The sequence below is a fragment of the Leifsonia sp. EB41 genome (genome assembly GCF_041262565.1).
Classification (GTDB): domain Bacteria; phylum Actinomycetota; class Actinomycetes; order Actinomycetales; family Microbacteriaceae; genus Leifsonia.
Window position 1 is genome coordinate 1,183,168 of the sequence record NZ_JBGCCJ010000001.1, and the last position, 895,391, is coordinate 2,078,558.

Sequence of the window (895,391 nt, forward strand, 5' to 3'; positions counted from 1 at the left end):
CCACATCCCTCACCGGCATCGAGCGGTAGGCCGGGAACTGGGCGTCGACCAGCCGCCGGACCAGCACCGCGTCGACGGGCACGCGATCGGTCATGCGCGCTTCACGTAGCGCAGCAGCAGGGTGTCGCCGGACTGGAGCACATGGGCGAGACGCATCCCCAGCGGGAGGATGGGCGCGGCCCCGGCGGAGATGCGGGAGGCGACCCCGGCCTCCAGCGTCGCGGCGACCGTCAGGCACAGCTCGTCCACGACCCCGGCCGCGATGAGGTCGCCGAACAGGTGCGGTCCGCCCTCGCAGTGGATGCGGCTCAGCCCGCGCTCGACCAGCCCCTTCACCAGCAGGGCGGGCTCGACCCGCTCCTCGCCGCAGACCACGACGTCGGCCACCTCGGCGAGCGCGTCGCGGGTGTCGGGCCGGGAGAGCTCGGTCGTGACGACGATCGGCCGCTCCGGTGCATCCCGGAAGATCGGGCTCGCGGGGTCGAGGTCGAGGCTCGCGGAGACGATCGCGAAGACCGGGTGCGCGGTCATCCCGGCGTCGCGGCGCGCCCGCTGGGAGACCTCGTCCACGCGCATCGGACCGTAGCCCTCCGCGCGCACGGTGCCCGCGCCGACCAGCACCACGTCGCAGAGCCGGCGCAGGATGTCGAACACCCGGTGGTCGGCGTCGTCGGAGAGCCCTCCGGAGAGGCCCTGCCGGGTGGCGGCACCGTCGATGCTGGACACGAAGTTCACGCGCAGCCACGGGCTCCCCGCGCCCTCGGAGTACAGCTCGGCGATGCGCGCGTCCCCGATCCCCTCCTCCGCGGGGAGCGGGGAGATCCGGTCGATCGCGGCCTCACTCATTCACGTCCCCCATGTTGTGCTTGAGGTAGGCCGGCTCGCGCAGCCCGAGGATGGCCTCCGTCATCCGAGCTGCGGCCACCGACCCGACCACGTCGTGCATCCGGATGATCCGCGCGCCGTTGACGATCGCGACGACCGCGGCGGCGATCGAGCCGTCCCGGCGCTCCGAGCGCGGCGCGTCCAGGGTCTCGCCGATGAAGTCCTTGTTCGAGACCGCCGCGAGGGTGGGATAGCCGAGGTCGGCGATCTCGGAGAGCCGGCGGGTGAGCTCCAGCGATTGGAGGGTGTTCTTGTTGAGGTCGTGTCCCGGGTCGAGGATGATGCGCTCCTCCGGGACGCCGGCTGCGACCGCGCGGTCGACGCGTTCGAGGAGGAAGTCCGCGATGTCCCGCGCGATGTCGCCGTACGCCGGCCGCGCGTAGAAGGTGCGCGGCGCGGCGAGGCTGTGGGTGAGCACGAGGGTCGCGGCGCTGTCCGCGACGACGCGGGCGAGGTCGGGATCACTGAGCCCGGTGGTGTCGTTGACGACCGTCGCGCCGGCCGCGATGGCCCTGGCCGCCACCGCCGAGTGGAAGGTGTCGACCGAGATCACGACGTCCGACCCCGCACGCAGCTCCGCGACGACGGGCAGCACCCGGTCGGCCTCCTCGTCGGGCGGGATCGCCACGCCGGGCGCGAACGGGGCGCCGCCGATGTCCACCCAGTCCGCTCCGGCCGCGACGGCGTCGAACGAGGCGGCGACCGCGGCGTCGAGGGCGAACGTGCGGCCCTGGTCGAAGAAGGAGTCCGGCGTGCGGTTCACCACTGCCATCACGGCGACGCGGCGGGAGAAGTCGAAGGTGCGCGCGCCGATGGTGCGCACGGGGACGCGGAGCGGGGGCAGATACATCGCGAGGCCGGTCTCAGAGCTCTGCAAGGTCCACGCTCTCGTCGGTCAGCCGGTCGGGGTCGACGGCCTCCCGGCCGCGGATCAGGCGCTGGATGTGCTCCTGCACATCCCACACGTTCACGTTCATCCCGGCGACCACGCGGTCGTCGCGCAGCCAGAAGGCGATGAACTCGCGCGCCGCCACGTCGCCGCGGAAGACGACGCGCGCGCCGGAGGCCAGGGGGGCGTAGCCGGAGTACTCCATGCCCAGATCGTATTGGTCGGAGTAGAAGTACGGGATGTCGTCGTAGCTCGCTTCCTCTCCCACGATCGCGCGTGCGGCCACGGTGCCGCCTGCGATCGCGTTGGCCCAGTGCTCGTTGCGGAGCCGCTTGCCGATCGCCGGCAGCAGCGGGTTCGCCACGTCCCCGACGGCGTAGACGTCCTCCACTGCGGTGCGCATCGCCTCGTCGGTCGGGACGCCGTTGTCGAGCGCGAGGCCGGACTGCTCGGCGACCGACGTGTTCGGAGCGGCCCCGACGCCGGCGACCACCACGTCGGCCGGGATGCGCTCCCCCGTCGCCAGCACGACGACCTGCTCGTCGCCGCCCTCCACGGCCGACACCTGCGCGGCGTTTCGGAAGACCACGCCGTTGTCGCGGTGCAGCCTCTCGAACACCCCGCCGAGCTCCGGTCCGATCGCCGGAGCGAGCGGCACATGTGCGCGCCCGACCACCGTGACGTCGTTGCCGTAGCCGCGAGCCGCGGCGGCGACCTCCATGCCGATCCAGCCGGAGCCCACGACGACGACGCGCCGCGAGCCGACCTCCAGGGCGGCCCGGAGCCACTGCGAATCCTCGATGGTTCTCAGAGAGAAGACGGCGCCGTGGCCGCTGCCGGGGACGCCGAGCGGCCGGGCGTGCGAACCGGTCGCCAGCACCAGGCTGTCGTAGGTGATCCTGGCGCCGCCGGCGAGGAACAGCTCGTGCGCGGCCGGGTCGAACGAGCCGGCCTCCGACCCGGGGAGGAACTCAACGTCGTTCTCCGCGTACCAGTCCGCGGGCTGCACGTACGCGTCGTCCAGGGCGGATTCGCCCTTCAGGTACTCCTTGGAGAGCGGCGGGCGGATGTAGGGACGGTGCTCCTCCGCGCCGAGGAGCATGATGCGGCCCGCGAAGCCCCGGGAGCGCAGCTCGGCGGCGGTCGTCGCCCCGGCGAGACCCGCTCCGACGATGACCACAGTGGGATTGGACATAGTGCTCCGATCGCTGGTCTCCTCAGCATCCACTTTTCACACTGCCAGCGCCAGCCCCTTACACTGCGGGCGTGGGCCGGTCGCACTGCCCGCACCGGCTCCTTACACTCACCGCGCACCGTCTGCTCACAGGCAGAATTCAGCAGACGCGCAGATACTGTTTCGCATGAACGCAGGACCCCGCATTCTCATCGTCGACGACGAGCCGAACATCCGCGATCTCCTCACCACCAGCCTCCGTTTCGCCGGCTTCGCCGTGCGCGCGGTCGGCAACGGAGCCCAGGCGATCTCCGCGGTCCTCGAAGAGGAGCCAGACCTCATCATCCTCGACGTCATGCTCCCGGACATGAACGGGTTCGGCGTCACCAAGCGGCTCCGCGGCGCCGGCTACACCGCGCCCATCCTGTTCCTCACCGCAAAGGACGACACCGAGGACAAGATCACCGGCCTCACGGTCGGCGGCGACGACTATGTCACCAAGCCGTTCAGCCTCGACGAGATCGTCGCCCGCATCAAGGCCATCCTGCGCCGCACGATGCAGGCCGACGAGGACGCCGTCATCCGCGCAGGCGAGCTCACCATGGACCAGGACACCCACGAGGTCTACGTGGGAGACACCCCGATCGAGCTCAGCCCGACCGAGTTCAAGCTGCTGCGCTACCTGATGCTCAACCCCAACCGCGTGCTGTCGAAGGCGCAGATCCTCGACCACGTCTGGGAGTACGACTTCAACGGCGACGCGGGCATCGTGGAGTCGTACATCTCCTACCTGCGCCGCAAGGTGGACGCGCACTCCAGCGAGCCGCTCATCCAGACCAAGCGCGGCTTCGGTTACATGCTCAAGGCCGCGAAGGCGTGACCGGCGCTCACACCCTCGGCTCAGCACCGTCTGCTTAGACTGGCGGCCTGATGCACTCACGCCTGCTCGACCGCTGGAACGCGATCTCCCTCCGGACCAAGATCACCGGGGTGACCGTGCTCATGCTGACGCTCGGGCTGCTCGTGACCGGCATCGGGACGATGTCGATGCTGAAGCCGGTGCTGATCGACCAGCTCGACGCGCAGCTCTCGGCGGCGTCGGGGGCCACGTACGTCAACACGTACCTGTTCGGCTCGTCTTCGGACAAGGACAAGATCGCGACGGACTCCAGCCCGTCCGACTACTTCGCGGCGCTGTACGACGCCAGCGGCAACCTGGTGAAGACGAACTGGAGCAACATCCCGTTCGCGCACCGGCCGGCCATCCCCGAGAAGCTCAGCCTCACCGACGCCAAAGCCCTCGGCCCCGGCGGGGTCACCATCTACAGCAACGACGGCCACACCGCCTATCGGGCGCTGGTCACGACGCAGACGTTCGCGCAGACCGGTGAGCTCGCGACGGCGATCGTCGCCACCACGACGAGCCAGATCGACACCGTGATGGCGAGCTTCCTGGCGATCTTCCTGGGCTTCGGCGTCATCGTCATCATCGTCGGCGCCGGCCTCACCCGGATGCTGGTGACGACGACCTTCTCCCCGCTGCGGGAGGTCGAACAGACGGCCGCGGCCATCGCCGACGGCGACTTCAGCCAGCGCCTCGGCGGCGCGACCCCGAACACCGAGGTCGGCCGGCTCAACCGCTCGCTCAACACGATGCTGAACCGCATCGATCGGGCCTTCAACGACCGCGCGCGCACGATCGACCAGATGCGACGATTCGTCGGCGACGCCTCCCACGAGCTCCGCACGCCACTGGTGTCGGTGCGCGGCTATGCCGAGCTGTACCGGATGGGAGCGTTGCAGACGCCGGAGGACGTCGCCCAGGCGATGGACCGGATCGAGAAGGAGGCCATCCGCATGGGCCTCCTCGTCGAGGACCTCCTGGAGCTGGCGCGTCTCGACGAGACGAAGCCCCTCGACCTCCAGCCGGTGGACCTGGTGCGCATCGCGCAGGACGCCGCGATGGACGCGATGGCCGGAGCCCCCGGCCGCCGGGTGACCGTGCTGACGCCCGCGCCGGTGCCGGCCCCGCTGCACACCGACCCTACGGAGCCCGGGCTCGACACCGTGCCGATGAGCCTCCCTGAGGACCTGTCCCGGCCGCCGGGCGCCACCGGCCCGATCGCCTTCGCCGGCTCGGCGCTGGCCCGGCTGCGCCGCAGCAACCGCGGACGCCGGGGCACCACGGGCCCGATCGCGGTCACGACCGCCGAGAAGGTCGTCCTCGCGGCGCCGCCGGCCGAGCCCGCGATCGTGATGGCGGAGGAGAACAAGCTCCGCCAGGTCGTCACCAACCTGATGGGCAACGCCCTCCGCTACACCCCGGAGGACAGCCCGATCGAGATCGCGGTGCAGGTCGACCACCGCGCCGACCGCGCGGTGCTCGAGGTGCGCGACCACGGCGAGGGCGTCCCGCCGCAGATCCGCGAGAAGATCTTCCAGCGCTTCTGGCGCGCCGACTCCTCCCGCGCCCGCGAGACCGGCGGCAGCGGCCTGGGCCTGGCGATCGTCTCCTCGATCGTCGCGGCGCACCACGGCACCGTGGAGGTCGTGGAGACCGACGGCGGAGGCGCAACCTTCCGGGTGTCCCTGCCGCTGGTGGACCCGAGCCGCGTGACGCAGCCACCGCGCGCAAGCCTCTGACCCTTCGGCCGCGTCAGAGCCGGCCGGCCACCCACTGCACGACAGAGGCCGCCTGGTCGTCGGAGCCGGACACCGCGGCGAACTGGATCCAGGCGTCTCCGACCACAGCGTCGACCACCGTCTCGGCGGGCGTCGACCCCGACGCGTCGGTGTGGCGGACCAGCGTGGCGAGCTCGGTGCTGCCGAGCTGGATCGTGCCGCCGCTGGCGTCCGGGTCACGGCCCACGACGAGGCCGTGATAGGTCGCGTACGCGGCGGGCCCGCCGCGGAGGACGGAGACGGTGCCGAGGAGCGGGGAGTCCCCTGTGCCCGCGCGGTACGCACAGACCGTCACCCGTGGATCGGCGACGAGCGCGTTCTGCATTCCGAAGGTCGCGGCCGGGGCGAGCACGGCGACCGACGCCGGGCCGTAGACGCCGGCGACGGCCTTCAGCCAGGCGGCGTCGCCGCAGGACAGGGGCTTCACCGGGGCGGGCGTCGTGGCGTGAGCGTCGATCGCGGCGACAGTGGGGACGAACGACTGGACGAGCGCGTGGAACGCCTTCTCGTCGATGGACGAGGTGCTGCTCACGGCGTCGACTGCCAGCCACGAGCTGCCGACCAGCACGTTCGTGTGGCAGGTGGTGCCCGTCCCCGGCGTCGCCGGGCCGCAGTCGCCGCCTCGGGACTCGCCGCCGTCGTAGTGCGCGCCCGTCGCCGCGGTCAGGGGGTACTGCTGGGCCTGCGACTGCCAGTTCGCTGCCGCGTGCGGGAGGAGCTGGACGGAGAGCACGTGGACCGGCGCCGTGCTCGCGGCGGCGGACGCGTCCGGGTCGTCGCCCCAGCGGCACCAGCCGCCGCCCGCCGACTGGGCGCCGAACGGCCCGCGCCCGGCCGGTGTCGTGAGCGCGTCCGCCGGGGTCGTCGCCAGGGGCGCGGCGCCGCCGAGCAGGGCCTCCACCGCGGGCGTCGCGGTGAAAGCGGCGCAGTCGAGGGGCGGTGCGACATCCACGGCGGGCGCGGAGGTCGCTGTCGGGCTCGTCGGCCCGGCGCCCGGCAGCCCGAGCGCCTGGCAGCCCGTGAGGCAGAGCAGCGCGGCAGCCAGCCCGGCGACCGCCCTCGCCCGAGACCACCGTGTCGCCGCCATGCTCCGCCTCCGCCCCGGTCGTGACGACGATAACAGCGAAGAGGGCGCCTCCCGCGAACGGGAGACGCCCTCTACTGCGTGTCGGACGGACTCAGAAGTCCATGCCGGCGCCCGGGTCGCCGGCCGGGGCCGGGTTCCGCTCGGGCTTGTCGGCGACGACGGCCTCGGTGGTGAGGAACAGGCCCGCGATGGACGCGGCGTTCTGCAGCGCCGAGCGGGTGACCTTCACCGGGTCGTTGATGCCGGAGGCCAGCATGTCGACGTACTCGCCGGTCGCGGCGTTGAGGCCGTGACCCACGGGGAGCTCGCGCACCTTGGCGACCACGACGCCGGCCTCGAGGCCCGCGTTGATGGCGATCTGCTTCAGCGGCGCCTCGATGGCGACGCGGACGATGTTCGCGCCGGTCGCCTCGTCGCCCGTGAGCGACAGCTTCTCGAAGGCGGTCTTGCCGGCCTGGATGAGAGCGACGCCACCACCGGCGACGATGCCCTCCTCGACGGCGGCCTTCGCGTTGCGGACGGCGTCCTCGATGCGGTGCTTGCGCTCCTTGAGCTCGACCTCGGTGGCCGCGCCCGCCTTGATGACGGCGACGCCGCCGGCGAGCTTCGCGAGGCGCTCCTGGAGCTTCTCACGGTCGTAGTCCGAGTCGGTGTTCTCGATCTCGCCACGGATCTGGGCCACGCGGCCGGCGATGGCGTCGGGGTCGCCCGCGCCCTCGACGATGGTGGTCTCGTCCTTGGTGATGACGACCTTGCGGGCCTGGCCGAGCAGGTCGAGGGTGACGTTCTCGAGCTTGAGGCCGACCTCCTCGGAGATGACCTGGCCGCCGGTGAGGATCGCGATGTCCTGCAGCATGGCCTTGCGGCGGTCGCCGAAGCCCGGGGCCTTGACGGCGACGGACTTGAAGATGCCGCGGATCTTGTTGACGATCAGGGTGGCCAGGGCCTCCCCGTCGACGTCCTCGGCGATGATGAGGAGCTGCTTGTTGGCCTGGATGACCTTGTCGACGATCGGGAGCAGGTCCTTGATCGAGGAGATCTTCTGGTTGGCGATGAGGATGTAGGTGTCCTCGAACACCGCCTCCTGGCGGTCCTGGTCGGTGACGAAGTACTGCGACAGGAAGCCCTTGTCGAAGCGCATGCCCTCGGTCAGCTCGAGCTCGGTGCCGAAGGTGTTCGACTCCTCGACGGTGACGACGCCCTCCTTGCCGACCTTGTCGATGGCCTCGGCGATGATCTCGCCGATGGTGGTGTCGCCGGCGGAGATGGACGCGGTGGCGGCGATCTCGGCCTTGGTCTCGACCTCCTTGGCGCTGGCGATGAGTTCCTCGGTGACGGCCGCGACGGCCTTCTCGATGCCGCGCTTCAGCGTGATGGGGTCGGCGCCGGCGGCCACGTTGCGGAGGCCCTCCTTGACGAGCGCCTGAGCGAGCACGGTGGCGGTGGTGGTGCCGTCGCCCGCGACGTCGTCGGTCTTCTTGGCGACCTCCTTGACCAGCTCAGCGCCGATCTTCTCGTACGGGTCGTCGAGCTCGATCTCCTTCGCGATGGAGACGCCGTCGTTCGTGATGGTGGGAGCGCCCCACTTCTTCTCGAGGACGACGTTGCGACCGCGCGGGCCCAGCGTCACCTTGACGGTGTCGGCCAGGATGTTGAGGCCGCGCTCGAGGCCGCGACGCGCTTCCTCGTCGAAAGCAATGATCTTTGCCATGTGTTTCTCGTCCCTCCCGGACGTCTGCGAAAGATTCGGTGTGTTAGCACTCGATCAGGCGGAGTGCTAAAGCGATTCTGGCACTCGCGCCAGTGGAGTGCAAGCGCGGTGGAGCTAGGGGCAGCGCGGAGCGATGCGCGACCCCAGCGCCGAGGGAGCCTGCGACCGAGGTTGCGCCAGGACGGCGGACACAGAAAAAGGAGCGCCGCCCCGAAGGGCGACGCTCCTCTTATATGGTCTTGCCGATCGCTGCGTACTACAGCGGACGCACCGACTCGGCCTGCGGGCCCTTGTTGCCCGAGCCGACCTCGAACTGCACCTGCTGGCCCTCTTCGAGAACCTTGTAGCCGTTCATGTCGATTGCGGAGTAATGAACGAAAACGTCCTGTCCCCCACCCTCGACGGTGATGAATCCGTAGCCCTTTTCAGCGTTGAACCACTTCACGGTCCCGTTCGCCATGCATTACTCCCATTGCTGTGTCGCTCGCGTGGTCCAGCGCCGCGCGTTGACTCCCGATCCTAATGCTTGCAATAGCCGTTTCCGCCAGTCTTTTGGCCAATCCGTTACCAAATCGGCCCAAAGTTAAACACGCGTGAAACAAAGGGATGAGCGCGCGTACACGCGCGGAACGACGCGGTGTCAGCCCTTGTAGTCGCTGCCGACGACCACGGTCAGGTCGGCGCCGCTGGCCGCGAAGTCCTGCGTGAGCGCGATGGTCGCGCCGGGGAGCGACTGCGCCGCTCCGAGCGCCGCCGCCTGGTTCTTGGGGTCGGAGTAGTACACGATCGTCTGCGTGAGGTCCTGCTTGTCGGCGTTCGCGACGGCGCCGACCTTCCAGCCCGCCTTCGTCAGGGTGTCGCCGACCTTGCCGCCGAGGCCGGAGGTCGCGGTGCCGTTCAGAACGTTCACCGTCAGCGACGGGTCGACGGTCGGGACGATCGTCGGCGTCGGCGTCGCCGTGGGCGTCGGGGTGCCGCTCGCGGAGTTCGGCGAGCCGTGGAAGGAGATGGAGCCGCTCACCAGTGAGAGGCCGAAGATGCCCGCTGCCACGAGGACGACGACGGCGAGCGCTGCCCAGCCGACCGCGATCCAGCCGCGGCCCTTCGGCCGGGGAGCCCGGTGCGCACCGACGCGCTGCAGACCGTCTGGGATGTCGTCGAACCGGTCTCTCGGGTACTTCTCTGCCATCTACAGGTGATTCCTCGCGGTGTCAGTCGCCGGACGGGAGTGTCCGGGATCGCCGTGCTGCCAGCCGGGTCTCGCGCAGCCGGAGCAGGCGCTTGACGAGCATGGGGTCGTGCTTGAGCGCCTCCGGTCGGTCGATCAGCGCTCCGAGGAGTTGATAGTACCGGGCGGCGGAGAGACCGAACTCCTCGCGGATGGCCTGCTCCTTGGCGCCGGCATGCCGCCACCACTGACGCTCGAACGCGAGGATGGCCGCCTCACGGTCGGTCAGGCCGGTCGCGTCCGGCGCAGGGATCCGGTGGTCCGCAGCCTCCGCCACGTGCACCGCCTCCCCTCACCGTCTTCGAGTCAGCCCTTCCCCGCGCTCGCGCCTCATCCTAGGGGCGCTGTCCTGTGCGTTACCCGTTTGCGCCCGGCACGTCGCAGGCCGAACAGGGAACAGCCGCACAGGCGCCGCCGTTTAGGCTGGGGACGGACGACGAAAGGAACGCACGATGAGCGCATCGCACGACGAGGCCGCGCAGGGCGCCGCAGCGCCCAACGGGTACGGGCTCGAGAAGACCGACGAGGAGTGGCGCCGCGAGCTCAGCCCGGAGCAGTACGCGGTGCTGCGCGAGGCGGGCACGGAGCGGCCGTGGACCGGCGAGCTGCTCGACGAGGGCCGCGCGGGCCTCTACACCTGCGCCGCGTGCGGAGCGGAGCTGTTCAAGTCGGGCACCAAGTTCGACAGCGGCTGCGGCTGGCCGAGCTTCTACGAGTCGATCCGGCCGGAGGCCGTGCAGCTCCTGGAGGACGACAGCCTGGGCATGGTCCGCACCGAGGTGCGCTGCGCGAACTGCGGCTCCCACCTGGGCCACGTGTTCCCCGACGGCTTCGGCACCCCGACCGGCGACCGCTACTGCATGAACTCGCTCTCGCTGAACTTCGCCCCAGAGGCCTGATGTCCGAGCTCGTCGAGCGGGTCGCCGCGCGCCGGTCGTACTCGCGCGTGACCTCCGCGGCGCCGACGCACGAGGAGCTGCTGCCGCTCGTGGCCGCCGCCGGCCGCGTCGCCGACCACTCGGCGCTGCATCCATGGCGGGTCATCGAGCTGCGCGGCGACGCGCGCATCCGGCTGGGCCGAGCGTTCGTGAAGGACGCCAAGGCGACCGGCGAGGAGGCCGAGAAACTGGCGGCCAAGCCGCTGCGCTCGTCGCTGCTGCTCGCGATCGTCGCGGTGCGCACGAAGAACGAGAAGGTGCCGGGCTGGGAGCAGGACGCCGTCGCCGCGGGCGTCGCGCACCTCCTGAGCCTGCTGCTCCACGACGCCGGCTGGGGCGTCATGTGGCGCACCGGCCACCACACCAGGTCGAAGGCCGTGCACCGGATGCACGACCTCGCCAAGAACGAGCGCCTGCTCGGCTGGCTGTACGTCGGCGGCGTACCGGACGACGGCAAGGAGGCCCACCGGACCTCCATCGACCCCGAGCGCTTCCTGACGACGCTCGACTGACGAACTGTCTGACAGGACATGCCGCGTCGCGCGCCTGCCGCGCGGCGTGTCCTGTCAGTTCGTTCGTGCGGGGCGGCGCCAGCGGATGCTGGCGACGGCGACGGCGACGAGGGCGAGCAGCGTTCCGGCGACGGTGGAGAACGCGACCGGCGCGGGCGAGCTTGGCGCGAACACGTCGAGCAGGAGCGCGGTCACGAGCTGACCGGCGACGGTCGCGAGACCGAGCAGCAGCACGCCCGTGATCCGGACGAGCAGCGCGGCGGCCGCGATGAACACGCAGCCGATCGCGCCGCCGAGGTAGAGCCACGGCTCGGTCGGCAGCGGCTTCGGGAGGCCGCGCAGACTCCAGTCGACGGCCATGATGACCAGGAGCACGGTCGTCCCGACCACGAAGTTGATGAAGGTCGCGGTCAGGGCGCTCTCGGCGACCACCCGCACCTGGCCGTTGACGGCCTGCTGCCAGCCGAGGCCCAGGCCCGAGATCAGCGGCAGCAGCATCAGCCAGATCGGCACGGAGCCGCCGAGCTGCGCGGACACCGCCCAGGTCACGGCGCCGAGGGCGATCAGGGCCCCTGCGAGCCGCGCCGGCGTGATCGGGCGGCGGCCTCCCGGGCCGAGGCCGATCCGGTCGAGGACCAGGCCGCTGACGGTCTGGCCGGCCACGACCGCCACCGTGAACAGCGCGACGCCGAGCACCGCTGCGGCGACGCCCTGCGACAGCACCAGGAAAGCGCCCGCGGCCCCGCCGACGACGTACCACCAGGGCAGCTCGCGGGTGCGCAGTGCGGCGGCCACCCGGCCGAAGCCGCGCCGCCCGGCGGGAGCGACGGCCATCGCGACGATGAGGATGACGAGCCCGGAGCCGAAGGAGATGACGGCGGCGGTGACCCCGTCGTCCAGCCGCTGCCCCAGCTCGCCGTTGATGCGCGACTGCAGGGCGACGCCCGCCCCGCAGACGATCGCGCAGACGAGCGCGAGCCAGAGGGGGAAGGAGCGGGAGGTCACTCCCCCAAGCCTAGGGGCGTGTGCGGATGCTCAGGGAGCGGGCGCGTCGCCGTCGGTGGGCGTCGGGTGCGGAAGCCAGGGGATGTTCTCCTCCGGCGCGACGTCCTTCTCGAAGTCGAGGTCGTAGTCGTCGCCCTGCTCCACGGCATCCGGCTTGTCGGCGTCGTCGGGCTGATCTGCGTCGCGTGGCTTGTCGGTCATTCCCTCACCGTACCCGGCGCCTCGTCGGCGAGGAAGGCGATCGGCGACTCGATGGCGTCGGCGATCTCGCGCAGGAACCGGGCAGCCACTCCGCCGTCCGTGACGCGGTGGTCGAAGACCAGGCTGAGCTGCACGATCCGGCGCGGGACGACGGCGCCCTCGACCACCCACGGGCGCTCGATGACCCGGCCGATGCCGAGGATGGCGACCTCCGGGTGGTTGATGATCGCGGCGCTGCCGTCGACCCCGAGACTCCCGTAGTTGTTCACGGTGAAGGTGGAGCCGGTCAGATCCGCGGGCGGCAGCACGCCGTCGCGCGCGGCGGCGGACAGGCGGCCGAGCTCGGCGTCAAGCTCGCGGACGCTCGAGCGGTCGGCGCGGCGGATCACCGGGACCAGCAGGCCGCGCGGGGTGTCGGCCGCGAAGCCGAGGTTCACCCCCGCGAACACCTCGATCCCGTCGCCGCCTGCGGTGACCCGGCCGGCGAGCTCGGGATGCCGCGCCAGCGCGCTGAGCGTGAACCGCGAGATGAAGGCGAGCAGCGACGGCGGCTTGCCCGACTTCCCGAGGGTCTGCCTGGCCTCCCACAGCTCGGTGGCGTCGACGTCGACCCAGACGGTCGCCTCCGGGATCTCGGAGCGGCTGCGCGTCATGGTCTCGGCGACCGCGCGGCGGAGGCGGGAGAAGGGGGTGACGGAGGCGATGTCGAGGCCGGTGCGGGGGTCGGTCCCCGGCTCGGCGGCGGCGGGGGCCGGGCGGGATGCGGGCGCCGCCGGTGCTGCGGGCACGCTTGGCGCGGTGGCTTTCGCCGCGGCGAGCGCCGCCTCCACGTCGCGCCGCGTGACGACCCCGCCCACGCCGCTCGGAGTGAGCGAGGCGAGGTCGATGCTGTGCGTCCGCGCGAGCGCCCGGACGACAGGGGACACGACGGGAACGATGCGGCTGGGCGCTCCGGAGGTCACGGCGGTGCCGTGCTGGGAGGCGCGGCCGCGGCGGCGGGCGGTGGCGTGGTCGGTGGTGCCGTAGCCGACGAGCACGGCACCGGAGCCGGCCGCGACGGGCTCGGGTTTCCGCTCCGGCTCGGTGGCGTCCGCGGTGACGACGGTCTCAGCGGCGGACTCGACGTCCGCATCCTCGCGCACCTCCAGCAGCGGAGAGCCGACCAGGATGGTCTCGCCCTCCTCGCCGTGGCAGACGGCGACGACGCCGGCGTACGGCGAGGGCACCTCGACGACCGACTTGGCGGTCTCCACCTCGGCGATCGGCTGGTCGACGGTCACGGTGTCGCCGACCGCGACCAGCCAGTGGACCAGTTCGGCGTCGGCGAGTCCCTCGCCCAGGTCGGGCAGCGTGAAGACCTTCATGCGTCCTCCCACTGCAGGCTGTCGACGGCGTCGAGCACGCGGTCCACGCCCGGCAGGTAGTAGCGCTCCAGCTTCGGTGGCGCGAACGGGGTGTCGAAGCCGGTCACCCGGCGCACCGGCGCCTCCAGGTAGTGGAAGCAGCGCTCGGAGACGCGGGCGGCGATCTCGGAGGCGACGCTGGCGAAGCCCGGCGCCTCCGCCACGACCACGGCGCGGCCGGTCGCACGGACGGCGGCGCAGACGGTCTCGTCGTCGAACGGGGTCAGGGTCCGCACATCGATCACGGCCAGGCTGCGACCCTCCTCGGCTGCGGCCTCCGCGGCGGCGAGCGCCACCGGCACCGTCGGGCCGTAGGCGATCAGGGTCGCGTCGGTGCCCTCTCTGGCGACGCGTGCGCGGCCCAGCTCGGGCAGCGGTGCGGTCGTGTCGACCTCGCCGGTCGACCAGTACAGCTTCTTCGGCTCCATGAAGACCACCGGGTCCGGGGAGGCGATGGCGGCGCGGAGCAGGCCGTAGGCGTCCTGCGGCGTCGCCGGCGACACCACGGTCAGGCCGGGCGTGTGCACGTAGTAGGCCTCGGAGGAGTCGGAGTGGTGCTCGACGCCGCCGATGCCGCCCGCGAACGGGATGCGGATGACCATCGGCAGCCGGACCTTCCCGCGCGTGCGGTTGCCCATCTTGGCGACGTGGTCCACGATCTGCTCGAACGCCGGGTAGGCGAACGCGTCGAACTGCATCTCGACGACCGGGCGCATCCCGTTCATCGCCATGCCGACCGCGGTGCCGACGATGCCGGACTCGGCCAGCGGGGTGTCGAAGCAGCGCTGCTCGCCGAAGCGCTTGGTCAGGCCGTCCGTGATGCGGAAGACGCCGCCGAGCGTGCCGACGTCCTCGCCGAAGACGAGGACCGCCGGGTCCTCTGCGAGGGAGTCGGCGAGGGCGCGGTTGAGGGCCTGCGCCATCGTCATCGTGGCGACGGCGGGCGCGGACGGCTGCTCGGGCTCGGGCTGCCGGTCGGCGGGGGCGTCGTGCATGATCGTCATCGGGCGACCTCCTCGGTGCGGGACTGCGCTGCCCGGGTCTCCGCGGCGAGCTCGGCGGCGAGCAGCGCGGACTGCTCCCGGAGCTGCGGCGTCGGCTCGGCGTAGACGAACTCGAACAGGTCCATCGGCTGGGGCTCGACGTCCGCCATGATCCGGGTGCGGAGGTCGACGGCGACGCGATCGGCCTGGGCGCGGAACTCGGCGTCGTCGTCGTCGGTCAGCGCGCCCTCGGCCGTCAGCCAGGTGCGCAGCCGCAGCAGCGGGTCGCGGGCGATCCACGGCTCCACCTCCGCGGAGGTGCGGTAGCGGGTGGCGTCGTCGGCGTTGGTGTGCGACTTCATCCGGTAGGTGAGCGCCTCCACCAGCGTGGGGCCGCCGCCCTCACGGGCCTCGGTGACGGCCTCCCCTAGCACCGCGAGCAGCGCGGCGAGGTCGTTGCCGTCGACCAGACGGCCGCGCATCCCGTAGCCGACGCCCTTGTGCGCCAGGCTCGGCGCGGCGGTCTGCCGGCTGAGCGGCACGGAGATCGCGTAGCCATTGTTCTGGACGAGGAAGACGACGGGGAGGTGGAACACGGCCGCGAAGTTGAGCGCCTCGTGGAAGTCGCCCTCGCTGGTGGCGCCGTCGCCGCACAGCGCAACGACAACGGTGTCCTCGCCGCGCATCCTGGCCGCGTGGGCGAAACCGACCGCGTGCAGGAGCTGGGTGGCGAGCGGAGTCGCCTGCGGGGCGACGCGGTACTTGTTCGGGTCGTAGCCGGAGTGCCAGTCGCCGCGCAGCAGCAGGAACGCCTCGAACGGGTCCACGCCCCGGGAGACGACGGCGACCGAGTCGCGGTAGGTCGGGAAGAGCCAGTCCCGCTCGCCGAGCACCATCGCCGCGGCGACCTCGCAGGCCTCCTGGCCGTGCGAGGACGGGTACACGGCCAGCTTGCCCTGCCGCACCAGGGCGTCGGCCTGGTCGTTGAGCCGGCGGCCCAGCACGAGGCGGCCGTAGCCGTCGCGGAGCTGCTCGGTGGTCGGGAACGCGTAGTGCTCGTGCGGGTGGCCAGAGCCCTGCTCGTCGATGAGCCGCAGCGGGGTGTCGCCCGGCATCAGGTCGTCGGCGTGCATCGCTTCTCCTTCGAAAGACGTCACTGATCCTCAGGATGACTTCGCTGGACCCGCTTTGCCACATGTGTGAGACTTTCGAGACGAACGGGTGCACAACAGCAGTATCGATGCCAAACTGTCTCTCATCATGGACGACATCGACACCCGCATCGTGGACGCATTGCGCGCCGACGGCCGCGCCTCCATCACCGCCGTCGCGGAGGCGGCGCACGTCTCCCGGGCCAACGCCTACGCCCGCGTCTCCCGCCTGGTCGAGGAGGGCGTCATCACGGGCTTCACGGCGAAGGTCGACCCGCGCCGCTCCGGCCGCGCGTCATCGGCCTACGTGACGATGCGCGTGGAGCAGGCGGCCTGGCACGACCTCCGGGCGCGGCTGCGCGCCATCCCGGAGGTGGAGCACTTCGCGCTGGTCGGCGGCGACTTCGACGTCATCCTGCTGGTGCGGGCGCGCGACAACGAGGACCTGCGGCGCGTGGTGCTGGAGGAGCTGACCACCATGCCGTCGGTGCGGGACACCAAGACGTCGCTCGTCTTCGAGGACCACGACCTCCGCTGACGCCCGATCATTCGTGCCGAATGTCGCGAAAGCGACGACGAAACGCGACATTCGTGCCGAATGTCGGGGCTGGTGCGTGGTGGGGCGGGAGTCGATACGGTTGGGGCATGTCGGGGAATCCGGTGGCGGTCGCCGCGTGTAGCGCGGTCGCCGGCCGGCGCGGATGAGCGGCGGGAGGCTGCCCCGGCTCCCCGTCGCCGGCGACCGGGATCCGTCGCGGGCGCACTGGATGGAGCTGTTCTTCGACCTGGTCTTCGTCGCGCTGGTCGGGCAGCTCGCGCATGGGCTCCACACCGCGCCGTCGTTCGGGGCGCTCGCCGTGTTCGTGGCCCTGTTCGCGTCCGTGTGGTGGTCGTGGGTCAACCTGACCTTCGTCGTGGATGTGTCGCCGCAGCTCAGCGCACGGCGGCTGTCGATCGTCATGCTGATCGCGATGTTCGCTGTCGGGGCGCTCGCGGTCGCGGCGCCGGAGGCCGTCGGCGACCGGGCCTGGCTGTTCGCCACCGGCAACGCGCTGCTGCGGGTACTCCTTCTTGTGGTGTGGATCGGCTTCTCCTGGGCGAACGGGAGGGCCTCCCGGGTCCGCATCCTCGCCTACAACGGCCTGACCGCCGTTCTCTGGCTGGTGTCGATCGCGCTCCCCGCACCCGCGAACTACGTGCTGTGGGCGGTCGCGATCGTCCTGGAGGTCGTGCTGCTGACGGCGACCTCCGGCAGCTGGGCGCAGATCGCCCTCGACCGGCTGAACGTCGAGCACCTGTCCGAGCGGTTCGGGCTGCTCGTCATCATCGTGCTGGGCGAGTCGGTGCTGAGCATCGTGGACGCGGTGTCCGGCGCCTGGACGGTCGCCGCCGGGCTCGTCGGCGTGCTCGGGCTGCTGCTGACCGCGGGGCTCGCGTGGTCGTTCTTCCTGTACGGCGTCGACGTGATGGCGAGCGGGCTGGAGCGGCTGCTGGAGGCCGGCGATGCGCGCACGATCAGGGACACGGTCGCGTTCCTGCCGTTCCTGCTGCTGGCAGGGGTCACGGCGCTGTCCGGCGCGCTCGCCGAGGGGATCGCGCACCCGGGCGAGCCGCTGCCGCCGGCGCTGGCAGTGTCGCTCGGCGGCGGGATCGCGCTGTTCTACCTGACGAACGCGGTCATCGCACGCCGCTACGGCGACCCGTGGCGGGTGGTGCTGCGCTGGGCGACGCCGGCGGTCGGACTGTCCGCGGCGCTCGCGGTCGCGGCGCTGTGGCTGCCGGCCGCGGCCGCCATCGGCTGCGCCGTGGTGATTCTGGGGGTGGTCGTGACGTCGGCGGAGCTCGCTTCGCGCTCGCGGCGGTTGCTCGCGGGTCGGGGTTCTGCGACTATTTACTAGCTGAACGTTCGTTCGGTAATTCGCTTCGAAGGAGCTGCGATGGCGGAGGCCTACCTCGTCGGCGGTGTGCGCACGGCGGTCGGACGCTACGGCGGAGCATTGGCGGGCGTGCGGCCCGACGACCTCGCCGCACTGGTGGTCGCGGAGGCCGTGCGCCGCGCGGGAGTGGACGGCTCTGCGCTCGACGACGTCATGCTCGGCGCCGCGAACCAGGCGGGCGAGGACAACCGGAACGTGGCCCGGATGGCCGCGCTGCTGGCCGGCCTCCCGGACAGCGTTCCCGGCGTCACCGTCAACCGGCTGTGCGCGTCCGGCCTCAGCGCCGTGACCCTCGCCGGTCAGGCGATCCGCGCGGGCGACGCCGACCTGATCGTCGCAGGCGGCGTCGAGTCGATGACGCGGGCGCCCTGGGTGCAGGCCAAGCCGGCGCGGCCGTGGGCCAAGCCGGGCGAGCAGTTCGACACCTCCATCGGCTGGCGCTTCACCAACCCGCGGTTCCTGGAGCGCGACAAGGCCACCTACACGATGCCCGAGACGGCGGAGGAGGTCGCCCGGCTCGACGGGATCACCCGCGAGGACGCCGACGCGTTCGCCCTCCAGAGCCACCGGCGCGCTGCGGCGGCGACGGACGCCGGCTGCTTCTCCGACGAGATCATCCCGGTCGCGACCGCGTCCGGCGAGTTCTCGGCCGACGAGAGCATCCGCCGCGACACCGACGCGTCCGCTCTCGCGGCGTTGCGGCCGGTCGTCGCGGGAGGCAGCGTCGTCACCGCGGGCAACTCCTCTCCCCTCAACGACGGCGCGTCCGCCCTCGTGGTCGCGAGCGGCGACGCCGTCCAGCGCTACGGCCTCACGCCGCGCGCCCGGATCGTCGCCTCGGCGAGCGCCGGCGTCGCGCCCGAGGTGATGGGGCTCGGCCCCGTCCCCGCGACCAACCGCGCGCTGGAGCGCTCCGGGCTGGAGCTCGGCGACATCGGCAGCATCGAACTCAACGAGGCGTTCGCCGCGCAGGCGATCGCCTGCCTGCGCCGGCTCGGCCTGGACGACGAGGACGGCCGGGCGCGGGTCAACGCCGACGGCGGCGCGATCGCGCTCGGCCACGCGCTCGGATCGAGCGGAGCGCGCATTCTGGTGACCCTCCTCGGCCGGATGGAGCGCGAGCAGTCCCGCTACGGCCTGGCGACGATGTGCGTCGGCGTCGGCCAGGGCGCCGCCCTCATCCTGGAGGCGGTGTGATGGCGGAGCCGACGACCCTGCTGATCGCCGAGAGCGCCGACCGCGTGGTCGCGACGCTCAATCGTCCGGAGGTCCGCAACGCGATCGACCAGCGGATGGTGGACGAGTTGCACGCGCTGTGCGAGGACCTGGAGCGCGATCCGCGCATCCTCATCCTCACCGGTTCGGAGGGCGTGTTCGCCTCCGGCGCCGACATCGCCGAGCTGCGGGAGCGCACCGCGGCCGACGCCCGCCGCGCGATCAATGCGACGATCTTCGTCCGCATCGCCGAGCTGCCCATGCCGGTGATCGCCGCGCTCGACGGCTACGCGCTGGGCGGCGGCGCCGAGCTGGCCTACGCGGCGGACTTCCGGCTCGGCACCCCGCGACTGCGGATCGGCAACCCGGAGACCTCGCTCGGGATCATCGCCGCGGCCGGCGCCCTCTGGCGGCTGCCGCAGCTCGTCGGCGAGCCGCTCGCCGCCGAGATCACGATGGCCGGGCGCGTGCTGAACGGCGAGGAGGCGCTGGCCGCCGGGCTCGTGAGCGACCTGTTCGAGCCCGGCGAGCTGCTCGCCGGCGCGCACGCCCTCGCTGACCGGATCGCGAAGAACGACCCGCTGGCGACCCAGTGCACCAAGCGGGTGCTGCGCGCGCCGCTGGGCGACCATCCCCGGGCCGAGCGGGAGGCGCAGGCCGTGCTGTTCGAGTCCCCGGAGAAGCAGCGCCGGATGACGGAGTTCCTGGAGAAGAGGCGACGATGAGCGACCGGAAGAACGGCGTACCCGAGCACGTCGCCATCCCAGAGCAGGTCGCTGTAATCGGCGGCGGCCGGATGGGTGCGGGCATCGCGCACGCGTTCCTGATGGCGGGCGCACACGTGGCCGTCGTCGAGCGCGACGCCGAGTCGGCGTCCTCCGCCCGCGAGCGCGTGGAGGCCGCGATCGACGGCAGCGTGCGCCGCGGCGCGACGGCCCCTGCGCCAGAGCGACTGATCGCCACGACCTCGTGGGACGCGCTGCGCGGCGCCGCCCTCGTCGTGGAGGCCGTACCGGAGCTCCCCGAGCTCAAGCACGACGCGCTCCGCCGCGCCGAGGAGCTCCTGGAGCCCGACGCCGTGCTGGCGAGCAACACCTCCTCGCTGTCCATCGACGGCCTCGCCGGGGTGCTGCGGCGGCCGGGCGGTTTCCTCGGCATGCACTTCTTCAACCCTGTCCCGGCCTCGGCCCTGGTGGAGGTCGTTGCCGGGCAGGCGACCGCGCCGAGCGCCGTCGACCTCGCGACCGGCTGGGTGGAGGCCCTCGGCAAGACGCCGATCGTGGTGCGCGACTCCCCCGGCTTCGCTTCGTCGCGACTCGGCGTGCTGCTCGGGCTGGAGGCCGTGCGGATGGTCGAGGAGGGCGTCGCATCCCCCGAGGCCATCGACACCGCGATGACCCTCGGCTACAAGCATCCGGTCGGGCCGCTCCGGCTCACCGACATCGTCGGGCTGGACGTGCGGCTGGACATCGCGGAGTACCTCGCGAGCGAGCTGGGGCCGCGGTTCGAGCCTCCCGCGCTGCTGCGCCGCATGGTCGCGGACGGCCTGCTCGGCCGCAAGTCCGGCCGCGGGTTCTACGACTGGAGCGGGGACGAGGCGGCGGGCGGCGCACCGCTCACGCGCGCTCCGGGGCGTCCACGATGAGGTTCGTGATGCGCACGGTGCAGAGCCGGTTGCCCTCCTCGTCGGTCAGGACGACCTCGTGCGACGTGACCTTCCTGCCCAGCCGGATCGCCGTCGCGACGCCGGTCACCAAGCCGCTGCGGGCGGACCGGTGGTGCGTCGCGTTGATGTCGAGCCCGACCGCGCTGCGGCCGGGGCCGGCGTGGATCACGGCCGCCCACGAGCCGAGCGCCTCCGCGAACGCCACAGAGGCGCCGCCGTGCAGCAGCCCGAACGACTGGCGGTTGCCCGCCACCGGCATCGTCGCGACGACGCGCTCCGCGGATTGCTCCAGGATGCGCACGCCCATCTTCTCGTCGAGCTCGCCGAGCTCGATCGTCCAGTCTTCATCGGCCACGGCACCAGCCTATGTCCGAACCAGCGGAGCGCCGTCGCTCCAGACCCTCCCGGGAGGAACCGAATCATGAGTCTGCCCAGCTACCTGCGTGACCAGTGGTGGAGCCCCGAATCCGACGAGGGCGCCGCGGAGGTGCGCGACGCCTCCACCGGCGAGCTCGTCGCCCGCGTCAGCGCGGAGGGCGCCGACCTGGCCGGCGCGCTCGAGTACGCGCGCACGGTCGGTCAGGCCTCCCTCGGCCAGCTGACCTTCCACCAGCGCGCGGTCCTGCTCAAGCGGATGGCGCAGGTGCTGACCGAGCGCAAGCAGGAGCTCTACGACCTCTCCGCCCGCGCAGGCGCGACCCGGGCGGACTCCTGGATCGACGTGGACGGCGGCATCGGCACGCTGTTCACCTTCTCGTCGAAGGGCCGCCGCGAGCTCCCGAACGCGCAGGTCGTCGTGGACGGACCGGCGGAGTCGCTGTCGAAGGACGGCTCGTTCCTCGGCCAGCACATCTTCACCCGGCTGCCCGGCGTGGCCGTGCAGATCAACGCGTTCAACTTCCCGGTGTGGGGGCTGCTGGAGAAGTTCGCTCCCTCCTTCCTCGCCGGGATGCCGACCCTCGCGAAGCCCGCGACGCCGACGGCGTACGTCGCGGAGGCGATGGTGCGCATCCTGGTCGAGTCCGGACTGCTGCCCGCCGGCTCGCTCCAGCTCGTCAGCGGCGGCCTGCCCGGGCTGTTCGACCACCTGCGGCTGGGCGACCTGGTGGCCTTCACCGGGTCGGCCTCCACCGCCGAGCGGCTGCGCGCGCACGACTCGGTGCAGACCGGCGGTGTGCGGTTCACGAGCGAGACGGACTCCATCAACGCCTCGGTGCTCGGGCCGGACGCCGTTTCCGGCACGCCCGAGTTCGACGCGTACGTCAAGCAGCTCGTCGTCGAGCTGACCGCCAAGGCCGGTCAGAAGTGCACGGCGATCCGCCGCGCGATCGTCCCGGCCGCGGCCGTCGACGACCTGCTCGCCGCGGTGCGCTCGCGCATCGAGGAGCGGGTCGTGGTCGGCGACCCGCGCGCGGAGGGCGTCACGATGGGGCCGCTCGCCTCGCGCGAGCAGCGCACCGAAGTGCTGCGCCAGGTGGCGAAGCTGGTGGAGGCCGGCGGCGAGCTGGCCATCGGCGGGCTCGACCAGCCGAGCGTCGTGCGCGGCGACGGCAGCCTCGGCGTCGAGCTGGAGGGCGCGTTCGTCGCTCCGATCGTGCTGCGGTTCGCCGACGCGCGAACCCCGGCGGCGCACTCCGTGGAGGCCTTCGGACCGGTCGCGGCCGTGCTGCCCTACGGCTCATCTGCCGAGGCGGCGCAGCTCGTCGCGCTCGGCGGCGGCTCGCTCGTGACCAGCGCGGCCACGCACGACCCCGACTTCGCCCGCGAGCTGGTGATGGCGACCGCGGCGTACAACGGCCGCATCCTGCTGCTCGACCGCGACGACGCGCGCACGTCCACCGGGCACGGCTCGCCGATGCCGCACCTGGTGCACGGCGGCCCCGGCCGCGCGGGCGGCGGCGAGGAGCTGGGCGGCATCCGCGCGGTGCTGCACCACATGCAGCGCACGGCCATCCAGGGCTCGCCCGACCTCCTCACCGCGGTGACCGGCGTGTGGCACGAGGGCGCCGCGGCCGTGACCGACGGCCCGCACCCGTTCCGCAAGTCGCTCGCGACGCTGCGGATCGGCGACCAGGTGCAGTCGGAGTCGCGCCGGGTCACGCTGGACGACATCGAGACGTTCGCGACCTTCACCGGCGACACGTTCTACGCGCACATGGACGAGGAGGCCGCGGCCGCGAACCCGTTCTTCCCGGGCAGGGTCGCGCACGGGTACCTGCTGGTGTCGTGGGCGGCCGGGCTGTTCGTGGACCCGGCGCCGGGCCCCGTGCTGGCCAACTACGGGCTGGAGAACCTGCGGTTCCTGACGCCGGTCTCCCCCGGCGACAGCATCCGGGTGGCGCTGACGGCCAAGCAGATCACGCCGCGCGAGACGGACGAGTACGGCGAGGTGCGCTGGGACGCGCGCATCCTCAACCAGAAGGACGAGCTCGTCGCCTCCTACGACGTCCTCACCCTCGTCTCGAAGGAGTAGCGGCCGCCGAAGGGCACGTCGTTGTCACTTTCGAGCGCGAGAAGTGACAACTACGTGCCCCTCGCGGGTCAGGAACCGTGTCAGGAACGGAGGGCGAGCGCGAGGATGGTGTCGGCGAGCGCGTCCGGCGGGACCGGCCCTGCGGGGTCGTACCACTCGGTGAGCGAGTTGATCATGCCGAACAGCAGGCGGGCGACGACCGCCGGGTCGGCGTCCACGCGCAGCGAGCCCTCGTCGCGCGCCTCCGCCACCAGGTCCGCGACCGCGTGGTCGAAGGCGCGCCGGCGCTGCAGCGCGGCGCGCTCGACCTCGGTGTTGCCGCGCACGCGCAGCAGCAGGGTGACGTACGGGAGGCGGTCTGCCAGCACCAGCACGGCCTCGCGCAGTACCTGGGCCAGCCGGTCGGCGGCGCTCCCGGTGGTCTCCTCGGCCGAGCGCAGCGCGCCCTCCAGGCCGTCGAGCGCCTCATCGAGGGCGAGCGCCAGCAGCTCGTCCTTGGAGGCGACGTGGTGGTAGATCGCCGACTTGGACAGCCCGAGCCGCTCGGCCAGCATCCCGATGGAGGTCGCGTCGTAGCCGTGCTCGTTGAAGGCGGCGACGGCGACCTCGAGGATGCCGCGCTGGTCGTAGCCGGGCCGGCCGCGGCGCAGGGGCAGGGGCTCAGGCTCGGCCGTCCGGGTGTCGGTCACTCAGCAAGTGTGGCACGAACCCACCCGGCTCGCATATACTGAACGAACGATCAGTAAGTATTGATGGGAGAGCTTGGTTCAATGGCGAACACGACGGAAGCCACCACCCCCACGGACGACGACGCCGCCGGCGAGGCGCTGTTCGAGCAGCTCCTCGCCGCCGACTCCCGCATCGAGCCGCGCGACTGGATGCCCGACGCCTACCGGCGCACCCTCATCCGCCAGATGTCGCAACACGCGCACTCCGAGATCATCGGCATGCAGCCGGAGGCCAACTGGATCAGCCGCGCCCCGAGCCTGAAGCGCAAGGCCATCCTGATGGCCAAGGTGCAGGACGAGGCCGGCCACGGTCTCTACCTCTACTCCGCGACGCAGACGCTGGGCATCACGCGCGACGAGATGACCGAGCAGCTCATCAGCGGCGCCGCCAAATACTCCTCGATCTTCAACTACCCCACGCTGAGCTGGGCCGACATCGGCGCGATCGGCTGGCTGGTCGACGGCGCCGCGATCTGCAACCAGGTGCCGCTCTGCCGCTGCTCGTACGCCCCCTACGGCCGCGCGATGGTGCGGATCTGCAAGGAGGAGTCCTTCCACCAGCGCCAGGGCTTCGAGATACTGCTGACGCTCATGCGCGGCACCCCGGAGCAGCAGAAGATGGCGCAGGACGCCGTGAACCGCTGGTACTGGCCGTCGCTGATGATGTTCGGGCCGCCGGATGGTGACTCCCCGAACTCGGCGCGGTCGATGGCGTGGAAGATCAAGCGGTTCTCCAACGACGAGCTGCGCCAGCGCTTCGTCGGCATGCTTGTGCCGCAGGCCGAGGCGCTCGGCGTGACCGTTCCCGACCCCGACCTGCGCTGGAACGACGAGCGCCAGGCGTACGACCTCGGCCCGATCGACTGGAGCGAGCTGCAGCGCGTCATCGCCGGCGACGGCCCGTGCAACGCGCAGCGGCTGCAGCGCCGCCGCGACGCGCACGAGGACGGCGCCTGGGTGCGCGAGGCGGCGGCCGCATACGCAGAGAAGAAGGCTCAGCAGGCTCGGACGCAGGAGGTCGCGGCATGACCGGCGAGAAGACACCGGCCCACGAGGTCTGGCCGCTGTGGGAGGTGTTCGTCCGGGCCTCCCGCGGCCTCAGCCACGTCCACGTCGGCTCGCTGCACGCTCCCGACGAGGAGCTCGCGGTGCGCAACGCCCGCGACCTCTACACCCGGCGCGGCGAGGGCGTCTCGATCTGGGTGGTGCGCTCCGACGCGATCACCACGAGCGACCCGTCCGCCAAGGACGCGTTCTTCACTTCGCCGGAGGGCAAGAACTTCCGGCACGCCACGTACTACACGGAGAGCGAAGGGGTGAAGCACCTGTGACGGACGCGCACACCCACGACCACGACGAGCACGGCCATGTCGAGCTCAGCACCGTGACGCTGTCGGCCGAGTTCGTCGCCGACGAGGCCACGGCCTCCCCCGACGCCGCCGAGTACGCACTCTGGCTCGGCGACGACTCGCTCGTGCTCGCCCAGCGGCTCGGCTGGTGGATCTCCCGCGCACCCGAGCTGGAGGAGGACGTCGCACTCGGGAACATCGCCCTCGACCTGCTCGGTCACTCCCGCGCCCTGCTGCGCTACGCCGGCAGCGCCACCGAGCGGTCGGAGGACGACCTGGCCTACTGGCGCGACGAGCAGGACTTCCGCTCCGCGCACCTCTTCGAGCAGCCGAACGGCGACTTCGCGCACACGATCGTGCGGCAGTTCGCGGCCGCCCACTACCTCTTCGAGCTCTACGAGCGGCTGCGCGCCTCCGAGGACCCGGTGCTCGCGGCCATCGCTGGCAAGGCGGTCAAGGAGGTCGCCTACCACTGCGACCACGCCGACCAGTGGGTGCTGCGCCTGGCGCTCGGCACCGACGAGTCCCGGCGCCGCACGCTGACCGCGTTCGACGATCTGTGGCCGTACGTCGCGGAGCTGTTCCGCGACGAGCCGCTGATGGACCGGCTGGAGGGCATCGCCCCGCGGCCGTCGACGCTGCGCCCGGCGTTCGACGCCGCCGTCGCGCCGATCGTCGCGGAGGCCGAGCTGGAGCTCCCCAGCACCTTCACCGCCGCCGGCGGCGGACGCGAGGGCCGGCACTCCGAGCACCTCGCACCGCTGCTCGCCGAGATGCAGGTGCTCACGCGCTCGCACCCCGGAGCGACCTGGTGACCGGGCACGCGGCAGAAGCCGGCCGGGCCTGGGCGGCCGCCGCCGCCGTGCTCGACCCGGAGGTTCCTGTGCTGAACATCGATGACCTCGGTGTGCTGCGCGAGGTCACCGTGACCGACACCGGGGTGAACGTCGTGCTCACGCCGACCTACTCCGGCTGCCCCGCGATGGACACGATCCGGGAGGACGTCGTGCGCGCCCTCGCCGCCGAGGGCTTCGGCGAGGTGCGGGTGAGCCTCGCGCTCGCCCCGGCCTGGACGACCGACTGGATCAGCGAGCACGGCCGCGCCGCGCTCCGCGACTACGGCATCGCCCCGCCTCCCGGCACCGGCCCCGTCCGTCTCACCCTCGCGATCAAGTGCCCGCACTGCAGCTCGCTGAAGACCAGGGAGGTCTCCCACTTCGGCTCCACGGCGTGCAAGGCGCTCTACGTCTGCGACGAGTGCGGCGAACCGTTCGACCACTTCAAGGCTCTGTGAGGTTCCCCTGATGGCGCGTGCGCGATTCCACACGCTCGCGGTCGCAGAGGTGCGCCCGCTGACCGCCGCGAGCGTCGAGGTGACGTTCGCCGTCCCCGACGACCTGCACGGCGAGTACGACTACCTTCCAGGCCAGCACGTCGCCCTCCGCGCGACGGTCGGCGGCAAGGAGCTGCGGCGCAGCTACTCGATCTGCCGCCCGCCGTCGCCCGGCCGGATCAGCGTCGCGATCAAGCGCGACCTGGGCGGCGCGTTCTCCACCTGGGCGACCAGCGAGCTGCGCACGGGCGACCGGATCGACGTGATGAGCCCGCAGGGCACGTTCACGATCGACCTCGGCGCCCTCGACGGCGTGCACGTTGCCGGCATCGCGGCCGGGTCGGGCATCACGCCGCTGATGGCGCTGGCCTCCAGCGTGCTGGCGGCCTCCGACACCAGCTCGTTCACCCTCGTCTACACGAACCGCACGGCGATCGACGTGATGTTCCTGGAGGAGCTGGCCGACCTCAAGGACCGCTACCCGTCGCGCCTCGCCCTGCACCACGTGCTCTCCCGCGAGCAGCGCTCGGCGCCGCTGCTCTCCGGCCGGATCGACGAGGAGCGGCTGCGCACCATCCTCGACGCGCTGCTGCCGCCGGACACCGTCGACCAGTGGTTCCTGTGCGGCCCGTTCGAGCTGGTGCAGCTCTGCCGCGACGTGCTGGAGACGTACGACGTGCCGCGCTCCAGCGTCCACTTCGAGCTGTTCACGACGGGCGAGCCCGGCGAGGTGCGCGGCGACGTCGGGCACCCGGTGGTCGTGCACGAGGGCGAGAAGACCGCGGAGATCGAGTTCACGCTCGACGGCCAGACCTCCATCGTGACGACGCCGGTGGACGCGAACGAGTCGGTGCTCAACGCGGCGCTGCGGGTGCGGCCGGACGTGCCGTTCGCCTGCACCGGCGGCGTCTGCGGCACCTGCCGCGCGCGGCTGCTCTTCGGCGACGTGCGGATGACCGAGAACTACGCGCTCGAACCGGAGGAGCTGGAGAGGGGCTACGTTCTCACCTGTCAGTCGCATCCGCTGACCGAGAAGGTCGCAGTGGACTATGACGTCTGAGTCGATGAAATCCAAGGAGGCGCTGTGATCGAGCTCACCATCCAGGACGACGTCGCGCACGTCACGCTGAACGCGCCGGAGCGGCTCAACGCGCTCGGGCCCGACGACCTCCGTGCGCTCGACGCCGCCTACGCCGAGGCCGAGGCGGCCGGGGTGCGTGCGCTGGTGCTGCGCGGCGAGGGGCGCTCGTTCTGCGCCGGCCGCGACATCGCCGGCGTCGACCCGGCGACGGACGATGTGACCGGCTACCTCGACGGGCTGGTGACGCCGCTGCTGCGCCGGATGAGCGCCTTCCCGGCGCCGACCTTCGCGGCGGCGCGCGGCGCGGCCCTCGGCGTCGGCCTCGGCCTCCTGGTCGCCACGGACGTCGTGTACGTCGCCGAGGACGCCAAGATCGGCTCGCCGTTCGCCGCCCTGGGCGCCGCGCTCGACTCGGGAGGCCACTGGCTGCTGGTGTCGCGGCTCGGCCCGCACCGCGCGCTCGACCTCATCTACTCCGGGAAGCTGATCTCCGGGGCGGAGGCCGTGGCGGGCGGGCTGTTCAGCCGGGCGCTGCCCGGGGACGACCTCGACACCGCGGTCGAGGCCGCCGCTGCCGCCGCCGCGAACGGCGCGACCCAGGCGTACCTGGCGAGCAAGCGCATCGTCGCCGGCCTGCGCGACGGCGACCTCGACCTCTGGTCGTCTGTCGCGGCGGAGAACGCTGCGCAGGCGGAGCTGCGCAACACGCAGGACTACCACGAGGGCTTCGCCGCCTTCCAGCAGAAGCGCCGCCCGGTCTTCCGCGGCCACTGACTCCATCCGTTCCGGAGTTGTGTACGCAACACGCCGCGGCGAGGCGTACACAACTCCGGAAACGATGGCTGGGCGGGCGTTACGGAATGTGGCGGGGAGCGTGCGTCGGGAACCGAACGCATGCATTGTTGAGCGCATGACCCGGCAGATCCGATTCAACGCTTTCGATATGAACTGTGTGGCCCACCAGTCCTCCGGCATGTGGCGACACCCGGACGACCAGGCCTGGCGGTACAAGGACCTCACTTACTGGACCGAGCTCGCGAAGCTGCTCGAGCGCGGCACCTTCGACGGGATCTTCATCGCCGACGTGCTCGGCACCTACGACGTCTACGGCGGCAGCAACGAGGCCGCCATCCGCCACGGTGCCCAGGTGCCGGTCAACGACCCGCTGCTCCTGGTCTCCGCGATGGCGCTGGTCACCGAGAACCTCGGCTTCGGCGTCACCGCGGGCACCGCCTACGAGCACCCCTACCCGTTCGCGCGCCGGATGTCGACGCTCGACCACCTGACCAACGGACGGGTCGGCTGGAACGTCGTCACCGGCTACCTGCCGTCCGCCGCGCGCAACATGGGCCATGACGACCAGCTCCAGCACGACGACCGGTACGACCACGCCGACGAGTACCTGGAGGTGCTCTACAAGCTGTGGGAGGGCTCCTGGGAGGACGACGCCGTCATCCGCGACCGCGAGTCCGGCGTCTTCACCGACCCGGCGAAGGTGCACGAGATCGGCCACAAGGGCAAGCACTTCACGGTGCCGGGCATCCACCTCTCCGAGCCGAGCCCGCAGCGCACCCCGGTGATCTACCAGGCCGGCGCCTCCAAGCGCGGCATCTCGTTCGCGGCCGAGAACGCCGAGGCGATCTTCGTCGCGGCCTCCACCAAGGAGGGCCTGAAGGAGACGGTCACCAAGCTGCGCGACGCCCTGGAGGCCGCGGGCCGCGACCGCTACTCCGCCCGCATCTACACGCTGCTCACGATCGTGACCGACGAGACCGACGAGAAGGCGCAGGCGAAGTTCGAAGACTTCCTGCAGTACACCGACGACGAGGGCGCGCTGGTCTTCATGTCGGGCTGGATGGGCGTCGACCTCTCCCAGTACGACCTGGACGAGCCGATCGGCAACGTCAAGAGCAACGCCATCCAGTCGGCGGTCGCGAACTTCCAGCGGCCGAACGCCGAGGGCGGCGAGTGGACCGTCCGCGACATCGGCCGCAACGGCGTCATCGGCGGCCTCGGCCCGTTCATCGTGGGCGGCGCGGTCAGCATCGCCGACCAGCTCCAGGAGTGGGTCGAGGAGACCGACGTGGACGGGTTCAACTTGGCCTACGCGATCACGCCGGGCACGTTCGAGGACATCGTGGAGTTCGTCATCCCCGAGCTGCGCAAGCGCGGCGCGTACCCGGAGGCCTACGCCGAAGGCACGCTGCGCAACAAGCTGCACGGCGCGGGCGACCGGCTCCCGGAGGGCCACCGCGGGGCGAAGTACCGGATCGGCGCGAAGGCCGCCTCGGCCTGACGGCCGCCTCGGCAGCACGGGGTAGACGGCCTGGTCTGTCTCCCCGCGGTCTCACGCGCGCCGCACAATGCGCTCACGGCGGGCATGGGCTTCGAAGATGTCCGCCTACGCGGCGCCCGGGCGTGCGGGTAACACGCCCGGCGCCGCGGCCGTCCGGCTGGCGTGTCCTCAGTGCGCGACCCCCGCCGCGTCGCCCAGCAGCCGGTCGACCGCCGAGCGCGGGATAGGGATCCAGCTCGGCCGGTGGCGCGCCTCGTAGGTGATCTCGTAGACCGCCTTGTCAAGCTCGAACGCCGCCAGGAGTCCGGCGAACTCGTCCAGGACGTCCCCGGCCACGCTCGCGTAGCCCTCCAGGTACGCCTTCCTGGCGTCCGCCGCCCACCGGGAGGCGTCGATCGGGTCCTCGCGCCGGGCGAGCGAGCCGGCCACGTAGTCGAAGGAGCGCAGCATCCCGGCCACGTCGCGCATGGTCGCGTCGGGCAGGGCGCGCTCAGCGAGCGGACGCAGCGGCTCGCCCTCGAAGTCGATGAACTGCCAGCCGCGATCGGGCGAGAACAGCACCTGGCCCAGGTGCAGGTCGCCGTGGATGCGCTGCAACACCGGCAGCGGGCCCGTCGCGGCCCCCTCGTAGACCGACGCGATCGCTGCGCGCAGTGTCTCGACCTCCGGGACCTCCGTGGTCGTGATCGTGAGCCGCTGGAACATCCCGTCGAGCGCGATACGCACGTCGTCGGGCTCCGCACGTTTGGTCGGCAGCACGCCCGCGAGCTGGCGGTGCAGCTCGGCCGTGCCTGCACCGAGGGCGAAGGCGCGCTCGGTGAAGTCCTCGCCGGCCTCTGCCGCGCTGACGGCCAGCTCCCAGCCGTCCTCCGCGCCGGGGACGAAGTCCTGCATCAGCGCCAGCTCTCCGGCCGCCGAAGCGCCGTCGGGCGCGGGCCACGATCCGGTCAGCCAGCCGAGCAGCGCGGGCGTCCGCTCCGAGCCGCCCGCGGTCAGCGCGGCGAGCGTGGAGATGTCCGGGTTCTCGCCGTCCTGCACCACACGGAAGACCTTCACGAGCGCGAGCCGGTCGCTCAGCTCGGCGACGATGGAGGTGTTGGACTGCTCCGCCGAGAGCCGCCGCGACGACAGCACGGGGATGCGTTCGCCGAGCGTGTGGCCGCCCGCGCGGGCGTGCTCGCCGTCGGCCGCCCCCGCTCCGGTCATCAGGGACGCGAGCGCCGCGACGTACGCCTCCTCGACCGGCCCGTCGTAGAGGTACCGGCCGCCGGCCTCCCCCACGAACCCGGCGGGGTCACCGTCCCGGCGCACGCGCGCGACCAGCGGCACCTGGTACACGCGGGGCGTGCGGGGCGCGTCGTCGCAGAAGAAATGGGTCACGATCCGGGATCCGTCGTCCGCGCTCTCGGGCGCCCGCTCCAGCTCGAAGGAGCCCAGGAGCCGCAGCTTCGGTTCGAACGCCTTGGTCGAATACCAGCGCTGGCGGCGCATCCACGAGCCCACCAGCTCCGTCAGTTCCGTCATGCTCTGAACCGTACGCCTCTCAGCTTGTTCCGACGATGACCCCCCTGGCCGCGAGGAAGGGGTACGGATCTATTTGCACGCCGTTCACCCGGACTTCCAGATGCAGGTGGCAGCCGGTGGAGGCGCCGGTCGAGCCGACCTGCGCGATCGGCTGCCCGACCGCGACGTGCTCGCCGACCGTCACGCCGATCCCGCCGTCGCGGATGTGGCCGTAGGCGGTCTCGACGCCGCCGCCGTGGTCGATGAGGATGAAGTTCCCGTACGAGCCGTTGGGGCCCGCAGCGAGGATGGTGCCCGCAGCGGCGGCGACGATGGTCGTGCCGCAGGCCGCGCCGATGTCGTCGCCGGGGTGGAACGGCGCCGTCCCGGCCGGGCGCGACGGCCGCGGGCCGAACGGGTCGGTCATCGGGCCGTGGACGGGGAGCGTCCATCCGGTCGCGATGGCGGACGGGTCGACGGTGAGCGCCTGCCAGCCCGTCCCGGCGGTGAGCACGGTCGGGAGCTGGGCGAGGGCGGCGGAGTCCGAGTCGACCTGCGCCTGCGCGTCCGTGACCGCCTGCTGGCTGGCGTCGACGTCGATGCCGGCGAGCGCGTCGGCCGCCTGTTTCGCCTGGCCGCTCAGGCTGCTCGCGGCCTTCGCGTCGGCCGCGGCGTCGCGCAGCGCGGTCACCCGGTCGTCGGAGAGGGTGCGCAGCCGGTCGACGGCGCCGAGCTTCGTGAGGAGGTCGCCGTTCGTCCCGAGCACCGCCGCGAGCGGGTCGGAGCCCAGGCCCTTCCAGCCGGCGGCGCGGATCAGCGCCGTCGCGAATGCGGCGGAGGCCTCGGCCTTCTTCTTCGCGGCCTTCGCCTGCGCGGCGAGCGCGTCGGACGCCGCCTGCGCCTGGGCCTGCTCGCGCTGCGCGCCGAGGTTGGCAGTGGTGGCGTCGGCGAGCGTCTGCTGGGCGGTGGCCAGGTCGCTGGCGAGCTGGGCCGCCTGCTCGACCTGCGCTGTGTCGGACTGCACGGTGCCGCCGAGGTCGGGCGGGACGAGCAGCGGGATGTCGTCGGTCGGCGCGGGGGTGGGTCCGGGGGCCGGGGTGGGCGTCGGCGTGGGCGTCGGAGTGGGGGTCGGCTTCGGCGTCGGGGTGGGTGTCGGCGTGGGTGTGGGGGTCGGCGTCGGAGTGGGGGTCGGCGTCGGTTTCGGCGTCGGCTTCGGCGTCGGAGTGGGCGTCGGAGTCGGAGAGGGTGTCGGAGGGGGTGAATCGTCAGGATCGGGCGGCGGCGTCGGCGTCGAGGTGGTGCAGTCCTGGCCTTGGCACTCGTCGGCCGACGCAGGCAACGGCGCGAGCACGAGGCCGGTCGCCAGGAGCAGCGCCGCCGCGTGGGCCAGCACCCTCAGGACCGATCGGCTGTCCGGAGGCGGACCTCCCGGCACGACCCCGCGGAGCCCGGCCGGGCCTCCCGGAAGGGGCAGCGGGCCCCCGGCGAGAAGGGCCGGATCGCGGCGGGCGCGCCCTCGATCGCCGCGGCGCGGAGGTTCGCGTCGTGTCAGCAGTCTCAAGCGCGCCAACGCATCCCGCATGATCACGCGGGCCCCCGACGGGCGTCGGGTCGGCCCGTCCTCCGATCCTGTCACCGCGCCGGGCCGGAGGACAATCCCTCGTCAGGGGGTCGGATGCGTCTCACAGCCTCGGCACGCTAGCGTGAAGCCTTGTGACCGACAGCAGCACCGAGACCATGCGACCCCGTCGTGCCACCCGCAAGTCCGGCTGGAAAGTCCTCCTCCGCGACGTCGTGGTCATCTTCGTCATCGCGGTGCTCGTCTCGTTCCTGATCAAGACGTTCGTCGCCCGCTCGTTCTACATCCCCTCCGGGTCGATGGAGAACACGCTGCAGATCAACGACCGGATCATCGTCAACGAGCTGCAGCCGTCGGTCTTCCCGCTCTCCCGCGGCGATGTCGTCGTCTTCAAGGACCCGGGCGGCTGGCTGCCCGCGGCGGCCCCGCAGACCGGCAACCCCATCCAGCAGGGCGTCGGAGCCGTGCTCGACTTCGTCGGCCTCGGCGCCTCGGACAGCGACCAGCACCTCGTGAAGCGCCTGATCGGCCTCCCCGGCGACCACATCACCTGCTGCAACGCGCTCGGCCAGATGAGCGTGAACGGGGTGCCGCTCAAGGAGCCGTATGTGCTGCTGCCGGCCGGGCAGCAGGCCGTGTCGGCCAAGCCGTTCGACGTGACCGTGCCCGCGGGCAAGATCTGGGTCATGGGCGACAACCGCTACAACTCGGCGGACTCCCGCTACCACATGGACGACCCGACCAAGGGCTTCGTGCCGATGAACGACGTGGTCGGCCGCGCGTTCGTGGTGAGCTGGCCAGTGAGCCACTGGTCCTGGCTGAGCAACTACCCCGAGACGTTCTCGGGCACCGAGGTCAAGGGCAAGTAGCGCTACGCCTGCTCGGCCCGCCCCAGCCGCCAGTACCCCATGAACGCGACGCGCCCGCGGTCGATCCCGTGCCCGCGCACGAGGAGCCTGCGGAGCGTCTTGACGACGCCCGACTCCCCCGCGATCCAGGCGTAGAACCCACCGGCGGCCTCCTCGGGACTGTCCCACAGGATGTCCGCGTCCACGTCGACCTCCTCCAGCCGCTGCACGCGTCCCGCCGCAGCCGCCGCGACCACGTCCGGATGCCTGGCCAGCCAGCCGGTCACGGCCGGGAGGAGGGCGCAGCCGTGCTCGCCGCCATCCCGCGCCACCCAGGTGACCTCGACGTTCTGACCGGCCAGGAGCGGGAGGGCATCGGCCGCCGTCGGGACCTCGATGAACGCGTGCGCCGTGCGCGTCGGCGGCAGCGCCTCCAGGATCGAGGCGATCGCCGGCGCCGCGGTCTCGTCGCCCGCGAGGAGCAGCTCGGTGGCCTCCCCCGGCCGCCAGTCGATGCCGACGCCGGAGTGCGCGCTGAGTGCGTCGGGGCCGATCACCACGAGTTCGTCGCCCTGCGCTGCGGAGGCCAGCCAGCGGGCGGCCGGGCCGCCGTCGCCGTGCACCACGAAGTCGACGTCGACGCGGCGCTCGTGCGGGTCGACGTCGCGCACCGTGTAGGTGCGGAACGGGTTGCGGCGCTGCTCGGGCAGCGCGCGCCACTGGCCGTACCAGTCGTCCGCGTCGAGGGGACTGAAGCTGCCGTCCGGCAGCGGGAAGACCAGCTTGATCCGCTGGTCCAGCCGCTCGGTGCCGAAGGTCTCGAAGTCATCGCAGCCGAGGCTGACGCGCGCGAAGCCCGGGCTCAGCCTCCGGATCGCCAGCACCTGCGCGCGATACGCCCGGTACGCCGGACGGTCGGTCAGCGGCGGGGCGAGCACGGGCACAGCTGTTCCCTTCGGGGCCGGGAGCGGGGCGGGAGGATGAGTAAGGTAAGGCTACACTAACCAATTCGCCGGACGCTGGACGCCCCGGCGCCCGCACAGTATCGTCGGGCCGTGACGACCGCGCGCCTCCACCCGCTTCTCGGGAGGGACGCGCGCCTGGTCGTCCTGATCACCGGAGTGCTCGCGGGCGCGGCGGTCGGCTTCCTGCACATCATCGACTACGAGCTGGGCAGCGACACCAAGCGCGAGCTGCTCAGTCCCCAGCTCTTCCTCTACGGTCCCGCCGCCGCGGGCGTGGGTTTCCTCAGCGCGGCCGTGCACTACGCCTGGTTCGCCCGCGCCCGGCGCGGCAAGCCCGTGTGGTGGCGCCATGTGTTCGGGACCCTCAGCTCGTTCCTGCTGGCCTACGTCGGCTACATCCTGCTCTGGCTGACGACTCCGGCGACCTATCTCGGCTGGTTCAGCGAGCCGCTCGGGGCCGCCGTGGTGGCGGGGACCGTGGAGTACGTGGTGTACCGGCGCATCACGGCGAGCAGGAATGTCGAGCGGCGGCCGCTCCGTTCGACGTCCGAGTGAACCGACAACCGATTCCGAAAGGACCCACCGCGATGAAATACATGATGTTCGTGATCACCGACTCCCAGCCGGACACCGAGACCGACGAGTCCGACGTCGACCTCTGGGTGGACCCGCTCGACGCCAGCGGCAAGCGGGTCATCGGGGAGGTGCTCGCGCCGCAGTCCGAGTCGCGCGTCGTCCGCGTGCGCGACGGCAAGCGCTACGTGACCGACGGGCCCTTCACCGAGACCAAAGAGGTGATCTGCGGCTTCGACATCCTTGAGGTCGAAGACCTCGACGAGGCCGTCGAGATCGCGTCCCGGCACCCGATGGCGCGCAATGGCCAGCTCGAATTGCGGCCGTTCATGGTCTGGGAGTGAGCGAGGCTCCCCCTAGACTCGGCGAATGGCCGTCGTCCCTCTGCTGATCCTCGTCTTCTTCGTCGTCGCGCTGATCGACATCATCCTGCGCGACAGCAGTCAGGTGAAGCACCTGCCGAAGGTGGCCTGGATCTTCATCGTGATCCTGCTCCCGCTGATCGGCGGCGTCCTGTGGTTCGCGGTCGGGCGGGAGTACAGCGGCGCCGGGTACCGCGGCGCCGGGTACCGCCACCCGCGGGGGACGTACGACGTCCGCGAGCAGGCGACCCCGGCCGCGCGTCCGCTGTCGACGGAGGAGCAGCTCGCTGCTCTCGAGCGCGAGATCGAGAACGACCGCATCCGGCAGCTGGAGGCGGAGCTCCGCACCCGCCGCGACCTCGACCCCGACCCCTCCTGACCACCGTCGAGGGGCACGTAAGCGCCCCTAAAACGCGGTTTTAGGGGCGTTTACGTGCCCCTCGGCGTCAGAAGTCGGTGTGGCCGAGGCGCGGTTCGGAGACGAAGGCGGCCGTCGCGTCGGCGGCGGACTCGAGCTCCAGGATCACGAGCTCGTTGCGACCGGCGCGGGTGACAGGCGCGGGGACGTGCAGCGTCTCCTGGGGGCCGCGGGTCCAGTAGCGGCCGAGGTTGAAGCCGTTGATCCAGGCGACGCCCTTGCCCCATCCGGTGGTGTCGAGGAACAGCGTCCCCTGCTCCTCCAGGTCGAAGACCGCGCGCGCGAACACCGGCCCGGCGAGCCGCTCCGGTTCGCGCTCCACAGCGCCATCCGCCGCGCCCGCAGCGTCGAGCTCGGCGCGCACGGCGTCCAGCGACGGCAGGCGCAGCGGGAGGACGCTCCAGCGCCGTAGCCCCTCGCCGTTCAGCCGGACCGGGCCGATCAGACCCTTGGGTTCGCCGATCCGGGGGCCGTAGTCGACGCGGCCCTGGTCCTCCACGAGCACAGTGAGCGTGCCGCGGCTGGGGGAGAGTGTGATCGCGCTGTCGTGGTGGTCGCGGGCGAGCACGCCGACCCGGGTGGAGCCGACGAAGACGTAGGCGCGGTCGCGCACCTCGCCGAACTCCAGCACGGCGGGCTCCGTCGTGTCGATCTCGGTGCGGTAGAGCCCGAAGCCGGCGTAGTGGCCGAGCGCGTCGAAGGTCGGGAGGTCGTCCGTGTGCTGCCAGTCGCCCAGCTTCGCCGCGACCGCGAACAGCGGGACGGCGTCGAGGAACGGCACGCTGAACGCGGGCGCGGCGGCGGCCACGACGGGCTCCTCGGCGGGGACCGGCGCGTGCTTGGCGATCACGTCGCGGAACGCCCAGAACTTCTCGGTGGGCTCGCCCGCCTCGTCGAGCGGGGCGTCGTAGTCGTAGCTCGTGACGATCGGCTGGTAGACGCCCTTGTCGTTGGCGCCGTTGGTGAAGCCGAAGTTCGTGCCGCCGTGGAACATGTAGATGTTGACCGAGGCGCCGAGCGCGAGCAGCTCGTCCAGGTCGGCGGCGGACTGCTCGACGGAGGTCGTGTGGTGGTGGGCGCCCCAGTGGTCGAACCAGCCGTCCCAGAACTCGGAGCACATCAGCGGCCCGGTCGGCTGGTGCTCGCGCAGCGTGGCGAGCCGTTCGCGCGAGCGGGAGCCGAAGGAGGCCGTCTTGAGCAGGCCGGGCAGTGAGCCGTTCTCGAGCATCGCCGGCTCCGGCTGGTCGACGGTCGTCAGCGGGACGGTGATGCCCGCGCCCCGGGAGACCTCCACGAGGTGCCGGAGGTAGTCCTTGTCGTCGCCGTAGGCGCCGTACTCGTTCTCGACCTGGACGAGCAGCACCGGGCCGCCCTCCGTCACCTGCAGCGGGCGGACGATCGCGAGCACCCGCTCCAGGAACGCCGTGACGGCGGCCAGGAACACCGGCTCCGAGCGCCGGATGCCGACTGTCGGGTCCGTGAAGAGCCACGCGGGCAGTCCGCCGTTGTCCCACTCCGCACAGATGTACGGACCGGGCCGCACGATCGCGTGCATCCCCTCGTCCTGCACCGTGCGCAGGAAGCGCGCCAGGTCGAGGGCGCCCTCCGCGGCCCACTCGCCCGGCCGCGGCTCGTGGGCGTTCCACGGCACGTACGTCTCGACGGTGTTCAGGCCCATCAGCCGCGCCTTGCGGATGCGGTCGGCCCAGTCGTCGGGGTGGACGCGGAAGTAGTGGATCGCCCCCGACAGGATGCGGTGGGGACGGCCGTCGAGGAGGAAGTCGTCCCCGGCGATCTCGAACGTGCTCATGTGCTCTCTCCTCCCCCGGGCGCCCGCTGTACGACAGCGGACGCCCGAGGGCCGGTGGATGGGGTTACTTGCCGCTGACCGTGAAGCCCTGCTGGTTGCCGTAGCTCACCAGCGCCTTCTGCCAGGCCTGCAGGCCGGGGTTCAGGCTGGAGTTCGAGGTGTACGACTGGCCGACGGTGTCGCCGTAGATGCTGTTCGCGTAGACCTGGAAGGGCAGGTACTGCCAGCCGGTGGAGACGTTCTTCGCGCCGTCCACGAGAACCTCGTTGATCTTCTGGCCGCCGAAGTACTCCGGAGCCTGGGCGAGGAAGTCGGACGAGTTCAGGTCCTTGGTCGTGGACGGGAAGCCGCCGGACTGCAGGAAGACCTTGATCGACGCCGGGTCGTTGTTCAGCCACTTCAGGAAGCCCGCGGCGAGTGCCTGGTTCTTCGACTGCTTGAGCACGACCTGCGCGCCGCCGCCGTTCTCCGCGTTCGTCGGGGTGCCGTCGTACGTCGGGATGGGCGCGACGCGCCACTGGCCGGAGCCGTCCTTCACCGAGGACTCCAGCACGCCGGGCATCCAGGCGCCGGTGACGAGGGTCGCGATCGAGCCGTTGCCGAGCGCCTTGAACCAGTCGTCGCTCCACCCGGGGACGGTGGAGAGCAGCTTGTCCTGCACCAGCTTGTCCCAGGTGCCTGTCCACTTCGTGGTGCCCGCGTCCTGCAGGTTGATCGACACCTTGGTGCCGTTCACCTGGAACGGCCGGCCGCCGGCCTGCCAGATCATCGAGGTGGTGAAGCCGGAGTCGCCCGAGTCGCTGGTGATGTACTTGGTCGGGTCGGCCGCGTGCAGCTTCTGCGCGTCCGCGACGTACTCGTCCCACGTCTTCGGCACGGTCAGGCCGTACTTGTCGAAGACCGTCTTGTTGTAGAACATCGCCATCGGGCCGCTGTCCTGCGGGAGGCCGACGAGCTTGCCGCCGACGTTGACCGAGCCCCACGGGCCGGGCGTGTAGTCGCTCTTGAGCGAGTCGAAGCCGTACTGCTTCAGGTCGACGAGCGAGTCGGAGAGCGCGAACTGCGGGATGGCGTAGTACTCGACCTGCGCGACGTCGGGCGCGCCGGAGCCGGCCTTCACCGCGTTCTGCAGCTTGGTGTACTCGGTGGTGTTGGTGCCGGCGTTGACGAGCTTGACCTTCACCTTCGGGTAGGCCTTCTCGAACGCGGCGACCTGGGCCTCCGCGGACGGCGTCCACGACCAGTAGGTGATGGTGCCGCCCTGCTTGAGGGCCGCCTCGACGTCGGAGGCGCTGCCGCCGCCGGTGGAGCCGGAGCCGGACGAGCACGCGGCGAGCGAGGCGCCGATGACGGCACTCGCGACGACGGCGGTCGCGAGCCGACGGAGGTTCCGTGAACGCAGGATGCGCTTCATGGTGTGGTTCCTTTCACTTCCTTGTGGGTGGGAGGGCGGTGCTGTGTTCACTGCTTGACGCTTCCGGCGGCCAGACCCGACTGCCAGTAGCGCTGGAGCACCAGGAACGCGGCCACGATCGGGATGATCGTGACGAGCGAACCGGTGATCACGAGGTTGAAGATCGGCTGGGCGCCGACCCCGGTCGCCTGCGCGCTCCACTGGCTCAGGCCGACCGTCAGGGGGTACCAGGTCGGGTCGCTGAGCATGATGAGCGGCAGGAAGTAGTTGTTCCAGGTGGCGACGATCGCGAACAGCGCGACGGTCACGACGCCGGGGGCGAGGAGGCGGAGCGAGATGATGAAGAAGGTGCGGAACTCGCTCGCGCCGTCCATCCGGGCGGCCTCCAGCAGCTCGGTCGGGATCGCCTCGCTGGCGTACGTCCAGATCAGGTAGAAGCCGAACGGGCTGATCAGCGACGGCAGGATGACCGCCCATGGGGTGTTCGTGAGCCCCACCTGGCTGAACATCAGGAAGGTCGGGACGGCCAGCGCCGTGCCGGGCACCGCGATCGCGCCGAGCACGATCGCGAACACCGCGCGCTTGCCGGGGAAGTTGAACTTCGCCATCCCGTACCCGGCGACCGTGGCGAGCAGTGTCGCCCCGCCCGCGCCGAGAACGACGTAGAGGAGGGTGTTGCCGAGCCACTGCAGGAAGATCCCGTCGCGGTAGGTGAACAGCTGCGTGATGTTCTGGAAGAGGTTGAAGTCCTTGCCGAACCAGAGCCCGAACGACGAGTACAGGTCGGGCTGGCTCTTCGTCGCGTTGACGATCAGCCAGACCAGCGGCACGAACGAGTAGAGCGTGAACACGATCATCACGATGGTGAGCACGGTCGACTTGCGGGTGCGGCGGCCGGAGGTCGGCGCGGCAGCGCGTGCGGCGCGGTTGGAGCGGGCGGCGGCGCGCGACGGCGCTTTGCGGCGTTCGGTGAGCGCGGTCATCAGCGGACCTCCTTGCGCGAGCCCCGGAGCTGGACGACGTAGGCGATCACCGCGGTGATGACTCCCATCACGATCGCGACCGTGGCCGCGTAGTTGAACTGCTGACCGGCGAACGACAGGTTGTAGGCGTACATGTTGGGCGTGAAGTAGCTGCTGATCGCATTAGGCGCGAGCTGCTTGAGCAGGTTCGGCTCGTTGAAGAGCTGGAAGCTGCCGATGATCGAGAAGATCGTCGCGATGACGATCGCGCCGCGGACCGCCGGGAGCTTGATGCTGAACACCGTGCGGAACGCGCCTGCACCGTCGATCTCGGCCGCCTCGTACAGCTCGCCCGGGATGACGCGCAGCGCCGCGTAGAAGATGAGCATGTTGTAGCCCATGAACTCCCAGGTCACGATGTTGCCGATCGAGCCGAGGATCCACTGCCCGGCGAGCGGAGCCAGCTGCGTACCGAGCAGGTGGTTGACGCTCGCGGTGAGGCCGAACTGGTCGCCGTAGATGAATCCCCAGATCAGCGCGGCGACCACGCCGGGGACGGCGTACGGCAGGAACAGCGCGATGCGGAAGAAGCCGGCGCCGTACAGCCGCGCCGAGTCGAGCGCGAGGGCGGCCACGAGCGAGAGGACGAGCATGATCGGCACCTGCACGACCAGGAAGAGCGCGACCCGGCCGAAGGACTCCCAGAACTTCCCGTCCTGCAGCAGCCCGATGTAGTTGTCGAGCCCGACGAACGCGTTGCCGCCGATGAGCTGCTGGCGGAACAGGCTGAGGTAGAGCGCGTAGATCACCGGCGCGACGATCATGAGGGCGAACACGACCAGGAACGGGGCCACGAAGGCCCAGCCCCGCCAGTCGCGGCGCGGACGGCGGAGCCGCCGCTGCGGGGATGCCGGCGGGGCGGCCGGCGTGAGGGACGTCGTTGTCATGGCCTTCCTCGGTGATTCGGTGCTCGCCGCGGCGTGCAGTGGTGTCCTGCGGTGTCGCGGCGGATGTTTACGTCAACATCTGGTTGCATACCCTAGCATGTTGACGTCAACATGATGCAAGTCCCGTCACCGCCTCCGGGCTGTCGCGGCAGGAATCACCACAGCTTTCACCAGAATGGGGAACCATGACCGAGTCGATCGCCGACCCGGCGCCCGCACGCCGCGGCGGCCGCACCCGCGGCCCGTCGCTCGGCGACGTCGCCGCGCACGCCGGGGTCTCCACCCAGACCGTCTCGCGCGTCGCCAACGGCCTCACCAACGTGGAGGCCGCCACCCGCGACCGCGTACTGGCCTCCATGCAGGCGCTCGGCTACCGGCCCAACCGCGCTGCACGGGCGCTGCGCTCCGGGCTGTTCCGCAACATCGGCGTCGTGATGTTCACCCTGTCGTCGTACGGCAACATGCGGACGCTGGACGCCATCGCCGGCTCGGCCGCGACCGCCGGCTACTCCATCACCGTCGTGCCGGTGGAGCGTCCCACCCAGCAGGACGTCAGCGTCGCCTTCACGCGGCTGCTGGAGCAGGCGGTGGACGGCATCATCATCGTCATCGAGGCCCACATCGTCGACCGCGCCGACGTCGAGCTGCCGTCCGGCCTGTCCGTCGTGGTCATCGACTCCACCGAGCGGCCCGACTACCCGCAGGTGGACACCGACCAGGCCGAGGGCGCCCGCCAGGCCACCGAGCACCTGCTGTCGCTCGGCCACGAGACGGTGTGGCACATCTCCGGGCCGGCCGACTCGTACTCGGCCGCGCGCCGCGAGCAGGCCTGGCGGGACACGCTGGAGGCCGCGGGAGCCCCGGTGCCGGAGGTGTTCCGCGGCGACTGGTCGACGACGGCCGGGTACGGCTACGGGCGCGAGATCGCCGCGCGCCCGGAGATCACCGCGGTCTTCGCCGCGAACGACCAGATGGCGCTCGGCGTGCTCCGCGCGCTCCACGAGGCGGGCCGCCGGGTTCCCGCCGACGTGAGCGTGGTCGGCTTCGACGACATGGCGGAGGCCGACTCGTTCTGGCCGCCGCTGACCACCATCCACCAGGAGTTCGAGGCCACCGGCCGCCGCGCGGTGGAGCTGCTGATCGCCGAGATCGAGGGACGGCCGGAGCCGGTGCGCTCGTCCGTCATGCCGACCCACCTCGTCGTCCGCGCCAGCAGCGGCCCCGCGCCCCTCTCCCCGTCGCCGAAGGGCACGTAAGCGCCCCTAAGACCGCGTTTTCGGGGCGTTTATGTGCCCCTCGGCGGTCGGTTCGGGGGCGGTGCGGAGGAACTCCGCCCAGGTGATCCGGCCGCGCTGGGCGGCGGGGCCGGCGAGGTTGGCGTCGGCGCGGTACGCCGCGCCCATCTTGCCCGGCAGCCCGAAGTGCACGAACCGGCGCCGGAGGCCGCACGCATCGGCATACTGGCGCAGCAGCTCCTCCGCCTCCAGCACCTCCGGCCCTGCGATCTCGCCGGCGAGCCCGGCCGGCGACCCCGACGCCAGCTCGGCCAGCCGTTCGGCGACCTCCCCCGCGTCCACCGGCTCGAAGCGGATGCGCGGCGCAGGCGCCACCGGCAGCTTCGTCATCCCGGCCGCCATCCGCAGCACGAGCTGGTGGACCTGCGCCGCCCGTAGCACGGTCGACGGCACCGCCGACGCCGCGAAGATCGCCTCGACCTGCTCCTTCGCGCGGAAGTACCCGATCGGCATCCGTCCGGCGCCGACCACGGAGAGCGTCAGGAGGTGCCGCACGCCCGCGCGTTCGGCCGCCGCCGTGACGTTCGCCGCCGCGACGTCGTCGCCCTTCGCACCTCCGGCGAGGTGGACCACGACCTCCACTCCCGTCATCGCGGTGTCGAGCCCGGCGCTGGTCATCACGTCGCCGACGACGTGGTCCGCCGCGCCCTCCTGCGCGTGCCGGGTGAGCACCCGCACGGTCGCGCCGCGATCCTCCAGCAGCGGGACCAGCCGCCGCCCGATCGTGCCGGTCCCGCCGGTCACCAGGATCCGTCCGTCCATGTCGTCCTCCTGTCACATCGAGGCGCACTGCCTCGTCGATAGGGTGACGAGCAGGTGACGGAGGATGTGACATGACCGAGGACGACGAGCGGCTGACCGCCCGCTTCGAGGCGGCGCGGCCGCGACTGCGCGCGATCGCGACCCAGTTGCTGGGCTCCGCGGCCGACGCGGACGACGCCGTCCAGGAGGCCTGGCTGCGCCTCCAGCGCACCGACATCGCCGCGATCGAGAATCTCGACGCGTGGCTCACCACCGTGGTCTCCCGGGTCTGCCTCGACCAGCTCAAGAGTGCGCGCCGCACGAGGGAGCGGTCGTGGGAGGTCCTCCCCTGGCAGGACGAGCCCGTGTCCGACCTCGGCGACCCGGCCGAGCTGGCGGCGCTCGGCGACCGGGTGAGCGTCGCGCTGCTGGTCGTCCTGGAGACGCTCTCGCCCGCCGAGCGCCTCGCCTTCGTGCTGCACGACGTGTTCGGCCTCCCGTTCGAGGAGGTCGCCGGAGTGCTCGACCGCTCCCCCGACGCCGCGCGCCAGCTCGCGTCCCGCGCCCGCCGCAGACTCAGGGACGCGCCCCCGCCCGCGCGGCCGGCCCGGCGCGAGCAGCGCGGCGTGCTCGACGCGTGGCTGCGCGCTGTGCAGGAGGGCGACCTGTCGGCGCTGCTGGCGCTCCTGGACGACGGCGCCGTTCTGCACGCCGACTACGGGCGCGGGCGGCTGCAGACCCTCGTGGGCGCGACCGCGATCGCCGAGCAGGCGACCCTCGCGGCCCGCCTCGCGCAGACCTCGGTCCCCGTGCTCATCGACGGCCGGCCGGGCGTCGCCGCGGTGGTCGACGGACGCGTCGTCTCGGTGATGGCCTTCGACATCGCAGGCGGCCGCATCCGCGGCCTCGACGTGCTCTTCGACCCCGCCCGTCTCGCGCACACCCGCCTCTGACCGCGCTCCCGCACGCCTGAGGGGCACGTTGTTGTCACTTCCGCGGGCGAAAAGTGACAACAACGTGCCCTTCGGCGGTCAGCTTGCGCGCTCGACGACCTCGAAGCGGTTGCCGTCGGCGTCGCGGGCCTGGAACATCGCGGGGACGCCGGGCCAGCGCAGCAGCGCTCCCACATCCACCCCGCGCCTGGTCAGCTCCTCGTGGGTGGCCCCCGCGTCAGCGCTCTCGAACCGGATGCCCGTCTCGATGCCGGCCGGGACGTCCTCGCTCGCGACCACGAGCGACACCGACACCGCCGATCCGGGCGGCGCCAGCATGATCCAGCGCTCTCCCGTCGGCAGCGGCGCGTCCACGCGCACCTCGAACCCGAGCACGTCCCGGTAGAAGCCCAGCCCCCTGTCCTGGTCCGAAACCGGAATGCCGATGGTGTTGACCCCGATGATCCCTGTGTCCGTCATGACCGCATCCTCCTCTCGCCGTCCGACTCCTGACAACAGCCGTCAGCCGCGGCTCACCAGCGGCCGCACCTCGATGCCGCCGTGCCCCTGCCGCGCTTCGGCGAGCGAGGCCGCCAGCGCGACAGCCTCCTCCTGGCTCTCCGCTTCGATCAGGTAGAACCCGCCGACGACCTCCTTGGACTCCGAGAACGGCCCGTCGGTGGGCCGTGGCTCACCGTCCGGGCCGGTGCGGACCGTCATCGCCGTGGACGACGTCTGCAGTTCCCCCGCCGCGCGCACCCCCGTGCCCGCCTTCTCGTTGAACGCCCGGTGGGCCTCGTCGACCGCGGCGCGCCCCTCCTGGTCGAGCGCGTCCCAGCGGCTCTCGTCGCCGTAGATGAGGATCAGATAGCCGGTCATGTCTCTCCCTTTCGTGGATGCCGAACACCAGGACGTCGAACGGGCGGAGCCGTTTTCGACAGCGGATATACTGCTGACGTCCGGCCGTCCAACGGCCCGGTGCTCGAAAAATGGGCACGAAGCCGCGCTCGGCGAAACAGTAGCGCGCGAGACACATACGGATCATCACACCTCCGTGTCTCGAAAGGCACCGTCATGCCCTCCGTCTCCGCGCACGTCGCCACCACCCTCGCCCGCCATGTCGACCAGGTCTTCGGGGTGATGGGCAACGGCAACGCCCACTTCCTCGACGCCATCGAGCGGGAGGGGCGCGTCCCGTACACCGCGATGCGCCACGAGACGGGCGCGGTCGTCGCCGCCGACGCCTATCACCGCGCGTCCGGCAGGCTCGCCGCCGCTACGGCCACCTACGGCGCCGGGTTCACCAACACCCTGACCGCGCTGGCGGAGGCCCGCCAGGCGCACATCCCGCTCGTCCTCGTCGTCGGCGACGAGCCGACCTCCGGCCCGCGCCCGTGGGGCGTCGACCAGATCGCGCTGGCCAGTGCGGTCGGCGCGCGCACCTACACGGTCGGCCGCACCGACGCCGCCGCGACCACGGCCATCGCCGTCGAGCACGCGCTCACCTACCGCGTGCCCACTGTGCTCGCGATCCCCTACGACGTCGCCACCCGGGAGGCCGGCCCGGTTCCCGAGGCGCCGGCGCCCGCCCTCCCCGCACCTCTCGCCCCCACCGGCCCGTTCGCACGCGGCGCGATCGTGGACGCCGCCGCAGCGCTGGCCGGCGCGGAGCGGCCCTTCCTGCTCGCGGGCCACGGCGCCTGGATCGCCGGCGCCGGCGACGCGCTCGGCGCCCTCGCCGACGCGACCGGCGCCCTCACCGCGGGCACCGCACTCGGCCGCGGCGTGTTCCCCGACGCCCGCTTCGACCTCGGCGTGACCGGAGGCTTCGGCGCGGAGGGCGCGATGGAGGCTGTCCGCTCGGCCGACGTCGCGGTCGTGTTCGGCGCGTCCCTCAACCAGTTCACGATGCGCTTCGGCGACCTGTTCGCGCCGGGCACACGCGTCATCCAGGTGGATGTCGCCCCCGCCGCGACGCACCCGAACGTCGGCGCCTACCTGCGCGGCGACGCCCGCGTGGTCGCCGAGGCGCTGCTGGAGGAGCTGCGCACGCTCGGGGCCGCCCCCTCCGGCTGGCGCGAGTCGGCCGACCTCCCGGCACTCCGCGCGCGCCCGACCGGCGACGGCCTGGCTGCGGACGGCCGCCTCGACCCGCGCACCGCCGCGGCCCGCATCGGCGAGCTGCTGCCCGCCGACCGCGTCGTGGTCTCGGACGGCGGCCACTTCATCGGCTGGGCGAACATGTACTGGCCGGTCGCCTCCCCGGACCGGATGATCATGGTCGGCACCGCCTACCAGTCGATCGGCCTCGGCTTCCCGAGCGTGGCAGGCGCCGCACTCGCGCACCCGGAGTCGACGATCGTGCTCACGACCGGCGACGGCGGCGGCCTCATGGCGCTGGCCGACCTGGAGTCCGCGGTGCGGGTCGCGGGAGGCCGCGGCCTCTGCGTGGTCTGGAACGACGCCGCCTACGGCGCGGAGGTCAACCTGTACGGCCTGAAGGGCCTCGCCCAGGGCCCGATGCGCATCCCGGAGGTCGACTTCGCCGGGCTGGGCGCGGCGGTCGGCGCGGAGGGCGTCGTGGTGCGGACGCCGGAGGACCTGGAGGCGCTGGCCCGCTGGGCGGCACGTCCGGTGGCCGAGCGGCCGTTCCTGGTGCTGGACCTGCGGATCTCGGGGGATGTGGTGGCGCCGTACCAGGAGGAGATCATCCGCGTGAACTCGTGACGCACTGCTGACTGCGTGGCGCACTGACCGATCCGCCCCGATGGCCGATAGTGACTGACGTACCTCCCTTCGCCGTTCCGTCGTAAGTCGTCAGGAGTGCCATGCCCGAGTCAGCGTCCCGTCCCGCACGCCACCGGGCGACCGGTCACCGAGTCCAGGCGGCGGTCCGCCGGCTGCTCGGGCAGTTCCGCCCCGGCCGCCGCACGTCGCATCGGCGGCAGGCGTTCGTCGCCGCGCTGGCCGTGGCAGGCCTTTTCGGCGCCGGGGCCGTCGCGACCTCGGGCGCCCTGGCCGCAGCCACGCCGCAGGTGAATGTCACGTGGACGACAGCGAACTCCTGGACCACCGGCTTCCAGTCGGCGATCACCGTCGCCAACGGCACCAGCACGACGCTGAAGCCGTGGCAGGTGCGGTTCGACTTCCCGCACACCCTCGTCAGCATCTGGTCGGCGGTCTCCACGACCTCCCCGGCCGGGACGCTCACCGTCGGCGCGCCCTCCTGGGCCACGAGCCTGGCTCCGGGAGGCTCAGCCCAGTTCGGGCTGACCGCCACCCGCGCCGGGACGGCGGCGATCGTGCCGACGTCGTGCACGATCGTCGGACTGCCGGCCGGTGCGACCGTGCCGTGCTCCGTGAACGGCGGAGCGGCGGGCGGCGGGACGAGCACGCCGACGCCGACCCCCACACCGACACGGACCGCCACGCCCACGCCGACCGCCACCCCCACGCCGACCCCATCCCCCTCCCCCGGCGCCGGCCTCGCCGTCACCTGGACCGTCACCTCCGAGTGGACCTCCGGGTTCCAATCGTCCGTCGCGGTCGCCAACACCTCGACGACGACCCTGTCCCCGTGGCAGCTCGCCTTCACGACCGCCGACGGCGTGGTCACCCTCTGGGATGGCACGGCCGCGACCACGAGCGACGGCTTCAGCGTGACCGCGCCCTCGTACGTGACCACGCTCGCCCCGGGTGCGACCGCGACCTTCGGCCTCACCTCGGCGAAGGCGGCGGGCGCCCCGCTGGTCCCGACCTCCTGCCGCGTGGTCGGCGCGAACCTCCCGTGCTCGATCACCGGAGCCACCTCGACGCCGACGCCCACACCGACACCGACGCCCTCGCCGTCACCCACCCCCGGCCCCTCCTCCTCCCTCCTCATCGCCCCCTACGTCGACCTGGGCCTCTGGCCCACCGCCGACCTCACCTCGTTCGCCTCGTCGGCGGGCGTGCGCGCCGTCACCGCGGCGTTCATCGTCGCCGACCGCAGCAGCGCCTGCTCACCCACCTGGGCCGGTTACACCGCCTACACGATCGGCGGCAGCCAGGACTCCCTCGCCGATGTCACGGCGTTCCAGGCCCAGGGCGGCCGGGTCGTCGCGTCCTTCGGCGGCGCGGCCAACGACGAGCTCGCCCGGGTCTGCACCGACCCCGCCAAACTGCTTGCCGCCTACAGCACGGTCGTCTCGCGGTTCTCGCTCGACCGGGTGGACTTCGACATCGAGGGCGCCGACGTCTCCGACTCCGCGTCGAACGTCCGCCGCGCCACCGCGGTCGCGGCCCTCCAGCGCCAGCGTGCCGCGGCCGGCCACCCGCTGCAGGTCACGCTCACGCTGCCGGTGATGCCGTACGGTCTCCTGGCCAGCGGCCTCCGCACGATCTCCGAGTTCACCGCCGCCGGCGTCCAGCTCTCGGCCGTCAACCTGATGACGATGGACTACGGCACCGGAGTGACGGACATGGGAAAGGCCGCGATCGACGCCGCCACCGCGACCGCCGGCCAGCTCACGGGCGTGGCCGCGTACGCGTCGTGGACCGACGCCCAGCGCCTCGGCCTGGTCGCCGTGACCCCGATGTTCGGCCTGAACGACACCGGCGAGCAGTTCACGCTGACCGATGCGACGACCGTGGGACGCTACGCGAAGGCGAACGGGCTCGCCGGCCTGAGCTGGTGGGAGCTGACCCGCGACCAGCCGTGCACGTCGGGCGTCCCCGCCTACATGTGCTCCGGGACGAGCCAGCCGCGCTGGGCGTACTCCCGGGCGTTCGTCGCCGCAGCGGGGTGAGAGCGGCCGTCACCGCCGGGCCGCCCGCGATGCGAAAGAATGGGCGCATGGCGAGCACACCTGAGGACGCGGTCACACCGGAGGCGCACGACGCCGGTGCTCCCGCCCCGCACTCGCAGACGCTCTCCCGCGGCATCCGCGTGCTGGAGGCGCTGGCCGACGCCGATCGCCCGCTCACGATCGTCGAGCTGGCCGCCGCGCTCGGCGTGCACCGCTCGATCGTCTACCGCATCCTCCGCACACTGGAGGACCACGGCCTCGTCGTCCGCAACCCCGCCGGGGCCGCGCTGCTCGGGCCGCGCATGGCGACCCTCGCGCGCGCCGTGTCCCGCGACCTCCAGGCCGCGGCCGTCCCGGAGCTCGGCGCGGTCGCCAACGAGCTCGGGATGACCGCCTTCCTCGCCGTGCTCGACCGCGGCGAGGTCGTCACCCTGGTCAGCATCGAGCCCTCGCACGCGCACGCCGCCGTCGCGCAGCGGCCGGGCAGCCGGCATCCGATCACGACGGGCGCGCCGGGGATCGCCCTCCAGTCGGTGCTCACCGAGGCGCAATGGGGTGAGCTGCCCGACGGTCACCCGCGCGACGAGGCGCTGGAGGCCCGCGGACGCGGCTTCGCGACCAGCCACGACGAGGTCATCCCCGGCCTGGCCTCGGTGGCGGTGCCGCTCGTCGTCAACGGCCAGCCGCTCGCCGCGCTCGCGGTGGTGTACGTGGCGAACGGACGGGACGTGGCCGCGATCGGCGCGCGGCTCGGCCGGGCGGCGGGGACCGTCGCCGCCGAGCTGCGCTGAGCCGGCCGGCGACCGCCCGTCAGACGGCCGCGGCCTTCTCCGCCCCCTCCACCCGCAGGATCGGCGCGAAGAACTCCCCGAGCTCCGCGTACCCCGCCAGCGGCATCACATCCGCGACGTACTGGTCCGGCCGCACGACGACGATCACGCCGCCCCGGTCGATGCCGCGAGCGTCGAACACGTCGTCGCCCGCCGCCGTCGCGTACACCTTCTCGTAGTCGATCAGGTCGAACGGCCCGGTCCGCGGCAGGAACGCCTCCGGCACCCGGCCGAGGTCGACGCCGGTGTGATCCTGCTGGTAGACGACCTTCACGTCGAACCAGGCGTCGATGTCGCTGCCCTGCGGAGTCGCGGCGAGCGGAGACTCGGCGGAGGTCGTGAGCCAGTCCGCGAACTCCGGCACCAGCGTGCCCTCCCCCGCCGCCGCCGCGTCGGCGAACACGTAGATCCGCCAGCGCCCGTCCGCCGTCGCGTGGTGCCCGAGGTGCACCGGGTTCGCGTCGCAGACGCGCTCCACGATCGGCGATTTGAACCGCTTGCCGATCGGGAAGCCGGTCGCGAGCTCCTGGTGCTCCGGCTCCCCGACGATCAGCGACGGCGCGTACTCGGTCAGGAATCCCGCGGGGAACTCCGCCGTGCGGACGTAGAAGTCCTCCAGCTCGGACGGGTCCTTCAGGTCCTCCGGCTTCGTGGCCATCAGCGTCGACCACACCTTGTCGAAGTCGATCAGGTTCTGGGCGACCACGTGCCGCTCCGCCGAGTAGGTCGCCAGCAGCGACTCCGGGCTGCGGCCCTGCAGCACGTGGCCGAGCTTCCAGCCGAGGTTGAAGCCGTCCTGGATGGAGACGTTCATCCCCTGCCCCGCCTTCGCACTGTGCGTGTGGCAGGCGTCGCCCGCGATGAACACCCGCGGGGTGCGCGACCCGAGCACGTCGAGCGGGACGTCGTCGAACCGGTCGGTCAGCCGGTGCCCGACCTCGTAGACGCTGTGCCAGGCGACGTTGCGCACGTCGAGCGTGTACGGGTGCAGGATCTCGTTCGCCTTCGCGATGATCTGATCCATGCTCGTCGCGCGCACCGCGCCGTGGTCGTCGTCGGCCACCGAGCCGAGGTCCACGTACATCCGGAACAGGTGGCCGCCCTCGCGCGGGATGAGCAGGATGTTGCCGTACTCCGACTGGATCGAGCACTTCGTGCGGATGTCGGGGAAGTCGGTGACGGCGAGCACGTCCATCACGCCCCACGCGTGGTTGGCCTGGTCGCCCGCGAGCGTGCAGCCGATCGACTCGCGCACCTTGCTGCGCGCGCCGTCCGCGCCGACCACGTACTTGGCGCGGACCACCCGCTCCTCGCCCGCATTCTCACCCGCGCTGCGCGCGAGCGTGACGACCACCGGATACTCGCCCTCGTCCTCGACCCGGAGGCCGCGGAACTCCCAGCCGTAGTCCGGCCGCATCCGCGTCGGGCCGTTGGTCATGAACTCGGCGAAGTAGTCGAGCACGCGCGCCTGGTTGACGAGCAGATGCGGGAACTCGCTGATCCCGGTCGGGTCGTCGACCGCCCGCGCGGCCCGGACGATCCGGGTGGGGTCGGCCGGGTCCGGCTTCCAGAACGCCATCTCGGTGATCCGGTAGGCCTCGGCGGTGATCCGCTCTGCGAATCCGAACGCCTGGAACGTCTCCACGCTGCGCGCCTGGATGCCGTCCGCCTGCCCGATCTCCAACCGCCCGCCGCGGCGCTCCACGAGCCGGGTGCTGACGCCGGGGAACTGCGCGAGCTGCGCCGCGGTGACCATTCCGGCCGGTCCGGAGCCGACGACGAGCACGTCCATGACCTCCGGCAGCTCGGGCGACCAGGCCGGCCCGACCGCGGGCAGCACGTGCGGGTCGCCGGACACATAGCCGTGGTGGTGGAACTGCATGGGGAGGCTCCTCACATCGTCGTGATCATGTGTTCTATATCCGAACGAGTGGTTCGGATTCCGCACATCCAGGATAGAGCGCGCGACGACGACCGGCAAGCGCGGCGAACGGCGCGCACGGGCGAAGGATGAGGGAGGAGACGGAGCCGACTGCGAGGTTCGAACTCGCGACCGCTCGCTTACAAGGCGAGTGCTCTACCAGCTGAGCTAAGTCGGCGGAAAACGGACGGGACGCCCGTCGCGAACCATCCTAGAGGATGCGCGGCGGGCGCCCTGGTGCCGAACGGGAGGGCCGGACTCAGCTCCCCGCACTCGGCGACGGCGTCGGCGTGGAGGTCGACGAGTACTCGTCGCCCTGCGCCTGGAGGACGAACGCCTTGAAGTCGTCCGCGTTCGTCAGCGAGCCGGTGTACGGCTTGCCGTTGACGAGGACGAGCAGCGCGTTCGTCATCTTCTTCACGCTGGAGTTCGGGATCGGGCCGCTGAGCGCGCGGTCGCTGGCGGAGCCGACCCAGGTCTTGAAGCGGCCGTCGTCCACGCAGGAGTCGATGTCCGACGGGGAGGCGCCCGCCGCAGCCGCGAGCTTCTTGAGCTGGTCGTCGGTGAGGCCGGGACCGCCGTCGGCGGGCTGGTTCTGGAACAGCGACTGGTTGAACGCCCAGAACGACCGCGGCGAGTAGTTCGCGACGCAGGCCGCGGCGTTCGCGGCGCGCAGCGAGTACCGGGTGCCCGCGGAGTGGCTGGTGTAGATCGCCACCGGGTGCATCTCGACCGTGACCGCGCCGTCCTTCACCAGCGGCTGGAGCTGCTTCAGGTTCGTGCGCTGGAAGTCGCCGCAGAGCTTGCAGAGGTAGTCGGCGTAGATCCGGATGTCCACGGAGCTGCCGTTCGGGTCCGGCGCGCTGGCGATCGGCTTCGCGTCGGCCGCGAGCGCCGGGGTCGTCTTGACCTTGAGGCCGGAGCCGACGACCACGCCGTCGCTCGCCATGTTCTTCGGGCCGGGGACGGTCGGACGGATCGCGCCCATGATGACCACCGCGACGATGGCCAGGACCGCGATGACGCCGAGCACGATGCCGCCGGACAGCAGGGTCTTGTTCCTGCGGTCTCTGCGGTGCTGGCTCGTGCGGAGCTGTCGGGCTTTCTCCCGCGCGGCTGCGCGGACGTCGCCGCTGCGGCTCTCGTCGGGGTCTTTCATGGAACTCATATCTCGGGGGAATCGGCTCTCGGGGGTAGGCGATGCGGCGCGCGGGGGGACGTGCCGCCGGGTGTGGCGTGAGCAGACGCAACCAGACGACCATATTGCGGCAGTCTGGGAATAGACCAGACATACCCCGCTCACGCCCCGAGCGCCACCTGGGGGTTGGCCCCCGAGTGCGGCACACGGGCCCGCTGCGGCCTCCCGAATACTCGTGGTAAGAGCAGCGCTTCGGATGCCTTACTATGGGGGTCGTGGCATCGACGCCCTCGGACGTCGACGCCACGTCTATTCCTCACAACGGATCGTCCGGCACGTACCTGCCGGTGAAGGAGACAAAAGAAAATGGCTACTGTCACGTATGACAAGGCGACCCGGCTCTATCCGGGTTCCAACCGCCCCGCGGTCGACGCTCTCGACCTCGACATCGCAGACGGGGAGTTCCTCGTCCTGGTCGGCCCGTCCGGCTGCGGAAAGTCCACCTCGCTCCGCATGCTCGCGGGCCTCGAAGAGGTCAACGACGGCAACATCTTCATCGGCGAGCGCAACGTCACCGACGTCCCGCCGAAGGACCGCGACATCGCGATGGTGTTCCAGAACTACGCGCTGTACCCGCACATGACCGTCGCCGAGAACATGGGCTTCGCGCTCAAGATCGCCGGCGTCGGCAAGGACGAGCGCGCCTCCCGCGTCCTCGAGGCCGCCAAGCTGCTCGACCTGGAGCCCTACCTCGGCCGCAAGCCGAAGGCGCTCTCCGGTGGTCAGCGTCAGCGCGTCGCGATGGGCCGCGCGATCGTCCGCTCCCCCCAGGTGTTCCTCATGGACGAGCCGCTGTCGAACCTCGACGCCAAGCTCCGCGTGCAGACCCGCACCCAGATCGCGTCCCTCACCCGCCGCCTCGGCGTCACCACGGTCTACGTCACCCACGACCAGACCGAGGCGCTGACGATGGGCGACCGCATCGCGGTCCTCAAGGACGGCGTGCTCCAGCAGGTCGGCACCCCGCGCGACCTGTACGCGCAGCCGCGGAACGTCTTCGTCGCCGGCTTCATCGGCAGCCCGGCCATGAACCTGTTCACCGCCGACGTCACCGACGGCGGCGTGAAGTTCGGCACGACGGTCGTCCCGATCGAGCGCGAGATCCTCGCGAACGCCGGCAACTCCGTCACCATCGGTGTCCGCCCGGAGGACGTCGTCGTCTCGTCCGCCGAGAGCGGCGGCCTGAAGGTCGCGGTCGACCTCGTCGAGGAGCTCGGCGCCGACGGCTACCTCTACGGCCACTCGGAGCTCGAGGGCAAGCGCACCGACATCGTCGGCCGCGTCGACGGCCGCGTTCACCCGAACGCGGGCGACACCGTCTACATCACCCCGAAGCCGGGCCACGTCCACCTCTTCCACGCGGAGTCGGGCGAGCGTCTCGGCGGCGCCGTCGTCGACTGAGGTCGTCGCAGCTGATCCTCACTCTGCCGCAGTCCGGAGCCCGGGCTGCGGCAGAGTGCTTTCCGCCACAACCCGTTCTGGAAGGCGCCCTCATGGCCGGCTCTGTCAACATCACCGCGGCGACCGTCGATCCCGCCCTGCTCGATCTGCCCTGGAACCTGCCGCTGGACCAGTGGTCGAACGAGCACATCGCGTTGCTGCCGAAGGGCATCAGCCGGCACCTCGTCCGGTTCGCGAACCTGTCCGGCTACGTCATCGCCATCAAGGAGACGACCGCGGAGATGGCGCAGCGCGAGTACGAGATGCTGCGCACCCTCCAGCGCCTGGACGTGCCGTGCGTCGACCCGGTCGCCGTCATCAAGAACCGGACGGACGACGACGGCGACACCCTGAACGCCGCGCTCGTAACCCGGCACCTCAAGTTCTCGCTCCCCTACCGCGCGCTGTTCTCGCAGACCCTGCGCCCGGACACCGCGACCCGCCTGGTCGACGCCCTGGCCGTGCTGCTGGTGCGGCTGCACATCGTCGGCTTCTTCTGGGGCGATGTCTCGCTCTCCAACACGCTGTTCCGCCGTGACGCGGGAGCGTTCGCGGCCTACCTGGTGGACGCCGAGACCGGCCAGCTCTACGACGGCGGCCTGTCGAACGGGCAGCGCGAGAACGACCTGGAGATCGCCCGCGTGAACATCGCCGGCGAGCTGATGGACCTGGAGGCCGGCGGCCGCGTGGACGAGGAGCTCGACCCCATCAAGGTGTCGAACGGGATCGTCGCAGCCTACCGGTCGCTCTGGAAGGAGCTGACCGGCAGCGAGTCGTTCTCCTCGTCCGAGCGCTGGCGGATCAGCCAGCGGGTGGAGCGCCTCAACGAGCTCGGGTTCGACATCGAGGAGCTGGCGATCAAGACCTCCGACGAGGGCACGACGGTCCGTATCCAGCCGAAGGTCGTGGACGCGGGCCACCACTCCCGCCGTCTGCTGCGCCTGACCGGCCTGGACACCGGCGAGAACCAGGCCCGCCGCCTCCTCAACGACCTGGACTCGTACTCCGCGACCCTCGGCAAGCGCGGCCTGGACGAGGAGGCGATGGCCCACGAGTGGCTGCTGCGCGTCTTCGAGCCGGTCGTCCGCGCCATCCCCACCGATCTGAAGGGCAAGCTGGAGCCGGCGGAGGTCTTCCACCAGCTCCTGGAGCACCGCTGGTTCATGTCGCAGGCGGAGGGCCGGGATGTCCCCCTCGCGGAGGCGCTGACCTCCTACATCAACGACATCCTCCGGCACCGCCGCGACGAGGCCACGGTCGTCGCGCCCATCACCGAGACGCTCAGCATCCCGGTGATCGGCGGCCCCACCGCCTCGGACACGGACGACGACGAGGACGACTGGCGCTCCAAAGTCTGACCCCCAACGCCGAGGGGCACGTTGTTGTCACTTCCGAGCCCGGAAAGTGACAACAACGTGCCCCTCGATCGTTACTTCTTGCCCTCGGCGCGGAGCTTCGAGATCTCGTAGAGGGTCACGCTCGCAGCGATGCCGGCGTTGAGGGACTCCGTGGACGCCGAGATCGGGATGGACACGACCGCGTCGCACGTCTCGGTCACCAGGCGGGACAGTCCCTTGCCCTCGCTTCCGACGACGATCACGACCGGACGGTCGGCGAAGGACAGCCCCGGGAGGCTGGTGTCGCCGTCTCCATCGAGGCCGAGGACGAAGACGCCCGCCTTCTTGAACTCCTTCAGGGTCTGCGTCAGGTTCGGCGCCATCGCGACCGGCGTGCGCGCTGCGGCGCCCGCGGAGGTCTTCCAGGCGGCCGCGGTCATGCCGACCGAGCGACGCTGCGGGATGATGACGCCCTGACCGCCGAACGCCGCCGTCGAGCGGATGATCGCGCCCAGGTTGCGGGGATCGGTGATCCCGTCGCGAGCGCCACGAACAGCGGCGTCTGGCCCTTGCGGAGCGTGTAGTCGAGCAGCTCGCCCGGGTGGGCGTACTCGTACGGCGGCACCTTCAGCGCGACGCCCTGGTGCACGGCGTCGCGGCCGGCCAGACGGTCGAGCTCCGGGCGCATGACCTCCAGGATCGGGATGGCGCGGCCGGTGGCGATCGAGAGGATCTCCTTCATCCGGTCGTCCATCTCGATCCGCGACGCGATGTAGAGCGTGGAGGCCGGGATCGCCGCCCGCAGCGCCTCCAGCACGGAGTTGCGGCCGGTGACGACCTCGCTCTCGTCGCCGCTCTTCGCCCGGCGGGCCGCGCCGGACGCGCCGCGGGGTGCACCGTCACGGCCGCCGCGCACTTCGGCCTTGGCCGCCGCACGCTCGCGGAGCTGCTTGTTCTTGTAGGCGACGTGGTATTCACGCTCCTCGGCCTTCGGGGTCGGGCCGCGGCCCTCCAGGGCCTTGCGGCCGTGGCCGCCGGTGCCGACCTGGGCGCCCTTCTTGCTCTTCCTCACGGCCCCTGCGCGGGGCTTGCCACCTGAGTTCTTCATGCTTCGATACTCCAATGCGACCCCGACGGGGTGTCTTCGATACTGATTCCCGCGGCGGTCAATTCGTCGCGGATGCGGTCTGCTGCCGCGAAGTCACGTGCCTGACGCGCTTCCTGCCGATCGTCGAGCAGTCGGCCGATCAAGGTTCCGAGCGCGTGCTCGGCCGCGCTCGAACCCGAGGTGCGCCAGTGCGGCGAGAGCGGGTTGATGCCGAGCACCTCGGTCATCGCGAGAACATGGCCGCGCGCGGCCGCGGCCGCCTCCAAGTCTTCCGCATCCAGCGCCGCGTTTCCTGAACGTACGGTGTCGTGCAGCACGCCGAGCGCCTGCGGCACGGCGAGGTCGTCGTCCATCGCCTCGGCGAACGCGCCGGGAACGACCTCCACGCCGCTGCCGGCGAACCGCGTGCCCGCGAGCCGCCGGTCGACGCGCTCGAAGAATCCGGCGATGCGGTCGAGCGCCGCCTCCGCCTCGCTGAGCGAGCCGTCGTGGAAGTCGATGGTCGACCGGTAGTGCGCCGAGCCGAGGTAGTAGCGCACAACCAGCGGCCGGGCGGCGCCCAGCAGGTCGGCCGCGTAGACCGAGTTGCCGAGCGACTTGCTCATCTTCTGCCCGTTGACGTGGACGAGACCGTTGTGCACCCAGTAGGAGGCGAACGCGTCCCCCGTGGCCGTCGACTGGGCGAGCTCGTTCTCGTGGTGCGGGAAGCGCAGGTCGAGGCCGCCGCCGTGGATGTCGAACTGCGGCCCGAGGTAGCGGCGCGACATCGCGGAGCACTCGATGTGCCAGCCGGGACGCCCGTCTCCCCACGGCGACGGGAAGGCCGCCGACTCCGGCTCGTCGCTCTTGCGGCCCTTCCACAGGGCGAAATCGCGCGCGTCGCGCTTGGCCCGCGGGTCGGCGTCGGCCGCGGCTTCCATGTTGTCGATGCTCTGCCGGGTCAGCTCGCCGTAGGCCGGCCAGCTCTTCACGTCGAAGTAGACGTCGCCCGAGCCGTCCTCGGCGACGTAGGCGTGCCCGCGCTCGATCAGCCGGGCGATCAGCTCCTGCATCTGCGGGATGCTCGCGGTCGCGCGCGGCTCGTAGGTGGGCGGCTGGACGCCGAGCGCCGTGTAGCCGGCCGTGAACTCCAGCTCGAACCGGTAGGCGAGCGCCCACCACTCCTCCGAGCCGCCCTGCGACTGCGCCGTGAGCGCGTTGACCAGGATCTTGTCGTCGATGTCGGTGACGTTGCGCACGAGCGTCACGTCCAGCCCGCGATACGCGAGCCAGCGGCGCAACTGGTCATAGACCAGCGCCGACCGGAGGTGCCCGATGTGCGGCGACGACTGCACCGTCGGCCCGCACACGTACATGCCCACCGCGCCGGGGCGCAGGGGGACGAAGTCGCGCAGGGCGCCGGTCTTCGTGTCGAAGAGTCGCAGAGTCACGGCACAAGCCTACGGGTCGGGGCGAACGACCGCTTCGCGCGCGACGAAGATGTGGACGACCGTGTCCGGCGGCACACCTGTGGAGGAGTTCAGCGGGCCGCCCGCGCCGCCAGCGCCTCGTTGACCGGCGCGAACGCGACCCGGTCGAAGATCAGCTCGATGGCGGTGATCCGACTGTCGCGCACGGTGACCAGCTCGACGCACGGCACGGCGCCGGCGGGGGTGTCCGTCACGAAGTCGTAGACGACGCAGGCGCGGTCGCCGTCCGCGAAGACCTCGCGCACCTCGTTGCGCACCAGGGCGGGGAGCAGCCGCGCGAGCGCCGCGATCCACTCCTGCTTTCCGATCGTCCCGCCCGCGAAGACCGCCGCGAGGTCGTCGGAGAGGAGCCCGCCGACGGTCTCCAGGTCGTGCGCGCCGACCGCCTCGATGTACGTCCGCGCGATGGCCGCGCTCTCTGCCTGCGTCATATCGTCCCGTCCCCTCCGCCGATCCGGTCGCGCCCTCTGCCCGATGCCGTCACGGCACAGAGTAAGCGCCGCCGCCGACATGCGCACGGGCGCGGCGACGGGTCAGCGCGGGAACAGCAGAGCAGTCGCGAAGGCGGCGATCCCCTCGCCGCGGCCGGTGAAGCCGAGCCCGTCCGTGGTCGTCGCGCTGAGCGACACCGGGGCGCCGAGGATGCCGGACAGGAGCCGTTCGGCCTCCACCCGCCGCGGTGCGAACTTCGGCCGCTGCCCGATGAGCTGCACCGACACGTTCCCGATCCGGTAGCCGGCCTCCTCCACGAGGCGGCGCGTCTCCGTGAGGAACACCTCGCCGTGCGCCCCCGCGAACCGCGGGTCGCCCGTGCCGAACACCCCGCCGATGTCGCCGAGGCCGGCCGCGCCGAGCAGTGCGTCGACGATCGCATGGCTCGCGGCGTCCCCGTCGCTGTGGCCGGACAGCCCCGGCTCGTCGGGCCAGTGCAGCCCGGCGAGCCACAGCTCGGCCGCCGGATCGAACGCGTGCGTGTCGGTGCCGAGCCCGATGCGCGGCGTGCCGGAGGGCGAGAGGAGGTCGTGGGCACGCTGCAGGTCCCACGGCGTGGTGATCTTGAACGCCTCCGTCGCGCCGTCCACCACTGTCACACGGTGTCCGGCCGCGGCGACGAGACCCGCGTCGTCGGTCTCGTCGGTGGTCGCGGCGGCGTAGGCGGCGAGGAGCTGGTCCCGCGGGAAGCCCTGCGGGGTCTGCACGGCGGCGAGCGTGGAGCGATCCACCGTCTCGTGGACCGAGCCGTCGCCCGCGACGCGCTTGATGGTGTCGCTGACCGCGAGACCCGGGATCACGCCGTGGCCGGTCTCGACGACCGCGTCGACCACGGCGTCGAACAGAGCGGAGGGAGTGAGCGCACGGGCGGCGTCGTGGACGAGCACCACGTCCACGTCGTCGGCGATCACGGCCAGCCCGGCCGCGACCGACTGCTGGCGGGTCGCGCCCCCAGGCACGACAGCGACGGAATGCCCGAACACGCGAAGCGCGAGCGCGGCCGCCTCGTCCACGCGATCAGCCGGCACGACGAGCACAGGCTCCGCCGGCGCGCTCATGCCGCGCACGGCATGCAGCGACCGCTCCAGCAGGGTGCGGCCGTCGAGCTCCACGAACGCCTTCGGCACCTCGGCACCCAGACGTGTGCCCGAGCCTGCTGCGACGACGACGACCGCGACGCGCGGTCCAGGATTGCTGCTCACCCTCCCGAGACTACCCGCCTGCACCGAGCGTCCCACGGACGCCGAAAGGGCCCGCGACGTCACGTCGCGGGCCCTTTCGAAAACGGGTGAATCGCAGGTTAGGAGGCGAGGACCTCGTCGAGGAGGCTGGAGGCCTTCTCATCGTCCGTCTTCTCCGCCAGGGCGAGCTCCGAGATGAGAATCTGCCGGGCCTTGGCCAGCATGCGCTTCTCACCGGCGGACAGGCCGCGGTCCTGGTCGCGGCGCCACAGGTCGCGGACGACCTCGGAGACCTTGATGACGTCGCCCGACGCCAGCTTCTCCAGGTTGGCCTTGTACCGGCGGGACCAGTTGGTGGGCTCCTCGGTGAAGGGGGCGCGCAGCACCTCGAACACGCGGTCGAGGCCCTCCTTGCCGATGACATCGCGAACGCCCACGAGATCCACGTTCTCCGCGGGGACCTCGATGGTCAGGTCGCCCTGAGTCACATTGAGCTTGAGGTACAGCTTCTCTTCACCCTTGATTATTCTTTTCTTGACTTCGGTGATCGTTGCAGCACCGTGATGGGGGTAAACGACGGTTTCGCCAACCTCGAAAAGCATAGATATGTTGTCCCTTCAGCAACGAATAGGATACCACACGAGGCACATGCTAAGGTTCGCCCCCGCAGCTCGGGGGCGGCCGGGAAGCCCTGCCGGCATACGGTAAACTCGGCACAAAACCGCTTCGCAACAGGCATCAGCGCGCCGTCGAGCGGAACGATTGGGAGGGTCATCCAGTGAAAGCTCGCGTCGCGGCGTCCATCGTCCTCGCCCTGGCGGTCGCAGCCGGCACAGCCGGGTGCGGATTCATCGCACCGCAGGCCACCACGAAGCACTACGACGCCAGCGACGGTGTGAGCGGCAACGTCGGCCAGATCGACGTGCGCAACGCCTTCATCGTCACCGACGGGGTCGGCGGCAAGGTCGGCAACCTCGTGGTCAGCCTGGTGAACACCGACAGCAAGAGCCACCGCGTGGCCATCACGTCGGCCGACTCCGGCAGCGCGGCCTACGTCACGGTCCAGCCCGGTGAGGTCAAGAAGGTCGGCGCGACGCCCGGCAAGGCCTCCTCCAGCAACGTCTTCCTCACCCCGTTCGACGCGCTGCCCGGCAGCAACTACGACGTGTACTTCCAGTACGCCGACGAGACCGGCGTGAAGCTGCAGGTCCCGGTGCTCGACGGCGGCCTCCCGGACTACAAGAGCCTCGTGCCGCCGACCATCCTCCCGGCCGGCTGAGCGGCCGGCCCGGCAGACGAGAAGCCGCCCTCGCGATTCGCGAGGGCGGCTTCGTCGTTCGGAGGGACGGCCGTCAGGCGTTGAAGCGGTAGCCGAGCCCGCGCACCGTCACCAGCATCTGCGGGTCCGACGGGCTCTCCTCGATGCGCGAGCGGATGCGCTTGATGTGCACGTCCAGCGTCTTGGTGTCGCCGAAGTAGTCGCTCCCCCACACCCGGTCGATGAGCTGACCGCGGGTGAGCACACGTCCGGCGTTGCGGAGCAGCAGCTCCAGCAGCTCGAATTCCTTCAGCGGCATGGAGATCTCGTCGCCCGAGACCGCGACCGTGTGACGGTCGACGTCCATGCGGACGGTGCCGGCCTCGAGGATGCCGTCGTCCTCCAGCTCCGCCTCGTCCACGCGCCGGCGGAGCACCGCACGGATGCGGGCCAGCAGCTCGCGGGAGGAGTACGGCTTGGTGACGTAGTCGTCCGCGCCGAGCTCGAGGCCGACCACGATGTCCACCTCGGAGTCCTTGGCGGTCAGCATGATGATCGGCACGTTGGAGCGCGTGCGGATCTCGCGGCACACCTCGGTGCCGGGGATGCCGGGGAGCATGAGGTCGAGCAGCACCAGGTCGGCGCTGCCGCGGTCGAACTCCGCGAGGGCCGTCGGGCCGTCTTCGGCGACGGTCACCTCGTAGCCCTCACGCTTGAGCAGGTACGCGAGCGGCTCGCTGAGCGCGGCCTCATCCTCGACGAGCAGGATTGCTGTCACAGGTTCTCTCCAATCGGGGGACGGACGGTGGCGGCCTCAGGCAGCCGGATGGTGAAGGTGGAGCCGCGGCCGGGCTGCGACCAGACCCGGACCTCTCCGCCGTGGTTCTGGACGGCGTGCTTGACGATCGAGAGGCCGAGCCCGGTGCCCCCGGTGTTGCGGGAGCGAGCCTGGTCCACCCGGAAGAAGCGTTCGAACACCCGGTCGAGGTCCTCCTCCGGGATGCCCTCGCCCTGGTCGGTGACGGCGATCTCGACGACGCCGTCGACCGTGCGCACGCCGATCCCGATGCGGGAGTCCTCCGGCGAGTACTGGATGGCGTTCGAGATAAGGTTGTGGACCGCCGTGACGAGGAGGGCTTCGTTGCCGAGGACGGTCGCATCCTTCTCGCCGCGCATCGCGATCTCGATCTGACGCGACTCCGCCGCGACCTTGTTCTGGTCGATCGCGGCGCGGACGACCTTCTTGGCCGAGAGCTGCTCGGCGTCGCCGAGGGCGTCGGCGGCCTGGAGGCGACTCAGCTCGATGATGTCCTGGGTGATGCGGGCGAGGCGGGAGGCCTCCTCGCTCAGCCGCAGCGCGAACCGGCGCACCTGGTCCGGGTCGTCGGAGGCGTCGTCCAGCGCCTCTGCCAGGAGGCTGACGGCGCCGATCGGGGTCTTCAGCTCGTGGCTGATGTTCGCCACGAAGTCGCGGCGCACGGAGTCCAGGCGGAACGACTCGGTCCGGTCCTCCGCCAGCAGCAGGATGTACCGCGAGCCCAGCCGGGCGACCCGCACGCTCAGGTGGATGTTGGCGTCGCCGAACGGTCCGCGCGCGAGTTCGCACTCCTCGGTGACCGGCTCGCCGGTGCGGCGGACGCGGTCGACCAGCGCGACGAGGTGCGGGTGCACGAGGGCGCCGTTCCAGACCAGTCCGATCGCATGCGCGCCGGGGGATGCCTTGATGACGTTGTTCGACGGGTCGATGACGACCCCCGCGGACTCCATCGCGTCGAGCACCTGGTCGACGCCGTCCGGCACCGCCGGGTTGGACACCGCGGCCGCGTGGTCCCCTCGGCGTGCGGCGATGTGGAGGATCCACACGAACCCCGCGCCGACGACCAGCCCCAGCCCCAGCGAGAGCAGCACCAACCAGGCGGAGTCCATACTCGAATCGTAGGTGATACGCGAGGACGCGCCGCGACCGATGACGCTCTGCGCCGCGTCTTTTCGCGGGTACGTTAGACAGTGTTCAGCCCTACGGCACCGTCCGTTAACCTGTCGAAGAGACCATGCTGAACGGGGTCAGTCGACCCCTGTATCCCGCGTGCGCGCGCACGCCCAGGAAGGACCTCATCCCATGCGCGAAGTTTTCCAGCAGGAGCTGGCCGACGTACAAGACCGGTTGGTCGAGATCGCCGAGCTTGTCGTCCGCTCGATCCGCAGCGCCACGGAGGCGTTCAACGAGTCTGACGTGTCCCTCGCCGAAGAGGTGATCGCCAACGACCACCGCATCGACGAGCTGACGGTGCTGCTCGACGAGCTCTCGATCCAGATCCTCGCCCGCCAGCAGCCGGTCGCCCGCGACCTCCGCATCGTCGTGAGCGCGCTGCGCATCAGCGCCTCCCTGGAGCGGATGGGCGACATGGCCGAGCACATCGCCCAGCTCGCCCGCTACCGCTTCCCGGACAAGGTGGTGCCGAAGAGCCTCCGTGGGACGTTCTCCGAGATGGGCCGGCTCGACGTGCAGATCGCCGAGAAGCTCGCCGAGCTGCTCCGCAGCCAGGACATGCGCATCGCGGACGAGATCCGCAACGACGACGACGACATCGACGAGCTGCACGCCAGCGTGTTCGACAAGGTGCTCGGCGAGACCTGGAAGGGCCAGGCCGTGGACACCGTCGACGCCACGCTCGCGAGCCGCTACCACGAGCGCTTCGCCGACCACGCCGTCTCCATCGCCAAGAAGGTCCAGTACCTCGCCACCGGCGACTGGGCCCCCGAACTGGCCGGCTGACCCTCCCCCGCCAAGCGACTGACAGGCGCCGAGTGGGCGCATAGTCCGCCCACTCGGCGTTTTTCGTGCGATTTTGAGCCGTCTCGGCGGTGGGTCAGGCGAGGGGGATGCGGGCGGCGACCCGGCGCGAGCCGGGGGTGCGGGCGACGAGCGCGAGCTCGGCGAGGGAGGCGTGGTCGCCGGGGGCCAGCGCGGAGGAGCGCTGGTCGCTCGCGTGCGGGCGGTAGCCGCTGCGGACGTGGCGCTGGTCGGCGATGACCGCGCCGGCGGCCTCGAGCGCGTCGACGCAGGCGGTATGAAGCGCGAGCAGGGCGGGTGAGGGCCGGACCAGCGTGACTGGCACCGTGTGCCGGTGGCCGAACGACGCGCGCGCCCCGGCGACGACGGGGATGCGCGGCCCGTGCGGCAGCAGCGCGGCGACAGCGTCCGCCTCCAGTTCGGTCTGGAACGGCGGCACCACGGTGATGTGCAACGGCCAGTCCCCCGTCGGGAACTCCGCAGGAACGACGACGTCGCCGCCGCGTTCCGGCAGGAACGCGACGACGACGTACGACGGGCTGGCCGTGAGGCCTACTTCTTGCCCTGCGCGGCGACCGCGGCGGCCCCGGCGGCAGCGGCCTCCGGGTCGAGGTACACACCGGGCTCGATAGGCGAGAAGGTCTCGTCGAGCTTGTAGACCAGCGGGATGCCGGTCGGGATGTTCAGCTCGGCGATCTCCTCGTCGGAGATGCCGTCGAGGTGCTTGACGAGCGCGCGCAGCGAGTTGCCGTGCGCGGTCACCAGCACCGTCTTGCCCTCGGCGAGGCTGACGGTGATGTCGGACTCCCAGTACGGCAGCATCCGCGCGATGACGTCCTTCAGGCACTCCGTGCGCGGGAGGTCGTCGCCGAGGCCGGCGTAGCGCGGGTCGTTCGCCTGCGACCACTCGCTGTCGTCGGCGAGCGGCGGCGGCGGCACGTCGAAGGAGCGGCGCCAGAGCTGGAACTGCTCCGGACCGTACTTCTCCAGCGTCTCCGCCTTGTCGAGACCCTGCAGCGCGCCGTAGTGACGCTCGTTGAGACGCCAGGAGCGCTCGACCGGGATCCAGAGCCGGTCCGCGACGTCGAGCGCGATGTCCGCGGTCTGGATCGCGCGGGTCAGCACCGAGGTGTAGAGGATGTCGGGGTGGAGGCCGGACTCGGCCAGGAGCTCGCCGGCGCGGGTGGCCTCGGCGACGCCCTGCTCGCTGAGCCGGACGTCGACCCAGCCGGTGAACAGGTTCTGCTGGTTCCACACGCTGTTGCCGTGGCGGAGGAGGATCAAAGTGTAAGGAGCGGGCATGCGATTAATCTTGTCACATGCCCTCCACGTCCTCCCGCGCCGGCTCGGTGGTCGGCACGGTCACCCGGGGGACGACGAACACGAACCGGCTGAGGAGGGTGGACCGCTGGATCGCGGCCCTTCCCGAGCTGCGTCGAACGGGTGACCCGCTGGTCGTCGACCTCGGCTACGGCGCGAGCGGCGTGACGGCTTTCGAGCTCCAGCACCGGTTGGCCAAGGTGCGCCCTGACGTCGAGGTGCTGGGGCTGGAGATCGACCCGGGCCGGGTCCGCACGGCCCTCGCGCAACTGGAGGACGTGCGCGCCGGGAGCACCGGCTTCGACCCGCAGGCGCGAGTGGGCTTCGCGGTCGGCGGCTTCGAGGTGCCGCTGCCGGGGCGGCACGCGGCGGTGATCCGCGCGTTCAACGTGCTGCGCCAGTACGACGAGTCGGAGGTCGCCCCGGCGTGGGAGCGCATGCTCGGCCGCCTCCAGCTCGGCGGTGCGCTCGTGGAGGGCACCTGCGACGAGATCGGCCGGATCGCGAGCTGGGTCACCCTCGACAGGACAGGGCCGCAGACCTTCACCGTCTCGCTGCGGCTGCGCGAGCTGGACGCGCCGAGCATCGTGGCCGAGCGGCTGCCCAAGGCGCTCATCCACCGGAACGTCCCCGGCGAGGGTGTGCACGCCTACCTCGCGGACCTCGACCGGCTCTGGCGCGTCCACTCGCCGCTCGCCGCCTACGGACCGAAACAGCGCTGGATGGCGGCGGCGCAGGGGATGCGCGATGCGGGCTGGCCGGTGGTCGGCGGCCGCGCGCGCTGGCGGCTCGGGGAGCTCACGGTGCGCTGGGAGGCCGTCGCACCCGTGTAGGCAACGGAGGAGATCCGGGCCGTCGGACCGCCGAATGTAGGCTACCGGAGGAGATCTGCTCGGCCGGGCCGTGGATGTCCTCCGTCAGCCGCGGGGGGTGCGGGTGACGGCGCCGAGGCGTGGGAGATGCGGGACGTGGGCCTCGGCCCCGGCCTCGGGCGGGACCACGATCTCCTGGGCCGCCGCGACGGGCGTGCCGTCGGCGTCCACCGTCAGCGTCGCGGCGGGGTCGGTGCTGCGCTTCACGATGGCGAGCGCGATCGGGCCGAGCTCGTAGTGGAGGGCGGAGGAGGTGACGGTGCCGACTACGCGGCCGTCCAACGTGACCTCGGCGCCGCGGGCGGGGTGGACCCCCTCCGAGCCGTCGAGGTGCAGCATCACCAGGCGGCGCGGCGGGTGGCCGAGGTTGTGCACCTTGGCGACCGTCTCCTGGCCGCGGTAGCAGCCCTTGGTGAGGTGCACGGCCGTCCGCAGCCAGTCGAGCTCGTGCGGGATGGTGCGCTCGTCCACCTCGGTGGCGAAGCGCGGGCGCCAGGCCGCGATGCGCAGAGCGTCCGCCGCGAGCGTGCCGGCGACGGTCAGCTCCCCGGACTCCACACGGGCGACGATCGACGGGAGCGCCTCGCGCGGCACGACGCGTTCGCTCCAGCTCCAGCTCGCCCCGGGGTGCTCGCCGCGCGCGTACTGGTGGCCGCCGGGCGTCACCGCATGCCAGGGGTCGTGCCAGATGAGCGGGACGGCGTTCGGCGCGGCGATCGGCAGCGGAGGCTCGCCGAGCGTCCCGATCGTCGCGAGCGTCTCGGTGTGGTCGGCGAGTTCTACTCGGAGCATGAAGCGCATCGAGTCGAGCCACGCGAGCAGGCCGGTGGCCTCCGGCCGGTCGACCAGCAGCCACAGCGTCGAGCCGTCCTCGATCAGGCGCACCGCGTGCTCCACGCGGCCGGTGACGTCGAGCAGCAGGGTCTCGGAGGACTCCCCCGGCTGCAGGCCGAGCAGCGACTGGCTGGTCAGCGAGTTGAGCCAGCTCAGGCGGTCGGGCCCGGTGATCGACAGCACCGCGCGGTCGGACAGGTCGACGATCGCGCCGCCCTCGAGCAGGGCGCGCTGCTCCGCGAGCGGACTGCCGTAGTGCGCAGGGACCCCGGCCTCGGCGATATCGACCGCGCCGGGGAGAGAGAGGAAGGGGGAGGCGATCATGTCAGTCCACCTTGGCGAGTCGGGCGGAGGCGTGCGTGCGCAACTCCTGGCCGAGCGCAGCGATGTCCCAGGCCCACAGCAGGTGGCCCTCCACGAGCCCGTAGAGCCGGGTCGCCGCGCTGTACTCCTTGGCGCCGGCCGTGCGCACGACGGCGTCCGTCGCCAGGTCGATGCGCGGGCCGTTCACCTGGCCGATGTAGAGCTCGCTGACGCCGTCCGGGTGGATGATCGCCACGTCGATGTCGAAGCCGCCGCTGGAGGCGCGCAGAGTCTCGACGGCCTGCGCGGTGCCGAACGGCCGAGTGCCTTGACCAGGCAGCATCGCCGGACCCGGATCACCCTCGACCAACGTGCGGCTGAGCCGCCAGTAGCCGGTCTCCGCGGCGAGCGGGGTGCGATCCTCGTCGAGCACCCACGAGGTCGCGGAGTAGTTGAGGTAGGCCTCGCCGTCGTGGCTGAAGCTCACCCGCTGGCCGAACTCGAGCTGGGTGTGCTCCTCGCCGAGGGCGTAGTCGACCACGCCGCTCCCCTCCCAGACCCCGATCAGCCAGGAGAGCGGGACGAGTTCGGCCGGAAGGTCGGTGGGGAGCTCGATCATGCCTAGCGCTGGCCGCGGAAGAGGTTGTAGACCACCACGCCGGAGACACCGAGGATGGCGAGGGTGGCCAGTCCGAGCAGGCCGATGAAGAAGAGTTCGAGAGCGACGAGCATACGGCCAGTCTAATCAGTGTCCGAGCGTGGTCAGGCCGAGGATCGCGCCGATGACGGCGAGGATGACGAAGCTGCCGGTCAAGGTGGTGGCCAGCCGGTTGACGAAGCCGTCCTTGCGCTGCGTGGCGAGCTGGGCCCCGAATGCGGCGAGCACGCTCACGCCGAGCGCGAGCGACACCCAGGAGGCGTACTGCGCCGGGCGCGCAAGAAAGGCGATGAGCACGCCGAGCACGAGTGCGAGCGCCCACACCCCGCCGACGCTCAGCACGACCATCGAGCGCGGCATCGGCTCGGGAGGCGGCCCCGCCGCGGCGGCAGGACCGAGAAGGCCCGGATCGGACGGCGTCTCGCTCATCCCCCTATTGTGCCGTGCGCGGGCGGCGGCCGCCTCCCCTCGCCTCCGCGATCTGCCGCCGTAAGCGTTTCCGGTAGCATTGCCGCACGAAGACGGGCGAGGAGGATACTGGGTGGCGCAGCTGTTGATCCTCACGTCCGCCCCTGACGCTGACGTGCTTCCGGCTCTCGGCCTCCTCAGTCACCGCGTCCGGCAGATCCCCGCCGAGCCCGCCTCCCTGGTCAACGCGCCAGCTTGCGACCTCATCCTGGTCGACGCCCGGCGCGACCTGGCGAGCGCGAAGTCGCTGTGCAAGATCCTCACCACGACCGGCATCACCGTCCCGCTGCTGCTGGTGCTCACGGAGGGCGGCCTCACCGCGGTGAGCGCCGACTGGGGCGTCAACGACGTGCTGCTCGACACCGCCGGCCCGGCGGAAGTGGACGCGCGCATCCGGCTGGCGATCGGCCGGCAGACGCAGGAGCACTCGCAGACGAAGATCCAGGCGTCGGGCATCACCATCGACGAGGCGAGCTACTCGGCCAAGGCGCACGGCAAGGTGCTCGACCTCACCTTCAAGGAGTTCGAGCTGCTGCGGTTCTTCGCCACGCACCCTTCGCGGGTGTTCACACGCGAACAGCTGCTGAGCGAGGTGTGGGGCTACGACTACTTCGGCGGCACCCGCACGGTCGACGTCCATGTGCGGAGGCTCCGGGCCAAGCTCGGCGACCTGGAGTCGCTGATCGGGACGGTCCGCAATGTGGGCTACCGCTTCAACGTGTACGAGGACGAGAACGACCGGCTGCCGTCATCGGTGCGGCCCTGAGCGTCCCCCGCCGGACTTATTCCTCCACGAACCTCGTCGTCCCGTCGTTTCTCCACAGTTAACCGGGACCCATGCCGCTGCCCGGACGGGCGGTGCCATGATGGGTGCATGGACGGCGAGCGCACTGCACTGGAGAACGGGCTACTCGACAACGGGCTGAGCGGCAGCCTGGGCAGCGACTTCGACGATGACTTCGCCCCCTTCATCTACGAGCCGGACCCGACACTGCCCGACCACCGCTACCTCGACCGCGAGCTGAGCTGGCTCGCGTTCAACCAGCGGGTGCTCGAACTCGCGGAGGACCCGCTGCTGCCGGTGCTGGAGCGGGCCAACTTCCTCGCGATCTTCGCCAGCAACCTCGACGAGTTCTTCATGGTCCGGGTCGCCGGGCTCAAGCGCCGTATCGCCACCGGGCTGGCCGTTCCCACGAACATCGGCCGCGCGCCGCAGGAGGTCCTGGCCGACATCTCCCTGAAGGCCCACGAATTGCAGGTGCGGCACGCCAAGGCCTACCGGGAGCAGGTGCTGCCCGCCCTGGAGGAGGCCGGCATCACGGTCTCCTCGTGGGATGAGCTGGACGAGGCGGACAGGGTGCAGATGCGCGAGGTGTTCTCGCAGCAGATCTTCCCCGTGCTCATGCCGCTCGCGGTCGATCCCGCGCACCCGTTCCCCTATATCTCCGGCCTGTCGCTGAACCTCTCGATCCGCGTGCGCAACTCGCGCACGGGCAAGGAGCAGTTCGCCCGCCTCAAGGTGCCGCAGATGCTGCCGCGCTTCGTCCGCATCGACGCGCGCGAGGGTCTCGGTCAGGTGCGCTTCCTGCGCCTGGAGGACCTGATCGCCAACCACCTCGGCGACCTCTTCCCCGGCATGGAGATCCTCGACCACCACGTCTTCCGCGTGACGCGCAACGAGGACGTCGAGATCGACGAGGACGAGACCGAGAACCTCATCCAGGCCCTCGAGCGTGAGCTGCTGCGCCGCCGGTTCGGCCCGCCCATCCGGCTCGAGGTCACCGACGACATGGACGACGTGACCCTCGGGCTGCTGGTCCGCGAGCTCGACGTGACCGAGCAGGAGGTCTACCGCCTCCCAGCGCCGCTCGACCTCGGCGGCCTCTTCGACATCTCCCGGATCGACCGGCCCGACCTGCATTACCCCAACCACGTGCCGACCACGGCGCCGCAGCTGATGCCCAGCGAGCCGAACGCGAAGCCGGACGTGTTCGCGGCGGTCGCGCGCCAGGACATCCTGCTGCACCACCCGTACGAGTCGTTCGCGACGAGCGTGCAGGCGTTCCTGGAGCAGGCCGCCGCCGACCCGCACGTCCTCGCCATCAAGCAGACCCTCTACCGCACCTCGGGCGACAGCCCGATCGTGGAGGCCCTCATCGACGCGGCGGAGTCCGGCAAGCAGGTGCTGGCGCTGGTCGAGATCAAGGCGCGCTTCGACGAGCAGAACAACATCTCCTGGGCGCGCAAGCTCGAGAAGGCCGGCGTGCACGTCGTCTACGGCCTCGTCGGGCTCAAGACGCACTGCAAGCTCGCGCTCGTCATCCGCGAGGAGAAGGGCGTCCTCAAGCACTACAGCCACATCGGCACGGGCAACTACAACCCCAAGACCTCCCGGATCTACGAGGACCTCGGCCTGCTGACGGCCGACGACCAGGTGGGCAAGGACCTCACCCGCCTCTTCAACGAGCTGTCCGGCTACGCGATCGAGAAGAAGTTCAAGCGTCTCCTGGTCGCGCCGCTGCACCTCCGCAAGGGTCTGCTCAAGCGCATCGACACCGAGGCGGCCAACGCGGCGGCGGGCAAGCCGTCCGGTATCCGCATCAAGCTCAACTCGATCGTGGACGAGGCGATCATCGACGCGCTCTACCGCGCCAGCCAGGCCGGTGTGCCGGTCGAACTCTGGGTCCGCGGCATCTGCGGCCTCGTCCCGGGGCGCGAAGGGCTCTCCGAGAACATCCGGGTGCGCTCGGTGCTCGGCCGCTACCTGGAGCATTCGCGCGTCTTCTCGTTCGTGAACGACGGCGACCCGCACGTCTACATCGGCAGCGCCGACATGATGCACCGCAACCTCGACCGCCGCGTCGAGGCGCTGGTGCGCCTGGCCGATCCGGAGCACCTCGCCGAGCTCGGCCGCCTGTTCGATCTCGCGTTCGACGAGCGCACGGCGGCATGGACGCTCGCGGAGGACGGCGTCTGGACCCGGCACCACCTGGACGAGAACGGCGCGCCGCTCACCGACCTCCAGACCAAGCTGCAGCAGCAGGCCGCGCACCGTCCGCGTACGTCCCGCACGGGTTCGAGGCGGTGAGCCTCGCCGTCTACGCCGCGGGCGCCCTCTGCTGGCGCGTCGTGGACGAGAAGATCGTGGTGCTCGTCGTGCACCGCACCAAGTACGGCGACGTGACGATCCCGAAGGGCAAGGTCGACCCGGGCGAGACGCTTCCGCAGACGGCCGTGCGCGAGATCCTGGAGGAGACCGGGCTCGACGTGACGCTCGGCGTCCCGCTCGGCGTCTCGTCGTACCCGCTGACCTCAGGGCGGGAGAAGATCGTCCACTACTGGGCCGCGGAGGTCGTCGACCACGCGATCGAGCGCTCCACGTTCGTCCCGAACACCGAGATCGCGGCGATCGAGTGGGTCACGCTGAAGAAGGCCCGCAGCTACCTCACCTACGAGCGCGACGTGGAGATCATCGACGCGTTCGAGGCACTGGTGCGCCAGGGCGTCACCTCGACATTCGCGCTCATCGCGCTCCGTCACGGCAAGGCAGAGCCACGCGGCGCGTGGGCCGGCTCCGACGCCTCCCGGCCGCTCACCGAGCGCGGAGTCAAGCAGGCGGCCGGCGCTGTGCCGAGCCTGCTCGCGTGGCAGCCGCGGCGCATCGTCACCAGCGACGCCGTGCGCTGCGTCGCGACGGTCGCCCCGCTCGCCGCCGCGACCGGCGTCAAGCCGCGCCGTGAGCCCGGCATCAGCCAGGACGCCTACGAGGACGGCGACGGCGACGTCCGCACGATCATCGGCAAGCGGGTGCGCTCACGCAAGACCGCGGTGCTCTGCAGCCACGGACCGGTCCTGCCCGAGATCCTGCGCGAGATCGCGCTGGCCACCGGCACGATGCCGGGCGGTTACCTCACCGACGCAGCCGACCTCGAGACCGGCGGGTTCTCGGTCGTGCACCTCTCGGCGACCAACCCGGCGTCGGGCATCGTCTCCATCGAGACGTACGCACCGCCAGTGGACTAAGTGAAATACTGATGTTTATTTGAGATTCCTCAGGGTGTGACGCTAGATTGGCACGATCGTCCCAGTCGGGACGGCCGTACCAACCAAGGGGAAGCATGCTCTCTACCACTCGCACGCGCCTGACGCTCGGCGCCGCAGCAGCGGCCGCCGTCATCGGCGGGCTCTTCGTCGCCGTGCCGGCGAACGCCGCCACCGGCGACATCACGCTCGCGAACTCGACCTTCACGGCCGGCGACTGGGGCACCGGTCTCGACGTCTCGGGTTCCGGCTTCACGGCCGACACCACCGTCACCATCACCGTGAGCTACACCGACGGCGCGGCCGTCCTGGGCCAGCAGGACGTCACGGCGGACGCCACCGGCGCCTTCGCGAGCGAGGTCTTCACGCCGTCCGCCAGCCTCCCGCTGCCCGCGGCCGGCGAGGACGTCACCGTTCAGGCCACCTCGACCGACGGCGACACGTCCAACACGATCGTCCTCGACGTCCGCGCGCCGCAGGGCATCTCCGCGAGCACCACGACGATCTCGACCGACGACCTGGTCGACCCGAACGTCGGGATCAGGATCACCGCGGCGGGATACACCCCCGGTGAGACCGTCACGATGTCGACCGTCTACAACGGCGAGACCCTTCCCGCCATGACATTCGAGGCCGACCGCAGCGGGAGCGTCGATGCGGCGATCTTCCTCGAGCAGGGGACCGCCGAAGCCGGTCGGATCGAGTTCACCCTCACGGGCGAGACCTCGGGCGTGGCCAACTCGATCACGATCACCGTCACCGGTGACGACATCGTTGCCGGCCCCGGCCCGCTCTCCCCGGCGCCCGCCCCGGCACCGGCCCCCACCACCCCGGGCACGCTGCCCATCGTGAGCGGCTGAGAGCCGCAAGAACCTCACAGCGGGGTGGACGCGTTCAGCGTCCACCCCGCTTGTCGTCGGAGCCCACCCTCTCCTCGGAGCCCATCGTCTCGTCGGAGCACAGCATGAATCGCATCCTCACCGCGGCCGGGGCCGCACTCCTCACCGCCGTCGCCCTGTCCGCGTGCGCTCCCGGCACGCCCGCTGCGACCACCACCCCGACCGCCACCCGGACGCCCGAGGCCGCAGGGCCGGCCCTCCCGCCCGGGCTGACGCCGTCGGCGATCGCCGCCCTCCCGGCCGCGGTGTACGACGCGGTCATCCCCGGCCTCCTCGCCGCCCCGGCGGAGCCCCGGATCAGCCACGCGTCAACGGTCGCGTTCGACACCCCGGTCTACGCTGCGGACTTCACCACCGCCGTCGCGCGCATCCCCGCCACGGACTTCCTCGGCAAGCCGACTGTCGTCGTCCCCGTCGCCACGAAAGGCGCGTGGTCGATGGTGCTCACGGCCAGCCGCCAGACCCTCCCCTCGCAGGCCGGCGACGGCGCGACCGCGCCCGCCCAGACCGCCGCCTGGCTGCCCACGTCGGCGCTCGGAACCTCGGTCGCACTCCCCCACCGCGTCGTCGTCTCCGTGTCGGCGCAGACGCTCACCATCGCCGACGCGGACGGGAAGGCGGAGCAGACATTCCCCGTCGGAGTGGGGACCGCCGAGACCCCGACGCCGACCGGCACGACCGGCTATCTGCAGGCGCGCTACCTTGATCCCGCGCAGGGCCAGGCGATCCACCGCATCCAGCTCACCTCCCTGCACGCGACGGCCGCCGACGAGCCCTACGGCGGAGCGGACGGCGGCCTGATCGGCATCCACTACCAGGACGTGGCGTCCGGAGCCGTCTCCCACGGATGCGTCCGGCTGGGCGCCGACGCGATCGCCGCCGTCGACCGGCTGCCGCTCGGAACGCCGATCACGGTCCAGGACTGACAGGACGAACGCCCGCCGAACCCATGCATGCGCATCAAGAGGCCACCGGTCGTTAACCTTCCGTTTACCACTGCGGGGGACTCTGGTCAGACACCGGGAATAGCGTCACACGCGGGTCGCACCGACCCCGTCCTGTTGTTACTGATCCCCGGAAGGGACAACTGTGAAACTGAAGCGTCTTGGCGTTCCCGTGGCACTCCTCGCCGCCGCCGCCATCTCCCTCACCGCCTGTGCGTCGAACGAGGGCAGCACCCCGGCGACCACCACGGCCAAGCCGTCGAACCTCTCCGGCACGCTGAACGGCATCGGTTCGTCCGCTCAGGGCGCCGCGCAGACCGTCTGGGCCGCCGGCTTCCAGCAGGCCAACCCGAAGGTCACCGTCAACTACGACCCGCAGGGCTCCGGCGCCGGCCGCAAGAGCTTCATCTCGGGCGCCGCGGACTTCGCCGGCTCCGACGCCGCGCTCAACACCACCGAGCTCGCCGGCACGTTCGCCGGTTGCGCCGCGGGCGCCAAGGGCATCGACCTCCCGGTCTACATCTCCCCGATCGCAATCGCGTACAACGTGGACGGCGTGAAGGACCTCAAGCTCGACGCCGACACGATCGCCGGCATCTTCTCGGGCAAGATCACCACCTGGGACGACGCCAAGATCAAGTCGCAGAACTCGGGCGCCACGCTCCCGTCCGCGCCGATCACGGTCGTGCACCGCTCCGACGACTCGGGCACCACCCAGAACTTCACCGACTACCTGGCGCAGAACGCACCGACCGTCTGGACCGCTCCCGCGGCGCAGACCTTCCCGTTCCAGGTCGGCGACGCCGCCAAGGGCACCTCGGGTGTCGCGGACGCCACCAAGAACGCGAAGAACTCGATCACGTACATCGACGAGTCCGGCTCGGCCGGCCTCTCGATCGCGCAGCTCAAGGTCGGCGACAACTACGAGAAGATCAGCGCGGACGGTGCGGCCAAGGTCGTCGCCGCCTCCCCGATCGCCTCGGGTCGCGAGACCAACGACCTGGCCATCCAGATCAACCGCAAGGACACCAGCAAGGGTGCCTGGCCGCTGGTCCTGGTCTCCTACGTGGTCGCCTGCCAGCAGTACAAGGACGCCGCCAAGGCGGACCTGGTCAAGGGCTACGTCGACTACATCATCAGCACCGACGCCCAGAAGGCCGCTTCCGACCAGGCCGGCTCGGCCCCGCTCGCGAGCGACCTGACCTCCAAGGTCAGCAAGGCTGTCGCCAGCATCAAGTAACACCCCGGCCGCTCGGCCTGGACCGCACCCCGGTCCAGGCCGAGCGGCGCATCACACTCACCCCGCTGGGGACCCGATGAGAGAAAGCAACGAATGACCGCCGGAACCGCAGGAGCCATCAAGCCGAAAGCGAAAGTCCGCCTCGGCGACCGCGTCTTCTCCACCTCGACCGTCGTGGCCGGGTCGCTGATCCTCGCCACCCTCGCCGCCGTCGCGCTCTTCCTCATCATCCAGAGCATCCCTGCTCTGAGCGCCGGAGCCGGCGAGCTCCCCAACAACGCCACCAACTTCTGGGCGTGGGTCTGGCCGCTGGTCTTCGGCACCATCTGGGCCGCCCTCATCGCCCTGATCATCGCAACGCCGCTGTCGATCGGCATCGCCCTCTTCATCTCGCACTATGCGCCCCGCCGGGTCGCGCAGACCCTCGGCTACATCATCGACCTGCTCGCCGCCGTCCCGTCCGTCGTCTTCGGTCTCTGGGGCATCGCGACGCTCTCCTCGTTCGTCCAGCCCTTCTACGCCTGGCTCGGCCAGTACCTCGGCTGGTTCCCGCTCTTCGCGCCGCCGATCTCCGGCACCGGACGCACCATCCTCACCGCCGCGATCGTGCTCGCCGTGATGGTCATCCCGATCATGACGGCGATCTGCCGCGAGATCTTCCTGCAGACCCCGCGCTTGCACGAGGAGGCCGCGCTGGCGCTCGGCGCCACGAAGTGGGAGATGGTCCGCATGGCGGTCCTCCCCTTCGCCCGCAGCGGCATCATCTCCGCGATCATGCTCGGCCTCGGCCGCGCGCTCGGCGAGACGCTGGCGATCGCGATGGTGCTCTCGCCGGCCCTGATCGTCAAGTTCGCCGTGCTGCAGGCGCAGAGCCCCAACACGATCGCCGCGAACATCGCGCTGCAGTTCCCGGAGGCCACCGGCGTCGGCGTCAACGCGCTCATCGCATCCGGCCTCGTGCTGTTCGTCGTGACCCTGCTGATCAACATGCTCGCCCGTTACATCGTCAGCCGCCGTGCGGCCTTCTCTGGAGCGAACTGATGGCCGCCACCACCACCGCGACCGCGGCGCCCCGCCCGCTCGCCAACTCCTACACCGCGGGCAAGCTCCCGCGTTGGACGCCCTGGGTGATGCTCGTCGGCTCCTGGGCCGTGCTCATCGCCGTGTTCGCGATGCTCGCGGCCAGCGGCGCCACCAAGGGCTTCAACCCCGTCGGGGCGATCTTCTTCGGCACCGTGCTCTTCGACATCGCGATCTACACCACATCGCTGCTGGTCGAAGGCAACCGCAAGGCGAAGGACCGGCTGGTCACCTCGCTCGTCGCGACGGCGTTCATCATCGCGCTGCTGCCGCTGATCTCCCTCGGCTGGACGGTCGTCGCCCAGGGCCTCGCGCGGTTCGACCTCACCTTCTTCTCCGAGTCGATGCGCAACGTCATCGGCGAGGGCGGCGGCGCGCTCCACGCGATCGTCGGCACGCTGGAGATCACGCTCATGGCGGCGGTCATCTCGGTGCCGATCGGCCTCCTCACCTCGATCTACCTGGTGGAGTACGGGCGCGGGATCCTCGCCCGCGGCATCACCTTCTTCGTGGACGTCATGACCGGCATCCCCTCGATCGTCGCCGGTCTGTTCGCCTACGCGCTGTTCGCCCTCTTCTTCGGGCCGGCCATCCGCAACGGCTTCATGGGGTCCGTGGCTCTGTCCGTGCTGATGATCCCGGTCGTCGTTCGTTCGAGCGAGGAGATCCTGCGGATCGTCCCCAACGAGCTGCGGGAGGCCTCCCTCGCCCTGGGCGTGCCGAAGTGGCTGACCGTGCTCAAGGTCGTGCTGCCGACGTCGGTGGCGGGACTCGTCACCGGCGTGATGCTCGCCATCGCCCGCGTGATCGGCGAGACCGCGCCGCTGCTGATCGTGGCCGGCTTCACCACGAGCATGAACTACGACCTCTTCAACGACCGGATGATGGCCCTGCCGGTGTTCGTGTACACCCAGTACACCCAGGCGGCCGGCCTGCACGCGCAGGCCTCCATCGACCGTGCCTGGACCGGTGCGCTCACCCTGATCATCATCGTCATGCTCCTGAACCTCATCGGCCGGATCGTCGCGAAGGCCTTCGCCCCCAAGTACGGCCGCTGACCGCGGACTCCACAGCTTCAACCCGAAGAAACGCAGACAAGGAAAAACGTGTCCAAGCGCATCGAAGTCAACGACCTCAACGTGTACTACAGCAAGTTCCTCGCCGTGGAGGGCGTGTCGCTCACCATCGAGCCGCGCACGGTGACCGCTTTCATCGGCCCGTCCGGCTGCGGCAAGTCGACCTTCCTCCGCACGCTGAACCGCATGCACGAGGTCATCCCCGGCGCGTACGTCGACGGTGAGGTGCTGATCGACGGCAACAACCTGTACGGCACGGGCGTCGACCCGGTGCTCGTGCGCCGCCAGGTGGGCATGGTCTTCCAGCGCCCCAACCCGTTCCCGACGATGAGCATCCGCGACAACGTGCTCGCCGGCGTCAAGCTCAACAACCGCCGGATGTCGAGGAGCGAGTCGGACGACCTGGTGGAGAAGTCGCTGCAGGGCGCCAACCTCTGGAACGAGGTCAAGGACCGCCTCGCCCTCCCCGGCTCCGGACTCTCGGGCGGCCAGCAGCAGCGCCTGTGCATCGCGCGCGCCATCGCGGTCTCCCCCGACGTGCTCCTGATGGACGAGCCGTGCTCGGCTCTCGACCCGATCTCGACGCTCGCGATCGAGGACCTGATCGAGGAGCTCAAGAACGACTACACGATCGTGATCGTCACCCACAACATGCAGCAGGCCTCGCGCGTCTCCGACCGCACCGCGTTCTTCAACATCGCGGGCACCGGCAAGCCGGGCAAGCTCATCGAGTACAACGACACCAACATGATCTTCTCCAACCCGACCGTGCAGGCCACCGAGGACTACGTCTCCGGCCGCTTCGGTTGATCCTCCACCGCACAGCGTGAACGAGGCCCACGGGATGTCCCGTGGGCCTCGTTGCGTCTCATCCCCCGGCCGGCGGCCGGCTCAGGAGTTGATGGCGACGATCGGCTTCGTGGTCGGCTGCTTCGAGCCTCCGCTGGGCTCGACGGTCATGCCGATCGTGTCGCCTGGCGTCATCGTGCCCGTGAGGACGCGCCAGGTCGCGACGTGGCCGGCGGAGTCCATCGTGCCGGCCGGAGTCGCGGCGCCGCCGCGGATGTACCAGAGCTCGTAGGTCTTGCCGCCGGCGAGCTGCGGGAGGTCGGTGGCGACGATCGCGGACTGGCCGAGCTGGGCCGACCAGACGAGCGTCGCCGTGCCGCCGCCGGTGATGGGAGCGGTGCTGCGCTGCGTGTCGGGGGCGGCGTTCAGGGCGGCCAGCGCGGAGGACTGCTGCTGCTGGTAGGAGTCGGTTCCGGCGAGGCTGACGCCGACGAAGGCGCCGGCGATGAAGAGGACCACGGCGGCCGCTGCGGAGGCGAGGATCGCGCCGGGGCGCTGGAACCAGCGACGGGCCGCGCGGGCCTCGGCGGGAGTGGGGCTTGTCGCGGGGGCCAGGGCCGGCGTGCTCGGCGCTGCGTGCACCGGAGCCGGCGCTGCCGTGCTCTGCGCTGCCTGCTCCTCCTCCGGGGCGAGCTGCGGCGTCTCGGCGATCCGAGCGAACAGCGCGGCCTTCAGCGCTGCGGGCGGTTCGACGGGGTCGGACGCGAGCGCGAGCTGAGCGGCGACGTCCTCGAAGTCCTGCGCCTCCTGGGCGTCGTCCGCACCGAGGCGGGCGCCGAGGCGTGCGGGGTCCACAGCATCGCGGTTCTCGTCGGTCATGGTGTCACCCCCAGTTCGTCGCGCAGGCGTATCATCGCATCCCGCAATCGGGTTTTCGCTGTGCCGAGTGGGATGCCCAGCTCGGCCGCGAGCTCACTCTGGGTGAGCCCTCCGAAGTAGGCGAGTGTGACGGCTTGGCGCTGCACGTCGCTCAACTTCTTCATCGCCACCTCCACTCGCTCATGCTCGACCCGGACCTCCACTGTCTCCGCCACCACATCGAACGCTGTCGGCAGGTCTCGGATGCCGACCGCTGTATCACGGTCGTGCGACGCCTGGGACGCACGGATGCGGTCGATCGCCCTCCTGTGCGCCATCGTGAGGAGCCAGGTGAGCGCTCTGCCCTTATTCGGATCGAAGCGCCGAGCGGATTGCCACGCCTCCAGGAAGACCTCCTGGGCGACCTCCTCGGACTGCGCGGCGTCGATCAGGACCCGCCGGATGAGGCCGAGCACACGGGAGGCGGTGTGGTCGTAGAGGTCGGAGAACGCACGCTGATCGCCCTGCGCGACACGCAGGAGCAGGTCGTCGAGCTGCTCCACCACGGGGGCGTCGTCCACTCTTCGATCTCCACTCGTCTGGGCCGCTGACGCCTTCGACTGTATCCCTTCCGCCGCGATGAGCGAGCCCACGACGGGCATGAAAGAGCCGGACCGCAGAACGCCTCTCGGCGCGAGGCCGCTCGAAGCGGCAAGTATTGGAGCCCGGGGTTACTGCGGTCCGGCTTCGTCAAGCATACAGGAGGCCGCCCGGGGCTTCACGGCGTGGCGTTCGCAGGGAGAGAACGGCGGGCGGGAATACGGGTGGTCTCCGTGCGTCTCCGCTCAGTCGAGCGAGTCGGTGCGCCACAGCCGCGCACAGGTGGTCAGCTCCTCGGCCGTGCGGGTGAAACGCAGGGCGCGCGTGGTCAGCTCGCTCGCCCGCTCGGGGTCGAGCGCGTCCCGGTCGTCGGCCACGGAGAGGCATCCCGCCGCCGTCACCCGGCAGAACGCGGCCGCCCGGTCGAGCGCGACCGCGAAGTCGCCCTCGAACACCCCGCGCAGGATGCGATCGGCGAGCTCCGTCACCTCCCCGGGCCCGGCCGGCGTCGGCGCGCCCGCGACCACGGGGTCGATGGAGGCGATGACCTCCGTGCCGCGCTGGTACAGCAGCGCGGTCCCCTCGGCGTCCTGCCGGATCAGCAGCCGCAGCAGGTAGATCCGCCACAGCGCCCCCGGCAGGCTCTTGGGGTTGGATCGCGCCCACAACTCGGCGATCGCGTCGATGCCGTGCTCGTCGGTGTAGGCGACGAGCCGGTCCACGATCTCCGGATCGGGGTCCTCACGGACGCGCGCGAGCAGCGCCTGGGCGGTCTCGTGGGCGACTTTGCTTATCTGCGCGGGATCGTCCCCACCGAGAAAGGCCTCGAACATCCCCCCGGGAAACAGCGTTGGCTTGTGATAGCGGTCCGGCATCCCCCCATTCTGCCCCGGCACGGGGAGGTGCGGAATCCACGCTAGATTAGAGGGCGAGGGCCTCTAGCTCAGTCGGTAGAGCATCGGACTTTTAATCCGCGGGTCGTGGGTTCGAGCCCCACGGGGCCCACCCAGTGGATCACAGGGATTCAAGCCCATCGGCGGCAGTTTCGGAAGCCGCGATTTCGGGATTTGCCCACATTTTGCCCGCAACCTCTGGAGAGCCAAGACGGCTCAATGCGTCCCCAACGGCATCCAGGTCATCGTCGAAGAGGTCGGCGTAGACGTCGAGGGTCATCGCGGCGGAGGCGTGGCCGAGCTTCCGTTGGACTGCCTTTACGTTGGCTCCCGCCGAGCTGGCCAAGCTCGCGGCCGTATGGCGGAGGTCGTGGACGGTCGGGCGCAGCAGGTCGGGATGGTTGTCGGCGAGAGAGTCGGCCGCTTTGGTCGCTTCGCGATGCAGCGGAGCTGCACCCTTGACTCGGTCGCTCAGCGCGCGAGGATGCCTTGGGTGGGGCACCAACTGATGACGCACCCTTCCGCGCTCCCGTCGGTTCCAAGCCCAGTGGGCGCCGCGTTAAGACTGGCTCAAGGAGTCTTGGATCTCACCCTTGAGAAGTCGGCCTCCTCCTCGTCCTTGGAAAGGAGGCGCTGGCCGGCCATGCGCACGACCCGGCCACTCACTTCATCAACCTGCGGGATGTCACCGGCCAGCCAGCGCAGAGTCGTGTAGCCGCCTCGTGTTTCACGGTAGAAGGCGCTCACATACGCCCTTCGCGCCAGTAGGAGTATCAAGCCGAAAAGGAACACGTTGGAGTAAGACGCGGCGAAGCCTGTGACGAATGGCGAAAGATGGCGTGTTAGGAAGACGAGCGAGCTGTTGACCCACCCCGTTACGTAAATGCAGCCAAGGATTCCGATGAGGGCTTGATCGCGGTTGAAGTAGGTCCTCGCTCCGTACCCGACATTCGCAGCCACTACGGTGCCGAACGGAACCCGGTGCAGTGCCGGTCCTGCGAGGTCGTCTCTTGGCCCACGCCGTTTCGCAGCACGTATGTGTAGCTGAATGGCCAGGCAGAGATCAACCAAATCCTTCTCGGAGGCGATTGCCTTCCAACCTGACGAACCGACGGTGAAGAACAGTTCCGGCTCGTCACCGGGTGCGTTGAGTCGAATGCGCAGCACGGATGAACGCTTGAGTCCGTTGCGACGCACCCGTTCCGTGCTCACAGAATCGACCTGGCCCCACGGGATGTCTGCGACCACGCGCGGGTCTCTGACTCCTGCGTAGATTCGCATTCCTCGCTGCGAAAACGCCGCCGTCAACGCAGGGCGCATGCCGTGGAATTTCGCCACCGACAATGTGCTGTCGAGCGCGCCGAGCCTCCAGAGGCTCACAGACGTCGGCGCGTCCAAGACCATTGCGTGGAGGCGCGCTTGCGGCTCGATCTTAAGTACCGCCTCCCATCTACAGTCTGCCCTCCACCTGGAGGACAGGTAGCTCGCCGCGATGACCGACACGAAAACGACGTTTCCGATCGTCGCCCCGAGCACGAACAGCCAGGACCTAGCCTCGCTTTCGAAGCTGAGTCCGATGACTGCAGTCGCAGCGATCACGGCCACGATCAATAAAGGGACCAGGACGAGCAGACGCTGCCACCAGTGCAAGCGGGTTTGATACGTCGGCACTGTCGAGCCCCCTCGGTGTTTGTCGTCGTCGCCAAGACTTGCGTGACCATCTTTGCAAACCAACGGTTGATTCGCTCTGGGGTTGAGCGAGCAGTTCGCTGGTTCTTTTTCGCGTAGTCGACGATGAAGTACACCGCCACTCCTGCGAGATACAGGAGTGCGATCGACCAAGCTATCCAGTTGCTGTCGAGCAACCCGCCCAGGACCTGCGTAGCCAAGCAGCGCGGAGAGAATCATCGCGGGAAACAGAACTACTACGGCCCAGACCCTTCGACCCATCGGGACGCTACCACCCCTCCGGGCATCACCGCGGAGGTACTCCCGGGGTCTTCGACGTCCATGTGCTGAACCTAGCGGTTCCGAACAGTGTTCAACGGGAGCGAAGCACACGGCGCATTGGAGTAGATGGCATGCTCAACGGGCTAAAGCAACCCGAAAAGGAAAGCATGACCGACAGAGCTAGAACACCAAGAAGGAAGCAAGGACACAAACCAACGAGGGAAGGCCAAACCAAGAAGACGAAGTCCCGATACACAAAGACGGAAATGCAATAAATGCAATGCACCCAGGCACTTTAAGTGAGCCCCTTCGGCAGCCCAATGAATGACAGGGGTCGCGTGTAAACCAGGTTGCATGGCAAATCGGGGCAAGGCGAGCCGGCGCGAAGCGTCCTACGCGCGGCAGCGCCAAGCGCACGACGCCGCCACCACACGGCACGCTGAAGACCGCGAGCGGGAGGCCGCACAGCGGCACGCCGCCGACGCGATGTTGGAGTTCCAGGCCAAATGGGGCACGCGCGACGACGCCCTCCAACGACTTGGTGAGGTCTCGCGAACCATGGAGCGACTGCGCCGCGAACAGGACACCGCAATTCGCGAACGCGACGAGTTGATCGTTGCCGAAAGCTGGAGCTCGTTGTCGGCGCGAACGGGGCTGAGCCGGCAGGGGCTAAGCAAGCGGTCTCGGGACTACACCGCGAAGTCCTAGAGATGGAATTGCGGACGCTTCTCGGATGTCGCCATCGTTTTCGGCTAGCCGCCCCAGTGCCGGAGCTGTTCGCGGATCGTCGTTTCGTAGGCCCTCCGTGCAAACGTGAACGTGACGGGCTCGAACTCTTCGAAATCGGGTTTCTCACTCAGTCCTGTTTGATAGGCCACGCTTGACCACCGGACCTTCGTGTTCTCAAAATCGATACGCGCGCTGATGGTTGCACAGTTCAAATCTCCGCACTGAGAGCAGTAGAGGATCGCCGTACGACTGTCTGCAAAGCGCACCCAAGCCTCGTCGTTCGGCTGATACCCATCGAGCAAGGCGCGCAGGCTCTCCACTGGATACGGGTGCCCCTCCGTCCCACGAACCATCTGAGTTCGCTCGTCGGCAACGCTGCCGTCATGCAATCGGAGATGAGAGCGCAGGGCGACACCATTGATCGTCCAATCGAGGAAGTTCACCGGGGTTCGTCGCTTCCTATTGCGCCAACCTCTGATGTCGATGATCACGTCCTCAGTAGCCACCCACTCCGTTCCGAGCTCGTCGAGAATTCCCTCGGCGCTTTCTTCGGAGTTGTTGGACATGCCGCTAGATTAGTGGGCCATTCGTCGCACAGCGTGGAGGTCCAATGCGGCAAAATGCGGCGCCCAAGGGGAGCGGAATAGAGATGGCAGCATTGTGTACCCTCGGCCCGACCCCGGGATAGTGGTACGATATCTTGTACCATTTGGAGGAATCATGGCCATCACAGCAAGCGAGGCTCGCAGCGACCTGTTCGGCCTCATCGAACGCGTCAACCTCGACCAGACCGAAGTCGAGATCACGTCAAAGCGCGGTTCGGCCGTGCTGATGTCGAAGGACGAGTACGACTCGCTGCTGGAGACCACCTACCTCCTGCGCTCCCCCAAGAACGCACGACGCCTCATCGACGCGATCGAGAGCGCCCGCGCTGGAAACGTCACCGAGCACGACCTGACCAGTGAGTGATCGCAAGCTCGTCTGGACCGTCGGCGGCTGGGAGGACTACCTCTACTGGCAGGGTCAAGACCGGCGAACGCTCAAGCGGATCAACCTGCTGATCGAAGACATCCTGCGTGACGATCCGTTCGAGGGCGTCGGAAAGCCGGAGCCGCTCAAACATGCGCTGGCCGGAGCCTGGTCGCGACGAATCGATGAAGCGAATCGACTGGTGTATCTGGTCGACAACGCATACGTGATCGTTCTGCAGGCCCGCTACCACTATTGACGCGACTGCCGTCGCAATCCAGAGCCAGGGCTACCTGGCATGACAGCATGAGCGTGTGAAATCGCCCGCAGAGATTCGCTCGCAGCTGAGGACCCACATTGGTTCCGAACGGATCGTGAACATCGAACGTCGATCGCGACCTGGCTCTACGATCGACGGATTCGTCCTCGTTGTTGGACGAGATTGGGTGCTGCTTTCGAAGACGACCGAAGGCGGCTACTTCGACGGCCATGCGGCTATTAGGATCAGCGACATCAAAAGGGCGCGGCCTGATCGGTCCTTTCAGTCCGATTTCGCCAGAACACAGCCCGATTGGCCACCCTCGCTTCCTCTCCGCCGTGAGGATCTCGATCTGGATAGCACCAAAAGTATGCTGCGGTCGCTCCTTGTTGCCGGTCACATGATCGGCATCGAGCGAGACCTGCGAGTGGAAGCTATCTGGATTGGCGTGCCCGACGGCCTGACCAAGAAGTTCCTCTACCTCTGGGAAGTCACGCCCCAGGCGACATGGCATGAGGCGCCGCTAGGGTACAAACTCAAGACGATCAGAACCGTAATTTTCGACGATCGGTATCAGACTGCCTTGGCTGCAATGGCGGGGAACTCGCCCGCTGACGCAGCGAGCGACTGGGCGCATGATCTAGAAAAGATGCGCTGAAAAACTGGCACAAGCGACACCTGCCCTGCAACTGGCGTACCGCCTGAGTGCGCCCTTTAGGATGAGCGCGTGGTGCGAATCAGCAAAGGCCAGTTGCGACTTGCACTCGTTGTCTCGGGGATCGCAATGATTGCCTGCCTGGTCGCAGGAGACTACTTTGCAGCCATCACACTCGTCATCGTCGCCGCACTCGGTACTTGGTGGCAGGTTCGGCACGCGAAGCTCGCTGCCCGAGATAAACACGGGCACGACCGACACGAGCTGTGATGATCGTCGCGAACCTGCGGCCCGGTCTGACCGTCTTCTTAGAGGGGTCTGTCATGTCTCAGGACATCTCTGACGGTTGTGAACCAATAGATCTCTGACGCTTCGTCGTCGATTCGTCCTGACACTTCTCCTTGGTTGAAGAGATCGGTGCGACGCCAGTGGTCCCTTGGGCCCCTTTCGCCAGTTACTCGGTTCGGCCGAGCCATTGAACCTCGCTCGAATCGTCATAGTCTTCGCGTAGGAGGCGGAGAATGCCATGAGCGATAGACGAAACACCCCCTCGTTCGTCGGACTTGTTGTCTCCTGCTTCGCGTTCGCGGTGATCTTGGCGGTCGTCGCACTGCTGCATCCGCTTCCCTGGATCTGGGTCCCTGTTGGACTCGCCCTCATCGCAGGAGTCATAGGGCTCATTGCTGTCGCGACTAGAGCGAGGCGGTAGTCACCCCATAAGCGGCTCAACCTTGTCGGGACCGAACGTGCCGCTGGCTTGAAGCGGAAGGGCACTCGTCGCTGTCGGCCCCGGTGGTTCTCCCTCGATCTTTGAGGGATGAGCCGTGTTGACCCCGTTGATCCTCGTGTCCGTCTTGCGATTGTTCAGTGGCCGCCGGATGCTCCGCGTGGTGCTGTGACGACGTTCTGCATCGAGCACGGGATCTCGCGGGAGACGTTCTATGCGATCCGAAGACGGGTGGCGGAGGACGGTCCGGCTGCTGCGTTGGAGCCGCGGTCGAGACGGCCGCGCAGCAGTCCCTCACGGGTGATGGACGAGGTTGTCCAGCGGGCGGTCGCCGTGCGGGCCGCGTTAGAGGCCTCCGGGTTGGATCATGGGCCGATCAGTGTTCACGAGAAGATGCGGGCGTTGGGGATGGAGCCGGTGCCGGCGGTGTCGTCGTTGGCGCGGATTTTCCGTGATGCGGGTGTGGCCCGGTTGGAGCCGAGGAAGAAGCCGCGGGCGGCGTTCCGGCGGTTCGTCTATCCGGCGCCGAACGCGTGCTGGCAGTTGGACGCGACCGAGTATGTGCTCACCGGTGGTCGCAAGTGCGTGATCTTCCAGCTCATCGACGACCACTCCCGGCTGGCGGTCGCCTCCCATGTGTCCTGGGGGGAGACCTCCGAGGGCGCGATCGCGGTGGTCAGCAAAGGGATCGCGGCCCATGGTGTTCCGCAGCGGCTGCTGTCGGACAACGGGTTGGCGTTGAACCCGTCCCGTCGCGGGATCCTGGGTCAGCTGGTGGCTTATCTGCGTTCGCTCGGCGTCGAGCCGATCACCGGGAAGCCCTATAAGCCGACCACGCAGGGCAAGAACGAGCGTTTCCATCAGACGTTGTTCCGGTGGCTGGATAAGCAACCGTTGGCAGAAACGCTGGAGCAGCTCCAGGCCCAGGTCGACGCGTTCGATCTGATCTATAACACCGAACGCCCGCATCAAGGGTTGCCGGGTCGGGTCACTCCGGCGCTGGCGTGGGCGGCAACAGCCGTGGTCGAAGCGCCTCGTCCGCCCGCTCAGCCGACTGTCCCGGTCGGGGAGAACGAGGGCCCGTGGATGACCCGGATCCAGACCAACGGCACCGTCTATGCCCGCGGCACCAAGTTCCAAGTCAGCCGAACCCTCGCCGGCCAGATCGCCTATCGGGTCGAGGAGAAGGACCGACTCTTGATCTTCGACACCCACGGCACCCTTCTAGCCGAATACCCCTGGCCCGCACCGGGCACCAAATACGTCGGCAGCGGCAACCCCCGCGGGCCCCGTGGGCCACGCAAGAATCGCGGAGTGTCAGAGATGTCCTGAGACATGAACTGTCAGAGATGTCCTGAGACAGAAACGTCAGAGATGTCTTGAGACATCACACTTCTTAGAGGGGTCGACTCGCGATCCGTGCCCACACTTTGCCCACACTTTAATGAGATCTCCTGCGATCACAATGTTTCTCTGTGATTCAAAACCCGCGGAATTTCGGGGATTTTTACGAGCGATCGCCCCTGGTAGGCAAGCCGAGCGGACTCTTAATCCGCGGGTCATGGGTCCGAGCCCAAGCAGCCCACCCACGACGATGAACGTTCTCAACTCGGACCGCGCCGCAATCGTTCGAGGTCCTCCCGGAGCGTCTCCCTGGCTTCGGGTGGCATGCGATCGATCTCGGCCAGCGAGGAGAGCCAGGCCGCCGAAACTTGCAACGTAGCGCTCGGTTCGTCCTCTCGGAGCACGTGGTCGTGCAGTTCGTCCACGGCCAGCTCGAAGGCGTTCGCATCGATCGGGCGATCCGCTCCGAGCGAGAGTTCTATCGACCGGCCACCGAGTCCGAGGAGCGGATGCTCGGCCGGCGGGGACGGCACCGATTCTGCGCCTTCCTTTCGCGCCTCCAGGCGCCTTCTCCGGCGCTCCAGGGCTACCGCCCCGATCATCCACGACACGTCGACAGTATGCACCCTGTCAGTGTTCGCGCCCCTCCGACGGGGGACATCATTCCAATCCGTTCCGCCGATGCCTCCGGAACACTCCTGACGGCCGGAACCATTCCGGTCGCGCAACGCAAAGGGAGTTCGGAATGAACAACGTCACCAAGCGCGTCGGGATCCTGGGCGGAGCGGCTGTGGTCGCTTCCGGTCTGATCGTGGGAGGTCTCGCCCTTCCGGCGAACGCGGAGACGACCAACACCGACACCGCACCCACCACGACCACGGCCGTGGCGCCGCACACGCTCGACTACCTGAGCCTGTCGGACATCCTGCACAGCGTCTCCGCTCCGGTCACGGTCGGCCCCGTCGTTCAGGGTCCCGTCGCCAGCGGCAACGCGAGCGGCAACACTGTCGACCCGGTCGCGAGCGGCGACCCCGTCGCCAGCGGCAACCAGGCCAACGGCAACTCGGTGGGCAGCAATGACTCGACTCCGGTCGCCAGCGGCAACACCACGCCGGTCGGCTCGGGCAACAACACCTCCGCGGGCAACGGCACCGGCGTCTCGGCTCCGGTCGGCTCCGGCAACACGACCGGCACCTCGCTGAGCAACCTCGGCGCGTCCGTGACCGACTCGGTCAACAGCGCCGTGAGCGATGCCCTCAAGGGCCTCAACGGCACCAGTGGCATGCTGGGTCGCTGACCTGAGCTAGGCGCACATCGGCGCCCGGACCGAACGGGTCCGGGCGCCGATGCGTGTTCTCAGGCCTTCCTGGCTCGGGACACCGAGCCGGACCGGGACACGATGATCACGGCCAGTACGACGGCAGCGACCTCGGCCAGCAGGTCCAGGCCGCCCTTGACGTCCACCGGCTCGCCCCTCCCGATCGCCAGACCGACGGCGTCCTCCGCGTGGCCGGCCTCCAGCGGGAGACCCACCAGGACCGCATAGGCGTAGATGCCGATCAGGGCGACGTTCACGACGACGATCCCATACAGCACGAGCCACTGGGGCCGCTCGGGCAGGAACAGGATTCCGCCGGCCAGGGCGAGTTGTGCCACTCCGGCGAGGAGGAATCCCGTTCCGAGCAGCACCGAGGCGCCGAGGTGCTCCGGGGTGAGGAGCAGGTGGATGGTCCCCGCCACGATGAGCGAGACCGTCAGCACCAGGCGCAGCGCGGTGAGGGAGTCGATCCGTCCCGCGGCCGCGGGGGTGCTGATCGCGGCGGCCAGCAGCGCAGCGCCCGCGAGCGCGAACACGGCGGGCCCCACCCCGGGGACCGGCGCGGTGAGCGCGCCGGCCGGTCCCGGAGCAGCCGCATACGAGGCGATCCGCAGCGCACTGTAGAGGCTGTCCACGATGACCACGGCCGCGCCGAGGATCGCGAGCGGTCGGAGGACCGCCGCGCTCCCCTGCCTCGCCATGACGACGAGGACCGCGACCACGACCAGCGTGACGCCGCCCAGGAGTCCACCATCCAGCGCGAACCCGCGGACGACGGTGAGCCCGTGGAACAGCACCAGCCACGGAAGGGCGCCACCCGCGACCATGAGGGCGAGAGCCAGCCCGCCCGAGGCGAGAGCGACTGCCTCCCGCGGGACGGTGACATTCCAGGGACGCGACACAGCGACGTGTGCGGACATGATGCTTCCTACCGCTGTCCGATGACGTTGAAGAACAGATAGAGGTTGGTCGGGATCGGGCCGAGCACACCACTCGACGGATCGGCGATCAGGCTGTTCATCACCGCTTCGGACTTGCCGGCCGCGAGCTTCGCCCACGCGACCTGGTTGGTCACCGCGACGACCTTGACGTCCCACCAGCCGCCGGCCGGTCCGTCGAGGATGTGGCTGTGCGCGGGCAAGGCCACGTCGGCGACGGCGTTGGGCGATGCGCCGAGCGCGCCGGCGATCCGCGACAGGTCGATGTTCAGCGGGTGGTTCGGGCACGACGCGACGGCGCACATCGGAGCGGGAACCGGGTTGCTGAACAGCGGGACGAGCACATACAGGGTCGACCTGTCGGCGTTCGCGACCGGGCCGTGGTTCGCGGCGGTCCCGACCTCGCACGCACTCGACGCGCTGGATGCCACGCTCGTGTCGCAGAAGAAGTTCTGCGCGTACTGCACGGTCACCGTCTCGCCGTTCGTCCAGGCCGGCGTCCTCGCCGAGGACACCGGCTGCACGGCCGAGCCTCCTGCGGCGAAGGCGGCGGTGGCGATCGACAACGACGCCACGACAGCGCCGATCACCAGTGAGCCGATCAAACCGGCGCGTCTTCTGCCGCCGGTGTTCTTCAATACCATGATCACTCCATTCGGACCACGGCCTCCAATGGATGCACAACGGTCGTCGGGGCAGCGGCGGGCGACCGTGGACTCGACACTGAACTCGGCGCTGGCTATTCGGAGCCGGGGGTTGATCGGATGGGAATTCGGGCTCCAGCGTCAATCCCGCCGATCGCCCTCACCGTGCATTAGCGTCGTCCCCGAGACAGCGCCAGCACTGCGCGACGAGGAGCCGAATTGACCGACAAGCCGACGGCTGCCCGAAGCGGCCAGCCGAACTGGTTGCCGCTTGCCGGGTCGATCGCCTTCGTGACGTTGATGACTGTCTCGACAGCTCTGAAGCTCCAATCGCAGCACAGGGACACCTGGTTCGTCGTGTCCACACTCCTCTGGGCCGTCGGCATCATCGTCCTCTTCTTGTGTGCGGTTCTGACCAACTGGGAACTTCGCGTCACACGCCGAACCCGCTCGTTGCGACGGGACTATCCCACCGCGTACATCGTCGAGATCCTGAATGACCCGGGACTGTCGGTGCAACTCCAGGTGCTCGTTCGACGACTCCAGCGGAAGCGCGTGCGATTCCCCTCACGTGGCACGCAAACGCTCGTCGTCGATTCCACGGGGATCCAGCTGTTCGTCGGAAGCGCGAACTATCGAAGGAGAGCCGCAGTTCCCGTCGACGCGATCGAGCGCCTCGGGCTGTCCGCGACGCGCGTCGGGCAGTACCAGATCCGGAGTGTTCCGTCTGTGGACGTCGACTGCCGGATCTCCGGGATACCGCTGACCCTCTCGATGCATCTTTCCCGGTTCGTCGGTGTCTGGCCGCTCTTTCTGACGGAAACACGGAACGCTGAGGCGTGCCAGCGGATGCTGGTCGCGCTGGGGCGCGTCGGCACCCCGTCCGAGCCCTCCGGTCGGTGAGCAGCGATTGTCTCCGAAACACCTGCCTGACGGCTCGCGCCCTCCTCGACGGGACGATTCCGCCGACGATTCCCCGTCGCGGATCACCGTCGCCGGTCGGATCAGCGGCTCCGGATACCTCGCCGTGCGGCTGGTGCTACCCCTGTGGCTGACCGCACTCGCCCTCGTCGTGGCCGTGCCGCCCACATCGTTCACGCCGTTCGATTCTGTCGCCCGAGTCCTGTGGATCGTGGCGAGTGTGTGGTTCATCGTCCGCAGCCTGATCGTGGGCGTCTACGTCAGGAACGAGCGACTCGTGATCGTGGGCTGGTTCTGGATTCACCGGATTCCGCGGTCCGAGATCGACGACTTCGTCGCGAAGGCGTATGACGGGCTCATCACGCGGGGCGACGACCGAAACGTCTTTTCCTCTCGCGTCCGCAGCCTCGGAGTCGATGTCGCTTTCGACCGGGTCCGCTACTTCAACAGCATCGCGCTGCCGAATCGCGTGTCGAGACGCGTGGTCGCGGGTCTCCGGCGGACAGCGCTGGTGCCTTCGGAGGACCCCACGTCGACCGGGCGATGACATCCGGAGGCCCCCGTTGAGTCTCCCTCTCCCCCGACCGAGTTCGGCCCCGGGCACGAAGCCCGGGGCCTTCGTAGCCGCCGCTTACGCGACCGGTCCCTGCGCCAGAGTCACCTGCGCCGTGTGCGACGCGCCGGAGGCGTCGGTCCAGGCGATGGTCGCGCTGTCGCCCGGGTGGAGGGCGGCGAGCGCGGTGGTGAGGGCCTGCGCCGAGTCGATGGTCGTGCCGTTCACCGCGGTGATCGTGTCTCCCGCGGCCAGCCCGGCCGATTCGGCCGGGCCGCCGGAGACCACACCGGAGATGGTGGCGCCGGCGACAGAGCCGGTCGCGGTTCCGGACGACCCGAACGAGCCGTAGCCGCTGCCCGCTCGCCGCGCTGTCGGTCGACGCGACCTCCACCCCGAGGAAGGCCGGGTAGCCGAGCGTCACCGTGGACGACGCCTGGCCGGACGTGATCTCTCCCGCGATGGTGAGCGCGTTCTGGATCGGGATGGCGTAGCCCTCGGTCGCGCCGCCCTGCGCGGCGGCGGTGTCGATGCCGATCACCTGGTCCGAGGAGTTGAACAGCGGGCCGCCGGAGTCGCCGGCCTGGATGTCGGCGTCGGTCTGGATGAGGCCGTTCAGCGTCTCGGAGACGGCGGTCTGCTCGGCCTGCGTGGTGATGGTCTGGTCGAGGGCCGTCACGGTCCCCGGTGACGCGGACGGGGTGCCGCCCGTGCCGCCCGCGTTGCCGACGCCGGTGACCGTGTCGCCGACGGCTGCGTCGCCCGACGTGTCCAGGTTCGCGGTGCTGAGGCCCGAGGCGTTGCTGAGCTGGAGGACGGCGATGTCGTCGGTGGCGTCGGTGCCGACCACGGTCGCGGTGTACTGGGCGCCGGTGGCGACGACGGTGACGGTGATGCTGGTCGCGTCCTCGACCACGTGGTTGTTGGTGAGGATCTCGCCGTTGGAGGTGAGCACGAGGCCGGTGCCTGCGCTCTCGGCCTGCGCGTAGGTGAGCTGCGACGTGATGTCGACGACGCCGACCTCCTCGGCGGCGGTGGCGCTGGCGAGGGCGGAGGAGCCGGTGGAGGACGACGAGCCGGAGCCGCTCGAGCCGGAGCCCGAGCCCCCGTAGCCTCCGCTGCTCCCGGAACCGTAGCCGTAGCCGTACCCGCCCGAGCCGAACCCGTTGCGGCTCAGCGTGTTGTGGACGCTGCTGGACGCGGTGGAGGCGGTCGCGGAGGTGGACCCGGCGGTGTAGGCCAGCGCCCCCAGCCCGAACGCCGCGCCGACGGCGAGGGTCGCGGCGACCGCGGTCGATGCCACGATCAGCGGCCGGCGTCGGCCCCGCGGCGCGTGTGCCGGTGCGGCTGCGGCGGGCGCCGCATTGTTCTCTGCTGCTACGGGGGGAACTCCCTCGACCTCGTCCATGACTGTGGTCCTCTCGACTTCAGGCTTGATGTCGACAGCACACCGCATGCGAGTGGGAGGCCATGATGCGCAGCTTTTGACTTCGCCGGGAGAAAACTAGAGATTCCTATGAATCGGGTCACGGGAGGGTCACGCCGCCGGACCACGTGCCGGGCTCACGCCACCCCGGTGAACCGCCCGCGCTCCAGCACGTACCCCACGGCGACGGCCCCCGCGATGCACAGCATGATCGGCGCGAGCATGTCGGGGCCCTGGTTGGTGAACTCCATCACAAGGATCAGCGCGGTCAGCGGCGCGCGCATGGTCACCGCGAGGAAGGCCGCCGCACCGAGTAGTGCGAAGGCCGCGAGCGGCTCGCCGGGCCAGAGCAGCTCCCACACGCCGCCGAGCGTCAGTCCGAGGCCCGCGCCGATCGCGAACGACGGGGTCAGGGTGCCGCCGGCCGCGCCCGCTCCGATGGTGCCGACGGTCGCGGCGGTCTTGACCACGGTGGTCAGGAGGATCACCGCTACCGGCAGCGTCGCCTCCAGCGCGAGCTGGCCGAGCGAGCGGCCGTTGCCGAGGATCGCGGGCAGCCAGAGCGACACCACGCCGACCGCGGCGAAGACCAGCGGCATGACGATGAGGATGCCCCACGACGTCGGGCGGTGGTTCTGGGCGAGGCGGGTGAGCCGCACGAAGCCGACGGCCGCGAAACCGATGAGCGGGCCCGCGAGGATCGCCCACACCACGATCTGCGGGCGCAGCGGGATCTGGTGCACGAGGTACAGCGGGTTGGCCGGCACAACGAGCCGGGCGACGAGCGCCGCGATCGCCGAGGTGGCGAGGGCAGGCAGCACGGTCGCGAAGCTGATCTCGGCGAGGAGGATCTCGATGGCGAACACCGCACCGCCGAACGGGACGTTGTAGACGGCGGCGAGACCGGCGCCAGCGCCGCACGCGACCAGGATGCGGCGCTCGCGCGCACTCACGCCGGCGCGCTCGGACAGCCACGACGCCCACCAGGCCGCGATCTCGCGCGGGGCGACCTCCCGGCCGATGGAGGCGCCGAGGCCCACGATGATCACCTGGAGGGCGGCGTTGAGGAGCGTGACGACGCCGGGCATCCTGCGCCCGTTGACCGCGGCCTCCACCGAGACGATGGCGCGCGCGGGGCTCCGGCGTCCCCAGCGGCGCAGGAAGAACCAGCCGACCCCGCCGAGGACGCCGGCGAGGACCAGCGCGACGACGCGGTTCACCGGCGGGGCGTCCAGAAGCCCCTCGAGGAAGGTCCCCTCCGAGTAGCCGAACGCCAGGTGCTGGATGGTGTGCAGGCCGAGGTAGACCAGCCCGCCGCCCACGCCGGCTCCGACGCCGACGAGTGCCGTGACGACGACGAGCCTGGTCAGCCAGGCGGGCGTCGCGCGTGCGGGAACGCGTCCGGAGATGGGCACGCTCCCAGGCTACTGCCAGCCGGGTCGCGGCCCCGGCAACCGGCTCAGGAGGTCAGGCGGCTCACGGTGCCGCGAGCCCGCCGACCGTGAGAAGGTTCACCGTCGTCGTCGTGCACGCCGTGTAGTTGTCCGCCTTCACGAACAGCGACTCGGTCGACCCCGGCGGGTACACGCGGAACCCGTCGGCCGGCTTCGGCTTGCAGTCCGCGTCGGAGTAGTTGAGAGCCTGGGTGATCTTCAGCGGCGCCTGCGCGGTGCCGCCCGGCTGCAGGACCACCGTGTCGTGCGGGGTGGTGCGGTCGAACTGCGCCGCGCTTCCGAGCTGGGTGCCGTTGCCGTCCCCCACGAACGAGACGCCAGGCCAGCCCTGCAGCGAGCACTGCGTCGAGCCGGTGTTGGTGAGGACGATGGTGACCTCCACGCTGCCCGCGGCGCCGCCTCCGCCCTTGCCCATGCTTCCCGTGAGGCTCGACGTCGCGCACTGGCCCTGGATCGGCTCGGAGGTGCTGGTCGCGGTCGGGCGCGGAGATGCCGAGCCCGTGTCGGACCCGGAGCCCGACGCGGCGGGGGACGCCGCCGGGCTCGCGCCGGCGGAGCAGCCGGCGAGGCCGCAGGCGAACGCTGCGGCGAGCGCGAGGGCGAGAGCGGGCCTGGCGATGACGGAGCGGCGCGTCGAGTCGGACATGCCCTATTGTCAGCACGCCGAGGCGGTCCGCCCGGCGAGGACTCGCCGCCCCGGCAGGAGTTGCACTGGCAGTATGAAGGCATGAGAGCGCTCGGGACCTGGCTGGCACGCTACTGGACGGTCTTCGTCCCCGTCATCGGGGTGGGCGTCCTGATCGCGTTCTGGACGGTCGAACTGGAGCCGGTCGCCGTCGCGGTGATCGCGGTCGTGCTGGCCGGGACCGTGCTGGCCGCCGTGCAGCACGCGGAGGTCGTGGCCCACCGGGTCGGCGAGCCGTTCGGATCGCTCGTGCTCGCGGTGGCGGTCACGATCATCGAGGTGGCGCTGATCGTGACGCTGATGACCACGGGAAAGGACACCGCCACGCTCGCGCGCGACACCGTCTTCTCCGCCGTCATGATCACCATGAACGGCATCGTCGGCCTCAGCCTCCTGCTCAGCGCCACCCGGCGCGAGACCACCTCCTTCAACGCGCAGGGCAGCGGCGCGGCGCTCGGCACGGTGACGGCGATGGCGACGCTCACGCTGGTGCTGCCGACCTTCACGGAGGCGACACCTGGACCGGAGTTCTCGACCGGCCAGCTCGCCTTCGCCGCGATCGCGTCGGTCGCGCTCTACGGGATGTTCGTCTTCACGCAGACCTTCGCGCACCGCGACTTCTTCCTCCCCGTCTCCCCCAAGGGCAGACCGCTCACCGAGGACACCCACGCCGACGCGCCGTCGACCCGCACCGCGCTGATCAGCGTCGGCCTCCTGCTCGTCGCGCTCGTCGCCGTGGTCGGGCTGGCCAAGCTGGAGTCCACCCCGATCGAGCGCGCGGTGACCGGGATCGGCCTCCCGCAGTCCTTCGTCGGCGTGATCATCGCGCTGCTCGTGCTGCTCCCGGAGGGCATCGCCGCGTCGAAGGCCGCGCGCCGCAACCGGATGCAGACCAGCCTCAACCTGTCGCTCGGCTCGGCCATCGCGAGCATCGGGCTCACCATCCCGGCGATCGCGGTCGCGTCGATCTGGCTGCCGGGGCCGCTGCACCTCGGGCTCGGCGCGAGTCAGATCGTGCTGCTGATGCTGACCGTGGTGGTCAGCATCCTGACGATCATGCCGGGGCAGGCGGCGCGCATCAAGGGCGGCATCCACCTGATCATTTTCGCCGCGTTCATCTTCCTGTCGATCGCGCCCTGACGGTGGCGCGGCGTACGCTCCGACCATGAGCGGACGCGACCCGCGGGTGGACGCCTATCTGGCGCCGCTGCCCGCCTGGCAGCAGGAGGTCTTCGGCGAGCTGCGGGACATCCTGCACGAGGCGGACCCCGCCATCGAGGAGACGATCAAGCGCTCGGTCCAGCCGTACTTCGTGCTCGACGGCACCGTCGCGGCATTCCTCGCGGCGAAGGACCACGTCAACCTGTTCGTCTACGACGGCGGGATCGTGCCTGATCCGGCCGGGCTCATCACGGCGGGCCACGACAACGCGACCGCGCGCACCATCGGCTTCCGGGAGGGCGACCCGATCGACCGGGAGGCACTGCTGGCCTTCCTGCGCAGGCTCATCGCCGACAATCGCGCGGGCGGCTGGCGCAAGCTCACCGGCCGGCGCTGACTCGCCGGGAAGCGCTGACTCACCGGGACGGGCTGACCGCCGCGTCCCAGAGCGTCTCCGCCGCGAGCCGGGCGGCCAGAGGGGTCCCGCCGCACAGCGCGGCACTCGCGGACGCGCCGTCGAACAGGAGCGTGAGCTGCACGGCGAGGACGTGCGGCGACGCGGCGCCCGCGGCCTCGGCCTGGCGCTGGAAGTACGCGGTCAGCTCGCCCTTGAAGTGCTGCGCCACCTGCGCGGCAGGATGCTCCCGGTCGCGCAGCTCGGTTGCCACGTTGACGAACGGGCAGCCGAAGTAGTCGCCGGCCTCCGCCGCGCGGTGGAGGGCGTCGTAGACGTGCAGCGTCCGCTCGCGCGGGGTGCGTCCGTCGTCGCCCTGGCTGAAGTAGCCCGCGACCACGCGCGGGCCGTACTCCGTCAGCATCTCGGCGACGATGGCGTCCTTGCTCTCGAAGTGCTGGTAGATGGAGCGCTTGGAGACCTGGGCCTCCAGCGCCAGCCGGTCGACGCCGACCGCGTGCACGCCCTCGCGGATGAAGAGCCGCGCGGCGGCGTCCAGCACGCGTTCCCGGGGCTTGGGGCGCGGTGCGGTCGTCGTGGTCATGCGTCGATTCTAGAGGTCGGGTTGCGCAAAGTAAACCGATCTGTGTACATTGTCGGAAACAGATCAGTTTACTTTTGGAGGATCACCATGACCGATCTCACCGGACGCGTCGCCCTCGTCACCGGCGCCAACCGCGGCCTCGGGGCCGCCTTCGTCGCCGAACTCCTCGAGCGCGGTGCGTCGAAGGTCTACGCCGCCGCCCGCCGCCCCGAGTCGGTCGACGTCACCGACCCGCGCGTCGTCCCGCTGGAGCTGGACGTGACCGACGCGGAGAGCATCCGTCGCGCCGCCGAGACCGCCACCGACGTGACCGTGCTCGTCAACAACGCGGGGATCGGCGTGAACCAGTCGCTCGTGAGCGGCGACCTGGCCGACATCCACCGCGAGTTCGACACCAACTTCTGGGGCCCGGTGCTGGTGACCCGCGCCTTCGCGCCGATCCTCGCCGCGAACGGCGGCGGCGCGATCGTCAACATGCACTCCGCCCTGAGCTGGTACGCCATCGGCTCGTACAGCGCGGGCAAGGCGGCGCTCTGGTCGGCGAGCAACTCGGCGCGTGTCGAGCTGGCGCCGCAGGGCATCCAGGTGGTCGGCGTCCACGTCGGCTACGTCGACACCGACATGGCCGCGCACGCGGACGGCTATAAGGTGCCGCCGGCGCAGGTCGTCGCCGAGGCGCTCGACGCCGTCGCCGCGGGAGACGCGGAGGCGATCGTCGGGGAGACCGCGCAGCAGGTGAAGGCCGCCCTCCACCAGGACGTGCGCGTGCTCTACCCCCAGCTCGCCAGGTAGGAGTCCGACGCGAAGCCGCGCGGGCGGATGCCCCACTGCGCGGTCCAGGTCTCGCCGGGCTCCACCCAGCGCAGGCCCTGACCGGTGTTGAGGGCGTTCGCCGGCGCAGTCATCGGCTCCACGGCGAGCGCGACCTCCCCGGCCTCCTTCGTAGCGAAGGCCCGGTGGGTGAACACCTGGACGTAGGCGAAGGACGCGTCGCCCCACAGCGTGACGGTGCGGCCGTCCGACGCAGCGAGCACGTGCTCGGCGGGCGTGCGAAGGTCGCCGAAGCCGTCGTTGAGGTCGAGGTCGGCCACGACCCCGCCCTCCGAGAGGTCGTACCTCGTGCCGGCGACCGCGGTCTCGCCGGTGACGTTCAGCCGGTCGTCGGTCTCGAACCGGGTGCCGGCGTGGACGGTCAGCGTGAGCTGGGTGGCCGGGACGTCGCCGATGCGCAGGTACGGGTGCGCGCCGATGGCGACGGGCGCGCTCCGCTCGCCGCGGTTCGTCACGGTGTGGGTGACCGTCAGGCCCTCCGTGTCGAGCTCGTGCGTGACGGTGGTGTCGAGGATGAACGGGTAGCCGGGCTCCGGGTAGATCGTGGCCGCCTGCGTCACCGCCGAGTCGGAGCGCTCGACCAGCGTATACGGCCGGTAGCGCAGCAGGCCGTGCGAGGCGTTGCCGAGCGATGGCTCGGTGAGCGCGAGCCGCTGCGGGACGCCGTCCAGCTCCCAGACCCCGTCCTTCACCCGGTTCGGCCACGGCATCAGCACGATGCCGTCGGCGGAGGGTGCCGTGGAGTCCTCCGCGAACGGCTCCAGGATGTCCGCTCCCCCGTACCTGAGGGTGCGGAGGCCGGCCGCCACCTGCGTGACGGTGGCGGTCAGGTCGCCGAACTCGAGGTCGTACTGTTCTCCGGTCGGTGCGCGCATGAGGACAGCGTATTCCTCAGGAGATGGTCACCGGCAAGCCTGCGGCCCGCAGCGATCGCACAGTTGCCGGATCGGCCGACTCACCGGTGAGGAGTCCCGCGACATCCTCCAGCGCGGCGATGCGGCCGACGTGCGTGCGGCCGAGCTTGGAGCCGTCTGCGACGACCAGCGCGCGGCCGGAGGACGCCACCATGACGCGCTTGAGGTCGGCCTCCGGGAGGTTCACGTTGGTGATTCCGCCGACGGGGTCGACACCCGTGCAGCCGATGAAGGCCAGGTCGGCGTGCACGCGCTCGAGGAGGACCGAGGCCAGCGGCTCGACGAGCGAGTGCTGCAGCGGCCGCAGCGTGCCGCCGGTGACGACGACTTGGAAGCGCGGGATGGCTCGCTCCAGCTCCAGCGCGATGGTGAGGCCGTTGGTGATGACGGTGACGTCCTCCAGGTCGTCACGGTCGGCGAGCGCCCGCGCGATGGCGGCGGTGGTGGTGCCGACATCGAGGAGGACGCTGCTGCCGGACTCCACCAGCACCGCCGCGGCCGCGCCGATCCTCCGCTTCTCCTCGGCGGACGACTCCAGCGCCTCCTCGAAACTCGCCTCGCGCGTGCCCGCGCCGCGCAGCACCGCCCCGCCGTGGACGCGGCGGATGCTCTGCTGCGCGTCGAGGGCGTCGAGGTCGGAGCGCACGGTGACGTCGGAGACGTGGAACGCCTCGCTCAGCTCGGCGACACGCACGAACCCGGTGCTGCCGATGAGGTCGAGCATCCTCTCGCGGCGGAGGGCGGCTGGCAGCGGTTCGCTCATACCGGCAATGCTCCAGCGCTTGCGTTTACTTGTCAATCCGCAAGCCAGTCGGTACATTTACTTTCGGAAACGAAAGGTAAGCATGGCCGCCATCACGAAGCGCCCGCACCGCCTGTCCGACGGTCGCGACCTCATCTACTACGACGACCCGGACTCCGCGCTCGACCCCGAGCGCGCGCCCGACCTGCGCGAGCCCGCACCGCGGCCTCCTACCGCGACCATGCGCCAGGACCCGCTGACCGGCGACTGGGTCTCCATCGCCGCCGCCCGCCAGAACCGCGTCATGCTCCCCCCGGCCGAACTGGACCCGCTGGCGCCGGCCACCCCGGGCAACCCGTCCGAGATCCCGAGCCTCTACGACGTGGCGGTCTTCGAGAACAAGTCGCCGTCGTTCGGGCCGCTGCTGCAGGACGCGAACCAGCCGGTCGATCTCGACGACCTCGCCGCGGTCGGGCTGGAGCGCACCCGCACCTCGGTGGGCCGCTGCGAGGTCGTGTGCTTCAGCCCCGCCACGACCGGCTCGTTCGGCAGTCTCACGCCGACCCGCGCGCGCACCGTCATCGAGGCGTGGGCCGACCGCACGGCGGCGCTCTCCGCCCTCCCGAACGTTCGCCAGGTCTTCCCGTTCGAGAACCGCGGGGAGGCCATCGGCGTCACCCTGCACCACCCGCACGGGCAGATCTACGCCTACCCGTACATCACCCCGCGCACCAGCGCCCTCATCCGGTCGCTGGAGAGCTACGGGCCGACGCTGTTCGCGGACATCCTGGAGCGCGAGCGCGCATCGGAGCGGGTCATCCTCGCCGGCGAGCACTGGACGGCGTTCGTGCCATTCGCGGCGCGCTGGCCGATCGAGATCCACGTGCTGCCGCACCGCCACATCCCCGACCTCGCCGCCACCTCCGACGCCGAGCGCGACGAGCTCGCGACGCTCTACCTGCGCGTGCTGCGCGGCGTCGACGCGCTCTACGACTCCCCCACGCCGTACATCGCGGCCTGGCACCAGGCGCCCGTCCACGCGCACCGCGACGACATCCGGCTCATGCTGCAGCTGACTTCCCCCCGTCGCGGCGCGGATAAGCTGAAGTTCCTGGCTGGCTCCGAGTCCGCGATGGGCGCGTGGATCGGCGACATCCCGCCCGAGCAGGCCGCGGCCGCGCTCCGGGAGGCCGTCGCCCGCGCCGACCGCGACAACCCGGTGGGCGAGCTGCCCGATGGGATCGCCGGACTCGTGACCGTGCCGTCCACCGCCTCCACCCCCGCTTTCACCCCCGAAGGAAAGATCCCCGCATGACCGACCTGCGCACCGGCGTCCGCGACGACTTCGTCTCGATCTTCGGCCGGGAGCCCGACGGCGTCTGGTCGAGCCCGGGCCGGGTGAACCTCATCGGCGAGCACACCGACTACAACCTCGGCTTCGTGCTGCCGTTCGCGATCAACCGCCGCACCGTCGCCGCCCTCGGGCTGCGCGACGACCGCACTGTGCGGGTCGGGAGCACGTTCGCCGACGAGCTGGTGGAGATCGACCTCGACCGGCTCACCCCCGACGCCCTCGACGGCTGGTCGGCCTACCCGCTCGGCGTCGCCTGGGCGCTCGGCGAATTCGGCGCCGACCTCGCCGCGGTGCCGGGCTTCGACCTCCTGCTCGACTCGAACGTCCCGGTCGGCGCCGGCCTGTCGTCGTCCGCGGCGATCGAGGGCGCCACCGCCCTCGCGCTCAACGACGTGTGGCAGCTGGGGCTCGACCGCCAGACGCTGGCCCGCGTCGGCCAGCGCAGCGAGAACATCGTCGTCGGGGCCCCGACCGGCATCATGGACCAGTCCGCCTCCCTGCTCGGGAAGCAGGACTCGGCGGTATTCCTCGACTGCCGCTCGCTCGAGTCGCAGATCGTGCCGCTCGGGCTGGAGGAGGCGGGACTCGTCGTCCTCATCGTGGACACCGGCGTCACTCACGCGCACGCGACCGGCGGCTACGCCGAGCGGCGGGCGTCGTGCGAGGCCGGGGCCGCGGCCCTCGGCGTCGCGTCGCTGCGGGATGTCAGCGTGGACGACCTCCCGCGCGCCAGGGAGATCCTCGACGACGTGACCTTCCGCCGCGTGCGTCACGTGGTGACCGAGGACCAGCGCGTCCTCGACACCGTCCGCCTCCTCCGGGAGAGCGGCCCGACGGCGATCGGCGACCTGCTCGACACGTCCCACGTCTCCATGCGCGACGACTTCGAGATCTCGGTCCCGGAGCTCGACCTCGCGGTCGAGACGGCGCAGGCCAACGGCGCGATCGGCGCGCGGATGACCGGCGGCGGCTTCGGCGGCTCGGCCATCGCGCTCGTGCCGGTCGACGCGCTCAGCCGCGTGCAGGTCGCGCTCGACGGGGCCTTCGCCGAGCACGGTTTCGGCCAGCCGGAGCTGTTCACGGTGAACGCGTCGGAGGGCGCGCTGCGGGAGCGCTGAGGCGCGTTCATCCCCGCGTCACCGGCCTCCGCCAGAATGGGACGATGAGCGAACCGGAGATCACCTGGCTGAGCCCCGACACGGTCCAGCTCCGCCAGCCGAAGTCGTCGCACTGGGAGGCGCCGTTCCTCTTCCTGCTGTTCGGGCGGGAGCGCGCGCTGCTCATCGACACCGGGGCGACGAACGACGAGCAGGTGTTCCCGCTCCGGGCGGCGGTCGACGCAATCACCGAGGAGTGGCTGCGCCGCAACCGCGCGGTCTTCACCCGGCCGTATCCGCTCGTCGTGGCGCACAGCCACGCGCACCGCGACCACATCGCGGGCGACCCGCTCCTGGCCGGGCGCCCGGGGACGACGCTGGTCGGGACCACGCCTGCGCAGGTGATCTCGTTCTTCGGTTTCCGCTCGTGGCCGGACGAGACGGTGGAGTTCTCGCTCGGGCGCCGCACCATCGATGTCATCGGCGGCCCGGGCCACGAGCCCTCCGCTGTGGCCTTCTTCGACCGCGAGACCGGCATCCTGTTCACCGGCGACACCGTGCTGCCCGGGCATCTCTACGTGCGCGACCGCGCGCAGTACCGGGCGACGATCGAGCGGCTGATCCGCTTCAGGGATGCGCCGACCGCGCCGGTGCGCGAGCTGCGCGGCGCCCACGTCGAGATGTCGTCCACTCCCGGCGTGATCTACGAACCGGGGACGCTCGACCAGCCGGACGAGCTGCCGCTGCCGCTGCCGCCGCGCATCCTCGACCGGGTGCTCTCGGCGCTGGACGAGTTCCGCGCCGAGCCCGGCGAGCGCGTCGTGCGCCGACGGTTCGTGGTCGCCGCCGACTGAGTGGACGCCTGCCCTCGGCGGTGCGAACGGGCGCTCTAAGGTGGTGGGTATGACGATCATCACGCTTACGGACGGCTCCACCCCCCGCGTCGCGGACGACGCCTTCGTGGCGGCCGGCGCCGTGCTCGCGGGGCGCGTGCGACTGCTCGCCGGCTCCAGCGTCTGGTACAACGCGGTGCTGCGGGCGGAGGCGGAGGACATCGTCCTCGGCGAGCGCAGCAACCTCCAGGACAACGTGTCCTGCCACGTCGACCACGGCTACCCGCTGACGATCGGCGCGGACGTGTCGGTCGGCCACAACGCCGTGCTGCACGGCTGCACGATCGAGGACGGCGTGCTGGTCGGGATGCACGCGACGGTGCTCAACGGCGCGGTCGTCGGCGCGGGCTCGCTGCTCGCTGCCGGGACGGTCGTCCTCGAGGGCGCGGTCATCCCGCCCGGGTCGCTGGTCGCGGGCGTCCCCGGCAAGGTGCGCCGCGAGCTCACCGACGAGGAGCGCGCCGGCATCCTCCACAACGCCGAGGCCTACCTCACCCACGTCACCGAGCACCCGCGCCCCTGAATCACGCCGAGGGGCACGTTGTTGTCACTTTCAGGCTCGAAAAGTGACAACGACGTGCCCCTCGGCGGGTCAGGACTCGTGAGGGGTGGGCTCGACGGGACCGGGCTCGCCGCCCGTGATGCGGACGAGCTCGGCGAAGGTCGTCGCGAAGACCGTGTGCGCGTGGCCCGCAGCGGCCCAGACCTCGGGGTAGCCGGCGAGCGCGACGTCCACCACGGTGCGCAGGCGCTCGGGGTGCCCGAGCGGGGCGACACCGCCGATGGTCTGGCCGGTCGCGGCCTTCACCGTCTCGGCGTCCGCGCGGCGGATGCGGCCGCCCAGCCGCTCGCCGAGGAAGACGGTGTCGACGCGGTGCGCGCCCGACGTCATCACCAGCAGCGGCTCGCCGTCGATCGTGAAGACCAGGGAGTTGGCGATCGCCCCGACCTCCACGCCCAGCTCGGCCGCGGCGGACACCGCGGTCGGGGTCGCGGACTCGAACCAGCGCACGCGGGGCTCGATCCCGGCCTCCAGCAGCGCCGCTTCCACCCGCTCGACCGCGGGATGCGTGCGGTCCTCGGCGGTCATGCCAGCGCCCGCTCCGCGGACTCCACCACATTCTGCAGCAGCAGCGCGCGCGTCATCGGGCCGACGCCGCCCGGGTTCGGCGAGACCCACGCTGCCACCTCGGCCACATCGGCCGCCACGTCGCCGGCGACCTTGCTCTTGCCGGTGACCGGGTCCTCCACCCGGCTCACGCCCACGTCGAGGACGACGGCGCCCGGCTTGACGTTGTCGGCGGTCACGAGCCCGGCGACACCGGCGGCCGCGACGATCACGTCGGCGCTGCGCAGGATGCCGTCGAGGTCGACCGTGCCGGTGTGGGTGAGGGTCACTGTGGCGTTGTACTCCCGGCGGGTGAGCAGCGAGCCGATCGCCCGGCCCACGGTCACACCGCGGCCGACGACCACGACGTGCTTGCCGTTCAGCTCGATCCCGTGCCGCAGCATCAGCTCGATGACGCCGCGCGGCGTGCACGGCAGCGGGGTGGTGATCGGCCGGCTGACGTTGAGGACCAGGCGGCCCAGGTTCGTCGGGTGGAGGCCGTCGGCGTCCTTGGCGGGGTCGACCAGCTCCAGGATCGCGTCGGTGTCGATGTGCGACGGCAGCGGGAGCTGGACGATGAAGCCGGTGCAGTCCGGGTCGTCGTTCAGGTCCTCGATCACGGCCTCCAGCTCGGCCTGCGAGATGTCCGCGGGCAGGTCACGGCGGATGGAGGCGATGCCGACCTCCGCGCAGTCGCGGTGCTTGCCCGCGACGTACCACTGCGATCCCGGGTCGTCACCGACCAGGATCGTGCCGAGCCCCGGCACGACGCCCTGCTCGCGCAGCCGCGCCACGCGCTCCTTCAGCTCCGCCTTGATCTCGCCGGCCGTCGCCTTGCCATCCAGAATCTTCGCCGTCACGCCGGCCTCCACACTCGTTTCGCACCGTCGAGTGGGCGGATAATCCGCCCACTCGACGGTTTTTGCCTGATTTTGAGCCGTTTCGGCGGTTTTAGATCGAGGACGGGAGCTCGACGGGGAAACCCTCCTGGCCCGAGGGGGTGAGGCCGGGGTAGAGCGGGAACGCGGCGGTGAGCGTGTCGACGCGGGCGCGGAGCGCCTTGGTGTCGGCGCCGGGACGCAGCGCGAGCGCGATGATGTCGGCCACCTCGGTGAACTCGGTGTCGCCGAAGCCGCGGGTCGCGAGCGCCGGCGTCCCGATGCGGAGGCCGGAGGTCACCATCGGCGGGCGCGGGTCGAACGGCACCGCGTTGCGGTTGACGGTGATGCCGACCTCGTGGAGGACGTCCTCCGCCTGCTGGCCGTCGAGCTCCGAGTGGCGGAGGTCGGCGAGCACGAGGTGCACGTCGGTGCCGCCGGTGAGCACATCGACGCCCACGGCGCGCGAGTCGTCGGCGGTGAGGCGCTCGGCGAGCAGCTTCGCGCCGCGGATGGTGCGCTCCTGGCGGTCCTTGAACTCCTCGGTCGCGGCGAGCTTGAACGCGGTCGCCTTGGCGGCGATCACGTGCATGAGCGGGCCGCCCTGCTGGCCCGGGAACACGTTGGAGTTGAGCTTCTTGGCGAGCTCCATGTCGCGGCTGACGATGAAGCCGGAGCGCGGACCGCCGATGGTCTTGTGCACGGTCGAGCTGACGACGTCGGCGTACGGCACGGGCGACGGGTGCAGACCCGCGGCCACGAGGCCGGCGAAGTGCGCCATGTCCACCCAGAGCTTGGCGCCCACCTCGTCCGCGATCTCGCGGAACGCGGCGAAGTCGAGCTGGCGCGGGTACGCGGACCAGCCGGCGATGATGACCTGCGGCTTGTGCTCGATGGCCTTGTCGCGCACGACGTTCATGTCGACGGTGAAGGACTCCGGGTCGACGCCGTAGGCGACCGCGTTGTAGAGCTTGCCGGAGAAGTTGAGCTTCATCCCGTGGGTCAGGTGGCCGCCGTGGGCGAGCTCCAGGCCGAGGATGGTGTCGCCGGGGGTGGCGATGGCCGACAGGACGGCCGCGTTCGCAGACGCGCCGGAGTGCGGCTGGACGTTGGCGTACTCGGCGCCGAACAGGCTCTTGGCCCGGTCGATCGCGAGCTGCTCGGCGATGTCGACGTACTCGCAGCCGCCGTAGTAGCGGCGGCCCGGGTAGCCCTCGGCGTACTTGTTCGTCAGCACCGAGCCCACGGCTTCGAGAACGGCGCGCGGCACGAAGTTCTCCGAGGCGATCATCTCGAGGTAGTCGCGCTGGCGGCCGAGCTCGAGCTGCAGCACCTCCGCGATCTCGGGATCGACCTCCGCCAGGGGGGCGGTGAAGGTGGAGGGAAGGGTGTCGGTCACTATCGGCTCCTTGAAAAAAGGGATGGACAATCGTTGTGCATCGACCCAGGCGCGCGGCCGAATCCATCCGTTCGTTCGAGGTAACCGTTGTCGCTCCCCGATGGTGACCATCTGAGCGCCAGTCGCGACGTGAGCAAGCATAGCAAAGGGGCGCCGGACGGACCCGCGCTCATCCGCTGGAGGCCTTGCTGATTAGTAAGGAGGGCTGCGATACTCACACGTGGCCGTCCCGCGGGTGGGCAGCGTCGGCCGAACCCCGAGAATCCCCCTGACGTGGTTAGGAACATCCGTGGTCGTGCCTCGCCCCGCCCAGCTCGAGAACACGGGCGACGCGCCCTTCACCCTCCTCCCGGGCGCCAGGATCATCGTCGCGGGGCCCGGCGCCGACGCGGTCGGCCGGCTGCTGCACGTCGAACTCGCCACGGACTGCCGGCGCGAGCTGGCCGTCGTCCACGAGCCTCCGGCGTTCGGGGACATCGCCATCGTGATCGCGGATGACGAGGGGCCTGCTGGGTACCCGACCGAGGGCTACACGCTGGAGGTCGCGGCCGAGGGCGTGCGGATCGGGGCGGCCACGGCGGCCGGCGCGTTCTGGGGCGTTCAGACGCTGCGCCAGCTCGTCCCTGCCGAGTGCGAGGGCGACCCGCTGACGGTCGACGCGGTCCGGATCACCGACCACCCGCGCTTCGCCTACCGGGGCGCCATGCTGGACGTCGCGCGGCACTTCTTCCCGGTCGCGGACGTCAAGCGGTTCATCGACGCGATCGTCCTGCTGAAGATCAACCACCTCCACCTCCACCTGACCGACGACCAGGGCTGGCGCCTGGAAATCGCCGGGTGGCCGGAGCTGACCCGCATCGGCGGCTCCACGGGCAGCGACGGCAGCCGGGGCGGCTATTACACGGCCGACGACTTCCGCGAACTGGTCGCCTACGCTGCCGAGCGGCACGTCACGATCGTCCCCGAGCTCGACATGCCCGGGCACACGAACGCGGCGCTCGCCTCCTACCCCGAGCTCAACCCGGACGGCGTCGCACCCGCGCTCTACACCGGGTCGGAGGTCGGCTTCAGCACCCTGCGGACCGGCGACCCGGTCACGGACGGCTTCGTGCGCGACGTGGTCCGCGAGGTCGCGGCACTCACGCCCGGTCCGTACCTCCACATCGGCGGCGACGAGTGCCTCAGCACCCCGGAGGCGGACTTCCAGGCCTTCGTGCGGCGGGCGGCGCAGCTCGTCGCCGAGGCCGGCAAGATCCCGGTCGGCTGGCACGAGATGGGCCGCGCGGCAGGCCTCCCCGAGGGGACGGTCGGGCAGTACTGGTCGTTCCGCGTCCCGCGCGGCGACGCGGCCGAGGAGACGCTGGCGTTCGTCCGCGGCGGTGGCGCCGTGATCATGTCCCCCGCCGACGTCGCCTACCTCGACATCGTGTACGAGGAGGGCGACCCGATCGGTCAGGACTGGGCCGACGGCCCGACGGACCTTCGCAGCGCCTACGAGTGGGATCCCGCGCGGATCGTGCCGGGTCTGGGCGACGCGCACATCCTCGGCGTCGAGGCCCCGGTGTGGACCGAGACCATCGCGACGATCGAGGAGGTCGAGCGGATGGTGTTCCCCCGGCTCGCGGCCGTCGCCGAGATCGCGTGGTCGGAGGCTCCCCCGGACACGGCCGACGTCGCGTCGACGCGCGACTTCGACGAGTTCGCGGCACAGGTCGCCCGGCTGGCCGAGCACTGGGACGCGTTGGGAACGTCGTATCGCCGCGTCGCAGAGGTGCCGTGGCCGGAGGACGCGCCGCGCTGAGCCTCTGTGGCGAACGCGAAAGGAGCCGGTGACCCCCTGGGGCCACCGGCTCCTCTCATTCGGCGAGTGTCAGGCTCACCGGGTCGCGATCATCACGCGGCGGCGGTCTCCGCGCTGCGCCGGCGGCGACGGACGACCAGCAGGACGACGCCCGCGCCGACCAGGAGCACGGCCGCGCCGGCGATGCCCGTGATCGCGATGTCCGAACCGGTCATCGCGAGACCGCCGTTACCGCCGGAGCCACCGGTCGAGCCGTTGCCGCCACCTGTCGTGCCGTTGTCGGTGCCACCGCCGTTGCCGGTGTTCCCGTTGTCGGTGGGGTTCTCCCCATCGGGGATGACCGGGTTCGCGACCGAGATGTCGAACGTGTCCCAGACCGTGCCGTCGGCACGGAGGACCTGGTAGGTGTAGCTGGCGCCCGCCTGGGACGGGATGACGAACGCGAACGTGTGCGAGCCGTCATCCTCCGCCGTCGCGCTGAACTGCCCGACCGTCGGCGTGACCGGGGCGGTGCGCAGCGACGCGGTGGTCGCGGTGTCCCCGTTCACGCCGGTGAGGGTGTGCGTCAGGGCCTCGTTCGCCGTGTAGGTGCTGGTCGGGGCGGTGTACGTGACCGTCTCGCCCGGGTCGACGGTGTACTTGTCGATGCTGCCGTGCAGCTCGCCGCCCGGCGGGTAGTCCGCGTGGGCTGCCGCCGCCGGCGCGAGCGCCAGCGCCAGGGCGACGAGGCCTCCGAACAGTTTCTTCTTCATGGGTTCTCCTTCGTAGGGGATGGGTGTCACTGGCCGACCGGAGCGGTTCGGTCAGCCACAGGTCCCGGGCTCGGCGAAGTGCTCGAACTCGGTGGCGGTGGGGGTCGCGACGACGCGGTCGACTGTCGGCGACCGGGTGGGCAGGGCGGCGAACTCGGCGACGACGACCGAGACGGCCCCCGGGGCGAGGTCGACCTGGACGACCGACACGGGATGGCCGTCGATCATCCGGGAGACGGCGGCGACCTCTTCTCCGTCGACCGTCACCCGTTGCGGACGGAGGCTGTCGGTCGCGGCGAACTGCACCATCGTCCGGATGTGTCCGGTCGGGAGGTCGGGGACGCCGTACCCGGTCACGACCCAGGGGAACGAGGCGATGTCCGCCGGCGCCGTGGAGACGAGGGTCGCGGTGGCCGTAACGGTGCTGCCGACCTTCGCCGCGCCCTTCGCCGCGTCCTTCTCGGCGGAAGCCTTCTTCGCCGGGGCGTGACAGGTGGAGGTGACGGACCCTTCGAGGTAGCTGTCCATCTTGCCGGCGGTCCCGTCGGCCAAGAACACGCCGACGGGCGCACCGCGGTCGGTGAGCTGAGCGAGCGGTCCGGCGAGCGGGCCGCCCGCGATCTCGCGCTGAAGCGCGGGGTCGGCGAACCAGAGCGAGATGCGGCCTTCGTCCACGGCCGTGCCCAGCGCCTTCAGCACAGGGACGGTGCCGGTCCCCGAGCCGAAGAGCTTGTCGAACATGGCGCGCGTGAGCTCGCCGAAGAACACGTCCTGCTCGTCGCGGCTCTCGATCTCGACATAGACGTCCCGCAACAGGACTCGGGACGCGTTCTCGCTGTTCAGCTCGCGCCCGGCGACGGTGATCGGACCGGTCGCCGACAGCAGCAGCCCGATCGTCGCGGTGTCGATCGAGACCACCCCGTCGAGCTCCTGACCGAGCGCTGCGCGCCAGTGGGCGGCCGTGAGCTCGCCGCTCCGGACGAAGTCGGGCGTGAGGTTGACGTTCTGGATGTACTCGCCGAGCTGGGGCCCGAACAGCGCCCGCTCCTCCGGAGTCACCGCGAGCCCGGCCCCCGAGGCCGGGTTGAGCTGATCGGGGATGAGCTGCTGCCCCAGCTCGATGCGCCCACCCTGGGCGGTCAGCTCCGAGATGGCGCCCGCAATCCCTCCGGTCGTCCGGAGCTCCGCGTTGTTGTTGAACAGCAGCGCGTAGTTCTTCGCACCGTTCGCGCCGATCGCGGCAGGGAGCACGCGCGCGGCGACCGAGAGTGAGGAGACGGTCCGGTGGAGGCTGTCGACCAGGCCCTCGGCCTCCTTGACGCCGGCGGCGAGCGGCGGCACGAGCGGGCCGGCAGAGGCCTCGCGCAGCGTCGTGCGGCCGCGCTCGAGCGCGCGTTCCGCCGTGCGGAGATGGGTCGCCGTGCCCGCAACGGCCGCGGTGTCGACCGTCCGGTCGGCGAGCGACACGGCGGTCTCGAGTGTGGCGAGGTCGGCGACGACAGGCGCCAGTCCCCCGTCGACGGTCTCGTGGAGCGCTTCGATAGTGAGGCGGTAGGAGCGGAGGTTGGCCCCGGCGAACGGGATGTACTCGGCCGCGCGCCAGACGACATCGCCCGTCAAGCCCGTGGCGTCGTCCAGCCGGTCGCCCACCACACGGAGCCGGTCGGCGCGGGACGCGGCCGACACCGGGTCAGCCGCGACGGCGGCGACGGTCGCCCTGGCCTCGGCGCGGGCGGCCGACACCTGGCCGTAGGAGATGGCCGCTCTGACGCCCACCCAGACGGCGCACAGCACGACGACGAGCGCGACGGCGCCGAGCGAGATCAGCACGACACGCGTGACGCGTGCGCGCTCGGCCGCTCTCGCACGGCGGCGCGATCGACCGCTCATAGGCCCCGACTCCCTTTCGACATCGGGACCCATGTTGTCGTCGGTACCGGGGCGGCCCACTGTCGATCCTGGGATTTACGTGCGGATCGCTCGATGTTCCGTGCAGTTCATCGGACCTTACGTGGAGCGCCTTACATCTTGCGTATTACCGTTGGGCTGCAGCAGTTCACCCCCACGTCCCCTGGAGCCCGCCGATGATCGATCCCCGCGCCGCGGAGTCCGCTCCGCTCGCAGGCAGGGACCGTGTCCTGACGCTCGTGCGCGAACTCGTGTTCTCCCGCTACGCGGACGTCGACCTCGTCGGTCCGCGCCTGAGCGGGCGCTCGACCGTCGTCGACGCGGTGGCGTCCTCCGCGGCCGACGCACGCAGGGCGGTCGTGCGCGTGAACGGCGTCCGGTCGCTGCGCGAGAGCCCGCTCGCCGCCCTCCACGCGGCAGGGATCGGGGTGCTGGCGGCACCGGAGCGCCGAACGGCGTCCGCCCTGCAGCAGGCGATCGACGCCCTGACGGCCACCATCGGGTCCGGCGCGGCCGCGCTCCTGGTGGACGACGCCGACCTCCTCGACGACGCGTCCACCGGAGCGATCGACGCCGTGCGCCGCGCGACGCGCACGCCACTGCTGCGCACCACGGCACGGCTGGACGATGGGCCGTCCACGGCGTACGTGGTCGAGCTCGTGCCGCTCGACTACGAGGAACTCCGTTCGGTCGTGTCCGAGCGCCTCGGTGGTCCGGTCGACGCAGGCGCCATGAGCCGCGTGTACGCGCTCTGCGGCGGCAACGTCGGCCTCGCGCTCGCGCTCGCGGAGCTCGCTGTGCTGGAGGGCCGGCTGGTCCGGGCCTCCGGTGCGTGGTCCGCGACGGGAGAGCTGTGGAGCAGAGCGCTCCGCGGCGCCCTCGAAGCGCAGCTCGCCGGGCTCGGTCCGGCCGAGCGCGTCGCGCTGGAGAGGATCGCCGTGACCGGCGTCGGCGACGTGGCGTCGACGCGCGGGCTGGTCGACCCCGCCGCTCTGGAGGGGCTCGCCGCGGCCGGGGTCCTCCGGATCGTGCCGCACCGCGGGCGCAGGCTCATCGCCCTCGATCCCCCGGTCCTCGCCGATCACCTCCGCGACCGGGCCCAGGTGGACGCCCCGCCCACCAACGCCGCGTTCGTGCAGCTCATGCACGCGGCGGCCGACTCCCGCCGCGAGGAGGCGTCGCGGGCGTGGCACGCCGCGCCGTCGCCGGGATCGGCGCTCGTCCTCGCGCGCGCTTTGATGGCCGACACGGGGATGGTGCCGGGCTCGGCCGCCGAGCTCGACCGGGTGCTGGCCGGGTCGGCCGGCCTGCCGGGCGACCCGCTGGTCGCGGCCGAGCTCGCCGTGCTCCGCGCGCGCCGGTCACTTGCCGTCGGCGCCGGACTCTCGGCCGCCCTCGCGGCGCTGCGCACGGAGGTCGCCGGTCTCGGCCCGTTCGCACGGCTCGCGGACGCCGCGGCCGTGATGCTCGCCGTCGAGGTCGGGGCCGAACCTGCCGTTCCCGAGGAGCGTCTGCGCGACGACAGCGACCTCCCGCCGCCGGTGCGGTCACGGCTGCTGGAGGCCGCCCGGGCCGTCGCGCTCCGCTGCGGGCGATTCGAGGACGCCGTCCGTCTCCTCGACGAGCTCACCGCCCTGCCCGGCGCGTCGGCGCCCGAGACCGAGGGGGCTGCGCACGCCTTCGCGCTCCTCGGCGTCGGCCGGCACGCCGAGGCCGTCGCCTGGGCCGAACGCGGCGCCGCTTCGGCGCGCGACCGGCTCGACGCCGGAGCGGTGCGGGCGCACAGCGTCGCGCTCGGGCTGTGCCACCTGCTCGCCGACCGCCCGGCCGATGCCGCCGACGCGATCGCGACGGCGTCGGCGCTCGGCACACCCGCAGTGCCCGGCGCCGCCGTCCAGGTCGCGCTCCACGTCCTCGCCGCCGTCATCGCGGTGCGCAGGGGCGACACCGCCCTCGCCGAGCGCGTCCGCGACGAACTGGCCGCCGGGGTCCCGGCGTCCTCCGAGGGGGACGCCCTGTCCTCGGTCGATGCCGGCGTGCGCTGGATCGACGCCCAGCTCGCCGCGGGCAGGGGGCGCCCGGACGAGGCCGCCGGGCTGCTCCGCCGGCTCGCCTCGACCCTCACCGCGCACGGCGAGCTGCCCACGGCCGCGCTCGCGCTGCTGACGTCGCTCGAGCACGCGATCGACGACGCCGGGCTGGCGGAGGCACGCGCCCTCCTCCAGCGCCAGCAGTCCGAGCTCCACGACGCGCACCTCGCCTTCGTCGCGGCCCGCGCCGAGCCCGACGGCGCGGACCTGGGCGCCCTCGCGGAGCGTCTCGCCTCGACCGGCCGGGCAGGCTCGGCCGCCGCGCTTCAAGACCCCGCGGGAGACGGCTCCGACGGCGGCGGATTCTTCTCGACGCCGATCGCGCTGACGGAGCGCGAGCGCGAGATCACGCGGCTCGTGGCCGCAGGACTCAGCAACCCGGAGATCGCCTCCCGGCTCGTCCTCAGCGTCCGCACCGTCGAGAGCCACGTCAGCAGGGTGATGCGCAAGACCTCGGCGGCCAACCGCGGCGAGCTGGTCGCCCTCGCCCTCCGGCTCGCCCCGTGAGCGGGGTCAGGTCACGGGTAGCCGATGAACCACAACAGCACGAGCGCCACGGGCTGCAGCGCGATCCCCACCGCCAGGACGATCGTGCGCGCACGCCGGTTGTGGGTCAGTCCCGGCGCCCCCGCGAGCGGGGCCAGCGGCATGAGCAGCCGGAAGAGGCTCTGCTGCGGCAGGAAGACGGCGAACAGGTAGAGCGCGTAACTGGCCGCGTAGGCGACGACCTCGGTGCCGAGCGCGCGGATGCCCGGCCGTTTCAGCAGCCACGCGTAGCCGATGATCGCGCCGAGGACGAGGAGCGCGCCCGCGACGCTGGCATAGCGCCACGTGAACAGGAACCACGGCGTCAGCGGCACGAAGGCGACCCGTCCGATGAACCCCGTCCACCACGAGAGCTCCGTCTCCACGTACGCGCCAGGCGTCCCCGTCACCGTCGCCGCGATCAGCGGCCACGCGAGGCCCGCGACGGCGGTCACGGCGCCGGCGACGATCATCGCGACGCGCTCACGGACGGCGAAGGCCTCGCGTCCGCGCCGCGCTCGCAGCGCGCGGATCACGTAGACGATCCCGAGCGTGAGCGGGAGGGCGAGCTCCCCCGGACGGGTGAAAGCGGCCGCGACCCCGAACGGGATGACTGTCCAGTACCGCCGCGTCATGATCGCCAGCAGCGCCGCGAACAGCAGGAGGAAGAACAGGCTTTCGGCGTAGGCGATCTGCAGGACGAACGAGAGGGGTCCGAAACAGAAGAACACGGCCGCCCAGAGCCCGCTGACCGCGCCGACGCGCGACGCCACGAGCCGGTAGAGCACGAGGCTGGCCGCCGCCCCGCAGAGTACCGCGATCAGCACGCCCGCCGCCGGGAACCCGAGCCCGGTCGCCGACATGAGCGCGCGCACGATCAGCGGGTACAGGGGCAGGAACGCCCACTCGTTCTGCTGCACGTCGCCGTCGGCGTCGACGGGCAGGGTCGACGGGTAGCCGTGCTCGACGATCCGCCAGTAGTAGGAGGCGTCCCAGCTGCCCGCGAAGCCGAGGAACGTCGGGTGCGTCTGCGGGCTGCCGCCCTCCCAGTGCATCGCCCCCGCGACGAGGTAGAGCGCGAGCATGAGCAGCGTCGTCAGCACCCGGGAGGCGGCGTAGACGCCGAGCACTCCGGCCCACCAGGGCAGCTCCCAGCGGAACAGCCGCACCCGGGCGGCGTCGATCACGGGCCCAGCGGGATCCGCCGGGTGCAGCGAACTCGTGATACCGGCCGTCATCGTCTCGATGCTACCGCGCGCCGATGCAGTGGTGCATCGGGGCGCCCGCGTCGCGCCACACGCGCGGGCGCCCCAGCTCAGGACGGCGACTGCCGCCGCTACTTGACGCTGCCCGCCGTGAGGCCTCCGACCAGGCGCTTCTCGATCAGCGCGAACAGGATGACCACGGGGATGATCGCGACGACCGACACCGCGAACACGTACTGCCAGGCCGCGTCGTACTGGCCGACGAACTTGGTCAGCGCCACCGAGAGCGGCTGGTTGGCGTCCGTGGAGAGGATGACGAGGCTCGCCGCGAACTCGTTCCAGGAGGCGACGAACGTGTAGATGATCGCCGTGACGATGCCCGGCCAGACCAGCGGGAGCTGGACGCGCAGCAGCACTGTCCATTTCCCCGCACCGTCGAGCTGGGCCGCCTCGTCGACCTCCTTGGGCACGCCCGCGAAGAACGTGTGCATGATCCAGATCGCGAACGCCAGGTTGAACGCTGCGTTCACCAGGATCATCGCCAGCCAGGTGTCGTTGATCCCGAGCGCCACCATCTCCTTGAACAAACCAGTCGCCAGCACCGTCGGCTGCAGCATCTGGGTGACGATCACCAGGAAGAGGAACACCCCGCGGCCCGGGAACCGGAACCGCGCCGTGTAGTACGCCGCCGGGACGCAGACCAGGAGCACGAGCACCGTCGCGAACACCGAAATGACGATGGTCGAGATCAGGTTGAGCGGCAGCGGGGTCTCCGGGGTGGACCACATCGTGAGGTAGTTCTCCGGATGCCACTGCGTCGGCAGGTAGGTGGGCGGGACGGTGAGGATGTTGTCCCTGCTCTTGAACGAGCCGACCAGCATGATCAGGTAGGGCGCGATGAAGACCAGGGCGATGACGGCGCCGGCGATCACCTTGCCGGCGACGCGCCAGGAGAACCCGGAGCGCCGACGGCGGGCCGGACTGGAGACGGAGGGGCGCGCTCCGGCGAGCGCGACGGGGGCGGGCGCGGTCACGAGACCTCCTTCATCGGCTTCACGATCCACAGGTAGAGCGCCACGACCACCAGCACGATCAGGAAGTTGATCACGCTGAGCGCGCTCGACAGGTCGATGCGCTGCTCGTTCTGCAGCAGCTTGAACACGTAGGTGGTCGTCGTATCGGCCTTGTAGCCGGGGATCGTCCCGGTCATCAGCTTGAGGATCGGCAGCGAGTTGAAGACGTTGATGATGTTGATGAGACTCGCCAGCGCGATGGCGGGCCGCAGGTTGGGCAGCGTCACCCCGAAGTAGGAGCGCACCGCCCCGGCGCCGTCGACCTTCGCGGCCTCCAGCATGTCGCCGGGGATGCCGGCGAGCCCGGCCAGGATCGTGTAGGTCGTGAACGGCAGCGACACGAACACCGCGATTGCGATGGACGACAGGAACGCCGGCACCGGCTCCTTGGTGAAGCCGAACGGCTGCGCGAGCACGTGGATGTCGACCAGGAACTTGTTGATGATCCCGTAGAACGGGTCGAGCCCGTAGACGAAAACCGTCGTGGTCATCACCACGCTCGCCGCCCACGGGACGATGATCGCCATCCGCACCCAGCGACGGCCGGGGAAGTTCTTGTCGAGGAACTGCGCCAGCGCCAGCGAGATCACCACGGTGATGACCACCACCGAGACGACCCAGATGACCGTGTTGAGGAGGATGCCGGGGATCTCCGGGCGCGAGAGCACGGTGATGTAGTTCTGCAGGCCGACCGATCCGTGGTCGACGCCGGCGACCGAGATCTTCCTGGTCGAGTTGAAGATCATGTAGCCCGCAGGGAACAGCACGATGCCGAAAATGAGGATGAGCGCCGGAAGCGTCCACGGCACGGCGTTCCACAGCGTGGTGGTGTTGCCGTGCCCGGCGCGAGGCGCCCCGCGACGGGGACGGCCGGTGGCCGCCCCCGTCGTGGTCGTTTCGATCGTCGAGGTCATGCCGCTGCTACTGGCCCGTGGCCTTCGACTGGATGGACTTGAGCAGTGTCGCCGGATCGGAGCCCTGGCCGAGCTGACCGATCTGGCTCTGGATGGCGCCCTGCGCTGCCGACCAGTCCTTGTTGGTCGACGGGTAGAACTTCGCGTTCGGCAGCAGGTCGAGGAACGGCTTGATGTCCGCGTTCGAGCCCATCGTGTCCGCGCCGGTCTTCGTGGTGGGCAGGAAGCCCTCCTCGCCGACCCACTTGGTGTAGACCGCCGGCGAGTAGAAGTAGTCCAGGAACTTCGTGATCGCCGGCCGCCGGTCGGTCTTGCTCTTGAACGCCATCAGGTGGTCGGCGACGCCGAGCGTGAAAGCCGAGCCGTCCTTGGTGGGGATCGGCGCGATCCCGTACTTCAGCGACGGGTTGCTCTGCTTGATCTGGCCGACGGTCGGCGGGAGGCCGACCTGCATCCCGAGCTTGCCCTGGATGAAGACGTTCATCAGCGGGGTGCGGTTGGTCGAACCGGGGTTCGCCTGCGTGAATCCCTGGTTGATGATCTTCTGCATCTCGGTGGCGCCGGCGGTGTTCTCCGCACTGTCGAGGGTGAGCGTCTTGGCGTCGCCGTACCCTCCGCCCGCGCCGTAGAACCAGACGGCGGTCTCGGCCTGGGCCTCCTCGGCGCCGAGCGGCATTCCGTACGGGGTGATGCCGGCGGCCTTGAGCTTGGCGGCGTCGGCCTCGAAGTCGGCCCAGGTCTTGGGCGGGTCGGCGATCCCGGCCTTGGCGAAGTCGTCCTTGTTGTAGAACAGCGCCCGGGCGGAGGCGATGAAGGGAAGCCCCCACTGGGTGCCGTCGATGCTCGCGTTGTCCTTGAACGCCGGCTGGAAGTCGTCGAGCGTCGTGGACGACACGATGTCCTTCGCCGGGTAGAGCAGGTCGTCGGCGGCGAAGCCGGCGAACGCGTCGATGTTCAGGATGTCCGGCTGCTTGCCGGCCTGGATGCGCGTCTTGATGACGTTGTTGATGTCCGTCCAGGACTCGACGTCGAGGTTGACCGTGATGCCCTTGTTCTTGGCCTCGAAGTCCTTGATGATCTGCTGCCATTCGGCCTTGGTGTTGTCCGAGTAGCTGGCGACCATCAGGTTGAGGTCGTTGCTGCCGCTGGCCGAGCCGCCCGAACCCCCGCCGAAGCCGCAGGACGCGAGCGTCAGGGTGGCGACCGTCGCTGTGGCGACGGCGGCCCCCCACCGCACTGACTTCTTCATCGACTCTCCTCACTCTCGATACGGATCACGGACCGTCGACGGATGTGGTGCGGATGCGCGACGGTGCGTATCTGGATGATGCTTCATGATTTGTTTCACGCAGAAACGATCACGTGCACTCAATTGATGGTCGAATAATTGCGCATTCGGGGGTCGCGCGTCAAGGAACAGAATCCAGATCGTTACCGGGGCTTTATCGAAGAGCCTCGCATCCCGGCTTGGTCACGCTTAAACGATCGAAAATGATCAGTAGACAGACCTAACGCTCATAAGCAATCATTGTTATGACCGACCGAACGACAGGAGCACGCAGTGACGGACATCCCCCCGGGAGCGCACATGGAGGCCGAGCTGCGGTCGCAGCCGGAGACCTGGGCCCGCGCGGCCGCCCTCCGCGAGGAGCAGTCGCTGCTCCCCGCGTCCGGCGAGCGCATCGCGGTCGTCGGCTGCGGCACCTCGTGGTTCATGGCGCAGTCGTACGCCGTGCTGCGCGAATCCGCCGGCCACGGCCTCACCGACGCGTACGCGGCCTCGGAGGCGGTGATCGATCGCGACTACGACGCGATCGTCGCGATCAGCCGCTCCGGCACGACGACCGAGGTCATCGAGCTGGTCGACGGACTGCGGGGCCGATCGCGCCGGCCGCGGACGATCGCGGTCGTCGGCGCGGCGGGAACGCCGCTGCCCGACCTCGTGGACGACACCGTGCTGCTGCCCTTCGCCGACGAGACCTCCGTGGTGCAGACGCGTTTCGCGACGACGGCGCTGGCGCTGATGCGCGCCTCCCTCGGCCACGACCTGGGCTCCGCCATCGAGCAGGCCGCCGCCGCGATCGACGAAGACCTCGACGACGCGCTCGTCTCGGCCGACCAGTACAGCTTCCTTGGCTCCGGCTGGACCGTCGGCCTCGCGCACGAGGCCGCCCTCAAGATGCGCGAGGCGTCGCAGTCGTGGACGGAGTCCTACCCGGCGAAGGAGTACCGGCACGGCCCGATCGCGATCGCGGCTCCCGGCCGGGTCACCTGGATGCTGGGCGAGGCCCCTGCCGGCCTCGCGCACGACGTCGCCGCCACTGGCGCGCGGTACGAGGACGCGCCGATCGACGGCCTCGCCGACCTGGTCCGCGCGCAGCGAGTCGCCCTGGAGCGCGCCAGGCGCGCCGGACTCGAGCCCGACCGTCCCCGTAACCTGACCCGCTCTGTCATCCTGGCCTCGTGAACGCGCACGCTTCCACCGACGACCGGCTCGGCTCCGGGGTCGCGGTGCTCGCCTTCGACGTCGGCGGCACCGATCTGAAGGCCGCCCTGGTGGACTCCGCCGGCCGCATCGTCGAGCTGATCCGCCGCCCCACCCCGCTCGACGGCGAGCGCACAGGCGAGGCCGTCATCGCCGCGACCGCGGAGCTGGCCTCCGGCTTTCGGCGCGCACATCCCGAGGTGGTCCCCGTCGCGGCGGGACTCGTCGTTCCCGGGCACGTGGACGAGGAGACCGGGGTCGGCGTGTACTCGGAGAACCTCGGCTGGCACGACTTCCCGTTCAGGGACCGCGCCACGGAGGCGTATGGGATGCCGGTGTCGTTCAGTCACGACGTGCGCGCCGCGGGCGAGGCGGAGTACCGGCTGGGCGCCGCCGCGGGCTTCCGCGACGTCGTCGTGATGGCGATCGGCACCGGGATCGCCGGCGCCATCTTCATCGACGGCACGCTGTTCACCGGCGGCGGCATGGCCGGCGAGATGGGCCACTCCCGGGTCGCCGAAGGCCCCGACTGCGCCTGCGGCGGCCGCGGCTGCCTGGAGGCCGTGGCCTCCGCCGCGGCGATCGCGCGCCGCTACACGGCGATCAGCGGCGTCCCGGTGGCCGGGTCGCGGGAGGTGCTGGAGCGGGCGCGCGCCGGCGATCCCGCCGCGCAACGGATCTGGGACTCCGCCCTCGACGCCCTCGCGCTCGACCTGTCGCACACCGTCGCACTGCTCGCCCCGGAGGCCATCGTGATCGGCGGCGGCCTCGCGCAGGCCGGCGACGAGCTCTTCGTGCCGCTGGCCCGGCGCCTCGACGCCATCCTCACCATCCACCGGCGGCCGCTGCTGATCCCGGCGCACATCGGCGAGGACGCCGGCGTGATCGGCGCCGCCCTGCGGGCACGGGAGTTCCTGACACCGGCGGCCGATGCCCTGAAGGCCGTTCGATGATCCTCACCGTCACCCCGAATCCCGCGATCGACCTCACCTATCGCGTCGCGGCGCTGGAGCCGGGCGAGACGCACCGGGTCGCGCCTCCCGCGGCCCGCGCGGGCGGCAAGGGCCTGAACGTCGCTCGGGTGATCGCACAGACCGGCGGCGCGTCGTTCGTCCTGACCACGGCGGGCGGCGCGTCCGGGCTGCGGCTGGCCGACGACCTGGAGGCGAGCGGTCTGCCGTCCGAGCTGATCCCGGTGGCCGCGCCGACCCGCAGCAGCGTCGCGATCGTGGACGAGGGCTCCGGCGTCGCGACGATCTTCAACGAGACCGGCGCCGGTCTGACCCCGGCCGAGTGGATCGCACTGCGGGAGGCCGTCGAGCGCCTCGCCGTGCCGGCCACCGCGATCGTCGGGTCGGGCAGCCTGCCGCCAGGCGCCCCTGAGGGCTTCTATGCCGACCTCGTGGAGGCCGCCAGGCGGCGCGGCGTCCCGAGCGTGGTCGACGCGAGCGGGACGGCCCTCCTCGCCGCAGCGGAGGCGGGAGCCGACGTGCTCAAGCCCAACCGCCGCGAGCTGGCCGACACGGTCGGCTCGGACGACCCGGTCGCGGGCGCCCGCGTGCTGCTGTCGGCCGGCGCCGGGCTGGTGCTCGTGTCGCTGGGCGCAGACGGGATGCTCGCCGTCGGCGAGAGCCGGACCTGGTCCGCCCGGCTGCCCCGGCCCCTCGCCGGCAACGCGACAGGAGCGGGAGACGCGGCCGTCGCCGCCATCGCGACGGCGCTGGCCGCAGGCACGACCGATCCCGCCATCCTCGTCCGCCGTGCCACCGCCTGGTCGGCCGCCGCCGTCGTCGCCCCTCTCGCGGGCGAGCTCGACCCCGCCTACCCGGATTACGAGGCCCGCCTCGTGACCTCCTGAACCGACCCGACCGAACCCGACCAACACGCCCGGAGCCCCTCATGCCCCTCGTCCCCACGCTCGACCTCCTGCACGGAGCGGTCGCCGCGCACACTGGCGTCGCCGCCTTCAATGTCATCCACCTGGAGACCGCGGAAGCACTGGTGGCGGCCGCCGAGGAGACCCGCCGCCCCGTCATCCTGCAGATCTCGCAGAACTGCGCCGACTACCACGGCGGCCTCGACCCGATCGCGCGGGGCACGCTCGCCCTCGCCGCGGACTCGTCCGCCCATGTCGCCGTCCACCTCGACCACGCGGAGGACGCCGAACTGACGCGGCAGGCCGTCGACCTCGGTTTCGGCTCCGTCATGTTCGACGGGTCGAAGCTCCCGTACGACGACAACGTCGCCGCCACCGTGCGCGTCGTCGAGTACGCGCACGCCAACGAGGTCTCGGTGGAGGCCGAGCTCGGCGAGATCGGCGGCAAGGACGGTGCGCACGCCCCCGGCGTCCGCACCGACCCCGTGGAAGCCCGCCGGTTCGTGACCGAGACGGGCGTCGACGCGCTGGCCGTCGCGGTCGGCAGCTCGCACGCGATGACCGAACGGACCGCCCAGCTCGACCTCGACCTCATCGGCTCGCTCCGACACGCCGTGCACGTTCCGCTGGTCCTGCACGGCTCCAGCGGGGTCGCGGATGAGACGATCGAGGCGGCGATCCGCTCCGGCATCACCAAGGTCAACGTCTCCACCCACCTGAACCGCTTCTTCACCGACGCGATCCGCGCCTACCTGCGCGCGAATCCGGAGGTCGTGGACTCCCGGCGGTACGTGCGGGCGGGGCGTGCGGCCGTGGCGGCGGAGGCGGCGCGCCTGATGACCCTGTTCGACGTCGCCGCCGGCGCGGCGAGCGGAACGGAGACTGCACAGCGATGAACAGAGCGGAACGGCTCAACGCCGTCCTCGACCTCCTGGCCGAGTCGGGCCAGGTGGAGGTCGAGGACATCGTGGCGAAGCTCGACGTGTCGGCGGCGACCGCGCGGCGCGACCTGGACGCCCTGGCGTCGCAGCAGCTGCTGACGCGCACCCGGGGCGGCGCGGTCGGCCAGTCGGTCGCCTACGACCTCCCGATCCGCTACAAGCGCGAGCAGCACGCGCCCGAGAAGCTGCGGATCGCGCAGGCGGCGAGCGCGCTCGTGCCGCGCGGGGCGGTCGTGGGACTGTGCGGCGGAACGACGAGCACTGCGGTGGCGACGGTGCTCGGGTCGCGGCCCGACCTCATGGAGCCGTCGCCGCATCCCAACCTCACCGTGGTCACCAACGCCATCAACATCGCGGCCCAGCTCGTGATGCGCCCGCAGATCAAGACCGTCGTCACGGGCGGCGTCGTGCACGCGCGCTCGTACGAGCTGGTCGGCCCGTACAGCGACGTCGTGCTGGAGAAGATCACGATGGACATCGCTTTCATCGGCGTCAACGGGATCGACCCGCTGGTCGGCGCGACGGTGCACGACGAGGGCGAGGCCAGCGTCAACTCGCTGATGGCCCGCCGGGCGACCAGGGCCGTCGTCGTCGCGGACTCCAGCAAGATCGGCCGCAAGGCCTTCGCGACCCTCGGCGGCCCGAAGCTGCTCACCACGCTCATCACCGACGACGGCATCACGGCCGAGCAGCGGGCGGCGTTCGTGGAGGCCGGCTTCGAGGTCATCGTCGCGTGAGCCGGCACGCGGTCTCGTAGTGTGGTGAGGATGTCCGCGCACGTAATCCACTCCGCCCGCCTCGTCAGTGAGGGCCGCACGACCCGCGACGCCTGGGTGCTGTTCGACGGCGAGCGCGTCGCTGCGACCGGCGTCGGGGACGACTGGGTCGCCGCGGTCGCGGGCGATCCCTCCGCCGTCGTCACGGACGCCCACGGCGGCTGGCTGACCCCCGGCTTCATCGACCTGCACGGCCATGGCGGCGGCGGAGCGGCGTTCGACGACGGAGTGGACGCGATCCGCACGGCGATGGCCCTGCACCAGCGCCACGGCACGACGCGCTTCGTGGTCTCGCTGGTGACGGCGACGGTCCCCGAGCTGGCCGAGCGTGTGCGCGGCGTGGCCGCGCTGGCGGTGGACGACCCGCGCGTCCTCGGCTCGCACCTGGAGGGACCGTTTCTGGACGTCGCTCACAAGGGCGCGCACGACCCTGCGCTGCTGCGCTCGGCGACGCCCGCCGACATCGCGCTGCTGATCGAGGCCGCAGGCGGCACCCTGCGCCAGGTCACCCTCGCGCCCGAGCTGCCCGGCGGCATGGACGCGGTGCGCGCCTTCGCCGCGGCGGGCGTCGCGGTCGCGGTCGGCCACACCGGCGCGGACTACGACCAGACCCGCGCCGCCTTCGACGCCGGCGCCACGATCCTGACGCATGCCTTCAACGGCATGGACGGCATCCACCACCGCGCGCCCGGCCCCGTCGCCGCCGCGACGCGCACAGCGGGGGTGACCGTGGAGGTCATCAATGACGGCATCCACGTGCACCCCGAGGTGGTCCGGATGGCGTTCGCCTCCGCTCCGGGCCGCGTCGCCCTGATAACCGACGCGATGGCGGCGGCCGGCGAGGCCGACGGCGACTACCTGCTCGGCACCCTCCGCGTGGAGGTGCGCGACGGCGTCGCCCGCCTGACCGAGGGCGGCTCGATCGCCGGCTCCACGCTGACCCAGGACGACGCGCTGCGCCGCGCGGTGCGCGAGGTCGGCGTGCCCGTCGAGGAGGCCGTCCGCGCGCTCACGGAGACGCCCGCCGCCACCATCGGACGCGGCGCTGACCTGGGGCGCCTCGCGCCGGGGTACGCGGCGGACGCCGTGCTGCTGGACGACGGCTTCCGAGTGCTGCAGGTGTGGACAGCGGGGAGCGCCGGTTCCGCGTGAGGACGGGGAACGGCTCACCCGCGGGGCCGCTACCCTGGACGGATGGACTCCGCCCCCGCGACCGTCACCTCCAACCACTGGGTGCTGACCTTCAGCTGCGCCGACCGTCCCGGCATCGTCCACGCCGTCTCCGGCGCGATCGTGGCCGCCCGCGGCAACATCACCGAGAGCCAGCAGTTCGCGAGCACGGACACCGGGCGCTTCTTCATGCGCCTGCAGGTGGAGTCCGCGGCCGACCGCGCCGAGTTCGAGCGCGCCCTCGCGCCGGTGGTGGAGCGGTTCGGGATGACGCACCGCGTCGACAACGTCGGCCGCCCGCTGCGCACGCTCGTGCTGGTGTCCACCGCGGCGCACTGCCTCAACGACCTGCTGTTCCGCCAGCGCGCCGGCCAGCTCCCTGTCGAGATCCCGCTCGTGCTGTCCAACCACGCCGCGCTCGGCGACCTCGCCGGCTTCTACGGCGTCCCGTTCGAGTCGCAGCAGGTGAGCGACCCCGAGTCGAAGGCCGTGTTCGAGGCGCGCGTCCTGGAGGCCGTCGAGGAGCACGACATCGAGCTGGTCGTGCTCGCGCGCTACATGCAGATCCTCTCCCCCGCGCTGTGCGAGAAGCTGGCCGGCCGGGCGATCAACATCCACCACTCGTTCCTGCCCGGCTTCAAGGGCGCCAACCCCTACCGCCAGGCCCACGCCCGCGGCGTCAAGCTGATCGGCGCGACCGCGCACTTCGTCACCAGCGACCTGGACGAGGGCCCGATCATCGAGCAGAACGTCGTGCGCGTCGACCACACCCGCAGCGTCCAGGAGCTGGTCGCGATCGGCCAGGACGAGGAGTCGCGCACCCTCACGCAGGCGGTCAAGTGGTTCGCGGAGGACCGCGTGCTGCTCGACGGGGCGCGGACCATCATCTTCCGCTGAGCGGGATCGGCCGGCGCTCAGCCACGGTCGACCCGGATCGGTAGACTGAGCCGGTGACCTCCACGCACGACCAGCAGACCCCGATCAAGGTCGGGCCCAACGACATCCTCCGCTTCGTGCTGGAGCTGTTCGCCATCGTCTCGCTGGGCATCTGGGGCTTCGCCGCGTGGCCGCTGCCGTGGAACTTCGTCGTCGGCATCGGAGCTCCGGTGCTCGCGATCCTGCTGTGGGCGCTGTTCCGCTCCCCGAAGGCCGTGCTCCACGTCGACGCGTTCGTGAAGGCGCTCGTGGAGATCGTCGTGATGGGCTGCGCCGCCTTCGCCTGGTGGAGTCTGGGGCAGCCGATCGTCGCGCTGGTGTTCGCGGTCGTGGCGACCGTGAGCGGCGTGATCAACGGGCGGCGCGAGTTCGCATGACCGGCGTCGTCGTCCATGACGCCCGCAAAGTGGATGCGAGCGGACGGGTCGACGAGTTCTGGCTGGTCGCCGACGGCGACACGATCGTCGCGACCGGCTCCGGCACAGGCTGGCACGAGGCCGCCCGCGTCCCCGGCCGCGAAGTGATCGACGCCGGAGGTCACTGGCTGACCCCCGGATTCATCGACCTGCACTGCCACGGCGGTGGCGGGCACCCGTACGACGACGGCCCGGAGGAGATGCTCGCGGCCCTCGCGACGCACCGCGCCCACGGCACCACGCGCGCGCTCGTCTCCCACGTCGCCAATCCGCTGGCCTCCCTGCGCGAGAGCCTCGGCGTCGTGGCCGACCTGACCAGAGTCGATCCGATGGTGCTCGGCTCGCACCTGGAGGGGCCGTTCCTGGCCCGCGAGCGGCGCGGCGCGCACGACGACGCCTTCCTGCGCGATCCCGGCCCCGAGATGGTGGAGGAGCTGATCGGCGCCGCCCGTGGCACCCTCCGGACCGCGACCATCGCGCCGGAGCTGCCCAACGCCCTGGAGGCGATCGGCGTGCTCATCGAGGCCGGCGTCGTCGTCGGCATCGGCCACACCGCGGCCGACTACGAGCAGGCGCAGCGGGCGTTCGAGGTCGGCGCGCGGCTGCTGGTGCACGCGTTCAACGCCATGAACGGCATCCACCACCGCGCTCCCGGCCCGGTCATGGCGGCGATCGAGAACCCGGAGGTGACGCTCGAGCTCATCCTCGACGGCCTCCACGTCCACCCGTCGGTGGCGGGTCTGCTGTTCCGCGAGGCGCCGGGTCGCGTCGCGCTAGTCACCGACGCGATGGCCGCGGCCGGCGCCACGGACGGCGACTACCGCCTGGGCGGCCTGAACGTCAGCGTCCGCGACGGCCTGGCCGTGCTCTCCGGCACCACCACGATCGCGGGATCGACCCTCACCCAGGACGCCGCCCTCCGTAACGCGATCACCCGCGTCGGACTGGACCCGGTGACCGCGGTCGCCGCGCTGACGGCCACGCCGGCGAAAGCGCTCGGCGAATCCCGCCTCGGCCGCCTGCACGCCGGCTATGCCGCCGACGCGGTCCTCCTCGACCACGACTGGCACGTCCAGCGCGTCCTGGCCGCAGGCCGACTCCTCTAACCCACCCCCACACCCCGCCCACATTCGCGGGCAACGGAGGAGATACTGCCGGGTCGGACCGGGATCTCCTCCGTTAGCACCCCTCCCGGCACCCGCCGCCACCGATCTCCTCCGTTACCGACACCGTCGCGAACGGAGGAGATCAGGGCCGCGGTACGACCGAAAAGCAGCGAACGGAGGAGATCCGGGGCCGTGTGGGCGGGATGTCCTCCGTTCGCGACGAGGGGGCGCGGGGGGCGGGTTACAGCTTCTGCCAGGCGGGCTTGTGGTCGTAGGCGTAGCGGTAGTAGTCGATGTTGCGCAGCCGGGAGGCGGCGGCCTCGTCGACGAGCACGGTGACGTGCGGGTGGAGCTGGATGGCCGAGCCGGGGTTGGAGGCCGAAACCGGGCCCTCCACCGCACCGGCCAGCGCCTCCGCCTTGCCCTCGCCGAAGGCCAGCAGCAGCAGGTGCCGCGCCCGCAGGATGGTCGAGAGTCCCTGCGTGATGCAGTGCATGGGCACGTCGTCCTCGCTGGCGAAGAACCGGGCGTTGTCGCGCCGGGTCTGCTCGGTCAGCGTCTTCACGCGCGTGACCGACGCGAACGACGACCCCGGCTCGTTGAAGCCGATGTGACCGTCCGTGCCGATGCCGAGGAGCTGCACATCCACGCCGCCGGACTCCGCGATCGCCTTCTCGTAGTCGGCCCCTGCGTGCTCGATCGTCGCGAAGGCGCCGTTCGGGACGTGGATGAGTGCGGGGGTGAGGCCGAGCGGCTCCACGACCTCGCGGGTGATGACCGACCGGTACGACTCGGGGTGACCCGCGGGGAGGCCGACGTACTCGTCCAGCGCGTAGCCGCGCACGTGCGAGACGTCGGTTCCGGCCTCCGCGACCCGGCGGGCCAGCGCCCGGTACACCGGCAGCGGGGTGGACCCGGTCGCGAGCCCCAGCACCGCGTCCGGCTTGGCGGCGATCAGCGCCTGGATCGACTCTGCAGCGAGCTCGCCCGCCGCGTCCTTGTCCGCCACCACCACGACTTCAGCCATCTGCTCCTCCAACGAGCGCCGCACCCAGCGCGGCAACGGGTGTTCCTTCGGGAACGAGGCGCACCCGCCGGGACAGCGCGAGCGACGCGAGGAACGGGGACGTCTCCGCCCATCCGTCGAGCACCTCGTGGACGTCGCAGAGCAGCCGGTCCCCGAGATGGCTGAGGCCGCCACCGATCACCACGGTGTCGACGTCGACGGTCAGCACGAGGACCCGCACCGCTGCGGCGATGCCCTCAGCAAGCCTAGCGGCGATCGCCCTCGCCTCGCGGTCGCCGACCGCCGCCGCCGCGAACAGAGCGCGGGCAGGGAGTGGGTCGTCCGTGCGCCACTGCCGGGCGATGCCGGAACCGCTCGCGACGGTCTCCAGGCAGCCGCGCTGACCGCAGGCGCAGAGCGCGCCGGCCGGGTCGACAGGGAGGTGCCCGATCTCGCCCGCGACGCCGGACGCGCCGCGCCAGAGCCGGCCGTCCACGACGATGCCGGCGGCCATCCCGGTGCCGAGGTTGAGGTACGCCATCGTCCCGCCGAGACCGAGCACGTGGAAGGCCCCTAGCGCGGCCGCCTTCACGTCGTTCTCGACGCGCACGCCGACGCCCAGCCGTCCGGCCAGCTCGCCGCCGAGGGCGAGACGCTCGACACCCAGGTTGACCGCGTGCGCGACGTGCCCGGAGGCGCTGTCCACCATCCCAGGGATGCCGATGCCGATGGAGGTGAACCCGCCGGCCGACAGCCCGGTGAGCTCGCCGATCCGGGCGACCGCGGTGACGGCGGTCTCCACCACCGCCGCGTGACCGAACCCGGTCGCCAGGCGGACTCGCTGCGTGAGCCCGCCCAGCTCGTCGACGGCGACGGCGTCGGTCTTGGTGCCTCCGATGTCGATGCCGAGCCTCACGGGGTGAGCCCCTGTTCCCCGTCGAGCAGCTCGATCAGCGTGCGCCCGACGAGCCGGGAGGCGCCGAAGGTCGCGATGTCCGCATAGCGGCGGTCGTCGCTCGGCCAGCCCATGTCCACCACGAGCACATCCCGCTCGGCGCGCAGCCGGTCGATCGCCGCGCGGGCGAAGGCGTGCCGGTGGTTGTCCTTGCCGACCACGAGCACCGGGGACTGCGCCGCAAGCACGAGGTCGGGATGGTCGCCTTCGGTGAACACCACCAGCGGGTTGGCCGCGAAGGCCGACGTCTCGTCCGCCTCGGCCGCGACCTCCGCGAACGGACCCCACGGCGCCTCGCCGATCGCGATGTTCGCGACCGTGTCGACCCGGACGACCGAGTACCGGCCATGGTGCGCCCGCAGCCAGGAGGCCGCGCGCTCGGAGATGTCGAACGCCTCCACGGCGCGACGCACATCGGCGGGATCGATGAACCCGGCCCGGGCGCGCGAAGCGCTCTCGTGCGCGGCGCCGTCCGCCCGCACCGCCTCGGCGAGCGCGAGCACGCGCCCGGCGGCCTCCTCGATCCGGGTCGCGGCGACGCGTCCCTCCACAACCGCGGCGACAACTGCGTCCTCGATCTCCGCGAGCTGCGCGTCGGTGTTCTCAGTGCCGATGCAGAGCAGGTCGCAGCCCGCCGCGAGCGCCAGCACCGCGGCCTCCGGGATGCCGCGCTCCCCGCTCGCGCCGTGCATGTCGAGCGCGTCGGTGACGACGACGCCGCCGAAGCCCAGCTCGCCGCGGAGGAGGCCCTCCACGATGGTGCGGCTGAAGGTCGCCGGCAGGTCGGGGTCGATCCGCGGCAGCAGGATGTGGGAGGTCATCACCGTGCGCGCGCCCGCGTCGATGACGGCGCGGAACGGCTCCAGCTCGCGCTCGCGCAGCTCCTCCAGGGTCAGCTCGACGACCGGCAGCTCCAGGTGCGAGTCGGCAGCCGTATCTCCGTGGCCCGGGAAGTGCTTGGCGCACACCGCGACGCCGGCGGACTGGAGGCCGCGCGTCCAGGCGGCGCCCTGCTCGGCGACCACTGCGGGCAGCGAGCCGAAGCTGCGCACCCCGATCACCGGGTTGTCCGCGTTGGAGTTGATGTCGACGTCCGGCGCGAAGTCGAGGTTCACACCGGCGGCGTGGAGCTCCTCCCCCACCCGGCGCGCGATGCCTTCGGTGTACGCGTCGTCGCCGAGCCGGCCGAGGACGGCGTTGCCGGGGAACGGCGAGCCCGTCTCGTAGTACAGCCGGGTGACGTCGCCGCCCTCCTCGTCGATGGCGACGATGGCGTCCGGATTGGCCGCGTAGATCGCGTCCGTGAGCTCGCGCAGCTGCGCCACGGACTCCACGTTCTGGCCGAACACGCACACCCCGCCGAGGCCGTTCCGCAGGCGCTCCTCCAGCCACGCGGGCAGCGTGGTCCCCAGGAAACCGGGGAGGAGGGTCGCTGCGATGCTGCGGCGGAGGGCGGTGTCGGTCGGGGACGGCTGGGTGACCGACATCCCGCTCACCCCTTGACCGCCCCGCTGACCAGCCCGCTGGTCATGCGGCCCTGGACGATGAGGAAGAAGATGATGACCGGCACCGCCACGAGGGTGGAGGCCGCCATCACCTGACCCCAGTCGGTCGCCCGCGAGGCGGACTGCTGGATGAACCCCCGCAGCCACAGCGGCAGCGTCTGGCTGCTGTTGTCCTGCAGGATGACCAGCGCCACGGTGAACTCGTTCCAGGCCTGCAGGAAGGCGTAGACGCCCGAGGCCACGAGACCAGGAGCGAGCAGCGGGAACGTGATGCGCAGGAAGGCCTGTGTGCGGCTCAGCCCGTCCACCATCGCGGCTTCTTCGAGGTCGGCCGGGATGCCCGCGACGAAGCCGCGCAGCATCCAGATCGTGAACGGCACGACGGCCGCGATGTAGATGATGCTGACGCCGACCACGGTGTTCAGGAGGCCGAGCGAGCCCATCAGCTTGTACTGCGCGATGAACAGGCCCTCGGCCGGCAGCATCTGGATGAGCAGCACGGCCAGCACGAACGACGTGCGCCCGCGGAACTTGAACCGGCTGATGGCGAGTGCCGCGAGGAACGCGAAGGCCAGGCAGAACACGACGGTGACCAGCGCGATGACCACGCTCATCCCGAGCGCGGGGAAGAACGTCCCGCCGTTGACGACGGCCGTGAAGTTGTCGAACGAGCCGCCGAAGGGCAGCCAGGTCGGGGTGGAGCTCTGCAGCACGACGTTCGGCAGCAGGGACGAGTTGAGCATCCAGTAGACCGGGAAGACCCAGATCAGCCCGAGCACCACGGCGAGGACACCGAGGAGGATGCGGCCGGGGCGGACCTTCTGCTTCAGCTTGCGGTCGCCGGCGACGGTGGTCATGACTGGTCCTCCTTGAGCAGGTGGCGGACGTAGAACCAGCTCAGGGCGATGGTCAGGATGAGCACGAACACCGAGACGGCGCTGGCCATCGCGAAGTCGCTCGACCCGACGCCGAGCTGGTAGATGTAAGTGCCGAGCAGGTTGGTCTCGCTCGCGATGGAGCCCTTGTCCTGCAGCAGCTTGATCTGGGTGAACACCCGCAGGTCCCAGATGATCTGCAGCAGCAGCACGATGCCGAGCACCGGGCGGATCAGCGGCAGGATGATGTACCGCAGCCGCTGGGGGCCTTTGGCGCCGTCCATCTGGGCGGCCTCCAGCACCTCCGTGGAGACCTGGGTGAGCCCGGCGTAGACCGAGAACGCCACGAACGGGACGCTCATCCAGGTGACGATGATGCCGGCGACGAAGAAGAACGAGAGCGGGTTCTGCAGCCAGTTGTGGTTCTGGAAGTCCAGGCCCCACGAGGTCAGGACGTTGTTGATCACGCCGCGGCGCCAGTCGAACAGCCAGTTCCAGACTGTCATGGCGGCGACGACGGGCATTGCCCAGGCGAGTAGGAGCGTGATCTGGAGGAAGATCCGCGGGAAGCGCGAGATGCCCGACATCAGGAGGGCCAGGCCGACGCCGATCACGACGGTCACGGCAGCGGTGGTCAGGCAGAAGACGATGGAGCGGCCGACCACGGTCCACATGTACGGGTCGGAGAACAGCGTGACGTAGTTGTCGAACCAGACGAACGGCGCGGGCTGACCGAACTGCTGGGCGAGCCCGAAGTGCTGCATCGAGGTGATGAGCTGCCAGACGATCGGGTAACCGAGCGCGAGCAGCAGGATGAGGATGGCCGGCAGCAGCAGGGCGTAGGGCGTGAGCCGGCCTCGGCGCTTGCGCGGCGCGGACGGAGCGGGTGCGGTCGCGGTCGGCGCGGAGGTGACGGGTTCGCGGGTCGTTGTCACGGCGGTCCTCCTTCCGGGTGGTGGTGGGAAAAGCGTGTGTCTAGGAAAAGTCTGGGGGCAGGAGCAAGGGCGCGGAAGGGTGGTGCTTCTTCCGCGCCCTCGCCTGCGGGTGATGCTAGGTGGTGCCGATCAGCCGTTCTTCACGTTGAGGAGAGCGTTGATCTTGGTGTCGTACTGCTGGGCGAGGCCCTTCAGGTCGGACGAGTCGCGGATCTTGGAGAAGAACTCCTCCATCACGTTGGCCGCCTCGACCGAAGCCCAGCCCGGCGCGGCCGGGGTCAGCTTCGAGTTGGAGGCCGACTCGATGAGCGCCTTCGCGAACTGGTCGTTGCCGAGCGAGGACATGTAGTCCGAGTTCGCCGGGCCGAGGCCGTTCTTGCCGAGCATCTCCTGGTACTGCTTGCTGAAGATGATCTTCAGCAGCGTCTTGGACAGGCCCGGGTTCTTGGACTTGGCCGAGATGCCGATGTTGGAGCCGCCGGCGAAGACCGGAGCCGGCTTGCCGTCGTTGCCCGGCAGCACGTAGGTGCCGAAGGTGTTGTCGTTCCAGGTGCGGACGGCCTTGCCGTTCTGGGTGGACAGGTCGCCGATCGACCAGTGCGCCCAGCCCGGAGCCATGATGGTGGCGGCGGCCAGCGAGGTGTCACCGGTCTTGTTGCCGTTGGCGTCCACCGTCTGGTCGGTGTCGTTCAGGTAGATGTACTGGTTCGAGTCCTTGGCGTCGTTCGGCGCCTTGGACGCGTTCTTGTAGATGTCCTGCAGCTGCTGGAGGCCCTTCAGCGAGTTCGCCGAGTCGAGCGTGGCGACCCACTTGGAGCCTTCCTTCTTGGCGATGTCACCGCCGTTCGCGAAGATCCAGGAGATGCCGTCGCGCCAGTCCTGGCCGCCGAGGAAGAAGCCGGAGAAGTTGGAGATCCCCTTCGGGTTCTTCGCCGTGATGTCGGCGACCGTGCTGTTGAACTGGTCGAGCGTGGTCGGAACCGAGGCGCCGGCCGCGTTGTAGACGTCCTTGCGGTAGAACATGTAGCGCGAGCCGAAGTAGTACGGCAGCGTGTAGTTCTTGCCGTCCACCTTGCCGGCCTCGACGAAGGACGGGAGCAGCTTGCTCCCGCCGAGCTCCTGGTACATGTCGGAGATGTCGAGGAAGGCGCCGACGTTGGTGAAGGTCGGGGACTGGGTGTTGCCCATCTCCGTCACGTCCGGCGTGTTGTTCGCGTCCGGCAGCGAGGTGGTGAGCTTGGTGACGATGTCTCCCCAGTCCTGCTGCTCGATCTTGAGCGTCGCCCCGGTCTCCTTGTTGAACTCGGTCTTCAGGTAGTTGCGCAGCGCGTCCGGGGTGTCGGAGCCGACGAGCCACAGGGTGACCGTCTTGCCCTTCCCATCGGTGCTCGGAGCCTGGGCTCCGCCAGAGGCGCATCCGGCGAGCACGAGAGCGGAAGCCGTAGCCACAGCGGCGAGGCCGACGAGCTTTCTCTTCATTGCTGTTCCCTTCATTCGTTCGGGCTTTCTTGAGTGGGTCAGTGTGTGCGGTCGCATCACACCGTCGGTGCAGGGGTCGTGGAGTGCACGGTGCTGTGTTACGAGACCCCGAGTTGTCCGGAGAGGACGAGTACGGCCGCGCCGCGCAGGACGATGTCCTGCCCCTGCGTGGTCATCCGGACCGCGAGGTCGGCGTGGTTCTCCGCCATCGTCCGGTTCCGGAGCGTGTGGATGGTCGCCTCGGCGAGGGGGCCATCGAGCAGATCGGTCGGGCCGCTCAGCACGAGCTCCGACAGGTTGAGGGCGCCGACGACGGGCGCCAGGGAGATGCCGAGCCGCTGGCCGGCCTCCCGGAGGACCGGGGTGGCATCGCGGCCCGCGGCCTCGGCCTCCCGGATGCCGCGCCGGAGCTGCGGCACGCTGAGCCAGTGCTCGAGCACCTGCTCGCGGGTGTAGGTCGCGTCCAGCCCGAGGTCGGTGCCGACCATGACCTGGCCGATCTCGCCGGCGGCGAAGTGGCTGCCGTAGACGAGCGTCCCGGCGATGATGAGGCCGGCGCCGATGCCGTGGCCGACGCGGATGAGCATCATGTCGCCCGTCGCGCCCCCGTAGCTGTGCTCGGCGAGCACGGCCGCGTTGGCGTCGTTCGCGACGACGACGGGGAGGCCGGTCAGCGAGTGGAGGTCGTCCTGCAGCCGCACGTCGGTCCAGCCGAGGTTGGGTGCGGTAAGGATGGTGCCGGACAGGTCGACGACACCGGGTGAGCCGACGCCGATCCCCAGGATCGGAGCGGTGGCGGAGCCGACGAGCCGCAGCACGAGAGCGCGGACCTTGGCGACCGCGGCCTCGCCGGTGGCGGGTTCCCCGTCACCGTCTTCGAGCGGCACCTCCGCCGTGGCGAGCAGCTCGCCGTCGAGGTCCATGACCGCGCCGCGGAAGCGGTCGTGGTCGCTGAGGTCGACGCCGATGATCTGGTGAGCCGTGCGGTTGATGTCCAGGAGGACCGCGGGCTTGCCCGGGCGGGCGGACTCCCGCTGCCCGAGCTCCACCACGAGGCCTTCGGCCAGCAGCTCGGCGACGAGGTCGGAGACGGTGACGCGGGTCAGGCCGGTGTCCCTGGCGAGGTCCGCCCGGCTACGCTGCCCGGAGCGGTAGAGCGTCTGGAGCACGAGCGAGCGGTTGTGGCTGCGGGCGTGCTCCGGGAGGACCTTGGAGCGCGGACGGAGCGCCCTGCCGGGGCCGAGGCCTCCAGCGCTTCCGAGCACATCCGTCGTGGTCATGTTTGTTAGTAAAGCTTACGAACAAAAGAAATGCAAGCTCCGACTTCAACTCGTTACACTCCGAGCGTGAACACCCCTTCCCCCGCTCCCGCCCGCACTCCCTTCGCCCTGACCGGCTCCCGCGCCCTGGTGACCGCCGCCAGCCGCGGCCTCGGCCGGGAGATCGCCCTCGAGCTGGCCGGCCAGGGCGCCGACGTCATCCTCGGCGTGCGCGTCCCCGACGGCTCGGCGGAGCTGGTGTCGGAGCTCGCGGACTTCGGCGTGACGGCGCGGGCGATCTGGATGGACGTGCTCGACCTAGCGGGCTGTCGCGCTGCCATCGACGAGGTGACCGCCGAGCTCGGACCGATCGACATCCTCGTGAACAATGCGGGCGGCGGGATCAACGCGCCCGCTCTCGACGTGACGGAGGACGACTTCGCGCGGGTCTGGCAGCTCAACACCCGGTCCACGTTCTTCCTCGCGCAGCACGTCGCGAAAAGCATGCGGGCGAACGGCGGCGGCGCGATCGTGAACGTGGCGTCGCAGGCCGGGCTGGTAGCCCTCCCCCTGGAGTCGTCCTACTGCACGGCGAAGGCCGCGGTGGTCCACCTCACCCGCTGCCTCGCCGTCGAGTGGGGCGGGTACGGCATCCGGGTGAACGCTGTTGCCCCGACCTTCATCGAGACGGACGGAACGGCGGACGCGCTCTCCGACGACGGGTTCCGCGCCGACACGATCGAGCGCATCGCTGCGCTGCACCGGATCGGGGTGCCGCGGGAGGTGTCGGGCGCGGTGGCGTTCCTGGCGTCGCCCGCCGCCTCCCTCATCACCGGCCAGACCCTCGCCATCGACGGCGGCTGGACCGCCCGCTGAGCACCATCGCCGTTAAACATTCGTGCCGAATGTCGCCTCCGGCACCGCCAGAGTCGACATTCGGCACGAATGACGGGCGAAGGCTTACGCCATGCGCGTCTTCAGGTTCTCGCTGATCGCGTCGAGGAACTCCTCGGTGGTCAGGTACTTCTGCTCCGGGCCGACCAGGAGGGCGAGGTCCTTGGTCATCTTGCCCTGCTCGACCGTCTTCACCACGACGTCCTCGAGGGTGTGGGTGAAGTCGATCAGGTCCTGGTTGCCGTCGAGCTTGCCGCGGTGCGCGAGGCCGCGCGTCCAGGCGAAGATCGAGGCGATCGGGTTGGTGGAGGTCGGCTTGCCCTGCTGGTACTGGCGGTAGTGGCGGGTCACCGTGCCGTGCGCGGCCTCCGCCTCGACGACCGAGCCGTCCGGGGTGGTGAGCACGGAGGTCATCAGGCCGAGCGAGCCGAAGCCCTGCGCGACGGTGTCGGACTGCACGTCGCCGTCGTAGTTCTTGCACGCCCAGACGTAACCGCCCTCCCACTTGAGGCTGGAGGCGACCATGTCGTCGATCAGGCGGTGCTCGTAGGTGAGGCCGGCCGCGTCGAACTTCTCCTTGTACTCGGTGTCGAAGACTTCCTGGAAGAGGTCCTTGAACCGGCCGTCGTAGGCCTTGAGGATCGTGTTCTTGGTCGACAGGTAGACCGGGTACTGGCGGTCCAGGCCGTAGTTGAACGAGGCGCGGGCGAAGTCGCGGATGGACGCGTCCTGGTTGTACATGCCCATCGCGACGCCGGCTCCCGGAGCCTGGTAGATCTCGAACGACTTGGCCTCGCCGCCGTCGGCGGGCTGGAAGCTCATGGTCAGCGTGCCGGGACCGTCGAAGGTGAAGTCGGTGGCGCGGTACTGGTCGCCGAAGGCGTGACGGCCGATGACGATCGGCTTGTTCCAGCCCGGGACCAGCCGCGGGATGTTGGAGATGATGATCGGCTCGCGGAAGACCACGCCGCCGAGGATGTTGCGGATGGTGCCGTTCGGGCTCCGCCACATCTTCTTGAGGCCGAACTCCTCGACGCGGGCCTCGTCCGGGGTGATGGTGGCGCACTTGACGCCGACGCCGTGCTTCTGGATGGCGTGCGCCGCGTCGATCGTGATCTGGTCGTCGGTCTCGTCGCGCTTCTGGATGCCGAGGTCGTAGTACTCGAGGTTCACATCGAGGTACGGGTGGATGAGGGAGTCCTTGATCGCCTTCCAGATGATCCGCGTCATCTCGTCGCCGTCGAGTTCGACGACCGTTCCTTCAACCTTGATCTTGTCCACTGGTTCTCCTGAGGTCTGTGCCGTTTTTCAGCCGGAGACAGCTTACCCGAGTCAGGCAACTATCTTGACATCGAGACAGTTTTGTCAGCGTCCCGCCAGCCGCACCCCGCCGACTATGCGCGGGTCGCCTCGCACGTTACCCTTTCGTTATGGCTGAGTTGAGACTGGAAGAGTTGAGCGCGAGGACCGTCGTCGCGGCGAACGCGCTGTCGCTGAAGCCCGGCCAGGAGCAGTTCATCGCTCCCGTGTCGTACTCGGCCGCCGCCGCGGTCGCCGACCCCTCCACCTCGTGGCAGCGGGTCGTGCTCGACGGCGAGGACGTCGTGGGCTTCATCATGGGTGACTTCAACCCCTACGCCGAGCACGACGAGTTCAAGGCCATCCTCTGGCGCATCAATGTGGACGCCGACGACCAGGGCCGCGGCATCGGCACGTTCGCAGTCAAGGCCCTCGCGGCCGAGGCGCGCGACCGTGGCGTCACACGGCTCTACGTGATCTGGGAGTCCGGCGAGCTCGGCCCGGAGCAGTTCTTCCTGCGCACCGGCTTCGCGCCGGTCGGAGAGACGCAGTACGGCGAGACCATCGGTGCCCTCGACCTCTGAGCCGGCGTCCGGCGACCTCGCCGGCGACGATTTCGCCTCGCGCGTGCTCGCGGTCGTGGACAGCATCCCGCCCGGCCGGGTGATGACCTACGGGGACGTCGCCGCGGCGCTCGGATCGCGCGCCGCGCGGATGGTCGGGCAAGTCATGGCGTACTCCGGCGGCGACGTTCCGTGGTGGCGGGTCGTGCGGGCGAGCGGGCATCCCCCGGCGAACCACGAGCACATCGCGCTGGAGCACTACCGCGCAGAGGGGACGCCGCTGCTCGGCGGCGGCAGGTCGCCGTACCGGGTGGATCTGAGGGCCGCGCGGCACGACACACGCTGAGATCATCCTCCCGATCGATGCAAGCGCTCAGCTTCATGGTGTTGACTGGACGGGTCTGTCCATGTGAACTCGTCCAGGAGCGTCCGTGCCCCGTACCCGTCGACTCGGCCTCGCCGTCGCCGCCGTCCCCCTCGTCGCCGCCCTCTCCGGGTGCTCGGTCGTGGCGGCATTCACGCCGCACGTCGATCCCTCGATCTACGACACCGCCAAGGATTTCGACGCAGCGGACACGACGCGCATCGGTTCGCCCTCCTTCGTTCCGAGTGACGCGACCCTGATCCGGGTCGACTACGACACGCAGAGCGGCGAGTCGATCATGACCTTCACGTCCCCGACGCTGCTCAAGAAGGACGTCTGCAAGCTGACGACCGTCGCACCGCCCAAGCCGACCATCCAGGACAGCTGGTGGCCCATCTCCGGCATCCCCGCGAACGCGTCGTACTCCTGCCCGGGAGGCTGGAGCGCCTTCACCATCGCGGCGCAGGTGTACGCGGTCCGGCCCGCCTCCGCCAGCAAAGCCAAGTGACCGCCCGCTGACGGGTAACGGTCAGGGCCTGCTGCCCTCGGCCACCTGAGCAGGGAGCACGAGCTCCACGATCGTCCCGAGGCCGGCGACCGATCGCACCTCGACGTGCCCGCCGACGGTCTCCACCCGGTCGCGCAGCCCCTCCAGGCCGCCGCCCGGCTCGATGCGCGCTCCCCCGCGGCCGTCGTCCTTCACGGTCACGGTCACGGCGTCCCCGTCGTCGTCACGGGCGACGAGCACCGCGCAGCTGCGGGCGCCTGCGTGCTTGGCGGCGTTCGCCAGGCATTCGGAGACACAGTAGTAGATCGTCTCCTCGACCACCTCCGGCAGGCGTTCGGCCGGCTCGACGCGCACCTCGACCGGGATCATGCTGCGCTGGGCGAGCTCCTCCAGCGCCGAGCGCAGGTCGCCGTCGGTCAGCACGGTCGGGTGGATGCCCCGCGCGAGCTCGCGGAGCTCCCTGAGCGCGTCGGCGAGCTGCGCCGACGCCTTCTCCAGGTCGCCGACGAGCTCGGTCTCCCCGGCCGCGCCGGCTTTCGTCGCGGCGATGCGGAGGCCGATGGCCAGCGACACGAGCTGCTGCTGCGAGCCGTCGTGCAGGTCGCGCTCCAGCCGTCGCCTGGCGAGGTAGCCCTCCTCGACGATGCGCAGGCGCGACTCGCGCAGCTCCTGGATGGTCTGCTCGAGCCGGCCGCGCAGCCGGTCGTTGTCCACGGACAGCAGCAAGGCGGACGACACCGCGTCCAGCAGCCGGTCGTCCTGCCCGAGGGCGACGTCGTGCTCGATCAGGGCGATCGGGCCCTGATCGGAGTCGATCGCCATCGTCGACCGGCCGGGCCGCTCCGGCCTGTCGCCGTCCGGCATCGCGTCCCCGGCGCTCGTGCGGTACGAGCGACGGAGCTCGTCCCACCAGAACACCCGGAGCGAATGGTCGTGCAGGGTGCGCGCGAGGCTGGACTCCCAAAGCGCCCTGTCCACCTTGTCGCGCGCGACGATGACCAGGTCGGCCACGCGCGACCGCAGCCCGCGCGCGTAGAAGACGCCGCCGACGAAGGACGGCGGGATGAGCGCGATCGCGATCGGCGGGACGAACTGCAGCCAGCCGCTGTCCCAGCCGAGAGCGAAGCTCACCGAGTCCTGCACCGTGCCGTAGCACCACAGCAGCAGCGCGAGCGGCATCACGAACGACACCCGCCTGGCCGGGAGGGAGCTCGTGACCCAGCGCACCGCCAGCCTCCCCGCGACCGTCAGCAGCAGCACGACGCCGACGATGCGCCAGGCGACCCCGAGCCAGTAATCCGCGTCCGGGCTCGGCAGGATGGCGTACGGGTTCGCCACGCAGCCGCAGTCGGCCGGCGCCGGCGACGAGAACAGCAGGATGCCGAGGAACCGCACCAGGAACGCGCCACTCAGGGTGTACGCCACGACGCGGTCGAAGCGCGACACCAGGTGGCCGCCCGGATAGGTGAGCACCAGGATGCCGACCAGCACCGCCCACAGGTCGGTCACGCCCTCTACCAGCGGCCACAGCCAGCCGAGGTCGCGCGTGAGCGGGTACCAGGCGCCCGCCGCCCAGAAGAACGCGGCGCCCACCATCAGCCAGCCGGGCGCAGGGCTGCGGATCGCGCGCCAGGCGATGACGGCGCAGACGACGTAGTCCAGCGCGACTGCGACGAACACGATGGCCCAGCCGATGCCTTGCGGCCTCGGGCCGTAGTCGCCGGTCAGCGCGCTGATCACCTGCGCCAGCACGTTGACGGCGATCGTCACCGTGACGGCGGCGGCCCGCACCCAGAGGCGCCCGGCCCCCATGATCGCCTCAGACGTCCCGGCCGAGGAAGCGCAGCACTGCGAGCACGCGCCGGTGGCCTTCGGTGGTCTCCTCGATGTCGAGCTTGGCCATGATGTGGCCGATGTGCGACTCGACGGTGCGGAGGCTGAGGTGCAGCGCTGCGGCGATGCCCGCGTTGGAGAGGCCCTCCGCCATCAGCCGGAGCACGGCGACCTCCCGAGAGGACAGAGACTCGATCGCGGCCTCCGTCGAGCGCGCGGACACGAGCGCCTGCACGACCTCGGGGTCGACGACCGACCCTCCTGCCGCGACGGTGCGCACGGCGGTGACCAGCGCGTCGGCGTCCGCGACGCGGTCCTTCAGCAGGTAGCCGGTGCCGCTGCCCGCGCTCATGGCGCGGATCGCGTACCCGGCCGTCGTGTACATCGAGAGCAGGAGGACGCCGACCTGCGACCCGGACGCGCGCAGGGTCTCGAGCGCGCGCAGGCCCTCGTCGGTGTGCGTCGGCGGCATCTTGATGTCGAGCACCACGGCGTCGATGTCGTCGTCGTCCGCGAGCACGTCGAGCGCCTGCTCGGCGGTGTCCACCGACGCCACGACCTCCACGCCGCCCGCGCGCAGGATCTGCCCGATCCCCTCGCGGAGCAGCACAGCGTCATCGGCGACTGCCACCCGGAGCGGACGGGTACCCGAGTTGTCTCCCCCGACCACGCGCTTACCTTAGCAGGCTGCGAATCGCCTCACCGGTCAGTTCCGCCTTGGTGATGAAACCGTCCGCACCGCTGTCGGACACGCGCGTCCCGTAGTCGCGCAGCGACCGGCTCGAGGTGAGCACGACCACGGCCCCGGTCTCGTGCAGCGCGGTCACCAGGTCGAAGCCGTTGGCGTCGGGGAGGCCGACATCCATCAGCACAACGTCGGGGGCGAGGGTACGGCTGAGCGCGACCCCGCTGGCGCCGGTCTCGGCGTCTCCGACGACGGAGAAGCGCTCCAGCGTGAGGAGCTCGGCCGCCTGGGCCCGGAACCGTGGGTGGTCGTCGACGATCACAACACGGAGGCACATGCCTCGATTCTCTCCGGCGCCGCTGCGGGGTCGCATCCGTGCCAGCACGCATCGGCAAACGGGTGACCCCCCGGATGCGGGCCGTGGGCCGACAGCGGGAACATTTGAGTCAAGCTCAGCAAATCCGGGAGACCGCCGGCCGAGCAGAGAGACCCGAGGAGAAACGCGATGTCCGCCGCAACCCGAACCGCCTTCCCGAACGGCGCCGCCCGAACGGCAGCCGAGGCGATCGCGGCGGACCTCGACGACCTCCCGCTCGTCGTCCTCGACCTCGACCGCGCCCGCCGACAGTACGCCGCCCTCCGGGAGGCCTTCCCCTGGGTCGACGTGCTGTACGACGTCAGCGCGCTCGCACACCCACGACTGCTCGCGGCGCTCGCGGGCGCCGACGGGGGCTTCGCCGTGACCCACGACGAGGCGCTCCCCGCGCTGCTCGCCGCCGGCGTCGGCGGCCGGCGCATCCTGCACGCGACGCCCGTCGCCCACCCGCACGAGTCGCGCGCGGCGTACGATGCCGGCGTCCGGCACTTCGTGGTCGACGGATCGCGCGCCGTGGAGGGCTTCGCCGGGGCGCCTGACGACCTGCGCGTCCTCCTCCGGCTGCGGCCGGGACTCGCGCCGCGCCCCGCGCACCGTGCACTCGGCGGGATGACCCCGGAGGCGGCGGTGTCCGCAGCCTCGGCGGCACGCGGGCTCGGCGTCCGCATCGCCGGGCTCTCCCTCACCCTCCCGGAGGACGGCAGCCCGGCGGAGTACGTGGCCGAGATCGTCCGGTCGGTCGGCGTCGCGGCCGACATCGAGGCGGCCACCGGATTCCGGCTACGCATCCTCGACCTCGGCGACGGCTTCCCCGGCCGCGGCGGCGAGCGCCCCGCCGAGCGGGCGGAGCTCGCCCGCGCGATCCGCGGCATCGTCGCCCCTGCGACCTCCGGTGTGACGGTCACCGCCGCGGCCGGGCGCGCCGTCACGGCGGGGTGCGTAGCTGTGGTCACGGATGAGAGCCGCAGCGATGTCGACCTCGCGACCGCCGGCGAGCTGATCGACGCGGGAGCGGAGGTCGTGGTGCTCGACACCGACTCCTCCCCGCATCGCCTTCCGCTGCTCCGCCTCCCGCTCCTGCGCGGCGGCGGCTCCGAGCACCGGATCGTCCGACGAGCGCAACACGGCTGATCCGCACAGACCTGGCCGGCGACGGGCCGCCAACCCAACCCGTATCCAACCCCTTGGCCCGTCCCGACCACGGCGACAAGCCCCGGATCCCTCACCGAGGGGCCGGGGCTTGTCCGTTGTCGTTCACCGCACGGAACTCAGACCAGCGAATCCCGCCACGCCGCGTGCAGCTGGGCGAACCGGCCGGTGCCGGAGATGAGCTCGTCCGGCGAGCCGTCCTCGACCACACGGCCGTGCTCCATGACGAGCACCCGGTCCGCGATCGCCACCGTCGACAGGCGGTGGGCGATGATCACGGCGGTGCGGTCGGAGAGCAGCGTCTGCAGCGCCTCCTGCACCAGGCGCTCGCTCGGGATGTCGAGCGAGCTGGTCGCCTCGTCCAGGATGAGCACTGCCGGGTTCGCGAGGAACGCCCGGGCGAACGAGATCAGCTGCCGCTGACCCGCGGACACCCGGCCACCGCGCTTGTTCACGTCGGTGTCGTAGCCGTTCGGCAGGCCCGCGATGAACTCGTGGGCGCCAACCGCGATGGCCGCCTCCTCGATCTCCTCGCGCGTCGCGTCCGGCTTGCCGAGCGCGATGTTCTCGGCGACCGAGCCGCTGAACAGGTACGCCTCCTGGGTGACCATGACGATCGCGCGGCGCAGGTCCTTGGGGTGCATGTCCCGCAGGTCCACGCCGTCCAGGGTGACCTCGCCCTCGCTCGGGTCGTAGAACCGCGAGATCAGCTTGGCCAGCGTCGACTTCCCTGCTCCGGTGGAGCCGACGAGCGCGACGGTCTGCCCGGCCGGGATGTCCAGGCTGAACTCCGGCAGGATGACGCGGTCCCGCTTGTACGCGAAGGTCACGTCGTCGAAGCGCACGTGGCCCTCCGCCGTCCACAGGTCGGTCGGGCGCACCGGGTCGGGAACGCTCGGCGCCTCCTCCAGGACGCCCGAGATCTTCTCGAGCGCCGCGGCGGCCGACTGGTAGGAGTTGTAGAACATCGCCATCTCCTCCATCGGGTCGAAGAACCGGCGGGTGTAGAGCAGCGTCGCCAGCAGGACACCGATCGCGAGCTGACCGTCGGCGACCCGGAAGCCGCCGACGAGCAGCACGGCGCCGACCGTGACGTTGCCGATCATCACGAGCCCCGGATCGAAGATCCCGAACAGCTGGATGACGCGCGCGTTGACGTCGCGGTAGTCCTCGACCAGGCCGCCGAACTCCTTCTCGTTGCGCTTCTCCTTGCGGAACGCCTTGACCGCGCGGATGCCGGTCATGGTCTCCACGAAGTGCACGATCAGCTTCGCCGACGCCACCCGCGAGATGCGGAACAGCACCTGCGAACGCTTCTGGAACCAGCGGGTCAGCAGGTACAGCGGAAGCAGTGAGCAGATCAGCACGACCCCGCTCACCCAGTCGAGCCAGAACAGCGCGATGCCGATGAACAGCATGTAGAGGAAGCCCTGCACGAGCTGGTTGATGCCCGAGTCCAGCAGCTCGCGGATGGAGTCCAGGTCGCTGGTCTGCCGCGAGATGATGCGGCCGGACGTGTACGACTCGTGGAACTCCAGCGAGAGCCTCTGGGTGTGCAGGAACACCCGCTTGCGCAGGTCGATCAGGATCGCCTGGCTGATCCGCGCGCTCAGCACGGTGTACCACGCGATCAGCACGGCGCCGATGACGCCGGTGATCAGGTACGCGACTCCGGCGGCGGCCACCGGGAGCCAGTTCTGGCTCTTCAGCGCCGTGATGCCGTTGTCGATGCCGAACGCGATGATCGCAGGTCCGGCGACCTGGCCGGCCGTGCTGATCACGACGACGATCGCGGTCAGCACCAGCCGCGTGCGCATCGGGTGCAGCAGCGAGCCGAGCAGGCGGAGCGAGCGCCGGCGGATCTGCCGGCTCTCCTCCTTGTTGAGGTCGTTGCGCTCTTCGCCTTCGACGCCCAGTACGGTCGCGGTGCTCACAGGTTCACCTCCTGAAGGATCTCCTCGTCGCGCTCCTCTTCGAGGGAGGAGAGGACGAAACGGTAGTGCTCGTTGCTCACGAGCAGGTCGTGGTGGGTGCCGACGGCCGTGATCCGGCCGTCCTCCAGCAGCGCCACCCGGTCGGCGAGCATGACCGTCGACGGACGGTGCGCGACGACCAGCGCTGTCGTGGCGGCCAGCACCCGGCGGAGGGCGGCCTCCACCAGAGCCTCGGTGTCGACGTCGAGCGCGGACAGCGGGTCGTCCAGCACCAGGATGCTGGGCGCCGCGGCGACGGCCCGCGCGAGCGCCAGACGCTGACGCTGGCCGCCGGAGAGGCTGAGACCCTCCTCGCCGACCTTCGTCTCCACGCCCTCCGGGAGCTCGTAGACGAAGCCGGCCTGCGCGATCTCCAACGCTTCGGTCAGGATGCGCTCCGCGTCGGCCGAGGCCGGGTCGAGCCCGTCCCGGCCGAGCAGCACGTTGTCGCGCACCGAGGCCGAGAACAGTGTCGCGTCCTCGAACGCCATCGCGATCGCCTTGCGCAGGTCGTACCGGGTGAGGTCGCGCACGTCCACGCCATCCACCTTCACTGCTCCGCCCGTCACGTCGTACAGGCGGGTGGTGAGCGCGGTCAGCGTCGACTTGCCGCTGCCGGTCAGGCCGACCAGGGCCATCGTCTCCCCCGGACGGACCGTGAGGTCGATGCCGTTCAGGAGGTCCGGGTAGCGCTCCGGCGAGTCCTGGTAGCGGAAGTGCACGTCGTCGAAGACGAGCTCTCCGCGGGGCTCGGCGATGTGCTTCGGCTCGGCAGGGTCGGTGATCGTGTTGACCTCGTCCATGACCTCGAAGAAGCGGTCGGCCGCGGTGCGCGTGTCGAACGTCATCGAGAGCAGGAAGCCGATCGACTCGATCGGGAACCGCAGCACGGTCGCCGTCGCGAAGAACGCGACCAGCTCACCGACCGTGAGCTCGCCCTGCGCGGCCAGCCACACGCCGACCACCAGGCAGATGCCGAACGCGACGTCCGGGATCAGCAGCAGCCACAGCCAGATGCCCGCGATGGCCTTCGCCTTCTCGATCTCCGTGCCGCGCAGCGCCTCCGCCTGCGACTCGAACTTCTTCAGCGCGTGCTTGCCGCGGCCGAACGCCTTGAGGACGCGGATGCCGTGCACCGACTCCTCGACGGCGGTCGCCAGGTCGCCGGCCTGGTCCTGGCTGCGGCGCGCGACGACCGAGTACTTCTTCTCGAAGACGAAGCCGTAGATCCACAGCGGCACGGACAGCACCAGGAAGATCAGGCCGAGGATCCAGTTCCAGCCGATCAGGATGGCGAAGCCGACGATGATCGTGACGACGTTGACGACGAGCAGCACGATGCCGAACGACAGCCAGCGCCGGATGAGGCTGAGGTCGCTGACGGCACGCGACAGCAGCTGACCGCTCGGCCACTTGTCGTGGAACGAGACGGGCAGGTCCTGCAGCTTCTCGTAGAGGGCGTTGCGCATCCGCGCCTCGACGTGGGTGCCCGGGGTGAGCACGAACCAGCGTCGCAGCGAGATGAACACGGCCTCTGCCGCGCCCAGCCCCACGACGAGCAGGGCCGCAGGCCACACGGCCGACGGGTCGCCGGTCGAGAGCGGACCGTCGACCAGCCAGCGGAGCACCTGCGGGATGCTCAGCGCGACCAGGCTCGCCAGGAGCGCGGCGACCATGCCGAGCAGGATGCGGGGCGCCGCGGAGGTGGCGAACGGCAGGATGCGGAGCAGTGTGCGCACGGTCCCCGAGCGCTTCTTCTCTTCTCTTTGCGGAGGGTGCTGATGGGTTTCAGCGATAGACATGAGTTCCGTTTTCTCTTCGTGCGTTTCTTTTCTTCTTATTTGGGTGCGGGGTCGGCTCCGACCCGGTGAGGCGTGCTGAGAGGTCGCCAAAGGGATGCGTCCACGAGAGCGTGACGTGCCAGGGCTACGGATGCCCTGTGCGGGTGCCGGCGACAGTCAGCCGGAAGCGCGTACCTGCCTGGGACCTACCAGGCGGGGGCCGGCTCCGGGGACGCGTACGCGGCGGCGACGAGCCCGAACACGGTCACGGTTCGTGTGTTCTCAGTCGTTGTCATGGCGTCCTCCCAGTAGCCCGATGCGTCTTCCGAATGCTGCGACAAGGCAGCCCTACAGAATATTCCCAGGATCTCTCAGAGCGCAAGAGCGAGTTTCGGATCGGTGCCGCTAGGCTGCGGAGATGGCCTGGCGCTCGCCCCTGTTCCGGACCGTCCTCGCGGCGTTCGCCGTGTTCGTGGCGGTGGTCGGCGGGATGTTCGCGGCCGTCGGGGCGGCCTGGAACGTCGCCGTCCAGGCGCACTCGACCTCGATCGAGTTGCAGGTCACCGGGTCCTCCTCGCGCACGGTGACCCTCTATCACGCGACCTGCGTCCTGCGGGCGAACGGCCGCATCGTCGTGCGCAACGACCCGACCTTCCGCATCCCGGCCCAGATCGTGGGCGACCGTCAGAACGGTCAGTTCAGCACCAGCATCTCGACGGGTGACGGCGGGGTGTTCGTCTCCACCGCACCGTTCGTGCTCGACGGCGGGACGGTGCGCTTCGTCGCGACAGGCGGCAGCTTCACCGACCCGCGACTCTCCGGCGAACGGGTCGACGCGCAGGTGACCGGGTCCATCCCGTGCACCACGGACGCCTCCAGCGACTAGACGCGGCCCGCCTCAGCGGATGCGGATCGACAGGCAGGTGACGCAGCCCTCGAGCTTCTCGAACTCCGAGATGTCGACCTGGATCACCGTGTAGCCGAGGTCTTCGACCAGCGCGACCGATCCGGGCGCCGACGACGACATCAGCACGGTCTCGTCGTCCAGGACGACGACGGCGGTGCCGTGCGCCTCCGGGACCGGCAGGAAGCGCTCGAAGATCCGCGCGTCGTCCACGAGCGGCTCGTAGCCGATCACGGTGCCGTCCGGGAGGGCGGTGACGGCGGTCTTCAGGTGAAGCGCCTTGGTGACCGGCACCGCCACGACGGTGTAGCCGAGCGGGGCGACGAGCGCGCGGAGCTGGCGGATGCCCTCCGCGTTGGTCCGGCCGCCGCGGCCGACGTAGACGGTGTCGCCGACCTTGAGGACGTCGCCGCCGTCGAGGGTGCCCGGCTCCTCGATGCGCAGCAGGCGGAGGCCCTGTGCGCGCAGCGCGGCCTCGGTCCCGGCGATCTCGGGCTTGCGCGAGTCCGCGCCGGGGCGCGAGATGACGGCGGTGTCGCCGAAGACCACGGCCGTGTCCTCCACGAACACGGAGTCGGCGAGCTGGTCGGCGCTGGCGACCTCCACGGTCTGCCAGCCGGCGGCGGAGAGCGCGGCGACGTAGGCGTCCCACTGCGAGTCGGCGAGCTCGCTGTCGACGGCCTCACGGTCGATGTGGGTGATCAGGCCCTCGCTGAGGTTTCCGGCGGGGATGCGCACGAGCGCGATCTTGCGGGAGGCCGGGGCGGCCTGCGCCTCGATGGCGCCGAACACGGCGAAGCCGGCGGTCGGGAAGGCGATGGCGACCGCGAGCCAGAACGGGAGGTTGATCCCGATGAACGACGACGCGATCTGGCCCCAGGCCTGGCCGGTGAGCGTGACGTTCAGCGTCGAGAACAGCACGAGCGTGCCGATCGCCGCGCTGATGAGGCCGACCAGGATGCCCGCGACCACCGCGATCCAGCGACGGTCGTACGCGCCGAGCAGGGCCGCGATCGCGGCGAGGACGAACGCCGCGAGGGCGTTCCAGGCCACGTAGGGCGTGATGCTCCCGAGCACCGCCGAGTTGAGCTGGTTCGCCACCAGCAGCACGAGCGTGGCGGCCACCAGGCCGATGGCGGCCACGGCGACGGCGGACACGAGGGAGGCGACGAGCCGGCGGGCCCAGGAGGAAGTCATGGGACAAAAGCCTATCCGACGGGTCCCTATGGGAATGCTGGCATACGTCGCCGCACGCAGCGTCCCGCTACCGGCCGCAGCGGCCGATAGCGGGACGCGGTGACGGCTCAGGCGTGCGCGGGCTCGCGCAGGCGCGCCAGGGCGATCTCGTCGGCGGCCGCCAGCGTGGTGATGCCGCGTTCGGCCGCCACGTCGAAGACGCGCGCCACGATGTCGCCGATGGCCTCGACGCGCTCGCGCGTGGCCTCGGCCGACGGCTCCTCCTCGTTCATCATCGCGAGGAAGATGACGCCGCCGGCGTTGACGACGAAGTCGGGGGCCCACAGGATGCCGCGGGCGGCGAGGCGCTCGGCGCCTGCGCGCTCGGCGAGCTGGTTGTTCGCCGGTCCGACGACCGCCTTGACGCGCAGCTCGTCGATCACGGTGTCGGTCAGCACGCCGCCGACGCCGGCGGGGACGAAGAGGTCGCCCTCCACGCGGTGCGCCTCGTCCGGCTCCACCCAGGCCGCGCCCAGCGCCTCGGCGAGGGCACGCTTGGCCGGGTTGACGTCGGTGACGGTGAGCACCGCGCCCTCGCTCGCGAGGCGCATGGCGATGATCGAGCCGACGTGACCCAGCCCGAGCACGGTGACGCGGCGGCCGGAGACGTCGCGGCTGCCGGTGGCTCGCTCCAGGGTTGCGAGCAGGCCCGCGTACACACCGGCTGCGGTCGCGTCGCTCGGCTCGCCGACGCCGCCCTCCGCGGGCGGGAGGCCGCACACGTTGGCGGTGCGGGTCGCGACGACGGACATGTCCTCGGCACTCGTGCCGACGTCCTCCGCGGTCATGTAGCTGCCGCCCAGGCTCTCGACGGCGTCGCCGAGGTCGAGCATGACCTCGTAGCGCTCGGTCGGGCTGAGCTGCTTGCCGCGCGGCAGGTAGACGACGGCCTTGCCGCCGCCGCGGTTGAGGCCGGCGGCGGCGTTCTTGAACGTCATCCCCTCGGCCAGGCGCAGGGAGTCGGCGACGGCCTCCTGCCAGGAGTCGTAGTTCCACACGCGGCAGCCGCCGAGGGCGGGGCCGAGGACGGTGGAGTGCACCGCGATGCTGATGGTGAGGCCGCTCCGCCTCCCCTTCACCACATGCAGTGTTTCGTGCGGAAGGTCGGTGGGCAGGACGGACATCGGTGTCTCCTCGTGGGATCGCGGTGAATGCTGAGGGTCTTGTGGACCGTCGTCTATTCTCCGCGACCCCGCGAGGGGATGCAATCCGGCGAGCCGGTCAGTGGAAGAAGTGGCGCTCGCCCGTGAAGTACATCGTCACCCCGGCTGCCTTCGCAGCGGCGATGACGTCCTCGTCGCGGATCGATCCGCCGGGCTGCACGATCGCGGACACGCCCGCGGCGATCAGGATCTCGGGGCCGTCGGCGAACGGGAAGAACGCGTCGGACGCCGCCACGGAGCCCGCTGCACGGTCGCCCGCGCGGCTGACCGCGAGATTGCAGGAGTCCACCCGGTTGACCTGGCCCATGCCGACGCCGACGGAGGCGCCGTCCGTGGCGAGCAGGATGGCGTTCGATTTGACCGCGCGGCACGCCTTCCAGGCGAACTCGAGGTCGGCGCGCGTCGCGGCGTCGGCCTGCTCGCCGGAGACGAGCGTCCAGCCGCTGGAGTCGAACTCATCGAAGCGGTCGGCGTCCTGAACCAGCACGCCGCCGGAGAGCTGCCGGAACTCGGTCACCGACCGACCGTAGCCCTCGGGCAGCCGCAGGATGCGGAGGTTCTTCTTGGTCTGCAGCAGCTCCAGCGCCTCCGGCTCGAAGTCCGGGGCGATGAGCACCTCGGTGAAGATGCCCTTCACGGTCTCGGCCATCGCGAGCGTCACCGTGCGGTTCGCCGCGATGACGCCGCCGTACGCGGAGACCGGATCGCACTCGTGCGCCTTGCGGTGGGCGTCCGCGATGTCGTCGGAGACCGCGATGCCGCACGGGTTGGCGTGCTTGATGATCGCGACCGCCGGCTCGGCGAAGTCGTACGCGCTGCGCAGCGCCGCGTCGGCGTCCACGTAGTTGTTGTACGACATCTCCTTGCCGCCGAGCTGCGTCGCCTGGGCGATGCCGCGGCCGGCCGGGTCGGCGTAGAGCGCCGCGGCCTGATGCGAGTTCTCGCCGTAGCGGAGGGTCTGCTTGAGCTCGGCGCGGACCTCGAAGCGCTCCGCGAAGTCGGCGGTGGAGGGTGCCTCCCCCGCGAACCACGCCGCGACGGCGCCGTCGTACGAGGCGGTGTGGGCGAACGCCTTCGCGGCGAGCGCGCGGCGCTGGTCGAAGCTCGTACCGCCCGCGGCGACGGCGGCGCTTACCTCCGCGTAGTCGTCCGGCGAGACGACGATCGCGACGTTCGCGTGGTTCTTGGCCGACGCGCGCACCATCGCCGGGCCGCCGATGTCGATCTGCTCGACCACGTCGTTGCCGACCGCGCCCGAGGCGACGGTCTCCACGAACGGGTAGAGGTTGACGACGACGAGCTCGAACGGCTCGATGCCGAGGTCCTTGAGCTGCTCCTCGTGGGAGGCGAGCCGCAGGTCGGCGAGCAGGCCGGAGTGGATGGCGGGGTGCAGGGTCTTGACCCGGCCGTCCAGCGACTCCGGGAAGCCCGTGACGCTCGCGACGTCGGTCACGGCGTGGCCCGCGTCGCGGATGGTCTGCGCAGTGGAGCCGGTCGACACGATCTCGACCCCGGCCTCCGCCAGCGTCGTGGCGAGGTCGAGCAGGCCTGTCTTGTCGCTGACCGAGATCAGTGCGCGGCGGATCGGGACGACGTCCCGTTCGCGGTAGAGGCTGGCGTCGTGGCGGGGTCCGCTCATACTCGGGAGAGCTCCTTGAGGTCGATGTGTCCGTTGGCGATGTCGAGGACGGCGTCGATCAGCAGCCGTCGCTCCACGGGTTTGATGCGTTCGTGCAGGCTGGCCTCGGTGTCGCCCGGCACGATCGGGACGCGCTCCTGGCTGATCACCGGTCCGGCGTCGACGCCGTTGTCGACCACGATGAGGCTGGCGCCGGTCTGCGTGGCTCCGGCCGCGAGCGCGTCACGGACGCCGTGCGCGCCGGGGAACTCGGGCAGGAAGGCCGGGTGCGTGTTGATCAGGTGCGGCGAGAGCGCGCCGACCACGCGCGGCGGCAGCAGGCGCATGAAGCCGGACAGGATGACGAGGTCGGGCTCCCAGAGCCGGATCTGCTCCAGCACTGCATCGCCCCACTCCTCCCGGCTGTCGTAGGAGGTGAAGGGCACCGTGAACGACGGGATGCCGAACTCCTCGGCGTGGTCCAGGCCGTCGGCGTCGCGGTCGGCTCCCACCGCCACGACGCGGGCAGGGAACTCGGCGTCGGAGGCGGCCTCCAGCAGCGCACGCAGATTGGAGCCACCACCGGAGATCAGCACGACGATCGAGAGCACGCGACAAGCCTACCCACCCGCCGAGGCAGGCTCCGACCGGCGAGGGAGCGCTCTCCGGCTCAGCGCCGGGCGCGGCCTCCAGCCAGCAGCCCGATGACGGCGGCGACCGCCACCTCCCCCGCCGCGAGCGCGCCGACGAGCCACGGATTCGGACCGACGTCGTGCAGCCGGCCGGGCCCGAGCGCGCCGGAGGACCACCAGGCCAGGAGGCCGAGCTCGATGCCCGCGACGACGCCGATGCCGAGCGCGGTGAGGACGAGGGTCAGCGCCCCGTCCGTCTGCGCCCTCCTCGTGCCGCGCAGCAGGGCGGCGGCCAGGAAGCCCGCGAGCAGGGGCACGATCACACCGGCCAGCCCGAAGGTGTAGCCGTGCGCCGGGATGACACCGAAGAGCGGCACGCCGGGGAGCGGCCCGAGCGCGGTCCCGATCGGGCTGACCGTGGACCCCGTGCCGATGGCGAACCCCGGCCCGACCAGCCACGACATCAGCCAGATCACGAGGTTCGGCAGGAAGGCGAGCTGGGCGACGGTCAGCGCGATGCCGCCGGCGACCCCGGTCTGGAGCTGCTCGTAGAGGCCGATGATCGTGCCGTAGTTGCCGAAGATGAGCAGCGTCAGGAGCAGCGCGGACAGGCCGATGACGATGGCGGTCGCGGCGCTGCCGGCGCGCAGGGCACCGAGGAGGGCCGTGCGGACCGGGGCGGGGACGGCCGCGACCCGCGAGCGGACCGCGACGCCGACCGGCGCGGCCCCCCGGCCCGGCGCGGACGTCGCACGGTCGTCCCGCGCCCGGTCGCCTGTCTGTTCGGAGACCGGCTCACGCACCCCGCGGAGCGCCGCGAACACGAAGCCGATCCCGATACCGAGCGCGTAGACGAAGGTCGGGAGCACGAAGCCCCGCCAGAGCGACGGCTGCACGAGGTCGCTGCCCGCGGTCGCCGTGACCAGGACCGAGATCAGGAAGAACACCGCGAGCGCGGAGACGGCCCCGGTCGAGCGGTACCGCGTCTCGGCCGCGCGCAGCCCGGTGCGCACGCCGAGCCCGGCGGTGAGCGCGGCGAAGCCCAGGAGCGCGATCGTCACCTGGAACGGCACAGCGGCGGCCGGGAGGCCGAGGGATCCGACGAGCTGCGGGTCCAGCGTCACCGTGAGGTTCACGCCGTGCCCGAGCAGCCAGATGTCCGCCGTCGCACGCCAGACGATCGCGAAGTCCCCGGCGAGATGGTACTGGGCCGCCCACAGCACGGTGAGCGGGACGAGGCAGATCGCGAGCCCGATCGCCGCGACGATGACCGCCTCGAGCGCGGCGAGCAGGGCGACGGTTGTGCGATTCATGACCGGATGGAGCCTACCGGGCGCGGGGTCGCCCGCACCGCAGACACTTCGGGCCTCAGGAGACGGTCATCACCGGGGTGTCGTCGTCGGCGTCCTCCGGCACCGTGATGACCGGTCGCTGGACGAGCTCCAGGATGGCGATGACGACGGCCGCGATCACCAGCGTCCAGATGATGAGCGACGGGGTGAGCGGCCGTACGAACAGGACCACCGCTGCCGCGATGACCGCGACTGCGGCCCGGAGCAGCACCCGTTGGGCGTAGAGCCACTCCCCCACCCGGCCGGTGGTGATCCCGTGCCGCTCGGCGGACTCCCGCACCCAGGTCACCCCGGAGCCGAAGAACCCTCGCAGCTTGCGCGGCGCGGCGAACGGCCCCGAGTACCAGCCGACCAGCGCGACGACGATCGCGAGCACGAGCACTGCGACACCGGTGTCCTTCATCGCCGTCGAGACCGTCGTGTAGAGCGTCGTCGCGACACCCGCCGGCACCAGTCCAGGCGATGCCGAGGCGATGAACACGATCTGGCCGATCGCGATGCCGGACACGACGACGATCATCGCGATCGCCAGCGCCGACGCCGCCCCGATCAGGGCGAGGGCGCGGCGGCGCGCAACGATCACGCCGAGCGCGAGCAGGCCGATCGACACCCACGGAAGCCACGCGCCCGCCACGACGGCGAGGTTGTAGAAGACCTGGAGGGTCGGGATCGACGAGTTCTGCGCGACCGTGATCGTCTTGTCGATGGTCGGTATGCGCGACGCGAAGGTGATCCCCTGGTCCACGAGGACCTGCTTCACCCTGTCGATGATCGGCCCGAGCTGGACGCCCACCGATCCGTCCTTCCCGATCGCGACCGCCGCCTGCGGATTGCCCTGCATCGTCGCGACGAGCTGGTTGTGACTGACCCGCAAGGCGTCCTGCCACACCTGGGCGAACGCGTCGGAGGCCACGAACCGGCCGACGGCGGTCTGGATCAGGGACACGATGCCCTGCGAGAGCGGCGCCTTGAGGGCGTCGAGCGCTTTCGTCGCAACGGGTCCGGTGCCGAGGCCGGTGATGCCGTCGATGACCTGCGAGGTGAGCTGCGGGATGTCGACGTGCTGCTGGATGACCTTGACCGTCTCGTCCGTGACGTACGCCTGGACCCCCGGGTCGTTCGCGAGCGGTGCGTAGGTGGCCACGAACGCGTCGGTGTCGGTGAGCTGCACCTTCGCCCAGGAGGCCACCACCGCGACGGGCGCCAGGATCGCGCCGATCACGATGAGCACGACGGCGAGCAGGGTCCAGCCCCAGCCGCGCTTGTGCTTCAGTTCCGGTGCGGCCGCGAAGTCCGGCAGCGGCTCCGTCGCGTTCTCGTCGAGCTGGTTCCTGAGCGCCGCGTTCTCGGCTTCGAGCGCTGCGACGCGCCTCGCGAGGTCGGCGTTGGTCAGACGTGGCATCGGCAGCATCCCCCTCCCGGACGGTGGTGCGCTCACTGTAGCGCCGCCGAACGGGCCGCGGGCAGGCCCGGATCCAGGCTGTGGAGAGACGGATCGGGGCCGGACTCCGTGGAGGAGTCCGGCCCCGATCGGCGGTTTCGAGCGGTGCCGTTACAGCGCCGCGTAGACCTCGCGGAGCAGCGCGGCGGTCTCGGACGGGGTCTTGCCGACCTTCACGCCCGCGGCCTCCAACGCCTCCTTTTTCGCCTGCGCCGTGCCGGCCGAGCCCGAGACGATCGCGCCGGCGTGGCCCATCGTCTTGCCCTCGGGCGCGGTGAAGCCGGCCACGTAGCCCACGACCGGTTTGGTCACGTTCGCCTTGATGAAGTCGGCCGCGCGCTCCTCGGCGTCGCCGCCGATCTCGCCGATCATGACGATCGCCTTGGTCTCCGGGTCCGCCTCGAACGCGGCGAGCGCGTCGATGTGGGTGGTCCCGATGATCGGGTCGCCGCCGATGCCGATGGCGGTCGAGAAGCCCAGGTCGCGCAGCTCGTACATCATCTGGTAGGTCAGCGTGCCGGACTTGGAGACCAGGCCGATCGGGCCCTTGCCGGTGATAGTCGCCGGGGTGATGCCGACGAGCGCCTCACCCGGCGTGATGATGCCGGGGCAGTTCGGGCCGATGATGCGGGTCTTGTTGCCCTTCGCCTTGGCATAGGCCCAGGCCTCGGCGGAGTCCTGCACCGGGATGCCCTCGGTGATGACGACGAGCAGCGGGATCTCGGCGTCGATGGCCTCCACCATCGCGTCCTTGGCGAACGCCGGCGGCACGAAGATGATCGACACGTCGGCGCCGGTCTTCTCGATCGCCTCCACGACGGTGCCGAAGACGGGGAGCTCGACATCGCCGTGCGTCACGGTGGTGCCGGCCTTGCGGGCGTTGACGCCGCCGACGACCTGGGTGCCGGCCTTCAGCATCAGCGCGGTGTGCTTGGTGCCCTCGCCGCCGGTGATGCCCTGGACGATGACCTTGGAGTCCTTGTTGAGGAAGATAGACATTCTCTGATTCGTCCTTGCTTACTTCGCGGCCAACTCGGCAGCCTTGTCGGCGCCTTCGTCCATGGTGAGTGCGAGGGTGACCAGCGGGTGGTTCGCCTCGGTGAGGATGCGGCGACCCTCGTCGACCTTGTTCCCGTCGAGACGGACGACGAGCGGCTTGTTCGCCTCGTCGCCGAGGATCTCCAGCGCCTTGACGATGCCGTTCGCGACCGCGTCGCAGGCGGTGATGCCGCCGAAGACGTTGACGAAGACGCTCTCGACCTGCGGGTCGTTGAGGATGACGTCCAGCCCGGCCGCCATGACCTCGGCGGACGCGCCGCCGCCGATGTCGAGGAAGTTCGCCGGCTTGACGCCCTTGTGCTTCTCGCCCGCGTAGGAGACGACGTCGAGCGTGGACATGACCAGGCCTGCGCCGTTGCCGATGATGCCGACCTGACCGTCGAGCTTGACGTAGTTGAGGTCGGCCTTCTTGGCCTTGGCCTCGAGCGGGTCCGCGGCGTCCGCGTCCTCGAGCGCCTCGTGCTCGGGGTGACGGAACCCGGCGTTCTCGTCGAGGGTGACCTTGCCGTCGAGGGCGATGATGTCGCCCTCCTCGGTGAGGACGAGCGGGTTGACCTCGACGAGCGTCGCGTCCTCACCCGTGTAGACGGCGTACAGCTTCACGAAGACGTCGGCGACCTTCTCGATCAGCTCGTCCGGGAAGCCGGCCGCCTTGGCGATCTCGACGGCCTTGGCGGAGTCGAGGCCGCCGCGCGGGTCGACCTCGATGCGGGCGAGCGCCTCGGGCTTCTCGACCGCGAGCTGCTCGATCTCCATGCCGCCCTCGACGCTGGTCAGCGACAGGTAGGAGCGGTTGGCCCGGTCGAGGAGCACCGAGAAGTAGAACTCGCGGGCGATGCGAGCGCCGCCGGCGACCATCACCCGGCGGACCACGTGGCCCTTGATGTCCAGGCCCAGGATGGCCTTGGCGGCCTCTTCGGCCTCGTCCGGCGTCTTGGCGACCTTCACGCCGCCCGCCTTGCCACGGCCTCCGACCTTGACCTGCGCCTTGACGACGGTCACGCCGCCCAGCTTCTCCGCGGCCGCACGGACCTCCTCCGGAGTGTCTGCGACGATTCCCGGAAGGACCGGGACGCCGTACTTCTCAAACAGGTCTCTGGCCTGGTACTCGAATAGATCCACGGTTATCCAATCCGCTGATGTCCGGCGCGCTCGTGGCGCTCCGGCGGTTATCTCCTGGGCGGTCCGGCGGGAGAATAGCTCGACGCCGAGATAAATTCGCCAGTGAGAACTTTAGCGTGTCCGACTGAACAGCCCGAATCGGTTTCTCCTCCACAGGGCGATGCGCAGGACGATCTCTCCACGGATTCGCTCCGAGACGCCCGCCGGCGGTCCGTCGCCGGGACCGTTGAGGGCATGACACATCGCATATCGAACCTCGTGACCGTCTTCGTCCTCGCCGGCCTCGCCGTCTTCCTCGGCATGCTGCACGCGCTCGCCGCGTCCCCCGACGCCCGTGCGCTGACCGGAGCCGGCCACGGCCCCGGTTACCTCTCCCACGACGGCTGGTGGCTCGGAACCTACCGCCTCGACGACGGTGCCCAGGGCTTCTGCCTGAACGCCGGCAAGCCGAGCCCCACCGGCAACGGCTACGACTACGCGGACGCGGCGGCGCTCGGCTGGTACACGCCCGAGCAGTCGGCCTCCCTCGCATACATCTCCCGCACCTGGGCGGGCACTGACGACCGGCTGACTGCCGCCGCCGGGCAGATCGCGACCTGGCTGGTCGCTGGCCTCGGCGGTCACACACCCGAGGAGCTCGCCGCCCGCGCCGGGTCGGACGCCGGCCGCGTCCTCGCCCGGGCGAACGAGATGGTGGACGAGGCCGCGCGCCTCGGCTCGTCCTCCGTGCGGGCGGACACCGTGCTCGAGCTCGCGGAGACCGGGCCGGGCCGGGTCCGCGTCGAGCTCTCCGTCGTGCGGCCCTCCGGGGCGGAGCTCCTGGCTCCTGGCGCACACCGGGCACGGGTGTCGCTCGACGGCGCGGCCTTCGCGGACGGCGCCTCCGACGCCGACGTTCCGACCGGGACGGACCTGGCGATCATGCCGTCCGGCGACGGGGCGAGCGTGACCGTGAGCGCTGCGGCCTCCCTCGACCGGCTGCCGTACGGCGACCGGCTGCTGGTCGCCGCCCCGCACGGAGACGCGCAGGCCGTGCTCGTCGCGGTGCCCGCGACGGCGGAGGCGCGCGCTGCGGCATCCACGACGGGTCCGTCCCCGCTGCCGTTCCAGCCGATCGTCTCGACGGTGACGAGCGCTCCGGAGGCGCTGCCCGGCGCGTTCGTCCACGACCGGCTCACCGTGTCGGTCGACACCGCCGACGGGCTCCTGCCGTCCTGGGGCGTGCGCGCGGTGGACGACGGCTTCGAGCCGGTGGAGGCTGTCGTCGAGAGCACGCTGTACGGCCCGTTCCCGGCCCCGCTGACGGAATCGCCCGACGTTCCCGACGGCGCGCCCGTGGTCTGCACGGTGGAGACGAGGGTGGACGGCACGGGCGAGTACGACACCCCCGAGTGCGCCATTCCCGCCGCGGGGCACTATGTCTGGGTCGAGCGGATCGATCCAGCGCGGCTGTCCGCGGGAGACGGCGGGGAGCGGATGCGTCCCTGGCGGGCGGCGTTCGGCGTCGCCACGGAGATCACCGTGGCGTCGACTCCCGTGGTCCCGGCGCCCGACGAGCCCGCGCCTGCCCCGATGGCGCCGGCCACGCTGGCGGACACCGGCGGCTCCTGGGCGGCGGAGGGATGGCCGGCGGCGGTCGGCCTCGGGGTGGCCGGCGGCGCGGCGCTGACCGCCGCACTCGGCCGGCGGCTTCGTCGCAGGAGCACAGCCTCCCGTTGCAGGATGGACGCATGACCAGCACAGGCGCCGTCCGTGGCTCGTCGCGATCCGGGGCGACCGAGCAGCTCACGTACCTGCAGCTCACCGGCGAGGCGCTCTGCCTCGCCGGTGGCGGCAGGGCCCTGCTGCTGCAGATCGCGCACCCGGCTGTGGGGCGCGGTGTGGTGGAGCACAGCGACTTCGCCAACCGGATGCTGGATCGGTTCCACGCCACGATGACCTTCGTCTACGCCGCGACCTTCGCGACGCCGGCAGAGTTCGACGTGGTCCGCCGGCGGGTCAACCGGGCGCACGCGCCGGTGCGCGGCGCGGCGACCGGCGCGGAGCCGGCGTACAGCGCCTTCGACCCGGAGCTGCAGCTCTGGGTGGCGGCGACCCTCTACGCCACAATGGTCGACCTCGGCGAGCGTGTCTTCGGTCCGCTGAGCCCCGCCGCGCGGGAGAAGCTGTACCGCGAGGCGGTCGGCTCCGGAGCCGGTCTCCAGGTCCGCCCCGAGGACTGGCCCGCCACCGAGTCCGACTTCCAGGACTACTGGCACGACATGGTCGGCCGGCTCCGCGTGACGGAGGGCACCCGCGCGGTCGCCGGGCAGATCCTCCATCCGCGGCGGGTGCCCCTCTGGCTCCGCGCGACCCTGCCGGACGCCCGGATCGTCACCGCCGGGCTGCTGCCGCCGAGCGTGCGGGACCAGTTCAGGCTGCCGTGGACACCCGCGATCGAGCGCGGCTTCGAGCGCAGGATGCGGGTGGCGGAGGCGGTCTACCCGCGGCTCCCGCTGCGACTGCGGCAGCGGCCGCGCGACCTGTACCTGGCCCGGCTGCGGCGGTCGCTGAGGGAGGAGCGCGGCTAGCGGGCGAGCCCCCGGGACCGCTCGATCCAGCGGGCCAGCAGCACCAGGCCGATCCCGATCGACGCACCCAGGACGGTCTCGAGCACGCGGTCGAGGACCAGCATGCCGAGCGGCGCCGGAGAGGCGAGGTGCGACACCGCGAGCGCCATCGGGGTGATGAAGAGCAGGGCGTAGCCGTAGTGGCGGCCGACCAGCATCTCCGCGAAGAACTGGCAGACCACGATCACCGCGATCACCACGAGGGCCGGGGGCGACCACACCAGGACCAGCGCCGCCACGACGACGCCACCGATGGTGCCGAGGATCCGGTGAAGCGAACGGGAGATCGAGTGCGCGGCGCGCGCGGGAGGGATGACGGCGACCAGGCTCACCACCGCCCAATACGCGTGGCCCAGCCCGAAAGCGATGGCGAGGCCTCCCGCGATGAGGACGCCGACGCCGTTCTGCGCCGCAGTCAGCCAGACGCGGCGGTCACGCAGGACGCTCGTGTCGATGCCGGGGCGGCGGTGCAGCTTCTTCAAGAGCACGGCACCCGTCCGCGCCGCCCGGTCGCCGGCCGCCCGGCGCAGCAGCCAGCCCGACATCGTGAGCAGCCACGCAAACGCCGCGACGGCGGCTGCGAGGCCGATCCGTCCCCAGGCCTCTGCTGCTGGCGTCGGGATCGCCGCGCACACCAGCAGCGCGAACACGAAGAACAGCGGCTGCGCGGGCAGGAGCTGGAAGGCGGTCGCGAAGAACGTCCCGATCACCACCACGGCCACCAGCAGCACCGCCGCGAGCCACAGCGGTTCGCCCAGCACCGCGACCAGGACGCCGAGCGCGATGCTCGTCAGGAGCGCGACCGCCGCCACCGAGACGCTGCGGAGGCGGAGCCGGTAGGGCTCGTTGCGTCCGTACAGCGCGGTGAACGCTCCGAATGTGGCGTAGGCGGCGAGGTCGAGGCGTCCGACAGCGAGCAGGACCAGCAGCGGCACCGCGACCGCGGCGGCCGCGCGGAAGCCGACCTCGACGCTCAGGGAGGCGAGTTGCTGCCTCGGCCGCAGCCTCACAGCTTGTCGATCGGTGCGATCTTGATGAGGAGCTTCTTCGCGCCCACCTTCTCGAACTGGACGTGCGCGACGCGCTTGGCGCCCTCGCCGGTGACGTTGGTCACCCGGCCGTCGCCGAAGTCCGCGTGCCGGATGCGGTCGCCCGGCGCGAGCTCCAGGTCGCCGTTGTCGCGGACCTTGCCGGTCACCCGGTTCGGCCACTCCGCCTTCGGGCGCTCGGCCGGCGAGCTGCCGCCGACCGGGTAGCTCTCGTTCCAGCGTCCCGCCGTGCCGCCGATCCCGGGCCGGCGGGCGTTCAGCGCGCGCGACTGCGATCCGCCGCGGCCGTTGGCGGCGCCCGGCGACTGCCGCCAGTCGATCAGGTCCGCCGGGATCTCCTGCAGGTAGCGGCTCGGCATCGCGACGGCGGTCTCGCCGAACTGCGCACGGGTCATGGCGAGCGAGAGGAACAGCCGCTTCTTGGCGCGCGTGATCCCCACGTAGAACAGCCGCCGCTCCTCGGCAGGGCCGCCCGGCTCGTTGGCCGACATCCGGTGCGGGAGGAGGTCCTCCTCGATGCCCGTCAAGAACACCGCGTCGTACTCCAGCCCCTTGGCCGTGTGGAGCGTCATCAGCGACACGGAGCCGCTGGAGTCGTCGATCTCGTCCGCCGCCGCGACCAGCGACACCTCCGTGAGGAAGTCGACCAGCGTGCCGTCCGGGTTGTTGCGCGCGAACTCGCGGGTCACCGCGACGAGCTCGTCCACGTTCTCGGCGCGCGCCTCGTCCTGCGGGTCGCGGCTCTTGCGGAGCACCTCGAGGTAGCCGCTGCCGTCGAGCAGGAAAGTGAGCACGTCCGCGACCGACGCGGCGCCGGCCGGATTGGCCGGGTCGATCTTCGCCGCGGCCTCGTCCAGCAGCCCCGAGAGCTGCAGGATGGCGCCGGTCACCTTCGGCCCGAGGCCCAGCGACCCGGCGTCGCGCATGGCGTCGCGGAACGTGAAGCCGTTGTCCTCTGCATAGCTCGCGAGCTGCGTCTCGGTCGCGGGACCGATGCCGCGCTTGGGCGTGTTCAGGATGCGGCGGAGCGCCAGGGTGTCGTCCGGATTGGCGACCGTGATCAGGTACGCCATCGAGTCCTTGATCTCGGCGCGCTCGTAGAACTTGGTGCCGCCCATCACTTTGTAGGGCAGCGCCGACCGGATGAAGATCTCCTCCAGCGCACGCGTCTGGGCGTTCGTGCGGTAGAAGACCGCCATGTCCTTGTAGTCCATGCCCGCGGCGTGCAGCTTCTCGATCTCATCGGCGACGAACTGCGCCTCGTCGTGACCCGAGTAGCCGGTGTAGCCGACGATCTTGTCGCCGTCCCCGACCGCCGTCCACAGCTTCTTGTCCTTGCGGTCGAAGTTGTTGGCGATCACGGCATTGGCCGCGCTCAGGATGTTCTGCGTCGACCGGTAGTTCTGCTCCAGCAGCACCACCTTGGCGCCGGTGAAGTCGCGCTCGAACTCCACGATGTTGCGGATGTCCGCGCCGCGGAACGCGTAGATCGACTGGTCCGAGTCGCCGACCACGGTCAGCGAGGCCCCCGGGATGGCGCCGACCACGTCGCGCAGCTTGCTGACGTTACGGCCGTGCTGCTCCATCTCCTCCGCGATGTCGGGAGAGACCGGCATGGTCAGCTCGCGGATGAGCGAGTACTGCGCGTGGTTGGTGTCCTGGTACTCATCGACGAGGATGTGCCGGAACCGGGTCTGGTACAGCGCCGCAACCTTCGGGAAGGCGCGGAAGAGGAACACCGTCTCGGCGATGAGGTCGTCGAAGTCGAAAGCGTTGGCCCGGCGGAGCGCCCGGGTGTACTGCCGGAAGATCTCGAGGAACATCACCTCCTGCGGGTCGCTCAGGTTGGCTGAACGCGCGTAGGTCTCGATGTCGGTCAGCTCGTTCTTGAGCTTGGAGATGCGCCCGGAGGTCCCCGCCACGGTGAAGCCGAGCGTGTCGGCGTCCAGCTCCTTGATGATTCGCTTGAGCAGCGCGCGGGTGTCGCCCGAGTCGTAGATCGTGAAGCTCTGCGTCTTGCCGATGGTCTCGGCCTCGCGGCGCAGGATGCGGACGCACGCCGAGTGGAACGTCGAGATCCACATGCCTTGCGCCCGGCCGCCGAGGAGCTGCTCGACGCGCTCGCGCATCTCGTTCGCCGCCTTGTTGGTGAACGTGATGGCGAGGATCTCGCTGGGCCAGGCCTCGCGGCTCTCGATGAGTCCGGCGATGCGGCGGGTCAGCACGCTGGTCTTGCCCGAGCCGGCGCCCGCGACGATGAGCAGCGCGGGCCCGCGGTACTCGGCCGCCTCGCGCTGCTGCGGGTTGAGCCCCGCGAACAGGCGCTCGTTCGGCCCGCGACGACCGCCGCCGGCCCCGTCGCGCCCCTGACCCGCGCCGTCGCCGGGGCGCACGTCGCCCTCCCAGCCGTCGAGGATGATCGGCACGGAGGAGGGCACCGCGGAAGTGGAGGAGGGGGCGTCGGGAAGGCTCGTCATGTCTCCAGACATTTTAGCCGCCGCCACCGTCATCGCGGCCGGGCAGCGCAGTCGGGCGACAGGACGCGGTCAGCGCCCGTCGCGCACCGCCACGGCAAGATCGGGATGGTCGGCGAACACCCCGTCCACACCCGAGTGCAGCAGGATCGCGAAGAGCCGCCGCCAGTCCCCCCACTCGTCGTCGCGGCCGGACCTGCGGAAGTCCGCCGGCAGCATCCCGTTCTCCGGCCGGAGGGTCCAGCAGTAGACGAACAGCCCCGCCGAGTGCGCGAGGTCGACCAGGTCGGACGTGACTGCGCCGATGTCGACGCCGCCCTCGTCCTCGCCGAACAGGCCCACCGCCACCGAGCCCGAGTGCAGGATCTGCGAGACGTCCACGCTGATCCCGTCCACCCGCTCCGCAGGGGACGCCGCCGAGCCGAGGGCGTAGAGCCCACGCAGGGTGAGGTCGGAGGCGTAGCCGGGAGCTGCGGCCCCGAGCGACGCGACGCGGTCGGCCGGCGCGCCCTCCGCTTCGAGCAGATAGACGCGCTTCCCGCGGAAGCCGCCGTCGTGGAGGCGCCCCAGCACCGTCTTCTCGAAGCTCTCGGCGACGAGCCCGGGATGGTCGGACCAGCCCGCTGCGGCGAGCTCGGACAGGAACAACTCGTGCAGCGGCAGACCGGCCGCCTCGAAGTAGGTGGCGTGCTTCAGCTCCGCCACCAGTCCGAGCGCCCGACCCGCGGCGTCGGAGGCCGCGTCCACGACCTCCAGAACGTCCGCCAGCCGCAGGATCGGGTAACGGTCGTCGAAGGTCGAGCTCGCCTGGCGAAGCTGCGGGACGCGCTCCCGCGCGCGCAGGGTGGCGAGCTCGGCCCAGGTGAAGTCCTCGGTGAACCAGCCCGTCAACGGCATCCCGTCGACCTCCTTGGTCGTGCGGCGGGAGGCGAACTCGGGATGCTCGGCCACGTTCGTCGTGCCGGAGATCTCGTTCTCGTGCCGGACGACCAGCACGCCGTCCTTGGTGGCGACCAGGTCGGGCTCGACCGAGTCCGCCCCGAGCGCGAACGCCAGCTCGTACGACGCCCTCGTGTGCTCCGGCCGGTATCCGGGCGCGCCGCGGTGACCGATGACGGACGGTCTCGAGCGGGCGCGCATGTGGCGATACTAGCCGGGCGTCGAAGCCGTTCCGGTGCGCACCTGCGGGTGACACAATCGGAGTGTGCCCGACCCCGACGGCCTCCCCACCCCGACCCCGACCGCGCCGGCGCCCCTCCGCGAGACCTCGGGAGCGTCCGGCGCCTGGCGCGAGCCGACGCGCTCGCTCGATCTGCACTGGGGCGGCTACCGCGGCCGGTTGATCGCCGGGCTCGCGATGATCGTCGTCGGTACGGCCTGCGTCCTGGTGACGACCGCCTACAGCCTGCCGTTCCTGCTGGCCGGCTCGATCCTGCAGCCGGCGGGCTGGGCGGTGATGCCCTCGACGATCGGCCGGAGGGTGGCCGTGGTCGTCCCCGTGCTCGGCTTCAGCTGGCTCATGCTCGGCGGCTCCGGCTTCGCCTGGTGCTACGCCATCGTGCTGGCGGCGTGGCTGCTCGTGCGGCTGCGGCCGCTCCCGACCTTCGCCGTGCTGCTGCTGCCGATCGCCGCCAGCCTGGTGCTCCCGCTGTTCGTGACGACGTACGGCCAGGGCTGGATCACCATTCTGGTCATGAGCGTCATCGTCGTGGGCTCGGCGTGGCTGGCCCGCGCCGGAGCGGTCGCACTCGATTCATGGCAATCTGTCAGAACTCTCAGAAACCAACCAGGTAGGTTGGACGCACCGAGACCGTAAGCGGTCCCCGACAGTAGCGAGGAACCCATGGCAACCTCCAATCCGGCCTTCTCCCAGAGCCCGGCCTTCCAGAACGGCGCGACGGACGCGGCGAGCGCGCAGAAACTGGAAGAGCTTTTCAACGCTCCGTCCGCCGGGTCGGCCGAGACCGACCGCATGACGGTGGACGACACCATCCGCAAGACCGCGGTCGGCTTCGGCGTCCTCCTGGTGGGGGCAGTGGTCGGCTGGTGGGTCCCCGGACTGTGGGTCGTCGGCTTGATCGCCGGTCTGGTCCTCGGGTTCGTCAACGTCTTCCGAATCAGCAAGAACCGGCCGTCCGCCGGCCTCACGCTGGCCTATGCCGCGGCTGAAGGACTCTTCGTCGGCGGCCTCTCGAAGATGTACGAGGCGTTGGCCGGTGGGGTGGTCATCCAAGCCGTCCTCGCGACCATCGTCGTGGTCGGTGTGACTCTCGCGCTCTTCGCGACGGGCAAGATCCGGGCCTCACGTCGCGCGACCAAGGTCTTCTTCGCCGCGCTGATCGGCTACCTGGTCTTCTCTGCGGTGAACTTCGTCCTGATCCTGACCGGCGCGGTGAGCGATCCGTGGGGTCTTCGTGGCTCGGTCCACATCTTCGGCATCCCACTCGGACTCGTCATCGGCGTGCTCGTCGTCATCATGTGCGCGTACTCGCTCGTGCTCGACTTCGACATGATCCAGCAGGGCGTCAAGAACCGTGCGCCGCGCGCGTTCGGCTGGGTCGGAGCATTCGGCATCATGGTCACCGTCGTCTGGCTGTACCTGGAGCTTCTCCGCATCTTCGCGATCGCGCGCAACTAGCCACCGCACGCAGAAGGGCCGGGACGCTGTCGCAGCATCCCGGCCCTTCTCACGTCTACGGGAGCGTCACTCCCACTCGATGGTCCCCGGCGGCTTCGACGTGACGTCGAGCACGACCCGGTTGACACCGTCCACCTCGTTGGTGATGCGGTTGGAGATGGTGGCCAGCAGGTCGTACGGCAGGCGCGTCCAGTCGGCGGTCATCGCGTCCTCGCTGGAGACCGGGCGCAGCACGATCGGGTGACCGTAGGTGCGGCCGTCGCCCATCACGCCGACCGAGCGGACGTCTGCGAGCAGCACGACCGGGCACTGCCAGATCTCGGCGTCCAGGCCGGCGGCGGTCAGCTCCGCACGCACGATCGCGTCCGCGTCGCGGAGCAGGTCGAGACGCTCCTGCGTCACCTCGCCGACGATGCGGATGCCGAGGCCCGGGCCGGGGAACGGCTGGCGGCCGACGATGACCTCCGGCAGCCCCAGCTCGCGGCCGATCGCACGCACCTCGTCCTTGAACAGGGTGCGCAGCGGCTCGACGAGCTCGAACTGGAGGTCCTCCGGGAGGCCGCCGACGTTGTGGTGGCTCTTGATGTTGGCCGTGCCGGTGCCGCCGCCCGACTCCACCACGTCCGGGTAGAGCGTGCCCTGCACCAGGAAGCGGATCGGGTCGCCGTCGTTCGCGGCCTCCGCGATCAGGTCGGACTGGGCCTTCTCGAACACGCGGATGAACTCGCGGCCGATGATCTTGCGCTTGGTCTCGGGGTCGGAGACGCCGGCGAGCGCGGACAGGAACTGCTCCTGTGCGTTCACCGTGACCAGCCGCACGCCGGTGGCGGCGACGTAGTCCTCCTCGACCTGGCGCGCCTCGTCCTTGCGGAGCAGACCGTGGTCCACGAACACGCAGACGAGCTGGTCGCCGACGGCCTTGTGGACGAGCGCGGCCGCGACGGCCGAGTCGACGCCGCCGGACAGCGCGCACAGCACACGGCCGGTGCCCACCTGGGCGCGGATCGCGGCGACCTGGTCGGCGATGACGTTGCCGCTGTTCCAGTCGGCGGGGATGCCGGCGGCGCGGTGCAGGAAGTTCTCCAGCACGGCCTGGCCGTACTGCGAGTGCTTGACCTCCGGGTGCCACTGCACGCCGTACAGGCGGCGCTCCTCGTTCGCGAACGCGGCGACGGGGGTGTCGTCGGTGGAGGCCAGCACTTCGAAGCCCTCCGGCGCCCGGGAGACCGAGTCGCCGTGGCTCATCCACGCGGTCTGCTCGGCGGGCTGGCCGTCGAGGAGGCTGCCTGCGCCCTCCGTCGCGGCGCCCGAGACGCGCACGGCGGTCGAGCCGTACTCGCGGCGGCCGGTCTTGGCGACCTCGCCGCCGAGGGCGGTGGCCATCACCTGGAAGCCGTAGCAGATGCCGAGCACGGGCACGCCGAGCTCGAAGATCGCCTCGTCGAGGCGGGGCGCGCCCTCCTCGTAGACACTGGAGGGTCCGCCGGAGAGGACGATGCCGGCCGGGCGCTTGGCCGCGACCTCCGCCGCCGTCACGGTGTGCGGCACGATCTCGGAGTAGACGTTCGCCTCGCGCACCCGCCGGGCGATCAGCTGCGCGTACTGCGCGCCGAAGTCGACCACCAGGACCGGGCCGGCCGGCGCGGCCGAGTCGGCCCCGCCGAGGATGTCCGAGAACACTGCGTCGGTGCTAATTTGCGGCCTCCACGTACGTCGCTGCCTCGGCCTCGCGGCCGGCCAGATAGCTCTTGACCTGCTTGGTGATCCTGGCTTCCACGAAGAAGGACAGGAAGGGGATGACGCCGCCGAGGGCGATGGTGATGAACTTCGAGAACGGCCAGCGCATGAAGCTCCAGAGCCGGAAGTCGGAGAACAGGTACACGACGTACAGCCAGCCGTGGGCGATCAGGATGCCGGTGCTGAGGTCGACGCCGGTCGGGGCGACCGCGGTCTTGACGGGGACGAACGTGAGCGTGCCGTAGTTGCTGAACGCGAAGAGCTGGAAGCCGAAGCCGTACTTCACGAGCATCTCCACGCAGAGCAGCAGGAGCATGATGCCGGTGACGTAGGCGAACACCTGGTAGAACTTCAGCGCCCCGCGGATCTTCGGGAAGTCTTCGAGTTTGGGAGCGAGGGGCATGGGATTTATTCTACGTTCCCGGCGTGGGCCCTCGCGCCGTCGGCGGCTGCCGCCTCGGCCGCGAGTTCGCGCTCCTCGTCCTCCCGCTCCTTGGCGTCGCGGACGAGCCGGTACCAGAGGAAGATCGCGAACCCGGCGAAGATGATCCACTCGGCCGCGTAGAAGATGTTGAGCCAGTTCAGCTCGGTCTGCTGGATGGGCGGCGGCGAGTCGATCTTGTCCAGTCCGGCGGGCGGCGTGCGGTCCACCACGTAGGCGTTGTAGACGTCCATGCCGTCCACGCCGGTCCACAGGTTGTAGAGCTGGCCGACGCCGAGGGTCGTCATCGCGGTCGGGTTCTTCTTGTCGCCCGGTACCTGCGGCTGCTCGTCGGGGAGGATGCGGCCGACGATCTTCTGCGGCTCCTCCGGCTGCTCGGCAAGCCGTGCCATGACCGACTTCGCGGTCGCCTCGTCCGGCGCCCAGCCGCGGGCCACGGCGAGCGCGATCCGGTGGCCGTCGCCGGCGTCCACGTCCACATGGGAGACGACCCACCAGCCGGACCTGCCGAAGTTGATCCGGTCGTACAGGAGCTGGTCGTCGCCGGCCACGAACGTGCCGGTGAACTCCACGAGCTGCCCGACCGACTTGTCCGTCATCGGCCCGTTCGGCTTCGCGACCTGCGCGAGCGGGAGCACCGTCTCGGTCGGAGCCACGACCGCCTTGCCGGACTCGATGGCGCGTTCGAGCTGCCACTGGCCGAGCGCGGCGAACCCGGCGGCGAGCGCGAGCGCGAACAGCAGGGCGCCGATCCAGCGGGGACGCAGCATCATCTGCAGCATGGTGGTGCCGCCCTGCGGCGCCTGCGCGCCGGCGGGGCTGCCGGGGGTGGTGTCGATGGGTCAGTCCCGCTTTCGTTCGACGGTCGTGTCCTGCTGCTGCATGGCCTGCTCGACGATCCGGTCCACAGCCTGGCGCGTGTCGCCGCGCCCGTCGTCGCGGCGCGTGTCGGAGTCGAGGTCGGCGGTGGCCGCCTCGACGAGTGCGATCTCCTCGTCGAGCATGGGATCGCGCTTCTTCCGCCGGTCGCGCCGCTTGGACGATCCGGACCGGAGAATCATCCCACCGATCTTCTCGGAGTTCGCTGCGAGGATCGGCCCCAGGACGGCCATGATCAGCACGTAGAGGCCGGCGAACGGCACGATGCGCGCGTCCAGCCCCGCGCTGAGCGACAGCGTCGCCAGGATGAGCGCGAACTCCCCGCGGTTCTGCAGGATGACCGCGGTGTTGATGCCCGCCTGCGGTCCGAAGCCGTTCAGCCACGCGACGAACTGCCCCGCGAGGATGTTGAGCACGAGCGTCATGGCCACCGCGATGAGCACAGGGCCGAGCACGGCGGGGAACTTCGCCGGATCGAGCTCGAGCCCGAAGTTGAGGAAGAAGAACGCCGCGAACACGTCGCGCAGCGGTATCGCGATGTGCTCGATCTTGTTGCGGTACTTCGTCGCGCCGAGCACGAGCCCGATCAGGAACGCGCCGATCGCGTCGGTGACACCGAGGATCTCGCCGATCCCGGCGAACAGCACCGCGAGCCCGAAGAACAGGATGGTGAAGAGCTCGTCGTCCTTCGTGCGGAACAGCCGCGAGACGTACCTCCCGCCGAACCTGGCCAGCGTGAACATCACGACCAGGAACAGGAACGCGACGGTGAGCTTGCCGACCACCGGCCAGAGCTGGGTCTCCCCGCTCAGCACCACGGACACGATCGCGAGGTAGATCGCGATGAAGATGTCCTCCACCACCGTCACGCCGAGGATCATCGGCGTCTCGGTGTTGGGGAGGCGGCGCAGCTCGATGAGCAGCTTGGTCACGATCGCCGACGACGACGTGGCCGTCATCCCGGCGATGATGAGGGCCTCCCTGGTTCCCCAGCCGACCCAGAAGCCGAACGCCAGGCCGACGCCCATATTGATCAGGATGTAGGAGCCGCCGGAGACGACCAGCTTGCCGAAGTTGCCGAAGAACTCGTCCTGGTCGAACTCCAGCCCCAGGTTGAACAGCAGCAGGATGAGCCCGAAGACCGCGATGAGCTCGATGTAGTTGCTCTCGAAGTCGAGCGGGAACCAGCCGGTGTGCGGGCTCGCGAGCAGGCCGACGAGCATGTAGATGGGGATCGCGGGGAGCCCCACCAGTTTGCCGAGGCGGCCGAGCACGTACGCGACGAGCAGCAGGATGCCGAGGATGATGAGGTCTTCTCCGAGATGCATGGATCAGCCTCCCGGCGGAGCGTCGGACGTGGCCCGTGCGGTCTGACCGGTGCGGAAGAACGCGAACGCCTTGGCGACCTTCTCCGGGGTCCCGGCGACGACGAGCGTGTCGCCAGGGAAGACCTTGAAGTCGGGCGCCGGCGCCGGATTCGCGGAGTCCCCGCGCACGACGGCGACGACGGTGAGCCCGACGAAGCCGCGGTCGGCGGGCGCTCCGAGCTGCTGGCCGGCGATGTAGTCCTCGTAGTCGACGGAGAACCAGTCGATGCTGAGCCCGGGGATCTGGTCGAGCGCGGTCAGCGACTCGGTGATCTGCGTGCCGCCGAGGAGCTCGGCGAGCGTGTGCGCCTCGTCATCGTTGAGGCGCAGCGAGACCTTGGTCACGTCGGCGCCGTCCTCGTGATCGGAGAACGTGATCAGGTCGCTGTGCCCGGAGCGGTGGGCGATGACGCCGACCTTGCCCCCGTCGTCCGTGACGAAGGTGTGCAACACTCCCACGCCGGGCAGTTTGACCCGTCGAACGTCAACCATTTTCCGTCTCCATCCGTCGCGGGCACTGGGTTACAGCCTACCGGAGCGAGGTGGACAGTCGTACAAAATGCACGTATTGCACCAGAATGTACAAACTGAGTGATATCGTCAGCCTCATGAACCAGATCGCCATCTCCGAGGCCCGCGCCCGGCTGTCGTCGCTCATCGATGAATCGCACGCCGAACCGGTCTATCTCACGCGCCGTGAGCGCGCGGTGGCCGCGATCGTCGACGCCGACCAGCTCAAGCACCTCCTGGAGGACGCCGAGGAGCTCGCCGACATCCGGGCCGTCGACGCAGCCTGGGAGGAGACGGAACGGCTACGTGAGACGCCCGTCCCGTGGGAGGACGTCAAGCGCGAACTCGGACTCGCGTGACCTACGCAGTACAGCTCCTCCCCGCCGCGATCCGATCCATCAAGAAACTCCCGCCCGAAGGCAAACGCCGGGTTCAGGCGGTCATCGAGCTTCTGGGCGACGATCCCCGTCCACCCGCATCGAAGAAACTCGTCGGTCGCGTTGAGTGGCGCGTGCGTTCGGGCGATTATCGCGTGCTCTACCGCATCGAGGACGGCATCCTCACAGTCGTCGTGGTGGATGCCGGCCACCGGCGCGAGATCTACCGCTGACCCGAGTGACTCACTCCTCCTTCGGAGGTGCGTCGGCAGCCTCCCCCGCGGCCGCTCTCGCCGCGGCCTTCGCCGCCGGCGTCTTCCCCGACGCCGCCCTCGCCGTGCGCGTGACCGCGCCGGCCTTCGCCGCCGCGGCGTCCACGTCCACGATGTCCGGCGCCTCCAGACGCACCCGGTCGGCCGACTCGTCGTCCGGCTGCTGCTGGCTGGCGCGCTCGGCCGCGACCCGCTTCAGGTAGGTCTGCACCTCGCGCTCCTCGCGGCCGGAGTCCCAGCCGAGCACCCCGGCCATCAGCGACGCAGCGACGGGAGCCGCGGAGACGCCGCGGTCCCAGGCCTCGATCGAGATGCGGGTGCGGCGCGCGAGCACGTCCTCCAGGTGGAGGGCGCCCTCGTGGCTGGCCGCGTAGACGACCTCCGCGCCGATGTAGTCGTCGGCGCCGGGCAGCGGCTGGGCCAGCGACGGGTCGTCGCGGACGAGGGCCAGGATGTCCTCCGTCATCGTCCCGTAGCGGTTGAGCAGGTGCTCGACGCGCGCCGGGTGGAGGCCGGACTCGCTCGCGATGCGGCCGCGCCGGTTCCACGCGGCCTGGTAGCCCTCCGCGCCGACCAGCGGGATCTCCATCGTCGTGCTGGCCGGGATCTTGCCGTCGAGCGCCGACACCGCGGCGTCGATCGCATCCTTCGCCATCACCCGGTACGTCGTCCACTTGCCGCCGGCGATCACGACCAGACCGGGCACCGAGTGGGCGACGAGGTGCTCGCGGGACAGCTTGGAGGTCTCCTCCGACTCGCCCGCGAGCAGCGGACGCAGGCCGGCGTAGACGCCCTCCACGTCCTCCCGGGTCAGCGGGACGTTGAGCACCTGGTTGACGTGGGCGAGCAGATAGTCGATGTCGGCCGCCGTCGCCGCCGGGTGCGCCTTGTCGAGGTGCCAGTCGGTGTCGGTCGTGCCGATCAGCCAGTGCCGTCCCCACGGGATGACGAAGAGCACGCTCTTCTCGGTGCGCAGGATGAGGCCCATCTTCGACTGGAAGCGGTCGCGCGGCACCACGAGGTGGATGCCCTTCGACGCGCGCACCTTGAACTGGCCGCGCTCCCCCACCATCGACTGGGTGTCGTCCGTCCACACGCCGGTCGCGTTGACGACCTGCTTGGCGCGGATCTCGAACCGCTCACCGGTCTCCTGGTCGACCGCCTGCACGCCGACGACGCGCTCGCCGACCTTGAGGAAGCCCTCCACGCGGACGCGCGGGGCGACATGGGCGCCGTAGTGCGCGGCGGTCCGCGCGAGCGTCGCCGTATACCGGGCGTCGTCGACCTGCGCGTCGTAGTAGGTGATCCCGCCGACCAGCGCGTTCGGCGCCATGCTCGGGATGGCCTTGAGCACCTGCCGCTTGCTGAGGTGACGGTGGTGCGGCACCCCCGGCGGGCGCAGGCCGCTGTAGGAGAAGATGTCGTACAACATCATGCCGGCGCCGATGTAGAACCGCTCGTACACGCGCTTGTGCAGCGGGTAGAGGAAGCGTACGGGCTTGACCAGGTGCGGGGCGATGCGCTGCAGCAGGAGGCCGCGCTCGATGAGCGCCTCCCGCACGAGCCCGAAGTCGAGCTGCTCCAGGTAGCGGATGCCGCCGTGGACCAGCTTGGACGACCGGCTGGAGGTGCCGGACGCGAAGTCGCGGGCCTCCACCAGGCCGACGCTCAGCCCGCGGGTGACCGCGTCGACCGCGCTGCCCACGCCGACGATGCCGCCGCCGACCACGAGGATGTCGAGCTCGCTGTTCTTCAGCGCCTCGATCGCGGCGGCGCGCTCGGCGGGGCCGAGGCGTGAGGGGTAGCCCACCGCTGTCGACTGCGCGGTAGTGCCGGACGGGGATGACGTCGCCATCGTTTCCTCCTCCCCGGCCGCCTTCGGCCAGGACCTAGTGCGTCTGATACGGCGCGACGACCACCTCGACGCGCTGGAACTCCTTCAAGTCCGAGTATCCCGTCGTTGCCATGCTCCTGCGCAAGGCCCCCACGAGATTCGCAGTTCCCTCGGCGACCGGCGCCGGGCCGTACAGGATCTCCTCGAGCGGCGCGACCTGGCCGACTGCGACCCGGTTGCCGCGGGGAAGCTGCGGGTGGTGCGCCTCCGCACCCCAGTGCCAGCCGCCGCCGGGCGCATCCGTCGCGCGGGCGAGCGTGGTGCCGAGCATGACCGCGTCGGCGCCGCACGCGATGGCCTTCACGATGTCGCCGGAGCTGCCGAGGCCGCCGTCGGCGATGACGTGCACGTACCGGCCGCCCGACTCGTCCATGTAGTCGCGTCGCGCGCCGGCGACGTCCGCGACCGCCGTGGCCATCGGGGCGTGGATGCCGAGGGTGGAGCGGGTGGTGGAGGCCGCGCCCCCGCCGAAGCCGACGAGCACGCCGGCCGCACCCGTGCGCATCAGGTGCAGGGCCGCCGTGTAGGTCGCGGCGCCGCCGACGATGACCGGGACGTCCAGCTCGTAGATGAACTTCTTCAGGTTGAGGGGCTCGACGTTCTTCGAGACGTGCTCGGCCGAGACCGTGGTGCCGCGGATGACGAACAGGTCGACCCCGGCCTCCACGACGGTCTGGTAGAGCTCCTGGGTGCGCTGCGGCGAGAGCGCGCCGGCGACGGTGACGCCGCCCCTCCCGGATCTCGGCGAGCCGGCGGGTCACCAGCTCGGGCTTGATCGGCTCCGAGTAGATCTCCTGCATCCGGCGGGTCGCCTTGTCGGCGGGCAGCTCGCGGATCTCGGCGAGCAGCGGCTCCGGGTCCTCGTACCGGGTCCAGACGCCCTCCAGGTCGAGGACGCCGAGACCGCCGAGCTGGCCGATCATGATCGCAGTGGTCGGCGAGACCACCGAGTCCATCGGAGCGGCGATGAACGGAGTGGAGAACTGGTACGCGTCGATGGTCCAGGCGACCGAGACGTCCTCGGGGTCGCGCGTGCGCCGGCTGGGCACCACCGCGACGTCGTCGAAGGCGTACACGCGGCGGGCACGCTTGGCCCGCCCGATCTCAATCTCCATACTCACGGGTTCAGTCTATGGCGCGGCACTGGCAGAGTAGGCAGGGTGACCGTCGACGCCGAGCCCCTCGCCCGCCTCCGCCAGCGCACGAGCGAGAAGTGGAGTCTGTATCCGGACGACGTGCTCCCCCTGTTCGTGGCCGAGACGGACTACCCGCTGGCCCCGCCGATCGCCGCCGCCCTGCATGCCGCGATCGACCGCGGCGACACCGGCTACATCGGCGAGGACGACCACGCCAAGAGCGCCTTCGCCCGGTACGCGCGGGACACCTGGGGCTGGGAGGTAGACCCGGGCTCCGTGCTGACGACGACGGATGTCAGCGTGGTCATCGTGGAGGCGCTGCGCATGCTGATCGCACCGGGCGACCGGGTGGTCATCACCCCGCCGGTCTACCCGCCGTTCTACGAGTTCATCCCCGAGGCGGGCGGTGTCGTCGAGGAGGTGCCGCTCCTGGACGACGGCACGACCTGGTCCCTCGACCTGGACGGCCTGGAGCGCGCCTTCGCCGGCGGCGCCCGCGCGTTCCTGCTCTGCCACCCGCACAACCCGCTCGGCCTCGTCCACCCGCGGCCTGTCCTGGAGGCCGTGGCCGCGCTGGCGGCGCGGTACGACGTGGCCGTGGTGAGCGACGAGATCCACGCGCCGCTGACCCACTCCGACGAGAGCTTCACCCCGTTCCTGTCGGTGTCGGACGACGCCCGCCGCGTCGGTGTCGCAGCGCACTCGGCGAGCAAAGCCTGGAACCTCGCCGGGGTGAAGTGCGCGCTGATGGTCGCGGCGTCGCCGGCCCGAGCGTCGCAGCTCCACGCCCTCCCGGTGGAGGTGGAGGTCCGCACGAGCCTGCTCGGCCGGATCGCGACGGAGGCGGCGTTCGACGACAGCAGGGAGTGGCTCGCGGGCACGCTGGAGTCGATCGAGGCGAACCGCGCGCTTCTGGGGCGGCTGCTGGCTACGCACCTCCCGGAGGCTGTGTACCGTGAACCGCACGCGAGCTACCTCGCCTGGGTCGACTTCCGAGGGCTCGGCTGGGGCGACGAGCCCGCCGCGCGCATCCTGGAGGAGGCGCGGGTAGCCGTGGTGCGTGGGCTGGACTTCGGGCGCGAGGGGGCCGGGTTCGCGCGCGTGAACATCGCGTGCTCGCCGGAAGTGCTCACCGAGGCGGTGCACCGCATCGCCCGCCTCCGCTAGCCCCCGCCCCCCTCCACCTCCCGCCGAAGGGCACGTTGTTGTCACTTACGGACGCGAAAAGTGACAACAACGTGCCCCTCGCCGGAGGGAGTCCCCCTCACCGCACCCGTTCGACCCGCTTCTCGTCCCAGACCGGCTCATCCGCTTCGTACACGTTCCCGTCCGCCCCGAAGACGAGGTACCGGTCGAAGCCGCGCGCGAACCAGCGGTCGTGCGTGACCGCCACGACCGTTCCCTCGTAGTCGGCGAGGCCGTCCTCCAGGGCCTCGGCCGAGACCAGGTCCAGGTTGTCCGTCGGCTCGTCGAGCAGCAGGAGGGTATCGCCCGACAGCTCCAGCAGCAGGATCTGGAGGCGCGCCTGCTGGCCGCCGGACAGCGACTCGAAGGTCTGCTCGGCCGAGGCCGCCAGGCCGTACCGATCCAGGACGCGGCTGGCGGCCTCCCGGGGCATGCCCGTGCGGCGGTCGTCGCCGCGGTGCAGGATGTCGAGGAGGGTCCTCCCGACCAGTTCGGGGTGCTCGTGCGCCTGAGCGAACAGGCCGGGGGCGACGCGCGCGCCGAGTTTCGCGACGCCCGAATGCGGGACCGCGGCTCCCGCGACCTCAGCGGACGCGAGGTGCCCCGCCGACGGGTCCGGGTCGGTACCGCCTGCGGCGAGGAGGCGCAGGAAGTGCGACTTGCCCGACCCGTTCGAGCCGAGGACCGCGATGCGCTCACCGAACCAGACCTCCAGGTCGAACGGGCGCATCAGGCCGGTCAGCTCCAGCCCGTGGCACTCGATCACCCGGCGGCCGGTCCGCGCGCCCGTGAGACGCATTCGCACGTTCTGCTCGCGCGGACGCTCCTGCGGCGGCCCGGCCTGCTCGAATTTGGCCAGCCGGGTCTGCGCAGCCTGGTACGCGGAGGCGAGGTCGCTGTTGTACTTCGCCTTCTCCTTGAACCGCAGCACGAGGGCCTTCAGCTTGGCGTGCTCCTCGTCCCAGCGCCGGCGGAGCTCCTCCAGCCGTGCCATCCGCTCCTCGCGGGCGGCGTGGTAGCCGCCGAAGCCTCCGCCGTGCGTCCAGGTGGTGTTGCCGGCGCCGCCGAGCTCGAGGGTGACGATCCGGTCGGCGGCGCGGGCCAGCAGCTCGCGGTCGTGGGAGACCAGGAGCACGGTCTTCGGCGTCGAGCGGAGCTGCTCCTCCAGCCAGCGCTTGGCGGGGACGTCGAGGTAGTTGTCCGGCTCGTCCAGCAGCAGCACCTGCTCCGGGCCGCGCAGCAGCGCCTCCAGCACGAGCCGCTTCTGCTCGCCGCCGGAGAGGCTTCGCACGCTGCGGTTCTGGGCGCGCTCGAACGGGACGCCGAGGGCAGTGACCGTGCAGTGGTCCCAGACGACCTCCTGGTCGTAGCCGCCCGCATCGGCGTAGTCGGTCAATGCCGTCGCGTAGCGGAGCTGGGTGTCCGTCTCGTCGCGCTCGATGATCGCCTCCTCGGCCGCGGCGAGCGCCTCCGACGCCCGGCGGACGGCCCGGGGCGCGACGAGCACGAGGAGGTCGCGGACCGTCCGGTCGTCGCGGACGTGACCGACGAACTGGTCCATCACGCCGAGACCGCCGTCGATCACGACGCCGCCGCTGTCCGGCCGCAGCTCGCCGCGGATGATCCGCAGCAGCGTCGACTTGCCGGCGCCGTTCGCGCCGATCAGAGCCGAAACACTGCCGTCCCCGACCCGGAACGACACGTCGTCCAGGAGCGGCCTCCCGTCGGCGAGAGCGTACGAGACGCCCGAGACGTCGATGTGACCCATGACCGGAATCCTGTCTTCCCCGTGGACAAAGCCTTCCAGCCTAGACGATCCCATCGCCCAGGCCCAGCCCCGACCTGGCCCCAGGCCCCGACAACAACGGAGGACATCCCCATCCCCCACCCCCCGAAACGCAGCCAACGGAGGAGAACCAAGCCCACCACGGCCGGAGCTCCTCCGTTACCCGACATTCACGCCCTCCCACGACCGGATGTCCTCCGTTCGCGACCGGCGTCGGCAACGGAGGAGAGTTCGGTCCGGGCACCCCCGGAAAGCAGACAACGGAGGAGATCCGGGCCCGGGTGGGCAGGATCTCCTCCGTTGGCGGTAGCGGGCGGAGGGGGTCAGCGACGGTAGTTCGGCGCCTCCACGACCATCTGGATGTCGTGCGGGTGCGACTCCTTCAGGCCGGCGGCGGTGATCCGGACGAACCGGCCGCGCTCCTTGAGCTCGGGGATGGTGCGGGCACCGACGTAGAACATCGACTGGCGGAGGCCGCCGACGAGCTGGTACGCCACCGCGGACAGCGGTCCGCGGTACGGCACCTGGCCCTCGATGCCCTCGGCGATGAGCTGCTCGTCGCTCGGGACGTCGGCCTGGAAGTAGCGGTCGCGCGAGTACGAGGTCTTCTTGCCGCGGGTCTGGAGGGCGCCCAGCGACCCCATGCCGCGGTAGTTCTTGAACTGCTTGCCATTGACGAACACGAGGTCGCCGGGCGACTCGGCCGTGCCGGCCAGCAGCGAGCCGAGCATGACGCTCTCCGCGCCCGCGACCAGTGCCTTGGCGATGTCGCCCGAGTACTGGAGGCCACCGTCGGCGATGAGCGGGATGTCCGCCGCCCGCGCGGCCAGCGAGGCCTCGTAGACCGCGGTCACCTGCGGCACACCGACACCGGCGACGACGCGGGTGGTGCAGATGGAGCCCGGGCCGACGCCGACCTTGATGGCGTCCGCTCCCGCGTCGATGAGCGCCTGTGCGCCGGAGCGGGTCGCGACGTTGCCGCCGATGATGTCGACGTGCGAGGCGCGCGGCTCGTGCTTGAGACGGTGGATGATGTCGAGCACGCCGGCGGAGTCGCCGTTGGCGGTGTCCACGACGATGACGTCCACGCCCGCGTCGACCAGGGTCATCGCGCGGTCCCACGCGTCGCCGAAGAAGCCGATCGCGGCGCCCACGCGGAGGCGGCCTTCGTCGTCCTTGGTGGCGAACGGGTACTTCTCGCTCTTGTCGAAGTCCTTGACGGTGATGAGCCCGCGCAGCCGGCCGTCGGCGTCCACGAGGGGGAGCTTCTCGATCTTGTGCTCGGCGAAGATGGCGACCGCGGAGTCCGGGTCGATTCCGACCGGCGCGGTGATGAGCGGCATGCGGGTCATCACGTCGCGCACGAGGGTGGTGGACCGCTCGAACGGGGAGACGAAGCGCATGTCGCGGTTGGTGATGATGCCGACCAGCTTGCCGTCGCCCTCTACGACCGGGAGGCCGGAGACGCGGAACTGCCCGCAGAGCAGGTCGACCTCCTCGACGGTGGCGTCCGGGGTGGTGGTCACCGGGTTGGTGATCATGCCCGACTCGGACCGCTTCACCTTGTCGACGTTGGTGGCCTGATCCTCGATGGACAGGTTGCGGTGGATGATGCCGATGCCGCCGTGCCGGGCCATGGCGACGGCCATGCGCGACTCGGTCACGGTGTCCATGGCGCTGGAGAGGAGCGGGGTCGCCATGCTGATCCGCTTGGTCAGGCGAGTCGAGGTGTCCGCCTCGCTCGGGATGACGTCGGTGTGCCCGGGAAGGAGCATGACGTCGTCGTAGGTCAAACCGATGAATCCGAACGGATCCGCCTGGTCCATTTCACCCCTATCAAGGTCGCGCGAGTTGTGGATGATTCATCGTAACGGCACAAGCTGGGCGGTTATTCCGCAGCAGAGCGCCGAACTCACTCCACCGTCGCGAGATCCAGCTCGGCCTGCTTCTTCCCCTGGCGGGCCGCCACGATCATGTCCACGCTGAGGATCGCGAGGGCCAGCCAGACGATCGCGAAGCCGATCCAGCGCTCGGGCGGCATCGCCTCGTTCAGCACTGCGACGCCGACGATGAACTGGATGAACGGCGCGAAGTACTGGATGAATCCCATGTACACCAGCGGCAGGCGTCGGGAGGCCGCGGCGAAGAACAGCAGCGGCACGGCCGTGATCACGCCCGCGCCGACGAGCAGCACCGTGTGCCACGGACCGTCGCTCCCGATCGTCAGGCCGACCGTGAGGCTCACGACCACGAGCTGCACGATCGCGACGGGCGTCAGCCACATCGTCTCCAGTGTCAGCCCGGAGACCGCGTCGACCCGGCCGCCGACGCGCTTCTTGATGAGGCCGTAGAAGCCGAACGAGAACGCCAGGATGAGCGCGATCCACGGGACCTGCCCGTAGCCGATCGCGAGCACGACGACGGCGATCACGCTGACGCCGACCGCCACCCACTGGGCGACGCGGAGCCGCTCGCGCTGGACGATCACGCCGAGGAACACGGTCACGATCGGGTTGATGAAGTAGCCGAGCGCGGCCTCTACGACGTGACCGCTGACCGTGGCCAGCACGTACGTCTGCCAGTTGACGTAGATGAGTGCTCCGGCGAGGCCCATCGTGAACAGGACCCTGCGGTCCTTCAGGAGGGCGCCGAACGTGCGCCACGTCCGCGTGACGGTGAGCGCGATCGCGCAGAACACCAGCGAGAAGAGCACCCGCCAGGCGACGATCTCCCAGGCGCTGGCCGGCGCGAGAGCCAGGAAGTAGATGGGGAGGATGCCCCACAGGACGTAGGCGGAGATCGCGTAGGTCAGGCCGGACCTGCGGTGTTCGGAGAGGGGCTGCGGCACTCCCACGACACTACTCCGAACCGGGGACACGGATCAGCGCCGTAGCACCCGCGGAGGGACGACGAAGGCCCGGGCGCAGCAGCGCCCGGGCCTCGGCCGAAAGGAGGTGCGTCAGCGGACGACGACCGCGAGGACGTCGCGAGCCGAGAGGACCAGGTAGTCCTCGCCGCCGAACTTGACCTCGGTGCCCCCGTACTTGGAGTAGATCACCTTGTCGCCGACGGCGACGTCGAGCGGGACGCGGTTGCCGTTGTCGTCGATGCGGCCCGGTCCGACGGCCACGACCTCGCCCTCCTGGGGCTTCTCCTTGGCGGTGTCGGGGATGACCAGACCGGAGGCAGTGGTCTGCTCAGCCTCGACCTGCTTGATGACGATGCGATCTTCGAGCGGCTTGATGGAGACCGACACGGTTGACCTCTTTCTTTGGTGAACTCAGTCTTTGCGAACTCAATACGTTGCGCGGCTTGCGTTAGCAAACTCGCACGGAGAGTGCTAACACGAGTCTAGGGGGTGCGTTAGCAGTCCCGCAACGTGAGTGCCAGAAGGTACCGTGGTGCACATGGACCGGTCCGAACTCGTCGAGCTGCTGAGCCCCGAAGGCCTCCGACTGCTCGACTCGCTGCCCCCGTACCGGTCCGAGAAGGACGTTCTCGCGATGGTCACCGACCTGCGCAAGCAGGGCCACTCCCCCGGGCTCGTCGCGGCGGTGCTGACGCAGGCGAAGCTGCGCAAGAAGGCTGTGGGCAAGTTCGGCGAGTTCGCCTCCCGGATGCTGTTCACCGAGGCGGGGCTGGAGCAGGCGACGCGCCTGTCGGTCGCTGCGCGCCACGCCGGCCGGTTCCGGGCGGCCGGGCTGACCCGCGTCGCGGACCTCGGCTGCGGCATCGGAGGCGACGCGCTCGCCCTCGCGGCGCTGGAGCTGGAGGTCACGGCCGTGGAGGCCGACGAGGTGACCGCCGCGATCGCCGCCTTCAACCTCGCCCCCTTCCCCTCGGCGACGGTCGAGCACCGCCGGGCGGAGGACGTGAGCCTCCGCGCGATCGACGGCGTCTTCCTCGATCCTGCCCGCCGCACGCCCGGCCACACCGACACCGACCGGCTGACCGATCCCGACGACTACACGCCGTCGCTCGGCTTCGCCTACGAGCTCGCGACCGGCCGTTCGGTCGGGCTCAAGCTCGGCCCCGGCTTCGACCGCGACCTCATCCCGTCGACCGCGGAGGCCCAGTGGGTGTCCGCCGACGGGCAGGTCGTGGAGCTCGGGCTGTGGTTCGGCGCGCTCGCCCGCACGGGCATCCGCCGCGCCGCCCTGGTGCTGCGCGGCGACGAGGCGAACGAGCTGACGGCGGAGGCCGACAGCGAGGACGCCGAGACCGGCGAGCTGGGCGAGTACCTCTACGAGCCGGACGGCGCGGTCATCCGCGCACGCCTGATCGGGGACCTGGCCCGGCGGCTCGACGGCCGGATGCTCGGCGACGGCATCGCCTACATCACGGCCGACGAGCCCGTGCCGACGCCGTTCGCGGCGGGCTTCCGCATCCTGGAGACCCTGCCGTTCGCCGAGAAGGACCTCAAGAAGGCGCTGCGGGCGCGCGGGATCGGCACGCTGGAGATCAAGAAGCGCGGCGTGGACGTCGACCCGGCCGCGCTCCGGACGCGTCTCAAGCTGTCCGGCGACCGTCCCGCGACCCTGATCCTGACCAGGGTCGCGGGACGTCACACGGCGTTGCTCGCCGAGCGCCTCTGACCGCGCGACCGGTCAGTACCGGTACGTGTTCGACAGGTTCGCCACGAGGATCCCCCAGAAGATCCAGAAGATGATCGCGATGGCGACCGAGACGAATCCGAGGATGATCCCGGTGAGCCAGAAGCCCTTGGCCTGCGGCTCCTTGGTGCGGCCGATGAAACCGAGGACGATGGCAGCGACGCCGAAAAGGGCGCCGATCCCGAACGCGAGGTTCAGGACGATGCCCAGGATGCCGCCGACGAGCGACAGGATGCTGAGGATCGGCGACTTGGTCGCGGGCGCCGTCGCGTAGGGCTGCGTGTAGCCGGGCGCGGGCTGGCCGTAGGCAGGCTGACCGTAACCGGGCTGGCCGGGCTGGCCGGGCTGCTGGCCGTACGGCTGCTGTTGACCGTAGGGCTGCTGGCCGTACGGCTGCTGCGGCTGCTGCCCGTATGGCTGCTGGCCGTACGGCTGCTGCGGCTGCTGCCCGTACGGCTGCTGCGGCTGCTGCCCGTACGGCTGCTGCGGCGCGCCGTACCCGGGCGCGACCGGCGGAGCGGGCGGCGCAGGAGGCGCCACCGGGGGCGTCGGCGGGACGCCGTCGGGCGCCGCCGCAGGCGGGATGTCGGAGGACGGCGAAACCGGCTGGGCCGGCGTGCTGCCGTCCGTCCCTTCGGGCTCCGGGGCGCCGGACGGGGTGTTCGGATCGGACATGCTGCCCATCTCCTTCTCTGGTGAGTTCCTGAGAAATTTCTGTACTGAATCCATCGTCTCAGTGGGGGGCGCAGCGTGTCAACGCATGCAAATCTCCGGGCGGCTCAGACCTCCGCGACCTGAATCTCCGTGACCGGAAGGGTGGAGTCCGCGCCGAAGTCCAGCCGGCTCGGCGCGCGCCCGGCCATGATGAGCTGCGCGCCGAGCGCCGCGATCATCGCGCCGTTGTCGGTGCACAGCGAGAGGGCCGGGATCCGCAGGGCCACGCCCGCCTCGGCCGCCCGCTGCACCGCGAGCTGGCGCACGCGCGCGTTCGCGACGACGCCGCCGCCGAGCAGCAGGCGCGGCACGCCATGGTCGAGGCACGCGGCGATCGCCTTGGTGATCAGCACGTCCGCCACCGCCTCCCGGAACGACGCGGCCACATCGGCGACGGGCACCTCCTCGCCGGCGTCCTGGCGCTGCTCGACCCAGCGGGCGACCGCCGTCTTGAGGCCGGAGAAGGAGAAGTCGTAGCGGTGCCGCTCCAGGTCCTTCGGCTTGGTCAGCCCGCGCGGGAACCGGATCGCGCGCGGGTCGCCGTCGGCGGCGACGCGGTCGATCTGCGGTCCGCCCGGGTACGGGAGGCCGAGCACGCGGGCCACCTTGTCGAACGCCTCGCCCGCGGCGTCGTCGATCGTCTCGCCCAGCAACTCCACGTCGGAGACCAGGTCGCGCACGAGCAGCAGCGAGGTGTGGCCGCCGGAGACCAGCAGCGCGACGGTCGGCACCTCGACCGGGTGGCCGGGGCCTCCTGCCGCGTCGAGGACGTCCGCCCCGACGTGCCCGACCAGGTGGGTTGACGGCATACAGCGGCTTGCCGAGCGACAGCGCGAGCGCCTTCGCGGCGCCGACGCCGACCATGAGCGCGCCGGACAGTCCAGGGCCGCTCGTCACGGCGATGGCGTCGATGTCGGCGAGGTCGATCCCGGCGTCGGCCACCGCGGTGTGGAGCGTCGGGGTGAGCGCCTCCAGGTGGGCGCGGGCCGCGACCTCCGGGACGACGCCGCCGTACCTGGCGTGCTCCTCCATCGAGGAGGCGATCGTGTTGGAGAGCAGCGTCGTGCCGCGCACGATGCCCACGCCGGTCTCGTCGCAGGAGGTCTCGATGCCGAGCACGAGCGGCCCGTCGCCGTGCGATGCGTGCTGAGCGTCGTTCATGCGATCGTGGTCTCCGGGGTCGGGACGGTCAGGCGCATGACGATCGCGTCCACCCCGTCCGGCTGGTAGTAGCGCGGGCGCACGCCGATCTCCTCGAAGCCGAGCGTGCGGTAGAGGGTCTGCGCGCCGGGGTTGTCGGCGCGCACCTCCAGGAACACCTCGCGGGCTCCGCGGTTGCGCGCCTCCCCGATGAGCGCGTGCATGAGGGCGCGCCCGAGGCCGTGCCGCCGCGCGTGCGGCGCCACGGCGATGGTCTGGATGTCGCCCTCGCCCGCACCGCGCGGCGCGAGCAGGCCTGCGTAGCCGTCGATGCGGTCCGGGTCGTCCAGCCCGACGGCGACCAGATAGTACCCGTGGGCCCCGGTCACCTCGGAGCGCATCGACTGCTCCGACCAGGCGTCGGTGACGAAAGTCTCGCGCTCCAGCAGCATGATCGCGTCGACGTCGGCCTCGGTGGCGCGGCGGAGCTGCCACGACGGCGCGCTCGGCCTCGGCTCGCTCACGCGCTCACCCGCTTGGGCCCGGCGGAAAGCGTGACATCCGGCGAGCGCAGATACAGCGGCTCGTCGCGGTCGAACGGGAGGCCGGCGGCGAAGCGCAGTTCGGCGATCATCCCGAGCAGGCCGGCGGAGACGGTGGCGGCCTCCTCGCGCGGCAGGTCGGGATGCGGCAGCGCGTCCGGCTTGTCCAGGCCGGGGCCGTCGAGGCGGACAGGGAGGCCGTGCTCGTCCACACCCGCGTACGCCGTCCAGTAGCGCTCGCGGCGGCGCGCGTCGGTCACGACCAGCAGCGGGCCCGCGTGACCGGCCAGGTAGCGCTCGTACGCCACCGCGTCGTGGCTGACGACGGGGACGAGCGGGCGGGCGGCGCCGAACGCGAAGGCGGTCGCGGCCGCGATGCCGACCCGGAGGCCGGTGAAGGGACCCGGCCCCATCCCCGCCACGACGCCGGACAGTCCGTCCGCGCGCGTGCCGGAGGCGTCGAGTGCCGCGGCGATCAGGTCGCCGATGACCTCGGCGTGCCGCATGGTGTCCGGCTCCGTCACTTCGGCGAGGATGCCGCCGTCACGGTCGACCACGGCGACGCTCGTGCCCGCGGAGGTGTCGATGGCGAGGAGCATGCCTCCAGCCTAGGCGGGATGCGCGCCCCTGAGGACTCGTCCGCTCCCCTGTGTGCGAAGCTGTCGGCATGGCGTCCTCCCCGTCCGGCTCCCTCGTCTCGGCCGACGTGCGCCGCCACAACCTGGCGCTCGTGGCGCACCGGCTCGCGCAGCAGGGCCCACTGTCGCGCAGCCAGCTCGCGGACGTCACCGGGCTCGCCCGCGGCTCGGTGACCGCCCTCGTCGCCGCGCTGGTGGAGGCCGGGGTCGTGCGCGAGTCGGAGGAGCCGGAGGCCGCGCCGCGCGGGTCCGCCTCCCGTGGCCGCCCGCTCACGCTGCTGCGCCTGGCGGCCGACGACGTCGCCCTCCTCGTCCTCCAGCTCGACGCCGACCAGGCGACCGCCGTGCTGACGGCGGTGGACGGCCGCGCACTGTTCCGGGCCTCTGAGCACCACGGCCGGCCGATGGGCGACCCCGGGCGGGTGCTCGACGTGCTCGCCCGCGTGCTGGCCCGCACCCTCGACGCCGCCGCCGGGCTCGGCCGGCGCGTGGTGGATCTGACCGTGGTGGTGTTCGCCCCGATCGGCGGCACGCCTCCCGTGCTGGTGGCCGACACCGACTTCGAGTGGGGCGAGGTCGACGTGCTCGGCGGGCTCCGGCAGCGGGTGCCGGAGCTGCCGCCCGCCACCCTCGCGAGCGACGGCACGGTCGCCGCGCTGGCCGAGCTCGCAGAGCTGGAGGCCGCGGGTTCCGGAGTCCGCGACCTGGTCTACGCCAAGAGCAACTCGGGCATCGGCGGTGCGGTCGTCGCGGAGGGCGCGCTCGTCGCCGGCGCGCACGAGTTCGCGGGGGCGTTCGGCCACATCGCGGTCGACCCGCGTGGTCCTCGCTGCCTGTGCGGTCAGCGGGGCTGCCTGGTCACCGTCGCCGGGCCGGATGTGGTGCTGGCCGCGGCCGGGCTGACGGCCGAGGTCGCCGAGCGCGGACTGACGGAGGCGCTGCGGGAGCTGGTCGCCCGCATCAACGCCGGCGAGCCCGCGGCGAGCGCAGCGTGGGAGGCCGCTCTTCCGTGGATCGCGCACGCTCTGCGCATCGTCTCGATGACCGTCGACCCGGAGGTCGTCGTCCTCGGCGGATATTGGGCGGAGCTGGCCGGGTCCATCGCAGAGGCGTTCGCACAGAACGGCCCCGCGATCGCATCGACCGCCACGGCGATCGCGGTGGTCCCCGGCCGCCTGGGCGAGGACGCCGCCCTGATCGGCGCCGCGCGCGTCGCCCGGGGTGCGCTCCTCGATGATCCCCTGGCTCTGGCGACAGTCCACCCGACTTCCGTCACGATTTGATTCGACGCTTGAATTAATCACGGAAGTGCGTCATGCTTACGCGGGTAATCACACCCTCGAAAGGACCGACCGTGACGACGATGTCATCGAGCTCCCCCGAACCAGCGCCCCTCTCCGCAGCCACGGCCGCGGCGCCCGACCCCGACGCGGTCGACACGGCGGGCACCGTCAGCCCGCTCGCCCGCCGCGGCCTGCTCCCCTCGCTCGCGATCACCTCCCTGGTGCTCTTCGCGACCTACACCGGCCTGATCAGCGTGCTGCTGCCCAACCAGGTCACGAACATCGACCCGGCGCACAAGGTGGCCAACCTCGCGATCGTGACCACGACCTCCTTCGTGTTCACGCTGTTCGCGCAGCCGATCGTCGGCGCGTTCAGCGACCGCACGCGCTCCCGGATGGGCCGCCGGGCGCCGTGGATGGTGATCGGCACCGCCGTCGCCGCCGCGTTCCTGATCGGGCTCGGCTCGCTGCAGTCCATCCTCTGGATCACGGTGTTCTGGGTCGTCATCCAGGTGGCGCTCAACGCGATGCAGGGGCCGCTCAGCGCCATCACGCCCGACCGCTTCCCGCGCAGCCGCCGCGGCGTGGCCTCTGCGATGGTCGGGATCGGCACGATGGCCGGCAGCACCATCGGCGTCATCGTGGCGGGCATCCTCGCCGCGAACGTCGGCCTCGCCTACTCGGCGTTCGGGATCGTCGTGCTCCTGGTCACGCTCGGCTTCGTGCTGTTCAACCGCGACTACTCCAGCAAGGGCATCGAGCTGCCGCCCTTCCGCTGGAAGGCGTTCTTCGCCGGGTTCTGGATCAACCCGCGCAAGCACCCCGACTTCGCCTGGGCGTTCGCGGCACGCTTCCTTTTCATCCTCGGTTACTTCGTCGCCTTCAGCTACCAGCTCTTCATCCTGACCGACTACATCGGGATGTCGCTGAAGCAGGCGAACGCCCAGATCGGCGTGATCAGCCTCGCGTCGCTCGCCACCACCGTCGTCTCGGTCGCCCTCGCCGGCTGGCTGAGCGACAAGCTCGGACGCCGCAAGGTCTTCATCTACCTGGCCTCCGTGCTGATGATCGTCGGGCTGGCGATGCCGCTGCTGATGCCCACCATCACCGGGATGCTGCTGATGTCGGCGATCAACGGCTTCGGCTTCGGCCTCTACATGGCCTGCGACACCGCCCTCATGACCGAGGTGCTGCCCGGCGGCGGCGTCGCGGCCGCCAAGGACCTCGGCATCCTCAACGTCGCGACCAACATCCCGCAGGCGCTCAGCCCCGCGATCGCGGCCGTGCTGATCGGCGCGGTCGGCGGCTATCCGGCCCTGTTCGTCTTCGCGATGGTCTGCGTCGCGCTGGCCGCCCTCGTCCTCATCCCCATCAAGTCCGTCCGCTGAGAAGGAGAACCCCGTGACAGACAGCACCCTCGACCGACCCGAGGTCACCACGACGGGAGGCCGCGTGCGCGGCCGGTGGCGGGACGGCTCTGCCGCCTTCCTCGGCATCCCGTTCGCCGAGCCGCCGGTGGGCGACCTGCGCTTCGCCGCCCCGGTCCCGCACCGCCCGTGGGACAGCGTGCTCGACGCCGGCGAGCACGGCGCGACTCCGCAGCGCAAGGCGCTCGCGGAGATCACCCTCATCCCCGAGCCGTCCTACCCGGGAGAGTCGACGCTCAACGTGGACGTCTTCACGCCGCGCCCCGGTGACGCCGACGCGAAGCTGCCCGTGCTGGTCTACATCCACGGCGGAGGCTACGTCGCCGGGTCGCCGGCCAGCCCCTGGTACGACGGCGCCGCCTTCAACCGCGACGGGGTCGTGACGGTCAGCGTCTCGTACCGGCTCGGCTTCGACGGCTTCGGCTGGATCGAGGACGCACCGGCGAACCGCGGCGTGCTCGACTGGATCCTGGCGCTGGAGTGGGTGCGCGACAACATCGCGTCGTTCGGCGGCGACCCGGCGTCGGTCACCATCGCGGGCCAGTCGGCCGGCGGCGGCGCCGTGCTCACCCTCCTGACGGTGCCGCGCGCGGCGAGCCTGTTCCAGCGGGTCTATTCGATCTCCGGCACCACGGCGAGCGTGAACCTGGAGGACGCCGAGCGCTACGGTCGCGCCCTCGCCGCCGCCGCCGGGGTGGAACCCACCCGGGCCGGGCTGTCCGCACTGACCGAGGAGCGGATCCTGGCGCTGCAGGGCGAGGACGACGCGGTCACCTCGCCCGAGGCGCCAGCGGACCCGATGGCCCCGCTGCGGGCACTGGCCTCCGGGTCGGCGCTGCGCTGGGCCCCGGTCGTGGACGGCGACCTCGTGCCGGCGCCCATCGCTGCGGCGATCGCCGACGGGATCGGCGCGGACAAGGCGCTGGTGCTCGGCGCGACGGACAACGAGTTCAACATGGCCGTCGCCGACCTGCGCGACGCACTTGCCGGGACCGACCCGGCCGGCCTGCTGGCCTCCGTCGGCGTCCCGGAGGAGGCGGCGGCCGCCTACGTCGCCGCTCATCCAGGGCTCGACACCGCCGAGACCCTCGGGCAGTTCGTCACGGACGCGATGTTCCGGGCGCCCGCCCGCGAGATCGCGGAATCGCGTGCGGCAGCGGGCGCCCCCGCCTGGATCTACCGGTTCGCGTGGACGTCGCCGACCTTCGGCGCGGCCGTGCACTGCCTCGATGTGCCGTTCTTCTTCGACTGTCTCGACAGCGAACGGGTCGGCTACATTGCAGGCGAGCAGCCGCCGACCGCACTCGCCGACGACGTGCACGGGGCGGCGGTGCGGTTCATCGCCTCGGGCGACCCGGGATGGCCGGCCTACGTGTTGGCGGAGCGCGATGTGCAGGTGTTCGACGTCCCGACCACGGTCGTGGGGGACGGCCTGGCCGACGTCGGCGTGCTTCAGAGCGCGCGCTGACGTCACCGCCCGCGCCGACGGAGGCGACGCCGCCGGCGCGGGCACACTCCTCCGCCCCCTCGAGGGGCACGTAAACGCCCCTAAAACGCGGTTCTAGGGGCGTTTACGTGCCCCTCGGCGGATGGGTCAGGCGGCCCAGCGGGGGCCGAAGCCGGTGACCGTGACGGTGCGCGGCTCGTCCGCGTCGAGGTCGGCGGCCGCGTCGTCGGCGGCAGCCTCGGCCGCACCCGTCGGCCGCACGATGTCGACCTCCAGCCACGACTCGGCGACGCCGTCGAGCATCCCGCCACCCCACTCCACGACCACCACCGAGCCGGCGAAGTCGATGTCGAGGTCGTCCAGCTCCACCGCGCTGCCGAGACGGTACGCGTCGACATGGACCAGCGGCGCACCGTCGACCAGGTTCGGGTGCGTGCGGGCCAGCACGAAGGTCGGGCTCGTGACCGGGCCGCGGACGCCGAGGCCCTCGCCGATCCCGCGGGTCAGCGTCGTCTTGCCTGCACCGAGCGGGCCGGTCAGCACCACGAGGTCGCCGGCGGCCAGCATCCCGGCCAGCTCCAGCCCCAGCGCGTGCATGTCGTCGCCGGTGTCGACCGTGCGCTCGATCAGGACCCGACCGCTCACGCCGCTCCCCCGCGGTACGTGCGCCGCAGCCGGCCGCCCAGGCGCGTGACGATCTCGTAGTTGATCGTGTCCGCGGCCTCCGCCCAGTCGTCCGCGCCCGGCACGCCTGTCGCGGGATCGCCGAACAGCACGACCTCGTCGCCGACCGCGACCTCGGCGTCGCCGACGTCCACTACGAACTGGTCCATCGCGACCCGGCCCGAGACGCGATAGCGCTTGCCGGCGATGGACACCGGGCCTCTGCCCGACGCGTGGCGTGGGATGCCCTCGGCGTATCCGAGCGGGACGAGCGCGAGGGTGGTCTCGGCCTCCGTGCGGTAGGTGTAGTCGTAGGAGACGCCCGTGCCCGCAGCCACCCGGCGCACCGCCGCGACCCGGCCGCGCAGCGTCATCGCCGGGCGGAGTCCCAGCTCGACCGCCGACGCGGCGCCGAACGGGCTGAGCCCGTAGACCGCCAGCCCGAACCGCACCAGGTTGAACCGCGACTCCGGGAGGCTGAGTGCGGCGGCGCTGGCGGCGATGTGTCGGAGCTCGGGATGCAGCCCTGCCGCCTCCGCGCGCTCGATGCCCCAGGCGAACGCGGCGATCGCCGCCCGGTCGTCGTCGGGCGACGCGTTCGACAGGTGGCTGAAGAGGCCGCGCACCACGAGGGCGCCCGACTCTTCGAGCTCGTGGGCGCGTGCGACGACGGCCTCCCACTCGGACGCGGGGATGCCGTTGCGGCTGAGCCCTGTCTCCAGCTTGAGCTGCACGAATGCCGTGCGGTCGGCGCTGCCGGCGGCGGCCGCGGCCTCGAGCTGCGCGCGCGACGAGATGCCCACATCCAGGCCCGCGGCGACGGCGGCCGCGAAATCCTCGTCCGGGTCGTGCAGCCACGCGAGCACCGGAGCATCGACGCCCGCCTCGCGCAGCGCGAGCCCCTCGGAGATGTCGGCGACGCCCAGCCAGTCCGCCCCGCCGGCGAGCGCGGCGCGAGCGCACTCGACCGCGCCGTGCCCGTAGGCGTTCGCCTTCACCACGGCCATCACGTGTTCGGTTCCGGCGATCTCGCGCAGGCGTGCGACGTTCGCGCTCACCGCGTCCAGGTCGACGACGGCCTCCCGGAATGCGCCGCTCACGCGTCGCGCTCCAGCACGACGAACGCGGAGGCGATCCCGGCATCGTGCGACATCGACACGTGGATGTGCGCGATGCCGCGCTCGGCGACCTGGCGTCCGACGACGTTGTGCAGCACGAAACCCGGGTTCCTCTCTTCGTCGGGCACGATCTCCATGTCGTGCCAGCGCACGCCCTCCGAGCCGCCGAGCGCCTTGATCAACGCCTCCTTGGCGGCGAAGCGCGCGGCGAGGGAGTGCACAGGCAGGCCGCGCTCGGCCTCCGTGAAGAGGCGCTCGCGCAGCTTCGGGGTGCGCTCCAGCGATCGGGCGAAGCGCGCCAGATCGACGACGTCGATCCCGATGCCGGCGATCACGACGGCCTACTCCACAGTGACGGACTTGGCCAGGTTGCGCGGCTGGTCCACATCCAGGCCCTTGGCCGCCGACAGCTCCATGGCGAAGATCTGCAGCGGGACCACCGACAGCAGCGGCTCGAACAGCGGCGCCGCCAGCGGGATGCGGATGACCTCGTCGGCGAACGGCAGCACAGCGGCGTCCCCGGCCTCGGCGATCGCGATGACGCGGGCGCCGCGGGCGCGGATCTCCTGGATGTTGGAGACGACCTTCTTGTGCAGCTCGTCCGACCAGCGCGGGCTCGGCACCACGACGAAGACGGGCTGGCCCGGCTCGATCAGCGCGATCGGGCCGTGCTTGAGCTCACCGGCGGCGAAGCCCTCCGCGTGGATGTACGCCAGCTCCTTGAGCTTGAGCGCACCCTCCAGGGCGATCGGGTAGCCGACGTGACGGCCGAGGAAGAGCACGGAGCGGGTGTCCGACATCCAGTGCGCGAGCTGGGCGATCGTCCCGTGCGCCTCGAGCACGGTGGCGATCTTCTCCGGCACGGCCTGGAGCTCGGCGACCGCGTCGCGCTGCTGCGCGGCGGACAGCGTGCCGCGCACCCGCCCGAGGTGGAGGCCGAAGAGGTAGAGCGCGGTGATCTGCGCGACGAACGCCTTGGTCGAGGCGACCGCGACCTCCGGGCCGGCGTGCGTGTACAGCGCCGCGTCGGACTCGCGCGGGATGGTGGCGCCCTGCGTGTTGCAGACCGAGATCGCCTTGGCGCCGGCCTCGCGGGCGTACTTGACCGCCATCAGCGTGTCCATCGTCTCGCCGGACTGGCTGATCGAGATGACCAGCGTGCCCGCGGTGAGGACCGGCTCGCGGTAGCGGAACTCGTGGCTGAGCTCGACCGTGACGGGGACGCGCGCCCACTTCTCGATCGCGTAGCTGCCGACCAGGCCGGCGTAGGCGGCGGTGCCGCAGGCGACGATGGTGATGCGGTCGATGCCCTGAAGGAAGTCGTCGCCGATCGCGTCGAGCTCCGGGATGTGCACGGTCTCGTCCACGATGCGGCCGCGCAGCGTGTTCGCCACGGCGTCCGGCTCCTCGGCGATCTCCTTCGCCATGAACGACGACCAGCCGCCCTTCTCGGCGGCGGAGGCGTCCCAGGCGACCTCGAAGGGCTCCACCTCGACCGGTACGCCGGAGAAGTCGGTGACGGTGACGGAGTCGGGGGTGATCGTGACGATCTGGTCCTGGCCGATCGCGAGCGCGCGGCGGGTGTGCTCGACGAACGCCGCGACGTCGGAGCCGAGGAAGTTCTCGCCCTCGCCGAGGCCGATCACCAGCGGGGAGTTGCGGCGGGCGCCGACGACGACGTGCGGCTGGTCCTGGTGCAGGGCGAGCAGCGTGAAGGCGCCCTCCAGCCGCGACACGACGCGCTGGAACGCCTCGCTCAGGTCGCCGGTGGCGCGGTACTCGCGGCCCAGCAGCACGGCTGCGACCTCGGTGTCCGTCTCTGACTCGAACGAGAAGCCGTCGGCGAGCAGCTCGTCCTTCAGGCTCGCGAAGTTCTCGATGATGCCGTTGTGGATGACGGCGAGCCGGCCGTCGTCGCCCAGGTGCGGGTGCGCGTTGCGGTCGGTCGGGCCGCCGTGCGTCGCCCAGCGGGTGTGGCCGATGCCGGTGCCGCCGTTGGGGATCGGATTGACGGTGAGGTCGTCGGCGAGCACGGCCAGCTTGCCGGCCTTCTTCGCCGTCCCGAGGCGCCCGTCAGGGGCGATGACGGCGACGCCGGCCGAGTCGTAGCCGCGATACTCGAGGCGCTTCAGACCGCCGAGCAGCACCTCCAGGCTCTTGTCGGTACCGACATACCCCACGATTCCACACATGCACCCGAGTCTATCGCGGGCGCACCTTAGACTTTTCTCCTATGGCTGAGAACGGCGCCGCTCGCGGCGGATCCACGGCGAACGGCGAGTCCAGCACCCCCTTCGTGGAGCTGAGCCGGTCCGACTGGGCCGAGCTGGCGCAGAACACCCGGCTGCCGCTGAACGCGACCGAGATCGTGCAGCTCCGCGGTCTCGGCGATCCGCTGGACCTGCGGGAGGTCGAGGAGGTCTACCTGCCGCTCAGCCGGCTGCTCAACCTGTACGTCGGCGGCACCAAGCAGCTCCACCGCGTCACGAGCGACTTCCTCGGCGAGCGCGCCCAGCCGACGCCCTTCGTGATCGGCGTCGCGGGCTCCGTAGCGGTCGGCAAGTCGAGCATCGCCCGCCTGATGCGCGAGCTGCTCTCGCGCTGGGACGACACCCCGCGCGTCGAGCTGGTGACGACGGACGGCTTCCTCCTCCCGAACGCGGAGCTGGAGCGGCGCGGCCTGATGGAGCGCAAGGGCTTCCCCGAGTCGTACGACCGCCGCGCGCTGCTGCGGTTCGTCAGCGCGGTGAAGAGCGGGGCGCCGGAGGTGCGCGCGCCCTTCTACTCGCACCTCAGCTACGACATCGTGTCGGACGCGGAGATCGTCGTCCGCCGGCCGGACGTCCTGATCGTGGAAGGCCTCAACGTCCTCCAGCCCGCGGGAGGCGGCAACCGGCTCGCCGTGAGCGACCTCTTCGACTTCAGCGTGTACGTGGACGCCAGGACGCGCGACATCGCGCACTGGTACGAGGAGCGCTTCCTCAAGCTGCAGCGCGGCGCGTTCGCCAACCCCAAGTCGTACTTCCACCGGTACGCGCAGCTGACCGAGGAGCAGGCCAGGGCGCGGGCCGCGTCGATCTGGACGGCGATCAACGAGCCCAACCTCATCCAGAACATCCGGCCGACGCGGTCGCGCGCCAAGCTCGTGCTGCGCAAGGAAGCCGACCACACGGTCAGCTCGGTGCTGCTCCGCAAGCTCTGACAGGGGTCCGCACGCATCGCGCGCAAAGGGCGGGTGCTCGAAGACTCTGGCCCGGCGTTCGCGCATCCCGTAGTCATGGGGTATGGCAACACCTCGATCACACGCTGCTCAGCTCTTCGGCCGGCGGGTCCGCACAGCGCGAGTAGCGCTGGGCGTCAGCCAGGATGAGATCGCCCAGCTCGCGAACATGCACGTGACCAACTACGGCCGCGTGGAGCGTGGCGAGGCCAACTCCGAGCTCCACACCATCGTCCGCCTCGCGACGGCCCTCGGCGTGGACCCCGGAGAACTCCTGACCGGGTTGTTCGGCGACGGGATGCTCCCCGATCGCCAGCACGCGTACTCGGTCGCCGACTTCATCGCGGCCAAGCGCGCCCAGGAGTCACGGTAGCCAGGTATATATGCACTGTGGATAAGTGCGTATAGTTTCCATCCTCTGGGAAAAGACCACACAGGAAAACAGAGTAGACGCATGTCGTCCCCGCGCTTCGAAGCAGCCCGCATCCTGGGCGGCCGTCTCCGTACCCGTCGCGTCGAGCTGGGCCTCTCCCGTACGAGGTGGCCAACCTCAGCCAGGTCGACGTCGCCAACTACGGCAAAGTCGAGCGCGGCGCCGGCAACCCGACGCTGCTGACACTGTTGCAGCTCGCCGTCACGCTCGAGACCGAGCCTGGCGCACTGCTCGAGGGTCTGGCCGACGTCGCCCTCCTGCCGGAGCGCACGCGGCCGTTCTCGGTCTCCGACTTCGTGCGCGAGCAGAACGCCCGGATGGACCGGGAAGCCGCGGAGAAGTAGCTCCGCCGCCTGCCACGGCCGGGCTAGACGCCCAACCGCTCCCGCACGACGTCCGCCAGCTCGTTCGCGAGGCGCTCGGCCGTGTGCTGGTCGGCAGCCTCCACCATGACGCGCACCAGCGGCTCGGTGCCGGACGGGCGCAGCAGCACCCGGCCGGTGTCGCCCAGCGCCGCCTCGGCGGTCTGGACGGCGAGCTGCAGCGGCTCGTCCGTGTGGACGGCGTGGTGGTCCACACCTTTCACGTTGACCATCACCTGCGGGTACACGGTCATCACCTTGGCCAGCTCGGACAGCGGCTTGCGCTGACGCGCCATCTCGCTGAGGAGGTGGAGGCCGGTCAGGATGCCGTCGCCGGTGGTCGCGAACTCGCGCATGATGACGTGGCCCGACTGCTCGCCGCCGAGGGCGTAGTCGTTCTGGTTCATCTCCTCGAGCACGTAACGGTCGCCGACGGCGGTCTCGACGATCCGGATGCCGTGCTCGCGCATAGCGATCTTGAGGCCGAGGTTGCTCATCACGGTCGCGACGAGCGTGTCGTCGGTGAGCTTGCCGCGCTCCTTCATGCCGACCGCGAGGATCGCCATGATCTGGTCGCCGTCGACGACGTTGCCGTCGGCGTCGATCGCGAGGCAGCGGTCGGCGTCGCCGTCGTGGGCGATTCCGACGTCCGCGCCGGCCGCGAGGACGGCCCTCGCCAGGTTGTCGAGGTGGGTCGAGCCGACGCCGTCGTTGATGTTCATGCCGTCGGGCGAGTCGCCGATGACGGTCACGCGGGCGCCCGAGTCGGTGAACACCTCTGGCGAGATGCCGGCAGCCGCGCCGTGAGCGCAGTCGAGCACGACGTGGATGCCGTCGAGCCGGTGCGGGAGGCTCGCCAGCAAGTGCACGACGTAGCGGTCCTCCGCGTCGGCGAAGCGGCGGATGCGGCCCACATCGGCGCCGGTCGGAGTCAGTTTCTCCATCTCGAGGTGCTGCTCGATGCGGTCCTCGACGATGTCGGGGAGCTTGGTGCCGCCGCGCGCGAAGATCTTGATCCCGTTGTCGGGGGCGGGGTTGTGCGACGCCGACACCATGACACCGAAGTCGGCGTCGAAGTCGGCGATCAGGAACGCCGCGGCCGGCGTCGGGATGACACCGGCGTCGTAGACGTCGATGCCCGAGCTGGCCAGCCCGGCCGCGACAGCGGCCGAGAGGAACTCGCCGGAGACCCTGGGGTCCCTGGCGACGATGGCGCGCGGGCGTTTGCCCGCAGCGCGCCGCGCCTCGGCGCTGCGGCCTCGCGTCAGGACAGCAGCAGCTGCCTGAGCGAGGCCGAGCGCGAGGTCGGCGGTGAGAGGACCGTTCGCGAGTCCGCGGACTCCGTCGGTTCCGAAAAGGCGGGGCATGGACCGAAGCCTAAACGCTCGCGAGCGTCAACGCTTGGAGAACTGCGAAGCCTTGCGGGCCTTCTTGAGACCGGCCTTCTTGCGCTCGGTGACGCGCGCGTCACGGGTGAGGAAGCCGGCCTTCTTGAGGGTCGGACGGTTGTTCTCGCGGTCGATCTCGTTCAGCGCGCGGGCGATGGCGAGGCGCAGAGCGCCGGCCTGACCCGACGGGCCGCCGCCGGTGATGCGGGCGACGACGTCGTAGGAGCCGATGAGGTCGAGGACCTTGAACGGGTCCGTGATGAGCTGCTGGTGCAGCTTGTTCGGGAAGTAGTCCGCGAACTCACGGCCGTTGACCGTGATGGTGCCGGCACCGGGGACCAGGCGCGCACGCGCGATGGCCTCCTTGCGGCGGCCGACGGCTGCGCCGGGCACGGAGAGGACGGGACGCGGGGCCGCGGGGGCCGCGCTCTCGGGGGTCTCGGTCGAGTAGGACTCGACGTTCTCGGCAACCTGGGCCGAGTCGATGCTGTCTGCGATCTTCGCCACGATGGTGATAATCCTTTGTCTTTAAGTCAGTCGTGAAGGTCTGGATCGCTTACTGGGCGACCTGGCCGAGCGTGTACTGCTTCGGCTGCTGGGCGGCGTGCGGGTGCTCGCTTCCGGTGTAGACCTTCAGCTTGCGGAGCTGGGCGCGGCCGAGGGAGGTCTTCGGCAGCATGCCGCGGACAGCCTTCTCGACGGCGCGGACCGGGTTCTTCTCGAGGAGCTCCGAGTACGTGGTGGCCTTGAGGCCGCCCGGGTAGCCCGAGTGACGGTAGGCCTTCTTCTGAGCCGCCTTCTGGCCGGTGAGGGCCACCTTGTCGGCGTTCACGATGATGACGAAGTCGCCCATGTCCATGTGGGGGGCGAAGGTCGCCTTGTGCTTGCCGCGGAGGAGGGCGGCGGTGTGGCTGGCGAGACGGCCGAGCACGACGTCGGTCGCGTCGATGACGACCCAGTCGCGCTGGATCTCGTCTGCCTTCGGGGAATAAGTGCGCGTCACAGTAGTGGCTGCTTTCTGTATCGAACGGAGGAGTTCGTGAATCCCGCTCCGATGGGGGTTCTCGTCTCGATGAGGCGGGAACCGGGGCCGGTGGAGGGCTCACGTTCGTGGGTCGCGCCGCAGTGTGGCGCGGACACCAAGGGTCAATACTACGCGACACGCCCGGGGAGGGTCAAACCGGGGCGACGCCGGCCGCCGGCGCGGCGGTCAGAGCGACCGCAGCGCCCGCGTCTGCTCCGCCCGCAGCGCGAGCTCCGCGTCCTCCGGGTATCCGACCTCCATCAGCGTCAGCCCGCGCGCAGGCATCACCTTGAAGGCGTTGGTGCGGGCGCGTCCGTCGCGCAGCTCGATCAGGTCACCGGGAGTCAGATCCCCTTCGCCCACCGCGACGCACCCGCCGACCAGTGCGCGGACCATGCTGTGGCAGAACGCGTCGGCCACGACCTCCCCCACCAGCACGCCGTCGTCGTCGCGTGTCCAGGAGAAGTCGAGCAGGGTACGGATCGTGGTCGCGCCCACCCGCGCCTTGCAGTAACTGGCGAAGTCGTGGAGGCCGAGCAGGCCGTGCGCGGCCAGGTCCATCGCGTCGGCGTCGAGGTCCGCCGAGACCCAGGCCGTCCGGTGTCGCTGCAGCGGATCGCGGAGCGAGGCACGATCGGCGACCCGGTATTCGTAGCGTCGCCAGACCGCGGAGAAGCGCGCGTCGAACCCGGCAGGGGCCTCGCTCGCGCGCAGCACCACGGCGTCCGCCACCGGCCCGAGAACGCCGTTGAGCCGCCGGGCCAGCGCGTCGGGCGCGTCGAGCGGGGGCCGCTTGCCGTGCGGCTTGCTCAGGATCGCCACCTGCCCGGGGCCGAGGTCGACGTGCGCCACCTGCGCCCGCGCGTGGACCCCGGCGTCGGTGCGGCCCGCGACCGTCAGTGTGGGGGGCTCGCCCGCACGGCGGAAGATCGTCGCAAGCGCGTCCTCCAGGGCACCCTGCACGGTCCGCAGCCCCGGCTGTCGTCCCCAGCCGTTGAAGTCGGTGCCCTGGTAGGCGATGTCGAGCCGGAATCGGGTCGCCTCGTCGGTCATCCCTCGATTCTAGGGAAACCGCTCAGTACTCACGGACGAGGGCGGTCTCGCCGAACGTCGTGACGAACCCCATCCCCGTGTAGAGGCTGTCGGCGCCGGTCGGGCTGGCCGCGTCCACATCGAGCACGGCCTTCTGCCAGCCGCGGCGGCTGCTCTCAGTGAGCACGGCGCTCAGCAGCGCAGGCGCGATGCGCCGGCCGCGGTGCGCGCGGGTGACCGCGACGGTCGAGATGTACGGGCCGGAGAAGCCCTGCCCTGGCCAATCGTCCGGGTTCACGTCGCAGAGGACCACTCCGGCTACGTCCTCGCCGGCCAGCGCGACGAAGGACACCTCTGGAGCGAACGTCCCGCCGATCAGCGACTCCCACTGCTCGTCGCTGAGCGGCTGGCTCCCCCAGTGGTCGCGGAAGGCCTCGTCCCGCGCCGCGTGCACCGCGTCGGCGAGGTCGCTCGTGTACGGCACGATCCGCACGGCTTCCGTCGGGGTCACCTCGGGGATCGGGAGTGCCAGGTCGCGCTCCATCGTGTGGAACCAGCGGGCCGCCCTGAAACCGGCGGCCGTCAGCAGCCGCTCGCGATCCGGCGCCCGGCGGTCCGCATAGCCCACCAGCCAGCCCGGCAGCGCCGTCTCGATCGTCGCCAGCTTCTGCTCCCCGCGCGCCCGCTGCCAGGCGAGCAGCTCGCGGCCGATGCCCTTCCCGCGGTGATCCGGGTGCACGGCGCCGTTCATGAACTCGCGCACCAGGGAGACCTGCCGGGGCGGCTCCAGCACCGAGCCGACCGCCAGCACCGAGCCGTCGTGCCCCTGCGCGAGGAGGGTGTCCCGCTCCAGGTCGAGGAAGCTGAAGGCGAGCTCGTCCGCCAGCTCCTCCCGCGTCGTGAGGTAGTTGGGATGGTCGGCTGCGTCGCTCGCCCGCAGCACCGCGAGCACGGCGTCGGTGTCGGACTCCGCGATCGGGCGCCACTCGGCGACCAGCGGATGCCGCGGCCGGTACGTCGGCGGCGCCTCCACGCGCTCGCTCAGCGGTGGGAGGTGCGCTTCGACGATCTCAGGCCCCGGCATCCGGCCAGCCTAGCGGCGGCGGCCGAGGTCCGCCGTCGGCGTCCGCGCGGTCTCCCGCGCGGTCAGCGCCGCCAGCGTCACGACCACCGCGATCACCGCGGTGAAGACCGAGATCACGATCCAGCCGTCGGGCCCGGTTCCGCCCATCGCCGTGACGATGCTCGGCGCGAAGCCGGCCATCAGGAAGCCGAGCTGCGTCCCGATCGCGACGCCCGAGAAGCGCACCTCGCGCGGGAACATCTCGTTGTAGAACGACGGCCAGACGGCGTTCGCCGCCGCGTACCCGCAGGAGAACACCGCCACCGCCAGCAGGAAGGTGACCCAGACCTCCGAACCGGACATCGAGCGCAGGTAGAACGGCATCAGCACGGCGCTCGCCAGCGCGCCGTAGATGAACACGGGCTTCCGGCCGATCCGGTCGGCGAGCATCCCGAACAGCGGCTGCGTCACGAGCGCCACGATGTTCGCCACGACGACCAGCCAGAGCGTCACTGAGGCTGCAAGGCCCGCGTCCGTTCCGTACGCGATCGCCAGATTGCCGAACACCGTCGACACCGCCGCGATCATGGCGAGGAACACCACCCGCAGCACGTCCCGCCAGTGCGAGCGCAGCAGTCCGACCAGCGGCAGCTTCTCGATCTCGCCGCCCTCGGCCGCGCTGACGAACTCCGGCGACTCCGGCAGCGACCGGCGCACCACGAACGCGACGACGACCACGACGGCCGACAGCCAGAACGGGATGCGCCAGCCCACCGAGTACAGCACATCCTCCGGCAGCGCCATGATCGGGATGAACGCGATGGCCGCGAGCACCTGGCCGCCCTGGGTGCCGGTCAGCGTCCACGACGTGAAGAAGGCGCGCCGGCCGTCCGGTGCGTGCTCCAGCGTCATGGAGCTCGCCCCGGCCTGCTCCCCTGCGGCCGACAGCCCCTGGAGCAGCCGGCAGAGCACCAGCAGCACGGGGGCGAGCCAGCCGACGGTCTCGAAGGTCGGCAGGCAGCCGATCGCGAAGGTGGAGAACCCCATCAGCGCGAGCGTGAAGACCAGCACCTTCCTGCGGCCGATGCGGTCGCCGAAGTGGCCGAGGACCACCGCGCCCACCGGACGCGCCACGTAGGCGAATCCGAACGTCGCGAACGACATCACCCGCGCTGTCGTGTCAGCGTCGGGGAAGAAGATGTGCGGGAAGATCAGGGCGGCGGCCGACCCGAAGATGAAGAAGTCGTAGTACTCGACGGCCGAGCCGAGGAATCCGGCGACGGCCGCGCGCACCGGAGTCCGCGTACGCGTGGGGGATGGAGCGACGGTGGTCATCGTCGACACTCGTTTCTTTGGTAGCTGTTTCGATCCGCCGGGCGCGCCCGGTACGGATCAACGGTCCGCGGTGAGGAGCGCGACGATCATGTCGCCGAGCATCCGCCGGTAGTGGCCGGCGCGCGACTGGTTCAGCAGATCGCGGCCGAAGAGGTACCCGAACGTGTGGCGGTTGGCCACCGGGAACACGCAGAAGGAGCTGATCGCCATGTGCACGTCTGTGGCGTCGATGTCGTCGCGGAACACGCCAGCAGCCCGTCCGCGCCGCAGCACCTCGTCGATCAGCTCGAGAGCGGGGAGCGCCAGGCTCTCCGGCTCGCCCACCTCGCGCAGGAACGCGGCGCGGTGGATGTTCTCGATCGCCACGAGCCGCACGAAGTCCTGGCGGCTGGTGTGGTGGTCGAAGGTCCGTTCGGCGATGGCGCGGATGGCCTCCACCGGCGCGAGATCGGAGACGTCGAGCTGCTGCTCGTAGCCGCGCATCTCGGCGTAGGCGGCCTCCAGCACGCTCACGTAGAGCTGCTCCTTGCCGCCGAAGTAGTAGTAGATCATCCGCTTCGTCGTGGACATCCGCCGTGCGATCTCGTCCACGCGGGCTCCGGAGAAACCGCGGTCGGCGAACTCCTGGGACGCGACGGCGAGGATCTCGGCGCGCGTGCGCTCCGCGTCGCGGATCCGCTCGTGATCCAGCCGGGCCATCCCGCCTCCTCGCTAATGAACTATCTGGTACGTTAAGAAACCCCGTGGCGCTTTGTCAAGCGGCGCGGTTCCGCACGATGGTCGAGGAGGACGCATGAGCGTGGTCGGAGAGTCGTACCTGGTCGGTCTCCTGGGCGACGGCGTCCTGCCCTCGCTGACACCTCCGCTGCACGAGCGGGAGGCCGACGAGCACGGGCTGCGCTACCTCTACCGCCCCATCGACCTGCTGGCACTCGACACCGAGGGACAGGACCTGGATCCGATCCTCGAGTGGCTCCTCGACGCAGCGATGCAGCTCGGGTTCGACGCGGTCAACATCACCCACCCGTTCAAACAGCGCGTTCTGCGCTACCTCGATGCCACGTCGCCTTCTGCCGAATCCATCGGAGCGGTCAACACCGTCCTCCTCACCGGCGGTCGGCGTATCGGGCACAACACCGACGTGAGCGGTTTCGCGTCCGCGCTCCGGGATGGGCTTCCAGGCGCTCCCCTGGATCATGTGGTGGTGATCGGCGCCGGGGGCGCGGGCGCCGCCGTGACGAGTGCCCTCCTTCAAGCGGGCGCGCTCCGCGTCACCATCGCCGATCTCAGCGCCGCGCGCGCGGACGCACTGGCAGCGAGCCTCACTCCCCGATTCCCGGAGGCCGTCATCCGCGGCATCGACTCGATCGCGCTCCCTGAGGAGCTGAGCCATGGGACGGATGCCGTCACGGGACTGGTCAACGCCAGCTTCGTCGGCATGCACACCCATCCCGGCATCCCCCTCGACCCCGCGCTGCTGCGGCCGAGCCTCTGGGTGGCGGACGTCGTCTACCGGCCGGTCGACACCGAGCTCGTGCGCGCAGCACGGGAGGCCGGCTGCCGCACGCTCGACGGCGGCGGCATGGCCGTCGGCCAGGCGGCGGACGCGTTCCAGCTCATCACCGGCGTCGAGCCCGACCGGGAGCGGATGCGCGCCCACTTCGCCGAGATGATCCGGGAGGGCCGCTGATGCGCACCTCCATCGCGACGGTCTGCCTGTCCGGGACGCTCGTCGACAAGCTGCACGCCATCGCCGACGCCGGGTTCGACGCCGTGGAGGTCTTCGAGCCCGACCTGATCGCCGCACCGCAGTCGCCAGAGGAGGTGCGGGCGCTCTGCGACCGGCTCGGCCTGCGGATCGCGCTCTACCAGCCGTTCCGCGACGCCGAGGGAGTGACCGAGCCGGAGTTCGCGCAGATCCTGCGCCGGGCGGAGGCGAAGTTCGTGCTCATGGACCGGCTCGGTGTCGACACGGTGCTGGTGTGCAGCAACGTCGCCACCGCCTCGATCGACGACGACGCGGTCTCCGCGGCCCAGCTCGCCCGCCTCGCCGACCGCGCGGACGCGCACGGCAAGCGTCTCGCGTTCGAAGCGCTGGCCTGGGGACGGTACATCGACGACTACCGGCGCGCCTGGCGCATCGTGGAGCGGGCCGACCATCCCGCGCTGGGCTTGTGCCTGGACAGCTTCCACATCCTCTCCCGCGGCCACGACCCTGCGGACATCGAGCGGATCCCCGGCGAGAAGATCTTCTTCGTCCAGGTCGCCGACGCCCCGCTGCTGTCGATGGACGTGCTCTCCTGGAGCCGGCACCACCGCCTGTTCCCGGGCGAGGGCGGCTTCGACCTCCCCGCGTTCGTCGGCCACACCCTGCGAGCCGGTTACACCGGTCCGCTGTCGCTGGAGGTCTTCAACGACGTCTTCCGGCAGACCGATCCGGCCCGGACCGCCCGGCACGCCCGCCGATCGCTCACCGTCCTGGAAGACGCGCTCGAGAGCGGCGCTGCCCGCCCCGCTGCCGAGCCCCGCGAGCTCGACCAGGTGGAGGTCAAGGCGCACGACACCGACACCGTGGCCGTCGTGCTGGAGCGGATCGGTTTCGCGCCGCGCGGCCGCCACGTCACGAAGCCGGCCTGGCTCTACGCCGCCGGCGAGGCCCGGATCGTCCTCAACGAGCACAACGCCGCAGGCAGCAGCCCGCACGTCGCCGGTTTCGGTATCCGCACCGACCGGCCGGAGGAGGCCGCCGCCCGCGCGGAGCGCCTCGGCGCGAAACGCGCGTACCGCCGCGTGCTTGACGGGGAGGCCGACCTCCCGGCCGTGCTCGCGCCCGACGGCACCGAGATCCTGGTCAGCGGTCCGGAGAGCAGCCCGGCCTGGCCGGACGAGTTCGCCGGCGGACGCGGAACGCCGGACCCTGCGATCCGCGGCATCGACCACGTCAACCTCACCGAGCCCGCCGCCGACATCGAGGAGGCCGTGCTGTTCTACGGCACAGCGCTCGGCCTCGCCCGCGAGTCATCGGCGGAGCTGGCCGGCCCGGCCGGCCTGGTCCGCAGCCAGGTGCTCCGCTCGGGCGACGGAGCGGTGCGCCTCGCGCTGAACGTCGTCCCGCCGCTCGCGGAACGCGCGGCAACAGCGGCGCAGCGGCACGCGCAGCACGTCGCGATCGCGTGCGACGACCTCCACGGGCTGATCGGCCGCGCGCGAGCGCGGGGACTGCGCACTGTCCCGGTCTCGGCGAACTACTACGACGACCTCGCCGCCCGCTTCGAGCTGCCGCCGGGCGAACTGGAGCGGCTCCGGGAGGCCGGGCTGCTCTACGACCGAGACGCGGCGGGCGAGTACCTGCACTGCTACACCGAGACGGTCGGCTCCGTGTTCTTCGAGCTGGTCGAGCGGCGCGGTCGCTACGACGGCTTCGGCGCCGCCAACACGCCGGTGCGGCTCACCGCGCAGCACAGAACCGCCTGACCACGGCGCGACAACGCGAAACGCCCCGTATCCGTTCGGATGCGGGGCGTTTCGACAGAGTAGCGGAGGTCAGGCCTTCTCGGCCTCGGCCTCAGCGGTGGTCTCCTCGGCGGCCTCGGCGTCGCCGGTGGCCTCCTCGACGACCTCGGCCTCAGCGGCGGCGGTCTCCTCGGACGTGGTGTCCTCGTCGGCCTCTTCCTCGACGACGGGCTCCTCGACCGGGGCGGCCTTCGGCGCGGCGGCCTTCTTGGTCGACTTGGCCTTCGGGGCGACGGGCTCGAGCACGAGCTCGATCTGCGCCATCGGCGCGTTGTCGCCCTTGCGGTAGCCGAGCTTCGTGATGCGGGTGTAGCCGCCCTCACGCTCCGCGACCAGCGGCGCGATCTCGGTGAAGAGCTCGTGCACGACGGACTTGTCGCCGATGACCGCGAGAACGCGACGGCGGGCGTGCAGGTCGCCGCGCTTCGCGAACGTGATCAGACGCTCGGCGTAGGGACGCAGGCGCTTGGCCTTGGTCTCGGTCGTCTTGATGCTCTTGTGCGTGAACAGCGCAGCAGCCAGGTTGGCGAGCATGAGGCGCTCGTGCGCGGGGCCGCCTCCGAGGCGGGGGCCCTTGGTGGGCTTAGGCATGATCGGTTATCTCCAGTAGTGAAAAGTCGAAGGCTTCGCTGACGCGGCCTCAGATGGTGGTGGACTCGTCCTCGTCGTACCCGCTGTAGAAGTGGGCGCCGTCGAACCCGGGAACCGAGTCCTTCAGCGACAGGCCCATCTCGGTCAGCTTGTCCTTGACCTCATCCACCGACTTCTGACCGAAGTTGCGGATGTTCATGAGCTGCGTCTCCGACAGCGAGACGAGCTCGCTGACGGTGTTGATGCCCTCGCGCTTGAGGCAGTTGTACGACCGGACCGACAGGTCGAGGTCCTCGATCGGCATCGACAGCTCGGAGCTGAGCACCTGGTCGACCGGCGCGGGGCCGATCTCGATGCCCTCGGCCGCGCTGTTGAGCTCGCGGGCCAGACCGAACAGCTCGGTCAGCGTGCGGCCGGCGGACGCGATGGCGTCGCGCGGGCTGATCGCAGGCTTGGTCTCGACGTCGACCACGAGGCGGTCGAAGTCGGTGCGCTCGCCGGCACGGGTGGCCTCGACGCGGTAGGTGACCTTGAGGACCGGGGAGTAGATCGAGTCGATCGGGATCTGGCCCGCCTCGCTGTACTCGTTGCGGTTCTGCTGGGCCGAGACGTAGCCGCGGCCGCGCTCGATGGTGAGCTCGACCTCGAACTTCGCCTTGTCGTTCAGGGTGGCGATGACCAGCTCGGGGTTGTGGATCTCCACGCCCGCCGGAGCCGAGATGTCGGCCGCGGTGACCTGGCCGGAGCCGGTCTTGCGGAGGTAGGCGGTGATCGGCTCGTCGTGCTCGCTGGAGACGACCAGGCCCTTGATGTTCAGGATGATCTCGGTGACATCCTCCTTGACACCAGGGACGGTGCTGAACTCGTGCAGCACGCCGTCGATGCGGATGCTGGTGACGGCGGCGCCCGGGATGGAGGAGAGCAGGGTGCGGCGAAGCGAGTTGCCGAGCGTGTAGCCGAAGCCCGGCTCGAGCGGCTCGATGACGAACCGCGAGCGGAACTCGGAGATGTTCTCTTCGGTGAGCGTAGGACGCTGTGCAATGAGCACTATTGATTCCTTTCGGCTGAGTGTCCGCTATATGACACTCGCGTGAGTGAGGTGGGGTTCGTCACGCCGTCAGGCGGCGGTCCTGGAGGACCGCCGCCTGGGCGGACGTGGAAGAGAACTAGACGCGGCGACGCTTCGGCGGGCGGCAGCCGTTGTGCGCCTGGGGGGTGACGTCGTTGATCGAGCCCACCTCGAGGCCGGCGGCCTGGAGCGAACGGATCGCGGTCTCGCGGCCCGAGCCCGGGCCCTTGACGAAGACGTCGACCTTCTTCATCCCGTGCTCCTGCGCCTGGCGGGCGGCCGACTCGGCTGCCAACTGCGCGGCGAACGGGGTGGACTTGCGCGAGCCCTTGAAACCAACTCCACCGGAGGACGCCCACGAGATGACCGCACCGGTGGTGTCGGTGATCGAGACGATGGTGTTGTTGAAGGTGCTCTTGATGTGGGCCTGGCCCACAGCGATGTTCTTCTTTTCCTTCTTGCGCGGCTTGCGAGCGGCCGACTTGGGTGCTGCCATGATGTTTCTCCTTCAGTCCTGGTGTCGGCCTAGCGAGCCTTCTTCTTACCGGCGACGGTACGCTTCGGGCCCTTGCGGGTACGCGCGTTCGTCTTGGTTCGCTGGCCGCGGACCGGGAGGCCCTTGCGGTGGCGGATGCCCTCGTAGCTGCCGATCTCGACCTTGCGGCGGATGTCGGCGGCGACCTCGCGGCGGAGGTCACCCTCGACCTTGAAGTTGCCTTCGATGTAGTCGCGCAGTGCGACGAGCTGGTCGTCGGTCAGGTCCTTGACGCGAATGTCGCCCGAGATCTCGGTCTCGCGAAGGGTCTGCAGCGCACGAGTGCGCCCGACGCCGTAGATGTAGGTGAGTGCGACCTCCACGCGCTTCTCGCGCGGGATGTCGACGCCTGCTAGACGTGCCATGGTGTGGCTTCTCCTGTGATGAGTGGAGGTCTTCAGCGGTCCCGGTGCCCCGGCCTCCTCCGAGGGTGTCCCCCGCATTCGCGCTAGACGGATGCGGGTTCTGGGATCGCTTCGTATTCAGTTGGGTGGTGCTGGTACTGCTGCTGCGATCAGCCCTGGCGCTGCTTGTGGCGCGGGTTCTCGCAGATGACCATGACCCGGCCGTTGCGACGGATGACCTTGCACTTGTCGCAGATCTTCTTGACGGAGGGGTTGACCTTCATTGTGCTGTTACCTTTGTTCGCTGTCCTCGTACCTCGCCAGGGGCTACCCGGTGGCGTGGCCGTTACTTACAGCAGTCCGTTACTTGTAGCGGTAGACGATCCGGCCGCGGGTCAGATCGTAGGGGCTCAGCTCCACGATCACGCGGTCCTCGGGGAGGATACGGATGTAGTGCTGACGCATCTTGCCTGAGATGTGGGCAAGAACCTTGTGACCGTTGGTCAGCTCCACGCGGAACATCGCGTTGGGGAGCGCCTCGATCACAGATCCTTCGATCTCGATGACACCGTCTTTCTTGGCCATAGCCTCACTGTCGCTATTAGTAGTGGTTTGCTGGTCGTGCGTTGACTGGCGCCGGACATGCAGAAAGCACGCCTAAGACACCAAGGATCAATCTTATGGGATACCGGCGCATTTCGCCAATTCTGGTCTATCATCTGCGCCTGCTCTGAGCGAACAAGGCCCGGAACGGCGGCCTACGGGATCGGCGTCGGCGTGATCCCGAACGGCGCGAGCCCTTCGGCCCCGCCGTCGACCGCCGTCAGCACCCAGATGCCGTCGGCGTGCACCGCGACGCTGTGCTCCCAGTGCGCGGCGGCCGAGCCGTCCTCGGTGGCGACGGTCCAGCCGTCGTCCTTCACGTAGGTGTCCTGGTCCCCCAGCACCACCATCGGCTCGATCGCGACCACGAGACCAGGGCGGACCTCCGGGCCCTTGGAGCGCACCCGGTAGTTGAACACCGGAGGATCCTCGTGCATGCGACGGCCGATGCCGTGGCCGATGTAGTCGGTGAGGATGCCGTAGTCGCCCTGCGACATGATGTGGTCCTCGACCGCCTCGCCCACCTCGTTGAGGTGCCGGGCGCTCGCGAGCCGCGCGATGCCGTGCCAGAGCGACTGCTCGGTGACCTCCGACAGCTTCCGCCGCTCGGCGACACGCTCCGGGTGGGCCGGGTCGGGCAGCACGAACGTCCGCGCAGCGTCGCCGTTCCAGCCCTCCTGGATGGCGCCGCTGTCGACCGACAGGATGTCACCCGGCTGCAGCAGACGCGCCCCGGGGATGCCGTGCACGACCTCGTCGTTGACCGACGCGCAGATCGTGTGGTGGTAACCCGCCTCCAGCTTGAAGTTGGACTTCCCGCCGAGCGCTTCGATCGCGGCCTCGGCGATCCGGTCGAGCTCCAGAGTGGAGACGCCGGCGGCCACGGCTGCGGCAACGGCGTCGAGGGACGCCGCAGTCGCCCGCCCCGGCGCGACCATGAGTCGGAGCTGGGCGGGCGACTTGTAGATCGACCGACGCAGTGCCATCGACGCTAGGCGACCGGCTCGCCGGCGCCCTCCAGCGGGAGGATGCCGCGATCGGCCAGAGCCGAACGGATGCGGGCGGCGACATCGTCCATCGCACCGAGGCCATCGACCTCGACCAGGAGTCCGCGCCGGCTGTACACGTCGATCAGCGGGGACGTCTCGCGGAGGTAGACCTCCTGGCGGTGCCGGATGGCCTCCTCGGAGTCATCGGCGCGGCCCTGCTCCTGCGCACGCTTGCTGAGGCGCGCGACGATCTCGTCCTGGTCGGCGACGAGCTGGATCACCGCGGCGAGCTCCTGGCCCTTCGAGGCCAGCAGATCGTCGAGGTACTTCACCTGCTCGAGCGTGCGCGGATAGCCGTCGAGGAGGAAGCCGTCCTTCGCGTCGTCCTCGTTCAGCCGGTCGGTGACGAGCTGGTTGGTGAGGCTGTCCGGAACGTAGTCGCCCGCGTCGACGATCGCCTTGACCTGCTGGCCGAGCGGCGTCTCGTTCTTGATGTTGGCCCGGAAGATGTCGCCCGTGGAGATGTCGGGGATCCCGTACACGGAGGTGATGCGGGAGGCCTGAGTGCCCTTGCCCGCTCCGGGAGGTCCGACGATCAGCATACGGGTCAACGCAGAAGCCCTTCGTAGTGCCGCTGCTGGAGCTGCGAGTCGATCTGCTTGACCGTCTCGAGTCCGACACCGACGATGATCAGGATGGACGTGCCGCCGAACATGAAGTTCTGGCTGGCGCCGAGCAATGCGAACGCTATCAGCGGGATCAGCGCGATGATTCCGAGGTAGATCGAGCCCGGCAGCGTCACGCGGGTCAGCACGTAGTCCAGGTACTCGGCGGTGGGGCGGCCCGCGCGGATACCGGGGATGAAGCCGCCGTACTTCTTCATGTTGTCGGCGACCTCCTCCGGGTTGAACGTGATGGCCACGTAGAAGTACGTGAAGCCCACGATCAGGAGGAAGTAGAGCAGCATGTAGAGCGGGTGGTCGCCCTTGGTCAGGTAGTTCGTGATCCAGGTCACCCAGGGAGCCGGGGCCTTGCCGGCGCGCCGGCTGGTTGAACTGGGCGATCAGCGCGGGCAGGTACAGCAGCGACGACGCGAAGATGACAGGCACGACGCCGGCCATGTTCACCTTGATCGGGATGTACGTGTTATTGCCGCCGTACGTTCGGCGGCCCACCATGCGCTTGGCGTACTGCACAGGGATGCGGCGCTGCGACTGCTCGACGAAGACGACGGCGGCGACGATCAGGAGACCGATCGCAATCACCACCAACATCACCTCGATGCTCTGCGACTGGCCGATGGCCCAGAGGGAGCTCGGGAACTGCGCCGCGATCGAGGTGAAGATCAGGAGGGACATACCGTTGCCGATGCCGCGCTCGGTGACGAGCTCACCCATCCACATGATGAGGCCGGTGCCGGCGGTCATGGTGACGACCATGAGCATGATGGCGTACCAGGAGTCGTCCGTGATGAGCTGCGTGCACTGCGAGACGGCCGTGGTGCCGAAGAGGGCGCCGGAGCGGGCGACGGTGATGAGGGTCGTCGACTGGAGGACGCCCAGCGCGATCGTGAGATAGCGGGTGTACTGCGTGAGCTTCGCCTGGCCGGCCTGGCCCTCCTTGTAGAGGGTCTCGAAGCGTGGGATGACCACGCGCAACAGCTGCACGATGATCGACGCGGTGATGTACGGCATGATGCCGAGCGCGAAGATCGAGAGTTTGAGGAGAGCGCCACCCGAGAACAGATTGACCAGGGAGTAGAGCCCTGAGGTGTCCTGGTTGGCGTTCAGACAGGTCTGCACGTTGGCGAAGTCGACGAACGGCGCAGGGATGAAGGAGCCCAGCCGGAACAGGGCGATGATCCCCAGCGTGAAGAAGATCTTCCGGCGGAGGTCCGGGGTGCGGAAGATCCGCGCGACGGCGCTAAACAAAAGTGCGTCCTGCTTTCCTGTAAGAGTCAGTCGGGTGACCGGAGTTCCCGGCCACCCGACTGCGCTGCTTTACGGGCGGCTACTTGACGGAGCCACCAGCGGCGACGATCTTCTGCTCGGCAGAGCCGGAGACCTTGTCGACCGCAACGTTCAGCTTAACCGCAATGTCCCCGTTACCGAGAACCTTGACCTTCTCGTTCTTGCGAACGGCGCCCTTGGCGACGAGGTCGGAGATGGTGACATCGCCACCGGCCGGGTACAGCTCGGCCAGCTTCTCGAGGTTGACCACCTGGTACTCGACGCGGAACGGGTTCTTGAACCCGCGCAGCTTCGGCGAACGCATGTGGAACGGGAGCTGACCGCCCTGGAAGCCCGGGCGGACCTGGTAGCGGGCCTTGGTGCCCTTCGTACCACGGCCCGCGGTCTTGCCCTTGGAACCCTCACCGCGTCCGACGCGGGTCTTGTCCTTCTTGGCGCCCGCGGCGGGACGGAGGTGGTGCACCTTGAGGACCTGCTCGCGGGGGGCCGCGACGTCCTTCTTGGCCGGGGCCTTCTTCGCCGGAGCGGAGACGGTCTCGTCCTTGGTGGAGGCGGCGGTCTTGTCGGCAGCGGCCTTCGCCGGAGCCTTCTTGGCCGGAGCCTTCTTCTCGGTGCTTGTCTTCTCGGCGGCCGGCTTGGCGGCAGCCTTGGTGGTGGTGCTCTTCTTGGCGGCCGGCTTCTCGGCAGCGGCCTCAGTGGTCGGCTTGTCGTCAGCCATTAGTCGATCTCCTCAACCTTCACCAGGTGAGCGACGGTGTTGACGTACCCGCGGTTCTGCGGGGTGTCCTCGCGGACGGTGACGTCACCGATTCGCTTCAGTCCCAGACTGCGCAGCGTGTCGCGCTGGTACTGCTTCTCGCTCACTTTCGACTTGATCTGCGTGATCTTCAGGCGCGCGGCCATCAGGCACCTACCTTCTCTGCCTTCTTGGCGGCAGCAGCGGCCTCGGCCGCCTCGGCCTCGGCACGCAGCAGTCGCGCGGGCGCGACCTGGTCGTAGTCGAGACCACGGCGAGCTGCGACGGCACGGGGCTCCTCGAGCTGCTTGAGCGCCTCGACGGTCGCGTGCACGATGTTGATCGTGTTGGACGAGCCGAGCGACTTGCTCAGCACGTCGTGGATGCCGGCGCACTCCAGGACGGCGCGCACCGGGCCACCGGCGATGACACCGGTACCGGCGGCGGCCGGACGCAGGAGGACGACGCCGGCAGCGGCCTCACCCTGCACCGGGTGCGGGATGGTGACGCCGACGCGCGGGACGCGGAAGAAGTTCTTCTTCGCCTCCTCGACGCCCTTCGAGATCGCCAGCGGCACCTCGCGGGCCTTGCCGTAGCCGACGCCCACCAGGCCGTTGCCGTCTCCGACGACCACGAGAGCGGTGAAGCTGAAGCGACGACCACCCTTCACGACCTTGGAGACGCGGTTGATGGTGACGACGCGCTCCAGGAACTGGCTCTTGTCGGCGTCCCGGCTGCCGCGATCGCGGTTGGGGTTGCGCTCCCGGCCACCGCGGCGCGGCTCGCGCTCCCGGTTGTTGTCGGTCGACGCAGCGGTCTCGACCGGCTGCGCGGTCTCCGTTACCTCAGCGGCCACGGTCTGCTCCTTGTTGTTCTCGTCGCTCACAGGTTCAGCCCACCTTCACGAGCGCCTTCGGCGACGGCCGCAACGCGACCGGCGTACTTGCTGCCGCCACGGTCGAAGACCACGGCCTCGACACCGGCGCTCTTCGCGCGCTCGGCGACGAGCTCGCCCACCTTGCGGGCCTTGGCGGTCTTGTCACCGTCGAAGCCGCGCAGGTCGGTCTCCATGGTCGACGCGGAGGCCAGCGTGTGGCCCTTGGCGTCGTCGACGATCTGCACGAAGACGTGACGGGCCGAACGGGTCACGACCAGGCGAGGACGGACCTCGGTGCCCACGACCTTCTTGCGGAGGCGGGTGTGACGACGGCCGCGGGCGGCCGCCTTGCTCTTTCCTCTGGTACCCAGAGCCATGATTACTTACCAGCCTTTCCGGCCTTGCGACGAACGACCTCGCCGGCGTAACGCACACCCTTGCCCTTGTACGGCTCGGGCTTGCGGATCTTGCGGATGTTCGCGGCGACCTCGCCAACAGCCTGCTTGTCGATCCCGCTCACGGTCACCTTGTTGTTGCCCTCGACCGTGAAGGTGATGCCGGCCGGCGGCTCGACGTTGACCGGGTGCGAGAAGCCGAGCGCGAACTCGACGCCCGCGCCCTTCTGCGCGACGCGGTAACCGGTGCCGACGATCTCAAGGCCCTTGGAGTAGCCCTCGGTGACGCCGATGATGTTGTTGTTGATGAGCGTGCGGGTGAGGCCGTGGAGCGAGCGCGACGAGCGCTCGTCGTCCGGACGGGTGACCAGGACCTGGCCCTCCTCAAGCTTCGCCTCGATGGGGCTCGCGACGGTGAGCGTGAGCTCGCCCTTCGGGCCCTTGACGGTGACGGTCTGGCCGTCGATCTTCACATCGACCCCAGCGGGGATCTCGATGGGCAGTCTTCCAATACGCGACATGGCAGGGTCACCACACGTAGGCGAGGACTTCCCCACCCACGCCCTTCTTCTCAGCCTGGCGGTCCGTGAGGAGCCCCGAGGAGGTGGACAGGATCGCGACACCGAGGCCGCCGAGGACCTTGGGGAGCTCCGTCGACTTCGCGTAGACGCGGAGGCCGGGCTTGGAGACACGCTTGATGCCTGCGATGGAACGCTCACGGTTCGGACCGAACTTGAGGTTGAGCGTCAGGGTCTGGCCGACACGGGCGTCGGAGACCTCCCAGCCGGAGATGTAGCCCTCGGAGGTGAGGATCTCGGCGATGTGGGACTTGAGCTTGGAGTGCGGCATCGACACGGTGTCGTGGTGCGCCGAGTTCGCGTTGCGCAGTCTGGTCAGCATGTCTGCGACCGGATCTGTCATCGTCATTGCGATTTTCCTTTGTTCACCAGGTTTCGTGCAGCCGTTACACGACTGACGACCTGTGGTGGAAGTGGGCCGGCCGGGCGGCCGGCCCACAAAGAGACAAGACTACTAGGTCTAGTTGCCCGCCTCGTTCGAACGGAACGGGAAGCCGAGCTGCTTGAGCAGCGCGCGGCCCTCCGCGTCGTTCTTCGCGGTCGTGACGACCGTGATGTCCATACCCCGGACGCGGTCGATCCGGTCCTGGTTGATCTCGTGGAACATCGACTGCTCCGTGAGACCGAAGGTGTAGTTGCCATTGCCGTCGAACTGCTTGTCGCTCAGGCCGCGGAAGTCCCGGATACGGGGCAGCGCGAGCGAGAGCAGACGGTCGAGGAACTCCCACATGCGGTCGCCGCGCAGCGTGACGTGCGCGCCGATCGGCTGGCCCTCGCGCAGCTTGAACTGCGCGATGGACTTGCGGGCCTTGGTGACCTGCGGCTTCTGGCCGGTGATCAGGGTGAGGTCGTTGATCGCACCGTCGATCACCTTGCCGTCACGAGCAGCTTCGCCGACACCCATGTTGACGACGATCTTCACGAGGCCGGGCACCTGGTGCACGTTCGTGAAGCCGAAGTCGCCCTTGAGCTGAGCGGAGATCTCGGTCTTGTACTTCTGCTTCAGGCGAGGCTGGATTTTGCCAGCACTCGTTGCAGTGTCCGTCATTACAGGTCCTTACCAGACTTCTTGGCGTAACGAACGCGGACCGTCTTGGTGACGCCGTCCTTCGTAACGGTCTCGTTGCGGAAGCCGACGCGGGTCGGCTTCTTGGTCTCGGGGTCGACGAGCGCCACGTTGGAGACGTGGATGGAAGCCTCGTGCGTCTCGATGCCGCCGGTCTTCGTGCCACGCTGCGTCTGTCCGACGCGCACGTGCTTGGTCACGAAGTTGACGCCCTCGACGATCACGCGGTTCTTCTCCACGAGGACCTCGATGACACGACCCTGCTTGCCGCGGTCACCACCGCGGGCCTGCGAGCGGCCCGTGATGACCTGGACCAGGTCGCCCTTCTTGATGTTCGCCATGCTTACAGCACCTCCGGGGCCAGCGAGATGATCTTCATGAACTTCTTGTCGCGAAGCTCACGGCCGACCGGGCCGAAGATACGGGTGCCGCGGGGGTCACCGTCGTTCTTCAGGATCACGGCGGCGTTCTCGTCGAACTTGATGTAGGAGCCGTCCGGGCGGCGGGTGTTCTTCCGCACGCGCACGACGACCGCCTTGACGACATCGCCCTTCTTGACGTTGCCGCCGGGGATCGCGTCCTTGACCGTGGCGACGATGACGTCACCCAGGCCCGCGTAGCGACGGCTGGAGCCGCCGAGGACGCGGATGGTGAGAAGCTCCTTGGCGCCGGTGTTGTCGGCGACCTTGAGTCGGGATTCCTGCTGAATCACTTGGCCTTCTCCAGAATCTCAACCAGGCGCCACCGCTTGGAGGCGCTCAGCGGACGGGTCTCGTTGATGAGAACGAGGTCGCCGATGCCGGCGGTGTTGTTCTCGTCGTGCGCCTTCACCTTGGAGGTGCGGCGGAGGACCTTGCCGTACAGGGGGTGCTTCACGCGGTCTTCGACCTCGACGACGATGGTCTTGTCCATCTTGTCGCTGACGACGTACCCGCGACGGGCCTTGCGGTAACCACGGGCGAGGGCCTCGTCGGCCGCCGACTCCGCGGCCGCAGCCTTGGTGGTCTCAGCCATTACTTGGCCTCCTCAGTCTCGGTCTCGGCGACCTCGGGGGCCTCAGCGGCCTCCTTCTTCGCCTTGCTCTTCTTCTCTGCCTTGGCGGGCGTCACGTCGGCCGGGGCCGGGGTCGCCCGGATCCCGAGCTCGCGCTCACGGATCACGGTGTAGATACGAGCGATGTCGCGCTTGACCGCACGCAGGCGGCCGTGGCTCTCGAGCTGACCGGTGGCCGACTGGAAGCGCAGGTTGAACAGCTCTTCCTTGGCCTTCTTCAGCTCGTCGATCAGACGCTCGTCTTCAAAGGTGTCGAGCTCGCTGGGAGCGAGCTCCTTGGTGCCGATCGCCATTACGCGTCGCCCTCCTCGCGCTTGATGATGCGTGCCTTGAGGGGCAGCTTGTGGATTGCACGGGTCATTGCCTCACGAGCGAGTTCCTCGGAGACGCCGGAGACCTCGAAGAGGACTCGACCCGGCTTGACGTTCGCGACCCACCACTCGGGCGAACCCTTACCGGAACCCATTCGGGTCTCGGCAGGCTTCTTCGTGAGCGGACGGTCCGGGTAGATGTTGATCCACACCTTGCCGCCACGCTTGATGTGACGCGTCATGGCGATACGAGCGGACTCGATCTGACGGTTGGTCACATAAGCGGGGGTCAGGGCCTGGATGCCGTACTCGCCGAAGGAGACCTTCGTGCCACCGGTCGCCTGGCCGCTACGGCCGGGGTGGTGCTGCTTGCGGTGCTTGACTCTGCGTGGGATCAACATGGTTATGCCTCAACTCCTGCTGCGGCCGGCGCGGTCTCGGCGGCGGGGGCGTTGCCCCGGCCACCGCCGCGACGCGGACCACGGTCACGGTCGTTGCGCTCGCGCGACGGCTTCTGGTTGGCCTGCTCGCGGGCAAGCTCCTTGTTCGTGATGTCGCCCTTGTAGATCCACACCTTGACACCGATGCGACCGAAGGTGGTCTTGGCCTCGTAGAAGCCGTAGTCGATGTTGGCGCGGAGCGTGTGCAGCGGCACACGACCCTCGCGGTAGAACTCCGAGCGGCTCATCTCGGCGCCGCCGAGGCGGCCCGACACCTGGATGCGGACACCCTTGGCGCCGGCGCGCTGAGCGCCCTGCAGGCCCTTGCGCATCGCGCGGCGGAAGGCCACGCGGGCGGCGAGCTGCTCGGCGATGCCCTGGGCGACGAGCTGAGCGTCGGCCTCGGGGTTCTTGACCTCGAGGATGTTCAGCTGGATCTGCTTGCCCGAGAGCTTCTCGAGGTCGGCGCGGATGCGCTCGGCCTCGGCGCCACGACGACCGATCACGATGCCCGGACGGGCGGTGTGGATGTCGACGCGGACGCGGTCGCGGGTGCGCTCGATCTCGATGCGGGACACGCCCGCGCGGTCGAGCGAGGTCTTCAGCAGCGTGCGGATCTTGACGTCCTCAGCGAGGTAGTCGCTGTAACGCTGACCCTTCTTCGTGCTGTCGGAGAACCAGCGCGACACGTGGTCGGTCGTGATCCCCAGACGGAAGCCGTACGGGTTGACTTTCTGGCCCATTACTTGCTCGCCTTCTTCGTAGCGTTCGCAACCTCAGCCTCGTCCGGCGTCGCGAGGACGATCGTGATGTGGCTGGTGCGCTTGTTGATCCGGAAGGCCCGACCCTGTGCGCGCGGCTGGAACCGCTTGAGCGTGGTGCCCTCGTCCACGAAGGCCTTGCTCACGTACAGGTCCTGCTCGTCCAGGTAGGTGTTGCTCTGGTCGGCCTTGACGCGCGCGTTGGCGATCGCCGAGGCGACGAGCTTGTAGACCGGCTCGCTCGCGCTCTGCGGGGCGAACTTCAGGATGGCCAGGGCCTCCTGGGCCTGCTTGCCGCGGATCAGGTTGACGACGCGGCGGGCCTTCATGGGGGTGACGCGGATGTGACGCACGCGTGCGATCGACTCCACCATTTCTCTCCTCCTTACGCCACCGCGTTAGCGGCGGCGACCCTTCTTGTCGTCCTTCACGTGACCACGGAAGGTGCGGGTGGGCGCGAACTCGCCCAGCTTGTGACCGACCATGGTCTCGGTGACGAACACCGGGATGTGCTTGCGACCGTCGTGCACCGCGATGGTGTGACCCAGCATGGCCGGGACGATCATCGAGCGGCGCGACCAGGTCTTGATCACGTTCTTGCTGTTGGCCTCGTTAGCGGCGACCACCTTGCGAAACAGGTGCTCGTCGACGAAGGGGCCCTTCTTGAGACTGCGTGGCATCTTCTCGAACTCCTACTTACGCTTCTTGCCGGCGTTACGACGGCGGACGATGAGCTTGTCGCTTTCCTTGTTGGGGTGGCGCGTGCGGCCTTCCTTCTGACCCCACGGGCTGACCGGGTGGCGACCACCGGAGGTCTTGCCCTCACCACCACCGTGCGGGTGGTCGATCGGGTTCATGGCGACACCACGCACGGTCGGGCGGACGCCCTTCCAGCGCATACGGCCGGCCTTGCCCCAGTTGATGTTCGACTGCTCGGCGTTGCCGACCTCGCCGATCGTCGCGCGGCAGCGGACGTCGACGTTGCGGACCTCGCCCGAGGGCAGGCGCAGCTGGGCGTAGGGGCCGTCCTTCGCGACGAGACGAACCGAGGCGCCGGCGGAGCGGGCCATCTTGGCGCCACCGCCCGGCTTCAGCTCGATGGCGTGGATGACGGTACCGGTCGGGATGTTGCGCAGCGGCAGGTTGTTGCCCGGCTTGATGTCCGAGCCGGCGCCCGACTCGACCACGTCGCCCTGCTTCAGCCCGGCCGGAGCCAGGATGTAGCGCTTGGTGCCGTCCACGAAGTGGAGCAGCGCGATGCGCGCAGTGCGGTTGGGGTCGTACTCGATGTGCGCGACCTTGGCGTTGACGCCGTCCTTGTCGTTGCGACGGAAGTCGATCACGCGGTACTGGCGCTTGTGGCCACCACCGATGTGACGGGTCGTGATGCGGCCCTGGTTGTTGCGGCCACCGGTCTTCGACAGCGGACGGAGAAGGGACTTCTCCGGCGTCGAGCGGGTGATCTCGGCGAAGTCGGCGACCGAGGAGCCGCGACGACCGGGGGTCGTGGGCTTGTAGTTACGAATAGCCATGTCTGTCTTCCTCTAGTCCTTCGCTTAGCCGACGGCCGTGAAGATGTCGATGGAACCGGACTTCAGCGTGACGATCGCACGCTTGGTGTCCTTGCGCTTGCCGGTGCCGAACTTGGTGCGACGGGTCTTGCCCTGACGGTTCAGGGTGTTGATCGACGCGACCTCGACCTTGAAGATCGACTCGATGGCGAGCTTGATCTCGGTCTTGTTCGAACGCGGGTCGACGATGAAGGTGTACTTGCCTTCGTCGATCAGGCCGTAGCTCTTCTCGGAGACGACCGGGGCGATGATGACGTCGCGCGGGTCCTTGTTGACGGCGGCCATTACGCGTTCACCTCTTCCTTCTTGGTCTTGGACGAGATGAACGACTCGAGCGCGGCCTGCGAGAAGACGATGTCGTCGCTCACCAGGACGTCGTAGGCGTTCAGCTGGTCGTAGGTCAGCACGTGCACGGACGGGACGTTGCGCACGCTCTTGAAAGCGAGCTCGTCGTCGCGCTCCAGCACCACGAGGACGTGGCGCGAGGTCGCGACGCCGTCGAGCAGCTCCACGACGGCCTTGGTCGAGGGGACCTCGCCGGTCGTGAACGCCTGCACGGCGTGGATGCGGCTGCCGCGGGCGCGGTCCGAGAGGGCGCCGAGCAGAGCAGCGGCGATCATCTTCTTCGGGGTGCGCTGCGAGTAGTCGCGCGGGTTCGGTCCGTGGACGACGCCACCGCCGGTCATCTGAGGAGCGCGGATCGAGCCCTGACGAGCGCGACCGGTGCCCTTCTGCTTGAACGGCTTGCGGCCGGCGCCGGAGACCTCGCCACGACCCTTGGTCTTGTGGGTGCCCTGGCGCGCGGCGGCGAGCTGAGCGGTCACGACCTGGTGGATCAGCGGGATGTTGGTCTGAACGTCGAACAGGGAGTCCGGAAGCTCGATGGAGCCGGCCTTCTTGCCCTTGAGGTCGACGACGTCAATCGAGGTAGCCATCTACTTAGGCCCCCTTCACTGCGTTGCGGACGAAAACGATGCGGCCACGAGCGCCGGGGACGGCGCCCTTGACGAGCAGCAGGCCCTTCTCGGCGTCGACGGCCTGGACCTTGAGGTTCAGGACGGTCACGCGCTCGCCACCCATGCGACCGGCCATGCGCATGCCCTTGAAGACACGGCTCGGGGTCGAGGAGGCGCCGATGGAGCCCGGCTTGCGGTGGTTGCGGTGCGCACCGTGCGAGGCGGAGACGCCCTTGAAGTTGTGGCGCTTCATGACACCGGCGAAGCCCTTGCCCTTGGAGGTGCCCACGACGTCGACCAGCTGGCCGGCCTCGAAGGTGGCATCCACGGTGAGCTCCTGGCCGGCCGAGTACTCGGCGGCGTCAGCAGTGCGGACCTCGGTGAGGTGACGGCGCGGCGTGACGCCCGCCTTGTCGAAGTGGCCGGCGGCCGGCTTGTTGACCTTGCGCGGGTCGATCTGGCCGTAGGCGATCTGGACGGCGTTGTAGCCGTCGACCTCGGGGGTGCGGACCTGGGTCACGACGTTCGGCGTGATCTCGATGACGGTCACCGGGATGAGCTTGTTGTTCTCGTCCCAGACCTGGGTCATGCCGAGCTTCTTGCCGAGGAGTCCCTTGGAGGTCTTGGTGTCGATGTTGGACATAGCGGCACTCCCCCTTAGAGCTTGATCTCGATGTTGACGTCGGCGGGCAGGTCGAGACGCATGAGCGAGTCGACGGCCTTCGGCGTCGGGTCGATGATGTCGATCAGCCGCTTGTGCGTGCGCATCTCGAAGTGCTCGCGGCTGTCCTTGTACTTGTGGGGCGAACGGATGACGCACACCACGTTCTTCTCGGTGGGAAGCGGCACCGGGCCGACGACGGTCGCGCCTGCACGGGTCACCGTGTCGACGATCTTGCGCGCCGAGGTGTCGATGACCTCGTGGTCATACGACTTAAGCCGAATGCGGATCTTCTGTCCCGCCATGTCTGACTCTCTCTCTTGTTATGGCGTCGTACGAGACGGCTCTTACGAACCGCGCTCGCATTGGACGCAGTGCGACGTACGCGTGGGAAACGCCACTATTCTTCTGTCAACTCACCGCACGCCTCGAGGCACAGAGAAATCCCTGCTTTTCGAAGATGTCGATTGTGAGCATGTCCTGCTACCTGCGGCCTAACCCCTCGACCGCCGGTCCGAAGACTCTCGCGGTGGGCTATGCACTGCCTGGCAGTGATCCGTTCGGAGCGCACATGAGCGCGCTCGTTCCGAAATGTTGAACCAGACAAGTTTGCCAGATCTGGAGCCAAGCTGCAACCCGGGCGTGTCGCGCGTGGCCGGCGGCGGTCAGAACTTGCTCCACAGCCGCGTCCGAACGCCGCGTTCTCCACAGATTTCCGTCGTCCCGTCCGCCGCCGCATGGCCATCGCCAGGCTGGATTCATGACAGCACTCCACGACACCTTCAGGTCCGCCCGGCTCCACCGACTGCACCTGCGCGCGGTCGAACCCGGGCGACATGCGACCCTCCAGCAGATCGGTCGGAAACGGTCGCGGAGGGATCAGCTCGAGCGGCTGCACCTGTTCGCGGCGATGCGGCAGAGGCCTCCCGTATTCGCGTACTGGTCGGCGGCGATCGTTCACGGACTCCCCTTGCTCAACGCTCCGCCGGCGACCATCCATGTCGTCGCCGCGGGTCCTGCTGAGAGCGCCGCTCGCGGGATCGTGACGCATCGGAGGACGGTCGGGGTGGCGCCCGTGCGCACCCGCGGGCTCACCGCGACGCCGGTCGCCGAGACGGTGGCAGCCCTGGCGGGACGGACGTCGTTCGTGGAGGGCGTGGTGCTCGCCGACTACTCCCTGCACGCCGGCGCTTTCGGGGATCGGGTCCCGCTCGCGACCTCCGCCGAGCTCGCCGACGCCGCCGGAGCGCTGACCGATCCGGAGGAACGGCGGCGCGCACTCGCGGTCTCACGGTTCGCGGACGGGCGCGCCGAGTCGCCGCTCGAGTCGGTCAGCCGGGCGACGATCGCGTTGGCAGGGGCTCCCCCGCCCGAGTTGCAACTCCGCGTGCACGACCAGTTCGGAGTGATCGCTCGGCCCGGCTTCTGCTGGCCCGAGCTCGGGATCGCCGGCGAGGCGGACGGCGCGGAGAAACTGCAGCATCCGGCTTTCCGGCGATTCCCGGATGTGAGGCAGGCCTTAGCGGCGCGTGCGGAGCGCGACAGGCGGATCGAGGCGGCGGGGCTGCGCGTCATCCGCTGGCGCTGGGCCATCGGGCGGCGCGTCGATCTGATGCGAGAGTTCCTGACCCGCGAAGGCGTGCCGTTGGACCCAGGCAGGCGGCTCGGGGAGCTGGGCCTGGGACCGGAGCGGGGCCTCTGACGCAGAAGAGCGGGACCGGTGTTCGCCGATCCCGCTCCCGAACGGCGCCTCGCGCCGCCGCTCTCGTGGTTCCAAGACCGCCTAGGCGGTTTCCGAACTCTTCGTCCGTACTCCGGTCAGCGGCTTGGTCTGGTTTGCGAGGTCCATGCTCACCATAGGCACTCTCCCTTCGTCGACGGACCCGTTCGGTTGAAACGGTGCCCTCATTCTGCGCCCGACCTGGCGAGAGGTAAACCCCTCCGACCTCACGCTCAGGAACGGGTACGTCGCGATCGCAGGAGGAGGCCGACACAGAGGACCGCCGCACCGGCCGTGCCGGCGCCGATCGCCAGCGACGCGAGCGGGATGATCTCGACGGTGGCGCCGGTGCCGGCGAGGGAGCGCGAACGCTCCACCACGGACACCGGCCCGGGCGGGAAGACCGGAACAGTACGGCCGGTGATGGCCGGCACCGGACGGGTGACGACATCCAGCGTCACGGTCGCGGACGCGCTCGTCCGGCCCGCGACGGTGGCGGTGTAGACGAATGCGTCGGCTCCGACATGTGCCGGGTCGCTCCGGTAGCTGCGGTGCACACCCTCGCCGCTGAGGACGCCGTGGGACGGCTCGGCCACGACATCGATCTGCACAGACCCCTCCTCCGGAGCAGAACCGTCGGCAGCGGAGGCGACCAGGCTGATCGGCGTGTCCTCCCCCGCGAACGCGGTGTAATGCAGGTCGCGCACGGACGGAGTGAGCGCGGCGTCCTCGACCACCTCGATGTCCACGCGGTACGGGCCGGCGGTGGAGTGGCCGTCGCTGACCGTGTACTCGAACGCATCCGCCCCGGCGAAACCCGCTTCGGGGGTGTAGACGCCGCCGGAGCCGGTCGACCGGAACGTGCCGTGGGCCGGCTCGGAGACGATCGCGTACGTCAGCTCGTCGCCGTCCGGGTCCGTGCCGGGGAACTCCACCGAGGCCGACGACCCGGCCGACAGAGTGAACGCGAAATCGGCCGCCGCCGGCGGAGCGTTCGACACGACGCCGCCCGCGGCCAGGAGCACCACCGAGTCGAGGATCGCGTCCGAGACATCCGCGATGACGAGCTTGACGTGATTCTGCTCGTGCGCGGACACCGGGGCGACGCAGCGAAGAGGGACGGTGAAGCCGTTGAGCGCCGTATCGACCGAACCGGCCGTGTTGTCCACGAAGAGTTCCGCGTTGCTGCCCGCGTTCACCGAGTCGACGCTGACGGGCTCCTCACCGATAACCGCGCAGTTCGCGCCATTGACGAAGAAGCCGAACACGTCGTTGAAGCCCTTGCCGACCCAGTCGTTGTACTCGGCCGACCCGAACACGTAGTCGATCGAGAGGGAGGTCGAAGTCGGCACGACATCGAACTCCAAGACGGCCGCGTCCCGGGTCCGCGCGCCTGCCAGAGCGGTGGCGTCCTCGTCCCCCGGAGTGCCCAGTCGCGTCGACAGGCTGTGCCCGTGAGGGCCAGGGGTCTCCGCGACCAGACCGGTGCTGAGCGCGACACCCGACGCGAGACCGAGCGCGTCCATCCCGGCGAAGGCGCCGATCGCGCGCGGGTCGCCGGTGAAGCGGATGCCCGAGGTGGTGACGCCCTCGCCCACGAGCTGCGCGACGAAGGACTCGACGGAGGACGTCGTCCCGTCCGTCACCGACTGAGCGGGGTCGCCCACCGCGGCCGGCCCGGCGAGCGTGAGCGGCGTCGCTACGAGGACGAGGCCTCCGACCGCGGCGACGAGACGGGTCGGGAAGGAGCGGGTACGAGCACGGGAGTGGCGCGAGGGCACGTCTGATTACCTTAGGTGTTAGATGCGGCCACCAATATTTATCACACGTCTCCCGCTCCGCAAAACGACGAAGGGCCGGACCCTTGCGGGTCCGGCCCTCAGCCGAAATGCCTGCCCGGTGGACCGGGCGGGTACTTACTTGTTGATCTTGGTCACCGTACCGGCGCCCACGGTGCGGCCACCCTCACGGATGGCGAAGCCGAGGCCCTCCTCCATGGCGATCGGCTGGATCAGCTCGACCGACATGTCGGTGGTGTCGCCGGGCATGACCATCTCGGTGCCCTCGGGCAGCGAGATGACGCCGGTGACGTCGGTGGTACGGAAGTAGAACTGCGGACGGTAGTTCGTGTAGAAGGGGTTGTGACGGCCACCCTCCTCCTTCGAGAGGATGTAGGCAGTGCCCTCGAAGTTGGTGTGCGGCGTGACCGAACCCGGCTTCACGACGACCTGGCCGCGCTCCACGTCCTCGCGCTTGGTGCCGCGGAGGAGCAGACCACAGTTCTCGCCGGCCCAGGCCTCGTCGAGCTGCTTGTGGAACATCTCGATACCCGTGACCGTGGTCTTCTGCGTCGGGCGGATGCCGACGATCTCGACCTCGGAGTTGATGGCGAGGGTGCCACGCTCGGCGCGACCGGTGACGACGGTGCCACGACCGGTGATCGTGAAGACGTCCTCGATCGGCATCAGGAACGGCTTGTCCTTGTCGCGCACCGGGTCCGGGATGGACTCGTCGACGGCGTCCATGAGGTCGAGGACCGACTGGACCCACTTCTCGTCGCCCTCGAGAGCCTTGAGGCCCGAGACGCGCACGACCGGGGCGTTGTCGCCGTCGAAGTCCTGGCTGGAGAGCAGCTCGCGGACCTCGAGCTCGACGAGCTCCAGGATCTCCTCGTCGTCGACCATGTCGGACTTGTTCAGCGCGACGAGCAGGTACGGAACGCCGACCTGCTTGGCCAGCAGCACGTGCTCGCGGGTCTGAGCCATCGGGCCGTCGGTGGCGGCGACCACGAGGATCGCGCCGTCCATCTGGGCCGCACCGGTGATCATGTTCTTGATGTAGTCGGCGTGACCCGGGGCGTCGACGTGCGCGTAGTGACGCTTCGGGGTCTCGTACTCGACGTGCGAGATGTTGATCGTGATACCACGCTGACGCTCTTCCGGAGCCGAGTCGATCGACGCGAAGTCGCGCTGCACGTTGGTCGCCGACGGGTACTTGTCAGCAAGCACCTTGGAGATCGCCGCGGTGAGCGTCGTCTTGCCGTGGTCGACGTGACCGATGGTTCCGATGTTCACGTGCGGCTTAGTCCGCTCGAACTTGGCCTTAGCCACTGTGGTCCTCCTCAGGACTCTCGTGCAGACACCCCGGTCGACGGATTTCGACCGGAGGGCCTACGGGATTGGTTTCTTATGTTACGGGATGTTGCCTGAGAGCAGTGACCGAGGTCACTCGCCCTTGCTCTTCTGGACGATCTCGTCGGCCACAGCCTTCGGGACCTCCGCGTAGCTGTCGAACTGCATCGAGTACACCGCGCGGCCCGAGGTCTTGGACCTCAGGTCGCCGATGTAGCCGAACATCTCGGACAGCGGGACGTTGGCGCGGACGACCTTGACGCCGCTCGCGTCCTCCATGGACTGGATCTGTCCACGGCGGGAGTTGAGGTCGCCGATGACGTCGCCCATGTACTCCTCCGGCGTACGCACCTCGACCGCCATGAGCGGCTCGAGGAGCACCGGGTTCGCCTTGCGCGCAGCCTCCTTGTAGGCCATCGAGCCGGCGATCTTGAACGCCATCTCCGAGGAGTCGACGTCGTGCGAGGCACCGTCGACGAGGATCGCCTTGACACCCACCGTCGGGAAGCCGGCGAGCACGCCGACCTGCATCGCGTCCTGGATGCCCGCGTCGACCGAGGGGATGTACTCGCGCGGGACGCGACCGCCGGTGACGGCGTTCACGAACTCGTACGAGGTCTCCGGGGTCACCTCGAGCGGCTCCAGGGTGATCTGCACCTTAGCGAACTGACCGGAACCACCGGTCTGCTTCTTGTGGGTGTAGTCGTACTTCTCCACCGTGCGGCGGAGGGTCTCGCGGTAGGCCACCTGCGGCTTGCCGACGTTGGCCTCGACGTTGAACTCGCGCTTCATGCGGTCGACGAGGATGTCGAGGTGCAGCTCGCCCATGCCCTTGATGACCGTCTGACCGGTCTCCTGGTTCTGCTCGGTGCGGAACGTCGGGTCCTCTTCGGCGAGCTTCTGGATGGCCGTGCCGAGCTTCTCCTGGTCGGCCTTGGTCTTCGGCTCGATGGCGACCTCGATGACGGGCTCCGGGAAGGTCATCGACTCGAGGACGACCTGGTGGTCCGGGTCGCTCAGGGTGTCACCGGTGGTGGTGTCCTTGAGGCCGATCACCGCGTAGATGTTGCCGGCGGTGACGAAGTCGACCGGGTTCTCCTTGTTGGCGTGCATCTGGAAGATCTTGCCGATGCGCTCCTTCTTGCCCTTGGTCGAGTTCACGACACCGGCTCCGGAGTCGACGCGGCCCGAGTACACGCGGACGTAGGTCAGGCGACCGAAGAACGGGTGCACGGCGACCTTGAACGCGAGCGCCGAGAACGGCTCGGTGGCGTCGGCGTGGCGCAGGATGACCTGCTCCTCGTCGCGCGGGTTGTGCGCCTCGATGGCGGGCACGTCGAGCGGCGACGGAAGGTAGTCGATCACGGCGTCGAGCATCGGCTGCACACCGCGGTTCTTGAACGCGGAGCCGCAGAGGACCGGGTAGATCTCGTTGTTGACCGTGAGCTTGCGGATGGCGGCCTTGATCTCCGGGATGGTGATCTCTTCGCCGCCGAAGAACTTCTCGAGCAGCGCGTCGTCGGTCTCGGCGACGGTCTCGAGGAGACGGTTGCGGTACTCCTCGGCCTTCTCCTGAAGGTCGGCGGGGATCTCCTGGACCTCGTACTTGGCGCCCATGGTCACGTCACCCTTGGCGTCGCCGGGCCAGACCAGCGCGCGCATCTCGACCAGGTCGACGACGCCGACGAAGTCGGACTCGGAGCCGATCGGGAGCTGCATCACCAGCGGCTTGGCGCCGAGGCGGGAGACGATGGTGTCGACGGTGAAGTAGAAGTCGGCGCCCAGCTTGTCCATCTTGTTGACGAAGCAGATGCGCGGGACGACGTACTTGTCGGCCTGACGCCACACGGTCTCCGACTGGGGCTCGACGCCCTCCTTCGCGTCGAAGACGGCGACGGCACCGTCGAGGACGCGGAGCGAGCGCTCCACCTCGACCGTGAAGTCGACGTGACCCGGGGTGTCGATGATGTTGATCTGGTTCTTGTTCCAGAAACAGGTGACCGCGGCGGACGTGATGGTGATGCCGCGCTCCTTCTCCTGCTCCATCCAGTCGGTGGTCGAGGCGCCGTCGTGCGTCTCACCGATCTTGTGGTTGACGCCCGTGTAGAACAGGATGCGCTCGGTCGTGGTGGTCTTGCCGGCATCGATGTGGGCCATGATGCCGATGTTGCGGACCTTGTTGAGGTCGGTGAGCACGTCCTGTGCCACAGGGATTCCTCCGAAAAGTAGAAAGTGGAAGGGGTGCCGCCCGGGCGCGGCGCTCCTACGAGTGCAACGCCCGGACGACGAAAATGTTTACCAGCGGTAGTGCGCGAAGGCCTTGTTCGACTCGGCCATCTTGTGCGTGTCCTCGCGGCGCTTGACAGCGGCGCCCAGGCCGTTCGAGGCGTCGAGGATCTCGTTGGTGAGACGCTCGGTCATCGTCTTCTCGCGACGGCCCTTGGCGTAGCTGGTGAGCCAGCGCAGCGCGAGGGTGTTGGCGCGGTGCGGCTTGACCTCGACCGGCACCTGGTAGGTCGAGCCACCGACGCGGCGGCTGCGGACCTCGAGGGTCGGGCGGATGTTGTCGAGCGCCTTCTTGAGGGTGACGACCGCGTCCTGGCCGGACTTGGTCGAGACGCCCTCGAGCGCGTCGTAGACGATGCGCTCGGCAAGGCCCTTCTTGCCGTCGAGGAGGATCTTGTTGACGAGCTGGCTGACGACCGGCGCGCCGTACACCGGGTCGGCGACGACGGGGCGCTTCGGAGCGGGACCCTTGCGAGGCATTACTTCTTCTCCATCTTCGCGCCGTAGCGGCTGCGAGCCTGCTTGCGGTTCTTGACGGCCTGGGTGTCGAGCGCGCCACGGACGATCTTGTAGCGGACGCCGGGCAGGTCCTTCACACGGCCGCCGCGGACGAGCACCATCGAGTGCTCCTGCAGGTTGTGGCCCTCACCGGGGATGTACGCGGTGACCTCGGTCCCGTTCGAGAGCTTGACACGCGCGACCTTGCGGAGCGCGGAGTTCGGCTTCTTGGGGGTGGTGGTGTAGACACGGGTGCACACGCCGCGCTGCTGGGGGTTGGACTTCAGGGCGGGAGCCTTGGTCTTGGTGACCTTCGGCGTCCGGCCCTTCCGAACCAACTGCTGAATGGTTGGCACTGAACTTCTCCTTATATGGACTGCACGGTGACAGTTGTCGCTTTTTTCCCCGCACCCCGAGCGACCCGCTTCGCAGGCGATCGAGGAGTTGGGGAGTATCGGACCGATGGCCGATATGCCGTGGGGGCGGTGATTCCGTGCGGTCTCTCCGCCCATCGGATGAGTACGTGCCGGCCCGCTCGGTGTCGGCTCTCGCGAGCACACAACAAGCGCGCGTCAGAGCGCACACCCGATAAATACTATCGTCCGCGCGGTGGGCGGTCAAATGAGCGAGGGCGTGCTAGCGGGCTGTCCGCGCACAGCGGAATGGGAGCGCGTCGTCGGGTGCGCGACAGCAACACCCGGTGAAGTCCGGGGTGATCGCCGGCGCCGCGATGCGCTGCAGCGCCTGCCGCGCGCGCCGTCCGGAGGGTGGCATCCACTATATATATGTCACTCTTTCCCGATGCAGACCTTCGAACGCGCCGTCCTGGGCGGCATCCAGCTCGACAGGGCCGACCTCGACGAGTCCAGCCGCCACGTCATCGACCTCGCCCGCGCCGACGGCGGGATCGTCGTCACCTCGAACGTCTCGATCTCGCGCCACCTGCGCACCGTCGGCCTCCCCGAGCTCGAGGAGCAGACCTCCTTCTGGACCGTCGACGGCGTCCCGCTCACCTGGCTGCTGCGGATCGCGGGCAAGGGCCGGTTCCCCCGCGTCACCGGGACGGACCTGATGAACGCCGTCATCGAGCACCCGGGGGCGACCGACCTGCGCGTCGGCATCGTCGGCGCGCACGCGGCCGAGGCGGAGACGTTCTACCGTGCGCGCGGCCACGCGCACGTCCACGGCGCCGCCCTCCCGTTCGCCGAGCCGGGAAGCCCGGCGCTGATCGACGCCGCGAGCGCGTTCATCGAGCGCGTGCGGCCGGACGTGCTGTTCGTCTGCCTCGGCTTCCCGAAGCAGGAGCGCCTGATCCTGGAGCTGCGCACGAGGCATCCCGAGAGCATCGTTTTCATCGGGGCCGGGGCCGCTGCGCAGATGAACACCGGGCACTTCCCGCGCGCACCGCACCTGATGCGCCGGCTCGGGCTGGAGTGGGTGTGGCGGATGGGTCAGGACCCGTCGCGCCTGGTGAGGCGCTATCTGCTCCAGGACCTGCCCTGGCTGGTCGGGATGATCCCGGTGGCCGTGATCGAGCGGGTGCGCGGCCTCACGCGCCTGCCTGCGCGGCAGGCCCGTCGTTCGCGATCAGCGGGGTGAAGAGCGCGCCGCCGCCGTCGAAGGTCAGGATGCCGCGGAAGTCGAAGCTCCACGGGTCGGTGTAGCCCTGGCCGGACGCGCCGTCGGACTTGCGGGTCAGTGTCGCCTCCGCCGAGATGCTGCCCGACGTGCTGTCGACCGTCCAGCCGCCTGTCGTCCACACCGGGTCGATCGTGACGTCGGGGCGGGTGTGGAGCTGCCAGCTCACGTTGCTGATGTCGTCGGCGGCGCTGTCCGCGTAGGTGCCGAACGGGCAGTGGGCCGGCAGCGCGTCGTGCGAGGCGACGCACCCGTCCAGCCAGGTGTTGATCGCGGTGCGCGCCGCCGCCTGGCCGCTGTCGGACAGCCGGGCGGTGAACACCGTGGGTGAGGCGGCGCCGCCGGCGGGAATGGAAGTGATCGCGCTCATGGGGACGTCGAAGTTCGCGCTCTTCGAGACGAGCTCCACCGGGTAGGTGCCGGGCAGCGCGCGGAGGGTGACGTCGGTGGCGAGCGGCATGTTCTGCGGCTTCACTCCGGCGACCGCGTACTGGATGCCTGCGGGGCCCTCGACCATGAGGTCGACGGTGTCGGGCTGGATCCGGCCGAGGCGCCAGAACGGGAGCCAGGGGAGGCCTCCCTCCTGCTCCACGACGAACGAGCGGTTGTACGTGTGATCGCCCTGCGTGATCTGCGCCTGCACGGTCGTGGTGGCGCCGTGGGTGACCGGCGACTGCACGGTGAAGGAGCTGACGCGGTCGGTGATCCGGGAGTACGCGGCGTCGGTGAGCAGCACGTCCCCGCTGTTCGCGCGGATCCCTGCCAGCTTCATCGCGGCCTCCGCCCGGCCGTGCTCGAGCTCGCCCAGGTACTGCGCGACCAGCGTGCGGGGGAGGTTCTGGATCGCGACGACCGCCGACAGCGACACGGTGACGCCCGCGGCGGTGACCAGGAGGGTGACCGCGGCGATGAGGGCGAGGATCCAGCGGCCCGCGTGCGAGCGCCGGGGTCCGGCGGGAACCGGGGTGGGTGTGGAGAGGGTGTCGTCGTCCGGGAGGGCAGGGACTGGAGCGTCGGACATCGAAACCTCTCTGTCGGGTTCCCGCAGTGTATCGACCGGGGGTGGACCGTCGCGTCCACCCGTTCGGGTCACCCGGCGCGCTCCTCGTCGCGCTCCTCGCAGCGCTATTCGTCGTCGGGCCGCTCCCACGGCCAGCGCGGCCTCCCGCGCTGCCGGAAGCGGCCGACGAGGACGAGCTGGTACAGCAGCATGATCAGGACCGCCGCGGCGCCGGTGGCGATGGCGTAGAGGCTGCCGAGCTGCCCGGCGGCGAACAGCACGAAGTGTAGGACGTCGCCGGTCGCGAGCGCGCCGGCCACTCCCCCGGTCAGGCAGTAGGCGAGATAGCACGCGACACCGGCGCCGAGCGCGTTGAGCGGCGCGATGCGCTGCTGATCGCCCGGCACGCGGATCCCGGTCAGGATCAGCAGGACGAGGAGCACGGCCACGGCGACGCCCGTCATGATCGGCCCGACCAGCGGCCCGGCGGAAGGGTCGGGGATCACCTCGGTGTCCGTCCCGAGCGAGATCAGGCCGAACGCCGCGACGAGGACGGCCAGATAGAGGCCCGCCGCGAAGCAGGCGACGACGATGGCGTAGGAACGCTCCTCACGCATGGGAGCCCCCTCGAAAACGATTCGGGCGGAAACGGTTCGGGACCGTCGGTCAGTACCCCTGAGCGTACGCGTTGGCTGCCTGGTTCTGGGCGTCGGCGAGCTGCTGCTCGTAGTCGGCCTGCGCCTCCGCGTTGCGCGCCTTCAGCTTGCGTCCGCGCGCGGCGAGCCAGGCTCCCGTCCACACCGACATCTCCCGGGCGATGACGCCGGCGAGGACCGCGAACGGGTTCACCCAGACGCGACTGAGGATGAGCGCCTGCTCCTCGGCGTTGCGCGACAGGTAGTGCGCGTCCGAGAGCTCGGCGCCGATGTAGACGAGGTAGACGAAGACCGCGACGACCAGGCCGCCGAGGATGTACGCCCACCAGCGGGCCCGGTTGATGATCTGGATGAGCACGACCATCCCGACGAAGAACGCCACGATCGGGGCCCAGCCGGCGATCTGCGACGTGAAGTACTGGGTGAGCACCGGCAGGAACTCGCTGCTCGGCGTCAGCATCGCGCCGACGACGACCACGGCGACGGCCCAGAGCACGGCGAACGCGACGGTGCCGACCAGGGCGATGAGGATGCCGACGCCGCGGTTGCTCTTGCGCTTGGGCGGCTCCGGACGCTGCAGGAAGATCGGCGCGACCGGCTGGGGGATGAACGGCGGCGGGGTCTGCGCGGCCGGGACTGCCGCGGCGGTGGCCTCGCCCTGCGCTGCTGCGGCCGGCTGCTGCGCCTGCTGGGTGGTCGCCTGCTGGGCGGCCTCGCCCGCGATGATGACCGGCGCGGCGGACTGTGCAGGAGATGCGCTGTCCACGGTCGCGTCGCCCGCTGCGGTGGCGCCGGGCTCGGTGGAGGAGCGTGCGACGGCCGCAGCGACATCGTCGGGCGAGGAGGTCACGGGCTCCGGCTCGATCGCCGCGGTCGGCGGCGTGGAGACGGGGGCGGCGGGGACCTCCGCCGCTGCGTCGTCAGCGGGACGGTTGAGGTGGCCTCGGGCGGACACCGGCGCCGACGGCGGCACACTCATCTCCGGGTCCGTGTCATGCGGCTCGCCCGCGGACGCCGGGGCCGGCTCGGCCGCGACGGGCTCTTCGTGCAGAGCGGGCTCAGCGGCGGCGGACTCGGCCGGCGCGGTCGCAGGCGAGGTGGCAGGTTCGACCGACCCCGCTTCATCCCGCTTGCCGGCGGGTTCCGGTGTCGTGTCGCTCATGCTGGCACTCCTCGCTGCGCCCCCAGTGGGCACCCTGTGATCTGGTGCCCACTGTAGCAACGGGGGACGGCGGGGCGAGGGAGGTGCGGCGGGCGGGCGGCTACTTGGAGGGGGCCGTGGTGGAGGCCAGGACGTACACGAAGCCGGAGATCACGTAGGTGTCCCCCTGCACAGCGGCTCCCTTCGCAGAGCTGTCGCCTGCACTCGCTCCGCCCGAGATGCCGTTCACGACGAACAGGCGCGGCCCGTGCTGCAAGGCGTGGACGAACGCGATGGTCGACGGGAGCGGCCCGGCGACACCGATCTTCACGGAGATGGCGAGGAAGTTGGCCGCGGTGATCGCGGGGTCGCTATGCGGGACGGGAGCCTGCGCGCCCGGCGCGGGCGCGGGGGCAGCCGTCGCCGTGGGCGACGGAGTCGGCGTTGGAGTCGGCGTGGCGGTCGATGACGGCGTCGAGCTGCTCGCGGCGGGAGCCGACGCGCCCTGGGGCGCGTAGGCGACTTCGTCTCCCGGCGTCACGTTCTGGACGGTGAGCCCCTGGGCCGCCGCCGCCTCGCGGACGGTGTCGATGAACTGGCTGAGGTTCTCCTGAGCCGGGATGGACTGACGCAGCACGCCGACCTGATCCGTCAGCTCGCCGATCTTCTTGTTCTGCTGCGCCAGGCTGTTCAGGAGGGCCTGGTTCGCCTGGTTGGCGGCCGCCGCCTGCTCGCGCGCCTGTTCGGACGCCGCTGCGGAGTCCAGAGACGGGCGGACGCCGAGCAGGAAGCCTCCCGCCAGCACGGCCGCCATCGCGACGCCGAGGAGGATCATGAAAAGCCGGTTCTTGTCCATCATTTGCCTCCCGTCGTCGGCAGATATCTGCCGTCCCAGGCCGTGACTCCGTAGTGCAGCGTCGCGATCGCCTTATATCCCGTCGACTCGGCGGTGATCGCACCCGCAGATGCGTCGACGACGTTGGGCAGGCCGCCGATCGTCGAGAGCCACTGCGTCACGGTGGTGAGATCGGGCGCCGAGATCGTCACCGTCGCCGTCGCGACGCGGGTGGGTGTCCCCGGCACGAGCGACTGCTGGTAGGGGGTGAGCGGCGAGGCCGCGTCGATGGAGACGTCGGTGATCGTCGTTCCGGCCGGCAGCGACTTCAGGAGCGAGTCGCCGACTGCAGACCAATCGATGTCGGTGGCGCCGCCGACCGACTGGCCGGCCTTGAGGAGCGCCGCCTCGGATTGAGCCGCGCGCAGCGGCGCGTACTGCGCCTGCTGCTTGAGCAGCGCGCTGCTGCGCCCCTGCTCCGCTGTCGCGGCGACCTGTGCGGTGAAAGCGAATGCTGCGGCGCCGAGCACCGCGGCGATCACGACCGCGACTGTGACCACGAGCCCCATGCCCATCCTGCGCACGAGCTTCTCGTGCTTGCGCGCGGTCCTGATCTCGGTCGGGAGGAGGTCGACCCGGGGCTCTGCACCCACCCGGATGTCGACCGCCGGCAGGCTCTGCCGCGGCATCTTCGCGGGCTTGGCCGGCTTGTTCGCGACCTCGGTGCCGCGTTTCGTACCCGTACGGGTCGCCGCGATCGCGTCCGATGCTGCGCTCATGCTGCAACACTCCCCATCGCCAGTCCGAGCGCGACGGTGATCTCGCGCTGATCGATTCGAAGGTCCTCTGCCCGCAATCCGCGGGAGATCGCGATCGTGCTGAACGGATCCCCGTCCTCGACGGGGAGGCGGGTGAACTCGGCGAGCGCCGACGCGAAGCCGGGGAGCTGCGCGGCGCCTCCCGCGAGGACGATGCGCTGCACCGGCGTCGTCTCGCGCGTGTTCGAGAAGTACGCAATGGTGTTGCGGAGGCTGCCGAGCAGCTCGTTGACGACTTCGTAGATCACGGTCGCTTGGGAGTGCTCTTCGGCGGTGGACACGTTCGGGGCGAGCCCCAGCGTGCGCTTGGCGGACTCGGCCTGGGGCGGAGTGAGGGAGAGGCGCGTCGACAGCGCCGTGGTCAGGTCCTGTCCGCCCGTCGGGATGATCCGGACGAACTCGGGCACCCCGTTGGTCGCCACGATCACGGTCGTGGTGCTCGCGCCGACATCGATCAGAGCCACGGTTCCGGCGACGCGGGGCCGGGTGACCAGGGCCCGCTGCAGTGCGAACGGGACGAGGTCCACCTCCACCGGCGTGAGGCCGGCCGCTTGCACGGCCTTCACGTTCGCCAGGATCGCGTCCTTGACGGCGGCGATGAGCAGTCCGTTCACGGTCGGGCCGTGCTCGCCCGTCCCCTCGCTCGTCGGGTAGAAATCCAGGATGGTCTCGGAGACCGGGAGCGGCAGCATCTCCTGGACGAGGAACGGCAGGGATTCGCGAATACGTGGCAGCGGCGCCCGCGGCACTGTCAGATCCCGCGCGAACACCCGCTGGTTCCCCATCCCGAGCACCACGCGCTTGGTCTTGAAGCCGCTGTTCGACCAGAGCCGCTTCAGCAGTGCGCTCACGGTGTCGGACTCGATCACCTCGCCGCGATTGACCGCGCCGGGAGGCACGTCGATCCGTCCATAGCGGACCAGTGTCGGCTTCGGCTTCTCGGCGTCGGCCAGCTCGACGGCGCGGATGCTCGCGCTGCCGATGTCGATGCCTACCACGGTGTTCGCCATGTCATTCCTTCTCTCACGGCCGATCAGGCCAGGCCGACCAATCGGAGGTACGCGGTCCAGATAGCGGGGCCGGCGACGAGGCCGAGCCACGCTCCGGCGAGCATCGAGGGCCCGAACGGGATGCCACCGTCCCGCTTCACACGCCGGGCGACGAGCAGTGCCACCGAGACGAGCCCGCCGATCACGAACCCGCCGAAGACGCCGATCGCGAGCGAACTCCAGCCGGCCCAGCCGAGGTAGAGCCCGAGCAGTCCTGCCAGCTTGATGTCGCCGAAACCCATCGCGCCCTGCTTGGTCAGGCCGAGCAGCAGGTACAGCAGGAAGGCGGCGGCCCCGCCGATCAGCGCCCGCAGCACCGACCAGCCGTCGCCCTCCAGGATCCCGACGAGGATCAGGAGGCCGCCGCCGACCGCGTAGGCCGGGAGCACGATCTTGTCCGGGAGCCGGTGGGTGTCCAGGTCGATGAGCGCGAGGGCGACGGAGACCGCCATGAGGTACAGGTAGGCGACGAGCTCGAGCATCGCCGCGGCGATCCTCGTCCCCGACCCGCTCGCGACGGCGTCGACGAGCGCGGGCAGCCGCCACAGCGCGACCGCCGCGAACCCGAGGGCTGTGCCCAGTTCGACGGCCGGGTAGCGGATCGAGATCGCCGCCCCGCAGTCGCGGCAGCGCCCGCGGAGCACGAGCCAGGAGAGGACGGGGATGTTGTCGACCGCCCGGATCCGCGACCCGCACGACGGGCACGCGCTCGGCGGGGCGACGATCGACCGGCCGGCCGGGACCCGGAAGACCACCACGTTGAGGAACGAGCCGATCAGCGACCCGAACACCCCTGCGAGCACGGCGAACACGATCACGACCCCGTGTAGTTCCGGTTGGAGACGACGGTGCGCGTCGTGGTCGTCCCGCTGCCGCCGGTGCTCGACCCGGTGGACAGGTCGACGCCGGGGAGGCCGATGGCGACGTAGCCGATCGAGGCGCCGCCGCTGATCGTGGCGGAGCCCGCGAACACCTGGCCCTGGAAGTTCACGCCGGTGCCGATGTTGAGGTCGCACGGGGAGTACATCATCACCGCGTCCTGGATCGTGCCGGAGGCGTTCTTGAACACCGGATTCCCCGAGATCGTGAAGCTCTCGCCGGAGGCGCAGGTGGGGGTCCCGTTCGCCGTGGCGTCCGGGTTGATCAGCCAGACCCGGGCGGGCGCCGACGGCACGATCCCGCCACTGTTGCCGATGGTGATGGTGTTGGCGAAGATCGCGATGTCGTTCGAGATGGCGAGCTGGTCGCTTCCCGTGAGGGTCAGTCCGTTCGTGCACTTGCGCGCGTCGATCAGGCCCTTGCCGCCGGCGATGGTCGTCACGGCGGCCCGCAGCGTGGTGATCGAGCACGTCCCGGCGGGGAGCACCACGGGGGTGAACCCGGTCCAGGCGGTGGGGTCGTAGTTGTAGTCCACCCAGTTCGGCACGCCCGGGGTCGTGGGCTGCGCATACGGCGACGGCCCAGGCCCGGCCGGGATCTGGGTGTATGAGCCCAGCGTGCTCGGCCGGTTCGTGTTGAGGACCGACTTGCCTGTCGCGTTACCGATCACCTTCGAACCCCAGTCCAAGGTGATGGTGCCGTAGTTCCAGATGTTGCCGCCGATCGCGCCTCCGGAGTTGAAGGTCGTCGTCGTGGACGTGAGGTTGCCGTTGATGTTGCTCGAACCGCCGGAGAGGCTGGTCGTGGAGGCCGACCACGCACTTCCCTTGATCGTGCCGCTCGGGATCGAGATCGAGTTGGCGACCGCGTTCCCGCCGACCGAGACGCCGCCGTTCACGGTCAGCGCGCCGCTGGTCCAGACGTTGCCCGTCACGCTGCACGACCCGGACATGGTCAGGTTGCCGTTCTTCACGACGAGGTCGGAGGCGCCGCTGGAGGCGCCGTTGCAGTTGACGTCGCCGGTGCTGATCATCACCTTGGGGCTCGACCCGTCGACGGAGACGAGCGTTCCGGAGCCGCCGAAGTTGCTCGACGAGTAGGCATAGACGGCCGGCCCGGTGGCGCTGATCTGGGTCGGCTGGGTCGAGGGGCCGAGGACGCTCTCGAGCGTCTTCGAGTCGTTGGCCCGTTGCCCTCCGTCGCCTCCGTTGGCCGCGGTGCCGTTGGACAGGATGCGCACGTTGGTGTTGCCCGCGGCCGGACAGCCCTGCACCCATCCCGAGCCGCCGGGGACGTAGACGACCGCGCGATAGACGGGGGTCTGGCCCGCCGCGCTCTGATACACGCCGCCGACCGCCGAGCACGTGCCGTTCTCCAGCCCCACGGTGGCGACGGCGATTCCCGCCTCCGCAGCACCCTGCGCTTGGACGCCCGCGCGCGTGGCGGTGCTGAAGCTCACGGCGTAGATCACCGAGCTGCTCATCAGCGCGATCAGCAGGATCGAGACGGCCATGAGCGCGACGACCGCGCCCATCGCGAAGCCCTCGTCGCCGCCGGACATGGTGGCGCGCACCCTGGCGCGCAGTCTGATCAATAGCATGTGCCGCTCGCCGCCACTCCGGTCTGCTGAAGGATCGTCGTCTGCATGGTCACCGATTGGCCCGCGGCGACCGACGCGACGAAGCCGACCTGCAGGTTGTACCCGACCCCTTGGAAGATCGGGGTGGTGCCGACCGGTGAGACTCCGCCGGCCAGGTAGGTCCACGTGGCGAGTTGCGCCGCCGTGGGGAGGAGGATCTTGGTGCCGTCCGCCGTCGTGGTCGTCCGGAAGGTGTTCGTCGACGCCTGGTAGTACCAGGCACGGCAATTCCACACGAGGGTGGAGCCCGATCCGGCCGTGCGCGCCACGAGCATGAGATCGGAACCGCTCGTCTGGACGGTGAACTCGGACGCGTTCTCGATGCCCTGGGTCAGGCTCCGCATCGTCAGCTGAGCGCTCGTGGAGGCCGCAGTCCGGTTGGAGATGGTGTTCTGGGATTTCGCCGCAGAGGCGAAGAGACCGAACGCGATCCCGATGATGAGGATGGACAGCGCCGCGGCGATGCTGAGCTCGATGAGCGTCATCCCGGAGTCGCCGCGAGTGCCGCGCAGCAGCCGGTTCACGACGCGCTCCGGACGATCACGAGGGTGGAGCCGGTGGCGACGGCCTGCAGGCTGTTGCTGCTCATGACGGTGACGCTCACCGAGACGGTGCCGGGATAGGTCGCCGGGCACGCGCCGACGGTGCGGGTCGTCGAGAAGGTGACGCCGCGGGTGTCGGTCAGCGGGCCGATGACGGCGGAGCCGAAGGCCTGGATGCCCGCACAGGTGGTGCCGGCCGTCCGCGCTTGGACGAGGTTGTTGTTCACGAACTGCGTGGCCGTCGCGACGCTGACGTTGCGGACGGAAGTCTTGAGGATGCCGATCAAAGACGGCAGGAGGGCGAGCGAGAGGATCGCGAGCAGGAGCATGGCGATGAGGACCTCGATGAGGGTGAAGCCCTCGTCCTTCGGTCGCTCTTGCGTGCGGATCATGTCTCACTCCCAGGTGCTAGGTCGGGTGGGGAGTCTAGGGCCGGCGTTCGGGCGCCGGTGGTGCGTGCCGGGAAACGGCAGTGGCGGGAGGACCGGGCGAGTTCCGGTCCTCCCGCCGTGCGGGGCTTAGCAGACGCCGCTGGCGACGCCTGTCGAATCGCTGATGTGGAAGGTCTTGCCGGTGTCGGGGCTTGTCGCCGCGATGCAGAAGGACGTCCAGGTGGAGCCGGCCTTGAGGGTCGGGCCGGCGCCGGCGGCGTAGTTCGGGACGCTGGCGGTCGCGCCGAGAGCACCGAAGGTGGTGGTGCCCACGGTGGTCGTCGGGGTGATGGAGCCGCTCGGCACCGTGACGGTGGCGTCGCTGCCGAACTGCGTGTACGCAGCCACGTAAGCGGTCTTGGCGTTCGTCAGGTCGGACTTGACGGCGCTCTCCTTGGCGCCGTTCTGGACCCCGATGAAGATCGGGATCGCGATCGCGGCGAGGATGCCGATGATGATCACGACGACGAGGAGCTCGATGAGGGTGAAGCCCTTCTCGGACTGCTCGGTGAGGGAGTTGCGGCGAGCATTCAGCTTGCCCATGAGGCGGAAGTACATTGCAGTGTCCATTCGGTCGGGCGGTCGGGTGTCGATCTGAATGGAACCGTTCGGTCCATCCGATGGCTGATGCTATTTGCCAAGGAATTCTCAGGAGAATCCCGCGATCGGGGGGTTTTCCGCGGAATCCCGGCCCCAATGCGGGGGCCGCTGAGTGTCAATGAATCAAGGATGTGATCTGGAAGATGGGCAGGTAGAGGCACACGATCATGCCACCGACCACGACGCCGAGGAACCCGATCAGCAGGGGCTCGATGAGCGAGGTCAGCGCCTCTGTCGTCGCCTCGACGTCGTCGTCGTAGAAGCTCGCGACCTTCTCGAGCATGATCTCCATCGAGCCGGCGTCCTCGCCGACGGCGATCATCTGCGTGACCATCTGCGGGAAGAACGGCTCGGCGAGCAACGGCTTGGCGATCGACTCGCCTCGCCGGACTGACTCCGCAACCCGGGCGAGGGCGTCCTCCAGCACCCAGTTGCCGGAGGTCTCCCCGACGATGCGGAGGGCCTGGAGGATCGGGACGCCTGCGCCGATCATGCTCGAGAAGTTGCGGGCGAACCGGGCGATGGCGATCTTCTTGAACAGCGGTCCGAACACGGGCAGCCGGAGCTTCAGCCGGTCGACCTGCTTCCTGACCTTCTCGGTGTTCTTGTTGTTGCGCCACCAGAGCCAGAACAGGATGCCGACCACGAGCAGGAGCGGCCCGAGCCAGACCATGGACTGCGAAATGACGACGAGGATCTGCGTCGGCAGCGGGAGCTGCCCGCCGAAGCCCTCGAACATCTTCTTGAAGATGGGCACGATGAACACGAGCATGACGACGACGGCGACGAGCGACATGACCAGGACCACCACGGGGTAGGTCATCGCCGACTTGATGGTCGAGCGGAGTTTCACCTCCTTCTCGAAGTTCGTCGCGACCGACTCCAGCGCGTGGTCGAGGAAGCCGCCGGCCTCGCCCGCCCGGATCATGTTGATCATGAGCGGGGGGAAGTCCTCGGAGTGGGCCGCCATCGCCGTCGACAGCGCAGTGCCCTCCTCGACGTCCTCGCGGACCTTGTTCATGATCTCCGGGAGCCGCTTGCCCTCGGCCTGGTCGGCGAGGATCGTGAGGGTCCGCAGGATGGAGATGCCGGACCCGATCATCGTCGCCATCTGCCGGCTGAGGATCGCGAGCTCCTTGAGCTTCACACGGTGCTGGAAGCCGGGGATGGAGATCTCCCGTTGGAGACCCGTCCCGGTGCCCGCCGCGCTGATCGCGACGGGTGAGAGCCCCATCGACTGCAGACGGGACACCACGGCGCCTTCGCTGGGCGCGTCCAGCCGGCCCTTGACGAGCTTCCCGGCCATGTTGCGGCCGGTGTACGCGTACCCGGTCACCCCGGCCATCAGCGCACCGTCCCGGAGTACGAGTCGCCGAAGTCGATGTCGGAGGCGGCGATCGCGCGAGCGGAGGCCTCGGTGGGCGACTCGACGCGTTGCACGAGCCTCCCGAAGCCGGACGGGTCGTGCGCCTTGTCCATGCCGGTGCGGTGCGTGATGACGCCGCGGTTGACCAGGTCGGCGAGTTGCTGGTCCATCGTGTGCATGCCGAGGTCACGGCCGGCCTGCATCATCGACGCGATCTGGTAGGTCTTGCCCTCGCGGATGAGGTTCGCGATGGCCGGCGTCATCTTCAGCACCTCCGTGGCGACGGCGCGGCCTTTGCCGTTGGAGCGTTTGACGAGGGTCTGGCAGACGACGCCCTGGAGCGTCGCGGCGAGCTGGGCTCGCACCTGATCCTGCTGGTGCGGCGGGAAGACGTCGATGACGCGGTCGATGGTCTGGGGCGCGTCCTGCGTGTGCAGCGTGGCGAAGACGAGGTGACCCGTCTCTGCCGCCGTCAGCGCCACCGAGATGGTCTCCAAGTCACGGAGCTCGCCGATCAGGATCACGTCGGGGTCCTGACGCAGCACGTGCTTCAGGGCGTTGCCGAAGCTGTGGGTGTCGTGGCCGACCTCCCGCTGGTTCACGATCGAGCTCTTGTGGGAATGCAGGAACTCGATCGGGTCTTCGACCGTGACGATGTGGTCGCTCCGCGTGGCGTTCACGATGTCGATCAGCGCCGCGAGCGTGGTCGACTTGCCGGAGCCGGTCGGGCCGGTGACGAGCACAAGACCACGCGGCAGCCCGGCGAAGTCGCCGACTTGCGCCGGGATCCCGAGCTCGGCGAGCTGCTTGATCTCCGTCGGGATCAGGCGGAAAGCCGCGCCGTACGCGCCGCGCTGCTGGTACAGGTTCACGCGGAAGCGGGCGTTCGCGGAGATCGTGAACGCGAAGTCGAGCTCGAGCTCGCGCTGGAAGACCTCGGCCTGACGCTCGGTCAGCAGGCTGAACAGTGCGCGCTCGACCCGAGGCCGGTCCCACGATGCGCCCGCCCCGACGGGCCGGAGACCGCCGTCGACGCGGATCATCGGCGCGGCGCCGACCGTGACGTGCAGGTCCGAACCGCGCTGCTCGATGATCTGGCGCAGCGCTGCGATCAGCTCGGGGTCGGCCTTCGCGAGCGCCTCGCGCTCCACGTCGGTCAGCGTCTCCACGTAATCCGACGGGGCTTCCTCCTGCCACGGGACGGTCGCGGCGACCGGTGGAGCGACCGGTGGGGCGCTCGGTGGTGCGCTCGGCGGCGCCATCGCCGGGATCGGGATAGTCGGGATCGTCGCCCCGTAGCCCGGCGCGGGCGGCGGATAGCCGCCGAGCGGCTGGGCCGCCGGCGGCGGGAACACCGGGACGGCCGGACGCAGTACGTCGGCCTCCGGCAGGCCCACTGGCGCCGGCGCGGGCGGAGGCGGCGTGGGGAACCACTCGCGCGGCGCCCCGTGATCCGGCACCACCGGGATCTCGTAGATCGGCTTGTCCACTCCCTGCTCCCATTCGTTCATGCGACCACCCGCAGAATCTCCTCGATCGATGTGACGCCGAGCTTGACCTTCTCCCAGCCGTCCTCGCGCAGCGTCAGCATCCCCTGCGCCCGGGCCACGCGCTCGATCTCCGCGCTGGACGCCCGGCTGACGGCGAGGCGCTCGATGTCCTCCGTGACCGTCATCACCTCGTGCAGGGCCAGCCGTCCGCGGAAGCCCGTGTTCGAGCAGAAGGTGCAGCCGACCGGCTGGAAGACGGTCGGGAGCTCGTCGACGCCGTCCGGCTGCACGTTGAGGCGTCGGAGGTCCTCCTCCGAGAGCTCCTTGCGGGCCTTGCAGCGCTCGCACAGGCGGCGCGCCAGGCGCTGGGCGACGACGCAGTCGAGCGCGGAGCCGACCAGGAACGGCTCGATGTCCATCTCCACGAGCCGGGTGACCGCGCTCGGCGCGTCGTTCGTGTGCAGGGTCGAGAGCACGAGGTGGCCCGTCAGCGCCGCCTCGATGGCGATCTGCGCGGTCTCGTGGTCGCGGATCTCGCCCAGCAGCACCACGTCGGGGTCGCTGCGGAGGATGCTGCGCAACGCGCTCGCGAAGGTCAGACCCGCCTTCGGGTTGACCTGCACCTGGTTGATCCCCGCCATCCGGTATTCGACCGGGTCCTCGACGGTGATCACGTTGATCTCCGGCCGGGAGACGGCGTTGAGGGTCGTGTAGAGCGTGGTCGACTTGCCCGAACCGGTCGGGCCGGTGACCAGGATCATGCCGTACGGCTTCGAGTACGCGGTCTCGAACGCCTTGGCGTTCCGTTCCAGGAGGTTGAGGTCGCGGAGCGTCATGCTGGTGTTGCTGTTGTCCAGGATCCGCATGACGACCTTCTCGCCCCACACGGTCGGGAGGGTCGCGACGCGCAGGTCGATCTGCCGTCCGCCGTGGACGACCGACATGCGGCCGTCCTGAGGCTTTCGCCGTTCGGCGATGTCGATATCGCTCATGATCTTGAGCCGACTCGTGACACCGTTCTGAACGCTCTTCGGCGCGCTCTGCATCTCGTGCAGCACACCGTCGATGCGATAGCGGACGCGGAGCTCGTTCTCCCCCGGTTCGATGTGGATGTCGGAGGCGTGGTCCTGGATCGCCTGGCTCACCAGCAGGTTGACGAAGCGCACGATCGGCGCGTCGTCGTCGCTTGGGTCCGAGAGCGCGAGGGTGGCCTGTTGTGCGGCCGCGTTCTCCTCCTCCAGCGTGTTGGAGAGGTCGCTGAGCTCGTCGTCGGCGCGCAGATAGCGGTCGATCGCGCCGGCGAGGTCCGTTCCCTCCGCCACGAACAGGCGGACGGGCGCGTGCGCCGCCGCGCGGACATCGTCGAGCGCGATCACGTCGCCAGGGTCGGCGGTGGCGACCACGAGGGTGTCGCCGTCCCAGCCGATCGGGAGCACCATGTGCCGACGGCAGATCGCCGCGGCGACGTGGGCGACGGCAGAACGGTCGACCGGGTAGTCGACCAGCTCGACGAAGGGGACGCCCGCCATCGCCGCACGGGCCTGGGCGAGCTGCACGGAATTGATGGAGCCGCGCGCGAGCAGCTCGCGCGCGATCGCCTCATCGGCGGCAGGGTCGGTGGAGACACGGTCCAGGTACTCGATGGGCAACAGGCCGTGCAGGATCAGGATCTCTGTTATGGACGCCACGGGGACCTCCTCGGATAGCAGGCCTGCCGGCGTCGGGTCACCGGCAGAGCATCGCCGTCCCCCGGGCGAGTCTCCGGGCGGGGCGAAGCCCTGTCACCCTAACTTCCGCTGAGGCTCGCTCAACAGTCCCGCTTGCGGGTGCCCCATTAAAGGGGGACAGCGCTCTCAGCGGCGCCGGAGGTCGCCGCGACGGCTCGCGAGGTAGACAAGGACACCGGCCAGCACGGCGCAGCCCATCGTCGTCATCCAGAACGGGAGGGTGCCCGCGGCGTGACCGGAGACGGCCTGCACGATGCCGACCACGAAGCTCACCAGCGCGACGACGAGCGCCACGGCCGCGAAACCGACCATCGAACGGCCGACCGTGTCGGTGTATTGCAGCAGCTGTCTCCACACCCTTCCATTGTCCCGTACCGGGGAGGCCGGGAACGACGAAGGCCCCCGGCAAACGCCGGGGGCCTTCGTGGTACGGACTGCCTACACGCTTAGTTGTAGGTGCCCGGGGTGTAGTCGTCCGAGCTGAAGCTGTCGAAGTCGACGAAGCTCAGGTCGTTCTCGCTGAACGCGGAGTCGTCGGCGAAGATGCGGTTGGGGTACCGCTCCGCCTTGGCCTCCTCCGTCGCCTCCACCGAGACGTTCCGGTAGCGGGACAGGCCCGTGCCGGCCGGGATGAGCTTACCGATGATGACGTTCTCCTTGAGACCGATCAGCGGGTCGGACTTGCCCTCCATGGCCGCCTGCGTCAGGACGCGGGTGGTCTCCTGGAAGGACGCGGCCGAGAGCCACGACTCGGTCGCCAGCGAGGCCTTGGTGATACCCATGACCTCCTGACGGGCGGACGCCGTCTTCTTGCCCTCGGTCAGCGCAGCACGGTTGATCTCGTTGTACTTCGACCGGTCGACGAGCTCACCAGGGAGCAGGTCGGTGTCGCCGTGGTCGACGACCGTGACCTTGCGGAGCATCTGACGGACGATGACCTCGATGTGCTTGTCGTGGATCGGCACGCCCTGCGAGCGGTAGACGCCCTGGACGCCGCCCACCAGGTGCTTCTGCACCTCGCGGACGCCCTTGACCCGGAGGACTTCCTTCGGGTCGACGGTGCCGACGATCAGCTGCTGGCCGAGCTCGACGCGCTGGCCGTCCTCCACCAGGAGGGTCGAGCGCTTCAGCACCGGGTAGACGTGCGGCTCGTCGCCGTTGTCCGGGGTCAGGATGACCTTGCGGGACTTGTCCGTCTCCTCGATGACGATGCGGCCGGCGGCCTCGGCGATCGGGGACGCACCCTTGGGGGTACGCGCCTCGAACAGCTCCTGCACGCGCGGCAGACCCTGGGTGATGTCGTCCGCGGAGGCCGAACCACCGGTGTGGAAGGTACGCATCGTGAGCTGCGTTCCGGGCTCACCGATCGACTGGGCGGCGATGATGCCGACCGCCTCGCCGATGTCCACCAGCTTGCCGGTCGCGAGCGAACGGCCGTAGCAGGCGGCGCAGACGCCGACCGCGGACTCGCAGGTGAGCACCGAGCGGACCTTGATGTCGGTCACGCCGGCGGCCACCAGGCGGTCGATGAGCACGTCGCCCACGTCCTCGCCGGCCTTCGCCACGACGTCGCCGTTCGAGCCCACGGCTTCGGACGCGAGGGTCCGCGCGAACACGGAGTTCTCGACGTTCGGGTCGCGGGTGAGGGTACCGTCGGCGCCCACGGTCGCGATCGGAAGCTCGAGGCCCTTGGTCGTGCCGCAGTCGTCCTCGCGGATGATGACATCCTGCGAGACGTCCACCAGACGACGGGTCAGGTAGCCCGAGTCCGCCGTACGGAGGGCCGTGTCGGCCAGACCCTTACGGGCACCGTGCGTCGCGATGAAGTACTCCGCCACCGACAGACCCTCGCGGTACGAGGAGATGATCGGGCGCGGGATGATCTCACCCTTCGGGTTGTTCACCAGACCACGCATACCGGCGATGTTGCGCACCTGCAGCCAGTTACCACGGGCGCCGGAGGTCACCATGCGGTTGATGGTGTTGTCGACCGGGAAGTTGGCGCGCATGGCCTCGGCCACCTCGTTGGTCGCCTCGGTCCAGATCTTCACCAGCTCCTGGCGACGCTCGAGGTCGGTCGTGAGACCCTTCTCGAACTCCGCCGTGATCTTCGCGGCCTTCTTCTCGTAGCCGGCCACGATCTGCGCCTTGTTCGGCGGGGTCAGGATGTCGCTCAGCGACACCGTGACGCCCGAGCGGGTGCCCCAGTAGAAGCCGGCGTCCTTGATCCGGTCGAGCGCCGCGGCGACCTCCACCTTGGGGTAGCGCTCCGCCAGGGCGTTGACGATCGACGAGATCTGGCCCTTGTCGGCGACCTCCTCAACGTACGGGTAGTCCGCCGGCAGCGCCTCGTTGAAGAGGGCGCGGCCGAGGGTGGTCTCCACGATCGCGGTGACCGGCGTGGCGCCGGTGTCGGCGGCGTCGGACGGAACGTAGTCGTTCAGGCGGATCTTCACCTTGGCGTTGAGGTGCAGCGAGCCCTGGTCCTTCGCGAGGATCGCCTCGGAGACCGAGGAGAACGCGCGACCCTCGCCCACAGCGCCCTCGCGGACGGTGGTGAGGTGGTGCAGACCGATGATCATGTCCTGCGAGGGCAGGGTGACCGGGCGGCCGTCGGACGGCTTCAGGATGTTGTTCGAGGCGAGCATCAGGATGCGGGCCTCGGCCTGGGCCTCCACCGACAGGGGCAGGTGCACAGCCATCTGGTCGCCGTCGAAGTCCGCGTTGAACGCGGCGCAGACGAGCGGGTGCAGCTGGATGGCCTTGCCCTCGACGAGCTGAGGCTCGAACGCCTGGATGCCGAGACGGTGCAGGGTGGGAGCGCGGTTCAGGAGGACCGGGCGCTCGCGGATGATCTCCTCGAGGACGTCCCAGACCTGCGGGCGCGAACGCTCCACCATGCGCTTGGCGGCCTTGATGTTCTGAGCGTGGCTCAGGTCGATCAGGCGCTTGATCACGAACGGCTTGAACAGCTCCAGCGCCATCTGCTTGGGCAGACCGCACTGGTGCAGCTTGAGCTGCGGACCCACGATGATGACCGAACGGCCCGAGTAGTCCACGCGCTTGCCGAGCAGGTTCTGGCGGAACCGCCCCTGCTTGCCCTTCAGCATGTCGCTGAGGGACTTGAGCGCGCGGTTGCCGGTGCCCGTGACCGGGCGGCCGCGGCGGCCGTTGTCGAACAGCGCGTCGACGGCCTCCTGGAGCATGCGCTTCTCGTTGTTCACGATGATCTCGGGGGCACCGAGGTCGAGCAGGCGGCGGAGACGGTTGTTGCGGTTGATCACGCGGCGGTACAGGTCGTTCAGGTCGGAGGTCGCGAAGCGGCCACCGTCGAGCTGGACCATCGGGCGCAGCTCCGGCGGGATGACCGGGACGACGTCGAGGACCATCGCGGCCGGCGAGTTGCCGGTCGCCAGGAACGACGACACCACGCGCAGGCGCTTGATCGCGCGGATCTTCTTCTGGCCCTTGCCGTTGGCGATCTGCTCGCGGAGCAGCTCGGCCTCGGCGGCCAGGTCGAAGGCCAGCAGGCGGCGCTTGATCGCCTCGGCGCCCATGAACGCCTCGAAGTAGAGGCCGTACCGGTCGACGAGCTCGTTGAAGTCCGCGTCCTCCGGCTTGAGGTCGCCGACCTTGAGGGTGCGGAACGACTCCCACACGCGCTCGAGGCGGGCGATGTCCTCGTCGTAGGACTTGCGGATCTGGCCCATCTCCTTCTCGGAGGTGTCCTTGACGCGACGCTTCTGGTCGGCCTTGGCACCTTCCTCCTCGAGGGCGGCGAGGTCGGTCTCCAGGCGCTGCAGACGCTCGGCGACGCGGGCGTCGCGCTGGTCGGCCAGCGTCTTGATCTCCAGGCGCAGCTCGTTCTCCAGGCCGGGGAGGTCGGCGTGACGGCCGTCCTCGTCCACCTGGATCACCATGTAGGCGGCGAAGTAGATGACCTTCTCGAGGTCCTTCGGCGCCATGTCGAGCAGGTAGCCGAGACGGCTGGGCACACCCTTGAAGTACCAGATGTGCGTGACCGGCGCGGCCAGCTCGATGTGGCCCATGCGCTCGCGGCGGACGGAGGACTTGGTGACCTCCACGCCGCAGCGCTCGCACACGATGCCCTTGAACCGGACGCGCTTGTACTTGCCGCACGAGCACTCCCAGTCGCGGGACGGTCCGAAGATCTGCTCTCCGAACAGGCCGTCCTTCTCGGGCTTCAGGGTGCGGTAGTTGATCGTCTCGGGCTTCTTGACCTCGCCGTAGCTCCAGCGACGGATGTCGTCGGCGGTGGCCAGGCCGATACGCAGCTCATCGAAAGTTGTCGATTCGAGCAATGTTTCACTCTCTCCTATAGAAGATTCGTCAGTTGGGTCTGGCTACCGGGTCAGATCTCGTCGATGGACGACGACTCGAACCGGGAGGAGATGTTGATGCCGAGCTCTTCCGCAGCGCGGAAGGCCTCGTCGTCGGCGTCGCGCAGACTGACCGTCTGGCCGTCGGCCGAGAGGACCTCCACGTTCAGGCAGAGGGACTGCATCTCCTTGATGAGGACCTTGAAGGACTCAGGGATGCCCGGCTCCTGGATGTTCTCACCCTTGACGATGGCCTCGTACACCTTGACGCGACCGAGGATGTCATCCGACTTGATGGTCAGGAGCTCCTGGAGCGCGTACGCGGCTCCATAGGCCTCGAGGGCCCACACCTCCATCTCACCGAAGCGCTGGCCACCGAACTGCGCCTTACCACCGAGCGGCTGCTGGGTGATCATCGAGTACGGGCCGGTCGAACGCGCGTGGATCTTGTCGTCGACCAGGTGGTGCAGCTTCAGGATGTACATGTAGCCGACCGACACCGGGTCCGGGTAGGGCTCGCCGGAGCGGCCGTCGAAGAGCTGCGTCTTGCCGGACGATCCGATCAGGCGGTCGCCGTCGCGGGTCGGGAGGGTGGCGTCGAGCAGGCCGGCGATCTCCTCCTCCTTCGCACCGTCGAACACCGGGGTCGCGACCTTGGTGTTGGGGGCGGCGCTGAACGCGGCCTCCGGGAGCTCGGCAGCCCACTTGGGCTTGCCCTTGATCTCCCAGCCGTTCTTGGCGATCCAGCCGAGGTGGATCTCCAGGACCTGACCGAAGTTCATTCGACCAGGGACGCCCAACGGGTTCAGGATGACATCGACCGGCGTGCCGTCCGCGAGGAACGGCATGTCCTCGACGGGCAGGATCTTGGAGATGACGCCCTTGTTGCCGTGACGGCCGGCGAGCTTGTCGCCCGCGGTGATCTTGCGCTTCTGGGCGATGTAGACCACCACGCGCTGGTTCACGCCGGAGCCGAGCTCGTCGTCGCCGTCCTGCGAGTCGAAGACCTTGACACCGATGATCGTGCCCTCTTCACCGTGGGGAACCTTGAGCGAGGTGTCGCGCACCTCGCGGCTCTTCTCGTTGAAGATCGCGCGGAGCAGGCGCTCCTCGGCCGACAGCTCGGTCTCGCCCTTCGGCGTGACCTTGCCGACCAGGATGTCGCCGGGTCGCACCTCGGCGCCGATGCGGATGATGCCGCGCTCGTCGAGGTCGGCCAGGAGGTCCGGGCTGACGTTCGGGAGGTCGCGGGTGATCTCCTCCTTGCCGAGCTTGGTGTCGCGGGCGTCGACCTCGTACTCCTCGATGTGGATCGAGGAGAGGGTGTCGTCCTTCACCAGGTTCTGGCTGAGGATGATCGCGTCCTCGAAGTTGTGGCCCTCCCACGGCATGAACGCCACGAGCAGGTTCTTGCCGAGCGCGAGCTCGCCGTTCTCGGTCGCGGGGCCGTCTGCGACGACCTCCCCGGCCTCGATGCGGTCGCCCTCGTCCACGACCACGCGGTGGTTGTACGACGTGCCCTGGTTGGAGCGGTCGAACTTGCGCAGGTAGTAGGACTTGATCGTGCCGTCGTCGGCCTGGACGGTCACGGCGTCTGCCGAGACCTCGGTGACCACACCGGACTTGTCGGCGGTGACCACGTCACCGGCGTCGATGGCCGCGTAGCCCTCCATACCGGTTCCGACGACCGGGCTCTCCGAGCGGAGCAGCGGCACCGCCTGGCGCTGCATGTTCGCACCCATGAGGGCTCGGTTGGCGTCGTCGTGCTCGAGGAACGGGATCAGCGACGTACCGACCGACACCATCTGGCGCGGGGAGACGTCCATGTAGCCGATCTCCTCGGCGGGGATCAGGTCGACCTCGCCGCCCTTCTGCCGGGCGAGCACGCGCTCCTCGGTGAAGTGGCCGCTCGGGTCGAGCGGGGCGTTGGCCTGCGCGACGACGAAGTCGTCCTCCTCGGAAGCGGTGAGGTAGTCGATCTGGTCGGTGACCCGGCCCTCGACGACCTTGCGGTACGGCGTCTCGATGAAGCCGAAGGAGTTGATCCGCGCGAACGACGCGAGCGAGCCGATCAGACCGATGTTCGGGCCTTCCGGCGTCTCGATCGGGCACATGCGGCCGTAGTGCGACGGGTGGACGTCGCGGACCTCGACGCCTGCGCGCTCACGGCTCAGACCACCCGGGCCCAGCGCCGACAGGCGGCGCTTGTGGGTCAGGCCCGCGAGCGGGTTGTTCTGGTCCATGAACTGCGAGAGCTGCGAGGTGCCGAAGAACTCCTTGATCGCGGCGACGACGGGTCGCACGTTGATCAGGGTCTGCGGGGTGATCGCCTCGATGTCCTGCGTGGTCATGCGCTCGCGGACGACGCGCTCCATGCGCGAGAGGCCGGTGCGGACCTGGTTCTGGATGAGCTCGCCGACGGCGCGGATACGACGGTTGCCGAAGTGGTCGATGTCGTCGGTGTCGAGACGGATGTTGGTCTCGACGCCGCCGCGCAGGCCCTTGAACGTGGTCTGGCCGTCGTGCAGGGAGACCAGGTACTTGATCGTCGCGATGATGTCCTGGACGGTCAGCACCGAGTCCGACAGCGGGGCCTCGAGGCCGAGCTTGCGGTTGATCTTGTAACGGCCGACCTTGGCGAGGTCGTAGCGCTTCGGGTTGAAGTAGAAGTTGTCCAGCAGCGCACGCGCAGCCTCGGCGGCGACCTGCTCGCCCGGACGCAGCTTGCGGTAGATGTCCTTCAGCGCCTCCTCCTTGGTGAGGATGGCGTCCTTCTCGAGGGTCAGCTCGATCGACTGGAAGCCGGCGAACTCGGCGAGGATCTCCTCGCTGGTGAGCCCGAGGGCCTTCAGGAACACGGTGACCGACTGCTTGCGCTTGCGGTCGATGCGGACACCGACCTGGTCGCGCTTGTCGATCTCGAACTCGAGCCACGCACCGCGGCTCGGGATGATGCGCGCCGAGTAGATGTCCTTGTCGGAGGTCTTGTCGGCGGCGGCCTCGAAGTAGACGCCCGGCGAGCGGACGAGCTGGGAGACGACGACACGCTCGGTGCCGTTGATGATGAAGGTGCCCTTCTCGGTCATGAGCGGGAAGTCGCCCATGAAGACCGTCTGGGTCTTGATCTCACCGGTGAGGTGGTTCATGAACTCGGCCTCGACGTAGAGCGGGGCCGAATAGGTCTTGCCCTTCTCCTTGCACTCGTCGATCGAGTACTTCTTCTCCTCGAGGAACGGGTTGGTGAAGGAGAGCTGCATGGTCTCGCCGAGGTCCTCGATGGGAGAGATCTCTTCGAAGATCTCCTCGAGGCCCGTGTTGGCGGGCAGATCCTGACGACCCTGGGCCTCGGCCTCCACGACGCGTTCCTTCCACGCGTCGTTTCCGACCAGCCAGTCGAAGCTCTCCGTCTGCAATGCGAGCAGATCGGGAACAGTGAGGGTGTCCGTGATCTTGGCGAACGAAAGACGAGATGCGGCTCGTCCGTTCTTGGGTGTCTTGTCAGTGTTGGTTGCGTTGCGCGCAGCAGCCAAGGAAATAACCTCCGTGGGCCCCGTCGGGCCAGTTACTGTCGGTCGAGATGTGGTTTTGTGAGGGACGAGGACTCCCAGACACGTCTCGTGCCGCCGTATCTGACCCGGTGAACCGGGCCCAGACGCGCGCGAGGAAAAGTCAGAGCCGACCGCAATATGAAGGCAAGGGTGTGCGTGGGAGCGCAAAGAACCACTATATGTCAAACTGACGCGCCGTGTCCAGTCTTTTCTTGACCGGAGGCGCAGTCACGGTGTATAACCGCGTGCAGCCCCCGGTATTCCCGCTGGTCGGCCGCGATTCTCGCGGGAGATTGTCAGCTAGTGGAGACGCGGCGGCAGCGTGTCGACCGTCGCGATGACGGCCTCCTCGCGGGACCGCGGACGCCAGCCGAGCACGGTGCGCGCCTTGGCGGACGAGGCGTTCCGGTAGACGCCGATGTCGGGCAGCGAGCCGCGCACGCTGCGGCTGAACGGGGCGGCGGCCTTCAGCATCCACGTCGGCATCAGCCCGGTGCGGACCCTGTCGCCCGCCGGCGAGCCGAGGTGGCCGCGGATGATGAGGGCGAGCTCGGGCGCGCTCAGTGCGTCGCCCGCCGTGGCGAGGAAGCGCTCGCCCGCGGCCTCCGGCTTCGTCATGGCGAGGAGGTGCAGGCCGGCGACGTCGCGCACGTCCACGACGCCGAAGTACACGTCGGGCAGGCGCGGGAGGCGGCCTTCCCGCACGGCCTTCACGAGCGCGACCGAGCTCGAGTAGTCCGGGCCGAGCACCGGGCCGAGGATGCCGACCGGGTTGACGGTGGCGAGCCGCATGTCGCCGCCCTCCTTGGCCATGAAGTCCCAGGCCGCGTGCTCGGCGAGCGTCTTGGAGCGGACGTAGGCGCTGATCGGGCGGCCGCTGTCGAGCTCGGTCCAGTCCACCTCGGTGAACGGCTGCCTGGTCGGGGCGTGGCCGTAGCCGATGGCGGCATAGGAAGAGGTGAGCACGACGCGCTCCACCCCGGCGTCGCGGGCGGCGCGCAGCACGCGCAGGGCGCCCTCCCGCGCCGGCCGCACCAGCTCGTCCGGGTCCTTCGGCTCGGTCATCGGGAACGGGGACGCCACGTGCAGCACGAAGCGGCAGCCCTCGACGGCGTCCGCCCACCCGGCGTCGTCGAGGAGGTCGGCGACCGCGAACTCCAGCCTGTCCCCCGCATCCTCGATGCCGCCCGCCGCCAGCTGCGACCGCACATCGGCGGCGCGCTGCGGGGAGCGGATGGTCGTCCGCACCGAGTATCCGGCCTCCAGCAGCGCGAGCACGCAGTGCGCTCCCACGAAACCCGAGCCGCCCGTCACCAGTACCCGATCAGTCATGGGCCCATCCTCCCCCTCCGGGACCGAACACGCGACCGCGTGCGGCGGGTGTCCGTCAGCTGCGGACGAGCGCGATGGCCTGGGCGCGCGAGGAGACGCCGAGCTTGGCGAAGATCGCGTTGATGTGGGTCTTCACCGTGGAGCCGCCGACGAAGAGCGCGGAGGCGATCTCACCGTTGCTGAGGCCGTCGGCGACCAGGCCGAGCACCTCGGCCTCCCGGCGGGTGAGCGCGGGGAACCGCTCGACGAGGGCGCCGGCGGGGTCGGCAGGCTTGGCGGGCGGCGCCGAGGTGAGCGAGCCGATGATGCGCGCGCCGACCTCCGGGGCGAAGGTGGCCTGGCCGCGGGCAACAGCCCGGACGGCGGAGGCCAGCTCGGCGCGGCCGGCGTCCTTGGTGAGGTAGCCGCGGGCGCCGGCGCGCAGGGCGGCCAGGATCGAGTCGTCGTCGGCGAAGGTCGTGAGCACGAGCACCGCGGAGCCGGGCGCCTCGCGCACGATCCGCTCGGTCGCGCCGACGCCGTCGAGCACCGGCATCCGGAGGTCCATCAGCACCACGTCGGGACGCTCGGCCACGGCGAGCGCCACCGCTTCGGCGCCATCGGACGCGGAGCCGACGACCTCCACGTCGGGCAGCAGGCCGAGGACGGTGACCAGGCCGTCGCGGATGATCGCCTGGTCGTCGGCGACGACGACGCGGATGCGGGCGGGTGCCGTCTCGCCGCTCATGCCGGCCGCGCCGCTCATGCCAGCCTGGCCTCGGCCGTGACGGTGAACCGGCCGCCGTCCGCGGTCGCGGCCACGGAGCCGCCGAGCGGGAGGGCGGAGAAGCGTTCGCGCATCCCCTCCAGGCCGTGGCCGCCTCCCGAGGTCGCGAGCGCGGCGCCGTGCGACGCGGCTGCCGGCGACGCGGCTACCGGCGACGAAGCGGCCGGCGACGGGATCAGCGGCGAGGAGACGGTGAGCAGCACGCGTTCATCCTGCCAGTCGAGCGCGGCCTCTACGGGCGCGCCCGGCGCGTGCTTGCGCGCATTGCTCAGCGACTCCTGGAGGGCGCGCTGCAACGCGGTCGCCTGGGCGGATTCGAGCGGCCGCGGCGAACCCGACTCGTGCAGCGCGGCGGTGCCGCCGAGCGTGCGGTGTGCGGCCACCAGGTCGTCGAGCGTCGCGCGGAAGTCGGCGGCGGTCACGGTCGTCTTCGCCGCCCCGTCCGGGTCGCGCAGCGCGGCGACCGCGCGCCGCGCCTCGGCGAGGCCGTCCGCCGCGAGTCCGCGCGCTGCCACGACGCGCTGCCTGGCCGACGCGGCGTCGCCGGCCTCCAGCAGCGCGTCCACCGCGTCGAGCTGGATGACCAGGCCGCCGAGGCTGTGCGCGAGGACGTCGTGCAGGTCGCGGGCGATCGCCACCCTGGCGGCCTCCTCGCGCATGGCGAGGTCGCGCTCCCGCAGCAGCGCGCCCTGCTGCTCGGTGAGACGGAACTGCCGACGGCTGAGTCCCGCGAAGCCGGCCAGCACGATCCCCGCCATCTCGCCGAGCACCGCCGCCACAGGCGAGCCGAACGGGAGGGCGCCCACCGCGACCAGAGCCGCCGAGACCGCGGCGACCGCGCCGCCGAGCGGCAGCGGCCAGGTCGGGTCGCCGACCAGGTAGAGCACCGCCACGGCCGCGGGAACGATCGCGATCCCGTCGGTGGCCGGCGCGACGAACGCTCCGGTCACCGCCGAGAGCAGGCACAGCACGAGCGCTGCGCGCCGCAATCCGAGGAAAGTGAGGGCCGACCGGGCGAGCCACGTCGCCACCGCGAACAGGGCGAGCGCGAGCACCCACGCCGGTCGGTCCGCGGCGTGGGTGCGTATCAACGACCAGCCGACGGCGCCCGCACCGAGGATGTTCAGTACGAGCGCCAGCAGGCCCGGTCTGCTCCAGAAGTCCACGAGACCATCATGCGGCGAGCGCGGCGTGCCTATCGAGACGCGCCGAGAAGACGGCGGTCCGGGCGGCGCGGTTGGCGGCGAAGACCAGGAAGATGACGCCGGTCGCGGTCGCCAGGTGCGAGCCGGCCATCGAGGCCAGCACGTCCACGCCGACGCGGACGGCGATGATCAGCACCCAGAGCACGATCCCGAGCACGCCGGTGCGCGACTCGTACGTCGCGAGGTAGCGGGCGTCGTTGCCGAGCCGGATCGGCGACTCCAGCGGGCGGAAGTGTGCGATCGCGCCCATCCACGCGCCGACGGCCAGCGACAGCACGAGCTCGCCGGCCACCACGGCCAGATCGAGCGGGGTGAGCGAGGTCGGCTTCACCTGCTGCACGATGAGCACGACGCCGACGACCGACATGATCGCCGGGAAGCGCCACATCTTCGCGATGGACACCGGACGCCAGGTCAGCTGCCGGAATCCCACCCAGCCGATCAGCAGCACGATGAGGATCGCGTTGGTCAGCGTCTGCACATTCATGAGTCGAAGTCCTTCCGGCCGGGATGTCCGGCACCCCTCAAGAGTCGCGTCAGCGCGGCGAGACCGGGACCGCCCGGCGGCGGAGACCGGGTGGAGAGGAGGGTGGAGATCGGGTGGAGGCCGCGGACTACGCTGGACGCCGTGCCACAGAACCCGCCGCTCCCCTCGGTCGTCCTCGCCGAGAGCGGCTACCTCGCCACGATCGAGCCGGACCGCTTCGTGCCGGGCGCATACCAGCTCGTGGTCGACGGGACGCCGCAGTCGCACGTCGACCTGGACGACCCCAGCCGGCTGTTCTTCGAGTACATCCAGCGGATGGGCAACGTCATCGACCTCATCGGCGAGCCGGGGCAGCCGATCACCGCCGTGCACCTCGGCGCGGGCGCGCTGACCCTGCCGCGCTACATCGCACACACCCGGCCGGGGTCGCGGCAGCAGGTGGTGGAGCTGGAGAGCAGGCTCGTGGACCTGGTGCGGGAGAACCTGCCGCTCCCCCGCTACGCGCAGATCCGTATCCGGCACGGCGACGCGCGGGAGGTCGTCGGCAAGCTGCCGGCCGGCCTGCGCGGGGAGGTCGACCTCCTGGTCATCGACATATTCAGCGGCTCGCGGACGCCGGCGCACGTGACGAGCGTGGAGTTCTACCGCTCGGCGGTGTCGCTGTTGAAGCCGGACGGCATCGTGCTCGTCAACGTGGCGGACGGGCCGCCCCTGACGTTCGCGCGCAGCCAGGTGTCGACGCTCGGCGCGGTCGTGGAGAACGTCGCGGCGCTGGCCGAGACGCAGGTGCTGAAGGGCCGCCGGTTCGGCAACGTCGTGCTGGTGGGGTCGAACTCGCCGCTGCCGCTGGAGTGGCTGCCGCGCCTGCTCGCGAGCGGGCCGCATCCCGCGAAGGCCGTCGCCGGCGAGGAGCTGCGGACGTTCGCGGCGGGCGCGCCGATCGTCACGGATGCCACGAGCGTGCCGAGCCCGCCTCCCGCCCGCAGCATCTTCCAGAGCGGCACGCGCCGCGACTGACACCGCCGAGGGGCACGTAAACGCCCCTTCCCGTGCGTTTTAGGGGCGTTTACGTGCCCCTCGGCGTCAGGCGTGGCGGAAGTGTACGGGCTGGCCGGGGCGGAGCTGCGCGAAGGCGTCGAGGGAGCGCGCGGCTACCACCGCGATCACCGGGTAGCCTCCCGTCACCGGGTGGTCGGCCAGCAGCACGGTTGGGCGGCCGTCCGGCGACACCTGCACGGCTCCGGCGACCATCGGCTCGCTCGGCAGCTCGTCGCGCACGGCGCGTTCGAGGAGCGGCGGCGGCGCCGGGTCCGCACCCCGCGCGTGCGATGGGACCCGCGGCGGGTCGAGCCGCACGCCCACCCGGTCGCCGTCGGCGCTCGCACGCCACTCCACCGTGAAGAACGCATCGAGGGCGGCGGGGGTGAACCAGTCCGCGCGCGGTCCGCGGTGGGCGCGGACCTCCACCGGGCCGTCGGAGAGGTCCGCGGTCGGCACGAAGTCGACCGAGGGCACCGGGTCGAGGGGCTCGGCGCCGAACGGGACGAGGTCGCCCTCCGCGAGCGGGGAAGGACCGAGGCCGGAGAGCGTGTCGCGCGAGCGGGAGCCGAGCACGGCCTCCACCGCGACGCCGCCGCGCACGGCCAGGTAGCTGCGGACGCCCACGGCCGGCGCGGCGATCCGGAGCTCGGCGCCGACGCCCGCGTGCACAGCGGCGTCGGGATCGACCGGCTGGCCGTCGAGCGTGACGCGGGTCGCCGCCCCGGTCACCGCGAACCACGCCGCCGACTCGAACCGTGCGGCGAAGCCGCCGAGCAGCAGCTCCAGCCCTGCCGCGTCCGCGGGGTTGCCGACGAGCCGGTTGGCGAGCCCGAGCGCGCCGCGATCGAGCGCACCGGACGTGCTCACGCCGACCGCGGCGAGACCGGGCCTGCCGAGGTCCTCGACCAGGGCGAGCGGGCCGGGCCGGAGGATGCGGAGGCCGGTCACGCCGTCACCGCCGTGAACCGCACCACGACGCCAGGGCGCAGGAGCGCGGGCGGGTCGGCCGCCGCGTCCCACAGCGCCGCGTCGGTGCGGCCGATGAGCTGCCAGCCACCCGGGCTCGACCGCGGGTAGACGCCGCTGAACTCGCCGGCCAGGCCGACCGAGCCGGCCGGCACCGCGGTGCGTGGGGTCGCCCGGCGCGGGACGACCAGACGGTCGTGGTCGGTGACGAGGTACGCGAACCCCGGCGCGAAGCCGCCGAACGCGACGCGCCACCGGGAGGCGGTGTGCCGCTCCACGACCTCGGCCGGCGTGATGCCGAGCAGTCCGGCCACCTCGGCGAGGTCGGCGCCGTCGTAGCGGACGGGGAGCTCCACGACCTCCTCATCGGCGGTCTCGGCCGGCTCCGCGACGGTGCGCTCGACCCAGCCGCTCGCGGAGGCCGGGCTCAGCACGTGCGGGTCGAGCACGATCGCGATGGTGCGCGCGGCGGGGACCAGGTCGAGCACGCCGTCCGGCCGGGTGCGCTGGAGGGCGGGCAGCATCCCGAGCACGTCGTCCAGCGAGCCGAACTCCACGAGCAGGGCGCTGTCCCCGTAGCCGATCACCCGGCCGTTCACACGAACGGCCTCACCGCGATGCCGGCCTCGTCCAGGCCCCGGCGCACGGCCTCCGCCATCCGCACCGCCCCCGGGGTGTCGCCGTGCACGCAGAGGGAATCCGCGGCCACGGCGACCAGGGCGCCGTCGGCGGCCTCCACCACGCACTCGCGCGCGATCCGCACCGCGCGGGCGGCGATGGCGGCGACGTCGGAGAGCACGGCGCCGGGCTCCGTGCGCGGGACGAGCGTTCCGTCGGCGCGGTAGCCGCGGTCGACGAACGCCTCACGGACGAACCGCAGGCCGCGCGCGCCGGCCGCGCGCTCGACGGCCGAGCCGGGCAGGCCGAGCAGCGGCAGCGACGGGTCGAACCCGGCCACGGCCTCCACCACAGCGGCGGCCTGCGTCTCGTCGTGGACGATCCGGTTGTAGAGCGCGCCGTGCGGCTTGACGTAGCGCACGACGGTTCCGGCGACGCGCGCCATCCCGGCGAGCGCGGCGAGCTGATAGAGCACCTCGTCGCGCAGCTCGGCGGCCGGGACGTCCATGCTGCGCCGGCCGAAGCCCGCGAGGTCGCGGTACGAGACGTGCGCGCCCACGGCGACGCCGTTCTCGGCAGCCAGGCGGCACGTGGCCAGCATGGTGGACGGGTCGCCGGCGTGGAAGCCGCACGCGACGTTGGCGCTGGTCACCAGCCGGAGCATCGCGGCGTCGTCGCCCATGCCCCAAGCGCCGAAGGACTCACCGAGGTCGCTGTTGAGGTCGACGCTGATGCGCTCGACGCTGTTGCGCTCGACGCTGTTGCGCTCGGAGGGGGTCGGATCGGCGCTGGGCTCCATCCGCCTATTCTGCGATACCGGCGCCGACACCCGCACGCCGGCCGGCCGCGCGGGCGCGGTGCGCGCGCACCTTCGCCCGGTTGCCGCAGCGCTGCATCGAGCACCAGCGCCGGTTGCCGCTGCGCGAGGTGTCCAGATACACCAGACCGCAGTCGTCGGCGGAGCACTCCCGGATACGGCCGTCCGCGTCCGGCCCGAACAGGCGCACGGCGTCGCGCGCGACCGTGCCGAGGGCCTGGTGCGGTCGGGCGAGGGTGCGTCCGGCCTGACGGCCGCCACCGGCGAGCACCGGCGGGATGTCGGGGGTCGCGGCGAACAGGTTCACCACATCCACATCGGCGGGGCCGAGGGTCTCCGCGCGGCTGGCCTGGCGGGCGAGCCGGCCGATCGCCGCGCGCAGCATCTCGGCGTCGCGGAACTCGCGGTCGCCGGTCGTCGCCGCCACCTCCGGGAAGCGGGACTGCAGCCAGGCGCCGAGCTGGTGGGCGTCGTCCACCGAGCGCCACTGGGTGTCATCCTGCGTCCCGTCGGCGATCCCGTCGACGCCGCCCAGGACGTCCGCCCCGGCGGTGTAGGCGAAGTCGAGAGCCAGCGCTCCGGAGTCGAACCACCAGCGCAGACCGTCCGCGTCATCCATCCACTGACCCGTTTCGCGGGGCAGGAGGACGTCGGTAGGCACCGAACCAACTTAGTCGGTTTCGAGAGCCTCCGCGGACGCGGCGGCTCCGAGACCGGGTGCGATACTGGGCGGATGACAGCGACCCGTCCCGATCCGCGCGCCGTGCTCGAGGGCGCGACGGTCCGCCTGCGGGCGCTCACCCACGACGACCTGCCCGACCTGCACGACGCGATCGGGCACCCCGCGGTGTTCGAGGGCGGCTGGGGCGGCGGGGTGGCTGCATACCGCGACACTTATGAGGAGTGGCGGGAGTTCATCCTCGGCTACCTGGCCTGGGACACCGCCAACGTCACCGCGGTCTGCCTGCGCGACGGCGACCGCATCGTCGGGACGACGACCCTCGGCGACTTCGACCTCCCCAACGGCTCTGCGCACATCGGCTGGACCGCCTACGCGCCGGAGGTCTGGGGCACGCGCGTCAACGCCGAGACCAAGCGCCTCCTGCTCGGCACGGCGTTCGACCACGGATTCGAGCGCGTCAAGCTGCAGGCCGACGTGCTCAACGAGCGCTCGCGTGCCGCGATCCTGCGGCTCGGGGCGACATTCGAGGGCGTGCTGCGGCACACCCAGCCGCGGGCGGACGGCACCTGGCGCGACACCGCGGTGTACTCGGTGCTGCGCGAGGAGTGGCCCGCCGTGCGCGACGGCCTCGACGCCCGGCTCGCGGTCGAGACGGCCTAGCCGACCCATCGAGGGGACGCAACGCGCCGCGTAAGCGGGGCGCGCGACGGCATGTCGCGTCCCCTCTGTGCGCCCGTCACTCCGCTTCGGTGGCGGCGGCGGCGGCCATGCGGCGCTGCGCGGTCGAGACCTCCCTGTGCACCCAGGAGATGAGGTTCGCCGAGTCGAACCGGCGGCTGCACGCCCCGCAGGCGAGCGCACGGGCCGGCTTGCGGTAGCGGTAGTGCGTGTGGCCCTGCGGGCACGTGCCCACCCAGGGCGCCAGGTCGTCCGCGATCGCACCGCCGTGCAGCCGCTTGCCCTCGTAGCCCAGGTCGAGCGCGATCGTCCGCCAGCGCGGCCCGTGCCCTGCGCGGGAGCCCGCGAGCGCGTGGGCGACCTCGTGCAGGAGGATCTGGTGGATGTCGTCGTCCTCGTAGCGGGCCGCGAGGTACCGGGAGACCGTGATCCGCTTCGCGGTGTAGTTGCACAGCCCGGCGCGCGTCTTCGCGTTGTCGAAGTCGAAACTCCATGTCGCCGGGTCCAGATGCAGGGCGATGAGCGCCTCGGCCCAGTGGCGCACGCGATCGAGCTCTGCCATCAGCGTCGGCTCCCAGGTCGGCTCATGCCAGGAATCCTACGCCGGAGATCCGACGCCGTCTCCGCCGCCGAGGTCGCCCTCCCCGGAGCCGGCGGCGGCCCGCTGCGCCTCCAGGAACCGCTGCACCACGGCCACCGCCGTGAGCGCACCCTCGATCTCCGCAGGAGACGCGCCGAGCTTCTCGCGCAGGAACACGGCGGCCGTCATGTCGGAGAGCGCGCTCTCGTACTCCTTCATGTCGAAGTGCACCTTGCCGCGGTTCTGCACCGCGAACGCCTCCAGCGCCGTCCAGTCGCGGCCGCGCGCCTCGTCGACGCAGCCGGTCAGCTCCACGATCGCCTCGTCGAACTTGCCCTGGTACTGGAGCACCTGGCCGCGCCGGATGCGCGCTCCCAGGAGCTGCTCGCGGTCGCCGGTGAAGCGCGCCTGCCGCACCGCCTCGTTGGCGAGGGTGTACGCCTCGTCCAGCCGGCCGAGCAGCCGGAGCAGCACGGTCTTCTCATTGAGCGCGCTCAAGCTGCGCAGGCTGCCGAGCTCGTCGAGCCGCTCATCGGCGGCACGCAGGTCGACACGCTCGCGCAGAGTGGACGGATCGTATCCGAGGATGATGCTCAGGGTCGGCTCCCAGGTCGTGCGGTTCACGACAAGCGTAGTCGGCAAATCCGCGCTGGCCGCGATCCCTCTGACAGGACATGCCGCCTCCGGCAGTGCGGAGACGGCATGTCCTGTCAGTTCGGTGGCGCTCAGTCGACGACGCGCACGTCCTTCCAGAACGCGACGTAGTTGCTGTAGTCCTTGCCGACACGGTCGAACGAGCTCGGGTACGGCGTGGGATAGCTCCACGCGCGGTCCTGGAGCACGGCCTCGCCGTCCTTGACGGAGAAGTACTGGCACTCGCCCTTCCACGGACATGTGTAGGGAGTCGCCGACTCCACCAGGTGCTCGGAGTTGACGCTCTGCGGCGGGAAGTACCAGTTGCCCTCGATGCGGATGAGGTCCTCGGTCGGGGCCTCGGCGATGACGGTGTCGTTCAGAATTGCTTTCATGGATGCAAAACCTCCTGCCTGCACTGAACACCCGTTCGCGCCGGATCATTCCGGCGCCGGGGAGTTCATGCCGACCGCTCAGGCGGCTCGCAGCACACGGACCTCGGAGACGGTGCCGAGCTTACCGGAGGCGGCGAGCGCTGCGGCGTCCGCCCCGGCCGCGATGCGCTCCTGACCCGAGACCGACGCCGTGAGCAGGTGCGCGACGGCGCCGCGCAGACCGGTGAAGGCGGCGCAGGCGGCCGCGGCCTCCGGTGAGCTGTAGTCGATGCCGAGCGTCGCGAGGGCGTCCACCACCGCGCCGGCGGCGAGGAGGTCCTCCACCGCGAAGCGCGTGCCCCCGCCCGCCGAGAACCCGCCTGCGGCGACGAGCGCCACCATCGCGCGCCGGCCGAGGCGCACCTGCTCGGCGAGGACCCACTGCGCCACCGCGGCAGCGTCGGCGAGGCCCGCAGCGACGACCGCGCCCGTCCCGGGGAGCGCAGCAGCCTCCGCGACCGGCCGGTCTTCGATCGCGTCGACCCAGACCACGACATCGGCGTCCGCCGCGACAGCGGCGGCCCCGTCCGCTGCCCAGTCGAAGCGCACCTGGTACTTGGCCTGGCGGTGGGCGGCGGGGACGGTCGAGGGGTCGGTCTGCGAGCTCACCGCCTCAGCGTAGCCCGGCAGTGAACGTGGTCGTCGTGCGTTGCGCCGGGTGACGCGACCCGTCGGCGCGGCGCGCGGTGGAGGGCCGCTGCTCGCCCGGGGTGTGCCGAAGCTGGTCGCGGATCAGGTCGAAGTCGTGTCGGGTCAGCTCGATCAGGCCGGCGCGGAGCTGGTAGCCCCAGTCGCGCTTGTCACGGGTGAAGTCGAGGGAGGCCAGCAGCGGCCGGATCGGCGTCGCGACCGCGTCGTGGTCCCAGTCCACGCGGCGCCGCCAGGGCAGGAAGTCGCCGTTCGGGCCGCGCATCTGCGCTCCCTGGGTCGCCTGGAACACCTCCGCGTCGGCCAGTCTCCCGACCGCCGTGAACTGCTTGAGCGGCTCCCCCTCGAACGACTCGCGCGGCGAGTAGAACACGAACCCGTCGGAGGCGCCCATCCGCTCGAGCGGCGCGCGGGCGCCGTGGTTGACCTGCGCGAAGCCACCGGCCACGCCGCGGAGAACGTGATCGTGGTGCACCACGCCCAGCCAGTAGCGGATCGCCATGCTCCCGTTGTAGCGCACACCACGGACATCGCGGGCCCGACCGGCTGCCGCTGTCGAATCCCGGCCCTCCGGCTCGACGTCTCTACGAGTGCCTCGCCCTGTGCCACGACGGAAGGACCACGGATGCGCTACCTCCTCACGCTCAGCACGGACAGCCCCGCGCCGGCGGAGTCCATCCAGCGGTACACGGTCGAGTTGATCCGCGCCGGGGTGCTCCTGGTGGGCGAGGTCCTGGCGGACGACGAATGCACCCGCGTCGAGCTGACCTTCGGCGGCCCCCGGACCGACGCGGAGCTGCAGCCGGCCTCCCCCGTGCGGCCTGCCGCGGTGTGGATCGTGCAGACCTCCGATCGCGCCGAAGCCGTCGAATGGGCGCGACGCCTGCCGCTCGGTCGTGGCAGAGTCGAAGTGCGCCGCATCCTGACCGGGGCGGCTGACACGTGAGCGCGGGAGGAGCGGCCGTGGTGGAACGGGAGCGCACGACGGCCGACCGGGCCGCCGCCGATGCCGTGGAGGCCGTCTGGCGCATCGAGTCCGGCAAGCTCGTCGCCGGGCTCGCCCGCTGGACAGGCGACGTCGGCCTGGCAGAGGAGCTCGCCCAGGACGCGCTCGTCGCCGCGCTCGAGCAGTGGCCGGAGTCCGGCATCCCGCGCAATCCCGGCGCCTGGCTGACCACGGTCGCCAAGCGCCGCGCGATCGACGGTTGGCGCCGGCGCGAACGCCTCGACGAGCGCTACGCCGCCCTCGCCCGCGACCTGGAGCAGCAGGAGGACGACGACCCGGCCGCCGTCGTGGAGGAGGAGATCCAGGACGATCTGCTGCGACTGCTGTTCGTCGCCTGCCACCCCGTGCTCGCGCCGCCCGCGCGGGTCGCGCTGACGCTCAAGCTGCTCGGCGGCCTCACCACAGAGGAGATCGCGCGGGCCTTCCTCGTGCCCGTCCCGACCATCGCGCAGCGCATCGTGCGCGCCAAGCGGACGCTGACCGCCGCGCACGTCCCGTTCGAGGTGCCGGACCGCGCCGAGTACCCCGAGCGGCTGGCGTCGGTGCTGGAGGTCGTCTACCTGATTTTCAACGAGGGCTACTCCGCCACCGCCGGCGACAATTGGATGCGCCCCGACCTCTGCCAGGAGGCCCTCCGCCTCGGCCGCGTGCTCGCCGAGCTCACCCCGCGCGAGCCGGAGGTGCACGGCCTGGTCGCGCTGATGGAGTTCCAAGCCTCCCGCCTCCCCGCGCGCGCCACCGCCGACGGCGAGCCGATCCTGCTGCAGGACCAGGACCGCACCCGCTGGGACCGCATCCTGATCGGCCGAGGGGTCGCCGCGCTCGCCCGCGCCGACCGGCTGGTGGGCTCCCGCGGCCGCGGTCCCTACGCGCTGCAGGCCGCCATCGCCGCCTGCCACGCGACCGCTCCCGCGCCGGAGGACACCGACTGGGAGGAGATCGTCGCGCTCTACGGCGCGCTCGCCGCCCTCCAGCCGTCCGCCGTCGTGGAGCTCAACCGCGCGGTCGCCCTCTCGATGGCGTACGGCCCGGAGGCCGGCCTCGACGTGGTGGACCGGCTCGTGCTGGACGGCGCGCTGGAGTCGTACCACCTGCTCCCCTCGGTGCGGGCCGACTTCCTGCTCAAGCTGGGCCGGAACGCCGAGGCCGAGGAGGAGTTCCGGCGGGCGGCGGCGATGACCGGCAACGAGCGGGAGCGCGCGCTGCTGCTGGCGCGGGCCGAGGAGGCCGCCGGCGCGTAGCGGGTGGGCGCGGTTCGGGCGTCCGGGAGTGCGCCGAGAATGACTGCCGCCGGCGCGGAGGATGCGTGACACTGGGGTGCGTGAGAGTCCTCCTGAAGCTCATCCTCGACTGCGACCCGGACGCGGCCTGGCGCGCCCTGCAGAGCCCGACGGCCTTCCGCGAGGTGGCGATGCCGTGGGTGGACTTCCGGTCGGACGAGCCGGCGGGCTTCCCGACCGTGTGGGACACCGCGGAGCACCGGGTGAGCGTCCGCGCCCTCGGCGCCGTCACCGTCGGGACGCAGGCCATCCGTCTGGACACGCTGCGCTCCACCGACCCGCGCGAGCGCGCGACGCGCATCCTCCGCGACAGCGGCGGCGGCGTCGGTGGCGTGCTGTCGGCGATGCCGCACCTCGACCACCGGATGGCCATCGCCCCGGACCCCACGGGTCCCGGGGAGGACGGCCGGGTCCGCACCCTGTACCGCGACCGGCTGGTCGTCCGCGCCGGCGTCGTGACGCCGCTCGCCTGGTACGGATTGTGGGCGTTCTGGCAGTGGCGCGGGCTGCGCCTGCGGCGCCTCGCACCCACCTGGGCATACGATCCACCCACGCCAGAACCGGATTCAGCCACGACGGAGGCAGCAGCATGAGCACCATCACCCCCGAGCCCGCCCCGGAGGTCGCGCCCGGTCGCGGCCGCGTCGCGACCGCCGTGCAGACCGCGGACTGGCGCCGCAGCGTCTTCGCTCTGTACGCGTCGGTGCGCCGGATCGCCGCCTCCGACCCGGCCGCCGCCCACGCGCACTGGATCTCCTGCCGCAACGACCTGTTCTCGTCGCACCCGGCGTCCCCGCTCCTGGACGAGGACCGCGACCGCTTCACGGGCCTCCCGGTGTCGCCGTACGACCCCGACTGGCGCTTCGAACTGCCGATCCATCCCGCCGCGGAGGCGACGCGGATGGACGTGGAGACCGGCACGGACGGCGTGGTGCCCTTCGTGCTGCTCGGCACGGTGCGGGTCCCGCTGGCGGGCTCGCTCGACGTCTGGAAGCTGTCCTCGTACGGCGGCGGCCTGTTCGTCCCCGTGAAGGACGCCCTCGCCGGGCGCCGCGGCGGCACCTACGGCGGCGGCCGCTACCTGATCGACACGATCAAGGGCTCCGACCTGGGGATGACGGCCGACGACGACGAGACGACGATCGTCCTCGACTTCAACTTCGCCTACAACCCGTCCTGCGCCTACGACCCGGCCTGGGCGTGCCCGCTCGCGCAGGCGGGCAACACGCTCCCGGTGGAGGTCCCCGTCGGCGAGCGCTACGGCCAGGAGTAGTACGCATCCCCCGTCAACCCGACCCCGAGGGGCACGTCGTTGTCACTTGTGGGCGCCAGAAGTGACAACAACGTGCCCTTCGGCGGTGGGAGGGTGTGAGCGGGTCAGCGGGCGACGAGGGTGAGACGTTGCGTGGGGCGCGTCATCGCCACGTACAGCGACGCCGCCCCGCGCACCGACTCCGCGGCGAGCGCCGCCGGGTCGGCCAGAACCACGGCGTCGAACTCGAGTCCCTTCGCCTCGTAGCCGGTCAGCACCGAGATCGGCCGGGTCAGCCCGGCCGCGCCGCGCGCCGCCGCGTCGCCGAAGCGCGCGCGGACCTCGGCCGCCACCGCGTCCACGTCGGCCGTCGCCGCGATGACAGCGAGCGTCCCCTCGGCGTCCAGGCTGCGGTCGTGCGAGATCGCCTCCGCCACCGCCGTCGCCAGCCCGGAGCCGTTGGCCGACACGCGCCGGATCGGCCAGTCGCCCTCCCGCACCGCGCGCGTCGGCGTGATCGGCAGCCCCGCCTCCGCCGCGATCCGCTCCGCCTCGCGCGTGATCTGGGCGGGCGTGCGGTAGTTGACCGTCAGCTCCTCCAGGCGCCAGGCGTCCTTGAACACCGGGCTGAGGGCCTCGTCCCAGCTCGTCGCACCGGCGGCCGACGCGACCTGGGCGATGTCGCCGACGATCGTGAACGACTTCATCGGGCAACGGCGCACCAGCACGCGCCACTGCATCGCGGACAGCTCCTGCGCCTCGTCCACGACCACATGGCCGTAGGTCCACGACCGGTCGGCGAGCGCGCGCTCGGCGGTCGTGCCGCGGTCCTCCTGCTCGGCGAAGCCGTCGGCGAGCTGCTCGGCGCTCACCAGGCCCTGCACACCCATGTTCCGGATGGCCGCACGCGCGTTCTCGAGGTCGCGCTTGCGCTGGCGGTCCCGCTCGCGGGAGGCGTAGTCCGCGCGGCCCGGGAAGTCGCCCAGCAGCTCCGCGGCCTCGTCCAGGAGCGGCACGTCGGAGACCGTGAACGGCGCCGTCCGGTCGCGCAGCAGCGCCTCCCGCTGCGCGGGCGTCCACCGCGGCGTCAGCTCGGCCAGCCACGACGGGCGCGCGTACAGGTCCTGCAGCAGCTTCTGCGGGGTGAGCGGCAGCCAGGCCGTGTTGAGGAGGACGCGGACGTCGTACGACGTGCGCAGGTCCTCCCGGAGCACCCGGAGGTCCGCCTCGTCGATGGTCGAACCGCCGGCCCGGAGCTGGGCGGCGAGCTGGTCGGTGAGCTCCCCGAGCGCCTGCTTCACGAACGTGACGCGGGCGACGTTGTGCGGCTTGCCGGTGCGCTGCGCCTTCCCGAGCGCGCGCTGCACGAGGTCCGGCTGGACGACGAGGCGCTCGTTGTCGACCACGATCGTCTGCGGCTCGGCCGGCGCCTTCTGCCGCGACCTCACGGCGCGGGAGAGCAGCCGCGCCATCTGGATCGAGCCCTTCAGGCGCGCAGCCTCCGGCTCGTCCTCGGTCGTGGCCTCCACACCGGGGAACAGCTCGCCCAACGTCTGCATCACGACGCCGGTCTCGCCGAGCGACGGGAGGACGGCCTCGATGTAGCGCAGGAACGCGGGCGACGGGCCGACGACGAGCACGCCGGAGGTACTCAGCCGCTGCCGGTTCGCGTACAGGAGGTAGGCGGCGCGGTGCAGCGCCACCGCGGTCTTGCCGGTGCCCGGGCCGCCCTGCACGACCAGCGCGCCGCGGATGTCGGAACGGATGATGCGGTCCTGCTCGGCCTGGATGGTCGCCACGATGTCGTGCATGCGGCCGGTGCGCTGCGCGGTGAGGGCCGCCAGCAGCGCGCCCTCCCCCTGCACCTTCTCGCCGGACGCGTCGCCGTCGAGCAGCGTCTCATCGAAGACGTCGTCGTCGATCCGGACCACCTGTCGGCCGTTCATGGTGAGATGGCGACGGGCCCGCACGCCCATCCGCTCGTTCGCGGTCGCCTGGTAGAAGGCGCTCGCCTGCTGGGCGCGCCAGTCCACGAGCAGCGAGCGCTGGTCGTCGTCGCGCAGGCCGACGCGGCCGATGTAGCGGTGGTCGGTGCCGTCGACCGGCTCCTGGAGCAGCAGCCTCCCGAACACGAGCCTGGCGTCCACGTCGCGGAGCTGCACGAGCTGGTCCTCGTACAGGCGGGCGAAGGCGTCGCGTTCGCTGCGCGCCTGGTGGTTGCTGCCCACGCTCTCGCGGCGCACCCGCGTCAGCCGCTCCTCCGTCTCCGCCCTGAGCGTGTCGAGACGCTCATACAGGCCTGAGACGACGGTGCGCTCACGATCGAGCTCGGATTCCTGCACGCGCGACCACCTTCCGGGATTACGGGCCGAAAGTCTACGACGTCCGGCTATGAATGTGCTCCCAGCAATCGTGCGGCGCGTTCCGCTAGACTCGGTGGACCAGCACTGCTGGCATGCCGGCGCCGCCGGCGTGCGCGAGCGCCGGGCGGACCCCCGCCGCGCACCATCCTCTTCTTTCCGGCGAAGACGTCGCCCTCTTGCGACGCCGCCGGACCAGCCCTCATGGGCCGACCCTGCCAGAAAGGCATTTGTGACCAACCAGACTTTCGCCGACTTCGGCGTGCCCGCTCCCCTCGTCGCCGTCCTCGCGGCCGACGGCAAGGCGGAGCCGTTCCCCATCCAGGCCGACACCCTGCCCGACACGCTCGCCGGACGTGACGTCCTCGGGCGCGGCAAGACGGGCTCGGGCAAGACGATCGCGTTCGCGATCCCGATGGCCGCGCGCCTCGCCGCGTCCGCCGCCGGAGGCCGTCCCTCCCGCGGCTACCGCCGGCCCCGCGGCCTCGTGCTCGCCCCGACCCGCGAGCTCGCCACCCAGATCGACGCCACCCTGAAGCCGCTCGCGGCCGCGCTCGGACTGACCACCACCACGATCTTCGGCGGCGTCTCGCAGAGCCGCCAGGTGACCGCGCTGCAGGGCGGCGTCGACATCATCGTCGCCTGCCCCGGCCGCCTCGAAGACCTGATGAAGCAGGGCATCGTCCACCTGGACAAGGTCGAGATCACCGTGCTGGACGAGGCCGACCACATGGCCGACCTCGGCTTCCTGCCGACCGTCACGCGCATCCTCAACGCCACGCCGTCGCGCGGACAGCGCCTGCTGTTCTCTGCGACCCTGGACAACGGCGTCGACAAGGTCGTCGCCAAGTTCCTCACCAACGAGGTGCTGCACTCGGTGGACGACGCGACCAGCCACGTGGAGGCCATGACCCACCACGTCTTCGAGGTGAGCGACCAGGACGCCAAGAAAGACCTGATCATGGCGCTCGCCTCCGGCCGCGGCCGCCGCATCATGTTCATGCGCACCAAGCACCAGGCCAAGCGCCTCGCCAAGCAGCTCACGTCGGCGGGCATCCCGGCCGTCGACCTGCACGGCAACCTCAGCCAGGGCGCCCGCGACCGCAACCTCGCGGCGTTCGGCAGCGGCGACGTGCGCGTGCTCGTCGCGACCGACGTCGCGGCCCGCGGCGTCCACGTCGACGACGTGGAGCTGGTCGTGCACGTCGACCCGCCCGCGGAGCACAAGGCGTACCTCCACCGCTCGGGCCGCACCGCGCGCGCCGGAAGCGCCGGCGACGTCGCGACCGTGATGCTGCCGGAGCAGGCGGGCGACGTGAAGTCGCTGCTGCGCGCGGCCGCGATCACGGCCACGCCGCAGCGCGTGACGGCCGAGTCGGCCGCCGTGACGGCGCTGGTGGGCGAGCGCGCGGAGCGCGTCGCGCCGGCGCCGGTCGCCGCGGGCGGCAACGGCGGCGGCCGGGGCGCGGGCTCCACGGGTGCCTCGGGTGGCGGAAACGGAGGCCGGCGACGCCGCGGCGGCCAGAACCGGGCGGCCGGCGACGGCCACGAGGGCCAGGCCTCGCGCGACAACGGCGGCAACCGTGGCCAGAGCACGGGCCGCAACGGCCGCCGGAACTCCGGCCGCGACGTGGCAGCCCCGACGGGCGACGGCGCTGGCCGTGGCCACGGCCGCGGCGGGCGCGCCGGCGGCGAGGGCCGCCCCGCTGCCGACCGCAACGGCGCTCCTCAGGCGTCCGGCAACGGCCGCGGCGGCCGCGCGGGTGCCCGCCAGGGCCTCCGCGTCGGCGACGTCGTGAGCGGCAGCACCAGCCGAGGACAGGGCACCCGCCGCGCCCGCGGCTGACCCGCACCCCGACCTCCAGCAACGGAGGAGATCCCGCCCCTACCCGGCCGGATCTCCTCCGTTGCCTGCTTAAAGCCCACCGACGCAGCCACATCTCCTCCGTTACCGACCCCGCAGCCAACGGAGGAGATCCGGTGTGCGGCAAGCGGAAATGTCAGCCAACGGAGGAGATTCCCACCCGACCCGGCCGGATGTCCTCCGTTAGCGACATGGGATGAGTCTCGGGCAGGGCGCTGGGGTCAGGGGTGGGTCGGGGTGGGGGCGAGGGTGGCGATGCCGGCCTCGATGCCGTCGATCAGGAGGCGGAAGCTGCGGTCGAGGTCGTCGGGGAGACCGAAGCCGCCGCCGAGTTCGAGGGTGATGAAGCCGTGGAGGGCGCTCCGCAGCATCCGGATGGCGTCGACCGTCGCCTCCTCCGGCAGTCCGAAGCCGCGCAGGGCGGCGGCCAGGACGGCGATGGTCTCGCCCGCCCGCGCCGCCAGCTCGGCGTCCGCGTCCGAGCCGAGGTCGGGTGCGACCTGCGTCGCCGCATACCGTCCGGGATGGCGGTGCGCGTAGGCGCGGACGGAGTCGGCCGCTGAGTGGAGGGCCTCCGGCCCGGAGCGCCCGATGGTCGCCTCGGCCAGCACGCCCGTCAGCTCGGCCACACACTCGGTCGCGACCACCCGGCGCAGGTCGTCGAGCGACGCGACGTGCTTGTACAGGCTCGGCACCGCCACACCGGCGCGGGAGGCCACGGCGGCGAGGGTCAGCTTGTCGAGGCCGTTCACCCCGCCGGCGTCCACGAGGTCGAGGGCCACGGCGGCCACGGCGGCCCGGGTCAGCCCGGCCCTAGGCACGGGCCTGGCCCCACCCGCTCGCTCGGCGCTCCGCGAGGAAGCGCAGTGTCTCTGGCACGATCACGTCGGGCCGCTGGGCCTGCGGGTAGTGGCCCGACTCGGGGACCCGGACGACCTCCGCCCCGAGGGACTCGATCCAGTCAGCCTCGGCGGCCGGGTCCTTGTAGTCGGGGTCCAGGGCTCCGACGAAGGCGAGGATGGGGGCCGTCACCTCCGGGAGGCGGGGCTCGACGACAGAGTGGGTGAGCTGGAGGGTGAGGTGGCGGAAGGAGCGCAGCCGGCCGGGCTCCTTCATGTTGCGCTTGAGGTCGGCGGTGTGCTCCTTCAGCCACGGCGCGGTGCGGCCCTTGTTGATCGAGCGGTAGTAGCCCGCCCAGAAGGCCGGGCCCCACGGGCCGGTGAACAGCACGCGGTACATCCCGTGGATGGACGCGACGGTGAGGCGGCTCATCGCGGGGTCGCGCAGCAGCGGGCCGTAGAGCACGAGGCCGGCGATCGCGTCGGGACGCTCGGCGGCGGCCCACGCGGCGGCGGCCGCGCCCATCGAGTTGCCGAGCACGACGGCGTTGCCGCCCAGCTCGTCGATCAGCGCGATCAGGTCGCGGGCGGTCGCGATGTCGCCGAACTCGCGGAAGGTGGTGTCCGACTCGCCGTGCGCCCGCAGGTCGGTGACGGCGACGCGGTAGCCGGCCTCCAGCAGCGGGCCGGTCAGCTCGCGGTAGGTGGAACGGAGATCGCCCATCCCGGGGACGGCGACGACGAGCGGGCCGGAGCCCTCGACGGTGTAGCTGATGCGTCCCTCGGGGCGCTGCAGGTACCGGACCTGCGAAGCGATGGAAGTGTTCATAGCCGTAAAGCTAATACCATTAGCTAACGAGCGCAAGCACAATCGAGGAATTCGGTCAGACGATCTTGCCGACCGACGCCATCGCCGCCTTCACCAGCACCCCGCGGCCGCCTTCGAGCTCCTCGCACACCGTGTGCGACACCGCCTCCTCCGGCGTCATCCAGGTGATCTCGAGCGCGTCCTGTCGCGGTTCGCAGGTGCCGGTCACCGGCACCACATAGGCGAGCGAGACCGCGTGCTGCCGCTCGTCGGTGAACGCGGTCACCCCCGGCATCGGGAAGTACTCCGCGACCTGGAACGGCACCGGGCTCGCCGGCAGCAGCGGGAACGCCATCGGCCCGAGGTCTTTCTCGATGTGCCGGAACAGGGCCTCCCGCAGCGTCTCGCCGTACATGACCCGGCCGGAGACGAGCGTGCGGGTGATCTCGCCCACCGCGTTCGCGCGCAGCAGCACGCCGACCTCGGTCACCTGGCCGAGGCCGTCGACCCGCACCGGCACGGCCTCCACGTAGAGCAGGGGGAGTCGTCGGCGGATCTGCTCCAGCTCGATGTCGCTCAGCCAAGCGGGACCGGGCTGGACGCCGTTGCCATCGAGCGGGTCGGGGGTCGGGTCCGGGTCGGGTGTGCGCACGCTCATGCACTGATCCTACGGATGCCGCACCGCGCCGCCACCCGGATAGACCGATCTGTGGACTGCGCCGCGATCTGGGGGCTGTGGAGGACAAGCCGCCGTGCGCAGAATGGATCATGCCATTCCCCGCCCCCGAGCTCCACCTCGACCACGAGGCCGTGCTCTGGTCCGCCGGCGAGGCCGACCGCGTCGGCCGCCCCCGGCTGATCCTCCTGCACGGTTACGGCTCGGACGAGGCCGACCTGTTCGGGATCTCGGCGTACCTGCCGCTGGAGCCGGTGATCGCCTCGCTGCGGGCGCCGATCCCGGAGGGGCCAGGCTTCGCGTGGTTCTCGCGGTTCACCAACATCTCGGTCGACCCGCTCGCCGCCAACGCCGACGCGGGCCGCCCGCGCCGTCCTCGACTGGCTGGACGACCAGCCGGACGTGCCGACCGGCCTGCTTGGCTTCTCGCAGGGCGGCGGGCTCGCCATCCAGCTCCTGCGCCTCGCGCCGGAGCGCTTCGACTTCGCAGTCACGCTCTCCGCCTTCGTCGTGCAGGGCACGGAGGACGGGGATGCGGCGCTCGCCGAGCGCCGGCCGCCGGTGTTCTGGGGCCGCGGCACCCACGACGACACCATCCCCGCGACCGGCGTCGCGCGCGCGGCCGAGTGGCTGGCCGCGCACACGGACCTCGACGCGCGCATCTACGAGGGCCTCGGCCACGGGATCTCGCCGCTCGAGCTCGGCGACATCTCCTCCTTCATCCGGGCGCACCTGCCGCGCTGACGGCCCGCGCCCGCACCCCGCGCGGCCTCCGCTTGGCGGTGTCGGTGGCGGGGAGCAGGATGGAGGCGATGAGCGACGTGCTCGACCGGTTCTCCCCCGCGACCCGTGAATGGTTCCGCGGGGCCTTCGCCGCGCCCACCGACGCCCAGACCGGAGCGTGGGAGGCCATCTCGCACGGGCGGCACGCGCTGGTCATCGCGCCGACCGGTTCGGGCAAGACCCTGGCCTCGTTCCTCTGGGCGATCGACCGGCTGGCGAGCGAGGAGCGGCCGCCCGACGCCCGCCCCGGCACGCGCGTCCTCTACATCTCGCCGCTGAAGGCGCTGGGTGTGGACGTGGAGCGCAACCTCCGTGCGCCGCTGGTCGGCGTCACTCAGACGGCGCGGCGGCTCGGCGCCGAGCCTCCGCATGTCTCCGTGGGCGTGCGCTCCGGCGACACGTCGTCGTCCGACCGCCGGGCGCTGGTCGCCTCCCCGCCGGACATCCTGATCACCACGCCCGAGTCGCTCTTCCTCATGCTCACGTCGCAGGCGCGCGAGACGCTCAGGACGGTCGAGACCGTGATCGTGGACGAGGTGCACGCCGTCGCCGCCACCAAACGCGGTGCGCACCTCGCGCTGTCGCTGGAGCGGCTCGACGCCCTGCTCGAGAAGCCGGCCCAGCGCATCGGCCTGTCCGCCACGGTGCGGCCGCCGGAGGAGGTCGCGCGGTTCCTCGGCGGCAGCTCGCCGGTGGAGATCGTCGCGCCGCCCGCGGGCAAGCGGTTCGACCTCCGGGTGGTCGTACCGGTCGAGGACATGAGCGAGCTCGGCACCTCCACCTACGCAAGCGACAACGACGACGGCTCCGCGCCCCAGGCCGGCTCGATCTGGCCGCACGTGGAGGAGGCGATCGTCGAGCGAGTGCTGGAGCACCGGTCCTCGATCGTGTTCGCGAACTCGCGCCGACTGGCCGAGCGGCTCACCGCCCGGCTCAACGAGCTGTACGAGGAGCGGCTGCTCGGCGGGGAGGCGGGAGGCGCGTCCGCCCGGCCCCCGGCGGAGCTGATGGGCGGGTCCGGACAGACCAAGGGCTCCGCCGCCGTCGCCGACCCGGAGTCGCTCGTGCTCGCCCGCGCGCACCACGGCTCGGTCAGCAAGGAGCAGCGCGCCCTCATCGAGGACGACCTCAAGTCCGGGAGGCTGCGCTGCGTCGTCGCGACCTCCAGCCTGGAGCTCGGCATCGACATGGGCGCGGTGGACCTCGTCGTGCAGGTGGAGGCGCCGCCCTCGGTCGCGAGCGGGCTGCAGCGTGTCGGCCGGGCGGGCCACCAGGTGGGCGAAGTCTCGCGCGGGGTCGTGTTCCCCAAGCACCGCGCCGACCTCATCCACTCGGCGGTCGCCACCGAGCGGATGGTCGCCGGCCTGATCGAGACCATGCGGATCCCGACGAACCCCCTCGACATCCTCGCCCAGCAGACGGTGGCGGCGACGGCTCTGGAGCCGCTCGACGCCGACGACTGGTTCGACACGGTGCGCCGGAGCGCGCCGTTCGCGACGCTGCCGCGCAGCGCCTACGACGCGACCCTCGACCTGCTCGCCGGCCGTTACCCGTCCGACGAGTTCGCCGAGCTGCGGCCGCGCATCGTCTGGGACCGCGACGCGGGCACGCTCACCGGGCGCCCGGGCGCGCAGCGGCTCGCCGTGACCAGCGGCGGCACCATCCCCGACCGCGGGATGTTCGCTGTCTACATGGTCGGCGAGCGCGCCAGCCGGGTGGGCGAGCTGGACGAGGAGATGGTCTACGAGTCGCGCGTCGGCGATGTGTTCGCGCTCGGCTCCACGAGCTGGCGCATCCAGGAGATCACCCACGACCGCGTGCTGGTCTCGCCCGCGTTCGGCGAGCCCGGCCGGCTGCCGTTCTGGAAGGGCGACGGCATCGGCAGGCCCGCGGAGCTGGGCGCGGCGGTCGGCGCGTTCGTGCGCGAGCTGAGCGCCGCCTCCCCCGCCGACGCCGAGCTGCGCTGCGTGGAGGCCGGGCTCGACGCGTTCGCGACGGCCAACCTCCTGGCGTTCCTCCGCGAGCAGAAGGAGGCCACCGGTCACGTCCCGACCGACCGCACTCTGGTGGTGGAGCGGTTCCGCGACGAGCTCGGCGACTGGCGCGTGGTGTTGCATTCCCCGTACGGCATGCAAGTGCACTCGCCCTGGGCGCTGGCCGTGCAGGCGCGCGTGCGCGAGCGGTACGGGATCGACGCGGGCGCGATGGCGGCGGACGACGGGATCATCGTGCGTATTCCCGACACGGAATCCACGCCGCCCGGCGGCGAGCTGTTCGTGTTCGAGCCTGCCGAGCTGGACGAACTGGTGACCCTGGAGGTCGGCGGCTCTGCGCTGTTCGCGTCCCGGTTCCGCGAGTGCGCGGCCCGTGCGCTGCTGCTGCCGAAGTACAACCCGGGCAAGCGGTCGCCGCTCTGGCAGCAGCGGCAGAAGGCGTCGCAGTTGCTCGACGTGGCTCGCAAGTACCCGAGCTTCCCGATCATCCTGGAGACGGTGCGAGAGTGCCTGCAGGACGTCTACGACCTGCCCGCGCTGGACGAGGTGGCGCAGAGCATCGCCCAGCGCCGGATCACGCTGGTGGAGGCCGCGACCGAGACGGCCTCGCCGTTCGCGCGGTCGCTGCTGTTCGGCTACGTCGCGGCGTTCATGTACGAGGGCGACAGCCCGCTCGCAGAGCGGCGGGCGGCGGCACTGTCGCTCGACGCGGGGCTGCTGGCCGAGCTGCTGGGTCGCGCGGAGCTGCGCGAACTGCTCGACCCGTCGGTGATCGAGCGGGTGGAGTTGCAGCTTCAGCGGCTCGATCCGGAGCGTCGCGTGCGCGGCGAGGAAGGCGTGGCCGACCTGCTGCGGCTGCTCGGGCCGCTGACGGTGGCGCAGGTCGCGGAGCGGTTGCACGGCGAGGAGGCGGGTGACCGGGCTCCGACGGACGCCGTGGCGACTGTCGACGATGCAGCCGACGCACCCTCCGCAGCCCCGCACGCCACTCCCGCCATCGCTCACGCCCACCTCACATCCCTGGTCGACGCCAAGCGCGCCCTGGCCGTGACCATCGCGGGCGAGGAGCGCTTCGCCGCCATCGAGGACGCGAGCCGCCTGCGCGACGCGCTCGGCGTCCCGCTCCCGATCGGGGTGCCCGTCGCGTTCATCGAGCCGGTGGACGATCCCCTGGGCGACCTGGTCAGCCGGTATGCGCGCACGCACGGCCCGTTCGAGGTCGCGGAGGTCGCCTCCCGGTTCGGTCTCGGCCCCGCGATCGTGCACGACGCGCTGCGCCGGCTGTCCCGCGACGGCCGCGTCGTGGAGGGCGAGTTCCGCCCGCACGCGACCGGCTCGGAGTGGTGCGACGCGGAGGTGCTGCGGCGGCTGCGGCGGATGTCGCTCGCCGCGCTCCGCCAGGAGGTCGAGCCGGTCGAGACGGCGACGTTCGCGCGATTCCTCGGCGACTGGCAGCACGTCGGCTCCACTCTTCGCGGCGTGGACGCGGTCGCGTCGGTCATCGAGCAGCTCGCCGGGGCGCGCATCCCGGCCTCCGCGTGGGAGTCGCTGGTGCTGCCCAGCCGCGTCGCGGACTACAGCCCGGCCATGCTGGACGAGCTCACTGCCACCGGCGAGGTGATCTGGGCGGGCGACGGCTCGCTGCCGGGCAACGACGGCTGGATCAGCCTCAATCTCGCCGACTCGGCCCCGCTGACGCTCGCCCCGCCGACCGACCACGGTCCCGACGAGCTGCAACGCGACGTCCTGGCGGCGCTCGCGCTCGGCGGCGGGTACTTCTTCCGGCAACTCTCCGACAGCCTCGGCGCCGAGCGCGGCGAGGCGATCGAGGACGCCGTGCTGGTGACCGCGCTGTGGGACCTGGTCTGGGCGGGCCTGGTCACCAACGACACCCTCGCTCCGCTGCGCACGCTGACCGGCGGCGGCGGCGGCGCCCACAAGCGGCCGCGGCAGCCCACCCGCTCCCGGATGTACCGCGGCCGGGTCGGCGCCCCGCGCACCTCCGCGATGGTCACCCGGATGGGACCGCCGACCGTCGCCGGCCGCTGGTCGCTGCTCCCCGAGCGCGACCTGGACTCCACGGTCCGCGCGCACGGCCAGGCCGAGACGCTGCTCGACCGGTACGGCGTCGTCACCCGCGGTTCGGTGATGAACGAGGGGACGCCGGGAGGCTTCGCCCTGGCCTACAAAGTGCTCAGCGGCTTCGAGGACAGCGGGCGCGCGCGCCGCGGCTACTTCGTGGAGACGCTCGGCGCCGCGCAGTTCGCCAGCGGCCCGACCGTGGACCGCCTGCGCACCTTCGCCCGCGACCACACGCAGCCTCGACCGTTCGACACGGTCGCCCTCGCGGCGACCGACCCCGCCAACGCGTACGGCGCGGCGCTCCCCTGGCCGGCCGTCCCAGCAACGACCGAGGGCGTGGAGGGCGGCACCGGCCACAGGCCCGGTCGCAAGGCGGGCGCGCTGGTCGCCCTGGTCGACGGCGAGCTCACCCTCTACGTGGAGCGCGGCGGCAAGAGCCTGCTCTGCTTCGCCGACCAGCAGGACGACGGTGTGCGCCCCGCGCTCGTGGCGGCCTCCCGCGCACTGGCCGGCCTGGTGACCTCCCGCCGCGTGGACAAGCTCGCCATCGAGACGGTCAACGGCGCGAACGTCCTCGGCAGCCCGCTCGGCGCGGCGCTCGCGGAGGCGGGGTTCCTCCCCACGCCGCGCGGTCTCCGGCTGCGAGGGTGACCGCGGGGATGGCGACCGATGCCTGAGGGCGACACCGTCTACCAGACGGCCGCGCGCCTGCGCCGCGCGCTGCAGGGCCGGCTGCTGACCGAGACGGACTTCCGGGTGCCGCAGTACGCGACCGTCGACCTCAGCGGCCGGCACGTCGACGAGGTGGTCAGCCGCGGCAAGCACCTGCTGATCCGGGTCGGCGACCAGACCATCCACAGCCACCTCAAGATGGAGGGCTCGTGGGAGGTCTACCCGCCGGGCGGACGGTGGCGGCATCCCGGTTTCCAGGCGCGCGTGGTGCTGCAGACCGCCGAGACGCAGGCGGTCGGCTTCCAGCTCGGCATCCTGGAGGTGGTGCCGCGGTCGGGGGAGGATGCCGTCGTCGGCCATCTCGGCCCGGATCTGCTCGGCCCCGACTGGGATGCCGAGGAGGCCCTCCGCCGGCTGGCCGAGCACCCGGACACTCCGATCGCGGTCGCGCTGCTCGACCAGCGGAACCTCGCCGGCATCGGCAACGTCTACGCCAACGAGCTGTGCTTCGTGCGCGGGATGCTGCCGACGCGGCCGGTGCGGGAGGCCGACCTCCCGGCCACCGTCGACCTGGCGCGGCGGATGCTCGTCGCCAACCGCGACCGGACCGTGCGCGTGACGACCGGCGACACCCGCCGAGGCCGCAACACCTGGGTGTACGGCCGCGACGGCAAGCCGTGCCTGCGCTGCGGGACGCTCATCCGCCGCGCGGAGCTCGGGCGCACCGAACTGGACCAGCGCGTGACCTACTTCTGCCCCACCTGCCAGACCTGAGCGCCGCGCCCTCCGGGGCGCACGCGCACGCGAGGGGCACGTCGTTGTCACTTTCGAGTCCCGAAAGTGACAACAACGTGCCCCTCGACGGTTGGGGTTAGGCGGCGGCTTCCTCGTCGAGGTCGGCGTCGGAGGCGGCGCGCACGGAGGCGAGCGCGCCGGACCACGACTCGAGCTGGTCGAAGAGCGGCGTCAGGCCGGCCTCGGCCGCGGTGGTCGGCTTGAGCGACCAGTTCTCGAAGTCGTGCTGGAGGCTGAGGCCGACGAAGGCGCTGACCGTCGCGACCTGGAGCTGCGAGAGCACGAGCCGCAGGTGCTCGACCGCGCGGGCGCCGCCGAAGACGCCGTAGCTGACGAAGCCGGCCGCCTTGTTGTACCACTCGGCCCCGACGAAATCGATCGCGTTCTTGAGCGCGCCGGAGGTGCTGTGGTTGTACTCGGGCGTGACGAAGAGGTAGCCGTCGAACTCGGCGATCTTGGCCGCCCACGCCTTGGTGTGGTCGTTGGCGTACTGGCCCATCGCGGCGGGCATCGGCTCGTCGAGGTGCGGGAGGTTCCACTCGGCGAGGTCGACGAGCTCGTACTCTGCGTCGTCGCGCTGCGCAGCGTGCTCGAGCACCCAGCGGGCGACGGACTCCCCGTTGCGGCCGGGGCGCGTGCTGCCGATGATGATGGCGATCCTGGTCATGTCAGCCTTCCTAGTTAGATGACGTGTCAACATTCGAAACCGGTGCCCTGCCGCGGGTATTCCCGTGCCCGCTAGGCTCGACGCATGTCAGACCGGCGCGCTCCCGACGACGCTCATCTGCCCGCGAACGCCACCGAGGAGGAGCGCAGGGAGGCCGGCGACCGGCTCCGCGAGCGCATCTACGTGACGTTCACGGCGCTCGCGATCCTGATGGCGCTGAACGCGCACGGCGAGCACCTCGACTCCCCGACCGTGCTCTGGACGCTCGTGATCTCCGTCGTCGGCGTCCTGCTCGCGGGCCTCGCCTCCGACCTGGTCTCGCACATGATCGTGCACAACACCCTGCCGACGGCTCGCGAGTTCCGGCACCTCCTGGCCGTCGCCTCCCGGGCGCTCACGGTCATCGTCGTCCCGGTGATCGTCCTCGCCGCGGCGATGCTCGGCTGGATGCAGGCGCGGACCGCCGTCGTCATCGCGATCACCGCCCTCATCGCGTCGCTCGCGGTGATCGCACGCATCGCGGTGTCGCGCACCGGGATCGCCGGCTGGAAGCAGCTGATCGTGCTCGTCGGCATCGTGGCGCTCGGCGTGCTCGTCGTGTTCCTGGAGCAGCTCGCGCACTGAGGCGGGCCTCCGCACGCTGTCGCAGGCGCGTGCAAGGATGACGTATGCCGATCGCGCGCACCCGACCCGATCCGCGCAAGCTGAGCGCTGCCGAAGCGGAGCTCTTCCACGCGTTCTACCTGATGCGCCGCGGGTTCGACCGCACACTGGACGCCCAGCTCCAGCGGGACGACGGCATCTCCATCTCCGAGCTCGAGGTGCTCATGGCGCTGGTGCGGTCGCCCGGGCGGCGGCTGCGCGTGCGCGACCTGGTCGAGCTGACCGGCTGGGAGAAGAGCCGCGTCTCCCACCAGGTCACCCGCATGGAGGGCCGCGGCCTGGTGGAGCGCGAGGACTGCGCGGAGGACAGGCGCGCCAGCTGGATCCGGCTCAGCGGCGACGGGCGCCGCGTCGTCGTGCGGGCGCTCCCCAAGCACACCGCGACGATCCGCCGCATCCTCTTCGACGCGCTCACGCCGGAGCAGCAGGACGAATTGCTTGCGATCTCCACCCGGATGACCGACGCGATGTCGCCGGGTGACGCAGCCTCCGAACCGGATGCATGAGGGTTCTCGCAGCGCTGGTCGCCCCTTTGCCGTGAGCATGCTGAGAACTCCTCGCTGATCTACTGGTCATTCCGCCGGAACACCGGGCGAAACCAGGCTGTTCGCAGGCCGCACCCCCTAGCGTCGTGGTGTGCGACGCCCGAACTATCCCTCAGGTGAGTCCGGCGCCGGCCGGGACGACCGTCCCGAGCCGCCGACCGAGATCTTCGGACGCGTGCCCGCAGCCGACCCGCGCCGGCCGGTGCGGGCGACGCGGCCGGCGTCCGGCGTGCCCTCGGGGCGCAACGGTGGGCGCGCTGCGGGAGCAGGCGCGGCGGCGGGTGCCGGCACCGGCGCCGCTGCTGCGGGAGCGTCCGGCGCGGGAGCCTCCGGCGCGCCCTTCGACCTCTTCGGGCTGTCCGGCTCGCCCGACCCGGGCCGTGCTGACGGCGGCTTCGGCGACGACGGCTTCGGCGACGGCGGCGAGGGCTCCGGCGGCGGCACCGGCGGCGGCAAGCCCCCGAAGAAGCACCGCCGCTCCAAGCGCATCATCGCCTGGACCGCGGCCGGGCTGGCCGTGCTCCTCGTGGTGCTCGGCGGCTATGCCGCGTACAGCTACTTCCGCTTCGTCGGCGGCGTGAGCCACGTCAACGTCATCAACAAGACCGGCAACGACGTGGACGGCGCGGACCAGAACATCCTGCTCGTCGGCGACGACCACCGCCCGGACAACGCGACGCAGGCGGAGCTGAACCAGCTCAGCACCACCGCGGACGGCGGCGGCACCAACACGGACACGATGATGATCCTGCACATCCCGGCCAACGGGAAGTCGGCGACGCTCGTCTCCCTCCCCCGCGACTCCTGGGTGAACGTGCCCGGCCACGGGATGAACAAGCTCAACGCGGCGTTCTCGCTCGGCAACGGCGGCAGCGACCCGACCAGCGGAGCCAAGCTGCTCATCCAGACGGTGCAGAACCTCACCGGGCTGTCGATCGACCACTACGTGCGCGTCTCCCTGCTCGGCTTCTACACGATCGCGAAGGCCCTCGGGCCGGTGCAGGTGTGCCTCAACAACGCGGTGAACGACCCGTACTCCGGCGCGAACTTCCCGGCCGGAGTCTCGACGCTCGACGCCCAGCAGGCGCTGTCGTTCGTGCGGCAGCGGCACGGCCTCCCGCGCGGCGACCTCGACCGGGTCGTGCGTCAGCAGTACTTCCTGTCGGTGGAGGCGCACAAGTTCCTGTCCGCCGGGACCCTGCTGAACCCGGGCAAGCTCACGAGCGCTCTCGACGCGATCAGCGGATCGCTGGAGACCGACCCCGGGCTGAACTTCCTCCAGCTCGCGGCCCAGATGCAGGGGCTCACCGGCGGCAAGATCCAGTCGGCGACCATCCCGATCTCGGGCACGCCGACCATCACGGTCGACGGCTCCGACCTGTCGATCGTCCAGGTGGACACCGCCGCGATGCCCGCGTTCATCAAGAGCCTGACGGGCACGCCGTCCGCCTACGACAGCGCGAAGGCGGCCAAGCCGTCCGACACGAAGGTGACCGTGCTCAACGGCGGCAGCATGAACGGCGCGGCGGGAACGGCGACGCAGACGTTCACCGCGGCGGGCTTCAAGACCGGCACCCCCGGCGACGCGAGCTCGCAGCAGACGACGACCATCCAGTACCCGTCCGGCCAGGAGTCGCAGGCCAAGGCCGTCGCCGCCCTGATCCCGGGCGCCGCAGTGCAGGAGACCGGCAGCGTGAAGGGCGTCACCGTCGTCCTCGGCGACGACGGCCTGATGCCGACCGCGCCCGGAGCGGCCGCCACCGGCGGCAGCGCTCCCGCCGCCCCGGCCCCGGCCCCCACGCACTCCGGCCCGACGACCAACTACTCCAGCACCGTCTGCATCAACTGACCTCCGCAGCCATCAGTCCCGGAGTTGTGTACGTCCGCACACGGCGTGTCGCGTACATGACTCCGGGAGAGATTGCGTGGATCAGTCGAAGAGGCGGCGGAAGACGTTGGTGTCGGCGAGGTCGATGAGTTCGTCGCCGCGGCCGGACATGATGGTGCGGAGCGCGTAGAGGGTGAAGCCCTTCACCTGCTCGGCGGTGATCGCGGGCGGGATGCTGAGCTCCTGACGGGCGGTCACCACGTCCACCAGGGCGGGGCCGTCGTGGGCGAGCGCCGTGCGGAGGGCGCTCTCCAGCTCGTCCGGCTTCTCGACCCGCTGGCCGTGGATGCCGATCGCCTGCGCGACGCGGGCGAAGTCCGGGTTCTCGAGGCCCGTGCCGTAGTTGACGAAGCCCGCGGCCTTCATCTCGACCTCCACGAAGTTCAGCGAGGAGTTGTTGAAGACCACGATCTTGACCGGCAGCTTCATCTGCACCAGCGTCAGGAGCTCCCCCATCAGCATCGCGAGGCCGCCGTCGCCCGCCAGTGCGATCACCTGTCGCCCGGGGAACGCCGCCTGCGCACCGATCGAGTGCGACAGGGCGTTGGCCATGCTGCCGTGGCTGAACGAGCCGATCAGCCGGCGAGAGCCGTTCATCCGCAGGTAGCGGGCCGCCCAGACCACGGGCGAGCCGACGTCCGGGATGTACACGGCGTCCTCGCTGGAGAGCTCGCTGATCAGCCGCGCGACGTACTGCGGGTGGATGGGCGTGCGATTGCGGTCGTTGACGGCCAGCTCGTCGAGGCTCTTGCGCGCCTTCAGGTAGTGCGAGCGGGAGGCGTCGAGGTGCTTGGTGTCCTTCCGATCGTCCAGCAGCGGGAGGAGCGCCTCCACCGTGTCCTTCACGCTGCCGACCAGCCCGAGGTCGATCGGCGTGCGCCTGCCGAGGTTCTCGCCGCGGATGTCGACCTGGATGATCTTCGCCTTGGACGGATAGAACTGCTGATACGGGAAGTCCGTGCCTAACATCAGCAGGGCGTCGCACGACTCCATCGCCCGGTAGCCGGAGGAGAAGCCGAGCAGGCCGGTCATGCCCACGTCGTAGGGGTTGTCGTACTCGACGAACTCCTTGCCGCGCATCGCGTGCACGACCGGGGCCCGCAGCGCCCCGGCGATGTCGATGAGCTGCGGGTGGGCGCCCTCGACGCCGGCGCCCGCGAGGATCGTGACCTTCTTGGCGGCGTTCAGGATGTCCGCCGCGGCCCTCAGCTCGCCGTCGGTCGGCCGGGTCACGCGCGGCGAGTACCGGATCGGCGCCGACGGTTTGCGGCCGACGCTGTCCGCGAGGAAGATCTCGCCGGGGATCACGACCACCGCGACGCCGCGACGCTCGATGGCCGTGCGCATCGCGATCTCCAGCACGCGGGGCAACTGCTCGGGCATGCTCACGAGCTCGGTGTAGACCGCGGCCTCCCGGAACAGCTCCTGCGGGTGCGTCTCCTGGAAGTAGGTGCTGCCGATCTCCGGCCCCGGGATCTGCGCGGCGATCGCGAGCACGGGAACCCGGCTGCGGTTGGCGTCGAACAAGCCGTTGATGAGGTGGAGGTTGCCGGGGCCGCAGCTTCCGGCGCAGACGGCCAGCTCGCCGGTGAGCGCGGCCTCCGCCGCCGCCGCGAACGCCGCGGCCTCCTCGTGCCGCACGTGCTCCCAGGTGACGTCGCCCGCACGGCGCAGCGCGTCGGTGAAGCCGTTGAGCGAGTCGCCGGGGATGCCGTAGACGCGCTTGACGCCCGCGTCCCGGATGATCTCGACGATGGTGTCGGCGACGGTGGTCATGCGGCGTCCTCCTCGGTCGGCGCGTGCGACGGGTGATCCGGCTGCGGATACGCTCACGCTACTCCGAGGGCGAGTGCCGCGTCTGGTCCCGCGGCGACCCGATTCATGCATCAATCCCATAGCTGCGCCGCATTACTGTGTTCAGGTCATGGTCACGCAGTCTCGCGCCCTCGCCACCCGCGACGCCATCCTCCGGGGTGCGGCCGAGGTGTTCGGCGCGCGCGGCTACGGGCTGGCCTCCATCTCGGACATCGCGAAGACGGCCGGGCTCACGAAAGGCGCGCTGTACTTCCACTTCGCGTCCAAGGATGAGCTGGCGCTCGCGGTGATCGCCGAGCAGCACCGGCGCACGATGGAGGCCTCCAGCGCGATCCTGGCGGAGGGCCGGCCCGCGCTGGAGACGCTCGTGCTGCTCTGCCGGAGCCTCGGGCGGCAGCTCCTGGAGGACCCGGTGGTGCAAGCCGGCATCCGGCTGACCACCGACGTCGGGACGGCCGATCAGGCCATCGTCGAGCCGTACGAGGACTGGTTCCGCGCGATCGAGGAGCTGGCCAGGAAGGCGATCGCCGAGGGCGACGTCTCGGAACACGTGGACCCCGGGATGTTCGCGCATCTGCTGTCGCCCGCGTTCACGGGAGTGCAGCTCGTGTCGGCGACGCTGACCGGGCGTGCGGACCTCCTGCAGCGCATCCGGGAACTGTGGATCGTGCTGCTGCCGGGGATCGTGGCGGACGGGCGGCTCGACGCGCTGCGGTCGCTGCCCGACCTCGTCGTCGAGTGAACTCGTGGAGTGAACTCGTGGAGGGCGTCCCTCCGGGAACCGCCCGACCGACATCCCCCCAGTGGTCGCCGTTGCGAACTGTACGTCGGTCGGGCGTTCGCCCCCGCACGGCCATATTACATGCATAACCGGTCGATCGGTTTGTTTCGACGCCCGGTCGCTCCGGGTTCCTGCAAGCGTGCCGGTTAGACTCGCCGGATGGGGGAGCCGCGCGAGCGGTTCGAGAGCAGCAGCACCGGGGAGGTCGCCGATGTCGGCACGGACGAAGCAGAAGAAGCGCGCGACGATGCGCCTCGTCTACATCGACTTCTGGTCCGCGCTGAAGATGTCGTTCCTGATCAGTGTCGTGCTGGCGGCCGTAACCGTCGTGCTCACGCTGCTCGGCTGGTCGGTGCTCGACAAGGTCGGGCTGGTCGGCTCGATGACGACGTTCCTGGAGAGCATCGCGGGCGCGCAGGGCGCCTCCCTCGTCGCCGGCCTGACCTTCGGCAACGTGATGATGTTCACGCTCGTGGTGTCGCTGCTGGAGGTCATCGTCGTGTCCTCGCTCGGGGCGATCTTCGCGGCGCTGTTCAACCTGGCGACCACCGTCGTCGGCGGGTGGAAGGTCACGTTCGGGAGCGACTAGCCCCTGCGGTTCCGGCGGCTTCCGAGGCATCCTCGTCGGTCGCGAGGCGCTGGAGACCGCCCACGAGGAGTCCCACCCCGAACGCGAACGCGGCGGCGGAGTCCCCCTCGTCGAGCGGGTCGGCGGCCTCCCCCGTCGCCAGCACACCGATGCTGTCGAACTGCATCCGCTGCTGCTCGTGGGAGACGTGACCGAGCACGAAGTGCAGGAGCGCCGTGGCGGCGCGGCCGGACGTCTCGGCGTCGAAGCCTCCCGAGCGGACGGCGGCCTCCAGGCGCTGCTGGGCCGGGGCGGCGCCGAGGCCGAGCGCGGCGGTGCTGGCGACGACCTCCGCGCCGTCGCGGTAAGCGAGCAGCGCGTCGCGGAGGGCGGCGGCCTCGGCGCGCACCCGGTCGGGCCAGGACACCTCGGCTGAGGTGACGGCGGCGCGGCCGACGATGCGGTCGGCGAGCTCGGCCAGGAGGGTCTGCTTGTTCGGGAAATGCCAGTAGAGCGCGCTGGGTTGCACGTCGAGCGCGGCGGCGAGGCGGCGCATGGTGAGGTCGGGGAGGCCGTAGTCGTCGAGGATGCGGAGGGCCGTCTCGGCCACGTCGTCGCGGCTGTGCCTGCGTGCGCTTTCGTTTCCCGTCACGGTTTCACTATAGTGAACGCTGTTCAGGTGAACAGTGTTCAGGTAAAGGAATCCCGATGACCGACTCCCCCCGCACCACCTCCGCCACGCCCGCGACCGCAGAGAGCGCGGCCTCCCGGCCCGCGACAGCCCGCCCCGCCCGCCGCGGCCTCGACGCGACCGACATCGCGCGCGTCGCCGTCGTCGCCGCGATCGTCGCCGTCCTCGGCCTCCCCGGCGGCTTCACCGTGTTCGGCGCGGTGCCGATCACCGCGCAGACGCTCGGCGTGATGCTCGCGGGCGCACTGCTCGGGCCGTGGCTGGGCGCGCTGTCGATGACCGTGCTGCTCGCCCTCGTCGCCGCCGGACTCCCCCTGCTGGCCGGTGGCCGCGGCGGCATCGGCGTGTTCGTCGGGCCGTCGGCCGGATACCTGTTCGGCTGGATCGTCGGCGCCGCCGTCATCGGCCTCATCGTCCACGCCGGCAATCGCAAGCCCGTCGTCTGGCGCACGTTCGTCGGCGTCGTGGTGGGCGGCATCGGCGTGGTGTACGCGTTCGGCATCCCCGTGCAGGCGTTTGTCCTGCGGCTGCCGCTCGGTCAGGCCGCGTTCCTGAGCCTCGGCTTCGTGCCGGGCGACCTCATCAAGGCTGTGCTCGCGACCGCGATCGTGGCGACACTGGTCCGTGCGTACCCGCGCGCGTTCCGGCGCACCTGGGCTCCGGCTCGCCGTCGGGACGACGCTCCCGCCGCATGACCCGGATCGTCCCGCTGCGCGACGACGACCCCGCCCTCATGGAGCTGCTCCGGGAGGCGCGGTCGGCCGGCGACGTCCCGCTCGTGGTCGACGGCCGACGTCCGGCCTCGCACCTGGCCGCGGCCGTGGACGCGGCGTCGCACGCGGATCTCGAGGGCCCTGACGGGTCCGACCGGATCGGCTGGGCGTCGCTGACCTCCGGCAGCAGCGGGCCGCCGCGGATCGTCCTGCGGAGTCACGCGTCGTGGGCGTCGTCGTTCGCGGCGGTGGCCGGGCTGCTGGGCGGCGGAGAGACGGTCGCCCTCCCGGCGCCGGCGTCGTCGTCGCTGACGCTGTTCTCGCTCGCGCACGCGCTCGACGGCGGCCCGCGGGCGGTGCTCGACGGCGGCGCCGCCGACTGCTTCCACGGCACCCCCGAGGCGCTGCGCCGGCTGCTGGAGTCGGGCGCCGCGTCCGGCATCCGGTCCGCGCTGGTCGGCGGCTCCCACCTCGACCCGGCGCTGCGGGCGCGGGCCGAGGCGGAGGGGATGCGCGTGACCGCGTACTACGGGGCGGCGGAGCTATCCTTCGTCGCCGTCGACCACGGCGACGGGCTCGTGCCGTTCCCGGGAGTCGAGCTGAGCGTGCGCGACGGCGAGCTGTGGGTGCGCTCGCCGTACGTGGCCCGCGGCTACGCCGGTGCGCCCGGCCCGCTGCGCCGCGACGGCGCCTGGGCGACAGTCGGCGACCGTGCAGAGCTGGTGCGTGCGGCGGACGGCGGCGAGCGCGTCCGTCTGCTGGGCCGCGCGGACGGCGCGATCCTCAGTGCGTCCGCCACGATCGTGCCGGACGAGGTGGAGGCCGCGCTGCGTTCGGTGCCCGGCGTGCGCGACGCGGTGGTGTTCGGGCTCCCGACCGGCCGCGTCGGCGCGCTCGTCGCCGCGCTCGTGGAGCCGGACGGCAGCCTCCCGTCGCTGGCCACGCTGCGAGCGGCGGCTGCCGAACGCCTCGCGCCCGCCCATCGTCCACGCCGCTGGTACGCTGCCGAGTTGCCGCGGACCGCCGCGGGGAAGCCGGCGCGTGCGGAGGCCGTACGTCGGGTGCTGGATGGGGAGGTGCGGCCGATTGAACACTGAGACCCCCGTCATCGTCGCCGCCCGCCGCACACCCATCGGCACCCGCGGCCGCGCCCTGGCGAGCCTGCGCGTGGAGGAGCTCGCGGCGCCGGTCCTCCGAGCCGCCCTGTCCGATGCGTCGAGCGCGACAGGCGCGCCGATCCAGGTCGCGGACGTCCTCCTCGGCAACTGCATGGGTCCCGGCGGCAACCCGGCGCGCGTGGCGGCCCTCGCCGCCGGGCTGGACCCCGCGATCCCGGGCGGCACCGTCGACCGGCAGTGCGGCAGCGGGCTGGCCGCGATCCTCGACGCGGCCACCGCGATCCGGGCGGGCGACCGGAGGCCGCGGCTCGCCGGGGGCGTGGAGAGCGCCTCCACCGCGCCCGTCCGCTCGGTCGACGGAGTCGCCTACGACCGGGCGCCGTTCGCGCCGGACGGCTTCCCGGATCCCGACATGGTCCGGGCCGCGGAGGACCTGGCCGCGCACGACGGCATCCCGCGGTCGCGGCTCGACGCCCACGCCGCGCGCAGCCACGAGCGGGCCCGCGCCGCGCAGGCTGGCGGCCGGTTCCGGGATGAGCTGGTGCCGCTGGCCGGGCTCGACCGGGACGACGCGATCGGCGGGGCCGAGCGGCTGCTCACCCGGCTGCCCGCGCTGTTCCCCGGCGGCGTGCTCACGGCCGGGACCTCGACCCGGATCGGCGACGGAGCCGCTGCGGTCGTCGTGGCCCCGGCCGGCGCAGCGCCCGGACTCGCGGTGCTGGCCGGCGCGGTCGTCGGCTGCGACCCCGCGCTGCCCGGGATCGGCGCCGCTCCGGCGATCCTCTCCGCGCTGGAGCGAGCGGGTGTCACCTCGCGGGAGATCGTAGCGTTCGAGCTCGTGGAGGCGTTCGCGTCGCAGAGCATCGCGGTGCTGGAGCGCGTCGGCGTCGAGGAGGACGACCCCCGCGTCTGCGCCGACGGCGGCGCGCTGGCGCTCGGCCACCCGTGGGGCGCGAGCGGAGCGGTGGCCGTGGTGCGGCTGTTCAGCCGGCTCGTGCGCGGCGGGGCTCCGGCGGGGACCCTCGGGGTGGCCGCCGCGTCGGTCGGCGGCGGGCTGGGTGTGGCGGCCGTGTTCGAGGTGGTGCGATGAGCGCCCTCCAGCTCGACGGCATCGGGGTCCGCCTCGGTGACGTCGACGTCCTCCACGATGTGACCCTCGACCTCGACGCCCGCACCATCGCGGTGATCGGCGAGAACGGGTCGGGGAAGTCCACCTTCGCACGCCTGCTCGGCGGGCTGGTCCCGTCCTCCGCCGGCGGGCTGCGCATCCTCGGGCTCGACCCCGCCCGTCAGGCCGAGCTGCGGCGGCGGATCGCGGTCGTCTTCAGCAACCCGGACGCGCAGATCATCATGCCGACCGTCGCGGAGGATGTCGCCTTCTCGCTCCGCGCCGACCGGCTCGGGCGGGAGGCCACGGCGGCGCGCGTCGCCGAGGCCCTCGAGCGCTTCGGGCTGACCGAGCTGGCGGACCGGCCCTCGCACGACCTGTCCGGCGGCCAGAAGCAGCTCCTCGCGCTGTGCGGCGCGTTCGTGCGGCGGCCGGAGCTCGTCATCGCGGACGAGCCGACCGCCTACCTGGACGCCCGCAACGCGCGGCGCGTCTCCGACCATCTGCTGGAGGACGCCGGGCACCGACTCGTCCTGGTCACCCACGACCTGGCGCTGGCCGCCCGCTGCGACACGGCGGTGCTCTTCGCCGGCGGCACGGTGGCCACGGTGGGCTCGCCGGGGGATGTGGTGGCGGCGTACGAGCGGCTGCTCGCCGAGGGGAGCCTCCCGTGCTGACGCTCTACCGCCCGGGGACGGGACCGCTGCACCGGATGCCGGCCGGCCCCAAGCTGCTGATGGTGCTCGCGGCGGTGCTCGCCGTTTCGCTGCTGCCCTCCACCTGGGTCGCGGCCGCGGTCGCCGCGGCGCTGCCGGTGGTCGCTTACGCCCTCGCGCGCCTCGGCGACGGGGCGTTCGGGATGCGCGAGCTCGCCCGTCAGGTGCTCGCCGTACGCTGGGTGATCGTGATCACCCTCGCCGGCCAGCTCCTCTTCCTCGGCCCGGAGCCCGCGGTCGCGAACACCGCGCGCGTGGCGTCCGCGGTCGTGCTCGCCGCGCTGCTGGTTCTGACGACGCGGGTCGCCGACCTCCTGGACGCCGTCGAGCGTGGCCTCCGACCGCTCGCGGCGCTGCGGGTCGACCCGGCGCGAACGGCGCTGCTGCTGACGGTGACGCTCAGCACGGTGCCGGTGCTCGCGGGGCTGGCGCGGGACGTCAGGGACGCTCAGCGCGCACGGGGCGCCAGGGCCGGGCTGCGGGCGTTCGCGGTGCCGTTCCTGGTGATGGCGTTCAAGCACGCGGACGAGCTGGGCGACGCGTTGACGGCGCGAGGGGTGCGATGAGCGGCGGCCCGCGCGTGCTCGGCCCCACGGTGGACGACCAGACGCGCTGCATCCACTACCGGACACCGCTCGACGTGATCGCGATCCGGTTCGCGTGCTGCGGCGAGTTCTACCCGTGCCACGCCTGCCACGCGGAGACCGCCGGGCATCCGGCGCAGCAGTGGCCGGTCGCCGAACGCGGCGAGCGCGCGGTGCTGTGCGGGGTGTGCAAAGCGACGCTGACGATCGCGGAGTACCTGGAGGCGGACGCCTGCCCGGAGTGCGGGGCGGGGTTCAACCCGGGATGCAAGCTGCACACGGAGTTGTACTTCCAGGTGTGAGGGGTCACGGGAGTTATCCACAACTTCGTAGCGAGCCCGCGACGCTGCCCGGTCGCCGCCCAGAATGATAAATGCCCCGGCGCGGCGACACTTTCGTGTCTCGTCCGGGGCTTACGTCGAACAGCTTACCGGAAAGCTCCACCCATGGCACAGCCTCATGACTCGATCTGGCGCGGTGGTGTTCCCCTGCTGATCGGCGGTCCGCGATTCCAGACGTACCTATCGGCCACCACCGCGCCTGACGAGGCCATCCGGCTTTACTCATGGAACATCGAAGTCTCGGCAAGCCTCCAGGGCGGTTTCCACCTCGCGGAGGTCTGCCTGAGGAATGCCCTGAACGACAGATTGGTCGACCACTTCGGCACGCGCGCCTGGTGGGATTCCGCGCAACTCCACAACGCCGATCTCGCCGTCATCCGATCAGCCCATCGAAACCTCTCTCGGTTGCGGTCGGGCGAGTTCACGCCGGGTCACGTCCTAGCGGAACTCGGGTTCGGCTTCTGGATCGGGCTTCTCGGAAATCGCTATCACGCTCGGCTCTGGGAGGCGGCAGAGCTCGACAGCGCCTTCCCGCATTACGGCGGTCGTCGCAGAGACCTGCACACGGCATTGGAGCGACTCCGAAAATTGCGCAACCGAGTCGCCCACCACGAGCCGATCTTCAACAGAGACCTCGCCTACGATCACGAATTGCTGCTGTCGATCCTCGGCTATCTGAGTTCGGACGTCGCGCACTGGTGCGGGACGCATTCGCGGTTCGGCAGCATCATCCTGCGGAGGGACGCTGTCGTCTCAGGGCTACACGTCCCCGCGTTCTGAGTTACGGCACCACCACGACCTTGCCGCGCGCCCGTCCGGCGCCGAGGTGGTCGATCGCCTCGCCCGTGCGTTCGAGTGGATACACGGTGTCGATGACCGGGTGGAAGGCGCCCTCGCTGTAGAGGCGGGCCAACTCGACGAGGTCCTCCTGGCGTTCGCGTGCCATCAGGCCGACCAGGCGCTGGCGGGAGGTCGTGTTCCTCAGGCCGGCCGCAGCGATGCGCTCCGTGCCGCCGAGGATGCCGCCGCCGGCCTCCCCGCCGACGAGGACGAGCGCACCCGCGGGCGCCAGGCTCGCTCGCAGCGCCCGAAGCGGACGGTTTCCCGCGGTGTCGATGATCGCGTCCCAGACCCGGCCGAGGCCGAGCGGGTCGGTCGTCGTGTAGTCGATCGCGTCCGCGGCACCCAGCTCGCGTACGAGCGCGGTCTTCGGACCGCTGCACACTCCCGTCACCTCGGCGCCGCGGGCGACGGCGAGCTGCACGGCGAAGTGGCCGACGCCGCCGGCCGCGCCCAGCACCAGCACCCGGTCGCCCTTCTCCACCTCGGCCGCGGCCAGCGCCTGCAGCGCCGTCACCGCTGAGATCGGGACCGCCGCGGCCTCGGCGAACCCCAGGCCGGCAGGGATGGGGACCACCGCGGCACGCGGGGCGCGGACCCGCTCGGCGAGCGCGCCCGAAGCCGAGCCGAACACCGTGCCGCCGACCTGGAGGTCGTCGACCTCGGCTCCGACGGCCTCCAACACGCCCGCGAAGGCAGCACCGCGCACACGCGATGACGGGCGGCGCATCCCGAAGCCCATCAGCCGCATCAGGTAGGGGCGGCCGGTGGTGAGGTGCCAGGTGCCCGCGTCGATGCCGGCCGCCTCGACGCGCACCAGCACGTCGGCCGGGCCGATCGACGGGACGGGGACCTCCTCCACGCGCAGCGCAGCGGTGGTGCCGTAGGCGTCCTGAACGACGGCGCGCATCGTGGTGCTCATGATTCCCCTCGCTCCTCGGGGTACTGGAACACGTCGTCGAGCGGGACCCCGAACACCCGCGCGAGCTGGAAGGCCATCTCCAGGGACGGCGAGTACCGCCCCTGCTCGATGGCGATGATGGTCTGGCGGGTGACGCCGACGCGATCCGCGAGGTCGGCCTGGGTCATCTCCCCCGCGCCGAAGCGCAGGGCTCGGATGCTGTTGGTCACGCGGGTGGGCTTCACCATGCCGGCAGCCCCTTGCGGTAGGCGACCAGCGTGGCGATCGAGCCGACCACCGCGGACAGCACGAAGGCGGCGTAGACGGCGTTCGCGATCCAGAACCACGGCGCCTCGAACAGCGCCAGGACCATCGCGGCCAGGGCGCCCATGATGACGAACGCCTGGCCGACCCGCTCGCCGAACGCGTGGATCTCGCGGTCGCGCTGGTCGCGCTTGTCGGCCTCCCGCGGGTTCGAGAAGGAGATCGCGAAGCGGGCGAGGATGTTGGCCACGATGGAGCCCACCACGGTCCAGATCAGCAGCGGCACGTAGTCGCCCGGGCCGTTCACTGCCAGCAGGATCAGGTAGACGGCGTAGCCCAGGACGGCGACCACCAGGTACGCCCACGCGCTCTTCTCGTCGTAGGACACCGCGCACCTCCCATGTCAAAGATTGTGTACATGGCGAGTGTAAAGCGATGCGGACACGGTGTCAATGATTGTTTACATGCACTACAACCGGGGAACGACGAACCGCCGGACGCGATGTGCGCGCCCGGCGGTCGTCATTCACGGTTACTGCTGCTGCCAGCCCCAGAGCCAGCCGGTGAGCCAGTTCCAGACCAGCGTCCACACCCAGTGGCCAAGCGCGTTGCCGTTGGAGACCTTGAGGTCACCCCAGCCGATCACCGAGTTCGTGCTGTCCTGCACGGACAGCTTGTGGTCGCCCTTCGCGAGCGGCTTCGGCAGGGTGAGGTGCAGGATGCCGTCGGCGGGCACCTGGATCCAGCCGGCGCCCACGGCAGCGGGCTGCGAGTACACCCACACCGAGACCCACTGGCCCGCACGCGCCTTGCCGACCGTGATGTCGATCGGGTCGCCCGCGTGGTAGGCCTTGTCCTTGAACGAGATCTTCCCATTCAAGGCCTTGGTGAGCGCGGACTCGGGGGCCGCCTTCGGGTCGGTCGTCGGCTTGCCGTCGGTCGGAGCGGCCTCCACCGTGAGCGGGATGCGCACGGTCGTGCCGGACTCCTTGGCGGTGAGCACCAGGGTGCTCGCGCCGGCGGCCGAGGCCGGGACCGTGAAGCTCACGGTCGCGTTGCCTGCAGCGTCCACCGGCACGCTGCCGATGACCGCCGAACCGCCCCAGCTCAGTTCGAGCGAGGTGTTGGCCGGGCTGCCCAGGCTGGTCAGGTTCAGCTTCTGAACTCCGAAGCTCACCTGCTGGCCGCGGGTCAGCGTCGTCGTCGGCACGTCCGTGACGGACACGCCGCGGCGGGCGAAGCTCGGCGACAGCGGGCTGTGCGCGGAGATGTAGCCGATCCAGGCGTCCCGGTCGATGAGACCCGAGTCGCGCGTGTCGGTTCCGGCCGCGAACGCCCGGAAGTTGTCGCCGCCCTGCGCGAGGAACGAGAACGTGCCGATCCGGTACGACTTCGCCGGGTCGATGGCCGAGCCGTTCACGAGGATGCTCGTGATGCGGTCGCCCTCCGGCCGGGTGGCGTCGTACGTGTACGACACGTTCTTCGACAGGCCCAGGTTGAGGAACGGCCGGCTCGGCACTGTGCCGTCCGCGTTCCGCTGCCACTGCTGCTCAAGCGCCTGCTTGAACTGCGCTCCGGTGAGGGAGGTCGTCCACAGGTTGTTCACGAACGGCAGCACGGCGTTGGCCTGCGCGTAGCTGACCGATCCGTCCGTGCCGTACAGCAGCTCGGCGCGGAGGCCACCCGGGTTCACCACGCCGATCTCGGCGCCGCCGAGCTGAGCGGGCGAGAGCGTCGACAGCAGCGAGTCGGCCACGAGGTTGCCCAGGGTGGACTCGCTCATCCGGTCGTCGCGGCCACCGTTGAGGTACGCCGTGGTGATGTCGGAGGTGACCGCCCCGACCTTCTGGTTGCCGATGACCGCCGCGTCGGCGAGCGCCTTGTCGACGATCGTCTTGACTTTCGCGACCCGCGGGTAGGCGGCGACGAGGCTCGCGTCGCTGTCCGTGGTGCGCGCCACGTTGCGGTCGGTGTGCGCGGTGACCTGCTTGCTGTCGCCGTCCACGGTCAGCGTGATCTGGCCGATGTTCTCGCCGTAGCTGCCGGTCTGGACGATCGGACGGGTCGCGCCCGCGACACCGGGGACCGGGCCCTCCCACGCGTACTGCTTGTGGGTGTGGCCGGTGAAGATCGCCGAGACCTTCGCGCTGGTCTTGGTCACGATGTCGGCGAACGCTCCGCCGGCCGCGACCTCCTGGTCGAGCGTCGCACCTTCGGGCTGGCCGAAGCCGGCGCCCTCGTGGTACTCGGCCACGATCACGTCGGCCTCGCCGTTGGCCGGGTCGCCGTCGGTGAGCTGCGCCGCGACGCGGTTCACTGCCTCCACCGGGTCGCCGAAGTCGACCGTCGAGATGCCGCCGGGCGAGACCAGGGTCGGGGTCTCCTGCGTGACGGCGCCGATGACGCCGACCTTCAGGCCGTTGACCGTGAACACCTGGTACTCCGGAAGCGCCGGGGTCTTGGTGCCCTTCTGGTAGACGTTCGCGCCGAGGTAGCCGAACTTCGCGGCGTCCTTGACCCGGCCGGTGAGGTCGCTGAGGCCCTTGTCGAACTCGTGGTTGCCCACGGCGCTCGTCTTCAGGTCGAGCGCGTTCAGCACGTCGAGGGTGGGGACGTCGCCGGCCGAGGCCGAGGCGAACAGCGAGGCGCCGATGTTGTCGCCCGCGGAGAGGAAGAGGGTGTTGCCCTCGCCGCCCTCGGCGCGCAGCTTCTCGACGGTGCCGGCGAACTTCACGGTGTTGCTGTCGATCCGACCGTGGAAGTCGTTGATGTTCAGCAGGTTGAGCGTCACGGGAGCGGCCTTCAGGTCCAGGCCGATCACGACGGGGTCGTGGTCGCTGGAGCGGTACGGGCTCGGCTCGTAGAAGTTGGTCGCGTTGTAGTTGTAGCGGCTGTACTCCAGGGCCACCGACTCCACGGAGTTGATGTTCCAGACGTCCGCGCCGGTGATCGCCGCGTTCGCGGCGGGCGAGGCGAGGACGTGGTCGAGCGAGCCGACCGTGCCGCCGAAGGAGTAGGTCGCCTTCGAGGTGCGGGTGCTGACCTGGTCGATGTAGCCGGCGTCGGTGAGGACCTTGATCGGGTCCTCGTTGAGGTAGGCGTTGAAGTCACCGATCAGGAGCACCTTGTCGGAGCCCAGCGTCGCCGTGCGCTCGTTCGCGAACGCGACGAGGGCGGTGGCCTGCTTGACGCGGGAGGCGTTGGACGCGCCCTGCCCGTCGCCCTGGTCGGCGTCCGCGCCCGAGCCGGAGCCCTTCGACTTGAAGTGGTTCACGATGGCGATGAAGGCCGACGAGTCCTGCGCTCCGACCTTCTTGAAGGCCTGGGCGAGCGGCTGGCGGGCGTTCGAGAACGCCGCGTCGTCGAGGATCGTCGACGCGCCGACCGGGGCCGCCACGGCCTTCTTGTAGATGAACGCCGTGCGGATCACGTCCTCGGAGGCCGGGAGCTTCGACGGGGAGGGCACGAACGCCCAGACGTCGCTGCCCGCCGCCGCGTTGAGCGCGGAGACCAGGGTCTTCAGCGCGTCGTCGCGGTTCAGGCCGAAGCGCGCCGAGTTCTCGATCTCCTCCAGGGAGACGACGTCGGCGGTGAGGGCGTTGATCGCGGCGACGATCTTGTCCTGCTGACGCTTGAGGCTGGTCGCGTCGGCGGCGCCGCGGGCGTCGCAGCCGGAGTTGACGGTGATCTTGTTGCCGTCGCGGTCGGTGTAGAACGTGCAGCCGGGGAGCTGGTCGCCGGTGGTCGGGAAGTAGTTCAGCACGTTGAACGTCGCCAGGCGCAGGTCGCCTCCGACGTTGGCCGGGGCCGCGGTGCGGGTGTTCCCGAAGGTGACGGGCTGGACGGTCGCCGCGGTCGCCGGGGTGAGCTCGGCGGTCGGCTGGAACTTCCAGGCGTCGTTGCGGTAGTCGAGGATGACCGGCTTGGTGAACGTGACCGGCGCGCCGACGCGGACCGGGCCGGTCAGCGACAGGTACGGCAGCGGCTTGGACTTGTTCGCCGAGCTGAGGAAGTTGGTCGAGGCGCCGTCGTCGAGGGTGACGGAACGGGACTTGTTGTCGGCGACGGCTGCGGCGTAGGCCGGGGTGCCGGGACGGGCGGTCTCGGTCGCCTGGACCAGCGGCTTGTCGCCGGCCGCGAGGCCGATCTCGCCGTACTGGTTGGCCGAGTAGACGTCGGTGACGGTGAAGGCGCCCTGCGGAGCGAGCAGCATCCCCTCGAGGCTCTCGCGCTGCGCGTCGGTCGTCGGGAGGGCGACGGTCGCGGGGGTCGGCGCGGTGACGGTGCTCGCGTCGAGCTTGTCGACCTTCGTGGCGGTCAGCTCGGTGAGGCCGTTGAACTCGCTGACGGCGCCGGTCACCTGCACGTAGTCGCCCACGGCGACGCTGGCGGCAGCGGAGGAGCCGAAGACGAAGAGCGCGTCGGACGCGGTGTGGGTCGCGAGGTCGATCGCGCCTCCCGTGCCCGGGGTCTGCAGGTAGAAGCCGTTGAAGCCTCCGGTCGGGTAGGCCGCGGTGACGACGCCGACGGTGCTGACCGTCTGGCCGGCCTTCGGGCTGGTGTCACCCGTGCCCTGGATCTCAGCGATGGAGACCGTGCCGGGCGGACCCGGGTCGGTCCCGGTCCCGGGGTCGGTGCCTCCGCCGTCGCCCGGGTTGCCGGGGTCGGTGGCCGACGCGGTGTTCTGCGGGGTGATCGTCGCGCTCAGCGAGATGTCCGCGGCGTTGTCGTCGGTGTCCGTGAAGGACGTGCGGTTGAGAGACTTCACATCCGTGTTGCCGCTCGGCGCCGTCGCAGCCTTCGAACCTTCGAAGGTGTTCGACGTGCCGTATCCGATCAGGTCCGCGACGTTGGCGTTGCCCGTGACGGAGCCCGCTGGGAGGGTCAGCGCGGTGGCCGACTTGGCCAGGATGAGGGTGCCGGAGGCACCGGACGGGTTCAGTCCGTTGCTTGCGGCGTCCGGCGTCGGGAGGGCGGCGCCCGCGGTGCCGTTGGAGGCTCCGGCGACCAGGTAGTAGCCCTTGGCGGCGATCGTTCCGCTCAGCGCGACGACCCCGTTCGCCGCGCCAGTGCTGGTCGCGGAGCGGTACTGCACGCTCCAGCCGGTCAGCGCGACGGGCTGGTCGCCCGGGTTGTAGAGCTCGACGAACTTGTTGGCGTAGGCGGCTCCGGCGCTGCCGCCGGACAAGTACGCCTCGTTGATGACGACACCGGTGCCGTCTGTGCTGGCGAACGCCGGTGTCGCGACGAGGGAGCCGGCGGCGAGGCCTGCTCCGACGGCCACGGCGGTGGCGGCGCGCCACAAAGTGCGCAGTCTGGTTGACATTTCTCTCCTCGATCGGAAGGGGGGATCTCGTGCGAGTCCGCGGCAACCTTAGGGATGGCGGAGAACCGCGCACTGTCTTGTGAGTGAACGTACAGAGAACTCGTACAGGGGTAGACCGCTCATTTGAGCACTCCCCCGTTCGCGGGGGTCCGGCGCTCGCGCTGCGGCCTCCCGGCGCGCACCTCCCGGGTGGGCCATGATGGTGTGCATGCGGATCGACGAGATCGCCCACTTCCGGGCGCTGGCGACGGAGGGCCATCTGGCCCTGGCCGCCGAGACGCTCGGGGTCTCGCAGTCGACCCTCTCGCGCTCCCTCGCGCGGCTGGAGGCGGAGGCCGACGTCGAGCTGTTCGACCGCCGCCGCGGGCACCTGGAGCTCAACCAGTACGGCGAGATCCTGCTGGCCCACGCGTCACGCGCGGAGGCGGAGCTCGACACCGCGCGCGCCCGCATCGACGCCCTCCGCGACCCGGCCGCCGGGATCGTCTCCCTCGCCTACGTCTCGTCGTTCGGGAGCTGGCTGCTGCCGCGCGTGGTCAGCGAGTACCGCAGCCTGTTCCCCGACATCCGCTTCGCCCTGCGCGGCGGGACGGCGGACACCGTGCTCGACGCGCTGCGCGAGGGCTCGGCCGACCTGGCCTTCCTCAGCCCCGACCCGCGCGACCCCGACATCGAGTGGGTGCCGCTGACCGCGGAGCGGCTGGTGCTCGGCGTGCCGGTGGGACATCCCCTGGCCGTGCGCAGCGAGGCCTCCTTCGCCGATCTGACGGAGGCCGAGCTGGTCGCATTGCGCCCGGGCTCGGGATTGCGGACGATCGCGGACGCCTACTTCGCCGCGCACGGTGAGGTGCTCTCACCGGTGATCGAGGTCACCGAGCTGTCGACCCTGCGCGCGCTCGTGCGCGACGGCGTCGGCGTCGCGCTCATCCCCGACACACCGGCGGAGCCGGGGATCGTGGCGGTCCCGCTCGCCGATGAAGCGGAGCGGGTCATCGGGATCGCCCGCAACCGCACCCGCTCGCAGCCCGCGGCCGCAGAGCAGTTCGCGCGCTTCGTCCGCGAGGAGCTCACCGCGCTCTGACGGTGACCTAGGCGCCCGCGCACTCCGTACCGACCGCCGTCGACGCCGTCGACAGCGTCTTGAGCTTGGTGGTGAGCACGTTGGTGTCGACGCTGGACGGGTCGGCCTGGATCTTCTTGATGTAGTCCGCGTAGTCCGTAAAGGCCGCCGCGGCGGCGTGCGACTTGACCTTCACCTCCGGGTTGGTGACGCCCGAGTCCATGCTCGCGAAGGACGCGGTCATCTCGTCCAGGATCGCCTGCGCCTTCGACGGGTCGGACATCGCCGCCGCGGCCTCGCCCTGCTTCGAGGCGACGTCCTTCATCGCCTTCATGACGATGGCGCACGCCTGCGCGCGCGTCTGAGCGGCAGCCGTGGTGGTGGCACTGACGGTCGGCTTGGAAGCGCGGGCCGGCGTGGACGCGGAGCACCCGCTCAGCGCTGCGACGAGCGCGATCGAGGCAGCGGCGACGACGGAGATCTTCTTCATTCGGTTCCCCCCAGGAAATGCGGATCGGAGTGATCCGCCCGGAGGAACGTATCGCACCGGCCGCCTGCGGCCCGCGACATCCCGTCGCGACGCGCGGTGCGGCGCTCAGACGCCCTTCGCGGCGAGCGCCCCCAGCGCACCCCAGAGCCGGTCGATGTCGGCCGGCAGCTCGTCGAGGCGGCCGCGTTCCGCCGCGATCATGTACGCACCGAAGAAGCCCTGGACCGCCACCACGGCGACCTCGCGAGGGGTGAGCCCCTGCGGAAGCGACGGCTCCTGTTCGAGGTAGCCGGCGACGACCCCGACCCAATGGTCGTAGGGGTCGGCGTCCGGCCCGGGCGGGAGGATCGTCTGCGAGAGCGCCATCGCCGCGCGCACCCGCACATCCGATGCGAACACCGCGCCCACCCTCCTGGTCAGCTCGGCGGCGGCCGCCACGCCACGCAGACCGCTCGCGTCGACCTCGGAGACGATCGCGGGCCAGTTGCCGTACTTCTCCACGACCAGGGCCTTCGCGAGGTCGAGCTTCGACCGGAAGTGGAAGTACACCGCGCCCTTGGTCAGCCCGGTGCGCTCGACGATCCGCTCGAGCCGGGCTCCGGCGTAGCCGTGCTGGTCGAACTCGTCCGCGGCAGCCTCGAGGATGCTGGCGCGGCTGCGCTCGGCGCGCTCCTGACGTGGCATGCGGGGGTCTCGATCCGTTCGATGCGGCGGTCCCCCCAGCCGCCAACTCTAACCCGGGGCGGCCCCCGGACTGGGCACGGCGCTCGATTGAGCGGCGAGTCGTGTCGCGGTCGTCCCTCAGCGGAAGACGCTGGTGCGCGGGACGGCCCGCCGTCGCATCCTGGACTCGAACCCCCACGATTGGAGGACCCGATGTCGACGCCGCAGCCGCCGGCCCCGCTCTGGGCGCCGCTCTATGGTGCGAACATGGGCGACGCCATCCGCCGGTTCTTCACCAAGTACGCCGACTTCACCGGCCGGGCGAGCCGCAGCGAGTACTGGTGGTTCTTCCTGTTCGACGTGCTCCTGGCGATCGTCTACTGGACGTTCGTCGTCGTGATCGGCCGACTGAGTGGGAGCCTCCGGATGACCGGCTCGTCGCGCCTCGTCGGCCCGCTCTTCTGGGTGCTGCTCGCCGTGTGGATCGTGTGGGTGTTCGCGACCCTGGTGCCGCACCTGGCCCTGGTCTGGCGCCGCCTGCACGACGCGAACCTGGCCGGGCCGTTGTACTTCATCTCGTTCGCGCCGTTCGGGTGGGTGGTGCAGCTCGTGCTCACCGCGCTGCCGCCGAACCCGGTCGGGGCGCGGTTCGACCGGCCGCGTTAGCAGCTCAGCAGGAGTCCGCGAACAGCCGCCGCGGCCGCTCCGGGTCGGCGTCGTCGAACAGCACGGAGGCGACCTCCCGGGGCGCGCCCAGCGGGTCCTTGCGCCCGGTGGCGACGAACGACCAGTCGGCGTCGCGCTCCGGGTCGTGCTCGATCCAGACCGAGAAGTTCCAGAACCCGCGCAGGGTCTCGCCCAGCAGGCCGGGCCCGTCGACGACGAGGACGCCCTCCGGCGCCGCGGTGCGGAACGGCGTCACCACGTCGCTGCGGAGGCTGTCGGGCGTGACGTGCGCCGTCGTGTGGGTGCGCTCGGCGGCCTGGCCCGACGCGCGCAGCGCCTCGGCGAGCGCGTCCGCCGCCGCCTGGAGGTCGGCGCCGGCCACACCCGTGACCGCGATGAACCGCGGCCCGCGCGTGTAGTGCTGGAGGAACTCGGCCGCGAGCCCGTCGAAGAAGGACGCGCGGTCGGTGGTGGTGCTGCCCATGCCGCGAGTATCCCACCGGGACGGGGAGGCTGCCAGCGAGGGCGGTCCATACGCGGAACGGCTCAGTCGCGTGCCGGGGCAACGCTGCGGGCGAAGAACACCCGGTCGTAGCCGTCCGATCGGCGGCGCCCGGTCTCGCGGAAGCCGCGACGCGGGTAGTACGCGACGTTCTCGGTCATCCCCGCGTTCGTGTACAGCCGCACCTCCGTCGCCCCTGCCGCCCTGGCCTGCTCGTCGGCGAGGTCGAGCAGGCGGGTCCCGAGCCCGGAGCCGCGCTCGCTCGCGGCCACCGCGATGTTCTCGACCTCCACGAATCCCGGATGCACCGCGCTGACCAGGAGGCCGACGACGCGCCCATCGCGGAAGGCCACGACCGCTCCCCCGTCGCCGACGATCGCGGCGTAGTCCGCCGTCAGCGGCGCCGGCGTGACCCCGAGGCGTAGGACGTACGGCTCGTAGGCCTCGTGCACGAGCGCCACGATCGCCGGCACGTCGGCCGCGGTCGCCCGCGCGAACTCGATCCCGTCCATCCGGCAGACCTTACCCTTCACGCAGGTGCGCGGCCTACCCTGGAGGGGTTGCGGTCCTGGTGGGAGGAGAACGACATGGATGCGGGTCAGGGAGACGAGCTGCAGCCGCCCGAGGCGGTGCCGGAGCTTCCCGACGAGCGTGCGATGGGGATGATGAGCGTCTCTCCTCAGCGGGCGGCCGAGCTGGAGTCCCGCGCGCGCGAGTGGATCCGCGACCTGGCCGGCGCCGACCCGGGCAGCGAGGCCTTCCGGCGCAAGATCACCGGTTTCTCCCGCCTCGGCGACACCGAGATGCAGGAGTCGAGCAACGCCTCCCGGCAGCTGCTGAGCCGCCCGGCCACCGCGCTGGCCGCGGCGCGCGGCAAGGCGGTGCGGACGGACCCGCAGTACGGCGTCCTGCGCACCCTCCAGGCCCTGCGGGCGACGGTGAGCGACTTCGATCCGCAGCACACCAGCAAGAGCTACCGGATGCTGGCGCGCATGCCGGGCGGCCGCCGCCTCCGCAAGTACGTCGAGCGGTTCGAGTCGGCGCAGAAGCAGCTCGACCAGATCGTGGTGTCCCTCGACCACGGCGAGGAGTGGCTGCGCCGCGACAACGAGGAGATCGAGAACGAGCGCACGGCGCTCTGGAAGACGACGGAGCGGCTGAACGAGTACGTCACGCTGGCCGCCGCGCTCGACCGCGCGACCGTGGAGCGCGCCGACGACCTCCGCCTCACCGACCCGGTGCGAGCGGCGACGCTGGAAAAAGAGGCGCTCTTCCCGATCCGCCAGCGCCGCCAGGACCTCACCACCCAGATCGCGGTTTCCGTGCAGGCCTACCTCGCCCTCGACGTGATCAAGAAGAACAACGTGGAGCTGATCAAGGGCGTCGAGCGGGCCAAGACCACCACGGTCTCCGCGCTGCGCACCGCCGTGGTCGTGGCGCAGGCCCTGGAGAACCAGCGCCTCGTCATCGACCAGCTCGGCGCCCTCCACCAGAGCACGAACGCCCTGATCGGCCGCACCGGCGAGGTGCTGCGCGACCAGACGGAGCAGATCCAGAAGGAGCAGACCACCTCCGCCGTCGACGCGCAGGTGCTGCAGCGCGCCTTCGACGACGTGTTCGCGACGATGGACGGGATCGACGTGTACCGGGGGCAGGCGATCACGAGCATGTCGCAGACGGTGGACGCGCTGGAGCACCAGGTGGCGCGGTCGCGGAGCTACCTGAAGCGGGCGCGGCCAGAGCGGGGCGGCCCGAACCCGTAGCGCCGACCCTCCCCAACCGTCGAGGGGCACGTAAACGCCCCTAAAACGCGCTTTTAGGGGCGTTTACGTGCCCTTCGGCGGATCAGGCGACTGGGACGAGGCGGACGATCACGGCTTTTGAGACGGGGGTGTTGCTGCCCGTCGCCGCGCTCTGCAGTGGCACCAGCACATTCGCCTCCGGGTAGTACGCCGCCGCGCAGCCGCGCGCGGTCGGGTACGAGACCACCCGGTAGTTCGGGAGCACACGGTCGACCTCGTCCGCCCACTCGCTGTGGATGTCGACGCGCTGGCCGTCCGTCAGCCCGAGCTCGACCAGGTCGTCCGGGTTCACGAAGATCACGTCGCGGCCGTTCTTGATGCCCCGGTAGCGGTCGTTGAGGCTGTAGATCGTCGTGTTGAACTGGTCGTGCGAGCGCAGCGTCTGGAGGATCAGCCGGCCCTCCGGGCGCTCCAGCGGCTCCAGCTCGTTGACGGTGATCATCGCCTTGCCCGTCGCCGTGTCGAAGCGGCGCTCGTCGCGCGGGCCGTTCGGGAGGACGAAGCCGCCCTTGCGGCGGACGTCCGCGTTGAAGCTCCCGAAACCCGGGACGACGCGGCTGATGTGGTCGCGGATGACGTCGTACTCGGCCTCGAAGCCGGCCCAGTCGATCCCGTGCCTCCCGCCGAGCGTCGCCTGAGCGAGGCGGGACACGATCGCCACCTCGGACAGCAGCCCCGGCGCGACCGGCGGGATCCTGCCGTGCGTCGCGTGCACGGCGCACACACTGTCCTCCACCGACAGGAACTGCGGGCCGCCGGCCTGGAGGTCCACCTCGGTGCGGCCGAGCGTGGGCAGGATCAGCGCCTCCTCGCCGGTGACGACGTGCGAGCGGTTCAGCTTGGTGGAGACCTGCACCGTCAGCCCGGCGCCGCGCATGGCCGCCTCCGCGGCGGCGGTGTCCGAGATCGCGGCGACGAAGTTGCCTCCCATCGCGAAGAACACGTCGATGTCGCCGCGCTGGAGGCCGGCGAGCGTCTGCAGCGCGTCGAAGCCGTGCGCGCGCGGCGGGTCGAAGCCGAACTCGGCCTGGAGGGCGTCCAGGAACGTGTCCGGCATCTGCTCCCAGATGCCCATGGTCCGGTCGCCCTGCACGTTGCTGTGCCCGCGGATCGGGGAGGCGCCCGCGCCGGGCTTGCCGATGTTGCCGCGCAGGAGGAGCAGCGTGATCAGCTCTTTCAGGGTCGCGACCGCGTTCTTCTGCTGCGTGAGGCCCATGGCCCAGGTGATGATGACTCGCTCGGAGCGGATGTAGAGGTCGGCGAGGAGGTCGATCTCCTCCAGTGTCAGCCCGGTCGCCTCCAGCACGGTGAAGTCGTCGAGCGTCGCGATGTGCGCGCGGAACTCCTCCAGGCCGAGGGTGTGCTCGGCGAGGAACTCGTGGTCGAGCACCGTCCCTGGAGCGGCGTCCTCGGCCTCCAGCACCCGCTGCGAGACGGCCTGCAACAACGCCATGTCGCCGCCCGACCGGATCTGCAGGAAGTGGTCGGCGATCTGCGTGCCCTTGCCGATGATGCCGCGCGGCTTCTGCGGGTTCTTGTAGCGGATGAGCCCGGCCTCCGGCAGCGGGTTGACGGCGACGATGGTGGCGCCGTTGCGCTTGGCCTCCTCCAGCGCGGTCAGCATGCGCGGATGGTTCGTGCCGGGGTTCTGGCCCATCACGACGATCAGGTCGGCTTTGCCGAAGTCGTCGTAGGCGATGGTCGACTTGCCGATGCCGATGGTCTCGCTGAGCGCCGTCCCCGTCGACTCGTGGCACATGTTCGAGCAGTCCGGGAGGTTGTTGGTGCCGAACGCCCGCGCGAAGAGCTGGTAGGCGAACGCCGTCTCGTTCGCGGTGCGGCCGCTGGTGTAGAACGCGGCCTGATCGGGCGACGCGAGGCCGTTCAGGCGGTCGGCGATCAGGGCGAAGGCCTCGTCCCAGCCGATCGGCTCGTAGTGGTCGGCGCCGGACGGCTTGTGCACGGGCTCCACGAGGCGGCCCTGCATCCCGAGCCAGTACTCCGACTTGTCGAGCAGGCTGGTCAGCGAATTCTCGGCCCAGAAGCTGGTCGGCACCGTGATCGGGGTGGCCTCCCAGGTGACGGCCTTCGCGCCGTTCTCGCAGAACTCGAGGATGTTGCGGTCACCCGGGTCGGGCCACGCGCAGCTCATGCAGTCGAAGCCGTTCTTCTGGTTGATGGCCGTCATCAGCTTCGCGGTGCGGGCGGGGCCCATGTCGCGGATGGCGGGCTCCATCGAGTGCAGGATGGCCGGCACGCCGACGGCCCACTTCTTGTTGTGGCCGACCTCCAGGTCGGGGTACTCGTCGCCGGGGTTGACGTCCGTCTTCGGCATCAGGCCATCGCTTTCTCTGTCTTCTCCGTCACCAGAATCCGCTCGTCACCCGAGTAGACGACCATCGACGACCCCCGGAGGAACCCGACGACGGTGACGCCGAGCTCCCGGCCCAGGTCGACCGCGAGCGACGACGGCGCCGACACCGCGGCGAGGATCGGGATTCCGGCCATCGACGCCTTCTGGACCAGCTCGAAACTCGCCCTGCCCGACACCATCAGCACGGTCCCGCTCAGCGGGAGGCGGTCCTCCTTGAGCGCCCAGCCGACGACCTTGTCGACCGCGTTGTGCCGGCCGACATCCTCGCGCAGCACGAGTAGGGCGCCGGTCGCGGCGTCGAACAGCGCAGCGGCGTGGAGGCCTCCGGTCTTCTCGAACATCGCCTGCCCCTCGCGCAGCCGGTCGGGAAGCGTGGTGAGCAGCTCGTCGGTGATCGCGACCGGGTCGGCGTCGACCGGATACGCGGAGCGCGTGCGCACGGCGTCGATGCTCGCCTTGCCGCACAGGCCGCACGAGCTGGTCATGTAGAAGTTGCGGTCGAGGCTCGCGTCCGGTCGCGGAACTCCGGGCGCCAGCGTCACGTCGAGGACGTTGTAGGTGTTCTCGCCGTCGACCGCGCCTCCCGCGCAGTAGCGGATGGCGCTCAGCTGGTCGCCGTGGGAGACGACGCCCTCGGAGACGAGGAAGCCGGCCGCCAGGTCGAAGTCGCTCCCCGGCGTGCGCATGGTGATCGAGAGCGGCGTGCCGGCCACCCGGATCTCGAGCGGCTCCTCGACGGCCAGCACATCCTCCCGGCGGCTGCGCGATTCACCGACGACGATGCGCGTGATCTGTTTTCGCGATGTCGTGCGACTCATGCTCCAGGCTTACCACGGCGTAGCGTGAGACCCTACCGGAATGCCCGCGGCGGTCATTCGAATACTGCGGGAAGAGGATCGGGAATGGGCATGACGCGGTGACCGGGCATCCTGGACGGCCGTCGTGGGACGAGGCGCGTGCCATCGCCGCGGTGGCGGGGTCGGCGCTGCCGCGTGAGCGGGTCGCGCTCGACGCTGCGATCGGCCGGCGTCTCGCCGTCGATCTCGTGACGCCGATCGACCTCCCGCACTTCGCGTCGGCGGCGATGGACGGCTGGCTGGTCGCGGGCGACGGGCCGTGGAGGCTGGTGGACTCCGACCCCGGCCGCGGACAGGCCGCCCCGATCGTCACTGGAGCGCTCGTGGCGGCCGACGCCTTCGCCGTGCTGCGCAGCGAGAGCGGGGAGGTCGCCGGCGGGATGCTGCGCTCGACCGTCGCGGGTGAGCCGCGGCCCGGCCACCACATCCGTCACCCCGGGACGGAGGCGCTGACCGGAGAACGGCTGATCGCCGCGGGCGCCCTGCTCAACCCGGCGCACGTCGCCCTCGCTGCGGCGACCGGCGCCGACGACCTCCTCGTGGCGGCCGTCCCCTCGGTCGCTCTCGTGTTCACCGGCGACGAGGTCGTGACCTCCGGCGTGCCCGGGCCCGGGCGCGTCCGCGACAGCTTCGCCGTGCAGCTCCCGGCCCTGATCGGGATGCTGGGCGGCCGGGTGACCGGCACGGCCCGCGTGCCGGACCGGCTGGAGGACACTGTGGCGGCGCTGCGCGACGCGGACGCGGCGCTGATCGTGACGACGGGCGGCACCGGGACGTCGTCGGCCGACCACCTCCGCGACGCCCTCCGTGCACTCGGCGCACGCCTCCTGGTCGACGGGGTGGCCATGCGGCCCGGCGGCCCGACGCGGATCGCGGAGCTGCCGGACGGGCGGCTCGTCGCGGCGCTTCCCGGCAACCCGCTCGCGGCGATGGTCTCGGCGATCACGCTCGTGGAGCCGCTGCTGGCCGGGCTGGCCGGGCGGCCTCCCGCGCCGACGCACCCCGCCGGCGACGCCGAGGTCGAGGGCCGAGCGGGGACGACCGTTCTCGTCCCGTACTCCGAGGTCGACGGCCGACCCGTCGTCGCGCGCTGGCGCGGCGCAGCCATGCTGCGCGGCCTGGCCGCCGCGACCGGCATCCTCATCGTCCCCCCGAACTCCCCCGCCCAGTCCCTCCCCCTCCCCTGGCACACCAACGAGAGGTGACCAATCGTGGAAATCGCGGGTGCGATTTCCACGATTGCTCACGTCTCGGCGGAAAGGGATACGGTGGCAGCGGCCGGAAGGAGAGAGATGGACGAGACCGCGGAGGGCGCAGAGCCCGAATCGACCGAGATCACCTACGACGAACAGCTCTACCCCGCCCGGCCGCGCCGGCTGCGCCCGCGCGCCAACCTGCGCGGCGGCGCGATCCGCCGCACGGTCTCCGACCCGCGCGCAGCGAACGGGCTGAACCCCGCCTACGTGCAGTGGCTGGTCCGCCAGTCGATGCTGAAGGACGCCGACGTGCTCAGCCGTCAGCTCTCCGGCTCGCCGAGCATGTGGCGCAACCCCTACGCGCGGCCCGATGCGCGCCGTGCGGTGTCGACGTCCGACGTCTGGTTCACCGCGTACCCGATCTCGCTCATCACCCGCAGGGACCAGAGCTTCCTCGCGGCCCTCGCGGACCCCGAGCTGTGGAACGTGTTCGAGCGGATCGGCATCAACGGCGTGCACACCGGCCCGGTGAAGCGCGCCGGCGGTCTCCGCGGCTGGCAGGAGACCCCGAGCGTCGACGGGCACTTCGACCGGATCGGCACCCAGATCGACCCCATCTTCGGCGACGAGGAGACCTTCCAGCGGATGACCGACGTCGCCGAGGAGCACGGCGGCGTCGTCATCGACGACATCGTGCCCGGCCACACCGGCAAGGGCGCCGACTTCCGCCTCGCCGAGATGGCGTACAAGGACTACCCGGGCATCTACCACATGGTCGAGATCCCGCCGGAGGAGTGGCACCTGCTGCCGGAGGTGCCCGAGCACCGCGACTCGGTGAACCTCGACCCGGCGACGGAGGCCTCCCTCGCCGAGCGCGGCTACATCATCGGCGAGCTGCAGCGCGTCATCTTCTACGCCCCCGGCGTCAAGGAGACGAACTGGAGCGTCACCGCGCCGGTCGTCGGCGTCGACGGCGTGACCCGCCGCTGGGTCTACCTGCACTACTTCAAGGAGGGCCAGCCCTCGGTCAACTGGCTCGACCCGACCTTCTCGGGGATGCGCCTGGTCATCGGCGACGCCCTCCACTCGCTCGGCGACCTCGGCACCAGCGCGCTGCGGCTGGACGCGAACGGCTTCCTCGGCGTCGAGAAGAGCGCGGAGGGCCTGCCGGCCTGGTCCGAGGGCCACCCGCTCTCGGCCGCGGCCAACCACGTCATCGCGGGAATGGTCCGCAAGGTCGGTGGCTTCACCTTCCAGGAGCTCAACCTGACGGTGGAGGACATCCGGGACACCGGCGCGGTCGGCGCGGACCTCTCGTACGACTTCATCAACCGGCCCGCCTACCACCACGCGCTCGCGACCGGCGACACCGAGTTCCTGCGGCTCACGCTGCGGACGTCGCTGGAGCTGGGCGTGGAGCCGGCGAGCCTGGTGCACGGCCTCCAGAACCACGACGAGCTCACCTACGAGCTCGTGCACTGGGCGACGCTGCACAAGAACGACCTGTACCCGTTCCGCTACCAGGAGCTGCCGGGCGGCGAGCTGGCCGAGCTGATCCGGTCGGAGCTGCTGGAGGCCCTGACCGCCCCGGCCGCCGACTACAACCTGGTGTTCACGACGAACGGGATCGCCTGCACCACGGCCTCCCTCATCGCCGCGACGCAGGGCCACGCGACGCTCGACTCCATCACGGAGGCCGACGTACCGGCGATCCGCGACGCGCACCTGCTGCTCGCGGCGTTCAACGCCTGGCAGCCCGGTGTCTTCGCGCTGTCCGGCTGGGACCTGCTCGGCTCGCTCACCGTCCCGCGGGAGCAGGTCGCCGACCTGATCGCCGACGGCGACACCCGCTGGATCGAGCGCGGCGCCCACGACCTGCTCGGGATCGCGCCGGAGGAGGAGCGCTCGGCCTCGGGCATGCCGCGATCCCGGTCGCTGTACGGCACCCTCCCCGACCAGCTCGCCCGGCCGGACTCGTTCGCGAGCGGGCTCGGCGACCTCCTGCGCATCCGCTCCCGCTACGGCATCGCGACGGCCCGCCAGGTCGACGTGCCCGATGTGGCGCACCCCGGGATGCTGGTGCTCGTGCACGAGCTGGAGTCGCTGGACGAGCACGGCCTCCCGGTCATGCAGCTCACGGTGCTCAACATGAGCGCGGAGGCCGTGGACGGCACGGTGCGGTCGGACGCGCTGCCGCTCGGGGCGACCGTGATCGACGCGGGCGACGACAGCGAGGTGACGACGGTCGACAACCTGAGCAGCTTCCCGCTGAGCATCGGGCCGTACGGCGTCCGCTTCCTGATCCTGCGGCGGCCGGAGGCCTGATCCCGGGCTGACGGCCTTGCCGTCGGCGGGGTGTGCTTTAATCTGCGTATGCACGCAGATAAGCCGATATGCGGACGTCTCCCCGACAGCCAGTTCGTCGAGCTCGCGGTCGAAGTGTTCGGGATGCTCGCCGACGCCACCCGGGTGCGCATCATCCTGGCCCTCCGCGACGCCGGCGAGCTGTCGGTGAACCACCTCGCCGACATCCTCGACAAGCAGCCCGCCGCCGTCTCGCAGCACCTGGCGAAGCTGCGGCTGGCCCGGATCGTGGCGACGCGCCAGGACGGCCAGCGGGTCTTCTACCGGATGGAGAACGAGCACGCGAGCCGGCTGGTCACGGACGCGATCTTCCAGGCGGAGCACTCGCTGGGCGGGACACCGCGGCATCATCACGTGGAGGCGTCGGCATGAGCAGCGGGACCCACACCCACCACGAGCACGACCACGACCACGACCAAGACCACGACCACGACCACCATCACCCGACCGGCTTCAAGGGTTTCCTCTACGGTCTCTTCGTCCCGCACTCCCACGACGCCGCCGACTCGATCGACGACGCCCTGGAGGCCAGCACCGAGGGCGTCCGCGCGCTGAAGATCAGCCTGTTCGTCCTGCTCGGCACCACGCTTCTGCAGGCGATCGTCGTGGGGTTCAGCGGGTCCGTCGCGCTGCTCGCGGACACCGTCCACAACTTCTCGGACGCGCTGACGGCCGTGCCGCTCTGGGTCGCGTTCGTGCTCGGCCGCCGGCTCGCGACCCGGCGCTACACCTACGGCTACGGCCGCGCCGAGGACCTCGCCGGGCTGTTCATCATCGCGGTCGTCGCCCTGTCCGCGATCGTCGCCGCCTGGCAGTCGATCGACCGGTTCTTCCACCCGCACCCGCTGGAGAACCTCGGCTGGGTGGTCGTCGCCGGCCTGATCGGCTTCGCCGGCAACGAGGCGGTCGCGATCTACCGCATCCGGGTCGGGCAGCGGATCGGCTCCGCCGCCCTCGTCGCGGACGGCGTCCACGCCCGCATCGACGGCTTCACCTCGCTCGCCGTGGTGATCGGCGCGATCGGCGTCATGCTCGGCTTCCCGCTCGCCGACCCGATCGTCGGCCTCCTCATCTCGGCCGCGATCATCGTGCTGCTGTGGGGTACCGTCCGCAGCATCGGCCGCCGCCTCCTCGACAGCATCGAGCCCGAGCTCGTCGGCCGGCTGGAGCACGCGCTCGAGGACACCCCCGGCGTGACCGCGGTGCCGCGCGTGCAGCTCCGCTGGGTCGGCCACCGGTTGCACGGCAGCGCACGGGTGACCGTCGACGCCGCGACCCTGGCCGACGCCCAGCGCATCACCGAGGCCGCGAGGGCGCACGCCACCGCGCACCTCCGCAATCTGGACGAGCTGAGCCTCGAGCTCGTGCCCGGGCCGACGCAATGACGGGCTCGCAGCTCGACCAGGCGACCCGCCACCGCCTGGTCCGCTTCGGCATCGGGCTGGAGGCGGTCACGCTCGGCTGGAACGTCGTCGGCGTCGTCGTGCTCGCCGTCCTCGCATACGCGAGCGCGTCGGTCGCCCTGCTCGGCTTCGGCCTGGACAGCCTGATCGAGATCTTCGCCAGCGTCGTCGTCATCTGGGAGCTGACCGGCGCCGGCGAGCGCCGTCAGCGACTCGCCCTGCGACTGATCGGCGTCGCGTTCGTCCTGCTGGCCGCCTACCTCCTCGTCCAGGCCGTCGTCGCGCTGATCGCCGGCCACCGCGCCGCGCCGACCCCCGGCGGCGCGGGCTGGACGGCCGTGACTGCGCTCGTGATGTTCGCCCTCGCTTTCGGCAAGGCCCGCACCGGCCGCCGGCTCGGCAACCCCGTCCTGATCACGGAGGGCCGGGTCACCCTGGTGGACGGCATCCTCGCGACCGCCGTCCTCGTTGGCATCGTGCTCAACGGCCTCTTCGGCTGGTGGTGGGCGGACCCGGTGGCGGGGCTCGTGATCGTGGCGTATGCGGTGCGGGAGGCGGTGGAGATCTTCAGGTCGCCCGTGGAGAGCGGGTCGTGAACCGCGCCGCCCGGCGGGCAACCCGGTGCGGGTACGCGCGACGGCGCACCGCCGGCGCTCGCGGGGCGCTCAGCCGGGCGTAGTACCAGACCTTCGCGAGCTCCACGAGCACGAGGTACACGAGCACCAGGCCGACCAGCGCGAGGAAGAACAGCGCGGGCAGCGGCGTGAAGCCCAGCAGCCCGGCCAGCGGCGAGTACGGCAGCCAGGCTCCGACGGCCACCACCGCGAGGACCGAGACGGCGAGCGGGAGGGAGGCACGGCTGCGCAGGAACGGCACCCGGCGCGTCCTGATCACGAACACGATCAGCGTCTGCGTCGCGATCGACTCGATGAACCAGCCTGAACGGAACTCCGGCGGCGCGGCGTTGAATGCGAAGAGCATCAGCCCGAACGTGGCGAAGTCGAACACCGAGCTGATCGGGCCGAAGAGCAGCATGAAGCGGCGGATCGCTCCGATGTCCCAGTGCGACGGGACCGTGAGCTGCTCCGCATCCACGTTGTCGCTCGGGATGGCGAGCTGGCTGGAGTCGTAGAGCAGGTTGTTGAGCAGGATCTGGCCGGGGAGCATCGGCAGGAACGGCAGGATGACCGACGCGATCGAGGCGCTGAACATGTTGCCGAAGTTGCTGGAGGTCCCCATCAGCACGTACTTGATGGTGTTCGCGAAGATGCGACGCCCCTCGGTCACACCGTCGGCGAGGACGTCGAGGTCCTTGTCGAGCAGCAGCACGTCGGCGGCGTCCTTCGCCACGTCCACGGCGGAGTCGACCGAGATGCCGATGTCGGCGCTGTGCAGGGCCAGGGCGTCGTTGACGCCGTCGCCGAGGAAGCCGACCGCGCGGCCCTTCTGGCGCAAGACGCGGATGATGCGCGCCTTCTGCTCGGGCGAAACGCGGGCGAAGATCGTGGCGGCGCGGGCGGACTCCGCGAGCTGCGCGTCGTCGAGCGCGTCGACCGCCTCGCCGGTCAGGGTGCCGGCGCCGGGCATCCCGAGCTCGGCGCAGACGCGCTCGGCCACGACGGCACTGTCTCCGGTGGCGATCTTCACCCCGACGCCGAGGTCGGCGAGCCGCTGCAGGGACGCGCGCGCGTCCGGCTTCACGCCGTCCACGAACGCCAGGAAGCCGCGCAGGGTCAGGCCGGTCTCGTCGCCGGGGGTCAGCGCGACCAGGTCGCCTGCTGCCCTCGTGGCGATGGCGATGACGCGCGAGCCCGCAGCGTAGAGCTGCGACAGCGTCCCGGCCGCCGACGGGTCCACGTCCGCGCAGAGCGCGAGGACGGACTCCGGGGCGCCCTTCACGACGACGATGGGAGCGGAGCCGGTCGCGGCGACCAGAGCGCCGGCCATGCGGCGCTCGTGGTCGAACGGCACGGCGTCCAGCCTCCGGTACGCCGCGACCGGGGCGGAGGCCGCCTCTGCGCTCTCCCACAGGGCGGCGTCGAGCGCGTTCAGGCCGACCGTCTGCGGCGCGGCGGGATCGGTGTCGGTGGCGAGCAGGCCGAGCAGCAGCACCTCGTCGGCCTCCACGTGGTCCAACGGCACCGGGCGGTCGAACACGATCCGGCCGGTAGTGAGCGTCCCGGTCTTGTCCGTGACCAGGAGATCGAGGTCACCCAGGTCCTCGATGCAGACCATCCGCTTCACGAGCACCCGGCGCCGCGCGAGGGCGCGGGAGCCGGCAGCGAGGCTGGTGCTGACCACGGCAGGAAGCAGCTGCGGGGTGATGCCCACCGCGATGGCGAGCGAGAACAGCAGCGACTCGATGAGCGGTCGGCCGAGCAGCAGCGCCGCGACGAAGATCAGGGTCGTCAGGATGATCGCGACCAGCAGCAGGAAGGTCGAGAACTGGCCGAGGCCGCGCTGGAACTCGGTCTGCGGTTGCTGCGTGCCGAGGCCGACGGCGATCCGGCCGAACTCCGTCGTCCCGCCGGTCGCGACCACGACGCCGACCCCGCCTCCGGCGTGCACGACGGTGCCCATCAGAGCGCTGCAGGCGAGGTCGCCGACCCCGGCGCCCTCCGCCACCGGGTCGAGGGACTTGGCCGCCGCGTGCGCTTCGCCTGTCACGATGCTCTCGTCGCACTCCAGCCCGTTGACCTCGAAGAGCCGCAGGTCGGCGGGGACGACGGAGCCCACCGAGAGCACTACGACGTCACCGGGGACGAGCTCCGTGACGTCCACGCTGCGGCGAGTGCCGCCGCGCAGCACGATCGAGGTGTGCCGGAGCCGGTCGTGGAGGGCGTCCGCCGCCTGCTCGGCCCGGAACTCGTTCACGAACCCCAGGCCGACGCTGACCACGAGGATGACCGCGATGATGACGGCCTCCGTCCCCTGGCCGACGAACGCGGAGACGATGGCGGTCGCGAACAGCAGGATGAGGATCGGGCTGCGCACCTGGCGGCCGAGGACACGCCAGGGGCGGGCCCGGTGACCGCGGACGGCGTTCGGGCCGATCGTGGCGAGCCGGGCGGCGGCCTCCGCGTCGCTGAGGCCGTCTGCCGTGGTCCGCTGGCCCGCGAGCACTGCCGCCGCGTCCTGGCAGGCCGCGACCTGGACCGGACTCGGCGCAGCGGGAGCGACGACCTCCGTCGTGCCCGGCGCGCCGCTCACTCGGCCTCGTGGCGCGTTCGCGCGATCACGACGGGCACGCGGACGTTCAGCAGCACGTCGTGGCCGACCGAGCCGAGCATGACGCGCTTCGCGCCGTGGCGATCGCGGGTTCCCACGATCAGCATTCTGCTGCCTTCCGCCGCCTCGACCAAGCCTCGGGCGGGCGCCGCCTCGATCACGTCGGCGCGGACGTCGATGCCGGGGCGGCGCTCGCGCGCGCTCTCCGCCGCCGCGTCCACGATCCGCTGCCTCCTGTCGTCGAGCGACACCTCCGGGACGAGGCCTGCGAGCAGGGGGTTCGCGGTGTAGCCGACGCAGACCAGGCGCAGGCCTTCGCCGAGCGCCGCAGCCTCGTCCGCGGCGAACGCGACGGCCGTCTCCGAGGGCGGCTTGCCGTCCACACCGGCCACGACGCCCGCCCCCGACCGTGCCCAGCCGTGCGGAACGACGGCGACCGAGCAGGCCGCGGTCGACGCGACGCGCAGGTGCAGCGAGCCGGCGAAGCCGCGGTCGCGCTGCGAACGCGAACGGGCGCCGACCACCAGGAGGTCGGCGCCGCGGGAGGCCGCCGTCAGTTCGGCGCCCACGTGCCCGTACAGGTATCGCGTCCCCACCTCGAGGCCGGAATGGCGCCTCGGCGCGGGCTCGGGACCGGTCAGTGCCGGCACCCTCGCCGAGGCGTCCTCTGCGATGCGGAGGGCGGCCTCCCGCTCGGTCCCCAGCAGCGACTTCGCCGCGAGGACGAGCAGGTCGCTCGGGCCGTCCGCGTCGTCCCCCCAGGAATGCTGGAGCACGAAGACGAGCTCCAACCGGGAGCCGTCGCGGACCGCGCGGCGCACCGCCCACTCCAGCGCCGCCCGGTGCTCGGCTTTGCCGTCGACCCCGACCATGATCGTCTCGGCCATCGCATCCTCCAGCCCTCAGGGAACGCGACGAGTGTCCCAACCTGTGCCGGCGTCGCCCAGTGCCGAAAGTCCCGCGTGACCTTCGGCCCTGCGCACCGCGCGCGACCCGCGCGAGGGTGGCGGCATGAACGACACCACACCGGTCGCCCGCGCGGCCATCGTCTACGAGTCCATGTTCGGGAGCACCCGCCGCGTCGCGGAGGCTATCGCGGACGGGCTGCGACCGTTCGTGTCGGTGACTGTGATGAAGGTCAAGGACGCACCTGAGGCCTTCCCGGACATCGACCTCCTCCTCATCGGCGCGCCGACGCACGTGCACTCGCTGAGCCGGCCGTCCACCCGGGTGGAGGCGGCGAAGTGGGGAGACGACCCCGAGCGCCGACTCACCCTCGAACCCGACGCCGAGGGCATCGGCGTGCGCGAGTGGCTGGAGACCTGCGGCGGCACGCCTGCGCGATTCGCCGCGTTCGACACCCGCGCCGACATGACGGAGATCTTCAGCGGCTCGGCCGCCGCCGCCATCGACAAGCGCCTGCGCAGGCTCGGGTCGCACCGCCTGCTCGCCAAGCACAGCTTCCTGGTCGACAAGGACAGCGTGCTGGTGGCCGGACAGCTCGACGACGCCCGCGAGTGGGGACGCACAATCGGCGAAACGCTGCGGACGACGGTCGCCGTCTGAGGCGGTCCCGGAGCGGCGGCCTCCGCTCAGCTCACGATCCGTGGATCACGAGCACCGGGCAGTCTGCGTGCTCCACCACCGACCGCGACACCGACCCCAGAAGCAGCCCGGTGAAGCCGCCGAGCCCGCGGCTGCCCACGATCAGCATCTCGGCGTCCTCCGCCCCCGCGATCAGCTGGCGCGCCGCCGACCCGGAGCGGACGACGGTCGAGTACCACGGCGGCACGGTGGCGCCGAAGACCTCGCGCGCGGCCTCCTCGGCGATGCTGTGCGCGTCCCGCTCGGGGTCCCAGCCGCCCATGACGTAGCCGGGCCAGGACGGCGGGTACTCCCACACCGTCACGCCGACGAGGTTGCAGCCCAGCCGTTCGGTCATCCGGGCGCCGCGGCGCAGCGCGGACAGCGACTCCGCGGAGCCGTCCAGTCCGACGACGATGCGGCCGCCGGGGTGGATGCGGTCCTCGGACCCGCCGTCGAGGGACTCGTCGGTCATGATGCTCTTCCTTCCGTGCGGAGGTTCACCAGCGCTCCGGCTCCGGCTCGCGCCGGAACCGCCGGCCGGACATCGAGTCGATGTCGATGTGGACGTAGCGGTACTTGAGGGTCGGGATCCACGGCTGCAACGGGGCCTTGTCTGCCTCGTCGATCTCCACCTGATGCTCGAGCTGCCTGGCATGGCCGTGGACGACGACGCTCCAGGCCTCGTCGTCGGTCCAGCCGTCGGTCTCGAACGCCACCGTGTCGTGCACGGTCAGCTCCAGCAGCTTGGTGCCGGGCGCCGTCCGGATCAGGATGCTCGACCCGTCGGAGTAGAAGTTGACCGGGTAGATGTCCGGTTCTCCGCCCACGGCCGTCGCCAGCCTCCCGACCGTCGCGCCCTTCAGAACCTCCCGGCACTCGTCGCGGTCCAGCACCCGGACCGGGTCATCCGATGACATGGCTCTCTCCTTCCGTCTTCGGCTGCTCCGCCCGCGCGGCGGCGGCCGGGGCGTGCACCACGACCGTCGGCGAGGACAGGTTGAGCAGCACGTCGTACGCGACAGCGCCGAGGCTGCCGAGCTGCGCATGTGCCCGGCGCGAGTCCCCGATCACGAGGAGCTCCGCGCTGCGGGCCAGTTCGTTGAGGGCGGCGCCCGCCGGCCGGCGCACCACCCGGCTGCGGATGACGATGCCGGGCTGCCTCGCCCGCGCCCGCGAGACGGCCGCCGCGAGGAGACCCCGCGCCTCGTCGTCCCGCCGGAGCTGCCAGTCGCGCCTCTCCTCGGGCTCGTCGGGGTCGAAGGGGACGGACGTCTGGGATGAGCGGACGGTCATCAGCTCGCAGTGGTGGTCGCAGGCCAGGTCCGCTGCCAGGTCGACCGCCGCCTCCCCCGCCGGTGTGTCGTCGACGCCGACGATCACGCCACGCCGCATCCGCGACGCCGCCTCCGGGATGATCGCGACCGGCCCGGTGGCGAGGTTCGCGAGCTGGAGGCTGCGCGAGCCGAACGCTCGCCCGTAGTGGAAGCCCGTCTTGTGGGTGCCGACGACGATCATCGTCCCCTGGTCGCTGAACGAGGCGAGCTCTGCCATCGGGCTGCCTGTCCGGGTCTCGCCGTGGATCGGCACGTCCGCTCCGAGGGACCGCGCGTAGTCGACCTCCTGCCCCAGCCGTTTCCCCGCGTCCTGGTCGACCTCGTCGATGAGCAGCGCCCCCACTGCGCCCCATCCGTCGTCGGCGACGTGGACGAGCGTCACACCGAGTCCCCGCTCCCGCGCCCCCGCGACCGCCCACCGGATCGCGGCGCGGGCCGGCACCGAACCGTCGACACCGACGATGTACCTGCGGATCTCCATGGTGAGGCACCTCCGTCTGCAGTCTGCTCACCCGGCACGGGCGGCCCGAAGGGCCATAAGTCCCGTGGGACCTTCGGCCCGCCCGGCAGGCGCCAGCGGCGCTTGACTCGGTGGCGGATGGGAGGCACGCGATGGCGGTGATGAGAGCGTGGCGCACCACGGGAACGAGCGGAGGGCTCGAGGCGGTCGATGCCACGGTGCCGGAGCCGGCGTCGGACGAGGTGCTGGTCGAGGTGGAAGTGTGCGGGATCTGCCGCACCGATCTCCACGTGATCGACCACGAGATCCCCGTGCACCGCCCGCTGGTGACACCCGGGCACCAGGCGATCGGCACGGTGGTCGACGTCGGCGACGCTGTGACATCGCTGGAGCCGGGAGCCCGCGTCGGCGTCGCCTGGCTGCGGCGCACCTGCGGCGAGTGTGCCTTCTGCCGGCGGGGTGCGGAGAACCTGTGCCCGAATTCGGAGTACACGGGCTGGGACGCCGACGGCGGTTTTGCCGACTACCTGGTGGCGCCGGCCGCATATGTCTATCCGATCGCGGCGGACGCCGACGCGCTGGAGACGGCGCCGCTTCTCTGCGCGGGGATCATCGGCTACCGCGCGCTCCGGCGGGCGCAGCTCCCACCGGGCGGCGTCCTCGGCATCTATGGGTTCGGGTCGAGCGCGCACGTGACGGCGCAACTCGCCATGGCGGGCGGCGCGCGGGTGTTCGCGATGACACGCGGCGTGCAGAACCGCCAGCTAGCCCGGGAGCTCGGCGCCGGCTTCGTCGGCGAGGAGGACGAGGAGCCGCCCGAGCCGCTGGACGCCGCGATCGTGTTCGCTCCGGCGGGCGGGCTCGTCCCGGTCGCACTGCGGGCCACGGCGAGCGGCGGCACCGTCGTGCTGGCCGGCATCGAGATGTCCGACCTCGCGCCGCTCTCGTACACGGAGTCGCTGTTCCGCGAGCGCGACCTGCGCACCGTCACGGCGAACACCCGGGAGGACGGCGCGCGCTTCCTCGCGCTCGCACGGAACCTCCGGCTCAGGCCGACCGTGACGGCGGTTCCGTTCGACGGGCTGGCGGGTGCGATCGACGATCTGCGCCGCGGCAGGACCGGCGGCTCGCTGGTGCTGCGAGTCGCGGGGTAGGAAGGGAGAGGGACGATGACCGACCGGACGATGGTCTGCTGGGACGGCTCTGCAGCGGCGGAGGCGGCCCTCGCCTGGGCGCTTCGCCGCGCGCGTGCCGAGGGCTCGACGATCGAGCTCGTCGACGTCGTCGACGTCGGCGACTTCCTGGGTGACGACGGCGCCCTCGACCGGGCGACCGAACAGGAGGAGGACCGGCTCGACTCCCGGGTGGAGGAGCTCGCAGACTCGCATCCCGGCGTCGTGTCCGGAGCGCAGCGGCTCGTCGGCGATCCGTTCGACCTGCTGACCGGTCAGACCCGCTCGGACACCCTCGTCGTGGTCGGCACACGGCACCGGATCGGGCCGCGCGTCCGCTACGGCTGGTCGCTCGGATCGCGGCTCGCGACGGCGGCCGCCGGTCCGGTGGCCGTGGTCCCGGTCGAAGAGCCCGAGGCCGCGGAGGCCCGGACGGGCGTCGTGGTGGGAGTGGACGGCTCCGAGGTGGGCAGGCTCGCCCTGGAGTTCGCGGCGCGAGAAGCCGAGGACCTGCGCCAGCGGCTGACGATCGTGCACTGCTGGGTGGCGCCGCTGTCCGAGCAGCCGCTGATCGTCCCCGACGACGAGTTCGTCACCTCGCAGGAGAGCGAACGGCAGGACCTGCTCGACGACCACGTGCGAACAGTGCGCGCCGCGCACCCCGACGTCGTCGTGCACGCGGTCCTGCTCCGCCAGAACCCGATCTCGGGGCTCCGCGTCCAGTCGGAGCACGCGTCGATGCTCGTCGTCGGCAGCCGGCGGCTCACCGGCTGGAAGCGCGCGTGGCTGGGCTCGGTCTCCCACGGCCTCGTCCTCGACCTCGCCGCTCCCACCATCGTGGTCGGTCAGGACACACAGGTGTACGCGACGCCGCGGGAAGCTACACTCGGCGCGTGAGCTCACGGGCCGTTCACGGCCCGTAGCCCGCTTCCCGCTGCCGAGAGGAGGCGCGCCATCCCGAGCGATGAGCCGATCACCTTCCCCGACGCGCCCCGGGCCGAACTCGACCGTGCCCTCGGCGAGCTGGTGGAGCAGGCACGGAAGGTGCTGGACACCCAAGGCAGGCTGCGCGCCCTCGTCCGGGCGAACCGGGCAGTGGTGTCGCACCTGGAGCTGCCGGTGGTGCTGCGGACAATCATCGAGTCGGCCGTCGAACTGGTCGGCGCGCGGTACGGCGCCCTCGGGGTGATCGCCGAGGGCGGCGGCCTGGAGCAGTTCATCCACGTCGGGATGTCGGACGACGCGGTGACACGAATCGGCCACTTGCCGGAGGGGCACGGGCTCCTCGGCGCCCTCATCGACGATCCGCGCCCGATCCGTCTCGACTCGATCGCCGACGACCCGAGGTCCTCCGGCTTCCCGGTGGGCCACCCGCCGATGACGGCGTTCCTCGGCCTCCCGATCACCGTGCGCGACGCGGTCTACGGCAACCTCTACCTGACCGACCCCGTCGCCGGCGGGTTCACCGAGGACGACGAGCAGCTCGTCAAAGCGCTGGCCGCCAACGCCGGCTTCGCGATCGACAACGCCCGCCTGTTCGCCGAGACCGTCGCACGGCAGGCCTGGAGCGCGTCCGCCGCCGAGCTGACAGCCAGCATCCTCGGGAGCGAGGCGGAGCAGTCGCACGAGGAGCTGGCGACCCGCACGGCGACGCTGGTCGGGGCTCGCGCGGTGCTCGTCATCGGCGTCGATGTCCACGACGACGCGTTCCGCGTGCTCGGAGCGAGCGGCGCCTCCTGCGAACTCGACCCGACGGAGACGACGAACGAGAGGATCCGCAGCGCGATCGAAGGGGCGCAGCCCACGCGGCTCGACGAGCTGAGCGGCATCCGGCTCCCGGACGGTCGCAGCTCGGGACCCGCGCTCGTCATCCCGTTCGACGGGAAGACGGGCGACCCCGAGGTGCTGATCGCCGTCCGCGCGATCGGCGACCCCGCCTTCTCCGCGTTCGACCTGGAGAGGACCGTGACGTTCTCGCGCCAGGGCGCCCTGGCGATGGAGCTGGCCGCGGCCCGCGCCGACCGCGAGCGGGTGGTGCTCCTCGAGGATCGGGCGCGGATCGCCCGAGACCTGCACGACCATGTCATCCAGCAGCTCTTCGGCGCGGGGCTGGAACTGCAGAGCGTCCAGTCCGAGCTCGGACCCGGGAGGCTGGCCGACCGGATCGACGGCACCGTGAAGTCGCTGGACGACGCGATCGCGCAGATCCGCACCGCGATCTTCTCCCTGTCGCGTCAGCAGGGACCGGCCGAGAGCCTCCGGCACCGGCTGCTCGACATCGTGCAGGAGGTCGGCGAGGCCCTGCCGCGGCCGGCGACGGTCTCCTTCTCCGGCCCCGTCGACCTGGTGTCCGACGCCGCGCTCGCCGACGATGTCGCGGCGTTCGTGCGGGAGGGACTGACCAACGTGGTCCGGCACGCGGGGGCCGGCACCGCCACGGTCGAGGTCGTGGCGTCAGCGGACGAACTCACGGTCGACGTGGCGGACGACGGCACCGGGATGGGCGGGACGAGCAGGCGCAGCGGGCTCGCCAACCTGTCCGAGCGCGCGGAGCGTCGCGCCGGCGTGCTCGATGTCGAGTCGACCCCCCGGGGGACGCGGTTGCGGCTCCGCCTGCCCGTGACCGTCGAGACCGTCCGATGAGCGCGCCACCGATCCGCGTCTTCCTCGCGGACGATCACGAGATCGTCCGCCGCGGCGTGGCCGCCCTGATCGACGGCCAGGACGATATGGAGGTCGTCGGCGAGGCGGCGACGGCCGCTCAGGCGCGCGCCAGGATCCTCGCCGTGCGGCCCGATGTCGCCGTGCTCGATGTCCGGCTGCCCGACGGCAGCGGCATCGACGTCTGCCGTGCCGTCAAGCAGGCGGAGCCGGGCATCCGCTGCCTGATGCTCACCGCCTACGACGACGAGGACGCGCTGCGCAGCGCGATCATCGCCGGCGCCGACGGCTACGTCGTCAAGGACATCCGCGCGAGCACTCTGCTGGACGATGTCCGCGCGGCCCACCGCGGAAACCGCCTTATCGACCCGCGCGTCGCGTCGCGCGTCTCGGCGACCCTGCGCGAGCCCGCCGACGACCCGCGGTTCGCCTCGCTCGGCCTCCGGGAGCGGCAGGTCCTCGCTCTCATCGCCGACGGGCGGACCAACCGCCAGATCGCCGAGCAGTTGGGACTGGCCGAGAAGACGGTCAAGAACTATGTGAGCTCGCTGCTGGCGAAGCTGGGCCTGGAGCGGCGCACGCAGGCCGCTGTGCTCCACCTCGAGCACCGCGGCCACGGCTGACCTCTCACCACGCATCCCGGTCATCCGGCCCGCTCGGGACGGCGAAGGAGAACTCCTTCGGCGTGACGAGCACCGGGCACGGGAGGTTCTGAAGCACGTCGTGGCTGACCGAACCGAGCAGCGAGGAGACGAAGCGCCCGCGGCCGCGCGTCCCGACGACGACGGCGACGGCTCCCGCTCCGCGCTCGATGAGCGCCTCCGCCGGGTTCCTGCGCACCACGATGTCGGCGATCGGCGCCGCCCGCGCGATCGGGACGTCGGCGACCGCCTCCGGGATCACGGCCTGCTCGCGCTTCAGGAACGCGGGATCGGCATGCTCGCCGGACTCGAGGGCGGCATGGAGGGCCTCAGGCACGTCCCAGGCGTGCACGGCCTCGACCTGCGCGCCCGACCAGCTCGCCTCTGTCACCGCCAGGGCGAGCGCGGAGCGTGCGAAGGCGGAGCGGTCCACGCCGACGACGACCACATTCCGCTCGGGTCGCGGCGAGGCGGGGATCACGGCGACGACGCAGTCGGCCTTCGCCGCAAGCGTCAGCGGGAGGGTGCCGATCCTCGCCCCGCTGTTCAACGGCCCCTTGTCGGTGCCAACCACCAGGAGCGAGGCACCAGCGGCCTCCGCGAGGAGCGCGCCCGCCGGGGGCCCCTCCACCCAGCGCACCTCCACCGCCACGCCGGGGGCGAGCGCACGAACGTGGCTCCGGGCCTGCGCGAGGCCGGTCTCGACCACGGTCTCGAGGTCGAACCGTGGACCGAAGACAGCGCCGCCGAGGCGCGTGTCGATCGCGTGCACCACCTCCAGCGCGCCCCCGCGCTGCGCGACGCGGTCGGTGGCCCAGTCGAGCGCCCGCCACGCCGGCGGCGAGCCGTCGAACCCCACCACCGTGCGCCCGTCGATCGCCATCGTCACCACTCCCCCTCCATGCGGCCGGTCAGCGTGTGCAGGTTCACCCGGAAGACCACGGCTGCAGCGGAAGGCTGCCCCACCTGCTCCCGCGCCTCCGCCAGCCGCGGGATGTCGAGTGTCCGCATCATCCCGAGCTCCGCTCCCTGATGGTCTTCCGCGCTCGCCGGCACGAGCGGCCGGAAGCGATCGACCAGGAGCTCCATCGCCTCCCTGGCCTCCGCGCCGAGGAGCTGTTCGAAACGGCCCCACGCGATCACACTGCGCCAGCGGTCGATGTGGTCGAGCTCGTCGACCTCGAAGCAGACCTCCGGCCGGGTCCGCAGCGCTTGCACCTTCCGGCCCTGTGCACTGTGGCAGTAGACAGCGCCGTCACGGAAGGCGAAGGAGATCGGGACGACGTACGGCTGGCCGTCGGCGATCATCCCGAGCCGGCCGACCAGGGCGGCCTTCAGGAGCTCATCGATCTCGTCGCGGGTCATCGGGGTGGGCATGGGGACTCCTCACGTCATCGGCTTCTCTGTCGAGCCTGCCCCGCCCGCGCGCGGCGGGCCAGGACCTTAGGCCCTTGCCGTGCCGCGGGCACAGGCGGTCTGATGGCCCCATGAGAAACCACTACGAAGCGTCCCGCATGGGGATGCACGACGTGCCGCCTGTGGGCCGCATCCTCGTCGTCGCGGTCGTCGCCTGGAGCCTCGCCTGGAAGGGCGCGTCGCTCTGGCGCGCCGCCCGGAACGGCAGCAAGCCGTGGTTCGTCACCCTGCTGCTCTCCAACACGCTCGGCGTCCTCGACGCCGTCTACCTGTTCGGGGTGGACCGGCGTCACGGCAGGGAGGAGCTCGAGGAGGTCGCGATCCTGGAGGTCACCGGCGAGCCTGAGCAGGAGGGCCACCCGCAGGAGACCTGAGAGTCCGCGGGACCTTCGGCCCGCCCGCCGATCCCGGCGAGGATCACGCTGGCATCGACCGAAGGAGGCACCGTGGACATCGTCGCAAGCGCGCCGGGCATCTACCTCGGCTGGGGTGCGTTCACCATCCAGCTCGGCAATCTCATCGTCATCGTGGTCATGCTCGTGCTGTTCGCACTGGCGCTGCTGCTGCCGTTCCCGAAGGCGAGGCGCCGTCGATGAGCGGGCCTCAGGCGCCGAGCAGCCCGGATGAGGAGATCTACACCTGGACCGGCCGCGTACGCCGCTGGCTCCTGAAGCGCCTCCCGCCGCAGAAGCTGCTGCCGCAGGACCAGCCGAGCTACGTCTCCTCGTGGATCTACGTGTTCGGGATGGCGTCGCTCGCCGCGTTCGCCGTGGTGATCCTGTCCGGCCTGGTGCTCAGCCTCAACGGACCCGCCTGGTACCACGTCTCGAGCCTCGGGCATTTCACGAACAGCGTGCACCTGTGGAGCGTCGAGCTGTTCTTCCTGCTGATGGTCGTGCACCTGTGGGGCAAGTACTGGATGGCCGCGTGGCGCGGCGGCCGGGTGCTGACCTGGATCACGGGCGTGATCGCCTTCGCCGTGTCGATCGCGGCCGCGTTCACCGGCTACCTGCTCCAGACGAACTTCGACTCGCAGTGGATCGCCTTCGAGGGCAAGGACGCCCTGAACGCGGTCGGGATCGGCGCCTGGTTCAACGTGGCCGACCTCGGTCAGATGTTCACGTGGCACATCGTGCTGCTGCCCATCGGTGTCGGCGCGATCGTCGTGCTGCACGTGCTCCTCGTGCGCGTGCACGGCGTCGTCCCGCCGATCGACGCGACCGAGGAGGACGACCAGGTCGTCCACGCCTACAACGAATCGGAGGCACCGCGATGAAGCGCACACCGAGCATGACCTGGCGGCGGCACGACGACGTCGCCGGCCGCCCGTGGAAGGGGCGCGTGCGCGACTACGACCTCTTCAAGGAGGTCACCATCGGCTTCGTCGTCGTCGGAGCGGTGACGCTCGGGCTCGCCGCGGTGTTCGGGTCGCCGGACGAACCGGGTGTCACCTTCGCCTCCTGGTCGGCGGCCGACCCCGTCGACTTCGCGTCGACCGCGACGGCCGAGCTCGGCGGGACGAGCGACACCGCCCAGTACGGGCCGCCCTACAACGACACCCAGGGCGCGACGCAGACCCTCGGGCCGCTCGACCTGCAGAGCCTGTCCGGCGTCCGGCTCCCGGTCGACACGGCGAAGGCCTTCGTGATCGGCCCGTTGCGCACGCTGCCGACCGTGCCGCAAGCGGTCTCCCGCTGGACGAGCGCGTCCCCCGCGCAGCAGGCCAAGTGGACGGCCGCCTACGAGAAGGCCCTGGCCGCCGACACGGGGACCACGCTGCCGAAGTCGTCCTCGGGCGACTACGGCCCGGTGCCCGCGATCATCTCGTCGCTCAGCGGGATGGCGCGCAGCGGCGCGCTCGACGGCGCGCTCGCGAGCCAGGGCGGCTTCTACCCGCTGAACCACACGCCGGCGATCCTGTTCCTCGGCGACGGCCAGTACTTCCAGAACCTTGCGGCGGCCCAACACCTCACCGGGGACCAGTGGGGGATGATGAACGAGACCGGCAACACGCCGGGCCAGGCCTGGCTCTGGCTGTTCTCGCTCTTCTACCAGGTCCAGCCGTTCGCGTCGCTCGCCAACGCCGACCTCGTGATCGTGCTGATCATGGGCTCCTTGACGCTGCTGCTGGCCCTGCTGCCGTTCATCCCCGGCCTGCGCACGTTCCCGCGCTGGATCCCGCTGCACCGGGTCATCTGGCGGGACTACTACAGGGCGACCCGCCTGAGCGCGAGCACCGGGCAGAGCGCAACGGCGTCGTCCGCCGCGTCCAGCTCGTCGGCGCGCAGCGGCACCTCCGAGCGGGAGCCCTCCGCGCCGCGGAGCGAGACGGGGTAGCCCCAGTCGTCGCGCGTGAGGGCGCGGTCGAGGATCTCGGCGCAGAGTCCGCGGCCGTCGCACTTCGTCCAGTCGATGTGGAGGGCGTGGGAGGTCATCGCGCTCTCCGTACGCAGCGGCCGTGCGCGTGCGAGCGCACGTCGTGGTCGAAGACCGTGAGCGCGCTCCGCACGAGCCGGGCGGTCCCGTCGGGGTGGTGGCAGGAGCCGCGGCCGACGACGAGGCCGGCGAGCCGCTTGAGGTCGGCGGCGTTCTCCACCACGGCCTGCCCGGAGGCGACGGCCGCGAACCGGTCGGCCATCGTCGGCAGGCCGAACATGCACGGACCGCACTGGCCGGCCGACTCCCCGGCGAGGTACTTGACGATTCCGGCGGTGACGTCGAGCGCGCAGCGGTGGTCGCCCAGCACGTGGATGATCCCGGCGCCCGGCGTCGCGTCGAACGGGGCGAGGTCGAGCGCGGTCAGCGGGAGGTTGAAGGCCTGCGCTGGCACCCAGGCGCCGTGGTAGCCGCCGATCAGCGCGGCGCTGACCGTCCGGAAGTCGAGCTGAAGGGGGGCCAGGGTCTCGCGCACCGTCGCGTCGGTGCGGATCTCGTAGACGCCCTGCTTCGGCACGTCGCCGGTGACCGTCACCAGCCGCGTGCCCGGGTCGACCCGGTCGCCCACCGACCGGAACCAGCGGGCGCCGTGGCGCGCGATCAGCGCGACGTGCGCGAGCGTCTCCACGTTCTGCACGACGGTCGGCCGACCCCGGAGGCCCGCGGTCGTCAGGCGTTTCGTGCGGTCCACCGGCCGCGCGTCGTCGTTCTCGATCAGGTTGACCAGGGCGCTCGCCTCGCCGGAGACGAACCCTCCCGCGCCCTCCACGACCTCGATCCCGCGCGCGTCCCGCCGCTCCTCGATCGCGCGCTCGACGGCCCGGAGGGCGTCGCCCTCGGCCACGATGAGCACGTTGCGCGCGCCGATCGTCCGTCCGGCGGCGAGCATCCCGTCGATCACGAGGTGGGGCGCGTTGCGCAGCAGCACGGCGTCCTTGGAACTGAGCGGCTCGCCCTCGGTGCCGTTGGCGATGAGGATCGGCGCCCGGCCGCGGCGGCGTCCGCCCGATTCGATGGCGGCGGAGAGCTTGCGCCAGACCGGGAAGGCCGCGCCCCCGCGCCCGGTGAGCCCGGAGGCCTCGAGCTCGGCGAGCATGGCATCGGGGTTCCTCTGGGGCAGCTCGCCGTAGGCGCGCAGGTGAGCGTCGAGCGCCGCGCGGTGTCCCGCAGCGAAGAGCCGTCCGGCGTCCACTGCGCGCGTCGCGCCTCCCGACGCGCTCGGTTCCATCGTCATCGTCATGCGTCGTCCTTGAGTCCGGCGGCCAGACGCCGCGTGTGCGAGTGCTCCACGAATCGGGCCGACAGCCGCCAGATCACGGCCGCGACGACGAGGAGGGTGCAGCCGGCGGTCACCAGCAGGAACCAGCCGTTCGTGCCGTTCGTCCCGTTGCCGATGCCGTGCGCGACGGCGATCGGCCACATGGCATAGGTGAACCAGTGCACGAAGCGGAAGGCCCGCTGGCCGATCCGGCGGCGGAGCAGGCCGGTGATCGTGATCGCGACGACCAGATCGAACGCGACCGTCCCGAGGCCCTGCCAGAACGGCTTGAACGAGCCCGCGAACGGCACCACGATGTCGAGCACCGAGAGCTTGGCGTACGAGTCGAACAGCAGCGTCCCCACGTGGAGCACGAGGAAGACGCACGCGAGCAGCGACACGTTGCGGTGGATCAGCGACACCGAGAACCGCGGCATCCCCGGCAGGGGGCGCCCGGAGCGCGTGACGATGCCGAGCACCAGCGTCAGGGTGAACAGGAGCAGCGCGATGAGGCCGGAGGCCCGGCCGAAGGCCCAGAGCAGCTCACTCATCGTCGCTCCCCTCCGTCGGCCTTCGCATCAGGAGCCTGACGACGAGCCGCTGGACGAGCCGCCCTGGCTCGGCTGGACGGGGGCCGGGGCGGGAGCAGGCGCGGCGGGCGCGGGGGCCGGAGCGGCCGGGGCCGGAGCGGGGGCCGCAGTCGGAATCGGGGCGGCCGGGGCCGCAGTCGGAGTGGCGGTCGGGGTCGGCGTCGCCGACGGCGTGGCCGCCGGAGTGCGCACCGGCTGCGCAGCCGCCGCCGAGTGCCTGGTCGGCGTGGTGTCGAACAGCACCGTGCCGACGGCCGCGGCCGCGCCGACGCTCGTCACGCCGATCACGCCGGTGAGCACACCGACGATCCGCTTGCCTCGTGTCCAGGTCGCCATCCGTCCCTCCCTTCTCCAGGTCGTTACCTCCACCATCCCGGCGAATTCTTGACGGATTCTTACGTCACATGGGCAGAACCTGACGATGCGCTATCCGTTCTCTAGGCGGCGACGGCCTCCCGCTCCCGAATCGCCGCGCCTGCGGCCCAGGTGCGATAGCCGCCGTCGAGATTCACGACGCCGTACCCGAGCTGGGCGAGGATGCGCGCCGCGGTGTGCCCGCGCTGCCCCACCTGGCAGTGCACGACGACGGGGCCGGCCGGCAGCTCGGCGAGCCGGGCGCGCAGCTCGTCGACGGGGATGTTGACAGCGCCGGGGATTGCACCGGCCGCGTGCTCGCCCGCGCTGCGGACGTCCACCAGCGTGGCGCCCGCGGCCAGCGTGGCGTCGAGTTCGTGCCACTGGATGGCGCTGGTCGTGCCGGCGCGGAGGTTGTCGGCGACATAGCCGAGCTGGTTCACCGGGTCCTTCGCCGAGCCGAACTGCGGCGCGTACGCGAGCTCCAGGCGCGCGAGCGCGGAGGCGGTGATGCCGCCCGCCATCGCCACCGCGATGACGTCGATCCGCTTGTCCACGCCCTCTCCGCCGACGATCTGCGCGCCGAGGATCGCGTCGCTCGCCGGGTCGACCAGCAGCTTCATCGACATCGGCTGCGCTCCGGGGTAGTAGGTCGCGTGCGACGTCGGGTGGGTGTGGATGACGCGGTGCTCGCGGCCGGCCGACACGAGCTGCCGTTCGCTCCAGCCGACCTTCGCGGCGACGGAGTCGAACACGCTCACGATGGCGGTGCCGAGCGCCGGCGTGTTGCGCTCGTCGTGGCCGGCGATCACGTCGGCGACCGAGCGCCCGTGCCGGTTGGCCAGTCCGGCCATCGTGACCAGCGCCTCCTGGCCGGACAGCGCGTCGACCTTCTCGACCCCGTCGCCGACCGCGTAGATGTGCGGGTCGCTGGTGCGATTGCGCGCGTCGACGGCGATCCCGCCGGTCGGCCCCAGTGCCACACCGGCTGTCTGCGCGAGATCCACGCTCGGCACGACGCCGGACGCGTCGACGATGAAGTCCGGGCGCAGCGCGCTGCCGTCGTCCAGGAGGACCACCCCGTCGTCCACCGTGTCGATCGTGACGCCGGTGCGCACCTCGACGCCGTGGCCGCGGAGCCGCGCTTCCAGCGGCGCCACCATCTCCGGGTCGAGCGGGCTCAGGAGGTGCGGACCGCGCTGGACGAGGGTGACGTGGAGGCCGCGGCGCACCAGGTTCTCCACCGCCTCCAGGCCGATGAACCCGCCGCCCACGACCAGCGCCGACGCGTTGTCGGCCGCGGCGTCCACCAGGCGGCCGATCGCGTCCACGTCCTCCACCGTGCGCAGTGTGTGCGTGGGGATGCCGGGATGTCCCGCCGCCTCCCGGGCGGAAGCGCCGACGGCGAGGATCAGCTCGTCGTAGCCCTCGGTGGACGTCTCGCCGCTCGCGAGGTCGAGCACCGTGACCGTGCGTCGCGCGGCGTCCGCGTCGAGCACCTCGTGACCGGTGCGGACGTCCAACCGGAACCGCGACGCCAGCGACTGCGGCGTCTGCAGCAGCAGCGAGGACCGGTCGCGGATCACTCCGCCGACGTAGTACGGGAGGCCGCAGTTCGCGTAGGAGACGTACGGGCCGCGCTCGAAGACGACGATGTCCCGCGCCTCGTCCAGCCGGCGCAGCCGGGTTGCGGCCGACATGCCTCCGGCGACGCCGCCGACGATGATCGTTCTCACTGGGATGGTCCTTCCTCCGGGCCGGGCTTCGGGGGGCGGATTGTGCATACCCCAGTGGGTATCGTACTATACCTCCGGGGGTATCCCGAATCCCCGAGAGAGGACTCTGCCCATGTGTTATCCCGTGCCCTGCTCCACCTGCGGCAAGACGACCTGGAACGGCTGCGGCGAGCACGTCGCCGACGTGCGCCGCAACGTTCCCGCGGCGCAGTGGTGCGACGGCCATGCCGAGCAGTCCACGACCGCGACCGGCGCCGGCTTCCTCGGCCGCCTGTTCGGACGGAGCTGACGATGGACCGGACCCCCGCCGACGTCAAGCCCGTGCTGAACCGCCTGCGCCGCGCGCAGGGTCAGCTCAACGCGGTGATCGCCGCCGTCGAGAACGGCGGGAAATGCCGCGACGTCGTCATCCAGCTCGCCGCGGTCTCCAGCGCGCTCGACAAGGCCGGCTTCCAGATCATCGCCACCGCGATGGAGAAGTGCCTGAATGACCCGGACGACACCACCGACCCGATGACCGTCGAGGAGCTCGAGAAGCTCTTCATGACGCTGGCGTAGCCCGGACCGCCCCTCCGGGCCGCCGCGCCACCGCCGCCACCGAGACGGCCGACGTGGCCAGGCTGATCAGCGCGCCGAGCAGGATCGCCCCGCCCTCCCCCGGCGCCAGCGTGTGCGTCTGGAGGCCGAGCGTCACGGCAGCGACCGGAACCCCGAGCTGCCCGGCCGAGGCGACGGCCTGCGCCCACGGGAGCCCGGCGAGCCGCGAGGCCAGGTGCGCCAGCACCGCGCCCACGCCGAGCGCGACGCCGAGCAGGATCATGGCCGGGTGCGCGATGAGCGCCCGCAGATCGAGCGAGGCGCCGAGCCACACGAAGAAGAGCGGACCGAAGAAGCCCTCCGTCATCCCGAAGAGCTGCCTCGCCAGCCTGTGCGGCTCGCCGACGGCCGACAGCACCAGCCCGAGCGCGAAGCCGGCGATCATGATCGAGAGCTGCGCGAACTGGGCGATGGCCGCGAAGGCAAACAGCACCAGCAGGCTGAGCCGCAGCTCCAGCGCGAACCGGCGGCGCTCCGAGTAGGCGTGCAGCACGCGGCGGTAGTCGGAGCGGACCCAGCGGGTCAGCGCGACCCACAGCCCCACGGCGAGCACGGCGATGACCAGCACCCCGATCCCGGCGGTCAGCGCCCTCCCCGGCACGACTATTAAGGGGAGGAGAACGACGCAGACGACGTCCGCGACGGCGATCTGCGCGACGAGCTGGGCGGCCGAGCGCTTGTCCACGTTCACGGATTGCAGCATCGGCAGCACGAGCGCCGCGGACGACGAGGCCAGCAGGACGCCGTAGAGGAGGCCGTTGCCGGAGTGCGCTACCGCCGCAAGTAGAGCGGCCAACACCGCCGAGACCGCGCCGACCAGCCCCGCGCCGAGTGCGCCGCGTGCGAGCGCAGCGCGGACGATCGGGTCGCGCACCGGCACATGCGAGCCGACGACTACCATCGTCAGCCCGAACCCGATGGAGGCCAGCAGCGTGAAGTCGTCGTTCGCCGGGTCGACCAGCCGGAACCCGGAGACGCCGATCAGGAGGCCGCCGAGCAGCTCCCCCGCCACCACGGGCACGCGCCAGATCGAACGCGCGGCCGCCAGCGGGCCGAGCAGGCCGACGGCCACCACCAGCGCCAGGAGGGCGAAGCTCATGCGGAAACCGTAGCCGCACCCGGCGGGCGACCGGCGGCGGCACCGCCGTCACGGCGCGCCGCCGCACTCCATAGCCGATCCTTAGGCCGTTCTCAGCCGACGTAAGAATCCACAAAGATTCGACCAGCATCGTTGGAGGCATGACAGAGACCTGGGCCGCGACGACGGCACCCGCGCGGCGCCCCCGTGCGCGCCGCGGCGCCGCGACCCGGCACCGGCGCGGCGCACTCACTGTGCGCATCCTGCTCGGCGCCAGCGTCATCGCCGTGCTCGGGATGTGGTGGTTCAGCGTCCCCGCGAACTTCGCCTCCACGCCCGCCAACGCCATCACCTCGCTCGGCGAGCTGAGCGGCCTGGTCGGCGCGCTGCTGGTCTGCTACCAGGTGCTGCTGATCGCCCGGGTGCCGTGGTTCGAGAACGCGGTCGGGCTCGACAAGCTGGTCTCCTGGCACCGGTCGCTCGGCGCCTCGGTCATCTTCCTCATCGTCGCGCACGTCGTCTTCATCGTGCTGGGCAGCGAGGTCATCGACAAGAGCACGCCCTGGGACGAGTTCTGGACCGTCTACTACTCGTATCCGGACATGCTCTGGGCGCTCGTCGGGACCATCGCGTTCCTCGCGGTCGGGCTCTCCAGCGCACGCCTGATCCGGACGAAGCTGTCGTACGAGGTCTGGTACTGGCTGCACCTCACGACGTACGTCGCGATCTTCCTCACCTTCCTCCACCAGCTCAGCGCCGGCGTGCACTTCATCGGTAACCCGGTCAACCGCATCCTCTGGATCGGCCTGTACCTCGGCACCGCCTCGGCCGTGCTGACCTGGCGCTTCATCCTGCCGAGCATGGACGCGTGGAAGAGCCGCATGCGCGTCATCGCGGTCGTCCCGGAGGGCCACGGCCTCAACAGCGTCTGGCTGGAGGGACCGCACGTCGACCGGCTCGGCGTCCGCGCCGGCAACTTCCTGCTGTTCCGCTTCCTCGCCTGGGGCCACCTCGGCACGGCGCACCCGTACTCGGTGTCGGCTGTGCCGGCGAACGGCCGGCTGCGCATCACCGTCGGCACCCTCGGCGACCACTCCAGCCGGCTGACCGCGCTGAAGCCGGGGACGCTCGTCTTCGCGGAGGGACCCTTCGGGCACTTCACCGCCGACCGCGCGAGCCGCGGCAAGCTGCTCCTCATCGCCGGCGGCGCGGGCATCGGCCCGATCCGCGCGCTCGCGGAGGAGCTGGTCTACCGCGGCGGCCGCCCGGTCGTCCTGTACCGGGTCAGCGCGCCGGAGCAGCTCGCGCTCCTCGGCGAGCTGCAGGCGATGGAAGGCGTCACGGTGATCCCGCTCGTCGGCCGCCGCGCGCAGCTCGGCTACGACCCGCTCGGCCCCGGCCACCTGGTGCGGATCATCCCCGACCTCCACAATTGGGAGGCGTTCATCTGCGGGCCCGAGGGTATGGCCGAGCAGGTGGAGTCCTCGCTGCGCGAACTGCGGATGCCCAAGCGTTTCATCCACCGAGAAGAACTGAGCATGTCATGAACAACAAGTCGTGGCGCGGGACCGTCCTGTTCACCATCATCCTGGTGGTGATGGGCGCCACCGTCGGCCTCAAGCTGTACGGGGTGGGCGAGCAGACCACCGCGCTGTCGTCGGCGCACGCGACCACGACCACGCCGTCGTCCGCGCCGAGCAGCACCCCCAGCGCGACGGCGACCGCCACGCCCTCCGCGTCGGCGTCGGCTCCCGCAGCCGCGGCGCCCGCGACCAAGACCGTGACCGGAACGGCCGTGGACACCCGCTACGGCCCCGTGCAGGTGAAGGTCACGTTCGAGGGCACCAAGATCACCGCCATCGACGCCATCCAGTACCCGACCGAGAGTGGCCGGGACCAGGAGATCAACTCGCAGGCCATCCCGATGCTGCAGCAGGAGGCGATGTCCTCCCAGTCGGCGAAGATCGACACCATCTCGGGCGCCACCTACACCTCGGAGGGCTACATCCAGTCGCTGCAGTCGGCCATCGACCAGCGATGAGGTTCGTCGAGACGGTCATGGGCATCCCGATGTCGATCGACATCCGGGAGACCGAGGAGCGTGTCGCAGCGGCGGCCGCCGAGCGCGCGTTCCGGGTGCTGCGGGACGCCGACGCGCTCTTCTCCGCGTACCGTCCCGACAGCGAGCTCAGCCGGGTGAACGCCCGCGGCGGCGACACGTCGGGGACGAGCGAGGACTTCGCGGAGGTCGTCGGGCTCGGCTCGGCGATGGCCGACGCCTCCGGCGGCGCGTTCCGCATCCGGCGGCCGGACGGCACCTGGGACCTCGACGGCGTCGTGAAGGGCTGGGCAGCCGACCGCGCGGCGCGCTCGCTCGCCGTGGGCGGCCTCCGGAACTTCTGCCTCAACGCGGGCGGCGACGTCGCGGTCTCCGGCAGCCCGGGCGAGGGCCGGCCGTGGAACGTGGGCGTGCGCTCCCCGGAGAGCGCCGCGGAGGTGCTCGCCGTGCTGGAGGTCCGCGACGGCGGCGTGGCGACCTCCGGCGCCTACGAGCGCGGCGCGCACATCGTCGACGGCCGCACGGACGGCGCGGCGACCGGGCTGCGCAGCGCGACCGTGGTGGCCGCCGACCTCACGACGGCCGACCTGCTCGCGACGGCCGTGTTCGCGCTCGGCGAGGACGGGATCCGCTGGGCCATGGGCAACGGCGCGCGCGGTGTGCTCGCCGTCGACGCGGCCGGCCGGCTGCTCGGGCTCGGCGAGCTGGCCTTCGCGGGAGCGGAGCAGCCGCGGTGAGCGGCGACGGGCTCGCGGGCGACCCCTCCTATACTGCGGGCATGAGTGAGCGCCGCCGGGTCCTGGTCGCCGAGGACGACAGCCGTCTCGCCGGGATGCTGGAGACGCTCCTGGTCTCCGACGGCTACGACGTCGAGCTCGCCCGCGACGGGCAGCGCGCGCTGCACCGTGGCCTGACCGAGAGCTTCGACGCCGTCGTGCTCGACCGCGGCCTCCCCGCGGTGGACGGGCTCGGTGTGCTGCGCGGCCTCCGCAGCAACGGCGTGACGACGCCCATCCTCATCCTCTCGGCGCTCGGCACCGCCCCCGACCGGGTCGACGGCCTGAACGCGGGCGCGGAGGACTACCTGGCCAAGCCGTTCGACATCGACGAGCTGCTCGCCCGGGTGCGCGCGCTCATCCGCCGGGCGTCGTCGGACGTCCCGACCGTGCGCTTCCCGGGAGGGCAGCTGGATGTCGGCAGTCGCACGGTCACGCTCGGCACCGGCGAGCGTATGGTGCTCTCGGACCGGGAGGCCAGCCTCCTCGAACTGCTGGCGCGACGGCCGGAGCAGGTCTTCTCGCGGGCCGTACTGCTGGACGAGGTCTTCGCCGACGCGGACGACCCCGGCGTGGTCGACACGTATGTGCACCATCTCCGCAAGAAGTTCGGCCGCACCCTCATCGAGACGGTGCGCGGCGTCGGCTACCGGCTGGGCGGCGTCGGATGAAGGCCGACCTCCGCGAGCTGCGCACGGCGTCGGCGCGGCTGGCCCTGCAGTTCGCCGGCATCATCCTGGCGCTGTTCGTCGTGCTCGGCGGGGTCGTCTACATCGTCGTGTCCACCGGCCAGACGGAGGCCGCCAAGCGGGCGCTGGCCGACGCGTCGCAGGTGGACTCCGTGCACGACGCGCCGCACGACCTCCTGATCACGGTCATCCTCCCGCAGGGCCGGGATGTCTCCCCCAACCTGCCGAAGGGCCTCCCCGACGAGCGCGCGCTGCAGGACGTCGCCCAGAACGGCGGGTCGATCACCGAGACCGTCGTGGCGGCGGACGGGAAGAGCTACCTGACCCAGACCGACGTGCGGCGGGGCAAGGTGGTCCAGATCTCCTACGGCCTGGCCGAGCAGCAGGAGGAGATGGGCCGCCTGCTGACCGCGCTCATCATCTCGGGCGTCATCGCGACCGTGGCCGCCGCACTGGTCGGTCTCCTGCTGGCCCGCCGGTCGATGCGCCCGATGTCGGAGGCTCTCGCGCTGCAACGACGCTTCGTCGCGGACGCGGGCCACGAGCTCCGGACGCCGCTGACGCTGCTGAGCACCCGTGCCCAGCTCCTGCGGCGCCGCCTCTCCCGCGGCCAGGACGCGGCCGCGGACGACGACGTCCGGTCGGGGCTGGACGAGATCGTGGACGACAGCCGGGCTCTGACCGAGATCGTGGAGGACCTCCTCACGGCGGCCGACCCCCGCCAGAACGCGGAGCCGGAGCGGGTCGACATCGGAGAGCTCGCCGGCGTGGTCGCCCGCTCGGCCGAAGGGCGCGCGCACGAGCGCGGCATCGCGCTCACCACGACGGCGGCGCCCGCTGCGGTGGTCACCGGCGCACCCGTCTCGCTGCGCCGGATGATCGTCGCCCTGGTCGACAACGCGCTCGACCACGCCGCGTCGCAGGTCGCGGTCGACGTCTCGACGGACCGCGGCGACGTCGTCCTCACGGTCTCCGACGACGGCCCGGGGTTCGGCGACGACCTCCGCGGCAGCGCCTTCGACCGTTTCGCCTCGGCGCGCGCGGAGGACGGCGCGGCCGGCCGCGAGCGGCACTACGGACTCGGGCTGGCGCTGGTCGCCGAGGTCGTGGACCGGCACGGCGGCCGCGTCACCGCCGCCGACCGCCCCACCGGCGGCGCCTGCCTCACCGTCACCCTCCCTCAGGCTCCGCCGAAGGGCACGTAAACGCCCCTAAAACCGCGTTTTTGGGGCGTTTACGTGCCCTTCGGCGATGGATTCTCAGGCGTCGGTTAGTTCTGTGGGTTCTACTATGGCGTCCACCAGGGCGCCGTTGCGCCAGACGGTGAGCTCCAGGCGGCGTCCGATCGTGCTCGCGATCATGAGGCGCTGGAGGTCGGCGACCGCGTGGATGCGCATGCGGTCGAGCGAGATGAGCACGTCGCCCGCGCGGATGCCTGCGAGGTCGGCCGGGCTGTCCGGCACGACCGACATCACCTGGATGCCGGTGCGCGCGCCGGCCTTGCGCGCGATCTCCGGGTTGAGCGTGATCTCCGCGCCCGCGATGCCGAGCCAGCCGCGGCGGACCCGTCCCTCGCGCATCAGGGTTTCCATGATCTGGCGGCTGGTGGCGTTGATCGGCACGGCCAGGCCGAGGCCGGTTCCGGCGACGGCGGTGTTCACGCCGATCATCCGGGCGCTGCTGTCGGCGAGCGCTCCGCCGCTGTTGCCCGGGTTGAGCGCGGCGTCGGTCTGGATCACCTCGTCCACCACGCGGCCCGACCGGGTCGGCAGTGACCTCCCGAGCGCCGACACGATCCCGGCCGTCACGCTCCCCGCGAGGCCCAGCGGGTTGCCGACGGCGACGACGAGCTGTCCCACCTGAAGCCGTGCGGCGTCGCCGAGCTCGACCGGTGCAGGGACGGGCGCGTCGGCCAGCAGCATCGCGAGGTCGGAGAGCGGGTCGCGGCCGATGACGCGTGCCCGCACGCGGGTGCCGTCCTCGAAGGCGAGGTCCACGCTCGCGGCGCCCTCCACGACGTGCGCACTGGTCAGGACATGGCCCTCTGCGGAGATGACGGTGGCGCTGCCGAGGCCGACGCCGCGTGACGTCCGTGCGGTCACAGCGGCGACCGCCGGGCCGACGACGCGCGCGACGCGCACGACCGCCGCCGAGTAGGCGTCCAGCGCGTCCGAATCCGTCATGAGACGAGTGTGCGCCTGTCGGCGGCCGCAGAGGCCTCCCGTTCGCCGACGGCTGACGGCCGCATCTCACCGCAGATTCCGCCGGTAATCCCTCCCGTGACGGGCGGAATCGACATTCCCAACAACTTTTTGCTGCGGATCCCGTAGTCATGTCAACATCTGATCGCATATGATTACGACGCCCACCGTCGAAGGAGACTGGATGTGAGCGAGCAGCCCGCCATCAGGCTGACCGGACTGACCAAACGATTCGGGACGGTCGCGGCCGTCGACGACCTCGACCTGGAGATCGCCGCCGGCGAGTTCTTCTCGATGCTCGGCCCCTCCGGCTCCGGCAAGACCACCGTGCTGCGCTGCATCGCCGGCTTCGAGCAGCCGACCTCCGGCACGATCGAGCTGTTCGGCCAGGACGTGACCGGCAAGCCCGCCGCCGCGCGCGAGGTGAACACGGTCTTCCAGGACTACGCCCTCTTCCCGCACATGAACGTGCTGGACAACGTCGCCTACGGCCTCCGGGTCCGCGGCGTCGGCCGGACGGAGCGGCGCAAGCGGGCGATGGACGCGCTCGCCGCCGTGCAGCTGCCGGACTTCGCCGACCGCAAGCCCGCCCAGCTCTCCGGCGGCCAGCGGCAGCGCGTGGCGCTCGCCCGCGCGACGGTCGTGCAGCCCAAGGCGCTGCTCCTGGACGAGCCGCTCGGCGCCCTCGACCTCAAGCTGCGCCAGCAGATGCAGGTCGAGCTCAAACAGCTCCAGCACGAGCTCGGGATCGCGTTCGTGTTCGTCACCCATGACCAGGACGAGGCGCTCACCCTTTCCGACCGGATCGCCGTCTTCAACAACGGCCGGATCGAGCAGCTCGGGACGCCGCGCGAGCTCTACGAGCACCCGAACTCCCGGTTCGTCGCGGACTTCGTCGGCACCTCGAACCTGTTCGACCGCGAGCGCGCCCGCAGCATCCTCGGCCTCGACGGCGAGTACTCCATCCGCCCGGAGAAGCTCGAACTGCACACGCTGCCGAACACCTCGGGCGCGCCGTCCGCCGCCGGGACGCTGGTCGAGTCGGTCTACGCGGGCAACAGCATCCGCCGCGTGGTGGACCTCGACGCGGGCCTCCGGATCTCGGTGCTGGAGAGCAACGACCGCACGCACCGCGCCGAGCTCGACCGCGGCTCGCGCGTGCACGTGACATGGAACGACGACGACCTCCGGAGGCTCGGCGGCGACGCGCCGGCCGACCTCCAGGACGCAGATGTACCTCGCAGCAGAGGTGTAGAAGAGAGGCAGGACTCATGATCCGTGCAACGAAGCGCGTGGCGCGCTCGGCGGCCGTCGCCGCGGCCGCCTCCGCGGCCCTCCTGGTGCTGGCCGCCTGTTCCGGCGGCGGCTCCACCGGCGGCTCGGCCGGCTCGGTTCCGAACGTCCCGATGGCGAAGAAGCTCGGGGCCAACGAGAACCAGCTCAACCTCATCGTCTGGGCGGGCTACGCCGAGGACGGCTCCAACGATCCGAAGGTCAACTGGGTGACCCCGTTCGAGCAGAACACCGGCTGCCAGGTCAACGCCAAGGTCGCGGGCACCTCCGACGAGATGGTGCAGCTCATGCGCACCGGCGATTACGACGGCGTCTCGGCCTCCGGCGACGCCACCCTCCGCCTGGTCTACGGCGGCCAGGTCGCCCCGGTCAACACCAAGCTGGTGCCGAACTACACGACCATCTCCAGCTTCCTCAAGGACAAGGCCTGGAACTCCGTCGACGGCCAGATGTACGGCATCCCGCACGGCTGGGGCGCCAACGTGCTGATGTACAACAAGGCCAGCGTCACCCCGGCGCCCGACTCCTGGTCGGCCGTCTTCGACGACGCGTCCAAGTACGCCGGCAAGGTCACCGCCTACGACTCGCCCATCTACATCGCCGACGCGGCCCTCTACCTGAAGGCGCACGACCCGTCGCTCGGGATCAAGGACCCGTACTCGCTCACCGAGAAGCAGCTCGACGCCGCGGTCTCACTGCTGAAGAAGCAGAAGACCTCCATCGGCGAGTACTGGTCGGACTACACCAAGTCCGTGCAGTCCTTCGAGTCCGGCAGCAGTGTGGTCGGCACGTCCTGGCAGGTCATCGCGAACCTCATCCAGAGCGACGGCAAGGTGCAGGTCGGCACGACCGTCCCGAAGGAGGGCTCGACCGGCTGGTCGGACACCTGGATGATCTCGTCCAAGGCGAAGCACCCGAACTGCATGTACCAGTGGATGAACTGGATCACCTCGCCGACGGTCAACGCCCAGGTCGCGGAGTGGTTCGGTGAGGCCCCCGCCCAGACGAAGGCGTGCGAGAAGACCCAGGACCCGACGTTCTGCGACCAGTACCACGCGCTCGACGCCGGCTACGCCTCGAAGATCCACTACTGGACGACGCCGCAGACCAAGTGCGTCGACGGCAGCGGCAACGACTGCACCGCGTACAGCGAGTGGGTGACCAAGTGGCAGGAGATCAAGGGATGACAGGAGTCCTGGGATGAGGGCGCGCCTGGCCTTCCTGCTCGGGCCGCCCCTCCTCTGGCTCGTCGTCATCTACCTGGGCTCGATCGCCGTCCTCCTGGTCTCCTCCTTCTGGACGGTGAACGGGTTCACGGGCGCGGTCGTCCCCACCTTCACGCTCGAGAACTACGCGACGCTGTTCACCGACCCGCTCTACGGGACGGTCGCGCTGCGGACGCTGCTCGTGGCGCTGGGGGTGACGCTCATCGACGCCGTGGTCGCCTTCCCGATGGCCCTGTACATCGCGAAGGTGGCCCGGCCGAGCCGGCGCGCACTCTATCTCGTCGCCGTGACGACGCCGCTCTGGGCCAGCTACCTGGTGAAGGCGTACGCCTGGCGCATCCTGGTCGAGCCGGGCGGGCCGATCGCGGTCGCGACGGGAGGCTACACGCCCGGCTTCGGCCTCCCGGCCACGATCATGACGCTGGCGTACCTCTGGCTGCCGTACATGATCATCCCGGTCTACGCCGGGTTCGACCGCGTGCCCGACTCGCTGTTCGAGGCCAGCTACGACCTGGGCGCGTCGACGTGGCGCACGATCAGGACGGTCGCGTTCCCGCTGGTGTTCCCGGCGATCGTGGCCGGGTCGATCTTCACCTTCGCGCTGAGCTTCGGCGACTACATCGCGGTCGGGATCGTCGGCGGCAAGACGCAGCTCCTCGCGAACCTGATCTACGGACAGCTCGTCACGGCGAACAACCAGCCGCTGGCGGCGGCGCTGTCAGTGATCCCGCTCGTCGCGGTCGTGCTCTACCTGCTCGCGGTCCGCCGCACCGGCGCTTTGGAGAACGTGTGAAGCTGCTCTCGACCCCCGCGCGCATCGTCGTCGGCCTCTGCATGCTGGTCGGCCTGGTGATCCTCTACGTGCCGCTGCTGCTGATCGTGCTGAACTCGTTCAACAGCTCACGGACGTTCTCGTTCCCGCCGCCCGGCTTCACGCTGCAGTGGTGGGTGGACGCGTTCCAGTCGCGCGGTGCGGCGGACGCGCTGGCGACCTCCGTGATCGCCGGGCTCTGCGCCTCCGCGATCGCACTGGTGCTCGGGACGATGGCGGCCTTCGCCGTGCAGCGGTTCCGGTTCTTCGGCCGGCAGAGCATCAACTTCCTGGTCGTGCTGCCGATCACCCTCCCGGGCATCGTCACCGGCATCGCGTTGGCCTCGACGTTCACGACCGTGCTCGGGCCGCTCGGCGTGACGCTCGGGATGGCGACGGTCATCATCGGCCACGCCACGTTCTGCATCGTCATCGTCTACAACAACGTCCAGGCCCGGCTGCGGCGGATGGGGACCTCCCTGGAGGAGGCCTCCGGCGACCTCGGCGCGCGCGGCTGGCAGACGTTCCTCTGGGTGACGCTGCCGCAGGTGCGCGGGGCGCTCGCGGCGGGCGTGCTGCTGGCCTTCGCGCTCAGCTTCGACGAGATCGTGGTGACGACGTTCACGGCGGGACCGGCCGTGCAGACGCTGCCGATCTGGATCTTCCAGAACCTGTTCCGGCCGAACCAGGCGCCGGTCGTCAACGTGGTCGCGGCCGTGCTCACGATCCTTGCGATCATCCCGGTGTGGCTCTCCCAGCGCCTAGCCGGCGACTCGGTCACGAGTCGCGTCTAGGCGCGCACACATTCGTGCCGAATGTCGACTCTGGATGCGCCAGAGTCGACATTCGGCACGAATCGTGGAGGCTACGCCTCGCGGTGCTGCGGCGAGCGCGTCGCCGTGTGCGAGGCGTCACGCTCGACCGCGCCGCCGAGCACCTCGTCGATGCTGCCGAGCAGCTCGGCCGGGATGGCGACTCCGGAGGCCTTCACGTTCTCGACGACCTGCTCGGGGCGGGAGGCGCCGATGATCGCGGTGGCGACGTTGTCGTTCTGGAGCACCCAGGCGACCGCGAGCTGCGCCGGCGTGAGGCCGAGCTCCTGCGCGATCGGGGTGAGCTGCTGGACGCGGGTCAGCACGTCGTCGGTCAGCCAGCGCTTGACCGCTCCCGCGCCGCCCTTCTCGTCGGTCGCCCGGCTGCCCTCGGGCAGCGGCGCGCCAGGAAGGTACTTGCCGCTGAGGACGCCCTGCGCGACAGGCGACCACACGATCTGCGAGATGCCGAGCTCCTTGGACGTCGGCACGACCTCCGCCTCGATGACCCGCCACAGCGCCGAGTACTCGGGCTGATTCGAGATCAGCTGGAAGCCGAGGTCCTTCGCCAGCGCGTGCCCGGCGCGAAGCTGGTCCGCCGTCCACTCGCTCACGCCGATGTAGAGCGCCTTGCCCTGCCGCACGATGTCGGCGAAGGCCTGCATCGTCTCCTCCAGCGGGGTGAAGAAGTCGAAGCGGTGCGCCTGGTACAGGTCGACGTAGTCGGTGCCGAGCCGGGTGAGCGAGCCGTCGATGGACTCCAGGATGTGCTTGCGCGACAGCCCGACGTCGTTGTGGCCCTTGGGCCCGGTCGCGCCGAACACCTTCGTGAAGATTTCCAGCGACTGCCGGCGCTGGCCCTTCAGGGCGTCGCCGAGCACCTGCTCCGCTGCGGTGTTGGCGTAGACGTCCGCGGTGTCGAACGTGCTGATGCCGGCGTCGAGGGCGGCCCGGACGCACGCGGCGGCGGTCTCGTTCTCGATCTGCGAGCCGTGGGTCAGCCAGTTTCCGTAGGTGATCTCGGAGATCTTGAAGCCGGAGTTGCCGAGATGTCTGAACTGCACTGTCGTTCCTTTCGAGGGGAGGTCGACTCGATCGTAGGCAGATGCGATTCAGTGGGGCCAACAGTGGTTGGTTCTGGGATTCAGTGGTCTCAGTGCTGAGTGACGGTCAGTCGCCTTTATCGGTCTTTGAAGTAGCGGAACAGGTGGCGCTCCCGAACGGTGAGCACACCGGACCACGCCCCGACGAATCCCGAGAGCCAGAGGGAGCACATCACCGTGATGCCGACGGCCAGCGAGGGTCCGGCTCCGCTTTCGAGACCGGCCCCGATCAGAACAACAGCCGGCATCGCAAGGGCCGCCGAGATGATGCCCCATGCCACGGTCTCGGCAGCGACGATCCCCCTGAGATCACTGTGCGATGCTCCAGCGTGGAGGGCGGACGCAAGTGCGAGCCGTCTGGAACGAACGGCGACGAAGCCGAGGACCAGGCCGACCAGCGCGGCACACGGCCCGATGAAACGGCTGATCCGCTCTGCGAAAAGGGCGCGACCGTCGAAAGTCACGCCCAACGTGGGGTTCAATTGCGCGATAGCAGGCGGATCGTGCTGATCGCCCCCCAGCAGCACGGTCGAGAGCAGAGCAGCGGTCATGTCCTGCGCGGGCCGTGAGTCGATCCAGCACTCATCGAACGCTCGATCCGCAAGTACAGGGGCGAGCGCAGCGTATGAGAGTCCCGGCCTTCGTCCGTCCTCGGGGTACGGGTAGTCGCCACCGACTCGCACCGTTCCTGACGTCGTGAACAGGATGTCGGCAGTTGCCGGTCCCAACGCCTCCATGGCCTCCGGCCCCAGGAGCACACCGGCGCTGCGCGTTGCAGCACCGATGACGGCGATGAATCCGGGCGATGCCTCGCTGAGGGGAATCGGCGAGCGGCGAAGAACCGTCGGCACAAGCTGCCAGGATGTCGATCGCACTGCACCAGCAGCTGCCACTCCCGGCAACTCGGCGAGACGGTCACAGCGCGTGCCATCCACGCGGTCCATCGCGGTGACGATCGAGATGGACGCGCCGCTGCGGGCGAATTCGTCGGCTCGCGCAGCGAGTTGCTGCGTCGAGCTCACGTCGGCTCCGGCAAGCAGGCTGACTGTCGCCGCAGCGACGATTGCAGTACGGCACGCGGCCGCTGAACCGGTCGTGGTATTTCGCCACGCTTCTCGGAGAATGGCGCGGAACCTCATGACGCCCCGCCGGGTGTCGTCGGCAATGCGAGTTCCCGCCGGAGCACGATGTGATCAGTGCAGGCAGCCTGAGTGTCGAGATCGTGGGTAGCGACCACGACGATGGTGTCCGCCGCAGCGATGGCCCTGATCGACCCGTTGACTCCGTTCGCGGTCTCCCTGTCGAGTTGCGCCGTCGGCTCGTCGATGAGGAAGAGGTCCGGCGCAGCGGCGAGCCCCCTGGCCAACATGAGTCGCTGGGCCTCGCCTCCGCTCAGCTCGCGAAAGGAACGATCAGCCCGAGAGAGTAGACCGAAGCTGTCGAGCATCCTATCGGCGAGAACGTCGGCCTCTTCTGTCGAGTGCCCCCGGGCGAGGAAAGGAAACGCAACGTGGTCCCGCGCAGTCCTGTTGGAGGAACCGTGCGGATTCTGGAAGACCCACCCGATCTTGGCATCAACCGGCACAGCGATGGCGCCCTCCGCTGGTGCCATCCACCCGGCGAGCAGCGCCAGCAGCGTGCTTTTGCCCGCCCCGGACGGCCCGGTCAGGGAGTAGACCCGGCCGGCCTCCAGTGCGACGCTCAGTCCACGGAAGAGCCACTCCCCGCTCGCAAAGCGATGACCGACATTCGAAAGCTCTACCCGCATGGGGAATGCGCGTCAGGTCTCGAGTCGACACGCTCCGGCTTCTTCCCATTGGGAAATACGACGATCGTCTCTCCCAGCTGGGAACCGAGGATCTCGACCTGGTAGCGGTCACCGCGCGACGATACGCAACCGCGAACTCCATCCACACCGAAGACGGCACTGGGAACGACGACCGAGACCTGGACGGGCTCGCTGAGCGCCAGGCGGGCATCGATCGGTTTCGCCTCGGACGCGGATACGTCCACATTCCCGGCCGCTCCGAGCGCCGGCAGATCCGCCACCTGCACGACGCCATCGTCATCGACGGCGTAACGCCCCTCGCCGACGATGACGACCCGAGCGCCGGGCAACAGATCACCCGGCGGGTCGATGACGGTGACTCTCGGCGAGGTACTCGCGAACGTCGCCATGGTCGCACCGTGGTCGACAGGTACTCCGGCGGAAAGGTCGCACTGCGACACCGAGACAGTCGGGGTCGGCAACCAGAGCACGGATGCGGCGGGAACGCTGTCCGGCGCGATTGTGACGCCGATTCGAGCGAATGCCTGGGCGGCGGCGACGATCGTGTTGCGCCCCATCACTCCATCCCTCGAGATGGGAGCCCCGAGGCGATGCAATTCCTCTTGGAGGGCGCGGACATCGTCGCCCGTGGAGCCAACGGTCAGATCGCGCCAAAGAGGGACCCGTGTCGTGAGAGCGAGATAGGGCATCCCGTCGACAGAGACAGGCGATGTCCCGGACTCCACAGCCATCCCTGGCTCGCACGGGAAGGAGGTCACGCGACCCGTCGTCGGCGCGAGTAAGGGAACGGGCACGGATGTTCGGACGGAGAGTTGGACGCTACGCGCGTCGTCGAATCGGTCCTGGCCGACGGGCAGCTCCTTCATCGAGGTGGCCGAGCGAAGGGCAGCAGGCGGTTCCGCCATCACTGTCGCGGCCGCTGCGGCTCCCGCCGAGGCGGCCGCGACTACCAAGATGGCTACCCAACCGACGCGGCTACGCAAGGATCGTTCAGCCACCGAGAAGTCCGTCGGGGTCGAGGTCGCAGGCCTTGACCGCCCCGGCTTTGGCCACGCTCTTCGGCATGTCGCCTGCGAGATAGTCCTTGAGACCGTACCCGGCGCCGACCAGACCGTTGCGCTTGTAGCAGTCGACGATCAGCGCCGCCATGTCCTTGTGCGACGGATTGACCCGCATTTGCACATAGAACATGCCGATCGGATATTCACCAGACTCGTCAGAGCATCGACGCTCGACCTTCTGCGCTTCGTCGTGCGACATGGATGCCGGGTGAGTGTACGACCCGCCCTCGAAGTCGTAGCGCGCCAGGGTGACTCCCGCTGCAGACATGCACGCGCGATAGCGGTCCTTCATCTCCGCATACTCCTGGTCGGAAATCTTCCCGTCCTCGAGAGTTGCTCTGATCTCTGGCGATAGCGCATTTTGATATTGATGTTGCATCTCCTCTGCCCACGAGCCAGTGGACAGGGGAATATCGTCGACCTCTGGACGCGGGCTCGAACACCCGGCCGTAGCGGCGATGAGAGCAGTCACGACGAGCGCGCTGCTGAACCTCTTTTGATGAGACATGATCTAGTGCTTTCGACAAGGGTTGGGATGACGCCGCTGACCAGGCGACGCCATCCCGAATGCCTACTTGACGTCGTAGAACGCGGTGTTCCCGCCGATGGCGGAGATCGCCTGAGCCTTGGCCGCCACACGGGGCTTCGCCCAACCGGCATAGTCGCACCCGGCGCCACAGGCTGTTGCCTTGTGGTCACGAGAGTTGTGCTGGTAGTTCGAGTAGGTGTACTTGCCGGTTACTCCGTAGTCCCACGTTCCGCCCTCGACGGACACAGTCGTGGCGTGCGCAGCGGTGGCACCGCCTGCGATGAGCGCTCCCGCTACCGCTGTCGTGGCGAGCGCTTTCGTCAAGATCTTCATCGGTCTCTCCTTCTAGGTCTTTCGGCGCATCTGTCCAGCCGAAATGTTTCACCTAGCGTACACACGACTCGCGTCTACCGCGCAACATTTTCAGTCCTGCGCGCACCACCTCGGCCACTACCTGCGGCTTGCCGCCCTCCTTGGAGTTCTGCGTCGCCGAGTGCCCGGCTCCCGGGATCGTGCCGACGCTCGCCTCCGGGAGCAGCTTCCGCAGCCGGTCGACCGCGTGGCGGAGGTACGTCGGCGACTTCTCCGCCGAGATGAGCAGCACCGGCCCGCGGATCGCCGCGTAGTCGCCGATCCGGTCGGCGCGCTGCGCGACGATCCGCATGTCGTACGGGACCGCCAGCGCCAGCTCGCTCATCGTGGCGCCGCCGACCGGGAGGGAGCCCGCGTCCTTGGCGAGCATCTTCCGGGTGCTGGACTCCAGCATCCGCCGCGGGAAGAAGCGGAGGAACGCCGGGCCCATCTGCGTGCCGAGCAGGGCGGTGACCATATAAGCCGGCACGTCGCCGCGGGCGGCCTCCGGGTCGAACCGGGCGAGGAAGGCGTCGAGGTCCAGGGAGCCGTCGGCGACGAGGGCGGGCTCGAAGAGCACGACGGCGAGCTCGGGCCGCGCGAGCGCGACCTCGGCGGCGATGATGCCGCCGGAGCTGACGCCCAGGATGGCGGTGGCGCCGGTCGCGGCGACGACCGCGGCGGCGTCGGCGACGTCGAGCGCCAGGTCGTAGGCCTCCAGCGCGGGGTACGCGCCACTGCGGCCCCGGCCGCGGCGGTTCATCAGGTGCACGGTGAACGATCCGGCGAGCGCGGCCGCGAGCTCGCTCTGGCTGGCCGCCGACTGCATGGTTCCGTGGACGATCACGAGGCCGGGCCCCGTGCCGGTGCTGAAGTACTCGATCGGCGTGCCATCCTCGGAAGACACCAGGTGCGAGGTGAGCTGATCGGTGGATGGTGCGGTGCTGACGGTGCGGGACATGGGATGCCCTTCCTCTCCGGTTCGCCGAGCCTCGTGGCCTGGCTTTCGATTTGTCTTAGTAACTAAGATAATGAGCGACTGAGAGGATTGCAAGAGTGGATTCGACGGAACCCGACGCCAGCGCGCGCGACGAGCTGATCGCACGCCTGACCGACCTCGGCGCGCAGTCCGCCAGCCTGACCGGACTGTTCCAGCAGCGCGCAGCCGCGAGCTACGGCCTCGGGGTCAGCGACATGAAGGCCCTCGACGTGCTGATGCGCAACGGACCGCAGACGGCCGGGCAGCTCGGCACGGCCCTGAACCTGACCTCCGGGGCGGTCACCGGGATCGCCGACCGACTGATCAAGCGTGGGTTCGCGCAGCGCGAGGCCGACCCCGCCGACCGGCGGCGGGTGCTGATCAGCGCGGACTTCGCCGCCCTCCAGTCCGGGCCGAACGTGTACCGGTCGATCGGGGAGGCCTTCCGGCGGCTGCACGAGTCGCTGACCACCGAGCAGCTCGCGTTCCTCGCGCGCTACCAGGAGGAGTCGATCGCGCTGACCCAGCAGGCGGTCGACGCCCTCGGCGGCCCACACGGCCCCGCGTCCTAGACCCCGATCGCGCCACCGCAGAGAATGGCCCCATGACCCAGGTGAACCCGGCCGAGCCCGCAGCCGAGCCGTCCGCCGAGCGCGAGCGCATCCATCAGGCGGACGACGGGACGTTGGCCTGGCGCGACTGGGGGCCGTACGTCGCCGAGCGCGCCTGGGGCACGGTCCGCGAGGACTACAGCGCCGACGGCGAGGCCTGGGACTTCTTCCCGCACGACCACGCCCGCAGCCGCGCGTACCGCTGGAACGAGGACGGCATGGCCGCGTTCTCCGACCTGAAGCAGAACTGGTGCCTCGGCGTGTCGCTCTGGAACGGGCAGGACGCCATCCTCAAGGAGCGGATGTTCGGCCTCAGCGGCCCGCAGGGCAACCACGGCGAGGACGTCAAGGAGTACTGGTGGTACCTCGACGGCACCCCGACGCACTCCTGGAACACCTGGCGCTACCACTACCCGCAGGCCGCGTACCCGTACGAGGACCTGATCGAGACCAACGCGCGCCGCGGCAAGCTCGAGCCGGAGTACGAGCTGGTCGACACCGGGATCTTCGACGACGGCCGCTACTGGGTGGTCACGGTCGACTACGCGAAGGAGGGGCCGCACGACCTCCTGATGCGCGTCACGATCGAGAACGCCGGCCCGGAGGCCGCGACGCTGGAAGTGCTGCCGACGCTCTGGTACCGCAACACCTGGTCGTGGGGATACGACGTGCCGAAGCCGTCGCTGCGGTTCGAGGGCGGGCGCGTGCTCGGGTCCGGGCCGGGCGGGGCGCTGGCCTTCAGCGGAGAGGGACAGCCGGATGCGCTGTTCTGCGACAACGAGACCAACACGGAGCGGCTGTTCGGCGCGGCGGACTCGCCCGCGTATCCGAAGGACGGGATCGGGGACCACGTCATCCGCGGCGCCGCGACCGTCGACCCTCAGCAGGTCGGGACGAAGGCCGCCCTCCACTACACCGTGACGCTCGGGCCGGGCGAGACACAGGTCCTCCGGCTGCGACTGACCGGCGGCGCGGGTGACCCGGCCGCCCTGGATCCGCAGGAGCTCGGGACCGGCTTCGACGATGTGCTCGCCCTGCGGCGGGCGGAAGCCGACGCGTTCTACGCCGGCCTGGACAACGCGCCCGCCGACCCCGATGAGGCGCGCGTGCTGCGCCAGGCGTTCGCGGGCCTGCTCTGGTCGAAGCAGTACTTCCACTTCAACGTCGACAAGTGGCTGGATGGCGACCCCGCCGGTCCCCCGCCGCCGCCCGGCCGCGCCGCCGTGCGCAACGGGCAGTGGCGGCACTTCGACGCCGACGACGTCATCCTGATGCCCGACCCGTGGGAGTACCCCTGGTTCGCGGCCTGGGACCTCGCCTTCCACTGCGTGACGATGGCGCACATCGACCCGGCGTTCGCGAAGGCGCAGCTCGTCCTGCTGCTGCGGGAGTGGTACATGCACCCGAACGGGCAGCTCCCGGCCTACGAGTGGAACTTCTCCGACGTGAACCCGCCGACGCACGCGTGGGCGGCGATCCAGGTCTTCCTCATCGACGGCGGGCGGGACTTCGGCTTCCTCGCCCGTATCCTCCACAAGCTGCTGATCAACTACACGTGGTGGACGAACAGCAAGGACGCCGACGAGGACAACCTCTTCGAGGGCGGCTTCATGGGTCTCGACAACATCGCGCCGCTGAACCGGTCGACGCTGCCCCCGGAGGTCGGGACCATCGAGCAGGCCGACTCGACCGGCTGGATGGCGAGCTACGCGCTCGACCTGCTGGAGATCGCGCTGCGGCTGGCCCGCGAGGACGACGTGTACGAGGACGTCGCCGTGAAGTTCGGCGAGCAGTTCCTCCGCATCGCCGGCTCGGCCAACAGCTCCGGCATGTGGGACGACGAGGACGCCTACTTCTACGACGTGCTGCACCTGGCCGACGGCCGGGACGTCCCGCTCAAGGTGCGCTCGCTCGTCGGGCTCGTGCCGGTCGTCGCGTCGCTCGCGTACGACGAGCCGGGCGTGCGGACGCTGCCCGAGTTCCGCCGCATCCTGAACCACTACCTGGTGAAGCATCCCGAGCTCGGCGCGGCCTTCCACCGGCGGGTGATCAGGAAGGAGCAGGTCTACCTGCTCTCGCTGGTGTCGCCCGAGCGCCTGACCCGCATCCTGAAGAAGGTCTTCAACCCGGCGGGACTACTCAGCGACCACGGCATCCGCGGCGTCTCCGCCTACCATCGCGAGCACCCCTTCACAGTGGAGGTCGACGGCGTCGAGGCGTCCGTCGACTACGAGCCCGCCGAGTCGACGACCGGGCTGTTCGGCGGCAACTCGAATTGGCGCGGGCCGGTCTGGTTCCCGCTCAACTCCTTGCTGGTCGCCGCGCTGCAGCACTACCAGTCGCACGGCGAGACCGGCGTCAGGATCGAGGACCCGCTCGGCTCCGGCAACTCGCTGACCCCGGGCGAGGCGGCCGACGACCTCTCCCGGCGGCTGATCTCGCTGTTCCTCCCCGGCCCGGACGGGCGGCGGCCGTCGGACGCGCGGTATCCGCTGCTCTCCACCGACCCGCGCTGGAAGGACAACGTGTTCTTCTACGAGTACTTCGACGGTGACACCGGGCAAGGGCTAGGGGCGTCGCACCAGACGGGATGGACGGCGATGGTGGCGCATCTGATCCTGACGCGTGGCCGGTAGCGCCGAATCGCCCGCAGGCGATTCGTGCCGAATGTCGTGAAACGGCGGCGTTTTCGCGACATTCGGCACGAATCGTAGGCGCGGAGTGCGTGGATGCGGTTGACTGGCGCCGCTCCACTCGACGCTCGTCACGACCTTGCTCGAAAGGATCCACCATGACCGCACCGCAGAGCCCCGCCTCCGCACCACTCGACCAGCCGCTGTACGGCGCCTCGTTCGGCGACGCCATCCGCCGGTTCTTCAAGAAGTACTCGGACTTCACCGGGCGGGCCAGCCGCAGCGAGTACTGGTGGTTCTTCCTGTTCGCCATCATCGTCGCCGCGGTCTACGAGATCCTGCTCCTGAGCCTCGGGACCGTCGGCAACGGCGGCCGCGGGCTCGGCCCGATCGGCTGGATTCTGATCGTCGTCTACATCGTCTGGGTGCTGGCGATCCTGGTACCGAGCCTCGCACTGTCCTGGCGACGTCTGCACGACGCCAACTTCCCCGGCCCGTTCTTCTTCCTCGGGTTCATCCCGTTCGTCGGCGGGATCATCCTGCTCGTCTTCTACCTGCTCCCCGCGAAGCCCGAGGGCGCCCGGTTCGACCGCCGCTGACGCGGCTCAGGCTCCCGGCCGGATGCCGACGGCCGGGAGCAGCACGCCGTCGATCAGCGACAGCAGGTACGCGCGGTCGACGGGCTGCTGCAGGATCAGCACCCGGTAGGCCGTCATCGACGGCATGATCATCGCCAGCGTCTCGACATCGGTCTCCGCGGAGATCTCCCCGCGCTCGATCGCCCGCTTCATGAACAGCCGGTTGAGGGAGGCCCGCGGCTCGACGATCGCGGCCGTCACGGCCTCCACCAGGTCGGGGTCGCGCGCGAGCATCGAGGTGAGACCGGCCATGATCTGGAGCTTCCGCTCGCCGTCCTCGATGGTGTGCGGCTTGACCATCGCGACCAGGTCGCCGCGCAGGGTGCCCGTGTCGGGCAGATGCTCGAAGTCGATCGCGTTCTTCTTCATGCACGCGATCGCCTCGACGACCAGCTCGCCTTTCGACCCCCAGCGGCGGTAGACCGTCGCCTTGCCGGCCTTGGCGCGGGCGGCCACCATGTCCATCGTCATGCGGTCGTAGCCGGTCTCGGCGAGGACCTCCAGCGCGGCGTCGAGGATGTCGGCGTCGCGGGTGTGATCGCGTTTCCGGCCGAGTTTCGGCGCGGAGTCTGCGGCGTCGAGCTGCGTCATTGCGGCCTTCCCCCTGTGTTCGGTGATGTCTTGTGGACCATTCTAAGGTTAATTTTAGAACTCGGGAGATCCGAAACTGCTGAGTTTCGTATATGCTGTCCGGCATGACCCAGACTTCTCCCTCCCCCTCGGTCGCGCCCGCGGCTCCGGACGGCGGCGTTCCGCACTCCCGGCGCTGGTGGACGCTCGTCACCGTGGCGATGGCCCAGCTCATGGTCGTCCTCGACTCGACCGTCGTCAACATCGCCCTCCCGGCCGCCCAGCAAGACCTCGGCTTCTCCAACGCCGACCGGCAGTGGATCGTCACCGCGTACTCGCTGGCTTTCGGCAGCCTGCTGCTGCTGGGCGGACGCATCTCCGACCTCATCGGCCGCAAACGCGCCTTCATCATCGGCCTGATCGGCTTCGCCGGCGCCTCCGCGCTGGGCGGCGCGGCCGGCACGTTCGGGATGCTCGTCGGCGCCCGCGCACTGCAGGGCGCGTTCGGCGCACTGCTCGCCCCGACCGCCCTCGCGGTCCTCACCACGACCTTCACCGTCCCGAAGGAGCGCGCCCGCGCGTTCGGCATCTTCGGTGCGATCGCGGGTGCAGGCGGCGCGGTCGGCCTCCTGCTCGGCGGCGTGCTGACCCAGCAGTTCAACTGGCGCTGGAACCTCTACATCAACGTCTTCATCGCCATCGCCGCGATCATCCTCGCGACCGTGTTCGTCACCGCCGGCCACCGCTCGGGCCCGCGGCCGAAGCTCGACATCCCCGGCACCATCCTCGTCTCCGGCGCGCTGTTCTCACTGGTCTACGGCTTCTCCAACGCCGAGAGCGACGGCTGGGACTCGCCGCTGACCTGGGGCTTCCTCGCCGCGTCCGGCGTGCTGCTGATCGTGTTCGTGCTGTGGCAGCGGAAGGCGGCGCACCCGCTCCTCCCGTTGCCGATCGTGCTCGACCGCAACCGCGGCGCCTCCTACAGCTCGATCCTCATCGCTGGCTCCGGGATGTTCGGCATCTTCCTGTTCGTCACCTATTACCTGGAGACGACGCTGAAGTTCACGCCCATCCAGACCGGGCTCGCCTTCCTGCCGATGATCGTCATGCTGGTCATCTCCGCGCAGTTCTCGACCAACCTGTTCCTGCCGAAGTTCGGGCCGAAGGTCATGGTGCCGATCGGCATGGTGATCGCCGGCTCCGGGATGCTGCTGCTCACCCGCCTCGGAGTGACGGCCAACTACGGCACCGAGATCCTCCCGGCGCTGATGGTCATGGGCGTCGGCATGGGCTCGATCATGCCGCCCGCCATCCAGACGGCCACCCTCGGCGTCGACCGCCACTTCGCCGGCGTCGCCTCCGCGCTGGTGAACACGAGCCAGCAGGTCGGCGGCTCGATCGGCACCGCGCTGCTCAACACTCTCGCCGCGACGGCGCTGACCGACTACCTGTCGGCGCACCTGCCGCCGACGCCGCACGTCCTCCAGGAGGCGGCGGTGCACAGCTACTCCACCGCGTACTGGTGGAGCGCAGGGTTCTTCGCGTTCGGGGCTGTGCTGTCGGCGCTGCTGTACCGCCGTCGGCAGCGGCCGGCGGTCGCGGATGCCGTCGCGCTGACGGACGCCGAGCCCGTCGCCGTCCACTGATCGAAGGGCACGTAAACGCCCCTAAAACTCGGTTTTGGGGGCGTTTACGTGCCCCTCGGCTCCTGACAGTCCGCTGAATGTCGGTGTACGGGGCGGCCCGACCGGTCTACTGTCCACCTTCGGTCTGCGTTCTCCTGCGCGCGGACCGCGGAAGGAGTCCCGTGGCCCTCAACCTGCCCCTGTCACCGCACCTCAGCGTGCGCCTCGACCCGGACGCGACCGGCGAACTGCTGGTCGATGGGTCCCCGGAGTGGTTCTCCGAGCCGAACACCGAGCAGTTGCGCGAGGTCGTCCTCGGCCGGGTCGGCCAGATCGCCGCCACCGCCGGGCACCCGGTGCAGCTCACCGTCTCCGACGAGGAGGGCGACTGGCTTCTGGTGGTCCACCCGGACGGCTCCATCGGCGACGAGGAGGAGCTGGCCGCCCAGAGCATGGCCGAGCCCGTGCCGTTCGCCGATGCGCGGGAGGCCGCGCGGCATCCCGAGCCGACGGCGTTCAACGACCTGCTCGGCGCGGCCGAGCGCGACCCGGCCCCGGCGGCGGCGCCATTCAACGACCTGCTCGGCTCGTCGAAGCCGACAGCCCCCGTCCCGCTGCCGACGGCTCAGCCGGAGACTCCGTCCCGGCTTTCCCCGTCTCGGCCGGTGAACCCGTCCCCGGTCACCGCGCCGGAGCCCGTCGAGCTGGTTCCGCGCGCGCCGGAGCGGACGTCGTTCCTGCACGTCGAGAAGCCGCGCCCCGACCTGGCGCGGTCCGGCGTCCGCGGTGCGCTCTCCCGCGCGGGCATCCCGATGTCTCCGTCGTCGGCGGAGCTGAAGGAGCGCGAAGAGCTCGAGTCCGTCAGCCGGCACTGGGCCGGCCCGCGGACCATCGCGATCGTGAACGGGAAGGGCGGCGCGAACAAGACGCCGACCACCGCACTGCTGTCGGCCGTGTTCGCCCGCAACGGAGGCTCCGGCGTGCTCGCCTGGGACAACAACGAGACCCGAGGCACGCTCGGCTGGCGCACCGAGCAGGACGACCACGACGCCACGCTCCAGTCGCTGCTGCCTGCCGCCGACCAGCTCCTCTCGGCCGGCGCCCGCAGCGCCGACATCGGCCACTTCGTCCACCACCAGAACGCGGACAAGTACGACGTGCTGCGCTCGAACCCGACCATGCTGGCGACCCAGCAGCGCATCTCGAGCGCCGACTTCGACCGCCTCCACCTGGTGGCGACGAAGTTCTACCGCCTGGTGATCATCGACAGCGGAAACGACGAGTCGGCCGAGCGCTGGCTCCGGATGATCGACCACACCGACCAGCTCGTCATCGCGACGACGGCGCTCGGCGAGCACGCGGAGGCCGGCGCGCTGCTGCTGGAGGCCCTCATGCAGCGCGACGCCCAGTCGGCGCGGCTGGCGCGCGACGCGGTCGTGATCGTGTCGCAGTCGGAGCGCACCGGTCCCGAGTCGAACGTGACCCGCGTAGCCAAGGGCTTCGAGCCGCTGGCCCGCCGCGCGGTCACCATCCCGTTCGACCCGGAGATGCACGGTGGGAGGCTGGCCTACGACACGCTCGCGCCGAAGACCCGGCGGGCGTGGCTGCACGCGGCGGCGGCGGTGTCGGAGGGGTTGTAGGGCCGGCGTTTCGCGTTCCTAGTCGGCCGGGAGGGTGAACTCCGCCCCTGCCGCGAGGCACAGGTCGCGCAACTCGGCGACCGCCTGATTCGCGGAGTTGCCCTCCTCCGCGCTCACCGGTCGGCCGCCCGGCAGGTTGACGCGCTCGCCGACGTCCACGATGCGCGTCATGTACTCGGCGGCCGTCTCCCACTGACCATCCTCGCGCGCCGCCGCCTGGGCGAGCTCGGCCGCCTTCCTCTGGTTCGGGAACTTCTCCGCCACTTTCTGCTCGAAGGTGGCCGCGAACAGCGTGCAGGCCGTTCGGATCTGCGCGGTCGGGTCGCTGCCAGGGGCGGTGCCGTCGGCATCGGGAGGCGACGTCTCGGGATGCTGCGTCGGAGCTTCCGAGTGTCGGGCCCCGGTGTGCTCGGTTGCGCCCGGGCTGGTCGTGCTGTCGTGCCGAGGGGAGGTCCGCTCCGGGCCGCACCCGGCGAGCAGGAGGCCGCAGCACGCGACTATCACAAGGGTGGCCATCGTCGATGTCAGATTGATATGCTTCACCTGTGAATGTTACAAAGTCCCGTCCTCGGGTGCGCAATCGACCGATCCTCGGCGCCAGGCGCATCGGAGCCCTCGCCGTCCTGATCGCGATTCTCTCGGATTCTTCGCCGTTCCCGTAGCGGCGTCCGCGGACTGCGACATCGCGTGTGCCACGCGCGACCTCCCCGCCACGCCCCAGGGCGCGGCGAGTGAGCTGATGCGGTACGCCGCCTCCGGACAGTTGACCGAGGCGACCATCGTCCGCGGCTCGATCATCCGCGACGAGATCCAGCCGCTGGCCACTGGCACGATCCGGGAGGAGTGCCGCGTGGACAAGCGGGCGTTGCAGACCCTGATCGCCGTCATCAAGCACACGGGCAGCGTCCGCGTGACCGATCTGAACCGCTCCTGCGCGGACGACGGCCAGAACACCTGTCCGTCACTTTCGCCGCACTGCCAGAAGACCTGGGACAGCGACGGCTACATGTCCACGACGGCCATGGACATCGACCGGACGGGAGACGGGAAGGTCAACGGCAACGACACGGCGACGTTCCGCCTGCGCGCCCTCATGAAGGCGATCGTGCCGCAGGTGAACGCCGGCGCCCATATGGGACAGAACACCTGCAGTACGGTCAATCTCGACTCGCCGTACTTCGTGACCTTCAGAGATGACTGCAACCACCAGCACGCCGACTACCGAGGCAACTCCGTCGGACTGAACGTGTCGAGCACACCTCCCGCACCGCCCGTGGACTCCGACAAGGACGGCATTCCCGACTCGGCCGATGTGTGCCCGTTCGACGCCGGTTACGCGATCTACGACGGCTGCCCACTGCCTCGCACGGCCAACAGCACCGATTTCGACGGCGACGGAGCGGCCGACGTCTTCTTCGCGCACCCGAACGGTCGCTGGCAGGTCTCGGACCACGGAATCAGCGCGTGGCGCACCCTGGCAACGGGCAACATCCCGATCGATCGGATGCAGTTCGCCGACTTCAACGGCGACGGGGTCGCCGATGTGTTCTGGCCCGACGACAAGGGCCAGTGGTGGGTGTCCTACTCCGGGACCTCCGCGTGGACCGCACTCGCCAACGGTGGAGGGGCACGCGGCGAAGACCTCCAGCTCGGCGACTTCGACGGCGACGGCAAGGCCGACGTGTTCTGGGCCAATCCGGTCAAGGCCGAATGGTGGGTCTCCTACGGCGGCACCTCCGAGTGGAGGCGGCTGCCCGTGGCGGGGGTGCCCAGCAAGGACATCCGCGTCGGCGATTTCAACGGCGACGGCAAGGCCGACGTCTTCTACGCGCACCCGGACGGCTCGTGGCTGATCTCCGACGGCGGGTCGAGCCCGTGGCGCAGGACCGTGAAGGCCGATGTGCCGGTGGCCGAGCTGAAGTTCGGCGACGTGAACGGCGACGGCACGACGGACGTCCTGTGGCCGAGCTCGACGGACGGACGCTGGTGGGTCTCGTATGGCGCCGCATCGTCCTGGGAGAAGGGCGTCCTGGCGGACGTCCCCGCCGCCCAGTTGCAGCTCGCCGACCTGAACGGCGACGGCAAGGCGGACGTGATCTGGCCCCGCGACCTCGGGACGTGGCTCATCTCGTCCGGTGCTCGCACATCGTGGACGGCGGGCGCGAGCGGGAACGTGTCCCGTTCGTTGCTCGTGGCGCGCTGAGGGCGGAGGCGGTGGCGCCTCACCGCGCCCCGAAGCGCGCCACCGCCTCCGGCGTGACCGGCGTGAAGAAGTTGATCACCGTCCCGTCCGGGTCGCGGAACAGCATCGAGCGGTTGCCCCACGGCAGCGTGGTCGGCTCCATGACCAGGCCGCCCGCGAGCTCCGCGATGCGGTCGCGGTCCGCGTCGACGTCGTCGACCAGGAATTCCAGCATCATGCCGCCGTTCGAGCGCGGAGCGACGGACGCGGCCGCGAAGCGGTCGGTGAGGGCGGTGGCGCTGATCGCGATGGTGCCGCGGCTGGTCACCAGTTCGACGAACCGGTCGGTGGCCCAGTTCGCTTCGATGCCCAGAGCCTTCTCGTAGAAGGCCACGAGGCCGGGGACATCGTCGGTGGGGAAGCGGACGGATGCGAAAGTCATAGCGATCTCCTGTCTGTATCAGTCAACTTATATCAGTTGACTGATACAGTGTAAGCCATGCCCGAGCAGAACATCCACGGCCCGCGCGACTTCGGCGACCGGCTGACCTATCTCGTCCGCCGCATCGACGGCGCTCTCGGGCAGCGGCTCGACCAGCGCCTCCGCGACTACGGGCTCACCCCCGCGCAGCTCTCCGCCCTCGCGCAGCTCGACATCGAGCATCCTGGCACCCTGACGGGCGCGCAGCTCGCCGACCGCTCAGGCGTGACCGCGCAGTCGATGTCCGCGGCGATCGCCCGGCTCCTGGAGCGCGGACTGGTCAGCCGCACGCAGAGCACCGTGCACGGGAGGCGGCTCGACGTCTCCCTCACGCCGGCCGGCGCCGACCTCCTCCGCACCGTCCAGCACGAGACCCTCGACGCGGAGGCCGCGGTCGACTTCGGGCTGGACGACGGCGAGCTCGAACAGCTCAAGCAGACGCTGCGACGCGTCGCCCGTGCGCTCGGGGTCTTCCTTCCGGCCGACCGCGCGAGCTGACCTCGGCGGAGACTATTCGCGGCGCGCCTTCCGCCGCCCCCGGACCGCACCCGCGACGGACAGCGCGACCCCGCCGGCGATCAGCGTGACGGCCGCCGCCAGAAGCGGTGTCGGCGTCTCGGAACCGGTGTCAGCGAGCTCGGTGGCGCCTCCGGCCGTGGAGCTGCCGCCGCCGTCCGGGACGACGGGCGGAGGTGTCGGCGTCGGGGTGGGAGTCGGCGTCGGCACGAACGTGTTCTCGATGGTGCACGTCACCGCAGCGCCCTGCGCCACCGTGACGACATCCCCGTTCAGCACCCCGCCCACACACGACCACGCTCCGGGCGTATACCCGGTCAGCGTCCCCGACTCCGACAGTGTGTAATCCCCCGGCGCGACCACCTGGTCGGTCACGGCCGCGCTGTTCCCCGGCCCTGTGACGGTGTCCGGGCCGGAGCCCGTCAACGTCCAGTCGGACGGCTGGCCGGTCGAGCCGTCGCTGTTGTGCACGACCTTCACCAGAGTCAGGATCGGGTCCTGCGCCGGCGCCGACTCGCAGGAGAGCTGCGCGGCGAACGGGAAGTCGTGCACCTCGCGCACCTGGCCGAGGGCGCCGGGGCCGTGCACGAACGACGCGGCCACGACGTTGCCCTCGATGTTGTTGGTCTGCACCCACGACACCGCGGCGTTCGGCGCGTACAGGGTGCCCTCCATCGCCGCGCCGCCGTTCACCGTGACCGTGGAGGCTGTCGGGAAGTTCCAGAGGATGTACGGCGCCTGGTTGCCGCTGACCCCGGCCTGGTTGGGGAACGTCCCGGTGTAGTCGCCGGTGACGTTGATGAGCAGCGGCATACTGGCGGAGGGCGCGGTGCGGTAGGTGATCTCGGTGAGCTGGCCGAGCTCCGCCGCGGTGAGGTTCAGCACGTTGGTCACGCCCGGCGTCAGGGTCAGGTAGATGCTCGTCGGGGAGGTGATCGGCCGGGTGATCGGCGTGCCGTTCGCGTCGGTGGGGAGGACGTTCTCGTCGCACCCGGCGAGCGCGGTCGCCGTGGGACGGTAGAGCGCGAAGGCCCCGTCGACGTCGATGAGCGAGCTCGGCACCGGCGTGCCGATGGAGGCGGGCGTCTGGGTCACGGTCCCGGAGATCTGCGGGTTGGTGGTCGCCGCGGCGCCCTTCGGCACGATCGAGTAGTTGATGAGGGCGTTGTTCTGGTCGTGGTCGAAAGCGGTGTAGGTGGAGGTGTCGCCGATCTTCGTGTAGCCGCCGTTGAGCACCTTGAGATTGACGCCGGTCGGCGGGAAGACGACGCCGCCTCGCACGTACAGCAGCGTCTGGACCGTGTCGCCCGGAGCGGTGAAGGTGGGAACCGCCGGTGAGTGCGCGGCGACGTTGTACGAGGTCGTGAACGACAGGTTCCCGCCGACCGCGACGGTGCCCTCCGACTCGTCCGCCGACAGCAGGACGTTCCCCTGCGCGATCACCAGGAACCCGCTGTTCGCCGGGTGCCCGGCCAGCGGCTGGGCGACGGGGTTGATCGGCCCGAGGGCGGTCGCCCCCGGTGCGGCGACCGCGGCCTGCGGGAGGGCGAGACCGCCCAGCAGCGCCGCCCCCAGTGCGGCCGCCGCGATCCCTGCCCGTGTCGAGAGTTGAGCCCCCCTCATGCCGGGGAGTCTAGGTCGGCACCAGGAACACATCAACCCCCGGCGTCGGGGACACCTCAGCGGTAGTCGTACACCCGCTTGTACTTGCCCTCGCTGCGCGGCAGCTCCCCCGGCTCGGCGAGCACCACGTCCACGGTCGTGCCGATGTGCACCTTGATCTTCTGCCGGAGCACCTGCGCGGCGGCCTCGCAGACCTCGCGGTCGAGGTCGGGATGGCGCTCGATCCGCACGGTGAGCGCGTCCATCCGGCCCTCCTTGCGCAGTTCGAGGATGAAGTGCGGCGTCAGCGTCTCGATGCCGAGCACCAGCTCCTCGATCTGGGTCGGGAACAGGTTGACGCCACGCAGGATGATCATGTCGTCGTCGCGGCCGGTGATCTTCTCGATGCGGCGCAGCGCCGGGTACGCGCTGCCGGGCAGCAGGCGGGTCAGGTCGCGCGTGCGGTAGCGGATGACCGGGAAGGCCTCCTTGGTCAGCGACGTGAAGACCAGCTCGCCGGTCGTTCCGTCGGCCACGGGCAGGCCGGTCTCGTGGTCGATGACCTCCGGGAGGAAGTGGTCCTCCCAGACGTGCGGGCCGTCCTTCGTGACCACCGACTCGCTCGCGACGCCCGGCCCCATCACCTCGCTGAGTCCGTAGATGTCGACCGCGTCGAGGCCGAGGCGGTGCTCGATCTCGCGGCGGAGCTCGTTCGTCCAGGGCTCGGCGCCGAGGATCGCGACCTTCAGCGACGTGCCGCGCGGGTCGAGCCCCGCGGCTTCGATGGCGTCGGCGATGGTCAGCAGGTAGCTGGGCGTGCACATGATCGCGTCCGGCTCGAAGTCGTGGATGAGCTGCACCTGCCGCGCGGTCTGGCCTCCCGACATCGGGATGACCGTCGCGCCGAGCCGCTCGATGCCCGCGTGCGCGCCGAGGCCGCCGGTGAAGAGACCGTAGCCGTAGGCGTTGTGGACCTTCCAGCCGGCGCCGACCCCGGCGGCCTGGAGGGAGCGTGCGACCAGGCCGGCCCAGCGGTCGAGGTCGCCCTGCGTGTAGCCGACGACGGTCGGCCGCCCGGTCGTCCCGGACGAGGCGTGGATGCGGCGGATCTCCTCCATCGGCACCGCGAACATCCCGAACGGGTACGTCGAGCGCAGGTCCTCCTTCGTCGTGAAGGGGAGGCGCACGATGTCCTCGAGTGTCCTGATGTCGTCCGGGCCGACGCCCGCGGCGTCGAACTTCGCGCGGTAGAGCGGGACGTTCTCGTAGGCGTGCCGCACGGTCCACTGCAGCCGCTTGAGCTGGAGGTCGCGAAGCTCGTCGCGGCTGATCGCCACGGGGTCGATCTCGGTCAGGTCGGGGGCGGCGGGGGCCGGTGTCGTCGTCGACATGGTGTCCTTACGGGGTCATTCGGTGGTGCTGCCGTGCTCGACGGCCGACCGGTTGGTGGTGAGCGAGCGGCCGCGGAACTCCGCGACCACGTCGCCGGTCTCGTCGGTCACGGTGACGTCGTAGACGCCGTTGCGGCCGACCACCGTGCGGCGCACGGCGCGGGCGGTGAGGGTCTGACCGGCCCGGGTGGACTTGAGGAAGGTGATGTCGGCGCCGGCGGCGACGGTCACCCGTTCGTCCTCGTTGCAGGCGATGGCGAAGGCGGTATCGGCGAGTGCGAACACCAGGCCGCCGTGCGTGATGGCGAAGCCGTTCGTCATGTCCTCGCGGACCGTCATGCCGACGACCGCCTCGCCGGGCTCGTCTTTCTCGACCACCATGCCGAGCGCCGCGGACGCGCGGTCCCGGAGCATCATGGGACGGACTGACTCTGAGCTCATGTGCGCACCACCCACGGAACCTCCTCGTTCCTTACCGATCGTTCAGTAAATAGTGGCATCGAGGGTGCCGCGGCGCAACAGCGGGGCGAGAACTTCACCCGCGGGAGGTGTTACGACACGGGAAGGACGCGGTGGCCGCGCGCCGGAAGCACCAGCGGCCCAGCGGTCACGGCGACGCCGTCGAGCACGGGACGGAGCGTCACCGGGTAGGGCGCGACATTGATCGCGACGACGGCGGCCGCCTGCTCGCTCGCGACCGGGACGGCGATGGCGCCCGCGCGATCGGCCCCGAGCTCCAGCCGTTGCCGCACCCCGACCGCCTCCAGCAGCGACCGCCAGAAACCCGCGTGCACCGGGTAGTCGGCGCCGAGCACCACGGCGACCCCGCCGCCGGGCGTCTCGACGCGCATCGCCGCTGGGAGGCCGCTCCCGGTCTCCCGGAGCAGCGGCTCGCCGTCCCCGGCGAGGAGCTGGGCCCGCGTCACGCGGACCTCCCGCGCTCCATGCCCGGCGAGCGGACCGACCGCGCGGACGCTCGGGAAGTACTGACGCTCGGCGTGCATGCTCTCCACCACCACGCCCGCACTCGTCAGGCCGAGCGCGTCGGCGAGGACGGTGCACGGCGAGCCGTCGACGTCCTCAGCAGGGAGGTCGCCGGCGAGCAACAGCCGGCCTCCCGTCCCGAGGTGCCGCGCCAGGAACTCCTGCACACCGCGGCCGAGCTCGCGTCCCGTCGCCAGGACGATGAGCTCGCGCTCGCGTCCGTCCCGGGTGTCGGCGGATGCGCCCGCGCTCCACGCCTCGTCGCTGCCGGCGGCGGCCTGGAGGTCGAGCGCCCGGAAGCTCCAGCCGCCGAACACGAGCGCGCGGGCGAGGGTCTGCCGCACGCCGAGGCCGCGGTGCAGCTCGCGGTCGCGCACCTGCTCCGCGCGACGGGTGGCCGCCGGATGCCGGTACTCGGTGAGGTAGTGGTCGGCGACGAAGCCGAGCACCAGGTCGTCGGTGAGCTGCGCCGCCGTCGCGAACAGTGCGGCGTGCTCCATCACGGTGCGCGCCGCCTCCACGACGCCGTCGAGGCCCGCGGACGGTTCGCCCTCCGGCCCGATCGGCGCGGCGAACCCGTGCCGCTCGCCCGTGAAGGAGATGCGGTCGTTGCCGTCGCCCACCGGCTCGTCGAGCAGCGGGTTGATCCCGCCCGCGAACAGGTAGTAGTTGATCAGCCGGGTGCCCTGCGCCACGTCCAGCAGCGTCTTGAGCACGGTCGCCTCCGGCGAGACGAGCTGGGCGAGGTCCTCGCTGTAGTCTCCGCTGCCCGCGTCGAACTCCAGCGCGGTCAGCGGTTGGTCCGCGTCGTTCACCGCGGCCGTGAACGCGTTGGCGACGTAGAGGTCGGCGGCGTCGGTCACGGTGAGCTCGCCGAGGTACATGTCGGTCCCGGCGGCGACACCCGGCCGGCCGCGGTACGACTGCGCGAGCTGGCTGATCCCGATCGGGAACGTCAGCCCGCGGCCGGCGTCGGTGCCGTGGATGTTGACGAGCAGGGGTGCGGTGATCCCGGCCGCCCGAGCCCAGCCCTCCAGGCGCTGCAGGTAGGCGGCGTACCGGCTGCGCACGAACCGGCCGAGCTGCTGGTGCAGTGCGAGCTCCGCGTCGGTGTGCGCTGCACCCGTGCGCGGGTTCGTCGTCTCCCCCGACCACTGCGCGAACGCCCGCAGCGCGTCGTCGGTGAGCGTCGGGGTGTTCGACACCCAGTCGAGCATGCCGACCTCGTTGTCGAGCTGCACCGCGATCACCGGACCGCCGTGCTCGCGCTGCCGCGCCGCGATCACCGGGAGGACCGCGTCGAACCAGGCCGACGACTCCGTCAGGAACGCCGGCGCCAGGTAGTCGAGCGAGTGCGTCGACCCCGGCTCGCCGTCCCAGCCGAGCTGACGGACCTCGGGATGCTCGTGCAGCACGCGGAACGGGATGCCCTCGTTCTTCAGCTCCGCCATCTGGAACGGGCCGGGCCGCGCGATGAACCACAGCCCGTGCTCTGCGCACAGGTCGATGAACGCGCCCAGGTCGCGCTCCGGCCGGGTCGACCCGGCCAGGTCGACCGTACCGTCGGGCAGCTCGTGCCAGATCCACGGGATGTAGGACGCGACGGCGTTGAGCCCGGCCTCCCGGGCGGCCACGAGGCGGTCCGCCCACTCGTGCCGCGGCACCCGGAAGTAGTGCACCTCGCCGGCGAGCACCATTCGGGGCTCCCCGTCGATCAGGATGCGCGAGCCGGCCAGAGTGGTCGGGAGCCCGGGCACCGCGCTCACAGGCCGTTCTGCCGCGCGATCGAGCCCAGCCGGCCGAGCGACGGCTTGGGGGTGCGCTCGAACGTCTCCAGGTCGACCCCGATGAGCCCGAACGTCGGCCGGTACCCGCTGGCCCACTCGTAGTTGTCGAGGGCGCTCCAGTGCAGGTAGCCGCGCACGTCCACCCCCTCGGCGATGGTCTCGTGGATGGCGCGCAGCGACGCCTCGGTGTAGTCGATCCGGCGGCTGTCGTTCGCGGTCGCGATGCCGTTCTCGGTGACCATGATCGGGGTGTGCCCGCTCTTCTCCCACGCCGCGCGGATGCCGTCGGCGGCGGCCTGCGGGAAGTACTCCCAGCCGGTCAGCGTCGTCTCGGCGTCCTCCGCGACGGGGAGGGGGCCCTCCGGGCCGACGAATGTGCGGGTGTACGCCTGCACGCCCAGGAAGTCGTCGCCGGCGGACTCCTCCAGGTACCAGTCGTCGCGCGGGTAGCCGTACTCGTGCAGCATCTCGGCGGAGCCCGGCTCCTCGGTCGGGATGAAGTCCTGCGTGGCGATGGTCCAGCCGCTCTGGAGTCCGGGGACGGACGACAGCACCTCGCGGGAGCGGCGGTGCGAGGCCAGCAACGCGTCGGCGACGTGGAGGTCGGGGTTCGGGAGGCCGTAGGCGACCAGGTTCTCCGCCTTCTCGCCGCCCGCGAGCATCGCCGCGATGTTCGGCTCGTTGATCGTGCACACGTAGCGCACGCCGTCCTGGAGGATCGGCAGCACGGTCTCGGTGTAGCGCGCGAACAGGTCGGGGGCCTCCGGGTTGCGCCAGAAGCCGGCCTGGTCCATCCAGCGCGGCACGGTGAAGTGCATGAGCGTCACGACCGGCTCCAGACCGACGTCGAGGCAGGCGTCGATCATGCGGCGGTAGTGGTCGAGGTTCGCGCGCGAGACGAAGCCGCGCTCCGGCTCGATGCGCGCCCACTCCACCGAGAAGCGGTAGCTGTTCAGGCCCGCGTCGGCGAGGAGGCGCAGGTCCTCCGGGTACCGGTTGTAGTGGTCGGCGGCGTCGCCGCTCGGCTCCACGATCGCCGTGCCGGGCGCGTGCTCCATGACCCACCAGTTGCTGTTGACGTTGTTGCCCTCCACCTGGTGAGCGGCGGTCGCGGCGCCCCAGAGGAAGCCGTCGGGGAAGGTGAGCACAGAGTTCTCCTTGGTGTGGTCGGTCGGGAGTCGGGTCTGGACTTGTGGCCAGGGTTCAGCCGCGCGACGGCGTCGGCACGGCGTCGAGCAGCCGCACCGTGTAGTCGTCCTGCGGGCGCTGCAGCACCTCGGCGGTGTCGCCGCGCTCGACCACGACGCCCTTGTCGAGCACCATGATCCGGTCGGTGACGAGCCGCGCGCTGAGCAGGTCGTGGGTGATGTAGAGCATGGACACGCCGCGGGTGCGTCGCAGCTCCTCCAGCAGCGCGAGGACGCCGGCGCGCAGCGACATGTCGAGCATCGAGACCGGCTCGTCGGCGATGATCACCTGCGGGTCGCTGGCGAGCGCGCGGGCGATGACCACGCGCTGGCGCTGGCCTCCGGAGAGCTGGTGCGGCAGCCGGGTGGCGAACTTCTCGACCGGCGTGAGGCCGACCGTCTCCAGGAGTTCGAGCACGCGCATCCGGGCGGCGTTGCCGCGCAGGCCGGTGAAGTTCTCGACCGGTCTGGTCAGGATGTACTCCACGGTGTGCAGAGGATTGAGCGCCGCGTAGGGGTCCTGGAACACCATCTGCACCTCGGAGTGGAGCTGCTTCAGCGCGCGCCGGCCCCGGAGGGTGTCGATGCGGGTGTCACCGAACTGGATCGTCCCGGAGGTCGGCCGCTCCACGCCGGTGATCATCTTGGCGATGGTCGACTTGCCGCTGCCGCTCGCGCCGACGAGCGCCATCGACATCCCGGGCTCCAGGGTGAAGGACACGTCGTCGACGGCGCGCGTCTCGCCGCCTCTCCGCCCCTTCGGATAGACCTTCACGAGGTCGGAGACCACGATCGGCTCGCGGGCGCCGATGCGCTGCCGGGCTGCGTTCCCCGTGGTGCGCGCGCCGGCGACCGCCGACGTGACCGGCGCAGGCCGGGCGGTGCCCTCCTGCCTCCGCTCCAGCCCGGGCACGGTCACCTCGGCGGCGCGCGGGTCGCCGTAGTGGCTCAGCAGCATCTGCGTGTACGGGTGCTCCGGAGCCTTCAGGATGCGGTCGCTCGGGGCGTCCTCCACGATCACGCCGTCGTGCATGACGAGCACGCGCTGAGTCGCCTCCAGCACGACGCCGAGGTCGTGGCTGATCAGGATGGCGGTGAAGTTCTCCGACGCCTGGAGCTGGCGGATGGTGTTCATCACGGCGTGCTGCACGAGCACGTCGAGCGCCGTGGTCGGCTCGTCGAACACCATCAGCCGCGGCTCCAGGGCGAGCGCGATCGCGATCGAGACGCGCTGCCGCATCCCGCCGGACAGCTCGCCCGGGTAGCGGCCCAGGGTGGCCTCCGGCAGCTCGACCTTCGCGATCAGCTCCTCCGCGCGGGCGGCGCGCGCCCGCGGCGGCACGTGGCCGTGCGCGGCGAAGATGTCGAGGAAGTGGTTGCGGATGGTGCGCACGGGGTTGAGCGCGTTCATGCCCGACTGCAGCACCATGGCGAAGCCGCCCTGGCGCTGGGTGCGCACCTCCTCGATGGAGAGCGCGGCGATGTCGGTGCCGTCGAACAGGATGCGGCCTCCCGCGATGCGCGCCGGCGGCTTGGACAGCCGGGTCAGCGCGAAGCCGAGGGTGGACTTGCCGGAGCCGGACTCGCCGACGAGCCCGACGAACTCGCCCTGGCCGAGCTCGAAGCTCACCTTCTTCACGGCCTCGAACGACTGGCCTTTGCCCTCGTCGTAGACGACGGACAGGTCTTCGACCTTCAGCAGGCTCATCGTGCGGCCTTCCTCTCACGCAGACGGGGGTTGCTCAGCCCGTCGACTCCGAAGTTGATGAACGTCATGGAGACGGCGAACAGCGCGATCATGAAGCCGGGCGCGAAGAGCTGCACCCACTGGCCGGTGAGCAGCACGTTGCTGTTCTGCGCCCAGAAGAGCATCGTTCCCCAGCTCACCGTGTTCGGGTCGCCGAGGCCCAGGAACTCCAGGCCGGCCTCCGCGAGGATGGCCGCGGTCGCCGCGCCGAAGAAGCTGGCGACGATCAGCGAGGTCATGTTGGGCAGGATCTCCCGGAACACGATCCGGCTCGGGCTCTCGCCGCTGAACTTGGCAGCGGTGACGAAGTCGCGCGAGCGGAGGGTCTGCGTCTGCGAGCGCAGCACGCGGGCGCCCCACGCCCAGCCGGTGACCACGACGACGAGCACGATCACGGCGATGCCGCCGTTGTGCAGGTACGCGGCGATCACGATCATCAGCGGCAGCGACGGGATGACCAGGAAGAGGTTGACGACGAAGCCGACCCCCTCGCCCCAGAACGCCCGGACGTAGCCCCAGCTCAGCCCGACCAGGATCGCGACGATGGTGCTCAGGAGGCCGGCGATCAGCGCGACCGAGACGGACACCCTGGCGCCCCAGATGAGCTGGGACAGCACATCCTGGCCGACGCCTGTCGTGCCGAGCAGGTGCGCGGCGCTGCCGTCCTGGCTGTGCGGGAACGACGTGTCGTGCGGGTCGTATGGTGCGATCAGCGGCGCGAAGATCGCCATCAGGATGAAGAGCGCGAGCAGCACGATGCCGAAGCGCGCCTTGGGCTCCGACCACACCGTCCCGAACGCGCGGCCGACGACGCGCAGCGGGTTCCAGCCCTTGCGATCGTTCTCCGCAGCGGCCATCTCGGTGGCCCGGACGTGGGACGTCGTCGGAGTCTGCGTCATGGTGGGTTCCTTCTGCGTCATCGTCTGGTCCTCGGGTCGAGTACGCCGTACAGGATGTCCACGAGGAAGTTCGCGATCAGAACGCTCACCGTGATGATGAGGAACAGCGCCTGCATCAGCGGGTAGTCCTGGTTGGTCACCGCGTGGAAGAGGAGGAGGCCGACGCCGGGATAGGCGAACACGGTCTCCACCAGGAGCGATCCGCCGACCACGCCGCCGAGCACCATGCCGAACGACGTGAACTGCGGCAACAGCGCGTTGCGGGCGGCGTAACGGAGTGCGACGGTGCGCGTGCGCAGGCCGTTCGCCTCCGCGAAGGTCACGTAGTCCTCGCCGAGCGTGTTCACCATCGTGTTGCGCATGCCGATGATCCAGCCGCCGAACGCGGTCAGCAGGATCGTCAGGCCGGGCAGGATGCCGTGGTACAGCGCATCCATGAAGAAGTCCCAGCTCCAGTTCGGCGTCGCCGTCTGGGAGTACGCGCCGCTGGTGGGGAACCAGCCGGCCACGTAGCCGAGGAAGAACAGCAGCATCAGCGCGATCCAGAAGTACGGGAACGCGGAGAGGAACTGCCCGCCGACGGTCGGGATGGTGTCGAACGCGGTGCCGCGCTTCCACGCCGCCAGGACGCCGAGCAGGGTGCCGAGGACGAACGCCAGGACCGTCACGGTGCCGACCAGGACGAGCGTCCAGGGGAGCGCCGCGCCGATGAGGCTGGAGACGGACTGCGGGAAGTAGCTGAACGACGGCCCGAAGTCGAAGTGGACGACCTGGCCAAGGTACGTCACGTACTGGTCCCACAGGCTGCCGGTCGGCACGCCGAGCTGCGCCTCGATCGAGGCGCGCATCGCGGGCGACACCGGGCCGTTCTGGCTGAGCTTGGCGATCGCCGCGTCAGCGGGCGAGCCTGGCATCAGTCGCGGCAGGATGAAGTTGACCGTGACGGCCGCCCAGAGGGTGAGGACGAAGAGTCCCAGCTTTCCGAGCACATAGCGCACGACGACCTCCTTTCAGTGTTCGGGGCAGGCGGGATCGCCGGCCGGTCGCGGACGTCGCCCGCGACCGGCCTGCGATCACTTCGCCTTCGTGAGGTGGGTGAGGATCAGCAGCGAGTTCTCGGTCCAGGTGGCCGGGGTCGCGTACGGGTCGCTCTGGCTCGGCCAGCCTGTGAAGCTCTTGTCGCTGAACAGGCCCCACAGGCCGCCGTAGAACATCCCGATGACGGGGACCTTGTTGTACATGACCTCCTGGAGCTGGTCGATGTACTTCTTCTGGTCGCTCGTCGAGGTGGCCGAGCGGAGCTGCTGCAGCAGGCTGTCCGCCTGCGGGTCGCTGAACCGCTCGAAGTTGCCGGAGGCCGACGTGCCGACCGGCTTGACGAAACTGCTGCTCATCAGGGTGTTGAAGTCCTGGTAGACGCTGCCGGCGCCGCCGAACGCGCCCATCAGGAGCTGGAAGTCGCCGTTGTTCTGCGCCTGGGTGTAGGCGGCAGGCTGCGGCTGGTCGATCGTGACGGTGATCCCGATGGCCTGCAGCTGCTGCTGGACGGCCTGCACGCCGCGCAGCCAGTCGGTGTAGCCGTTGGGCGTGGTGATCGTGAGCTGGAGCGGCTGACCGGAGGCGTCGACGAGCTTGCCGCCCTTCTGCGTGTAGCCCGCCTTGGCGAACGACGCGAGCGCCTTCTGGGTGTCCTGCGTGATCATGCCCTGGTTCGGCAGCGAGGAGTTCAGCCACTGCTGCGAGTTCGGCAGGAGCAGGCCGTTCTGGCCCGCGGCCTTCACGTAGCCCTCCTCAGCGTCCTGCGCGATCTTGTCGCGGTCGAGGGAGTAGCTGAGGCCCATCCGGAAGTCCAGGTTGTTGAACGGGGCCTTGGTCAGGTTCGGCATCAGCGAGATGGTGCCGCCGGGCGGGAACCAGTACTTGTTGTGCTGCTTGTTCGCGCCGACCCAGGTCTTGTCCACGTTGTCGATGAACGAGTAGGCCCAGTCGTAGCCGCCCTTGACGAGCTGGAGGCCGGTGTTGGAGGCCGGCAGCACCAGCTTCTCCGCCGCGACCTTGTCCGCCTGCCAGTAGCTGGTGTTCTTCACCATCGTGTACTGGTTCGGAGCGAAGGTGCCGACCGTGTACGGACCGGTGGCGACCGGCTTCTCGTTGGCCCAGGTCACCGGGTCCTTCACGGACTTCCAGATGTGCTGGGGCACGATGATCTGCTGGTCGATGATGCTCGCGGCCGGGACGTTCGGGGTCTTCAGGTGGAACGTCACGGTGTCGCCCGACGTGCTGATCGTGTCGATGTTCTGCCACTGGCCGAGCAGGTCGAGCGCGGAGGTCTTCTTGATGAGGTCGAAGGTGTAGACGACGTCCGCCGGGGTGAACGCCGTGCCGTCCGACCACTTCACGCCCTGGCGGATCGTGTACTGGATCGTCTTCGGGTCGACGACCTTGTCGCCCGTCGCGAGGAACGGCGTCGCCTTGCCGTCGATGGAGTTCACGACCTGGAGGGGCTCGTACATGTAGTGCGCGCCGGTTCGCGTGTTCGGCGAGAACGGGTTGAAGTTGCGTACGAACGTCGGGTTCCCGCCGTCCGCACCGAAGAGCAGAGAGCCGCTGGCTCCCGAGTTGTTGCTGGCCCCCGAGGTCTGGAGGCTGCAGGCGCTCATCGCAAGCAGTGACGCTGCGGCGGCGAGGGCGACGAGTGAACGCCGGAGGCGCGTCCTGGACTGTTTCATCGCGGTGTGGTCCCTTCAGTCGACGATGACTTGATGCGTGGTGCTCCGCCACTGTAAGCGCATACGAAACGTCTTTCAACCCCATCCGAATTAAGTTTCCTCGTGCCACAATGGGATTCTGGCAACGGATTCACAGACGAACTCGGGGGGAAACGTGGCGAGAAAACCGACGGTGTATGATGTCGCCGCGCACGCGGGAGTGTCCATCGCGACGGTGTCCCGCGTACTCACGCGACCCTCGGATGTACGCGCTTCCACCCAGGAGCGGGTACTCGCCGCGGTGCGCGAGCTCCGGTACGTGCCGAGCGGCAGCGCCCGCGGGCTCGCGGCCCGCCGCACCGGCGTGCTCGGGCTGTTCCTGCCCGGCGTCGACGCGGTCCAGGACCTCAGCGACCCGGAGGTCAGCGACACCGGCACCGTGGAGATCCGGCGCGATCCGGCCACGCCCGACCACGGCAACGCGGCCAACCTGTACTTCGAGGAGGTGCTGCGCGGCTGCGAGCTGGAGGCCTGGCGGCAGGGCTTCTCGCTGATGATCTGCGTCGGTCGCGGCCGCACCCCTGAGGGACTCGAGCTCACGCTGAACGATCTCGCAGGGAAAGTCGACGGCCTCGCCGTCATCGCGCAGAGCGCGCCGCACGACCTCCTGAAGCGGATCGGCGACACCATCCCGGTCGTGTACCTCGCCGGACAGCGCCGAGGCGACCACTTCGACCACCTCACCGTGCGCAACCGGGAGGGCATGCGCGCCCTCACCGAGCACCTGATCGACGACCACGGCATCCGCGACCCCGTGTACCTCACCGGCCCGTTCGACTCCCCCGACGACGCCGAGCGCTACGGCGGTTTCGCGGACGCACTGGAGGGCCGCGGCATCAACCCGACGGCGCTGCCGGTGCTGCACGGCGAGTTCTCCCGCAAGCGCGCCCGCGCCGTCGCCGAGGACCTGATCGCCCGCGGCAGCCTCCCCCGCGCCCTGGTCTGCGCCAACGACCAGATGGCCCTCGGCGTGCTGGACGCGCTGCGCCCGGCCGGCGTGCGCGTCCCGGAGGACATCATCGTCACCGGCTTCGACGGCATCGACGAGAGCGCCCGCTCGGAGCCGCGGCTGACGACCGTGATGCAGCCGATGCTGGAGCTCGGCCGCGCGGCGGTGCGCGCGATGGTCGCCCGGCTCACCGACCCCGACCTGGAGCCGGTCAGCACGGAGCTGCCGGTCACGGTTCTGCTGCGGGAGAGCTGCGAGGGGCCGCTGGGCTGACCGGCGGTCGGGATCGGGTCGCCCGATCCTGCGTCGCGCGGCGTACGGTGCTGCCATGAACGGGAGGGCCCTGGCCGCCGGGTGCGCGCTCACCGGCGTGCTCGTCCTCGCCGGGTGCGCACCCGGCGTCGCGCCCACGCCGAGGCCCACGGTCGCGCTCACCACGACCTCGTCGCCGACGCGCCCTGCGCCCTCCTCGCCGCCCGCCGCCGTCGCGACCGCGATCCAGCACATCGTCGTCATCGTGGACGAGAACAAGCCCGCCGGCTCCGTCATCGGCGACCCCCAGGCCCCCTACCTGACCTCACTCGCGCAGACCGGCGCGCTCGCCACGAGGTACTCGGCGATCACGCACCCGAGCCTCCCGAACTACCTCGCACTCACGAGCGGCACGACCGCGGGGATCACGACCGACTGCAACCCTCCCGGCGGCTCCTGCCTGGTCACCGGCCCGAACCTCGCTGAGGAGCTGGACCGCGCCGGCCGCTCCTGGCGGATGTACGCCGAGAGCATGCCGTCGCCGTGCACGACGGCGAACACGAGCCTGTACGCGGTCAAGCACAACCCGTTCCTGTACTTCCCGAGCGTGACGGGCTCCTCTTCTTATTGCGCCGCGCACGACGTCCCGTACTCGCGCTTCGCCGGCGACCTCGCGTCGGCCTCCACGCTCCCGGCGTTCTCCTTCATCAGCCCGAACCTCTGCGACGACATGCACGACTGCTCGGTCGCGGCGGGAGACGCGTGGCTGAAGGCGAACGTCCCGACGATCCTGGCGTCCCCGGCGTTCACGACGCAGCGCTCGCTGCTGATCGTGACCTTCGACGAGGGCGACGCGTCGGACAACGTGGTCGCGTGCGTGTTCGCCGGGTCGGCGGCGCGCGCGCACACCGTCGCCGCGACGCCGTTCACGCACTACTCGCTGCTGCGGACCATCGAGCAGGTCTGGGGTCTGGCATCGATGACCGGGAACGACGATGGTGCGGTGGCGATGACGGGGATGTTGCAGTGATTGCCGCAGCAGAGCCCCGGCGTCGGCTACGCTCGATCGCGAACACGGGGGGGTTGAGTGGAAGAGCGCGAGTCCGTTCGGCGGTGGACCGTCAAGCTGTGGATTTCTCGCGTGGGCGAAGTGCTCACAGCGATGGGAGAGGTAGTCCTCTCGTTCGTCTGGAAGTGATGGCGATGGCGCGCACTCGCCGGGATGACGCCCCCACCTCCTAGCGGATTCCCCTGCCCTCTGGCGTGTCGCCCGCCCGCGTGCTTCGGTGGGACGCATGGCAGCGGTGAAGCGCGTGATCGTCTTTATCCAGGAGAACAAGACAACAGACTTCTACTTCCCCTCCCTCGCGGAGTGGGGCGCCGAGGTCGCGAACAACGGGAACCTGCGCACCAGCGCCCCCGACTTCGATCAACCCCACGACCGGAACGCGTGGGTGCACTGGGCGATGGGAGACTATCCCGCCGAGCCGATGCAGCTCGACAACGACCAGGTCATCCCCTATTACAGCTGGCTCGCCAAGAACTTCGTGTTCAGCGACCACCACTTCGGCTCCGGCTCGAACTCCACCCCCGGCCACATGCTGGCCGTCGGCGGGCAGATGCCGACGCTCAAGAACCCGCCGTTCGTCGGCGCACACCCGGTGTGGGACCTCCCGTCGATCTTCAGCGTCGCCCAGAAGGCCGGCGTGAGCTGGGGCGCGTTCCCCGACCAGGACGGCTACCCGGTCAAGTTCTACACGACCACGTCCACGGCGCCGGGGTCGAGCGAGGTGTTCCCGCCGTCGCAGTTCATCCCGATGGCGAAGGGCGGGACGCTGCCGGACGTCTGTTACGTCTGGTCCCCCGCCGGCTACGACGAGCACCCGCCGGCGACGCCCGCGCCCGACTACGTGACCAAGGGCCAGGGGCTGGTCTGGCAGCGCGTCCAGGCGGTGATCGACGGCGGCGGCTGGGACGAGACGGTCTTCATCCTGACCTGGGACGACTGGGGAGGCTACGCCGACTCGGTGCCGACGCCCGCGATCGAGACGGTTCCGGACGCGCTGCACCCGGACGGCTTCCAGGTCATCGGGGGCTCGCGCATCCCGCTGCTCATGTTCGGCGGCGCCGTCAGCCAGGCGATCGACCCGGAATGGCACTCGCACGCGTCCATCCCGAAGACGATCTGCGACCTGCTCGGGCTCGGCATCTTCGGGGTGCCGCGCGTGGACGACGCGCCCTCGCTCGCGCACCTGGTGCAGCCGGGGCTCGGGAGGCCGGTGCCGCCGGCTCCCGGCAGCACGATCACCCAGCCGACCCCGCCGAACCCGCGGCCGACGCCGGTGGCGCCGAAGCCGTGGCCGGGGCCGTTGGGGCAGCCTCTGCCTGCGCTGGTGACGCTCGACGGCAGCACCGTGCCCGCGCCGATCGACGGGAAGGTGAACGCGAAGCCGCCGAAGGCGCCGGTCGCGCCGCCGGCGTGAGGCGCGCCGCGAGTGTGCGCCCTGAGCCCCGTCAGAGTTCGATGCTCACTGCGGGTCCCTCGGGTTTCCTGACACCCACAGAGACGTCGCGATAACTGCTGGAACCGTTGTTCCACCGACGAGAAGCCACGGCGGCGTGACGATTCCGAACCCGGCGAGAACTGCCGAGCACACACCGAGCACGACTGCCAGAGAATAGAGTGCCACAACCATCCGGCGCACGACTTGACTACGCATACGCCAAGAACCGCCCCGACTTATCCGGCTCGACGTACTCGAACCGGCGCTCCAGCCCCGCGTCTTCGAGGAGCCCGACCTGCTGGGCGAACTCCTCGCTCGCGACGAACACGGTCCGTTCGACCGGCCACTCCTCCGCGAACCAACCCCGCAGCGCGGCGAGTAGGCGGCCGTCCAGCCCGTCCGCCATCCGCGACCGGCGTACCCAGAAGAAGACGACAGCCTCCACGTCCTCCCACGCATCAACGCCGAGCGCCGTCACCGTCGACCCGGCCAGGAACTTCGCGCTCGTGTCGAACACGTACACGCAGCCCAGGCACTCGGTGTCGCCCGGGTCGCGCACGGTGTAGGTGAAGGCTTTGTGCTCGCGGTGCCGCTGCTCCAGGCCGGCCAGGTCTTCGCGGTTCGCCTCGACGGTGAAGTCGTCGGCCGGCCAGGAGGACTGCTCCCACAGCCGCAGCTCGTCGCGCGTCTCCATCAGAGCCGCGTGGTCGTCCGGCGCGTCGTCGGCGGTGAGCGGGCGCAGGACGAACTCCGCCGTCCGCAGCCCGGACGGGATCGGCACGGCCGGGTCGGTCAGCCGCACGCGGTCACGCCGCCGTCCGGCAGACCAGCACGGTCATCCGCTTCCGGCGGGTGAACCCCAGCCGCTCGTACACCGCGACCGCCCGCTCGTTCACGGTCTCGACGTGCAGGAACGGCCGCTCGCCGCGGTCGACGATGCCGCGCATGACGGCGAGCATGACCTGGACCGCGAAGCCGCGGCCTCGCCACTCCGGGTCGGAGCAGACCGCGCTGACCTCGCACCAGCCGTCGGGGCGCATCCGCTGGCCGGCCATCGCGGCGAGGCGGTCGCCGACGCGGACGCCGTGGTAGCCGCCGAAGTCGATCGTGCGCGGGAGGAACGGGCCGGGCCTGGTGCGCTCGACCAGGTCGAGCGCCTCCGCGACGTCGTCCTCCCCGAGCGGGACGAGGCGCGCGTCGTCCCCGAGCGCGGGCGGCGCCGGGAGGTCGGCGCCCTCGAACACGTACTGGTAGCAGTCGTATCCGGCGACGGCCTCCCAGCCCTCCGGCGCCCCGTCGGCGAACACGCCCAGCGTCGTGCCAGGCCCGACGAGACCGGCCAGGCGGCCCCAGTCCGCGTCGCTGCCCCGGTCGGCGACCGACGCGAACGGCGACATGTCCGACGGGTAGCGGCGGGCCCGGTCGTCCCCGACCGCGAGGGCCGCGTGCGGGCCGGTGAGGGCGTTCCAGGCGGGGTCGTCGAGCACATGCACCCCCTCAGCCTCGCACACGCCGGCCCACTCAGGCGTACTGTCTGGGTCAGCGTCGCGCCGCCCGAGCACGACGCCAGAAGGAGACGCATGAGCAGGGCCGCGATCGTGGTCAACCCGGTGAAGACCGACCCGGAACGGCTGCGGGAGGCCCTCGCGGCCGCCGAGCGCCGGCACGGCTGGGAGGAGACCCTCTGGCTGGAGACGACCGAAGACGACCCGGGCACGGGCCAGACCCGCCAGGCGCTGGAACAGGGCGTGGATGTGGTGATCGCGGCCGGCGGCGACGGCACCGTGCGTACGGTCGCCGAGGAGCTGCGCGGCGGCGACACCGCCCTGGCGCTGCTGCCCTCCGGCACCGGAAACCTCCTCGCCCGCAACCTCTCGCTGACCCTGGACGACGTCGAGCACGCTCTCGACACGGCGTTCGACGGCGCCGACCGGGCCATCGACGTGGGCCTCGCCGAGCTGCGCGACGGCCGCGACGGCACGGAGCGCCGCGCCTTCCTGGTGATGGCCGGGCTCGGGATCGACGCCAAGATGATCGCGGAGACCGACGACGACCTCAAAGCCAAGGCGGGGTGGATCGCGTACGTGGAGGCGATGGGCCGGGTGCTGCGCGACAAGAACGTGCTCCGGGTGCGGTACCAGCTCGACGGCGGCCGCCCGCACACCCTGCGCGCGCACACCGTCATCGTCGGCAACTGCGGGTCGCTGCAGGCGGACATCCTGCTGCTCCCGGACGCGGCGGTGGACGACGGCATCCTCGACATCGTGGTGCTCCGGCCGGAGAGCATCATGGGCTGGGCCCGGATCGTCGTCAAGATCTTCTGGGAGAACGGCGTGCTGCGCCGCACCAGCGTCGGCCGCCGCCTGATGCGCGACGACCGGGAGGTGCACGCGATGAACTACCTCAAGGGCAAGGAGTTCGTGCTGACCTCCAGCCGCCCGGAGCAGGTCGAGCTGGACGGCGACCTCTTCGGGGAGGTGAGCTCGATGCGCGTCCGGGTCGATCCGGGCGCGCTGCGGGTGCGCGTTCCCCGCGAGTGAGCGGCGCCCGCCCGGTGACGCGGGCGGCGGGCGGCGTATGCTGATGGTCCCCGTAGCTACGGGTATGGGGAAAATACGCCAGAGCCCGGCCGAGCGATCGGTCGGGCTCTGGTGCGTTCGGGCACTGCTGCGTTCAGGCTAGGCCGCGCCGCGGAGCGCCTTGGCCTTGAGCGACTCGAACTCGGCCGGCGTGATCGTGCCGGCGTCGAGGAGCTGCTTGCCCGACTCGATCTCGGCGGCGGGGGAGGTCGTCCCCGTCCCCGCCACAGAACGGATGTAGTCGGCGGAGGCGGCCTGGGCCTGCATCGAGCCCGCAGCACTGCGCTGCGCCATCCGACCGCCCCGGGCGATCAGGTAGATGAAGGCGGCCAGGAACGGCACCACCACCAGGAAGACGCACCAGAGCGCCTTGGCCCAGCCGTTGAGCTCTGGGTCGCGGAAGAGGTCGATGAACACCCGGATGAAGATCGTGATGCAGACGAACACCAGGTAGAACCAGAACGACCAGACGAGGAAATCCCAGAAAGTCATGGCGACTCCGTTCGGTTGGCGCGATGCGAGTGCCGCTCCGCGTGGCCGAACGGTACGACGCCGCGCCCCGGCTCGGCAAGGGGGCAATCCGGCCGAGGAGGCAGGGCGAAAACCCGCTGTTGCCAAGTGCACTTTTTGGAGGCATCATGCAGCCGAAGGCACCACCGCGAGCACACGAGTCGAGCGACGATGCCTGACCTGAGTTCGCGCGCGACCGCCGGATTCCCGCTGTTACGGGGGTTTCCGCGGACGTACCGGGGTCGCGCGCGAGCGTAACGCCCTGAGCGCGCCGAGAGCGCGCCGACGCGACGGTGGGTACCATGCGACGCATGCCCATCACACTCGACAACGTCGGCATCGCCGTCCGCGACCTGGAGGCCACGATCGCCTTCTTCACCGACCTCGGCCTGGAGGTCGTCGGCCGGGACACGGTCAGCGGCGAGTGGACCGACACCGCCGTGGGCCTCGACGGCAACCACGCGAACATCGCCATGCTGCAGACCCCGGACGGCCAGGGCCGCCTGGAGCTGTTCGAGTACCTCCACCCCGACGCGATCGAGACCGAGCCGACCCTCCCGAACGAGATCGGCATGCACCGCGTCGCGTTCCAGGTCGACGACATCGACGCCGCGCTGGAGATCGCGGACCGGCACGGCTGCCATCCGCTCCGCGGCGTGGCCACCTACCGCGACATCTACAAGCTGACCTACCTCCGCGGCCCCAGCGGCATCCTCGTCATGCTCGCCCAGGACCTCACGAAGGGCTGAGTCAGTCCTTCCGAGCCGCCGCCTGCAGCTCGGCGATCTGGGCGCGTGCGGCCTGGACGAGCTCCTCGTTGGTGTTGGCGTGGCCGCCCAAGCCCCAGCCGCCCTCGACGGCCTCGGTGAGGAGGACCCAGGTGCGCTCGGTGAGGGTGGGGTCGCCCGCGGCCTCCGCGACGATGGCCGTGAACTGCTCGACCACCGCGAGCTGCTTCGGCCGGTCGAGCGCTCCGGCGTTGGTCAGCACCTGGACGCGCACGTAGTTCGAGTCGCCGTCCACATTGGAGAGCGCGCCGTCCGCGAGCTCGTGGACGAAGGCGGCGGTGTTCGTGCGGAACATCGGGATGTCGGGCACCTGCTCGATCACCTTGAGGGTGTCGGCGAGGGTCCTGGCGAGCGTGTGCGGGTCGGCGAAGGTGCCGGCGGTCGCGTAGACGTCGATCATGGGCATGGGACTCATCTCCTCGGTTCCGGGGCTGCGCGTCCAGTGTGGATTATGATGAGCGTCATAGTCAAGGGTTCCCGACAGAAAGGTCCACCGATGGTCTCGGACGCGAAGGCGCGCATGATCGAGGGCGCGGCCAGGCTGCTGGCCGAGAAGGGCCTCCAGGAGACGTCCTTCTCCGAAGTGCTCGCCCTCACCGGCGCCCCGCGCGGATCCATCTACCATCACTTCCCCGGCGGCAAGGCGAGCCTGGTCGCGCAGGCGCTCGACCTCCAGCGGACGCGGTCGATGGCGGTCATCGAGTCGGCCCGCGGCCGGTCGGCGGAGGAGGTCGCAGGGACGTTCCTCGACGCCTGGCGGCAACTCCTGCTGGTCGCGCACTTCCGCATCGGCTGCTCGGCCGTGGCCGTCGCGGTCGCCGCCGACGCCGATGACCTGCTGCAGCGCTCGGGCGAGGTCTTCCGCGACTGGGCCGGCCTGCTCGCCGAACTCCTCGCGCTCGGCGGCGTCCCCGCCGACGCCGCGCCGGGCGCGGCCGCGCTGCTCGTCGCAGGGAGCGAGGGCGGCGTCATCCTCAGCCGCGCGCAGTCCAGCATCGAACCGTTCGAGGCGGTGGCGGGGCAGCTGATCGCTTACGTGCGCGGTCTCAGCGAGCCGGGCGGCGACTGAGCCGGAAGCAGGGCTCAGCCGAGCACGCGCTCCAGGAGGTGCGGGGCGAGGTCCGGCTCGGTCCGCAGCACGACGCGCACGTGCGCGCCCGTGCGGTCGACGGGTCCAGGGCGCTGCCCGCGCAGGTCGCAGATCGTCTGGCCGCGGCCGGGCCCGTCCGTCGCGTCGACCTCCACCGGGACGGCCGGCGCGACCACGGCGCGGACGCCGCCGACGACGAGTGCCGCCGCGAGCGGGTCGTGCAGGGCGCTGCTGCGGCGGCCGTACTCGGTGACGTAGAAGTCGAAGTAGTGGTCGAGCATCCGCCCGACCGCGCTCTCCAGCGGGCCGCCCTCCTCCACCAAGCGGACCCGGTCGGCCTCCTCCAGCACGTTGTCCATCGTGGAGTCCAGCGGGACCAGGACGATCGGCCACGCCGCGGCGATCACCGCCCGCGCCGCCTCCGCATCGTTGCCGATGTTCGCCTCGGCGACCGGCGTGATGTTGCCGGGGACGAGCGCTGCGCCGCCCATGATCGTGACCTTCGCGATCCGGGAGGGCAGCGTGGGGTCGCGCTCCAGGGCGCGGGCGAGGTTGGTGAGCGGCCCGACGGCGAGGATCTGGAGGACGCCGTCGTGCTCGTGCGACAGGCGCAGCAGCATGTCGGCCGCGTCCTCGGCGACGGGCGCTGCTGCAGCGGCCGGGAGGTCGACGCCACCGAGGCCGTTCACGCCGTGCACGTGCGGCGCGCCGCCGTGGAACGTCCCGGCGATCGGGTGGTGCTCGCCGACAGCGACCGGCAGGTCCCGCTCGGCCAGCGCCAGCAGGCGGAGCGTGTTGTCGGCCGCCTGGGCCGCGCTGACGTTGCCGCTGACCGTGCCGATGCCGGCGAGCGCGACCTCCGGGGAGCTCAGCAGATACGCGAGGGCGACGGCGTCGTCCACGCCGGTGTCGCAGTCGAAGTAGAGAGGGAAGGGCATGACAGGATTCTCCCCTGTCCGGGGTGTGCGCCGCTCGCCGACGCCCGGCGCCGCGTTCCGTGAGAGGGTGGCCTGATGTCGGCGCCCATCGTCCTGGACCTCCTCGGCACGTTCTTCTTCGCCATCTCCGGCAGCCTCCTGGCTGCGCGGCGCGGGTTCGACATCGTCGGCTCGCTGCTGCTCGGATCGCTGACCGGCCTCGGCGGCGGCGTGATCCGGGACGTCATCCTCGGCGTGACCCCGAACGCGTTCGCCAACCCGGTCTACCTGGCTCCACCGGTCGTGGCCGCCATCCTCGTCTACTTCCTGTCCGGCTCGGTGGCGCGGTTCCCGCGCACCCTGCTGGTGTTCGACGGCGGCGGGCTGGCCTTGTTCTGCGTCACCGGCACCGTCATCGCGCTCGAGCGCGGCGCCAACCCGGTCGCCGCGGCGGTGCTCGGCGTGACCACCGCGGTCGGCGGCGGGCTCCTCCGCGACGTCGTCGCCAACCGCGACCCGCAGCTCTTCGACCCGCACGACCTCTACGCCGTTCCCGCAATGCTCGGGGCGGCGGTCGTCGCGGTGGTGTGGAGCGTGGGTGGCTACAACCCGTGGACCGAGACAGCGGCCGCCGCACTCGTGTTCGCGTTCCGGATGCTGTCGCTGCGGTTCCGCTGGCACGTCCCGCTCGCCGCGGTGTCGCGCCACCCGGCCTGAGGCGCGATTCACCGCCGAGGGGCACGTAAACGCCCTCAAAACGGCGTTTTAAGGGCGTTTACGTGCCCTTCGGGGCCGCGCCTATCAGGCCTCGGTGGCGCGCTCCGCCAGGAACGCCGCGAGCTGCGCGGGATCCGGGTAGGACGCCTGAGCGCCGGGATGCGCGGCCGCGTAGCCTCCCACACCGACCGCGGACCGCGCGGCGTCCACCAGGGCGTCGCCCTCCGCCAGCCGGACGAGCAGCGACCCCATGAAGGCGTCGCCCGCGCCCGTCGTGTCGACGGCCGTGATCCGCACCGCGGCGACGTGCGCGGGGGCCGCGTCGACGTCCACGATCAGGCAGCCGTCCGCCCCGCGGGTGACGACCGCACGGGCGATGCCGAGCGCGGCGAACCCCTCGCGCACAGCGGCCGGGTCGGACGCGACCGCGCCCTCCGCCAGTCCGAGCAGCGCCTCCGTCTCCCCCTCGTTGACGAGCAGGACGTCGGCAAGCGGGACGAGGTCGCGCGCGGCCTCCCCGAACGGCGACGGGTTGAGCACCACCGTCGCGCCTGCCGCGCGGGCCCGCTCGGCGGCGGCACGCACGGTCGCGTGCGACACCTCCAGGCAGAGGCCGAGCACGGCCGCGCCCTCGAAGACGCTGTCCGGGAGGTCGTCCGGAGCGAGCGAGCCGTTAGCGCCGGCGGAGACCACGATCGTGTTCTCGCCGTCCGCGGCCACGGTGATGAGAGCAGTGCCGGTCGCCACGCCGTCCCGGACGGTCACATGGGAGGTGTCCACTCCGGCCGCGGCAACGGCCGAGCGCAGCAGCTCGCCGTTCGCGTCCGCTCCGACCGCGCCGACCATCGCGACGTCGCCGCCGATCCGGCCGGCGGCGACGGCCTGGTTGGCGCCCTTGCCGCCCGCGCCGACCAGCAGGTCGCCTCCGGAGACGGTCTCGCCCGCACGCGGGAACCGCTCGGTGCGCACGACCAGGTCGGCGTTCAGCGAGCCGACGACGACGATCCTGCCCGCGCTCATCGCCCGGCCTCCTGCGCCACCTCGGCCGAGACGGGACGCGGGATCAGGAACGACACGGCAAGCGCCGCGGCCGTGATGACAGCTCCGAGGATCATCCCCGCAGAGTATCCGGTCGTCGAGTGTCCCGTCGCGCCCGTCGCGATCTGGATCGCGGGCAGCAGCGCGAAGCTCAGTCCGGCGCCGAGGTTGAACGCGCCCGCGTTCAGCCCGGGCAGGAAGCCAGGATTGGCGGCAGGCGAGAGCACGATGCCCAGACCGTTCAGCATGATGTTCGCGATGCCGGCATAGGTGATGCCCAGCAGCACGGTGGCGGCGATCAGCACCGGGAGCGAGTGCACGCCCACGAACGCCATGATGAGCGTCCCGATCACGCTGCCGGCGAGGCCGATCCGGAGGATGCGGCGGTAGCCGAGCGTCGGGGCGAGGCGTCCGGCGAGCGGGCCGACCACCCAGCCGACCAGCGCGTACGGCGTGAGGAAGGCGAGCGACGCGAGGTCCGGCGCCATCCCGAACCCGGCGTCCGGGTTCTGCGCGATGGAGGTCACCAGGCCGTTGACGACCGCGAAGACGCCGGTCATCGTCAGCAGTGTCGTGAGCAGCAGCGCCCAGGTGGACCGCGGCTTGAGCAGCGGGGTCGGGATCAGCGGCTCGCGCCGGCGGTTCTCGATCGCCCAGAACGCGGCGAAGGCGAGCCCGGCGACCAGCAGCGCCCCGATCACGAGCGGCCAGTTCGCGGCGGCGAGCTTGCCCGCCTCATTGAGGCCGGTCAGCAGCGCGGCGAGCGAGAGGGCCAGCGGGAGTACGCCCCACCAGTCCATCCGCACGCCGGCGGACGGCCGGGAGTCGACGCCCCAAGCGGCGAGCATGACCACGGCGACGACCGTGACGGCGGCGATCACCCAGAAGACCGAGCGGAAGCCGAAGGCCGTCGCGAGCCAGCCGCCCGCGATGGCGTCGATGCCGGCGATACCGCCGTTGACGGCGGTGAGGAGGCCCATCGCGGCGCCGTAGCGGCGCGGGTCGGAGATCTCCGAGCGCAGCATGAGCAGGCAGATCGGGACGACGGGCCCGGCGACGCCCTGCACGATGCGGCCGACGAAAAGCATCTCGACGTTGAGGGCGAGCGCGGCGATCACACTTCCGGCGAACATGACCACGAGCATCCCGAGCAGGACGCGCTTGCGGCCGACGATGTCGCTGAGGCGCGGGAGGAACAGCGAGAACACCGCGGCGACCGTGAAGAACAGAGTCTGCGACAGGCCGATGGTGGCGTCGTCGCTGTGCAGCTCGCGCGCCATCGTCACGAGGACGGGGCTGAGCATGCTCGCGTTGAGCTGGAACGCGACGCACGCGGCGAGCAGGGCAGCGGTGAGGGCGGCGATCCGGACCGGGCGGCCGGTCGGCGTGGAGGTGGCGACGGGGGCGGTCACGCGACGGCTCCCTTCGCGGTCGCGGCAGTCGCGGGGACGGCAGCGGTCGCGGCCTCCGGGTCTCCGATGCGCTCCAGCGCGTCCACGACCAGGCCCCAGAACCGCTCGCGGTCGAGCTCGAGTGCGGCCCAGGTCACACAGTCGTCCGGCACCGGCCCGCGCCGGTCGGCCACGGTCATCCCGGTGGTCAGGCGCCCCTGGGTCTCGATCGCGATGGGCATCCGCTCGGCGCGCACGATCGTGGGGTCGATCACGTACGCGACCGCGCACGGGTCGTGGACGGGCGGGCTGTCGAAGCCCTGCGCCTCCGAGTAGGTGTGCCCGAAGAAGTCGAGCAGCTCGCCGACGAAGCGCGCAGGGGCGGTGCCGACGGCGGCGATGCTCTCGCGCACCTCCGGGGTAGCGAGCGCCTGGTGCGTCAGGTCGAGGCCGACCATGACGACCTTCCAGCCGGCGCTGAAGACGATGTCCGCGGCCTCCGGGTCGATGACGATGTTGAACTCGGCGACCGGGCTCCAGTTGCCGACGTGGACGCCGCCGCCCATCAGGACGACCTGCTTGACGCGCTCCACGATCCGCGGCTCGCGGCGGACGGCGAGCGCGATGTTGGTCAGCGCGCCGGTCGGCACGAGCGTGACGGTGCCCGGCTCGTGCGCCATCACGGTCTCCACGATGAGGTCGACCGCGTGCCGCGCGTCGAGCTCGATCAGCGGCTCGGGCAGCACGGGGCCGTCCAGGCCGGACTCGCCGTGGATGGACGGCGCGACCTCGACGGGCCGCACCAGCGGACGGTCGGCGCCTGCCGCGAACGGGACGCCGGCGATCCCGGCGACGCGCGCGACGGACAGCGCATTGCGGGTGACCTTGTCGAGGGTCTGGTTGCCCGCGACGGTCGTCACGGCGAGCAGCTCGATCTCCGGGTTTCCGTGGGCGAGCATGAGCGCGATCGCGTCGTCGTGACCGGGATCGCAGTCGAGGATGATCTTCTCCATCGGGTGGAGCCTCCGCTTCTTCGAGGAACGTAAAACGTTTGACACGATAAACCTAAAGCGCTTGACGCGCAACCGGAGCGCTCGCCGATATCATTAGCGGGTGTCGACGCCGCCCCCTCCCCCTCAGCGGAAACGGGTGACCGCCGCGATGGTCGCGGAGCGGGCGGGCACCAGCATCGCCGCCGTCTCCCTCGTGGTCAACGGCAAGCACCGCGGCCGGATCTCCGACGAGAACGCGGAGCGCGTGCGCGCCGCCGTCCGGGAGCTCGGCTACGTGGTCGACAGCACCGCGAGCGCGCTGGCCCGCGGCACGAGCGACGTCGTCGTGATGCTCGCCCCCGACCTCCCGAACCCGTTCTTCGGCCGTGTGATCAACGCAGTGCAGGAGACCCTCGGCGCGCGTTTCCAGCTCCTGCTCTTCGCGTCGCCGACCGGCGAGCAGCCGACCGTCGCCGACGTGCGCCGTCTCGCCGCGCTGCGGCCGGCAGGCCTGCTCGTGTCGGCTCCGACGGTGGCGTTCCTGGACGACGCGCCCGCGGGCGTCCCGCTGGTTCTGCTGGACGCACCCGGCCTCCAGGACCGCGCTCCGACGGTCAACTACGACCTCGCCTCCGGCGTCCGCGCGCTGATCGCGCACCTCGCCGAGCGCGGCCACACCACGATCGGCTACCTCGACGGCTCCACCCCGGCCGCGACCTACGAACTGCGCCGCACCCTGCTGGAGGCGGAGGCCGCGCGGCGCGGGATGGCGCTGCTCACCACGCCGCAGGTCCGCAGCCGCCCGGACATCGCCGAGGCGATGGCCGCGACCGAGGCTGCCCTCCCCGGCTGGCGGGCCGCCGGCGCCACCGCGGTGATCGCGGCCTCCGACACCCTCGCCCACGGCGTCCTCGCCGCGTGCGCGCGGGCGGGCCTGCGGGTTCCGGAGGACATCGCGGTCGCCGGCTTCGACGACCTCCCGGCCTCCTCTGTCACAGCACCGGCACTGACCAGCGTCGCCCTGCCGGGCGACCTGCTCGGCTCGGTCGCGGCGCGCCTCCTGCTGTCGCTCATCGAGGGCGGCGACGCCCCCGAGATCCACGAGCTTCCGGCCGAGCTCGTCGCGCGCGCGTCGACCGGCTGACGGCCCGCCGGCCAGCGCTTCGGCGACTGATGGCGGCTCAGAACCGCGCCGGGCAGCTCAGAACCGCGCGAGCCAGGCCCGCGCCATGTTGTACACCCCGGACGCGATGAGCCCGAGGCCCAGCACGACGATGGCGGCGCCGCCGAACGGGAGCTCCTGCAACTCGGTCAGGCCGCCCGCGAGGCCGGTCGCGGTCGCAGGCTGAGCGCTGATCGCCGCGAGGATGAAAGCGACACCCGCAAGGGCGACCACGACACCCTTCGCGATGTAGCCCACCATCCCGAGGACCACGATCCCGCGCCCGGCGGCGCCGCTCGGCACCTCGATGTCCTCCCGGAACCGGCGCCGGATGCCCTTGACCACGAAGTAGCAGCCGACCGCGCAGGTCACCAGGCCGAGCACGCCCAGCGCGAGTTGGCCTCCCGGGGACGCGAGGATCCCCGCGCTGACCTTCCGGGTGGTGGTGCTGGCGTGCGACGGATGACCTGCGGCGAAGGCGAGCGCCGTGAAGCCCAGAACGGCGTAGGCGACGGCCTTGCTCACGTCCTCCCCGCGCGCGATCCAGCGGTCGGCGGCCGACCCGGCCCTGACCAGCACGGCCTCGGTCAGCAGCCAGAGCCCGAGGGCGAACAGCCCGATGGCCGCGATCCACAGGACGATGAAGCCGCCGGGGATCCTCGCCACCTCGTCCAGGGCCCCGGTCTGGTCGGGCTCCCCCACGTGTGCGGCGCCGAGCTGGATGGCCAGCCCGCCGAGCAGGAGCTGGACGAGCCCGCTCGCGGCGAACCCGCCGCGTGCCGGGATCTCGAGCAGCTTGCTGCCACTCGCCGTGCGGGCGGCCTTCCGCAGCTGGGCTTTGCCCTCGGCCACCGTGCTCATGGCGTGGACCTAGGCCTCGTGGACGCTGCGCAGCACCGTCCAGCCGTCGCCGGGAGCGAGGGTGAGCTCGCCGTCGTCCTCCGGGGAGTGCGCGAAGAACACCGCGGAACCCGCCTGCTCACCCGGACCGCCGTACGTGGAGAGCAGGTCGTCGCCGGAGGGCGAACGGAGGACGTAGGCGCGTTTCGGGAGGAGCTCGCTCCAGTCGGTCACGACCTCCTCTGCGTCGTCGGTCATGCGCGCCGCAGCCGGCCGAAGAGCCCGGACTTCTGCGGCCGGAACCAGTTCGCGTAGACCGCGAGCTTGGCCTCGGCGAGAACGCTGAACGCGCCGAGCGTCCGGCCGTCGGCGGCCGACGCGGTGAAGCCGGTGTCCGTCTGCTCGATCATGCCGAGGTAGGCGGACGGAGTCTCGGCGACCCAGAGCCCCGGCACCGGCTGGCGCCACGCGAGGTGCTCGCTCTGGCCGGAGCGGTGCTGAAGCGGTCGTGCCGCCTTAACCGCGATCGTCATGGCATTCCCTTCGGCAGGAGTCTGCAGTGAGTGGTGAAGTATCTAGAGCTTCGAGCTATTCAACCGCCTCAGCAAGTTTTGCCCGGGGGCTTGATTCGCACCGTTCGCCCTGCTATCGGCGTGGCAATCGAACATCTAGAAGCTCACGTAGCTAGGCAAGCTAGCGATCCATCGCCGTGTCCGAAACCGGCCATTCCCCTGTCCCGGATCGGCTTTCGAGCGCCTCCGCACGGAAATTAGGTTCTTTCCATCCCGCAGCCGCCCGCCCCGCTGAGCACCCGATCCGGCACCCGATCCGGGCCCCGATCCGAGCCCCTCCGCGCCGGAGGGCGGCCCTCGCCCGCATCGTCGGGGCGGCCTCCCGTCGTCGTGCGCGGCCGCCCCAGGAAGGAACCGCCATGCGCCCGTACGCAGACACCACCGTCGACGACCACCTCGTCGCCCGCAGCCGTGAAGGCGACACCGCGGCGTTCGCGGAGCTCTGGCGGCGCCACTCCGTCGCCGGGCGCCGGTTCGCGGCCTCCGTGACCTCCGCCTTCGACGCCGACGACCTCGTGGCGGAGGCGTTCGCCAGGATCTTCCGGGCGCTCCGGAACGGCAACGGCCCGGTCCGCGGCTTCCGCGCCTACCTGTACACCACGATCCGCAACGCCGCCGCCGGATGGGGTTCCGCCCGGCACGAGGTCGCCGTCGAAGACCCGGGCGAGTACCGCGAGGAGCCGTGGACCGACGACCACCAGGACATGGTCTGGGAGCGCTCGCGCGTCGCCGCTGCACTCGGCGCGCTGCCGGAGCGGTGGCGCAGCGCACTCTGGTACAGCGAGGTGGAGCAGCTCACTCCGAGGGAGGTCGCCCGCGTGCTGGGCATCTCCCCGAACGCGGCCGCAGCCCTGACCTACCGGGCGCGCGAGGGCCTGCGCCGCGCGTGGGTCGCCCAGCTCGCCGCCTGAGCGGCCAGGGCGGGCCTACCGGATCTCCTCTCCCCAAGGTCTTGCGCGATCGAATGTATGCGCATACGTTGCGCGGGGTGATCGCTCTGCGCGGGAGTGCGTTCCCGTGCGAGCAGTTGTCGACGATGACACGAAACGGAGACCGTCCCATGACCAGATCCCATCCGCCGCGGCGTTCACGCCGCACCACCGCGATCGTGCGGGCCGGCGCAGCAGCCGTCCTCGCCGTCGCGTCGCTCGCGACCGCGCAGACCGCGTTCGCGACGACGGCGCCAGGCACACCGAGCCCCGGCACAGCGAGCACAGCCGCGCAGGGCATGCAGGGCATGAGCGCCCAGGCGCCGCTCACCGCCGCCCAGAAGGCGAGCCTCCTGCAGGTCGCCAAGGACACCTGGGCCTTCTTCGAGAAGGACACCGACCCCACCACGCACCTGCCGCTCGACAACCTCGGGCCGGGCGCCACCAGGGGCCAGTACACCTCCGCCGCGAACATCGGCACCTACCTGGAGGCCGTGGTCTCGGCCGGTGACCTCGGCATCATCAAGCGGCCGCAGGAGCGCGCGCTGATCTCCTCCACGCTCGACACCGTGGCCACCCTGAAGCGCTCGCACGGCTTCCTGTTCCAGTGGTACGACACCACGAACGGCCACACCATCCTGAACCCCGGCGCCGCCGATTGCTCCACCGAGACGACCCCGCAGCACGACAACTGCTCGTTCCTCTCGGCGGTCGACAACGGCTGGTACGCGTCCGGCCTGATGGTGGCGCGCCAGGCGCTCCCCGAGCTCCGCACGCAGATCGACGCGCTCATCTCCCCGATGGACTTCTCGATCTTCTACGACAACCGGGCGCAGACCGCGTGCAACACCAACCCGGCCATCGCCGGCAACCAGCCCACCGGCCAGATGTACGGCGGCTACTACGCCGGCCAGGGCCCTGCGGGCTACCACAACGGCGCGATCTACAGTGACCCGCGCATCGCGATGTACATCGGGATGGGCCTCCACCAGATGCCCGGCGACGTGTGGTGGCGCACCTGGCGCACCCTCCCGCCGAAGCAGTGCACCACGGACCCCGACTTCTCGTGGCAGGGCCAGTGGCCGGTCGCGGGTGACTGGCAGAAGTACACCGACCCGCAGAGCGGCAAGGTCTTCAATGTCTGGGAGGGTCATTACACCTACCCCGGAACGTCGATGACCTTCCTCCCGACCTGGGGCGGCGGCATGTTCGAGGCGATGCTCGCGAACGAGATCGTCCCGGAGACCACCTGGGGCCAGAACGGCTTCGGCCTCGCGGACGTCCGCACGGCGCAGGTGCAGGAGAAGTACGCCACCCAGACCCTCGGCTACCCGGTCTGGGGCATGTCGCCGTCGAGCACCGCCGACGACACCGGCGGCTACGGCATCTATGGCGCGACCGGCCAGAAGTTCCCGGCCGGCCAGGCGCTCGCCCAGTGCCCGGGCTGCTCGACGGAGGATGTGGTCACCCCGCACGCCTCCTTCACGGCGCTCGGCGTGATCCCGCAGGACGCATACGCGAACATCCAGAAGCTGCGCACGCTCTACCCGGGCATCTACACGGCTGACGGCGGCTTCTACGACGCAGTCAACCCGGTCTCCGGCTCGATCGGCCACCGCCGCCTCGTGCTCGACCAGTCGATGATCATGATGTCGCTCGACAACGCCCTCCAGAACGGCGCCATCCGCCAGCACTTCGCGGACGACCCGGCGTCGTGGGCGGCGAAGACGTATCTGGGGATGGAGACGATGACGCTGAAGTAGCCGACTCCCGACGCGCCGGACGCCCGGACACCGCCTGTGTGGCGGCGCCCGGGCGTCCGGTGCGTTCGGGACCGGGTGTCGTGCTCAGGCGCGGACGCGCTCGTCCTCGTCCTCGTCGAGGCCGGCCGCGACCGGGACCGGCGTGCGGTCGCGGCCGGACACGGTCAGGTACACCACGAGCGCCAGGATCGCGGCGAGGAAGATCAGGCTGGTCACGATCGTCCCGAGCCCGAGGCCGCCGTCCGAGGTCGGCTGCGAGAGCAGGTCGCCCAGCGAGGCGCCGAGCGGACGGGTGAGCACGTACGCGATCCAGAACGCCACGATCGCCCCGAGCCGGAACACGCGGTGCGCGACCGCGACCAGCGCGATCGCGACGGCGAACACGAAGACCGACACCAGGTAGCCCAGGTCGAGCTGCTCGGCCACCAGGTCTCCGGCGGCCGTGCCGAGCGCGAAGGTGAACAGCACCGCCAGCCAGTAGAACGCCTCCCGGCGCCTGGTCACGATGTCGTGGATCGACAGCGTGCGCTCCACGCCGTACCAGACCGCGAACGTGGCGATCAGCGCGACCGCGAACACGCAGGTGGAGACCACCAGCGGCACACCGAGGCCGTCGGTCAGGTTGTCGGTGATGAGGGTGCCGACGATGCTGATGAGCACCACCGTCAACCAGTAGACCGCGGGGATGTAGCGGCGGCTCCGGAACTGCACCGCGAAAACGACCAGGAAGACCACGGCCATCACGACCGAGGTGAACTGGGTGCCCAGGTGGAGGCTGGAGGCCAGCAGGTCGGCCGCGGTCTCACCCACGGTCGTGGCCAGGATCTTGATGGCCCAGAAGGAAGCGGTGGGCTCCGGGACTTTGTTCTCGCGGACGGCGGGATGGTTCGGCTCGGTCATGGGACTCCCTTTCGGAGGTTGGATCGACTGATCGGGTCGGACCCCTCGAACGCTAGGGACGGCCCTCCAAGCCCGCGCTAAGAATCGTTCCGGCGCACCCCCGTTCCTCTGAGCTTCCTCAGCCGCGTTTCCCCCCTGTTCACCCGATGGGGGCCCGTGAACGGGGGACACCCTGCCTACCGTGGAGGCGTCTCCCCCGGACACCGCCATGCCCTCGAAAGGAATCCCCATGCCGTTCCCCGCGCTCTCGCGTACGCGCGCCTGCCTCCTCGTCGCCGGAATCGCCGCGACCACTGCCGTCGCCGGTGCCGCGCTGCCCGCCGCCGCCACCACGTCCAGCCCCGCGCCGGCGCACTCGTCGTTCTCGGTCCGCTCGTTCCCCGCGGTCGGCGCCGAGACCGGCCCGGACGACATCACGCGCCTCGGCGACTCGATCTACGTCACTTTCCAGAACGGCGTCGGCCCGATGGGGGAGGGCGCTCCGTCCGGGGCGACCGCCTCCACGATTCAGCAGTACAGCCTCGCCGGCGTCGCGGGCCGGTCGTGGTCGGTCACCGGCAAGGTGGACGGCCTCACTGCCGACCCCGAGCACCACCGGCTGCTGCTGACGGCCAACGAGGACGGGAACTCCAGCTTCCTGACCCTGGACCCCACGCGCTCCACCGCCCCGACCCGCTACGCGTACCAGGGCCTGACGCACGGCGGAGGCACGGACGCGATCTCGGTCTCGCACGGCTCCATCATCGTGAGCGCCTCCAACCCGACCGTCCCGAACGGCCCGGCCGCCTACCGGGTGGCTCTGCAGGGCACGAACGCGGTGCTCAGCCCCGTGCTGTTCGACAACAGCGTCGGCACCAGCGCCAACACGGCCACAGCCGGGAAGCCGGTCCAGCTCGCCCTCACCGACCCGGACTCCAACACGATCGTGCCCCGCTCCAGCGCCCGCTTCGGCGGCTCGTTCATGCTCGACTCGCAGGGCGACCAGCAGCTGTTGTTCCTGAACCCGTCCGTGCGGGCCGGGGCCGGACACGGCATCCAGGTGCTCTCGGTCGCCCAGCCGCTCGACGACACGGCCTTCGCGACCGCGTCGCGCCGCACCCTGTGGGCCACCGACCCGACGCACAACGCCGTCGACGAGATCACGGGACCGTTCACGCCGGGCGAGGCCGTCTCCACCATCACCCCGGACAGCGGTCCGACCTCCCTCGCCCGCCTCGGCCTCACCGACGGCTCGCTCACCCCGATCCCGGGCCTCGGCTCGGTCACACCGAAGGGCCTGCTGTTCACCAGCGCCGCGCACGGCGAGGACCAGGGCGACCAGGACGACCAGTAGTCGCACCCGACGCTCCTCCTGGCCGAGACATCGCTCCGGCCAGGAGGAGCGAGCCTCGTCAGTGCACGACCGACGCCCGCAGAGCAAGCGCCCGGGCGCCGACCACGACGTACAGCACCGCGGCCGCGACGAAGCCGGCCGACATCAGGAACGACAGCCACGCGCTGCCCGACATCATCGTCCCGACCCCGACGAGGAAGGTCAGGACGATCACGACGAACGCGGCGAGAGCGGCCCGCTTGGCGACCCGTTCACGCCGGGCGGTCAGCCAGACCCGCACCGCCACGACGATCACCCCGATCCCGACGAGCGCGTGGAGGCCGAGAACGATGCCCGCGACGACGCGCGCGGCGCCCACGTTCTCCTCCGGGCTGCCGAGGAGGTTCGCGCCCATCCCGAGCAGGAACTGCACGGCGAGGGCGCTCAACGCCTCCCGGGATCGGCGGACGAGGTCGGCGGCAGGGGCGGGAGAGGTGGGCACAGCGGACATGGGAGTCCCTTTCACTGGACGGATCGCAACGTTCGGCCCATCCTCTTCCGGCGCGCGAACGCTGTCATCCGGCCGGTGGAGTAGGTGCGGTTACTCTCCCGGGAGTAGCGGCTAATCTACGTAGGATGACGAACCAGCCTCGCGCAGACGACATCTCGATCGGCGGCGACATGATCCGCCTCGGGCAGTTCCTGAAGTTCGCCGGGCTCCTCGACTCCGGCGGGAACGTGAAGGAGGCCATCATCGACGGCTACGTGACCGTGAACGGCGAGGTCGACCGCCGGCGCGGACGGCAGCTCCAGGTCGGCGACGTCGTCGGCTTCGAGGGTCGGCTCGTCCGCGTCTGCCCGTGAGCCCGCACCCGACCCGCCCGGGTGCAGGATGAGCAGATGAAGCTGACGCTCGACCTGCACGACATCTACAACCGCGGCGGCGACATCGATCGCGCACTGAACGGGATCATCGCCGAGGCCGTCGCGAAGAAGGCCCCGCTGGTCGAGATCATCCCGGGAAAGGGTTCAGGCGCGCTGAAGAAGCGCGTGCTGCGCTTCCTCGACCAGCCGGAGATCAAGGCCCAGTACCACCGGGTCGAGAAGGACTCGAAGAACTTCGGCCGGGTGTTCGTGCACTTCCGCTGGAAGTAGCGCCGCCTACGCGCTCAGGCGCGGGTAGTCCGTGTAGCCCTCGGCGCCCGCCCCGTAGAACGTCGCCGCGTTGGGCTGGTTCTCCGGGTGCTCACCCTTCCACCGCTCCACGAGGTCCGGGTTGGCGATCGCAAGACGGCCGACGGCCACGGCGTCCGCGTGCGCATCCTCGACCAGCGCGATCGCCTCGTCCCGCGAGGTGACCGAGCTGAACCCGCTGTTGACGACGAAGGGGCCGCCGAAACGCTCGCGGAGGTCCTGCACGAGAGCGCCCGTCGGCTCGCTGTGCAGCACGCTCACGTAGGCGAGGCCGAGCGGCGCGAGCCCGTCGACCACGGCCTCGTAGGTGGCGGTGGCGTCGCCGAGGTCGGTCTCGAAGACGTCCTGGATGTTGTGCATCGGCGACAACCGGATGCCCACCCGCCCGGCCCCCACGGCCTCCGCGATCGCCGACGTCACCTCGACCACGAAGCGCGCCCGCGCCTCCGGGGACCCGCCGTACTGGTCGTCGCGGACGTTGGAGACCGGCGAGAGGAACTGGTGCAGCAGGTAGCCGTTGGCGCCGTGCACCTCCACCCCGTCGAGGCCTGCGGCGATGGCGTTCGTGGCCGCGGTGACGAACTCGTCGCGGACCGTCGCGAGCTCCTCGGTGGTGAGCGCGTGCGGCACCGGGTAGGCGACCTTCCCGGTCGTCGTGCGCGTCTCACCATCGATCGCGACGGCGCTCGGCGCGACGATGCGGTCCGTCCCGTTGATCAGCGGGTGCGAGACACGACCGCTGTGCATGAGCTGCATGACGATGCGGCCGCCCTTGGCGTGCACGGCGTCGGCCACCGCGCGCCAGCCGGCGATCTGCTCATCGGTGACGATGCCGGGCTGCCCCGGGTACGCCCGCGACTCGTGGCTCGGGTAGGTCCCCTCGGTGATGATCAGGCCCACGCTCGCTCGCTGCGCGTAGTGTTCCGCCACCAGCGGCCCCGGGATGCCGGCCTCACCCGAACGCGTGCGGGTCAGCGGCGCCATCACGACGCGGTTGGGAAGGTGGAGGTCGCCGAGCGAAACAGGGGAGAACAGATCCATCGAGGCATGCCTTTCGGTGTGCGGACACGTAAGCGGTCGGTATCTGCTGCGCGGTGGGCGCAACCCTGATCCGAACAGCGCCTGCGCGCGCACTATTCCTTCGCGGGTCTCGCGCACTCCATCGAGGTGCCAGATGACCCGACGGGAATGCCTACGGCGTCGGCGACGGCGACGGCGTCGGCGTCGGTGTCGCCTGCTTCCCCTGGGCGATCGCCTTCTCCAGAGCGCTGATGGTGGCGGCGTCGACGGCGCCGGTCGGCTCGACGCCGAGCTTGGTCTGGAACGACCTGAGCGCGTCGGTCAGGGCCGGAGTCCAGACACCGTCCACCGGCCCGTCCCAGAACCCGGCGAGCTTCAGGGTCTGTTGAACGGCGGCCGTGGTCGCGGTGTCCTGCTGGGCCGCGGCTCCGCCGACCGCCAGGAGCTTGCTCTGGAGTGCCGCGGCCGTCGCCTTGTCGAGGGCGCCGGTCACCGGGAGCCCGCTCTCCTTCTGGAGCGCCTCCACCGCCGCGGCCGTCTGCGGCCCGTACACGCCGTCGATCGCGCCGGTGTAGTACCCGGCCGCGGCGAGATCCTGCTGCAGCGTCGTCACATACGCGCTCACGGCGGCCTGGGCCTGCTCGGTCTGGGTCGCCGGCACGCAGCCGGCGTCGACGAACAGCCGCAGCCAGGAGAACTCCAGGGCGACGGCCGCACTGTTGAACTGGACGGAGGCGTCGGCGAGCGGCGTGGTGTCCGTGATCGCACTCTGAGCCGCGGCGAATTCGGATTCGGCCGTCTTGACCCGGTCGACGGTCGCTGCCGGAGCGAGCGGGGTGGCGGACGGCTGCGGGGTGGCGGACGTCGCGGGGGTCCCCGACGGACCGGCCTTGGCCCGCTCCAACGCGGCCCGCGCGTCGGCGAGCTCCCTCTGAGCGGCGACGAGCTCCGCTTGGGCCGCGACCGCCGCCTCGGCACCATCCAGGGCGTTGTCGCGCGGCTTGGCCAGGTCGGAGCCGGCCTTTCGGACATCGCCGACGGTGGGCGTGGTCTGCGTGAAGACGTCGCCGTACCGATCCAGCGCCTGGAGGTACGTCCTGCTCGCCGTGCAGAAGCTGTCGGAGGCGGCCTTCATCGCGCTCTGCGCCTCCGTCACCGCCTTCTCCGCGGCTGTCACCTGAGCCTGCGCACGGTCGACGTCCGTGACCTCGCCGGAACACCCGGCGAGCGCGAGCACCGCCACGGCCGCGGCGGCGATCACGATCCGTCCCCCCGCGTTCAGCGTTCTGCCGAAGTGTTCGCGCATCAGGCTCCCTCAGCTGCGGGGAGAACGTAGCGCTTGGGGCTCCCCCTGGCTGGACCGTCTGCGGCTGCGCCCCTGCGAGCCGACGGTGTCCTTGCTCTCCGGCAGAATGGTGCGTCCGCTCGTCGGCATTCGGCAAGAGTCCAGTTTTCTTTCACCGAACCCACTGCGCGGCTCAGCCGAACCGCAGCCCCCATCGGGACGGGGCGACCCGGTGGATCTGCCGGTAGAACGCCGTCCCGGACACCACCCCGAGCGCGATGGCGACGATCGAGCCGAGGATGGTGAAGAGGCTCAGCGAATCGAGTGCCAATCCGAGCACCCGTTGCGTGAGGCCGATCAGCCCCGCAGCTCCCGGCACAAGGAGCCAGAAGGCCGGGAGGAAGCAGACCACGGCGGGCGGCGCTCCGGGGAGGGCTTGCAGGAGGTACGCCACCAGTGTGAGAGCGAACGCACCCACGAAGCCGCCGAAGACCGCCGGGAGGGCCTGGGCGGTCAGCACCTGTGCCGCGTACGCGATGAGCAGCGTGAAAGCCAGGTAGAAGATGGACCGGCTGGGGCCGCAGTAGTAGAGATAGAACCCTGCGGCGAGAAGGATGACGCCGACCCACGGCTCGAGCACCCCGAATCCGGGCTCAGGTGCGAAGAGCGCCGTCGAGGGCGAGAGCCCGGTGATGCTTAGGGCGGCGACGATCCCCGACGCGAGGAGGCCGAGCTGCGTCAAGCCGTACACCAGGCGACTCGAGCCGGAAACCATGTCGCCCGATGCGAGCTCCTGGATCCCCGTCGTCAACGCAGCGCCCGGCAGCAGGGTCACCATCGCGGGGACGAGCACCTGAAGCGGAATCGCGATGAGGTGTGCCTCAGCCGCCGTGAACACCAGAAGCGCCGCGACGAAGGACAAGAACACCGGCAGGATCGTCGCACCGAACGAACCGGGCCGGACTGCCAGCTTGGCAGCGCCGACCAGGGTCCCGAGGACGAACGCCCCGACCATGCTGTCGAGCTGGGCACCGAGAAGCACCAACGCCACCCCGGCCGCTGCGACGCCGTGACCGACGACGCGCACTCCGGCGGGGAACCGCGGCGGCCGCGCGAGCGACTCCTTGAGGCTGGCGATCCCCTCCTCCGCCGTGAGTTCACCGCGCTCTGCCGCGAGCACGAGGCGATACACGTCCGCCGCACGGTCGAAACGGACTTCGCTGGCGAGCGGCGTGATCGCCTGCATGCCGCGGTTCTCCACCCCGGGCAACGAGACGATCATCACCGTCGGCAGCACGACGATCGACATCCCCGGGTGACCGAGCGCGGTCGCCACCGAACGAAGCGTGCGCTGGATGTCGGTGGTGGCGACCCCGATCGAGAGGAGCGCGCTGCCGAGCCCCATGAGAAGGGTCTGCGTCGTCGACGGGTCGTCGCTCGTGCTCGCAGTGTCGACCCGCGGCTCACGCCACCGCCGGACGAACTTGCGCCACGCTCGACCGATGTCCACCGCAGGCTCCCATCCCTCGATTCGGCATGTCCACCTCCTGCCCGACGCCCGGCAAGATCCTGCTTCGCCAACCATGCCCCAGCGGCACGGGTCGAAGATCCCGATTGTAGTTACCGATAACAATAAAGCGGCAGTTTCGTTGAATTCACTAGCGTTATCGATGATGCTACGCGTATCGTGACTCTCCTGTCCCTGCCCGATGAAGTAGCGAAGGTAGACCATGAGCGCAACCAAACCCCCCAACCATCGGAGATCGCGAGCCGCCGTTCTCGGCGCCGTCGTTCTCACCTTGTTCGCGGCTGCCGCCGTGCCCTCCGCACCGGCGAGCGCCGACACGGCAGCTCCTCCCGGCAGCGCGCTGCCGAGCTCGCAGTACACCCTCCTGGGCTTCGACTCGGAGTCAGCGCCCTATCCCGCTCCCCCCTCTCTCGACGGGACCGCCGCTGGTGCATTCGACGGCGACTACTCGACTCAGTGGGCGTCGAACTACAACGCCGGCTCCCCCGACCCGATGCCGCACTACCTCACGTTCGACATCGGGGCAGAGCACACGCTGACCGGTCTCGGCTACTCGGTCAAGGTGCAGGGCAACGGTCCGGCAAAGGATGTCGAAGTCCTGACCACGAACGACCCCGCCGTCGCCAAGGACGGGACGAGCACCGGTTGGACTCCGTCGGGGACTGCGACCTTCCAGCAACCCACGAGCGCCACTCAGATCCAGTACGTGACGTTCGCCCAGCCCGTCACCGCACGCTACGTCCAGTTCCGCGTGCTCGACTCCATCAACGGCTCCGACAACGCATCGGCCTCGGAGCTCGTCGTCTACAGCACGGACAGCATCGCCGGACAGCCAGCCGGCAAGGCGATCACGAACTCGCAGTACAGCGTGGTCGGAGAAGACTCTCAAGCGACGGACAGCGGTGACGGCTCGGCCGCGTCCGCGTTCGACCAGAACTACGCGACCCAGTGGGCGAGCCTGTGGAACGCCAGCCCGCAGCCGGGCTTCCCGCACTGGGTCACCTTCGACGTGGGAGGGTCCTTCACCCTCACCGGGCTCGGATACTCGGTGAAGGTGCAGAGCAACGGTCCCGTCAAGGACGCGAAGGTCTACACGACGAACGACGCGGCGACCGCACAGGATCCCAACGCGGCGGGATGGACGCTCGCAGGGACAGCCACCTTCGTGCAACCCACGAGCAACACCCAGCTCCAGTACGTCAGCTTCGCGAACCCGGTCGCGGCACGCTACGTCCGGTTCGAGGCCGAGGACTCGATCAACGGCTCGCGCAACGCCTCGGCATCGGAGCTCGTCGCGTACTCGACCGATTCGGACACCACACCGACGCCGGCCACTCCTCCCGGACCCCCCTCGCCGTACACGGTGAAGACGACCTCGATCGATTCGACCGACTGGAACTATCCCGACGACACCTCGGCGAGCAACTACCTCGACAAGGACGGGACCTACCACTTCGAGGAGGCGCACTCGCTCTACTCCAAGACGGACCCGCGAGCGTGGTCCTTCTATACCGGGACGAACATCGACGATGCCACCGCGGACCAGGCGATCAGCAACGCGGGAACCAACCCCGACACGACAGCGCTCTGCAACAACAGCCCGACCGGCAAGGAGGCGACGGTCGCTCCCGGGTCGACCAGCCACTCCGAGGCGAACTACTGCGACCTGACCCAGGTCTGGGTCGATCCGGACACGGGGGACTGGTACGGACTGGTCCACAACGAGTTCACCCCGGAGCCGTTCGCCGATGGTCTCCACTACGACTCGATCGACTATGCGGTGTCGAAGGACCAGGGCAAGACCTGGAGCATCCCCGGGCACGCGATCACGTCGCCATACAGCACGGTGCGCGGAGACACCGCCGCGTTCCCACAGCAGACGTACTACTACGGTGACGGCGATCCGCGACTGTATGTCGACTACGCTTCGGGATACTTCTACTCCTTCTACGGATCCCGCGTGGTCAACAAGGGCGGAGGCTGGGTCGCGTTCTACGAGCATGTCGCCCGCGCTCCGATCTCCGGCAAGATGGCCACGGGAACCTGGCAGAAGTGGTACGACGGCGCCTGGACGCAGCCGGGAATCGGCGGCAAGGAGAGCAACATGACTCCTGTCACGGCCAGCAGCACCACGGGCTACACCGCTCCCGACAAGGAGTACGACCCGACGACCCCGGGAAGCGCCCAGCAGCAGATCAAGAACGGCCAGATGCCGGGAACATCGCCGCTGTTCGTCATGGACGTCACCTACGACGCCTACCTCGGCCTCTACATCGGCGAGCCGCAGAACCCGGACCAATCGGGCACCGCGCCCCAGGAGTTCTACGCGACGAAGAGCCTGGCGACCCAGCAGTGGTTCAAGCTCGGCGACACCGGAAAGAGCTACACGACAGCCTCCTGGTACCGCTGGTTCATCGACCCGGCCAACAAGACCGGTTCGGCCGTCGTCGGCAAGTCGTTCCGTTCGTATTGCTCGTACGGATGCATGAACGGTTCTTCGGCGCAGTACGCGAACGTCACGATCGACGTCGACAAGCCGGCTGCCGCCATCGACACCACCAAGCAGTACACCATCGCGAACGGCGACGGACGGCTGCTGGGCGTCGACGGGAAGAGCGGGAAGCTGAGAAGTGCCGCGGCGGTCAACCAGGCGGCGGGTACGTGGACGTTCGCCCCAACGGGTGATGGCGCCTACACCCTGGCCGATCACGCCGGCGATCTCCTCGGCGTCGACTCGTCGTCCACGGCCGGCCGCGCCTGGGGTGCGAAGCTCGCGCTCTCGCCGAAGGGCGCCCCGGATGTCGGGCAACAGTGGTTCGTCGTGCCGAACACCTCGGCGACGACGGGCGACGCCACCGGCGGTGTGCGCCTCGTGAACCGCTACAGCGGTCTGGTGCTCGGATTCGACAACTCGAGCGTGCAGACCACCCCGCAGCGCACCTGGGACCAGGCCGCAGCGAAGGGGCTGTCGTCGGCCTCCGACCAGACTCTGGTCCTGACCGAATATGCAGGCGACGGGACCACCAACCCGTCCGCGCACTAGGGACGACAAAGGACTGGCCCCGGGCTCGCTGTCAGCAGCCCGGGGCCAGTCGCATGTCCGGCGGCGTTCTTTGAGCGCCGCCTACTCGTCGTCGAAGGTCTCGATGTACTCCTCGGTGGGTCCGAGTTCCGGTGCGCCACGGAATTCGATGCGGTCCCCGGACTGCTCCAGCTCCAGCACGGTGATCGTGTTGACTCCGGAGGTCAGCAGCGGGGCGGGAACGTAGAGCGTGAGCTGCGGCCCCACGTCCCAGTACCTGCCCACGAGAAAGCCGTTGACCCAGACGAATCCCTTGCGGAAGCCAGGGAGCGCGAGGAAGGTGTCGGCGGGCTCGGTGATCTCGACCTGAGCTGTGGCAAAGCCCGGCGCGCGGGAAATCCTCGCGCCGACGGACTCCGGAGTGGATGCCAACTGCCTCAGCATGGCGGGCGACCACTCGTCCAGCGGCAGCGCGCGCATCGTCCAGCCGTGGACGAGCCGACGCCCGACCTGCACACCACCGAGAATGCCTTTGCCCTGGCCGAGCAGCGGCCCGTAGTTGATGCGTCCCTGGTTCTCGACGAGAATCTGCAGCTCCACGGGCGCGCCCGTTCCTACGAGCTCCAGGGTTCCGGTCTCGTCCGAGATCACGCCCGCCGGCACTCCGTCGACGAACACCTGGGCGCGGTCATGCAAGCCCGTGATCGTCAGGGTCGTGCTCCCCCGCGGCAATCGCGGCCGGGCGCTGTAGAGGACGAGGCCGGACGGAAGTCCGAGTTGCTCGAAGCTCAGTGGACGCGTCGAAGCGATTCCGGCCGCCGCGGACCCGAGAGACTCCAGCAGCGCTCGGCCCGATTCCACAGAGATTGCTCGCGGCGCGAGCACCGGAGGGGCGGCGGGGGGCGCCGGCGGGAGAACACCCGTGAATTCGGTCAGCCGCTCACGCAACGCCATGAACTTGGCGGTGAGAGCCCCGTGCTCGGCGACCGGCGCGTCGGAGTCGTAACTGGTGATGGTCGGCTGCAGCGCACCGTCGTGGTTCGCTCCCGCCCACAAGCCGAAGTTGGTCCCGCCGTGCGCCATGTAGAGGCTCACCGATCCGCCGAGTTCGAGGATCTCCGCGAGGGTGGCATCGGCGCTCGGGACGGACCGCACATGATGCCGCTCTCCCCAGTGGTCGAACCAGCCGTTCCAGTATTCGGCACAGATGAAGGGTTCTCCGTTCCGCCGGGACCGGAGCAAGCCGATCGCCTGTGTGGCGCGCGAGCCGAACGTCGCCGTGGCGAGAACTCCCGGGATGGATCCGCCATCGAGCATGAGGTCGGTCGGGCCGTCCGCGGTGTAGAGCAACTCGGTGACGCCGCGCTCGATGAGGGCGTCCCGCAACCAAGCCAGATACGTGCCGTCGTCGCCGTAGCTGCCGTACTCGTTCTCGACCTGCATCGCGACGATCGGTCCCCCGTGCGAGGCCTGCAGCGAGACGAGGCGCGGGATGAGGTCGTCGAACCACTCAGCGACAGCGTCCAGGAACAGTGGATCGGACGAGCGCAGCCCCCTGCCCGAGCGAGCCGTGAGCCACGCGGGGAAACCCCCGTTGTCCCACTCGGCGCAGATGTACGGCCCGGGTCGCACGATGACGTCGAGCCCGAGCTCGCCGGCCAGCCGCACGAATCGCTCCAGATCACGCCAACCGCTGAAGTCCGCCGGCTGCTCTGCCCGGCGCTGATGGAAGTTCCACGCGACGTACGTGTCGACAGTGTTGAGCCCGAGCGCCGCGATCCGTTCGAGGCGATCGCGCCACAGTGCGGGGTGCACCCGGAAGTAGTGCAGCGAACCGGAGAGCACCCGGTGCTCGACCCCGTCGCGCAGCAGAGCACCGTTCGAGTAGTTCAGGATGGCGGCGCTCGTCGCCACCGTCACTTGACGGCTCCCGCCGTCATCCCGGCACGCCAGAACCGCTGCAGGGCGAGGAAGGCGACGACGAGAGGGACGATCGAGACGAGCGAGCCGATCACGACCAGCGGCGGCGGAACAGCGACATGGCTGGCGTTCCAGCCCACCAACCCGACCGTGACCGGCTGCAGACGATCGTCGCTGAGCACCATGGCCGGCAGGAGGTAGTTGTTCCAGATGTCGACGAACTGGAACAGGAAGATCGTGACGAGCGCCGGCAGCATCATCTTCGTGGAGATCGAGCGGAAGATGCGGAACTCGCTCGCGCCGTCGAGGCGACCCGCCTCGACGACTTCATCGGGCACCGACTGCGCCGCGAACACGCGCGACAGGTAGACCCCGAACGGGCTGACGACGCTGGGCAGCAGCACGGCGAGCGGATTGTTGATGAGTCCGACGCCCGAGAACATCAGATAGAGAGGCAGCGTGAAGAGGATCTTGGGCACCAGCACAGCCGCGAGGATCGCGCCGAACAGCGCACCGCGGCCCCGGAACTCGTACTTGGCCAACGCATAGCCGGCCATCGCGGACAGCAGCGTGCCGACGAGCGCGCCGACGCCGCAGTAGAGGAGGCTGTTCAGCATCCACTGCCAGAAGATGCCGCCGTTCTGCGCGGTGAGCCGTGCGATGTTGTCGAACAGGCCGAACCCGTCGAACCAGAGGCCGCTGCCGCTGAACTGCTGGCCGAACGGTTTGGTCGCCGAGACGACGAGCCACCACAGCGGGAACAGGAAGTAGATGCTCGAGAGGGAGAGCAGGATCATCACGACTGTGCGGCTCAGCGGGCTGGTGTCACGACGCGGCTTCACCGCACGATTCCGCGGGCGCGCCGGCGAGATCTTGTCAACGGTCGCGGTCATGCGCGCGCCTTCCTCTGTGCCACGCGCGGTCGCTCGCGCTCTGGACGGTTCGTCAGCCGGAAGAAGACGAACGAGATCATGCCGACGAGCACCGCGAGGATGACCGACTGCGCGGCCGCGTAGGGATAGTCGCCCGCCGAGACAGCCGCCTGGGCGGACATGATCGGGGTGAACGTCGACGAGATCGCCCCTCCGGAGATCGGCTGCAAGACGGTCGGCTCGTTGTAGAGCTGGGCGGATCCGATGATGGAGAACACGGCCGTGAGGATGATGGCGCTCCTCACCATCGGGATCTTGACGCTCCAGGCGATCCGCACCGGGGATGCGCCGTCGATCTTCGCCGCCTCCAGCACTTCCGCCGGGATGGACTGCAGAGCCGCGTAGATGATGATCATGTTGTACCCGGTCCAGCTCCAGGTGACGATGTTGGCCACGGACCACAGCACCGTCCCGTCGGCGAAGAAGGGCACCTGAAGGCCGAGCGGCTTCAGGAGGTGGTTGATCGGACTCGACTGCGTCGAGTACATGAACGACCAGACCAGTGCGGCGCTCACACCCGGGATCGCATAGGGAAGGAAGTTGGACAGCCGGAAGAACCCTTTGCCACGGGCGGACTTCGAATCGATGAGGAGGGCGAGCGCGAGGGCGAGCCCGAGCATCACGGGCACCTGAACGACACCGAACAACGCGACCCGACCGAGCGAGTGGACGAAGTCGGGGTCGGAGAAGGCTCGCGCGTAGTTCGCCGACGGCGCGAAGACCTGAGTCGGTGCGACGAGCCCGAGCCCGGAACGCTTGACGACGAACAGGCTGGCGATGGCGGCGTAGACGATCGGGGCGACGTACATCGCCGCGAAGAGCAGGAAGAACGGCCCGAGAAACAGCAGCGGCGCCCGCCAGCCGAGCGTCCCTCGCCCTCGTATCCGCGCCGGCTTCGCAGCCGCCGACGATGAGGGCTTACGGGCAAGAGCCAGTTCGCTCACGAAACCTTTCCTTCCGTCTTGCTGATGCGGCGGGCGCCGATCAGGTATCGCGCGCCCGCCGCATCTGTGCTGCTGTGCCTACTGGCTGACCTTCAGCCCCTGCGTCTTCAGCTCTGTCACCGTCTTGTCCTGCGCGGTCTGCAGGGCATCGGCGATGGTGCCTTGCCCCGACCAGGCCTTGCCGAGGCCGTCGTTGAGGTCGGCCGCCGTCTTCGTCATGACCGGCCCCCAGGTCCAGGCGGGGTTCACCTTGGCCGCCGCAGCGCTGAAGACGTCATAGATCTTCTGACCGCCGAAGTAGGGGTCGCCCGAGGTGAGCGCGGGGAGACTCGTCAGGGCCGTGGCGGCCGGGTAGAGGCCCGCCTTCTGCACGAGCGTGTTGAAGGTCGTCTTGTCGGTGCTCATCCAGTTGGCGAACTCCCAGGCGCCCTTCGGGTCGTTGCAGCCCTTCAGCACCGCCGTCGCGGAGCCGCCGGCGTTGCCGACCTGATCCTCGCCGGCCTTCCACTGCGGCATCGGCGCCACCGCCCACTTGCCGGAACCGTCCGCGGCGCCTCCCTTGATCACTCCGGCCTGCCAGACCGCGCCGACGACGGTGGCGATGTCGCCGTTGCCGAGGCCCGTGTACCAGGCCTGGTCGTACATCGGAGCGCTGCTGATGACCCCGTCCTTCACCAGGCCCTGCCAGTAGTCGGCGACCTTCTTGTTCTCGGCGGACGCCATCGTCACCTTCCAGGAGTCGCCGCTCACACCGAACCACGTCGCACCAGGCTGCCATGCGAGTCCCGCGTAGTCGTAGTCCATGTAGGGGGACGAAATGAACTTGTTCGGGTCGGACGCGTGGATCTTCACCGCGTCCGCCTGGTACTCATCCCAGGTGGTCGGTGCGGCGAGCCCGAGCGAGTCGAAGAGCTGCTTGTTGTAGAACAGCGCCATGGGACCGGTGTCGACGGGCGCACCGTAGACCGCGTCGCCGATCGAGACGGACTTCCAGGCCGCGGGCTGGTACTTCCCCTTATCCCCGTTCGCGTACTGGGAGACGTCCTCGAGTGCACCCTGCGCGGCGAAGCTCGGCAACGTCTCGTAGCCGACCTGGGCGAGACACGGCGCGTTCTTCGCAGTGACCGCATTGAGCATCTTCTGGTAGCCGCCCTTGGCCCCCGGCTGCACCTCTTGGTACGTGACGCTCACATCCGTGTGCGACGCGTTGAACGCCTTCACCGCATCGGCGTATCCCGGAGCCCAGCCCCAGAACGTGACGGTCGACTTCTCGGCGCCCGTCCCGCTGGACGAACACCCTGCAAGCACCAGGCCAAGCGCGACCGCTCCGGCCACACCAGCCAGGCGAAAAGCTGACTTCTTCACTGCCTCTCCTTTGATCACAGGACTTCGCGCTCCGGCCGACGTGGACAGCCACGCATCCGCTACGCCTCTTGTCGGACGACTATCGCACAAAATGATACCGATAACAAGTCGATTTAGTCAGTCTGGATGTACCGGAATTTCAACCATCTTCGCTCAGGGCGGCTCGATCGGGTCCAGCGTAATAGATATCGATGCCAAACAGTCAGGGAAACGCCAGGCTCAGGGCGGCGATCGCCGTGCTCGGCTGCTCAAACCACTGGCGCACCGAACGAAATCGGCCTGAACCCCAAGGTTATCGCTATCATCCGGGCTTTCCCACAGCGCGGGACTCGCCGCAAGACGGGCCGGCCGGGCGTTTGTGGTCGGTATCATTGACGGATGACAACGCCTGCGCTCCGAAGCTCCACGCAGCGGCCGCCCGGGATGACCGACGTTGCGAGGGTCGCCGGCGTATCCGCGCAGACCGTCTCTCGCGTCCTCAGCGGCCATCCGAACGTGCAGCAGAAGACGCGGGCGAAAGTCCTCGCGGCGGTCGAACAGCTCGGTTATCGCAAGAACAATGCCGCACGGGTCCTGTCGTCAGGCCGCAGCCGCACGATCGGTGTGGTGCAACTGCAGACCAGTTTCTACTCGCGCACCGCCATCGCCGTCGGCATCGAGGAGGCGGCCCGCGCGGCCGGCTATTCGGTGAGCGCGGCGACGAGCCCGTCGCTCGACGCATCCTCCATCGAAGAGGCGATGTCGCGACTGGCTGATCAAGGCGTGGAGGGAATCATCCTCGCGCTGCCGCTGGTCCACTCCACGAAGGCGATCGAGGAGATCACGAAGGCGACGCCGACGATCACGATCGACGGGTCACGCACGTCGGCGACGGAGATCGTCGCCATCGACCAATCGCAGGCTGCGCGGATAGCGACGCAGCATCTCCTCGATCTCGGTCACAAGACGGTCTGGCACGTATCCGGCCCCTCGGGATGGCTCGACGCGCTCAGTCGTGCTGAAGGCTGGCGCCGCACGCTCGAAGACGCCGGGATCACGCCGCCTCCCGCGCTGGAGGGAGACTGGTCGCCGGCCTCGGGATACCGGAACGGTCTCATCCTGGGCCGAATCCCGGAGGTGACGGCGGTGTTCGTGGCGAGTGACGAGATGGCGTTCGGGGTGATCCGGGCATTCCATGAACTCGGCCGCCGGATCCCCGAGGACATCTCCGTCGTCGGTGTCGATGACATCGCCCTCGCCGAGTACTGCTCGCCTTCGCTCACGACGGTGGCGCAACCCTTCTCGAAGATGGGCGAACTCGCCGTCCAGCACCTGCTTCGCTACATGGCCGACCCGGAGGTCACGCTGGCGCCGGCGTCCGTCGAACCCCACCTGATCGTCCGGTCGTCGACGGGACCGCTCGGCGGCTGACGCAACCCGAATCACTCCACTTCGGGGGCTGTTTCGTGACCAGTCAGGGGTTGCGCCCCGCCCACGGATCGACGCTCGAAGGATCGACACCGTCACCAGGCATGCGCTGAATCCCGCCGCCGCTCGGCAGACGCTGAATCGTGTCCTCGGTCAGCCGGCCAGCCGGCGGCTCGTACTCGCGCTCGCGCTTCAACCAGCTGACGATCCGTTCGCGGATGCTGCTCACGCGCTGGAGGCTACACCCACGGCGCGCTCGTCCGCCTCCCTCGGGATCGACCCCTAAGTTCGCACTATGGCGCTGTCGCGATGGAAGACCCCTCTGATCGCCCTCGCGATCGTCATCGGGCTCGGCGGAACGCTTGTCGGGGGGCTCGCGCTCATGAACCTTCCACCCGCCGTTCCGGCCCCGCGCCATCCGGTGCCGGGCCCCGACGCCACGCTCACCTCGACGTCGCAGGCCTATATGGAGGCCGCGAAGAGCAACGACTGCGGCATGACCCGCGCCCTCACGACCTCGAACACGACCGTATGGTGCGACGGCCCACGGCTGCTCGCCTACACGTTCGTCGCCCGCACCGGCGACGACGGCACGTGCATGGCGTACTGGATCACCACCGACCGCGGCCTCGACGGCACCGACCAAGGCGGCTCGGAACCGTGGTCGTTCTGCTACCGCCAGACCAAGGCGGGCTGGCGGCTCTGGGATCAGGGCCAGGGCTGATCCGCGAATCGACCACGGCCATGACCTGGCTGGGCTGACTCCGCCCTCACGCGACGCCGCCGTCGAATCGACGCGCGGCCTCCGCGTAGAAGAAGTGAAGTTCGGCCAGGGGCACCACCGCGCGGGACACTGCGTTCGCGTCCTGCCCCTCCCGTGAGAAGGGCGGCGGATACAGGGTCCAGCCCTGGTCCGCACGCAACGACCTGGTGTCGTCTTGCCAGCCGGTCCACCGCAACGAGCCGTAGAACTCGGCCAGCCCTCCGGCGAGCGCCCACGCGACGAAGGCCGAGTGTCCCCCGCCGATCCCGGACCACGCGAGCGTATCCGGTCCCCAATAGCAGACCTCACCCGCGGCGACGCCCAGGCCTCCACCGTCGATGGCGAAGCGTCCGCCCAGCGCATCGAAGGCGACGACGAGATGCGACTGAGCGCGGCCTCCACTGTTCTCCTCCGCCAGGCTCGGCAGGCCCGGCGAGCCGCCGCCGAGGATGCGCAACCAACTGCTGTCGACGAGGAGACCACCCGTGTTCGCGGCTATCGCCCCCAACGTGGAGTGCTGTGTGAGCGGAAGCTCGTGCCCGACCGCGTGGGCCCGGAAGGCATCCACGGAAAGAACCTCGACCTCCACGGACGCTTCGCGGACCTGGCGGACGACCGCCGGCCAGACGGATTCGTCAGCGTCGGACATGCAGCATCGCTCGCATCCCTGTCATGCCGCGAGCGTACCGGCATCGATGGTCGTGGCTCGGGCACCCGGGCCGGCAGCACGACGGGGCGGTCTCAGCCGATTGGCCTCGCCGCGAGCGGCGCCCGCTCCTATACTTTCGCCCGAACGGGCAGACACCGCTCTCAAAGGAGACCGAAATGACCGATGCAACATCCACTCCCGCCGACGAGTCCGGCGCGGACGACACGGCCGTCAGCGTGCAGGCGGCCGGCATCAGCGACGGCGCTTACGCGCTGATCGCCGCCGATTTCTCGGACGCCGACATCGCGATGGAAGCGTACGAAGCACTCAAGGATGTCGAGGACGGCGCGACTGTCAAGATCGACGGGGTCGTCGTCGTCAAACGGGACGAGGACGGCAAGCTCCACGTGCAGAAGGCCACCGACCACAGCACCCGCGACGGCCTCGCCTGGGGCGCTGTCGGCGGCGCGGTCCTGGGTGTCCTGTTCCCGCCGTCGATCATCGGCAGCGCCCTCGTGGTGGGCGCGGGCGGCGGTGTCTTCGGGAAGCTGCGCGAGCGCCACCACAAGAAGGAGCTGGCGAAGGAGCTCGAGGATGCGATCGCACCCGGCCACTCAGGGATCATCGCGTTGGTCTCCAACCCGGGCGAGGTCAAGATCCGCAAGGCGCTCGAGAAGGCCGACCGTATCGTGGAGAAGGCCGTCGACGATGCGGCCGCGGCGGACATCAAGGCGGCGGGCAAAGATGGGGACAGCGCAGCCGACGCACCCTCAGCCACCGCGAGCGACTCCACCGACAAGAAGTAGAACGGCAGCGCGGAGCCGCAATCGCTCCGCGCTGCTCTAAGCTCTCTCCTGGTCCCGCCCTAGTCGCAAGGCGCACCCCCGCTGAGCGGCCCTCTGGAGAGGGAGGCAGCCGTTGTTCGAGCCGGGCCGGGATGGGGTGAACTCGACCTGTCCGCGTCGTGGTGGTCAGTTGAGCGCGTCGAGCTGCTGCTGAATGATCTGCTTCGTTTGGTCCGGGTCGGGCGTTGCTGCCGTGAAGTGACGCACGTACACGAGGATGTTGCCGTGTGGAGCGGTCATCCGAACGTGGGCGTTGCCGAGTGAATCCAGCTTGTCGACGACCAGGCTGGTGCCGTTCACGTCGGGAGCCGACTGGACGCTCCCGCCTTCGCGGCCGCTCCGCCACGTCTGAGTGAGGTCGAGGTACATGCTCTCAGCGCCCTGCGGGGTCCGGAACTCGATCAGGACGACCTCGGTCTGTGACCGATCGGCATTGATCCAGCCGTTTCGGGCAGCGGAGACGAAGCCCCGCTGCTGGGCGAGCTTCGTCTCGTCAGCGCGTGCATCCGCGGCGTAAAAGTGGTCGACGAAGGTGGGCAGATCCAGAACGCCGGTCGGCGAATTCACCCACGGCGTTGCGTCCGACGGCGGCCGCAGGATCTTGCCGAGCGGTCCATCAGCCTGAGCCGAACTCCTCGCCGACAGTGATGCGAACGACCCGTCGACGGTGGCGACGACGCTTGCCACCATGGGGAGCAGGACGACGCTCAGCACGAAGGATGCGCAGCCGACGCAGAGACCGATGATGCCGAACGTGCGCACCCGCCGGACCTGGCGCTGGGCTTCCGCGATCTCTCCGACGCGCACGGCGGGGTCGATCCTGTTCCACGCGGACAGCAGTGAGTACAACGCCAGAGGCCAGAAGAACAACCAGTTCACGACGAGCCAGCCGGTTGGCTTCCTCACCGCTACCGGCGCGAAGGGAAAGTACCCTCCCGGTGGGTATGGTCCCGGGGAGGGCATCCCCTGACCTCCAGGTGGAGCGAAGGGACCCGGTTCATGGAATTGTGTCATTCAGGCTCTTCCAGCTTCAGCTCGGCGGACGCACCGGGTCATGGCGAGGAGGGCGGAGGCCCCGAGGCTCAGTATTGGGCAAGCCCTCATCACTCCGCCAGGAATTGCGGAGTCGGCCGGCCCCCCAATCCGAGGCATGCCAAGCCCGCGCTGACTTCGGCATCATGCGGCCCGACATCGAGCTCGCACGTCCCGGACTAGACGACTCCGCGGAGGAAGCCGGTGACGATACCGAGAGGCAAGACCGGAAGCTTCGGAAGCGGCAGGGAGGGCACGGGCGGGGTCGGCACCTGGACCACCGGCGGCGGTGTGACCGGCGGCGCGGGCTGCGGGACCGCTGGCGGCTGCGGCGCGGCTGCCGGCGCCGGTGAGGCGGGCGCGGCACCACCACTCTGGGCGGAGCCGGTTCCTCCGGCTCCGCCTGCATTCGGGGCTCCGCCGGTTCCCCCGGCCCCGCCGGTTCCCCCGGCTCCGCCCGTCGCGGGCGCGATACCCGACGCGGCCGGCGCCGAGACGCTTCCCGGGCCCGTCGCGCCGCTCGCGTTCTGAGGAGGCGTCGAGACAATGGTCCCCGCCGGTGCGACGGTCAGGGCGATCGTCGTTCCCTTCGCCACATGCGATCCCTCGCCCGGAGACTGCCGCGTCACGACGTAGTCCGTCCCGCCCGTCGGGGACGCTCCCGACTCGGTGCGGGACGACGTCGAGAACCCGCGGGCACGCAACGTATCCCTGGCACGGGTCTCGGAGAGGCCGATCACGTTCGGCACGGACAGGGCGACGACGGGAGCCGCACCAGGCGCTGACGACTGTGATCGGGCGGGCGCCGGCATCAGATCGGCCGTCACCAGGGGCGTGACGACCAGCGCCGCCACCAGGGTGGCGGTCACGAGGGCGCCGGTCCGGAAAGGGTGTTCGACGATCACATCGCCGACTCGGCGCAGTCCGCCGACCCGCGCGATATGCCTGCCCACCATTCTCTCTTCTCTGCCGATGATCGAGGCGACTGGCGTATCGCCAGCCGTCCGCGGAGACAGTACGCCTCGCGTGCAGTGTTCGCGAGGGACGCCCAGGAGGCTCGGAGGAACGGAGGTCCGTGCCACCGCCATCCCGGCTGTTACGATCCTGCGAAGGGGGAACGGATGAAGCGGATCACGGCAGTTGGTGTGCTCGCAGTGGCTGTGTTCACGTTGAGCGGTTGCGTTTCCTCACCGTCGCCGTTCGATGGAGAGCGTAAGGCCGGGGACGAGCTCCCCGCCGTGTTCTCCGACATCCCGATCAGCGGCGACACGTCTACGTCCCGGTATCAGGGTCAAGCCGACGGTCACCGCTTGTATCTGGTGAAGGCGGCCACCGGTGATCTGCAGTTCTGCCTGGCGTACACCGACGGGACGAAAGAAGGCTCTGGGTCGTCCTGCTCCGGTGGAACCTGGGTGAAGACGACGCTGCCGGACCGCGCAGAGTTCGAAGTCCAGCTGAACGGCTTCACCGATGCGCCGGCTGCGGGAGAGAAGCAGATCTCGCCGTGGGTCAGGCAGACGTCGAGGGCCAGGGGCGCATAGCGCTTCGAGCGTTGCCGCTCCCGGCGAGGCCCGAAGATCACGGTGGGTCCTCCGTGTCCCAGGTGAGCCAACGCGCGAGAGCCGCGCCCTTGTCGTCACCGATGAGGAGGAACCTCACCAACAAGCTCAGCGGCACGGCGAGAATCGCTCCGATTGGTCCGAGGAGCACACTCCAGAGCACGACCGAGAAGAAGGTCAGGGTGACGCTCAGCCGAACCGTCCTCGCTACGAAATGCGGCTGGATCAGTTCCTGAACGACGACGTTGACGACCGCGTACAGGGCGAGCACGAGCAGTCCCATGCCCCAGCCACCGATGACCAGCGCCAGCACGAACGGTGGAAGCAACCCGATGACGAAACCGACGTTCGGGATGTAGTTGGTAACGAACGCGAGCACCGCCCAGACGAAGGGAAGCGGGATGCCGATCGCCCAGATGGCGAGACCGTCGATGATCGCCACGATGGCGCCGAAGATCGTGTTGACCACGTAGTAGCGTGCGGTGCCATCGACGAATCCGCGAAAGGAGCGCACCCTCATCGGCTGCTTCGCCGCAAGCTCATCGGGCATCTCGGCCAACCGTCGCGCGTCGATCGCCATGAACCAGACGTAGCCGAGCACGAAGAAGAGGGCCGCACCCAGGCCGACCAGCTGCTTGCCGGCGTTGAACACCCCGTGCAGGATCGCATCGGGCTGAAGCCAACCGCCGACCGTGTCGGCGGACGCCGGGTCGAACCCGAGCGTGCCGAGGAATTCTGCGACCCCGCCGGAACTCTTCTGCAGTTCGCTCGCATAGTCGGTGAGGACCCGGGCGAACTGGCCGAGGGCGAGCACGATGACCACTCCGAGCACTGCGATGATCGCGTAGGCGGTAGCCACGACAACGACCGTGCCCAGCCAGCGCGGCAGCCCACGCCGATCGAGGGGGCGGCGCACCGGGTGTGCCACGATCACGAGCACCGCCGCGAGAATCAACGGGCCGAGAAACCCGCGCCCCGCCCAGATGGCCCACGCGGCAACGCCGGCCGAGGCGAGGGTGACCAGGACCCGCGTCGGCTTCGCGAGGCCTATCGGCCGATGCTGCTCCAGGTCGGCCATTGCGATGACTCCGTGTTCAGAGGCGTGGGATGAGGGCACCTCGGGCGATCAACAATTTGTGAGTGCCCCCGCAATGTATCCGAGGTGCATACCGTGGCGCGACGGCGGGTCGCCATGAACTGGGTGCTCGTCATCCTGCAGGGCTGCGTCGTCATCGGCGCCCGCGGAGGTTCCGGCAAAATGCCCCATTGCCACACCTCGACCGCGCGCATCATCATTCGGCTGACAGCAGTTCCGCGCTTCACAGACACGCAGGGGGTTGGCAATCATGACTCGAACACAGACTCAGGAACCAGCGCAGCGGACCGGCTGGGTCGGTTGGATCTACTTCGCTGGGGTCGTGCTGCTCATCGGAGCCGCCATCGACATCTTCTACGGGATCATGGCCATCATCGGGCCGAACACGGCGTACTTCGTCGGCCCGAACGGCAGAGCCGCATCGTTCAACGTTGCCGCCTGGGGATGGTGGTCCCTGATCGTCGGTATCGCCCTGATCGTCGCCGCCGCCTGCCTCCTGACCGGCAAGACCTGGGCGCGTGTGCTCGTCGTCATCATCGTCGCGATCAATGCGGTGTCTCACCTGATGTCGTTGCCCGCGCAACCCTGGTGGGCGATCATCATGGTCGCGCTCGACGTGCTCGTCATCTACGCGGTCACCGTGCACGGGCGCGAACTTCGGTCCTGACCCGCGGCCGCGCACGGCCGGCAGAGAGTTCGCGTGCGGCGACCGGTTTCCCGCGGCTACAGGTGTTCCGTGGACGCGCCGGTGCCGCACGCGAGCTGCGAGACGAAACCGCGTCCGGTGGGGCTGGGCCGAGCCTGTGAAGCCGGCACTCCGCGACGAGTCAGCAACGACGATCCGGCGGCCGCGCCGAGAAGGGCACGACCGCCGGACGTCGGGGAAAGGACTACTGCGCCGCCACCAGTTGGCCGACGTATCCGGGAGCGTTCGGGCTGCCCCAACCGGTTGTCAGGTCGTAACCGGACGTCGTCGGGTATCCCGGCACCGGGTCGGGCGTGACGAATCCGTCGGATCCGAGGTCCCAGATGCGGTTGTTCTGCAGCACGCCGCTCGGCGTCGTCCCGTAGGTGTGCGGGACGATGTCGTTGAACGCGGCCGACTTGTCGAACGAGGCACTGTAGATCACCGGGTTCAGGAATCCGATCGGTCCCTTGCCCGCTGCCGCGCGCTGCTGGTTCCCGATTGCGGTGATGGCGGCGAACTGCGGTGACGCAGCCGAGGTTCCACCGTACACACCCCAGCGCGGGCCGCCGTAGAGCGACGGGAAGTAGGTCTCGTACGTCAGCACGCCACCGTTCACCGCCGCGTTGAACGCCACATCAGGCACGCCGCGCTTTGCGCCGACCACGCCGGACACGGTGCTCTGGTAGGACGGGCGGGCGTAGACGGTCGAGAGGCCGCCACCCGTTCCGATTCCCTCGAAGCTCTCGTTCCAGACGTTCTCCGAGCTGCCGCCGCTGGTCCACGACCAGTAGGCCGGGTTACGCGCACCCGATGCGAGGAACGGCATGTCCTGGGTGGGGGCCCACTGCCATCCCGACATCACCTGCGTGCCGCCGACCGACGTCACGTACGGCGAGACGTTCGGGTAGCTCACCTCGGGGGTCGAGCCGACCGTCGTCTGACGGTGCGACCGGGTGACACCGGTCGATCCGTTGTCGCCGGCGGAGGAGAAGAACGTGTCGCCCTTCGCCAGGCCGCGCTGGAACGTCTGGTCGAACTTCGCGAACTGCGCGGCCGCGGCTCCCCCGAACGCCTGCTCGTCGGTGCCGAAGGACATCGAGAACACGGTGCCCGATGGGTACGCTCCGACAGCCCAGTCGATCGCTTTCATGAGGTTCGGCAGGCCTTGGACGCCCTGGGTTTCGGCGGGAGGAGTGGCGACGAGCACGATGTGCGCCTTGGGAGCCATGGCGTACGCCCACTCGATGTCGAGGCTCGCCTCACCGGCCCAGCTCGCGGCCGCGTTCGGGCCGGACTGGCCGACTCCCTTTCCGGTGGGGTTCTTGTAGTCGGGCTGGCCGAGGGGGTACACCTCGCTGAAGTCGGGTGTGGGGCCACCGTAGGTGCTGGCGAAGAACGACAGGTCGTTCGCTCCCGTCGGGGTGCCGTACGCGTCGACCAGCACGATCGTCTGTCCGGCGCCGTCGTTGCTCGACGCGAGCGGACCGAGGCCGTAGAACGAGCGCAGCTGGTCGGGCCCGTAGCAGTGGAGCGTGGTCGACACCCGGTTGTCGGGTGCGGGCCGCTGGCACGAGACGGCACCTTGGGCGCTCGTCGCGTCGGTGAACGCCGAGTCGGGTGCGCGCAGCGCCATCGGCTGCACGGACGCGGAGTTCGCGACCGGCGGCGGAGTCGGAGCGCTGAACCCGGTGGCGCCGAGTGCGGCGATACCGAGTGCGGCGGCAAGGATTGCGGATCTATTCTTCATCGAACTTCACAACCTCCTCATGAGAGTCGCGCGGGGCTGCTGGCGCTTGTGACGCGGCGTTGCTCGTGCGCGCAATTGGCAAGAAAGTATCACCGCCGAGAACGGCCTGTCTACGCCCGACCGAGGGCCTGCCGCCGCGTCCCGTGAACCTTGTTCTCACCACTCGTTCTGCGCCACCCGCTTCACCGTCGCGGAGAACCCCTCCCCTCGAGATCAGGTGCCCGGCGTCGCCTGCGTCGGCTCTGCCGAGTAGTGCCTCGGACGGGCTCAGAAGTAGCGCCTCAGCGACGGCAGATGCGTCAGGGTGGGCAAATCGCCTTTTCGGGGAAAGCGAAACCCCCGCATCCCTTGTAAAAACGGGGATCGCGGGGGCTTGCACGTGGCGGTACCGGTGGGATTTGAACCCACGGTGGGCTTTCACCCACACAACTTTTCGAGAGTTGCACCTTCGGCCGCTCGGACACGGTACCGCCGATGAGTTTACTGGATGCGCGCGGTCACCGCGAATCGGGCAGGGGCCGGGCGCGCCCGAAGCTCAGGGAAGCGCAAGTGGACGGCAGTACGCTGCCGGGATGGGCATTCTGAAGCCAGCGGTCTGGCTGGGCGGCGCTCTGGTCGTCGCTACGGGCGCGGTGGCCGGGCGGGTGTGGGTCGCGCGGCAGCGCGCGTCGCTCGCCGCCGGCAAGGAGCGCATCAACCAGACGCTGCCCGTGCACTCCGCGTGGTGGCGCGACCACGCCAAGACGGAGGGCGAGATCCTCTACGTGGCCATCGGGGACAGCGCCGCGCAGGGGATCGGCGCCTCCGTGCCGCGCAACAGCTATGTCGGCGTGATCGCCGACCACGTCCGGTCCGCGACCGGACGGAGCGTCCAGGTCGTCAACCTGTCCGTGTCCGGGGCGACCGTCGCGCTGGCCGCCGACGACCAGATTCCCCGGCTCGCCGACCATGCCCCCGACCTCGTCACCGTGTCGATCGGCGCGAACGACATCGCCGATTTCGACCCCGTGCGTTTCCGGGAAGGCATCCGCCGGGTGTTGGACGCGGTGCCGTCGGACGCGATCGTGGCCGACCTCCCGTACTTCTACCTGCCGCACAACGAGCGCAAGGTCGCGGTCGCGAACGGCATCCTCCGCGAAGCGGCCGCCGAGCGCGGGCTGACGGTCGTCCCGCTGCACGAGGCCATGCGGCGGGAGGGGTGGCGCGGGGCGCTGCACCACTTCGCCGACGACTGGTTCCACCCGAACGACCACGGCTACCGGGTCTGGGCGTCCGCCTTCCTGCCCGCGGTCATCGAGCAGGCGACGGCCAGGTTCCCGCGGCGCGCCGCGCTCTAAGCTGCGTCCTGCGGCAGCTTTGTGTTCGGCGCCAGGAACGACAGCACCCGCTCCCACGCCGGCGCGATGACGAGGTGACCGGCGCCGGGGAACATCTCCATCCGGGCGTCCGGGATCGCCTTCCGGTACCAGGCGGCGTGCGCGTGACCCGCGATCGGGTCGGCGTCGCCGCCGATGATGAGCGTCTTCGCCCGCACCGCTCCCGGATCGAAGCCCCACGGTCGCGCGGTGTAGCTCAGGATGTCGGCCGCCACGCCGCCGGGACCCTGGCGGTAGGCGTCCTTCAACATTCGGCCGAGCCGGTCCTCCAGGCCGCGGCGGCCGAGCACCTCGGCGTCCACCGGTCCGGCTCCGAGCGCGTCGAGGGGGACGCCGCTCTCCAGGTCGGCGGCCCGCATTGCGTCGGCCTGGCCCTGCAGCATGGCGGACAGCCGGCTCCTCGCCTCGTCGGGTGAGAGGCGACCCAACTCGTCGGACTGCTTCTGCAGTTCGGGCGGGATCCACGGCACGTCCTCGTTCGGGGCGGGAGTCGCGACCACCGCGACCCGGTCGACGAGCTCGGGATGGCGTGCGGCGAAGGCGAGCGCCACCCGGCCGCCGGCCGACCAGCCGGCGATGCCGATCGTCGGCGGACGGTTGACGCCGATCGGCGCCTCCAGCCGCTTCATCTCGCGGATGTATTCGGCGATGTCGTCGGCGGCGCCCACGATGCTCGGCCAGGAGCCGGCCGGCCACGGATCGCTGGAGCCGTAGCCCGGCCGGTCGAGCGACACGATGTGGACGCCGCGGTTCGCCGAGGCGTCCGGGTCGGGGTCGAACACCGACGAACCGGGGGCGGGATGGCAGAACACGATGACACGCGCGGCGACCGGGTCGCCCAGGGTGGTGACGCCGACACGTCGGCCCGAACGGAGGGTGAACGTCAGGTTGGCCATGCGGCCCATTGTGGCCCGAGGGCCCCGCGGCGAAAACCCTCGCGTCGCCACGGGAGGAGATTCCGTTCGACATGCCGCGCGCGGGCAGTCAGCGGAGGAGTCGTGCCGCGTGTCGGGGGCGGAACTCCTCCATTAGCCGCGGGCCGGAGGCGGGGTCAGAAGGCGGCGTCGAGTTCTCGCTCGCGTGGGGTGGTGGCGGCAGTGAAGGCGACGCGCAGTGCCTCCCGGATCGTCGCGGCGCGCTCGTCGATGCGGGTCGAGAATCCGAGCCGCGTCGCCTCCGTCGCCCGCTGCTTGCCGCTCGTCACCGGCCGGATCTCCCCCGCCAGGCTGATCTCGCCGAATGCGACGAGCGTGTGCGGGATGGCCCGGTCCGTCGCCGCCGACGCCACCGCCAGTGCGATGGCCAGGTCGGCGCCCGGCTCGGCCAGCCGCACCCCGCCGACGGTGGACACGTACACGTCCTTGTCGCCGAGGCGGATGCCGGCCCGCCGCTCCAGGACCGCCAGCAGCATCGCGACGCGCGAGGAGTCCACCCCGTTCGTCACGCGCCGCGGGTTGGGCGCGGTGGTCGCCACGACGAGCGCCTGCACCTCCACCGGCAGCGGCCGCCGGCCCTCCATCGCCACAGTGACGCAGGTGCCGGACACCGGCGTCGTGGTGCGGCTGAGGAAGAGCCCGCTCGGGTCCGGCACCTCGGCGATGCCGTCGCCGGCCATCTCGAAGCAGCCGACCTCGTCGGTCGGCCCGAACCGGTTCTTCAGCGCGCGCACGAACCGCAGCGCGGTCTGGCGGTCGCCCTCGAAGTGGCACACGACGTCCACCAGGTGCTCGAGCAGGCGCGGACCGGCGATCGAGCCGTCCTTGGTGACGTGACCGACGATCAGGATGGGGAGCTCGCGCTCCTTGGCTACGCGGATGAGCGTGCTGGCGACCTCGCGCACCTGGCTCGGGCCTCCCGCGATGCCCTCGATGGACCCGCTCGACACGGTCTGCACGGAGTCCACGATGACGAGCGAGGGCCGCACAGCGTCGATCTGGCCGATGATCGTCGCCAGGTCGGTCTCGGAGGCGAGGAAGAGCTGGTCGTGCATGGCGCCGGTGCGCTCTGCGCGCATCCGCACCTGGCTCACGGACTCCTCGGCGCTCACGTAAAGGACCGGCCGGCCCTCACTCGCGGCCCGCGAGGCCACTTCCAGCAGCAGCGTCGACTTGCCGACCCCTGGCTCACCGCTCAGCAGGATGGCCGCGCCCGGCACGATGCCCCCGCCGAGGACGCGGTCGAACTCCCCGATGCCGCTCGGCCGGCGCTCCGCCGGCTCCGTGCCGACCGACGTGATCGCGCGCGCCGCGCGGTCCGCGCTCACGACGACGGGCTTCAGAGCGCGCAGCACGCCCGTCGGCGCCGACGCCTCCGCGACGGTGCCCCACTCCTGGCATTCGCCGCAGCGGCCGACCCACTTCACGGTCGTCCAGCCGCACTCGGTGCAGCGATACGTCACAGCGGCCTTTGCCACGGAACCTCCTCAGTCGCGCTCCACACTACGGTCGGCCACCGTCATCGGCGGGAGGATCGCGGAACTCGTGGAGGAGCCCCCGCCGAGCCCGAACTGTGGAGGACAACAGGGCGGCTCAGCGCAGCGCGAACTGCTTCGTCGTCGCCGAGGTGATGCCCGCGACCGACACCTGCAGGTGGTACGACGCACCGCCGGCCGGCACCTGCGCACGCTGCGCCTGGCACGTCGACGGGTCGGACCGCGTGCGGTCCCAGGTGATCGGGGTCTGCGACGAGATCGTCTTGCCCGGCTGCAGCAGCACCTGGGCGTCGACCTTCGAGCTCTGGCAGTCCGTCGACTTCCAGTAGACCTCCGAGCCGCTGGTGATCGTGAACACCTGCTGGGCGGTCCCGGCGTCGAGGACGCACGCGTTCGCTCCCGTGTTGGTGAGGGCGACCGAGAGCTGCGGGAGCTGGCCTGCCGTGTAGCTCGCGGCGTCGGTCACGGCCTCCACCTTGACGTCGGCCGGCTTGCAGGCCTGGCCGCTCGCGCTGGCGCTGGACGTCGGGATGCTCGTCGCGGCGGCCGCGGTCGGCGCCGGTGTGTTCGTCGTGACCGGGGCGGTGGCGGGCTCACCGCTCGACGAGCCGGGCCGGACCACGATCAGGACGATGACCACCACGACCGCGACGAGGCCGAGGAGGACGATGAGCCGACGGCGCCAGTAAACGCCGCTCGGCTTCGGGCCGACTGGGTTCTTGAACGTCGACATGCCCGCAGAGTAGCGCCGACCCGCGACACGCCGGGGCAGGCGCGCTCAGAGATGCTTCAACATGCGCGTGTTTCCCAGGGTGTTGGGCTTCACGCGGGCGAGGTCGAGGAACTCCGCGACGCCTTCGTCGTGCGAGCGGACGAGCTCGGCGTACAGGGTCGCATCGATGGACTCCGAGCCCATGTCCTCGAAGCCGTTGCGCTCGAAGAAGCCGACCTCGAAGGTGAGGCAGAACAGCCGGCTGAGTCCGAGCTCCGCCGCGTCGGCCTCCAGCCGGCCGAGCAGCGCGCGTCCGACGCCGCGACCGAGCCACGGATCAGCGACGGCGAGCGTGCGCACCTCGGCGAGGTCGCTCCACATCACGTGCAGCGCGCCGCAGCCGATCAGCTCGCCCTCTGCGGTCTCGGCGACGCGGAACTCCTGCACCGACTCGTAGAAGGTCACCGCCTCCTTGCCGAGCAGGATGCGTCGCTGCACGAGCGGCTCCACGAGCTCCCTGATGCCGGGCACGTCGCTGGTCCGCGCCCTCCGAACCACATACGCGCCGTCAGAACTCACGTCTCCAACCCTACCGACCACCACCCCCGCACGAAGAAACCGCCGAGTACGCAGATCGTCTGCGTACTCGGCGGTCTCTAGCGGATTATCCGCGTATTCGGCGGTCTCAGTCGTTCGCGTTCGCGGCGAGGTCGGGAGTGGCCGGGCCGGTGCCGATCGCGGCGGCGGTGTTAGCGCCCGCGCTGACGGACTCCTGGCGTGCGGTCGTGGTGAACACGAACTCGCCGTCCGTGAAGTCGACGTGCACGTGGTCGCCCGCGTTCAGCTCGCCGTGGAGGATCTTCTCGCTGAGTCGGTCCTCGATCTCGTGCTGGACCGCGCGGCGCAGCGGCCGCGCTCCCAGCGTCGGGTCGAAGCCGACCTCGATCAGGCGCTCCTTGGCGGGCAGCTCCAGCTCGATCGTCATGTCGCGGTCGAGCAGCCGGTCGGAGAGGCGCTTGATGAACAGGTCCACGATCTGCAGCAGCTCGGCCTTGTTCAGCTGCGGGAAGACGATGATCTCGTCCACGCGGTTGAGGAACTCCGGCTTGAAGTTCTTCTTGAGCTCCTCGTAGACCTTGCCGCGCATCCGGTCGTAGCCGGTGGTCGGGTCGCCCTCGATCTGGAAGCCGACGGGGCCGCCGGAGATGTCCTTCGTGCCGAGGTTCGTGGTCATGATGATCACGGTGTTCTTGAAGTCGACCACGCGACCCTGGCCATCGGTCAGACGTCCCTCCTCCAGGATCTGGAGCAGCGAGTTGAAGATGTCCGGGTGCGCCTTCTCGATCTCGTCGAACAGCACGACGCTGAACGGCTTGCGGCGGACCTTCTCGGTGAGCTGGCCGCCCTCCTCGAAGCCGACGAACCCGGGAGGGGCGCCGAACAGCCGGGAGACCGTGTGCTTCTCGCCGTACTCCGACATGTCGAGCGAGATCATCGCCGACTCGTCGTCGAACAGGAACTCCGCGAGCGCCTTGGCCAGCTCCGTCTTACCGACACCGGTGGGGCCGGCGAAGATGAACGAGCCGGAGGGGCGCTTGGGGTCCTTCAGGCCGGCACGGGTGCGGCGGATGGTCTTGGAGAGCGCCGAGATGGCCTCCTCCTGACCGATGACCCGCTGGTGCAGGGCCTTCTCCATGAACACCAGGCGAGCGGACTCCTCCTCGGTGAGCTTGAAGACCGGGATGCCTGTGGCCTGCGCGAGAACCTCGGCGATCAGGCCCTCGTCGACCTCGGCCGTCGTCTTCACGTCGCCCGAGCGCCACTGCTTCTCCAGCCTCAGCCGCTCGCCGAGGAGGTTCTTCTCCTCGTCGCGCAGGGAGGCGGCCTTCTCGAAGTCCTGGTCCTCGATCGCGGCCTCCTTCTGGGAGCGCACGGCGGCGATCTTGTCGTCGAACTCACGCAGCTCCGGCGGCGCAGAGAGGATCGACAGGCGCAGGCGAGCGCCGGCCTCGTCGATCAGGTCGATGGCCTTGTCCGGCAGGAAACGGTCCTGGATGTACCGGTCGGCCAGGTTCGCGGCCGAGACGATCGCACCATCCGTGATCGACACCTTGTGGTGCGCCTCGTAGCGGTCGCGCAGCCCCTTCAGGATGTTGATCGTGTGGGGCAGCGATGGCTCCGCCACCTGGATGGGCTGGAACCGGCGCTCGAGCGCGGCGTCCTTCTCGAAGTGCTTGCGGTACTCGTCGAGCGTGGTCGCGCCGATGGTCTGCAGCTCGCCGCGGGCCAGCAGCGGCTTCAGGATGCTGGCCGCGTCGATCGCGCCCTCGGCTGCACCGGCGCCGACGAGCGTGTGGATCTCGTCGATGAAGGTGATGATGTCGCCGCGGGTGCGGATCTCCTTGGTGACCTTCTTCAGGCGCTCCTCGAAGTCGCCGCGGTAGCGGGAGCCGGCGATGAGCGAGCCGAGGTCGAGCGTGTAGAGCTGCTTGTCCTTCAGCGTCTCCGGCACGTCGCCGCGGACGATCGCCTGCGCGAGACCCTCCACGACGGCGGTCTTGCCGACGCCGGGCTCACCGATCAGCACGGGGTTGTTCTTGGAGCGGCGCGACAGGATCTGCATGACGCGCTCGATCTCTTTCTCGCGCCCGATCACGGGGTCGAGCTTGTTGTCGCGCGCGGCCTGCGTGAGGTTGCGGCCGAACTGGTCGAGGATCTGGCTGCCTGCCTGCGCGGTCGCCTGATCGTTGCCCCCGACCTGGACCTGCTCCTTGCCCTGGTAGCCGGAGAGGAGCTGGATGACCTGCTGGCGCACGCGGTTGAGGTCGGCGCCCAGCTTCACGAGCACCTGGGCGGCGACGCCCTCGCCCTCGCGGATGAGGCCGAGCAGGATGTGCTCCGTGCCGATGTAGTTGTGGCCGAGCTGGAGGGCCTCGCGGAGGCTCAGCTCCAGGACCTTCTTGGCACGCGGCGTGAAGGGGATGTGGCCGGTCGGCTGCTGCTGACCCTGGCCGATGATGTCCTGGACCTGCTCGCGGACCGCGTCCAGCGAGATACCGAGCGATTCCAGAGCCTTGGCGGCGACACCCTCACCCTCATGGATCAGGCCGAGCAGGATGTGCTCCGTCCCGATGTAGTTGTGGTTGAGCATCTTGGCCTCTTCCTGGGCCAAGACGACGACGCGGCGAGCGCGGTCGGTGAATCTCTCGAACATTTCTACTCCTTGGCGACGCCGTTGCAGGGTCGGCGCCGATACAACGAGAGTAACCGCGGCATCCGGTGCTGCGGAGGCATGTTCGCTGGAGGCGTGACGCCGTGTCAGCCGCGGATGGCGGCGATCGTGAGGGTGGTGTCGGGGAGCTTGACGGTGACGTCCGAGCTGGTCGTCAGGCCGCTGGGCGTGTCGAACACGGTGGTGTGCGGGACGATGTCGTGCGTGCAGACGCCGCCGCTGGCCGGGGCGAGCATGGCCTCCAGCTGGTTGGACGCCACCACCTTCACCGACTGCACGGTCGGCGGGCAGGTGGAGCTGCCGTTGAGCACGATCCCGAACTGCTTTCCGTTCTCCAGCCAGGTCGCCCAGGAGGCGCCGCCCGCGCTGCTGGCCGGGGGCTGGACCCCCTGCGGCTCGCCCGCGTAGTCCTTCGCGGGTTTCACCTGCGTGCTCGTACATCCCGCGAGCAGCAGGGCCGCGGCGACGAGCACAGCGGAGGCGGTGACGGACATCCGGGGGCGCGCTGCACGATTCACGCGCTCATTCTATGGGGGCCCGATGACGCCTAGGATGCCGCCATGAGCAACCTCGAGCGCGACCCGGTGGAGGTCCTCGCGGGCGACGACGTGATCGTCGCCGACGCGGGCGTGGAGATCCTGGAGCCGCGCGAGGTCCCGCTCGGCGGTCCGCGGGCGATGACCGTGCGACGCACCCTCCCGCAGCGGAAGCGCTCTCTGATCGGCGGCTGGTGCTTCGTCGACCACTACGGCCCGGACGACGTCTCGCTGACCGGCGGGATGCAGGTCCCGCCGCATCCGCACACCGGGCTGCAGACGGTGAGCTGGCTGTTCGAGGGCGAGATCGACCACCGCGACAGCGTGGGCAGCCACGCCCTGGTGCGGCCGGGCGAACTCAACCTGATGACGGCGGGGCGCGGGATCAGTCACTCCGAGGTGTCCACGCCCGGGACGCAGCGCCTGCACGGCGTCCAGCTCTGGGTGGCGCTGCCGAGCGCGTCGCGGGAGGTCACCCCCTTCTTCGAGCACCACGTCCCGTCCCCTGCGGCGCTCGGGGACGCGACCGTGCGGACGTTCGTCGGCGCGCTGGCCGGGAGCGGGACGACTGCGACGGTGTTCTCACCGCTGGTCGGCGCAGAGCTCACCATGCCGGCGGGAGCGCGGGTGGCCGTGCCGCTGGATCCGGCCTTCGAGCACGGCGTCCTGGTCGACGCCGGAGAGGTGACGGTCGCCGGGACCGCCGTGCCCCTCGCGCATCTCGCGTACCTCTGCCCCGGGCGTGACGCCGTGGAGGTGGAGGCCGCTGGGCCCGCGCGCCTCCTGCTGCTCGGCGGCGAGCCGCTCGGCGAGCAGATCGTCATGTGGTGGAACTTCATCGGCCGCAGCCACGAGGACATCGTCGCGGCGCGGGCCGAGTGGCAGCGCGACGTGATCGACGGGGAGGACCCGGAGGGGCGGTTCGGGACCGTGGGCGGGTATGCCGGTGGCGCGCTGCCGGCGCCGGCTTTGCCGACGGTGCGGCTGAAGCCGCGCGGCTGAGGGCGACAACATCCTCCACACCATCGGCTCGGCGACGATCTCTCCACAGATTTCCGCATCGCCCGCCTCAGATGACCTCCGCGCTGCACAATGGATCTACGCATGCAGAAGGCTTTGTTTTGCATGCATGATCGATGTAAGCTCGAATCCATGGGAGTCACAGTGCAAGTACGAGATCTCGACCCAGCGGTCGATGCCCGGTTGAAGAATGCCGCGAGCGCGAAGGGCCTTTCGTATTCGGAGTACCTCCGCAGAGAACTGACCCGCATCGCGGAGCGGCTGCGGATCGAGGAGCGATGGGCGGAGGTCGTCGCGGCGGATGCGGCGAGGACCGAGGCCGCCGCCGAGGGTCGCACGCCGTTCACCGGACTGGGGATCACGAGCGAGGAGATCGTGGAGATCGTCCGCGAGAGCCGGAGCGAGCGATGATCGCGGCGGTGATCGACTGCAGCGCGATGGTCGACCTCCTCGCCTCGGCCGGGTCCACCGGCCTTCGGGCAGACGGGCCACTGGCCGACTGCGTGCTCGCGGCCCCGCATCTGATCGATCCGGAGTTCGTGAGCGCGGCGCGACGGATCGCCCGGCAGCGTCCCGAGCGATCGGAACAGGTGGAGCGATTGCTGACCGAGTTCTCGCGGGTACCGATCATGCGCTTCGAGCACGGACCGCTGCGGCAGAACGCCTGGAAGTGGCGTCACGACCTGTCGGCGTACGACGCCATGTATGTCGCGCTCGCGCATGAGCTGGGTCTTCCACTGGTCACGAGCGACGCACGGCTGGCGGCGACAGCTCAGCGGTGGTGCGACACGAGACTGCTCGCGGACGTGGTGGGGCAGGATCGCCCCAGCGGGACGACCACGGTGTCGGCTACTGCAGGGCGGACGTGAGGCGGGCGAGGTTGTCGAGCACCGTGGAGCGGAGGGGCTGCTTCATCCACTCGTCCAGCGTCAGCTCGCGGCTGTCGCGGCGGTAGCCGTCCTCCACTTCGCGCATCTGCTGGACGAACGAGCGTCCGCGGACCATCAGCGAGACCTCCATGTTCAGCAGGAAGGAACGCATGTCCATGTTGCTCGACCCGATGACGGCGACATCGTCGTCGATCGTGAAGTGCTTGGCGTGCAGGATGTACGGCGCCTTGTACATCCAGATCCGCACCCCGGCGCGCAACAGCGCCTCGTAGTACGAGCGCTGTGCGTGGTAGACCAGCGCCTGGTCGCCGATCTCGGAGACGAACAGGTCGACGGCGATTCCGCGCTGGGTGGCGGTCGTGATGGCGGTGAGCATGGCCTCGTCCGGCACGAAGTACGGGGAGGTGATGACGATGCGCTCCTGCGCGTAGTACAGCAGCGCGAGGAAGAGCCGGAGGTTGTTCTCGCCGGCGAACCCGGGTCCGGACGGCACCACCTGGGCGTCGAGCTCCTCCGGGTCGTTGGCGTTGCGGGCGTCCTCGTCGGTGATCGGCTCCGTCTCGCGGCGGAGCAGCTCGTCGGTCTCGCTGTACCAGTCGGTGATGAAGATCGCGTTCAGACCCGCGACGATCGGGCCCTCCAGCCGGACGATGAGCTCTTTCCACTTGAGGCCGCGCTTGATGTTCGACTTCTTGTTGTAGCTGCGGTCGATGACGTTCTGCGAACCCATGAACGCCACCCGGCCGTCCACGATGAGCAGCTTGCGGTGGTTGCGGAGGTCCGGGCGCTGGTACTTGCCCTTGAACGGCTGCACCGGAAGCATCAGGTGCCACTTCGCGCCCATCGCGGTCAGGCGCTTGATCGTGGCCTTGTAGTCGGGCGTGCGCACCGACGCGATGTGGTCGAGCAGCACCCGCACGACGACGCCGCGGGCGACCGCGGCCTCCATCGCCTCGAAGAACGGCGCGGTCGTCTTGTCGAGCGTCAGGATGTAGAACTCGACGTGCACGTACCGCTTCGCGTCGGCGATCGCGGCGGTCATCGCGGCCAGCGAGTCGTCGTAGTGACCGTTGAGGCCTGCCCGGTTACCGCCGACCAGCGGCATGGCGCCGAGGTTGCGGTTGAGCTCGACCACGGACTCCAGCCAGGTCGGCCACGGGTGGTCGCGGCGCACACGCTCCATGCCCTCGGTGCTGTCGAGGATGAAGCTGTTGATCTCCTCCTGCTTCTCGCGGCGCTTCTTCGGGAGCTTGTAGCTGCCGATCAGCAGGAAGAACAGCACGCCGATGTACGGGATGAGGAAGATGGCCAGCAGCCACGCGGTCGCGGAGGTGGGCTTGCGGTTGCGCGGGACCACGATGATCGCGATGACGCGGATGACGAAGTCGAGGAGCAGCGCGAGGACGACGATCGTCGTGGTCAGGAAACCCGCGTCCATCCATCCCCCTCGGGCGTCAGCCGGTGAGGATGCCGGAACGGTGCCCTCGAATGCCTACCGTAGCGGGCGGCGAGCCTCCGGAGCGAGACGGCGCACGATCGGGCGGTGTCCGGGGCCGGGCGGCGGACTCCTCCTGAGAGTGCGCTCAGCTCTTGGGGGCGAGGCCGCGACGGGCGCGTTCCTCGTTCTCCATGCGGGAGTACACCTTGCGCTCGGTGCGGTCGGCACGCACGATGGCGCGCATGATCACCCAGAACAGCAGGCCGACGAGCACGGTCGGGGCCAGCGACCAGACGATTCCACCGATGATGTCTCCCATAGCGGGATAATGGTACCTCGCACACATGTGAACCCGACTCCCCCGGAGCAGCACCACGCCTCCCTTCCTCGTCTTCCTCACCACCTGGTCGTTCGACCCGGCGGCCGCGGTCATGCTCATCGCCGCGGCGGCCCTCTACCTCGGCGGCGTGCTGTCGCTGCGGCGCCGCGGTCACCGCTGGCCGGCGCGGCTGACGTGGATGTACCTGCTGCTCGGGCTCGGCTCGTACGCGGTCATCTCGTTCGGGTTCCTCGGGGCCGAGAGCCAGGTGCTGCGCTGGGCCTTCACGACACGGATCGCGCTGCTGCTGTTCGTCGTCCCGGCGCTCGTGAGCCTCGGGAGGCCGATCGCGCTCGCGCGGGTCGCGCTGGGCAGCACGGGTCAGGGGCGCACCGACCGGTTCCTGCAGTCACGCCCGGTGCGGCTATTCGGCAACGCCATTTTCGCGACAGTGTTCGCGTGCGCGGCGTTCATGATCTTCCTGACGCCGGTCGCGGCGGTCCTCCGCGACAACCCCTGGTCGGAGTGGACCATCTCCATACTGGTGCCCCTCGCGGGCCTGCTGATGGTGCTGCCGATCGCGGCCCACTCGGTGATCCACACCAGCTTCTTCATCACGGTGGAGTTCCTGCTGGCCTTCGTCGCGCTGCTGCTCGACGCCATCCCCGGCCTGCTGCTGCGGCTCAACGACGCCGTGCTCGACCACGCTCCGGCGATCGTCGGCCCGTTGCCGTTGTGGTTCCCGAGCGCCCTGCACGACCAGCATCTGTCCGGCGACTTCCTGTGGTTCATCGCCGAGATCGCGGACGTCCCGATCCTGGTCATCCTCTTCATCCGGTGGATGCGCCTCGACCGCCGCGAGGGCAAGAAGCTGGACGAGCTCAGCGACGAGGAGATGGAGGCGCTCACGCAAGCGCACCTCCACCAGCGCGGCTGAGCCCTACTTCACGAGGGGGAAGAGGATGGTCTCGCGGATGCCGAGGCCGGTGAGCGCCATGAGGAGGCGGTCGATGCCCATGCCCATGCCGCCGGTGGGAGGCATGCCGAACTCGAGGGCGCGCAGGAACTCCTCATCGAGGCGCATCGCCTCGTCGTCGCCGGCGGCCGCCAGGCGCGCCTGCTCCACGAAGCGCTCACGCTGCACGACCGGGTCGATCAGCTCGGAGTAGCCCGTCGCCAGCTCGAAGCCGCGAGTGTAGAGATCCCACTTCTCCACCACGCCGTCCCGCGAGCGGTGCGCGCGCACGAGCGGGCTGGTGTCGACCGGGAAGTCCATGACGAACGTCGGGCGCACGAGTCCCGACTTCACGTGGTGCTCCCACAGCTCCTCGACGTACTTGCCGGGCAGCGGGTGCGGCACCTCGATCTCAGCGTCGGCGGCGAGCTCACGCAGCCGCGACATCGGGGTCTGCGGCGTGATCTCCTCGCCGATGGCCTCCGAGAGGCTGTCGTACATCCGGATGCGGTCCCACTGGCCGCCGAGGTCGTACGCGGTGCCGTCCGCCCAGGTGACCACGTGCGAGCCGGAGACGGCGACCGCCGCGTCCTGGATGAGCTGCTGGGTCAGGTCGGCGATCGAGTTGTAGTCGCCGTACGCCTGATAGGCCTCCAGCATCGCGAACTCGGGGGAGTGCGTGGAGTCAGCGCCCTCGTTGCGGAAGTTGCGGTTGATCTCGAACACCCGGTCGATGCCGCCGACGACGGCGCGCTTCAGGTACAGCTCCGGCGCGATGCGCAGGAAGAGCTCGGTGTCGAACGCGTTGGAGTGCGTGACGAACGGGCGGGCGGAGGCGCCGCCGTGCATCACCTGCAGCATCGGCGTCTCGACCTCCACGAAGCCCTGGCCCGCGAACGTGCTCCGGAGGCTGGCGACGGCCGCGGCCCGGTCGAGGACGTTGCGGCGGGCCTGCTCGCGCGCGATCAGGTCGAGGTAGCGGCTGCGGACGCGCGTCTCCTCGTTGAGCTCGTTGTGGAGGTTCGGCAGCGGCAGGATCGCCTTGGACGCGATCTCCCAGCCGCGGACCATGATCGACAGCTCGCCGCGGCGGCTGGAGATGACCTCGCCCGAGACGAAGACGTGGTCGCCGAGGTCGACCAGCTCCTTCCAGCGCGCCAGCGACTCCTCGCCCACTTCGGCGAGCGAGACCATGGCCTGGAGGCGCGAGCCGTCGCCTGACTGGAGCACGGCGAAGCAGAGCTTGCCGGTGTTGCGCTGGTGCACGACGCGGCCGGCGAGGCCGACGGTCTCGCCGGAGGTCTGGTCGGCCTCCAGGTGGCCCCAGGCGGCGCGCACCTCGGGAATGGTGGTCGTCACGGGGACCTGCACCGGGTAGGCGCCGCCGCCCGCGTCGCCGGCCTCGGCGATGAGGCGCTCGCGCTTGGCCAGGCGGACGGCCTTCTGCTCGCTGATCTCGTCGGCGGTGAGGTCGCCGTCGGCGTTGAGGTCGGTGGCAGGCGCTTCGGTCATCGTGTCTTCCGTTCCGGCGGTTCTATGGAGGGCGTGCGGCGTGGGGGCTCAGCCGAGCGTGATGCGCGCGTTGTCGATCAGGCGGGTGGAGCCGACGCGGGCGGCGATCAGCAGCAGCGCAGGACCGTGGAGGTCCGCACCCGCTTCGAGGAACGTGTCCTGATCGACGATCGCGAGATAGTCCAGTTTAACGACCGGCTCGGCCTCCACGCGCGCGGTCGCGGCTTCGAGTGCGGCGGCCGCTCCCCCGGACGCCGCTGACGTGCCGGCGGCGAGCGCCTGCGACAGTGTGATGGCGGCCCTTCGCTGGTCGTCGTCCAGGTAGCGGTTGCGGCTGGAGAGCGCGAGGCCGTCCTCCTCGCGCACGGTGTCGACCACCGCGATGGTGACGGGGAGGTCGAGGTCGTCGACCATGCGGCCGACCAGGTGCACCTGCTGGGCGTCCTTCTGGCCGAACACGGCGACGTCGGGCTGGACGATGTTGAGCAGCTTGGCGACGACGGTCAGCATCCCGTCGAAGTGGCCGGGGCGCGAGGCGCCCTCGAACAGCCGGCCGACCTCGCCCGCGGAGACCCGGGTGGAGGACGGCCCGTCCGGATACATCTCGGCGGCGGTCGGAGCGAAGACCAGGTCGGCGAGGCCGTCGAGCGCGGCGACGTCGGCGTCGAGGGTGCGCGGGTAGCGGTCCAGGTCCTCGTTCGGGCCGAACTGCAGAGGGTTGACGAAGATCGAGACGACCACGAGACCGCCGAGGTCGCGGGCCCGGCTCACCAGGCTCAAATGGCCGCGATGGAGGGCGCCCATCGTCGGGACCAGCACGACCCGGCCCGCGGGCGCGTCGGCGGGACCGTCCAGCGCGGCCGCCCGCCTGGCGTGCGCCACCCGCTCGCGCAGCTCGGCGATGGTGGTCACGACGTCGGGCATGACGGTCCTCTCGGGGTGGTGGCGGTGAGGTCGTTGGCGCCGGTCCCGTGCGGGCGAGGCGGCCGCATCCAGGCTACTCGCCGCGGAGGTACCAGCCGCGACCGTCGTCGCCTGGGTCGCCTTCGCCCGGGCCGTCGTCCGCGGCGCCGAGCGCCTCCAGCACGTCGCCGACGTCGAGAGCGGTCGGCGCTCCGGCGCGGGTCAAGGCGTTGTCGACGGCCGAGCGCAGCAGCGAGCTGAGGAACGATCCGGGGTTCTCGACGCCGATCCCCGCGAGGATGCCGGTGGACTGCTCGACGATCGAGCGCGAGAACGCGGTCGCCGTCGCGATGGCCTCGGCGTAGGCCGGGCGATCGGCCTCCGCGATGACGACCGGCTCGCCGCCCATCTCGACCACCAGGGCCTGCGCGATCGGGAGCACCGGAGTGGGCGCGGTGACGGCGAACCAGCTCTCCGCCAGCCGGGCGAGGTCGAGGCTAGTGCCCGTGAACTCGAACGCAGGGTGCACCGCGAGCGGGATGGCGCCGGCCTCCGCGGCCGGTCGCAGCACCTCGACGCCGTAGCCCGGCGCCGTGTGCAGCACGAGCTGGCCCGGCTGCCAGGTGCCGGTCGCGGCGAGGCCGGAGACGAGGCCGGGAAGCTCGCGGTCGGGGACGGCGAGGATGACGAGCTCACTGCGCTCGACAAGTGTCGGGACGTCCAGGATCGGCGCCTGGGGCAGCATCGCCTGGGCGCGCTCGCGGCTCTCGGAGGACACCGCGGAGATTCCGACGATCGCGTGGCCCGCTCCGGCGAGCGCGGCGCCGAGCACGGGCCCGACGCGTCCGGCGCCGACGATGCCGAGGCCGAGACGGCCGGACCGCCGGGTGCTGTCGTTCATGCGTCCTCCCCTGGGGTGCTGTCGGATTCGTGCCGAATGTCGCTTTTCGCGGCGCCGGAGTCGACATTCGGCACGAATCCCGCGGTGTGTCTCCAACGGTGGGTGCGGTCGGCAGCCGCGGCGGCCACGGCGCGCACCGCCACGCTCTCGAAGAGCTGCTCGCCGGTCGCCGCGTCCATCGCGCCGAGCCGGGGATGCACGGGGCCGGACACGGTGTGGAAGCGTGCCTCCGCCAGCCCCAGCAGCCGATCGAGCGGGCCCTGCTGCAACTCCAGGCTCTGCAGCCGGGCCAGCGGCACCACCGCGAGGCTCCGCCAGACGAAGCCGCGGCGCAGCAGCACGGCCCCGTCCACCATCCGGAAGCCCGTGCGCTGCCACGAGAACGGCCGCAGCCAGATCGCGCGCCGCGGGCTGCCGGTGAACGCGTCGTGGCCGCGGGAGGTCATGCCCTCCAGGATCGCGGCGCTGTGCTCGTCGGTGAACGCCGGGAGAACCAGCGACAGCACCTTCGCCACGTCGGCCTGGTCGCCGACCGGCAGCATGGTCGTGTTCGGCTGGCCCGCCGCGCCCTTTTCGCGCGTGTGGCCGGCCGTGTCGATCCGGATCTGCCACCAGCCGAACGGCCGCCAGAGCAGCGGTTGCAGCACCTCGACCGCGTGGATGCGGCCTGGCGGCAGCGTCTCGTTGCTCGTCGTGAGCAGGCCGAAGCCCATCCGGACGCCGTCGGGCGTGCCCGCGATCGAGTACCGGAGCGACTTGGTGAACCGGTTGATGTAGAAGCTCGCCGAGCCGAGCAGGCCCGGGAGGACGACGATCAGCAGCCAGGGCGCGCCGCCCGCCGAGCCGATCACCAGCAGGACGATCACGGCGACCACGAACACGGTGAACCCGCTGAGCACGAGCGAACCGGCGAGGCGGACGGGCGGGATCTTCACGACCGACTCCGGCGGCGCCGCGTTCGGGTCGAGCTCCGGCGCGAGGAAGTCGTCGATGCGCCGGCTGACGAAGTCGCCGACCTGGGCGGCGCGGGAGGACGCGACCGCGACGCCGGGAGCCGGGGCGGCGGCCTCCGCCTCCCGGACACCCGACGCAAGCCGCAGCACGTCCGACCGCAGCCCGTCCGCGAGCACCGAGCCGAGGTACGCCAGGGTCACGTTCGCGTCGTGTCCTGCCACGGAGATCTCGAGCTTCGCCGCCCCGAAGATGCGCGCGAGCAGCGGCCGCTGCACGTTGATGCCCTGGATGCGGTCGAGCCTGGCCTTGCGCTGGGTACGGAACAGGATGCCGCTGCGCACCTCCACCGCGTCGCCGGTGATCCGGAAGCTGTGCATCCGCCACGATACGTAAAACGCGGCGAGGCAGCCGAACAGCACGACCGCGACGCCGAGCAGCGCCCACCCCTCCCAGCCGTGGTTGACGATCGCGTCGATCGGGTCGCCACCGACGTCGGGCGCTCCGACGAAGAAGCTCACCAGCCGTTCGCGGAGGTTGGACAGCACGAAACCCAGGACCGCGATGAACACGATGCCGCCGCGCAGCAGCGGCGTCGCGGGGTGGAGCCGGTGCCACTCGCCGTCGGTGAAGCGCTCGGCGGCGCGCTCGGCGGGGTTCAGCGGCCCGCCGGGCAGTGGTCCACCCGTCGCTCCGCCCTGCGGCACGCCCCCGGGCTCCGGAATGGTCACAGCCCTGCCCGGCGGCTCTCCGCCAGCTCCACCAGCCGGTCCCGCAGCTCCGCGGCCTGCGGCTCCGGGAGCCCGGGGACCACGACATTGGTCGACGCCGCCGCTGTCACGAACTTCAGGTCGGCCAGCCCGAGCATCCGCCCGACCGGCCCGCGCGTGATGTCGATGAGCTGCATGCGCCCGTACGGCACCGACACGAAGCGCTGGAACATGATCCCGCGCCGGAAGAGCAGGTCGTCGGCGCGCAGGATGTACCCGATCGACCGGGTGCGCCGGTTCGCGATGAACAACCCGATCAGCGTCGCGACCACGACGACCACCAGCAGCGTCCACGCCCACGACCACCCGGCGACCAGCCAGAGGAACACCGTCCCTGCGCTCAGGACGATCCCGCTGAGGAGGGTGCTGACGACGACCACGACCACGTACTTCGGCGAGACGCGGTTCCACTCCCCGACAGTGAGGTCAATGCGAGCGGGCACGAGCGGCCTCCGGGTCGTCGTCCTTGTCGTCGGGCGGGAGGGTGCAGAAGAACTCGGCGACCAGGCCCGCGACGAGCAGGATGACGGCGCCCGCCGTGCCGAGCGAGGTCAGCAGCACCGCGTTCGAGGCGGGCAGCACGTCCCGGGTGAGGATGTAGATCAGGATGCCGGCGCCCGCACCGGTCAGCAGCGCGCCGCTCAGGCTGCACGCCTTGGCGAGGACCACGATCCGCGTCGCCTGGAACGGGTCGATGCGGCGCGAGCTGCGGCCGCGCACGGACCGGCGGATCGGGATGGCGAACGCCACCACGATGATCGCGACCGCGACGAGCGTGATCGGCAGCGTCAGCGGCGGGATGAACACGGCGATGCCGGTGCCCGACGCTGCGAGCTCCCCGAGGAAGCCCACGACCAGTCCGAGGACCCCGAGGCCGATCAGGGAGGTGGGACGCGTGCGGTTCATGCGTCGCCCGCCTCGTACAACGTGACGGGATCGGTCGCCCGGGACGCCAGCTCGGCCACCGGTCCGTAGCCCGGCAGCACGGCATCCGGGTCCACCTCCAGCCACGGCACCAGTACGAAGGCGCGCTCGTGCGCGCGGGGGTGCGGGAGGACGATGCGCGGATCGTCGTCGGCGACGATCCCCTGGTAGTCGACGATGTCGATGTCGAGGGTGCGGTCGCCCCAGCGCTCCTCGCGCACGCGGCCGAGGGCGTCCTCCACGCGGTTGACCGCGGCCAGCAGCGCCAGCGGGTCGAGGATGGTGGTGATCAGCGCGACGGCATTGAGGTAGGCGGGCGCCTCCTCGTCGATGCCCTCCGGCTTGAGCGCGGGCGTCTCGTAGAGTCGGGACACGGCCGTGACGTGGAGGCCGGGGTCGTCCGCGAGCAGCCGGAGCGCCTCGCGGATGGTGGCGACGCGGTCGCCCAGGTTGCTGCCGAAGGCGAGCACGGCCGGGACGCCGACGCGCAAGCGCTCCGGTCGCCCGATGCGGTTCGGCGGCGTCATGGCCGGCCCCGCAGGATGCGGACGGCGACATCGCCGAACGGCACCTCGATCGGGGCGTCCGGCTTGTGCACCGTGACCTCCACCGAGTGCACCGGTTCGTGTGCGAGGACCACCCCGGCCACGCGCTCCGCGACCGTCTCGATGAGGTCGACGGGGTCACGGCGCACGGCATCGGCGATCTCGTTCGCCAGCTCGCCGTAATGCACGGTGCGGGCGAGGTCGTCGGAGGCCGCGGACGGCGACAGGTCGAGGTGCGCCGTCACGTCCACGACGAAATCCTGGCCGTTCGCGCGCTCGAAGTCGAACACCCCGTGGTTCGCCCGCACGCGCAGCCCGGTCAGTACGATCGCGTCCGTCGGCGTGCGCGAGACGGACACGGCAGCGGAATCAGTCATCGCGTCCAGCTTGCCACGCCTGCACGACATCCAGGGCCATCCGTGTCGACGCCACGTCGTGCACGCGCACGGCCCAGACGCCGGCCTGCGCGGCGAGCGCGGAGATGACCGCGGTCGGCGCGTCCCGGTCCTCGACCGTGGCGCCCTCGCCGAGCAGCGTGCCGAGGAACCGTTTGCGCGACGCCCCGATGAGCACCGGGTAGCCGAGGGTCTCGAACTCGTGGAGGCCGGCGAGCACCTGCCAGTTGTGCTGCGCGTTCTTCGAGAAGCCGAGGCCAGGGTCCAGCACGAGCTTGGCGGGGTCGATGCCGTGCTCGAGGAGGGTGGTGACGCGGGCGGACAGCTCCGAGCGCACCTCTGCCACGGTGTGACTGTAGACGGCGCGCGAGTCGGCCGCGTCGAGCCGGCCGCGCCAGTGCATGACGACGTACTGGAGTCCGGTGTCGAGCACGGCGTCCGGCATCCCGGCGTCGGCCAAGCCTCCGGAGACATCGTTGATGATCGCGGCGCCCGCGTCGGCGGCAGCGCGCGCGGTGGAGGCGTTGAGCGTGTCGATGCTGACCGTGACGCCGTGCTCGGCGAGCGTGCGGATGACGGGGACGACGCGGGCGCGCTCCTCCGCCGGGTCGACGCGCAGCGCGCCCGGCCGGGTGGACTCGCCGCCGACGTCGATCAGGTCGGCCCCCTGCGCGACGAGCTCGAGCGCGTGCGCGATCGCGGCCTCCGGCTCCAGCCACAGCCCGCCGTCGCTGAAGGAGTCGGGCGTCACGTTGAGGACGCCCATGATGAGCGTCACTCGGACGCCTCGTCGCGCGGTCCGCCGATGAGGGCGATGAGTTCGGCGCGGGAGGCGGGCTCGGCGAAGGCGCCGCGCGCAGCCATCGTCACGGTGGTGGCGCGGGTCTGCCGCGCGCCGCGGGTGGTCACGCACTCGTGGGAGGCGTCCAGCACCACGAGCACGCCGCGGGCCGCAGCACCCTCCTCGATCGTGTCCGCGATCTGCTCGGTGAGGCGCTCCTGGAGCTGCGGGCGCGACGAGAGCGTCTCGATCACGCGCGGGATGCGGCCGAGGCCGATCACTGCGTCCCCGGGCAGGTAGGCCACGTGCGCGACACCGAGGAACGGCAGCAGGTGGTGTTCGCACACCGACCGGAATGCGATGTCACGCAGGATCACGGTCTCGGCGGCGGCGTCCTCCAGCGGCACCGGCTCACCGAGCTGCTGACGCGCGTCGACGCCCACGCCGGAGAAGAACTCGGCGTAGGCGTCGGCGACGCGCGACGGGGTGTCGGCCAGGCCCGGACGCGACGGATCCTCGCCGATGGCGGCGAGGATCTCGGCGACGGCCGCCTCGATGCGTGCGCGATCGAATCCGGTCATGCGGTGCGCGGCCTAGGCCGTCGCCGGCCGCGGCTTGATGGCGGGAGCCCGCTTCGGCTTCGACGACGGCGGCTCCGAGTCGACGCCGCCGTCCACGGCCCCGGCGTCGATAGGCGCCTTGGGGAACGGGATGGGCGGCTGGTCGGAGATCGGCCGCTTGTCGCTGGACAGCCACTGCGGGCGCTCCGGCAGCTTCTTGACGTCGACGAAGATCTCGGCGATCTGGTTGTGGTCGAGCGTCTCGTGCTCCAGCAGCGAAGCCGCGAGCCGGTCGAGCACGGCGCGGTTGTCGTTGATGACCTCCCACGCCTCGTCGTGCGCCTTCTCGATGAGGGCGCGCACCTCGGTGTCGACGCGCTCGGCGATCCGCTCGGAGTAGTCGCGCTGGTGGCCCATGTCACGGCCGAGGAACATCTCGCCGTTCGCCTGGCCCAGCTTGACCGAGCCGATGTCGGCGCTCATGCCGTACTCGGTGACCATCTTGCGGGCGATGGAGGTCGCCTTCTCGATGTCGTTGGAGGCGCCGGTGGTCGGGTCGTGGAAGACGATCTCCTCCGCGACGCGGCCGCCCATCGCGTAGGCGAGCTGGTCGAGGAGCTCGTTGCGGGTGACCGAGTACTTGTCCTCCAGCGGCATGACCATCGTGTAGCCGAGGGCCCGGCCGCGCGGGAGGATGGTGATCTTCGTCACCGGGTCGGTGTGGCGCATCGCCGCAGCGGCGAGGGCGTGGCCGCCCTCGTGGTACGCCGTGATCAGCTTCTCCTGGTCCTTCATGACCCTGGTGCGCTTCTGCGGGCCCGCGATGACGCGGTCCACGGCCTCGTCGAGGGCGCGGTTGTCGATGAGCTGCGCGTTGGAGCGCGCCGTCAGCAGCGCGGCCTCATTGAGCACGTTGGCCAGGTCGGCGCCGGTGAAACCGGGCGTCTTGCGGGCGAGCACCTCGAGGTCCACGGAGGCCGCCAGCGGCTTGCCGCGGCCGTGCACCTCCAGGATCTTCTTGCGGCCGAGCATGTCCGGAGCGTCGACGCCGATCTGGCGGTCGAAGCGGCCCGGGCGCAGCAGCGCGGGGTCGAGGATGTCGGGGCGGTTGGTCGCCGCGATCAGGATGACGTTCGTCTTGGGGTCGAAGCCGTCCATCTCCACCAGGAGCTGGTTGAGGGTCTGCTCGCGCTCGTCGTGACCGCCGCCGAGGCCGGCGCCGCGGTGACGGCCGACCGCGTCGATCTCGTCGATGAAGATGATGGCCGGGGAGTTCTCCTTGGCCTGCTGGAACAGGTCGCGGACGCGGCTGGCGCCGACGCCGACGAACATCTCTACGAAGTCCGAGCCGGAGATCGAGTAGAAGGGGACGCCCGCCTCACCCGCGACGGCGCGGGCCAGCAGGGTCTTGCCCGTTCCGGGAGGGCCGTACAGCAGCACGCCCTTGGGGATGCGCGCGCCGACCGCCTGGAACTTCGCGGGCTCCTTGAGGAAGTCCTTGATCTCCTCCAGCTCCTCGATGGCCTCGTCGGACCCGGCGACGTCGTCGAAGGTGACCTTCGGCGTCTCCTTGGTGACGAGCTTCGCCCGGGACTTGCCGAACTGCATGACCTTGTTGCCGCCGCCCTGCATGCCCGAGATCATGATCCAGAAGAACACGCCGATGAGCAGCGCGGGGATGAGGAAGCCGAGGATGTTCACGAACCAGTTGGGCTGCGGAACGGAGTCGTCGTAGCCCTTGGGGAGGTTGGCGTCGTCGATCGCTTTGACGATGTCGGCGCCGCGCGGGGTGACGTAGTAGAACTGCACCTGGGTGCCGTTGGCGCCGTCCGCCTGCTTGAGCATCAGGTCGACCCGGTTCTCGCCGTCGACGATCTTCGCGCTCGACACCTTGTCCTGCTGGAGGAGGTTGAGCCCCTCCTGCGTGGTGACGGGCTTGAAGCCCGACATGGTGATCAGGCTGGACCCGATCCACACCGCGATGATCGCAAGCACGACGTACAGAATCGGGCCGCGGAAGATCTTCTTGAGGTTCATGGTGCGACCACAGTACCGCCTGGGCGCTGTGGGTCGGCTGCGTGTTCGCTCTGGGCGCGCTTACCGCTGCGTACCTGTCCAGCGCCGGATCAGGAGGTCGGGAGGATCGCCGGCCAGTACTCCGCAATCATGCCGTTCTCCACCCGCACGAAGTCGTGACCGGCGAACGACATCGTCTCGTCCCCCATGTGACAGGTGAGGACCCACCGCGCCGCCACGAACCCGTCGCCGACGAGCGGCCCCGCCTGCACGTCGAACTCGACGCGATCGAACTGGTCGACCGTCTCCGCGATGGCCCTGGCGAACCCGCGCGGCCCGACGACGTCGCCCTCCGGCCAGTGCCCGACGGCGTCGCCCGCGATGATGGGCTCCAGCGCCGCGTGCCGGTCGCTCCACGCGGCAAGCCAGCGTCGGTACAGCTCGGGAGGTTCGTAGGGCATGGGGTCATCGGACCACGGCGCGGGGGCGGGCGCAAGTCAGGGGACCGATTCGGTCGAATCGGTCGAATGGGTCTGTTCAGGCTTTAACGGGTCTGTTGGGTTATCATGGTCGCATGACCGCGCTCATGCCTATCTCCGATGCGAAGCAGCACCTCGGCGCCCTCGTGGACCGCGCGCATCTCCAGCATGAGCTCATCTCCCTGAGCCGGCGCGGCAGGCGGGTGGCCGTGCTCGTCGACGCCGACGAGTTCGACCGCATGGTCGAGCGCCTGGAGGAGCTGGACGATGCCCAGGCGGCCGTCGCCGCCCGGCGCGAGCTGGAAGAGACCGCGGCCGAACCGATCCCGTGGGACGACGTGAAGGCGGAGCTCGGCCTGGCATGACCTACCGGATCGACGTCGCGCCGGCGGCGGCCCGGGAACTGCGCAAGCTGGACCCGCCGGCCCGCCGTCGCATCCAGGCGGTCGTCGAGCTCCTCGCCGAGGTGCCGCGACCCCCCGCCGCGAAGCCGCTCGTCGACAGCGGCGGCGCCTGGCGCGTCCGCGTGGGCGACTACCGGATCGTCTACGACATCGAGGACGACCGGCTGGTCATCCTCGTGCTGCGCGTCGCGCACCGGCGCGAGGTCTACCGCGGCTGAGGGTCGTCCCCGCGCGCCCACGCGATAGCGATCAGCCGGCGCAGCACCGCGAGGTCGATGTCGTCCAGCTTTCGCACGTAAACGCAGCCGGCGCCCTCGGTGAACGTGCCGAGCGACGGCAGCAGGGCCGCGCCCTCCGGAAGGTCCTTGATTCCGTAGAGCGAGAGCTGCGCCTTGCGCGGCGAGAAGCCGGTCTTGGGCCACTCGCCCTGGCGACGCGGGTCGGACGGCGAGACGTAGTGATAGCTGCCGTAGCCGACGATCGACGGACCCCACAGGACGGGGTCGGCGCCCGTCACCTCGTGGAAGATGTCCGCCAGCACGAGGCCGTCGGCCCTGCGCCGTGCGGGCGTCGCGGCCTCGAGGAACGCGCGGACGTCCGCGTCCGACGGCTGGGTCTTGACCTCCGCCATCGCTCCGCCCCGGCCTCTGCCGATCAGCTGTAGACGGCCGGCGCCAGGATGCCGACGCCGCGGAGGTTGCGGTAGTGCTCTGCGTAGTCGAGGCCGTAGCCGACGACGAATTGGTTCGGGATGTCGAAGCCGACGTACTTCACGTCGATCTCGACGCGGGCGGCCTCCGGCTTGCGGAGCAGCGTGAAGATCTCGATCGACTCCGGGCCGCGGCTGTGCAGGTTCGCGAGCAGCCACGAGAGCGTGAGCCCGGAGTCGATGATGTCCTCGACGATCAGCACGGTCTTGCCGCTGAGGTCGGTGTCCAGGTCTTTGAGGATGCGCACGACGCCGCTCGACGCGGTGCCGCTGCCGTAGGAGCTGACCGCCATCCAGTCCATCGTGACGGGGATGCGCAGCTCGCGGGACAGGTCGGCCATCACCATGACGGCGCCCTTGAGGACACCCACGAGGAGGACGTCCTTGCCCGCGTAGTCGGCCTCCACCGTCCTACTCAGCTCGGCGATGCGGGAGCGGATCTGCTCCTCGGTGATCAGAATCTCGGTCAGGTCGTCGTGAACGTCCGTGAGTTCCATGAGGGAGGCGCTGTCCTTAGCTGTCGGGGTGAAACGTGAGCAGGCCGTTCTGCCTGACAACTCTAACGCCTGGCAGGCTGAGCGGTCCCTGGCCGTGCCAGCCCGTGATGAGCTCCGCGACGGCGAGGGTGTGCACCCTGCTCAGGGACACCCCGAACTCGGCGGAGACGACCAGCCGGATGATGCGCTGGCGGAGCGCGGCGGGGTCGGCGGCGAGGCCGCGGACGTCGAGCGCGACGGCGCCGTCCTCGGCCTGGCTGACCAGCTCCTGCGCCCACTCCAGGGCGAGGCCGTCGAGGGCGTCGTCGTCCTCGCGGAGCTGCTCGGCGGTGCGCGCGAGGGCCTCGGCCACGCCGGGGCCGAGCTCGTCCTCCAGCGCGGGCAGCAGCCGGGTGCGGACCCGGACGCGCGCGTAGGCGGGGTCGTCGTTGTGCGGGTCGTCCCACGGGGTCAGCCCGCTGTCGGCGCAGAAGGCCCGCGTCGTCCGGCGACGGAGGCCGAGGAACGGGCGCAGCAGCGTTCCGGTGTCCGGGCGCATCCCCTGGAGGCTGGACGGGCCGGAGCCGCGGGCCAGGCCCAGCAGCACGGTCTCCGCCTGGTCGTCGAGCGTGTGGGCGAGCAGGATCCGGGCCGCGCCGGTGGCCGCGCGGGCGCGGTCGAACACGGCGTGCCGTGCGGCGCGTGCGTCACCCTCCGGGCCGGAGGCTCCTGTCGCGACGCTCACGCGCTCCACGAGCACCGGGTCGAGTCCGAGGTCGCGGGCCTGCACGGCGGCGGCCTCGGCGACCCCCGCGGAGCCGGGCTGGAGGCCGTGGTCGACCACGATCGCGCCGGCTCGGTAGCCGCGGCGCGGGGCCTCGAATGCGGTCGCGGCGGCGAGCGCGAGGGAGTCCGCTCCCCCGCTCAGGCCGACGAGCACGAGCGCTCCGGGGGCGAGCGGCGAAGGCCGGACCGGGCCGTGGTCGTCGTGCGGGTCCACAGCGGGCAGGTCGGCCGCGGCGGCCAGGGCCTCCCGCACCGCGCGGCGGGCGTCGGCGATCGGCGGCGTCAGGCGCGGCCGGCGCGGAGGCCCGGCCGCCGCTCCACCCGCCACGTCACCCGAGGACCCGTTGAGGCGCATCCAGTAACGTTAGTGCAGATTTCCAACAGCTAAGGAGCATCGGCATGGCCGCATACGACGTCGTCATCGAGATCCCGAAGGGGAGCCACAACAAGTACGAGGTGGACCACGAGACCGGTCGCGTCTACCTGGATCGCGTGCTGTTCACCAGCTTCGTGTACCCGACCGACTACGGCTTCTTCGAGAACACCCTCGGCCTCGACGGCGACCCGGTCGACGCGCTGGTGCTGCTCGAGCACCCGGTCTTCCCGGGCGTCGGCGTCAAGGTGCGCCCGGTCGGCGTGCTGAACATGTCCGACGAGGCCGGCAGCGACGCCAAGGTGATCGCTGTGCCGTACAAGGACCCGCGCTGGCTGCACATCCAGGACGTCAACGACATCCCGGAGCAGACCCGCAAGGAGATCGAGCACTTCTTCGCCCGCTACAAGGACCTCGAGCCGGGCAAGTTCGTCAACATCGAGGGCTGGGGCGACGCCGCCGAGGCCGAGGCCATCGTCGAGGCCGGCTTCGTCAAGCTCGCCGCCGAGGGCCACTGACCCTCGCACCCGAACGCACAACCGCCGAGTGGGCAGATAATCTGCCCACTCGGCGGTTTTCTGCGGACTTTGAGCCGTCTCGGCGGCGTGGGGTCAGGCGGAGGGGCGGGCTACCTGGCCCCAGGGGGAGCCCCAGACGGACTGGATCTTGACGACGTCGCCCTCGGTGGGGGCGGCGATCATCATGCCGCCGCCGAGGTAGATGCCGACGTGGTAGAAATTGCCCGGCGAGTCGCCCCAGAAGATGAGGTCACCCGGCTGGCGCTGGCTGTACGGGACGATCTGGCCGCGGTTGGCCGCCGTGAAGAACTGGTCGTTGACCGAGTGCGAGCCGATGTAGACGCCCGCGTAGGCGTACGACTTCATCGTCAGGCCGGAGCAGTCGTAGCCCGTCGGGCCCTCGCCGCCGAAGATGTACGGCTTGCCGAGCTGCGCCTTCGCGTACGAGATGGCAGTGTCGACGACGTTCCCGTTCGGCGGGGCGACCGGGCCGCCCCCGCCGCCGCCTCCCCCGCCCGAGGAGCCGCCGGATGACCCGCTGCCGGCCTGCTGCTGGGCCTGCTGCTGTTGCTGCTGGCGGATCGCCGCCTGCCGCTGCGCCTCCGCCGCCGCTGCGGCAGCCGCCGCGGCCGCCGCCTGCTCCTGCCGGATCTTCTCGCCCTGCAGGTACGCCGCCTCCACCTGCGTCGAGGTGTTCTTGAGGGTCGCGAGCTGGGCTACCAGCTCCGTGGACTTGTTCTGCTGCTCGACGAGCGCAGCCTGGGCCGCGGACTGCGCGTTCTGCGCGGCGGTCAGCGCCTGGTCGGCGGCGACCGAGAGCTTCTCGCGCTCGGTCTTCGCCGTCTTGGCCTGCTCGTTCAGCGACTCGGCGGTGTTCTTGTCCTTGGTCGCCTGGTCGTAGACGGCCTTCGACTGCTCGGTGAGCTTGCTCATGGTGCCGAGCTGGAACAGGAGCTTGTCGGCGCTGGAGCCGCTGCCGCCGCCCTTCAGCAGCAGCTCGGTGCTGACGTCGGTGCCGCCGCCGGCTTTGGCCAGGTGGGAGGCGAGGAGGCCGGCACGCATCTGCGAGGTCTTGGCCTTCGCAGCGGCGTCCGCCGACTGCTTCTCGAGGTCGGCCTGCTTCGCCGTCGCCGCGGCGAGCGCGTCCTTGGCCTGGAAGTAGGCCTCCGCCGCCTTCTCGGAGGCGATGCGGGCGGCGTCGACGCTGCTCTGGAGGCCGGTGATCAGGGTCGTGATGTTCGCGATCATCGCCTGCTGGTTGGCGACGTTGGCCTTCGCCTGCTGGACGTCGTTCCAGGACGGGTAGTCGACGGCCTGCGCCGGGGCGACGATGCCGATGGACGCCGTGACGGCGCCCATGACGCCTGCGCCGATCGCGAGGCCTGTGCGGGTACGGGAGTTCTTCGAAGTGTCGCTAGCCAAGGGGGGCCTGCCTTGCTCTCATGAACGGGATTCCGTCGATCTTCTGGCCGTTCACCAGCACTTCGTAGTGCAGGTGGCAGCCGGTGGAGGCGCCGGTGCTGCCGACGCGGGCGATCGGCTGGCCGGCCCCGACGCTCTGGCCGATGCCGACGAGGATGCCGCCATTGCGGATGTGCGCGTAGCCGGTCTCGATGCCGCCGCCGTTGTCGAGGAGCACGTAGTTGCCGTGGGTGCCGTCCGGCCCCGCGTAGATGACGGTGCCGCTGTACGCCGCGTAGATGGGCGCGTTGCACGAGGCGCCGATGTCGATGCCCATGTGGTAGGTGCTGCCGATTCCGCCGGGGGACGGGCGCGGGCCGAAGCCGTCCGTGATCGGACCGGCGGCCGGGACAGCCCAGCCCTGCGGTCCGACGTAGCCGCCGGGGAGGCCTCCCGAGCCGCGCGCCGCTGCCGCCGCGGCCGCTGCTGCGACGCCGGCCTCGTAACCCGAGACCGTCTTCGCCGTGGTGTCGCGGAGGGCGGCGAGCTGCGCCTGCATGACGACGATCTGCTTCTGCTGCTCGGCCAGCTTGGCCTGCGCGGCCTTCGCGGCGGCGACAGCGGCCTGGAGGGCGGCCGTCGCCGAGACGCGGAGCTTCTCGCGCTCGGCCTTGGCGACCTCCGCGATCGCCGACAGCGCCTTGGCGTTGTTCTGCGCGACGCGGGCGTCGGTGTAGACCTTGTCGGACTGCTCGGTGAGCTTGGACATGCTCCCGAGGGAGGTCAGTAGCGTCTCGGGGTTCGTCCCGCTGGCGCCGTTGCCGCTCAGGAAGAGGTTGGCGGTGAGGTTGCGCCCGCCGGTGCGGTAGAGCTGTGCGGCGAGCTTGCCGGCCTGGGCGCCGGCGGCGTCGGCCTTCTGCTGGCTGGCGGCGGCCTGGGACTCCAGGTCCCTGGCCTTCATGTCCGCCGTGTCGAACGCCTCGACGGCCGCCTGCAGCTCCTCGCCGCGCTTCTGCGCGGCCGCTTGGGTGTCGGAGACCTCCTGGTCGAGCTGCGCGATGAGGGTCGTGATGCGCGTGACCTGGGCCGAAGCTGCGGCCTCGTTGGCCTTGGCGTTCTGGACGTCCTGCCAGCTCGGGTACTGGTCGGCGTACGCCGGCGCGGCGATGGAGCCGACGACCCCGGTGAGCGCGATGGCCCCGACCGCGAGGAGGCGCAGCAGCGCCCGGCGCGGCCTGCGCCGGTGCGTGTCGTCTCTCGTCGCGTATCTCATCGTCACCTTCAACCCGTCGGATGGAACATCGGCTGTCACACGATCAACACGGGTCTCGTCATCACCAGGAGCAACATTAGCAACATCACCATACGCCGCCCGGGTCGGGGGGAGGGCGGCGGTGCTCGATCGGGACCACGTGCGGCTCGCACGGACGACAGGGGGGCCGTCGATCGCCATCTTCGCTGGCGTCCGGCTTCTCACCGGGCATTTCATCGGGGCGTGGCGAGAACCGGCGCGATCGACCCGCCCGGGCTGCAACCCCGATTGGCATTCTGTCGGGGACTTCCGTATGCTTATGCGTCGGTGGTCATCGAAAAGCGAAAGCGATTCGGGACGATCCGGCCCCATCGTTTAGTGGCCTAGGACGCCGCCCTTTCACGGCGGTAGCACGGGTTCGAATCCCGTTGGGGTCACGATGGCATCCATTACAATCGAATAAGCACCACAGTTAGGCCCTGTAGCGCAGTTGGTTAGCGTGCCGCCCTGTCACGGCGGAGGTCGCGGGTTCAAGTCCCGTCAGGGTCGCCACGGCGACAAGCCCTTCCATTCGGAAGGGCTTCCGTCTAGGTAGGCACTTCGTGCCTTCCGGCTCTGTAGCTCAGTTGGTAGAGCGTTCGACTGAAAATCGAAAGGTCACCGGATCGATGCCGGTCGGAGCCACCAGAGAAAACCCCCGGATCCGTAAGGAATCCGGGGGTTTTTTGTTGTTCCCCGAGCGTGCCGGGCACGGAACCCGGAGCGGAAGAGCGAGAATATCTCTCCCACCCCGGGGCGTTCCTGGATCAGTTGATGGTGACCCAGGCTCCGAACGACCCTCCCGCGGTGGATTGGCTGCTACCCGTCACGCCCCCATTGCCGGAGTTCCCGTAGAGGGCGATCATCCCGCTCGGGGTCTGCTTGGCGGTCACAGCAGTTGCGACGTTGGCCCCCGATCCGATGTTCGACCATCCGGCCGGCGCGGTCTGGCCGGGCGTGAGCACGGTTCCCCAAACGCTGCTGTCCGCGGCGCGAGTGTAGAGCGCCACAGTTCCATCTGAAAGCGGAACCAAGGCAGCTGCGGTGAGCAGAGAGGTGCCACCCGACCCGTAGTTCACCCACGAGCCGAAGCTCTGCCCCGGCGCCGGCTGCGTCACGCCAGCGAGTGTTCCACCGGCGGTGTCGAAAATACTGATCCGGCCGTCGGAACCGAGAGAGACCGTCGGCTCGTTGGCGATGCCGCCGCCGTTCGTTCCGATCGCGGTCCATGTCTGGAATGTTCCGCCAGCAACGGTCTGCCCACTTCCGTAGATCATGTTCGTCGCGCTGCTGTGGGCGTAGATCACGATCCGTCCGTCGGCGAGCTGGATCACCGACGGCCGAAGGTCCAGGCCGACCGGCGAGCTGCCGATGGTCTGCCAGCCGCCGAAACCGCCACCGACCGAGGTCTGAGCGACACCCGAAACGGTCTGCGCGGACGTCGTCGCGTAGATCGCGATGATGCCGGATTGCAACTGGATCGCTGCAGGGTCGCTGACGATGCCGCCCCCATTGGCGCCGATCGGCTGCCAGCCGGAGAAGGCTCCGCCCACCGAAGACTGGCCCGCACCGACGATCGTGCCTGCGGTCGTGCGGGCGTAGGCGACGATGAGCCCGGAGGCCGTTCGGACAACCGACGGTCGACCGGTGAGGGTGCCGTTCGCGCCTCCGATGAGCTGCCATCCACCGAAGCTTCCTCCGGCTGACTGTTGCGTGTCCCCCCACAGGTTGCCGTCGCCTCGGATCGTGTAGAGAACGAGCTGACCGCTGGGAAGTAGAAGCGAGGTCACTCCGTAGGCAACGGTCCCCATACCTCCGTTGCCAGGGTCGCCGACTCCGTTCAAGGAGTCATAGCCCGCATACAGCGGATACGCATAGCCGATCACCTGTCCCCACGGCGACGCGAACTGGGTCACTTCGGATTGGTCCCACTGCGAGTCGGAAAGGCCGAGCCGCGAGTATCCGGTGTTCCCCTCGATGGTCTGCGCAGTCCCACCGCTGACACCGGCAACGAGCCCGACATGGCCGCTGTAGATGATGAGGGCTCCCGCTCTGGGTTGCGCGCCGCTCGCGACAGTCTGGTACCGCCCCTGCGATTGATACCAGCTGACGATCGTCCCTGAAGTCTGTCCGGATGTGCCGACCGTCGTGAGCAGGGGCATGGCGTTGTTGTGCAGCAGCGCCGAAACCCACCAGCCGCACCAGTCACCGGAGTAGCCCTGGTAGTCGGAGGTCGTCGGCACCCAACTCTGGGTCTTGACTTGGGCCAACGTCATGTTGACGGTGGACTCCGCCTCTGAAACGACGGTGTTGAGCGAATCGGTGCTTGCAGCCAGCGCCGGAGCTTGTGCTCCGACCAGGCCAGCGGCCGGAATCAACAACAATGTGGCTAGAAGCCACCGCAGCCTTCTGGTGCGCGAGCGCGACGAGAAGCCCCCCTGGATACTAATATTCATGCCTCGAGCCTGGTGTGCCTGATTCTTGCCGCATAGTCCCCTAATAGGGTTTCGTTGGGGGTCCCGTCCGTGCTTATCGCTGCGATCGTCGACGAAGTTCGCGTGATTGTGGGCGCATGGGACCCGCCACCCAGTTGATCCCGCAGCGGGCTATCCGCAGCACCGTTGAATGGAGCCGCTCTCAGGCGTCGAACCCGCGTTCCCGGTAGAGGTCGATGCTCTCCCTCAGCGCCTTGAGCACGTACGGGGGGAACTCCATGCCGCTCTGCTCTGCCCAGAGCAGTTGCGCTTCGATCCTGCCGACCTCGCGTGCGTACTTCTCGAGATCGTCGGCGAAGCCGAGCACACTCGCCACACCGCCCATCTGGGCGCGATAGCGGTCCTGGCCGTTCGTGCCGACGAGGTTGTACGTCTTCTCCCTCAGGACACGCGCCAGGTAGAGCTGCCACGGCTTGAGTTCGCCGCTCTGCACGAGCTGGGTCGCGCTCATCCGGTAGAACGCGAAGTGACCCGGCTCCTGCCTGCGGATCGGGCTGATGATCGTCTCGGCGATCGCAGCCTCGCCGAGGTCCAGCATCCCGTCGTAGAGGACGTTGTACGCCAGCACCGCCTGCCGTTCGGTACTCGCGCCGGTCAGGTAGTAGAGCAGCCGCGCGATGTCCTGGATCGACGAGAAGTGCGCGAGGGCGCCCATGATCTTGATCTTGAACGAGACGGCGAGTTCGGGTTGGGCGGCCGGCCGGCCGAGATCCTGCTGCAGGCGGTCGAGGATCAGTCCGTGCTGGATCTCCTGCGGCTGCCACACGTCGGCGTAGAACATGCGGTCGACTTCGTGCACGTCGGGCAGAAGCACGAGCAGCTCGAGCACGTTCCGATCGACTTCGAGCTCCACCCGCGCGAGGTAGTCGATGACGTGGCCGTAGCGTTCGGCGACAGCCCCCGGCGCGCGAACGTCACGGTCGACCGAGTCGAGAGCGATCGGCGGATGCTGCTCCCCGAGCCGCTGGACGTGCTCGAGGATCCTCTGCGGAGAGATGCGATCTGCCATCACGTCCATCATGGACCGACATCGTCGCGATGTCAGGATGGACTGCGCCTGGGCCGTCTCCGCCGCGAGCGCGCTGCGAGAATCGTCAGCCCGGCGGCGCTCAGCGCGAGGGCGATGATCAGCGGGCCCAGGATGTCGCTGCCGGTGGCCGCGATCGCCGACGGGGCGGAGGGCGTCGCGGGCGACGGCGGCGGCCCTGCGATGATGTCGACCTGTGCAGCGGCCGTGTTGTTCGCCGTCACGGTGTCGGGCTCAGTGGGCGTACCGCTGAACGTGAACGGGAGGACATCGCCCGGGGATCCGGTCGCGGTCCCGATGATCTGATAGACCACCTGCTCGCCGGGACCGAGCGTGCCGACGGCGAACGTCAGTCCGCCCACGCCGTCGGGCGGCTTCGGGCGGCCGGGCGGCCACGAGACGGCGACACCGGAGATGCCGGTGAACGCGGGAGGCGACGTCAGGGACGCGACCACTCCGGTCGCCTGACTCGGACCGTTGTTGCGGACGGTGGCGGTGAGCTGGACCTGACCGCCCGACACCGTGGTCTGCGTCGCCGGCGAGAGCGTGACGGCGATGTCGACGGAGGCGGTCGTGCTGCCGCAGGCCGTGGACTGGTTGTCCGTGACGTCCGGGTCGAGCGAGCCGGAGCCCACGAGGGCGGTGTTGCAGAGGTCGGCGCCAGCGGTGTCGGCGTCGACCCCGAACGTGACCAGGATGGAGGCCGACGCGCCGACGGCGAGCGTCCCGAGCGGGCACTGGACGATGGTCTGCGTGTCTCCCGCCCGGAGGTCGTTCGTGGTCGGCGCGGGGCAGGCCGCTCCCCCCTCGATCGTCGCAGAGACATACGTCATCCCGGTCGGGACGTTGTCGGACGCGACGACGTTGTCGGCGATCGACGGGCCGGCGTTGTGCACCGTCAGTCTCCAGGTCGCGGGCTGCCCGGCGACCAGGGGGTTCGGTTCGACCAGTGTCTTGGTGATGCTGGTGTCGGAGACGCGCTGGACGAGCACGGTCTGCGAGGTCGTGTTGTCGGCGAGCGTCGTCTCAGGAGTGTCGTTGCGGACGACCGCGGTGGTCGTGTACGCGCCGGCGGGGGTGTCGCCGGGGATGTGCATGACGACGACGTTCGTGGTGGACGATCCCGGAGGCGAGACGGCGAACTCCGGGAGCACCATGCAGGTGAGCACGTACTGGAAGTTCTGCCACGGCACGCTCGCAGGATCCGCCGGCGGTGGCTGGTTCCAGGTGCAGATGCTGGCCGGGACGTCGAAGCTCACCGGGACGAAGCCAGGCGGGAAGGTCGTCTCGCCGTTGACGTTGACCGCCGTCGACGGGCCGTTGTTGACGAGGTAGCCGGTGTAGGTGACCTCCTGCCCGGCGGCCGGGGTGTCGGTGCTGACCGACGAGGAGATGGCCACGTTGGTGAGCCGCTGCACCGCGACCGTCGCCGTGGCCGTGTTGTTCGTGAGGTCGACGTCATTGGCCAGCGAGCCGACGACGGCCGTGTTGGTGGCGTCGCCGGCCGCGAGGCCGGGGTCGGTGTCGGTGACGATGTGGATGGACACGGTCTGCCCGGCGCCGACCACGCCGACCCGGCAGGCGATCACGTTGGGCGCAGCCGGCAGCCTCGGCTGCACGAGGTTCTCGTTGAAGTCGGCGCCGACGAGCGGCGGTGCGCAGTCCGACTGCGCCGCGTCGAGAGTGAAGCCGTCCGGGAGCTGGTCGGTCACGACGGCGTGGGCGACCCCCGAGGGACCGGCGTTGACGACCGTCAGGGTGTAGCCGATGGAGCCTCCGGCGTTCACGGTGGCCGCGTCTGGCGTCTTGAAGAGCTTCAGGTCGGCGACGTTGACGATGTCCACCTTCGCAGTGCCGCTGACCGAGGTCTGACCGCCGGTCAGCGGTGTCGAGGTCGTCGCGGTCGCAGTGTTCGGCACCTGCTCGGCGAACTGGTCGCCGCCGTTGATCGTCGCGGCGTCGTCGGACAGCACTCCGTTGATCGTGACGATGACCGCGGGAGGAGGCGTGGTCCCCTGCCAGCCGGGGACGGTGCCGAGCTCGCACTCCACGTCGCTCACCACTCCGACGCCGATCTGGATCTCCGGCGTGATCGTGCACAGCCCGCTGCCGGTGGAGGAGACGGCCGTCGCGGTGAAGCCGGGCGGGAGCACATCGGTGAGGAACGCGTTCTCGGCGTCGGAGAACCCGATCGACGGCACGCTCACGGCGATCTGGTAGCCGAAGGTGCTGCCGGCGACGAAGGAGGGGTGGGGCAGCGTCGGATCGACGGGGCTCGCTGCTTCGTCCGGGTTCGGGATCGTGTCGATGGGCGTCTTCGTGACGGTGAGCGCCGTCACCGCCGGTCCGACCACGATCGGCCGGACGAGCTGGTTGTTGGCGAGCGTCGTCTCGGGCGTCGTCGTCGCGACCTGCACCGTGTCCGGATACGAGCCGGGCGCCGCACTCGCCGAGACCTGGATGTCATAGTCGATCGTCACGCTCTGACCGGGCAGCAGGCTGGAGCCGAACGCGCCGTTCTCGATCGTGCAGGAGGCCTCCCTGCCGGTGTTGACGCAGTTCGACGGCTGGGTGCCGGTGTTCGTGACGAAGGCGTCGACGGTGCGGGTGGCGAGGTAGGTGACGTCCGTCGCGGTCGACGGGCCGTTGTTGGTCAGCACGACGTGGACGTGTCGCAGGGTGCCGGGCCCGCTCGCGGCGGGGTCGACGGGATCGACGGTGAAGGCGGTCACGGCGACGTCGGCGAGCGGCTGGACGGTGCTGGTGGCGGTCGAGGTGTTGTTGGAGGGGTTGTTGTCGGGGTTGTTGACCGGGTCGCCGCTCTGCACCGTGGCCGTGTTCGTCAGGCTCGATCCCGCAGCGAGGCTCGCGTCGAGCGAGACGAGGACCTGGACGGTGACCGACTGGCCCGCGTCGAGGTCGGGCGAGACCCCGCCGGTCCCGGTGAGCTGGCAGCGCAGAGCCTGGCCCGCCGTGGTGCAGGCGACGCCCTGGCCCTGGCCCGCGGTGACGCTGGCGCTCAGGAAGGTCGTGCCTTGCGGGAGCGTATCGAGGATCACCGGAGCGATCGCAGCCAGGTTCTCGGCGACGTTCGTCGGGTCGTTGTTGTTCGTGATGACGAATGTGTACGGCACCGGAGGGACCGGCGCGCCCGCCGGGACGCCGGTCCCCGCACCCGGTGTCACGGTGGCCGGCGCGCTCTTCGCGAGGGAGAGGTCGACGGAGGGGAGGCCGCTCAGCGTCCAGCTCGCGCTGTTGTTTCCGGGATCGGTGTCGCCCGCTGCGCTGATGCTCGCCGTCTCCACCACGTCCGGGCCTCCGGCGAGTACCTGCTGCGCCGTCATGCTCACCGTGATCACCGCCGTGCCGCCGGGCAGGATCGGGCCGGGGACGACGCAGGTGAACCCGGTCGCCGTCGTGGTCGCCGCGCATCCCGTGATCGAGTCGAGCACGAGCTGCGGCGGGAGGGCGTCGTCCACGGCGACGTCGGTCGCGGCCGACGGTCCGGCGTTGCTGATCGTGATCGTGTAGACGACGGGCGCAGGCGCCTGAGCGGGAAGCGTCGTGCGGTTGGCGGTCTTCGCGACCGACAGGTCGTAGGAGGCGGTGACCGTCGTGGAGGCGGTCGCACTGTTGTTGGAGAGGTCGGGGTCGGGCGTCGAGCCCGCGATCGTGGCGGTGTTGGCCAGTGTGCCGGTGGTCAGCGCGGACACGGTGCCGGTCAGCGTGATCGTGCCTGCTGCGCCGGGCTGCAGGGAGCCGTCACCGGCAACCCCGGCGGACAGGAGCGTGCCGAGGTCGCAGCTCAGGCTCGCTGCGGTCACGGTGCAGGTGCCGCGGGTCGTGGAGGCCGAGGTCAGGGTGACGCCGGCCGGCGCGGTGTCCGCGACCGTGACCCCCGCCGCGTCGGACGGACCCCAGTTCGTTGCGTTCAGTGTCCAGGTGATGGTCTGACCCGCGACGACCTGCGCCGGCCCCGTCTTCGCCATCCGGACGTCGGCCGCCGGCGCGCTCGTGGCGACCGTCGCGTGGACCGTGTTGTTCGTGGTCACCGGGTCGGGCGTGCTCGAGGCGACGGTGGCCGTGTTCCCGACGACGGTCCCCTGGGCGAGCCCGGTGGCCAGCACGGTGTCGAGCGGGATCGTGACGGTCGCGCCGGCCGCGAGCGTGGGGATCGTGCAGCGTGCGGAGCCGCTGGGCTGCACGACGCAGCTCGTCCCGCCCTCGGTGCCGGTGATCGTCGCCTGCGTCGGGTCGTCGAGGACATCGTCGACGGTGACGTTCTGCGCGTCGGACGGCCCCTGGTTCGTGACCACCAGCGTCCAGACCACGCGGGCGCCCGGCACGGCGGGCGACGGGCTGGGCGACTTCGCGATGGCGAGGTCCGCCTGGCGGGCGAGCGAGACGGTGTCGCCCGACACGTTGTTGCCCGGGACCGGGTCGAAGGAGGTCGTGCTCACCGAGGCGACGTTGCTGAGGCTCGTCGCCGTCGACGCCGAGTCCACCGTGCCGGTCAGGGTGATCGCGAGGACCGCGCCGTTCGGGACGTCGCCGAGGGAGCACGTGACCGTCCCGTTCGCGGTCGCACACGATCCCTGCGGGGTGGTGGCGGTGACCCCGTTCCAGCCGGCGGGGATCGGGTCGGTCACCGTGACGGCGGCAGCGGTGTTGGGGCCGTTGTTGCGGACGGTCAGCGTCGCCGTCACGGTCGAGCCGGCGAGCGCGGGATCCGGCGACAGCGTCTTGGTGATCCCGACGTCGGCCTGCTGGAGGACCGCGATGCTCGCGACGTTGGACGTGTAGGTCGCCGCCGTTCCGGTGGTCTCGGTGCGGTAGTCGAGCGTGGCGAGGTTCGCCACCGTCGTGCCTCCAGCGGCGCCGTCGAGGGTCACCTGGAACGTGTACGACTGGCGCGAGGTGCCGTCGTCGGTGCACCCCGTCCCCGAGCACGCCATCCTGCCGCCCGTGGTCGCGTTCGCGCCCGCGCCGAGGCGCACCGTCACCGTGCGCCCGGCTATCTCGCCGCGGTCGTCGCCCGGCGAGTCCGTGAGCGGCGTGGTCGCGCCCGTGACCGGGTTCACCAGGGCGAGCGAGCCCGGCACGTAGGTGGTGTTCGCCGGGAGGGTGTCGTGCGAGACCGCGCCGAGCGCGGCATCCTGCCCGGTATTGGCGTAGTTGACGGTGTACTGGAGCGTGTCACCGGGGCGCGCGGGATTGTTGCCGTTGACATCCACGACGGACTTGGCCGACGCGGTGAAGTCGGGCGCATACAGGTTGATGGCGAGTCCGACGACGCCCGGATAGTAGACGTCGCCGTTGGATGAGAAGGTGAAGGTCGCACTCGTGGCGCTGTTCGGGATCGCACCGGACGCCCCGAGGTTCTTGATGTCGTACCCGAGCATGTTCTGATACGCGGGGGTCCGCGACGTGACGGACGTGCCGAAGAGGTCGTTGGTGGAGTTGAAGAAGTTGGAGCCGGGCGAGAGCGGCGTCGCGAGCTGCGTGCTGTTGAGCAGCGTGTAGTCGCCGGTCAGCGACAGGTCGCCCTCGTATGCCACCATCGTGAGCTGAGCGTCCACCGTCCCCGATTTCGGCGCGAGGAACCCGGACACCGTCACGGACTGCGGATTGCCCTGCCCGACCACATTGAACCCGTCGAACACCGTCAGGTTGCGCAGTGGCAGGCCCGGCGCGGAGTAGACGACGGTCAACGCCCACCCGGCGTACCGATCCACACCCGTCGCAGCAGTGACGTTCGCTCCCCAGTACACGCCGTTGCCGGTCGACCGCACGATGGACGTCACGTCCGCGAAGCGCTGGTACGCGTTGTAACTCGAGCTGTTCGGGCCGAACTGGTCACGCGCCGCGGTGGAGGCCGTGACCGTCCGGTACGCCGCGTCGCCCGGGGCGCGGAAGGACATCGTGCCGATGTTCGCCGCGTTGCCTGCGCTCCCGTTCGTACCGGCGTCGAGGCGCGCACCCCAGTAGAGCCCCGCCCACAGCACGCTCGCCCCGGCCGGCAGCGCGAGCTGCGAGGACGAGGAGTTGAAGGTGCCTGCGACATTGTCCGCATCGAGGTTGACCATGTTGAAGTTGTTGTTGTCCTGCGCGGCCCCGTTCTGCGCGCTGGTGCACGCACTCGACGCCGGACAGGTCAGCAGCCCGTTGCCGATCGAGATCATCGCCCCGTTGGCGTTGACCGAGAACTTCGACGTGAACGGAACGGTGGCGGCGGCCTGCGCCGGGCCGTCGGGCAGTACGGCGACCACCGCGATCGCGGTGGTGGCGAGCAGAATCGCGCACAGCGAAGCGAGCCATCGCCGTGGGGATTCGTGTCTCATGACGCCCCCTGCACGGGGGCATGCTAAGCCTGGGGGCCTGCTGGTGGGTACCACCGGCGAGTTCGCAGAGTGCTCGGCGCTCCGTCGGCCTGGCGCCCGGTGTCAGCGGTCGACGGCCTCGAAGACCGGCGGTGTGTAGTCGCCGTTCTGGATGGCTGCGCTCGGCCCGTAGAGGCGCAGGATCACGTAGGAGTCCTTCTCGGGGATGGGCAGGAAGTGCGCGTCGGCGGCGTGCGCGTCGACGTCCGCGCTGAGGAGGAGCGAGTAGGTCCCGTCGTCGTCGGGCGTGAGGGTGCGGTCGCCGCGGCTGTGGCGGTTGATGCTGTTGTGCGCCATCAGCCGGTCGTCGTCGCCGTAGACGGTGAACGACCAGAACTCGGACACGTCGGGAGCGGTGAAGCGCGCCCGGTACTCGCGGCCTCCGGAGCCGTTGATCGGGCGGCCGTCGGAGCCGGTCTCGACCTTGACGTAGACCGACTCGACCGGCGGGAGGCCCCACTGGCCCAGCATGGTTCCGATGTCGAACACGTCGCGGGGCGCGTTCTGGAGCTCGTCCCGAGTGCCGAGGGCGCCCTTGGAGCTCGTGACCGTGGGAGCCAACTCATTCAGGTGCTCGGTTGCCAGCCGTTCACCGCGAGCCGCCGCCTCGAGCTGGTCCTCGGTGAAGTCGGTCCGGCCGGGCTCGACGCCCGCCTCCGCCAGGCCGTCGAGCCAGGCTGCGTCCGCGTCGGCCATGGAACCGTCCGCCAAGAGGAAATTCACCCGATGGAGCCACGTGCTCGTCGCGGGGTCGGGGAAGTCGCGCACGACGGGATCGGGAGCCGGAGCTCCGCGAGACTCGGACAGTGTCCGGAGCTCCCACTGATCCTGGAGCGCGCGGGCGGCCTCCAGGTCGTCGCCTCCCGTGGTCATGATCCGGCCCATCACCTTGATCAGGTTCGAGTCGGAGCGGATGACCTCGTCGATCCCCTCCGGCACGTCCCCGGCCCAGTCGCGCGCAGCGAACAGGAACGTCCCGCCCTTCGCGCCGCGGGTGCGGGAGCCGATCATCGCGGTCGTGTAATGGCCCATGTCCATGGTGTGCAGGATCCAGTACCGGTCGCCATCCACGTCGGGCACCGTCACCACGACCGGCTCGGCGGCGACGTCGAACCAGCCTTGCAGGTGCAGGGTGTCGTTGTTGATCGTCGGATGCGCCGTGTACGTGTCGTCGGCGAGGTCGCGCAGCTTCTGGAACTCGTTCAGGCGCACACCGGGCTCGATCGTCGTCTCGAAGAGGAACCCGTACGCCTTGTCCATCGAGTACGCGTACAGGTACGCATCCCGGGCCAGCTCATCCGAGATCGCCATTCGTCACTCCTCACCCTTGACGACGACCGGCGGCCGCCATTCACCCGACAGCACCTCCGGCTTCGGCCAGTAGGTGCGGATGGTCAGCTCGAACTCGCCCTCCGGAGCCGGGAGCCAGTTCGACTGGAGTTCGGCGGCGGGAGGCTCGTGCTGGATGGTGAGCGTGAGCGACCCGTCGTCTCCGTAGTGGAGGTTCGGCGTCTTGGTGCCGAGGGAGTAGCGGCCGAGGTCGTTGGGCTCGAAGAAGTGCTGCGGGTTGTACATGGTCAGGGACCAGAATCCGTCGACCGGCGGCACACCGCCGGCCGGGAAGGTGATCGTGTAGCGGTTCGAGCCGTGCAGCCGGTTCCCGTCGCTGTCGACCTCGACGAAGAAGTAGCGGGTCTCCTCCGGCTGGTTGACGTACATGTTGGACTTCGCGGTCGCCGCCCGGGTGAGATAGTCGAAGCCCCACCTCGCCACGTTCGGCGGCGAGTTCCAGCCGCGGTCGTCGCGCGGGCCGTTCGTGGCGAAGTCGAACAGCGCCGCGATCACCTCCGCGTCCGTCTCGATCGCGGCCTGCCGGATCGCGGCGGCGACCTCCGGGTCGGCGGCCGCCGCGGCGAAGAGCGCGTGCATCATCGCGTAGCGGGACTCCTCCCCGGGCAACGGCGGCACCTTCGCCAGGATGTCCGGGAGCTCGTCGAAGAACGTCTCCGGATCCACCCAGCGCGTCTCCTCGGTGGTGGGCCGGTCGGACGGGAAGTGCGGAACGGCCGTCCAATCCTTCGACCGCGTCCCGCCGATGTACGCGCTCAGCGGGTAGACGACGACGCCGCTGAGGAGCTCCTGGACGGCGGCGCGGTCGTCGTCGGTGTCGTCCACGAAGAGCCGGGGACCCATCCCCACGAGCTCGGTCGGCGCCCGCAGCACTCCGCTGATGCCGTCCGGGATGTCGCCGTCCCAGTGCGGGCCGACCACCAGGTAATCGCCCGGTTGCGTGCCGTATTGCCGGCCGAGCCGGGAGAACTCGTCGGTGCGGGCGTCGTAGAGCGAGTAGACCCAGAACCGGTCGCCGAAGTCGGGCACCTGCAGCACCACGGGGTCGTCGTCGGTGGCGGCGAAGCCGAACCCGTAGAGCACGTCCTGGTTGGGGTGCGCCACCCACCGCTGCGCGGGGTCGATGTAGGCCGTCAGCATGCAGACGTACCCGGTCGGGGCGGCCGGCAGCACGCCGCCGATCAGCCCGGGCTCCGGGGCGACGGCGAACGACGCCCGTCGATGGAACGCGTTGACGATCGGCCAGCCCCACACATAGACGTCGCGGGCCAGCGCTTTCGCGAACACCGGCGTGACGATGGTCCTCGCCGGGACGCCCGGGATGTCGGCGGCGGCGACCGCAGCAGGATTCTGAAACTCCATGAGCCCTCCCCTCGATGGGGAGCCGCACCCCCCCGGCGTCACCCACCCTGCCACTCCGCGTGGGCGCACCGGAAAACCCGGCGTGACGGTCACCCGGACCGCGGGAGCTCCGTCACCGTCGCCGCGGGCGTCTGCCGCAGCTCCAGCAGCGGACAGCTGAACGGGTCCTTGTCCCCGAGGCCGACGCTGTTGATATGCCGGGTCACGATCGCGTAGGAGGCCAGCAGGCCGGTCTCCGTGTACGGGACGTCGTGCTCGATGCAATATGCGCGGATCGTGGGCGCGGCACGTCTCAGGTGCGGGCGCGGCATCGACGGGAACAGGTGGTGCTCGATCTGGTAGTTGAGGCCGCCCATCATGAAGTCCAGCATCCGGTTGCCGCGGATGTTGCGGCTCATCAGCACCTGCCTGCGCAGGAAGTCGAGCCGGGCGTCGTGGGGCACCAGCGGCATCCCCTTGTGGTTCGGGGCGAACGACATCCCCATGTAGAAGCCGAACAGACCGAGCTGGATGGCCAGGAAGACGGCCGCCTTGTCGGGAGAGAGGACCCACAGCACCAGGGCCAGGTAGCCGACGATCCGGATGGTGAGGAACGCGATCTCCACCGGACGGTGTTTGACCGGCTCCCGTTGGAAGACCCGTCGCACGCTGGAGGCGTGCAGCGACAGCCCCTCCAGCAGCAGGATCGGGAAGAAGAACCAGCCCTGGTGGCCGAGGAGCCAGCGCAGCGGGGCCGGACGGGTCGCCACCTGCCCGGGGGTGACCGCGATCACGGGGAGCTCGATGTCCGGGTCGGCGCCCACCTGGTTCGGGTTGGCGTGATGACGCGTGTGCTTGTGCTGCCACCAGCCGTAGCTCATCCCGACGAACAGGTCGCCGACGACCAGGCTCACCCAGTCGTTCCAGCGGCCGGAGCGGAATATCTGGCGGTGCGCGCTGTCGTGGCCGAGGAAGGCGATCTGCGTGAACAGGAACGCGAAGAGCACCGCGGTGAACAGCTGCCACCAGCTGTCGCCGACCAGGACGAAGCCGAGCACCAGCGCGCCGGTGAGCACCGGGACGAGGGCGATCTTCGTCCAGTAGTAGCCGTAGCGCCGCCGGAGCAGGCCGGACTCCCGGATCACTGCCGCCAGTGCTGTGTACTCGTTGGCGGCCGGCAGGGCTTTCGGTCGGCTCTGTGCGGCCGGTCGAATTCGGGAGACCTCGGACATCGTCACGCCCACTCACGCTCATGACGTCAAGGTCCAGGACGACGTACTTTCAGCGTACGCGCGAGCAGCATGAACGCCACAGTGGGTTCCGCTGAGGATGTACTGTGTGAGTGAACGCAGTCCTGGACCCAGGCCGCATCGCGAAACCGGGCATGCGCAGGCGAAAGGGCTGGTTAGACATGGTTTTCAACCGATCTGCATCGCCGACGCTGTGCCAGCCCTTCCTGGAGTCGCTGCCCGTCGCGCGCGCTGCGATCTCCACGCTGCAGGACCCGTTCGATGTCGAGACCGTGTGCGCGACCGACGCTCTCGCGGCCCGCCTCGACGAGCTCCAGATCGACCTGGGCGAAGGCCCGTGCTGGCAGGCGCTGAGCACGCGCTCCCCGGTCCTCATTACCGTGGAGCGCGCGTCGAGTTCTGCGTGGCCGAGCCTGTCCAGCGCGATCGCCGCGTCCGGGATCCATTCGGTGTTCGCCTTCCCGCTCATCGTCGGCGCGCTCGGGATCGGCGCGGTCGACCTGTACTTGGAGACCCCGGAACCGCTCACCCCCGCCGACATCGGCCACGCCGAGACACTGGCCGGGATCGCGGCCATGCAGGTCCTCAATCAGGCCATGGAACGTCGACCTGGCGAGGACGGCGGTACCTTCACCGAGAGCCCCTACTCCCGCCGCGAAGTCCATCAGGCCACCGGCATGGTCGTCGCGCAGGCGAAGGTCAGCCCCGCCGACGCCCTCCTGCTCATCCGCGCTCGCGCCTTCGCCGAGGGCCTCCCGGTGCGCGAGATCGCCGCGCAGATCATCGATCGAAGGATTTCCTTCCAGCTCTGACCCACGGTTGTAAATTGGGAGAATGGCGAGCACTTCGGGCAGAGAACGACAGCTTCTCCAGACGTTCGTCGAACTGGCGGACACACTGGTGATCGGCTACGACGTGGTCGAACTCCTCCACACCCTGGTCGAGCGCTGCGCCCTGATCCTCGATGCGACCGACGCCGGGATCCTCCTCCCGGACCCGACCGGGACGCTTCAGGTGGTCGCGTCGACGAGCGAACGGAGCCAGCTCATCAGCCTGCTCCAGCTCCAAGCCGACGAAGGCCCCTGCGTCGACGCGTACCAGACCGGTCGGCTGGTGACCGTGGACGACATCGCCGCCTCCTACGCCCGGTGGCCGCACTTCGCCACCGAAGCCTCCGGCGTGGGCTATCAGTCCATGCACGCCATCCCGCTCCGGCTGCGCAACGAGACCATCGGGTCGCTGAACCTGTTCCGGGACCAGGCCGGCCCGCTCTCCCCCGACGACGCCGCCGCCGCACAAGCGCTGGCCGATGTCGCCACCATCGGCATCCTCCAGGAGCGGGCGCTCCGCCAGTCCGATATCGCCCGCGAGCAGCTTCAGCACGCGCTGGACAGTCGCGTGCTGATCGAGCAGGCCAAAGGCGTGCTCTCGCAACTCGAGGGGATCGACTTCGCGGAGGCGTTCGAGCAGATGCGCTCGCGGGCCCGCAACTCGGGCACCCGGCTCTCGGTCGTCGCGGAGCAGGTCATCCGCGACGCCCAAAAGCGCTGAGACGCAAAGGCGCTGAAATGCAGCGGCGCTGAGTCGGCGCGTATTTCGGCGGATTGTGGTCGACCGGGTGCGGACATCGCTCTCTGCGCGTACCGTCGCGAGTGCGATCACCCCTCGTGACCGCGCGAGCGGAGGCAGGGCCGCTGTGACGTACCTCGTGCACATCCACAACCGACGATTCGCCATCGCGGACGACGACCTCCAAGGATTCAAGGAGGCGGTCCTCGACGCTGTCCGTCGCGGCGGTGACTTCCTTCCCCTCGGCACCCACCTCCCCGAGCCGGAGAGCATCCTGGTGACGGCGTTCACCCCGGTGACGATCGAGAGACTTCCCGGTCCGGACGACGATGAGGCCGCAAACACCGGCGCCACCGAGGATTACGCGTTCATCGACTTCGACGAGGGGATCTGACGGCGAGCCGCGGGACTCAGCTCTCGACAGGCTGCAGCGCGGGAGCTACCGGCTGCACGGGCTCGAGACCCTCCTCGCTGGGCTCCTCCGTCACATGCAGCCCGGACTGGCTCCTCGCCACCCGCAGCATCTCCTCTATCCACGCCCCGTTGAGCCGCGGCGCGCGACTCCCGAGGAACTGGAACCGCAGCTCGCTCGTGGGAGTGATCCAGATCGTCTCCCGACCCGACCCGTCGCTCATCGGGTGGGCGAAGGTGAAGGCGACGCTCTGCCCGTTCCGCAGCAGCGTCAGAATCACGACTTTCACATGCGCCAGCGTTCGATCCTCGATGCTGATCGTGAAATCGGATTATCCGTAGTGAAGAAATCCCATGATCCCTGTCCTCACGTTCAACCGGATGGTGTGCGGGAGGTCTCTGCCTCGAGCGTTCGGTGACCGGGTCCAGGGTCAAGAACGAGAATACTGCGGGCGCGCGCCGCGCGCCACGGCTCTGGGCGCGACCCCGTTGCCGCCCTGTGGGAGCGGGTGGTAGACCGACACCTGTCGCAGGGCGAGGGGCTCTGGCGACCTGGGGGTGGGTCATGACCGAGAACGAACCGGCGCGCGCCGAAGGGGCGTCCGTGCCGCAGACTCAGGCACCGTCGCCGACGCGGCGGAGACGGCGTGGCTGGATCGGGGCCGTGATCGCCGTGGTGGTCGCGCTGATCGTCGGCGCCCTGCTCGGCTGGGGAGTCGGACGCTCCTCCGCGACGCAGACGGCCTCCTCCACCTCGACCGGTGCAGCGACGAGCCAGCAGGTGAGCGCGTGCGACGCCATCACCGTCTCGAACGAGGTGCTGCCGGCGATCGTCACGGTCTCCGCGGTCGGCTCGGCGGGAGGTGGTACGGGCACCGGCGAGATCATCACCCCGGACGGCTACATCGTCACCAACAACCATGTGATCTCCGGTGCCGTGGGCGGCGGGAAGATCTCCGTGACGACCTCCGGCGGGGCGAACGCTGCGGCCGAGCTGGTCGGCCGTGACCCCCGCTCGGACCTCGCGGTGCTGAAGGTGACGGCGTCGTCGTCGCTGCCGACCGTGCCGTGGGGCAATTCGGCGAACGTGGTCGTCGGTCAGCCGGTCGTGGCGCTCGGCGCTCCGCTCGGCCTGTCCGGTACGGTCACCTCGGGCATCGTCAGCGCGCTGGGCCGGACCGTGCCGGTGCCCGGCGACGACGGCCAGACCGCGATCCTCGCCAACTCCATCCAGACCGACGCCTCGATCAACCCCGGCAACTCGGGGGGCGCGCTCGTGGACTGCTCGGGCGACCTGATCGGCATCAACTCGGCCATCGCGACGGTCCCGAACTCCGCGGGCCAGTCCGGCGGCGGCAGCGTCGGCATCGGCTTCGCGATCCCGTCCGACTTCGCGCACAGCATCGTGGACCAGATCATCAAGACCGGGAGCGTCACCTACCCCTACTTCGGGATCTCGGTGGTGCCCGTCCCGCCCGCAGCCGCCTCCAAGCTGAAGGTCGCCGAGGGCCTGTACGTGGCCTCGGTCGTCAGCGGCGGCCCCGCGGCGCAGGCCGGCCTCCAGGAGGGCGACGTCATCACCGAGATCGGCGGCAAGCCCGCGACGGACACGGATGTCCTGATCCAGACCGTGATGACCACGCAGGCCGGGCAGACGGTGGACGTCACGTACGTACGCGACGGACAGACGGCGAAGACGACGGTGACGCTGGAGATGCCGCCCGGATGAGGCCTGGCGGCGGCGGCGATTCAGGCGTTGCCGTCGCGTCGGCCTTCGGCGTCGTGCCGCTCCGCTTCGACGGCCCGGTGGATGTTGCCGTGGATGTGGTCGACCCCGATGAGTCCGATCACTCCTTCGCGCTCGAGCACGGCCCGCGGGCTCGGCTTCAGCCGGGTGAGGCGGAGGCGGACGCCGGCGTCCCTGGCCAGGGTCACGACGTCCGCCAGCGTGGCAGCGCCCTGCGCGTCGATGAAGTTGATGCCGCCGCAGTCGAGGACGATCCCGGTCAGCCCCGGGTCGGCCTGGATGACGCTGCGCAGATGGTCCTCGAGCGCATCGGCGGTGGCGAAGAACAGGCCGCCGTCGAACCGCACGACGGCCACGCCGGGCACGAGCTCGTCACCCGGGTTCGTGTCGAGCTCTCGGAAGACCTGAGTGCCGCGTTCGCGGCCGAGGGCCGGCATCTCCGGGTGGGTGGCCACGGAGACCAGCCACGCGAGGGAGAGACCGATGCCGATGATCACGCCGGCGAGCACGCCGAAGACCAGGGTGGCGAGGAGTGCGACGACGGCGATCCAGAAGTCCACCTTCTTCACCCGGAACAGCCGCCGCATCTCCGGGACGTCCATCATCCCGCTGACGACGGCTTCGATGATCAGGGCTCCGAGGACCGCCTTGGGGAGGATGGAGAACAGCGGCGCGAGGACCAGCAGCGTCAGCAGCACCGTGATGCCCGAGGTGAGCGAGGCGAGCCCGGTCCTCGCCCCCGAGCGATCGTTGAGCGAGCTCGCCGACAGGCTGGTCGACACGGGCATCCCCTGGAACAGGCCGGCGCCGATGTTCGCCGCGGACTGGGCGACCGACTCCTGGTTGATGTCGATCGGATAGCGATGCTTGGCCGCGAACGTGCGCGCGTCGCCGGCGGTCTGGGAGAAGCCGATCATGACCAGCGCCACGGCGGCCAGGGCGACGGTGCCCGCATGGTCCCACAACTGCTGACCGTTGGGGAGCTGCGGGAGCGGCAACCCGCGCGGAACATCCCCGACCAGCGCAACACCCTTCGCTCCGAGGCCGAACAGCGCCGAGGCCAGCAGACCGCCGACCACGAGCACCAGTGCGCCGGGAACCCTCGGTGCTATCGCGCGGAGTCCGAAGACGACGACGAGGGAGATGACGCCGACGAGCACCGTCGTCCCGTGCACGTCGTTCAGCGTCCCGAACCACGACCGCAGCTCCTGGATCGGGTTGGCTCCGCTGGTCTCGGTTCCGGTGAGCTTCGGGAGCTCCCCGATCACGACGTCGATCGCCGCGCCGAAGAGGAAGCCGGTGACCACGGCCCGCGAGAGGAACTGGGCGATCCAGCCCAGCCGGAAGACGGCGAGCAGGAGGAACAGGATGCCGGAGGCGAGGGTGATGCCGGCGACGAACGAGGCGACGTCCTGCTCGCCGGTGATGCCCGCCGCGAGCACGGCGCTGGCCGCCACCGCCGCGAGTCCGGAGCTGGGTCCCATCGAGATCTGCCGGCTCGTCCCGAAGACCGCGTAGAGGATCGCGCCCGCAGCGGCCGCGTAGAGGCCGTTCTGCAACGGGATGCCGGCGATGCCGGCGTACCCCAGGTTCTTCGGGACGATGAGGGCGGCGACGGTGACCCCGGCGATCACGTCACCGCGAAGCCACGCGCGCCGATAGGAGCGGAGCTGGCCGACGATCGGGACCAGATCCCGACGGAGTCCGCGCGTCCTGGGCATGGGCTCGTCTTACCGCAGACTCCTCCGGTCCGACAAGGCGGCTCCGCAGAAATCCGCTGTTGCCGAGTGCGCGTCCGGGCTGCATCATTCCGCTCAGAAGACACAACGTCGTCAGAGAGAAGTCGGCATCATGACTGACACGCAGGCCAGCGCTGCGGCCCCGGGGACCGGATGGATCGGCTGGGTGTTCCTGGCGGCGACGGTGCTCCTGATCGCGGCGGGGGTCCGCGTCTTCAGGAGGATCATGGGCCTCATCGGCCCTGACGCCGCCTATGCCATCGCGCGAGGCGCCCGGAGTGCCCGGCGCCATCGTTCCGGGTGAGGATCCTCCTCGTCCAGCTCGTCCACCTTGTCGTCCACGTCCTCCTCATCGTCCGCGATCGGTGGCGCGTCGGTGATGAGCAAGTGCTCGATCGCTGCCTCGAGCGTCTGCACGATGATCATGGGCCCCGGCTTGGCCCACGCCGACACGATGAAGCCGAGCCCCGACTTGATGATCGAACCGACGCACACCGCGCCGCCGGAGTGCTCCCGGAACAGCAGCCAGCGCTCGCCTTCATAGAGGCTGTATCGTCTGCCGTCCACCTCGAACCGCTCCACCAACGCAAGCGCCATGTCGATCACCCCATACCCCACACGGCCGAAGGCGAGCGAGCAGAGGCAGACCGGGTCCCGGCTCGTTCGGCCGTGAATACAACAGCCACATAGTAGACGGACCGCGCCCGCCGGGGAAACACCGAGCCGCGAAATCCGCGCCGAGAGGATCACCGACGCGTGATCCGGCTCACACGGTGACGGCGCTGCGGTTACCCGCTCGCGGTGAGCGAGCAGTCGTCATAGGCGATTGCCCCTGCGTGGGTCTGATCGGTCGCATAGATCTGGGAGACCATCCGTTCGCCTCCCTTGACGGCGGTGCCGGTGACACTCAGCTTCGTCCAGACGCCGACCGGCAGCGCCGTCGCCGTCGTGACGGGGAGATGGATGTCGCTGCTGAAGTTCTGGGTGTACTCCAGGAACCGCGCCTGCAGGTTCATGCCGGAGCTGCTCGGTCGCACCCAGCAGGAGAACGAGTACGTGGTGCCCGCCACGCTCGACGGGACGGCCGTGTTCTGGGTGATCCCGGCCATCGTCGGCGTGCTGCTCGTGGTCGTCACCTGAAGCGCTCCCGTTCCCGTGCGGACGGGGGACGAGACGTGGGAGGCCGCGCCTGCGACGAAGCCGACCCATCCCCCGGCGCCCGACTCGAAGCCCGGATCGGGAAGGAACTGCTTCGGCGCGGGCGGAGGAGGCGGCGGCGCGACGGGGCCGGGCACGATGGTGTTGCTGAGGAACGACGACTGCCCGCGGCCGACCGCGGTGATGGCGTAGACGAGGAAGTTGTTCGGGCTGCCGTTTCGCAGCCCTGAGATGGTGATGGGACTGCTGGTTCCTGTGGCCTGTTGCAGGCCGCCCCAGGAGTGCACGAGGTACCCCGTGATCGCGGAGCCGCCATTGTCGGCCGGCGGCGTGAAGGAGACCGTCGCCGATCCGTCGCCTGCGACGGCCTTCACGTTGGTGGGCGGTCCGGCGAGCGCGAGCGGTGCGCTCGGAGTGCCGACGGTGAACGTCGCGCTCCCGGCCGGGCTCGTGTTGCCGGACGTGTCGACAGCGAAGACGACGACGGAGTATCGCTCGTTGTTCTGGAGCGCTGGAAGCGTGGCGGAGGTCGCCGTCCCGTCGGAGAGCGGGTAGCCGCTAGCCGGCGTCGCCGCGGCGCCGGTGCCCTCGACCAGCCGTGCGATCGTTCGCGCGACGTCGGTCGATGCCGAGGGCCGCCAGCTCGCTGTGCGCGGCGACGACCCGCTCACGGCGACGGCTGTGGGCGCGGCCGGCGGGGTGATGTCGCTCCGCCAGTGCCAGAGCAGCACCCCCGTCATGGGTTTCGTGTCGTCGCCGCACGTCTGGGTGTACGTGATGTTCGCCAGCGTCGGGTAGTCGTACGCGTCGACCGCGAAGGCCTTCACATCCATGCTGCCCGTGCTCCATCCGCAGGTGTAGCCGTTGATGCCCGTCGTCTCCCCGTACGCTCCCGTGCCGGCGGAGGCGCTGTAGTACACGGTCGGGTGAACGCCGAGGGCCATCGGTCCGCGCCCGTCCTCGTCGGACATGTCCACGGTCGTCCTGGTCGAGTCGTCTCCGGACGGCGCCATGGTCTGCCAGTGGTACCCGGGACGCGCCGCGATCGCCCAGGAGGAGCCGGCGACGAGCGAGTGCGTGGTCCCGAGGTCCAACTCGTCGGAGCCGGAAGTCGTGACGCTGGAGGTGCCGAGCGATCCCTGGCCGGCGAGCGAGACCTGCTGGACGGTACCGCCCACGTGGAGGTTCAGAAGCGCATCACGGGGTCCCGGCTTCGTCGGCGAGAAGCCGACGCCGATGGAGCACATCGCGCCAGGGGCCAGGGTGTGCCCAGAGCAGGTGTCGGTGCGAATCGGGTAGTCCGCCGACGCGTCACCGGAGACGGAGGTGGCGCCGATCGCCACGCTGGACGAGCCCACGTTGTGCAGCCATTCGGACTCCGTCTGCACAGGGAAGCCGAGGGGAGTCTCGAGCCAGCGCATGGTCCTGGCGCCGAGGTCGACGGAGGTCTCCTCGTTCTCGCCCATCCGCATCTCGGCGGAGAAGCCGTACGGTCCCAACCCGGAAATCTGCGTGAAGGTGATGTCGAACCGGGTGATCTGGCCGGTGGCATCCCACGCGAGGTCGCGGATGTTCAGCTCACCCTGCTCCGCGTCGGCGCCGAAGCCGTTGTACTGCATGTTCACGGTCGTCTGCGAGGGATCGGGAGTGCCGTTCGGAAGCATCATGATGAGCTGATCCCCCGGCTGCAGTGAACCGCCGGGAGGTGGAGTGATCGTGAAGGAGTACCCGGACCCACCGGACAGGCTGGACCCTGTCAGCTCCAGTCCGTTCGCCACGGACGCCCGGATGATTCTTCCGGCCGTCCCGTCCGAGAAGACGTTCGTCTGGAATCGGTCGCGGTCGCGCTGCTGGACGGTGTTGAGAGAGACGATCGGCGCGGTCGTCGCCCCGACGGCGGCGCTGGATGTGGTGCCCACCAATGCCGCGCCGGAGACGCCGACGATCGCCAGGCACAAGACGGCTCGAGAACGGATCACGACAACTCCTCCGCGCAACGGGCGACTCCGCCCTCGATCACGGACGCTAGACCCCTTCGTCTGCCGCCTCAATGGGTTAGGTGAGTTAAATTCATGTTTTGATGACGTGGCTCACTCGCGCTTGCCGGCTCACCGCGGCCCGAGGATCATGGGCGCCGGAAAGGCCGGGATCATGGATCGTGTCACCGAAACGTTCTTCACCTCGTTCGATCTCATCGTCGACGACGGCGAGACGTACGCTCGCCCCACCGTTCCGGCGGGTCAGCGCATCGTCGAGCTGGCGGGTCACGTCGCCGACGATCTCGCCGCGGCCACCCGCGCGGGAAACCACCTCAGACGATGCCTGCGGCTGTGCGACGGCTACCGCGAACTCGTTCGCCACGATGTCGAAGTGCCTGAAGTGCTGGACACCGTTTGGCGCACCGCGCTCGTCTCCTATGCCGCGGCATTCAGGGACGACGACGACGAGGCAGGACTCCGGCTGGCCGAAGAGATGTCGGCGGCCATCGCCGCGAGCGGGGCTGAGCACACTGCGCTCCTGACCCAGAACGATCAGTACCTGCGCGCCCACTACGGCGCCGACAGCACCAAGACGTTCGCCGTGGTCGACGATGCTCCCCGCCACGCGCGACGGGTGCTCGCTGTCGGAGCGGTGGAGATGCCGTTCGGTCGATCGCACGCGGTGGACGTGCGGACTCTCGAACTGCTTGCCGCGCGCGCCCTCTCCGTCGCGGAGGAGCGTCGCTCGTCCAGCGAGCATCGCATCGCCGCCGAGGTCGCCGACGACCCGATCGACGCCGTGTGCGAGATGGACGAGCTTCGCTTTCCCCTCGGTTGGACCGGAGCCGGCCCCGTCGACCAGGCGCCTACCGGACCGACCGGATGAACCAGACCGCGAAGGCTCCGAGGACCGACAGGGCGATGCCGATCGGGAACAGTGCGAGGTAGCCGCCGAAGGTCAGGATGATGAATCCAGCCACCGCCGGAGCGATGGTCTGCGGCAGGGTCGCGGCGATGTTGACCACCCCGAGATCCTTGCCGAACGACGTGGCCGAGGGCAGCACCTCGCTCATCAACGCCTGGTCGACCGACTGGAAGGCGCCGAAGCCGAGACCGGACACCACCGAGAACGCCAGCCATCCGCCGAAAGTCGGCGAGACCATGGGGATGATCAGGGCGACGCCGACCAGGACCGACGCGGCGAAGATGAACGGCTTGCGCCGCCCGATCCGGTCGGACAGTGGGCCGGCGACGACGATCGAGACCAGGATGCCGGCCAGGCTCGCGACGCCGAACAGCGGGATCGCGGCCAGCGCCCCGCTGGAGCCGAGATGGATGAAGTCCGTCAGGATGTACGCCGCAGGCCTTTGACAGGCGGCCGCGGGTCCTCCGCGCCGTCCGGGACTTCTGCGGTGTGGTCGGACGTCATCGTCATGTGCTGTGGTTCCTTTCGGGTGACGCTCGTCAGTGAGCGGTCGACGCGAATTCGAGGGTCGCGAGGGATCCGAGGGCGGCGCCGTCGGGGTGGAAGGTCAGATACACGGCGTGCGTTCCGGCGACCGTGGCCAGCTTCGAGGTGAAGGACGACCACCGCCCCCCGGTCGGCATCGCGTGGATGACGGCGACGACCGGCCCGGCGACGGGGTCGTCGAGCCGCACCTCCACGGTGCCCGCCGACTCCGTGTTCAGCTCGATGGTCGCTGTCGCGGTTGCGCCGGCCCGGTCGCCGAAGTCGAAGTGCTTGTAGCCGACGACGGCGCCCTCGGTGAGCCCGGTGACGACGGAGACGATGTCCTCGTTCGTCGGGTCGTTGCGGTCCGGCCCGCCGATCCGGGCGCGCTCGGCGACGTTCGGGCCCTTCGTCCGGGTCGCCCCGCGCCCGCGTGCGTCGGTCAGGTGGCACGCAATGTACGCGGGCCAGCGCCGGAAGGCGGGAAGCGGTCCGGTGCTGAAGCCCTGCGACGTGTACTCCGCGTGCTCGAACGTCCCGTCCGGGCGGCGGGTGAGCGGGGTGGCGCAGGCCTGGCGTCCGTCGGCGGTGTGCCGGTGATACACCTGGAACCACTGGTCCCCGACGGCGAACATCCCGCCGTGGGTGTTGCCCACCCGGTCGGTCGGACGCCCCTGGCCGTCGTAGCCGGTGTTGCCGAGCGACACCAGCGGCCCGACCGGGGTGAACGGTCCGCGCGGGTCCGATGCGACAGCGTGGCACATCCCGTTGAACCCGTCGCGGCCGGAGGCGTAGTAGCTGAGCCAGAACCGGCCGTCGATCTCGCGGATGGAGGGACCGTTGACGAACTGGCTCTTCGGCCCGCGCCCGAGCAGCATCGCTGCGAGGATGCTCCCCGGCCGCCCGGCGAAGAGCTGCGTCGCGTACTTCCCGGTCTCCGGGTTCCTGATCACCGTGCGCTTGTCGCGTCTGTCGAGTTCGACCACGTAGCAGTACCCGAGGCCGTAGTAGAGGAAGAGCCGGCCGTCGTGGACCAGGAGGGCGGGATCGTAGGGGTAGTCCTTCATCCGGATGCCGAGCGGGCCGAGCGCGGGCCGGCCGGCGGCGAACGCCCGGTCGCCGTCCGCGATGCCGTCCGCGTCGTCCCGCCAGCCTGCCGGCCTGTCGTCCTCGGGGTAGCGGACCCGGCCGAGGTACTCGAATGGGCCGATCGGCGAATCCGCGACCGCCACTGCGATGCCCGACCGCTCGAGCGCGACGCCGTAGTAGAGGTAGTACCTGCCGTCGAGCTCGATGACATCGGGGGCGAACAGGTGCGACTTCAGCCCGAGCCTGTCGCCCTTCTCGGTCATCCGCCGGGCGAAGGGATCCTGGCGGCGCTCGTACACCACCCGCTCGTAGCGCCAGTCCGACAGGTCGTCGAGCGGCGCGGAGTAGCAGACGTAGTCCCCGGCGCACATCCCGGTCGCGACCCCGGCGAGGTCGTGGGACCCGTAGACGTAGACCCGGTCGCCGAAGACCCGCGGCTCCCCATCGGGGATGTACTCGTCCGGCGGCAGGAACGGATTGATCGAGTACTCGGTCGTCGTCGACATCGGGCTCTTCCCTTACTTAAGTTACCCTAGGTAGTGGGATAGTAGTTCGAAGCAACTTATTCGCGCAAACCGCGTGGGAAACTGAACCGATGACCGCCGCCCCTCCCCGTCGCATACGACTGACCAAGCAGGACCGGCGCGCCCAGCTGCTGGCGGAGGCCACCCTCCAGATCGCGCACAGCGGCTACCAGGGGTTCACGATGGACGGCCTGGCCAAAGCCAGCCGGCTGACCCACGCCGGCGTGCTCCACCACTTCGCCTCGAAGAAGGAGCTGCTCGTCGAGGTGCTCCGCCACCGCGACGAGCTGGATGCCGCCGCCGCTCTACCCGACTCGGCGATCCCCTCCGATCCGGCCGGGCTCCGTGCCGTGCTCGACGCCCTGGTCGAACGGAACTTCCGGCAGCCCGAGATCGTGCGGCTCTACACCGTGCTGTCCGCCGAAGCGCTGAACCCGGAGCATCCCGCCCACGAGTACTTCCGCGACCGCCTCCAGCAGATCCGCCGGCTGATCGCCGGTTCGCTCGCCCTCCCGCCCGGCATAGCCGACGACTTCGCCGTGGACTACCTGTCGTTCATGGACGGGCTCCAGCTCAACTGGCTGCGAGACCCGACGATCGACTTCCTCGGCCGGTGGCGCGACTTCGCCGACGGGCTTCTGGCGCGCGTCGATCGGGGCTGATCACGACCGGCGGCGTCAGTCCACCCACACCGCGTTCACGAACAGCGCCGTGTTGAGCGCGAGGAGGACCAGTCCCGCCGCGAGCACGGTGCGGAAGATCCAGCGTCGCCGGTCATCCCCGACGGTCGTCGCGACCAGGAGGGTCAGGGGGAACAGCACGACCGTCGAGCGGGCGATCGAGAGGTAGGTGGTGCTCGTCATCATCGCGAGCGCCGTCAGGCCGACGTACGTGGCCGCCGCCCACTGGCGGCGACGGAGGAACACGACCAGCGCGGTGACGATGAGGGCGGCGAAGACGAGGTCGAGGGCGTTCTGGAGGCCGTGCGGCCACGGCGGGACGAAGACCGACTCGACGGTGTCGCGCAGGGTGATCCACGGCCAGGTGAGCGCGCGGTGCCAGCCCGTGTGCTGCGCGGTGAACCACGCGGTCGGGTTCCCCGTCCACGCCCAGAGCGCGGCCCAGTAGCCGAGGATGCCGGCGGAGCCGATCGCGGCAGTCCCGAACGCCTTCATCAGGAACGGCTCGCCGCGGCTGTGGAGGCGGACCGCGACGGCCACCGCGAGGCCGGCGATCAGGAAGACGCCGTCGATCCGGGTGGCGGACGCGCACGCGGCGAGCGCGCCGGCCTCCCACCAGCGGCCGCGCTCCGCGCACAGCCACGCGCCGAGGGCGAAGGCGACGAAGAGCGCCTCCGAGTACGGGGCCACCAGGAACACCGCGTACGGGCCGAGGACGAACAGGACCGTCGCGGCGACCGCCACCCGGTCGCCGTAGTGACGATGCGCCAGGCGCCACACCAGCAGCGACGCCGCCAGCGAGGCGATCGCGGCGACCGCCTCCAGGGCGATCACCACCTGCTGATGGTCGGGATGCGGGAACCCGACCGCGGCGAGCGCGACGCGGGCGGCCGCGGGGTAGCCGGGGAAGAACGCCGACCAGGTGGGACCGGTGCCCGGTCCGACGTAGCCGTGCAGGGCGATCGACCCGAAGTAGACGCTGTCCCAGTGGTAGAAGAGCGCGGCAGGCGACATCGCGGCGGCGTGGCCGCTGACCACGAGCACGACGGCGCGCACCACCAGCGCCCAGCCGACGATCGCGGCGTGCGCGACCGTCCACAGCGTGACGGGCACGACCACCGCTCTCGACCGCAGCCGGGCGGCCAGCCCGGGCGCCGAGGGCGAGCGGGCGCTCGGACGTCCGCGCGCTCGTCAACTCGCCGTCTCCGGCACGATCTCCACCACAGGTCCATCCAACCGGAGCCACCTCCCACGGAGGCCGGAGTCACCGTTCGTTCACCATCGAAAGCGCTCAGAGAACCGGCTGTATTCGCTGGTTCTCAGTGAAGTCTGGGGAAGACGCGCGTTCGATCGAAGGACGACCGACCGCGAGACAGGAGGAGAGGGAGGGTTCCGCACATGAGCATCACCACGATGAGCACCGCGGAGGCGACGGCAGCGCCCGCTCCCGCGACGGAGACCGAGCCTGCCGCGAAGCCCCGCTCCGGCGCCGTCGACCTGGTGCGCGTCCTCGGTATCGTCGCAGTCGTCGCCGGTCACACCCTCGTCTCGCCGACGACGCGGACCCTCCTCTACAGCTGGCACGTCCCGCTGTTCTTCGTCCTCGCCGGATATTTCTGGTCGCCGCACCGCACCCTCGGACGCGAGCTCCTCACGCGGTTCCGGACCCTGCTGCGGCCGATGCTCACCTGGCTGGTGCTGATCGGGACGGTCTTCCTCATCCTCGACCTGCAGCTGGAGGACACCACCTGGCAGCGGCTGGCCGGGCCCCTCGCCGATGGCGAGAACTCCGCGCTGCCGTTCACGACGTTCTGGTTCGTGACCGCGCTGTTCTTCTCCGCGGTCCTGCTGCGGATGCTCTGGCTGCTCCCGCGTCCGGTGACGTGGGCCGTCGCGGGTGTCGGGCTGCTCCTGAGCGTGACGGCCGGACCGCAGCTCGCGAACACGCCGCTGTCGGTGGGGTCCGCGGTGCCGTGCGTCGCCTTCCTGGCGCTCGGTGTCATCGCCCGGGCGCTCCGGCCCCGCATCGCGCGGCCGGCGCTGGTGGGCGCGGCGCTGCTCGCGGTCTCCGCCGTCCTCGTCGTCACGGGGACGACGCGCCCGCTCGACATCAAGCAGGGCGACTTCGGCACCCCGGTGCTCAGCACGGTGGTCGCCGTCGCCATCTCGTTCGGGCTGATCCTCACAGCCGAGGCGCTGTTCCGGAAGGCTCCGCCGCGCGTCGGCCGTGCGGTGACCGTGCTTGCCTACGGCGGGTTCATGGTGGTCCTGACGCACCCGTTGGTCCTCTGGCTGATGAAGACCTACGGCCCGCCGGTGCCGAGCGCGCTGCTGTTCGCGCTCTGCCTGCTGATCCCCTGGGCCGTCGCGCTGGCGGCGCTGGCGACCCGCGCGTCCGCGTGGCTGACCGGGGTGGAGCCGGCGGTCAGTTCCCCTTCGTGCACGTCTGCTGCGCCGCCGTCTGGCCGGTGACCGAGGAGGGCAGGGCGACGTCCGTGGAGGTCGGAGCGGGCGACGGAACGGCCGCCGTGCCCGTCGGGGCCGGTGTCGGCGCTGCGGTCGGGGTCGGAGCGGCCGTGCCGGTCGGAGCCGGCGTCGCGCCGGGCGCCGCGACCGTGCCCGACCCCAGCTTCCCGGTGAGCGTGACGGGCGCGTCGTTCTGGAGCGCGCTCTTCAGCACGCCCGCGGCGTAGGTGGCGGGCACCACGCGGTTCGGGTCGTCCGGGTCGGCGACGGCCGGATACTGCAGGAAGACGATGTTCGAGAGGCTGACGGTCTTGAGGGTCAGCGCCAGCGACACCAGGGTGGTCGGCTGCGTCAGCGTGTCCGAGAGCTGCACGTTGGTCACCGCGGCGTGCGCGAGCTGGAAGAGCGTGAGCGGATTGCTGAGGACTCCCGCGCTCGTCATCTTGCGCAGCAGCGCGGACAGGAACAGCTGCTGGTTGCTGATCCGGCCCAGGTCGCTGCCGTCGCCGATTCCGTGGCGGCTGCGGACGAAGGCGAGCGCCTGGGCGCCCACCAGGGTCTGCGTGCCGGCCGGGAGGTTCAGGCCGACGTAGGGGTCGTCCAGCGGCGTCGCGAGGCACACGGTCACACCGCCGACCGCGTTGGACATCGCGATCACGCCGTCGAAGCTGATCAGCGCGGCGTCGCTGATCGTCAGACCGGTCAGCGCCTCCGCGGTGAGGACGATGCAGGAGAGCCCGCCGCGGGACAGCGTCGTGTTGAACATCGCCTGGTCGGTGGCGGGGACGGTGCCGCCGTTCGGGCCGGGGCACTCCGGGATGGGCACCATCAGGTCACGCGGGATCGAGATCACCTCGGCGTGCTGGTGATCGGACGAGACGTGCAGCACCATCGTCACGTCGTTGCTGCCCGCCCCCGAGCTGCCGGAGAGCTCGTCCTGCGTGCTGAACTGGCCGCCCTGCCCGGTGCGGGTGTCCGTGCCGGCGAGGAGGATGTTCACCGCCCCGCTCTCGGCGCCGACGGTCGCGACGTTCTGCGCCGTCAGCGACTTGCCCTTCGCGGTGACCAGGTGGATGCCGGGCTTGATCGAGCGCACCGTGTCGAGCACGGCGTAGGCGGCCACGCTCGCCGTGCTCACCATGGCGACCGTGACCAGCGCGACGACGAACCGCACGATGAAGGTCCGCGGCCTGCGCCGGGGCAGGCGGCCGTGCCGGATCGCGACGCCGTGCGACCGGCGAGGACGGCGGAGCGGCCCCTCGGTCGGATGGGCGCGCGGGCCCGGTTCGTGATGCACACCCAGAAGCTAGCGGATGGACCCTATGACATGCACTGCCTGAGTATGTGAAACACCAAACGATCCAGCGCCTGCCGCACCCCAGTTCGGGGAGCGCGCGCTATCCGGCCCGGACCCCGAGTTGGCCGGCCCACTCCAGCGCCGCAGCCGCCGTCCACGACTGGTCGTGGCTGCCGAGCGGCTCCCCCGTGAACGGCTGGTAGTACTCGCCGAACGCGAGGTCGGAGAGCTGGGCGACGGAGGCGGTGCGGAGGTCGGCGGCGAGCTCCGGATCGCCGTGCCGGTCGACCGCCCAGCCGAGGAGGAGGGTGAGGAAGGGCCAGGTCGGGCCGCGCCAGTACGTCGACGGCCGGAAGGCCGGGCTCGCCGGGGACGTCGACGGCGGTAGCGGGAAGCGCAGGCGGGGGTCGCCCATCCAGCGCTCGCCGCGCAGCAGCGCGGTCTGGCCGGACGCGATCCCGGCCGAGGTGCCCGCGAACAGCGGGGCGAAGCCGGCGATCGTCTCGGCGCCGATCCACTCGCCTGCGCGCACGTCGAAGTCGCGCGCGAGCTGCGTCGCCGGGTCGATGGTGGAGCGGACGCCGAGGCGGAACCGGTCGGCGATGCCACGGAGGCCGGGCACGAGGTCGGCGCGGCCGAACTCGCCGGCGAGGTCGGCGAGGACGTCGCTCGCGACGGCGAGGACGGCCGAGAAGAAGACGTCCTTGACCCGGAAGTCGACGACCTCCCGCGCCGCTGCGTCGTCGTAGTCGACCGACTTCAGCTGCTCGACCAGCCAGAGGTACCGGGTGTACTCCTCGTTCGTCGGGCGCTCGCTCGCGTCGGCGACGTGCAGCGTGTCGCGGCGCTGGAAGGGCGGCACCTCGCCGGGGTGGATGCGGGCGAAGGCGGCGTCCCAGCGCGGCGAGTTGTCGAAGCCGGACTCCCAGCTGTGGTGGATCTCCACCAGTCCCGACCGGTCGGGGTCGCGGACCGACGCCAGCCAGTGGTGCCAGGCCGACCACGCGTCGAGCGAGCCGCGCGCGAACTCCTCCGCCGCGGCCGCATCCGCTCCCCCGCGCTCGCGCCCCCGGTCGAGGATGTGCCGCACCGCGATCGCGTGCACGGGTGGCTGGCAGATCCCGCTGGTCTGCACGCCGGCGGGCCGCGCTGCTGCCCGTTCGGTCCCCCACCGGCCGAAGTCGGGGAAGTATCCCGGCTCCTCCGGGTTGAAGACGATGTGCGGGATCATGCCGGTGGACCACTGCGCGTCGAGGAGGGTCTGCAGCTCGCGGATCGCGCGCGGCACGTCGAACCGCGCCAGCCCGATCGCGATGAAGGCGGAGTCCCAGCTCCACATGTGCGGATACAGGCCGGGCGCGGCACGGGTCATCGTGCCGGCGTCATTGCGGCGCAGGACGTCCGCGGCGGCACGGGCGATGTCCTCGACGCCCGGCCGTGCCGGCGTAGTGGTCATCTGGAGTCCTCCGTCGTTCCGTCGTCGAGGTAGCGGCACGGCACCGTCACTTTCCACCCGATCGTCTCCCTCAGGTTGACGAACTTCACCTCGTCGTCACGGCGGCACTGCTCGGCGGCGCTCGCGAGCTGCGGCTGCCAGGCGGGGCCGTCCGAGCGGCGGGTCCACTGCGGGCCGAGCTGCGCGATGATCAGCGCAGCGCACAACCCGGCCGCCGCCAGAACGGACCACGCCGGCCACTGCCCGCTGCCCCGGCGCAACCTCCGCCGGCCGTACGCGATCGAGGCGGCCACCGCGGGCACGAGCGCGAGGAGCATCGAGGGGACGACCCCGTAGCGGGTCAGCCACACGGAGTCGAGCTGGGTGGGCGTCAGGCCGGCGTAGTCGTAGAAGGCGTTCGGGTTGGTCGCCACGCTCACGACGTAGAGCAGCACCGACCCGGTCAGCGCCGCGGCGACGAGCAGCCGCTGCCCGCGCGTCCCGTGGAGGAAGACGTAGACCGCGGTCCCGAGTACGACCGCCAGCACCAGGAGGCCCACGGCCGGGCCGGTGGCGGCGAGGACGTGACCGAGCTGCGACTGCGGGACGGCGAGCGGCAGGACGGCGTTGATCAGGTAGCCGTATGCGATCGACAGCGGGTCGACGGCCGGGTTGGTGTTCTCCGCGCGCGGCCAGGCGAACGTGACGACGAGCTGCGCCACCATGCCCGCGATCAGCCCGGCGCGCACGATCCACACCCTCCGGTCGCGCGTGCGCACCAGCAGCAGCGGCGCGAGGAAGACCGCCTGGATCTCCGTCAGCGCGCCGAGCAGCGCCACCGCCGAGAGCACGACGGCGGCGCGCGTCGTCCGCGGCCGGGACAGCGCGATCCAGAACAGGGTCCATAGCAAGAGGGAGTGCAGGTTCGCCAGGTTCCCCAGCACTTCGCGCGGCACGAGCGGCGCGAGCACGGTCAGCCCGGCGACGAAGATCCGCGCGGGCAGCCACGGCACCAGCTCGCGGGCGCACACGAAGACGACGACCGCGAGGCCGCCCGCGATGGCGCACGCGGCCGCCGTGGTCGCGAGCGCCCACCAGGACACCGGAAGCAGCACCACGACCGTGGCGACCAGGCGCGGGATGGTGTGCAGGTAACCGGCATAGGGCTGCAGGAGCACGCTGGGACCGCCCAGTGCGGCCGACGAGACGAAGGTCCGGCCGTCCTCCGCCCAGAAGGTGTCGTGCGCGGTCGCGGGGAGGCGCAGCCACGCCACGACCGCGCAGGCCAGCCCGAGCGCGACGAGCAGCAGGACCGGCCGACGGCCGACCGCGTCCCGGACCCGGTGGCTCCGGGAGCGGGGGACGATCGGCGCGACGGTCATGCCCGTCACCTCTGTCACACGACTTCGGCCGCGGCCTGCGCGAGCCCGGGGGCGGGTGACTGGAAGCGGAGGGCGACGAGCTGCCGCAGGTACGCGGCGCCGTTGGCGACGGTCGCCTTCGAGACGCCGGCGGTGCGGACGCCGAACGCGAAGGGGACCTCGGTCAGCGTCAGGCGGTGCCGGAGCAGCACCTCCAGGAGGATCTTGAAGCCCTGCGGGCGCAGCGACGCGAGGTCGAGCGCGTCGCGGCGGACCGCGAAGAACCCGGTCATCGGGTCGGTGCAGCCGCGCAGCCGGCGCGGGAACAGCGCGCGGGCCGCCAGCGTGCTGCCGGACGACACGAGGTGGCGCAGCAGTCCGTCGAGGCCGCCGGCGCTGCCCCCGTCGAGGTACCGGGAGGCCGCCACGATGTCGGCGCCGCGCTCCTCGCCCGCCGCGATCAGGCGCGGGAGGTCCTCCGGCGGGTGCTGGAGGTCGCCGTCCATGACGACGACCCAGCGGTGGGCGGCCAGCGCCATCCCGGTGAGCACGGCGCCGGACAGACCGCCGACCGGGTCCTCCCTGTGCACGACACGCACCCGGTGCGCCACGTGGTCGGCGCTCTCGGCCGCGACCCGCGCGGTGTCGTCGGTCGAGTCGTCGACGATCAGGATCTCGCTCGCGTCCGCGTCGAGCACCGCCGCGAGCCTTCGCACCAGCTCCGCGACGTTGCCCGACTCATTGAAGGTCGGCACGACGATCGAGACGCCTTCCGCGGGCATCCCGTATTGCTCTTCCATCTTCCGACCTCGCTCTCCCTTCTATTCCACGCCACCGCCTCCAAGGTTCGGCACAGAATTCGGGATGGAGCCTGAGAAGTCGTTATGCGTCTCCGATCGATCCGCTCGGGGGCGGCCGGATCGGGCGAGAGGGCTCACAGAGTGGAGGGTTCTTCACCGTCCGCGGCGCGCGGGGAGCGCCGCCGGACCGACGAGGCGGTGCCGCGCAGGAACATCCACGCCGCGTAGAGGATCAGCAGCACGCCGACCGCGGGCAGCACCCATGAGCGCTGGCTCTGGTCGAGGGCGCTGTTGACGTAGCCGATCAGCGGGACGCTGTACCAGACCACGCCGCGCACCTGCGCGGGCACGACGGGAGGGTCGGCCTCCGCGTTGTTGTCGCCCTTCGTCGTGAAGGTCATGCCGTTCGTGGTGGAGGTCGTGATCGCGATGACCCGGTGCGAGATGACGGCCGGGTCGCCCGACCGGATCTGGTAGGTCATCACGTCGCCGACGTGGATGTCGTGGACGGCCTTCGGTTTCACCACGACGAGCGTCCCCGGCGGGAGGGTCGGCTCCATCGAGGAGGTCAGCACGGTCACCGGGGTGGCGCCCGCGGCCCGCGGGATGACGATGACCACGGCCGCGACGAACAGCACCAGCCCGAGCAGGCCGACGCTGAGGCCGGTGACGACGTACTGCAGCAGCCCCTTCGACGGGAGCGCAGTGGTTGGGCGCGTTCCGGTTTCGCTCACGGTGTCACCTGCCTGAGGAAGAAGGACTGGGTCGAAGCGCCCGCCGCGCAGGTCGTCGTGGTGAGCTGGCCTCCGCCTGCCGCCGTCGCGGTGGCGCAGAGAGTCGTCACGTTGCCATTGCCGTTGCCGTTCCCGTTGCCGTTGTTCCCGGTGATGGTGTTGCTGAGGGTGAACGAGCCGTCCGCCTGGAGAGTGAACGCCCACTGGGACGAGCCGTTCGCGCTGTTGGGCGAGGAGGTCACGCTGACCGGCGCGGTCCGGGAGCCGGCCCACAGGTACTGGCCGCTCGCGGGCGTGGGGAGGGCGGCGGTCACGGTGACGGTGGAGCCGGAGCCCGCGAGCTGCCAGGCCTGCGCGTCGTCCACCGGGGCGGCGCACGCCGACTGCGTGAGCACCTTCCCGCTCGCGATCGGCGACGGCACCGTGACGCACTGCCCGCTCGCGGCGTTCACGAGCTGGTACCAGGAGCCGGAGCTGTACGACCCGGCGGCGGAGACCGCCGGTGACGAAGGCGAGACGTTGCCCGCGGCGTCGGAGGCCGTGACGGTGTATCGGTGGAGGCCGACGGTCAGCCCGGTGTCTGTGTAGGTGGTGGTCGCGCCGCCCACCGTGGCGATCGCCGTGCCGTCGCGGGACACCGTGTAGGCGCTCACGCCGACGTTGTCGGTCGCCGCGAACGACAGCGTGGCGGTGGAGGCGGTGGTCCCGGTGAGCGCGAGCGTCGGCGTCGTCGGGGCGGTGCGGTCGACCGACAGGCTCGCGGCCGGTGACGTGAGCAGCACGGCGTCGCGCGCGTAAACGGTGTACGTGTACGACGTGTTCGCGGCGGCGCCCGTGTCCGTGAACGAGGTGGAAGTCGTGGATCCTATGGACGCGGTCGTCCCTGACCGGTAGACGTCATATCCCGTGACGCCGACGTTGTCGGTCGCGGCCGTCCACGAGAGCGCGACGGGCGTCGACGTCGAGGTTCGCGCAGACAGGCCGGTCGGCGCGGACGGCGCGATGTCGTCCACGAAGGTCTGCGCGATGCTCGCGGATGCCGAAGCGCTCCAGGTCGTCCCGGCAGCCACCGTCGCGGAGAAGACCACGTTCACCGCGGAGCCGCTCGCGATCCCCGGCGCGGACGCCACGTTCATGGTCTCGCGGACGCAGAACGCGGCCGATGCGCCAGCGGACAGGGCGCCTGTCGTCTGCCCGAGCGCGCCCAGGCCGGCCAGGGTGCCAGTGTACGACCCGGACGGCGGAGTGGCCGTGGACGTGCAGGAGGCAGCGCCGGCGGCGGGCCACGCGATCACGCCGATCGAGGAGGCGAGGGCGGGAGACGTCCCGGACGCGAGCGTCGCGGCGGCGCCGAACGTCGCATCGACGTTTCCGGTGTTCGTCACGACCACACCTCCCGTGGTGGTGGTGTGCCCGGTCTTGAAGACGGTGTCGAACGGCTGCGGGATCGTCACGCTCACCGCGACGGTGGCGGCGGTGATCGCCCCGGCCTTCGCGGCGGCGACGCCGTTCCACAGTGCGAGCGTGCCGGCTCCCGGCATCAGCAGGAACGTGACCAGCGCCGCGCCGGCGGCGGTCAGGGGGAGGGCGAAGCGCTTCATGTCCCTTCGCACCTCCCCCGGCTCCGCTCGTGCGCGTGCTTACTGCTGGGCCAGCTTGAACCCGAGCGCGCTCAGGTTGACGGTGCCGCCCTGCGCGACCGTGCCGGTCGTCGCGGGGTCGAACGGCAGCGTCACGGAGACGGTCAGCACCTTGGTGCCGGTGGTCCCGCTGACGTTGTAGGTGTTCGCGGCGGAACCCGCGGTGACGCCGGTCGGCAGCGGCGCACCGACGACGACGGTCATCCCGCTCGTGAGCGCCGTGACGAGGGCGGCGCTGGCCGGGGAGGCGTCTCCGGCCTTGATCGACGTCGGGTCGACGCTGAGGACGGCGGAGAGGTTGTCGCCGGTGGCGGTGACGTCCACCTTCTGCGTGAAGGTCAAGACGTCGCCAGGCACGGCGCGGAAGTTCGCGATGTTCGGGATAGCAGTGGCCGAACCGGAGCCGTGCACCACGCTCCACGTGCCCGCCGCGGCGTCGGCCGCGATGGTCATCGTTCCGGACTGGACGGAGCCGGCCGCGGCGCTGGCCGAGCCGTTCCACAGCGCGAAGGTGCCCGCGCCGCTGAGGAGAAGGAGGATGCCGGCCGCGCCGGCGATCGCGCCCTTGGCGAACCTGTTCATGGGACGTGCTCACAATCTGTTCGGAGCGTCGTCCCACGCAGCGCAGGGGTCAGCACACGTGCGACGACGCACGTGTGTTGCGGCCCCGACGTCGCTAGGTCGACGTTCGAGCTGAATCCTCCGGTCTCCCGGAGGGTGGTGCACGAGGGGAGGGTCGGGTTCCACTCGGTGGGCCACCCGCGACCAGATTGTCGGGTAGGTCACGTCGGCCCACTTCGGACGATACCGGTCCTCATATTGGAGGACAAGAATCTCCGCGCACCCAGATCAGGGGTCATGCCGGGTAGCATGCGCCCGGGAGGACGCGATGCGGGAAAGGGTGCTCGACCTGGTGTTCCTCGTCGGCGTGCTGTTCAAAGGGCTCGACGGCCTGGTGGAGCTGGTGGGCGGGGTCCTGCTGCTGTTCGCTACGCCGGCCGCACTGCTCAGCGCCGCCAACCGGGTGACAGCGGAGGAGCTGTCGGAGGACCCGCACGACCTCATCGCCAACCTGATCGTCCACGGCGCAGCCCACGTCCACGCCGGGGGCGTGCTGTTCGTCGCCGCGTACCTGCTGCTGCACGGCGTCGTGAAGCTGGCGATCGTGGTCGCGCTGCTGGTCGGGTCGCGCCGGGTCTACCCGTGGGCGATGGCCGCGCTGGGCGTGTTCCTGATCTTCCAGCTCTACGAACTGGTGACGAAGCCCTCCGTGGGGGTGGCGGTCCTGACGGTGTTCGACGCCGTCATCATCTGGCTGACCTGGCGGGAGTGGCGGCGCGGGCGCGAGCTGCGGACGACGTGGCGGGGGACGGTGGACTGGGTGTTCAGGCGGCCGCCGCCACCAGACCCAGCTCGCTGAGGATCCCGGCCACGATCGCCTCCGGCTCCGCGTCGATGTCGACGGTCACGGCCGCCTCGTCCGGCTGCGGCGGCTCGAGGGTCCGGAGCTGGGAGTCCAGCATCCCGGGCTTCATGAAGTGGCCGCTGCGCGCGGCGATGCGGCTCTCGAGCAGGTCGCGCGTGCCCGCCAGGTAGGCGAAGACCACGCCCTTCCCGCGGAGGACGTCACGGTAGCGCCGGGCGAGCGCCGAGCAGGCGACCACCAGCGGCCTCCCGGCCGCGGCGCCCTCGCGGACGCGGTCCGCGATGGCCGCGAGCCAGGGAGCACGGTCGGCGTCGTCGAGCGGGACGCCTGCGCTCATGCGCTCGACGTTGCGGGCGGGGTGGAGGCTGTCGCCCTCCAGCAGGTCCCAGCCCAGCCGGTCGGCGAGGAGGGCGGCGACGGTGGACTTGCCGCAGCCCGCGACACCCATGACGACGATCGTGCTCGGCACGACAACGGTGCTCGCCTGGCTCGCGGGCATGTCAGCCGCCGATGACCAGGGCGATCACCAGCGTCCCGGCGAGGCCGACGACCGACGCGATGCACTCCAGGACGGTCCAGCTCCGCAGCGTCTGCGGGACACTGAGGCCCAGGTACTCCTTGACCAGCCAGAACCCGGCGTCGTTGACGTGCGAGAGGAACAGCGAGCCGGAGCCGATCGCGAGCACAAGCAGCGACACCATCGGGGTCGACAGGTGCGCTGCGAGCGGCACCATGATGCCGGCCGCGGTGACCGTGGCGACCGTCGCCGAGCCGGTGGCGACGCGGATGAGCGCCGCGATGAACCAGGCGAGCAGCAGGATGCCGATGCCGTTGCTGCCGTGCGCGAACGAGGCGATGACCTGGCCGATGCCGGTGTCGATGAGCACCTGCTTGAAGCCGCCGCCTGCGCCGACGATGAGCAGGATGCCGGCGATCGGAGGCAGGGACGAGGTGAGGCTGTCCTGCAGCGACTTTCGGTTCATGCCGGCCGGGATGCCGAGCAGGAAGAAGCCGCCGAGCACGGCGATGGTCAGCGCGATGGCGGGCGTTCCGAGGAAGTCGAGGATCAGCTTCCACTCGGCGGTGGATCTCGAGGCGGTGATGTCGCCGAGAGCCTTGCCGAGCATGAGCACGACGGGGAGCAGGATGCTGATGAGCGCGAGGGCGAACGACGGGCGCTTGCGCCCGACCGCGGCGTCGCTGTCGCCCTCTTCGCCCTCGGTGCCGAGGAAGAGGCCCGGGACGTCTACGGGCACCCACTTGGCGGCGAAGCGGCTGAACACCGGGCCGGCGAGGATGATGACCGGGATGGCGACGAGCACGCCGAAGGCGAGGGTGACGCCGAGGTTCGCGCCGAGCGCGCCGATGGCCACGAGCGGGCCGGGGTGCGGCGGGACCAGGCCGTGCATGGCCGAAAGGCCGGCGATGGCCGGGAGCGCGACGCGCATCAGCGGCAGCTTCGACCGGCGGGTGACCAGGATGATCACCGGGATGAGCAGCACGAGGCCGATCTCGAAGAACATCGGCAGGCCGATGATCGCGCCGACGAGGCCCATCACCCAGGGCAGGGCACGGACGCTCGTGCGAGACACCAGCGTGTCGACGATGCGGTCGGCGCCGCCGGAGTCGGCGAGCAGTTTGCCGTACATCGCGCCGAGGGCGATGAGGATGCCGACGCTGCCCTCCGTCGCGCCGAAGCCGGTGATGAAGCTCGTGGTGGCGGCGTCGGCGGCCATCCCGGCGACCAGGCCGGTGACGAGCGAGCCGAGGAGCAGGGAGAGGAACGGGTGGATCCGCAGCCAGGTGATGAGGACGACGATGACGGCGACGCCGACGACGGCGGCGAGGATCAGCTGCGGCTCGGAGGAAGCCGGATGGGGCGCGGGCGTCGCGGCGGCCGCGGCGACGCGGAGCGCGCTGGACAGGACGGAGATCATGAGCATCCTTGGTCAGTGATGGAACGTGTGCTCGGCCACCCTACAGATAAATCAGGTAAATACGAAGTTGCCATCGTTTTCATAAGTATTAATCACGTTCACTGGGTGTTTGATCGCACGTAAGGAATCCTCGATAATGAGGGAATGCCTCCCACGGACTCCCTCCACGAGCTGGCCATCGAGTCCGTCGGCAGTCGCATCGTCACCGGCGAGATCGCGCCGGGCTCGGTGCTCACGCCCGAGAACCTCGGCATCTCGCGCACCGTCCTCCGGGAGTGCATCCGGGTGCTGGAGGCGCTCGGCCTGGTGCAGGCCAAGCGACGCCGCGGAACGGTCGTCCAGCCGGTGACCGAGTGGCGCGTGCTCGACCCGCGGGTGATCGCCTGGCGCCTCGCCGGCCCCGACCGCCTCGCCGCGCTCGGCAACCTGAGCGAGCTGCGCCTGGCGATCGAGCCCGTGGCCGCCCGCCTCGCCAGCGTCCGCGCGACTCCCGAGCAGTGCGGCGCGCTCACGGAGGCCATCGTCGGCATGGCGTCCACCCAGCGCGCAGCCGACCACGGCGAGTACCTGGCCTACGACCAGGCCTTCCACCGCATCCTGCTGGAGGCCTCCGGCAACCCGGGCTTCCGCGCACTCAGCAAGGCGGTGGTCGAGGCGCTGTCGGGCCGGACGGCGCACGCGCTGATGCCGCACACCGCCAACCCGGAGGCGATCCGGCTGCACGAGGAGGTCGCGGGGGCGGTGCGCGCGGGGGACGGGGCGCGGGCGGAGGCGGCGATGCGGGCGATCGTCGAGGAGGCGGACGCGGCAGTGCAGGCGATGGCGCGGGAGGGCCGCTGAGCCCTTACGGCCCGGAGTTCGAGACGTCGTGCTCGAGCTGCTTGAGGTGGTCGCCGAGCGTGCCGCCGACCGCCGGGTAGGACTTCACCGGGTCCGGTGGCGGCTGACCTCCCCCGATCATCGCGCCGAGGGCGATCCCGATGACCACCACGATGAGGGCGGCGCAGGCGAGGAGGATTCCGAGGATTCCGCGGCGGACGCCGCGCAGCGGGCGGGGCATCCGGGAGGTGACGGCGGTCGTCCGGGGTGCGACCGGCTCCGGGCGGGCGCCGGGGAGGATGACGGTCGCAGCGGTGGGCTCGGGCGCCTCCTGCGCCACCTGGGCCTCGGGCGACTCATCGGGGGACGGCAGCAGCAGGGTGCGTTCCAGCCCCTCGTCGGCGTCTGCCGGCGCCGCGTCGCGCGCCAGCAGCCCGGCGAGCTCCTCCGCCACGACGGCCGCGGTCGGCCGGTGGTCCGGCTCGCGCGCCACCATCGAGCGGATCAGGCGGCGCCACTCCGGGTCGAGCGTGTCCGGCACGTCCGGGTCGCGCGACAGGCGCGCGACGGCCGACTCCACTCCGCTGCCCGGGAACTCCCGCGTGCCGGTCAGGCACTCCAGCAGGACGAGGCCCAGCGAGTACACGTCGCTCGGCGGGCCCACCGGTCGGCCGGCCGCCTGCTCGGGGCTCAGGTAGCTCGCCGTGCCGATCACGAAGCCGGTGGAGGTGATGCGCGCGTCGTCGATGAGGCGGGCGATGCCGAGGTCGGTGAGCTTCGCGTGCACGCCGGAGGACGTCGCGCTGGGGAGCAGGATGTTGGCCGGCGCGATGTCGCGGTGGACCACGCCCCGGCCGTGGATGTAGGCGAGCGCCCGCGCGACGTCCACGGCGAGCGCGGCCACCGCGGCCTCGGGCAACGGTCCCTCCTTCAGGCGCGCGCCCGCGTCGGTGCCGTCGACGAACTCCAGCACCAGGACGCCGCGGCCCTCGTCGTCCGACGTGGTGTCGAACAGGGTGACCAGCGCCGGGTGCGACAGGTTCGCCAGGAGCTTGACCTCGCCCTTCTGCCGGCGCAGATCGTCGGCGGACGCGAACTCGCGGCGGAATACCTTGAGGGCCACGTCACGGCCCAGGAGCTCGTCGTGGGCGCGGAAGACCTCCGCCATGCCGCCGGAGCCGATGCGCTCCAGGAGCCGGTAGCGGTCGGCGATCCGGCCGGCGTCGGGCGCCGCGGCCGGTGTGCGACCCGTGGCGCTCATCCGCCGTCACCTCCGTCGCCTCCGCCCTTCTTGCCCTTGCCCTTGTTGTCGCCCTGCTGCTGCTGTTGCTGCTGGAGCTGCTGGAGCTGTTGCTGCAACTGAGCGCGGTCGGCGGCTGCCTTGAGCTGGGTGAGGTCGGCTTTGACTGTCGCGAGAGACGTCGCGATCGCATCGTGCCGGTCGGCGGCGATGGCGCCGGCCTTGAGGGCGGCGTCGTTGCGCTGCTGAAGCGAGGCGAGCTGCGTCAGCGCGCCGGCGTAGTCCTTCGCCTCCGCTGCCGTCGCCACGGCCAGCACACCGTGCTGCAGCGTGCTCGCCGTGTCGGCCGGGTACGTCGAACCCCCTGCGCAGCCGCTGAGGCCGAGCGCGAGGGCGACGGCGGCGGCCGCGATGGGTAGTCGTCTCATAGCCTGGAGCACAGTAGTCGCAGAACGGCCGGAAGTCGACCCGGGAGTCGCGCATCCGGGTCAGCGCCCGGCGAGCCACTCCAGGACGGCCTTGTTGAACGCCTTCGGCTGCTCCATGTTCGCCGCGTGGCCGTCGTCGTCGAGTACGACCGCCGTCGCGTCCGTGGCGAGCGCCGCCGACGCCGCCGCGTGCCCGCTGGGCCAGTACTCGCTCTCGGCGCCCGCGACGAACAGCAGCGGGATGCCGGCGGAGGCGATCGCCGGACGCCAGTCCGCGACGGCGTGGTCGTGCAACAGCGCGAGCTCGCCCGGCGTGAACTCGCGGTTCATCCCCTTCATCGCCGTCATCAGGCGCACCAGCCGCAGCCCGCGCTTCGCCATCGGCGTGCCGTGGCCGGTCTCCGGGATTCCGGTCGCGAAGTAGGTGTCGCGGTTGGCGGCGTCGTAGCCGTAGAAGCCGTACGGCCAGCCGTCGTCGTTGAGCATCTTCGGCGTCTGGTCGATGGAGACCGCCGCGGCCACGCGCTCGGCGCCCGACTGCGCGAGGAAGGACCAGATCGTGTTCGCGCCCATCGAGCCGCCGACCAGCACGGCGTCCCGGAGGTCGAGCCCCTCCAGCACGGCGGCGACATCCCGGCCGCGGCGCACCATGTCCACCCCGTACTCCGGGTGCTCGCTGGTCCCGTGCCCGCGCAGGTCGACGGCGAGGACGCGATAGCCCGCGTCGGCGAACGCGGGCACCTGGTAGCGCCACGTGGTCGCGGGTGCCTTGAAGCCGGCGATCAGGACGGCGGGACGGCCGGCCGGGTCGCCGTACTCGGTGTAGTCGAGGCGGACTCCGTCGTCGGCGGTGAGTGAGGGCATGGGGCGCCTTTCGGTCGGGTGGGCGGGAGGTCAGGAGGAGGCGGTCGGCGCCGGGAACGCCTTGCCCGGGTTGAGGATGCCCTGCGGGTCGAGCGCGTGCTTCACCGCCGCGTGCATACGGAGCACGACCGGGCTCAGCTCCGCCGCTGCCCCGTGCAGCTTGAGGAGGCCGACGCCGTGCTCGCCCGTCACCGTGCCGCCGAGCTCGCGGCACGACTCCACGATCAGGTCGAACGCCGCCTTCGCACGCTCCTTGGCGGCGTCGTCGCCCTCCGGCGCGATGATCAGCGGGTGCAGGTTGCCGTCGCCGGCGTGCGCGATGTTGGCGATCACCACATCGGCGTCGGCCGCGATCCGCTCGATGCGCGCGAGCATCTCCGGCACGGCCGAGCGCGGCACGCACACGTCCTCGGTGAGCACAGGGCCGAGCCGCTCCAGCGACGGGTAGGCCAGCCGCCTGGCCAGGAACAGCCGGGCGACCTCCTCCGGGTCGGTCGCACGCTCCACGTTCGCGCCGCCGGCGGCGAGGAACAGCTCGGCGACGCGGCCGGCGAGCTCCTCCCCCGACGCGCCGACCTCGTCGACCGAGGCGAGCAGGAGGGCGTTCGCGTGCTCCGGGAGCTGCCAGCCCTGCCACTCGGCGACGGTGTGCAGGCACATCCGGTCGATGAGTTCGAGCGCGGAGGGCACGATCCCCGCGGCGGAGACGGCGGCGACCGCCCGGCCGGCGTCGGTGAGCGACCGGAAGTAGCCGATGACGGCGCGCTCCTCCCTGCCGCCGATGGGCCGGAGCTTCACGGTCACGTCCACGACGATGCCGAGGGTGCCCTCCGAGCCGACCATCAGCGCGGTCAGGTCGTAGCCGGTGACGCCCTTGGCGGTCGTGCGGCCGAGCCGGGCGATGGAGCCGTCGGCGAGCACCACGGTCATGCCGAGCACGTAGTCCCGGGTCACGCCGTACTTCACGCAGCAGATGCCGCCCGCGTTCGTGGCGACGTTCCCGCCGATCGTGCTGATGGCCTGGCTGGCGGGGTCCGGCGGATACCAGAGGCCGTAGGCGGCGACGTGGCGGCGGAGGTCGTCGTTGATGACGCCGGCCTCCACGACGGCATAGCGCTCCTCGACGTTCACCTCGCGCACCGCGGTCATCCGCTCCAGCGACACGACGACGCAGCCCGCGACCGCGTTCGCCCCGCCGGACAGGCCGGTGCCGGCACCGCGCGGCACGACAGGGACGCCCCGCTCGGCGGCGACCCGCACGGTCGCGGCGACCTCCTCGGCGGAGGCGGCGAGGACGACGGCGGCGGGCAGCGCGGAGTCCGCCCACTCGGCGTCGTCGTGCCGGTAGCGCTCCAACTCGGCGGGCTCGGTGACGAGCGACGCGGCAGGGAGCACCGCGCTCAGAGTGGCGACGACATCGTGCATACCGGGGATGCTATCCCCACGGGCATGGTGCCCGGCCTGTTGACGAAATCACCTGCAGGGAGTTCGGTGTGAGCATGATCGCTCTGATAATCATCCTGCTCGTCATCTGGCTCGTCCTGGCCATCCTCGGCTTCGCCGTCAAGGGGCTGATCTGGCTGGCGATCCTCGGGATCGTCTTCTTCGTCATCACCGCGATCGTCGGCTGGATGCGTCGCGGGGCGTCGAAGAGCTAGCGGCGGCCTCAGCCGATCGCGGCGACCGCCGACAGCACCACCCCGGCGAGCGCGGCAGCGGCCATCGCGCAGAACTGCAGTCCCAGCGCGATCAGCCGCACCCGCCGGGAAGGGATCGTGAAGCGGGCGGCGCCCATCCCGAGGAGAAACAGCAGCACCAGCCCGGCGGCGCCGAGCCCGACGCCCGCCTGCATCCCGCTCAGCGGGACGAGGACGGCGAGCGAGACGGCGGCGAGCAGAACGCCGAGCCCCAGCCACTCCCGGCCTGGGGTCAGGTCCCCGGCCGTCGTCTGCTCCCGGCCGGGGGAACGCACGGGAGCGTGCTGGACGTCGTCCCGTAGGGGGTCGGGACGACGGATGCTGCTGTGAATCTGGTCCACCTGCATGCCACGATTGTCCGCGCCTCGGAAACACTCGAAGACCCCTTGACAACCGACTCATCCGTGCAGGGGCACAATCGCATCGCCGTCCCGTGTTGGACGAACCCGCTCCCGTCGGCAAGGCTGGTGACATGACCTACGTACCGAACCCGTCCCGCTACGACCGGATGCTGTACCGCCGCACCGGCCGCAGCGGTCTCGACCTGCCCGCGCTGTCCCTCGGGCTCTGGCACAACTTCGGCGACGACCGCCCGTTCGAGACGCAGCGCGCGATCGTCCGCCGCGCCTTCGACCTCGGGATCACGCACTTCGACCTCGCCAACAACTACGGGCCTCCGTACGGCGCCGCCGAGGTCAACTTCGGCCGCATCCTGCAGGAGGACCTGCGGCCGTACCGCGACGAGCTCATCGTCTCGTCCAAGGCCGGCTGGGACATGTGGCCCGGCCCGTACGGCCAGGGCGGCGGCAGCCGCAAGTACGTGCTGGCCAGCCTGGACCAGTCGCTGTCCCGGCTCGGCCTGGACTACGTGGACATCTTCTACTCGCACCGGCCCGACCCGAGCACGCCGCTCGAGGAGACCATGCAGGCGCTCGACACCGCCGTCCGCAGTGGCAAGGCGCTCTACGTGGGAATCTCCTCGTACGGCGAGGAGGACACCCGTCGCGCCGCGGAGATCCTCCGCGAGCTCGGCACGCCGTTGCTCATCCACCAGCCCAGCTACTCCATGCTGAACCGCTGGATCGAGACGGAGGGGCTGCTCGACGCCGCGGGCGAACTCGGCGTCGGCGTCATCGGGTTCACGGCTCTGGCCCAGGGGATGCTGACCGACAAGTATTTGGACGGCGTTCCGGACGGCTCCCGCGCCGCGGCCGGCACGTCGTTCGACGCGGACTGGCTCACCGACGAGGCCGTCGAGCGCCTGCGCGGCCTCAACGCGATCGCCGAGCGCCGTGGGCAGTCGCTCGCCCAGCTCGCGCTGGCCTGGGCGCTGCGCGACCCGCGCGTCACCTCGCTGGTCATCGGCGCCAGCAGCGTCGCTCAGCTCGAGCAGAACGTCGGCGCGCTGGACACCCTGGAGTTCACGGCGGAGGAGCTCGCGGCGATCGACGGTCTCGCCGTCGACGCGGGTGTCGACCTCTGGGCCGGCGCGCGGCGCGGGGAGCTGTAGACGGGCTGTACCACCACCGGAGCGCGGCGTTAATCCCCTGCCCCGGATTCGCGCGGCCACGTACTGTTCCCTTCAGCACGCTGGATGCGGCGGAGCGTGGATCACGGACACCCCGTCTTCCCGGCGTGTGTGGGGCGGATCCCGGGCGGCAGGGCGAGTGCGCCCGCCACCCGGGATCCAGCATTCCGCCCTTTCCGCCGGGCGGAAGGCCGGCGTCTGAAATATGTGTTTCCGCAGCGGACCCTCAGGGTCTCCCCGGGGACGTCTGGTTGGCTGGTCCCGGTACGTGCGCGCGCCAGGATTCGTGCGTGTGGAGAGCGAACGGGGGTGGGATGAGCACGCTGACAGCGACAGAGCGCGAGGCCGCCGCCCCGCCGTTGCGCGCCGTCCGGCCGTGGATCATCGCCGTCGCGTTCGGCCTCGTCGCCACCGTGATCTGCGCGGCCGGCAGCTGGATCCCGTCGCTCTGGGGCGACGAGGCGGCCACGCTGCTGTCGGCGAAGCGACCGGTGTCCACGCTCATCCCGATGCTGTTCCACGTCGACGCGGTGCACGGTCTGTACTACCTCGGCATGCACGGCTGGATCCGGCTCGCGGGCGACAGTCCGTTCGCCCTGCGCCTGCCGAGCGCCGTGGCCATCGGCCTCGCGGTCGCGGCGGTCACACTGCTGGCTGGGCGCCGGGGCGGCCCGAAGGCGGCGATCGTCGCCGGTCTGGTCGCCTGCGTCCTCCCCCGGATGACCTACGCGGGCGAGGAGGCGCGTTCGTTCGCGTTCACGGCCGCCGCCGCGGCGTGGCTGACCCTGCTGCTGGTGTGGCTGATCGACGGCGGCGGACGCTCGGCTCCCCCGTCGGTGCGCCGCACCTGCTGGGCGGTCTACGCGGCCGGCATGGCCCTCACCTCCTACCTCTTCCTCTATACGGCGTCACTGCTGCTCGCGCATCTCGGCATCCTGCTTCTCTCCCGGGCGTCCCGGCCCACGCTTCGGGCCTGGCTGATCGCCACCGGGTGCGTACTGGTGGCGCTCGCGCCGCTCCTCCTGCTCGCCTACTTCGAGCGGAGTCAGATCGGCTACCTCGCCGACCAGCCCTTCGATGTGCCGAGCCTGCTGTGGCAGCCGTGGTTCGACAACGGCTGGGTGGCGCTCGTGGCCTGGGCGCTGATCCTGGTCGCGATCGGCACGTGGGTGCGCAGCCGCTGGGGACGCGACGCCAAGGTGGCACGGATCGCCGGCGCGAAGCCCAGCGGCCCGGCGCCCACCGGCCCCGCACTCATCAGCGCGACGCTCGTCGGCGCGACGTGGCTCATCCTGCCGACCGGGGCGATGCTGCTGATCAACCTCGTCTTCCCGATGTACACCGGGCGCTACTCCACGTTCGCCGCACCGGCGGCCGCGCTGCTCATCGCGGAGGGCCTGCTCGTCGTCGGCCGGTCCGTCGCGCGACGCGGCGCGATCCCCGCCATCGCTGCGACCGGCGCCGGGGCGCTGCTGTTCATCGCGATCAGCACTCCGGCCTACCTGGGCCAGCGCGGACCGTACTCGAAGAACGACTCGGACTGGTCGGAGGTCAGCAGCGCGATGGCGTCGGTGCGACAGCCCGGCGACGCTGTCGTGTTCGACGAGTCCACCCGGCCGTCGCAGCGGCCGCGGCTCGCGATGCGTACCTACCCTGCCGGCTTCACGGGCGTCAGCGACCCGACGCTCCGGACCATCTACTCGCACAACATCGGCTGGGCCGACAAGGTCTGGACCGTCCCCCAGGCCGCCGAGCGCGGCCGCTTCGACGGCGTGACGCGGGTGTGGCTGGTCGAGAACGATGTGGACGGCCGGCTGCACAGCTACGGCCTGAGCGACCTCGAGGCGCTCGGCTTCCAGAAGACCGGGCGCACCGTCCCGACCCACAGGAGCATGCTCATCGAGCTGACCCGCTCGAGCTGAGCAGCCCCTCTCCAGGGCGGCGCCCGCTGCCTACACTCAGACCATGAGGGAAGCCGTCTCGGAACACGGCGTCGGCGAGCCCGGCGCGGCCGATCGCCTCTCCCGCAGGCTGCACGCAGCCTCCGTGGAGTCGCTGGCGATGGGCGCGGGTGGCCTCGCGTTCGTGGCCGTCTGCCTGATCGCCTTCTTCGTCTTCGCCGGACACAACCTCTCCATCTCGGGCGCGGGCTCGGTCGGCCAGTTCGCGGCGATCGCCTGCTGCGCCGTGACCCTGGTGGTCTACGGCGGCGGACGGGTCGCGACCTGGAGCATCCCCTGGTACAGCCGCCCCAAGGAGCACCGCTCCCGGATCGGCGCCGCGATCGAGGTGTTCGACTCGCTCGCCATCGCGGTCGCGCACGCCGTCGTGGTGCTGCTGCTCTGGACCGTGCTGAGCGACGTGCTCGCCCGCAGCTTCCAGGACGCCCAGGTCTTCGCCATCCCGGCGACCCTGCTGGTCGGCACGGCGGCCGCGGTCACCGGCTACTACGTGTTCCTCGCGGCGGCGAACATGAATCCCCTGCTGCTGTCGGCGGTGCTGGCGGTGTTCCTCGTCGTCGGGGCGCTGACCAGCATGCTGACGGCCTCCAACCCGCACTGGTGGCGACAGAACCTCAGCGTGCTGGGCATCACGGACGACTGGTCGTCGGCGACCTTCAACATCACGGTGATCGTGGGCGGCGTCCTCGTCACGGCCATCGCCCGCTACGCCACCGACAGCGGGCACGACCGGCGCCCGTCGCGCGGCGAGCTGCAGGTCCGCGCCGCGCTGGTGGTCGTCGGCGCGATGCTCGCCTGCGTCGGGCTCTTCCCGGTCAACCACTTCTTCCTGCTGCACAACACGGCGGCGACCGGAATGGCCGTCGTGTTCTGCGTGCTCGCGGTCGGCATCCGCTGGGCGATGCCGCACCTCCCCCGCACCTTCTACGTGCTCGGCTGGGTGTTCATCGGCGTGATCGTGCTGGTGACGCTGTTCTTCGCCGTGGGGTACTACAACCTGACCGCGGTGGAGCTGGTGGCTGCCGTGCTGATCTTCAGCTGGATCATCGTGTTCCTGCGGGTGAGCGTGGCGGCGAGAACGGACGTGCGGGGGGACGCTTCCGCCGTCACTCCCCCTCGACCGGCCTGATCAGCTCCGGCCCGTCCCCCACCACCGGCCCGACCCGGTCGAAGACCAGCGCGTCCGCCACGGGCAGCGCCGCGCGCACGGCCTCGTCGACCAGCGCCTGGTCGCCGACCACCGTGGGGTCGATCCAGTGGTCCCAGAGCTCGCGCGGCAGCGGCACCGGGTTGCGGTCGTGGATGTCCGACAGCGTCTGCACGGCGTCCGAGGTGAGGATGGTCGCCGTGAGGTGCCAGCGCTCGGGGTCGTCGCGGGACATCGCCGGGTCGGCCCACCACGCATACAGCCCGGCGAAGCCCAGGAGGTCGCCGTCGGCCGAGTGGATGAAGTACGGCGTCTTCTTCTTGGTGGCCGGGTCGGTCTGCCACTCGTAGTAGCCGCGGGCCGGGATGATCGCGCGGCGGGAGGCCACGGACGCCTTGAACATCGGCTTCTCCGCCGCGGTCTCGGCGCGGGCGTTGAAAGTCGGCACCTTGGTCTTGAGTTCCTTCGACCAGGACGGCACGAGCGACCAGCGGGCGAGCTCCAGGCGGCGGACGCTCGGCTCCTCGCCCCGCTTGCTCTCCAGGAACACCGGGATGGGGTCGGTCGGCGCGATGTTCCAGCTCGGGCGCCAGTCGCGGAAGTCCCCGCCCTCCGCGACGAAGTCCTGGATCATGTCGTCGGTCTCTTTGTCCAACGCGAAGCGCCCGCACATGCTGCCAGCTTAGGCGCGACCTCCGACAGCAGGGGGGTGCGCGGATCGCCCACGCCCCCCGAACGCGGGTGCCCGCCCTCCATAAAAACGATGTATTCTCACCTTTGTGAATAGGTGAGAAACAATCACTTTACGGCGGGAGAACGACCCGGACCCGGCGCGAATGGTCTCCACCTGTTCATCTCAACCCGAAAAAGCACCATCCGAACCCAGGGACGACCCGTGAACCCGACACGATCGCACCGAGCGCCTCACGCTCTCGACCCCAGCAGGGGCGCGCGGAGCATGTGGAGCACAGGTCGTCCCTTGCGGAACGGAGCCGGCGGCGGTGAATCCGTTCGAGACCACGGTTTCCCCCAAGCCGCCGTCGGCTCTTCCACGCGCGCCCTCGTGGCGCACCCCGCGGAGACGGAGGCGGCCCAGTGACCGTCCTCCGCCCCCGCCTCGGCACGCTCACCCACGCGCACGCCAACGCCCGCCCGCTCAGCTCCGAGCGGAGCTGGGCCAAGCACTACCGCTACCGCCTGCTCGCGACCGACACCGCCCTCATCCTCCTGAGCACGATCGGCGCGATCTTCGTGCGCTTCGGCTTCGAGGACACCCCGACCACCACGGGGGACGGCTTCCGCGTCGACTACCTCACCGTCTCGCTGCTCATCGCGGCCACCTGGCTGTTCGCCCTCACGGCCTACCACACACCCGGGACCCGCGCGTCGTGGGCGTCGGCGTCACCGAGTACCGTCGCGTCGTGGCGGCCACGGCCATCACCTTCGGGCTGCTCGCCATCTTCTTCCTCGTGGGCAAGGTCGACATCGCCCGCGGCTACTTCGTCCTCGCCCTCCCGCTCGGGATGGGCGGCGTGCTGTTCTCGCGCTGGCTGTGGCGACACTGGCTGATCCGGCAGCGCACGTTCGACCACTACCTCTCCTGCGCGCTGGTGGTGGGCCGCTTCGACGACGTCGACACGGTCGTGCGCCAGATCCACGCGAACTCGGGAGCGGCATACAACGTCGTAGGCGCCGCTCTCGACACCGGTAAGCGGAAAGGCGCCAAGAAGGATGCGGAGCTGAGCCGCCGCATCGCCTCCCCGGAGCGGGAGGTGCCCGTCGTCTCGGACCTGTCGGGGGTCGCAGAGGCGGCCGCCCGGCTCGGCGTCGACACCGTGATCGTCGCCGGCCGGGCGCTCAGCGGCGGGGACTTCGTCCGCCGCCTGGCGTGGAAGCTGGAGGGGACGGCGACCGAGCTGGTGCTCGCGGCGCCGCTGACCGACATCGCGGGCCCGCGCATCCACTTCCGGCCGGTCGAGGGGCTCCCGCTCATCCAGGTCGAGATCCCGCAGTTCGAGGGCGGCAAGCACGTGCTCAAGCGCGCCTTCGACTTCTTCGCGTCCGGGCTCGCGCTGATCCTGCTCTCCCCGCTCTTCCTCGCCGTCGCGATCGCGATCAAGCTGGACGACGGCGGCCCGGTCATCTTCTCGCAGGAGCGCGTCGGCCGCGGGGGCGAGAAGTTCCGGATGCTCAAGTTCCGGTCGATGTGCGTCGACGCGGAGGCCAGGCTCGCCGAGCTCCAGGCGAAGAACGAGGGCAATGGCCTCCTCTTCAAGCTGCACGACGACCCGCGGGTGACCCGCGTCGGCCGGACGCTGCGCAAGTACTCGCTGGACGAGCTCCCGCAGATCCTCAACGTCTTCCTCGGCGACATGAGCCTCGTCGGGCCCCGGCCGCCCCTCCCCGCGGAGGTCGCCGGCTACGAGAACCACGTGCACAGACGCCTCTACATCAAGCCTGGACTGACCGGGATGTGGCAGGTCAACGGACGATCGGACCTCTCCTGGCAGGAGAGCGTCCGCCTAGACCTCTACTACGTGGAGAACTGGTCGCTCACCGGCGACCTCGTCATCATGTGGCGCACCGTGAAGGTGCTGACGCATCCCGTCGGGGCGTACTGATGCGCGCGGCAGACGGCCGCCCGCTCCGGGTGGCGATGATCGGCACCCGCGGGGTTCCCGCGGCCTATGGCGGCTTCGAGACGGCGGTCGAGGAGATCGGCAGGCGGATGGCCGCCGACGGCGCCGAGATCACCGTGTACTGCAGGACGAAGAAGGGCGCGGAGCGTCCGTCCGCGTATGAGGGGATGCGGCTGGTCCACCTCCCGGCTCTGCGGTCGAAGACGCTGGAGACGCTCAGCCACACCGGGCTGTCCGTGCTGCACGCCGTGCTCCGCCGCCGGTACGACGCCGCGTTCGTCTTCAACGCCGCCAACTCGCCATTCCTCCCGGTGCTCCGGATCGCCAGGATCCCGGTCGCCGTCCACGTCGACGGGCTCGAGTGGAAGCGCGGCAAGTGGGGGCGGGTCGGCCGCAAGTACTACCGCGTGGCCGAGTCTCTGGCCGTGCGCTGGGCCGACGCACTCATCGCCGATGCCCAGGGGATCGCCGACTACTACGAGCGCGAGTTCGGCGTGGACACGACACTGCTGACGTACGGCGCGAAGGCGATCGACGCGGCCCCGGACCAGCGACTCCTGGGCTTGGGGCTGGAACCCGGCGCGTATCACCTCGTCGTCGCCCGGTTCGAGCCGGAGAACCACGTCGACGTCATCGTCGACGGCTATCGCCGCAGCTCGGCCCGGCTGCCGCTCGTGGTCGTCGGCTCCGCGCCGTACGCGGCCGAGTACTCGCGGAGGATCGCGGAGCTCGCCGAGGGCGACGAGCGCATCCGCATGCTGGGCGGGGTGTGGGACCAGGAGCTCCTGGACCAGCTCTACGCCAACGCGCTGACCTACCTGCACGGGCACTCGGTCGGCGGAACGAATCCGTCCCTCCTGCGCGCGATGGGAGCCGCCACCGCGGTCACCGCCTACGACGTCGACTTCAACCGCGAGGTCGCCGGTCCGGACGCCCGATACTTCGGCGACCCCGACGACGTGCGCGAATGCGTCGAGGCTGCGGAGATCGACCCCGGATCCACAAAGTCTGCTGGGAGTAGGCTTCAAGAAAGAGCCCTCGAACGCTACGATTGGGACCTCGTGGCGAGGGGGTATACAGACCTGGCAGTGCACCTCCAAGAGGGGCACAGTTCCGCGGGAGCCCGGTCGAGAAAGCGCTCTTCCCCAGTGGTGGCGGAGGTGTTCTCGGAGACGACCTCAGCCTGAGTGACGGCATCGCGGCGGTTCGACATCGGCGTGCTGGTAGTGAATACTCCCATATCAGCACGCCGCCTTCGGAAACCCCCCTTTTGCCATGTCCGGCTGCCATCCCTACCCGAGGCGGCGGGAAACACACCCCGCTTATGACGCGCAACAACCGCGAATTCCCCCACGGTCGGCACGCTGCCACCAGCCACACATCCGAAAACAAGAACACGAAGCCCCGCGCCAGGACGGCGGCGATCGCCGCTGCCGTGGCGGCCGCGATCGCTCTCCCCGCCGGGATGGGCGTCGCTGCCGCCGTCGCCGCGCCCGCCCCCCTCGTCTCCGACTCGTTCACCCGGACCGTCGGCTCGGGCTGGGGCACCGCCAACGCCGGCGGCGCGTACTCGCTGACGAACGCGTCCGCGAGCTCAGTCTCGGCCGGCAAAGGCGTCTTCACGTTCGCCAGGCCCGGCACCAGCGCCAGCTCGGTTCTGCGCTCGGTCTCGGCCTCCGACGTGACGTCCTCGGTCAAATTCACCGTCCCGGTGCTGCCCACGAAGGGCTCCGGCATCTCCGCCGCCCTCCAGGAGCGCGTGTCGGGCTCCAGCCGATATGAGGCGATGATCCGCTTCACCGCATCGAAGACGATCACGCTGCAGATCCGCCGGATCGACGGCTCGGCCGACACGCACATCGTCGCAGAGCGCCAGGTCGCTTCGAACGTGACCGCCGGCACCGCGTACACGCTCGACTTCGCCGCCACCGGTTCGTCGCCGGTGTCGCTCAAGGCCCGCGTCACGCCCGACGGAGCCACTCCCGGCGCCTGGCAGGCCACCGGCACCGACTCCAGCGCCAAGCGCCTGAGCAGCGGTTCCGTCGGCATCTGGTCGTACCTGTCCAAGAGCTCGACGCCAGCCAAGGTCGTCGTGGACGACCTGACCGCGACCTCGGGCGCTCCGTCCGCCCCGGCGACGAGCACCCCCACTCCGAGCACGCCGGCCACGACGCCCACCGCCACCCCGACCCCGTCGGCAACGCCGACCGTCACCCCGACCACTCCGGCCGCCCCCTCGGCTCCGTCGACGCCGTCGGCTCCGTCCGGCGCGTCGAACGGCGTCTCGACGACCGGCGCCCGCCACGCGGTGGGCTCGGCCGCCATCGGCTCGACCAACTACGCCATCCCCTCCGGCGCGGTCTTCGCCTCGGCGACCGCCGGCGCCGGCGGCAACGGCAGCCAGTCCAGCCCGTTCGCCACGGCCCAGGCCGCGGTGAACGCCGCACCGAACGGTGCGACCGTCGTCCTGCGCGGCGGCACCTACCACGAGACCGTGGCCGTGCCCTCCGGCAAGAAGCTCACCATCCAGAACTACCCCGGTGAGGCCGTCTGGTTCGACGGCAGCCAGAGCTGGGGCGGCTGGAGCGCGTCCGGGTCCAGCTGGGTCTCCGGCGGCTACAACTACGCCTTCGACACCAGCCCGTCGTTCAGCGGCGGTCTGAGCGACGCGTCGCGGTACCTCTCGCCGTCGTACCCGATGGCGGCGACGCCCGACCAGGTGTTCGTCGACGGCGTCTCGCAGCGCCAGGTCTCCTCGCGCAGCGCCGTGGTCGCCGGCACGTTCTACGCCGACAAGACCGCGAAGCAGCTCGTCCTCGGCACCAACCCCAACGGGCACTCGGTGCGGGTCAGCACCCTCCAGCAGGCGATGACCATCCAGGGCGCGGGCACGACCGTGCGCGGAATCGGCTTCGAGCGCTACGCCGTCTCGGCGAAGCAGATGGGCGCCGTCACTGCCCAGGTCGACGGCATCACGCTGGAGAACCTGACGATCGTGGACAACGCGACCATCGGCCTCTACACCTGGGGCACGAACAACACCCTGCGCAACCTGACGATCGCCCGCAACGGGATGCTCGGCGCCGGTGCGAACGGCGCCTACGGCCTCCAGGCCAGCGGACTGCTCGTGGCGGACAACAACAGCGAGCACTTCAAGCAGGAGCCCGTCTCCGGCGGCCTCAAGATCACGCGCACCCGCACCGTCTCGGTCACGAACAGCGCCTTCCTGCGCAACGCGACGACCGGACTGTGGCTGGACGAGTCGGTGTACGACGCGACCATCGCCGGCAACGACTTCGTCTCCAACGGAGGCGACGGCATGGAGGCGGAGCTCTCGGCGCACGTCACGGTGGCGAACAACGTCGCCAACGACAACACCGGCAACGGGATCCGGTTGTTCGACACCTCGGACAGCGCGATCTGGAACAACACCGCTCAGCGCAACAACCGGAACATCGCGCTCATGCAGGACGCGCGCCGCGAGACCAACCTCTCGGTGCCCGGCCACGACCCGAAGCGGCCGCAGCCGGACCCGACGTTCACCTGGGTGCTCGGCAACATCAGCATCTCGAACAACGTGCTGGCGGACGCGAAGGGCATCGCCCAGTTCACCGTGGAGGACCAGGCCCACGTCCTGTCCGCCGGATCGATGAACCTGACGGTCAACGGCAACCTGTACCACCGGACGACGGCGGGCTCGCCCTCCGTCGACATCGACTGGCAGCTGACGCCGACCTCGATGAAGGGCTACGCGACCGCCGCAGCGTTCGCCGCCGCGACCGGTCAGGACTCCGCGTCTCAGTCAGTCACCGGCGCGAGCCCGATGACGGCGCAGCCGACCTCGACGGCCCGGCCGCTCCCGTCCTCCATCGCGAGCGTGGTCGGCCAGCCGACCGGCACCGTGCACCTCGGCTCCTGGTGAGCCTTCGGGGCGACGCCTGACCGCGTAGCCCCGCCTCGCGCGAAGCCCCGCCTCCTCAGGGAGGCGGGGCTTCGTCGTATGGCGACCGCCGCTCACACGGGGACGGGCGCGTCCTCCCGCAGCAGCCGGGAGAGTTCCTCGGCCGCAAGCGTGACGGCGTGGACGACGTCGGCGTGCGACTTCGGCCCCTTGTGGTGGCCGTCGACGATGTCGAGGGGGTGGCCGTGCCGTCCGGCACCGCCGAACCCTCTGCCCCGGCCGCTGCCGGGCGTGACGATGGTCGCGCGGAGGGTGTTGAGCCGTTCGACGGACTGGGAGAAGTCGAGAGGATCCGGCTCGGTCGCCCGCAGCCGCGCGGCGCCCTCCAGCAGGTAGGTCGCCTCCCGCAGCGTGAAGGTGCGCGAGCGTGCCGCGCTGGAGAGCTGGGCGACGACCGCGCGCTGCGCCGTGTCGGCGGTGAGGATGAGGTCCGCCGTCTCCACCAGCCCGGCGTCGAGCCGTCCTGCGCGCGACCGCTCGGCCACGTAGGACGGGATCCGCCGGACCGCGAGCTGACGGACGGTGGACGTGCAGAGCTCCTGCTCGTCGTGTACCGCCGTGCCCGCGCTCAGCACCGTGAGCGTCCCCGGATAGGACGAACGCAACCCCGCGTCGAGAATCGCCGCGGCCAGCGGGGATCGACACACGTTCGCTGTGCACACCACGACGATGACAGGCACGGGTACTCCTTCAGTTTGAAGATTGCTCAGTATTGTAGAACCAGAATTCCCCCGACGCACGCATGACGATAGAGTCATCGGATTCCGCGTGTCCCGTCAGCGATCGCAGGAGACGAGATGGCCACCACCCGGCGACGATCGGTGCTCGTCGCGCACCCCAGCGCAGAGCTCTACGGATCCGACAGGGTGATGCTCGAGACGGTGGCCGCGCTCACCGCCCGCGGCGAGCGCGTGGTCGTGGCGGTGCCGGGCGATGGGCCGCTGCTGGCGGAGGCCCGCCGGCGTGGGGCCACCGCGGAGATCGTCCGCTTCCCGGTGCTCCGCAAGCGGCTGCTCTCCCCGTCCGGGCTGGCCCGGCTCGCCGTCGCGGTGCCCACGGCGATCGTGCGCGCGATCCGGATGATCCGCCGGCACAGGGTCGACGCGGTCTACGTCAGCACGCTGACCATCCCGGTCTGGCTGGTCGCTGCCCGGCTGAGCGGCCGTGCGGCGGTGTGCCACGTCCACGAGGCGGAGGCGGCGGCACGCCCGATCATGAAGCGCGCCCTCTCCACTCCGCTCCTGCTCGCCCAGGCGATCGCCACGAACAGTGACTTCAGCGCGGGCGTGCTCGCCGAGCCGTATCCGTCGCTCAGCGCCCGGACCACAGTGGTGCTCAACGCCGTCGACGGGCCGCCGGCCTCGACGCCGCCGCGCGAGGCGCTGACCGACCCGGTCCGGCTCGTCTACGTCGGCCGGCTGTCGGAGCGCAAGGGCGTCGACCTCTGCGTCGAGGCCGTGAAGCTTCTCGCCGACCGCGGGCGTGACGCCGTCCTGGACATCGTCGGCGACGTCTTCGACGGCTACGAGTGGTTCGCCGAGCAGCTCCGGCAGTACGTCGCCGACAACGGGCTGGAGGAGCGGGTGCGCTTCCTCGGCTTCCGGCCGAACGTGTGGGACGAGCTCGACGCAGCGGACATCGCCCTGGTGCCCTCCCGGCTCGACGAGCCGTTCGGCAACACGGCCGTCGAGGCGGTGCTCGCCCGCAGGCCCGTCGTGGTCTCGGAGACCTCGGGACTGCGGGAGGCCGCAGCCGGCTATCCGTCGGCCGTCTTCGTCCGCCCCGGCGACGCCGCGGCCGTCGCCGACGCGGTCGAACGGATCGCAGACGACTGGGACTCCTTCCGGCGCAGCGCGGAGTCCGCGCGCGACGACGCCGCCGAACGCCACTCCCGCGAACGCTACGACGCCGCGATCCTGGCGGTGATCGATCGCGCCGACCCCCACGACGGGGGTCATTTTTGAGCTTTACTCAACAAGGCGGCGAGGCCTACGGTTAATGCACCCGACCGAGAGGACCACCTGCCGTGGACCTGCATCAGTATTTGACAGCGATCCGCAAGCGCTGGATAACGATCGTCGCGCTGACGCTGATCGGCGGCGCGCTCGGGTTCGCCATCTCCTCGCAGATCACGCCCGTCTACCGCTCGACCTCCAGCGTGTTCATCTCCGCCCGGCAGGGCGACAACACTTCCGAGCTCCTCCAGGGGTCGACCTTCGCCCAGAACGTCGTGCAGTCGTACGCCGCGCTCGCGACGACCGACAGCGTCCTCCGGCCCGCGATGGACGCCGTGGGCTACACCGGGACCACCGGCGCGTTCGCCTCGAAGATCACCGCGGACACCCCGATCAACACGGTGATCATCAACATCTCCGCCGACGACCCCGACCCGGCGATGGCTCAGAAGATGGCCGGAGCGGTGACCAGCTCGCTCGCGAGGGCCATCAGCGCGATCGCCCCGGTGACGACGACCCACCAGCCCGCGATCACGACGTCCGTCATCGCACCGGCGACTCTGCCGAAGGTGCCGATCTCGCCGAACAGGACGCTCGCGATCCTCCTCGGCGCCGGCGCCGGCCTCGCACTCGGGCTGATCTACGCCGTCACCCGTCAGCTGCTCGACACGCGTGTGCGCACGAGCCAAGACATCCAGAACGTCGCCGAACTGCCGGTGCTGGGCCGCATCCCGCGCGGCCGGCGTCGCACCGACCCGCTGGCCGTGCTCGCGTCACCCGGGTCCGCCGAGGCGGAGGCCTACCGCGGGCTGGTCTCCAATCTGGAGTTCGCCGACCTCGACCGGTCGATCCGGGTCGTGGTCGTGTCCTCCCCCTCCGTCGACGACGGCAAGAGCACCGTCTCGATCAACCTCGCGCTCGCGATGGCGGAGCGCGTGGGGCGCGTGCTGCTGGTCGACGCCGACCTCCGCCGGCCCTCCGTCGCCGCGCTCTGCCAGATCGAGGGCTCGGTCGGGCTCACGTCGGTGCTCGTCGGACGCGCCTCGCTGTCCGAGGCCGTGCAGCAGTGGGGCGCCCCGAACCTCGACGTGCTGGCCGCCGGAACGATCCCGTCCAACCCGAGCCAGCTCCTGAGCTCCGCCGCCTTCTCCGACCTCGTGCGCACGATGTCGACCGAGTACGACTTCGTCGTCTTCGACTCCGTGCCGCTGCTCACAGTCACCGACACCCTGCCGTTGGCCCGCCTGACGGACGGCGCCCTGATCACGGTCCGGTACAACGGGACGAAGCGGCACGACCTCCAGCTCGCCCTGGAGTCGCTGGAGCGGGTCAACGCCCCGGTGCTCGGCGCCGTGCTCAACTTCGTTCCTGCTGCCCCGCGGAGCCCCTACAACGCCTACGTCACCCCTGCCGCGAACCTCTCCCGGTCGACGGCCGCGGCGCGGCGGGCGAGCAACTCGGCGCGCACCGACCGTGCGGTGGGCTGGGGCGCGCCGGACGCGGTTCCTCCGGCTGTGGAGACCACGCGCCCCACCGAGGCGCGCGCGGCCGCGCGCGAGCCGAAGCAGCCGTCGGACAGACGACGCGACACCGTGCAGGACGACGATCCCACGGCGGACGACACCGCGATCTCAGCGGAGAACGCGTACTCGTCCGGGCGTGAATGACCATGACCGCGACCCGGACCGCACATCGTGATGTGCGGCTGTACGAAGTCGTCAGATCGGCGCATCTCGAGCGGGCGCACGACTTCGAGCCGGCGACCATCATCTACCGCGACCGGCGCTACGACTACGACGCGTCCCTCGAGCCCGGCCTCGACCTGACCCAGGCGGGCGACGTCAGGGCGGCGCGCATCATTGCCCGCTCGCACGTCCAGACGCTGGAGGTCAACGAGCCGCTCATGCTGTCCGCGGCACGCCGCACCGCGCTCTCCGTCGCCGCCGTGCGCGCCGTCGACGCACTGCGCGGAAGCCACACCTCGATCGTGAGCTATGCCATCGAGAACCTCGAACCGCCACGGGCGACCGGGCCGCGCGGGCGGATCGGACGGTGGGGGCGGATGCGTCTGGCCCGCTACGTCCACCGCAACATCGACCGGCTCGCTTTCGGCACCGACGCGGCCTGGGACCTCTACCACGACACCTTCTCGGCCGGCCGGCGGCAGTCGACCCGGATCATCCCCGCCCTGCCCTCCGCGGCCGAGGGCGGCGGGACCGGGCAGCGCGAGGCGGTCGTCGGGTTCCTCGGCGCCTTCGACGAGCGCAAAGGTCTCCGGGAACTGCTGGCGGCGTGGCCGCACGTGCGTGCCGTACGGCCGGACGCCCGGCTCGTGCTCCTGGGCAAAGGCCCCCTCCAGCCGCTCGCCGAGGACGCCGCCGACGACGACCCGTCGATCTCGCTGGTCGTCGACCCGCCGCGCTCGGCGATACCCGCGGCGCTCCGTTCGGTCAAAGCGCTCGCCCTGCCGTCGCAGCCGCGCGAACGCTGGCGCGAGCAGGTCGGCCTCCCCATCGTCGAAGGCCTGGCGAACGGGTGCGTCATCGTCACGACCCAGGAGAGCGGCCTCAGTTCCTGGCTGGCGGCGGAAGGCCACCACGTCGTCCCGTCGGACGCCGGCCCGGAGACTCTCGCGGCCGCCCTGGTCGCCGCGCTCGACGACCCCCGCACGCCGCAGGAGGTCCTCGACGCGCTTCCCCTGGTGGACGGCCGGCGGGCGGCCGACCAGTGGCTGTTCGAGCGCGCCATCGCATGACGCGCGGGCTCGGCGTCTCGCGCGCGGTGTCCTCCACCGCGCTGACCAAGGTGCTCGTGATGGGCGCCTCCGGCCTCATCGGGCTTTTCACGAGCCGCCTGATCATCACGCACTTCGGCACGGACGCCTACGCCCAGTACGGCCTGCTCTCGACGCTCTCCACGCTGCTCCCCTTCGCCGACCTCGGCATGGCCGCGGTGGTCATCAACGCCATCGCGGGCTCGGCGGCGCCCCGGACGGACCCGATGGTGCGGCGCTCGATCACCACCGCCCTGCGCATCCTCATCGTCGCCGGCGCGATCATCGCGCTCGGCGCCCTCGTGATCACCCTGCTGGGCTGGTGGCCGGTCATCCTGGGCTCCGGGCTGACGCCGGGCTCCGGGAGCATCGCGGCCTTCCTCTGCCTGGCGGTGTTCGGGATCACCCTGCCGCTGACCGTCGGCCAGCGCATCCTGGTCGGGCTGGACAAGACGACCCTCCAGACCGCGACGCAGTTCGTGGTCGCTCCGTTCATGTTCCTCTCGATCGCCCTGCTCATCGTGCTGGCGGTCCCGGCCGACAGCTTCCTCGCCGTGCTCTCGTACATCGCGAGCGGACTCGTGTCGGTCATCTGCCTGGTCCTGGCCGCACGGTCCCTGCACCCGCAGGTCGGAGCGGCGTTCCGCGCCGTCCCCCGGATCCGGCGCGAGCCCAACGTGGCGGCCTTCGGACTCGCGTGGCCGATGCTGGCGCAGATGCTCGCCCTCCCGATCGCGATGCAGACCGACCGCCTCCTGCTCAGCCATCTCACGCACGGCACCGAGCTCGCCCAGTACAACCTGGCGACGCAGCTCTACGGGATGATCCTCCAGACGATCGCCGCGGCGGGGGTCGCGTTCTGGCCGGTGTACGCGCGTGCGCGCACAGCCGCCCGGGTGGAGTCCCCGTTCCGGCCGACCCTGGTCTTCACCGCGGGCGGCCTCCTGGTAGCGCTCCTCCTGACGGCGGTGCTGCCGTGGGTGACCCAGTTCGTCTCCAGCGGGAAGCTCACGCTCGATGGCTGGCTGATCGGCGGCTACATCGCCTTCGTCGCTGTGCAGGCCGCGAAGTACCCCATCGGGATGTACATGACCGATCAGCGCGGCCTGACGTTCCAGGTGCTCCCGATCGTCATCATGGTCCCGATCAACCTCGGCATCTCCTGGTGGCTGACGCTCGCGATCGGCGCGGGCGGGCCCATCATCGGCTCGGCGGTCGCGGTGCTGCTCTGCCAGGTCATCCCGAACTTCTGGTATGTGCGACGCGACCTCGCGCGGCGGCGCGCCGAGGCCGCCGCCGCGCCGGAGGAGCCGGCCTCCGACGACGCCCTGCCCAGGATGGGGGACTAGGACCTCGTCCCACTTGATGAGATAATCTCACAATATAGGTCGAAAGGACTCGCCCGATGGCCTTCGCGAACCCGTCTCCGCAGCGCCTCACCGCGCCCGCGGACGCGCGCGCGGGCACGGGCGCAGCGGCTCCCTCGCGGGTGCACGCGGCTGCCACCACCGCCGGACGGGGTGTCGCCGCACTCGCGCTGGTCGTCATCGGGGCCAGGATCCAGCTCCCGCAGGGACTGACTGTCGGCTACCTCGTCGCCGTCCTGCTCCTCCCGGTGTGGGTGCCGGTGTTGCGCCGCTTCCACGGCGGCGTCCTGCTGATGGTCCTCGGCCTCGCGGCCGCAGTGAACGGGATGATCCTGACCGACCTGGCGAACGGCACCGCGCACACCGGCAACGGGCTCATGCTCCAGAACACGTTCGTGCTCGTGGGCACCATGCTCACGATCGGCGTGGTGCTCTGGGCCAGGACGCTGATGCCGATCTGGCTGGTCGGCCTGTTCTTCGGCATCGGGCTCGTCCTCGGCATCGACCCGCACGGCATCCTGGCCGGCGGCAACCCGTGGAAGTTCGTGTTCGCCGTGCCCGTCACGATCGTGGCGCTCAGCCTCGCCGCCATCCGGCGCAGCAGGCCGCTGGAGCTCGCGATGCTCGTCGCGCTCTCCGGACTGTCGATGGTCAGCGACGCGCGCAGCGGCTTCGCGATCCTGCTGCTCACCGGCGTGCTCGTCGTCTGGCAGATGCGGCCCACCGCCGTGACGAAACGGGCGTCCACAGCGCGCGTACTCCTCGGACTCCTGGTCGTCTCAGCCATCGCGTACAACGTCGGCCAGTCCCTCATCGTGGACGGCGCACTCGGCCAGGCGACCCAGCAGCGGACGATCACCCAGATCGACACCTCCGGGTCGCTCATCCTGGGCGGCCGTCCCGAGCTCGCCGCCACGACGGCCCTCATGCAGCACTACCCGTTCGGCTTCGGCTCCGGCGTCTACGCGAACTCGACCCAGATCCTGGTGGCCAAGCAAGGCATGGCCGCGATCAACTACGCGCCCAACAACGGCTACGTCGACAACTTCATGTTCGGCACCGGCTTCGAGTTGCACTCCATGATCGGGGACCTCTGGGCCGGCTACGGCGTCGCCGGGCTCGCGCTGGCGGTCGCGCTGCTCTGGTACATCCTGCGCGGCCTCGGCCAGAGCATCGCGCGCCGCACCGCCAGCGCCCTCCTGATCTACTTGGCGGTGCGCACGCTCTGGTCGCTGTTCTTCGGACCGTGGTACTCCTCGGTCACCCTGCTCACCCTCCTGATGGGCATCGCGCTGCTGCCGCGCGTCGTCGCGCCAGGGGAGAAGAGTGCGCCATCGTGACCGGCCGCCCGCTCGTCGTGCTGCAGTCGTTCCCGGACCCGCGGCCCACCACCAACCCGTACATCGTCATGCTCGCCGAGGCGATCCGCCGGCAGCCGGGCGTCCGGCTGAGGACGTTCTCCTGGCGCAACGCCCTGCTGACGCGGTACGACGTCTTCCACGTCCACTGGCCGGAGATCCTGCTCGAAGGGCGCACTCCCCTGCGCGCGCTCGTGCGGCAGCTCCTCACGGGCGTGCTGCTGCTCCGGATCGCGCTCCTGCGCACCCCGGTGGTCCGGACGGTGCACAACCTCGAGCTGCCGGACGGCCTCGGCCGCCGGCAGCGTTTCCTGCTCGCCCGGCTGGACCGGCTCACCTCGTTGCGGATCGTGCTCAACGAGCACACCCCGGTGCCGACGGAGTCGGAGGCCGTGACCATCCTGCACGGGCACTACCGCGAGTGGTTCCGCGATGTGCCGCGCCGTCCGCAGGTCGACGGCCGGCTGGCGTACTTCGGGCTCATCCGGCGCTACAAGAACGTCCAGGCCCTCGTGCGCGCCTTCTCCGGGCTGCCCGCCGACTCCAGCCTCCAGGTCGGCGGCCGGCCGTCGACCCCCGAGCTCGCCGCGGAGATCGCGGAACTCGCGAGCGGTGACGACCGCATCGAGCTGACGTTCGCGTTCCTCAGCGACGAGGAGCTCGTCGGCATCGCCAGCGCCGCCCAGCTCGTCGTGCTCCCGTACCGCGAGATGCACAACTCGGGAGGAGCCCTCGCGGCCCTCTCGCTCGACCGGCCCGTGCTGGTCCCCGACAACGACGTCAACCGTGCGCTCGCGCAGGAGGTCGGCGACCGCTGGGTGCGCCGCTACTCCGACAGCCTGACGACGCAGACGCTCGACCGGGTCCTCGCGGACCTGCGGGCGGACCCGCCGGACGGACGGCCCGACCTGTCGGCGCGCGACTGGTCCACGGTCGGCGCGGCGCACGTCACCGCCTACCGCCGCGCGCTGGAGCCCGCGTCCGCCCGCTCCGCCGCGGCGGCGACGACTCAGCCGCGCCGGTACTCCTGGTAGCCGTACCCGAAGGCGCCGGACACCATCCCGAGGCCGCGGGCGATCGTCCGTGCTCCCCTGGCGCGGTGGCGCAAGGACCTCAGCACGACTCCGGCTGCCACCCGCAGGCAGCCCAGCGCGACGCGCGCGGCGCCCGACGCGCTCGACGACGCCACGGCGCGGAGTCGCTCGGCCGGCGTCCGCGCCAGCTTCGCCGAGGTGGTCGCCCAGCTGTTGCCGCTGCTGAACGCGCGCAGCATCACCCAGCGGTGCGTGATTCGCGCGGCGGGCACCACGTCCACGACCATGGCCTCCGCGCACCAGACGATGCGCCCGCCCGCGGCGACCAGCTCGCGCGTGAACATCGTGTCGTCCCCGCCGGTGATCCCGAAGTCGAGGTCGAAGCGGAGACCGTGCTCCCGCACGAAGCCGAGCTGGAGCAGAAGGTTGTTGGTCGCGGCGACCGTGACCTCCTGGCCGGTCGTCAGCCGCCGGCGGACGAAGAAGCCGCCCGCCTCGATCCAGGCGTCCGGGGCGACCTCGAAGATCGACGTCACCGGGCCGACGACGGCCTGCGCGCCGGTCGCGCGCCACGTGTCCAGGAGGGCGGCGAGCCAGCCCGGCTCGGGACGCTCGTCGTCGTCGATGAAGATCAGCACGTCGTCGACGATCGCGGTCGAGAGCGCGCGGTTGCGTGCCGCCGAGATCCCGGGAGTCGGCTCGACGGTGTAGTCGATGTGCACGCCGAGCCGGCCGGCGAGTTCGGCGACCGCCTCCTCTGCACTACCCGACGCGTCGTTGTCGACCACCTGGATGCGCACGTCGAACTCCGCTCCGGCGACGGTCGCCGCTTCGCGCGCGAGCACGGGCAGGACCGCCCGGATGTCGGCGGGCCTGCGGAATGTGAGCACAGCGATGACGATCTGGTGCACGATTGTCATCATGGCAGCCTCAGGCCTTCCCAGCGAGCTCGACGGGCTCGCGGTGGTGGTGGTGAACTACGGGTCGTCCGGCCTGCTCGCCCGGACGCTGGGCTCCGTCGCGGCCGCGCTCCCCGAGGCCGTCGTCGTGGTCGTGGACAACTTCTCGACGAAGGAGGAGCTCGCGAGCCTGCGCTCGCTGGCCTCCACGCACGGCTGGGACGTCGTGGCGTCCGCCGAGAACGTCGGCTTCGGGTCCGGGATGAACGCGGGTGTCGCGCGCGCCGGGGAGCTCGGCGCGCGCCGGTTCCTGCTGCTCAACCCCGACGCCACGATCGACCGTGCGAGCGTGGCGGCGCTGGCCCAGCGCTCCGCGGTCGAGCCGCTCGCGCTGCTCTCGCCTGTCGTCAGACGCTCGGACGGCACGCCGTGGTCCGTGGGCGCCGACGTGTACCTGAGGGACGGGCGCATCCGATCCGCCGCGCGCCGCGGCACCGTGCCGGGCGAGCGGGTTCCCTGGCTGAGCGGCGCGTGCCTGCTCGTGACCGCGGAGCTCTGGGACGCCGTGGGCGGCTTCGCCGACGAATACTTCCTCTACTGGGAGGACGTCGACCTGTCGCTCCGCGTCACCCGCGCCGGCGGGACGCTGTCGCTGGTCGAGGAGGCCACTGCCGTCCACGACGAAGGCGGCACGCAGGGCACGGACGGGTCCCGCTCCGGCGCCCGCAAGTCGGCGACGTACTACTACTACAACATCCGGAACCGGCTGCTGTTCGCGGCCAGGAACCTGCCGCCGGAGACCGTCCGCGCGTGGCGCCGGTCCACCGTCCCCGTCGCGTGGGAGATCCTGCTGCAGGGCGGCCGCCGTCAGTTCCTGACCTCGACCGAGGCCGTACGCGCCGGATGGCGGGGAGCCAGGGACGGCCTTCGGCTGTCCCGCACTCCCCGCCATCCTGATCGTCCGAGGACTACTGAGCCGACTTCGCGCTGAAGTTGTCCACGGTGATGTTCGTCGTCGGGTCCGTCGCCGAGGCGGAGACGTAGGCGACCACGCCGACGCTTCCGGCGGGCTGCATGGCGGCCGTGGTGCTCGTGGCCGTCACCTGCCAGGTCGCCGGCTCAGGCTGGGAGGCGTCCCAGACCTTGGCGTTCATCGTGGTCGTGGTCCCGTTGCCGACCGTGGTCATCCGGACGTTGAGCACCATGCCCGGCGTCCAGGTGAGCCCGGTGACGTTCAGCGCCTTCAGCGTGGTCCCGCCCTCCAGGATCTGGATCTGGACGGCGCCACCCGCCTTGATCCAGGCCCTTCCGTAGAAGGCGGTGCTGCCGACCTGCCGGCCGATGAGGCCGACGTACTGGCCGCCGCCGGTCGCCGCCCTGTCGACGGTGAAGGACGCCTGTACGTCCGACGCCGCCGAGGAGACCGCGCCCAGTCGCTCGGTGCGCGTCATGCCCACCGGGACCGCGATGGATCCGACGCCGTTGCCGACGGCGAAGTTCGCCGCCGTCCCGGTCGCGGTCCAGGCGCCGCCGGTGTCGGCCGAGCCCCAACCGTTCGCCACGGTCCTGCCGAAGGCGTCGGAGGCGAGCACGGCGCCGGTGGTGGCGGTGACGACGACCTGCTTGGACGTCGTGCCGGTCGCCGACTGGTTGTCGGTGACCACCAGCGTGATCGTGTAGGTCCCTGCCGCCGCGTAGGTGTGCGACGCCGTCGCCCCGGTCGCCGTCGCTCCGTCGCCGAAGTTCCAGGCGTAGGAGGCGATCGTGCCATCCGGATCGTTGGAGGTCGAACCGTCCACGCTCACCGCGAGGCCGTTGGCGGACGACGTGAACGCCGCCGTCGGGGCCACGTTGGCCTTGGCCACCGTCACCTGCTGGCTCGTGGTGCCGGTCGCCGACTGGTTGTCGGTGACCACCAGCGTGACCGTGTACGTCCCGGCTGCTGCGTAGGTGTGCGACGCCGTCGCCCCTGTCGCGGTCGCCCCGTCGCCGAAGTTCCAGGCATAGGAGGCGATCGTGCCGTCCGGATCGTTGGAGGTCGAGCCGTCCACGCTCAGGGCCAGGCCGTTGGCGGACGACGTGAACGCCGCTGTCGGAGGCTGGTTCGGCGGAGTCACCGTCACCTGCTTCGTCGAGCTGGTGCTCGCGTTGCTGTTGTCCGTCGTGGTCAGGGTGATCGTGTAGGTCCCGCCTGCCGCGTAGGTGTGGTTCGCGGTGACACCGGTTCCGGTGGCGCCGTCACCCCAGTTCCACGCGTAGCCGACGATCGTGCCGTCGGGGTCGGTCGACGCCGAGGCGTCGGTGCTGACCGAGAGGTTGGTCGGCGTCACCGTGAAGGACGACGTCGGCGGCTGGTTCGGGATCGGCGCGACGGTGACCGGCTGGGACGACGTGCCCGTCGCCCCACCGTTGTCGGTGACCGTCAGCGTGACCGTGTAGGTGCCCGCCGTGGCGTAGGTGTGACTGGCGGTGACCCCGGTCGAGGTGGCGCCGTCACCCCAGTTCCACGAGTACCCGACGACCGTGCCGTCCGAGTCGGTCGACGCGGAGGCGTTCGTCGAGGCGATCAGCCCCGACGAGCTCGCCGTGAAGGAGGCGGTCGGCGGCTGGTTCGCCGGCGTGCCGCTCGACCCGAGCGAGTAGTGGTTGGCCACCGTCGCCGCCGAGAGCTCCGTCGAGTAGACGGCGATCTCGTCGAGCGTCCCGTTGAAGTACGGGCTGCTCGATCCCCACGTGTTGTCACCTCCCACGCGCCAGTAGCCGTTGTAGCCCTGGGCCTGGGTCTGCGGGTTGGTCCCGACTGCGACTCCGTCGACGTACAGCACCATGCCGTCCGAGGCCTGCGTCGCCACCACGTAGTGCCAGTTGCCGTCATTCAGCGGGTTGGGCGAGGTGATGGTGTTGGTCTGGCCGGTCCACACGCCGAAGACGATGCGTCCGTCGTTCTGCATGTAGATGTGCCTGTCGTAGTTGCCCGACAGCCCGCTCGGCTGGTCGCCGAACCCGATCAGCTTGCCGCCGGAGGTCGTGGTCGTCTTGAACCAGCCCTCCAGCGAGTACGTGGTCGGGTTCGACACCTGCACATTGCTGACCAGCACGCCCGAGTTGCCGTCGAACGACGTCGCCGCGTTGGCAACTCCGTTCAGCGCGCCGGCCTGGTTGTGGGTGTAGCCGCCCTGGTAGGTGCCGGTCTGACCGTACTGTCCCGAGTCGGCCGCGGTCGAGCCCGTGTCGGCGAGACGCCAGTACAGGTCGGGGTCGCTCTGGTAGACGGCCGCCCCGTACGCGTCCGCCGGAGCGGTGGGCACGTTCAGGGTGTAGCCGGCCGACTGGTACGACGCGGAGACCTGCGTGCGGCTGAGCACGGACTGGTAGATGGCCACCTGGGCGATGCTGCCACCGAAGTAGCTGCTCGACGGCTGGTTGGTCCATCCGTTCAGGTTGTCACCGCCGACCCGCCAGTAGCCGTTGTACCCCTGGGCGGAGGTGATGTCGGTTCGCGACGCCACCTTCTTGCCGTCGACGTAGAGGACCATGCCTCCGCTGCCGAGGGTCGCGGTGATCTGGTGCCACTGCCCGTCGTTCAGCGCGTTCGGGGTGTTCAGCGTCTGCACGCTGCCCGGGTACACGCCGAAGTACACCTGACCGTTGTTGGCCATGTAGATGTGCCGGTCGTAGCTGGACGAGTTGCCTGTCGCCTGGTTGCCGAATCCGAGGATCTTGCCTCCCTGCGTTGTCGTCGTCTTGATCCAGGCCTGCGCGGTGAACGTGTTCGGCCCGTCCTCGTTCGAGGGCGCGGGGTAGAACCCGTCGGACTGGCCGTCGAAGGCGGCAGCGGTCGAGCTGTCCGGGTTCAGCGGTCCCGTGCCGGAGCGGGTGACGCCCGTGTTCAGTGTCGCGTCGTTCCCGTTGGCCCAGTCGTAGGCGGTGGGGCCGGAGCTCTCGTTGAGCGGCCAGTAGTACTCAGGGCTGTTGCCCAGCGTGTTGGACGCGTAGGGCGTCATCGACCCGGAGCTCGCGATCGTGACCGACACCGACGGGCCCATCACCGAGTTGCCGTTGGGATCCGTCGCTCTGATCCGGTAGGTCTGCGTCGATCCCGGCGTCTGTCCGGTATCGGTGAAGACGATGGATTTGGGTTGCCAGAACGGCGTCGTCACCTGGGTGGTGTAGATCGGGTGACCTGTCGCCTGCCCGCGGATCACGTCGTACGTCAGGGTCTCGTTGTCCGGGTCCCAGTTCGTCTTGAAGGCGATGCGCGCGGTGCCGGCCGTGAGGGAGATCACGTTCGGGGTGTAGGAGGCTGCGGGGATCTGCGGCCCGATCTTCAGCGGCGCGATGGACGGCACGGCGAACCGCACCAGACCCTGTTGCTGCTTGCCCTGCACCTGGGTGAACTCGCCGCCGAGGATGAGGTAGTTGCCGGACGACTCGTTGCTCCACGGCCCCTGGCTCTGACCGGTGTACGAGCCGACGTTGACATCGGGGTACCAGTTCAGGAGGTCGGGCCGCGGGTTGCCCGCGAAGTTGTAGTACCCGTACGGGTCGGTCGTGATCGTGCCACGGACGTCCGTCGTGAAGGCCAGCGCGCGGTGGAAGGTCCACGTCGGGCTGGTCTGCGGGAAGCCGCCGATGTTGCCGCAGTAGTGCGGGTGGCCGACAGCGTATTCCACGCCCTGGAGGACCGTCACGTCGTAGGTGTCGCCGTGGCAGTCCTCGACCCAGACCATGTCGCCGTTCGTCCAGTCGGCCCGGAAGGAGCCTTCCAGGTTGCCGCCCTGGCCGAAGACGTAGCCGGAGCCGTAGAGCCCCGACGCGTCGGCGTGCAGGCTCTCGATCGCGGCCTGGGTGCCGCCGTCGCGGATGAGGCCGTTCACGTTCCACGGCAGCATCGTCGCGGTGTCCGGCGTGAGCGCGGCGAGACCGTACCCGGGGTTGGACGACCCGTTGACCGACGTGAAGTTGCCGCCGATGACGACCTTCGAGCCGTCCGGCGACATCACGATGTGCTGAGCCGTGCCGCCGGCGATCGTCGGCGCCCACGGCAGGAGTGCGCCGTTGCTCGCCGAGAACGAGGCCGCGTAGGTGCGCGCTTGGTTGCCGGCGGACGAGAACGCGCCGACCGCGTAGACCGTGGTGTTCGTGGCCACGATGCCGTTGACGGTCGCGTTGATCACCGGGACGAAGCTCGTGATGAGCGCGCCCGTCGCGGTGTTGAACGCCGCGAGCCGGTACCTGGTCGCACCGCCGATGGTCGTGAACGAGCCGCCCACGTAGAGGCGCGTGCCGTCGGGCGAGACCGCGAGCGCCTTGACCTGCGCGTTCGGCCCGGGGTTGAACGAGGTGTTCAGCGCTCCCGTGGTCAGGTCGAAGGCGAGCATGTTGGCGCGCGGAGTCAGGTTGGTCCCCGACGCGGAGCCCGCTGGGCGCGCGTTCGCGAACTGACCGCCGACGTAGACGGTGTTGCCCACGACCTGCTCGACCCAGGCCACGCCGTCCATCTGGACGGTGGGCAGCGGGTCGGCGCTCACGGTCGTGGGGACGCCCGGAGGTGGAGCTGTGTCGGCCAGCGCGGGCTGGGTGACGACGAGAGAGGCCATGATCGTCGCGACTGCGGCGATGAGGCCGACCGCCGCGGCGCGGAGCGCTCGGCTCCGGCGCGGTCGATCCACCGGCTCCGGTGAGGTCCCGCTCCTGGCGGGAGGTTCGTGCGATGCAGTCACGATTTCATCCTGTGTTCGGGTTGTGAGGAGAAAGGTCGCAAGGGGTGCTCGGGGGATTTCTCGACGATTTCTCAGTTTTCTGGCGCTGAGCTTAGCTCAGCAATCGGGTGGAGTGGGGCGCTCGCCCCCCGTATTGGGGGGGCGAGACTGTCACTTCGGGGCGGCGCCTTGGAAGGCGATGGCGGGAGAACCCGCCTGATAGTCCACCGTGACGATGACGGACCCACGCTGGTCCTCCGGCACAGTGAAGATGTAGGTCGCGGACGCCGTGGAGCCCGCTTTGACACTCGACGCGAGGGTCGTCCCGCCCGGCTTGCTCAGGGGGAGGGCCGGCGTGTTGTCCTTGCCGTAGTAGACGTTCACGACGACGCCCTGCGTCGGGTAGGCGGCGGCGCCGGCGTTCGAGAAGGCCAGCGTGAACCGGATCGCGGGCCCGGCGATCTCGCCGACCCCCTCCGCTTCTCCCTTCACCGACTCCAGCTTGGTCATCGCGACGGTCACGCCCTTGACGACGGACGTCGTGGACTCCATCGCGACCGGCTGACGCTGCGGAAGGGCGGCCCCCGCCGCTCCCGGGACGGTGCTCGGTGCGGGAGTGGAGCCGGTGGCCGGAGCTCCGGTGGCCGGAGCGCCGGAGGCCGACGAGCCCGGAGCCGAGGACGCGCCGGGAGCCGACGAGGCGGCCGGCGTGCGCGTGGAGTCGGCGGCGACCGGCGAGGACGCCGGCCCGTTCGTCGCACCCCACCAGATCCCCACGGCCGCCAGGCCGAGCACGACCACGGCGCCGGCGGCGATCAGGGCGACATTCCGCGGCTTCTTCCGCGCGGCGCCCTCCGTGGGCTTCTTCTCGTCGTGCGAGGTCATCGGACTTCCTTTCCGAGTTGCTTCATCTGCGCGAACCAGCGCGGAAGCGCGAAGGCGAGAGCTCCGAGGTTCGCGATGAAGAAGAGGCCGTAGGCGATGGTGAACAGCATCGGCCAGCCGAGCAGGAGGAACACGAGGCAGAGGATCCCGTAGTCGGTGGGCAGGATCAGGATCGTGTGCGCGAGCGCCCGGCGGCCGGGCTCCCTGGTGCGCTGACCGCCGCGAGCGTCGCGCAGCAGGTCGTTGAGGATCATGCCGAAGAACGTGACCGCGGCGACGATCGCATAGAGAAGAGGGAGCAGCAGCCACGCCGGCGGCAGTGCGAACCAGCGGAACATCGCGATCGCGACCGCGATGTGGAGACTGGACAGCTTGGCGCAGTCCACGACGTGGTCGAGCCACTCGCCCGCGGGCGAGCCGCCGCCGCGCAACCGTGCGACCTGCCCGTCGGCGGAGTCGAACGCGTAGCCCAGCGCCAGCAGCAGCCAGACCAGCAGGCCGCTCCACGCCGCGGGCGGGATCAGGGCGATGCTCAGGATGCCCGCGAACGTCAGCACTGCGGAGATCGCCGTCACCGCGTTCGGCGTCAGCCCGGCACGGTAGGCCCACGCGGCGATCAGGCGCCCGGCCTTCCGGTTCACGTAGATGGAGTAGGGAGGTGAGCCCGGGAGCGACACCTTCTGCGCTCCGGCGAGGCGGCGCACGATGTCGCCGTACGACGCGGTGCTGTCGCTGGTGCTCATCCCTCCCCCTTCCTGACGCCGTCGGCCGCGGCCGGACAGCGTGGAACCAGGTTCGGGTTCGGGTTCCCAGCGGCGGTCGGGCCGTGCCCAGGAGTCTAGTTGAGAAACCCTCAACTAACACCCCTCGGTACGCACCCCGTTCGGGTGACACGGGTGCGCGCACCCTCCTGTTCGTGAACTTCTAGTGACAAGTTCTCACTTTTTGTGCAGAATAGGTGAGGATACCTCACCCGAAGGGGGCCATCGAAGTGAGCATGCGCGTCGGCTATGCCGCAGGAGCGTTCGACCTGTTCCACATCGGACACCTCAACATCCTCAAGCACGCCAAGAGCGAGTGCGACTACCTGATCGCGGGCGTGGTCTCCGACGAGATGCTGCGGCTCACCAAGGGAGTCGACCCGGTCATCCCCCTCGCGGAGCGGATCGAGATCGTGCGCCACATCGCCTACGTGGACGAGGCGGTCGCCGAGACCGTCCCGGACAAGCTCGACATGTGGCGGGACCTGCGCTTCGACGTGTTCTTCAAGGGCGACGACTGGCGCGGCACCGAGAAGGGCCTCCGGCTGGAGCGGGAGTTCGCCGCCGTGGGCGTGGAGGTCGTGTACTTCCCGTACACGATGACGACCTCGTCAACGCAGCTCAGGAAGGCGCTCGCGGCGCTCGCCGGCTGAGCGGGACTACTTCTCGCCCTCGTCGCCCGCGGCTTCCTCGTCCGCGGCTTCCTCGTCCGCGGCTTCCTCGTCCGAGGACTCTTCGTCCGAGCCGTCTTCATCCGTGGCCTCGTCGTCCACGTCTTCGTCGCCCGTGGCCTCGTCGTCCAGGTCGTCTGCCTCGGCGGCCGCATCGCCGGCGAACCGGTCGGTCGCCTCGATCAGCGCGTCCAGGATCCCCGGCTCGTCGTACGCGTGCCCGGCGTCCGGGACGATGTTCAGCTCGGCCTCCGGCCACGCCTTGTGCAGGTCCCAGGCCGTCATCGCCGGCGTGCAGACGTCGTAGCGGCCCTGGACGATGACCCCGGGGATGCCCTCCAGCTTGTACGCGTCGCGGATGAGCTGGTCCTCCTCGAACCAGCCTCCGTTCATGAAGTAGTGGTTCTCGATGCGCGCGAAGGCGACCGCGTACTTTTCCTCGGTGAATGTCTCGACGACCTCCGGCCGTGGCAGCAGCGTGATCGTGGAGGACTCCCAGCGCGACCAGGCGACGGCGGCCGGACCGTGCACCGCCGGGTCCTCGTCGGCGAGCAGCCGGCTGTACGCGCGGATCAGGTGGCCGCGCTCTGCCGGCGGCACCGGCTCCACGAAGCCCTCCCAGAGGTCGGGGAACAGCGCGGCGGCGCCGCCCTCGTAGAACCAGTCCAGCTCGGCCGGACGCAGCGTGAAGATGCCGCGCACGATCAGCTCGGTCACCCGCTCGGGATGCGTCTCCGCGTACGCGAGCGCCAGCGCGCTGCCCCACGAGCCGCCGAACACCTGCCAGCGCTCGATCTCCAGGTGCTCGCGCAGCTTCTCCAGGTCGGAGACGAGATTCCAGGTGGTGTTCGCGGACAGGTCGGCGTCCGGGTCGCTCGCGTGCGGGAGGCTGCGACCGCAGTTGCGCTGGTCGAGCAGGACGATCCGGTACCGCTCGGGATCGAACAGCCGCCGATGGGAGGGCGTGCTGCCGCCGCCGGGGCCGCCGTGCAGGAACACGACCGGCTTGCCGTCCGGGTTCCCGCTGGTCTCCCAGTACACCTGCTGGTCATCGCCGACGTCCAGCATCCCGCTGTCGTAGGGCTCGATCTCCGGGTAGAGAGTGCGCATGGTGCGACTGTAGCGGCCCAGCCCCGCCTCCCCCATGCGCCGCGCCCGCCCCATCCGCCCCCCCACCCCACCACCTGCGGCCAACGGAGGACTTCCACCCCAAATCCGGCCTCCCCTCCTCCGTTAACTGCCGTTCGGAGGTCGTTCCGGACGGATGTCCTCCGTTGCCGACAGCGCTAGGCTCGCGGCATGAGCACCCCCGTGACCGTCGCCGTCACCGGCGCCGGTGGACAGATCGGCTACGCCCTCCTCTTCCGCATCGCCTCCGGGCAGCTGCTCGGGCGCGACGTGCCGGTGCGGCTGCGGCTGTTGGAGATCCCGGCCGGGCTCGGCGCCGCCGAGGGCACAGCGCTGGAGCTGCAGGACGGCGCCTTCCCGCTGCTGCACGGTGTCGACGTGACCGACGACCCGCGCGCGGCCTTCGACGGCGCGAGCGTCGCCCTGCTCGTCGGGGCGCGGCCGCGCACCGCCGGGATGGAGCGCGCGGACCTCCTGGAGGCCAACGGCGGCATCTTCGGCCCGCAGGGCGCCGCGCTCAACGACGTCGCCGCCGACGACGTGCGCGTGCTCGTCGTGGGCAACCCCGCCAACACCAATGCGCTGATCGCGAGCGCGCACGCCCCGGACATCCCCGCCGAGCGCTTCACCGCGATGACCCGACTCGACCACAACCGCGCCGTCGCGCAGCTCGCGGCGAAGCTCGGCGTCCCGGTCTCCGCGATCGAGGGCGTCATCGTGTGGGGCAACCACTCGGCGAGCCAGTACCCCGACCTCAGCCACGCCACCGTGCACGGCCGGCCCGCGACCGAGCTGGTGGACGAGGGCTGGCTGGCGGAGGAGTACATCCCGCGGGTGGCGAAGCGCGGCGCCGAGATCATCGCGGTGCGCGGCTCATCGTCCGCGGCCTCCGCGGCGAGCGCCGCCATCGACCACGTCCGCGACTGGGTGGACGGCACCGGCGAGCGCTGGACCTCGGCCGCGGTCGTGTCGGACGGCTCCTACGGCGTGCCGGAGGGCCTCATCTCGTCGTTCCCGGTGCGCGGCGTCGACGGCCGCTGGGAGATCGTGCAGGGCCTCGCCATCGACGCGTTCTCACGCGAGCGGATCGACGCCTCCGTCGCCGAGCTCGCGTCCGAGCGCGACGCCGTGCGCGCCCTCGGCCTCCTCTGACCGCACCTGTCTGACAGAACACGCCGCCTCGCGGGCTCGCGAGGCGGCGTGTCCTGTCAGTTCGTTCGTCAGCGGTGCTTCGTGGGCGCCTTCTCGGGGGTGGGGAGCGTGCCGTCGGCGCGGCGGGCGGCGTAGTACGCGCGCGCCTCCGCCTGGCGCTCGGCCTCGGCGCCGCTCGCGATCTTCGCGCGCACCAGCTCGGGTCCGTAGCCGAACGCGTCCACCAGGTCGACCGCGTGCGGGCGGATGCGGGTCAGCAGCCGGTCGATGTACGCCGACACGGCCTGTGCGCGCTGTGGCGAGAGCCGGCCGTGGATGAGGTACCAGGCCAGGTGCTTCTCGATCAGCCCGAAACCGAACAGGTCGCGCAGCCAGGTCAGCACCTGCTTGGTCCCGGCGTCCGGCGCCTGCTCCAGGGCCTCGGTGAAGGCCTCCCACTGCAGCAGCTCACCGTGCGCCCGGGCGGCCTCGATCAGCTCGTTCTGCTGCGAGTTGAACAGATCGGCCGCGGCCTTCTTGCCCAGCTTGGAGGCCGGGCGCAGGCGTCCGCCGATCTCGGAGATCATCGTCTCGACGCGGTCGGTGAGCAGCTCGCGCTGGGTGGCGGACTCCTGCAGCCAGTTGACCGCGCGGGCCGTCGAGCCGAAGTCGCGCACGGTCTGGCCGACGCTGCGGAGGCCCGAGCCGTGGTACGCCTTGCCGGCCGCCTGCACGACGACGTACCGCGCGAGCGCGCCGGCGTCGGCCTTCGCGAACTTGCGGCTGAAGTCGGTCAGCAGGCGCTTGGCGACGAGCTGCAGGAGGACGTTGTTGTCGCCCTCGAAGGTCACCCAGATGTCGAGGTCCTGACGCAGCGAGGTGATCCGGTTCTCGGTCAGGAATCCCGCGCCGCCGCACGCCTCGCGCGCCTCCTGGAGGGTCTCCAGCGCGTGCCAGGTGCTCAGCGGCTTGAGCGCCGCCGCGATGGTCTCCAGGTCCTGGCGGTCGGCGTCCGTGTCGGTCTTGCCGCTGAACACGTCGTCGAACTTGTGCAGGAACATCTCGTGCGCGAAGCTCTCCGCGTACGTCGTGGCCAGCAGCGGGAGCAGCCGGCGCTGGTGGCGCTGGTAGTCGAGCACGACCTCCTCGTCGGTGTCGCTGCCCGCGGTGAACTGGCGGCGCTGGTCGCCGTAGGTCAGCGCGATCTTCAGGCCGATCTTCGCCGCGATGGTCGCGGAGCCGTCGAGCGAGACACGGCCCTGGACGAGCGTGCCGAGCATGGTGAAGAAGCGCCGGCCGGGGCTGGAGATCGGGGAGGTGTACGTGCCGTCCTCCGCGACGTCGCCGTAACGGTTGAGGAGGTCGGTGCGCGGGATGCGGACGCCGGTGAAGTGCAGCCGCCCGTTGTCGATGCCGTTGAGGCCGCCCTTCTGGCCGTCGTCCTCGCCGCCGATCCCCGGCAGGAAGTCGCCGTTCGCGTCGCGGATGGGCACGTAGAAGGCGTGCACCCCGTGGTTGACACCCTTGGTGACGAGCTGCGCGAACACCACCGCGGCGGTGGCGTCGACCGCCGCGTTGCCGAGGTAGTCCTTCCACGCTCCGCGGAACGGGGTGTCGAGGACGAAGTCCTTCGTCTCCGGGTCGTAGGTCGCGGTGGTCGCGATGGCGGCGACGTCCGAGCCGTGGCCGGTCTCGGTCATGGCGAAGGCGCCCGGCACGTCGAGCGACATGATCGCCGGCAGGTACGTCGTGTGGTGGTACTCCGTGCCGAGGTGCAGCACGGCCGCGCCGAACAGGCCCCACTGCACGCCGGACTTGATCTGCAGGGACGGGTCGGCTGCGACGAGCTCCTCGAAGGCGGCGATGTTGCCGCCGTGGTCCTCCATGCCGCCGACAGACTTCGGGAAGGCCCGGTGCACCTGGCCGTGGTCGACCAGCAGCTTGAGCTGCCCGAAGACGCGCTTGCGGTGGTCGGCGACGGAGAGTCCCTCGACCTTCTGCAGCTCGGGCTGCGAGGAGAGCGCACGGGAGGCCAGGCGGACCTCCGCCCAGGTGCCGAGGAGCTGGCGGCCCAGCGCCGCCACGTCGACGTGCGGCGCGGCGCCTGCCGGAGCGGTCGCGGCTGCTGCGGCGGCCGCCTCGTTCTCGGCAGCGTCGACGACGGGGGTGGTACGGGGCTTCTCGGGTGCGCGCTCTGCGGTGTCAACCATGAGGTTCCTCTTCGATGTCTCGGGGTCATCGTCACGCTACGACCGGGTGACGACCAGGCGAAACCGTCGGTGCGGAGGCGACAAAAACGGCCCGCGAGGTCCGCGGGCCGTTTGTGGGAAGCTCCAAATCGCCGTCCCGAACGTCATCGGGTATGGACAAGGCGGGCCGGTGGTTGGTACGGCTCAGGCCGCCCGGCGGGTCGGGCGCGCCTCGCGAGGCAGGGAGGCGAGGGCCGCGCGCGCGGCGGACGCCCCGCGCAGCTCGATGATGGTCCCCGGCGCGAGCTGCTCGTCCCGGTCGACGCGGGCGCCGTTGCCGATCATGGCGTTCTCGCCCACCTTCACGTTGCTGCCGATGCGCACGCCGCTGCCGATGACGCAGCCCTTGCCGATGTGGACGTTGGCGCCGACGAAGGTGCGGTCACCGATCGTCGCACCGGAGTCGATCCAGCTTCCGGCGCCGATGTAGGCGTCCAGCCCGACGCGGGCGTCGGCCTCCACATAGGCGGTCGGCTCGATGCGGGCCGAGTCGGCCACGCGGGCCGTCGGGGAGACGAGTCCCTTGCCGTTCGGGTGCCGCCTGTACTTGATGATTGCGCCGGTCTCGTCCTCGAGTTCCTCTATTCTTCGTGCCATGTCATCCCTCCTTCGAGATCGTCGCGAGATTATGCCACCTGACATAACCGTGGACGGGGATGAAAGATTCCCTGATCGCCCAACGGAAAGGGCACTGTACGCCTGCGATCCGGGGGCGACCAGGGGGGATGCTTGGAACTTGCCCGGCTAGTAGCTCAGGCCGTGACCGAAGCGGAAGAGCGGGTCGGCCGTGTCGAACGGCACATCCGGGCGGTTCTCGACCACCGCGGCCATCGACGACGGCAGGTCCATCGGGAGCCGGCCCTCCGGCGCGGCCTCCCCGAACAGCACGTCGAGCAGCGCAGCGGAGCTCGCGCCGAAGTCGGCCGCGAGGGCGCGGACCTCGCCCGCGAACGGCGTGAGGATGGCCGGGCGGTCGAGGAACACCTCCAGCACGGTCGGCACCGCGCGGGCGATGGCGAGGACCTCGTCCACCGTCTCCTGCGGGAAGTCGAGCGAGCCCGCGTGGAAGAAGTTCTCGAACATCGTGGAGCGCTGCTCGTACGGCGCGTGCAGACGGACGAGCGCGACGTCGGCCTCCTCCGGGCTGCCGACGACCGTCGCGTAGCCGGCCACGGCCTCCGGGTCGAAGCCGTGCAGGAACACCTTCGCACCGCGGGCGAGCGGGAGGACGCCCTCGTTCTTCAGCAGGGTCACCGAGGCGCGCTGCGCGGCCTCCCCCGCCGCGACGAATGCCGCGCTGCCGACCACCGCGGCCGCGCGGGCCGGGTCGACCGTCGGCGCGTCGAAGAGGCCGAGCCGGAACTTCTCGCGCAGCAGGCGACGCGCGGAGACGTCCAGGCGCTCCTCCGCCAGGTCGCCGCTGCGCACGAGCTCGATGAGGAGGTCCGGGATGGCCTCGCCGCCGAACTGGTCGGCCCCGGCGTCCAGGATCTTCTGCATCCGCTCGCGCGTCGACAGGTGCTCGACGCCCCAGGCGCGGGCCGGGAACGGCTGGCCGCCGATCTCCGCGTCGGTGAGCAGTCCCCAGTCGGTGCAGACGATCCCGTCGAAGCCGTAGCGCTCGCGCAGCAGGCCCGTGACGACGGACTTGTTGAAGCCGAAGCCGACCTCCTCGTACTCGGTGCCGACCGGCATCCCGTAGTACGGCATGATCTGGCTGGTGCCCGCCTCGAACGCGGCCTCGAACGGCTTGAGGTGCGTCTCGAACGCGCCGCCTGGGTAGACCTGCTCGCGGCCGTACGGGAAGTGCGCGTCTTCGCCGTCCTTCTGCGGGCCGCCGCCCGGGAAGTGCTTGGTCATCGTCGCGACCGAGTCCGGGCCGAGCTCGGCGCCCTGGAAGCCGCGGATGTACGCGGCGCCGAGCCGGGAGGTGAGGTCGGGGTCCTCGCCGAACGTGGCGACCTGGCGCGCCCAGCGCGGCTCGGTCGCGAGGTCGATCTGCGGGTGCAGGGCGACGCGGATGCCGACCGCCGTGTACTCCTGGCGCGCGATGTCGGCGAAGCGCTCGACCAGCTCCTCGTCGCCGATCGCCGCAAGGCCGAGCGTCTCCGGCCACTGCGAGAACGGGCCCGCCATGATCGCGGCGCCCGGGTTGTCGCTGAACGAGTGGCGCGGGTCGGTGGAGAGCGTGACCGGGATGCCGAGGCGGGTGCCCGCGGCGACCTCCTGGATGCGGTTGTGCCACTCGGCCATCTCGGCGGCCGAGCTGGCGGCCCCGAAGACGTTGAAGTGCGACATGTGCCGGTCGCGGATCATCTCGGCGCTGTCCGCGATCCCGAACAGCGGGTTCGGGCCGGCGACCGCGCCGCCCTCGCCGATGGTGATCATGGTCTGGAAGAACAGGCCGGCCTTCTCCTCCAGGGTCATCTGGCCGAGCAGGTTCTCGACGCGCTCGTCGAGCGGGAGGTCCGCGTCGCGGTAGCGGGGGTCGACGGGGAGGTCGGCGGTGCTGTCGGCGGCGGTGGGGTCGGTGGTGGTCGTGTCGGTCATTCGCACTCCTTCGGGCGTCACGGGTTGACGGTTCCGATCATAAACCGACTGTTGCTTGGTTTTTCCCGTGAGTCTCGCGACCCGCTGAGGGCGCCGAAGGGCACGTCGTTGTCGCTTTCGGGCGCCGAAAGTGACAACAACGTGCCCCTCGAGAGAAAGACGGCGCCTCCGTTCAGCCTTTCAGTCCCGAGAACGTCATCGTCGCGATGAAGTGCCGCTGCGCGAACAGGAAGAACAGGATGAGCGGCAGCGTGGCGACGACGTTGCCCGCCATGATCAGGCTCCAGTCGGTCTGGTGCGTGCCCTGGAAGTTCGCGATGCCGAGCTGGAGGGTGAACGCCTGCTGGTTGTTGATCGCGATGAGCGGCCAGACCAGGTCGTTCCAGGCTCCCAGCAGGGTGAAGATCGCGAGCGTCGCGAGGGCCGGCCTGGCCAGCGGGAGCACGATCCGGAAGAAGATCTGCCAGCGGTTGCAGCCGTCGATCGCCCCGGCCTCCTCCAGCTCCATCGGGAGGGAGAGGAAGAACTGCCGCATCAGGAAGATACCGAAAGCGGTCGCCAGCCACGGCACGATCGCCGCACCCAGCCCGTTGAGCAGGCCGAGGGTCGCGAACAGGATGTACGTGGGGATCATCAGCAGCTGCGTCGGGATCATGATCGTCGCGAGGATCATCAGGAAGCCGAAGTTGCGTCCGGCGAACTTCAGGCGGGCGAAGCCGTAGCCGGCGAGCGAGCAGAGCACCAGATTCGACACGATCGCGGTCGTCGAGACGATGACGGTGTTGCCGAGCCACAGCATGATGTCGGTCGTGCCGAACAGCTTGGTGTAGCCGTCGAGAGTGAAGTGCGACGGGAAGAACGGCGGCGGGAAGGCCACCAGCTCCTTCGCGGGCGAGAACGACGCCAGCGTCATCTGCAGGAAGGGCACCAGGAACAGGATCGCGATCGGGAAGAGCACGAAGTGCCAGCCGCTGAGCCGGCGCCTCCTCCGTCCGCGGTCGCCGGTCTGCGCGGCCACCCGCTCGGTCGCCGAGGACACCTGGTCGAGCACGCTGACCATCAGATCGCCTCCGATCCCCGGCGCCGCGAGTACAGCACGACGCCGATCGTGATGACCAGGGTGACCGCGAACAGCACGTAGGCGGCGGCAGAGCCGTAGCCGAACTGCAGCGCGTGGAACGCCTTGTCGTAGAGGAAGTACACGATCGTCTCCGTCGCGTTCAATGGGCCGCCCTTCGTCGTCGTGTAGACGAGGTCGAAGAGCTGGATGGCCTCGATGGTCTGCCAGATCGTCACGAACACGGTCACCGGCGCCAGCTGCGGCCAGACGATGCGCCAGAAGGTCTGCCAGCGGTTCGCGCCGTCGATGCGGGCGGCCTCGATCAGGTCGGCCGGCACATCCTGCAGCGCGGCGAGGTAGATCACCGTGGTGAACGCCGCGGCGCCCCACAGCGACATGATCGCGATGACCAGCATCGCCTGGTGGGGATCGTCCAGCCAGCCCTGCTGCGGCAGGCCCAACACGCGGAGCACATTGTTGACGAGCCCGAACTGCGCGCTGAACAGGTACGTCGACAGGATGCCGGTCGAGGCGGCGGAGGCCACGAACGGGACGAAGATGGCGGTCCGGTAGAAGCCCATCCAGCGGATGCGCCGGTTGAGCGCCACCGCGAGGAACAGCCCGAGCAGCACGGAGGCCGGCACGAACAGGAGGGTGAACCCGACCGTGTTGAGCACGGCGTTCCCGAACTCGGCGTCGCTCATCAGGTTCGCGTAGTTCTGGCCTCCCACCCAGGTCGCCGGGCTGAAGCCGTTCCAGTTCTGGAACGACAGCACGAACGCCCACAGCGCCGGGAAGATCGAGAGCCCCAGGATGATGACGGTCGCCGGGGCGACGAAGCCCCAGCCGGTGAGGGCTCGCGTCAGGCCCCGCCTGCGGCGGTAGCGACGACTGCGCTGCGCGTCGTCCGGAGTCCGCTGCGCCGGGAACCCGGAGCGGGGGACGGTGGTGTCTGCCATGGCCGTGTCCTCGGCGTTCCTACTTCTTCGCCTGCGCGTCGGCCGTCTTGGCGGCCTCGTCGAGCGCCGCGGCCGGCTCGCCCTGGCCCTGCAGGACCTCCGAGATCGCCTTGCCGACCGCGACCGAGAGGGAGGCATAGCTCTGGGTGGTCGGGCGCGTCTCCTTCACGTTCTTCGAGTTGGCGACGAAGACGTCGTAACCGGGGTACTGCGCGGTCTGCTGCTCCACCGCGGTCGACGACGCCTCGGACGACCGCAGCGGGAGGTTGCCCTGCGCCACGTTGAAGCGCTCGTCCTGCGCTGCGGAGGTCAGCCACTGCGCGAACTGGGTGGCCCAGTAGGCGCGGTTCTTGTCGTGGTGGTCGAACAGCGCCCAGATGTCCGGGCCCGAGACGGTCTGGTGGTCGCCCTTCGTGCCCGGGAGCTGGACGACGCCGTACTTCGTGCCTCCGGTCTTCAGGTCGGAGAGCTCCCACGGGCCGGAGGTGATCATCCCGATGCGGTTGCTGACGAACAGCTGGCCGAACTTCTCATCGGTCTGGTCGAGGTAGACGCTCTTGTCGTCGACGGCCATCGATCGCAGGAAGGTCAGGGCGTCGTCGCCCGCGGTCGAGTGGAACGCCGCTGTGCCGTCGCTGTTGAGGATGGAGCCGCCGTTCTGCCAGAGGTGCGGCCAGAACTGCCAGGTGGTCTCCTCGCTGCCCGACACCGAGTAGCCGTAGCCGTAGATGTGGTTCGCGGTGTCCGTGAGCTTCTTCGCTGCGGCCCGGAAGTCGTCCCAGGTCCAGTCGGCGGTCGGGTAGGCGAGCCCGGCCTTGTCGAACAGGGTCTTGTTGTAGATGAGGCCGATGTTGTCCACGACCGCCGGGAAGCCGATGATCTTCGACCCGGACGGCTGAGCGGTGCCGCGTGCGGCGGCCGTGAACTCGTCCCAGTTCACACCCGGCTTCTTCACATCGGCGGAGATGTCGAGCGTGCGGCCCGACGCCTCCAGCTGTCCGGCCCAGGACCCGAACGCGTACGACATGTCGGGGTACTGGTTGCCGGCGAATCCGGCGGAGAGCTTCTGCAGGAGGCCGTCGGTGGAGGATGCGCCCGGCGACAGGTCGATGGTGACGTTGGGGTGCGCCTTCTCGAACTCCTTCGCGAGCCCTTCGATCGTCTTCTCCGCGGCGTCGGCCTGCCCCGACCAGACCTGGATGGTGACCTTGGCGGACGGGTCCAGGGTGGTCGCGCCCTGGGTGCCGCTGCAGCCGGCCAGCGCGACGAGCGCCGCGGCGGCGGTGAGGGCGACGGCGGTGCGGACGGCGGCGTTACGGGCGTGGGCGGGGCGGTGCGGGTGCTTTCCAAATCGAGGCAGCATCATCGGTTCCTCTCGGGTTCTCTTCGGTCGCTGCTCAGCCGAGCACGATCGAGCGGGTCAGGTGTCGGGGTGAGTCGGGGTCGAGCCCGCGTCGTTCGGCGATCGCGACGGCCAGCCGTTGTGCGTTCGCCAGCTCGACGAGCGGGTCGGAGGTGCTGATCCGGACGGTCGCGCCTGTGCGCTCGATGTCCTCGACGAGGCTCGGCTCGCTGCGGCCGATGAGCCAGACCAGGGAGCGGTCGTCGGCGACGGCGAGCGGGCCGTGACGGTAGTCGAGGAGCGGGTACGACTCCGCCCACGCCTGCGCGGCCTCCCGGATCTTGAGTGCGGCCTCCTGGGCGAGCCCGTAGGTCCAGCCGCTGCCGAGGTAGACAAAGTGCTCGAGAGCCGTCGTGTCGATGCCGAGCGGGCGGGCGAGCGCTGCGTCGGCCTCGTCGGGGAGGCTGCTGACGTCCTCCCCGAACGCGGAGCGCGCCAGCACGAGGAACGTGGTCGGGAACCGGGTCTGGACGACGGACTCCTCATCGGCGAAGTCCAGCAGCAGCACGTCGTCGGCGCGCTCAGCGACGGGTGAGTCGGCGACCCCGGTCACGGCGATCGTGCGCACGCCCTCCGGGAGGCCGTCCATCGCCTCGATCGCCTCGGTGGTGGTTCCCGACCGGCTCAGGATCACGACGGCGTCGTAGTCGCGCCACGGCCAGGGCTCCGACGCGTACGCCGCGTCGGTGATCCCGAACCCCGACTGCTCGCGCAGCGCCGCGAACGACTCGGCGACGAAGGCGGAGGTGCCGCAGCCGAGCACGAGCACGCGCGCTCCGGGGAGGGTCAGGAGCTCTCGGGCCCTGTCGGCGTGCCATTCGAGGGCTTCGCGCCAGACGGCGGGCTGGCTGGCGATCTCACGGGAGGTCAGGGTCTCGCGGGGGGTCGGTGTCACGGGGTACTCCTGGTCGGGTCTCGCGGGACGAGCAGCATCGCTCGTCGCGCTGGGATTCATCTTTGGTTGCCAGTGAGCGTTTGACAACGAGATTGCTCGAATCGCTCACTCGGATTGATCGTTCTTTACAGATTCCTAGAAAACGTGTCTGCCGTCAGCGTGCCGCCGAGGGCGACGGGCAGGCGGGAGGCATGGCGTGCGGTGAGCTCGTCGCAGAGCGCCCAGAGCTGCTCGGGCGTCAGCGACGAGCTCGCGTTCGGATCGGCCAGCACGGCGCGGCGGACGAGCGCGGGGTCGCCCGTTCGAGCGGCTTCCACGGCGAGCTCGGCGACCGAGAGATAGCTGCGGTTCAGCGCGGCGCCCTGGCTGGGGATGTCGCCGAAGGGAAGCGGGTGCACGCCGTCGGCGTCGACGCGGCTCGGCACCTCGACGATGGCGCCCTCCGGCAGGTTGCCGATCAGTCCCCGATTGACGACGTTGGCGTGGATGACGCGCTCGGTGCCGGTGAGGATCGAATGGATGACCTGCGGCGCGTACTCGGCCGCGCCCTCCTCGAGTTCCAGGGGCTCGCCCGCGGCGAGCGCGGCCTTCGCGTGCTCGAACTCGGCGACGTTCTCCTCCGAGATCCCGAGATACTCCAGCGGTCGCAGTCGGAACCGTTCGATCTGCTCGGGCGAGCGGAGGAACCAGGAGAGGTACTCGGAGGAGTGCTCGCTGGTCTCCGTCGGGAAGAAGCCGATCCGCTCGAAGATCTCGACGCGCACCCGGCGGCGCAGCTCGGGGTCGCGCTCGATCGCCTCCCGCAGCAGCGGGTAGAGGTCTTCGCCGTCGCGGGACCACTCGACGAGCCAGGCCTGGTGGTTGACCCCGGCCGCCCGGTAGTGGGTGCCCTCCAGGGGGACGCCGATGAGCGCGCAGAGGTCGTGCACCGTCCAGTACACGCTGTGGCAGAGGCCGACGGTCTTGATGGAGGGTGCGACGACCGACATCCACCAGACGTTCATCGCCATCGGGTTGGTGTAGTTGAGGAACCAGGCGTCCGGGCAGAGGTCGAGCATGTCCGCGGCGATCCCGGAGAGCACGGGGAAGGTGCGCAGCCCGCGGAAGACCCCGCCGACACCTGTCGTGTCGCCGATCGTCTGGAGCAGCCCGGCGGCGGCAGGCACCTCCAGGTCGATGCGGGTGGCGTCGATCCCGCCGACCTGGATCATGTTGATGACGAAGTCGGCGCCGGCGAGCGCCTCGCGGCGATCGAGGGTGGCGACGACGTCGGCCGTCCTCCCGAACCGCGCCGCCACCTGTTCGGCGGTGCCGCTCGCCACGGCGAGGCGTTCGGCGTCGATGTCGTGGAGCACGATGCGGAGGGTCGGGAGGTCGTCGAAGCGGAAGAGGTCGGCGAGCAGCTGGCGGGTGAAGACGACGCTGCCCGCACCGAGGAAGACAATCTGTGGCATGGGCCGATTTTGCGATAGCGTGTTCGTTCTGTGCAAGAAACTGAGCGAATTACCGCTAAAGTGCTCATCAGTACTGATCGCATTGCCCACGAACCGCTGGAAAGGACACCCGCGATGGTCGCTCCGTCCGCCGAATCCGTGATCGCCCGCGTCAGCTCCGGCCGCCGCGCCCGGCGCATGCTCCAGATTCTCGAGCTCGTGTCGGAGCGCGGATCGATCAGTCTCTCCGAGCTCGCCGACACGCTGGGCATCTCCGCGCCGACCGCCCGGCGCGACCTCGCCGACCTGGCAGACCAGCAACTGCTCCTGCGCACGCACGGCGGCGCGACCGTTCTGGAACGCGGTCAGGAGCTCCCGGTGGCCTTGCGGGACACCCGGTTCCAGGAGGCCAAACGCGCCATCGCGAAGACCATGGTCGCGCGCCTCCCCTCGGAACGGCACGTCGTCGCGCTCAGCGGCGGCACGACCACCGCGAGTGTCGCCCGCGCGCTGGCGAACCATCGCGATATCGCGGTCGTCACCAACTCGCTGACGATCGCCAACCTCCTCTCGGGCTTCGCCGGCGTCCGCGTCGTGATGACCGGCGGCTTCCTGCGCCCGCAATCGCTCGAACTGGTCGGTGCGATCGCCGAGAACACGTTCAGCGCGGTCAACGTCGGCACGGCGATCCTGGGCGCCGACGGGATCAGCGTCTCGTCGGGAGTCACCACCTACGACGAGACCGAGGCGCGCACCAATCGTGCGATGGTGGCGAAGGCCCAGCGCACCGTCGTCGTCGCCGACGGCTCCAAGATCGGCAACGTCGCCCTCGCCCCGATCGCCGACCTCCAGCAGGTCGCGCTGATCATCACCGACAGCTCGGCCGACCCGGAGGAGCTGGGCCGGCTGCGGGCCGCAGGCGTGGAGGTCGTGGTCGCCGACGCGTGAGGTGACCGACGCGTGAGGTGACCGCGCGTGAGGCGACCTTCGGCGAGGTGACCTTCGGTGTGCGCGTCCCGCGGGCTCAGGCGCCCGCCACGACCTCCAGCAGCGCCTCCCCGTACGTCTCCTTCTTCTTCGCGCCGATGCCGCTGATGCCGTCCAGGTCGGCGAGCGTCGCGGGCCGGGCGGACGCGACCGCGCGCAGCGTCGCGTCGCCGAACACGATGTAGGCGGGGACGCCCTGAGTCTTCGCCTCGCTCGCGCGCCAGGCGCGCAGCGCCTCGAAGAGGCCGGCGTCGGCCGGGGCCAGGTCGGAGGGCGCCGCCGACCGGCCGCCGCGGGAGGAGCGGGCCGGGCGTTCGGGTTCGCGGCGGAGCACGACCTCCCGGCCGCCGGACAGCACCTCGGCGCTCGCCGGGGTCAGCGCGAGGACGCCGTACTCCCCCTCCGGCTTGAGCAGCTCCTGGGCGATGAGCTGGCGCACGACGCCGCGCCACTGGCTCTCGCCGAGGTCGTCGCCGATCCCCCAGGTGGCCAGCCCGTCGTGGCCGTACTGGTCGACGCGCGGGGTGCGCTTGGCGCGCAGGATGTCGATGAGGTGGCCAGCGCCGAAGCGCTGGTTGCGCTCGCGCTGCAGCCGCACGACCGTCGAGAGCAGCTTCTGGGCCGGCACGGTGCCGTCCCAGGTCTCGGGCGGGGTGAGGCAGGTGTCGCAGTTGCCGCAGGGCGTCGCGCGCTGGCCGAAGTAGTTCAGCAGGTTCACTCGGCGGCACTGCACCGTCTCGCAGAGCGCGAGCATCGCATCCAGGTGCTGAGTGAGCCGGCGGCGGTGGGCGAGGTCGCCGGGGGAGTCGTCGATCATGCGGCGCTGCTGCACGACGTCCTGCAGCCCGTACGCGAGCCAGGTGGTCGACGGCAGGCCGTCGCGCCCCGCGCGGCCGGTCTCCTGGTAGTAGCCCTCGACGGACTTCGGGAGGTCGATGTGGGCGACGAACCGCACGTCCGGCTTGTCGATGCCCATTCCGAACGCGATGGTCGCGACGACGATCACGCCGTCCTCGCGCAGGAACCGCGACTGGGTGCGCGCCCGCGTCTGGGCGTCGAGCCCGGCGTGATACGGGAGGGCGGTGAGACCGCGGCCGGCCAGGAACTCGGCGGTGCGCTCCACGGAGTTGCGGGACAGCGCGTAGACGATGCCCGCCTCGCCGGGGTGCTCGCTCGTGATGAAGTCGAGGAGCTGCTTGCGCACCTCGACCTTGGGGACGATGCGGTACTGGATGTTCGGCCGGTCGAAGTCGGCGACGAAGTGCTCCGCGCTGTCGAGCCGCAGGCGTTCGGTGAGCTCGCGGTGGGTCGCCTCGGTCGCGGTCGCGGTGAGGGCGATGCGCGGGACGCCGGGCCAGCGGTCCGCCAGCTCGGAGAGCGCCAGGTAGTCCGGACGGAAGTCGTGGCCCCACTGGGAGACGCAGTGCGCCTCGTCGATGGCGAACAGCGCGATACGGCCGCGCTCCAGGAAGCGCTTGGTCGCCTCGCTGGACAGCCGTTCGGGGGCGACGTAGAGGATGTCGAGCTCGCCCGCGAGGTAGGCGCGCTCGACCGCGGAACGCTGTCCGGAGTCCTGGGTCGAGTTGAGGAACGCGGCACGCACGCCGACGGCGGTCAGCGCGTCGACCTGATCCTGCATGAGCGCGATGAGCGGGGACACCACGACGCCCGTGCCCTCGCGCACCAGCGAGGGGATCTGGTAGCAGAGCGACTTGCCGCCGCCGGTCGGCATGAGTACGACGGCGTCGCCGCCGGCGACCACCCGGTCGATGATCTCGGCCTGCTGCCCGCGGAAGGAGTCGTAGCCGAACACGGTGCGCAGGGCCTCGGCTGGCGAGGCGAAGCGGGCGGGCGTCGCCTGCGGGGTCCGCGGCGCGGCGGCGGACGGGCCACCGGACGACGCAGACGGCGCATCGGAGAACGGCGCGTCCGAGAACGGCACGTCCCCATACGGGTCGTCGCCGAAGTCGGGCAGCGGGGGCTCGGCGTCGAACGGCGGCTCGTCGAAGGGCGGCGCCTCCCGGTCGTCGGGCTCCCATGTGTTGCTCATCCCTCGATCGTAACGACCGCCGCCGACCGCGAGTCCCGCGAGGCGAATCTGTGGAGAACTCACCCCGGCAGCGCGCCCGTGGAGGACGAACCTGCCCGCAGAAGCGCCCTCCGCTACGATCGGCCCATGCGGACGCACCCCCGACACGGCACCGCGTCCCTCCCCCACCCGGCGACGGCGGCCTGATGCCGGCCGCGATCCTCGGCCTGCTCAGCGCTCTCGTCTACGGTTCGGCCGACTTCGTCGGCGGCGTCGCCGCGCGCGCGATCGGCCCGCTGCGCACCACCGCCCTCGGCGCGGTCGGCGGCCTCGCGCTCCTCCTCGCCGCCCTGCCGTTCGTCGGCGGCGTCTGGTCGGCCGCCGCCCTCGGCTGGGGCGCGGCCTCCGGCGTCGTCGGCGCCGCCGCGGTCGCCCTGCTCTACGCGTGCCTGGCGATCGGGCCGATGAGCATCCTGTCGCCGCTGACCGCGCTGGTGTCCGCGGTCGTGCCGATGGTGTGGGGCCTCGCCGGCGGCGACCGGTTCGCCCCGATCGGCTACGTCGCGCTCGGCCTCGCTCTGGTCGCGGTCGTGCTGGTCGGCTTCGTCCCGGAGCGCGGCGCCGTGCGTCCGAGCGGCCGCGCGCTCGGGATGGCCCTCGCCGCAGGCGCGCTGATCGGCGTGTTCCTCATCATGCTCAACCAGACCCCCGCCGACTCGGGGCTCGTCCCGCTGGTCGCCAACCGCACGGTCAATGCGGCGATCATGTGGACGATCGTCGGCATCCTGGCCGTGCGCGGCGCCACCCGGCGGCTCACCCGGCGCGGCGTGCTGCTCGCGCTCGGCTCCGGTCTGCTGGACGCCTCCGCGAACGTGCTCATCCTGCTCGGCCTGCGGGCGGGCGACCTGACGACGATGTCCGTTCTCGTGGCCCTCTACCCGGCCGGCACGATCGTGCTCGCGGCCCTCGTGCTGCGCGAGCGGATCGCGCCCGTGCAGTGGGTCGGGCTGGTCCTCGCTGTCACCGCCGCGGGGATGCTCGCCGTCGCCTGAGGCCTGGCGGCTCCGCGAGCACCAGGTACTGTGGGTCGCCGGACCACGGGAGGCCGCCGATGACGCAGAACACACCGCACGACCCCGCAGACGAGCTGGAGAACCGTCGCGAGCACGTCGGCGACGTGTCCCAGGCGGTGCAGGACTTCTCCAGCGAGCAGGAGGGCTACCACAAGGCGCTGTCGGCGCGGCAGCTCCAGATGATCGCGATCGGCGGTGCCATCGGCACCGGCCTCTTCCTCGGCGCGGGAGGCCGGCTCCAGCAGGGCGGCCCGCTGCTCGTCCTCGTCTATGCGGTCTGCGGGTTCTTCGCGTTCCTGGTGCTGCGCGCGCTCGGCGAGCTGGTGCTGCACCGGCCGTCGTCCGGCTCCTTCGTCTCCTACGCGCGCGAGTTCTACGGCGAGAAGATGGCGTACGTCGCCGGCTGGATGTACTTCCTCAACTGGGCCATGACCGCGATCGTGGACTCCACCGCCGTCGCGCTCTATGTGAAGTACTGGCAGTTGTTCTCGTCCGTGCCGCAGTGGCTGCTCGCGCTGATCGCGCTGGTCGTCGTCGTGAGCCTCAACCTCATCTCGGTGAAGGTGTTCGGCGAGATGGAGTTCTGGTTCGCGATCATCAAGGTGGGCGCGCTTGTCGCCTTCCTCGTCGTCGGCATCATCGTGCTCTCCGCCGGCTGGCCCACCGACCAGGGACCGACCGGACTCGCGATGCCCGCGCAGAACGGCTGGCTGCTCCCGCACGGCGTCGCCACGATCGGGATGGCGATCGTGCTCGTGCAGGGCGTCGTCTTCGCCTACGCGGGGGTGGAGCTGGTCGGCATCGCGGCCGGCGAGACCGAGAACCCGGAGAAGATCATGCCGCGCGCGATCAACAGCGTGGTCTTCCGCATCGCGGTCTTCTACTGCGGATCGGTGCTCCTCCTGGCGCTGCTGCTCCCGGCGAGCGTCTACAGCGCCAACGAGAGCCCGTTCGTCACATTCTTCAGCCACCTCGGCGGTCCGCAGCTCAGCGCGATCATCGGCTCGGTGATGAACTTCGTCGTGCTCACGGCCGCCCTGTCGAGCCTGAACGCCGGAATGTATTCGACCGGCCGCATCCTGCACTCGATGGCACAGACCGGCGCGGCGCCCGCCTTCACCGCCCGGATGAACGCGCGCGGCGTGCCGTACGGCGGCATCCTGCTGACCGCGTCGATCGGCGTGCTCGGTGTCTTCCTCAACCTGATCGTGCCCGCGGAGGCGTTCAACATCGTGCTGAACGTGGCCGCCCTCGGCATCGTGACGAGCTGGGCCATGATCGTCCTCTGCCAGATGCAGCTCCGGCGCTGGTCGCTGCAGGGCAAGCTGGCGCGGCCGTCGTTCCGCCTGTTCGGGGCGCCGTTCACCGCGTACCTGACGCTGGCGTTCCTGGCGTCGGTGATCGTGCTGATGGCCTTCGACTATCCGACCGGGACGTACACGGTCGCGTCGCTGGTGGTCATCATCCCGCTGCTGATCCTGGGCTGGTACGCGCAGCGCTCGCGCATCCTCGCCATCGCGCAGGCCCGCGAGGGCTACACCGGCGCCCACCCCGTCGTCGCCGCCCGCCGCCCCCGCCGCCCGCGCCCCTGATCGCGAAACGTGAGTAATCGCGGAAATCCCACCCGGGATTTCCGCGATTACTCACCTCTCGGCTGAGGTCAGGGGGTCGGGCGGGTGTGGGCGGCCTGCTCGAGGGCGGGGAGGGCGGCGCGGAGGGCGGCGACGTCCTCCGGTGCGAGCTCGGCGAGGATGGCGGCGACGGCCTGCGCGCGGTCGGAGCGCGCGGCGAGCAGGAGGTCGTTCCCGGCCTGCGTGCCCGACACGAAGAAGGACCGGCCGTCGGCCGGGTCCGGCGTGCGCTCGACGAGCCCGCGGGCCTCCAGGTCGGAGACCACGCGCGTGATCGTCGGCGCCGCCACGACCTCGATCGCGGCGATCTCGCTCGGCCGCAGCGGCCCGCGGCGCACGATCGTGGAGAGCGCCGAGAGCTGCCCGTGGCTGAGGCCTCCCGTGGCCGAGCGGATGCGGCGGTTCAGCCGGCCGACAGCCAGGGCCAGGCGGCCGGGGACATCGTCGTCACCGGTCGTCGGCCGTCCGGAATGCTCACGCTCGTCCTGCACCGACTTCCTCGCCTTCCACAGCGACCGGCCGTGCGACTGCGACGGCCTCCTCATGAACATACTTGGATCCGCCGAGGAACGAGGCGATCGCGCCGATGACACTCATGACGGCGGCGGCGATGAACACCACCACGAGCCCGTCGTGGAACGGCCCGGAGATGAGCTGCGGGAAGAACTCCTTGCCCGTCAGCGTCGCCGCGTCCACGTGCGGGGACTGCAGCAGGCCGGTCGGGCCGAGCAGGCTCGCGATCGGGTTGTAGCCCAGGAATGCCGCGAACAGGCTGCCGACAGGAGGTGTCGCGCCGACCTGCGCTGCGACGCTCTGCGGCACGCCGTGCGAGGTCAGTCCGCTGGTGAGCGCGCCGGGCAGCGCCACCGACAGGCCCGCGATCATCAGCGAGAAGAAGATGCCGATGGAGAGCGAGCTGCCGGCGTTGAGGGCGACGCCCGCCATCCCGGAGGCCGCGCCGCGCTCGTTCGGCGGCACGCTGTTCATGATCGCCGTGCGGTTCGGCGACGAGAACAGGCCCGAGCCGATGCCGTTCAGGCCGGTGAGCACCGCGAACTGCCAGTACTCGAAGTTCACGGGGATGAGCAGGAGGCCGATGAACGTTGCTGCCACGAGCAGGAGCCCGACGGTCGCGAACGCCCGCGAGCCGAACCGGTCGGAGAGCGCGCCGGAGATCGGGCCCGCGATGAGGAAGCCGATCGTGATCGGCAGCATGTAGATGCCCGCCCAGAGCGGCGTGGACTCGTAGCTGTAGCCGTGCAGCGGCAGCCAGATCCCCTGCAGCCAGATGATCAGCATGAACTGGAGACCGCCGCGCCCGATCGCGGCGAGGAAGCCGGAGAAGATGCCGGACGAGAACGCCCGGATCTTGAACAGCCGCATGTCGAACATCGGCGACGGCACCTTCAGCTCGATGACCACGAACGCGATCAGCAGCAGGATGCCTCCCACGATGGCGCCGAGCACCCACGGGTTGCCCCAGCCCTGGGAGCTGCCGCCGTAGGGCTGGATGCCGTAGGTGATCCCGGCGAGGAGGGCGGTCAGGCCGAAGGCGAAGGTGACGTTGCCGAGCCAGTCGATGCGGCCGGGGTTCTTCTGGCCGACCTCGTGCAGCGACTTGAAGGACCAGATGGTGCCGATGATCCCGAACGGGACCGAGACGAAGAAGACCGCGCGCCAGTCGATCTCGGCGAGCACGCCGCCGAGGATGAGACCGATGAACGAGCCCGCGATCGCCGCGACCTGGTTGAGGCCGAGCGCGAAGCCGCGCTTGTTGGCCGGGAACGCGTCGGTGAGGATCGCGGTCGAGTTGGCGAACAGCATCGCGCCGCCGACGCCCTGCACGAACCGCCAGGCGATCAGCCACATCGCGCCGGGTCCGCCCGAGAACGGGTCGAGGCAGAGCGCGATCGCGGCGACCGTGAAGATCACGAAGCCGAAGTTGTAGATGCGGACCCGCCCGTACTGGTCGCCCATCCGGCCGAACATGACGACGAGCACGGCGGTGACGAGCATGTAGCCCATCAGCATCCAGAGCAGGTACGAGACGTTTCCCGGCTGGAGCGGGTTCAGCTTGACGCCGGTGAAGATCGCGGGCAGCGAGATGATGACGATCGACGAGTTGATCGTCGCCATGAGCATGCCGAGAGTGGTGTTGGAGAGCGCCACCCAGCGATAGTGCGGGTGATCTTTGGTGAAGATGCCGGTGCGGGCCAAGAGAGTCCTTCGTGCGTTTCGTGTCGTGTGTCGTGGGTCGCCGGCCCAGGCAGGAGGTGCGAGCCGGAGCGGGGAGCGCGTCGGCGCGCTGATGATTTATATGCGTTAACTATATAACCGGCCGAGATGTTCCCCAACCCGCATGACCAGTCCGATCGTCGACTTGTCCAGGTATTCAGGCGTCCGCTGACTTCCGGCCTCCCCGCGCCGCGCGGTCTCATGGGGGTGCCCGGCGCTCGCCCGGGCGACGACGAAGAAGTCTGGAGCTTTCATGTTGACCAAACGCTTACTGGGGCTCGGCGTCGCGGCGCTGCTCGGCCTCACAGCGCTCACCACCACGGCGCTGCCGGCCGCCGCCGCACCGAAGGCCGCCGCACCTCGTGTGGCCGCCGCGACGACACCGGCGACCGCACCGGCGACCGCACCGCTGGCCGCCACCCCGTACGCCGGCTGGAACACCTACTTCGGCCTCGGCGGCGACTACACCGCCACACAGGTGCTCGACGTCGCCGACCACCTGGTCTCCAGCGGGCTCGCCAAGGCCGGCTACGACATCGTGTGGCTGGACGGCGGCTGGCAGGCCTCCACCCCGCGCGGCGCCGACGGCCTGCTGCAGGGCGACCCGGCTCGCTTTCCCCAGGGGATGGCCGCCCTCGCCGCCGCCATCCACGCCAAGGGCCTGAAGGCGGGCATCTACACCGACGCCGGTCCGTACATCCCGGGCTCCTGCGGGCTCGGCAGCTACGGCCACTACCAGACCGACGCCGACACGTTCGCGAAGTGGGGATTCGACGCGGTGAAGGCCGACTTCCTCTGCGGGATCACCGCGAACCTCGACCCGAAGACCGTCTACACGCAGTTCGCGGACGCGATCCGGCACAACAGCAGCGGGCGGCCGATGATCCTCAACATCTGCAACCCGGTGACCTCGCCCGACTGGGGCAACTACCCGGAGTCGCAGCAGTCGACGAACACCTGGAGCTACGCTCCGGCGATCGCGCAATCGTGGCGCACCTACACCGACGTGGGCTTCGTGAACTCGATCAAGTACACCGACGTGCTCCGCAACTTCGACGCGAACGCGCGGCATCCGGAGGCCGCGGGCCCCGGCCACTGGAACGACCCGGACTACCTGGGCCCGCAGCTCGGGATGACCGACGAGGAGTTCCGGTCGCAGATGGCGCTGTGGTCGATGTCGGCCGCTCCGCTCGTCATCGGCAGCGACCCGCGGACGTTCACCCCGGCGACCGTCGCCACCCTCACCAACCCCGACCTCCTCGCCATCGATCGCGACCCGCTCGGCAAGCAGGCCGTGCGTGTGGGCGCAGCCGGCACGACCGAGACCTGGGTGAAGCCGCTCGCGGACGGCTCCACCGCCGTCGCGCTGGTCAACCGGGGTGACACCCCTGCGGACATCGCGACGACTCCCTCGGCCGTCGGCATCGACGCGACCCGCGTGACCATCACGGACGCCTGGACGCATGCGCTCACCGAGGCGAAGGACAGCATCCGCTCCGGCGTCCCGGCGCACGGTGTGTCGGTGCTGATCGTGAAGAAGGGGGTCGGTCAGCCGCAGAGCCCGCGCGTCCTGGTCGGCGCTCCGTCGTTCACCGCGGTGAACGGTACGGCGATCACGCCCACGGGCGACCTCCTCGCCGCGGCTGGCTCGAAGCTCGCAGTGACGGTCGCCGTCCGCAACGACGGCACCACGCCGGCCCAGTCGGCGATGGTGTCGCTCACGACGCCGGCGGGATGGACGAGCTCGGCGGACGGCGGACAGCAGCAGGTGATCGTCCCGGGCGGGACGGCGACGGCCCGGTTCACGGTGACGGTCCCGGCCGGCACCCCGGTCGGGGCGTCCTCGATCGGCGCGGCCGTCTCGTTCTCCGGCATCCGGGGCTCGGTGACGGTCTCCTCGCCGGTCGCCACGGTGACCGTCGCGCCCGCGCCGCCCTCCGGCGCCGACCAGCCGCTCTCCCACCAGCCGTGGGTCTCGGCGACCAGCGGCTGGATGACGCCCGCGGTCGACCAGAGCGTCGGCGGCGGCAACCCGATCCGCGTCGCGGGCACCACCTACGCGACCGGGCTCGGCGTCGCCAGCCCGTCGGACATCCGCTACTACGTCGGCGGGGTCTGCACGCGACTGACCGGCACGGTCGGCATCGACGACGTGGTGAACAACGTCGGCCCCGGCGGCGGCACGGCGACGTTCTCGCTGGTCGCTGACGGCAAGACCGTCTGGGACAGCGGGGTCGTCACACGCGGCCACGCGGTCGCCTTCGACGTGAACCTCACCGGTGCGCGTGAGCTGGTGCTGCACGTCGGGGACGCCGGCGACGGCGGGTACAACGACCGAGCCGACTGGGCTGCGCCGTTGATCAGCTGCAGCTGATCGCCTGACACGGAAGAGGGGGCGTGCCGACGGCACGCCCCCTCTTTCCTGTCAGTCCCGCCTGTCAGACAGCGCGGACATGCAGCAGGACGGACCGGTCCGGGTCGAGCGACGGCAGCTCGATGCCCACCAGCCGCAGCACGCGCCCGCTGAGCACCGCTCCGTCCGCCAGCCACGGCGGCTGGTCGCCGCCGGGACGCTCCCCGGCGGGGTACACAGCGCTCACCTCGTACATCAGCGAATCGTCCAGACCGGGGAGCCCGGCGCGACCGACCGGCCACGTGCGCGGGCGCTCCGTCAGCGAGTACGCGTAGAGCGCCTCCGACCCGTCGGCAGCGACCACGCCCTCCAGCCGCGCAGCGGTCTCGGACAGGTCGGCGTGCACGACGACGCCGGAGTGCAGGAGGGCGCGGTGCGCCTTGTGGAACGCGATCCAGTCGGCCAGCGCCCGCTTCGTGTCGTCGGAGGCGATGAGGAGGTCGATCTCGACGCCGAGGTGGCCCCAGAGCGCCTTCTCGCCGCGGTACGACAGCGGGTGGCTGCGGTGCGTGGTGTGCGACTCCTCCGCGCCGATGTGGGTGCCTTGCAGCTCCGGCGGGACGAGCAGCCCGGTCCAGCGCTGGACCTCCAGCCGCTCGTGCGGGTCGTTGCAGTCGCTCGGCCAGACGCGCTGGGTGCGCTCCAGCACGCCCAGGTCGATCCGGCCGCCGCCGCTCGCGCACGACTCGATCTCCAGCCCGGGATGGCGGGAGTGCAGCTCGTCCATGAGCCGGTACGCGGCGAGCGTCTGCTCACGGAGCCCCGGCCTCCCGGTCGGGGTGTGGCCGGCGTCGAGCAGGTAGCGGTTGTGGTCCCACTTCACGTAGGCGATGCCGAGCTCGGCGATGAGCGCGCTCATCTTCTCCAGCACGTACGCGTACGCCTCCGGATGCCCGAGGTCGAGGACGTGCTGCTGCCGTGACGGGAGGCCGGGGCCATGCCCGGCGTCGAAGACCCACTCGGGGTGCTCGACCGCGAGGAGCGAGTCCAGGTTGATCATCTCGGGCTCGAACCAGAGGCCGAAGTCCATGCCCAGTTCGCGGACGCGCTCGGCGATCGGGCCGAGGCCGTCCGGCCAGCGCTCGGGGTCGACATCCCAGTCGCCGAGCGAGGTGGTGTCGTCGCGGCGGCCGGTGAACCAGCCGTCGTCGATCACGAAGCGCTCGGCGCCGATCGCGGCTGCCTCCTCGGCGAACCGGGTGAGCGCGGCAGGGTCGTGGTCGAAGTAGACGGCCTCCCACGTGTTGACGAGCACCGGGCGCGGCCCGTCCGGGTACGAGGCGGCGGCGCGCAGGTGCCGGTGGAAGCGTGCGGCGAGCTCGTCGAGCCCATCGCCCCACGAGCCGTACTGCCACGGCGAGACGTACTCGTCGCCCTGCGCGAGCACGACCTCGGCGGCCGCGAGGCCCTCCACTGCGGAGAGCCGGCGGATGTTCGCGGGAGTCCGCTCGGCGGCGAGGGTCTGGTTGCCGCTCCAGCCCAGATGCGTGGCCCAGACGCGACCGGAGCGGAAGCCGAAGCCGCGCTCGCCCGCGGCGAGCAGGAGGGTGTGCTCCAGCCCGGGCTTGCCGCCGCGGGAGGTGCGCACCCACTCCCCGACGTCGAAGGCACGGCGCTGCGGAACGCGCTCCAGCGCCCACCGGCCGGTGAGGTCGAGCACCTCGTCGGCCTCCGACGGGACCGGCAGCGCGAGTTCGAGGCCGTCCACCCGGAAGGCGTCGGCCTCGTCGTTGCGGAGACGCGCCCGCTGGCGCACGAGGCCGCTCGCCTCCAGCACCTCGATATCGAGGGAGAGGGACAGCCCGTACTCGGCGTCCGTAGCGTCGACACTCAGCGTCACGCCCACGGCCGAGCGGACGACCTCCGCAGCCGTGACCAGGAAGCGCGGAGCCCAGCGCCGACCGGCGGAGTCGCCGACCAGCCCGGGCCGGCCGAGCCAGCCTTCCGGAAGCTGCGCGAGAACCGGGACCGGCTGCGGGTAGGTGACGAGGCTGTCGCCGACCGCGGGCCTGGCGGTGCGGGCGATCGCGTCCAGCTCGGCCGACCGGAGCTCGCCGAGGTCGTCGCCCCAGTGCAGGATGCGCGGCAGGCGGCCGTCGTCGAGGAGGACGACGACGCTCGTGCCTCCCGCGCGCAGGTGGACGAGGTCCGTGTCGACGTGCATGTGTTCTATTTCACCGATCCGAGGGCGAGGCCCCCGATGAAGCTGCGCTGGAAGAGCAGGAAGACGATCGTGGAGGGGATGGCGGCGACGACGGTCGCGGCGGCGATGACGGACCAGCTCGACACGTACTCGCCCTGCAGCGAGAGCACCGCGGCGGTGATCGGGAGCTTCTCGGAGGTCTGCAGCAGCGTGATCGACCAGAGCAGGTCGTTGAAGACCCAGGTGAACGACAGCGCGCCGAGCGCGGCGAGCGCCGGCCGGGTCAGCGGCAGGATCACCTGCAGGAAGATCCGGGTCGCGCTCGCGCCGTCGAGGGTCGCGGCCTCCTGCAGCTCGTGCGGGATGGTGCGCATGAAGCCGTAGAGCACGAAGGTGTAGAAGCCGATGCCGAACGCGACCTGAACGGCCACCAGCGCGCCGAGGGTGTCGTAGACGTTGAGCTGCTGGGTCAGCCGCGCCACCGGGATGAGCAGCATCTGGACCGGCAGGAGGTTGCCCGCGAGCATCATGAGCAGGATCGTCCGGCGGAACGGCACCCGGTACCGGCTGAGTCCGAACGCGGCCGCGGCCGAGAAGAGCAGGGTGAGGATCACGGTCGGGATGGTCACGATCATGCTGTTGACCAGGGCCTGGAAGAGCCCGCCCTGGTTCCACGCCTGCACGTAGGTGCTGAGCGTGAAGCTGTGCGGGAGGCCGGCGATGCCGTTGGCGGAGATGTCGACGAACGTGCGGAACGACGTGATGAGCACGACGAGGATCGGCGCGAACCACGCCAGCGAGATCAGGATGCCGCTGGTGTGGAAGCCGACGGTCGCGGCGGTCTTGCGGCGGCTGCGCCGGCGGACCGTGGTCACGGGCCGGGCGGCGGCGGTGCGGGTCTGGGCGGCGGTCGCAGTCATGCTTCCTTCTCCTCGGACAGTGCGCGGACGAGATAGGACACGATGACGGCGATCGCGAGGACGAAGATGACGACCGCGATGGCGGAGGCGTAGCCCAGGGCGTGCGAGCCGAACGCCGTCGAGAACATGTACGTGCTCAGCAGCTCCGTGGAGTGGTACGGGCCGCCTCTGGTCATGGCCCAGACGATGTCGAAGGAGCGCAGCGAGTCGATGATGAGCACGGACAGCACCACGAGGTTGACGCTGCGGAGCTGGGGCATGGTGACGTGCCAGAAGCGCTGCCAGGCGCCGGCGCCGTCGACGCGGGCGGCCTCCTGGACCGCGGGGTCGATCGCCTTGAGCCCGGCGATGAACAGCACCATGACGTAGCCGATCTCACGCCACAGGGCGGCGACGATCGCCGCGTAGAGGGCTGTGCTCGAGTCGCCGAGCCAGACGTGCGTCCAGCTGTGCAGCCCGACCGCGTCGAGGACGTTGTTCAGGACGCCGTTCGGCTGGAAGAACGCTCCCCAGATCAGCGCGGTGACGACCAGCGAGAACACGATCGGGAGGAATAGCGCCGTGCGGTAGATACCGACGCCGCGGCGCTCCGACTGGAACAGCAGCGCGACGCCGAGGCCGGCGGCGAAGGAGATGCCGCCGAAGAGCACGATCCAGATGGCGGTGTTCTTGAGCGCGGTGAGGAAGATCGGGTCGGAGAACAGGTCGACGTAGTTCTGCACGCCGACCGGGGTGGCCGGCCCGATGCCGTTCCAGTGCAGGAACGAGAGGCTGATCCCCTGGAAAGCCGGCCAGAAGACTCCGACCGCCTCCACCAGGAACGGGATGAGGACGAGGGCGAACACGATCGGCGGCGGAATGGAGATCCGCCGCCGACCGCGAACAGAGGTGAGAGTGGTCACGAAGTCGCCCGGATCTTGGCGGAGGCCGCGTCCCAATCCTTCAGGATCTGGTCCAGGTTCTCCGGGTGGGCGATGAAGCTGGTCAGCGCGGTGTCGGCCGGTGTCTGCTGGGCGTCACCCGCGTCCCTGTTGTAGAACTGCGTGACCTGCTTGGCGGACTGCAGCATGTCCTTGCCCTGCTTGGAGAGCGCGTCGAGGTTCAGCGACGCCTTGGTGTTCGCCGGCAGGTAGGTGCCCTGCTGACTCGCCGCGAGGTCCGTCTGGGCCTGCGGGCTGGCGACGTAGTCGAGGAACTTCTTCGTCAGGTTCGGCTTGTCCGTCTTCACGCTGGCGATGAACCCGTCGGTCGGGCCCTCCTCGGCGACCGGCACCGAGGGGTCGATCGTCGGGAACTGGAAGAACCCGAGGTCGCTCTGCTTGTCGGCCGGGACCGACGGCTGTGCCCACGCGCCGAGCAGGTACATGGCGACCTTGCCCTGCGAGAAGTCGCTCATCGCCTGGTTCTGGTTGGTGCCGAGCACCGCGGGGTCGAAGTACGGGAGCACCTGCTTGAACGCGGCCATCACCTTGCGCACCTGCGGGCTGTCGTACTTCTCCTTGCCCGAGAGCAGCTTCAGGTGGAAGTCCGCGCCGTTGATGCGCAGGTCCAGGTAGTCGAACCACGCGGAGGCGAGCCAGGCGTTGTCGCTGAGCCCTGCCGTGATCGGGGTCACGCCCTGGCTCTTGATCTTCGCGGAGTCGGCGAGGAACTCGTCCCACGTCTTCGGCGGGGTGATGCCGAGCTTCTGGAAGTCGCTCTTGAAGTAGTAGACGCCCCACCAGTAGTAGCCGGTCGGAACGAAGACCTGCTTGCCGGACGAGTCCTGGCTGAGGGTCTTGAGCGAGGACGGGAAGTCGCTGCCGTGGTCCTTCCACACGCTCGACAGGTCGAGCAGGAGGTTCTGGTCGGCGAAGTCGCGCGTGGCCTGTCCTGCGTACCAGGTGTAGACGTCCGGCGGGTTCTTGGCGGTGAGGTAGGACGGGAGCTGCTGGTTGAAGGTGGTGGTCGGGATGGTGTTGATCTTGACCTGGCCTTCGCCCTTGGCGTTGAAGTCCTTCACCAGCTTGTCGAGGCCGCCCTTCTCCGCGTCGGTGAAGCGGGACTGCAGGATCAGGGGTCCGGAGGCGTCCGGGCCGCTCTTGGCCTGCTGCGCTTGGCCCGACGTGGAGACGCAGCCCGCGAGCAGCGCCGTCGCGGCGACGGCGCTGCCGAGCGCCATCAGCCATCGGGTGTTCTTTCGGGTCATCTTCGACTCCATTTCGTGGGGGTGATCGCGAGGGGGTCGGCTGAAGGAGAATCCTACGTCCGACGACATCAACGGTAGGTCGGTCTGCGCTGCCGCCGTAGCAGAATCCGGCGACGTATCTGGACATTTCGACGACTGTGGCGCAGAATCGTGCGGTGCTCATCCCCGACGGATTCCCCGGCCAGCGCATGCTGGTCCTTCCCCGTCCGCGCGTCCGCGAGTTCCTCCAGCAGCCGGGAACGACGCGACTCGTCGTGACGGACAGCGGATATTTCCCGAAGGCGGACTCCCACGGACGCCGCCGGACCACGCCGATCGCGCAGGCCATCGTGATCGCCTGCGTCGAGGGATCGGGCTGGTGCGAGACCGAAGCTGGACGATTCCCCGTACACCAGGGGCAGGTCGTCGTGATCCCGCCACGGCAGCCGCACGCGTACGGGGCCGACGTGGACAATCCGTGGACGCTGTGGTGGTTCCACGCCGCCGGGCCCGATGTGGAGCCGTTCCTGGCCGCCGCCGGCATGACCGCGGAGAACCCCGTCCGCCGGCCCAGGGACCTCTATCCGGTCGTCTCGCTCATGTCGGAGGTGCTGGCCTGGACGGAGCGCGACAGCACCACGACGAGCCTCAACGCCGCCGCCGGCGCCGCCTGGCACGCGCTCACCCTGCTGGCCTCCGAGCGGTCGCGCACGGACGAGGCGGGCGATGTGATCGACCACGCCACCGAGTACCTCCGGGCGCACATCGCCGACCGGGTGACCGTTCCCGAGCTCGCGGCGATGGCCTCCCTCAGCACGTCGCACTTCAGCGCGCTGTTCAAGCGGCATGTCGGCTATCCGGTGCTGCAGTACCAGACCATGCTGCGGATGTCGCGCGCCCGCGAGCTGCTCGACACCACGTCCGCGACGGTGGCCGCCATCGCGGCGGAGGTCGGCTATCCGGACTCGTTCTACTTCGCCCGCCAGTTCAAGAAGGTGCACGGGATGACGGCACGGGAGTACCGGGAGCAGCACAAGGGCTGATTCCGGTCTCCCGGCCGTCCGCTCGCGGCAGCGGTCAGTTGACGTACGCGCTCTCCGCCTCCGCGAGCAGCTCGCGCACAAGCGGCGCGGCCGGGTCGCGGTCGGCGAGCTCTGTCAGCGTCGCGGCGGCGCGGGCGGCGGCGCCGTCGAGGAGGGCGAGCTCGGCGTCCATGACCGCGATCAGCTCGCGGTGGGTCTGTTCGACGTCCTCCGTGAAGATCAGCATGGTCGGCAGGGAGGTCGCGAAGTAGTCGATCGTGGCGTGCTGCCGGCGCGCGGCCTCCACATAGTCCGCGAATTCCGCCGTGAGCCTGGCCGCCCGGTCCAGGTCGCCGAGGCGCCGCGCGGCGAGAACCGAGTAGTACGTCATCGGGGAGTGCGGCACGGCCGACATCGTCGTGAAGTCGCCCGCGCTGCTCGCCGCCGCCCGCCAGGCGTCCTCGGCAGCCGACGTCAGCCCTGCGGCCTGACTCGCGTCGCCGAACGCCAGCAGGAGGTCGGACCGGTTGGCCAGCGGATGCGGAGCCTCCCCGAGCGAGGCGGGGACGTCGACGGCCTTCGCCAGCGCGGCGACCGCGCGGCCCGGGTCGCCCAGCGCGAGCGCCTCGCCCGCGATCGCGCGCTGGGCCAGCGTCCACACCCGGATGGTCTCGCCTTCGCCGCCCTCCCAGGGGCTGAAGCGCCGCGCCGAGAGCAGGGCGGCCGCCTCCTCGTGCCGGCCGACGAGCACCAGCAGCTCGGCGTACGCGAGCGCCAGGTCGTCGCGCTCGGCGATGAGGTCGGCGGCGTCGGCCAGTGCGTCGAGCCGGTCCTGCGGAGATGCGCCCACCCGGCGCGCGAGCTGGTCGGCCTCGTAGCGCAGTTTGGCGTCGCCGGGCGCGGCCTGCACTGCCTGCCGGTAGCGGCGGACGGCCTCGTCGGGCCGGCCCTGCACGTTGTAGGCGGCGAGGCCGAGTCCCCGCAGCGACACCGCGTCGCCGGCGTCCTGCTCGACAGCGCGCTCCAGGTGGTGGATCGCCTCCTCATAGCGGCGGTGGAAGTACAGCCAGTGGCCGAGGAGCGCGTGCGCCCGGCCGTCGCCGGTGCGCTCGATGCGCCGTTCGAGCAGGAGGGCGTCATCCCGGACGCCTGCGAAGCAGCGATCGGCGGACACCTCGCGGGCGGCCTGGAGGGCGGCGGCGGCCTCCTCCGGCCGCGCGAGCTCGTCGAGCAGCTCGGCGCGGGCGTAGTGGACGAGGGCGAGCGGGTCGCCGGCGCCGGGGACGGGTCGGCTCACTGCCGCCTCGGCTGCCGCGTCAAGGATGCGGAGCGCGTCGGCAGACAGGCCGAGCGAGCGGTACTCCTCCGCGAGGTCGCGCAGCGTCCCGGCGTCGGTGGCGGAGTGTGCGCCGGTGAGGTCGTTCAGCCAGGCGTCGAGCGGGTCGAGGGCGCGTGCCGCCGCGAGCGCGTGGGCCGCCTCCGACTCCCGGCCCAGTGCACGCAGCGCGATCACGCGCACGGCGACCGCCTGGAGCTGGTCGGGGTCGAGACGCGCGGTCTGCTCGGCGAGGCCGAGGGCGTCCTCCCAGCGGCCGGTCCGCGCCGCGATGCGCGCCCGGGCGAGCGCCGAGGCCGCACGCCAGGCGTAGGTCCAGGCCGCCTTCGCGAACGCGTCGTCGGCGTCCCGGTCGCGGCCGGTCTCGGCCAGCACCACACCGAGGAGGTACGACGCCTCGCCGTCGGCGGGGTTGGGGTTCCTGCGTGTCTGCCGGCGGAGCGCCGAGCGCAGGTGCGCCTCCGCCTCGGCCAGGCGTCCGGCGGAGAGGCGGGCGGACGCGACGGCGATGTTGGAGCGCGAGTCGCCTGGGTCGCGGCGCAGCGCCTCCTGCCAGTACGGCTCCGGCGAGCGCGTCGCGTGCCGGTACTGCGCGAGGTGCACGCCGGTGAGGTAGAGCTCGTCGATCGAGTCGATCTCCGCGGGGGCGGGCGGCTCGGTCGCGGTCTCGAAGCCGTCGGCGGCCGCGTCCCGGTAGCGCGTGGTGGAGCGCAGCCGCTCGACGCCGTCGACCTCGGCGACCAGGTCCAGGTCTCCGGCGGCGGCGACCGGCACCGTCGCCCGGACCGGCTGTCCCGGCGCGGCCGCGACGCGCTCCGACCAGACGGTCGCGCCCTCCGCGTCGAGCAGCCGGAGGCCGACCTCCGCGAACACCCGGGTGGCGGCGAGCCCGACACTCGCCGTCCGCTCCGCCCCGTCGCCCTCGACGACCAGGCTCAGCGCGAGCTCGGTCGACGCCTGAGTGAGCGGGCCGATGCCGTGGTACGGGAACCAGTACTGGCTGAAGGTCTTCGTCTCCCCGGGAGCGAGATACGAGAAGTCGGGCTGGTTGTCGGTGTAGACGCCGGCCATCAATTCGACATAGGCGCTGCCGTCGTCGCCGAGGTTCGCGTCCCACGCCCAGCCGAACGGCGCGTTCCCCCAGGTCCACTGCTTCTTGCCGGGAGCGATGTGGTGGTCCGCGACGTGTGCGAAGCCGAGCGCGGTTGAGTGGTCGTAGCCGCCGAAGAAGTCGTCCTCGCTCGCGACGCACATGTAGGAGGTGGGCACCGGGATGTTGCGGTACCAGTCGATGCGGTCGGCGTCGTCGGCGACGTACGCCGGGTCGTCCCGGTCGGCGCGCGCCGCGTAGTCGATCCCGTAGTAGGGCCGGTCGGCTGCGGGGAACGCGGTCGCTGCCCGCTTCGCGTGATCGGCGACGATGTGCACGTCCGTCGGGAAGAACGACTGGTACTCGTCGTGCACCCGCACGGCGACGTTCGCCCACCAGAGGAACGTCTGGGTGGTCTCGGTGCGGTTGAACAGCCGCACCCGGGCCTCCAGCACCGCGCTGCCCGGCCGCACCCGGATGCCGTGCATGCCCTTCATTCGCGAGAACGGGTCGTGGTCGGAGCACCACACGGTCGCGGAGCCGTCCGCCTCCCGTTCGATCGTCCAGTCCATCGGGAGGAAGGTGGCAGGGCGGTGGTGCTGCGGCCAGTTGAACTCGATGCCGCCGGAGATCCACGGGCCGGCCAGGCCGACCAGCGCGGGCTTGATGACGTCGTTGCGGTAGAAGAAGTCCTGACCCGTCGTCTTGTCCACGGCGATGTGGACGCGGCCGCCCAGCTCCGGCAGGATCACCAGGCGCAGGTACTCGTTCTCCAGGTGCACCGCCTGCCAGCTGCGCTCGGTCGCGTCGTGGCTGACCGACTCGATGAACGGCAGCGGGTACACCCGTCCGGACGAGCCCTGATACACGCGGGACTCCAGGAAGGCCGGCAGCCGGCCGGGTTCGCCTGGCTCGTAGGTGCGGAGTGCGACGGGCTCGCTCCACGCGGCGACGGCGTCGTCGCGCTGGCTCTCCGGTGCGGGAGGGAGGGGGAACGACGAGGGAAGAACGGACATAATCAGGACCCTATTGGGCCGGCTTCCGCCGGAGAATATGCGTTCCCACGCATCATCTGGACATTTCTATTGCCCAGTTCGGCGACCTGAACCGAGATCGCCAGTCTGCGTCGCGTGAGCAGAGCCAGTGCTCATGCGGGAGGGCCGCTGGTCTAGGCGACGATGATGATCGGGGTTCCGAGCGCCAACGCGTCGACGGCTGCGATGGCTTCCGCACCGAGACGGACGCAACCGTGAGAGACGGCTCCCGTGGACACGGACTCGAAGTGGATGCCGATGAGCCCGCCGTCCGTGCCGCCGTACGGCTCGTCCGCGACCGTCGCGTGCAAGGAGGTGAGCTGGATCCGGTGCACGCGCTGACCTTGAGCGGGGTCCAGGTAGCGCGCCTCGAGGTAGCCGGTCACTCCGACAGGTGTCGGTGTTCCTTGGGCGCCGACACCCACCGAGAACGTCTGTTCCGGTCGGCCGGCAGCATCGGTGATCGTCAAGGACTGAGCCGAGACTGAGACGACGATCCGGTTCTGCACGGTGGTGTCGGAGGTCAGCGCGCTCGTGGGCAACCACCCGGCGCTCTGAGCCGGCGCCGACCGCCCCGCTCCAGCCTGCGAGGGCAGGATCTGCCTGCTCGGCACCAGGACGAGCGACCACGGCCCGTCGACGGCGACCCTGACCACAACGGACGGCTCGCCCAAGAAGTCTCGTGACTCGAATCGGGCGATCGGAGCTGTCCGGTCGGCTCCGAACAGCGGGGTGTCGGCCTGCAGGTGGAAGACCGACATCCAGGTCGCGGTGGGCGGCGCGGGCAGAAGCCCCGGGATCACGGCCCGGTAGTCCGCCGGCGCGAGAGCGGCCACCTGCGCAGGGCTGAGGACCGGAGGGACGGGGGCTTGCGCTGCCGGGGCGGCCGGCGGAGCGGGCCGAGCGGGGGTCGAGGCCGCGGGGGCCGCAATCGACCGGGACGGCAGCGCAGTGGACCCGGCCGGCCCGGAAAGGGTGATCGCGAGCGCGCCGGCTCCGACGATGAGAACGACGGAGCCGGCGACGGCGGCGACGGCGCGCGCCGTGCGCCTCATCGCTCAGCCGCTGACGACAGGAAGGGTGGACGGGGTCGCCTGCACAGGCGCCGGTGGATCGGACGGCGCGGCAGGAGCAGCCGGCGCCGTCGAACCGCCGATGGTCGCCCCGGTGATGGCGACGGTGGCACTCCAGTGCGCGGTCGCGCCGGAGGCGCTGAGCGCGACGCTGCCGGCGGCCGTGACGCCCGTCCGCACGTACTGCCACGAGACGGAGCCGTACTTGTCCGCGACCATCGAGCTCGGCGCCGCGAGGCTCGTGCCGTTGTAGACAGCCGAGAAGGCGACGGTCTCACCCGGCGTGAATCCGCTGGCCTGGACGATGAGGCCGACGGTGGGATCCATGAAGTCGGCTGTCGTCAGGGACGGCGCGTTCGTCTGGATACCGGGCGGATTGCGGACGTCGAACGCAACCGCGTTCGAGGTGTCGCCGGCGTCGCTTGTGGCCGAGAGAGTGAGCGTGTAATCGGCCCAGACGCCTGGCGCCATTGCGGGAACCCATCCGGTCACGGAGATGACGCCCGACGCACTCGCCGGCGTGGTCATGTCGCCATAGTGCACTTTCGAGCCGTCGCTGTCTCGCACCCAGTCGATCGAGAGCGTCACTGTCGAACTCGGGGTGAAGCCGCCGCCTGTCACGTCGATCCCGCTTCCCCAGGAGTCCGCGTAGACGACCGGAACGGTCACCCCGATCGACGCCGTGGCCGCCTGTGCGGGTGTCGAGACCAGGACGGCCCCCGCGACGAGCGCTGCGACCGCCGTGACAAGCGCCCATCGTGAGCGCGCAGAACCGACCATGTTTCCCCCCGAAATATGTGGCCCGAACCGGGCTTCACAAGACTAGGAGAGCTGAGTGTTTGACGTCAATGAAGTATCGCTGCAGGGCCGCCCCCAATCCAGGTCAGGTGCGGCGCCGAACCTGAACCTTCACTGGATGCACTTCCGCCGCAATGGGCGTACCGTGTCGCAAACGCGATACATCGCGTTTGGAACCACGACCACCGACGAAGGCGGACAGATGGATGTGAACACGACAGGCGGTCTCCGACCCCACCCCCGCCCGGGAACGCCGAGAGGGTGGCGACCGTCATGGGAGTGATCGCCGGCATCCTCCTCGGCTTCCTGCTGATCGCTGCAGCGGGCATCGTGACCGGCGTGCTCATCATTCGGGCGCTCTACTGGAGCGTCCGACGCAATCGCACCGTCAGGGGCGTCGCGCTCCGGACGCGCGTGGCCGTGACCAGCGGACCTCAGCGCCAGGTGCTGAAGCTCCGGCTCCGGCTCGCCGACAGCCTCGAGAGCTGCAGGGCGGCCGTCGAGCTCGCGCAACACAGTGCTGGGCCGCACGGGGAGGTCGCCCGGTTGCTCCGGCGCATCCAGGCGGAGGGCGCGACCGTCGAGTCGCAGCTCCGCCTGCTCCAGAGCGAGACCGACACGACCGTGCTCGCGACGGAGGTCCCGATCGTCCGCGACCGCGTCGAACAGCTGGAGGCTCTCGTCCGCAGCCTGCGGTCGGCCGTGGCCTCCGGGCTCGGCGCGCCCAGCGACGACACGCTCGCCGCCCTCCGGGCGGATGTCGACCGCGAGGTCGCCGCCCTCGATGCCGGAGTGCGGGAGCTCCACACCCTCCACTCCTTCGACGCGGGACAGGAGCCGCGCCGCCAGAACACCACCCATCTCACCAGGGGGAACGAATCATGAGCGACAACACCGCGCGCATGCGCAACATCTTCCGCATCAAGACCTCACGCGCGCTCGACCGGATGGAGGACCCGCGCGAGGCCCTCGACGACAGCTACGACCAGCAGGTCCGGATGCTCCAGGAGGTGCGCCGGGGCCTCGCCGAGGTGGCGACGGCGCGCAAGCGCATCGAGTTGCAGGGCCAGGAGCTGGGCGCGCGCTATCAGCGGCTCACCCAGCACGCCCAGGAGGCCCTGAACCAGGGCCGCGAGGACCTCGCCCGCACCGCGCTGGAGCGTCGAGCGCTCCTCGAGAACCGGGTGACGACGCTGCGCGACCAGCACGCCGCCCTGCAGAAGCAGCAGTCGCAGCTCGAGGACAACGAACGTCGCCTCGCGGAACGGATCGAGAGCTTCCGCGTCGAGAAGGAGACGATGAAGGCGACCTACACCGCCTCGCAGGCGCAGGCGCGCGCCAATGAGGTCGCGGCGGGCATCAGCACGCAGATGAACGACACCGGGGCCAGCCTCAACCGGGCGAAGGACAAGATCGCCCAGATGCAGGCCCGGGCAGCGGCAACCGAGGAGCTGATCGCCACGGGCGCGCTCCACGACCAGTCGGCTCCGGCGGACTCCGACCTCGAACGGCAGCTCTCGGCCGGCATGACCCGGGCGGACATCGAGCGGCAGCTCCAGTCGATGAAGGACGCGGACGCGACAACGCGCGACTCGGTGGCCCGCGACGAGGACGCCTGGCTCAGCATCGGCAGTTAGAGCGCCGCGTCGTCCACCTGCACCGGATACCCCGCCCGCAGCACCGCGAGCGTCGACGGCGGGGTCAGCACCGTCGCGGTCCCGCGGCGCGGACGCACGAGCCGCTCCCCGTAGCCTTCGCTCCCCCACACGCTGAGGTGGTCGCCCAGCACCAGCGCGGGCCGACCCTCCACCACCGCGAACGCGCCGTCCGGCAGCGATGGCCAGGCCACCTCGTGGAGGCGCCGCCGGTGGGTGTGCGGGAAGAGGCGCTCGGCGTGCAGCGTGCGGTTCATCTCCCCCGCGGAGGGCAGCGCCGTCCCCGCCTCCGCCGCCCACGCCGCCTGATACTGCTTGTACGCGGTCCAGCGGCACTCGGCGCATGGCCGGTGCCCGGCGGCGAAGGCGACCGCCTCGTCGTGGAAGAACAGGAACGTGTACCGCCCCGGCCGCCACAGCGCGTGGTGCCGGTCGCGGAACTCCAGGGCGCAGGTGATCCAGAGGTTCCCGCCGTGGAACCGGACGACCTCCTCGCCCTCGTGCAGCCTGCCGCGGTTGCCCGTCCACGCTCCCCGGAGCGGGATCGCGACGATCTCGCCGGTCGGTGTGACGCGGTTCCGGTACGGGGACACGGCGGTCAGGCGCTCCAGAGCGCGGGGACGAGCACCCAGAGCACCTCGGCGCCGTCGTCGGTGAGCACGCGCCAGCTGTGCGGCTCGTGGCCGCTGAAGGTGAGGCTGTCCCCGGGGCCGAGCTGCCACTCCCGGTCGGAGAAGCGCACCTCGATCTCGCCGCGCAGGACGTGGAGCACGTCGACGTCCGCGGCCACCGCGTAGAGCTCCTCGCCGCCGTGGCCCCCGGTCCGGATGACGGAGCGGATGACCTGGACCCGCGACTCCGTGCGCGGCGAGAGCAGGCGCTCCTCCGTCTCCACGCCGCCGAGGTTGACCTTCGCGCCGGTGCCCGCGGGGACGAGCTGGACGTCGGGCTCCTCGAACAGCGAGCCGACCGGGATGGAGAGGACGTCGCACAGGCTGATCAGCGACGAGACGCTCGGGGAGGTCATGTCGCGCTCGACCCGGGAGAGGAAGCCCTTGGTCAGGCCGGTGATCTGCGCGACCTCGTCGATCGTGAGCTGCTGCGCCCGGCGCGCCGCGCGCAACCGCGGGCCGATGGCCACGCGGCGGTCGGCGGGTTCGAGGGGCATCGGGCGCATGGGACAACGGTAACCGGTCGGCGAACCTCCACCCCCGAATCGCGTGAGCGCGTTGACGGCGGCGGGATCGCGTTGTAGCCTCTCATGCAACAAAGGTTCCGTAACAGGAAACCCGCTCCACAGCTCAGCACCGCACCAAGGAGGTTGCATGCCGCAGAACGTCGGCCCCATCGACTCGTCGCGCACACCCCGCTACGCCGGCCGCGACGGCTTCGCCCGGCTGCCGCGCCTCGAGCAGGTGGGCCGCGCGGACATCGTCGTGGCGGGCGTCCCGTTCGACACCGGCGTCTCCTACCGGCCCGGTGCGCGCTTCGGGCCGAACCACATCCGGGAGGCCTCCCGCCTGCTCCGCCCGTACAACCCGGCGCTCGACGTCTCGCCGTTCGAGCTGACGCAGGTCGCCGACGCCGGCGACATCGCCGTCAACCCGTTCGACATCGCGGAGGCGATCGAGACCATCCAGTCGGCGGCCTACGACCTCACCGCCGACGGGACGCGCCTGGTCACCCTCGGCGGCGACCACACCATCTCCCTCCCGCTGCTGCGCGCCGCGGCCGAGCGGCACGGCCCGGTCGCCCTCCTGCACTTCGACGCGCACCTCGACACCTGGGACACCTACTTCGGCGCCGAGTTCACGCACGGTACGCCGTTCCGCCGGGCGGTCGAGGAGGGCATCCTCGACACCGAGGCGCTCAGCCACGTCGGCACCCGCGGCCCGCTCTACGGCAAGAAGGACCTCGACGACGACCACCGCTTCGGCTTCGGCATCGTCACGAGCGCCGACGTCTACCGGCAGGGCGTGGACGAGGTCGTGGCGAAGCTGCGCGACCGCATCGGCGACCGTCCGCTCTACCTCTCCATCGACATCGACGTGCTCGACCCCGCGCACGCGCCGGGCACCGGCACCCCGGAGGCCGGCGGCGTCACCAGCCGGGAGCTGCTGGAGATCATCCGCGGCTTCGTCGGCCTCAACCTGATCGGCGCGGACGTCGTGGAGGTCGCCCCGGCCTACGACCACGCCGAGCTCACCGGCGTGGCGGCCTCCCACCTCGCCTACGACCTGGTGTCGCTGCTCGCGCTGCGACACAGGGACACCGCCTCCCCGCTCTCCCGCTGAAAGTCACCCCCACCCCCGCCCGAAGAAAGGGATCCCCGCAATGTCCGACGACGACGTCACCGCTGCACTGAACCCCCGCCCGAAGATCACCGAGGTCGAGGCGCACGGCATCGACACCATCCCCGACGCCGACCGCACCTCCAACTGGCTCGACCTGGCCCGCATCCAGTTCGGCGGCGTGAACACGTTCGCCACCATCCTGCTCGGCACCTTCCCCATCGCGCTCGGGCTGTCGTTCTGGCAGGCCGTGGCCGCCACGGTGCTCGGCGTCGCCGTCGGCATCGCGTTCCTGGCTCCGATGGCGCTGTTCGGGCCGAAGACCGGGACGAACAACGCCGTCTCCTCCGGCGCCCTGTTCGGCGTGCGCGGCCGGATCGTCGGCTCGTTCCTGTCGCTGCTGACCGCCATCGCGTTCTACTCGATCTCGGTGTGGGTCTCCGGCGACGCCATCGTCGGCGCGCTGACCCGGCTCGCCGGGGTGCCCGACTCGATCGGGCTGCGGCTCGGCATCTACGCGATCATCGGCCTGATCGTGATCGTCGTGGTGATCTACGGCTACCAGTTCATGCTGCTGGTCAACAAGGTCGCGGTCTTCGCGAACACCGCCCTCATCCTGCTCGCCGTCGTGGCGTACTCCGGGGTGTTCGACGCCGGCTACGACCCCGGCACGAAGGCGCTGGCGATCGGAGGCGCGTTCTGGCCGACCTTCATCGCCGCGGCGCTCATCGTCATGGCCAACCCGATCTCGTTCGGCGCGTTCCTCGGCGACTGGTCGCGCTACATCCCGCGGGCGACCAAGCCGCGCAAGCTGATCGGCGCGACCATCCTCGGCCAGGGTCTCGGGCTCATCCCGCTGCTGTTCGGCGTCGCCACCGCCACCCTCGTGGTCGGCAAGGCGGACTACGTGGTCTCGCTCATCCACGTCTCGCCGCTCTGGTACGCGCTGCTGCTGCTCGTGGTGGCGTTCATCGGCGGCCTGTCGACCGGCACGACCTCCCTCTACGGCACCGGCCTGGACTTCTCGTCCGTCGTCCCGCGGTTCAGCCGGGTGCAGGCGACGATCTTCATCGGCACCATCGCGTTCCTCTTCATCCTGGTCGGGAGGCTCGTGTTCGACCTGCTCGGCACCGTGAACGCCTTCGTCGGCGCGATCGTCGTCACGACGACCCCGTGGATGGTCATCATGACCATCGGGTACGTCGTGCGGCGGGGCTTCTACGACCCGTCCGACCTCCAGGTGTTCAACCGCGGCGAGACCGGCGGCCGGTACTGGTTCGCGGCGGGTGTGAACTGGCGCGGGATGACGGCATGGATCGTCGCCGCTGTCGTCGGACTGCTGTTCGCCGACTACCCGCCGATCATCGTCGGGCCGTTCAGCGGCCTGGCCGGCGGGATCGACTTGAGCCTCCTGTCGAGCGTGGTCGTGGCCGGCGTCTTGTACGGGGCGCTGCTCGCGATCTTCCCGGAGCCGCGCTACGTGTTCGGCCCGGACGGCCCTCGCGGCGTGCGCTCGGCCGATGCGGTCGTGCCGGCCATCCACCTGGACGAGCGGTCGGCCGCGGCCCGCGCCCACGCGCGCCGGGCGAAGGGGCAGCGGCTGGACGGGCACACCTTCGAGCAGGAGGCCGGCGCATGAGCGAGCAGGAGGTCCTCGCCGCGGTCGACCGGATCGTCGACGACTTCGGCAACCACCGCCGCGACGCCTACTTCTCCGGCTTCGCCGACGACGCCAGCTTCGTCCTGCACACCCACCCCGTGCGACTGGAGTCGCGCGCCGAGTATGAGGCGGCCTGGGACGGCTGGGAGCGCGACGGCTTCCAGGTGCTCGCCTGCCGCTCGACCGGGCGGCGCGTGCAGTTCGCGGGCGACGATGTCGCGATCTTCACGCACGACGTGGAGACCGAACTCGCCGAGGGCGACGGTCGCACGACCGTGCGGGAGCGCGAGACCATCGTCATGCAGCGCCGCGACGGCGCGTGGACATGCGTGCACGAGCACCTGTCGCCGTGCGAGGCCCCCGATGCAGAGGAGTGACGGATGCCGGTGATCGACCTGAGCCACCCCATCCGCACCGGGATGACGGTCTTCCCCGGCGACCCGGCCGTCCGCGTGGAGCCGGCGGTGACGATCGCGGAGGCCGGGGTGAGCGTGCTCGGTCTGGAGCTCGGCAGCCACACCGGCACCCACATCGACGCGCCTTCCCACACGGTCGAGGGCGGTGCGACCATCGACGCTGTCGACCTCGGCCGGCTGATCGGGACCGCGCGCCTGGTCGACGTGGGCGGCCTCGCGCCGCGCACACGGATCCGCGTGGAGGACGTGCGCGAGGCACTGCGGGAGGTCGAGCCGGGCGACATCGTGCTCTTCCGCACCGGCTGGTCGGCGCAGTTCGACGAGCCCGGCTACCTCGACCACCCGTTCCTGGACGCCGGGATCGCCTCCGCTCTGCTCGACGCCGGCGTGACCGTGGTCGGCGTCGACGCGCTCAACCCGGACGAGACCGTGGCCGACGACCCGGCCCCTGCCTTGCCGTTCCACGACGTGTTCCTCGGCGCAGGGGGCCTCATCATCGAGAACCTGACCGGGCTCGACCGGGTGACGGCGCGCGCGCCACGGTTCGTGGGGCTGCCGCTGCCGATCGCGGGAGGCGACGGGGCGCCGCTGCGGGCGGTCGTGGTCGAGGAGTAGCCGGCACTCAGGCCGGCGTCCGGTCCTCCAACGCGGCCCGCACGTCCCGCAGCGCATCGGCCAGCAGCCGCGCGCGCTCGCCGGCGGACGCCAGGTGCGGCGACTCGGCCGAGTGGTCGTCGAGCTCCAGGTCACTGACCAGGCGGCGCAGCGCTCCGGCGAGGGCCCGGCCTCCCGACTCGAGCTGGGCGACGACCTCCGCGACCGACTCGCGGTCGAGGCGACCCGCGCCCGCCGCCTGCTCGACGCGGCACAGCGCTCGGCGGGCGTCCTCGGCGTCGCCGACCGCGGGGTGACGCCGGACCACCGTCTGCTGGGCTCCTCGCACGGCAGGATTCTCGTCCCGCCCGGTGAACGGACCGTGAACCCGCCGCCGTCGCTCTCCGCCCGGCGCGGACGACTCCTAGGATTGGTGGATGACCGACGACGCCGAGTCCGCCGAACGCACCGCGACGACGTGGATCGTCCTCGTCTACCGGGTGCCGTCCGAGCCGACCCGGCTGCGGGCCACCGTGTGGCGCCGGCTGAAGGCGCTCGGCGCGATCTACCTCCAGAACTCGGTCGCCGCGCTCCCCGACGACGTCGCGAGCGAGCGGGCGCTGCGCAAGCTGCGGCACGAGATCCTGGAGCTCGGCGGCACGGCCGCGCTCCTGCGGTCGGAGGTCCTCGCGGGCGACGCCGGCATCGTCGCGGCGTTCCAGGACGCGCGCACCGACGAGTACGAGGAGATCATCGACCGGTGCCAGGGCTTCCTCCGTGAGCTCGAGAAGGAGTACACGGAGTCGCACTTCAGCTACGCCGAGCTGGAGGAGAACGAGGTCGATTACACCAAGCTGGTCAACTGGCTGGAGAAGGTGCAGACCCGCGACCGCTTCGGGGCGCCGAAGCGCCCGGAGGCGGAGGAGGCCGTGGCGTCGTGCGCCGCAGCGCTGGAGGAATACGCCGCCCGCGTGTACGCGGAGGAGCCGGAGGGGCACTGATCCCTCAGCGCACCCCCGGCTCCGACCGGCTCGGGACTCAGCGCAGCGCGCGCCGGATGCCGTACGGGATGAGGATCAGCACCGCGAGCGGCATGACCACCCAGGCGCCTGCCCAGCCGCTGACCGCGAACGTGATCGCAAGCCCGACGGCCGTGCCCGCGGCGATCTGCCAGTCGTCGCCGACGATGAAGTCCCACCAGAACATCCCGAACGAGCGCAGCCCGCGGACGACCGCGTTCTGCCGCTGCGGCTGAGCGGCGGGAGCGGGAGCGGGCGACGCAGCGGCCTCCACCGCGTGTCCGTGACCGTCGACGGTCGTCGTGACGAGCACCGGCGCCGGCTCGGGAGCGGCCTGCTCACGACGGAGCCTGGCTGCCTTGCGGCGGCGCAGGGCGGCGACGAGCAGCAGCGCGAACACCGCGACGGCGGGGATGATCACCAGCAGCGCGAGGTCGGAGCCGGGCCAGACCGCGCCAGCGCCCTCCGCGCCCCAGAACAGTCCGAACGAGGTCAGCATCACGCCGACCACGAACTTCAGCGTGTTCTCCGGGACGCGCGACAGCGGCGCACGCACCGCCGCGCCGATGACGACCACCACGACGATGGCCGCGGCGGCGCCGAGGGAGGCCAGCCCGATCTGCTTCTGGTTCGCGCCGAAGGTGAGGACGATGAAGACGACCTCCAGCCCCTCCAGCAGCACGGCCTTGAACGACAGCGTGAAGGCGTACCAGTCGCTCACGCCGAGGCGGCTCTCCTTCCGGGCGGCGCGCGCCTCCTCCACCTCGCGCCGGTAGATGAGCGTCTCGTCGTGCAGGGCTTTGTAGCCACTCGCGCGGAGGACGGCCTTGCGGATCCACTGCATGCCGAAGACCAGCAGCAGGCCGCCGACGACCAGCCGGAGGAAGCCGAGCGGGATGAGCGTGATCGCCGGGCCGACGACGGCGACGATGACGGCGAGCACGAGCACGCCGACCACCGTCCCGGTCAGCGCTGAACGCCAGTTGCGGGTGGCGCCGGCGGCGAGCACGATCGTGGTCGCCTCGACGGCTTCGACCAGGCACGCCAGGAAGACGGCGATGACCAAGGCGAGTGAGTTCACGGGGGTCCTTCCGAGGGAGTTACTAGAGATTGTAACGGCCGTTAGTTCGAATGTGTGACGGAGTAAGGAAACGCGTGGCAGCCATCCGGGTCTATCGCGATGCGCGACTGCTCCCCGCGCTGGCGCGCCTCCGCGGAGAAGACGCCGGTGATCCGGCCGACCGGGGTCTCCACGACGTGCTCGTAGCCCCGGCCGCGGTACGCGATGTCCACCACGACGGCGGGCAGCGCGTGGCCGGCGTCGTCGGGCGCGTCGGCGAAGACCGTGCCGGTCGGGCGCACCAGCACCTCGACGTCGTCGCCGGGCTGGAGGCCGCGCCCACCCGCCGCCGCGACCAGCGTGTGGTCGCCGGTGAGGACGACCACCGCGTCGCCGCGGCGCTCCCGGACGATGCCGCGCACGCTGCCCGCGATCCCGGTGAAGCGCGCCGCGAAGCCCGTCGCCGGGCGCCGGTAGAGCTGCTCCGGCGTCGCGAGCTGTTCGAGCCGTCCGGCGTTGAGCAGGCCGATCCGGTCGGCGAGGGCCATCGCCTCCGACTGGTCGTGCGTGATGTAGACCGCGGTCGCGCCCGTGGAGCGGGTCAGCGTCGCGATCTCCACGCGCAGCCGCTCCCGGAGGTCGGCGTCCAGGTTCGACAGCGGCTCATCGAAGAGGATGAGCCGCGGGCGCCCGGCGAGGGCACGGGCGAGCGCGACGCGCTGCTGCTGCCCGCCGGACAGCTCGTGCGGGTAGCGCTCCTCCTTGCCGTCGAGGCCGACGCTCCCGATCGCCTCCAGCGCGCGCCGGCGGACCTCCGCCGACGAGTGCGAGCCGCGGCGGAGGGCGTACGACACGTTCTGGAGCACGGTCAGGTGCGGCCAGAGTGCGTAGTCCTGGAACACCATCGCGAGATCGCGCCGCTCCGGAGGGACGTGCCGGCGGCCGTCGGCGATGAGCCGCTCGCCGAAGCGCACCGTGCCCGCGTCGAACCGCTCGACGCCGGCCAGCCCGCGCAGCAGCGTCGACTTGCCCGAGCCGCTCGGCCCGAGCAGGACGAGGAAGCCGCCCGGCTCGATGTCGAGGTCCATCCCGCTCAGCGCCTGCACCGCGCCGTACCGGCGCTCCGCTCCCCGCACCGACACCGCGTGCCCGTGCGCCTCCGTCGCCCGCGCGTCCCGCGCCGGCCTCGTATCGATCGCCGTCATCGTGCCTCTCCGATCGCGCGCCAGCCCGCGGGTGCGAGCAGGCGGAACAGTCCGAATCCCAGGGCGACGACGACCAGGGCGCTGGCGATGGCGATGACTTGCATCGCCGTCCCGCCGCCGAAGTCGTACTTGCCGAGGGCGTTCTCGATCCCGACCGCGATCGGCTGCGAGCCCGCGGGGCTCAGGAGCTGCGACACCGGCAGTTCGAGGAGCGCGGCCGCGTAGGTGAGCAGCCAGGCGCTGAGCAGGGGCCGCGCCAGCACCGGGAGGCCGACCCCGAGCCACGAGCGCAGCGGGCCGCGGCCGTGCACCCGCGACGCGTGCACCACCGAGTCCTGGAGCTGGCCGACCGAGCCGACCAGCACGCGCGTGGTCGATGGCAGCGCCGACGCCAGATACGCGAGGAGCAGCAGCGCGGTGGTGCCGTACAGGCGCACGCCGGCCGCGTTCACCGCCGGGAGGTTGTAGGCGAAGATGTAGCCCGCCGCGAAGACGATGCCGGGCAGCGCGACCGCCGCGAGCAGCACGAAGTCCAGCAGTCTCCCGCTCAGTGCAGATCCCTTGCGCGCGAGCACCCGGGCGCAGAGCGCCGCCATCACCGTGGCGACCGTCGCCGTCGCCACCGCGCAGCCCGCCGAGAACAGCAGCGGTCCGGACAGGTCGGGGCTGGTGAGCACGCGCTGGTAGTTCGCGAAGTCCCACTGGTGCGTTCCGGTGAGGCTGCCCAGCCCGTCGATCATGGAGGCTGACACCGCGCCGAACGCGGGGACACCGAGCGCGACCGCGGCGAAGAGCATCAGCCCTGCGAGCCAGGCGACCGTCGCCGGGACGCCGAGGCGGCGGCGGGCGGGCCTCCGGCTGCGGCCGCCCAGAGTCTGGTAACTGCGCCCGCGCAGGGCCGCGTTCTGGAGCACGAGGGCGAGCACGATGAGACCGAGCAGGATCCAGCTCACGGCCGCCGCGACCGGGAACTGCGCGGGGAAGGCCTGGACCGCCGTGTAGATCGCGCCGGTCGCGACCGGGAAGTGCGCGAGGCTCGTCAGCGTCGCCGCGACGCCGTAGTCGCTGATGGACTCGGCGAACACGATGGCCAGCGCGGACCAGACCGCCGGCGCGATCAGCGCGACGACGATCCGCCCGGCGGCCAGCCGGCTGCCACCGTGGACACGGGAGGCCTCCACGTACTCGTCGCCGAGACCGCGGAGCGCGTTGGAGATCGTGAGGTAGGCGAACGGCACGCCCTTCACCGTGAGGATGAGCGCGATGCCGGCCGGCCCGTAGAAGACATCGCGCGCCCAGGGCGCGTCGAGGACGAGGATGGCCAGCACGCCGTTCGGCTCGAGCAGCCGCTCCCAGCCGAGCGCGATGAGGTACGACGGCATCAGCAGGATCGCGAAGGCGACGCCGGTCCAGATCTGCCGCAGCGGCACGGTGGTGCGGTGCACCGCCCACGCGAGCGCGAAGCCGATCGAGACGCCGACCACGGCGGCGACGACGCCGAGCGCCACCGAGTCGGCGAACGCCTGCAGCAGCGGCCCGGACATCGCCTGCCGGAAGGCGTCGAGACTGAACCAGGCGGTGCCCTGACCCAGCAGCGCCGGGCTGAACGCGACCGCGAGGAACAGCGCAATCGGGAGGACGAGGATGAGGACGACGACCAGCCACAGCGCCGTCAGCGGACTGGGCCGCGGGATCGCCCTGCGCCGGGCCGGGGCCTCACGGGACGGCGGAGCGCCGTCCTCCCGCAACTGCGGGAGGACGGCCCCACCGGTCCGCTCGGCCGTCTCGACCGTGTCGAACACGAGCATGCGCGTCGGACGTCTACTTGATGGCGCCGTCGAACCAGGTCACGACCTGGGACTGCAGCGGGCCCCAGAACACCGGGTCGATCTGCTGGTAGGCCGACGGGAAGGCAGGCACCCCGGTCGCCGGGTCCACGCCCGTCACGACCGGCCAGTACAGCGAGTCGCCGGTCGGGTCGCCGCCCTGCATCACCTTCTGGCCCTCGGCCGAGGTGACGTAGTCGATGAACTGCTTCGCCTCGGACTGCTGGACGGAGCTCGCGCCCTTGTCGATCGCGATGGCGGTCGGCAGCAGCGTCGACTTGGGAAGGTAGACGACTTTGGGCTGGAAGTTCGCGGAGGCCTTCACTTTGGCGACCTCGCCGAGCGCGGCCGAGCTCTGGATGAGGCCGTAGTCGATCTGGCCGGTCTCCAGCGCGTGCAGGGTGTCGCCATTGGTCGGGAAGACCTTGAGGCCGTTGGCCTTGAGCTTGGTGAGGTACGCCTCGCCGGCCTTCACGCCGCCGGACTTTCCGCCGAGCTGGTTCATCAGGCCCGCGATGAACGGGTAGGTCGGGCCGGACTGCGACGGGTCGTTCATGCCGATCTTGCCCTGGTAGGCGCCGGTCAGGAGGTCGTCGTAGCTCGTCGGCACCGCGGAGGTCTTGGCGGCGTTGTAGATCAGCGCGGCCATGACGGTGGTGCCGGTCGGCGTGTAGCTGTGGTCGGCCGGGACGACGGTCTTGCCCGCGTCGGTGTAGGTCGCCTTCGGCGTGTACGGCGCGAGGAGGCCCTGCTGGTCGAGCGAGGAGAAGGCGGTGTCCCCGTCCACCCACAGCATCGACCACTGCGGGTTGTTCTTCTCCGCCGAGATCTTGGTGAGGAGGGGGCCGGTGCTGTCGTCGACGACCTTCACCTCGATCCCGGTCTTCTTCGTGAACGCCTTGGCGACGTCGGAGTCGTAGCCGACGGCCGCATAGAGAACCAGGGGCTGCTTGCTGGAGGAGTCCGCAGCGCCGGCGGTGGCGGAGCATCCGGCGAGTGCTGCGATGGCGGCGCCGGCGACCGCGGCAGCGGTCACAGTACGCATCCGACGTACGTTCATTTGAGTCTCCACATGGTGTTCGATTGGCTTTGTAACGACGGTTAGAAGTTAGAGCTGTCGAATGACACGTATGGGACGCGAGGCTGAACGGTGCGTGAACGGCGAAGCCCCGCGGCGATCGGCCGCGGGGCTCCGGTGGAGGTGTAGGCGCTAGGCCGCGACGCGGCGCCCGCTGCCGGCGAACACGCGCGCGGCGACGAGGTTCCAGAGTCCGGCGAAGAGCAGGACTCCGGCGACACCGTTGAGCACGCCGCCGATCACGTCGGTCCCGTAGTGGACGCCGACGTACAGGCGCGACCACATCACGACGGCGACGAAGACCGCGCCCACCACGATGACGATCGTGCGGGCGAGCGTGCCGCGGCACACCATCGCGAGCGCCGTCACGAGCGCGGCGGCGAAGACCACGTGCCCGCTCGGGTAGCTGAGCGTCGCCGGGTTCACGTGCAGCAGGTGGGTCAGGCCGGCCGTCGTCGGGCGCGGCTGGGCGACGACGGCCTTCACGATCAGCGTGGTGAGCCAACCGAGGCCGGTGACGACGACGGCGCCGAGGGCGAGCCGCCAGCCCTTCACGAACAGCAGGATCACGAAGGTGATCACGAGGATGACCGCGACGATCGTCGGCCTGTCGAGCTGGTCGAGCAGCAGGGCGACCTTGTCGAGCAGCGACGAGTTCATCTTGTTGACCGCGGCGTCCAGCGACTCGAAGCGGAGGGCGACGACCCACTTGGCGGCGAAGCCGAGCGCGAAGGTCAGGACGAACAGGACGACGGTCCAGACGATCCAGTGTCGGGGGATGCGGAGCTGGGCGGGCTTCACGAGACGGGTCTCCTTTCGGGGGGACGTCTCAGTCAAGCACTTTTCGGCTCAGCAACCTCTAAGAGACCACGGAGAAACGTGGCGCGTCTCTCAGGCGACCTTGGCCGGGCGCGTGTTGACGACCTCCGCGTGAGCGTCGATGAATGTGTGGACGCTCTCGCTGATGTGGTACTGCGTGTGCGACAGGCGCTCGTCGTGTGCGCGCACCAGGTCGCGCGCGGCTGCGCGGCGGGAGCGGACGCCCGCCAGCGCGACCGTCGCGCAGATCAGCACGGCCACCGCGACCGCGACCGCCACTGCGTCGGCGAGCAGCAGCCAGCCGGCCGGGAGGTGCGCCGCCGCTGCGAAGCCCGCGGCCACGGCGACCGCCGCCAGCAGGGAGCCCGAGACCAGGACGGTGCGGCGGGCGAGTGCCCACGGGCTCGAGGCGAGCAGCGCGGAGGCCGCAACGATCTCCCGCTCCTGCTGGCGGCGGCGTTCCTTGGCCCAGTGCAGGTCGCGTTCGTGGCGGCGGGCGAGCCGCTGCGCGTCGTCGTGGGCGCGGTTGTAGGAGGTGTGCTGGTTCACAGACGTGTCCTTCGAGTAGACGTGGCTGTCCCGTGTCTGGGCGTAGCCAAGTGCTGTGGTGCGGTGTGCTGTGGTGCGGCGCGGCGCGAGCTGCCGCGCGGGGCTCAGTGCGTCGGCGTGGTGACGACCGACGAGGAGCCGGTCGGCAGCGACGACACCGAGCCGAGCGTCGGCGCGCCGCCGAAGGCCGGGGCCGATACGACGGGCGACGGCACGTGCGCGGGCGGCGGGGTCAGCGCGACGACCGGGGCGAGCGCGGGCGAGGAGGGGGTGGCCGGGGCGGCGGGCGCGGCGGTCTCGGTGGCGTCCGCGGAGCGTCGTCCGCTCGGGGCGGGCAGCGACTCGGGGGCGCGGAGGCCGATGTCGGAGAGCGTGCTCTCCGTCCAGCCGGCGCGCTGCGCGGTCTGCCAGGCGCCGAGGTAGTCGGAGATGGCGGTGTCGAGGTCGTTCAGTCGCTTGGCGAGGTCGCGGACCGCGTCGAGGCGGGCGGTGATCTCGGACTCGAGGAGCACGTGCGCGCGCTCCGCGGCCTTTTCGGGGTCAACAGTGGTACCGAATGTCGGGTTCATGGTACGTCCTTCAGCTTGCGTCGGGTCGGTGCGAAAGGCTGTTACTGCGACGCTGCGATGCGTCACGCCGAGCATAGCCAGAAAGACCGTTCTGTGGGTCATTTGGAGGACACGAATCTGTCCCCCAATCCGGGCGACACGATCACGGCGTGTCGCGACCCCCGCGGGCGTCTCAGGGACGCAAGAGCACCTTGCCGGTGCGGCCGGAACGGGTGGCGACCTCCACGGCCTCCCGCACCTGGTCGAACCCGAAAACAGCCTCCACCGGCAGCGTGATCGCTCCCGTCGCGGCGGCGCGGATCAGCTCGCCGAAGAGCTCCGCGCGCTTGCCCGGCTCCATCGAGGAGCTCACCTTGCTGCCCCAGAAGCCCTTGACCAGAATCTGCCGGAAGATCAGGTCGCCGGACGACAGCCGCAGCGGCTCGCCCGCGGTGGAGCCGAACGACACGAGCGTGCCGCCGTCGGAGACGAGGGCGAGCAGGTCGCCGCTCGATTCGCCGCCGATGGAGTCGACCGCGACCGCGATCGGCGCGCCGTCCGCAAGGGCGCGGACACGGTCACGCCAGCCGTCGGCGCCGGTCACGACCAGGTTCGGGATGCCCTGCGCCGCCAGTCCGTCGGCGTCGTGTTGCCTGCGCACCAGCCCGATGACCTTCTCGTCGCGGGTCGCCGCGAACTGCGCGAGCAGCCGCCCGACCGCGCCGTTGGCCGCGTTCTGCAGGATGATCTCCCCCGGCTTCACGTCGAGGTAGTCGAGCAGGCTGAGCGCGCTGAACGGCATCGCGACGAGCTGGGAGGCCACCTCGTCGCTCAGTCCGTCCGGCACCGGGATGAGCGCCCCGGCGGGCGCGACGAAGGCTTCCGCCCAGACGCCGAACGTGCCGCCGGTGACGACGCGCTGCCCGACGGCGAGCGCCGTGACGCCGTCGCCGACCGCGTCCACGACGCCGACGGCCTCCGTCCCGGAGCCGGCCGGCAGCGACGGCTTGAAACCGTACGTGCCGCGGATGGTCCACAGGTCGTGGTTGTGGATGGGCGAGAGGACGGTGCGCACGCGCACCTGTCCCGCTCCCGGTTCGGGGAGCGGCCGCTCCTCCACCTTCAGGACCCGTGCCGGGTCGCCGAACTCGTCCTGGACGATCGCGCGCATGGGGTCCATGCTAGGCGCGCGACGCCGCCCCCGAGAAGGCCCGCTCCAGCAGCCCGTCGTACTCGCGCTTGGCGTCGTCGTGCACGCGCGCGCCGTCGGGGGTGATGCCGACGAACAGGGCGCGGCGGTCGTAGTCGCAGGTGTTGCGCTCGACCAGCCCGGCTTTGACCAGGCGCTCCACGATCCGGGAAAGGGCGCTCTGGGTCATCGGGGTGAGGTCGACCAGGTTGCGCATGGTGCACGACTCATTGGCGTAGCCGGCGACGAGGTCGAGCACCTCGTACTCACTGAGGCCGAGCTGGTGGCTCTGCTGGAGGGTGCGCTCCAACTCCGCGGCGGTGCTCAGGTAGAGGCCCTGCAACTCGCGCCAGCGGGCCGAGACGTCGACCGGTTCGTTCACGGGTGCAATGATACGCCCGCTTTCTTGCGAACTACATGAATGTGCATACTTTGCTGACACAATCTATTCCGTGTCATAGACTTGCGCTCGTGCTGAACTCCGACACCGCCTCCCGCCCCGCCGTCCGGCCGTCGCCGCCCTCGAAGTCCACCCCGGCCATCCGCTGGAGCCGCGCCCGCTGGCTGCTGCTCTTCGCGACCTGCATCGTGATCGCCCTCGACGGCCTCGACGTGTCGATGGTGGGCGTCGCCCTCCCCTCGATCGGCAAGGAGCTCGGCCTCCAGCCGGGCGCGCTGCAGTGGATCGTGTCGGGCTACGTGCTCGGCTACGGCAGCCTCCTGCTGCTCGGCGGGCGCCTGGCCGACCTCCTCGGCCGGCGTACAGTGCTCCTCGTCGCGCTGAGCGTGTTCACCGTCGCCTCCCTCGCCGGCGGCCTCTCGATGGACGCGGGCCTCCTCATCGCCAGCCGGTTCGTCAAGGGCGTCGCGGCCGCCTTCACCGCACCCGCCGCGTTCTCGCTGATCACGACCAACTTCGAGGAGGGGCCGCAGCGCAACAAGGCCATCTCGATCTTCACGACGTTCGCGGCGAGCGGCTTCTCGCTCGGCCTGATCATGAGCGGTCTGATGACGTCGCTGAGCTGGCGCTGGACCTTCCTCTTCTCCGTTCCGCTCGCCGTCCTCGCCCTGGTGCTCGGCGTCCTCTTCGTGCCGAAGGACGCCCGGGAGCGGGGCGCCGGTCACGACGTGCTCGGCGCGATCCTGCTGGCGGCCGGGATGCTGCTCCTCGTCTACACAGTGGTCTCCGCGCCCGGCGCCGGCTGGGGTTCGCTGCCGACCGTGCTCGGTTTCGTCGTCGCCGGTGCGCTGCTCGCCGCGTTCGTGATCCTGGAGCTGCGGGTGCGGCATCCGCTCGTCCGGTTCGGGATCTTCCGGGTCGCATCGGTGCTGCGGGCGAACCTCACCGCGATCACGCTGTTCGGCTCGTACGTGTCGTTCCAGTTCGTGCTCACGCTCTACCTGCAGGACGTCCTCGGCTGGTCGCCGCTCGGCATGGCGCTCGCTCTGCTGCCGACCGGGCTGGTGGTCGTCGCGAGCGCGCCGTTCACCGACCGCCTGATCGACCGCTTCGGGCCGACCGTGCTGATCATCGTCGGCCTGGGCTCGCTCTCCGCCGGCTACCTGCTGTTCCTCCGCCTGGGCACCGCCCCGGTCTACTGGCTGGACGTGCTGCCGCCTGTCGTACTGCTCGGCGTCGGCTTCGGGATCGGCTTCCCGGCGATCCAGGTGCAGGCGACGACGGGCGTGCACGACGACGAGCAGGGCCTCGCGGCCGGGCTCGTGCAGACCAGCTCCCAGGTCGGCGGCGCGCTCGCGTTGGCGGTCACGACGGCGCTGATCGCGGGAGGCTCCGCACACGCGGCGGGAGGTCCGGCCGGCCTCGCGGAGCAGCTCGCGCACTACCGCCCCGGCCTGTACCTGAGCGCGGGGCTCGCGCTCGCCGGGCTCCTCATCGCGGCGCTCCCGCGCCGCCGCCGCCGCCTCCTCCTCCCTCTGGCGCCCACCCCCAACCCCTGACCGCGCGCTGACTACACAAGCATCGAGGGGCACGTCGTTGTCACTTTCGGGCCTCCGAAACGACAACGACGTGCCCCTCGATGCTGGGTTTGGCGGGTTAGAGCTGCTCTACGGGGCCGCTCAGCGCCGGCGGCGCGACCCGGAACAGCCGCGTCCGCCACAGCAGGTAGCCCAGCCCGAGCGCGACCCACACCCCGCCGACCACCATCGCGCTCGGCTCCAGGCTGAACCAGAGGGCGACGTTGACCGCCACCCCGAGCGCCGGCAGCACCACGAATCCGAGGGCCGTCCGCCAGCCGCGCTGCTTCACGAACCGCACGTAGGTGAAGATCACCGACAGGTTGACGAAGACGAACGCCACGAACGCGCCGAAGTTGATGAGGGAGGCCGCGCGGCTGAGGTCGAGGAAGACGGCCGAGCACGCGAGTGCCGCGATGAGCAGCACGTTGCCGGCCGGGACGCCCGCCTTGTTGAGCCGCCCGAAGAACCGTCGCGGCAGCGCGCCGTCGCGGCCCATCGCGAACAGGAGGCGCGCCGCGCTCATCTGCTGCGTGATCCCGCAGCCGAGCACCGCCACCATGTAGCCGCCGATGAAGAGCGCCTGGAACGCCGCGCCGCCGATGTACTTCGCGATCTCCGGGGACGCGCCCACGATGTTGCCGACCGTCGACACGTCGGGGAACAGCACCTGCATGACATAGGTGACGCTCACGAAGAAGAGGCCGGCGACCCCGACGATGATCCGGATGGCGCGCGGGATGTCCCGCCGCGGGTGCTCGGCCTCCTCCGCGAGCGTGCTCACCGCGTCGAAGCCGAGGAACGACAGCGCCAGGATCGCCGCCCCCGACGCGATCGCGCCCGCGTCGATCCCGGGCGAGAAGAACGGCGCGACCGAGAAGTGCGCGCCGTTCGCGCCCTCCACGATGTTCTTGATCGTCAGCCCGACGAAGGCGACGGCGACGACCACCTGGATGACGACCAGGATCACGTTCACCTTGGCCGCGATCCGCACGCCGGTCAGGTTCAGCGCGGTGCAGACGGCGATGGTGGAGAGGATCCACACCCACGACGGCACCTCCGGGAACGCCGCCGTCATGTAGATCGCCGAGAGCAGCGCGTTGATCATCGGCAGCAGCAGGTAGTCGAGCGTCGCCGCCCAGCCGACCAGGAACCCGAGGTGCGGGTTGATCGCCTCGCGGGTGTACGTGTACGCCGAGCCGGCGCGCGGATAGAAGCGGACCATCTTGGCGTAGCTGAGTGCGGTGATGAGCACGGCGACCAGCACCAGCAGGTACGACAACGGGACGTGCCCGTGCGTGATGTCCGCGACGATCCCGAAGGTGTCGAAGACCGCGAGCGGCGCCATGTAGGCGAGGCCGAGGAACACGATGTGACGCAGGGTGAGGCTGCGACGGAGGCCAGAGGCCTGGAGGTCGTCGACAGTCTCGGCGGAACGGGCGGGGGAGATGGCGGGGTCGAGCTGGGACATCGGGTGGATCCTTTCGCTGCGATGGGAGAGGAACGAGTGGGTGTGACTGGGCGGGCCTAGTGCCCTTCCGCCGAGCAGTGCGCGAGCGCCCCGAACTGCTCCGGCGCCGGCGCGTCCCGGTCGGCGTCGTGCACGACCTCGCCCCCGACCACCGTCAGCGCCGCCTGCTGCTCGAGCAGAGCGGCAGGGTCGCCCTCGTGCTCGTACAGGTCCCCCGACCACGCGACGACGTCGGCGCGCGCCCCCACGCGCAGGACGCCGAGGTCGTCCTCCGCGTGCCACGCCCACGCCCCCTCGCGGGTGTAGCCGCGGATCGCGTCGTCCAGGCCGATCCGCTCGGCGGGCGTCCAGGCGTCGCGGCCGTCGAGCCCCGCGCGGGTGAGGGCCGAGTAGAACCCCACGAGCGGATCCATCTCGCCCACCTGCCAGTCGCTGGACAGCGCAACGTGCGCGCCCGACTCCATGAGCGAGCGCACGCGCCAGGCGCGGTCCCAGCGCTGCTCGCCGATGTTGTCCATCCAGGTGCCCGCGACGAGGTCGGGCGAGCAGTGCCGCGGCTGCATGGCGGCCGTGACGCCGAGCGCGGCGAAGCGGGGGAGGTCGTCGGGGTGGAGGCATTCGACGTGCACGATCCCGTGCCGGCGGTCGCGGGTCCGGTTGGTCCGCGCGGCGGCCTCGATCGCGTCGAGGGCGAGGCGGATGCCGCCGTCCCCGGTCGCGTGCGTGTGTGTCTGGAAGCCGAGCCGGTCGAGCTCGGTGACGATGCGGGTCAGCTCGCCGAGCGGGGCGGACGGGTGACCTCGGTGGCCTGGACGGTTCGCGTAGTCGTCGAGCATCCACGCGGTGTGCGGCTCGATCACGTCGTCCGCGTAGAGCTTCACCGGGCCGAAGCGCAGCCGCTCGTCCGCGTGCGCCCCGTCGACGGCCTCCCGCAGCTCGCGGCGGAAGGCGGCGTCCGCGTCGATCGGGTGGAACAGCGCCGCGATCACCCGCGAGCTGAGCAGCCCGCGCTCGCGCGCCCGGTCGAGGAGGCCGACCTCCGCGAGCGGGACCTGAGGCTCCACCACGGTCGTGATCCCCGACGCGGTGGCGAGCGCGAGGCTTCCGAGCAGGCGGCGGTAGCGTCGCTCGGGCGAGTACAGCGGGATGTCGCGCTGCAGGCCGGCGAGCCCCGCGGTCGTCATGGCGCTGGTGTAGAAGTCGGTGACCCAGCCGGTCGCCCGGCCGTCGGCGTCCCGCTCCGGGCGGCCCCATGGGATGTCGCCGCCGCCCGCGATGCCGAGCGCGCGCAGGGCCGCGTCGTTGAGCCAGACCGAGTGCTGGTCGTAGGTGGTGACGAACACCGGACGGTCGGTGAGTCCCGCCAGGTCGGCGGCGTTCGGGCGGCGGCCCGGCACGATCGAGTAGACGGCGTTCTCGGCGCAGATCCAGTCGAGGTCCGGGCGGCGCTCGGCGAGCTCGCGGATGCGGCGGCGCACCTCGTCGAGCGTCTCGGCGCCCTCCAGGCTCACCGCGTCCGGGTCGAAGCCGAGCAGGAGGTGGTTGTGGCTGTCGATGATGCCGGGCGTGACGAGGGCGCCGCCGAGGTCGCGGGTCTCACGGGCGGCGGGAGCGTCCGAGGCCGGGCCGACGTAGCTGATCCGGCCGTCCGTCACGCCGACCGCCTCGGCCCACGGCTGCGCGTCGTCGAAGGTCCTGACCCTGGCTCCGGTGAGGAGGAGGTCGGCGGTCTGAGCTACGGTCACGGTGGTCCCATCGACGGTGAGGAGAATTCTTTGACACTTGCGTCAAAGAATTCCACGAGTGTGCCACGCCTCCGCGGAAGGTGTCAAGCGATCCCGTCCGCCGCGCGCCGGTAGGGTCGACTCATGGCCCGGCCGAAGAAGCAGGATGAGCGTCGCGCCGACCTCATCGAGGCGGCGCTCAGCGCAGTCGGCGAACGCGGCCTCCGCTCGCTCTCGCTGGCCGACGTCGCGGCGAAGGCCGGGCTCACCCGCGGCGCGATCCTCTACTACTACGAGGACCTCGACCAGCTCCTGGTGGAGGCCCACCGCGCCGGCCTCGAACGGTTCTGCGACCACAGGGACGCGGTGGTCGCGGGCATCCCCGAGCCACAGCTCCAGCTCGCCGCCGCCATCCGGGAGGGCCTGCCGAGCGGCCCGGACGACGCCCTCATGCGCCTGCTCTACGAGTTCGACGTGCTCGCCGGCACCTCCACACTGCACGACGAACTGGTCGAGCGCATGTACCTGCGCCAGCTCGCGACCTACACCGGCATCCTGGAGCGCGGCGCCGCGGCGGGCGTGTTCGCGCCGGCGCTCCCCGTCGAGACGCTGGCCATGAACCTGGTCGCCCTGGAGGACGCCTACGGCCTCCACATCGTCGCGGGCAACAGCCTGATCACCGTCGCGAGCGCCGAGGCCGCCATGCGCGCCGCCGCCACCGCCTTCGGCGCCCCCACGACCCTCCACTCGCCGAGGGGCACGTAAACGCCCCTAACGGCGCTACTCGCAAAGCGCACGACTTTGCTCGCTCTATCCTGCGGTCGGTAGCATCTGATCGACTTTCAGGTTAGAGGGACGGGGACACTCATGGCTGACTCGCCGAACGGGTTCGAATCGGAATGCTTCTTCATTGCACCGATTGGCGAGGAAGGCAGTGATGTCCGTAAACGTTCGGACGGCGTGCTGAACTACATCGTCAGCAGGGCAGCGGAAGAAGTCGGGCTGACCGCAATTCGGGCTGACAAGATTTCGAGCCCCGGTCAGATCAACCTTCAGGTCATCGAGCACGTGCTCTCTGCGCGCGCGGTGGTAGCTGATCTGACTGGCCTAAACCCCAACGTCTTCTACGAGATGGCTGTGCGACACACAGCGAAGCTACCCATAGTTCTCATCGCTGAAAGGGGCACTGACCTGCCCTTTGATATTTCGCAAATGCGCACGATCTTCTTCAGTCACACCGATCTGGCTGATGCGGACGACTGCCGGAAAGCAATCGCCACCCAGCTGCAGGACGCGCTGGAGGGCGGAAATGTTGACAGCCCGATCTCGACGGCGCTCGATGTGAGTAGCTTGTCGACTGGTAGCGCGATTGACCGAAGTGTCGCGGAACTCGTTACGACCGTTGAGGACCTCGCTCGGATGCAGCGCGAGACGCGGGAAGCCGTGGCCAAGATCGATCGACAGACCGGCAGAGCGGTGGTTCAGCCAGCTGTCATTTCCGATCTCGTCGAGGCGTTCGACCACCTGATCGCCGTCTCCGATGGGACAGTCGATGACCCGCTCGAGAGTGTAGTCAAGGAATTCCTGAACCCGGTGAGATACCTGAGTCGCCATGGATATGGCCTGCCGCTAAACCGCCAGCGCGCGTCGAATAAGCCCCTTCCCTCGACCGAGAACGAGTCGTAGGAGGGGCGCGCCGCAGGCGCGCTCATAAGCAACATAGCTAGGAACGCTCTGCACGCCCCTAAAACGCGGTTCTAGGGGCGTTTACGTGCCCTTCGGCGAAGGGAGGAGAGAGGGTTAGGCGGGTGGGGCGGTGCTGGCGCGGCGGATGAGGCGGGTCGGCAGGCGGATGTGGGTCGGGTCCGGCTCCTCGCCGGCCATCAGCGCCACCACCAGCTCGGCGGCCGCAGCCCCGAGCCGTCCCATCGGCTGGCGAATCGTCGTCAGCGGGGTGGAGTACCGCGACGCCTCCGGGATGTCGTCGAAGCCGACCACCGACAGGTCGCGCGGCACCTCCAGCCCGAGCTCGTGGGCCACTTCGATGACCATGATCGCGGACAGGTCGTTGGCGGCGAAGATCGCGCTGGGCCGCTCGGGCGCGGCGAGCAGGCGGCGGGCCGCCTCCCGTGCGCTCTCCTGCTCGTAGTTGCCGAGCCCGACGATCGTCGGGTCGAACGGGATGCCGGCCTCCGCGAGCGCTCGACGGTAGCCCGCGTCGCGCGCGGCCGCCGAGCGCAGGTCCGGCCGGCCGGCGACGAAGCCGATGCGGCGGTGGCCGAGCCCGATCAGGAAGTCCACGGCACTGCGCGCGCCGCCGAAGCTGTCCGACTCCACGGTCGGGAGGTCGGCGCGGCCGGTGTGCGGGTCGACGGCCACGATCGGGACGTCCGCGTTCGCGTTGACCACGGTCGGCGTCACCATGATGACGCCGTCGATGAGCGTGCCGCTCAGCCGGCTGAGCGAGCGCCGTTCCCAGCCCTCCGAGGCGCCGTGCCGCGATCCGCTGTAGGCGAGGAGGTCGTAATGGGAGTCCGCGAGCGCCGCCCCGACGCCCTTCAGCACCTCCGCGCTGAAGGGCTCGAAGTCGGCCACGAGCACGCCGATCACGCCGGTCTGCCGCGAGCGCATGCTCGACGCGACCAGGCTCGACTCGTAGCCGAGCTCCTCCACGACCCGGAGCACGCGCTCGGCGGTGTGCGAGGCGACGCCGTAGCGGCCGTTGACCGCTTTCGACACGGTCGCAGCGGACACTCCGGCCGCTTCCGCCACGTCGTTGATGGTTGGACGTCGTCCCATGACCGAGCAGCATAGCAATCTCGAAAAGGATTTCGAAAAGGATTTCGAAAACGTTTGACACCTCTTCAGGGCCCTTGCGACACTGACGTGGTCCGGTCAGCCTCCCGGACCGACGAGTCCCAGCTCCGGCCCCAGGCGAGAGGCTTCGCCCGACCGGACGCCCCGGCACGGACCCCCGTCACCTGGCATCGCGAATCCGTGGATGCCGCTCAACGAAGAGAACAGGTTGGAATCACATGAAAGCCAAGAAGCTCCTCATCGGAGCTGCAGTCCTGGCCGCCGGATCGCTCGCGCTGACCGCGTGCAGCGGCGCCTCGGACACCTCCAGCAGCAGCAAAGTCAGCATGACGCTCTGGCAGAACTCGACGACCGGTCCCGGCCAGCAGTACTGGACCGACGCGATCGCCGCGTTCGAGAAGGCCAACCCGAACGTCACCATCAAGATGCAGTCGATCCAGAACGAGGACCTCGACGGCAAGCTCCAGACGGCGCTCAACTCCGGTGACGCCCCCGACATCTTCCTGCAGCGCGGCGGCGGCAAGATGGCCGCGATGGTGCAGGCGGGGCAGGTCATGGACCTCACCGACAAGGTCTCCTCCGACACCAAGAAGGTCATCTCCTCCGGCTCGTTCAAGGCCGAGACCTACCAGAACAAGGTCTACGCCATGCCCCTCTCGGTGCTCCCGGGCGGGCTCTTCTACAGCCAGGACCTCTTCAAGGCGGCGGGGATCGACGGGGCTCCCAAGACCATCGACGACCTCAGCGCCGACGTCCAGAAGCTGAAGGCGACGGGCGTCGCCCCGATCGCCCTCGGCGCCAAGGACGCCTGGCCCGCCGCGCACTGGTTCTACTGGTTCGCGCTCCGCGAGTGCTCCGGCACCACGATGGAGAAGACCGCCGACTCGAAGAGCTTCTCGGACGGCTGCTGGCTGAAGGCCGCTCAGGACCTCCAGAACTTCGCCGGCCAGAAGCCGTTCAACGACGGCTTCCTGACAACCTCCGCCCAGCAGGGCGCCGGCTCCTCCGCCGGTCTGGTCGCCAACCACAAGGCCGCGATGGAGCTCATGGGCGCGTGGGACCCGGGCGTGATCGCCTCCCTCACCCCCGACCAGAAGCCGCTGGCCGACCTCGGCTTCTACCCCTTCCCCGAGCTCTCCAGCGCGGGCAAGGGTGAGCCCGGCTCGATCATGGGTGGCGTCGACGGCTACTCCTGCTCGGTGAAGGCGCCGAAGCAGTGCGCCGACTTCCTCAACTTCATCGCGACGACCCCGCAGCAGATCGCCTATTACAAGGCGTTCAACTCGCCGCCGGTCAACACCGACGCGCAGAAGGAGGTCACCGAGCCCTACCTGAAGGACGTCCTCGCCGCCTACAACAAGGCCCCGTACGTCTCGCAGTGGCTCGACACCGTCCTCGGCCAGAACATCGGCAACGCGCTGAACGTGGCCGTGGTCGACATGCTCGCCGGCAAGACCGACGCCAAGGGTCTGATCCAGGCCGCGAACGACGCCGCGAAGAAGGGCTGAGAGGCCTCACCGTGAGCAACACCCGCGAGTCAACCTCGACCGAGCGCGTGTCGACGGCGGATCTCGCGCAGCACGACGGGAGCGGCGCCACCGCGTCGCTCCCGTCGCAGCCGCGCCGCCGCCGCGGCGCGAGCTGGGGCCTCCGCGCCGAGATCGCCCTCCTCGCCGGCCCCGCCGTCATCGTCTTCCTGGCCTTCGTGATCTTCCCGGTCGTGATGGCCGCCTACTACGGCTTCTTCCGCTGGGCCGGCTACGGCCCTCCCACCGACTTCGTCGGCCTCCAGAACTACGCCGTCATCCTGACCGACCCGGCCTTCCTGGCGGCCCTCGGGCACAACGCGTTCATCGTGGTCGCGTCCATCGTCATCCAGGGCCCGATCGCCATCCTGCTCGCCCTCCTCCTCAACAGGAAGATGAAGGGCCAGTCGATCATCCGCGTGCTGATCTTCGTGCCGTACGTCATCTCGGAGGTCGTGGTCGGCACCGGCTGGAGCCTGATGCTGGCCACCAACGGCGCGCTCAACGGCTTCCTGCACAACGTCGGCCTCGGCTCCTTGGCCCACGACTGGCTGTCGGACCCGAACATCGCCATCTGGACCCTGATCGGCATCCTGACCTGGAAGTACGTCGGCTTCGCCGTCATCCTCTTCCTCGCCGGCCTGCAGGGCATCCCGGAGGAGCTCTACGAGGCCGCGGCGCTCGACGGGGCGTCGTACTGGCAGATCCAGCGCAGGATCACCCTGCCGCTGCTCGCTCCGACGCTGCGGATCTGGGCTTTCCTCTCCATCATCGGCGCCCTCCAGCTGTTCGACCTCGTGTACATCATCTGGGGCCAGTACGTGGCCTCCACGGCGGGCACGTCCACGATGGCGACCTACATGGTCGCGAACGGCCGCAACGCCGGCAACTACGGCTACGGCAACGCCGTCGCGGTCGTGATCTTCCTCATCTCCCTGATCGTCGCCCTGATCTACCAGCGCTTCGTCCTCCGCCGCGACACTGCGGGCGCCGTGACCACGGCGAAGAAGCCCGGGCGCGCGAAGGGCCGCCGTGACGCGGCCGCGAAAGAAAGGACGGCGTGATGACCGCCCTCACCATCTCCTCCCGCGCCGCGCGCCGCGCCGAGCGCAAGGGCCTCCCCTGGGGCTCGCCGGCCGTCTACTTCGTGGCGCTGATCGTGATCGCGCTGATGATCGTGCCGATCGCGTACATCATCATCGGCGGCTTCCGGACGAACTCGCAGATCACCGTCGACCCGGCCGGCTTCCCGAACCCGTGGAACCCGGCGAACTACCTGGACGTGCTGACCGGCGGCGTCTTCTGGGGCCAGGTCCTCAACTCGACGGTCACCGCCCTGGTCACGACCATCGGTGCGGTCGGGCTCGGCCTGGCGGCCAGCTACGTGCTCGCCCGTTACACCTTCCGCGGCAGCGGGTTCCTGTACGCGCTGTTCGCCGCCGGACTGATGTTCCCGATCACCGTCGCGATCACGCCGCTCTACATCGTGGTGCGCAACCTCGGCCTGATGAACTCGCTCGCCGGCGTCATCATCCCGCAGATCGCGTTCGCGCTGCCGACGACCATCATCATCCTGGTGCCGTTCCTGCGTGCGATCCCGGACGAGATCCAGGAGGCCGCGTTCATCGACGGCTGCAGCCGGATCGGCTTCTTCTTCCGGATGGTGCTGCGGCTCTCGCTCCCTGGCGTGATCACGGTCGGCATCCTCGCCTTCATCGCCAGCTGGAACAGCTACCTGCTGCCGCTGTTCATCCTCAACGACCAGGCGACGTTCACCCTGCCGCTCGGTGTGCAGGCGTTCTCGTCGCAGTACGCCACCGACACCTCCAAGGTGCTGGCCTTCACCTCGCTGTCGATGATCCCCGCGCTGATCTTCTTCAGCCTGTTCGAGCGCCGCATCGTCGGCGGCCTCACCGGTGCGGTCAAGGGCTGAGCCCGGCACCCGCTCGCGTTCCCGACACGTTCCCGTACGACCCGTATGCAGGAAAGAAGCATGACAACGACAGACACCCTCCCCACCGTCTCCGAACGCGTGCGTGACCTGCACGCCCGGATGACCCTCGACGAGAAGCTCGCGCAGATCGTCGGCTACTGGGTCGACAAGGGCGACGACAACGTCGCTCCGCTCGACGGGGAGATGACCACCGGCCAGAGCTACGACGACGCCACCGCACAGGGCATCGGCCACCTCACCCGCGTCTACGGCACGCGGCCCGTCGACCCCGTGGAGCGCGCCTCCTGGCTGTGGTCGGAGCAGCGCAGGCTGCGCGAGCAGACCCGCCTCGGCATCCCCGCACTCGTGCACGAGGAGTGCCTGACCGGGCTGGCGGCGTGGAAGGCCGCGACCTTCCCGACCCCGCTCGCGTGGGGCGCCGCCTTCGACCCGGAGCTGGTGGAGGAGATGGGAGCCGCGATCGGCGCCTCGATGCGCGAGCTCGGCATCCACCAGGGCCTCGCGCCGGTGCTCGACGTCATCCGCGACCCGCGCTGGGGCCGGGTGGACGAGTGCATCGCCGAGGACCCGTACGTCGTCGGGACGATCGGAACCGCGTACGTGCGCGGCCTCCAGTCGTCGGGCGTGCACGCCACGCTCAAGCACTTCGTCGGCTACTCGGCATCGCAGGCCGGCCGCAACCACGCGCCGGTGCACGCCGGCACGCGCGAGATCCGGGATGTGCTGCTGCCTCCGTTCGAGATGGCGATCCGCGACGGCGGCGTGCGCTCGGTGATGAACTCGTACGCGGAGATCGACGGCGTGCCCGTCGCGGCGAACCCGGACTACCTCACCGGCGTGCTCCGGGAGGACTGGGGCTTCGACGGGACCGTCGTCGCCGACTACTTCGCCGTGGCGTTCCTGCACACGATGCACCGCGTCGCGGCCGACCGCGGCGAGGCGGCCGAGCTGGCCCTGACCGCCGGCATCGACGTCGAGCTGCCGACCGGCGACGCGTTCCTCGCGCCGCTGGCCGAGCGCATCCGCGCCGGGCTCACCGACGAGGCGCTGGTCGACCGGGCCGTGCTGCGCCTGCTCGCGCAGAAGGAGGAGCTCGGCCTGCTGGACGAGACCTTCGAGGAGCCGCCGGCCTCCGTCGACCTGGACTCCCCCGAGCACCGCGCGCTCGCGCTGCGACTGGCCGAGGAGTCGCTGGTGCTGCTGACCAACGACGGCGCCCTCCCACTCGAGGGCGACCGCGCCGCCGCCCGGATCGCGGTCGTCGGCCCGAACTCCGACGCCGCCGAGGCGCTGATGGGCTGCTACTCGTTCGCCAACCACGTGCTCGCCCACCACCCGGAGGTCCCGCTCGGCTTCGAGCTCCCCTCGGTCCTGGAGGCGCTGCGCGAGGAGTTCCCGGCCGCCGAGCTGGTGCACGCCCGCGGCTGCGACGTGGAGGGCGGCGACCGCTCCGGCATCGTCACCGCGGTGTCCGCCGCGGCCGACGCGGACGTGGCTGTCGTCGTCGTCGGCGACCGCGCGGGCCTGTTCGGCCGCGGCACGGTCGGCGAGGGCAACGATGTCGAGAGCCTGGAGCTCCCCGGCGTGCAGCGCGAACTGGTGGAGGCCGTCGTGCGCACCGGCACGCCGACCGTCGTGATCGTGCTGTCCGGCCGCCCGTACGCGATCGACTGGGCGATCTCCGGACCGGACGCACCTGCCGCTGTGCTGCAGGCCTTCTTCCCCGGCGAGGAGGGCAGCCGCGCGATCGCCGCCGTGCTCTCCGGCCGCGTCTCCCCCAGCGGCCACCTCCCGGTGTCGCTGCCGCGGTCGGCCGGCGCGCAGCCGTTCTCGTACCTGCACCCGCTGCTCGGCGGCCCCTCGGACGTGACGAGCGCCGACAGCACGCCGATACTCCCGTTCGGTCACGGACTCGGCTACACGACCTTCGAGCGCACGGGGCTGGAGGCTGACGCGGCCGTGGCGGCCGGCGGCGAGTTCGAGGTACGCGTGACGGTCCGCAACAGCGGCGAGCGCGCGGGCAGCGACCTGGTGCAGCTCTACGCACGCGACGTGTTCGCGAGCGTGACGCGCCCGGTGGCGCAGCTGCTCGGGTACGCCCGGGTGACCCTGGAGCCGGGCGAGGAGGCCGAGGTGACCTTCCAGGTGCCGACTGCACGGCTGGCGTTCACCGGCCTCGACGGCATCCGCATCGTCGAGCCCGGCGACGTCGAGCTCTGGGTGGGCCCGTCGTGCGCGGAGCGCGAGACCGAGACGGGAATCGTCCTCACCGGCCCCAAGCACGCCGTCACCCCGGTCGACGCCCGCCTCGTCCGCACTGCCGTCACCACACCCGCCTCCGTCGCCGCCCCTACCGCCTGACCCACGGAACCCCCGCACCATCCATCGAGGGGCACGTTGTTGTCACTTCCGGACCCGGAAAGTGACAACAACGTGCCCTTCGGGGTTCGGGAGAACTATGCTCGGCGCCGGGAGGCCCACCATGTCCAATCTCGTCGTCCATTTCGAAATCCACGCCGTCGAGCCGCAACGCCTGATGGACTACTACACCGGACTGCTCGGCTGGACGTTCACCCGGTTCGGCGAGATGCCGTACTGGGCGATCGACACCGGCGAGGGGGCGATCGGGATGGGCGCGGCCGGCAACGGGATCAACGGCGGCCTCACCCAGCGCATGGGACCCGCGCCCGCCCTCGACGCACCGATCTCCGGCGCGAACATCGTGGTCGGGATCGACGGGAACGTGGACGAGCTCTACCGGCGCGGGCTGGACCTCGGCGGCACGGAGGCGCTGCCTCCCGACGACATGCCCTCGATCGGCCGCGTCGCCTATCTGCGCGACCCGGAGGGCAACGTCTTCGGGATGATCTCGCCGATCCTCTCCGACGGCACCGACGTCACCTCCTTCATCGCGAGCTGACGCCGGTCCACCTCCCGCCGAGGGATCCTTCCACCCGGCTGCAGGCCGCGGGTAGGGTGCCGAATGAGGGCGTGGCGCGCCCGGGGAAGGAAGCGACGATGGCGGACCTCTCGGGGCGCAGGGCGCTCATCACCGGAGGCGCGAGCGGCATCGGCCTGGCGTGCGCGGAGGCGTTCGCCGCGGCGGGCGCGCACGTCACCGTCGCGGACGTGAACGGCGACGCCGCCCGCGCGACGGCCGACCGGCTGGGCGGTGAGGCGTGGGAGGTCGACCTCTCGGACACCGCGGCGCTCGGCGACCTCCGGCTCGACACCGACATCCTCGTCAACAACGCCGGCCTCCAGCACGTCCGCCCGATCCCCGAGTTCGAGCCGGAGAGCTTCGCGCTCATCCTGCGGGTCATGCTGGAGGCGCCCTTCCTCCTCATCCGCGCCGCGCTGCCCCGGATGTACCAGCGGGGCTTCGGCCGCGTCATCAACATCTCCAGCGTGCACGGCCTCCGCGCCTCCGAGTTCAAATCGGCCTACGTCGCCGCCAAGCACGGCCTGGAGGGCCTCTCCAAGGTGACCGCATTGGAGGGGGCCGCGCACGGTGTGACCTCCAACTGCATCGAGCCGAGCTACGTGCGGACGCCCTTGGTCGAGAAGCAGATCGCCGACCAGGCGCGACTGCACGGCATCCCGGAGGACGAGGTGGTGGAGAAGATCATGCTCACCGAGCCCGCGATCAAGAGCCTGGTGGAGCCGGAGGAGGTCGCCGGACTCGCGCTCTGGCTGGCCGGGGAGGGGTCGCGGATGGTCACCGGCGCGAGCTACACGATCGACGGCGGCTGGAGCGCGAAATGACCGCGTTCACGCCGGCGACGCCGTTCCGCGTCGCGGTGGACGGCGGCGAGCTGGCGGGCGGCCAGTGGCACGCCGACGCCGGCGGGCTGCCGCTGGTCGGCATCCACGGGATCACCGCCAACCACGTCTCGTGGGCCGTGATCGCCGCCGCCCTCCCCCGGGTCCGGCTGATCGCCCCCGACCTGCGTGGGCGCGGCCGCAGCGGCGGGCTTCCCGGGCCGTACGGCATGGCGGACCACGCCGACGACGTCGCGCGGATGCTCGACGGCCTCGGTGTCGAGCGCGCGGTCGTCGCCGGCCACTCGATGGGCGCGTTCGTCGCCGTGTGGCTCGCGGAGCGGCACCCCGACCGGGTGGAGCGGCTGGTGCTGATCGACGGCGGCCTCCCCGTCCCGCGCACGGCCGACCTCGGGCCCGCGCGCGACCGGCTGCGGATGACGTTCGCGAGCGAGGACGACTACCTCGCGTTCTGGCGCCGGCATCCCGCGCTCGGTCCCTGGTGGAGCGACGCGGTGGAGGAGTATGCGCGCTACGACCTCGTGGGCGCGCCGCCCGAGCTGCGGTCGAGCGTGTCCGAGGAGGCCATGTCGGTCAACGCGACCGAGATGGACGGCAGCGGCGGCTACGAGGAGGCCCTCGCCGGGCTGACCTTGCCGATCGCGTTCATCCGCGCGCCCCGCGGACTGCTGAACACCGACCCGCTCTACCTCGCCGAGGAGCCGGCGGAGTGGCGCGCCAGGCTGCCCTGGTTCGAGGCGTTCGAGGCCGACGACGTGAACCACTACACGATCGTGATGACGGAGGCCGGCGTACGGCAGCTCACCCCGCACCTGCCCGGCGCGTACCCCGCTCACCCGCACTACCACTCCGACCCCTCACCCCGCCCTCACCCGAAGGAGACCATGTGACAACCCTGCTCCCCGGCATCGTCGCCCGCAGCATCCCGACCTCCCGCTACAGGGCCAACGTCCTGGCGCGCACGACGGACCCCACGGTCGCAGCCGACGCCACCCGGACGATCGTGTTCGTGCACGGCAACGTCTCGTCGTCGCTGTTCTGGCAGCCGCTGATGCTGTCGATCCCGGAGGGCACACGCGCGCTCGCGATCGACCTCCGCGGCTTCGGGGACAGCGAGACGCTCCCCGTCGACGCGACCCGCGGGGTCGGCGACTTCTCGGAGGACGTCGCAGCCGTCCTCGACTCGCTCGACAGCGGCCCGGTGCACCTGGTCGGCTGGAGTATGGGCGGCGGCGTGGTGATGCAACTGCTGCTCGACCGCCCCGACCTGGTCCGCAGCCTCACCCTGGTGTCCACGGTCTCCCCGTACGGTTTCGGCGGCACCGCGCTCGACGGCAGCCTCCTCAACTCCGACGCCTCCGGCACCGGCGGCGGCGGGGCGAACCCGGACTTCGTGGAGCGGCTCGCCGCGCACGACACCGGCGAGGAGTCGCCGACGTCGCCGCGCGCGCCGTCTACCGCTCGGCCTACGTCGCCCCGGGCTTCACCACCGAGTACGAGGACCTCTGGGTCGCCTCGATGCTCACGACGGCCACCGGTGCCGACAACTACCCGGGCGACGCGACCGCCACCGACGAGTGGCCGGGCTTCGCCCCCGGCCCGCACGGCGTCCTCAACACGATGGCGCCGACCTACTTCGACACCACCGACATCATCGACCTCCCGGTCAAGCCGCCGATCCTCTGGATCCACGGCGCCCTCGACGCGATCGTCAACGACGCCTCCTTCTTCGACCTCAACCAGCTCGGCGCCGCGGGCGTCATCCCAGGCTGGCCCGGCGACGAGGTCGCGCCGCCGCAGCCGATGCTGAAACAGATCCGAGCGGTGCTGGAGAGCTACCAGGCGGAGGGCGGGGTGACCCGGGAGGTGGTGTTCGAGGACTGCGGCCACTCGCCCCACATCGAGAAGCCGGAGGAGTTCCTGGCAGAGCTGACGGCCTGGGTCAGCTGATGGCATCGGTCAGCTGAGGTCGGCGGCGGTCTTCAGCGCGTCCGAGATCTTCAGAAAGAGAATGCGCCGCGTTCCCGGAAACCGACGGAAGCCGAACCGCTCGTAGAACGGGACGACCGCATCGTCGATGGCATCCACTACGAGGGCGCGGATGCCCAGCGTCTCGGATGCCTGGATCGCGCGCAGCACGGCGTCCTGCAGCAGCGACGCTCCGAGTCCGACGCCCGCATGTCTGCGATCGACGGCGAGCCGCCCGAGCAGGGCGACCGGGATCGGATCGGGCATGTTCCGCGCCAGCGAGCCCGGCGCGTCGACTCGCGCGATCGAGCTCGCCGAGAGGCAGTAGTAACCGGCGACGTGGCTCGTGTCATCCGTGACGGAGACGTAACTGCGGGCGCCTCCCGCCGCGTCGTTGTGGCGCGCCCACCCCTTCAGCCAACGGTCGAGGACCTCGACGCCGCAGTCGAACTCAGAGGCGATGTCCCCCGCTGTGATGGGACGAGGCCGGTGGTACAGAGCCATGCCGCGTCAGTCGATGAACACCGAACGGCGACGGAACAGCTCGGCGAGCCCCTCGACGTTCTGGGCCGGTGCGTCGAGTGCCGCTGCGAACGCCGCGAAGGTCTCCTCCTCGACGCGCAGCTCGCGCTCGTGGCGGATCACCTCTTCCGCACGCGTGGTGAGCGTGGCGGAGGTGAAGTCGGAGACGGTGCGTCCCTCCAGGACCGCGGCACGCTCGATCAGCTCCCGCTGCGCGCTGGTCACCCGCACTTCGATTCGTCGGTCTTTGGTCGGCATGTCCTCAAGTGTACGGCAAATCACCGTACACGCAACCGTCACCGCACCAGCACCCCGCGCTCCACCCCCAGCATCCCCTCCACCGCGTGGGCGAGCAGCGACCCCCGGTCGGCCGCGCCTCCCCAGCGGACCAGCGCCTGCGCATTGAGTCCGTCGAGCATGCCGAGCAGCTGCCAGGCGACCGCGCGCGGCTCCTCCACCCGGAAGGACCCCGCCGCGACGCCGTCCACGATCACGCCCTCGATGACGTCGCTCCAGGCGTCCATCTGGTCGCGCACCGCCGCCCCGAGCACCGTGTTGCGACGGCCGAGCGCCCAGGCCTCCACCCACACCACCGTGACGTCGTCACGCGTGCCGTCGAGGAGGGTGCGCAGCAGCGTCGCGAGCCCGGCGGCGGCCGACGGGGCGGCCGCGAGCAGAGTGCGCAGCTCCGCGATCTCCGCTCCGACGATGCTCGTGAACGTCTCGGCCACCAGGCCGTCCATCGACTCGTGGTAGTGCGCGACCAGCGCAGGCGTCACCCCGGCGCGAGCGGCGACGGCGCGCAGCGTCACTGCGGCGAGGCCCTCGTCCAGGGCGACGGCGCGGGCGGAGGCGGCCAGTTCTGCGCGGCGCTCGGCGGGCGGTTTGCGGGCTGCTCTTGACATCGTGGGTCCAGTATAGGTATCTATTGATCATCCGATCAATAGAGCCCGGAGGTTCACATGACCTGGCGCATGCCCGCCGAGACCGCACCGCACGAGCGCACCTGGATGGCTTTCCCGCGCGCCGGCATCACCCTCGGCGACGACGCCGCCTCCGCTGAGGAGGCCTACGCCGCCTGGACCGCGGTCGCCCACGCCGTCGCCGAGTTCGAGCCGGTCACGATGGTGGTCGACCCCTCCGAGCGCGAGCGCGCCGCCCGCATGCTCGGCTCGCACATCGAGCAGGTGGAGGCACCGCTCGACGAGTTCTGGATGCGCGACTTCGGCCCGACCTTCGTGGTGGACGACGAGCGCCCCGGCGTGCTCGGCGCCGTCGACTGGACCTTCAACGGCTGGGGCGACCCCGCCTGGTCCGAGTGGCGCAAGTCCGCGGAGATCGCCCGCTTCGTCGCCGAGCGCACCGGCGCCGAGCTGGTCAGCTCCGTGCTCGTGAACGAGGGCGGCGGCATCCATGTCGACGGCGACGGCACGGTGCTGCTCACCGAGACCGTCCAGCTCGACCCGCGCCGCAACAAGTACGCCGATAAGGCACGGGTGGAGGCCGAGCTCGCCCGCACGATCGGCGCGACGCACGCCGTCTGGCTCCCCCGCGGCCTCACCCGCGACTACGACGACTTCGGCACCAACGGCCACGTGGACATCGTCGCGACCATCCCGTCACCCGGCCGACTGCTCCTGCACGTGCAGCGCAACCCGGAGCACCCCGACTTCGAGGTCTCGCGCGAGCTGCGCGCGTTCCTCGCCGGCACGACCGACGCCGCCGGACGCTCGTGGGACATCGTGGACCTGCCTGCCCCCGCCACCATCCGCGACGAGGAGGGCTTCGTGGACTGGAGCTACGTGAACCACCTCGTCGTCAACGGCGGCGTGATCGCGTGCGGCTTCGGCGAGGAGGCGGCGGACGCGGAGGCGACCGAGATCCTGGAGGCCGCGTACCCCGGTCGCCGGGTCAGCATGGTGGACTCGCGCCCGATCTTCGCCCGCGGCGGCGGCATCCACTGCATCACGCAGCAGCAGCCGGCGGTGCAGGCATGAGCCGCTTCGACGTCGTGGAGGCCACCATCGCCGACCTCCGCCGCGCCCTGGAGTCCGGCGAGACCACCAGCGCCGAGCTGGTCGACGCCTACCTCGCCCGTATCGACGCCTACGACACCGCCGGCCCGCGCCTGAACGCCGTGATCGTCCGCAACCCCGACGCCCGCGAGGAGGCCCGCGCCGCCGACGAGCGCCGCGCCCGCGGCGAGACGCTCGGCCCGCTGGACGGCATCCCGTACACCGCCAAGGACAGTTACCTGGCCCGCGGCCTCACCGCCGCGGCCGGCTCCCCGGCGTTCGAGCACCTGGTCGCCCAGCGCGACGCCTTCACGATCGAGCGGCTGCGCGCGGGCGGGGCGATTCTGCTCGGCCTCACCAACATGCCGCCGATGGCGAACGGCGGGATGCAGCGCGGCGTCTACGGCCGCGCCGAGAGCCCGTACAACGGCGACTTCCTCACCGCAGCGTTCGGCTCCGGCTCGTCCAACGGCTCCGGCACCGCAACGGCCGCCAGCTTCGCCGCGTTCGGGCTCGGGGAGGAGACCTGGTCCTCCGGCCGGGCCCCCGCCTCCAACAACGCACTGTGCGCCTACACCCCGTCGCGCGGCGTCATCTCGGTGCGCGGCAACTGGCCGCTGGTGCCGACGATGGACGTCGTCGTGCCGCACACGCGCACGATGGCCGACCTCCTGGAGGTCCTGGACGTCATCGTCGCCGACGACACCGAGACCCGTGGCGACTTCTGGCGCGCGCAGCCGTGGGTGCCCATCCCGCCGGCGTCCGAGCTGCGGCCCGCGTCGTATCCGGCACTGGCCGGGGACGCGAGCCTGGCCGGCCGCCGCATCGCCGTCCCGCGCATGTACATCAACGCGGACGAGGAGGCCGGCACCGGCGAGCACGTCGGCATCGGCGGCCCGACCGGGCAGCGCATCCGCACCCGCGACTCGGTGATCGCGCTGTGGGAGGCCGCCCGCCGCGACCTGGAGGCCGCCGGCGCCGAAGTGGTCGAGACCGACTTCCCCGTGGTGTCCGAGTACGAGGGCGACCGGCCGGGCGCGAAGACCATCGCCACCCGCGGCTTCGTCTCGCCCGCCTACCTGCGCCGCGAGATCATCGACCTCTCGGCCTGGGGCTGGGACGACTTCCTCGCCGCCAACGGCGACCCCGCGCTGAACACGCTGGCCGACGTCGACGGCGACCGGATCTTCCCGCAGCCGGAGGGCGCGCTGCCGGACCGCTACACCGGCTTCGACGATGATATCGCCGAGTATCCGGCCTGGGTGCGCGAGCATCCCGGCACGACATTGGAGGGCATCCCGGAGCTGGCGGACGGCCTCCGCGGCCTGGAGGAGACCCGCCGCGTCGACCTCGAGGAGTGGATGGCCGGCCTGGGCGTCGACGTCGTCGTCTTCCCCGCGGTCGCCGACGTCGCACCGGCCGACATGGACGTGAACCCGGCGTCCGCCGACCTCGGCTGGCGCAACGGCGTCTGGGTCGCCAACGGCAACCTCGTGCCGCGGCACCTCGGCATCCCCACGGTCACAGTCCCGATGGGGACGATGGAGGACACCGGGATGCCGGTCGGCCTGACCTTCGCGGGCCGCGCCTACGACGACGCGGCGCTGCTGGCGCTTGCGACGGCGTTCGAGGCCACCAGCCACCGCCGCACCGAGCCCCCGCGCACGCCCCGGCTTCCCTGACCCCGCGCGCATCGGCCGCGATTCGTGCCGAATGTCGCCTTCAACGCCACCAAACGCGACATTCGGCACGAATCGTGCGCGGCACGGCTCAGCCGGCGACGCCGACGGCGGCGCGCTCGGTGTCGGGGCGGGTGAGGGAGTCGAGCATCGCGGTCGCGAGGTCGGCCCGCGACAGCAGGAAGCTGCGCGGCACGCTCGCACCGACGCGGGTCCGGTAGCGGCCCGTCGCCTTCCCGTTGGTGAGTCGCGGCGGCCGGAACGCCGTCCAGACGCTGTCGGACGCGGCGAGCGCCGCCTCCATCTCGCGCAGATCCTCGTAGACCGGCCGCAGCGCGCGCTCCACGATCGGGAGGGCGATCCGTCGGCTGATGAAGCTGTCGTCGGGTGGAGGCGGGGCGACCGGCGCGGCGCTGATGACGACGATGCGCCCCGGGTGGGCGGCCAGGATCGCGCGCGTGGCGGGAGCCGCGACGTGCGCGTCCGTGTTCGACCTCGGGCCGATGGCGGAGAGCACCGCATCTGCGTCGTCGATCGCCTCCCGCAGCGCGGCGGTGTCGGCGAAGTCGGGCACGACGCGCACAGTGACGCCGGGGGCGAACGACGCGGGCCGCCGCACGACGACCGTGATGTCATCGCCGCGTTCGAGCGCCTGCCGGACGAGCTCGGCGCCGGTGCGCCCGCTGGCGCCGAAGATGGTGAGCTTCATATCGGCATGCTAAGTGATAATCACAATTATGTGCAATCACTGATTGGTACGATGTCGGGATGCCGGCACCAGAAGACCGACGCGAGTACACCGCGCTCGAGACCCGCGCGAGCTTCCTCCTCTCGCAGCTCGGCCTCCAGAGCGCCCAGCGCTTCACCGCAGCGCTGGCACCGCTCGGCATCACCCCCAACCGCTTCGGAGTGCTGGCGCAGCTCGCCCGGCAGGAGGGCCGCACCCAGCAGGAGCTGGCCACCGCGCTCGGCCTGCACCGCAACTCGATGGTCGGCCTGATCGACGACCTCGAGTCCCGCGGCCTGGTCGAGCGCCGCCGGCACCCGGACGATCGCCGCGCCTACGCCATCCACCTCACTCCTGCGGCCCGCGACGTCCTCGCCGAGGGCGACCGCATCGCCGACGAGCTGGAGGACACGATGCTCGGCGCGCTCAACGCGGAGGAGCGCGCCGGCCTGGTGGCGACGCTCACCCGCCTGGTGGCCGCAGCCGGGTACACGGCCGGGGTGCATCCCGGCCTGAGCGAAGGGCATTGAGCAGGGAATCGTCCCCCGGCCCCCGCACTAAGCTTGAACCCGTGTCCAAAGTCTTGAGCAGTCTTCCGGTCGGTGAGCGAGTCGGCATCGCGTTCTCGGGGGGTCTCGACACCTCCTGCGCGGTCGCCTGGATGCGCGAGAAGGGTGCGATCCCCTGCTCCTACACGGCGGACATCGGTCAGTACGACGAGCCGAACATCGACGAGGTGCCCGGCCGCGCGAAGGAGTACGGCGCGGAGGTGGCCCGGCTGGTCGACGCCAAGCGCGCGCTGGTCGAGGAGGGCCTGATCGCGCTGCAGTGCGGCGCCTTCCACATCCGCTCCGGCGGCAAGACCTACTTCAACACCACGCCGCTCGGCCGCGCGGTCACCGGCGTCATGCTGGTGCGCGCCATGATGGACGACGACGTCGAGATCTGGGGCGACGGCTCCACCTACAAGGGCAACGACATCGAGCGGTTCTACCGCTACGGCCTCATCGCCAACCCCCGCCTGCGCATCTACAAGCCGTGGCTGGACGCCGCGTTCGTGGAGGAGCTCGGCGGCCGCAAAGAAATGAGCGAGTGGCTCGTCGCCCGCGGCTTCCCGTACCGCGACGCCACGGAGAAGGCTTACTCCACCGACGCCAACATCTGGGGCGCCACCCACGAGGCCAAGCGCCTGGAGGAGCTGAACGCCGGGCTCGACATCGTCGACCCGATCATGGGCGTCGCCGCCTGGCGCGAAGACGTGGAGGTCGCCCCCGAGACCGTGACCGTCCGCTTCGAGGCGGGCCGCCCTGTCGCGCTCAACGGCGTGGAGTTCGCCGACCCGGTTGCGCTCGTGCTGGAGGCCAACGCGATCGGCGGCCGCCACGGGCTCGGCGCGTCCGACCAGATCGAGAACCGCATCATCGAGGCCAAGAGCCGCGGCATCTACGAGGCGCCCGGCATGGCGCTCCTCTACATCGCCTACGAGCGCCTGCTCAACGCGATCCACAACGAGGACACCGTCGCCAACTACCACAACGAGGGCCGCCGCCTCGGCCGCCTCATGTACGAGGGCCGCTGGCTCGACCCGCAGTCGCTCATGCTGCGGGAGTCCCTGCAGCGCTGGGTGGGCTCGGCGATCACCGGCGAAGTGACCCTGCGCCTGCGCCGCGGCGACGACTACACGATCCTCGACACGACGGGCCCGTCGCTCAGCTACCACCCCGACAAGCTCTCGATGGAGCGCGTCGGCAACGCCGCCTTCGGCCCGTCCGACCGCATCGGCCAGCTCACCATGCGCAACCTCGACATCGCCGACTCGCGCTCGCGCCTCGAGCAGTACGCGGCCTCCGGGCTCATCGGCGGCCCGACCGGCGAGCTCGTCGGCGAGCTGGAGGAGGGCAGCGCCCGCTCGATCCTGGAGCTCGACGTCAGCGGGCCTGACGACGCGATGTCACGCGAGATCGATGCGTCCTCCGAGGGCGCCGCGTTCGACTCCGGGACCGACTGAGGCCACGATGTCGGAGGAGGCGACGCCAGGCGGACCCGGTCGGGTCGACCAGGCGCGCAACCACGAGCCACGCAACCACGAGCAGGGCGAGCACGAGCCGGACAAGTGGCCGCTCGGTCGCCTGCTCGGCGCCGCCTCCCGCGCCGTCGAGCGCGCCTGGTACGAGGCACTGGAGGCCCGCGGCCTGACCCACGCCGGCCTGATCGCTCTCCATTTCCTGGAGCTCGGCTTCGACTCGCAGACCGACCTCGCCCGCTTCGCGCAGGTGGAGGCGCAGACCATGTCCCGCACGGTCGACCGGCTGGAGCGCGAGGGCCTGGTCATCCGGCTCCCCGACCCCGCCGACCGGCGCAGGCACATCGTGTCCATCACCGAGCGCGGTCACGCCGCCTTCGAGGCGGTGCGCGGCCTGGAGGACGAGGTCTTCCCGACGGTCGACGACCCGGACGCGCTGAGGGCCGCGCTGATCCAGATCGTCAGCGCGGCCCCCGCGCGTCAGCAGCGCTGACGCATCGCCCGCCCGGTCAGGCGATCCGGTCGTCGCCCTCGTAGCGGTTCCGACCGATCGGCAGGCGTGGGCGCAGCAACCCCAGGTCGTATGCCACCCGCACAGCCTCCTCGCGGGAGTTGGCGCCGAGCTTGCGGTAGATGCTGCGGGTCTGCGTCTTCACCGTGTTGATCGAGACGACCAGCGAGCGGGCGATGTACTCGAGGCTGGCTGTGGACTGCAGCCGGTCGAGCACGATCCGCTCCCGCTGGGTGAGCTGCGCGGCCATCGCCGTCTCCGAGAACAGCGGCTTGATCCGCGACAGGGCCGCGTCGACGTCCTCGCAGCCCGCGGCGGCGGCCGAGGTCAGCGGCGCCACCTGACCCTCGATCGTCAGGACGAACGGTGTGAGGAGGCCGTTCGCCTCCGCGAGCTGTCGCGCGTTCAGCCGGATCGTCGCCGCCCGCGCGCTCTTCAGCCGGTACAGCGCCTCCGACTGGACGAGCAGCATCTCCACTCGGGTCCGCGGTCCTGGGCTCTCCGCCAGCACCGTCTCCGCCAGGAGCTGAGCGCTCCGGTACTCGCGGAACATCAGCAGCAGTCGCGCCGCCACCGGGCGCAGCGCGTTCGTGCCGTCCGGGAAGGCCTTGATGAGCTTCTGCGCGGCGACCAGATTGCCCTGCGACATGAGCAGGTCGGCGCTCAGGGCGACGAAGCGGGCGCTCTCGGTGTTGCTCGGCGTGTGCGTGCCCTTGCTGAGAAGCTCGCCGTCGATGACCTGCTGGGCCTCCTCCAGCTCCCCCGCCGCGAGCGCGCGCACGGCGGCCGCGTAGGCGGAGTAGCTGTGCAGCTCGCCGACGTCGACGGCCGGGCTGGGCGGCCACGACGAGACCTCGCCCGCAACTGCGTCGCCGTCGGCGAGCGCGTGCAGCTCGGTCGCGATGAGCTGCCGCGCGATCGCCAGCGGCGCGAACGCCCGCGGCCCGAGCGGCCGGTCGTCGTAGCGGTGCGAGTCGAGGCGATCGGCGACCGCCTTCGCCCGGTCCAGCTCGCCGTGCAGGGCGTGCGCCAGCGCCGCGGCCCCTGACGCGAAGACGTACAGGTCCGGGTCGTCCGAGACGCTGATCGCGGCGCGCTCGAACGAGGTCACGGCCTCCAGCTCCCGGCCGAGACGGAGCTGCGTGAGGCCCATCTCGAGCCATGCGATCGGCGGGACGGAGACGCCGGGGTCCGGTGTCGAGAGCGGGCCGAGGAAGTCCTCGGCGTTTGCGAGCCGCCCGACCTTGCGGAGGGCGATCATGCTCGCGAGGTCCGTCCAGTACCCCCGCACCGGTTCCAGCCGTCTGCCGCGAAAGGCCTGCGGCTCCGCGGCGGCCTGATAGTAGTCGAGCGCGCCCGCCGCGTCCCGCCCGGCGATCTCGCGGAGCAGTCCGGTGACCGTCAGGAGGATGGCCGAGGACCGGATCGCGGCGAGCTCCACCCCGCCGAGGACCTCCAGGTAGTCCATGGCGTCGTCCGTGAACGAGGAGGTCCAGTTGCGGGCGATGATCGTCTCGGCAGCGGCGAGGTCGTTCGCCCGCAGCGCCTGACGGAGCGCGGCGAGGGAGTCCCCGTTCGCCTCCAGCACGTCGAGGAGCTCGCCGGCGAGTCGCTCGCCCTCGCCCGGCGCCGTCGCGTCGAGCTGCGAGCGCAGCGCCACGCGCACCGGGTCGAGCAGCTCGTAGACCAGGCGACCCTGTCCGCGCGCGTACGTCCAGATGCCGAGGCCGGCGGCCTCTGCGTCGCCGAGGACGTCGCGCTCCGCCTCGTCGGCGCCGATGCGCTCGACGATGTGCGGCGACAGGTAGGGGGCGACGGCCGCGCGCTGGAGGCCGAGACGGCCGTCGTCGCCGACCGGGGCAGCGGCCAGCAGCTCGGAGACCACCGTCGCGCCGATGTCTTCGAGCGCACGCACGGCGACGGGCTCGGCGAGCGCGGAGCGCGGGTCGTCGAAGATCCGGACCATCGCGCGGGCGGCCAGTGGCCAGCCGCGGCTCTGCCGGAGCACGTGGTCGAGGATGCGCCGCTCGACGTCGAGGCCGAGCACGCGCACCACCTCGTCGAGCTCCGCCCGGTCGAAGGCCAGGTCGTCGTTCTGCACGACCACCAGGTCGAGGACGGCCGCCAGGCCCGGAGCCTCGAAGGAGGTCAGGCACCGCGTGAGCACCATCAGGTGCAGGTTCGGAGTCCGGCGCAGCGTCTGGACGAGCTCGGACGACAGCAGACCGTCCCAGCGCCGGGTGTATCCGTCGAGGACGAGAACGACGGTGCCGGGATACCCCGCGATTGTGTCCTGCGCCGCGGCGACCGGGTCGGTGTCCCACCGGTCGTCCGCCCCGTGGGGGTCGAACTCGGTGCGGACGGCGTCCCAGAAGCCCCTGACCTCACCGGTCAGGAGCTCGAGGTCGATCCAGCCGGCCGCGGCCCGCGCCGCGCCGCCGGAGCCCTCGAGCCACTTGCGGACGAGGGACGTCTTGCCGTAGCCGGCCGGAGCGCGCACCACCGTGGCCTGCTCCCGCAGCGCGCGGTCGAGGCGGGCGGCCAGCGCCGGCCGATCGACGGTGTAGCGCGAGAGCCGCGGCAGCCGTGGCGGCTCGCCCTCGAGGCGGCCGTCCACGAGCGACGCGTCGGATGTGGTCGTGATCGTCATACCTGACTCCTTTGGCTCGGTGTGATTGAGAGCGAGCCGGTTGCCTGTCGGATCGTGATGCGCGGCGTGTTCGAATTCACCTTCGTCGTGCCCATCGGTTCCCCCCGAGATCGTCATGAAACCCCCTCTGTCCCCGGTGTGCGCCCCGGCGGAGCACATAGGCGATGCTGGCAGCGCCTTCATGTCGAATACCGCTGAGCGGAAGGCCAGATCGCGGAGTATCGCACGCACGTCATCAGTCCCTTCATCTCATGATTCACCTGACATCTTTAGGTAACATTATAGAGACCACACGCCGCGTGTGTCATTTTCACCCGCTCGATTCCCGGGGTGACGCGGATCGGGGGACGCTGAACGAGGGTGAGATTTGCCAAGCGAACAGGTGAAATCCATCTTCCGGGCTTGCCAAGATTTGACGTAACGCACAGAATTTCAGACAGCGCGACGTCCATCCGGGAAAGGCGCGCAGGCCCGCTGCCCAACCCCTCCGGCGGCGAATGAGGTGCGGGTGCCGTCCCCTGACATCGAGCGGCGCCCGCACCGGCCGCACGAACGCAGCCGCGCCGGCCCAGCAAGGAGTACGACCTGGTGAGACTTTCCGTTGTCGGTTGCGGCTACCTCGGGGCGGTCCACGCGGCCGCGATGGCCGATCTCGGTCACGACGTCGTCGGCGTCGACGTCGACGCGCGGAAAGTCGCGCAGCTCTCCCGGGGCGAGGCGCCGTTCTTCGAGCCGGGGCTGCAGGAGCTCCTGCTGTCCGGGCTGCGCAGCGGGCGGCTCCGGTTCAGCACCGACGCCGCCGCGCTGAGCTCGGCGGACCTCCACTTCATCGCCGTCGGCACGCCGCAGCTCTCGGGGCCGCCGGCGCGGACCTCTCCTCCGTGGACGCCGCGTTCGCGCAGGTGCTCGCGCACGGCAAGGACGGCGACATCGTCGTCGGCAAATCGACGGTCCCGGTCGGCACCGTCGAGCGGCTCTGGGCGACCATCGGCGGCGGTGACCCGCGCGTGACGCTCGCCTGGAATCCGGAGTTCCTCCGGGAGGGGCACGCGGTCGCCGACTCCCTGACCCCGGACCGGCTGGTGTTCGGGGTGGCGGGCGGAGCTCGGGACGACGCTGCGGCCGCCGCGCTCGCGCAGGTGTACGAGAAGCCGCTGAGCGACGGCACCCCGCTCATCGTGACCGACTGGGCGACCGCCGAGCTGGTGAAGGTCGCGGCCAACGCGTTCCTGGCCACGAAGATCTCGTTCATCAACGCGATGGCCGAGATCGCGGAGGCCACCGGCGCCGACGTCACACAGCTCGCGGACGCGATCGGTCACGACGCCCGGATCGGGCGCCGCTTCCTCAACGCGGGCGTCGGCTTCGGCGGCGGCTGCCTGCCGAAGGACATCCGCGCGTTCCAGGCCAGGGCCGTCGAGCTCGGACTCGCCGAGTCGGTGGTTTTCCTCGACGAGGTGGACAAGATCAATCTGCGCCGCCGCGCCCGCGTCGTGGAACTGGCCGAGGAGCTGCTCGGCTCCACCCCCGGCCGGCGCGTCGCTGTGCTGGGACTGGCGTTCAAGCCGGACTCGGACGATGTCCGCGACTCCCCCGCCCTCGAGGTCGCGTGCGCCCTGCGCGCGGCGGGAGCCGAGGTCGTGGCCGCGGACCCGCACGCGGCCGCCAACGCCCGCGCCCGCGATCCGGAGCTCGTGACGGTCGACTCCGCGGAGGAGGCGCTGGCGGGCGCCGAGCTGGTGATCCTGCTCACCGAGTGGCGCGACTTCACAGAGCTCGACCCTGCGCGGACCGCCGCGCTCGTTTCCGGGCGTCGCATCGTCGACGCGCGGAACGTGCTCGATCCGGAGGTGTGGATCGGCGCGGGGTGGGAGTACCGCGGGCTCGGACGACGCTAGGGCGCTGCGCTCAGCCGCCGCCCTTTCCGTGGCCGTTGCCGTTGCCGTGTCCGTTCCCGTTGCCGTTGCCGTTGCCGTTCCCACTGTTGCCGGTACCCGGGTTCGGGGCCGGGGCCGGCGGCGCGGGCGCCGGGGCGGCGGGCTGGGGGGTCGTCGTCGCCACGGGTGCGACGGTCTGCGCCGGGCCCGTGACGGTCGGAGTCGGCCGTGGGGAGTTGTCCGACCCGGGCGGCGTCGGCTCGGTGAACGCCGGGGCGAGCACACTGCCGAGGGTCAGCGCCAGCGCCACGATCGCAACGCTTCCACCCGCGATCGCGCCCACGAGGACCCGGCGTCGCCGCGACTCGCTCTCGCCGGCCCTGGCCGACCGCCGTGGCGAGGACTCGGTGGCGCCCACCAGTGCCCCTCCGCCCAGCTCGGCCACAGGCATCGCGGCAGTCGGCTCGAGCTCGCCCGGCACGTCCTCCACGGGCAGCGTCCACCCGGCGAGCTGCGGGGCGAGCTCCCGGGTCATGACCGCCACCTCGAGCGCCGTCGGGCGGAGGCCCGGGTCCCGAGCGGTCATCGCGCCGAGCAGGCCGCGCCAGTCCTCCGGCAGCGACGCGGGGATGCGCGGGTCGCGGGCGAGGCGCGCCGTCACGGCCTCCAGCGGGGTCCCCGGGTACTCGGTCACCCCGGTGAGGGCCTCCAGCGCCACAAGGCCGAGCGCGTAGATGTCGGCCGCCGGCCCGGGCTCGGCGATGTCCGCCTGCTCCGGGCTGAGGTACCCGGCGGTGCCGATGATCGTGCCCACCGTGGTCAGGCGTTCCGTGCCGAGGAGGTGTGCGATCCCGAAATCGGCGAGCTTCGCGTGCGGCATCCCACCCGGCACACCGGAGTCGCCGAGCAGGATGTTCGCCGGCTTGAGGTCGCGGTGGATCATGCCGGCGCCGTGGACGACGACCAGCGCCTCCGCGATGCCTCCGGTGATGGCCGCGGCCTCCTCGGGCGGCACCGGTCCGCGGTCGAGCCGCGAGCGGAGGTCTTCGCCGTCGACCAGCTCCAGGACGAGGAAGCTCGGGGACGGGTCGCCCTCGGGCGAGAGGTGCGCGTCGAGCAGCGTGACGAGGTTCGGGTGCGAGACCCGGGCGAGCGCCGTTGCCTCCGCGCGCCGGCGGGCGTCGTCGCTGGCCTCCCCTGCGGCGAACACCTTGACCGCGACGAAGCGCTCCAGCTGGCGGTCGAACGCGCGGTACACGGTCCCCATCCCGCCGCGCCCGAGCCGATCGCGGAGTTCGTAGCGATCGAGGAGGAGCGTGTCGGGAAGCACTGCCCGAGCATACGCGCACTCGGGCATGCCGTGAATCCGCCGAAAATCGGGCGGCCTCCCGTTGCGGGATCGCAGAGGTAGGGCGTGACTGGCAAGAGTGACCGAACGATCCGAGGAGCCCCCGCCTGACACCGGGGTGCTCGATGCGCTCCAGGTCTATCGCGCGGCGGAGACCGCGATGCGGCGGCGTACCGGAGCGGCCATGGGGATCGGTGAGAACGACTTCCTCGCACTGCGCCTGATCCTCGACAACGCCGCGTTGGGCCGTCGCACCTCCGCCAAGGACGTCAGCTCCTACGTGGGCGTGTCCAGCGCTTCCACCACGGCGTTGATCGACCGGCTCGTGCGCGGCGGGTACATCGAGCGCCGCACGAACGAGGCCGACCGTCGCTCGGTGGACCTCGTGCCGACCCGCGCGGCGTTCGGCGACACCGGCCCGCTGAAGATCGCCCAGGAGCAGATCGAGGCGGAGGCCGCCGAGCTGAGCGAGGAGGAAGCCCGCACGGTGACCCGGTTCCTCACGAAGATGCGGCGGACCGTGGACGGAATCGCTGCGGAGCGACACGCGAATAGGCCGGAAAGGCCCTGACGTCAAGGGGATTGTTCGACAACCGAAACAGTTGTTGCGTGGAGCCCGTCAAGGAAAGGACAACCCCTCCATGAACATCCTGCTCATCATCATCGCCATCATCGCGATCGTCCTGCTTCTCACCGGCGGCTTCGTGTCGTCCCTGAACTTCCTGCTCTGGGTCGGCATCGTCCTGCTGGTGCTGGCCGTGATCGTCTGGCTCGTGCGGCTGCTGACCGGCAGCCGACGCGTATAGAGGAGGCCTCAATGAGTCTGGGCACCGGAATCGTCCTGTTCGTGATCGGAGCGATCCTCGCGTTCGCCCTCAACATCCAGGTCGACTGGATCAACCTCCACCTCGTCGGGTACATCCTGATGATCGCCGGCGTGGTCGGCATCATCATCGGGATCATCCTGCTGACCCGTCGCCGCCGCACCGTGGCCACCACGCGCACAGCGGTGGACCCGGTGACCGGCGACCGCGTCACCCGACGCGGCATCGACGACGACATCGTCTGAATCGGAAACCCCCGGAAGTACGAAGCCCCCGCCGAACGGCGGGGGCTTCGTCGTGTCAAGAGTGGCGTCAGCCCTCCATCGAGGCTCAGCCCATCGAATCCAGGATCTCCACGAGGTCCTCGAACGTCGTCAGCGGGTTGAGGATCGCGAACCGCGTGTTCGTCCGGCCGGCGTGCGAGCTCGGCGTGACGAAGGCGCGCTGCTCGTCCAGGAGGCGGGCGGACCACAGCGCGTAGTCCTCCTTGCTCCAGCCCTCCCGCTCGAAGACCACGACCGAGAGCTGCGGCTGACGGACCAGGTGGAAGCCCTCCCGGCGGTCGATCTCGTCCGCGATGCGGCGGGCGAGCTGCAGGGAGGCCGTGACGGCGTCCCGGTAGGCGGCGGCGCCGTGCGAGGCGAGCGAGAACCAGAACGGCAGCCCGCGGGCGCGGCGGGTCAGGTGCGCGGCGTAGTCCGACGGGCTCCACTCGGTCGCTTCGGTGAGCGTGTCGAGGTACTCGGCGTGCTGCGTGTGCGCGCGGCGGCCCTGCTCCGGGTCGCGGTAGAGCAGCGCGCAGGCGTCGAACGGGGCGAACAGCCACTTGTGCGGGTCCACGATGAGCGAGTCGGCGCGCTCGACGCCCGCGAACCGCGGGCGGGCGAGCGGCGACAGCATCCCGGCCAGGCCGTAGGCGCCGTCGACGTGCAGCCAGAAGTCGAACTCGTCCTTCAGCGCGGCGATGGAGGCGATGTCGTCGACGATCCCGAAGTTGGTGGAGCCCGCGGTCGCGACGACCGCGAAGACGGCGCCCCCGTGCTCGGCCAGCGCCGGACGGACCGCGTCGCCCGTGAGGACGCCGGACTCGCCGGGCGAGACCGTCACGACCTCCACGTCCATGACGCGCGCGGCCGAGGCGACGGAGGAGTGCGCCTCCGCGCTGCAGACGATGATCCAGCTCCCCGCCGGGTTGCCGCGCTCACTGCGGGCGTGGTCGCGGGCGGCCACCAGCGCCGAGAGGTTGCCAAGCGTGCCGCCCTGCACGAAGACGCCGCCCGCGGTCGCCGGGAGGCCGAACTCGTCGGCGAGCCAGGCCAGCACCTGGTTCTCGGCGTAGACGGCGCCGGAGCCCTCCAGCCACGACCCGCCGTAGACCGCGCTCGCGGACACGACGAGGTCGAACGCCGTCGCCGCCTTCGTGGGCGCTGTCGGGATGAACGACAGGTAGCGCGGGTGGTCGGTGGTGATGCATGCGGGCGCGAGGACGTGCTCGAAGACGGCGAGCGCGCGCTCGGCCCCCATCCCCTTCTCGGAGACGGTGCGCCCGGCCAGCCGGCGCAGCTCGGACTCGGGCAGCGGCTTGTCGAGGGGCGTGTCCGTCGCGAGGATGCGGCGGCGAGAGTAGTCGAGCACGAGGTCGACGAGCTCGGTGGTGTCGTCGGTGACGCTGTGCATGCGCGCGGGGTCGGTCATGCGGGCGGGGTCGGTAGTCATGGGGCCTCCGCACCAATGCTGACACACGACATCAGCAGGATTTCGCGGCCGTACGCGATTTTGCTGCGCATTTGGATATCAGTACGCAGCGACCATGCGTGGTCCGTGGGGCGGCCGCGGCGCTAGGGTGTGCGTGTGGCCGGGATGTGGGGGCGCGGGGACCCGTACGAGCGGTACGTGGGCCGCTGGAGCCGGCGCGTCGCGCCGCTGTTCCTGGACTGGCTCGGCACGGCGGAGTACCTCGACTGGGTGGACGTCGGCTGCGGCACCGGCGCGCTGACGGCGGCGATCCTCGACGGCTGCGCACCCGCCTCTGTCGTCGGAGTGGATCCGGCCGACGGCTTCGTCGCGACAGCGCGCGAGCAGTTGGGCGACCGAGCGACGTTCGTCGTGGGGGACGCCGCCGCCCTGCCGCTCCCGGACGCCTCCGCCGACGCCGTCGTCTCCGCACTGGTGCTGAACTTCGTCCCAGACCCGCGCGCGGCGCTCGAGGAGGCCCTCCGCGTCGCGCGCCCCGGCGGCACCGTCGCGGCCACCGTCTGGGACTACGCCGGACGGATGGACCTGATGCGCCGTTTCTGGGACGCGGCGGCCGCTCTCGACCCGGAGGCCTCCCGGCTCGACGAGGGCGCCCGATTCCCGCTGGCCCACCCGGACGCACTCGCCGCCCTGCTCACCGCGGCGGGGTGCGCCGAGGTCGCGACGACGGCGATCGAGATCCCGACGGTGTTCGCGGACTTCGAGGACTACTGGACGCCGTTCCTGGGCGGCCAGGGACCCGCGCCGGCGTACGCGATGTCGCTGGATGCCGCGGCCCGCGAGGCACTGCGGGCGCGGCTGGAGGAGACGCTGCCGCGTGAGGCGGACGGGTCGATCGCGCTGACGGCGCGGGCGTGGGCCGTGCGTGGGGTCCGGCCGGGCGGTTAGGCTGCTCCGGTGCCGCTGACCCCGCCTGCCGACATCCCCACCGACGCCGAGCTCGTCGCCGCGCTCGTCGCCGCGCAGCATCCCGACCTGGCCGGCCCGCTGCGGCTGGTGTCCGACGGGTGGGACAACCAGCTCTACCGGCTGGGCGACGCGTACGCCGTCCGCATCCCGCGCCGGGAGGTCGCCGCGCACCTGATCGAGCACGAGCAGCAGATGCTGCCCGGCATCGCCGCCCGCGTGCGCGCGACGGTCTCCGCGCCCGTGCGGGTCGGGGTGCCGTCCGACCTGTTCCCGTGGGCGTGGAGCATCGTCGAGTGGATCGACGGCGTCGACGGGGCATCGGTCGGCGCCGACGAGCGGTCGGGGATCGCCGAGTCCCTGGCGGAGTTCGTCGGCGAGCTGGCCGTGCCGGCGCCGGAGGCCCCGCGCAACCCGGTGCGCGGGGTCGCGCTGGCGTCCCGCCGGGAGGTCGTGGCGACCCGGCTGCGGTCGCTGTCCGGCCGCATGGAGGTCGCGGCGCTGGAGCAGGCGTGGCGGGAGGCGCTCGCGGCGCCCGTGTGGGACGGGCCTCCGCTGCTGCTGCACGGCGACCTCCACCCGGGCAACCTGCTGCTCACCCCAGAGGGTGGGCTCGCGGCGGTCATCGACTTCGGCGACGTCACCTCCGGCGACCCGGCGACCGACCTCGCGACCGCGTGGCTCACCTTCGACGGGGACGCGCGCGAGCGGTTCCGCGCCGCGCTGCCGGTCGCTCCCGACCGCGCCACCTGGCTCCGCGCCCGCGGCTGGGTCGTCACGATGGCGAGCGCCCTGGCAACGTCCTCCGACGACAACCCCCGTATGGCCTCGCTCGCCCGCCACGCCCTGGCTCAGCTGACTCTCGAATCCCCCTGACGCAAAACCGCCGAGTACGCAGATTGTCTGCGTACTCGGCGGTCTTCGCCTGAATTCGGGCGTACTCGGCGGGCGGTTACGCCTGCGAGAGGGTGAGGACCACGTCGTCGCCGGGGGCGGCGGGCACGAAGTCGGCCTCGATCTCGGCGCGCTCCAGGAGCTCGTTCATGCGGCGCTGGCGGTGGCGCGGGATGAGCGTCACGACCGTGCCCTGCTTGCCGGCGCGGCCGGTGCGGCCGGAGCGGTGCAGGTAGGTCTTGTACTCGTCCGGGGCGTCGGCCTGGATGACCAGGTCGATGTCGTCGACGTGGATGCCGCGGGCGGCGACGTCGGTCGCGACCAGCACGTTGACCCGCCCGCTGGTGAGCTGGTGCAGGTTGCGCGTGCGGCGCGACTGGTTCAGGTCGCCGTGCAGGCTGACGGCGGGGATTCCGGCGTCCTCGAGCTGGTCGGCCAGCATCTCGGCGAACGCACGGGTGCGCGAGAAGATCAGCGTCTTGCCGTCGCGGTCGGCGAGCTGCTCGATGATGGCGGCCTTGTCGCGGTGCTCGATGACGAGCACGCGGTGGTCGATGGTCGAGGACGCCTGGTCCTCGCCTGCGACCTCGTGCACGGACGGCTCAACGAGGAACTCGTCCACGAGCTGGGCGACGCCGGTGTCGAGGGTCGCCGAGAACAGCAGCTTCTGGCCGCCCTCGGAGGTGCGACGCAGGATGCGCTGCACCGGCTCCAGGAAGCCGAGGTCGCACATGTGGTCTGCCTCGTCCAGCACGCTGATGACGACCTCGCTGAGATCGAGGCGGCCCTGCTCCACGAGGTCCTCGATGCGCCCGGGGGTGCCGATCACGATGTCGACGCCGCGCTGGAGGGCGCCGACCTGGCGGCCCTGCGGCACGCCGCCGTAGATCTGCGTGGTGAAGAGGCCGACGCTGCGCGCGATGGGCTGCACGGTGCGGTCGATCTGGAGGGCGAGCTCGCGGGTCGGCGCGAGGATGAGCGCGCGCGGGGCGCGGCCGAGCTGGCGCTTGCCGCCGGCCTTGCCGGACTCGGCCCAGAGCTGCATGAGCCGCTCGACCAGCGGGGCGCCGAAGGCGATCGTCTTGCCGGAGCCGGTGCGGCCACGGCCGAGCACGTCCTTGCCCGCGAGCACGTCGGGGAGGGTGGCGGCCTGGATGGGGAACGGCTTCTCCGCGCCGAGCTCGGCCAGGGCGCGGACGACGTTGCCGCCGAGGCCCAGGTCGGCGAAGGTCACGCCCTCGACGTCGGCGGCCTGGATGGCGTCGGCCTCCAGGCGTGCGAGCACCACGTCGTCCTGCGGGCCGGACGACTGCTTCTCGTCGCGCGACGGGTAGAAGGAGGAGTCGCGGCGCGGGGCGCGCTCGTCGCGGTCGAAGTCGCGACGGGGACGGTCGCCGGAGTCGCGGCGCGGAGCGCGGTCGTCCCGGTCGAAGGTGCGGCGCGGACGCTCGTCGTTGTCACGACGCGGGGCACGGTCGTCCCGGTCGAAGGTGCGGCGCGGACGGTCGTCGTTGTCACGACGCGGGGCACGGTCGTCGCGGTCGAAGGTGCGGCGCGGACGGTCGTCGTTGTCACGACGCGGTGCGCGGTCGGCCCGGTCGAAGTCGCGACGGGGACGGTCGTCCCGGTCGAAGGTGCGGCGCGGACGCTCGTCGTTGTCACGACGCGGCGCGCGGTCGGCCCGGTCGAAGTCGCGACGGGGACGGTCGTCCCGGTCGAAGGTGCGGCGCGGACGCTCGTCGTTGTCACGACGCGGTGCACGGTCGTCCCGGTCGAACGTGCGACGCGGGCGCTCGTCATTGTCACGACGCGGTGCGCGATCGTCACGGTCGTAGCTGCGACGCGGACGGTCGTCCTGATCGCGACGCGGCGCGCGATCGTCGAAGCTGCGGCGCGGACGGTCGTCCTCGCGCCGGCCCGCGTTGGCGCGGTTGTCCCACTCGCGCTCGGTGCGGCGGGCGTCCTTGCCGCGAGGCTCCCAGTTGGGGCGCTCGCCACGGCCGGTGCGCTCGGCGCCACGGGCGTCGCCGCGGCTGCCGTAGGTGTCGCGGCCGCGGGCGGCACGGTCCTCGGCGGTCCAGCGGTTCTTCGCGCCGGGAGCCTCCTCGCGGTAGCCGCGGTGCTTCGGGCTGCGCGAACCTGCGCCCTTCGGCGCGCCGGACTGCGACGGTCGTCGGTCGTTGTTCTTGTTGTACGGGGGCATGCGTGTTCTTCCTGGGTTTTTCTCTGAAATGCGCGGCGGCGCGCTGAAGCGCACCGGAGAATCCCCGGCAGACATCGCCTGGGGCCGTTCACGTCGTGATGAATCCGCGAAACCGTCTGGTTGCGGAACCGGCCCGCTTGACTTACAAACCCATCCGCGCGACAAAAAGGCGCGGTGTCAAGAGCCGACCTCCCAACGATACAGGATGACGCCTGGGAAGACGCTGCCGATCCGCGACTCCTGCCGGGCCGCGGAGACCGGGGTATACATGGGGCATGTCCTCCGTCGACGCGATCGTCATCGGTTCCGGCCCCAACGGGCTCGCGGCCGCCGTCACCCTCGCCCGCGCCGGGCTGAAGGTCCACGTCTACGAGCGCAACGCGACGCCGGGCGGCGGGATGCGGACGGAGGAGGTCACCCTCCCCGGCTTCCGGCACGACATCTGCTCCGCGGTGCACCCGCTGGCGCTCGCGTCGGGCTTCTTCCGCCGGTTCGGGCTGGCGGACCGCGTCCCGTTCCTCACCCCGTCGGCCTCCTACGGGCATCCGCTTCCCGGCGGGGAGGTCGCCGTCGCCTACCGCGACCTGGAGCGCACCGCCGACGCGCTCGGCCCGGACGGCCCCGCCTGGCGCGCCCTCCTCGGCCCGCTCGCGCGCAACGCGGACGCGGTCGCGCAGTTCACCGGGTCGTCGCTGCTGCAACTGCCGCGGAACCCGGTCGTCGCCGCGCGCTTCGGGCTGGCGGCGCTGTCGCAGGGCGGCCCGTGGTGGAGCCTGCCGTTCCGCACGCCGAAGCCGGGCGCCCTCCTCACCGGTGTGATCGCGCACGCGACGCTGCCGCTGCCCAGCCTCGCCGCGGCGGGTGCAGGCCTCGCCCTCGCGACGTACGCGCACGCGCGCGGCTGGCCCATCCCGGTCGGCGGCTCGCAGGCGATCGCGGACGCGATGGTCGACGACCTCCGCGCGCACGGCGGCGAGGTGATCACCGGCGCCGACATCCAGTCGCTCGGGGAGCTCCCCGACGCGCGCGCCGTCCTGTTCGACACCCACGTCGCCATCGCCGCGCGGCTCGGCGCGGACCTCCTGCCCGCCGACTACCTCCGCCGCGTCGCCGGATTCCGCGACGGCAACGGCGTCTTCAAGGTCGACTTCGCGCTGTCCGGCCCGGTGCCGTGGACGAACCCCGAGCTGCTGGAGACCGCGACCGTGCACCTCGGCGGCGAGCGCGGCGCGATCGCCCGCTCCGAGCGCGTGGTGGCCGCCGGGCGGGAGAGCGACGACCCCTACGTGCTCGTCTCCCAGCCCACCCTGTTCGACCCATCGCGCGCTCCGGCCGGGAAACACGTGCTCTGGGCGTACACGCACGTCCCGCGCGGCTCCACGTCGGATCGCAGCGAGGCGGTCATCGCGCAGATCGAGCGGTTCGCGCCCGGCTTCCGCGACCTGATCCTCGCGAAGACCACCCGCACCGCGCACGAGCTGGAGGGCTATAACCCCAGCTACATCGGCGGCGACATCTCCTCCGGAATGCCCGACCTGTCGCAGCTCGTCATGCGGCCGGTGCTGTCGGCCGATCCGTGGCGGATGCCGGGCCGCGGGCTGTACCTGGCCTCGTCCTCCGCTGTGCCGGGGCCGGGCGTGCACGGGCTGGCCGGGTATTACGCGGCACGCAGCGCCCTCCGGCACGAGTTCGGGGTGACCGGGATGCCGTCGCTTGCCCCGGAGTCGCGTGCCGAGCGCCCGAGCGCCCCCGCGAGCGGTTTCACCGAGGAGGAGGTCGCCTGATGTCTGTCAACGTCCGCCGGTTCACCTGCACGCCGGAAGAAGTGTTCACCGCACTCGCCGACCCGTGGGTCTTCCCGACCTGGGTCGTCGGCGCCTCGCGGATGCGGGGAGCCGACGGCCGCTTCCCGGAACCGGGCTCCCGGCTGCACCACTCCATCGGCATCTGGCCGTTCGTGCTCAACGACGAGACGACCGTGGAGGAGTGGGACCCGCCCAAGCGGCTCGTGCTCCACGCGAAGACGCGCCCGGTCGGGACCGAGCGCGTGCTCATCGAGGTGATGCCGCGCGGGAAGGGCTGCCTGGTGCGGATGGAGGAGTACGCCATCACCGGCATCGCCGCGCGCATCCCCGCCGTCATCGCCGACCCGATCCTGTGGGTCCGCAACCGCGAGGCGCTGCGTAGGCTCGAATGGGTGGCGCGCGGGATCAGCCGCCAGAAGGCGCGCTCCGGGAGCTGAGCACGCGACGAAACGTGCGTGAAACAGCGTCTGGCTACCATCGACGCATGACCACCAGCGTGTCCGCCGAGCCCGCCCGCTCCCCCGGCGTCGCCGAGCTGCTGCGCCTGAGCGACGAGTTCACCTTCGCGCTCTACCCGGCCGAGAGCTGCTACCTGCTCGACGTCTCGGAGCTGGAGCACCCGGGCGTGACCGTGTTCGTCGGCCGCGACGAGGACGGCACGGCGCTCGGCATGGCCGCGCTCGTCCGGAAGTCCGACGGCAGCGCCGAGCTCAAGCGCATGTTCGTCCACGCGGACGCGCGGGGCCGCGGGCTGGCCGGCAGCCTGCTGGGCGCCGTGGAGGCCGAGGCCCTCCGCGCCGGCGTCGCGACCCTGCAGCTCGAGACCGGCCCGCTGCAGCACGCCGCGATCGCGCTGTACGAGCGCCGCGGCTACACGCGCATCCCGAACTTCGGCGACTACGTGGGCGACCCGCACTCGGTCTGCTACGCGAAGGAGCTCTGACCGGCGCTAACTGCGCTGCGCCACCTTCTTCTTGAGGAAGATCAGCGGCAGCAGCCAGCCGCCGAGCGCCGTCACGACCCAGACGACGAGCGCGGCGAGGATCCAGGTCAGGAAGTCGTCCACCCGGATGCCGCCCGGCAGCAGCGAGGCCACCAGCAGCGCGACGAGCGTGGAGACGAGCCCGATCCCGCCGAGAAGCGCGGACGCGTACTTGCGGGCGAGATTGAAGATGAAAGGCGCCAGGATGCTCTGCGCCGCCGCGAAGACGAGCACGGCGACCAGGAGGCCCTCCCAGTCGAGGTGGAAGCCGGGAAGCACCCAGGAGGCGACCAGCAGGCCGAGCGCGGCGGTGACCACGAAGATCGCCGCGCGGATCAGGAATCTCACCATGCCCGAAGGGTAGCGGCCTCCCGAGCGGGCGAGAACACCCCTTCTCGCGGGCGCATCGGGCCGCTAGCCTGGCGCCACCGTCCAGGAGGGGGCACCGTGACCGAGCAGAAGACCACCCCCGACCAGAGGGCCGCCCTCCAGCCGAAGGCCACCCTGCGCGGTTGGACGATCGCACTCCTCGTCGTCGGCGCGGCCCTCGTCCTCATCGCGGGCGGGACGATCGCCGGAGCCTTCGCGTTCGCCGCGATCTCGGCCGGCCGCAGCGGCACCTGCGACGCCGCCCAGGTCGCGGACGAGGTGCTCCCGAGCGTGGTCACCATCAGCGTCACCGGCGCTCGCGGGTCGAGCAACGGCAGCGGTGAGGTCATCACTGAGGACGGCTACATCCTCACGAACAACCACGTGATCTCGGACGCGGCGTCGGGCGCGAAGCTCGCGGTGCGGTTCAGCGACGGCCACCAGCTCCCCGCCGAGCTCACCGGACGCGACCCGAAGACCGACCTGGCGGTCATCAAGGTGAAGGACGACCAGCCGCTGCCGGTCATCGCGACGGGCGACTCCGGCGCGCTCGTGGTGGGTCAGCCCGTGGTCGCGCTCGGCGCCCCGCTCGGCCTCTCCTCGACCGTGACGGCCGGCATCGTCAGCGCGCTGGGGCGGACCGTCCCGGTGCCGAGCGACGACGACAGGAACGCGATCCTGGCCGGCGCCATCCAGACCGACGCGTCGATCAACCCGGGAAACTCGGGCGGCGCGCTCGTGGACTGCGCCGGCCGCCTCGTCGGCGTCCCCACGGCGATCGCGACGGTGCCCGGCTCCAACGGCCAGGCGAGCACCGGCAGCGTGGGGATCGGGTTCGCCGTGCCGGAGTCGCTCGCACTGCCGATCGCGCACGAGCTGATCGCGCACGGCGAGGTCACGCATCCGGATGCCGGACTCACCGTGGTGCCGATCCCGCCGGCCGCGGCGGCGGCGTTCGGGGTGGACGGCGGGCTGTTCGTGCAGTCGGTCGTGTCGGGCGGCCCCGCGCAGCAGGCCGGCCTGCGGGTCGGGGACGTGATCACCGCCGTGAACGGCAACCCGGCCACCGACATCGACGAGCTGACCGCGATCCAGGTCACCAGCAAGCCGGGCGACGAGGTGAAGGTCGACTACGTGCGCGACGGGACGGCGCACACCACGACCGTCACGCTCCGGTAGCCGCCGAGGTCAGCTGCCGCGGATGCGGCGGGAGAGCTCGGCCGCGGCGTCGCTGACGCGCGCGGCGAGGGCGTCCCACTCGGCAGGCGGGATGTTGTCGCGCGGGAAGGTGACGGCGATCCCGGCGGCGGGCCAGCCGGCGTGGTCACGCACCGAAACGGCGACGGAGGCGAAGCCGGGCGTCACGTCGCCGTCCTCGGTGGCGTAGCCGCGCTCGCGTGCCTCGGCGACCAGCCGGCGCAGCTCGGCGTACGAGTGCGGGCCGGCTCCGGTGCGGTCCTCGAACGCGTCGGCGTCCGGGTACAGCGCGCGGAGCTGCCCGGCCGGGAGCGAGGCCAGCAGTGCGCGGCCGCTCGCCGTCAGGTGCGCGGGGAGGCGGACGCCGACGTCGGTGACGAGGCGCGGCCTCCTTGGCGCCCGCTCCTCGACGATGTAGACGACGTCCCTGCCGTGCAGCACCGCGACGTGGCCGGACTCGCCGATCGCGTCCACCAGCGCGGCGACGATGGGACGGCCGAGCCGGCTGAGCGGCTGTTGGCGGGAGAACCCGCTCGACAGCTCGTACGCCGCGACGCCGAGCCCGTAGCGCCGCGCCTCGGGGAAGTGCAGGACGAAGCCGTGCTCGGTCAGCACGGTCAGCAGGTGGTAGACGGTCGAGCGCGGGAGGCCGAGGGCGGAGGCGAGCCCGGCGGCGGGGACCGGGCCGCGCTGGGTGGCGAGGTAGGCGAGGACGCGCAGGGTGTTCTCCGCGGCGGGGACCTTGCTCATGGACGCTCCTGTGTACTGGGCGGCGATGCCGTGTCTGGTATCCCGGACACCGATGAGCCTAACCCCCGGGCGCGCCGGATGGTCTCCGGCGCATGATCGGAGCATGTCCGCCTTCACCACCGGTTCCACCTCCGCAACCACCTCCCGCGACGCCGCCGACGCAGCGCCCGTCACCGTCGGCGCCCGCCCGCTCACCATCGCCGAGGTCGTCGCGGTGGCCCGCCACGACGCGCCCGTGCAGCTCGACGTCGCTGCGCTCGACGCCGTGCAGGCCTCCCGCGCCATCATCGAAGCGCTCGCCGACGACGTCGAGCCGCACTACGGGATCTCCACCGGCTTCGGCGCGCTGGCGACCACGTTCATCCCCGAGGAGCGCCGCGCGCAGCTTCAGGCCTCCCTCGTCCGCTCGCACGCGGCCGGGTCGGGCCCGGAGGTCGAGCGGGAGGTCGTCCGCGCCCTCATGCTGCTGCGCCTGGCCACGCTGATGACCGGCCGCACCGGCGCCCAGCGCCGCACGGTCGAGACGTACGCCGCGCTGCTCAACGCGGGCATCACTCCGCTCGTCCGCGAGTACGGCTCGCTCGGCTGCTCCGGCGACCTCGCGCCGCTGGCGCACTGCGCGCTCGCCGCGATGGGCGAGGGCCAGGTGCGCGTCGACGGCGAGCTCGTGGAGGCCTCCGACGCCCTCGCCGCCGCCGGCATCGAGCCCGTCGTCCTCGCCGAGAAGGAGGGCCTCGCGCTCATCAACGGCACCGACGGGATGCTCGGGATGCTCTCGCTCGCGCTGCACGACCTCGGCGGCCTGCTCACCACGGCCGACATCACCGCGGCGATGAGCGTGGAGGCGCTGCTCGGCACCGACGCGGTGTTCGCGGCCGACCTCCAGGCGCTGCGCCCCCAGGCCGGCCAGGCGGTCTCCGCCGCGAACCTGCGCGGGCTGCTCGCGGACTCCCCGCTCGTGGCCAGCCACAAGGGCCCCGAGTGCACGCGCGTGCAGGACGCCTACTCGCTGCGCTGCTCCCCGCAGGTGAACGGCGGGGCCCGCGACACCGTGGCCCACGCGACGATGATCGCCGAGCGCGAGCTTGCCTCCGCCATCGACAACCCGGTGCTCACGCCGGACGGACGGGTGGAGTCGAACGGCAACTTCCACGGCGCGCCCGTCGCGTACGTGCTCGACTTCCTCGCGATCGTCGTCGCGGACGTCGCGAGCATGTCCGAGCGGCGGACCGACCGCTTCCTCGACCCGGCGCGCAACCAGGGGCTGCCGCCCTTCCTCGCGCACGAGGTCGGTGTGGACTCCGGCCTGATGATCGCGCAATACACGGCGGCCGGGATCGTGTCGGAGCTCAAGCGCCTGGCCGTGCCCGCCTCGGCGGACAGCATCCCGTCGTCCGCGATGCAGGAGGACCACGTGTCGATGGGCTGGGCCGCCGCCCGCAAGCTGCGCCGCGCGATCGACGGGCTGAGCCGCGTGCTCGCCATCGAACTGATGACCGCCGCCCGCGGCGCGGACCTGCGCGCCCCGCTGCGCCAGGGCCCGGCGACCGGCGCCGTGACGGAGGCGCTGCGCGCGACCGTCCCCGGCCCCGGCCCGGACCGCCACCTCTCCCCCGAGATCGAGGCCGCCGTCGCCTTCGTCGCCTCCGGCGCCGCCGTCGCCGCAGCCTCCTCGGCACTCACCACCCCCCTCCACTAACCCCCCTCCATCTCTCCCGGACTTTTGTACGCGACACGCCGAGGCGGGGCGTACACAACTCCAGAACAGATGGCTACCGAACGTAAGGAGCAGGAGATGCAAGGATCGCGACCGGTACGGGCGCCGCGCGGCACGGAGCTCAGCGCGAAGAGCTGGCAGACCGAGGCGCCGCTGCGCATGCTGATGAACAACCTCGACCCGGAGGTGGCCGAGCGGCCGGACGACCTGGTCGTCTACGGCGGCACCGGCCGCGCGGCGCGGAGCTGGGAGGCGTACGACGCGATCGTCGCCACCCTCCGCGACCTGGAGGCCGATGAGACGCTGCTGGTGCAGTCCGGCAAGCCGGTCGGTGTGTTCCGCACGCACGAGTGGGCGCCGCGCGTGCTCATCGCCAACTCCAACCTGGTCGGCGACTGGGCGACGTGGCCCGAGTTCCGTCGCCTGGAGGCGCTCGGCTTGACGATGTACGGCCAGATGACCGCCGGCTCCTGGATCTACATCGGCTCGCAGGGCATCCTGCAGGGCACGTACGAGACCTTCGCGGCCGTCGGCGACAAGAGGTTCGGCGGCTCGCTCGCCGGCACCCTCACCCTCACCGGCGGCTGCGGCGGCATGGGCGGCGCGCAGCCGCTGGCCGTCACCCTCAACGGCGGCGTGGTGCTCATCGTGGACGTCGACCGCACCCGCCTGCAGCGCCGCGTCGATCACGGCTACCTCGACGAGCTCGCCGACGACATCGACGACGCCATCGCCCGCGTGCTCGCTGCCAAGGACGAGCGCCGCGCCCTCTCGGTCGGCCTCGTCGGCAACGCCGCCGCGGTGTTCCCCGAGCTGCTGCGCCGCGGCGTCCCGATCGACATCGTCACCGACCAGACCAGCGCGCACGACCCGCTGAGCTACCTGCCCGAGGGCGTCACCGTCGAGGAGTGGCACGACCGCGCCGCCGCCGACCCCGAGGCGTTCACCATCGCCGCACGGCTGTCGATGGCGAAGCAGGTGGACGCCATGGTCGGCTTCCTCGACGCCGGCGCCGAGGTGTTCGACTACGGCAACTCCATCCGCACGGAGGCCGAGCTCGGCGGCTACGACCGCGCGTTCGCCTTCCCCGGCTTCGTGCCCGCCTACATCCGGCCGCAGTTCGAGGAGGGCCGCGGCCCGTTCCGGTGGGCGGCGCTCTCGGGCGACCCGGCGGACATCGCCGCGACAGACCGCGCGATCCTGGAGCTGTTCCCCGACGACGACAAGCTGCGCCGCTGGATCACCCAGGCCGGCGAGAAGGTGCACTTCGAGGGCCTCCCCGCCCGGATCTGCTGGCTCGGCTACAAGGAGCGCCACCTCGCCGGCCTCAAGTTCAACGAGATGGTCGCCTCAGGCGAGCTCTCGGCGCCGATCGTGATCGGCCGCGACCACCTCGACTCCGGCTCGGTGGCCTCCCCCTACCGGGAGACCGAGTCGATGAAGGACGGGTCGGACGCGATCGCCGACTGGCCGCTCCTCAACGCCCTGCTGAACACCGCTTCGGGCGCGACCTGGGTGTCGCTGCACCACGGCGGCGGCGTCGGGATCGGCCGCAGCATCCACGCCGGCCAGGTCGTCGTCGCGGACGGCACCGTGCTCGCGGCCGAGAAGATCGAGCGCGTGCTCACCAACGACCCGGGCACCGGCGTGATGCGGCACGTGGACGCCGGGTACGAGCACGCGGCGGAGGTCGCGCGCGAGCGTGGGCTGCGCATCCCGATGCAGGAGGCCGCCGCGGCGACCGTCTCGGAGCCGGGCGCCTGATGTCGCGCGCGACGCTGCTGACCGGGATCGGCGAACTCGTCACCCTGGACCCCGCCCACCCCGGACCGCTCGGCATCCTCCCCGACGCGGCCCTGCTGGTGGTGGACGGGCGGGTCGAGTGGACCGGGCCCGCGTCCGCGGCGCCGCGCGACGACGCCGACGAGGTCGTGGACGCGGGCGGCGCCGCCGTCATCCCCGGGTTCGTCGACAGCCACACGCACCTCGTCTTCGGCGGCGACCGCTCGGCGGAGTTCGAGGCGCGGATGGCCGGTCGGCCGTATTCCGCTGGCGGCATACGCAGCACGGTGACGGCGACGCGAGCGGCCTCCGACGACGAACTGCGCGGGCGGCTGGCCGGTTTCGTAAGCGAGCTGCGCTCCCAGGGCACCACGACGTTCGAGATCAAGAGCGGCTACGGCCTGACCGTGGAGGACGAAGCGCGCATCCTCCGGATCGCGCGCGAGGTCACCCCGGAGACCACATTCCTCGGCGCGCATGTGGTGCCCGCGGAGTACGCTTCCGACCCGGAGGCATACGTTGACCTGGTCACCGGCCCGATGCTGGACGCCTGCGCCCCCTACTCCCGCTGGGTCGACGTGTTCTGCGAGACCGGCGCGTTCACCGTGTCGCAGTCGCGGCGCATCCTGGAGTCCGGCGCCGCGCGCGGGCTCGGCGTGCGCGTGCACGCGAGCCAGCTCGGCCCGGGCGACGGCGTCGCGCTGGCCGTCGAGCTGGACGCTGCGAGCGTCGACCACGGCACCTACCTGACCGACCGCGACGTAGAGCTTCTGGCGGGATCGCAGACGGTCGCGACCCTCCTGCCCGGCGTCGAGTTCTCGACCCGCCACCCGTACCCCGACGCCCGCCGCCTCATCGACGCCGGCGTGCGCGTGGCGCTGGCGAGCGACTGCAACCCCGGCTCGTCGTTCACGTCGTCGATGCCGTTCTGCATCGCGGTCGCGGTGCGCGACATGGGGATGACGGTCGCGGACGCTCTGCGGGCCGCGACGCTCGGTGGCGCGGAGGCGCTGCTCCGGGAGGACGTCGGGCACCTGCGGCCCGGCGCCCGCGCCGACTACGTCGTGCTCGACGCGCCCTCGTGCGTGCACCTGGCGTACCGCCCCGGAGTCCCGCTGGTCGCGCGCACGCACGTCGCCTGACCCGCATCATTCGTGCCGAATGTGGCGTTTCGCGGCGCCGCAGCCGCGATTCGGCACGAATGTGCAGAACGGCGATTCGTGCCGAATGTGCGGTTTCGCAGCGCGAAACGCGACATTCGTGCCGAATCGCGGCCCGCGTCAGCGCGACGCGAGGCCGGCGGCGGCCTCGAGGACGAGGAGCGCCGCGAGGCGCACGGTGCGCTGGTCAGGGGTGTCGGCGGTGGCGTCGACCTCCGCGATGTCGATCGAGCGGACGCGGGAGTCCGCGCCCGCGAGTCGCGCGAACCTCCGCAGCTCCCACGCCGCGATCCCGCCCGGCACCGAGGCAGGGCATCCGGGGGCGACGGCGCGGTCGCACACGTCCACGTCTAGGTCCACGTGAACAGGGCCGCCGGCGGCGCCCGCGACCTCCAGGGCCTCGGCCATCACGTCCTCGACCGGGCGGCGGTGGAGGTCGTCGCGCGGGATGACGGTGATGCCGTACTCCTGCGCCCGCAACGCGTACTCGGCCGAGTTGGCGAAGTCGGCGATGCCGATCTGGACGATCCGGCGGCCGTCGAGTCCGGCCTCCACGAGCCGGCGCACGGGCGAGCCGTTGGAGACGCCGTCGCGGAGGTCGTGGTGGGCGTCGAGCGTCACGAGCCCGGCCGTCGACGCCTCGTCGCCCCAGGCGCCGAGGGCAGCCGGGACGGTGAGGGAGTTGTCGCCGCCGACCGCGACGGTCAGGCGCGAGCGCGAGACGGCCTCCCGCACGGCGTCGATCGCCCGGCGCTCGCCCTCGGGGCCGTCCGGCTCCGCCACGTCGCCGGCGTCGGCGAACCGGAGCGCCTCGACCGCCAGCTCGGGAACGTGCAGCGAGTAGCGCCGCAGCGCCTCCCGCACGGCGCCCGGTGTCGCGTGCGCGCCCGTCGGTGACAACGACGTGCGCCAGGTCGGGAGGCCGATCATCGACACATCGACCGTCCCGTCCGGGAGCTCGGCGAGCGACGGCCAGGAACCGGCGCGGGGCCAGAGGGGATCGACGGAGAGGCTCATACCGCGACGCTAGCAATGCCCGCCCGCGCCGGCGCCCGCCACCCCGCCTCCGCTGTCTGGGATCCCGGACGCACGCCTTCCCCACAAAGCCGAGGGGCACGTAAACGCCCCTAAAAGCGCGTTTTCAGGGCGTTTACGTGCCCCTCGGCGGGATGGTGGTCAGAGCTGTCGGCCGCCCGCAGGGGTCGTGAACACCGGGGGCTCCGGCGACTCGCCGTCCGGCGCGCCTCCGGCGGGGCCGCCCGTAGCGGCCGCATCGCCACCCTTCGCCGCCCGGCGGGCGATGCGGCGCTCGCGCGCGCCCTCCACCAGGTTGTACAGGGTCGGCAGCACCACAAGGGTCAGCACCGTGGACGAGATCAGGCCGCCGATCACCACGATGGCGAGCGGCTGCGAGATGAAACCACCATGGCCGGTCACGCCCAGCGCCATCGGCGACAGGGCTGCGATGGTCGCAAGCGCGGTCATCAGGATCGGGCGCAGACGACGGGAGGCGCCGTGCACGACCGCGTCGCCGACCGTCAGACCCCTCGCGCGGTACTGGTTGACGAGGTCGATGAGCACGATCGCGTTGGTCACCACGATGCCGATCAGCATCAGCACGCCGATGAGCGAGGCGACGCCGAGCGGGATGCCGGAGGCGAGCTGCAGCAGGATGGCGCCGGTCGCCGCGAACGGCACCGAGACCAGGAGGAGCAGCGGCTGCCGCAGCGAGCGGAACGTCGCCACCATGACGATGTAGACGATCAGGATCGCCGCGAGCAGCGCGAGCCCGAGCTGACCGAAGGCGCTCGACTGGCTGGACGAGACACCGCCGATCTTCGCCGTGGCGCCGGCCGGGAGGTCGGCGGCCTTGAGCGCCGTGGTGACATCCGCGTTGGCGGTCGTCAGGTTGTCGGTGGCCGGCGTCGCCGTGACCGTGGAGGTCCGCAGCCCGCGCTCGGTCGTCACGGTCGACGGGCCCTTGGCCTCGGTGACGGTCGCCACGGAGCTCAGCGGAACGACGCCCTTCGCGGTCGGGATCGGCAGGTCGGACAGCCCGGCGACCGTGGTCGGCGGGTTGTCGCTCTGCAGGTAGATGTCGAGCGTCGAGTTCTCGATCGCGACGGAGCCGATCTGGGTCGGCTGCATCGCCTGGGAGACGAGCGTGCCGACCGCGACCTCGCTGAGGCCGGCCTCCGCCGCCTTCGTCCGGTCGACGCTCACCGACACGTAGGGCAGCGACGCGCTCAGGTTGTCGGTGACCTGCTTGAGCGACTGGTGCTTCTTCAGTTCGGCGACGACGGAGTCGGTGGCCTTCTGGAGGTCGGCGTTCGAGCTGGCGCTGATGTCCACCTCGATGTCGGTGGAGCCGCCGAACCCGCTCGACGCGGACACGGTGATGTCACCGGCGCCGGTGATCGACGCCATCTCGTTCTGGATGGTCGTCTGGAGCTTGTCCTGGTCGGCGTTCGCGTCGGTCGTGACCGAGAACGTCGTCGCGCCGCCACCACCGGTGAACGCGTCGCGCAGCGACGATCCGCTGGAGCCGATCGAGACCTGCACGGTCTTCACGCCGTCGGTGTGCAGGAGCTTGTCCTCCACCGTGCGCGCGGCGTCGTCCTTCGCCTGGAGGCTCGCGCCCGGCGCGAGGGTCTGCGACACGGTGAGCGAGTTCTGGCCGCTCGAGCCGAGGAAGTTGGTCTTGAGCAGCGGGACGGAGAAGAAGGTCAGGATCAGCACGATCACCGCGGCGACGACGGTCAGCACAGAATGCTTCAGCGTCCAGCGGATGATCGGGAGGTAGCCCCTCTGCAGGAACGACGGGTGCTCCAGCTCGTCATGGCCAGAGGCCGTCGCCTCGGCCACCGACAGGTGCGCGGCCTCGTCGTCCGACTCGCCGCCCTCGTGCTTGCGGGCCTTCGGCGCGCGCAGGAACCAGTACGCGAGCACCGGCACGATCGTCAGCGCGACCAGCAGCGACGAGAGCAGCGCGATGGTGACGGTCAGCGCGAACGGCCGGAACAGCTCGCCCGTGACGTCGCCGACGAACGCCAGCGGCAGGAACACCGCGACGGTCGTGATCGTGGAGGCCGTGATCGCCCCTCCGACCTCCCGCACCGCGCGGATGATCGTGACGGCCCGGTCCACGCCGGGCACGAGTTGCCGTTTGATGTTCTCGATGACGACGATCGAGTCGTCCACGACGCGGCCGATCGCGATGGTGAGCGCGCCGAGCGTGATGATGTTGAGCGTGTAGCCGCTCGCCCACATCACGATGAAGGTGATGAGCACGCTGGTCGGGATGCTGACCACCGTCACGAGCGTGGAGCGCACCGACAGCAGGAACACCAGGATGACGATGACCGCGAACACGAGGCCGAGCAGGCCCTCCTCGGCGAGCGAGTTGATCGACTGCGTGATGAACGGCGCCTGGTCGAAGACGACGGTGATCTTGGCGTTGTTCCCGAGCTTGGTCTCCAGGCTCGGGATGAGTGCGGACACCGCGTGCGAAACCGCGACGGTGTTGGCGGAGGGCAGCTTGGTCACCGCGATGGTGAGCGCGGGCTTGCCGTTGACGCGGGAGAGCGAGGTGATCGGGTCGTCGTTCTGCACGACCGTCGCGACGTCGCCGATCGTGTGCGGGGTCGAGTTGGCGGCGGCTGCGGCGGCCGCAGCGGCGGCGGCCTGACTGGAGGCCGCGCCTCCCGCGGTCGCCCCTCCCGAAGCAGCACCCGCGGCACCGCCGGTCGCCCCGGTCGCGCCCGACGAAGCCGTCGCACCCGTGGACGACTTGATCAGCGGCAGCGCCTGGATGTCCGCAACCGACGTGAGCTGCGCCCCCGACTGGATGGTGAGCGTCTGGCCGTTCTCGGTGATCGATCCGCCGGGCAGCAGCACGCCGTTCTGCTGCAGCGCGTCCTTGATCGCCGACGAACTGAGTCCCGCCGCCGCGAGCTTGGCGTTGTCCGGCGTGATGGTGATGCGCTGGCCGACCTCGCCGACGAGCTGGGCGTCGTTGACCCCGCTCACGGCCTTGATGTCGGGCAGGGCGAGCTTGGTGATGTCGTCGCCGAGCGTGCGCTGATCGGTGTCGCTGCTCACCGCGAGCTGGATGACGGGAAGGTCGTCGATCGAGCCCGAGAGCACCTGCGGGTTCACCCCGGACGGCAGCGTCGACTTGATGCGGTTGATCGCCTGGTCGATCTTCTGCTCGGCCGTCGCCAGGTCGGTGCCGTACGTGAACTTCGCCGTGATGATCGACTGGTTCGTGCTGCTGACCGCGGACGTGGAGTCGAGGTCCGGCACGCCCTGGATGGCGGCCTCCACCGGCGTGCTCACGTCGTGGTTGACGACCTCCGGCGATGCGCCGGGGTAGGTCGACAGCACGACGAGCTGCGGGAACGTGATCGACGGCGCGAGCTCCTGCTTGAGGCTGGTCAGCGCGTAGCCGCCGAAGATGGCGGCCACGATGGTGACGAGCGCGATGAGGGCGCGGTTCTTCATGCTGAGAACGGCGAGATAGTGCACGGAGGGTCCCCTCGGCGGAAGTGATCGGACTGACGGCGACGACAGAGGCGCTGCAGAAGTCTCTCATTGCAGGCTGTGCAATTTCCTCATGCCGTGGTACGACTTGGGCCAGGAACCAGGGTCCCACGACTCAGCGCCGGAGGCTCAGCGCAGGCCGCGGATCACCGTCAGGAGCAGGGTCTCCAGGCTCTCGCGGAAGTCGATCCGGAAGCGCGCGAGCTCGGGGTCGAGCTCGTAGGCCTCCGCCATGCCGGGCGAGAGCCGGCAGGTCGACCAGATGCCGCCGATCCCGAGGGTCACCGCGCCGACGAAGACCAGCGTGCCGCGCGGGTCGTCGCCGATCCACGGCTCCGCCAGCGCGCCGAGCCGGGCCGCGTCGCCGAGCAGCGCGCGCTTGTAGGCGAGCGCGACGGGACCGGAGATGTTGTGCTCGAGGATGCCGGGCGCGGCCGCGCACAGTTCGGCGAAGACGGGACGGTCGGCGGCGGTGTCGGCCACAGCCTCGGCGAGGGATTCGGGCGTGCGGTCGGCGACCGCGGCCAGCCGCTCCTCCAGCGCGTCGAGCCAGGCCGCGAACTCGCGCCCGTAGAGCTCCAGCAGCACGGCCTCCCGGGACTCGAAGTAGCGGAGTACGTTCGACTTCGCGAGGCCGACGCGGCGAGCGAGCTCGTTGAGGCTGAGGTCGGCCACACGCGTGTCGGCCAGCATGGCCGCAGCCGCCGTGAGGATGTCCTCCCTGCGCCGCGCGCGCTGCTCCTCGCTCCGCGCCCGGCTGAACGTCGCCTGGGACATCGCCCTCCCTCTTGCTAACAGACCATCGGTCTATTAGCGTATCCCGTAACAGACCAGCGGTTCATTATTTCACGATCAGCGGAGGAAACCGTGTACAACGTCCCCGACCAGACTGGACGGCACCTCGTCGTCACCGGCGCCAACAGCGGCACCGGCAAGGAGGCCACCGCTCGGCTCGCCGCCGCGGGCGCCCGCGTGACGATGGCCGTGCGCTCGCTCGAGAAGGGGGAGGCCGCCCGCGCCGAGCTCCTCGCCCGCGTCCCCGGCGCCGACCTCCGGCTGCGGCGGATCGACCTCGCCGACTTCGCCAGCGTGCGCGCATTCGCCGAGGGGATCCTGGCCGATGGCGAGCAGATCGACACCCTGGTCAACAACGCCGGCGTGATGATCCCGCCGAAGCGGATCGAGACGGTCGACGGGTACGAGCTGCAGTTCCAGAGCAACTTCCTCGGCCCGTTCCTGCTGACGAACCTGCTGCTGCCGCGCCTCCTGGAGGCGCCGAAGCCGCGGGTGGCGACGATGTCGAGCGGGACGGCCGACTTCGGGTCGATCCACTTCCGTGACCTGCAGTTCGAGCGGCGCTACAGCGCTCCGCGCGCCTACGCGCAGTCCAAGCTGGCCGACCTCCTGATGTCCCTCCGCCTCGCCGAGCTCTCGGAGACGCGCGGCTGGGGGCTGCTCAGCACAGCGGCGCACCCCGGCTACACGCGCACCAACCTGCAGACCGCCGGCCGCAACCTCGCCCGCGGGGACGCGAAGCAGCTCCAGCCGTCCAGCCGCACCCTTCTGCCCTCGCAGGGCGTGGAGCAGGGGGCCGAGCCGCTGCTGTTCGCCGCCGCCGACCCGGGCGCGGTGCAGGGCGGGTACTACGGTCCGTCGCGGATGGCGCTGGTCGGCCCGACCCACCGCGCGCAGATCCCCCGCAGCGCCCGGGGTCGCGACCTCCCCGCCTCGCTGTGGGCGGTGGCCGCGGAGCTGACGGGCGTGGACGCTCAGACCACGTTGGGCAGCGCAACCGCGTCGAAGTAGGGCGCGGGCTCCGTCGAGGCGACCGTCCAGGCCCGCTCCAGCGCGGCGAAAGCCCGTCGCGTCTCGTCCTCGCTGTACGTGATCGGGATGCGCAGGAACCGCTCGAACGCGCCGTCCAGCCCGAACCGCGGGCCGGCCGCGATGAGGAGGCCATGGTTGCGCGCGGCGAGCGCGAGCGACGAGCTGACCGGCGCGCCGATCCCGATCCACGCCGCGAGGCCGCCGTGCAGGCGCGGGATGCGCCACTCGGGGAAGACCTCCCCGGCCAGCTGGCGCACGGTCTCCCGGCCCGCGGCGAGCTGCACACGGCGCTCTTCGAGGATCTCCCGTGTCTGCGGCAGCATCCGCGCGACGACGAGCTGCTCGATCATGGGCGTGCCGAGGTCGGTGGAGGGCTTCGCCGCGATCAGCCGTTGGATCAGCGGGCGCTCGGCGCGGATCCAGCCGATCCGGAGGCCGCCCCAGAGGCTCTTGGAGGCCGAGCCGATCAGCAGCACGGGCGCGTCGCCGGCCTGGCGGTGGGCGTAGGTCGGCAGCGGCAGGTACTCGCCCGGCCGGTCGATGTCGAGGTCGGCCGTCGTCTCGTCGCCGACCACGACCGTCCCGTGCGCCGCCGCGGCGGCGAGGATGCGCTCGCGGGTCGCCGGCGACATGGACGCGCCGGTCGGGTTGTGGAAGTCCGGGATCAGGTAGGCCAGCGCCGGGCTGGCGCGCCGGATCGCCTGCTCAGCGGCGTCGGCGTCCCAGCCGTCGTCCCCGGCGGGCTCGCGGCCGTCCGGGTCGAGGGCGTGCGGGGCGTCGTCCGGTGGCGTTACCGTGATCGGGAGGAGCCGGGCGCCGGCCAGCCGCAGGGCCTCGGTCGCGTGCGGGTAGGTGGGCATCTCGACGAGGGCGCGGTCGCCGCGGGACAGGAAGGTGCGGGCGATGAGCGCGATGGCCTGTTGCGCGCCGACCGTCACGAGTACCTGGTCGGCCGTGGTCGGGAGGCCGCGCTCGGCATACCGGTCGGCGATGGCCTGGCGGAGGTGCGGCAGACCGACCGGGTCGTAGCCGGAGTCCGGGAGGAAGTGCGGCAGCTCCTCGGCGGCAGCGCGCGCGGCGGCCGGGAGGGAGGCCGCGGCGGGCAGGGCCGCCTTGGTGAAGTCGAGCATCCCCTCCCCGCCGGTCATCGGCAGGGCCAGCGCGGGGCCGGGGAGGCGCGCGACGCTGCCGGAGCCGCGCACGCTGTCGAGGAAGCCGCCCTCCCGGAGCTGCCGGTACGCGGCGCTGACCGTGGTGCGGCTCAGGTCGAGCCTGCCGGCGAGGTCGCGCTCGGCCGGGAGTCGCGTGCCGATCGGGATGCGGCCATCCAGCACGAGCAGGCGGACGCGGTCGGCCAGCGACTGGTAGCCGGGGGCCGCGCCGCGCCAGTCGCCGAGCAGCGACTCGAGCGAGCGGGCGGAGAGTTGAGCGTCGGGCATGCGGGCCACTTTATCCGGATTGGCCTCTTGATGTAAGGCCAATCGAGCGATTGGATTATCAGCGTGTCCCGCTCCTTCCTCACCCGGCGCCTCGGCCAGCTCCTGGTCGGGCTGTTCCTGTACGGCATCGCCATCGCGCTGATGGTGCGGGCGGGGATCGGCGTCTCACCGTGGGACGTGCTGGCGCAGGGCGTCTCGTACAAGACGGGCATCCCGTTCGGCCTGGTGACCAACCTGGTCGGCCTCGTCGTGCTGGCCTTCTGGATCCCGCTGCGGCAGCGGCCGGGACTCGGGACCGTGCTCAACGTCCTCCTGGTCGGGCCGAGCGCGCAGCTCGGGCTCTGGATCATCCCGCAGCAGACCGTGCTGTGGGCGCAGGTCCTGGTGTTCGTCGCCGGACTGCTGCTGCTGGCCGTCGCCACCGGCCTCTACATCGGGCCGAAGCTCGGGCCGGGGCCGCGCGACGGGCTGATGACCGGCCTCCACGCCCGCACCGGCCGGCCGATCTGGGCCGTGCGGACGGCCATCGAGGTCACGGTGCTCATCATCGGCTGGTTCCTCGGCGGCAACGTCGGCGTCGGGACGCTCGCGTTCGCGCTGCTGGTCGGGCCGCTGTGCAGCCTCACCCTCCCGTTCTTCGCCATCCGGATGCCGGAGCCCGCGCCTGCGGACGCCGAGCTGGAGGGCGAGCTCGAAGGCACGGCGGAGCAGGGCCCCGGCCTCCGCGCGGAGGGTGCCGACGAGCGGGATGCCGTCCGTTTCGACGTGCGGGACGGCATCCTGCTCGAATCCGACGCGGCGACCCGCTCGCGCGCGGCTGACCGCGCGGACTCCCCCCTGGTGCGCGGCCCGCAACCCGACCGCGCGCCGGCCGAGCCTCCGGCCCCGCGCCGCGGCGCCCGCCTCATCGAGGCCCACTGGCTCGACGACCGCCTCACCGGCCGCACCCGCCGCGCCTAGCGCCGCGCGCCGAGACGGCGCAAAGTGGGGCCCAATCCGCCCAGACGGCTGACCTTCCGCCGCCTCGCTGTTCAGCCACGCGGCGCGAAGTGGGGGCTGGAGCGCCGAGGCGGCGGAGAATGCGCCGCCTCGGCGCGCGCCGCCTACGCGAGGTGGGTGGCGGCGTAGATGCGGAGGGTGTCGCGCACGAAGGTGGCGCCCTCCTCGCCGCCGTAGTTGGCGGCGAAGCGCGGGTCGGCGACGTACATGTCGCCGAGTCCGGTCAGGTACGCGGCCGGCGGGGCGCCCGTGCCGTAGCCGGGCGTGCCCGGGATGTCGGCCAGCCAGTCGGCGTGCCGGCGGGCGAGCGCCTGCGCCTCCTCCGACGCGGGGTCGACCCCGCGCGCGGCGGCGGCCGTCCAGTCGGCGGCGAGCGCCTTCTGCCGCTGCTGCCAGCCGGCGCGCTCCTCGGCGGTCATCCCCCGCCACCAGCGGTCGGACGACGCGTACGCGTCCTTCCCCCAGCGCTCCTCGACCTCCTCCTTGTACTGGGTGTGGTCGAAGCCGTCGAACATCTCCTCAGCCACGATCTCCCCTCCTTCCTCCACAGCGTGGATCGTCGATTCGACCGACGCGATCTGCCGCGCCAGCCGTTCCCGCTCGGTCCGCAGCCACGTCAGGTGGTCGCGCAGGGCGGGGACCGCATCCCGCCTGTCGTCGAGCACGCGGGCGATGGCCGGGAGGCCGAGCCCGAGGTCCCGCAGCAGGAGGATGCGCTGCAGCCGCACGAGGGAGTCGCGGTCGTAGTGGCGGTAACCGTTCGCGGCGACCCGGCTCGGCGGGAGCAGGCCGAGCTCGTCGTAGTGACGCAGCGTCCTGCTCGTCGTGCCGGCGATGCGCGCGATGTCCTGGATGCTCCAGTCCACGGTCGCCTCCACCATGTCCGTCTCCTCTCGTGGGGTGCAAGAACCACGGTAAAGGTTGACGTTACGTCAAGGTCAAGCGCGGCGCGATACTGTCGTGCGTGTGCGTGAGCTCCGTTCCCTGACCGTCGTCGCCCCCGGCATCCTCTTCGCCGAGGGTCCGGCCTCCAACTGGACCGTCTTCCACGGGCACGGGCACGTCGAGCTGGTCGACTGCGGCTATCCGGCCGACCGCCCGCTGGTCGAGGAGTCGATCCGCTCGACCGGGCTCGAGGTGTCGGCGCTCACGCGCATCATCGTCACGCACGGGCACTCGGACCACCTGGGCGCGGCGCGCGACTTCAGCGAGCGCTCCGTGGTGGAGGTGCTGGCCGCCGCGAGCGAGCTGCCGAACGTCCGCCGCGAGATCACCGAGCAGGTCACCGTCGCCGACCTGCTGCCGGTTGCCCTCCGCCGTGGCACGATATCCTGGGCCGTCTCGGCCATCCGCGCAGGGGGCCTCGGCGACGTCGGAGTCCCAGCCGCGCAGGCGATCGCGGCCGAGGTGATCGCGCTGTCGACCGGCCACCGCCTGGAGGTGCTGCCGACACCCGGCCACACGACCGGGCACACCTGCTTCTTCGAGCCGGACGCCGAGGCGCTGATCACCGGCGACGCACTCGTCACCGGGCACGCACTGCTCGCCGGCGCGGGGGAGCTGCAACAGCTGCCGACGCTCTTCCATCACGACGCCGACGGGGCGGAGGCGAGCGCGCAGCGGCTCAGCCTGTGCGACGCGCGCTGGGTGCTGCCGGGCCACGGTCCTGCGCTGCGGCTGTAAGGCGCGCTACCGCTTCGCCCTGGCCGACACCGTCTGCTGCTCGTCCGACCCCGTCCGCTCCCCGGCTGCAACCGGCGGCACCGCCAGCTCCCCGGGCGCCGCGAACTCGCTCTGCTCCCCGAGCGCGATCGGCGTGTTGTGGATGTGGATGCGCGCACGCGCCGCCGACGCCGGCGCCAGCGGACGCCGCGCGACCGGGCGCACCGGCTCGCCGCGACGGTCCTGACCCGGCAACGGACGCGACCGGCGGCCGTAGATCAGCGACGACGAGTCGAGCAGCCACGGCACGAGGGCGACGGTGACGCCGTGGCACAGCATGAGCTGCTTGCTCAGCCGCCGGGCGCGGTGGTTGTGCAGCAGCGACTCCCACCAGTGCCCGACGATGTACTGCGGCAGGTAGACCGTCACGACCTCAGAGCCGTGCTCCTCGCGGCGGTGCTTGAGGTACTTCATCACCGGGACGCCGAAATCGCGGTACGGCGACTCGATCACGGTGAGCGGCACGTGGATGTTCTGCTCGATCCACTGCCGCTGCAGCTTCTGCGTCGCCTCCTCCTCGATCGAGACGTGCACGGCCTCGATGGAGTCGTGGCGGGCGGCGATCGCGTAGTCCAGCGCCTTGAGTGCCGGCTTCTGCATCTTGCCGATCAGGACCACCGCGTGGTCGCCGACGCTGCCGAAGGTCGTGACCGGGTCGACCTCGATCTCCTTCTCGACGTCCCGGTAGTACCGGTTCACGCCGAGCATGAGGAACCAGAGGATCGGCATGAAGATGAACACGAGGTACGCGCCGTGCGTGAACTTCGTGATGGTGACCACGATGAGCACGACGAACGTCAGCGTCGCGCCGAACGCATTGATGCAGAGCGAGCGGACGATGCTGCTGCGCTCCCGCTGGCTCAGCACCGCAGCGCCGTCCTTGCCACTGCCGCGCAGCAGAGTGACCCAGTGCTTCACCATCCCGGACTGGCCGAGCGTGAACGACACGAAGACGCCGATGATGTAGAGCTGGATGAGCTGGGTCAGGTTCGCCTGATAGACGAGCAGCAGGACCGTGGCGGCGAGCGCCAGCAGGATCATGCCGTTCGAGTAGACGAGGCGGTCGCCGCGGGTGTTGAGCGCCTTCGGGGCGTAGGAGTCGCGGGCGAGCACCGAGCCGAGCAGCGGGAATCCGTTGAACGCGGTGTTCGCGGCGAGCAGCAGCACGACCGCGGTCGCGGCCTGCACGATGAAGAAGAAGAAGGTGTTGTTGCCGAACGTGGCCGCGGCGATCTGCGCGATGAGCGAGCGCTGCGGGGAGGTCGCGCACTGCGCCCAGCCCTGGAGGTCGCACGGGTTCTCCGCGTAGTGCACGCCGCTGATCAGGGCCGTCACGGTCAGGCCGGCGAACAGGACGATCGCGATGCCGCCCATCAGCGCGAGCGTGGTGCGGGCATTGCGGATCTTCGGCGTGCGGAAGGCGGGCACGCCGTTGGCGACGGCCTCCACACCGGTCAGCGCGGAACAGCCGCTGGAGAACGCGCGCAGCAGCAGCAGGACCACCGCGGCCTGCGTGATGCTGCTGGTGTGCACGCTGTAGCCGGCGGACTCGGCGACCGGTGCGTGGCCGAACGCGGTGCGGACCAGTGCAGTGACGACCATCACGAAGATGCTGCCGATGAAGATGTAGGTGGGGAGCGCGAACGCCTTGCTCGACTCCCGCACGCCGCGGAGGTTGACCGCGGCGAGGATGATCACGCAGATCACCGCGAGCTCGACGCGCCACGGCGCGAGGCCAGGCAGCGCCGAGATCACGTTGTCGACACCGGACGCGACCGACACAGCGACGGTCAGCACGTAGTCGACCAGGAGGGCGGAGGCCACGATCAGGCCGGCCTTCTCACCGAGGTTCTTGTGCGCGACCTCGTAGTCGCCGCCTCCCGAGGGGTAGGCCTTGACGAGCTGCCGGTAGCTCAGCACCACCGTGATCATCAGGACGACGACGGCCGCCGCCACCCAGGGGGCGAACGTCAGGAACGACAGGCCGCCGAGCAGCAGGATCATCAGGAGTTCCTGCGGAGCGTAGGCGACGCTGGAGAGTGCGTCTGACGCGAAGATCGGGAGTGCAAGGTGCTTCGGGAGTAGCTGTCCTTCGAGCTTTTCGCTCGGAAGCGGGTCGCCGATCAGCCACCGCTTCGGGGATCTCCCCTCATTTGTCACGAGGGACGACACTACTCGCTGCCAAAACCCTGTCAAATCGGCGCGTCGCGTCGTCGCCGGAACGCGATTCCACAGACGCTTGGTCCGCACCCCGCGAGGCATCCGTTGCCGCGGATTCTCGCGGGATTCGGCTCGTCATCGGCCTCACTGGGAGCGAGATGAGCATGGGCTGGGATTTTCTGGAGTTCTTGACGAAACCCGCTCTCACCGGCGGTTCAGCCGCGGCCGATCGCCTCGACGATCGCACGCCGCACGCGGGTCAGCTCCTCCTTGAGCAGGGGCACGACGCTTTCCGGGAGCGCGCCGCGGGCGGCCTGCGAGCGCAGGTCCGTGCGGAGCTGCTGGCGGAACTCGTTGATCGCGACCTCCGCCTCCCGCGCCGCGGCGTTGGCGGCCGAGCGCGCGTCGCGGCCCGCGTCGCGCGCCTCCTGCCGCGGGTCGACCCGCTTCGCGTCGCGCGTGGCCTCCCGCGCCGCCGAGGCCAGCTCGGCGCGCAGGGTGCGCATGGCGTCGTTCACGCCCGCGCGGACTTCGTCGGCGAGCCGGCGGACGGAGTCGGTGACCTCGTCCTCGATCGCGTCCAGCTCGGGCTCGCGGGCGGCGAGCTCGGCGCGGCCGGCGTCGGTGATCGCGTAGACGGTCTTGCGGCCGTCTGTCGTCTTGGTGACCAGCCCCTCCTCCTCCAGCTTCGCCAGCCGGGGGTAGATGGTTCCGGCGCTCGGAACGTAGGTGCCGCCGAAGCGGTCGCTCAGCGCCTGGATGAGCTCGTAGCCGTGGCGGGGCGACTCCGCCAGGAGGCTCAGCAGGTAGAGGCGGAGGCTGCCGTGGGCGAAGACGGGGGTCACGCCGACGCCTCCTCCTGGGCCGAGGAGCTGCGGAGCACCGAGACGGCGCCGGAGACGGAGTTGACCGTGATGTCGACCCAGTAGCCGTCGAGGCTGCCGGTGGTCGCGGCGTACCCCTTTCCCGCCGAGCCGACGACCATCACGTTGTCGAGCTGGACCCGGCCGGAGACGGTGTTGGCGCGGTAGCGGGCTCCGAGGGCCTCCGGGATGCGGATGGTCGTGTCGCCCGAGACGGTGTTGATCTGAACCTCGTCAGGGGTGCCGGCGAGGTCGACCATGATGTCGGCCGAGACGCCGTCGGCGCTGAAGCGCGGGATCCACCCGGTGGCGGTGATGTCCCCCGACACCGTGTGCGCGGTGATGCGGCCGGTGTGGCCGCGGGCCGAGAGCTCGCCGCTGACGGAGTTGAGCTCCAGCGCGCCTTCGAGGCCGTCGATGACGACATCGCCGGAGACGGTGCTGAGCCGCGCGTCGGTCTTCAGGCCCGAGATGAGCGCGCCGGCGGAGACCACGCCGAACTTGAGGGCGACATCCCGCGGCACCAGCACGCTGACGTCGGCACGGGCGCTGGACCGCATCGACTTGAAGACGTCGATGAAGTTGTCCCAGCGCAGCTGCGGGTGGTCGATCTCCAGCCGGTCGCCGTCGATGGTGACCTTGAGATCGCGGCCGGACACCGAGTGGACCTCCACCCGGGCTCCCGGCTCGTCGTGGCCGATGATGTCGATCTGGCCACCCAGCAGCCCGACCTTGAGGGAGCGGACCAGCTCCACGTCGATCGTGCGGCTCTCGCCGGGCTGGATGAGCCACTTCTCCTGTGCCATGCTCTCGCGCTCCTTGCTTCGGTGACTCGCGATATATCGCGATGTTGACGTATTCACGATATATCGCGAGTTGAGCGAGCGCAAGCGCCCGGCGCGAATCTCAGGGTCGGCTCAGGGACATCCCCGATCCACCCGCGTCACCGCCGCGGGCGGGCGAGCCAGGGGTGCAGGAGGCGCGTGACGAAGGGGAGCAGGAAGTACGTCATCGTCGGCGTGAGCAGCAGCGTGGTGATCAGCACGGTCGCCAGCGGCCAGAGCTGGTGCCAGCCGGGCACCAGATAGAACGTGAAGTAGGTGAACACCAGCGAGAGCGGGAAGAACCCGAGCCAGATCGTGACGGCCTGCTTCCAGCGCGGCGGAGCGGCGGGCGCACCGGGCTCCGGCTCGTCGAACCAGCCTTCGATGCCGGTGCGGCGCTCCACGCGCGACACCTCGACCAGCTCGCGGCCCTCGTACAGCCACTCGGCGCGCTCGTCGGAGGCCTCCCACACCTCCAGCGACGCGGCGTCGGCGAAGCGGTACAGCATGTGCCACTCGTGCGAGTGGGCGTTCGCGCGCACCCAGCCGGAGCCGAGGAAGCCCTCGAAGCCGTTGGCGAGGTTGACGCCCGCCTGGACCCAGTGGGTCACCTCGGGGAGGCGATCGGCGTCGACCCGGCGGGTGATGGAGACGGTGACGGGGATGCGCGGGGGGAAGTCCGGGTTCTGCGCTTGTGGCGCGGAGACGTTCGGCTCTTGTGGAGTCATGCCTCCATTGTCGCCGCCGCGGGTTACACGCGCGTTTCGGCGGCGGGGCGCCGAGGTCAGCGGGGGCCGAGGAGGGTGCCGCCGTCGCGCACGACGAGCTGGGGCGTCACCAGGCGGTGGCGCGGGTCGTCCACGGCGGAGCGCACCCGGCCGCCGTGGGCGCCGGTCAGCAGTTCGAGCACGCCGGCGGCCACCTCCTCCAGCGGCTGGCGCACGCTGGAGAAGCCGAGCGACGCGGCGACGGGGGTGTCGTCGTAGCCGATGACGGGGATGCGGCCCCGCGTCGCGGTCAGGGCGCCGAGGGCGAGCGAGTCGGAGGCGCAGACGACGGCCTCCACGTCGGCACGGCCGGCGAGCGTCCGCATGGCCTCGGCGCCGAAAGTCACGCCGTCCTCGGAGGCCTCCTCCAGCGTCGCGAGGGTCGCGTCGTCGACAGCGTGCGCCTCCTGCATCGCCTCCAGCCAGCCCGCGCGGCGGTCGTCGCCGGTGCCGGAGCCCGCGGGCCAGCCGAGGTATCCGATCCGGCGGAGGCCGCGGGCGAGGAAGTGGTCGGTCGCTTCCCGCAGACCCGAGCGGCCGTCCACGTCCACCCACAGGTGCAGCGGGTCGGTCATGTCGTCGATGCCCCACGGGCGGCCGAACGTGACGAAGGACTGGCCGTGCTCGATCAGCCACTCCGTGCGGGGGTCGCCGTGGAAGGTGGAGGTCAGCACGAACGCGTCGACGTCCGCGCCGTCGGAGAGCCGTGACCGACCTCAACAGCAAGCTGGAGACGCTGGCCACGAGCGACCCGAAGACGATCCTCGACGCCACGCAGAAGAACCTCGAAGCGCTGAAGTAAGGATCCCAGACACCATGTCGCAAGCCACGAGTCGGTCTCGCCGTTCCGGAATCCGGCGCGGCGAGGCCGCCTCGGGGTGGTTGTTCACCGCCCCGGTCATCCTGCTGCTCGGCGTGTTCCTCGTCATCCCGGTGCTCATGGCGCTGTGGGTCAGCTTCTCCGACTGGGGAGGGCGCGGCAGCCCCTTCGCCTCCGACGTGAACTTCGTCGGGCTCAAGAACTACTCGACGCTGCTGGCAGGAGGCGGCCTCGCCGAGTCGGACTTCGGCACGGCGCTGAAGAACAACGCCTGGTACGTCGTCCTGGTCGTCCCGGTCCAGACGGCCGTCGCCCTCTTCCTCGCGGTGCTGGTCAACCGGGCCATCCTCCGCGGGCGCGGCTTCTTCCGCACCGCCTTCTACTTCCCGTCGGTGACCAGTTCGGTCGCCATCACCGTGCTCTGGCTGTTCCTGTTCAGCACGTCGGGCGCGGTGAACAAGGTGCTCTCCTGGTTCGGCATCAACGGACCGAACTGGTTCAACGACCCGAGCGGCATCATCCACAACTTCCTCGGCCTGTTCGGCGTCACCACCGGCCCCGCCGCCCTCACCCAGAACACGCTGCTCGGCGTGTCCTGGTGGGACTGGCTGGGCGGGCCCTCCGTCGCGATGACGGCCTACATGATCATGGCCGTGTTCACCACGAGCGGCACCTTCATGCTGCTCTTCATCGCGGCCCTGCAGAACCTCGGCGGCGACATCACGGAGGCCGCCATGATGGACGGCGCCAACGGCTGGCAGCGCTTCTGGCGCATCACGCTGCCGCAGCTTCGCCCCACGCTCTTCACCGTGCTGACCCTCGGCCTGATCGGCTGCTGGCAGGTCTTCGACCAGATCTACACCGGCAGCAAGGGCGCGCCGAGCAAGACCACGCTGACCCCGGCGTACCTCTCGTACCAGACCTCGTTCACCAACCAGGAGTGGGGCCAGGGCGCCGCGATCGCGTTCATCCTGTTCATCATCATCGTGCTGTTCACGATCTTCCAGCGCTGGGTGCTGCGTGAGCGCCAGGTGTCCAAGCGGCGCATGCGGCCGTACAACGCCGCGGTCATCGCTGCCACCGCGCCGAGCAACTCGTCCGGCTCCGCCATGAAGGGAGGCCTGGGATGACCGCCACCACGTCCACCGTCTCACCCGCCACCGCGACGTCGCCGGGGGCTTCGGCTCCGCGTCCGGTGCGCCGGCGCCGCCGCACGACCGGCAGCATCGCCGCCACGTCCGTCAGCTACGCGATCCTCGTCGTGCTCGCGGTCGTGTACATCATGCCGTTCCTCATCCAGCTCGCGACCTCGTTCAAGACCGACGCGGACGCGTCGGCCAACCCGGTCTCCCTCATCCCCCAGGTGTGGACAACGGCGGCGTACACCAAGCTGTTCCTCAACTCGGACTTCCCGCTCTGGTTCATGAACTCGGCCATCGTGACCGTGTTCGTGACCCTCGGCCGCGTGTTCTTCGACTCGATCGCCGGGTACGCCCTCGCGCGGCTGCACTTCCGTGGGCGCGGGGTCGTGTTCGCCGCGCTGGTCGCGGTCATGTCGGTGCCGATGGTCGTGCTGCTCATCCCGAAGTTCCTCGTGATCAACCAGCTCGGCATGTACGACTCGTACACCGGCATGATCCTTCCGCTGCTCACCGATGCGGCCGGCGTCTTCATCATGAAGGGCTTCTTCGAGTCGATCCCCGCGAGCGTCGAGGAGCAGGCGCGCATCGACGGCGCAGGCACGTTCCGGGTGTTCTGGTCGATCGTGCTGCCGATGGCGCGGCCCGCGCTCATCACGATCATCATCCTGTCCTTCCAGGGGTCGTGGAACGAGCTCGCCCACTTCATCGTGTCGACGCAGGACCCTGCCCTCACCACGCTGACGAAGGGCGTCGCGGGGCTGGCGAGCGGAGCGCTCAGCCAGGGCAGCCAGTACCCGCTCAAGCTCGCCGCCGCGGCGATCATGACCATCCCCGTCGCCGTGCTGTTCTTCATCTTCCAGCGCCGCATCATGAACTCCAGCGACGGAGCGGTGAAGGAGTGACGGCCATCGCACCGACCATCCTGGCCACCTGCGGAGGCCTGGTCGCCGGAGACTGGACGGACTCCCTCTATGGGCCGCTCCTGCACCACGCGATCGAGCTGGCGCAGGTGACCGGACCCCGGGCGAAAGTAGCGCACATCAACACGGCCGGCGGCGATCAGCGGCACGTGGAGGGCGGGGAGCTGGAGGCCGCGCACGCTGCCGGAGTCGAGGCGAGTCACGTGCGCTTCTTCCCGCACCCGAACATCCCGGACCTGCGCGAGCACATCCTCGCCCAGGACGTCGTGTGGGTCAGCGGCGGGAGCCTGCTCAACCTGCTGGCCGTCTGGCGCGCGCACGGGCTCGACGCGATCCTGACCGAGGCATGGCAGCGCGGCGTCGTCCTGGCGGGCGGTTCTGCCGGTGCGCTGTGCTGGCACGAGGGCGGGACGACGGCCTCTCGCGGCCCGGACATCTCCGCCCTGCCCGACGGGCTCGGCCTGGTGCCGGGCTCGCTCGCGGTCCACTACGACTCCGACCCGCGCCGCCGGCCTGCGCACCACGCAGCCGTGGCCTCCGGCGAACTGCCCGGCGGGTACGCGCTCGACGAAGGCACCGGACTCGTCTACCAGGGCACCACCCTCGTGGACGTCGTCTCCGAACGCGACGGCGCGGCCGTCTGGCGCGTGCAGCCCGCGGACGCCGATGGACGGGGCGGCGTGACCGAGACCCGCATCGAGCCCCGCGTTCTCCTGGGCTTGACGACAGCCGGCGCGGCGCACTCCCCCACCACTACGCACCCCACCGGCTCCGCCACCTCCCCCACCACCTTTACATCCCCATCCCCATCCCCATCCCCATCCCCATCCCCATCCCCATCCCCATCCCCGATCGAGGAGGCGCGAACGCCCCGATGACCCAGCCGCTCCAACCCCTGCTGCACGACAGCGTCGTGGTGCTCACCGCGCCCAGCCAAGCCTGGTCCGCTGCGGACGGCACCGTCGACGGCGGCGGGATCCACGGGTTCTTCCACTCGGACCTGCGGGTGCTCGACCGCATCCTCCTGACCGTCGGCGGCGATCTGCCCGAGCACATCGCCACGGCCGGACCCGACGCGGCGAGCGCCGTCTTCACCTCGCTCGCCCGCCGGATCGACGATGCCACGGCCGACCCGCGCGTCCGGCTGGACCGCACGCGCACCGTCGTGGCGGGCAGCCTGCGGGAGCGGATCGTCCTGCGCAACGCCCTCCGCACTCCCCTCACGACGGCGGTCGAAGTCGCTGTCCGCGGCGACTTCACGCCCATGCAGACGGTCAAGGCCGGGCTGACGGGTGCGGAGCACGCGGTTTCGGCCGAATCCGTCGAGGAGGGCGTCGTCTTCCGCTCGGGACCCGTGACCGCGCGGCTGATCGCCCCCGGCGCGCGCGTTTCGGTCGACGGCCAGAACGCCGTTCTCGCCTGGGACGTCGAGGTGCCGGCTCACGGCCACACCACCCTCGACTGGACCATCGACGTCGACGACCCGACCGCTGTCGTCGCGGGCGCCGCCCCCTCGGCCGAGTGGGCCGCGTTCCGCGCCACCACGGGCGACTCCCGTCTCGCGTGCTGGCTCGACCGGGCGCTCGCCGACCTCCAGTCGCTGCGGATGTCCACCACGGCGCGACCGGACGACACCTTCCTCGCCGCCGGCGCCCCCTGGTTCTTCACGCTGTTCGGCCGCGACTCGCTGTGGGCCGCCCGCCTGCTGCTGCCGCTCGGCACCGACATCGCCGCCACCACCCTCCGCGTACTGGCGCACTTCCAGGGCACCGAGACCGTCGGCGAGACCGCCGAGCAGCCCGGCAAGATCATGCACGAGCTGCGTCCGGCCGCGCTCACCATCCCCGGTGAGGGCGTCGTGCTGCCACCGCTCTACTACGGCACCGTCGATGCGACCGCACTCTGGATCGGGCTCCTCCACGACGCGTGGAAGTGGGGCCTGCCCGACGACCAGGTGCGCGAGCTGCTCCCCGCGATGCAGGCGGCGCTCGCCTGGATGCGCGACCACGGCGACAGCGATGGCGACGGCTTCCTGGAGTATGTGGACACCACCGGTCACGGCCTCGCCAACCAGGGCTGGAAGGACTCCGGCGATTCCATTCAGTGGAAGGACGGCACCCTCGCGGACGGTCCGATCGCGCTCTGCGAGGTCCAGGGCTACGCCTACGAGGCCGCGGTCGGCGGCGCCGAGCTGCTCGACGCGTTCGGTCTGGAAGGCGCGGACGAGTGGCGCGACTGGGCCGCGCAGCTCAAGAGCCGTTTCGCCGAGGCGTTCTGGATCGACGACCCGGCCGGCGCCTACCCCGCCGTCGCGCTCGACGCCGCCAAGCGCAAGGTCGACACCGTCACGAGCAACATCGGCCACCTGCTCGGCACCGGCATCCTCACCCCGGAGCAGTCGACCGTGATCGCGCGCCGGCTGGCGTCGCCGGAGCTGTCGTCCGGCTACGGCCTGCGCACCATGTCGACGGACTCGGGCGGCTACTGGCCGCTCAGCTACCACGGCGGTTCCGTGTGGGCGCACGACACCGCGATCGCGATCGTGGGGCTGTCGCGCGACGGCCACACGGCGGAGGCCGACCTCCTCGCGGACGGCCTGTTGGCGGCGGCGGACGGCTTCGGCTACCGGATGCCCGAACTGCACTCGGGCGACTCCGCCGAGCAGACCAGCGCACCGATCCCGTACCCGGCCGCCTGCCGCCCGCAGGCCTGGTCGGCGGCCGCGGCGGTCGCGGTCCTCTCCTCCCGCCTCGGCCTCCGCGCCGACGCCCAGACGGGATCGCTCGACGTGCGCCCGACCCCCGGCGCCGGCAGCATCCGCGTGAGCGGCCTCCGCTTCGCGGGCGCCCCCCGCGACCTGGAGGTCTGACACCCCGCAGATTCGTGCCGAATGTGGTGTTTGCCGCGGCGATAAGCCACATTCGGCACGAATCTGAGGCCTAGATCTGCGCCATGATCTGGCGGGCGATGACGCGGCCGGCGCGGTTCGCGCCGATCGTGCTCGCCTGCGGGCCGTAGCCGGCGAGGAAGATCCGCGGGTCGTGCCACGACGCACCGGACGCCACCGTGAGGCCGCCGGACTTCTCGCGGAGCTTCAGGGGCGAGAGGTGCCGGAGTTCCGGTCGGAAGCCGGTCGCCCAGATGATCGCGTCCGCCTTCGTCGTCGAACCGTCCGCCCAGACGACGCGGTCCGGCTCGATGCGGGAGAACATCTCGCGCTCCACGAGCAGCCCGCGGTCGATCCCGGCGGCGACTCGGCGCGTGCGCGGGACGCCGGTTCCGCTCACGATGCTCGGCAGCGCCAGGCCCGCGCGGGCCGCCGCGTCCTGAGCGGAGACCGCGGCCACGCCGCCCTCGATCGTCAGTTCGGACTCGTTGCGGAAGTCCACCGGGCGGCGGGTCGCCCAGGTCAGGCTCTCGGCGACGCCCTCCAGCTCCAGCAGGAAGCCGATCGCGCTCGTGCCGCCACCCACCACCACGACCGACTTCCCGGCGAGCGCCTCCGCCGACACGTACGTCGACGTGTGCACGTGACGGCCCGCGAAGTCGTTCATCCCCGGATACCACGGGATGAACGGCGCACCCCAGGTGCCGGACGCGTTCACGACGACCCGGGTGCGCGTCTCGCCGCGGTCGTGCGCGACGACCAGGTCGGCTCCGCGGTCGAACACGCGTGAGACCGTCACCGGACGTTGCACCTGGAGGCCGTAGTGCTCCTCGTAGCGGCGGTAGTAGCCGGCGACGATGTCCTTGGCCGGGAGGGCGCGGTCCGCGGTCTCGAAGCTGAGACCCAGCTCCGCCATCCCTGGGAGATCGTTCACGTGGTGGGCGCTGCCGAGACGCAGCGCATCCCACCGGTGCTGCCACGCGCCGCCGGTGCCGGGGCCGCGGTCGAGGATCACGAAATCCTGGCCGGGGACCAGCTCGAACCGGCGCAGGTAGTAGGCGACCGCCAGCCCGGCCTGCCCGGCGCCGACGATCACCACCTGGGTGTCGGTCATGCCACTGATCACGCGCTCATTCCATCATCCGACGCTGTGCGGGAACTCGGGGCCCATAGGGGTCACCATGCTAAACTCGACGCTAGTTTTCACTATTTCTGTTGGATCCCCGGGTGCCATTCCCCGGGCAGGACCAAAAGGGGGTCACGCATGGGGCGCGGCCGTCAAAAGGCAAAGCACACCAAGATCGCTCGTCAGTTGAAGTCGTTCAGTCCGAACGTCAACTACGACGCGCTCGAGCGTGAGCTCACCGGACATTCCCACCACGACGACGAGCACAACTACGACGCGTGGGCCGACTACAACCCGGATGGCGACGACGACACCCCAGGGTACGACGACGCCGACGAGGACGAGTACGAGGACACCGAGTCCGAGACGCCGAAGCGCGCCTGAGCGCGCCAGCGTCATCCCCGCGATCACCCGAGCGGGCGGCGTGAACCGCTGACGAGCCTTCGATCGCACGCCCGTGCGGTCAGAGCCAACCCTGCCGCGTCGCGATCGCGACCGCCTCGGAGCGGTTGCGCGCGCCCGTCTTGCCGATCGCGCTCGACAGGTGGTTACGCACGGTCCCGTCGCTGAGGTGGAGGCGGCGCGCGATGTCGGTGATCGTCCCACCCTGGCCCGCGACCGCGAGCACCTCGGCCTCCCGCACCGTCAGCGGCGAAGCGCCCGACGCCAGCGACTCGGCGGCCAGCGCAGGGTCGACGACGCGCAGCCCGGAGGCGATACGGCGGACGGCGTCGGCGAGCTGGCCGGAGGGCGTGTCCTTCACGATGAATCCCGCGGCCCCGGCCTCCATCGCCCGCCGCAGGTAGCCGGGCCGCCCGAACGTCGTCACGATCAGCGAGCGGCACGACGGTAGATCGCGCGCGAGCTGCGCGGCGACCTGGATGCCGTCGAGCCCGGGCATCTCCACGTCGAGCAGCGCGACGTCGGCGGCGGAGGTGCGCGCGGCGTCGAGCACCTCGTCGCCGCGGCCGACCTGCGCGACGACCTCCAGGTCGGTCTCGAGGTCGAGGAGGGCGGCGAGCGCGCCGCGGACGAGGGCCTGGTCGTCGGCGAGCAGCAGGCGGATGCTCACGCGGCCAACCTCCTCACGGTCAACAGCGTCCCGCCGCGCGGCCCGGCCTCCACCGTCACCGCTGCACCGAACTCCCGCGCCCGGTCGGTCAGCCCCGCGATCCCGGACCCGCGCACGAGCTCGCGCCGCTCCGCGCCGACCGGGGCGGGCCCGCGGCCGTCGTCCTCGATGCGCAGGGCGTCCGGCTCCACCGTCACCCAGCAGTTGCGGGAGCCGGAGTGGCGGATCACGTTCGTCACGCCCTCCCGCAGCACCCAGCCGAACAGCTCGCGCAGCTCCGGCGCGACGTCCTCGCCGTTGCGCGGCAGGTGCGCCTGGATGTCTGCGGCCGCCAGTCCCGCCTGGGCGGCGGCGAGCTCCGTGGACAGGCTCATCTCGCGGTAGCCGGCGACGGCGGCGCGCAGGTCGGCGAGGGCCGAGCGGGTGAGGCGTTCGATGTCGGCGAGCTCGTCCTCCGCGCGACGAGGGTCGACGGGGATCAGCCGGCGCGCGAGCTCCGACTTCACCGTCACCACGGTCAGCGAGTGGCCGAGGACGTCGTGCATGTCGCGTGAGAACCGGGCGCGCTCCTCCACCACCGCGAGCCTGGCGATCTCGCCCTGCGCGTTCCGCAGCCGGCGGAGAGTGTCGATCTGACGGGCGAAGGCGCTCATCATGATGCCGATCGAGACCGTGATGAGGGCGATGAACCAGGCGTCCGCGAAGGTGCCGGTGAGCAGGAAGACGACGACCTGCACGGCCCCGAGGGCGCCGATGATCGTGTTCGCGACCCAGGTGCGCGCGATCGACATCCCGGCGACGCACGCCACGTAGACCCAGGTCCAGAGGGTGTCGATGCCGATGAACGGGAGGAGGGTCAGCGTGAGAACGAAGTACGCCAGCACGCCGACCAGGCGCGTGCGCTCGCCCTCCCACCACAGGATCGGCGGGAGGGCGAGGAAGCCGACGTAGACGATCGCGAGCAGTGCGGTCGCGACGATCTTGGTGCCCACTGCGCCGGAGGACGTCCACAGGCTCACGATCACGGAGATCTGGTAGAGCAGGCCGATCACCGCGCCGGGGTACCAGCGGAAGGCGGAGCGGTGCGTCAGCCGCGCCCACACGCCGGTGGGGCGGTACTCCTCGACGTCGCTGGTGAACACGTCCCTAACCCTAGCCAGCCGTCGCCCGCGGGTCAGCCGCGTGCCGCGTCGCGCCGGTAGCGCCACACGATCAGCGCGCCGAGGGCGAGCGTCCACGCGGTCAGCACGAGCGCGGGCGTGAGGGCGTCTCCGCTCTGCAGCGCGCCGAGCTGCCCGACCCGGTTGAGCCAGTACGACGGCACGGCCTGCGCGACGTTCGCGACCCAGGCGGGGAAGATCTGCAGCGGGATCCACAAGCCACCCAGCACGGCCATCCCCATGAACACGGCCATGAACAGCGGCTGCGCGAACTCCGGCTTGGCGAACTGGCCGATCAGGATGCCGAGCAGGGCGAACGGCACGACGCCGGCCCAGATCGCCAGGCAGGCGAGCATCCAGCTCATCGCGGGGAGGTCCGGGTGGTAGAGCGCGATCGACACCCCGACGATGATCACGATGCTGAGCAGCGCGAGCGCCAGGGCCGCGACCAGCTTGGAGATCAGGTAGCCGGTGCCGGTGAGCGGGGTGACCCGGAGCTGGCGGTTCCAGCCGAGCGAGCGCTCGGTGACGATGTTGAACGCCTGCGACAGGGCCGCCATCATCCCGCCGTACGCGGACACCTGGATGGTCGTGACGACGATCCAGGGGAGGTGCGTGACGGCGTCGACCTGGCCGCGGCCTCCGAACGTGCCGCCGAAGGCCAGCAGCATGACCAGTGGGACGGCGAGGGTGAAGATCATGGCGCGCATGTTCTTGAGCTGGCGCAGGGACTCGCGGCCCAGGTAGGCGATGCTCATCGGAGGGCTCCTTCGGAGAGAGAGTGCGGGGTCGGCGCGGTCGCGTCGTCGCGCGACTCGGTGAGGGCGAGGAACGCGTCGTCCATCGTGTGCGCGGTGACCTCGATGTCGTGGAGGTCGTCGTGCGCGGCGAGGAGGGCGCGGAGCGTCGCGTCGGAGTCGTCGCTGACGATCGAGAGGCGCCCGTTGCGCTGGTCGACCGAACGGACGCCGGGGAGGGCACCGAGCCCGGCGGCGACCTCCGGGGTCCAGGCGAAGCCGGCGGTGGCGGCGATCCGGCGTCCGGACACGACGGCCTTCACCTCGGCGGGGGTGCCGTCGGCGACCACCCGGCCGCGGGCGAGCATGACGATGCGGTCGGCATAGGCGTCGGCCTCGTCGAGGTAGTGCGTCGCGAAGACGACGGTGCGGCCCTGGTCGGTGAACTCCCGCATCGAGAGCCAGAAGGTGCGCCTGGCTTCCACATCCATCGCGGCGGTCGGCTCGTCCAGGAACAGCAGGTCCGGGTTCGACACGACGGCGACGGCGAATCGCGCGCGCTGCATCTGGCCGCCGGACAGCTTGGAGACGCGCTGCTTGGCGATCTCGGTGCAGCGGGCGCGCTCGAGGGCTTCGGCCACGCTGAGCGGATGCCGATGGGCGGACGCGACCAGCGCCACGGACTCGGCGACGGTGAGCGTGGGCAGCAGCGCGCCGCCCTGAAGCATCGCGCCGACCCTCCCCTCCCGGATCGCCACGCGCGGGTCGCCGCCGAACAGCTCGGCGGTTCCGGCGGTCGGGCGCGCGAGGCCGAGCGCGAGGTCGATGGTGGTCGACTTGCCTGCGCCGTTCGGGCCGAGAAGGGCGATGACCTCCCCGGCCTTCACGGTGAGGTCGACGCCGTCGACGGCGGTGAGCGACCCGAAGGTCTTGCGGAGGCCGCTGAGGCGGATGGCTGGTGAGGTGTTCACCATTCCAGGGTGCCGGGTGGGCGGCGGGGCCGCGCAGGGGGCGCGTCAGGGATTCAGCGTGACGTTTGTCATGGGCGCGGCGTGCGTCAGAGCAGCCCGTCGCGGGAGCGCGTCGAACGGACGAGGCCGATGACGCCCGCGATGCCGCCGATCGTGATCAGGCCGGCCCCGAGGAGGAGCAGGAGGTCCTGGCCGACCGGCGCGCTCACGACCGGCGTGTGCGCGGTCGGGTCGCCCTGCGGGAGCGCGGAGGCCGCGCTTGCCGCACCGCCGCCTCCTGTGCCTCCCGCGACGACCGACGCGGGGGCCGCGACCGGGACCGCCGGCAGCGACACCATGGCGACGGCCCCGCTGACGTCCGCCGTCGCGCGCTGCAGGACCACGAAGAACACGGAGGCCGGCGAGCCGGGTGCGCGGGCGGGCAGGCTCACCGTCGTGGTCGCGGTCGCCTGGCCGGCGGCGAGCGCGAGGGTGCCGGACGCGGCGACGTAATCGGGTCCCGCGTGCGCCGTGCCGTCGACCGTGGCGAAGTCCACGGTGGCCGGGGTGGAGGCGCCCGTGCGGGTCACGTGGACGGTGACGGACGTGCTCCCCGTGACGACGCTGTCGGCCGCGACCGCGAGCGCGCCGGACGCCGCGGTGATGGTCACGGGCGCGGTGGCCGTCGCCGGGCGGAGGGTGGACCCGCTCGCGGGAGTGAAGGTCGCGGTGATCGTGTGCGCGCCCGCCGCCAGGGCGGTCAGGTCGGCTCGCGCGACGCCGCCCACGCCGACGGGCGCCGTCGCGGAGGCCACCCCGTCGACCGCGAAGGCGACGGTCCCGGCCTCCGGCGGCCCGAGCAGGAACCGGGTGACGCTCGCGGACACGGCGACGGTGCCGGAGGCCGTCGCGGGTGCGCTGAGGACGATCGCGGTGGCGTCGGTGCAGGCCGGGGCGGAGGCGTCGATGGTGGCCGTCCGGCCGCCCAGCGTCCAGGTCAGCGACGGCTCGGCCGCGGCATCCACCGTCAGCAGCCATGCGCCGTGGTGCTCGCCCGGCTGGAAGGTCGACGGCTGCCCACGGTCGGCGGCGCCCGGCGACAGGTCGTCAACGCCGGATCCGGGGGTCAGGGTGACCGGGGCGGAGGCCGACGAGCGGTAGCCGAGGACCACGGTGCGCGACGTCACGGCGCCGAGCGGGGCGTCCTGCACGCAGTCGACGAGCGGGGTGAGCGCGTCGGACGCGGCTGTGGGTGTCGGCGTGGGTGTCGGTGTCGGGCTCGCGAACGCCGGCACCCCCGCGAGCGCCACGGCGATCAGCGCCGCCCCCAGCGCGCACGCCAAGCGGAGGCTGGCATGGGGGGTCACAGCGGCCACTCTAGCGGGAGGCCGCGACCCTCCGCGCGTCCACGAACGGGTCACGTCGCGCGGCGTCGCGAACGGAGGAGGTCAGGCGGCTGGAGGGGCCGGATGGCGGTCAACGGAGGAGATCAGCGCGCGATCGAGGGAGAAGTCCTCCGTTAGCTACGTGGAGGTCGCCGCTCAGCGGGAGTAGGCGCCGACGAGGCGGACGGCTCCGCCGTCGACGCCCTTGGCGCCCTGCTCGAAGCCGGCCAGGTCGCGCGCAGCCGTGGAGACCATTCCTGCCCGCCAGGTGGGGATCCCGTCCGCGGTGAGCGCCGCCGCGATCGCGTCCGCGGCCTCCGGAGTCACGACGGCGAACATCCCGATGCCGAGGTTCCAGGTGCCCTCCGACGACTCCAGCGTGCTCCCGGCCAGGTCGCTCAGCACGCGGAACACCGGGCTCGGCGACCAGGTCGAGCGGTCGACCTCCACCCACGAGCCGACCGGGAGGACGCGCGCCAGGTTCGCGGCGATGCCGCCTCCGGTCACGTGGCTGAGCGAGTGGACGGCCCCCGCGAACGACGAGCTCTCGAGCACGCGCAGCAGCGGCGACGTGTAGAGGCGCGTCGGCTCCAGGAGGGCCTCGCCCACACTGCCGCCGAACTCGTCCAGCCGGTCGGTGAAGGCGATGCCGCGCTGCGCGAGGATGTGCCGCACGAGCGAGAAGCCGTTCGAGTGGATGCCGGACGACGCGAGCGCCAGCACCACGTCGCCGTCCCGGACGCGCTCGGCGCCCAGCAGCTCGTCGGCCTCCACCGCGCCGACCGCTGCGCCGGCGACGTCGTAGTCGTCCGGGCCGAGGAGCCCGGGGTGCTCGGCGGTCTCGCCGCCGACCAGCGCCGTGCCGGTCTCCTCGCAAGCGCGGGCGATCCCGGCGACGATCGCCGCGATCCGCTCGGGGACGACCTTGCCGCACGCGATGTAATCGGTCATGAACAACGGACGCGCGCCCACCACGACGATGTCGTCCACGACCATCCCGACCAGGTCCTGGCCGATGGTGTCGTGCTTGTCGAGCGCCTGCGCGATCGCGACCTTGGTGCCGACGCCGTCGGTGGAGGTCGCGAGCAGCGGGCGGCGGAAGGCCTTCAGCGCCGACACGTCGAACATGCCCGCGAAGCCGCCGACCCCGCCCAGCACCTGCGGGCCCTGCGTGCGCGCAACGGCGGCCTTCATCAGCTCGACGGCGCGGTCGCCGGCGGCGGTGTCGACACCGGCGGCGGCGTAGGAGGACGACGAGGATGGGGTGGGCTCAGTCACTGCTCCATCGTATCCGGGGCGACGGGACCGCTCGCGCCCCTACTCCTGGCGGCCCGGGTCGCCGTACGCGATCAGGCGCTCGTACTCCGAGTCGGGTCCTGGCTCGCAGCCGTCGCTCGACGCGTCAGCGCCGGTGTCGGTCGGCTCGACGGTCGCCGCGCGCTCCTCCGGACGCTCCAGGAGGTTCTTGCCCAGGTGGTGCGCGTCCGGCAGCTCGATCGGGTACACACCCGTGAAGCACGCCGTGCAGAGGCGCTCGCGCGGCTGCTCGGTCGCGGCGATCATGCCGTCCTCCGACAGGTAGCCGAGAGAGTCGGCGCCGATGGACTGTCGGACCTCGTCCACCCCGAGGCCGGTCGCGATGAGCTCCGCGCGCGAGGCGAAGTCGATGCCGTAGAAGCACGGCCACGTGATGGGCGGGCTGGAGATGCGCACGTGCACCTCGGCCGCGCCGGCCTCCCGCAGCATCGAGACGAGCGCGCGCTGCGTGTTGCCGCGCACGATCGAGTCGTCGACCACCACGAGCCGCTTGCCCTTGATGACCTCCTTCAGCGGGTTCAGCTTGAGCTTGATGCCGCGCTGGCGGATCGTCTGCGACGGCTGGATGAAGGTGCGGCCGACATACGAGTTCTTGACCAGGCCCTGGCCGAACGGGATGCCGGACGCCTGCGCATAGCCGATCGCCGCCGGGGTGCCGGACTCGGGCGTCGGGATGACGAGGTCGGCCTCCACCTCGTGCTCGCGGGCGAGCCGGCGGCCCATCTCCACGCGCGCCTCGTAGACGCCGCGGCCCGCGATGGTGGTGTCCGGCCGGGCCAGGTAGACGTACTCGAAGACGCAGCCGGCGCGCTTCTCGGCGGCGAACCGCTGCGTGCGGAGGCCGTTCTCGTCGATCACGATCAGCTCGCCGGGCTCCACCTCGCGCACGAAGCTCGCGCCGACGATGTCGAGCGCCGCCGTCTCGGAGGCGACCACCCAGCCGCGCTCCAGCCGGCCGAGCACCAGTGGGCGGACGCCCTGCGGATCGCGCGCGGCGTACAGGGTGTGCTCGTCCATGAAGACCAGGCAGAACGCGCCGCGCAGCCTCGGCAGGACCTCCAGGGCGGTGGCCTCCAGCGTGTGGTCGAGGTCGCCCGTGAGCAGTGCGGTGACCACCGCGGTGTCGGTGGTGTTGCCACGGGACAGCTCGCCGTCGAGCTGCGGGTAGCGGTCGTGCACGAGCTGCATGAGCTCGGCGGTGTTGGTGAGGTTGCCGTTGTGGCCGAGCGCGACCGTGCCGCTGGAGGTGCGGCCGAGGGTCGGCTGCGCGTTCTGCCAGCTGGAGGCGCCGGTGGTGGAGTAGCGCGTGTGGCCGACGGCGATGTGGCCGGTCAGCGAGTTGAGCGCGTTCTCGTTGAAGACCTGGGAGACGAGGCCCATGTCCTTGTAGATGAGGATCTTGTTGCCGTCGCTCGTCGCGATCCCCGCGGACTCCTGCCCGCGATGCTGCAGGGCGTAGAGGCCGAAGTAGCTGAGCTTGGCGACCTCCTCACCGGGAGCCCACACCCCGAAGACACCGCAGGCGTCCTGCGGGCCCTTCTCGCCGGGCAGAAGATCATGACTCAGGCGACCGTCGCCTCCGGCCACAGCGGGCCCCTTTCGTCAGGGTGTGTCGGGATGTTCAGCTGTCGACGGACGGACGCGAGCCGTTGCTCTGTGCGTCGTCCGGTCGTGGACCCGGCCCCGCGCCGCGCTCGGTGTCGAGCTCGGCGCCGGCGTCGGGAAGGCGCACGTCGATTCTATCCGCCTGGACGGTGCGCGCCCGGCGGGAGACTCTGCGGTCGATCAGGAGGGCGACCAGCGCGCCGACGGCGACGCCGATCGTCGCGCAGATCGCCAGCAGGAAGCCGAAGACCTGGCCGCGGTCGTAGGTGGGGTTCGCGGGGAAGGCGAAGGTGAGGATGAGCGCGATGACGGCGAAGACGATCGCGCCGGTGAGCATGAAGCGGAAGTACCGCGGCGAGCGGTGGACGCGCACCTCGGCCTCGGTGACGGTGGCGTCGACCTCCGGGTCGGGGGCCGGCGCGGCGTCGGGGTGCCCAGGTTCGGCGGCGTCGGCGGCGTGCGCCTCTTCAGGCACGGCGGACTCCTCCGCATTCGAGCTCATGCCTCCATTCTCTCGCACCGCACCTGAGCGGACGCCCACTGCGAAGGGACTGCGGGTGCGGTCAGAAGCGGAGCGGGAGGAGGCCCTCCAGGGTCGCCCGCTGGCCGGACGCGTGCACGGAGCCGGAGGCGATCCCGGCATCCCAGGTAAGGCTCCCGGAGGCCAGGGCCAGCCACGTCGCGGCGTCGGTCTCGATCACATTCGGGGGCGTCCCGCGGGTGTGCCGCGGGCCGGGGATGCACTGCACGGCTCCGAACGGCGGCACCCGCACCTCCACCGTGTTGCCGGGCGCCCGCTCGGCCAGGAGCTGGAGGAGGTAGCGCACGGCCGTCGCGGTCGTGTTCCGGTCGGCGCCCTCCGCGAGCGCACCGCGCACTGCCGCGCCGCCGACCTCGTCGGTGATCTTCGCTCGTGCCATGCCCTCCATCCTCGCACCAGGGTCGGACGGCACCCGACGCGCCCTCTAGCATGGGTCGCGTGAAGATTCTGGTCCTCGGTTCCGGTGCCCGCGAGCACGCCATCATCACCGCGCTCCTGGCCGAGGAGGCCGGACACGCGATCGTCGCGGCTCCCGGCAACGCCGGAATCGCCGCAGACGTCCCGGTCGAGACCGGTCTCGACCCGCTGGACGGCGCGGCCGTCGCTGAGTACGCGATCGAGAACGGCATCGAGCTCGTCGTCATCGGCCCGGAGGCTCCCTTGGTCGCCGGGGTCGCCGACCCCCTGCGCACGCGCGGCATCCCGGTCTTCGGCCCCGGCCGCGCCGCCGCGCAGCTGGAGGGCTCCAAGACCTTCGCCAAGCGGATCATGGAGGAGGCCGGCGTCCCGACCGGCCGCGCCGCCCGGGCGAGCACCCTCGCCGAGGCCGAGCGCGCGATCGACGAGTTCGGCGCGCCCTATGTCGTGAAGGCGGACGGGCTGGCCGCGGGCAAGGGCGTCATCGTCACCTCCGACCGCGCAGCCGCCGTCGAGCACGCGCGCCACTACCTGGCGCAGGGCGGCGTCCTGATCGAGGAGTTCCTCGACGGCGAGGAGGTGTCGCTCTTCCTGGTCAGCGATGGCCACACCGTCCTCCCGCTCAGCCCGGCGCAGGACTACAAGCGCCTCCTCGACGGAGACGCCGGCCCGAACACCGGCGGGATGGGCGCGTACTCACCGCTCCCCTGGCTGCCGGAGAACTTCGTGGACGAGGTCATCGAGACCGTCGCCCTCCCGACCGTCCGTCAGCTCGCGGCCGAGCAGACGCCGTTCATCGGCCTCCTCTACTGCGGGCTGATCGTCACGGCGAAGGGCATCCGCGTGATCGAGTTCAACGCGCGCTTCGGCGACCCGGAGACGCAGGTCGTGCTGCCGCGGCTGGTGACGCCGCTGTCGTCGCTGCTCTACGCGGCGGCGACGGGCGAGCTGTCCGGGATGCCGCGCCCCGAGTTCGCGCTCGACACTGCGGTGACCGTGGTGCTCGCGAGCGAGGGCTACCCGGAGGCGCCGCAGACCGGCCGGCCGATCACCGGCCTGGACGAGGCGGCGCAGGTCCCAGAGGTCACCATCGCGCACGCCGCGACGGCGCTGGACGCCGAGACGGGCGCGCTCCTCGCGACCGGAGGCCGTGTGCTCTCGGTGGTCGCGCGCGGCACGACCTTCGACGAGGCCCGCGAGCGCGCCTACGACGCGGTCGCCCGCATCCACCTCCCCGGCGCGCAGTACCGCACCGACATCGCCGCCCGCGTCGCCCGCTCCTGAGCGGCCCGCGAGGCGGCGGATTCTCCGCCGTCTCGGGTGCTTCGGCCGCACTTTGCGCCGCCTCGCGGCGCGGTCAGGCGAGGAGGCGGGTGAGGAAGGGGTTACGGAAGCGGCCCTCGGGGTCGAGGGATTCGGCCAGGGCGCGGAACGCGTCGAGGCGCGGGTAGAGCGCGGGGACGACGCCGTCGCGGTCGAGGTACAGCTTGCCCCAGTGCGGGCGGGCGCCGAGCGGCAGCAGGGCGGCCTCGAGCACGGGGAGCACGGCCTCCACGCCGGCCTGGTCGCGGAACCAGGTGAAGTGGAGGCCCACCACGTCCGTGCCGTACGCGCTGGACAGCCACAGGTCGTCGGCCGCGACCGTGCGGATCTCGCTGATCTGCAGCAGCGGCGCGATCAGCGGGGCGAGCTCGCGCACCGCCTGGATGGCCTCCACCGCCCGCGCCCGCGGCACCAGGTACTCGGACTGGATCTCCTCGCCGTTGGACGGCGTGAACTCGAAGCGGAAGTGCGCGAGGCGCTCGCTCCACGGGCCGGCCACGCCGAGCTGCTCCGTCGTGTTGCGGACGTCCATCGCCGCGATCATGTGCCGCGCTTCGGTGAGGGCGGGCGCGCCGGAGAAGTCGTCGGCGATCGGCGTCGCGGCGCCGTCCAGCTCCTTCAGCCAGGCGAGCGAGACGGCGTCCTCGTCCCAGGTCGTGAAGAGGGAGACGCTGTACGCCGCAGAGGTGACCTCGTCGAACCGCGAGGTCACGGCCTCCCAGGGGACGCCGCCGAACAGCCGCTGCCGCACGTCGAAGGTCGGCCGGATGTCGAGCACGACCTCCGTCACCACCCCGAGTGCGCCGAGCGAGACCGCCGCGCCCTCGAAGCCGGCGTCGCCGCGGGCGAAGTCCACGAGCTCGCCCGAACCGGTGAGGATGCGCAGCCCAGCGACGGCGGTCGACAGGTTGCCGTTGCGGTCGCCGGAGCCGTGCGTCGCCGTCGCGATGGCGCCGGCGACGGAGATGTGCGGCAACGAGGCGAGGTTGTGCAGCGCCCAGCCCGCCGTCTGGAGTTCGCGGGCGAGGTCGCCGTACCGTACGCCTCCGCCCACGGTCACCGTGCGCGCCTCCGCGTCGATGCGGATGTCCGCCGGGAGGCCGGCCGTGCTGACCAGGACGCCGTCGGTGTCGGCAAGGTCGTTGAACGAGTGCCTGCTGCCGAGCGCCCGCACCGACGTCGCACCCGCCACGACCTCGCGGAGCTCCTCCACGCTGGTCGGGCGCGCGATCCGCTGCGCCCGGTACTCGTGGTTTCCTGCCCAGTTCTTCTCGCCCACAAAGGGTCCCTTCTCGACGTCGACGGCGGTGTCCGCAGGGTCCCAGTCTAGGGATGTGACCGTGCACATCTCGCGCCTCCCCGCGGCCGGAAATCGGTCATTGCCGGGCTGAGTGCGCCTGTGTATCGTCTGCCGTGAAAGCGGGACCGGCCCGCTGACGGAGGCGTGAGATGGCTGAATTCGAGTACGGCCCGGCGGAGTTCATCGTCGCCCAGTTCGACAACGACAGACCGTCACCTGGGGTGGTCCAGGCCATCCTCGACCTGGTGGAGAGCGGCACTGTCCGTCTGCTCGACCTCCTGTTCGTGATGCGTCACGCCGACGGCGGGATCGAGATCGTGGAGCTGGAGGAGATCGGCGACGAGATCGGCATGGCCGACATCACCCTCGACGCCGGCGGCCTCGCGGGCGGGGAGGATGTGGACTCGATCGCCGAGCTGATCGAGCCGGGCTCGACCGGGGCGATCCTGGTCATCGAGCACCTCTGGGCGAAGGACCTCGCCAGCAAGTTCTTCCAGGCGGGCGGCCTGGTGGTCCACAGCGAGCGCATCCCCGCGCCGGTCGTCAACGCGGTCGTGGCCGGGGAGTTCGAGGACTACGTGGAGTCCGACGTCGATGTCGAGACGGTCGAGAGCTGAGGAGTGGGGACATGCCTTTAGGACGAATGGGACGCCCGGGACTGATCGGGATGGCGGCCCGCACGGCCGTCGTAGCCGGGACGGCGACCGCCGTGTCCGGCAACGTGCAGCGGCGGCAGGCGCAGCGCCAGCAGAACCAGTACGAGCAGCAGGCCTACGAGCAGGAGCAGCAGCAGGCGCAGATGCAGCAGGCGGCGCAGGAGGCGGCCGCTCAGCAGCAGGCTGCGGCTCCGGCGGCGCCTCCCGCCGACGACATGATGGCGAAGATCCAGCAGCTCGCCACTCTGCATTCGCAGGGGATCCTGTCGGACGAGGAGTTCAGCGCCGCGAAGGCGAAGCTCCTGGCCTGACGGTTCGCCTACCCGACGGTCAGCGGCGGAAGCCGGGGTGGCCGTCGGGCGGGACGGTGGAGGCGGCGGCGAGTTTGGCGAGGAGCGTCGCGAGGGCGAGCTGCTCGTCGTCGTCGAGGGGGGACAGGAGGTCCGCCTGGTGCGCCTCGGCGACCTCCCGCAGCCGCGCGAGCATCCGCTCGCCCTCGGGCGCGAGGGTGAGGACGTTGTTGCGGCGGTCGCCCTCACTGCGCTCGCGGACGACGAACCCCTTCGCCTCCAGCTCGTCCACCAGCGCGACCAGCCGGCTCGGGACCGTGCCGAGCTGCTCGGCGAGCTCGCGCTGGCTGAGCCCTTGGCGCCTGCCCAGCACCCGGATCGCGCCGGCCTCCCGTGGCGTCAGGCCCAGGGTCGCGACGCGTACGGCGAAACGGTCTGCGGCGTCCGCTCCGAGCTGGGCGAGCAGGAACGCCGTGCGCGGCGGGGCGCCGCGGCGGGCGCGCTGGGGGATGGACGTCACAGAATCCAGAATAGCGCTTGCGCGTAACGATTACACAGTGTAATCATTTCAAACATGAACGATATCCCGCCGACTCCCCGTCGTCGCCGACCGGACGGCCCGCCCCTGGGCATCCTCGCAGTCGTCCACGCCGGCCTGTTCCTGCTCGCGCTGATCGTCGGCTTCGTGCTGTCCGGCGCCGGCGCGTTCCTCTCACCCTTCGCCGGTGCGGACGCGGTCGCCGCGCACGCGCACGCCGATTGGGCTGCCATCCGTGTGGGCGCGATGCTGCAGTTCGGCTCCGCCGTGCCGCTCGAGATCTACGCCGCCACCGCGTTCGCCCGCCTCCAGCGCCTGGGGGTGCGCGTCCCCGGTCCGGCGATCGGCTTCACGGGCGGCCTCACCGCGTCGATCCTGCTGATGGTGTCGGCGTTCGGCACCTATTTGCTGAGCCGTCCCGAGCTGACGTCGGACCCGCGCCTGGCGCTCGCGTTCTCGTTCCTGGCGTTCGTCTTTGGCGGCGTCGGCTACGTCGTCGGCCTCGGCCTGCTGATCGCCGGGATGGCGGTGCCGGGTGTCATCCTCGGCCTGCTCCCGCGCTGGCTGGCGTGGGCGGGACTGGTGGTGGCGGCGCTCTCGGAGCTGTCGTTCCTGTCCCTCGCCGTCGAGCCGCTGCAGTTCCTGATCCCGATCGGACGCTTCGCGGGGATCGCGTGGCTGATCGCGGCGGGGTTCCTGCTGCCGCTGGATCGGCGCGAGGTGCGGGATCGGGCGGGGACGCGCGAGGAGGTGCGGCCGTGAACCAGACATCCCACGACAACCAGACACTTCGCGTCGCGTTCGTCCTCGGCGCGAACGGGGCCATCGGAAACGCGATCTGCCGGGCGCTCGGCGCGGACGGCCTCCTCATCGCCCCCGCTGCGCGGGACGCGGACGCACTGCGCACCCTCCAGGACGAGCTCGTCGCATCCGGAGTCGCCTGCCCGCAGACCTTCCCGCTCGACGCCACCGACGACGGCGCGCTCGAGTCCGCCATCGCCGCGGTGGCCGGGCTCGGCGACGGGCTCGCGGTCGCCGTCAACAACGTCGGCCGCGGCCACATGCCCACCCCGCTCGCGGACATGCCTGCGGACGTGTTCGACCAGATCGTCGCGGTGAACTTCCGTACGGTGGCCGTCGCGATGCGCGCCGAAGTGCGGGCGCTGCGGGCGTCCGCCGGGCCGCGCGCCATCGTGAACATCACCTCCACCGCCGGGACCCGCGGCGCCCCCGGGATGTCGGCGTACGCGGCGGCGAAGCACGCGGTGATCGGCCTGACCCTGACGACGGCGCTCGACGAGGCGCGGTCGGGTATCCGGGTGAACGCGGTCGCGCCCGGCCCGATCATGTCCGGCGGCAACCTCCGGCTGGACGACGCGACGCGCGAGCGGATCGGCGGTTACGTCCCGGTCGGCCGGATGGGCACCCCGGAGGAGGTCGCCGCGGCGGTCGCGTGGCTCGCGTCGCCTGCGGCGTCGTACGTGACCGGCGACGTGCTCGCCGTCGACGGCGGACGCACGATCTGACGACGGCGCGACCCCTACGATGGACGGGTGAGCGAACTGGCAGGCTGGAAGCACGTCTACTCCGGGAAGGTCCGCGACCTCTACGTCCCCGAGGGCGCTGAGGGGCTGGACGACACGGCCGCCGTGCTCGTGGTGGCCTCCGATCGGGTGAGTGCGTTCGACCATGTGCTCGAGCCCGGCATCCCGGGCAAGGGCGAGCTGCTCACCACGCTGAGCCTGTGGTGGTTCGACCGCCTGGGCAGTGTCCCGAACCACCTCATCCCGGATCACGTGCTGGAGGGCGACCGCGTCGTCGAGCGGATCCCGGCCGAGGTCGCGGGTCGCGCGATGCTCGTGAAGCCGTTGGACATGTTCCCGATCGAGTGCGTCGTCCGCGGCTACCTGACCGGCAGCGGCTGGGCCGAGTACCAGGCGACGCAGAGTGTCTGCGGCGTCCCGCTCCCGGCCGGGCTCACGGACGGCGACCGGCTGCCGGAGCCGATCTACACGCCCGCGTGGAAGGCTCCGCTCGGCGCGCACGATGAGAACATCAGCTTCGAGCGCACGGTCGAGCTGGTCGGCCCGGAGGTCGCGGAGGAGCTCTGCCGGCTGTCGCTGGATGTGTACGCGCGCGGCGCGGCCATCGCCGAGGAGCACGGCGTCATCATCGCGGACACGAAGTTCGAGTTCGGCGCCGACCGCACCACCGGCGAGATCACGCTCGCGGACGAGGTGCTCACCAGCGACTCCAGCCGCTACTGGGACGCCGACGTGTTCGCTACGGCCGCGACCCCGTCCGAGCGGATGGCCAGCTTCGACAAGCAGATCGTCCGCGACTGGCTCGCCGCCAACTGGGACAAGCAGGGCACCCCGCCGGAGCTTCCCGCCGAGGTGGTGGAGCGCACGGCCGGCCGGTACCGGGAGCTGCTGGAGCGGCTGACCGGCCGGTAGTCGGGGCGCAGGCCTCCCGCTAGCGCGACCGCCGCTCTCCGCTCTCGCGCACCGGCGGCCCGGCCCGCGGCTCCGCCACGGCCGCACGCGCGTCCAGCCGGCCGCCGATCGCCCTCAGCGCGGCGAGGATGGTCGCCACGTCGACCAGCTCCTGGATGAGGGCACCCGCCGTCGCCGGGATGAAGCCGAACGCCGCGATCAGCATCAGCACGACCGACACCGCGATCCCGAGCCATATGCTCTGGAGGGCGATGCGCACGGTGTCGGTGCCGATCCGCACCGCGAGGGCGACGCCGTGGATGTCGTCCACGAGGATCACCGCGTCGGCCGACTCGCTCGCCGCGGTCGCGCCTTTGGCGCCCATCGCGATCCCGACGTCCGCGGCGGCGAGCACGGGGGCGTCGTTCACGCCGTCGCCGACCATGATCACGGGCCGTTGGGCGACGCCGGCGACCTCGGCGACCTTGTCGGCCGGCAGGCACTCCGCGCGGACGCGCGTGATGCCGAGCTCCCCGGCGATGTGCTCGGCGGTCTCCCGGGCGTCGCCGGTGAGCATCATGGTGTTCGTGACACCGAGCGCGAAGAGCTCGCGGAGCGTGGCCGCGGCGTTCGACCGCAGCCGGTCGCTCGCGAGCAGCGCGCCGGCGAACCGTCCGCCGATCGCGACGTAGACCGCCAGCTCGCCCGGCGCGATCGGGGTGCGGACGGCGTCGGGAGCGTGCGCGACGACGAACGCGAATTTACCGACCACGACCTCCCTGCCGTCGATGTCCGCCACGACGCCGTTGGTCGCGGCCTCCTGCGCGGACGAGGCCTCGCGCAGCTCCAGCCCGCGTTCCCGAGCCGCGTGGATGAAGGACGCCGCGAGCACGTGGGACGAGTACTGCTCGGCGCTCGCCACTGCGGTCAGCAGCTCGTCCGCGTCGAACGGCGGCTGCGGGCGGACGTCGCTGAGGGCCGGGGCGCCATAGGTGAGCGTGCCCGTCTTGTCGAAGACCGCCGTGCGCGCCCGGGCGAGCTGCTCCAGCACTCCGCCGGATTTGACGATGATGCTGTTGCGCGCGCCCCGGCTCATCCCGCCGATGAACGCGACAGGGGCCGCGATGAGCAGCGGGCACGGCGTCGCCAGGACGAGCACCTCGGCGAATCTCACCGGGTCGCCGCTCAGCCACCAGGCGATCGCACCGAGCGCCAGCGAGAACACGGTGAACGGCACGGCGTAGCGGTCGGCGAGCCGGACCACGGGCGCCTTGCTCTCCGCCGCCTGCGCGACCAGCGCGACGATCTGCTGGTACTGCGAGGACGCGGCGGTGGACGTCGCCCGCAGTTCGACCGCCTCCTGCCCGTTCACCGACCCGCTCAGCACCTCGTCGCCCGCGGTCTTCTCGACCGGGATGCTCTCTCCCGTGATCGAGGCTTGATCGAACGCCGCGCGGGCCGAGAGCAGGACGCCGTCCACCGGCACGATCTCGGACGGCCGGACGAGCAGCGCATCGCCCACCTCCACCTGGTCGACCGGCACGTCCTGATAGCCGCCGTCGACCACGCGGTGCGCCAACTGCGGCGCGCGCGTGAGGAGGGCGTCGAGCTCGCGTTTCGCCCGGCGGTTGGCATAGTCCTCCAGTGCGTCGCCGCCGGTCAGCATGAGCACGACGATCAACGCGGCCACGAACTCGCCGACCAGCACCGTAGCGACGATCGCCGTGATCGCCAGGATGTCGAGACCGAACCGGCCGTGCGCCATCGCGCGGACCATCCCGACCGCCTGCCACCCGGCGATGACGAGCGCGTAGACGCTGAACAGCCACTGCACCAGCCACCCGGCGCCCGCCAGCGCCAGGACGACGCCGACCACGCCGATGCCCAGCGTCATCGTCACGACCCAGTACCGGCGAGCCAGCCGCACTATCCGTCTCATCGCGCCTCCCGGAACCATCCTTGGGCAGCGGCTCACGTCGGAGAAGACCCGACCTGGATCCGTGGAGAAGTCGTGAGGGAGACCGCACTGTGGAGGACAAGCGCATTCCCCCATCCGTATGAGCGCGGCGGTAGCGTCGCGACATGGAAACCACCGGCACCGATGCTCCTCCCCTCCCCACCGCCGCCGTCGCCGACGCCGCCGTCCGCCTCGGAATCCCCGTCGCCGCGGCCCCGGTCGCGCTCCTCCCGCTGCTCCCCGGCCGCCCCTTCCACGGCCCCGCCGCACCCGTCACGCACCTCGGCAGCGTCGACGTTCTCCTGGAGACCATCGACGACGCCCCTCCCGGCGCCGTGCTCGTCGTCGACAACGGCGGGCGGCGCGACGAGGCCTGCGTCGGCGACCTGATGCTGCTGGAGGCGCGGGAGGCCGGCCTCGCCGGCGCCGTGATCTGGGGCCTGCACCGTGACACCGCACAGCTCCGGGAGATCGGCCTCCCGCTGTTCAGCCTGGGCGCCAACCCGTTCGGCCCGCGCCGGGTGCCGCCCGCCGGCGCCGCCATGCGGAGCGCCATGCTCGACGGTGCCGCCGTCACGCCGGGCGACTGGATCGTCGCCGACGACGACGGCGTCCTCGTGGTCGGCGCCGACCGCCGCGACGAGCTCTTCGCCGAAGCGCGGCGCATCCAGACAGTGGAGGGCGCGCAGTCCGAGCGGATGCGGGCAGGGACGTCGCTGCGCGCCCAGCTCGACTTCACCCGCTATCGCGAGCTGCAGGCCGCCGACCCGTCGCTCACCCTCCGCCGCTACCTGGCCGAGACCGGCGGCGCGATCGAGACCTGAAATACCCGCGGCTCGTCGCGCGTTGCACCAGCCATGCCCGAACTGCTTCCAGCCGACTCCGCGATGGGTGCGGTGACCCTCCGGGTCGCCGACCTCGACGCGATGACCGCCTACTACCGCGACGCCGTCACGCTCTCCGTTCTGGCCGCGGAGGGAGGCCGTGTCATCCTCGGCCGCGGCGCGACGCCGTCGGTGATCCTGGAGCACGCGCCCGAGCTGAAGCACGCCTCCCCCGGTGAGGCCGGGCTGTTCCACACCGCGATCGTGTTCGACAGCCAGGAGGCCCTCGCGGCAGCGGTGTACTCCGTCGCACGCCGCGCCCCCGGCGCATTCACCGGAAGCGCGGACCACTTGGTCTCGCAGGCCTTCTACTTCACCGACCCGGAGGGGAACGGCGTCGAGCTGTACTGGGACCGCGACCGCAGCCTGTGGAGCTGGACGCACGGGCAGGTGGAGATGGGCACGCTCTACCTCGACCCGAACTCGTTCCTCCGCGAGCACCTCAGCGACCGCGGCGCGGCGCTGGCCGAGCTGCCGACACTGGACGGCTCGACCGCGGACGACCCGCGATTCGGCGATGCCGTGGTCGGTCACGTGCACCTGTCGGTCGGGGACGTCGCCTCGGCCCGCGCGTTCTACGTCGACCGGCTCGGGTTCGAGGCAACGGCCTCCCTCGGCTCATCGGCCCTGTTCGTGTCGGCGGGCGGATACCACCATCACATGGCGATGAATACGTGGAACAGCCGCGGCGCGGGCGTGCGGCGGCTGGCGCTCGGGCTCGGCGAGGTGCAGCTCCGCCTCCCCAGCGCGGACGATGTGGGCGCGCTGACGGAGCGGATGCGGCACTACAGCGTGCCGACCCGGGATGACGGGCGCTCGGTTGCGTTCGACGACCCGTGGGCGAACGTTGTGCGTGTAGTCCCCGAGGCATCGACAGCACAGGCGTAGGCAGCGGAGGAGATCGCGGGCGACTCACCGTCCAAAAGCAGTTAACGGAGGACTCCCCGGCCGGGTGGGCCGGGGAGTCCTCCGTTGTTTACGCTGCGCGGCCGGACTAGTCGGTCGCGGGGGCGGCGTGGATGCCGTGGTGCTCCTCGCCGTCGCGTCGCGCGTCGGCGGCCGGTTCGGCGGCGTGCGCGCCGTGCCGCGCGGCATCCACAGGGGCCGAAGCCGCGTGCGCGCCGTGCGCGGGCGCAGCGGACTCCGCGACGCCGACGGGCTCCCCGGCCACGCCACCGGCTCCGGCACCCTCTGCGGCGACGGCACCGACACCGACAGGCTCCCCGGCGGGAGCACCAGCAGGCGCCCCAGCCCCGGCTTCACCAGCGGCGCCCTGACCGCCTGCGGCCCTGGGGCCCCACGCGGGCGGCTTCGGCTTCGCCCACCACACCACGATGAGCGCACCGAGGAAGGCGACCGCCGCGGGCAGCAGCAGCGCCTCCGACATCGCCTGGGTGAACCCGGCGTGCAGGAAGGTCGGCAGCTCGGTCCCCGCGGTCGCGGTCGGCGCCGCGCCGCTCGGGGCCTTCGGCAGGTCGGCGGCGAGGCGGCTGGTGATGAGCGCGGAGATGGAGGCGCTTCCGAGCACGGCGCCGATCTGGCGGGTCGTGTTGAAGACGCCGGAACCGGCTCCGGCCTGGTTCATCGGGAGGTTGCGCGTGGTGACCGCGGAGATCGGTCCCCAGACGCCCGACATCGCGATACCCATCAGCGCGCTCGGGATGAGCAGCCACCAGATGCTGACATCCGGGGTCAGCATCCGCGAGTACAGGAACAGCGACAGCGAGAACAGCACCAGCCCGGGGGTGGCGATGTACTTCGGGTTGATCTTGTCGATCAGCTTGCCCATGATCGGGGCGAGCACGCCGGAGAACACAGCGGTCGGGGCGAGCATCAGCGCCGACTGGGTCGGGGTGAGGCCGCGCACGGTCTGGAAGTAGAACACCAGCGGGAGCGCCATACAGGTGACCGCGAAGCCGACCGTCGTGATCGCACCGTTCGACAGCGAGAAGTTGCGGTCGCGGAACAGCGGGAGCGGCAGCAGCGGCTCCTTCTTGTTGAGCGCCTGCCAGACGACGAAGGCGATCAGCACGACGATGCCGGAGATGATGAGTCCCCACACCGAGAACGGGCCGTCCCCGATGACACCCCAGTTGTAGGTGCCGCCCTCCTGGATGCCGAACACCAGCAGGAACATGCCGACGGCCGAGAGCACAACGCCGAGGATGTCGAACGCGTGGGTGTGCGTCGGGAGCTTCGGGACGAGCCGCATGGCGAGGATGAAGGCCACGACGCCGACCGGGACGTTGATGAAGAAGATCCACTCCCAGCCGAGCCAGTCGACCAGCACGCCGCCGAGCAGCGGCCCGATCAGCGTGGCGACGCCCGCGACGGCGCCCCACAGACCCATGGCCGCACCGCGGCGGTCGGGCGGGAAGATGCGGGTGATGACGGCCATCGTCTGCGGGGTCATCAGCGAGGCGCCGAGGCCCTGGACGACGCGGGCGGTGATCAGCATCGCGATCCCGCCGCCGGGCAGGACGCCCGAGAATCCGCACCAGGCCGAGGCCAGGGTGAAGATGACGAGACCGATCAGGTACATGTTCTTGGGGCCGAAGCGGTCGCCGAGACGGCCGGTGATCAGCAGCGGCACGGCGTACGCGAGCAGGTAGGCGCTGGTGACCCAGATGACCGCGTTGTAGTCCGTACCGAGGTTGAGGCCCTTCATGATCGACGGGTTGGCGACCGACACGATGGTCGTGTCGATCAGGATCATGAAGAACCCGATGACGAGCGCCCAGAGGGCGGGCCACGGCTTCAGTTGGCGTTCCATGTGTTTCTTTCTCTCAGTGCGTTTTCTCCTCGTCCCAGGAGATGACTCCTGAGGCGAGGTCGTCGATGAGGGCTTCGAGGGCGGCGGCTTCGGCCTCCGCCGTCGTGCGCAGGTACCGCACGTCGAGCCAGTACTTCTCGGGCAGCCCCTTCGCGCGGACCCGGTGGATTCCGTCGTCGAGCAGGGCGATGTCGGCGCGCATGAGGCCGACGCGGTTGCGGAGGAGGTCGATCACGGTCTCGAGCGGGAGGTTGTGCGCCTCGCCGAGGCCGAGCGGGAACTCGGGGAACTCGTTGACCGGGGTCGCGATGATGTCCGCGACGCGTTCGCCGAGCGCCTGGGTGCCCTCCTCCGTGATCTCGTAGGTGGTGCGCTCCGGGCGGTTGCCCTCGCGCTCGGTGCCGGTCGCGCGCACGAGCCCCTGCCGGGCCAGGCGATCGACCGTGTGGTACAGCGAGCCCGGCCGCACCTTGACGAGCCGGTCCTCCGAGCGCAGCACGAGCGTCTGATACATCTCGTACGGGTGCGTCGGCCCCTCGGCGAGCAGCGCGAGGGCTGCGACGGCGAGCGGGGTGAGGGTCGGGGAGTGCGGCATGGGCTTGTCGAGCAGGCGCTTTCGATAGGAGGATGATCGGAAGGGATTATTCCAAGTGGAATAGTACGCCAGGGGCATTTTCGCCGTCAAGCGCGCAGCGGCCGGTAGTTGTCACGATCCGCTGCTTAGTCACCGGACGGCAATGGGCGGATGTAACTAGGTGGACTAGCTAACCAGCCTCAACGGCTGATCGTCGCCAGCCCATAGTGGGGGAAAATGTTCCGAGAAATGGATAGCTAGTTGATCTAGCTAGCGCTATGATCGTTCCACGCTCACACGCCCGAGCGGAAGGAGACGATGATGGGCGCTCTGATCTACGACAACACATCGTTCGAGTTCGACGACCGCGCGCTCGCGCACCTGCAGGCCGTCATCACCATGAAGCTGCGCAGGCGCGAACCGTTCCTGCTGACCTGGAACCCGGACGAAGCCGAGCCGATCGGGCGTCACTCGCTCTGGATCGACAACGCGATCCCGCTCCGCTACGAGTTCGCGTCCCCCACCCCCGAGCGGCTCGACGACCGGTGGCTGAACGCGCTCGCCGACCAGACGTCGCGCCCGAGCGGTCTGTACTTCTCGCCGCAGCCGGCCGAGCCCGTCGCGGCCGAACCCGTCGCGGTCTGACGCGTCCCGCTGGGCCGCAGGATTATCATCGACATCATGGCAACGGGCAGACCCGATTCCACCCCCTCCGCGTCCGGACGTCCGGGCGCCGACCGGCAACGCGCCCTCGAGGTCCTCGAAGGCCTCCGGAGCTACCTGGTCGCCGAGTCGGCGATGCAACGCCGCTCCGAGAAGAGCATGAACCTCACGGTCAACGACATCTCGGCGCTCCGCTACCTGCTGCGCGCCCGGGAGCGCGGCATCGCCGTCGGCCCCAAGGAGCTCGGCGACTACCTCGGCATCCAGAGCTCGTCGATCACCGTGCTGCTCGACCGGCTCGAGAGGGCGGGCCACATCCGCCGCGAGCCCAGCCCGTTCGACCGGCGCGCGCTGATCATCGTTCCCGCGGTCCCCGTCGACGAGATCCACCGCGCGATCCTCGGCGACGTCCGGGAGGAGCTGGTCGACGTGGCCGCGACGCTGGACGACGACGAGTCCCGCACAGTCATCCGGTTCCTCGACCGGCTCCGTGACGCGATCGACGGCATCGACGACGTGACGGCGCAGGGACGCAAGCGCCCCGGTCGCTGAGGCGGACCGCGCTCAGAGCTCCAGCGCCCGGTTCAGCTCGATGAGCTGCTCGGCGAACAGTCCGGCGCCGCCCTGTGCGGGATGCCGGATCGCCGGCGCCTCAAGTCCCGCCGACGCGATCGCGCCCTGCGCCTTCCTGCCCACCGCGACGACCGTCTCGATCTCCAGCGCGCGGATCAGCTCCAGCGCGACCGGCGCACCGGCACGCACCTCGGCGGGCCGTGGCGTGCGGTTGCTGTGCGGCGTGCCCGCGACGAAGGGGTGCAGCGGGTAGACCGGCCACGACAGCGGCAGCGGGCCGCGCCAGTCCTTCAGCGTCGCCCAGACGACCCGGCTGGAGGCCTCCCACGGCGCCTGCGGATGCTCGGGCAGCTCCAGCCCGGGCACCACCCCGGCCTCGGCCTCCCGCGCCGATATGAACGGGACGCCGGTCACCGTCATCCCCCGCCAGCCCGGCGCCTCGCCCAGCAGCAGGACCGGCGCGTGCGGCATCGCGAAATACCTCCGGAGGTTGCGCTCGCGACGCCGGCCGTCCGGATCGTCGCCGTACAGCGCCTCGGCGTCGTCCGGCTCGGGAAGCGCACGCAGCAGCTCGAAGAAGCGGGCGAACGGGTCGGCGGCCATTCCCCTACGATGCCACGGCCACGCCGGGACGCGGAGGTCAGCGCTCGGCGTGCACCCGCGGCTTCGACATCCGGTCGATGGCGGCGAGGGCGACAGCCGAGGCGATGAACACGCAGTGGATGACGACCTGCCAGAACACGCCCAGCGACGTGTAGTTCTCCCCGTCGATCGACCCGCCGTTGGAGGCGCCGAGGTCGCCTACCGCAATGAAGGTCTTCAGCAGGTGGATGGAGGAGATGCCGATGATCGCCATCGCCAGCTTCACCTTGAGCACGTTGGCGTTGACGTGCGACAGCCACTCCGGCTGGTCGGGATGGCCCTTCACGTTGACCCGGGAGACGAACGTCTCGTAGCCGCCGATGATGACCATGATCAGCAGGTTCGCGATCATCACGACGTCGATCAGTCCGAGGACGGCGAGCATGACGTACGCCTCGTCCACGTGGCTCGGGTCGGAGACGACCTCCTCGGTGAGGTGCCAGAGCTCCACGACGAAGACGTAGACGTACACCGCCTGGGCGACGATGAGCCCGAGATAGAGCGGCGCCTGAAGCCAGCGGCTCGAGAAGATCAGGGCGCTGATGGCGCGGCTCGGCGCGCGGGGAGGCGGCGCGTCGGGCGCGTGCTGAGGTGCAGGCGCGTGCTGGGCTGCGGTGGGGGCGGCGGTCGGGGCGACGGGGGTCTCGATCACGGGGGTCCTCACGGTCGGGCGGCTCCCAGAATAGGCAGCCGTAGATGTGAGAACGCTCAGGAAGTCAGTTCGGCCGCACCGCCACCCGCAGGTGCCCGGTCGCCGTCAGCGCGGCATCCACCTCCGCCAGCGGGAACACGGCGCCGACCTGCTCGGCGAACGGATACGTCGTGCCCGCCTCCGCGAGGAAGCGCACCGCCTGCTCCAGGTGCCTCGGTGCGTAGTTGTGGACGCCGCGGACGGTGAGGAGGCGCCGGACGAGCTGCTCGGGCACGAGCGGCAGCTCCGGGCCGTCCGAGAGCGAGCCGGCCAGGACCAGGACGCCGCCGACGTCGACCACAGGCAGCAGCGACCGCACAGCGGACGGGTTGCCGGAGAAGTCGAGCGCGATCGTGGGCGCAGCCGCCCGGCCGCCGGCCTTGGCCAGGGCCGCGGGCAGGCCGGCGCGGGAGTCCGGTGCGGCACGCGGGTCGGCGACGGCGGCGGCGCCGAACAGGCGGGCGGCCTCCCGGCGCTCGGGGATCGGGTCGCTGACGACGACCTTCGCACCGGCCTCCGTCGCCATGGCCGACGCGGTCAGGCCGAGCATCCCTGCACCGGTGATCAGCACGAGCGCGCCGTCGAGAGGGACGATCGCGGCAGCGGCCTCCAGTGCGGCGGCGACGGTCGCCGTCGTGCATGACGCCGGCGCGAGCACGGCGGCGGGGAGGTCCTCCGGCACCGCGACGATCGGCGTGGCGTCGAGGAGGTGCGTGTGGGTCGCGAAGCCGCCCGACAGCTCCCAGCCGCGCCGCATGCGCTCGTGACCGTACTTCTGGAGGCTGACGCACCGCTGCGGGAGGCCACGGCGGCAGCGCGCGCAACGGCCGCACGGCACGGCGACGGACCACACCACGCGTTCGCCGAGCGCCACGCGGCGCCCGTCGGTCGTCTTGGCTCCGCCGCGGCCGAGCGCGACCACGCGCCCGACCTGCTCGTGGCCGAGCACGAGCGGCGTCGGCGCCAGGCGGTGGCCCAGCGCCGTGTGGATGTCCGAACCGCACACCGTCGCCAGCTCGACCTCCACGAGCGCGTCGCCCGGCGCCAGCCGCACGCCGGGGACGGCCACGGCCTCGTGCCTGTGCCCGACGCCCTGCCACACCATCGCGGTCGCCGACGGGTACACACTCACCCCCATCCCCAGGCTCGCCGGCGGCGCGACGACGCGTGGGGTCACGGCTTTGATCGTCACTGCCGGGTCTGCCCCGGCTGGTCGACTGCACGCAGCGCGGCCTTCGGGGCGGCGGGGAGCGGGGAGGCCGCGCCGAGGCCGTCCTCGTCTCCCAGGTCGTCCTCGTCTTCGCTGTCGTCCTCGTCGTCCTCGTCCGGAGCGTTCCGGTCATCCGTGTCGCCGGCATCGAGGTCGTCGTCGAAGTCCAGCTCGTCCAGGTCGTCGAACTCGTCGTCGAGCTCGTCGGCGCGCTCCAGCTCGTCCAGGCCGAGCAGCTCGGCCAGGTCGGCGACGCTGGCGACGACCGCGTCCGCGCCCGCGGCGGTCAGGGTCTCCTCGTCGTGGGCGCCGGTCAGCACGCCGACGACGAGGCCCGCGCCGGCGGCGAGGCCGGACACGATGTCGCTTGCGGTGTCGCCCACGACGACCATGCCCTCGACGCTCGACGCGCCGGTGCGGAGCAGCGCCGTGAGCGGCAGGTCCGGATACGGGCGTCCACGGCGGGCGTCCGACGCGCTCAGCGTGAGGTCGGCGAGGTCGCGCCAGCCGAGGGCGCCGAGCACCGTGTCCTGCGTCGCGCGGGAGAAGCCGGTGGTGAGCACCACGGCGACGCCGAGCGCCTGGAGGCGGCGGATGAGGTCCTCGGCGCCGGGCACCGGGCGGAGGCCCTGGTCGGCGGCGAGCTCGGCGTAGGCGGACTCGAAGACGGCGTTCGCGTGCTCGGCCTGGTCCTCGTCGTCGGCGAGCGCGCGGAAGACGGCGATCTTCGGCTGACCCATCGTGTCGTGCGCGAACGCCCGCGCACGGCGCTGCTCGTCGTCGGTGACGGCGAGGCCGGCCGCGTCGACGGCGCGGAGGAACGCCTGCTCCACCAGGCCGTCGTCCACGACGGTGGTGCCGGCGAGGTCGAGCACGACGAGCTCGAGATCGGCGAGCTCGTCGGGGTCGTCGGCATCGACCGCGACCACCCTGGCCGCGTCGACCTCGGTGTCGATGATGGCGGCGTCGTCGAACTCGCTCGTGATGAGACCTTCAGGAGACATGGTCGGTGCCTTTCTGTGCGGAGCTTCGGTGGTCGGCAGGGCGGTCGGTGGTGGCGGGCGGTCAGCGCGTGCGCGCGGCCCCGGCCGCGGTCAGCACTCCCGGCGCGGTGGCGAACAGCTCGTCCACCACGCGGTCGGCGAGGCCGAGCCCGGTGGTCATCCCGATGCCGGAGGTCACCGAGACGACGCGGACGGACGGCGCGGGGGACGACACGAGGAAGTCGTCGCCGGCGGATGCGTGCACGCCCTGCCAGCGCTCGATCACGCGCACCCGGCCGAGGCCGAACAGCGCCCGCGCGCCCTCCAGCAGGAGGTCGAACGCGATCTCCGACTGGAACGGCGGGACATCGTCGCCGCTCCGCCTGGCCGCTCCGAGAAGGATGGAGCCGTCCGGCCGTTGCGCGAACATCTGGTCGATGTCGAACGCGGCGAGGTCGGGGCGCTCGGCGGCGAACCGCTCCCGGAGCGCGTCGACGCCGGGGACGTGCGCGAACCCGGAGGCCCGCGCGAGGGATCGCCCGGTCAGCACCGGCGCCGACAGGGAGCGGTCGAGGTCGGCCTCCACGAGCAGCATGTCGAGCCCGCAGCGCTGGATGCCGTGCGCCTCCGCGATGCCGGGGAACAGCCGGTCGACCTCGTGGTCGACGGCGACCACGACGGCGTCGGCGGACACCCGGCCGCGCGACGTGTGCACCCTGCCGGTCTCGACGCCGGTCACGGTGGTGTGCCAGAAGAAGTCGACGCCGTGCGCGTCGAGCCAGCGGGCGATCGCCGGCGCGGCCTCCCGCGGGTCGACCTGGAGGTCGGCGGGGAAGAAGGCGCCTCCGACCGCGACGCCGTCGGCGACGGGGACGCGCTCGCGCACGTCGGCGGGGGTCAGCATCCGCACGTCGTGGCCGCCGCGCGTGGCACGGAACTCCTCGAGCGCGGCCAGCTCGTCCTGCGCCTGCGCGACGACGACGGTTCCGGCCTCGCCGAGCCAGAACCCGGCCTCGACGGCGAGGGTCAGCCAGAGCTCACGGCCGAGCTCGGCGTACGCCCTCGCCTCGCCCTCCTGGCCGGTGATGCACAGGTGGCCGAAGCCGCGGACCGACGATCCCTCCACACTGGAGGCGCGGTCCACCACCGCCACGGTCAGCCCGCGCCGGAGCGCCGCCACTGCATGCCCGAGCCCGACGATGCCTCCGCCGACGATCGCGAGGTCGTAGTGCCTGCCCATTCCCGTCTCCCGTCCGCAGGAAGTCCCTGCACGAACGTAGGAGCCGGCGACGACGGAGGCGGCAACTCCAGGTAACCGGGCGGTGAACGACAGCGAACGTCCGCGTGCCGGCGCCGCGGCGAGCGGCACCCTGTTGCACTTCCGTGACGATCGGCGCAGAATCGCAACATGACGTCGAACCAGAACACGCGCGAGTTCGATCCGGACATCGTCACGGACTTCCGCGAGCGCATGTCGTACGGGTCGTACCTCGACCTCGGCACCCTGCTCAGCGCCCAGAAACCGGTGAGCGTGCCGGAGCACCACGACGAGCTGCTGTTCATCATCCAGCACCAGACCACCGAGCTCTGGCTGAAGCTCGTTCTGCATGAGCTGGAGTCGGCGCGCGACCTGCTGCGCGCCGACGAGCTGCAGCCGGCGCTCAAGCGGATCGCGCGCGTCAAGCACATCCAGAAGACGCTGACGGAGCAGTGGTCGGTGCTGGCGACGCTCACGCCGACCGAGTACGCCCAGTTCCGCGGCTTCCTCGGCAACTCGTCGGGGTTCCAGTCGTACCAATACCGGGCGGTGGAGTTCGTCCTCGGCAACAAGAACCGGCGGATGCTGTCGGTCTTCCGCGACGACCCCGGCGCGCTCGCACTGCTCACCGAGCTGCTGGAGGCGCCGAGCGTGTACGACGAGTTCCTGCGCTACCTGGCGCGCGCCGGGCACGCCGTGCCGCAGGCGGTGCTCGACCGGGACGTGACAGAGGCCCACGTGTTCAGCCCGGAGCTGGTCCCGGTGTTCCGCGACATCTACGAGCACGCGTCGGAGCACTGGAGCGAGTACGAGGCGTGCGAGGAGTTCGTGGACCTGGAGGACAACTTCCAGCTCTGGCGCTTCCGCCACCTCAAGACCGTGCAGCGCACCATCGGCATGAAGACCGGCACCGGAGGCTCCACCGGCGTCAACTTCCTGCAGAAGGCACTCGACCTGACATTCTTCCCCGAGCTGTTCGCCGTGCGGACGGAGATCGGGGCGCCCGAGTGAGCGACGCCCACTCGCAGGCACGCGCCATCCGGGTGGACGCCGTCTGGAACGGCGCCGGATTCGACCGCGCGGCGACGTTCCGCGTCGAAGGCGAGCGCCTCGTGCCCGCGGTCGCTGACACGGCCTTCGCCCTGGGCGGAACCCTCTTCCCGTCGCTGACCGACCACCACACGCACCTCGGCCTCTCCGACCCGGCCGCACTCTTCGCCGGCGGCATCACGCACGCGGTCGACCTCGGCTGGATCCCGAGCGTCGCCGCCGCCTGGACGGCCGACCTCCCGGACCGGCCGTCCGCCGCGATCGCGGGCGCGCTGATCACCGCCCCCGGCGGCTACCCGGTGGCGTCCGGCTGGGCGCCGGAGGGCGCTGCGGCGGAGATCGGTGGCCCGCGCGAGGCCCGGGAAGCAGTGCGGAGACACGTCATGGTGGGAGCCTCCCGCATCAAGGTCGCCCTCAACAGCGACGCGGGCGAAACCGTGGACAACCCGACGCTGGCCGCGATTGTGGAGGAATCCCACGCCGCCGGCCTCCCCGTCGTCGCGCACGTGCAGGGCCCGGGTCAGACCGCCCGCGCGGTAGCGGCCGGGGTCGACCAGCTCGCGCACACCCCGTTCAGCGAGCGGCTCGACGACGCGCTCGTCGCGGAGTCCGTCCGCCGCGGGATGACGTGGATCAGCACCCTCGACATCCACGGCTGGGGCACCCCGACCGAGCACTACCGCGTCGCCGTCGACAACCTCCGCCGGTTCGCCGCCGCCGGCGGACGCGTGCTGTACGGCACCGACCTCGGCAACGGCGACCTCCCCGTCGGCGTGAACGCCCGCGAGCTCGCCGCACTGCAGGAGGCCGGGCTGACCGGTGCGGCGCTCGTGGGCACGATCGCGGGCGAGCCGACCACCTCCCTCGGCCCCCGCGTCGCCTGGCTCCCCACCCCGCCGCCCTCCGACAACAGCGAGCTGCCCGTCTGGCTCGCGACTGCCCGCGGCATGCGCGTCCCCGACCTCCTCACCCTCCCCTCCCGATCGCTAGGACAGGACACCCCATGACCGACATCCCCGACGACCTGTTCGCCTACGACCCACTCGACGACGAGGCCGCGGCGGCCGACGCCGACACCCTCGCCGGCGATCCCATCGCCGCCGCCCGCGCCCTCGACGAGGCCGACCCGCTCGCCCCGTACCGCGACCGGTTCGTGGGCGTCGCGCCCGCCGGCGCCGACCTCGGCACGGCCTCCCCCGTCCTCGCGTACTTCGACGGCAACTCCCTCGGGCGCCCCGTGCGCGCGAGCGTCGAGCGCATCCAGCGGTTCCTCGTGGATGGCTGGGGCGGCCGGCTGATCCGCGGCTGGGACGAGGAGTGGATGGAGCTGCCGTTCCGGATCGGCGACACGCTCGGCGAGACCGCGCTCGGCGCCGCGGCCGGGCAGGCCTTCATCGGCGACTCCACGACCGTGCTCCTCTACAAGCTGGCACGCGCCGCCGTCGACTCCCTGCCCGAGCGCAGCGAGATCGTCCTCGACACCGACAACTTCCCGACCGACCGCTATGTGCTCGACGGCATCGCCCGCGAGCGCGGACTGACGCTGGTCTGGATCGAGGCCGACACCGAGGCCGGCGTGACTCCCGAGCAGGTCGCGGCGGCGGTCGGACCGCGCACGGCGCTCGTCGTGCTCAGCCACGTGGCGTACCGCTCCGGGTTCCTCGCCGACGCGCGCACGATCACCCGCATCGTCCACGACGCGGGTGCGCTCGTGCTGTGGGACCTCTGCCACTCCGCCGGCTCGGTGCCCGTCGAGCTCGACGAGTGGGACGCCGACCTGGCCGTCGGCTGCACCTACAAGTACCTGAACGGCGGTCCGGGATCGCCTGCGTTCGGCTACGTGAGCAGCCGTCTCCAGCGCCGGCTCGTGCAGCCGATCCAGGGCTGGATGGGCGTGCGCGATGTCTTCCTGATGGGGCCGGAGTACCAGCCCGCCGACGGCATCCGCCGCTTCATCTCCGGCACGCCGCCGATCGTGGGGATGCTCGCCCTGCAGGACACGGTCGCGATGATCGGGGAGTGCGGGATCGACGCGGTGCGCGCGAAGTCGGTCGCGCTCACGACGTTCGCCGTGCGGCTCGCCGACACCTGGCTGACGCCGCTCGGCGTCACTCTGGCGAGCCCGCGCGACCCCGAACAGCGCGGCGGGCACGTCACCCTCAGCCACCCGGCGATGCGGGAGGTCACGGCGCGGCTGTGGGAGCGCGACGTCATCCCCGACTACCGCGACCCGGACGGCCTCCGCATCGGGCTGTCGCCGCTGAGCACGAGCTTCGAGGAGGTCGCGGTGGGGCTGGCGGCGGTGCGGGATGTGCTGGGCGAGCTGATCACGGAATGAGCGGCCAGGCGGAGGTGCGGGAGGTGCGGGAGGTGCGGGAGGACCTCGAAGCCAGCAGCGGCTCCGCAACCGCCATGCTCCGCACCGTCGTCGGCAGCACGCTGCGGCCGCTCGGCGGCTGGATGAGCGCCGCCGGAGCGGTGGAGCTGATGGCCGCGCTCGGCGTTCCAGCGGCGACCGCGCGCTCCAGCCTGGCGCGGTTGTGTGCGCGCGGCGTGCTGGTCCGTGAGCCGCGGGACGCGGTCGCCGGCTACGCGCTCGACCCGGCCGCGGTGCCGATGCTGGAGCGCGGGGACGCGCGCATCTTCGGCGAGCGCGCCGCGCCGGCCTCCTGGTGCCTGGTGTCGTTCTCGTTCCCCGAGCACCAGCGCGCGCAGCGCCACCGGCTGCGGCGGACGCTCGCCGCGCTCGGCTGCGGGACGGTCGCCGACGGACTGTGGATCGGGCCCGACGCCCTGGAGTCCGAGCTCGCGGAGGTCGCGCACGCCTTCGGCGCCGACCTGTTCACCGGCTCGCACCTCGCCATGCCCTCCACCCCCGACCTCTCGTCCGCTCTGGCCCGCTGGTACGACCTCCCCGCCATCCGCGGCCTCCACGAGTCCTTCCTGTCCCGTTTCCAGTCCGCGCCGCCCCCGGCCGACGACCGCGACGCCTTCGCCCTGTGGATCCGCCTCCTCGACGAGTGGCGCGTCATCCCGTACCGCGACCCGGGCCTGCCCGCCGAGGCCCTGCCCGCCGACTGGCCGGGCGCCGCCTCCGCCGCCCTGTTCGCGCGCCTCAACGCCGCGCTCGCCGGCCCTGCGCTCGCCTTCGCCGCGGGGACCGCCCGCGCGGACCGGGACGCCTCCGCCCCACGGTAGAATCGCTGTGCCCGGATGCGCGAGTGGAGCGGAGATCACCCTTTGTCGACGATCGTTGTGGAAGTCATGCCCAAGGCTGAGCTGCTCGACCCGCAGGGCAAGGCCGTCGCTGGCGCCCTCGGGCGCATCGGCAAGGGCCAGTTCTCGGGAGTCCGCGTCGGCAAGCGGTTCGAGCTGACCGTCGACGGCCCGATCGACGACGCCACGCGCGCCGCGGTCGAGGAGATCGCCGGCGAGATCCTCTCCAACTCGGTCATCGAGGACGTGGTGGGCATCCACTACCCGAGCGAGGACGCCTGATGCGCATCGGCGTCATCACCTTCCCCGGCTCGCTGGACGACCGGGACGCGCTGCGCGCCGTCCGCATCGCCGGCGCCGAGCCGGTCGCGCTCTGGCACGGCGACCACGACCTCCAGGGAGTCGACGCGCTCGTCCTCCCCGGCGGGTTCAGCTACGGCGACTACCTGCGCTGCGGCGCCATCGCCTCCCTCTCGCCGATCATGACCGAGGTCGTGGACGCCGCCGCCAAGGGGATGCCCGTGCTCGGCATCTGCAACGGCTTCCAGATGCTCGCGGAGGCGCACCTCGTCGCGGGCGGCCTCATCCGCAACGACCACGGCAACTTCATCCGCCGCGACCAGCACCTGGTGGTCGAGAACGCGGACACCCCGTGGACGAACGGCTTCGAGCAGGGCCAGGAGATCGTCATCCCGCTGAAGAACGGCGAGGGCGGCTTCATCGCCTCGGCCGAGGAGCTGAAGCGGCTGGAGGGCGAGGGCCTCGTCGTCTTCCGCTACACCGGCGTGAACCCCAACGGCTCGCTGGACGACATCGCGGGCGTCCGCAACGAGCGCGGCAACGTGGTCGGCCTCATGCCGCACCCCGAGCACGCGGTCGAGGCGGGCTTCGGTCCCGACACCGCGGTCGCCATGCGCTCCGGCGTCGACGGCCTCACCTTCTTCACCAGCGTCATCCGCTCCGCCCTCGTCGAGGCGTAGCCCCGCCGCACTCTCTTCCGGACTTCTGTACGCAACACGCCGTGTTCCGGCGTACACAACTCCGGAATCGATGGCTGCCTAGCCGACGGCGGTGTAGACGACCAGGCGGAGGTCGGGGTGGTCGGTCGGGGTGAGTTGGTGGTGTTCGAGAGTGACGGCGCCGCGGCGCGGGTGGCGGAAGCGGCGCTCGCGTGAGGCGAAGCCGCGGATGTCGTAGCGCTCCCACGCGGCGCGGAACGCGGGGCTGGCCTCCCGCAGCCGCTCGACCAGCGCGCGCACGGCCGGATCGCCGGCGCGCGTGCCCGTCTCGGCCCGGAACTCCGCCAGGAAGCGCGCGCTCGTCTCCTCCCAGTCGGGCAGCAGCTCCCGCACCGCGGGGTCGGTGAAGACCAGCCACAGCAGGTTGCGGTCCTCGCGCGCCACCCGTGCGACGTTCGGGTACAGGTCGGCGTACGCCGCGTTCCAGCCCGCGATCCCCCAGTCGGGCGCGAGGGCGAACGCCGGGTTCGCGCCGAGCGCGTCGAGCAGGCGCTGAACGTGAGCCGGCGCGTCCTCCACCGGGCGGGACGGCACGAGCGACGGGAGGCCGAACCCGGCGAGCGAGAGCAGGTACTCGTGCTCGGGCGGCGTGAGCCGGAGCGTGCGGGCCACCGCGTCGAGGACCGAGCGCGACGGGTTGATCTGCCTGCCCTGCTCCAGCCAGGTGTACCAGGTGACGCTGACGCCCGACAGGTAGGCGACCTCCTCGCGACGCAGCCCCAGGTCGCGCGAGCGTCCGACCGGCGGGAGGCCGTACTCGGCGCGCGGCGCCTGCTCGCGGCGGCTGCGCAGGAAGCGTCCCAGTTCGCTGCGGCGGTCGTTTTGTTCGCTCACGCGTTGATACTAGTGCTCCCAGTACTAGTAGTGACGCCGTCTTCCGGCCGCAGCGCACCGCCCGCACGATGGGAGCATGCCCGCTCTCCGCTCCCGCACTGTCACCCACGGCCGCAACATGGCCGGCGCCCGCGCACTGCTGCGCGCCGCCGGCGTCGCCCGCGAGGACTTCGGCAAGCCGATCGTCGCCGTCGCGAACAGCTTCACCGAGTTCGTCCCTGGCCACACCCACCTCCAGCCAGTCGGCCGCATCGTGTCGCAGGCGGTGCAGGCGGCGGGCGGCATCCCGCGGGAGTTCAACACGATCGCGGTGGACGACGGGATCGCGATGGGCCACGGCGGGATGCTGTACTCGCTGCCGTCGCGCGAGCTGATCGCCGACTCCGTCGAGTACATGGTGAACGCCCACTGCGCGGACGCGCTGGTCTGCGTCTCCAACTGCGACAAGATCACCCCGGGGATGCTGCTGGCCGCGCTGCGCCTGAACATCCCGACCGTGTTCGTCTCCGGCGGCCCGATGGAGGGCGGCCGGACGGTGCTCGTGGACGGCACGGTCCGCAAGCTCGACCTGATCTCCGCTATGGCCGACTCCGCGAACGACGCGGTGTCCGACGAGGACCTGCTGCGGGTCGAGGAGGCCGCCTGCCCGACCTGCGGCTCATGCTCAGGGATGTTCACCGCGAACTCGATGAACTTCCTGGTGGAGGCGCTGGGCCTCGGCCTCCCGGGCAACGGCTCGACGCTGGCCACCCACACCGCCCGCCGCGCGCTCTACGAGAAGGCGGGCGCGACGGCCGTCGAGCTCGCGCACCGCTACTACGACGGCGAGGACGAGTCGGTGCTGCCGCGCTCGATCGCCACGCGGGAGGCCTTCGGCAACGCCATGGCGCTCGACATAGCGATGGGCGGCTCGACCAACACGATCCTGCACCTGCTCGCCGCGGCCCGCGAAGGCGGCATCGACTACGACCTCGGCGACATCGACCGGCTGTCCCGCCGCGTCCCGTGCCTCAGCAAGGTCGCCCCCAACGGCGCGGCCCTGGTGGAGGACGTGCACCGCGCGGGCGGCGTTCCCGCGCTGCTCGGCGAGCTCGACCGCGCCGGCCTGCTCGACCGCGGGGTTCACAGCATCCACGCGCCGTCGCTGGCGGAGTGGCTGGCGGACTGGGACATCCGCGGCGGCTCGGCCACGGCCGAGGCGATCGAGCTCTTCCACGCCGCCCCCGGCGGGGTGCGGTCGGCGCAGGCGTCGTCGCAGTCCGAGCGTTGGGAGTCGCTGGACACCGACGGCGCGACCGGTGTCATCCGGGATGTCGCGCACGCGTACTCGGCCGACGGTGGCCTCGCCATCCTCCGCGGCAACCTCGCGCCGGACGGCTCCGTGGTGAAGACCGCGGGCGTGGACCCGAGCATCCTGGTCTTCTCCGGGCCGGCCGTGGTGGTCGAGTCGCAGGAGGAGGCCGTCGACGCCATCCTGACCAAGCGTGTGCAGGCCGGTGACGTGGTGGTCGTGCGTTACGAAGGACCGCGCGGCGGTCCCGGGATGCAGGAGATGCTGTACCCGACGTCGTTCCTGAAGGGACGCGGCCTCGGGGCGAAGTGCGCGCTGATCACGGACGGCCGGTTCTCCGGCGGGACGTCGGGGCTGTCGATCGGGCACGTCTCTCCCGAGGCGGCGGCCGGCGGCGCCATCGCACTGGTGGAGGACGGCGACACCATCACGATCGACGTCGCCGCGCGCAGCATCCGGCTGGAGGTCCCGGACGCCGAGCTCGACGCACGGCGGGAGGCGCTGGCCGCCGGGCGCGGGTTCCGTCCGCTCGACCGGGAGCGGCCGGTGTCGGCGGCGCTGCGGGCGTACGCGGCGATGACGCTGTCCGCGGACCAGGGCGCGGCCCGCGACGTCGACCAGCTCACCCGCGCCGCGGTCCCGACCGCCTAGCTCAGCCGAAGGGCACGTAAGCGCCCCTAAAACGCGCTTTTAGGGGCGCTAACGTGCCCTTCGAGCTTGGATCAGGGCTTGGGGGCGCGGGGCTTCGGCGTCTTGCGCGGCTTCTTCTCCTTGGGCGGCATCCGGCCGACCTGCTCCAACGCGACGCCGATCCACTCGCGGAGGCGGTCGGGGTCGTCGCGCCAGGCGTCGGGGAGCGACACGTAGCCGCCCATCGGGCGCTCGGCCGGCCCGTACGGAACCGGTTCCGTCGATGGCCTGCAGCTCCTCCCGCACGGCGTCGTCGGGCACGCGCACCCCGACGCTCTCGCCGAACAGCCCGGCGAACATGTTGCCGTTCACGAACGCGCCCAGGTTGGCGAACATCGGCTTGACCTCGACACCGGGAGCGTCGGGCACCACCGAACGGAACAGCTCCATCGTCTCTTGCGACGGTCGTGGGATCTGCATGGCGACCTCCTCGCTGTCACCCTAATCCGCGGGAACCGATCGCGCGCATCGGACACTATGTGAGTGTGAGGGGATCTCCGCTTGACGAGCCGGACGTGATCGAACGCGTCCGCGCCGACGACACCGACGCGTTCGGGGTGCTGTTCGACCTGCACCACGACCGCGTCTTCCGCCAGGCGCTCCGGCTGACCGCGTCCGTGCACGACGCCGAGGACATCACCGCGGTGGTGTTCCTGGAGGCCTGGCGGCGACGGGACGCCATGCGCGTCGTCAACGGGTCGGTCGTCGGGTGGCTGCTCGTGACCACGAACAACGTGTTCCGCAACCAGCTCCGGTCGACCCGCCGCTACCGTGCCGCGCTCGCCTGCCTGCCGGCGCCGGAGCACGCCCCCGACCACGCCGGGGCAGTGGACGACCGGATCGACGGCGACTCCCGCCGGGCCGCCGTTCGCGCGGCCCTCGCACAGCTCCCGCGCCGCGACCAGGACATCCTCACGCTGTGCGTCCTGGAGGACTTCAGCACGGCGGAGGCCGCGGAGGCCCTCGGGATCGCCGCCGGAACGGTGAAGTCGCGACTCTCGCGGGCGAAGGCGAAGCTCTCCGCCCTCGTCCAGGAACAGGACCCCACGATCATGACGGGAGGCGCACGATGAACGGCGAGCCCACCTTCGACCCGCGCCGCAAGGCGGCGATCCGCGAACTGGTCGTGACCACGGCGGCGGACGGACGGTACGGCCGGGCGCGCAGGCGCACCGCGCTCGTGGTGACGCTGGTCGTCCTGGCCCTCGGCATCTCCGGCGGAGGGGTGGCGTACGCGCTCGGCACCGGAATCCTCTCCCCGGCGCCGACAGTGAGCCCGACGCCCATCGCGACCCCGACCGAGACGGCTACGCCCACTCCCACCGCCACGCCGACACCGACGCCGACTCCGACGGCGACGGCGGACGCAGCCGACCCCTCGACCTGGACGATCGGATTCGACGGCATCGGGCCGATCACCCTGGGGATGCGGATGGCCGATGTCACCGCGGCGGCGCCCACCTTCACCGACGTGACGTACGACATCTGCCGACCGGGTCAGTTCGATCTGGAGGCTCCGGACCACCTCGTCGTCAGCGCCTTCGACCTCCAGGACCCACCGGGCGTCGTCGGCGTCCTCGACGTCCGATCCTTCACCTCGGCCGACGACCAGTCCGCCCTAGCGACCCCGCGGACCGACCGCGGGATCGGGATCGGCAGCAGCGCCCAGGACCTCTTCACCGCGTACCCGGGCATCCCGAAGACCGGGAGCTATGGCGAGGTCACCGACTACTACGGGCTGAGCAACGGCGCCGGAACGTGGATCGCGTTCGCCGTCATCAACGGGACCGTCGACCGCATCACGGTCGGACCGTCATCGACGATGCCCTCGGAGTACTGCCCTGCCTGAGCGCCGGTAGACTGGCATCCATCCCCCGCCACCGCCAGCAGCCTGGAGTGCCCGCGTGACCGACACCACCGTCCAGCATGTCGTCGACACCGTCGCGAACGCCGCCGCGACTCCGGAGAAGGAGCAGCCGTACGCGGCGCTCGGCCTCAAGGAGGACGAGTACGCGCAGATCCGGGAGATCCTGGGCCGCCGCCCCACCTCGGGCGAGCTGGCGATGTACTCCGTGATGTGGTCGGAGCACTGCTCCTACAAGTCGTCGAAGATCTACCTGCGCCAGTTCGGCCAGAAGGTGTCGCCGGCGATGAAGAAGAACCTCATGGTCGGCATGGGCGAGAACGCGGGCGTCGTGGACGTCGGCGAGGGCTGGGCGGTCACCTTCAAGGTGGAGTCGCACAACCACCCGTCGTACATCGAGCCGTTCCAGGGCGCGGCGACCGGCGTCGGCGGCATCGTCCGCGACATCATCTCGATGGGCGCGCGCCCGGTCGCGGTCATGGACCAGCTGCGGTTCGGCCGCATCGACGACCCGGACACCGCCCGCGTGGTCCACGGCGTCGTCTCCGGCATCTCCTTCTACGGCAACTGCCTCGGCCTGCCGAACATCGGCGGCGAGACCTACTTCGACTCCGTGTACCAGGGCAACCCGCTGGTCAACGCGCTCTCGGTCGGCGTGCTGCGCCACGAGGACCTCCACCTCGCCAACGCGTCCGGCGCGGGCAACAAGGTCGTCCTGTTCGGCGCCCGCACCGGCGGCGACGGCATCGGCGGCGCGAGCATCCTGGCCTCCGACACGTTCTCCGAGGGCGGCCCGACCAAGCGCCCGGCGGTGCAGGTCGGCGACCCGTTCGCCGAGAAGGTGCTCATCGAGTGCTGCCTCGAGCTGTTCCGCGACAAGCTCGTGGAGGGCATCCAGGACCTCGGCGCCGCGGGTATCTCCTGCGCGACCAGCGAGCTCGCCTCGAACGGCGACGGCGGCATGTTCGTCGAGCTCGACAAGGTCCTGCTGCGCGACCCCACGCTCACGGCGGAGGAGATCCTCATGTCCGAGAGCCAGGAGCGCATGATGGCGGTGGTCAAGCCCGAGCTGCTCGACGCCTTCCTCGCGGTGACCGCCAAGTGGGATGTCGAGACCAGCGTGCTGGGCGAGGTCACCGAGACCGGCCGTCTCGTCATCAACTGGAAGGGCGAGGAGATCGTCAACGTCGACCCGCGCACGGTCGCGGTCGACGGCCCGGTATACGAGCGCCCGGTCGCCTACCCGACCTGGATCGACGCCCTCCAGGCCGACACCGCCGCCGTCCTGGCGCGCCCGGCCACCGGCGACGAGCTGCGCGAGCAGGTACTCGCCCTCCTCGGCAGCGCCAACCTGGCCGACAAGAGCTGGATCACCGACCAGTACGACTACTTCGTGGGCGGCAACACCGCACTCTCCTTCCCGGACGACGCCGGCATGGTCCGCGTCGACGAGGAGAGCGGCCTCGGCTTCGCCATCGCGACCGACGCCAACGGCCGGTACTGCCAGCTCGACCCCAAGCAGGGCGCCAAGCTGGCGCTCGCGGAGGCCTACCGCAACGTGGCGGCCTCCGGGGCCGTGCCCGCCGCGGTCACCGACTGCCTCAACTTCGGCAGCCCGGAGAACCCCGAGGTCATGTGGCAGTTCTCCCAGGCCGTGGAGGGTCTCTCCGACGCCTGCCTGGAGTTCGAGATCCCGGTCACCGGCGGCAACGTGTCGTTCTACAACCAGACCGGCGACACCCCGATCTTCCCGACCCCGGTCGTCGGCGTGCTCGGCGTGATCGACGACGTCGCCCGCCGCATCCCGGCCGGCTGGCAGGACGAGGGCGAGAACATCTACCTGCTCGGCATCACCCGCGAGGAGCTCGACGGCTCCGCGTGGGCCGGCACGATCCACGGCCACCTCGGCGGCCTCCCGCCCGCGGTCGACCTCGCGGCCGAGCGCACCCTGGCCGAGACGCTGCACGCGGCCTCCGTCGAGGGCCTCGTCTCGTCGGCCCACGACCTCGCGGACGGCGGTCTCGCGCAGGCGCTGGCCGAGAGCGTCATGCGCTTCGGCGTCGGCGCCCGCGTCTGGCTCGGCGAGCTGCAGGAGCGCGACGGCGTGGACGCCGCGACCGCACTGTTCAGCGAGTCCACCGCCCGCGTCATCGTCTCGGTGCCGCGCGAGGACGACGTGAAGTTCCGCGGCCTCTGCGAGGGACGCGGCGTTCCGCTGCTCCGCATCGGTGTCACCGACGCCGAGGTCGGCGCCCAGCCCGTGCTCGAGGTGCAGGACCTCTTCACCGTCGGCCTGGAGGAGCTGCGCGGCGTGCACCGCTCCACGCTCCCCGAGCACTTCGGCCCGACGGTCGCGTAGCGGCGATCCAACTGACAGAACACGCCGCCTCGGCTTCGTCCGAGGCGGCGTGTTCTGTCAGTTCGTTCGTCAGTCGGCGACGAGGGCGGCCTGGCGGCGCGTGAAGAGGCGCACGCGCTGCTGCGTCAGCAGGATGCCGCACAGGACGACCGCGGCGCCGACCGGCTCGTTCCAGCTCAGGTGCTCCCCGAGCACGAGGATGCCGAGCGCGACGCCGACCACCGGTGTCACGTAGGTCACGCCGGAGGTCGCGGTCGGGCCCCAGGCGCGCAGCACGTTCATGTTCCAGATGTAGACGACGCCCGTGCCGAGCGCGCCCAGCGCCAGGAGGCTCAGCAGCACGGGCCAGCTGAACGTGACCGGCGACAGGGCGACCACCGGCGTGAGCGGCAGCATGATCACGGCTGCGATACCGATGTTGAGGAACGCGACCGACGTCGCCGGGATGTCCCGGTGGCTGATGAACCTGCGGATGTATCCGAAGCTGAAGCCGTAGCAGGTGACCGCGCCGAGGCACGCCAACTGTCCCCACACACTGCCGGACAGCGCGGCGATCGTCCACGGCCCGACGACGACCACCACGCCCACGACGCCCACGAGCACGCCGAGCACCTGGTCGCGGTTGAGCTTCTCGACCCGGAACGCGGCGGTCGCAAGGATCGCGGTCGTGATCGGGGTGACGGCGTTGTAGATGCTGGCGAGGCTGGAGGACACGTACTGCTCGGCCCACGCGAAGAGCAGGTACGGCACCACGCAGTAGGTGACCGCCACGACCGCGAAGTGCAGGTAGACGATCGGCTGCTTCGGGAGCCTGCTGCGCGTGACGAGCACGATGATCCCGAGCGTCAGCGCCCCGAACACGAGCCGCGCCCACGCCACCTGCCCGAACGAGACGCCCTCCAGCGCCACCTTCATGAACAGGAAGCTGGCGCCCCAGACGAGACCCATGGCGACGAACTGCAGAGCGACCTTCACTCGTCGAGGCTACCGCCCGCCACCGACGCCGACTGGCGGAAATCGGACGCGGCGGCTCAGTCGCGCACCGGTCGCGCCGAGGCGTCGGGCAGGGCCCCGCCGGGGAGGACCGCGTTCGCGGCCGTCATGTACTGCTTCCAGACCCGGTGCCGGAGCTGGTCGGCCTGAATGCCGCCGATCTTCGACCGCCGCAGCGACACGTCGCCGGTCACGTTGCCGACCCACACCGCGGTGGTCAGGCGCGTGGTGGACCCCACGAACCAGGTGTCCTTCTCGGAGTCCGTCGTGCCGGTCTTGCCGAACACGGGGATGCCGTCGTTCGGGTTCGACGCGGATCCCGTGCCGCCGCCGCGCGTCACGCCCTGCAGCGCGGACGCCATGCTCGCCGCGATCTCCGGGGTCACGGCCTCCGTGCACGCGCTCTCCGGCACCGGGACCTCGGCGCCGTCCGGGCCGACGATCCGGTCGATCGCGATCGGCGCGCAGTAGACGCCCTCGTTGGCGATCCCGGCGAAGGCCGCCGCCATCCGCAGCGGCGAGACCTCGTTCGTGCCGAGGACGTCGGAGACGTAGGAGGTCAGCGGCTTGCCGTCGGCGCGCTTCACGCCGAAGGCCTCGGCCGTCTTGCGGATCTCGCACTGGTCGAGCTTCTGCGCCATCGAGAAGTAGGCGCCGTTCACCGAGCCGGCGGTCGCCGCCCGCACCGAGACGTTCCCCGGGCGCGAGCCGCTGTCGTTCTTCGGGGAGTACGTGCCCGTGCCCGACCCCTGGCAGCTGTCCTTGAACGAGGACAGGTTGAGCGCGCGCGGGTCGCCGTTGACGACGTCGTTCAGCGAGTGCCCGTTCTTCAGCCACTCCGCCAACGTGAAGACCTTGTACGTCGACCCGGCCTGGAAGCCGTTCGACCCTCCGTAGCCGGAGTCCGTGCTGTAGTTGACGGCCGTGTTCTCCGGCGACGTCTCGTCCGGGTCGGCGTTGAACGCCTTGTTCTGCGCCATCGCGAGGATGCGGCCGGTGCCCGGCTCGACGGTGACCAGCGACGAGCCGAGGTCGAGGACGTCCGTCGCGTGCGGTACGTAGGCGTCGACGGCCGCGACGGCGGACGCCTGGAGGTCGACGTCGAGGGTCGTGTAGATGTCGTACCCGCCCCGGGTCAGCGTGCTGTAGTCGGAGTCCGTCGGGTCGGGGAGGACCTTCTCGTTCTCGATCACCCACTGCACGTAGTCGCAGAAGAAGCCGGCGCCGATCGTGTTGGCGGTGACACAGCCGGTCGAGGGCGGCGTGATGTTCGGCTCGATCGGCGTGGCCACCGCCTCGTCGTGCTGCGCCTGGGTGATCTTCTTCGCCTCCAGCATCGAGGCGAGGACGTCGTTGTCACGGCGGAACTTGTTGTCGCCGATGTTGTCCGGGTCGTCGATGCGGAAGTCGTTGGGCGCGTTCACCGTCGCCACGAGGGAGGCTGCCTGGGCGAGCGTGAGGTCCGCAGCGGTCACGCCGAAGTAGTACTCGGCGGCGGCCTCGATGCCGTAGACCGACCCGCCGAAGTGCGCGATGTTGAGGTACCCGAGCATGATCTGGTCTTTCGGGAGCGCCTTCTCGAGCCCGATGGCGAGGCGCATCTCCCGGAGCTTCCTGTCCATGCTGGTCTTGGTGGCCTCCTTGTAGGCGGCCTTGCGCTCGTCCTTGTCACGGATCGCCTCCGCACGCTGCACGAGGACGTTCTTGACGTACTGCATCGTGATCGTCGACGCACCGGAGGCCACCGTGCCGGACGACGCGTTGCCGATCGCCGCGCGCAGCGCGGACGGGATGTCGACGCCGCCGTGCGTGTAGAAGCGCGGATCCTCTGTCGAGGTGAGCGCGTCCTTGACGTACGGGGAGATGGCCTCCCACGCCACGTTCTTGCGGTTCTGCTCGTAGACCGACGCCAGGAGCACCGGCTCGCCCGCGCGGTTCTTCGCGTAGATGTCCGACGTCTGCGCCAGCGCGTCGGGCGTCAGTGCCTCCGGCAGCGTCTCGAACAGGTGGACGCCGCTGCCGGTCGCGACGCCCGCCACCGCCACCACCGGCGCCAGCATCGCGCTGATCAGGACGCCCGCCGTGACGCTCAGTGCGACGAAGCCGGCCGCCGCTGCTACGCGACGGCGCGGCTGATTCGAGTTGTGATTCTGTTCCCCCATAAGGCTCAGCCTGCCGTACTCGGCTGAGAGAAGCCTGACGTGTGATATACGCGCTACCCGAGGTCGATGATCCTGGCTCACCGCGCGCCCGATGCGCCATGCTGGTGCCACCGGCCGGGAATACTTCCAGCTCGACGCCGTTATATGCGTTTGCATAGATACGGCGAGAACGAACCTGAGGAGCCAGCAATGCAGTACGGAATCTTCTCCGTGAGCGACATCACCCGCGACCCGGTCTCCGGCGAGACCCCGAGCGAGGCGCAGCGCATCGACGCGATCGTGAAGATCGCCACGCACGCGGAGGAGGTCGGACTGGACGTCTTCGCGATCGGCGAGCACCACAACCCGCCGTTCTTCTCTTCGTCGCCCACCACCCTGCTCGCGCACATCGCCGCCCTCACCGAGCGGCTGATCGTGACGACTTCCACGACCCTCATCACCACGAACGACCCGGTGCGCCTCGCCGAGGAGTACGCGATGCTGCAGCACCTGTCGAAGGGCCGCATGGACCTGATGCTCGGCCGCGGCAACACCGGCCCGGTGTACCCGTGGTTCGGCCAGGACATCCGCCAGAGCCTCCCGCTCGCGCTCGAGAACTACAACCTGCTCCACCGGCTGTGGCACGAGGACGTCGTCGACTGGGAGGGCAAGTTCCGCACCCCGCTGCAGGGCTTCACCTCCACCCCGCGCCCGCTCGACGACGTGCCGCCGTTCGTCTGGCACGGCAGCATCCGCACCCCCGAGATCGCCGAGCAGGCCGCCTTCTACGGCAACGGCTTCTTCGCGAACAACATCTTCTGGCCGAAGGAGCACTACCAGCGCCTGATCGCCTTCTACCGCGAGCGCTTCGAGCACTACGGCCACGGCACCGCGAAGGAGGCGATCGTCGGCCTCGGCGGCCAGGCCTACATCGGCAAGACCTCCCAGGAGGCCAAGAGCGAGTTCCGCCCCTACTTCAACGAAGCCCCGGTCTACGGCAACGGCCCGACGATGGAGGAGTTCACCGAGGCGACCCCGCTGACCGTCGGCAGCCCGCAGGAGGTCATCGACAAGACGCTGACCTTCCGCGAGTGGGCGGGCGACTACCAGCGCCAGCTCTTCCTGATGGACCACGCCGGCCTGCCGCTGAAGACGGTGCTGAAGCAGCTCGACCTGCTCGGCGAGGAGGTCATCCCGGTGCTCCGCAAGGAGACAGAGGCCCGCAAGGACCCGTCGACGCCCGACGCACCGACCCACGCGTCGCTCGTCGCGGCCAAGTACGGCGACTCTGCGCCGCGCCAGCCGCGCCCGAACGCCAACCGTGGCGACAACGTGACCGGCGCCTCCCCCTACCAGGACTCGGCGGACGAGTTCCAGGCGGAGTACCCGGCGCTCTGAGCGCCCGGCGCACCGATTGCGAGAGAAGGACACCATGACCAGCACCGACCAGCGCCCGTTCCGGGTGGTCGTCGTCAACGCGGGCGTCAGCGACCCGTCGTCAACCAAGATGCTCGCCGACCGCCTCGCCCTGCGCGTGGAGGCCGCCGCCCAGCGCGATGGCCACACGGTCGAGACGCAGAACCTCGACCTCCGGGAGCTGCTCCCCGAGCTGTCCGGCGCGCTCGCGTCCGGCCACCTCGGCCCGCGCTTCACGGCGGCCATCGAGGCGCTCGCGGCGGCGGACGGCATCATCGCGACCGCGCCGGTCTACAAGGCCGGCCCGAGCGGGCTGTTCAGCTCGTTCTTCCAGGTGCTCGACAACGACCTCCTGATCGCGAAGCCGGTCATCCTCGGCGCGACCGCCGGGACGGCCAGGCACGCGCTGGTCGTCGACGAGCAGATGCGCTCGATGTTCGCCTACCTGCGGACGATGACGGCGCCCACCTCGGTGTTCGCGTCGACGGAGGACTGGCAGGACAACTCCCTCGGCAAGCGCATCGACCGCGCGGCCCGCGAGCTGGTGGTCCTGATGGAGACCGGCGTGGAGGCGCGCATCAAGGACACCTCCTGGAGCAGCTACCAGCACGAGTACGGCTCGGCCGGCGGCAACGAGCTGGGGATCGACCTGGGGTCTGACCTGATGCGGCTCGCGGCGGGCGGGACGCTCGGGGGCCCGGCCCGCAGCTGAGGCGGGGCAGGGCGGGCGCACCCGCCCTGCCCCGCACCCCGCTCGCGGTACTCTGTCGGAGACGAAGGGGAGCCGCGTGGACGTGCTGGGCGTGCTGGAGTGGATCGGCGTCGTGGTGTGCCTGGTCCTGGCATTGACCGGGCTCATCCCGGTGATCGCGGCCGCGGCGACGTTCGTCGTCATCCCGTTCCACGCCTGGATCAACCACTACAAGAAGGCCGCGCCCTACCTCCCGCGCGTCGCCATCGTCGTGCCCGCGTGGAACGAGGGGGCGGTGATCGGCGCCTCCATCGACCGGCTGATGAGCCTCGACTACCCCAAGGACGCGCTGCGGATCTACGTGGTGGATGACGCGAGCACCGACGACACCCCCGTCGTCGTGCGCGCCCGCGCCGAGCAGTATCCGGGCAGCGTGTTCCTGCTGCGCCGGGACCAGGGCGGCCAGGGCAAGGCGCACACCCTCAACCACGGCATCGAGCGCATCCTGGCCGAGGACTGGATGGAGGCGCTCCTCATCATGGACGCCGACGTCATCTACCTGCCCGACTCGTTGCGGCGGATGACCCGGCACCTGGCCGACCCCGAGGTCGGCGCCGTCTCCGCCTACATCCGCGAGGGCAGCCGCGACCGAAACTACCTCACCAAGTTCGTCAGCGTGGAGTACGTCCTCTCGCAGCCCGCCGCGCGGCGCGCGCAGAACGTGCTCGGCGCGCAAGCCTGCCTCGCGGGCGGCGCGCAGCTCCACACCCGGGAGAACCTGCTTGCCATCGGCGGCCGGGTGGACACCTCGACGCTCGCCGAGGACACCATCACGACCTTCGAGACGCAGCTGCACGGAAAGAAGGTCGTGTTCGAGCCGCACGCGCACGTCCTGGCCGAGGAGCCGCGCGCAGTCGACGCGCTCTGGAAGCAGCGGCTGCGCTGGGCGCGCGGCAACGTGTCGGTCACGGCGCGTTATTCGAAGGTCTGGTTCCGCCCGTCCAAGCTGCACCATCTCGGCGCGTGGACGTTCGGAATCGTCTGGTTCAGCCTGTGGCTGCTGCCGCTGATCATGGTCACCTCAGCGATCGGACTCGCCGGGCTGCTCTTCCTGCAGAACGAGCTGGCCGCGACCGTCTTCCGCGTCCTCTGGATCTCGGCCTCGCTCGCCTACCTGTTCGTGCTCATCCTCGGCTCGCTCACGGACGCGAAGACCAGCCGCAAGGAGCTCGGCCACATCCTGCTGTTCCCCGGCATCATCAACATGCTCGTGATGATCACAGCGCTGTTCCCGCCGATCACCCTGGTCTGGCTGCCCGGCCTGTTCGGGATCACGCTGAGCGACGAGGCGTTGTTCATCCTGACGCTCGCCATCTACATCTGGATCCCGTTCTCGATGGTCGTCGCGTGGCTCGCGCGGCGGTCGGAGCGCACTCGCGCGGGACGCTGGCTGGCGCCCACGCTCATCCACCTGGCGGGCTACGGCTCGCTGCTCTGCGCGATCACGTTCGACTCCTACCTCAAGGAGCTGGCGGGAGCCGAGGCGCGCTGGGACAAGACCGAGAAGGTCGGGCGGGTCGCGGCGAGCTGACGCCGCGGCGGGTCGGCACGCGGTCAGTCGACCAGCGTCAGCCTGACCGGGACGTTTCCGCGGGTCGCGTTGGAGTAGGGGCAGACGTGGTGCGCCTTCTCCATCGTCTCCTCCGCCGTCTCCCGCCCGAGGCGCGGGATGTAGACGTCCAGCTCGACGGTGAGGCCGTAGCCGCCCGCGCCGTTGTCGCCGATGCCCACGCTCGCCGAGACGGCGGAGTCGGAGGTGTCCAGCTTGTGCGCGCGGCCCACCGCGTGGATGGCGCTCAGGAAGCACGCGGCGAAGCCGGCGGCGAAGAGCTGCTCGGGGTTGGTGCCCACGCCCGAGCCGCCGAGCTCGCGCGGCGGGCGGGTGTCCAGGTCGAGCAGGTCGTCCTCGCTGCGGACGTGGCCGTCGCGACCGCCTCCGGAGGCGTGCGCGATGGCGGTGTAGGCGATGTCCATGAGCACAGCCCAGTCGACGGGACTGAGCGTCCGCTGAGAGCGCGCCCAGGATCCTGATGTACAGGGATCCGGTAGCGTTGGGTGCGATGAGAGTGCACGGCCTGACGCAGACCACCGAGACCCGCGACCTGACCGCCGAGGCGGACGACGCCGAGACCGCACGCGCGCTCGTGAAGGAGCAGGTGCCGGACGGGTTCGAGCTGCTGCAGGTGCACAACGCGATGCCCCGCGGCGGTCGTGTGATCGCGACCGCGGTCATCCGGGAGTCGACGACGCACCGCATCGAGGCGGACGGGGCCGACTATCCGGCCGCCCGCGACGCGCTGCGGGCCAAGGTGCCGGAGGGGCAGCGGCTGCTCTCCATCGTCGTCGACGAGTGAAACGCGAACGGGTCGCGCGTCATCGGACGGTGAACTCCTGACCCGACGCGGCCTCCAGCAGTGGCCATAGTCGCGCCCCGGTCCGCGGAGAGCGTGACGTCCGCGTCGCCCGCCCGCTCGCCGGCGCGCCCTTGGTGAGCCCGGCCGGCCCGAGGTAGTCCTCGGCGGTCAGCGTCGGGTCGAGCACGGCCCGCACCGGGACCCACGCGCCGTGGTCTTTGCCCTGCGTCCACGCCGCCTGGAGGTTGTCGGCGAAGCGCTTGGCGCGGCTCGGCTGGTTGACGCCGTGGACGCCGGGCGTTCGGCCGGAGGTCGAGTAGCCGGGATGCACGACCAGGCTCGTCACCCCGCTGCCTGCGGCCCGGAGCCGGCGCTCCAGCTCGAAACCGAACACCTGTGCCGCGATCTTCGAGCCCGAGTACGCGCGCCATGAGGTGTACGACCGCTCGAGCTGGAGGTCGTCCAGCCGGAGCGTTCCCAGCCGGCTCGCGAGAGACCCGAGTGAGACGATCCGCGCGCCGTCGCTGCGCTCCAGGGCCGGCAACACGCGGGCGACGAGGCGGAAGTGGCCGAGCACGTTGGTGGAGAGCACCAGCTCATTGCCAAAGCGGTCGGTGCGGCGCTCGCGCGGCGGGTGCACCATCCCCGCGTTGAGCACGAGGGCGTCCACCCGCTCGCGTTCGAGCAGGGCGTCGGCGAGAGCGTCGACGGAGGCGTGGTCCGTCAGATCGAGCGGTGTGGCCTCTACCCTGGCTCCGCGGACCCGGCGGCGGATCGCCGCGACGGCGCCCTCCGCGCGCTCCTGGTCCCGGCAGGCGAGCACCACCCGAGCGCCCGCCCTGGCGAGCTGCTCACCCGTGAAGTAGCCCACGCCGGCGTTGCCGCCGGTGATGACGACGGTGAGTTCGTGGGCGTCGGGGAGCTCCGCGGGGTCCCAGACCACCGCCCTAACGGCCGTTCTCGGAGGCGATGCGCTCGTGGTGGTGGATGACCTCCGCCACGATGAAGTTGAGGAACTTCTCCGCGAACGCGGGATCGAGGTGGCTCTCCTCGGCGAGCACCCGGAGTCGCTGGATCTGCTCGCGCTCACGATCGGGGTCGGCGGGCGGGAGGCCGTGCTCGGCCTTCAGAGCGCCGACCTGCTGGGTGAACTTGAACCGCTCGGCGAGCATGTGGATGACGGCCGCGTCGATGTTGTCGATGCTCTGCCGGATGCTCCGCAGCCGCTCCAGCGCCTGCACGGTCGACTCGTTCTCAGCCATGCTCCGACCCTACCGGGCGGAGGGTTGCGCAGACGACGACACGGGCTTACTCTATGCATAGATGATCTACCCATAGAGCAAAGGAGTCGCATCATGTGGACCACCCAGGAGACCGCCGTCACCGCGCTTCCCCGCGACCACGTCTGGGAGGCCGTCCGCGACCTCCACACCGGGGAGCTGACCTACGACGGCGCCGACCGCTTCGAGCTCCACGGGCCGTTCGCCGTCGGCACCGAGCTGACCGTGACGCCCGACGGGCAGGACCCCATCCGCTCCCGCATCGAGGTGCTGGAGGAGGGCCGCAGCTACGCCGACGTGACCGACCTCGGCGACGTGCGGCTGACCTTCCGCTACGACCTGGACGACGATGCTGCCGGCACGCGCGTTCGGTACTCGCTCACGATCGACGGCCCCGCTGCCGACGCGGTCGCCCCCGAGCTCGGCCCGCAGATCAGCGCCGACTTCCCCGAATCCCTCGCCGCCCTGCTGGCCGAGGCGGAGCGCAGGGCGGAACAGAGCAGACTGGACGCATGACGGACTTCCCCGAGGGACCTGCGACCAGCCCGGGCTTACTCCTCTGGCACGCCACGCTCCGCTGGCAGCGCGCGATGGTGGAGGCGTTGCGGCCGCACGACCTCACGCACGCGCAGTTCGTGCTGCTGGCCTCCGTCTGGTGGCTGAACGGGCAGTCCGAGAGCCCGAGCCAGGCGCGGCTGTCCGAGCAGACCGGCTCGGACCCGCGGATGACCTCGGAGGTCGTGCGGCGACTGGTCGCCAAGGGACTGGTCGAGCGCACGCCGGACCCGGCGGACAGCCGCGCGAAGGTGCTGCGCGTGACGGCTGCGGGCGCGGCAGCGGCGGAGGCGGCCATCGGGTCGGTCGAGGCTGCGGACGCGGCGTTCTTCACGACGGCGCAGGAGGCTGCGCCCGGCGCGCTGCTGCCGGTGCTGCACGCGATGGCGGGGCGCTGACGCGGACCCTGACGGTCCTATTGCCCCGTCGCACCGCCCCGATACGGTGGAGCCATGACCCAGACGCACCTCACCGCACCCCTGGACGAGCGCTCGACGGCCGACTTGGCGGAGGCCGGCCTCCGGCTCGCCCTGGTCGAGCCGGCGGACACCGCAGCCCTCGACGCGTGGATCGTCGCGGACATGCGCGGCTTCCACGGCCGCCGGCCGTCGGCGGAGGTCCTGGAGGAGGCGCGGACGAGCTTCGGCGGCCGGCGCACGACGGCCGTCTACGACGAGGGCGTGAGCACGCCGGTCGGCACGGTCAACTCGTGGGTCGCGCCGCTCACCGTCCCGGGCGGCGGCAGCCTGGACTCCTGGGCGATCAGCTCCGTGACGGTCGCGCCGACGCACCGCCGCCGGGGCGTCGCAACCGCACTGCTCGGGGCGGAGCTGCGGACGGCGCACGCGCTCGGCGTCCCCGCCGCCATCCTCACCGTCTCGGAGTCCACGATCTACGGCCGGTGGGGCTTCGGGCCGGCGACCTTCGCGACCGGGTGGAGCGTTGACGCCAAGCGGGTCCGCTGGACCGGCGCGCCGACCCCTGGTCGGCTCGCGTTCACCACGCCCGACGAGTACCGGGAGACCGGCCGCGCGGTCCTGGCGGAGGCCATGACGCTGCGCCACGGCGAGATCGGCCTCGAACCGTACCTCGCCGACCGCCTGATGGGCCCGCTGAAGGGCGACGACGACGCGGCGCGGTACCTCCTGGTGCGCTACGACTCCCCGGACGGGCGACCGGAGGGCTTCGTCAGCTACGTGGTGCGCGGGGGTGAGGAGGACTTCTCCCGTCACGTCGTGGAGGTGAACTACTTGGCGGCCGCGACGGACGCCGCGCTCACCGCCCTCTGGCGCTACCTCCTCGAACTGGACCTCGTGGCCGAGGTGAAGGCCTGGACGCGCGGCGTTGACGAGCCGGTGCAGCTGCTCGTGCAGGACATCCGCGGCGCCCAGATCACGAGCGTCCAGGACCACCTCTGGGTACGCATCCTCGACGTCCCGGCGGCGCTCACCGCCCGCCGCTACGAGAGCGACGGCGACCTCGTGCTGGAGGTGACCGATGGGCTCGGCTTCGCCGGCGGGCGCTACCGGCTGATCGTGGAGGACGGCGAGGCGCGCGTGGAGTCGACCGCCGACGCCCCGGACGTCACGCTGCCGGTCGAGGCGCTCGGCAGCGTCTACCTCGGGCACGACCTGGCGCGCGGGCTGGCGCTGGCGGGACGCCTCCACGGCGACGCGGAGGCGCTCGATCGGCTGTTCCGGACGTCGGTTCCGCCGCGGCTCAGCACGTGGTTCTGAGGAGTGGGAAGCGGAACAGTGGATTCGTTATTCCGGGTTGATGAGTGAAAACCGGAATAACTGCTCGCTTATTCCGGGTTGTGGTGGTTAACTCGGAATAACGGCGGCGTTATTCCGGATTGGCGGTCACCATGAGCGATGAGAGCGATTGGATTCCGCACGGCCTCGAGACCGTCCCGTGGCGAAGCAGGAGCGGACGCGGCTCGCGCGCCGACCGGACGCTCATGTCCGTCGATGCGACGATCCCGCCGTTCATCGCCGACCAGGTTTACGCCGGTGACCCCTCCGTCCAGGTCGCGCAGGAGTCCGCCATCCGCGCCCTCGCCGCACTCGACGCCGACACCGGGCCGGGAGCCGGAGCGATCTCCGCATTCCTGATCCGCACCGAGTCGATCGCCTCCTCCAAGATCGAGCACATCGAGGCCACACCGGAGGACTTCGCCCGCGCGCTCGCCGGTGTGCGGGCGAATACGAGCGCCACCGCGATGGTCTCAGCGTCGCGCGCCATCACGCGGATGGTCGACGACGCAGGAACCACGGGACGGATCACGCTCGAGGCGATGCTCGACGCACACAGGACACTCCTCGCCGACGATCCGAGCGAGGCGCACTACGCCGGCCGGGTCCGCGACATGCAGAACTGGATCGGCGGCAGCGACTTCTCGCCGATCGGCGCCGATCACGTCCCGCCCACCTCCGAGCGCGTACTCCCGCTTCTCCATGACCTCGTCGCCTTCGCCAACCGCGACGACATCCCCGTCGTCGCACAGGCAGCGATCGCTCACGCGCAGTTCGAGTCGATCCATCCGTTCACCGATGGCAACGGGCGCATCGGCCGCGCCCTGATCGGTGCGATCTACCGGCGCCGGGGGATGACGTCGATCACGACGCCGCCGATCGCCTCCGCGCTCGCCGCCGACCAGGACGGCTACTTCGACCTCCTGACCGCATACCGCCGCGGCGTGGCGACGCCGATCGTGCGCGAGCTGGCCGACGCCACCAGGATCGCGGCGGAGGAGGCGCTGGAGTCCGTGCGCGTCATCCGCGCGCTCCCCGGCGAGTGGGCGGCTGCGCTCTCACCCCGTCCGGGCAGCGCCCTGGCGGCGGTCGTCGACGGCCTGCTCGACAGCCCGGTGTTCGACGCCGAGTCGGTCGAGGACCGGATCGGGCGATCGACGTCCGCGACCTACGAGGCGCTCGAGCGGGTGGAGAACGCCGGGATCACGCTCCGCATCACGAACCGCCAGCGGAACCGCGTCTGGGCCGTCACCACGATCATCGACGAACTCGGATCGCTCGACTGGCGGATCGCCGCGCGGGCACGCCGCCGCAGCGATCCGGAGCTCCAGGCGCTTCTCGGCGCCTGACTGAGCGGAGCCCCTAGTCCACCAGGTCGTGCCGCACGACGATCTCGTCGCGGGCCGGGCCCACGCCGATCGCCGAGATGCGGGCGCCGGAGATGGCCTCCAGGGCGAGCACGTAGTCCTGGGCGTTCTTCGGGAGGTCCTCGAACGTGCGGGCGCCGCTGATGTCCTCGGTCCAGCCGGGGAACTCCTCGTAGATCGGCACCGCGTGGTGGAAGTCGGTCTGCGAGGACGGGACCTCGTCATGGCGCACGCCGTCGACGTCGTAGGCGACGCAGACCGGGATGCGCTCGATGCCGGTGAGGGTGTCGAGCTTGGTGAGGACGAAGTCCGTGACGCCGTTGATGCGGGCCGTGTAGCGCGCGACGGGAGCGTCGTACCAGCCGGTGCGGCGCGGGCGGCCGGTGGTGGTGCCGAACTCGAAGCCGCGCTCGCGGAGGAACTCGCCCCACTCGTCGAACAGCTCGGTCGGGAACGGGCCGGCGCCGACGCGCGTCGTGTACGCCTTCACGATGCCGATCACGCGGTCGATGCGGTTCGGGCCGATTCCCGAGCCGGTCGCGGCGCCGCCGGACGTCGAGCTGGAGGAGGTGACGAACGGGTAGGTGCCGTGGTCGACGTCCAGCATGGTGGCCTGGCCGCCCTCGAAGAGCACGTACTTGCCGTCCTCCAGCGCCTGGTGCAGCAGCAGGGACGAGTCGACCACCATCGGCCGCAGCCGCTCGGCATAGCTCAGCAGCTCCTCGACCACCTCGTCCACGCCGATGGCGCGGCGGTTGTAGACCTTCACCAGCAGGTGGTTCTTCTGGTCGAGCGCGCCCTCCACCTTCTGCCGCAGGATGTTCTCGTCGAAGAGGTCCTGGATGCGGATGCCGACCCGGTTGATCTTGTCGGCGTAGGTCGGGCCGATGCCGCGGCCGGTCGTGCCGATCTGGCGCTTGCCAAGGAAGCGCTCCGTCACCTTGTCGATGGTGCGGTGGTACTGCGTGATCACGTGCGCGTTGGAGCTGACCTTGAGGCGGGACACGTCGACGCCGCGCGCGATCAGCCCGTCGAGCTCCTGGAACAGCACCTCGAGGTCCACGACGACGCCGTTGGCGATGACGGGCGTGACGCCCTCGGTCAGGATGCCGGACGGCAGCAGGTGCAGCGCGTACTTCTCGTTGCCGACGACGACCGTGTGGCCGGCGTTGTTGCCGCCGTTGAACTTGACGACGTAGTCGATGCGGCTGCCGAGCAGATCGGTTGCTTTGCCTTTGCCTTCGTCGCCCCACTGGGCGCCGATGATCACGATCGCGGGCACGTTTCGTCCTCTCGATGGTCGGGAGTGCGTCGGCGCCTCGCGGACGACCGTCGCACTCGATCCTATCGCGACGCGTTTTGCCGGGCCGTCGATGGGGCGGGGAGGCTGCGATACTGAGCCCGTGATGCCTGAGAACGTACCGGGAGCGGCATACTCCGTCGTCTTCACCCCTGCGAACGTCGCCGACCTCCAGCGCGATCTGGCGCGGTGGACGTTCACGCGCCCGAGTTGGGTGGGGTTGTTCTGTGCCACCCTCGTCGGCGGCGGCCTCGCCGTCGTGGGCGGTTCCGCCATGGCTGCGGGACTTCTCGTCGTCTTCGGCATCGTCCTGATCGCGGCAGAGGCGCTGATCTTCCTCCTTCAGTACCGCGCGCTGGTCCGGGCTGTGCGCACGACGTTCGCGGTCGGCAGCGAGCAGCGGCTCACTCTGGGTGCGGACACTCTGACTTTTGAGGCGCCGTCCCTCCGCACAGAGGCCGACTACACGCTCTTCGCGTCGCTCACGACGACCCGGACGGCCGTCCTGCTGTCCAGGAAGGCGGGCAGGACCCGCGCGATCATTCCGCGCGTCTTGATCGACGATGACGGGATCTCGGTCTTGTCCCAGCGAATCGCGCCTGCAAGCCAGGCGCGCCCGCGGGCCTCCCACTAGCTGGGGGATCCACCAGGGGCGGTCAGCGGCACGTCCCGAGACGGGCATTGTCTCGAACCTGAGCGAAGCTCTACATTGGCCCCGATGTCGTCGCTCCTGTACCTGCTGGGCCGCGCCGCCTTCCGGGCGCGCAGACGCGTGCTGGTCATCTGGCTTGCTGCGCTCGTGCTGCTGCTCGGAGGCGCGGCGCTCCTGAGCAACGGGACCGACAACACTTTCAGCATCCCCGGCACCGAGTCGCAGGAGGCGCAGGACGCGCTCGCGCGCACCTTCCCGCAGGTCAGCGGCACCTCGGCGCAGCTCGTCGCGGTCGCGCCGAAGGGGACGGACGTGCACGATCCGGCGTTCCAGTCCGCGGTGGAGTCGTCGGCGGCGACGATCGCGAAGATCCCGCAGGTCACGTCGGCGGCCTCCCCGTACAGCGGCCCGTCCACGGGCAACATCGCAGCGGACGGGTCGGCCGTCATCGTGCCCGTCCAGCTCTCGGTCGCGCAGACCGCGGTGCTGCCGTCGACGTCCGCGGCGATCCAGAAGGCGGGCAGCGACCTGGAGGCCGTGCTTCCGAAAGGGTCGCAGGTCGCGGTCGGCGGGCAGCTCTTCTCGCAGACGGTCGCCGGGATCAGCGTCACCGAGCTGCTCGGGATCGTCGTCGCCTTCGCGGTGCTGATCGCGACCTTCGCGTCGGTGATCGCGGCGAGTCTCCCGCTCATCACGGCGCTGCTCGGAGCCGGGCTGTCGCTGGCGCTGATCTTCGCGGCGACGCACTGGCTGACCATCGCCTCCACGACGCCGCTGCTTGCGCTCATGCTCGGGCTGGCGGTCGGGATCGACTACGCGCTGTTCATCATCTCCCGGCACCAGGAGCAGCTCAAACACGGGATGACGCCCGAGGAGTCCGCCGCGCGCGCGGTCGCGACTGCAGGTTCCGCGGTGGTGTTCGCAGCGGTCACGGTGATCATCGCGCTGGTGGGGCTGAGCGTGGCGGGCATCCCGTTCCTCACGACGATGGGGGTGGCTGCGGCGCTCGCGGTGACGATCGCGGTGCTCATCTCGATGACCCTGACGCCGGCGCTGCTCGGGTTCGCGGGGATGCGGGTGGTCGCGAAGCGGTACCGGGTCGCGCCTGCTGTGGAGGACGAGGGTGCGGAGGAGGCGGAGGACGCACACGACGATGACGGCGCCGCCACGGTGGATGACGCACACGACCATGACGCCGCGGCCACGGTGGATGACGCACCCGATGACGACGCACCGTCGGACGAGCCGTCACCTCCACCACCTCCACCTCCACCACCCGCTCCCAAGCCCGTCACCCACCCCGTCGCCGGCTTCTGGGTGCGCCTGGTCACTCGCATCCCGATCCTCACCGTCCTCCTCGTCGTCGTCCTGCTCGGCCTGGTCGCCCTCCCGGCGGCCACCCTCCGGCTCGCGCTCCCGGACGCCGGCTCGCTCGACGAGCACGAGCCCGCCCGGATCGCCTACGACCTGATCGCCGAGCATTTCGGTCCCGGGTACAACGGCCCGCTGATCGCCACCGGCTCCGTCATCGGCAGCACCGATCCGGTCGGACTGATGAACGACCTGGGCGCGGAGCTGAAGACCGTGCCCGGCGTCGCGGCGGTGCCGCTCTCCACACCGAACCAGCCAGGAGACACGGGCATCGCGCAGGTGGTCCCGACCGGCGCTCCCGACTCCGAAGCGACGCAGGAGCTCGTCGCGAAGCTCCGTTCGATGCACGACCACTTCCAGCGCGAGTACGGCATCGACCTCTCCATCACCGGATACACGGCGGCGGGGATCGACATCTCCTCCCGGCTCGGCGGGGCGCTGCTGCCGTTCGCCCTCCTCGTCGTCGGTCTCTCGCTGGTGCTGCTGGCGATCGTGTTCCGGTCGATCGTGGTGCCGGTGACGGCCGCGCTCGGCTACCTGCTCAGCATCGGCGCGGCCTTCGGCGTGACCAGCCTGGTGTTCATGAGCGGCTGGCTCGCGGGGCCGCTGGGGGTCGCGCACATCGGCTCGGTGATCAGCTTCATGCCGATCATCGTGATGGGCGTGCTGTTCGGGCTGGCGATGGACTACGAGGTGTTCCTGGCGAGCCGGATGCGGGAGGAGCACATCCTCGGCGCGGACACGAAGGACTCCGTGCACAAGGGCTTCCAGGGGTCGGCGAAGGTGGTCACGGCCGCGGCGGTCATCATGTTCGCGGTGTTCGCGGCGTTCATCCCGGGCGGCGACGCACAGATCCAGCCGATCGCGCTCGGCCTCGCCGTGGGCGTCGCGGTGGACGCGTTCGTCGTGCGGATGACGCTCATCCCGGCCGTGCTGGTGCTGTTCGGGAGGGCGACCTGGTGGATGCCGCGCTCGTGGGACCGCGCGCTGCCAGTGCTCGACATCGAGGGCGAGGGCGTGCAGGCGGAGCTCGACGCGGCCGGGTGGCCCGAGCCGGGGACGGTGTACGCGCTGGCGGCGGACGGCGCACGAGCCGGAGGGTCGGGAGCGCTCGACGCGCTGGTCCCGCCGGGCGGGGCGATCGTGGTCACCGGGCCGGGCCACACGGCGCTCGCGCTGGCGATCGCGGGACGCGCTCCGCTGACGGCGGGACGGATGAAGGTGGACGGCCTGCTCCTGCCGGTGCGGCGGTCGTCGGTGCGGGCGCGGGCGGGGGTCGCGCGGCTGGACCGGGCGGCGGACCCGATCGCGGCGGTGCGGGATGCGGCGGAGGGGCGGCCCGCGGTGGTCGTGGTCGACGGGGCGGAGGCCGTGGTCGGAGAGCAGCGGCGCCGGCTCGCTGAGGAGCTGCAGCGGGTGGCGGACGCGGGAGCAGCGGTGGTGCTGGCGGCGACGGCGCCGGAGGGGGTCGCGGACGTGCTGCCCGTCGAGGCCCGCGGCGACCATTCTCCCGATGTCGACGCGCCAGAGAACGAGGCACCCGCCACACCTCCCGACCCTTCCCATCCCCGCCACGCCCAGCCCCAGCCCACTACCCCCGACGAGCGCGGCGACGACGCCACGCTCGACTCGCACCTTCCCTCCTGACGGGAGCACACCATGACCGATCCATCCGCCGGCCGGGCGCCGTTCGGCGCGCGCGCCGGGACCGAGCGCACCCGCGTGATCACCCTGGTCGGGCTCGCCCTCGCACCGCTGCTGGTGGTGGCCGTGCTCGGCTGGGGGCTGTTCTCGCCCGTCCAGCACCTCGACCGGGTGACCGCGGCCGTGGTCAACGACGACACCCCGGTGACCCAGAACGGCAAGACCATCCCGCTCGGGCGGCAGTTCGCCGGGTCGCTCATCGCGGGAACCTCCACGGTCTCCGCCTCCGGGAGCACGAGCCCGACCGAGGCGCCGCCGTCCACCGACGCGACGAACTTCACCTGGGTGCTGACCAACGACAAGGACGCGGCCTCCGGGCTGGCGAGCGGCCAGTACGCGGCGGTGCTCACCATCCCGTCGTCGTTCTCGGCGGACGCGACCTCGATCGGAGGCGCTGCGGCGAGCGCGAAGCAGGCGAAGGTGACCGTGCAGACCAGTCCGGCGTCGGCGCTGGTCGATCCCGCTCTGGCCGCGGCGGTCACGCAGGCGGCGACGGCCGCGCTCGACCGGCAGCTCACCATCCAGTACCTCCAGAACGTATACGCGGGCTTCAACACGATCGACCAGCAGATCGGGTCGGCGGCGACGGGTGCAGCCTCGCTCTCGTCCGGTGCGGCCACGCTGGCGCAGGGGACGCAGTCGCTGGCGAGCGGGGCCGCCAGCCTCGCGTCGGGCACCCAGTCGCTGGATGCCGGCGCCCAGTCGCTCGCAGCGGGGCTCGACACCCTGAGCGCCAAGACGCAGCCGCTTCCGGCGCAGACCCAGCAGCTCGCGGCAGGGTCCGCGGCGCTCGCGGGCGCGGCGGACCAGGCGTCGGCGGGTGTGGGCTCCGCGACGAACCAGTTCGCACAAGTGGTCGCACAACTCTGCGCGACGGGTCCTGCTGTGCTGTGCGCCCGGGCCACAGCCGCCCTCGGCACGCTGCAGCAGGCGAACAGCGGGCTGTCGGCCTTCGCGCAGGGCTCGGACGCCGTCGCCTCCGGCAATGCCGCCCTGGCGAGCGCGATGCCCGCGGTCGTCGGCGGGATCGACGCCTCCGCGTCGGGAGCGTCGCAGGTCGCCTCCGGTGCGGCGCAGACAGCCTCGGGTGCGGCGTCGGTGAGGTCGGGCGCCGCGTCCGCCGCATCCGGAGCGGACCAGACGGCGCAGGGCGCGGCCCAGCTCGCCTCCGGCCTGGCGCAGGCGACCCAGTCCATCCCGACCTACAGCGACGGCGACATGACGACACTGTCCGCGGTCGCAGCGCAGCCGGTGGTCGCGGTCCAGAAGGCTCCGCCGACCGGAGTCGGGACGCTGCCGCTCTACGCGGTCCTCGCACTCTGGCTCGGCGGGATGGCGACCGCGCTCGCCCGCCGGGCCGTGCCGACCCGGATGCTGCTCACGACGACACCCTCCGCATGGATCGCGCTGCGGTCGTCCGGGATCGTGGCGCTGATCGGGGCGGCGCAGGGCGTCGTGGTCGCGGGCGCCGTGCAGTTCGGGCTGGGCCTGCGACCGGACGTGTGGCTCGGCTTCGCGCTGGCCGCAGCCTTCATCGGCGCGGTGTTCGGAGTCCTCAACCAGGCGCTGGCGGCGGCGTTCGGGGGCGTCGGCCGCCTGGTGGCGCTGGTCGTGGGGATCCTGGCGCTGACCGCGGGCCTGTCGTCGACCGTGCCCGCGGCGCTGACGTCGCTCGCGGCCGCCCTGCCGACCGCGCCGGCGCTGGCGATGCTGCGCGCGGCGGCGAACGGAGAGGTAGGAGCGGCGTTCGGCGCGACCGGGCCGCTGCTCGTGTACGCGGTCGGGGCGCTCGCGCTGACGCTGGCGGCCGTCGCGGCGCGGCGCAACGTGCGGGTACCGAAGGTCGCCGAGGGGAGAGCGGTCGCGGCGTGATCGCTTAAGTTGCACACTCGTGTGCAAGAAGAGTACGATCGTCGTATGCCCACCACCCCTGCGCCCGACCCCGCCACGCCCGCACGCGCACCTCGCCGCGACGCGGCCGCCAACCGGGAGGCCCTCCTGGTCGCTGCCGCGGCTGCGCTCAACGAGGACATCGACGCCTCCCTCGAGGCCATCGCCGCCCGCGCCGGGCTCAGCCGCCGCTCGGTGTACGGCCACTTCGCCAACCGCGACGAGCTGCTGATCGATGTCTTCACGCGCGGCGCCGCCCGTCTGGCCGCGCTGCTCGACCCGGTGTCGCATCCCGACGCCCGGGTCGAGATCGCGCTGTTCGGTGCGACGCTCTGGGCCGAGGTGGAGCACATCCGGGTCAGCGCCGCCCTCGCCGTGCGCGGGCCGCACCGCGAGTTGGTCGGCAGTGCGCTCGACCCGGCGCGCGAGCGGCTGCGCGAGACGGTGGGCCGCGGAAAGGCGGACGGCACCATCCGCGCCGACCTCGACCAGGAGACGGTGACGCGGCTCATCGAGCACGCGGCCGTGTCCGTGCTGGACGAGGCGACACGCGCGAAGCTCTCCGACCGCGACGGGCACCGGCTGGTCATCCTGGCCGCGCTGTCCGCCGCGGGCATGGGCTGGCGGGAGGCCGGCGACCTGCTGGCGGGCACGCCGGAGCTGGCCTTCGACGCCGTCCAGGGGACCTCGCAGGCCACGACGGAGGCGACAACCCGATGAAGATCACCCTCGACTCCGTCACCAAAGGCCCGCGCGACGCCGCCCTCCCCGCGACCTCCGTCACGTTCGAGACGGGCCGGGCCGCACTCTCCCGCGCCGAGACCGAGCAGCGGCCGACCGTGCTCGGGCTGATCGCGTCCGGGCGTATGCGGCCCGACTCCGGCACGGTCGCGATCGACGGGCGCGCCGATTTCGGGGCCATGCGCCGGCGCATCGCGCTGGTCGACGCCCCCGACGTCTGCGAGCCGGCACCCGACGTGACGGTGGCCGGGATCGTCGCCGAGGAGCTGATGTTCGCCGGCCTCGCCTCCCACCCGCTCGCCGTACGCCGTCGCCTCGTCGAACTGGGCGGCGCCGAGTACGCGCGGTACGCGATCGGGACCGTCCCGCCGACCGTGCGCATCCGTCTTCTCACCGAGCTGGCGCTGCTGCGGACGGGCGTGGAGGGCGTCGTGATCGTCTCCCCCGACCGGCACGGCGGCGACCCCGTGGAGTGGTGGCGGTTCGCGCGCGAGCTCGCCGGGCGCGGCATCGCCGTGCTCGTCGTCGCGGGCGACGCCTCCGCCGCGGCCATTGCGGCGTCCGCGCTGGTGTCGCGGCAGTTCACCGGCGACGAGACCGACACAACACCTCAGACCTTTGACGAAGACCCGGGCCGGGACGACACCGACGATCTCCCTGACCTGATCATGACCGAGCCGTCCGTGGAGAACGCATGAAGATCCGCATCCCCCAGATGATCGCGGCCGAGTTCCGCCGCCTCACCGCCAGCCCCATGTCCATCGTGGCGCTCATCGCACTGATGTGCGTCCCGGTGCTGTACGGCGGCCTCTACCTCTGGGCAAACCAGAACCCGTACGCGAACCTCGACCGCATCCCCGCGGCGATCGTCGTGGACGACACCGGGACGACCGTCGACGGCAAAACCGTGAACTACGGCAGCCAGGTCGCCGACCAGCTCATCCAGGACGGCTCGTTCCAGTGGCACCGGGTCGCCTCGGGCTCGGCGGCGTCGGGGGTGGACGACTCGAAGTACGACTTCAGCATCACCTTCCCGTCCGATTTCTCGACGGCGCTCGCCTCGGCCTCCGGCACCACGCCGCAGCGCGCGATCGTCACGCTGACGACCAACGACACCAACAGTTATCTCGCGTCGACGATCGGGACCCAGGCGGCGGAGAAGATCCGCACCTCCATCGTGAAGCAGGTGAATCAGGAGGCCGCCCAGCGGTTCCTGCTCGGCCTCGCCGACATCCGCTCCAGCCTGGTGACCGCGCAGGACGGCGCCGCCCAGCTCGTGAGCGGCAGTGCGAGCGCTCAGAGCGGCGCCTCGCAGCTCGCCGACGGGACCGCCCAGCTCGCCGGGGGCTCGCAGACGCTCGCGGGCAAGCTCGGCGACCTCTCCTCCGGGGCGGCGCAGGTGCGCGACGGTGCGGCGAAGGTCAGCGCGGGCGCCGCGCAGGTCTCTGCAGGCAACGACCAGCTCGCGGCGAAGGCGACCCAGGCCGGCCAGGCCGCGGCGCAGCTCGCCGTCCAGGCGCCCGCCGCCGGGCAGCAGCTCATCGCGCAGCTCCAGGCCTCGCACGTCGACCCGGCCGTGATCGCGCAGGTGGAGGCCGGCCTCAGCGGCATCGACCAGAAGGTCCAGGCCGGCAACACCCAGATCCAGTCGGCCGTCGGCCAGGTGAACCAGCTGGCCGCCGGCTCCGACCAGGTGGCGGCGGGGGCGGCACAGGTGTCGTCCGGGGCGTCGCAGGTGGCCGCCGGGGCGTCCCAGGCGCAGGCCGGCGCCGCCCAGCTCGCGAGCGGCGCCAGCGCGGCGGCGACCGGCGCGGCGCAGCTCCGGGACGGACTCACGACCCTGCACGACGGCACGACCCAGCTCCACGACGGGCTCACGAAGGGCGTCGCGCAGATCCCGGACAACTCCCCCGCCCTGCAGAAGAAGCAGGCGTCCACGATCGCCGACCCGGTGAACCTGAAGAACGACTCGGTCACCTCGGCCGGCACCTACGGCGCGGGACTCGCTCCGTTCTTCGTCGCGCTCGCGGGCTGGATCGGCATCTACGCGCTGTTCCTGATCATCAAGCCGGTGTCCCGACGGGCGATCACCGCCCTCCACTCGCCGGTGAAGATCACGCTCGCGGGCTGGCTCACGCCGGGCCTGCTCGGCGCTGTGCAGATGATCGGGCTGTTCGCGATCGTCGCGGGAGCCCTCGGCTTCGGCATCCACAACCCGCTCGGGATGTTCGGGATGATGGCGCTGGCGTCGGTGACGTTCGCCGCGATCATCCTCGCGCTCAACGTCTGGCTGGGCAGCGTCGGGCAGTTCCTCGGGCTCGTGCTCATGGTGCTGCAGCTCGTCACCGCGGGAGGCACGTTCCCGTGGCAGACGCTGCCCGGTCCGCTCGCGGCGCTCCACCACGTGCTGCCGATGTCGTATGCCGTGGACGGCATACGCCAGCTCATGTACGGCGGCAACCCCGCGACGGCCTGGGCGGACGCGGGTGTGCTCGCGGTGTGGATGCTGATCGCGCTGCTGGTGTCGGCGATCGGGGTGACGCGGATGACGCACTTCCGGACGCTGCGGGACCTGCGGCCATCGCTGATCGGCTGAGGCGCGGGGCGTCGGCGCGAGGCGTCGGCGCCCGGCGCTAGGGTGGGCGGCGTGACCGACCGACTCCGGATCCTCCACCTCAGCGACACCCACCTCTACGGCGACGGCCGCCTCCAGTACGGGCTGGTCGACACGCTCGCCGCGCTCGACCGTGTGCTCGCCCGCGCCGGCGAGTTGGAGGCAGTGGACCTGGTGGTGGTGTCGGGCGACCTGTCCGACGACGGGAGCGCGGCGTCGTACCGGCTGCTGCGGGGACGGCTGGAGCCGTGGGCCGCGGAGCGCGGAGCGGCGGTCGCGTACGCGATGGGGAACCACGACCTCCCCGACGCCTTCGAGGACGTGCTCGGGGAGCGGGAACGGGTCATCTCGGTGCGGGGTTTCCGGGTGGTGACCGTCGACACGACCGTCGCGCGGGCCGGTTACGGACTGGTCGGCGAGGAACGGCTCGTCCGGCTTCGGACGGTGCTCGCCGAGCCGAGCGCGAACGGGACGGTCGTGGTGCTGCACCATCCGCCGGTCCCGCCGACGACGGGGTTGTTCGAGACGCTGCGGCTGGTCGACCCTGCGCCCGTGCTCGACGTCTGCTCGGCGGGGGATGTGCGGCTGATCCTGGCCGGCCACTACCATCACGCGCTCGCCACCTCGGCGGGCGTCCGCGGCATCCCGGTCGTCGTCGCGCCGGCCGTCGCCAACACGACGGACGTGCTCTGGCCGCCGCCGCGGGAGCGGGCCGAGCGCGGGGCCGGATTCGCGCTGGTTGAGCTCTCCGGCGACGGCACGGTGCGTTCGCAGTTCGTGCGCGCGCCCGCCGCCGGTGACGGCGAGACGGTCTACGACCTCGACGCCGACGCGATAGCGCGGATCGCGGCGGACGCCGGCTGGAAGGGCGAGGCGTGAGCGGCGGCGCGGGCTACTCAGGGACTCCGCTCTGGAAGAAGCTCGGGCTCAAGCCGGGAATGCGCGCGCAGCTCCTGCACGCCGACCCCGGCTGGGCCGTCCCCGTGGAGGACGGCCCGGTGGACGTGGAGTGGCTCGCGGAAGGCTCCGTCGAGCCGGCCGGGCTGATCGTCGCGTTCTACCGGGAGGCTGCCGACTACGTCGCCGAGCTCGACGCGCTGGCGCCGCGCATCCACCCGGCCGGGATGATCTGGGCGGCCTGGCCGCGGAAGGCCGCCGGCCACGTCAGCGACATCGACGAGAACCTCATCCGCGACGCCGCGCTCGCCCGGGGTCTCGTGGACGTCAAAGTCGCCGCGATCTCCACCGACTGGTCCGCCCTCAAACTCGTCCACCGCCGCACAAACCGCTGACCCCCCCTCCCCGTCTCCGCCGAGGCGGCGCAAAGTGGGGCCGAAATCGCCGAGACGGCAGAGAATCCGCCGCCTCGATGCTGCTCAGGCGAAGGGGACGTGCTGGAGGACCCAGGCGTGCATGGCGACGGCGGCCGCGGCCGACGCGTTGATGGAGCGGGTGGAGCCGAACTGGGAGATCTCCACGACGACGTCGGCGGCTTCCAGGGCGGCGTCGGACAGGCCGGGGCCCTCCTGACCGAACAACAGCACGCACTCGCGCGGCAGCGCGTACGTCTCGATCAGCACCGAGCCCGGCACGTTGTCGACCGCGACGATCGGGAGGTCGGCCTCCCGCGCCCAGGCGACGAACGCGGCCACGTCGTCGTGGTGGACGACGTGCTGGTAGCGGTCGGTGACCATCGCGCCGCGCTTGTTCCAGCGGCGCCGGCCGATGATGTGCACCGTGTCCGCCGCGAACGCGTTGGCGCTGCGCACGATCGAGCCGATGTTCATGTCGTGCTGCCAGTTCTCGATCGCGACGTGGAACGGGTGGCGGTGCTGGTCCAGGTCGGCGACCACGGCCTCCATCCGCCAGTAGCGGTAGCGGTCGATCACGTTGCGGGTGTCGCCGTGGCGCAGCAGCTCGGGGTCGTACCGGTCGTCGTCCGGCCACTCGCCGGGCCAGGGGCCGACGCCGTGCGTACTCAGCTCGGCGGACGGCGGCAGGTCGCTCGGAAGCTCGCTCGGCTGCGGGGTCTCGGGACTCACCGACTCAGAGTAGCTGGAGCAGGGTTACGGCATCCCGACAGCGGACCGAAACCCTCCCGCAACCCCCGGGCAATATGCTGGGGTCGTCACTTCACCATCGGAAGGGGTCCTGCGTGGCGCGACGCGACGAGATCGAATGCTGGCTGACCGACATGGACGGCGTCCTCGTCCACGAGAACTCCGCGCTCCCCGGCGCGTCCGCGCTGATCCAGCAGTGGCGCGACCAGGGAACGCCCTTCCTGGTGCTCACCAACAACTCGATCTACACCCCGCGCGACCTCGCGGCCCGGCTGCGCGCCTCCGGCCTCGACGTGCCGGAGGAGTCGATCTGGACCTCCGCGCTGGCGACGGCCGACTTCCTGAAGTCGCAGAAGCCCGGAGGCAGCGCCTACGTCATCGGCGAGGCCGGGCTCACGACCGCACTGCACGAGGCGGGCTTCATCATGACCGACACGAACCCGGATTACGTGGTCGTCGGCGAGACCCGCAGCTACTCGTTCGACGCCATCACGAAGGCGGTCCGCCTGATCGGCGCCGGGGCGCGTTTCATCGCGACCAATCCGGACGCCACCGGCCCGAGCGCCGAAGGCCCGCTGCCGGCGACGGGCGCGGTCACGGCGATGATCACCAAGGCGACCGGCGGCATGGAGCCGTACGTGGTGGGCAAGCCCAACCCGATGATGTTCCGTTCGGCGCTCAACCGGATCGGCGCGCACTCCGAGAACACCGCGATGATCGGCGACCGGATGGACACCGACGTCGTCGCGGGCATCGAGGCCGGCCTCCACACGATCCTGGTGCTGACCGGGATCAGCGACCAGGCCGAGATCGACCGCTACCCGTTCCGTCCGGACGAGATCCTGTCCGGCGTGAAGGAGCTGGTCGAGCCGGTGCCGGTCGAGACGGATCTCTGAGTCACGAGGCCGGTCAGCCGGTCGGACCCGGTCCCGCCACCGAGGACGTCAACGGCTGGCCGCTGGAGCGGTTCGCGAAGCAGTAGTAGGACCGCTGTCCACTCGTCCACTGCGCCTCGGTCGCCGGGAACGCACCCTGGACCTGGAGGTCGGGGTACGCGGCGGCGGCGCTCAGGTCGATCACGCCTGACGCCGTGCACAGCGTGTTGATCTGCTGTGCGAGCGCGTCGGCGCCCGGGTACGGCGCGGCCGGGTCGGCGGAGACGAGGTTCGTGTAGACGAGCTGCGCGGAGTGCGCGGCCGTGCAGTCCACGACGGTGAAGGTCTCCGCCCACGGGTTCGTGTACGGCTGGACGCACTCGCCGCCGCCGAGCGTGTTCCACGCGTGGGTGCCGGGCCCGACCGCCGCGGCGGGCTTCGGGCTGACCGTGGGGGTCGGCGTGGGCGTGGGCGTCGGAGTCCTGGACGGGGTCGTGGACGACGAGGCCTTCGGAGCGGCGGCGGACGCGCCGAAGAGCGACGGGAGGCGGGTGCCGAGCGCGAACAGGCCGACCAGGACGAGCAGGACCGCCAGGACGCCGAGGATGAGGAAGAGGCGGCGGTTGGTGGGCGGGCTTCCGGAGGACGGCGGGGCGGGGGGTGTGGAGATGGGAGGTGCGGGGGTGGTGGAGGTGGGGGAGATCCAGGGGGTGGCGGTGGGCGTCGGCGACGCGGGAGCGGCAGCGGTCGGAGCGGCACCAGCGGGAGCGGCACCAGCGGGAGCGGCACCAGCGGGAGCGGCACCAGCGGGAGCGGCACCAGTGGCGGCCGAATCGGCTGTCGACGCAGGCTGAGCGTCACTGGGCGGCGGAGTCGTGTCGCGGGCTGCTGCGGCGCCGTCGAACGCGACGGTCGGCGTGTCGAGGGCGTCGAAGGCCACGGTCGGGGTCAGGAGGGCGTCGAATCCGCCCGTCCCGGAGCCGACCTGCGGACCCTCCAGCCCGGCCGAGGGCTCGTCGAACGTGAACCCTGCGGAGTCCTCCTGCGCGGGGGTGGCGTGATGGGCCGCTGCTTCGTGCCGCGGGAGCGCGTCGGGCTCCGGCTGAGGGTTCTGCTCCGGCTCGGCCGCGAGCTCGGGGAAGAGGATGGCATCTATCCCCAGGGCAGCCGCGGGGAGCAGCGCCTCGGCGCCCGGCGTCGGCGTCTGGTCGGCCGGCTGCGAGGGCTCGCCGGAGGGAGCGGGCGCGGGGTGCCCGGCCGGCTCGGCGGATGACGGCTCGACGCGCCCGGTGGGCTCGCCGAAGAGCGCCTGATCGAACGGCGCCGGCAGACCCTGGCCGGCGGCTTCCGGAGCCGGGCGCTGGGCCTGGTCGGCTTCCTCGTCGTGCGCGTCGTCGGACTCCTCGCCGATGCCGAAGTCGCCGAAGAGCGCGGCGATGCCGTCCTGCTCCTCGTCGTCCGGCACGTGGGCGGCGTCAGACGCGGGAAGGTCGGTCGGTCGCTCCGGTGCCGAGTCGGCGACAGGCGCGAAGACATCCGGTCCGGCAGCGGAGGCCGCGGCGAGCGCCTCCGCGTCGAACGGACTGGTCGCGGGGGACGGCGGCGCGCCGAGGACCGCCTCCGTCTGGGCGGCCCCATCGAACGCGGCGGGCGCGACGCCCGGCTCGCTGAGGGGAGGCGGAGTCGGAGTCGGAGCGGCATCGTGGCCGTCGCCGGTGCCACCGGCCGCCGACCAGGCGGCCGCCTGAGCCTCCGCCGCGGCCCGCGCTGCCGCGGCCTGCTCCTCGGCGCGGGCGCGCTCGTAGGCCTCCGCCTGGGCCTGGGCGTCGGCTCTGGCCTGTGCCTCAGCCTGAGCCTGAGCCTGGGCCTGCGCCTCTGCCTGCGCCTGCGCCTGCGCCTGCGCCTGAGCCTGCGCCTCTGCCTGGGCCCGCGCCTCTGCCTGCGCCTGAGCGTGCGCCTCTGCCTGGGCCTGCGCCTCTGCCTGCGCCTGAGCCTGAGCCTCCGCCTGGGCCTGCTCCTCAGCCTGTGCGCTCTCTTCCGCGTCAGCCTGCGCGTCGGCCTCCGCCTGGAGCGCGTCCTTGCGGGTCAGCGGCGCAGCCTGGATCGGGATGATGCCCGTGGTGTCCCCGAGCAGCGGGCGCGGAGCGGGGCGCTCCTCCTCGAACATCCCGAGCAGCGCCGCAAGCCCGTGGCCCTCGATGGGACCGGTCGGGGTGGGGTCGGATGTTGCTGGCTCAGTGGTGGCGGGTTCGACCGCGGTCGGCTCGAACGCTGCGGGCTCGGGCGCTGCGGGCTTGGGCGCTGCGGGTTCGGGCGCTGCAGGCTCGTGGGTGGTGAAGCCCGGCACCGCGGGATCAGGTGTGGTCTGCTCCAGAACCTCGTCGGGACCGGAGAAGCGGTCGCCGACCTCCGGAGGCTGCGGCATGCGCAGCGCGGCCACGAAGCCGCTCGGCTCGAACGGCTGGGTCGGCGGCGTAGCAGCGGGTGGGGCCGGCTCGGTCGGCGCAGCAGCGGGTGGGGCCGGCTCGGTCGGGGCGGCGGGCGGCACCGGCAGCGGGACCTGCGGCACCTGCGGCTCCCGCGGCGCCAGCGCGGCGGGCGACTCCGACAGCACGGCCGACGCCTCCTGCGGCGTCAGCGCGGCGCGAGAATCCCGCACCGGGGCCGGCGACTCCTCCGACGTCGGCTCAGGCGTGGCGCTCGGCTCCGACACCGGGGCAGACGGCTGCTCGGGGATCAAGGAGGGCGCGGCGCTCGGCTCCGACTTCGGGCCCGGCACGGGTAGAGCGACAGTCGGCTCGGCTCCGGGCTCCGGGGCAATCGGAAGAACCGTCGTCGGCTGCGAGGGCGTCGGCTCGACGAAGTTGGAGCGGCGGACGGGAGGAACGTCGTCCTGGCCGTCCGGGGCCTCGGCCTGGCCGAGCACGGAGGGCGCTTCGGGCTCCGGGCTTTCGCGGGACGTCAGGTTCCAGGTGAAGCCGGGCGCGGTCGGGGCGATGGGCGTTGCGTCCGGAAGGGCGGCGGCGCTCTCGTCGGCCGTGGGCTCGGGAGCGTCCGGTTCGCGGAGGAGGTCCTCGAACGCGGACGAGGGCGCGGGAGCGGACGGGACGGGAGCCGACGGGACGGGAGCGGCGGTCTCAACCGGGGCCACGGGCTCAGCCGGCGCCGCGGGCTCGTCAGGAGTCGGATTCGGCGAGGCGAGAGGCCAGACCGGCGCGGAACCAGCGGGCTCGGTCGGGGCAGCACCGGCAGGCGCAGCAGGCTCCACTGGGGGCTCGGGCGAAGCCGGCGCGGCAGCCTCCATCGGCGAAATGGGGGAAGCGGGGAACGCGGGCGCTGGATCCGCGGACGGAGCCGGCTCCTCCGGCTCAGACCCCGCAGCCCGCGAAGCACGCGACTCACGCGCCGCACCCGGCGCCGGCGGACGCGTCAACGGGCGCCCGCCACTGAGCTGCGCGAGGAACCACTCCGAGCTCCCCACCTCCGGCTCCGTCTGCTCCGGCTCGGACGGCTGCTCCGGGTCCGGCTGCTCCCCCGCCGGGGGTTCGCGGTGTTCCGCCACTACGCCAGCCCCAGATCCTCGAGGCCGATGGCGGCGAAGTAGGGGTAGCCGGCCGACTCGATGACCTCGCGCGCGCCCGTGTTGCGGTCGACGACCACCGCGACGCCGGCGATCTCGGCGCCGACCTTCTGCAGGGCCTCGATGGCCTTCAGGGGGGAGCCGCCGGTGGTGGAGGTGTCCTCCAGGACGATCACGCGCTTGCCTTCGAGGTCCGGTCCCTCGACCTGCTTGCCGCGGCCGTGGTCTTTCGGCTCCTTGCGGACGACGAAGGCGTCGTACGCGAGCCCGCGCGCGGCGCCCTGGTGCAGGATCGCGGCGGCGACCGGGTCGGCGCCCATCGTCATCCCGCCGACCGCGACCACGTCCGGCACCTCCGCGATCAGGTCGATCATGACCTGGCCGATCAGGGGCGCGACCCGGTGGTCGAGGCTCACCTTGCGCAGGTCGACGTAGTAGGTGGCCTTCTTTCCGCTGGTCAGGGTGAAGTCCCCGTGGAAGACCGCCTCGGCGGAGATGAAGTCGATGAGCTGCTGTCGTGCGTCCGTCACGTCTGACATTCTACGGTTAACCCGTTCCGGCAAGGAGGTCGGCGGTCCCCGATACGATCGGGGCATGCGCGTCGCCACCTGGAATGTGAACTCCATCCGCACCCGAGTCGCCCGGGTGGTGGACTGGATGGTCCGGGAGGACGTGGACGTCCTGGCCATGCAGGAGATCAAATGCAAGCCGGAGCAGTTCCCGTACGAGGCGTTCGAGGCGGCCGGTTACGAGGTCGTCCTGCACGGCCTCAACCAGTGGAACGGCGTCGCGATCGCCGCCCGGCTGCCGATCGAGGACGTCGAGATCGGCTTCCCCGACATGCCCGGGTTCTTGAAGGACCACGACGGCCCCGACCTCCCGAAGGAGGCCCGCGCGATCGGCGCGACGGTCGACGGGGTGCGGCTGTGGAGCCTGTACGTCCCGAACGGGCGCTCGCTCGACGACCCGCACTACGTCTACAAGCTGGACTGGCTGGCCGCCCTCGCCGCGGACACGCAGCGCTGGCTGACCGAGAACCCCGGCGAGCAGCTCGCGTTGATGGGCGACTGGAACGTCGCGCCGCTCGACTCCGACGTCGGCGACCCGAGCCTGGTCCCCGGCGCCTCCACGCACATCTCGCCGCCGGAGCGCACGGCGTTCGCCGCGTTCGAGAAGGCCGGCCTGACGGACGTCGTGCGGCCGATCGTCCCGGACGGCTACACGTACTGGGACTACAAGCAGCTCCGTTTCCCGCGCAACGAGGGGCTGCGGATCGACTTCATCCTCGGCTCGGCGGCGTTCGCCGACCGGGTGACGAACGCGAGCATCCACCGCAACGAGCGCAAGGGCGACGCCCCGAGCGACCACGTGCCGGTGCTGGTCGACCTGGCGGAGGCCGCGACCGAGGCGGACGACGACGACCGGCCGATGATCTGGTGATCTCGCCGCGCTGATTGCGCCGCGTGCCGCGAGGCGGTATCCCGGACTCATGCGCACTGAGCCGCCGCGCCCCCAGGCCATCGCCCTTCTGGTCGCCTTCGGCGTGCAGTTCGCGCTGGGGATGCTGCTCAACCTGTTCGTGGAGCTCCCGAAGACCCACCCCGGCAGCACCGGAGGCGAATACTTCACGCGGTCGTTCACCAGCCTCGGCTGGGCGCTCAGCGGCGGCGCGGGCCCGGCGCTCCTCGTCCACGCGTGGCTCGCCCTGCTGCTCGCGCTCGGGACGCTCGCGCTGTTCGTCCGCTGCGTGGCCGGACGCGTGCGCGGCTGGCGTTGGCTCACCGGCGTCGCGGCCCTCTTCACGGTGGGGGCGTTCTTCAACGGGATGAGCTTCGTGGACTACGGGGAGGACTTCAGCTCGGCGATCATGGCGGGGTGCTGGCTGATCGCGGTGTCGTTGCTGGTGACGGCGGTGGTGCGGCGGGGGCGGGAGGCCGTGGTCAGCGCGTGAGGTGGGTGGCCGGTGCAAGAAGCCCGGTGGTGAGCGCCGGCACCGAGAAGAGGGTGACCTTCAGGTACGGGCTCGAGTACAAGCACATGTCGGTGGTGGTGCAGCCCGGGCCGATGATGCTGACGCCTCGGCCCTGGATGTTGGGGCGCGTGCCTACGACCGCGCCTGTCTCCGCATCCACGACGGTCACGGTGTCGAAGCCGCCGCTGGGCTGACCCGCTGCGCGGCTCTGCTAGGTTCTCGTCCCAAGGAATGTCATATCTCACGGTGAGCGCTCGCCGGGAGACCGGGAACGAGAGAACGGGCCGTCACCATGAAGCCTGGGGAGCAGCCGCCGGATCGGAGGTTCGCGCGGGTGGTCCTGAACTACGACGACACGCGCCGACGGTTCAGCGAGACCACGGTCCCGCTGCTCTGCACGACCACGGAGTCGCAGTCCTTCCGCACGGCCGTGAGCGGCGCGATCGTCGGCGGCATCGTCCTCAACGCCGTCAGCGGCTCGCGGCACACGGTCGAGCAGCCCGACCAGCACGGCGGGAGCGAGACCGGCGCCAACACGATGATCCACATCCAGCTCACCGGGGAGAGCACGCTGGACCAGGACGGCCGTGCGGCCGTTGTGCGGGCCGGTGACATCACCGCGTACACCGCGGCGCGCCCCTTCCTGCTCGACCACGGCGGGGAGAGCCTCATCGTGCGGATCCCGCACCGCGCGCTGCCGGTCCCCGCGAGCACCGTGGACGACGTGGTCGCGGTGCGGTTCGAGCGGGAGCGTCCTCTTGTCGGCATCGTCCATCCGCTCGCCGTGCAACTCGGCCGCACCGCCCACCGCCTCGAGGGCAGCGCGGGCCGGCGCCTGGTCGAGAGCGCGGTCGGGATGCTCGGCGCCGTCGTGGTGGAGACGCTGCAGGATCGGGAGAGCGACACCCGGGAGTCCCAGCTCGACCAGGTCATCGAGTACATCGAGGTGAACCTCTCCCGGCCCGACCTCTCGGTGGCGGAGATCGCGAGCGCCAACTTCATGTCCGTGCGCAAACTCCACGCGCTCTTCGCGGAGCACGACAGCACCGTCGCCGCCTGGGTGCGGTCGCGGCGCCTGGAGCGCTGCCGGAGCGACCTGGCCGACTCGGAGTTCGGCGCCCTCCGGATCAGCGAGGTCGCTGCGCGCTGGGGGTTCAAGGACGCAGCGCACTTCAGCCGGCTCTTCGCGGGTCGGTACGCCACGTCGCCCCGTGAGTTCCGGGCGTCCGTCGCGGGCGTCGCGGCGCGCGGACGCGTGGCGGGACCGCGCACGGCCCCGCCACTCGTCGCTGTGCCGCTCTAGCGGCTACGTCCAGCTCGACCGGCGCTTCAGCGCCTGCCCGAGCGCTAGGCAGCCGCTCGTCACCAGCAGCACGACGGCGAGCGCCGCCAGCGTCCACGCGTTGGTGAGCGCGTCGCCGGTCGTCGCGAGAGCCCCGGCCGGGGCGGCGTTCGAGCTCGCCGGGGTCACGATCTCCTCGTCGACCGTCCCGGGGTCGAGCGGCGGGACCACGATGTCGGTGTCGTCGTCGGTGCAGACGGCGCCGCTCACCGGGTCGTCCTCGCAGACGCCCTCGGAGGTGATGGACGCGGTGTTCACGATCGACGTGCCCTGTGCGACGTCGGCGCGGATGTTCGCCGAGACGACGACCTCCCGCTGCTCCCCCACGGCCAGCTCGCCGAGGTCCCACACGAGCGTCGAACCGGACGACGCCGCGCTGGGCGCGACCGAGGACTCCACGAAGTCGAGGTGCTCGGGGAGCTGGTCGACCACGATCACGTCCGGTGCGGGGAGGTCCCCGACGTTGGCCGCGACGAGCACGTAGTCGAGGCGCTCGCCCGCGGTCACGACCGTCCGGCCGTCGTCCTTGGCGATCGAGACGGCGGGCAGGGTCAACGGGTCCTGCGGCGGCGGACCGACCGGTGCGGGGTCCTCGGCGAACGGGACCTCGAAGGGGGCCGCGAACAGGTTGGAGAGCACCGTCTTGATCTGGTCGTTCGCCGCGCGGACCCCGCTGCCGAGCGGCGACCCGGCGCCCAGGGAGTGCGTGAACGTCTTGTGGAAGCCGAGCGTCACCGGCTTGTCGAGCGGCTTCTTCTTCGCGACGCGGATGCTGCCGTCCGCCGAGGTCGTCGCCCCCAGGTAGTCGCCATAGCCGGGCGTGGAGGTGGCGGGGTCGACCTCCAGGGTGAAACCGCGGAGGGCGTCGGCGTCGGTGAGGGTGACCCGGTCGGCGAACGTGATGGGGTCTGACGCGAAGTCCGGAGTCGCCTCGAAGCGCGCGAGCAGCGCGTCGAGCTCGGCGTGGAGCGCCGGCAGGTCGACGCCGCCCACGGAGAAGTCGCCGCGCTCCAGGTACGGCAGCGGCTCGAGGAGGTTGTCCTTAGCGAACAGGTACCAGGCCTCGACCTGCGCCGCGAGCATGATCTCCGACGCCTCGGCGGTGGTGAAAGCCAGCGGCCGGCTGCCGTCGGTGGCGATCGAGAGGCCGCGCTCCTGCGCCGCCTGGAGGCCCGCGTTGAGGACCCGCGAGATGCGGACCGCGGTCTCCGGCGGCACCACGGTGGCGAGGTCGAAGTACTCGGACCCGTCCGGCACCTGGTAGTCGACGTGCAGGACGTCGATGCAGACGAGGATGCTGTCCGGCCGGTACGTCCCGGTCGCCGGGTCAACGCCCAGGAAGTAGTAGGGCATGCCCCAGACGGGCGCGCCGCTCGCCAGCCTCAGCTTCGGGGTGTGCAACCCCTCGTGCGCCTTCTCGATCCGGTCGACGTCGAGGTCGACACGGCGGTAGGTCGACCCGAGGAGGGTGTCGGTCGCCTCCCAGTGGAGGCCGGAGAAGTCTCGTCGGGCGGCCTCCGCGCGGGTCGCCGACGCGGTGAGCCCGCCGAGTGCGACGCCGAGCGTGACGACGAACGCCAGGGCCGACCCGATCCGTGTTCCGATTCGTTTCATGATGCGCTGCCTTTCGAACGAACGGGCCCGGTTTCGGCCCGCGCATCCAGGCTCGGCGGCAGGAGCGGCTCGGCGGCGCACTGCTGCACGGATATCCAGGTCCGGTCGCGAGACCGGCACGGATCGTCACATCAGCGGCCGGTGAACTCGTCCATCGAGCTGTAGACGCCGAACAGCCGCCCGACGGCGTCCCAGGCGCGGGTCGGGAGGACACCCTTCAGCGTCTTCGCGAGACCCACCGACCACGGCAGCAGCAGGACCGGCTTGCCCGCGAGCATCGCCCGCCAGACCCGGTCGACCACGTACTCCGGGGTGAGGATGGGGGTGAGCAGCGGCCCGCGGGCGCCCTCGAACATCCCGGTGTCGATGTAGCTCGGCGCGACGGTCGTCACCTTGACGTGGCCGTAGCCCTGCTGCTCCAGCTCGAGGCGGAGGCTGTCGCTCCAGTTGATGACGGCGGACTTGCTCGCCGCGTAGACGCTCATGCGCGGGTTGGACACGGTGCCGGCCGCGGAGGCGATGTTGACGATGCGCGCCTCGCGGGCGCTCGCGATCATCCCCGGCAGGAACTCCCGCGTCGTGTACATCGGCGCCAGCGCGTTGACCTGCATGGTCGCGCGGGTGTCGTCGCCGTTGTCGTGCTCCCAGAAGAACTTGCCGCGGACGATGCCGGCGTTGTTGACCAGCACGTCCACGCCGTCGAGCTCCTTGCGCACCGACTGCGCGGCCTGGGCGATCCCGCCCAGCTCGCGGAGGTCGACCACATACGGGTGGATGCTCGTCCCGGAGGCCGTGCCTCCAGCGCCCGAGCTCGGCGAACCGGCGGGCGCTCCCCAGGCCGTGACGGTTCGGCCCGCGAGCACCTCGGCGCGCAGCCGATCGGTGAGCCGGGTGAGGCCGGCCTCGTCGCGATCCCAGAGCACGACGTCGCGGGCGCCCTCCCGGACCGCGCGCTCCGCATAGAGGAGGCCCATCCCGGACGCCGCGCCGGTTATCAGGACCCGTGCGCCTCGAACCGTTCTCGCCATTGGTCCATCATCTCAGGCCCCCTCAGCTCCGGCGAGGCACCGCCCGATACGCGGCCCTCGTCGCGGCGTCGAGGTGCTCGGTCGCGTACGCGAGCATCGTGCGCGGCATCCGGCCGGCGTGCTCGTCGAGGAAGCCGGTGAGCAGCGCGCGGTCGACCCGCTTGCCGGTCTCGCGCAGCATCCAGCCGACGGCCTTGTGCATGAGGTCCTCGGGGTCGTCCAGCAGACGCGCGGCGAGCTCCAGCGTCGTGGAGGCGTCGCCCGCCTTGAGGAAAGCGAAGGTGGAGAGCACGGCGACCCGGCGCTCCCACAGCACAGGGCTGGCGGCGAGCTCGTCCAGCGTCCCGCGCGGGCGGTCGAGCAGGAACTCGCCGAGCACGAACTCGGCGGAGGCGTCCACGAGGTCCCAGTTGTTCACGCGGCCGTCGCGCACGGCTTGGAGGTAGAAGGCGGCCAGGCGCTCGCGCTCGGCGTCGTCGCGGGTGCGGACGCCGCTCGCCCGGGCGAAGGCGGCGTTCAGGACGATCAGCCCGGCCAGCCGGTGCTCGTGGACCGGGCTGTCCAGCAGCGCACGGACCTCCGGGAGCGCCAGGCCGGCGAAGCGCTTCGCGACCGCGCGGGTCTGCGGCACACGCACGCCGAGGAAGACGTCGCCCTCGCCGTACTCCCCTGGGCCGGTCTTGAAGAAGCGCTGCAGGAAGACGGCGTCGGCTGGGTCGGCCACCGCGGCGAGCGCCTCCCTGACGGCGCCGGCGGTCTGCTCCGTGGTCATGAGAGCACTGTAGGGGCTGGTGGCGACGGCAGCCGGGTTCGCGGGGTGCCCGGCCTTTCCCGAACGCACCGGCACCCCGCGAGCAGCCTCCCCTCGAGCTGCACCGGTCGGCACGAGTGACGAACCGGCATGTGAGAGAGCGGGCCTCCGGGAATCCATGACGCGGCGGAGGGGTGAGATTCCGCGCGATGGGATTCGTCATGAAACCGGCGCCCGGCGCTCTCTCAGACACGGCCGTCGCCCGGCGACGCCGACCAGTCCCGATCTGGAGAGCCCGTGACCCGTCTCGCTGCCCGCAAGGACGCCATCGATGCCCTGTCCGACAGCCAGCTCGTCGACCGCACCCGCGGCGGCGATCAGCGCGCCTACGCCGAGCTGTGGCAGCGGCACTATCGCGCCGGCGTGGCCGTCGCGCGCTCGTACACGACCACGTTCGACCCGGACGACCTGGTGTCGGAGGCGTTCACCCGGATGTTCGCGGCGATCGCCGACGGCGGCGGCCCCACCAGCGGCTTCCGGCCCTATCTCTTCACCGTGATCCGGAACACCGCGGCGAGCTGGGGTCGCCGGGCATCGCACGAGATCGCGATCGAGCACGCCGAGGAGATCGAGGACCTCCGGTTCACCGAGGCGACCCGGCTCGATGCGTTGGACCGTTCACTGGCGGCCACCGCCTTCCGCGCCCTCCCGCCGCGGTGGCAGGAGGTGCTCTGGCACACGGAGGTCGAGGGCCTGCCGCCGCGGGAGGTCGCCCCGCTGCTCGGGATGAGCGCGAACTCCGTGGCGGCGCTGGCGGTCCGGGCCAGGGAGGGGCTGCGCGCCGCGTGGATCCAGGCCCACCTCGCGACGGTGCCCGAGGGCTCGGAGCACCACTGGGCGATCGAGCACCTCGGCATCGGGTTGCGCAAGCGGCTGGCGGCGAGCGTGCAGCGCCGCCTGGACGCGCACCTCGAAGAGTGCGCGGACTGCCGCGTCGTCGCTGCGGAGGCCGCCGAGGCGAACAGGCACATCGGGTTCGTGCTCCTACCGCTCGCGGCGGCCGGCGGTGCCGCTGGGTACGCGAGTGGCGCGGGGGATGGCGAGGCTGCCCCGGCGAGCGCTGCTGAACCGGCGGCCGGCGCGGGATGGCGGGCGTGGGGGTCGAGGGGTGTCGTGGCAGGGGCCGCCGTCGTCGCGGCGACCTCGATCGTGGCCGTCTCGCTCGGGGTCGCGCCCCGCGAGACGGCGCCTGCGCCGGTGGCGGACCTCGCGACGCCGTCGGCGACGGCCGCGCCCGGAGTCCCGGATGCCGTGGGTTCCGAGGGGAAGCCGGCTCCGGCGCCAACGCCCGTCGCTCCTCCGGCGTCGGTGCCGGATCCGGTCCCGCACGCAGCCGCCGATGACTCGGCCGATGGGGCCGCCACTGCGCGGGCGACTCCCGGCGCGGTCCTCGCGCCGACCGCACCGCCGACGCGGACTCCCCTGTCGACGCCGACGCCACGTCCGACTCCGACGCCGACCCCGAGCCCCACGCCAACTCCGAGCCCCACGCCAACTCCGAGCCCGGCGCCAACTCCGAAACCGACCCCGAGCCCGACGCCAACACCGACGCCAGGTCCGGCTCCGACACCAATCCCCACGCCGACCGCCCCTTCCCCACCGGACGGTCGCGCGCCCGCACGCACCCACACCCACTGGCACGGTCAGCGAACTCACAGGACGGGCAGCGTCACGCCGAGAGGTGAAATCGCTCCCTAACTTCAGAACCAGTCGCGATCACCCGATCCGCGCCCTGCTGGTCCGCACCCGAAGACCCGAGCCCTCGGAGGACCCCGACGTGCCTGCGCCCACCCTGCACTCCGCTCGCGCGGCCGCCGCACGCGCAGCCATACGCCGGTCCGTCGTGCGCCGGCTCGCCGCCGTCGTCTCCGCCCTCCTCATCTGCGCGGTCGCCCTGGTCGCGGGCGGCCCGGCGCTCGGCGCGGGCGGCTCCGCCAGCCTGTCGGTGACGATCACCCCCACGACGACGCCGATCCCGGCCGGCGCGACCGCGCAGTGGACCGTGAACTACCAGTGCTCGTCGGTCGACCCATCGGTCACCTCCTGCGCGAACGCAGTGATCACTGTCACCGTCGCCAGGCTCTCGCCGCAGGGCCACGCGATCGCCTGCACGGTGGGCGGCTCGACGGCGAACGGCGACTTCAACGCCACCTCCACCGGCTTCATCGGCTCGGGCGCGGGCAACAGCATCCCGGTCGGCGCATCCGGTCAGCTGACGTTCGCGTGCAAGACGGCCGCAGGCACCACGCCCGACCAGTCGACCCTCGTCGCCTCGGCCACGTTCAGCTCCGACTCGGCCGGCGCACCGGCAACGGCCACGGCGGCGCCGATCGTGATCACGGCGAAGCCCGTGCTGAACGTCACCAAGGTCCTGGAGGGCGACTCGGTCCTCGACGGGATCACGGCGTACCAGATCTCGGGAACCTCCAACGACTTCATCACGGCCAACGGCGATTGGAACACGACTGATCCCACCCTGGTGGACACCCTTCCCGCGGGCGCGGTCTTCGTCAGCGCCACCAACGGCGGCGTGTACGACGCGGCGACCAACACGATCACCTGGCTGGGCAGCACGTCCGCCACCGTCGACGTGACCTATCCCTCCAGCAGCTTCGGCCCGACCAGCACGGTGACCAACACGGCGAAGCTCACGGCGACGACCGTCACCGACCCGACCACCGTGTCGGCGACCGCGAGCGTGACGCACACGTTCGCGAACGCTTCGGCCGGGTCCGGCCTCTTCACGAAAGCCGTGTCCCCGAATTCCGCGGCCAAGAGCGCGATCTTCAAGACGGCCAACTACAACTGGAACCTCCAGGTCACGAACACCGGCCAGGTTCCGATCGGCGGCACGCTCTACGACTATCCGCCGTGCGACAGCGCACCGCTGAGCAACTCGCTCCCCCAGGACTGCCGCACCCCCGGTTTCACGATCACCCGGTTCGAGAGCGTCCCGTCCGGGTCGGTCTTCACCTTCTTCCTGGCCGATGGCACAACCCGGACCGTGACGAATTCCGCGGACGTGACCGTTCCGTACGTCGTTCCCGCCGGCTGGCTGATCGCGGGCTACTCGATCGCGCTGCCCTCGTACGCCGTCAATCCGGGGACGACGCTCTACATCAACGTGGACGGCCATCTGACCGCGGGCGACGGCTACGTGCCGACGACGCAGACCAACTGCGCCCAGTGGTCGATCACGAACGCGCCGCCGACGCCGATGGCCACCCTCGACGACAAGGACAAGTCGTGCGCCGTGGCGTACTTCACGAACGCGGCCGCGTCGCTGGTGATCCACAAGTCATACACCGGCGGCCCGAACGCCCTGCTCTCGGGTCAGGTCGCACCGTGGAGCCTCCTCGTCTCCAACACCGGTGCTGCCGGTGATGCGCACTACCTCGACGCCCCCGTGCACATCACCGACACGCTTCCGGCCGGTGTGAGCTACGTGCCGGGCAGCGCGGTCGTGACCAGCGCCTCCGGCTCCTACACCTACGACCCCGCCTACACGACGGCCGGCCTGACGGTGGCGCTGAGCGGGCAGACCCTGACGTTCTCCTTCCCGCCCACGGCGATCCTGAACCGGCAGCAGGCCTTCACGATCCAGTTCTCCACGGTCGTGAACCCCGGTGTGGGAGCCACGACGCAGACCAACACCGCCAGCGTCTGGGACGACGCGGACCCGACCTGGGCGCCGACCCCCAGCAACGGCACGACGTCGAGCGCGTCCTTCGCGACCGGGACGTCCGCGCAGGCCGGCGCCCAGAAGGAGGTCAAGGGCCAGTTCGACAACCAGTTCCTGTTCTCGGTCCCCGGCTCGCCCGCTGTCGGCACCTCTCCGGCCGGGGGGACCTCCCAGTGGCGGCTCAACATCGGCTCGCTCGGCTCGACGCCGATCAGCGACCTGGTGGTCTACGACGTTTTCCCCTCCCTGGGTGACACCGGGGTGTCGGGAGGCCAGAGCGGCGTCGCCCGCGGCTCCCAGTTCCAGCCGACGCTCGCGGGCGCGCTGACGCTCCCGGCGGGCGTGACGGCGATGTACTCGCTCAGCACGAACCCCTGCCGACCCGAGGTCTACCCGAACCAGCCGGCGGGGTGCGGCCCTGCCTGGCTGACCGCCGCCCAGGTGACCGACTGGACGCAGGTGCGCGCCGTCCGCATCGATGCCACGGCGCTGACGTTCCAGCCGGGCCAGACGGTGGAGGTCGACTACGCGATGAGCCTTCCGGCGTCGGCCACCCCGGGCCAGGTCGCCTGGAACTCGCTGGCGTACGCGGCCTCCAGCCCGAGCGGTCCGCTGCTCCCGGCCGAGCCGGTGAAGGTCGGCATCCGGGTCGCGACGCCGCCGGCCGTCACGATCACGAAGACCGACGCCGCGGGGAACCACGCGCCAACCGCCGCCACCGCGGTGACGCTCGACGCGACGAAGACGACCGGCCTCGCGTTCACCGTGACGAACACCGGAGGCGAGCCGTTGCAGAACGTCACGGTGAGCGACGCGATCATCGCCGGCTCGGCGACCGTCACCGGATTGAGATGCACCTTCCCCGACGGGTCGACCGGCACGCAGTGGGCCGGTCCGCTGGCGGTCGGCGCGACCGTCCGCTGCACCGCGACGCTGAGCGCGCTCGGCTTCAACGCCGTCCACGCCGACGACGCGACCGTGACCGGCACCGGTGCGTTCACCGGCAAGCCCGTCACCGCCGACGACGAGTACCACGCGCAGACGCCGGGCGCTCCGGCGATCGTCCTGCCGCTCACCGGAGGCGTCGGCACCGACGTCGTCGCCTTCGCGGCCATCGGGACCTTCGCCGTGGCGGCCGCGCTGGCCGCGTGGCAGGTGCGGCGCCGGACCCGCAGGCTCCCGCGCTGAACGCGACGGAACCTTCCTCCACCCGAACACAGAACAGGAACCCCATGACCCTCACGAGAAGACTCACCGCCGCGATCGGCGTCGGCACGCTGGCCCTGCTGGGCGCGGCGGCGTTCGCCGGGCCCGCGAACGCGGACACGACCGGCGGCAACGCGCCGGCGGGCCCGTACACCCTGACGATCACGAAGCTCCAGAATCCCCCCGGCGGCGGAACCCCCACCGACGGCTCCGCCCAGACAACAGGCCCCACGAGCGGCCTCACGCCCATCCCCGGCGTGGTGTTCAGCGTCGCGCCGGTGAACGGCGTCGACCTGACGACTCCCGCGGGATGGACCACCGCTGCCGGCCTGACGGTGAACAGCGCCGGCCAGGTCGTCGGCGGCGGCACCACCTACACGACCGGCGCCGCGACCGCGCTGCCGGCCAGCGGGAGCTCGGGCGTCACCTCGTACACGACCTCCACGCCGGCCGTGTACGAGGTCACCGAGACGAATGCCCCGGCCGACACAGAGCTCGGCGCTCCGTTCCTGGTGACGCTGCCGCTGCCGCAGGGCGGGAACTGGCTGACGAACGTGTTCGTCTACCCGAAGAACACGGTGCAGGGAGCACCGGTCAAGGCGGTCGACGACACGGGCGTCTACGGCGTCGGCGCCTCCGTCACCTGGCGCGTGGCGTCCACCGTCCCGAACCAGGTGGCGGGGAACGCGTTCACCCAGTACTCGCTGTCCGACCCGCTGGACGCGCGGCTGACCCCGCCGGCCCCGGCGACGGTGACGGTGTCCCTGGCCTCCTCGACCGGCACGGCGATCACGCTGCCGGCGGCGGACTTCACGGTCGGAGTGTCCGGACAGACCGTGACGGTGGACTTCACCGCCTCCGGTCTCGCCCTGCTCACGGCGAACCCGGGCGCGGTCGTCACCGCCACGATCCCGACCGTGGTCGGCGCGGTCGGCAGCGGGACCATCCAGAACATCGCGGACCAGACGATCGGGACCCAGACGGGCACGACCGTCACGACGCCCTCCAATCCGGTCCAGGACACCTGGGGTGACCTGAGCCTCCACAAGGTCGACCCGAACGGGAAGGCCCTGGCGGGCGCGCAGTTCCAGGTGTTCACCTCCGCGTCGGACGCGCAGACTCTGACGAACCCGGTCGCGGTGAACGGAGCCACCACCTTCACCTCCGACGCCTCGGGCGCCGTCGCGATCGACGGCCTGAAGGCGCAGAACGACGGCGCCGGCGCCGACCTGACCTACTACCTCGTGGAGACGCAGGCCCCGGCCGGGTACACGATCGCGCCCGCGTTCGCGCAGGCCGCCGGCGGATACGCGCAGACGGTGGCGCCGGGCTCGGCCAACCCGACCGTGACGGTCACCGACCCGCAGGCGCCACCGATCGCGCTGCCGCTGACGGGCTCCACCGGGACGACGGTCTTCGTCGTCGGCGGCCTCGCCCTGGCGGCCCTCGCGGTCGCCGCAGCCGTCCTCGTGGTCCGTCGCCGTGCCCGTGAGGAGGAGCCGGCCGCGTGACCTCCTCGCAGCACGGGCGGGCCGCCACCGGGGGACGGTGGCGGCTCTCCGCCCTGTCGGCGGCGGTCACCGTGCTGTGCCTCCTGGGGGTGAGCGTCGCGCTGTACCCGGCGACGGCGAGCTGGTTCAGCGCCGCGCAGGCGGCCGCCCGGCTCGCCCAGTACGGCGACGCGGTGACGGCCATCAGGCCCGCCAGCCGCCTGCAGGCGCTGAAGGAGGCCGCGGCGTACAACTCCGCGCTCACCGGCGGCGGGGCTGTGCGGGCGAACGAACGCGTGCCCGTCGGCACCGCCGCCGCGCTGCCGCAGGGCTTCGACTACGACCGGCTGCTGGCCGCGAACGCATACGGCCTGATGGGTCGCATCGTCATCCCGTCCATCGGCGCGGACCTCCCGATCTATCACGGCACCGGCGACGCCACCCTCGCGGAGGGCGTCGGGCACCTGGAGGGCACGTCCCTCCCGATCGGCGGCCCCGGCACCCACGCCGTGCTCGCCGGCCATCGCGGTCTCGCCTCGGCCACGCTGTTCACGAACCTCGACCGGCTCCACGACGGCGACACCTTCACGCTCTACGTCTTCGGCGAGACGCTCACCTACCGGGTCTCGACCATCGCGGTCGTGGACCCGGACCAGACCAAGACCCTCGACCCGGTGGCGGGTGAGGACCTCGTCACCCTGGTGACCTGCACGCCGCTCGGGATCAACAGTCAGCGGATCCTCGTGACGGGCGAGCGGGTGACGCCGACCCCGGAGGCCGCGGTCGCGCGCGGGCATGAGCCGGCCGCCGGACCCGGGTTCCCGTGGTGGGCCGGTGGATTCGCGGGCGCGGTGGTGGCGTGCGCCGCGTACCTCTGGTGGTCGGGCCGGCCCAGGGTGCGCCGTGGGTAAGCGAATGGCCTCCGCTGCGCGCCGCCGCCGGCCCGGCCCGGTGCGGCTCGCGATCGCCCTGCTGCTGTGCGCTGTGGCGGTCATCGCGGGCGGTCTCGCCGTGTCCGCGTATCTCGGCGGCAGCAGCCGCCCCATCGACATGCGCGGGAACCCCGTCGACCTCCCGGCGCCGTCGCGAGCAGTGCAACAGCGGACCGACGCTGTCGCTCAGGTGGCCGGGATGACCCTGCGCGTGCCGTCCGCCGGGCTCACCGTGCCGCTCGGCGAGCTGAACGAGGTGGACGGTGTCATCGACCCGCCGGGGTTCTCCTCCGCCTACCTGGTGCGCAACTACGGCACGCAGCTCGACCGCGCCGGTCTCGGGACGGTCTTCGTGGTGATGCACTCGTGCCGCGGCGGAGCGGTGTGCCCCGGCAACTACCTGACCGATCTGACGGCCGGGACGGCGTCGGTCGCGGTGGGGGCCGACGTCTACGTGGGCGGCCTCCACTACCGGGTGACGGGTTCGGAGACGGTCTACAAGCCGGACGTCCACGCCGACGCGACTCTCTGGGCGGACGTCCCCGGACGGCTGGTGCTGCTGACCTGCCTCCAGACGCCCGCCCAGACCGCGTCCATCGACAACCTGGTCGTCACGGCTCAGCTGGTCACGACGCGGTGACCCCCGGAGCACCGAACCGCGCCACCCACTCGGCGTAGGTGTGGTCCTGCCCGATGAGGCAGTCGCAGGAGATGAGGATCCACTCGCCGGAGCGGGAGGCGAGCATGCGCTCGACGTGCGTGGTGGCGCCGGGGTTCGTGCGTGCGGTCATGTTCAAGAGACCTGCACGTGCGCCCGCCATGACGTTGCAGCGTTTTCATGCGCGATCAGCAACCTGCGCGCAGCTTTCCGTCGAAACTGTCAAGAAATCGTCCGTACTTCGCGGTTAGGCTCGGATCGGAGCGCCGAAACGGCGCTCCGTCGCAGTGCCGCGAGCGCGGCCTATCGCACGACGGGAGGTTCGTCATGTCTCAATTCGTCCCGCAGTTCACTGCAGGAGCCATTGTCGGGGAGCCCGAGGTCGTCGAGGACGCCCGCTCCGTCCGCGAGGTCGCGACGCATCCCGCGTGGCTGCGACTCAAGGAGGCGGCGACCGCTCTCCAGGCGCTGCAGGTCAAGGACGGCTCGGTCGAGCAGGAGTCCGACAAGCCCGCCGCCGCCGAGCTCACGGCGACGATCGTCGGCTCCATCGCGGAGCTCGCCCCGTTCTTCCCGCACGACGCGTCGTATCTCGAAGCGCTGCAGCGCGACTTCGGCCGCTGGGCGGACGAGGGCTTCGGCGTGCCGGACTTCCTCGACGCGCTCAACGCATTCCAGCCGCAGCAGCACCGCGTCGACGGCCTCGGCCACCTCGTGGTCTTCCCGATGTACACGCAGAACGGCAGCACCAACCGCCTCGTCGAGGCCGTGCTGGTCGAGGTCATCTGGCCCGAGTTCATCGCGGCGCTGGAGGCGGGCGACTACGGCAACAAGCTGTTCGTCGCGCTGCGCTTCGTGGACTTCACGCCCGGTTACGACACCAACTCGGCGGTGCTGTTCCCCGAGACGGTCGCGATGCGCGAGATCCCGTCGTTCACGTGGGGGGCGATCTTCCAGGACCGGGAGGCCGCCCGCTACCGCCGCGTCGTGCGCGCCGCTGCGGAGATCACGAAGCTGGACCTGCCCGCGGATGCCGCCCTCATGCTGGAGGACCAGCGGCTGACGGAGGAGACCTTCGTGATGTGGGACATCATCCACGACCGCTCCCACATGCGCGGCGACCTGCCCTTCGACCCGTTCATGATCAAGCAGCGGATGCCGTTCTTCCTCTACTCCCTGGAAGAGCTGCGCTGCGACCTGACCGCGTTCCGCGAGTCGGTGCGGTTGGAGCGCGAGCTCGGCGCCCTGCCCGACTCGGAGCTGTCGGAGCCGCAGAAGCAGATCCGCGACCACGCGAAACTGGTGCAGTACGCGGTGATCTTCGACCGGATCTTCCGGTTCGCGATCACCGGCAGCCGCGTCCGCAACTACGACGGCCTCGGCGGGCAGCTCCTCTTCGCCTGGCTGCACCAGCACGACGTCCTGCACTGGACCGACACCCAGCTCACCATCGACTGGGACGAGGTCCCGGACGTCGTCGTGGCGCTCTCGGACCGGATCAACGACCTGTACTGGCGCTCCATCGACCGGCCCAAGGTCGCGCACTGGCTCGCCGCGTACGCGATGCTCACCGAGACCCTCACGCCGAACCCGGCCTCCAACTGGGCGCGCGGGCTCCCGGACGAGACCCTCGCCGGGCCGCCCAAGGGGTACACCGACGCAGTCCTGGACGACGAGTTCCCGCTGTCCATGTTCTACGAAGCGCTCAACAAGAAGATGGCCACCGTCATCGAATCCACCTCCGGCATCACCGGAACGACGGACGAGGCGTGACGGATCAGCACGGTTCGACGCCGGCGCGGTTCTCACCCGAAGGGACCGCGCCGGCGCCGGCGACAGGCGTCTCCGGGCGGCTCGTCCTGATCGCCGGCGCGACCAGCGCGTCCGGCGAGGCGGTGGCGCGCGCGCTCACGGCGGCGGGCGCGACAGTGCTCGCGGTCGGCACCCGGCAGGAGGCGCTGGCGGCGCTGGCGGAGGCCGTCCCCGGCGTCGACACCCGCGTCTGCGATCTGGCCGACCGCGACGCGGTGGCCGAGCTGGCGATGCGCATCCACCTCAAGTTCGGCCGGATCGACGGCCTGGTGCACCTGGTCGGCGGCTGGCGCGGCGGTGGCGGCATCGCCGGGCAGAGCGACGCGGACTGGGACTTCCTGGACCGCGGCTTCCAGACCCTGCGGAACACCACGCGCGTCTTCTACGACGATCTGGTGGCCTCCCCCGCCGGCCGGCTGGCGGTCGTGTCCTCCACTGCGGTCGACAAGCCGTACGCCGGCGGCGCGAACTACGCCGCGGCCAAGGCGGCGGCTGACGCGTGGACGCGCGCCGTCGCGCAGGGACTCGGCAAGGAGGCGCCGCAGTCCGCCGCCGTCGTCTTCGTCGTGAAGACGCTGGCCGGCCTCGAGGCGGCCCTCGCCGACGACGTCGTCGCCCTCTGGGCGACCGACGCCCCCACCCTCAACGGCACCCGCATCGCGCTCGACATTCGTGCCGAATAGTGACTTTCGCGCGGCGAAAAGCGACATTCGGCACGAATTCGACCGCGCCCTGCGAATCTAGGATGGAACAGTGACGCTACAACTCCATGAACTCAACCTGCGCGGCTTCGCGTCGGACAACTACGCCGGTGTGCACCCCGAGATCCTCGACGCGATCGCCGCCGCCAACAACGGCCACCAGATCTCCTACGGCGAGGACGTCTACACCGAGCGCCTCCACGAGGTGTTCGCCGAGCACTTCGGCGAGGGCGTGCAGGTGTTCCCCGTGTTCAACGGCACGGGCGCGAACGTGACCGGGCTGCAGTCGATGGTGCCGCGCTGGGGCGCGGTGATCTGCGCCAAGACGGCGCACATCAACACCGACGAGGCCGGCGCGCCCGAGAAGGTCGGCGGCCTCAAGCTGCTGCCGGTCGAGACCCCGGACGGCAAGCTGACCCCGGAGCTCATCGACCGGGAGGCCTGGGGCTGGGGCGACGAGCACCGCGCGCAGCCACTGGTCGTGTCGATCACCCAGACCACCGAACTCGGCACCGCGTACAGCGTCGAGGAGATCCGCGCGATCGCCGACCACGTGCACGCGCGCGGCATGAAGCTGCACATGGACGGCGCCCGCATCTCCAACGCGGCCGCCACCCTCGGCGTGCCGCTCAAGGAGTTCACCACCGACGCCGGCGTCGACGTGCTCAGCTTCGGCGGCACCAAGAACGGGATGCTGTACGGCGAGGCCGTCGTCGTCCTCAACCCGGCCGCGTCCGAAGGGCTGCTCTACCTGCGCAAGCTCAACATGCAGCTCGCCTCGAAGATGCGGTTCATCTCCGCGCAGCTCATCGCGCTGCTGCACGACGACCTCTACCTGCGCTCGGCGTCCCACGCCAACGCGATGGCGTCCCGGCTGCGCGGCGCGCTGGAGGCGGGGATCGCCGACGGCAGCATCCAGGGCGTCGGGTTCAGCCAGGCCACCGAGGCGAACGGCGTCTTCGCCACCCTCCCGGCCGGCGTCGCGGACCGCCTGCGGCAGCACTTCCGGTTCTACGACTGGGATGCGGCCCGCCATGAGGTGCGCTGGATGTGCTCGTTCGACACCACAGAGCAGGACATCGACGACTTCGTCGCCGCCCTGGTCGTCGAGCTGGCGGCCTGACGACCCCACCCCCCTCTACTGGGGACAGACCGGGGTACAAAGATGTCCTCCATTTAGCCGACACATTTGGTAGTCTCTAAGAGTCGACGGAGGAACCCGAATAATCCTCCGGCGATAACCCCGAAACGTATGCCGGGCTGTGTGGAGTAACCCTAGTATCCACACCGCCCGGCATCGTGGTTTAACGGTGTCGTATCAGCCGAACCTCATGAAGCGGGCGATCGGAGCGACTCAGCCGGAGGGCGCCGTCCAGTACGCGTACCGCGACGCGGGACGGAAGCCGAGCCGCGAGTAGAGGGCGTGGGCGGCCGTGTTATCCGCGAGCACTTGGAGCCACAGATGCTCCACGCCGCGGCCGCCCGCCTCGTCCGCGAGGGCCACGGCGAGCGCGCGGGCCAGGCCGCGACGGCGTGCGGTCGGGAGGGTGGCGACGGCGTAGAGGCCGGCCCAATCGCCGGCGAGGGCGAGGCGGGCGACAGCGTCGGGGGCGTCGGAGGAGCCGGCCCACGCGTAGAGGGCCGGGGCCGCGTTCAGGATCCGGGCGACGGTGTCGCGCTCGGGGTCGCCGCCGCGGCCGTCGACGGCCCACCAGGTGGCGAGCCAGCCGGGTGGTGGGGTGTCGGCGGTGGCGATGGTCGTCGCGGCGCTGGTGGCAGCGGCTCCAGCGGCCACCACGTCCGCGCGGTCGGCCACGAGGATGTCGGTCTGCGAGTGCTCCCGGTACTCCCGGGCCGCCAGCGCGGCGACCAGCGCAGGCGAGGTGGCCGGGCTCACCTGGAACACCGCGGGCAGGCCGCGCTCCCGATACCAGCGCTCCGCCCGCTCGATCGCGGCCTCCACGTCCGGCACCTCGCCGCAGGTCAGCACCGAGTTGGCGCGGTTGGTGACGCCGTCCGCGGCCCGCAGCGTCCAGCCTTCCAGCTCCTCGCGCTCCAGTGCCGGCCAGCCGCGGTCGGCGAGGCGGTCGAGGGCGGCGGGCTCCGGTGGGCGCATCCGTCGAATCTATCCCGCCGCCGGCCGCGGAGGCGTACCGTGCCTCCCATGACCGACACGAAGGACGCGCCTGCAACCGGCGCCGAGCCGTTCCCCGCCGCGGAGATCGCCAGCCTCAAGGCCAAGACCGTGGCGCACGTCATCCACTACCGGCGGAAGACCTACGTCACGCTGCCGTCCGAGGGGTACGCCCTCCTGAAGCGCGTGCGGACTCTGCTGCGCGACGGCACCACCGACCTCGTCCCGCTGGTGCACCGCGACGGCTTCGTGTGGCTGGCGGTCGGCCCGAACATCCCCATCGCGGTCGACGAGGTGGAGACCGACAACGGCGAGAGCGAGAAGGCCACCCTCAAGCGGCTCGGGCTGCGCTGACCACGGGGCGATCAGACCTACTGCGGGCGCCAGGGCCGGGGCTATGCTGACGCCGTGAGCGCAGACGCCGGCTTCGCACCCCGCACCACCCGACGCGACGGACGGCGCACCCGGACGCGTCGCCGCGTCGCCGCCGCACTCGTCGGGGTGGCCGTGCTGGGCCTCCTGACCGGCTGCGACCTGCTCGCCCCGCAGGACACCAAGTACATCCAGGAGACCGCGGACGGCGTGAACGGCGACATCGGGCCGATCTTCATCGGCAACGCCGTGCTGCTCACCGCGCAGGCGTCCTCCCCCGTGAGCCTGGTCGCGACCCTCGTCAACCAGGGCGAGTCGAGCGAAGAGGTGCACATCGTGACGACGGCCGGGTCCGAGACGGTCACGGTGAAGCCCTCCGAGTCGGTGCAGCTCGGCACCCCCGACGGCGAGACGGTCACCTTCGACGGCCTCGACGCGAAGCCGGGCGCGCTGGAGCCGGTGACGTTCCAGACCAGCACGATGACGGAGACGCTGAACGTGCCGGTGCTGGACGGCTCGCTGCCGCAGTACCAGGACCTGGTGCCCTGAGCGGCCCAGCGCCCGCGAACTGCCACCCCAACTGGGGCATCGCCGCGCCCGTTTCCTGAGAACTCCATCACCTCCAACCGGCGATGACCCAGCGGGGAGGTCGTAGGTTGGAGCGTCAGCCAACGAGGAGGTCGTGTGTCGCAGCAGGTTCAGGAGGACTCCCTCCAGCTTCGGGGGACGCTCTTCGACGGGGACGAGCGCACCGACGTCGGGTCGCTCGCCGAGCTCATGGACGAACTGCAGACCTCGACCGGGTTCGGTTACCTCGAGATCCAGGACCCCGACCGGCTGCAGCTCGCCGAGCTCGCCGACCGGCTCGGCGCGCACGACCTCGTCCACCCGCCCGCGTCGGCCTCCACCGGGCACATGCCGATGGTCGCCGGCGAGCACGTGCGCCTCTCCACCCACCGGGTGCAGCTCGAGGAGCCGACGTTCCAGCTCGTCGTCGCGGACCTCCACATCTACGTACTGCCGCGGCTGCTGATCCTCGACCACGACGGCGACTTCGACTTCGAGCCGCTGCGCGCGCGACTGGCCACCGAGAAGCGGCACCGCGACCAGGGCGTCGGCTGGCTGCTGTGGATCGTCCTCGACCAGCTGCTCGGCGAGGCCGGCGCCGCCCTGAACGCCCTGGACGACGAACTCGACGACATCGAGGACATCCTGCTCGCCCCCGGCGCCAAGCCGGCAGTGATCCAGAACCGGGTGTACCAGCTCCGCAAGTCGGCCTCCCGCCTGCGCCGCTGCCTCCTGCCGCTGCGCGACGCGGTCGACGCCCTGCTGCGCCGCGAGGCCGACTGCGTCAGCCAGGGGCTGTTCCCGCTGTTCCAGGGCCTCTACGACCGCGGCGTGCACCACGTGGAGTGGGCGGACTCGCTGCGCGACCTGGTGACGGCGCTGTCGGACACGCAGATCGCGATGGAAGGCAACCGGCTCAACGTGATCATGAAGAAGGTGACGAGCTGGGCGGCGATCATCGCCATCCCGGCGGCGGTCACCGGCTTCTACGGGCAGAACCTGCCGTACCCGGGGTTCAACACGGTGGGCGGGCTGTGGACGTCGACGCTGTTGATGGTCGTCGGGTGCGGGGGGCTGTACATGACGTTCAAGCGGAAGGACTGGCTGTAGGCCGTCCACACCACGGGGACACGTCACCAAAATCCTGGAATACCTTCCCAGGTCCATGTGTTCACATCGGTATAGCTGGGCAATGGAGCCTCGTGATCCTGTTTCCACCGTCGAGGAGTCCCACCCCATGTCGCTGACCGACACCGTCACCCGCACCGCCGACACGTCCTTCCCGCTGCTGCCCGCGCTCGCCGAGCGCTGGAGCCCCCGCGCCTTCGACACCGAGGCCGCCATCGACGAGGACAAGCTGACCGCCGCCCTGGAGGCCGCCCGCTGGTCGCCGTCCGCCAACAACTCGCAGCCGTGGCGGTTCATCGTCGCGCGGCGTGGCAGCGAGGCGTTCGACGCCATCGTCGCCAACCTGATGGGCTTCAACCAGATGTGGGCCGGCGCTGCCGGGGCGCTCGTCGTCGCACTCGCCGAGGCCGTCGACACCGAGGGCAACGAGCGTCGCTGGGCCACCTATGACGTCGGCCAGGCCGTCGCGCACTTCAGCGTCCAGGCCCACCACGACGGCCTCCACACGCACCAGATGGGCGGCTTCGACCCCGCAGGGATCCGCGCGGCGTTCGACGTCGAGGAGCGGTTCGTTCCCGTCTCCGTCACCGCAGTCGGCATGCTCGGCGACGTGGACGCGCTGCCCGAGCCGCTGCGCGAGCGCGAGCTCGCCCCGCGCACCCGCAACGCCCTGAACGACGTCCTCCTCGTCAACTCCTAACAGGCGCCGAAACGTGAGAAATCGCGGGAATCGAACGAACGATTCCCGCGATTTCTCACGTCTGGGCGGTGGTGCTAGGGGCGGACTAGGGTCTTGATGGCTCGGCGCTCGTCCATGGCGGCGTAGGCTTCGGCGATCTCGGAGAGCGGCAGCTCCAGGTCGAAGACCTTGCCGGGCTCGATGGCGCCCGACCAGACGTCCTGCAGCAGCTCCTCCACGTAGTTGCGGACGGGGGCGACGCCGCCGTTCACGCCGACGTTCGTGTTGAACAGGGTGCGGATGGGCAGCTCGGCGCCGCCGTTCGGGACGCCGACGTAGCCGACCATCCCGCCGGGACGGGCCGACCGGATGGCCTGGTCCATCGACTCCTTGGTGCCGACGGCCTCCAGGACGCAGTCCGGGCCGATGCCGTCGAACAGTTCCTTGACGGCGGCGATGCCCTCGTCGCCGCGCTCGGCGACGATGTCGGTCGCGCCGAACTCGCGGGCGAGCGCCTGGCGCGACTCGTGCCGCGACATGGCGACGATGCGGGAGGCGCCGAGGCGCTTGGACGCGAGCACAGCGCACAGGCCGACTGCGCCATCGCCGACCACGACGACCGTGCTGCCCTCGGTGACGCCGGCGGAGACGGCGGCGTGGTGGCCGGTGCCCATCACATCCGACAGGGTCAGGAGGCTCGGGATGAGCTCCGCCCGCGGGTACTCGGGCGTCGCGACGAGCGAGCCGTCGGCGTGCGGGACGCGCACCTTCTGGCCCTGGCCGCCGTCGGCGAAGCCGCCGACCTGGTCGTCGGCGCCCCACCAGCCGCCGTGCAGGCAGGAGGTGCTGACGCCGTTCTTGCAGTTCTCACAGGTCATGTCGCAGTCGTAGAACGGGGCGATGACGAAATCGCCGACCGAGATCGTGCTCACCTCGGAGCCGACCTCCTCCACGACACCGACGAACTCGTGGCCGATGCGGCGCGGGGAGGCGGTGGGGGTGACGCCGCGGTACGGCCACAGGTCGGACCCGCAGACGCAGGCCGCCACGACGCGCACGATGGCGTCGCCACCGGTCGAGAGGACGGGGTCGGGGACTTCTTCGAGGCGCACATCGCGCTCTCCGTGGATGATGGTCGCAAGCATGCGTCCCAGCCTACGCGTGACAGGTGAATACCCCCTCTCTGCGGGCCAGAGGAGCGCCCGGTGGATGCCCTAAGCTCGCATCCGTGCTCCGCGGAACCCCCGCCGCGACGAGCCGAGGAAGGATCACCAGTGCCCGAGGTGTCGCGACGTGCCGTGATGGCGCTGCGCACGCTCGTGCTCGGGGTGTCCGAACGGGGCGCCGGCGATCCGCGGACCGTCCGGCTGCGGACCGTCGAGCCCGTGGAGATGGCGCCCGAGCCGCCGGCGACGCCCTCCGCCGTCCGCCCGGGCACGGTGACGCTGAGGCCGGCGGCCGACGCCGACGAGCCGTTCCTCCGGCGCGTGTTCAGGGACGCCCGGCGCTGGGAGCTCCCCGGCGCGGAGGGCGCAGTGCTCGATCCCGCGCTCGGACCGAAGTACCGCGCGCACTCGGCCGACCGCCGCGACCGTTACCCCGACGCCGAGACCTCCGTCGTCCTGGAGGACGGGGAGCCGGTCGGCACGGTCACGCTGCACCACGAGGACGGCCGCACGCACGTCGTGGAGCTCGCCGTGCTCGCCGAGCACCGCGGTCACGGCATCGCCTCCTGCGTGCTGACCGGGCTGCTCGGCACGCATCGCCGGCTCACGGTCACGGTGTGGGAGCAGAACCGCGCCGCCCAGCGCCTGTACGAGCGGCATGGCTTCGCGGTCGTCGCCGAGCAGTTCGGCTACCTCCTGATGGCGACGGAGGCCGACCGCTGACGGCCGACCCCCGCACCCGCGTCTAGGCCTGCTCCTCGCGGACCGGCGCGACGGCCAGCCGCTCGCCGGACGGGTCCAGGTCGACCCGCACCGTGTCGCCATCGCGGATCTCGCCCGCGAGCAGCTCGGTGGCCAGCCGGTCCTCGATCTCGCGCTGCATCAGCCGGCGCAGCGGACGCGCGCCGTAGATCGGGTCGTAGCCGCGCTCGGCGAGCCAGCGCCGGGCGTCCGGGGTGACCGCCAGCTCCAGCCGGCGCTCCTCCAGCCGCCGCATCAGGCGGTCGATGTTGAGCTCCACGATCTCGCCGAGCTCCTCCTGAGTGAGGGTCGAGAACACCACGATGTCGTCCAGCCGGTTGACGAACTCCGGCTTGAAGGCCTGCCGCACCATCTGCAGCACGGCCTCCTCGCGTTCGGTCTCGTTCAGGGTCGGGTCGACCAGGTGCTGGCTGCCCAGGTTGGAGGTCAGGATCAGGATGGTGTTGCGGAAGTCGACCGTGCGGCCCTGGCCGTCGGTGAGGCGGCCGTCGTCCAGCACCTGCAGCAGCACGTCGAAGACCTCGGGGTGCGCCTTCTCCACCTCGTCCAGCAGGATGACCGAGTAGGGGCGGCGACGCACGGCCTCCGTGAGCTGACCGCCCTGCTCGTAACCGACATAGCCGGGAGGGGCGCCGACGAGCCGCGAGACGGAGAACTTCTCCCCGTACTCGCTCATGTCGATGCGCACCATCGCCTTCTCGTCGTCGAACAGGAACCCGGCGAGCGCCTTCGCCAGCTCGGTCTTGCCGACACCGGTCGGGCCGAGGAACAGGAACGACCCGGTCGGGCGTCCGGGGTCGGAGATGCCCGCCCTGGTGCGCCGCACGGCGTCGGCGACCGCCTGCACGGCCTTCTTCTGGCCGATGATGCGGCGGCCGAGCTCGTGCTCCAGATGCAGCAGCTTCTCGGTCTCGCCCTGGGTGAGCCTGTCGACCGGGATGCCGGTCCAGGCGGCCACGACCGCGGCGATGTCGTCGGCGGTCACCTGCTCGTTCACCATGCGCGGGTGGCTGTGCTCGGCCTGCTCGGCCTCCGCCAGCTCGCGCTCGATGTTCGGGATGGTCTCGTACTCGATCTTGGAGGCCTCCTGGTACCGGCCGTCGCGCAGCGCGAGGTCGCGATGGGTCTTGGCCTCTTCGAGCTGAGACCGCAGCGCACCGACCCGGTTGAGCGCGGCCTTCTCCGCGCGCCAGCGCTCCTGGAGCTCTTCGAGGATGCCCTCCTGCTCGTGGAGGCGCTCGCGGAGCTGCTCCAGGCGGGCCTTGCTCGCGTCGTCCTTCTCCTTCTTGAGCGCGAACTCCTCCAGCTTCATGCGCTCCACCTGACGCTGGAGGGTGTCGATCTCCACCGGGGCGGAGTCGATCTCCATCTTCAGCCGGCTGGCGGCCTCGTCGATCAGGTCGATCGCCTTGTCCGGGAGCTGGCGGGCCGTGATGTAGCGGTTGGAGAGGGAGGCCGCGGCGACCAGTGCCGAGTCCTCGATGGTGACGCCGTGGTGGGCCTCGTAGCGGCCCTTCAGACCGCGCAGGATGGCTACCGTGTCCTCCACGCTGGGCTCGCCGACGTACACCTGCTGGAAGCGTCGCTCCAGCGCGGCGTCCTTCTCGATGAACTCGCGGTACTCGTTGAGCGTGGTGGCGCCGATCAGCCGCAGCTCGCCGCGGGCCAGCATCGGCTTCAGCATGTTGGAGGCCGCGACAGACCCCTCCCCGCCGCCGGCGCCCATCAGGATGTGCAGCTCGTCGACGAAGGTGATGATCTCGCCCTCGGCGTCGTTGATCTCCTTGAGGACGGCCTTCAGCCGCTCCTCGAACTGGCCGCGGTACATCGCGCCGGCGACCAGCGCGGAGAGGTCGAGCGTGACGAGCTGCTTGCCCTTGAGGGAGTCGGCGACATCGCCGGCGACGATGCGCTGGGCCAGGCCCTCCACGACCGCCGTCTTGCCGACGCCCGGCTCGCCGATGAGCACCGGGTTGTTCTTGGTGCGCCGGGTCAGCACCTGGCTGACGCGGCGGATCTCGGCGTCCCGCCCGATGACCGGATCGAGCTTGCCGCTCTTCGCGATCTCGGTGAGGTTGATGCCGTACTGTTCGAGCGCGCTCTTCGCGTCCTCCTGCGTGGAGGGGGCGCCCTGCATGTTCGCCATGCTGATGGGTTTCCTTTCGAAGTCCTGTGACAAAGTTGAGTCTACTAGGCGCAACTTTGGGCCGGCCAGAGGTATTCCGATGCGACTACCCTGACTCACATGATCGACCCGTTGGACGCGAGAGTGGTACTGCTCGACGGCCCGACCGCGGCCACGCTCGCACAAGTCCTGCCGCTGCTGCTGCTGACACTCATGGTCGAACTGCGGCGGGTGGAGGTCCACCGACGCGGGCGCATCCGGCTCACGCGCACGCTGCTCGCGCTGTTCTTCATCGTGTTCGGGATCGTGGAGCTGGTGCTGGTGATGTCGATCGACGGAACGCTCATCCCGTTCGAGTGGACCGACCTGCTGCTGGCACTATTGATCTTCGGGCTTCTCGGGCTGCTGTTCTGGCTGTCGCTGCTCGACGCGCCCGGCGTGAAGCGCCGCGCCCGCGACGACGCGCGCTCCGAGCACCCGCGCACGTGACGTCGCAAACGGAGGAGATCCGGGCCGGCAGGCCGCCGTGGGGCAGGTAGCGGAGGAGATCGCGGGGGGTGCAGGCCGAAACTCCTCCGCTGCCGTCGCTTGGGCGGCGGCGGTAGCGGAGGAGGTGCGGTTGTGGGAGGGGTGGGAGTCCTCCGTTAGCTGCGGTTGGCGGGGGTGGTGGGGGTGGAGTCCTCCGCTGGCTGCGGGCGGCGGCGCGTGAGGAGGAGGATGACGACGCCGATCGCGGCGAGCGCCACGATGCCGATCGCGATGCCGATGACCAGGCCGAGGTCGTTGCCGGGGGAGGCCTTGGTGGGTACGGCGGTCGACGCGGTCGAGGTCGGCGCCGGCGCGGCGGCCCCGGGGGTCGCGACGACGTTCGACGCGGCGGCGCAGCCGGGGGTGGTGCGGCCGGCTGCGGCGGACGTCCCGGCCGGCGGCTGGTACGTGAAGCCGTACGAACCGGAGACCGTGTGGCCGTCCGCCGAGACGACCTGCCAGTCCACGGTGTACCCGCCGGCCGCACCGAGCGCCACCGGGGCCGAGACCGCGGTGTCGAGGATGGTCGGGCATCCCGTCTCGTAATGCTTGCCTGACGCGTCGGTGACCCGGAGGATCGCCGACGACCCGTTGCCGCCCAGGTCGAGCACGCGGTCGTTGAACGTCAGCTTCACCTGGGACAGCGGCTCGGTCTGCGTCGCACCGCTCGCGGGCGACGTGTCCACCAGGTAGTCGTGGGCGCTCGCGGCGACGGACGGCGCCAGCGCCAGCGCGACCGCCGCCAGGAGGCCGCCGACCCCGGCGAGCACGCGTGTGGTCATCCTCGTCATGTCACTGCTCCTTCTGGGCCGCTCGCGGCCGTCGGGTCGCCGCGAACACCGCGACGACGAGTGCGATGGCGCCCAGCGCGAGGCCGCCGATGCCGAGGCCGATCGCGACCGCCGCGGCGCCGGGGGAGGCGGCGGCGCTGGAGGGCGACGTCGCGCCCGAGGTGGCGAGCACGCTCGACGCGCCGTCGGCGGCCGGGGGCGCGTCGTTGATGTAGACCGTCGGCGCGGGGTGCTCCGGCTCGGCGCCGGAGGCCGGCGTCTTCTGGTCCCAGTTCACGACCGTGCCGTCCGAGTAGTACTGGTGGACCGGGAGGACGATGCTGCCGGTGTCGGGAATCGCGCCCGCCGAGATCACGAACTGCTGGAACTGGCCCGGCGCGACCTGGACACCGGACGCCGCCGTCCAGATGACCTTGACCGGAGCCTCCGTCACCGTGCCGTCGTCGGTCTTGATGGGCGTGGCCAGCTTCTCGGTGACCACCTGCGTGCTCCAGCCGGCGATGGGCTGGTACGCGACGGAGCCGAGCGGGGTGCCGGTCGGGAGGTCGACCTCCAGCTTGACGGTGCCCGCGGACGCGGACTCCGTGGGGACCTTGAAGGTGAGCGTCGGGTAGCTGCCCGGCGCGGCCTGGTTCGGTCCGACGGTGACGTGCGCGCTGGCGGCCAGGGGCGACGCCAGGGCGAGGGCGAGGGCGGCGATCGAGGCGGCGCCGGCGATGCCCCAGGTGCGGGTGCGAGAGGTGCGGGTGGTGCGGAGGCGCGCGTGCGTGCGCGCGGGAGTGCTGTTCATGGGTTCGTCCGGTTTCTCGGCCGCGCGGAGGCGGCCGGGTGAGGAGAGGGTGAGCTGCCTTCCCCGGCGGGCGAGCGCGTGCACTCAGCCGGCCGGGACGACGGCCCGCGGCGGACCCCGGTGCCGCAGTGCGCCGATCAGCGCCTCCACCCCGTGCAGGGTCGCGGGAACGGTGTCGATCGGCGTGGAGACCGTGCCCAGCGTCGGCGTCACCGCGGCGACGCGGTCGACGAACCGGCGCAGCCGGAAGAAGGTGAACCGCGCGACGGCGAGCAGCGCCCGCTCGCCGCGCAGCAGCACGGCGATGGTCAGCGCGGCGGCCGCGGCGTGGGCCAGCCACATCCAGACGTCCTCGCCGAGGAAGGTCGGGCCGGCCGTCACCGCGGCGGGCGCCACGCCCGCCCCCGACACCAGCGTCAGGTGCATGCCCGCGTGCAGGTGGCCGCCCATCGGCATCCCGCTGAAGCTCGCCGACGGGCTCAGGGTGAACAGGGCGTGGAAGAGGAACTGGCTGACCGCCACCGACAGCGTCACGCGCCAGAGCGCGACCCGGCGGCCGACGAGGACGATGCTCGCGAGCGACGAGAAGACCAGGCTGAGCGTGAGGGCGACGGCGCTGGGCGCCTGGCCGCCTCCCGCCATGTGGAACAGCGCGGCGACGAGCGTCGCGACGCCGGCGGCCGCGAAGCCGCGGACGACCCGGGTTCCGCGCGAACTCATGCCCCCACTCTACGCGGCGTCGAAGAACCGGCTACGCCCACGAACGCGGGCCGCCGAGCACCTCGGGGTCAGAGGGTGCTCGGCGGTCGCGTCGGGTCCGGCGCCGGTCGCGTTCTGCTCGGGTCAGAGCGCGGCCGGGTCCCTGTCGTCGATGTTGGCCGGGGCCTTCGCGTCGAGCTCCGCGGGGAGCTCGAGCGGTCGACGCGTGTAGTAGTCCTTGCCCTTGCGGTAGAAGAGCACCAGCGGCACGATGCCGACGGCGATCAAGCCGACACCGAGGTAGTTCACGATCGGGGTGTTCTGCGTGATGCCCATCACGAAGATCACGCCCATGAAGATCGCTCCCGCCAACGGCCAGAGGAAGATCAGGATGGCGTTCTTCACCGACTTGAACAGCACCCGGCGGTAGGCCACGACCACGGCGAGGCCTGCGAGCGTGTAGTAGAAGGCGATCTGCATACCGATCGAGGCGATCGCGTTCGTCATGATCTCGCCGACCGAGCCGAGCAGGTTGGAGCCGACGAACAGGATGATCGAGACGCCGACGACGATGAGGGTTGCGAACGCCGGGGTCTTCCAGCGCGGGTGGATGCGGCCGAACGCCTTCGGGATGGTGTGGTCGCGGCCCATCGCGAACAGCGTGCGGGTCACCTGGATGAGCGTGGTCTCCAGCGTCGCGATGGTGGACAGCGCGACGGCGACCACGAGGATCTTGCCGCCGATGCCCGGCCAGACGGCGTCGCCGAGGACCGAGAGGATGTTGGCGCTGTTGTTCTCGATGGTCTTCGAGGGCAGCATGACCAGCGTCGCGATCGTGAAGATCTCGAACAGCAGGAACACGATGACGATGCCGATGATGCCGGCCGATCCCGCGTTCTTGTGGCCGTCCTTGGTCTCCTCGTTGAGGTTCGAGGAGACGTCCCAGCCCCAGTAGTAGAAGGCCGCGATGAGGGCCGCCGAGACGAACACGCCCTGGCCGGTCAGGTGGCTGAAGCCCAGCCAGTCCCACGAGAAGTTCGGTCCGGCGTGGCTGCTGGTCGCGGCCCGCACGATCATCAGCACGGCGAAGAGGACGAGGATGCCCACTTCGATGAGCGACATGATCCACTGCGCACGCGCTGTCACGTGCACGCCGAACAGCACGCACGCCGCCATCACGAGGAACCAGATGGCGCCGACGCCGGTGATGAGCCAGGCGTTGTTGGCCTGGTCGGGCGCGAACAGCGTCACGGTCATCGCGCCGGCCGGGAGGGCTCCCGCGACCATGAAGATCGTCGCCGAGATGACCAGCGCCCAGCCGGACAGGAAGCCGAGGATGGGGTGGAGGGCCCGCGCGACCCACGAGTAGGTGGCTCCGGCGTTCACGTCGGCGCGACCGAGATAGAGGAACGCCCACGCGATGCCGAGCATCGGGATGCCGCACCAGAGGAGGGCGGCGGGCGCGCCGAGTGCTGCGGCGCCCACGAGGGTCGCTGTGGTGGCTGCGATCGAGTACGCGGGCGCACTGCCCGCGACAGCCATCACGATGGAGCCGGCGGCGCTCACCCCGTCCGCCTGCAGTGCGTGCTTTTCTTCGCCCCCGCGAGGGTCGGCTCCGTTGCCGAGTGCTACGGAGTCCGGCCGGGAATATTCCTGCGTCATTGCTCTCCCTGGCTAGGGTCGCGTATGCGACAGGGGGACGTTAGCAATTCCCGGACCCGAGGACAACCCTTTTCGCCACGAAATCGGTTGTGAATGTGATTGAAACAGACGAAAACCGAGGCGGATGTGGGCCAACTCAGAGATTATCGACACTTTCTGTTCCGAACGGTGGGGTCTCGACGACCCCGCAGGACGGCTGGGCCGCGCGTTCGGTGGCGTGATCGGCCTCCGACAGGACGAACGTGGCCCGCCCGGGCGTCCCTCCGGCCAAGCGGAAGCCCAGCCGGAGCGCCAATCGCGCCGACGACGTGTTGGACCGCTCGATGACCGCGGTCACCAGGCATGCTCCCAGCTCGTCGAACGCGAGGTCGAGCATCGCCCGGGCGGCCTCTGTGGCGTAGCCGTGGCCGCCCTCCGCCGTGAGCTGCAGCCAGCCGACCTCCGCGACCCGGGTCTCCGGTGCGACCGTGCGCAGGTGCAGGGAGACGTCGCCGATGACGCGGCCGTCGTGCTCCACCGCGAGCACCAGGAGGTCGCCGGGGGCGGAGAGCGTGCGGTGCGCCGTGCGGGCGAGGAGGTGCGCGTCCACCTGACGCGCGGTCCGCAGCGGCCAGTCGAGGCCGCGGCGCACCTCCTCGTCATCCTCGATCCGACGCCAATCCGCGGCGTCCGCCGCGCGGTAGGGGCGCAGCAGCAGGCGCGCCGTCCTCACCTCGTGCGCCTCGACCGGCAGTGCGAGCACGGGCGCACCCCACAGGGAGCGCAGCGATCGCAGCGGGCGCGGGCGGCGCGGGAGAGAGGTCACAGCGTCCTCCTCTCCTGCTTCGACGGTAGAACGGGCGTGCTATGGCTGCGCTGCGACCTCCGCGGTCAGCGTGAGAAGCCCGGAAGCGTCCCATAGCCCACGCACAGGGCGTTGCGGTCGACCCCCGACGGGGTGTCTTCAAATCCGGGGCCGAGTGTGCCTAGGGTTGCCCATGAGCGGCGACGAGGAGCAGCAGCCCGGGAAGGTCTCCCGGCGCACGGTGATCGGTGTGTCGGTCGGCGCCGTCGCGGTGGTGGCCGCCGGTGCGGTCGGCGTCGGCTCGCTGCTCTCCGCGTCGAACCGGTCGGCGCCGGGCGGGACGCAGCCCACCGGCTCCGCGATGCTGACGGTCGCGCACCACGGCGGCTCCCGGGACTGGCCGGAGATGTCGATGCTCGGCTACCGCAACTCGGTCCTGCTCGGGGCCAGGGCCCTGGAGGTCTCGCTCGCGCGCACGAGGGACGGGGTCTGGTTCGGGCTGCACGACGCCACGCTCGACCGCACGTCGGGGACCACGGACTTCGTGGCCGCCGAGCACACCTGGGCGGAGGTCTCCCAGCACCGGATCTCGGCCGCGGGGACCACCGACCCGTCGCAACCGGCGCAGCCGTACGCCCGCTTCGAGGACATCGTCGCCGCCTACGCCGCGACCCACGTGCTCTACGTCGACCCGAAGGTCGTGCCGGCCACGCACTTCCCCGAGCTGTTCGCGATCATGTCCCGCGCGCCGTCGCCGACGCGGGCCTTCGTGGCCAAGGGCTACTGCACGGCGACCGACTGGCCGGCCCAGGCCGCTGCGCACGGCTACCGCGGCTGGGGCTACTACTACGCGTCGGAGGTGGAGGCCGACGCGAAGCTGCTGCCGTCGACGCAGGCGCGCTGGACGACTCTGGGCCTCGACTACAACGGCTCCCCCGCGGTGTGGGAGCGGATGCGGAAGCTCGGCAGGCCGGTGCTGGCGCACGTCGTCCCGGACGCCACCGCCGCCGAGACCGCGCGGAAGCGCGGCGCGTCCGGCATGGTCGTCTCCGGCATCCGCGAAGTCCTCGCGCCGAAGGGCACGTAAGCGCCCTTAAGACGCGGTCTTAGGGGCGTTTACGTGCCCCTCGGCGGTCGCGGGTTACGGGCGGCGGGAGGCGGTGACGGTGAATTTGGGGTTGCGGGCGATCTGACGGGTCGGACCGACCGCGCGCTCCAGGGCGGCGCGGTAGCCGAGGTGCGAGTTCCACACCGTCCACAGCTCGCCTCCCGGCGTCAGCACCCGGCCGGCTTCGGTGAACATCCGGTGCGCGATCCCGGTGTGCACGGCGCCGCCGATGTGGAACGGGGGGTTGAGCACGATCAGGTCGGCCGACGCGTCCGGCTGCGAGGCCAGGCCGTCGTCGCGCACGACCTCCACCCGGTCGGCGACGCCGTTCGCCACGGCCGTCGCCTGCGCCGACGCGACCGCCGCCGCGGACTGGTCGGTCGCGATCACGCGCAGGCCCGGCCGGGAGGCGGCGAGCGCGGAGGCCAGCAGCCCCGTTCCGCAGCCGAGGTCGATCGCCGTCCGCGCCTCCGGCGCCGCGTCGCCGAGCACCGTCAGCAGGAACCGCGTCCCGATGTCCACCGTCGCGCCCGCGAACGCCGCGCCGAACGCGCAGACGTGGAGGCCGGTCGCCTCGTCGAACGCCCGGTCGGGCCAGCGGTCGAGCGCGATCGCGGCGGCCGGCTCGGGCGTACGCGCCGTGAGGACGCGGGCCTTCTGCCGGGCGAGCGAGGCCTGCACGTCGCCGAAGACCTCCCCCAGCACGCCGTTCATCGCGGTGGTCATGTGCTTGAGCATCCCGCCTGCGAAGACCACGACCTCCGGATGCGCGTGCTCGGCGGTCAGCGCGGCGAGCTCGGCGAGCGCCTCCAGGCTCCGCGGCAGGCGCAGCAGCACGGTTCGGGCGCCGGCGACGAGGGCGGCGTCGAGCGACCGGTGCTCGTACGTGCCGCCGAGCCCGAGGTCGGCGGCGTTGGCGTCGAGCGCCCGCTCGGCGGTGAGCGGGTCCTGGTGCACGCGGATGCCGCGGGCGCCGCGCGCCGCCGCGGCGAGGGTGAGAGCCCCGTACGCGTCGCCGATGACGACCAGCCCGTCGCGGAGGATGTCGTCGCCGGCGACGTCGGCGATCAGCCGGTCGGCGGCGTCCGACGCGAAGAGGTTCGGCGCTTCGACGTCGGGGCGGCGGCGGAGGCGCTCGTAGGGGAACACCGGTTCAGTCAATCAGACGGGGCCGCGCCGTGTGGTACTCCTGAGCCATGACCGACCCCGACCCGCACGTCCTCGCGCCCGGACTCGCGCCGACGCCCTTCACCGCCGCGGAGATCCGTGCCGGCTGCCCCGAAGGGCGGGTGTCGGTGGTCCGCCACCCCGACGGGCTGACCGCGATCCGGTTCGCGGAGGGCGACGAGGAGGGCGCCTGGATCGAGGACACGCCCATCGACGGGGACGGGCGTCCCACCGGAGCGGTCGAGCGTGAGCGGTCGACGTGGCTGGAGCTCCAGGAGCACGCTGCGTTCCCGGCCGAGCACACGACGATCGATCGCGTCGAGCTCCTCGGCCCGCTGGACCAGCGCCGGTGCCTGCGCTACCGGGTGCGGCGTGGGGACGCCACGCTCCTCTCCTGGTTCGCCGTCGACCTCCCGGGGATGCCGATCCGGGTGGACCGCTGCGAAGGCGGCGTGACGCGGACCACGCTCGAAGTGGTCGCGATCTCCGGGCTCCCCATCGCCTAGAACGTCACGTCGGCGCTCCCGACGACCTCCGCCGTGCGCCCCGGCGCCCGGTGGTTGCCCCAGTACAGGTTGGTGTGCGCGATGACGAGGTCGGGCGTGGGCGCGCCCCACTCGCTCAGGTCCTCCGTCGTGTGGGCGTCGCCGACAAGCGTCACGTCGTAGCCGCGCACGAGTCCGCCGTGGATGGTCGAGCGGATGCACTCGTCGGTCTGCGAGCCGGTGACGACGAGCCGGCCGACGCCCGCGGCGGCGAGCACATCCTCCAGCCGGGTCTCCTCGAAGGCGTCCGCGTAGTGCTTGGGCACCAGCGCCTCCGCCTCGTCGCGCGACAGTTCGGGCACGTACTCCCAGGCCTCGCTGCCGTACTCGACGTTCTCGTCGGAGTGCTGGATCCAGACGACCGGGACGCCTTCGGAGCGCGCCCGGTCGACGAGACTGCGGATGTTGCCGACCACATCGTCCCGGCGGTACGCCCCGCCGATGACACCGTTCTGGACGTCGATCACGAGCAGGGCTGAGCCGTCGCGGCCGTGGAGTGTTGTCATGTTGTCCCCCTTCTCTGCGGGAGACGCTACTCGCAGCCGGGGACAGTGTCAGCGGGTGTTCTCGCGCTCTGCCAGGAAGCGTTCTCGCTGCTCGTCGTGCTCCCGGAGCATCGCGTCGAACTGCTCTTCCAGCTCGCCGACCTTGCGGCCTGCCTGCGCGACGTTCTCGCCTGCAGTATCCGAGACGTGCTGGAGTTCCTGCCGGAAGCCCGGGTCGTCACCCACGCCCTCGTGCGCGCCGAGACGGTAGAACGCTTCTTGCAGCTGGTCGATCCTGGAGCGGTAGTGGCCGATGTACTGCTCGGCCGACTCGATCCGCCTCCGTGCGGTCCTGCGCTCGTCGTCCTGGGCCTCCTCCAGCTCTGCCAGCGATCGGTAGGTCACCATGCGATGCTGTTCACCCCCTGGGCATAGTCGCTCTGTGCCTTCAGCTCGTCGAGGCCGCGCTGCACCGTGTCGGCGACGGCGCCGGCGAGGACCGTGTTGCCGAGATCCGCGGTGCGGAGGTGAGCCCGATGCCGGTGTGCGCCGGCAGCACGATCGCGGACTCGCTGACCTTCACCGCAGCGCGGTCGGCGTGGACGATCGGCGGCATCAGGCTGTCCAGGAGCTGGACCGCTGCACCGTGGACCTGGGCCTCGATCCAGTCCTGGACCTCGTACACGCCGGTCTGTATCTCACGGTTGAGGCCATCGAAGAGCTCCTGCACGAAGTCCGCAGGATCCATAATGAGGCTCCTCCTATCCGCCGAGTCCGAAGGTCACAGCCCATTGAGCGTCCTGCTCGAGGGTGTGGCGCACGGTCTGGGAGATGCCGTGGCTGAGCTGGCCCACCCGCTCCAGGTGGCGGTCGACCCGGGCATCGACGGCCCGAACCGCGTCGCTGTCGACGTTCTGATGGACGTGCAAGCGGTGCCTGTCGATGCAGCGCTCGATGTCGTAGGCGGTGATCGTGGGCAGGACCGCGGCGGCGTTCTTCGCCGCCAACAATCCGTCCTCCATCCGCGGGATGATCCGGCCGTTGGCCAGCTTGATCTCCGCCAGCGCGGTCGCCATGCCGCCGATGCTCGCAGCGAGACCGAGGGCCGCGACGGAGTTGACCGCCACCATCGCCCCGGACGCATTCTTCGCCAACGTCTTCATCGCCGCTGGGCTGCGCGCGACCCCCGCCAGCATCATCAGCGCAGGAGAGACCGCCGCGGACGAACCTGGAAGGAGCGTATCCACGACGTTGGCGAGAATGTCCTCGAGGCGACGGCCTTTCGCCCCGACGCCGATGATCGAACCATCCGGGTTGAACGTGAACGCTCCACCCTGTCCGATGTTGTGATAATCCAACGTGGAGCGGCCACGCTCGTCGGTCACGAACACGGCTGCGCCCGTCCGGTTGGCGTAGAGATTGCCGATGAGATCCCACTCGTTCACGTAGTTGCGCAACCGGCTGCGACCCGCCTTCGTGTCGGCCTCCAGCCGCGCCTTCGCCTGCGGCGACAACCACTCCCACGGGTCGGGCCCGCAGAACGTCGTCGCATCCCAGTTGTGCTCCGCCGCCACCAGCAACGCGAGGAACCCGCCCAAAGAATGCCCGGCCGTCGAAACGGACGAACCGGGATGCGCGTTACTCACCCGATCCGCGAAGAAATGCGCGTCAAGGACCTGAGTCATCGGACCGGGTGCGCCCCCGACGATCGTCTCGACATCCGCGAGGATGTCAGCCCGGTGATCCGGATTCGTGCCCGCATACGCCACCACGATGTGCGACATGTCCGGCACACCGTCCACCACCGGCACGACTGCCATCGCCTGGAAACCGTTCGACGGGTAGTCCTCAGTGTCGATCACCCGATACACCTGTGTGTGGTCGCCGTTACCGGCGCCGAACTCCTCACCTTCACTCAGCGGAGGGTCCCTCTTCAAACGATCCACTTTGTACGCCTCGTTCGCCAAGTCCATGTACTCTTCGGCGGTCGTCACTCGATCACCTCCGACGTCCCATCGCTATAGACCACCGTCAAAGGAAGGTTTGGTGCAGGGGTTGGCGCTTCAGGCGGCCTGCCAGTGCCGCCCACGAACGACGGGCCGCTTCCCGGCCCGATGATCACGTAGTACTCGCTGCCCTCGACCGTCGCAATCGCATTGGCGCTCCACGCCGCACCGAGCCCCGGCCGATCACCGTCCATGGTGAACCGGACCTTTTCGACGTTCGGTTGCCATTCGTCGCGGAAGTAGAGCGCGGACTCTCGCTGGAGTTCTTTGACGGGCGGGTCTGGTGTCATGAGGCGATTCCTTATCGGTGAACAGGCCGTCAGGCTGACGATCAGCACGACGCCCAGCAGCGCAGCACTCACTCTTCGAAGTACTCGCACGTATGGAGAGTCTTGGACCAAGGCATCCGCTCGGTTCGACCGATCCGCGATGATCGCGTTCTCTTCGGCGGTGGTCACTCGATCACCTCCGACGTTCCATCGCTGAAGACCACCGTCAAAGGGAGGTGCGGAGCAGGCGTCGGCGCTTCAGGCGGCTCGCCAGTGCCGCCCACGAAAGCTGGACCGCTTCCCGGCCCGATGATCACGTAATACTCACCGCCATCGACTGTTGCGATCGCATTTGCTCGCCACGGCGCACCGAGCCCCCCGCGGCTGCCGTCCTGGGTGAACCGGATCTTCTCGACATTCGGTTGCCATTCGTCGCGGAAGTAGAGCGCGGAAGCTCGCTGCTGTTCCTTTACGGGAGGGTCTGGTGTCATGAGGCGATTCCTTATCGGCGAACAGGCCGTCAGGCCGACCATCAGCGCGACGCCCAGCAGCGCAGCGCTCACCGCTCGAACCACTCGCATGTCCACCTGCTTCCGCGTCGTCAGTCGAGGAACCCGAATCCGCGACTGGACGGTCGTTTCCAGATGGAAGACGGGTCGTTCTACTCAACACGACGCCCGCGCCGCGGAGCGGGCCCGAGTCGGCGCAGGCCCGATGTCCGGCGCGATGATCACCCGATCATTCACACGCAACAGCCGGAAGTGGTGCGCCCCCTCGGCCGGATCATCACGGCCGAGGGGGCGGGTTTCGGAAGGACGGCACGCAGCCGCCCCGGGATCACACGGTGAACCGGATCGGCTCCCCGAGCGTCGCGACCGACGTGCCGACCTGCACGGCGTACTCGCCCGGCTCCGTGCGCCAAGCGTGGTCGTCGACCGACCAGTGCTGCAGCGAGCGCGGCTCCAGGTCGACGGTCGCGACCGCGGCCTCCCCCGCCTCCGCGCGAACCAGCGCGTAGCCGGCCAGCCAGAGCACGGGCCGCTCGATGTCCGACTCGGACACCCGCGACAGGTACACCTGCACGACCTGCTTGCCCGCGCGGTCGCCCACGTTGGTCACCGGGACGCTCACCGTGCGCCCGTCGAGAGTCGCCTCGCCGAGCTCCCACTCGGTGTAGCCGAGGCCGTGGCCGAACGGGATGGCCGGGGCCGGGCCGCCGAGGGCCGCGCGGCGCAGCCACTCGCGGTAGCCGACATTGAGCTTCTCGTCGTAGAACAGCTTCCCGTCGATCGGCTCGACCTGCCAGACCGGCACGTCCTCCTCGTCCGCGGCCCAGGTGGTCGGGATGCGGCCGCCGGGCTCGCGGGCGCCGGTGAGCACGTCGGCGAGCGCGCCGCCGGTCTCCTGGCCCGGGAACCAGGTGAGCAGCACGGCGGGCGCCTCCTCCAGCCAGGGGAGGACGACGGGGCCGCCGGAGTTGACGACCACCACGGTGCGCGGGTTGACCGCGAGCACCCGGCGGACGAGCTCGTCCTGGCCGTCCGGGAGGCGCAGTCCGGAGCGATCGAAGCCCTCCGACTCCAACGTCTCGGTCGTGCCGACGACCACCACGGCGACGTCGGAGGCCGCGGCCAGCTCGACCGCGCGCGCCAGCTCGGCCTCGGGGTCGGCGAAGGGTTCCTCGTAGCCGAAGGTGAACATGACGGCGGCCAGCCCGGCCTGCTGCTGCGGGCGGTGCTCCAGCCGCAGGGAGACGCTCTGGCCGGCCTTCAGGTCGACGGGGAACGACTGCTTCGGCGGGTTGAGGAACGCCATGAACGGGTCGGTGCCCTCCGGGAAGAACAGGCCGTCGCTCTTCAGCTCGCCGTCCACCTCGAAGCGGAACAGGCCGAGACCCGCGAAGCCGACCGAGAACTCGCCGTCCTCCGGCGCGGTGAACTCGGCGGTGGCCTCCACCACGGCGGTCTCGCCGAGGATCGGGTCGCCGAGCCACACCAGCTTGCCGGAGGCGCGGTGCTCGTCCAGCAGCACTGCGCCGTCCTCCGCGAGGAAGCGGACATGGACGCCGGGCTCGCCGGTCACGGGGTCGGTTGCCACGCGGGCATCGATGGGGAGGACCGACTCCGACGACTTCACGCCGGCGGCGTAGCGCACCCGCTCGGCGCCGTACGCCTCGACCAGCCCGTCGAACGGGGTGACGACGTGGTCGGGGAACACCGTCGCGGAGCCACCACCCTGCGTGCGAGCGATTCGGGCGTGCTCGCCGACGACGGCGACGGTCGGCGCGGCGGCGGGGTCGAGGGGCAGCACGCCCTCGTTGCGCACCAGCACCATCCCGTCGGCCGCGGCCTCCCGCAGCAGGGCGTCGATGCGCTCCTGCGGCCACGGCTCGGCGAGCGGGGTCGCGGCCTCCACGCCCTCGAGCGCGCCGAGTCGCCCGGCGAGTCGGAGGATGTGGCGCACCTTCTCGTCGATGGCGGCCTCGTCCACCTGGCCGGCCTGGACGGCCTGCACCAGCGCGTCGCCCCACACGCCCTCCGGGCCGGGCATCGCGAGGTCCTGCGCCGAGCTCCCGGCGGCGACGGTGTCGCGCACGCCCATCCAGTCGGAGACCACGACGCCGTCGAAGCCCCACTCCTCCTTCAGGGGTGCGCGGAGGAGGTCGTTCTCGGTCATCGTCACGCCGTTGACCGAGTTGTAGGAGGACATCACCAGCCAGGCGCCGCCCTCCACGACCATGCGCTCGAACGGGGCGAGGTACACCTCGCGCAGCGTCCGCTCGTCCACCTGCACGTCGACCGTCATCCGGTCGGTCTCGCTGTCGTTCGCCACGTAGTGCTTGGGCGTGGCGCCGACGCCGCAGGACTGGATCCCCTGGACGAACGCCGTGCCGACGACGCCGGAGAGCCACGGGTCCTCGCTGTACGCCTCGAAGTGGCGGCCGCCGCGCGGCGAGCGCTGGATGTTGACGGTCGGGCCGAGCGCGACGCCGACGCCCTTGCGGCGGGCCTCCGCCGCGATGAGCTGGCCGAGGCGGTGCACCCGCTCGACATCCCACGACGCGGCGAGGGAGGTCGGCGACGGGAGGCTGGCCGAGGAGTCGCGTTCGTCCCAGAGCTGCCCGCGGACGCCGGCCGGCCCGTCGGAGACCACGATGGTCTCCAGGCCGACCTGCGGCTCGTCGTGCAGGGTCCAGAAGGACGCGCCGGTGAGGAGGCGGACCTTCTGCTCGAGCGAGAGGGAGCCGAGCAGGCCGTCGAGGAACTCGTCGGCGACGTCGGTGGTTGTGGTGGTGTCGGTCATGACGGTGGTGCTCCTAGCGGACGGACTTGATCGGGAGGACCGCGAAGGCGCCGAGGAGGGCGATCACGATGCCGATCGGGAACAGCGCGGCGTAGCCGCCGAGCGAGAGGATGACGATGCTCGCGATTCCGGGGGCGAGCGTCTGGGGAAGGGTGGCGGCGATGTTCAGCACGCCGAGGTCCTTGGCGAAGTCGTTCTTGGACGGCAGCACCTCGCTCATCAGCGCGGTGTCGACAGCCTGGAACGCTCCGAAGCCGAGGCCGGCGACGAACGCGAACAGCATCATCCCGACCAGCGACGGGAAGATCAGCGGGAACACCATCGACACGGCCATCACCGATCCGGCGACGATGACGACGACCTTCCGCCGCCCGAGCTTGTCGGAGAGCGGGCCGCCGATGAGGGTGGTGATGATCGTGCCGGCCATGCTGATCAGGCTGAGAACCGGGACGAACGCCCCGGCCTTGGAGCCCAGCCCCACGTAGTCGCGGAGGATGAAGAGCTGGTAGCCGGTGACCATGAAGTAGCCCGCGTACAGCAGCAGACGGCCGGTGAAGCCCCAGAAGAAGTCGGGGTGCTTGACCGGGTTCACCCAGAACGTGCGGAGGAAGGCGCCGAGGCTGAACGGCGGCTTCGGCTCGCCCTTGTTGGAGCGGTCCGGGTTGAACACCACGAACAGCGCCAGGACGATCAGTGCGAAGCCGGCGAAGACGAAGTAGCCGGTGGCCACGTTCGAGAGGAACATCGCACCCGCGATGCTGCCGCCGAGCGCTCCGATCATGAGACCGAGGCCGGACAGCGACGAGAACGTGCCCCGGGCGCCGCTCGGGACGCGGTCGGGGAGGATCGCCGACAGCGGACCCTGCGCGAAGTTGTAGCAGACCTGGATCATGACCCACGCGATGCCGACCTGGACGATCGAGTTCGACGCTCCCATGAAGATCAGCGAGAGCCCGCCGAGCAGACCTCCGGCGACCATCCACGGGGCGCGGCGGCCGAAGCGGCTGCGCGTGCGGTCCGAGACCAGGCCGGCGATGGGCTGCGCGACCATCGCGGCGAACGCGCCGATCGTGGCGATGAGGCCGAAGGCGCCGACGCTCGCGTCCTTGCCCACGATGTTCGTGATCTGCGTCGGAAGCAGGAGGCCGGGAACCGCGCCCCAGATGCCGAAGACGGCGATGTTCGCCAGCGACATCCACAGCATCAGCTTCAGCAGCTTGCCGCGCACCTTGACCTTCTGCGGCGCCTGGGCCGACACCGCGGAGGTCGGCGCGGCCGAGAACGCCGAGTCGGCGGTGGTCAGCGTGGAGCCGAGCGCCACGCTGTCGGGCGCGCCGGAGAGGTTCGGGGGGAGGGTGGGCTGGACCGGGCGGGGGCCCTCGGGGAAGTCATCAGACGGCGTTGTCACGGGAGGTTGTCCTTTCAGAGCAGGCGACGTTGCGTGCTAACACGCGTAACCATACGCCTCCTCGTTCCCTGAATACAAGCCACCGCTCGGTTTTGCTGACGCGAGTAAGCAAATCCATCGCCGAGACCTAGACTGAGCACACCATGTTCACGCCCCAGGTCGTCAAAGCCCCGACCAGCGCCGACGTCGCGCTCGCGGCCGGCGTCTCGCGCGCGACCGTGTCGTTCGTCCTCAACGACAAGCCGAACTCCCGGGTCTCCGACGACACCAGGCATCGCGTGCTGGAGGCCGCCCGCCTGCTGGGCTACACGCCCAACACCGCCGCCAGGTCACTCGCGAGCGGCGAGTCCGTCGCCGGGCTGCTCGTCGCGTCCTCCGCGATCGACCACGGCGCCACCGTCGCCCGTGCGCTGGACGCGCTGCTCGCCCGCACGGTGGACGACGGCATCGACGCCCTCCGGCACGCCGACACCGCGACGACCGGCGCGGAGGCCGGCCAGCTCTGGGCCAAGCTGCGGCCGGAGGCTGTGCTCGCCGAGGCCGCGCGCTGCGACGCGGAGGCCACCGAAGTGCTGCGGCTGGCGGGAGTGCGCGCGCTCGTCGTGCACGGCACCGCGGCCGTCGACTACGCACCGTCGCTCGTCATCCCCCAGCGCCCGTTCGGCGGCCTGGCCGTCGAGCACCTCGTGGCGCTCGGCCACGACCACATCGTCTACCTCGCGCCGGCGACGCCCGGTCCCGCCGCCGCAGAACGCCTCGCCGGCGCCCAGGAGACCGCCGAGCTGCTCGGCATCCGGCTCGACGTCACACACGCGGCCGCGTCGGCCCGCACCCTCCGCGACTGGGCGCACGGCCTCCGCTACGATACGCACGCGCCCACCGCCATCGCAGCCTCCGACGACGGTCTCGCGATGGCCGCGATCCGCGCGCTCGCGGACGCCGGCCTCCGGGCGCCGGCCGACCTGTCGGTCGTCGGCGCGGACGACCACCCGGGAGCGGCGGACTTCCTGCCCCGGCTGAGCACGGTCACGTTCGACGCGGACGCGCTCGCGGGGACGCTCCTGGACGCCTTCGCACGCATGCGTGCGGGCGAGCGGGTGGAGCTGCTGGAGGCGCCGCCGATCCGGCTGGAGGCGCGGGAGTCGTCGGCGGCGCCGACGCGCTGACGACGCCGCCACCCCTCCACGAGCGGCACCCGGTTAAGGGGCCGCCCTCCGTCCCGAACGCCTGTGCGGGCCGCTTAGGCTTTAACCCGTGGGGACTCTCGCCTGGCTCACGCTCGCTCTCGGGCTGCTCGCCGCCTATCCGGTGGCGCGCTTCGCCGCGCGCGGATGGCGGTTCCAGGCCGGGTCGACCGTGCGCGTCGTCGTCATCGGCCAGGTCGTCGGGCTCGCCTTCATCATCGCGTGGTGCCTCTTCGCGCCGCGGGCCGACCTGGGCGGGATCGGCTGGTTCGCGATCGCGCTGGCCTCCGTCGCGATCCCGCTCGCGCTCGGCGACGCGCTGCAGTCGGCCGGCCGGCTGCGGGTGCTCTCGATCGCGCTCACGGCGCTCATCGGGCTGACCGGGGTCGCCGCCGGAGCGCTCACCGTCGCCCCCACCCTTGCGACCGCGACAGTGGCGGGGAAGGCCGTCCCGGTCACCGAGCAGACGCTGACCAACGGCGCCCAGCTCACCGTGCACATCCCGCCGACGGCCTCCGGGTTCTCGGCCCGCGACGCGCACCTCTTCGTGCCGCCGGGCTGGCTGCGCGACCCGTCCAGCACCCGTCCCGTCGTCGAGATGATGATGGGGCAGCCGGGCAACCCCACCCTCGGCGCGACGCTCGACGCACTCCACGGCATCGGCGGCGAGCGGCTGGACGACGCACCGTTCATCCTCGTGGTGGACCAGCTCGGGAACATCAAGGCCAACCCGCCGTGCAGCGACACCAGCGCAGGCAAGCTCGACACCTACCTGTCGAAGGACGTCCCGGCCTGGATCCGCGGCAACCTCCCCGTGAGCGGAGACCGCGCGAACTGGGCGATCGCCGGCTACTCGCACGGCGGCGAGTGCGCGGCCTACCTCGGCGCGAAGCACCCCGGCATCTGGGCGAACGTCGTCTCCATCTCCGGGCCGGACAAGCCGGGCGAGCACCGGCCGAACTACACGCGCGACACCTATTACGGCGGCAGCCAGGCGACCTACGCCGCCACCTGGCCGGAGAACATCCTCGCCGCCACCCACTACTCCCAGCCGACGCGGGCGATCTTCGTCACCGGCGCGCTGGACACCCACTTCCGCCCGCAGGTGGAGGCGACCGCGACCGCCGCCGAGAAGGCGGGCTGGAAGGTCACCTACTGGGTCGTTCCCGACTCCACCCACACCCAGGCGCTGGAGCCCGGGCTGAAGACCGCGTACAACCAGCTCATCGGCGTCTGGGTGGCGTCCGGAGCGGTGGCGGCGCAGGCCGACCGGCTGCTCTGCACTGCCGACCAGAACGCGCGCGCCTGCGGCCTGACGCAGGCGGGGTCGGTCGCCGGAACGGTGACGATCGTCGACCTCAGCGTTCTCGCCGTGTTCCTCGGGGCGCAGCTTCTGCTGTTCTTCCGCCGCGGGCGCCGCCTCCGCGCCGACGTGGACGCCGCGTAGCGCCCGCACGATTCGTGCCGAATGTCGCGTTTCGCGGCGCTATTCGCGACATTCGGCACGAATTGTGCTGGGTTACGCCGTGACGGAGTCGCGCGCGGCGACGAACGCGGCGACGCAGCGGCGGATCTCGTCGTCGGTGTGTGCGGCCGAGAGCTGCACGCGGATGCGCGCCTTGCCGCGCGGCACCACCGGGAACGAGAACGCCGTCACGTATACGCCGTGCTTCTGCATCTCGTCCGCGATGCGGGCCGTCAGCGCGGCATCCCCGAACATCACGGGGACGATCGGATGCTCGCCCGGCAGGAGGTCGAACCCGGCGTCCGTCATCAGCTCGCGGAACAGCGCCGCATTCGCGACGAGGCGCGCGCGCAGCTCGTCCGACTGCTCCAGCAGGTCGAGCGCGGCCAGGGTGCCGGCCACGATCGACGGCGCGAGCGTGTTCGAGAACAGGTAGGGCCGGGCGCGCTGGCGCAGCAGGTCGACGACCTCCTGGCGGGAGGACACGTAGCCGCCGGACGCGCCGCCGAGGGCCTTGCCGAAGGTGCCGGTGTAGATGTCGACCCGGTCCGCCACACCGCAGAACTCCGGGGTGCCGCGGCCGTGCTCGCCGACGAAGCCGACGGCGTGCGAGTCGTCCACGAAGACCAGGGCGCCGAACTCGTCGGCCAGGTCGCAGATCTCGGCGAGCGGGGCGATATAGCCGTCCATCGAGAACACGCCGTCCGTGACGATGACGGTGTGGCGTGCGCCCGCGTCGCGCGCAGCGGTGAGCTGGGCGCGGAGGTCGTCCATGTCCCGGTTCTTGTAGCGGAACCGCTGCGCCTTCGACAGGCGGATGCCGTCGATGATGGAGGCGTGGTTGAGCTCGTCGGAGACGATCGCGTCCTCCGCCGAGAACAGCGTCTCGAACACGCCGCCGTTGGCGTCGAAGCACGACGAGAACAGGATGGTCGCCTCGGTGCCGAGGAACGCGGACACGCGCCGCTCCAGGTCGAGGTGCTGCTCCTGGGTGCCGCAGATGAAGCGCACGCTCGCCATCCCGTAGCCCCAGTCGTCGAGCGCGGCCTTCGCCGCGTCGCGCAGGGCGGGGTGGTCGGCGAGGCCGAGGTAGTTGTTGGCGCAGAAGTTCAGCACCTCCGCGCCGTCGGCGGTGATCAGCGCGGCCTGCGGACCGTGGATGCTGCGCTCGCGCTTGGTGAGCCCGGCCTCCTCGATCTCCGTCAGCTGCGCCGCGAGGTGGTCGCGAAACGTCCCGTACATCAGAGCTCCGTCCAGTCGAGGATGACCTTGCCGCCGCCGGCCGCCGCCGCTGCGGCGAACCCCTTCTCCCAGTCGCGGGCCGCGAAGCGGTCGGACACGATGGAGGCGATGGAGTCGTGCAGCGGCTTGGAGGTCTGCAGCATGGCGCCCATCGCGTTCCAGGTCTCGAACATCTCGCGGCCGTAGATGCCCTTCAGCGTGAGCATGTGCGTCACGACGATGCCCCAGTCGATCGCGATCTGCTGGCTCGGGAGCCCGAGCATGGCGATCCGGCCGCCGTGGTTCATGTTCTCGATCATCGACGGCAGCGCGGTCGGGGCGCCGCTCATCTCGAAGCCCACGTCGAAGCCCTCGCGCATCCCGAGCGCCCGCTGGGCCTCCCGGATGTCGTGCTTGGAGACGTCCACGGTGAAGTCCGCGCCCATGCCCTTCGCGAGCTCCAGCCGCTGCGCGCTGACGTCGGTGCCGACGATGAAGCGTGCGCCGACGTGCCGGGCGACGGCGATGGCCATCAGCCCGATCGGGCCGCAGCCGGTGACGAGGACGTCCTCGCCGACGATGGGGAACGCGAGCGCGGTGTGGACGGCATTGCCGAGCGGGTCGAACAGCGCGCCGACCTCCGGCTCGATGCCGTTGTGGTGCACCCACACGTTCGTGGCGGGGAGCACGAGGTACTCGGCGAACGCGCCGTCGCGCTGCACGCCCACGCCCTGGGTGCGGATGCACATCTGGCGGCGGCCGGCGCGGCAGTTGCGGCAGGTGCCGCAGACGATGTGACCCTCGCCGGAGACCTTGTCGCCGACCTCCACGTCGTGGACGAGGGAGCCGACCTCCACGACCTCGCCGTAGAACTCGTGGCCGGGGACCAGCGGCGCGGCGACGGCGGACGCCGCCCAGTCGTCCCACCGCAGAATGTGCAGGTCGGTGCCGCAGATGCCGGTGCGCAGCACCCGGATCTTGACGTCCTCCGGCCCGATCACGGGCTCCGGAACCTCGACCAGTGCCAGGCCGGGCGCGGCTTCGCTCTTGAACAGGGCCTTCATGTTCGCCATCCTCGTGGGGTCGTGCGTGTGCGTCTTCGCTGTGGCCGCCGTGCCTTGTGAGCGTGGAGGCCGCGCACCAGCCTACCCGCGGCGCGGGCGGGTGCGGCGCAGATGACGGACACGCGTGCGCGTCGGTAAGCTCTCCGCCATGACGGGCGAACTGGTCGGGAGCAGCGCAGGCGGCGCCGCCGTCCCCGTTCCAGGCGCCCGGCCCTGGACCGACGCCGACAGCGCGCTCTGGCACACCGCGCGCATCCTCGACGCGGTGGCGGGCGGCGTCGTGCCCGACCAGGGAATCCGCACGCTGTTCCCGCTGCACGACGGGGAGGTCGCGCTCGCGCAGGGCACGTACACGCTCGACTCGATGCGGGCGCTCGGCGACGGCAGCTACCAGCGCACCGGCTCGTACGCGTTCGGCTTCGGCGTGGTCGGCCTGGCGGTGACGGCCGGCACGCTGGCCGCCAACGCCTCGCGGAACAACGCCGCCCGCGCGCAGGCCGCGGCCGACGCGCAGGTGGTCTGGCGGCCCGACCACGCGGGGCTGCTGACGGTCACCAACCTCGGCTTCTTCATCGTCACCAGCACCGGCACGTTCTGGTGGGAGTGGGCGTCCGTGGACCTCATGCAGGTGGTCGCGTTCAACACGGTCGTACTGCAGGGCCGCTCGGATCGGGGCCCCGTCACCTGGCGCGTCTACTCCTACTGGGCGGAGCTGCTGTTCGTGCTGTGGGCGCAGGCCCGGCATCCCGGCCACCCGCAGCTCGCCGGCCGGGCATGGCTTCCGGAGCGGTGGGAGGCGTGGGCCGGGTCGGTGGGGCACCCGCTTCCGGCCGCGCAGCGTTAGAGTGCGGACATGAAGCGCGCACTCATCGTGATCGACGTGCAGAACGAGTACGTCACCGGCAACCTGAAGATCTGCCACCCTGACCTGATGACCTCGATCCCGAACATCGAGGTCGCGATGGACGCGGCCGCCGACCACGACGTGAAGCTCGTGCTCGTGCAGCACATCGAGGACGAGGGGTCGCCGGTGTTCGCGCGCGGCTCGGAGGGCGCGGCCCTGCACTCGTCGGTCGCCGACCGGAAGCCGGACCTCCTGGTCACGAAGCAGGGCGTCTCCTCGTTCGCGGGCACCCAGCTCGAGCAGTGGCTGCGCTCGGAAGGCATCGACACCGTCACGATCGCCGGCTACATGACCCAGCACTGCTGCGCAGGGACGGCCCGCGACGCGGCGGCGCTCGGCTTCACGGTGGAGTTCCTGTCCGACGCGACCGGGACGCTCGACCTCGTCAACGAGGCCGGGTCGATCTCGGCGGACGCCCTCCACATCAGCGTGCTGGTGACGATGGACTCGGAGTTCGCCGCCGTCGCGACCACCGAGGAGTGGACGCTGGCGGTGGAGGCCGGCGACACCCTCCCGGTCTCGAACCTCTGGGACAGCACGGGCCACGCGCGGGTGCCGGGCAAGCACGAGGAGCTGCACAAGCTGATGCGGGAGGTCCGCGCGGGCATCGACAGCGACATCGCCGCCGAGGAGGCGCGCGAGTTCCGCAACACGCTGTACGTCGGCCAGGGCGCCTCCACGTCGCTCTGACCACGGGTTCTCCTGAGCAGATCCGCAGGCCCGCGGGCGCTCACCTGAGAGCGCGCTCCACGCCGTCCCCCGCCCGGTGAACGCTGCGTGAAGCCTGGGCGAGCAGTTGCGCCGGGACATGGTGGCTCCCGCGCGCGCGGGCCACGATCGACGAGGTTGAACGCCCCCGTTCGGGGGCGACCTCTCGAAAGGATGCTGATGGCCCCCATCAGACGGACCGCACGCCCCCGGGTCCTCGCAGCGAGCGCCGCCATCGCCGGCGGAGCGCTGCTCGTCGGCGTCACCGCCGCGCCCTCCCTCGCCGACGAAGGCCAGGGCCACGGCGCCCGCGCCGACGTGAAGCACGTGCTCCTCCTCTCGGTGGACGGCCTCCACCAGAAGGACCTCGACTGGTACGTCCGCACGCACCCCGCGTCCGCGATGGCGGCCCTGGCGGCGCACGGCACCGACTACACGAACGCCTCCACCCCGGTCCCCTCCGACTCGTTCCCCGGGATGGTCGCCCAGGCCACCGGCGGCAACCCGGGCACCACGGGTGTCTACTACGACGACACCTTCAACCACGCGCTCCTGCCCGCCGGCACGACGAACTGCGTCGGCGTGAAGCCGGGCGCGGAGGTCGCCTTCACCGAGGCCGCCGACAAGAACCAGGCGAGCATCGACGCCGGTCAGGGTCTCGCCGGGCTCCCCGGCAGCATCCTGTCGATGACGGGCACCCCCGCCAGCCTGCTCGACCCCGCGCAGCTTCCGGTCGACCCTGCCACGTGCAAGCCGGTCTACCCGCACCAGTACATCAAGGTGAACACGATCTTCGAGGTCGCCAAGCAGGCCGGCCTCCACACGGCGTGGAGCGACAAGCACCCCGCCTACGAGATCCTCAACGGCCCGTCGGGCACCGGGGTCGACGACCTCTTCACCCCGGAGATCAACAGCAACGCCGCCGCGCCGTTCACCGGCGACTGGACGCAGGACAACCTGGCGACGCAGCAGTACGACGGCTACAAGGTTCAGGCCGTGCTCAACGAGATCGACGGCAAGGACCACTCGGGCACGAAGCCCGAGCCTGTGCCCGGGATCTTCGGCATGAACTTCCAGACGGTCTCGACCGCGCAGAAGCTGCCGACCTCGGACGGGCTGACCGGAGGCTACCTCGCCGACGGCTCTACCCCTGGCCCGCTGCTGACCAAGGCGCTCGGCTACATCGACGCGTCGCTGGGCGCGTTCACCGCCGAGCTGAAGAAGACCGGGCACGCGGATGACACGACGATCATCCTGTCGGCCAAGCACGGCCAGTCCCCGACGAACCCGGCCGCCCTCAAGCGCGTCCCCGACGGGCCGATCATCGCCGGTCTGAACGCGGCGTGGAAGGCCGCCCACCCGGCCGCGGGCGACCTGGTCGCGTTCTCGACGGACGACGACATCATGCAGCTCTGGCTGAACGACCACACGCAGGTCGCAGCCGACTTCGCCAAGCAGTACCTGGCGACGCACACCGCTGCGGGCAACACCATCACGAAGGCGCCGGTCACGGTGCCGGCCTCCGGCCTCACCACGATCTACGCCGGACCGGGCGTCGCGAAGTACTTCGGCACCGCGAACACCGACCCGCGCATCCCGGACGTGCTCGGCATCGCGCAGACCGGCGTCGTCTACACGGGCGGCACCGCGAAGATCGCGGAGCACGGCGGCGCGAGCGCCGACGACCGCAACGTCCCGATCCTGGTTTCGGCCCCGGGCGCGAAGCACGCGCAGCGGATCGGCGCCCCGGTCGAGACGACGCAGATCGCGCCCACCATCCTGAGCCAGCTCGGGCTCGACCCGCGCGCCCTCCAGGCGGTGAAGATCGAGGGGACGAAGGTCCTCCCCGCTTCGAAGCGCTAACGGACACGACTGAGGGGCACGTTGTTGTCACTTTCCACACGGAAAAGTGACAACGACGTGCCCCTCGGCGTTTGGGGCGCTAGCGCTCGAGCGGGCGCCAGACCACGATCTGGTTGCTGCGGCGGACGCGGGTGCCGGCGCGCATGGAGACGACCTCCCCCTCCGATCCGGCGGCGAAGACGCGCCGACCGGGGCGGTTGAGCAGCTCGTCGGCGAGCGCCGACTCCAGGTCGCGCACCCGGTCGCTCAGCGCGTTGACGTGATCCTCCAGCTCCAGGATGCGGCGGATGCCCTCCAGGCTGACGCCCTCGGAGCCCAGCCGCGCGATCTCGCGGAGCTTCTCGACGTCGCGCATCGAGTAGCGGCGCGACTTGCCGGCCGTCCGGCCGGGGCTCACGAGCCCGAGCCGGTCGTACTGCCGGAGCGTCTGCGGGTGCATGCCCGCCAGCTCGGCGGCGATCGAGATCACGAAGACCTGCGTGTTCTCGTCCATGGCTAGCCCCGAGCCTTGGCCAGGATGTCCTCTCGCGGGTTCTCGTCGGGAAGCTTCTCGGCGAAGGCCTCGAGAGCCTCCTTGGCGTCACTGGACAGGTGCGACGGGACAGCGACCTGCACGACGGCGAGGAGGTCACCCGTGCCCTTCGCCGTCTGCACGCCCCGGCCCTTCACCCGCAGCACGCGGCCGCTCGGGGTGCCGGGGGCGACGCGCAGTTTGACCGGCTCGCCGCCGAGCGTCGGCACCTCGATGGTCGCGCCGAGCGCGGCCTCCGCGAAGGTGACCGGCACGGTGACGCGGAGGTTCAGGCCGTCGCGCTCGAACACGGGATGCTTGCGCACGGCCACGGTGAGGACGATGTCGCCGGCCTCCCCGCCGTCCGGGCTGGGCTGGCCCTTGCCGCGCAGCTTGATCTTCTGGCCGTCGGCCACGCCCGCCGGGATCTTCACCTTGAACGGCTTGCCGTCCGCGGCCTGGAGGCTGATGGTCTCGCCCTTGGTCGCGGTGAGGAAGTCGATGGTGGTGTGAGCGGTCACGTCGTTGCCGCGGGTCGGGCCGCCGTAGCCGCGGTAGCCGCCGCTCGTCGTGCCGAACCGACCGTTGCCGAAGAGGCCGCCGAAGACGTCGTCGAAGCCGCCCTGGCCGCCCTGCTGGAATGTGTAGCCGCGCTGGCCGCCCTGGCCGCCGAACATCCCGCCGAACACGTCGTCGAAGCCGCCCTGGCTGCTCGAACCCGGAGCGGTGAACCGCGCGCCGGAGCCCATCGCGCGGATCTGGTCGTACTCCTTGCGCTGCTCGGGGTCGGCGAGCACCGAGTGGGCCTCGCTGATCTCCTTGAACTTGGCCTCCGCCGCCGGGTCGCCCGGGTTGGAGTCCGGGTGGTACTTGCGCGCGAGCTTGCGGTACGTCTTCTTGAGGTCCGCCTCGCTGACGTCCTTGGAGACGCCTAGGACCTTGTAGAAGTCCTTGTCGAACCAGTCCTGGCTTGCCACGGCGCCTCCTCTCCTGCCTGTGCTGTCGTGGTCGCCGCCCTCGTGGGGCGCGTCGTCTGTGTCGAAGTCTGCATGTGTCGTGGCGCGAGGAGCGGCGGGACACGCATCCCGCCGCTCCTGGCGCTCATCGTCCGGCCGGTCAGGCCGGGGTGGCGACGACCACCTTGGCCACCCGGACCACGGTGGAGCCCAGCCGGTAGCCCGTCTCCACCACCTCCGCGACGGTGTCGGCCGTCACGCCGGGGGTGGGCTGCTGGAAGATCGCCTCGTGGACCTGCGGGTCGAAGGGCTCGCCCTTCTCGCCGTAGGGGGTGAGGCCGAGCCGCTCGACCGCGGTGCGCAGCTTGGCCGCGATGGTCGCGAACGCGCTGCCCTCCGTGAGGTCGCCGTGCTTGTCGGCGCGCTCCACGTCGTCGAGCACCGGGATGAGACCCTTGACGGCGTCCCCGATCGCGCGCTCGCGCTCGATCTCCCGGTTGGCCTCGGTGCGCTTGCGGTAGTTCGCGTACTCCGCGGTCACCCGCTGGAGGTCGGCGAGCCGCTCCGCCGCGAGCTGGTCGGACGTGGTCTGACCGGAGAGGATGTCGAGGTCGTCGTCCGACAGGACGCTCGCCTCCTCCTCGTCGGCCGGACCGACGTCCACCAGCTCCTCGTGCGAGAGGTCGTGCTCGTCGCGCTGCGGCTCGCGAACCTTGCCGGTCTCGGGGTCGATCCTCCGCTTGTCGCGGACGATCGGCTCCTCGCGCTCCGGCTCCTCCGAGCCGGCCCCGTCTCGGTTCTTGTCGGCCATGGTTACTTCTTCTCCTCGTCCTCGACGACCTCGGCGTCGATGACGTCCTCATCGTCGGAGGAGGAGCCCTCGCCCTCGGCGCCCGCCTCGCCGGCGTCGCCGGCCGGGGCCTCGGACGCCTGCGCGGCCGAGTAGATGGCCTGGCCGATCTTCTGCTGGCTCTCGTTGAGCTTGTCGTACGCGGTCTTCACGGCCTCGTCGTCGTCGCCTGCGAGCGCGGTCTTCAGTGCGTCGATGTCGCCCTCGACCTCGTTCTTGACGTCCTCCGGGAGCTTGTCCTCGTTGTCCTTGATGAGCTTCTCGTTCGAGTAGACGAGCTGCTCGGCCTGGTTGCGGGTCTCGGCGGACTCGCGGCGCTTCTTGTCCTCCGCCGCGTGCTCCTCGGCCTCGCGCACCATGCGCTCGATGTCGTCCTTCGGCAGGCTGGAGCCGCCGGTGATCGTCATCGACTGCTCCTTGCCGGTGCCCTTGTCCTTGGCGGACACGTGCACGATGCCGTTGGCGTCGATGTCGAAGGTGACCTCGATCTGCGGGATGCCGCGGGGGGCCGGGGCGATGCCGGTCAGCTCGAAGGTGCCGAGCGGCTTGTTGTCGCGGGTGAACTCGCGCTCGCCCTGGAAGACCTGGATCGCGACGGACGGCTGGTTGTCGTCGGCCGTGGTGAAGGTCTCGCTGCGCTTGGTCGGGATGGCCGTGTTGCGCTCGATGAGCTTGGTCATGATCCCGCCCTTGGTCTCGATGCCCAGGGACAGCGGGGTGACGTCGATGAGGAGGACGTCCTTGCGCTCGCCCTTGAGGACGCCGGCCTGCAGGGCGGCGCCGACGGCGACGACCTCGTCCGGGTTCACGCCCTTGTTGGGCTCCTTGCCGCCGGTCTCCTGCTTCACGAGCTCGCTCACGGCGGGCATGCGGGTGGAGCCGCCGACGAGGACGACGTGCGCGATGTCGGACACCTTGATGCCGGCCTCGCGGATGACGTCCTGGAAGGGCTTCTTGGTGCGGTCGAGGAGGTCGCTGGTCATCTGCTCGAACTGGGCGCGGGTGAGCGTCTCGTCGAGGTTGGCCGGGCCGTTCTCGGTCAGCGACAGGTAGGGGAGCTGGATGCTGGTGCTCATCGAGGAGCTGAGCTCCTTCTTGGCCTGCTCAGCGGCCTCCTTGAGGCGCTGCAGCGCGATCTTGTCCTTGGAGACGTCGACGCCGGTGGAGTCCTTGAAACGCTTGATCAGCCAGTCGACGACGCGCTGGTCCCAGTCGTCGCCGCCGAGGCGGTTGTCGCCGGCGGTCGAGCGGACCTGGATGGTCGAGAAGTCGTCGTCCTTGCCCACCTCGAGGAGGGAGACGTCGAAGGTTCCGCCACCGAGGTCGAAGACGAGGATGAGCTCGTCCTCCTTGCCCTTGTCGAGGCCGTACGCGAGGGCCGCGGCGGTGGGCTCGTTGATGATGCGGAGCACGTTGAGGCCCGCGATCTCGCCGGCCTCCTTGGTGGCCTGGCGCTCGGCGTCGTTGAAGTAGGCCGGGACGGTGATCACGGCGTCGGTGACGGTGTCGCCGAGGTACTGCTCGGCGTCGCGCTTGAGCTTCTGCAGGATGCGGGCCGAGATCTCCTGGGCGGTGTACTTCTTGCCGTCGATCTCCTGGGTCCACGTGGTGCCCATGTGGCGCTTGACGGACGAGATGGTGCGGTCGACGTTGGTGACCGCCTGGCGCTTGGCGGTCTCGCCGACGAGCACCTCGCCGTCCTTGGTGAAGGCGACGACGGAGGGCGTGGTGCGGAAGCCCTCCGCGTTGGCGATGACCGTGGGCTCGCCGCCCTCGAGCACCGAGACGACGGAGTTGGTGGTTCCGAGGTCGATTCCTACTGCACGTGACATATGTGCTTTCTCTCCTTTGTTGCTGGCGTTGGATAGCCGGTGAAGTCATGGGGTCAAGAGTTGAGCCTCGACGGCTCAAGCCTGACATCCCGGGTGGGAGGCTGTCAAGCCGTGCGGATCAAAACTTGAGTACCTTTGACTCAACTTTGAGGTCGGCTGGTCTATTCCGCTAACCGAGAACCGGCGCATCGCTGTCCGACGGCGCGGGGTCCGGGAGGCGCCGCATCCGCAGCGCGTTGCCCGCGCCCAGCAGGCCCGCGGCGAGCGGCACCAGCAGCGCGACCTGGAGCGCGATCGGCCGCGACTCGGTGTTGATGCGGACGACCTCCGCGCGGACCTCCGGCGTCTCGGCGGCCAGCTGCTTCTCGAGCTGGGTGTTCGACATCACCTGGGCGTCCTCCTCAAGCGCTGTCGCCACCTGCTGCTTGTCGGCGGTCGGGAGGACAGTGCTCGCGTTCGTCATCGCGGTGAAGGTGAAGGCGAGCGTCGCCAGCATGATCGCGCCGGCGAACGCCAGGCCGAACGACAGCCCGAACGAGCCGGCGGCGGAGTTGACACCCGCGGCCTCGCTGACCCGCTCGTCGCTGATCGGCGACAGGGTGTAGTTGTTGAGCTGCGAGACCAGGAGACCGAGGCCGCTGCCCGAAACGATCAGCGGGATGGTCAGGAACCAGCCGTTCGTGGCGATCGGCACGATCGGCAACAGGATCGCGATACCGGCTACGGAGAGCAGGAAGCCCCACAGGATCAGGTTCGCGGGGCGGCCCTTCGCCCTCCGGCCGGCGAGCAGTGCGACGACGAACATGCTCAACGACAGCGGGGCGATGGAGAGGCCGGCCTGCAGCGCGTTGTACTCCAGCACCATCTGCAGATAGATGGGCAGCGCGATCATGGTGCCGCCGAGCGCCACCTGCTGGAGGAGCTGGCCGCTGACGCCGGTGCGGAAGAGCTTCGACGAGAACAGGGCGGGGTCGAGGAGGGTCGGCTTGCCGCGGCGGGCGCGCGAACGCAGCCAGAACACGAGGCCGACGAGCGCCGCGACGCCGACGACGATCAGCAGCAGCACGTACTGGCCGCCCTCCTGCCAGACCAGGATGCCGGTCACGATGCCGCCCATCCCGACGACCGACAGCAGCGCGCCGACCAGGTCGATCGAGCGCGAGCCGGTGTACGGGACGTCGTGGACCAGCCCGATCCCGGCGAGCACCACCGCGATGATGACGGCCTCCAGCAGGAACCCGACCCGCCACGACAGGAAGGTCGTGATGAACCCGCCCAGCAGCGGCCCGACGGCGGCGGCGATGGCGGCGGACGCGCCGACGAGCGCGTAGACCCGTTTCTGGTGCGCGCCCTCGAAGTTGCCGTGGATGAGCGACTGCATCGCCGGCAGCAGCAGCGAGGCGCCGATCCCGCCGACCACCGCCCAGAAGATGATGATCGCGATGAGGTTCTGCGCAAGAGTCATCGCGACGGCGCCGACGGCGTAACCGAGCAGGCCGAGGATGTACGCGAGCTTGCGGCCGATGAGATCGCCGGTCTTGCCGCCGATCAGGATGAACGCGGCCGAGACCAGGGCCTCCAGCGCGATCGCGCCCTGGACTCCGCTGACCGTGGTGTGCAGGTCGTGGACCACGGCCGAGATCGAGACGTTCATCAGCGAGGTGTCCACGACGAGCACGAACATCGCCATCGCGAGCAGGATCGCGAGGCGGAAGTTGAAGGGCGCGGCGGCTCCCGTCGCGTCGCTCACAGGCGTTTCGGCTCCCCCGGTCATGCGCACACGAAAGCACAGCCACCGGGGGTTTGGCGACAGGGGATTCACACCGGTTCCACAACCCGCGTCGATAGCGTCGATGACATGGATTCGGACCCGGCCCCGCTGCTCTCCACCCGGGCGATCGAGGCTCTGCAGAGCATCGATCCGGCCACGCTCAGCGAGGTGCAGGCGTTCCGCGAGGACTTCGCGCGGTTCATCATGCCGTACAAGTTCGGCATCGACGAGATCTCCACCAAGGTGTCCATCCTGCGCGAGGAGTTCGCCGAGCTGCACGACTACAACCCGATCGAGCACATCTCCAGCCGGCTGAAATCGGCCGAGAGCCTGGAGCAGAAGGTCATCCGGAAGAACTGCGAGCCGTCGTTCGACGCGATCCGCGACGCCATCACCGACATCGCGGGCGTGCGGATCGTCTGCTCGTTCGTCTCCGACGTCTACCGCGTATTCGAGCTGCTGACGGCGCAGGAGGATGTGCGCGTGCTGCGCGTGAAGGACTACATCGCGCACCCGAAGCCCAACGGGTACAAGAGCCTGCACGTCATCGTGGAGGTGCCGGTCTTCCTCAGCGGCGGGCCGGTCGCGGTTCCGGTGGAGGTGCAGCTCCGCACGGTGGCGATGGACTTCTGGGCGAGCCTCGAGCACAAGATCTACTACAAGTACGACGGCGAGGTGCCGGAGGCGCTGCTGCGCGACCTCACGGCGGCGGCGGGCACGGCGGGGCAGCTCGACATCACGATGGAGGACATCCACCGGCAGGTGCGCGGGGACGGCGGGGCCGAGCAGTACGCGTTGCCGGTGTCGGTCTAGCGAGATAGCTCGTCGTTTCGCGTCCCGCGCGCATGCGAGGATGACACGGTGAGCGAGAGCACCGAACCGTCCGAGCAGCAGGCGGACGCCGAATTCCCGCGGCGCCGCTCGCGTGCGCTGGTCCTCATCCTGGTCATCGCCGTCGTCGTCGTGCTCGCGGACCAGCTCACCAAGCTGTGGGCGACCGCGAGCCTCCAGGTCGGCGTCTACCACTCGCTGATCGGGAACCTGCTCGGCATCCAGCTCATCTACAACTCGGGTGCGGCGTTCTCGTTCCTGGTGGACCAGACCTGGGTGTTCACGATCATCGCCGCACTGGCGGTCGTCGCGCTCCTCTATTTCTCGCGGCGGGTGGGCGCGCGGTCGTGGGCCATCGCGTTCGGCCTCCTGCTCGGCGGCGCGGTGACCCACCTGGGCGACCGGCTGTTCCGGGCGCCGTCGTTCGGGCAGGGGCACGTGGTCGACTTCATCGCCTACGCGAACTGGTTCATCGGGAACGTCGCGGACATCGCGATCTTCTGCGGCGCGGTGCTGGCGCTCATCCTCGCCGTCGTCGGAGTGCCACTCCGCGGCGGCCCGCGGCACCATCACGGCGACGATTCCGCACGAATCACGGCGTAGCGGCCAGCGACATTCGCCACGAATCGACGCTTAGCGCGCGCGAAACGCGACATTCGTCACGAATCGCGCGCGACGGTGGCGAGGTAGTCGTCGAAAGTGACGGTGCCGAGCTGGGCGTCGGGCCCCGGCAGCAGGGTGCCGTCGCGGAGCGCGCGGCCCCAGCGGCCGGGCAGCGGCACCGCGAACACACGGGCGGTGCTCCCGACCGCGGCGAGGTAGCGGCGGACGAGGGCGGGCATGTCCTCCACCTGCGGGCCGCCGAGGTCGCGGCTGAGCCCGACCGGCTCCCCGGTCGCCAGCTCGGCGAGGCGCGCGCCGACCTCCGCCGCCGCGACCGGCTGCGACCGCACCGCAGGGACCGGCTTCACGCGGCCGCGGGACCGCGCCGCGAGCTGGGATGCGAACTCGTGGAACTGCGTCGCACGCAGCAGGCTCCAGCCGTCCCCACTCGCCATCACCAGCCGCTCCTGGGCGGCCTTGCCCGCGTAGTACGCGTAGGGCGCCGCCGCCGCGCCCACGATCGAGAGCGCGACGTGATGCTTCACACCGGCGGCCCGCTCCGCAGTGAGGAGCGCCGTCGTCACCGCCTCGAAGAAGCGTGTGGAGGCCGCGCCTCCCATCGTCGTCACCGAGGTCACATCCACGACGGCCGCACAGCCGTCGAGCGTGCGGGCGAGCCGGTGCGCCTCGCCCGTGTCGTGGGCCGCGGCGAGGAGGTCCGTGCCCTGGGAGCGGCTCAGCACCACCGCCTCGTGCCCCGCCCTCCGCAGAGCTTCGACCGTGCGAGCACCCACCACGCCGGTTCCGCCGGCGACCGCGACCTTCATCGTGTCCATACCGACAGCATCCGCACTCCACGCCTCCTGGACAACCTCTCATCCGGGCGGCCCGCGCGCCGACGTACGATCGGGCCATGACATTCACCGGGTTCGACGAGGACGCGATCGCGTTCTACCGTGAGCTGACCGTGCACAACGACAAGGCCTTCTGGCTGGAGAACCGGGACCGCTACGAGACGCGCGTCGCCGGGCCGCTCCACGCGCTCGCGGACGAGCTGGAGCCCGAATTCGGGGCGGGAAAGCTGTTCCGGCCGTACCGCGACGTGCGGTTCTCGGCGGACAAGTCGCCGTACAAGCTGCACGCGGCGATGACGTTCGAGCGCGGCGGCTACGTGCAGGTGTCGGCGGAAGGACTCGCAGCGGGGGCGGGCGCCCACCAGCTCGACAGGGCGCAGCTCGACCGGTACCGCCGCGCAGTGGACGCCCCGAAGACCGGCGGCGAGCTGACGGCGGCGGTGGAGGCGGTCCGGGCGGCGGGGATCGGCATCGAGGGCACCGACCAGCTCAAGACCGCGCCGCGCGGGTTCGCGGCCGACCACCCGCGCGCGGAGCTGCTCCGCTACAAGGGGCTGATCACGTGGGAGGAGTGGGGCGTCCCCGACTGGTTCGCGACGCCGGAGGCCGCCGAGCGGATCGCGGGGTTCCTGCACGACAGCGAGCCGGTGACGGGGTGGCTGCGCGCGTACGTGCTCGCCGGCGACGGCACGCGCTGACCCCGCACGCGCGGTTCACCGCGCGTTCCCCGCCACGCCCTACGCTGTCCCCATGACGACCGAACGACCGGCGGGCGGCGACGGCGACGCCCTCGCGACCGCGGCCAGCCCGATCTTCGCCGACAGCTCCACCGAGCGCCGCATCCCGCGCAGCTGGGTGGCGTCGTGGGCGCTGTGGGATGCCGGCGGCGCCGCCTTCAACGCGGTCATCACCACGTTCGTCTTCACGGTCTACCTGACCTCCGACTACTTCATCTCCCCCGGGCTCGTCTCAGCGCAGAACGCGGAGAAGGACGCCTCCGGGCCGGCTCACCACGCGGTGACCGGCGCGATCGCCGGCCTCTCCAGCGGGCTGGCGTGGGGCATCGGGATCGCCGGGATCGTCGTCGCCGTCCTCGCACCCGTGCTCGGGCGGCGAACGGACGGCTCCGGCCGCCGCAAGCTGTGGCTGGGGATCAACACCGGCGTCGTGGTGGTCCTCACCGCGCTGATGTTCTTCGTCGTCGGCGAGCCGTCGTTCTTCCTGTTCGGCGTCGTCCTCGTCGCGGTCGGGACCGTGTTCTACGAGATCGCGACCGTCAACTACAACGCGATGCTCGTGCAGGTCTCGACGCCCAAGACGGTCGGCCGTGTGAGCGGACTCGGCTGGGCCAGCGGCTACTTCGGCGGCATCCTGCTGCTCGTCATCGTGCTCGTGCTGCTCGCGTCACCCAACGGCGACGGCACGGGAGGCATCCTCCACGTCACGACGGATCATGGGCTCAACTACCGGCTCGTTGCGCTGGTCGCCGCGATCTGGGCGCTCGCGCTGTCCATCCCGGTGCTGCTGAAGGTTCCGGAGGCGCCGGCCAACCGGCGGCTGCCGCGGGTCGGGTTCTTCGCGTCGTACGGGCTGCTGTTCCGCGACCTCGGGGTGCTGTGGCGGGAGAGCAGGAACACGGTGCTGTTCCTCATCTCGTCCGCGCTGTTCCGGGACGGGCTGGTGGGCGTGTTCACGTTCGGCGGCATCCTCGCGAAGGGGACGTTCGGGTTCAGCCAGTCGGGCGTGATCGTGTTCGCCATCGCGGCGAACGTGGTCGCGGGGCTGAGCACGGTGCTGTCCGGGCGGTTCGACGACCGGTTCGGCGCGAAGCCGGTGATCGTTACGGCGCTGGTCGGACTGGTGATCGCGGGACTCGCGGTGTTCTTCCTCCACGACGGCGGGGCGATCGCGTTCTGGGTGTTCGGGCTGCTCCTGTGCCTGTTCGTCGGGCCGGCGCAGTCGGCGAGCCGGACCTTCCTGACCCGGGTGACGCCGGCCGGGCGCGAAGGCGAGGTGTTCGGGCTGTACGCGACGTGCGGGCGGGCGGTGTCGTTCGTGGCGCCGCTGCTGTTCGCGCTGTTCGTCGCGGTCGGCGGGGCGCAGTACTGGGGCATCCTCGGGATCGTGCTCGTGCTGCTGGTGGGGTTGCTGCTGTTGATTCCGGTGCGGTCGCCGCGGTAGGAGTCAGCGAGGCCAGGCCTGGACGAAGCGGGCGAAGAGTTCGGCGAAGGTGCGGGCCTCCTCGGGGGTGAAGGAGGCCAGGGCGGTCTCGACGGCGGAGCGGCGGTGGTCCTGGACCTCTCCGAGCTGTGAGCGCCCGGCGGTGGTCAGCTGGATGAGCGCCCGCCGCGCGTCGGACGGGTCGGGCACGCGCCGCACGAGCCCGCGCTCCACGCCCTCCTGCACGAGCCGGCTCGCGCGCGGCTGATCGACGCCGATCGCGGTGGCGAGGGAGCTGACCGAGAGCTGCCGCCCCTCCGCCTCGGCCGCGGCCAGCGCCTCGAGCATCCGGACGCGGGCGAAGCGGCCGAGCGATCCGTCGCGTCCGCGGCGACCGGGACCGGGGCGGGCGGAGTCGCCGAACGGTCCGGGGAATCCGGCCCACGGGCCGCGCGGGGACCAGGTGTGCGGGTCGAAGCCGTGCGGGGTGGGGTGGGAGTGGCCGTGATGGTCGTGGGGGGCGGTGGCGTTGCGCGCGTCGGTGTCGTCGATGGCGGGGTGGGCGGAGTCGTGGTCGGGACGCTGGTGGTCCGTGTCGCGGTCGCGGGTCTGGTCGGCGCCATCGGTGGGGCCGCTGTGATCCGTGCCGTTGCCGCCGTGGTCGACGCCGTGGTTGGCGCGGCCGTGACCGGGGTAGGCGCCGTGGTCCCACGGCCCGGTCGGGCGGCGGCGCGACTGGTCGCGGCGGACGGCGACCAGTGAGCGCTCGATGAGTGCGACCACGTCCGCTTCGGGCGAACGGTCCTGCTCTTGACGATCCTCAGCCATGCATGTAACTATACATTTACTTGTAACAGTACATAGAAAACGAAGGGAGTCTCCCGATGACGACCATCGACGACTCGAACACCCACGATTCATCCGACACCCCGCCGTACTTCTGGTTCGGCGAGATCAGCGCGCGCCTCCGCGCCCGGACGCGCGACGAGCTCCACGAGCTCGACCTCGGCCGCCGGGGCTGGCGCGTGCTGCACACCCTCGCGGACGGCCCGGCCACCGCCGACGAGCTCTACGCCTCCCTCCCGCACCGCGGGCGCCGCGGCGGACGCCCATTCGGAGGCCAGCCCACGGACGCCGGACGTCCTGACGCGGCGGACGCGCCTTCCGACGAGCAGACCCACGCGGCCGCTGGTCCTCGGGAATGGCGCGGCCGCCCCGACTGGATGCGGCGCGAATGGGAGCGCCGCCAGCAGATGTACCGCGCGTGGATGGAGCACGACAACTCCCGCGTGCAGGACGGGCCGCACGACCACGACGGGCACGACCACGACCACGGCGCGCACGACCACGGACCCGACCACACCGGCCACACACACGACCAGAGCGAAGCCGACTCCTATGGGCCCGACCGCGGCGCCCACGCGCACGGCGACGAGCACCAGGGGCACGACCACGACCACCAGGGGCACGACCACCACCAGGAGCACGAGCACGGCGACCACTCCCACCACCCGCATCCCGACCACCACGGCGCCGAGCAGGCGTTCGAGCGCGGCTTCGAGCGCGGCTTCGTCCGCGGCGTCGAGCGTGCGCACGCCGGGCACGGCTTCGGTCCCGGCGGATCCGGGCATGGCTGGCCCGGGTACGGCGGCTTCGGCCCGGCCGCTACGGTCGCGGCTTCGGCCCCGGCCGGTTCGGTCCCGACGCGTGGGGGCACGAGCACGCAGGGCACGGCCGTCCGCCGTTCGCCGGCCGGCACGGTTTCGAGGGGCGTTGCCGCGGCGGCGTGGACCGCATCCTCGCGGACTTCGTCGAGCGCGGCTGGGTCTGGTTCGACGGGGATCGCGCGACGCTGACCGACGAGGGACGCGCCGCGCACGACGCCGCGGCCGAGCACATCCGCACGGCGCGGGCGACGGTGTCCGAGGGCATCGACCCCGCCGACCTCGCCACCACGCTCGCCACCCTCGAGGCGATGGCGCGCAATCTCGGCTGGACGCCGCGCGCGGAGGAGGCCGAGGAGACCACCACCGCCCCCGACTCCCAACAGGGCACCGACCCGGAAGTGGGCACCGACGCCGATTGAGGCGCCGGCAGACTCCGAGGGGGCGCGACCACCGGCCGCGCCCCCTCGCCGCACCCCTTTCCCCCGCCCCGCCCGCGCCTAGGATGGACGCATGACGTCACCGCGCGAAGAGGTCGTCCTGCTCGCGGAGGACGGCACCCCGATCGGGACCGCGGACAAGGCGACCGTCCACACCACGGACACGCCCCTCCACCTGGCCTTCTCCTGCCACCTCTTCGACGGCGAGGGCCGCATCCTCGTGACCCGCCGCGCGCTGAGCAAGGCGACCTGGCCTGGCGTCTGGACCAACTCGTTCTGCGGGCATCCGGCTCCTGGCGAGTCCATGGAGGCCGCGATCGCGCGCCGCGCGGCCGACGAGCTCGGCACCTCGGTGGAGAACCTCGTGCCGGTCATCCCCGACTTCCAGTACCGCGCCACCGACGCCGCCGGCATCGTCGAGTACGAGGTCTGCCCGGTGTTCACGGCGACGATCGCCGCCGACCTGAACCCGTCCGCCGACGAAGTCGCCGAATGGGAGTGGGTCGACCCGCGTGCGCTGCTGGCGGCGGTGGAGGCCACGCCGTGGGCGTTCAGCCCCTGGCTGACCCTCCAGTTGCCCGCTCTCTACGCCGACGACGCACCCGAAGCTTCAGGCCAGCTGTGAGTCTGACTCACTATTTTCCACCTGTGTAATCGACTGTGGATAACTCGCGGAGCGTATGCCGCGAAGCGAATCCATTCGGAGACGAAGCAGTTCGCCGAGGTATCAGTTGCGGGACCGCACAGCCGCGGCGCACGACGGATCAGCCCGTGCGCACCGCGTCGACGTGCTGCTCCAGCCACCAGGTGCGGCCCTCGTCGTTCGAGACCCAGCCGTCCCACTCGAACGACTCGGCGGTGATCTTCGAGAAGTTCCAGCGGATCGGCCGGCCGTCGGTCTGGGTGCCGTCCTGCCGGATGCCGTCGCGGCGATGCGGTGTGGCGACCAGCGTGCAGAAGTCGCCGGCCGCGGCGCCGAACCAGCTCACCCGCCACGCGCCGAGCGTCGAGTCGTAGACGCGCACGGTCGAGCCGTGGGCGGCGAGGGACTCGGGATGCTCGGGGTCGCGCGCCACCAGCACGTCCTGCACGGCCCGGCCGCCGAGCGTGTACGCGAACACCCACTCCTCGACCCGTTCCGTCCACGCACCCGAGGCCTCGTCCAGGAAGCGGACGTCGGCCCGCCAGCTCCCGACGAGCTGCCCGAACAGGTGCATCCGTTGCGGACGCTCCGGCGTCGGCTCGGCCGCGATCAGGGCTCGCGCGAAAAGGGAATCGGTCGACTCGCTCATGGGCAGCCCTCTCGGGTCGGGGACTAGGAGGACGGGCGTCCGGCTTCGGTCGCGGACACGTCGGTCCGGTGGAAGTTGAGGTACGAACGTGAGGCAGTCGGTCCGCGCTGGCCCTGGTACCGCGAGCTGTACTCGGCCGAGCCGTACGGCTTCTCGGCCGCGGACGACAGCCGGAAGAAGCACATCTGGCCGATCTTCATCCCCGGCCACAGCTTGATCGGCAGCGTCGCGACGTTGCTCAGCTCCAGGGTCACGTGCCCGGAGAAGCCGGGGTCGATGAACCCCGCCGTGGAGTGGGTGAGGAGGCCGAGCCGCCCGAGCGAGCTCTTGCCCTCCAGCCGCGCGGCAACGTCGTCGGGCAGACTCACCAGCTCGAACGTGGACCCGAGCACGAACTCGCCCGGGTGCAGGATGAATGCCTGGTCGGGGTCCACCTCGACGAACCGGGTCAGCTCCGGCTGGTCGATCGCGGGGTCGATGTACGGGTACTTGTGGTTGTCGAACAGGCGGAAGAAGCGGTCGAGCCGGACGTCGATGCTCGACGGCTGGACCATCGCCGGCTCGTACGGCTCCAGCGCGATCCGCCCGGCACCCAGTTCGGACTTGATATCACGATCGGAGAGAAGCACGCGCCCAGCCTATCGGGTGCGCGGGCACCGGCATCGGGGGTTACGCCGGAGGTCGGACGCTCACAGCCGCAGGCCGCCCTCCAGGAACGAGAACGCCCGGTCCACGAGCACAGCCAGCTCCGCATCCGGGTCGTCGGCGAGCTCCGAGAGCACCGCGAACATGCTGCCGATGATGGCGCCCGCGAGGGTGCGGACGGCGAAGTCGTCGCGCGGGCGGCCGGCACGGTCGGCGATCGCCTCGGAGATCAGGAGCATCGACTGCGAGAGCTGGTCGAGGATCGCGCCGCGCAGCGCGGGGACGTCGAGGACGAGGGGCGGAGAGCTCCTTGGGGTAGGCGGACTCGAACCCGTCCAGGCCGATCTGGTCGATCGCGCGGAGGGCGCGCTCGCGCCGCGCCTCGGGGCGGACGCCCTTGGCCTCCAGCCCGAGCTCGACGTTCTCGAGCACGGTCAGCCACGGAAGCAGCGCGAACGACTGGAAGACCAGCGCCGTGCCCGGGTTGGCGCCGTTGAGCACCCCACCCTTGAACGAGACGGTTCCGGCGGTCGGTGCGATCAGCCCGGCGATGCAGCGCAGCAGCGTGCTCTTGCCGGAGCCGGAGCGGCCGAGGAGGGCGACGATCTCGCCCTGGTGGATGGTGAGCGTGACGCCGGAGAGCACGGTCTTCTCGCCGCCGTCGGTGGCGAACGACTTGGTGACGTCGCGGACGTCGATGAGTGCGGTGTTCGTGGTGATCATGATGGGAGCCCCCTCACGGGCGGAAAGTCACAGGCTGAAGCGCTTCTCGGCGACCGCGTAGAGCCGTCGCCAGAACAGGCGGTTGAGTCCGACGACGAAGACGGACATGACGATGACGCCGACGAGCACGCGTGCCATGTCGCCGGTCTGGGTGGCGTCGGCGATGTACGCGCCGAGGCCAGTCGCGGTGTAGGTGTGGTGGTTGTACGTGACGACCTCGGCGACGATGGACGCGTTCCACGCTCCGCCCGCCGCGGTGATGCCGCCGGTGACGTAGGCCGGGAAGATCGCCGGGAGGATCAGCCTCCGCCAGCGCTGCACGCGGCCCACCCCGAAGCTGTCCATCGCCTGCCGCAGGTCGGTCGGGATGGCACTGGCCCCGGCGATGACGTTGAACAGGATGTACCACTGCGACCCGAGCGCCATCAGGAGGATGCCGCCGTAGTCGAGCGGGATGCTCGTCGCCACGAAGAACGCGATCGCGAACGGGAACAGGAAGTTCGCCGGGAAGCTCGCCAGCAGCTGCACGACCGGCTGGGCCAGCCGGCTGATCCGCGGGTTCATGCCGATCCACACGCCGATAGGCACCCAGACGATGGTCGCGAACAGCAGGATGACGACGACGCGCGCCATCGTGACCGCGCCGAGCCCGAACGCCTCCAGGAACGCGCCCATCCCCAGCGAGTGCTGGATGAACAGGTAGGAGGCGATGGCGCCCACGACGATCGCGGCGACGACGAGCACGGTCACGACCACGTCCAGCGTGCGCTTGCGCACCTCCGGCACCCGCAGGGGATGCTCGGCCAGCCCGAACGGCCGGGTCGCCTTCTCGAGCCCGCGCCCGATCGGGGCGAACCCGCGCTCCACGACGCGCGGCAGCCAGGACCGGCTGATCACGTCGAGGACGACGCTGCGCGGCCGGTCGGTGGGCGCGGTGTCCTCCTGGCGGAAGCGCTCGGCCCAGGCGACCAGCGGACGCCAGAACAGGAAGTTCACCCCGAGGACCATGACCGCCATCGTGACGATCGCCCAGCCGACCCGGTCGAGCTGGCCGGCCTCCACCGCCGAGGCGACGTAGGCGCCGACGCCGGGCAGCGCGAAGCTGTGGTTGTTGACCGTGATCGCCTCGGAGGCCGCCAGGAAGAACCAGGCGCCGCCGAAGCTCATCATGCCGTTCCAGACCAGCGGGATCATCCCGGACGGGACGTCGAGCTTCCAGAACCGCTGCCACTTCGTCAGCCGCATCAGCCGGGCGGCTTCGTCGAGGTCGCGGGGCTGGCTGGTCAGCGACGCGTAGAACGAGAAGGTCATGTTCCACACCTGCGAGGTGAAGATCGCGAACACCGCGGCCGACTCCAGCCCCAGCGTGGAGCCGGGGAACAGCGCGATGAACCCGGTGACGGTCACCGACAGGAAGCCGAGGATCGGGACGGACTGCAGGATGTCGAGCGCCGGCAGGATCACCTTCTCCGCGCGCGGCAGCCGGGCGGCGGCCGTCGCGATGACGAAGGTGAACACCAGCGATGCGGCGAGCGCAGCGAACATCCGCAGCAGCGAGCGCAGCGCGTAGTACGGCAGCAGCGCCGGGTTCGTGTCGATGGACGACGGCACCTCGGCCAGCCGCACGGGCGCGGAGGCGCCGGCGGTCGCCTGGATCAGCAGGTAGAAGAGGACGACGATCGCGACGGCGACCAGGACGTCGATCCAGCGGAAGCGGACACGGCGGAGCGTGCCGGCGCCGGGGACGGTGCGGAGAAGAGGCATGACAGGACCTCCCTGAGTCGAAGGGCAGACAGGAGACGAAGGGCGTCGCCTGCCGCGCGGGACTCAGCGGCCGCCGGGCGTGGAATGCGGGGAGGCCGTGGTCGCGGGAGCGCAGCAGGGACGGAACGGACTATGGTCGTCGCTCACGGCGGATCACCTCCTCGCACTCACGGCAGGCGTGCGCCAGGCTCCACCCCCGGCCGCGTGCGCGTTCGGGGGCGAGACTCCCACGTAAGAGCTTCGGCACTGCACGACGTATCCCCTGCTGGGGAAGCCACTTGGGGTCACCCCTTAAGCCGGGGAGACCTGTCCTGATCTTGGGCGTCTCTCGACGTCGTGAGATCAGTGGCCTGTGTTCGCGCAGAAGCCTCACCTAACGAAGTTCTGCCTCAAGAACGGTAGCAGAGGATCGCGCGTGGGAGCGCAGACCCTTACGGAACCCTCACGGCGCGAGGAACAATCGCAGAAAGTCTTTTGCAGAATCTTTTCTGCGATTACACTTCCGAGTATGACCGACGAGCCGGAACCGTTCCCGGAGCTCGATCCCGCCCAGGATGTGCTGCTCAGCCCCTCCGCCATGCGCGGGCTGGTCAACCCGCTGAGACTGCGGCTGCTCGACCTCCTCCAGGCCGACGGCCCCTCCACCGCGACCGAGCTCGGCCGGCGCGTGGGCCAGTCCACCGGCGTCACCAGCTATCACCTGCGCGTGCTCGCCCAGCACGGCTTCATCGTGGAGGACGCCGAGCGCGGCAACGACCGCGACCGCTGGTGGCGCGCGGTGCACCGGTCGACGTCCTTCTCGTTCCGCGTGCCCGGCGTCGCCGCCACCGCGGAGACCGTCGACCAGGCCGTGCAGTTCGTGCGGCTCAACGCCGAGGAGTCGCACCGGCGCGTGCTGGCCTGGGTGGACACCCTGTCCAGCCAGGTGGAGGAGCTGCCGGAGCTGCCGTGGACCGTCAGCGACTGGCCGCTCACCCTCACCGTCGAGCAGGCGCGGGAGGTCACGGCGACCGTGCGTGAGCTGGTGTCGCGGTTCCGGCGCGAGCCGGGGGCGGAGGCCGGCGACGGAGTCCGGGTGCACGCGCAGTTCCAGCTCTTCCCGGAGCCATGAGCGACACCGCCCGCCGCGCTCCCCTGCTCGGGCTGATCGGCGCGTACTTGGTCTCCGGCGCCGGCACGGCGCTGTCGGCCATCGCCATCCCGTGGCTCGTGCTCGTCACGACCGGCAGCGCGGTCGCCACCGGCCTGGTCGGGTTCGCGGAGATGGCGCCGTACGTGCTGCTGCAGGCGACGGCCGGGCCACTGGTCGACCGGATCGGCCTGCGCCGCACCTTCCTGATCGGCAACCTCGTGGCCGCGGCTGCGGTGTTCGCAGTGTTCCTGCTCGGGGCGCTGGACGACCTCCCGCTCGGCGCGCTGGTGGCGCTGGTCGCGGTGGCCGGCGCCGTGCGCGGCGCTGCGGACGCGGCCTCCACGCCGATGATCCCCCCGCTGGCGCGGCTGGCCCACTGGAGCGACGAGCGCGCGGTCGGGCTCTACTCGGGCGCCAACCGCGCGGCGCTGCTGATCGGGATGCCGCTCGCCGGCGTGCTGGTCGCGCTGGTCGGCCCGGCGGTCACGATCCTGATCGACAGCCTGAGCTTCCTCTGCGCGGTCGTGGTGGTGGCCGCGACGGTGCCGCGCGTCCGGCCGGAGTCGGAGATGCCCACCGTTGCACCGCGGCTCGGCCCGCGCGCCTACTTCGCCGAGCTGCGGGAGGGGCTGCGCTTCCTCCGCGCCGACCGCCTCCTCCTCAGCCTCATGGCGTTGATCGTGCTCACGAACCTGCTCGACCAGGCGATGAGCGCGGTGTTCCTCCCGGTCTGGGCGCACGACCGGGTGCACGACGCGGTCGCGTTCGGGGTGGTCGGCGGCGCCTCCGGGTTCGGGATGCTCGCCGGCGTGCTGCTCACCGCGTGGCTGGGCCGGCGGCTCCCGCGCTGGCTGACCTTCGCCTGCTGCACCCTCCTGGCATCGGCACCGCCGTTCTTCGCGGTAGCGGGCTGGACCTCCGTCGTCGCGGTCGCCGCGGTGTTCTTCGTGTGCGGCGTCTTCGGCGGCGTCCCGAACCCGATCATCGGGGCGGTGCAGTACGAGCGGGTCCCCGCGCTGCTGCAGACCCGCGTGCTCGGGGCGATGAAGGCGAGCGCCTATCTGGGCGTGCCGTTCGGGTCGCTGCTCGGCGGCCTCCTCGCGCAGGGCGTCGGACTCACCTGGGCGTGCGTCTGTGCGGGCGTGGCGATGCTGCTCGCGACCGTCGCTCCGCTGGTGTTCCCGGTCTGGCGGCAGCTGGACCGCTTGCCCCTCCCGGTCGCCGGTTAGCGCCGTCAGGCGCCGGCCCCAGTCGGCCGAACTCGCCACCCCCGGTCTTGGGTCGCCCGACACACTCTGATCCACTCGGGCTCCTTCGATGTAGCCAAATGGCTTCGACGCGGCCAGCACCCCCGCGTGCCGGCTCACCTTGATAAGCGCATCGCAGCCCCTTCTGGTCAGGCTCGACAGTCCCGACAGCAATGAAGCATGGCTTGGGCATCGCTCATTTCGAAGTCCACATCGAAGCTCCCGATGGCTGATCGTGAGCAATATCGCCGTTCGGCATGTAGAAGTAGAAATACACGTAACGAACCGAGCTGATGTGAAGGGAAGTCGAATGCCTCTTTCTGTTTTCGAGGCCCTTCAGGATGTTGCCGTCTCAGATTCGACCCGAGGGGTTTGGGCGGACGGTCGATGGCGCAGCTGGAAGGCGTGCAAGGTAGCGGCAGACGAGGCGAGCATGAATCTGTCGCAAGCTGGGATTCGTCGAGGTCATATCGTGGCTGTTCAGCTTCCCAACAGCTGGGCGATGGTCGTGATCGCGGCCGCCCTGTCGAAGCTTGGGGCGAGCCTTCTTCCCATCCACATGTCGCTCGGCACCCTTGAAGCAGTCGCACTTCTCACCCAGGTCGAGCCTGCCCTGTTTATCGGCGCCTCCACCTACAGGGGAACCGACCGCCGCGCCGACGTCTCCAAGATGGCGCACGCTGTTCCCGACATGAGAACGATCGCTCTAGACGATCTCGACAAGGTGCCCGCACTGTGCGTCCCGGCTTTATCGGACGTAGGCGCTTGGACAGATACTCCGGGTACGGCGATTCTCCTCGTATCATCAGGGACCACATCCACTCGCCCCCGGATTTGCGTTCATTCGGAAACCTCACTCCTGCTCAACGCACGCTCAGTCGCGCGAGATGCTGGGCATGCTTCAACGGATGTCTTTCTCGCAGGCGGACAACTCAGTCATGCGTTCGGCCTGCTATCCCTCCACCTAGCCCTGGTAACTGGAGGATCGCTCGGGTTGTTCACGGAGTGGGGCCCGGAAGCGTTCCTCTCCACCATCGAAGGGTGCGAGGCAACGAGACTTCTCGCCGTCCCCACCCAGCTGAATGACCTGTTGGAAACTGCACGTCGGAACGACATTGATCTCGCGGCGACGACCCTGAGGGAGGTCCGGACCGGTGGCGCCTCTGTCTCTCGCCCGCTTTGTGAGGCGATCCGATCCCGCACGGGTGCCGAAGTTGTCGTCCAGTGGGGAATGACGGAGATTGGCGCCGGGGCGGTGTTGCGGTTCGGCGATTCTGAGCCTGACGACCTCTACGTGACCCCGCTTCCGGGATCGCGAGCACGGGTCGCGGCCGGAGCTAACGAGGAGCTCCGACTCGGTGAGCTCGAGTTCTCCAGCCCTTGGATTGCAGTCGGATATCTCGGCGCCGGCCGACAGATCGAGAGCTGCGAGCTGACTCCGGATGGATGGCTTCGGACCGGTGACCTTGCTCAGCGACGAGGAGACAGCTTCGCTCTCGAGGGCAGGCGCGACGATCGCATCAATCGGGGTGGATTGAAATTCAGCGCCGTCGAAATCGAGCAACATCTGACTGACATGCCGGAACTTTGCGCGATCGCGATCGTTGCCAAACAGGACGAGCGTCTCGGCGAGCGCGCCATTCTGTTTGCGACGCACCGCGAGGTCGCCACCGCGGTGACACTCCAAGACGTCGTAACTCACTTAGCCAACAAAGGCGTCGCGAAGTACAAGTTCCCCGAGGAGCTCTTCATCCTCGAGTCCCTCCCAATGACCCCATCCGGGAAGATCGCGAAAGGCGAGCTCAGAGCAAAGCTCGCCACTATTCACGCATCTGAATTCAGACCATCAACCACTGCAAGGAGCGAAACATGACAGCATCCACTCAACTCGCGTCGAACGACGAGAAGTTCTATATGGTCAATTTCCTTACTGTCGAACGAGAGAACCAAATCGCGCTGGCAGAGAACATGGCTGAAGCCGGAGAGAAGGCCATTCGCAATAGACCAGGGTGCATCTCGGTAAACGTGCTCAAAAGCACGGACGGATATCGCGTGCTCTACATCGCCCAGTGGGAAAGCAAAGAAGCCATCCGGGCATCGATGGGAGACCCGGTCGTCCAGGCCTACCGGGATCGCGCGGGCGAGCTTGCGGAGCCGGACGCACGCGCCTTTACCGTGTTCTCGACGCACTACCCGGATCCGATTGAGGAAGCATCTGAGTCGTCGGTACATTCGGTCGCTCGGTGAATGAACTTTTGATGATTCGCCGGAAGGACCGAATGTGATCTATCGTCGCGTGAGTACTCGCGTCACGGTTCTCCAGCCAGCTGATGTTGACGAAGCACCGGTAATCGGCATTGGATATCTCGAGTCGCTGCACTCGGTCGGCCGCAACAAGCGGGTTTATGGCCAGTTGAGGGAGAAGAGCGCAGCCCATTCCCGCGGCGACGAGCTCGCTCAAGACGCCGATGCTTTCGACAACCGTTGGAGCCATCTCCAACTTTCGGTCTCCCAGTGCAGAGTCGAACATTTCTCTAAAGCCGCACCCTGCCTCCGTCACCAGGAAGCGCTCCGAACTCAACCGATCCAGATCCACCACGCCCTCCGTCCCCACGGGGTGTCCCGTCGGAACGACGAGTACAAGGCGGCACTCGGCGACCGCCTCCGTTTGAAGGCCAAAATGGGCGGGCGGTGGACCGAAGGTGAGACTCACGTCGATCTCGTTCTCCAGCACCGCTTCGTAGAGCACGCCTCGATTCGCCCCCCGAGTCACGGCGAAGGAAACGAGTGGGTGTGACTTTTGGAACTCGCTCAGCGCCTCAGGCAGCTGTTGGATTCCCAGCGTCTCTAGCGCCCCGAGTCGAAGGGATGTTGTGGACGCCGCACGCCCGGCTACCTCATTCTCGGCTTCGTCGATAAGCGAGAGCAGCGTCCGAGAGTACCCGAGCAGCTTGCTTCCCTGCTCGGTCAGCTCAAGTCCTCGTGTGGCACGGACGAAGAGCTTTACGCCGAGATCGTTCTCCAACGACAGGATCTGTTCACTCACCGTCGATTGAGCGAAGTGCAGCTCACGTGCCGCGGCCGAGAAGCTTAGCGACCGTGCCGCAGCATCGAAGGTTCGTATGTGTCGCAACTCCATAGGTCCATACCCCGATGTGTGAAGGAACGAGCCGCAAAGCCGCAACTCTCAATCAAGTCTCCCACCCAAAATTTCGCAATAGGACATATTTTTGGACATCATTTCTACTAATCAGCGAATCAGTCCTTCGGTTCTCATCGGTCTTTCGCTGGGTTACTTCATGGTGCTCCTCGACACAACTATCGTCGTGGTTGCCCTCCCCAACATTGAGTCCGACCTCGGCGGTGGTCTCAGCGCGCTTCAATGGGTGGTGAACGGATACACGCTGACATTCGCTGCGTTTCTACTGACAGGTGGCTGGTTATCCGATCGTTTCGGCGCACGCAAGGTGTTTCTTTGGGGCCTGGCCACATTCGGACTACTGTCCGCCGTAACGGCGGTCGCGCAGAGCATCGTCGCTCTCGTCGCCCTTCGTCTACTGCTCGGCGTCGCCGGAGCTCTTCTTCTACCGTCTTCGCTCGCCGTAATCACGCACCTGTACACGGATCCGGCGCTCCGGGCCCGCGCGCTGGGCAATTGGGCTGCGGTGACGGGATTCGCTCTGGTTTGCGGGCCAGTTCTCGGCGGAGTCCTCGTCCAAACTGTTGGCTGGCGGGGGATATTCGTCGTCAACCTTCCCTTGGCCGCAATCAGTCTGGGGATCACTTGGCGACGCACTACCGAAGTCTCCCTCAAACCTCGGCGACGTCTTGATCTGGCCGGTCAGGTGCTCGCAATCGTGGCACTGGGAGCGATCATCTTCGCGATGATCGAAGGCCCAGATCTCGGATGGAGCGCCCCGGAAACGATCATCGCCATCGCTTTGGCAGTCCTCGCCCTCTTGCTGTTCATACTCTTCGAGCGTCGGCGCGGCGACAACGCGATGCTGCCCCTCAGGATCTTCCGAAACCGCCAGCTCTCAGCATCGATGGGCGCGGGACTACTCGCGAACTTTGGCCTCTCCGGCTTGCTCTTCGTGCTCTCCCTCTTCTTTCAAGAGGGCCGCCACTACTCCGCCCTGGTCACCGGCTTGATGTTCCTACCGCTCACCCTCCCCACTGCGTTCAACCCGATCTATGCAGGGAAACTGGTCGCCCGAATCGGACCACGGGCCCCAGCAACGCTCGGAATGTGCCTGATGGCCGTCGGGGCACTCGCGCAGGCCCCCTTCACGGGATCCGCTACTGCAGACCAGATCGCAACAGCCGCGGGGCTACTGATCTTTGGCTTTGGGGTGTCGTTCACGCTTCCCTCGCTTGTCGCCGCGACAGCCCAAGCCGTGCCACTTGAACTGGCGGGAATCGGTGCTGGGGCGCTGAACTCGATGCGCCAAATCGGCGCCTCCCTGGGAGTCGCGCTGCTCGGACTGACGCTGACTGCCTCGACAACAGTCGAGCAGGGAACAATGCTCGCGCTGACAATTAGCGGCGGGATCTTCATCGCGGGTGCGTTCTTGGTACGGGCCAACCTCCAAACGAAGAAAGGATGAAAATGGACTCCTACACAACAGATCAAATTCTCACCCCGCTGAGGGGCGTTGACCACGTTGCTTATGTGACGTGGAATCCGGGCGAGACCCGCGACTTCTACGTCGAGGCAATGCACATGCCACTCGTACATGCCATTACCGCCAAAGGGTGGCTCGTTGACGACTACCCCGACTTCGCCCACTTCTTCTTCGACATGGGCAACGGGAACCACATCGCGTTTTTCTACTTCTTCGGCCTTCCACCGGAAGAAGCCCCCAGCGATCTGATGCAGCGATCGCGGCACATCGCCTTCCACGTCGACACCGAGGACGAACTCAACGACTGGCGCTCGAGCCTCAAATCGCATGGAGTCAGAGTGACACGACCCATCACCCACGAACTCATCGAATCGATCTACTTCCACGATCCGAACGGAATCCAACTCGAGATAACTCGGCCACTCCGAGCCTTCGATCAGAGGGACAGTCGGGACGCTGACCTGACCCTGCAAGCCTTGGCTGATGTGGCAGCCTCGCCGGCCCCGTCCATAGAAGAACTCTGGAGGCGAAAGTTCGCCCTCGTTTCAAGGAATGTCGAGCGGACCGAAGTTGGGAGCATTCGATGATTCAGTTCTGTGTTCTGAAAGCATCCGAGTTCCTCCCCATTGCTGCCGCAGCTCGATCGGTAGGCATGCAAGAGGCCGATTTCGGCGACTACCTCTTGCTCTCGTCACACGAGGACATCATCACGATTCACTCCAATCCGTCTGAGATCCCCGACGCAGTCTGGTTCGGCGCGCTGACTGGTGGATTCGGAGCAGAGCTGGTCAGCATTGACCAGTCTCAAATGACCTTGGCCGCATCCCGAGCTCGAAACACCGAACGGTGAGCGACACGAGCTCGGCTCGCCGACACTCCGTCCTCATCGTTGGCGCAGGACCAGCAGGACTCAGTGCCGCCCTAGCATTGAGGAAACACGGAATCGACGTGCTCGTCATAGAACGCCGCGGGCCTGATTCCCCCCGGCCAGGAAGCCGCGCCGCGTACCTCCACGGTCAAACCCTGCGCCACTTCGAGGCAATCTCGCCAGGCCTCGGTCGGCGGGTCGCGGATGCGGGCATCATGTGGCACACCAAACGGACGTTGTGGCGAGGGCGCGACATCTACTGCCAGACGTATCCCGCCCCAGACCCCGAAGATCTTCCCCCGTTCACCTCGTTGCCCCAGACACGGACCGAAGACATCATGCTCGAAGCCTGCATCGCGGCGGGTGTCGAATTCGAATGGGACTGCAACATCGTCAACATCACCAGCGATACCTCGGGAGTCCTCGCCACGGACTCTCGCGGTTATCGCTGGGAGGCGGACTACGTCTTAGGCGCCGACGGCGCCCGCTCCGCGGTCCGAAGCGCGATCGGGGTATCCCTAGAAGGCCCCCGAACCAACCACGAATTCGTCGTCGTCGACCTTGCTCACACCCCCGAAGCCGATACACCAACCGAAAGAGTCTTCCACTACCAAAATCCACGGCTCGGCGGTCGGAATACGCTCGCCGTCCCTTTCGCAGGCGGATGGCGCGTTGACCTCAGCCTCAATTCAGATGACGACGCGTCCACCTTCACGACCCCCGAGGGACTCAGCGACTGGATACCCAAGGTGATGTCACGCGAATACGTGGACCGAGTGACCTGGGTTTCGACCTACCGCTTCGCTCAGCAAACGGCGACCGCCCTCACAGACACCCATCGAAGGGTACTGCTCTGCGGGGAAGCTGCCCATCTCTTCGCTCCATTCGGAGCGCGCGGCATGAACTCCAGCGTTCCCGATTCGATCTCAGCCGTCAGCGCCGTAGAGCTTGCCTTGGAACACGGCCCACGAACGCCGCGTGCACACGCAGCGATCGAGCTGTTCGAACGCGAACGACTGGACGCCGCTCGATACAACCGCGCATGCGCCGATCTTGCGCTTCAACACATGACGGGGGCTTCCCGAGCGATCCGGGTCAAACAGAGAATCGCAGCGTCAGTCGCCATCTGGGGCCGGAAAACCGGAAAGTGGCTCGACTCGGCGCCGTACGGCCCACCTCTCGCTGCACGACGGGGCAAAGCAGCGGCATACTGAGCCCGCAAACCATTCGCCTTCATTCAGCGCGACGGTGCGGTCGCACTCGTGTGCGGCGCGTTCGGCGGCCTTCCGAACCCGCACATCGGCACAGTGCAGTACGACCGCCTGTCTGAGGCGCCGCCGGGATCGCCGCGGCTCGATCCCGAGGCGGCGTGAGCGGCGTACGCTCGCCTGCGTGAGCCTCCGCGCCCTGCCCGCCACCGCCGACCGCTGGGACGACGTCGTGCGCGTGCTCGGCGCGCGTTCGTCGGGACCGGGGGCGTGCTGGTGCCAGCGCTTCCTCGACGGCGACGGCGGCTGGTGGGTCGCCTGCGTCGTCGTGCGCCGCGCGGCACGCGGCCGGGGCGTCGGCGCCCTGTTGCTGGAGGCCGCGGTGGAGTGGGCGCGCGAGCACGGCGCGACGCACCTCGACGGTCCACCCGGTGGACGTCGAACGGCTCGCCGCAAGTCCCTCGGCCGCGGCGCTCTACACCGGCACCGTGCGGATGTTCTCGGCGAGCGGGTTCCGGGAGGTCGGGCGCACGTATCCGTCGCGGCCGATCATGCGGCGCGAGTTCAGGGCCGGCTCCCGCTAACGACCGGGATCGTCAGTACCCCGCGGGCCAGGCGAACGCCTTCGGCGCGGTGGCCGTCGTCCCCTTCTTCGCGACGACGAAGTCGATGTCCTCGTGCGAGGTGAGCGCGATCGTGCGCGGGTCGCCGGTGAACGGCTTGCCGTTCACGAAGACGGTGACGGTCTGGCCGTCGACGCCGTCCCGATACGTACCGACCTGACCCGGTCCGAGCTTCTGGCCCCACTCGTCGAACACCTCGGCCAGCGTGAACGTCCGGACCTCCGCCGACTCGACGTGGATGATCCCCGACGTGTCGTGCGTGTGGATCGGCGAGATCCGCTGCTGCGCCTCGTCGATGCCGATGAGGGCGGGAACGGCGACGGACGCGCCATCCACCGTGACGCTCAGGTGCTGATGAATGTGCAGCGCCGTCCCCTCGGCGGTCAGCATCTGCAGACCGGCGGAGCGCACAGCCCCCTCGACGTCGGCGGGTGCGGCCCAGGTTCCCGCGCTCGCGGAGGAGGAGGAGCTGCTCGCGGCGGACGTCGACGATGGCTGACCGTTCAGAACGACCGCGGTGACGATGCCGGCCACGGCGAGCACCGCGACCACGGCGCCGCCCCCGATCAGGAGCTGGCGGCGGCGGGCCCGGCGCTGCTCCTGCAGCCGCATCTCGGCCGCGCGCTTCTGGGCTTCGAGCCGGCGATCTCGCTTGGGGGTGTCGTTCACCCTCACAGTCAAGCAAGCCGCCGCTGTGCGCCCGCCTCGGACTCGGTGCGAAAGGTCCCGGAATCCTCAGGTAGCGCTCGCCTGCCGCCCTTCCGACCGGCCGGCCAGGATGTCCGCGGCGTCCCGCGCCCCGTCCCGGAGCGCGTGCGCGACGGCGGCGACCGCGGGATGCCGCAGCGAGTCCGGGTGCACGACCATCCAGTACGGCAGAGTGGCGTGGAACTCGCTCGGCAGCAGCCGGACCAGGTCGTCGTGGCGGTCCGCCATGAAGCACGGCAGCAGACCGATGCCGGCGCCCGCGCGAGTCGCCTCGACGTGCACGAACACGTTCGTGGAGGTCAGTGCGTCGCGCATCTGCGGGGCGAGGCGCCGCGGCAGGTCGAGGTCGTCCACCTGCAGGATCGAGTCGATGAAGTAGACGAGCGGGTGCGCGAAGACCTCGTCCGGCGTCGTCGGGGTGCCGTTCCGTTCGAGGTAGTCGAGGGAGGCGTACATCCCGAGCGCATAGGAGCCCAGCTCGACCGTGTGCGCGCGACGGGTCTCCGGCCGGCCGACGACGACCTCGATGTCCAGCCCGGAGCGGTGCTGCAGCGCCCTCCGGGTCATGGTGAGGATCTCCACCGAGAGGCCGGGATGCTCCCTCCGGAGCGCGGCGATGGCCGGGGCGGCGATGTACGCGCTGAAGCCGTCGGTCGCCGACATCCTCACGACCCCGTCGATGGGGTCCGCGTCCGCCTCCGGACCGGTGAGCGCCGCCACCGCCGACTCGATGCGGCCGGCGACGTCCACCGCGCGGCTGCCCAACGGCGTGAGCTCCCAGCCACCGGACGCCTGGGTCAGCAACCGTCCGCCCAGGGTCTCCTCGAGCGCGTCGATCCGCCGGGAGACCGTGGTGTGGTCGACGCCGAGCTGCTCGGCTGCGCGGGCGAACCGGCCGGCCCGCGCCACCGCGAGCAGAACCAGCAGGTCGTCCGACCTGGGCTTCTTCGACGCGTCCATGCGTGCAATTATGCACAGCGCCATCGCATCCTTGGGCATTGATACGCAGTTGTGCCCCGGGTTGACTGGCCCGCGGATGTCACCGTCGACATCGAAGGAGAGAGTATGGAAACCACCGCGAGTCCCCGCACCCTCAAGACGATCGTCGCCGCATCCATGGCAGGCACGGTCGTCGAATGGTATGAGTTCTTCCTCTACGCCACCGCCGCGAGCCTCGTCTTCGGCACGTTCTTCTTCCCCGCCACCGGCAGTCCGCTGGACGGGGTCATCGCCGCATTCGTCACGTACGCGGTCGGATTCATCGCCCGCCCGCTCGGCGGGATCGTCTTCGGGCAGATCGGCGACCGGCTCGGCCGCAAGCCCACGCTGCAGGCGACCATCATCATCGTCGGCGCCGCCACGTTCCTGATGGGCTGCCTGCCCGGCTTCGCGAGCGTCGGCTACTGGGCGCCCGCCCTGCTCGTCGCTCTGCGCTTCATCCAGGGCTTCGCGCTGGGCGGCGAGTGGGGCGGCGCCGTCCTGCTGGTGGCCGAGCAGAGCCCGGACCGCAGCCGCGGGTTCTGGTCGAGCTGGCCGCAGGCCGCCGTGCCGGTCGGCAACCTCCTCGCCACCCTCGTGCTCCTGGTGTCGTCGTGGGTGATGAGCCCGGAGGCGTTCCTGAGCTGGGGCTGGCGGATCGCGTTCTGGCTGTCCGCGGTGATCGTGCTCGTGGGCTTCTACATCCGCACGCGGGTCAACGAGGCGCCGATCTTCATCGAGGCGAAGGCGCAGGCGGAGAGCGACCAGCGCGGCGGCTACGGCGTGGGCCAGGTGCTCAAGCGCTACCCCGGAGGCGTGCTGAAGGCGATGGGCCTGCGCTTCGCGGAGAACATCTTCTACTACATCGTGGTCAGCTTCACGATCGTCTACCTGAAGGAAGTGCACAACTACGACACCGGTCAGCTCCTGCTGGCCCTGCTGGTCGCGCACGTCGTGCACTTCCTCGTCATCCCGCAGGTCGGCCGCCTCAGCGACCGCGTCGGACGCAAGCCCGTCTACCTGGTCGGCGCGGTGCTCGCCGCCACCTGGGCATTCTTCGCCTTCCCGCTGTTCGACACCCTCAACCCGCCGCTCATCGTCCTGGCGGTGACCATCGGCCTGGTGTTCCACGCGTTCATGTACGCCCCGCAGCCCGCCATCATGTCGGAGCTGTTCCCGACCAGGATGCGCTACTCGGGGGTCTCCCTCGGCTCGCAGGTGGTGTCGATCGTGGCCGGCTCGCTCGCGCCCATCCTCGCGACGGCCTGGCTGAAGGACTACCACAGCTGGATGCCGGTGGCCGTCTACATCGTGATCGCCTGCGTCGTGACTCTGGTCGCCGTGCTGACGCTGCGCGAGACGAAGGGCATCTCGCTGGAGGCCGTCGACCAGGCCGACGCTGCCCGCGACGTCCGGAGCGCAGCGCCGTCCGTCGCGCGCTGACCTCGATCCACCCCCACCGAAAGGCACCACCATGAGCCCGTTCCAGGGACGCCGCGCACTCGTCACCGGCGGCGCGAGCGGAATCGGCGCAGCCTGCGCCCGCGCGTTCGCCGCCGCCGGCGCGCACGTCACCGTGGCCGACATCGACGGCGACGCGGCCTCCCGCGTCGCCGCCGAGATCGGCGGCTCGAGCTGGAAGGTCGACCTCGCCGACACCGGCGCGCTCGCCGACCTCCGGCTCGACACCGACATCCTCGTCAACAACGCGGGCATCCAGCACGTGAGCCCGATCGAGGAGTTCGACCCGGAGCGGTTCTCGCTGATCCTCCGGCTCATGCTGGAGGCGCCGTTCCTGCTCATCCGCGCCGCGCTGCCCGGGATGTACGACCGCGGCTTCGGGCGCGTGATCAACCTGTCCAGCGTGCACGGCCTGCGCGCCTCGAAGTACAAGGCGGCGTACGTCTCGGCCAAGCACGGCCTGGAGGGGCTCTCGAAGGTGACTGCGCTGGAGGGCGGCGAGCACGGCGTGACGAGCAACTGCATCGACCCCGGTTACGTCCGCTCCCCGCTCGTGGAGAAGCAGATCGCGGACCAGGCCCGCCTCAACGGGATCGACGAAGACGAGGTGCTGTCACGGGTGCTGCTCGCTGAGTCGGCCGTGAAGCGGCTGGTCGAGCCGCACGAGGTCGCGAGCCTCGCGCTCTGGCTCGCGGGGCCGGACGCGGGGATGGTCTCCGGCGCGAGCTACACGATGGACGGCGGGTGGAGCGCCCGATGACCGGGATCGACACGACCGTCGGTTGACGCGCCCGCCTCACCGCGAGGGCATGCTCCTCGGCAGCTCGATCGTCGCACGAGTGCCGCCGGTGGCGGGCGAATCGAGCCGCACCGAGCCCCCGTTGCGCTCCACCAGCTCCGCGACGATCGCCAGGCCGAGGCCCGTCCCTGGGACCGCGTCGCGCTGCATCCCCGGCGCGCGATAGAACCGGTCGAAGGCGTGCGCGCGGATCTCCTCGCTCATGCCCGGTCCGGTGTCCGCCACGACCACGGTGATCGTCGCATCGCCGGTGGACGAAGTGACTGTCACGCGCCCGCCGTCCGGGGTGAACTTGACGGCGTTCGCGACCAGGTTGGTCAGGATGCGGCCCACGTCCGCCGGCTCCGCGCGGGCGACCCCGGCATGGCCCGCTGCCGAGAGGTCGATGTGCTTCTTCGCCGCGATGACGCTGGACGCGCTCACCACGTCGCGGATCTGCGCGTCCATGTCGGCCTCGGCGAGCGCGCCGGCGGGCCTCGCCACCGCCCCCAGGGTCAGGAGGTCTTCGACGAGGGAGGACAGCCGCACGGCGTTCCGGTCGATCACCTCCACCCAGGCCTTCTCCTGGTCTCCGAGCGCGTCCGACTCGGCGAGCAGCTCGCAGAACCCGACGATGCTGGTGATCGGGGTGCGGAGCTCGTGGCTCGTCGTCGCGACGAAGTCCTCGCGCTGTCGCTCCAGATCCAGTCGGGTGGTGCGCGCCGCCTCCTGCTCGCGTTCGGCGGCGAGCGTCGCCGCCTGCAATCGGAGCGTGTCGGTCACGTCGACGAGCTGCACGGCGAAGCGGTCGGGTTCGTCCGGGATGCCGTTCGCCGCCACCGTGAGCGTGCGCGACTCGTCAGCCACCGTGACGGCGGACCCGTCCGCGAGCGCCGACCTGGCGGCATCGGCGAGCTCCCCTTCCCAGCGCCGGCCGCTCCCGTGAGGAAGCAGAGCAGTGGCGGTGGGGTTGCGCCAGATCACGCGCAGTTCTCCTGCTCGGGACCGCTCCCCGATCAGCAGCCCCACGGAGGCCTCGACGAGGCTGCCGGAGAGGAGCCGGGAGGTGGCGAGAAGCTGCCGGGTGGTGGCCCGCAGCTCGTACTGGGCTGCCGCCAGGACGACCGCGAAGCCGGCGAAGGTGACCAGGAAGGTCTCCCCGAGCGCGGCCCGCTGCGTGAAGTCCAGCGTCGAGTGATTGAACGGACCGCCGCCGGCGATGGTGAGCGCGAGCATGGCCATCGACGCCAGGAGCGTCTCGGTCACCGCGACGCGGATGGGGAACCGGAACGCCGCCCACGAGAGCACCGGATAGGGGAGGAACGCGAGCGGCAGGCTCACCGCCGGGTGGAAGACGACGACGATCACCGCCGCCAGCGCGACGCCCTGGACCACCATCTCCACGACGGTCGCGCGAACCGGGATGGCCGGCGGGAGCAGTCCGAACGGAGCGATCATGAACACGGCCGCCGCGTGCGAAGCGGCGACGAACGCCGCCGTGGCGAAGAAGCTGCCGCCCTCGAAGACGACGACGGTCGCGGCCGCCAGCACCCCGATCGCGACCGCGCCGGCGAGCACGGCGCCGGTGAACCTCAGCGCGGAGTCGAGGTCGCGCAGGCGGAATCCCGGGCCTCCGACCCGGAGCAGGATCGCGACGACCACCAGCGCCTCGACGGTGTTCGCCAGGCCGAACGCGGACGAGACCAGGACCGGTCGCCCGGCCACAGCGTTCGCCAGAGCCGTGGCCACGAAGACCACGCCCAACGCCGCCGCCCGCTCCCTGCCGCCGCGCACGAGCAGCACCAGCAGCACGGAGAGGCCGGCAGCGGGCCACCAGATCGCGACCTGGCTGCCCGGCGGCGCCAGCCGGACGCCGAGCACCGACGCGCCGAAGATCAGGGCGACGCCCAGCAGCCACCCCCACCACGGGAAGGCGGCACGGGACCGCTCGGTGTCCTGTTCGTCGGCGAGCGCAACGTCGGCAGGGCTGAGGGTCACATCAGGGACCGTACCTGCGGGCGGCGTCCTCGGCGAGCAGGCTCGCCCTCATCGCGTCCTGAGCGTACGTTGCCGACGACACGACGAACGACAGGAGGGACGAGAACGATGACCGATCGCGACACACACCACCCCGACCCCGACGACCTTCCCGACGGCTCCGGCCCGCAGTCCGAAGAGTCCGACGACGGCGCTGACACCGCCTCGGGCGGTGGAGCGGACGACCGCTGACATGACCCGGGAATCCGAGGAACTCAAACGCCGCGGCGGCTGGCTCCCGCACGACCAGGACGAACTGGAGGCGTGGCTGGACGGCCGGATCGAGCGGCTCGGCGCGGACGATACGGCGCCGTACCGGCATCCCGTGATCCAGGAGTTCGCCGACCTCATCGACCGGGACGCGATCGTGCGCATGTACCTGACCCGGATGATCGAGGAGGTACCGACGACCCGCCAGTACAGCGCACGTCACATCGAGAGCGTCGGCCAGCTCCTCCGGCTGATCGACGACGTGCTGGACACGGCGCCCGAGTTCAGCGAGGGCGCGATGGTGACCACACCGCTCACGGGCATCCTCGACTGGACGATGGGCACCCCCTCCGGGATGGCCGCCTACCGCGACCCCCGGGTCAACGCGATCCTGAAGAAGGTCCTCGACGCCTGGGCCGAGTTCCTCAACGGGCCGGGCTCGCTCTCCGTGCTGAACGACTCGCCGCAGGGCTGGATGTCAGAGAAGGCCCGCGAGGTCGTGGGCATCGACCAGTTCGAGCACGACCCCGACGCCGAGCACTGGGGCTTCACCTCCTGGAACGACTTCTTCACCCGCCGGCTGAAGGAGGGCGCGCGGCCGGTCGACTCCCCCAATGACGACGCGGTGGTGGTCAGCGCCTGCGAGTCCACGCCGTACCGGATCAGCCGGGACGTCGCTCGGCACAGCGAGTTCTGGATCAAGAACCAGCCCTACTCGCTTCAGGACCTGCTCGCAGGCGACGAGTCGGTGGACGAGCTCGTCGGCGGGACGGTGTACCAGGGCTTCCTCAGCGCGCTGAACTACCACCGCTGGCACAGCCCGGTCGCAGGGACCATCGTCCGCGCCTTCGTGCAGCCGGGCACCTACTTCTCCGAGGCAGACTCGGAGGGCGCGGACGCGGTGGAGTCGACGCTCTCGCAGGGCTACCTCGCCCATGTGGCTGCGCGGGCGATCATCCTCATCCAGGCGGACAACCCCGCGATCGGGGTGCTGGCGGTAGTGCCGGTGGGCATGGTCGAGGTGTCCTCCTGCGTGATCGGCGACGACATCGTGCCGGGTCGTCACGTGGCGAAGGGCGACGAGCTGGGCTACTTCCAGTTCGGCGGGTCGACCGAGTGTGTGATCTTCCGGCCCGGGGCGATCCAGGAGTTCGCGCTCGGGGCCATCCCGCAGACCGGCGAGGCGGGCGCATCCGTGCTGAAGGTGCGCTCGAGGCTCGCAGTCGCGGCACATTAGCGGCGCCGCTCGGCAGGGATTCGGCTAAGGGGACCCCTCCGGCACGCCGAAGGCGGCCCGATACGAACGGCGGAACCGGTCCTCCGAGGCGAATCCCCAGCGAGCGGCCAGCGCCGCGTCGCTCAGTCCCGGCTCGGCCACCCGGTCGACCCGCGCTGCCGAGAGGCGGGCGCGGCGCAGGTAGCTGCCCGCGCCGGTTCCCGTGCGCGACCGGAACGCCGCATTGAGGGTGTTGAGGTCGGTCGCGGCCGCGGCGGCGACGTCGCCGAGGGTGATCGGCAGCGACAGGCAGTCGTCGATGAAGCGCGTCGCGCGGCGGTAGACGGCGGCCTCGGACCGCAGCGTCGCGGGCGCATGCCCACCGTCGCGTCGCAGCGGGAAGGTCCCCAGCGCGCCGACCGCGAGCTGGTGGAACAGGCTCGCCCGGACCAGCGGATGCTCGATCATCCCGGATCGCAGGTACTCCGAGGCCACCTGGAGGGTCTGCAGCATGATGAGGCTGCGCTGCGGGTCGATCGGCCGGGGCGAGTCGAAGACCGGGTCGATGCGGTCGTCGGCGTAGATCTGGCGGGCGACCTCCCTGAGCCGTTCGGGGGTGATGTAGACGTTGACGATCGTCAGGTCGTCGCCGTGACCGAACAGCTCGTGCCCGGGCCGCGACAGGAACGGGGTCGCATAGCCGGAGTCGCGGTCGCCGTCGATCTCCCACCGGTAGTCGCCGGAGAAGACGCCGGAGACGCCGTACTGGTCGAACTCGCCGGCGGACTGCCACTCCCCGTCGATGCGGTACACCCCGACGGCGACGCCCTCGTCACCGGCTTGCTTCACCCGGAAGGAGAAGTCCGACCCCGGATCGCGGGAGAACGCGAACCGGCCTCCCGCCTCGCGCAGCAGTGCGTCGGCCTCCGCCGGGTCGCCCGTGCTGCTCTGCACGCGCCTGAGAGCGTCCACACCGGGAACAGTACTCCCAGGAGGCCGCAGGCATCCACCGGTTCTTGTCATCCAGGCGCCCGGTATGGAATGCTCTACCTCGTGATCCTCTAGCAGAGCCCCTTCCTCCCCACGACCGTGGGTGAGTCGATCGACCCTGCAAACGAAGAGGTTTCATGTCTACGTCAGAGAACACCACCACCATGACCCCCGCCACCACCCTGGGGGGCTTCACCGTCGAGCCGCTCGTCGTCCCGGTCAGCGTCGACGCCGCGGATGCCGCGGACTTCGTCGCCTTCGTCGCGGTGCGCAGCGCCGTCGAGGCGGAGCTGCGCGGCCACGCCGGCGAGGTCATGACCGCGGCCGAACTGCTGCCGGACTGGAGGGACGAGTCCCGGCAGATGACCGGACTCGTCGCCAAGGTCGACGGCCGCGTCGTCGCCCGGGCCAACCTGGCGCTGCCGGCCGACGCCCCGGAATGCTGGGGGGCGGTCTCCGTCCTCCCCGAGTTCCGCGGGCGCGGCATCGGCTCCGCGCTGTTCGCCCGCCTGGAGGAGCTGGCCAGGGACGCCGGCCGCGCGACCATCCAGAACCAGACGACCTACCCGGCCGGCGTCGGGGGCGAGGCGGTCGCCGCACCGACGGGATTCGGGTCGGTGCCGGTCGACGTCCCGTCGACCCGGTTCCTGCTCCGCCAGGGCTTCACGCTCGAACAGGTCGGGCGCATCAGCGCTCTGCCGCTCCCCGTCGACGCGGACGTGCTCGCCACGCTCCTCGCCGAGGCGGCCTCCGCGGCCGCCGGCTACCGGACGGTCTCCTGGCAGGGCCGGACGCCGGAGGAGTGGGTGGAGTCCATCGCGTTCCTGCGAACCCGGATGAGCACCGACGCCCCCAACGCCGGCATCGAGCTGACTGACGTCTGGACGGCGGAGCGCGTCCGCGCCGTCGACGACCTCTGGGCCGAGAGCCCGCGGGTCGCGCTGACGTCGATCGTGGTCGACGAGGCGACCGGACAGGCCGTGGGGTTCACCGAGCTCGACGTGTCCAGCGAGTCCGACCGCCCGGCCGAGCAGATGGACACCCTGGTGCTGCGCGAGCACCGCGGGCACCGCCTCGGGATGCTGCTGAAGCTCGCCAACCTGCGCGAGCTGACCGCCCGGTTCCCCGGGTGCGCGCTCGTGGAGACGGTCAACGCTGAGGAGAACGTGCCGATGCTGGAGGTCAACGACGCGATCGGCTTCGCGGCGAGCGCCTTCTCGGCGCGCTGGCGGAAGCGCCTCGACAGGTGACCGGTGGCGCAGGCCGCTCTCGACGGGAGCGGCCTGCGCCGTCAGTCGTCGTCGAAGTCGACGGCCCCACCGCGCAGCGCGGCGACGGCCTTCACGATCAGTCGCACCGCGGCGACCGCGATGACCAGCGAGACGCCGAGCGCCAGGACCGGGTCGAGCCAGTAGGCGCCACCGGTGGCCAGGATGATGACCCCGGCGACCACGATGCTGGCGGCGACCGCGGCGTCGGCGAGCGCGTCCAGGAGCACCGACCGCATGTGGATGTCCTCGTCCCGGGCCGAGAAGCCGAGGACGAACGCGCCGGCCAGCATCACGATCATGGTCACCAGGCTGACGATCACCACAGGGAGTCCCTCGACCGGCGGCGAGCCCTCCCGCAGCCGGGCGACGGCCTCCACGACGACGGTCGCAGTGACCACGAGGAGCAGGGCCCCGTTGACGAGTGCGGCCACGGCGATGGGCCGGTTCGCGTGCGGATGCCCGGGATCCCTGTCCCGCAGAGCGATCGCGATAAGGCCGAGGGCCAGGGCGAGGCAGTCCGCGACCGTGTCCCCCGCCGCCGCGAGCACGCTCACGGATCCGGCGACCACTCCGACGACGACCAGCCCCACGATCAGGGCGGCATTCAGCCCGAGCACGATCGCGACCCGGCGCGCCTGACTCCACCTCGGCGTCCGGTCGGCCCCGGCGATATCCGGCTGCGAGTCCACGCCCCCGATCCTGTCACGTGACAGGACGTCGGCGCGGTGATGCTACGGGCGCAGAGGCCGAAGGGTCTGGCGCCGAGCCACGGCTGACCGGATACTGGGCGCGTGGAGATTCTGCAGGTCGCACAGCACGCCGAGGACCTCGACCGCGCCGCGGCGTTCTACGAGAACCTGCTGGGCGAGACGGCCGCCGCCCGCTTCGACCCGCCTGGCCTCCTCTTCTTCAACATCGGCATCGGCCGCCTCCTCCTCGACAAGGCCGCACCCTCGGCGCTGGTCTACATCCAGGTGGACGATGTGGCCGAGACGGTGGACCGATTGCGCGGCGACGGCGTGAGCGTGGTCACCGAGCCGCACGTGATCTTCACACACCACGACGACGCGATCGGCCCCGCGGGGAACGACGAGTGGATGGCGTTCATCGAGGACAGCGAAGGGAACACGGTGGGGCTGGTGAGCTACGAGCCCCGGCACGACCCCTGAGGTCGAAGGACGCCGGACGTGTCGTGCCGCAGCGGGTTTGGCCAATAACCATTGACCGGGTAGTGTGGGCGGCAGCTTTGGTTCCCAGTGTTTTACTGGGATTCCAGGCCACGCGAGTGTAGTTCAATGGTAGAACTTCAGCTTCTACTACTCTGGATATCAGAGAGTCACACTCAGCCTCGTAAGCCCCGTTGATCGGGGCTTTTCCCACTATTGGCGTACTCGTGTGATCTCACTGACACGCCGTGGATCACGCTCAAAGCGGTGAGTAAACGGTGAGCTACGAGAGTCCGGGTCCAGAGTCGCCACGCACGTTGAACCGTTCGAGGATCGCCGTCGAGTCGGGCACTTGCACCACCCGGGGGAGGTAGGACTGCTCCGTCGTCGCGTACGTCGAGTGGCCCAACTGGTGTTGCGCACGCTCGAGGCCAGCCGCGTCGCGGATCGCAGTCGCGACGGTGGATCTGAACTCCTTCGGCACCCGCCCTTCGAACCGCGTTCCTTTCAGCGCGATATGCCACTGCAGTCGGAAGTTGTCCGGGATGCGCGGCGTGAGCGTCGAGGACGGGAAGACGAGTTCCGAGAACGACTCGACCCGTCGGCGGAGCAGCATTTTCCCGACGAACGTGGGCAGGAAGAGCCGGCGTCCGCCTCCGGTCTTGGTCTTGTTCTGAACGGTCCAGCGGCCTTCGCGGTTCTTCGCCATTGTTCGGTGGATGTCGACGGTGAATGGCTGGATGGTGAAGTCGACGTCTTCCCACATCAGGGCGAACACCTCGCCTGGACGGCATCCGGTGCCGAGGAAGAAGTCCACGGGATCCGCTAGGTCGGTGCCGCGCCGGCGGCCGGATGCGTCCAGGCCTGCGTCCCACTGAGCGAGGATCTCGCGCAGCTCTGCGACGTCCTCGAGGGTGAAGGTGGCGACCTGGTGGTCCGGCTCGTCGACGGGCGCGACGGACTTCATCGGGTTGGTTTCGATGGCGTCATGTCGGGCGGCCATCGCGAACATCCCGGTGAGGAGGACCACTGCGATGCTGGCATTCGAGTAGCCGTTGAGTCGGGTCGTCTGCTTGATGAACCGGTCGAGCTTGGATACCGAGGCCTCGCGGATCATCCAGCCGCCGAGGTTCGGGATGATGTACTTGTCTAGGACGGTCTCGTAGCGACGCAACGTGCCGTTCGAGCGGGATGCCTGGCTGAACTCGTCCCACCAGACGATCGCAAGATCGGCCAGGCGGGTCTCCGGGTTGAGCTCACCGTCACCCAGCGGTTTGATGCGATCGCGCATAGCTTCGCGGAGGAGTGATTCGGCCTTCTGCTTCGTGCGGCCAATTCGTTCGATCTGTCGCGTGCGGCCGTCGACATCGCGGTAGCGGGCGCGCGCGGCCCAGCGGCCTTGCGCCAGCATGCGGGTGGTGACGGTGCCCCACGTTTCGGAGACGAGCGGAGGACGGGACATGATCACACACCCCCGTTCTCGACTCGCGAGCCGGCTGACCCGGCTCCGCAAATGCAGGTCACGGGTGTCAGCGCGGGAAACGGCGATCGGTGGAGGTCGTCGGACTCCGGCTCGGGACTGCGCGTGGCCCCAATAGTACGCGCGGCGTCCTTCGGCAGGCGAGCGCCGTCAAGTCGCACGAATGGCACGCCCGCCGCCTCTGCAGTGAGTGCTGCCAGCCGTCCGATCGGCGTGAACGGGTCAGCAGAAATCGCCCACCCATCCGCGACGTACCGGCTGACGGTCTCGACGCACTCACTCTTTTCCTCAGTGCTGGGGCTGAGGGAGCCGACCACTCCGATCAACCCACCCTGCAGTTCCGGACCCATATTTCTGGTGTCGATAACGAATACCCGCATCACAATCACTCCCCTGACTCTCGTTCTTGTTTGCCTTCCGGCGGAGAGATCGAGAGCGAGCGGGAGGGGCGCAGTGCCGGGACCGTGGAATACCGGAACGGAGCGCAGCGGAGCGAGGATATGCCGCGAAAGCCCGGCACGGAGAACCGGGAGCGAGCTACGATCGACCGGCGGAAAGACAAACAAGGCAGCAGGTACAGCGCCGCCGCAGGCGGCTCCTCAGCCCGTCACTAGCGCCGTGGCGCACAAGGGGAACATCCAGTCGATCTCCGACGCCCGCGAGCGGCTTATGTCGTATGAGATCGGCTGTCACGCCAGGACGCGATCGCAGACAGGTCTAGGAACTGCATCAACATGCCCTCAGTGAGCGACGGTTCGGCGGCCGGTCGACCCGAACGACGCGGCCGCCGAACCGCAAGCCACGCAGACGACGAATCGGGGGGAATGCCGCCAGCGCGACGCTCAGAATACTCACGAGCTGGCCAAGAATCGACTAAGGAATCGATCCGAACGAGTGCCTGATGCGCGTGGACGCAACGAGCACATATCCGAAGTCTCGGCGGGCTCGCGGCCCGTGGTCGCGCTATTCGCCGTAGACGACGGCCTGATCGCCGCCACCGCGTTTCGCCGCGTACATCGCCTGGTCCGCGAGCCGGATAAGGTGGTCGATCGACTGGCCAGTGACCTCGTTCGTGATCGCGATCCCCACGCTGGCCGTGATGCTCAGCTCCGGGGGGATGCCGGCGAAGTCCTCCGCGATTGCCGCTCTGGCCCGGTCGGCGAGTTCGAGCGCGTCGGTGGTGTCGGCGACGTGCAGCGCGGCGATGAATTCGTCGCCGCCGTAGCGGGCGATCATGTCCTCCTGGCGGAAGGTCTGGCTGAGGCGCTCCGCGACCGCCTTGAGCACGGTGTCGCCTGCGGCGTGGCCCAGGGTGTCGTTGATTGCCTTGAAACCGTCGAGGTCGATGAAGAGCACCGCGACCTTGTCTGTATGGGCGCGCTCGGTCTGCTGCAGGTTCTCGTCGAACAGCCGTCGATTCGGGAGGCCGGTGACCTCGTCAAGCATCGCCGCTTTGCGCAGTCGCGCCTCGAGCCGGAGCCGCACGAGGACCTGCCCGGCGAGCTGGGCGAGCGCCTCGGCGAGCGGCACCGCCTGGTCGTCGAAGGCGCGGGGTTGATCGAAGTAGCAGGCGAACGCGCCGAATGGGATGCCATCCTCGATGATCGGCGCACCGATGACCGCGTGCACTCCCGCCCGGTCGAAAATCGTGCTCAAGCTGATCTCCGGGAGGAAGGCATCGGCCTCAGCAGGCGTTTGGATGGTGATGACATGCCCGAATTCCACCGCAGCGCCCGCCCGCGGCGGCGCATCCTCCGGCCATACTGACTCCAGCATGTTGTTTCCCGCCACGAGAGAGTAGCTTCCCGGCTCGCCGGTGTGCACGCTACAAGCGGTCGCGTTGAACGCCCGCCGCGCGGTCTCCGACAGCAGCTCGCCGAGTTCCTCCTCCGTCTGCGTCTTGGCGAACGCGACGGAGGCGGAAAGCAGCAGCTGCAGCCGGTCGCTCTCCCGGCGTCCGAGCGCCAGGGTGCGCTCGCCCACCGCCGCCAGCTCCGGGTCGAAAGCGACGATCGTCTGCCCGCCGGAGATCCGCACCGCGCGGATCACCACAGAGCTCCGGGTCTCCTGGTAGCCGTGGGCGGTGGAGGCGAGTCGGATGCCGCCGGGATTCCCGGTCGCCAGTGCCGCCGACAGCTCGTCAGGGTCGACACCAAGCACCGTGGCGAGCGGCTCTCCGACCAGCGCTCCCGAGCGTCGGCTGGCCCAGACCTCGAGTGCCATGTTCGCGTCGACGATGACGTAAGAGCGATCTACCAGTGCCCGAGGAAAGGGTTGCGTGCGCGCGACTTCGTCGAGCACATCGCCGATCAAGTGCGCGACCCGTCGAAGTACATGTGATGAGAGTGACGGCTGCCGACGCAATCGTCAAGATTCTCACCCGACTCGACTGAGCGGATTCCCGCTGGCGGCGACCTACCGGCTGACCCCCGCGCCTTGGTGTCGTGTGCAGCGGAGGAGAAACGGCCGCGACTAACGAGCCGTAGCTCATTCTGGCGACGGCGTGCGCCCTGGTGACGATCGAGAGACTTCCCGGCCCGGACGACGATGCGGCACCAGACATCGGCGCCACCGAGGATTATGCGCTCATCGACTTCGACGAGGGGCTCTGAACGCGAGCCGCGGGAGTCAGCCTTCGATAGGTTCGAGCGCAGGAGCTACCGGCTGCACATCGAGTCGTCGGTCCTCGCGCGCACATTGCCTTGGACTTCCTTCAGAAGCCTGTGTAGATTCCGTGACGTTTCTCAGTGTTTTCTGCGTACATTCCACGTTGACGATAGCGGGCGCATCCGCGACTCCGTGGTCAGGCAGAATCGGGTGCGGCGATGGTGAAGTCCTTGTGGGCGATGGTGCAGGGCGATCCGGTGTTCATGCGCCGGGTTAACGGCTGGCTGGCCGTGTTCTGGGTGATCATGATCCCCATCTCTCTCGTCACCCACTGGGTGGACAGCGTGGTGTACGTCTCCGCGCTCTCGCTGTGGGCGCTCGTGTCGGGGCACTGGTCGGCCTGGCAGGCAGCACGCGTCGAAGTGAAGCAGCAGGCGGAGGCCGAGAGTCTTCAGCGGCAGGATGTGCCGGCCGACGTGGTCGACAGGATCGTCGAGGAGACGACGCTCCTGCGCGAGGACACCGGCGAGACGCCCACGGCCTCGGTCTAGTCAGGGACTACGAGAAGACGAGTCGGTACGTCATGACGCGGGCTTCCGTGCCGAGCGCGGTACTGAAGCTGTCCAGGGCATGGGCGGCCCATACGCTCGCGCAACGCCCTTGACCTCCAATCAAAATCCTCCGAACGTCGGAAGATGAAGAGAGACGAAGACCCCATATGAGCGAGACCGCCGATGCCGACCCGAGCGACGGCCGCAACGAAACCGAAACAGAGAGAGCGGACCGCAACTGGAACGAACTGCTCCAGGAGTTCCGTGTCTTCCAGACCGGCACGCAGATTCTCGCCGCGTTCCTTCTCACACTGCCGTTCCAGCAGCGCTTCTCCGAGCTCCCACCGTTCGATGTGAGCGTCTACCTCGTCCTTGTGTTCCTCGCCGTCACGATCACCCTCCTGGCCCTCGCGCCCGTGAGCCTGCACAGAATGCTGTTCCGGCGGAAGGCCAAGAAACAGCTCGTCAGGGCCTCCAGCCTGCTGCTCCTGATATGCCTGGGCGCCGCGTCATTGCTCTTCACTGGCATCGTGCTCTTCATCGTCGACTTCCTGACCGCAGCGCCCGCCGGACTCATCGCAGCCGGGTGTGTCTTCGTTGTCCTGATCGTGATCTGGGTCGTGCTTCCCCTAGCCCTCCGGGCGCGGCGATAGCCCGCGCGCGAGCAGGCCTTGGTCGGCTCGCGGCGAGTGCGGCGCCCACCCGCCACGTACTGGTGCCGAGGCCCAAGATGGGGCCCCTTCGCGGCGGCCCTCGATAAGTCAAGTCGTCGACGAGCCCGATTTACCCGTAAACGACCGCGCCTACGAAGGCGTTGCCATTGTCGACAGAATCAGCGGCGAGGTCTTCCTGCACTGAAGCCGTCCACCTGGTACTTCCCCACATCGGTTTCGCGCAGTGTCAGACCGTGACCGGATACTGCGCGGTTGGGGATGAGGTCTCCCCCACGGAGGGCGGGGATACCGTCGAAGAACGCCTCTTCGATCCGGACGTGGTCGTGGAAGTACTCGACGTTGGTCACCGCGCGGCAGGCCGCGCCGACGCTCGCGTGCAGAGCGGGCGCGGTGTGGGCGCTCAGTGGCAGCCCCCACGTGTCCGCAAGGGCGGCGGCTCGGGTGAATCCGCTGATCCCGCACCGGGTGGCGTCCGCCTGGAGGACGTCGACACAGCCGTCGACCAGCAGGTCGCGGAAGTCGGTCGGCGTGTAGGCGTACTCGCCGGCTGCGACCCGGATCGGGGCGGGAAGGCGGTCGCGCAGCAGCCGGAGTCCTTCCCGGTCGTCGCTGGAGACCGGCTCCTCGAACCAGCTCACGCCGCGTTCGAGGAACGGTTCGGCGAGCGCCAGGGCCTCCTTGCGGGTGTATCCGCCGTTGGCGTCGACGAAGAGGTCAACGCCCGGCCCGATGGCGGCGCGGGCGACATGCACGCGGCGAGGGTCGTCATGGGGGTCGGTTCCGACCTTGATCTTCACCGCTCTGAGCCCGCCTCCCGCCCAGGACTCGAGTTGCTCGGTCAGTTCGCGGTCGGTGTAGTTGGTGAATCCCCCGCTGCCGTAGGCGGGGACGCCGTCGTGGGCTCCGCCGAGGAGCTGCGTCAACGAGACGCCCAGCAGCCGGGCTTTCAGATCGTGGATGGCGATGTCGACGGCGGAGATCGCCGATGCGCTGACCCCGTTCCAGCCGAGGTTGCGGACGGCCCGCGCCATCGTCCAGTACAGACGCTCGCTGTCCAGTGGGTCGGCGTCCTCGATGACAGACCAGAGGGTGTCGCGCAGCACGGCGAGCGCACCTGCCGACGTGTAGGAGTAGCCGAGGCCGGTCTCCCCTCCCGTGTGGACGCGCACGACCAGCATGTCTGTGTGATCCCATTCGAGCGTCCCGTCGCTCTCCGGGCGTTCCCGTCCGCCGGTGGCCGTCGGCACCCGGTAGACCGCGGCCTGGACGGACTGGATGCGGTCGGCGGGACTACTGCTCATCGTCGTTGCCCCGGTGCAGTGCGTGCTTCACCCGCTCGACGCCCTCGGTGAGGAGGGAGGTCGCGGAGTCCTTGATGGCGCCGAGGCCGTCCGGGTCGCCTTTCAGGAGGGCGAGGCCGGTGTTCTTCGCGAACTCGAGCGTGATGTGCGGGGGCAGCGGCGGCACGTTCTTGCTGGTGTGCGCGTCGATGAGGGTGACGCCGGGATGCGCGAGGGCGGCATCCCAGGCCGCCTCGATCTGGTCGTCGGAGGTGACGGTGATGCCCTGGAAGCCGAGCAGTTGCGCCCAGCCGGCGTAGTCGACCGACTCGACGTCCTGGGAGGTGGACCAGACCGGGTTGGCGTCCTCGGTGCGCATCTCCCAGGAGACCTGGGTGAGGTCGTCGTTGTGCAGCACGAGCACGACGAAGGTCGGGTTGGACCAGCGCGAGAGGTACTTCTTGATGGTGATCAGCTCGTTCATCCCGAGCATCTGGAACGCGCCGTCGCCGATCGTGCAGACGACCGTGCGCTCGGGGTAGGCGAACTTCGCCGCCTCCGCGTATGGCATCGCGGCGAGCATGGTCGCCAGGCGGCCGGAGAGATCGCCGCGCATCCCGTCGCGCAGCCGGATGTACTGCCCGTACCAGTCGGCGGTGGTCCCGGCGTCGGCGGTCACGATCGCACCGGCAGGGAGGCGCTTGTTCAGCTCGTGGTAGACCCGGCGTGGGTTCACGCCGTCGTCGTAGTGCTGCTCGGCCTGGGCGGCGAGCTCGTCGTCCCAGTCGCGCATGCCGGAGGCCGCCTTCTGCTGCCAGGAGAGGTCGTCCTTCTGCGTCAGCAGCGGGATGAGCACGGCCAGCGTCGTCTTTACGTCGCCCCAGATGCTCACGTCGGTCGGGTAGCGCAGCCCGAGCTGCTCGGGTCGGAGATCGATCTGCACCGCCTTGGCCTGCCCGGTCTTCGGCAGGAACTGCCCGTACGGGTAGTTGGTGCCGAGCAGGACGAGCGTGTCGCAGTCCTGCATCTGGTCGTAGCTCGGCCGCGAGCCGAGGAGGCCGAGCTGCTGGGTGTGGAACGGCACGTCGCCCGGGACGACCTGCTTGCCGCGCAGCGTCGTCATCACGCCTGCACCGGTCCGTCTCGCGGCCGCGAGGACTTCCTCGGTCGCGCCGTCCGCACCGTGCCCGACCAGGAACGTCACCCGCTCGCCGGCGTTGATGATGTCGGCGGCGGCCCGGAGCTGCTCCGCCGGCGGCGCGATCGCGGTCGACGGCGCAACGGCGCTCGACCGGGACACCCACATCTCCGCGCCGGGCGCCGCCATCTCCATCCCCTGCACGTCGTGCGGCAGGATGACCACGCACGGCTGCTTGCGGGTGATCGCGGTGCGGAAAGCCGTGTCGATGACCGCCTGCGCCTGCTCCGGCGACACGATCGTCTGCACATACTCGGCGACGTCGGAGAAGGTCTGCTCGAGCTTGCTCTCCTGCTGGTTGAAGGTGCCGAACGAGTTGAGCCCCTGCTGCCCGACGATCGCGACGACGGGCTGGTTGTCCATCTTCGCGTCGTACAGACCGTTCATCAGGTGGAACCCGCCCGGGCTGGAGGTGGCGATGCAGACGCCGACCTCGCCGGTGAACTTGGCGTGCGCGACGGCCATCAGTGCGCAGATCTCCTCGTGCGTCGGGCGGATGTACTCCAGGCCCTCCCCTGCCCGCTCGGCCTTGCCGAGCATCCCGTCGAACTCGCCGATGCCGTCGCCGGGGAACGCGAACACACGCCGCACACCCCACTCCCGCAGTCGTCCGATCACGAACTCGCTGACTGTCGTCGCCATGCGTCTCTCTCCTTCAGTCGTTGCGGCGGATCAGGCGGTCCGCCGCACGCGCGACGACCGCCATGATGGTGAGGGCGGGATTGGCGCTGCCCTGCGTGGGCAGCACGCTTCCGTCCGTGATGAGCAGGTTGGGTACAGCGAACGTCCGGCAGTCGGCGTCCACCACCCCTTGCGTCTCGTCGGCGCCCATGCGTGCGCCGCCGACCAGGTGGGCGTAGCGCTGCACGGTCATGGTCTCCTGCGCGCCCGCGGCCTCCAGGATGCGCTCCATCGTCGCCTGCGCGGCCTTCGCCAGTGCACGGTCGTTGTCGCACTGGGAGTAGGAGAAGTGGGCGATCGGGAGGCCGTAGCGATCCTTCTCGTCCGCCAGTGTGACGCGGTTCTCCGCTCGTGGAAGGAACTCGCAGAGCGCGCCGAGGCAGGCCCAGTGGACGTAGTCGGACATGTAGCGGCGCATGTCGGCTCCCCAATGGCCCTGCGCCATGACGTGCTCGGCCCAGGTGATCGGCAGGGGCGAGACCGTCTGGATGGAGTACCCGCGCTTGTACGGCTTGCCCGGGTCGGTCTCGTAGAACTCCTCGGTGCTGACCTCCGGCGGCGGCCCTTTCCACATCCGGATCTCCTGCTCGAACCTGCCAGCGGTCTGCGGCGCGCCCTGCACCATCAGGTACCGGCCGACCAGGTCGAAGTCGTTGCAGAGTCCCTCGGGGAAGCGCGCGGACGCCGAGTTGAGCAGCAGCCGGGGCGTCTCGATCGAGTAGCCCGCGACCGCGACCATCCTTGCGCGCTGGAATCGTGGGACGCCGTCCTTCGCGTAGTGGACGCCGGTGGCGGTGCCGGTGCGCTGGTCGATCTCGATAGAGGCGACCATGCTGTCCGCGCGGACCTCGGCGCCGTGGTTGAGGGCGTCGGGGATGTGGGTGATCAACGGCGACGCCTTCGCGTTGACCTTGCACCCCTGCAGGCAGAACCCGCGGTAGATGCAGTGCGGCCGGTGCCCGAACCGTCCGTTCGCGATGGCGACGGGCCCCACCTTGGCCTCTATCCCCGCGGCGTACGCCCCGCGCAGGAAGGCCTCCCCGTTACCCGAGACCGGATGCGGCCGGTGCGGGTAGCGGTGCGGGTCGCCCCACGGCCAGTCCTCGCCGGCGACGGGCAGTTCGTTCTCGATGTCGTCGTAGAAGGGGCGGAGATCCTCGTACTCCATGGGCCAGTCGGCCCCGACGCCGTCGCCGCTGAACGTGTGGAAGTCGCTCGGGTGGAAGCGCGGAACGTACCCGGCGTAGTGCACCATCGAGCCGCCGACGCCACGGCCGGAGTTGTTCGAGCCGAGCGGCACGGGGTCGTCGCCGCCGATCTGCCGCGGCTCGGTCCAGTACAGGTGATGCGAGCCTGCTTCGTCGCTCACCCAGTCGCGGGCGGGATCCCAGAACGGTCCCGCGTCGAAGGCGACGGCGTTCCAGCCGGCGCGCGCCAGGCGTTGCAGCAGGACGGAGCCTCCTGCGCCGCAGCCGACGATCGCGATGTCGACCTCGTCGGTGTCGTCGAAGCGCCGCATCTGCTCGGTGAGCCGCGGTTCCGCCTTCGAGCCGTCAGGGGTCAGCAGCCAGGCGGAGTCGTTCCGCTCCCGCAGGGCGCTCATCGCTGCGTCTCCGCCTCGGGGATGTCGTCCGGGTGCGCATCGGCGACCTCGAACGGCTCGCGGCGGTCGATCCCGAGGTTCTTGTAGCCGCGCGGGTAGGCCGGCCCGGCGAAGCCGATCTCGTCCCAGGCGTCCGGGTGACTGTAGAAGGCGGTGCACGCGTACCGCGTCCAGAGGCTCCAGATGCGCGCCCGGTCGAAGCCGTGCCAGTGGCCGTCGCCGCTCTTGATCTGTTCGAGCAGGGCGAGCTGCTCCTCCGTGGCGCAGGTCGCGAACCGTCGACCGTGCGCGGTCGCGGCGTCCTCCGCCAGGGCGGCGAGACTGCGTCGCCACGACTCCTCGTCGCTCGGCATGGAGTCGTAGCGCCAGCCGTCGGTCTGCTGCTCGGCGAGGCGTGCGTCGACCATGGCGGTCACGGGGACGCGGTGCTCGGGGTCCTGATCCAGCAGTCGGTCGAATAGTGCGGTGGCCGTGGCCTCCTCGTCGGCGTCGAAGAACCGGATGTCCGAGGGGCGGCCGACCCGCGCCTCGACCACGGCGCGGGTGACGGAGTCCCAGGCGTCGACTTGATCCAGCACGTGGAAGCCGGGGAAACGGTCGGCGGACGACGTCATTTCTCGCGCCTGAGAACGGCGGCGAGGAGGCCCATCCCGCCGACGAGCGTGACCAGGAGCGGGGCGAGCAGGGGCGGACCCATCTCGAGGTTGTAGCGGAGGTTGCGCCAGCCGCCGGGCTTCTGAGCCACGCCGCGGGCATGGAGCCAGGTGCCCTGCAGCCCGTTGGCGACGATGGTCGCCGCGGCGATCGGCAGCACCGTCTTCGCCGCGGTCTTGCTGAACACGCCTGCCACGCCGGCGACGGCGCCGATCGGCCCCAGGATCACCGGAGCCCACATCCACGGGTTGCCGAAGCTCGCCTTGTCGTGCTCGAAGTAGATCTCGCCCGCGGTGACCACCGCACCGACCGCCGTCAAGGCCGACAGTGAGCGCTCGAATCGCCCGGTCTCCACATTGCGGACCAATCGGTCCACACCGCGCACGGCGTCGCTCGGCTTGCTTCTGCTCCGACGCGGCTTGTGCGTCATGGCCGACTCCAATCATTTGCTCTAGCGCAAGCGTTCCACTGCGCGGGTGCGAGGCCGAGCCTCTCGGGGAACCTTCACAGCCTTCGATTGCGCGTCCTGAGCGTCTGCACGTTGACGGCGACGAAGACGACACCGGCCAGCGCCGCGCCGACCGCTCCGAGCGCCCGGCGATTCCGCGACGACCACGCCTGAACGCTCGACGCCTTCGAGCGATCGCCGAACGGCCCGTGCGTGCCGTGATCGACCGACTGGTCGGCCGGCTCCCACAGATTGACCGGCTGGTCGGCTGGGCGGGCTTCGTCGGTCTGCTGAGACGCGTAGCCGGTCTTGCCCAGGTAGTGGTCGAGGAGACCGGGGATCAGGCGGTTGCCGATGATCGTCTGCACGGTCGAGATGCCCACCCAGTACGCGCGCCGTGGCCGCACTGCCGCCCGGACGATCGTGCGGGCGGCGACCTCCGGCTGGTAGATCGGCGGCACGGGCTGCGCTTGCTGCGGCAGGCGCGACAGCAGCCAGCGGAACTGCGGTGTGTTCATTGCCGGCAGGTGCACCATCGTGATCGCGACGTCGCTGTGATCGTGCAGGAGCTCGGTGCGCACCGATTCCGTGAAGCCGACGATCGCGTGCTTGGCGCCGCAGTACGCCGACTGCAGCGGGATGCCGCGGTACGCGAGCGCGGAGCCGATCTGTACGATCGTGCCGCGGCCGGCCGGGCGCATCCGGCGCAACGCCGCCATGGTGCCGTAGACGAACCCGAGGTAGGAGACCTCGGTCGTGCGGCGGAACTCGTCCGGACTGATCCGGCCCAGCTCGGCGAAGACGGAGGAGAAGGCGCAGTTCACCCAGACGTCGATGCGTCCCCACTCGGTGACGACGCGCTCGGCGGCGGTCTCCACGGCGTCGGCGTCCGCGACATCGACCGGCACCGTGATCGCCTTGCCGCCCGCGGCGCGCACCTCCTCGGCCGCGGCTTCCAACCCCGCTTCACCGCGCGCGAGCAGCGCCACGCGCGCGCCCGCACGTCCGAACTCGACGGCGGCGGCACGGCCCACTCCTGCGCTCGCGCCTGTCACGACGACGACCGCGCCCTCCAATGTCTCGATCCCGCTCATCCCGCTCCTCCGCTCGTGAGCGGCTCTAATCACGCTCACTGCCGCGAATGGTCCACGCCTTCGGCGAATCCGGTCAACCCCTTGCGCCGGAGCACGGACGGGCATTCGATCCGCAGCAGGACGTCGGGGATGACTAGGAAGGCTGCACCATGACCGTCAAGCTCAATCGGAAAGCACTCGAGCACGCCCGCTCCCTCGTGGAGAAAGGCACGGTGGTCCGCGACGAACGCGACGCCTGGAGCGAGGACGCACCGAGCGCGGACGACGAGAACGCGTTCATCGACAAGCACGGCTGGGACGCTTACGCGCTCTGGTATTTGGGTGAGGACCCGGATGCGTCCGAGGAGACCAAGGGACGGTTCAGCTTCCCGTACGGCGACTTCAGCAAGGTCCATCGTTGCGGCGTCATCTCACTGGAGAGCCGCGCCGCGCAGAACGACCACGACGACATCGCCCGGGCGAGCAAGAAGCTTCTCGAGCAGATCGACGAGAAGTGACGTCGCCCGGCCACACCTCGGGGATCCGCACGACCGTGATGCTCGCCTCGGGCGTCGTCTCGGCCGCCGTCACGGGTCTCGTCGGGCAGTGGGCGTACGCCCTCTCCGTCGGGTGGGCGGTCGCGTGCGCCGTCTACATCGCGTGGGTTTGGGTCACGATCTCGCGCATGGGCGGCTCGGAGACGCGGCGGCACGCCGCGGCCGAGGACCCGTCCAAGACGACAAGCGACACCCTCCTGCTGGTCGCGTCCGTCGCCAGCCTTGCAGCGCTCGTCCTCCTGCTCGGCCAGACCAAGAACGCCTCTCCGCCCGGCAAAGACCTGATCGCGCTACTCGGCGCGGCCTCCGTCGCGCTCTCGTGGTTCTTCATGCACACCCTGTACACGCTGCGGTACGCGGTCCTCTATTACAACGAGCCTGGCAGCGGGCGCCACGGAATCGACTTCAACGAGGACACGTCGCCGCGTTACCTCGACTTCGCGTACCTCGCCTTCACGGTCGGGATGACGTTCCAGGTCTCCGACACCGACATCTCCAGCCAACGCATCCGCGCGGCGATCCTGCGCCACATGATGCTCTCGTATCTGTTCGGAGCGGTGATCATTGCGGCGTCGGTGAATCTGATCGCGAGTTTGGCGAGCTAGCGGGGAACGGCTGAACGCAAGTGTGAGCGTTAGGCGTTCCGAATAACGCGAACCCTCCCTCGATCCGATTCGGCGCGTGCCATGCTGGAGAGCTGTTGGGCCTCGCGTATGTTTGGCGCGGGAGGTGCTCGGATGGGCTATCTGGTGTACGACGGCGACACTCGCATCAGCTTCGACGACCGTGTGCTCGCTCACCTGGAGCTGGTCATCGTCAACAAGCTGCGACGCCGGGAGTCCTTCTCGGTGAGCTGGCGTGAAGCAGCAGACACGGGAGGGGGACGCAACAGCATCTGGCTGGATGTGTCCATCCCGCTGCGCTTCCATTTCGACGGCTCACGTCAGCCAACGCTGGATCGACGGTGGGTGGAGCGCCTGGCTGAGTCGGCCTCCGGACCGACCGGGCTCATCGTCGTGGACGAAGACGGCGAACAGGTTCACGGCACGACGCAAGCGCACGGGGCCTAGCTCAGGTCGTCGAGCATCGGGCCCAATTGCGGGGGCTCGCTCACCGGGCGGCGCGGGCCGGTCTCTGCGCTCCGTCGGCGAAGGTCCGCCACCGCGTCCGTGTCCACGATCTCCGGACCCTCGAGGTCAGCGGGCTCGCTGACGAGTTGACTCGCCGGGCCGATCAGTATCTCGACCTGCTCGACCGACCCTGACGCCGTACGCGCCGGGAGGAACACCGTGTCGGAAGTGCCTTGCGCCGCCAAGGCGCGCGCATAGTCCAGCAGGGATTCGGCGAGATCGTTCCCGGTGAGGAGAGAAGTTCCGGCATAGGTGATTCGGCGCATGTTCCACACTCTCGTCGACCATAAGCCCGATCACCACCCCTTGCCTTCCCGGCAGTGCGGTGGGGCCAGATGCGCACGACGTCAAGACGGTACACCGTTTCGGACTTCGCTCGATCCCCTGTCGGCCGACCCGGACCGGTGGTTGCGTGGTGCCATGCCAGAGAGCCAGCTGAGTTTCGACAACCCCGTGGATCGTTACCCGAAGGTCCGTCCGCCCGAGAAGCAGGTCGAGGAGCCAGGACGCGATAGCGAGCTCGATCCGCCCGCGGATCATGGCGAGACCAGCTATGTGGGGTCCGGTCGACTGTCGGGCCGGAAGGCCGTCGTCACCGGTGGCGACTCGGGGATCGGAGCGGCGGCGGCGATCGCGTTCGCCCGGGAGGGCGCTGACGTCGCGATCGTGTATCTGCCCGCCGAGGAGGAGGACGCGCAGCACGTCGCGGGACTGATCCGTGATGCGGGACGGACCGCGGTCACCATCGCCGGCGACATCTCCGACCGCGCCTTCTGCGATGAGGTGGTCGCCCGGGCTCTCGACGGACTCGGCGGCATCGACATCCTGGTCAATAACGCGGGCAAGCAGATCTACTGCAAAGACCTGACCGAGCTGCCCGACGACCAGTTCGACCTGACGATGAAGACCAACGTGTACGCGATGTTCTGGCTCACCAAGGCGGCCCTCCCGCACCTGGCCGCCGGGGCGACGACCATCAATACGACCTCGGTGCAGGCGTATCTGCCCGGCGAGGTCCTGGTGGACTACGCGACGACGAAGGCGGCGATCAATGCGTTCACCAAAGCGCTGGCCGGCCAGCTCGCCCCCAAAGGCATCCGGGTGAACGCTGTCGCGCCGGGTCCGATCTGGACGCCGCTGCAGCCCAGCGCGGGTCAACCGCCGGAGAAGCTGCCCGACTTCGGGTCGCAGACCGCGATCGGCCGAGCCGGGCAACCGGCCGAGCTCGCGCCCGCGTACGTCTTCCTCGCCTCCCCCGAGTCCAGCTACGTCATCGGCGAGACTCTCGCCGTCACCGGCGGCATGCCCACACCCTGAGGTCAACCCGGTCGACGCCCCGCCGCACCCGGCCTACCTTCCGCGCGGTCGGGCAGACCACACCCGACGAGAACCCAAAGGAGCACGACATGGCGACAACCACGAAGAACGGAACCAAAGCCACGAAGCCCGCGGCGTCCCCGCGCACGACCCAGGCGCGCGGGGCAGCACCCGGCGAGCACGCGACCCGTCGCGAGAACGCGGAGAACGGCTTCGTCGCCTCGACGGCGCTCTCGAGCAACCTGCAGCGGGTGCTCGTCGACCTGATCGAGCTGCACCTGCAGGGCAAGCAGGCGCACTGGAACATCGTCGGACACAACTTCCGCGACCTGCACCTCCAGCTCGACGAGATCGTCGACGAGACCCGGGAGTTCAGCGACACGATCGCCGAACGGATGCGCGCCCTCCACGCCGCACCCGACGGCCGCTCCCGCACCGTCGCGGAGACGACAGCCCTGGCCGTGTTCCCCAACGGCGAGGTCGACACCTCCGACGCCGTGGACCTCATCACCGACCGCCTGGAGACCGCCGTGCGAACGATGCGCTCCGTGCACGACGACGTCGACGAAGAGGACCCGACCTCGGCGGACCTCCTCCACCAGATCATCGAACGACTGGAGCAGTTCGCCTGGATGGTCAGCGCCGAGAACCGGCGACCGTCGACACGCTGAACCCGGCGATGAGCCGGTCAGCCGCGACCGAAGTCAGCCGTGACGCGTTGGCCTTTCCGCGAGAGCAAGGCTGCCCAGCACTCATCGCTGCTCTGTCTGAGCCAATGACCGCCGCAACCTGAGCGGCGACGTGGATGCTCTGGCCGACAAGGTCACGCCCAGCAAGATCGCCGACCGGCAGAAGCGCAAGGTGAAGGGCGCCCTCCACTCCTTCACCGGACGCATCATGGGCTCCGATGATCCCTACGACCAGCACCGCGGCGTCGGCGAGGCGGCCGGCGACGCGATCGGCGAGGCCAAGGACGCCACGGTTGACGCCAGCAAGCGGGCCGTCGCGAAAGCCGAGGGCAACCCGGTCGCGGTCGGGTTAATCGCCTTCGGCGTCGGGCTGCTCGCGGCCTCCCTCATCCCCGCCAGCGAGAAGGAGCAGGAACTCGCCGCCAAGGCCAAGGACGCCGCGCAGCCGGTATTGCACGAAGCGGCCGATGTCGGCAAGCAAATGGCGCAGGACCTCAAGGAGCCCGCCCAAGAGGCAGTGCAGGCTGTCAGGGATACCGCCCAGGAGTCCGTCGAGACCGTCAAGGCGGAGGCCGTCGATCGTGCGACCGACGTGGCCGAGGACGCCCGGGACGCCGGTCAGCACGTGCAGAACGGCTGACGAAGCCAGAGAACCACCCTGCGGCGCGGCGGAGGCGAAGTGTCTCCGCCGCGCCGTTCCTAACCCCTCACTGAACGGACGAGAGAGCCCCGCGATCAACGACGATGACATCGGAGCCGTCGAACGGCTGCAGGACGCCTCGGCCCCGGATGATCCCCGCGAGCCGGATAGTCCGCCGAAGCTGCGTCGCAGCTCCTGGGAGCGTGTGTTCAAGCGCACTCCGCGCGAGTTGAGCAACATTGCGGAGCGAGCGAGCGTCGAGGAACTCCGCGACGAGGCCGGCGTAGTCCTCCACGGTCAGGCGGCGCGCGGGCTCGCGTGCGCGCCGAAGCCAGGGAGGTGGACCGCGATCGTCCGGCCCTGCTCGGCTAGCACCGGAGCGAGCCGATGGAAGTACCGTGAGCTCACCCCGATCCCGTGCAGGAGCAGAACCGCTATTCCCTCGCCGGCGCCGCTGTCGAATGTGACCACGATCCCGGGACGCCGTCGCGTCCGACCGAACGGGCGCTTTCGCACGTCCGCTATTCCGCTTCTGGGGAGGGCGGATCGGTCCGGAACCCGGAGAGCTTGTGGCTTCCGTCGCAGTACGGCTTGATCATGGACACACCGCACCGGCACAGTGCGATCGTGCGGCGCCGCTGCTCGATCGGTTCCCCTGCGGTGTCAACAATCTCGACCGGTCCACGCACTAGCAGGGGACCGTCCGGGCAGGCGACGATCGTCACCTCGCTGTCCGCCTGCCCTCTCATGCCGCAGCGCCCGATTCTTCGCGCAGCGAGCTGCGTCCCGCCTGCCAGCTCGCCAGCAGGTGTGCTCCAACGAGCCCATCCACGAGGAGGCAGCAGTGGGCTCCGAAGACGATGTCCTCAAGCAGTTCGGGATGCTGTTCCGCCAGGCCGCCTGCCAGGTCGCGCCCGGCGATCTGTTCGTGCACCGCGTCAGCTTCGACGTGCTCGTCGTAGTAGTCGGTCACGTCCTCGCCGAACCCCAGCCGGCGGAATCCGTTGCTGTAGAGGCGATTCGGGACGGACGATGTCATCTCGAATGCCGCAAGGTGGCCGACGATGGCACCGCGTAGCCGCCCGTTCAGCCCGAACATGGACATCATGTTGAAGGAGGCCAGCGTGATCGCCGGCACCCGGTCGACGTAGACGCCGTACCGATCGTCCAAGCCCACGCCCCGCATCGTCCGAGCGAAGATCGCCGCGTGAATGCGATGCGGGCGGCCGGCGCCGTACTCGTCGGACTGGACCTCGACCAGTCCGGCCTTGGCCCGACCAGTCAGCCGAGGAATGGCCCACGAGTGCGGGTCCGCCTCTTTCAGCGTGTAGATCGACCGGTGGATCACGAACTCGATCGCCTGCTCGCGAGTCGCCTTCTTCGCCACGTACCGGGAGAGACTCGGGCCGGTGTCTTCTGAAGTCACGGCAAAAAGATGCGATGCGACAGCGTCGGCGTCCGGCTTCGGCAGCGCGACGTCCCCGACGAGCTCGCGCAGGCGACGCTCGAATTGCTCCTCGATCGCAGTGCGGACCGCGACCTGGATCGGGTTCCATTCCCAACGGCCGTCACTGTCGGTCACACCGCCGTAGGACAGGCCGTAGCTCAGCAGCAGAGTGAGCTGGAGGTCCTCGTCGGTGAGGACGTCCTGTTCGCTCACGAGTGCTCGCTCCGCGAGCTGAAGCGCTGCCGCCATCGCCGGCGACTCGCGGGCCGCGGGCGTGCTCAGCGCTTCCAGGAATTGCGCGCTCACGGGTCCACGCGAACTGATCGATGCGGTCACGCATCGAAGGTCGGCCGATTCGGCCGCCGCGTCAAGCCGTTGAACCGTTGCCTCTCCCGGGCTACCTTCGCTGCATCGGAAGGGATGGGTGGGTGGCGACGACGATCGGGGCGGAAGAGGAGTTCGTCCTCCTCGACCCCGTATCACTGACACCGGTCGATCGGGCAGCGGAGGCGAGAGCCGCCCTCACCGACGCCGCCGTCGACGGCGAGATCATGTCCGAGTTCTTCCCATCGCAGCTCGAGTTCGCCTCCCCGGTATGCACGACGGCGGTCCAGCTCGGCACGTCGTTGTCGGAATTCCGCCGTGAGCTGGCCGAGTGGGCGCACAAGCATCGGGTGATCGCCGCCGGAGTCGGCGTCCCCTTCCACGTAACCGGTCAGCTTCAGGTCACGGACCTCCCGCGTTATCGGGACATCGCGGCCGACTTCGGACGCATTGTCGCGGACCACCAGATCAACGGCTTGCATGTGCATGTCGGCATGCGCAACCGCGACAGCGCCATCCTCGGCCTCAACCGGCTGCGACCCTGGCTGCCGACGCTGCTGGCGCTCTCCGCCAACTCGCCGTTCTGGGACGGCGACGACAGCGGCTTCGACAGCTGGCGCGCCATTCACAGCCGCCGCTGGACCACCCACGGGATTCCGCCCGCCTTCAGAGACGCCGAAGACTATGCACGACGCACATCAGCGCTCCACGGAATCGGGGGCACCTCCGACGCGGGAACGCTCAACTGGGTCGTCCGCCCGTCGGAGAAGTACCCGACGCTCGAAGTGCGCGCATTCGACGCGCAACTCGGTTGCCGGACCAGCACAGCTCTCGCCGTCCTCGTCCGCGGGATCGTGGATGCCGACGGCGACGAGCAACCCCACGAGGCCGAGCTCCTGGATGCCGCGTACTGGCACGCGGCGCGATACGGACTCGAGCGCAACCTGTTCGATCCACGAGCCGGACGGATGCGGCCAGCCGCAGACGTCGTCCACGCACTTCTAGACGTCGCCGCGCCCGGACTAGAACGACACGGCGACGCGGAACACGTCGGAGCCGTCGTCCGAGAGATCCTGCAGCACGGCAACGGCGCAACCCGACAGAGGCGGGCATATCGCGAAGGAGGTCAGCTCGCGCTGGGGACCCTCCTCGACCAGGCCGCCCGGTAGCGGCCTACCGCGACTTGCGACCGCGCTACCCTCCTGACGGGTTCTCCACCGGCGACTCGTCCGGCTCAGTCCCCTGCTCCGGATCGACTTCCTCCGGATGCGTAGTCGGTTCCTGCCGCGGCTTATCGGTCATCAGCGCCACCACCCGAGGCAGTATCCTTCCCGTCGTCCGGGCTCTCCGCGTCAGTACCGGAACCGTCCGGGAGATCGTCCGGATCGGGACGATTCGTGTCGCGCTCAGCCATAGAGGCCCTCCCTCATCGTTGCTTAGGAGTGAGACAGTACGCCGCTCGCGTCGGATGTCGACCAGACTGAAGCAATCGGGCCGTTGCCCCATGTCGCTGGTCAAAACTTCCGCGCCTCGCGCCGGAACACCAGCAAGGTCCAAGCAATTCGAGCGACTTCGACGGGCGGTCCGTCGGTCGGCCCAGGGCTCAAGTGACGCTGTCCTGGACCTTGGCCGCCGTACAAGCCGGGTCTCGCGGGGTGACGGGCCTGGATGACACCATCAAGACCCCATCCTGGTTGGTTCGTCCTGTGTCACAGTTGCGGAGTATGGCCTGAGCGCACCCCATCCAACGTTCTGGGATCTACTAACACGGCTTCCAGAGATTCCGCCGCTTCATGGAGGCCTCCGCGATGGGAGGTAGCGAGGAGCGGCTAGCGAGACTCGCCGGCGCCCACTTGCGCTTGATCGTTCGTTTGGGAATGACTCCGCTCATTCCCGGTCGTCGCCGTCTTCGTCTCGGTCGTGGAAACCGGTCGTGACATCCTCAATCACGTCGCCCAGGACACCATGTCCCTCATCGCGCTGATCGTCGCCTGTACCAGGGCCATCGGCGTCCCCGTTCAACCCCGGCGCTAACCCGTTCGTCTCGTCGAACGCGCTCTCCTGAGGATCGGTCTCTTTATCCACAGCGGTCTCCTTCTTGAACCGGCGAGCACAGAGCGTTCTCGCGTGGAGCGGACGGTAGACCGCCCGCGACTTCAATCCAACGGGGTGGGCGCTGCCAGAGGCAGAGCCGATGAAGCGACGCGGACGCGGGGATCACTCGGCAGAGCGCGGCCGTGGCGTGACGGCGAGCAGCGCCCGAGAATCAGCAGCGATCGAGCCGTGACCGACAGTTATCGAGTCTACCCCTCCGACCGGATTTGCAGGCGGCATCACCACCGCCCCAGGGCGCCTCCCGTCCTGACGGAAATCACACCACCGTCGAGAGGCGCCCCCGTGGCTGCAGTGACCGAGTCCATCGACGTGTCCGTGCCGATCAGCACGGCCTTCAACCAGTGGACGCAGTTCGAGTCGTTCCCGCATTGTCTCGAAGAGGTGGAGGACGTGCAGCAACTCGACGCCACCAGGAACCGTTGGCGCGTGCGCATCGGCGGCCAGGAGAGAGTCTGATTCCGTGATCTCCGAGCAGCTGCCGGCAATTTGCAGCGACGGCAGGTGTGGCGCTACCGACGTAATTGATGCCCGGAGCAGCCCACGGAAACGGTCACCCCAGCTGAGCCCTCGGCCGCTCGGACGACACCGACATCCCCGACTCGGCTCGGCAGAGCGGATTAGTGCAGCGCGATGGCAGCGGCACAACGGTCCACGTACCTGATGCGCCGCGACCCAGCCGACGCTGCTCGCGTATAAGCCCCCCGCACACGGCGCAGCGCCGTACCTCCGCACCCATCTGAAAACCTCCCTTCGAGCCCCGTTGAGGGGTGGGCGCCCGGTCCCCTACGGACGCCCACCCCTGCCGCTCTCGGGAATACAGTTCGTCGTCCGCCCCATACGGTTCGACCTGTTCGTCCGAGAGCTTTTCGTGCGCTGCGCTTATGCGGTCACGGGTCGGCGGCCGCGTTCGGCGGCCGACTCGACCTGGATCTTGCGCGGCTTCGCGCGTTCGGCGATCGGGATGACCACCGACAGGACGCCGTTGTCATAGCTGGCGCTGATGCCTTCGGCATTCACGTCGTCTCCGATCGAGAACTGGCGCATGTAGGAGCCGAACGGCCGCTCCTGGGCCAGCCACCGGGAGTTCTCCCGGTTCGCGGCAGAGCGTTGCGCGCGAATGGTCAACAGGTGCCCGTCGACATCCACATCCACCGAACCCGGGTCGATCCCCGGCAGATCGGCGTTGAGGACGTACTGGTCGCCTTCGCGGAACAAGTCCACCGGCATGATCCGGGGCTGCCTGCTGGTGTCGAACACGCTCTGAGCGATCCGATCCAGCTGGCTGAAAGGATCAAATGACATCGACATGGTGAGATTCTTCCTTTCCACTTGACTGTGCGTTTCTTACTGTGTGCTTCGGTTTCTCACGCTGGGGCGCTTCACACCCCTGAACGGTGGCGAACGGATAGGCGAATCCGCCCGACGGAGGGCGCCCCGCGCATCCGGGAGCCCGGGCTCGTGAACTCCCACGACGCCGCGGGAACGACCCGGCCGCGACGCGTCGCTGGCAGCCGGGATATCCCCCGAGCCGCCCACGATCGCCCAGAATTCGCCGTCCACCCATTCCGGGTCGGCGCAGATGATGTCCGCGAAGGTCTCCGCGATCGAATCGACCATGCCTGGCAACGCCGGTCACCTCCCTACTCCACTGCAGCAGCACGGGCGAATGAACCTACCGGGGTCTGCATTATCTGCAGTTGTCGGTATAGATTTTCTACATCGCACATTGACTTAATGCAAGTCCCACAAGGAAGATTCATACATGAGTGATCCGTCGAGCAGCCAGCCCGTCTACAGCATGGCCGTGGCCGCAGAGCTGCTGGGACTGGCGCCGACGACCCTGCGGCTCTACGAACGCAAGGGACTTCTGACGCCGGCGCGCACCGACGGCGGAACCCGCCGGTACAGCGCCGACGACATCGAGCGGATGCGCCGAGTCGCCGACCTCCAGAACGAGGGCGTCAACCTCACCGGTATCAGGATGGTCCTCACCCTCGAAGGCGAGAACTCAGCACTCCGCGAACACATCACCAACACCACCCCGACCCACACCGGGAACAACACCCACCCAGACGACTCCTAGAGTCCCAGAACAGCCAGGTCATAGGTTCCCCCGCATGGGTCCTCGATCGGCGCTTCCGCTCCTCGAGGCTGCCGTGTCGGTTCTGATACAACCCGCACTCCCGCGGCGAGCATCAGGGTCGTACAGCCATGTGAGTCAGAGACCGCGAACACGCAAGTGCTGGTCGTCGGCGTGATCTACCTCGCGGTGCTCACCCGCTTCCGTCGCCGTCCGCCGGAGATGCACCCGGACAACACCGACGCCCGCCTCCGACCAGCGGGAGCCTATGCCGGAGAGCTGAACCGGCGCGTCTGTCCCGCGCGTCGCCAGGGGCCGCGGACGCCGGCGGACGCCGGCCGACTTCCGCGATGCTAACTCTGCATGACCGGCTTCCACGCCCCCGTCGCGACCTCCTCGGACAGCTCGTCCACGCCGAACCGGTCGAACCGGAAGGTCTCGAGCACCGGTGACGAAGCTCCCGTCAGGATCTCCTCGGCGGCGAGCTCACCCAGGACGAGGCCGAGCGTCGCACCCGAGTGGGTGAACAGTGCATAGAGGCCCGGGATCGAGGGGACAGGTCCGACCACCGGCTCACCGTCGCCGGGGATGGGCTTCATCCCCGCGCCCACTCGGTGGGCCGTCAGGCGGGGGTTTCCGCTCAGGACCTTCGACGCTTCCTCGAGCAGCCCCTGCACCGACTCTTCCGGGATCACGAGCGATCCGTCCGCTGCGATCACGATCGACTGCTCGGCCCAGTCGGCGTCGAGGACCAGACGCCCGTCTGGGGTGGGTCGGATCGCGACGCGCGGGGTATTGAGCACTGTCTTCACGTCGATCTCCACCGGGTCGGTGAACACGACGAAAGCGGCAGGGGTGGAGTCTGGCACCGTCACGCCCAGCGCGGCGAGGTCGCGAGGGACGCCAGGACCGGTCGCAAGCACGACGTGATCTGCCGACAGGCGCGTGCCGTCCGCCAGGACGACACCGGCGGCTTCGCCGTCGACGATGTCCACACATGCCTCCCCGACACCTTCGCGAATCGTCGCGCCCTGCTCGACCGCCTCCGCCGCGAGCGCCGCGATCACGTCCGGCAGGCTGACCCACCCTTCGCCTGCGTTGAAGATGGCACCTTCCTCGGCGACGGCGGCGACATCCACATCGGGGGCGAACCGGGGCACGTCGGCGCGGTCGACCCAGACGGAGTCGTAGCCGTTGGCGCGCTCGAACGCGAAGGTCTCGCGGAAGCTCTCACCGTCGCCGGCCCACTTCATCGCGCCGTCGAATCGCACGAACCGATGGCCCTCCCGATGGCGCTCGCGCCAGGTGCGATAGCGGTCGAGCGCGATGAGCCGGAGGTAGTGGTACTCCGCCGTGCGATCCCCCGACGAGTTCATCCAGGCGATCGAACGGCCGGACGCTCCGTCGGCGAGGTCGCCGGAGGTGACGAGGGTCACCTCTGCGCCACCGCGCGCGAGGTGGGCGCAGGTCGAGGCGCCCAGGATGCCACCGCCGACGACGACGACACGGGAAGGGGCGTGGGGGACGGACATGGTGCTCACTTTCGATTCAGGGTGTGGATGGTGTCGATCAGTTCGAGGACGGCGAGGCTGTCGCGCGGGTCGACGGGGAGAGGCGCATCGCCGGTGAGCGACTGCGCCAGCCGCCGGTAGAAGTCGGCGTAGTCGCCCCGTGCGAGGGGGACCTCGGCGAGGTCGGAGCCGGCGCCTAACAGCGCCGGTAGGTCGGACGCGCCGAATCGTTCGGCGCCCGGGTGCTGACCCGCGGCGAGCCGATCCTCCTGCGGGTCCAGACCGGACGAGAAGAATCCGGAACGAGAGCCGAGGACCCGGAATCGCTCACCGGTGACCGGAGCGATGGCGCTCATCCAGAGGTGGCTCGTCGTGCCGGACTCATGTTCTAGCACGACGAAGACGTCATCGTCGGCCCGACCTCCTCGACGGTTGCGCACGTCGGCGTGCCCGACCCGCGCCGGCCCGAACAGGACGAGCGCCTGGTCGATCAGGTGGGCGCCGAGGTCGAACAGGATGCCGCCGCCGTCTACCGACCCGGTCTTCGACTTCCACGAGGAGTCGGGGGACGGCTTCCACCACTCGAACCGCGACTCGAAGGGCCGTACGTCTCCGAGCGCGCCGTCGTCGACCAGCCTTCTCAGCGTCAGGAAGTCGCCGTCCCACCGCCGGTTCTGGAAGACCGTGAACGGGACGCCGGCCGCCTCTGCGCGCTGGATGAGTTCGCGGCCCGACGGCGCATCGGGGGCGAAGGGCTTGTCGACGACGGTGGCTTTCTCCGCCTCTACCGCGGCTGTCGCGTGGGAGACGTGCAGCGGCGTCGGCGACGCCACGACCACCAGGTCGATTCCGGGATGCGCGAGCAGCGTATCCACGTCGGCGACTGCTGTCGCGTCCGGGTGGGCGGCGTGCAGCCGGGCGGTCTGCGAGGTGACGACCGCCGTGAGATCGAAGGCGGGGTCGGCGGCCAGCAGCGGGGCGTGGAACACGCGCCCCGCCACGCCGTAGCCGATGAGGCCGACACGGATCGGCGCCGGGGCGCTCACAGCACTTCCGACAGGAACCGCTGGAGGCGCGGGCTCTCCGGCCGCTCGAAGAGGTCGGCGGGGCGGCCGGTCTCCACCACGCGTCCCTCGTCCATGAAGACGACCTGGTCGGCGACCTTGCGGGCGAAGTTCATCTCGTGCGTGACGACGACCATGGTCATCCCGCGACGTCCCAGATCCGCCATGAGGTTCAGCACGCCTTTCACGAGCTCCGGGTCGAGCGCGCTGGTGACCTCGTCGAACAGCATGACCTCCGGCTCCATCGCGAGCGCCCGCGCGATGGCGACGCGCTGCTGCTGACCGCCGGAGAGGTCGCGCGGTCGGTGGTCCATCCGCTCGCCCAGACCGACCTCGGCCAGGCGCTCCTCTGCGACGCGCCTGGCCTGATCCCTCGGCAGCTTCTTCACCGAGCGCAGGGCGAGCATCACATTCTCGAGCGCCGTGTGGTCGGGGAACAGGTTGAAGTGCTGGAACACCAGCCCGATCCGGCGGCGGAGCGCATCCGGCCTCGTGCCGAGGATGCTCTCGCCGTCGAGTCGCATGTCGCCCGACTTCGGCTCGTGCAGGCGGTTGATGCCGCGCAGCATCGTCGATTTGCCCGACCCGGACGGCCCGATCACGCACGTCGTCGTGCCGGGTGCGACCGAGAAGCTCACGCCGCGGAGGACGTCGACCTCGCCGTAGGCCATCGTGAGGTCGACCAGCTCGAGGGCCGAGCCCCGGAAGTCCGGCTTCGTCTGGGCGGGTAGTGGAGAGGTGTAGGTCATGTGTTGCTCCCGAGGGTGATCGGCGCAGGGGTCTGCACCTCGTCCAGCTCGTCCAGGCCGCTCCTCGGCGTGGTCGGCTTACGGCGACCGGTGCGGAACCGGTTGTCGAAGTGGTTCACCACGTGCGTGAGGGGCACGGTGATGACCAGGTAGAACAGCCCGGCGAGGACGAGCGGAGACAGGTTGCCGGTCAGCACGGCCGCGTCCTGTCCGACCCGGAACAGCTCGCGCTCCCCGACCAGGAGGCCGAGGAAGTACACCAGGCTGGAGTCCTTCACGATCGCGATGAACTGGTTCACCAGGGCCGGGAGGACCCGACGCACGCCCTGTGGCACGACGACCAGGCGCATCGCCTTGCCGTAGCTCAGACCGAGCGCCCGGCACGCCTCCAACTGGCCGCGATCGACGCTCTGGATGCCGGCGCGGAAGATCTCGCCGATGTACGCCGACGCGATCAGGGACAGCGCCAGGATCCCGAGCGGATAGGGTGACGGACCGAAGACCGATTGCGAGAACCGCGCGAACCCCTGCCCGATCAGCAGGATGGTCAGGATCGCGGGAAGGCCGCGGAAGATGTCCGTGTAGACGCGCGCCGGGATGCGCAGCCAACGCGACGTGGAGATCCCCATGACCGCGAGGACCATGCCGAGCACGACGCCCAGCACGGTCGCCGCTGCGGAGATGATGAGAGTGTTCACCAGTCCGACGCCCAGCAGCTGCGGGAAGACCTGCAGCATCGACGGGAGGTCGAAGAAGGTGTGTGTGATGGTGTCGAGCCAGTTCATCGGGAGTTCCCTGACGGGCTACTTGCTCGGCGTGGGGGTCGAGGTCTGCTCGGCCTTGGGGAGGTACTGCTCGGGCATCGGCGAGCCCGGGAACCACTTCTGGTAGAGCTTCTTCCAGGTGCCGTCCTCCATCGCAGCGTGCAGCGCAGTGTTCAGCGCGTCCTTGAGCTTGGGGTTGCCCTTCGCGATCGCGAAACCGGCGGGCGCGTCGAACGAGGGGATGTCGTCGGCGTCCTTGAGGTCCGGGTACTGCGCGATGTAGCTCTTCACCGCCTCGTAGTCGAGGAAGTGCGCGTCGATCGAGCCGCTGTTCAGTGCCGACACGGCCGAGTTGTTGTCCGGGAAGCGCACCAAGCTCGCCTTCGGGAAGTGCGTGGCCGCGTAGGTCTCCTGCAGCGTCCCCTGCACCACGCCCAGTCGCTTGCCGGCGAGGCCCTTCGCGGAGTCGATGCCCGAGCTCTTCGTGGTGAGCACGCTCAGGTAGCCGGCCAGGTAGCCGTCGGAGAAGTCGACGGTCTTCTTACGGTCGGCGGTGATACCGATCGCGGCGACGCCGACGTCGAACTGGTGATTGGCGACGGCGGCGAGGAGGCCGGAGAAGTCCTGACCGGTGAAGACCGTCTTGCCGAGTCCTGCACGCTTGGCGACGTCGGTGAGCAGCTCGACATCGAAGCCGGTGAAGTCGCCCTTGGCATCGGTGAAGGTGTAGGGCTTGGCGTCGCCGAGGCTGGCCACGCGGACTGTGCCCGCCTGGATCAGTCCGTAAGGGTTGCCCGGGGCTGCGGAGCCGGTGGCGCCGGCGGCCGAGCCCGTGCTGCCGCCGGAGGAACAGGCGGAGAGGACGAGGGCGGCTGCGGCGACGGCCGCGAGGAGGCCGGCCGGCCGGAGGATGGTGCGTCGATTCACTGCGGGATCCAATCGTGCGGTGGGCGGTTCGGCGGGACGCAGGGCGATCCACGTCGATGTGGGTTGCTGAGACCGGTCTCAGTTGGTTAGGCTGAGACCGGTCTCAGCCGGTTTTCTGGGACACTACCCGACGTATCGTCGGTTCGTCAACACGGCGAGCTACGGTGAGACGGGCGAACGGAAAGGCGGCATGGATGAGCCCTCAGCACGCGACGCGACGCGCGGCGACCGTGGCGGACATCGCCAGGGCGGCGAATGTCTCGAAGGCGACAGCGGCGAGAGCGCTCGGCGAGTACGGCCAGGTCAGCCAGGCGGTCCGCGATCGCGTGCTCGCCGCAGCCGAAGAGCTCGACTACCGTCCGAACGCGCTCGCGAAGTCCATGAACACCGGGCGGTCGAACACCATCGGGGTCGTGGTGGGCGACATTGAGAACCCGTTCTTCGCCTTGGCCATGCGCGGGATCTCGGACGTCGCCAGCGCTGCCGGCTACTCGGTCATCCTCATCAACTCCGATGAGAACGTCGAGGCCGAGGAGGAGGCCCTGGAGGTCCTCCTCGACAACCAGGTCGACGCGGTGATCGTCGCTCCCGCGTCGTCGGCGCACGTCGAGCATCTGACCAGCGCCGCGCGCGCCGGCCGGCCTCTCGTCCTGCTCGATCGCCGGGCGAACGGCGAGGGATACGACTCCGTCACCGTGGACAACCGCTCGGCGGCCGAGACGGCGACCGAGGAGCTGCTGCGTCACGGCCACCGCAGGATCGCCTTCATCTCGACACACGAGTATCCGCACCCGACGTACCGGAGAGGCGAGGAGATCACCATGTCCTCCGTCTCCGACCGCGTCGGCGGAGTCCTGCACGCACTCGACTCGGCAGGCATCGAGACCCCGGAGCAGCACATCCGTCTCGACGCGCGCAGACGGGGCGTCGACACCGTGACGCGCGAACTGCTCGGCGAGGAGCGACCCGTCACCGCGATCATCGCGTCGGACAGCCTCATCGCCATGGCGGTCTTCGCCACGATCCGGGCAGAAGGGCTGCGGATTCCGGAGGATGTGTCCCTGATCGCCTTCGACAACCCGGAGTGGACGGCTGTGACCACGCCACCGCTGACGGTGGTGGAGCAGCCGATCTACGACCTCGGAGCCGCCGCGGCACGACGCGCGCTTCAGCGGGTCCGCGGGGAGTCGGTCGCTGAACCGGCCGTGGTCTTCGGAACCCGGCTTGTGGAGCGGGGCTCGGTGGGCGCGGTGCCCGAATACGCGGTGGACGGCAGCAGCCCCCGGTAGGCGTACTCCCTACTTGCCCACGCCGCCCGCCAGCCCGCGCACGAAGTAGCGCTGGCACACGAAGAACAGGATGACCATCGGCAGGGCGGCCATCACCATCCCGGCGAAGACCACGGGGTACTGGGTGCCGTTCTTCGACATCATGTCGGCGAGACCGACGGGAAGGGTCTGCACGCCGCTGCCGCTCGTGAAGATCATGGCGAACAGGTACTCATTCCAGTTCTGCAGCACGTTGAGGACGATCGTGGTCGCGATGATCGGCAGGCTCATGGGCAGGATGATGCGCCAGAACGTCGCGGCACGCGATGCACCGTCGATGGAGGCCGCCTCGTCGACCTCGCGCGGCAGGTCGAGCATGTAGGCGCGGATGAGGAACACCGTGAACGGGATCCGGAACGCCGTGTAGAGGATCAGCAGCCCGAAGAAGGAGTCGTACAGCCCCCAGGCCTGGAACAGCTTCACCAACGGGATCAGTGCGACGGTCGGCGCGAGCATGAGCCCGGCCAGCACAACGATCGTGAAGGTCCGGTTGAGCGGGATGTCGACCCGGGTAAGGCCGTACGCCGCCCAGGCGCTGATCAGCTCGGTGATGAGCGTCGCCAGCACTGTCAGGGACACGCTGGTGAGGACGAAGTCGCCGACACCCTGGGCCCACGCCGTGGCGAAGTTCTCCCACAGCCAGCGGCTCGGCAGGGCGAACGGGTCCCCGAACAGTTCCGCGTTCGTCTTGAGGGCGTTGGTCACCATCCAGAGCAGTGGATAGAGGACGACGATGGCGAGGGCGACGAGGAGTGCCCACATCGCGACGACGCGGACGCCGCGGCCGACCCTTGCGAGGGCTACCATTCCACTCTCCTCCTGCGCGAGTATGCGAGCTGCGCCGCCGCGAGCAACAGCGTGATGACGAAGATGGCGACGCCGATGGCGGCTGCCGAGCCGAAGTCGTTGGTGACGAAGCCGGCGTGGTAGAGCCAGGTGCCGAGCACCTGGCTGGAGTTGTTCGGTCCGCCGCTGGTCATCACCATGACCTCGTTGAAGACCTGGAACGCGCCCGAGATCGTGACGATCATCATCAATCCGGTCATCTCGCGCACCAGCGGCAGCGACACCTGGAAGAACCGGCGGAGCGGCCCGACCCCATCGAGGTTCGCGGCCTCGTAGAGCTCGGTGGGGATGCGCTGCAACGCCACCGAGAACAGCAGCGCGCTGTAGCCGAAGCCCTGCCACTGGCTCATCGCGATGACGGCGAAGATCGCCGTGCCCTCGTGGCCCAGCCACGCCTGAGAGAACTGGCCCAGCCCCAGATTGTCGAGGAAGACGTTCAGCATGCCGGTCTGCGGCTGGTAGATGAAGTAGAAGAGCAGACCGGCGACGGTCAGAGAGATCGCCGACGGGATGAAGTAGATGGCGCGGAACGCCTTGCGCCACCGCTCGCTCCGCACGCTCTCGACGATCGCTGCGAGTACGAGGGCGCCGAACACCTGGAAGACGATCGAGAGCCCGGCGTACCAGGCGTTGTTGCCGAGCGCCCGCCAGAAGATCGGGTCCTGTGCGAGATTCGCGTAGTTGGCGACGCCGACGAAAGTCTGCTCGCCGCTGTAGATGTTCCACTTCAGGAAGCTGAAGACGATGTTCTGGATCAGCGGCCAGTAGACGAACACCGCGAGAACCGCGAGCGCCGGGATCAGCCAGACCAGCCCCCGCCAGCGCGCCTGCCCGCGTCGGACGACGCGCGGTGCGGCGTTGCGGGAAGGGGGTTCCGTGCGGCTGCGCTCCATGCGCGGCCGCACAGGGGCCTGAGGGGCCTGGGTGGTCGTCATTTCGACTTCTCGGACGCCTGACGCACGCTCTTCAGCGCATCCTCGGGGCTGAGGCTGCCCGAGACCAGTCCCTCGGAGGCCGCCACCCACGCGTCTCCGACGCTGGGGACGTTGGCCGTGTCGAGCCAGACCACGGTCGACTTCGCGTCACCGACGAGCGTGCTGCCCTCGGCGACCGCGGACGACGCGATCTGCTCGGTCACCACGCCCTTCACCGCGCTCGGCTGGCCGTAAGGAGCCGACGACAGGGTGGTCGCGTTCTTCTCGTTCGTCGCGAACTTCAGGAAGTCGAGTGCGAGGGCCGCGTTCTTGCTCTTCTTGTTGATCATGTAGCCCTCAGGTGCGGCCTCCAGGGTCGACGTGTCGCCCGCCGCGCCGCCGGCCGCGGGGAGCGCGAAGATGCCGAAGCCGTCCTTGGCGAGCTGGCTGTCCTTGGTGTTCACCGAGTCGAACTCGATGAGCTCCTGGTAGTACATCGCCGCCTTGCCGGTGGCCTGCTGCTGCTGGGCGGTGGTGTACGTGACGCCGTTGGAGTTGCTGCCGTCGCCGGTGCACGCGGTGACGAGCTGCTGGAACTGCTTCATGCCTTCCAGGTAGCCGGGGTCTGTGTACTTCGCGGTCTTCGGCAGAAGGTCGGCCTCCAACGCCTTCTGCGGCACGTCGTACGCGAAGAGCTGGCCGAGGTAATGGAGGCCGGGCCAGCCGTCCTTGTTGCCGAACGCGATCGGCGTATAGCCGGCGGCCTTGATGGTGGAGCATTCCGACACGAGCTGCGAGAGGCTCTTTGGGACAGAGAGCCCGAGGTCGGAGAAGATCTTCTTGTTGTAGCCCATGAACTTGGCGTCGACGTAGAGCGGGACGCCGTAGAACTTGCCGTCGTACTTGAAGGCGTTCAGCGAGCCCTCGCCGAAGGTGTCGCCCCACTTCGTCCCGGGCGCGATCACGGAGCTGAGGTCGGCAGCGAGGCCGTTGACCGCGAAGTTCTCTCCCCAGTTGCCCGCATAGCTGAAGTAGATGTCAGGCAGCGACTGCGAGCCGATCAGGACCTTCTCCTTGTCCTTGATCGCGTTGTCGTCGGTCTCCTGCGCGAGCGTGATCTTCACGCCCGAGTGGAGGTTCTCGTAGTCCTTCACCAAGTTCTCGAAGTACGAGCTCATCGGGTCGCCTGCTCCGGCGGTGAGGATGCTGAGGCTGCCGGAGAAGTCCGGCTTGGCCGAGATGTTTGCTGAACCCCCGGCGCCGGAGGAGCACGCGCTCAGCGCGAGTGCGAGCACGCCGGCCGCGGCTGCTGTGATGGTCCTGGTCTTCTTCACGCTGTACTCCCGTCGTCGGGGTGCGGCCGGATTCCGCCTAACCCGTCATTGGATCGGTTGGTTGCGACGACTATACGGGATTTTGGTACCGGTATCAACATTGCCCAAAGTTTGTGTACGTCGCCCCGTAGACGCGAATAGGGACGTGCGTGGCTCCCGACGCCGGGCGGGCTTCAGCCGCGCCGGTCGGCCACGCTGTCCCGCTCGACGAAGGACGCCTGGAGCACGTGGGTCGCGAAGGGGGCGTCGTTGCCCGCGACACGTGCGAGCAGGCATTCTGCGGCCAGCTCGCCGAGTTGATGCATCGGCTGGGCGACCACGGACATCGGCGGCGTCATGACGCTGGCCCAGGAGCTGTCGTCGAACCCAATCATTGAGACATCGTCCGGGCAGCGCAGGCCGCGCTGACGGATGGCGCGCAGCGAGCCCGTGAGCGCGTCGGTCTCCGTCGCGAAGATCGCCGTCGGCGCGTCGCTGAGCGATAGCATCCCGAGCACGGCCCGCGTCGCCTGCGACTCGTTCTTGACCACATGCGTGACCAGCCCAGTGTCGAACGGGATGCCCGCGAGCTCTAGCGCGTCGAGATAGCCGAGCAGACGCTCGCCGTCCGACCACAGCGCGTGGTCGATGATCCGGCGTAGGTCGTCCGCGTCCGCGGCGGGCTCGTTGGTCACCGGGCCCCAGACGAACGCGATCCGGCGGTGCCCGTTCTCGATGAGGGAGGTGACCGCCGCGCGCGAGGCCTCGCGGTTGTTGACGACGACGGCGTCCGCCTCCACCGTGTCGACGAGGCGGTCGAGCAGCACGATCGGGATCTCGCGCTTCGCGACGATGTCCAGATGCGGGAGCGGATCGCGCCGGCCGGCGGCTGGCGCGAGGACGATGCCGTCCACCTGCTTGTCGACGAGCACGTCGATCGCGGCCGCCTCCCGCTGCAGGCTCTCGTCCGTGCTCAGCACGAGCACGTCGTAGTCGGATTTGCGCGCGGCGTCCGTGAGGCCGCGCAACACGCCGGCGAAGAACGGGTTGCCGACGTCGGCGAGCACCACACCCAGCGTGCGGGTCTCCCCCGTCGTCATGCTGCGCGCGATCGAATTCGGCCGATAGCCGAGCTCGTTCGCCGCAGCTAGGATCCGGTCACGGGTCTTCGGGCTCACCGAGCCGTAACCTCCCAGCGTGCGGGCGACCGTCGCGCGGCCGACGCCGGCAGCCGCCGCCACCTCCGAGATAGTCGGCGACGGCGTCCGCTCATGCTCCGTGGACATCGCCACCCCTTTCTGATCCGGGGTTGGCTCACGCCCTCACCCGGCGTCGCCGGCCGACCGCGTCACGGCCCCGGCTGCGTCCACTGCTGCGTCGATGGGGCGACCGTGTCCGAAGGCCCCTTCGACGCTGCACTGCTGCGCCGCGAACTGTGCGGCCCGCCGCATGGATCGGTGCAGCGCGGCGCCGCCCGGCCGGGCATTCCTGCGCCACCCGGATCGGAGCAATTCAACCACGAACGCGCTCAGGTAGGCGTCGCCGCACCCCATAGTGTCGACGAGGGGGCCTTTCATCGGGGCCGCATCCGAGTAGTAGTACGCCTCGCCGTCGAACAGCACCGCGCCGCCTGCGCCCTGGGTGCCGAGAACGAGCGACGGGCCGTGCGAAGCGACGCGACGCAGTTCGGACCAGGTCTCCGTCCGCGGCAGCGGGCCGAGCGACACGAGCGCGAGGTCGATCCACGGGCCGACCGTGTCGAGGTACTCCGGAGTGCGGTACTCGGGTTCGGAGGAGAAGTCGTATGAGCGCAGGGATCGGGTGGCGCCGAGCTTAGGCAGCTCGGGGACGACCCCGGAGTATGCGCTGGAGTGGATGAGATGGAATCCTGCCGCGTAGCGCACGTCGTCGTCGTCCAGCACCAGAGGATCACTTATCGTGACCCCGCCCTCGTTCCAGCCGAGGAAGCGCCGCTCGCCGTCGACCGTCTCGATCTCGGTCACGCCGTTCGGACCGGGGCGCACCGGGGATCGTGAGGTATTGACCCCGGATTCCTCGATCGCGCCCCGGACGAAACGGCCGTGCGCATCGTCGCCGAAGACCCCCAGATACGCCGCCTCGGCGCCGAGCTGCCGGGAGAAGACGGCGACATTGACGGCGTTTCCTCCCGGATACTCGACCCCGCGGTCGATGAAGCGGTCGACGATGTTGTCCCCGAGGCCGAGGACGCGCACTGTGCTCATCGATACCTCAGTACGCCACGACGCGGTAGTAGCGGCGCAGGTCGAGCGAGTGGTCGCGCACCTTGGCGAGATGCTTGCTGAACCGGTCGACGACCGCGTCGGCGACCATCGGCGCAAGCAGTCCACGGAACTCATCGCTCACGCCGGGCAGGTCGTAGTCCTTCGTGTCAATGACGGTCACGTCGTTGCTGTACTCCTTCGAGAACGAGATCACCCGGTCGGTGAGCGGGCGCGTCTCGTCTTCACCGGCAAATACGATGATGCTGGTGTCCTTCTCGATGAGCTCGAGCGAGCCGTGGAAGAACTCCGCGGCGTGGACACGCGTGGTGGTGAGCCACTGCATCTCCTCGAGGATGCACATCGAGTAGAGGTACGTGAAACCCCAGAGCTGGCCGGAGCCGGTCAGGAAGTGGTAGTCGGTCTCGGCGTGCTTCTCGGCGAACGCCTTGCCGATCTCATCGGCCTGCTTCGTGACGGCGACCAGGGCGTCTGGGATCGCCTCGAGGTCGGCTACGAGCCTGTCGTAGCCGTCGAACTCGCCGCGCAGCGAGAGCAACTTGGCGCCGAAGGTGAGGAACTGGACGTCGAAGGGCCACGCCTTCGGCGCGGACAGGAGCACCTCGTCGACCGCAGAGGCGATCGGGCTGTCCCCTTGACCTGTGAACCCGATGGTGAGCGCGCCCTTCTCGCGGGCGAACTCGACGCAGTCGAGGATGTCCTCAGTCGTGCCCGAGACGGAGGCGAAGATAGCGACGGAGTCGGGGCCGAACTGCGGGTCGGGTGCGAGCGCGAACTCCTTGCCGATCACGGCGCGCACCGGGAACGACGAGCGCGTTTGGAAGAAGCGCTCGTACGGCAGTGCGGCGGCATAGGTGCCGCCCGCGCCGATGAAGTAGATGTTTTTCCAGCGGCCGGCGGCGACTCGCTCGGCGAGTGCCTCGATCTGCGGCCGGAGCGCGACGGTGCTCCGCACCTGCTCCAGGAACTCCTCTTCGTTGAAGCCCAGCATCTGTCTCCCTTCACCGATCCATTTTTGGTACCGGTATCAATATGTCTCAATGCTGGCATAGAGTCGCCGGGGAGGCAAGCGGAAGTGCAGAGGACCGGACGTCTCCATTGCCCGGTGACGTCGCGCGGGGCGGCGGGGTTAATCGCCGATCAGCACCTCCGGAGCGGGCCGCCCAGTACAGGCGCACGCCAGCCCGGCTGTCGTCCGGTCTCGGCCCGAGCTGCGCTCACTTGGTCAAGAAGCTCAGGTCAGGGGCGACGAGCCCCGCGACGATTCGGCTGCTCGATCGGAGCCGCGTCCACGAAGGTCCGTGCCATCGTTCGCCCGTCGACGGTCAGCCACAGGTGCAGCCTGGCCGAGCCGTCGGGCGCCGGAACCGTCAGCACGGCGGCGTCGCTGAGGCGGTACGGTGCCGCGGAGACGGGAGCGGACGCAGCAGCTCCCGCCCTGCCCGACAACGTCGACCCTGCGGCACCCCAGGCCGCGTGCACCACGCCCTCGACGTCGGTCACCCCGAGGTGCGACACGTGCACGGACACCGTCAGCGGCTCTACGGGCACCGGGATGTCGGCGCCGGCGTGGGCCGGGACCACATCGACCACCAGCACCGTGGAGCCGAAGGAGTCCGCGGGGTTGAGGCCGCCGAGGTCTTTGCTGCGGCGGTCGGCATCGAGCAGGCCGGCCATCTCGTGCTCGACATCGGTGAGCTCGGTGTAGACGTAACCGGCGAAGCGGTCGTGGCGGCGGATCTCCTGGGTCTGCCAGCGGACGTGCCAGGCGCGCTCCAGGCTGGTGAAGCCCGCGCCGAACTCGCTGTTGAGGATGGGGACCCCGGTTCGGGGGAAGTCCGGCGAGCCGTAGAAGGACTTGTCGACGATGAAGTCGGGGCCGAGCTTGACCTCGAACGTCTCGCGCTCCCCCGCGGCCAGCTCCGCCAGGTTGCGCGCCCAGTTCGCCGGGTTCTCGTCGTAGTAGTGCCAGTCGACGAGGTCGGTGCGGACGTGCGCCCAGCCGGAGTTCTCCACGATCGGGCGGGTGTCGTCGAGCGCCCTCATGGTCTCGTAGGCGTGCACGGCGGCGGCCGCGCGTTCGGGGCTACCGGGGATGTCCCAGTCCAGCCCCCACTCCTCGTTGTAGAGACCCCAGACGATGATCGACGGGTGGTTCCCGTCGCGCGAGACCAGCCCGGGGAGCTGCGCCTCGAACGCCTCGGCCGCCTCCGTGCTGAACCGGCTGGGGCACGGCGGCTCGGCCCACACCAGCATCCCGGTGCGGTCGGCGTAGTCGAGCCACAGCGGCTCCTCGAACTTGAGGTGCTTGCGCACCAGGTTGAAGCCCAGCTCTCGGGCGAGCTCGATGTCGCGGACGAGCGCGTCGGCGTCCGGCGCGGTGAAGCCGGTGCGCGGCCAGTAGCCCTGATCGAGGACCCCGCGCAGGTAGAAGCGCTCGCCGTTGAGGTACAGCGCCTCGCCGCGGGTCTCCATGCGGCGCAGGCCTCCGGTGACGGTCAGCCGGTCGGCCCTCTCGCCGTCGCCCAGGGTGAGCGCGATCGCATAGAGGTGCGGATCGTCGGGGCTCCAGAGCCGCGGCGCCGTGAGCTCGATGCGGCCGCGGAAGCGGCCTCCGGAGACGGGCAGCTCGATCCGGCTCCCGGCGACCTCGGCCACGACGTGGAGGCCGTCCGCCGGGTCGCCGGCGATGGCGCCCTCCAGGTCGAAGCCGGTGAGCGAGTCGCCGCGCACCGAGATGTCCGCGACATAGCTGCGGCCCCGCGCCTCCAGCCAGACGCTCTGCCAGATGCCGGAGGTGGGCGTGAAGGCGACGCCGTCGTAATCGTCGCGCGGGATGGAGCGCTGCTTGCCGTGCGGCAGGGCGCGCTTGTCCGCGGGCGCGTCGACTTCTACCTGCAGTTCGGCGGACCCGCCCGGCGCCAGCAGGCCGGTGACGTCGAACTCGAACGAGCTGTGCCCTCCGGAGTGCCGGCCGACCTCCACACCGTCGATCGACACCGTCGCGTGATGGTGCACCGCGCCGAAGCACAGCACGATCCGGCGGCCCGCCCATCCGGCCGGGGCGACGATCGTGCGCCGGTACACGGCGTGCTCGAGCCAGGTGCGCTGCACTCCGGAGGCCTCGGTCTCCCAGGCGAACGGCACCACGATCTCGTCGGGGGTGCGCTCGTCGCCTTCGAAGCTCCAGCGTCCGTTGAGGCTCAGCCAGTCCGCCGACCGGTCCCGGTCGGGACGGGGGTACTCGGGCCTCGGAACGTCGAGGCCGGCGGCGGTGAGGTCGACAGCGGGTTCTGCGATGGTCATGGAGTCAGCCCTTTACGCTTCCGGCGAGGATGCCGTTGATGAAGTGCTTCTGCAGCACGATGAACAGGATGAGGAGGGGGATGAGGGCGACGGTCGCCGCGGCGAGCAGTTCGCCGGTGACGGTCGCGTAGTCGGCGCCGACCTTGTTGCCCGAGATGTTCTGGGCGAGCGTCGAGAGCACCACCTGCAGGGTCGCCATCCGGCTGGAGCTCGCGACGACGACCGGCCAGACGAAGTCGTTGTAGATGTTCATGATGGTCAGCACCGCGAGTCCGGCCAGGCCCGGGCGGATCACGGGCACGATCACGCGCCAGAAGATCCCGAACTCGCCGCAGCCGTCGACCCGGGCCGCGTCCAGCAGTTCGTCGGGCACGGCGGCGATGACCTGCCGCATCCAGAAGATCGCGAACGCGTCGACGGAACCGGGGAGGATGAGCGCCTGGTAGGTGTTCACCCACCCGAGCTCCTTCATCTCCAGCAGCAGCGGGATGATGAGCACGATCGTCGGCAGCATCAGGGTCAGCAGCACCGCGCCGAAGATCAGGTTCTTGCCGCGGAAGTCGTACTTCGCGAACGCGTACGCGGCGAGCGGCGCGAAGAAGAGCGTGATCGCGCCCTTCACGAGCAGCACGACCCCGGTGTTGAGGAATCCGGAGCCGATCGGGACGTCCTGGATCATGCCCCGGAAGTTGTCGAGGGTGAAACCGGAGAAGCCGAGCGGGTCGCGGATGATCTCCGCCGCAGGCTTGAACGAGGAGACGATGGCCCAGGCGACGGGCGCGAGGAACGCCACCGTCAGCACGAGCAGGAAGACGTGCGAGCCGAGGTGGAGGCTGCGCCTCCTCCGGGGACGGCCGGTGGCTCCCTGATCAGGCGTCGGGGACTCGGCGCGCTCGGACGTGGAGGCGGTGCGCGCCGGCGCGCTGCGGATATCGAGGTCGGCCATCGGTCAGTCCTTGGCTCGCAGGAGGCGGACGAACACGAGCGAGAGCGCCATGACGACGATCACGAGCAGGAACGAGTTGGCCGCTCCTGTGCCCAGGTCCGCCCGGGTGATGTGGTTGTAGAGGTAGAGCCCGGCGGTGGTGGTCGACCCGTACGGGCCGCCCTGGGTCACCACGTAGGGCTCGGCGAACATCTGGAACACCGCGAGGGTCTGCAGCACCACGCAGAACATCAGCGAGCGGCGCAGCAGCGGCACCGTGATGCTCCAGAGCTGCCGGATGCGACCGGCGCCGTCGAGGGATCCGGCCTCGTAGAGGCTGGTGTCGATCGACTGGAGGCCGGACAGCAGGATGATGACGACGAACCCGGTGGTCTTCCAGAGGAAGAGGAGGGCGAGCGTCGGCTTCGCCCAGGCGCTCGTCACCAGCCAGCCGATGTGCGGCAGGCCGACCGCGCCGAGCACCGCGTTCACCGCACCGTAGTTCTGGTCGAACAGCACGATCCAGATCTGCGCGACGGCGACGAGCGGCGTCACGAACGGGACGATGAACGCCACCCGGTAGAACCCGCGCAGCCGGAGCCTCGAGGTGTTCAGCAGCACGGCGATGACCACGGAGACGACGAGCTGGATCGGGACGATCAGCAGCCAGAGGATCCCGGAGTTCGCCAGAGACGACCAGAAGTCGGGGCTGCCGAGCAGGTAGGCGTAGTTGCCGAGACCGACCCACTCCGCCGCGCCGGCACCGTGCCAGTCCGTGAAGCTCAGGCGCAGGGTGAACACGAGCGGGTAGATGCTGAACGCGAGGAAGATCGCGACGAACGGGAGCACGAACAGGTAGGGGGCGAGCCGGCGCCGCCAGGGCAGGCCGCGCCCGCGGCGCGTTCTGCCGAGGCCGGTCGCCTGCGGTGCTGTCAGTGTGGTCGTCACGTCATGTCCTCGTGGTGCGTGCGTTCGGCGGAGGGGTCGGTCCGGCCGCTACTTGCGGTCGATCAGGTTGGTCTGGATGTCCGTCGACGACTGGTCGATGACCTGCTTGGGCGTCATCGTCCCGTCGAGCATCTTCTGGAGGTCGTTGCCGAGGTAGTCCACGGCCCCGGTCCACCAGGACGGGATCGGTGCGCCGCCCGGGATCTGCTTGCCCGCCTTGATCGCCGTGCTCCACAGGTCCTGATCGCCCATCGCCGAGATCGGCTTGAACAGCGGCTTCGCCGGGTCGGCGGCGGGCTGGTAGGCGGGGACGGAGGTGTTGAGGCCTCCCGGGTAGACGCTGTTCGAGCCGTAGACGGCGGTGTAGCCGGCCTTGTCGAACATCAGGAACTTGTAGAACAGCCAGGCGAGCTGCGAGTTCTTGCCGTCCTTGGGCAGCACGAACGACGATCCGCCCATCGCGCCGCTGCGGGCGCCGCCGCTCGACCATGCCGGCAGCGACATGGCGCGCCAGTCGCCGACCGTGGTCTTCAGCTGCTGCTGGGGCGCGAAGTCGAACCACTGCGCCCACGGGTAGAAGACTTCGCTGCTGGAGTCGAGGGCCCCGATGTCGCTGGGGCTGAGGTACTCGGCGCGCGTGCCCAGGCCCTGCTTCTGCACCGAGTCGAGCCAGGTCAGGATCTTCGTGTACTGCGGGGAGTCGAGGCGGAGCTTGCCATCGGGGCCGGCGAGGCTGGTGCCGAGCTGGCTCGCGTACATCTCCAGCTGGAGCTGGCCGAGGAATGTGCTCTGCTCCAGGTGGATCGGCTTGGCCCCCGGCTTGTACGCCTGGTACTTCTTCGCCGCGGCGATCAGGTCGTCATACGTGCGGATGCCGCTCGGATCGATCCCGGCGGCGCTCAGGGCCTTGGCGTTGTAGAACAGGAGGCCGGGGTCGAGGTCGAACGGGACGCCGTAGATGCCGCCCTTGACCGTGTTGACGTCGACCTTCTGCTTGGCGATGTCCTTCGTGTAGGGCGCGAGCACGTCCTTCAGGTTCCAGAGGTAGTCGACGTAGCCTCCGACCTTGGCGTCGTCGAGGAACACCCCGTCCGGCACGTCGGTGCCCGTGATGAGCGTGTTCTGAAGCTTGTTGTCGATGTCGACGGCCTCGTGCTTGACGGTGATGCCCGGGTAGACCTTGTTGAAGTCCTTGATCGCGGCGTCGAACACCTTGAACAGGTCGCCGGAGCGGTCCCAGATGGTGATCGTGCCCTTCGGCGAGCTCGCGGTGGGGGCCGTGAGGACCGAGGTGTCGGACGTGGAGGTGGAGGCGCTGCCGGAGCCGATCTCCGGGCCGCAGCCGCTCAGGCCGACGGCGATGAGCGCCGCGGTGGCCACGGCCGCGACGCGGACTGCAGCGCCGCGGGCGTTGCGTGGGGTGGGCTTCATGACACTCCTTTGTGCAAAATCGACGATACGTCGGCTGGGGGATCCGCTCGTCGCGGTGGTTTTGCCAACGTATGCAAACCATAACTCACATTTGCAATCGTTGCAAACGATAAGATGTGGAAACTGCGAGAGGAGAGCCATGCCCGCGACGTTGCGCGATGTCGCCGATCGAGCGCAGGTGTCCGTGCGCACGGTGTCCAATGTGGTCAGCGGCTACGAGCACGTGAGCGAGAAGATGCGCACGCGGGTGATGCGCGCCATCGACGACCTTGGCTACGTCCCGAACCCGATCGCCCGCACCCTCCGCACGGGCAAGACCGGCCTGCTCTCGCTGGTCGTGCCGGAGATCGACGTCCCGTACTTCAGTGAGCTCGCGCGCGCTGTGATCGACGAGGCCGACGCGCTCGGCTTCCAGGTGATGATCGATCAGACCGGGCACGACCACGACCGCGAGCGCCAGCTTCTGCGCGGCGGCGGCCGGCGCAACCTCTTCGACGGGATGCTCTTCGCGCCACTCGCGACGCGGGACGAGCTCGACGATATCGAGGCCTCGGAGGAGCTGCCCATCATCCTGCTCGGCGAGCACGCCTTCGACGGACGGTTCGACCATGTGGCCATCGACAACATCCAGGCCGCCCACGACGCGACCGCGCATCTCCTGGAGAGCGGGCGCACCCGCATCGCCGCGATCGGCGCTCAGCCCAAAGAGGAGTACGCCACCCCGCTGCAGCGCACCAAAGGGTTCCAGCTCGCGCTCGAAGAGCACGGACGTCAGCCGGTGAAAGCCCTCCAGATGACCGCGCCGCACTACGGCCGCGCGGATGGCTATGCCGCCGCCGCCGCGCTCATCGCGCAGGACCGTCGCCCCGACGCCATCTTCTGCTACTCCGACCTTCTCGCGATGGGCGCCGTCCGCGCCGTCTTCGACGCCGGACTGCGGGTGCCGGAGGACATCGCGGTGATCGGAATCGACGACATCGAGGAGGGCCGTTTCTCACGTCCCTCCCTCAGCACCGTCTCTCTCGACATCCCGTTCATCGCCCGCACCGCGGTCACCCGGCTCGCCGCCCGCATCGACGATCCGGCCGTGGCGGCGCAGGAGTTCATCGCGCCACATCAATTGATCCCGCGCGAGAGCACCGCGCGATAGGAGCCGGCAGTTCCTGTGGGTGCCGACCTTCTGGGCGGCCCGACACGATGTTCGGGAACGTCGACGCCGACGTGCTCGCGCACTTCGTGCCGGGCTACGAGCGCGGCGACTTCGTCGACGTCATCCAGGCCAGCGACCAGCCGGAATGACGACGACCTCTCAGCTCTCCGGCACGAGGTGCGTCAGAACGCCGAACGGCTTGCGCGCCGAACGCCCGCACGCGCAGAGGGCTGCGCGCGTGACGCTCTCCGTCGATCCGTCAGGGAGGCGAACGGTGATCGCTCCGCGGACATAGATTGGACCGTCCGGAAGTGGCATCGTCCGCACGATGGAAGCACAGCGCGCCGGCGTCAAGGCCCGGTCTACCTCGTGCCGTACACGCGGACACGCTGTTCACCGACGACCGGGTCGTACTCGCCTTCGTGGCGTGCCGTGACGCCGTTCAGCCAGCCGAGCCGCTCGGACGCGGTGTGGAAGGAGTTCTGGCCCACGAACCGGTTCTGCGTCGGGCTCACGCGCGTGCTCGTGCCCGACAGCTCGATCAGTACGGTCTGCCCGTCGGTCGTCGTGTGGATCTGCCGCGTCTCGTACTCGATCGTGCCGTCCGGCTTCGCGAGCGCGTCGAAGGTTGCATAAAACGTCGAGTCGAAGACGCCGTGGGCCTCCCCCTCGAGATTGCTCTCAAGGGAGATGCCCGCCGGCGCGAAGGCCTTGATCGATCGCGTGGTGTTGTGTCCGGTGAACTCGAGGAGCAGCTCCTCGGTCTTCTCGTCATCCATGGCGTCACTGGATCCAGGGCGCGCGGTACGCGCCGCTGGTGTTGAGGAAGGCGGTGAAGTCCTCGCCCGCCCACTCCTCCGCTATGAGGCCACCCTCGAGGCGGTAGTAGTCGATCGCGTCCCAGCGCACCGCCTGGCCGGTCCCGGTGACGCCGAGGAGGTCCCCCTGCAGCGTGCCGGTGACGACGAGCCGCACGACAACCTTGTCGTCCTGCACGGCCATGTCCTGCAGCTCGGCGTGGAGTTCCGGGATGGCACCGACGACGGCGCCCATGAGGCCCGCAACGTTGTCGCGCCCGGCGACGGTGCCGACCGTCCCGCCGTGCCACGCCATCCCCTCGGTGAGGTACTTCCCCGCGTTCGTGGGGTTGTGGTTGTTCAGCACATCGTCCATGAAGTCGAGGACGACCTGTTCCTGGCCCATCTCAGTTCCTTTCCATTTCCTGCGCGGCTATTCCTTGAGCAGCCGGTCGACGATGACGACCTCCCGGATGCGGGCGACCGTGTCCGCTCGAGCCCAGTCGCGCTGCAGCTCGGTGGCGACAGAGACCCAGCTCACGGGCTGGGCGCCGGCCGCCTCGACGCGGCGAAGCCCCGCGCGATGCGCCTCCGCGGAGGTGCCGCCGACCGCATCCACCACCGGGAAGACCTCGTAGCCTTCGCGCAGCGCGTCGAGCGTCGGATAGGCGAGGCATGCCTCGGTCCACAGAGCAGCGATGATGAGCTTCCGACGGCCTGTCGCCTCGACGGCCGCGCGGAACTCGACATCCTCCCACGCGTTGATCTGCGTGCGATCGAGCTCGGGACTGTCGGCGAGCACGGCCTTCAACTCCGCGACGGTGGGCTGCTGCCCGTTCGCGACGTTGACCGTGGACAGGACGACCGGAAGCCCGAAGGTCGTGCCGATCTGCGCGAGCGACACCACGTTCTTCGTCATCAGCGCGGTGTCCATCGACCGCACGGAGGCGACCTGCGTCGGCTGGAAGTCGATGATCACGAGCGCCGCGTTCTCCGGCGTCAGGAGCGGGTCGGAGAATGGATCGCGACGAGGTTCACTGGTCATGAGGCCCTCCTCGATGAAGGCGGTCGGTGGGAATGGCGACAGCGTAGAACTATTTGCTCGCGCGTGCAACTATATTTATGGAAGCGGGGCGAGGGAAGACCCCGAAGGTAGAGTGGGGACGATGGTGGGGGTCAGGCCTTTCGATGCCGTGGAGGATCGCGCATGGCGCGCACTCGTCCACGTCGCCGATCTGCTCCCGCGCCACCTCGACAACGAGATGGAGGATGCGCGCCGCATCTCGGTCAAGGAGTTCGCGATCCTCCTCCACCTCTCCGAGTCCGATGACTCGACGCTGCGCATGAGCAAGCTCGCCTCCGATGTGGGCCTCTCCCCCAGCCGCACGACGCGCGTCATCGAGACGCTGCGCCGACGCGGTTGGATCGAGAAGACCCCCGATTCGACCGACGGCCGTGCCACAACCGTCGCCATCACGGCGACCGGCCGGGAGCAGGTCGGCCCGGCATACGACGTGCAGGTCGAAGGGGCGCGCCGCATCCTGTTCGATCACATCAGTCGCGAAGACGCCCAGCAGCTCGCGCGCATCCTCCGCCGGCTCTCGATCACGCTCGCCCGCGAAGACCGCTTCGACTGACATGGCCGGGGTCGAGCGCCTGGATGCCGCGGATACGCGTGCGTGGCGCGCGTGTACGGATCGCGACGATCCTCCTCACCGATGCGAACGTTTTCCATCGGACCGCGTGCACCATGCTCGAAAGGCACGCGCCGGGCCATTGTTGTTTGAGTCACGCACCGTCGAACCGGACGTCCTTCTGCCAAGCAGTCCCAGACCAAATGGTCACATTTAGAGTCTTGTTCGCTTTCCGGCGGGGAGATCAGTGGCGAGACCACCCCGCCTCGCACGAGACGAACCCGGTCACCGCGCGCCCGCTCCCATCGCCGAGTATCGGTCGCTCCCTGATAGCTGGTCAGCCGAGATCGGACAGAGCAGCGGCGGTGAGCGTCCGAGCGGCGCGGCGAAGGGTCCCGATCGCGCGATCGATGTCCATTCCGGCGAGGTCAGTCAGTGCGAACAGGGCTTCGGCGCCCACCACGGCCGCGAGCTCGTCCCGCAGCTCCTCCACCCGTTTGCGGCGGCGCGTATCGACCTCCCCAGCGAGTGGGGTGAGCGCTAGCGCGATGAGCCCGAAACGGAAGCCGGGTCGGGTTCGGCCGGCTTCGGGTCTGGTGACCGTGTCGGCGATGACGGCGCGGATGGCACGTTCGAAGCGGTGGCTGCGGCGAAGGAGGAACTCGCATGCTGCATCGACGCGTTCGATGACGTCTACGGAGTCCACGACAGATGCCAGCGCCTCAACCGGAGCCGGCCAGAGCCCTTCGAGGCCTTCCTTGACAAGGGACACGAGGTCGGGGAAGTACCGGTAAGCGGTTGCTTCGGCGACTCCAGCGGCTCGGGCGAGCTGCGGCATGGACACCTCTCCGCCCGACCTGATGGTTTCACGGCAGGCCGAGACCAGAGCCGCACGGGTGGCACGTCGGCGTTCCGCGTGACTGACCCGTCCCATGGACACGACCTTCGGGTCTGACATCCTTCCCCTCCTCAGCAACGTGCTTTGTCCCAATTTATAAGAGTGGACTTTTGTAAATCCGCATTTCGACCTATATTTACGAGAGTCTACTCTCATAAATCTATCGGAGGTCCCCATGACAACCAAGAGTGAGTATGTGCAGCTGCCGAGTCTGGGAATGATTGAGCTGACCGTCGAGGACCTCGGGGTGGGCCAGCCGTTCCTGCTGCTGCATGGCGGTGCCGGGCCGCAGTCTGTTCTCCCGTTCGCAGAGAGGTTCGCCACAGTGAAGGGCGTGCGCGTGCTGGTGCCGGTGCATCCCGGATTTGGCGGCACCGCTCGCCCGGACGGGTTGCGCCGCGTCGATCAGCTTGCCGAGGTTTACACGGTCCTCGTCGACTCTCTTGACCTGCAGGATGTCACGGTCATCGGCAACTCGCTCGGCGGCTGGATCACGGCGGAGATCGCGCTGCGGAAGGATCCCCGCATCAGCGGCATCGTGCTGCTGGACGCCGTCGGCCTCGACGTACCCGGCCATCCGGTCGCGGACTTCTTCGGCATGGATATGGACGAGGTGTTCTCCCGCACCTTCCATGACCCGGCCCGGTTCGCGTTCGATCCGGCCAGCCTTCCGCCAGCTGCGCAGGCTGTCGCCGCCGGAAATCGCTCGGCACTCGCGGCTTACGCGGGCGACGGCATGACCGACGCGGCGCTGGCCGAACGGCTGGCCGACCTCGAGCTTCCCACGCTCGTGCTCTGGGGGGAGAGCGACCGGATCGCCGATCCGGACTACGGCCGAGCCTATGCGGCGGCGATCCCGATGGCACGCTTCGTGCTCCTTGAAGGAACCGGTCACGCGCCCCAGCAGGAAACGCCCGAGCGCGTTATCGACGCGATCTGGAACAGCGGAGAGCTGATGCGATCCCCGGCCGCCGCGCCCGCGAACACGACCGAGTGAGGGATCCGAGACGATGTCGACCTTGTCCGTCACCCGCATCACCCATAGCTGCCACCTGCTGGAGATCGGCGGGCTCACGTTTCTCACGGATCCGTGGTTCACCGTCCGGCCCGGCTACTACCAGGGCGAGCCCATCGCCCTGAGCATCGCCGAGCTGCCCCGGCTGGACGGTGTGCTGATCAGTCATGAGCATTACGACCACTGCGACCTTGACGCCTTCGCGACCTATCGCGACCTCGACGTGCCGCTCGTGGTTCCGCAGACCGTGGTCGAAACCGCCCTCGCGCACGGCTTCACCGACGTGCGCCCGCTCTTCCCGTGGGAGCAGACCGAGATCGACGGCGTCACCATCACCGCAGCTCCTGGCAAACACGGTGTCGATGAGATCACGTTCGTGCTCCGCGCCGGGGGCGCCGCGATCTACTTCGGCGGCGATACCCTGCTCATTCCCGAGCTGCGCGAGATTCCCGACCGGCTCGGGCCGATCACCATCGCGCTCCTGCCCACCAACGGGCTGCGCATCGTGCCTGCGGGCAATATGCAGGTCGTCATGGACGCCGAGGAGGCGGCCGAGCTCACCGCAGTCCTGAAGCCGCAGCTCGCCCTCCCCCACCACTACGCGTTCACCAAGGGCTGGCTCGGCGACCGGCTCATCACCCACGGCGACAAGAACCCGGAGCGCTTCCGCATAGCCGCTGCCCGCCTTGCACCGGACACCGTCGTGCGGATCGTCGAGCCGGGAACCCGCGTGGAGCTCTGATGGACGACGAATTCATCCCGCCGTCAGACTTCGTCGCGGAAACCCTGGCCCACCCCAACCTGACGGTCGACCCTCAAGACCCGAATCCGCGCCCAATGATCGCCATCCTCGACGCCGTCCCCGGCAGACACGACGACCTCAGAGCCGCCGTCATCGAACTCGCCCGCAAGGTGCGCCTCGAACCCGGATGCGTCGAATTCACTGCCTACGAGGCCCGCGATATCCCCGGCCGCTTCTACCTCTACGAGATCTACGAGAACGCCCGCGCCTTCGCTGACCACCTCGGTACCGAGCACGTGCATACCTTCATCGCCAGCATTCCCACCCTCAGCACCGGAGGACCGGGCAACCTCATCCAGCTCGACCCCGTCATGCCATGAATCGACGCCGACGGAACACGGAGGCGGTCGACTACTCGTCCCCGGATTCGCCGGCCACCCCACCGGCGGCGCGGATCAGATCGGCGGCGGGCCGGGATCGGCTGAACCAGGGCCACGCAATTACCGTGGTCACCGCGGGTGCGTCGAACACCGGAATGGCCACGCAGCCCTCCGGAAGGGCATGCGCGGCCGACCGGGGCACCATAGCCGTCGCCCGGCCGAGCGCGATCAGCTCCGCGATCTGGGTGAGGTTGCGGACTTCCGGTCCGGGCCCGTTGGGGTAGTTGCCCGCCGAATCCGGCCATCGTGCGAGCGGCGCCTCGCCGAGCCCGAGGACATCGGCGACCCGGACCGACGGGGCTCCGGCAATCCGGCTGCTCGTCTGGACGAGCGCGACCTGGGTCTCGGTCGCCAGCATGTCGTACTCCAGATCCTCCATCGAATCGAACGGCAGATGAAGGAGCGCGACATCCGCCGCACCGCTCAGCAATGCATGACGCTGCTCCTGCGCCTCACACGTGAGCAGGCTAACCGGGACCGCGCCCGGTTGCTCGGCGTAGGCGTCGAGAATCCGCGCCACGAGGCTGGTCGACGCACCCGCTTTGATCGCGAACACGACCTCGCGGTGCGCACGCCCAGCACTCCTCGTTCGCCTGCTGGCAGCATCCACCGCCCCGAGGATGAGACACGCCTCGTGGAGGAGAAGCTCGCCGGCCGGAGTCAGCGACACGTGTCGACTGGTCCGAATGAGCAAGGCGGTGTCGAGACGGGTTTCAAGCCGTCGGATCGCTCGCGAGAGCGGGGGTTGCGCGATCCCGAGGCGGTCCGCGGCTCGCCCGAAGTGCAACTCCTCCGCGACAGCGACGAAATAGCGGAGCTCTCGCGTTTCCATGACTCGAGGGTAGGCCGCGGACAGGAAGCAGTCGATACCTTACAGGTATCGACAGGCCACCCGATCAGTGTTGGTTACGTGGAAGCGGGCGCGGAGCATGGGGACATGGACGAAATCAGGATCGCGCTGATCTCCGGTGCGAACAAGGGAATCGGGTACGCGATCGCCGAAGCGCTGGGCGCGGAAGGCTGGATCGTCGGCGTCGGCGCACGCGACCGGGAACGGGGCCGCGACGCGGTCAGCCGCCTCCAGTCGGACGGCGCCAACGCATTCGACGTGGAGCTCGATGTGACCGACGACGCCAGCGTTGCGGCCGCGGCGACTCTCATCGAAGAGCGATTCGGCCGCCTGGACTCGCTGATCAACAATGCTGGCGCGGCGGGAAGGTGGCCGGACACACCGTCGGTGCTGACGCCGGACGACGTCCGGCAGGTCTTCGACACCAATGTCGTCGGACTCGTCCGGGTGACGAACGCTATGCTGCCGCTCCTTGGCAGGTCGGCTCACCCGAGAATCGTGAACCAATCCAGCCATGTCGGCTCGCTCACCCTGCAGGCATCCGGTCAGGATCTCGGACCGTTGAGCGGTGCCTACGCGCCGTCGAAGACGACGATCGCCGCGCTGACGATCCAGTACGCCAAGGAGCTCGGCCACGCAGGATTTCTGGTCAACGCCTCCTGCCCCGGTTACGTCCGGACAGACCTCAACAACTTCACCGGAACCGCCACTCCGCGACAGGGCGCGGTCGCCGCGGTCCGCCTCGCGTCACTGCCGGACGAGGGACCGAACGGCCGCCTCTTCGACGCCGACGGGCCGGTGCCGTGGTGAGCCCGGCTAGCATGGCCTCCGCGCTCACCGCACCGGTCGCTTCACTACTTGCGACCCCAACCAGCCGACTGCCGTACCAGCACAACGTGCTGCTGCGCACCTACCTGCTCCGGCGCGACCAGGGCAATGCACTGATCTACAACTCCCCTGGCATCGCCGAGGCCGCAGAGGCGATCGCGCAGTTCGGCGGTGCCGACAGACTCCTCATCAACCACGCGCACGAGGGGATGTATGGGAGTCCGGCGATCGACGTGCCGGTGTTCGTACACGAACGCGACCGGGCTGGGCTCGGAGACTCGGTGCGGATCGCGGGCACATTCACCCGGCGGACGAAAATCGACGACGACCTCGAGGTGCTCCCCACGCCAGGTCATACTGCCGGCACCACGTCATATCTCTGGGACAGCGGGGTCCACCGATTCCTGTTCACGGGAGACTTCATCTGGCTTGAGCACGGTGAATGGAAGGCCGTGGTGCTCGATGAGCGACTCCGCGAGTCGTATCTCCAGAGTCTCGCCCTCGTCCGCGATCTGGACTTTGACGTGCTGGTACCGTGGGGCGCCACGGACGACGGGCCACCGATCTCGGAGACCACACCCCCGAGCACGCGCCGACGCGTCGGCACGATCATCACGCGGCTGGAGAACGGCGAGAGTCGCTAGCGTCCACGGACTTGCAGTGGGCTATGCGCCACCTACGACGCCGGATCGGGTGAACCTGATCGGCCTGCTGGGTGCCATGACATTGGTGTCCACTGCCGCATATTGCCGGCTCGCGAACGAGCTTCACGATGCTGGCGTCACGCGCCCGCGCTCGAGGCTGCCGGGGCAGAACTGATCGTCGAACTCGGCGATCCGGATCAGGCCCAGGATGACGTCCGAGGCCTGAGCCTCGTCTCCGGCGGGTGAAGGTCTTACTATTTCGGTCTCCTATTGTCTGCTGAATTGATTGTCAGCGCGCTCCAAAGAGCCGGCTCCAGAACGACGCGACGCGTCCCGTGCGGGTGCTCTGCTCCAGTACGTCGGTGTCGGTATGGGGCTCAGTCGAAAATCTGCGTACGCGTACGGCGGCGAGATCGTGAAGATTGTTGCGGCGAGTTCCGTCCCAGTTCGCGTACAGATACGAGCCGCCCATCGCTGAGATGGCGCGCACTGGCACGCGCACGTACGAGTCAGGCCCCGTGACGTAGCAGGCCTCGCCACGGTGGATTTGAGCCGAAGCATACGTCGCATCCACGACGCCATGCGGTGTGATGAGAGCCACGATGGCTCCGAGTTCGTCTCGGGCGACGAGTTCGATCTTCAGATCAGACATGGTTCCTCGGGTGGTGCGGCTCGCAGCCGCGGTTATTGACGCGGATCAGGGTGCACCGTGCGATCTATCGCGTCGAATGTCGCCGCGGAGGCAGCTGCGGCGACGTCCCTCATCACAGGATAGGGATTCGAGAATTGATCAGTCCAACAGGTGTTTCTTATTGCATTCATCCGCTGCGCGGATGAATGTTCTTTTCCTCTTTGGAGCCGGGCGCGATGGCCGGTATGGCGCCGGAGCACGCAGTATGCGGCCTGTTCGTGTCAGAACAGTACGTCGACCACGATTGGCCAGATTGATCTCGAGAAGGGGATAAGGGGAAGCCAGGGAGCAAGGACGAGAAGACCCCAGGGAGGGAGAAGGAAGCGGTAACACCAGAAGGAGGGCAGAGGGCATGAAGAGCAAGAGCAACAATGAGCGAATGCACGCAGGCACTCTTCGAGATGATCGTGTTATGTCTCAGGACATAGGTGACAAATCTGCCTCAGGACATCGGTGACACTTCGGCTGGGTTTGGTGGTGACACTTCTCCTCGATCTGTAAGGAATGAGACGTGTTGACGTTCTACGCGATCCGGAAACGCGCCACCGAAGAAGGTCCGGCTGCCGCGCTCGGATCGCGATCCGGGTGCCCGCGAGCGGCCCGATCTCGATTACCTGACTGGAGTCAGGGTTACAAGGTCGTGAGGAGTGAGGTGACCTTCTGCGCGGTGTCCTTGGCGGATCCTGGGTTCTGCCCGGTGACGAGGTTGCCGTCGACCACTGCGTACGACACGAATGGGAGCTTTGCCTTCTGGTAGAGAGCGCCGCGGCTCTTCATCTCCTCCTCGGCGTTGTAGGGGACGAGTTTGTCGACGCGGGCGAGGACTTCCTCCTGCCATGCGAAGCCCGTGAGGTGCTTGCCGTCGACGAGGAGGGTGCCGTCGGAGAGGCGCGTGTTCAAAAGTCCGCAGTAGCCGTGACAGACGGAGGAGACGATCTTTCCCTGCTCCCACAGTTCGCGGGTCAGCCGCTGCAGGCCTTCGCTGTCCGGGAAGTCGTACATGACGGCGTGGCCGCCGGTGAAGTAGATGGCGTCGTAGTCTGCGGCGTCGACCTGATCAGGGCTGAGGGTGTTGTCGAGAAGCGCCATCCGGTCGGGGTCATTGTGCCAGGTCCGGGCTGCCTTGTCGTAGTTCGGGAACTTCAGGGAGCGCGGCTCAAGCGGAGACTTCCCGCCGAGCGGGCTGATAATGGTCTGCTCGAAGCCGGCCTTCTCGAACACGTCCCAGGATTGGGCGAGTTCAGACAGCCAGAGTCCGGTGGGGTCGTCGGGATCGTCGTACGCGTCGACGTTGGTGACAACTTGAAGGATGCGCTTGGTCATGTTCCCATCTCTCTCGACTCACCCTTGCGGCCTATTTCGTACAGTCGGCGGCGGCGGCCAAACCAATGTGTGCGGTGCTCACATGAAGATTATGTCCTCGATGTGTTCACTGTCAACAAGCGGCCGGATTGGGGGCCTCGTCACGATGCCGCCGGCGCGCCGATCGCGAGCACGGCAGCAATGGCGGCCCGGACGCGGGCATCCACCTCAGTGGCGGGATGGGGGCGGAGCTTGCCGTCCAGGTGAAGGAAGGCGAGACCGTGCGCTATGCCCCAGAGTCCGGTGGACAGGTTCGGGACGTTGGCGGCGGGGACGAGGTTTTCGAGGACCTCGTCGAGGACGCCATGAAGCTTCTTGGAGGCGAGTACACGATCCGCGTTCTCGTCATCGCATTCATTACCGAACATCAGCCGGAACACCGCGGGACGGCGCAATGCGAACCCGACATACGCGACACCTAGGTTGCCGAGCACCTCGACCGGACCGGCGGCCGAGTGTGAAGCTGCCCGAGCTGCGGCGAGGTCGGCGGTGAGAACTTTGAAGCCCTCGACCGCCACCGCCGAATCCAGCGCTGCGCGGTCGGCGAAATGCCGATAGGGGGCGGTCTGGGACACCCCTGCGCGGCGGGCCACGGCGCGCATCGAGAAGGGCTCGCCCGCCTCCAAAGACTCGATCGCCGCGGTCAGCAGAGCCTGTCGCAGATCCCCGTGATGGTAACTCTTCCCCGAAGTTGACACTGAACACTTCCACTCGTACGATCCATGTGTGCAGTGCAAACATACCCTATGGCGCTGACACTCACGCGCATGCCCGATCGGCCGGGCGAGAATGTGGAGACAAGCGGATGCAGACGATCCTGGGTGCGAACGGACAGATCGCAACAGAGCTGGCACGGGAACTCAACCGCGCCTACACGACCGAACTGCGTCTGGTCAGCCGCAACCCGCGCGCGGTCCACGAGACTGACGAACTGGCGCGCGCAGACCTGATGGATGCCGACCAGACCCGGGCGGCCGTTGCCGGCAGCGAGATCGTCTACTTCACCGCCGGGCTGCCCGCGGACACAGACCTGTGGGAGGCGCAATTTCCCACCATGCTCCAAAACGCCCTCGACGCCACTCGTTCAGCCGGCGCGAAGTTCGCATACTTCGACAACACCTACATGTATCCCCAGGACGACCGCGTCCAGACCGAGGCGACGCCGTTCGCGCCCGTCGGACGCAAGGGCCGCGTCCGCGCCCGAATGGCAACCATGGTCCTCGACGAAATCACTCGAGGCGACATCCCCGTCCTGATCGGCCGCGCTCCAGAGTTCTACGGCCCCGGACGCACGCAGGGGTTCACGAACTCGCTGATCATCGACCGAATCAAGGCTGGCAAAAGGCCCCTCGTCCCAGTGCGCGACGACACGCTGCGAACATTGATCTTGACGCCGGACGCCTCACGCGGGCTCGCCCTCCTCGGGAACACCCCCGACGCGTTCGGGCAGACCTGGCACCTCCCTATCGATAAGAACCGGCTCACGTATCGGGCGTTCGTCGCCCTCGCCGCGGCGACCTTCGGCCGCGACCCGGACTATACGGTCCTGCCGGCATGGACGCTGCGCACGGCCGGGGCGTTCTCCCCGTCGGCACGGGAGCTCCGCGAACTGCTGCCCCGATACCGGGTCAACAATCTGTTCGACGCCACCAAGTTCAGCACCCGATTTCCGCAGTTCCAGGTGACTACCTACGGCGAGGGACTCAAGCAGATCCGTTCAGAAAGCAGCCCGCACGCGGCATAAGACCCGGTCTTGCGTCTAGACGACGGAGCATCCATCTGACGTGGGCGTCAAATACGTCAGGACGACGGCCACCCGAACCCGCTACCCGACGTAGTGTCACCGATGTCTTGAGACACCAACCGTCACCGATGTCCTGACCCAATTTCGTCACCGATGTCCTGAGACAAGACACTTCGAGATGATCGTCCGTGCACCAGCGACGCAGCGCCTCTGGAAGGTGGTCCCATCGGCCGAATCGACAGGCCGGCACGTGACGCTCGTTGCGCTTGCGCCACCCGCCCTAGGGCTCCCGACAGCGATCAGTCGCCCGCGGACACTTCGAGTTGGACGTCCGCTCCGGTATCTGTCGGAGTCACGTACAGAGTTGATAGTCCGAGGTCCCAGCGTGTTGGATTGATCCTGTTGGTGTATCCCAAGGCGCGAAAGCGCGCTGCGAGACGGTCGGGAACATTTGCGCCCGCGACGGAAATATCCGCCTCCATGGATTGGCCACCAGTACTGAGTCCCCATACGGCGGTGTTGTCGAACTCCCTTTTCACCTGGACCTGACCGATGTCCTCCAACTGAAGTTGCGACTCCACCAGGTGAAGAGAGCTTTTGTGAGCGCGCGTTAGTGCGGCGACAATCACCTGGTTATACAACGTCGTTCCCACCGCCACTGGAACCACAATCACGACCACGAGGCCGAGCACCCAGATAGCAGAGATCAATCCAGCACGACCGCGCGATCGATGCGGCGAGGGCTCACGTTCCTGGGTCCGGCTCACGCTTGCCAATGTTATGAGTCACTGGGACAGACCCAACGAGCCCCAGTTCGGGGCCAGTCGATAACGCGCGAGTGCTCAGGAGCGAGTCACCTGCCCTTTGGTGCCTTTCCGTCGCCCGATCGTAGCTCCCTCCCGGCGCTCCGTGCCGGGCTTTCGCGGCGTATCCTCCCTCCGGTCCGGTACTCCACGGTCCCGACACTGCACACCTCTCACCCGCTCTCGATCACCCGCCGGAAAGGCACTCAAAACGATCGACCTTGGGAGTGAGTGGGATGCGGGTATTCATCATCGACACCAGCAACATGGCACCGGAACTGCAAGGCGGACTCATCGGCGTCGAAGGGACTTCGAACCCGACCGCTGCTGAGAAGCAGGAATGCGTAGAGACCGCCAGCACGTACGCACTGAACGGGTGGGCGATAGCCGCCGACCCGCACACACCGATCGGCTGGCTCGCCGCCCTCACCGCGGAGACGGCATGCGTGCCCTTCGTCAACCTCACCCGGATCGCTCACGACGAGCCCCGGCCGCAGCCGGCTCCCGCCAGAGTCGGTGGTTAGCCGCACGATGGCCATGCGGTCCCCAATACCGTTCCATCCGAAGCTCCGCCCGATCGAACGAAGTGCTAGCGGGTTTCGGACATTTGTGGGTTTGCGCGTCAAAACCGGCTGGGAAACACAACGTGTAGGTATGAAGGCAATCGATTCCGACACCGCGCCGACTCGCAGGTCGCCGGCCAGCCTGTCCGACGTCCCTATCGGGAGCTGTCGCGGCAGCGAGACGGACAGATCTGCACTCGGTGAACTCGTCGAAATCGTCCTGCCTCGGAAATTCACAGGTGCGGGTGGTCTACCTGCTCAGATACCCGGAAACACAGGCCAGAACTGGCCGGTCACCGTCGGCCGGGGAGCGGGCGATTTCCGGAAGGAGTCCGCGTGCGCGCCAAATGCGCGCAAAAACGCGCGCCGAACCGGAACTTGTAAGTAGAGGGAGTTTTTTCGAAAGGACAAGACCGTCCAGTTTCGGGAAGCCCAAGACGAGGCGCGAGGGAGGCGAGTGCAGGTGCGAGGTGGAGTAGCCAGATGGAAGCGGGGACAGCAATCCCACGGGGTCAAGCAAGCGGTCAACTACGCCTTCAGCGGGGTCTGTGACGCCACCCTCACCGCCAAAACCGCCGACGGTGTCATCGCCGCCGCCGGCTACGCCGACGCGGTGATGACCCGGTACATCGTCGAGAACGGTGCCATCCGCGACGACCTCCTCACCCGCGATCAACTCAAGGACTGGGTCGACGGACTCGACCCGCTCACCAGGGAGCGTCGCGGCCGGGACCTCGAGTCTCCCGTTGCAGACCTGATTCTGGATGCGACGATCAACGCCCCGAAGTCGTTCTCGATCGCCGCCATGCTCGACCCCGAGTTGGCCGCCGCGTACGAAGACCTCCAAGACCGCCTCCGTGACCGGATTGTGAAGCTGTGGCAGTCCGAACTCAACGCCCGCCGCTGCAAAGGCGGCGCCATCCGCGAAGATCTCGCCCGGCTCGAGGTCGTCGAACTCCGCCACGAACGCTCCCGCTCCCTCGACCCGCACAAGCACCGCCACCTCTGGCTCAACGTCAAAGTCCAAGGCGTCGATGGCAAATGGTCCAACATCGACACGAGAGTGGCGTTGCGGTTCCAGAACGTGATCAACGCAGAAGGCGACCTCGCCTCCCGCACCGACCCAGCATGGATCCATGCGCTCGCCGCGAAAGGCTTCACGCTCAATGCGGACGGGGAGATCAGCCAGTTGCAGCACCTGGTGCGGCCGCTGTCGAAGCGGTCCGCGCAGATCGAAGCCAACAAGATCACCCGGATCGCCTGGTGGAAGCAACAACACCCGGGACAGGAACCCTCCCACGATGTGCTCAACCAAATCGACCGGTGGGCGTGGGCCACCGGTCGACCGAACAAGCCCGGCGACCTGAACGAGGACGCCTGGGCAGAGCTCATCCAAGACGAACTCCTCGCGGCGGACCCCGCTCTCCGCCAGGAGCGCGTCCCAATCGATGTAGCCTCGGAGTCGCTCGCCGATCTCGACCTCGAGCTTCTCGCCGCGAGAGCCATCGTCGATGCCGACGCCCGCTCAACCGGCACTGGTGGGCGATTCAGCATCATGGACTTGCGAGCTGGGACCATCCGCGCCATCGCCGCGACAGGCGTCATCGCCGAGCGTGCAGAGCTGGCGGCGCTTGCCGACCAGGTCGTCGCCTCCACCCGTGCGCTCACCGTCACCCTGCTCGACGAACCCGATGTCCCCGCACACATCAAGTCCCGAATGGCCACCTCCACCGCAGCCCTGAAAGCCACGATCGCCAACCGCATCGAAGCACTCTCGACACCTGGCGAAACAGCACGGGTTGAGGAGATCACGGCCATCGCCCACGTCCTCGACCCGGACCGCGTCCTGGACAACGACCAAACCGACGGCGCATCCGCCATCGCCGGAACCGCTTCCGTCGTCGCGATTACGGGAGCCGCGGGCACCGGCAAGACCACAATGCTCAAGGTCGCGGGCGCCACCCTTCGTCGGCACGGCCGAAACATGATCATTGTCGCCCCCACGAAGAAGGCTTCCACCGTCGCTGGACGCGAAACCAACAGCGCAGCGTCCAGCCTCCATCAGCTCCTGCACGACTACGGCTGGCGCTGGGCCACCGGCACAGCTGGCAACACCGAATGGACTCGTCTCAAAGCCGGCGACCTCGACCCGTCCACCGACCTCCAATACCACGGTCCTCACACGCGGATCCGCCCCGGCGATCGGATCGTCGTCGACGAGGCCGGCATGCTCGACCTCGAAGCCGCAAACGCGCTGATCGACGTCCTCCACCGCACCGGCGCGACCGTTGCCGTCGTCGGCGACGACTATCAAGCACTCCCCGTCGGTCATTCTGGTGCCATGGCTCTCTTCCGCCGATCCGCATTCGACAAGATCGAGCTCACAGAGATCCACCGCTTCCAGGAGCCTGAATGGGCAGACCTGTCGGCGCGTCTGCGCGACTCGCGAGGCCCTGCTGAGTCTCTGGCGATCGCGGAGGAAATCGAAGAGACCGGGCACCTAACCCGCGTGACCAGCGATTCTGAGGCCCGTCAGATTATGGTCAACGCGTGGCTGGAGTCTTCGCGGAAGGCGGAGACGATCGCACTTGTCACAGCAACCCACGCCGAGGCCCAACAGGTCAACGAAGCCATTCAGACGCGGCGCATAGAGTCGGGCGCCATAGACACACGCCGTTTTGCAGTGTGTCAGTCTGAGCAGGCTCTGTTCGTTGGGGATGTGGTTCAGACCCGAAGGAACGACAACGCATCTGGAGTCGAGAACAGGCAGAACTGGGTCGTGACAAGCATCACGGACGGCCACCTCACCCTGGCATCCGTTTCCGACTCGACTGCCCTACGTCGGGTCACGCGTGAATACGCAAGCACTAACCTCCATCTCGGGTATGCCAGCACCGTCTATGGCGTCCAAGGGGAAACGACAGAACGCGCCATCGTCGGGCCTGGCGTCGATGCTGCAGGCCTCTATGTTGGACTTACCCGCGGAAGACGAAGCAACGATGCAATCGTGATCGCATCCACGGTTGAAACGGCCAAGAAAGAGCTGGCGGCAACTATGCAGCGACAGTTGAGCGAAGAGACGATCGAAAAGTCTCGCATAGCAGCCGGACTGGAACTCGTCCGCGCGGCGAAAATCGGCGGTACGGGGCCAGTCGCGACCCCCAACTCTGTGGCACCCACATTGACGCGGTGAGCCTGCAGGCAGACTATTGGCCACCCAATCCTGTTGCGACGACTTCCCGTCCGCGCCGACTCCTACCATCAAGCGAGCTGTCCCGTTCGCGGTAATTGAGCAGGGCCACGCCAAGAGCGTCCGCGCGCTCTCGCGCAACGGGACGAACGCCGCCGCGCAGGAAGATGAGCGGTTGACGTCCATCCGCCGCGGCCAGTCCGGCGGCCTTCTCAACGACGTCGATGTCGAGGTTTCCGCGGGAGTTGTCAACCCAGGCAAGGAAACCGGAGCTATAGATGTCACACGACTCGCGAGTCATGCCTGAAGCAACAACCGCATCTGCTGCGCCGAGATAGATCATCCATTCCCTGCACAACTCAATCGCCTCCTCGGATGAGACGCCGAAGGGGCGGGGACTGGGCAACTGGACATTCACGGTCCCAAGTGTCCTCTGTACCCCTGAACCTCCCAAGATTGACCCCGGGAGCTAGTTCGGATCGACCCACCACGCGTGGTTTGAACGGCCAACGATTCCCAAAGCGGTGAGTAAACGGTGAGTTTGGCCAATAACCATTGAGCGGGTAGTGTGGGCGGAAGCCTATTTTCCCAGCGTTTTACTGGGATTCGAGGCCACGCGAGTGTAGTTCAATGGTAGAACTTCAGCTTCCCAAGCTGATAGCGCGGGTTCGATTCCCGTCACTCGCTCCACATTCGACGTCTCAGCGAGCGGCGCGATCGGCGAGCGCGTCGCGCAGCCCGGCGCGGGATGTCACGCCCAGCTTCGGGAAGACCTGGTAGAGGTGGGCGCCGACCGTTCGGGGCGAGAGGAAGAGCTTCTCGCCGATCTGCCGGTTGCTCAGCCCGGCGGCGGCCAGCTCGGCGATCTCCCGTTGTTGCGGTGTGAGGTCCGCGGCAGCACCGTCGCCCGCTCGGTCGAGGGCGAGCCCGCTCGCGCGCAACTCGGTGCGAGCGCGCGACGCCCACGGTTCGGCGCCGAGCCGTTCGAACGTGGTGAGGGCCTGGGTCAGCACCGCCCGGGCGTCCGTCGTGTGCTTCGCTCGTCGCAGGCGTTCGCCGTAGGCCAGCTCGATGCGCGCCTGGAGGAACGGCCACCGTCCGGCGTCGGGCGTCGCCAGCGCCCTCCGGTAGGCGTCGCGGAAGCCGTCGTCGTCGCTGACGAGGGCCGATGCCCCGGCGGTGATGAGGGCGAGTCGCGGCGAGATCCCGGCGACGCCTGACGCGTCGATGTCGGTCGCGTGCGTTCGTGCTTCGTCCGTTCGTCCCGCACGGACGGCCGCCTCGACGAGGTCGAAGAGCACCCACAGCGCCGCGGGTTTGAACGCGGGGACGGTCGACGGCGAGCAGACGTCGAGCGCGTGGCGATAGGCCGTCTCGTAGTCGCCGTCGCCGAGTGCCGCGACCGACCGCGCATGCGCGGCGAGCTGAAGGACGAATCCCACCCGGTTGGGAGCGGCCCAGCCGACGAGTTCGTCGGTCACGCGCTGCACGAGTTCGCGATCCCCCCGAGCGGCGGCCACCATGGCCTGGTCGTACTGCAGGAATCCGCCGAGCAACCGGTAATGGTGCTGTGCAGTGATCACGAGGCCTTCGTCGGCCAGCCTCAGCGCTCGCTCCCACTCCCCGGAGAGGAGTCCGTCGAAGCTCAGGAGCGCGAAGGCTTTGATAGCCGAGGCGATCGCCCCGCCGGCGCGGCCGTGGTCGAGCACGCGCTCGAGCGCCCCGCGGCACCCGGCGAGCCGGTCGACGTACAACGCAGCGATGCCCAGGCGGACCGCGTTCGCGTGATCGGTCTGCGCGTCTATCGCCTCGATCGCGGAGTCGAGTGCCGGAAGCTCCGGCAGCGCGAGCCGGGCGGGCTCCAGGAAAGTGGCGCCGAGCAGGCGCAGCCCCGCAGGCGGTTCCAGCCCCAGGCGTGCGACCGCTGCCCTGTAGTCCGCGACCAGGTCTGCGCGCGACCCGAACGAGCAGTTGGCGTTCAGCACGTACACGATCTCGAGCAGCGGCGCGTCCCACTCCGCGATCGGGGCGCGAACGCTCCGCAGGGCACTCATCAACAAGCGGTGGACGGTGTCGACGTCGCCTCCGCCGTTCACCAGGTAGGCCGCGGCGGCGACGGCCGCGGCGACAGAGCGGCCCTCCCCGACGACGGCGCCTCGGGTGAGGAGCTGCGGGACGGTCAAGTCCCCGGTCACGTCCGCGCCGAGATACGTCGCGAACATCGCCCGGCGGGAGTTGTCCTCCGGTGCGGGGCTCAGCTCCGCCGCACGCAGCAGTAGTTCGATCGCGCCCACCGGGTCGCCGCGACCCTTGGCGGTGAGTGCGGCTTGCTCCAGCAGCATGGCGATCGCCTCGTCCGGCCCCGTCGCCGCCTCGGCCAGGTGCCAGGCACGACGTTGCGAGTCGGCGGGATGACGATCGGCCAGCAGGAGATGCGCCCGGCGTCGCTCGTCCTCTGTCGCACGCTCCACCACGGCCGACCGCATGAGCGGATGCCGGAACTGCACTCCGTGCGTCACGGGGTGAATGCGGACGAGGCGCGCCCGCTCGGCCGGCTCCAGCCCGGCGAGCGAGACGACCGGGAACACGTCGCCGGACCCGTCCAGAGCGGTCAGCAGCAGTTGCTCCCTGGTCTCGGGCGGGAGGGCGTCGATCGTCCGGGCGAAGTGGAGCCGCAGCCGCCGGCCCACCGGCGTGCGGGACTCCCCCGGGTCGGTGGCCCCGGGCTCCTCCCGCGTCGGCAGCTCGATGAGGGCCAGGGGGTTGCCCTCGGCTTCGGTCAAGACCTGGGACGCGTCGCGGGGCGGCAGATCCGGGAAGGCGGCGTCCAGCAGTTCGGCGGCAGCGGCGTCTTCGAGGGCTCCGACCGCGAACTCCGGCAGACCGGCGCCCTGGAACACACTGACCTCGCCGGCGCGCAGCACGCCCAGCAGCCCGATCCGATAGCCCGTCAGACGGCGCGCCAGGGTCGCGAGCACGGTCGCGCTCGCCCGGTCGAGCCACTGCAGGTCGTCGATCGCCAGCAGCATCGGGCCGTCACGGCCGGCCTGCACCAGCAAGCCGATCACGGCGTTCACCAGCGTGAGCGGGTCGGCCGGCGATCCGTCCGCCAGCCCGAGGGTCACCTCGATCGCGTGCCGCTGCAGCGCAGGCAACGTCGCGATCTCCGCCGTGAGGGGCGCCAGCAGTTGATGCAGCCCGGCGAAGGTCACCTCGGCCTCGAACTCGACCCCGCCGGCATGAAGCACACGCACGCCGACGGTGGCGGCGTCCGCGGTCGCCGCGTTCAGGAGCGCTGTCTTGCCGACGCCTGCTTCGCCGACGACGAGCAGCGCGCCGCCGACCACGGACGACTCCGCGACGAACCGACGCAGCGCCGTGAGCTCCCGCTCGCGGCCCACGAGCATCGTCGTCGATCCCCATCCCGGCACGAGCCCGACTCTAGCGGCGCGGCGGGCTCCTGCACACGGGCGAATCCGGCGGACACCCGACGTCGGCTACGTCACCCGGTTAAGTCGTCTGACAGATTCGCGGCGCGAGCTACCCGCCTAGATTCGCCCGTGTCCCAACAGACTCGGAAGGAGTCACCATGAAACCCACCATCGTCCTCGTCCACGGCGGATTCGTCGACGGAGCGGGCTGGAGCGGTGTGTACGACGACCTGACCGCCGACGGCTTCAGGGTCCGCGTCGTCCAGAACGCCACCAAGTCCCTCGCCGACGACGCGGCGACCACCCGCGACATCCTCGACGCAGCGGAAGGCCCCGTCGTTCTCGTGGGCCACTCCTACGGCGGCGCGGTCATCACCGAGGCCGGCAACCACGACAACGTCGCCGCCTTGGTCTACGTGACCGCGTTCGCGCCCGACCAGGGCGAGTCGGTCAACACCCTGCTGGGCACCTTCCCCACGGACGGCCCGCAGCCGCCCATCCTCCCTCCCGTCAACGGCTACCTCTTTCTCGACCGGGAGAAGTTCGCCGGCTCGTTCGCCGGCGACGTCTCCCCCGGCGAGGCCGCGTTCATGGCGGACTCGCAGGTGCCGTGGGGGCTCGAAGCACTCGGCGGCGTGGTGACCAAGGCCGCGTGGCACGCCAAGCCGAGCTGGTACCTCCACGTCACGGAGGACCGGATGATCCCGCCGGCGGCGCAGGCGACGATGGCCGAGAGGATGGGCTCGACGGTCGCCGAGACGCCCGGCAGTCACGCCATCTACGTCTCCCAGCCGCGCGTCGTCGCGGACCTCATCCGCACGGCGGCCATGTCCGTCACCGGCTGACGTCGGCCGGTGGCACCAGCAGGGGCGGCGGTGGAGGCGGAGCGGCCGTCCAGCGGCGTTCGTCACATGGACGGGTAGAACCTTCCGTCCCCATTGCCGCCCCTCCACCCCGTTGCTAGCGTCGGCACCGTTCCGGGGGAGACCGTAGGAGGTACCCCTCATGTCTGTCCTCATCGCAACCCGGTTCACCGGCGACACCGCGGCGTTCACGAGCTCGCTCACCGAGCGCGCCGGCGAGTATCGGGAGATCGCGGATCGTGCCAAGGCGGCCGGTGCGCTGCACCACCAGTTCGCCGTCGGTGACGGCTTCGTGGTCATCATGGACGAGTGGGAGACGCAGGACGCGTTCCGCACGTTCTTCGCCGCCCCGGACCTCCAGGCCTTCATCGCTTCCGTCGGGGGCGACCCGAGCGCTCCGCCGCAGGTGCTCGCCGGGGAGAAGATCGACTCGCCCGATAAGTTCTAGGGTTCCTGCGCGGCAGAACCACCCGGTTCTTGCCGGAAGCGAAAGATCGCCGGATCTTTCGGTGCTCATTCGCGCCAAGAACCGGTGTTCGCCCGTTACGGTCGCAGTGCGGGCGACCTCCGCAGCCGACGAACAGACGCGTTCATCCGACGCGGAAGGGCCCTGAGTACCGAGCGTGACCACCTTCAACACCGACCACCCGCACGCCTTCGAGTCCCACCGCGCGGCATGGGTCGCACGGGAGGTGCAGGCCGAGCAGCTCATCCCGCTCATCGGGCGCCTCTACCGCGATCACGGCGTCGTCACCTCGATCCACGGCCACCGTCTCATCAACCTGTCCGCCACCGGCGTCATCTCGGTGCACGACCGCGCGCGCGAGCTCGGGCACGAGGAGCTGACGCTGCAGGAGACCGCGACGGTGCTCACCGCGCTGCTCGGGATCGCGCCGGCGCCGGCCTCCATCGACGTCGCGCGGCTCGCCATGTCGGTGCGCGGGCTGGACGTCGCTGACGTGGAGGCCCGGGTGCGGGCCGAACTCGACAACGCCCACTCCACCTACGCCGCCGGGCCGACCGACGTCGTGCTCTACGGCTTCGGCCGCATCGGGCGGCTGCTCGCACGCATCCTCATCAACCACGCCGGCAACGGGAACGGGCTGCGCCTGCGGGCGATCGTGGTGCGGCGCGGGTCGGACAACGACCTCGACAAGCGCGCCAGCCTCCTCGCCCGCGACTCGGTGCACGGGCCGTTCCCCGGCTCGGTCACCGCCGACCACGAGCACGACGTCCTCGTGGCCAACGGCACCCGCATCCAGGTCATCTACTCGGACGACCCGACCACCATCGACTACTCCGCTTACGGCATCCGCGACGCGATCGTGGTCGACAACACCGGCCGCTGGCGGGACGAGGCCGGCCTCGCGCAGCACCTGGCCAGCCCGGGCGTCGCGCGGGTCCTGCTGACGGCGCCGGGCAAGTCGCCGCTGAAGAACATCGTGCACGGCATCAACGACGACACGATCACCGACGCCGACCGCATCGTCTCGGCGGCGTCCTGCACCACGAACGCGATCACCCCGGTGCTCAAGGCGCTGGAGGAGGCGTACGGGATCGTGCGCGGGCACGTGGAGACGGTCCACTCGTTCACGAACGACCAGAACCTCACCGACAACTTCCACAAGGGCGACCGGCGCGGGAGGTCGGCGGTGCTCAACATGGTGATCACTGAGACCGGGGCGGCGAAAGCGGTCGCGAAGGCGCTGCCGTCGCTCGCGGGCAAGCTCACCGGCTCCAGCATCCGCGTTCCCACGCCGGACGTCTCCCTCGCGATCCTCAACCTGACGCTGGAGCGGCCGGCGACGAAGGAGCAGGTCAACGACTACCTGCGCAGGGTGTCGCTGCACTCGCAGCTGCGCCAGCAGATCGACTACGTGGAGTCCCCGGAGGTCGTCTCCAGCGACTTCGTCGGCTCCCACCGCGCCGGGATCGTCGACGGCCTCGCCACCATCGCCGACGGGACCAACCTCGTCCTGTACGTCTGGTACGACAACGAATACGGCTACTCCTGCCAGGTCGTGCGAGTGCTGGAGCGGATGGCGGGGACGCATCCCGCGGTCGTCCCGCCGCGCGCGGAGGTGCGGTTGCTGGAGGGGGCGACTACCGTTCAAGGGTGAGCACCCCCGAGAACGCAGCCGAGACCGAAGCCGACACGACGAGCACCGGCGACCCCGCCGAGACGGAGGCCTCCCTCACCTTCGCGGACCTGGGCCTCGACGCCCACGTCCTGAAGGCCGTGAAAGAGCTCGGCTACGAGACGCCGTCGGCCATCCAGGCGGCGACCATCCCGCTGCTGCTGGAGGGCCGCGACGTCGTCGGGCTCGCCCAGACCGGCACGGGCAAGACGGCGGCGTTCGCCCTCCCGATCCTGTCCCGGCTGGAGCTGTCGCAGAAGACGCCGCAGGCGCTCGTGCTCGCGCCCACCCGCGAGCTGGCCCTGCAGGTCGCCGAGGCGTTCGAGAGCTACGCCACTCATCTGCGCGGCGTGCACCTGCTGCCGGTGTACGGCGGCCAGGGCTACGGCGTGCAGCTCTCGGCGCTGCGGCGCGGCGTCCACATCGTCGTCGGCACGCCCGGCCGGATCATGGACCACCTCGACAAGGGCACGCTCGACCTCTCCGAACTCCGCTACCTCGTGCTCGACGAGGCCGACGAGATGCTGAAGATGGGGTTCGCGGAGGACGTGGAGACGATCCTCGCCGACACCCCGGACGACAAGCAGGTCGCACTGTTCTCGGCGACGATGCCCGCCTCGATCCGGCGCATCTCCCAGAAGTACCTGCACGATCCCGAAGAGGTCACGGTCAAGACCAAGACCTCGACCTCCCCCAACATCACCCAGCGCTACCTCGTCGTCTCGTACCCGCAGAAGGTGGACGCGCTCACCCGCATCCTCGAGGTCGAGAACTTCGAGGGGATGATCGTCTTCGTCCGCACCAAGAACGAGACCGAGACGCTGGCCGAGCGGCTGCGCGCCCGCGGCTACTCGGCGGCGGCGATCAACGGCGACGTGGCGCAGGCCCAGCGCGAGCGGACGGTCGAGCAGCTCAAGTCGGGCAAGCTCGACATCCTGGTCGCCACCGACGTCGCCGCACGCGGCCTCGACGTCGAGCGGATCAGCCACGTCGTCAACTTCGACATCCCGGTCGACACCGAGTCGTACGTGCACCGCATCGGCCGCACCGGCCGCGCGGGACGCAGCGGCGCGGCGATCAGCTTCGTCACCCCGCGCGAGCGCCGTCTGCTGACGGCCATCGAGAAGGCGACCCGCCAGCCGCTCACGCAGATGCAGCTGCCGAGCGTGGACGACATCAACGTCACCCGGCTCGCGCGCTTCGACGACGCGATCACCGCGGCGCTGGCGCAGGTCGAGCGGGTCACGCGGTTCCGCGACATCATCGGCCACTACGTCGAGCACCACGACGTACCGGAGGCCGACGTCGCGGCGGCGCTCGCGGTCGTGGCGCAGGGCGACGAGCCGTTGCTGCTGAACCCGGACGACCCGCTGGCGCGGAGCGTGGAGCGGGATGGGCGCGACACCCGCTCGGCCGGACGCGACGACCGCGGCGGGCGCGCTGAGCGGGGTGAGCGCGGTCCGCGACGCGAGCGCAGCGACAAGGCGATGGCGGCGTACCGCATCGAGGTCGGCAAGCGGCAGAAGGTGGAGCCGCGCCAGATCGTCGGCGCCCTCGCCAACGAGGGCGGCCTGAGCCGGGAGGACTTCGGCCACATCAAGATCATGCCCGACTTCTCGCTCGTGGAGCTGCCGGCCGACCTCCCGGGCGACACGCTCTCCCGGCTGTCCGGGACCCGGATCAGCGGCAAGCTGATCGAGATCCGGCCGGACAACGGGCCGGGGGCGCGGCGTCAGCGCGGCGAGTGGGAGGACCGCCGGCCGCGGGAGCAGCGCCGCGGACGGGACGACCGGCCCGCGCGCGACGACCGGCCGGCGCGCAAGCCGCGGCACAGCTGACGTCCGCCGACTGACGCCGGCGTCGGGTCAGCTCCCGGGCATCCACCCCGACTGCACCAGCCATCCCGGGAGGTCGAGCAGCTCCGGGTCGACCTCGCGCGTCGCCTCGAAGTCGGCCTGGTACGCCGGCGTCTCCGCGAACCAGCGGAACATCTGCGCCATGTCGCCGAACGACGCGACTGCCTCCAGCGGCAGCGCCTCGTACCGGGCGGGGAGGCCCGCGTAGGCCCCGATGGTCGCGGCGATCTCCTCCCCGGTGAGGCGGTCTCCCGCGATCTCCAGGCTCGACCCCTCGACCGGCGTGCCACCCAGCAGGATCGCCGCCGCCACGCGCCCGATGTCACGCACGGCGACCATCTCCAGCGGCACGTCCGCGGGCAGCGCCATCCGGACGACGACCTCGCCGTCCTCGACGCTGACCGACCGCGCCGCGAGGTTGTCCATGAAGAACACGGGCCGGATGATCGTGCGGTGCAGGCCGAGCGCGTCCAGGTGCTCCTCCACACGGCGCTTGCTCTCGAAGTGCGGTATGCCGGTGTGCCGCTCCGCACCGCCGACCGAGCTGAGGACGAAGTGCGGCACCCCGGCGCGGGCGGCCGCGTCGGCCGCGGCGATCCCGGAGGCCGTCTCGTGCTCGATCCCGCCGCGTGGCGTGGTCATCGCGAACGCTCCGTCGACTCCGGCGAAGAAGCGGTCGAGCGAAGCGGGGTCGTCCAGATCGCCGGCCGAGAGCTCCACGCCGCGGTCGGCGAGGCGCCGGGCGGCCGGAGCATCGGGGTCGCGCACGAGGGCGCGGACGCGTGCGCCGCGCTCCAGCAACGCGTCGACCACCGAGCCACCCTGCTGGCCCGTGGCTCCGACGACCGCGATCAGGCGATCTGTCGTTGGAGTGCGTTCGGTGCTCATGCGTCCTCCTCGGGGTGTCCACCGCGACCGTAGACCCCGATCGGCCGGTGCGGAACACCCGGAGCGCCGCCGCGCCCGGTCACCTGTGCGCGTTGTCCTCCACGATGTGCCGGACGGCGCCCACCGCGAGGTGCAGCATCCCGCCGAACACCCCGAGCACGCCGAGCCGGTTGCCCCAGGCGAACACGTCCGCGGCTCCGGCGGCGTCGGTCCCGCGGATGGCGAACCCGACGAAGTAGAGGACGACCGCGCTGATCAGCGCGACGACGTAGATGGTCACGAGGACGGTGATCGCGAGGTTCGGCGTCCGGCGGATCTTCGGCCTGCGCTCATCGGTGGACATGGCTCGGATGCTACCGACGGGGTGGAGCCGGTGGCAATGACGGTCCCGGCGTCCCGAAACCCACCGGGTCTACGATGGCCCGCATCCGCCCGCCGAAAGGAGACCCCCTATGCCCGTCCTCACCGACACCTTCGCCCTGTCCAACGGCGTCGAGATCCCGAAGGTCGGGTTCGGCACCTGGCAGATCCCGGACGGCCCGCTGACCTACGACTCGGTGCGCACGGCGCTCGACGCCGGCTACCGGCACATCGACACGGCGCGCGCGTACGGCAACGAGGCGAGCGTGGGGCGGGCGGTGCGGGACAGCGGCCTCCCGCGCGAGGACGTGTTCATCACGACCAAGTGCCCGGCTGAGGTGAAGGACGCCGCGGGCGCACGCCACGCGTTCGAGCGGTCGTCCGAGCTCCTGGACCTCGGGCCGATCGACCTCTATCTCATCCACGCGCCGTGGCCGTGGAACCACCAGGGCAGCGACCACCGTGCAGGGAACATCGAAGTGTGGAAGGTGTTCGAGGAGCTGTACGACGCCGGCCGGACCCGCTCCATCGGGGTGAGCAACTTCGTCGTCTCCGACCTGGAGTCGCTCATCGGCGGGACGAGCGTGGTGCCGCACGTCGACCAGATCCGCTGGTTCGTCGGGCACACGCAGCCCGAGACGACGGCCTACTGCCAGGAGCGCCGCATCCTCGTCGAGGGCTACTCGCCGCTCGCGACCGGGCGGCTGATCGGGGACGAGGACATCGCCGTGATCGCGGAGAAGTACGGCAAGACCGGCGCGCAGGTCAGCCTCCGCTACCTGCTGCAGAAGGACGTCCTCCCCCTGCCGAAGTCCACGACGCCGCACCGGATCGCGGAGAACGCCGAGCTGGACTTCGAGCTGAGCGCGGAGGATGTGGCGGCGCTCGACGCGCTGACCGCAGCCGGCCGCTGAGCGTCCGCCCGGCTACTTGCCCGCGCCCACCGCGATACCGGCCACCACATACCGCTGCAGCGCGAGGAACACCACGAACAGCGGCAGCACGCCCAGCACGAGCGTCGGCAGGAGCTGCTCAGGACTCATGGTGTGGGTCCCGATGGTCGCGTAGACGGCGAGCGTCACGGTCTGCTTGTCGTCCGACGAAAGCAGCACGAGCGGGAGGATGAGGTCGTTCCAGACCTGCAGGATGACGAAGATCGCGAGCGTCGCCGTGGCGGGGCGGAGCAGCGGGAAGACGATCTTCCAGTAGGTGCGGAGGAGCCCGGCGCCGTCGACGGCCGCGGCCTCCTCCAGCTCCGGCGGCACCGTGCGCAGGAAGCCGGCGAAGAAGAAGACGGCGAACGGCATGATCGTCGCGGTGTAGGCGAGCACGATGCCGACGTAGCTGTCCAGCAGGTGCAGCTTCTGCATCACCTCGTACAGCGGGGTGAGCACCACGAAGATCGGGATGGTGAGGCCCGAGACGAAGAGCTGGTACAGCGTGCGCGTCCAGCGCCGGGTGTGCCGGACGATCGCCCACGCCGCCAGGGAGGCCGAGAACACCGTGATCACGGCCGTGGCGAGCGTGATGATGAGCGTGTTCCCCACGCTGCGCAGGTAGTGCATGTTCTCGAACGCGTTGACGTAGTTCTGGAAGTCGATCGGCGCCGGGAGGGCGAACGGGTTCGACGGGGCCGCGCTGCCGTGGTGGAGCGACACCATGACGAGCACCCAGATCGGGGTGAGGACGACCGCGGTGAACGCGAGCAGGATGACGGAGGCGATCGCGGTGGACGCGCGCGAACGGAACCGGCGGGAGCGGAAGCGCGGGGCGCGGCCGGTCGGCTTCTCGGCGGCGGCCCTGGGTGCAGTGGGCTCGGTCTCCCGGCTGATGAGTGCGGTCATGCGAGGTCGGCCTCCCGTCGGCGCAGCAGCGTCGCCTGCGTGACGCCCACGACGATCGTGAGGATCAGCAGCAGGACGGCGAGCGTGGTGCCGTAGGCGAACTGGTAGTTCGCGAAGCTGTTGTTGTAGATGACGAGACTGAGGGTCTGCGTCGCGTCCGCGGGCGCGCCCTGGGTCATGATGAACGGCAGGTCGAACACCCGCAGCGACCCGATGACGCTCAGCGTGATGTTGATGGTGAACGACGGCGCGAGCAGCCGCCAGTCGATGCTCCAGAACCGGCGCCAGCCGGCGGCGCCGTCGAGGTTCGCCGCCTCGATCAGCGCTGGGTCGATGGCCATGTAGTTGGCCAGGTAGATCGTGGCGGTGTAGCCGAGGAACATCCAGATGTAGATGGCCGCGATCGACATCAGCGCCGTGTGCGGGTCGCCGAGCCAGATCGGCTCGAGCGCGTGGAGGCCGAGGGCGTCCATGACCGCGTCGATCGGGCCGCCGAGCGGGGAGTACATGTACGACCAGAGGTAGCCGACGGCGACGAACGCCATCATCGCGGGCAGCAGGAGGCCGGCGCGGACGAAGTTGCGGACCCGCTCCAGCTTGAACAGCCAGAACGCGACCAGGAGGGCGAGGCCGTTCTGCACGACGACCACCACGATCGTGTAGACGATGGTGTTGCCGAGCGCGTGCAGGACGGTCGGATCCGACAGGGCATGAAGGTAGTTCTTCAGCCCGACGAAGTTGCCGCCGCTCGGCCCGATCGCGTCGGTGAAGCTGAGCTGCACGCCGCGGATCAGCGGGTAGATCACGAACACGGCGAAGATGAGGGCTGCCGGCGCGATCAGCACCATCGCGGAACGGCCACGGATCTGCATGGGGTCGCCTTTCGGGCTGGGTGTTGCGGTGCGGTGGAACGCGGTGCGTGATCGCCCGGCTGGGGAGGCGTGTGCGCCTCCCCAGCCGGGACGTTGTGACTACTTCGTCTTGGGGATCGTCTGGTCGAGCTGCTTCAGGAGCGAGCTCGTCGACTGCGTCGGGTCGTTGAAGAGCGACGTGCCGACCTTCCAGAACTCCTGCTCGTAGGTCGGGAAGTGCAGGTACTCGATCGGCGAGACCTGCGAGTGGCCGGCGTTGAAGGCATCCACGTAGGCGCTCGCCTTCGCCATGGTCGGGCTCGGCACGTTCTTCAGAGTGGTGAACGAGTTCTCCGCGGCCAGGTAACGGCTGTCGTTGGCCGGGTCGGCCATGAACGCGACGTACTTCTTCGCGGCGTCGGTGTGCTGGCTGGCGGCGTTGACGCCCCAGCCGGAGCCGACGAAGGTCACGCCGTAGGGGCTGCTGCCCGCGTCGCCGCCGGGGAACGGGTTGAGCGAGAAGTCGAACTTCGCGTTCTGCTGGAAGTTCTGCAGCTCCCACGCGCCCATGATGGTGAAGGCCCACTTGCCCGCGGCGAAGTCCGCGTTGCCGGTGTTGAAGGGCTCGATGCCGTTCATCAGCTTGCCGTCCACGCCGCCCGTGGTCAGGAGCTGCTTGATGTGGTCGAACACCGGCGTGAAGGTCGGGTTCCAGTTGGTCTTGCCCTCGTCGTAGCCCTGGCCCCAGGTCGGGTCCGTCAGGTTCGCGGCGAGCGCCAGCGAGAGCTGCTCGCTGGTCCAGCCGCCCTGGTCGGCGAGCAGGAGGCCCGGCTGGCCCGCGGCCTTCAGCTTCTGCAGCGCGTCCAGGAAGTCCGGCCAGGTCTGCGGGACCTGGCTGATGCCGGCCTTCTTCAGGATGTCGAGGTTGGCGTACAGGCCGATCGGGATGTTCTGCTGCGTGAGCGCGTAGGTCTTGCCGCCGATCGCACCGAACGGCGCGACGTTCGGGAGGATCTGCTTCACCCAGGACTGGTCGCTGAGGTCGGCGAGGTAGCCCTGCTTCTGCCACTGCTGCACGCGGGTCGCGTTCGTCATGAGGACGTCGGCGGCGGTGCCGGCGGCGAGGCGGGTGTTGTTGTACTGGTCGTACTCGCCGTTGGCGACGTACTTGTAGTCGATCGTGATGTCCGGGTACTTCTTGTGGAAGTCGGCGTTGATCTGGGGGATGTCGGCGAGCTCCGTGCCGCCGCCCTCGAAGCCGACGACGGTCAGCGTGGTCTTGCCACTGCTGGAGCCGTCTCCCGACGAGCAGCCGGCGAGCGCCAGCGCGACCGCCGAGACGGCGGCGGCGGCGAGGATCAGTTTCGTGCGCATGGGTGTCCACTCCTTTGTGAGGTGCCTGGTGTTGTCAGGTGGTGCGTTGCGTGGTGCGGGGGTGTGTGTGGTGCGGGGGTTGTGGAGCCTGGCCCGCCTTCCGATCAGCGATCGAGGGGCGGGACGTCGTCGAGCTCGTAGGCCGCGGGTCGCGACTGGATGTCGCGCAGGAGCCGGAGGTCGAACTTCGGCACGCGCCGGAAGTCGAGCACGCCGTTCTTCTCCTGGAAGACGTCCGTGAGCTGGGTGAAGCAGTAGCCGAACATGCCGGGGTCGTCGAGCAGCGTGTCCACGAGGCGGCGGAACCGGTCGATCCACTCCTCGCGGGTGCGCGGCGCCTCGCCGTAGCCCCAGGAGTCGTCGCCGGTGCGGTCGCTGTCCGACCACCAGATGCCGCCGAACTCACTGCAGAAGTAGGGTTGCCCGGCGTACGGGACGGACCACTCGGTGCCGTCGAGCGCGGTGTTGACGTACGGGCGGCCGTCGGCGAGCCCGCCCATGCGCTGTGCGAAGACGTCCGGGTCCTGCTCGTACAGGTGCGAGTCGTAGATGTCGGCGCCGGGCACCCGGTGCGAGTAGCCGGACGCGTCGATCACCGGACGGGTGGGGTCGATCGCCTTGGTGACCGCATAGAGCGCCCTGGTGGCGTCGTCGAGGACGGTGAGCCGGTCGGTCATGGGCTGGAAGGTCTCGTTGAGCGGGCACCAGCCGACGATCGACGGGTGCGACAGGTCGCGCGTGAGCGCCTCCACCCACTCGGTGACGAACGAGAGGGTGGGCTCCTGCGGGCCGCCGGGACCGACCTTGGCGCCCCAGTCGGCGAACTCACCCCAGACCAGGTAGCCGAGCCGGTCGGCGTGGAAGAGGTAGCGCTCCTCGAACACCTTCTGGTGGAGGCGGGCGCCGTTGAAGCCGGCGGCCATCCCGAGCTCGATGTCGGCCACGAGGGCGTCGTCGCTGGGCGCGGTCATCAGGGTGTCGGGCCAGTAGCCCTGGTCGAGGACGAGCCGCTGGAAGACCGGGCGCCCGTTGAGGAGGACGCGGCGGCCGTCGATGGCGATGGTCCGCATCCCGGCGTAGCTGTCGAGGACGTCGACCACGGTCTCGCCGCGCAGCAGGGTGAAGCGCACCGCGTATAGGTGCGGGTCCTCGGGTGACCAGGTGCGGAGGCGGTCGGCGGGGACCGGGAGGGTGAGGACCGGCTTCACCTGCGCCGTCACGTCCAGCTCGCGGCTGACGACGAGGCCGTCTGCGTCGCTGATCTCGACCCGTGCGGTGAGTCCGGCGGCCGGGGAGACGACGTCGAGCTCGACCGCGAACGACGACGAGGGGAGGTCGGGGCGGATGACGGGGCGGCCGAAGTGCGCGGGGGCGACGGGCTCCAGCCAGACCGTCTGCCAGATGCCGGTCGTGCGCGTGTAGAAGGCCTCGTAGTTCTCGGGGCGGCGCGACTGCTTGCCGCGCGCCTGGACGGTGAGGTGGTCGTCCTCGGCGAGGACGGAGAGGGTGAAGGCGGGGGTGGAGGCGGCGCGGGCGACGGCATCCGTGATGTCGATCGTGAACGGGGTGAAGCCGCCGCGGTGCCGGCCGACCTCGATGTCGTCCACCCAGACGGTGGTGTCGAAGTCGACGGCGCCGAAGTGGAGGAGGAGGCGGTCGTCGGCCCAGCCTGCCGGGACCTCCACGATGCGCTGGTAGCGGACCGCGGGGTGGAATGCGGTGCTGCCGATGCCGGAGCGCTCCGACTCGGGGGCGAACGGGACGAGGATGTCGCGGTCGAGGGTCCAGGCGGTGGGAGCGGCGGCCTCCGTAGCCTCCGTGGCCTCCGTGGCGCCGAAGCCGAAGCTCCACACGCCGTTGAGGTTCAGCCAGCGGTCGCGCACGAACTGGGGGCGCGGGTACTCCGGGCGCGGGATGGCCTGCGCGACGGCCGCGTCGCCGCCCTGTTCGATTTCCCTCGATGCAAATGACACGATCAGGATGCTAGCGCGCGATTTGCCTCGATGCAAACACATTGTGGAAAATGTGCGGAATCGCAGGAGAGCGGCGTCACCGGGCGGTGGGAGAGGCCCGGTGCGTACGTGACCCGCGCGCCCCCGCCTCGACGACCGGCGCGCTCTCCCGCACGACCAGCCGGTGCGGCGCCACGAGAACCTCGGGCTCCAGCGTCTCGCCCGCCAGCCGGCGCACGATGCGGTCGAGCGCCGTGTCCGCCAGCCACTGCTTGTCCGGGCTCACCGTCGTGAGCGAGGGGATGGAGAAGCGGCCGTCCTCGATGTCGTCCCAGCCGACCACCGCCACGTCGTCCGGCACCGAGACCCCCGCCTCGTGCAAGGTCCGCAGCGCACCGAGGGCCAGCGCATCCGAGAAGCAGAAGATCGCGTCGAACCGTTCGCCGCTGTCGAGCAGCCTGCGCATCGCGGCGGCGCCCTCCGGCCGGCGGAAGCCCTCCACGTACTCCACGATCTCGGGGAGGCCGAGGTCGGCGTGCGCGCGGATCGCGGCGCGGTAGCCTTCGAGGCGCTGCGAGCTGGCGGCGCGATGGCTGCGTTCGGCGCCGATCGCGGCGATGCGGCGGCGGCCCTGCGCGAGCAGATGCTCGACAGCCTCCCGAGCGGCCTGGAAGTTGTCGATCATCACCTTGTCATAGCCCGGGAACTCATCCTCGCCGAGAAACACGAGCGGCCCCGCGGCGAGCGCCTCCAGGTCCTCCGCGCGCAGGGCGAGCGGGCTCAGGGCGAGCGCGTCGAAGAGCGAACCGCCCGCGGTCCGGCGGAGCAGGGCGAGCTCGCGCTCCCGGTCGCCGTCGGTCTGGTCGACGACGACGGTCAGGCCGCGCTCGGCGCCACCCTCGACGAAAGCACGGGTGAGCTCGGCGAAGTAGGCGGTGTCCAGTTCGGGCAGCATCAACCCGATGAGCCCGGATCGCCCGACCTTGAGACTGCGCGCGAGCTCGCTCGGCTGGTACTCGAGCTCGTTGATGACGCGGAGGACGCGCTCCCGGGTCGCCGGCGCGACATGGTCGAAGCCGTTGACGACGTTGGAGACGGTCCGGACCGAGACACCCGCGGCCTCCGCCACCTCACGACGTGTCGCCGCCATGCTCCCCCACTCCGCCACGTCCCGTGCTTTGCCTCGTGGCAAAGAACCGCGCTCATCCTATCCGGAACACGCGCGCCCCCGACCGTCAGCCGAGGGGCACGTTGTTGTCGCTTGGGACGCCCGGAAGTGACAACGACGTGCCCTTCGATGGCTCGAGGGTGGTGGAGGTGGGTGGGGTGGTGGGGGCGGGCGTCACTGGGTCGGCCCGGACAAGCGCGATGCCGCCCAGGATCAGGACTCCGCCGACCAGCTGCAGCGCGTTCAGCGACTCTCCCAGCAGCAGCCACGCGTAGAACGTCGCCGCCACGACCTCCAGCAGCCCGGCGAACGAGCCCAGCCGGGAGCCCAGCATGTTCGCGGCGGTGATGCCCGACGCGTAGGCCAGCGCGGTCGCGAGGGCACCGACCACGGCGAGGGGAACCCACCACGGCGCAGAGCCGCCGAAGAGCTCCACATCGCGGGTGCTCACGACGAACGGCAGCAGGCCGGTGGCGCTCACCGCGGCCAGCGCCACGCCGCCGGCGAGCAGTCCGCCCGCAGCGAGGGCGACGGGCGGGAGGCCGTCGGACGGGCGCGCGGCGATGATGTAGTACCCGGCGCAGCCGAGCATCGCGGTCACCGCGAGGGCGATTCCGACGAGGTCGAGCGGCTTTCCGCCGCCGGGCGAGACGACGAGCAGCAGGCCGGCGATCGCGACGGCCGAGCCGGCGAGGACCACGGCCTTCGGCGCCCGGCGGGTGCGCGCCCACACGAACAGCACCAGCACCACCGGCGCCAGGTACTCGATCAGGATGGCCGTCCCGACCGGGATGCGCTCGATCGCGGCGAAGTACAGCACCTGCGTTCCGGCCACGCCGACCAGCGCCATCCCGAGCAGGCGCCAGCGTCCCCGCCAGAGCGAGGCCCAGCGGCCGCGGAGGGCGAGGATCGCGAACGGCGCCAGCACGACGCCGCCGATCAGCACGCGCGCGGTGACCGCGGCGGCCGGCGACCAGCCGCTCTCCAGCAACGGCTTGATGAACGCTCCGGACAGGCCGAACGACGCGGCGGCGACGACCGCGATGAGGAGACCCCTGGATGTCTGGTTCTGTGCCATCGGAGGCCTCCTGCCTGCGTGCGTCGGGCGGGTCCGGGCGGCGCGGAAAGGGCCGGCGTCAGGACCGTAGTGGGTTATGATCCTGACGTTAGTACTCGGCAAGGTAAGGAGTCAACTTGCATTTTGCCCCTGACGCGGAGGACGCCCTCCAGTTCGCCGTGGTCCTGTGCAACACCGTCCCCACGGCCTCCCGCAGCGGGGAGGACGAGCTCGCCACCCCGGCGCAGCTCGTCGCGTTGATGCACGAGAACCAGTACTCGGGACGCATCGACGGCGACGAGGCCGAGCTCCGGCAGGTGCACGAGACCCGGGACCGCCTCCGCCGGGCCTGGACGATGGAGCGCGACGCCGCCGTCGCCGAGGTGAACGCCATGCTCGCCGACGCCCACGCCTCCCCCTACCTGATGCGGCACGACGGCTTCGACTGGCACCTGCACGCCACGTCACTGGACGCGCCGCTCGCCGAACGCATCCGGGTGGAGGTCGCGCTCGCGCTGGTGGACGTCATCCGCTCCAACGAGAACGACCGGCTGCGGAGCTGCGCCGCGTTCGACTGCGACGGGCTGGTGCTCGACCTGTCCCGCAACGGGTCCAAGCGGTTCTGCAGCGTGCGGTGCGGCAACCGGATGAACATGGTGGCGTTCCGGGCGCGGCAGGAGGCGGACGAGGCGCACGCGAGGTGAGAGGATGGCGGACAGACCGATCCACCCCGAGGAGCCGCCGTGCGCCATGACGACGGAGGACACGCAGTGACGGATGGGAAGCTGCCCACCATGCAGGCCGTCGCCGAGACGGCGGGAGTCTCCCTGGCGACGGTGTCCAACGTGCTGAACCAGCCGTCCCGCGTCGCGCCGGCCACCAGGGAGAAGGTGCGGGCGGCGATCGAGTCGCTCGGCTACATCCGCAACGCCGCCGCGCGCGACCTCAAGCGCAGCCGGAGCGACGGCATCGGGCTCATCGTGCCGGACATCCTCAACCGGCTGTTCGTGGACATGTCCCGCGGCGCGCAGATCACCGCAGGCAGGAAGGGCCTGAGCCTGCTGATGGCCAACGCCGTCTACGCATTCGAGTCGTTCGAGCCGCTGGTGGTGTCCGACCAGCAGGACCAGTTCCTCGACTACTTCGCCCAAGCGCGCACGAGCGGCATCCTCTACGCGGCGATGAGCGACCCGACGGACGGAATCAACCGCATCCGCGGCCACGTGCGCCCCATCGTGGTGATCAACTACGACCAGCCGGGCGACTGGTGCTCCGTGCTGATGGACAACCGGCAGGCCGGGCGGATCGCGGCCGAGCACCTGGCCGGCATCGGCGTGCGCCGCGTCTGCTACGTCTCGCCGCCCGACGCCGCCCAGCCCATCGCCGACCGCCGCCGCGGAATCGAGGAGGCCGCCGCCACCCTGGACCTGGAGCTGACCCAGGTCACCACCGAGGGTCTCCAGTTCGAGCACGGGCGGTCCGCGATGGAAGGGCTCCTCGCCGACCGGGCCGACGGCGAACGCTTCGCCTTCGTCGGCATCACCGACGCGCTGGCGCTGGGCGCGCTCAGCGTCCTGCGCCAGCACCCGGAGGTGCGCATCCCGGAGGACGTCGCGCTCATCGGGCTCGACGGCACCCACGACGGCGCGGACTCCGACTGGGTGAGCCTGACCTCCATCACCCTGCCGGGCTACCGGATGGGCGAGGAGGCGATCCGGCTGGTGCTGGACGAGGCGCAGCCGGGGCACCGGCACGAGCGCGTCGTGCTGCCGGTGGGGATGCGTGTCGGCGCGAGCACGGTGCGCCCGGACGCGGGGTAGGGTCAGCGCCGGGTAGGGGCAGCGCCGGCTAGGAGCGCGCCGCCACCAGCTCCAGCACCTCGGACGTGGTTCCCAGCTCGCCCAGCTTCGGGAACTGGTGGGCGATGGAGGCCTCGTGCGCCTCCAGCGCGTCGGTCATCGCGTCGGTGACGAACGCGACGTGGTAGCCGAGCTCGTACGCGGAGCGGGCGGTGGACTCGACGCCGGAGGTGGTGGACACGCCGGTCAGGACGATCTGGGTCGCGCCGGCCTCCTTCAGCTTGGCGTCGAGGTCGGTCGAGAGGAAGGCGCCGAGCGTGCGCTTGGTGACAGTGATGTCGCCCGGCTGCTGGTCGAGCTCCGGGAGGAGCGCGGTCGCCTCGGCGGGCAGGGACTGCCCTCCTGCACGCCCGGTCGCCTTGCCGCGGTCGGTGCGGCCCGGCGCGGTCCCTGCGACGTTCACGAGCACGACCGGGAGGCCCTTCGCGCGGAAGGCCGCGGCGAGCTGCGCCGAGTTGGCGACGATCTGCTCGATCGGGTGCGCCGTGGGGTAGCCCAGGATGCCGGTCTGGAGGTCGATGACGACGAGGGCGGGGGTCTGTTCGAGCTCGATGCTCATGCGGGTCTCCTGTAACGTTCGCAGGCACAATCGTTTGTGTCGCTGATGATCAGCCTACGCTATGATTTCTGCATGTCCAGCGAGAGGCCGGCGGCCGGCGACCCGAGCGAACTCCTCGCGTACCTCCTCAAGCACGCCCAGCAGCGGCTGATGGCGCTCGCGGACGCCGCACTCGAACCGCACGGCCTCGACCGCAAGGAGTTCGGCGTCCTCCGGGTGCTCGCCGCGCGCGAGCCGCTGTCGCAGCAGGCGCTCGCCGGCCTCCTCGGCGTCGACCCGACCACGATGGTCGCGGTGCTCGACGCGCTCGAGGACAAGGGGATCGTGACCCGCCGGCCCGACCCGGCGGACCGTCGGCGCAATCAGATCGCCTTGACCGCGAGCGGGCAGGCGACGAATGCGGCGGCGGAGGCGGCGTATGCGGCGGCGGAAGGGGAGTTCCTGGGGCCGCTGGGGGCGGCGGATGCCGGGGAGCTGCGGCGGATGCTGCGGCTCCTCTCCCGCGGATCCGCGCCGGCCTCCTCAGAGGCAGGCGCCGAGGCCTCAGCCTCGTCGTGAAGTTCGCTCGGCTCCGCCGTCACAGGAGCGGACTGTCGTCGTCGGCATCGTCCTGCCAGACGCTGCTCCCGGCGGCGTAGCCGTAGGGGAATAGCGCAATCGCGACCGGCGAGGCCATGACAGAGGCCGCGACGACCGGCAGCAGCGGGCCGAGGACGCTCTCGAGGCTCCCGGGGCGCGTGACCTCCAGGTCGGTGGCGACGCGGGCGAGGGACTCGGGACGGTCGTCGACCGGGCGGTCGGCCTCGTCGACGCTCTCTGCGAGCCGGGTGCGCAGGTCGGCGCACTGCTCGTCGGCCAGCGCGGCGAACGCCTCGGCGTGGACCCGGACGAGCTGGTCCGGCTGGCCCGTCGCGAGCACGGACTCGTAGCGCTCGACGGCCTCCTCGTCCGGGGAGGAGCGATGCTTCCTGGCCACGAGACCCGAGTGTAGACCCGGGGTTGCACATCGCCACCGCACAGGTGAACGATTACCTGAGCATTCCTCATGCTGGGGCGATCCGGCTCCAGCATGCACCGATGCGTGACAAAGGAGTAGGCATGCGCACCACATCACGACGACTGCTCACCCTCGCAGTCGCACTCGCGACCACGACCGGCCTTATGCTGGCCGCCGGCGCCGGCGCCCAGGCGGCGACCCCCGGGAGCGCCACCTGTTCGGGCGGCTCGATCCAGGCGCCGGCCACCCTGCCGCCCGGCAGCTACAAGAACGTCCAGATCGCCGGCTTCTGCGGCCTCGACCCCAGCGTCGCGATCAGCGGCAACGTCACCGTCAACCCCGGTGCCGCCCTCCAGCTCTCCGGCTCGGCCATCGGCGGCAACCTCAGCGTCGGCACCGGCGCGATCCTGTTCGCCTACGGCGCGCACGTAGGCGGGAACGTCAGTGCGACCGGCGCGCACGCGCTCTACATGTTCTTCAGCCAGGTCGGCAAGAACGTCACGTTCCAGGGCGGCGGCTCCGGCCGCAACTGCACCGACCCCGACCCGAGCACGAGCTTCGGCAACGACACGATGGTGAAGGACAGCCACATCGCGGGCAATGTGACGTTCACGGGCTGGGCCGGCTGCTGGTTCGGCCTCCTGCGCAACACGGTCGGCGGCAATATGACCGTCTCGAACATGTACGCGAACCCGCTGAACATCAACTTCCCGGGAACACCGGACCAAACCGACCAGGGCCTCGACTCGACGGAGATCGGGGCGAACATGGTCGGCGGCGTGCTGAGCTGCAGCGGGAACACGCCCGCGGCGCAGTTCGGCGACTCGGGGGCCGCGCCGAATACGGCGCGGAAGGCCGTCGGGGAGTGCGCGGCGCTGGTCTAGCGCCGTCGTACGACAGGAAGACACGCCAGGATCTCCTTCCGAACGGGGTTCGGAAGGAGATCTTTGGGCGTGTCGCGGGCGTTTCCTATCGGCGCTCGCGGGGTGGGAGGGGCGCGTGGTCGCGGGGTTGGGCGCGGAGCGCGAAACCGAAGGTGATCGCGGCGGCGAAGGCGAGGATCAGCGCCGGGATGCCGAAGCCGAACGCTGACGCGAGGGGGCGGCCCACGAGGGCCACGACCCCGACGGTCGCGGCGATGTCTTTCAGTCGTATCCATGCGCGGGGGGACAGGGCTGAGCGCACGCGTTCGATCGCCGGTGCGGGGTCATCGGCGAGGCGGTACGCCGAGCCGGCGAAGAGGGCCGCGCTCGTCATCCCGAGAAGGTACGGAGCCGCGAAGATCGCGAGCGCCGCGGTGGCCGCCGACCCGGACCGCCGAAGCCATCGGACGTCGAAATCGTCCCAGCGCGTGTATGCGCGGAAGCCGAAGAACCAGTACGCCAGAGCGGAGAAGACGACGATCGAGGCGGTTGTGATCGCGTACGGCCTCAGGAACGGGACAGGCGGGAACATCGCCAACGCAACGGCCGGAACGGCGAGGAGCAGCGGAGGCACCAGCCAGTCGCTCACCCGTAGCGGCACCCCCGGCGGCACGACGAGCGGCGCGTCGTCGTGCCCGGCGTCAAACGCCGGCGCATCACCCTCGGTCACGCCGCGAGCTTAGCGCCGCCCGCGCCTCACGCCTCCGGGATCACCATCGCGAACCGCTCCGGGCGCGGCACGTCCGGGTCGGGCCCGTTGCGTACGCCCGCGTCGAGCGCGTCGATGCGTGCCAACTCGTCGTCGCCCAGCTCGAAGTCGAAGACGTCGAAGTTCTCGGCGATGCGGCCCGGGTTCACCGACTTCGGGATGGCCGAGCGGCCCTGCTGGAGGTGCCAGCGGAGCATCACCTGGGCCGGGTCTTGCCGTGGGCGCTGGCGAGGTCGGCGAGCACCGGGTCCTCCATCACGTTGCGGCGCTGCTCGCCCCAGCCCGGGTAGAAGGTGATGCCGCCGATCGGGGACCAGACCTGCGTGACGATGCCGTGCGCGGCGTCCGCGGCCTGCACCTCCGGCTGGGTGAAGTACGGGTGAAGCTCCACCTGGTTCACCACAGGGACCACGTTGGTCTCGGCGAGCAGTCGGCCCAGGTGGTGCGGCAGGAAGTTGCTGACGCCGATCGCGCGCACGCAGCCGTCGGCGAGGAGGGTCTCCAGCGCCGTGTACGCGGCGATCGTCTGGTCGAACCGGTCGGGCGCAGGCTGGTGGAGGATGAGGAGGTCGAGCTGCTCGAGCCCGAGCTTGGCGGCGGCCTTCTCCCACGCGTGCAGCGTCGGATCGTACCCGTAGTCGGACACCCAGACCTTGGTCTCCACGAAGACGTCGGTGCGGTCGAGGCCGGAGCGGCGCAGGCCCTCGCCGACCTCCCGCTCGTTGCCGTACGCGGCAGCGGTGTCGATGTGCCGGTAGCCGGTCGCGAGCGCGGCCTCCACCGCCGCGGTGGTCTCCTCGGGCGGGCTCTGGAAGACGCCGAGCCCGAGCGCGGGCATCGTGACGCCGTTGTTGAGGGTGAGTTCGATGGTCATGGCCACCACGCTAAGCGCGACCGTCGACGGCAGGGAGGCCGCGCCAGTGCCTCCCTCCGCGGCCGCGCGCGGCGTAGCGTCGGGGTATGACCAACAGCGACGATGTGCGGGACTTCCTCACCTCCCGCCGCGCCCGGCTCACCCCGGAGCAGGCCGGGCTGCCCGCGTACGGCGGCAACCGCCGGGTCTCCGGGCTGCGCCGCGAGGAGGTCGCGATGCTCGCCGGGGTGAGCGTCGACTACTACACGCGGCTGGAGCGCGGGAACCTGTCCGGCGCCTCCGACAGCGTGCTGGAGGCGCTCGCCCGGGCGCTCCAGCTCGACGAGGCGGAGACCGCGCACCTCTACGACCTGGCGCGGGCCGCGGACGTCGCCCCGCGCATCCGCCGCCGTCGCAGCCCGCAGACGGTGCGGCCCAGCCTCCAGCGCGTCATCGACGCGATCACCGGCGCGCCCGCCTGGGTGCGCAACGACCGCGGCGACGTCCTCGCCGCCAACGAGCTCGGCCGGGCGCTCTACCTCGACCTGATGGCGGAGCCCGTGAAGCCGCCGAACGCCTCGCGGTTCACCTTCCTCAACCCGAAGTCGCGCGCGTTCTACGCGGACTGGGAGCGGGCCGCCGACGACATGGTCGCCATCCTGCGCTCGGCCGCCGGACGCAACCCCTACGACAAGGACCTCACCGACCTCGTCGGCGAGCTGTCCACCCGCAGCGAAGAGTTCCGGACCCGCTGGGCGCGGCACGACGTCAAGTACCACCGCACCGGCCGCAAGCGGGTGCACCACCCGATCGTCGGCGACCTCGACCTGGCCTTCGAGGCGTTCGAGCTGCCGGGCGAGCCGGGGCTGCGCATCAATGTGTACACGGCCGACCCCGGCACGCCGTCGGAGGACGCGCTGAAGCTGCTGGCGAGCTGGGCGGCGACGCAGCGGGACGCGGAGGCCGCCACCGAGGCCGGCCGTCCCGACATCACGATCAACGACTAGGAGACCCCGTGGAACTGCTCCCCGACTCCCCGACCACCCCCGGCCCCGCAGACCTCTTCACCGGGACCGTCCACTTCGACGTCATCGCCGCCGGCGCCGTGCCGTCCCGGCTGCGGGTGAACCTCGTCCGCTTCGCGCCCGGCTCCCGCACCGCCTGGCACCGGCACGCGAACGGCCAGACCCTCCACGTGACGCAGGGCGTCGCCCTCATGCAGTCCCGCGGAGGCGAGGTGCTGGAGGTGCGCCCCGGCCAGACCGTCCACACCCCGCCCGGCGAGTGGCACTGGCACGGCGCCGACCCCGAGCACTTCATGGAGCACCTGGCCATGTGGGAGGCGCTCGGCGACGGGCAGGACGGCCCCGAGACGGAGTGGGCCGACCACGTGACCGACGCCGAGTACGAGAGCCGGTCCTGACGGAATGGGGCGAGCACGGGAGCGGGCCTTGACCACCCGCAGCCGCGCACGCGAGCGCCGCCGCTTCGCCCAGGACGTGCAGCGCACCATCGCCGCACTGCCCGAGGACGAGGACGCGCTGCTCCGGGTGGAGGCCGCCCTCCGCTCTGCGCCGGGGTTCGCAGCAGTTCCCCCGCTCTGGTGGCTGTTCCGCCGCCCGGCCACCGACCTGGGGGCCGAGAAGCCCGGCCGCACGAAGGAGAAGCGATGACCGACAGCCCGCTCACCGTCCTCGTCGTCGGCGCCACCGGCAGCATCGGCCGGCTCGTCGTGGCCGAGGCTCTACGGCGCGGGCACCGCGTGAGGGCGCTGGTGCGCGACACAGCCAGGGCCGAGAGCATCCTGGCGGCCTCTACCGAGCTCGTCGTCGGCGACCTCACCCGGCCGGCGACGCTCGGCGCTGCGGTGGAGGGCGCCGACGCCATCGTCTTCACCCACGGCTCCGGCACCCGGGAGACCGACGTGCGCGACATCGACTACGCCGGTGTCGTCAACACGCTCGCCGCTGCGGCGGGACGTCCTGTCCGGATCGCCCTCATGACCGCCGTCGGCACGACGCGGCCCGGCGCTCCGTACGCGGCATGGAAGCGCCGCGGCGAGCGCCTGGTCCGCGCGAGCGGGAACCGCTACACGATCGTGCGGCCAGGCTGGTTCGACTACAACAGCGCGGCCCAGCGCGCGATCGTCTTCCGCCAGGGCGACACCGCCCAGTCCGGCACGCCGGCGGACGGCGTCATCGCCCGGGACGAGATCGCCCGCGTGCTGGTCGACAGCCTCACGAACCCGGCGGCGGACCGCCGGACTCTGGAGCTCGTGGCGACCGACGGTCCCGAACTGGACGACCTGACACCGCTGTTCGCGGCGCTCACACCGGATGCGCCCGGCGCTCTGGACGGCGCGCTCGACGCGGCGACCGCCCCGCCGGCGGCCGAGCCGCAGCGCTTCCGCGACGACCTCGCAGCGCTCGGGGCCCTCCACACCTAGACCGAAGGGCACGTTGTTGTCGCTTTCCCGTGCGGGAAGCGACAACAACGTGCCCTTCGATGGTGCGAGGCTCGGTTACTTGGCCGGGGGCATCAGCACGGAGTCGATCAGGTAGACCGTGGCGTTGGCGGTGTGCACGCCGCCGCAGATGACGTTGGCGTCGTTCACCTTGAGGTTGTCGCCGGAGCCGGTGACCGTGACGGTCCCGCCCTCGACGGTCTTGTGGGTGCCCACGATATCCTTCGGCGAGAGCTGGCCGGGGATGACGTGGTAGGTGAGGATGCTGGTCAGCGTCGGAGCGCCGGCGGGCGTCTTGAGCGTGTTGATCGTCGCCGGGTCGATCTTCTTGAACGCGTCATCGACGGGGGCGAACACCGTGAACTGGCCGCTGTTGAGGGTGTCGACCAGGTTCACGCTCGGGTTGAGCTTGCCGGAGACGGAGGCGACCAGGGTCGTCAGCAGGGGGTTGTTGCTCGCCGCGGTGGCGACCGGGTCCTGGGCCATCCCCTGGACCGAGCCGGCGCCGGAGGGCACGGCCTTCGCGTAGGTGGCGCAACCGGGGCCGACCAGGTCGGCGGCCGGGTCCATCGACGCCGAGGCCGACGGGGAGGACGACTTCATGGAAGAGCTGCCGGTCGTCGAGGCCGTACCGGCTCCGGACGAACAGGCGGTGAGCGCGAGGGCGGCGGCGGCGAGGATGCCGGCGGCGGCGAGGCGGGTGCGAGTTGTGGATCGCATAGTGGTTCTCCTTCTTGGTGGTGCGCCTTGTGAAGCTCCGAGCAGATGCAGATCGGGAGGCCGCGTCGGTGGCCGTCAACAGGGATTCGTCCTCGGTGCCCGATCGGATTGGAAGTGGTCGCCGAACGTCCCGTCCCAATCCGCTGAGAGCCTCCGCGCCGAACAGCACTCATGAGGATCAGCAGGAGAACCGTCGCAGCCTGGGGCTGGGCAGCACTCGCGGGGGCGGTGAGCGGTGGCGTCTTCGTCGCCGTCGCCGAGGTCGTAGCCCTCCTCGCCGCCCGGGAGGCCGGCCCGCTGATCGCGGTCGGATCGTTCGTGATCGACATCGTGCCGCGCTGGGCGAAAGAGTTCGCGATCGAGGTGTTCGGGTCGAACGACAAGCTCTTCCTGCTGTCCTCGCTCGGGTTCGCGGTGTTCGTCGCGGCGGCCGTCACCGGCATCCTGGAGCTCTGGCGCCGGTGGGTCGGCGTCGCCCTGTTCCTCGTCGCTGGCGTCCTTGCGGTCGTCGCGACCGTGACCAGGGCCGACGCGAGCCCGCTCGGGTTCCTGCCGTCCACGATCGGCGCCCTCGCGGGTGCCGCGGCGCTGTACCTCCTCGTCGGGGCGCTGCGGCGCTGGCGGGATGCGCGCGACCAGGACAGCGCCACGGCAGGCGTCGACCGCCGCCGGTTCCTCCTCTTCACCGGCGCCGGCGCGGCGTTCGCGGTGCTGGCCGGCGTGGGATCGCAGCTCGGGTCGGCCGCGACCTCCTCGATCGCGGCGATCCGTGCCGCGCTGCACCTGCCGGCGCCGCTAAGCAAGGTGACGGTGCCCGCCGGCGCCGAACTCCACCTGAAAGACCTGTCGCCGCTGTTCACTCCCAACAAGGACTTCTACCGGGTGGACACGGCGCTGTCCGTCCCGGCGATCGACCCGTCGACCTGGCGGCTCACCATCGACGGGATGGTCGAGCAGCGGGCAGAGTTCAGCTTCCGCGACCTGCTGTCGATGGGGCTGCGCGAGTACGCGATCACGCTGACCTGCGTCTCCAACCAGGTCGGCGGCAACCTGCTCGGCAACGCCCGCTGGCTCGGGGTGCCGGTGCGGGAGGTGCTCGCCCACGCCCGCCCGCGGAACGGCGCCGACATGGTGCTGTCCCGCAGCATCGACGGCTTCACCGCCGGTACGCCGCTGTCCGCGCTTACCGACCCGGGCCGCGACGCCATCCTCGCGGTCGGGATGAACGGCGAGCCCCTGCCGCTGGAGCACGGCTTCCCGGTGCGGATGGTCGTCCCCGGCCTCTACGGCTACGTCTCGGCGACCAAGTGGCTCACCGAGCTGAAGGTCACGACGTTCGCCACCGACCAGGCCTACTGGACGCCCCGCGGCTACAGCGAGAAGGCCCCGATCAAGCTCTCCAGCCGCATCGACACCCCGCGCATCGACCGATCGCTCTCGGCCGGCCCGACGAAGATCGCCGGTGTGGCGTGGGCGCAGACGGTCGGCATCCAGAAGGTCGAGGTCCAGATCGACGGCGGCCCCTGGCAGCAGGCCCAGCTCGCGGCACCGATCAACGCCGACACCTGGGTGCAGTGGTCGCTCGACTGGAACGCCACGAGCGGCAGCCACACCCTCGCCGTCCGGGCGACCGACCGCGCCGGGAGGCTGCAGGACGAGAAGCGCACCCCGATCGCGCCGAACGGGTCCACGGGGTGGCAGTCGACGCTGGTGCGGGTGGGGTAGAGCCGCCAGACTGACGCCATGACCGACGGGAACACGGCCGCCTCCAAGGAGATCCTCCGCCAGCGTCGGACTTGGCGCCGCCAGGCCGCGCGCTACGACCGCTCGGTGGGCAGGGCCGAGTTGACGATGCTCGCCGGCAGCCGGGAGTGGATCGGAGCGCGGGCGAGCGGGCGCGTGCTGGAGGTCGCGGTCGGGAGCGGGCGCAGCCTCCCGTACTATCCGGCCGGGGTCGAGGTGGTGGGCATCGACCTGAGTCCCGAGATGCTGGCGATCGCGCGCCGCAGAGCGGCGGAGCTCGGACGAACTGTAGACCTCCGCGAGGGGGATGCCGAGGCGCTGCCGTTCGCCGACGGCGAGTTCGACACGGTCGTCTGCGCGCTCGCGCTCTGCTCGATCCCCCGGCCCGGGGTCGCACTGGCTGAGATGGCGCGCGTCGTCGTACCGGGCGGCTCGGTCGTGCTGGTCGACCACACCCGCAGCGACCGTGCGCTGGTCTACGCCGGGCAATGGCTGATCGAGCGGGTCAGCATCCCGGTGCAGGGCGAGCACCTGACCCGGAGGCACCGGGCCGAGGTGGAGGCAGCGGGGCTGGAGGTCGTGGAGCACGAGCGACTCCGTTCCGGCGCCGTCGAGCGCATCCGCGCCACCCGCCCGCGCTGACCGCGGAAGCCGCCGAGAACGTGGAAGCCCGCCCGGTGCGTTGGATGGTTGGACGCACCGGACGGGCTGGTATTACGGAGAAGGACGGATCAGCCGTCCGCGCCGGCCGGTGTCGTGGTGATCTTGGTGCCCTCCAGCTTGTTCGCGGCATCCGCGTACTTGTTGGTGAAGGTGTCGCTGATTTTCACCTTCGAGGTGTCGACGCCGATGGTCTTCTCCATGTCGAAGATGACCTTCGGGCCGCCGGCGGGCATGATGCCGTCCGGCAGGAACTGGCCCTTGTCGGTCGCCAGGCCGTCGATGTACTGCTGCTTGGTGATCGTGCTGTTCTGGACGAAGTCCTGCGGCATCTTGTTCGCGATGTCCGCGGCCGAATGCGTGTTGATCCAGTGCATCGTCGCGACGAGCGCGTCGACGACCTTCTGCGCGGCGTCCTCGTGGCCCTTCACCCAGCTCGCGTTCGCCAGCAGACCGGCCGCCGGCCAGGCGCCGCCGAGCGCCTTGGTCGCGCCCTTCGTGGTCGCCATGTCGACCGCCGAGACGGCGAGCTTCTGGGAGGTGAGCGCACCGACCGTCGGCTGCGTGGTCATCACGCAGTCCGCGGAGCCGCGCTGGATGGCCGCGATGGCCGTCGCGCCGGCGTGCACGGCGATGGTGTTGTACTCCTTCTTCGTCACGCCCTGCTTGGCGGCGAGGAACTGGGTCAGCTCGTCGGTGCCCGACCCGAGGTCGGTGACGCCCATGTTCTTGCCCTTGAAGTCGGCGGCCGAGGTGACACCGGCCTTCGGGTTGCACATCACGCGCTCGCCGGGGGCGCCGGAGAGCTGGACGAGGTTGATGACGTCCTTGCCCTTCGACTGGAAGTCGACGGTGTGGATGTACCACGCGCCGGCCATGTCCACCTGGCCGGAGGCCATCGCGTCCTCGGCGCCGACGCCGCCGTTCTGCTCGGTCGAGAGCTCGACGTTCACGCCGTACTTCTTGTAGAAGCCGAGCTGCTGGGCGAGCTGGTAGGGGAGGTAGATCTGCTTGTCGATGCCGCCGACCATCATCTTGACGGTCGGCACCGTGCCGGAGGTGCCGCCGGCCGCCGCGGTGCCGCCTCCACCGCCGGAGCAGGCTGCGAGGCTCAGGGCCACGACGGCGCCCGCTGCCACGATGGCACCGATGCTGCGCTTCTTCATGGGGGTTGTTCCTTTCTTCGTGCCGGACGGGTCCGGCGTTCTGCTTCGTTGCAGGACAGGTGTGGGTGTGGCGGCGCTCAGATCGCCTGAGCCTCGGACCGGCTCGGCGGACGCCACTTGAGGAGGGACTTCTCCAAGAGGGTGATCAGGTACTCGGCCACGAGGGTGACCACGGCGACGATGACCATGCAGGCGAAGACCGTGTCCGGGTCGAAGCTGCCCTGCGCCTGGCTGATGATGAGGCCGACGCCGTGCTGGGCGCCGAGCACCTCGGCCACCAGGGCGCCGATGATCGCGAAGCCGAACGCGGTGTGGAGGCTGGCGATGATCCAGGTCATGGCCGACGGGATGGTCACGTGCCGGGCGACCTGCACCGGCGAGGCTCCGAGCACCCGGACGTTCGCCACCAGGTTCTGGTCGACCTCCCGCACGCCCTGGAAGGCGTTGAAGAAGACGACGAAGAACACCAGCACGGCGGCGAGGAGCACCTTCGGGAAGACGCCGAGGCCGAACGCGACGATGAAGATCGAGCCGAGCACGATGCGGGGGATCGAGTTCACGACCTTGATGTACGGGCCGAAGACCGACGCGAGGTAGCGGTTGGAGCCGAGCAGGATGCCGAACACGACGCCCAGCAGGGTGCCGAGCAGGAAGCCGAGGAAGGCCTCCTGGACCGTGATCCAGAGGTTCTCCCAGATGGTCCCGAACGCGGTGCCCTGCGTGAACAGGTGCACCAGGCTGTCCCAGATGCCGGAGGGCTGGCCGTAGAAGAACTTGTCGACCCAGCCGACGGAGGTGAACCACTGCCAGCCGCCGACCACGACGATGGCGACGGCGAACCGGCCGACCCAGATCCAGCCGACCCGGCGGCGGTGCGCGCGGCGCCCGGCGACCCGGAGCTCGGTCTCGCGCTCGGCGAGGGGGGTGGAGGCGGGCGTGCCCGTCTTCTTCTGCGCGTTTTCTTTCTCTGCGATCGTCATGGTGGTCACGCCGCCGCTCCTGCCGTCTGCTCGTAGGCCCGCGTGACCTCGTCACGGAGCGACTCCCAGATCCGGCCCTGGATGTCGAGGAACTTCTCCTCGTGCCGGATCTCCTGAACGTTGCCGCGCGGTCGCGGCAGGTCGATGTCGAAGACGTCCTTGACCGTCCCCGGGCTGCTGGTCATGATGACCACACGGTCGGACAGCGCCACGGCCTCGTCGAGGTCGTGGGTGATGAACAGCACAGACGGCCGCAGCTCCTCCCACAGGGTGAGCAGTTCGGTCTGCATGATCGCCTTCGTCTGCACGTCGAGCGCGCCGAACGGCTCGTCCATGAGCAGGATGCGCGGGTTGTTGATCAGCGCGGCCGCCATCGCGACGCGCTTGCGCATGCCGCCGGAGAGCTGGTGCGGGTAGCGGTCCTCGAAGCCGGCCAGGCCGACCCGGCGCAGCCAGTCCATCGCGAGGGCCGTGGCCTCCTTCTTCGGCGTGCCGAGGAGGATGGGGCCGATCATCACGTTGGCCAGCACGGTCTTCCAGGGGAAGAGCGAGTCGGCCTGGAACATGTAGCTCACGCCGCTGGTGATGCCGTCCACGATCCGGCCGCCGACGCTCACGGAGCCGCCGCTCGGCCGCTCCAGGCCGGAGACCTGAGCGAGCGTGGTGGACTTGCCGCAGCCGGTCGGGCCGACGATGGCGCAGAACTGGCCGGGCTCGACCGTGAGGGTGACGTCGCGGATGGCCGTGAAGGTCTCACCCTTCGGCGTGAGGAAGCGTTTCGTCAGTCCGACGATGTCGATGCGCGCCGCCTCCTCGGCCGCGGGGGCCGCGGCGGCGCTTCTGGGTCGGTGTTCGACCATGAGTTCAAGACCTCTCTGTCTTCGGATGCACGAGTTCCGTGTGCATGCCGTGTGATCACCGATGCTCCCCCGCAGGGCCCCGCAGCTGTCTCGCTTGCGCCCGATTCGCCGCGTTGTGTGCGTTGTCGCAGGTTTTGCGCGTTCTGGGCGCACGCGCTCCCCAGCAGGAGATGAAACAATCTCGGGTGATGCGACGACGGATCAGACGACTCTCGAGCCAGATACTCCTGGCTCAATTGGCGATCCTCGTCGTCTCGATGCTGGTCGGCTTCCTCCTGCTGGCGCAGACCGCGCGCAGCAACCTCGACTCCGACTACCAGGCGCGCGCCGCGGACATCGCGCAGACCTTCGCGGGCATCCCGGACGTCCAGAACTGCATGGCGCACGGCGGGACGGGCTGCGACGCGACCATCCAGAACCTGGCGTCGCAGACCGCCAACAGCACCGGCGCGGCCTATGTCGTGGTGATCGACAGGAACCGCGTGCGGCACTCGCACCCCGACGCGGCGCTGATCGGGCAGAAGGTCGAGGAGCCCTTCGTCGCAGCCGACGGCAAGGTGCACCTGCGCACCGACACCGGCGCGACCGGCGTCAACGCGAACGCCCGGGTGCCGCTGTACGCACCCGCCTCGGACCAGATCATCGGGGAGGTGTCGGTCGGCATCCGGGAGAGCTCGGTGGCGAGCGAGCTGCTGTCCGAGCTGCCCGCCTACGGTTCGTGGTTCGTGCTGGCGCTCGCGATCGGGGCGCTCGCGTCGTTCGGGCTGGCCAGCCTCCTGAAGCGCCGCACCTTCGGCCTCGAACTGGACGAGATCGCGCGGCTGCTGCAGGAGCGCGAGGCCACACTGCACGGCATCCGGGAGGGCGTCATTGCGATCGACCCGGCCGGCCGGATCACCGTCGTCAACGACGAGGCGCAGCGGCTGCTGCGGCTGCCCGAGGGGGCGCGGGGACGGCTGCTGGCGGACGTGCTGGTCGCCGGGCCGATCCGCGACACCCTGACGGGCACGTCCGAGGTCAAGGACGCGATCGCGATCACCGACGACCATGTGCTCGTGATCAACCGGATGCCGGTGAAGCTCGGCAATCGCCCGCACGGCGCCGTGTTCACCCTCCAGGACCGCACCGAGCTGATCGGGCTCACCCGCGAGCTGGACGGCGAGCGCAGCTTCAGCGAGTCCATCCGCGCACAGCAGCACGAGTTCTCCAACCGCATGCACGCGGTGTCCGGCCTCCTGGAGCTCGGGAGGACGAAGGAGGCGCTGGAGTACCTCAACGAGATCCGCGGCACGACCGCCGACCTCGACGCCACCCTGCGCTCGCACATCGGCTCCCCGCTGATCGTCGGCCTCCTGCTGGGCAAGGCCGCGGAGGCGAACGAGCGCGGCATCGAACTGGTGATCGCGCCGGACACCGACCTCGGCGAGGCGCCGGAGCGGGTGCAGGCTCTGACGACGATCCTCGGCAACCTGATCGACAACGCCTTCGACGCCCTGTCCGGAGCGCCGGCGCCACGGCGGACCGTGGTGAGCGTCGTGGAGACGCCGGAGTCGGTGACTGTGCGGGTCGCGGACAACGGACCGGGTGTCCCCAGCACGGAGCTCCCGCGGATCTTCGAGAGCGGCTACTCGACCAAGCGCGGCTCGCTCGTGCGGCACAGCGGGCTCGGGCTGTCGCTCGTGCACTCGACCGTGACCAAGCTCGGCGGGACCGTCACAGTGTCCGGAGGGCCGGGCGCGACATTCACGATCGTGCTGCCGCGCCACACGGTCGCGGAGGCCTCCGCTCCCGCACGCACGGAAGGAGCCGCGCGATGAGCGGGCAGCCGGGAACGCCGTCGCTGAGCGTGCTGGTGGTCGACGACGACTACCGCGTGGCCTCCGTGCACGTCGGGTTCGTGGAGGCCGTCCCCGGCTTCCGCGTCGCCGGCCAGGCGCACACCGCGGCCGACGCCCTCCGGCTCGCGGGCGAACTGCGGCCGGACCTCGTGCTGATGGACGTCTATCTCCCGGACGGGGACGGCCTCCAGGTCGTACGGAGCCTGCTCGGCGAGCCGTCGGCGCCCGCGGTGATCGTCATCTCGGCGGCGAACGACATCGCCACGGTGCGCAAGGCCGTGCAGCTCGGCGCGCTGCACTACCTGGTCAAGCCGTTCGGGTTCGCGCAGCTCGCGGAGCGGCTGCAGGCGTTCCGGCGGGCGAACGAGGACCTGGGGGGCTTCCCCGAGGAGCCGACGCAGCACGACATCGACCGGGTCTTCGACCTGCTGCGGCCGGCGACGACCGTCCAGGCGGAGGAGCTGCGCCGGCTGGCGCCGACCCTCCAGGCGGTCTACGACGCGGTCGCAGCCGGCGACGGGAGCCTGTCGGCGAACGACGTCGCCGCGGCGGTGGGGATCAGCCGGACGACCGCGCAGCGCGCTCTCACCCAGCTCGAGCAGAGCGACGTGCTGCGGCTGGAGCTGCGGTACGGCGCGACCGGCCGCCCGGAGCACCGCTACGGGGTCAAGCGCCGCTGAGTCAGCAGCGCGTCGGCGCCCACCGCGGCGCCCACGACGAACGCGCCGGCCACGAGGGCCAGCCCGATGTAGATCAACGTGCGGGCGGCGCGGTCCTCGGTCCGCTGCAGCGACTGGCCGGCCACGATGACGCCGGAGCCGACCGGCTGGGCCACGATCGCGAAGCGGAGGCCCTGCTCGGGCTCCCAGCTCACGGCGTCGCCCTCCCCCGTCGCCTTCGCGGCGTCGAGGACGCCGTGCGGCACCTGGGCCGGCCTGCCGTCGAGGTAGCCGTTCCCGGCGATCGGGGCGCCGTGCGCGTCATACTGCACCCAGAACGTGCCGAGGTAGGAGGTGAGGTCGACGCGGTCGGGCTGCGTGGCGGCCGCCGTGGCCTCCCCGGTGGAAAGCAGCGCGCGCGGGGCGTCCTCCACCGCGTTGCGGCCCGACTGCTGCTCGACGATGTAGAGCGTGGCGAGCCCACCCGCGAAGAGGGCGTAGGCGGCGACGGCGACGACGATCCTGCGAAACCACATGCTCGCATGATGCGCCCCCGCGCGGCCCGGCGGCATCCGCCTTGCGAACGATTCGGGCGTCCCGCAGACGCGAACGCGCCCCCACTCCCGTGAGGAGTGAGGGCGCGAATGCTGCGGTTCGGGCCTAGTGGGCCGCGGTGACCGCCGACTCGATCTGGTCGGCGACCTGCTGCACCTGCGAGCCGTAGCCGCCGCTGAGGGCGGTGGTCGCGAGATGCTGGAGGTCGGCGGACTGCGCCGAGGCCGGAGCCGAGGCGAGCTGCGACAGGTCGCTGCGCAGCGAGTCCGGGAGCTTCGACGCGAGCTGGCTGTCGCCGGTCACGGCCGAGGCGATGCCGTTGACCTCGGAGCTGAGCTGCGAGGTGGCGCCCGACGTCGAGCCGGAGCCGAGGAGGTCGCCGCTCTGCAGGCCGGAGATCAGGCCCTTGACGTCGAGACCCTTCAGGTCGAGGCCGCCCTGGGCGTTGCCGTCCTGGTGGTCGCCGGCCTGGTCGTCGCTGTGCTGGGTGGCGCTCTTGAGCTGGTCGGCGAGCTTCTGGACGGCGCTGCCGTAGCCGCCGTTCAGCGCGTTCGAGACGAGCTTCTTGGCGTCAGCGGTGCGGTCCTGCGACGACGCGTTCGCGAGGGTCTTCAGGTCGCTCTGCAGGCTGTCCGGCAGCATCGAGAAGACCGGGGTGTCCGCCACGATCTTCTTGGCGAGCTTCTGCGCCTTGGCGCCGTTGATGTGCCCGTTGAAGAGCGCGTGCACCTGGCCGAACAGCGAGAAGCCGTCGCCCAGGTCGAACCCGGCGGAACCACCGGTCGAGCCCGAGGCACCGGGCGTCGAGGTCGAGGTCGAGACCGTCGCCGAGCCGGAGCCCGCAGCACCGGTGTCGCCGGTGGCCGCGAAAGCCCCCTGCGCCCCCACGCCGATGAGTGCTCCAGCCGCCACGATCGAGGCGGCGCCGATCACGACGCGACGAGCGCCGAACGCGGTGCGAGTGGTTCCGGAGGTGTTCTGGATGGTGTTCTTCACGTGGATCCTTTCCGTCGCCCACGACGAGGCCGGCAGGGGTGCCGGCCTGAGTCGACCGAGGGCATTCGGCGACGTTACGAGACCCGTCTGGGCCTCCCGTCCGGACCCTCTGCGAGGTCGCGAAGAGCACTTGAAGCCGTCCGTGGATCGCGGTAGCGGGCGAGCATACCGACCGGTATGGAGTGCCGTGCGGGGCTACCGCGACCGGCCTCCGCGGGTGCACCATGAGGGCAAGCGGCGGGCCAGGCCGTCCGGCCGAGCCGTGAGAGAAGAGCGGGAGCACCGGGTTTCAGGCGGCCCACCCCACGGGCAGCGCCAAGCAGACAGCGGCTGGTCCCACCCGCCGCCGGACGGCCGCGACAGCCGAGAGGAGAACGACGATGGACGATCTCGAGGGGACGGCGGCCGAGCGTCTCGACCGGCTCGCCGCGCTGGACGCCGGCGAGGTGACCCACGACTGGACGCGCCGCCAGCTCGAACGCGCACTGCGGGACTGGTCGGAGGACCAGGACACGCTGTCTGTGCTCGGCGAGGGGCGCGAGGACTACTAGCGGTCAGGCGTTTGACATTTAATTTCACAATTGCCCGAAGGCTCTAGACAGGCGCCGTCCCGCAGCGCTACCTTCCGAGCATGTCCAGCACTCAACCATCCGGGTTCGCGTCGTTCTCGCTCAACGGGCAGGACCTGACGAAGTCGGCCATCAACAGCGTCCGCGTCGCGCTCGGGATCAGCGGCGCCGTCGCCCTGATCATCGGCGTCATCATCGTGTTCTGGCCACGGACCGCCGCGGTCGGCCTCACGGTCCTGATCGCCATCTCGCTGCTCATCTCGGGCATCGCCTACCTCGCCATCGGCATCTTCGCCCGCGGGATCCGCGGCGGGGCGAGAGGGCTCGACATCGCCTTCGGCATCCTGCTGGTGATCGGCGCGATCGTGGCGTTCGCCAACCTGGCCGGCACGACGGCGTTCCTCGCGGTCTTCATCGGCATCCTGGTCGGCATCGCGTGGATCGTCGAGGGCGCGATGACGTTCGCCCAGCTCGGGGACGCGCCGTCGCGCGGCTGGTCGATCTTCTTCGGCATCCTGAGCATCCTCGCCGGCATCGTCCTGCTGTTCACGCCGCTGTGGGGGATCGTGGTGCTGTTCATCCTCGCCGGCATCAGCCTCATCGTGCTCGGGATCGTGCAGATCGTGCGCGCGATCACGTTCGGGCGCGGGATCGCGACGCCGGCGAGCTGAGCCGGAGCCCCGCGGCGTCGGCGGCCGGTGGCACACTGGGCCCGTGCTCCTCGACACGATCGTCACCACGCTGGAGACCGTCGCGGCAACGCGCTCGCGCCTGGCCAAGGTCGACGCGCTCGCGGGCCTGCTCGGCGACCTCCAAGCAGACGAGATCGCCCCGACGGTCGGCTTCCTGGTCGGCAAGCCGCGCCAGGGACGGGTCGGCGTCGGGTGGCGCAGCGTCGGCGCGATGATGGGCGGGGACGGGGCGGACGCTCCGACGCTGACCGTCCTCGACCTGGACGCCCTGCTCGGCGAGCTCGCCGCGCTCGGCGGGGAGGGTTCCGTGCGCGACCGCAGTGCCGCGCTGCGCGACTTCGCGGCCCGCGCGACGGCGGGTGAGCAGGACCTCCTGGCCCGCGTCCTGCTCGGCGAGATGCGCACCGGCGCCCTGGAGGGGGTCCTCCTCGACGCCATCGCCCGCACCGCCGACCGGCCGGCGCCGGACGTGCGCAGGGCCGCCATGCTGACCGGCGACCTCGGCGCGACGGCGGTGCTGGCGCTGACCGGCACGGCCGAGGAGCTCGCCGCTGTCGGCCTGGTGGTCGGCCGGCCGGTGCTGCCGATGCTCGCGGCCACCGCGTCCTCCGCCGCGGCCGCGCTGGAGACGACCGGCCGCGCGTCGGTCGAGTACAAACTCGACGGCGCGCGCATCCAGGTGCACCGCTCGGGCGACACCGTGCGGGTCTTCACCCGGACTCTCGCCGACATCACCCACCGCGTCCCGGAGGTCGTGGAGATCGTGCGCCGGCTGCCCGCGCGGGACCTCGTCCTCGACGGCGAGACGCTGGCCCTCGACGAGGACGGCGTCCCGCGCCCGTTCCAGGAGACCATGAGCCGTTTCGGCGCGGAGGGGCGCGAGACCCTCCTGCACCCGTGGTTCTTCGACATCCTCCACGTCGACGGGCGCGACCTGCTGGACGAGCCGCTGTCGGTCCGGCTCGCGGAGCTGGAGCGCGTCGCCGGCGAGCACCGGATCCCGGGCGAGGTCACGGACGACCCGGACACCGCCGAGCGCGTCTCCCGCGACGCCCTCGCCGCCGGCCAGGAGGGTGTCGTCGTCAAGGCGATCGACTCGCCGTACGCCGCGGGGCGCCGCGGCGCGAGCTGGATCAAGGTCAAGCCGGTGCTCACCTACGACCTGGTCGTGCTGGCGTGCGAGTGGGGTTCGGGGCGGCGCGTGGGGATGCTCTCCAACCTCCACCTCGGCGCGCGCGACCCGGACGGCGCGTTCGGCGAGCCGGGCGGCTTCGTGATGGTCGGCAAGACGTTCAAGGGCCTCACCGACGAGCTGCTGCGCTGGCAGACCGAGGAGTTCCAGCGGATCGAGGTGCGCCGGACGCCGGGAACCGTGTGGGTGGCGCCGACGACCGTGGTCGAGATCGCAATCGACGGGGTCCAGCGCTCGTCGCGCTACCCCGGCGGCATCGCCCTGCGCTTCGCCCGCGTCAAGCGCTACCGCGACGACAAGCCCGCCGCGGAGGCCGACACCATCGGCACCCTCCGCGCCCTCCTCCGCGAGTAGCCCGCCTGCCGTCGCATCCCGCCGCTGGACGCCCCGCTGCCAACGGAGGAGTCCGGCCCTCCCCAGCCCCGGGTCTCCTCCATTACCTGCTTTTGGCGGCTCGCCAGGCCGCAATCTCCTCCGTTAGCGACGGCGCGGTTACCGGAGGAGATTCGGTGCGACGCGCCCGGCAAACGCAGTCAACGGAGGAGACCGGGGTGGACTGGGGCGGGATCTCCTCCGTTGCCGACTTGGGAGGGGCTTGAGTCAGCGGGTGGGGATTGGGGTGGGGTGCTGGTCGGGAGTGGGGGTGGGGGCCGGGGCGTCGGCGGCTGCGCCGTCGGCGGGGGCGTGGTGGCGGCGCTCGAGGGCGGCGCCCTCGACGTCGACGTTCGGGAGGAGGCGGTCGAGCCACTTCGGGAGCCACCAGGCGGAGCGGCCGAGGAGGTGCATGAGGGCGGGCATCAGCAGCATCCGGACCACGAAGGCGTCCACGAGCACGCCGAACGCCAGGCCGAAGCCGATCGAGCGGATCATGGTGGAGTCGCTGAAGATGAAGCCGCCGAAGACCGAGATCATGATCAGACCTGCGGCGATCACGACCGAGCGGCCGGCGCGAAGGCCCTTCGCGACCGCCAAGCGCGCCGGGGCGCCGTGCACGTACGCCTCGCGCATCCCGGACGCCAGGAAGAGCTGGTAGTCCATCGCGAGCCCGAACAGGATCCCGACCAGGATCACCGGCAGGAAGCTGAGGATCGGGCCGGTGTGGATGCCGAGCTGCTCCGCTCCCCAGCCCCACTGGAACAGCGCCGTGATTGCGCCGTAGGTGGCGAACAGCGAGAGGATGAAGCCTCCCGTCGCGATCAGCGGCACCAGGATCGACCGGAACACCAGGATCATGATGAGCAGCGAGAGCCCGACCACGACCACCAGGTAGAGCGGGAGGACGCCCGCGAGGTTCGCGGAGATGTCCTGGTTGATCGCGGTCTGGCCCGAGACGCCGAGCGTGAACGTCCCGTCGACCGTTCCGAGGTGGCGCAGGGAGGTCACGAGGTTCTCGGTCGACACGCTGTTCGGGCCCTCCTTCGGGACGACCTGGAACGCGAACAGGGTGCGGTCGCCGGAGACGGCGATCGGGGCGACGGCGACGACGTCCTTCTGGTCGGCGAGGGTGCGGGCGATGTCGAGCTGCGCGCCGGTCACGGCGTCCTTCGCGACGCCGTGACCGGTGGTCGCGGTCACCAGCAGCGGGCCGGTCGCCCCGGCGCCGAAGGCCTTCTCGGTGACGGTGAACGCCTCGTAGGTGGTCGAGCCGACCGGCTCCGAGGAGCCGTCCGGGAGGCCGACGCGCATCGACAGCGTCGGGATGGCCACGATCAGCAGGGCCACGACGGCGCCGACCGCGGTGAGGACGGCGCGCCAGGTCTTCATCGGCTTGGCCTTGCTGTCGTCGTGGTGCACCTTCCCGACCGACGCGCGGGCGCGACGGCTCAGCACGCGGAGGCCGAGCAGGCCGAGCAGCGCGGGCGTGAGGGTGACGGCGATGAGCACGGCGAGCACCACCGCGATCGCGCCGACCGTTCCCATCAGGCCGAGGAAGGGCACGCCGGTGACGTTGAGCGCGAGCAGGGCGACCACGACTGTGGTTCCCGCGAAGACGACGGCGTTGCCGGAGGTGCCGTTCGCGAGGCCGATGGACTCCCGCGGCTCCGCGCTCTCCAGCAGCTGCTTGCGGTGGCGGTTGATGATGAACAGCGAGTAGTCGATGCCGACCGCGAGGCCGAGCATGATCGCGAGCACGGGCGTGACGGAGGCCATGTCGACCACGCCGGAGAAGGCGAGCGAGCCGAGGGCTGCCACGGCGACACCGAACAGAGCGGTGATGAGCGGCAGGGCGGCGGCGATCACCGAGCCGAGCACGATGAGGAGGACGATCGCGGCGAACACCACGCCGACGGCCTCGCCGACGCCGACGACCTGCGGGACGCCCTGCGCGATGTCGGTCGAGAACGACACAGTGACGCCGTCCACCGGCGTCGACTGGAAGTGGTGGATGACGGCCTGCTTGGAGGACTCGGAGAGCTCCAGGCGCGGCTTCGTGAAGGCGACGTTGACCAGCGCGGTCGAGCCGTCCGACGAGACCAGACGGATGCCCTTCGAGAGCGTGAGCAGTTCGGCGCCCTGGTCGAGCTGCTTCTGCGACGCAGTGAGCTTCGTCTGCTGCGCGGCGAGCTGGGCGAGGCCGTCGTCGATCGTCTTCTGCTGCGCGGCGAACTGCGCCTCCGCGGCCGCGGCCTGCGCGGCGGGCATGCTCCCCTGCGGTGCCGCGGCGAGCTGGGCCTTCGCGGCGTCGAGCTGGGACTGGCCGGAGGTGAGCTGCGCCTTCGCGGCGTCGAGCTGGGACTGCCCGGCGGTGAGCCGAGCCTGACCGTCGGCGACCTGCGCCGCCCGCTGGGCGCGCTCGGCCTCCGTCGCGAACGGGTCGTTCACGCCGGAGACGTCGGGCAGGTGCGCGCCGTCCGCGACGAGGGCGCTGATGTCCTTCTTCTGCGTGGCCGTGAGGGCGGAGCCGTCGTTCGTGCGGAAGACGACGGTGCCGGACGCGCCGGCGTAGTCCGGCAGCTTGGCCGAGAGCTCGTCCACGACGGCGCCGGCGGCGGTTCCCGGGATGTCGAACGACGAGGTGAGGCCCTTGAAGCCGATCAGGAAGCCGACCACGACGATGCCGAGCACCGCGAGCCAGGCCACGATCACCGTCCAGGCGCGGCGCGCGGAGAACTTTCCGAGGCGGTAGAGCAGTTCGGCCATGGCGGTCCCTTCGACGATCCGTAGAAAATAATACGCAACGGTCCGTCTCGTTGAATGTGGATAGGCTGTGAGCCATGTCCGAAAGTCGACGGGGAGCGCCCCGCAGCGAGGCGGCGCGGCTGGCGATCCTGGAGGCCACGGCCGCGCTCTTCGCCGAGCGCGGGTACGACCACCTCAGCATCGAGGGCATCGCGGCCCGCGCGGGCGTCGGCAAGCAGACGGTCTACCGCTGGTGGTCGGGCAAGAGCGCGCTCATCTCCGACTGCCTCCTGGAGGGGATGCTGCTGCCCGAGCGGTTCGCCGTGCCGGACACCGGCGACCTCCGCGCCGACCTCGTCGCCTGGCTGGCCGAGGTGGAGGCCGTGCTGGAGAGCCCGGGCGGGGAGGGGCTGTTCCGCTCCCTGATCGCGGCGGCGACCGAGAACGCGGACGTCGCCAGCCGGCTGCGCGAGTCGCTGGCGGACCCGCGCCTGTTCGCGCCGCGGCTGCGGGCGGCGCGCGACTCCGGGGAGGTGCGGGCCGACCTCCCGGTGGACGAGGTCAGCGAGGCGCTGATCGGCGCGGTCATGCTCCGCGCACTCGCGCACACACCGGCCGACCCCGGCCTCCCGGAGCGCCTGGTCGACCTCACCCTCGGCCCGCGCCCGGCGTAGGCTGCGGGCATCACCGGAGGGACGGAGGATCGACGTGTCGAACAAGACGCCTCGCGAAGAGGAGATCCAGAAGGAGCAAGAGTCGAAGGACGCCGAGAAGGAGCGCCTCGAACGCGAAGAGGAGGAGCGGCTCCGCTAGCGGCGGGCGGTCGCGCGGGCTCCGGCGTCGTGCGGGAGCTGGAACGCGCCTGCCAGCGGGATGAGCAGCAGCGCCGCCGCGAGCGCGAACGCCCAGTGGTACCCCGGCAACGGTGAGCCCGTGACCCCCTCCGACACCGCGGTGGACGCGCGCACGAACACGGCCACCACCGCGAGCCCCAGGGCTGTCGCGACCTG

General features: G+C 70.5%; 864 protein-coding genes, 7 tRNA genes, 13 pseudogenes and 1 riboswitch (2 of these 885 only partly in view). Of the genes and pseudogenes, 379 read left to right on the plus strand and 505 right to left on the minus strand.

The window, feature by feature from the left end; all coding sequences use genetic code 11:
* The 4 genes in view from ABH923_RS05760 to ABH923_RS05775 are tightly spaced (at most 13 nt apart) and all read right to left on the minus strand, a layout consistent with a single transcriptional unit that may run on beyond the window.
* Positions 1 to 94, minus strand: partial view of an aminoglycoside phosphotransferase family protein gene (locus ABH923_RS05760; protein WP_370054405.1) — the start only. 779 nt of this gene lie to the left of the window's left edge; the window shows 94 of its 873 coding nt (coding positions 1–94); its start codon is at positions 92 to 94; the stop codon falls past the left edge of the window.
* The gene (locus ABH923_RS05765; RefSeq protein ID WP_370054406.1) at positions 91 to 846 is read right to left on the minus strand and encodes a pyrimidine reductase family protein; all 756 of its coding nucleotides are present in this window, start codon (positions 844 to 846) and stop codon (positions 91 to 93) included. The genes ABH923_RS05760 and ABH923_RS05765 overlap by 4 nt, the downstream gene beginning before the upstream one ends.
* Positions 839 to 1,735: a dihydropteroate synthase gene (gene folP / locus ABH923_RS05770; RefSeq protein WP_370057307.1), complete on the minus strand. Its 897-nt coding sequence runs from the start codon at positions 1,733 to 1,735 to the stop codon at positions 839 to 841. Before folP (ABH923_RS05770) ends, ABH923_RS05765 begins: the two co-directional genes overlap by 8 nt.
* A gap of 13 nt (positions 1,736 to 1,748) precedes the next feature.
* Positions 1,749 to 2,969 carry an NAD(P)/FAD-dependent oxidoreductase gene (locus tag ABH923_RS05775; protein ID WP_370054407.1) on the minus strand — a complete coding sequence of 407 codons (1,221 nt, stop codon included), beginning with the start codon at positions 2,967 to 2,969 and terminating at the stop codon, positions 1,749 to 1,751.
* A 166-nt stretch (positions 2,970 to 3,135) separates the two neighbouring features.
* Between ABH923_RS05775 and ABH923_RS05780 the strand changes: the two genes are divergently transcribed.
* Together ABH923_RS05780 and ABH923_RS05785 are read left to right on the plus strand one after the other, a co-directional pair.
* Positions 3,136 to 3,828 (plus strand): response regulator transcription factor, encoded by a 693-nt coding sequence (locus ABH923_RS05780; RefSeq protein ID WP_179605211.1) that lies wholly within the window; start codon positions 3,136 to 3,138, stop codon positions 3,826 to 3,828.
* A 50-nt stretch (positions 3,829 to 3,878) separates the two neighbouring features.
* Positions 3,879 to 5,591, plus strand: a complete 1,713-nt coding sequence (locus ABH923_RS05785) for an ATP-binding protein (protein ID WP_370054408.1) — start codon at positions 3,879 to 3,881, stop codon at positions 5,589 to 5,591.
* A 13-nt stretch (positions 5,592 to 5,604) separates the two neighbouring features.
* On the opposite strand, the gene ABH923_RS05790 is transcribed toward ABH923_RS05785, so the two are convergent.
* The 5 genes from ABH923_RS05790 to ABH923_RS05810 all read right to left on the minus strand — a co-directional run bounded on the left by ABH923_RS05790 (position 5,605) and on the right by ABH923_RS05810 (position 9,939).
* Complete coding sequence (locus ABH923_RS05790; protein ID WP_370054409.1) at positions 5,605 to 6,717, minus strand: hypothetical protein; 1,113 nt, start codon at positions 6,715 to 6,717, stop codon at positions 5,605 to 5,607.
* Positions 6,718 to 6,808: 91 nt separating this feature from the next.
* Positions 6,809 to 8,428 carry a chaperonin GroEL gene (gene groL, locus ABH923_RS05795; protein ID WP_370054410.1) on the minus strand — a complete coding sequence of 540 codons (1,620 nt, stop codon included), beginning with the start codon at positions 8,426 to 8,428 and terminating at the stop codon, positions 6,809 to 6,811.
* Between the two features lie 256 nt (positions 8,429 to 8,684).
* A complete protein-coding gene (locus tag ABH923_RS05800; protein ID WP_055914585.1) occupies positions 8,685 to 8,888 on the minus strand; it encodes a cold-shock protein in 204 nt (67 codons plus the stop codon).
* Positions 8,889 to 9,068: 180 nt separating this feature from the next.
* Positions 9,069 to 9,617: a LytR C-terminal domain-containing protein gene (locus ABH923_RS05805; protein WP_370054411.1), complete on the minus strand. Its 549-nt coding sequence runs from the start codon at positions 9,615 to 9,617 to the stop codon at positions 9,069 to 9,071.
* 22 nt (positions 9,618 to 9,639) lie between these two features.
* Positions 9,640 to 9,939, minus strand: coding sequence for a DUF3263 domain-containing protein (locus ABH923_RS05810; RefSeq protein ID WP_179605206.1), 300 nt, complete (start codon positions 9,937 to 9,939; stop codon positions 9,640 to 9,642).
* A gap of 169 nt (positions 9,940 to 10,108) precedes the next feature.
* On the opposite strand from ABH923_RS05810, the gene msrB reads away from it, so the two are divergent.
* A complete protein-coding gene (gene msrB / locus ABH923_RS05815) occupies positions 10,109 to 10,555 on the plus strand; it encodes a peptide-methionine (R)-S-oxide reductase MsrB (RefSeq protein ID WP_370054412.1) in 447 nt (148 codons plus the stop codon).
* Positions 10,555 to 11,106 carry a nitroreductase family protein gene (locus ABH923_RS05820; RefSeq protein ID WP_370054413.1) on the plus strand — a complete coding sequence of 184 codons (552 nt, stop codon included), beginning with the start codon at positions 10,555 to 10,557 and terminating at the stop codon, positions 11,104 to 11,106. Before msrB ends, ABH923_RS05820 begins: the two co-directional genes overlap by 1 nt.
* A 54-nt stretch (positions 11,107 to 11,160) precedes the next feature.
* Here the strand turns inward: ABH923_RS05820 and ABH923_RS05825 are convergent, their stop codons facing one another.
* Genes ABH923_RS05825 through pdhA form a run of 5 tightly spaced genes read right to left on the minus strand, consistent with a single transcriptional unit; the run spans position 11,161 to position 15,831 of the window.
* Complete coding sequence (locus ABH923_RS05825; RefSeq protein ID WP_370054414.1) at positions 11,161 to 12,111, minus strand: DMT family transporter; 951 nt, start codon at positions 12,109 to 12,111, stop codon at positions 11,161 to 11,163.
* A 30-nt stretch (positions 12,112 to 12,141) separates the two neighbouring features.
* On the minus strand, positions 12,142 to 12,312 hold the full coding sequence (locus ABH923_RS05830; RefSeq protein ID WP_370054415.1) for a hypothetical protein: 171 nt from the start codon (positions 12,310 to 12,312) through the stop codon (positions 12,142 to 12,144).
* A complete protein-coding gene (locus ABH923_RS05835) occupies positions 12,309 to 13,676 on the minus strand; it encodes a dihydrolipoamide acetyltransferase family protein (RefSeq protein WP_370054416.1) in 1,368 nt (455 codons plus the stop codon). The genes ABH923_RS05830 and ABH923_RS05835 overlap by 4 nt, the downstream gene beginning before the upstream one ends.
* On the minus strand, positions 13,673 to 14,719 hold the full coding sequence (locus ABH923_RS05840) for an alpha-ketoacid dehydrogenase subunit beta (RefSeq protein ID WP_370054417.1): 1,047 nt from the start codon (positions 14,717 to 14,719) through the stop codon (positions 13,673 to 13,675). The genes ABH923_RS05835 and ABH923_RS05840 overlap by 4 nt, the downstream gene beginning before the upstream one ends.
* A complete protein-coding gene (gene pdhA / locus ABH923_RS05845; protein WP_370054418.1) occupies positions 14,716 to 15,831 on the minus strand; it encodes a pyruvate dehydrogenase (acetyl-transferring) E1 component subunit alpha in 1,116 nt (371 codons plus the stop codon). Before pdhA ends, ABH923_RS05840 begins: the two co-directional genes overlap by 4 nt.
* 127 nt (positions 15,832 to 15,958) lie before the next feature.
* Here pdhA and ABH923_RS05850 point away from each other — a divergent pair, with 127 nt between their 5' ends.
* The 5 genes from ABH923_RS05850 (at position 15,959) to ABH923_RS05870 (ending at position 20,646) form a co-directional block, all read left to right on the plus strand.
* A complete protein-coding gene (locus tag ABH923_RS05850; RefSeq protein WP_370054419.1) occupies positions 15,959 to 16,387 on the plus strand; it encodes an Lrp/AsnC family transcriptional regulator in 429 nt (142 codons plus the stop codon).
* Between the two features lie 163 nt (positions 16,388 to 16,550).
* Entirely contained in the window at positions 16,551 to 17,747 is a 1,197-nt protein-coding gene (locus ABH923_RS05855) for a low temperature requirement protein A (protein ID WP_370054420.1), read from the plus strand.
* Positions 17,748 to 17,786: 39 nt separating this feature from the next.
* Complete coding sequence (locus ABH923_RS05860; protein WP_370054421.1) at positions 17,787 to 18,983, plus strand: acetyl-CoA C-acyltransferase; 1,197 nt, start codon at positions 17,787 to 17,789, stop codon at positions 18,981 to 18,983.
* Positions 18,983 to 19,726: an enoyl-CoA hydratase/isomerase family protein gene (locus tag ABH923_RS05865; RefSeq protein ID WP_370054422.1), complete on the plus strand. Its 744-nt coding sequence runs from the start codon at positions 18,983 to 18,985 to the stop codon at positions 19,724 to 19,726. The genes ABH923_RS05860 and ABH923_RS05865 overlap by 1 nt, the downstream gene beginning before the upstream one ends.
* Complete coding sequence (locus tag ABH923_RS05870) at positions 19,723 to 20,646, plus strand: 3-hydroxyacyl-CoA dehydrogenase family protein (RefSeq protein ID WP_370054423.1); 924 nt, start codon at positions 19,723 to 19,725, stop codon at positions 20,644 to 20,646. Before ABH923_RS05865 ends, ABH923_RS05870 begins: the two co-directional genes overlap by 4 nt.
* Here the strand turns inward: ABH923_RS05870 and ABH923_RS05875 are convergent.
* Positions 20,618 to 21,022, minus strand: a complete 405-nt coding sequence (locus ABH923_RS05875; RefSeq protein WP_370054424.1) for a PaaI family thioesterase — start codon at positions 21,020 to 21,022, stop codon at positions 20,618 to 20,620. The genes ABH923_RS05870 and ABH923_RS05875 overlap by 29 nt on opposite strands.
* A gap of 66 nt (positions 21,023 to 21,088) precedes the next feature.
* Here ABH923_RS05875 and paaZ point away from each other — a divergent pair, with 66 nt between their 5' ends.
* On the plus strand, positions 21,089 to 23,140 hold the full coding sequence (gene paaZ / locus ABH923_RS05880) for a phenylacetic acid degradation bifunctional protein PaaZ (RefSeq protein WP_370054425.1): 2,052 nt from the start codon (positions 21,089 to 21,091) through the stop codon (positions 23,138 to 23,140).
* Between the two features lie 80 nt (positions 23,141 to 23,220).
* On the opposite strand, the gene ABH923_RS05885 is transcribed toward paaZ, so the two are convergent.
* Positions 23,221 to 23,829: a TetR/AcrR family transcriptional regulator gene (locus tag ABH923_RS05885; RefSeq protein WP_370054426.1), complete on the minus strand. Its 609-nt coding sequence runs from the start codon at positions 23,827 to 23,829 to the stop codon at positions 23,221 to 23,223.
* An 81-nt stretch (positions 23,830 to 23,910) separates the two neighbouring features.
* On the opposite strand from ABH923_RS05885, the gene paaA reads away from it, so the two are divergent.
* The 7 genes from paaA to ABH923_RS05920 all read left to right on the plus strand — a co-directional run bounded on the left by paaA (position 23,911) and on the right by ABH923_RS05920 (position 29,927).
* Positions 23,911 to 24,897, plus strand: a complete 987-nt coding sequence (paaA, locus tag ABH923_RS05890; protein WP_370054427.1) for a 1,2-phenylacetyl-CoA epoxidase subunit PaaA — start codon at positions 23,911 to 23,913, stop codon at positions 24,895 to 24,897.
* Positions 24,894 to 25,199, plus strand: coding sequence for a 1,2-phenylacetyl-CoA epoxidase subunit PaaB (paaB, locus tag ABH923_RS05895; RefSeq protein ID WP_370054428.1), 306 nt, complete (start codon positions 24,894 to 24,896; stop codon positions 25,197 to 25,199). Before paaA ends, paaB begins: the two co-directional genes overlap by 4 nt.
* On the plus strand, positions 25,196 to 26,032 hold the full coding sequence (gene paaC / locus ABH923_RS05900) for a 1,2-phenylacetyl-CoA epoxidase subunit PaaC (RefSeq protein ID WP_370054429.1): 837 nt from the start codon (positions 25,196 to 25,198) through the stop codon (positions 26,030 to 26,032). Before paaB ends, paaC begins: the two co-directional genes overlap by 4 nt.
* Entirely contained in the window at positions 26,029 to 26,511 is a 483-nt protein-coding gene (gene paaD, locus ABH923_RS05905) for a 1,2-phenylacetyl-CoA epoxidase subunit PaaD (protein WP_370054430.1), read from the plus strand. Before paaC ends, paaD begins: the two co-directional genes overlap by 4 nt.
* Before the next feature lie 10 nt (positions 26,512 to 26,521).
* Positions 26,522 to 27,610 carry a 1,2-phenylacetyl-CoA epoxidase subunit PaaE gene (paaE, locus tag ABH923_RS05910; protein WP_370054431.1) on the plus strand — a complete coding sequence of 363 codons (1,089 nt, stop codon included), beginning with the start codon at positions 26,522 to 26,524 and terminating at the stop codon, positions 27,608 to 27,610.
* 24 nt (positions 27,611 to 27,634) lie between these two features.
* On the plus strand, positions 27,635 to 28,405 hold the full coding sequence (locus tag ABH923_RS05915; protein ID WP_370054432.1) for an enoyl-CoA hydratase/isomerase family protein: 771 nt from the start codon (positions 27,635 to 27,637) through the stop codon (positions 28,403 to 28,405).
* 136 nt (positions 28,406 to 28,541) lie between these two features.
* Positions 28,542 to 29,927 (plus strand): LLM class flavin-dependent oxidoreductase, encoded by a 1,386-nt coding sequence (locus tag ABH923_RS05920; protein ID WP_370054433.1) that lies wholly within the window; start codon positions 28,542 to 28,544, stop codon positions 29,925 to 29,927.
* Positions 29,928 to 30,095: 168 nt separating this feature from the next.
* Here ABH923_RS05920 and ABH923_RS05925 read toward each other — a convergent pair whose 3' ends face one another.
* Complete coding sequence (locus tag ABH923_RS05925) at positions 30,096 to 31,451, minus strand: hypothetical protein (protein ID WP_370054434.1); 1,356 nt, start codon at positions 31,449 to 31,451, stop codon at positions 30,096 to 30,098.
* A gap of 19 nt (positions 31,452 to 31,470) precedes the next feature.
* Positions 31,471 to 32,823 (minus strand): M23 family metallopeptidase, encoded by a 1,353-nt coding sequence (locus ABH923_RS05930; RefSeq protein ID WP_370054435.1) that lies wholly within the window; start codon positions 32,821 to 32,823, stop codon positions 31,471 to 31,473.
* Positions 32,824 to 33,167: 344 nt separating this feature from the next.
* Between ABH923_RS05930 and lepB the strand changes: the two genes are divergently transcribed.
* Positions 33,168 to 33,878, plus strand: coding sequence for a signal peptidase I (gene lepB / locus ABH923_RS05935; protein WP_370057308.1), 711 nt, complete (start codon positions 33,168 to 33,170; stop codon positions 33,876 to 33,878).
* A gap of 2 nt (positions 33,879 to 33,880) precedes the next feature.
* Here lepB and ABH923_RS05940 read toward each other — a convergent pair whose 3' ends face one another.
* A complete protein-coding gene (locus tag ABH923_RS05940; RefSeq protein WP_370054436.1) occupies positions 33,881 to 34,801 on the minus strand; it encodes a siderophore-interacting protein in 921 nt (306 codons plus the stop codon).
* Positions 34,802 to 34,912: 111 nt separating this feature from the next.
* Here ABH923_RS05940 and ABH923_RS05945 point away from each other — a divergent pair, with 111 nt between their 5' ends.
* The 3 genes from ABH923_RS05945 to ABH923_RS05955 are packed head-to-tail and all read left to right on the plus strand — an operon-like array spanning position 34,913 to position 36,136.
* Positions 34,913 to 35,377 (plus strand): hypothetical protein, encoded by a 465-nt coding sequence (locus tag ABH923_RS05945; protein WP_370054437.1) that lies wholly within the window; start codon positions 34,913 to 34,915, stop codon positions 35,375 to 35,377.
* 32 nt (positions 35,378 to 35,409) lie between these two features.
* A complete protein-coding gene (locus ABH923_RS05950) occupies positions 35,410 to 35,739 on the plus strand; it encodes a YciI family protein (protein ID WP_370054438.1) in 330 nt (109 codons plus the stop codon).
* A 25-nt stretch (positions 35,740 to 35,764) separates the two neighbouring features.
* Complete coding sequence (locus ABH923_RS05955) at positions 35,765 to 36,136, plus strand: PLD nuclease N-terminal domain-containing protein (RefSeq protein ID WP_370054439.1); 372 nt, start codon at positions 35,765 to 35,767, stop codon at positions 36,134 to 36,136.
* Between the two features lie 67 nt (positions 36,137 to 36,203).
* Here ABH923_RS05955 and ABH923_RS05960 read toward each other — a convergent pair whose 3' ends face one another.
* From ABH923_RS05960 to ABH923_RS05975, 4 genes are all read right to left on the minus strand, one after another.
* Entirely contained in the window at positions 36,204 to 37,985 is a 1,782-nt protein-coding gene (locus ABH923_RS05960; protein WP_370054440.1) for a beta-galactosidase family protein, read from the minus strand.
* Positions 37,986 to 38,049: 64 nt separating this feature from the next.
* Positions 38,050 to 39,399, minus strand: a complete 1,350-nt coding sequence (locus ABH923_RS05965; RefSeq protein WP_370054441.1) for a sugar ABC transporter substrate-binding protein — start codon at positions 39,397 to 39,399, stop codon at positions 38,050 to 38,052.
* A gap of 47 nt (positions 39,400 to 39,446) precedes the next feature.
* Complete coding sequence (locus ABH923_RS05970) at positions 39,447 to 40,382, minus strand: carbohydrate ABC transporter permease (protein WP_370054442.1); 936 nt, start codon at positions 40,380 to 40,382, stop codon at positions 39,447 to 39,449.
* Positions 40,382 to 41,308 carry a carbohydrate ABC transporter permease gene (locus ABH923_RS05975; protein WP_370054443.1) on the minus strand — a complete coding sequence of 309 codons (927 nt, stop codon included), beginning with the start codon at positions 41,306 to 41,308 and terminating at the stop codon, positions 40,382 to 40,384. The genes ABH923_RS05970 and ABH923_RS05975 overlap by 1 nt, the downstream gene beginning before the upstream one ends.
* Before the next feature lie 185 nt (positions 41,309 to 41,493).
* Here ABH923_RS05975 and ABH923_RS05980 point away from each other — a divergent pair, with 185 nt between their 5' ends.
* A complete protein-coding gene (locus ABH923_RS05980) occupies positions 41,494 to 42,564 on the plus strand; it encodes a LacI family DNA-binding transcriptional regulator (protein WP_370054444.1) in 1,071 nt (356 codons plus the stop codon).
* Between the two features lie 6 nt (positions 42,565 to 42,570).
* Here ABH923_RS05980 and ABH923_RS05985 read toward each other — a convergent pair whose 3' ends face one another.
* Positions 42,571 to 43,365, minus strand: coding sequence for an SDR family oxidoreductase (locus ABH923_RS05985; RefSeq protein ID WP_370054445.1), 795 nt, complete (start codon positions 43,363 to 43,365; stop codon positions 42,571 to 42,573).
* A 71-nt stretch (positions 43,366 to 43,436) separates the two neighbouring features.
* On the opposite strand from ABH923_RS05985, the gene ABH923_RS05990 reads away from it, so the two are divergent.
* Positions 43,437 to 44,297: a sigma-70 family RNA polymerase sigma factor gene (locus tag ABH923_RS05990; protein WP_370054446.1), complete on the plus strand. Its 861-nt coding sequence runs from the start codon at positions 43,437 to 43,439 to the stop codon at positions 44,295 to 44,297.
* A 78-nt stretch (positions 44,298 to 44,375) separates the two neighbouring features.
* Here the strand turns inward: ABH923_RS05990 and ABH923_RS05995 are convergent, their stop codons facing one another.
* Both ABH923_RS05995 and ABH923_RS06000 read right to left on the minus strand, forming a co-directional pair.
* Positions 44,376 to 44,756 (minus strand): VOC family protein, encoded by a 381-nt coding sequence (locus tag ABH923_RS05995; protein WP_370054447.1) that lies wholly within the window; start codon positions 44,754 to 44,756, stop codon positions 44,376 to 44,378.
* 42 nt (positions 44,757 to 44,798) lie between these two features.
* Positions 44,799 to 45,155 (minus strand): YciI family protein, encoded by a 357-nt coding sequence (locus ABH923_RS06000; RefSeq protein WP_370054448.1) that lies wholly within the window; start codon positions 45,153 to 45,155, stop codon positions 44,799 to 44,801.
* A gap of 195 nt (positions 45,156 to 45,350) precedes the next feature.
* Between ABH923_RS06000 and ABH923_RS06005 the strand changes: the two genes are divergently transcribed.
* The 3 genes from ABH923_RS06005 (at position 45,351) to ABH923_RS06015 (ending at position 49,854) form a co-directional block, all read left to right on the plus strand.
* A complete protein-coding gene (locus ABH923_RS06005; protein ID WP_370054449.1) occupies positions 45,351 to 47,003 on the plus strand; it encodes a thiamine pyrophosphate-binding protein in 1,653 nt (550 codons plus the stop codon).
* A 101-nt stretch (positions 47,004 to 47,104) separates the two neighbouring features.
* On the plus strand, positions 47,105 to 49,063 hold the full coding sequence (locus tag ABH923_RS06010; protein WP_370054450.1) for a cellulose binding domain-containing protein: 1,959 nt from the start codon (positions 47,105 to 47,107) through the stop codon (positions 49,061 to 49,063).
* 47 nt (positions 49,064 to 49,110) lie between these two features.
* Entirely contained in the window at positions 49,111 to 49,854 is a 744-nt protein-coding gene (locus ABH923_RS06015; protein WP_370054451.1) for an IclR family transcriptional regulator, read from the plus strand.
* Positions 49,855 to 49,873: 19 nt separating this feature from the next.
* On the opposite strand, the gene ABH923_RS06020 is transcribed toward ABH923_RS06015, so the two are convergent.
* The 3 genes from ABH923_RS06020 to ABH923_RS06030 all read right to left on the minus strand — a co-directional run bounded on the left by ABH923_RS06020 (position 49,874) and on the right by ABH923_RS06030 (position 52,973).
* Complete coding sequence (locus ABH923_RS06020; RefSeq protein ID WP_370054452.1) at positions 49,874 to 51,775, minus strand: FAD-binding monooxygenase; 1,902 nt, start codon at positions 51,773 to 51,775, stop codon at positions 49,874 to 49,876.
* Positions 51,776 to 51,919: 144 nt separating this feature from the next.
* Positions 51,920 to 51,992, minus strand: a tRNA-Thr gene (locus tag ABH923_RS06025).
* Between the two features lie 81 nt (positions 51,993 to 52,073).
* Positions 52,074 to 52,973 (minus strand): DsbA family protein, encoded by a 900-nt coding sequence (locus tag ABH923_RS06030; RefSeq protein ID WP_370054453.1) that lies wholly within the window; start codon positions 52,971 to 52,973, stop codon positions 52,074 to 52,076.
* 345 nt (positions 52,974 to 53,318) lie between these two features.
* Between ABH923_RS06030 and ABH923_RS06035 the strand changes: the two genes are divergently transcribed.
* Both ABH923_RS06035 and ABH923_RS06040 read left to right on the plus strand, forming a co-directional pair.
* The gene (locus tag ABH923_RS06035) at positions 53,319 to 54,413 is read left to right on the plus strand and encodes an ABC transporter ATP-binding protein (RefSeq protein WP_370054454.1); all 1,095 of its coding nucleotides are present in this window, start codon (positions 53,319 to 53,321) and stop codon (positions 54,411 to 54,413) included.
* A 92-nt stretch (positions 54,414 to 54,505) separates the two neighbouring features.
* Positions 54,506 to 55,810: a DUF4032 domain-containing protein gene (locus ABH923_RS06040; RefSeq protein ID WP_370054455.1), complete on the plus strand. Its 1,305-nt coding sequence runs from the start codon at positions 54,506 to 54,508 to the stop codon at positions 55,808 to 55,810.
* Between the two features lie 71 nt (positions 55,811 to 55,881).
* On the opposite strand, the pseudogene rlmB reads toward ABH923_RS06040, so the two are convergent.
* The 5 genes and pseudogenes from rlmB to ABH923_RS06065 form a co-directional block, all read right to left on the minus strand.
* A pseudogene (gene rlmB / locus ABH923_RS06045) lies at positions 55,882 to 56,897 on the minus strand (23S rRNA (guanosine(2251)-2'-O)-methyltransferase RlmB).
* A complete protein-coding gene (gene cysS / locus ABH923_RS06050) occupies positions 56,894 to 58,327 on the minus strand; it encodes a cysteine--tRNA ligase (protein ID WP_370054456.1) in 1,434 nt (477 codons plus the stop codon). The pseudogene rlmB and the gene cysS overlap by 4 nt, the downstream one beginning before the upstream one ends.
* An 89-nt stretch (positions 58,328 to 58,416) precedes the next feature.
* A complete protein-coding gene (locus tag ABH923_RS06055; RefSeq protein WP_370054457.1) occupies positions 58,417 to 58,797 on the minus strand; it encodes a nuclear transport factor 2 family protein in 381 nt (126 codons plus the stop codon).
* Between the two features lie 102 nt (positions 58,798 to 58,899).
* On the minus strand, positions 58,900 to 60,060 hold the full coding sequence (gene ispD / locus ABH923_RS06060) for a 2-C-methyl-D-erythritol 4-phosphate cytidylyltransferase (RefSeq protein ID WP_370054458.1): 1,161 nt from the start codon (positions 60,058 to 60,060) through the stop codon (positions 58,900 to 58,902).
* A 98-nt stretch (positions 60,061 to 60,158) separates the two neighbouring features.
* Positions 60,159 to 60,641: a CarD family transcriptional regulator gene (locus ABH923_RS06065; protein ID WP_021763858.1), complete on the minus strand. Its 483-nt coding sequence runs from the start codon at positions 60,639 to 60,641 to the stop codon at positions 60,159 to 60,161.
* 176 nt (positions 60,642 to 60,817) lie between these two features.
* Between ABH923_RS06065 and ABH923_RS06070 the strand changes: the two genes are divergently transcribed.
* Entirely contained in the window at positions 60,818 to 61,318 is a 501-nt protein-coding gene (locus ABH923_RS06070; RefSeq protein ID WP_370054459.1) for a hypothetical protein, read from the plus strand.
* A gap of 73 nt (positions 61,319 to 61,391) precedes the next feature.
* Here ABH923_RS06070 and ABH923_RS06075 read toward each other — a convergent pair whose 3' ends face one another.
* Together ABH923_RS06075 and ABH923_RS06080 are read right to left on the minus strand one after the other, a co-directional pair.
* On the minus strand, positions 61,392 to 62,075 hold the full coding sequence (locus ABH923_RS06075; RefSeq protein ID WP_370054460.1) for a response regulator: 684 nt from the start codon (positions 62,073 to 62,075) through the stop codon (positions 61,392 to 61,394).
* Complete coding sequence (locus tag ABH923_RS06080) at positions 62,072 to 63,223, minus strand: sensor histidine kinase (protein ID WP_370054461.1); 1,152 nt, start codon at positions 63,221 to 63,223, stop codon at positions 62,072 to 62,074. Before ABH923_RS06080 ends, ABH923_RS06075 begins: the two co-directional genes overlap by 4 nt.
* 193 nt (positions 63,224 to 63,416) lie before the next feature.
* On the opposite strand from ABH923_RS06080, the gene phoU reads away from it, so the two are divergent.
* A complete protein-coding gene (phoU, locus tag ABH923_RS06085; protein WP_370054462.1) occupies positions 63,417 to 64,073 on the plus strand; it encodes a phosphate signaling complex protein PhoU in 657 nt (218 codons plus the stop codon).
* 94 nt (positions 64,074 to 64,167) lie between these two features.
* On the opposite strand, the gene ABH923_RS06090 is transcribed toward phoU, so the two are convergent.
* Both ABH923_RS06090 and ABH923_RS06095 read right to left on the minus strand, forming a co-directional pair.
* On the minus strand, positions 64,168 to 64,545 hold the full coding sequence (locus ABH923_RS06090; RefSeq protein ID WP_370054463.1) for a 2'-5' RNA ligase family protein: 378 nt from the start codon (positions 64,543 to 64,545) through the stop codon (positions 64,168 to 64,170).
* A 98-nt stretch (positions 64,546 to 64,643) separates the two neighbouring features.
* Positions 64,644 to 65,393 carry a phosphoglyceromutase gene (locus ABH923_RS06095; protein ID WP_370054464.1) on the minus strand — a complete coding sequence of 250 codons (750 nt, stop codon included), beginning with the start codon at positions 65,391 to 65,393 and terminating at the stop codon, positions 64,644 to 64,646.
* Positions 65,394 to 65,410: 17 nt separating this feature from the next.
* On the opposite strand from ABH923_RS06095, the gene ABH923_RS06100 reads away from it, so the two are divergent.
* Positions 65,411 to 66,244 carry a class I SAM-dependent methyltransferase gene (locus ABH923_RS06100; protein WP_370054465.1) on the plus strand — a complete coding sequence of 278 codons (834 nt, stop codon included), beginning with the start codon at positions 65,411 to 65,413 and terminating at the stop codon, positions 66,242 to 66,244.
* 84 nt (positions 66,245 to 66,328) lie between these two features.
* On the opposite strand, the gene ABH923_RS06105 is transcribed toward ABH923_RS06100, so the two are convergent.
* The 3 genes from ABH923_RS06105 to ABH923_RS06115 form a co-directional block, all read right to left on the minus strand.
* A complete protein-coding gene (locus ABH923_RS06105) occupies positions 66,329 to 67,441 on the minus strand; it encodes a folate-binding protein YgfZ (protein ID WP_370054466.1) in 1,113 nt (370 codons plus the stop codon).
* 1 nt (position 67,442) lies between these two features.
* The gene (locus tag ABH923_RS06110) at positions 67,443 to 68,039 is read right to left on the minus strand and encodes an FABP family protein (protein WP_370054467.1); all 597 of its coding nucleotides are present in this window, start codon (positions 68,037 to 68,039) and stop codon (positions 67,443 to 67,445) included.
* Between the two features lie 126 nt (positions 68,040 to 68,165).
* Positions 68,166 to 68,507: a hypothetical protein gene (locus ABH923_RS06115; RefSeq protein WP_370054468.1), complete on the minus strand. Its 342-nt coding sequence runs from the start codon at positions 68,505 to 68,507 to the stop codon at positions 68,166 to 68,168.
* Positions 68,508 to 68,619: 112 nt separating this feature from the next.
* Between ABH923_RS06115 and ABH923_RS06120 the strand changes: the two genes are divergently transcribed.
* From ABH923_RS06120 to pstB, 9 genes are all read left to right on the plus strand, one after another.
* A complete protein-coding gene (locus tag ABH923_RS06120) occupies positions 68,620 to 69,312 on the plus strand; it encodes a winged helix-turn-helix domain-containing protein (RefSeq protein ID WP_370054469.1) in 693 nt (230 codons plus the stop codon).
* A 108-nt stretch (positions 69,313 to 69,420) separates the two neighbouring features.
* On the plus strand, positions 69,421 to 71,634 hold the full coding sequence (locus ABH923_RS06125) for an RNA degradosome polyphosphate kinase (protein ID WP_370054470.1): 2,214 nt from the start codon (positions 69,421 to 69,423) through the stop codon (positions 71,632 to 71,634).
* Positions 71,631 to 72,569, plus strand: a complete 939-nt coding sequence (locus tag ABH923_RS06130; protein ID WP_370054471.1) for an NUDIX domain-containing protein — start codon at positions 71,631 to 71,633, stop codon at positions 72,567 to 72,569. Before ABH923_RS06125 ends, ABH923_RS06130 begins: the two co-directional genes overlap by 4 nt.
* 95 nt (positions 72,570 to 72,664) lie before the next feature.
* Positions 72,665 to 73,447, plus strand: a complete 783-nt coding sequence (locus ABH923_RS06135) for a hypothetical protein (protein ID WP_370054472.1) — start codon at positions 72,665 to 72,667, stop codon at positions 73,445 to 73,447.
* Between the two features lie 104 nt (positions 73,448 to 73,551).
* Positions 73,552 to 74,412: a L,D-transpeptidase gene (locus ABH923_RS06140; RefSeq protein WP_370054473.1), complete on the plus strand. Its 861-nt coding sequence runs from the start codon at positions 73,552 to 73,554 to the stop codon at positions 74,410 to 74,412.
* Positions 74,413 to 74,575: 163 nt separating this feature from the next.
* Positions 74,576 to 75,670, plus strand: coding sequence for a phosphate ABC transporter substrate-binding protein PstS (pstS, locus tag ABH923_RS06145; protein WP_370054474.1), 1,095 nt, complete (start codon positions 74,576 to 74,578; stop codon positions 75,668 to 75,670).
* Between the two features lie 93 nt (positions 75,671 to 75,763).
* Positions 75,764 to 76,711, plus strand: a complete 948-nt coding sequence (gene pstC, locus ABH923_RS06150; protein ID WP_370054475.1) for a phosphate ABC transporter permease subunit PstC — start codon at positions 75,764 to 75,766, stop codon at positions 76,709 to 76,711.
* Entirely contained in the window at positions 76,711 to 77,808 is a 1,098-nt protein-coding gene (pstA, locus tag ABH923_RS06155) for a phosphate ABC transporter permease PstA (protein ID WP_370054476.1), read from the plus strand. The genes pstC and pstA overlap by 1 nt, the downstream gene beginning before the upstream one ends.
* Positions 77,809 to 77,856: 48 nt before the next feature.
* Positions 77,857 to 78,636, plus strand: a complete 780-nt coding sequence (gene pstB / locus ABH923_RS06160; protein ID WP_370054477.1) for a phosphate ABC transporter ATP-binding protein PstB — start codon at positions 77,857 to 77,859, stop codon at positions 78,634 to 78,636.
* An 81-nt stretch (positions 78,637 to 78,717) separates the two neighbouring features.
* Here pstB and ABH923_RS06165 read toward each other — a convergent pair whose 3' ends face one another.
* The 3 genes from ABH923_RS06165 to ABH923_RS06175 all read right to left on the minus strand — a co-directional run bounded on the left by ABH923_RS06165 (position 78,718) and on the right by ABH923_RS06175 (position 80,948).
* Complete coding sequence (locus ABH923_RS06165) at positions 78,718 to 79,494, minus strand: anti-sigma factor domain-containing protein (RefSeq protein WP_370054478.1); 777 nt, start codon at positions 79,492 to 79,494, stop codon at positions 78,718 to 78,720.
* Positions 79,491 to 80,054, minus strand: coding sequence for an ECF RNA polymerase sigma factor SigK (gene sigK, locus ABH923_RS06170; RefSeq protein WP_370057310.1), 564 nt, complete (start codon positions 80,052 to 80,054; stop codon positions 79,491 to 79,493). The genes ABH923_RS06165 and sigK overlap by 4 nt, the downstream gene beginning before the upstream one ends.
* A gap of 264 nt (positions 80,055 to 80,318) precedes the next feature.
* Positions 80,319 to 80,948: a DNA-directed RNA polymerase subunit beta gene (locus ABH923_RS06175; protein WP_179605128.1), complete on the minus strand. Its 630-nt coding sequence runs from the start codon at positions 80,946 to 80,948 to the stop codon at positions 80,319 to 80,321.
* A gap of 57 nt (positions 80,949 to 81,005) precedes the next feature.
* Between ABH923_RS06175 and ABH923_RS06180 the strand changes: the two genes are divergently transcribed.
* A tRNA-Lys gene (locus tag ABH923_RS06180) sits at positions 81,006 to 81,078 on the plus strand.
* A 9-nt stretch (positions 81,079 to 81,087) separates the two neighbouring features.
* Here the strand turns inward: ABH923_RS06180 and ABH923_RS06185 are convergent.
* Positions 81,088 to 81,357, minus strand: a pseudogene (locus ABH923_RS06185) (tyrosine-type recombinase/integrase); the annotation flags it as partial.
* 179 nt (positions 81,358 to 81,536) lie between these two features.
* Positions 81,537 to 82,571: a hypothetical protein gene (locus tag ABH923_RS06190; RefSeq protein ID WP_370054479.1), complete on the minus strand. Its 1,035-nt coding sequence runs from the start codon at positions 82,569 to 82,571 to the stop codon at positions 81,537 to 81,539.
* A gap of 699 nt (positions 82,572 to 83,270) precedes the next feature.
* On the opposite strand from ABH923_RS06190, the gene ABH923_RS06195 reads away from it, so the two are divergent.
* Positions 83,271 to 83,624, plus strand: coding sequence for a hypothetical protein (locus ABH923_RS06195; RefSeq protein WP_370054480.1), 354 nt, complete (start codon positions 83,271 to 83,273; stop codon positions 83,622 to 83,624).
* A gap of 44 nt (positions 83,625 to 83,668) precedes the next feature.
* On the opposite strand, the gene ABH923_RS06200 is transcribed toward ABH923_RS06195, so the two are convergent.
* Positions 83,669 to 84,211, minus strand: a complete 543-nt coding sequence (locus ABH923_RS06200) for a hypothetical protein (protein WP_370054481.1) — start codon at positions 84,209 to 84,211, stop codon at positions 83,669 to 83,671.
* 154 nt (positions 84,212 to 84,365) lie between these two features.
* Between ABH923_RS06200 and ABH923_RS06205 the strand changes: the two genes are divergently transcribed.
* The 5 genes and pseudogenes from ABH923_RS06205 (at position 84,366) to ABH923_RS06225 (ending at position 87,613) form a co-directional block, all read left to right on the plus strand.
* Positions 84,366 to 84,614: a type II toxin-antitoxin system Phd/YefM family antitoxin gene (locus tag ABH923_RS06205; protein ID WP_370054482.1), complete on the plus strand. Its 249-nt coding sequence runs from the start codon at positions 84,366 to 84,368 to the stop codon at positions 84,612 to 84,614.
* Complete coding sequence (locus ABH923_RS06210) at positions 84,607 to 84,873, plus strand: Txe/YoeB family addiction module toxin (RefSeq protein ID WP_370054483.1); 267 nt, start codon at positions 84,607 to 84,609, stop codon at positions 84,871 to 84,873. Before ABH923_RS06205 ends, ABH923_RS06210 begins: the two co-directional genes overlap by 8 nt.
* Before the next feature lie 115 nt (positions 84,874 to 84,988).
* Positions 84,989 to 85,531, plus strand: a complete 543-nt coding sequence (locus ABH923_RS06215) for a hypothetical protein (RefSeq protein ID WP_370054484.1) — start codon at positions 84,989 to 84,991, stop codon at positions 85,529 to 85,531.
* 69 nt (positions 85,532 to 85,600) lie between these two features.
* Positions 85,601 to 85,798, plus strand: a complete 198-nt coding sequence (locus tag ABH923_RS06220) for a hypothetical protein (RefSeq protein WP_370054485.1) — start codon at positions 85,601 to 85,603, stop codon at positions 85,796 to 85,798.
* A gap of 625 nt (positions 85,799 to 86,423) precedes the next feature.
* Positions 86,424 to 87,613, plus strand: a pseudogene (locus ABH923_RS06225) (integrase core domain-containing protein).
* A 246-nt stretch (positions 87,614 to 87,859) separates the two neighbouring features.
* Here ABH923_RS06225 and ABH923_RS06230 read toward each other — a convergent pair.
* The gene (locus tag ABH923_RS06230) at positions 87,860 to 88,225 is read right to left on the minus strand and encodes a hypothetical protein (RefSeq protein ID WP_370054486.1); all 366 of its coding nucleotides are present in this window, start codon (positions 88,223 to 88,225) and stop codon (positions 87,860 to 87,862) included.
* Between the two features lie 119 nt (positions 88,226 to 88,344).
* Here ABH923_RS06230 and ABH923_RS06235 point away from each other — a divergent pair, with 119 nt between their 5' ends.
* Positions 88,345 to 88,896 (plus strand): hypothetical protein, encoded by a 552-nt coding sequence (locus tag ABH923_RS06235; protein ID WP_370054487.1) that lies wholly within the window; start codon positions 88,345 to 88,347, stop codon positions 88,894 to 88,896.
* A gap of 59 nt (positions 88,897 to 88,955) precedes the next feature.
* Here ABH923_RS06235 and ABH923_RS06240 read toward each other — a convergent pair whose 3' ends face one another.
* Both ABH923_RS06240 and ABH923_RS06245 read right to left on the minus strand, forming a co-directional pair.
* Entirely contained in the window at positions 88,956 to 89,837 is an 882-nt protein-coding gene (locus ABH923_RS06240) for a hypothetical protein (RefSeq protein WP_370054488.1), read from the minus strand.
* An 8-nt stretch (positions 89,838 to 89,845) separates the two neighbouring features.
* Positions 89,846 to 90,499, minus strand: a complete 654-nt coding sequence (locus tag ABH923_RS06245) for a hypothetical protein (protein WP_370054489.1) — start codon at positions 90,497 to 90,499, stop codon at positions 89,846 to 89,848.
* Between the two features lie 219 nt (positions 90,500 to 90,718).
* On the opposite strand from ABH923_RS06245, the gene ABH923_RS06250 reads away from it, so the two are divergent.
* Positions 90,719 to 91,402: a hypothetical protein gene (locus ABH923_RS06250; protein ID WP_370054490.1), complete on the plus strand. Its 684-nt coding sequence runs from the start codon at positions 90,719 to 90,721 to the stop codon at positions 91,400 to 91,402.
* A 649-nt stretch (positions 91,403 to 92,051) separates the two neighbouring features.
* Here the strand turns inward: ABH923_RS06250 and ABH923_RS06255 are convergent.
* From ABH923_RS06255 to ABH923_RS06270, 4 genes and pseudogenes are all read right to left on the minus strand, one after another.
* Entirely contained in the window at positions 92,052 to 92,261 is a 210-nt protein-coding gene (locus tag ABH923_RS06255) for a PDZ domain-containing protein (RefSeq protein WP_370057311.1), read from the minus strand.
* Positions 92,262 to 92,499: 238 nt separating this feature from the next.
* A pseudogene (locus tag ABH923_RS06260) lies at positions 92,500 to 93,429 on the minus strand (S1C family serine protease); the annotation flags it as partial.
* A 107-nt stretch (positions 93,430 to 93,536) separates the two neighbouring features.
* Positions 93,537 to 94,814 carry a chloride channel protein gene (locus ABH923_RS06265; RefSeq protein WP_370054491.1) on the minus strand — a complete coding sequence of 426 codons (1,278 nt, stop codon included), beginning with the start codon at positions 94,812 to 94,814 and terminating at the stop codon, positions 93,537 to 93,539.
* Between the two features lie 61 nt (positions 94,815 to 94,875).
* Positions 94,876 to 95,499 (minus strand): DUF4232 domain-containing protein, encoded by a 624-nt coding sequence (locus tag ABH923_RS06270; protein WP_370054492.1) that lies wholly within the window; start codon positions 95,497 to 95,499, stop codon positions 94,876 to 94,878.
* Between the two features lie 81 nt (positions 95,500 to 95,580).
* On the opposite strand from ABH923_RS06270, the gene ABH923_RS06275 reads away from it, so the two are divergent.
* Positions 95,581 to 96,678 (plus strand): calcium:proton antiporter, encoded by a 1,098-nt coding sequence (locus ABH923_RS06275; protein WP_370054493.1) that lies wholly within the window; start codon positions 95,581 to 95,583, stop codon positions 96,676 to 96,678.
* Between the two features lie 25 nt (positions 96,679 to 96,703).
* The gene (locus ABH923_RS06280) at positions 96,704 to 97,096 is read left to right on the plus strand and encodes a DUF1801 domain-containing protein (protein ID WP_370054494.1); all 393 of its coding nucleotides are present in this window, start codon (positions 96,704 to 96,706) and stop codon (positions 97,094 to 97,096) included.
* A gap of 19 nt (positions 97,097 to 97,115) precedes the next feature.
* Here ABH923_RS06280 and ABH923_RS06285 read toward each other — a convergent pair whose 3' ends face one another.
* Positions 97,116 to 97,697, minus strand: a complete 582-nt coding sequence (locus ABH923_RS06285) for a TetR/AcrR family transcriptional regulator (RefSeq protein WP_370054495.1) — start codon at positions 97,695 to 97,697, stop codon at positions 97,116 to 97,118.
* Between the two features lie 87 nt (positions 97,698 to 97,784).
* Between ABH923_RS06285 and ABH923_RS06290 the strand changes: the two genes are divergently transcribed.
* Positions 97,785 to 98,489, plus strand: a complete 705-nt coding sequence (locus ABH923_RS06290; protein ID WP_370054496.1) for an SDR family oxidoreductase — start codon at positions 97,785 to 97,787, stop codon at positions 98,487 to 98,489.
* Here the strand turns inward: ABH923_RS06290 and ABH923_RS06295 are convergent.
* Positions 98,468 to 99,403 carry an aldose 1-epimerase family protein gene (locus ABH923_RS06295; protein ID WP_370054497.1) on the minus strand — a complete coding sequence of 312 codons (936 nt, stop codon included), beginning with the start codon at positions 99,401 to 99,403 and terminating at the stop codon, positions 98,468 to 98,470. The genes ABH923_RS06290 and ABH923_RS06295 overlap by 22 nt on opposite strands.
* Before the next feature lie 16 nt (positions 99,404 to 99,419).
* Positions 99,420 to 100,205 (minus strand): DeoR/GlpR family DNA-binding transcription regulator, encoded by a 786-nt coding sequence (locus ABH923_RS06300; RefSeq protein ID WP_370054498.1) that lies wholly within the window; start codon positions 100,203 to 100,205, stop codon positions 99,420 to 99,422.
* 82 nt (positions 100,206 to 100,287) lie between these two features.
* Here ABH923_RS06300 and galT point away from each other — a divergent pair, with 82 nt between their 5' ends.
* The 4 genes from galT to ABH923_RS06320 are packed head-to-tail and all read left to right on the plus strand — an operon-like array spanning position 100,288 to position 104,051.
* Positions 100,288 to 101,499: a galactose-1-phosphate uridylyltransferase gene (galT, locus tag ABH923_RS06305; protein ID WP_370054499.1), complete on the plus strand. Its 1,212-nt coding sequence runs from the start codon at positions 100,288 to 100,290 to the stop codon at positions 101,497 to 101,499.
* The gene (gene galK, locus ABH923_RS06310; protein WP_370054500.1) at positions 101,496 to 102,656 is read left to right on the plus strand and encodes a galactokinase; all 1,161 of its coding nucleotides are present in this window, start codon (positions 101,496 to 101,498) and stop codon (positions 102,654 to 102,656) included. Before galT ends, galK begins: the two co-directional genes overlap by 4 nt.
* Before the next feature lie 44 nt (positions 102,657 to 102,700).
* Entirely contained in the window at positions 102,701 to 103,489 is a 789-nt protein-coding gene (locus ABH923_RS06315; protein ID WP_370054501.1) for an MBL fold metallo-hydrolase, read from the plus strand.
* A gap of 49 nt (positions 103,490 to 103,538) precedes the next feature.
* Positions 103,539 to 104,051: a gamma carbonic anhydrase family protein gene (locus ABH923_RS06320; protein WP_370054502.1), complete on the plus strand. Its 513-nt coding sequence runs from the start codon at positions 103,539 to 103,541 to the stop codon at positions 104,049 to 104,051.
* A gap of 69 nt (positions 104,052 to 104,120) precedes the next feature.
* On the opposite strand, the gene ABH923_RS06325 is transcribed toward ABH923_RS06320, so the two are convergent.
* From ABH923_RS06325 to glyA, 3 genes are all read right to left on the minus strand, one after another.
* Positions 104,121 to 104,618 (minus strand): YbaK/EbsC family protein, encoded by a 498-nt coding sequence (locus tag ABH923_RS06325; RefSeq protein ID WP_370054503.1) that lies wholly within the window; start codon positions 104,616 to 104,618, stop codon positions 104,121 to 104,123.
* Positions 104,615 to 105,496, minus strand: coding sequence for a bifunctional methylenetetrahydrofolate dehydrogenase/methenyltetrahydrofolate cyclohydrolase (locus ABH923_RS06330; protein WP_370054504.1), 882 nt, complete (start codon positions 105,494 to 105,496; stop codon positions 104,615 to 104,617). Before ABH923_RS06330 ends, ABH923_RS06325 begins: the two co-directional genes overlap by 4 nt.
* A 91-nt stretch (positions 105,497 to 105,587) precedes the next feature.
* Positions 105,588 to 106,913, minus strand: a complete 1,326-nt coding sequence (gene glyA, locus ABH923_RS06335) for a serine hydroxymethyltransferase (RefSeq protein WP_370054505.1) — start codon at positions 106,911 to 106,913, stop codon at positions 105,588 to 105,590.
* Between the two features lie 289 nt (positions 106,914 to 107,202).
* On the opposite strand from glyA, the gene ABH923_RS06340 reads away from it, so the two are divergent.
* The gene (locus ABH923_RS06340; protein ID WP_370054506.1) at positions 107,203 to 108,714 is read left to right on the plus strand and encodes a family 20 glycosylhydrolase; all 1,512 of its coding nucleotides are present in this window, start codon (positions 107,203 to 107,205) and stop codon (positions 108,712 to 108,714) included.
* Positions 108,715 to 108,806: 92 nt separating this feature from the next.
* On the opposite strand, the gene ABH923_RS06345 is transcribed toward ABH923_RS06340, so the two are convergent.
* Both ABH923_RS06345 and ABH923_RS06350 read right to left on the minus strand, forming a co-directional pair.
* Positions 108,807 to 109,466: a hypothetical protein gene (locus ABH923_RS06345; RefSeq protein WP_370054507.1), complete on the minus strand. Its 660-nt coding sequence runs from the start codon at positions 109,464 to 109,466 to the stop codon at positions 108,807 to 108,809.
* A 51-nt stretch (positions 109,467 to 109,517) separates the two neighbouring features.
* Positions 109,518 to 111,356 (minus strand): DUF4012 domain-containing protein, encoded by a 1,839-nt coding sequence (locus tag ABH923_RS06350; protein ID WP_370054508.1) that lies wholly within the window; start codon positions 111,354 to 111,356, stop codon positions 109,518 to 109,520.
* Positions 111,357 to 111,550: 194 nt separating this feature from the next.
* On the opposite strand from ABH923_RS06350, the gene ABH923_RS06355 reads away from it, so the two are divergent.
* A complete protein-coding gene (locus tag ABH923_RS06355; protein WP_370054509.1) occupies positions 111,551 to 113,971 on the plus strand; it encodes a LuxR C-terminal-related transcriptional regulator in 2,421 nt (806 codons plus the stop codon).
* A gap of 11 nt (positions 113,972 to 113,982) precedes the next feature.
* On the opposite strand, the gene ABH923_RS06360 is transcribed toward ABH923_RS06355, so the two are convergent.
* The 4 genes from ABH923_RS06360 to ABH923_RS06375 form a co-directional block, all read right to left on the minus strand.
* On the minus strand, positions 113,983 to 115,227 hold the full coding sequence (locus ABH923_RS06360; protein WP_370054510.1) for a mannosyltransferase family protein: 1,245 nt from the start codon (positions 115,225 to 115,227) through the stop codon (positions 113,983 to 113,985).
* 98 nt (positions 115,228 to 115,325) lie between these two features.
* Positions 115,326 to 116,228 (minus strand): carbohydrate ABC transporter permease, encoded by a 903-nt coding sequence (locus tag ABH923_RS06365; RefSeq protein ID WP_370054511.1) that lies wholly within the window; start codon positions 116,226 to 116,228, stop codon positions 115,326 to 115,328.
* Positions 116,225 to 117,181 (minus strand): carbohydrate ABC transporter permease, encoded by a 957-nt coding sequence (locus ABH923_RS06370; RefSeq protein ID WP_370054512.1) that lies wholly within the window; start codon positions 117,179 to 117,181, stop codon positions 116,225 to 116,227. The genes ABH923_RS06365 and ABH923_RS06370 overlap by 4 nt, the downstream gene beginning before the upstream one ends.
* A gap of 7 nt (positions 117,182 to 117,188) precedes the next feature.
* On the minus strand, positions 117,189 to 118,430 hold the full coding sequence (locus ABH923_RS06375) for an extracellular solute-binding protein (RefSeq protein ID WP_370054513.1): 1,242 nt from the start codon (positions 118,428 to 118,430) through the stop codon (positions 117,189 to 117,191).
* 312 nt (positions 118,431 to 118,742) lie between these two features.
* On the opposite strand from ABH923_RS06375, the gene ABH923_RS06380 reads away from it, so the two are divergent.
* The 9 genes from ABH923_RS06380 to nagA (ABH923_RS06420) are packed head-to-tail and all read left to right on the plus strand — an operon-like array spanning position 118,743 to position 126,887.
* Positions 118,743 to 119,648, plus strand: coding sequence for an SIS domain-containing protein (locus ABH923_RS06380; protein ID WP_370054514.1), 906 nt, complete (start codon positions 118,743 to 118,745; stop codon positions 119,646 to 119,648).
* Complete coding sequence (locus ABH923_RS06385; protein WP_370054515.1) at positions 119,645 to 120,619, plus strand: ROK family protein; 975 nt, start codon at positions 119,645 to 119,647, stop codon at positions 120,617 to 120,619. The genes ABH923_RS06380 and ABH923_RS06385 overlap by 4 nt, the downstream gene beginning before the upstream one ends.
* Entirely contained in the window at positions 120,616 to 121,524 is a 909-nt protein-coding gene (locus ABH923_RS06390; protein ID WP_370054516.1) for a 1-phosphofructokinase family hexose kinase, read from the plus strand. The genes ABH923_RS06385 and ABH923_RS06390 overlap by 4 nt, the downstream gene beginning before the upstream one ends.
* Positions 121,525 to 121,565: 41 nt before the next feature.
* The gene (locus ABH923_RS06395) at positions 121,566 to 122,438 is read left to right on the plus strand and encodes a ketose-bisphosphate aldolase (protein ID WP_370054517.1); all 873 of its coding nucleotides are present in this window, start codon (positions 121,566 to 121,568) and stop codon (positions 122,436 to 122,438) included.
* A complete protein-coding gene (locus ABH923_RS06400) occupies positions 122,435 to 123,220 on the plus strand; it encodes a DeoR/GlpR family DNA-binding transcription regulator (RefSeq protein ID WP_185276578.1) in 786 nt (261 codons plus the stop codon). The genes ABH923_RS06395 and ABH923_RS06400 overlap by 4 nt, the downstream gene beginning before the upstream one ends.
* A gap of 30 nt (positions 123,221 to 123,250) precedes the next feature.
* Positions 123,251 to 124,411, plus strand: coding sequence for an N-acetylglucosamine-6-phosphate deacetylase (gene nagA / locus ABH923_RS06405; protein WP_370054518.1), 1,161 nt, complete (start codon positions 123,251 to 123,253; stop codon positions 124,409 to 124,411).
* A gap of 42 nt (positions 124,412 to 124,453) precedes the next feature.
* Positions 124,454 to 125,326, plus strand: a complete 873-nt coding sequence (gene purU, locus ABH923_RS06410) for a formyltetrahydrofolate deformylase (RefSeq protein ID WP_370054519.1) — start codon at positions 124,454 to 124,456, stop codon at positions 125,324 to 125,326.
* A gap of 53 nt (positions 125,327 to 125,379) precedes the next feature.
* Positions 125,380 to 125,742, plus strand: coding sequence for a YrdB family protein (locus ABH923_RS06415; RefSeq protein WP_370054520.1), 363 nt, complete (start codon positions 125,380 to 125,382; stop codon positions 125,740 to 125,742).
* A complete protein-coding gene (gene nagA, locus ABH923_RS06420) occupies positions 125,739 to 126,887 on the plus strand; it encodes an N-acetylglucosamine-6-phosphate deacetylase (protein ID WP_370054521.1) in 1,149 nt (382 codons plus the stop codon). Before ABH923_RS06415 ends, nagA (ABH923_RS06420) begins: the two co-directional genes overlap by 4 nt.
* Positions 126,888 to 127,128: 241 nt before the next feature.
* On the opposite strand, the gene ABH923_RS06425 is transcribed toward nagA (ABH923_RS06420), so the two are convergent.
* From ABH923_RS06425 to ABH923_RS06455, 7 genes are all read right to left on the minus strand, one after another.
* The gene (locus ABH923_RS06425) at positions 127,129 to 127,914 is read right to left on the minus strand and encodes a glucosamine-6-phosphate deaminase (protein ID WP_370054522.1); all 786 of its coding nucleotides are present in this window, start codon (positions 127,912 to 127,914) and stop codon (positions 127,129 to 127,131) included.
* A complete protein-coding gene (locus ABH923_RS06430) occupies positions 127,907 to 128,809 on the minus strand; it encodes an ROK family protein (RefSeq protein WP_370054523.1) in 903 nt (300 codons plus the stop codon). The genes ABH923_RS06425 and ABH923_RS06430 overlap by 8 nt, the downstream gene beginning before the upstream one ends.
* Positions 128,806 to 130,335, minus strand: coding sequence for a beta-N-acetylhexosaminidase (gene nagZ, locus ABH923_RS06435; protein WP_370054524.1), 1,530 nt, complete (start codon positions 130,333 to 130,335; stop codon positions 128,806 to 128,808). Before nagZ ends, ABH923_RS06430 begins: the two co-directional genes overlap by 4 nt.
* Positions 130,336 to 130,340: 5 nt before the next feature.
* The gene (locus tag ABH923_RS06440; protein ID WP_370054525.1) at positions 130,341 to 131,210 is read right to left on the minus strand and encodes a carbohydrate ABC transporter permease; all 870 of its coding nucleotides are present in this window, start codon (positions 131,208 to 131,210) and stop codon (positions 130,341 to 130,343) included.
* Positions 131,207 to 132,163, minus strand: a complete 957-nt coding sequence (locus tag ABH923_RS06445; protein WP_370054526.1) for a carbohydrate ABC transporter permease — start codon at positions 132,161 to 132,163, stop codon at positions 131,207 to 131,209. Before ABH923_RS06445 ends, ABH923_RS06440 begins: the two co-directional genes overlap by 4 nt.
* A 129-nt stretch (positions 132,164 to 132,292) precedes the next feature.
* Positions 132,293 to 133,642 carry an extracellular solute-binding protein gene (locus ABH923_RS06450; RefSeq protein ID WP_370054527.1) on the minus strand — a complete coding sequence of 450 codons (1,350 nt, stop codon included), beginning with the start codon at positions 133,640 to 133,642 and terminating at the stop codon, positions 132,293 to 132,295.
* Positions 133,643 to 133,740: 98 nt separating this feature from the next.
* Positions 133,741 to 134,922 (minus strand): ROK family protein, encoded by a 1,182-nt coding sequence (locus ABH923_RS06455; RefSeq protein WP_370054528.1) that lies wholly within the window; start codon positions 134,920 to 134,922, stop codon positions 133,741 to 133,743.
* A 66-nt stretch (positions 134,923 to 134,988) separates the two neighbouring features.
* Between ABH923_RS06455 and ABH923_RS06460 the strand changes: the two genes are divergently transcribed.
* Complete coding sequence (locus ABH923_RS06460; protein WP_370054529.1) at positions 134,989 to 135,777, plus strand: SDR family NAD(P)-dependent oxidoreductase; 789 nt, start codon at positions 134,989 to 134,991, stop codon at positions 135,775 to 135,777.
* Between the two features lie 84 nt (positions 135,778 to 135,861).
* Here the strand turns inward: ABH923_RS06460 and ABH923_RS06465 are convergent, their stop codons facing one another.
* Positions 135,862 to 137,076, minus strand: a complete 1,215-nt coding sequence (locus ABH923_RS06465; RefSeq protein ID WP_370054530.1) for an NADP-dependent isocitrate dehydrogenase — start codon at positions 137,074 to 137,076, stop codon at positions 135,862 to 135,864.
* Positions 137,077 to 137,225: 149 nt separating this feature from the next.
* On the opposite strand from ABH923_RS06465, the gene ABH923_RS06470 reads away from it, so the two are divergent.
* From ABH923_RS06470 to ABH923_RS06480, 3 genes are all read left to right on the plus strand, one after another.
* A complete protein-coding gene (locus ABH923_RS06470; RefSeq protein WP_370054531.1) occupies positions 137,226 to 137,678 on the plus strand; it encodes a GNAT family N-acetyltransferase in 453 nt (150 codons plus the stop codon).
* On the plus strand, positions 137,662 to 138,003 hold the full coding sequence (locus tag ABH923_RS06475) for an MGMT family protein (protein WP_370054532.1): 342 nt from the start codon (positions 137,662 to 137,664) through the stop codon (positions 138,001 to 138,003). The genes ABH923_RS06470 and ABH923_RS06475 overlap by 17 nt, the downstream gene beginning before the upstream one ends.
* Positions 138,004 to 138,088: 85 nt before the next feature.
* Complete coding sequence (locus ABH923_RS06480) at positions 138,089 to 138,529, plus strand: hypothetical protein (RefSeq protein ID WP_370054533.1); 441 nt, start codon at positions 138,089 to 138,091, stop codon at positions 138,527 to 138,529.
* A gap of 21 nt (positions 138,530 to 138,550) precedes the next feature.
* Here the strand turns inward: ABH923_RS06480 and ABH923_RS06485 are convergent, their stop codons facing one another.
* The 3 genes from ABH923_RS06485 to ABH923_RS06495 are packed head-to-tail and all read right to left on the minus strand — an operon-like array spanning position 138,551 to position 141,384.
* Positions 138,551 to 140,341: a sensor histidine kinase gene (locus tag ABH923_RS06485; protein ID WP_370054534.1), complete on the minus strand. Its 1,791-nt coding sequence runs from the start codon at positions 140,339 to 140,341 to the stop codon at positions 138,551 to 138,553.
* Positions 140,342 to 140,348: 7 nt separating this feature from the next.
* Positions 140,349 to 141,032: a response regulator gene (locus ABH923_RS06490; protein ID WP_370054535.1), complete on the minus strand. Its 684-nt coding sequence runs from the start codon at positions 141,030 to 141,032 to the stop codon at positions 140,349 to 140,351.
* Between the two features lie 4 nt (positions 141,033 to 141,036).
* Positions 141,037 to 141,384: a response regulator transcription factor gene (locus ABH923_RS06495; RefSeq protein ID WP_370054536.1), complete on the minus strand. Its 348-nt coding sequence runs from the start codon at positions 141,382 to 141,384 to the stop codon at positions 141,037 to 141,039.
* 168 nt (positions 141,385 to 141,552) lie between these two features.
* Here ABH923_RS06495 and ABH923_RS06500 point away from each other — a divergent pair, with 168 nt between their 5' ends.
* On the plus strand, positions 141,553 to 142,554 hold the full coding sequence (locus ABH923_RS06500) for a hypothetical protein (RefSeq protein WP_370054537.1): 1,002 nt from the start codon (positions 141,553 to 141,555) through the stop codon (positions 142,552 to 142,554).
* Between the two features lie 137 nt (positions 142,555 to 142,691).
* On the opposite strand, the gene ABH923_RS06505 is transcribed toward ABH923_RS06500, so the two are convergent.
* Together ABH923_RS06505 and ABH923_RS06510 are read right to left on the minus strand one after the other, a co-directional pair.
* Positions 142,692 to 144,506: an ABC transporter ATP-binding protein gene (locus ABH923_RS06505; protein WP_370054538.1), complete on the minus strand. Its 1,815-nt coding sequence runs from the start codon at positions 144,504 to 144,506 to the stop codon at positions 142,692 to 142,694.
* Positions 144,503 to 146,347, minus strand: a complete 1,845-nt coding sequence (locus ABH923_RS06510; RefSeq protein WP_370054539.1) for an ABC transporter ATP-binding protein — start codon at positions 146,345 to 146,347, stop codon at positions 144,503 to 144,505. Before ABH923_RS06510 ends, ABH923_RS06505 begins: the two co-directional genes overlap by 4 nt.
* A gap of 397 nt (positions 146,348 to 146,744) precedes the next feature.
* Here ABH923_RS06510 and ABH923_RS06515 point away from each other — a divergent pair, with 397 nt between their 5' ends.
* Positions 146,745 to 147,212, plus strand: a complete 468-nt coding sequence (locus tag ABH923_RS06515; RefSeq protein ID WP_370054540.1) for a hypothetical protein — start codon at positions 146,745 to 146,747, stop codon at positions 147,210 to 147,212.
* A gap of 12 nt (positions 147,213 to 147,224) precedes the next feature.
* Here ABH923_RS06515 and ddaH read toward each other — a convergent pair whose 3' ends face one another.
* The 8 genes from ddaH to sucC all read right to left on the minus strand — a co-directional run bounded on the left by ddaH (position 147,225) and on the right by sucC (position 156,853).
* On the minus strand, positions 147,225 to 148,427 hold the full coding sequence (gene ddaH, locus ABH923_RS06520; protein WP_370054541.1) for a dimethylargininase: 1,203 nt from the start codon (positions 148,425 to 148,427) through the stop codon (positions 147,225 to 147,227).
* A 107-nt stretch (positions 148,428 to 148,534) separates the two neighbouring features.
* Positions 148,535 to 149,590: a Glu/Leu/Phe/Val dehydrogenase dimerization domain-containing protein gene (locus ABH923_RS06525; protein ID WP_370054542.1), complete on the minus strand. Its 1,056-nt coding sequence runs from the start codon at positions 149,588 to 149,590 to the stop codon at positions 148,535 to 148,537.
* A 97-nt stretch (positions 149,591 to 149,687) separates the two neighbouring features.
* Positions 149,688 to 151,268: a bifunctional phosphoribosylaminoimidazolecarboxamide formyltransferase/IMP cyclohydrolase gene (purH, locus tag ABH923_RS06530; protein ID WP_370054543.1), complete on the minus strand. Its 1,581-nt coding sequence runs from the start codon at positions 151,266 to 151,268 to the stop codon at positions 149,688 to 149,690.
* Positions 151,265 to 151,858 (minus strand): phosphoribosylglycinamide formyltransferase, encoded by a 594-nt coding sequence (gene purN, locus ABH923_RS06535; protein ID WP_370054544.1) that lies wholly within the window; start codon positions 151,856 to 151,858, stop codon positions 151,265 to 151,267. Before purN ends, purH begins: the two co-directional genes overlap by 4 nt.
* A gap of 59 nt (positions 151,859 to 151,917) precedes the next feature.
* On the minus strand, positions 151,918 to 153,192 hold the full coding sequence (locus ABH923_RS06540; RefSeq protein ID WP_370054545.1) for a DUF6350 family protein: 1,275 nt from the start codon (positions 153,190 to 153,192) through the stop codon (positions 151,918 to 151,920).
* Positions 153,193 to 153,247: 55 nt separating this feature from the next.
* Positions 153,248 to 154,633: a hypothetical protein gene (locus ABH923_RS06545; protein ID WP_370054546.1), complete on the minus strand. Its 1,386-nt coding sequence runs from the start codon at positions 154,631 to 154,633 to the stop codon at positions 153,248 to 153,250.
* Positions 154,634 to 154,783: 150 nt separating this feature from the next.
* Positions 154,784 to 155,671: a succinate--CoA ligase subunit alpha gene (gene sucD, locus ABH923_RS06550; protein ID WP_370054547.1), complete on the minus strand. Its 888-nt coding sequence runs from the start codon at positions 155,669 to 155,671 to the stop codon at positions 154,784 to 154,786.
* Positions 155,672 to 155,689: 18 nt separating this feature from the next.
* The gene (gene sucC / locus ABH923_RS06555; RefSeq protein ID WP_370054548.1) at positions 155,690 to 156,853 is read right to left on the minus strand and encodes an ADP-forming succinate--CoA ligase subunit beta; all 1,164 of its coding nucleotides are present in this window, start codon (positions 156,851 to 156,853) and stop codon (positions 155,690 to 155,692) included.
* Positions 156,854 to 157,087: 234 nt separating this feature from the next.
* Between sucC and ABH923_RS06560 the strand changes: the two genes are divergently transcribed.
* On the plus strand, positions 157,088 to 158,587 hold the full coding sequence (locus ABH923_RS06560; RefSeq protein ID WP_370054549.1) for a hypothetical protein: 1,500 nt from the start codon (positions 157,088 to 157,090) through the stop codon (positions 158,585 to 158,587).
* Positions 158,584 to 159,423, plus strand: a complete 840-nt coding sequence (locus ABH923_RS06565; RefSeq protein ID WP_370054550.1) for an oxygenase MpaB family protein — start codon at positions 158,584 to 158,586, stop codon at positions 159,421 to 159,423. Before ABH923_RS06560 ends, ABH923_RS06565 begins: the two co-directional genes overlap by 4 nt.
* Here ABH923_RS06565 and ABH923_RS06570 read toward each other — a convergent pair.
* The 3 genes from ABH923_RS06570 to ABH923_RS06580 form a co-directional block, all read right to left on the minus strand.
* On the minus strand, positions 159,420 to 160,472 hold the full coding sequence (locus tag ABH923_RS06570) for an FUSC family protein (protein ID WP_370054551.1): 1,053 nt from the start codon (positions 160,470 to 160,472) through the stop codon (positions 159,420 to 159,422). The genes ABH923_RS06565 and ABH923_RS06570 overlap by 4 nt on opposite strands.
* Complete coding sequence (locus ABH923_RS06575; RefSeq protein WP_370054552.1) at positions 160,469 to 162,988, minus strand: ATP-dependent helicase; 2,520 nt, start codon at positions 162,986 to 162,988, stop codon at positions 160,469 to 160,471. Before ABH923_RS06575 ends, ABH923_RS06570 begins: the two co-directional genes overlap by 4 nt.
* Positions 162,989 to 163,057: 69 nt before the next feature.
* Positions 163,058 to 164,125, minus strand: a complete 1,068-nt coding sequence (locus tag ABH923_RS06580; protein ID WP_370054553.1) for a glycerophosphodiester phosphodiesterase family protein — start codon at positions 164,123 to 164,125, stop codon at positions 163,058 to 163,060.
* Positions 164,126 to 164,189: 64 nt separating this feature from the next.
* On the opposite strand from ABH923_RS06580, the gene ABH923_RS06585 reads away from it, so the two are divergent.
* On the plus strand, positions 164,190 to 164,801 hold the full coding sequence (locus ABH923_RS06585) for a hypothetical protein (RefSeq protein WP_370054554.1): 612 nt from the start codon (positions 164,190 to 164,192) through the stop codon (positions 164,799 to 164,801).
* Between the two features lie 27 nt (positions 164,802 to 164,828).
* The gene (locus tag ABH923_RS06590; protein WP_370054555.1) at positions 164,829 to 165,623 is read left to right on the plus strand and encodes a Bax inhibitor-1/YccA family protein; all 795 of its coding nucleotides are present in this window, start codon (positions 164,829 to 164,831) and stop codon (positions 165,621 to 165,623) included.
* Between the two features lie 66 nt (positions 165,624 to 165,689).
* On the opposite strand, the gene guaA is transcribed toward ABH923_RS06590, so the two are convergent.
* From guaA to ABH923_RS06615, 5 genes are all read right to left on the minus strand, one after another.
* Complete coding sequence (gene guaA, locus ABH923_RS06595; RefSeq protein ID WP_370054556.1) at positions 165,690 to 167,303, minus strand: glutamine-hydrolyzing GMP synthase; 1,614 nt, start codon at positions 167,301 to 167,303, stop codon at positions 165,690 to 165,692.
* Between the two features lie 10 nt (positions 167,304 to 167,313).
* Complete coding sequence (locus ABH923_RS06600; protein ID WP_370054557.1) at positions 167,314 to 167,763, minus strand: DUF3817 domain-containing protein; 450 nt, start codon at positions 167,761 to 167,763, stop codon at positions 167,314 to 167,316.
* Positions 167,764 to 167,768: 5 nt separating this feature from the next.
* Positions 167,769 to 168,575, minus strand: a complete 807-nt coding sequence (locus tag ABH923_RS06605) for an SURF1 family cytochrome oxidase biogenesis protein (protein WP_370054558.1) — start codon at positions 168,573 to 168,575, stop codon at positions 167,769 to 167,771.
* Between the two features lie 69 nt (positions 168,576 to 168,644).
* Positions 168,645 to 170,009, minus strand: a complete 1,365-nt coding sequence (locus ABH923_RS06610; RefSeq protein WP_370054559.1) for a cation:proton antiporter — start codon at positions 170,007 to 170,009, stop codon at positions 168,645 to 168,647.
* Between the two features lie 3 nt (positions 170,010 to 170,012).
* Complete coding sequence (locus tag ABH923_RS06615) at positions 170,013 to 170,507, minus strand: cation:proton antiporter regulatory subunit (protein WP_370054560.1); 495 nt, start codon at positions 170,505 to 170,507, stop codon at positions 170,013 to 170,015.
* Positions 170,508 to 170,656: 149 nt separating this feature from the next.
* Between ABH923_RS06615 and ABH923_RS06620 the strand changes: the two genes are divergently transcribed.
* Together ABH923_RS06620 and ABH923_RS06625 are read left to right on the plus strand one after the other, a co-directional pair.
* Entirely contained in the window at positions 170,657 to 170,917 is a 261-nt protein-coding gene (locus tag ABH923_RS06620) for a type II toxin-antitoxin system Phd/YefM family antitoxin (RefSeq protein WP_370054561.1), read from the plus strand.
* Complete coding sequence (locus ABH923_RS06625) at positions 170,914 to 171,168, plus strand: type II toxin-antitoxin system RelE/ParE family toxin (RefSeq protein ID WP_370054562.1); 255 nt, start codon at positions 170,914 to 170,916, stop codon at positions 171,166 to 171,168. The genes ABH923_RS06620 and ABH923_RS06625 overlap by 4 nt, the downstream gene beginning before the upstream one ends.
* 10 nt (positions 171,169 to 171,178) lie before the next feature.
* Here the strand turns inward: ABH923_RS06625 and ABH923_RS06630 are convergent, their stop codons facing one another.
* Together ABH923_RS06630 and ABH923_RS06635 are read right to left on the minus strand one after the other, a co-directional pair.
* Positions 171,179 to 173,062 (minus strand): glycerol-3-phosphate dehydrogenase/oxidase, encoded by a 1,884-nt coding sequence (locus ABH923_RS06630; protein ID WP_370054563.1) that lies wholly within the window; start codon positions 173,060 to 173,062, stop codon positions 171,179 to 171,181.
* A gap of 34 nt (positions 173,063 to 173,096) precedes the next feature.
* Positions 173,097 to 174,216 (minus strand): annotated as a pseudogene (locus ABH923_RS06635) (GuaB3 family IMP dehydrogenase-related protein).
* 45 nt (positions 174,217 to 174,261) lie between these two features.
* Here ABH923_RS06635 and ABH923_RS06640 point away from each other — a divergent pair.
* Positions 174,262 to 175,404: a MalY/PatB family protein gene (locus ABH923_RS06640; RefSeq protein WP_370054564.1), complete on the plus strand. Its 1,143-nt coding sequence runs from the start codon at positions 174,262 to 174,264 to the stop codon at positions 175,402 to 175,404.
* 97 nt (positions 175,405 to 175,501) lie between these two features.
* Here ABH923_RS06640 and ABH923_RS06645 read toward each other — a convergent pair whose 3' ends face one another.
* The 4 genes from ABH923_RS06645 to groES form a co-directional block, all read right to left on the minus strand.
* A complete protein-coding gene (locus tag ABH923_RS06645) occupies positions 175,502 to 177,190 on the minus strand; it encodes an ABC-F family ATP-binding cassette domain-containing protein (RefSeq protein WP_370054565.1) in 1,689 nt (562 codons plus the stop codon).
* Positions 177,191 to 177,531: 341 nt separating this feature from the next.
* Positions 177,532 to 179,034 carry an IMP dehydrogenase gene (guaB, locus tag ABH923_RS06650; RefSeq protein ID WP_370054566.1) on the minus strand — a complete coding sequence of 501 codons (1,503 nt, stop codon included), beginning with the start codon at positions 179,032 to 179,034 and terminating at the stop codon, positions 177,532 to 177,534.
* A gap of 86 nt (positions 179,035 to 179,120) precedes the next feature.
* Positions 179,121 to 180,056 (minus strand): EamA family transporter RarD, encoded by a 936-nt coding sequence (gene rarD, locus ABH923_RS06655; RefSeq protein WP_370054567.1) that lies wholly within the window; start codon positions 180,054 to 180,056, stop codon positions 179,121 to 179,123.
* A gap of 111 nt (positions 180,057 to 180,167) precedes the next feature.
* Positions 180,168 to 180,464, minus strand: a complete 297-nt coding sequence (gene groES, locus ABH923_RS06660; RefSeq protein ID WP_055894868.1) for a co-chaperone GroES — start codon at positions 180,462 to 180,464, stop codon at positions 180,168 to 180,170.
* Between the two features lie 151 nt (positions 180,465 to 180,615).
* Here groES and ABH923_RS06665 point away from each other — a divergent pair, with 151 nt between their 5' ends.
* Complete coding sequence (locus ABH923_RS06665) at positions 180,616 to 181,803, plus strand: SAM-dependent methyltransferase (protein ID WP_370054568.1); 1,188 nt, start codon at positions 180,616 to 180,618, stop codon at positions 181,801 to 181,803.
* Between the two features lie 12 nt (positions 181,804 to 181,815).
* Here ABH923_RS06665 and ABH923_RS06670 read toward each other — a convergent pair whose 3' ends face one another.
* The 4 genes and pseudogenes from ABH923_RS06670 to tsaB form a co-directional block, all read right to left on the minus strand.
* Positions 181,816 to 182,496 (minus strand): DUF4190 domain-containing protein, encoded by a 681-nt coding sequence (locus tag ABH923_RS06670; protein WP_370054569.1) that lies wholly within the window; start codon positions 182,494 to 182,496, stop codon positions 181,816 to 181,818.
* 104 nt (positions 182,497 to 182,600) lie between these two features.
* Positions 182,601 to 183,696: pseudogene (gene tsaD / locus ABH923_RS06675) on the minus strand (tRNA (adenosine(37)-N6)-threonylcarbamoyltransferase complex transferase subunit TsaD).
* Complete coding sequence (rimI, locus tag ABH923_RS06680; RefSeq protein WP_370054570.1) at positions 183,693 to 184,199, minus strand: ribosomal protein S18-alanine N-acetyltransferase; 507 nt, start codon at positions 184,197 to 184,199, stop codon at positions 183,693 to 183,695. The pseudogene tsaD and the gene rimI overlap by 4 nt, the downstream one beginning before the upstream one ends.
* Positions 184,196 to 184,816 (minus strand): tRNA (adenosine(37)-N6)-threonylcarbamoyltransferase complex dimerization subunit type 1 TsaB, encoded by a 621-nt coding sequence (gene tsaB, locus ABH923_RS06685; protein ID WP_370054571.1) that lies wholly within the window; start codon positions 184,814 to 184,816, stop codon positions 184,196 to 184,198. Before tsaB ends, rimI begins: the two co-directional genes overlap by 4 nt.
* Positions 184,817 to 184,884: 68 nt before the next feature.
* On the opposite strand from tsaB, the gene ABH923_RS06690 reads away from it, so the two are divergent.
* The 3 genes from ABH923_RS06690 (at position 184,885) to ABH923_RS06700 (ending at position 189,033) form a co-directional block, all read left to right on the plus strand.
* The gene (locus tag ABH923_RS06690) at positions 184,885 to 186,138 is read left to right on the plus strand and encodes an ROK family protein (RefSeq protein WP_370054572.1); all 1,254 of its coding nucleotides are present in this window, start codon (positions 184,885 to 184,887) and stop codon (positions 186,136 to 186,138) included.
* A gap of 80 nt (positions 186,139 to 186,218) precedes the next feature.
* Positions 186,219 to 187,526: an MFS transporter gene (locus ABH923_RS06695; RefSeq protein ID WP_370057312.1), complete on the plus strand. Its 1,308-nt coding sequence runs from the start codon at positions 186,219 to 186,221 to the stop codon at positions 187,524 to 187,526.
* Between the two features lie 13 nt (positions 187,527 to 187,539).
* Positions 187,540 to 189,033, plus strand: a complete 1,494-nt coding sequence (locus ABH923_RS06700) for a carboxylesterase/lipase family protein (protein ID WP_370054573.1) — start codon at positions 187,540 to 187,542, stop codon at positions 189,031 to 189,033.
* A gap of 126 nt (positions 189,034 to 189,159) precedes the next feature.
* On the opposite strand, the gene tsaE is transcribed toward ABH923_RS06700, so the two are convergent.
* From tsaE to glmS, 4 genes are read right to left on the minus strand one after another with little or no spacing between them, the layout of a single operon-like run.
* Complete coding sequence (gene tsaE / locus ABH923_RS06705; protein WP_370057313.1) at positions 189,160 to 189,609, minus strand: tRNA (adenosine(37)-N6)-threonylcarbamoyltransferase complex ATPase subunit type 1 TsaE; 450 nt, start codon at positions 189,607 to 189,609, stop codon at positions 189,160 to 189,162.
* Positions 189,610 to 189,653: 44 nt separating this feature from the next.
* Positions 189,654 to 190,775 (minus strand): alanine racemase, encoded by a 1,122-nt coding sequence (gene alr / locus ABH923_RS06710; RefSeq protein ID WP_370054574.1) that lies wholly within the window; start codon positions 190,773 to 190,775, stop codon positions 189,654 to 189,656.
* Positions 190,772 to 191,128 carry a holo-ACP synthase gene (locus tag ABH923_RS06715; RefSeq protein ID WP_345834075.1) on the minus strand — a complete coding sequence of 119 codons (357 nt, stop codon included), beginning with the start codon at positions 191,126 to 191,128 and terminating at the stop codon, positions 190,772 to 190,774. The genes alr and ABH923_RS06715 overlap by 4 nt, the downstream gene beginning before the upstream one ends.
* 6 nt (positions 191,129 to 191,134) lie before the next feature.
* Entirely contained in the window at positions 191,135 to 192,985 is a 1,851-nt protein-coding gene (glmS, locus tag ABH923_RS06720; protein ID WP_370054575.1) for a glutamine--fructose-6-phosphate transaminase (isomerizing), read from the minus strand.
* A 41-nt stretch (positions 192,986 to 193,026) separates the two neighbouring features.
* On the opposite strand from glmS, the gene coaA reads away from it, so the two are divergent.
* From coaA to ABH923_RS06735, 3 genes are all read left to right on the plus strand, one after another.
* Positions 193,027 to 193,995 carry a type I pantothenate kinase gene (gene coaA / locus ABH923_RS06725; protein ID WP_370054576.1) on the plus strand — a complete coding sequence of 323 codons (969 nt, stop codon included), beginning with the start codon at positions 193,027 to 193,029 and terminating at the stop codon, positions 193,993 to 193,995.
* 82 nt (positions 193,996 to 194,077) lie between these two features.
* Positions 194,078 to 194,386 carry a helix-turn-helix domain-containing protein gene (locus ABH923_RS06730; protein ID WP_370054577.1) on the plus strand — a complete coding sequence of 103 codons (309 nt, stop codon included), beginning with the start codon at positions 194,078 to 194,080 and terminating at the stop codon, positions 194,384 to 194,386.
* Between the two features lie 167 nt (positions 194,387 to 194,553).
* Complete coding sequence (locus ABH923_RS06735; protein ID WP_370054578.1) at positions 194,554 to 194,790, plus strand: hypothetical protein; 237 nt, start codon at positions 194,554 to 194,556, stop codon at positions 194,788 to 194,790.
* A 23-nt stretch (positions 194,791 to 194,813) separates the two neighbouring features.
* On the opposite strand, the gene glmM is transcribed toward ABH923_RS06735, so the two are convergent.
* The 7 genes from glmM to ABH923_RS06770 form a co-directional block, all read right to left on the minus strand.
* The gene (gene glmM, locus ABH923_RS06740) at positions 194,814 to 196,175 is read right to left on the minus strand and encodes a phosphoglucosamine mutase (RefSeq protein WP_370054579.1); all 1,362 of its coding nucleotides are present in this window, start codon (positions 196,173 to 196,175) and stop codon (positions 194,814 to 194,816) included.
* Between the two features lie 27 nt (positions 196,176 to 196,202).
* Positions 196,203 to 196,703 carry a 30S ribosomal protein S9 gene (rpsI, locus tag ABH923_RS06745; protein WP_370054580.1) on the minus strand — a complete coding sequence of 167 codons (501 nt, stop codon included), beginning with the start codon at positions 196,701 to 196,703 and terminating at the stop codon, positions 196,203 to 196,205.
* 49 nt (positions 196,704 to 196,752) lie between these two features.
* Positions 196,753 to 197,199 (minus strand): 50S ribosomal protein L13, encoded by a 447-nt coding sequence (gene rplM, locus ABH923_RS06750; protein ID WP_345834068.1) that lies wholly within the window; start codon positions 197,197 to 197,199, stop codon positions 196,753 to 196,755.
* A gap of 207 nt (positions 197,200 to 197,406) precedes the next feature.
* Positions 197,407 to 198,273 (minus strand): tRNA pseudouridine(38-40) synthase TruA, encoded by an 867-nt coding sequence (locus ABH923_RS06755; protein ID WP_370054581.1) that lies wholly within the window; start codon positions 198,271 to 198,273, stop codon positions 197,407 to 197,409.
* Between the two features lie 22 nt (positions 198,274 to 198,295).
* Positions 198,296 to 199,336 carry a GNAT family N-acetyltransferase gene (locus ABH923_RS06760; RefSeq protein ID WP_370054582.1) on the minus strand — a complete coding sequence of 347 codons (1,041 nt, stop codon included), beginning with the start codon at positions 199,334 to 199,336 and terminating at the stop codon, positions 198,296 to 198,298.
* A gap of 9 nt (positions 199,337 to 199,345) precedes the next feature.
* Positions 199,346 to 200,650, minus strand: a complete 1,305-nt coding sequence (locus tag ABH923_RS06765; protein ID WP_370054583.1) for an MFS transporter — start codon at positions 200,648 to 200,650, stop codon at positions 199,346 to 199,348.
* A 57-nt stretch (positions 200,651 to 200,707) separates the two neighbouring features.
* A complete protein-coding gene (locus ABH923_RS06770) occupies positions 200,708 to 201,349 on the minus strand; it encodes a TetR/AcrR family transcriptional regulator (RefSeq protein WP_370054584.1) in 642 nt (213 codons plus the stop codon).
* A gap of 94 nt (positions 201,350 to 201,443) precedes the next feature.
* On the opposite strand from ABH923_RS06770, the gene ABH923_RS06775 reads away from it, so the two are divergent.
* Positions 201,444 to 202,340 (plus strand): shikimate dehydrogenase, encoded by an 897-nt coding sequence (locus ABH923_RS06775; RefSeq protein WP_370054585.1) that lies wholly within the window; start codon positions 201,444 to 201,446, stop codon positions 202,338 to 202,340.
* On the plus strand, positions 202,340 to 204,124 hold the full coding sequence (locus tag ABH923_RS06780) for a bifunctional sugar phosphate isomerase/epimerase/4-hydroxyphenylpyruvate dioxygenase family protein (protein ID WP_370054586.1): 1,785 nt from the start codon (positions 202,340 to 202,342) through the stop codon (positions 204,122 to 204,124). Before ABH923_RS06775 ends, ABH923_RS06780 begins: the two co-directional genes overlap by 1 nt.
* Positions 204,125 to 204,193: 69 nt before the next feature.
* Here ABH923_RS06780 and rplQ read toward each other — a convergent pair whose 3' ends face one another.
* From rplQ to rpsJ, 29 genes and pseudogenes are all read right to left on the minus strand, one after another.
* Positions 204,194 to 204,754: a 50S ribosomal protein L17 gene (gene rplQ, locus ABH923_RS06785; RefSeq protein ID WP_370054587.1), complete on the minus strand. Its 561-nt coding sequence runs from the start codon at positions 204,752 to 204,754 to the stop codon at positions 204,194 to 204,196.
* A gap of 49 nt (positions 204,755 to 204,803) precedes the next feature.
* The gene (locus ABH923_RS06790) at positions 204,804 to 205,802 is read right to left on the minus strand and encodes a DNA-directed RNA polymerase subunit alpha (RefSeq protein WP_345834060.1); all 999 of its coding nucleotides are present in this window, start codon (positions 205,800 to 205,802) and stop codon (positions 204,804 to 204,806) included.
* 118 nt (positions 205,803 to 205,920) lie between these two features.
* The gene (gene rpsK, locus ABH923_RS06795) at positions 205,921 to 206,319 is read right to left on the minus strand and encodes a 30S ribosomal protein S11 (RefSeq protein WP_018191944.1); all 399 of its coding nucleotides are present in this window, start codon (positions 206,317 to 206,319) and stop codon (positions 205,921 to 205,923) included.
* Positions 206,320 to 206,348: 29 nt separating this feature from the next.
* Complete coding sequence (gene rpsM / locus ABH923_RS06800; protein ID WP_055914002.1) at positions 206,349 to 206,723, minus strand: 30S ribosomal protein S13; 375 nt, start codon at positions 206,721 to 206,723, stop codon at positions 206,349 to 206,351.
* A gap of 149 nt (positions 206,724 to 206,872) precedes the next feature.
* Entirely contained in the window at positions 206,873 to 206,986 is a 114-nt protein-coding gene (gene rpmJ, locus ABH923_RS06805) for a 50S ribosomal protein L36 (protein WP_011186712.1), read from the minus strand.
* A 79-nt stretch (positions 206,987 to 207,065) separates the two neighbouring features.
* Complete coding sequence (infA, locus tag ABH923_RS06810) at positions 207,066 to 207,287, minus strand: translation initiation factor IF-1 (protein WP_011186713.1); 222 nt, start codon at positions 207,285 to 207,287, stop codon at positions 207,066 to 207,068.
* 173 nt (positions 207,288 to 207,460) lie between these two features.
* Positions 207,461 to 208,291 (minus strand): type I methionyl aminopeptidase, encoded by an 831-nt coding sequence (gene map, locus ABH923_RS06815; RefSeq protein ID WP_370054588.1) that lies wholly within the window; start codon positions 208,289 to 208,291, stop codon positions 207,461 to 207,463.
* A 5-nt stretch (positions 208,292 to 208,296) separates the two neighbouring features.
* Positions 208,297 to 208,896, minus strand: coding sequence for an adenylate kinase (locus ABH923_RS06820; protein WP_370057314.1), 600 nt, complete (start codon positions 208,894 to 208,896; stop codon positions 208,297 to 208,299).
* Positions 208,897 to 208,901: 5 nt separating this feature from the next.
* Positions 208,902 to 210,225, minus strand: a pseudogene (secY, locus tag ABH923_RS06825) (preprotein translocase subunit SecY).
* Between the two features lie 79 nt (positions 210,226 to 210,304).
* On the minus strand, positions 210,305 to 210,982 hold the full coding sequence (gene rplO / locus ABH923_RS06830; protein WP_370054589.1) for a 50S ribosomal protein L15: 678 nt from the start codon (positions 210,980 to 210,982) through the stop codon (positions 210,305 to 210,307).
* Positions 210,982 to 211,167 carry a 50S ribosomal protein L30 gene (gene rpmD, locus ABH923_RS06835; RefSeq protein WP_185276507.1) on the minus strand — a complete coding sequence of 62 codons (186 nt, stop codon included), beginning with the start codon at positions 211,165 to 211,167 and terminating at the stop codon, positions 210,982 to 210,984. The genes rplO and rpmD overlap by 1 nt, the downstream gene beginning before the upstream one ends.
* Positions 211,167 to 211,886: a 30S ribosomal protein S5 gene (rpsE, locus tag ABH923_RS06840; protein ID WP_055913991.1), complete on the minus strand. Its 720-nt coding sequence runs from the start codon at positions 211,884 to 211,886 to the stop codon at positions 211,167 to 211,169. The genes rpmD and rpsE overlap by 1 nt, the downstream gene beginning before the upstream one ends.
* A complete protein-coding gene (rplR, locus tag ABH923_RS06845) occupies positions 211,883 to 212,254 on the minus strand; it encodes a 50S ribosomal protein L18 (protein WP_370054590.1) in 372 nt (123 codons plus the stop codon). Before rplR ends, rpsE begins: the two co-directional genes overlap by 4 nt.
* A gap of 2 nt (positions 212,255 to 212,256) precedes the next feature.
* Complete coding sequence (gene rplF / locus ABH923_RS06850; RefSeq protein WP_370054591.1) at positions 212,257 to 212,793, minus strand: 50S ribosomal protein L6; 537 nt, start codon at positions 212,791 to 212,793, stop codon at positions 212,257 to 212,259.
* Positions 212,794 to 212,800: 7 nt separating this feature from the next.
* Positions 212,801 to 213,199: a 30S ribosomal protein S8 gene (rpsH, locus tag ABH923_RS06855; protein WP_345834053.1), complete on the minus strand. Its 399-nt coding sequence runs from the start codon at positions 213,197 to 213,199 to the stop codon at positions 212,801 to 212,803.
* A gap of 111 nt (positions 213,200 to 213,310) precedes the next feature.
* The gene (rplE, locus tag ABH923_RS06860) at positions 213,311 to 213,898 is read right to left on the minus strand and encodes a 50S ribosomal protein L5 (protein ID WP_370054592.1); all 588 of its coding nucleotides are present in this window, start codon (positions 213,896 to 213,898) and stop codon (positions 213,311 to 213,313) included.
* Positions 213,898 to 214,257, minus strand: coding sequence for a 50S ribosomal protein L24 (gene rplX / locus ABH923_RS06865; protein ID WP_370054593.1), 360 nt, complete (start codon positions 214,255 to 214,257; stop codon positions 213,898 to 213,900). Before rplX ends, rplE begins: the two co-directional genes overlap by 1 nt.
* A gap of 2 nt (positions 214,258 to 214,259) precedes the next feature.
* Positions 214,260 to 214,628 (minus strand): 50S ribosomal protein L14, encoded by a 369-nt coding sequence (gene rplN, locus ABH923_RS06870; protein WP_021759574.1) that lies wholly within the window; start codon positions 214,626 to 214,628, stop codon positions 214,260 to 214,262.
* Positions 214,625 to 214,930: a 30S ribosomal protein S17 gene (gene rpsQ, locus ABH923_RS06875; RefSeq protein WP_370054594.1), complete on the minus strand. Its 306-nt coding sequence runs from the start codon at positions 214,928 to 214,930 to the stop codon at positions 214,625 to 214,627. Before rpsQ ends, rplN begins: the two co-directional genes overlap by 4 nt.
* Complete coding sequence (gene rpmC / locus ABH923_RS06880; protein WP_370054595.1) at positions 214,930 to 215,262, minus strand: 50S ribosomal protein L29; 333 nt, start codon at positions 215,260 to 215,262, stop codon at positions 214,930 to 214,932. The genes rpsQ and rpmC overlap by 1 nt, the downstream gene beginning before the upstream one ends.
* Positions 215,262 to 215,681 carry a 50S ribosomal protein L16 gene (gene rplP, locus ABH923_RS06885; protein WP_370054596.1) on the minus strand — a complete coding sequence of 140 codons (420 nt, stop codon included), beginning with the start codon at positions 215,679 to 215,681 and terminating at the stop codon, positions 215,262 to 215,264. Before rplP ends, rpmC begins: the two co-directional genes overlap by 1 nt.
* Before the next feature lie 2 nt (positions 215,682 to 215,683).
* Entirely contained in the window at positions 215,684 to 216,463 is a 780-nt protein-coding gene (gene rpsC, locus ABH923_RS06890) for a 30S ribosomal protein S3 (RefSeq protein ID WP_370054597.1), read from the minus strand.
* Positions 216,463 to 216,855 (minus strand): 50S ribosomal protein L22, encoded by a 393-nt coding sequence (rplV, locus tag ABH923_RS06895; protein ID WP_345834049.1) that lies wholly within the window; start codon positions 216,853 to 216,855, stop codon positions 216,463 to 216,465. Before rplV ends, rpsC begins: the two co-directional genes overlap by 1 nt.
* Before the next feature lie 24 nt (positions 216,856 to 216,879).
* The gene (gene rpsS, locus ABH923_RS06900) at positions 216,880 to 217,161 is read right to left on the minus strand and encodes a 30S ribosomal protein S19 (protein ID WP_018191964.1); all 282 of its coding nucleotides are present in this window, start codon (positions 217,159 to 217,161) and stop codon (positions 216,880 to 216,882) included.
* 12 nt (positions 217,162 to 217,173) lie between these two features.
* Entirely contained in the window at positions 217,174 to 218,013 is an 840-nt protein-coding gene (rplB, locus tag ABH923_RS06905) for a 50S ribosomal protein L2 (RefSeq protein WP_370054598.1), read from the minus strand.
* Between the two features lie 24 nt (positions 218,014 to 218,037).
* Positions 218,038 to 218,337, minus strand: a complete 300-nt coding sequence (rplW, locus tag ABH923_RS06910; RefSeq protein ID WP_370054599.1) for a 50S ribosomal protein L23 — start codon at positions 218,335 to 218,337, stop codon at positions 218,038 to 218,040.
* On the minus strand, positions 218,337 to 218,987 hold the full coding sequence (rplD, locus tag ABH923_RS06915) for a 50S ribosomal protein L4 (RefSeq protein ID WP_370054600.1): 651 nt from the start codon (positions 218,985 to 218,987) through the stop codon (positions 218,337 to 218,339). Before rplD ends, rplW begins: the two co-directional genes overlap by 1 nt.
* 4 nt (positions 218,988 to 218,991) lie before the next feature.
* Positions 218,992 to 219,651, minus strand: coding sequence for a 50S ribosomal protein L3 (gene rplC, locus ABH923_RS06920; RefSeq protein WP_055913953.1), 660 nt, complete (start codon positions 219,649 to 219,651; stop codon positions 218,992 to 218,994).
* A 14-nt stretch (positions 219,652 to 219,665) separates the two neighbouring features.
* On the minus strand, positions 219,666 to 219,974 hold the full coding sequence (gene rpsJ, locus ABH923_RS06925; protein ID WP_005050520.1) for a 30S ribosomal protein S10: 309 nt from the start codon (positions 219,972 to 219,974) through the stop codon (positions 219,666 to 219,668).
* Between the two features lie 455 nt (positions 219,975 to 220,429).
* Between rpsJ and ABH923_RS06930 the strand changes: the two genes are divergently transcribed.
* Positions 220,430 to 221,371, plus strand: a complete 942-nt coding sequence (locus ABH923_RS06930) for a hypothetical protein (protein ID WP_370054601.1) — start codon at positions 220,430 to 220,432, stop codon at positions 221,369 to 221,371.
* A gap of 251 nt (positions 221,372 to 221,622) precedes the next feature.
* On the opposite strand, the gene ABH923_RS06935 is transcribed toward ABH923_RS06930, so the two are convergent.
* From ABH923_RS06935 to rpsL, 5 genes are all read right to left on the minus strand, one after another.
* Positions 221,623 to 223,170 (minus strand): choice-of-anchor L domain-containing protein, encoded by a 1,548-nt coding sequence (locus tag ABH923_RS06935; RefSeq protein ID WP_370054602.1) that lies wholly within the window; start codon positions 223,168 to 223,170, stop codon positions 221,623 to 221,625.
* A gap of 135 nt (positions 223,171 to 223,305) precedes the next feature.
* Positions 223,306 to 224,499: an elongation factor Tu gene (tuf, locus tag ABH923_RS06940; protein WP_055913937.1), complete on the minus strand. Its 1,194-nt coding sequence runs from the start codon at positions 224,497 to 224,499 to the stop codon at positions 223,306 to 223,308.
* 114 nt (positions 224,500 to 224,613) lie between these two features.
* Entirely contained in the window at positions 224,614 to 226,728 is a 2,115-nt protein-coding gene (fusA, locus tag ABH923_RS06945) for an elongation factor G (protein WP_370054603.1), read from the minus strand.
* An 87-nt stretch (positions 226,729 to 226,815) separates the two neighbouring features.
* Positions 226,816 to 227,286, minus strand: coding sequence for a 30S ribosomal protein S7 (gene rpsG, locus ABH923_RS06950; RefSeq protein ID WP_370054604.1), 471 nt, complete (start codon positions 227,284 to 227,286; stop codon positions 226,816 to 226,818).
* A complete protein-coding gene (gene rpsL / locus ABH923_RS06955; RefSeq protein ID WP_055913929.1) occupies positions 227,286 to 227,660 on the minus strand; it encodes a 30S ribosomal protein S12 in 375 nt (124 codons plus the stop codon). Before rpsL ends, rpsG begins: the two co-directional genes overlap by 1 nt.
* Before the next feature lie 445 nt (positions 227,661 to 228,105).
* On the opposite strand from rpsL, the gene ABH923_RS06960 reads away from it, so the two are divergent.
* Positions 228,106 to 228,903: a WecB/TagA/CpsF family glycosyltransferase gene (locus ABH923_RS06960; RefSeq protein WP_370054605.1), complete on the plus strand. Its 798-nt coding sequence runs from the start codon at positions 228,106 to 228,108 to the stop codon at positions 228,901 to 228,903.
* On the opposite strand, the gene ABH923_RS06965 is transcribed toward ABH923_RS06960, so the two are convergent.
* The 21 genes from ABH923_RS06965 to ABH923_RS07065 all read right to left on the minus strand — a co-directional run bounded on the left by ABH923_RS06965 (position 228,854) and on the right by ABH923_RS07065 (position 254,793).
* Positions 228,854 to 229,963 carry a hypothetical protein gene (locus ABH923_RS06965; protein ID WP_370054606.1) on the minus strand — a complete coding sequence of 370 codons (1,110 nt, stop codon included), beginning with the start codon at positions 229,961 to 229,963 and terminating at the stop codon, positions 228,854 to 228,856. The genes ABH923_RS06960 and ABH923_RS06965 overlap by 50 nt on opposite strands.
* A 104-nt stretch (positions 229,964 to 230,067) precedes the next feature.
* Positions 230,068 to 230,559, minus strand: coding sequence for a DUF6121 family protein (locus ABH923_RS06970; RefSeq protein ID WP_370054607.1), 492 nt, complete (start codon positions 230,557 to 230,559; stop codon positions 230,068 to 230,070).
* Between the two features lie 49 nt (positions 230,560 to 230,608).
* Positions 230,609 to 231,760, minus strand: coding sequence for a hypothetical protein (locus tag ABH923_RS06975; RefSeq protein ID WP_370054608.1), 1,152 nt, complete (start codon positions 231,758 to 231,760; stop codon positions 230,609 to 230,611).
* A 100-nt stretch (positions 231,761 to 231,860) separates the two neighbouring features.
* Positions 231,861 to 232,598, minus strand: a complete 738-nt coding sequence (pilO, locus tag ABH923_RS06980; protein ID WP_370054609.1) for a type 4a pilus biogenesis protein PilO — start codon at positions 232,596 to 232,598, stop codon at positions 231,861 to 231,863.
* Positions 232,595 to 233,353, minus strand: coding sequence for a hypothetical protein (locus tag ABH923_RS06985; RefSeq protein WP_370054610.1), 759 nt, complete (start codon positions 233,351 to 233,353; stop codon positions 232,595 to 232,597). Before ABH923_RS06985 ends, pilO begins: the two co-directional genes overlap by 4 nt.
* On the minus strand, positions 233,350 to 234,402 hold the full coding sequence (pilM, locus tag ABH923_RS06990) for a type IV pilus assembly protein PilM (protein WP_370054611.1): 1,053 nt from the start codon (positions 234,400 to 234,402) through the stop codon (positions 233,350 to 233,352). Before pilM ends, ABH923_RS06985 begins: the two co-directional genes overlap by 4 nt.
* A 23-nt stretch (positions 234,403 to 234,425) precedes the next feature.
* The gene (locus tag ABH923_RS06995) at positions 234,426 to 235,259 is read right to left on the minus strand and encodes an A24 family peptidase (RefSeq protein ID WP_370054612.1); all 834 of its coding nucleotides are present in this window, start codon (positions 235,257 to 235,259) and stop codon (positions 234,426 to 234,428) included.
* Positions 235,256 to 236,920 (minus strand): hypothetical protein, encoded by a 1,665-nt coding sequence (locus tag ABH923_RS07000; protein WP_370054613.1) that lies wholly within the window; start codon positions 236,918 to 236,920, stop codon positions 235,256 to 235,258. The genes ABH923_RS06995 and ABH923_RS07000 overlap by 4 nt, the downstream gene beginning before the upstream one ends.
* Positions 236,911 to 237,483 (minus strand): PilW family protein, encoded by a 573-nt coding sequence (locus ABH923_RS07005; RefSeq protein WP_370054614.1) that lies wholly within the window; start codon positions 237,481 to 237,483, stop codon positions 236,911 to 236,913. The genes ABH923_RS07000 and ABH923_RS07005 overlap by 10 nt, the downstream gene beginning before the upstream one ends.
* Entirely contained in the window at positions 237,480 to 237,893 is a 414-nt protein-coding gene (locus ABH923_RS07010; protein ID WP_370054615.1) for a prepilin-type N-terminal cleavage/methylation domain-containing protein, read from the minus strand. The genes ABH923_RS07005 and ABH923_RS07010 overlap by 4 nt, the downstream gene beginning before the upstream one ends.
* A gap of 126 nt (positions 237,894 to 238,019) precedes the next feature.
* Positions 238,020 to 238,502: a type II secretion system protein gene (locus tag ABH923_RS07015; RefSeq protein WP_370054616.1), complete on the minus strand. Its 483-nt coding sequence runs from the start codon at positions 238,500 to 238,502 to the stop codon at positions 238,020 to 238,022.
* 145 nt (positions 238,503 to 238,647) lie between these two features.
* Positions 238,648 to 239,877, minus strand: coding sequence for a type II secretion system F family protein (locus ABH923_RS07020; protein WP_370054617.1), 1,230 nt, complete (start codon positions 239,875 to 239,877; stop codon positions 238,648 to 238,650).
* Positions 239,877 to 241,409 (minus strand): type IV pilus twitching motility protein PilT, encoded by a 1,533-nt coding sequence (locus ABH923_RS07025; protein ID WP_370054618.1) that lies wholly within the window; start codon positions 241,407 to 241,409, stop codon positions 239,877 to 239,879. Before ABH923_RS07025 ends, ABH923_RS07020 begins: the two co-directional genes overlap by 1 nt.
* Complete coding sequence (locus tag ABH923_RS07030) at positions 241,406 to 243,076, minus strand: GspE/PulE family protein (RefSeq protein WP_370054619.1); 1,671 nt, start codon at positions 243,074 to 243,076, stop codon at positions 241,406 to 241,408. The genes ABH923_RS07025 and ABH923_RS07030 overlap by 4 nt, the downstream gene beginning before the upstream one ends.
* 165 nt (positions 243,077 to 243,241) lie before the next feature.
* On the minus strand, positions 243,242 to 243,472 hold the full coding sequence (locus ABH923_RS07035) for a hypothetical protein (protein ID WP_370054620.1): 231 nt from the start codon (positions 243,470 to 243,472) through the stop codon (positions 243,242 to 243,244).
* An 89-nt stretch (positions 243,473 to 243,561) separates the two neighbouring features.
* Positions 243,562 to 247,437, minus strand: coding sequence for a DNA-directed RNA polymerase subunit beta' (rpoC, locus tag ABH923_RS07040; protein WP_370054621.1), 3,876 nt, complete (start codon positions 247,435 to 247,437; stop codon positions 243,562 to 243,564).
* A gap of 50 nt (positions 247,438 to 247,487) precedes the next feature.
* On the minus strand, positions 247,488 to 250,985 hold the full coding sequence (gene rpoB, locus ABH923_RS07045; protein WP_370054622.1) for a DNA-directed RNA polymerase subunit beta: 3,498 nt from the start codon (positions 250,983 to 250,985) through the stop codon (positions 247,488 to 247,490).
* A gap of 318 nt (positions 250,986 to 251,303) precedes the next feature.
* Positions 251,304 to 252,335, minus strand: coding sequence for an SDR family oxidoreductase (locus ABH923_RS07050; protein WP_370054623.1), 1,032 nt, complete (start codon positions 252,333 to 252,335; stop codon positions 251,304 to 251,306).
* A gap of 55 nt (positions 252,336 to 252,390) precedes the next feature.
* Positions 252,391 to 253,080 carry a response regulator gene (locus tag ABH923_RS07055; RefSeq protein ID WP_370054624.1) on the minus strand — a complete coding sequence of 230 codons (690 nt, stop codon included), beginning with the start codon at positions 253,078 to 253,080 and terminating at the stop codon, positions 252,391 to 252,393.
* Entirely contained in the window at positions 253,077 to 254,267 is a 1,191-nt protein-coding gene (locus tag ABH923_RS07060) for a sensor histidine kinase (protein WP_370054625.1), read from the minus strand. The genes ABH923_RS07055 and ABH923_RS07060 overlap by 4 nt, the downstream gene beginning before the upstream one ends.
* A gap of 7 nt (positions 254,268 to 254,274) precedes the next feature.
* A complete protein-coding gene (locus ABH923_RS07065) occupies positions 254,275 to 254,793 on the minus strand; it encodes a hypothetical protein (protein WP_370054626.1) in 519 nt (172 codons plus the stop codon).
* Between the two features lie 141 nt (positions 254,794 to 254,934).
* Here ABH923_RS07065 and ABH923_RS07070 point away from each other — a divergent pair, with 141 nt between their 5' ends.
* Positions 254,935 to 255,810 carry a fused MFS/spermidine synthase gene (locus tag ABH923_RS07070; protein WP_345834020.1) on the plus strand — a complete coding sequence of 292 codons (876 nt, stop codon included), beginning with the start codon at positions 254,935 to 254,937 and terminating at the stop codon, positions 255,808 to 255,810.
* A 66-nt stretch (positions 255,811 to 255,876) separates the two neighbouring features.
* Here ABH923_RS07070 and ABH923_RS07075 read toward each other — a convergent pair whose 3' ends face one another.
* The 4 genes from ABH923_RS07075 to ABH923_RS07090 form a co-directional block, all read right to left on the minus strand.
* On the minus strand, positions 255,877 to 256,782 hold the full coding sequence (locus ABH923_RS07075; RefSeq protein WP_370054627.1) for a biotin-dependent carboxyltransferase family protein: 906 nt from the start codon (positions 256,780 to 256,782) through the stop codon (positions 255,877 to 255,879).
* Positions 256,779 to 257,399 (minus strand): 5-oxoprolinase subunit PxpB, encoded by a 621-nt coding sequence (gene pxpB, locus ABH923_RS07080; RefSeq protein WP_370054628.1) that lies wholly within the window; start codon positions 257,397 to 257,399, stop codon positions 256,779 to 256,781. Before pxpB ends, ABH923_RS07075 begins: the two co-directional genes overlap by 4 nt.
* Positions 257,396 to 258,100, minus strand: a complete 705-nt coding sequence (locus tag ABH923_RS07085) for a LamB/YcsF family protein (protein WP_370057316.1) — start codon at positions 258,098 to 258,100, stop codon at positions 257,396 to 257,398. Before ABH923_RS07085 ends, pxpB begins: the two co-directional genes overlap by 4 nt.
* Before the next feature lie 121 nt (positions 258,101 to 258,221).
* Positions 258,222 to 258,854 carry a CGNR zinc finger domain-containing protein gene (locus ABH923_RS07090; protein WP_370054629.1) on the minus strand — a complete coding sequence of 211 codons (633 nt, stop codon included), beginning with the start codon at positions 258,852 to 258,854 and terminating at the stop codon, positions 258,222 to 258,224.
* Positions 258,855 to 258,968: 114 nt separating this feature from the next.
* Between ABH923_RS07090 and ABH923_RS07095 the strand changes: the two genes are divergently transcribed.
* Entirely contained in the window at positions 258,969 to 259,577 is a 609-nt protein-coding gene (locus tag ABH923_RS07095) for a GNAT family N-acetyltransferase (RefSeq protein ID WP_370054630.1), read from the plus strand.
* Between the two features lie 76 nt (positions 259,578 to 259,653).
* On the opposite strand, the gene ABH923_RS07100 is transcribed toward ABH923_RS07095, so the two are convergent.
* From ABH923_RS07100 to ABH923_RS07120, 5 genes are all read right to left on the minus strand, one after another.
* Positions 259,654 to 260,157 carry a SprT-like domain-containing protein gene (locus ABH923_RS07100; protein ID WP_370054631.1) on the minus strand — a complete coding sequence of 168 codons (504 nt, stop codon included), beginning with the start codon at positions 260,155 to 260,157 and terminating at the stop codon, positions 259,654 to 259,656.
* Between the two features lie 36 nt (positions 260,158 to 260,193).
* A complete protein-coding gene (locus ABH923_RS07105) occupies positions 260,194 to 260,799 on the minus strand; it encodes a hypothetical protein (protein WP_370054632.1) in 606 nt (201 codons plus the stop codon).
* 101 nt (positions 260,800 to 260,900) lie between these two features.
* Positions 260,901 to 261,203: a DUF427 domain-containing protein gene (locus ABH923_RS07110; RefSeq protein ID WP_370054633.1), complete on the minus strand. Its 303-nt coding sequence runs from the start codon at positions 261,201 to 261,203 to the stop codon at positions 260,901 to 260,903.
* A gap of 78 nt (positions 261,204 to 261,281) precedes the next feature.
* Positions 261,282 to 261,851, minus strand: coding sequence for a hypothetical protein (locus ABH923_RS07115; protein ID WP_370054634.1), 570 nt, complete (start codon positions 261,849 to 261,851; stop codon positions 261,282 to 261,284).
* 4 nt (positions 261,852 to 261,855) lie between these two features.
* A complete protein-coding gene (locus ABH923_RS07120; protein ID WP_370054635.1) occupies positions 261,856 to 262,392 on the minus strand; it encodes an EVE domain-containing protein in 537 nt (178 codons plus the stop codon).
* Positions 262,393 to 262,515: 123 nt separating this feature from the next.
* Here ABH923_RS07120 and ABH923_RS07125 point away from each other — a divergent pair, with 123 nt between their 5' ends.
* From ABH923_RS07125 to ABH923_RS07140, 4 genes are all read left to right on the plus strand, one after another.
* Entirely contained in the window at positions 262,516 to 262,836 is a 321-nt protein-coding gene (locus tag ABH923_RS07125) for a hypothetical protein (RefSeq protein ID WP_370054636.1), read from the plus strand.
* Positions 262,837 to 262,853: 17 nt separating this feature from the next.
* Positions 262,854 to 264,137, plus strand: coding sequence for an RNA polymerase sigma factor (locus ABH923_RS07130; protein WP_370054637.1), 1,284 nt, complete (start codon positions 262,854 to 262,856; stop codon positions 264,135 to 264,137).
* Positions 264,138 to 264,217: 80 nt separating this feature from the next.
* Positions 264,218 to 264,769, plus strand: a complete 552-nt coding sequence (locus ABH923_RS07135; protein ID WP_370054638.1) for a hypothetical protein — start codon at positions 264,218 to 264,220, stop codon at positions 264,767 to 264,769.
* Positions 264,766 to 265,449, plus strand: a complete 684-nt coding sequence (locus ABH923_RS07140) for a DUF1684 domain-containing protein (protein WP_370054639.1) — start codon at positions 264,766 to 264,768, stop codon at positions 265,447 to 265,449. The genes ABH923_RS07135 and ABH923_RS07140 overlap by 4 nt, the downstream gene beginning before the upstream one ends.
* A gap of 104 nt (positions 265,450 to 265,553) precedes the next feature.
* On the opposite strand, the gene ABH923_RS07145 is transcribed toward ABH923_RS07140, so the two are convergent.
* The gene (locus tag ABH923_RS07145) at positions 265,554 to 267,770 is read right to left on the minus strand and encodes an ATP-binding domain-containing protein (protein WP_370054640.1); all 2,217 of its coding nucleotides are present in this window, start codon (positions 267,768 to 267,770) and stop codon (positions 265,554 to 265,556) included.
* Between the two features lie 250 nt (positions 267,771 to 268,020).
* Here ABH923_RS07145 and ABH923_RS07150 point away from each other — a divergent pair, with 250 nt between their 5' ends.
* Positions 268,021 to 269,634: a DEAD/DEAH box helicase gene (locus ABH923_RS07150; protein WP_370054641.1), complete on the plus strand. Its 1,614-nt coding sequence runs from the start codon at positions 268,021 to 268,023 to the stop codon at positions 269,632 to 269,634.
* Between the two features lie 239 nt (positions 269,635 to 269,873).
* On the opposite strand, the gene ABH923_RS07155 is transcribed toward ABH923_RS07150, so the two are convergent.
* The 4 genes from ABH923_RS07155 to ABH923_RS07170 all read right to left on the minus strand — a co-directional run bounded on the left by ABH923_RS07155 (position 269,874) and on the right by ABH923_RS07170 (position 272,294).
* A complete protein-coding gene (locus ABH923_RS07155) occupies positions 269,874 to 270,473 on the minus strand; it encodes a TetR-like C-terminal domain-containing protein (RefSeq protein WP_370054642.1) in 600 nt (199 codons plus the stop codon).
* On the minus strand, positions 270,466 to 271,320 hold the full coding sequence (locus ABH923_RS07160) for an alpha/beta fold hydrolase (RefSeq protein ID WP_370054643.1): 855 nt from the start codon (positions 271,318 to 271,320) through the stop codon (positions 270,466 to 270,468). The genes ABH923_RS07155 and ABH923_RS07160 overlap by 8 nt, the downstream gene beginning before the upstream one ends.
* 55 nt (positions 271,321 to 271,375) lie before the next feature.
* Positions 271,376 to 271,957, minus strand: coding sequence for an NUDIX hydrolase family protein (locus ABH923_RS07165; protein WP_370054644.1), 582 nt, complete (start codon positions 271,955 to 271,957; stop codon positions 271,376 to 271,378).
* 214 nt (positions 271,958 to 272,171) lie between these two features.
* Positions 272,172 to 272,294 carry a hypothetical protein gene (locus tag ABH923_RS07170; protein ID WP_370054645.1) on the minus strand — a complete coding sequence of 41 codons (123 nt, stop codon included), beginning with the start codon at positions 272,292 to 272,294 and terminating at the stop codon, positions 272,172 to 272,174.
* A gap of 83 nt (positions 272,295 to 272,377) precedes the next feature.
* Here ABH923_RS07170 and ABH923_RS07175 point away from each other — a divergent pair, with 83 nt between their 5' ends.
* From ABH923_RS07175 to ABH923_RS07185, 3 genes are all read left to right on the plus strand, one after another.
* On the plus strand, positions 272,378 to 272,719 hold the full coding sequence (locus ABH923_RS07175) for an alpha/beta hydrolase (RefSeq protein ID WP_370054646.1): 342 nt from the start codon (positions 272,378 to 272,380) through the stop codon (positions 272,717 to 272,719).
* Positions 272,720 to 272,787: 68 nt separating this feature from the next.
* Complete coding sequence (locus ABH923_RS07180) at positions 272,788 to 277,485, plus strand: ATP-dependent helicase (protein ID WP_370054647.1); 4,698 nt, start codon at positions 272,788 to 272,790, stop codon at positions 277,483 to 277,485.
* A gap of 18 nt (positions 277,486 to 277,503) precedes the next feature.
* Positions 277,504 to 278,280, plus strand: a complete 777-nt coding sequence (locus tag ABH923_RS07185) for an Fpg/Nei family DNA glycosylase (RefSeq protein ID WP_370054648.1) — start codon at positions 277,504 to 277,506, stop codon at positions 278,278 to 278,280.
* A gap of 97 nt (positions 278,281 to 278,377) precedes the next feature.
* On the opposite strand, the gene ABH923_RS07190 is transcribed toward ABH923_RS07185, so the two are convergent.
* A complete protein-coding gene (locus ABH923_RS07190) occupies positions 278,378 to 278,968 on the minus strand; it encodes an NADPH-dependent FMN reductase (RefSeq protein WP_370054649.1) in 591 nt (196 codons plus the stop codon).
* Positions 278,969 to 279,052: 84 nt separating this feature from the next.
* Between ABH923_RS07190 and ABH923_RS07195 the strand changes: the two genes are divergently transcribed.
* From ABH923_RS07195 to ABH923_RS07205, 3 genes are all read left to right on the plus strand, one after another.
* Positions 279,053 to 279,592 (plus strand): hypothetical protein, encoded by a 540-nt coding sequence (locus ABH923_RS07195; protein ID WP_370054650.1) that lies wholly within the window; start codon positions 279,053 to 279,055, stop codon positions 279,590 to 279,592.
* A gap of 44 nt (positions 279,593 to 279,636) precedes the next feature.
* Positions 279,637 to 280,137 carry a MarR family winged helix-turn-helix transcriptional regulator gene (locus ABH923_RS07200; RefSeq protein WP_370054651.1) on the plus strand — a complete coding sequence of 167 codons (501 nt, stop codon included), beginning with the start codon at positions 279,637 to 279,639 and terminating at the stop codon, positions 280,135 to 280,137.
* A gap of 130 nt (positions 280,138 to 280,267) precedes the next feature.
* On the plus strand, positions 280,268 to 282,025 hold the full coding sequence (locus ABH923_RS07205) for an LCP family protein (protein ID WP_370054652.1): 1,758 nt from the start codon (positions 280,268 to 280,270) through the stop codon (positions 282,023 to 282,025).
* Positions 282,026 to 282,106: 81 nt separating this feature from the next.
* On the opposite strand, the gene poxB is transcribed toward ABH923_RS07205, so the two are convergent.
* A complete protein-coding gene (gene poxB / locus ABH923_RS07210; protein WP_370054653.1) occupies positions 282,107 to 283,840 on the minus strand; it encodes a ubiquinone-dependent pyruvate dehydrogenase in 1,734 nt (577 codons plus the stop codon).
* Between the two features lie 148 nt (positions 283,841 to 283,988).
* Here poxB and ABH923_RS07215 point away from each other — a divergent pair, with 148 nt between their 5' ends.
* Positions 283,989 to 284,621, plus strand: a complete 633-nt coding sequence (locus tag ABH923_RS07215) for a ScbR family autoregulator-binding transcription factor (protein ID WP_370054654.1) — start codon at positions 283,989 to 283,991, stop codon at positions 284,619 to 284,621.
* Between the two features lie 250 nt (positions 284,622 to 284,871).
* Positions 284,872 to 285,249 carry a DUF3566 domain-containing protein gene (locus ABH923_RS07220; RefSeq protein ID WP_370054655.1) on the plus strand — a complete coding sequence of 126 codons (378 nt, stop codon included), beginning with the start codon at positions 284,872 to 284,874 and terminating at the stop codon, positions 285,247 to 285,249.
* Here the strand turns inward: ABH923_RS07220 and ABH923_RS07225 are convergent.
* The gene (locus ABH923_RS07225; RefSeq protein WP_370054656.1) at positions 285,230 to 285,880 is read right to left on the minus strand and encodes a TetR/AcrR family transcriptional regulator C-terminal domain-containing protein; all 651 of its coding nucleotides are present in this window, start codon (positions 285,878 to 285,880) and stop codon (positions 285,230 to 285,232) included. The genes ABH923_RS07220 and ABH923_RS07225 overlap by 20 nt on opposite strands.
* 56 nt (positions 285,881 to 285,936) lie before the next feature.
* On the opposite strand from ABH923_RS07225, the gene ABH923_RS07230 reads away from it, so the two are divergent.
* The 7 genes from ABH923_RS07230 to ABH923_RS07260 all read left to right on the plus strand — a co-directional run bounded on the left by ABH923_RS07230 (position 285,937) and on the right by ABH923_RS07260 (position 291,279).
* Positions 285,937 to 286,614: a biotin transporter BioY gene (locus ABH923_RS07230; protein ID WP_370054657.1), complete on the plus strand. Its 678-nt coding sequence runs from the start codon at positions 285,937 to 285,939 to the stop codon at positions 286,612 to 286,614.
* Positions 286,611 to 287,729 (plus strand): AMP-binding protein, encoded by a 1,119-nt coding sequence (locus ABH923_RS07235; RefSeq protein ID WP_370054658.1) that lies wholly within the window; start codon positions 286,611 to 286,613, stop codon positions 287,727 to 287,729. The genes ABH923_RS07230 and ABH923_RS07235 overlap by 4 nt, the downstream gene beginning before the upstream one ends.
* Entirely contained in the window at positions 287,701 to 288,840 is a 1,140-nt protein-coding gene (locus ABH923_RS07240) for a thiolase family protein (protein ID WP_370054659.1), read from the plus strand. The genes ABH923_RS07235 and ABH923_RS07240 overlap by 29 nt, the downstream gene beginning before the upstream one ends.
* Positions 288,837 to 289,535 (plus strand): energy-coupling factor ABC transporter ATP-binding protein, encoded by a 699-nt coding sequence (locus ABH923_RS07245; RefSeq protein ID WP_370054660.1) that lies wholly within the window; start codon positions 288,837 to 288,839, stop codon positions 289,533 to 289,535. Before ABH923_RS07240 ends, ABH923_RS07245 begins: the two co-directional genes overlap by 4 nt.
* A complete protein-coding gene (locus ABH923_RS07250; protein ID WP_370054661.1) occupies positions 289,529 to 290,140 on the plus strand; it encodes an energy-coupling factor transporter transmembrane protein EcfT in 612 nt (203 codons plus the stop codon). The genes ABH923_RS07245 and ABH923_RS07250 overlap by 7 nt, the downstream gene beginning before the upstream one ends.
* Positions 290,137 to 290,460, plus strand: a complete 324-nt coding sequence (locus ABH923_RS07255; protein ID WP_370054662.1) for a CHY zinc finger protein — start codon at positions 290,137 to 290,139, stop codon at positions 290,458 to 290,460. Before ABH923_RS07250 ends, ABH923_RS07255 begins: the two co-directional genes overlap by 4 nt.
* Before the next feature lie 144 nt (positions 290,461 to 290,604).
* Positions 290,605 to 291,279 (plus strand): hypothetical protein, encoded by a 675-nt coding sequence (locus ABH923_RS07260; RefSeq protein WP_370054663.1) that lies wholly within the window; start codon positions 290,605 to 290,607, stop codon positions 291,277 to 291,279.
* A 1-nt stretch (position 291,280) separates the two neighbouring features.
* On the opposite strand, the gene ABH923_RS07265 is transcribed toward ABH923_RS07260, so the two are convergent.
* From ABH923_RS07265 to ABH923_RS07280, 4 genes are all read right to left on the minus strand, one after another.
* Entirely contained in the window at positions 291,281 to 292,261 is a 981-nt protein-coding gene (locus tag ABH923_RS07265; RefSeq protein ID WP_370054664.1) for an NAD(P)-dependent alcohol dehydrogenase, read from the minus strand.
* Entirely contained in the window at positions 292,258 to 292,587 is a 330-nt protein-coding gene (locus ABH923_RS07270) for a helix-turn-helix transcriptional regulator (protein ID WP_370054665.1), read from the minus strand. Before ABH923_RS07270 ends, ABH923_RS07265 begins: the two co-directional genes overlap by 4 nt.
* Positions 292,482 to 292,892, minus strand: coding sequence for a hypothetical protein (locus ABH923_RS07275; RefSeq protein ID WP_370054666.1), 411 nt, complete (start codon positions 292,890 to 292,892; stop codon positions 292,482 to 292,484). The genes ABH923_RS07270 and ABH923_RS07275 overlap by 106 nt, the downstream gene beginning before the upstream one ends.
* A gap of 144 nt (positions 292,893 to 293,036) precedes the next feature.
* Positions 293,037 to 297,830, minus strand: a complete 4,794-nt coding sequence (locus ABH923_RS07280; protein WP_370054667.1) for an ExeM/NucH family extracellular endonuclease — start codon at positions 297,828 to 297,830, stop codon at positions 293,037 to 293,039.
* A gap of 208 nt (positions 297,831 to 298,038) precedes the next feature.
* On the opposite strand from ABH923_RS07280, the gene ABH923_RS07285 reads away from it, so the two are divergent.
* Positions 298,039 to 298,911: a LysR substrate-binding domain-containing protein gene (locus tag ABH923_RS07285; RefSeq protein WP_370054668.1), complete on the plus strand. Its 873-nt coding sequence runs from the start codon at positions 298,039 to 298,041 to the stop codon at positions 298,909 to 298,911.
* Positions 298,912 to 298,918: 7 nt separating this feature from the next.
* On the opposite strand, the gene ABH923_RS07290 is transcribed toward ABH923_RS07285, so the two are convergent.
* On the minus strand, positions 298,919 to 299,380 hold the full coding sequence (locus ABH923_RS07290; protein WP_370054669.1) for a hypothetical protein: 462 nt from the start codon (positions 299,378 to 299,380) through the stop codon (positions 298,919 to 298,921).
* A gap of 105 nt (positions 299,381 to 299,485) precedes the next feature.
* Complete coding sequence (locus ABH923_RS07295) at positions 299,486 to 300,064, minus strand: TetR family transcriptional regulator (protein WP_370054670.1); 579 nt, start codon at positions 300,062 to 300,064, stop codon at positions 299,486 to 299,488.
* Positions 300,065 to 300,256: 192 nt separating this feature from the next.
* Between ABH923_RS07295 and ABH923_RS07300 the strand changes: the two genes are divergently transcribed.
* The gene (locus ABH923_RS07300; RefSeq protein ID WP_370054671.1) at positions 300,257 to 300,709 is read left to right on the plus strand and encodes a DUF805 domain-containing protein; all 453 of its coding nucleotides are present in this window, start codon (positions 300,257 to 300,259) and stop codon (positions 300,707 to 300,709) included.
* A 4-nt stretch (positions 300,710 to 300,713) separates the two neighbouring features.
* Here the strand turns inward: ABH923_RS07300 and ABH923_RS07305 are convergent, their stop codons facing one another.
* On the minus strand, positions 300,714 to 301,193 hold the full coding sequence (locus ABH923_RS07305; protein ID WP_370054672.1) for a hypothetical protein: 480 nt from the start codon (positions 301,191 to 301,193) through the stop codon (positions 300,714 to 300,716).
* A 62-nt stretch (positions 301,194 to 301,255) separates the two neighbouring features.
* The gene (locus ABH923_RS07310) at positions 301,256 to 301,723 is read right to left on the minus strand and encodes a GNAT family N-acetyltransferase (protein ID WP_370054673.1); all 468 of its coding nucleotides are present in this window, start codon (positions 301,721 to 301,723) and stop codon (positions 301,256 to 301,258) included.
* Between the two features lie 75 nt (positions 301,724 to 301,798).
* Between ABH923_RS07310 and ABH923_RS07315 the strand changes: the two genes are divergently transcribed.
* Complete coding sequence (locus ABH923_RS07315) at positions 301,799 to 302,974, plus strand: toxic anion resistance protein (RefSeq protein ID WP_370054674.1); 1,176 nt, start codon at positions 301,799 to 301,801, stop codon at positions 302,972 to 302,974.
* A gap of 82 nt (positions 302,975 to 303,056) precedes the next feature.
* Here ABH923_RS07315 and ABH923_RS07320 read toward each other — a convergent pair whose 3' ends face one another.
* Positions 303,057 to 305,348 carry an FdhF/YdeP family oxidoreductase gene (locus ABH923_RS07320; protein WP_370054675.1) on the minus strand — a complete coding sequence of 764 codons (2,292 nt, stop codon included), beginning with the start codon at positions 305,346 to 305,348 and terminating at the stop codon, positions 303,057 to 303,059.
* A complete protein-coding gene (fdhD, locus tag ABH923_RS07325; protein ID WP_370054676.1) occupies positions 305,348 to 306,205 on the minus strand; it encodes a formate dehydrogenase accessory sulfurtransferase FdhD in 858 nt (285 codons plus the stop codon). Before fdhD ends, ABH923_RS07320 begins: the two co-directional genes overlap by 1 nt.
* Positions 306,206 to 306,303: 98 nt before the next feature.
* Between fdhD and ABH923_RS07330 the strand changes: the two genes are divergently transcribed.
* The 5 genes from ABH923_RS07330 (at position 306,304) to ABH923_RS07350 (ending at position 311,803) form a co-directional block, all read left to right on the plus strand.
* Positions 306,304 to 307,449: a molybdopterin molybdotransferase MoeA gene (locus tag ABH923_RS07330; RefSeq protein ID WP_370054677.1), complete on the plus strand. Its 1,146-nt coding sequence runs from the start codon at positions 306,304 to 306,306 to the stop codon at positions 307,447 to 307,449.
* Between the two features lie 87 nt (positions 307,450 to 307,536).
* On the plus strand, positions 307,537 to 309,765 hold the full coding sequence (gene treS, locus ABH923_RS07335) for a maltose alpha-D-glucosyltransferase (protein WP_370054678.1): 2,229 nt from the start codon (positions 307,537 to 307,539) through the stop codon (positions 309,763 to 309,765).
* Positions 309,766 to 309,813: 48 nt separating this feature from the next.
* Positions 309,814 to 310,176 (plus strand): ArsR/SmtB family transcription factor, encoded by a 363-nt coding sequence (locus ABH923_RS07340; protein ID WP_370054679.1) that lies wholly within the window; start codon positions 309,814 to 309,816, stop codon positions 310,174 to 310,176.
* Positions 310,173 to 311,189, plus strand: a complete 1,017-nt coding sequence (locus ABH923_RS07345; RefSeq protein WP_370054680.1) for a cation diffusion facilitator family transporter — start codon at positions 310,173 to 310,175, stop codon at positions 311,187 to 311,189. The genes ABH923_RS07340 and ABH923_RS07345 overlap by 4 nt, the downstream gene beginning before the upstream one ends.
* Complete coding sequence (locus ABH923_RS07350; protein ID WP_370054681.1) at positions 311,186 to 311,803, plus strand: cation diffusion facilitator family transporter; 618 nt, start codon at positions 311,186 to 311,188, stop codon at positions 311,801 to 311,803. Before ABH923_RS07345 ends, ABH923_RS07350 begins: the two co-directional genes overlap by 4 nt.
* Here ABH923_RS07350 and mgtA read toward each other — a convergent pair.
* Both mgtA and ABH923_RS07360 read right to left on the minus strand, forming a co-directional pair.
* Entirely contained in the window at positions 311,775 to 314,417 is a 2,643-nt protein-coding gene (mgtA, locus tag ABH923_RS07355; RefSeq protein WP_370054682.1) for a magnesium-translocating P-type ATPase, read from the minus strand. The genes ABH923_RS07350 and mgtA overlap by 29 nt on opposite strands.
* Positions 314,414 to 315,322 (minus strand): universal stress protein, encoded by a 909-nt coding sequence (locus tag ABH923_RS07360; RefSeq protein ID WP_370054683.1) that lies wholly within the window; start codon positions 315,320 to 315,322, stop codon positions 314,414 to 314,416. Before ABH923_RS07360 ends, mgtA begins: the two co-directional genes overlap by 4 nt.
* A 124-nt stretch (positions 315,323 to 315,446) precedes the next feature.
* On the opposite strand from ABH923_RS07360, the gene ABH923_RS07365 reads away from it, so the two are divergent.
* Positions 315,447 to 316,001: a flavodoxin family protein gene (locus ABH923_RS07365; protein WP_370054684.1), complete on the plus strand. Its 555-nt coding sequence runs from the start codon at positions 315,447 to 315,449 to the stop codon at positions 315,999 to 316,001.
* A 31-nt stretch (positions 316,002 to 316,032) separates the two neighbouring features.
* On the opposite strand, the gene ABH923_RS07370 is transcribed toward ABH923_RS07365, so the two are convergent.
* The 3 genes from ABH923_RS07370 to ABH923_RS07380 are packed head-to-tail and all read right to left on the minus strand — an operon-like array spanning position 316,033 to position 317,837.
* Positions 316,033 to 316,494 carry a universal stress protein gene (locus ABH923_RS07370; RefSeq protein WP_370054685.1) on the minus strand — a complete coding sequence of 154 codons (462 nt, stop codon included), beginning with the start codon at positions 316,492 to 316,494 and terminating at the stop codon, positions 316,033 to 316,035.
* 25 nt (positions 316,495 to 316,519) lie between these two features.
* Complete coding sequence (locus ABH923_RS07375; protein WP_370054686.1) at positions 316,520 to 316,939, minus strand: pyridoxamine 5'-phosphate oxidase family protein; 420 nt, start codon at positions 316,937 to 316,939, stop codon at positions 316,520 to 316,522.
* Complete coding sequence (locus ABH923_RS07380) at positions 316,926 to 317,837, minus strand: universal stress protein (RefSeq protein ID WP_370054687.1); 912 nt, start codon at positions 317,835 to 317,837, stop codon at positions 316,926 to 316,928. The genes ABH923_RS07375 and ABH923_RS07380 overlap by 14 nt, the downstream gene beginning before the upstream one ends.
* A 131-nt stretch (positions 317,838 to 317,968) precedes the next feature.
* On the opposite strand from ABH923_RS07380, the gene ABH923_RS07385 reads away from it, so the two are divergent.
* From ABH923_RS07385 to ABH923_RS07400, 4 genes are all read left to right on the plus strand, one after another.
* Positions 317,969 to 318,970: a zinc-binding alcohol dehydrogenase family protein gene (locus ABH923_RS07385; protein WP_370054688.1), complete on the plus strand. Its 1,002-nt coding sequence runs from the start codon at positions 317,969 to 317,971 to the stop codon at positions 318,968 to 318,970.
* 15 nt (positions 318,971 to 318,985) lie between these two features.
* Positions 318,986 to 319,885: a universal stress protein gene (locus tag ABH923_RS07390; RefSeq protein ID WP_370054689.1), complete on the plus strand. Its 900-nt coding sequence runs from the start codon at positions 318,986 to 318,988 to the stop codon at positions 319,883 to 319,885.
* A 129-nt stretch (positions 319,886 to 320,014) separates the two neighbouring features.
* Positions 320,015 to 321,631, plus strand: a complete 1,617-nt coding sequence (locus ABH923_RS07395; RefSeq protein ID WP_370054690.1) for a GAF domain-containing protein — start codon at positions 320,015 to 320,017, stop codon at positions 321,629 to 321,631.
* Positions 321,628 to 322,272, plus strand: coding sequence for a response regulator (locus tag ABH923_RS07400; RefSeq protein WP_370054691.1), 645 nt, complete (start codon positions 321,628 to 321,630; stop codon positions 322,270 to 322,272). Before ABH923_RS07395 ends, ABH923_RS07400 begins: the two co-directional genes overlap by 4 nt.
* 4 nt (positions 322,273 to 322,276) lie before the next feature.
* Here the strand turns inward: ABH923_RS07400 and ABH923_RS07405 are convergent, their stop codons facing one another.
* Together ABH923_RS07405 and ABH923_RS07410 are read right to left on the minus strand one after the other, a co-directional pair.
* Positions 322,277 to 323,173 (minus strand): universal stress protein, encoded by an 897-nt coding sequence (locus tag ABH923_RS07405; protein WP_370057318.1) that lies wholly within the window; start codon positions 323,171 to 323,173, stop codon positions 322,277 to 322,279.
* A gap of 2 nt (positions 323,174 to 323,175) precedes the next feature.
* Complete coding sequence (locus tag ABH923_RS07410; protein ID WP_370054692.1) at positions 323,176 to 323,667, minus strand: pyridoxamine 5'-phosphate oxidase family protein; 492 nt, start codon at positions 323,665 to 323,667, stop codon at positions 323,176 to 323,178.
* A gap of 110 nt (positions 323,668 to 323,777) precedes the next feature.
* On the opposite strand from ABH923_RS07410, the gene ABH923_RS07415 reads away from it, so the two are divergent.
* From ABH923_RS07415 to ABH923_RS07425, 3 genes are all read left to right on the plus strand, one after another.
* On the plus strand, positions 323,778 to 324,080 hold the full coding sequence (locus ABH923_RS07415) for a DUF5652 family protein (protein ID WP_370054693.1): 303 nt from the start codon (positions 323,778 to 323,780) through the stop codon (positions 324,078 to 324,080).
* A 72-nt stretch (positions 324,081 to 324,152) separates the two neighbouring features.
* Positions 324,153 to 324,302, plus strand: coding sequence for a hypothetical protein (locus tag ABH923_RS07420; protein WP_370054694.1), 150 nt, complete (start codon positions 324,153 to 324,155; stop codon positions 324,300 to 324,302).
* The gene (locus ABH923_RS07425) at positions 324,299 to 324,982 is read left to right on the plus strand and encodes a cytochrome b N-terminal domain-containing protein (RefSeq protein ID WP_370054695.1); all 684 of its coding nucleotides are present in this window, start codon (positions 324,299 to 324,301) and stop codon (positions 324,980 to 324,982) included. The genes ABH923_RS07420 and ABH923_RS07425 overlap by 4 nt, the downstream gene beginning before the upstream one ends.
* Positions 324,983 to 325,913: 931 nt before the next feature.
* Here ABH923_RS07425 and ABH923_RS07430 read toward each other — a convergent pair.
* From ABH923_RS07430 to ABH923_RS07450, 5 genes are all read right to left on the minus strand, one after another.
* Complete coding sequence (locus ABH923_RS07430) at positions 325,914 to 326,141, minus strand: ferredoxin (RefSeq protein ID WP_370054696.1); 228 nt, start codon at positions 326,139 to 326,141, stop codon at positions 325,914 to 325,916.
* Complete coding sequence (locus ABH923_RS07435; RefSeq protein ID WP_370054697.1) at positions 326,138 to 327,382, minus strand: NADH-ubiquinone oxidoreductase-F iron-sulfur binding region domain-containing protein; 1,245 nt, start codon at positions 327,380 to 327,382, stop codon at positions 326,138 to 326,140. Before ABH923_RS07435 ends, ABH923_RS07430 begins: the two co-directional genes overlap by 4 nt.
* Complete coding sequence (locus ABH923_RS07440; RefSeq protein WP_370054698.1) at positions 327,379 to 327,951, minus strand: ferric reductase-like transmembrane domain-containing protein; 573 nt, start codon at positions 327,949 to 327,951, stop codon at positions 327,379 to 327,381. The genes ABH923_RS07435 and ABH923_RS07440 overlap by 4 nt, the downstream gene beginning before the upstream one ends.
* A 27-nt stretch (positions 327,952 to 327,978) precedes the next feature.
* Complete coding sequence (locus ABH923_RS07445) at positions 327,979 to 328,326, minus strand: hypothetical protein (RefSeq protein WP_370054699.1); 348 nt, start codon at positions 328,324 to 328,326, stop codon at positions 327,979 to 327,981.
* A 101-nt stretch (positions 328,327 to 328,427) separates the two neighbouring features.
* Positions 328,428 to 330,080, minus strand: coding sequence for an FAD-dependent oxidoreductase (locus ABH923_RS07450; protein WP_370054700.1), 1,653 nt, complete (start codon positions 330,078 to 330,080; stop codon positions 328,428 to 328,430).
* Positions 330,081 to 330,192: 112 nt separating this feature from the next.
* Between ABH923_RS07450 and ABH923_RS07455 the strand changes: the two genes are divergently transcribed.
* Both ABH923_RS07455 and ABH923_RS07460 read left to right on the plus strand, forming a co-directional pair.
* Positions 330,193 to 330,369 carry a hypothetical protein gene (locus tag ABH923_RS07455; RefSeq protein ID WP_370054701.1) on the plus strand — a complete coding sequence of 59 codons (177 nt, stop codon included), beginning with the start codon at positions 330,193 to 330,195 and terminating at the stop codon, positions 330,367 to 330,369.
* 2 nt (positions 330,370 to 330,371) lie between these two features.
* On the plus strand, positions 330,372 to 330,638 hold the full coding sequence (locus ABH923_RS07460) for a metal-sensitive transcriptional regulator (RefSeq protein ID WP_185276393.1): 267 nt from the start codon (positions 330,372 to 330,374) through the stop codon (positions 330,636 to 330,638).
* On the opposite strand, the gene ABH923_RS07465 is transcribed toward ABH923_RS07460, so the two are convergent.
* On the minus strand, positions 330,622 to 331,776 hold the full coding sequence (locus ABH923_RS07465) for a cation:proton antiporter (RefSeq protein ID WP_370054702.1): 1,155 nt from the start codon (positions 331,774 to 331,776) through the stop codon (positions 330,622 to 330,624). The genes ABH923_RS07460 and ABH923_RS07465 overlap by 17 nt on opposite strands.
* 140 nt (positions 331,777 to 331,916) lie before the next feature.
* On the opposite strand from ABH923_RS07465, the gene ABH923_RS07470 reads away from it, so the two are divergent.
* From ABH923_RS07470 to ABH923_RS07490, 5 genes are read left to right on the plus strand one after another with little or no spacing between them, the layout of a single operon-like run.
* Entirely contained in the window at positions 331,917 to 333,302 is a 1,386-nt protein-coding gene (locus ABH923_RS07470) for a ferric reductase-like transmembrane domain-containing protein (protein ID WP_370054703.1), read from the plus strand.
* A complete protein-coding gene (locus tag ABH923_RS07475) occupies positions 333,299 to 333,796 on the plus strand; it encodes an FMN-binding protein (RefSeq protein WP_370054704.1) in 498 nt (165 codons plus the stop codon). Before ABH923_RS07470 ends, ABH923_RS07475 begins: the two co-directional genes overlap by 4 nt.
* A complete protein-coding gene (locus ABH923_RS07480) occupies positions 333,793 to 334,551 on the plus strand; it encodes an FAD:protein FMN transferase (RefSeq protein ID WP_370054705.1) in 759 nt (252 codons plus the stop codon). The genes ABH923_RS07475 and ABH923_RS07480 overlap by 4 nt, the downstream gene beginning before the upstream one ends.
* 41 nt (positions 334,552 to 334,592) lie before the next feature.
* Complete coding sequence (locus ABH923_RS07485; protein ID WP_370054706.1) at positions 334,593 to 335,261, plus strand: response regulator transcription factor; 669 nt, start codon at positions 334,593 to 334,595, stop codon at positions 335,259 to 335,261.
* Positions 335,258 to 336,484 carry a sensor histidine kinase gene (locus ABH923_RS07490; protein WP_370054707.1) on the plus strand — a complete coding sequence of 409 codons (1,227 nt, stop codon included), beginning with the start codon at positions 335,258 to 335,260 and terminating at the stop codon, positions 336,482 to 336,484. The genes ABH923_RS07485 and ABH923_RS07490 overlap by 4 nt, the downstream gene beginning before the upstream one ends.
* A gap of 54 nt (positions 336,485 to 336,538) precedes the next feature.
* Here ABH923_RS07490 and ABH923_RS07495 read toward each other — a convergent pair whose 3' ends face one another.
* On the minus strand, positions 336,539 to 337,462 hold the full coding sequence (locus ABH923_RS07495) for a S1C family serine protease (protein ID WP_370054708.1): 924 nt from the start codon (positions 337,460 to 337,462) through the stop codon (positions 336,539 to 336,541).
* A 204-nt stretch (positions 337,463 to 337,666) separates the two neighbouring features.
* Here ABH923_RS07495 and ABH923_RS07500 point away from each other — a divergent pair, with 204 nt between their 5' ends.
* From ABH923_RS07500 to ABH923_RS07515, 4 genes are read left to right on the plus strand one after another with little or no spacing between them, the layout of a single operon-like run.
* The gene (locus tag ABH923_RS07500; RefSeq protein ID WP_370054709.1) at positions 337,667 to 338,755 is read left to right on the plus strand and encodes an ABC transporter ATP-binding protein; all 1,089 of its coding nucleotides are present in this window, start codon (positions 337,667 to 337,669) and stop codon (positions 338,753 to 338,755) included.
* On the plus strand, positions 338,752 to 339,960 hold the full coding sequence (locus ABH923_RS07505; protein ID WP_370054710.1) for an ABC transporter substrate-binding protein: 1,209 nt from the start codon (positions 338,752 to 338,754) through the stop codon (positions 339,958 to 339,960). The genes ABH923_RS07500 and ABH923_RS07505 overlap by 4 nt, the downstream gene beginning before the upstream one ends.
* A gap of 13 nt (positions 339,961 to 339,973) precedes the next feature.
* The gene (locus ABH923_RS07510; protein ID WP_370054711.1) at positions 339,974 to 340,792 is read left to right on the plus strand and encodes an ABC transporter permease; all 819 of its coding nucleotides are present in this window, start codon (positions 339,974 to 339,976) and stop codon (positions 340,790 to 340,792) included.
* Positions 340,789 to 341,604 (plus strand): ABC transporter permease, encoded by an 816-nt coding sequence (locus tag ABH923_RS07515; RefSeq protein WP_370054712.1) that lies wholly within the window; start codon positions 340,789 to 340,791, stop codon positions 341,602 to 341,604. The genes ABH923_RS07510 and ABH923_RS07515 overlap by 4 nt, the downstream gene beginning before the upstream one ends.
* 71 nt (positions 341,605 to 341,675) lie before the next feature.
* On the opposite strand, the gene ABH923_RS07520 is transcribed toward ABH923_RS07515, so the two are convergent.
* The 7 genes from ABH923_RS07520 to ABH923_RS07550 form a co-directional block, all read right to left on the minus strand.
* Positions 341,676 to 342,686, minus strand: a complete 1,011-nt coding sequence (locus tag ABH923_RS07520; RefSeq protein WP_370054713.1) for an aldo/keto reductase family protein — start codon at positions 342,684 to 342,686, stop codon at positions 341,676 to 341,678.
* Between the two features lie 116 nt (positions 342,687 to 342,802).
* Complete coding sequence (locus tag ABH923_RS07525) at positions 342,803 to 343,747, minus strand: hypothetical protein (protein ID WP_370054714.1); 945 nt, start codon at positions 343,745 to 343,747, stop codon at positions 342,803 to 342,805.
* Positions 343,748 to 343,860: 113 nt separating this feature from the next.
* A complete protein-coding gene (locus ABH923_RS07530) occupies positions 343,861 to 344,493 on the minus strand; it encodes an ABC transporter ATP-binding protein (RefSeq protein WP_370054715.1) in 633 nt (210 codons plus the stop codon).
* Positions 344,484 to 345,071: a hypothetical protein gene (locus ABH923_RS07535; RefSeq protein WP_370054716.1), complete on the minus strand. Its 588-nt coding sequence runs from the start codon at positions 345,069 to 345,071 to the stop codon at positions 344,484 to 344,486. The genes ABH923_RS07530 and ABH923_RS07535 overlap by 10 nt, the downstream gene beginning before the upstream one ends.
* Positions 345,072 to 345,504: 433 nt before the next feature.
* Positions 345,505 to 346,083: a hypothetical protein gene (locus ABH923_RS07540; protein WP_370054717.1), complete on the minus strand. Its 579-nt coding sequence runs from the start codon at positions 346,081 to 346,083 to the stop codon at positions 345,505 to 345,507.
* 63 nt (positions 346,084 to 346,146) lie between these two features.
* On the minus strand, positions 346,147 to 346,437 hold the full coding sequence (locus ABH923_RS07545) for a lactococcin 972 family bacteriocin (RefSeq protein WP_370054718.1): 291 nt from the start codon (positions 346,435 to 346,437) through the stop codon (positions 346,147 to 346,149).
* Between the two features lie 52 nt (positions 346,438 to 346,489).
* The gene (locus tag ABH923_RS07550; RefSeq protein ID WP_370054719.1) at positions 346,490 to 347,416 is read right to left on the minus strand and encodes an alpha/beta fold hydrolase; all 927 of its coding nucleotides are present in this window, start codon (positions 347,414 to 347,416) and stop codon (positions 346,490 to 346,492) included.
* A gap of 95 nt (positions 347,417 to 347,511) precedes the next feature.
* Between ABH923_RS07550 and ABH923_RS07555 the strand changes: the two genes are divergently transcribed.
* The 3 genes from ABH923_RS07555 to ABH923_RS07565 all read left to right on the plus strand — a co-directional run bounded on the left by ABH923_RS07555 (position 347,512) and on the right by ABH923_RS07565 (position 351,277).
* Complete coding sequence (locus ABH923_RS07555; RefSeq protein ID WP_370054720.1) at positions 347,512 to 348,006, plus strand: MarR family winged helix-turn-helix transcriptional regulator; 495 nt, start codon at positions 347,512 to 347,514, stop codon at positions 348,004 to 348,006.
* A 32-nt stretch (positions 348,007 to 348,038) separates the two neighbouring features.
* Positions 348,039 to 350,681: a glucosidase gene (locus ABH923_RS07560; protein ID WP_370054721.1), complete on the plus strand. Its 2,643-nt coding sequence runs from the start codon at positions 348,039 to 348,041 to the stop codon at positions 350,679 to 350,681.
* A 155-nt stretch (positions 350,682 to 350,836) separates the two neighbouring features.
* Positions 350,837 to 351,277 (plus strand): DUF805 domain-containing protein, encoded by a 441-nt coding sequence (locus ABH923_RS07565; RefSeq protein WP_370054722.1) that lies wholly within the window; start codon positions 350,837 to 350,839, stop codon positions 351,275 to 351,277.
* Between the two features lie 6 nt (positions 351,278 to 351,283).
* Here ABH923_RS07565 and ABH923_RS07570 read toward each other — a convergent pair whose 3' ends face one another.
* Complete coding sequence (locus ABH923_RS07570; RefSeq protein ID WP_370054723.1) at positions 351,284 to 351,907, minus strand: TetR/AcrR family transcriptional regulator; 624 nt, start codon at positions 351,905 to 351,907, stop codon at positions 351,284 to 351,286.
* Between the two features lie 104 nt (positions 351,908 to 352,011).
* Between ABH923_RS07570 and ABH923_RS07575 the strand changes: the two genes are divergently transcribed.
* Positions 352,012 to 353,532: an MFS transporter gene (locus tag ABH923_RS07575; RefSeq protein WP_370054724.1), complete on the plus strand. Its 1,521-nt coding sequence runs from the start codon at positions 352,012 to 352,014 to the stop codon at positions 353,530 to 353,532.
* A gap of 161 nt (positions 353,533 to 353,693) precedes the next feature.
* Positions 353,694 to 355,151 carry an AAA family ATPase gene (locus ABH923_RS07580; RefSeq protein ID WP_370054725.1) on the plus strand — a complete coding sequence of 486 codons (1,458 nt, stop codon included), beginning with the start codon at positions 353,694 to 353,696 and terminating at the stop codon, positions 355,149 to 355,151.
* Between the two features lie 18 nt (positions 355,152 to 355,169).
* Here the strand turns inward: ABH923_RS07580 and ABH923_RS07585 are convergent, their stop codons facing one another.
* Entirely contained in the window at positions 355,170 to 355,694 is a 525-nt protein-coding gene (locus ABH923_RS07585) for a hypothetical protein (protein ID WP_370054726.1), read from the minus strand.
* Between the two features lie 196 nt (positions 355,695 to 355,890).
* Here ABH923_RS07585 and ABH923_RS07590 point away from each other — a divergent pair, with 196 nt between their 5' ends.
* Positions 355,891 to 357,354 (plus strand): FG-GAP repeat domain-containing protein, encoded by a 1,464-nt coding sequence (locus tag ABH923_RS07590; protein ID WP_370054727.1) that lies wholly within the window; start codon positions 355,891 to 355,893, stop codon positions 357,352 to 357,354.
* Positions 357,355 to 357,373: 19 nt separating this feature from the next.
* Here the strand turns inward: ABH923_RS07590 and ABH923_RS07595 are convergent, their stop codons facing one another.
* Positions 357,374 to 357,775, minus strand: a complete 402-nt coding sequence (locus tag ABH923_RS07595) for a VOC family protein (RefSeq protein WP_370054728.1) — start codon at positions 357,773 to 357,775, stop codon at positions 357,374 to 357,376.
* Positions 357,776 to 357,832: 57 nt separating this feature from the next.
* Here ABH923_RS07595 and ABH923_RS07600 point away from each other — a divergent pair, with 57 nt between their 5' ends.
* Positions 357,833 to 358,312, plus strand: a complete 480-nt coding sequence (locus tag ABH923_RS07600) for a MarR family winged helix-turn-helix transcriptional regulator (protein ID WP_370054729.1) — start codon at positions 357,833 to 357,835, stop codon at positions 358,310 to 358,312.
* A 12-nt stretch (positions 358,313 to 358,324) separates the two neighbouring features.
* On the opposite strand, the gene ABH923_RS07605 is transcribed toward ABH923_RS07600, so the two are convergent.
* The 9 genes from ABH923_RS07605 to ABH923_RS07645 form a co-directional block, all read right to left on the minus strand.
* Entirely contained in the window at positions 358,325 to 359,953 is a 1,629-nt protein-coding gene (locus ABH923_RS07605; protein ID WP_370054730.1) for a collagen-binding domain-containing protein, read from the minus strand.
* A gap of 56 nt (positions 359,954 to 360,009) precedes the next feature.
* Positions 360,010 to 361,323: a phenylacetate--CoA ligase PaaK gene (gene paaK, locus ABH923_RS07610; RefSeq protein WP_370054731.1), complete on the minus strand. Its 1,314-nt coding sequence runs from the start codon at positions 361,321 to 361,323 to the stop codon at positions 360,010 to 360,012.
* 15 nt (positions 361,324 to 361,338) lie between these two features.
* Positions 361,339 to 361,740: a hydroxyphenylacetyl-CoA thioesterase PaaI gene (paaI, locus tag ABH923_RS07615; RefSeq protein WP_370054732.1), complete on the minus strand. Its 402-nt coding sequence runs from the start codon at positions 361,738 to 361,740 to the stop codon at positions 361,339 to 361,341.
* Between the two features lie 134 nt (positions 361,741 to 361,874).
* Complete coding sequence (locus tag ABH923_RS07620; RefSeq protein WP_370054733.1) at positions 361,875 to 364,073, minus strand: beta-galactosidase; 2,199 nt, start codon at positions 364,071 to 364,073, stop codon at positions 361,875 to 361,877.
* Positions 364,070 to 365,242, minus strand: coding sequence for a glycoside hydrolase family 1 protein (locus tag ABH923_RS07625; protein ID WP_370054734.1), 1,173 nt, complete (start codon positions 365,240 to 365,242; stop codon positions 364,070 to 364,072). Before ABH923_RS07625 ends, ABH923_RS07620 begins: the two co-directional genes overlap by 4 nt.
* A gap of 55 nt (positions 365,243 to 365,297) precedes the next feature.
* Positions 365,298 to 366,989 (minus strand): ABC transporter ATP-binding protein, encoded by a 1,692-nt coding sequence (locus ABH923_RS07630; RefSeq protein WP_370054735.1) that lies wholly within the window; start codon positions 366,987 to 366,989, stop codon positions 365,298 to 365,300.
* Positions 366,986 to 367,927, minus strand: coding sequence for an ABC transporter permease (locus ABH923_RS07635; RefSeq protein WP_370054736.1), 942 nt, complete (start codon positions 367,925 to 367,927; stop codon positions 366,986 to 366,988). The genes ABH923_RS07630 and ABH923_RS07635 overlap by 4 nt, the downstream gene beginning before the upstream one ends.
* Before the next feature lie 17 nt (positions 367,928 to 367,944).
* A complete protein-coding gene (locus ABH923_RS07640) occupies positions 367,945 to 368,925 on the minus strand; it encodes an ABC transporter permease (RefSeq protein ID WP_370054737.1) in 981 nt (326 codons plus the stop codon).
* A 75-nt stretch (positions 368,926 to 369,000) separates the two neighbouring features.
* Positions 369,001 to 370,656 carry an ABC transporter substrate-binding protein gene (locus ABH923_RS07645; RefSeq protein ID WP_370054738.1) on the minus strand — a complete coding sequence of 552 codons (1,656 nt, stop codon included), beginning with the start codon at positions 370,654 to 370,656 and terminating at the stop codon, positions 369,001 to 369,003.
* Between the two features lie 172 nt (positions 370,657 to 370,828).
* On the opposite strand from ABH923_RS07645, the gene ABH923_RS07650 reads away from it, so the two are divergent.
* The 3 genes from ABH923_RS07650 to ABH923_RS07660 all read left to right on the plus strand — a co-directional run bounded on the left by ABH923_RS07650 (position 370,829) and on the right by ABH923_RS07660 (position 374,379).
* Positions 370,829 to 371,917 (plus strand): LacI family DNA-binding transcriptional regulator, encoded by a 1,089-nt coding sequence (locus ABH923_RS07650; protein ID WP_370054739.1) that lies wholly within the window; start codon positions 370,829 to 370,831, stop codon positions 371,915 to 371,917.
* A 55-nt stretch (positions 371,918 to 371,972) separates the two neighbouring features.
* A complete protein-coding gene (locus ABH923_RS07655; RefSeq protein WP_370054740.1) occupies positions 371,973 to 372,926 on the plus strand; it encodes an alkaline phosphatase family protein in 954 nt (317 codons plus the stop codon).
* A 265-nt stretch (positions 372,927 to 373,191) separates the two neighbouring features.
* On the plus strand, positions 373,192 to 374,379 hold the full coding sequence (locus ABH923_RS07660; protein WP_370054741.1) for an alkaline phosphatase family protein: 1,188 nt from the start codon (positions 373,192 to 373,194) through the stop codon (positions 374,377 to 374,379).
* Positions 374,380 to 374,608: 229 nt separating this feature from the next.
* Here the strand turns inward: ABH923_RS07660 and ABH923_RS07665 are convergent, their stop codons facing one another.
* Positions 374,609 to 375,202 (minus strand): N-acetyltransferase, encoded by a 594-nt coding sequence (locus ABH923_RS07665; protein WP_370054742.1) that lies wholly within the window; start codon positions 375,200 to 375,202, stop codon positions 374,609 to 374,611.
* A 4-nt stretch (positions 375,203 to 375,206) separates the two neighbouring features.
* Positions 375,207 to 375,893 carry a GNAT family N-acetyltransferase gene (locus tag ABH923_RS07670; protein WP_370054743.1) on the minus strand — a complete coding sequence of 229 codons (687 nt, stop codon included), beginning with the start codon at positions 375,891 to 375,893 and terminating at the stop codon, positions 375,207 to 375,209.
* A gap of 87 nt (positions 375,894 to 375,980) precedes the next feature.
* Here ABH923_RS07670 and ABH923_RS07675 point away from each other — a divergent pair, with 87 nt between their 5' ends.
* Positions 375,981 to 376,940: a diacylglycerol kinase family protein gene (locus ABH923_RS07675; protein ID WP_370054744.1), complete on the plus strand. Its 960-nt coding sequence runs from the start codon at positions 375,981 to 375,983 to the stop codon at positions 376,938 to 376,940.
* A 138-nt stretch (positions 376,941 to 377,078) separates the two neighbouring features.
* Here the strand turns inward: ABH923_RS07675 and ABH923_RS07680 are convergent, their stop codons facing one another.
* On the minus strand, positions 377,079 to 377,471 hold the full coding sequence (locus ABH923_RS07680) for an SHOCT domain-containing protein (protein WP_370054745.1): 393 nt from the start codon (positions 377,469 to 377,471) through the stop codon (positions 377,079 to 377,081).
* 329 nt (positions 377,472 to 377,800) lie between these two features.
* Here ABH923_RS07680 and ABH923_RS07685 point away from each other — a divergent pair, with 329 nt between their 5' ends.
* Complete coding sequence (locus tag ABH923_RS07685) at positions 377,801 to 378,238, plus strand: VOC family protein (protein WP_370054746.1); 438 nt, start codon at positions 377,801 to 377,803, stop codon at positions 378,236 to 378,238.
* Between the two features lies 1 nt (position 378,239).
* On the opposite strand, the gene ABH923_RS07690 is transcribed toward ABH923_RS07685, so the two are convergent.
* Positions 378,240 to 378,683, minus strand: coding sequence for a 4-oxalocrotonate tautomerase family protein (locus ABH923_RS07690; protein ID WP_370054747.1), 444 nt, complete (start codon positions 378,681 to 378,683; stop codon positions 378,240 to 378,242).
* 90 nt (positions 378,684 to 378,773) lie between these two features.
* Between ABH923_RS07690 and ABH923_RS07695 the strand changes: the two genes are divergently transcribed.
* Complete coding sequence (locus tag ABH923_RS07695; protein ID WP_370054748.1) at positions 378,774 to 379,346, plus strand: TetR/AcrR family transcriptional regulator; 573 nt, start codon at positions 378,774 to 378,776, stop codon at positions 379,344 to 379,346.
* Between the two features lie 14 nt (positions 379,347 to 379,360).
* Here the strand turns inward: ABH923_RS07695 and ABH923_RS07700 are convergent, their stop codons facing one another.
* A complete protein-coding gene (locus ABH923_RS07700) occupies positions 379,361 to 380,305 on the minus strand; it encodes a nucleoside hydrolase (protein WP_370054749.1) in 945 nt (314 codons plus the stop codon).
* Positions 380,306 to 380,380: 75 nt separating this feature from the next.
* Between ABH923_RS07700 and ABH923_RS07705 the strand changes: the two genes are divergently transcribed.
* Complete coding sequence (locus tag ABH923_RS07705; protein WP_370054750.1) at positions 380,381 to 381,001, plus strand: trimeric intracellular cation channel family protein; 621 nt, start codon at positions 380,381 to 380,383, stop codon at positions 380,999 to 381,001.
* Between the two features lie 84 nt (positions 381,002 to 381,085).
* Here the strand turns inward: ABH923_RS07705 and ABH923_RS07710 are convergent, their stop codons facing one another.
* The 3 genes from ABH923_RS07710 to ABH923_RS07720 are packed head-to-tail and all read right to left on the minus strand — an operon-like array spanning position 381,086 to position 384,443.
* Positions 381,086 to 382,021 carry a ribokinase gene (locus ABH923_RS07710; protein ID WP_370054751.1) on the minus strand — a complete coding sequence of 312 codons (936 nt, stop codon included), beginning with the start codon at positions 382,019 to 382,021 and terminating at the stop codon, positions 381,086 to 381,088.
* Positions 382,018 to 383,451, minus strand: coding sequence for an MFS transporter (locus tag ABH923_RS07715; protein ID WP_370054752.1), 1,434 nt, complete (start codon positions 383,449 to 383,451; stop codon positions 382,018 to 382,020). Before ABH923_RS07715 ends, ABH923_RS07710 begins: the two co-directional genes overlap by 4 nt.
* The gene (locus ABH923_RS07720; RefSeq protein WP_370054753.1) at positions 383,448 to 384,443 is read right to left on the minus strand and encodes a nucleoside hydrolase; all 996 of its coding nucleotides are present in this window, start codon (positions 384,441 to 384,443) and stop codon (positions 383,448 to 383,450) included. Before ABH923_RS07720 ends, ABH923_RS07715 begins: the two co-directional genes overlap by 4 nt.
* A 100-nt stretch (positions 384,444 to 384,543) precedes the next feature.
* Between ABH923_RS07720 and ABH923_RS07725 the strand changes: the two genes are divergently transcribed.
* Complete coding sequence (locus tag ABH923_RS07725) at positions 384,544 to 385,566, plus strand: LacI family DNA-binding transcriptional regulator (protein WP_370054754.1); 1,023 nt, start codon at positions 384,544 to 384,546, stop codon at positions 385,564 to 385,566.
* A 57-nt stretch (positions 385,567 to 385,623) separates the two neighbouring features.
* Here the strand turns inward: ABH923_RS07725 and ABH923_RS07730 are convergent, their stop codons facing one another.
* The 3 genes from ABH923_RS07730 to ABH923_RS07740 are packed head-to-tail and all read right to left on the minus strand — an operon-like array spanning position 385,624 to position 386,957.
* Positions 385,624 to 386,445 (minus strand): DUF1206 domain-containing protein, encoded by an 822-nt coding sequence (locus tag ABH923_RS07730; protein WP_370054755.1) that lies wholly within the window; start codon positions 386,443 to 386,445, stop codon positions 385,624 to 385,626.
* A 9-nt stretch (positions 386,446 to 386,454) separates the two neighbouring features.
* Positions 386,455 to 386,682 carry a hypothetical protein gene (locus ABH923_RS07735; protein WP_370054756.1) on the minus strand — a complete coding sequence of 76 codons (228 nt, stop codon included), beginning with the start codon at positions 386,680 to 386,682 and terminating at the stop codon, positions 386,455 to 386,457.
* Positions 386,679 to 386,957 (minus strand): hypothetical protein, encoded by a 279-nt coding sequence (locus ABH923_RS07740; RefSeq protein ID WP_370054757.1) that lies wholly within the window; start codon positions 386,955 to 386,957, stop codon positions 386,679 to 386,681. Before ABH923_RS07740 ends, ABH923_RS07735 begins: the two co-directional genes overlap by 4 nt.
* Positions 386,958 to 387,355: 398 nt before the next feature.
* On the opposite strand from ABH923_RS07740, the gene ABH923_RS07745 reads away from it, so the two are divergent.
* Together ABH923_RS07745 and ABH923_RS07750 are read left to right on the plus strand one after the other, a co-directional pair.
* The gene (locus ABH923_RS07745; protein WP_370054758.1) at positions 387,356 to 387,907 is read left to right on the plus strand and encodes an RNA polymerase sigma factor; all 552 of its coding nucleotides are present in this window, start codon (positions 387,356 to 387,358) and stop codon (positions 387,905 to 387,907) included.
* A 149-nt stretch (positions 387,908 to 388,056) separates the two neighbouring features.
* The gene (locus tag ABH923_RS07750) at positions 388,057 to 389,688 is read left to right on the plus strand and encodes a glucoamylase family protein (protein ID WP_370054759.1); all 1,632 of its coding nucleotides are present in this window, start codon (positions 388,057 to 388,059) and stop codon (positions 389,686 to 389,688) included.
* A gap of 84 nt (positions 389,689 to 389,772) precedes the next feature.
* Here ABH923_RS07750 and ABH923_RS07755 read toward each other — a convergent pair whose 3' ends face one another.
* On the minus strand, positions 389,773 to 390,588 hold the full coding sequence (locus ABH923_RS07755) for a hypothetical protein (protein WP_370054760.1): 816 nt from the start codon (positions 390,586 to 390,588) through the stop codon (positions 389,773 to 389,775).
* A gap of 229 nt (positions 390,589 to 390,817) precedes the next feature.
* Between ABH923_RS07755 and ABH923_RS07760 the strand changes: the two genes are divergently transcribed.
* The gene (locus ABH923_RS07760) at positions 390,818 to 391,921 is read left to right on the plus strand and encodes a hypothetical protein (protein ID WP_370054761.1); all 1,104 of its coding nucleotides are present in this window, start codon (positions 390,818 to 390,820) and stop codon (positions 391,919 to 391,921) included.
* A 58-nt stretch (positions 391,922 to 391,979) separates the two neighbouring features.
* Here the strand turns inward: ABH923_RS07760 and ABH923_RS07765 are convergent, their stop codons facing one another.
* Entirely contained in the window at positions 391,980 to 392,411 is a 432-nt protein-coding gene (locus tag ABH923_RS07765) for a hypothetical protein (protein WP_370054762.1), read from the minus strand.
* Between the two features lie 125 nt (positions 392,412 to 392,536).
* Here ABH923_RS07765 and ABH923_RS07770 point away from each other — a divergent pair, with 125 nt between their 5' ends.
* Positions 392,537 to 392,764: an RNA-binding S4 domain-containing protein gene (locus ABH923_RS07770; protein ID WP_370054763.1), complete on the plus strand. Its 228-nt coding sequence runs from the start codon at positions 392,537 to 392,539 to the stop codon at positions 392,762 to 392,764.
* A gap of 36 nt (positions 392,765 to 392,800) precedes the next feature.
* Positions 392,801 to 393,055 carry a Smr/MutS family protein gene (locus tag ABH923_RS07775; RefSeq protein WP_370054764.1) on the plus strand — a complete coding sequence of 85 codons (255 nt, stop codon included), beginning with the start codon at positions 392,801 to 392,803 and terminating at the stop codon, positions 393,053 to 393,055.
* 6 nt (positions 393,056 to 393,061) lie between these two features.
* Here ABH923_RS07775 and ABH923_RS07780 read toward each other — a convergent pair whose 3' ends face one another.
* The 3 genes from ABH923_RS07780 to ABH923_RS07790 all read right to left on the minus strand — a co-directional run bounded on the left by ABH923_RS07780 (position 393,062) and on the right by ABH923_RS07790 (position 396,909).
* Entirely contained in the window at positions 393,062 to 394,135 is a 1,074-nt protein-coding gene (locus ABH923_RS07780; RefSeq protein WP_370054765.1) for an alkene reductase, read from the minus strand.
* Between the two features lie 151 nt (positions 394,136 to 394,286).
* A complete protein-coding gene (locus ABH923_RS07785) occupies positions 394,287 to 395,420 on the minus strand; it encodes a peptidoglycan-binding protein (protein WP_370054766.1) in 1,134 nt (377 codons plus the stop codon).
* A gap of 172 nt (positions 395,421 to 395,592) precedes the next feature.
* Positions 395,593 to 396,909, minus strand: a complete 1,317-nt coding sequence (locus tag ABH923_RS07790; protein ID WP_370054767.1) for a threonine/serine exporter ThrE family protein — start codon at positions 396,907 to 396,909, stop codon at positions 395,593 to 395,595.
* A 307-nt stretch (positions 396,910 to 397,216) separates the two neighbouring features.
* Between ABH923_RS07790 and ABH923_RS07795 the strand changes: the two genes are divergently transcribed.
* Positions 397,217 to 399,970 (plus strand): discoidin domain-containing protein, encoded by a 2,754-nt coding sequence (locus ABH923_RS07795; RefSeq protein ID WP_370054768.1) that lies wholly within the window; start codon positions 397,217 to 397,219, stop codon positions 399,968 to 399,970.
* Between the two features lie 81 nt (positions 399,971 to 400,051).
* On the opposite strand, the gene ABH923_RS07800 is transcribed toward ABH923_RS07795, so the two are convergent.
* The 4 genes from ABH923_RS07800 to ABH923_RS07815 all read right to left on the minus strand — a co-directional run bounded on the left by ABH923_RS07800 (position 400,052) and on the right by ABH923_RS07815 (position 405,110).
* Complete coding sequence (locus ABH923_RS07800) at positions 400,052 to 401,869, minus strand: beta-galactosidase (protein WP_370054769.1); 1,818 nt, start codon at positions 401,867 to 401,869, stop codon at positions 400,052 to 400,054.
* Positions 401,866 to 402,762, minus strand: coding sequence for a carbohydrate ABC transporter permease (locus ABH923_RS07805; protein WP_370054770.1), 897 nt, complete (start codon positions 402,760 to 402,762; stop codon positions 401,866 to 401,868). The genes ABH923_RS07800 and ABH923_RS07805 overlap by 4 nt, the downstream gene beginning before the upstream one ends.
* Positions 402,759 to 403,745 (minus strand): carbohydrate ABC transporter permease, encoded by a 987-nt coding sequence (locus tag ABH923_RS07810; protein ID WP_370054771.1) that lies wholly within the window; start codon positions 403,743 to 403,745, stop codon positions 402,759 to 402,761. Before ABH923_RS07810 ends, ABH923_RS07805 begins: the two co-directional genes overlap by 4 nt.
* 78 nt (positions 403,746 to 403,823) lie before the next feature.
* Positions 403,824 to 405,110 carry an ABC transporter substrate-binding protein gene (locus ABH923_RS07815; RefSeq protein WP_370054772.1) on the minus strand — a complete coding sequence of 429 codons (1,287 nt, stop codon included), beginning with the start codon at positions 405,108 to 405,110 and terminating at the stop codon, positions 403,824 to 403,826.
* Between the two features lie 378 nt (positions 405,111 to 405,488).
* On the opposite strand from ABH923_RS07815, the gene ABH923_RS07820 reads away from it, so the two are divergent.
* A complete protein-coding gene (locus tag ABH923_RS07820) occupies positions 405,489 to 406,520 on the plus strand; it encodes a LacI family DNA-binding transcriptional regulator (protein WP_370054773.1) in 1,032 nt (343 codons plus the stop codon).
* 43 nt (positions 406,521 to 406,563) lie between these two features.
* Here ABH923_RS07820 and ABH923_RS07825 read toward each other — a convergent pair whose 3' ends face one another.
* Positions 406,564 to 406,746, minus strand: a complete 183-nt coding sequence (locus ABH923_RS07825) for a hypothetical protein (protein ID WP_370054774.1) — start codon at positions 406,744 to 406,746, stop codon at positions 406,564 to 406,566.
* Positions 406,747 to 406,812: 66 nt separating this feature from the next.
* Between ABH923_RS07825 and ABH923_RS07830 the strand changes: the two genes are divergently transcribed.
* Positions 406,813 to 407,241: a hypothetical protein gene (locus ABH923_RS07830; protein WP_370054775.1), complete on the plus strand. Its 429-nt coding sequence runs from the start codon at positions 406,813 to 406,815 to the stop codon at positions 407,239 to 407,241.
* Positions 407,242 to 407,287: 46 nt separating this feature from the next.
* On the opposite strand, the gene ABH923_RS07835 is transcribed toward ABH923_RS07830, so the two are convergent.
* Positions 407,288 to 407,929, minus strand: a complete 642-nt coding sequence (locus ABH923_RS07835) for a DUF2625 family protein (protein WP_370054776.1) — start codon at positions 407,927 to 407,929, stop codon at positions 407,288 to 407,290.
* Between the two features lie 176 nt (positions 407,930 to 408,105).
* Between ABH923_RS07835 and ABH923_RS07840 the strand changes: the two genes are divergently transcribed.
* On the plus strand, positions 408,106 to 408,735 hold the full coding sequence (locus ABH923_RS07840; RefSeq protein WP_370054777.1) for a DUF1269 domain-containing protein: 630 nt from the start codon (positions 408,106 to 408,108) through the stop codon (positions 408,733 to 408,735).
* Between the two features lie 165 nt (positions 408,736 to 408,900).
* On the opposite strand, the gene ABH923_RS07845 is transcribed toward ABH923_RS07840, so the two are convergent.
* The gene (locus tag ABH923_RS07845) at positions 408,901 to 409,653 is read right to left on the minus strand and encodes a hypothetical protein (protein ID WP_370054778.1); all 753 of its coding nucleotides are present in this window, start codon (positions 409,651 to 409,653) and stop codon (positions 408,901 to 408,903) included.
* Positions 409,654 to 409,985: 332 nt separating this feature from the next.
* Entirely contained in the window at positions 409,986 to 410,762 is a 777-nt protein-coding gene (locus ABH923_RS07850; protein WP_370054779.1) for a PASTA domain-containing protein, read from the minus strand.
* A gap of 165 nt (positions 410,763 to 410,927) precedes the next feature.
* On the opposite strand from ABH923_RS07850, the gene ABH923_RS07855 reads away from it, so the two are divergent.
* On the plus strand, positions 410,928 to 411,347 hold the full coding sequence (locus tag ABH923_RS07855) for a hypothetical protein (RefSeq protein WP_370054780.1): 420 nt from the start codon (positions 410,928 to 410,930) through the stop codon (positions 411,345 to 411,347).
* Positions 411,348 to 411,384: 37 nt separating this feature from the next.
* Here the strand turns inward: ABH923_RS07855 and ABH923_RS07860 are convergent, their stop codons facing one another.
* Complete coding sequence (locus tag ABH923_RS07860) at positions 411,385 to 412,443, minus strand: AI-2E family transporter (protein WP_370054781.1); 1,059 nt, start codon at positions 412,441 to 412,443, stop codon at positions 411,385 to 411,387.
* A 268-nt stretch (positions 412,444 to 412,711) separates the two neighbouring features.
* Here ABH923_RS07860 and ABH923_RS07865 point away from each other — a divergent pair, with 268 nt between their 5' ends.
* On the plus strand, positions 412,712 to 413,128 hold the full coding sequence (locus tag ABH923_RS07865; protein WP_370054782.1) for a hypothetical protein: 417 nt from the start codon (positions 412,712 to 412,714) through the stop codon (positions 413,126 to 413,128).
* Positions 413,129 to 413,351: 223 nt separating this feature from the next.
* Here the strand turns inward: ABH923_RS07865 and ABH923_RS07870 are convergent, their stop codons facing one another.
* Together ABH923_RS07870 and ABH923_RS07875 are read right to left on the minus strand one after the other, a co-directional pair.
* Positions 413,352 to 414,896 (minus strand): hypothetical protein, encoded by a 1,545-nt coding sequence (locus ABH923_RS07870; protein WP_370054783.1) that lies wholly within the window; start codon positions 414,894 to 414,896, stop codon positions 413,352 to 413,354.
* Between the two features lie 380 nt (positions 414,897 to 415,276).
* A tRNA-Ser gene (locus ABH923_RS07875) sits at positions 415,277 to 415,366 on the minus strand.
* 102 nt (positions 415,367 to 415,468) lie between these two features.
* On the opposite strand from ABH923_RS07875, the gene ABH923_RS07880 reads away from it, so the two are divergent.
* Entirely contained in the window at positions 415,469 to 416,233 is a 765-nt protein-coding gene (locus ABH923_RS07880; RefSeq protein ID WP_370054784.1) for an SGNH/GDSL hydrolase family protein, read from the plus strand.
* Here ABH923_RS07880 and ABH923_RS07885 read toward each other — a convergent pair.
* From ABH923_RS07885 to ABH923_RS07910, 6 genes are all read right to left on the minus strand, one after another.
* Positions 416,230 to 417,168, minus strand: coding sequence for an alpha/beta hydrolase (locus ABH923_RS07885; protein WP_370054785.1), 939 nt, complete (start codon positions 417,166 to 417,168; stop codon positions 416,230 to 416,232). The two genes, ABH923_RS07880 and ABH923_RS07885, sit on opposite strands and share 4 nt — an antisense overlap.
* Positions 417,169 to 417,323: 155 nt before the next feature.
* Positions 417,324 to 418,685, minus strand: coding sequence for a DNA repair protein RadA (gene radA, locus ABH923_RS07890; protein WP_370054786.1), 1,362 nt, complete (start codon positions 418,683 to 418,685; stop codon positions 417,324 to 417,326).
* Between the two features lie 115 nt (positions 418,686 to 418,800).
* Positions 418,801 to 419,436, minus strand: coding sequence for a hypothetical protein (locus ABH923_RS07895; RefSeq protein ID WP_370054787.1), 636 nt, complete (start codon positions 419,434 to 419,436; stop codon positions 418,801 to 418,803).
* Between the two features lie 45 nt (positions 419,437 to 419,481).
* On the minus strand, positions 419,482 to 419,994 hold the full coding sequence (locus tag ABH923_RS07900; RefSeq protein WP_370054788.1) for an amino-acid N-acetyltransferase: 513 nt from the start codon (positions 419,992 to 419,994) through the stop codon (positions 419,482 to 419,484).
* Between the two features lie 106 nt (positions 419,995 to 420,100).
* The gene (locus tag ABH923_RS07905) at positions 420,101 to 422,629 is read right to left on the minus strand and encodes an ATP-dependent Clp protease ATP-binding subunit (RefSeq protein WP_370054789.1); all 2,529 of its coding nucleotides are present in this window, start codon (positions 422,627 to 422,629) and stop codon (positions 420,101 to 420,103) included.
* Between the two features lie 104 nt (positions 422,630 to 422,733).
* Positions 422,734 to 423,165: a hypothetical protein gene (locus ABH923_RS07910; RefSeq protein WP_370054790.1), complete on the minus strand. Its 432-nt coding sequence runs from the start codon at positions 423,163 to 423,165 to the stop codon at positions 422,734 to 422,736.
* Positions 423,166 to 423,207: 42 nt separating this feature from the next.
* On the opposite strand from ABH923_RS07910, the gene ABH923_RS07915 reads away from it, so the two are divergent.
* The 3 genes from ABH923_RS07915 (at position 423,208) to ABH923_RS07925 (ending at position 425,072) form a co-directional block, all read left to right on the plus strand.
* The gene (locus tag ABH923_RS07915) at positions 423,208 to 424,185 is read left to right on the plus strand and encodes a pirin family protein (RefSeq protein WP_370054791.1); all 978 of its coding nucleotides are present in this window, start codon (positions 423,208 to 423,210) and stop codon (positions 424,183 to 424,185) included.
* Positions 424,186 to 424,335: 150 nt separating this feature from the next.
* Positions 424,336 to 424,614, plus strand: coding sequence for a hypothetical protein (locus ABH923_RS07920; protein ID WP_370054793.1), 279 nt, complete (start codon positions 424,336 to 424,338; stop codon positions 424,612 to 424,614).
* Positions 424,611 to 425,072 carry a type II toxin-antitoxin system VapC family toxin gene (locus ABH923_RS07925; protein ID WP_370054795.1) on the plus strand — a complete coding sequence of 154 codons (462 nt, stop codon included), beginning with the start codon at positions 424,611 to 424,613 and terminating at the stop codon, positions 425,070 to 425,072. Before ABH923_RS07920 ends, ABH923_RS07925 begins: the two co-directional genes overlap by 4 nt.
* Here ABH923_RS07925 and cls read toward each other — a convergent pair.
* Both cls and ABH923_RS07935 read right to left on the minus strand, forming a co-directional pair.
* Positions 425,053 to 426,531 (minus strand): cardiolipin synthase, encoded by a 1,479-nt coding sequence (cls, locus tag ABH923_RS07930; RefSeq protein ID WP_370054797.1) that lies wholly within the window; start codon positions 426,529 to 426,531, stop codon positions 425,053 to 425,055. The genes ABH923_RS07925 and cls overlap by 20 nt on opposite strands.
* A gap of 145 nt (positions 426,532 to 426,676) precedes the next feature.
* On the minus strand, positions 426,677 to 426,850 hold the full coding sequence (locus ABH923_RS07935; RefSeq protein WP_370054798.1) for a hypothetical protein: 174 nt from the start codon (positions 426,848 to 426,850) through the stop codon (positions 426,677 to 426,679).
* Positions 426,851 to 426,962: 112 nt separating this feature from the next.
* Between ABH923_RS07935 and ABH923_RS07940 the strand changes: the two genes are divergently transcribed.
* Positions 426,963 to 427,787 carry a cytochrome c oxidase assembly protein gene (locus tag ABH923_RS07940; protein ID WP_370054799.1) on the plus strand — a complete coding sequence of 275 codons (825 nt, stop codon included), beginning with the start codon at positions 426,963 to 426,965 and terminating at the stop codon, positions 427,785 to 427,787.
* Positions 427,788 to 427,790: 3 nt separating this feature from the next.
* Here the strand turns inward: ABH923_RS07940 and lysS are convergent, their stop codons facing one another.
* The 12 genes from lysS to ABH923_RS08000 form a co-directional block, all read right to left on the minus strand.
* Positions 427,791 to 429,317, minus strand: coding sequence for a lysine--tRNA ligase (gene lysS / locus ABH923_RS07945; RefSeq protein WP_370054800.1), 1,527 nt, complete (start codon positions 429,315 to 429,317; stop codon positions 427,791 to 427,793).
* A 48-nt stretch (positions 429,318 to 429,365) separates the two neighbouring features.
* Entirely contained in the window at positions 429,366 to 430,241 is an 876-nt protein-coding gene (gene panC, locus ABH923_RS07950; RefSeq protein ID WP_370054802.1) for a pantoate--beta-alanine ligase, read from the minus strand.
* 73 nt (positions 430,242 to 430,314) lie between these two features.
* On the minus strand, positions 430,315 to 431,121 hold the full coding sequence (locus ABH923_RS07955; protein WP_370054804.1) for a Rossmann-like and DUF2520 domain-containing protein: 807 nt from the start codon (positions 431,119 to 431,121) through the stop codon (positions 430,315 to 430,317).
* Positions 431,118 to 432,803 (minus strand): PH domain-containing protein, encoded by a 1,686-nt coding sequence (locus ABH923_RS07960; RefSeq protein WP_370054806.1) that lies wholly within the window; start codon positions 432,801 to 432,803, stop codon positions 431,118 to 431,120. The genes ABH923_RS07955 and ABH923_RS07960 overlap by 4 nt, the downstream gene beginning before the upstream one ends.
* On the minus strand, positions 432,800 to 433,285 hold the full coding sequence (locus ABH923_RS07965; protein WP_370054808.1) for a PH domain-containing protein: 486 nt from the start codon (positions 433,283 to 433,285) through the stop codon (positions 432,800 to 432,802). The genes ABH923_RS07960 and ABH923_RS07965 overlap by 4 nt, the downstream gene beginning before the upstream one ends.
* Positions 433,269 to 433,748 carry a DUF3180 domain-containing protein gene (locus tag ABH923_RS07970; protein ID WP_370054809.1) on the minus strand — a complete coding sequence of 160 codons (480 nt, stop codon included), beginning with the start codon at positions 433,746 to 433,748 and terminating at the stop codon, positions 433,269 to 433,271. The genes ABH923_RS07965 and ABH923_RS07970 overlap by 17 nt, the downstream gene beginning before the upstream one ends.
* Positions 433,745 to 434,293, minus strand: coding sequence for a 2-amino-4-hydroxy-6-hydroxymethyldihydropteridine diphosphokinase (folK, locus tag ABH923_RS07975; protein ID WP_370054810.1), 549 nt, complete (start codon positions 434,291 to 434,293; stop codon positions 433,745 to 433,747). The genes ABH923_RS07970 and folK overlap by 4 nt, the downstream gene beginning before the upstream one ends.
* Positions 434,290 to 434,688, minus strand: coding sequence for a dihydroneopterin aldolase (folB, locus tag ABH923_RS07980; RefSeq protein WP_370054811.1), 399 nt, complete (start codon positions 434,686 to 434,688; stop codon positions 434,290 to 434,292). Before folB ends, folK begins: the two co-directional genes overlap by 4 nt.
* Positions 434,681 to 435,484: a dihydropteroate synthase gene (gene folP, locus ABH923_RS07985; RefSeq protein ID WP_370054812.1), complete on the minus strand. Its 804-nt coding sequence runs from the start codon at positions 435,482 to 435,484 to the stop codon at positions 434,681 to 434,683. Before folP (ABH923_RS07985) ends, folB begins: the two co-directional genes overlap by 8 nt.
* Positions 435,481 to 436,068, minus strand: a complete 588-nt coding sequence (gene folE / locus ABH923_RS07990) for a GTP cyclohydrolase I FolE (RefSeq protein ID WP_370054813.1) — start codon at positions 436,066 to 436,068, stop codon at positions 435,481 to 435,483. The genes folP (ABH923_RS07985) and folE overlap by 4 nt, the downstream gene beginning before the upstream one ends.
* 12 nt (positions 436,069 to 436,080) lie before the next feature.
* Complete coding sequence (gene ftsH / locus ABH923_RS07995) at positions 436,081 to 438,084, minus strand: ATP-dependent zinc metalloprotease FtsH (protein WP_370054814.1); 2,004 nt, start codon at positions 438,082 to 438,084, stop codon at positions 436,081 to 436,083.
* 89 nt (positions 438,085 to 438,173) lie between these two features.
* Positions 438,174 to 438,524 (minus strand): nuclear transport factor 2 family protein, encoded by a 351-nt coding sequence (locus ABH923_RS08000; protein WP_370054816.1) that lies wholly within the window; start codon positions 438,522 to 438,524, stop codon positions 438,174 to 438,176.
* Between the two features lie 113 nt (positions 438,525 to 438,637).
* Here ABH923_RS08000 and ABH923_RS08005 point away from each other — a divergent pair, with 113 nt between their 5' ends.
* Positions 438,638 to 438,907 carry a type II toxin-antitoxin system Phd/YefM family antitoxin gene (locus tag ABH923_RS08005; RefSeq protein ID WP_370054817.1) on the plus strand — a complete coding sequence of 90 codons (270 nt, stop codon included), beginning with the start codon at positions 438,638 to 438,640 and terminating at the stop codon, positions 438,905 to 438,907.
* Positions 438,904 to 439,164: a type II toxin-antitoxin system RelE/ParE family toxin gene (locus ABH923_RS08010; RefSeq protein WP_370054818.1), complete on the plus strand. Its 261-nt coding sequence runs from the start codon at positions 438,904 to 438,906 to the stop codon at positions 439,162 to 439,164. Before ABH923_RS08005 ends, ABH923_RS08010 begins: the two co-directional genes overlap by 4 nt.
* Here the strand turns inward: ABH923_RS08010 and ABH923_RS08015 are convergent.
* Genes ABH923_RS08015 through tilS form a run of 3 tightly spaced genes read right to left on the minus strand, consistent with a single transcriptional unit; the run spans position 439,152 to position 441,272 of the window.
* Complete coding sequence (locus tag ABH923_RS08015; protein ID WP_370054820.1) at positions 439,152 to 439,577, minus strand: DUF1801 domain-containing protein; 426 nt, start codon at positions 439,575 to 439,577, stop codon at positions 439,152 to 439,154. The genes ABH923_RS08010 and ABH923_RS08015 overlap by 13 nt on opposite strands.
* A 23-nt stretch (positions 439,578 to 439,600) precedes the next feature.
* Positions 439,601 to 440,152 (minus strand): hypoxanthine phosphoribosyltransferase, encoded by a 552-nt coding sequence (gene hpt, locus ABH923_RS08020; RefSeq protein ID WP_370054821.1) that lies wholly within the window; start codon positions 440,150 to 440,152, stop codon positions 439,601 to 439,603.
* A 16-nt stretch (positions 440,153 to 440,168) separates the two neighbouring features.
* Positions 440,169 to 441,272 carry a tRNA lysidine(34) synthetase TilS gene (gene tilS / locus ABH923_RS08025; protein ID WP_370054823.1) on the minus strand — a complete coding sequence of 368 codons (1,104 nt, stop codon included), beginning with the start codon at positions 441,270 to 441,272 and terminating at the stop codon, positions 440,169 to 440,171.
* Between the two features lie 44 nt (positions 441,273 to 441,316).
* Here tilS and ABH923_RS08030 point away from each other — a divergent pair, with 44 nt between their 5' ends.
* Positions 441,317 to 441,808, plus strand: a complete 492-nt coding sequence (locus ABH923_RS08030) for an inorganic diphosphatase (RefSeq protein WP_370054825.1) — start codon at positions 441,317 to 441,319, stop codon at positions 441,806 to 441,808.
* A 93-nt stretch (positions 441,809 to 441,901) separates the two neighbouring features.
* Here the strand turns inward: ABH923_RS08030 and ABH923_RS08035 are convergent, their stop codons facing one another.
* A complete protein-coding gene (locus ABH923_RS08035; RefSeq protein WP_370054826.1) occupies positions 441,902 to 443,230 on the minus strand; it encodes a C40 family peptidase in 1,329 nt (442 codons plus the stop codon).
* Positions 443,223 to 444,482 (minus strand): M23 family metallopeptidase, encoded by a 1,260-nt coding sequence (locus ABH923_RS08040; protein WP_370054828.1) that lies wholly within the window; start codon positions 444,480 to 444,482, stop codon positions 443,223 to 443,225. The genes ABH923_RS08035 and ABH923_RS08040 overlap by 8 nt, the downstream gene beginning before the upstream one ends.
* A 343-nt stretch (positions 444,483 to 444,825) precedes the next feature.
* On the opposite strand from ABH923_RS08040, the gene ABH923_RS08045 reads away from it, so the two are divergent.
* The 3 genes from ABH923_RS08045 (at position 444,826) to ABH923_RS08055 (ending at position 445,148) form a co-directional block, all read left to right on the plus strand.
* Positions 444,826 to 444,898 (plus strand) — tRNA-Glu (locus tag ABH923_RS08045).
* Positions 444,899 to 444,936: 38 nt separating this feature from the next.
* Positions 444,937 to 445,013: transfer RNA gene (locus tag ABH923_RS08050), tRNA-Asp, on the plus strand.
* 59 nt (positions 445,014 to 445,072) lie between these two features.
* Positions 445,073 to 445,148: transfer RNA gene (locus ABH923_RS08055), tRNA-Phe, on the plus strand.
* A 119-nt stretch (positions 445,149 to 445,267) separates the two neighbouring features.
* Here ABH923_RS08055 and ABH923_RS08060 read toward each other — a convergent pair.
* The 6 genes from ABH923_RS08060 to ABH923_RS08085 form a co-directional block, all read right to left on the minus strand.
* Positions 445,268 to 446,956, minus strand: coding sequence for a CHAP domain-containing protein (locus ABH923_RS08060; RefSeq protein ID WP_370054829.1), 1,689 nt, complete (start codon positions 446,954 to 446,956; stop codon positions 445,268 to 445,270).
* Between the two features lie 181 nt (positions 446,957 to 447,137).
* The gene (locus tag ABH923_RS08065) at positions 447,138 to 448,004 is read right to left on the minus strand and encodes a GTP-binding protein LepA (protein WP_370054830.1); all 867 of its coding nucleotides are present in this window, start codon (positions 448,002 to 448,004) and stop codon (positions 447,138 to 447,140) included.
* A 32-nt stretch (positions 448,005 to 448,036) separates the two neighbouring features.
* The gene (locus ABH923_RS08070) at positions 448,037 to 454,363 is read right to left on the minus strand and encodes a hypothetical protein (protein ID WP_370054832.1); all 6,327 of its coding nucleotides are present in this window, start codon (positions 454,361 to 454,363) and stop codon (positions 448,037 to 448,039) included.
* Positions 454,364 to 454,465: 102 nt separating this feature from the next.
* A complete protein-coding gene (locus ABH923_RS08075) occupies positions 454,466 to 455,713 on the minus strand; it encodes a DUF1254 domain-containing protein (protein ID WP_370054833.1) in 1,248 nt (415 codons plus the stop codon).
* Positions 455,714 to 455,716: 3 nt separating this feature from the next.
* Complete coding sequence (locus tag ABH923_RS08080; RefSeq protein WP_370054835.1) at positions 455,717 to 457,114, minus strand: DUF1254 domain-containing protein; 1,398 nt, start codon at positions 457,112 to 457,114, stop codon at positions 455,717 to 455,719.
* An 89-nt stretch (positions 457,115 to 457,203) separates the two neighbouring features.
* Complete coding sequence (locus ABH923_RS08085; protein WP_370057319.1) at positions 457,204 to 458,325, minus strand: fatty acid desaturase; 1,122 nt, start codon at positions 458,323 to 458,325, stop codon at positions 457,204 to 457,206.
* A gap of 110 nt (positions 458,326 to 458,435) precedes the next feature.
* Here ABH923_RS08085 and ABH923_RS08090 point away from each other — a divergent pair, with 110 nt between their 5' ends.
* The 3 genes from ABH923_RS08090 (at position 458,436) to ABH923_RS08100 (ending at position 460,306) form a co-directional block, all read left to right on the plus strand.
* Positions 458,436 to 459,155 (plus strand): GAF and ANTAR domain-containing protein, encoded by a 720-nt coding sequence (locus ABH923_RS08090; RefSeq protein ID WP_370054836.1) that lies wholly within the window; start codon positions 458,436 to 458,438, stop codon positions 459,153 to 459,155.
* A 22-nt stretch (positions 459,156 to 459,177) separates the two neighbouring features.
* On the plus strand, positions 459,178 to 459,894 hold the full coding sequence (locus tag ABH923_RS08095; protein ID WP_370054837.1) for a GAF and ANTAR domain-containing protein: 717 nt from the start codon (positions 459,178 to 459,180) through the stop codon (positions 459,892 to 459,894).
* A gap of 145 nt (positions 459,895 to 460,039) precedes the next feature.
* Positions 460,040 to 460,306 (plus strand): hypothetical protein, encoded by a 267-nt coding sequence (locus ABH923_RS08100; RefSeq protein WP_370054839.1) that lies wholly within the window; start codon positions 460,040 to 460,042, stop codon positions 460,304 to 460,306.
* A 16-nt stretch (positions 460,307 to 460,322) separates the two neighbouring features.
* Here ABH923_RS08100 and ABH923_RS08105 read toward each other — a convergent pair whose 3' ends face one another.
* Positions 460,323 to 460,613, minus strand: coding sequence for an ATP-dependent DNA ligase (locus ABH923_RS08105; RefSeq protein ID WP_370054840.1), 291 nt, complete (start codon positions 460,611 to 460,613; stop codon positions 460,323 to 460,325).
* 275 nt (positions 460,614 to 460,888) lie between these two features.
* Here ABH923_RS08105 and ABH923_RS08110 point away from each other — a divergent pair, with 275 nt between their 5' ends.
* Entirely contained in the window at positions 460,889 to 462,052 is a 1,164-nt protein-coding gene (locus tag ABH923_RS08110) for a S1C family serine protease (protein ID WP_370054841.1), read from the plus strand.
* 20 nt (positions 462,053 to 462,072) lie between these two features.
* Here ABH923_RS08110 and ABH923_RS08115 read toward each other — a convergent pair whose 3' ends face one another.
* Complete coding sequence (locus tag ABH923_RS08115; protein WP_370054842.1) at positions 462,073 to 463,791, minus strand: SulP family inorganic anion transporter; 1,719 nt, start codon at positions 463,789 to 463,791, stop codon at positions 462,073 to 462,075.
* A 130-nt stretch (positions 463,792 to 463,921) separates the two neighbouring features.
* Here ABH923_RS08115 and ABH923_RS08120 point away from each other — a divergent pair, with 130 nt between their 5' ends.
* On the plus strand, positions 463,922 to 464,113 hold the full coding sequence (locus ABH923_RS08120) for a hypothetical protein (protein ID WP_370054843.1): 192 nt from the start codon (positions 463,922 to 463,924) through the stop codon (positions 464,111 to 464,113).
* Here ABH923_RS08120 and ABH923_RS08125 read toward each other — a convergent pair.
* From ABH923_RS08125 to ABH923_RS08135, 3 genes are all read right to left on the minus strand, one after another.
* Entirely contained in the window at positions 464,062 to 464,415 is a 354-nt protein-coding gene (locus tag ABH923_RS08125) for a hypothetical protein (protein ID WP_370054844.1), read from the minus strand. The genes ABH923_RS08120 and ABH923_RS08125 overlap by 52 nt on opposite strands.
* A gap of 182 nt (positions 464,416 to 464,597) precedes the next feature.
* Positions 464,598 to 466,946, minus strand: coding sequence for a fibronectin type III domain-containing protein (locus ABH923_RS08130; protein ID WP_370054845.1), 2,349 nt, complete (start codon positions 466,944 to 466,946; stop codon positions 464,598 to 464,600).
* Positions 466,947 to 467,037: 91 nt separating this feature from the next.
* Positions 467,038 to 467,328: a hypothetical protein gene (locus ABH923_RS08135; RefSeq protein WP_370054846.1), complete on the minus strand. Its 291-nt coding sequence runs from the start codon at positions 467,326 to 467,328 to the stop codon at positions 467,038 to 467,040.
* 9 nt (positions 467,329 to 467,337) lie between these two features.
* Between ABH923_RS08135 and ABH923_RS08140 the strand changes: the two genes are divergently transcribed.
* Positions 467,338 to 467,832: a hypothetical protein gene (locus ABH923_RS08140; protein ID WP_370054847.1), complete on the plus strand. Its 495-nt coding sequence runs from the start codon at positions 467,338 to 467,340 to the stop codon at positions 467,830 to 467,832.
* Here the strand turns inward: ABH923_RS08140 and ABH923_RS08145 are convergent.
* A complete protein-coding gene (locus ABH923_RS08145; RefSeq protein ID WP_370057320.1) occupies positions 467,813 to 468,298 on the minus strand; it encodes an MFS transporter in 486 nt (161 codons plus the stop codon). The two genes, ABH923_RS08140 and ABH923_RS08145, sit on opposite strands and share 20 nt — an antisense overlap.
* A 112-nt stretch (positions 468,299 to 468,410) precedes the next feature.
* On the minus strand, positions 468,411 to 469,991 hold the full coding sequence (locus ABH923_RS08150; RefSeq protein WP_370054849.1) for a carbohydrate-binding protein: 1,581 nt from the start codon (positions 469,989 to 469,991) through the stop codon (positions 468,411 to 468,413).
* Positions 469,992 to 470,080: 89 nt separating this feature from the next.
* On the opposite strand from ABH923_RS08150, the gene ABH923_RS08155 reads away from it, so the two are divergent.
* A complete protein-coding gene (locus ABH923_RS08155; protein ID WP_370054850.1) occupies positions 470,081 to 470,671 on the plus strand; it encodes a TetR/AcrR family transcriptional regulator in 591 nt (196 codons plus the stop codon).
* A 15-nt stretch (positions 470,672 to 470,686) separates the two neighbouring features.
* On the opposite strand, the gene ABH923_RS08160 is transcribed toward ABH923_RS08155, so the two are convergent.
* Positions 470,687 to 471,802, minus strand: a complete 1,116-nt coding sequence (locus ABH923_RS08160; protein WP_370054851.1) for a mannosyltransferase family protein — start codon at positions 471,800 to 471,802, stop codon at positions 470,687 to 470,689.
* A gap of 285 nt (positions 471,803 to 472,087) precedes the next feature.
* On the opposite strand from ABH923_RS08160, the gene ABH923_RS08165 reads away from it, so the two are divergent.
* Positions 472,088 to 473,161, plus strand: coding sequence for an acyltransferase family protein (locus ABH923_RS08165; RefSeq protein ID WP_370054852.1), 1,074 nt, complete (start codon positions 472,088 to 472,090; stop codon positions 473,159 to 473,161).
* Here the strand turns inward: ABH923_RS08165 and ABH923_RS08170 are convergent.
* The 7 genes from ABH923_RS08170 to ABH923_RS08200 form a co-directional block, all read right to left on the minus strand.
* Entirely contained in the window at positions 473,115 to 474,452 is a 1,338-nt protein-coding gene (locus ABH923_RS08170) for an LCP family protein (protein WP_370054853.1), read from the minus strand. The genes ABH923_RS08165 and ABH923_RS08170 overlap by 47 nt on opposite strands.
* Positions 474,453 to 474,552: 100 nt before the next feature.
* Entirely contained in the window at positions 474,553 to 475,908 is a 1,356-nt protein-coding gene (locus tag ABH923_RS08175; protein WP_370054855.1) for a glycogen debranching protein, read from the minus strand.
* Complete coding sequence (locus ABH923_RS08180) at positions 475,905 to 477,269, minus strand: hypothetical protein (RefSeq protein WP_370054856.1); 1,365 nt, start codon at positions 477,267 to 477,269, stop codon at positions 475,905 to 475,907. Before ABH923_RS08180 ends, ABH923_RS08175 begins: the two co-directional genes overlap by 4 nt.
* Before the next feature lie 14 nt (positions 477,270 to 477,283).
* Positions 477,284 to 478,048, minus strand: coding sequence for a polyprenol monophosphomannose synthase (locus ABH923_RS08185; RefSeq protein WP_370054857.1), 765 nt, complete (start codon positions 478,046 to 478,048; stop codon positions 477,284 to 477,286).
* 134 nt (positions 478,049 to 478,182) lie between these two features.
* Complete coding sequence (locus tag ABH923_RS08190; RefSeq protein WP_370054858.1) at positions 478,183 to 478,782, minus strand: signal peptidase I; 600 nt, start codon at positions 478,780 to 478,782, stop codon at positions 478,183 to 478,185.
* On the minus strand, positions 478,779 to 480,383 hold the full coding sequence (locus ABH923_RS08195; RefSeq protein ID WP_370054859.1) for a hypothetical protein: 1,605 nt from the start codon (positions 480,381 to 480,383) through the stop codon (positions 478,779 to 478,781). The genes ABH923_RS08190 and ABH923_RS08195 overlap by 4 nt, the downstream gene beginning before the upstream one ends.
* Before the next feature lie 39 nt (positions 480,384 to 480,422).
* Complete coding sequence (locus ABH923_RS08200; RefSeq protein WP_370054860.1) at positions 480,423 to 481,004, minus strand: alternate-type signal peptide domain-containing protein; 582 nt, start codon at positions 481,002 to 481,004, stop codon at positions 480,423 to 480,425.
* 307 nt (positions 481,005 to 481,311) lie between these two features.
* Here ABH923_RS08200 and ABH923_RS08205 point away from each other — a divergent pair, with 307 nt between their 5' ends.
* Entirely contained in the window at positions 481,312 to 481,842 is a 531-nt protein-coding gene (locus ABH923_RS08205; protein WP_370054861.1) for a DUF2127 domain-containing protein, read from the plus strand.
* On the opposite strand, the gene ABH923_RS08210 is transcribed toward ABH923_RS08205, so the two are convergent.
* Both ABH923_RS08210 and ABH923_RS08215 read right to left on the minus strand, forming a co-directional pair.
* Positions 481,808 to 482,347, minus strand: coding sequence for a gluconokinase (locus ABH923_RS08210; RefSeq protein ID WP_370054862.1), 540 nt, complete (start codon positions 482,345 to 482,347; stop codon positions 481,808 to 481,810). The two genes, ABH923_RS08205 and ABH923_RS08210, sit on opposite strands and share 35 nt — an antisense overlap.
* 1 nt (position 482,348) lies before the next feature.
* Positions 482,349 to 483,785 carry a GntP family permease gene (locus ABH923_RS08215; protein WP_370054863.1) on the minus strand — a complete coding sequence of 479 codons (1,437 nt, stop codon included), beginning with the start codon at positions 483,783 to 483,785 and terminating at the stop codon, positions 482,349 to 482,351.
* Between the two features lie 144 nt (positions 483,786 to 483,929).
* On the opposite strand from ABH923_RS08215, the gene ABH923_RS08220 reads away from it, so the two are divergent.
* Positions 483,930 to 484,625, plus strand: a complete 696-nt coding sequence (locus ABH923_RS08220) for a FadR/GntR family transcriptional regulator (RefSeq protein WP_370054864.1) — start codon at positions 483,930 to 483,932, stop codon at positions 484,623 to 484,625.
* Between the two features lie 4 nt (positions 484,626 to 484,629).
* Here the strand turns inward: ABH923_RS08220 and ABH923_RS08225 are convergent, their stop codons facing one another.
* Genes ABH923_RS08225 through ABH923_RS08240 form a run of 4 tightly spaced genes read right to left on the minus strand, consistent with a single transcriptional unit; the run spans position 484,630 to position 488,561 of the window.
* A complete protein-coding gene (locus tag ABH923_RS08225) occupies positions 484,630 to 485,865 on the minus strand; it encodes a serine/threonine-protein kinase (protein ID WP_370054865.1) in 1,236 nt (411 codons plus the stop codon).
* Positions 485,862 to 486,272 carry a hypothetical protein gene (locus tag ABH923_RS08230; protein ID WP_370054866.1) on the minus strand — a complete coding sequence of 137 codons (411 nt, stop codon included), beginning with the start codon at positions 486,270 to 486,272 and terminating at the stop codon, positions 485,862 to 485,864. The genes ABH923_RS08225 and ABH923_RS08230 overlap by 4 nt, the downstream gene beginning before the upstream one ends.
* 60 nt (positions 486,273 to 486,332) lie before the next feature.
* A complete protein-coding gene (locus ABH923_RS08235) occupies positions 486,333 to 487,136 on the minus strand; it encodes an alpha/beta fold hydrolase (protein WP_370054867.1) in 804 nt (267 codons plus the stop codon).
* A gap of 30 nt (positions 487,137 to 487,166) precedes the next feature.
* Positions 487,167 to 488,561 carry an FAD-binding oxidoreductase gene (locus tag ABH923_RS08240; RefSeq protein WP_370054868.1) on the minus strand — a complete coding sequence of 465 codons (1,395 nt, stop codon included), beginning with the start codon at positions 488,559 to 488,561 and terminating at the stop codon, positions 487,167 to 487,169.
* 74 nt (positions 488,562 to 488,635) lie between these two features.
* On the opposite strand from ABH923_RS08240, the gene ABH923_RS08245 reads away from it, so the two are divergent.
* On the plus strand, positions 488,636 to 488,794 hold the full coding sequence (locus ABH923_RS08245; RefSeq protein WP_370054869.1) for a hypothetical protein: 159 nt from the start codon (positions 488,636 to 488,638) through the stop codon (positions 488,792 to 488,794).
* Between the two features lie 8 nt (positions 488,795 to 488,802).
* On the opposite strand, the gene ABH923_RS08250 is transcribed toward ABH923_RS08245, so the two are convergent.
* On the minus strand, positions 488,803 to 489,180 hold the full coding sequence (locus tag ABH923_RS08250) for a hypothetical protein (protein ID WP_370054870.1): 378 nt from the start codon (positions 489,178 to 489,180) through the stop codon (positions 488,803 to 488,805).
* A gap of 125 nt (positions 489,181 to 489,305) precedes the next feature.
* On the opposite strand from ABH923_RS08250, the gene mgrA reads away from it, so the two are divergent.
* The 3 genes from mgrA (at position 489,306) to ABH923_RS08265 (ending at position 493,451) form a co-directional block, all read left to right on the plus strand.
* Entirely contained in the window at positions 489,306 to 490,343 is a 1,038-nt protein-coding gene (gene mgrA / locus ABH923_RS08255) for an L-glyceraldehyde 3-phosphate reductase (protein ID WP_370054872.1), read from the plus strand.
* Positions 490,344 to 490,675: 332 nt separating this feature from the next.
* Positions 490,676 to 492,283, plus strand: a complete 1,608-nt coding sequence (locus ABH923_RS08260) for a hypothetical protein (RefSeq protein WP_370054873.1) — start codon at positions 490,676 to 490,678, stop codon at positions 492,281 to 492,283.
* Between the two features lie 43 nt (positions 492,284 to 492,326).
* Positions 492,327 to 493,451, plus strand: a complete 1,125-nt coding sequence (locus ABH923_RS08265) for a DUF998 domain-containing protein (RefSeq protein WP_370054874.1) — start codon at positions 492,327 to 492,329, stop codon at positions 493,449 to 493,451.
* Here the strand turns inward: ABH923_RS08265 and ABH923_RS08270 are convergent.
* Positions 493,429 to 494,142: an SOS response-associated peptidase gene (locus ABH923_RS08270; RefSeq protein WP_370054875.1), complete on the minus strand. Its 714-nt coding sequence runs from the start codon at positions 494,140 to 494,142 to the stop codon at positions 493,429 to 493,431. The two genes, ABH923_RS08265 and ABH923_RS08270, sit on opposite strands and share 23 nt — an antisense overlap.
* A gap of 748 nt (positions 494,143 to 494,890) precedes the next feature.
* Here ABH923_RS08270 and ABH923_RS08275 point away from each other — a divergent pair.
* The 3 genes from ABH923_RS08275 to ABH923_RS08285 all read left to right on the plus strand — a co-directional run bounded on the left by ABH923_RS08275 (position 494,891) and on the right by ABH923_RS08285 (position 500,030).
* Positions 494,891 to 496,090: a sugar transferase gene (locus tag ABH923_RS08275; RefSeq protein WP_370054876.1), complete on the plus strand. Its 1,200-nt coding sequence runs from the start codon at positions 494,891 to 494,893 to the stop codon at positions 496,088 to 496,090.
* Entirely contained in the window at positions 496,090 to 497,295 is a 1,206-nt protein-coding gene (locus ABH923_RS08280) for a DUF1972 domain-containing protein (protein WP_370054877.1), read from the plus strand. The genes ABH923_RS08275 and ABH923_RS08280 overlap by 1 nt, the downstream gene beginning before the upstream one ends.
* A gap of 248 nt (positions 497,296 to 497,543) precedes the next feature.
* Positions 497,544 to 500,030: a right-handed parallel beta-helix repeat-containing protein gene (locus tag ABH923_RS08285; RefSeq protein ID WP_370054878.1), complete on the plus strand. Its 2,487-nt coding sequence runs from the start codon at positions 497,544 to 497,546 to the stop codon at positions 500,028 to 500,030.
* A 92-nt stretch (positions 500,031 to 500,122) separates the two neighbouring features.
* Here the strand turns inward: ABH923_RS08285 and ABH923_RS08290 are convergent, their stop codons facing one another.
* Positions 500,123 to 500,749, minus strand: coding sequence for a hypothetical protein (locus ABH923_RS08290; protein WP_370054879.1), 627 nt, complete (start codon positions 500,747 to 500,749; stop codon positions 500,123 to 500,125).
* Positions 500,750 to 500,866: 117 nt separating this feature from the next.
* On the opposite strand from ABH923_RS08290, the gene ABH923_RS08295 reads away from it, so the two are divergent.
* The 6 genes from ABH923_RS08295 to ABH923_RS08320 all read left to right on the plus strand — a co-directional run bounded on the left by ABH923_RS08295 (position 500,867) and on the right by ABH923_RS08320 (position 508,556).
* Entirely contained in the window at positions 500,867 to 502,033 is a 1,167-nt protein-coding gene (locus ABH923_RS08295) for a glycosyltransferase (protein WP_370054880.1), read from the plus strand.
* Positions 502,034 to 502,095: 62 nt separating this feature from the next.
* The gene (locus tag ABH923_RS08300) at positions 502,096 to 503,691 is read left to right on the plus strand and encodes a polysaccharide biosynthesis tyrosine autokinase (RefSeq protein ID WP_370054881.1); all 1,596 of its coding nucleotides are present in this window, start codon (positions 502,096 to 502,098) and stop codon (positions 503,689 to 503,691) included.
* A gap of 2 nt (positions 503,692 to 503,693) precedes the next feature.
* Positions 503,694 to 504,779 carry a glycosyltransferase family 4 protein gene (locus ABH923_RS08305; RefSeq protein WP_370054882.1) on the plus strand — a complete coding sequence of 362 codons (1,086 nt, stop codon included), beginning with the start codon at positions 503,694 to 503,696 and terminating at the stop codon, positions 504,777 to 504,779.
* Entirely contained in the window at positions 504,776 to 506,146 is a 1,371-nt protein-coding gene (locus ABH923_RS08310) for an oligosaccharide flippase family protein (protein ID WP_370054883.1), read from the plus strand. The genes ABH923_RS08305 and ABH923_RS08310 overlap by 4 nt, the downstream gene beginning before the upstream one ends.
* Positions 506,147 to 506,202: 56 nt before the next feature.
* A complete protein-coding gene (locus tag ABH923_RS08315; RefSeq protein ID WP_370054884.1) occupies positions 506,203 to 507,504 on the plus strand; it encodes a hypothetical protein in 1,302 nt (433 codons plus the stop codon).
* Positions 507,501 to 508,556, plus strand: coding sequence for a glycosyl transferase (locus ABH923_RS08320; protein WP_370054885.1), 1,056 nt, complete (start codon positions 507,501 to 507,503; stop codon positions 508,554 to 508,556). The genes ABH923_RS08315 and ABH923_RS08320 overlap by 4 nt, the downstream gene beginning before the upstream one ends.
* Here ABH923_RS08320 and ABH923_RS08325 read toward each other — a convergent pair.
* On the minus strand, positions 508,532 to 509,476 hold the full coding sequence (locus tag ABH923_RS08325; protein WP_370054886.1) for a glycosyltransferase family 2 protein: 945 nt from the start codon (positions 509,474 to 509,476) through the stop codon (positions 508,532 to 508,534). The two genes, ABH923_RS08320 and ABH923_RS08325, sit on opposite strands and share 25 nt — an antisense overlap.
* A gap of 1 nt (position 509,477) precedes the next feature.
* On the opposite strand from ABH923_RS08325, the gene ABH923_RS08330 reads away from it, so the two are divergent.
* Positions 509,478 to 510,446, plus strand: coding sequence for a glycosyltransferase family 2 protein (locus tag ABH923_RS08330; protein ID WP_370054887.1), 969 nt, complete (start codon positions 509,478 to 509,480; stop codon positions 510,444 to 510,446).
* Here ABH923_RS08330 and ABH923_RS08335 read toward each other — a convergent pair.
* From ABH923_RS08335 to ABH923_RS08345, 3 genes are all read right to left on the minus strand, one after another.
* Complete coding sequence (locus tag ABH923_RS08335; RefSeq protein ID WP_370054888.1) at positions 510,424 to 515,178, minus strand: PKD domain-containing protein; 4,755 nt, start codon at positions 515,176 to 515,178, stop codon at positions 510,424 to 510,426. The two genes, ABH923_RS08330 and ABH923_RS08335, sit on opposite strands and share 23 nt — an antisense overlap.
* A gap of 150 nt (positions 515,179 to 515,328) precedes the next feature.
* Positions 515,329 to 516,042 (minus strand): hypothetical protein, encoded by a 714-nt coding sequence (locus ABH923_RS08340; RefSeq protein ID WP_370054889.1) that lies wholly within the window; start codon positions 516,040 to 516,042, stop codon positions 515,329 to 515,331.
* The gene (locus ABH923_RS08345; RefSeq protein ID WP_370054890.1) at positions 516,039 to 516,785 is read right to left on the minus strand and encodes a CDP-alcohol phosphatidyltransferase family protein; all 747 of its coding nucleotides are present in this window, start codon (positions 516,783 to 516,785) and stop codon (positions 516,039 to 516,041) included. The genes ABH923_RS08340 and ABH923_RS08345 overlap by 4 nt, the downstream gene beginning before the upstream one ends.
* Before the next feature lie 248 nt (positions 516,786 to 517,033).
* Between ABH923_RS08345 and ABH923_RS08350 the strand changes: the two genes are divergently transcribed.
* On the plus strand, positions 517,034 to 517,456 hold the full coding sequence (locus ABH923_RS08350) for an adenylyltransferase/cytidyltransferase family protein (RefSeq protein WP_370054891.1): 423 nt from the start codon (positions 517,034 to 517,036) through the stop codon (positions 517,454 to 517,456).
* Positions 517,457 to 517,630: 174 nt separating this feature from the next.
* Here ABH923_RS08350 and pip read toward each other — a convergent pair.
* A pseudogene (gene pip, locus ABH923_RS08355) lies at positions 517,631 to 518,584 on the minus strand (prolyl aminopeptidase); the annotation flags it as partial.
* 189 nt (positions 518,585 to 518,773) lie between these two features.
* Here pip and ABH923_RS08360 point away from each other — a divergent pair.
* Positions 518,774 to 519,754: a malate dehydrogenase gene (locus ABH923_RS08360; RefSeq protein ID WP_370054892.1), complete on the plus strand. Its 981-nt coding sequence runs from the start codon at positions 518,774 to 518,776 to the stop codon at positions 519,752 to 519,754.
* 68 nt (positions 519,755 to 519,822) lie between these two features.
* Here ABH923_RS08360 and ABH923_RS08365 read toward each other — a convergent pair whose 3' ends face one another.
* From ABH923_RS08365 to melA, 8 genes are all read right to left on the minus strand, one after another.
* On the minus strand, positions 519,823 to 521,943 hold the full coding sequence (locus tag ABH923_RS08365; protein ID WP_370054893.1) for an acyl-CoA dehydrogenase: 2,121 nt from the start codon (positions 521,941 to 521,943) through the stop codon (positions 519,823 to 519,825).
* A 183-nt stretch (positions 521,944 to 522,126) separates the two neighbouring features.
* Positions 522,127 to 522,579 carry a DapH/DapD/GlmU-related protein gene (locus tag ABH923_RS08370; protein ID WP_370054894.1) on the minus strand — a complete coding sequence of 151 codons (453 nt, stop codon included), beginning with the start codon at positions 522,577 to 522,579 and terminating at the stop codon, positions 522,127 to 522,129.
* A gap of 147 nt (positions 522,580 to 522,726) precedes the next feature.
* Complete coding sequence (locus ABH923_RS08375) at positions 522,727 to 524,532, minus strand: glycoside hydrolase family 3 protein (protein ID WP_370054895.1); 1,806 nt, start codon at positions 524,530 to 524,532, stop codon at positions 522,727 to 522,729.
* A 172-nt stretch (positions 524,533 to 524,704) separates the two neighbouring features.
* Positions 524,705 to 525,592 carry a carbohydrate ABC transporter permease gene (locus ABH923_RS08380; RefSeq protein ID WP_370054896.1) on the minus strand — a complete coding sequence of 296 codons (888 nt, stop codon included), beginning with the start codon at positions 525,590 to 525,592 and terminating at the stop codon, positions 524,705 to 524,707.
* A complete protein-coding gene (locus ABH923_RS08385) occupies positions 525,592 to 526,551 on the minus strand; it encodes a carbohydrate ABC transporter permease (RefSeq protein WP_370054897.1) in 960 nt (319 codons plus the stop codon). The genes ABH923_RS08380 and ABH923_RS08385 overlap by 1 nt, the downstream gene beginning before the upstream one ends.
* Before the next feature lie 19 nt (positions 526,552 to 526,570).
* Positions 526,571 to 527,917 (minus strand): ABC transporter substrate-binding protein, encoded by a 1,347-nt coding sequence (locus tag ABH923_RS08390; protein ID WP_370054898.1) that lies wholly within the window; start codon positions 527,915 to 527,917, stop codon positions 526,571 to 526,573.
* A 31-nt stretch (positions 527,918 to 527,948) separates the two neighbouring features.
* Positions 527,949 to 528,848: an SIS domain-containing protein gene (locus ABH923_RS08395; RefSeq protein ID WP_370054899.1), complete on the minus strand. Its 900-nt coding sequence runs from the start codon at positions 528,846 to 528,848 to the stop codon at positions 527,949 to 527,951.
* Between the two features lie 125 nt (positions 528,849 to 528,973).
* Positions 528,974 to 530,302: an alpha-galactosidase gene (gene melA / locus ABH923_RS08400; protein WP_370054900.1), complete on the minus strand. Its 1,329-nt coding sequence runs from the start codon at positions 530,300 to 530,302 to the stop codon at positions 528,974 to 528,976.
* Positions 530,303 to 530,416: 114 nt separating this feature from the next.
* On the opposite strand from melA, the gene ABH923_RS08405 reads away from it, so the two are divergent.
* Complete coding sequence (locus ABH923_RS08405) at positions 530,417 to 531,229, plus strand: DeoR/GlpR family DNA-binding transcription regulator (RefSeq protein ID WP_370054901.1); 813 nt, start codon at positions 530,417 to 530,419, stop codon at positions 531,227 to 531,229.
* Between the two features lie 76 nt (positions 531,230 to 531,305).
* Here ABH923_RS08405 and recQ read toward each other — a convergent pair whose 3' ends face one another.
* Positions 531,306 to 533,318 carry a DNA helicase RecQ gene (recQ, locus tag ABH923_RS08410; RefSeq protein ID WP_370054902.1) on the minus strand — a complete coding sequence of 671 codons (2,013 nt, stop codon included), beginning with the start codon at positions 533,316 to 533,318 and terminating at the stop codon, positions 531,306 to 531,308.
* 185 nt (positions 533,319 to 533,503) lie between these two features.
* Here recQ and ABH923_RS08415 point away from each other — a divergent pair, with 185 nt between their 5' ends.
* Together ABH923_RS08415 and ABH923_RS08420 are read left to right on the plus strand one after the other, a co-directional pair.
* Entirely contained in the window at positions 533,504 to 534,349 is an 846-nt protein-coding gene (locus tag ABH923_RS08415; protein ID WP_370054903.1) for an EamA family transporter, read from the plus strand.
* Between the two features lie 59 nt (positions 534,350 to 534,408).
* Entirely contained in the window at positions 534,409 to 535,962 is a 1,554-nt protein-coding gene (locus tag ABH923_RS08420) for an amino acid permease (protein WP_370054904.1), read from the plus strand.
* Positions 535,963 to 536,030: 68 nt separating this feature from the next.
* On the opposite strand, the gene ABH923_RS08425 is transcribed toward ABH923_RS08420, so the two are convergent.
* Together ABH923_RS08425 and ABH923_RS08430 are read right to left on the minus strand one after the other, a co-directional pair.
* Positions 536,031 to 536,492, minus strand: a complete 462-nt coding sequence (locus tag ABH923_RS08425) for a MarR family winged helix-turn-helix transcriptional regulator (RefSeq protein ID WP_370054905.1) — start codon at positions 536,490 to 536,492, stop codon at positions 536,031 to 536,033.
* A complete protein-coding gene (locus ABH923_RS08430) occupies positions 536,476 to 538,218 on the minus strand; it encodes an MFS transporter (RefSeq protein ID WP_370054906.1) in 1,743 nt (580 codons plus the stop codon). The genes ABH923_RS08425 and ABH923_RS08430 overlap by 17 nt, the downstream gene beginning before the upstream one ends.
* Before the next feature lie 271 nt (positions 538,219 to 538,489).
* Between ABH923_RS08430 and ABH923_RS08435 the strand changes: the two genes are divergently transcribed.
* Positions 538,490 to 540,610, plus strand: coding sequence for an NPCBM/NEW2 domain-containing protein (locus tag ABH923_RS08435; RefSeq protein ID WP_370054908.1), 2,121 nt, complete (start codon positions 538,490 to 538,492; stop codon positions 540,608 to 540,610).
* Between the two features lie 64 nt (positions 540,611 to 540,674).
* On the opposite strand, the gene ABH923_RS08440 is transcribed toward ABH923_RS08435, so the two are convergent.
* From ABH923_RS08440 to ABH923_RS08455, 4 genes are read right to left on the minus strand one after another with little or no spacing between them, the layout of a single operon-like run.
* The gene (locus ABH923_RS08440; protein ID WP_370054909.1) at positions 540,675 to 542,813 is read right to left on the minus strand and encodes an alpha-galactosidase; all 2,139 of its coding nucleotides are present in this window, start codon (positions 542,811 to 542,813) and stop codon (positions 540,675 to 540,677) included.
* A gap of 5 nt (positions 542,814 to 542,818) precedes the next feature.
* Positions 542,819 to 543,712 carry a carbohydrate ABC transporter permease gene (locus ABH923_RS08445; RefSeq protein ID WP_370054910.1) on the minus strand — a complete coding sequence of 298 codons (894 nt, stop codon included), beginning with the start codon at positions 543,710 to 543,712 and terminating at the stop codon, positions 542,819 to 542,821.
* The gene (locus ABH923_RS08450) at positions 543,709 to 544,614 is read right to left on the minus strand and encodes a carbohydrate ABC transporter permease (protein ID WP_370054911.1); all 906 of its coding nucleotides are present in this window, start codon (positions 544,612 to 544,614) and stop codon (positions 543,709 to 543,711) included. The genes ABH923_RS08445 and ABH923_RS08450 overlap by 4 nt, the downstream gene beginning before the upstream one ends.
* Positions 544,611 to 545,900, minus strand: a complete 1,290-nt coding sequence (locus ABH923_RS08455; protein ID WP_370054912.1) for an ABC transporter substrate-binding protein — start codon at positions 545,898 to 545,900, stop codon at positions 544,611 to 544,613. Before ABH923_RS08455 ends, ABH923_RS08450 begins: the two co-directional genes overlap by 4 nt.
* 155 nt (positions 545,901 to 546,055) lie before the next feature.
* Here ABH923_RS08455 and ABH923_RS08460 point away from each other — a divergent pair, with 155 nt between their 5' ends.
* Positions 546,056 to 546,922: an AraC family transcriptional regulator gene (locus tag ABH923_RS08460; protein WP_370054913.1), complete on the plus strand. Its 867-nt coding sequence runs from the start codon at positions 546,056 to 546,058 to the stop codon at positions 546,920 to 546,922.
* 34 nt (positions 546,923 to 546,956) lie between these two features.
* Here the strand turns inward: ABH923_RS08460 and ABH923_RS08465 are convergent, their stop codons facing one another.
* The 3 genes from ABH923_RS08465 to ABH923_RS08475 all read right to left on the minus strand — a co-directional run bounded on the left by ABH923_RS08465 (position 546,957) and on the right by ABH923_RS08475 (position 552,214).
* Positions 546,957 to 550,343 (minus strand): DUF5107 domain-containing protein, encoded by a 3,387-nt coding sequence (locus ABH923_RS08465; protein WP_370054915.1) that lies wholly within the window; start codon positions 550,341 to 550,343, stop codon positions 546,957 to 546,959.
* Between the two features lie 152 nt (positions 550,344 to 550,495).
* A complete protein-coding gene (locus ABH923_RS08470; RefSeq protein ID WP_370054916.1) occupies positions 550,496 to 551,416 on the minus strand; it encodes a L,D-transpeptidase in 921 nt (306 codons plus the stop codon).
* Positions 551,417 to 551,419: 3 nt separating this feature from the next.
* Positions 551,420 to 552,214 (minus strand): hypothetical protein, encoded by a 795-nt coding sequence (locus ABH923_RS08475; protein ID WP_370054917.1) that lies wholly within the window; start codon positions 552,212 to 552,214, stop codon positions 551,420 to 551,422.
* Positions 552,215 to 552,493: 279 nt separating this feature from the next.
* On the opposite strand from ABH923_RS08475, the gene ABH923_RS08480 reads away from it, so the two are divergent.
* Both ABH923_RS08480 and ABH923_RS08485 read left to right on the plus strand, forming a co-directional pair.
* Positions 552,494 to 553,117: a hypothetical protein gene (locus tag ABH923_RS08480; RefSeq protein ID WP_370054918.1), complete on the plus strand. Its 624-nt coding sequence runs from the start codon at positions 552,494 to 552,496 to the stop codon at positions 553,115 to 553,117.
* A complete protein-coding gene (locus ABH923_RS08485) occupies positions 553,114 to 553,869 on the plus strand; it encodes a PspA/IM30 family protein (protein WP_370054919.1) in 756 nt (251 codons plus the stop codon). Before ABH923_RS08480 ends, ABH923_RS08485 begins: the two co-directional genes overlap by 4 nt.
* Here ABH923_RS08485 and ABH923_RS08490 read toward each other — a convergent pair.
* Both ABH923_RS08490 and ABH923_RS08495 read right to left on the minus strand, forming a co-directional pair.
* Positions 553,866 to 554,480 carry a hypothetical protein gene (locus tag ABH923_RS08490; protein WP_370054920.1) on the minus strand — a complete coding sequence of 205 codons (615 nt, stop codon included), beginning with the start codon at positions 554,478 to 554,480 and terminating at the stop codon, positions 553,866 to 553,868. The two genes, ABH923_RS08485 and ABH923_RS08490, sit on opposite strands and share 4 nt — an antisense overlap.
* 5 nt (positions 554,481 to 554,485) lie before the next feature.
* Positions 554,486 to 555,064, minus strand: a complete 579-nt coding sequence (locus tag ABH923_RS08495; RefSeq protein ID WP_370054921.1) for a helix-turn-helix domain-containing protein — start codon at positions 555,062 to 555,064, stop codon at positions 554,486 to 554,488.
* Positions 555,065 to 555,212: 148 nt separating this feature from the next.
* Between ABH923_RS08495 and speB the strand changes: the two genes are divergently transcribed.
* From speB to ABH923_RS08515, 4 genes are read left to right on the plus strand one after another with little or no spacing between them, the layout of a single operon-like run.
* The gene (gene speB / locus ABH923_RS08500) at positions 555,213 to 556,181 is read left to right on the plus strand and encodes an agmatinase (RefSeq protein WP_370054922.1); all 969 of its coding nucleotides are present in this window, start codon (positions 555,213 to 555,215) and stop codon (positions 556,179 to 556,181) included.
* A 40-nt stretch (positions 556,182 to 556,221) separates the two neighbouring features.
* Positions 556,222 to 557,817 carry a cytosine permease gene (locus ABH923_RS08505; RefSeq protein ID WP_370054923.1) on the plus strand — a complete coding sequence of 532 codons (1,596 nt, stop codon included), beginning with the start codon at positions 556,222 to 556,224 and terminating at the stop codon, positions 557,815 to 557,817.
* Entirely contained in the window at positions 557,814 to 558,215 is a 402-nt protein-coding gene (locus tag ABH923_RS08510; protein ID WP_370054924.1) for a nuclear transport factor 2 family protein, read from the plus strand. The genes ABH923_RS08505 and ABH923_RS08510 overlap by 4 nt, the downstream gene beginning before the upstream one ends.
* A 3-nt stretch (positions 558,216 to 558,218) precedes the next feature.
* On the plus strand, positions 558,219 to 558,869 hold the full coding sequence (locus ABH923_RS08515) for a cyclase family protein (RefSeq protein WP_370054926.1): 651 nt from the start codon (positions 558,219 to 558,221) through the stop codon (positions 558,867 to 558,869).
* A 7-nt stretch (positions 558,870 to 558,876) separates the two neighbouring features.
* Here the strand turns inward: ABH923_RS08515 and ABH923_RS08520 are convergent, their stop codons facing one another.
* A complete protein-coding gene (locus ABH923_RS08520) occupies positions 558,877 to 559,197 on the minus strand; it encodes a hypothetical protein (RefSeq protein WP_370054928.1) in 321 nt (106 codons plus the stop codon).
* Positions 559,198 to 559,285: 88 nt separating this feature from the next.
* Between ABH923_RS08520 and ABH923_RS08525 the strand changes: the two genes are divergently transcribed.
* Positions 559,286 to 559,849, plus strand: coding sequence for a Chromate resistance protein ChrB (locus tag ABH923_RS08525; protein ID WP_370054929.1), 564 nt, complete (start codon positions 559,286 to 559,288; stop codon positions 559,847 to 559,849).
* Positions 559,850 to 559,886: 37 nt separating this feature from the next.
* Here ABH923_RS08525 and ABH923_RS08530 read toward each other — a convergent pair whose 3' ends face one another.
* The 9 genes from ABH923_RS08530 to ABH923_RS08570 form a co-directional block, all read right to left on the minus strand.
* Entirely contained in the window at positions 559,887 to 560,948 is a 1,062-nt protein-coding gene (locus ABH923_RS08530) for a COG4280 domain-containing protein (protein ID WP_370054930.1), read from the minus strand.
* 41 nt (positions 560,949 to 560,989) lie between these two features.
* Positions 560,990 to 562,132, minus strand: coding sequence for an ABC transporter ATP-binding protein (locus tag ABH923_RS08535; RefSeq protein ID WP_370054931.1), 1,143 nt, complete (start codon positions 562,130 to 562,132; stop codon positions 560,990 to 560,992).
* Positions 562,129 to 563,940, minus strand: coding sequence for an ABC transporter permease (locus tag ABH923_RS08540; protein WP_370054932.1), 1,812 nt, complete (start codon positions 563,938 to 563,940; stop codon positions 562,129 to 562,131). Before ABH923_RS08540 ends, ABH923_RS08535 begins: the two co-directional genes overlap by 4 nt.
* Positions 563,941 to 563,953: 13 nt before the next feature.
* Positions 563,954 to 565,003 (minus strand): ABC transporter substrate-binding protein, encoded by a 1,050-nt coding sequence (locus tag ABH923_RS08545; RefSeq protein ID WP_370054933.1) that lies wholly within the window; start codon positions 565,001 to 565,003, stop codon positions 563,954 to 563,956.
* A gap of 165 nt (positions 565,004 to 565,168) precedes the next feature.
* Positions 565,169 to 565,837 (minus strand): phosphatase PAP2 family protein, encoded by a 669-nt coding sequence (locus ABH923_RS08550; protein ID WP_370054934.1) that lies wholly within the window; start codon positions 565,835 to 565,837, stop codon positions 565,169 to 565,171.
* Positions 565,838 to 565,927: 90 nt separating this feature from the next.
* Positions 565,928 to 566,404 carry a hypothetical protein gene (locus tag ABH923_RS08555; protein ID WP_370054935.1) on the minus strand — a complete coding sequence of 159 codons (477 nt, stop codon included), beginning with the start codon at positions 566,402 to 566,404 and terminating at the stop codon, positions 565,928 to 565,930.
* Between the two features lie 104 nt (positions 566,405 to 566,508).
* A complete protein-coding gene (locus ABH923_RS08560; protein WP_370054936.1) occupies positions 566,509 to 566,973 on the minus strand; it encodes a hypothetical protein in 465 nt (154 codons plus the stop codon).
* Positions 566,974 to 567,145: 172 nt separating this feature from the next.
* Positions 567,146 to 568,123, minus strand: coding sequence for a zinc-binding dehydrogenase (locus ABH923_RS08565; RefSeq protein ID WP_370054937.1), 978 nt, complete (start codon positions 568,121 to 568,123; stop codon positions 567,146 to 567,148).
* A gap of 10 nt (positions 568,124 to 568,133) precedes the next feature.
* A complete protein-coding gene (locus ABH923_RS08570) occupies positions 568,134 to 568,523 on the minus strand; it encodes a MarR family winged helix-turn-helix transcriptional regulator (protein ID WP_370054938.1) in 390 nt (129 codons plus the stop codon).
* A gap of 89 nt (positions 568,524 to 568,612) precedes the next feature.
* On the opposite strand from ABH923_RS08570, the gene ABH923_RS08575 reads away from it, so the two are divergent.
* Entirely contained in the window at positions 568,613 to 570,100 is a 1,488-nt protein-coding gene (locus ABH923_RS08575; RefSeq protein WP_370054939.1) for an MFS transporter, read from the plus strand.
* Between the two features lie 97 nt (positions 570,101 to 570,197).
* On the opposite strand, the gene ABH923_RS08580 is transcribed toward ABH923_RS08575, so the two are convergent.
* The gene (locus tag ABH923_RS08580) at positions 570,198 to 571,589 is read right to left on the minus strand and encodes an APC family permease (protein WP_370054940.1); all 1,392 of its coding nucleotides are present in this window, start codon (positions 571,587 to 571,589) and stop codon (positions 570,198 to 570,200) included.
* 56 nt (positions 571,590 to 571,645) lie between these two features.
* Positions 571,646 to 573,334: an amidohydrolase gene (locus tag ABH923_RS08585; protein ID WP_370054941.1), complete on the minus strand. Its 1,689-nt coding sequence runs from the start codon at positions 573,332 to 573,334 to the stop codon at positions 571,646 to 571,648.
* Positions 573,335 to 573,457: 123 nt separating this feature from the next.
* Here ABH923_RS08585 and ABH923_RS08590 point away from each other — a divergent pair, with 123 nt between their 5' ends.
* Both ABH923_RS08590 and ABH923_RS08595 read left to right on the plus strand, forming a co-directional pair.
* Positions 573,458 to 574,078, plus strand: a complete 621-nt coding sequence (locus tag ABH923_RS08590; RefSeq protein WP_370054942.1) for a TetR/AcrR family transcriptional regulator — start codon at positions 573,458 to 573,460, stop codon at positions 574,076 to 574,078.
* A gap of 102 nt (positions 574,079 to 574,180) precedes the next feature.
* Positions 574,181 to 574,999: a hypothetical protein gene (locus tag ABH923_RS08595; RefSeq protein ID WP_370054943.1), complete on the plus strand. Its 819-nt coding sequence runs from the start codon at positions 574,181 to 574,183 to the stop codon at positions 574,997 to 574,999.
* 114 nt (positions 575,000 to 575,113) lie between these two features.
* Here ABH923_RS08595 and ABH923_RS08600 read toward each other — a convergent pair whose 3' ends face one another.
* Complete coding sequence (locus ABH923_RS08600; protein ID WP_370054944.1) at positions 575,114 to 576,112, minus strand: LacI family DNA-binding transcriptional regulator; 999 nt, start codon at positions 576,110 to 576,112, stop codon at positions 575,114 to 575,116.
* Between the two features lie 236 nt (positions 576,113 to 576,348).
* Between ABH923_RS08600 and ABH923_RS08605 the strand changes: the two genes are divergently transcribed.
* The 8 genes and pseudogenes from ABH923_RS08605 to ABH923_RS08640 all read left to right on the plus strand — a co-directional run bounded on the left by ABH923_RS08605 (position 576,349) and on the right by ABH923_RS08640 (position 585,343).
* Positions 576,349 to 577,638, plus strand: coding sequence for an ABC transporter substrate-binding protein (locus ABH923_RS08605; protein ID WP_370054945.1), 1,290 nt, complete (start codon positions 576,349 to 576,351; stop codon positions 577,636 to 577,638).
* Positions 577,639 to 577,649: 11 nt separating this feature from the next.
* Positions 577,650 to 578,720 carry a carbohydrate ABC transporter permease gene (locus ABH923_RS08610; RefSeq protein WP_370054946.1) on the plus strand — a complete coding sequence of 357 codons (1,071 nt, stop codon included), beginning with the start codon at positions 577,650 to 577,652 and terminating at the stop codon, positions 578,718 to 578,720.
* Positions 578,720 to 579,589 (plus strand): carbohydrate ABC transporter permease, encoded by an 870-nt coding sequence (locus tag ABH923_RS08615; RefSeq protein WP_370054947.1) that lies wholly within the window; start codon positions 578,720 to 578,722, stop codon positions 579,587 to 579,589. Before ABH923_RS08610 ends, ABH923_RS08615 begins: the two co-directional genes overlap by 1 nt.
* Before the next feature lie 60 nt (positions 579,590 to 579,649).
* Positions 579,650 to 581,971, plus strand: a complete 2,322-nt coding sequence (locus tag ABH923_RS08620; protein WP_370054949.1) for a glycoside hydrolase family 3 N-terminal domain-containing protein — start codon at positions 579,650 to 579,652, stop codon at positions 581,969 to 581,971.
* 121 nt (positions 581,972 to 582,092) lie between these two features.
* The gene (locus tag ABH923_RS08625) at positions 582,093 to 582,530 is read left to right on the plus strand and encodes a VOC family protein (RefSeq protein WP_370054950.1); all 438 of its coding nucleotides are present in this window, start codon (positions 582,093 to 582,095) and stop codon (positions 582,528 to 582,530) included.
* A 98-nt stretch (positions 582,531 to 582,628) separates the two neighbouring features.
* A complete protein-coding gene (locus ABH923_RS08630; RefSeq protein ID WP_370054951.1) occupies positions 582,629 to 583,375 on the plus strand; it encodes a 3-hydroxybutyrate dehydrogenase in 747 nt (248 codons plus the stop codon).
* Positions 583,372 to 584,283, plus strand: coding sequence for an alpha/beta hydrolase (locus tag ABH923_RS08635; RefSeq protein WP_370054952.1), 912 nt, complete (start codon positions 583,372 to 583,374; stop codon positions 584,281 to 584,283). The genes ABH923_RS08630 and ABH923_RS08635 overlap by 4 nt, the downstream gene beginning before the upstream one ends.
* Positions 584,280 to 585,343: pseudogene (locus ABH923_RS08640) on the plus strand (alpha/beta fold hydrolase). The gene ABH923_RS08635 and the pseudogene ABH923_RS08640 overlap by 4 nt, the downstream one beginning before the upstream one ends.
* Before the next feature lie 9 nt (positions 585,344 to 585,352).
* Here ABH923_RS08640 and ABH923_RS08645 read toward each other — a convergent pair.
* From ABH923_RS08645 to ABH923_RS08655, 3 genes are read right to left on the minus strand one after another with little or no spacing between them, the layout of a single operon-like run.
* On the minus strand, positions 585,353 to 585,865 hold the full coding sequence (locus tag ABH923_RS08645) for a GNAT family N-acetyltransferase (protein ID WP_370054954.1): 513 nt from the start codon (positions 585,863 to 585,865) through the stop codon (positions 585,353 to 585,355).
* Between the two features lie 6 nt (positions 585,866 to 585,871).
* The gene (locus ABH923_RS08650; protein WP_370054955.1) at positions 585,872 to 586,141 is read right to left on the minus strand and encodes a DUF1778 domain-containing protein; all 270 of its coding nucleotides are present in this window, start codon (positions 586,139 to 586,141) and stop codon (positions 585,872 to 585,874) included.
* Between the two features lie 38 nt (positions 586,142 to 586,179).
* Complete coding sequence (locus tag ABH923_RS08655; protein WP_370054956.1) at positions 586,180 to 586,788, minus strand: TetR/AcrR family transcriptional regulator; 609 nt, start codon at positions 586,786 to 586,788, stop codon at positions 586,180 to 586,182.
* Between the two features lie 57 nt (positions 586,789 to 586,845).
* Between ABH923_RS08655 and ABH923_RS08660 the strand changes: the two genes are divergently transcribed.
* Together ABH923_RS08660 and ABH923_RS08665 are read left to right on the plus strand one after the other, a co-directional pair.
* On the plus strand, positions 586,846 to 587,880 hold the full coding sequence (locus ABH923_RS08660) for an agmatine/peptidylarginine deiminase (protein WP_370054957.1): 1,035 nt from the start codon (positions 586,846 to 586,848) through the stop codon (positions 587,878 to 587,880).
* On the plus strand, positions 587,877 to 589,580 hold the full coding sequence (locus ABH923_RS08665; RefSeq protein WP_370054958.1) for an amidase: 1,704 nt from the start codon (positions 587,877 to 587,879) through the stop codon (positions 589,578 to 589,580). Before ABH923_RS08660 ends, ABH923_RS08665 begins: the two co-directional genes overlap by 4 nt.
* Positions 589,581 to 589,668: 88 nt before the next feature.
* On the opposite strand, the gene ABH923_RS08670 is transcribed toward ABH923_RS08665, so the two are convergent.
* The gene (locus tag ABH923_RS08670) at positions 589,669 to 590,286 is read right to left on the minus strand and encodes an NAD(P)-dependent oxidoreductase (RefSeq protein WP_370054959.1); all 618 of its coding nucleotides are present in this window, start codon (positions 590,284 to 590,286) and stop codon (positions 589,669 to 589,671) included.
* A gap of 59 nt (positions 590,287 to 590,345) precedes the next feature.
* Between ABH923_RS08670 and ABH923_RS08675 the strand changes: the two genes are divergently transcribed.
* Genes ABH923_RS08675 through ABH923_RS08685 form a run of 3 tightly spaced genes read left to right on the plus strand, consistent with a single transcriptional unit; the run spans position 590,346 to position 592,820 of the window.
* Positions 590,346 to 590,834 carry a MarR family winged helix-turn-helix transcriptional regulator gene (locus ABH923_RS08675; protein WP_370054960.1) on the plus strand — a complete coding sequence of 163 codons (489 nt, stop codon included), beginning with the start codon at positions 590,346 to 590,348 and terminating at the stop codon, positions 590,832 to 590,834.
* Positions 590,835 to 590,875: 41 nt separating this feature from the next.
* Positions 590,876 to 592,312, plus strand: coding sequence for an argininosuccinate synthase (argG, locus tag ABH923_RS08680; protein ID WP_370054962.1), 1,437 nt, complete (start codon positions 590,876 to 590,878; stop codon positions 592,310 to 592,312).
* Positions 592,313 to 592,319: 7 nt separating this feature from the next.
* Positions 592,320 to 592,820 (plus strand): MarR family winged helix-turn-helix transcriptional regulator, encoded by a 501-nt coding sequence (locus ABH923_RS08685; protein WP_370054963.1) that lies wholly within the window; start codon positions 592,320 to 592,322, stop codon positions 592,818 to 592,820.
* A 16-nt stretch (positions 592,821 to 592,836) separates the two neighbouring features.
* Here ABH923_RS08685 and ABH923_RS08690 read toward each other — a convergent pair whose 3' ends face one another.
* Positions 592,837 to 595,488 (minus strand): LuxR C-terminal-related transcriptional regulator, encoded by a 2,652-nt coding sequence (locus ABH923_RS08690; protein WP_370054964.1) that lies wholly within the window; start codon positions 595,486 to 595,488, stop codon positions 592,837 to 592,839.
* Between the two features lie 588 nt (positions 595,489 to 596,076).
* On the opposite strand from ABH923_RS08690, the pseudogene ABH923_RS08695 reads away from it, so the two are divergent.
* Positions 596,077 to 597,386, plus strand: a pseudogene (locus ABH923_RS08695) (UDP-glucose/GDP-mannose dehydrogenase family protein).
* Positions 597,387 to 597,396: 10 nt separating this feature from the next.
* On the opposite strand, the gene ABH923_RS08700 reads toward ABH923_RS08695, so the two are convergent.
* The gene (locus ABH923_RS08700) at positions 597,397 to 598,695 is read right to left on the minus strand and encodes a serine/threonine-protein kinase (protein WP_370054965.1); all 1,299 of its coding nucleotides are present in this window, start codon (positions 598,693 to 598,695) and stop codon (positions 597,397 to 597,399) included.
* 97 nt (positions 598,696 to 598,792) lie between these two features.
* On the opposite strand from ABH923_RS08700, the gene ABH923_RS08705 reads away from it, so the two are divergent.
* From ABH923_RS08705 to ABH923_RS08715, 3 genes are all read left to right on the plus strand, one after another.
* Positions 598,793 to 599,284, plus strand: coding sequence for a MarR family transcriptional regulator (locus tag ABH923_RS08705; protein WP_370054966.1), 492 nt, complete (start codon positions 598,793 to 598,795; stop codon positions 599,282 to 599,284).
* A gap of 70 nt (positions 599,285 to 599,354) precedes the next feature.
* Positions 599,355 to 599,519, plus strand: a complete 165-nt coding sequence (locus ABH923_RS08710; protein ID WP_369963838.1) for a hypothetical protein — start codon at positions 599,355 to 599,357, stop codon at positions 599,517 to 599,519.
* Between the two features lie 11 nt (positions 599,520 to 599,530).
* Positions 599,531 to 599,782 carry a DUF6458 family protein gene (locus ABH923_RS08715; protein ID WP_370054967.1) on the plus strand — a complete coding sequence of 84 codons (252 nt, stop codon included), beginning with the start codon at positions 599,531 to 599,533 and terminating at the stop codon, positions 599,780 to 599,782.
* 85 nt (positions 599,783 to 599,867) lie between these two features.
* Here the strand turns inward: ABH923_RS08715 and ABH923_RS08720 are convergent, their stop codons facing one another.
* Positions 599,868 to 601,232: an aspartate aminotransferase family protein gene (locus ABH923_RS08720; RefSeq protein ID WP_370057321.1), complete on the minus strand. Its 1,365-nt coding sequence runs from the start codon at positions 601,230 to 601,232 to the stop codon at positions 599,868 to 599,870.
* A gap of 165 nt (positions 601,233 to 601,397) precedes the next feature.
* Between ABH923_RS08720 and ABH923_RS08725 the strand changes: the two genes are divergently transcribed.
* The gene (locus ABH923_RS08725; RefSeq protein ID WP_370057322.1) at positions 601,398 to 602,180 is read left to right on the plus strand and encodes a class I SAM-dependent methyltransferase; all 783 of its coding nucleotides are present in this window, start codon (positions 601,398 to 601,400) and stop codon (positions 602,178 to 602,180) included.
* A 9-nt stretch (positions 602,181 to 602,189) separates the two neighbouring features.
* Complete coding sequence (locus ABH923_RS08730; RefSeq protein ID WP_370054968.1) at positions 602,190 to 603,074, plus strand: aminoglycoside phosphotransferase family protein; 885 nt, start codon at positions 602,190 to 602,192, stop codon at positions 603,072 to 603,074.
* A 76-nt stretch (positions 603,075 to 603,150) separates the two neighbouring features.
* Here ABH923_RS08730 and ABH923_RS08735 read toward each other — a convergent pair whose 3' ends face one another.
* On the minus strand, positions 603,151 to 605,295 hold the full coding sequence (locus ABH923_RS08735; protein ID WP_370054969.1) for a DEAD/DEAH box helicase: 2,145 nt from the start codon (positions 605,293 to 605,295) through the stop codon (positions 603,151 to 603,153).
* 275 nt (positions 605,296 to 605,570) lie between these two features.
* On the opposite strand from ABH923_RS08735, the gene ABH923_RS08740 reads away from it, so the two are divergent.
* From ABH923_RS08740 to ABH923_RS08750, 3 genes are read left to right on the plus strand one after another with little or no spacing between them, the layout of a single operon-like run.
* Complete coding sequence (locus ABH923_RS08740; RefSeq protein ID WP_370054970.1) at positions 605,571 to 607,079, plus strand: phytoene desaturase family protein; 1,509 nt, start codon at positions 605,571 to 605,573, stop codon at positions 607,077 to 607,079.
* Positions 607,079 to 607,537: an SRPBCC domain-containing protein gene (locus ABH923_RS08745; RefSeq protein ID WP_370054971.1), complete on the plus strand. Its 459-nt coding sequence runs from the start codon at positions 607,079 to 607,081 to the stop codon at positions 607,535 to 607,537. The genes ABH923_RS08740 and ABH923_RS08745 overlap by 1 nt, the downstream gene beginning before the upstream one ends.
* Before the next feature lie 47 nt (positions 607,538 to 607,584).
* Complete coding sequence (locus ABH923_RS08750) at positions 607,585 to 608,043, plus strand: GNAT family N-acetyltransferase (RefSeq protein ID WP_370054972.1); 459 nt, start codon at positions 607,585 to 607,587, stop codon at positions 608,041 to 608,043.
* 6 nt (positions 608,044 to 608,049) lie between these two features.
* Here the strand turns inward: ABH923_RS08750 and ABH923_RS08755 are convergent, their stop codons facing one another.
* A complete protein-coding gene (locus ABH923_RS08755) occupies positions 608,050 to 608,433 on the minus strand; it encodes a phage holin family protein (protein WP_370054973.1) in 384 nt (127 codons plus the stop codon).
* A 96-nt stretch (positions 608,434 to 608,529) separates the two neighbouring features.
* Between ABH923_RS08755 and ABH923_RS08760 the strand changes: the two genes are divergently transcribed.
* Positions 608,530 to 609,630 (plus strand): S1C family serine protease, encoded by a 1,101-nt coding sequence (locus tag ABH923_RS08760; RefSeq protein ID WP_370054974.1) that lies wholly within the window; start codon positions 608,530 to 608,532, stop codon positions 609,628 to 609,630.
* Between the two features lie 9 nt (positions 609,631 to 609,639).
* Here ABH923_RS08760 and ABH923_RS08765 read toward each other — a convergent pair whose 3' ends face one another.
* Positions 609,640 to 610,398, minus strand: a complete 759-nt coding sequence (locus tag ABH923_RS08765) for an IclR family transcriptional regulator (protein WP_370054975.1) — start codon at positions 610,396 to 610,398, stop codon at positions 609,640 to 609,642.
* Positions 610,399 to 610,501: 103 nt separating this feature from the next.
* Between ABH923_RS08765 and hutH the strand changes: the two genes are divergently transcribed.
* The 3 genes from hutH (at position 610,502) to hutI (ending at position 615,039) form a co-directional block, all read left to right on the plus strand.
* The gene (hutH, locus tag ABH923_RS08770) at positions 610,502 to 612,097 is read left to right on the plus strand and encodes a histidine ammonia-lyase (RefSeq protein WP_370054976.1); all 1,596 of its coding nucleotides are present in this window, start codon (positions 610,502 to 610,504) and stop codon (positions 612,095 to 612,097) included.
* Positions 612,098 to 612,193: 96 nt separating this feature from the next.
* On the plus strand, positions 612,194 to 613,879 hold the full coding sequence (hutU, locus tag ABH923_RS08775) for a urocanate hydratase (protein WP_370057323.1): 1,686 nt from the start codon (positions 612,194 to 612,196) through the stop codon (positions 613,877 to 613,879).
* The gene (gene hutI, locus ABH923_RS08780; protein WP_370054977.1) at positions 613,879 to 615,039 is read left to right on the plus strand and encodes an imidazolonepropionase; all 1,161 of its coding nucleotides are present in this window, start codon (positions 613,879 to 613,881) and stop codon (positions 615,037 to 615,039) included. Before hutU ends, hutI begins: the two co-directional genes overlap by 1 nt.
* Positions 615,040 to 615,177: 138 nt before the next feature.
* On the opposite strand, the gene ABH923_RS08785 is transcribed toward hutI, so the two are convergent.
* The 3 genes from ABH923_RS08785 to ABH923_RS08795 form a co-directional block, all read right to left on the minus strand.
* On the minus strand, positions 615,178 to 616,074 hold the full coding sequence (locus ABH923_RS08785) for an arginase family protein (protein WP_370054978.1): 897 nt from the start codon (positions 616,072 to 616,074) through the stop codon (positions 615,178 to 615,180).
* 159 nt (positions 616,075 to 616,233) lie between these two features.
* On the minus strand, positions 616,234 to 619,584 hold the full coding sequence (locus ABH923_RS08790; RefSeq protein WP_370054979.1) for an efflux RND transporter permease subunit: 3,351 nt from the start codon (positions 619,582 to 619,584) through the stop codon (positions 616,234 to 616,236).
* A gap of 144 nt (positions 619,585 to 619,728) precedes the next feature.
* A complete protein-coding gene (locus ABH923_RS08795; RefSeq protein ID WP_370054980.1) occupies positions 619,729 to 620,376 on the minus strand; it encodes a TetR family transcriptional regulator in 648 nt (215 codons plus the stop codon).
* A gap of 90 nt (positions 620,377 to 620,466) precedes the next feature.
* Here ABH923_RS08795 and ABH923_RS08800 point away from each other — a divergent pair, with 90 nt between their 5' ends.
* On the plus strand, positions 620,467 to 621,405 hold the full coding sequence (locus ABH923_RS08800) for an SDR family oxidoreductase (RefSeq protein WP_370054981.1): 939 nt from the start codon (positions 620,467 to 620,469) through the stop codon (positions 621,403 to 621,405).
* Here the strand turns inward: ABH923_RS08800 and ABH923_RS08805 are convergent.
* On the minus strand, positions 621,369 to 622,865 hold the full coding sequence (locus tag ABH923_RS08805; RefSeq protein ID WP_370054982.1) for a PLP-dependent aminotransferase family protein: 1,497 nt from the start codon (positions 622,863 to 622,865) through the stop codon (positions 621,369 to 621,371). The two genes, ABH923_RS08800 and ABH923_RS08805, sit on opposite strands and share 37 nt — an antisense overlap.
* A 63-nt stretch (positions 622,866 to 622,928) precedes the next feature.
* On the opposite strand from ABH923_RS08805, the gene ABH923_RS08810 reads away from it, so the two are divergent.
* Entirely contained in the window at positions 622,929 to 623,825 is an 897-nt protein-coding gene (locus ABH923_RS08810; RefSeq protein WP_370054983.1) for a YitT family protein, read from the plus strand.
* A gap of 143 nt (positions 623,826 to 623,968) precedes the next feature.
* Here ABH923_RS08810 and ABH923_RS08815 read toward each other — a convergent pair whose 3' ends face one another.
* On the minus strand, positions 623,969 to 624,730 hold the full coding sequence (locus ABH923_RS08815) for a MerR family transcriptional regulator (RefSeq protein WP_370057325.1): 762 nt from the start codon (positions 624,728 to 624,730) through the stop codon (positions 623,969 to 623,971).
* Between the two features lie 100 nt (positions 624,731 to 624,830).
* On the opposite strand from ABH923_RS08815, the gene ABH923_RS08820 reads away from it, so the two are divergent.
* Positions 624,831 to 625,547, plus strand: coding sequence for an MBL fold metallo-hydrolase (locus ABH923_RS08820; RefSeq protein WP_370054984.1), 717 nt, complete (start codon positions 624,831 to 624,833; stop codon positions 625,545 to 625,547).
* A gap of 6 nt (positions 625,548 to 625,553) precedes the next feature.
* On the opposite strand, the gene ABH923_RS08825 is transcribed toward ABH923_RS08820, so the two are convergent.
* The 5 genes from ABH923_RS08825 to ABH923_RS08845 all read right to left on the minus strand — a co-directional run bounded on the left by ABH923_RS08825 (position 625,554) and on the right by ABH923_RS08845 (position 630,874).
* On the minus strand, positions 625,554 to 627,713 hold the full coding sequence (locus tag ABH923_RS08825) for an APC family permease (RefSeq protein ID WP_370057326.1): 2,160 nt from the start codon (positions 627,711 to 627,713) through the stop codon (positions 625,554 to 625,556).
* A gap of 248 nt (positions 627,714 to 627,961) precedes the next feature.
* The gene (locus tag ABH923_RS08830) at positions 627,962 to 628,591 is read right to left on the minus strand and encodes a PadR family transcriptional regulator (protein ID WP_370054985.1); all 630 of its coding nucleotides are present in this window, start codon (positions 628,589 to 628,591) and stop codon (positions 627,962 to 627,964) included.
* Complete coding sequence (locus ABH923_RS08835; protein WP_370054986.1) at positions 628,588 to 629,415, minus strand: DUF4097 domain-containing protein; 828 nt, start codon at positions 629,413 to 629,415, stop codon at positions 628,588 to 628,590. Before ABH923_RS08835 ends, ABH923_RS08830 begins: the two co-directional genes overlap by 4 nt.
* A gap of 137 nt (positions 629,416 to 629,552) precedes the next feature.
* Positions 629,553 to 630,161, minus strand: coding sequence for an antibiotic biosynthesis monooxygenase (locus ABH923_RS08840; RefSeq protein WP_370054987.1), 609 nt, complete (start codon positions 630,159 to 630,161; stop codon positions 629,553 to 629,555).
* A gap of 56 nt (positions 630,162 to 630,217) precedes the next feature.
* Complete coding sequence (locus ABH923_RS08845; RefSeq protein WP_370054988.1) at positions 630,218 to 630,874, minus strand: substrate-binding domain-containing protein; 657 nt, start codon at positions 630,872 to 630,874, stop codon at positions 630,218 to 630,220.
* 142 nt (positions 630,875 to 631,016) lie between these two features.
* Here ABH923_RS08845 and ABH923_RS08850 point away from each other — a divergent pair, with 142 nt between their 5' ends.
* Genes ABH923_RS08850 through ABH923_RS08865 form a run of 4 tightly spaced genes read left to right on the plus strand, consistent with a single transcriptional unit; the run spans position 631,017 to position 635,951 of the window.
* Positions 631,017 to 632,150 carry a carbohydrate ABC transporter permease gene (locus ABH923_RS08850; RefSeq protein ID WP_370054989.1) on the plus strand — a complete coding sequence of 378 codons (1,134 nt, stop codon included), beginning with the start codon at positions 631,017 to 631,019 and terminating at the stop codon, positions 632,148 to 632,150.
* Positions 632,147 to 633,064: a carbohydrate ABC transporter permease gene (locus ABH923_RS08855; RefSeq protein ID WP_370054990.1), complete on the plus strand. Its 918-nt coding sequence runs from the start codon at positions 632,147 to 632,149 to the stop codon at positions 633,062 to 633,064. Before ABH923_RS08850 ends, ABH923_RS08855 begins: the two co-directional genes overlap by 4 nt.
* Positions 633,061 to 633,960: a Type 1 glutamine amidotransferase-like domain-containing protein gene (locus ABH923_RS08860; RefSeq protein WP_370054991.1), complete on the plus strand. Its 900-nt coding sequence runs from the start codon at positions 633,061 to 633,063 to the stop codon at positions 633,958 to 633,960. Before ABH923_RS08855 ends, ABH923_RS08860 begins: the two co-directional genes overlap by 4 nt.
* On the plus strand, positions 633,957 to 635,951 hold the full coding sequence (locus ABH923_RS08865) for a glycogen debranching N-terminal domain-containing protein (RefSeq protein WP_370054992.1): 1,995 nt from the start codon (positions 633,957 to 633,959) through the stop codon (positions 635,949 to 635,951). Before ABH923_RS08860 ends, ABH923_RS08865 begins: the two co-directional genes overlap by 4 nt.
* A 70-nt stretch (positions 635,952 to 636,021) precedes the next feature.
* On the opposite strand, the gene ABH923_RS08870 is transcribed toward ABH923_RS08865, so the two are convergent.
* A complete protein-coding gene (locus tag ABH923_RS08870) occupies positions 636,022 to 637,083 on the minus strand; it encodes an NAD(P)-binding domain-containing protein (protein WP_370054993.1) in 1,062 nt (353 codons plus the stop codon).
* 150 nt (positions 637,084 to 637,233) lie between these two features.
* Between ABH923_RS08870 and ABH923_RS08875 the strand changes: the two genes are divergently transcribed.
* Positions 637,234 to 637,479 carry a DUF3073 domain-containing protein gene (locus tag ABH923_RS08875; RefSeq protein ID WP_370054995.1) on the plus strand — a complete coding sequence of 82 codons (246 nt, stop codon included), beginning with the start codon at positions 637,234 to 637,236 and terminating at the stop codon, positions 637,477 to 637,479.
* 79 nt (positions 637,480 to 637,558) lie between these two features.
* On the opposite strand, the gene ABH923_RS08880 is transcribed toward ABH923_RS08875, so the two are convergent.
* The 9 genes from ABH923_RS08880 to ABH923_RS08920 all read right to left on the minus strand — a co-directional run bounded on the left by ABH923_RS08880 (position 637,559) and on the right by ABH923_RS08920 (position 646,241).
* Positions 637,559 to 638,167 carry a response regulator gene (locus ABH923_RS08880; RefSeq protein ID WP_370054996.1) on the minus strand — a complete coding sequence of 203 codons (609 nt, stop codon included), beginning with the start codon at positions 638,165 to 638,167 and terminating at the stop codon, positions 637,559 to 637,561.
* Positions 638,164 to 639,309 carry a sensor histidine kinase gene (locus ABH923_RS08885; RefSeq protein ID WP_370054997.1) on the minus strand — a complete coding sequence of 382 codons (1,146 nt, stop codon included), beginning with the start codon at positions 639,307 to 639,309 and terminating at the stop codon, positions 638,164 to 638,166. The genes ABH923_RS08880 and ABH923_RS08885 overlap by 4 nt, the downstream gene beginning before the upstream one ends.
* A 32-nt stretch (positions 639,310 to 639,341) precedes the next feature.
* Positions 639,342 to 640,085: an ABC transporter permease gene (locus ABH923_RS08890; RefSeq protein WP_370054998.1), complete on the minus strand. Its 744-nt coding sequence runs from the start codon at positions 640,083 to 640,085 to the stop codon at positions 639,342 to 639,344.
* Complete coding sequence (locus tag ABH923_RS08895; protein ID WP_370054999.1) at positions 640,082 to 641,035, minus strand: ABC transporter ATP-binding protein; 954 nt, start codon at positions 641,033 to 641,035, stop codon at positions 640,082 to 640,084. Before ABH923_RS08895 ends, ABH923_RS08890 begins: the two co-directional genes overlap by 4 nt.
* Positions 641,036 to 641,121: 86 nt before the next feature.
* Positions 641,122 to 642,381, minus strand: a complete 1,260-nt coding sequence (locus ABH923_RS08900) for a Calx-beta domain-containing protein (RefSeq protein ID WP_370055000.1) — start codon at positions 642,379 to 642,381, stop codon at positions 641,122 to 641,124.
* A gap of 174 nt (positions 642,382 to 642,555) precedes the next feature.
* The gene (purM, locus tag ABH923_RS08905) at positions 642,556 to 643,677 is read right to left on the minus strand and encodes a phosphoribosylformylglycinamidine cyclo-ligase (protein ID WP_370055001.1); all 1,122 of its coding nucleotides are present in this window, start codon (positions 643,675 to 643,677) and stop codon (positions 642,556 to 642,558) included.
* 39 nt (positions 643,678 to 643,716) lie between these two features.
* Entirely contained in the window at positions 643,717 to 645,303 is a 1,587-nt protein-coding gene (purF, locus tag ABH923_RS08910; RefSeq protein ID WP_370055002.1) for an amidophosphoribosyltransferase, read from the minus strand.
* Positions 645,304 to 645,337: 34 nt separating this feature from the next.
* Positions 645,338 to 645,823: a hypothetical protein gene (locus ABH923_RS08915; RefSeq protein ID WP_370055003.1), complete on the minus strand. Its 486-nt coding sequence runs from the start codon at positions 645,821 to 645,823 to the stop codon at positions 645,338 to 645,340.
* Positions 645,824 to 645,884: 61 nt separating this feature from the next.
* Entirely contained in the window at positions 645,885 to 646,241 is a 357-nt protein-coding gene (locus tag ABH923_RS08920) for a sterol carrier family protein (RefSeq protein WP_370055004.1), read from the minus strand.
* 59 nt (positions 646,242 to 646,300) lie between these two features.
* Between ABH923_RS08920 and purD the strand changes: the two genes are divergently transcribed.
* Complete coding sequence (purD, locus tag ABH923_RS08925) at positions 646,301 to 647,563, plus strand: phosphoribosylamine--glycine ligase (RefSeq protein WP_370055005.1); 1,263 nt, start codon at positions 646,301 to 646,303, stop codon at positions 647,561 to 647,563.
* A 73-nt stretch (positions 647,564 to 647,636) separates the two neighbouring features.
* Here purD and ABH923_RS08930 read toward each other — a convergent pair whose 3' ends face one another.
* Positions 647,637 to 648,881, minus strand: a complete 1,245-nt coding sequence (locus tag ABH923_RS08930; RefSeq protein ID WP_370057327.1) for an FAD-binding protein — start codon at positions 648,879 to 648,881, stop codon at positions 647,637 to 647,639.
* Between the two features lie 170 nt (positions 648,882 to 649,051).
* On the opposite strand from ABH923_RS08930, the gene ABH923_RS08935 reads away from it, so the two are divergent.
* Together ABH923_RS08935 and ABH923_RS08940 are read left to right on the plus strand one after the other, a co-directional pair.
* Entirely contained in the window at positions 649,052 to 649,519 is a 468-nt protein-coding gene (locus tag ABH923_RS08935) for a DUF6325 family protein (protein ID WP_370055006.1), read from the plus strand.
* A gap of 11 nt (positions 649,520 to 649,530) precedes the next feature.
* Positions 649,531 to 649,869, plus strand: a complete 339-nt coding sequence (locus tag ABH923_RS08940; RefSeq protein WP_370055007.1) for an SHOCT domain-containing protein — start codon at positions 649,531 to 649,533, stop codon at positions 649,867 to 649,869.
* Between the two features lie 19 nt (positions 649,870 to 649,888).
* On the opposite strand, the gene ABH923_RS08945 is transcribed toward ABH923_RS08940, so the two are convergent.
* The gene (locus ABH923_RS08945) at positions 649,889 to 650,368 is read right to left on the minus strand and encodes a MarR family winged helix-turn-helix transcriptional regulator (protein ID WP_370055008.1); all 480 of its coding nucleotides are present in this window, start codon (positions 650,366 to 650,368) and stop codon (positions 649,889 to 649,891) included.
* A gap of 54 nt (positions 650,369 to 650,422) precedes the next feature.
* Here ABH923_RS08945 and ABH923_RS08950 point away from each other — a divergent pair, with 54 nt between their 5' ends.
* From ABH923_RS08950 to ABH923_RS08960, 3 genes are read left to right on the plus strand one after another with little or no spacing between them, the layout of a single operon-like run.
* Positions 650,423 to 651,148 carry a hypothetical protein gene (locus ABH923_RS08950; RefSeq protein ID WP_370055009.1) on the plus strand — a complete coding sequence of 242 codons (726 nt, stop codon included), beginning with the start codon at positions 650,423 to 650,425 and terminating at the stop codon, positions 651,146 to 651,148.
* The gene (locus tag ABH923_RS08955) at positions 651,145 to 651,912 is read left to right on the plus strand and encodes an SDR family NAD(P)-dependent oxidoreductase (protein ID WP_370055011.1); all 768 of its coding nucleotides are present in this window, start codon (positions 651,145 to 651,147) and stop codon (positions 651,910 to 651,912) included. Before ABH923_RS08950 ends, ABH923_RS08955 begins: the two co-directional genes overlap by 4 nt.
* Positions 651,913 to 651,939: 27 nt before the next feature.
* Positions 651,940 to 652,842 (plus strand): phosphoribosylaminoimidazolesuccinocarboxamide synthase, encoded by a 903-nt coding sequence (locus ABH923_RS08960; protein ID WP_370055012.1) that lies wholly within the window; start codon positions 651,940 to 651,942, stop codon positions 652,840 to 652,842.
* Between the two features lie 19 nt (positions 652,843 to 652,861).
* Here ABH923_RS08960 and ABH923_RS08965 read toward each other — a convergent pair whose 3' ends face one another.
* Entirely contained in the window at positions 652,862 to 654,760 is a 1,899-nt protein-coding gene (locus ABH923_RS08965; protein ID WP_370055013.1) for a heavy metal translocating P-type ATPase, read from the minus strand.
* A gap of 143 nt (positions 654,761 to 654,903) precedes the next feature.
* Here ABH923_RS08965 and ABH923_RS08970 point away from each other — a divergent pair, with 143 nt between their 5' ends.
* Positions 654,904 to 655,602 carry an RraA family protein gene (locus tag ABH923_RS08970; RefSeq protein ID WP_370055014.1) on the plus strand — a complete coding sequence of 233 codons (699 nt, stop codon included), beginning with the start codon at positions 654,904 to 654,906 and terminating at the stop codon, positions 655,600 to 655,602.
* A 33-nt stretch (positions 655,603 to 655,635) separates the two neighbouring features.
* Positions 655,636 to 656,550 carry a VOC family protein gene (locus ABH923_RS08975; RefSeq protein ID WP_370055015.1) on the plus strand — a complete coding sequence of 305 codons (915 nt, stop codon included), beginning with the start codon at positions 655,636 to 655,638 and terminating at the stop codon, positions 656,548 to 656,550.
* 106 nt (positions 656,551 to 656,656) lie between these two features.
* Here ABH923_RS08975 and ABH923_RS08980 read toward each other — a convergent pair whose 3' ends face one another.
* Together ABH923_RS08980 and ABH923_RS08985 are read right to left on the minus strand one after the other, a co-directional pair.
* Positions 656,657 to 658,435: a DHA2 family efflux MFS transporter permease subunit gene (locus tag ABH923_RS08980; RefSeq protein ID WP_370055016.1), complete on the minus strand. Its 1,779-nt coding sequence runs from the start codon at positions 658,433 to 658,435 to the stop codon at positions 656,657 to 656,659.
* A 13-nt stretch (positions 658,436 to 658,448) separates the two neighbouring features.
* Entirely contained in the window at positions 658,449 to 659,030 is a 582-nt protein-coding gene (locus tag ABH923_RS08985) for a PadR family transcriptional regulator (RefSeq protein ID WP_370055017.1), read from the minus strand.
* Between the two features lie 300 nt (positions 659,031 to 659,330).
* Here ABH923_RS08985 and ABH923_RS08990 point away from each other — a divergent pair, with 300 nt between their 5' ends.
* Both ABH923_RS08990 and ABH923_RS08995 read left to right on the plus strand, forming a co-directional pair.
* The gene (locus ABH923_RS08990) at positions 659,331 to 659,654 is read left to right on the plus strand and encodes a hypothetical protein (RefSeq protein ID WP_370055018.1); all 324 of its coding nucleotides are present in this window, start codon (positions 659,331 to 659,333) and stop codon (positions 659,652 to 659,654) included.
* 36 nt (positions 659,655 to 659,690) lie between these two features.
* Positions 659,691 to 660,224: a MarR family winged helix-turn-helix transcriptional regulator gene (locus tag ABH923_RS08995; RefSeq protein ID WP_370055019.1), complete on the plus strand. Its 534-nt coding sequence runs from the start codon at positions 659,691 to 659,693 to the stop codon at positions 660,222 to 660,224.
* Between the two features lie 12 nt (positions 660,225 to 660,236).
* Here ABH923_RS08995 and ABH923_RS09000 read toward each other — a convergent pair whose 3' ends face one another.
* The 5 genes from ABH923_RS09000 to ABH923_RS09020 form a co-directional block, all read right to left on the minus strand.
* A complete protein-coding gene (locus ABH923_RS09000) occupies positions 660,237 to 660,848 on the minus strand; it encodes a uracil-DNA glycosylase (protein WP_370055020.1) in 612 nt (203 codons plus the stop codon).
* A 37-nt stretch (positions 660,849 to 660,885) separates the two neighbouring features.
* Complete coding sequence (locus tag ABH923_RS09005; RefSeq protein ID WP_370055021.1) at positions 660,886 to 661,539, minus strand: TIGR00645 family protein; 654 nt, start codon at positions 661,537 to 661,539, stop codon at positions 660,886 to 660,888.
* 64 nt (positions 661,540 to 661,603) lie between these two features.
* A complete protein-coding gene (locus ABH923_RS09010) occupies positions 661,604 to 662,755 on the minus strand; it encodes an alcohol dehydrogenase catalytic domain-containing protein (protein ID WP_370055022.1) in 1,152 nt (383 codons plus the stop codon).
* A gap of 11 nt (positions 662,756 to 662,766) precedes the next feature.
* Positions 662,767 to 663,792 carry a phosphonatase-like hydrolase gene (locus tag ABH923_RS09015; protein ID WP_370055023.1) on the minus strand — a complete coding sequence of 342 codons (1,026 nt, stop codon included), beginning with the start codon at positions 663,790 to 663,792 and terminating at the stop codon, positions 662,767 to 662,769.
* Between the two features lie 61 nt (positions 663,793 to 663,853).
* Positions 663,854 to 665,011: a TIGR03364 family FAD-dependent oxidoreductase gene (locus ABH923_RS09020; RefSeq protein ID WP_370055024.1), complete on the minus strand. Its 1,158-nt coding sequence runs from the start codon at positions 665,009 to 665,011 to the stop codon at positions 663,854 to 663,856.
* Between the two features lie 168 nt (positions 665,012 to 665,179).
* Between ABH923_RS09020 and kynA the strand changes: the two genes are divergently transcribed.
* Genes kynA through purQ form a run of 6 tightly spaced genes read left to right on the plus strand, consistent with a single transcriptional unit; the run spans position 665,180 to position 670,275 of the window.
* Positions 665,180 to 666,040: a tryptophan 2,3-dioxygenase gene (gene kynA, locus ABH923_RS09025; protein ID WP_370055025.1), complete on the plus strand. Its 861-nt coding sequence runs from the start codon at positions 665,180 to 665,182 to the stop codon at positions 666,038 to 666,040.
* Entirely contained in the window at positions 666,037 to 667,086 is a 1,050-nt protein-coding gene (locus ABH923_RS09030; RefSeq protein WP_370055026.1) for a hypothetical protein, read from the plus strand. The genes kynA and ABH923_RS09030 overlap by 4 nt, the downstream gene beginning before the upstream one ends.
* On the plus strand, positions 667,083 to 668,417 hold the full coding sequence (locus tag ABH923_RS09035) for a kynureninase (RefSeq protein WP_370055027.1): 1,335 nt from the start codon (positions 667,083 to 667,085) through the stop codon (positions 668,415 to 668,417). Before ABH923_RS09030 ends, ABH923_RS09035 begins: the two co-directional genes overlap by 4 nt.
* Complete coding sequence (locus ABH923_RS09040) at positions 668,414 to 669,277, plus strand: PaaX family transcriptional regulator C-terminal domain-containing protein (protein ID WP_370055028.1); 864 nt, start codon at positions 668,414 to 668,416, stop codon at positions 669,275 to 669,277. The genes ABH923_RS09035 and ABH923_RS09040 overlap by 4 nt, the downstream gene beginning before the upstream one ends.
* Before the next feature lie 42 nt (positions 669,278 to 669,319).
* Positions 669,320 to 669,577: a phosphoribosylformylglycinamidine synthase subunit PurS gene (gene purS / locus ABH923_RS09045; protein WP_370055029.1), complete on the plus strand. Its 258-nt coding sequence runs from the start codon at positions 669,320 to 669,322 to the stop codon at positions 669,575 to 669,577.
* The gene (purQ, locus tag ABH923_RS09050; protein ID WP_370055030.1) at positions 669,577 to 670,275 is read left to right on the plus strand and encodes a phosphoribosylformylglycinamidine synthase subunit PurQ; all 699 of its coding nucleotides are present in this window, start codon (positions 669,577 to 669,579) and stop codon (positions 670,273 to 670,275) included. Before purS ends, purQ begins: the two co-directional genes overlap by 1 nt.
* A gap of 78 nt (positions 670,276 to 670,353) precedes the next feature.
* On the opposite strand, the gene ABH923_RS09055 is transcribed toward purQ, so the two are convergent.
* The gene (locus ABH923_RS09055) at positions 670,354 to 671,148 is read right to left on the minus strand and encodes a helix-turn-helix transcriptional regulator (RefSeq protein WP_370055031.1); all 795 of its coding nucleotides are present in this window, start codon (positions 671,146 to 671,148) and stop codon (positions 670,354 to 670,356) included.
* 76 nt (positions 671,149 to 671,224) lie between these two features.
* On the opposite strand from ABH923_RS09055, the gene ilvD reads away from it, so the two are divergent.
* Entirely contained in the window at positions 671,225 to 673,090 is a 1,866-nt protein-coding gene (ilvD, locus tag ABH923_RS09060; protein WP_370055032.1) for a dihydroxy-acid dehydratase, read from the plus strand.
* 71 nt (positions 673,091 to 673,161) lie between these two features.
* Here ilvD and ABH923_RS09065 read toward each other — a convergent pair whose 3' ends face one another.
* Complete coding sequence (locus ABH923_RS09065) at positions 673,162 to 673,314, minus strand: hypothetical protein (RefSeq protein WP_370055033.1); 153 nt, start codon at positions 673,312 to 673,314, stop codon at positions 673,162 to 673,164.
* 330 nt (positions 673,315 to 673,644) lie between these two features.
* Here ABH923_RS09065 and ABH923_RS09070 point away from each other — a divergent pair, with 330 nt between their 5' ends.
* The 3 genes from ABH923_RS09070 to purL are packed head-to-tail and all read left to right on the plus strand — an operon-like array spanning position 673,645 to position 677,352.
* Positions 673,645 to 674,202 (plus strand): RNA polymerase sigma factor, encoded by a 558-nt coding sequence (locus ABH923_RS09070; protein ID WP_370055034.1) that lies wholly within the window; start codon positions 673,645 to 673,647, stop codon positions 674,200 to 674,202.
* A complete protein-coding gene (locus tag ABH923_RS09075) occupies positions 674,199 to 674,978 on the plus strand; it encodes a hypothetical protein (protein ID WP_370055035.1) in 780 nt (259 codons plus the stop codon). The genes ABH923_RS09070 and ABH923_RS09075 overlap by 4 nt, the downstream gene beginning before the upstream one ends.
* A 55-nt stretch (positions 674,979 to 675,033) precedes the next feature.
* Complete coding sequence (purL, locus tag ABH923_RS09080; protein WP_370055036.1) at positions 675,034 to 677,352, plus strand: phosphoribosylformylglycinamidine synthase subunit PurL; 2,319 nt, start codon at positions 675,034 to 675,036, stop codon at positions 677,350 to 677,352.
* A gap of 69 nt (positions 677,353 to 677,421) precedes the next feature.
* On the opposite strand, the gene ABH923_RS09085 is transcribed toward purL, so the two are convergent.
* Complete coding sequence (locus tag ABH923_RS09085) at positions 677,422 to 678,327, minus strand: DMT family transporter (RefSeq protein ID WP_370055037.1); 906 nt, start codon at positions 678,325 to 678,327, stop codon at positions 677,422 to 677,424.
* A 56-nt stretch (positions 678,328 to 678,383) separates the two neighbouring features.
* A complete protein-coding gene (locus tag ABH923_RS09090; protein ID WP_370055038.1) occupies positions 678,384 to 680,507 on the minus strand; it encodes a transglycosylase domain-containing protein in 2,124 nt (707 codons plus the stop codon).
* A 189-nt stretch (positions 680,508 to 680,696) separates the two neighbouring features.
* Between ABH923_RS09090 and ABH923_RS09095 the strand changes: the two genes are divergently transcribed.
* From ABH923_RS09095 to ABH923_RS09105, 3 genes are all read left to right on the plus strand, one after another.
* Positions 680,697 to 681,884: an LLM class flavin-dependent oxidoreductase gene (locus ABH923_RS09095; protein WP_370055039.1), complete on the plus strand. Its 1,188-nt coding sequence runs from the start codon at positions 680,697 to 680,699 to the stop codon at positions 681,882 to 681,884.
* A 34-nt stretch (positions 681,885 to 681,918) separates the two neighbouring features.
* Complete coding sequence (locus ABH923_RS09100; RefSeq protein WP_370055040.1) at positions 681,919 to 682,614, plus strand: CE1759 family FMN reductase; 696 nt, start codon at positions 681,919 to 681,921, stop codon at positions 682,612 to 682,614.
* 91 nt (positions 682,615 to 682,705) lie between these two features.
* Positions 682,706 to 684,184 carry a glycosyltransferase gene (locus tag ABH923_RS09105; protein WP_370057328.1) on the plus strand — a complete coding sequence of 493 codons (1,479 nt, stop codon included), beginning with the start codon at positions 682,706 to 682,708 and terminating at the stop codon, positions 684,182 to 684,184.
* A gap of 23 nt (positions 684,185 to 684,207) precedes the next feature.
* Here the strand turns inward: ABH923_RS09105 and ABH923_RS09110 are convergent, their stop codons facing one another.
* Complete coding sequence (locus ABH923_RS09110) at positions 684,208 to 684,627, minus strand: organic hydroperoxide resistance protein (protein ID WP_370055041.1); 420 nt, start codon at positions 684,625 to 684,627, stop codon at positions 684,208 to 684,210.
* An 86-nt stretch (positions 684,628 to 684,713) separates the two neighbouring features.
* Here ABH923_RS09110 and ABH923_RS09115 point away from each other — a divergent pair, with 86 nt between their 5' ends.
* Positions 684,714 to 685,007 carry a hypothetical protein gene (locus ABH923_RS09115; RefSeq protein ID WP_370055042.1) on the plus strand — a complete coding sequence of 98 codons (294 nt, stop codon included), beginning with the start codon at positions 684,714 to 684,716 and terminating at the stop codon, positions 685,005 to 685,007.
* 19 nt (positions 685,008 to 685,026) lie between these two features.
* On the opposite strand, the gene ABH923_RS09120 is transcribed toward ABH923_RS09115, so the two are convergent.
* Positions 685,027 to 685,950 carry an SDR family NAD(P)-dependent oxidoreductase gene (locus tag ABH923_RS09120; RefSeq protein WP_370055043.1) on the minus strand — a complete coding sequence of 308 codons (924 nt, stop codon included), beginning with the start codon at positions 685,948 to 685,950 and terminating at the stop codon, positions 685,027 to 685,029.
* Between the two features lie 4 nt (positions 685,951 to 685,954).
* Positions 685,955 to 686,269 carry a chorismate mutase gene (locus ABH923_RS09125; RefSeq protein WP_370055044.1) on the minus strand — a complete coding sequence of 105 codons (315 nt, stop codon included), beginning with the start codon at positions 686,267 to 686,269 and terminating at the stop codon, positions 685,955 to 685,957.
* Between the two features lie 93 nt (positions 686,270 to 686,362).
* On the opposite strand from ABH923_RS09125, the gene ABH923_RS09130 reads away from it, so the two are divergent.
* The 4 genes from ABH923_RS09130 (at position 686,363) to ABH923_RS09145 (ending at position 689,945) form a co-directional block, all read left to right on the plus strand.
* Positions 686,363 to 686,803 carry an SRPBCC family protein gene (locus ABH923_RS09130; protein ID WP_370055045.1) on the plus strand — a complete coding sequence of 147 codons (441 nt, stop codon included), beginning with the start codon at positions 686,363 to 686,365 and terminating at the stop codon, positions 686,801 to 686,803.
* The gene (locus ABH923_RS09135) at positions 686,800 to 687,240 is read left to right on the plus strand and encodes a MarR family winged helix-turn-helix transcriptional regulator (RefSeq protein WP_370055046.1); all 441 of its coding nucleotides are present in this window, start codon (positions 686,800 to 686,802) and stop codon (positions 687,238 to 687,240) included. Before ABH923_RS09130 ends, ABH923_RS09135 begins: the two co-directional genes overlap by 4 nt.
* A gap of 54 nt (positions 687,241 to 687,294) precedes the next feature.
* Entirely contained in the window at positions 687,295 to 688,578 is a 1,284-nt protein-coding gene (locus tag ABH923_RS09140) for a GNAT family N-acetyltransferase (RefSeq protein ID WP_370055047.1), read from the plus strand.
* Between the two features lie 131 nt (positions 688,579 to 688,709).
* Positions 688,710 to 689,945, plus strand: a complete 1,236-nt coding sequence (locus tag ABH923_RS09145) for a Fic family protein (RefSeq protein ID WP_370055048.1) — start codon at positions 688,710 to 688,712, stop codon at positions 689,943 to 689,945.
* 13 nt (positions 689,946 to 689,958) lie between these two features.
* On the opposite strand, the gene ABH923_RS09150 is transcribed toward ABH923_RS09145, so the two are convergent.
* The gene (locus ABH923_RS09150) at positions 689,959 to 691,245 is read right to left on the minus strand and encodes an adenylosuccinate synthase (protein WP_370055049.1); all 1,287 of its coding nucleotides are present in this window, start codon (positions 691,243 to 691,245) and stop codon (positions 689,959 to 689,961) included.
* Between ABH923_RS09150 and ABH923_RS09155 the strand changes: the two genes are divergently transcribed.
* From ABH923_RS09155 to ABH923_RS09190, 8 genes are all read left to right on the plus strand, one after another.
* Complete coding sequence (locus ABH923_RS09155; RefSeq protein ID WP_370055050.1) at positions 691,226 to 691,897, plus strand: hypothetical protein; 672 nt, start codon at positions 691,226 to 691,228, stop codon at positions 691,895 to 691,897. The genes ABH923_RS09150 and ABH923_RS09155 overlap by 20 nt on opposite strands.
* A gap of 84 nt (positions 691,898 to 691,981) precedes the next feature.
* Complete coding sequence (locus ABH923_RS09160; protein WP_370055051.1) at positions 691,982 to 694,933, plus strand: MMPL family transporter; 2,952 nt, start codon at positions 691,982 to 691,984, stop codon at positions 694,931 to 694,933.
* Between the two features lie 12 nt (positions 694,934 to 694,945).
* A complete protein-coding gene (locus ABH923_RS09165; protein ID WP_370055052.1) occupies positions 694,946 to 696,862 on the plus strand; it encodes a YhgE/Pip domain-containing protein in 1,917 nt (638 codons plus the stop codon).
* A gap of 45 nt (positions 696,863 to 696,907) precedes the next feature.
* Complete coding sequence (locus tag ABH923_RS09170) at positions 696,908 to 697,600, plus strand: TetR/AcrR family transcriptional regulator (protein ID WP_370055053.1); 693 nt, start codon at positions 696,908 to 696,910, stop codon at positions 697,598 to 697,600.
* Positions 697,597 to 698,319, plus strand: coding sequence for a hypothetical protein (locus ABH923_RS09175; protein WP_370055054.1), 723 nt, complete (start codon positions 697,597 to 697,599; stop codon positions 698,317 to 698,319). The genes ABH923_RS09170 and ABH923_RS09175 overlap by 4 nt, the downstream gene beginning before the upstream one ends.
* A 2-nt stretch (positions 698,320 to 698,321) precedes the next feature.
* On the plus strand, positions 698,322 to 700,217 hold the full coding sequence (locus ABH923_RS09180) for a YhgE/Pip family protein (protein WP_370057329.1): 1,896 nt from the start codon (positions 698,322 to 698,324) through the stop codon (positions 700,215 to 700,217).
* Between the two features lie 51 nt (positions 700,218 to 700,268).
* On the plus strand, positions 700,269 to 701,114 hold the full coding sequence (locus ABH923_RS09185; RefSeq protein WP_370055055.1) for a metallophosphoesterase: 846 nt from the start codon (positions 700,269 to 700,271) through the stop codon (positions 701,112 to 701,114).
* Positions 701,111 to 701,527: a DUF3052 family protein gene (locus tag ABH923_RS09190; protein WP_370055056.1), complete on the plus strand. Its 417-nt coding sequence runs from the start codon at positions 701,111 to 701,113 to the stop codon at positions 701,525 to 701,527. The genes ABH923_RS09185 and ABH923_RS09190 overlap by 4 nt, the downstream gene beginning before the upstream one ends.
* A gap of 84 nt (positions 701,528 to 701,611) precedes the next feature.
* On the opposite strand, the gene ABH923_RS09195 is transcribed toward ABH923_RS09190, so the two are convergent.
* Positions 701,612 to 702,277, minus strand: coding sequence for a TrmH family RNA methyltransferase (locus ABH923_RS09195; RefSeq protein WP_370055057.1), 666 nt, complete (start codon positions 702,275 to 702,277; stop codon positions 701,612 to 701,614).
* Positions 702,278 to 702,390: 113 nt separating this feature from the next.
* Between ABH923_RS09195 and ABH923_RS09200 the strand changes: the two genes are divergently transcribed.
* Positions 702,391 to 703,191: an HAD-IIA family hydrolase gene (locus ABH923_RS09200; protein ID WP_370055058.1), complete on the plus strand. Its 801-nt coding sequence runs from the start codon at positions 702,391 to 702,393 to the stop codon at positions 703,189 to 703,191.
* A gap of 13 nt (positions 703,192 to 703,204) precedes the next feature.
* Here the strand turns inward: ABH923_RS09200 and ABH923_RS09205 are convergent, their stop codons facing one another.
* Both ABH923_RS09205 and pyrE read right to left on the minus strand, forming a co-directional pair.
* Positions 703,205 to 706,321 (minus strand): hypothetical protein, encoded by a 3,117-nt coding sequence (locus ABH923_RS09205; protein ID WP_370055059.1) that lies wholly within the window; start codon positions 706,319 to 706,321, stop codon positions 703,205 to 703,207.
* Positions 706,322 to 706,731: 410 nt separating this feature from the next.
* Positions 706,732 to 707,280, minus strand: a complete 549-nt coding sequence (pyrE, locus tag ABH923_RS09210; RefSeq protein ID WP_370055060.1) for an orotate phosphoribosyltransferase — start codon at positions 707,278 to 707,280, stop codon at positions 706,732 to 706,734.
* 64 nt (positions 707,281 to 707,344) lie between these two features.
* Between pyrE and ABH923_RS09215 the strand changes: the two genes are divergently transcribed.
* Both ABH923_RS09215 and ABH923_RS09220 read left to right on the plus strand, forming a co-directional pair.
* The gene (locus ABH923_RS09215; protein ID WP_370055061.1) at positions 707,345 to 708,190 is read left to right on the plus strand and encodes an exodeoxyribonuclease III; all 846 of its coding nucleotides are present in this window, start codon (positions 707,345 to 707,347) and stop codon (positions 708,188 to 708,190) included.
* Positions 708,191 to 708,239: 49 nt separating this feature from the next.
* Entirely contained in the window at positions 708,240 to 708,701 is a 462-nt protein-coding gene (locus tag ABH923_RS09220) for a hypothetical protein (protein WP_370055062.1), read from the plus strand.
* On the opposite strand, the gene ABH923_RS09225 is transcribed toward ABH923_RS09220, so the two are convergent.
* Entirely contained in the window at positions 708,691 to 708,882 is a 192-nt protein-coding gene (locus ABH923_RS09225; protein WP_370055063.1) for a hypothetical protein, read from the minus strand. The two genes, ABH923_RS09220 and ABH923_RS09225, sit on opposite strands and share 11 nt — an antisense overlap.
* Before the next feature lie 132 nt (positions 708,883 to 709,014).
* Here ABH923_RS09225 and ABH923_RS09230 point away from each other — a divergent pair, with 132 nt between their 5' ends.
* Positions 709,015 to 710,025: a helix-turn-helix domain-containing protein gene (locus tag ABH923_RS09230; RefSeq protein WP_370055064.1), complete on the plus strand. Its 1,011-nt coding sequence runs from the start codon at positions 709,015 to 709,017 to the stop codon at positions 710,023 to 710,025.
* 3 nt (positions 710,026 to 710,028) lie between these two features.
* Here ABH923_RS09230 and ABH923_RS09235 read toward each other — a convergent pair whose 3' ends face one another.
* The 3 genes from ABH923_RS09235 to ABH923_RS09245 form a co-directional block, all read right to left on the minus strand.
* On the minus strand, positions 710,029 to 711,678 hold the full coding sequence (locus tag ABH923_RS09235; RefSeq protein ID WP_370055065.1) for a DUF11 domain-containing protein: 1,650 nt from the start codon (positions 711,676 to 711,678) through the stop codon (positions 710,029 to 710,031).
* A 131-nt stretch (positions 711,679 to 711,809) separates the two neighbouring features.
* Positions 711,810 to 712,706 carry an SDR family NAD(P)-dependent oxidoreductase gene (locus ABH923_RS09240; RefSeq protein ID WP_370055066.1) on the minus strand — a complete coding sequence of 299 codons (897 nt, stop codon included), beginning with the start codon at positions 712,704 to 712,706 and terminating at the stop codon, positions 711,810 to 711,812.
* A gap of 22 nt (positions 712,707 to 712,728) precedes the next feature.
* On the minus strand, positions 712,729 to 713,478 hold the full coding sequence (locus tag ABH923_RS09245) for a DNA alkylation repair protein (RefSeq protein ID WP_370055067.1): 750 nt from the start codon (positions 713,476 to 713,478) through the stop codon (positions 712,729 to 712,731).
* Between the two features lie 276 nt (positions 713,479 to 713,754).
* Between ABH923_RS09245 and ABH923_RS09250 the strand changes: the two genes are divergently transcribed.
* The 5 genes from ABH923_RS09250 (at position 713,755) to ABH923_RS09270 (ending at position 721,467) form a co-directional block, all read left to right on the plus strand.
* Positions 713,755 to 715,215 (plus strand): sigma-70 family RNA polymerase sigma factor, encoded by a 1,461-nt coding sequence (locus ABH923_RS09250; RefSeq protein WP_370055068.1) that lies wholly within the window; start codon positions 713,755 to 713,757, stop codon positions 715,213 to 715,215.
* 79 nt (positions 715,216 to 715,294) lie between these two features.
* Positions 715,295 to 718,387, plus strand: a complete 3,093-nt coding sequence (locus ABH923_RS09255; protein WP_370055069.1) for an isopeptide-forming domain-containing fimbrial protein — start codon at positions 715,295 to 715,297, stop codon at positions 718,385 to 718,387.
* 44 nt (positions 718,388 to 718,431) lie between these two features.
* Positions 718,432 to 719,916, plus strand: coding sequence for a SpaH/EbpB family LPXTG-anchored major pilin (locus ABH923_RS09260; RefSeq protein WP_370055070.1), 1,485 nt, complete (start codon positions 718,432 to 718,434; stop codon positions 719,914 to 719,916).
* Positions 719,913 to 720,806 carry a class C sortase gene (locus ABH923_RS09265; RefSeq protein WP_370055071.1) on the plus strand — a complete coding sequence of 298 codons (894 nt, stop codon included), beginning with the start codon at positions 719,913 to 719,915 and terminating at the stop codon, positions 720,804 to 720,806. The genes ABH923_RS09260 and ABH923_RS09265 overlap by 4 nt, the downstream gene beginning before the upstream one ends.
* Before the next feature lie 4 nt (positions 720,807 to 720,810).
* The gene (locus ABH923_RS09270) at positions 720,811 to 721,467 is read left to right on the plus strand and encodes a class F sortase (protein WP_370055072.1); all 657 of its coding nucleotides are present in this window, start codon (positions 720,811 to 720,813) and stop codon (positions 721,465 to 721,467) included.
* Here the strand turns inward: ABH923_RS09270 and ABH923_RS09275 are convergent.
* The gene (locus ABH923_RS09275) at positions 721,454 to 721,618 is read right to left on the minus strand and encodes a hypothetical protein (protein WP_370055073.1); all 165 of its coding nucleotides are present in this window, start codon (positions 721,616 to 721,618) and stop codon (positions 721,454 to 721,456) included. The genes ABH923_RS09270 and ABH923_RS09275 overlap by 14 nt on opposite strands.
* Before the next feature lie 194 nt (positions 721,619 to 721,812).
* Here ABH923_RS09275 and ABH923_RS09280 point away from each other — a divergent pair, with 194 nt between their 5' ends.
* From ABH923_RS09280 to ABH923_RS09290, 3 genes are all read left to right on the plus strand, one after another.
* On the plus strand, positions 721,813 to 723,258 hold the full coding sequence (locus tag ABH923_RS09280; RefSeq protein ID WP_370055074.1) for a DUF6421 family protein: 1,446 nt from the start codon (positions 721,813 to 721,815) through the stop codon (positions 723,256 to 723,258).
* Positions 723,259 to 723,344: 86 nt separating this feature from the next.
* A complete protein-coding gene (locus tag ABH923_RS09285) occupies positions 723,345 to 723,980 on the plus strand; it encodes an SDR family NAD(P)-dependent oxidoreductase (protein ID WP_370057330.1) in 636 nt (211 codons plus the stop codon).
* 70 nt (positions 723,981 to 724,050) lie between these two features.
* Positions 724,051 to 725,121 (plus strand): low specificity L-threonine aldolase, encoded by a 1,071-nt coding sequence (locus tag ABH923_RS09290; protein ID WP_370055075.1) that lies wholly within the window; start codon positions 724,051 to 724,053, stop codon positions 725,119 to 725,121.
* A 231-nt stretch (positions 725,122 to 725,352) separates the two neighbouring features.
* Here the strand turns inward: ABH923_RS09290 and ABH923_RS09295 are convergent, their stop codons facing one another.
* Complete coding sequence (locus ABH923_RS09295) at positions 725,353 to 726,114, minus strand: GNAT family N-acetyltransferase (RefSeq protein WP_370055077.1); 762 nt, start codon at positions 726,112 to 726,114, stop codon at positions 725,353 to 725,355.
* A 48-nt stretch (positions 726,115 to 726,162) separates the two neighbouring features.
* Between ABH923_RS09295 and ABH923_RS09300 the strand changes: the two genes are divergently transcribed.
* From ABH923_RS09300 to ABH923_RS09315, 4 genes are all read left to right on the plus strand, one after another.
* Positions 726,163 to 726,486, plus strand: a complete 324-nt coding sequence (locus ABH923_RS09300; protein ID WP_370055078.1) for a hypothetical protein — start codon at positions 726,163 to 726,165, stop codon at positions 726,484 to 726,486.
* A 54-nt stretch (positions 726,487 to 726,540) separates the two neighbouring features.
* Positions 726,541 to 727,053, plus strand: coding sequence for a hypothetical protein (locus tag ABH923_RS09305; protein ID WP_370055079.1), 513 nt, complete (start codon positions 726,541 to 726,543; stop codon positions 727,051 to 727,053).
* A gap of 135 nt (positions 727,054 to 727,188) precedes the next feature.
* Complete coding sequence (locus tag ABH923_RS09310) at positions 727,189 to 728,181, plus strand: CorA family divalent cation transporter (protein WP_370055080.1); 993 nt, start codon at positions 727,189 to 727,191, stop codon at positions 728,179 to 728,181.
* A 127-nt stretch (positions 728,182 to 728,308) separates the two neighbouring features.
* Complete coding sequence (locus ABH923_RS09315) at positions 728,309 to 728,899, plus strand: nitroreductase family protein (RefSeq protein WP_370055082.1); 591 nt, start codon at positions 728,309 to 728,311, stop codon at positions 728,897 to 728,899.
* 74 nt (positions 728,900 to 728,973) lie between these two features.
* Here ABH923_RS09315 and ABH923_RS09320 read toward each other — a convergent pair whose 3' ends face one another.
* Positions 728,974 to 730,023: a zinc-dependent alcohol dehydrogenase family protein gene (locus ABH923_RS09320; RefSeq protein WP_370055083.1), complete on the minus strand. Its 1,050-nt coding sequence runs from the start codon at positions 730,021 to 730,023 to the stop codon at positions 728,974 to 728,976.
* A 129-nt stretch (positions 730,024 to 730,152) separates the two neighbouring features.
* On the opposite strand from ABH923_RS09320, the gene ABH923_RS09325 reads away from it, so the two are divergent.
* A complete protein-coding gene (locus tag ABH923_RS09325; protein ID WP_370055084.1) occupies positions 730,153 to 730,767 on the plus strand; it encodes an N-acetyltransferase family protein in 615 nt (204 codons plus the stop codon).
* Positions 730,768 to 730,789: 22 nt separating this feature from the next.
* Here ABH923_RS09325 and ABH923_RS09330 read toward each other — a convergent pair whose 3' ends face one another.
* Entirely contained in the window at positions 730,790 to 732,952 is a 2,163-nt protein-coding gene (locus ABH923_RS09330) for an ATP-dependent Clp protease ATP-binding subunit (RefSeq protein WP_370055085.1), read from the minus strand.
* Positions 732,953 to 733,051: 99 nt separating this feature from the next.
* Between ABH923_RS09330 and ABH923_RS09335 the strand changes: the two genes are divergently transcribed.
* Complete coding sequence (locus ABH923_RS09335) at positions 733,052 to 733,420, plus strand: hypothetical protein (RefSeq protein ID WP_370055086.1); 369 nt, start codon at positions 733,052 to 733,054, stop codon at positions 733,418 to 733,420.
* 155 nt (positions 733,421 to 733,575) lie between these two features.
* Here the strand turns inward: ABH923_RS09335 and ABH923_RS09340 are convergent, their stop codons facing one another.
* The 5 genes from ABH923_RS09340 to ABH923_RS09360 form a co-directional block, all read right to left on the minus strand.
* Positions 733,576 to 734,250, minus strand: a complete 675-nt coding sequence (locus ABH923_RS09340; protein ID WP_370055087.1) for a copper resistance protein CopC — start codon at positions 734,248 to 734,250, stop codon at positions 733,576 to 733,578.
* 1 nt (position 734,251) lies between these two features.
* On the minus strand, positions 734,252 to 735,040 hold the full coding sequence (locus tag ABH923_RS09345; protein ID WP_370055088.1) for a YcnI family protein: 789 nt from the start codon (positions 735,038 to 735,040) through the stop codon (positions 734,252 to 734,254).
* 84 nt (positions 735,041 to 735,124) lie between these two features.
* The gene (locus tag ABH923_RS09350; RefSeq protein ID WP_370055089.1) at positions 735,125 to 735,760 is read right to left on the minus strand and encodes a hypothetical protein; all 636 of its coding nucleotides are present in this window, start codon (positions 735,758 to 735,760) and stop codon (positions 735,125 to 735,127) included.
* 123 nt (positions 735,761 to 735,883) lie between these two features.
* The gene (locus tag ABH923_RS09355; RefSeq protein ID WP_370055090.1) at positions 735,884 to 737,401 is read right to left on the minus strand and encodes an APC family permease; all 1,518 of its coding nucleotides are present in this window, start codon (positions 737,399 to 737,401) and stop codon (positions 735,884 to 735,886) included.
* A gap of 136 nt (positions 737,402 to 737,537) precedes the next feature.
* Positions 737,538 to 738,206 carry a GNAT family N-acetyltransferase gene (locus ABH923_RS09360; RefSeq protein WP_370055091.1) on the minus strand — a complete coding sequence of 223 codons (669 nt, stop codon included), beginning with the start codon at positions 738,204 to 738,206 and terminating at the stop codon, positions 737,538 to 737,540.
* Positions 738,207 to 738,378: 172 nt separating this feature from the next.
* Here ABH923_RS09360 and ABH923_RS09365 point away from each other — a divergent pair, with 172 nt between their 5' ends.
* Positions 738,379 to 739,272, plus strand: coding sequence for a glycerophosphodiester phosphodiesterase (locus ABH923_RS09365; protein WP_370055092.1), 894 nt, complete (start codon positions 738,379 to 738,381; stop codon positions 739,270 to 739,272).
* 54 nt (positions 739,273 to 739,326) lie between these two features.
* On the opposite strand, the gene ABH923_RS09370 is transcribed toward ABH923_RS09365, so the two are convergent.
* Positions 739,327 to 740,442: a class I SAM-dependent methyltransferase gene (locus tag ABH923_RS09370; protein WP_370055093.1), complete on the minus strand. Its 1,116-nt coding sequence runs from the start codon at positions 740,440 to 740,442 to the stop codon at positions 739,327 to 739,329.
* 47 nt (positions 740,443 to 740,489) lie between these two features.
* On the opposite strand from ABH923_RS09370, the gene ABH923_RS09375 reads away from it, so the two are divergent.
* Positions 740,490 to 740,966 carry a hypothetical protein gene (locus tag ABH923_RS09375; RefSeq protein WP_370055094.1) on the plus strand — a complete coding sequence of 159 codons (477 nt, stop codon included), beginning with the start codon at positions 740,490 to 740,492 and terminating at the stop codon, positions 740,964 to 740,966.
* Here the strand turns inward: ABH923_RS09375 and ABH923_RS09380 are convergent.
* The 8 genes from ABH923_RS09380 to ABH923_RS09415 form a co-directional block, all read right to left on the minus strand.
* The gene (locus ABH923_RS09380) at positions 740,963 to 741,511 is read right to left on the minus strand and encodes an isochorismatase family protein (protein ID WP_370055095.1); all 549 of its coding nucleotides are present in this window, start codon (positions 741,509 to 741,511) and stop codon (positions 740,963 to 740,965) included. The two genes, ABH923_RS09375 and ABH923_RS09380, sit on opposite strands and share 4 nt — an antisense overlap.
* 48 nt (positions 741,512 to 741,559) lie before the next feature.
* On the minus strand, positions 741,560 to 741,895 hold the full coding sequence (locus ABH923_RS09385; protein WP_370055096.1) for a hypothetical protein: 336 nt from the start codon (positions 741,893 to 741,895) through the stop codon (positions 741,560 to 741,562).
* A gap of 43 nt (positions 741,896 to 741,938) precedes the next feature.
* Positions 741,939 to 742,238, minus strand: coding sequence for a hypothetical protein (locus ABH923_RS09390; RefSeq protein WP_370055097.1), 300 nt, complete (start codon positions 742,236 to 742,238; stop codon positions 741,939 to 741,941).
* 13 nt (positions 742,239 to 742,251) lie between these two features.
* Positions 742,252 to 743,484 (minus strand): hypothetical protein, encoded by a 1,233-nt coding sequence (locus ABH923_RS09395; RefSeq protein WP_370055098.1) that lies wholly within the window; start codon positions 743,482 to 743,484, stop codon positions 742,252 to 742,254.
* A complete protein-coding gene (locus tag ABH923_RS09400) occupies positions 743,481 to 743,954 on the minus strand; it encodes a hypothetical protein (RefSeq protein WP_370055099.1) in 474 nt (157 codons plus the stop codon). The genes ABH923_RS09395 and ABH923_RS09400 overlap by 4 nt, the downstream gene beginning before the upstream one ends.
* Positions 743,951 to 744,328 carry a hypothetical protein gene (locus ABH923_RS09405; protein ID WP_370055100.1) on the minus strand — a complete coding sequence of 126 codons (378 nt, stop codon included), beginning with the start codon at positions 744,326 to 744,328 and terminating at the stop codon, positions 743,951 to 743,953. The genes ABH923_RS09400 and ABH923_RS09405 overlap by 4 nt, the downstream gene beginning before the upstream one ends.
* 274 nt (positions 744,329 to 744,602) lie before the next feature.
* Complete coding sequence (locus ABH923_RS09410) at positions 744,603 to 747,068, minus strand: beta-glucosidase (RefSeq protein WP_370055101.1); 2,466 nt, start codon at positions 747,066 to 747,068, stop codon at positions 744,603 to 744,605.
* Positions 747,069 to 747,081: 13 nt separating this feature from the next.
* Positions 747,082 to 748,476 (minus strand): MFS transporter, encoded by a 1,395-nt coding sequence (locus tag ABH923_RS09415; RefSeq protein ID WP_370055102.1) that lies wholly within the window; start codon positions 748,474 to 748,476, stop codon positions 747,082 to 747,084.
* 143 nt (positions 748,477 to 748,619) lie between these two features.
* Here ABH923_RS09415 and ABH923_RS09420 point away from each other — a divergent pair, with 143 nt between their 5' ends.
* Both ABH923_RS09420 and ABH923_RS09425 read left to right on the plus strand, forming a co-directional pair.
* A complete protein-coding gene (locus tag ABH923_RS09420) occupies positions 748,620 to 749,642 on the plus strand; it encodes a LacI family DNA-binding transcriptional regulator (RefSeq protein WP_370055104.1) in 1,023 nt (340 codons plus the stop codon).
* Positions 749,643 to 749,730: 88 nt separating this feature from the next.
* Entirely contained in the window at positions 749,731 to 751,107 is a 1,377-nt protein-coding gene (locus ABH923_RS09425; protein ID WP_370055106.1) for an alpha/beta hydrolase, read from the plus strand.
* Positions 751,108 to 751,179: 72 nt separating this feature from the next.
* Here ABH923_RS09425 and ABH923_RS09430 read toward each other — a convergent pair whose 3' ends face one another.
* Entirely contained in the window at positions 751,180 to 752,367 is a 1,188-nt protein-coding gene (locus tag ABH923_RS09430) for a glycine C-acetyltransferase (protein ID WP_370055107.1), read from the minus strand.
* Positions 752,367 to 753,410 carry an L-threonine 3-dehydrogenase gene (gene tdh, locus ABH923_RS09435; protein ID WP_370055108.1) on the minus strand — a complete coding sequence of 348 codons (1,044 nt, stop codon included), beginning with the start codon at positions 753,408 to 753,410 and terminating at the stop codon, positions 752,367 to 752,369. The genes ABH923_RS09430 and tdh overlap by 1 nt, the downstream gene beginning before the upstream one ends.
* A gap of 148 nt (positions 753,411 to 753,558) precedes the next feature.
* On the opposite strand from tdh, the gene ABH923_RS09440 reads away from it, so the two are divergent.
* The 3 genes from ABH923_RS09440 to ABH923_RS09450 all read left to right on the plus strand — a co-directional run bounded on the left by ABH923_RS09440 (position 753,559) and on the right by ABH923_RS09450 (position 756,885).
* Complete coding sequence (locus ABH923_RS09440; RefSeq protein WP_370055109.1) at positions 753,559 to 754,254, plus strand: hypothetical protein; 696 nt, start codon at positions 753,559 to 753,561, stop codon at positions 754,252 to 754,254.
* Positions 754,255 to 754,263: 9 nt separating this feature from the next.
* Positions 754,264 to 755,004, plus strand: coding sequence for a cysteine hydrolase family protein (locus ABH923_RS09445; protein WP_370055110.1), 741 nt, complete (start codon positions 754,264 to 754,266; stop codon positions 755,002 to 755,004).
* 198 nt (positions 755,005 to 755,202) lie between these two features.
* Complete coding sequence (locus ABH923_RS09450; RefSeq protein ID WP_370055111.1) at positions 755,203 to 756,885, plus strand: alkaline phosphatase family protein; 1,683 nt, start codon at positions 755,203 to 755,205, stop codon at positions 756,883 to 756,885.
* Positions 756,886 to 756,964: 79 nt separating this feature from the next.
* On the opposite strand, the gene ABH923_RS09455 is transcribed toward ABH923_RS09450, so the two are convergent.
* From ABH923_RS09455 to ABH923_RS09475, 5 genes are all read right to left on the minus strand, one after another.
* Positions 756,965 to 757,378, minus strand: a complete 414-nt coding sequence (locus tag ABH923_RS09455) for a heat shock protein transcriptional repressor HspR (RefSeq protein ID WP_370055112.1) — start codon at positions 757,376 to 757,378, stop codon at positions 756,965 to 756,967.
* Between the two features lie 2 nt (positions 757,379 to 757,380).
* On the minus strand, positions 757,381 to 758,373 hold the full coding sequence (locus tag ABH923_RS09460) for a DnaJ C-terminal domain-containing protein (RefSeq protein WP_370055113.1): 993 nt from the start codon (positions 758,371 to 758,373) through the stop codon (positions 757,381 to 757,383).
* Between the two features lie 139 nt (positions 758,374 to 758,512).
* A complete protein-coding gene (locus ABH923_RS09465; protein ID WP_370055114.1) occupies positions 758,513 to 759,163 on the minus strand; it encodes a nucleotide exchange factor GrpE in 651 nt (216 codons plus the stop codon).
* A gap of 2 nt (positions 759,164 to 759,165) precedes the next feature.
* Positions 759,166 to 761,034 carry a molecular chaperone DnaK gene (gene dnaK / locus ABH923_RS09470; protein WP_370055115.1) on the minus strand — a complete coding sequence of 623 codons (1,869 nt, stop codon included), beginning with the start codon at positions 761,032 to 761,034 and terminating at the stop codon, positions 759,166 to 759,168.
* A gap of 169 nt (positions 761,035 to 761,203) precedes the next feature.
* Complete coding sequence (locus tag ABH923_RS09475; protein ID WP_370055116.1) at positions 761,204 to 762,808, minus strand: MFS transporter; 1,605 nt, start codon at positions 762,806 to 762,808, stop codon at positions 761,204 to 761,206.
* A gap of 84 nt (positions 762,809 to 762,892) precedes the next feature.
* Here ABH923_RS09475 and ABH923_RS09480 point away from each other — a divergent pair, with 84 nt between their 5' ends.
* Positions 762,893 to 763,618, plus strand: coding sequence for a GTP pyrophosphokinase family protein (locus tag ABH923_RS09480; RefSeq protein ID WP_370055117.1), 726 nt, complete (start codon positions 762,893 to 762,895; stop codon positions 763,616 to 763,618).
* Between the two features lie 48 nt (positions 763,619 to 763,666).
* Positions 763,667 to 764,239 carry a signal peptidase II gene (locus ABH923_RS09485; RefSeq protein ID WP_370055118.1) on the plus strand — a complete coding sequence of 191 codons (573 nt, stop codon included), beginning with the start codon at positions 763,667 to 763,669 and terminating at the stop codon, positions 764,237 to 764,239.
* 56 nt (positions 764,240 to 764,295) lie between these two features.
* Here the strand turns inward: ABH923_RS09485 and ABH923_RS09490 are convergent, their stop codons facing one another.
* Entirely contained in the window at positions 764,296 to 765,075 is a 780-nt protein-coding gene (locus tag ABH923_RS09490; protein WP_370055119.1) for an SDR family oxidoreductase, read from the minus strand.
* Positions 765,076 to 765,152: 77 nt separating this feature from the next.
* Here ABH923_RS09490 and ABH923_RS09495 point away from each other — a divergent pair, with 77 nt between their 5' ends.
* Both ABH923_RS09495 and ABH923_RS09500 read left to right on the plus strand, forming a co-directional pair.
* Positions 765,153 to 765,791 (plus strand): DUF2461 domain-containing protein, encoded by a 639-nt coding sequence (locus ABH923_RS09495; protein WP_370055120.1) that lies wholly within the window; start codon positions 765,153 to 765,155, stop codon positions 765,789 to 765,791.
* Between the two features lie 52 nt (positions 765,792 to 765,843).
* Positions 765,844 to 767,274: an MFS transporter gene (locus tag ABH923_RS09500; protein WP_370055121.1), complete on the plus strand. Its 1,431-nt coding sequence runs from the start codon at positions 765,844 to 765,846 to the stop codon at positions 767,272 to 767,274.
* A gap of 3 nt (positions 767,275 to 767,277) precedes the next feature.
* Here the strand turns inward: ABH923_RS09500 and ABH923_RS09505 are convergent, their stop codons facing one another.
* A complete protein-coding gene (locus ABH923_RS09505; protein WP_370055122.1) occupies positions 767,278 to 768,081 on the minus strand; it encodes a MarR family transcriptional regulator in 804 nt (267 codons plus the stop codon).
* A 56-nt stretch (positions 768,082 to 768,137) separates the two neighbouring features.
* Between ABH923_RS09505 and ABH923_RS09510 the strand changes: the two genes are divergently transcribed.
* The 3 genes from ABH923_RS09510 to idi all read left to right on the plus strand — a co-directional run bounded on the left by ABH923_RS09510 (position 768,138) and on the right by idi (position 769,982).
* Positions 768,138 to 769,109 (plus strand): hypothetical protein, encoded by a 972-nt coding sequence (locus ABH923_RS09510; RefSeq protein WP_370055123.1) that lies wholly within the window; start codon positions 768,138 to 768,140, stop codon positions 769,107 to 769,109.
* The gene (locus tag ABH923_RS09515) at positions 769,040 to 769,339 is read left to right on the plus strand and encodes a hypothetical protein (protein ID WP_370055124.1); all 300 of its coding nucleotides are present in this window, start codon (positions 769,040 to 769,042) and stop codon (positions 769,337 to 769,339) included. The genes ABH923_RS09510 and ABH923_RS09515 overlap by 70 nt, the downstream gene beginning before the upstream one ends.
* Before the next feature lie 91 nt (positions 769,340 to 769,430).
* Positions 769,431 to 769,982, plus strand: a complete 552-nt coding sequence (idi, locus tag ABH923_RS09520; RefSeq protein ID WP_370055125.1) for an isopentenyl-diphosphate Delta-isomerase — start codon at positions 769,431 to 769,433, stop codon at positions 769,980 to 769,982.
* Positions 769,983 to 770,121: 139 nt separating this feature from the next.
* Here idi and ABH923_RS09525 read toward each other — a convergent pair whose 3' ends face one another.
* The 5 genes and pseudogenes from ABH923_RS09525 to ABH923_RS09545 form a co-directional block, all read right to left on the minus strand.
* On the minus strand, positions 770,122 to 770,649 hold the full coding sequence (locus ABH923_RS09525; RefSeq protein ID WP_370055126.1) for a hypothetical protein: 528 nt from the start codon (positions 770,647 to 770,649) through the stop codon (positions 770,122 to 770,124).
* Positions 770,650 to 770,672: 23 nt separating this feature from the next.
* Positions 770,673 to 771,278, minus strand: a complete 606-nt coding sequence (dcd, locus tag ABH923_RS09530; protein ID WP_370055127.1) for a dCTP deaminase — start codon at positions 771,276 to 771,278, stop codon at positions 770,673 to 770,675.
* Between the two features lie 60 nt (positions 771,279 to 771,338).
* Positions 771,339 to 771,533: a hypothetical protein gene (locus tag ABH923_RS09535; protein WP_370055128.1), complete on the minus strand. Its 195-nt coding sequence runs from the start codon at positions 771,531 to 771,533 to the stop codon at positions 771,339 to 771,341.
* A 118-nt stretch (positions 771,534 to 771,651) separates the two neighbouring features.
* A pseudogene (locus ABH923_RS09540) lies at positions 771,652 to 772,017 on the minus strand (ATP-binding cassette domain-containing protein); the annotation flags it as partial.
* A 27-nt stretch (positions 772,018 to 772,044) separates the two neighbouring features.
* Entirely contained in the window at positions 772,045 to 773,781 is a 1,737-nt protein-coding gene (locus ABH923_RS09545; protein WP_370055129.1) for an ABC transporter permease, read from the minus strand.
* A 218-nt stretch (positions 773,782 to 773,999) separates the two neighbouring features.
* A riboswitch (M-box (ykoK) riboswitch) is annotated at positions 774,000 to 774,169 on the minus strand.
* Between the two features lie 120 nt (positions 774,170 to 774,289).
* Here ABH923_RS09545 and ABH923_RS09550 point away from each other — a divergent pair.
* The 4 genes from ABH923_RS09550 to ABH923_RS09565 all read left to right on the plus strand — a co-directional run bounded on the left by ABH923_RS09550 (position 774,290) and on the right by ABH923_RS09565 (position 778,407).
* Positions 774,290 to 774,892: a helix-turn-helix domain-containing protein gene (locus ABH923_RS09550; RefSeq protein WP_370055130.1), complete on the plus strand. Its 603-nt coding sequence runs from the start codon at positions 774,290 to 774,292 to the stop codon at positions 774,890 to 774,892.
* Positions 774,889 to 776,142, plus strand: coding sequence for an MFS transporter (locus ABH923_RS09555; protein WP_370055131.1), 1,254 nt, complete (start codon positions 774,889 to 774,891; stop codon positions 776,140 to 776,142). Before ABH923_RS09550 ends, ABH923_RS09555 begins: the two co-directional genes overlap by 4 nt.
* A 328-nt stretch (positions 776,143 to 776,470) precedes the next feature.
* Complete coding sequence (locus tag ABH923_RS09560; RefSeq protein ID WP_370057331.1) at positions 776,471 to 778,033, plus strand: class I adenylate-forming enzyme family protein; 1,563 nt, start codon at positions 776,471 to 776,473, stop codon at positions 778,031 to 778,033.
* Positions 778,030 to 778,407: an antibiotic biosynthesis monooxygenase family protein gene (locus tag ABH923_RS09565; RefSeq protein WP_370055132.1), complete on the plus strand. Its 378-nt coding sequence runs from the start codon at positions 778,030 to 778,032 to the stop codon at positions 778,405 to 778,407. Before ABH923_RS09560 ends, ABH923_RS09565 begins: the two co-directional genes overlap by 4 nt.
* Here ABH923_RS09565 and ABH923_RS09570 read toward each other — a convergent pair.
* Positions 778,331 to 779,299 carry a LysR family transcriptional regulator gene (locus ABH923_RS09570; RefSeq protein WP_370055133.1) on the minus strand — a complete coding sequence of 323 codons (969 nt, stop codon included), beginning with the start codon at positions 779,297 to 779,299 and terminating at the stop codon, positions 778,331 to 778,333. The genes ABH923_RS09565 and ABH923_RS09570 overlap by 77 nt on opposite strands.
* 91 nt (positions 779,300 to 779,390) lie before the next feature.
* Here ABH923_RS09570 and ABH923_RS09575 point away from each other — a divergent pair, with 91 nt between their 5' ends.
* From ABH923_RS09575 to ABH923_RS09595, 5 genes are all read left to right on the plus strand, one after another.
* Complete coding sequence (locus ABH923_RS09575) at positions 779,391 to 780,767, plus strand: MFS transporter (RefSeq protein ID WP_370055134.1); 1,377 nt, start codon at positions 779,391 to 779,393, stop codon at positions 780,765 to 780,767.
* 2 nt (positions 780,768 to 780,769) lie between these two features.
* Positions 780,770 to 781,372 (plus strand): VOC family protein, encoded by a 603-nt coding sequence (locus tag ABH923_RS09580; RefSeq protein WP_370055135.1) that lies wholly within the window; start codon positions 780,770 to 780,772, stop codon positions 781,370 to 781,372.
* Positions 781,369 to 781,635 (plus strand): hypothetical protein, encoded by a 267-nt coding sequence (locus ABH923_RS09585; RefSeq protein ID WP_370055136.1) that lies wholly within the window; start codon positions 781,369 to 781,371, stop codon positions 781,633 to 781,635. The genes ABH923_RS09580 and ABH923_RS09585 overlap by 4 nt, the downstream gene beginning before the upstream one ends.
* Positions 781,632 to 782,867 (plus strand): FAD-dependent oxidoreductase, encoded by a 1,236-nt coding sequence (locus ABH923_RS09590; RefSeq protein WP_370055137.1) that lies wholly within the window; start codon positions 781,632 to 781,634, stop codon positions 782,865 to 782,867. The genes ABH923_RS09585 and ABH923_RS09590 overlap by 4 nt, the downstream gene beginning before the upstream one ends.
* 425 nt (positions 782,868 to 783,292) lie before the next feature.
* Positions 783,293 to 783,445: a hypothetical protein gene (locus tag ABH923_RS09595; protein WP_370057413.1), complete on the plus strand. Its 153-nt coding sequence runs from the start codon at positions 783,293 to 783,295 to the stop codon at positions 783,443 to 783,445.
* A 12-nt stretch (positions 783,446 to 783,457) separates the two neighbouring features.
* On the opposite strand, the gene ABH923_RS09600 is transcribed toward ABH923_RS09595, so the two are convergent.
* Together ABH923_RS09600 and ABH923_RS09605 are read right to left on the minus strand one after the other, a co-directional pair.
* Positions 783,458 to 784,153 (minus strand): hypothetical protein, encoded by a 696-nt coding sequence (locus ABH923_RS09600; RefSeq protein WP_370055138.1) that lies wholly within the window; start codon positions 784,151 to 784,153, stop codon positions 783,458 to 783,460.
* Between the two features lie 66 nt (positions 784,154 to 784,219).
* Positions 784,220 to 785,152: a LysR family transcriptional regulator gene (locus ABH923_RS09605; protein WP_370055140.1), complete on the minus strand. Its 933-nt coding sequence runs from the start codon at positions 785,150 to 785,152 to the stop codon at positions 784,220 to 784,222.
* Between the two features lie 105 nt (positions 785,153 to 785,257).
* Between ABH923_RS09605 and ABH923_RS09610 the strand changes: the two genes are divergently transcribed.
* Positions 785,258 to 786,613, plus strand: a complete 1,356-nt coding sequence (locus ABH923_RS09610; protein WP_370055141.1) for an MFS transporter — start codon at positions 785,258 to 785,260, stop codon at positions 786,611 to 786,613.
* Positions 786,614 to 786,644: 31 nt separating this feature from the next.
* Positions 786,645 to 787,391, plus strand: a complete 747-nt coding sequence (locus ABH923_RS09615; protein WP_370055142.1) for a 3-hydroxybutyrate dehydrogenase — start codon at positions 786,645 to 786,647, stop codon at positions 787,389 to 787,391.
* Between the two features lie 36 nt (positions 787,392 to 787,427).
* Here ABH923_RS09615 and ABH923_RS09620 read toward each other — a convergent pair whose 3' ends face one another.
* Positions 787,428 to 789,407: an ATP-binding protein gene (locus tag ABH923_RS09620; RefSeq protein ID WP_370055143.1), complete on the minus strand. Its 1,980-nt coding sequence runs from the start codon at positions 789,405 to 789,407 to the stop codon at positions 787,428 to 787,430.
* Positions 789,408 to 789,515: 108 nt separating this feature from the next.
* On the opposite strand from ABH923_RS09620, the gene ABH923_RS09625 reads away from it, so the two are divergent.
* Both ABH923_RS09625 and ABH923_RS09630 read left to right on the plus strand, forming a co-directional pair.
* Positions 789,516 to 789,638: a hypothetical protein gene (locus ABH923_RS09625; protein WP_370055144.1), complete on the plus strand. Its 123-nt coding sequence runs from the start codon at positions 789,516 to 789,518 to the stop codon at positions 789,636 to 789,638.
* 1 nt (position 789,639) lies between these two features.
* Positions 789,640 to 790,893, plus strand: a complete 1,254-nt coding sequence (locus tag ABH923_RS09630; protein WP_370055145.1) for a phosphatidylserine decarboxylase family protein — start codon at positions 789,640 to 789,642, stop codon at positions 790,891 to 790,893.
* A 24-nt stretch (positions 790,894 to 790,917) separates the two neighbouring features.
* Here the strand turns inward: ABH923_RS09630 and ABH923_RS09635 are convergent, their stop codons facing one another.
* Complete coding sequence (locus ABH923_RS09635; protein ID WP_370055146.1) at positions 790,918 to 791,844, minus strand: helix-turn-helix domain-containing protein; 927 nt, start codon at positions 791,842 to 791,844, stop codon at positions 790,918 to 790,920.
* A gap of 155 nt (positions 791,845 to 791,999) precedes the next feature.
* On the opposite strand from ABH923_RS09635, the gene ABH923_RS09640 reads away from it, so the two are divergent.
* Positions 792,000 to 793,112: an N-acetyltransferase family protein gene (locus tag ABH923_RS09640; protein ID WP_370055147.1), complete on the plus strand. Its 1,113-nt coding sequence runs from the start codon at positions 792,000 to 792,002 to the stop codon at positions 793,110 to 793,112.
* 41 nt (positions 793,113 to 793,153) lie between these two features.
* Here the strand turns inward: ABH923_RS09640 and ABH923_RS09645 are convergent, their stop codons facing one another.
* Positions 793,154 to 793,822, minus strand: a complete 669-nt coding sequence (locus tag ABH923_RS09645) for a cation diffusion facilitator family transporter (protein WP_370055148.1) — start codon at positions 793,820 to 793,822, stop codon at positions 793,154 to 793,156.
* 102 nt (positions 793,823 to 793,924) lie between these two features.
* Between ABH923_RS09645 and ABH923_RS09650 the strand changes: the two genes are divergently transcribed.
* The gene (locus ABH923_RS09650; RefSeq protein WP_370055149.1) at positions 793,925 to 794,302 is read left to right on the plus strand and encodes a VOC family protein; all 378 of its coding nucleotides are present in this window, start codon (positions 793,925 to 793,927) and stop codon (positions 794,300 to 794,302) included.
* Between the two features lie 280 nt (positions 794,303 to 794,582).
* On the opposite strand, the gene ABH923_RS09655 is transcribed toward ABH923_RS09650, so the two are convergent.
* Entirely contained in the window at positions 794,583 to 795,761 is a 1,179-nt protein-coding gene (locus tag ABH923_RS09655; RefSeq protein ID WP_370057332.1) for a tyrosine-type recombinase/integrase, read from the minus strand.
* 981 nt (positions 795,762 to 796,742) lie between these two features.
* On the minus strand, positions 796,743 to 798,092 hold the full coding sequence (locus ABH923_RS09660) for a diguanylate cyclase (protein ID WP_370055150.1): 1,350 nt from the start codon (positions 798,090 to 798,092) through the stop codon (positions 796,743 to 796,745).
* Between the two features lie 512 nt (positions 798,093 to 798,604).
* On the opposite strand from ABH923_RS09660, the gene ABH923_RS09665 reads away from it, so the two are divergent.
* Together ABH923_RS09665 and ABH923_RS09670 are read left to right on the plus strand one after the other, a co-directional pair.
* A complete protein-coding gene (locus ABH923_RS09665) occupies positions 798,605 to 798,937 on the plus strand; it encodes a hypothetical protein (protein WP_370055151.1) in 333 nt (110 codons plus the stop codon).
* Between the two features lie 167 nt (positions 798,938 to 799,104).
* A complete protein-coding gene (locus ABH923_RS09670) occupies positions 799,105 to 799,590 on the plus strand; it encodes a DUF6328 family protein (RefSeq protein WP_370055152.1) in 486 nt (161 codons plus the stop codon).
* Between the two features lie 179 nt (positions 799,591 to 799,769).
* Here ABH923_RS09670 and ABH923_RS09675 read toward each other — a convergent pair whose 3' ends face one another.
* From ABH923_RS09675 to ABH923_RS09700, 6 genes are all read right to left on the minus strand, one after another.
* On the minus strand, positions 799,770 to 800,912 hold the full coding sequence (locus ABH923_RS09675) for an enolase C-terminal domain-like protein (RefSeq protein WP_370055153.1): 1,143 nt from the start codon (positions 800,910 to 800,912) through the stop codon (positions 799,770 to 799,772).
* Entirely contained in the window at positions 800,902 to 802,731 is a 1,830-nt protein-coding gene (locus ABH923_RS09680) for a thiamine pyrophosphate-requiring protein (protein ID WP_370055154.1), read from the minus strand. The genes ABH923_RS09675 and ABH923_RS09680 overlap by 11 nt, the downstream gene beginning before the upstream one ends.
* A 13-nt stretch (positions 802,732 to 802,744) precedes the next feature.
* Positions 802,745 to 804,373: a GMC family oxidoreductase gene (locus tag ABH923_RS09685; protein WP_370055155.1), complete on the minus strand. Its 1,629-nt coding sequence runs from the start codon at positions 804,371 to 804,373 to the stop codon at positions 802,745 to 802,747.
* On the minus strand, positions 804,370 to 804,987 hold the full coding sequence (locus ABH923_RS09690) for a gluconate 2-dehydrogenase subunit 3 family protein (protein WP_370055156.1): 618 nt from the start codon (positions 804,985 to 804,987) through the stop codon (positions 804,370 to 804,372). The genes ABH923_RS09685 and ABH923_RS09690 overlap by 4 nt, the downstream gene beginning before the upstream one ends.
* Entirely contained in the window at positions 804,984 to 805,457 is a 474-nt protein-coding gene (locus ABH923_RS09695; protein ID WP_370055157.1) for a hypothetical protein, read from the minus strand. The genes ABH923_RS09690 and ABH923_RS09695 overlap by 4 nt, the downstream gene beginning before the upstream one ends.
* 74 nt (positions 805,458 to 805,531) lie before the next feature.
* The gene (locus ABH923_RS09700; RefSeq protein ID WP_370055158.1) at positions 805,532 to 806,569 is read right to left on the minus strand and encodes an SDR family oxidoreductase; all 1,038 of its coding nucleotides are present in this window, start codon (positions 806,567 to 806,569) and stop codon (positions 805,532 to 805,534) included.
* A 149-nt stretch (positions 806,570 to 806,718) separates the two neighbouring features.
* Between ABH923_RS09700 and ABH923_RS09705 the strand changes: the two genes are divergently transcribed.
* The 3 genes from ABH923_RS09705 to ABH923_RS09715 all read left to right on the plus strand — a co-directional run bounded on the left by ABH923_RS09705 (position 806,719) and on the right by ABH923_RS09715 (position 808,175).
* On the plus strand, positions 806,719 to 807,066 hold the full coding sequence (locus ABH923_RS09705) for a hypothetical protein (RefSeq protein WP_370055159.1): 348 nt from the start codon (positions 806,719 to 806,721) through the stop codon (positions 807,064 to 807,066).
* Positions 807,063 to 807,710: a DUF1345 domain-containing protein gene (locus ABH923_RS09710; RefSeq protein ID WP_370055160.1), complete on the plus strand. Its 648-nt coding sequence runs from the start codon at positions 807,063 to 807,065 to the stop codon at positions 807,708 to 807,710. The genes ABH923_RS09705 and ABH923_RS09710 overlap by 4 nt, the downstream gene beginning before the upstream one ends.
* Before the next feature lie 132 nt (positions 807,711 to 807,842).
* Entirely contained in the window at positions 807,843 to 808,175 is a 333-nt protein-coding gene (locus ABH923_RS09715; protein WP_370055161.1) for an ATP-dependent DNA ligase, read from the plus strand.
* Here the strand turns inward: ABH923_RS09715 and ABH923_RS09720 are convergent.
* Positions 808,172 to 808,501 (minus strand): hypothetical protein, encoded by a 330-nt coding sequence (locus ABH923_RS09720; RefSeq protein ID WP_370055162.1) that lies wholly within the window; start codon positions 808,499 to 808,501, stop codon positions 808,172 to 808,174. The two genes, ABH923_RS09715 and ABH923_RS09720, sit on opposite strands and share 4 nt — an antisense overlap.
* 154 nt (positions 808,502 to 808,655) lie before the next feature.
* Between ABH923_RS09720 and ABH923_RS09725 the strand changes: the two genes are divergently transcribed.
* The 3 genes from ABH923_RS09725 to ABH923_RS09735 all read left to right on the plus strand — a co-directional run bounded on the left by ABH923_RS09725 (position 808,656) and on the right by ABH923_RS09735 (position 810,881).
* Complete coding sequence (locus ABH923_RS09725) at positions 808,656 to 809,552, plus strand: SDR family oxidoreductase (protein WP_370055163.1); 897 nt, start codon at positions 808,656 to 808,658, stop codon at positions 809,550 to 809,552.
* Positions 809,553 to 809,641: 89 nt separating this feature from the next.
* Positions 809,642 to 810,223: a Dps family protein gene (locus ABH923_RS09730; protein ID WP_370055165.1), complete on the plus strand. Its 582-nt coding sequence runs from the start codon at positions 809,642 to 809,644 to the stop codon at positions 810,221 to 810,223.
* A 118-nt stretch (positions 810,224 to 810,341) separates the two neighbouring features.
* A complete protein-coding gene (locus ABH923_RS09735; RefSeq protein WP_370057333.1) occupies positions 810,342 to 810,881 on the plus strand; it encodes a DUF3618 domain-containing protein in 540 nt (179 codons plus the stop codon).
* Positions 810,882 to 811,402: 521 nt separating this feature from the next.
* On the opposite strand, the gene ABH923_RS09740 is transcribed toward ABH923_RS09735, so the two are convergent.
* On the minus strand, positions 811,403 to 811,630 hold the full coding sequence (locus ABH923_RS09740) for a CDGSH iron-sulfur domain-containing protein (protein ID WP_370055166.1): 228 nt from the start codon (positions 811,628 to 811,630) through the stop codon (positions 811,403 to 811,405).
* Complete coding sequence (locus ABH923_RS09745) at positions 811,627 to 812,634, minus strand: iron-containing redox enzyme family protein (RefSeq protein WP_370055167.1); 1,008 nt, start codon at positions 812,632 to 812,634, stop codon at positions 811,627 to 811,629. Before ABH923_RS09745 ends, ABH923_RS09740 begins: the two co-directional genes overlap by 4 nt.
* Positions 812,635 to 812,654: 20 nt before the next feature.
* Here ABH923_RS09745 and ABH923_RS09750 point away from each other — a divergent pair, with 20 nt between their 5' ends.
* Positions 812,655 to 813,821, plus strand: coding sequence for a YbdK family carboxylate-amine ligase (locus tag ABH923_RS09750; RefSeq protein ID WP_370055168.1), 1,167 nt, complete (start codon positions 812,655 to 812,657; stop codon positions 813,819 to 813,821).
* A gap of 718 nt (positions 813,822 to 814,539) precedes the next feature.
* Here ABH923_RS09750 and ABH923_RS09755 read toward each other — a convergent pair.
* Entirely contained in the window at positions 814,540 to 814,737 is a 198-nt protein-coding gene (locus tag ABH923_RS09755) for a hypothetical protein (RefSeq protein WP_370055169.1), read from the minus strand.
* A 312-nt stretch (positions 814,738 to 815,049) separates the two neighbouring features.
* On the opposite strand from ABH923_RS09755, the gene ABH923_RS09760 reads away from it, so the two are divergent.
* Complete coding sequence (locus ABH923_RS09760) at positions 815,050 to 815,223, plus strand: SRPBCC family protein (RefSeq protein WP_370055170.1); 174 nt, start codon at positions 815,050 to 815,052, stop codon at positions 815,221 to 815,223.
* Between the two features lie 423 nt (positions 815,224 to 815,646).
* On the opposite strand, the gene ABH923_RS09765 is transcribed toward ABH923_RS09760, so the two are convergent.
* Entirely contained in the window at positions 815,647 to 816,075 is a 429-nt protein-coding gene (locus tag ABH923_RS09765; protein WP_370055171.1) for an Hsp20/alpha crystallin family protein, read from the minus strand.
* A 454-nt stretch (positions 816,076 to 816,529) separates the two neighbouring features.
* Here ABH923_RS09765 and ABH923_RS09770 point away from each other — a divergent pair, with 454 nt between their 5' ends.
* Positions 816,530 to 816,850 carry a MerR family transcriptional regulator gene (locus tag ABH923_RS09770; RefSeq protein ID WP_370055172.1) on the plus strand — a complete coding sequence of 107 codons (321 nt, stop codon included), beginning with the start codon at positions 816,530 to 816,532 and terminating at the stop codon, positions 816,848 to 816,850.
* Positions 816,851 to 817,200: 350 nt separating this feature from the next.
* Here ABH923_RS09770 and ABH923_RS09775 read toward each other — a convergent pair whose 3' ends face one another.
* The 5 genes from ABH923_RS09775 to ABH923_RS09795 are packed head-to-tail and all read right to left on the minus strand — an operon-like array spanning position 817,201 to position 821,862.
* Positions 817,201 to 818,379 carry an NAD(P)/FAD-dependent oxidoreductase gene (locus tag ABH923_RS09775; RefSeq protein ID WP_370055173.1) on the minus strand — a complete coding sequence of 393 codons (1,179 nt, stop codon included), beginning with the start codon at positions 818,377 to 818,379 and terminating at the stop codon, positions 817,201 to 817,203.
* Between the two features lie 5 nt (positions 818,380 to 818,384).
* Entirely contained in the window at positions 818,385 to 819,404 is a 1,020-nt protein-coding gene (locus tag ABH923_RS09780; protein ID WP_370055174.1) for a Gfo/Idh/MocA family oxidoreductase, read from the minus strand.
* Positions 819,401 to 820,171, minus strand: coding sequence for an amino acid ABC transporter ATP-binding protein (locus ABH923_RS09785; RefSeq protein WP_370055175.1), 771 nt, complete (start codon positions 820,169 to 820,171; stop codon positions 819,401 to 819,403). Before ABH923_RS09785 ends, ABH923_RS09780 begins: the two co-directional genes overlap by 4 nt.
* Positions 820,168 to 820,956: an amino acid ABC transporter permease gene (locus ABH923_RS09790; RefSeq protein ID WP_370055176.1), complete on the minus strand. Its 789-nt coding sequence runs from the start codon at positions 820,954 to 820,956 to the stop codon at positions 820,168 to 820,170. Before ABH923_RS09790 ends, ABH923_RS09785 begins: the two co-directional genes overlap by 4 nt.
* Positions 820,957 to 820,974: 18 nt before the next feature.
* A complete protein-coding gene (locus ABH923_RS09795; protein WP_370055178.1) occupies positions 820,975 to 821,862 on the minus strand; it encodes an ABC transporter substrate-binding protein in 888 nt (295 codons plus the stop codon).
* Between the two features lie 194 nt (positions 821,863 to 822,056).
* On the opposite strand from ABH923_RS09795, the gene ABH923_RS09800 reads away from it, so the two are divergent.
* Complete coding sequence (locus ABH923_RS09800; protein ID WP_370055179.1) at positions 822,057 to 823,151, plus strand: LacI family DNA-binding transcriptional regulator; 1,095 nt, start codon at positions 822,057 to 822,059, stop codon at positions 823,149 to 823,151.
* A 9-nt stretch (positions 823,152 to 823,160) separates the two neighbouring features.
* Here the strand turns inward: ABH923_RS09800 and ABH923_RS09805 are convergent, their stop codons facing one another.
* The 10 genes from ABH923_RS09805 to ABH923_RS09850 form a co-directional block, all read right to left on the minus strand.
* Positions 823,161 to 823,997 (minus strand): carbohydrate ABC transporter permease, encoded by an 837-nt coding sequence (locus ABH923_RS09805; protein ID WP_370055180.1) that lies wholly within the window; start codon positions 823,995 to 823,997, stop codon positions 823,161 to 823,163.
* Positions 823,991 to 824,971, minus strand: a complete 981-nt coding sequence (locus ABH923_RS09810) for a carbohydrate ABC transporter permease (protein ID WP_370055181.1) — start codon at positions 824,969 to 824,971, stop codon at positions 823,991 to 823,993. Before ABH923_RS09810 ends, ABH923_RS09805 begins: the two co-directional genes overlap by 7 nt.
* Positions 824,968 to 826,284, minus strand: coding sequence for an ABC transporter substrate-binding protein (locus ABH923_RS09815; protein WP_370055182.1), 1,317 nt, complete (start codon positions 826,282 to 826,284; stop codon positions 824,968 to 824,970). The genes ABH923_RS09810 and ABH923_RS09815 overlap by 4 nt, the downstream gene beginning before the upstream one ends.
* A 173-nt stretch (positions 826,285 to 826,457) precedes the next feature.
* Positions 826,458 to 827,549: a LacI family DNA-binding transcriptional regulator gene (locus tag ABH923_RS09820; protein WP_370055183.1), complete on the minus strand. Its 1,092-nt coding sequence runs from the start codon at positions 827,547 to 827,549 to the stop codon at positions 826,458 to 826,460.
* Between the two features lie 36 nt (positions 827,550 to 827,585).
* Positions 827,586 to 828,506 (minus strand): PfkB family carbohydrate kinase, encoded by a 921-nt coding sequence (locus ABH923_RS09825; protein WP_370055184.1) that lies wholly within the window; start codon positions 828,504 to 828,506, stop codon positions 827,586 to 827,588.
* A 7-nt stretch (positions 828,507 to 828,513) separates the two neighbouring features.
* The gene (locus ABH923_RS09830) at positions 828,514 to 829,515 is read right to left on the minus strand and encodes an SIS domain-containing protein (protein WP_370055185.1); all 1,002 of its coding nucleotides are present in this window, start codon (positions 829,513 to 829,515) and stop codon (positions 828,514 to 828,516) included.
* Between the two features lie 248 nt (positions 829,516 to 829,763).
* The gene (locus tag ABH923_RS09835) at positions 829,764 to 831,830 is read right to left on the minus strand and encodes a glycoside hydrolase family 2 protein (protein WP_370055186.1); all 2,067 of its coding nucleotides are present in this window, start codon (positions 831,828 to 831,830) and stop codon (positions 829,764 to 829,766) included.
* Between the two features lie 4 nt (positions 831,831 to 831,834).
* Positions 831,835 to 832,776, minus strand: a complete 942-nt coding sequence (locus tag ABH923_RS09840; protein WP_370055187.1) for a carbohydrate ABC transporter permease — start codon at positions 832,774 to 832,776, stop codon at positions 831,835 to 831,837.
* Between the two features lie 3 nt (positions 832,777 to 832,779).
* Positions 832,780 to 833,703 (minus strand): carbohydrate ABC transporter permease, encoded by a 924-nt coding sequence (locus ABH923_RS09845; RefSeq protein ID WP_370055188.1) that lies wholly within the window; start codon positions 833,701 to 833,703, stop codon positions 832,780 to 832,782.
* 48 nt (positions 833,704 to 833,751) lie between these two features.
* A complete protein-coding gene (locus ABH923_RS09850) occupies positions 833,752 to 835,134 on the minus strand; it encodes an ABC transporter substrate-binding protein (protein WP_370055189.1) in 1,383 nt (460 codons plus the stop codon).
* A gap of 139 nt (positions 835,135 to 835,273) precedes the next feature.
* On the opposite strand from ABH923_RS09850, the gene ABH923_RS09855 reads away from it, so the two are divergent.
* Entirely contained in the window at positions 835,274 to 836,284 is a 1,011-nt protein-coding gene (locus ABH923_RS09855) for a LacI family DNA-binding transcriptional regulator (protein ID WP_370055190.1), read from the plus strand.
* A gap of 159 nt (positions 836,285 to 836,443) precedes the next feature.
* Here ABH923_RS09855 and ABH923_RS09860 read toward each other — a convergent pair whose 3' ends face one another.
* Genes ABH923_RS09860 through ABH923_RS09875 form a run of 4 tightly spaced genes read right to left on the minus strand, consistent with a single transcriptional unit; the run spans position 836,444 to position 838,126 of the window.
* Positions 836,444 to 836,602: a CDGSH iron-sulfur domain-containing protein gene (locus tag ABH923_RS09860; RefSeq protein ID WP_370055191.1), complete on the minus strand. Its 159-nt coding sequence runs from the start codon at positions 836,600 to 836,602 to the stop codon at positions 836,444 to 836,446.
* Positions 836,603 to 836,646: 44 nt separating this feature from the next.
* Positions 836,647 to 837,063 carry a hypothetical protein gene (locus ABH923_RS09865; protein WP_370055192.1) on the minus strand — a complete coding sequence of 139 codons (417 nt, stop codon included), beginning with the start codon at positions 837,061 to 837,063 and terminating at the stop codon, positions 836,647 to 836,649.
* A gap of 4 nt (positions 837,064 to 837,067) precedes the next feature.
* Positions 837,068 to 837,487 carry an ester cyclase gene (locus ABH923_RS09870; protein ID WP_370055193.1) on the minus strand — a complete coding sequence of 140 codons (420 nt, stop codon included), beginning with the start codon at positions 837,485 to 837,487 and terminating at the stop codon, positions 837,068 to 837,070.
* Positions 837,488 to 837,514: 27 nt separating this feature from the next.
* Entirely contained in the window at positions 837,515 to 838,126 is a 612-nt protein-coding gene (locus tag ABH923_RS09875) for an isochorismatase family protein (protein WP_370055194.1), read from the minus strand.
* Between the two features lie 121 nt (positions 838,127 to 838,247).
* Here ABH923_RS09875 and ABH923_RS09880 point away from each other — a divergent pair, with 121 nt between their 5' ends.
* Positions 838,248 to 838,718: a MarR family winged helix-turn-helix transcriptional regulator gene (locus ABH923_RS09880; protein WP_370055195.1), complete on the plus strand. Its 471-nt coding sequence runs from the start codon at positions 838,248 to 838,250 to the stop codon at positions 838,716 to 838,718.
* A 334-nt stretch (positions 838,719 to 839,052) separates the two neighbouring features.
* Here the strand turns inward: ABH923_RS09880 and ABH923_RS09885 are convergent, their stop codons facing one another.
* Positions 839,053 to 839,673, minus strand: a complete 621-nt coding sequence (locus ABH923_RS09885; RefSeq protein ID WP_370055196.1) for a TetR/AcrR family transcriptional regulator — start codon at positions 839,671 to 839,673, stop codon at positions 839,053 to 839,055.
* 115 nt (positions 839,674 to 839,788) lie between these two features.
* On the opposite strand from ABH923_RS09885, the gene ABH923_RS09890 reads away from it, so the two are divergent.
* The 3 genes from ABH923_RS09890 to ABH923_RS09900 are packed head-to-tail and all read left to right on the plus strand — an operon-like array spanning position 839,789 to position 841,750.
* Positions 839,789 to 840,610 carry an alpha/beta fold hydrolase gene (locus ABH923_RS09890; RefSeq protein ID WP_370055197.1) on the plus strand — a complete coding sequence of 274 codons (822 nt, stop codon included), beginning with the start codon at positions 839,789 to 839,791 and terminating at the stop codon, positions 840,608 to 840,610.
* Positions 840,611 to 840,623: 13 nt separating this feature from the next.
* Positions 840,624 to 841,370 carry an MBL fold metallo-hydrolase gene (locus ABH923_RS09895; RefSeq protein ID WP_370055198.1) on the plus strand — a complete coding sequence of 249 codons (747 nt, stop codon included), beginning with the start codon at positions 840,624 to 840,626 and terminating at the stop codon, positions 841,368 to 841,370.
* Positions 841,370 to 841,750 carry a putative quinol monooxygenase gene (locus ABH923_RS09900; protein ID WP_370055199.1) on the plus strand — a complete coding sequence of 127 codons (381 nt, stop codon included), beginning with the start codon at positions 841,370 to 841,372 and terminating at the stop codon, positions 841,748 to 841,750. The genes ABH923_RS09895 and ABH923_RS09900 overlap by 1 nt, the downstream gene beginning before the upstream one ends.
* Positions 841,751 to 841,781: 31 nt before the next feature.
* On the opposite strand, the gene ABH923_RS09905 is transcribed toward ABH923_RS09900, so the two are convergent.
* Positions 841,782 to 842,366: a LysR substrate-binding domain-containing protein gene (locus ABH923_RS09905; protein WP_370057334.1), complete on the minus strand. Its 585-nt coding sequence runs from the start codon at positions 842,364 to 842,366 to the stop codon at positions 841,782 to 841,784.
* A 150-nt stretch (positions 842,367 to 842,516) separates the two neighbouring features.
* Positions 842,517 to 842,642 (minus strand): annotated as a pseudogene (locus ABH923_RS09910) (LysR family transcriptional regulator); the annotation flags it as partial.
* 105 nt (positions 842,643 to 842,747) lie between these two features.
* On the opposite strand from ABH923_RS09910, the gene ABH923_RS09915 reads away from it, so the two are divergent.
* Together ABH923_RS09915 and ABH923_RS09920 are read left to right on the plus strand one after the other, a co-directional pair.
* Positions 842,748 to 843,470 carry an SDR family oxidoreductase gene (locus ABH923_RS09915; protein WP_370057335.1) on the plus strand — a complete coding sequence of 241 codons (723 nt, stop codon included), beginning with the start codon at positions 842,748 to 842,750 and terminating at the stop codon, positions 843,468 to 843,470.
* An 86-nt stretch (positions 843,471 to 843,556) separates the two neighbouring features.
* Positions 843,557 to 844,132 (plus strand): MBL fold metallo-hydrolase, encoded by a 576-nt coding sequence (locus ABH923_RS09920; RefSeq protein WP_370055200.1) that lies wholly within the window; start codon positions 843,557 to 843,559, stop codon positions 844,130 to 844,132.
* A 289-nt stretch (positions 844,133 to 844,421) separates the two neighbouring features.
* Here ABH923_RS09920 and ABH923_RS09925 read toward each other — a convergent pair whose 3' ends face one another.
* The 3 genes from ABH923_RS09925 to ABH923_RS09935 all read right to left on the minus strand — a co-directional run bounded on the left by ABH923_RS09925 (position 844,422) and on the right by ABH923_RS09935 (position 846,883).
* On the minus strand, positions 844,422 to 844,784 hold the full coding sequence (locus ABH923_RS09925; protein WP_370055201.1) for a hypothetical protein: 363 nt from the start codon (positions 844,782 to 844,784) through the stop codon (positions 844,422 to 844,424).
* Positions 844,785 to 845,453: 669 nt separating this feature from the next.
* On the minus strand, positions 845,454 to 846,146 hold the full coding sequence (locus ABH923_RS09930; protein ID WP_370055202.1) for a type 1 glutamine amidotransferase domain-containing protein: 693 nt from the start codon (positions 846,144 to 846,146) through the stop codon (positions 845,454 to 845,456).
* A 140-nt stretch (positions 846,147 to 846,286) separates the two neighbouring features.
* Positions 846,287 to 846,883 carry a TetR/AcrR family transcriptional regulator gene (locus ABH923_RS09935; RefSeq protein ID WP_370055203.1) on the minus strand — a complete coding sequence of 199 codons (597 nt, stop codon included), beginning with the start codon at positions 846,881 to 846,883 and terminating at the stop codon, positions 846,287 to 846,289.
* A gap of 107 nt (positions 846,884 to 846,990) precedes the next feature.
* On the opposite strand from ABH923_RS09935, the gene ABH923_RS09940 reads away from it, so the two are divergent.
* Positions 846,991 to 847,929, plus strand: coding sequence for an NAD-dependent epimerase/dehydratase family protein (locus ABH923_RS09940; protein ID WP_370055204.1), 939 nt, complete (start codon positions 846,991 to 846,993; stop codon positions 847,927 to 847,929).
* Positions 847,930 to 848,228: 299 nt separating this feature from the next.
* Here the strand turns inward: ABH923_RS09940 and ABH923_RS09945 are convergent, their stop codons facing one another.
* Positions 848,229 to 848,696 carry a hypothetical protein gene (locus ABH923_RS09945; RefSeq protein WP_370055205.1) on the minus strand — a complete coding sequence of 156 codons (468 nt, stop codon included), beginning with the start codon at positions 848,694 to 848,696 and terminating at the stop codon, positions 848,229 to 848,231.
* Between the two features lie 272 nt (positions 848,697 to 848,968).
* Between ABH923_RS09945 and ABH923_RS09950 the strand changes: the two genes are divergently transcribed.
* Positions 848,969 to 849,256 (plus strand): hypothetical protein, encoded by a 288-nt coding sequence (locus ABH923_RS09950; protein ID WP_370055206.1) that lies wholly within the window; start codon positions 848,969 to 848,971, stop codon positions 849,254 to 849,256.
* 496 nt (positions 849,257 to 849,752) lie between these two features.
* Complete coding sequence (locus ABH923_RS09955) at positions 849,753 to 852,488, plus strand: AAA family ATPase (RefSeq protein WP_370055207.1); 2,736 nt, start codon at positions 849,753 to 849,755, stop codon at positions 852,486 to 852,488.
* Positions 852,489 to 852,501: 13 nt separating this feature from the next.
* Here the strand turns inward: ABH923_RS09955 and ABH923_RS09960 are convergent, their stop codons facing one another.
* Complete coding sequence (locus ABH923_RS09960) at positions 852,502 to 852,903, minus strand: hypothetical protein (RefSeq protein WP_370055208.1); 402 nt, start codon at positions 852,901 to 852,903, stop codon at positions 852,502 to 852,504.
* A gap of 198 nt (positions 852,904 to 853,101) precedes the next feature.
* On the opposite strand from ABH923_RS09960, the gene ABH923_RS09965 reads away from it, so the two are divergent.
* Positions 853,102 to 853,175: transfer RNA gene (locus ABH923_RS09965), tRNA-Gly, on the plus strand.
* Between the two features lie 11 nt (positions 853,176 to 853,186).
* Here the strand turns inward: ABH923_RS09965 and ABH923_RS09970 are convergent.
* Positions 853,187 to 855,916, minus strand: coding sequence for an AAA family ATPase (locus ABH923_RS09970; RefSeq protein WP_370055209.1), 2,730 nt, complete (start codon positions 855,914 to 855,916; stop codon positions 853,187 to 853,189).
* Between the two features lie 158 nt (positions 855,917 to 856,074).
* On the opposite strand from ABH923_RS09970, the gene ABH923_RS09975 reads away from it, so the two are divergent.
* The 4 genes from ABH923_RS09975 (at position 856,075) to ABH923_RS09990 (ending at position 860,755) form a co-directional block, all read left to right on the plus strand.
* Entirely contained in the window at positions 856,075 to 856,761 is a 687-nt protein-coding gene (locus ABH923_RS09975; protein ID WP_370055210.1) for an alpha/beta fold hydrolase, read from the plus strand.
* Positions 856,762 to 856,921: 160 nt separating this feature from the next.
* On the plus strand, positions 856,922 to 857,227 hold the full coding sequence (locus tag ABH923_RS09980; protein WP_370055211.1) for a hypothetical protein: 306 nt from the start codon (positions 856,922 to 856,924) through the stop codon (positions 857,225 to 857,227).
* A gap of 175 nt (positions 857,228 to 857,402) precedes the next feature.
* Positions 857,403 to 858,899, plus strand: coding sequence for a glyceraldehyde-3-phosphate dehydrogenase (locus ABH923_RS09985; RefSeq protein WP_370055212.1), 1,497 nt, complete (start codon positions 857,403 to 857,405; stop codon positions 858,897 to 858,899).
* On the plus strand, positions 858,896 to 860,755 hold the full coding sequence (locus tag ABH923_RS09990) for a DEAD/DEAH box helicase (RefSeq protein ID WP_370055213.1): 1,860 nt from the start codon (positions 858,896 to 858,898) through the stop codon (positions 860,753 to 860,755). The genes ABH923_RS09985 and ABH923_RS09990 overlap by 4 nt, the downstream gene beginning before the upstream one ends.
* 27 nt (positions 860,756 to 860,782) lie before the next feature.
* Here ABH923_RS09990 and ABH923_RS09995 read toward each other — a convergent pair whose 3' ends face one another.
* Positions 860,783 to 861,661 carry an NmrA/HSCARG family protein gene (locus ABH923_RS09995; RefSeq protein WP_370055214.1) on the minus strand — a complete coding sequence of 293 codons (879 nt, stop codon included), beginning with the start codon at positions 861,659 to 861,661 and terminating at the stop codon, positions 860,783 to 860,785.
* A 79-nt stretch (positions 861,662 to 861,740) separates the two neighbouring features.
* On the minus strand, positions 861,741 to 862,004 hold the full coding sequence (locus ABH923_RS10000) for a hypothetical protein (protein ID WP_370055215.1): 264 nt from the start codon (positions 862,002 to 862,004) through the stop codon (positions 861,741 to 861,743).
* Positions 862,005 to 862,113: 109 nt separating this feature from the next.
* On the opposite strand from ABH923_RS10000, the gene ABH923_RS10005 reads away from it, so the two are divergent.
* Positions 862,114 to 862,935, plus strand: a complete 822-nt coding sequence (locus ABH923_RS10005) for an aldo/keto reductase (protein WP_370055216.1) — start codon at positions 862,114 to 862,116, stop codon at positions 862,933 to 862,935.
* Positions 862,936 to 862,947: 12 nt separating this feature from the next.
* Here ABH923_RS10005 and ABH923_RS10010 read toward each other — a convergent pair whose 3' ends face one another.
* The 6 genes from ABH923_RS10010 to ABH923_RS10035 all read right to left on the minus strand — a co-directional run bounded on the left by ABH923_RS10010 (position 862,948) and on the right by ABH923_RS10035 (position 870,288).
* Positions 862,948 to 863,865 (minus strand): carbohydrate ABC transporter permease, encoded by a 918-nt coding sequence (locus ABH923_RS10010; protein ID WP_370055217.1) that lies wholly within the window; start codon positions 863,863 to 863,865, stop codon positions 862,948 to 862,950.
* Positions 863,862 to 864,737, minus strand: a complete 876-nt coding sequence (locus ABH923_RS10015) for a carbohydrate ABC transporter permease (RefSeq protein WP_370055218.1) — start codon at positions 864,735 to 864,737, stop codon at positions 863,862 to 863,864. The genes ABH923_RS10010 and ABH923_RS10015 overlap by 4 nt, the downstream gene beginning before the upstream one ends.
* Before the next feature lie 99 nt (positions 864,738 to 864,836).
* A complete protein-coding gene (locus ABH923_RS10020) occupies positions 864,837 to 866,090 on the minus strand; it encodes an ABC transporter substrate-binding protein (protein WP_370055219.1) in 1,254 nt (417 codons plus the stop codon).
* Positions 866,091 to 866,194: 104 nt separating this feature from the next.
* Positions 866,195 to 868,063 (minus strand): glycoside hydrolase family 2 protein, encoded by a 1,869-nt coding sequence (locus tag ABH923_RS10025; protein WP_370055220.1) that lies wholly within the window; start codon positions 868,061 to 868,063, stop codon positions 866,195 to 866,197.
* Positions 868,064 to 868,139: 76 nt separating this feature from the next.
* Entirely contained in the window at positions 868,140 to 869,192 is a 1,053-nt protein-coding gene (locus ABH923_RS10030) for a LacI family DNA-binding transcriptional regulator (protein ID WP_370055221.1), read from the minus strand.
* A gap of 85 nt (positions 869,193 to 869,277) precedes the next feature.
* Positions 869,278 to 870,288 carry a DMT family transporter gene (locus tag ABH923_RS10035; RefSeq protein WP_370055222.1) on the minus strand — a complete coding sequence of 337 codons (1,011 nt, stop codon included), beginning with the start codon at positions 870,286 to 870,288 and terminating at the stop codon, positions 869,278 to 869,280.
* 116 nt (positions 870,289 to 870,404) lie between these two features.
* Between ABH923_RS10035 and ABH923_RS10040 the strand changes: the two genes are divergently transcribed.
* Positions 870,405 to 870,971, plus strand: a complete 567-nt coding sequence (locus ABH923_RS10040; protein ID WP_370055223.1) for a CGNR zinc finger domain-containing protein — start codon at positions 870,405 to 870,407, stop codon at positions 870,969 to 870,971.
* 66 nt (positions 870,972 to 871,037) lie between these two features.
* Complete coding sequence (locus ABH923_RS10045) at positions 871,038 to 872,087, plus strand: LacI family DNA-binding transcriptional regulator (protein ID WP_370055224.1); 1,050 nt, start codon at positions 871,038 to 871,040, stop codon at positions 872,085 to 872,087.
* 28 nt (positions 872,088 to 872,115) lie between these two features.
* Here ABH923_RS10045 and ABH923_RS10050 read toward each other — a convergent pair whose 3' ends face one another.
* Positions 872,116 to 872,685 (minus strand): isochorismatase family protein, encoded by a 570-nt coding sequence (locus ABH923_RS10050; RefSeq protein WP_370055225.1) that lies wholly within the window; start codon positions 872,683 to 872,685, stop codon positions 872,116 to 872,118.
* Between the two features lie 72 nt (positions 872,686 to 872,757).
* Between ABH923_RS10050 and ABH923_RS10055 the strand changes: the two genes are divergently transcribed.
* Positions 872,758 to 873,243, plus strand: a complete 486-nt coding sequence (locus tag ABH923_RS10055; RefSeq protein ID WP_370055226.1) for a MarR family winged helix-turn-helix transcriptional regulator — start codon at positions 872,758 to 872,760, stop codon at positions 873,241 to 873,243.
* 19 nt (positions 873,244 to 873,262) lie between these two features.
* On the opposite strand, the gene ABH923_RS10060 is transcribed toward ABH923_RS10055, so the two are convergent.
* Positions 873,263 to 873,661, minus strand: a complete 399-nt coding sequence (locus tag ABH923_RS10060) for a hypothetical protein (protein WP_370055227.1) — start codon at positions 873,659 to 873,661, stop codon at positions 873,263 to 873,265.
* A 122-nt stretch (positions 873,662 to 873,783) separates the two neighbouring features.
* Between ABH923_RS10060 and ABH923_RS10065 the strand changes: the two genes are divergently transcribed.
* Positions 873,784 to 874,566 (plus strand): hypothetical protein, encoded by a 783-nt coding sequence (locus tag ABH923_RS10065; RefSeq protein ID WP_370055228.1) that lies wholly within the window; start codon positions 873,784 to 873,786, stop codon positions 874,564 to 874,566.
* An 85-nt stretch (positions 874,567 to 874,651) separates the two neighbouring features.
* Here the strand turns inward: ABH923_RS10065 and ABH923_RS10070 are convergent, their stop codons facing one another.
* Complete coding sequence (locus ABH923_RS10070; protein WP_370055229.1) at positions 874,652 to 875,275, minus strand: hypothetical protein; 624 nt, start codon at positions 875,273 to 875,275, stop codon at positions 874,652 to 874,654.
* Positions 875,276 to 875,301: 26 nt separating this feature from the next.
* Positions 875,302 to 876,188: pseudogene (locus ABH923_RS10075) on the minus strand (aldo/keto reductase).
* An 86-nt stretch (positions 876,189 to 876,274) separates the two neighbouring features.
* On the opposite strand from ABH923_RS10075, the gene ABH923_RS10080 reads away from it, so the two are divergent.
* The 4 genes from ABH923_RS10080 to ABH923_RS10095 are packed head-to-tail and all read left to right on the plus strand — an operon-like array spanning position 876,275 to position 878,613.
* A complete protein-coding gene (locus ABH923_RS10080) occupies positions 876,275 to 877,174 on the plus strand; it encodes a helix-turn-helix transcriptional regulator (protein ID WP_370055230.1) in 900 nt (299 codons plus the stop codon).
* Between the two features lie 8 nt (positions 877,175 to 877,182).
* Complete coding sequence (locus tag ABH923_RS10085) at positions 877,183 to 877,590, plus strand: cupin domain-containing protein (protein WP_370055231.1); 408 nt, start codon at positions 877,183 to 877,185, stop codon at positions 877,588 to 877,590.
* Positions 877,591 to 877,618: 28 nt separating this feature from the next.
* Entirely contained in the window at positions 877,619 to 877,840 is a 222-nt protein-coding gene (locus tag ABH923_RS10090; RefSeq protein WP_370055232.1) for a hypothetical protein, read from the plus strand.
* A complete protein-coding gene (locus ABH923_RS10095) occupies positions 877,837 to 878,613 on the plus strand; it encodes an SDR family oxidoreductase (RefSeq protein WP_370055233.1) in 777 nt (258 codons plus the stop codon). The genes ABH923_RS10090 and ABH923_RS10095 overlap by 4 nt, the downstream gene beginning before the upstream one ends.
* 75 nt (positions 878,614 to 878,688) lie before the next feature.
* On the opposite strand, the gene ABH923_RS10100 is transcribed toward ABH923_RS10095, so the two are convergent.
* Positions 878,689 to 879,351: a fasciclin domain-containing protein gene (locus ABH923_RS10100; RefSeq protein ID WP_370055234.1), complete on the minus strand. Its 663-nt coding sequence runs from the start codon at positions 879,349 to 879,351 to the stop codon at positions 878,689 to 878,691.
* Between the two features lie 171 nt (positions 879,352 to 879,522).
* On the opposite strand from ABH923_RS10100, the gene ABH923_RS10105 reads away from it, so the two are divergent.
* Together ABH923_RS10105 and ABH923_RS10110 are read left to right on the plus strand one after the other, a co-directional pair.
* The gene (locus ABH923_RS10105) at positions 879,523 to 881,076 is read left to right on the plus strand and encodes a molybdopterin-dependent oxidoreductase (RefSeq protein ID WP_370055235.1); all 1,554 of its coding nucleotides are present in this window, start codon (positions 879,523 to 879,525) and stop codon (positions 881,074 to 881,076) included.
* Between the two features lie 18 nt (positions 881,077 to 881,094).
* Positions 881,095 to 881,736 carry a class I SAM-dependent methyltransferase gene (locus ABH923_RS10110; RefSeq protein WP_370055236.1) on the plus strand — a complete coding sequence of 214 codons (642 nt, stop codon included), beginning with the start codon at positions 881,095 to 881,097 and terminating at the stop codon, positions 881,734 to 881,736.
* Positions 881,737 to 881,825: 89 nt separating this feature from the next.
* Here ABH923_RS10110 and ABH923_RS10115 read toward each other — a convergent pair whose 3' ends face one another.
* The 3 genes from ABH923_RS10115 to ABH923_RS10125 form a co-directional block, all read right to left on the minus strand.
* Entirely contained in the window at positions 881,826 to 882,920 is a 1,095-nt protein-coding gene (locus ABH923_RS10115) for an ABC transporter substrate-binding protein (RefSeq protein ID WP_370055237.1), read from the minus strand.
* Positions 882,921 to 882,997: 77 nt separating this feature from the next.
* The gene (locus ABH923_RS10120) at positions 882,998 to 883,900 is read right to left on the minus strand and encodes an ABC transporter permease (RefSeq protein ID WP_370057337.1); all 903 of its coding nucleotides are present in this window, start codon (positions 883,898 to 883,900) and stop codon (positions 882,998 to 883,000) included.
* A 5-nt stretch (positions 883,901 to 883,905) separates the two neighbouring features.
* The gene (locus tag ABH923_RS10125) at positions 883,906 to 884,760 is read right to left on the minus strand and encodes an ABC transporter ATP-binding protein (protein ID WP_370055238.1); all 855 of its coding nucleotides are present in this window, start codon (positions 884,758 to 884,760) and stop codon (positions 883,906 to 883,908) included.
* A gap of 236 nt (positions 884,761 to 884,996) precedes the next feature.
* On the opposite strand from ABH923_RS10125, the gene ABH923_RS10130 reads away from it, so the two are divergent.
* Positions 884,997 to 886,577 (plus strand): ATP-binding protein, encoded by a 1,581-nt coding sequence (locus tag ABH923_RS10130; RefSeq protein ID WP_370055239.1) that lies wholly within the window; start codon positions 884,997 to 884,999, stop codon positions 886,575 to 886,577.
* Positions 886,574 to 887,278 (plus strand): response regulator, encoded by a 705-nt coding sequence (locus ABH923_RS10135; protein WP_370055240.1) that lies wholly within the window; start codon positions 886,574 to 886,576, stop codon positions 887,276 to 887,278. The genes ABH923_RS10130 and ABH923_RS10135 overlap by 4 nt, the downstream gene beginning before the upstream one ends.
* Here ABH923_RS10135 and ABH923_RS10140 read toward each other — a convergent pair.
* Complete coding sequence (locus ABH923_RS10140; RefSeq protein ID WP_370055241.1) at positions 887,257 to 887,793, minus strand: hypothetical protein; 537 nt, start codon at positions 887,791 to 887,793, stop codon at positions 887,257 to 887,259. The genes ABH923_RS10135 and ABH923_RS10140 overlap by 22 nt on opposite strands.
* A gap of 124 nt (positions 887,794 to 887,917) precedes the next feature.
* Complete coding sequence (locus ABH923_RS10145) at positions 887,918 to 888,808, minus strand: hypothetical protein (RefSeq protein ID WP_370055242.1); 891 nt, start codon at positions 888,806 to 888,808, stop codon at positions 887,918 to 887,920.
* 380 nt (positions 888,809 to 889,188) lie between these two features.
* Between ABH923_RS10145 and ABH923_RS10150 the strand changes: the two genes are divergently transcribed.
* The 3 genes from ABH923_RS10150 to ABH923_RS10160 all read left to right on the plus strand — a co-directional run bounded on the left by ABH923_RS10150 (position 889,189) and on the right by ABH923_RS10160 (position 891,615).
* Positions 889,189 to 889,359: a hypothetical protein gene (locus ABH923_RS10150; RefSeq protein WP_370055243.1), complete on the plus strand. Its 171-nt coding sequence runs from the start codon at positions 889,189 to 889,191 to the stop codon at positions 889,357 to 889,359.
* Positions 889,360 to 889,439: 80 nt separating this feature from the next.
* Positions 889,440 to 890,048: an HdeD family acid-resistance protein gene (locus ABH923_RS10155; protein ID WP_370055244.1), complete on the plus strand. Its 609-nt coding sequence runs from the start codon at positions 889,440 to 889,442 to the stop codon at positions 890,046 to 890,048.
* Between the two features lie 43 nt (positions 890,049 to 890,091).
* The gene (locus ABH923_RS10160; protein WP_370055245.1) at positions 890,092 to 891,615 is read left to right on the plus strand and encodes an ATP-dependent DNA ligase; all 1,524 of its coding nucleotides are present in this window, start codon (positions 890,092 to 890,094) and stop codon (positions 891,613 to 891,615) included.
* A gap of 246 nt (positions 891,616 to 891,861) precedes the next feature.
* Here the strand turns inward: ABH923_RS10160 and ABH923_RS10165 are convergent, their stop codons facing one another.
* The gene (locus tag ABH923_RS10165) at positions 891,862 to 894,402 is read right to left on the minus strand and encodes an MMPL family transporter (protein WP_370055246.1); all 2,541 of its coding nucleotides are present in this window, start codon (positions 894,400 to 894,402) and stop codon (positions 891,862 to 891,864) included.
* A gap of 74 nt (positions 894,403 to 894,476) precedes the next feature.
* Here ABH923_RS10165 and ABH923_RS10170 point away from each other — a divergent pair, with 74 nt between their 5' ends.
* Complete coding sequence (locus ABH923_RS10170; RefSeq protein ID WP_370055247.1) at positions 894,477 to 895,055, plus strand: TetR/AcrR family transcriptional regulator; 579 nt, start codon at positions 894,477 to 894,479, stop codon at positions 895,053 to 895,055.
* Between the two features lie 135 nt (positions 895,056 to 895,190).
* On the opposite strand, the gene ABH923_RS10175 is transcribed toward ABH923_RS10170, so the two are convergent.
* A protein-coding gene (locus tag ABH923_RS10175) for an MFS transporter (RefSeq protein ID WP_370055248.1) crosses the window boundary here: on the minus strand, positions 895,191 to 895,391 show its end. It continues 1,203 nt past the right edge of the window; only the last 201 of its 1,404 coding nucleotides appear in the window; its start codon lies off the right edge, out of view; its stop codon occupies positions 895,191 to 895,193.

Excerpts from the sequence above, each read along its gene's own strand:
- ABH923_RS07410 (WP_370054692.1), bottom strand. The coding sequence starts at position 323,667 with ATGCCCACCCCGATGACCCGCGACGAGATCGATGAGCTCCTGAAGGCC.
- hpt (WP_370054821.1), bottom strand. The coding sequence starts at position 440,152 with ATGGAACTCACGGACGTTCACGACGACCTGACCGAGATTCTGATCACC.
- ABH923_RS05870 (WP_370054423.1), top strand. The coding sequence starts at position 19,723 with ATGAGCGACCGGAAGAACGGCGTACCCGAGCACGTCGCCATCCCAGAG.
- ABH923_RS09065 (WP_370055033.1), bottom strand. The coding sequence starts at position 673,314 with ATGGGCGGCTACGTGTCGCTCCCCGACGCCTGGCGCGACGACCCCGAC.
- ABH923_RS08665 (WP_370054958.1), top strand. The coding sequence starts at position 587,877 with ATGAGCCGCTTCGACGTCGTGGAGGCCACCATCGCCGACCTCCGCCGC.
- ABH923_RS09355 (WP_370055090.1), bottom strand. The coding sequence starts at position 737,401 with ATGACGCAGGAATATTCCCGGCCGGACTCCGTAGCACTCGGCAACGGA.
- ABH923_RS08785 (WP_370054978.1), bottom strand. The coding sequence starts at position 616,074 with ATGAGCCTCTCCGTCGATCCCCTCTGGCCCCGCGCCGGTTCCTGGCCG.
- ABH923_RS06175 (WP_179605128.1), bottom strand. The coding sequence starts at position 80,948 with ATGCCGGACCGCTATCACAAGCCAACGCTGTTTCCCGGGGGGATGTTC.
- rplE (WP_370054592.1), bottom strand. The coding sequence starts at position 213,898 with ATGACGGACACTGCAACGAGTGCTGGCAAAATCCAGCCTCGCCTGAAG.
- ABH923_RS06010 (WP_370054450.1), top strand. The coding sequence starts at position 47,105 with ATGCCCGAGTCAGCGTCCCGTCCCGCACGCCACCGGGCGACCGGTCAC.
- ABH923_RS07310 (WP_370054673.1), bottom strand. The coding sequence starts at position 301,723 with ATGGACGGGATCGAGTTCGCGCGGGCGACCGCGGCCGACGTGCCGGCG.
- ABH923_RS07590 (WP_370054727.1), top strand. The coding sequence starts at position 355,891 with ATGCGGTACGCCGCCTCCGGACAGTTGACCGAGGCGACCATCGTCCGC.
- ABH923_RS05985 (WP_370054445.1), bottom strand. The coding sequence starts at position 43,365 with ATGGACGGACGGATCCTGGTGACCGGCGGGACCGGCACGATCGGGCGG.
- ABH923_RS06575 (WP_370054552.1), bottom strand. The coding sequence starts at position 162,988 with ATGACGAGCCTTCCCGACGCCCCCTCCTCCACTTCCGCGGTGCCCTCC.
- ABH923_RS06775 (WP_370054585.1), top strand. The coding sequence starts at position 201,444 with ATGAGCGTGGTCGGAGAGTCGTACCTGGTCGGTCTCCTGGGCGACGGC.
- ABH923_RS07490 (WP_370054707.1), top strand. The coding sequence starts at position 335,258 with ATGAAGGCCGACCTCCGCGAGCTGCGCACGGCGTCGGCGCGGCTGGCC.
- pstC (WP_370054475.1), top strand. The coding sequence starts at position 75,764 with ATGACCGCCGGAACCGCAGGAGCCATCAAGCCGAAAGCGAAAGTCCGC.
- ABH923_RS08110 (WP_370054841.1), top strand. The coding sequence starts at position 460,889 with ATGACCGAGAACGAACCGGCGCGCGCCGAAGGGGCGTCCGTGCCGCAG.
- ABH923_RS09800 (WP_370055179.1), top strand. The coding sequence starts at position 822,057 with ATGAGCCCTCAGCACGCGACGCGACGCGCGGCGACCGTGGCGGACATC.
- ABH923_RS07475 (WP_370054704.1), top strand. The coding sequence starts at position 333,299 with ATGAACAACAAGTCGTGGCGCGGGACCGTCCTGTTCACCATCATCCTG.
- mgrA (WP_370054872.1), top strand. The coding sequence starts at position 489,306 with ATGACCTACGTACCGAACCCGTCCCGCTACGACCGGATGCTGTACCGC.
- ABH923_RS07550 (WP_370054719.1), bottom strand. The coding sequence starts at position 347,416 with ATGTCCCGCACCGTCAGCACCGCACCATCCACCGATCAGCTCACCTCG.
- ABH923_RS06325 (WP_370054503.1), bottom strand. The coding sequence starts at position 104,618 with ATGACCGCCGAGGACCGCACGCATCCCGCGGTCGAGCGGGTGGAAGCG.
- ABH923_RS07530 (WP_370054715.1), bottom strand. The coding sequence starts at position 344,493 with ATGCGGGTAGAGCTTTCGAATGTCGGTCATCGCTTTGCGAGCGGGGAG.
- ABH923_RS10155 (WP_370055244.1), top strand. The coding sequence starts at position 889,440 with ATGTCCAGCACTCAACCATCCGGGTTCGCGTCGTTCTCGCTCAACGGG.
- ABH923_RS07215 (WP_370054654.1), top strand. The coding sequence starts at position 283,989 with ATGGTCACGCAGTCTCGCGCCCTCGCCACCCGCGACGCCATCCTCCGG.
- ABH923_RS07400 (WP_370054691.1), top strand. The coding sequence starts at position 321,628 with ATGAGCGCGCCACCGATCCGCGTCTTCCTCGCGGACGATCACGAGATC.
- ABH923_RS07015 (WP_370054616.1), bottom strand. The coding sequence starts at position 238,502 with ATGGACACTGCAATGTACTTCCGCCTCATGGGCAAGCTGAATGCTCGC.
- ABH923_RS08070 (WP_370054832.1), bottom strand. The coding sequence starts at position 454,363 with ATGAGACACGAATCCCCACGGCGATGGCTCGCTTCGCTGTGCGCGATT.
- ABH923_RS07915 (WP_370054791.1), top strand. The coding sequence starts at position 423,208 with ATGAGCAACCTCGAGCGCGACCCGGTGGAGGTCCTCGCGGGCGACGAC.
- ABH923_RS08080 (WP_370054835.1), bottom strand. The coding sequence starts at position 457,114 with ATGGAGTTTCAGAATCCTGCTGCGGTCGCCGCCGCCGACATCCCGGGC.
- ABH923_RS07385 (WP_370054688.1), top strand. The coding sequence starts at position 317,969 with ATGGCGGTGATGAGAGCGTGGCGCACCACGGGAACGAGCGGAGGGCTC.
- ABH923_RS08220 (WP_370054864.1), top strand. The coding sequence starts at position 483,930 with ATGCCTCCCACGGACTCCCTCCACGAGCTGGCCATCGAGTCCGTCGGC.
- ABH923_RS08165 (WP_370054852.1), top strand. The coding sequence starts at position 472,088 with ATGAGCATCACCACGATGAGCACCGCGGAGGCGACGGCAGCGCCCGCT.
- ABH923_RS07455 (WP_370054701.1), top strand. The coding sequence starts at position 330,193 with ATGTGTTATCCCGTGCCCTGCTCCACCTGCGGCAAGACGACCTGGAAC.
- ABH923_RS08920 (WP_370055004.1), bottom strand. The coding sequence starts at position 646,241 with ATGGCACGAGCGAAGATCACCGACGAGGTCGGCGGCGCGGCAGTGCGC.
- ABH923_RS08005 (WP_370054817.1), top strand. The coding sequence starts at position 438,638 with ATGACCGCGCTCATGCCTATCTCCGATGCGAAGCAGCACCTCGGCGCC.
- ABH923_RS06030 (WP_370054453.1), bottom strand. The coding sequence starts at position 52,973 with ATGAAAGACCCCGACGAGAGCCGCAGCGGCGACGTCCGCGCAGCCGCG.
- ABH923_RS10120 (WP_370057337.1), bottom strand. The coding sequence starts at position 883,900 with ATGACGATCGCAGAGAAAGAAAACGCGCAGAAGAAGACGGGCACGCCC.
- ABH923_RS06670 (WP_370054569.1), bottom strand. The coding sequence starts at position 182,496 with ATGTCCGATCCGAACACCCCGTCCGGCGCCCCGGAGCCCGAAGGGACG.
- ABH923_RS07425 (WP_370054695.1), top strand. The coding sequence starts at position 324,299 with ATGAGCGGGCCTCAGGCGCCGAGCAGCCCGGATGAGGAGATCTACACC.
- ABH923_RS06135 (WP_370054472.1), top strand. The coding sequence starts at position 72,665 with ATGCTCTCTACCACTCGCACGCGCCTGACGCTCGGCGCCGCAGCAGCG.
- ABH923_RS07200 (WP_370054651.1), top strand. The coding sequence starts at position 279,637 with ATGCCGATCGCGCGCACCCGACCCGATCCGCGCAAGCTGAGCGCTGCC.
- ABH923_RS06425 (WP_370054522.1), bottom strand. The coding sequence starts at position 127,914 with ATGGCTGAAGTCGTGGTGGTGGCGGACAAGGACGCGGCGGGCGAGCTC.
- ABH923_RS08660 (WP_370054957.1), top strand. The coding sequence starts at position 586,846 with ATGACCTGGCGCATGCCCGCCGAGACCGCACCGCACGAGCGCACCTGG.
- ABH923_RS10115 (WP_370055237.1), bottom strand. The coding sequence starts at position 882,920 with ATGAAGAAGCGCAGCATCGGTGCCATCGTGGCAGCGGGCGCCGTCGTG.
- ABH923_RS08150 (WP_370054849.1), bottom strand. The coding sequence starts at position 469,991 with ATGTCGACGACGACCGAGTACTCGATCAATCCGTTCCTGCCGCCGGAC.
- ABH923_RS09375 (WP_370055094.1), top strand. The coding sequence starts at position 740,490 with ATGACCGACCCCGACCCGCACGTCCTCGCGCCCGGACTCGCGCCGACG.
- ABH923_RS08435 (WP_370054908.1), top strand. The coding sequence starts at position 538,490 with ATGTTGACCAAACGCTTACTGGGGCTCGGCGTCGCGGCGCTGCTCGGC.
- ABH923_RS08740 (WP_370054970.1), top strand. The coding sequence starts at position 605,571 with ATGTCCTCCGTCGACGCGATCGTCATCGGTTCCGGCCCCAACGGGCTC.
- ABH923_RS05800 (WP_055914585.1), bottom strand. The coding sequence starts at position 8,888 with ATGGCGAACGGGACCGTGAAGTGGTTCAACGCTGAAAAGGGCTACGGA.
- ABH923_RS09915 (WP_370057335.1), top strand. The coding sequence starts at position 842,748 with ATGGACGAAATCAGGATCGCGCTGATCTCCGGTGCGAACAAGGGAATC.
- ABH923_RS08470 (WP_370054916.1), bottom strand. The coding sequence starts at position 551,416 with ATGAGGCGCACGGCGCGCGCCGTCGCCGCCGTCGCCGGCTCCGTCGTT.
- ABH923_RS07660 (WP_370054741.1), top strand. The coding sequence starts at position 373,192 with ATGGCAGCGGTGAAGCGCGTGATCGTCTTTATCCAGGAGAACAAGACA.
- ABH923_RS07830 (WP_370054775.1), top strand. The coding sequence starts at position 406,813 with ATGGCGCTGTCGCGATGGAAGACCCCTCTGATCGCCCTCGCGATCGTC.
- ABH923_RS09220 (WP_370055062.1), top strand. The coding sequence starts at position 708,240 with ATGCGCACTGAGCCGCCGCGCCCCCAGGCCATCGCCCTTCTGGTCGCC.
- ABH923_RS09805 (WP_370055180.1), bottom strand. The coding sequence starts at position 823,997 with ATGGTAGCCCTCGCAAGGGTCGGCCGCGGCGTCCGCGTCGTCGCGATG.
- ABH923_RS07700 (WP_370054749.1), bottom strand. The coding sequence starts at position 380,305 with ATGCCCTTCCCTCTCTACTTCGACTGCGACACCGGCGTGGACGACGCC.
- ABH923_RS07495 (WP_370054708.1), bottom strand. The coding sequence starts at position 337,462 with ATGACGGATTCGGACGCGCTGGACGCCTACTCGGCGGCGGTCGTGCGC.
- ABH923_RS09320 (WP_370055083.1), bottom strand. The coding sequence starts at position 730,023 with ATGCTTGCGACCATCATCCACGGAGAGCGCGATGTGCGCCTCGAAGAA.
- ABH923_RS09840 (WP_370055187.1), bottom strand. The coding sequence starts at position 832,776 with ATGGCCGACCTCGATATCCGCAGCGCGCCGGCGCGCACCGCCTCCACG.
- ABH923_RS09490 (WP_370055119.1), bottom strand. The coding sequence starts at position 765,075 with ATGGACACGATGAAGGTCGCGGTCGCCGGCGGAACCGGCGTGGTGGGT.
- ABH923_RS08735 (WP_370054969.1), bottom strand. The coding sequence starts at position 605,295 with ATGCCCCCGTACAACAAGAACAACGACCGACGACCGTCGCAGTCCGGC.
- ABH923_RS08870 (WP_370054993.1), bottom strand. The coding sequence starts at position 637,083 with ATGACCGACACCCAGGTGGTGATCGTCGGCGCCGGGCAGGCCGGGCTG.
- ABH923_RS09950 (WP_370055206.1), top strand. The coding sequence starts at position 848,969 with ATGCGGGTATTCATCATCGACACCAGCAACATGGCACCGGAACTGCAA.
- ABH923_RS09300 (WP_370055078.1), top strand. The coding sequence starts at position 726,163 with ATGACCGACACGAAGGACGCGCCTGCAACCGGCGCCGAGCCGTTCCCC.
- ABH923_RS08315 (WP_370054884.1), top strand. The coding sequence starts at position 506,203 with ATGGCCTTCGCGAACCCGTCTCCGCAGCGCCTCACCGCGCCCGCGGAC.
- ABH923_RS06040 (WP_370054455.1), top strand. The coding sequence starts at position 54,506 with ATGGCCGGCTCTGTCAACATCACCGCGGCGACCGTCGATCCCGCCCTG.
- ABH923_RS06960 (WP_370054605.1), top strand. The coding sequence starts at position 228,106 with ATGCAGACCTTCGAACGCGCCGTCCTGGGCGGCATCCAGCTCGACAGG.
- ABH923_RS05865 (WP_370054422.1), top strand. The coding sequence starts at position 18,983 with ATGGCGGAGCCGACGACCCTGCTGATCGCCGAGAGCGCCGACCGCGTG.
- ABH923_RS07230 (WP_370054657.1), top strand. The coding sequence starts at position 285,937 with ATGACCGACTCCCCCCGCACCACCTCCGCCACGCCCGCGACCGCAGAG.
- ABH923_RS06270 (WP_370054492.1), bottom strand. The coding sequence starts at position 95,499 with ATGTCCGACTCGACGCGCCGCTCCGTCATCGCCAGGCCCGCTCTCGCC.
- sucD (WP_370054547.1), bottom strand. The coding sequence starts at position 155,671 with ATGTCTATCTTCCTCAACAAGGACTCCAAGGTCATCGTCCAGGGCATC.
- paaA (WP_370054427.1), top strand. The coding sequence starts at position 23,911 with ATGGCGAACACGACGGAAGCCACCACCCCCACGGACGACGACGCCGCC.
- ABH923_RS08580 (WP_370054940.1), bottom strand. The coding sequence starts at position 571,589 with ATGTCCCAGCTCGACCCCGCCATCTCCCCCGCCCGTTCCGCCGAGACT.
- ABH923_RS09140 (WP_370055047.1), top strand. The coding sequence starts at position 687,295 with ATGACCCAGACGCACCTCACCGCACCCCTGGACGAGCGCTCGACGGCC.
- ABH923_RS09510 (WP_370055123.1), top strand. The coding sequence starts at position 768,138 with ATGACGACCATCGACGACTCGAACACCCACGATTCATCCGACACCCCG.
- ABH923_RS07065 (WP_370054626.1), bottom strand. The coding sequence starts at position 254,793 with ATGAATGTGCAGACGCTGACCAACGCGATCCTCATCGTGCTGCTGATC.
- ABH923_RS08635 (WP_370054952.1), top strand. The coding sequence starts at position 583,372 with ATGACCGCGTTCACGCCGGCGACGCCGTTCCGCGTCGCGGTGGACGGC.
- ABH923_RS06455 (WP_370054528.1), bottom strand. The coding sequence starts at position 134,922 with ATGACCACGACGGATGTGCTCGGAAGCGCTGGAGGCCTCGGCCCCGGC.
- ABH923_RS06035 (WP_370054454.1), top strand. The coding sequence starts at position 53,319 with ATGGCTACTGTCACGTATGACAAGGCGACCCGGCTCTATCCGGGTTCC.
- rplV (WP_345834049.1), bottom strand. The coding sequence starts at position 216,855 with ATGGTGGAGTCGATCGCACGCGTGCGTCACATCCGCGTCACCCCCATG.
- ABH923_RS07750 (WP_370054759.1), top strand. The coding sequence starts at position 388,057 with ATGACCAGATCCCATCCGCCGCGGCGTTCACGCCGCACCACCGCGATC.
- ABH923_RS08040 (WP_370054828.1), bottom strand. The coding sequence starts at position 444,482 with ATGAGATACGCGACGAGAGACGACACGCACCGGCGCAGGCCGCGCCGG.
- ABH923_RS08915 (WP_370055003.1), bottom strand. The coding sequence starts at position 645,823 with ATGAGCTCGAATGCGGAGGAGTCCGCCGTGCCTGAAGAGGCGCACGCC.
- ABH923_RS09730 (WP_370055165.1), top strand. The coding sequence starts at position 809,642 with ATGGCGACAACCACGAAGAACGGAACCAAAGCCACGAAGCCCGCGGCG.
- glmS (WP_370054575.1), bottom strand. The coding sequence starts at position 192,985 with ATGTGTGGAATCGTGGGGTATGTCGGTACCGACAAGAGCCTGGAGGTG.
- ABH923_RS05965 (WP_370054441.1), bottom strand. The coding sequence starts at position 39,399 with ATGAAGCGCATCCTGCGTTCACGGAACCTCCGTCGGCTCGCGACCGCC.
- ABH923_RS06370 (WP_370054512.1), bottom strand. The coding sequence starts at position 117,181 with ATGACCTCGACGATCGAAACGACCACGACGGGGGCGGCCACCGGCCGT.
- ABH923_RS09475 (WP_370055116.1), bottom strand. The coding sequence starts at position 762,808 with ATGACCGGGGGAGCCGAAACGCCTGTGAGCGACGCGACGGGAGCCGCC.
- lepB (WP_370057308.1), top strand. The coding sequence starts at position 33,168 with ATGCGACCCCGTCGTGCCACCCGCAAGTCCGGCTGGAAAGTCCTCCTC.
- guaB (WP_370054566.1), bottom strand. The coding sequence starts at position 179,034 with ATGGACCAGGCGGATCCGTTCGGATTCATCGGTTTGACCTACGACGAC.
- ABH923_RS07085 (WP_370057316.1), bottom strand. The coding sequence starts at position 258,100 with ATGGGCGACGACGCCGCGATGCTCCGGCTGGTGACCAGCGCCAACGTC.
- ABH923_RS07595 (WP_370054728.1), bottom strand. The coding sequence starts at position 357,775 with ATGACTTTCGCATCCGTCCGCTTCCCCACCGACGATGTCCCCGGCCTC.
- ABH923_RS08595 (WP_370054943.1), top strand. The coding sequence starts at position 574,181 with ATGGCTGACTCGCCGAACGGGTTCGAATCGGAATGCTTCTTCATTGCA.
- ABH923_RS05960 (WP_370054440.1), bottom strand. The coding sequence starts at position 37,985 with ATGAGCACGTTCGAGATCGCCGGGGACGACTTCCTCCTCGACGGCCGT.
- ABH923_RS07835 (WP_370054776.1), bottom strand. The coding sequence starts at position 407,929 with ATGTCCGACGCTGACGAATCCGTCTGGCCGGCGGTCGTCCGCCAGGTC.
- recQ (WP_370054902.1), bottom strand. The coding sequence starts at position 533,318 with ATGAGCAACACATGGGAGCCCGACGACCGGGAGGCGCCGCCCTTCGAC.
- ABH923_RS06540 (WP_370054545.1), bottom strand. The coding sequence starts at position 153,192 with ATGAATCGCACAACCGTCGCCCTGCTCGCCGCGCTCGAGGCGGTCATC.
- hutU (WP_370057323.1), top strand. The coding sequence starts at position 612,194 with ATGCAAGGATCGCGACCGGTACGGGCGCCGCGCGGCACGGAGCTCAGC.
- ABH923_RS09115 (WP_370055042.1), top strand. The coding sequence starts at position 684,714 with ATGAGAGTGCACGGCCTGACGCAGACCACCGAGACCCGCGACCTGACC.
- ABH923_RS06610 (WP_370054559.1), bottom strand. The coding sequence starts at position 170,009 with ATGCATCTCGGAGAAGACCTCATCATCCTCGGCATCCTGCTGCTCGTC.
- ABH923_RS09750 (WP_370055168.1), top strand. The coding sequence starts at position 812,655 with ATGCGGTCACGCATCGAAGGTCGGCCGATTCGGCCGCCGCGTCAAGCC.
- ABH923_RS06965 (WP_370054606.1), bottom strand. The coding sequence starts at position 229,963 with ATGTCCGACGCTCCAGTCCCTGCCCTCCCGGACGACGACACCCTCTCC.
- ABH923_RS09560 (WP_370057331.1), top strand. The coding sequence starts at position 776,471 with ATGCCTCTTTCTGTTTTCGAGGCCCTTCAGGATGTTGCCGTCTCAGAT.
- ABH923_RS09675 (WP_370055153.1), bottom strand. The coding sequence starts at position 800,912 with ATGAGCAGTAGTCCCGCCGACCGCATCCAGTCCGTCCAGGCCGCGGTC.
- ABH923_RS07720 (WP_370054753.1), bottom strand. The coding sequence starts at position 384,443 with ATGGAGAAGATCATCCTCGACTGCGATCCCGGTCACGACGACGCGATC.
- ABH923_RS09035 (WP_370055027.1), top strand. The coding sequence starts at position 667,083 with ATGACCGACATCCCCGACGACCTGTTCGCCTACGACCCACTCGACGAC.
- ABH923_RS06500 (WP_370054537.1), top strand. The coding sequence starts at position 141,553 with ATGTCCGCCGCAACCCGAACCGCCTTCCCGAACGGCGCCGCCCGAACG.
- ABH923_RS08515 (WP_370054926.1), top strand. The coding sequence starts at position 558,219 with ATGCCGGTGATCGACCTGAGCCACCCCATCCGCACCGGGATGACGGTC.
- ABH923_RS08485 (WP_370054919.1), top strand. The coding sequence starts at position 553,114 with ATGAGCGACAACACCGCGCGCATGCGCAACATCTTCCGCATCAAGACC.
- ABH923_RS09500 (WP_370055121.1), top strand. The coding sequence starts at position 765,844 with ATGACGACCGAACGACCGGCGGGCGGCGACGGCGACGCCCTCGCGACC.
- ABH923_RS10005 (WP_370055216.1), top strand. The coding sequence starts at position 862,114 with ATGCCCGTCCTCACCGACACCTTCGCCCTGTCCAACGGCGTCGAGATC.
- ABH923_RS06245 (WP_370054489.1), bottom strand. The coding sequence starts at position 90,499 with ATGGTATTGAAGAACACCGGCGGCAGAAGACGCGCCGGTTTGATCGGC.
- ABH923_RS08565 (WP_370054937.1), bottom strand. The coding sequence starts at position 568,123 with ATGCGCGCGATCGTCCAGGACGAGTTCGGCGACCCGGCACGGGTCCTG.
- ABH923_RS06140 (WP_370054473.1), top strand. The coding sequence starts at position 73,552 with ATGAATCGCATCCTCACCGCGGCCGGGGCCGCACTCCTCACCGCCGTC.
- ABH923_RS05990 (WP_370054446.1), top strand. The coding sequence starts at position 43,437 with ATGACCGAGGACGACGAGCGGCTGACCGCCCGCTTCGAGGCGGCGCGG.
- ABH923_RS09680 (WP_370055154.1), bottom strand. The coding sequence starts at position 802,731 with ATGGCGACGACAGTCAGCGAGTTCGTGATCGGACGACTGCGGGAGTGG.
- ABH923_RS09625 (WP_370055144.1), top strand. The coding sequence starts at position 789,516 with ATGACCGATCGCGACACACACCACCCCGACCCCGACGACCTTCCCGAC.
- treS (WP_370054678.1), top strand. The coding sequence starts at position 307,537 with ATGGACGAGACCGCGGAGGGCGCAGAGCCCGAATCGACCGAGATCACC.
- ABH923_RS08115 (WP_370054842.1), bottom strand. The coding sequence starts at position 463,791 with ATGCCCAGGACGCGCGGACTCCGTCGGGATCTGGTCCCGATCGTCGGC.
- ABH923_RS08375 (WP_370054895.1), bottom strand. The coding sequence starts at position 524,532 with ATGACCGACACGACCACCACCGACCCCACCGCCGCCGACAGCACCGCC.
- ABH923_RS07125 (WP_370054636.1), top strand. The coding sequence starts at position 262,516 with ATGCGCTACCTCCTCACGCTCAGCACGGACAGCCCCGCGCCGGCGGAG.
- ABH923_RS06195 (WP_370054480.1), top strand. The coding sequence starts at position 83,271 with ATGGCAAATCGGGGCAAGGCGAGCCGGCGCGAAGCGTCCTACGCGCGG.
- ABH923_RS07755 (WP_370054760.1), bottom strand. The coding sequence starts at position 390,588 with ATGACCGAGCCGAACCATCCCGCCGTCCGCGAGAACAAAGTCCCGGAG.
- ABH923_RS06545 (WP_370054546.1), bottom strand. The coding sequence starts at position 154,633 with ATGCCACGTCTGACCAACGCCGACCTCGCGAGGCGCGTCGCAGCGCTC.
- paaI (WP_370054732.1), bottom strand. The coding sequence starts at position 361,740 with ATGATGCTCCGGGACCGCGCGTCCGCGGCGCTCGGCATGGTGGTCGAG.
- ABH923_RS09455 (WP_370055112.1), bottom strand. The coding sequence starts at position 757,378 with ATGGACGAGAACACGCAGGTCTTCGTGATCTCGATCGCCGCCGAGCTG.
- ABH923_RS05775 (WP_370054407.1), bottom strand. The coding sequence starts at position 2,969 with ATGTCCAATCCCACTGTGGTCATCGTCGGAGCGGGTCTCGCCGGGGCG.
- rpsS (WP_018191964.1), bottom strand. The coding sequence starts at position 217,161 with ATGCCACGCAGTCTCAAGAAGGGCCCCTTCGTCGACGAGCACCTGTTT.
- ABH923_RS08675 (WP_370054960.1), top strand. The coding sequence starts at position 590,346 with ATGCCGGCACCAGAAGACCGACGCGAGTACACCGCGCTCGAGACCCGC.
- ABH923_RS10150 (WP_370055243.1), top strand. The coding sequence starts at position 889,189 with ATGGACGATCTCGAGGGGACGGCGGCCGAGCGTCTCGACCGGCTCGCC.
- phoU (WP_370054462.1), top strand. The coding sequence starts at position 63,417 with ATGCGCGAAGTTTTCCAGCAGGAGCTGGCCGACGTACAAGACCGGTTG.
- rpsJ (WP_005050520.1), bottom strand. The coding sequence starts at position 219,974 with ATGGCGGGACAGAAGATCCGCATTCGGCTTAAGTCGTATGACCACGAG.
- msrB (WP_370054412.1), top strand. The coding sequence starts at position 10,109 with ATGAGCGCATCGCACGACGAGGCCGCGCAGGGCGCCGCAGCGCCCAAC.
- ABH923_RS08310 (WP_370054883.1), top strand. The coding sequence starts at position 504,776 with ATGACGCGCGGGCTCGGCGTCTCGCGCGCGGTGTCCTCCACCGCGCTG.
- ABH923_RS05830 (WP_370054415.1), bottom strand. The coding sequence starts at position 12,312 with ATGACCGACAAGCCACGCGACGCAGATCAGCCCGACGACGCCGACAAG.
- ABH923_RS08540 (WP_370054932.1), bottom strand. The coding sequence starts at position 563,940 with ATGCTCGTGTTCGACACGGTCGAGACGGCCGAGCGGACCGGTGGGGCC.
- paaE (WP_370054431.1), top strand. The coding sequence starts at position 26,522 with ATGGCGCGTGCGCGATTCCACACGCTCGCGGTCGCAGAGGTGCGCCCG.
- ABH923_RS07440 (WP_370054698.1), bottom strand. The coding sequence starts at position 327,951 with ATGAGTGAGCTGCTCTGGGCCTTCGGCCGGGCCTCCGGCCTCATCGCG.
- ABH923_RS07300 (WP_370054671.1), top strand. The coding sequence starts at position 300,257 with ATGTCGACGCCGCAGCCGCCGGCCCCGCTCTGGGCGCCGCTCTATGGT.
- ABH923_RS05820 (WP_370054413.1), top strand. The coding sequence starts at position 10,555 with ATGTCCGAGCTCGTCGAGCGGGTCGCCGCGCGCCGGTCGTACTCGCGC.
- ABH923_RS05765 (WP_370054406.1), bottom strand. The coding sequence starts at position 846 with ATGAGTGAGGCCGCGATCGACCGGATCTCCCCGCTCCCCGCGGAGGAG.
- ABH923_RS09350 (WP_370055089.1), bottom strand. The coding sequence starts at position 735,760 with ATGAGTTCGCGCGGAACCCGGGTCGTCCGCGGCTTCGCGGCCGCCGGC.
- ABH923_RS08750 (WP_370054972.1), top strand. The coding sequence starts at position 607,585 with ATGACCACCAGCGTGTCCGCCGAGCCCGCCCGCTCCCCCGGCGTCGCC.
- ABH923_RS09315 (WP_370055082.1), top strand. The coding sequence starts at position 728,309 with ATGTCGCTGACCGACACCGTCACCCGCACCGCCGACACGTCCTTCCCG.
- ABH923_RS07090 (WP_370054629.1), bottom strand. The coding sequence starts at position 258,854 with ATGGATGACGCGGACGGTCTGCGCTGGTGGTTCGACTCCGGAGCGCTG.
- ABH923_RS09685 (WP_370055155.1), bottom strand. The coding sequence starts at position 804,373 with ATGAGCGCCCTGCGGGAGCGGAACGACTCCGCCTGGCTGCTGACCCCT.
- ABH923_RS06300 (WP_370054498.1), bottom strand. The coding sequence starts at position 100,205 with ATGAGCGAACCGCTGCCAGCCGCCCTCCGCCGCGAGAGGATGCTCGAC.
- ABH923_RS07955 (WP_370054804.1), bottom strand. The coding sequence starts at position 431,121 with ATGAACGACAGCACCCGGCGGTCCGGCCGTCTCGGCCTCGGCATCGTC.
- pilM (WP_370054611.1), bottom strand. The coding sequence starts at position 234,402 with ATGGCGAACACCGTGGTAGGCATCGACATCGGCAGCGCGAGCATCCGC.
- ABH923_RS10095 (WP_370055233.1), top strand. The coding sequence starts at position 877,837 with ATGACCGACAGCCCGCTCACCGTCCTCGTCGTCGGCGCCACCGGCAGC.
- ABH923_RS08850 (WP_370054989.1), top strand. The coding sequence starts at position 631,017 with ATGTCGCAAGCCACGAGTCGGTCTCGCCGTTCCGGAATCCGGCGCGGC.
- ABH923_RS09480 (WP_370055117.1), top strand. The coding sequence starts at position 762,893 with ATGGATTCGGACCCGGCCCCGCTGCTCTCCACCCGGGCGATCGAGGCT.
- ABH923_RS08710 (WP_369963838.1), top strand. The coding sequence starts at position 599,355 with ATGAACATCCTGCTCATCATCATCGCCATCATCGCGATCGTCCTGCTT.
- ABH923_RS09720 (WP_370055162.1), bottom strand. The coding sequence starts at position 808,501 with ATGCGCCGAATCACCTATGCCGGAACTTCTCTCCTCACCGGGAACGAT.
- ABH923_RS08415 (WP_370054903.1), top strand. The coding sequence starts at position 533,504 with ATGCCGGCCGCGATCCTCGGCCTGCTCAGCGCTCTCGTCTACGGTTCG.
- ABH923_RS07695 (WP_370054748.1), top strand. The coding sequence starts at position 378,774 with ATGGTCTCGGACGCGAAGGCGCGCATGATCGAGGGCGCGGCCAGGCTG.
- ABH923_RS09275 (WP_370055073.1), bottom strand. The coding sequence starts at position 721,618 with ATGACCGCACGCACGAACCCCGGCGCCACCACGCACGTCGAGCGCATG.
- ABH923_RS10035 (WP_370055222.1), bottom strand. The coding sequence starts at position 870,288 with ATGGCACAGAACCAGACATCCAGGGGTCTCCTCATCGCGGTCGTCGCC.
- ABH923_RS06400 (WP_185276578.1), top strand. The coding sequence starts at position 122,435 with ATGAACAGAGCGGAACGGCTCAACGCCGTCCTCGACCTCCTGGCCGAG.
- nagA (WP_370054518.1), top strand. The coding sequence starts at position 123,251 with ATGTCCGCGCACGTAATCCACTCCGCCCGCCTCGTCAGTGAGGGCCGC.
- ABH923_RS08155 (WP_370054850.1), top strand. The coding sequence starts at position 470,081 with ATGACCGCCGCCCCTCCCCGTCGCATACGACTGACCAAGCAGGACCGG.
- idi (WP_370055125.1), top strand. The coding sequence starts at position 769,431 with ATGACGTCACCGCGCGAAGAGGTCGTCCTGCTCGCGGAGGACGGCACC.
- ABH923_RS08380 (WP_370054896.1), bottom strand. The coding sequence starts at position 525,592 with ATGGTCAGCGTGCTCGACCAGGTGTCCTCGGCGACCGAGCGGGTGGCC.
- ABH923_RS06350 (WP_370054508.1), bottom strand. The coding sequence starts at position 111,356 with ATGAGCGGTCGATCGCGCCGCCGTGCGAGAGCGGCCGAGCGCGCACGC.
- ABH923_RS08650 (WP_370054955.1), bottom strand. The coding sequence starts at position 586,141 with ATGCCGACCAAAGACCGACGAATCGAAGTGCGGGTGACCAGCGCGCAG.
- ABH923_RS06565 (WP_370054550.1), top strand. The coding sequence starts at position 158,584 with ATGACCAGCACAGGCGCCGTCCGTGGCTCGTCGCGATCCGGGGCGACC.
- ABH923_RS08940 (WP_370055007.1), top strand. The coding sequence starts at position 649,531 with ATGCCTTTAGGACGAATGGGACGCCCGGGACTGATCGGGATGGCGGCC.
- ABH923_RS08305 (WP_370054882.1), top strand. The coding sequence starts at position 503,694 with ATGACCGCGACCCGGACCGCACATCGTGATGTGCGGCTGTACGAAGTC.
- ABH923_RS07390 (WP_370054689.1), top strand. The coding sequence starts at position 318,986 with ATGACCGACCGGACGATGGTCTGCTGGGACGGCTCTGCAGCGGCGGAG.
- ABH923_RS09770 (WP_370055172.1), top strand. The coding sequence starts at position 816,530 with ATGAGTGATCCGTCGAGCAGCCAGCCCGTCTACAGCATGGCCGTGGCC.
- ABH923_RS09670 (WP_370055152.1), top strand. The coding sequence starts at position 799,105 with ATGAGCGAGACCGCCGATGCCGACCCGAGCGACGGCCGCAACGAAACC.
- ABH923_RS08270 (WP_370054875.1), bottom strand. The coding sequence starts at position 494,142 with ATGTGCGGGCGCTTCGCGTTGGACAAAGAGACCGACGACATGATCCAG.
- ABH923_RS05925 (WP_370054434.1), bottom strand. The coding sequence starts at position 31,451 with ATGACGGAACTGACGGAGCTGGTGGGCTCGTGGATGCGCCGCCAGCGC.
- hutH (WP_370054976.1), top strand. The coding sequence starts at position 610,502 with ATGTCCGCCTTCACCACCGGTTCCACCTCCGCAACCACCTCCCGCGAC.
- ABH923_RS09865 (WP_370055192.1), bottom strand. The coding sequence starts at position 837,063 with ATGGATGACGAGAAGACCGAGGAGCTGCTCCTCGAGTTCACCGGACAC.
- pilO (WP_370054609.1), bottom strand. The coding sequence starts at position 232,598 with ATGATGGACAAGAACCGGCTTTTCATGATCCTCCTCGGCGTCGCGATG.
- ABH923_RS07935 (WP_370054798.1), bottom strand. The coding sequence starts at position 426,850 with ATGGGAGACATCATCGGTGGAATCGTCTGGTCGCTGGCCCCGACCGTG.
- ABH923_RS09240 (WP_370055066.1), bottom strand. The coding sequence starts at position 712,706 with ATGGCGAGAACGGTTCGAGGCGCACGGGTCCTGATAACCGGCGCGGCG.
- ABH923_RS08655 (WP_370054956.1), bottom strand. The coding sequence starts at position 586,788 with ATGTCAAGAGCAGCCCGCAAACCGCCCGCCGAGCGCCGCGCAGAACTG.
- ABH923_RS07760 (WP_370054761.1), top strand. The coding sequence starts at position 390,818 with ATGCCGTTCCCCGCGCTCTCGCGTACGCGCGCCTGCCTCCTCGTCGCC.
- rpsG (WP_370054604.1), bottom strand. The coding sequence starts at position 227,286 with ATGCCTCGCAAGGGTCCCGCTCCGAAGCGCCCCGTCGTCGCCGACCCG.
- ABH923_RS07920 (WP_370054793.1), top strand. The coding sequence starts at position 424,336 with ATGGGAGTCACAGTGCAAGTACGAGATCTCGACCCAGCGGTCGATGCC.
- ABH923_RS09775 (WP_370055173.1), bottom strand. The coding sequence starts at position 818,379 with ATGTCCGTCCCCCACGCCCCTTCCCGTGTCGTCGTCGTCGGCGGTGGC.
- rpsQ (WP_370054594.1), bottom strand. The coding sequence starts at position 214,930 with ATGGCTGAGACCACCAAGGCTGCGGCCGCGGAGTCGGCGGCCGACGAG.
- ABH923_RS07370 (WP_370054685.1), bottom strand. The coding sequence starts at position 316,494 with ATGACCGACGAGTCCCTCGACGGCGGGTCCGAGGACCGCATCCACCCC.
- ABH923_RS09215 (WP_370055061.1), top strand. The coding sequence starts at position 707,345 with ATGCGCGTCGCCACCTGGAATGTGAACTCCATCCGCACCCGAGTCGCC.
- ABH923_RS09995 (WP_370055214.1), bottom strand. The coding sequence starts at position 861,661 with ATGAGCACCGAACGCACTCCAACGACAGATCGCCTGATCGCGGTCGTC.
- ABH923_RS06580 (WP_370054553.1), bottom strand. The coding sequence starts at position 164,125 with ATGCGCGCCCGCTCGAGACCGTCCGTCATCGGTCACCGCGGCGCGCCC.
- ABH923_RS06200 (WP_370054481.1), bottom strand. The coding sequence starts at position 84,211 with ATGTCCAACAACTCCGAAGAAAGCGCCGAGGGAATTCTCGACGAGCTC.
- ABH923_RS06770 (WP_370054584.1), bottom strand. The coding sequence starts at position 201,349 with ATGGCCCGGCTGGATCACGAGCGGATCCGCGACGCGGAGCGCACGCGC.
- ABH923_RS07840 (WP_370054777.1), top strand. The coding sequence starts at position 408,106 with ATGACCGATGCAACATCCACTCCCGCCGACGAGTCCGGCGCGGACGAC.
- ABH923_RS10170 (WP_370055247.1), top strand. The coding sequence starts at position 894,477 with ATGTCCGAAAGTCGACGGGGAGCGCCCCGCAGCGAGGCGGCGCGGCTG.
- ABH923_RS06095 (WP_370054464.1), bottom strand. The coding sequence starts at position 65,393 with ATGCCCGCTCCTTACACTTTGATCCTCCTCCGCCACGGCAACAGCGTG.
- ABH923_RS09260 (WP_370055070.1), top strand. The coding sequence starts at position 718,432 with ATGACCCTCACGAGAAGACTCACCGCCGCGATCGGCGTCGGCACGCTG.
- ABH923_RS08865 (WP_370054992.1), top strand. The coding sequence starts at position 633,957 with ATGACCCAGCCGCTCCAACCCCTGCTGCACGACAGCGTCGTGGTGCTC.
- ABH923_RS09380 (WP_370055095.1), bottom strand. The coding sequence starts at position 741,511 with ATGACAACACTCCACGGCCGCGACGGCTCAGCCCTGCTCGTGATCGAC.
- ABH923_RS10140 (WP_370055241.1), bottom strand. The coding sequence starts at position 887,793 with ATGTGGTTTCGCAGGATCGTCGTCGCCGTCGCCGCCTACGCCCTCTTC.
- kynA (WP_370055025.1), top strand. The coding sequence starts at position 665,180 with ATGACGTCGAACCAGAACACGCGCGAGTTCGATCCGGACATCGTCACG.
- ABH923_RS09690 (WP_370055156.1), bottom strand. The coding sequence starts at position 804,987 with ATGACGTCGTCCGCCGACCGTTTCCCCGGCTTCCACGTGCTGGATCAA.
- ABH923_RS09465 (WP_370055114.1), bottom strand. The coding sequence starts at position 759,163 with ATGGCCGACAAGAACCGAGACGGGGCCGGCTCGGAGGAGCCGGAGCGC.
- ABH923_RS06205 (WP_370054482.1), top strand. The coding sequence starts at position 84,366 with ATGGCCATCACAGCAAGCGAGGCTCGCAGCGACCTGTTCGGCCTCATC.
- ABH923_RS09980 (WP_370055211.1), top strand. The coding sequence starts at position 856,922 with ATGTCTGTCCTCATCGCAACCCGGTTCACCGGCGACACCGCGGCGTTC.
- ABH923_RS06755 (WP_370054581.1), bottom strand. The coding sequence starts at position 198,273 with ATGACCGACGAGGCGACCCGATTCCGGCTCGACATCGCCTACCAGGGC.
- ABH923_RS08240 (WP_370054868.1), bottom strand. The coding sequence starts at position 488,561 with ATGCACGATGTCGTCGCCACTCTGAGCGCGGTGCTCCCTGCCGCGTCG.
- ABH923_RS07235 (WP_370054658.1), top strand. The coding sequence starts at position 286,611 with ATGACCCGGATCGTCCCGCTGCGCGACGACGACCCCGCCCTCATGGAG.
- ABH923_RS07560 (WP_370054721.1), top strand. The coding sequence starts at position 348,039 with ATGACCCAGGTGAACCCGGCCGAGCCCGCAGCCGAGCCGTCCGCCGAG.
- ABH923_RS10015 (WP_370055218.1), bottom strand. The coding sequence starts at position 864,737 with ATGCAGATCCGTGGCCGTTCCGCGATGGTGCTGATCGCGCCGGCAGCC.
- ABH923_RS09130 (WP_370055045.1), top strand. The coding sequence starts at position 686,363 with ATGTGGACCACCCAGGAGACCGCCGTCACCGCGCTTCCCCGCGACCAC.
- ABH923_RS05955 (WP_370054439.1), top strand. The coding sequence starts at position 35,765 with ATGGCCGTCGTCCCTCTGCTGATCCTCGTCTTCTTCGTCGTCGCGCTG.
- ABH923_RS08230 (WP_370054866.1), bottom strand. The coding sequence starts at position 486,272 with ATGAGACGACTACCCATCGCGGCCGCCGCCGTCGCCCTCGCGCTCGGC.
- ABH923_RS09535 (WP_370055128.1), bottom strand. The coding sequence starts at position 771,533 with ATGCTCCTGATCTCCGAGGCGATCGCCGACCGTGCCGGCCGCCCGCGC.
- speB (WP_370054922.1), top strand. The coding sequence starts at position 555,213 with ATGCCGCAGAACGTCGGCCCCATCGACTCGTCGCGCACACCCCGCTAC.
- ABH923_RS08840 (WP_370054987.1), bottom strand. The coding sequence starts at position 630,161 with ATGACTCCACAAGAGCCGAACGTCTCCGCGCCACAAGCGCAGAACCCG.
- ABH923_RS08755 (WP_370054973.1), bottom strand. The coding sequence starts at position 608,433 with ATGGTGAGATTCCTGATCCGCGCGGCGATCTTCGTGGTCACCGCCGCG.
- pdhA (WP_370054418.1), bottom strand. The coding sequence starts at position 15,831 with ATGCACGCCGACGACCTGATGCCGGGCGACACCCCGCTGCGGCTCATC.
- ABH923_RS08805 (WP_370054982.1), bottom strand. The coding sequence starts at position 622,865 with ATGCCCGACGCTCAACTCTCCGCCCGCTCGCTCGAGTCGCTGCTCGGC.
- ABH923_RS08405 (WP_370054901.1), top strand. The coding sequence starts at position 530,417 with ATGGTCGCTCCGTCCGCCGAATCCGTGATCGCCCGCGTCAGCTCCGGC.
- ABH923_RS07885 (WP_370054785.1), bottom strand. The coding sequence starts at position 417,168 with ATGGCCAACCTGACGTTCACCCTCCGTTCGGGCCGACGTGTCGGCGTC.
- ABH923_RS07380 (WP_370054687.1), bottom strand. The coding sequence starts at position 317,837 with ATGGAGATCCGCAGGTACATCGTCGGTGTCGACGGTTCGGTGCCGGCC.
- ABH923_RS09000 (WP_370055020.1), bottom strand. The coding sequence starts at position 660,848 with ATGGCCGCCGACCCGTTCGCCCGCTTCTTCGAGCTGCTGCGTGCGCTT.
- ABH923_RS06375 (WP_370054513.1), bottom strand. The coding sequence starts at position 118,430 with ATGAAGAAGTCAGTGCGGTGGGGGGCCGCCGTCGCCACAGCGACGGTC.
- ABH923_RS08720 (WP_370057321.1), bottom strand. The coding sequence starts at position 601,232 with ATGACCGACCCCGCGCGCATGCACAGCGTCACCGACGACACCACCGAG.
- ABH923_RS06985 (WP_370054610.1), bottom strand. The coding sequence starts at position 233,353 with ATGAGCGCAGCATCGGACGCGATCGCGGCGACCCGTACGGGTACGAAA.
- ABH923_RS08295 (WP_370054880.1), top strand. The coding sequence starts at position 500,867 with ATGGCCACCACCCGGCGACGATCGGTGCTCGTCGCGCACCCCAGCGCA.
- ABH923_RS08690 (WP_370054964.1), bottom strand. The coding sequence starts at position 595,488 with ATGACGATCACGACCACATCCGACGCGTCGCTCGTGGACGGCCGCCTC.
- ABH923_RS06115 (WP_370054468.1), bottom strand. The coding sequence starts at position 68,507 with ATGAGCGAGACGCCGTCCGATCCGGGCCTTCTCGGTCCTGCCGCCGCG.
- ABH923_RS08510 (WP_370054924.1), top strand. The coding sequence starts at position 557,814 with ATGAGCGAGCAGGAGGTCCTCGCCGCGGTCGACCGGATCGTCGACGAC.
- ABH923_RS09975 (WP_370055210.1), top strand. The coding sequence starts at position 856,075 with ATGAAACCCACCATCGTCCTCGTCCACGGCGGATTCGTCGACGGAGCG.
- ABH923_RS09695 (WP_370055157.1), bottom strand. The coding sequence starts at position 805,457 with ATGACGCACAAGCCGCGTCGGAGCAGAAGCAAGCCGAGCGACGCCGTG.
- ABH923_RS08965 (WP_370055013.1), bottom strand. The coding sequence starts at position 654,760 with ATGAGACGGATAGTGCGGCTGGCTCGCCGGTACTGGGTCGTGACGATG.
- ABH923_RS05850 (WP_370054419.1), top strand. The coding sequence starts at position 15,959 with ATGGACGACATCGACACCCGCATCGTGGACGCATTGCGCGCCGACGGC.
- map (WP_370054588.1), bottom strand. The coding sequence starts at position 208,291 with ATGGCACTGCGTCGGTCGATCTACAAGTCGCCCGCCCAGCTCCGACTC.
- ABH923_RS05840 (WP_370054417.1), bottom strand. The coding sequence starts at position 14,719 with ATGACGATCATGCACGACGCCCCCGCCGACCGGCAGCCCGAGCCCGAG.
- ABH923_RS09155 (WP_370055050.1), top strand. The coding sequence starts at position 691,226 with ATGATCACGATCGCGGGCACGTTTCGTCCTCTCGATGGTCGGGAGTGC.
- ABH923_RS09740 (WP_370055166.1), bottom strand. The coding sequence starts at position 811,630 with ATGAGAGGGCAGGCGGACAGCGAGGTGACGATCGTCGCCTGCCCGGAC.
- ABH923_RS07185 (WP_370054648.1), top strand. The coding sequence starts at position 277,504 with ATGCCTGAGGGCGACACCGTCTACCAGACGGCCGCGCGCCTGCGCCGC.
- ABH923_RS08475 (WP_370054917.1), bottom strand. The coding sequence starts at position 552,214 with ATGGTCGGTTCTGCGCGCTCACGATGGGCGCTTGTCACGGCGGTCGCA.
- ABH923_RS08225 (WP_370054865.1), bottom strand. The coding sequence starts at position 485,865 with ATGAGCGCCACGGGTCGCACACCGGCCGCGGCGCCCGACGCCGGCCGG.
- ABH923_RS09890 (WP_370055197.1), top strand. The coding sequence starts at position 839,789 with ATGACAACCAAGAGTGAGTATGTGCAGCTGCCGAGTCTGGGAATGATT.
- ABH923_RS07465 (WP_370054702.1), bottom strand. The coding sequence starts at position 331,776 with ATGAGCTTCGCCCTCCTGGCGCTGGTGGTGGCCGTCGGCCTGCTCGGC.
- ABH923_RS08950 (WP_370055009.1), top strand. The coding sequence starts at position 650,423 with ATGAACGATATCCCGCCGACTCCCCGTCGTCGCCGACCGGACGGCCCG.
- ABH923_RS08935 (WP_370055006.1), top strand. The coding sequence starts at position 649,052 with ATGGCTGAATTCGAGTACGGCCCGGCGGAGTTCATCGTCGCCCAGTTC.
- ABH923_RS09900 (WP_370055199.1), top strand. The coding sequence starts at position 841,370 with ATGGACGACGAATTCATCCCGCCGTCAGACTTCGTCGCGGAAACCCTG.
- ABH923_RS09880 (WP_370055195.1), top strand. The coding sequence starts at position 838,248 with ATGGTGGGGGTCAGGCCTTTCGATGCCGTGGAGGATCGCGCATGGCGC.
- ABH923_RS09585 (WP_370055136.1), top strand. The coding sequence starts at position 781,369 with ATGATTCAGTTCTGTGTTCTGAAAGCATCCGAGTTCCTCCCCATTGCT.
- ABH923_RS08525 (WP_370054929.1), top strand. The coding sequence starts at position 559,286 with ATGACCGACGACGCCGAGTCCGCCGAACGCACCGCGACGACGTGGATC.
- ABH923_RS07470 (WP_370054703.1), top strand. The coding sequence starts at position 331,917 with ATGACAGAGACCTGGGCCGCGACGACGGCACCCGCGCGGCGCCCCCGT.
- ABH923_RS09075 (WP_370055035.1), top strand. The coding sequence starts at position 674,199 with ATGAACGGCGAGCCCACCTTCGACCCGCGCCGCAAGGCGGCGATCCGC.
- ABH923_RS08875 (WP_370054995.1), top strand. The coding sequence starts at position 637,234 with ATGGGGCGCGGCCGTCAAAAGGCAAAGCACACCAAGATCGCTCGTCAG.
- ABH923_RS06495 (WP_370054536.1), bottom strand. The coding sequence starts at position 141,384 with ATGTGCCTCCGTGTTGTGATCGTCGACGACCACCCACGGTTCCGGGCC.
- tilS (WP_370054823.1), bottom strand. The coding sequence starts at position 441,272 with ATGCGCCTCAACGGGTCCTCGGGTGACGTGGCGGGTGGAGCGGCGGCC.
- ABH923_RS07855 (WP_370054780.1), top strand. The coding sequence starts at position 410,928 with ATGAAGCGGATCACGGCAGTTGGTGTGCTCGCAGTGGCTGTGTTCACG.
- rplC (WP_055913953.1), bottom strand. The coding sequence starts at position 219,651 with ATGTCCAACATCGACACCAAGACCTCCAAGGGACTCCTCGGCAAGAAG.
- ABH923_RS07805 (WP_370054770.1), bottom strand. The coding sequence starts at position 402,762 with ATGACCGCGACCGTTGACAAGATCTCGCCGGCGCGCCCGCGGAATCGT.
- ABH923_RS09015 (WP_370055023.1), bottom strand. The coding sequence starts at position 663,792 with ATGTCTCCTGAAGGTCTCATCACGAGCGAGTTCGACGACGCCGCCATC.
- ABH923_RS06065 (WP_021763858.1), bottom strand. The coding sequence starts at position 60,641 with ATGCTTTTCGAGGTTGGCGAAACCGTCGTTTACCCCCATCACGGTGCT.
- ABH923_RS08175 (WP_370054855.1), bottom strand. The coding sequence starts at position 475,908 with ATGACCACTACGCCGGCACGGCCGGGCGTCGAGGACATCGCCCGTGCC.
- ABH923_RS10135 (WP_370055240.1), top strand. The coding sequence starts at position 886,574 with ATGAGCGGGCAGCCGGGAACGCCGTCGCTGAGCGTGCTGGTGGTCGAC.
- ABH923_RS09020 (WP_370055024.1), bottom strand. The coding sequence starts at position 665,011 with ATGGGCAGGCACTACGACCTCGCGATCGTCGGCGGAGGCATCGTCGGG.
- ABH923_RS07775 (WP_370054764.1), top strand. The coding sequence starts at position 392,801 with ATGAAGCTGACGCTCGACCTGCACGACATCTACAACCGCGGCGGCGAC.
- ABH923_RS06620 (WP_370054561.1), top strand. The coding sequence starts at position 170,657 with ATGAACCAGATCGCCATCTCCGAGGCCCGCGCCCGGCTGTCGTCGCTC.
- ABH923_RS06000 (WP_370054448.1), bottom strand. The coding sequence starts at position 45,155 with ATGACCGGCTATCTGATCCTCATCTACGGCGACGAGAGCCGCTGGGAC.
- ABH923_RS09790 (WP_370055176.1), bottom strand. The coding sequence starts at position 820,956 with ATGAACTGGCTCGACACCATCACACACACCTTCTTCGACCTCCCGTCG.
- ABH923_RS09135 (WP_370055046.1), top strand. The coding sequence starts at position 686,800 with ATGACGGACTTCCCCGAGGGACCTGCGACCAGCCCGGGCTTACTCCTC.
- ABH923_RS07740 (WP_370054757.1), bottom strand. The coding sequence starts at position 386,957 with ATGACGATCGCGGTTAAGGCGGCACGACCGCTTCAGCACCGCTCCGGC.
- ABH923_RS08990 (WP_370055018.1), top strand. The coding sequence starts at position 659,331 with ATGGGCGCTCTGATCTACGACAACACATCGTTCGAGTTCGACGACCGC.
- ABH923_RS05980 (WP_370054444.1), top strand. The coding sequence starts at position 41,494 with ATGACCGAGTCGATCGCCGACCCGGCGCCCGCACGCCGCGGCGGCCGC.
- ABH923_RS09820 (WP_370055183.1), bottom strand. The coding sequence starts at position 827,549 with ATGTCCACGGAGCATGAGCGGACGCCGTCGCCGACTATCTCGGAGGTG.
- ABH923_RS08545 (WP_370054933.1), bottom strand. The coding sequence starts at position 565,003 with ATGCGTACTGTGACCGCTGCCGCGGTCGCCGGCGCCGCCATCGCAGCA.
- ABH923_RS08250 (WP_370054870.1), bottom strand. The coding sequence starts at position 489,180 with ATGCAGGTGGACCAGATTCACAGCAGCATCCGTCGTCCCGACCCCCTA.
- ABH923_RS08265 (WP_370054874.1), top strand. The coding sequence starts at position 492,327 with ATGAGGGAAGCCGTCTCGGAACACGGCGTCGGCGAGCCCGGCGCGGCC.
- ABH923_RS08075 (WP_370054833.1), bottom strand. The coding sequence starts at position 455,713 with ATGGCGATCTCGGATGAGCTGGCCCGGGATGCGTACCTGTACGCGTAC.
- ABH923_RS10055 (WP_370055226.1), top strand. The coding sequence starts at position 872,758 with ATGTCCAGCGAGAGGCCGGCGGCCGGCGACCCGAGCGAACTCCTCGCG.
- ABH923_RS08180 (WP_370054856.1), bottom strand. The coding sequence starts at position 477,269 with ATGACCGTCGCGCCGATCGTCCCCCGCTCCCGGAGCCACCGGGTCCGG.
- ABH923_RS10050 (WP_370055225.1), bottom strand. The coding sequence starts at position 872,685 with ATGAGCATCGAGCTCGAACAGACCCCCGCCCTCGTCGTCATCGACCTC.
- ABH923_RS06105 (WP_370054466.1), bottom strand. The coding sequence starts at position 67,441 with ATGATCGCCTCCCCCTTCCTCTCTCTCCCCGGCGCGGTCGATATCGCC.
- ABH923_RS06240 (WP_370054488.1), bottom strand. The coding sequence starts at position 89,837 with ATGTCCGCACACGTCGCTGTGTCGCGTCCCTGGAATGTCACCGTCCCG.
- ABH923_RS09450 (WP_370055111.1), top strand. The coding sequence starts at position 755,203 with ATGGCCCCCATCAGACGGACCGCACGCCCCCGGGTCCTCGCAGCGAGC.
- ABH923_RS08560 (WP_370054936.1), bottom strand. The coding sequence starts at position 566,973 with ATGAACCCGACATTCGGTACCACTGTTGACCCCGAAAAGGCCGCGGAG.
- ABH923_RS08505 (WP_370054923.1), top strand. The coding sequence starts at position 556,222 with ATGTCCGACGACGACGTCACCGCTGCACTGAACCCCCGCCCGAAGATC.
- ABH923_RS08445 (WP_370054910.1), bottom strand. The coding sequence starts at position 543,712 with ATGACTGCGACCGCCGCCCAGACCCGCACCGCCGCCGCCCGGCCCGTG.
- ABH923_RS09175 (WP_370055054.1), top strand. The coding sequence starts at position 697,597 with ATGAAGATCACCCTCGACTCCGTCACCAAAGGCCCGCGCGACGCCGCC.
- ABH923_RS07705 (WP_370054750.1), top strand. The coding sequence starts at position 380,381 with ATGTCGGCGCCCATCGTCCTGGACCTCCTCGGCACGTTCTTCTTCGCC.
- ABH923_RS07265 (WP_370054664.1), bottom strand. The coding sequence starts at position 292,261 with ATGAGCACCACGATGCGCGCCGTCGTTCAGGACGCCTACGGCACCACC.
- ABH923_RS05950 (WP_370054438.1), top strand. The coding sequence starts at position 35,410 with ATGAAATACATGATGTTCGTGATCACCGACTCCCAGCCGGACACCGAG.
- ABH923_RS09925 (WP_370055201.1), bottom strand. The coding sequence starts at position 844,784 with ATGTCTGATCTGAAGATCGAACTCGTCGCCCGAGACGAACTCGGAGCC.
- ABH923_RS07010 (WP_370054615.1), bottom strand. The coding sequence starts at position 237,893 with ATGATCCGCACGCAAGAGCGACCGAAGGACGAGGGCTTCACCCTCATC.
- rpsH (WP_345834053.1), bottom strand. The coding sequence starts at position 213,199 with ATGACGATGACAGATCCGGTCGCAGACATGCTGACCAGACTGCGCAAC.
- ABH923_RS09330 (WP_370055085.1), bottom strand. The coding sequence starts at position 732,952 with ATGGCGAACATGCAGGGCGCCCCCTCCACGCAGGAGGACGCGAAGAGC.
- ABH923_RS06005 (WP_370054449.1), top strand. The coding sequence starts at position 45,351 with ATGCCCTCCGTCTCCGCGCACGTCGCCACCACCCTCGCCCGCCATGTC.
- purH (WP_370054543.1), bottom strand. The coding sequence starts at position 151,268 with ATGAGCGGACCCCGCCACGACGCCAGCCTCTACCGCGAACGGGACGTC.
- ABH923_RS06970 (WP_370054607.1), bottom strand. The coding sequence starts at position 230,559 with ATGCGTGAGGAGCGTTCCTACGCCATCGTCGTCGCCTGCTTCGCGGCG.
- ABH923_RS09830 (WP_370055185.1), bottom strand. The coding sequence starts at position 829,515 with ATGCTGGGCTTCAACGAAGAGGAGTTCCTGGAGCAGGTGCGGAGCACC.
- ABH923_RS07685 (WP_370054746.1), top strand. The coding sequence starts at position 377,801 with ATGCCCATCACACTCGACAACGTCGGCATCGCCGTCCGCGACCTGGAG.
- ABH923_RS06630 (WP_370054563.1), bottom strand. The coding sequence starts at position 173,062 with ATGGCGACGTCATCCCCGTCCGGCACTACCGCGCAGTCGACAGCGGTG.
- ABH923_RS08685 (WP_370054963.1), top strand. The coding sequence starts at position 592,320 with ATGTCGGAGGAGGCGACGCCAGGCGGACCCGGTCGGGTCGACCAGGCG.
- ABH923_RS09630 (WP_370055145.1), top strand. The coding sequence starts at position 789,640 with ATGACCCGGGAATCCGAGGAACTCAAACGCCGCGGCGGCTGGCTCCCG.
- ABH923_RS07970 (WP_370054809.1), bottom strand. The coding sequence starts at position 433,748 with ATGAACCGCACGCGTCCCACCTCCCTGATCGGCCTCGGGGTCCTCGGA.
- ABH923_RS10165 (WP_370055246.1), bottom strand. The coding sequence starts at position 894,402 with ATGGCCGAACTGCTCTACCGCCTCGGAAAGTTCTCCGCGCGCCGCGCC.
- ABH923_RS07305 (WP_370054672.1), bottom strand. The coding sequence starts at position 301,193 with ATGGGCAGCACCACCACCGACCGCGCGTCCTTCTTCGACGGGCTCGCG.
- ABH923_RS08590 (WP_370054942.1), top strand. The coding sequence starts at position 573,458 with ATGGCCCGGCCGAAGAAGCAGGATGAGCGTCGCGCCGACCTCATCGAG.
- ABH923_RS09640 (WP_370055147.1), top strand. The coding sequence starts at position 792,000 with ATGTCTACGTCAGAGAACACCACCACCATGACCCCCGCCACCACCCTG.
- ABH923_RS05805 (WP_370054411.1), bottom strand. The coding sequence starts at position 9,617 with ATGGCAGAGAAGTACCCGAGAGACCGGTTCGACGACATCCCAGACGGT.
- ABH923_RS09125 (WP_370055044.1), bottom strand. The coding sequence starts at position 686,269 with ATGGCTGAGAACGAGTCGACCGTGCAGGCGCTGGAGCGGCTGCGGAGC.
- ABH923_RS08030 (WP_370054825.1), top strand. The coding sequence starts at position 441,317 with ATGGCCGCATACGACGTCGTCATCGAGATCCCGAAGGGGAGCCACAAC.
- ABH923_RS06605 (WP_370054558.1), bottom strand. The coding sequence starts at position 168,575 with ATGATGCTGCGTCCCCGCTGGATCGGCGCCCTGCTGTTCGCGCTCGCG.
- ABH923_RS09665 (WP_370055151.1), top strand. The coding sequence starts at position 798,605 with ATGGTGAAGTCCTTGTGGGCGATGGTGCAGGGCGATCCGGTGTTCATG.
- ABH923_RS07880 (WP_370054784.1), top strand. The coding sequence starts at position 415,469 with ATGGGCATTCTGAAGCCAGCGGTCTGGCTGGGCGGCGCTCTGGTCGTC.
- ABH923_RS08645 (WP_370054954.1), bottom strand. The coding sequence starts at position 585,865 with ATGGCTCTGTACCACCGGCCTCGTCCCATCACAGCGGGGGACATCGCC.
- purU (WP_370054519.1), top strand. The coding sequence starts at position 124,454 with ATGGACTCCGCCCCCGCGACCGTCACCTCCAACCACTGGGTGCTGACC.
- ABH923_RS09270 (WP_370055072.1), top strand. The coding sequence starts at position 720,811 with ATGGCCTCCGCTGCGCGCCGCCGCCGGCCCGGCCCGGTGCGGCTCGCG.
- melA (WP_370054900.1), bottom strand. The coding sequence starts at position 530,302 with ATGCCACAGATTGTCTTCCTCGGTGCGGGCAGCGTCGTCTTCACCCGC.
- ABH923_RS06645 (WP_370054565.1), bottom strand. The coding sequence starts at position 177,190 with ATGGGTCACATCGACGTCTCGGGCGTCTCGTACGCTCTCGCCGACGGG.
- ABH923_RS10080 (WP_370055230.1), top strand. The coding sequence starts at position 876,275 with ATGACCAACAGCGACGATGTGCGGGACTTCCTCACCTCCCGCCGCGCC.
- rpsK (WP_018191944.1), bottom strand. The coding sequence starts at position 206,319 with ATGGCAGCACCCAAGTCGGCCGCTCGCAAGCCGCGCAAGAAGGAAAAG.
- ABH923_RS07730 (WP_370054755.1), bottom strand. The coding sequence starts at position 386,445 with ATGAGCACGGTGGCCGAGGGCAAAGCCCAGCTGCGGAAGGCCGCCCGC.
- ABH923_RS07340 (WP_370054679.1), top strand. The coding sequence starts at position 309,814 with ATGCACGCAGATAAGCCGATATGCGGACGTCTCCCCGACAGCCAGTTC.
- ABH923_RS07350 (WP_370054681.1), top strand. The coding sequence starts at position 311,186 with ATGACGGGCTCGCAGCTCGACCAGGCGACCCGCCACCGCCTGGTCCGC.
- ABH923_RS08855 (WP_370054990.1), top strand. The coding sequence starts at position 632,147 with ATGACCGCCACCACGTCCACCGTCTCACCCGCCACCGCGACGTCGCCG.
- ABH923_RS06390 (WP_370054516.1), top strand. The coding sequence starts at position 120,616 with ATGATCCTCACCGTCACCCCGAATCCCGCGATCGACCTCACCTATCGC.
- ABH923_RS09700 (WP_370055158.1), bottom strand. The coding sequence starts at position 806,569 with ATGAGCGGGATCGAGACATTGGAGGGCGCGGTCGTCGTCGTGACAGGC.
- ddaH (WP_370054541.1), bottom strand. The coding sequence starts at position 148,427 with ATGACTTCCTCCTGGGCCCGCCGGCTCGTCGCCTCCCTCGTGTCCGCC.
- ABH923_RS07220 (WP_370054655.1), top strand. The coding sequence starts at position 284,872 with ATGTCGGCACGGACGAAGCAGAAGAAGCGCGCGACGATGCGCCTCGTC.
- ABH923_RS08195 (WP_370054859.1), bottom strand. The coding sequence starts at position 480,383 with ATGAAGCGCTTCGCCCTCCCCCTGACCGCCGCCGGCGCGGCGCTGGTC.
- ABH923_RS06820 (WP_370057314.1), bottom strand. The coding sequence starts at position 208,896 with ATGCTGATCGTCGGACCTCCCGGAGCGGGCAAGGGCACTCAGGCCTCC.
- ABH923_RS06110 (WP_370054467.1), bottom strand. The coding sequence starts at position 68,039 with ATGATCGAGCTCCCCACCGACCTTCCGGCCGAACTCGTCCCGCTCTCC.
- ABH923_RS08010 (WP_370054818.1), top strand. The coding sequence starts at position 438,904 with ATGACCTACCGGATCGACGTCGCGCCGGCGGCGGCCCGGGAACTGCGC.
- ABH923_RS06355 (WP_370054509.1), top strand. The coding sequence starts at position 111,551 with ATGATCGATCCCCGCGCCGCGGAGTCCGCTCCGCTCGCAGGCAGGGAC.
- ABH923_RS07280 (WP_370054667.1), bottom strand. The coding sequence starts at position 297,830 with ATGTCAACCAGACTGCGCACTTTGTGGCGCGCCGCCACCGCCGTGGCC.
- ABH923_RS09165 (WP_370055052.1), top strand. The coding sequence starts at position 694,946 with ATGACCGATCCATCCGCCGGCCGGGCGCCGTTCGGCGCGCGCGCCGGG.
- ABH923_RS08455 (WP_370054912.1), bottom strand. The coding sequence starts at position 545,900 with ATGACCCGAAAGAACACCCGATGGCTGATGGCGCTCGGCAGCGCCGTC.
- ABH923_RS08615 (WP_370054947.1), top strand. The coding sequence starts at position 578,720 with ATGACCGCCCTCACCATCTCCTCCCGCGCCGCGCGCCGCGCCGAGCGC.
- ABH923_RS06560 (WP_370054549.1), top strand. The coding sequence starts at position 157,088 with ATGACACATCGCATATCGAACCTCGTGACCGTCTTCGTCCTCGCCGGC.
- galK (WP_370054500.1), top strand. The coding sequence starts at position 101,496 with ATGACCGACCTGCGCACCGGCGTCCGCGACGACTTCGTCTCGATCTTC.
- ABH923_RS08630 (WP_370054951.1), top strand. The coding sequence starts at position 582,629 with ATGGCGGACCTCTCGGGGCGCAGGGCGCTCATCACCGGAGGCGCGAGC.
- ABH923_RS05785 (WP_370054408.1), top strand. The coding sequence starts at position 3,879 with ATGCACTCACGCCTGCTCGACCGCTGGAACGCGATCTCCCTCCGGACC.
- ABH923_RS07405 (WP_370057318.1), bottom strand. The coding sequence starts at position 323,173 with ATGGCGATCGACGGGCGCACGGTGGTGGGGTTCGACGGCTCGCCGCCG.
- ABH923_RS07570 (WP_370054723.1), bottom strand. The coding sequence starts at position 351,907 with ATGACGCAGCTCGACGCCGCAGACTCCGCGCCGAAACTCGGCCGGAAA.
- rplD (WP_370054600.1), bottom strand. The coding sequence starts at position 218,987 with ATGGCTACCTCGATTGACGTCGTCGACCTCAAGGGCAAGAAGGCCGGC.
- ABH923_RS06930 (WP_370054601.1), top strand. The coding sequence starts at position 220,430 with ATGACAGCACTCCACGACACCTTCAGGTCCGCCCGGCTCCACCGACTG.
- ABH923_RS09235 (WP_370055065.1), bottom strand. The coding sequence starts at position 711,678 with ATGAAACGAATCGGAACACGGATCGGGTCGGCCCTGGCGTTCGTCGTC.
- ABH923_RS09555 (WP_370055131.1), top strand. The coding sequence starts at position 774,889 with ATGAGCGACACCGCCCGCCGCGCTCCCCTGCTCGGGCTGATCGGCGCG.
- ABH923_RS07095 (WP_370054630.1), top strand. The coding sequence starts at position 258,969 with ATGACAGCGACCCGTCCCGATCCGCGCGCCGTGCTCGAGGGCGCGACG.
- ABH923_RS08535 (WP_370054931.1), bottom strand. The coding sequence starts at position 562,132 with ATGACGGCGATCGATACGAGGCCGGCGCGGGACGCGCGGGCGACGGAG.
- ABH923_RS07745 (WP_370054758.1), top strand. The coding sequence starts at position 387,356 with ATGCGCCCGTACGCAGACACCACCGTCGACGACCACCTCGTCGCCCGC.
- ABH923_RS08260 (WP_370054873.1), top strand. The coding sequence starts at position 490,676 with ATGAGCACGCTGACAGCGACAGAGCGCGAGGCCGCCGCCCCGCCGTTG.
- ABH923_RS07140 (WP_370054639.1), top strand. The coding sequence starts at position 264,766 with ATGAGCACCATCACCCCCGAGCCCGCCCCGGAGGTCGCGCCCGGTCGC.
- rplO (WP_370054589.1), bottom strand. The coding sequence starts at position 210,982 with ATGGCTGACGACAAGCCGACCACTGAGGCCGCTGCCGAGAAGCCGGCC.
- tsaB (WP_370054571.1), bottom strand. The coding sequence starts at position 184,816 with ATGCTCCTCGCCATCGACACCTCCGCGGGCACGAGCGTCGCCGTGGTC.
- ABH923_RS07630 (WP_370054735.1), bottom strand. The coding sequence starts at position 366,989 with ATGAGCCTGCTGAAGGTCGAAGACCTGTCCGTCGTCTACGACGAGGGC.
- ABH923_RS07190 (WP_370054649.1), bottom strand. The coding sequence starts at position 278,968 with ATGACCAGGATCGCCATCATCATCGGCAGCACGCGCCCCGGCCGCAAC.
- ABH923_RS09040 (WP_370055028.1), top strand. The coding sequence starts at position 668,414 with ATGAGCGGCCAGGCGGAGGTGCGGGAGGTGCGGGAGGTGCGGGAGGAC.
- ABH923_RS09110 (WP_370055041.1), bottom strand. The coding sequence starts at position 684,627 with ATGGACATCGCCTACACCGCCATCGCGCACGCCTCCGGAGGCGGTCGC.
- ABH923_RS08280 (WP_370054877.1), top strand. The coding sequence starts at position 496,090 with ATGCGCGCGGCAGACGGCCGCCCGCTCCGGGTGGCGATGATCGGCACC.
- ABH923_RS07245 (WP_370054660.1), top strand. The coding sequence starts at position 288,837 with ATGAGCGCCCTCCAGCTCGACGGCATCGGGGTCCGCCTCGGTGACGTC.
- ABH923_RS07655 (WP_370054740.1), top strand. The coding sequence starts at position 371,973 with ATGAACGGGAGGGCCCTGGCCGCCGGGTGCGCGCTCACCGGCGTGCTC.
- ABH923_RS07710 (WP_370054751.1), bottom strand. The coding sequence starts at position 382,021 with ATGAGCGCGGGCAGGATCGTCGTCGTCGGCTCGCTGAACGCCGACCTG.
- ABH923_RS08330 (WP_370054887.1), top strand. The coding sequence starts at position 509,478 with ATGGCAGCCTCAGGCCTTCCCAGCGAGCTCGACGGGCTCGCGGTGGTG.
- ABH923_RS07025 (WP_370054618.1), bottom strand. The coding sequence starts at position 241,409 with ATGAACGAATGGGAGCAGGGAGTGGACAAGCCGATCTACGAGATCCCG.
- ABH923_RS07375 (WP_370054686.1), bottom strand. The coding sequence starts at position 316,939 with ATGTCATCGGATGACCCGGTCCGGGTGCTGGACCGCGACGAGTGCCGG.
- ABH923_RS07240 (WP_370054659.1), top strand. The coding sequence starts at position 287,701 with ATGGGGAGGTGCGGCCGATTGAACACTGAGACCCCCGTCATCGTCGCC.
- paaB (WP_370054428.1), top strand. The coding sequence starts at position 24,894 with ATGACCGGCGAGAAGACACCGGCCCACGAGGTCTGGCCGCTGTGGGAG.
- folP (WP_370057307.1), bottom strand. The coding sequence starts at position 1,735 with ATGTATCTGCCCCCGCTCCGCGTCCCCGTGCGCACCATCGGCGCGCGC.
- ABH923_RS07315 (WP_370054674.1), top strand. The coding sequence starts at position 301,799 with ATGGATGCGGGTCAGGGAGACGAGCTGCAGCCGCCCGAGGCGGTGCCG.
- ABH923_RS10000 (WP_370055215.1), bottom strand. The coding sequence starts at position 862,004 with ATGTCCACCGATGAGCGCAGGCCGAAGATCCGCCGGACGCCGAACCTC.
- ABH923_RS10100 (WP_370055234.1), bottom strand. The coding sequence starts at position 879,351 with ATGCGATCCACAACTCGCACCCGCCTCGCCGCCGCCGGCATCCTCGCC.
- ABH923_RS09785 (WP_370055175.1), bottom strand. The coding sequence starts at position 820,171 with ATGACCTACACCTCTCCACTACCCGCCCAGACGAAGCCGGACTTCCGG.
- ABH923_RS07445 (WP_370054699.1), bottom strand. The coding sequence starts at position 328,326 with ATGGCGACCTGGACACGAGGCAAGCGGATCGTCGGTGTGCTCACCGGC.
- ABH923_RS09850 (WP_370055189.1), bottom strand. The coding sequence starts at position 835,134 with ATGAAGCCCACCCCACGCAACGCCCGCGGCGCTGCAGTCCGCGTCGCG.
- galT (WP_370054499.1), top strand. The coding sequence starts at position 100,288 with ATGGCCGCCATCACGAAGCGCCCGCACCGCCTGTCCGACGGTCGCGAC.
- ABH923_RS06665 (WP_370054568.1), top strand. The coding sequence starts at position 180,616 with ATGGACCGGTCCGAACTCGTCGAGCTGCTGAGCCCCGAAGGCCTCCGA.
- ABH923_RS08420 (WP_370054904.1), top strand. The coding sequence starts at position 534,409 with ATGACGCAGAACACACCGCACGACCCCGCAGACGAGCTGGAGAACCGT.
- ABH923_RS09580 (WP_370055135.1), top strand. The coding sequence starts at position 780,770 with ATGGACTCCTACACAACAGATCAAATTCTCACCCCGCTGAGGGGCGTT.
- ABH923_RS07735 (WP_370054756.1), bottom strand. The coding sequence starts at position 386,682 with ATGACCGACGACGCAGAGGAGGTCGTGACCGACTGGAGCGAGCTCCTC.
- ABH923_RS08385 (WP_370054897.1), bottom strand. The coding sequence starts at position 526,551 with ATGGCAGACACCACCGTCCCCCGCTCCGGGTTCCCGGCGCAGCGGACT.
- ABH923_RS06695 (WP_370057312.1), top strand. The coding sequence starts at position 186,219 with ATGTCATCGAGCTCCCCCGAACCAGCGCCCCTCTCCGCAGCCACGGCC.
- ABH923_RS05970 (WP_370054442.1), bottom strand. The coding sequence starts at position 40,382 with ATGACCGCGCTCACCGAACGCCGCAAAGCGCCGTCGCGCGCCGCCGCC.
- ABH923_RS08340 (WP_370054889.1), bottom strand. The coding sequence starts at position 516,042 with ATGACCTCGCACGACGAGAAGAAGCCCACGGAGGGCGCCGCGCGGAAG.
- ABH923_RS07780 (WP_370054765.1), bottom strand. The coding sequence starts at position 394,135 with ATGGATCTGTTCTCCCCTGTTTCGCTCGGCGACCTCCACCTTCCCAAC.
- ABH923_RS07165 (WP_370054644.1), bottom strand. The coding sequence starts at position 271,957 with ATGAGCGTGCGCACACCCGACCCGGACCCGACCCCCGACCCGCTCGAT.
- folK (WP_370054810.1), bottom strand. The coding sequence starts at position 434,293 with ATGACGCCGCCGAACCGCATCGGGCGACCGGAGCGCTTGCGCGTCGGC.
- hutI (WP_370054977.1), top strand. The coding sequence starts at position 613,879 with ATGTCGCGCGCGACGCTGCTGACCGGGATCGGCGAACTCGTCACCCTG.
- ABH923_RS09390 (WP_370055097.1), bottom strand. The coding sequence starts at position 742,238 with ATGGATCCTGCGGACTTCGTGCAGGAGCTCTTCGATGGCCTCAACCGT.
- ABH923_RS05975 (WP_370054443.1), bottom strand. The coding sequence starts at position 41,308 with ATGACAACGACGTCCCTCACGCCGGCCGCCCCGCCGGCATCCCCGCAG.
- ABH923_RS07680 (WP_370054745.1), bottom strand. The coding sequence starts at position 377,471 with ATGACTTTCTGGGATTTCCTCGTCTGGTCGTTCTGGTTCTACCTGGTG.
- ABH923_RS10110 (WP_370055236.1), top strand. The coding sequence starts at position 881,095 with ATGACCGACGGGAACACGGCCGCCTCCAAGGAGATCCTCCGCCAGCGT.
- panC (WP_370054802.1), bottom strand. The coding sequence starts at position 430,241 with ATGCCCGACGTCGTGACCACCATCGCCGAGCTGCGCGAGCGGGTGGCG.
- lysS (WP_370054800.1), bottom strand. The coding sequence starts at position 429,317 with ATGACCGAAGCGCCTGCCACCGACCTCAACGCCGACGGCGACCTCACC.
- ABH923_RS07460 (WP_185276393.1), top strand. The coding sequence starts at position 330,372 with ATGGACCGGACCCCCGCCGACGTCAAGCCCGTGCTGAACCGCCTGCGC.
- ABH923_RS09655 (WP_370057332.1), bottom strand. The coding sequence starts at position 795,761 with ATGTCCCGTCCTCCGCTCGTCTCCGAAACGTGGGGCACCGTCACCACC.
- ABH923_RS08365 (WP_370054893.1), bottom strand. The coding sequence starts at position 521,943 with ATGGTTGACACCGCAGAGCGCGCACCCGAGAAGCCCCGTACCACCCCC.
- ABH923_RS07360 (WP_370054683.1), bottom strand. The coding sequence starts at position 315,322 with ATGGCCGAGACGATCATGGTCGGGGTCGACGGCAAAGCCGAGCACCGG.
- ABH923_RS09280 (WP_370055074.1), top strand. The coding sequence starts at position 721,813 with ATGTCTCAATTCGTCCCGCAGTTCACTGCAGGAGCCATTGTCGGGGAG.
- ABH923_RS09545 (WP_370055129.1), bottom strand. The coding sequence starts at position 773,781 with ATGCCTCTTCTCCGCACCGTCCCCGGCGCCGGCACGCTCCGCCGTGTC.
- fdhD (WP_370054676.1), bottom strand. The coding sequence starts at position 306,205 with ATGAGTCGCACGACATCGCGAAAACAGATCACGCGCATCGTCGTCGGT.
- ABH923_RS08970 (WP_370055014.1), top strand. The coding sequence starts at position 654,904 with ATGGAAACCACCGGCACCGATGCTCCTCCCCTCCCCACCGCCGCCGTC.
- ABH923_RS06515 (WP_370054540.1), top strand. The coding sequence starts at position 146,745 with ATGGCCTGGCGCTCGCCCCTGTTCCGGACCGTCCTCGCGGCGTTCGCC.
- ABH923_RS09725 (WP_370055163.1), top strand. The coding sequence starts at position 808,656 with ATGCCAGAGAGCCAGCTGAGTTTCGACAACCCCGTGGATCGTTACCCG.
- ABH923_RS07510 (WP_370054711.1), top strand. The coding sequence starts at position 339,974 with ATGAGGGCGCGCCTGGCCTTCCTGCTCGGGCCGCCCCTCCTCTGGCTC.
- ABH923_RS09610 (WP_370055141.1), top strand. The coding sequence starts at position 785,258 with ATGGAAACCACCGCGAGTCCCCGCACCCTCAAGACGATCGTCGCCGCA.
- ABH923_RS09550 (WP_370055130.1), top strand. The coding sequence starts at position 774,290 with ATGACCGACGAGCCGGAACCGTTCCCGGAGCTCGATCCCGCCCAGGAT.
- ABH923_RS09615 (WP_370055142.1), top strand. The coding sequence starts at position 786,645 with ATGAGCCCGTTCCAGGGACGCCGCGCACTCGTCACCGGCGGCGCGAGC.
- ABH923_RS06760 (WP_370054582.1), bottom strand. The coding sequence starts at position 199,336 with ATGCCGGGGCCTGAGATCGTCGAAGCGCACCTCCCACCGCTGAGCGAG.
- tsaE (WP_370057313.1), bottom strand. The coding sequence starts at position 189,609 with ATGCACGCGCTGGGGCTGGAGCTGGCCGGGATGCTGGCCGCCGGCGAC.
- ABH923_RS06395 (WP_370054517.1), top strand. The coding sequence starts at position 121,566 with ATGCCCCTCGTCCCCACGCTCGACCTCCTGCACGGAGCGGTCGCCGCG.
- ABH923_RS08000 (WP_370054816.1), bottom strand. The coding sequence starts at position 438,524 with ATGCCCTACGAACCTCCCGAGCTGTACCGACGCTGGCTTGCCGCGTGG.
- rpmJ (WP_011186712.1), bottom strand. The coding sequence starts at position 206,986 with ATGAAGGTCAACCCCTCCGTCAAGAAGATCTGCGACAAGTGCAAGGTC.
- ABH923_RS09525 (WP_370055126.1), bottom strand. The coding sequence starts at position 770,649 with ATGAGCGAGTCGACCGATTCCCTTTTCGCGCGAGCCCTGATCGCGGCC.
- ABH923_RS08015 (WP_370054820.1), bottom strand. The coding sequence starts at position 439,577 with ATGGCGGAGGTCAAGACCCAGCCGTCGGACGCGGACGTCCGCGCGTTC.
- ABH923_RS09505 (WP_370055122.1), bottom strand. The coding sequence starts at position 768,081 with ATGGCTGAGGATCGTCAAGAGCAGGACCGTTCGCCCGAAGCGGACGTG.
- ABH923_RS09715 (WP_370055161.1), top strand. The coding sequence starts at position 807,843 with ATGGGCTATCTGGTGTACGACGGCGACACTCGCATCAGCTTCGACGAC.
- ABH923_RS09170 (WP_370055053.1), top strand. The coding sequence starts at position 696,908 with ATGCCCACCACCCCTGCGCCCGACCCCGCCACGCCCGCACGCGCACCT.
- rplX (WP_370054593.1), bottom strand. The coding sequence starts at position 214,257 with ATGGCGAACATCAAGAAGGGCGACCTGGTCCAGGTCATCACGGGCCGC.
- ABH923_RS07180 (WP_370054647.1), top strand. The coding sequence starts at position 272,788 with ATGAGCGACGTGCTCGACCGGTTCTCCCCCGCGACCCGTGAATGGTTC.
- ABH923_RS08625 (WP_370054950.1), top strand. The coding sequence starts at position 582,093 with ATGTCCAATCTCGTCGTCCATTTCGAAATCCACGCCGTCGAGCCGCAA.
- ABH923_RS08985 (WP_370055017.1), bottom strand. The coding sequence starts at position 659,030 with ATGCCGCACTCCCCGACCCTCACCCCGCTCGCCGTCGCAGCCCTCGCG.
- ABH923_RS08765 (WP_370054975.1), bottom strand. The coding sequence starts at position 610,398 with ATGAGCAAGGTCCCCGCCGCGGAGAACACCCTGCGCGTCCTCGCCTAC.
- ABH923_RS09765 (WP_370055171.1), bottom strand. The coding sequence starts at position 816,075 with ATGTCGATGTCATTTGATCCTTTCAGCCAGCTGGATCGGATCGCTCAG.
- ABH923_RS07925 (WP_370054795.1), top strand. The coding sequence starts at position 424,611 with ATGATCGCGGCGGTGATCGACTGCAGCGCGATGGTCGACCTCCTCGCC.
- ABH923_RS07415 (WP_370054693.1), top strand. The coding sequence starts at position 323,778 with ATGAGAAACCACTACGAAGCGTCCCGCATGGGGATGCACGACGTGCCG.
- ABH923_RS09335 (WP_370055086.1), top strand. The coding sequence starts at position 733,052 with ATGATCGACCCGTTGGACGCGAGAGTGGTACTGCTCGACGGCCCGACC.
- rpsC (WP_370054597.1), bottom strand. The coding sequence starts at position 216,463 with ATGGGCCAGAAAGTCAACCCGTACGGCTTCCGTCTGGGGATCACGACC.
- ABH923_RS05855 (WP_370054420.1), top strand. The coding sequence starts at position 16,551 with ATGAGCGGCGGGAGGCTGCCCCGGCTCCCCGTCGCCGGCGACCGGGAT.
- ABH923_RS06275 (WP_370054493.1), top strand. The coding sequence starts at position 95,581 with ATGAGAGCGCTCGGGACCTGGCTGGCACGCTACTGGACGGTCTTCGTC.
- ABH923_RS09705 (WP_370055159.1), top strand. The coding sequence starts at position 806,719 with ATGACCGTCAAGCTCAATCGGAAAGCACTCGAGCACGCCCGCTCCCTC.
- ABH923_RS08725 (WP_370057322.1), top strand. The coding sequence starts at position 601,398 with ATGTGGGGGCGCGGGGACCCGTACGAGCGGTACGTGGGCCGCTGGAGC.
- ABH923_RS08120 (WP_370054843.1), top strand. The coding sequence starts at position 463,922 with ATGACTGACACGCAGGCCAGCGCTGCGGCCCCGGGGACCGGATGGATC.
- ABH923_RS06295 (WP_370054497.1), bottom strand. The coding sequence starts at position 99,403 with ATGCGCGCACCGACCGGAGAACAGTACGACCTCGAGTTCGGCGACCTG.
- ABH923_RS08890 (WP_370054998.1), bottom strand. The coding sequence starts at position 640,085 with ATGAGCATCGCCTACCTGGGCCGCGAGTCCCTGCGCCAGCTCAAGAAC.
- ABH923_RS07260 (WP_370054663.1), top strand. The coding sequence starts at position 290,605 with ATGGCACAGCCTCATGACTCGATCTGGCGCGGTGGTGTTCCCCTGCTG.
- ABH923_RS09145 (WP_370055048.1), top strand. The coding sequence starts at position 688,710 with ATGAGCGATGAGAGCGATTGGATTCCGCACGGCCTCGAGACCGTCCCG.
- ABH923_RS08060 (WP_370054829.1), bottom strand. The coding sequence starts at position 446,956 with ATGAATATTAGTATCCAGGGGGGCTTCTCGTCGCGCTCGCGCACCAGA.
- purQ (WP_370055030.1), top strand. The coding sequence starts at position 669,577 with ATGCGCATCGGCGTCATCACCTTCCCCGGCTCGCTGGACGACCGGGAC.
- ABH923_RS06285 (WP_370054495.1), bottom strand. The coding sequence starts at position 97,697 with ATGACCACGACGACCGCACCGCGCCCCAAGCCCCGGGAACGCGTGCTG.
- ABH923_RS08605 (WP_370054945.1), top strand. The coding sequence starts at position 576,349 with ATGAAAGCCAAGAAGCTCCTCATCGGAGCTGCAGTCCTGGCCGCCGGA.
- rplQ (WP_370054587.1), bottom strand. The coding sequence starts at position 204,754 with ATGCCTAAGCCCACCAAGGGCCCCCGCCTCGGAGGCGGCCCCGCGCAC.
- ABH923_RS09420 (WP_370055104.1), top strand. The coding sequence starts at position 748,620 with ATGTTCACGCCCCAGGTCGTCAAAGCCCCGACCAGCGCCGACGTCGCG.
- ABH923_RS05835 (WP_370054416.1), bottom strand. The coding sequence starts at position 13,676 with ATGAAGGTCTTCACGCTGCCCGACCTGGGCGAGGGACTCGCCGACGCC.
- paaZ (WP_370054425.1), top strand. The coding sequence starts at position 21,089 with ATGAGTCTGCCCAGCTACCTGCGTGACCAGTGGTGGAGCCCCGAATCC.
- ABH923_RS07785 (WP_370054766.1), bottom strand. The coding sequence starts at position 395,420 with ATGCGCGAACACTTCGGCAGAACGCTGAACGCGGGGGGACGGATCGTG.
- ABH923_RS08670 (WP_370054959.1), bottom strand. The coding sequence starts at position 590,286 with ATGAAGCTCACCATCTTCGGCGCCAGCGGGCGCACCGGCGCCGAGCTC.
- ABH923_RS09430 (WP_370055107.1), bottom strand. The coding sequence starts at position 752,367 with ATGTACGGGACGTTTCGCGACCACCTCGCGGCGCAGCTGACGGAGATC.
- ABH923_RS06485 (WP_370054534.1), bottom strand. The coding sequence starts at position 140,341 with ATGGGGGCCGGGCGCCTCTGGGTGCGGGCCGCCGCCGTCACGGTGACG.
- ABH923_RS06015 (WP_370054451.1), top strand. The coding sequence starts at position 49,111 with ATGGCGAGCACACCTGAGGACGCGGTCACACCGGAGGCGCACGACGCC.
- ABH923_RS08975 (WP_370055015.1), top strand. The coding sequence starts at position 655,636 with ATGCCCGAACTGCTTCCAGCCGACTCCGCGATGGGTGCGGTGACCCTC.
- ABH923_RS06525 (WP_370054542.1), bottom strand. The coding sequence starts at position 149,590 with ATGTCCGTCCTGCCCACCGACCTTCCGCACGAAACACTGCATGTGGTG.
- ABH923_RS06055 (WP_370054457.1), bottom strand. The coding sequence starts at position 58,797 with ATGACGCAGGCAGAGAGCGCGGCCATCGCGCGGACGTACATCGAGGCG.
- ABH923_RS06125 (WP_370054470.1), top strand. The coding sequence starts at position 69,421 with ATGGACGGCGAGCGCACTGCACTGGAGAACGGGCTACTCGACAACGGG.
- ABH923_RS07575 (WP_370054724.1), top strand. The coding sequence starts at position 352,012 with ATGACCCAGACTTCTCCCTCCCCCTCGGTCGCGCCCGCGGCTCCGGAC.
- ABH923_RS06165 (WP_370054478.1), bottom strand. The coding sequence starts at position 79,494 with ATGACCGACGAGAACCGCGATGCTGTGGACCCCGCACGCCTCGGCGCC.
- ABH923_RS08200 (WP_370054860.1), bottom strand. The coding sequence starts at position 481,004 with ATGAACAGGTTCGCCAAGGGCGCGATCGCCGGCGCGGCCGGCATCCTC.
- ABH923_RS06975 (WP_370054608.1), bottom strand. The coding sequence starts at position 231,760 with ATGAGCGACACGACACCGGAACCCGCCGGCAAGCGGGATGAAGCGGGG.
- ABH923_RS09860 (WP_370055191.1), bottom strand. The coding sequence starts at position 836,602 with ATGCCACTTCCGGACGGTCCAATCTATGTCCGCGGAGCGATCACCGTT.
- ABH923_RS08360 (WP_370054892.1), top strand. The coding sequence starts at position 518,774 with ATGAGCACCCCCGTGACCGTCGCCGTCACCGGCGCCGGTGGACAGATC.
- ftsH (WP_370054814.1), bottom strand. The coding sequence starts at position 438,084 with ATGAACCTCAAGAAGATCTTCCGCGGCCCGATTCTGTACGTCGTGCTT.
- ABH923_RS09940 (WP_370055204.1), top strand. The coding sequence starts at position 846,991 with ATGCAGACGATCCTGGGTGCGAACGGACAGATCGCAACAGAGCTGGCA.
- rplR (WP_370054590.1), bottom strand. The coding sequence starts at position 212,254 with ATGGCTCTGGGTACCAGAGGAAAGAGCAAGGCGGCCGCCCGCGGCCGT.
- ABH923_RS09160 (WP_370055051.1), top strand. The coding sequence starts at position 691,982 with ATGTCGTCGCTCCTGTACCTGCTGGGCCGCGCCGCCTTCCGGGCGCGC.
- ABH923_RS08465 (WP_370054915.1), bottom strand. The coding sequence starts at position 550,343 with ATGTCCGTTCTTCCCTCGTCGTTCCCCCTCCCTCCCGCACCGGAGAGC.
- ABH923_RS07535 (WP_370054716.1), bottom strand. The coding sequence starts at position 345,071 with ATGGGGCGCAACACGATCGTCGCCGCCGCCCAGGCATTCGCTCGAATC.
- ABH923_RS06510 (WP_370054539.1), bottom strand. The coding sequence starts at position 146,347 with ATGTCTATCGCTGAAACCCATCAGCACCCTCCGCAAAGAGAAGAGAAG.
- rpsM (WP_055914002.1), bottom strand. The coding sequence starts at position 206,723 with ATGGCACGTCTAGCAGGCGTCGACATCCCGCGCGAGAAGCGCGTGGAG.
- ABH923_RS06450 (WP_370054527.1), bottom strand. The coding sequence starts at position 133,642 with ATGAAGAGAAAGCTCGTCGGCCTCGCCGCTGTGGCTACGGCTTCCGCT.
- nagZ (WP_370054524.1), bottom strand. The coding sequence starts at position 130,335 with ATGTCGGTCACCCAGCCGTCCCCGACCGACACCGCCCTCCGCCGCAGC.
- ABH923_RS08205 (WP_370054861.1), top strand. The coding sequence starts at position 481,312 with ATGCGGGAAAGGGTGCTCGACCTGGTGTTCCTCGTCGGCGTGCTGTTC.
- ABH923_RS07485 (WP_370054706.1), top strand. The coding sequence starts at position 334,593 with ATGAGTGAGCGCCGCCGGGTCCTGGTCGCCGAGGACGACAGCCGTCTC.
- ABH923_RS07195 (WP_370054650.1), top strand. The coding sequence starts at position 279,053 with ATGTCAGACCGGCGCGCTCCCGACGACGCTCATCTGCCCGCGAACGCC.
- rplF (WP_370054591.1), bottom strand. The coding sequence starts at position 212,793 with ATGTCGCGTATTGGAAGACTGCCCATCGAGATCCCCGCTGGGGTCGAT.
- ABH923_RS07505 (WP_370054710.1), top strand. The coding sequence starts at position 338,752 with ATGATCCGTGCAACGAAGCGCGTGGCGCGCTCGGCGGCCGTCGCCGCG.
- ABH923_RS08325 (WP_370054886.1), bottom strand. The coding sequence starts at position 509,476 with ATGACAATCGTGCACCAGATCGTCATCGCTGTGCTCACATTCCGCAGG.
- ABH923_RS07690 (WP_370054747.1), bottom strand. The coding sequence starts at position 378,683 with ATGCCCATGATCGACGTCTACGCGACCGCCGGCACCTTCGCCGACCCG.
- ABH923_RS09100 (WP_370055040.1), top strand. The coding sequence starts at position 681,919 with ATGACCAGCACCGACCAGCGCCCGTTCCGGGTGGTCGTCGTCAACGCG.
- ABH923_RS06780 (WP_370054586.1), top strand. The coding sequence starts at position 202,340 with ATGCGCACCTCCATCGCGACGGTCTGCCTGTCCGGGACGCTCGTCGAC.
- rpmD (WP_185276507.1), bottom strand. The coding sequence starts at position 211,167 with ATGGCCGCGCGCCTGAAGATCACGCAGATCAAGTCGAAAGTGAGCGAG.
- ABH923_RS07050 (WP_370054623.1), bottom strand. The coding sequence starts at position 252,335 with ATGACTGATCGGGTACTGGTGACGGGCGGCTCGGGTTTCGTGGGAGCG.
- paaK (WP_370054731.1), bottom strand. The coding sequence starts at position 361,323 with ATGTCGACGACGACACCGGCCCCCGCCGCCCCCGACCTGACCGAGATC.
- ABH923_RS05790 (WP_370054409.1), bottom strand. The coding sequence starts at position 6,717 with ATGGCGGCGACACGGTGGTCTCGGGCGAGGGCGGTCGCCGGGCTGGCT.
- ABH923_RS07860 (WP_370054781.1), bottom strand. The coding sequence starts at position 412,443 with ATGGCCGACCTGGAGCAGCATCGGCCGATAGGCCTCGCGAAGCCGACG.
- ABH923_RS08600 (WP_370054944.1), bottom strand. The coding sequence starts at position 576,112 with ATGGGACGACGTCCAACCATCAACGACGTGGCGGAAGCGGCCGGAGTG.
- ABH923_RS10030 (WP_370055221.1), bottom strand. The coding sequence starts at position 869,192 with ATGGCGGCGACACGTCGTGAGGTGGCGGAGGCCGCGGGTGTCTCGGTC.
- ABH923_RS06600 (WP_370054557.1), bottom strand. The coding sequence starts at position 167,763 with ATGCCCCTCGCTCCCAAACTCGAAGACTTCCCGAAGATCCGCGGGGCG.
- ABH923_RS05920 (WP_370054433.1), top strand. The coding sequence starts at position 28,542 with ATGACCCGGCAGATCCGATTCAACGCTTTCGATATGAACTGTGTGGCC.
- ABH923_RS09445 (WP_370055110.1), top strand. The coding sequence starts at position 754,264 with ATGAAGCGCGCACTCATCGTGATCGACGTGCAGAACGAGTACGTCACC.
- ABH923_RS09885 (WP_370055196.1), bottom strand. The coding sequence starts at position 839,673 with ATGTCAGACCCGAAGGTCGTGTCCATGGGACGGGTCAGTCACGCGGAA.
- ABH923_RS07940 (WP_370054799.1), top strand. The coding sequence starts at position 426,963 with ATGCTCATCGCCGCGGCGGCCCTCTACCTCGGCGGCGTGCTGTCGCTG.
- ABH923_RS08215 (WP_370054863.1), bottom strand. The coding sequence starts at position 483,785 with ATGATCTCCGTCCTGTCCAGCGCGCTCCGCGTCGCCGCGGCCGCCGCG.
- ilvD (WP_370055032.1), top strand. The coding sequence starts at position 671,225 with ATGCCCGCTCTCCGCTCCCGCACTGTCACCCACGGCCGCAACATGGCC.
- ABH923_RS09570 (WP_370055133.1), bottom strand. The coding sequence starts at position 779,299 with ATGGAGTTGCGACACATACGAACCTTCGATGCTGCGGCACGGTCGCTA.
- ABH923_RS07365 (WP_370054684.1), top strand. The coding sequence starts at position 315,447 with ATGAACGACACCACACCGGTCGCCCGCGCGGCCATCGTCTACGAGTCC.
- ABH923_RS07430 (WP_370054696.1), bottom strand. The coding sequence starts at position 326,141 with ATGACCTCCCACGCCCTCCACATCGACTGGACGAAGTGCGACGGCCGC.
- ABH923_RS07605 (WP_370054730.1), bottom strand. The coding sequence starts at position 359,953 with ATGAGGGGGGCTCAACTCTCGACACGGGCAGGGATCGCGGCGGCCGCA.
- ABH923_RS09605 (WP_370055140.1), bottom strand. The coding sequence starts at position 785,152 with ATGGACGCGTCGAAGAAGCCCAGGTCGGACGACCTGCTGGTTCTGCTC.
- ABH923_RS08440 (WP_370054909.1), bottom strand. The coding sequence starts at position 542,813 with ATGCACGTCGACACGGACCTCGTCCACCTGCGCGCGGGAGGCACGAGC.
- ABH923_RS07295 (WP_370054670.1), bottom strand. The coding sequence starts at position 300,064 with ATGCCACGTCAGGAGCGCGCCGAGCGCAGCCGCGCCAGCATCCTCGAG.
- ABH923_RS08065 (WP_370054830.1), bottom strand. The coding sequence starts at position 448,004 with ATGGCAGATCGCATCTCTCCGCAGAGGATCCTCGAGCACGTCCAGCGG.
- ABH923_RS09930 (WP_370055202.1), bottom strand. The coding sequence starts at position 846,146 with ATGACCAAGCGCATCCTTCAAGTTGTCACCAACGTCGACGCGTACGAC.
- rplB (WP_370054598.1), bottom strand. The coding sequence starts at position 218,013 with ATGGCTATTCGTAACTACAAGCCCACGACCCCCGGTCGTCGCGGCTCC.
- ABH923_RS07100 (WP_370054631.1), bottom strand. The coding sequence starts at position 260,157 with ATGGCAGAGCTCGATCGCGTGCGCCACTGGGCCGAGGCGCTCATCGCC.
- ABH923_RS07120 (WP_370054635.1), bottom strand. The coding sequence starts at position 262,392 with ATGGCGATCCGCTACTGGCTGGGCGTGGTGCACCACGATCACGTTCTC.
- ABH923_RS07285 (WP_370054668.1), top strand. The coding sequence starts at position 298,039 with ATGCGGATCGACGAGATCGCCCACTTCCGGGCGCTGGCGACGGAGGGC.
- dnaK (WP_370055115.1), bottom strand. The coding sequence starts at position 761,034 with ATGTCACGTGCAGTAGGAATCGACCTCGGAACCACCAACTCCGTCGTC.
- coaA (WP_370054576.1), top strand. The coding sequence starts at position 193,027 with ATGGCTGAGAACGGCGCCGCTCGCGGCGGATCCACGGCGAACGGCGAG.
- ABH923_RS09440 (WP_370055109.1), top strand. The coding sequence starts at position 753,559 with ATGACGGGCGAACTGGTCGGGAGCAGCGCAGGCGGCGCCGCCGTCCCC.
- ABH923_RS09410 (WP_370055101.1), bottom strand. The coding sequence starts at position 747,068 with ATGACCGACACCACCACAACCACCGACGTCGCCGACGAGTTCCTCGAC.
- ABH923_RS07320 (WP_370054675.1), bottom strand. The coding sequence starts at position 305,348 with ATGCCGAAGACGGACGTCAACCCCGGCGACGAGTACCCCGACCTGGAG.
- ABH923_RS07635 (WP_370054736.1), bottom strand. The coding sequence starts at position 367,927 with ATGACGCAGACTCCGACGACGTCCCACGTCCGGGCCACCGAGATGGCC.
- ABH923_RS07020 (WP_370054617.1), bottom strand. The coding sequence starts at position 239,877 with ATGGCCGGGGTGACCGGGTACGCGTACACCGGCCGCAACATGGCCGGG.
- ABH923_RS06235 (WP_370054487.1), top strand. The coding sequence starts at position 88,345 with ATGAACAACGTCACCAAGCGCGTCGGGATCCTGGGCGGAGCGGCTGTG.
- ABH923_RS07865 (WP_370054782.1), top strand. The coding sequence starts at position 412,712 with ATGACTCGAACACAGACTCAGGAACCAGCGCAGCGGACCGGCTGGGTC.
- ABH923_RS09245 (WP_370055067.1), bottom strand. The coding sequence starts at position 713,478 with ATGACCACGGAGCAGACCGCCGGCGCCGTCAGGGAGGCGCTCGCCGCG.
- groL (WP_370054410.1), bottom strand. The coding sequence starts at position 8,428 with ATGGCAAAGATCATTGCTTTCGACGAGGAAGCGCGTCGCGGCCTCGAG.
- ABH923_RS08235 (WP_370054867.1), bottom strand. The coding sequence starts at position 487,136 with ATGCCCTCACTCACCGCCGACGACGGAGTCCGCCTCGACTACACCGAG.
- ABH923_RS10020 (WP_370055219.1), bottom strand. The coding sequence starts at position 866,090 with ATGCGCACGAAACTGATCCTCGCCGCCGCCGCCGTCTCGGCGGTCGCG.
- folB (WP_370054811.1), bottom strand. The coding sequence starts at position 434,688 with ATGACTGATTCCGCTGCCGTGTCCGTCTCGCGCACGCCGACGGACGCG.
- tdh (WP_370055108.1), bottom strand. The coding sequence starts at position 753,410 with ATGAAGGCCCTGTTCAAGAGCGAAGCCGCGCCCGGCCTGGCACTGGTC.
- poxB (WP_370054653.1), bottom strand. The coding sequence starts at position 283,840 with ATGACCACCGTCGCCGACACCATCGTCGAGATCATCCGGGACGCGGGC.
- glmM (WP_370054579.1), bottom strand. The coding sequence starts at position 196,175 with ATGCCCCGCCTTTTCGGAACCGACGGAGTCCGCGGACTCGCGAACGGT.
- ABH923_RS06290 (WP_370054496.1), top strand. The coding sequence starts at position 97,785 with ATGACCGATCTCACCGGACGCGTCGCCCTCGTCACCGGCGCCAACCGC.
- ABH923_RS08795 (WP_370054980.1), bottom strand. The coding sequence starts at position 620,376 with ATGTCCCAGGCGACGTTCAGCCGGGCGCGGAGCGAGGAGCAGCGCGCG.
- ABH923_RS07290 (WP_370054669.1), bottom strand. The coding sequence starts at position 299,380 with ATGAAGAAGATCTCCGTCGTCGCCGCTGCCTCGATCGCGCTCGTCGCA.
- ABH923_RS07345 (WP_370054680.1), top strand. The coding sequence starts at position 310,173 with ATGAGCAGCGGGACCCACACCCACCACGAGCACGACCACGACCACGAC.
- ABH923_RS07540 (WP_370054717.1), bottom strand. The coding sequence starts at position 346,083 with ATGTCTCATCAAAAGAGGTTCAGCAGCGCGCTCGTCGTGACTGCTCTC.
- ABH923_RS09340 (WP_370055087.1), bottom strand. The coding sequence starts at position 734,250 with ATGACGAGGATGACCACACGCGTGCTCGCCGGGGTCGGCGGCCTCCTG.
- rplP (WP_370054596.1), bottom strand. The coding sequence starts at position 215,681 with ATGTTGATCCCACGCAGAGTCAAGCACCGCAAGCAGCACCACCCCGGC.
- ABH923_RS08245 (WP_370054869.1), top strand. The coding sequence starts at position 488,636 with ATGATCGCTCTGATAATCATCCTGCTCGTCATCTGGCTCGTCCTGGCC.
- ABH923_RS06020 (WP_370054452.1), bottom strand. The coding sequence starts at position 51,775 with ATGCAGTTCCACCACCACGGCTATGTGTCCGGCGACCCGCACGTGCTG.
- ABH923_RS10010 (WP_370055217.1), bottom strand. The coding sequence starts at position 863,865 with ATGACCGCACTCATCAGCCGGGAGACCGAGCCCACTGCACCCAGGGCC.
- cls (WP_370054797.1), bottom strand. The coding sequence starts at position 426,531 with ATGGACGCGGGTTTCCTGACCACGACGATCGTCGTCCTCGCGCTGCTC.
- ABH923_RS09295 (WP_370055077.1), bottom strand. The coding sequence starts at position 726,114 with ATGCGCCCACCGGAGCCCGCCGCCCTCGACCGCCTCGCCGACCGCGGC.
- ABH923_RS10105 (WP_370055235.1), top strand. The coding sequence starts at position 879,523 with ATGAGGATCAGCAGGAGAACCGTCGCAGCCTGGGGCTGGGCAGCACTC.
- ABH923_RS07870 (WP_370054783.1), bottom strand. The coding sequence starts at position 414,896 with ATGAAGAATAGATCCGCAATCCTTGCCGCCGCACTCGGTATCGCCGCA.
- ABH923_RS09835 (WP_370055186.1), bottom strand. The coding sequence starts at position 831,830 with ATGACCATCGCAGAACCCGCTGTCGACCTCACCGCCGCCGGCCTCGAC.
- ABH923_RS08980 (WP_370055016.1), bottom strand. The coding sequence starts at position 658,435 with ATGGAACGCCAACTGAAGCCGTGGCCCGCCCTCTGGGCGCTCGTCATC.
- ABH923_RS06080 (WP_370054461.1), bottom strand. The coding sequence starts at position 63,223 with ATGGACTCCGCCTGGTTGGTGCTGCTCTCGCTGGGGCTGGGGCTGGTC.
- ABH923_RS07905 (WP_370054789.1), bottom strand. The coding sequence starts at position 422,629 with ATGTTCGAGAGATTCACCGACCGCGCTCGCCGCGTCGTCGTCTTGGCC.
- ABH923_RS06590 (WP_370054555.1), top strand. The coding sequence starts at position 164,829 with ATGGCAACCTCCAATCCGGCCTTCTCCCAGAGCCCGGCCTTCCAGAAC.
- ABH923_RS07565 (WP_370054722.1), top strand. The coding sequence starts at position 350,837 with ATGACCGCACCGCAGAGCCCCGCCTCCGCACCACTCGACCAGCCGCTG.
- ABH923_RS07850 (WP_370054779.1), bottom strand. The coding sequence starts at position 410,762 with ATGGTGGGCAGGCATATCGCGCGGGTCGGCGGACTGCGCCGAGTCGGC.
- ABH923_RS06320 (WP_370054502.1), top strand. The coding sequence starts at position 103,539 with ATGACGATCATCACGCTTACGGACGGCTCCACCCCCCGCGTCGCGGAC.
- ABH923_RS09875 (WP_370055194.1), bottom strand. The coding sequence starts at position 838,126 with ATGACCAGTGAACCTCGTCGCGATCCATTCTCCGACCCGCTCCTGACG.
- ABH923_RS07435 (WP_370054697.1), bottom strand. The coding sequence starts at position 327,382 with ATGACGATGACGATGGAACCGAGCGCGTCGGGAGGCGCGACGCGCGCA.
- ABH923_RS09855 (WP_370055190.1), top strand. The coding sequence starts at position 835,274 with ATGCCCGCGACGTTGCGCGATGTCGCCGATCGAGCGCAGGTGTCCGTG.
- rplW (WP_370054599.1), bottom strand. The coding sequence starts at position 218,337 with ATGGCCGCCGTCAACAAGGACCCGCGCGACGTCATCATCGCCCCGGTC.
- ABH923_RS09870 (WP_370055193.1), bottom strand. The coding sequence starts at position 837,487 with ATGGGCCAGGAACAGGTCGTCCTCGACTTCATGGACGATGTGCTGAAC.
- ABH923_RS07645 (WP_370054738.1), bottom strand. The coding sequence starts at position 370,656 with ATGAAACAGTCCAGGACGCGCCTCCGGCGTTCACTCGTCGCCCTCGCC.
- ABH923_RS08495 (WP_370054921.1), bottom strand. The coding sequence starts at position 555,064 with ATGCGCCCGATGCCCCTCGAACCCGCCGACCGCCGCGTGGCCATCGGC.
- ABH923_RS07895 (WP_370054787.1), bottom strand. The coding sequence starts at position 419,436 with ATGTCGACGTTCAAGAACCCAGTCGGCCCGAAGCCGAGCGGCGTTTAC.
- ABH923_RS08835 (WP_370054986.1), bottom strand. The coding sequence starts at position 629,415 with ATGGCACAGGAGAAGTGGCTCATCCAGCCCGGCGAGAGCCGCACGATC.
- ABH923_RS09230 (WP_370055064.1), top strand. The coding sequence starts at position 709,015 with ATGAAGCCTGGGGAGCAGCCGCCGGATCGGAGGTTCGCGCGGGTGGTC.
- ABH923_RS07770 (WP_370054763.1), top strand. The coding sequence starts at position 392,537 with ATGACGAACCAGCCTCGCGCAGACGACATCTCGATCGGCGGCGACATG.
- ABH923_RS07600 (WP_370054729.1), top strand. The coding sequence starts at position 357,833 with ATGCCCGAGCAGAACATCCACGGCCCGCGCGACTTCGGCGACCGGCTG.
- ABH923_RS07110 (WP_370054633.1), bottom strand. The coding sequence starts at position 261,203 with ATGAAAGCAATTCTGAACGACACCGTCATCGCCGAGGCCCCGACCGAG.
- ABH923_RS07820 (WP_370054773.1), top strand. The coding sequence starts at position 405,489 with ATGACAACGCCTGCGCTCCGAAGCTCCACGCAGCGGCCGCCCGGGATG.
- ABH923_RS08085 (WP_370057319.1), bottom strand. The coding sequence starts at position 458,325 with ATGTCCGAGGTCTCCCGAATTCGACCGGCCGCACAGAGCCGACCGAAA.
- ABH923_RS09810 (WP_370055181.1), bottom strand. The coding sequence starts at position 824,971 with ATGACGACCACCCAGGCCCCTCAGGCCCCTGTGCGGCCGCGCATGGAG.
- ABH923_RS06440 (WP_370054525.1), bottom strand. The coding sequence starts at position 131,210 with ATGACCACCGTCGCCGGCGACCGCAAGCTGAAGCAGAAGGTCCGCCCC.
- ABH923_RS09895 (WP_370055198.1), top strand. The coding sequence starts at position 840,624 with ATGTCGACCTTGTCCGTCACCCGCATCACCCATAGCTGCCACCTGCTG.
- ABH923_RS07255 (WP_370054662.1), top strand. The coding sequence starts at position 290,137 with ATGAGCGGCGGCCCGCGCGTGCTCGGCCCCACGGTGGACGACCAGACG.
- ABH923_RS06280 (WP_370054494.1), top strand. The coding sequence starts at position 96,704 with ATGAGCGGACGCGACCCGCGGGTGGACGCCTATCTGGCGCCGCTGCCC.
- ABH923_RS05995 (WP_370054447.1), bottom strand. The coding sequence starts at position 44,756 with ATGACGGACACAGGGATCATCGGGGTCAACACCATCGGCATTCCGGTT.
- ABH923_RS06690 (WP_370054572.1), top strand. The coding sequence starts at position 184,885 with ATGGCGTCCTCCCCGTCCGGCTCCCTCGTCTCGGCCGACGTGCGCCGC.
- ABH923_RS06345 (WP_370054507.1), bottom strand. The coding sequence starts at position 109,466 with ATGAAGAAGAAACTGTTCGGAGGCCTCGTCGCCCTGGCGCTGGCGCTC.
- ABH923_RS07545 (WP_370054718.1), bottom strand. The coding sequence starts at position 346,437 with ATGAAGATCTTGACGAAAGCGCTCGCCACGACAGCGGTAGCGGGAGCG.
- ABH923_RS08095 (WP_370054837.1), top strand. The coding sequence starts at position 459,178 with ATGGCGAGCACTTCGGGCAGAGAACGACAGCTTCTCCAGACGTTCGTC.
- ABH923_RS08620 (WP_370054949.1), top strand. The coding sequence starts at position 579,650 with ATGACAACGACAGACACCCTCCCCACCGTCTCCGAACGCGTGCGTGAC.
- ABH923_RS08345 (WP_370054890.1), bottom strand. The coding sequence starts at position 516,785 with ATGAGCACCAGCGACAGCACCGCGTCGTACGGCGACATCGTGCGCCGC.
- ABH923_RS10065 (WP_370055228.1), top strand. The coding sequence starts at position 873,784 with ATGCGCACCACATCACGACGACTGCTCACCCTCGCAGTCGCACTCGCG.
- ABH923_RS09565 (WP_370055132.1), top strand. The coding sequence starts at position 778,030 with ATGACAGCATCCACTCAACTCGCGTCGAACGACGAGAAGTTCTATATG.
- ABH923_RS08370 (WP_370054894.1), bottom strand. The coding sequence starts at position 522,579 with ATGGCACGAAGAATAGAGGAACTCGAGGACGAGACCGGCGCAATCATC.
- ABH923_RS06100 (WP_370054465.1), top strand. The coding sequence starts at position 65,411 with ATGCCCTCCACGTCCTCCCGCGCCGGCTCGGTGGTCGGCACGGTCACC.
- ABH923_RS09495 (WP_370055120.1), top strand. The coding sequence starts at position 765,153 with ATGACATTCACCGGGTTCGACGAGGACGCGATCGCGTTCTACCGTGAG.
- ABH923_RS09345 (WP_370055088.1), bottom strand. The coding sequence starts at position 735,040 with ATGAACAGCACTCCCGCGCGCACGCACGCGCGCCTCCGCACCACCCGC.
- ABH923_RS05780 (WP_179605211.1), top strand. The coding sequence starts at position 3,136 with ATGAACGCAGGACCCCGCATTCTCATCGTCGACGACGAGCCGAACATC.
- ABH923_RS08185 (WP_370054857.1), bottom strand. The coding sequence starts at position 478,048 with ATGGAAGAGCAATACGGGATGCCCGCGGAAGGCGTCTCGATCGTCGTG.
- ABH923_RS07055 (WP_370054624.1), bottom strand. The coding sequence starts at position 253,080 with ATGAGCGGCGCGGCCGGCATGAGCGGCGAGACGGCACCCGCCCGCATC.
- nagA (WP_370054521.1), top strand. The coding sequence starts at position 125,739 with ATGACCGGCGTCGTCGTCCATGACGCCCGCAAAGTGGATGCGAGCGGA.
- folE (WP_370054813.1), bottom strand. The coding sequence starts at position 436,068 with ATGACCGGATTCGATCGCGCACGCATCGAGGCGGCCGTCGCCGAGATC.
- ABH923_RS08390 (WP_370054898.1), bottom strand. The coding sequence starts at position 527,917 with ATGATGCTGCCTCGATTTGGAAAGCACCCGCACCGCCCCGCCCACGCC.
- ABH923_RS09825 (WP_370055184.1), bottom strand. The coding sequence starts at position 828,506 with ATGAGCACAGTGCGCGTCCTCGGCCTCGGGGACAACATCGTCGACCGC.
- ABH923_RS10125 (WP_370055238.1), bottom strand. The coding sequence starts at position 884,760 with ATGGTCGAACACCGACCCAGAAGCGCCGCCGCGGCCCCCGCGGCCGAG.
- ABH923_RS06315 (WP_370054501.1), top strand. The coding sequence starts at position 102,701 with ATGAGCGAACCGGAGATCACCTGGCTGAGCCCCGACACGGTCCAGCTC.
- ABH923_RS09365 (WP_370055092.1), top strand. The coding sequence starts at position 738,379 with ATGAGCGGCGACGAGGAGCAGCAGCCCGGGAAGGTCTCCCGGCGCACG.
- ABH923_RS06360 (WP_370054510.1), bottom strand. The coding sequence starts at position 115,227 with ATGACGGCCGGTATCACGAGTTCGCTGCACCCGGCGGATCCCGCTGGG.
- ABH923_RS07675 (WP_370054744.1), top strand. The coding sequence starts at position 375,981 with ATGAGCAGGGCCGCGATCGTGGTCAACCCGGTGAAGACCGACCCGGAA.
- ABH923_RS07000 (WP_370054613.1), bottom strand. The coding sequence starts at position 236,920 with ATGCTATTGATCAGACTGCGCGCCAGGGTGCGCGCCACCATGTCCGGC.
- rpmC (WP_370054595.1), bottom strand. The coding sequence starts at position 215,262 with ATGGCGATCGGCACCAAGGAGCTCGCTCCCAGCGAGCTCGACACCTTT.
- ABH923_RS07160 (WP_370054643.1), bottom strand. The coding sequence starts at position 271,320 with ATGAACACTTCCATCGCTTCGCAGGTCCGGTACCTGCAGCGCCCCGAG.
- ABH923_RS09090 (WP_370055038.1), bottom strand. The coding sequence starts at position 680,507 with ATGGGGGAACAGAATCACAACTCGAATCAGCCGCGCCGTCGCGTAGCA.
- ABH923_RS08995 (WP_370055019.1), top strand. The coding sequence starts at position 659,691 with ATGGCAACGGGCAGACCCGATTCCACCCCCTCCGCGTCCGGACGTCCG.
- ABH923_RS06730 (WP_370054577.1), top strand. The coding sequence starts at position 194,078 with ATGGCAACACCTCGATCACACGCTGCTCAGCTCTTCGGCCGGCGGGTC.
- infA (WP_011186713.1), bottom strand. The coding sequence starts at position 207,287 with ATGGCCAAGAAAGACGGTGTCATCGAGATCGAAGGATCTGTGATCGAG.
- ABH923_RS07765 (WP_370054762.1), bottom strand. The coding sequence starts at position 392,411 with ATGTCCGCTGTGCCCACCTCTCCCGCCCCTGCCGCCGACCTCGTCCGC.
- ABH923_RS05860 (WP_370054421.1), top strand. The coding sequence starts at position 17,787 with ATGGCGGAGGCCTACCTCGTCGGCGGTGTGCGCACGGCGGTCGGACGC.
- ABH923_RS07480 (WP_370054705.1), top strand. The coding sequence starts at position 333,793 with ATGAGGTTCGTCGAGACGGTCATGGGCATCCCGATGTCGATCGACATC.
- ABH923_RS06470 (WP_370054531.1), top strand. The coding sequence starts at position 137,226 with ATGGCTGAGTTGAGACTGGAAGAGTTGAGCGCGAGGACCGTCGTCGCG.
- ABH923_RS09095 (WP_370055039.1), top strand. The coding sequence starts at position 680,697 with ATGCAGTACGGAATCTTCTCCGTGAGCGACATCACCCGCGACCCGGTC.
- ABH923_RS08745 (WP_370054971.1), top strand. The coding sequence starts at position 607,079 with ATGTCTGTCAACGTCCGCCGGTTCACCTGCACGCCGGAAGAAGTGTTC.
- pstA (WP_370054476.1), top strand. The coding sequence starts at position 76,711 with ATGGCCGCCACCACCACCGCGACCGCGGCGCCCCGCCCGCTCGCCAAC.
- ABH923_RS06765 (WP_370054583.1), bottom strand. The coding sequence starts at position 200,650 with ATGACCACCGTCGCTCCATCCCCCACGCGTACGCGGACTCCGGTGCGC.
- ABH923_RS08715 (WP_370054967.1), top strand. The coding sequence starts at position 599,531 with ATGAGTCTGGGCACCGGAATCGTCCTGTTCGTGATCGGAGCGATCCTC.
- ABH923_RS08210 (WP_370054862.1), bottom strand. The coding sequence starts at position 482,347 with ATGCCCGCGAGCCAGGCGAGCACCGTTGTCGTGCCGAGCACGATCGTC.